This window comes from Fluviispira sanaruensis (assembly GCF_004295685.1).
GTDB classification, from domain to species: Bacteria; Bdellovibrionota_B; Oligoflexia; order Silvanigrellales; family Silvanigrellaceae; genus Silvanigrella; species Silvanigrella sanaruensis.
On record NZ_AP019368.1, the window covers coordinates 950,315 to 1,873,060 of the forward strand.

A 922,746-nucleotide genomic window follows, 5' to 3' on the forward strand; every position below is an offset into this window, starting at 1 on the left:
TTGATGATAAGCAGGTATGAAAAGAATATCGGGTTTTCTTTTGCGCACATCACCTAATTGAGCTGTAAAAGTAGTATCTTTTTGGGAGAATTTTAAGATTTTGAGGACTTTACCGCCATCCTTTTCAAATGTTGCTTTAAAGTTTTCTGCCAATCCTCTACTATAGTCAGAGTCAGAGTCTTCAAGAATAATAGCTGTTTTTGCATTTAAGTTTTTTAAACTGAAATTAGCCATGACAACACCTTGAAAACTATCTTTAAAACAAGTTCTAAAAATATATTTTTTATTATCAGTAATTGTGTCATTTGTTGCGCTTGGAGTTATTATCGGAATTTTTTCTTTTTCCGCGATGGATCCAGCGGCAATTGTGTTGGAACTCGTCATGTCGCCCACAACAGCAATCACTTTATCAGATGTGATGAGTTTATGCATTGCTTTAGCAGATTCGGAAGGAGAACTGGCAGAATCCTCTATGAAGACTTTGAGGGAAGGTTCAGATTTTTGTAGCTCTTCTAGAGCAATTTTAATCCCTTTTTCTGCTTCTTTACCATAAAACGCTTGAGTTCCAGTTAACGGAAGTATGATCCCAACGCGCGCTTCAAAAGCAATTGCACTTAGTGAAAATGCAAAACTTGAAGTTAATGCACATCCTGCGAAAAAAAAGTTTCGTTTGCTAAATGATATCATACTGCGTTCTCCTCATGAAAATTTCGTTCGTATGTCCACTGGAAACATAAATTAAGCTTCTTCTTGAAACTCAATTATTTTGGACAAGATTCGATTTCTCATTTGTAATAGATAAATACTTACAATTTCTTGTCAAAATACATCAAACAGATATGAGTAAGTATCATCTTTATATATATAATGCAATTGGTAAAAATGGAAAAAATTTGTAAATGTAGTTGTACCAATAAAAATACTGGCTTGTCAGTTAAGAAGGAAGCTCCGACTATTATAGTTTAGATTTTTGTTTTTGGATAGGATCTACACTCGTAATATATTTGTATCCATCTTTCACATATTCTAGAACAACTGCTGGCTTGAGGGCATTATGATTTTGATCAATCGTAATAGTGCCCGTGACTCCCGCAAAATTTTTAATTTCGCTCATTGCGGTTCGTATCTTTTCAGGGTTGTCTGAATTGGATTTTTTAATTGCACTTAATACAATATTAATAGAATCAAAGGCGAGTGCCGCATAAGCACTCGGAGTGGATTTATATTTTTTTTGAAAAGCCAGTATAAAGTTTTTGAGTACGACATTTTCAGAATCTGTAGAATAATGATTCGAAATATAAGCACCATTTTCAGCGCCCTTTGCAATAGCTCTCAATTCGGGTGTGTCCCAACCATCACCACCAAGTATTCTCGCTGATATTTGCAGATCTTTTGCCTCGCGGAGAATAACGCCAACCTGTTGGTGAAAACCAGGAATAAACAATACTTCAGGCTTTAATCGACGAACCTCTGCAAGTTGAGCTGTAAAGCTTGTATCTTTTTGTGAATATTTTAAGACTTTAAGAATCTTACCGCCATTTTTTTCAAAATCATTGCGAAAGCTTTGGCTCAAACCTTTACTGTAGTCGGAATCTGAGTCTTCAATGACAATAGCTTTTTTTGCATTTAGACTGTGAAGGGCAAAATTTGACATCACATAACCTTGAAAACTATCTATAAAACATGCTCGAAAAATATATTTTTTCCCAACAGTGATCGAATCATTTGTTGAGCTAGGAGAAATAATTGGTATCTTCTCTTTTTCTGCGATCGATGCAGCAGCTATTGTATTGGAACTCGTCATTTCGCCAATGACTACACGGACTTTATCTGAAACGATCAGTTTATTGATAGCTTTTGCAGATTCAGAAGGAGTGCTTTGCGTGTCTTCATAGATAACGATCAATTTCACATCGGATTTTGGCATTTGCTCTAGAGCCAGTTCAATGCCCTTTTTAGCATCTTGGCCATAAGCAGCCAGAGTATTTGACAGAGAGAGAAGCGCTCCTACTTTCACTTCTAAAGCATTTACTTTTGCAATAAAAGTCAGACACAATAACACAAGGACTGAGTGGAACACTTTTTCTTTAACACTTGCATGAAAAGTCATTTTGACCCCTTAATTTTATTTTTTTCAATTTGAATTGTCTCAATTTTTTTTTATGAACTCAAGTTCTATCTGAGAGGTTTTTTTGTTGAAGAGCAAATGGTTTCATATTAGTTTTGCACTGTTTTAGACTAGGCTCGTTGTATAAAAGGGTAAAAAAGGTAAAATAAAATATGAAAATTGCCATAGCTCAAATAAGAGTTCTTTCGGAAAATTGTAAACAAAATTTTGAAACAATGAAAAGCTATATTGAGCTCGCTTTGGGGCAAAAAGCAAATCTTATTGTATTCCCAGAAATGTCATTGCCAGGATATTTTAATGGTGACATTTGGGAACAAAATTCTTTTCTGAGAGAGTGTGAATTTTATAACAATAAAATATCTGAACTGTCTAAAGAGATAGACATTATTTTTGGATCAGTTGGTATTGATTGGAAAAGAAAAAATGAAGATGGTCGTGTGAGAAAATACAATGCTGTTTTTCATGCGCAGAACGGACATTTTCAAATAAATAAAAAATCAAATTATCCTTTTTGGATAAAAGCCCTTATGCCAAATTATAAAGAGTTTGATGATTCTCGCTATTTTTTTGATCTTCGAAAACTTGCGTTTGAAAGACGATGTAAAGTCATTGACCTTTATGAACCCATAAGCTTAAAAGTTGAAAAAAAGAAAATTAAAGTTGGTGTTACAGTCTGTGAAGATGGTTGGAGTCAGGACTATGATATCTCTCCTTTCAAAATTTATTCGAGTCGGTATAAGCATGATTTTTTTGTTAATTTAAGCTGCTCTCCTTTTACTAGAGGAAAGCAAGAAAAAAGAGAAAATATTTTTTCAAAAGAATGTGTAAAGAATAAAATACAAATATTTTATGTTAATTGTGTCGGTATTCAAAATATAGGAAAAACAGTGTTTGGTTTCGATGGATCTTCATCATTTTATAATTCTGTAGGGGATGTGATTCATTTATGTGGATTTTTTACAGAAAAGCTAAGCGTAATAGACTTTGATTTTGCAAAAAAAGATGTAATAAATAATGAAAAAATAAAATGTTTAAAAACGGTATCGCTTGTAGAAGAAACACAAAAATCTTTAGAATACATAATCCAGAAATGTCTCGAGGAATGGAAAATTAACAGGGTAGTAATTGGAGCAAGTGGAGGAATTGATTCTGCTCTGAGTGCCGTGATATTTTCAAGAATATTGGGGCCAGAAAATGTTTATTTAGTTAATATGCCTTCAAAATTTAACTCGCATTTAACTATTAATGCTGCAAAAAAACTTGCAGAAAATCTTGGTTGTCCCTATGCAAGTGTAGGTATCGAAGAATCTATAAACTTAAGTGTGGAGCAACTTGAAAATCTTAAATTTATTAATGCGGCTGTTCAACCTCAAATGACGAAATTGGTATTTGAAAATATCCAAGCTCGGGATAGAGGTGGACGTATTTTAGCAGCACTGGCTCAGTCTTTGGGAGCTGTGTTTTCATGTAATGCAAATAAAACTGAGCTATCAGTTGGATATTCGACTTTGTATGGTGATCAAGCTGGTTTTTTGTGTCCTTTAGCTGATTTATGGAAACACGATGTATATAGTTTAGCTTATTTTTATAATGAAATTATTTACAAAATGCCAGTTATTCCGAGAGAAACTCTTGATGTCATTCCGAGTGCCGAACTCAGTGCCGAGCAAAATGTTTTAGAGAATAAAGGTGATCCTTTAATTTACAATTATCACGATTTTCTTTTTCGTTCTTGGGTCGAACATTGGGAGAGAAAAACACCTGAAGATTGTTTGAATGCATATGTAGTTGGAACTTTAGAAAATATGATTGGTTGTGAAAAAGGATTGGTTCGAAAATTATTTCCTACAGTCCAAGATTTTATTAGAGATTTAGAGCGTTGGTGGCTCAATTTTGTCGAATCTGGAGTGATTAAACGTATGCAAGCTCCACCTGTAATTGCCATTTCTCCTAGGGCTTATGGCTTCGATCTGCGAGAACATATTCGTAAAGTTGTTTTTACTCATACATATATGAATTTAAAAAAGAAACTTATAGACTAAAAAGTTAACTTATTAACGCCTAAATAAAATTTTATTATCGTTTATTGATTCTAATTCAAAAATATATTAAATAAGTAAACCTGAAAAATGTAATCTTTGGTTTCGCATAATTCCCGAAATAAGAATAGATTTATCTTCTATCTATAGTAGTTTTAAAGGAATTTAAAACTACTAAATTTCTCTAAAAATTATATTTTATAATAATTATAGTTACTTGAGTACTATTGTTCTGCAAAAATAAAAAAAAATTACAAAATAATTAATGGGTTAAATTTTAGAGATATTTTAAAATGGTTTTCATTTCCACTGAAAAGGTGGATTCCTTTAAAACTGTATAGTAACAGATTCAAAGAAGGTGGAGATCTTCATAAGATTACAAAGGAATGAAAAACTTTATGGATGAAGTTAAGATAAATACAGATGAACAAAAGCACATACGGACATTATCACATTACCTTGAGAAAATTCATACTGCTACAGGTTACCAAAACAAGGAGGTTGCGGAACTTTTAGGTATGGATAAAAGCTATTATAATAAGATTAGACTGAAAAAGTTTTCTCCTTTAACGAATAGCATTGCAACCTTAAGGAAATTTGCTTCTTTAAACAATCAAAGTCTTATCCACTTTTTAGCAGAAATAGAGGAAATTTCACTCGATTCGAAAGAAAAAGAATGGATGATAATTGCTGAAAAGGCATTTACCGATGTTGGACCTATATTGAGAAGGGCCTTGCTTGTAAATAGAATTAAGCCAATTATAGATAAAGATGATGAGCAAATTGATGTTCTAATTAAAAACTTTCTTTTACTTTGTCTAATCATTGATATTTCTAAGAAGGAGAAATGGTTTAAAATTGTCTTTGAATTGATTTTAAAGATTTATCAAAATATTGATGATGAAAAAGATAATGATATTCGAATTCTTATAGAAAGAATTCGAAAATATAAGGAAGATCTAAAGGTGTGATTACATTTATTCTCTAAATTAAGAACTCATTTTAGATGAATCAAAGAGAATCAGAACTTCTTGGAAAGACTCTTCTTAAAAGATCTGGATTTTCTTGGAGCATTCTACTTCCTCGTGTAACAGTAGCTATGCCTACTCCAAGTTTTTCAGAAATTTCTCGTTGAGCAACCCCTTGAGAAATTAAATCGACTATTTGCACTCTTTGTGCAATTGCATCAATTTCAGCAGGGGTTAAAAATACTTTAAGAAGTTGTTCACTTTCAAATGAATTCAAATCTTTGCAATGTATTTCTTTTAAAAATTGAATTATTTCTTTAGAGGTTTTGTGAGATCTTAATTGAATCATAAGGAAATCCTTTAAAAGTAAACTGATATTACAGATTCAATGGGTTTTATTGAGATTTTTTGTCCCAACGCTTTGTTACTTAAACCATGGGAAGGTCTTTCCAATAAAAAATGACCATTGAATTCTGCGCCTGATATATCAAGAGATCCTCTTGTTCCTCTTATGAAAACAGAAAATAACATCTTATTTGCTTTTAATATATCAAATTCAATCGATGATATAATAACTCCCCCATGGAAATAACAAATTCCACCAAGAGGGATTTTGCAAATAAAACGTTCAACTTCAAGAATATTTGCAACTTCATGATCTCTACGTCCCCCTAAACCATAAAAAATTTCTAGGAAGACTTGATGCTCTGTAGCTTCTTTAAGAATTCTGTCAAGAAGAACAGAAAAGTCATTAAAGTTCTTGTTTTTCACAAGAAGGATTTTTTCTAAAGGAGAACTCTTAGATTTCTGATTGTTGTAACAGAGAGAAGAATTGTCAAGATATTTTTTGGATTTATTGTTTAAACTATCAGAATCTCCAGACCAAATTATATTTTGGTAACTTACTTTATTTTGTAAAATATGATTCAAACCACCATCTGCAACATAAAGTGTGTCAAAATGGTTTTTTTTAAAATCTGTTGATTTAATTTGGGAACAAATTACCTGAATAGGAGAAAAATTATGATAACCATTCAAAAAGATCACATATTTTTTAATTTTCAAATTCATAATTTTTCGGGGCATTTTCTTTTGTGTTGAGTTTATTGTTTTGTTCTAAGAGCCATACTTGGCGGACCGAAGTTTCAAGCTGTTCAGAGTGAAATAAAAGATCTTTAGCCTTTGAAAATCCTAGAAGAAGTCCTATTAACAAAAACATAAGTGATATAATAAATCCTATAGTACATGTGATAATTATGCTGTTGTGAATGGAAATTTCTGTAATGACGTCTGCGAACTTTCCCCCTTCAACACTCGTTAAAATTGCCTTTTTAAAAAAAGCTATGCTCAAAGAAATAATCGCAAAAAAGATGATAGGAATAAAAAAAGATAACAATGGATAAAAAAAACGAACGATATTTGCATTGCTTTTTGCGAGTAAAATTCTTCTTGCATGCTCGGGATAAGTTTTTTTTAAAAAGTATTCAAAAGAAGTATCATTTGGTTTGTTATACAATGACATAAATTTTAATTGCCTCAAATTCAATTATGTTTAGGTTTTTTAGATTCTTCTTGGGATTTAATTTTAAGCATGACTCCATCAGAGATTTCTCTCCACTCTTTCATGAGCTCATACCACCCTCTAGGGAAGAAGAAACGGAGCTTTGCCAATCTTAAAAAACCAGGGAAGAAGTTAATACTTTCTCGAACCATCAGACTCAATGCAAGAAATGTAGGAGTCAAGATTAAGAAAGCAATCCATATTACGATTTTATTAATATTAGGTAAATAGGAGCCTAGCAGATATGTAAATACGGATGATGTAAAAAAGGCCCAAAGTGGAAAGAACCACATGCCATGGGCAATCTTCATAGTTGCTCTGACATCGCGATCAGATGTGCTTTTTTTTGCAAGTGATTCACAAAATTTAGAAGGAATAGCCCAAACAATGGTTCCTAAAAATTCAATAGGAATAGTTAAAAATAAATAAAACCATCCATGCCTGAAAATAACCCAAAAGAAATTTCTCCGTTTATAATTCACATCTCCCCAAACAAGTTGTATGGGAGAAACATTAACAGCTTGCATCATACGGCGCATAGTTTGTATACGCGCCATTAAAATCGGGTCGATGTCGAATTCAGGGCGAAGTTTTTCGACAAAAATTCTAAATTCACGTGATGAATATGCTTGTCTACCATAAGAAAGTTCAAATAAAAATCTCCAGTTTCTTTTTTCGTCCCAGCTAAAAAAACTTGCAAAACCTGCTTCTAATGATTCTCTCACTCCATCCATAATATCGTTCACAGAGTTATCTGCAGAAGTGATCACAACAGGTTCACAGTAATGTAAATTGAGTTCGCTGCGAAATTCATCTTTCTCAGAATAATCTATAACCACAGGTTGAACGACAACATGAAAATTATCATTATTAGCACGGCTCATTGCCTGCAATGCCATTCGAGCTAAGCCTGTTTTAAATTTATATATATAAGGGTCGTCATGACTAACGCCTTCAGGAAATATTAAAATGCAATCTCCTTTTAAAAGCGCATCACCAACGGCTTGAAAAGCTTCATTATTTGCTTTTGCTCGCCAATCAGGCTCAAAGTTACCTTGTTGCAGCATTTCTTTTTGTGCTTGCACATCCTTTTTGATATCCTGCAATCGTGTTACAGGTATTGCTTTTGTGATTTGTAGTATTTGTTTCATGACGGGCATTTCCCATAGGGTATGCTTGGCGAGTGGTCGAATTGTCACAGGTGCCAAACCAAGCATCACTGCGGGGTCTACTATGCCGCTTGAATGATTGGCTGCCCATATTGCCGAACCACCAGTATAAGGAGTTCCCGAAACGCTTATGCGTTTAAAGAAAATCCTACAAAGAAGAAATGCGAGAAGACGCATCATGAGTTTGCCCCAGTTGTTTTGCGCTGATCTAGAAACAAGTATATTGCCTTAGATGGTATTAATAAATCGTCAAATTCACCTATGGAGAAAGAATGTCAATTCAGCATAACATCAAATGGATAGGATCGAAAAGTCTTGATAAACTGCAGAGTCCTTTAAAAACAGTGGCGCAGTTTAAAGGGAATGAAGTTAAAAATGTAATTATTGCTTTGCATGGTTTTGGAGATAATGCTGCAAATTTTGCATCGTTGGCTAATGAAATTAAAGTAACGGATGTTCTCTGGCTGTTTCCACAGGGACCGAGAAACTATCCAATGGGTGTCGATGGGTCACAATGGTTTCCTCTTTTTAATAATCCCACTGAAGAAAGAAGAGTTTCAGAAGATTCTATCTTGCAATTATTATATAACGTAACTGAGCAGATTAATGTCCCGTTTCATAAAATATTTATTTTAGGTTTTTCGCAAGGTGCTTCGATGGCGCTTAATTGTGGACTAAAAGGGAAAGAGAATTTAGCTGGTATTCTTTCATTGAGTGGATTTATGATTCAAGGGCATGTGATTAAAAATAGTTATGCAGGTGAAAGAATAACGACTCCTATTTTTGTTGCACATGGACTGCAAGATCAGGTTGTACTTCCAGCAATGTATTTTGAGACAGTTGATATATTAAAAGATATGGGAACTGCAAAAGTGAGAGCAAAAACATATCAGATGGGTCATAATATCAGTCAAGAAGAAATAAATGACATCGCAAAATTCATAGAGGAATTTCGTTGAGTAAAAATAATATTGATATAGAAAAAACATTAGAATTAGAAAAAGCACGGCAGCAATTGGAAAATCGTGTTCAAGGTGGGATGAAGTCTTATCTCGTAAGTCTTGAATTGCCCGATGATGACCCCGTAGAAATTCAAGAAAGCTTAGTTGAGCTTGGTGCTTTAATTAGAACTTTAGGGGATGAATGCGTCGGTGTGACGGTGCAAAAGAAAGTCAAACCTATTCCTGCAACTTATATAGGTTTAGGTAAAGCTGAGGAAATAAAAAAAGCCTGTGAGCTATTAAAATTCGATTATGTCACTTTCGATCAAGAGCTTTCTCCAACCCAAGTGCGAAATCTTGAAAATTTAATTGCTAAACCTATTCTTGATAGAACAGGTGTTATTCTACAAATATTTAGGAAAAATGCACGATCCAAAGAGGCGCGCACGCAGGTAGAAATTGCTCACTTAGAGTATATTGCACCCAGACTTTCAAATGCTTGGATCACTTGGGAAAGGCAAAGAGGCGGTGGAGGATCGGGGGGACGACTCAAAGGTGCGGGAGAAACGCAGATCGAAATTGATCGGCGCAGGATGAAAGATAAGATTGCTAGCCTAAGAAAAGACCTAGAGAAAATCCAAAAAGAACGCGAAACACAAAGAAAAAATCGGGCAGATGAGTGGAATGTTGTGTTGGTTGGTTATACGAATGCTGGAAAAACGACCTTGATGAATGCTCTCACCGAAAGCCATTTATCTGCGAAAGATTCACTGTTTGAAACACTCGATTCCAGTATCCGTCGAATTCGTGGTGTAAATAATATGAATATTCTTGTGACTGACACTGTCGGCTTTATCCGCAATTTACCGCATGGCTTGGTGGCAAGTTTTAGAAGCACTTTGGAAGAGACTAGTAAGGCCGATCTTTTACTTCATATTGTTGATATTACTCATAAATCTTATAAAGATCACATTAAAGTAACGGACGAAGTGCTTGTGCAAGTCGGTGCTTCCGATGTGCCAAGAATTATTGTTTTCAACAAAATTGATAAAGTTGTGGGTGAACCGCGTCTTCCTAAAATCCTCGCGCGTGGATACCCAAGAAGTATCTGCTTGTCTAGTTATAAAGAAGAGGATATCAAACGCTTTCGAGAGATGATTGTGAATTTTCTTGCCCAAAATATGGTTGAAGAAGTTTTTCACGTTTCTTATGGTGATTCTAAAATGTTATCACTTATTTACTCTCATACACGTGTCTTAGAGTCGAATTGGACCCAAGATGAAGGAATTTTTAAGGTGCGCATGTCTAAAAGTATTTATCAGCGATATTTTGCACCCGTTAAATCTGAGGAAGAACAAGAATGGCAAGTAAAATCGAATTAAAAAAAATTCCAGATACAATTCATAAAAAAATAATAGAGCTAAAACAAATTGAAACTAAACTTGGACATTTACCGCCTGATAATTGGAAAGTCGGAGAGTTATTTAATCGTATTGATAATCCTGATTATTATCAAAGTTTTGTACTAATGGAAAAACAAACAGAGTTGCTATTTTCTGAAATTTGTGAAGATTTACGGGCCCGTAACTTTGACAATGCCGAAATTGTCCAAGCAATAAATGCAGAATTATTTTATGAAGGCGGTCCTAAATACTGCAATGAACAAGAAGTCCTTGAAGCTTTAGGGCAGGAATAAATGGAAAAGCGGTTGCCTTATTTCTTTTTAGAAAATCAACCTTTAAATAATAAAACTTATTATCGGATGGGTGGACACGCCCGTTTTTTTGCGGAACCGAATAATATCGCAGAAATACAAGAAGCATTATATTGGACAAAAGAAAATTCAATTCCGTGCTCTGTTTTGGGCTCTGGCAGCAACTCAGTTTATGCAGATGGTGATTTTTCGGGATTAGTCATTTCTTTAGAAAAACTTTCAGCCTGGCATTGGGAGAATTCAGAGACTTTATTTGCCGAAGCTGGGGTTACAAATACAGAAATAGCTGAAATATGTTTGCTTGAAAATCGTGCTGGAGCTGGGTGGATGTACCGTATGCCAGGCCAGTTGGGTGCATCTGTGCGTATGAATGCCCGTTGTTATGGCGGTGAAATCTCACAAATTGTGACACAAATTTTTACGCTCGATATGGATGGTATTTTAAAAACATATCGCAATGAAGAGGTTTTTCAAGGTTATAAAAAGACTCTTCTTATGAATAAGCCGGAAATTGTGATTGGTGCACGCTTGAGTTTTCCGCAAACCGAATTACCAGAAAAATTAATTCAATTTATGCATGAATGCGAAGCCGATAGGCATAAAAAAAAGCATTTCTTCATGCCGAGTTGTGGTTCCACTTTTAAAAATAATTATTCTATTGGAAAGCCGAGTGGTCAATTATTCGATCAATTGGGCTTAAAGGGAACACGTGTTGGCAATGCTGCAGTGAGTGAGTATCATGCAAATTTTGTCTGGAATCTCGGTAATGCGACTACCAATGATATGTTATCTTTAACAGCAATTATGCGAGATAAAGCAAAAACAGAGCTCAATGCAGACTTAGAATTAGAAGTTCAACCTGTCGGGGAATTTTCGCAAAAGCTTTATACAAATTGCGGTATGCAAATGCTAGGGCCAAGTTATCGGGGTGAAAATAATAATAAATGGGTTGGTCTTTTATGGCATCCAAACTCAAGCCATATTAAGAAACCCGAAACTAAAAAAATATTTCCATTAAAAATCTTTGACTCACCTTATATTGAATATGCGCAAAATTCTTATCAAGGTATTCCTTCAATTGGGATTGAGATCATTCAAATGATGCCTATGAGTAAAGCCATAAAGAATGCAAATCTTCCTTTTCTTAAATGGTTAACTTATAGTTCAGAGTCACTTGAAAAATATTTTTTGCATACGCCGCCTAGAAAAAATAATAAGAAAACTAATTTTATTGATGAACTATGGAAATATAGTGTGAGTGAATTATTTATCGCTGATGCGAAGAATTCCAAAAGATATCTTGAATTTGAATTGACTGTAAATGGGAATTGGATTGCACTTGAATTCGATGGGATTAGACAAAGATCAAAACGCAGTCAAATACCAAATGAACTGCTTTGGTCAGGTTTAGAAATTATTAATTCGGACAAAAATAATTTAAAAAATGAGGAAAAGAAAAATTCTTTTGGAATGAGTTTTTCATATAATCAATTAAAAAAAGTTATAGGAAAAAAAGATAAAAAAATATTAATTCAAGGTGCTTTGAGCCTTGGGGATACAAAATTTTTATTAGCTCCTTATTGGAAGCAGATTAAATATTCTAAGAGTGCGGCTGGGGATATAGTCGAAAATGAAATTATCCCCAATTTTCATCAACCATCGAAATTTTGGATGATCTCACTATATTAATTGGCAAGTTATATCATTTATTCTTCTGTTAAAAAATCTTAAATTTCTTCTGGAAATTTACAATCATCTTTAATGGAAATGAATTCATTGAAGTTTATTGAACGTACTAATTATGTGCTCTCAATAAACTCTTTTACTTTAACATATCTTCAACTTCAAATGGAATTCGACATTTGTCTTTGAAGCTAATGAATTCATCTATGCTCACTTTGCGTGTATATGTAATTGTTTCAACAGGCGTATTTTTTAATTCACCATTATAATTAACTACATCTAAATCTGAATAACTAAATACATAATCATCTGATATTTTTCTGTAATGGGTAGTTAACTCAAAATAACTCCCTGGATTTTTAAAACTAAAAGATTTATTATGACGATTAAAATTAAGCAATCCAAGGCTTCCATTAAATACAATCTTACCTGTCAATTTTGAAATTGAGCAAAAATAAATTTTATCATTTCTTATAGCCATATAATCTTTAATATCTGAATAATTATTATTTGGTAGTTTAACGAGTGCTCCATCTTTATTTACGAATTGTCTGACTTTATTTGTTATTTCCCAAGTATTTAAGGTCATAAATTCTGAATATGATCTATTTAACGGACTTATTTCGCTTTCTATGTCCTCTGTGCTAAATTCGAAGTTTTCATCACTTTCTTCGCAATAATTGTCTTCAAATTCGCATAATTTTTCTGAGAAATTCAATTTTTTTCCTTTCATAAAATAAATTTCACTCAAAGATTCTTTTTTTAATTTACCGATTTTAGTGAATAATTTTTCTGAAAAATCAAATTTTTTTGCAGAAATTAAAGAAATATTTTCTAACGAAGTTAGCATATCAAAAGCAGTCAATACAATCTTATCCAATAAGTTATTGCCAAGATATAAGTTATTTAAATTATTTAAACCTATAAAACTGTTGGAATGAATTTTTGCAATCTGATTTTCACTCAAATCAAGGGTTTTTAGATTTCTTAAGTTATAAAATATGCCTTGAGGAATTCCTCTAAGAGAACTTCTTCTTAAATCAAGTTCATCAAGATTTATAAATCCTGAGAGGGGAGAGAGATCATTTATAACATTCGAACTTAATTTTAAAATTTTTAAAGACTTTAACTTATCAAGTTCAGTTGTATTTAGTGGTGATTTTTTTGACTGCTCACATAATTCTGTGATTGCTAAAGCAGACTTTTCTGCATTGCTTAAAGGAGTCTGTGAAGCAGAGCACCAATCTAGAAATGTTTTATTGAAAAGAAGATTGAAAGTTGCTAATTTCTTATCTTTATCATAAATTTCATATGTACAGTATTGTGCTTTTTTAAAGTCACTAAATATATCGGTTGATACATTTTCTTTTAAAATAATTTCAGGATGAACATGATCAATTATAACTTTAAATTCGAAAAATTCACAAAATTTATTTCTATTTGCTTTTTTTGGCTTTATTGAGAATTTATCTAAACCCATCGATCCTACATCGCTTGAAACAGGAATTCTAAAGCGCATTAAGTCCTTTGGAATTATCCCTCCATAATTCAAATTACCTGCATCATCTTTTGCAAGTGCTAATTTTGTTTTTCCATCTGTATCTAATGTTAAATAAGCGATATTAAAAGAGTTTTCATTATTTATTTGAAAATATAGGTAACTTTTAAAAAAATCTTCAAGGTCTGAATTGTCTTCATTCTTATTTTTGCTGTCATCCTGTAAATATTCACTTTCATCTTCAACAACTATTTCAATTACTTCAGGTTTAGGGACAAGTTCATTTACGCTAGGTTCGCTTGTGACAGCTTTTTTACACTTTCCTTCAACATTTTTAGAGCAAGTAGAAATATTAGCTAGAGTTGGAGACTTTGGAGCGGATGAATCATTGATTGCTTTTTTAGCACAGCTGGCTAAAAAAAATGAACAGAAGATAATTTTAGTCAAAGAAGCAAAACTATGATATCTCATGAATAAACCTCAAAAAATATGTTAGAACTTCAAAAATGACACAATGTATGTCATTTTTTATAAAAACAAAAAAAACAAAATTATAAAGTAAATTTGGATATATTATTAAATTATTTTAATTAATTATATAAATTTAGTGCTTTACGAATTTGATGAGGTGGGCGGAAGGGGTGATTTGTCTTATATTTTAGTGTTAAATTACATTTATTAGAAATGGCTATATTTTGCACTTGAAAAAAACATTATAATCATGAGTTAAAAATATTAACCGTATTATCCAAATTATGGAAGATTTTCAACCATAGCCGTCAATATAAATAATGACAAATACAAAAATAATTTACATTAGGCTTGGCATGGCGGGCTGAGCAAAAGTAAAATCTGTAAAACATATCCATTAAATTCTTTTGATAGAATTCAGTATATTCAATTATATTATCACGGCTTTTAAAGCCATCTATATTATAGTATAGCTAAAATTAAAAAAGTAGGAGAAATTAAATTTCTGCCAATTTTGACTTTTTAATATGCGTCAGTAGCTTCTAACGAATATGGATAATTTTATCTTTCTTTTTTAAATAATTAAAATTTTTGGATATTTTCCAGTATTATTTTCCTTATTTGAAATTTATTAATAGCAATTAACTTTTGAAAAATAACAAATAAATTAATTGGATCTCAAATTAATTAAGAATTCAATATTTTGACGCTAAAATTATTAGTATATTTCTTATAAAATTTTTATAATACTTAGTAATTATATTTAGGGGTGTTTAATTATGATAAAATTGTTTATTTATAGTATATTATTTTTTTTAATTACTTTTCTTGAAAAAAAATCTATTGCTATTCCAACTGAACAATCAGATTATATTTTAAAAAATTGGCAAGATAAAGCAAAAAAGAAATTCAAATTAGCTCAAGCGGATAATAAAAACTCTGAACACAAGTTTAAGTATTTCGCAGATTTTTTACACAATTGGTGCAAAAAAGACAATGATTTTATTGATCATATTCATCTTATCGATGGAGGTGATGGACGTAAAAGTATAGATGAAGTAAAAAAATTTGCTCTAACTGAAAATAAATATTGGAATGGGGAAGATCTATCTCTAAAAAATAGAGTTCCTTTTTTTTATCTTTATCGTTCAGAAAGTGATGCGAATGTGATAAAATATTTAACATGGATTATTGATGATAATAGATCAAAAATAAAGGAAACTTTATTAAATACAAATAGTCTACCTCCCTATGAAGGAATTTATCTAAAAGAAATAAAAAAATTCAATTTAAAAAACTTACCATCAGATGACATACAACCTATAAGTAATCATTTTGGAGATTTCAATCTATCTTCATCATATGCAGGTCAATTTATGATAAAAGCTTCTGTTAATAAAGATGTAGCTGATTTCTTATTTAGGAGCAAAGTTTTAGCTTTGACTCATACATCTATTTCGGGTGGTATCAATTCATTTGGTTGTTTAATAAGCTATGTAAATGGCAAGGAGGATAAATGGCTGGAAGCAAGTAAAAACGAAGGATTTTTGAATGGATATATTGGCTTAAAACCAGAAAATAATGCATATAGTTTTTCATTTGGTAATAATATTGTCTCTAGATATTTGTTTCAATTGCTTACAATAAAAATTGAATTAGTTGATCCTATAACGGGAAAAAATGTCAATAATATTGATAAAAGTATCACAGAAATTGCTTATAATACGTATAAAATGCAATTAAGAGAATATTACAAAGATAAGTTCAAAATAAATTAATAATTTTTTAAAGTGCTCAAAAAAATTGCTCTATAAAAATTAAGTCTATCTTCCTCTTTATCATGATTTATGCTATCAAATAAAACTTAATAACATTATGAGGTATGAATGCTAGAAGAATATTTTAAACTATTTAAAATCAATAATTATGCTAAGCTTTGGTTAGCTCAATTCATATCAGTTATTGGTGAAACAGCTTATCATGTGGCCTATTTTTGGCTAGTGTATAAAATGAGTCCTTCATCTTTTGTAACAGGACTAGTCATACTCTGTTTCTCTGCACCTTACCTCCTGTTTGGCATGATTGGAGGGGTTTATGCTGATCGCTTGAATAAAAAAAATTTAATGATTTTTTGTGATATTATTCGAGCTCTGTTAATTGTAACTGTTCCTTTAGCTTTTTATTATGAATTTTTGAACTTAACTCAGCTTGCAATTGTTGCATTTATCAGTTCAAGTGTGCGCTGCTTTTTTCAGCCGAGTCTTAAGTCTTCAGTGAATGATATTTTGCCCATTCAGAGTTTGCAAATAGGCGTGTCCATCTTTCACGCTGCTTTCCAATCATCTCGTGTGCTTGGATTTGCCATTGGTGGAATATTAATCGCACAAATAAGTGCTCCGCAAATTTATCTAATCACATTTATGACACATACAATTGCAGCGATTCTTGCAATCACGTTGAAAGGGGATTGGCGGAAGCAGAAAAATCCAGTAAAAGAAAATATATTAAAAGAGCTTGGGAAAATTTTGAGTATTATAAAAGGCAACTTGAATTTATTTTGGAGTTTTGCTATATTTCCCGTTGGTTTAATTTTTATTGTAGGACTGGATAAAATTGCTCTGCCGATTCTTTCAGATCAAATCTGGAAAATAAATGCAAATGGCTTAGGCTACATGCTCTCTGCATTTGCCATCGGAAATGTTGTTTCTTCCTTAATAATAAGTAAACGAAAAATAAATAATTTACTTTTTACTATCTTTGTCGGTTGGAGTTTGTGGGGATTTTTTTATGCAGGTATAGGTTTAACGACTTCGCTTGTAATCGCACTTTTTTTAGCATTTTTTGCAGGGATTTCTGAATCAATCATCGATGTTCCCCATATGCTTCTCATTCAAAATGAAGTTCCTAAAGAACATATTGGCAAAGTCTATAGTTTTTGGTCAACAATAGCTTTTGCAGGCGATTCACTGAGTGGAATATGGATTTCTTTTTTATTGGGTTTTATAAGTCCTAAACAATCCTATATTTTTTGTGGGGTCATTGTTTTTTTACTGGGTTCTGTAGCAGCTATTTTTTTAACCAGAGTAAAACTAAAAGCTATGTTGCGAACGGATGAAGTAAAATAGTATCTAATTTAAAAAATATAAGGGACTTTGAGATTATTTTAGGGCGAGAAATTCACTGTTAATATGATTTATAATGCTTTTTTATTTTTTTTAAATAATTTTCTATTTACAAGAGATAAAAAAAAGCGGGAGTAATATACCGTTTATCGAAAATAATAAAGAAGCAATTATCAATGTGAATTAGAGGCCAAAACTATTGAACACGAATGGACTCTATGCTCCACCAAAGGCATCACCAATAAGAAAATAACTTTGTATAACTCCGAAAATGAGAGAACTCTATTCCGTAGTAATAAGAGAAAGCTCAATCACTTCCTTATATATCTAAGAGAGTCAAGAAAAAGGAGTGCGTACGATCATCATAATAATCAGAAAATATATATTTAGTTGAATTATTCTTTTAAAATTATACGTTTTACATAGTATTAGAAACGTATACGTAGCTCAGATAAATCGCCTTTTCTTAGAGAAAAAGTGTCAACTTCAAATAGGGGTTACGATCAAAAATATAATGATTTATTAGCCTTAATTTGACTTTAAAGGCATCATAACTATTATTTTTCTACTTTTATGCTATTTGTTTTAAAATGTAATTAATATTTAATGTTTTGCTAATAAAGAAATTTATACTTCGTAAAAATAGCACTAGTGTAGCATATTGGCCTTATTTCAAACCTTCCATTATATTTGTTTATAAAATAATTTTAATGTACTGCAAGCAAGAAGAAATATTAGTATCGGAGTTTTTTATGAATCGTTCGCAATGGAGCTCAAAACTTGGATTTATTCTTGCATCGACTGGAGCAACGGTTGGATTGGGTTCAATCTGGAAATTTCCTTACGTAACTGCAATGAATGGGGGAGGAGCGTTTTTAATTATTTTTTTACTGATAATATTTACTCTGGGAATTTCACTTTTATTTGCAGAAATCGCGATTGGACGCGCAGCAAGTTGCGGAGCGGTTGGTGCTTTTCGAAATTTAGGAGGAAAAGAGTGGTCCTTTATTGGTTATATGGGTGTTGTATGTGGGTTTATAGTACTTTCTTTTTATAGTGTTATTGGCGGATGGACCATAGGATATTTAATGCGTGCACTCGATGGACGTGTTATGACGAATGACTCTAAAATTCTTTCTTCTCTATTTAGGAATTATGTTTCACATCCCTATGAACCAATTGTGACTCATGGTTTATTTGTTTTATTTACTCTTTTAATTGTTATTTTTGGTGTACAAAAAGGGATCGAACGTGCTAGTAAAATACTTATGCCGGCCTTATTTATTCTTATGCTTATTTTAATTGTCCGCTCTGTTACTTTACCTGGGGCTTTTGTAGGTGTTCGCACTTTATTATCTCCCGACTTGTCTAAAATATCTCCTTCGATGATCGTAGAAGCTCTTGGTCTAGCATTTTTCTCTTTATCTGTCGGAGCGGGTTGTATGCTTGCCTATGGCTCATATCTTCCTAAAGAAACAAAGCTAACAAGCGCAATCTTATGGATCACTTCATTGACAATGCTGACTTCAATTTTAGCAGGTCTCATGATTTTTCCTGCTGTAGCATCATTTGGTTTAGATCCTGCTTCTGGTCCTGGGCTAACTTATATGACTATGCCGATTGTTTTTAATCATCTTCCTTTTGGCCAATTCTTTGCAATATCATTTTTTTCTCTTCTTTTAGTTGCTTCATTAACTTCTGCTGTTTCGTTATTAGAGTTAATTATTATTTTTCCGATAGATGAATGGCGATTTAGAAGAAAACCAGTAACATTAACAATTTGTATACTTATTTTTATCGTTGGCATACCTGCATCTTTATCATTTGGAATTTTATCTGAATACAAATTTTTCGGCAGAAATATTTTTGATTCAATGGATTATCTTGCAACAAATATCCTCCTTCCTTTGGGTGGTATAGGCACAGCGCTTTTCACGGGTTGGAAGATTTGGCCGCTGATTGAGGATGAATTGTCTCACTCTCCAAGAATATCTTTGGGGATGAAATGGATTTGTAGAATTATTGCTCCTGTTCTTATTGCGCTTATTTTAATATTTAATATTTAAAAAATTTTGTTGCACCGCACTTTTATAAGGAGATGTATATGTTCAATGAGAAGGTTATCGTTCGAGATAGTCTTGATGAAATTTCATTAAAAAAACTTTTTAACGATGAAGCTTTAGCAATACATATTAAAAAATTTGCCGATGCTGATTTGTCGAATAAGTTAACAGAATATTTTCTTGAACACCCAAAATTAGAATGTCATCCTCACGATCTTAAAAAAGAGAATAAAACTATTTTAGTTGATTACGGAGTGGATCGTGTTGGAGTCTCTTATAATACAACTTTTGGTCAAGGCAAGGAGAGTGAAAATTATAAAAAATATTTTGAAGGAGCATTACCTGCAATTCGCGATGTGCGCAAAGCATGTTCTCCTTACTTAGCTCCGTTTGATAAATTTCGTTTAGAGTTGGATGAATTATGGTCACATGGAGCAAGTTTAGCAAATTTTGAAGGAAAAAAAATGCATGCAGGTATCGCGCGTATTATGAAGCGGCCTGAATTATCCTATTCAGTGGAAAAGCAACCACACTTTGATGGATTACAACAAAAGGAAGTAAAATTATTAGGGCAATTTTCGGTTAATATTTATATTTCTATGCCAGAAATCGGGGGGGAATTGGAACTCTGGGATGTTCCAGCAATTCCAATAGAAAATTATATTGAAGATTCTTCTGAGTGTGATTGGCGCGGCATTTTACCTACATCAATGATTATTAGACCTGAACAAGGTGACTTAATCATGTTTAATACGAGAAAACCGCATGCAATTCGTAGCTTTTCTGCAAACTATCGCGTAACATTACAAAGTTTTATAGGTATATTGCCAGACAAACATTTAATGTTATGGAATTAGAAAATGGAATCTCTGTTTAGTCCATTTGCTGTATTTGTTGCCTTAGGAATTGGTGCAGCTGCTCCTATTGGGCCAATAAATATTGAGATTATGCGCAGACATTTAAATATTAGCTGGATTCATGCGGTTATATTCGGCTTAGGTGCCTGCGTTGCGGACTTAATATTCCTCGCTCTTGTAGGAGTGGGACTTTTAGAATTATTTTCTAATTCAATTTATATGCCTATTTTTGGAATTTTTGGGGCTGTTTTGGTTTTTTGGTTTGGTATTATGAGTTTTAGATCGACAGCTGTTGAAAGTTATAGAATAAATATTAATAAATCTTTTTTTAAACAATTAATAGATGGTATTTTTCTTACATTATTGAATCCATATAATGTTATTTTTTGGCTTTCCGTGAGTGCACAAATTAATAACCTGATATCCAGTCAGAATTCTTTTCTTAAAGGTAGCATTGGAGCTCTCATTGGAATTCTACTCTGGATAATTTTTTTAAATATTATTATTTTCTTTTCTAAAAAAATGCTTACACATAAAGTGATTAAAGTAATTAATAATGTGAGTGGTGTTATTCTTATATTATTGGCGATATATTTTGCCTATAATTCAATAAAACTTTTAATTCCTAAATTGTGAGATATGGATATAATTAAAATTGAAAACTATGAAATAGATAATTTTTTTCAAAAAATTCTGCGAAACTTTAATTGTATTCCTGTAAGTGATTTAGCAGTTAAAAAATCCTTTCAGTGGGCTTTAGGTACAAATGATTTGCCTACTCGAGAGGAAATTGAACTATATTCTGCTAAAGTAAAACCGTTTGCAGGAATTTTGTGTCATAATTTATTGTATAGTTATCAAAAGTACATGAGAAGACTTAAAAAGTGAATGTTCTGACTGAAGGTTTGCATGGAATGTATAAAGTCAAATAGAGTATATTTTAAAGAAGGTTTAGTCGATGCATTACCCATTTGGCTGTCTTTCTTTTTTATGTTTTCTTCACTCGGCTCCCTCTGTCACGAAAACCATTTAAATCATATTAATTCATTGCTATTAACAATGCTTATCTTTGCTGCTCCTGCCCAACTTGCGCTTATTTATGCCCTAAAACAGGATGTGAATGTTCTTTATATTATTTTTGTTGTTTTCGTCATTAATTTTCGCTTTCTATTAAATTCTGCAGTCTTAGCTCCCTATTTTAAGAAGTCTAAACCAATTCACTCTATTATTGCCATGTTTATGTTTAGTGCGAGTACATTTACAGTTGCTTATACTAAATATAAATCAGAAAATATGACGCATGGGCATATAGCATATTTTTATGGTGCAGCTATTCCAAGCTATATTTTTGCCTGTATCGCAACATTATTTGGTTATTATTTTGTAAAAGATATTACGGACTCACGTATACCACTTATTTTTATGGTCGTCATGCCTTTACATTTTGCCGCACTCACTGCCAAACGTTATCCTGATATTTTTGCAATTGTTGCAACAGCCAGTGGTTTTCTTGCAATGCCCTTTTTACAAAGTTTAGATATCAAATTCATTGAGATAATTTATGCATTGGCGGTGGGAGTTCTTTTTTGTGCAATGGATGCGAAAAAAGAAAGGGCAAAAAATGGATAATGCTATACTCATAGCTATTTTGGGCGCTGCAATTGTAAATTATCTGTTTAAAATTATTCCTATGTTTGTTGTGCGAAATTTAGATATAAAAAAGAATACATTTTTTAAAATTCTTGACTACGCTTCTTGTTGTATCATTGGAGAAATAATTTATTCTGCAGCTTTTAAAAATGCCAGTTTAAAAGTTCTTTGGGATACTAGGACATTGCTTTATCTCATAAATATTATTTTTATTTTTATGTCATTTTATATTTGTATTAAAACTGGATCGATTCTAAAAAGTGTTTTTATTTCGCTAAGTCTTTTTTCACTCTGTTTGTATGTATGGAGTTTTTAAATACCGACCTCTTTGGTATTTCCAATCTTTATTTTAAAATTTTTAAATGATTATTTATGGATTGAACTTGAAATGCAATAATATATTATTTATAAGAGTAAATGAGTTTTCTTCTTTTTTTATATGTTTCTCGAATGGAGATAATTATGTTTATGAATGCAAGTAAATATTTATTTGTTTTTTTTAGTTTTATTTTTATTGGATGTAGTCTTGAGCGAGAAAATGTTGATAGCCTTGGGGATGTTAAGAATATCTATTTAGTAAAAGAAGAGAGACTCTATGATAATAACAATGGCTTAATAAATTCAAATAGTTTAATAGATAATGTCCTTGATCTGTCAAGATGTAAAAGAGAAAATAGGAGTACATGTGATTATGTTGTTATTGGTTTTAGTGAGCGTTCAAAAATAATATACAGATCGAATTGTTTGTTTTGTGATGCAGAAACATATGATGAATCACATTATGACAATGTAATTAAATTAATTGATGTTAATAAAAAAGATCAGAAGGTTGAATTATTAGTTGATAGATCGGAAAATAATTATAAAAATAAATTTGAATTAAGCCTCATACGAATTGATAGTGAAGCTGATAGGGAACTTTTGATAAATGCTTTTAAATGAATGACCTATGTTATGGATAGGGGCATCAAAGAATAAAAAAGCAAATCTTTTAAATCCGATTTTAATATATCTGTTAGCCAGTTTAAGAAAGAAGATGAATCATGATTTTATTTTAAAATCTTGAAAGAGGTTTAAAAGAAGCAATTGATTATAAAAAGTGTTAACCACAAGAGTCCATAAACATAAAACGATTGTGATTAAACTCGTTCCAATTGTAATGCTAAGATAAAGAAAAAATCTAAGTCTTTCTCTTGAATTGAGCCAAGAAGAGTTCGCAAATTTTTTAGCAGTTTACATAAAACAGTGGCAAAGTGGGAACAAGGTGGAAATTAACCTCAATGCGTAGCTTTACAATTAATGGATATTCTTACTCATCAAGGAGAAGAACTCATTAAAGATTTGACTTCAAGTTATGTATCAAAATTTGGAATTTTTATTATAAGTGAATAAAAAAATTTGGAGCTATTTATGCTGACATGGTATCAAAACTTTCAGCAATAGCTCAGTTCATCCGTTTTAATTTTATCATCCGTGGTTAGTCCGTCGAATAAGATTATGATTTATTTTACTTCGCCAAATGATGTCTCTGCGGAGTTAAGAAATTCTATCTTTAATTTCAAAATTTTATTTCTCCAGCATCTATAAACCATCCTATTTTCCCACCACCCATTTTTTTGGATTGAGCAAATAAAGCACTATTAGAAAATAATGTAAAAAAAATTGAAGCTATTAATATATTGCGCATTATTTATCCTTTCTTTGGTTGTAAAAAAACATAAATAGATAAATTCACAATCGACATTTCCCTTGTTTTGAAATTTGTAAAAGTTAGTTATTTTAAATAATAGTTTCTTTGCATCAGAAATTATTTCATCATACTTTTCTTTTGGAACTTTTTTATAGTTTAAGTAACATATTTTACTTTCCTCAAGATTTTTTTCAGTCATAACATCTAAACTTCCTTCGACAGCTCCAGCAATTCTTTTTACTTTCTCGTTTAAAACGGGACTTTCAAATAATAAATCGTTATGAGCAGCAATAAATCCGTTGGGTCCTTCGATAATTAATTTATCTTTAAGAAGATTTTGTAAGATAATATGTTTAATCTTTTCGATCATAATTCCATTGTAGTTTTCAAAAATAACTATTTTATGAGATATTCTTTGATAAATATCAACCAAAAGTCTAAGTTCAAGATTAGAAAGAAGAATGAAACAGTGCGGTGCAGTTCTTTCATTGGCGATAAACATATCTTTTTTTAAAGATTTAATTTCAGGATATTTTCCCATTATGCGACCTCGTAAGTTATATTTTTATATCTATGGCAATAAAAATTTGGCTAAGGCAAGTAAAAATTATCTATTCGATTGAAATATTTTAATTATTAATATTTGGATGTATCTAAAAATATTTTAAATTTATTTATTATAAATAAATTTTATTTTAAGAATTGATATAAATTGTGAGTGGAAAACGTTAATATTTTATATAATAATAACTCAGATAAATATAGGTAAAAATTCGATATTTATTTGAGTTAAAGTTTTGCAAATTTTCGAAAAGTAAGGATGATTTTAAAAAGGTTATGGCTTGAAAAATTATTTTATTTTAAAAATACTAAGTCATAGTGCTAATTTAAAATATTTCTAGTATTTGATGATATAATTTACATAAATATTTTTAGGTCGTGTTTCATTTCCACCTGTTGCTGAGGTTGTATCCCACTTATCCAAATCCCAGCCATTTCCTCCTTCTGTTTTAAATACTCCATAAGCTCGACGATTTATAAATTGATGTGTATGTGACATAAACTCATCAAGCTGAGTAGAGCCAAGATTATTTCCACCTTTGCGATTGTCTTTATCGGGGTCGGATAAATCGTCACTGCGGTCGCCATTGAAACCTCTTAAAAACAAGCCTCGATAGTCAGGTAGTTTAAATGTATAAGCTTCATTGCCCCCATAAGTATTTTTTATCACATTAAATAGTTCTGGATATTGAGATTGTTGGAACTCACGCCCATCACATAGGAGCCAACCTGCTGGGATTTCAGTGCCTGCAAATGCAATGACCTGCCCTGCCATGTTTCCTTTCTGTAATTCTTCAATTTTCGTTTTAATACGCAGTCCATTAAAAATGTTCCACACATCGTTTTCTTGATTGAGAAAATCCAATGGATTTGACAATATCATGGGTTAATTTATTCCAAGCTTCACTCCCTGCTTGAATAATATATTCTATTTTTTCGTATAATCTAAAAGATAAATGATTTCTTTTTAAATAAATTCACAATCTTCAATATGATTTAATTGAGGGCTATAGGGAGGAAGAAAGTGTAAAGTAATATTTTTCGGTACAACAAGCTTGCTATTATTATGCGCTCTTGATCCATCCAATATCATTAGCACATGCTCACTCCTCTTGATTTTTCTTGAGAAAGCATTTAAAAATATCTGCATATTTTCACTATTCAAAGTTGGAAGAACAAGTCCAAATATTTTAGCAGTTTCAATATTTATTGCTCCATATATCCATGAATTTAAAAAGCCATTATCATTCTTATACTCAGGGCGACCCCTTTGGACTCCAAATACCGGACGTGATTGTCTTTTGCTCATATCTACTTTCATCTTGATAATATTGATTAACTTTTTTATCCGGAAACTTGTCTTTTACCTTATCTAAAATTTTAGGAAAGTCTTTTCTCCATTTTGCAATGACTTCTGGATCATTTTTTACGTGTAATAGTTTCGGTTTAACTTTTCTTAAACCTATTTTCTTACAAAATGAATAAATGCCAGATCTACTAAACTTCTTACCATTATTTTTATATATAAGATTTCTCATTCTTTCAACATGAACAACTTTATCATGTGATTCCTGAGAGTTTTTTAAAATTAACTGCTTTTTTAAATTAGAAACATCTACCGAGATTAATAAACTTTTCCTACCTGTGCGAGGCTTTTTAAAAAGATTCATTATTCCATTCGATTTAAACTTTTGTATTGTTTGGTAAACGGTTTTTGGGCTACATTTTAATACCAATGATATTTCTTTTACTTTAACGCCCATTAAAAAGAGCAAAATTATAGCAAGCCTTCTTAGAATTTGAACGGTTAATTTTTTCTTTAGAAGTCCCTTTAAAGTTTCATTAAAATGAGTTACTATCTTCGTCATATGCAGCATTACTTTTTTATTAGTCGTGAATATGAAGTGCTGCATATCTTTTACACGAATAATTATAATTTATAAATCTTTGTCCTCAATTTCTTTAAAAAAAACGTTTTATACTTTTAGTAATCTATTATATGGAAGAAACTTTTTGGACTGCGTATAAGTTGGTTTATTAGTTAAGGTTGTCTTGGTGGCATTCATATAGATTCGTTGGTGAACAAGGCTTTTCTGCCAAAAGCTCGTGAGTTGAATTGAGTGATAAAAAGTATTTGCAATTACTAAATAAATTTGTAAAAATATCTCTCTTAATTGTTATTTAGTAGAAATTTCTAGAGGAACTTTTGAACAAGGTTTTCCATCACATTCTTGCAAATTTTTTAAGACATATTCAGAATTTTTAACGCAATTATTGTCATAATTTTTACATTGTTCAATTGCATTATTTAAAATTCTAATATTTTCAGAGATAATCTTTGCAAAATCAGTGAATTTTATACTTTCATCTTGATTTGGTCTTAGAGTTGTATTTGCATTATTTTGTAAAAATTTAATTCTGTTCAGTTTAATAGTGTGATCCTCGTATTCATTCAATAAATTTTCCAACGCAAATAGCATTTCGTAATATTTTGCTCGATTTTCAAACTTAATATCATTCGTGTCTAAATCAAAATAACCTATATGTGCATATCGACTAATTCCATAAGCAATAACAGCTGGTCCTTTATTAGGATCTAAGGAATATTTTCCGTTGTTCATTTGATTAAAAAGCCCATTGTTGTCCAATGTGTTTTCTTTTTTATACTCAACAATATCTTTGTATGCTTTTACACATGGGCCAAAATTATCTAATGTACAACCTTTTAATATTTCACTATTTTTATAAATAATATCTTCTAACTTTGAAGGATCACCACCATACTGATAAGCATTTAAAGAAATAATTGTATTTTTCTTTATTTCTTCACTTGCCTCGATTTGCATTTTATCTTCAGTGAGTGCATTCCAAAGACTTCCAATATTTATTTTCTCATGAAATTCTTTTTTTATCTTAGAATTTGAGAAAGTAGCTTTGAGAGAAATAAAGAATTTAAACCCAAGTTGGTAAGATCTTATCACATAATTTCCACATATTTCTCTAATTGCCAATGGGGAAATTGAGAGCGCTTCTTTTCCTTTCTCAGTTAAGATAGGATTTGATAATGAAGCTGATGGATAATTAAGGGATAATTCATAAAAACTATTATAAGTAACATCGTCAGTGCTTAGTCCTTCATTTAATGAAATTTTTTCCTTGCCATAAAGCATTCGTCCAATATCCACTTTTCCTTCACCAAATGAACTGAAAGTATTTCGAATATCAAGTATATTTAATCCATTTAATACAGAAATTTTGATATCGCTGCCCATACCATATGTTAGGTTATGAATATCCTCTTCAATACAACTTCCCTTAATTGCGTATGAATCTTTCTCTAGTCCAACTCCTGGTAATTGTTTTTGTTTTGGAGTATAGACACTCGCATAAACTTGTGAAAAAAACGTTGTTGCTAAAATTAAAATAATTATTTTCATTTTTATTCTCTTTCAATTTTTATAATATATGGATCTTGCACAGTAATTCATTATTGTTACATAATTCTTCCCTCAAGATATTACAACCTGTGTGAATATGCCTATTTTCACGAATATCGAACTCTATAAAGTCATCTGTCACTCCCATTTTTAAACTTGACTGCAAACATAAAAATTCAATTAAATAATTCTCGTTTGCACTTACAAAGCTAAAAGCGATGTGTCAAGGTAACAAAATATTTATTGAATTTTTAATTTTTTAAAAATTATTTCATAAAAAATTTCAGAAAACAGTATTTATCTATGTAAGAGAAGAATAAAAATTAAATTTGACATATTATAAAATAACTTAATTTTTAAGATATATTTTATTAATAAAGTATAACTAATTGTTAAAAAATAAAATTTTTTATAGTGCAACTGCAGAAGATTGCTCGAGTTGTATAAGTGAAATATGAATTTCTTGTGTTCAAGAGTATCAGAAAATAAAAGCGCAGACAAAATTGTCTTCAATAGAAAAATTTTGAATGGGATGATTTCTAAAAAATAACAAAGACTGAGCGAAACTATTGAAGTCACGGCAAAAACAATGTAATCACATAAAAAAACAATTTTAAAAATATAAGTTAACTTATTTAGGCTGAAATTTAGGAAAAGAAAAGCATTCTTGAAGGGCATTTTCGGCCAGCAACTCTGCCCTGAAAGGATGCTTTTTCTTTTACCGAGAGTTTAAATAATAAAGGAAAATCTTATATATAAAATCGAACAAAACTAAAAATAAATATTATTTTAATTGACAAAGTTCTTCAGTACTTAATTGAGTAATAGTTGCGATTTGCTCAATGGGAAAATTATGCTTTAACATTTGTTTTGCAATTGCAATTTTTTCAATTTTGCAACCTTCGGCTTTCCCTTCTTCTCGAGCTGTCAGAAGCCCAGTGTTGTAATCGAGTTGATATTTGCGGCGGGCTTCATAGCGAGCACGCTCTGCGGGATCATGACTGATATATTTTAAAGTTTCGTATGCTTGTTTGATTGCTGTGTTGTTCATGAGATTGATTTCCTGTTTTGATGCGCCCTTAAAGAATAGCATCCACTTGTCTAGTTCATTATAAATCTTTTTTTTCACTTTGGGAATTTCTAAAAAGATAATTTTAAAATCCTTATAAATGTGCTCCTTTGTCTGTACTTTGTAAATAGCAAGTTCGCTGTTGTAATCCTCTGAATTTTTAAAGAGATTAAAGTTAAGGATGTTAATGCAGATAGCCGGGTATAAGAGTTTATAATGTTCAGATTTTTTTAATTGTGTTTCATACAGTTTTGCCCAGTAATATAGAGATCGCTTTTCAAACTCCCCTGTATTTTGAATTTGCATCTCGACATTTACATAGGAATTATCGTTTTGACGGGCAATAATATCGAGTTTAGACTCTTTATCTAAGGAAGAATCCTTTGTGATTTCATTATTCTGAATTTCAATGCTTTTTATTTTTTTTCTTCTGGATAATTGAGAACGGAATTGATAAAATCAATGAATATTTTATAATTGTGAGTGAAAACTTTTTTAATGACATAATCACTTTTAATATCGAGTATATCCAATTTTTGCAAACTAAAACTCCTTAAAACATGCAATACAAAATTGATTTGCATGTTAAAGTTATTAAAAACAATTTTTAATTAATAGAGTGAAATTAAATTGTACAGAATTTTTTGGATATTGATCAGGAAATGATCATAATTTTTTTTTACGAAAAAAATTGTTACAAATTAACTTAATTAAGCATGAGCGAAACTCCCGAAGTAATCCCAGAAAAACATTTAAAATATAAGTTGGCTTATTTAGGCTGAAATTTAGGTAAAAGAAAAGCATTCTTGAAGGGCATTTGCGGTCAGCAACTCTGCCCTGAAAGGATGCTATTTCTTTTACCGAGGATTAAAATAAAAAGGAAAAACTTATATATAAAATCTCCCAAAATAAAGCTTCGATTAAACCCTATTCTTTTACCGAGAATTTAAATAAAAAACTGATAACTTATATATTTAAAATCCCGCAAGATAAAACTTAAAAAAACTATTTCATATTATTTCGCCAGAACTCTGCGAGAATAATACTTGAGGCGCAAGCAACATTTAAACTTTCAACGTTACCGGTGCTTGGAATACGGACAAGATTATCACCGACCTTTAAAAGTTGTTGGCTGAGGCCATCTCCTTCAGAGCCGAAGAGAACGAGAAGTTTTCTAGGTATTTCAACTTCGAATAATGATTTACCTGTGTGACTTGTGGTGCTCATGACTTTAAAGTTACTTTTTCTAAATGCTTGAACTGATTTTTCAAAACTATCGGTTGAAATCACTTTTATCCATTCTGCTCCACCTTCCGAAGTGCGGTAAGCCGCTCCTGACATGGCGGCTTCTGCTTGGGAGAGAAGGATAGCTTTCACACCAAAACTAGCGCACACGCGCATAATAGCGCCGAGGTTGTGTGGATTTTGCACATTTTCGAGAGCGACTACACAGGCAGGTTGATTGCTTTTTTCGTGTTCAGCTAAAAAATCTTCTAAAGTAACGGTAGGGATTTTTCGAACTAAAAAACAAACGCCTTCATGGTGACTTGACTCAGATATTCTTTCAAGTTCGTCATCGGTTACAACTCGATAAGCTAATTTTTTATCTGCGCAGTATTTCAAGACTTTTGTAAATTCTTTCAGTTGGCTTTCTGTTACGTAAGCGCGGATGATATCTTGCGGACGCTTTTTAAAAACCATATGGCATGCATGAATCCCACAGATTTTCATTTCCACATGCCGACGAGGTTTAGGCACTTGGCGATTTTCGCCATGTCTTTCTTTTTTCTTAAACTCACCATCGAATTTATTTTCACCTTCTTCAGTCGAATAAGATCTTTTTTCTTCTCTTGGTGTGAAGGAGTCTTTAGAATATTCTTTCTTTTCAGTTTTCGGTTTAAAAGAGTCTTTAGAATATTCTTTTTTTTCTGCTTTTGGTTTAAAAGAATCTTTAGAGTATTCTTTTTTCTGAGTGTGTTTCTTGTCCTGTTTCTTTATGCCCATTGACTTCTCCATTGGTATTTACAAATTCACTGTTTTCATATTCAAATTCTTTTTGGGGGAGGCTTTCGACTCTCATTAATTTATTTGAAATCATTTTGGAACGATGAGAGGCTTCCCCAATTTGTTTGCTGGCATCGTTTAATTTTTCTTGCGTCTTTTCTAATAAATCTCCAAATTTATAGAAGTCTTTTTTCACATTTCCGAGTAACAGGCGTATTTCATCGGAGCGTTTTTCAACAGCAAGGGTTCTAAACCCCATCTGTAAGCTGTTTAGCAGGGCAACGAGAGTCGAGGGGCCTGCAACTACGACCTGTAACTCTCGGCGCAAATACTCTGACAGTCCAGCAATTCTTAAAACCTCAGAGTACAAACCCTCTGTGGGTAGAAACAGGATTCCGAAATCCGTAGTGCTCGGAGGATCGATATATTTCTCTTTGATGTCTTTTGCAAAGTTTTTTATTTTTGTTTCTAATTGTTTAATAGAATGAGTGACTTTTTCATGGTCCCCTTTTTCGCTGGCATCGAGGATTCGTTCGTAATCTTCCATGGGAAACTTTGCGTCGATGGGCAACCACAGTGCCTTTTTGTCATGGGAATTATGGGGAAGTTTTACTGCAAACTCTATGAAATAGGCACTATTTTTTTTGGTTTTTACATTTTTTTCATATTGCTCTGGTGAGAGAATATCGCTCAAAATTCTATCAAGCTGCTCTTCCCCCAATATTCCTCTGGTTTTAATATTGCTTAAGACTCTTTGTAAATTGCCAACTTCAGAAGCCATTTTCTGCATTTCTCCTATCCCCGTATGGACAAGGTCGAGTCTGTCACCAACCTGTTTAAAGGAGGCATTCAAGCGAAGTTCAAGGGTTGCATGAAGTTTTTCTTCAACAAGGCTACGCATTTTGTCGAGTTGAGCTTCATTTTCATGTCTTAAATTCGAAATTTGTGTGTCTAGAGTTTCGCGGATATCTCTTTGTCCACGGTTATTATTCTGTGTGAGGGTGTTTAAAAGCAAAGCATTGTTTTCAATTAGTTCTTTGCGTAATATTTGGATATTATTGCTAAGTTCTTCACGATTTATGCGGATTTCATTTTTTAAGACGTGCTCAACTTTATCTTCAAAATATTCAAATTTTTCGAAAATATTTTTATCAAAGTTTGTCATATGTTTTATTTTGTTGTAAATAATTAAAATAAATAAGCTTGTTATCGCGTAGAGTGCAAGCAGGCTTGTATTCAGTAAATCCATAAAAAGTCCTTTTGAATAATACCCTTGATAATACAAGGAAAATTTATTTGAACAATTAATAGCTACAAAAAACAGCATACCATTGAAATGCACTATTTGACAGGATAAGTCATCTCTCAAGCGATGAGTTATCCACTTTCAATGTGGATAACTCACATGTTGATTTTGCTTAAATTATGAGCAAATTTTCGTCCAAAAAAAACGAATTGGAAATGAAAATTGACAATATAGGCAAGTCGAGTGAAGGATGCATGATGAGGAGGGTGAGATATGAGCTTGAGAGACCAGCTACTTAAAGCAGGGCTTGTTTCCAAAAAACAAGCACAAAAAACAGAAGCAGCCAATCGTAAGCAAGCGCATGATACAAAAAAGAACAAAGAGCTTGCTGATAAAGTCAATGCTGAAAAATTAGACGAATTAAAAAAAATTGAAGATGAAAAAAATCAAAGAAGAGAACTTGATAAGGAATTAAATAAACAACGTGATTTATTAATGAGTCAACGTGAATCATATTATCGCTCTTTACAAATTCTTAATAGTAATAGTTTAAATACCAGAAGCGCAAATGAATATTATTTTTTTGCGGAAGGAAATAGAATAAAGAAAATAATGGTAAATTCATGGCAAAGAGAAATGCTTGCTCGTGGAAAAATGGGGATAGGCAAACCTCATAAAGAGATTGATGAATATGTTATTATTCCTTTGAATGCAGCGCGCGTTATTAATGAAATTTTTCCGCAAAAATTAATCACCTTGCATTCAGAAATAGAAGACTCTGAAGAGTTGGATGATGGATTTTAATTTATAGTTGTATTAAAGTATATATTCTCAATTGTTTAATTATCTTTTTTCTTATTTTTGGAGTGAAAATGAACATAGATGATAAGAGGAATTCAAGCATGAGTCCTTTAAAAAGTGTCGGATTTATTGTTGGTGGCATCGTTCTTGGAAGTTTATTGACAGCTGGAATAATGATTTCTAAATATAATAAAAAAGCTGTCGATGTTTCCGATGCTGTTGGCCAACCTCTTTTTATTGTGGATGGTAAAACTTGGAAAACCAATGAATTGCCAGGTGACTCGCGTATGGAGTATTTTGATTTAGAAAATAATATCTTCAATGCTCGTCAAGCAATAGCAAGCAAAACTGCGCTTCGTCTTGCTTTATCTAAAGATTTAGGAAAGCCTATTACTCCAGAAAATATTGCAAAGATTGAAGAGTTATTACCTATTCAAAGTGTTACAGAAATCGATGCCAGAACATTTTATGATCAGAATGTGGCAAAGTGGGGGGTAGGTTTTTTTGGTGGTAAAAGCTATGAAGAAATTAAAGAGCAATTGCGCCAACAGATGACACACGAAAAGTCGAGAGAATTGGTTGCTACGAAAACAAAAGAATTTGAGGATACTGGTAGAATAAAAGTATTATTAAAAGCGCCTTCAGCACCACCCGTGAAGTTGAATTTATCAGGATTTCCGGTGAGGGGAAATGCGAACTCATCGAAAGTGCTCGTAGTTGTGGCGGATTATTTATGCACTCATTGCAGAGAATCGGAAGAGGCAATTGAGAAAATCTACCAAGAATTTTCTCAAAAAGTCAAATTTGTTCATGTTTCCTATCCACTCGCGCCTCAAGGCCTCAGTGGTGCTTTAGCGCGCGGAGCCTATTGTGCAACAGAACAGGGAGAGAAAGAATTTTGGGATTATCAAAAAGTGGCTTTTGCCATTCCTTTTGCAAAAATGCAGCCACCAAGTTTAATGGAACCAGAAAAGGCATTTAATCGCGAAACAATAGAATTAGCTAAATCTGTCAAGTTAAACGTAGAACAGTTTACGTCTTGCCTTGAGTCAGAAAATGCAAGAAAATATATAGATATTGTTCGCGATCAGTTTAACGAAAATGTAGGTTTTTCTGGGACACCGGCATTTTATTTAAATGGAAGTTTAATTCAGGTAAGTCCACAAAAACTTGCCGCTACTTTAAAGTTAGCTTTAAATTGATTCATTTTTTGTTACTTTTTCCACTAGGAGGATATTATGAAAGCTCCAGCGCGGGTACTGCTTATTTCTACACTTGTTTCAGTTTTAGTGATTGGTGTTGCTCTTTATCGCTATAATCTTATTTTAAAAGGTGATGGTTCTAAAGCACCAACTGTAGATGCTATTTTACCAGAAGTAACAGGCGAAAGTGCAAATGCGGATGTTGGTAAATTACCAGCTTCAAAGCAGTCTGAAAAAAGTGAAAGTGCAAAACCAGCTGTTGGAAAAGCTCCTACAGCAAAACAGTTGGAAAATGGTAAAAAACTTTATGCTCAAACCACTTGTGGCGTTTGTCATGGTGCGGATGGCAAAGCAGACACTCCTACAGCAAAAGCTATGAAAGCGACAGATTTAACTTCTGGTAAATTCAAACATAATAAAACAAATTTAGATCCAGTTGCCTATATTGCTAAAGTGATAGCTGAAGGAGTTCCTGGAACAGGGATGGCAAGCTTTAAAGCTCAATTGCCAGAACCCAGTGCTAGAATGGATTTAGCTGAATATGTTCATTCTTTGTCAGGAAAATAAAGAAAACTAATCAATTTTTGTTGATCTTTGTGGAATATATTCGAGACATTTGTGATTCATTAACGTATGAATCGCAAATTCTCTTGTAGAATCTGAAAAGTATTTAAACTCTAATCCTGCGCAGTATTCTCCATTGTGATTGAGAGCTCCATTCCAAACGATTTCTCCAATTCCTGAAATTTCTTCTCCACCTTTTAATTGAATTTGAAAATTTATGAATGCGCCCGCATTCAATAATATCGTATTGGTAGGAATCATTGCTCCTCCTCGTCCCATGCGAAAATCATTGCAATCTTTAGCGGATATTTTATAAATATTTTCATCTATAATTTTTTCTTTGGGTTTTAAAGCATAACGATCTTCAGGAGTGAGCATAAACCACTCTAAGGAACTGAGAAGGTAAAGGAGGTCGAATGGTTTGGCAAAAAGTCCTTCCACACCATGGGCATGTAACTCTTCTCTTGTGTTATCTGAATAAGCTGTAATAAAAATAAAAACGGGTTTATTGAGGCTGATCTTCTTGGTTTCGTCTAAAAACTCTATGCCATTTCCGCCTGGCATGCGAACATCACTGATTATAAGATCGATTTTTTCATTTTTCACTATACCTAATGCTTCTTTACCATTCTTCGCTTCAAGAGTTTTAGCCCCAATATTTTGTAGTTCAAAAATGAGCATTTCTCTTAGATCAATTTCATCATCAACAACGAGGACAATTTTATCTTTTAAAATGCTCATAATTGACTCCAACACAAATGCGATTCAAAGTTTTAAGGTTTATGTTAAAATGCATTATTTACAAAATATTTTCATCATTTTAAATAGTAGTCATATTGAGAATGCCTGACAAGCTTTGTATTGTGTTAAAAAACCGACATAAAGTTTATACTTATTTTAAATAAGACCGAAAACATTTAGGTATTGATGAGATAAAAAATTTTACTCTTAAAGGTAACACAGTGACTGATACAGAACCTAAAAATCCATTAGCTCATGATGTCCTTATGACTGATGTCAAGGGGTATGAAGTTTTGGCAAAAAAGTTATTTGAACACACTGGAATTTTTATGGATCCATGCGAAAAAAATTATTCTCTCATGTCTAATCGAATGCAAAAAATCTTAAAAAAATACAACTGCCAAAATTATCAAGATTTTATTAATATAATAAATACAAACAATAGCGAAGCTAAAGAAGATTTTTACCAAGCGCTTACAACAAATACGACCCAATTTTTTAGAGAAAATGAACACTTTATTTTTTTGAAAGGAAAGATGCCTGAAATTGAAAGTTATATACTTGCCGAAAAAAGAAAAGAAATAAGAATTTGGTGTGCAGCTGCAAGTACAGGGGAAGAGCCTTACACGATATTAATGTGCGTTCTAGAATCTTTAAATCCATTAAGTAATATCACAGTGAAAATTACAGCAACAGACATTAATACACTGGTCTTAGAAAAAGCAAAACTTGGTGTTTATAAAAAAGAATTATTAGAAAGCGTTAGCCCGGCACTCGTTTTAAAATATTTTGAGAGGAATGCTAATACTGGTGAAGAATTTCTCCAGATAAAAGAAAAATATAGATGTATGATTGAGTTTTCAAAGTTCAATTTGAATGCAGAATCTTATTTGTTTATAAATAAATTTGATATTATTTTCTGTAGAAATGTTCTTATTTATTTTACTCATAAAGCGGTTGAGGAAGTCATAGTAAAATTATCAAGATGTCTTGATAAAAAAGGATACTTATTTATTGCTCACTCTGAAGCAATTATGGGTGAGAGATTAACTTTAAAGTCAATTGCGCCTTCTGTGTATCAACTTAAATAATTATTTTGCAAAACCTAAATGTTTGGCGATTGGTAAATATATTTTATTCCAAATAAACTTATCGATGACAACGTCGTTTGAAAGAATTCCTTTTGCATCTAGTATAAGTGGTGTATCTTTTGCTTTCTTCTCGCTGAATTCGCTTTTCCAAGCTAATTGAACGGGCTGAAAACCAACTCGCATATATAGCTGTTTTAGAGCTATTGGTGCGCTTGTTAGAATATGAGTATGTCCAGATTCGATTACAATGCGAACGACATGTCTTATCATATTGATGAAAATATCACTTTCTCTATATTCTTTCTCCCAAGCAAAACGCGAAATTTCGACAAATTTTTTTGACCAAAGCCATTCAGGCATATTTATGATATATGTGGCTAATTCACACTGACTTTTGTCTTTATTATTAAATATTATTCTTAATGCTGCCACTGCTTTTCTCCCGACTTTACAAACAATTTGGCGAGAAAATGCATCAAATTTATCTTGAAGTCCACCATATGGATTTTCAACTAAAGTGTCTCCAACTTGCGTAAAAGCTTCTGTAGAAATTTCAACTTCTTCAAACAAGCTTTTTTTTCTTAAGTCCATTATGATCGGGATTTCATCTTCTATTGCATAGCTAAAAGAAAGACTTTTTTCAATTATAGCAACTGGAAGCTTTTCATCTCTAAGTTCTTGAGGTGTAACTTCTACGCCGCAAAATAAAATATACTCAACCATCATTTGCATAAATGCATTATTCTTATGAGTGAATTCTACATTCACCGTGTAACGATCAGTAAGATTTGTTTCTGTTGAGTTTTTTGTTTCGATAATTTTCGTGTGAACTTCAAATTCACCTTGAAAAGGGAGGTACATTTTAAGTGACAAAGGAAGATTTGGAATAAGGGTTTTGTTACGTGCAGATGTGACTAACAGCATACCATTGGCATAGAAACTTGTTACTTTAAATAAGATTCTTTCTTGAAAGAAAAATGGGTCATTGCACCAAGCATGCGGAGCAAATATATCTGGGACTTCATATTTTTTTAATTGCGCATTTGCTACTGTTACCTTGTTTTTTTCAATAATAAATTCTATACCAAAGCGGACATATGTATTTTCATCCAAAGTTAAATTCACGACACTTGTTACTTTTCCTTTTATAAAGGCATTTGATTTCTCTTGAATAGAATAATGTATTCGAACGATATCATCTTTCTTTGGATAAGTAGAAAGCTTTTGATCAACAATTAATACGTTAATTCCCCAAGGTGATAAATCCGTTGCTTCTCCCTTTATAGAATGAACTTCACTCTCGTCTTTTAGATGAACTTTTATTCCCTCACCTAAATGAACAGTTCTTCTTGTTTCTTTACGTCTATTTGTTTTTCCATTCATAAAAGGGATCCATTTAAAAAACGAATGTAATTTGCTTATTTCCCAATGAATGAATCGGTTTGTTACGCAGTTAAAAAAAGTCAGGATAGAAAAAAAGTGTCAAAAGTATTTTCATTTATATAGTGAAAAAAACAAAAATGCGACAGGAACGCCAAGAATAAGAGAATCAATGCGGTCGAGAATACCCCCATGGCCAGGAAGTAAATTGCCACTGTCTTTGTATTTTCCAGCACGTTTAAAAGCGCTTTCCATAAGGTCACCAATTTGACCTGCAATACCCATAGAAACACCTACAAGAATGGAGAACCATGGCGGAAATGGAAGGTTAAAAAGATGCGTTAAAATAAGTGCTGTTAGTCCACTAAATAAGAGCCCACCTAGCGCACCTTCGACACTTTTTTTCGGGGAAACTTTAGGAATGAGTTTATGTTTTCCAAATTTAGAACCTATAAAATAAGCACCTGTATCACCCATAAATACTGTAGCAAGACAAAAATACAGTTGAGCACTGCGATAAGATCCTTCAAATTGAATAAGACTAAGATTTGTTAAACAAACCGCAGGAAGAGCTAAATAAATAAAACCTGCAATCACATTGAGAAGTTTGTTTGAGGCCGTGTGCATATCATGTGCTCTGCGATAAATAAATGCAGCAGCGACAAAAAAGCAGAGGAACACCCAAGTTATTGGAATAATGAGAATTTTTTGCGGTTCACTGGCAAAAATAACATTTGAAAGGGAAAATGTGATAATTAAAAAAGAATAGGAGAATCCAACCGCAAAATGTTTTGCTTTTAGTTTGGGTCTTGGCTGTTCAATATTATTTGTTCCATCTAAAATATTCCAACGGAGAGCTGCATATTCAGTTCCAGATAGAAAAATTGCGATTGTTGTTACAGTTACGAAAAGAGGATAAAAAAGAGAAATAGGAGAGAAACTGAGGATATAAATTATGACTGCAGAACAAATTGCAGCCGTTGTCAGTCGCGTTTTAAGCATATTAAAAAAACCATTCTTTCAAATTGAATTACAACTATTCCGGGTTAACCGGTTTGCATTATGCAATATGCCATAGTAATCACAGTCTATCAAATAGACATGCCCGCACCTGAGTCAGGAGCGCACTTTGGAGTCTGTAGCATGAATGTTCTTCAGTTCAAGAAAAAAAATAAAGAAAATAATAGAAATAATAGTTACAGCTCGGAATCATATCCGAAGAGTCCTCAAGGAGCTTCAGCGATTGGAATCGATCTTGGTACTACGAATTCGGTTGTTTCAGTCTTTTCGAATGGAGCAAGCCATCCTGTTACTTTAGAATATGAAAATTCATATCTCGTCCCATCCATGATTTTTTTTAATAAAAATGAAAATGAAAATTTTGTGGGTAATAAAGCTAAACTGCAAAATGAAATAACTCCTGTTGAAGTGATAAAAAGCACAAAAAGGAGTATGGGGAAAAATAATGCTTTATTTGAATCTAACGGAAAGCAATATACTGCTGAAGATGCTGCAACATTAGTGTTAAATTACTTAGTTTCACATCCCACTTTACAAGAAGAAAAAGAAAAATTTGGCGGGATTTGGGCTGTCATCACTGTTCCTGCTCATTTTGATGATGCTGCTCGTTTGGCTACAGTTGCTGCAGCAGAAAAAGCAGGCATTCATGTCCTAAGAATTGTGAATGAGCCCACTGCGGCCGCTCTAGCATACAGCATGATGCCTGAAGATAAAAAAACAGAAAAAGAAACCCTTGCCGTCTTTGATTTGGGCGGTGGTACTTTTGATGTGAGTATTGTTGATCGAGATGGTCTAGTCTTCAACGTTTTAAGCAGTGAAGGTGACGTGCATTTAGGTGGTGATGATATCGACGAAGCAATAGCAAACTCACTTGTCGATAAAGTTCATCCGCAATTGGTAGCACGGCGTTCCTCAAAATCTTCTGAACTTTATAGAAATTTAATATTATTAGCAGAACGGGCTAAAAAAGCTTTGCAATCCGAAGGACTTTATCAAGTCCAAGCAAATGATCTTGATGGAAAAGGATCATCGATTGAAACTGAGTTGAGCCGCGAGAATTTTGATGAAATGGTTGCTCCTATTTTGCAAAGGACTTTATTTTTAACAGAAAGTGCTATGCATGCAGCAAAAAGAAATCCAAAATATATTTCTCGGATATTGCTTGTCGGAGGTAGCACACGCCTCGTTTTAGTGCGCAAAATGTTATCAGATTATTTTGCTTGTATTGTCGATGCTCGATTAGAACCTGATCTCGCTGTCAGTTGGGGAGCATCGTTGCAAGCAGCCATCATTATTGGTATTCAACCTGATACGATTTTAGTTGATGTTTGTAGCCATTCTTTAGGTATTGGAGTGGTTGAAAATACAGAAGCTATAAATGAAAATTTTAAAACTGTGGCGAAAAAATTTGGCATACCTTATCCAATTTCAGAGCAAGAACTGCATCGAAAACTGGGGGCGCGTATCGAAGATTTTAATAATGAATTGCAAAAATTATTGCATGTAGCCCCCATTTTACATCGGAATAGCGCTTTACCAGCAAGAAGATCCGAATTTTTTAATACAATATATCACAATCAACATGCAGTTCACGTCGTCGTCGTGCAAGGCGAAGGTGATATTGTTGGAGAAAATAGATTAATTGGTTCATTTTTGTTTGAACTCGAACAGCCGTGCCCTAAAGGAACACGCTGCGAAATTCAATTAACTTACGATGTAAATGGTATGGTGCATGTTTTTGCAAGACAACTCGGTACAAAAAATGAAGCTAAAGCTCAATTTGACAGTAGGACGGGCGAAGTGACTGGTTGGACATCGCTTAACCTTGACGACGAAGATCAGTTTACTGATAATGAAAAATTGCATAATGTTGATGAAATCTATGAAAAAAAGTCTACAACTAAGCAGCTCGAAAAGGCTATGTCACATGAAAATATTGTTAGTTTTCCCTTTGGTCGAAAAAAAGAAGATTTACAAAAAGCAGAATTATCTGCATATGAATGTGAACCTGAGATTGTAAATGCCTTAATATTACGGGCGAAAAGGTATTTAAATAAAATTCAAAAAGAAAATAAAGAGTATAATCTCATTTTAGAAAGTTTAAAAAAATATTCATCTTTGCTTTTAAAAGCGCAGCAAGGTCATGAAAATGATGAAGACATAGAGTTGGTTGAAACAAATTTGCTTGCTTTATTGGAAGGAAAATAAGGCAATGTTGAAATCAACTACAATGAAAATTATCAATGAAATAGAAAATGATTTTGAACTCTTTGAGAAATATTTATACTCCCCCACTTCAATTAAAGAATTTAAGAAATTTCTTATAAATTATCGTGGAATGAAAGTTTTGGATATTCCTCAAACTTATAATCGTGATCAACTGGCTAAACAGACAGCAGAAAATATTGTTAATTTTTTTATAAATATCTTTGCCAAAACAGGATTAGCAGAACATTCCGAAGAAGAAATTCTTGATATTTTAAATGAAGTTGAGGAAAGTGTTAATTTATCCCTCTATTATTGGTTTGGATTAAATGATCGAAATTATCAATTTAGGACACTTATTCATTATTATGAGTTAGAAGGAATTGGCTCAGTCTTTCTTACTAAAAATAAACATGACTTCGCTGTTTCTTTAAGCGAGGATGGCATTCGCTTTGGTTTGGCTTCAAGTGAACATGAACCGAAATTTATGCCTGTTTCTAAAGTTTGTGAATTAGATAAGTTTACAGAAAAAACGACTGAGAGAAAGTTGTTTGCTCGGATTCGTACAATTCAAAGAGAAATTTGTTTACTTATTGACGATTGGGAACATTTGAATGCTATCCTTGCTGTAGAATATGGAAGAACTTTTCAAGAATTTCAAAATTTAAGATCAAAAAAATCTGAAGAAGAGCATATACAAGTCGTAAATAAAATGAATACCCGTCGAGATACACTAGCAACTTGGTGCTTGCAATCATTTTGCGACTTTCAAGAGTGGTTTGAAAGAATTTCTCTGGCGAAAGATTTTTCGGATGATATTCGTTTAGAACTTGAAGCAGCTTCTTCACTCCTTTTATCGGGTTTGCAAAAAATATTTTTGCCTGCATCTGTAAGCCGTCACCGTTATTGCGCAAGTGTTCCAAATCTTCTGGAAAGATATGCTTTATCAAGAGTGAGATTAAATAGGAATGATGTTTCTTCAAGACTGTTATTGCAAGCTTGTATGAGTGCTCAAGGAAAACCATTTGATGAAACTTTATTTGAATTTATTGAAAAAAAACCTTTTGAGTGGACATTTACTTTCGATCCTTCATCTGCGATCAAATCATTTTCATGGAGTTATTCGCGTGAACTTCATTTGGTTTTGAGTTCAATTTATGGAGTTTGTTGCTTTAAAAAATCATTACCTAATTCAATCGATGCAAATTTTCTATCTGACATTGCAACAACTTTACAAATGCCAGAAACATTTCCACCAGATGCAGATCCAATTAGAAAAATATTTGATAATAAAATTGATCTTTTGGATAGAAAAGTTCAGAAAGTAATTCAACAATTGCTAAATTTTTTAGAAACAAATGTTAAAGTTACTAAAAATACAAAAGAATTATGTCAATTCATTAAGTCAAATCTTCAGCCCGCTCAGGAGTCTTTAAATGGATCTCTTTCATGAAGAAAAGCATGAAGAAAATATGATAGTTCCGCGCCGGAGGGCGGCAAGTGAAATAAAGCTGCTGCGCCTCGAACTCATTCCAAAAGGAAAAAGCCCTTGTGAAGAAATAGGAAGTGAATGGTCTTCAGCTCAGCCCGCAGAAAACTTATCTCCTTCAAAAGCTGCTACGAGTTTAGGTGTCGAAATCTGGGCCCCATCTTCGGTTGTAAAAAAAAGGTATAAGACTTTACAACTTCGCTATCCCCCCGATCAATTTGTTGATAAGCACATTGATTGGCGTCCTTCAGCAGACCTTTTAGGCAATCCAAGAAATCGTTTAAATTGGTTTTGGCAAAGTGGTTTTATTCCCCTACCTGAAAGTACAATTTCTTATAAAGAAAACTCTTTATGGGACAAAGATAATGCAGAAGCTATTTTAGATAGCCGCACAGCCTTAAAGCGTTTGGTTCAGGGTTAATTTAAATAATAAAATGCAGGATATTAAATAAATATCCTGCATTTTATTTCAGAATTATCATACAGTAATAAATATTACTTTACTTCAGTATGGTCCATTTCCATGACATTGAAGAAATTGTAGCTCATATAGTAGTCGCCAGAATCACCCACTCCTGCTCCCCAAGAGTTACGAATTTTGAAAAGTTTTTGGTTGTCATCAAAGCCAATGATAACAATTTCGTGGCCTGCATTGCTACGTCCGCAATAGTTTCTGCTGCCTGGTTGATCACATGCCCAGAGACCGCCATTGGTTTTTTTGCCATTGATTTTAAAACTAAAGCCATTGACTCCTGTGCTGTCAGCGGTGGAGAGCAATGAGCCAATTGCCACTCTATGTCCGTTTTTAAGAGCAGTTTTCACGGCATTAATGTCTCTTTTACCTACATAAGTCCAATTGATATTAGCTGCTTGACTCTTGTCGCTCGTGCTTTGATATTGAGTAGGAGAAACTTTTTGGCTTGGTGTAGGATAGGTTGAGCCAAAGCATTTGCTTTTAGGGATAATGCCGTAAGTTTTTAAAGGTTGAAGAATTTGCACCGCTGTGTACGCACCATTCCAAAAGTCATCGCCAAGGTTTTTATTGAGAGCGAGACTGCATTGTTGGTCTATATAATCACCAACAGATAATCTTGCGTCCAAGGCTGCAGTGGCAGCAAACGTTACACAGGTTCCATATTGGCCTTGATTGAGAACAGGAACGTTGTTCATGCCAAGATCGACTGCTCCAGGTGATTGGCTAAATGGGACTATGGTGCTGTAGTTCGGTTCTGCGCCTATTTTTTCTTTAAATGCACTAAGAGCTAAATCATTCTCAGCAAGCATTTCTGCCGAGGGCATAATAGTCATGAGTTTGATTGTTTTATAACCAGTTAAAGCTTCTAAATCTGTATTTAATTCAAAAGGATCCACTCCTGCAGGAATAGTTACACTTTGGCTACCTTCTACAGTGTAGCGAGGATAATTCTCGCTTCCTGCTGCGTATGCAGCAATTGATAAAAGAGCGAAAGACGATATGACAGCTTTTGCTTTCGAAAAATTACGCATAACGAATCTCCTTAATTAAATTTGAGTTAATTTTTGAACTAAGTTACTTAATGAGTGAAGAAATTTCATCATAAATATTTATCTTTGTTCACGTATAAATTAACCTTTTAAACGATAAATCAAATTTTTTGTTACGTAAAGAATGGGATTTTAAACTTGAAAAAAACAATCAATAGAATACCATAACTATATTTTATGAAATTAGTTCATAGGTGATAAAATAAAAATAATAAGCTTTATTTATAGTTTTCTCTCAAAAATAAATAGTACTAGCATGCATGTCTTTTGCAGATCAGGGGAAATCCATGAAATATATTATGAAATTCATTTTTTCGATTGATTGAATATTATTTTAGGCTAACTAGTCAATTATTTGCTTTATTTTTGTTGTTTTTCTTTTATTTAAAAAAATAATATAATTTAAAAAATAAAAATTTGTTGTCTAAATTTTATTGATATCAATAATAGAGAAATAAGAAAATATGGGTTAGCTTTTTTTTTTTCGAAAATAATGAACGTTTTTTTTATATTCTGGAAACTAATTGCTTCCGATTAATTTTTTAAATCCTGTTTCTTTTTTCAGGATGGACTTTTGATTCATTCCTAAGAAAAAACTAAAAGTTCCTGTCAAAAAGCTGACAGTGTGTTCTTTGTGTCCTGCAAATTTGTACTGACAAGAATGCATTTGTCCTTCTCACTCATTTCTCAGTTGCTGTCGATATTGCTTAAGAAATTTGATTTTTGCCATCTTTATGAAAGAAAGGTCATTTTTGATGACTGTTGGCAATCTCGATCATCTAAAAGCAGTTGTGATAGATGATCAATTAAATATGAGAAAAGCAGTGAATAGAATTCTCGAAAAAACGGGGCAATTCACTGTTGAAGATTTTCCCAATGCTCGGGATGCGATTTCTTTTTTAAAAACTCACAGTGTAGATATTGTGATAACTGATATTTATATGCAGCAAGGTGACGGTTTCGAGGTTCTTGCTTTTATCCGCAATCGTACTATGCAAAACGATATTCCAGTTTTATTTTTTTCAGGAGAAGCAACAAAAGAAGATATTATACGGAGCGTAGACTTAGGAGTGTCTGATTATATTTTAAAACCTTTTGAGACAAATGATATTATCCAAAAAGTAATAACTTTAATTGATAAGTATAAACACCCTCCGGAAGATATTAAAACTTTAAGAAATGCTGAAAAATTGTATTTAAATGAAAAGTATCAAGAGGCAAAAAATGAGTTTTTAAAAATTATAAATGGAGGAAAACTAAGTGCGCAGCTTATGTGTGGATTAGCGCTTGCTGAATCAAAGCTAGGCAATGTGACAAAGTCTCTAGAATACATAAAAGAGGCAATAAAAATAAATAGTATGTATTTTCCAGCGTATTCAACTGCGGCAGATATTTTGCTTTCCCTGAAAAGAAAAACGGAAGCAATTCCATATTTAGAAAAAGAATTAAAAATAAATGCAAAACAACCACATAGAAGAATTCTTTTGGCTGATCTCTACTTAGAACAGAAAAAAACAGAAAGCAGTGATTTAGCCTTGTCACATATGAAACTAGCATTACAAGATAGTCCAAGTGATGAAATCGTTTTATTAAAATATGCAGATATTATGAAAATTATGGGGAATTTTGAAAAATCAGTTCATTATTGCATGAAGGCAAGAAGGCAAAATCCATCAAGTACTAAATCGATTATGCAGTTGGCAAATATGTATATTTCTGAAGGTAAAGAAATAAAAGCAGTTGGGTTGTTTACGGATTTAATTAATAAGAATTCAAATCAATATGATATTTATTTGTGTCGATCAAAGATATACGAAAAAATGGAAGATTTTGAAAAAGCTATGTCAGATCTTAATAAAATTCCGACTACAAATCATCATTTGCGAGTCGAGGTTTTAAAAGCAAAAGGTCGGGTATTTGCTAAAATGAACAAACTTCCAGATGCAATTGCCGCATGTGAAGAAGTTGCCAGCATGGAACCCACTGCAGACAATTTAGCAAGAGTTGGTTTATTATTTATTAGAATGAAGAATTATCGCAGTGCGCTCGGTTGGTATGAGCAATCGACAATTATGGAACCCAATCATTCAAAATACATTTATAATTTAGGTTGTTGTTATGAAGCACTACGAGATAAAGCAAAAGCAATTCAATGCTATGAACTTTCATTAAAACTTGATCCTCAAGCACGTGAAACTCAAGTAGCGTTAGCGCGTATGAAAGGAAAAGCGCTTCCTTCTAACTTGAATAATCAAAAAAATTCTAAATTTCCGCAAAAAGCAAGTTAATATTTATTTGTTTTGCATTCTCCTTTTTTTTCTCATATATTCCTTTTAGAGTGATTATTCTATGGGGTAAAAGTATGAATCATAATAAAAATTCTGAAAATGAAAAATCAGAGAAAAAGAAAAATCAAAATGATGACGAACATCAAAAATGGTTTGCTCAGGGAGATCTGCAAGATTTAGCTAAAATTGGCGGAGATATTCTTAAGAAAACTGTTGCCACTGGTATGGATGTCATAAAAGAAGTTAAAGATAATTTCCCAAAAGATGCGACCCAATTTATTGTAAAAGGTAAAGATGAAATTATAAAAGGTCTCACGCAAGAGATGGCTAAAAGTATGATCTCGTTTGGAATAGAAAAGTTTTTTTCTGTTGCGCGACAACATAAGGTCGAATTTACAATTCGTATCCGAAGAAGCGAGCATAAAGAAAATAAAGGACGAGTTATAAGAAAAAGATCCAAATTGGATATAAAAAAAGAGTGAGTTATTTATAAGGTAACTCACTCTTTTTTATTGAACTGAAATAAAGCTTTTTTTAGCCTTTTGCAGCCGCTGCGACAGTTGCAGCAACTTCAGCAGCAAAGTCTTCAGCTTTCTTTTCAACGCCTTGACCAAGTTCAAGACGAACAAAAGAAGAAACTTTGAGATCGGCAATTCCAAGTTTTTTGCCTGTTTCAGCAACATAAGCTGCCACAGACTTGCTGTCATCTTTCACAAAGAGTTGATCGACTAGGCAAATTTCTTTGAACCATGTCTTAATGCTGCTTGGAACGATTTTAGCAAGAGCTGCTTCTGGTTTACCTTGTTGAAGGAATTTATTGCGGATGATTTCTTCTTCCGCTTTCACTGTTTCAACAGGAATTTCTTGTTCATTGAGGTATTGTGGCTTCATAGCTGCAGCTTGCAATGCAACATCTTTACCAAGTTCAACAAGAGCTTGGTTGCTGCAATGTGCTTCGATTCCTGTGCCAGAAAGTTCAACTAAAACACCAATTTTACCACCGCCGTGAACGTAGGAAGTGACAAAGTTTTTGCCCGAACCAACGCGTTCAAAACGACGTACTGTGATGTTTTCGCCAATTTGTGCAACGAGTGAAGTTGCTGCTTCTTTCACAGAGCTTGAGGAGTCATATTGACTTGCAAGCAGTGCATCAAGATTTTCTGGTTTGGTTTTGCTAATAAGTGTTTGAAGATTATTAACAAAAGCTTGGAAACCATCATTCTTTGTTACAAAGTCTGTTTCACAGTTTACTTCGAAGACAAAACCTACATTGTTGCCATCAACAACAGTTGTAACAACGCCTTCACTTGCGGCACGCGAAGCTTTTTTCGCTGCTGTCGCAAGACCTTTTTCACGAAGAATGACAACTGCTTTTTCCATGTCGCCTTCAGCGGCATCGAGAGCTTTTTTACAATCGCTCATTCCAGCTAAGGTCATTTCACGCAATTCTTTAACCATTTGTGCTGTTACTACGGCCATTTTATATTCCCTATTTTTAAAGTTAAAAAAGAAAGAAAGGTGCTCCATTCGGGGCACCCTTTTTATTTAGTTTGCTTCGTCTTCATCGCGAGATTTAAGACGTTTCACCTTAACTTGGGAGCGTCCACCTTCAGAAGAGAAGGAGGAGTCTTCTTTAGTCAATTCAGATCTACGGCGTTGTTTGCCTTCGAGAGCTGCATCGGAGATAAGGCTTGCATAAAGCTTAATAGCTTTAAGGCTATCGTCGTTTCCAGGGATAATATAGTCGATGCCATGTGGATCGCTGTTTGTATCTGTAACTGCGATAACTGGAATTCCAAGACGGTTTGCTTCTGCAATCGCTGTGAATTCTTTTTTAGCATCGATTACAAAAATAGCAGAAGGAAGACCTGGCATATTTTTGATTCCGCCGAGTGAACGCTCAAGCTTAATGCGAAGGCGCTCTTTAAGAGAAACTTCACGTTTTGTAATGCTTTCGTAAGTTCCGTCATTAGCCATTTTTTCAATACGTTTAAGCTTAGTGATGCTTGAACGTACAGTTTGCCAGTTAGTCATCATACCACCGAGCCAGCGGTGGTGAATGTGGAACATTCCTGCTCTTTCTGCTTCTTCTACGATAATTTCTTGAGCTTGTTTTTTAGTTGCAACAAAGAGGATATGTCCGCCATCTGCTACAGTTTGCTCAACAAAAGAAAGTGCATCTTTAAAGAGTTTTTGTGTTTTTTGAAGGTCGATAATGTGAATGCCATTGCGCTCACCGTAAATAAACGGACGCATTTTTGGGTTCCAACGGCGAATTTGGTGACCAAAGTGAACGCCAGCATCTAATAAGTCGCGCATTTGTACTTCAACAGTCATACTTAACTCCTGCTTGGTTATAATGGTTTTAACCCCTTGTATTGCCACGGATTTATTAAATCCACCAAGCATCTGGCAACACAGAGAATGCTCTAAAACAGGCACACATCTTAAACAATTTTTTGTCAATGAAGTCAAGATGAAAACTGCAAGTCATTGAGCTAGAGACATATATTAGAAAAGCAGCAATTTAAAGGGATATATTTTTTTAATAATGAAAAACATGATTTACCTGTTTATAAAATTTGTATAGTCTCCAGTGGTTAATTCTCGTGGCCGCACACCCACACTGTATGTGGGGAGCGATAAGTAAAAGGAGTCGTTTGTGAGTTCAACTGTACAAGTTTTTTTACCTGATGGATCATCCCGTTCCCTTTCAACCCCCGCAACTATTCTTGACCTTGCAGCAAGTATTGGTTCTGGTTTAGCTAAAAGCGCAATTGCCGGAAAAATAAATGGGCAGTCTGTCGACCTCGATACCCCTTTAACGAATGGGGTAAAAGTCGAAATCATTACAGATCGTACTAAAGAAGGTGTTGAAATTATAAGACATTCCACTGCGCATATCATGGCAATGGCTATTCAAGAGCTCTTCCCTGGAACGCAGATTACGATTGGACCTGTGGTAGAAAATCAATTTTATTATGATGTTTACCCTAAAGAAGGAACTAAAATCGGCACAAACGATTTCCCTCTGATCGAGAAAAAAATGCAGGAAATAGTTGCTAAAAATATTCCTGTGAAAAGAAGAGTTGTGAGTAAAGATGAAGCTGTGGCTCATTTTTCCAAACTCGGGGAAAAATTTAAAGTTGAAATAGTAGAAGCCTTGCCTGAAGAAGGCGAGATAAAAATCTACGGAATAGGTGAGTGGGATGACCTCTGTCGTGGTCCCCATGTTCCTGCTACGGGCAAACTCGGGGCATTCAAACTGATGAGTGTTGCGGGTGCATACTGGCGCGCAAATAAAGACAATGAACAACTCGTCCGTATATATGGAACCGCTTGGGCAAATAAAAAAGACCTCGATGCTTATTTAAATATGCTAGAAGAAGCAAAAAAACGTGATCATATTTTACTTGGGCGTCAACTCAATCTCTTCACATTAATGAGTGACATTGCCCCGGGTGCAGCGTTCTTTTTTCCAAATGGAGCTAAGCTTTTTACCCTTTTGCAAAATTACATTCGAGTGAAATGGGCGAAATTTGGTTTTCAAGAAATCCAAAGTCCACAAGTTATGAATGTTAACTTATGGAAGGTCAGTGGACATTACGAAAATTATCGTGAAGATATGTACGTTTTTAAAGATGATCATGATGATGAATTTGGAATTAAACCCATGAGTTGTCCTGGCCACGTGCGCATGTTTATGGTGGGACAAAAATCCTATCGCGATTTACCGTTACGTTATGGTGAGTTTGGCATTGTGCACCGCAACGAATTAAGCGGAACATTGCATGGGTTGACTCGTGTGCGTCGTATCACACAAGATGATGGTCATATTTTTTGTATGCTTGGACAAGTTCAAACTGAAATTGTTTCCGCTCTACAATTTGTCAAAGAAGCTTATTCAGAACTTGGCTTTAATGAAGTGACTTATATGCTTTCTACACGCCCAGACAACCGTATGGGTGCTGAGGAAGTATGGGATATAGCAGAAAAGGCTTTGGAAGATTCTTTAAAAGAAGCACAAGTTCAATACAGCATTAACCCAGGTGACGGTGCATTTTATGGTCCGAAAATCGACTTTAAAGTGAAAGATGCCATTGGCCGTATGCATCAATGTGCAACGATCCAGCTTGATTTTTTGATGCCAATGCGTTTTGGTGCAACTTACCAAGCAGCTAATAATACACAAGAAATTCCCGTAATGATCCACCGTGCTGTGTTAGGTTCTATTGAGCGTTTTATGGGCGTATTTATTGAACACTGTGCAGGCCATTTCCCATTAGGATTTGCTCCTATTCAATGCCGTGTCGTAACAGTTACAGAAGCACAGGAAGATTATGCGCGTAAAGTTTCTCAGTACTTGAAAGAAAATGGTGTGCGTGTGGAAACAGATTTCAGCAACGACAAGCTGGGTGCTAAAATCCGCGATGCTCAATTGCTGAAAATTCCATACATGCTTGTTATTGGCGACAAAGAAGCGCAGACAAACACATTGACTGCAAGGTATCGGGACGGAAAAAACCTCGCTCCCATGTCACCAGAAGATTTTTTAACCCATGTTAAAAGCGAATGCGGGTCTTTTTGGGGAATTGATACTAATCAAAAATAAAGATTTGTTTTCCAAACTGAAATTGATTATGTCAATTGAGCAGATTTTCAGCTCCATAAGGGAGCTCTCATGTTATTCAAAATAAAATCTGTGGATTAAAAATATCTACAGATTTTTACTCCCTAAAAAACAATTAGGGTCAGGAAAGGCGTAAAATGACTTTAGTAAAAATGATTACAAATCTGGGTGAAATTACAATTGAACTCGACGATGAAAAAGCACCTATGACAGCTTCAAACTTCGTTAAATATGTTAAATCTGAGCATTTTGATGGCTCTATTTTTCACCGAGTGATTCCTGGATTTATGATCCAAGGTGGTGGATTTACTGTTGAAATGAAAGAAAAGAAAACAAATAATCCAATAGAAAATGAAGCAAAAAATGGTCTAGGTAACGAACGTGGCACAATTGCTATGGCACGGACCAACGATCCACACTCTGCAACAGCTCAGTTCTTTATTAACTTAACAAATAACGATTTTCTAAACAACCGTGGAGCTCAATGGGGCTATGCGGTCTTCGGTAAAGTGACTGAAGGAATGGATGTTGTCGACGCTATTGCTAAAGTCAAAACAGGCCGTCATGGTTTTCATGACGATGTGCCAACAACTCCTGTGATCATCGAATCAGCGAGAATTGTTGAGGCGAATTAATATAATTCATCTGTGAAAAGTTTTAGGAGCCTATTTGTATTAGGCTTCTTTTTTATTATTTTTATTGTGCTTTCAGACATACTATACAGAATAACAGAGTGGATCTGGTGCTTTCGCAAAGTACGCGACTACCTTTTTTAGAAAACTATTCTCCTCCTCTAAGCGGGCATTTTTACGTTTTAATCTTGCAAATTCTGCTGCTTTGGGCTTTTTATTTTCTAAAGCTTGGCCTCATTGTTCTCGTTTAGTACGCCAAGAATAAAGCGTTGGTAATGGGATATCGAGATCTCTGGCTGCCTGTGCCACACCATCCATACCTGAACTCCTTTTCAATTAAAAAAGAAGTTTTAATGCAATTTATACTTCTTTGTCAGATGGTTTTAAATTTGCGCCTACAATTAATCTACTTTATCTATAGAATTTTTCCTTTTATTAAGAATAAGACTTTTAGCGGTGTTTTCTTGAAAAAATAGTAATAAATAAATAATAATAAAAGGTATAAATATTAAAACATAGTAAGGTATATACTTTACTAAAAATCCGCTCATTAAAGAAATTATTGCCATTGAGAAAGTAGATATTTGATATTGTTTTGCGGAAACATCAGAGATTTCATCGATTTTAAAAGTTCGCTGAGTCGCAAACATGCCTAATGAAAATACAATATTTGAAAAAATATGAGCTGAAATTATTAATATGATTGATATATAAATATTATCTATAAAGTAAATAACTAAATACATCAAAAGGAAAAGAAAATTACATTTTATAAAAACTGATTTATTATTATAGAATTTTTCAAACATATAATTTTTAATTAACATAGGACCTATGATTTGACCAATCGTTTTTGCTAAAATAAACAAAAGAGCAGGTGTTAGATTTATTCCTAATATAAGAATATTGGAACCGTATTTATTTCCAATAGTTGGAAGAAGAGATATTGAAGGAGTGGTTGCTATAGGTAAATATATAAGGATTAAAAATGGATACTTTTGTTCTATAGAAAAATTTTTAAGAAATAAAATACGCCTATTTAAAAAACGATTATTTTTATTAAAAGAAAAATTTTCAGTAATAATTAAATTTTTAATGCTAATGTTCTTTTTTGTAAAATAAGCTATAACATATATAAATGAAGAAATTACATATGCCAATGAATTAATCAGTAGATAATTTTCTGTATTAAAGTAGGCATATAATAAAGTTCCGATAAATGTTCCAATAATTATATTTATAGAAAATAAATATACATCTAACTTAGACGCTAATGGTAAATAATTTTTATCTGTAAATACTCTTTTTATATATATTTGCGAAATTGGATAGATAAATCCAGCAATAAAAGCTGAAATAAACTCAGCGAAAAGTAGTAAAATAATTTGATTATTATTTATTCCAAGGATAGGTAAAAATAATGAAAATGCCCCTAATAATTGAATTGCAACACATAAAAAAATTATATTTACTTTTTTTGATAAATAACTTCCAATTTGACTCGAAAATAATCCTGGTATTGTTGCTAGTGAAAAAGCTAATGTAAAGTATAGTGGAGAAGCATCAATCCTAGCCAAGTGGCCATAAACAGCTACTTGAGTTAGTCCTATTCCAATTTGCATAATTAGACTTGCGATAGCAAAATAAAAAAAATTAATATTTATACATAAAAACTTAAACATAAAACGCCTCTAGCTGTTGATATTTTGAAAAAATAAATTATAAAAACTTTAGATTTATCGTTTATCAAAATCAACAATTAAGGCATAACGTGTCCATCCATTTAAAACAGCACTGACTGAGTGCCATGAAAACTGTGAAATTTGAAAAGCAAAGAACAAATTGAAATATGGGCTTACTTTTTTCACTTCAGCTTCTTCAGAAGCACTTTTATTTCGAACCTGACCGACAGAATTTCTATCATTATTTAAGATAGAAATATATTTTTTGTCATATAAAAATAATTCACCACCGAAGGATGGATTCCAATCAGGTGAAAGATAAAATATTACTGTAAAGTCTCTATTTTGATTAAAATCATTATGAATTGGTAATCCTCGAAATGAAGGATCGAACTTATATACTTGAGGATATTTATAATATTTTGATCTTGATATATTTAAGTTAAAACTATTATAAATAAATCTTAAAAAATCATCAGAATAAACAAAGTTATAAAACTCTTTATCAGCAAATAAAGCGTAATTATATCCAGTCTTATGCAGTTTATAATTTGAAGATGGTATGCATGAAGCTTTTTGATATAAAGATAAAGCATATTCTCTATTGAAAAAATTTTCGATATATAAGTGATTAAATGGTTTAGATTCTTGTTTAAAATTTGAGTAAATTAAAGAAGATAATTGATTTTTATTATGTTCATTTTGAATTATTTCAACCATAAAACTGTCCTGAAATTGAGCATCTCATATTATTTCCAGCATTATTTGATACCGAATTAACTTTATGCAAGGTTTTAGATTTAATAAAAATAGCACGGTCTTTTTTGGGGGGAATTGAATAATAAAACTTTTGATCATTGATTAAATCAGAATAAAAATTATTATCAAAAAATATTTCAGAATTTTTTAATTTATCATTATTATATTTTTCTATTTTATTTGAAACTAACAACTCCCCTCCCCATTCAGTTTTCCAATTGTTATGGCAATAATAAATAAACGCACCCAATGAATAACCGTCATCGTGCCACTGCAAAGATGAATTAATGGGATAGATAAATGGTTTTAAATAATACCACTTCCAATTTTTTCCAATATATAAATCAACAAATTCGTTGTGTTTATTCAATTCATCAAATAATATATCTATAGAGAGTCCAGTTGGATAATTATTTATAATATTTTCATGTTTATAAGTAAATGTTTTAGATTCTAATGGAGTTCCATCATTCGGATGAAAAACTTTTTTCCATTTTGAATTATTAACAAATGTAAAATCTAAATTTTGAAAATATTTCCAAACTTTTTCACGGAGATCCTCTCCTAAAAAATTATCAATAATACAAAAATTTTTTTCTAATAAAATATCCTCTTTTAGAGCCACTTTACATTTACCTTTTTTTCTTTAGATTTATAAGATATATTCAAAGTCTTATTCTTTTTTGAATTTGGAATATAGACATATGAATGACACCAATGTGTTGTTTTGGAAAAACAATTTGATGATAACACTGTTTCATCATCAAGATAGGCATCAAAATAAAAATGAATAAGATTATACTTACAATCTCCATCAGGAATTAATTTAATATTAGTTGAAAATGAACTGTCATGATCAACACCAAAGGTATATTCTTTGATTAAAAATGGTGTAGATATTTTATTTTTAATACAATCATTAATTATTGATGTTCTTATTTTATTCGAAAATAAATTTTTTAAATCTTCTGTAGATTCCTTTAAATAATCATATTTTGAAAAATTAGAAATAATGCTATTTAAATAAATTTCGACTCTTTCAGAATTTAAAAACTGGTAGTATAATTTTAATTTTTTAGGGACAATGCTTGAAATGGATTTATGTCTCTTGTAAAAATCATGAGTGAGTTCTACAATATTCTCTTCTGGACCAAGAAGTCCTATTGTTTCTGTTACTAGAATATTAGGCTTAACATCAGATATACAGACTTCATAAGATGATTTATTTATGCATTTAACATTGCTCCATTTCTGAGTTAAAAATTTCTCTGAAAATTCTGAAGCGTCTTTAAAATATTCTATTGAATATACTTCTTTTGCGCCAATTTCTAAAGCAAATGATGATAATAATCCAGTACCCGTTCCAATATCAACCAGAATAGTTTCTTTGTTAACTTTTCTTTTTATGACTTCTTTAAATAAATTACATCTACTTTCATCCGCAAGCATTCTATTGTGGTATAATATTTGCATATCCATGATATAAACTCTATGAATGTTTTAAATTATTGAGGTATTTAAAATCAATATTTTTTGGTTTTTCAGCTTGAATGTACAATGTGGAAGAAAAATTAATATATTTTCTCATTTCTTCAATATTTTTTAGCTGAGTACTATAAATTATAGATTTATCATTATTAATTGTGAAATTAGATCCACTAGAGACTAAATTTATTACTTTATCTTCTTGATAAAAATTTAAAAGTTTAAGTTTTAAAATTTCCAAATTATTATCTTTTGAGGGATCCCTGTACCATGCTTTTCGAGTTCCGACAGAGCATATATGATAAAGGAAAATATCTAATTGGGGATCAATTTGAATATTTAAAAGAACAAATCTGTTCGCATCCAATAACATAGAACCACGTGCAATGGGATCTCTAGCTAAATCAATCATCATCCAATCAAAGCTTGATACTCCAGGAAAAGCATTTACTTTATAATTGTATTTATTTTTTTGTTTTAAAAGCATGCTAACAATAGTTACCCCAATCATGGGATGACCTGGAATTGCGAGAGATACTTCTTCATATTCTTTTTTTGTTTCAATTATATAATTTAATATCCTGTCATAATTTTCTTGATCAGCATTTCCATTACTATATAAATATAAAATATTCTCATTTATAATTAACATTTCTTCTAATTTTTTAGAAATTGAAGCTGAGGCAAGTGTTAAAACTTTTGGAGATTCTTGTAATTTATTTTTTGCGGCAATAGTTAAATCTAAATCAGGGTCCAGACCAACACCAATCACGTTTATCATTTCATTTCATCCATAATATTTACTATTTTCAAAATTATAAAACACATACAAGACATTAATATTAAAAATTATATCCCATATGTGTTAAAATAATTAGTATTATTTATTCGTAATCTTCTAATATGTCTTGAATATCTTCCGGAATGGCTGCAAGGCATCTTGGACCAAATTCAAGGGGTTCGTCATTTGCAAGACTATCGCTTATATCAGAAATGTTTTTTTCAACCATAATTAAATCTCCTTCAAAAGGTTAAATTAAATTTGTAAAAGTAATGCAATAATATTTATTAAAAATAACAAAAATTAATAATACATTTTTTATTTTTCAAATTCAATATTTTTAAATATTATCTTTGTTTTAAGCTATAAGTTTAAAATATTAAATAAAAAAATACAAACACTTAAGAAATATACCGGCCGGTAAATATTAATTACAGTTATTCTTTAATTTTGTCAATAGATAAATACTGAATAAGCGCAGTCCGAAAAGTTTCTTCCAAAGAATAGATACCCAAAAGATTAAAGTGATTTTAAAAAGTAAAATAGAAGAAAATTTTATAAATTAAAATTCTTTGTGTAAAAGGTATGCAGCACTTCATCTATACTTGAAATAATAAAAGAGTGTTGCATATGCCAAAGATAGTAACTCATTTTAATTAAACTTTAAAGAGACTTCTTAAGAAAAAATTAGCGACGCAACTTCTAAGGAATCTTTCTATAATTTTGCTCTTTTTAATGGATATTAGAGTAAATTTAACATCAATGGAATTGAAATGTAGCCCAAAAAACGTATAACAAACTTTCAGAAAACTTAATTCGAATGGAATAATGAATCTTTTAGAAAAGCCGCGTACTGGTAGAAAAAGTTTGTTAAACCCGATTGGATTTTGAAATTAAAAAGTCAGTTTATTTTACAAAATTCTTAGGAATAGCATGCAAAAGTTTTTCATGTTAAAATTATAAAAAATCTTATATATAAGAATAATGGTAAGAAGTTTAGCAGATCTGGCATTTATTAATTTTGCAATAAAATAGGTTTAAGAAAAGTCAAACCGAGACCAGTGCACGTTAAAAATGATCCAAAAGTTATTGCAGAATGGAGAAAAAATTTTCCTAAAGTTTTAGATTAAGAAAAAAATAAGTTTCTGGATAAAAAAGTTTTTCAATATTATCAAAATGAAATTAGATATTGACAAGAGACAATCACTTCAGGAATTTGGAGTGCAAAAGGGATTCGCGCTGAGTATAAAAATGAAAATAATTATTTAAATTCATGGATATATGGAGCAATAAATATTAATACTGGTAAAAGACTCAAATTAGTTCTGCCAACTTTAAACAGTGAAAATATGCAGATAATTTTGAATATTTTCTCAGGAAAAAAAAAGAGAAGTGAACATGTTCTAATGATATTGGATGGCTCAAAAGCGCATAATAATTGTAAGATTGTTGTTCCGAAAATTATTACTTTACACTTTCTTTCTCTCTATATGCCTCAATTAAATCATATTGAAAGATTGTAGTGTTACTTAAAAAACAAATCATTTATCATTTAGATTATACAAAAAAATAGATAATATTATTCAAGCTGGGAGAAATGTATGGGATAAATTAACCGATGAAATTTTCAAATCCATCGGATTTTCTCAATTAAAAAAACGATGTGTGGAACATTTTTAATGGACGGCGAGTTATATAAAAAAACTCCAATAAATATTTTTTAATCCATGGTGAGGCGCATAACACTGGGCAGAAATATAAATTATGGAAATAGATGGGAGGAATGATTGATTCCCATTACAGTTATTTATACTGGAAAGAGTTCCGAAGCTTTGTAGGAGCTTCTGACTAAAGGACCTGCTGCAACGGCTTTAAAACCAAGTTCTTTCGCACGCGTTTTCCAGTACTCAAATTCTTCGGGATGGACGAAACGCTTCACGGTCAAGTGTTTCGTTGTTGGTTGTAAGTATTGACCAATCGTTATGATTTCTGTGCCAGCTTGGCGCAGATCACAAAGAGTTTCTTCTATTTCAGCGAAATCTTCGCCCAGCCCAAGCATAATAGCACTTTTTGTGTACATACCTTTAGGCCCAATTTTTAAAGCATTTTCAAGAACTTTAAGACTTTGGTCGTATTTTGCCCGTGCGTCGCGCACGCGTGGGCTTAAGCGCCGAACGGTTTCAACATTGTGGGCAAAAACATCAAGGCCGCGGCCTGCATGGACAACCTGTTCAATACTTTCAATCTGCCCTCTGAAATCCCCGGCGAGAATTTCGACTTTGGTTCGAGGGTTTTCTTTATGAATCGCTAGAATTGTTTCGGCAATGTGGGCAGCACCTCCGTCTGGAATATCATCTCTATCAACCATAGTAATAACAGCATAGTTGAGATTCATCATGCGAATGCTTTCAGCAACTTTGTATGGTTCCTCTTTGTCAAGCAGCCCCCCAGGGTTGCCTGTTTTAATATGGCAGAAGCGGCAGCCGCGCGTGCAGACATCCCCTAAAATCATAAAAGTAGCGGTGCCAGTGTTCCAGCAGCCAGATATATTAGGACATTTTGCTTCTTCACAGACTGTGTAAAGCTTTTTCTCTCTGAGATCTTTTTTAATATTAAACAGGACTTCCCCACCCGTTAGGCCTACTTTGAGCCATTGAGGTTTTAGGGGGCGCCCTGTTTTTGGATGAATTTCGGGTTCAATGGCAAGAGCGGCAAGCTTTGCATAAATTTCTTTACGGCTTTCAAGACTGTCTAGCAGATTTTGTGGGGTGTAATTTTGATTTAAATTGATTTTCTCTGGCATATTTGCACTCTCCAAAAGACCTATGGCACATTCGACGTGGCACATTCAGTTTATCCGTAACAGTGTGCACAAATTAATGCAAACTACTTAAGGGCAATCCTCATGTCGAGAATTTCTAGTCTTGAAATGCAGTTAGCGAATGTAAAATCATTATTAAGAACGATGTGTGATGCGGTACATGCTGGCTTGCAAACTTTGGTACAGCATTTTGAACATCCAAATACCAATCGATTGATCAAAATAGTCGTTCTCGACTCGGAAATAGATAATCTCGAGCGCGCCATAGATGCTTCTATATTACAAGTTTTTGCAACGCAGCAGCCATTGGGATACGAGCTGCGCTTGGCTTATGCTTGCGCAAAAATTGCCCACCATGTTGAGCGCATAGGAGATGCGGTTGAAAGTTTGGCGAGACAACTTGTCAACGGTGACGTACCAGAACAAAAAGAGATTTTTTTGGAAATGCTGTTAGATACGAAAAATTTATTCGAGCGTTCGTACACAGCCATGTTCGATGGTGATTTGTCATTGATTCAAGAAATTCATATTTTAGATGATAAAGTTGACTTAAAACAAAGAGAATTAAATCTTATAGCAAAAAATATTTTAAAAAAAGCTAATAAAAAAAGTATAGAAAAAGCGCTTAAAATAATTAGTATGAGTTCAAAATTGGAAAAGATTGCGGATTTATGTTGTAACTGGGCAGAACAAATAGATTTTGCAGAAAATGGCATGGCGAGAAGAACACTGAGAAAAAGAAAATATCGTTTGGTATTTATTGATAATATTGGTGGAATGATAGCAAGTCTCGTTGCGTCATTTTTATACAAAAATGTGAAGGATATTGTTGAGCTTTCTGTTATAACAACTCAATCGATAAAATCAAATAATATTCTTAACTTTACAAATTTACTCGTTGATTACGAAATCACCCCGCAAATTTTTCCTATTGCAAGAATAACAACTGTAAATTGGAATAATTGTTTGATGTTAATTAAACTAGGTAAATTTGAACTATCAGAAGAAGAATCCGACATAGTTCCCAATAAAACCGTTCAGATTCACTGGCCCGAAATTATGATCGATCCGATTGATATAGAAAATGATCCAAAAAAATTCAAAGAGTTTGCAAATGTTCTCACACGTAGAACAAATCAACTCGCGCAAATAATTGCACGAACACAAGAACAAAATTAATATAAAAAACTATGACAGCGGAAATTTTTATCATTAAATAGGTATATTATTTGCATTAATAAACAATTTGACACGTCAAAATTTCACATTCTGACAATTTTCAGACTGACATAATAGAACATCTCTCAGGTAAACTACAAGAAATGAAATTTATTGACTCGTATTTATTTTGGGGGGAGAAGAGTTGTTCAAGAAAAAACTCTTCACATATTCATTCTTTACATTTCTTTCCGCTGTGGGGGGCATCTTTGACTCTAGCTCGGCAAATGCAGAGATATTAAAAATAAGAAAAGATAAAATTTCTCCAACTTTTCTTGCAGGAGAAGATAGTTATCGCATGGTATTTGATTTGGGAGAACCGCGGAGATATGCGACACGCTTTATTAAGGGAACAAGAACATTACAGATAAGAATAATTCCTGCAAGGATGGAAGAGTTTAATAATACATCATTTTATGACACTCGTTTTGTTAAACGTGTGTATATGCGTGAAGAAAAATCTGAAGTCACGATTCATATTCAATTAAAAAATTTACCAATAGGATGGGTGGTCGCAACGCAAAATAAGCCGTGGAGAATTTTAATTGATTTCTGGCGAACGGAGCCGGAAAGTAAAAATTTAGAAGCGGACTGGAATTGGCAACCCGATTTTATAGAAGGTTTAAGTAAAGAAAATATTCCTGAAATAATGACAACTTATAATTTGCAAAATGAGGATTTGCAAGAGAAAAAAAGCACACCCAAAGTGAATGGACAAATAAAAAATGAAAGTCAAAAAGTTGTTACTTCATCAGGAGAAGCTCATAATCAAAATGTTAATAGCAATGAAAATAAAAATAAACCTGTTTCTTTAACTCCGGACAAAAAAATAGAAAAAGTAAAAAGCGATAAAGAATATAATCTACCAGAAATTTATGGCAGACTAGAAGTTTTAAAACCCATTAGCGAATATAGAATGACGTTGTTGCAAGCGCAGATGGGTTCTGTTTTTGGTACAAAAGAAGAATTTGATGTGGGCAAAAATTTTGCCGAAGAACTGTATAAAAGTGGTCATGAAGATCAAGCATTGAGTATATATAGAAGACTTGTAGCACTGTCTGAAAGAAAATTTAAATCAGATCCAAAGATTTTATGGAATGCAGGAGAATCGGCTTATCTCACACGAAATTTTGATTTAGCGAATGATTATTTTAGGTCTCTGTTGTTGAATTCTCCTGGCAGTGAATATGCCGCATTAGCAAAATTAAGGCTGTTAGATATCGATGAATTGAGCAATTCAAAGACAAAGGGAATGGGTAAAACAGGTTATCAAAATGCTCAGAAATATTCTGAAATGGCATTGTATGACAAAAATCCACTTATCGTAAAAGTCGCTTCCTCACTTCGTGTTTTGAATGATGTCGTAGATGAAAATCCGAATGCGGTAAAAACGTATCAGCAAAATATAGACGCCTGTGTCACTTCTGAAAGTATCCCGTTTGACTTGCTGAAAAATTGTGCATATGATCAAATAAGATCTTCGGTTGAAAAAGAAAATATCAACACTGCAGACGCTGCCGTTCAGCAATTTAAAAAGAAGGTGGCCGGCGACAAGCGCTCTGCTGTTCTTGAAAATATTGTGAACAGCAGAGTAAAGGATCTATTAAAGAGCACAGCACAAAATAAACAGTGGGAAGTATGGACACGCTTTGAAAAAGGTGCGCGGCAGAGTCTGCTTGAGTTTACCTATTCTGATCCTGAGTCTCTTTTTACGAGAGCAGAAGCTTTTGATGCCGTTGGTGAAAACCAAAAGGCAATTCAACTATACAGTGCCTTCTGGCAAGCTTCGACGGATCAAAAAAGAAAGAATGAAGCTGCTGCCATTACAGCGCGCTTATATTATCGAAGCAATAAACCAACAGACGCAGAAGTATTTTTGCGCCGTATTGAACAAGATGAAAAAAGAAAAGCAGATGGATTAACTGATAAGTCTGTACAGGCTTTGAAGGAGCTTTCTGTTGCTCCTTACCGTAACAAAATAGCGTTACGTTTACTTTTAGATGAGATGAAACTTGGACGTTATGTTGAACGCGATTTGCCAACTCTGGGTGAATGGGCTCGGGCTTTGCGCGGTACCCCTGATGTCGAACCTCTTTATGAGAAAATTCTGGCATTTCCTGCAAAGTCACTAGATGAAATTCAAACAGTTGAAGCGTCAATCATGCAATATGCAGAAGATTTACGGGATTCGGGCAGATTTGCGAAGTCGGGAGATATGTTTCTTGCAATGGCAAATTTAGCCCAAGGAACGCATCGAGCCGAAGCCGCATATAAAGCAGGAGTTGTATATGCGAGAGCGGGTCTTTTCGATAAAGCGAAAACGGCTTGGCTCTTAGCAGCAAACGACACGAACGACAAGCGGTACTCTTCTCTGGCGAGCGAAAGGCTTGACAGACTTAATAAGTAAACAGGCGATTTAGAAATTAAGGGGAGGTTTGTTTATGAGTGATGTGCGTCCTATGGGATTGTTTGACATAGATTCTGCAAACTATGGAACACAACAAGGTAACAATGCTGTGGAAGGACGCAGCATTCATTCTAATAATGTTCCAAATGAAACAGATCTAAGAATATCAGAAGAAGAAATGCTACGGCATTATCCAACTCGTGATGAAAAAATATATAAACTTCTCGAAGTAGCAAGAACTATCGCTCCGACTAAAGTACCTATTTTAATTACCGGTGAAAGTGGAACAGGAAAAGAAACATTTGCAAAAGCGATTCATATTGCTGGCGGAAGAGAAAGAGGTCGCTTTGTAGTCGCAAATAGTTCAAATATTCCTGCCAATTTTTTTGAAATGGAACTCTTTCCTGCTCAAAGAAATCCACATGAATATAATCAAAATCACAACAATCGTCCGCAGGAAACTTGTTCATTGATGCTCGATGAGGTCACTGAGTTAGAAGCGTCTATGCAGTTAAAACTTTTAAGAATATTAAAGGAACAAGATGTAAATAAAGGCGCGATTAGACGAGGTACTGCAGCAGATGCAAGAATAATTGCATGCAGTAATAAAAATATTCAAGATGAAGTCAATGCACAAAGATTTCGCAATGATTTGTTCTTTAAATTACATGTCATTCATTTAGAAATTCCAGCATTGAGACAGAGATTGGTTGATATTGATTTTTATTCCGAGATTTTTCTTCGTGAATTTAATATTCAATTTTCAAAAAATGTTCAACTTTCGCCAACTGCTAAACAAGCTCTAAGAACTTACACTTGGCCAGGAAATATTCGTGAATTACGTAACGTTATTCAACGGTCAGTGTTACTTTCAACCCGTGATTATATTGGAGTAGAAGAGCTTCATTTAATGAGAGCGAATAGCAGAACAGAAGTTGCTATGGGAGAACCGCTGCCACAAGTGACTTTAAGAGAGCTTGAGCAAAGACTAATATTGCAAACTCTTAGAAGAATGAATGGAAATAGAACACACACGGCAAAAGCTTTAGGAATTTCGTTGAGGGCATTGCGTTATAAATTAAATGAGCTGGTTGACTGTGGCTATGAAGTTGAAGGAAAGAATATATGAGTACGGTTATTGGGAATCAAATATTTGGAAAACCAGATTCTGTTTTGGAAGAAAGTCTAAATCAACGATTAAAAAGACAAGATGTCAATGTTGCAAATATTACGAATTCTCTAACACCAGGATATAGATCTTTAGGTTTTGATTTTGAAAAGCAATTACAAGCTGCAATTGGTTCTGACAAAGATCTTATTATGAAAGTAAGCAATCCTAAGCACATAAAAGCTCCTGGCATGGGAGCTGATGGGGTTTTGAAACCAGATCTTTATGTCAAACCAACAGAAAGTATTGGTAATGACGGTAATACTGTAGATGTTGATCAAGAAATGACAGAAATGGCTGGTAACCAAGTGATTTATAGAGCTACAATTGAAACTTTGAATAGAAAACTTGGAATGTTACGTTATGCAATCAATGGTGGAAGATAAATATTAACTAATTAACTTATAGGAGTAAAAAATTATGAGTTTTTTAGAAGGACTTAAAATCAGTGCATCAGGGTTATCTGCAGAGCGTATTCGAATGAACGTAATATCTTCGAATATTGCAAATGCAAATACTTCTAGAACAGAAGAAGGTGGTCCTTATAAAAGAAAAGATGTTTTATTTACTGCTCGTAATTCAGGTCTAAGTTTTGATAATCTAATGCGCCTCGCTTTTGATCCAAATTTAAAAGAAGTAAAAGTTGATGGAATTACAGAGGATAGAAGAGCGCCTCGTCTTGTTTTTAATCCTAATCATCCTGATGCAAATGAAAATGGTTATGTTTCCATGCCAAATATCTCAATAATGGAAGAAATGGTAAATATGATCACAAGTAATCGAGCTTTTGAAAGTAATACACAAGCAATAAATGCAACAAAATCTATGGCAACAACAGCTATAAGTATAGGTAAATAATTTAAAGGTAACAGATCATGTTAAAAGTGATGTCAGCAAATGATTTACATTTTTTAAAGTTACAACAGGAATTAGTAAATTCAAGTATTCCGAGTGGTGGAGGCAATCCTCCTAAAAATCCTTCTGCAACTGAATTTCTCGATTTAATGGAAAAAGGAATTAAAGAAATTAATACGGGTGCAAGAGAAGCTGAAAAAGCAAGTATGGATTTAGCATCGGGACGCACAAGTAATATTCATGAAACCATGCTGGCGGTAACAAAAGCAGAACTTGGTTTCGATATGATGGTGCAGATGAGAAATAAAGTGATTGAGGCATACCAAGAGGTTATGAGAATGCAAGTCTAATTAAACCTTTTTAGCAATATGAATTGCTTTGAAGAAAGTAAAAGGAATGATAGAAAAATTTAGGCAATTTTGGTCACAATTTATAGTTCAAAGTAAAGCATTTTATGCTGGACTGACGAAAGGTCGCAAAATTGCAATTGCTCTCGGTCTTTTTACGATTTTCTTTGCCTTAGCTATGTTTATTTTCTGGAAACCTACAATTAAATACGAAACAGCATTTATGAATCTTTCTGCTGATGATAAAACCGCAATCCTTGCACATTTAAAAAAATCAGGATTTGTAGATTTTAAAATGGAAGGGGACACGCTTTCATTTCCTGAAGAAAAAATATTAGAAGCTCGTATGCTGCTTGCGCAAGAAGGTCTACCAAGTTCGGGCATAGGTGTGGGTTGGGAAAAGTTTGATGACAGAGCATTTGGTATGTCTGACTTTGATCAACGCATAAATAAACTGCGTGCTTTACAAGGAGAACTCGCAAGAACTATTAATAAATTGGAGCCTGTGGCAAACAGCAGAGTGCATATTGTTTTACCTGATAATGCCATATTTGCCGAAGAAAAAAAATCACCCACTGCGAGTATTTTTTTAAAATTAAAGCCGAGTAAAACTCTTACACAAAGACAAATTCAAGGTATAATTCATTTGGCAGCACGGGCTGTTGAAGGACTTGAACCAAAAGCAGTCAGTATAGTCGATCAAGACGGTAACATGCTCACTCAGCCAGACGAACAAGATGGCGGGATAGATAAAGTCACATCGGCGCAGAGAGAGTATCAGAGACGGGTTGAACGAGAGTTAGAGCAAAAAATAAGAGATATTTTAGCGCGGGTCGTTGGGCACGATAAGGTTGTTTCTAAAGTTCAGGCATTTGTCGATTTTAAAAAAGTAGAAACGACAATTTCGGATGTGGATCCCGAAAGAACAGCCGTAATTGCATCACAACGGAACGAACAATCCTCGCAAGGAAACGGACTCAATCCGACAGGTGTGCCAGGGGCAAAAAGCAATTTACCAGGTGAACGCGAAGATATTGGAATTGCAGGTGGACTGACAAACAGTACAAAATCGAGTACAGAAAATTTAAATTTCGAAGTGAAAAAAACTTTAAGTAAAATTGTTGAACCAATTGGTAACGTAACAAAATTAAGTGCATCTGTTTTGGTTGATGGAAAAATGGTTGATGGAAAGTTCGTGCCGCGCACCAAAGAAGAAATGGATATGATCACAAAATTAGTCAAGAATGCGATTGGCTTTCAAGAAGCACGTGATGCTATTACTGTGGAATCTACGCAATTTGAATTGGATGAATTTGCATTGGCAGAAAAAGCATCTCTCTCGGCGCGGCAAGCTTCTCTAATTCAGACAGCGATTCTTTCCGCTGTTGCTATTGCTGCAATGTTTTTTATATATATTGCACTTGTGCGGCCCTATTTCAAATGGCTTACATATGATCCAGATAAACGTTCAAAAGAGCAGCTTGAAATGCTTGATTATGAACTCGAAAGATCGGGGGCAGGTGCAAGGCGTGTTCAGTTAAAAGAGGATGTGCCTTTTGATAAAATGTCGCCTAAAGAGCAAATTATGTATCTCGCGAAAAATGATCCGCAAAAAACCACCGAAGCTATTCGACAGCTTTTAAATCCAAATCATTAAGGAACATGATTATCTTTTTCTGGGGTAAACTGTTTAAAGCCGCCTTTCCCTGAAAATTTATATTTTGATAGGTCCGGAATAGGAGGGGTGCCTGGTTGCATTGCTGGCATGAGAACAATATATTCTACTTCAACATCGTTGCTACCTACTTTTAAAAGATTTTTTCCATCTTCGAAAGATTTTTCATCAATATTACCAGAGGCTAATTGTTTAATTTCCCCTTTGAGGACTCCTGGAATTGTATGTGAAGAGGTGTTGTAGGGGATAACAGGAAGTACGACAGAGGATTCATCTCCTTTTAAGCAGATATTTCTGGTATTTATACTTGATTTTCCGCTCCCAGTGATAGGGTAAATATTTACTGGGCTTAACAATTGAGCGCCATCAATTGAGTCAAAACTAAAGGAATCACCTGAAAGTAGAGTGCAATGCATTTTTTTAAAATTTTCAGCCATAATTTTTCCTGTATATATTGCAACAAGCCAACAGATAATAGTTAAAATATTTAAAGTTGATATGCAAGTGATTTAAAAAGCAATGTTTATTTTCAAGAGTATTCCTCTTTAAAAAGCATAGTTTAAGCTAAGATAGAGTTCTTTTATTGATTTTTATTTAAAATGAGATGTATAAAATTATTAAAAAATATTGATATAATTTAATAATTTTAAAAGAGTCTGACAAAGTAGCTTACCAATTACAATTGATGATTCATAATAATTAAAAGCAAGCATTTCTTTAATTATTTAAATTACATTTCTCTTTGTTTTGAAAATAATAATTTTGACAAAAATGGTATGGCATTATATTTGCTTTATAAGCGAATAAGAGTGCTGTCATCAGCATTTCTCAATTCTACAAACCGTACAGGCTGATACTCATATGAAAGGAATGTGAATTATGTCAAGGAGCACCCAACATAAAATTTCTGGATATAAGCCCCCGCGTGTGCAAATCACATACGATCTTGAAGTAAATGGCAATCCAAAGGAACAAGATATTCCCTTTGTCATTGGCGTTATGGCGAATTTTTCTGGGCATCTATATCAAAAAGCAAAAAAACTGAAAAGTGAAAAATTTCTCTCTGTAAACAAAGAGAATTTTAATTCAGTTGTGCAATCCATAAATCCAAAACTGAAGATAAAAGTTCTGGATAAAATCAAAAATGATGGTGGATCTAAACAAATTGAGCTTGATTTTAAATCAATTGAAGATTTTAATCCCGGAAAAATTGCTGAAAAAGTTGATACTTTGAAAGTATTGCTGGAGACAAGAAGAAAATTAATTGAATTGCAAACTAGCGTTGATTGTAACGATAAGCTTGAAGAAACTCTAATTCAGTTTTTAAAAACTCCAGAAGCTTTAAAGCAGATTTCGAGCTCACAAGTTGAACAAGTGAATGATTCAAATACGAGCGAAGCATAAGACTCGGTTGATAAAGGATATAAAATGACTCTCAAAACAGATCTTGCAATAAAAACAAATTCATTTTTTAATTTAGAAGATGTCAATATTTCTGTTATCGATCAGGCTCTTACAATTAGTAATCTAAATAAAAACGAAGAGCAAAAGAATAATGCCAAAGAAATGTTAACAGTTTTTGCGGATGAAGTTATTTCGGATCGCATGACCTATAAAAAAAATATTTCACACATGATCAGTGAAAGAATTGCAGATATCGATGCTCTTCTCTCTGAACAAATCAATGAAATTATTCACAATCAAGAGTTTCAAAAATTGGAAGCTTCTTGGCGAGGATTGCAATCCTTGGTTAAATTTGCAGAACCAGACGACAAGTTGCATATCCGTGTTCTTGACGCCACAAAAGAAGATATTTTAAAAGATTCAGAATCAGCAGCAGAGTTTGATGAATCGGGTCTTTTTAAGCTTGTCTATGAAAATGAATATGGCACTTTTGGTGGAACTCCGTACGGTCTATTAGTTGGGGATTATTCATTTGGAAAAGGCCTTGAAGATATTGAATGTCTCAAAGCCATATCTAAAGTTGCTTCCTCAGCACATGCACCTTTTGTTGCAGCAGCAAGCAGTGAACTTTTCAATATTAAATCTTTTGAAGATTTGGATAAACCTCGTCATCTTGGCCGTTTATTTAATTCTGCAGAGTATGGTTCTTGGCAAAGTTTTAGAGAACTTGAGGACTCTAAATATGTTACTTTGACTTTGCCAAGAGTGATTATGCGTCATCCCTATGGTCCCAATGGAATACCTGTGAAGGAATTCTATTTTGAAGAAGATTTAAATGGGACAGAGCATGATAAATATTTATGGGGAAATCCTGCATTTTCTTTAGCGCAAAGAATGGTTGATTCTTTCCGTGATTATGGTTGGTTTTCAAATATCCGTGGATCGGAAAATGGTGGAGTTGTTGATAGTCTTCCTTATCACCCTTTCGTAGACAGCGAAGGAAACAATTCCTTTAAAATGCCTGTGGAAACGATCATTACAGACAGACGTGAAAAAGAGCTCGATGATCTCGGATTTTTATCTTTGGTTTATAAACGTGGCACTGACACAGCAACATTTTTTGGCTCAAAAACCATTCATAAATTAACAGAATATGACAATGATCTTGCCAATGCCAATGCGCAGCTTTCTATAGAACTTCCATACGTGATGGCAGTCTCGCGTTTTGCTCACTATTTAAAAGTGATTATGCGCGATAAAATTGGATCTTTTACAACACAGGGGGAGATAGATAATTATTTAAACAATTGGATTTCTCGGTATGTTATTTTAGATGATTCTGCAAGCACTTATATTAAGAGTTGTTATCCTTTACGAGAAGCAAGAGTTGATATTTTACCAGTGCCAGGAAAAGTTGGTGCGTATAGAGCTGTTATGTATTTAAGGCCACATTTTTACTTAAATGAGTTATCTGTGTCTCTTAGGTTAGTTACAGAACTTCCACAAAAATCATAATAAAAAAATTTAAAGGAGAATTGATATCATGAGAGCACTTTTATTAATAGAAGGATTAAAAGGAAATTTTAAATCTACAACAATTAAAGAAGCAATTTCATTAGATGATATTGCAGTTCCACAACTTATTGAAAATGCAAGTTCTAATAAATTAGAATTAAAAGATATGATTGATGAAATAACACTTTATATGCAAAATATCGATTCAGATCTAATTGGTGGGCTTGAAGTTTTTAAAGACAAATCTCGTATTGTTAAGGCAATAAAGCTCATCCAAATCGAAAGTACGACAGATAAGGATGGCAAAGAAATAGTGACTCCAGCTCATGAGTTTCACTTTTTAAATCACACTTTAGTCGTAATTAAAAATCCAGGTCAAGGTTATTCATTGCAAATTAGTACAAATATTTACAATCCAAATGATCAAGACAATGTCCCTGGATACTTCTCTGCCCATTTTAAAAAAGGACAGAAATCAAAATGTCTTTATTCTAAAGTAAGCCAATTAGAAGATATCGATGCACTAAAATGCTGGGATATCAGCAAACCAAAAAGTTTTGTTTAATTAAAGCCTGGATGTACTGAGAACAGTATATCCACTTTAATCTTCATTTAGAATGGTCCAAGCAATGGAAAGCTTAAAAAAAATTTTCTATTTACCATCTGAAAAGAAGGACCCTTTTTTTTCTATTGCGCGAAATATTTATAATATTTTAAACACTCGAAGTTCTTTGCCTGTTTCTCAATTTTTAGAAAATCAAAATTTAAATACCCTACATTTCGGAATTCCTTGTGTCTCACATTTTGCAATGGATTCTGAGCACGATCGATTTCTATTGTGTCAAATTGTGCAAAAGTCTCTTCAAGTATTTGAACATAGATTATCATATGTAGAAGTAGATTTTTCTGTCTATGATAAATTAAAAAAAGAAGCAAAACTTTCCATAAATGCAGTGTATCATTCAGGGAATGTAAAGGTAAATCTATTGTTAAAGGTGGCATTATGGGAGTTCATAATCAATGACTGGAAAATATAGTAATCAGGATTTTTTAAAAATATACACAGACACTTTAGAAGAATTAAGAAGCAATGGTCGTATATTTTCAGAACAGAATCCTGATATTGCACCTTACCTTGATTTTTCTTTTAGAAAAAGCAATGATCCTGAAACTGAAAGACTGATTGAATCTTTTGCTTATATGAAGGCTCAAGTTGATTATAAATCCTTTCTCGCAAAGAGTGACTATGCTATCAATTTTATAGAGCATATTTTTCCAGAGTTAGTTTCTCCTACACCTGGCCTCACAATCTTAAAAATATTACCGAGTATGAGTTTCTTTAAAAAAGAAATCTCTCAGTTTAAAATTGAGAAAGATACTGTTTTTTCTACGAGTAATTCAGATGAAGAAGAATGTTTATTTTCATCAACGGAAGACACATATATTTCATGCTGTGAAATAAAAAATTTCCGCTATGCAGATATTAATTCAAGTACAGAAAATATTTATGGCTATAAAAAAGCATTTATTTTTGAAATAGAATCTTCCATACCAATAACGGACTTTCAAAATACCAAATTATCCATTTTTATCGATGCAGAATTTCAATCTGTCATTTCGATTTTTGATTCTCTCTTGTCTTCTCAATTGCCTATTTTAATTTTTCGTGATGAAGAAACGAGCCCAATTAGAATTCCAAGAGATTCCTTGCAACCTATTTATCAACACAATGGACATTACGATCTCTGTGAAGAAAATTTACTCCATCCATTGTTTGATTTTATAAATTATTATCAAAAATATTTTTTCTTTAAAATAGATATAAAAAGACCAATCAATATTTTAAAAAAAATAAAATTTATCATTCCAATTGATGAAGAAGTCTCAATACCTTTTAGATTAGGTGGTGTCTTTTTTAAATTGAACTGTATACCAGTCATCAATGTATTTGAAAAAAAACTAGTCCCAATCAAGTGCAATGATCAAAAAAAAGAATACCTTATGCGGGTAGACAATGATCAGCAAAATCATATTGAAGTTTTGCGAGTCAAAAAACTTGTTACTTATAATTCCACAACCGGTAAAGCAATAGAAATTCCAAATTATCATAAGAAAAAAAATATAATAAATAAAGAAACTGAGCATTTCTATTGGGCAACAAAACGATCGTTCAACAATACGACTCGTGAAAATGGTTGTTTATATTTGAAGTTATTGCGACAGAATAGTTCTTACTCTTTTGATTTAGAAATGCCTGATTATATTTTTCCAACAGGGATCTGTACAAATACAAATTTAGTGGAAGGGATTAAACCTAACTCACAATTCAATTGCATTGCATATGATTTACCTATTGATAAATCGTTTTCATTGATTTGGCCAAAATACTTTCGAAAACCACTTGATCTTTATGAAAACATGGAAGTCATAAAATTATTGTATAAGGTCAATCAAGATATTTTAACAAGAAATGCATTTAAAAATTATGATTTTAAAAAGATAATAGAAATATTATCATCAGGTCAGAATCCAATAAAAATATTATTCCAACAATTATTGAACCAATCTACTGGCTTTGAAGTTGAAGAAACTCTCTCTCAGCAAATTTGGAAGAATCAAAGCTATTATGTGCCAGGAATATTATATAAATTGCAGTTTTCTAAAGTCACAGGTTTCCCATTGGGAACACATTTTTTAATCTCCTTTTTAAACTCTTATTTTGATTTTATAAGAGACTTTAATTTCTATATTATTTTTAAAGCAGAAAAGATATGACTGAATTGCATCAATTAGAAACTCTATCAGATCGTGAGGAACAAAATATTGCATTAAATCATATTCGCAGTGTTTTTTCGTTTGAGAAAGTTAAATATTCACCGCGTATGCTTTTTTCGTCAACTTGTTGCTTTTCTATAAAAGACTCTAAAGGTAATTATGTAAAAAGTAGATTGCCATTTAAAATGGTTATTCCTGATTATATTATAGAAAACTTTACTCTACAAACCCGACAAAAAAAGAAAATTATAGTCGATTTTCTGAAAATTTTTATCAATGAGCTTGTTATTCAAGATTTTATCGTTAAAATGAATCGTGATAGGTATCTTTATACTTTTGAAATATCGTCTCAAAAGAATGCTTACTTTCAGCTCAATAATAAAAAAAATGTCAAGTCTTTTTTTGCAAAATATTTTCAAAATGAAATTGAAATAAAAGAAAACTTTCCCAAAAAGCATATTAATAATAATCAATTTAGACTTGGTTCATGCGGGATTTATTCAAAAAATACGAACAAAGGATCTATGATTGGTTCCGACTTTTACTCATTTTTAAATAGAATTTCTGTTGAAGTAGATGTAAGGAAAGATGAACTCGTAAATTTAGAATATGTATTAAAGATCTTGAGTCTTGAAAAACATATAATGATTTTGTCAAATAATATAAAGTCCTTTAATTGTAGAAAATTTTACAAATACAAATTCATAATAGAGGGTGGAAAATGCCTTTTTGCTTTTTCAATTCCAAATTTTCACTATACATAAATAGGTAATATAAAATGAATTTAGAAATTAATAACTTAGTGCTTCCAGTGAATGAAGAGAAACCATTTGGAGAATACCTTAAATTTCATCCGAAATTGATTAAATTAAAAGATATGAGAAAAGCAAATTTAGAAAGTATTTTTTTGGATGAAGGAATATGGACTAAAAAAAATGTTTTAGCGCCCAATTGGCAAGCTTCAATAGAGTTCTGTGAAGAGATTTTAAAAGAAAACTCGAAAGATTTACTTGTGTGTGCATATTATGCAGAAGCTCAAGCAAAAGTAAATGGTTTTCAGGGGTTAGATATTGCATTGAAACTTATGCTTTATTTTTGTTTAAATAATTGGGAAGATATATTTCCCCCTCTCGAGAATGATAATCTTGAATTAAGACTTGCGCCATTTCATTGGCTTGAAGTTAATTTGCCTTTAAGTATACGTTGCATACCTTTTCAAAGCGATAAAGAGGCAGTTGTCATATTAGATTGGGAAAAATATGATAATTTTTTAAAGGAAAATATGAGTGATAATATTTCTCATAAAAATGAATTTAGGACCATTTTAGAACTGGAATCAGAAGAGTATATCGTCGATTTACATGAACGGTTAAAATCTATTGTATATTCATTAGAGAAGCTTGAGGATTTTATTATTGAATTGGCAGAGAAGTGTAATGAGAAAACGAGTTTTGATGCTCTTATAAGTCTTTGCACCGATATATCTAATTTTATCGAATCTTTTATTAATGATAAACAAGAACCAACGATCAGCACTCAAGAATATACAGAACAAAAATTTCAAACCTATGCAGATCTAAAGCAAGATGATTTTAATAATTCCTTTGAAAGAAGTCAGTCTGATATACGAATAGACCAAAATATTGATTCCATAGAAGATGCTTATGCTCTCATTGAAAAGGCAAATTTATATTTATTAAAGCACAATTCCCATTCTCCTTCTCCTTTTTTAATTCGGAGAGCGCTTGAATGGCAAAAGAAATCTTTATACGAAGTTTTTATGGAATTATTTGCTACAACATCAAAACCTTCTGAAATATTTACATTGCTCGGTCTTTCTAAAACTGACAAATAAAATTGGATATCAATATGATTACAAATAATGATACTGAAAGCGCAATACATTCTGAGTATATTTTGTCCGATGGCATGATTTTGCGTGAATTGATTGAATATAAGGAAATTAAACTTGCAGATTTATTTCCTATTCTCGGACCAGAGTCTTTGATTAAAGAAATTTTAATGGATAAAAGGAAATTAAAAGAGAAGCAGAAATTGCTATTGGCAGAACATTTTGGAACCAGCAGGGATATTTTTTCAGGCCATGATGAAAGCTTGAACGCTACAGCGAACAGCCATGCCGGTGACGAAAATAATTTTACTACAAATGTAGTGCAAGATTTAGAGCGGATGAATTATGAGCATCAAGATGTAACTTCTGATAATGATCAAGCAATGAGTTTAACTGATAATCATTATTCAAATTCTATGTGGGAGTGAAGTTCATATCTTAATAGATCTGCTATCAGGCATCACTTGTGGGCGTAATATTTTCCTGAATTTGTATGTTATTTCTTTATTTTCATAGAATTCATTCGAATAATATCATCGCCTTCCATATCGACTTTTTTTGTTCTGACTTCAAAGCTGTCTTTGATTTTAAATTTCGAATTGTAGTTTTCTAACTCCATTTTACCTTCATCATCCAGATTGATTTTATTTTTATCTATGAGATTAAAATGAATGTTTTTTTCATCGATATTCATTTTTGCTTTGTTATGTATATCAAGGGAATGGGATTTGTCTCTAAAGTCAAAAGAAGAATTGTAATCCTTTGAATGCAATATAAAACTGTGCTCATTGCCAATAACAAATCCACGCATTTTGCCTTTGTTTTCTTCATCCTTGTCGATTAAAAATTTACATTTATTAAAATTATTATATAAGGAGCCAATGATAATTGGAGAGTCTATGTCATTTTCAAAGAGAACGAGAACTTCATCTCCGGGTGATGGAACGAAGAATGAGCCAGACTCATTGCTCGCCCAAATTTGCGCAATGCGCGCTAAGACGAATGGCGAACCGTTCGCTTCTGCGGATGATTTTTCGTTCTGCCAGAAAAAAGAAATTCGAATTCGCATAAATGACTTCAATGATTCTTCTTCTGTTTGAGTTTCGTGCACATAGGCTGTCGTTACAAAATAATTCTGCTTCTGGACGCTTAATTTTTTATTTAACTTATCCGACTTAGGGATAAGCGTTATCAATGAATAATAGTGTGGATCATAAATTATGCTAGATTTTTCTTTTTGTAGCAATAAATCTTTTTTAAATTTATGATCAATTTTTATGATTCTATATTCGTTTTCTAAGTATTTAAAGAAACTTTTCTTTAATGCATTTTCATTTGAATGATATTTTATAGAAATTTCTCTACCAATTTCAAGATCGGGAAGATTGCTTTGAATATATATCTTATTGTGTAAACTGTTACGACGCACAAGTTCCTTATCAGCAAAGGCCTGTTTAGGATCAAATGGAACTTCTGATTTTTGTTGATGTGTCACTTCAGTCCAATTGCAAAATCCATTTTTGCTAGAAGTTTCTCCTGGTTTAATTGATTTTGCATTGGCAGAAACTTTTTTAAAGTCGCAATGAAGAGTAGAAATTTTATTAAATTTAAGGGAAAATGAATGTTCATAACCAATTGATCTATCATTTTTTAAATCAGAATTATATATTGGTTGATTTTGACTGATAATTTGCTCTTGTAGTGGTTTTTTATTTTTATTAATTTCATTTTCAAAATAACTTTCAAGTTCATCTGTAATGATCAGTTCGCTTGCTTTTTCACCGTGTATAAAGAAATAATTTAGGTGATCTTCATCAAGTAATCTACATATAAAATCATAATCAGACTCTCCATATTGAATGGTGTTTGTTCGTTTTGTAAGAGATGTTGGATCGTAAATTTTAAACTTATATTGAAAATTAGAATATTTATTCTTATATATTTTAAGAATATTATCGATCACATCTTTGGAATTTAAATTACTCCATGCTCTATATCCATTATTTTTTGTTAATAGCCATAAATAAGGTTTGATTGTAAATTGAAGCTCTATTTTGTCTTCTGAAGACATAAGGGCTTTCAAGTTTATATCTGAAATAATACCAGAAAAATAACGAGGATTTTTTTGCTTTAAAAATTCAACTTTAAATGAAATATTTTTAGCGAGGAAATCTTCAAAATCAATTTTAGAATTTTGTATTGAATAATTAATTGAGGCATTTAAAGTGAATATTTCAGAGACGGTATCATTTAAAACCTCGAAAGACTCAATGTTAGCCCCTTTTGAAATAGGGCCATCATTATGTATTGAGACATTTGCTTTAATGTTTTTAAAGTTGATTACTTCTTTCATAATAGACCTCAATTTATTATTAAGTCCCTTTTTGCACTGCTTTCTTTAATAGGTAAGGAGCTGTTTTAGGGAATTTTGGGAAGTTAATTCTTGTTCCTTTTTTATTTTTAAGAAAGAGAGAAATATAAAAACGAATCGATTTTTTATCATTCAAAGGAATTTCAAATTTAAGATCATTTTTATTGCAGTAATGGCTTTTATTACAATCTGCGTAATCTTCTATAAATTTTAGAAGAGACCATCTGTTTCTTATGGTAAAATAAGCAGAGTTATTTGAAATAAATAAATTTTTATCACTGCTGTATTTTTGCAAAGAATATTTCGATCCTTGAGCTAAACTTATAGAAAATTGCAAGGGTTGTAGATAGGTCCAAGAAAAGTTTCCATTTGTTATATTTCCTTGGCGCGAACCTATCATTTGGCTTCCTGATTGCATAGACCAATCAATGATTTGATTGCCGAGAACTTCATTGGCAGAGTTTGTTCTAAATTCCAAAGTAACATTCCAAGTGACAGGGATTGGATTTCCTTCTTTGTCATACTGAATGGCAAAGAAACTTTGCAGCGAATCCATATATTTAACAAATTTTTGGATATCAAGTCTGTTTTTATACAACGTGCTGTATTTTTGCAGAATAGGGAGATCTTGCTTTTTGAGCTGTGCATACAAGGAGAAAATAAAATTTATATCTTCAAGTGAAGCCGAGTCAGCTGACGTTTTGTTGTCAGCAAAAGGAAACTCTCCAGAAATTGCTGAATTATAATTGTCAGCAAAACGATCAAAATTAGTAAAAGCTTGATTGATTAAGAGTTTTTGACATCTGTCAGCAAGAGAATGGTATAAATTATTTTGCTTTTTAGAAAAGAAATCCTTTTTGGAAATCGTATCAAAATCTTTTGCGATAAAATCAGAACAATTGCTTGTTCGGAGGGGCAGAACAGAATTTATAAGAAACCCTTTGAGCGTTTCAAAGGCTGTCCCTTTGGCAGAAGAATCAAGCGAGTTTTGTAAGATTGAAAAGTTTTCAGAGAGCTTTTCATTACCAAAATATTTATTCGAGCTTGTAAAGAATAAATTTTTTGCTTGAAGAATAGGATTAATATTTTTATTAAAGAATTTCTTTAACGAATCAAGCTGAATACTCAAGTAAAGCTTAAGATCTTCATCGCTCGTCACGCTAAATGCTTTGTATGCTGGAGAAGACTCTCCATCCCACCAGTTGAAATCAGGATAAATAGGTGAAAAAAATGCGCTTGAATTCAATAGATCGTTATTTTTATTGAGCTGACGATCAATCTGCTGCCGTACTATTTCACTTAAATAAATATTAATATCATTTTGCTCATATTTGACAAGCAAGTTTGAGATTGCTTTTAATACAGGAATAGATAATTGAATATTTTGGATATAGGGATCCGTAAACTGTTCTGAATTGTTATTTTCCTTGTTGCTAAGATCATATATTTGCATACTTGCAGGAAGCTGCTGATTCCAAAAAATATGGTTAAGCTCTTCTTCTATAAAAGAGAATATATCAGAAAGCTCTTTTGGATATTGAGTTTTGTTTATTTGTTCAGAGGCTGTATTAAAGATTAATCCTCTTTGCAAAAGATTTTGAATATTATCGATGGACCAGAGTGCATTTGTAGGTAAATTATTGTTTATTGATTTTAAATCGGAAGAAAATGCTTTTGTTTGTGGAATTAAATTACTTTGATTTGTTGTGTCATATGCTTGAAACATTTTTTCGAGAGAATCTGATAATTTCAAGAGTGATGGATTCACAGAAAAAGTGTTATCTTTTATAAGTATGAGAGGGAAGTTATTTCCCAAAGGTGTAAAACTGGCAACTTTATTTTTTGTGAGTTTAAACTGTTCCTCAGCGATGGAATTTATATTTTCAAATATTTCTTTGCCAAAAGTAGGATTTTCCTCAATCTCTTTGTACATGTTGTAAAAGTTATTCCCGAAAAAAGAGTTGAGACTTTGAAAATCAATTTGGCCTTTTAGAATAGCACTTTGTAAATTATTAACATCAGTAATAAATGTTTTGCTAAATGCAATGATTTCAGATTTTTTAATATTTTTTATTTGCATAAGGTCAATATTAATTTTATTTACTGCAACATAGATATCATTATTTTTGATTATTGTGTTGAAGTAGTTTTGAATATATTCATTTAAGATGTTTTGAGATTGTCTCTTAAAGAAATTATAATCAATATTTACTTGATCAATTACTTTGCTGCGATCAAGGCTTTGAAATAGAGAAATATTTTGTCTAGGTTTTAAACAGTCAATGCCAAATAAAAACTGAGCAGCAAATGAGAGTCCATCAGTTGTCTTACCTTGTTCATTTGAAAGGATATTTAGGTAGATTTCAGTTATTTTTTCATTTTCATCGACAAATTTATTGATTTGACTCAGTATCGTGGATGTGTCTTCTGTAGCTGAAATATTTTTTTTGTTTGTAACTAGGTAGTCATTTATTTTTGAATTGAAGTTTTGTATAATGAAGTTACTATAGAAACTTGTAAATTTAGTATCAAATTTTTTGTCAAGAATCTCATTGAGATTTGAATTCCAAGAGGGAAAGTTTAATGGATAATTAAAGGAAACTTGATTGAGATAATTGGCAGTATTGATAAGATCGCAACTTTGAATTTTAAGCTCATCTAAATTTTCAATTTGCTTTGAAATATTGGAGTATTCAGATATAAAGTTATCTAAATTAGTGTAGTTTTTTAAATAGAAATTTACCTTATTATGCAAAAATTCTTGTGAGGAAATGAGTGAGTAACAGATAAAAGCAGTACTGCATAATGTTAATGCTCCAAAAGCATAGTTTTTATAAATTTTATTTTGAATACAATGATTTGAAAAATCTGAGTTTCCTTTCAGATATTTAGAGATATACTCAAACATATTAAGTGTTGGAGTATTGTTTTCATTTATAAATGAATTTTCACTTAAGATAAAATGAAAATTAATCATCGAAGATTCATTGATATTAAAGTTTCTATAGAAAAAATCACAGTAGTTTTTAGAAAACGAAATAAGAGCAGTTTTTAGCTGGAAGAAATATAGAATTATTTGACTTTGTGATTCATTATCAGATTTTTGTAAAAAATGCTGCATTTGTGATTCTAAAGAATTTACGCAACTATCAATACTATTTTTAATTTCCCGGCTTAATTTTTCGGTTCTAGGGGAGGACTTATGGTAGAAACCAAAGTTATAATGAATACTTTCATTGTTATCATCTTTTAGTAGATTCAATGGAGGCGGATTTTTAATTTCTGATTTATCAATAAAAAAGATTGGAACTCTTGCGTCCAATGTTTTGCATATTTTTTTGACAATGAGTGAATAATAGAAGGCTTCTTGTTTGTAATCTAAATTAAGATTATTTGTATTGGAAAATGTCTCACTTCCTGGGTAAAGTATGACGCCATCTATAAGTTTATTCTTTCTAATTTTCATTATGTTATACAAGGTAAAACGTAGTCTTCTACTCAATTGTATTTGATCTGCATTATCGCAAACTAAAAGATTTTCATGAATAAAAATTAAAATGGAATCATCAATTTCAATTTTCTCAAAAGGCTTTTTAGAGTCCGCAAAAGATACTTCAAAAGAGGTTTTTTTATTTAAATTTTTTAAGTTATTTAATTCTGCAAAAATTTCGCTTGAATTTTTGCTAATAATAAAAATAACATTCTTTTTTTGTAATACATTTTTGTTTTCATAAAACCAGTACCGGTCAAAAAGAAATTGTTTAAAAAATTCATTTTTAATAAAAACTGATATATCAGGATTCCAAATGCGAAAAAGCGCAATGCAGGAAAAGAATAATAAAATAATGCAAATTATGATATATATCATTACAAAAATCATAGAAGAGTCCATCTAAAAATTTGTTAGAAAATTTATGCTTTTAGCAATTAAACCTGTGTTGCTAAACCAGATATAGCAAGATCCAATTATAAAAGTAGTTATGAGAATAAAATTTACTAAAAGCAATGAATAAGATATTTTTCTTTGCTTTATATTTTCATCGATATTAGATTTGATAAGTAATGACGATTGAGGAATAATTCCATCAATATTGTATTTTATTTCAATTTTATTTTCACTATAAAACTGATATAGTAAAGTTTTAGTTTGATCGATATTGAATTGAGACTCATATGAATGATATTTGCCTCTGAAACCTGAGCTGAGGCATAAATAATAACAATAGGCAAGTTCTCTATATTTATAATCCCTATTTATGATAATATTTTTGCAGTTATCAAAAAAAACATCACCTGCGACTCGGCTTTGAAATACTTTTTTTTCTAGAGATTCGTTTTGCCAATAAATACGTCCAGGCCAGTTTTTTGTTATAAGTTTTTCATCAATAAAGGCTATGAGCATATATTGTAATGATTTTAGAACAGAATTGTCATAGTTTTTGTTTTTTTTCAATGTATCTATTTTATTTCCAATATATTCAATCAAATCATTAGATATTTTTATTGTATTTTCTTCGTCAAAACTAAATAACTTTTCATCATTTTTCTCTGTTAAATTATTTTTATTCTCTATTGCATTATCTATGTCGCACAGAAGATTTTGTATTTTAAAAATGCATTCTTGAGTAAATAAAATAGGACATTCATAATTATTTGATATCATCATGATTTCTTCCTTGAGTAGAGGAGAATTTCATCTGGAGAAAAATCGCTGTTTTCATTGATGCTGGGTGCTATTATTATACTAATTTTTTCTTTCACTGCAGCTTCAAATTTGACTCTTACCAAATAGATATTTTTTTGAGGTATTAAATTTTCGTATTTTTCAATTAGAGTTCTATGCATACCTAGAACTCTACGTTCGAGAATAACTTCAAAATTTTCCTCGTCACATATAATTGCGGATTTTATCCAACTTAAGAAATTTATTTGTGAAATGTCAGAATTCTTTTTGAAACCAAGAAGGAAATGTGTTGAATCATTGACTCCAAGATTGCCTTTATGCACATGAATCGAATATTTATTATCTATTTTGACAGCTTTTGATATGGTAAAATCTGTTGGAATTTCTTTTTCTAAATATTCATTTAAAATGGCTCTTAACTTTTGAAAACAAGATAAATTGTCATAGTGATTATACTCGATCAATGGTGCTGGCATCTCATAAATTTCATTTGATAGTATATTGGAAACAACTGAATATGTTTCTAAATATAAAATAAAAGGATGGAGTTGTTCTGAATGGATACATGCCTCTAAGCGAGGTAAGCTTGATTTCATGCATTTTAAAGTTTCGATGCGATCGAGAAGCTCTGTATTTTCTTTCATCATGCTAAATTTTTGCAAAGTTTCAATAATATCTTGAATTTTATATCTAAGAGTCATACAAATAGAATGACAAATCTTCCAAACTGGCGATTCTCGATTTATTTTCGTAGAGGGGTGCGAAAATTCTCTTGTTTTATAAATACTATTTTCATGATAAATTTTAAATAATGGCAAAGATATATAGTGAGGTGTGAGCTCATGCTCAAATAATAGTGAAATATTGGGACGGACTCTCGGAATAGGTATTTCATCTTCTCCCGTATTTTCATCGAAAGCTATATTGTCGACATTTGCAACTTTATATCGTGAATAAGTATTATTTAGAATGCTATTTTTATTTTGAATACGTGGTATACTTAAATAAAGTGTGAGTGTTTTATTTTCTAAAATATCTTTATATTTGCTTAGATCGATTTGAGCTTGAACGGAATCATAGATAGAATTATAATAATACTCTAAACCATCTTGAAATATGCATTCTAATTCTTCAATTTTAAATAACCCCGATGCAAATGCAGTTTGATCAATTTTAAAAGTTTTTATCCCGAAATGATAAGGTGAAGATTCATAGTTATGATATCGAATGATGTTTTCACAACGTTTAAATGCTTGTTGAAAGTGTTGAGGAGATAATAACATTCCGTCATGCCACATGATTTGATCGGGGATATATTTTAAGCTTGGCATTGTTATTCCTTATTATCTAAAGTTCAATGAAATTGATATATGAGCTTCTGCTCCGGAAACTTGATCTCGTAAAGAGTCAGAGTCATTTGAAAATAAAAATTGATAGGCTGTACCAAGCGAAAAATTTAGATTTTGCAAAACATTTATTTCAAGATCAAGAGAGGGTTTAAGAGTAAAAAATTTTAAACTCTCGGGAACAGCTGATGCTCCATTGATTTGCTTGCCATAAGCTTCACCTGCTCCGCCAAATAATTTTATTTTTGGATGAAAGATGGAACTAGCATAGGGAATATAAGCAAAAGAATTACCGCAATACCAAAAGTTACTTATTTCTGAAGCAGAGCCATCTTTATTATTAAGTTTGAATTTCTGTGCTGCATAATTACAAGAGAATGCTGTTTGAAAGGAATGGTTAAGGTCGAGGCCAATTTCAGTGTTTAATGGGAAGAAATATTGGTCATTTATTTTTTTTATAGCGACTTCTTGATTGATAAAAATATCAATATTATCAGTCTCTCTTTTTTGCTTGGCATCTGAAACTAAATTTTGTTGTATATATATATTATTTTCTTGAGGAGTTTGATAAGCATCGATATACATTTATTTCTCCAAATTTTGTTTAAAATCAAAGCCATTGTAAAAGAAATTGAGATTGAGATTTTCATATGGATTTATATAGGGTGGATATGTATCTAAGTTATTTTGTAAGCGAGTAAATAAAAGTCCACCAACAGCACTGCTTTTTACTTTCATAAAATACTGAGAATAAAGAGTTTCAGGGGTCAGCTCAAGGCGTGCAATTGCAATATCAGGGGATTCTCGTAAATTTTTTATCTCGGGAGAATTGCTAAACCATTGTCGCATGCTTAATGAAGCAATTTTTGCGTACAGCTCAGGTTTATAAATAATGATGAGTTCAGTTAGAATTGCAGTATTTTCGTTAGAATCCTTTTGGATTTGAATTTGCACACCAATGGTGCGTCCAAAAAAACGATCGAGCAAACTTCCAGGTTTTGGTGGAATTTTACTCTCTTGTGGTACATCGATTTGTGCTGCGGGAGTGCTTTTGCTCTTTTCGAGGTTAACATCTGAGAGTTTTTGGGCATTTTCTTTTAAGGTGCTTATATTATCAAGATTTGAGTTTAAATTTTGAATAGCGCTCTCTTCTTGAGCGATTATTGCTGAATTGACTAAAATTGAAAATGAAAAATATGATAAAATTGAAAGAAATTTTAAGAAATTTTTATTAGAGGAATAGAAAAAGCTCAAGGGATTCTCCATAAATTTCTAAGTAAATTCAGTTGTGTAGAAAAATTGCTGTAATTTGTATGCTTATTTTCTAAGGATAGCATACCTCTTTCCAGCAAGGTTATATTTTATTTATCATTTTATCAAGAGAGATTATTTTGCTTACCAAAAAATAAATGTTTTTGATCGTTTGCTATTGCCGCTTATACCTGGGTTAAATATTCTTTGTAAAAGCAAGTTTTATGTTTCGAGTTTTGCGGTTTGTTGCTTTTTAGAATTATTATAAAATACTATAAATTATTCGATACTTCTGTTTTTGGCTTCTAATAAATTAATTATTGTTATTTTTTAAAAATAAAGATATCAAATGACCCTTTTGCCCTACTTTTATCTAATATTGCAGATTAGGTATTGGCAGAAAACATGAATTTCTCTCTTTACTCTTACTTTGCATGCAGTTATATTCCTCTATAAATGTGCTTTGCTGCAAGAAAGCTCATTTATTTTTGTCTTTCGTAAAAGTTTTATTTAACCTTAATGGCAAAATTTATCTTATTTATCCAAAATTATCAGTTACTTATTGAAATGTAAAAATAGGATTGGCGAAAAGATATAAAATGTATATATTTAAAAAACTCTGATGAAGGGTTTGTTTTGTGTTAATTTTTTGTATTTATTCCATACAAATTCTTACCTAGTAACTCCAACTCTGCTTTCAGTGCTACAAAAATGCTAAACAGTAAATCCAATAAGAAGAAAAATCTTACAGAAAGTACTGTAATCGAAAAATTTAATGGTGATAACTCTATGAAATTTGAAGAGCTAAGTATACTTATTGTTGAAGATTGCCATGAAGAATTAAAGAAATATATATTACTAGCTCAAAATTGTGGGCTGATAGCTTATGGAGCATCGACTTTCGCAGATGCAAAGCAGATGCTTACCTTTCAAAATTTTGATTTTTTGTTGACTGAAGTTCATTTAACCAAAGAAACGCAAGGCGTTTACAATGAACTTGGTTTCGAAATCATCCAATTTGCCTTAGTCAATCAGCCTCAGCTCACAGTCCTGACTATGTCTCAAAATATGGATCGAGCCATCTTTGAGAAAGCATTTGCGCTTGGAACAACCCATTTTTTACGTAAGCCAATCACAAGTGCCGACGAGATTGGTATTTATATTAAATCAGCTGCACAGAAAAAACTTTCATTGCAAAGTGAAGACACCCTTGAAGTCGCTTTGAATCATTATTTAAATGATAATTTATATAAAATTTATAAGAATGGGGTTATAATTTCTTCTAAACACGATAAGTTTTTAAGCGGTGTGGCGAAGAACAAAAAAATACCTCTTGTTTTATTTGGCGAAACAGGGACCGGAAAGGAAGAATTCGCAAAAATATTACATAAAAAAAGAGTTGAACTGGAAGGTATGATTCCATTTGTCACAGTCAATTGTCCCCTCTTAGACAATGATCTTACAAATTCTTTGCTTTTTGGGCATAAAAAAGGGGCATTTACTGGGGCAAACGAAACTACCAATGGATATGTTGCAGCAGCAAATAATGGTATCTTATTTTTAGACGAAGTGCAGAGTCTCGATATTCCAACTCAACGTAAACTTTTAAGAGTATTAAACGACGGAAGTTATAGCAGAGTTGGGGATATGCGCATCATTCACTCGTATTTTCAGTTGATTGTTGCTACGACAAAGGATCTGGACGAAGAGGTTGAAGCAGGTAGAATGCTTGCGGACTTTAAATACAGAATCAGTGGAGCAGAGTTGACCCTTGACCCTTTACGCAATCGTTTAGATGATTTAATATTATTTATAGCGATGTTTTTTAAGCAGGAAGCGATAAGCATTCAAGATGAGTTGCTTAAAGAAATAGCTTTTAAATGTCGAAAATGCTATTGGAAAGGTAATATTAGACAACTCTTTAGAACCCTCCAACGCATGCTAATCAACTCTCAATTGCACGAAGAGGATTTAAATATTCATCATTTGCAATTGCCCAATGAGAATATTGAAAAAGCAAAAGAAAATGAAATAAAAATCAACACAGATTCTTCGCTTGAAAATACTCAGTGTGAAATGCAATTATTAAATTCATTACAGCACGCCTTTCAAACAGATCATGCTCTCAATGATCTCCTTGATGAGATTGAAAAACAAATTCTGATAAATGCTATCAATAGACACAACAGTATTGCAAAAGCGCATACAGGTCTTGGCATAAGTCGGAATGCGATCGATGCAAAAAGAAAGAAATATAAAATTTAAATTTTACCAGAATATTCTATTTTGAATTTGACCTAGACAATTGCAATTGAATCGTTTTCAGGTGTATCTCTCTGTTTGGCGCTGTCAATGCAGCAATCCTGAAATAAAGGAGAGAATTCTATGCAAAGTGAACTTTCATTAAGAAGCAAAAGGTTTTTAGATCAAAATCCGATTGTGCCTTTTCATGAACTCAAAAAGAATAAATTATGTGATTTGCAAAAAACGGATCCTTTGTGGAAAATGGCAAAAAATGGCAATGATGATTCGGTTTTTTCTGAAAATTTATTAACTACTTTGCTATATGTAAGAAATATTTGTAAGAATTTATTTAATGAAATTGAAGGGGTTGAGGCTTGTACTGCGACAAATTGGTCAGCGTATGAGCACAATCCTGAAAGGAAATTAGAAGGGGGAGGCACGATGACTGTGATTCGCGCCGAAACCCTTGAAAAATCTGCAGTGAATATGAGCTGTGTCTGGGGACCTCAATATCCCGCACTAGAAGGGGAAAATGCAGGTAAGCCTTTTTCAGCCGCCGGTGTCTCTTTAATTTCGCACCCGCGTAACCCTTTTGCCCCAATTATGCATTTAAACGTTCGTTGTATACAAGTAAAAGACAATGATAAAGTCACAACTTGGATAGGTGGTGGAGCCGATCTCACACCCATGATTCCATTTGAAGAAGATACAGTCTTATTTCATGAAAGTATGAAAACGGTCTGTGAACGAAATTCAAAAATTGCAGATTATAAAAAATTTAAAAAATGGGCAGACGACTATTTTTATATTCCCCATCGAAAAGAGTCTCGCGGTGTTGGAGGAATATTTTTTGATTTTATTAAGATAGAAGATGAGCAAGATTTATCCCTTTTACTTGATGTTGGACAATTCGCTGCTCATGCTTATACAGAAATTTTAGCGCGTAGGATTGCAATGTCATACGATAAAGTACTTGAAGAAAAGCATCTTTATTGGCGCGGGCGCTATGCTGAATTTAACTTGGTTTATGATCGTGGCACACGCTTTGGTTTAATGACGGGTGGTAATCACGAAGCGATTTTTTGTTCCTTACCTCCAAGAGTAAAATGGTGAAACATGGTTGAAGTTGGCTTTTATTCCTTGTGCTTAGGGTTGTGCTTTGCTTTTTATGGCATGGTCATGGGACTTTATTCTTTGCACAACCCCAATATTGGGGTTGTGTCGAGCGCTCGCAATGCTCTCATAGCCGTTTTTATTTGTGTTCTTTTGACATCGTTCGTTATGTGGAACTCAATTTTCTTTCACGATTTTTCCGTTAAATACGTTTATGAGCATTCCTCAATTGATATGCCTCCGCTATATCTTTTTACCTCATTTTGGAGTGCTTTAGAAGGCAGTCATTTACTTTGGACTTTGATAATGAGTCTAGTTGTTACTTTATCTTTGGTCACAGTAAAAAGGAATAATTTTTCTTTATATCCTGCACTTTGTGTCGCATATGGCTGTTCTCTATCCTTTATGTTGCTATTAACAATTACTTTTTCTGCTCCTTTAACCCGTCTGTTTCCTGTTGGAACTTTCGGACAAGGAATGAATGCGCTGTTGCAAAATCCTTATATGGCAATTCATCCTCCGATGCTCTTCACTGGATATTGTTTACTTATTGTTCCTTTTGCATACTCATTTGCAGCCCTCGTGCGTGGCGGATTTACCACTGATTGGCTAATGACCGTGAGAAAATGGGCGTTATTAGCTTGGGCTGTTCTGACTATAGCTATTTTTCTTGGTGGAAAGTGGGCATATGTTGAACTTGGATGGGCTGGGTATTGGGCTTGGGATCCCGTAGAAAACAGTTCATTTATGCCTTGGCTGGCATTAACAGCGGGACTGCATACCCTGCTTGTGACAGATAAAACGGGACGCTTACCTCGTATGATGTTATTTTTATTTATGTTTTCATATGCTTTGACGTTTCAAGGCACTTTCATAACCCGTTCGGGCGTCATAAGCAGTGTACATTCTTTCGCTGAAAGTGATATTGGACCAACTTACTTATTATGGGTTTGTTTTTTAGTGTCTATTTCCATTGCCATGGTATTTACCAGAGGAAATCGCATTCAAGGTGCCGCAAAATCCAATGAATGGCGAGTGTCCAAAGAAAGTGCCTTACTATTTACTAATTTTTTCTTACTTTTTTTACTTGCCCTAGTTTTTATCGGCACTCTTTTGCCTTTGATAGTCGAAGCTACGCGTGGAATAAAAATTTCAATTCAACAACCTTTTTTCAATGCTTTTGCCCCTTGGATAGGCTTAAGTCTTGTTTCTTTACTTGGTGTTGGAAATTTAATGCGTTGGAAAAATGGTAAGATTGAGGATCCTATCACGTGTCTGCTCTTTCCATTGCTTTGGTCTGTTGCAATCACTTTAGCGCTTGCCAAAGAAAAAAATTTCGATCTAAAAAGCTCAATTATTTTTCTTCTAGTTATCTGGACTTGCGGAATATTAATTATGGATCTTATTTATAAATTAAAAGCATTACGCTGGAATGGAAAGATTCTATTAAAATACAATAGACCTTACGTAGGTGCTCTTATCATACATATTGGCTTTTTATTTGCGATCGCTGGTTTTGCTGGGAACTATCGTGGAATATCTGCTGAAGCAAATTTGAATTTGAATGAATCTACATATTTTAATGGATATACAATTGTCAATAAAGGATTAAATTATAATCGTAATTACAATGCTCAATATGTTATTGCTAATATTGAGTCTATTGATACTAAAAATGGAGAAAATAACCTTATTAATCCTATGCGCAGTAAATTTACAAATAATGAACAGTGGTTTAATGAAATAGGAATTCAATCGAATTTTTGGCATGACCTCTATATTGTTCTTGCATCATTTGATGTGAATAATCAATCTGTTTCTTTAAAAATGAGTTTTAATCCCACTGTTAAGTTTGTCTGGACGAGTTTAGTTATTATGGTTTTAGGGGCGATTATTTCGCTGACCCACCGCAAACAGAAAAGAAGTATAGAGGTAGATGCATTTGGTAACATACAAGGGAATCAAGAAACACTTGAGGATATTTTGCAAGAGGCGATTGAGCGCTCCCCCATAAATGCACAATTTGCTGCCAAAGTCGTATCTTCTTTTATAATATTGCTAGCGATTACTATTACTTTATTTGGGATTTCAGGAGTAGCTCACGCTAATCAGGTTCAACCGACACAATTGAATCCACTGATGGAAGATGTAGCAAAGGAATTGCGTTGCCCGACTTGCCAAGGTGTCAGTATTTTAGAAAGTGGAACTTTGCAAAGTATAGCTATGCGCACAGAAATAGAAAAGCAGTTGTTAGAAGGAAAAACAAAACCAGAAATTATTAAATATTTTAAAGACTCATATGGCACATGGATTTTGCGAGAGCCCGATGCCCATTCAGCTTTGGGACTTTTTATTTGGGCCGTGCCCATTGTCGGATTTATTTTAGGTCCATTATTTATTATTTTTGCTCTGCGTAATTCTAGAAAAAGGCAAGAAAAAGAAAATATGGAACTTTTTGAAGAAATTCATTTATTTATTCAGAAAAAGAAAGCAGAGGTAAAATCATGATAATAACTTTAATTCTCTGCATATTATTTTCTTTTTTTCTTGTTGTATTTGTTTTATCCCCTTTATTATCTGCGCAATCTAAGTCTAAGCTTATTACGTCTTTTGAAGGCTTTAATAGTCAGGAAGAGCTTTGTAAAATATTAATTCTTAGGGATTCTCTTTTTCAAAAATTAATTTATGGAAAATGTTCAGATAATACAATTGATCAATACAGTCATGAAGAAGCTTTACGTGGTGTAGTTGCTATTTGTAATCGATTGCAAAAAGCAAATCTGCCTTGGGAGCCACATACTGTGAAAGAACCTGAAGTGAATAGTTTTTTTTCTGAAAAAGGTTCGACAAGATATCAATTTTTAATTTGCTGTTTCTTTATTATTGTTGGTTTTTTTCTACTTTCTTCAGCATATGCAAGCGATGAATTGGAAGCAAAGGTATCAAATCAAGATAACGTAACTGCGCCAAGCGATGTCGTCATCCCCCCAGCGATTGTTTTAACAGGATCTGAAAACTGGATTCCATCTGTAAATCAATTTATTCTTATGCCCATTCAAGGTAAATTATATGTTTATTATGTTGGAATGTTTACAAATAACAAGAGTGTTAAACATGCAACGGTCCAATTACCTCTCCCTAAAAATTTTGCAGAATTAAAAATAAATGGAAATGATCAGGTCGTTTTTGAAAAAAGCAAACACAATGAAGCAGCAATCGTAAATTTACCGCTCAAAGATGGCATCAATCAGTTGAGCGCTGAGTTTTCACTTTCAGCTTTAAATGGTTCAGTTGAATGGATGTCAAGTGAGTTAAAAATTCTTCCTGGTTTTTCCATTTTTATTATGCCTGAATATAGCGGTACTTTAAGAAATTTATTTTCAACAGTAAATGGAAATATTAATATTTGGCCACCACGTATTACAAAAATTCCTGTTGGCTACAAATCTTTTGTAGGGCTTGATCCTTTTACAAATAGTGAAAGCACAAAAGCAAAACAACAATCACACCAGTTGATACGCGTGGGGGATCAAAATTCTCCCTATCCGTATTTTGAAATAAAAGGAATTGTGCCACAAAGAACTTCATTATATATACTTGCATTGTTTGTAGCGTGCTTTTTATTTGGTATGACAACCTTTTTTATAATTAAAACGTCAAAATAATTACCAGACTTAACGAAACTAAAAAAAAATCGGAAGCCTTCTTGCTCGCATGTATTATGCTAGATACAATAAGAATGTGTTGAACATGGAGGTTTCTTTTTATGATACTAAATAGTGAATCAGTTGAACTTATTAGAGCGAATGCTCACCGTCTTGCCCAAGCAATTCGCAGTAAAGATGATTTGGTCGATCTTGCAACAGCAAGTTCTTTTGAACAAGTTTTTTCAGCAATTGAAACTATTCTCACAAATACAGAAATGTATTTTGATGATAATTTACTTATTCAATTAGATGTGCAGACTTGGCAGAGTTTTAAAGCAGTATTACTTGTTTATACTTTAAACTTAGTCAATCGTCAAATTAATATTGCGCGTGAAAATGATTTCAATCATCAAACTGGCCGTGATTTTGGCGCAAGTAGCACAAATCCTTAATTAATTTGTGCTTCATCCCCTTGCACTCTTTTCTCCCCTCAAATATGATCTCAAAGAATTAAAGTCACATAGTTTTTCGTTAGTGTTGTTAAATGTTTTTAATGTTACCTTATTGGAGGATTTACATGAAAAGCTTTCTCAAAACGATCTCTTGTGTTTCTCTTCTTTCTTTACCTACCTTAGCATTCGGGCAAAGTCCAACTGATATGTCCAATTTTTCTTTTCGCTTAAAGTTACAAACACGTTTTGATTTGACTGATAGTTACCGAACAAATCAGGGAGATCTTTTTACAACTACTGCGCGGACAGGTTTGAATTATAATTATAAAAATGTTTTTGGTATTATTGAATTTCAAGGGGGTTCCGCAGCGGATCCCTATACTGCATCTTCGACAACCACAGCTTCTTCTACTAACGGCCAACAAGAAATGTTTGTCGTGCGGCGTGCGTATGTAGGAATGGACGTAGTTAACTCAGATATGGCTAAAATATCTTTTTTAATTGGTCGTGATCACAATACAGCATCGATTGTTTATGGACCCGATGCATTTACGAGCTTAATAGCTACAAATGTCGACAATATGTCAGGTGCAAACAGCCAAGATGGGATTGCGCTACGTTATGCAGGAAAATTTGGCTTTGGTGATGTCAAAGCACAAGTAGGTTACTACAATAACTTCCCAATAACGATATTAAATGGTGGAAATACCTCCACCACCTCAGGTGTATCGCAAACAACTCCCTTTGGCACATCGTCTAAAGGTGTTGGTGATGCAACCTTCAACTCGCAATCCAAAACGGGATCGAGAGCCTATGCAGGCCAGATTGGCGCAAATGTAAATATGGCTGATGGCGTGGTGGAAGCACGTGCTTTTTATAGTATGCAACCCGAAGCAGTTACAAAAGTGAATTCATCTACGAGTTATGACGCATCGACTATCAGTAACGTTGAAGCATCCCTTGGATATAACTACAAAAGCGGAATGTTGAAAGGGGGACTTTGGGTACAATCTTATTCATATGGCAGAACACAAAATACGACAGGTTCTGTTTCTTCAAACAGCATCACTTATGTGGATAATCCAACGGATGATTCATTCACTGCAAACGTTATAGGTCTTGGCGTCACTGGCACAAGTGATCTCTTTGGAATAAACAGCCTGCTCGCAAGTGGAGACAAATTGACCTATGGTCTTGCGGTCCAATCGGTGCAAGGACAAGCCTTTACAAACTCGGGTGTTTCTCCTGGAGTTACTAAATTTACCAACCAAACACCTAGCCTAACTTTTTATAATATTGCCGCTGGCTATGCTCAAGGCAACTACTCCCTCGAATTGAACTTTGTTGGAGTCAGTGCGGAACAGTCTATTTATGCAGGCAACGATGGGCAGGTCAATCAGAACTCAGCTTATATGGCTTATATAGTTGGTACAATTGCTTTGTAATCTATGTAAAAGAAGCAAATTCCGAATAGTTTCTTAATTTAGTAAAAAAGCGAGGCTCTTCCTCGCTTTTATGCATTTACTTTCTAAAGAAGAAATTGTGTATAAATTTAATTTAGGCGATGAAAATGAAAAAAGTAATAAAAGTATTTTTCATTCTATTTCTATTGATCATTCCAAATGTTACACAAGCAGAAACAAATCCACTTGACCCTAACAATTTTACAATTCATTTAAGGTTACATGGGCGTTATGATTTATTCGATACTTATAGACTGAATCAATTCGATCTATTTACAAGCACAGCACAGATGGATTTTTCCTATAGATATAAGAATATCTTTGGTGAAATCGAATTTCTCAATGGTTCGCCATCATCACCATTAACAGCTACAAGTACTTCACCAACAGACAATGGTTCACAGAATTTATTTATTATCCGTAGGGCAAATCTTGGAGTGGATTTTATAAATACGGATCAGACAAAATTGACTTTATTTTTAGGACGTGATCACAATGCCTCTTCTATTATTTACGCTGCGGATGCTTTTTATCTTTTGATTGCCACAAATATCGATGGAGCTCCTCCTTTATACAGTCAAGATGGTGTTGCTCTTAAATATGCAGGGAGTTTTGATTTTGGTAAAATAAATGCAGCAATTGGTTGGTATAATAACTTTCCAGTATCAGTGGTTGCTGGGGGAACTACGACAGGAACAGCAAGTCAAACCTCGCCTTTTAATATATCCGTCATTGGGATGGCAGATAATACATTTAACTCACAAGCGAAAACACAAGCAAAAGCAATTGCTGCTCAATTCGGAACTTATATTAAAGCTTATGAAGATGGGGTTATTGAACTTCGCTCATTATTCAGTATGCAAGGTAATGCCGTTACTAAAGTTACAAGCGGAAGCACTTATTCAGCCCGTGATACGAGTAATATAGAAGCTTCTCTTGGCTATAATTATAATAATGGTGAATTTAAAGGGGGTATGTGGCTTCAATCTGTTACTTTAGGTGCGACTCAAAAAAATAATAATACGATCACATCTAACAGTGTAACCTATCAAAATGATACATCATTAATTAATGATGATTCTTTTACTGTCAATACAATCGGGCTAGGTTTATCTGGAAACTCTAAGTTGTTTGGCTTCAATAGTTTGTTGGCAGAGGGAGACGCAATATCTTATGCCGCAGGTTATCAATCAGTTTTAGGGCAAAAATTTTCGGGTGGCGGGGGTATAACGAATTTAACAAGTTTTTCCAATAAGACTGTAGATATTTCGTATTTAAATTTTGCTGTCGGATATTTGCAAGGGGGGTATCAACTTGAATTAAATTACATTTATGCATATGCAGAAAAAGCTATATTTCCAGATGCAAATAGTATTCCACAAACGAAAATTGCAAGCATGCTTTATTTATCAGGGACAATGACACTTTAACTCAATTTAAGTTAACGGGTATTAGTTACTTTAGTTAAGTTAGTTGGATTGTCTGGATCTCGGCCACGAGCCACAGCAAGTTTAGCAGCAAAAGGATAAAAAGTGTGAATAAGAGAAATGCAGTCACACAATGGAGAAATTGAATTTGCAGTTGGTATTAAAATAGGCTGTGTTTTTAAATTTAAATCAGAAAAATTGAGGATATTTTGAGCTCCGCAAATAATCATAAGAGCATTTTTTTCGTCAATTTTCTTTATCAGTTCTCGCATGGTTTGATAAGTAGCATCTTTTTGGAGAAAAATAAGTACAGGATAATTCTTTTGAATGAGTTCAAATGGACCATGCAATACCTCTGCTCCACTGAATGCCTCTGCGTGGAGACCACAAGTTTCTTTCAGTTTTAAAGCGGCTTCCATTGCAATTGGAAAACCATAGCCACGACCAATTACCAAAATATTTTGTGCTGATTTTAATATTTCAATAGCTGGCTCAATCAAATAATTTTTTTTTGTATTTAAAATAATAGGTAAATCTTTAAGATATTGTTTGAGTTCGCCATTGAAAGTCCATTCAGCGATGAATTGAACTATACGGACAAGGGATGCTATATAACTTTTTGTAGCAGCGACAGAAACTTCTTTTCCAGCGAGTAAAGGAATATTAAATTCACTTGCATTTGCTAAAGCTGAATTATCCTCATTGATAAAAGATAACGTAACAGCTCCTTGTCGTCTTGCATAAGACAGACTTTCTATAAGATCTTCACTCTTTCCTGATTGTGAAATGCAAATGATAAGAGCATTTTTATAATTCAATTTTGCTTTATAAAGAGTGTGGATTGAAGGAGCAATTGTAGAAGTCAATATCCCCAAATGTGTTTCAAACGCATATTTTGCAAAAGAAGCAGCGTGATCGGAACTGCCACGTGCAATTGTTGCTATAAATGGGGGCGGTTCTTTTTTTAATCTACTTGCAATAGCTGAAAATATATCGAGATTTGTTATTAATTGTTTCTCAATAATATTTGCAGATTCTTGAACCTCTGACTCCATTAAGGTTGTATGACTCATGATTTCTCCTGTTACATTAAAAGAGGATATTTTTGTTCACTTTTAGTTGTACTTTTCTCCATGATTAAAGAAACAATAGAGGCTGCGGTCCCTGTCAGTTTATCTTTGAAGGATTCTTTTTTTGGAGTAAAAATATGATAAATGTCATAGATCTGACTTGCCTCAAGTAAATAATCATCACTTGTCTTTATTTCATCGACTAAATTTAATTCTAAAGCTTTCAGCCCATACCAATATTCACCAGTTGCAACGGCGTTTAAATCTAAATTTTCTCTGTACTTTTTAATATGATCTTTAAAAAGTTCGTGTGTATCTTCTAGTTGTTCTTGAAACTTTGCTTTACCTTTTTCGGTGATTTCTCCAAGTGGGGTCAATGTTCTTTTGTATTCCCCTGCAGTCATTTCGAGATAATCAATGTCATTCTTTTTAAGTAGTTTATTTAAGTTTGGTAGACTGGCCACCACTCCTATTGAGCCGATAATTGCAAAAGGTGCAGAAATAATTTTGTCGGCAAGACATGCCATCATATAGCCACCGCTTGCCGCGACTTTATCAACACAAATGGTCAATGGGATCTTTTTTTCACGAATACGTGCAAGTTGCGATGCAGCTAAACCATATGAATGTACCATGCCGCCAGGACTTTCGAGGCGTATAAGAATTTCATCGACAGGACGAGCAACTTGCAGAAGGGCAGTGATTTGTTCCCTTAAAGTTGTAACAGCACTTGCTGCTATATCTCCATTGAAATCGAGCACAAATATATTTTTTTCTCTCTCAATCAGTGGAGATTTTTTGCTTTCTTTCTTTTTTAATTTAGCTTCTTCTTTCTCTTTTTTTTCAATGATTTTTAATTCAGAAGATGGTAAAATTTCATGCAATATTTTATTTTTATTTTCAGCGAAAATTTCATTTATTTTTTTTATATTTATTTTTATATTATTGTTTAATTTATTCTTTTTTAAAGAAATAAGGGCTAAGATCCCAAAGAATAGAAGGAATAAACCAATGACCCCTAGACCTGCAAGAGTTAATTGAAACCAAGAAAAAAAACTGTTTGACATTATTTACCCTCAATTATTAATTGTTACCCAAAACATTTTTCGCAGAATTTATTAATTTTTGTGTTGAGATTAGACCTTGAAATAAAACATCAGGACTTTCATCAAACGATGAATTATTTTTGAAAAATCCATAAGCCGGAAGTCCTGCAACTCCCCAGCGATTGATCAAGATTTGGATGTCATCAGGAGTCTGAGTGAAATCCATTTGCACAGCAATAAAGTTTTTATTTATAATCTCAATGAGTTCTTTGTCCTTCCAGGTCGTTTCTTTCATTTCAAGGCAGGCTGTGCACCAATCAGCCCAGACATCAAAAAGAATGGGTTTACTGGTTTGCTTGGCGAGCTTTTTGGCTTCAGTGTAATCATATAACCAATTAATGCCTGAAACTTGTACGACTTCGGATTCAATTTTTTTACTTTTAATTTGGATAAAACTATTTGTTGTTAGTAGGGTAAGCCACAACGCAAGAATTGTACAACTTATGATCAAGGCAAATTTAGCTAATTTTCCAATTATGTTTGGTTTAATAAATAATAGGCAGAAGAAAATAGAAAGTAACAGTAAAATAATGACAATTAATATATTAGGTTCTGCATAAAAATTTTGAATAAATGTTGTATTTTGTAGAAAGCTTCTTAAGTAATAAAAAGACAGAGCGAACATAAGAGAGGCAAAAAATATTTTAGTGAAATTGATGAGCTTGGGGAAACGCGGGAGTTTCATAAATTTTTGCCCGAATATACCAAGAAAAATATATGGTACGCCAAAGCCAAGGGCAAAAAAGAGCATATAAGTAAAACCTGTTAAAGGGTTTTTATTTTGGGCTATAAGCACTAAAATCATACTAAGCACAGGACCTGTGCAGGGAGCTGAAATAAGTCCAGAAACAGCACCCATAGTTCCAACAGCAATCCGAGGATATTTATCTGCTAAGGGAACTTTATGCGCTAAGTTTTGTAAAAGGCTAAGATTGAAAAGTCCCAGCATGGATAGACCAAGTATAAACATAATGGCAGCAATAAAAACATTGAGAATAGGGTTGGCTAATTGGGCCCCAAAAATATTTCCAGTCATACCAGCAAATACACCAAGGAGTGAATAAGTTATGACCATGCCTCCCACGTAGATTGAGGGAAGGGTTATGGCATGAAATTTTTTCTTTTTTTCTTTTTGCGCACCAAATTGGGATAAAACATTAAGAGTGATAGGAATCATAGGGTAAACGCATGGGGTTAAATTCATCAGTAATCCTGCAATAAATAACGCAGGAAATAGAAGAAAACTACCCATGCTGAGAGCCTGTTGAATTTTTAAAGCGAGATTATCATTTAGGTAAGTTATATTTTCTGTTGATAAGTTTTTGAGAGCTCTTTTTTCATCAGTTCCTGAGATTTCCTGGGTTTTTATGACAGATTTATTATCCATTGGTTTAAAATAAAGTTCATTTTTTAATTCTTCAGCTATATTATTACCATTTACGGGTAAAATAAGTTGTGTTGGAACTAAACAAATGGAATCGGAACAGGATTGCAGCATTATTTCAATTTTGTCGTTGTGGGAAAATGCTCGATAGTTGCTTAACGTAAAGACAGTTCCTGATTCAAAGACATTTTTACTTTTTTTATAAAAAGGATCTTTATACGCCTTCGAAGGTTTATTTGTAGAATACGAAATTTCGTAAGGTAGATTGTCTTTTGAAACGACAAGGAATTTAAGTTTATCTTCATAAATTTTAAAGTTATTAGCCGTTTTTAGTGAGATTTGTATGTTTTTGTTGTCGTGATTTTCTCCGCGAAAAATTTGGAAAAAGACGACATCAGTGATTTTTATGTTTGAATTTTCATTCGCGGTTTTAAATTGAGAAAATGACTGACTTGCATATGATTTTTGGATACTAAATAGTAAAATAAATGCGGAGAGTAGATAAATTAAGTTCTTAGTTATATTTATAAAATTATTTTTTGTCACGTAAAGCCTCAGTTCCTTTTCTTAAATTGACCAAATGCGATTGCATGAGTAGATTGACCTCGTCCTTCGTAAAATTAAAGCGAAGATTAACATTGGAGCAAGTTAATTATGAGTCTTTCAAATTCTTTAAAATTAAAGCGTATTTTTAAGCCACAAAACAATACTAAAATTCTTACTATTGTAATGGATGGAGTGGGATATACCAATCCAAATACGAATTTAACGGCAGAGCTGGCAAAAAATCACGGGATTTTGCCGTCCGAGGCCTTTTCCATCGGCAATGCAGTGAATGCGGCTTATACCCCAAATTTAAATAGACTCATCTCAAGTTCATTGTTTCGCACCATTAAAGCACATGGTACTTCTGTAGGTTTACCAAGTGATGATGACATGGGCAACAGTGAGGTGGGGCATAATGCTCTTGGCGCTGGAAGAGTTTTTGCTCAGGGCGCTAAACTTGTAAATTCTGCGATAGAGTCGGGCAATTTATTTTCAGGCAATGCATGGAAAGAAGTCGTTGCGCGCACAGAACTTAAAGATGGAACACAAACTTTACATTTGTGTGGCCTCTTTTCGGATGGAAATGTTCATAGTCATATTGATCATCTCTTTGCTCTTATTATTGGTGCCAAAAAAGAAGGTATAAAAAAGGTTCGTTTGCATCTTTTGCTGGACGGTCGAGATGTAGGGCCTCTAACGGCAACAGATTATATCGACAAGCTTGAAAACTTTTTAGGAACAATGAATTCAAATGAATTTAGCTGTCTTGTGGCTTCAGGTGGAGGACGTACTTTTGTCACAATGGATCGCTATGAAAGTGATTGGAGTATTGTTGAGCGTGGATACAAAGCGCATGTTTTAGGTGAAGCGCGATTTTTTAAATCCATTCGTGAAGCTGTTGAGATTTTACGTTCAGAGAAAAATTACTACGATCAAGATTTGCCGCCATTTGTTTTAGAAAATAATGGAAAACCTATTGCAACTGTTGAAGATGGTGATAGTTTTATTTTCTTTAATTTTAGAGGTGATCGTGCAATTGAAATCACACGTGCATTAACGGAAGAAAAATTTTCTGCTTTTCCAAGGAAAAGGTTTCCCAAAGTTCATTATGCTGGAATGATGCAATATGATGGTGATCTCAAATTACCCGAAATATTTTTGGTTACACCTCCTGCCATTGATCAAACTATGACTGAACTTTTGTGCAACGCAGGTGTGAAACAATTTGCTTGCAGTGAAACACAAAAATATGGACATGTGACTTATTTTTGGAATGGAAATCGTAGCGGAAAATTTAACGCAGATCTTGAAAACTATGTGGAAATAACATCAGATCAAATTCCTTTTCAAGAACGGCCGTGGATGAAATCTGCGGAAATCGCAGATGAAACTATAAAACAAATGCAAAATAACTCATTTGAAATTGGTCGAATTAATTTTGCCAATGGTGATATGGTTGGCCATTCGGGTGATTTTGCTGCTGCTGTTCTCTCTGTTGCAGCTGTTGACTTAGCTTTAGGTAGAATCATGAACGCAGCTAAAGAAACAAATACAATTTTAATTGTCACTGCCGATCATGGCAATGCCGATGAAATGTTTGAAGTCGATAAAAAAACTAAAAAAGTTGTTTTTGATAAAAATGGCTTGCCAAAAGTAAAAACAAGTCACACTCTCGCACCCGTTCCTCTTGCGATTTATAATACAGAAATACTTGAGCGAAATATTGAATTGAGAGAAGACTTAGCTAATGGAGGATTATCGAATATTGCTGCTACAGTCCTTGAATTAGCAGGTTTTGAGAGCCCTTCTTTTTATGATCCTTCACTTATTTCATTTTCAGAAAAAAAAAAATAGGATCTCAAAATATTAAAAAAAATTATGGCAAGGAAAATCCCTTTGAACGTTATGCATTAGCAATATCTGCTTTAGAATTTGCTGATACGATTGCAAAATTGCGATCAGAGGATGGTTGTCCATGGGATCGAGAACAAACATTTGCATCATTACAAAAATATATGATTGAAGAAGCTTATGAAGCAGTTGAATCTTCACAAAATATTTTAGAAAATAATAAAGAAAGTATTAATGAATTTTGTTCTGAATTGGGTGATGTTTTACTGCAAATATATTTGAATTCACAAATTGCTCAAGAAAAAAATTATTTTAATATTAGAAATGTTTTTGAAAATATTAATCATAAAATGATATCTCGTCATCCACATGTATTTGAAAAAGGCAATGAAAGTATAACGAACGCAAGTGAGGTTATTGCTCTTTGGGATAAGATAAAAGAATCTGAAAAATCTAAAAATCCGGATGCGAATAAAGATCAAAAAATTTCACTTCTCAAAAAAGCAATTAAGAAAAAATCATTACCAACATTAAATTTTGGTACTGAAATTTCTAAGTCAGCCTGGAAAATTGGTTTTAGTTGGCAAACTATGCAAGAAGTTTTTCAAGATGTTCTTTCTGAAGTTCAGGAACTTGAAGATGAGATTCAAGAAAAAGATTTGAATATCGAAAAAGTTATTGATGAATTAGGTGATGTCATTTATTCTCTCTGTAATCTTGTCAATTTTTTTAAAGAAACAAGAAATGATGCTGTTACTCTAGATTTCGATTTGATTGCTCGTGCATCATTTCAAAAATTTATAAATCGCTTCAATGAAATGGAAAATATTATGCTAGAGAATAAAACGCCACTTGATGAAGAGTCTGCGAAAAAACTGACTCTCGATCAATGGAATGAGCTTTGGAAAAAGGCAAAAAAAAGGCGTTATCGTTAACAAGAACCCTTGCCAAAACCAAGGACTCGTAGCATGTTTATGTCCTGTTGCCTAAGACACTCTTAAAGGAATTTATTATGGTATTAAAAAATTTGTTTGGAAAAAAAGATCAAACACAAAAACCTGTTCAATCCAACGTAAATCCAACTGAAAATCATGACGATGTGTCTTCTTCAGCACAACAAAATCAGCCGAATGAACCTCAAGCGGCTTTGCACCTTGAAAATGCAATGGTTGAAAATGCACGCAATGACACTCCAGAAACAAGAGCTAAAGTGTATCAAGAGCTTTTATTTTCAGATCTCTTATTATCTCTAGCCGATCCAAACCCAAATGAAGCACAAGAGCAGACATCAGCTGATGGTAAGCCAGAAGTCAATGTTGCTATCCTTTCAAATGCACAGGGTATTCAATTTGCAGCCGCTTTTACAAGTGCTGCCGCTGCACGTCGCTGGCGCGCCGAAGGAGGCCAGTATGTTTCCATCCGTGGACAAGATGTATTTAAACTACTTGAGCCAAGTCCTGCTGAAGTGATCGTGGTAAACCCAGGCAGTGCGCCATTTGTCGTATTGAACAAAGTCGATTATCGTCAGTTAGCAATGGGCATCGTCCCTCAATCACAAAAGAGCCCTGTCCAAGTGAATGTTGGAACGGAACAAGAACAGCAACAACAACAAGAAGGTATGCAATTGGCATTTCCTCAAGATGTTTTTACAGATGAGCAAAAGCAACACACTTATCACATCCTTTCGTCAATTGATAAAGTAGAAGCTGCTGCATTGGGAGCGATTCTTCCGCCAAATGCTCCGCAGGATTCGGGTTGGGTGAGAACTGTCTTTTTACGCATTATAGGTGTTGAAGAAACTCAAGAAGCTGTTCAATCTTTTTGTTTAAAAGTACGTGAATCTATGCGAAACAATAATGAGATCTTCCAAGAGACACAATTTGAAGTAGGCGTAATGCCAGATCCAAACTTCTGGCTGGCGATGCATCAAAATAATTTTATTTTGCTGGATAAAAATCCACCCAAAATTCCTGCTCAAGAAGAAACAGTTTCCGTTTGAGTCTGAGTTTAAATAAGGCTTTTATTTATGCAAAATTGTATTATTGAAAATGCTGTTAAACGTGCTGAACATATTTCGAGCGCTGTCAATTGGTATGCACTCGCTATGAAAGAAAACGAAGAATTTAAAAGAAATTTCTTGCAATTAATCGATGAACTTGTTCAGTGTTCAACGATAGAAAAATCAAATAAACAAGTTTTCTTTATAGCAGTAGGAAAATCGGCGCAGGTTGCACAATTGGCCGTTTCTATGCTCGTCAGTGTAGGTGTTTTAGCACGATTTGTTCATCCAACAGAAGCTTTGCACGGAGATCTTGGAGTCGTAGGGCAAAAAGATATTGTCGTTTTGATTTCGAACAATGGCAGAAGCTCAGAACTCTTGCAGCTTATCCCTGGTTTGGAAGATAGAAATGTTAAAATTTTTGCTATGACTTCAAAAGAAGATTCTCCATTAGCTAAATTAGCTCAGTATTTATTGTTAATTCCACCTTTTGAAGAATATTGTCCCCTTGCTCAAGCACCGATAACAAGCACAGTGACTTCGTTGGCTCTCTGTCAATTGTTGGTTGCTGCGACCGTTGAAATGCGCAATTATCCAATAGATGATTACGCACGAAATCATCCTGGTGGGGCGATTGGGAAAAGAATCTTTTTAAAAGCAGATAATCTTATGATTCAAGGGAATGAATTGCCAATAGTTTATCCCTCAGATTCTTTTCAAACTGTGGTTTCAACTTTTACTCAATATTCAAAAGCAGCAGTGCTTGTTTTAGAGCAGCAAAAGTTTTTAGGACTTATTACGGAAAAAGATCTGCGCCAAGCTATGGAAAAATATGGACCAAAGGTTTTTGAATGCAGCGCGCTTGATATTATGAATAAAAATCCAACATCTGTGCGTCCTGGACTTCTTGCTGTAGAGGTATTTCAGCTTATGAATTCTAAACACCCGCCTTTTAACTTACTTCCTGTAATTGACAGTGAAGGCAATGGAGTGGGTCTTGTTCGTCTGCTTGATTTCGTAACGGCTGGTGTTACTTTATAATTGTTTTAGCGCTGTTTGATAGCGATTTTCTCTAAAGTGCTCAATGCAATTGCCCGCATCTTTTCGCTCTGATGATGTTTAGAAATCCATATAACTTCTCTTTTTATTTCTCCTCCCCCTATTCTTTCCATAAGTGGAAATAATCTGAATTGTACCCACGCTTTTTCTTTGCGAAAACTTAAAATCCATTTTTCAACATTATTGCGTGCAATTTTTGCGATTTCATCACCAAATATCTCTCTATAAGATGTTGTAGATGCTCCATAAATAATATTTAAATTAGAAAATTCTTCTTCGTTTAATTTACTTTTTCTTTTTACATTTTCAATTAAATATCTATTCATTAATATAGGAGTCCAGATCCTAAATTTATCTGGATTTTTTAAGTCGACATTTTCATTTTCAATTTTTCCATAGTCTGAAATTTCAGAAAGAGAGGAGTTTTCACTTTCACGAATAGCTTTAGCAATTTTTAGCACCCAATTGTTTAAGGCTTTTATATATGCTTTATCATCAGTAGAATTAAGTGTATCAATCCAACTGCTCAAACGCCCTTCATTAATTTCTTTTTCTATAACGTTATTTGCTTCTGGTATTCCTGCAATAATGGCAAGGGAAAGTAAGCCTTGTTCTCCAAGCTGGGGTTCATAATCTTTCTTATTAGCCATGTTTAAGACGTATTCTCTTAACAGATTTTCACAGCCTTTTAACTTTTTACTGTTAAGATCTTTAGCAAATTGAACTCGAACTTTTTCATTGAGTAAAACTTCATTTTTAATCCGTTCAATAAAATCTTTAAGATAATTAAAACTTTTACCTGTTTCAAATTCACTGCATAATTTAGCAACCTTTTTTTGCGGAGAAATATTTTCATTAAGCGTTTTATCTTGGCCAAAAGCATTTAAAGATAAAATAGAAAATAATATTATAATTTTTTTATTTATCATTTACTGTCTCCACCTTCCATATAAAATTATTTTCATAATCAGTTTTATTTAGATTTGAGATAATTAATTTTTTTATTTTTTTATCTGCAGTAATATTTTGGGTAAATTCTTTTGCATTCATGGTTTTATTATTAAATTCATATAAGCTTTCGGTTTTCAAAGATTTGGGATTTAAAAGAGAGCTGAGTGAAATTAACAATTTTTGCGGATCTTTTTTCTCTTTAAAGCTATTGATATCAATTGAAAATTTTATTTTATATGAAATTGTCAATTCTTCTTCTAAAGTTCTCAATGCTCTTATTAATAAACTTCTATTTTCAGACATATTTAAATTTATGAGACACAATGTGGGGACTAAGTTTTCTCTTAAAGCACGATATCTGTTGTGTATGATAAACCAAGCAACACCCGCCCAGACTGCAAAGATTGTGAAAATAAAATGAAAAATAAAATTTGCTATCAAAAAATTCTCCTTTTCTTTACAAAAAGCTTGTCTTTGTGCAAAATCTATTATGCAAATTGTTGCATATTTCTAGCATTTTATTGCACTAAGGGAGTTTTTTCTGCATGGGATCTGAAAATACGAAGACACCACCAAATCAACCTGAAGCTCAAGAGTCAGACTCTACGCAAACTCCCAATGAAGATATAGAGAAAATAGCACTTGATGCCTACCTATCTCTCAAAGAAAAATGCATGAGCTATTTGTCAGAATCATCTGAACCCATTCTCTATAAAGCGTTTAAATTTGCCCACAATTTGCATGCTGGGCAAAGAAGAAAAAGTGGTGAACCGTATATTATTCACCCGCTTGCAGTTGCAGAAATCCTCGCTGAATTCAAAATCGATGAAACCTCTTTAGTTGCTGCTATTTTACATGATGTGGTAGAAGACACACATGTGTCGGTAGAAGAAGTCTCTCATGAATTTGGTGAGTCCGTCGCAGCTTTAGTTGAGGGTTTGACGAAATTAGCAAAAGTTCAATTCCGTTCCTCACAAGAAAAGATGGCAGAAAATTTTAGAAAAATGATTGTCGCTATGTCGCGTGATATCCGCGTAATCATAGTAAAACTTGCAGATAGAACCCATAATATGCGGACACTCCGTGCTCTGAGTCTTGAAAAAAGACAGCGCATCGCTGAAGAAACACTTGAAATTTATGCGCCCTTAGCAGGACGTTTGGGTATGTATAAAATAAAAGCAGAACTTGAAGATCTCTGTCTCAGAGAGCTGAAACCATCTGTTTATTATAGCCTTATTTCGCGAGTGGCACAAAAGAAAACGGAAAGAGATAAGATCATTGAAACGGCTCGAGAGCATCTTGCTTTAAAGCTAAAAGAGTCTGGTATTGAGGCTAAAGTTTATGGTAGAGCAAAACATTTTTACTCTATTTATCGCAAAATGTCTGACAAGCAAATGGAATTTGAGGATATTTACGATCTCTTTGCGTTGCGCGTCATTGTTGATTCACCTAATGAGTGTTATGAAACATTAGGAATCATTCATAATATTTATAGACCCGTGCCTGGTCGCTTTAAGGATTTTATAGCAATGCCAAAGGCAAACTTATATCAAAGTTTGCACACGACTATTGTTGCAGCAAAAGGTGAATTGCTTGAAGTTCAGATTCGTACTGCACAAATGCACCATATTGCTGAAAATGGGATTGCGGCCCATTGGGCATACAAAGAACGCAGAAAAGAAGCTGAAGGTAACAAATTAAATCCTGTTGATTTCGAAAAATTTAAATGGCTGAAGCAAATTGTTCGTCATCAAAAAGAATTATCAGATCCAGATGAATTTATGGAAGCTGTAAAAGTCGATCTTTTTGATGAAGAAGTTTACGTCTTTTCTCCTAAAGGAGATGTGTTTGAATTACGGAAAGGATCGACTTGTCTTGATTTTGCTTTCGCAATTCATACCGATCTAGGTCTCAGAACAACCGGTGCAAAAATCAATGGACGGATTGCTACGTTACGGACACGTCTCCACAGTGGTGATGTCATTGAACTTCTTGTTGGCAATAAAATTAGAGCCACGAAGGATTGGTTAAATTTTACGACAACCACGAAAGCTCGGAATAAAATTCGTGCTTGGTTACGCAGTGAAGAACGAACGCATGCTAAGCAACTTGGTCAGGAAATGCTTGAAGAAGAACTGACAAAAATAGGATCAAGTTTTGAAAAAGTTCAGAAAATGGGTGTTTTCCAAGAAATCAACAAATTTTTTAGCGTGGGTGGCTTTGAGGATCTTATCCTACAAATTGGGTACGGAAAACTTGATGCAAAGGCTGTTGTACAAAAGCTATCGCTTGCATTGCCAATTCAAAAAAATGAAGTTTTATCTGAACCGAGTAAAACGATTCAACAAGAGTTGATCGAAGTTCAAACTGCTCAAGAAATTTTAAAGAACAAGCAAAGTAAAAAGAAAATTGACAGTGAAGATGCCGTTCGCGTTCAAGGAATGACTGGTATCATTGTGAGAATGGCGCGTTGTTGTGAGCCGCTTCCAGGACAGCCAATAGTTGGATTTGTTTCAAGAAGTCGGGGTGTTACTGTGCATGCGGCCAATTGTTCTTGGGCGCTTTCAAATGACCCAGCAAGGCGAGTAGATTGTACTTGGAACGTTGTTACGGCCGGAGCACACAATGTGCGCGTGCGTATTACGGCCCATGATAAACCAGGAATATTAGCGGCTATAACCAAAGTCGTCTCCTCGTCGCAGATCAATATTGGAGGAATGGAGTGTTTTACAAATCCGCAAAAAAGAGCTGTCATTTTATTAAAACTTGAATTAGCTGATATTCATCAGCTAAAGGATATACATCAGAAAATAGAAGCCGTAGACGGAATTATCCATGTGGAAAGAACTATGGGATGACAAAAAAGAACTATGAATCCGTTATTGTGTTAATGGCAGCAGAAGCATTAGAACGATTTGCATATTTTTTTATTTCATTTATTTTTATCATTTACATGATGACCCCACTTGCCAGTGGGGGGCTTGGTTTTACTCAAGAACTTTCATACAAGGTAGCTGGTATTTTCTCTCTATCACTTCTCTTTTTACCACTTTTATTTGCTCCATTTATCGATAGAAAAATAGGAATGGAAAAAGCAACTTATTTTGGCGCCATTGTATTATTTTTAGGATATTTTTTTGCATTTATTGCATTTTATTTAAATGCGAATTTTATTTATTTATCATTTTTTTTATGCGCAATTGGCACTTCTGTAGTTAAACCAACTATGAGTGCGCTTGTCTCTAAGATGTTGCCTGAGAATAATTTTATTTTAGATATATTATATATTATATTTATAATTATTGTAAATATATCTTCTATAACATCGGCATATTTTGCTTCAATTTTAATATCAAAATATGCAATGCCTCTTTACTTTAACTTTTTAGTTTCTGCTATTTTAATTATACTTTACTTTATTTTGATCAGAATATTGCATAAAAATATGCAAAAAGAACAGACTGAAATTGAACCTTCTTTCATTGGAAATAAAAAAATCATATTTTTGGGTTGTTTTCTCCTTTGCTTTTTAATTGGTATAGCTGTGAGTTTATCTGCAAAGATATTTCCAGCCCCACTTTCCAAGGTATATTGGGGGGGGGCCACATTAGGCTTAGTTTTTTTAACCTATTTTCTATATAAGATAAGAATAGAAAAAAATAAATATTTTTATAATTACTTTATTCCTCTAACCATTCTTTTCTTTTGTGCAATAAATGTCTTCTTTAAAGAGATTGGGACAATATCTCCTATTATACCCGGAATGTATTCTTCTTTTGATCTCTTTTTTAATTTTGTTGCATTTCCTATGGCTCTTGCTTTTGTGGCTAAATCTTCTAATGTGAAATATTTGGTTACAGCTCAGGCAGCTCTTCTTTTTCTCTTTGCTTATGGCTCTATATTAATGAAAAATTATTTAAAGCACCCAATATTTGTTGGTGATTTTAAGTTATTTTTTCTTGCTATATTAATTTTTATTATCACACTAATTTTATTTCGAATCTGTAAAAAATATGTAATAGAATTAAAAGAAAAAAATTAAAATTATCTCCCAGTTTATCTAATATATTTTAAAAAATAAAAATCGGAACGTAACACTTCAGTCTATTATGAGTGTTAAATAATTGACGGCATGCACATTTTTATGACGACACACACATATCCATTCCATTAAAATATCTATGAATAATATTTTATCTTCAGAACTATGCCTATAAAAATTTTATACTAGGAGATTCCAATGGTTTATGGGTTGAAAAACAAAAAACGGAATTTTATTTTAACTTGTATTGTTTTAATTTCAGCATCTTTAAGTTTACCTGTATTTAGTAAAAGTCAATTTTCAGCTAAAGAAGTCATTAATAAAGTCTATCAGGAAGTTAAAAATTCTGAAAAGAAATTAAGTGAACAAGAAAAAGGAAAAGTAGCTGATTATATTCCTGAATTGGCTGCTGCTAATCCAGAATATTTTGCAATTTCGATTGCTAATATTAATGGTGGCATTGAGAGTATTGGTGATTTTAATGTGCCTTTTTCCATCCAATCTATTTCAAAACCTTTTATCTATGGTTTAGCTCTTAAAGATCACCAAAATAATTCAAAGTTTTCTGTAGATGATCGTGTGGGTTTAAATGCCACTGGTCATGCTTTTAACTCAATAGTTTCAATCACTGAAAAAGAAGATCACAAACAAAATCCCATGGTGAACGCAGGTGCAATTCAAGTCACAAGTTATTTAAAAGAGGGCGCAGAACGTGACAAATGGAAGCATGCTTTAAATTATATGAATAGTTTATCAGATGGTAAAGCTTTTTTAGGTGAAAAAGTTTATCGCTCAGAATCTGCAACCAATCAAAATAATCAAAAAATTGCTAATATGTTATTCGACTTTAAAATGATAGATGAAAACCCAATGGATGCACTCGATCGCTACACTAAAGCTTGTTCTATTATGGTGACCACAAAACAATTGGCTTTGATGGGTGCAACGCTCGCAAATGGTGGATTGAATCCAGTGAGCAAAAAACGCATTTTAAGCAATTCACAAGTGATAAATATTCTTTCACAAATGGTAGTGAGCGGTTTGTACGAAAACAGTGGCGCATGGTGGACAGAAGTGGGCTTGCCGACAAAAAGCGGTGTTGCAGGTGGTCTTTTAGCTGTGTACCCTCATAAATATGCGATTGCTGTTTTTTCTCCACGTCTTGATAAAGCGGGTAACAGTGTGCGTGGCCAAGCCGTAATAAAGAAAATTTCACAAATGTACAATCTGCATCTGTTACATTAATTATCAATGCTCGTGCTTACTTTTTTTACCGAGCTTTGCGGAGTATTCTTCCTCAAACTTTGTAGCACCTTTTATCTGTAATTCTAATAATAATTTTTTCTCAGGAATAAGATCGAATTCATTAGAGGCAAGAGCTTCTTGAAAGTATGTGCTGGCTTCTTTAATATCGCCTTTTCTAAAATGAGCTAGCCCTAAATTAAAATTGATATGTCCCTTGTATTTCTGAAAATATTGAATAGCACTTTTATAAAATGAAATCGCTTGATCGTATTTATGGTGCTTAACTAACGAAACACCTTTGTTATTATAAAAACTAGCAAGGTGTTTGTTTTCAAAATCTCCCTCAATTTTATTAAAAAACCCTTTTGCTTCCTCATGTCTTCCATTTAATGAATTAACTTTCCCAAGGCCTAATAAAGCTGTGGTATCATTTGGATTGAGATTTACCGCTTCTTTAAATTTTTCTTCTGCCATAAAATTTTTATTTAATCCGAGAAGTGCTTCGCCAGACATGCATTTATGTGAAATATTTTTAGAACTTTTTGCTTCGAGCCGTTCAAAAATCATAAGAGCTTCATCAAATCTCCCTGCGAGACAAAGAGCTTTGCCAAGAGAGCTCATGGCTTTTAATGTAAGCATGGCGTTACTTTTTGTCTCATCTTTAATATGACTTTGAAAAAAATCGATAGCTTCTCCATATTGGTTTTTGAGCATATGAATTTCTCCACCAATATGAAAAAAACGCGGATTAGTATTTATCTCTTCTTTGACAAGAGGATCCTGGAGAATTTCATCGCATAATTTAATATTCTCTGTATGAATAGCATGTTCTAGTTTTTTAAGTTTCCGATGAAGCTCGGTTTGTGCCAAATATTTAGTTTTGATTTCAGTCATTTTTAGCATAAATGAATTGCCATTTATTATTTTTGGAAAAGTGTAAATAATATCTAATTCTGCCATGAGATATTTATCTTCATCATCAAAATGTTGAGAATATGTTATAAAATCAATATGATCATAATTATGATTTTGCCGCACTTGTTGAGCAAAAATATTGCCTTGAACTTCCTTCATTTTCCAATCAAATAATATAAAGTGTATATCATGACATTCTGATTCTAAAATTTCAAAAGCAACCCCACAATTTGCTGCAGTTGTGACTGTAAAACTATCACTTGCCTTGATAAATCCAGAAAAAAATGAGCGAGCTTCTCTTTTTTCATCCACTAAGAGGATTCTAATCGTGTTTTTATTTTCGGGCTGGCTGTTTTCCATAATTGCTCCAATCACAGTTTGTTTAGATTATAACAAATTATGTGACGAAATTAAGAAAAGCCGAATCTCTAAAACATGACGGCAGAATATTTAAATAATTTATTAAGGAATTTTTAATTCCCATTTAATCTTTTTTATAATGATAAATGGGAATTTTTTAATGATGAGAGTTCAAATCGGGCTTTAAATGAGGATCCGCTTGCGGCATAACCCCTTTCACTTCAGCCATATTAACCATTGGAAGGTAACGGACGAAAAGGCAGAATAAATGAAAGAAAAGGGCAATAGAACCAATAAATAATGAGATATCCCAAAACGATGGAATAAAATAACCCCAAGAGGAAGGTAAAAATGTTCTGCTGAGAGTTGTCACAATTAGGACAAAGCGTTCAAGCCACATTCCTATATTTATTAGAATAGCTGCAACAAAAAGCCAAATGACATTGTTTCTCCACTTCTTAACCCAGAATGTTTGTGGAATAGCAATATTCAAAATAACCATTGCCCAATAAGCCCAGCCATAAGGACCATTGATACGATTCCAGTTCCAAAACTTTTCATATGGGTTACCACTGTAAAAAATTGTGAAAAATTCAATCACATATACATAAGCCATAATAATACTGGTGAAGAGAATGAATTTTGCACAGATTTCGATATGTCTATCTGTCACAAGATCTTTGAAGTTGAAAATTGAGCGAACCATGATTAATAGATTTAAGCAGAGACAAAAACCTGAGAAAATTGCACCTGCAATGAAGTAAGGTGGGAAGATTGTTGCATGCCAGCCTGGTAGGATAGAAGTTGCAAAGTCGAGGGATACGATTCCCGCAGTTGAGAAAACTGCAGGAGTTGCTATACCTGCAAGCAATATGCAAGCTCTTTCATAGTTTACCCATTGACGTGCAGATCCGCGCCAACCAAGGGCAAAGAAGCCATAAGCAAGTTTACCGATTTTGGATTTTGCTTGGTCACGGAGTGTTCCAAGGTCAGGAATCATACCAACATACCAGAAAATCACACCAATGCTTAAGTATGTATTAACAGCAAAAACGTCCCATTCAAGCGGGCTTTTAAAGTTCGTCCACATTTCCATTTGGTTAGGAAATGGGAAAAGCCAATAGGCAAACCAGGGACGTCCAATATGCACTGCTGGGAAAATAGCTGCTGCCATGACGGCAAAAATTGTCATCCCTTCGGCAATTCTGTTAATAGAAGTGCGCCACTTTTGTCTAAACAAAAGAAGAATTGCTGCAATCAGTGTTCCAGCGTGAGCAATTTCAATCCAAAAAACAAAGTTTGTAATATCCCATGCCCAATCAACTCGGTTATTGTTTCCCCAAACACCGATCCCTTCCCAAAAAAGATACGCGAGTGAGACAAGAAGAAGTCCAACTCCAAGTCCAGAGAGTCCAAATACTATGTACCAACCTGGCCCAGCTTTGCGCCCTGCGAGGGTGGCAACAGATTGTGTTACCGTATGAAAAGAAGCATCTTTTCCTGTAACAAGAAGAGGGCGTCTGTCGACTGGATCGCGCCCTTTGAGTTCAACCGAATGTTCCATGGTTCACCTGTGATGGATAATAGGTCATAAAGTAAAAAACCAAATGTGGTTTAACGAATTTGTACTTCGTGATCAAGTATACGGTAAAAATTATCAAAAAAACACTTCACATTGTTTCTTCTACAAATTATTGTCGCGCATGCATCGAAAAGGAATTGCGTATGCATAATCAACATAAATTTAAAGGAATGTATGCAACGTATTGACGCTTCAAAACTTATATCATTGCTATTCGCAAGTGAAAAGTCGGCAGAGATCAAATTTGTACTTGCTGAGAATCCAATTTTTAAAAGAATTATTGAAAATAAAATGAACTGTGAAATTGGCGCATGTCCTCAAAGATTTGTTGGCAAAAATGCAATTTCGGAATTTTATGAATATATAGCAACAGGGAGCTTATTTTCTGCTCCACAAAAATGCATAGTGGAAATGCCTGAAAAATTGACAACAAAACAGTGGGATGAAGAAAAAAAATTATTAAATAGAATTCCTACTCCACTCGAGACTTCAGCTTATATTTTTGCATCTACTTCATATAGAAATATTATTAAAGAAACCGATTTGAAGAAATTAGGTTCTGTTTATTTGTGTTATGAGCCAAACGAAATGGATTTATATCGTTGTGTTGAGCTTCTTTTGTTACGTTATAAAGTTCTTGCCAAGAAAAGTAAAAGTGAAATTACTGAAATTTGTTGCCACGCCCTTGAATGTTATTCGGGAGATCTTATCTCTTGTGATATGCATTTTTCTCGCATGGAAAATGCTAATTTAAGTTTTGCAGCCGCTTTGGCCGGAAGTCCTGAAATCAATGGATTTCATGTGGCTGATGCTCTATCGCGTGGTGACAAACATCTAATCGAATTGCGTCTCTCACAGTGTGAAGCTTGTGGTGAGGATGCTGCGAGTGTTTTTATGGCGCTTGTTTATTTTGTAAAACAAGTTTCGTTTATGCACGCAGCACTGGATGAATTTAGAGACATGCGCACAGCATTTGAAAGTGTGAGAATACCTTATCCTTCGCAAGCAAGGGTGCAAAGGGCATTACAGGTTTTAACAAAAGAAAAAACGGGACATTTTTTTATAGCTGCACCTAAAATTGAGAAGCAGCTTAGGACACAAAAAAATGCACACAAATGGTTGGCTTCTGAACTTATTTCTTTTATTTTAAATTAAATTCATTTATATTTTTAATAACATTTTCCTTATTTAATGAGTTTTTGCAAGCTATATAGAATATTAATATGCTGAAGAATACTGCGCACATATTTCCTTCAAAGGTGGAAAGCTTTTGAATTCCACTGCCAAATGCTGAAAAGTAATTTATAATTGTAAATCCAATTAAATAAGCAATTAACCAAAGGGAACATTTAAAATTATATTTGGCGAAAACCACTTTACCTTCTCTGTATTTTATAATGGCAAAAATGATCGTAAATAAAGTAATAATAATTGATAATTTAAGCAGAACAATAAATCCAATCCAGTGCATCATAAGGCCACAAATACAGAATGCGATCAGTGACATAATATGATAAAAGGGCAATTTAAATGGTCTTTTGGCTTCTGGATATTTATCTCTTAAAACCATAAGTGCTATAGGCGTTACAGATAAAGTCAACACAAAAGATGAGGTTAAAAATGTAACCATTTCCTTCCATCCTGGAAAAGGGAAAATAAGTATAAGTCCAACAAAGAAACAAACCCAAAGAGACGTTTCTGGAGAGCCATGTTTATTTAAGCGAGTCATAGCTTTTGGAGCTGCACCTATGGTTCCAAGAGTACGCAAAACACGGGAAGTTGTTGAAGTCATCATAAGGCCTGAGCCAAAGGGAGAAACAACGGCATCGAGGTATAGGAGACTGCATAAGAAAGTAAAACCAGCTGCTAAGGCCAGACCTGCAAAAGGTCCCATATCGCCTGAAAAGCTTAATTTACTCCAACCTTCACTTAAACTTTCTGCTGGTATGGCTATAATAAATGCAAATTGAATAAGGCAATACAATAAAGTAACAATTAAAATAGAAGACAAAGCAGCGAGCGGAATATTTCTTTGCGGGTTTTTTGTTTCACCCGCTAAAATTATGCCTGATTGAAAACCACCAAATGCAAAGATGATGCCCCCAACCGATAAGCTTGCCATTATTCCTTGTAAACCATTCGGCGCAAATCCATGAAAATGATTGATATTTGAAAAATCACTTGATGGGCTGAATATAAAAGCTACCGCAATTGCTAAAGGAACAAATAATTTCCAAATAGTTGCAAGAGTATTCGTGCGCGTAAGAAATTTTACGCTATAACGATTGATAAAAATAATAATAAATAAAATTAAGGCAGAAGTAATATATCCTATCACTGATAGTTCTGGTTTACCAGTTGTCCGCATCACAAGTTCTGGAAAATAATTGCTTGCATATTGCACGACTGCCAAAGATTCTATTGGTGATATGGTTACAAAACAGAGAAAATAAATCCACCCAGTTAAAACACCAGAAAATTTTCCATGGGTAAAAAAGGGATAACTCGTTAATCCACCCATAATAGGAAACATGGACGCAAGTTCTGCAAATGTAAGAACAATAAAAACGAAACAAAATCCACCCAAAAGCCATGATGTGATTGAAGCGGGACCTGCCATTTGTGCAGCGTAAAGAGGGCCAAACAGCCACCCAGAACCGACCATGCTCCCAACAGAAGCTAAAGTCACTCCGATTAAACCGACATTTCGTTTAGGCAACACGCTTGGGCTCCTTTTTAAACAGAAAAACAACATAAAGAGATTAAAAAAATTACATTCTTTAAAAAAAATTTAATCCTCTCGTAAAAAACTTTAAGAGAGGATTGTACTAATACACTAGTATGAACTTTGAATCAAGGAGATTGCACAATTTCAAGATTTAAATAAATTCTTAAGAACGAAAAAGACATTTTCTTTCCTCTCAGCAAGTCGGCGCGCATAGTATGCTTGCCACTGATCACCATAGGGGACATAAATTGTCATGTTATGACCTTTCTCGCGAATACGGGACCAAGTTTTTTCTCGCATTCCGTACAACATTTGGAACTCATACCTATCTTTTGGAATATTATTTTTCTCAATAAATTCTATGCAAAAATCAATAATATCGTCATCATGTGAGGCAATGCATATTCTTTGCCCTTCAAGTAGGAGTTTTTGAATGAGTTTTTTATAATTTTCAACAATTTGTGACATTTTTTTTATGGCTTTTTCTGGAGGCTCCTTATATGCACCTTTACAAAGTCGAACCCTTCCATTTGCAGCCAAAATTCGCTTAACATCATCTTCTGTTCTGACTAAATAAGCTTGTAAAACAATTTCAATATTTTTAAACTCTTTTGCAGCTCTTTCGTAAATGACAATCGTCCGTTCCGTATAATCACTTCCTTCCATATCGAGAGCGACACGAATATTATAGTGATCTGCAATGCGCATAATTTGAGAGAGATTATTGTAACAAAAATCAAAATCAATATCGAGACCCAGCATTGTGAGTTTTATTGAAACGTAACAGTCTAATTTTTTTTCAGAAATTTTTTTAAGTAGAATATCATATTCGTCAACAAATTTTATGGCTTGTTGTTTTTCGCTGATATTTTCACCAAGAAGATCAAGGGTAACACATATTTTTTTATCATTAAGTCGCTCTACAACAGCAAAAGCTTCTTCGATATTTATTCCGGAAACAAATTTTTTTGCATAGAATGGAATAGAGCTCATGGGGCAGTCCTCATTTCGTAAAAAAGCATTTGTAAAAACATCGGTCGCTGTCTTTTTTACAATAATTTCTTAGAATGACAACTGAGAGGAGGAACTATTTTTGGGGTTTGTCTGAAATTTCTTTAATCTGTGAAATAAGTTTATTTATTCTTTGAACACTTTTTTTTATGTTATTAATTTTAAAATTTATTAAATTTTCTTCGCATTCTTTATCTTCAGAGAATTTATAAAATTCTAAAACGTTGATATTTCTCTTTTTTTCAATTTCAGCAAGTTTTTTTAACTTAAATTCATTTATATGATAAATATTATTATTATTTTTTTCTTCATCTAACATACTATTAACCTGAAGTGTCAAGAATATCTGAGTGAAAAGCAAAAGGCATTTTAAAGAAGCTCTAAAATGCCTTTTCGACTTTTATTTTCTTACTTTATTCTGTAACTTTTCATCACATTTTTATTGGCCTGTTCGCGTTCTTTGCGCAATCTTTCTTGATTTGCTTTATTCTGTGCTGAGGTTTTAGCAAAATCAGCTTTTGCAACAGGTTCTTTTTCTTTTTTAGCTAAGTTTTTATTAGCATTTTCTCTAATTATTTTTCTTGAGAAGAAGTCAATTACATCGCCCATAGGAGATACCTCATTTAAAAATGTTCTTATTTTGCTTAGCAACTCTTATGCCTCGCACTTTAATAGTTTTTTTTAGTAAAAACAAAGGATAAGAGAAGAAGTTGTTCCGCTCTGTTAAAAGAGTGAACACTTAGTGCCCATAAATTGTGCTAATAGAAAATAGGAGAACTTACAAGTAGAAGCTTTCTTTTTGTGCAAATTCTCTGAGATTTTTAGTGATAACAGATTTTTATAACGAAAATTTAAGGCTCTTATGTAAAAGGTATTGATATTACTATAGAAAAAGTACTATCAAAAGATTGGACACTCAAATTATAGAATTTGTTGAACAATTTTACAGCGCAGCTCTATTAAGTGTTATTTTACAATTATAATGATATCGAGTATGAATTCATTTAGCGAGAAAGCAGAAAATTTCTCAAATTCTGACTCACGAGGAGAATGTATGAGTTTTGTATATTTTTTTGGAAGTGGATACGCTGATGGCAATGCTTCAATGAAATCAGAATTAGGCGGGAAAGGAGCAAATCTAGCTGAAATGACAGCACTTGGTTTACCGGTGCCTGCAGGCTTTACAATCTCTACTCGTGTGTGTCTCGAATATATTAGAGATGGAGCTTCTTTTTCTCGGGAACTTATGAATCAAATCGAAACAGCTCTCAAAAAAACAGAAGATTCGATGGGCGCAAAATTTGCGGATGCTCGCAACCCCTTGTTGGTCAGTGTGCGTTCTGGAGCTCGCATCTCAATGCCAGGTATGATGGACACAGTCTTAAATCTAGGACTGAATGAAATGACCGTTGAAGCTCTGGCTACGAAAACTGACAATCCCCGCTTTGCGTATGATTCTTATCGGCGCTTTATTCAGATGTATTCGAGTGTTGTTAAAGATCTTGAAACGCATTATATGGAAGATGAATTGGAATCATTTAAAAAAATGAATGGTTATAAAGAAGATACCGAGCTCACGGCATCCGATCTTAAAGAATTGGTTGGCGTTTTTAAAGCAATTTATCAAAAACACATCATGGAAGCTTTCCCTGAAGATCCTTATGAACAACTCTGGCAAGCAATTGGTGCTGTGTTTAAAAGCTGGAATTGCCCAAGAGCTAAAAAATACCGTGAGATTCACTCCATTTCCCACGATTGGGGAACAGCGGTAAATATTTGTTCCATGGTTTATGGCAACATGGGGTCAACTTCAGGAACTGGGGTTTGTTTTACCCGTGATCCTTCCACAGGTGAAAATGTCTTTTATGGTGAGTTTTTAATCAATGCCCAGGGAGAGGATGTGGTGGCGGGGATTCGTACACCAAAACCATTGCATTTATTAGAAAAAGAAATGCCAGAAGTTTTTATTCAGCTTGAAAATGTGCGTAATAAACTAGAAGCACACTACCGTGATGTTCAAGATATTGAGTTTACTATTCAGGAAGGGAAGCTTTATATTTTACAGACGCGCAACGCAAAAAGGACAACTCAAGCCGCTCTCAAAATTGCCATCGATTTTGCTAAAGAAGGATTGATGACAAAAGAAGAGGCTCTACTGAGAGTGAATGCTCAAGATCTCGATAAACTCCTCCATCCAACTTTGGATCCCAGAGCGCATAAGCAATTGATAGCAAAAGGCTTACCGGCTTCACCTGGAGCTGTTTCTGGCAGAGCTGTATTTACTGCCCTTGAAGCGGAGAGTTGGGCAGCCCGAGGAGAATTGGTTATATTGGTGCGCGATGAAACTTCGCCCGAGGACATTGGTGGGATGTATGCTTCACAAGGATTTCTCACCGCGCGGGGAGGAATGACTTCTCATGCCGCAGTTGTTGCAAGACAAATGGGAAAATGCTGTATAGCGGGTTGCTCTTCTTTAAATATTTCTCAAACACAAAAATCTGTAAAAGTCTCAGGCATAGAAATTCTAGAAGGTGATTGGCTTACATTAGATGGTACGACGGGCGAAGTTATGCTTGGCAAAGTCGAAACAAAAAATGCTGAATTAAGCGGGGATTTTTCTATTTTTATGGATTGGGCTAAAGAAATTAGGCATATGAAAGTACGTGCCAATGCAGATACTCCACGTGATGCTCAATATGCTCGGAGTTTTGGCGCTGAAGGAATAGGTCTCTGTAGAACTGAGCATATGTTTTTTGAGGAAAATAGATTGCCCGTTGTTCGACAAATGATTTTATCAAAGAATAGTTTAGAGAGAAAAGCGGCCTTAGATAAACTACTGCCATTTCAGAGAGATGATTTTGTTGGTATTTTAAGCGCTATGGAAGGATATGAAGTCACTATTCGTTTGCTCGATCCACCTTTGCACGAGTTTTTGCCGCACACTGATAAGGATATGATGACCTTAGCAGCACAGCTTGGTTTTTCTCTGGAAGATCTGAAGCAACGCGTGCGAGCTCTCCATGAAGCCAATCCTATGCTCGGTCATCGTGGATGTCGCTTAGGCATTTCTCACCCAGAAATTTATGAAATGCAGGTGCGGGCAATTTTAGAAGCAAGTGAAATTTGTAAAGAACAGGGCAAAAAAGTCTTTCCAGAAATTATGATTCCACTTGTCGGAATAGAAACTGAACTGAAATGGCTTAGAGATCGTTTGCAAAAAATAGCGCCCAACTTACCATTTGGCACGATGATTGAAGTTCCGCGAGCGGCTTTAGTTGCCGATAAAATTGCACGGCACGCTGATTTTTTTAGTTTTGGTACAAATGATTTAACTCAAACGACTTATGGCTTTAGCCGTGACGATTCAGCTCCATTTTTAAGAGTTTATAAGCAAGAGCATATTCTTGAAGAAGATCCTTTTGCCGTGATTGATCAAGACGGTGTTGGGCGTCTGATAAAACTTGCCTGTGAACTCGGTCGTAAGGAAAATCCAGGACTTAAACTTGGTATTTGTGGTGAACATGGTGGTGAGCCAGCAAGTGTTCAGTTTTGTAATAATTTAGGCTTAAATTATGTTAGTTGTTCACCTTTTCGCATACCAATTGCAATGCTTGCTGCAGCTCAGGCAGTTGTGAAGAAATAAATGTCTTAAAGACATTTATTTGGGTGTTTTTGCTCATATCAATATTTGTGACTAAACCGCATAAATGCTTGTCCATATAGCCAAAACCACATAATTCTCTACCTTAGATGTAAAAAAAACACAGAGAAGCTTCCCATCCAGGACAATTTCCCATAATTCATTCACTGAAGCTTTTCTTTGGATGAATAATTGAGTTCAATTCTTTATCCTAGGAATCTTTTCCATTTCAAATATTAGAGGTTAAAATGGTTACAGTTGCTCAGAATCCTCGTCCCCATGATCAAAATCCAATCCCGAAAACTCAAGAAAATAGCAAACCAGCCATTGCCGTAGTTTCAACGCTTTTTTTTCTTTTTGGTTTCATTACTTGTCTCAATGACGTTCTGATTCCACATTTGAAAGAATTATTTTCTTTAAATTATGCGCAGACTATGCTTGTGCAGACTACATTTTTCGCAGCTTATTTTATAGTTTCTATGCCTGCAAGTAAGCTTATTGAAAAAGTGGGTTATAAAAATAGTTTTTTAGTCGGTCTCGCATTAACAGCTTTGGGCTGTTTTTCTTTTGTCCTGGCAGCAAAAATTGCCATTTATGGCGTTTTTCTTGGGGGATTATTTATTTTAGCGAGTGGTGTTACAGTCATTCAAGTTGCGGCAAATCCCTATTTAACTACGATTGGTTCAAAAGCACGTGCTTCGAGTCGGCTTATTTTTGCCCAAGGATTAAATTCTTTAGGAACAACCATTGCTCCTTTAATTGGTTCAGCACTTATCCTTTCAGTTGCAGTAAAATCAGCAGATGAAATCGTAGCGTTATCGGCTCTGGATTTAGAAATATATAGATCAACTCAGGCAGGTTCAGTTCAGTTACCTTATTTAGGATTAACCTTATTTGTTATTATAATTGCGGTTGCTTTATGCTTTTTTAAATTTCCAAATAATAAAGTTGCAGTCCAAAATAATTTAAATTCTAATGTTAAATTTAAATTATTTGATCACCCAGATCTTGTTATGGGCACTCTTGCTATTTTTGCTTATGTCGGAGCAGAAGTTGCAATAGGAAGTCTAATGATTAATTATATTTCTCAACCTACAATTGGTAATATTCTTTTTGATGAAGCTGGGAAATATTTATCACTCTATTGGGGCGGTGCTATGGTTGGTCGCTTTATTGGTGCATTTGTAACAACAAAAATAAAACCAAGCAAAGTCTTATTCACTCATGCGATAATCGCTTGCGCATTGGTCACAAGTACTATAATGGGTACAGGTTATTTTGCCATGACATGTATTGTTGCTGTGGGTTTATTTAATTCTATTATGTTCCCAACAATTTTTGTTTTAAGTACTGAGCGCCTAGGTTCCTTTGTAGAAAAAGGTTCTGGTATTATTTGTATGGCAATTGTTGGTGGAGCCATTGTTCCATTAATCCAAGGTTACGTAGCAGATATTTCTAATTTAAGTATCAGTTATATCGTTCCCTTAATCTGTTACGTTTATATAGCGTTTTTTGCACTTAGAGCTAAAAATGGAATATCGGTTAAATAATTTATTTAATCATCAATTTATTTAAAAAATTTTCTTACAGAGTCTATTATATTTTTTAATTTACTTTCTGTTTCCGAACTCGTTTTGACTTTTTATTTTTAATCTGTAATATTTATTGAGTTTCAATAAGCATTAGATCTAAAAATAAGGAGTCCGTATGAATCACTTGACCAGACGATTGTTTCTCCGTTTTTCATCATTAAGTCTTCTTCTCTCAACTGCTTTTTCTATAAACGCATTTGCTGCGGAAGACATTCGTATCGGTATCTCTTTGCCAACCCAAAGAGATATAGTTTGGGTTAGATACAAACAAGGTCTAGAAGAAGCTGCAAAAAAACTTGGTGTAAAAATCTTATTGCAAGTCTCCGATCAAGACGCCTCTGTACAAGCTTCACAAGTCGAAAATTTACTTTCACAAAAAGTAAATGCCTTAATCATTGCTCCACATGATGCGTCTGCTGCGAGTACGTTAGTTGAAAGAGCTCACAAAGCAGGCATCAAAGTGATTTCGCTCGATCGCTTGATTTTAAATTCTGATCTCGATCTCTATGTTTCATTCGACAATCCAAAAATTGGTGAGTTGCAAGGAGAATATTTAGTTAAAAATGTACCAAAAGGAAATTATGCTGTATTTCTTGGTGCACCAACGGATAATAATTCCAAAATATTACATGATGCAGCTATGAAACATATTGCTCCTCTTGTAAAAAAAGGAGATATAAAAATTGTTACAGAACAAAATATTCAAGAATGGCAACCCAGTGTAGCACAGCGTTTGATGGAAAACTCTTTAACTGCGAATAAAAATAATATAAATGCAGTTTTAGCACCTAATGACAATACCGCTGGTGGAATTATACAAGCACTGTCTTCGCAAAAATTAGCTGGAAAAGTTTATGTAACAGGGCAAGATGCCGAGTTAACTGCAGCGCAAAGAATTGCTGCTGGCACACAATCAATGACCATATTTAAGGATCAAGGTAAATTATCTGAACTTGCTCTTAAAATTGCAAAAGATATGGCTGAGAAAAAACCGATTAAGGCAACGCATTTTACTGCAAATGGAAATAAAAATGTTCCTTCCGTTTTCCTAGAACCTATTATAGTAGATAAAAATAATATTGAAAAAGAATTTATTCAATCTGGTTTCTTTAAGAAAGAAGATGTTTATAAATTTGTAACTAAATAAATATAGACTCAAAAGGATTTTATCTTAGATTGAATTCTTTTTTAAGGAGGTTATTTTTGCTTAGTTCTACCTTAGAAATGAAAAATATTAGTAAAAAATTTGGGGCGATTAAAGCATTGTCTTCTGTGAATTTATCGGTAAAAAAGGGGGAAATCCATGCACTGTGCGGAGAAAATGGTGCTGGAAAATCTACCTTAATGAAGATAGTAAGTGGCTTATATCCAGCTGGGAATTATGAAGGTGAAATATTCGTCGATGGCGTTCTGCAAAACTTTAGAGGGACGCGGGATAGTGAACTTGCAGGTATAGCTATTATTTATCAAGAGTTGGCTCTCGTAAAAGACATGACTGTCTGCGAAAATATTTTTTTAGGTCATGAATATACAAAAAGCATATTTATTGATTGGGAGAAATCCTTTAATGAAGCAAAAAAAATATTGCAAGAAGTGAAATTAAATGTAAATCCATCGGATAAAATTTCTCAGCTAGGTGTCGGTGAGCAGCAGTTGGTTGAAATCGCAAAAGCAATCGCGAAAAATGCAAATATTTTAATTTTAGATGAGCCCACTGCCGCTTTAACAGAAAAAGAAGCGGATAATCTTTTAGAAATAATAAAAGAACTTAGAAATAAAGGTAAAACCTGTATTTATATTTCACACAGGCTCAAAGAAATATATAAAATTGCAGATCGGATCACTATTTTGCGCGATGGAAAGACTATTATTACGAGTGATAAAAAGGATTTATGCGAAGATAAATTGATTACTAAAATGGTGGGAAGAGATTTAACAGAGATTTATCCGCGCGTTGAGAAAAAACCAGGCAAAGTTGTTTTTGAAGTGAGAAATTGGACAGTTCAAGACCCTGAAACAGGGCTAAAAGTTGTTAAGAATGTCAGTTTTAAATTGCATCAAGGAGAGATACTAGGCATTGCTGGACTGATGGGGGCAGGGCGTACAGAACTTGTTATGAGTATATTTGGCGCATGGGGTAAGATAACGAGTGGTGAATTATATTTAAACGGGAAAAAATTAAATATTTCTAAAGAAAAAGATGCAATTCAAGAAGGAATTGCCTTAGTTTCTGAAGATCGAAAGAGATTTGGCTTAATACTTGGAATGAATATTAAAGAAAATATCACGTTGTCTAGTATTGAAAATATCACCCAATTTGGCATTGTCGATGAAAACAAAGAAATCTCAAAAAGTCATAAATATGTTCGAGATTTAAAAATTAAAATTCATTCGATCGAAGAATTATCCGGAAATTTAAGTGGTGGAAATCAACAAAAAGTAGTTCTTTCTAAATGGCTTATGACGAATCCAAAGGTTTTAATACTGGATGAACCAACACGTGGTATAGATATTGGTGCTAAATTTGAAATTTATAAAATCATGAATGAATTGATTGAGAACGGTGTTTGCATTTTAATGATTTCGTCAGAATTACAAGAAATATTAGGAGTGAGTGATCGTATTTTAATCATGCATGAAGGGGAGTTTAAGGGCGATATATTATATAAAAATGCTTCACAAGAAAAGATAATGCGTTATGCAACAGGACATACTAAAGGAGATGAATTGACTGTATGAATTTTCTTAATCAAAATTCTGCTGATAAAATAAATTCAGACGTGAATAAATCCGAATTATTGGAAATAATTATAGCGTCATTTAAAAAAAATATTCGTCAATATACAATGCTTATTGCTTTGTTTGTTATCTGGGCAGTCTTTACTTATTTAACAGGCTCACTTTTTCTTTCGCCAAGAAATTTATCGAATTTGTTTTTACAAACGTCAACTGTGGGTGTTTTAGCTATCGGAATGACGATGATATTAGTGGCTGGTCATCTCGATCTTTCTGTTGGTTCAGTTGCAGGATTTATTGGAGCAGCGAGTGCTGTTTTGCAAGTAAATTACAATTGGCCAACTGTGCCGACTGTACTTGCAACGCTTTCATTAGGTGCGCTTATAGGCCTGTGGCAAGGTTATTGGGTTGCATATAGAAGAATTCCAGCTTTTATTGTTACATTAGCTAGTATGATCGCTTTTCGTGGAGCGATATTAGGAATAACAGATGGACGCACAATTGGCCCCATGAGTGATTCATTTAAATTAATAGGACAAGGTTATATTCCGCCATTTATCTATACTCTGGATAAGCAATTTGATGAAATGGGAAAACCTGTTCTTGATGAATTTAATAATCCTGTCTTGGGCTACAATTCTTTATTGTCAAATAAATTTTATATAGGTGAACAACCACCATTCAATGATTTAACAATTCTGATTGCAATTATTTGTATCATACTTTTTATTTTATTAAAGATCAAAAAAAGAAATTCGAGAATAAAATATGGTTTTACAGTCCTGCCAAAGAGTCTCGAATTATTAAGTATTATTTTATACTCATTATCTATAGCTGCATTTTTCTTAGTGATGGCATTTTATATGGGGATTCCTTATGCAGTATTGGTCGTTTTTATTTTAGGAATAACTTTTCATATCGTAACAAATAACACTATTTTTGGAAGACATATTTATGCAATGGGAGGAAATGTCGAAGCAGCAAGACTTTCTGGAATAAATATAAAAAGAAATACATTATTTGTTTTTATCCTCATGGGTGCTCTCACAGCTGTTGCTGGTATTATTTTAACTGCTCGTTTGAATGCTGCTACCACATCTGCTGGACAAAACTTTGAACTTGATGCAATTTCGGCAGCTATCATTGGTGGTACGAGCACAATGGGTGGAGTAGGTACGATATTTGGCGCAATTATCGGTGCTTTAGTTATGGCTAGCTTAGACAACGGCATGAGTCTTTTAAATATTGAAGTCACATGGCAGTACATTGTAAAAGGGAGTATTTTGCTATTAGCTGTCTGGGTAGATATTGCCACACGTAAGAAAAGCTAGGAATAATGGTTAATTAATTAACTATAATGTCGTTTAGATAACCTCCCTCCGATATTGATAATCGTTATCATGAGTGCTAGCATGATTTTGTGCTGGTTGCTTTCTAAAAGTAGAAATAACCATTAATTTTATATATTATCAAATAGTTAGAGGTTTTCTCTATGCAGACAAAAATGGCCAATCCATTGGATTTTGGCATCCATCTCGATCAATGTGACGTTTCAACAGACACAGAGCTCGTGTCTCTTTGCGAGCTCAAAATTGGCGAAAAAGCAGTTGTCATTGAAATCGATGAAAAAAAATTAGGATTAGAAAACACTCTTCCAGCAGGCGAACTCGAAAAAAGACTCTTAGAAATGGGATTTATTGAAGGAACGGAAGTCACTTTAGAGCACCAAGGGATGATTGGTAAAGATCCTATCGCTGTCCTGATCCGTGTTTGCTCTTTGGTTGCATTGCGTCGCAAAGAAGCTCAAGCAATTTTGGTTAGAAAGATCGCCTAATATGTCTATTCATGCAGATATTTTATCCCCTACCCGTATTGCTTTAGTTGGAAATCCTAACTGTGGAAAAACCGCTCTTTTTAATGCTTTAACAGGGAGCCGCCAGAAGGTTGCAAACTATGCGGGTGTGACTGTCGAAAAGAAAGAAGGAACATACTTAAGTCCACAGGGTAAAAAAGTAAAAGTCGTCGATTTACCTGGTACTTATAGCTTGAGAGCACGGAGCCCTGACGAAGAAGTCACTCGGGATGTTGTTTTGGGCAAATTTGCCCATGAAAATATCCCAGATGCTATTATTTGCGTGGCCGATGCCACTAACCTGCATCTGGGTCTTCGCCTTGTGCTTGAATTAAAAAAAGTTGGTAAACCTATCGTTTTAGCTTTAAATATGATGGATGTTGCGCGCAAACGTGGTTACGATATTGATATCAAGCTTCTCTCCAAAGAACTCGGTGTTCCTGTTATCCCAACTGTTGCTATTCGTAAAAATGGAATTAACGAACTTGTTGCGGCTCTTGAAAAAGAAGTTGGTAAAAATTCTTCTGAGATTCCTACCAATGATGTAAATAAAGAACAAAAAAATATCACTTCAAATTTAAAATGTGTTTGGACAGAACCCAATGCACTCGATGTACGTTCCTATCATAAGGAAGTTGAACGTATTCTCTGTGTTGCGAATAGAAAACAAGGTGTTGCATCTGAGTGGACAAAGAGACTAGATAGCTTATTATTACATCCAGTGTTTGGAACGTTAACACTTTTGTTTCTTTTATTTGCAGTTTTTCAAGCTGTCTTTACCTTAGCTGAATTCCCTATGGAATTCATTGAAAGCAGTTTTGCAAGCTTACAAGCTCTCGTGACCGAAAGTATGCCTGAAGGTGTCCTTCGTAATCTTCTTTCAGACGGTATAATTGCGGGTGTTGGTAGTGTTCTAGTGTTTTTACCGCAAATCCTGTTGCTGTTTTTCTTCCTGCTTTTATTAGAAGATACAGGATATATGGCTCGTGCAGCTTTCCTAATGGATAAACTTATGGGAGGGGTGGGTTTACACGGTCGTGCTTTTATCCCACTTTTATCAAGTTTTGGCTGTGCTATTCCTGGAATTATGTCCACCCGCACAATTGAGAGTAAAAGAGATCGTATTATCACGATTTTAATTGCGCCCCTTATGACGTGTTCTGCGCGTTTGCCTGTTTATGTTCTCATTATCGCAGCTTTTATTCCTGCAAAAACTGTATTTGGCTTTGCATCTTTACCTGGTTTAGTGATGTTTGGTCTTTATCTGATAGGTATTCTTTCTGCTTTGGCCGTTGCATTTGTTCTCAAAAGATTCTTTATCAAGGGAAATGTTCACCCATTGCTCATGGAACTTCCTACCTATAAAATGCCAAGCTTAAAAAATCTATTTTTAGGACTCACAACCCGTGCTAAGTTATTTATAACAAAGGCTGGTACTCTTATTCTAGCTCTTATGATTCTCATCTGGTTCTTAGCGACCTATCCAAATCCACCTGAAGGTGCAACATTACCAGCTATCGATTACTCATTTGCTGGTATGATTGGTCGCTTTTTTGAGCCTATTCTCGCTCCAATAGGTTTTAACTGGCAAATAGCAATTGCTCTTATTCCCGGTATGGCAGCAAGAGAAGTCGCTGTTGCTGCGCTTGGGACAGTGTATGCTATCAGTGGAAGTGAAGAAGCTGTTGCGGAAGGTTTAGCAACCACGCTCTCGACGGCTTGGTCTTTGCCAACCGCATTGGCTTTCCTAACTTGGTATATTTTTGCTCCTCAGTGCGCACCAACTTTAGCAGTAGCTAAGCGTGAAACAAACACCTGGCTTTGGCCTACAGTCATGTTCAGCTATATGTTTGGTTTAGCATATATTTGTGCATTTATCGTTTTTCATGTTTCACAATATTTCATTGGATAAATCTAAAAAGGGACTCCGGTATGCTTCAAGAAATTATTGTTATAACGATCGTTGCTGCAGCGGCCGTATTTCTTATTTATAAATGGTTACCGAAAAAAAAGTCCGCAGAAGAGAAGACTCAAGGATGTTCATCTTCAGGTTGCAGTGGATGTTCTGCGGAAAAGCAATCCACAAAACTTAAAAAGTTTTCATAAATATTAAAATTATTAGTCATAATAATTGATAATTTTGGAATAGAAAATGGAGGTTCTTTTCAAGAAAAAAGAACCTCTTTTTTGTGAGATTTTATGAACTCAGTTTTTTCAAAAGAAATAAAAGAAGAATATATATTAATTCATTTAGATGATGATCCATTTGAGTTAAAAAACTTTGCCCGGAAAATACAAGCGAATAAGAAAAATATTTCTTTTAAAATTATTTCAGTTGTTAATTTATTTGATTTTAAGAGGTTAATTCGATCCTTTAAAAAAATTGATTTTGCTATCCTAGATATATTTCTATCGGAAAAAGATCATAAAAATGGCATATCAATCGTAGCGGAATTAAGAGAATTGCATCCTGAAATTATTGTGCTTATGAGTTCAAACTTAGATGATCCTGACTCCGTCTTACAAAGTCTTAAAGGTGGAGCAGACGAATTTCTTTCCAAAAAATCAAAAACAAAAAATATTGTTGAAAAGATTTTATCCATAAGAAAATCTGCTTATTTAAAAAGAGGAATTGATCATAAAAATAAATTAACTTCCCCAGGTAACCAGATTGAAAAAATCAATTTTGCTGGGGCGTCTTTAAACAAAGTTAACATACGTATTCCACAAATTATCAACTCCGCCATCACTTCCGTTTATGTTGAAGGCGAATCCGGAACAGGCAAAGAAATTGTTGCAGATTTATTTTCTTCTTTCGTTCTGAATGCTCCTTTTATTAAAATCAATTGCGGGAGCATAGCGCCAAGCCTGCTCGAAAGCGTTCTGTTTGGTTATGTGAAAGGCGCATTTACCGGAGCACACACGCATAAATCGGGTTTACTGGAAGATGCCAACGGTGGATGGTTGTTTTTAGATGAAGTGGCGAGTTTATCCGCCAATGCCCAAGTCGCCCTCTTGCGTGTTTTAGAAAATCAAGAGGTCACAAGGATCGGAGAATCCACTCCCCGGAAAATAAATGTCCGCTTTATCGCTGCCTCCAACATTCCTCTCAGCACTCAAGTTGAAAAAGGCGAATTTCGCAATGACCTCTGGCAAAGACTCTGTGAAACCGAAATTTTATTAAAACCCTTGCGCGAACGAAAAAAAGAAATCCCCGATCTCATCTTATTTTTCTGCCAAACTATGCAAGGTGGGCCTTATCGGATTGAAAAAACCGCCATGAATGTCCTTTGTCAATTGCCCTGGGATGAAGGCAATGTGCGTGAACTGCGCAATTGCCTGCGCGCCATGACCGAACATCAGACCGATAAAGTCTTATCCCCCATGGGTATCCCAGAAAGAATTTTAGAAAAATCTAAAAAACAAGACAAACAAAATGCAACTGAAATAGATTTTAAAGACAGAATTATTATCAATACATCCGATGAAAATGGAGAAAATCTCACTTTCAATCAAATGTGTGATGAGCTTTTACAACAGTATCTATCAAAATTTTATCCCAACAAAATAAATTTAAGTGCTGCCGCAAAAAAACTCAAAATAGCGCGCAGCACATTGCAAATTAAATTAAAAAAAAGGGTGCATAAATCATCAGTTTGATTTTTTTTTACATTAATATTTTTTTTAAATCATCAGTTTGTATTTTCTAAACTTCATCTGGGTATGCGTCATGTTAGGGGCTTCGATGGGCAGAGTTGCTGGCCGCAAATGCCCATCGAAGCCCCTAACATGACTCCCCCCTCTGAGTTATAATATTCGTCAATCTGCTGAATTGTTCAGACAATGTCGCTTAAAATGAACACTGATGATTTATGCTAAGTAGCTTTACGTATGCAACGTGCTGTGAATTAAAATGAACACTGATGAATAAAGTAAAAGCACAGCAATAAAGCAGAGTGAAAAAAATGAAGTTCCGTAAAAAACAATTTGAAAATATAAGTTAGCTTATTTAGCATAATAAACACGAAAAAAAAGCTTGAACGAAACTCATGAAGTGACCCAAAAAACGATTTTAAATTATAAGATAACATAGTTAGACTGAATTTTAGGTAAAGGAAAAGCATTCTTGAAGGGCATTTGCGGTCAGCAACTCTGCCCTGAAAGGATGCTCTTTTTTTACCGAGAATAAAGAAAGAAATGAAAACTTATAAATTTAAAATCTCCCGAAATAAACTTGCGCAAAAAGCACTGCCCTGAAAGCATGCTATTTCTTTTACTTTGAGTTTAAATCAAAATGGAAGTATTTCATTTTTAAAATCAAACGATAAATTTCTACAAAGTTTTGTTACATTATAAATAATATTTATTAAATTGTATAATTTATTAAATATGCTTATACTTTTTTTAATAAAATTAAACATAAGATTTTATTATAATAAGATAAGTATATTATAAATTATTATTTTTTACTTAATTTTTAAAACTCAATATTTTACATAGATCATAATTTATTTTTGTTCCTGTCTAATAACAATGTCTTATATAGGAGATTTTACAATGTCTAAAAATGCCAAATTGACCTTGCTTTTTTCATCACTATTTCTTTCCAATATTGCTATTGCAGGAGGACCTAATGTAGTAAATAAATGTGATTTTAAAGGAGTTAACCACCCAGAAAACTCAAATGGCGTTATGTTTGATGAAGAGTGTCAAAATGCCTATGTTCTTCCTCCTGAAGTCGGTAAGGTAACTGTGAGTGCTGTTCAGCAGAATTTAAATTTAGGATTTTGTTCGACAATGAAAATTGATCAAAATTCACTAAAACAGAGTACTTTAATTCGAGAAAGCATACTTTTAAAAATAAATAATATGATAAAAGAACTTGATCCATTAGATAAAGAGAAAGCAAAACTTTTTGAAATACTAGCAAATTAAAAAATTGAAAATGAAGAGGCGTATAACAAATTTGAAGAGATAAAAATTAAAAAAACAAAACTTGGCATGGAGTTAGATTCTTCTAGAAATAAGTATGAAGATTTGTTAAGAACTGAGCCAAATTCTTTAGCAACGGCCGCGGCTAAAAAATTATTAGACGCCCTCGTAGAAAATTATAGAAGATTATTAAATTATGAGTTTTATCCCGCAGAAAAAGAATTTGATAGAACATCAAGAGAAGTTAAGTTAGCTGCAGATAGATATGATTATACATATAAAAGATTTGAGGAGTTATTAAAACCTTTGCAAAGTTTGCAAGCAGTTGCGGATAATATTGAAATGGCTGCTCAGAATTCATATCAAAAATATGCTTTACTTAAAGGAATTTCAGCAAATCTTTTATTCAATACAGATACAAGTAATTTGGTGCAAAAGTACCAGGAAATGAATAAAAACTTAAATATTACTTGGCAGCCTATGCTTATTAAAAACGCATTCTTTAATGCCTACTTAAAAGACCCTGGTGCTGCATTAAATTCTACATTTTCAGCTCTTATAGATGCCTTTATCCCTGGAGTGAGCTATCAGACGCTTAAAAATTTAGATCCAAAAATGCCTTTGCCATCAATAAACGAAAAGGAGAGTAAACAGGATGAGTTTTTCGGCAGTGTATCTGGAAGAGTAAAGCTCAATCTTCTAGGTGGATGTACATATTATAGCAATATTAATCAACCCGTTAAAGAAAATGATATTAATAATATTTCTGCAAATATGACTTTGAATGTTAATTATACTTATCAAGTTAAAGGGAGAAGATCTTTTTCAGCAAAATATCACTTGTCTAATTTATATACTAGAATAGAAAGTAAAACTTCATCGAGAGGATGGTTCTCGACATCATCCGCCCACTCTATTGTAGAAGATAAACAGTCTGGAGATTGGTTTGAAATTAAATTTGATGGGGACAATGGAGAATTTCAATACACGCCAAGAGAACAAAGTGATATTACGGTAGAACAAAAGAAACTCTTAATGGATCGTGTTCTTCTGCGTGTTTCAATGCAAAATGCAGGCTCTACTCCTCCAAGTGTTATACAACCACCAATTTCTGGAATTTTATACGCTGCTGGAAGAATTGATAGATGTAATTATTATTATTGCCAAGTTGGCTCTTTCTTTATAGGCACTATTGGCTCAATTTTTGGTGGATCAAGTGCAACTTCTTATTTTAGATCTCAAGCAAATTATTGGGCTTTTGAGAAAGTAAATGGATACCTAATATTAGATCGTACAAGTAAAATCTCATTTACGAACAAATTATAATCTGATAAAGTGCTTATAATAAAATTTAAGCACTCTTATAAGGATTGAACTATGCCTATAAGAAAAGTATTGATTTTGATTTTTATCTCTGCTCAAATCGTGTCTTGTGGAGTGAAAGTTACTGCAGAAAGAAAAGGAATTCAAGATGCTCCACAAGATCCTGTGCAAAAGCCAGATCCTATTGAAAATACTTCAAAACATTATACATATTATATGAATGCAGAAAATACTAAAGAGTCTTTTTATATCTTAAAAGTCAAAACGCATAAAAATGGTGCCGATGTTAAAGTTGATTCATTTCCAAAAAGATTTAAGGGGTCCTTTTTTTTTAAAATTAATATTTTACATTTTTTCTTTGATAAAAAAGTTAATCAAAAAGACTGTGATGAAGTAAAAATAATCGCTCTTTCAAGTAAAAATCTTGTTGATAATAAAAAATTTGTGAGAGATTGGACTCCAGTTATGATCAATTTGGATTCACAGATAAATTTTCTCAAAGCAGGATTTGAAAATTCTGTAAAAAAATTTGTTGCGGATAAACTTGGAATTGATTGGACTAATGTTTCTTTCAATCATAAGTTAATACTAAAAGATATCTCTTATGATATAAAATATAATAATGAAGCAATATCTAATATTATTGATGAAATAAATGAATTCAAAGCAAGTACAGATAATTTTATTAATAATGAAATGAAATATTATGGATATACTTCTGTAGGTAATAAATTTTCAGATCTGGTCTGTGATTTATACTTAGGGAATGCTAAGCTGAGTATGAAATTTGTAGGAAGAAATAGTGAAGATGATAAAGATTTTACAGCAGAAGTAAATTTTGATTATATTGATAAATATTAATGAAAGAAATTGAAATGAATTTTTTTAATAAATATACATTCGTACTAGGAGTTCTCATTGTTTTAATAATTTTATTTATGGGAAAAATTTTCTTTAGTGAAGAAAAAAAATCTGGAATAAATATTTCTCAAACAGAATTAAATAAAATAAATAGCAATAATAATAAAATTGAATCTACAAATAAAGAGAATGAAATAAATGAAAATATAGATGTTGAAGCAAAAAATAACGAATTCAAAGATTTTGTCAATATCATATTTCCTATAAGTGTCAAAGAAGTACAACAAGAGGTTGAATTTTTAGAAAAAAAACTCAGAGATGAAAATGCAGTTGAAAGACTTAATAGCAATTCTGTTAGCACTGAGGAAAGACAAAATTATCAACAAATTTACAAAAGATTGAGTTTACTGTCTAAATATATTATGGAAAAGGATTACGCGGACTTATCTATTAAAGTTTCTGAATATGAAAAGGAGCATAAAAAAAATCTTGAAGAATTAGGTATAAAAAGAGAAATTAATTAGAGATAAATAATTTCTTTTACCGAGGATTAAAAGAAAAAATGAAAAACTTATATATTTAAATCCCCCCAAAAAAAACACTTCGCGAAATTACTTAAGCTGACTTTTTGCCTGCTCATTATTAACAGGATTCTTTGTTAAATTTGATGAAGGTTTTTTGAAACTATTTATTATTAATAAAATAAAGATAACCAATAGCAGAAAAAGACAGACAGCACCGCTCACGCTCCATATGCGAGGGAGAAGTGACTTTTCGCTAGAAAATATTTCCAATGCCTTGCTTCCCCAGAATATACCTATGCCAGTTCCCAGTGCCTCAAACAAAGTTGCGGTGCTAAACACAATTCCACTTTGGTTTTTTGATCCAAGAGAGGCTAAATAAGAATCTGCAATGGGTGCAGAAATGACCTCAGAAATTGTAATCAAAATACATAAAATAAAAACACACAATATTGGGTTTATGAAACTTGCTGTCAGGCTAAGAAACACATACGAAAATGCAAAAATTGAAACGCCAATAATAAAAAGCAATGATTTGTTAAATTTCTCGATTGCCCTATATTTATTGTAGCATAAATACATGACTGGGATAACGATAAGAGCTTGGATCGAAAAAAATCCTGAGGCAAGTTTCACATTTTCGAAGTAATGAAGACAAAAATACGAAAAGCAAAAAATCAGCATTTGCAATAGGGCGAACTGAATCACGTAGGCCAGCATAAACAACAGAGTCTCTGTTTTTAAAAAAAGTTTTATATTTATTGTAAACTTCTTAGCCAATCGATTTTCATTGCTGACAGAATTTTGCATGGGGAGTATAAGAATCAAGCTTAATAAATGAAAAAATGCAGTTAGTATAAGAAAATATGTTATTTCGTTGCTATTAGGAAACAAAGCTATTGATGCTGGTCCAACAATTGTACCTAAATTGGAAGCAATGTTAAGTTGTGAGTATGAACGAACGGATATATTATCAAGTTTATTTGCAATAATTGACTTATAAGCTGTCCCCTGCGATGCAGAGGAAACAATTCTAATAAAAACAAAAAAGCAGGCTGCAAGCGAGGCATCTTTGGGAATAAAGATAAGGGCAGAAACTGCGAGCATGCTTACAAGATTTGCATAAATTATGAAATATTTTCCACCATATTTGTCGACCAAGGCTCCTAAAGGAAATGAAACGAATCTAGAAATAACAACAAATATCCCGATAGATATGCCTACGGTTTGAAGTCCCACTTTGAAGTATGAAGTCATAATAATGGCGAGAAAAGGAAACAGCGAATAGTACGCTGCCTGACTGAAAAATCGTGATGTAAGCAATAGATAGTCAGATTGTTTCTCATTCTTTACCATGATATTCTCCGACATGGGGGCAAAGATCTCGATCATTAATATAAATACCTATTTTCATATTTTCCCAATTTTCCCAAGAAATATTCCTTCCAGGATATGCAACTCTTTTGAATGACCATTCATTTTTAATGAAATGAAGTATGTTTTTATAAACTTCATCATCGATAGAAATATTATTTTTTGCAACCGTCCAAAATAAAATTTGCGCATCATAATATAATTTTCTAAGGTCTAGGTCAGTTTTAACTTTTATTGGTTTTATATAGATACAGCCTAAATATTCCCGCGAATTTTTAGATAGAATGCAAAATGTAAAAGATTTTTTTTCGTCAAATTCTTTTTCATGTCTTTTTATGCTTATTAGATTATCTGCATACGTTAAAGAAGCCGAAGCCCAATTATCATTACCGCCAAAAACATTTTGGATCTCATTGAGACTACCCATGACAGTTTTGTAATCAATATCAGCATACTTTTCGTTTAATTTTGAGAAAATATAATTATCTATAAAATATTCTTCATTTACAATTTGTTGTTCTGAAATAAAATTTGCCATTCTGCGTTCCTTTTTTTCTTTAGTTAAATATGAATTAAAATAAATCCGTTTACTTAATTGTCTTAAACAAGTAAAAAAAAAATTATTAGATTCAATTTGTATGAAAATCACAAAAAATATACTGAAAATATTTTATTATGGATAAAAAATAAGTATTTATTATTAAATTTTTTATCAAAAAATAACTTACTAAAATTAAATTTGTAATAAAATTTTGTCAAGGATGAGATGCATGATTTTTAATTCTTATCTCAAATCCTCGCAATTTAGGAATGAGTGAAAACTCCGCAGTGACCCAAAAAAACGATTTTAAAATATAAGTTGCCGATTTATCCAAATTCTATCGAATAAAGTTTGAACAAAGCAACCGAAATTATCCCAAAAATTATTTTTTTGGGAATATATTATTTAGAAAGATCAATTCATGCAGGCGATTAAATAAATTTTTAATTCCAAATTTGACAAATTATTTTAAAAAATCTATTAAATATAAATCGGTATAAATTATACTCAGTTTATTAAATCTTCATCTTAACTTCAATAAATTTTTCTGGATATACAAATGCATCCTTTTAAACGACTTTTTCAGTACTCTAAGAACTATCAAAAAGACATTGGTTTAGGAGTGTTATACTCGTCTATCAATAAAGTCTTTGATATTATGCCGGAAATATTGATCGGTATTGCGATAGACACCGTTGTGAATAAAGAGCGTTCTCTTCTGGCTAAACTCGGCTATAACGTAGCAAAAGAGCAATTACTTATTTTAGGTGTGATAACAGCTCTTATCTTTGTCTTTGAATCCTTATTTGAATACCTATACTCAGTTAAATGGAGAAATTTAGCGCAAAATCTCCAGCACGACCTGCGGCTCGATGTCTATTCACATATTCAGAATTTAGACATTGCGTACTTTGAAAATAAAAATACAGGAAATTTACTTTCTATTTTAAATGATGACATCAACCAAATAGAACGCTTTTTGAATAATGGCATAAACTCTATTATTCAGGTCTTTTTGTCGTCCATACTCATAGGAATTGTCTTTTTTATTTTAAATCCATCCATTGCAGTCTTGTCGCTCCTCCCTATTCCTTTTATTTTATTTGGTGCGTTTTATTTTCAAAATAAAATTGGCCCTAAATATTATGAGGTCAGAGAAAATGCCGGTATTTTAAACTCCAATCTTAACAATAATATTTTGGGGATTGCGACTATTAAAAGTTTCACCACAGAAAATTATGAGTTTAAAAAGATTGAACAATTGAGTTCTCAATACAAAAAAGCTAATTATAACGCGATAAAATTTAGCTCAGCCATCACTCCAGTTATTCGCATGGCAGTTATGTTTGGTTTTATGATTATTCTTGTCTATGGAGGATATTTAACTTTAGATAATCAGTTAAATGTAGCATTTTATAGTATATTAATTTTTCTCTCGCAAAGACTTTTGTGGCCTTTGACCGATCTCTCTGAGATCACGGATAACTATCAGCGGTCGCTCGCTTCAATCAATCGCGTGATGGATTTATTAAAAATTCCAACCAAAAGAATTGATATTGGCCAGGAGTTGGCGCTCCGAAATATAAAAGGGCATATAGAATGCAAAGAGCTCAAGTTTTCCTATACAAATCACACTATTTTAAATAATATTTCCATTAAAATCAATTCAGGAGAGACTGTTGCTTTTGTTGGCACAACGGGTTCTGGAAAAAGTACCTTATTAAAATTATTAATGCGTTTTTATGAAAAGAATTCTGGGCAAATTCTTTTAGATGGCAAAGATATTTCTGAGCTAAATTTATCTGATCTCAGACGTTCAATTGGCTATGTGAGTCAAGATATTTTTTTAGTAAATGGATCAATTGCGGATAATATTGCTTATGGTTCTTTTCAAGCATCACGTGAAGAAATAATTCATGCTGCTAAATTAGCTGAGGCGCATACCTTTATCTCTGCCTTTGAAGAAGGTTATGACAAAATGGTCGGAGAACGTGGACAAAAACTTTCGGGTGGACAAAAGCAACGGATTGCAATTGCGCGCGCTATATTAAAAAATCCACCTATACTTATTTTGGATGAAGCCACCTCAGCAGTCGATAACGAAACAGAATTGGCTATTCAGAAGTCCTTAGAAAAATTGGTTATTGGCCGTACTACAATTATTGTTGCGCATAGATTATCAACCGTTCGGCATGCAGACAAAATTTTCGTTTTCAACAATGGAGAAATTATTGAAAATGGCAAACATGAAGCACTTGTTGAGAAAAATGGAATGTATGCGAGTTTATGGAATATTCAGATGGGTGAGATAAATTTGAATTTAAAATTACAAAACTCTATTGTTTGAGTTCATTATTGAAAATAATAAAATATTTTGCTAATCATATAAATGTTCTTATTTACAATTATACTTAAGATTATTTGATTATTATCAAGTAAATTAAAAATCACTTTAGCATTCATCACACAAGGATATAAGATGAAAAGAGTAATATTTATCTTAATGCTTTTATTTCTTACAGTTTGTAATCAAAATGAACCCGAAGAAAGAAGTATAGAAGTTCGCTTTGAGAAACCAAATACGACTGTATATAAAGAAGGTCTTTTTTTTTATAATCCTGTGACAGTTAAAATCCTAAAATTATCCGTTGCCAATCATTCTTTGGAACAAGTTATTAGTGTTTACTCTTCAGATCTGCAACCTGTCTCGAGCAAAATCCGTATCCAATACAACATCCCAGAAAAATCGGTGGGGGATATTTTAGTTAAATTTAATGGCAACGTTGTCGACAATTTTGTTTTACCCAAAATTGTTTAAGCATTAAAAGAATTGAACTCAACAAGAACTGCTGAAAATATTGTGAAACAACGGGATGACATAAAAAGGAGAGTGCTCGAATTATCGCGATTAAAAATAAATGATCTCGTTAATCTTACCGATATCGTAATTGAAAACACAGAACTATCCGATTCACTCGATAAAGCCATTGAATCCCCCATAGCTATTCTCATTTTATGCAAGTGTCAGTTCATTTTTTGTGTAAAACCAATCAAAAATTAAACTATTATTATTGGTTTAATTTTTAATTTTTATATTTTATGAATTGGTAAGCTATGAAATTTTACAAATTTATTAAATTTTTATAATTTATTAACTCTGATCGGTTTTATCAGATATTTTAGAAGGGTAAATTATGATAAAGTTAATAAAAATGGCTATAGTTATAACTCCAATATTGTTTGTAACAAATTCTTTTTCACAAGAAATGAGTATGACTGAAAGAAATCAAATAGAACAGGATTGCAATGCAAGTAATCAAAGAAATATGGAAATTCTGAGAGCTTATGGTAATAGAACGGTGAGTGCAGAAACCCTTCTGCAAAAATGTATAAATAGTCGGATAGAAATATCAATTTTTAATAGTTACAATACTATAGAAAATACACAAGAACTTTACAGCTACACAGTGTCTGCGCTCGAAAATAAATTAGCTGAGCTGCAAAATATAAACACTCCGGAGTCAATCCTAGAATATAAATGTTTGGAAAAACAAAAGTTTGCAATTGAGTTTGCAACTCTTGCCAATGAAAGTTTTTTAAAACGAGCTCTCATTACAGCAAACAATTTATTAAGATTTAATTGTGATAAATAGTTCTAAAAAAAACTTTTTCCAGCGACGAACGTAAAACCCTGACTTCTAAAGTCGGGGCTATAAGTGAACTGAAAAGACCGCAGCACCAAACGGTGCAAGGTTTAATTGAAAGCCTGACGCAGTATGCAAAAAGACGATAGGAATTTTTGCATGCCGCAAAGATGATGCAAAAATAAAAACAAGCTTATTTTTGCCAAGAATTATGAATCGCAATAAAAAGCTATCAGGAATATCATTAGACTCAGGGATTGGTATGTTTAAATCAATATTGAAGTACAAAGTCCTTAGAGCAGCTTCAACATACAAAGAAATTTCAGTAAGAGATTAATAGTCGGACGTGTTCGAAGTGTAGTGAAAAACTGCCACGAATCGAACTTGGAATGAGACACTAGAACTGTGAAAATTATCTTTTTTGTATCAAGGGAATCCTCTGCCTCAAAAAATTGACGTTAGGAGGTTTTAGGGAGGTAAGGATGTCAGAGCGTTCTGAATCATTAAAATCCAATCAGAATTACGAAGAAATTTGGTTGGAGTATTTTATTAAATATCTGTATTTTTTTCGGGAATAGGTTCTTCTTTTTCTACCCAGCGAGAGGACTGTCTTAATTTTTTGTTCATAATATTATAAACATCTTGCATATATTCGCGATTGTCCGCACGGCGTTCAATCATGGAAAGATGCATTTTTAATGTATCCATTGAATTATAAGCAGTTTCAATGACAACATCTGCTTGTTCATAGGATTCTTTTCTTTCTTCCCATAAGCTATTTACTTTTTCTTGCACTTGTTCAAGAGTTTTACAATGCATAAAAAGCGGACGATTTTCTTTCACTGCGAAAATACGTTGACAGATGATATCGAGTGGAGTTTTTAAAGTAACAATAAGTCCCAACCGACGTGCATAATTTAAATTCTCAGATTTTTGTAGAGTGCCGCCACCCATGGCTATTACGAAATTATGTCTACGCTCGAGTTTGTGCAGGATTTTTTCTTCAAGTCGCCTAAAGCCTTCTTCGCCTTCCAGTTCAAATAATTGGGGAATAGATTTCCTTGTTGTAGACTCAATAAAAGCATCGAAATCTAAAAATAAGCGATCGCTCATATCCGCATAAATTCTTCCAAAGGAAGTTTTACCTGCACCTGGCATGCCTGTGAGAACGATATTTTTAAACTTCTTTGCCCAATACTTTGTCATTTTTGTCCTTTCGAAGCAATTGTCTAGCATGTGAGCGTGTTTGCATCCTAGATTGATCATTTGTAAACTATAATTAATGTTAACTGAAGACAAATCTTTTAGCGAGGAGGAAATCTCTATGAAGGAAGGCAATGGGAAAGCTTCCTTTATATTTGTTTTTACAGTTCTCATTTTATTTTTGCGCTTAAATGCATCCGCTGTCCCAGGAAAATATATTGAGAAACATTGGAGTTATGAAGGAAGCACGGGACCGGCAAAATGGGGTATGCTTATGCAAGAGTTTCAAGCCTGTATTGCAGGAAAAAAGCAATCTCCGATCGATATTAAAGAGCAAAATTTAAAGCAAGACAATGATATTCCTTCATTAAGTTTTGCATATTTTAGCACACCGCTTAATATTTTTAACAATGGTCACACGATTCAAGTCAATTATGAAAGAGGAAGTAAGCTTACTATTGCTCATGATATGTATGAATTGATCCAGTTTAATTTTCACAGGCCGAGTGAACATGCCATCGAAGGAAAAAGAACAGATATGGAAGTGCACTTTGTCCACAGAAAAGAAGATGGCTCACAGGTTATAATAGCTATTTTAATAAAAAAAGGCTTAAGAAATAAACCATTAGAAAAATTGTTCCATAACTTGCCCGGAAAAAATGTCTCTGAAAAAAAAGTTGAAGCGAGGATCAATGCTTTGGATATTTTTCCGCAAAAGGGTGGATTTTATACATACTCAGGCTCATTAACTCATCCGCCTTGCTTAGAAAATGTAACTTGGTATGTTTTAAAAAATCCTATTGAGCTGTCAGCTGAGCAATTAAATCAATTTTCTAAATTATATCAAATGAATGCCAGACCTTTGCAGAAGTTAGAAGGGCGCATTATTGAGGTTAAAGATTAGAAATGATGAAAAAAAACTATTTCATAGGAGTCGATGGCGGGGGGACGAAGACACAGATTCGCTTGGAGTCTGAAGATGGAAAGGTGCTTGGGGAAGGGTTAGCAGGGCCAGCAAATATAAGATTGTCCGTTGATGTCGCAATCAATTCCATTGTAAGTGCATTTGAACAGGCATTACAAATTGCGAATCTCACTGAAATGCGTTTTTCGGATGAAGTGCAATTTCATGTCGGCATGGGACTCGCTGGCTATGAAGTACATTCCGTGCGCGAAGAGTTTTTAGCAAAACAAAAAGGTCTTGGTTTTGCTCACTGCCACATTCAATCCGATGCTTTTGTGGCATGTCTTGGAGCACACTCAGGAAATTATGGCTCAATTATTATATGTGGGACGGGCGTTGTTGGTTTAAAATATGCAAAAAAAGGTAAATTTCAAGTGGGTGGCTGGGGATTTCCCCATGGCGATGAAGGAGGTGCTGCTTGGCTTGGACTTGAAGCTATTCGCAAAACTCTGCATTTATGTGATGGACGTGGAATAGAATCCCCTCTTTTGTTGCATATCAAAAAAAAATTAGGCGATAAAGTTGAAAGTGTTACTGAATGGGCGTGCTATGCCAATGCAACCAAATACGCTGAACTGGCTAGAGATGTTTTTAAATTTGCTGAAGAAAAAGACAGCATAGCTTTATATCTATTAAATAATGCTGCAACGCATATAGAAAAAATATTTTTTGCCCTTGATAAAGTTGAAAATGAGACGAAAATTAAACTTCCTTGTTCTTTAGTCGGTGGTGTGTCGCAATTTATTTTGCCATTATTAAAACCAAATATTAAAAAGAGATTGGTCCCTGCGCGAGGAGATGCGTGCGATGGTGCTTTACTTATGATAAGAGAAAAATACAATCAAAGTTAATTTTTGATTGTTGAATCATAAGAGGTCATTCATGCTATGCCTTAAAAACGCAAGGATATTTGATGGTATTTCATTTATTAAGAAAAAGAATATAATAATTTCGGATGGAACAATCAAAGATCTCTCTAATCGAAAAATTAATAAAAATATAAAAAAAGAAATTGATTTAAAAGAAAATATAGTTGTACCTGGATTTATTGATATTCAATTAAACGGAGGAGGTGGAGCATTTTTTAATGAAACACCTACACAAGAAGCTCTCCTAAAAATTTCACAAGCACATATTTTGCATGGAACCACGTCATTTCTTCCTACCCTTATTACCGATGATTTCTCTAAAATTCCACTGGCTGTACAAACAATAAATAAATGTATAAGTGAAGATACGCTAGGAATTTTGGGTATCCATTTTGAAGGGCCATTTATTAGCAAGGAAAAAAATGGGATTCATGCAAAACAATTTATCAGGACACCCTCTCTTGAAGAATTAAGTCTTATGACGTCCTTAAAAAATTGTAAAACTCTTATAACAATTGCACCTGAAATAATGGAAAAAGATCAGATCAAATCTTTATTAAAGAAAAATATTATTTTATTTGCAGGACATACCAATGCTAATTTTAAGCAAATGACTGAAGCTTTTACTATGGGTATCAAAGGTGTCACCCATTTATTTAATGCTTGCAGTCAATTTGGCAGTCGTGAACCAGGTGTTGTCGGAGCATTTTTGCTAAATGAGGATGCTTGGTGCGGTATAATTGCGGATGGTTTGCATGTGAGTTTCGATTCCTTAAGGTTGGCATTTAAAATAAAGAATAGAAATAAATTTATTTTAGTTTCAGATACGATGGCACCCTTTGGGACAAATATGCAAAGTTTTTATATAAATGATAAAGAAATATTTGTTCGAGATGGAAAATATGTGAATTCGGATGGAACACTTGCGGGTGCAGCTCTTTCTGTATATGAAGCTTTTAAGAATTTAATTAAAAATAAACTTGTTTCTTTAGAAGAAGCTTTGCCGATGACTTCTACTAACGCTGCAGAATGTTTGGAAATAGATGGAAGCCAGAAAAGTAAAACAAAGAAAGGCAGAATTATTCCAGGTTTTGCTGCCGATCTCGTTGTTCTTGATAAAAATAATTTAAAAATAAAAAGTGTTATTCAGTCGGGAAAAATTATATTTTAAAAAATAGAGGAATAAACTATGAAAATTAAAACAGAATGGACAGCAAAAGAATATCCCCACAACTGGGAATTTATCGGTGAATGTGAAGAAGGTGAAAAAATAAATATCTCGGTAAAAAATGGTGAAGCTACGAAGATTGGGCCCAATCCCAAAGAACTTCTTTTACATGGGATTGCATCGTGTACATCAGTTGATGTCGTGAGCACTTTACAGAAAATGCGCCAGCCACTTGAAGAACTCAGGGTAGAATGCGAAGCAGAGCAAACCACAACTCTCCCGAAAGTTTTTTCGAAGTGCAACTTAGTTTATTATGTAAATGGAGAAAATCTGAGTTATGAAAAAGTGGCTAACGCTGTTTTTTTAAGTTTTACGAAGTACTGCGGTGTGAGTGCCATGATTGAAAAATCAGGTTGCTATATTACCCCTAAACTTTTTATCAACAACAAAGAGATCGATATTTTTGATCCTGAAGATAAAATTTCTGAGAAATTAAAATTATGGTTAAATGAGATTGCGAGTCATTGCAAAAATGGAATTGCCCTTGTCACAGGTGCTTCGAGAGGAATCGGTCATGAGCTTGTTCAGAAACTTTGCGATGAAGGTTTTGCAGTCATTCCCACTTCTCGCACAAAAGTCACATTCGAGCATAAAAATATTTTTGATTCATTGTATTTAGATCTTGCTAAAGTTCATTCCATTCATTTTTTAGCAGATTTTTTAAAGAAAAATTCAATTTATTTTAATGTGGTTGTTCACAATGCAGGAGTATTTTCTTCAGATGAAAAGAGCAGTAACTTAACAGTCAGCTTTTCAGATATTCAAAGAATTTTTGAAACAAATGTCTTTGGCCTGATTGAAGCAAATAATACGTTTATGCAATTGATGAGCCCAACCTCAACGATAGCTTTTATTGCAAGTTTAATGGGTCATGATTCTTATGATACATATACTCATACAGCTTATCGTATGTCAAAAAGATCTGTAATCCAATATGCTAAAAATCTTGCGCTTGAGCTTGAAAGTCAAAATAAAAAAATATCTGTTTTAAGTTTACATCCTGGGAGTGTTAAAACAGATATGAACCCGAATGGTAAAATCTCAGTAAAAAATTCAGCAGAACAAATCACGCAGCTTATATCTAAAAATATGCTTGCAAAAAGAATGAAGCACAATGGTGGTTTTTGGAATTATAATTTGACGAAAGATGCTTGGGAGTGTTTAAATTAATTATAATTTAAAAAGGGAATCCAAAATATTTTTGAGGTGCGAGCATGAAAACAGCTGGTTTTTTAATTACGGGCAATGAAGTTCTATCTGCAAAAACTAAAGATACAAATGGCCCATTTATGGGCATGCATTTGCGGCGTATAGGTGTTTCTGTCAAAGCTTCTATGATGTGTTCTGATTTAAAAACAGATCTCAATGATTGTCTTAATTATTTGGCTGAGCGGTGTGATGTGATCTTAATGACAGGAGGTTTGGGACCAACTTCGGATGACTTAACAGCAGAAGTTGTTGCTGAATTTTTTAACATTCCAGTTCAATTTAACCAAGAAGCTTGGGAAGCTTGTGCCGCTTTTTTTATCAAAGCTGGGAGAGATTCCATTCCAGAAAGCAATAAAAAGCAGGCTTTGCTTCCTCAGGGCTGCGAACTTTTACCAAATAAGCTTGGCACTGCTGCAGGATTTTGCACGACAGGCAAAAAATTTGGTAAAACTCTTAAAATATATTCTTTGCCAGGTGTTCCCTATGAAATGGAACCCATGTTTTTAGAATATGTTTTGCCCAATTTAACTGATCCTGAATCTATGCCGGTCGTAAAAAACTGGCAAGTTTTTATTATGGGTGAATCCTTTATGCAGACAGCAATTGAAAAGGCGGAGAAAGCCCTCATAGCAAAATATCCAAATGCTGTTGTTTCTTACCAAGCTCATCCTTATTATGTGTCATATGGAATTACTCTTTTCCCTAGGTCTGTCATTGAAAAAATGGAATGTGAAAATTATTTATATGTAGTTTATTCAGCTGAAGTAGAGAATGCATTTGCTAAACATATTTTATATGCAGAAGATAAAAAGGTTCCGCATTATATTTTAGATCGTCTCGAATATTTAAAGTTAAGTATTGCTTTTGCGGAAAGCTCCTGTGCGGGTTATTTAAGTAAAGAATTTAGTTCATTGAATAAAAGTTCTCAATACTTTTTAGGTTCTATTGTTACAAATAATAAGGATATTAGAAATAATTTGTTATTTAACTCCGAAGATAATAAAATGAAATCAACTGAAGATCTTGTGGTTGCTATGTCTTTATCAACTTTACAAAAATTCAATTCTGATATTACTCTCTCGGAATTTAAAAATAAAGAAGAGATGTGCACAAATACTAATCTAGATATAAAAGAAGGATTTTATTTGGCAATGGCTTTTAAAAAGAAAAGTCTAGAAAATATAGAGAAAATAAAAGATCTCCTTGCAAAATTCTCTTGGATAAAAAATGAAAATGTAAATAAACAGGATATTTATGTTTTCTCATGCTTTATAAAATCGAATCAGCGTCACACTCCTGATGTTCAAAAAACCAGAGCTGTTCATTATTTGCTTTGCTCACTCTCAGCAGTTTTATGAACAAACCTGTGCTCCCTTTGAAGCGTGATGCTCGCTGCTTTCAATGAGCATAACTGTCGTGCCAATTTCTGAGTAAGAGATATGATATAAAGTGGAATAGACTGTAAATTAAAATACCTAAAGTCGTGATAATAAATAAAGCTGCAAATAATTTGTCAGTTTCTAAGTTGTATCCTGCCATTAATAAAATATACGCAATTCCTGAAGCTTTTCCACCTGTACCTGCAATAAACTCAGCAGAAATACCTCCTATTAAGGCCAATGCTCCTGATATTTTTAAGCCATTTAAAAATGCAGGAAGTGCTGATGGAATAAATAATTTTTTCAGTATAAAAGTATTGGAAGCACCATAGATTTTAAAAATTTTGATCAAAGATTTATCCGTACTTTTGAGTCCGGAAAGAGTTGTGGAAATTATAGGGAAGATACATGCAATCCATGCACAAATCACTAAGGTTAAAAAAGTATTACTTTTAAACCAAATAATTAATAGTGGAATAATAGAAACAATAGGAGTTGTTTGCAAGATAACGATATATGGAGAGATGGCTTTATCGAGAATTTTATATTGAAATACGCTGATTGCAATGAATACACCAGATAGGATTGATAAAAAAATTGCTAAAAATGTTATACTTAATGTTATCATTGTTGCAAAAATAAAAGTTTTTAGATTGGTAATAAATGCAACAAATACATCGAGTGGAGTGGGGAGAAAATATTTTGGAATATGAAACAAAATAATTATACTTTGCCAGAAGGTAAAAATAATAATAAGAAAAATCAATGGATAAATAATTGAGGAGATATTTGGTTTTATTTTAGTCATTTTGGTTTTCCAATATCGTACGGATTTTGACGCAATTCTTATGAAAATCTTCCGAATTTCTATAGTTTTTTATACTAGATTTATCTTTCTCAATTTTAATTTGACCAATTATTTTTCCAGGGTGTGCTGAAAAAATATATATCCGATTGCATAAAGAAACTGCTTCAGCAATATTATGAGTCACAAATACACTGGTTAATTTTTTCTTTAAATAGATTTCATAGATTTCATCTGCTAGTCTTTCACGCAGAATTTGATCAAGTGCAGCAAAAGGTTCATCCATAAGTATAACTTCAGGATCTGTGATGAGTGCACGCGCAATAGATGCTCGCATTTTCATCCCTCCTGATAGTTCTCTTGGAAAATGTTTTTTAAATTTTTGTAAATCTAATATTTGTAAATATTTATTTACTTTTTCAGAAATTTCTTTTTGTGGTGTATTCAAAATTTCGAGCGGTATTGCAATATTTTGTTCTAGATTTTTCCAAGGCATAAGACAAGAATCTTGAAAGACAAACGCTGATTTTCTTTTTGTAGAATTATTTTTTAAGTGACCAGAGGATATCTTTTCTAGGCCTGATATTAGTGTGAGAAGGGTAGATTTACCGCACCCTGAGGGGCCTAAAATTCCTACAAACTCACCTTTTTCAATTTCCATCGTCACATTTTTTAGAACTGTTAGATTTTTATATGTTTTACTCACGTTCTCTAATTTGATAAAGTTCACTTGTTATCTCTTTTTCAGGAGTGTTTCATTAAGCACAACATATTTCCATAGGATAATGTCAATGAGAAAATATCTTAAGTCAGATTTTAGAAGTGTACCATATTTTATTTTGCTAATTGTAATAGCAGCTATTGTTATTTATGTTCTAGGTGCAAAAAAAGAGAATAATACTCAAGAACGAGATAATACAAACTCGTTTGCTTTAACTCTTGGAACCGATTGGTTTGCGCAAGCGGAACATGGTGGATTTTATCAAGCAGTTGCTGCAGGAATTTATAAAAAATATGGACTCAACGTAAATATTAAAATGGGTGGTCCGCAAGTCAATGGATTGCAGCTCCTCTTAGCAGATGAGGTGCAATTTTATATTCCCAATTCTTACATGATGATAAGTGCTGCAAAACAAAAATTACCTCTTATGAGTGTTGCTGCCATCTTTCAAAAAGATATTCAAGTTTTATTAGCGCATCCGAATGTTGGAAACGATACAATGGAAAGCTTAAAAAACAAACCTATTTTTATCTCTGTTCCCACAGCAGCTTCTATATGGGGATTTCTAGTTGGGCGTTTTGGATATTCTGACAGCCAAAAAAAATCCTACTCTCATTCTCTAACCCCATTTTTACAAAATAAAAATTCTGTTCAAGAAGGAATTTTAACATCAGAGCCTTACTTGATTGAAAAAAAATATGGATTTAAACCTGTTACCTTGCTTTTATCTGATTATGGTTTTTCAGGCTATGGAGAGTTGTTAACCACAACACTAAAATTTGAAAGAGAGCATCCTGAGGTGGTTGGAAAATTTGTCCAAGCGACAATTGAGGGATGGAAAAATTATCTAGAAGATCCCGTTTTAGGTAATGAACTTATAAAAAAAGCAAATCCAAATATGACAGATGATTTGTTAAAATTTGCACATAAAAAACTCATAAGTGAAAATATTTTAACAGGAAAGGATGGAAATTTATTTGAAATTGGCGCCATGACAGACGTTCGTTGGTCTGAATTTATGAATATGCTTATTAAAAATCATGTTTTTGATGAAAATGTAGATTATAAATCCATTTATACTTTGAAATATTTAAACAAATAATTTATTTTGTTTTGTTTTTTTTAAAAATTAATATTCAAAAATAATTTTTTATTTTATTATTAATTTTTAATTATAAAAATTTGTCTTAAAATATCTATTAATAATATTGCTTAAAAAAAATAAATATTAAAGTGGGAATGAATTCAGTTGCTTTTCTTGATTTTGTATATCATTTGAATTAAACAAAGATTATAAGAATTTTCTTATAGGAGTTTATTTGTTTAAAGAGCGTTTGTAATAAAACGTTAGAAAGGAATTTGAATATAATTATAAGGTAAAAATTATATATGTATATCCACTATTTTTAATTTTTAAAAATAGTTGTTTTTTTGTATTAAAAATTTAAATGCTTAGGTGAAATCGTGTGTTATGAAATTAAAATAAGAAAAATTATAGTCTGTTTTTTAGCGTTCTTGCTATATTCTTGCGGAGCGTTGGAAAAAAAAGAAATATTTTTAAAAAATACTAATACTTATTTTGTCCCGCATACAAATGCCAAAAGAAAAGTTTATATAGATAATAAGAATGGAATTATAATTGTCCATGGCTTGAAAAAATTCAGTGAACTTGAAAAAAATAAAGATGAAGTTATTTTTCAATATGAGTCAAATTATGATCTCTATGTAAATAAGATCTTAATGAAAAACTCTGTTGTGACGATCTCTGATATCTTAACTGCGTATAGAAATGAATTGCCTATTGAAATCCCAATTAATATAAAGAATAAGGTAAATAATACGGATGAAAAGGTTTTTCTTCTAACATTTTCAAAATTGCCTATTTTAGAAATTAAAGAAAATAATATTTTAAAACATCCAATAATAAGAAATAATACTATTTCAATTACAAAATATAATGATGAGAATAAATACAATGCTGAGATAAAGATAAATATAAGAGGAAAAGGGAGTTTAAATAATCCAAAATCATCTTACGCTATCTATGGTAATGACGATTTTTCAAATTATTTGAAAGAAAATTTTAAAATTTTTTCTAAATCAAATGAATATAGCTTATTTTCTTCTTACAATGATTCATCTTTTTTACGAGAAAAATTTGGTCATGATCTGTTCAATAGGCAAATTTCAGGTAATGAGATTCATGAAATTATTCGCATGCATTATGTTGATGTATTTATCGAAGGTGAGTACGTTGGAGTGTATGCTCTAATGAATACTCTTAATCCAACAGATTTAGTTTATGAAAATAAAGATGAGAATAAATTTTCTATGCTTGAAATGAATGCACAGAATCTTTACTCCATTAAAAAAAGCAATGAAAAATCGTTGAACGAAGCATTGCTTGGTCAAAAAGTTGATTTTTTTAGTGAAGGAAAGTTACATAACAAAGCTTCAGGATTAGCATCATTTGCCAATCGTAACGTATTATGTCACCCGGATTATGTGAATTTAATTGATAAAAAATATGGTTTTGCATATTTATCGACTATATTGGCTTTACAGGCGGTTGATAATTTAACAAATAATGTTCATTTAGCCATTCACCCAGCGTTGAGTAAAAGTGAATTATGGAATAAAGAACAGATGTTTTTACCAAGCTTTAAAATTTATTATATTCCATGGGATCTTGATATGTCTCTCGGTTTAATGGGGTGGAAAAAAGAAGTTGTATTTCAGTTTGATGCAAATAATTATAACAAAATATATAATTATGGTGGTATTTTTACAAAGCCTCCATACAATGTTCCTTTAGAAAATCAAGCAAGCTTGTTGACATGCTATACAAGATCATATGGTTCTCATGTTAGTTTTAAAGATGAGTTTAATAAATATTGGCTAGAAAATAAAGAAAATTATAATGGCCATTTTAGTAACACTCGGCTTAAAAAAGAATTAAGTGAAAATTTTGATATTTTAGATGAAAATGGAGCTTATGCTCGGGACTTTAAGCGTTGGTCATCACGTTCTGGTAGTAAATTTTCTACTTACGATTTAAATCAATTGATGGGTTGGTTAGACAATCGTCTAGGCTTTGTCGAAAAAGAATTTTTAAAAATTGATACAAATGAAATTATTAAATATAAGAAAAAGCAAAGCGTTCGTTATCATTCAAAAATCAATGTTATTCATTTTGACCCTAAACAAGTAAAGCTTGCCATAGAAACGAAAGAACATATTACTGGACAAAGTGATACAAGCCTTGTCCGCAATATTTTTAATAATGCAGCTTTAACATTTACAGATCTATATGTTCAAGATAAAAATAATATAGCTGGTCTTACAGGCGGTTTCTTTGAATACTGGTTCAATGGAAATTTTGTGCATTACAAAGATAGTAATCTAGATGAAGATGATATTAATAATTACTTTAAAGTTTTTAATCAGAAAATGATTCAGACCTGTGATAAAGAAGGATATTATCCAAAGGAAGGAGTGGTTACATTACCTATAGGAATATTAAAAATAAATGATAAATGGTATTCATCGGAAGAAAAATTAACAGATGTTGTTGGTTGGAATGAAAGTGGTGAATATATTTTAGACAGAGTTAAAGTCGTTTGGGATGTTGTTTCAGCAGATGGCACATCGCTCTTTAAAAATCTAAAAAAGATTGGCTCAAACTTTGTTTTATCTTCGCCAAAAATAAACGTATTTCGTTCAGATGCGATCAATCAAGAAGGAAGTCCTGAATATATAAGTAAGAATATTTCCCCAAAAAGAGACACTCAGAATATAGTTATTTATTTTGATACTTTTTCAAATAGGACAAGAACACCTGATAACGGGCTAGAAATTATCGTTGAAAACGATATTATTCAAAATATTACGAGTGAAGGGAATAACCTTATTCCTAAAAATGGATTTGTGCTTTCTATTAGCAATGACTATCTTAAAAATAATAATTTGTTGGAAGAAATTAAAAAGCTTAAACTTGGAGCTCAATTGAAATCGGTATATGTATTTATGGATGAAAATAATAAACCGACTCACGCTTTCGAAAATATGCCTTATGTACGTGGTAAAGTGCAGACTCTTGTCTTGAATAAAAAAACAGCGGTGGTTAAATCAAAAGGAAATATTCGTGATATGTATATTGATTCCACTCGGAAAGTGAAAAATCTTTCTCAGTACCTTGACGTAGACTTTTATGGGAAAAAACATCCAAGAACGGCTTTATGTTTTAGAAAAGAAGTAAAAAATGGAAATAAAGTTGAGTCAAAATGGTCTTTGGTATTGGTTGATGGACGGCAAAGAGCGTCCTTTGGCATGAAAATAAATGAATTATCCGATTATCTCGTCAATCATTTAAAGTGTGATGATGCTATTAATTTAGATGGTGGAAGTTCAGCTAATATGATCGCGCATGGCATGAAAATGAATGTCAGTGGTTCATGGTGGGGCTATTGTGCTGGCATACCGAGGCCTGTTTCCGATATAATTGTCCTTAAAGAAAAAAGCTCAAACTGATCATTTGATCTTTTTGAGCTTTTGATAAATTTCCAATACATCAATAGGAAATTTAGGATTCTGTACGGCTTCGATGGGCAGTTGTAGGTTTTCTGCTATGATTTCTTGAATGCGAGATAGATGTAAGTTGGTCCGCTCCAATTGGCTTTTTTTAGCCCACTTTGCAGCAGCGACAATAAGACTCGAAACTTGATCTGCTGTGAGCTTTTCGGTGTTGATTGTCACGTCAAAGTCACTGTGATCATCGATATCTAAGCCATAAAGTCTTAAATATCTTTTTCTATTTTGTTCATCTCGCTTTAAAGTTTTATAAAGTACTTGCTCATAACTCGATTCTTTTTCGCTTTCACGCCTATTGATTCGGGTTGCTCTCGTTTCGAGGGGGGCATGTAACCAGATGCGCAGTTCTGCATCCATTAACCATGCTGCTAAGCGGGTTCCAACGACAATATTTTCATTGGAAATTGCGTTTCGTATGAGAGTTAAATCTGTTAAATAATCATAAATAAGATTTGTACTTGCTTCTTTATGAATTTCTTCAAAATTTAAAGATAAATCACGCGCTAAATCGCGAAATGTGTAGTTTACTATTTTGAGCTGAAGAGCTTTACCAACATTTGTTGTTGCTGTTGTGTTGCCGCATCCGCTATGTCCTGAAATTGCAATTCTCATGAGAGTCTCCATTTTTTACGCGTCGCTTTATCCATAAATGCATTTGTTGGTTGATTCAATGCTCATGTCAGTTTAGTTTAACAAATTGTCTATTGGATAGCTTTGAAAGGATTTTTCATTTATGACAACAGATTTTTCACGTGAATCCGTAAAACGTATAGCTGAACTGAGCAGATTGCATCTGTCAGAAGATGAAATAACACGTTATCAAAAAGAACTTGCTAAAATTCTTCAAGCTTTTGAAGCACTCTCGCAAGTGCCTTTGCCTGATGAACTTTCCGGTGATGCCCGCTCAGCGCTTGGTATAGCAAAAGGGCTTGCCGCCGATGAATCTCTTTCGAGAATGCATCCCGATGAAGCTAAAAATACAATTGCCACTCCCGATTTTCTTGCACAAGCTCCTGATAGGGAAGGTGTTTTTCTAAGAGTTCCGGCTATATTAGCTTCATCAACTTAATAAGAATAAGAGAATTCATTATGAGTCATAAAAATAAATTTAGTTCTGAATTTGTCAAAAATATTAATCAACATTCAGCATATTCTTTGGCAAAAGCGTTCCGTTCGGGGGAAAGAAAACCCAGTCAATATTTGGAACAATTGTTTGAGCACATTGAAAAACAAAACCCTGAATTGAATGCATTGACAAGTCTACAAAAAGAATATGCATTTGCACGAGCCAAGGAATTGGAAAGCAAAAAGCCGGCAGTAGACCAACTTCTGTATGGGGTGCCTGTTGTTATTAAGGAAAATATTCAAAAGATTGGATTTTCCGTAGAGTGTGCCTCAAAAATGCTAAAAGGTTATCGTGGGCAATTTGATTCCTCTGCTGTTACTTCTTTAGAAAAAGCAGGAGCTATTCTTATCGGCAGTGCTAATATGGATGAATTTGCTATGGGTTCAGCAAATGAGCACAGCGCACATGGAGCAGTCAAGAATCCGCACGACCCCAAGCGTGTGAGTGGGGGATCGAGCGGCGGCTCATCGGTCGCTTGTGCAGCAGGCTTTGCGCCCATTTCTTTAGGGTCTGACACGGGTGGCAGCGTCCGCGAACCAGCTGCTTTTTGTGGCATATTTGGCTTCAAACCCACTTATGGACGAGTTTCACGCTATGGCCTCGTTGCTTTCGGATCGAGTCTCGATCAAATCTCTCCTTTCGCTAGAACGGTAGAAGATCTCGACCTCGTGCTTAGAGTGATTGCGCATGAGGATCCACTCGATGCTACTTCTCTAAGAGGCTGTTATGAATCTCAAATAGAAAAAGGAACACTCAAAGGAAAAAAAGTAGGAGTCATTCGCAGTTTGCTAAAATCTGGGTTGGATGAGAATGTCTCTGAACAGTTTTCAAATCTTGAGGAGAGCTTAAAACAACAAGGTGTAGAATTCGTAGATATTGAAATTCCATCTTTGTCTCATACTTTAAGTGTTTATTATGTCATCGCATGTGCAGAAGCATCGAGTAATTTATCGCGCTTTGATGGCATTCGCTTTGGACACCGCGCAGAAAATACTGAAGATTTAGCAGATCTTTACAGCAAATCTCGTTCAGAGGGATTTGGGGACGAAGTGAAGCGTAGAATTATGCTAGGGACATTTACTTTAAGTGCTGGTTACTATGATGCCTTTTATGGTCGAGCCCTCGCTGTGCGTGATATGATGGCTAAAGAGTTTGCTGCGGTTTTTAAAGATTTAGATTTTATTTATATGCCTACAGCACCAACAAGTGCATTTAAATTTGGTGAAAATTCTCATGATCCTCTCAAAGAATATCTGTATGATGTTTTCACTATTCCTGCCAACTTAACAGGAATTCCCGCAATATCTTTACCTGCAAATGTAAAAGAGGGATGCTTACCTGTTGGGCTTCAGTTTATGGCTGCTAAGGGAAGGGATGCTGAGTTGATTGCATTTGCTGCTGCTCTCGAAAAAGCAAAACTTGTTGGAACAACAGCATTGGTTTGAACTCTTTAAAAGGTAACAAAATTTATGAGCGAAAATAATTTAACAAGTTATCCAAAAGTACTTGAGATAATGAAAAAATATGATGTTGTTATTGGCATTGAAGTTCACTGTCAATTAGCGACAAAAAGCAAAATGTTTAGTCACGCCAAAAATGCATATGGTGATTCTCCGAATTCTAATATTGATCCAACTTGTTTAGGTTTACCAGGAGCTTTACCGACTATCAATGAAGAGTGTGTAAACTTAGCTATCCGTATGGGATTGGCGCTTAAAAGTAACATTCAACCTGTGAGTGTTTTTGCGCGTAAAAACTATTTTTATCCTGACTTACCTAAGGGATATCAAATCACTCAGTATGATAAGCCCATTTGTTTTGGCGGCGAACTTTTTCTAACGAGTGGCAAAAAAGTAAATATTGAGCGTGTGCAAATTGAAGAAGATGCAGGTAAAAATATTCATGTTGGAGCAACGTCTCTCGTTGATTACAACCGTTCGGGAGTGGGGCTGATTGAAATTGTCAGTGCTCCTGATATGACTTCGCCAGAAGAAGCGAGTGATTATTTGCGTAAATTGCATAGCTATGTTGTTAATTTAGATATTTCTGATGGTGACTTAGAGCGAGGAAATTTCCGTGCGGATGCCAATGTTTCTATTAAGCCAAAAGGTTCAAATGTACTTGGCCAACGCTGTGAAATTAAAAATGTGAACTCATTTAAATATCTAGAAAAAGCAATTGCATATGAAGTGGAACGCCAATACGAAGTGATTGAATCAGGTGGAACAATTCATATGGAAACGAGAGGATATGATAGTGATAAAAACGTAACAATTGGCCAACGTAGTAAAGAATCAGCAAAAGATTATCGCTATTTTCCAGAGCCTGACCTGCCTCCTCTTGTTGTTTCTATAGAGAGAATTGAAAAAGTCAGAAGTCAAATGCCTGAGCTGCCTGAAAGCAAAGCTGCACGTTTTATAGATAAATATGCGCTTCCTGAATACGATGCCAAGGTCATCACATCTTCTCGCATTAATAGTGCATATTTTGAATCATTGGTGAATTCATTGCTTGGTAAAGTCGAACCTAAAAACATCTCAAATTATTTTATGACAGATGTGATGAGAGCAAGTAAGGTATTTGCTGAAGAAAAAGGAATTTCGCTGGACGAATTGCAACAGGTTCCTGTGTCTTTAGAAAACAGTATTGCTCTTTTAAGTTTACAAGCTTCAGGAACAATAAGTGGTCGAATTGCAAAAGAAATTTTTGAGGAAATGATTTTAAGTGGAAAATCACCAGTTGAAATTGTTAAAGAAAAAAACTTAATACAAATTTCAGATGAAACTTCGATAGTAAAAATTTGTGAACAAGTTATTTTAGAAAATCCTGAGCAACTTTCGCAGTATTTGTCTGGAAAAGAAAAACTTTTCGGATTCTTTGTTGGTCAAACTATGAAAATTTCTGGTGGTAAATTAAACCCAAGTAAAGTTAATGAAATGTTAAAAAAATTACTTGATTCAAAAAAGTAATTTTGATTTTAAACATAAGGTTCCACCGAATTTTTTTAAATTCGGTGGAGTTTCCAACCTATTCGCATTGTCTGTTTACATTAAAATGACTATAACTGAATATTTGCATATTGTCAAATTCTTCATGGCTAACATACTAAAATTAATAAGCAAAGAGTATTAAAAAAGAAAAAAAATAGGGTAGGTCTTTTGGGTTATTTAATATTCGAATTTGATTTATCAAAAATTTATCTAATTCCTACAGTAAATATATCGATATATTGTTTTGCCAAATCAAAGCATTCTTCCTGTGGAATACCAAGTAAAGCTTGACGATTAAAGCCTATCATAAAGGCCAATGAATAAATCATCATAACCAAAGCTTCGCAATCACATGTCGAAGAAATATCGCCCTTCAATTGTCTGCGTTTGAAAAATTCAATTTGAGGTTTTAAGAAATCCATATTTTTAAATCTTATTTTAAAATCATCAAATTCTGGATCTGTTATTGCTCTTGAAAGTATGACTCTTAAGAGTTGTTCACTTTCTTTAAATTTTTCAATATATATTTTCATAATCAAATAAATCTGATCTTCGATTTTATTTGATTCGCATAAACAATCTAATATATCTTTTTGGCTATTTACTCTGCCATTATTTATCACTGCAATGAGAAGATCTGATTTTGATTTAAAATAACGAAACAATAGTCCATCAGAACATTTAGCTTCTTTAGCAATGTCACGGATGGTAGCTGCATCATAACCCTTTTCAGCAAAAACTTTTTTTGCACTACAAATAAAATCTTCAAAACGATCTTCTTTATTTTTTCTTTGCCGTTTTACAATAGTTTGTGCTTTGAGTTCAGAGGATTCTGTTTGCATGATAATTTTTCTGCACTTTCTCTATTGAGTAAATAATCAATTACTCAAATGTAAGATAGTGCGTAACCTAAGAACGAGCGCGAGTCAAGCATATTGGCTTATAACAAGATGATATCTTATAGTAAAAATCTATCTGAGTTTTTCGGGTTGTGTGTCGTAAACCCTTGGGAGCTCTTTCGACCAGCGGATAAGTTGAGCTTGCTCATTGCGTAAATAATCTGAAACTTTTTTCATGCTAGGATCTGTGCGCATTTTATCTATGATATCTTGTAAAGTTAATATTCTATCTGCTTGCACATCAAGATTCATAATATCATCCATAATGGAATTGAATGTGTCCTTTTCGTCAGGTGTCAAGCCTGTGGTTATGGAGTGCCGGTGAAATTTTTGAATCATATCTTTTTCAGTATTGATAACAATAGTGCCATCATCTCTTTTTTCTTCAACTACGCCTGGGTTCGTATAAATTCCAACTTTAGAAACATAATCTCCAACTTGAATAAATGCACCTTTTTGTGGTGGTGGAATATAAACCATATCTTTGTCTCCTCATAAACAGCTATCAAATACCTAAGGTAATCGGATCGACTGCGAAGTTTTCAGGTGCAAATTTTTCTCTGACAATTCTGTATTGCAATTCATTCTCTAAATATTTTATTATGCGTGGATTGCCATTGGCTTGTTTTAAGCTTTCGATTTTAGTATAAAGATCCCTTATTTCTTGGCGTTTATCTTCGTTTTCATTATCAGATAATGTCGTCATATATGCTTCTTTTAAATTTGGTTCTAATCCGTTGCGTAGGCCAAATTTTGCATTTTCTTGAACTTTTTCAAAATTAGGATCTAGGATTATTTTGCCTGTCTGTGGATCGGTTTTTTCTACTCGAGTCGGATCCCCTTTGCGCGTCCAGACAATATCATTGGGTACAATTGCGAGTGGCATAGCATTTTCCTATTTAAAAATAAATTCTTTCATGTACTATTTTTAGCTCCTATTAAATAATGATGTGAGGCATTTTTTTTCTTAGGGACAGAGAATTGACATTAAAAAGTGTTTAAGGAATGCGTGGCGTAAGTATACGTATGTTTTCTTGTTGGAAATTATATAATTCTTTTGTAAAGGAAAAAGATTTTTCATTGGATTTCTGAATGCCATCTGCGTCAAATATTTTTTTAAAATCTGAATTCTTTTCTTGAGCACAAATTTCTAAACCATTGATTAAAGATTTTGAAATATCTAACTGTATTTTAGGGTTTTCAACGATAACTTTTAAAGGAATACTTTGTGAAACGCCAAGAATCGTAAAATGGCCTATTTGTGAACCAATTTGAAAAGGAACAGAATTTGGAAATTTTTTTTCTAAAAAGGTTTCTGACAATGCCCCTATTGTGGCTAAATTTTCATCGATAGCTTGTAAAACAGCATCGTAATTACCAACAAATATTGCGCTGCTAGGAAAAATATTACCTTGGAGAAAATACATCCGCGGAACTAAGAAACCTACATCACTTTCAGGATTGGTGTAGGCAACAGTTGAATTATTAAAAAAATGAAGTGTGTGTTCATTTTGAAAAGAATATATATTCAAAGGCAATGAGGTTTTAATTAAATAGTTTTTCCAAGTAGAGCTTTTCCCTAAAATTATTGAGCGCGTAAATGGAGATTCCTTTTTACGTAATAACAATATACTTTGCAGCGGAGTTTTTTCAGAAGCTCCAATATAGGTTAAAGAACTCATAAGCGCAAACTGAGCATTACCCCTTGACAAAGCAGTGATCAAGGCTTTCTCATCCGTAGCATAATTAAAATGGACTCGATATCCGGTATTTTTCTCAATGCAATTCTCTAAGTTTACTACAGCAATTTCATCAATATTTAATATATCAGGGCTTTCTAAATAGAACTCAATAGGCAATGCTTTAGAACCCAATTCTGGAGAATTTAAACAGAGTTGAGTGCAGCTTGTTAAAATCAATAAACTCATAATTAGGCAAGCATGGAAGGTTACTTTTTGTTTCCAATCATAAAAAATCATTTAATATCCTTTTTCGATCCACATTTCATTGATTATTGAGATCAGATCGCTTTCCTTCATTTTATAAAGTTCTCTTTCAAATTGCTGTATAAGTTTCTCTTTATTAGGGAAAAAAGATTTGTTTGGGAAGATGCAATAATAATCTCGCCAGTAAAGTACATTTCGATATTTAAAAACAGACTCTTCCGCCCCTATTTTTTTTAATAACATAGTTGTTCTTTCTCTATCAGCAATAAAGAGATCTATTTTTTTTTGTCTTAATTTAATAACAAGATCTTTGTAATCTCGCCCTTCATACAATAAGCGGTTTAATTGCAATTTTTCATACGGGTAATTTTCCCAAAACTCACTTGGATAGGTAAAGCCAACGACGATACCTACAGTTAAGTTTTGTCCCACTGCTTCTTCATAACTTAAAGTTTCTTTATTGCCAATTTCACTCATGAGTCTGTGATAAACATAATTCCTTGTGCGCAATGGAATTCTTGGAAAATAAGCATATTTTTTATATTTCTCCGTTTTTTGAATGCCTAAAGCAATATCTGCTTTGCCCTCTTTGATCATGGGCTCCAATTCGTTCCATTTTACAATTTGGACTTCATATGGGATTTTTAACTTCACTAAAATTTTCGTCACTATATCAACATCCGAACCAACAATTTTGGGAGGGGCATTGGGGTCAACGATTTCAACTGGTTTTTTAGGATCTTCTTTTTTTGGGGGGGCTTTAGGATCCGCAGGTTTAATCACTTCAAAAAAGGAATGCATATCAACTTCTTCGGCAATGATCTTTATTTTTTTCTCTTCTGCACAAGAATTCTTTTGAAATATTAGAAAAAGAAATATAATAGCAATTGACGATTTCTTTAAATTTAGAAATTTTCTAGCCAGCATTGGCGTATCCTTTTAGGGAAGTTATACTGCAAGTGTTGAATAATTTTTTTATAGATATGAGAGAGAAAGAGTAAAATTCCTTTATGAAAATTTGGATTGATGCAGATGCCTGTCCTGCAGTTATAAAAGAAATTGTCTTTAAAGCTTCTGAAAGATTAAGTGTGGAAGTTTGTTTAGTTGCAAACCAAGAGTTGAAGATTCCCAAATCTTCATTAATCTCAATGGTCAAGGTTGCAAAAGGTTTTGATGTCGCTGATGCATATATTGTTACAAACTTGAATGCGAATGATATGGTCATCACGGCTGATGTGCCTCTTGCTGCTCTGGTGGTCGAAAAAGGAGCTCTTGCTATCAATCCACGCGGAGAACTTTATAATGAAGGTAACATTTCAGAAAGGCTTTCTGTGAGGAATTTTATGCAGTCTATGCGGGAGAGCGGGCTCATTCAAGGTGGAGGCCCTGCTCAGTTTAATCCAGCGGATAAGCAAAGATTTGCATCTACTTTTGATAAATATCTCCATATCTTAATTAAAAAAGATAAGAAATAATTATTCTTTATTCTGTAAAATTGCGCGAACGATACTTCGAGTTTCTATGCCTGTGTTTTTCAATAATTTATAAGAAATTTTTAAAAGCTCTTCTCGTTGTTGAGTATCTAAATTTTTAATAAGAGAAATCGTATCGATATTAAAATCAAAAATATAGCTTGGGTCTGATACATATTTATAAGGTAAATTTTTAGCTAATGAAGAAGAAATATCTTTATTATATTTTTCAAAAACAACGCTTCCATAGGTTGGAATTGTTTCTTTATAAGCATATGATGTTATAATCTCTCTTAAATAATTATTAATATTTTTAGAATTAACATCGTGGTATTCATTTTGAAACAAGACGAATTGGAGAGGATCGTTTTTAATATTATTTTTTCTGATATAACTTAAATAATTAAAAATAATTTGTTCATAAATTAAGTGACGATTAGAAATGATATTGATTGCATCATTTTTGCGCCTGTGCGAGCGATTAAATATACCTTCGAGTGCATCTAAAATGTTAAAAGCTATAAGATCTGAAGATGAAAAACCTGGCAGGGGTGTGACATGAAAAGGTTGAGATAAATCTTGAGCATAATGTAAACTCCAGCCTAAAAAACGGTATCCCCAGTATGGATGTCCTTTATGAAATGCATATTTTGCAAGTTCTTTAAAAAGATAAAATCGATGCTCAGCATAAGTTTTTGTTAAAAAAGGAGCCGCTTTGTAGATTAGAGCTGAGTTGTGATAAAAACCCATATGAAAAGGAGCTTGGCTACTAAAGACAAGATTAGGATTGCCAAAAGGTTGAATACCAAAATGATATTTGAAATTGTTTGCATCCGGGCTGTCGTCAAATAAGCCCACGTCAAAACCGTAATCTGGTTCATCTGATGCAGTGGCAACAATATTCAAAGGTGATAATAATTCTGAGTTTTCAATTTTAATAAATGTGTACGCGATCGAATTTTGTGAAATTTCCGGCAGTAGAATCTCATTTTGTGGAATACGGATGTGTTTATCATTTAATTCATCCCCAGGTAACAATTGCAGGAAAATTGGGAATTTCATTTTAGGATTGATTCGTATAGCTCTTAAAAATTTACTTTCTATATCGGGATCATTTGCATATGATTTAAATTTAATTTCTTCAGGTGTACTTGGATAAAATGAGTATTTATATTGATTATTTCTATTTAGCGACCACTCTTCGATTTGTTGCAGGATTTGAGGGAGATCATTTCGTGATTCCAATAAAAATGAATGCAAACTTTCTGGATAAATAATATTATTTTTCTCAATTTCAGGAGAATATGTAAGAGCAAGTTCAGTGATCAACGTGTGATTTGACCAAGCATAAGTTTTTTTGCTTTGTAATATATTTATTATGCAAATAATAAATATTATTTTATAAAAATTTTTCATTTACGTGTGACCTTTTTAATAGCTTTATTTATCTTTTCCATGGTTTTTTCTCCAATGATTTTGGAGCACATAAAATACCGTGATTGGGCCTCTTTCATGTCCTGGAGTTTTTTTAGTTTAAGTTTATCTTTAAGATCTTTATTCTGATTTAAATGATACTGAATTTCGTTGACGGCAAAATAAGTATAATCCGCTCCATTATTGGCGATAGATTCAAGCATTTCTTTTGGTTCTTGGGAAGTGACTTTAATTTTTTTAGGATCAATTTTGTTGATCTCTGTTGAGTCATAATTTTTATATTGTGCAAGTAATTTATTTGTATAATTACCCCATGTATAACCGATTTTTGCCAAAGGCATAAGCGAGTCATCTTTCATAATATCTTCTAAAGTTTTGTATTTATCAAATCTTTTATCATCTTTGCGAATTGCAAGGGCAATTAATTCATCAGTATAATATGGTAATGAAAAATATGAAAACTTTTCTCTCTCATTGGTAATATATACGTATGAAAGACATATAGCTTCTTTGTTATTTTTAATGGCAAGAAGGGAACGTGAAATCGGTGTTTTCTGCATTTCATATTTAATATTTGCTTCATTCATTATTTTTTTTATCAAAAGATAGAGCTCACCTCCTTCGAGTTGGTGCGATTTATTATTTGTCATGAAATACGGAGGTCTGTCTTGGTAATGAAGTGAAATTATATTTTCACTTGCCATGGCTTTGCTTGATGAAAATAATCCAATTATGAGAATTAGAGCGAGCTGAATCATATTTAATCCTCCAAAATTATTAATAAACGTTATATTAAATCTTCAAATGAAGTCAAGTATTTAACATGCTGATTTCAAAAGATTATTTATATCTTAGCACTTAAAGTGCCTGAAAATATTCTTTACAATTCAGTTTTTCTTCATTTTTATTTTTAAAAAGTCGATTGTAAACTGAGATGTAAAGTAACCTAAAACCGAAAGTTTTTTTATGTCTAAGAATAAAACGACTAAAATTCTTATACTAGTCACAATTTTGGCAAGTTTTGTGACTAGTATAAGTTTATTTTTAAATTATTTCAATGAGATAAATAACTTAAAGGCTGTTTACAAAATAGAAAAGCAAGATCAAGTGAATGAGGCTAAGAGAAATATCGAGATGCGCTTTAATTACTTTTACCAAGCTTTAAGAACTATCAGTTTTATTCCAAACGTAAAAAACTTAATGGAAGGCAATGTGCAGAAGCTTTCAGCAGATACATTAAGTGTTATGCGTGAAATTTACAATAATGCATATTATAATGTACAAATGTCATAAATTTAAATACTTCCACAAAAAATGAACCCTGATCAAATTGATCTAAGAACCAAAAAACATCAAATTCCCCTCTTTACTCTCGATAGTAATATAACAAGCAGAGCAAGCTCTGCTGCAAATAGAGATGACAAAATTGAAGAAGTTGAAATATTTGAATACCGAGTGATGAAAGATCAATTAGAGATATTCAATAAAAAATATCCTGAAATAAAGAGTGGAAAAGAAGTTAATATTCCTGCCTTATTAAGTAAGGATGTGGTGACTTGTGATAACTCGGAATTTTCTTTGTCTGATCTAAAAGTAAAAAATGATTACAATAGGCTTGGTATCGTTTATTCAGTGCCTTCATATAATAAAAATAACAAATTTATTGGAGCCGTTTCAGGTATACTTCGTAAAAAAATAATTGCGGATTCTTTGCCTGAAAAGAATTTTAAACTTGTTAATTTGAATTATGGTTTTGAGGCTGATAATAGAGCAAGTAAACAATTAAAAGAATCTGAAAAATACTTAAAAAATAATCTAGAGAATCCTAATATAGTTTTAACAGGGAGTGTAGACCTTAAAATTAAAGATGATTTTGCATGGAAATTATGGTATGCATTTCCTAATGAAGAATTTTGGAATCGAAATGATGTTTCCTCAGCGAAAAAATTTCTCATTTTTGGCAATTTATTTATTATACTTTTTGCAATCGGAATTATTTTTAAACTTATAGATTTTTTAAAGTATCAGAAAGAACTCGAAAAAGAAATTCAAGAAAGAACTTATTCTCTTAAAGTTAAAAACCAGGATATGCAGCTTATATTAGATAAAGCTTCAGAAGGGTATTTAATAATTGATACCAATGGGAATCTTGCTTTAGAACATTCAATTATTTTGGATAAGTGGTTTGGGGGATTTTCTGAAGGAACCAAAATTTGGGACTACTTAAGTCATGGAAATGAAAAATGGCGAGAGTCATTTATAATTGCATTTGAACAAATCATAAATGATAGTATACCAATAGAACTGGCACTTGAGCAAATTCCTAAAGCTATTTCAGTTAATAATTTTCATTATGAATTGTCTATAACACCTATATATAATGATAATAATGATTTGATCAAATTCTTTTGTGTTATATTGAATAACACTGTAAATAGTGAAATGGATCGAATCAATCAATTAAGTAACGAAAAATTAAGAATATACAAGAATTTATTAAATAATAAAGAAGATTTTATTGAATTATTGAATGAAACAAATCTTCTTGTTTCGCTTATTCATGAAGATATTAAACTTGAAGAGATAAGACGTGTTGTTCAGTTGCTAAAAGAAAATTGTGAAGCTCTCGGTATTGTTTCAATTGCTAAGTTTTGTATTAGATGGACTGAAAATTTAAATAATTTTAATTTAGATAATATCACTTTTTATTGTAGCAGTTTTTTTGAATTGTGGGCGAAAAAAATGCTGGAAGTCCAGGATTTAATCGGTGAACAAAATACTCAACTTGTAAAAATTAATAAGAATGAATTAACCCAAGCTTTAAATAGAGTGCGAAAAGGTGCGACACAAAAGGAAATTGAGAATATACTTCTTTCTCTTTCGCTTGAACCCATTTCTTTCCGTTTAAATAGACTATCAAAACTGTGTAAAAGTATTGCTGAAAAATATAATAAAAATATTGATATACAAGTTTATGCAAACGATTTTAGATTAGATTCACATTATTTTGCAGATTTTTGGCGGACATTAATAATAGTTCTGCACTATGTAATTCATTTCAATATAGAGAAACCAGAAGAAAGGGTTCAATCAAAAAAATCTGAAAATGGAATGATTTCTATAGAAGCAGCTATACAAAATAATGAATTTATTTTAAAGATAAAAGACGATGGAAAAGGTATAGATTCATTGATCAAGCAGAATAATGCACTTTCCTTGGTTGAACAGGTATGCATAAATATAGGTGGTAAATTTGAAGTTGAAAACACACCAAACCAGGGGACACTTTATATCTTTAAAATTCTGATAAATGATAAAGTAATAGAAATATAAATTGTAACTATTTAATTACAAATTCCTTTACTATTATTTCTCACTTGTTCTTCAATATTAGTTATAACATTAGAAACTTTGGTGTTTATAATAACAATTGGATCTTTGATTTCTTTAAATTGAGTGACTTCAATCCCATCATTGCCAATATATTTATATTCAAACTTTAAATTTACCCAAGTGCCAGAAACCAAATTCGGATGGCGTAAACTTTCATTTTTAGCTAATGTGACGTTGTTGTTAAAAATATTTAAGGCATCCTGTGCGTTTATGCCAGTGAGTTTTTGTAATGAAATTTGCTGTTGATTTTTATCGATGTTCTTATAGTTACAAGAATATATATAGGCATATACATTATGATTGATGTCTTGATAAACGACGGTTTCCATTTGGCCGCCTCCGGTTCTTTCAATCGAAAACTTATTAACGGAGATATTGTTGGCAAACGATGCACTAGTAGACAACATAAGGGCGATGATAATCTTTCTCACAAAGACTCCTTTAAAGATAAAAAAAATAGACTAGGAACAAGTTTAAACTTGTTTAGCATTTAACACCCAAAATTTTACAAGTCAACTTATAGAAAAAATTGAGAAAAAAAATGACGTTCCATTTTTAAAAATAAGTTACTTATTGAAATTTAATTTATAAATAATTAATTATTGGTAAATTAAATTTATAATTTATTGGTAATATTTTTTTATTTTATATGAGAAGTTTTCAATGAAAAACAAATATTTATTCTTATATTCTTTCGTATTTCTCTTCAAAATTCATGTGTTCTGATAGAGATTTTCTAACTGGACAGGTTTTTCCTGCTCCAACCAATCTTTTGAAATCTTCATCAGAGCAATTCGTTTTTATTAAAAAAGTCACAATTAAGTTTGAAATTCGTCTTGGAGAAGATGACATTTCTTTTTCGATATGAAATTCGATGGAGGATAAATTAATATTATTTTTATGTGCAAACATACTGATGACAGTTGTTGCGCATGCTCCAAGAGAAGCGGCGCAGAGGTCGGTAGGAGAAAATAAACTCCCATCTCCTCCATTGTCGACAGGTGCTGTGGTTTTTATGATTGCTCCAGAAGGTCCATGAGTGATTTCTGTTGAATTAACTCCAATCAATTTACCGGTTATTTTGACGCCCATTACTATTCCTTTTTTAAAAATCAGAGAAAACGACTTGCAGCAAATGAAGGGAAAGAATAACACTGAATGGCTGTTTGTTCTAGTGGAGGATTGATTATGTACGATATCACGCTGTTTGTTCATTCTTGGTTGAGATGGGCAATTATTCTTTCCTTAATTATAGTTCTGACAAGATCAACTTATGGTTGGTTTTCCAGAACTGCGTTCCAAAAAAGCGACAAAATATGGGGCGGAGTGCTTATTGGCACAATACATTTGCAGCTCCTGATTGGGCTCTTTTTGTATTTTGATTTAAGCCCAATCGTGAGGACAGCTCTTGGCAATATGGGTTTTGCTATGAAGAGCCCTGTCCTAAGATTTTGGGCAGTAGAACACTTTGTCAGCATCCTTATTTTTGCATTTATTATTCAAATTGGCAGAATTATTTCAAAGCGCGCTGCGAATGATTTTCTTAAGCATAAGCGAATGGCAATTGCGGCTTGGATTGGATTGCTCATACTTGTTGCGACTTTGCCATGGCCATTTCGTAAAGAAGTGGGACGCTCCCTTTTTGCCGATTTCCCCTCACATTCTCAACTGATAGCCAATCCTGAATAAGTTTTATTATCAAGTACAAAAGGTTTTAGCATGCAAGACACTCAAAATTTCTTAGATAACCGAAAAATTAAAATTGCGAAAGTTGGAATTAAAGACGTTAAATATCCTATTTATTACCAGGATATAAATAATATAAGTCAAATTCCAAGTGTTGCTGATTTTTCGTTTTATGTTGAGTTGCCTGCGGATAAAAAAGGGACTCACATGAGTCGCTTTCCAACACTTCTTTATGAATTTGCCCCGTTTTTTTCTCTGCAAAAGTTTGAAGAAATGTCAGTTAAAATGCTCGAAATACTTGAATGCAACAAAACATTCCTCAATGCAGATTTTATTTATTTTTATGAAAAAGAAGCTCCTGTTTCTAAAATAAAAGGAATGACAGATATTGCGGTGAGTATAGAAATCGCTGTAACTCGTAATGAAACGGCGCTCACCAAAATAAGTTTGAGGATTCCAATAAAAAGTCTTTGTCCATGCAGCAAAGCAATTTCAGAATTTGGTGCACACAGTCAACGCAGTCATATGACAATCACGCTGTGGAATCCACAGATCTCTGTTCTGGATTGTATAGAAATTGCCGATAACTCCGCTTCGAGTGCGATTTATCCCGTTCTCAAAAGAGCGGATGAAAAATATGTTACAGAAAAAGCTTATAATAACCCTCGTTTTGTTGAAGATCTTGTGCGAGAAGCCGCTGTGCTTTTAAAAAAGAAATCACCCAATTTACGTTTTGAAGTCAGTGCCGAAAATTTTGAATCCATCCATAATCACAATGCCTATGCGATTGTGAGGAGTGATGATATTTTTTAAAGTTTTTTTTGGGTGGGTTTTATAAATATATAAGTATTCATTTTTTTTATTCTGCTCGCAGTGCAGATAGTTCTGAATCGATAATGCATATCCTGATTCAATTAGAAGATTTTAAAAAAGAGTTATAATTTTGAATAATAAAATTAGGAAACGAAGCTTACATAAACGGACTTGTCGCACGTTTATAAAGCTTTAAAGTCAGAAAATCGATAAGATTGGGTATGAGACTTTTTAAAGATAAAGTATTTGCTTTTTTATAACCAATCCAATTGGCAAAGGAAATATAAGCTTCTTCAGAATAATATTTATTTATCTCATGAAATGCTGCTTGTAAAGTTCGCTTAATATCTTCAGGACCTATGTGTTTGAGTAAACGAATGGTTTTTTGGAATTCACCCGCTGAATTTTGATAAAATCCATTAAAATCATAGTCTTGAAAGTGATTGGTGGGTCTGCCAATCGCTTGGAGACCTGACCATGGGGTTTTCTTAAGGTTCATTTGATCTTGTATTTGGGCAAAGCTCCAGCCGTGATCGATTTTAACAAAGCTATAGCGACCATTGATTTTTGCTCCACCTATATTGGCTGTATGAGTGTCGTAATCTCCGAGCCATAGGGCGGCAGCTAAAATACGTCCTAAATTCGTATTTTGGAAAATTTGGACAAAGTCTTTCCCTCTACTAGAGTGGAGACTTCTAAAGAAATAAGGTCTTTCTTCGTAACCCATGATTTTATGTGCTTCAATAAATTCTTCAAAAAATATTGTGCCAATATAAATATTTATATGGAGATCATTTTTCCGCACATTTTTAGTATATGTCAATTGATCATATTTTGAGAAAAAAACATAAGAAGCATAACCAGGAATAATAAGATTATACAAAGCAGTTGCTAAATATTCACTGATTGTTTCTCCATCATTGCGTCCTTGTTTAAAAAGAACGGTAATTTTCTTGTTATTTTTATAACCTTCATAAACTCCACCATGTTGGCAACGAGAAACTTGGCCTCCCAGTTTTCTCCCTTTTTTGCTAAAGTTTGTGATATATTTTAGCGAAGTCTTTGGTGAAGTATTGCATGAAAAATTTGTCATAAATACCTCTAAAATAAATTTACTGATTCAAATAATAAAGATTGCGTTTCAATGAAGCCGGTTCGGCCCTATTGATATATTACAAAGTATTTTATGTTTTTCAATATAAGTTTGTAAAATAAAATTTAATTAAAAGTATTAATTATTTAAAAAAAAGGTCTCGAAAAAATTTCGAGACCTCAAAGTAAATTTACGAAAACTTACATAGTAAGAACTTCTTTTTCTTTTGCGACACAAAGCTCATCCACTTTTTTTGCATAAGTATCGGTTAATTTTTGTACTTCATCGCTTGCGCGTTTGACCTCATCTTCAGACCAACCATGTTCTTTTTGCGATGCTTTTGCCTTTGTGTTTCCATCTTGGCGGTGGTGACGGACGGCAACCTTTGCTTCTTCACCAATTTTTTTAACTTGTTTAGCAATTTCTTTACGGCGTTCTTCAGAAAGTGCTGGAATAGGAATGCGAATCACTTTTCCGTCATTATTTGGCGTGAGACCAAGGCCAGAGGTTAAAATTGCTTTTTCTACGACTGGGAGCATGCTTTTATCGAAAGGATTGACCGTGATGAGGCGAGCTTCGGGGGTTGCTAAAGTTGCAACTTTGCTTAATGGCATTTGTGTTCCGTAGGAATCAACCCTCACATCATCTAATAATGCTGCAGATGCTCTGCCTGTTCTGATTTTTTGCAGATCGGACTTTAAAGAATTAATTGTTTTTTCCATTCCCTCTTTAACTTTTTCTACAAGTTGTTTTTTATCCATGAGCTATCCTTTTCTATAAATACAAAATGCAGTGATTAAACTGCTGCGGATTAATTTGTATAGGTTTACCAACCAATACTACTTCTTTTGAAGTTTTTTCTTATTTTTTCTATACCACTCCAAACCAACTCGCCCGTGGAGATATTGGTGAGTTTCATTTCAATTTGATATTGAACGGAACTCTTACCCCCCTGTTGCGAAACGATACTTGAAATAGCACCTGAAAGGAAGAAATCAGCACCGTGTTGGTTCCCAGGGCCTTTTACGCCACCTTTTCTAACCACACCAGACTGCTGGTATTTATATTCGTCTAATATTTTTTTACGAAGATCACCATCTAAAAAACGAACTTTTCCGTCGTTGAGGATTTGGCTGCGCAGATCTTCGAAGAGTGCTTTGGTATCAATTACTTCACTTGTTCTGTTTTCCATATCATCGACAAGGACAAAGGGTCTATCTGTGGATTTCTTATTCATATCTTCACGCCAATTAAGAATCCATGGAGCTGAAGTCATGTCTTTAACCATTTTTTTAACCGTCACAGTCGCATCGGTTGGATTCCAACGATCATCTAATATTTGTGCTTGGTCAGGATCGCCGTAATCTCCTTGAAAAGAAGTGCAACTTACGAGTGGGAGAGTTCCTGCAATAAAGAGAGTTGAAACAGAAAATAATTTTCTTAGATTTAACATCAAATATTCCTTTCATTGATTCATTAAAAAATAACCAGACATGAGAATAAGTATTTCTTAAAGCTTACGTTTGCAAGTATATGCGTTTTATTTGCAAGCTTGCAAGAGAAAGCTATCACGCTTAATGTCCTTTTTCGAGGTTATGGAGTTATGTAGTGCAAAGGATTGAATTATGAAGAAGAAATCTTCACTCCAAGTTATTGAGCATGTGATGTTTGATTTTCTCATTATTGGCTCTGGGATTGCTGGCGCATCACTTGCGCTCAAATTGAGTGCGCTTGGTAAAGTCGCTTTGTTGTGTAAAGAGTCTTTTTTTGAATGCAACACGCGCTGGGCTCAGGGAGGCATTGCCTCTGTGTTGAGTGATGAGGATAATTACGCTTTGCATATTCAAGACACACTCAATGCAGGTGTGGGTTTGTGTCATGAGAATGTTGTGCAAAAAGTTATTTCTTCGGGACCGCGCTCGATTCAGCAATTGATTGCCCTAGGGGTGCAATTTACCCAGAACACTCAATGCAATCAGTATGATTCAGAATATCATCTGACGAAAGAGGGTGGGCACAGTGCACGACGCATCATTCATTCTGCAGATATGACAGGGATTGCGTTGCAAAATACTTTAGCGCAAAAAGTGAATGAAAATAAAAATATCAATTTGTTAGAATTTCATACAGCAATTGATCTCATAGTGACCGATAAAGTGGCACCTGATTTTTCCCGCAATCGTGCATTGGGAGCCTATGTTTTAAATGAAAAAAACAAAAACATTTTCGCTATACTTGCCAAAGCGACTGTCTTAGCGACAGGGGGGCATGGTAAACTTTATTTATATACAACGAATCCAGATGTTGCGACAGGAGATGGGGTAGCCATGGCCTGGCGTGCTGGGGCAAGAGTTGCAAATTTAGAATTTATGCAATTTCACCCAACATGTTTGTACGATCCCAAATCGAAGAATTTTCTTATTTCAGAAGCATTGCGCGGAGAAGGCGCCATATTAAAAACGATCACCGGTGATAGATTTATGGAAGATATTCATCCTTTGAAGGAGTTAGCCCCTCGGGACATTGTCGCCAGAGCTATCGATGCGCAAATAAAAAAATCAGGAGCTCCCTATGTTTATCTTGATATTTCGCATAAGGAGCCGAGTTTTGTCAAAAATCATTTTCCAGGAATTTACACAAAATGTTTAGAAATAGGTCTTGATATTACGCAAGAGCCTATCCCTGTCGTTCCCGCTGCGCATTATAGTTGTGGTGGAATTGTGACGGATATGCGAGGGAGGACCGGGATTAAATCTCTTTGGGCTTTAGGTGAAGCGGCTTGCTCTGGATTACATGGAGCAAATCGGTTAGCCTCGAATTCTTTACTTGAAGGTGTTGTCTTTGCTGATTTTGTTTTCGAAGATATCGCGAGTATAATTGCAGACTTAAATTTATATAAAAATCCTGTCGTGCCAAAGTGGGAGCTCGGAACAGCAGCAGAACCCGATGAGATGGTCGTGATAAGTCAGCTTTGGGATGAAATTCGTAGAACAATGTGGAATTATGTTGGTATTGTTCGCACGGAAAAAAGGTTGGCGCGCGCAGCTGCTAGGATTGATCAAATCTGCCAAGAAATAGAGACCTATTATTGGAATATTATTCCAAGCCGTTCATTAATTGAAGTTAGAAACTTAGCGACAGTTGCTCAACTTACTGTTAAATGTGCAAGAATGAGAAAGGAGAGCCGAGGGATTCATTATTCTTTGGATTGTCCAATTACAGATGATAAAAAATATAAAAAAGACACAGTCGTTTTAAGTTAGATTAATATATACTAAATTGGAGTATAAATGACACAGATTTCCTTGATTATCCCTACATACAATGAAAGTAAAAATATTCCAATTTTACTTGATAAACTCGATCTTTGTTTATCTGGCATAAACAAAGAGGTGATTGTTGTGGATGATAATTCTCCAGATAAAACATGGGAAATTGCCAGAAATCTTTCGTCTCAATATCCATGGTTAAAAGTGATTCGGAGAATGACAGATCGTGGTTTGAGTTCTGCGGTTCTCACTGGATTTGAACAAGCTGAAGGCAAAATTCTTGCTGTGATGGACTCTGATCTCCAACATGACGAAGAAGCCTTGGTTTTATTTCTCTCTGCTTTCGATAAGGGCGCAAATATTGTTGTCGGTTCGCGTAAAATCAATGGTGGGAGTGTAGAAAACTGGAGTCCTATTCGCAAATTTGTATCATGGGTTGCGACTGTTATGGCTCGCATTGCATTGCCTTGTAAAGTAACAGATCCAATGAGCGGATTCTTTGCATTAGATAGGTCAATTTATTTAGACAATAAAAATAAAATAAATCCCCGTGGATTTAAAATCTTATTAGAATTTTTAGCGCGAGCAGAAAATGCTCAAGTGCAAGAAGTGGGTTATACTTTTAAAGGACGTATACACGGAGAAAGTAAATTATCGAGTCGCGTAATTTATGATTATATTTTTGCTTTATATGAATTGAGCCTCGGACAATATATTCCTGCTAGATTTATTAAATATGGAATTATTGGTTTATCAGGCTTATTGATAGCAACTTCCGTCATATTTTTCTGTCAAAAATTCACTTCTTTTTCAGATGCAACTTCAGTGGCAATATCTATTGAGTTGAGTATATTAACCAATTTCTTTCTCAATAATTATTGGACATTTAAAGAAAATAAACTGTTTGGTTTTTGGAAGACATTTAGAGGAATCATAACATTTCATGCAATATGTTTGGGTGGAGCCTTTATAAACCAAGCAATCGCGATAAAAATGTTAGGCTATGGCTTTGATGTTTATTTATCAAATGCTCTTGGATATTTGGTTGCTGCTATTTGGAATTATATGATCAATGTGAATATCACATGGAAAGTGAAGAGCTAGTTATTTTTTTCGAAGATTTTATTCTTGCATGGCAAGTTAAAAATTGGATTGTTTTAATAAATGATTGGCAAAATAGAGTTTGTGCTTCCCCTCTTTTGTAAACTTTTTTACTTTCTTTATTTTTGCTAATGTTGCCTAAAATATTGTGAACACTTCCCCTCGAAACATTTAATATACGTGCAATTTCAGAGTGATTTTTTCCTTCTTGTTGTAACGCACGCATTTGTTCAGCACATTTGAGCGCTTTTCCTAATCTTTTTGCTTTGGGTTCACTTGATTTAGCAATAATGGATAAATTTTGTTTATGTAGAATATTTTTTTCTTTTTCAAATTTAGCAAATGCGGTTAAAATATCTGTAAAAGTTTTACGAGTAGGGGTTGAGGAATCGAGCGATTCTGATAAAGAAACAAAACTAACACCATATTGAGTCAATTCATTTAAACTTAAAATAAGGTCACAGGTTGATTCTGCCCAGCACTTTAAACTCCAAACAAGCACCACGTCGATTTCTTTTTCTTTGGCAAGTTGCATAATCTTGTTGCGTTCACTGACTTTCTTTTGCTGAACTGCGCAGTGATCTACAAACTCGTTTATAACTTTCCACCCACGATATTGAATGTAATTGTTTAAACTGTTTTTTTGCTTTTGAGGCATCTTCTTTTCAACGGTATCATTTTTGCTGTAAATAGCTACTTTCATAATGAGGCCCTCCCTTAGCAGAACGCAATATAATAAGGGAAAGCCAATATGGCAATTTCTATTAAAATACTTAATTCAACCAAAAATAAAAAGATATCATTGCAGAAGGTTGTGTTTTTGTGGATGATACTATGCGTTTTGATTTTGCAACATCAAACTTAGGAAATTACTATGGCTAACTATATTTTCAATATGGTCAAACTCCGCAAAAACATTGGCGGAAAAGATATTCTTAAAGACATCTATTTATCCTTTTTCCACGGGGCAAAAATTGGTGTGATCGGCTCAAACGGTGCTGGTAAATCAACACTTTTGCGTATCATGGCTGGGGTGGACAAAGATTTTGCTGGGGAAGCTTTTCCACAAAAAGGTACAAAAATTGGGTATCTACCACAGGAGCCACAACTTGATCCCACAAAAAACGTTGTGGAAAATGTGGAAGAAGCTGTAAAAGAAATAAAAGATCTCATCCGTAAATTCGACTCCCTCAACGAGCGTTTGGGTGAACCTCTCAGTGATGATGAAATGAATAAAATCTTAGAGCAAACAGCTATTTTGCAAGATGAAATCGATGCCAAAAACGGTTGGGATATCGATCGCACCCTTGAAATTGCGATGGATGCTTTGCGCTGCCCTCCTGCCGATGCCGATGTGAAAACTTTGTCTGGGGGTGAGCGTAGACGGGTTGCGCTTTGCAAACTTCTGCTCGAAAAACCAGATCTTTTATTGCTTGACGAGCCTACGAACCATTTGGATGCAGAAAGTGTACAGTGGCTTGAACGTTACTTAAAAGAATTTACTGGAACTTTAGTGACGATTACGCACGATCGTTATTTCTTAGACAATGTGACGGAATGGGTGCTTGAACTTGATAAAGGTGAAGGTATTCCTTGGCAAGGAAATTATTCTTCTTGGTTAGGACAAAAAACCACACGCTTATCTGAAGAAGAAAAACAAGAATCTGCTCGACAAAAAACTTTAAAGCGTGAACTTGAGTGGATGAATATGTCACCGAAAGCACGCCAAGCAAAAAGCAAATGGCGTATTTCTGCTTACAGTGAATTGCTAAAAGAGCAAAATGATCGCAGCGAAGGTATTCGCGAAATTGTTTTCCCACCAGCGCCACGTTTAGGCGACAGTGTTGTTGAAGCAATCGACATTACCAAAGCGTTTGGTGATAAAGTTCTGTTTGAAAATTTAAATTTCAAGCTCCCTCCTGGTGGAATCGTCGGAGTGATTGGGCCAAATGGAGCCGGTAAATCCACTCTCTTTAAAATGATTGCAGGTATTGAAAAACCTGAACAAGGTGAAATTAAAATCGGTGAAACTGTAAAAATCAGTTATGTTGATCAACACCGTGAATATCTTGATAGCGACAAAACAGTTTTCCAAGAATTGAGTGGAGGAAAAGAGCTTATTCAAGTGGGCAGTCGAGAAATTCCTGCGCGTTCTTATATTTCTTCCTTCGGATTTAGGGGAGCAGATCAGCAAAAGTCAGTTGGGAAGCTTTCAGGTGGCGAGAGGAATCGATTGAATCTTGCAAAAATGGTGATGAATGGCGGGAATCTTTTGTTGCTTGACGAACCTACAAACGATTTGGATGTAGATACTCTACGTGCTCTTGAAGATTCACTTGTTTCTTTTCCTGGTTGTGCTGTGGTTATTTCCCACGATCGTTACTTTTTGGATCGTATTGCGACTCATATTCTCGCTTTTGAAGGAGACAGTAAAGTCGTTTGGTTTGAAGGGAATTACCAAGACTATATGGCAGATAAAAAACGCCGTCTGGGTGATGATGCTGTCAATCCAAAACGTATTAAATTTAAAAAACTTATTCATTAAAGAATTTCAATGAATAAAGTTTTAATGGGCACTTAACTATACATTAAGTGCCTTTTTTTATGTTTAATGCATTTTATTTGGGTCGGAATTTATTGTTTCTTCTGCTGTTGAGTCATCATTCCAATCACTTTCAGATTTGCTGACTCTTTCGATCATATTAGAAATCTTTCCGCCAAATTCAAAATAGAGTTTTGTATCATTCATTCTGAGATCAGAGTTATTTAAATATTTAATCATATCTATTAAATCACTTCTGATTTCACGACACAGATCGCTTTTCATATCTATTCCTTTTTTATTAATATATTAAATAATAGTGTTTTTAAACTCATTTAATTTTTTTTGCATGAATTAGAATGTTTTTAATCTAAAATTAAGAAATATTTAACTGATTTAAACTTAATTTCAATTGAGTAAATTATCTAAATTATAGCAATAATTAAAATTTAATTAAAAATAATTTTTGGTAAAATAAGTAATCACAGATGATCTCCTATATTGATAAGTTGCTATTTAAATTCATCCGTGTTAGCTTTTCTTTGCGAGAGAGGGTGCATTTACGGATGTACTCTTTTTTTGTATTGTGTCCTTTGCTAAGTGTGTTCACTATGAGAATATAAAAACTATATTAATTTATTATTAACATTAATTAAAATGGATTGCAATTATGTTAGAGAAAAAAAATGAAAACGAATTAGATAGACTCGAAAGCACTGTCCGCAAACGTTTCGCAACTTTATTGCGAAGAGAACGCACACGGATGAATTTAACACAGACAGAATTTTCCAAGCTGATGGGGTTTAAAGGATTTAACCTCTTAGCAAAGTACGAAAACTCAGATATAGTGAATATTCCTCTATCAACCTACTATAAATTTGCAGAAATCACCGGCCTCAATTTTAAATATGTTATCTGTGATATTTTCTTATCGGATGTAAATGAAAATCAATATATTCCACAGAAATTTATTGATTTTATTTTTGCCGATTTTATGACTTACTATAAAGCTCCAGACAGTGAAGATGTAGGAAAATTACTCGATATGAAAAATGCCTTTCGTATCGCTCTGATGTGGGCGCGCCTTCCTGATTTTAGAAAACTTTGTGTCGAAGAAGTTATTTTAAAAGAATTGTATATTGAAGAAGATGATGTGAATGAACAAAAATTCTTACGCAAAAAAACGATGAGCATCTTTGATGTAATGTCAGGTCGAGTAGCAAAAAAGAAAGTGGATGTAAAAGTAACAGAAATTGAGGAGAGAAATTAAAGCTTTTAAGTTTCCTTAAAAGCTTGAGAGGGGAGGGGATTAAAGATTTATCCTACAATGCCAGTCGAACCTGGCTCTAATTTCATACTTACAACGCCAGAGTCACTTGACTCTAATTTCATACTTACAACGCCAGAGTCACTTGACTCTAATTTCATACTTACAACACCAGAGTCACTTGACTCTAATTTCATAGAAAAATTAGTTGCACTTGCAGCAGTAATTGTAAAAATTGAAGCAATACTTATAAGTATTTTTAACATGACTTAATCCCTTTCTGTGTAAAATCTATAGCCAAAAATATCTAACTCTTCTATTTCGTAGTCAGGCGTACTTTTTAATTCTGATACTTTTTTTAAGAGAGCATTTTGTAAACTGATAATGTCATCTAAATCTCTTCGAGATATTTTTTTGCAATTAAAGAGATATGTTTTAGTATTTTGTGCATTGTCTTTGTTGACTTTATCCGATGCTGACTGCATCCATTGTGGTGCAAGTTTTACAAGACTGTATTTATCTAATTTAAAAATTATATTACCATGCAGTGCTCTGTAGCCACCGGAAACTTCTTCTATTAAACCATCGTTCAAAAGAGTAGGTATAACGAGAATTCTGATTTTGTCACAGGCAAGGTCGGAATGACCTTTATAAATATCGAGATTTTCTTTGATGCTTTCATAAACTTCTACAATTAGTTTTGCTTCGTATTTGCTAATGGCTTCATAGCAGCAAGGAGCATCCTCTTTTGTGAGTATAAAGTGATTTTTTTGAATTTCTTTATCAAACTTTTCGTCTTCCACTCTTTTTCCCTCCTCGATTTACTCCAAGAAATATACCAATTGGCCAGATATGTCAATGAAAGGCTTGTTGATTTCAAGTATTGTTGTGTTTTATTTTATTTAAAATAAAAATAAAAATATTTTTATAATTCGAATTTCAGACTGAGAAGTTGAAAATTTTTTATGCCTCGGTTAATGAGCGTTTAAGGAGATATTTTATGACCACCCTGCATTTTATTCATGGTTTTTTAGGACTCCCATCGGATTGGCAACTCTTTATAGAGAATATAAATGGCTATAATTATAAATTTCATGCCATTGCCGATTTTTTACCTAAATCGGAAAATAACAACAATTCAGCTTTTAAAAATTGGGCAAATTGTTTTAACCAAAAAATTTTTGCAAAGAAAAATAATTTTGAGAAAAATGTTTTGGTAGGTTATTCTTTGGGTGGACGCCTCGCTTTACACGCACTCATTGAAAATCATGATTGGGATGCCGCTCTGATAGTCTCGGCAAATCCAGGCTTAAACACTGAAAATGAAAAATATGCACGCATACTGAACGATAAAAAATGGGCAGAGCGCTTTTTAAACGAAGATTGGGACGCAGTGATGCAGGCATGGAACGGGCAAGGGGTTTTTTCTGGTCTGAGCAATACTCTCGTGCGGGCAGAAAGTCAGTATAACAAAGCAGAACTTGCTTGTGCTTTAACCCTCTTTTCCTTAGGGCGACAAGAAGATCTCCGGCCGCACATTGCCTCTTTGCAAATCCCCCTGCTCTGGCTTGCGGGAGAAAAAGATTCGAAATTTGTCGGCTTTGCCGGGGAAATGAGTGCTCTCAATCACAAGGTCGAAAGTTTTGTGGTGAAAGATGCTGGTCACCGTATCCCTTGGGAAAAACCTTTGGAATTCAGTGAAAAGTTGCTTGAATTCGTCAAACGAGTTGGGTGAAAGCTGACTTTGTATAGGTTTAGTAGCTAAAAATTTAGAGATTATTTTCCGTATGAAATCATACAACCATTAAAAAGAATACTTTATTTATAGCATATTTTGCTGTATGATTTCATACATGGAAGTGGAGGGTGTATGACTCAACATTTAAGTGATAAAAAACAGAAACTTTCAGAAGAAGAAGTTCTCGGTCAAGCATTTTGGGCTTTGGTTCACCACTATGGCTTTACTCGTGAACAACAGGCGGGACTGCTTGGTATACCTAACTACCGACAACGACTCAATAAACTAGACAGTGAAAAAATTATCCCGAAAGACGTCGACAAAAAAAATCGCGTGGGTCTCTTGCTCGGAATTCATAAAAATTTAAGAATTTTATTTCCTTATAACAGAGAGGTCGTCTACGGCTGGATGTCGAAACCGCAGTCTGCGCTTGGAGGGCTCGTGCCTATCGACTTTATTCTCGAGGATCCCGTTTATTCTTATGAACGCATGGCCATCGTGCGCAGAAGACTCGACTACATTCGATGTGCAGGATGATAGAGACTGAAGAAATTTTAAAATTGAAAACGAATTTCCACGGAACGGCTTATAGAAATATTTATACCATTTTTACTTCGCAGAATTTATTCGACGATCTGATTGGCCCAGATGCAGAAAGTGAAGCAATTTTACAAAAATATGAAAATGCCACGAGTGGAATTTCACACGTGCTACCGCAAAAAAATCGACTATTTGACTATAGCCAAGCCCACCCCTCCTGTATTTCTGGAAGTTTTTTGCCACCTTATTCGAAAGGGCGTTTTGGCGATGGCAATGGCTATGGGGTTTGGTATTCCGCTCTCGAAGAAAAGACTTCTATTTTCGAATCTTTTTACCACCAATGGAAATTTGCCCAAGAGCAATTCATCCACTTTCCCAATGAGCAAAAAATAAGCGTGGATCGCAAAATGTTTGCTTGTTCGCTCACAAGTGAAAACGTCTTCGATTTTAGCAACAGCACTCAGTGGCATAATCAATTGATTTCCGATAATTACGAGTTCTGTCGAGAACTCGGGAAAAAAATAAAACCACTCGGGGGAGAAATGTTAATAGTGCCCTCTGCTAGAAAAAGCGGTGGTTTTTGTGCTCCTGTTTTCAGCCCAGACATTATAGTCAGTGAAAAAACAATTTATTATTTAAAATATTATTTTTATAGCGATGGGAAAGCTGAAATAGAAAAAATATCTAAAGTGAAAGAAATTTTTACGGTGCCATCGCGTTGGAAAGAAGAAGCAAATATTCAACTTTGACCTTAAGTTATTTTTATATGAGAAAAAAATCTCAACTCTTAAAAATATTTTTTAATCTCTTGATTTTATATGATTATTTTCATCAATAAATCCTTCCATGCGGGCAAGTTGAAGAAGCGTCGCTGAAAGAAGTTTATCCAGATTATCTGCAGAAGATTTTAACCATAGATGCACTTTGGCATCATTGGGATATAAATCAATGCAATTCACTGTATAACTTTTAAAATCTCTAACAACCGCCAAAATATGCAATAATTTTTCGGGACATTTGCATTCAATCATGTCTGAATTTTGACTTAATAAGTGAACTGTTTCATCAGTCAGTCTGCCATCTTCAGAAATTAAGTTATTCGTTTGTTCATTCATGTTGTTTAAAACCTCCTTATTATTAGCGCTATTATAATGAAATATATTTTACTTATTCGTGAATGAATTTGTTGGTAAGAGCCAAAAAAGAGAGTGCTTACCCTTTTTTCCTCTGAGTTCATGTTCACCTATGGCAAAAAAATCTAGACAATGTTTACATAAATCATATGTCGCTTTTGAAACTAAAATATCAACAGAAAATAATCGTGTCATCCGCTCTATTCGCGAAGCCGTATTGACCACATCACCGAAAACTGAAAATTCTGTATATGAACTTGCATCAATTTTTCCAAAGACAATATCACCAGAATGAATGCCAATTCCTAATGAAATTATGATTTGATTTAAAATATAACGGTCACAATTGATTTTCCAAATTTCATCCAGCAACTGCAAACTAAAGTAACAAGCTTTCATTGCATGATCGGGGCATGAGTTTGTGACCCCAAAATGGGCGAGCAAACCATCACCCATAAATTTATCAATTGTACCGCCGCATTGCACTACGACGTTACTTAAAGTTTTTAAAACATAATTTGCAAAAAAAAATGCTTCTTCAGGATCTTTGTCATCGAATAGTGTTGTGAAATTCATAATATCACAGAACAGAATCGTTGCTTCTAAGCGTTTTTTTGTAATAGATGACATAAATTATACATCCTAAATTTAACTCATTTCTTACTGAGTGACTTCTTTGTATCTTAACTCAATTCGACAAAGAAGCTCATTGCTCTTGCTTATTCTTTTGTCTTAAATAATAAAGGCACTCTCCCCAAGAATGCAAAAAATATTTTATAGTTAAATTGTGGGTATATTTTTGTATTTATAAAATAAAAAAAATTATTTAAAAATTATACAAAAACAAAGCTTTATCAGTTTTTTGTTAAAATATCTGTGTTTTATTTTTTTTGATTTTCTCAATTTGTTCTTCAAAAAATGAAAGTATAATAAAAAAATCGGATATTTTAGTGCCTATTCTTTGGTGTATAAAAATGTTTTTGTGTATAAAAATTCCAAAGAAAAATCTAAATAAATTAAATAAAAATCATGCATAAATTTTGCATCATTGGGTTGATGAGAGAGTAAAATAATCAGAAAATCTTCGATTAAAAAATCATGCCGTTGTATGCGATTCCCTGCGGAATGCAATCTTCTGTCAATGAGGCAGGGATTTTTTCAAGACTTAACTAATTTCAGTCTGCTATTCATAGGATATTTATATCGAGATCACCAAATTGAAATGGTGAGAAGAATTCGACATTTCGTGCCAGTGAATGCGTTCGAATAAATGTTTTTTATAACTTTTGGAGTCAGTGTAATATTTATGATTGCCTGTTATAAAAATAAAGTCAAGGGAAAGAGAGTTAATTTTTTTTAATTTAATCATTCTTTTTCTGCAAATAAAACTTTAAACATAATTAATTTCTAACGTTCCCAAACTCTTTCGAGAACTCGAGGAAAAAGTGAAACCACTGGGTCTAGCCAAAATAGAAAAAATATCTAAAAAAAAATTGTGACTGTGCCTTCTCGATAGAAAAAAAATTTCAAAATTTCAGCTTTAATATAGAATTTTTTATAGTAAATGATAATTTATTTAGCTTTTAAATTGATTTTTTTAATTCCCAGTTATTCTTATTGCTCTGTAGCAAAGATATTAAAGTAATAAAGAGTCTTAAAGTTGATATTCAAATCAATAATTTAATCTTTAATATTGAAATAATACCACTTAGAAAGGGAAGAGTCTGCGGGTCGAATTATCTCATTTTTTTTACAATACTTCTTTACTCTAATAAATTCTTGAGGAGTTATAATAAACCTGTAATAAGATGGATTTAAATTTGTTATAGATGAATAATCACCTTTAAAATAGAAGAGTTTCCAATATCCATTCACTTTAATAGCTTGATTGCTTTCATCTGTTGCCCATCTCCACTGCTCATTTTTATCATATGGATCACAGTAAGCATATGTTGTTATCGATTCATCTGCACTCGCTTGAGACATAACTAAAACAGAAAATAATATAAGAGATTTTTTAAACATATATAATACTCCTAAATTTCAAAAAATTATCAATTTTTAAAATATATTATTATAATCTAATAGTCAAGATTGGTTAGAATAGACAATTGGTCTATTCATAAATGGTTTTATTGCAAAGAATATAGAAGCGAGAGTTTTGATTCGTCACACATAAATTGGATTTATTAAAAGCCTTCGATAGACTCAAAATCCTTTTGGCTCGAGTAGCTATTTTTTGAATATGCTTGTGAATTATTTTTATCATTAAGTACTTAACTTCTACTTTTTCGAAAAGAACGCAAACCTCATTTTTAGAAAACTATTCTCATACTCTAAGAAGGCATATTTTCGCTTTAATCTTGACAAATCTTCTTGTTGGAACTTTTTATTTTCTAAAGGCTGGTCACGTTGATCTCGTTTGTTGCGTCACGAATAAAGTATCGATAATGTATAATTAGTTATCCGAACTCGGATAAAACGTCATAAGAGTGATCTCGCAGACCGTTCCCAAACGCATGGGTGGCCCCCAAAATCCAGTGCCCTGATTTACATAAATATGTTGATTATCATTGATCTTGTACAGTCCTTTATTGTACTTTTGATCCTTTAAAACAATATATTCGAGAGGCCAGATTTGTCCTCCATGCGTGTGGCCCGATATTTGCAAATCAATAAAAGGAAATTCATGCATAAACTTTGCATCTTTTGGTTGGTGTGCAAGTAAAATATTGAGAGAATTATCGACTTCAAAACCATTTCTTTGTAAGTGATACACCGCGGAATGTAATCTTCTGTCATTCCGGCGCGGAATTTTTTCATGACTTAACCAATGTCTGTCTTCTATTCCGAGGATATTTATATTGAGATCACCAAATTGAAATGAGTGAGATGAATTTGAAATTACGTGCCAGTGAAAGCGTTCGGATAAATGTTGTTTCCAACTTTTGGGGCCACTGTAATATTCATGATTACCTGTGATATAAATCACCCCTTGTTTAGAACGAAGTTCTGCTAACGGAGCGACTTCTTTTTTGAGCTGTTTTACAGAACCATCCATAAGATCGCCTGTGATAAAAATAATGTCAGGAGAAAGAGAATTTATTTTCTTTGTTAATTTGATCATTCTCTTTCTGCCAATTAAACCTGAAACATGAATGTCACTTATAACAATAATACGTAAATTTTTTAAACTTTCTGGTAAATTCTTTGTGATTGGTATACGTGCTTCAATAACAGAAGGTGTTTTTAATGCTTTGCGCATAGAATAAATTGTTAATAACAATCCACTCAAAATAACAAAATAAGTTAAATTACTATCATCGTAGTTCATGAACTTTAAAAATAAACTGATAGGAGAAGTGATAAGACAAACAATTAAAAATAAAAATGCAACTCCCATCCATAGAAACATGAACACTTCAAATATTTTTCGTAGAAAATGTGGAACAATCCTTAAGATTAAAAAGCCAAAAAAAGTGAGAGACCAAAGACAAAAAAAAGTCATGACCCAAAAGGGCGAATTGCCAAATAAAGGAGATATGAGTCGAATAAATAAATAATAATGTCCCAAAGCAGTTACTGATAGAGCTAATAAAATTGCAATTATGAGTTTTATTAGCATTATATTTTATTTCCAATAGCTATAGATAATTTGAAAACTTGGATTTGAATTAATCGGAGTGTTCTGATTTTGCGGATTAGGCTTATTTGGATCGGTTTTATTTGGGTCGGCTTTATTTGGATCGGCTTTATTTGGATCGGCTTTATTTGGATCGGCTTTATTTGGATCGGCTTTATTTGGATCATTCGCTTTATTTTGCGAGTTATCCCCACCGCTTGGGTTGTTACTTTGTGCAGCAGCTTGTTGGAAAACAACCACGAGAGTCCGCTCGATATCATTGACTACACCCCTTGATTCAACTTTGAAAATATTATCGGATGTTCCAAAAAGTTTATCTGCAATACTTTCGCTGTCCTTGTTTCCCTTAAAACCAGAGATATTTGTTTGAAACCATTCTTTTATTCCTGATTTTTTAAAAGAACTCGAAGCACGATAATTGTCAAATTTATCCCAATCTACGTCATTAATATCCACCCGCTCAGGGTTAAGCATACTTGCAATCAATTCTGTAGGAGCAGAATTGATATTTAAATTGTTGATGTCACCTGCGAGCGGCCAAATTGTGAAATAAGGTGAATACATATTGTAAATATCATCTAAGTGAAAGCCAGGGATGCGCCGCAATTCTTCGAGTGACTCAAGAGCTGCATGCTTGGGTTGATATTTTGGAGCAATAGTTGAATATGCATTTTGCGTAGCTGATTGGAGGTAGCCATCGGTTACTGAAAGTTTAATATACACACCCATATTTTCAGCAAGTTGTTGAGGTGTGTAGCCAAGAGTTTCTAAGAATTTTTCAGAATCTTGTGAGGAAAAAATGCGTAAGAGGGCTTTTTGGGTCTCAGAATAATTACGTCCTTGTAGGGAATTTACGTTTAACTTTGCATTTTCTGAAGAAATATTAAGAACAAAATAACCTTTGACAACTTTAAGAGCCTCTCTTATCTCAGGGGCAATAGCGTTTGAAAGATTCACGCCAGAAAGTTTTTCGACACTGTCAAAACTATTAGTCCCGAGAGGCTGACCATTTAATAAATTGTACATATCTTTTGGAATGGGAAGCACAGGATTGTCTTGGTATTTAGCAGCAAGTGCATTTAGACCAAGTAAAAATTTTGCAAATTCAACTCCTGTCAATGCAGTGGTTTGGGCATCGAGTTCGTTTCTTTGTTCAATCGTACTTTTTACACTGACTTGTGTCTGAAAAACAATATCGGCAATGACACCGAGAATCATAGCAATAAAGACAAGAATAAAAATAAGAGCAAAGCCTTTTTGTTTCTTTATTAGATATTTTAGCAAGAGCTTTTTAACAAATAATTTTATTGCCATTTAAAACTTCCAGAGGGATTGAGAGCATTGGAAATACCATTCGTGCTCATAATATAAACCGTTGTATCTAGCATATATGTTTTTCTATTTTGTTGACTGACTGGGTTTGCTTCACGCAACTGCTTGTCAAGAGAACCTTCGGGAGAGTAAGATTCAAGATGAATTTTGACAAGTTTTGGCAGTTTATTTTGTGTGTCATTTGCTGTTGTATCCCATTCTTGTCGATATTCATTACCATTCCAAAAGAGCACGCGAAATTCTTTGATATCAGGATCAAGAACTTCTTTTAAACCCACATCATCTCGTTCTATACTTTCTGACATGTCTGTGTCGACAGCTCTTATAAGTTGATTTTTGTTTGAGTTTTGTGGATCTGGGCGAATATAGTAACGAACAAAAGCAAGATTACTTTGGGTTGAATTTGCGATATATGATTTAAAATTAGAAGTTGAAAAAACTAAATTATTATTGCGAAAATAAAGTTGTGGAACAATTTGTCGTGCACCTAGGTTCAATGAAGTTAATGATTTTTGATCGGAGATATATGCGCTTTGCAAATCGTCATAGATTTTTTTCATTGCCATATTGATAGAGTGTTTTTGGGTATTGTAATCTGTTACTTTTTCCCGCGTACTGAGTTGTGTTGTTAAAATATTAATCGTCATAACGCTTAATGCAGCTAAAATAGAAAGTGCTAATATAATTTCCAGAAGAGAAAAACCATGTTGATTTTTAAGCATTTGCATTATTTATTTCCTTGATTAGGCGAGTCTGATTTTTTATCATCCCCTCCTAAATTAGGTAGATTAACACCCTTTAAGGCATCTTTGTCGATAAAGAAAAATCCTTCTGTGATACTGCGCTGCGTGGAGGCATCTCTCCAGTTCACAAGTATTGTTACGTTATTAAAGTAACTTTGACTTTGTGCTCCTGCAGGTGCATCGAGTAATGGGGTGATGCTTGAAAATGTTGCACTGATATCACTTTGTTCATTGCCATCAGGGGAAACGAGATTATAAACTCCCATCGCACTTAAGAGAAACTGGGAAGGTTTTACTTCTTTTAATTCTTTTTTTATGAGACTGATTTTAAATTGTTCGTCTGTTGCCCAAGGGAATTCGGTTTCATTTGGAACGTCTTTGACTCCACCCGAGTCTAAAACATATTGCAATTGAGAAATAGCAGATCGCATAGCCCAAGAGGCTTTCATATTGTCACCTGATATTTGTGTCGAAGAGATAATAGATGACTGCAAGCCAACAATAGTTCCAATAACGATAGAAAGAATTCCAATGGCGAGAATACATTCTAAGAGAGAAAATCCGCTTTCATTATTTTTTAGGTGGCGTAAAATCTGCATTTTGAAAGCCTTCAAGCAAACGAGTTTGTCCCGTGAGCGTGTTTATATTAAGAGTGAATTTGGGGCCATTGGTTTCTAGTAATGAGGGTTCTTCAGCACTTTTTGAAGTCATTTGGAGTGATGTGGGTGTCAACGAACCATTAGGTAAAAAATAAATATAAGCATAATTTGTTTTATTTTTGTCTCCACTTTTAGCCACATCTTCATATTTAATTTCTTTACTGATTAAACCGCTGGTGAACTTTGCCACTACAACGCGGCCAAGGAATTTTTGCTTATAAATAATAGAGTCGTTGATTTCTTGCCAAGTGATTGGTCGTAATATTTCGCGTTGTACCACGGGTATACTACGAATTGAATAAAACTTTTTGTTACTTGAAGAACTTGTTGTCATTTCTCTGTTCATCTGCTGTTTCGCTTTATCATCTAAGCTATCGAGCAGTCTTTTTCTTCTATCAGTTTTGAGCAAAGAGTCAGATTCATCTACGTTGTCAATGGCAGGAGGGCGTCCTTCAAAGCCTAAAGGCGCTTGTTCAACCCAATATTCACTTTTTTTGATATCGATCACCATACGGTGTAATCTGCCAGAAAAAATAGCGCTATTGTAAGCTGAACGCACTTGGGCTGTGAAATTACGCAGAGAACTTGACATTTGAGAGTCTATCGAAAGTGTTAAATTGGGTAAAATGACCCCTGCAATAGCGCCAATAATGCCAAGAACAATGATAATTTCTATCAGCGTAAAACCAGATTCTGCTAGAACTTTATTTTTAGTGGTAAGAGAAAACGGTTTTTTAGAGAAAAACGATTTCAGTTTGCAGCTCCTGCTTCGACTGTTTTACAATCAAGTTTTTTACCATTTAGGTAACAAAGCGATTCATTGCTTCCAGGTTGACCGTCTTTACCATTTGAAATAATAAGAGGGCCTTTATTTGTTAATTTATAATCAAAAGTATTATCCCATCCGTCATGTAGATCTTGTTCTACAGCGATAGGGGTTCCAGGGTTTGTAGTGAGTGCTTGTAAACCTTGTGCTGTTGTTGGAAATTTTCCGAAAGAGAGTTGGTATTGGATTAATTTAGATTGCAGTGTGTAAGCTTTTGTGTCTGTGATACCTGACTTTGCATTGTCTGTACCACCAGAAATTCGGCTGACAATAACACCCATTAAGGTACCAATAATAGCAACAACGATAATTATTTCTAAAATGGAAAATCCTGCCTGAGCTGTGAGTTGTTTTTTGATTTTTAAATATTTATTGAGATTCATAAATTGCGCACTCCAAATGGCTAAAAGAAATTTTATTATACTGAATAACCTTGCTAATGCAACCCATTCATAGCTTCGAGCATGGGACCCATGACGGACATCACCATTAAAAATACCATTCCTGCCATAAAAACCATAATGATTGGTCCAAGTAATTTTGTAGTGATTTCAACTTGATTATTTACATCTTCATCGTAGACCTCTGAGATATTAAATAACATATCTTCTAACTGTCCGGTTTTTTCGCCTGTACGTAACATATGAATAACCATTGTTGGAAAGCGCCCTGTTCTTTCAAGAGCCGTGGCAAGTTTATCTCCATCTTGCACTTTAACTATGGCCTCATCAAGCGCTTTTTCCATGACACTGTTACCAACAACTTTGCGTGTGAGTTGAAGAGCTTCAACAATACGAACACCACTGGATAAAACTGTGGAAAGGGTTTTTGAAAAACGTGAGACTGTTACTTTTTGAATCAGAGGGCTGATAATGGGTGCTGTGTATAAAAATAAATCAATTTTATATTTACCTTTTTCAGTTTTTGACCAAGAAAAGAGGGCAAAACCAATTAAGATAAAAATAATGAGAAAAGGTAACCACCAAGCTTGGAGAAAATTTGATAAGTCATTCATAATCACGGTGTACCAAGGTAACGTAACTTTAATCGCAGTAAAAGACTTTATCATTTCGGGCATAATTTTTACAAATAAGAAAATAGTCACTAAGATTGCAACGACGATCATAAACGCAGGATAAGTTAATGCTCCGACAATTTTTCTTCTAATTTCTATTTGATAATTAATAAATTCGGATAAGCGCTGCATCACAAGCGGAAGTGCTCCTGCTTTTTCTGCAGCTGCAATCATATTTATATAAATAGAACTAAAAACTTTTGGATATGTTCTGTGAGCATCGGAAAGGGATTTTCCTTCTGATACAAGTTCTCGGATACGAATATAAATAGCTTTTAATTCTTCGTTTTCGACTTGCTCGGAAACAGCTCTGAGAGCGTCATTTATGTCAACAGCAGAGCGTAATAAAATTGCAAATTGTTTTGTGGCAAGCGCAAGATCTTCAGGTTTAGGTGGTTTACGATTCAGTTTTGTTATAAAACTTGTGCTTCCTTCAGCAGCATTGGCGCGATTGTCCACCTTCATTTCTATTATATAAATGCCTTGTTTTTTTAATTTGATCCTTGCATCACGTGGAGATTCAGCTTCAATAAAAGCTTTTACTTTTTTTCCTGTTTTTGCATATTGACCTTTGTAAGAATACAAGGGCATGGCTATAATACCTCGTTATCACTTTCGGTTTGAGTGGCAAAAAGAGCTTCTTCAAGTGTTGTTTCCCCTTTGAGAAATCTTTCTTGCGCAGAGTCTCTAAGTGTTTTCATCCCACGCTGAACACACATTCTTTTTAAACTAGCACCATCAGAGCTTTTGAGCACAAAGTTACGAATGTGTTCATCGAATACAAGCAATTCGTAAATCCCTATACGCCCAGAATAACCTGAAGATTTACATGCTTGACAACCATTTTCTTTAGCTTTGTAGAATACCTTGCCTTCTGTTTGCTTCGCACTTAATCCCAACAGTCCAAGTTCTTCTGCTGTGTGGACGGTTTGCACACGACAAGTTTGACAGACTTTACGCACCAAACGCACTGCGAGAATCCCGACAACAGCTGTCGTGATTTGGAACGGCTCAATACCAAAGTCGACAAGGCGCGTCACCGATGCTGCTGTGTCATTCGTATGTAATGTGCTTAACACAAGGTGACCGGTAATCGATGCTTGTACAGCTATTTGCGCAGTTTCTGAGTCACGAATTTCACCAATTAAAATAATATTCGGGTTTTGTCTGAGGATAGAGCGCAAAGCGGCTGCAAAAGTAAGTCCCGCTTTTTCGTTGACTTCTACTTGGCTCACGCCAGGAAGTTGGATTTCGACAGGGTCTTCAACAGTTATGATACTCACATCAGGTTTGTTAATAGACATGAGCGCAGATGCAAGCGTCGTGGTTTTACCTGACCCAGTTGGGCCTGTGACGAGTACGATACCGTGTTTTTGATTGATAATGGTCTTGAAGTTTTTCAGGAGCATTTTGGGCATTCCGATGTCATCAAGATCCGGCATACCACCAGATTTATCGAGTATACGTAAAACAATGCGTTCACCAAATTTTATAGGAAGAGTGCTTACGCGCACATCGATTTCTCGAGTTCCTACCTTTAGAGTGATACGTCCATCTTGAGGTAAGCGGCTTTCTGCAATATTTAATTTTGCTAGTATTTTAATACGGGTTGTGACACTCGACTGATATTTTTTGGGAATCACTCTCACTTCACGCAGACGTCCATCAATACGAAAGCGCACGGAAACACGATCTTCAAAAGGTTCTATGTGAATATCCGATGCTTTTTCGGTGATACTACGACGAATGATAGCTGTAACTTCTTTACGCACAGGTGCTTCTTCGTTATCTTGCAAAAGATTGTGCGCAACATCAAGCCCTTCTATTCCACCAATGTCGTCATCAGCTGTCAGCCCTTTTCCCTGATCTGCAAGTTCCTGGCGTTCGAATACATTGTTAATAGCTCCTTCTATAAAATCACGAGGTGCTACAATTCTTTTAATATTTTTATTTAAAATAACTCTCAGATCATCAATGCTAATTGTGTCAAGAGGATTGGATACTGCAACTGTTACGTTAAGGTCGTCTTCTGCAATCGGTAAAATCATGTGCTGTAAACAAAAACTAATATTTAAATTTCGAATAATTTTTGGATTTATTTCGTTATATGGAAAATGTTCTTGAAACTCTAAATTGAGAAAAATAGCAAGCGCTTTTGCTTTATCGGTTTCTTGTAAGACATCATTTTCAACTAAAATATCCCCAATATGAATATTATTTGTCGCTTGTTCTATAAGTGCTTCATCTATTTGCTTTTGCGTGATACGAAATTTTTCGATTAAAATATCTTCAAAAGTTTTATTTTTATTTAAAAGTTCAGGATACTCTTCAACACTCTTTTTTAAAGTGATTTTAGAAAGAATATCATCTAAGTTAACAATGTTTTCTTTTTCAAATGGCTTCGTAGGCATAAGGCTTTCTCACCTCCTTTTTATTGGAATGGAGGAGGTGGTGGTGGAGGTGGAGGTGAAGGAAAGCCAAAGCCGCCTCCGCCTGTACCAGAATTTGAAGAAGGTGCATTGATAGGGTTTGGATCTTCACTGGGTAAGACAACTCTTTTTGTAACAGGTGCGGGTTCGAAAGTTTGATTTTTCTCACTTTCAATTTGCTCTTCTGTTTTTGGTGGAGCTATAGGTGCTTTTCCTGCCTCTTCGCTCGGTAGTTTTGAATAAAACTCTTCTTCTTTAAATTTATCACCATAAAAAGCTTTTAAGAATAAATCTCTGTCCTTGATCTTTTCTGTATAAATTTTTTCAAGATCATCGGAGTTACGAACAATATGTGGCGTAACAAATAATGTAAGACTGGTTTTTTTCTTCACTTTGCTAATTGTTTTAAAGAGCCAGCCTAATATCGGAATATCTCCAAGCAAAGGAACTTTTGCTTCTGTAATTTTATGGCTGTCTTGAGTGATACCTCCCAAAACCGCAGTTTGTGAGTTTTGTACGATAAGAGTGGATTCAGCGGAGCGCTTGCTGATAGGGTTTGGATAACCATTTTCTCCCGCTGGGCCAGCATCATCGAGCTGTAAATTGATCTTCATTGAGACAAAGTCAGTGCGCGATATTTGGGGAGTTATTTTTAAAGATGTTGTTACGTCATATTTATTTACAGACTGAACAGTACCTTGTCCATTTGGGTTCGAGGTATTTGTTACGGTACTGTATTGCTGATTAGACTGAAAGTTTGCTGTTTCGTTGTCTGAAACCATCATACTTGGTGTTTGTAAAATATTGGTATTGGAGTCCTGCTTTAATGCAAACAAAAGAGCGCCAGGGGTTAAAGTAAATGGCCCAAGATTTATCGATTTGTTACTTAAAATACCGAGCATGAAATTATTTCCCGCTCCTTGTAAGGCCGCTGCATTTACTGTTGTATTGGTCTGTTGCACGACAAAAGGAGCTGCTTGAGCGGCATTAAAGCCAAAGGGCATTAAATATCTGCCATCACTAAGTGTTGCGCCACCTAAGGTCGAAGGCTTCCAGTTAAAGTCATTTCCGACAGCCATATCAACTATACTTGCTTCGACATAAACCTGTGCTCTGCGTTTATCGAGCTGGGCAATAATGCCATCGAGTTCGTCGTAGGCGGATTTACTGCCTTGAATAACAAGTGCATTTGTTGCCTTGTCGGCTGTGACTTTCACGCCATTTAAATCGGCAACTGCTGGTGCTTGTGGCTGCGGCCCTGCATTGGGAGCACCCGGTGGAGGAGGAGGTGGTTGGAAATATGCTGGACGAAAGGGCGAATTTTGCGGACGTGTACTTTGGGTCAACGCTTGTAAAGTTTGAGCAAGTTTTTCAGCGTCGGCATAGTCGAGAGGTCGAACACGCACCATTGTTTGTGAGTTTTGATCCACCGCAGGTTTGTCTATGCGTTGAACAAAGCGAACGATATCGTCCAAGCCGTTTGCTGGGCCAACGAGGATAATGGAATTCGTTCTTTCGTCGGTAAGAACCTTTTGTAAGCTTAAGGAAGGTCCGTTACGATTACCAAAAATATCGTTGACTTTTGCGACAGCGTCTTTGGCATCCATGTAATTAATAGGTACAATTGAAACCAAAGGTTGGTTGGTTTTTGAGTCTAGTAATTTGATCACTTCAAGAATGCGTCGAATTCGATTGCCTGTGTCTGTCAGAATAAGCGAGTTTGTCGTCGTAAAAGCAGCGTATTGTGTGATGCCAAGCAAAGGCCTCAGTTGATTGATCACACTGTTGGCGTCTATATATTTGAGCGGAATAACTTGATTGATAATTTCATCGGTTGAAGGTGACCAGTTTTCTCCATAATAAGTTTTTATATTAGAAGATTTAGCATTGGCAATTGGGAGAATTTTTACGACAGATCCTGTTTCCACTGTTGTGAAACCAGAAATATTAAGAGCACTTAAAAATGCTTGATAAGCCTCTTCTTTTGTCACAGGTTCAGGTGATATAATAGAAATTCTTGAAGAACCGGCCACGCCTTGAGCAAGGACAAAGTTTTTACCAGTCCACAGACCTATGGTTTTAATAATATCGCTTAAATTTGCCCCATTTGGAAAGTCAATGCTAACGAGTTCTTTGCCATGTGGGATTTCATCAGCGGGATTGATTTTTTTATTTTTATCCTGGGATTTTGCTGCGCCATCCTTTTGTTTGTCTTGAATATGTGGCGATGAAATGGGTGGCTGTGGTTGCGTTTGTAAACCTGATTGGGAAGATGGAATTTTTGCTGGGTTTGGAGCTTTAATTGTTTGAGAATCCTTAACTTTGCCGTTAGCAGGCAAAGCAGGCTGATTGGGTGTTTTATTGGGCTGCGGATTTTTTGGATCAACATTCGCAGGACTTACTGGTTGATTAGAAGTTTTATTAAGATCTTTTGGGGGAGAGGGTGGTAAAGGAGGAATAGGAGGAGTTTGTGCAATGACGGTACTATTGAAAACAAGACTCGCAACAGTTGTCATTAAGCTGAAATTAAATTTCCTATTGTATCCTATCCTTAAAAAGCATTTATTTTCTGTTCTTTTTTTCAATTTCTGATTCATCGAACTGTTACCTTTTTAGTCATATGCATACCCGCTCTACTGATTTCAACAATTATATTAGTTTCGTCTTGCATAGCTTCATATAATTTAAAGCCCTGAGAGGGATCCTCAAGTTTAATTCCATTTACTGATGTGATTACGTCGCCATTTTCCAGATTCATTTTATCAAAGAGACTCCCTGCCGTGATTGCAAAAATTTTAAATCCAATTGTTTTGCCATTTGAAACTTCGGGAACAAGACGAGCTGAATTTAGGATTTTTGAAAACCCTGGTCCAATCTGATCGTCAACAAAATCTGATGTAAATTCATAAGTCTGTCCATCGCTATTGTTGTTTTTATCACTCTCTATTGGATAACGTGATTGCGTTCCAGTTGAAAGACAAATTTTTGTATTTGCTTGTCGTATTTGCACTGTTGAGGGAGTTGGTATTTTATAAACTTCATATGTTTCGTTATCGATGATGCTTTGTCCTTCATGATAGACATCTGCAGTTTGAATTCTTGGATCCTTAAAGGTAACAAGATTTGTTTTTGGATTTCCTGTAAATAAAATTCCGACAAGTTCAACTGGAAGTTTTTCATTATTTTTAGAACAAGCAATGGCATCAAAGTTTTGAATGAGCCCATTATTTTCTGCTGAGTCTTCTGCAGGGATTTCACCTGAAATATTAAAAATATTACGGTCAATAACTTTTTTTTGTATTTGGGGATAAGTAACTTTAGCTGATAAAATAAGAGGATTGTAAACTTGTTTAGAGTTATTTTGTTTTGAGATTGGTGCTTCTATAAGATAAAGCGAAGCAAAAGTATTTACTATATTTGACAGAATAATACAGGAGCCAAAAGTTATTGATAAATTACGTACAAAAAATAAGTCTTTTATATTTAAATTTGTAATGAGCTTTGGTGCTTTAAATTTATTAAAAAATTCAGGATCCTTTAATTTAGCAAAGAGTTTACTGTTGATTAAATTGTCAAATATTTTTAATTTTTGCATTTACTGTATATTCGCCTTTAACTCCGTTTGTTTACCACTTCTTAATATTTGCAATACGATTGTGTTTTCATTTCTCATTGAGTTAAGAGTTTGAATGGCACGTGCAGCATCATTTAATTGAATATTATTAATTGAATTGACAATATCACCATTTTGCAAACCTAACTTTGCATAAACACTGTTGGGTGTTATATTTGTTAATATAAATCCTTTAACTTGACCACCGACAAGATAAGGAGATGCTTTTGCATCTTCAAGTGTTTTAGCAAAATTATTTGTTAATATATTATTTACCCATTGTTTTGAAGCTGTAGAAACATTGCCATTTCGTTCAAAGCCATTTTCTTTAAATGAAGATCCTGTGTTACTTTGAGAAACGCGAGATTCTCGACTTTTAGGTGGAGTGGGATAAACAAGATCAATATATTCTGGGCAGTTTTTATTGGTAATTAAAATTCTATTTTTTTGAATTCCTGTTAACCTACCACCCATTGGGAGCATGTTACCTATGACAAAACTATTACTTTTTTTATTATCGGTTGAGCCGGAATTTTCAAATTGAACTATACTTGATTCAGATGTGCCACCAAAAATGATGCCTGCAATTTTGTACTGGAGTTCAGATTTTATAGGATTTGGTGAACAGACAATTTTTCCGTTGTCTTCAGCATCCGGAATAGCGCCAGTTACATTAAATAAATTTCTTTTAAGGATGGATTCCACTGTTTGAGTTTCTGTTAAGGATTCGGTATTATTTATATCAAACGGCTGCGTATTTTTATTGTTTTTTGATTGCGAGAGCCCAGTAAACGTAGTGACAACACCCAAAGCAAAGGAAATGCCGGCTATTGAGTAAACATAGGGCACAACTTTTTCTGCAGGCGGAATAACTAAGTCTGACGAGAATATCCTATGTTTGAATTTTGCTACAAAACTCTTCATTTTTAAATAGTTCTTAACATTAAAGTTGATTTATCCTTGTTACGACTATGGTTATATCATCTTCAAGAGGCTTACCAGAACCATAAAATTCCAAAGCATCCTGGAGAAGATGTTCAATAAAAGCAGCACAATTTTCAGAGTTATTTTTGTCTATAAACTTCCGCAATCTCCTTTTGCCATATTCGTCATCTTGATCATTTTTATTTTCTATCAGTCCATCTGTATAAAAAAATACAAAGTCGTCTTTTTCAAGTGGAATTTCCTTTTTTTCAAATCTTTCACCATTCGTATTACCGAGTCGGTGACCACTTGCAACTAAACTTATAACTTTTTTGTCTGCTCGTACAAGCATTGGAAAATTATGTCCAGCATTTGAAAAACGTATGACTCTTTTTTCGAAATCAAAAACACAAGAAAAACAGGTCATATTGTATCGCACGTCATTGCTATTACCCATGCTCGAGAGCACTGTATCAAATCCTACGAGAATGTCATCCACATCAAGATTTTCTCCAGCGAAAAGTTTGCTTTGAACTGCAACAAAATAACCAGACACTGCTGCTGTCACCATAGCACTGGCGGTACCGTGTCCAGTGACATCCGCAATAAAAACGAAAAACTTATCTTTTAATGAAACAGTGTTCCACCAATCTCCTCCGCAAAAAGCAGCAGGAATTGCAGTGCCTGCGCATTCTACATTGGGATGAACGGGGGCTGTTTGTGGAAGAAATGTTTTTTGCACCAATTGACTTGTTGCAAGTTCCATTTCGAGTGTTCTACGCTGCCCCTCTTTTTCTTCGATTTCTTTTTTAATTTGATCATATCGTTTACCGAGTTCATCATTAGCTCTACCAAGTTCATAATTACTTTTGTTTAATTGATTAAATAAGCGCACTGTTTCGGCTTGGTTTTTCGCAATCATTGTGTAGCCAAGAAGAGATCCAGTCGTGCTTTCAATTTTAACACCATTGATTGAAAATGGTAAAAGTTCTCCTTCTGAAGTCTGAACAAAGACTTCAACATCTCTTACAAAACCTTGCGTTGTGAATTGAATTTCAAGTTCTAAATAATAATCTACTAAACTTTCTGCGTGCGGAAATAATTTCCTAATATGTTGGCCTATGAGTTCTGCTTGCACGAATCGAGTCGTTTCACAAGCGGATTTATTTGCTTTCATAATAATTCCGTCTTGATTTAAGAGAAACATCATTTCAAACATGTTATCAACGACTTGGTCGATAAATCTTTGATGTTCAAGAATGCCTCTTGCTACTTCAAGTAGTTTTAAATGCGATTCAGAGGTAAAACTATTAAGTTGTTCTTCGGGTAAAAGATCTAGATTTTGAATCGAAACCATTTGTATCGTTTGTAAAAGTTTTTGTGTCGGCTCAGTGAATTCTTCATGCCATTCGTTAATTAATGCATTTGATTTTTTAAATAAAATGTAGGTAAAAATACCAGAAAATATAGTAAAAAATATCATGAATATATTGAGAGCTAAATTCACAATAACGATATTGCCGATAATACCAAAAAGAATAATAAAGCCAATATAGGCATAAACGTTTTGAACGATATTCAAAAGCTTTTTTGTCCACTTTTGGATGATGTCGTCTATCGTTATGTTACTCAATGGTATATTCTCCTGTTTCTTAATTTTATCAGTTCCAATGAAGCTGGGATGTCAGTTAAATGAAGCTTTGAAATCTTCTTTCACTATGTCAATACTGTGGCTCTCTATATTAGTGTTACATTATCCGAAGTGACCTTAGTAAAAAGATTTAGTTGAATGCGACTTGGAGTGCTTCATGGAAGAAATCCGATTTAAACCCACAGTTCTTGTCCTGCTCGCCATAATTGGTGCAGTTGTGATCGCAACAACAGGCTTTCTGTCTACAGATTGGATGCTTACGACAGCTGTCGGTGTGGTGCTGTTTCTTTTGTCATATGTCTGGTTTTTTGCAGTAAGAAAAAGAATAGATGAGATCTTGACTCACGATTTAGACAAAATTGCTAATGAAGCTGCACGTGCAATCCGTGAAGAATTGGAATCAAAAGGGGTAAATGCTTCTGAACGTAAAGTTTTCGATAAAGAAAAGAATCTTGACAACCGCGAAAAATCATTCGAAGGCAAGGAAAAATCTCTTGAAGGAAAAGAAAGAACTCTCGAAAATAAAGAAAGAGAATTGCTGACCCGTGAAAAGGATCTTTTAAGGAAAATCGAAGAACTAGAAAGCAAAAAGAAATCTTTCGAGCAAACCACAGCGATACCTTCTGTTTCTGTAGCGGCTTCCTCACGCTCAAAAGATAGTTCTAAAGAAGAAGTGTACGAGAGAGAAATAATTGCACTGAGACATCAGCTCTTACATATGGAAGAAGTGAATAATGCTCGTCTCTCTACATTGCAGCATGAATTTCAATCAAAAAATGTGCAAGCACAGAAAAATATGGAGTTTTGGAAATCCTCTGCTGAGAGCATGAATAAAAAATTACAAGAACAAAAGAGAGAGTTTGAATCACTAGCAAAAACACTCGAAAGCAGAGCTGTTCTTTCTGAAGAGAGAGCCCTTGAGCAACAAAATAGATTGGCAAAATTGCAGCTCGAAAACTCACAAAAAGAAGTGGGTGTGAGTGAACAAGTGCAACGGCTCGAAGAGATCATTTCTCTCGTACCTGAAATGACCAATCAATTGCATAATGTAACACATCAAACAGAAAGAAGTGCGATTGAGATAGGGGATAAAGTTCGATTTATTTATGAAAAAGCTCAAGAGCACCTTGAAGAATCAAACGAAATATCTGCGCAATTTAGAGGCGGTAAAGGGAACAACAACAACACTTCACTCAGTGAAGTGATCCAAAGCAGCTTATCTTTGTTACGAGAAATGATCGAAATGCTCGAACAAAACTCGAAATTGAATATGGATTATTCAAAAGCAATTGATACTATCCTCGTTAATACTGCAGAAATTAATAAGATCAGTGATGAAATCCAATATATCTCCGATCAAACGAACTTACTTGCTTTGAACGCGGCCATCGAAGCGGCACGTGCGGGTGAGCATGGACGTGGTTTCTCTGTGGTTGCTGAAGAAGTGCGTAAACTTTCTGACCGCACAAGTTTAGCAAGCAACAATATTATTCAAATCGTTGGTAAAGTGAACTCAAGTGTAAGAGATATAAGTAGAAGTTTATTAGAAAACTTAAAGAAAAATACGGAGAAGAAAACACATGTCGATCATGCAGTGAATGAACTCGTCAGAACGGCTGAAGAGAGCACTGAAGTCTTTACTAAACTGATTTCGAATGCCGTGGCAAGTTCCGAAAGTGTTGCCAAAAATATCGATCAAATCATACTCAGCCTCCAGTTCCAAGACATAACGAAGCAACAGATCGATCAAGCTCTGCAACCTCTTGAGAGAATAAAGATAAACATTGAAGATTTGCTTAACAAAGCGCTGCAAAACGATGCGCTGGCCCTGAAAACAGCACACCAGAGTGGTAGTAGTGGAGGTGCTGCAAACGGTGGAGGCACACCTCCACCTCCACCCTCGACTCCACCGGCAGGCACACCTCCTCCTTCATCTATGCCACCACCTAAAGCAAGTGCTGCTCCAAGTGGTGCAACGGCTGCGCCTCCGCCTCCTGTTAAACCAGTTCCTGCTGCGGTGAAGCCAACTGAAACGGCTGCACAGGCAGAAGAGGATGAATCGCTTACAAAAGGTGATGTGGTCTTCTTTTAGAAAATTGCCGAAAAAACTCCCAATTGTGGTCTTGTTATATTTTTTACAAGGTGCAATAATAACAATCAGTCAACCCAATTATATATAAGTCCACAGCACCAGTGAATGCCTTAATGGCAAGGGGAGGAGATCGTGAACGGATCTTATGCGCTTATGGGGTCAAGTGCCATTATTCGCCATGTTCAGCATCTTGTGTATAAGGTTGCAGAGAGCAATTCTTCAATTTTAATCACAGGTGAACCAGGCACTGGCAAAGACGCAATTGCCAAGATCATTCATGAGAGGTCACAGCGCAATAAATTCCCTTTTGTGCCGATTAAGTGCGCATCAGGGAACGAAGAGTTTCTCGAAATAGAACTTTTTGGTTATGAAGCGGGTTATCTCCCACAAAACGCACAGGGGCGTGAAGGACATTTCCGCCAGGCTGAAGGTGGAGTTCTGTACCTAGATGAAGTCAGCAAATTAAGCGACAAGTTGCAGCTAGCATTGTATCGTGTAATCAATGATGGAGTCATTCGCAGTCTTGGAGGAAAAGCGGATATTCCAATTAATATTAGAGTTATTTGCTCTACTTCAGTGGATTTGGAGCAATTAGTCAGAAGAGGTCTATTCCGTGAAGATCTTTTCTATAAATTATCCGCAACTTCGATTTATTTGCCTCCAATTCGTGAAAGAAGAGAAGATATTCCAATTTTATCTGAATATTTTGTACAAAAATTCAACCAATTAAAATCAAAGAAAATTGTGGGTATTTCCCATGATGCCATGAACGCACTTTTGCAAAATGTATGGACTCATAATATTCAGGAATTGGAAAATTTAATAGAACGTATCGTTGTCTTAAAAAATTCAGGGAGTATTGAAATCAGTGATCTCCCTCCGAGACTGAGGAATTTAGTCACCGATAATATTGATGCATTCTATGATAGAACTCATCAACCTGTATTAAATCAAAATAATATTATGCCGCAAAACAACAATGTCTATCACAATTCAGGCTCGACTCATATTTCACAATATTCAAAAATTGGCTCACAAAACTCGGCAGTTCCTCCTTATGCTCAGTCGCAAAGAGAAAATGCAATTTTAAATAATCATAACAGTCATTATAATAGAAACAATCAAATAAATAATCAGACAAATAATTATTCGCAAGTGACGCAACAGCAAGCTAATTATAATCAAAATTATTCACAGCCACAAAATAGTTTACAAAATAACAATCCTCCAATCACCCGTAATTCAATGTTCGATGATATACCAAGTGAAATTGATCAATTTATTAAAAAAGAAATAGACTTAGGATCCGGAATTGATTTTTATCGAGTGGTTGAAGAATTTGAAAATAGATTGATTTCTGAAGCACTCAGAAGAACAAATCACAATAAAAACCGCGCTGCGCAATTGTTATCGATGAATCGAACGACTTTGGTTGAAAAACTTAAGAAACGGGCAACATCTTCACCTATCAAGTCAGAAACAGGTCGAGTAAAAAGAAATTCAGCTTTCACAATTTTTGACGGACTTGGCAATGACAACCCTGATTTTGATACAATTGATTTTGTTAACTTAGGTACTGAAGATGGTGTGTGACATCTTCTTTTTATTGAAATTTAAAGTTTTTCCAATCAGAAGATAAGATCCAGTCCTGATTTAAAAATAATCAGTTACAATAATACCGAAAAATTAATTAATTTTTCGGTTTCTTTCTTCAAATAGATTTTGAATATCTTGGTCTGCATCCGAAAGACGTATCACAGATTTATCTGCAGAAACACTCACACTATTTCTTGAAAAATCAACAAATAATGAAGTTAAATCGGGGTAAAATACTTCTGCTTCAGGTACGTTATCATTGGTCACAACAAAACCTGTCGAAATGCGTAGTCTATTTTCTGGAATAGGCTCTAATAAAGACATCCCATCTATTTTTGCGGCGGGTTTATCGATATCCATAAGCTGTAGAATGGTTGCAAATATATCGGATTGTGCTACTGGCGCATGCTCTTTGCTTTTGATCAATTCCCGAAAGTTATTTGGTGGGATTACAAAAAAGGCATTGTGGATGATGTTGGGATTGTAACCTTGATTAAAGGTAACAGCAGATTCATCATCATTTTGATCTTTTTCTGCAAACATTTGTTTTATTTTACTAGCCCAGCCAGAAAAAATAGAATTATTTTCATCGACATTTTTTTGGGTCGCAAGTTCGGGTTTGATAGTTCCTTCTGGCTTTTGTTCTGCGCTTAGATTTCCAGCTGTTTTTTCTTCAACAGTTTCACTTTGAGAAGTTTTATTATCTTGGGCTAGAGCGACATTTTGGCCATGATCCGTGGTGTAAAAGATCCAAATATTGGGATCTTTTTTGCGTGAGGCATCTATTAAGCGTTTTAAATAAACATCTGTATAGACAATGGTATTGTCATAGGCATTTGTTCCGTTTGGGCTATTTTCAGGAAAGAATTTTTTATATTCTTTTTCAGAATGAATATTGTAAGGATAATGACTGCCATCCATGTGCGCAATAAGCAGAAAAGGCGGACGCATTTCTTGGAGATGAGGAAGAATACTTTTATCAAGAACTTTCATATCATCTGCGCCCTTTGAAACCCGCACACTCGTACTAAAATCGGATCCCGATCGGTAATAATCAGCAATGCCATTGCCAGAAAGTTGGTCAAAATTCTTCCAACGCAGATCCTGTGCGCTGATAAATGCTGTGTCGTAATTTCTTGCCTTTGCATATTCGAAAATACTTGGGGAAGAATAAATAGTGCCAAAGGGATCGATATTTTGTTTGCCCACGAGCATATAGGGCACAGAAATAAGTGTGTGCGGTCCTATGCTCACGACATTTTGAAAGGGAAAAAGAATGCCATCATCGCGCAGTTGATCGAGATTTGGTGTGGTTTTGCGTGTGTACCCATATAAACTCATATGATTTTTTGCAACAGATTCACCAACGATCCATAAGATATTGGGTAACTTTTTTTCAGTGGGTGAAAGTGAAATTGTCGGCTTATCTTGCTTCAATTTTTTAAAATAAAGCGAGCGCCCCGTTTCTGGCAGAGCAGCATAAACTGATACTAAGGCATTTTGAAAATCTAAAATAAGGTACCAGCTCACTCCACAAAGGATAACGATAGGCACATAAAGAACAAAATAAAGTACCATTTTTGTTCTACGGAATTCTAGTTTCTTTTTCTTAGGTAAGAATAAACAAATAATTAAAATAGAGAAAATAAAAAATAAAAAAAGTTTTAAAAAATTAATATTCTCTAAGCCCAGTTGGCTTGTCATAAGGGGATTGCTAAAGAAAAAGCGAATGCCATATGCACTTAAAGGCGCATTATAAAAAGCATAATGAGCAGTCTGAATGCCTAGGGGAACAATAACTAATAAACTTCCCAATAATTTTGCAAAGAATTTGCCTTTAAAGAGAAGATCAATAAATAAAACAAAAAGAATAAGGGCGATAATACTTAAGAAATAGTTTGCAATATATCTGGCCCCAAGAATATCGTGGATAAAGTTCAGGGGTTTTTTAATGATAAAGATGTCATATAGAATAAAAATAGAAACTATAAGTGAAATTCTTTTAAACGAACTCATTCTCGTTATTTTATGGGAAAGGATAGAAATCATTTTAAAGTCCTAAAAAAATACACGGAAACATAAAGAACAAATTATGATAAAACAAAAAACCGTATCTTCAAATCGAGAAGATACGGTTTTTGCAAAACCCGTTTAAATGGATTCTTTAGCGAGCATCGCTGCCTTGGCCATAGCTCAGAATAGCCATAGTGCGAGCACGTTTAACAGCTACTGTAAGCGCGCGTTGCTGTTGTGCGCTGGCACCGCTGATGCGACGTGGAACGATTTTACCGTGTTCAGTTACGAAACGGCGAAGAAGTTGTGTGTCTTTGTAGTCGAAAGTGATTTGTGGATCGAGCGTTCTTTTTGGTCTGGAATAACGACGCTTTTTCTTACCTGTGGATACTGCCATGGTAAAACTCCTAATGAAGTTTGTTAAATAATATGCAGGCAGCAGCGTTGGGCTAATGTGCCAACGCAGCAACTCAACAAAACATGAGACCTCAAATAAGCACAGCTCAGCAAGTGCGTCAAGTTAAAAGAGAGTTTGTTCGTGAGAGAGAAGGCGTTCTTTCTGTTTTTTGGCCGAATTTTGCTGCTTGGCAAGGATTTTTAGCAGATTAAGACATTGCTCACCTTCTACTCCAGAATGCTCTGCGGCAAAATTTTTAAGAGTATAAATGATTTCAAGCGCTTGTCTGGGGGTTATGCCATCGACATCGAGCGCCAAGAGGGCTTTTGACAAAGTAGCTTGTTTTGTGAGGTTTGAATTTTTTCCACTTTCTTCAGGTATTATAGGGAAATTTAAATGTTTTTCCTTAAGTGATTCAGAGATTTCTTCCAGTTTTTCCTTAAATGATTCAGGATTGCTCGTCGCGGGAACGTTTGTTTGTGTAGGAGCTGAATTTTCCAATTTTTTTAATACATCTTCAGCTCTTGCAATAATTTCAGCGGGAATACCAGCAAGCTCTGCCACATGTAAGCCATAGCTTTTGCCTGCTCCCCCTGGGGTGTATTTGCGTGAAAAAAGAATTTCTTTTTTTTCTATATTTTCTTCGTATGTAACTATATTTTCTACAACAGACATATGCATAGGACAGATATTTTTGTGACTCGCACACACCTCTTGCAGTTCATGATAGTGGGTTGAAAATAAGGCGCGCGCCTGCACTTTTTCGCTCAAGTTCTCTAAGATAGACCAAGCGATGGAAAGGCCATCAAATGTTGAGGTTCCTCTGCCAATTTCGTCAAGGAGAAGGAGGCTTTGTGGGGTCGCAAAGCGTAGCATATTGGCTGTTTCGAGCATTTCTACCATAAAAGTAGATTGGTTTTTGAGTGCGTTGTCGCCCGATCCAATTCGGGTAAATATGCGATCCACAAGACCTATTTCGGCTTTACGCGCTGGCACATAGGAGCCAATCTGGCAAAGGACTTGAGTCACAGCCACTTGCCGCATAATCGTGCTTTTACCTGCCATATTGGGACCCGTAATGAGATGTACAAGAGGGTTGTCCTTTGTCTCATCGTCTACTACGCCTAAGGTTATATCATTGGCAATGAAAGGTTCAAAGCGCGTGCTTAAGTGTGCCAAAATAGGGTGGGTGGATTCAGTTAATTTTATTAGTTTTTTATTGGTTAATGCTGGTCTACACCAATTGAATTGCAGAGCCAGGTTTGCAAAGGTAACAGAGAGATCGATTTCTGCTATAAGTTCAGAAGCTTGAACTAAATATTGAGAGTATTCTAAAATCTGTGTTCTTAAAAATTCTAATAATTCTTTTTCGAGCAAAATTCTTTCATCACTTGCATTTAAAGATTTTTCTTCAAGTTCTTTAAGTTCTGGAGTGATATATCTCTCACAATTGGTTAAAGTTTGTTTGCGAATAAAATGTTTAGGTGCTTGCGCTATTTTTCCTTTTGAAATTTCAAAATAATAACCAAATGCCCCTGTGTAACCAATTTTTAACGTCGTTATTTGTGAGTTTTCTTTTTCTTTTTGTTCGAGTGTATCGAGCATTTTGGAAAAATTCGTCGTGAGCGCAATCGCCTCATCCAATTTTTTTGAATAACCCTCCTTAAATATAATTCCGCCTTTACCAGCAACAGCTGCTGGTTCATCGTTTAGTGCATTCATAAGGAGTTCTTTAAGGGGCTCTAGTCTAACTAATAAATTATTATTTTTAAATGGATTGGTAGTTAATTTGTTTAAAATAGTTTCGAGATTTGGCAGTGTAAGCAAAGTCTCTCTGAGCCAAGCCATGCCCCGTGCATCGAGATTTTTTTGCGCAGCCCTTGCGAGGAGACGATCTATGTCAGCGGTATTGCGTAAGTTTTCAATTATCACAGTCACAACGTCAACTTGATTTATGTATTCTTGAATATTCTGATGTACTTGCTCTATTTCTTCTAAATATTTAAATGGGTAATTGAGTCTGCGGAATAGTTTACGACTGCCTGTTGCTGTTGTGCATTTATTTAAAAAATGAAATAGACTTCCTTTCTTATCGCCGCTTGTTGTTTGAAAAAAATCTAAATGTTTTCGCGTACTGTCATCAATTATGAGATGAGATCTTAAGTCATAATATGTGATAAATTGGATATTTTTTAAAACAGATTTTTGTGTAGCTTTTAAATAATGTAAAATAGCACTGACGCAAGTGAGGCCGTTTGTGATTTCATTTAAGCCAAATGCATTTAAATCTTTTTCTTTAAAAAATTCGAGAAATATTTCTTTGCAATTATCTGCTGATCGCAAAAGCCAATTTTCAATTGTATTCACTGTGGTAAAATTATTTTTTTGATTCTTCTTTACAATTTCTAATACTTGAACTTCTATATTTTTAGGAACAAGAATTTCGCGTGGAGTTATTGTTGATAACTCTTGGTTTAATAGCAATTCATTTAAGTTTTGTGTGATTCGAAATTCACCCGTTGAAACATCAACATAGGCAAGGGTAAAAGTTTTTTTGTTCTCAATGACACTTGCAAGGTAACAACCAAATGGAGTCTCTTGCGAATTGTCATCATCATCTAAATCGCCAGGAACTGCTGGCGTGGCTATTCGAGTGATTTCTCGCTTGACGATTCCCTTCACCTGGCGAGGATCTTCAACTTGGTCACAGACAGCAACTTTAAATCCCGCTAAAACGCATTTTTTAAGCGCATTTTTATAACCTACGACAGGAGAGCCTGCCATGGGAACGGGGTTATTGCTCGATTTGTCACGGGAGGTTAATGTTAGTCCGCAAATATCAGAAACGATAATGGCATCGATCCCAAAGAGTTCAAAAAAATCTCCCATGCGGAAAAATAATAAAGCATCGGGCACTTCATCTTTGGCGGCCCGAAATTGTTTCATCATAGGGGATTCAAGTTGGCTTAAAGATATTCCTGAAATATGTTCAGTGCTTAACTTTTCAAGCGCAGGTTTCAAATGTGGAGGAAGCTCTTTGCCATTGGCAAGCCAATGTTTGAGAAGAGAGTCGGTTACTGGAGTATTCTTTTGTTCAGATGTCATTGCAGGAAGCCCTTTTAAGTACAAGAGTCACAGGCAACGACTATAGAATATAAAAAAAGGAGAGTAAAACTTACTCTCCTTTTTCTCTACGGGAAACACTGCGCTGATTGGAAGCGAGGATACGCTTACGAATACGAATATTCTTTGGAGTGATTTCGATCCAGTCGTCGTCTTCAACCCAGTCAAGAGCGGTTTCAAGACTCATTCTTGTCACAGGGGAGAGTTTAGTGGAGTCGTCAGATCCAGAGGCACGCATGTTTGTCAGTTTTTTCTCACGTACAGCGTTTACATCGAGGTTTGAATCGCGGTTGTGTTCACCCACGATCATTCCTTCATAAACTTCTTCACCGGCTGGAACGAAAAGACGGCCGCGTTCTTCGAGTCCAGAGAGAGCGTATTCTGTTGTTTTACCAGAACGGTCAGCAACAAGAGCTCCATTGACACGGGAAAGGAAGTTTCCGCGGTTAGTTTCCCAGCCTTCAAAGTAACTGGACATAAGTCCTTCACCTTTTGTGTCTGTAAGGAAAGTACTGCGGTAACCTAAAAGTCCACGGGTAGGAATGCTAAATTCAATACGTGTACGGCCATTGTTAAACGCTTGCATGTTTTCAAGGCGGCCTTTACGGATAGAAAGTTTTTCAGTCACTGCGCCAACACTTGCGTCTGGAACATCGAGGACAACTCTTTCAACAGGTTCAAGAGTTTCGCCATTTTCTTTGCGTGTGATCACTTTTGGACGTGCAACCATACATTCACCACCGGCACGACGGAGATTTTCCATAACGATGGCAACTTGCAGTTCTCCACGTGCTTTTAAGATGAAAACTTCAGGAGAGTCTGTATTTTCGATCTTTAATGCGACGTTGTTCATAGCTTCTTTGAGTAAAAACTCACCAAGCTTACTACTTGTGAGGTAAGTTCCTTCACGGCCTGCCATGGGTGATGTGTTTACGCTGACTTCAACTCCCACTGTTGGTGGGTCAACTTCAATGCGTGGAAGAGCTTCTGGGTTAGATGCGTCGGCAATTGTGTCACCAATTGCTAAGTCATTTAAGCCAGTTGCAACGATTGCTATGTCACCAGCTGAGACAGAATCAACGTCGATTTGCTCAAGGCCTCTGTATGCTCTTACTTTAATAATTTTAGCTGGTTGCTGTTTTCCATCTTTGTTAATAAGAACAATGCTTTGATTTGCCGCAAGTGTTCCGCGTTCAACACGGCCAATTGCTAAACGACCTAAGAAGTTGTTGTAGCTTAAGTTATTGATTAATAATTGAGCGCCGCCTTCAAGTTGAACGCGAGGTGGTGGCACATGCTCAAGCACAGTGTCGAATAAATCTTGTAGATTTTCGGTTTTGATATCCTTAGATTTACTTGCCCAGCCATTACGGCCAGATGCATATAAAATAGGAAAGTCGAGGTGATGATCTTCTGAAGAGAGTTCTAAGAAAAGATCTTGAACCATTTCAGAAACTTCATCAACACGCGCATCGGAACGGTCGACTTTGTTAATGACAAGGATCATGCGGAGGTTGCGCTGTAAAGCTTTTTGCAACACAAAACGAGTTTGTGGCAAAGGGCCTTCTGCGGCGTCAACAAGCAGTATAGCTCCGTCAACCATCATCAACGTACGTTCCACTTCACCACCAAAGTCAGCGTGACCAGGGGTGTCAACGATGTTAATACGAACATCTTTGTACACCATAGATGCATTTTTAGCTGCAATTGTAATTCCGCGTTCGCGTTCAAGGTCCATGCTGTCCATCACGCGTTCCGCAATGGATTGGTGAGCTGCAAATGTACCTGATTGTTGAAGAAGTTTGTCCACAAGCGTTGTTTTGCCGTGGTCAACGTGTGCAATAATTGCAATGTTACGCATATTTCCGTTAATCGTTGTCATAAAAAGCCTTTCAGAGTTTTGGATCTAAATCTATCCAAGAAAGTTTCCGTACTGTTGGTATTCACATTTTTAAAAAAAAGCAAATCAAATCAATACAACTTATCATAAAGTTCAAGGGTTTCTTGAGCCATATTTGACCAAGTGTATTTCTGAGCCAGTTTCAATCCATTTTTGACCCGAATATGAATGACTTCGTTATTTTCACTGAGGGCTTCTTTGATACCTCGTTGCAGGTCAGGAATGCTTTCTGGGTTCACATACGTGGCAGTGTCTTGCATAATTTCGGGTAAGGAAGTTGTGTGGCTGACAACAACGGGGACTCCGCAGGCGGCCGCTTCGAGAGGCGGGAGACCAAATCCTTCATAAAGAGAGGGAAAAATAAATGCAGAACTCAAAGCATAAAGAAGGGGAAAATCTTCTTCTTGTACATATTTTAAAAAGTAAATTTTGTTTTTTTTGTTAAATCTTTTTGCCAGCTCAATATTTTTTTCATTTGAATCGGATAAAATAACTAATGGGAGATCGAAACCTCCTAAGCAATAAGCTTCAGTGAGTTTTTCCAAGTTTTTATGTGGTTTTTGATTGCCACTGGCAAAGATATATTTATCTGGTAAATTATATTTAGTTAGAAATTCTTTTATTCTTTCCTGGCAAAATTCATTTCGTTGTTTAAAATTATTGTATACACCGTTGTAAATAACTTTAATTTTCTCTTCAGATATTTGAAAATATTTTATAATTTCTTGTTTTGAAAAATCGGAGACTGTCACAATATATTTAGCTTTGCTCAGTCTTCTTTTTAAAAAGAAATTATAATAGAGTTTTTGTTTTAGCGTATAGTTTTTTGCTAAAGCGACGTGATTCATATCATGAATTGTAGCAATGAGTGCAGTGTTACCTATCAGAGGAACAATAAAATGAGGAGCATGGAAAAAATTTGGCCGATATTTTAATGTATAAAAAAACATTTCAAGTTGCCCAAAAACATTATAAAGTCCAGATCTTAATTTTATGAGTTTAAAATTACTAGGAAGTTTGAGCTTATAAAAGGGCGAGTTTTTATTAACGAGTAGGTAAAAATCGATCTCATTGTTATTTTTGTGAATTAAATTATAAATAAGTTCGCGGGTGTGACGAGCAATGCCATGCTCATTTCCCTCAACAACAACGCGAGTGTCGATCATAATTCGTTTTTTAAATGAATTCATTTATTTTCCCCATGCTTCAAAATTATTTTAAAGCACTCTCTTTTTAATAAAGTAACACTTTAAATATTCAGAAGAATCTGGAGTTGCCAAACGCGTGTGACACGGGGACTGCTCACCCTTATGGAGGAGCACCCAGTTTTGAGCACTCAGACCAAGTGATACACTTTCTAAAAAGTCTTGGTCTTCGATATGACGGCTGCAACTGCATACAACCAAGATACCATTTTCGTTTAGTAAATTATGAGCAAGCCGGGTCATTTTTGTATATGCTCTTTTTGCTTCTGCCACATTTTTTTTCGCTTTGGCAAATGCAGGTGGATCGGCAATGATAAGGTCAAATTTTTCTGTTGATTTATTTAGATTTTGCAAGTGTTCGAACATATCTCCATGTAAGGTGCGAATAAGTGGAGTGTGTAAAGCATTTTGTTCTACGTTTTTTTGTGCAAGTTGCAAGGCCCAGGCGTCTTGATCGATTAACGTGAGGTCAGAGACCCCCGATCGAGCAGCAATGGCACTCCAAGCACCTGCGTAGCTACAAATGTCTAAACTTTTCTTTATATTATAAGTTTTAAGGAGTTCCGCAAGGTATTTTAAGTTATTTCTTTGGTCTAAAAATAAACCTGTTTTTTGTGCTTTGTTTAACGAAAAACTCATGGTTAAATGTGCAAAAAAGCAGCTAATATCAAATGAGGAATCAGTCTTTGGCTTTTCAATCCAACGGGTTCTCTCAGGCAGTTGTTCGAGTTTACGAATTTGTCCTGTGCTTCTTTCAAAAATAGGCAAATCACTCACTCTTTTTAATGCTTCTACAACATAAGGAAGTAAAAAATCACCAACAGCAGCGGAACTTTGCAGAACGAGAACAGATTTATAATCGTCAATGGCTAAAGCGGGGAGGCCATCGTTGTCACCATGAGAAAGTCTATAAGCTTCTTTGTCTGCAAATGCGAACGTATTTTTTTCAATTTGCAGCTTTTTTATATAAACTGAGAGTTGTTCAATAAAAGCTTCAGAAGAAATGCTATTGTTTTCTACTTTATCCATAATGCAATCAGGTAACAAGCGAATAGAGATTAAACTCGTTTTATTATAAATACCTATTTTTTTTGTGCCTTTGAGTCTAACTAAACATATTTTTTCAGGATTGAGTAATTTGTCATCTAAATGTTTAACCTGATTACTAAAAATCCACGGACTTTTAAAATATTTATACTTAGTGTCAATGATATCAATTTCTAAGATTTGAAACAAAATAAAGACTCCTCTGTCAGTTTATATTTCAATTGAACTATAATGTTTTCAAATGAAAATAAAGATATAAGCTTGTTTAACTTTTTTTGTAAAATATTTGAACCCGATTTACCATTGTTGTAATACATTCTCAGCTTTCCAAAATGAGTAAAGAAAGCGTACTTCTTTTTTTTGAGGTGCCATATGCATAAAGTGATACAAAATGTATCTCAGTTAACTTGTTCCCTAGATTCTGTTCCCGCAATGCCTCTTGCAAATAAAGTCATGATGGTCGATCCCGCTTATTTCAATGTCGATACTCCGATCAATGCGCATATGGTAAAAGAAGATGGTTCATTGCATAAACTTGATAAAAATAAAGCTCAAGCGCAATGGCAAAATTTGAAGAATGCATATGAACGAATTGGTTTTAATGTGTTCGTAGTTCAACCTGTTAAAGATCTTCCAGATATGGTTTTTTGCGCAAATCAAAGTTTTCCTTATGTCGATGCCTGCGGAAATCCACATGCTGTGCTTTCGAATATGTTTAACGATCGGCGCAACCAAGAAGTATCCTATATCAACGCTTTTTTAAGTCAGCATCATTATCAAACACATCGTATTGCTTCACGGACGGATGGGTTTTTCTTTGAGTCAATGGGTGATGCTCTATGGATTCCTGGAAAACGATTTATTTTGGGAGGCTACGGATTTAGAACAGATAAAAGAATTTATGATATTTTAAGTCAAACTGCTCAAGCACCGATCGCTATTTTTGAACTGACCCATCCCAAGTTTTACCATTTGGACACATGCTTGAGTGTTTTAAATGCAAACACAGCCCTCGCCTGTAAAGAGGCTTTTACGGATGAAGGATGGGAACTGCTTGCACGCATATTCAGCCAAATTATAGAAGTTCCATTATTAGAAGCTGATTCTCCTGGTTTTGCTTGCAATGCTCATTGTCCAAATGGAAAGCATGTGATTATTCAAACTGGTTGTGTCGAGACTGAAAAACTCATTAGAAACAATGGTTTTATACCTGTTTCTGTCGATACTTCTGAGTTTATTAAGTCCGGCGGATCAGTATTTTGTATGAAATTGATGTTTTTTTAAATTTATACAAAAGTATCTATTCAAATATTATTGGGTCCAAAGGAATCGATTGCATAAGGCATTTTATTTTATTCTTTTAAGAATGCCTATTCTTGCAGTCCCGTTTTTTCTGTCATAGCGTATAGCTTGTGTGTTTGGGATTTATCCCAAACGAATCCTATCAGTGATTGTCATTCAAAATTTTTTCGATTCTTCTTTTTTTGGAGAGTTTCATAGATGACTCAAAAATTATCAAATCAGCTTCTTGTAGCTTTTTATAAAGAAATGCTACTTGGCCGTCGCCTTGAAGAGCGCATCGGACAGCTTTATGTTCAACAAAAATTTAGTGGATTTTGTCACCTTTATATAGGTCAAGAAGCTGTTTCGACCGGCTGCTTAAATGCCATTCGCAAGGGTCAAGATTATGTCATAACCGGTTACCGCGATCACGTTGCTCCTGTGGTCTTAGGTATGGATCCAGGTGTTATGATTGCCGAACTTCTTGGTAAAGTCACAGGCTGTGCCCGCGGAAAAGGCGGATCCATGCACATGTTCTCTGAAAAACATCGGTTTATGGGTGGACATGGTATTGTGGGTGGACAAGTTCCTCTCGCAGCAGGAGCAGGCTGGAAAATCAAATACAACAAGGAAGATCTTGTTTCTCTTTGTTTTTTAGGTGATGCCGCTTCGAATCAAGGACAATTCCACGAAGCCCTTAACATGGCAGCTATTTGGGATCTTCCTTGCATATTTATTATCGAAAATAATAAATATGGCATGGGAACAGCTATTTCACGTACATGTTCTTTGTCAAATCTCTCCGACAGAGCGAAAGCCTACAATATGCGCCAAGCAGTTGTGGATGGCCGTAATGTTGTTAATACATATAATCAAATGAAAGAAATTGTCGAAGAAACGCGTAAAACCTCAAAACCGATTCTCGTTGAGATTCAAACATATCGTTTCAGAGGCCACTCTGTGTCTGATCCAGGCAATTACCGTACAAAGGAAGAAGTTGAAAAAGAACGCTCACGGGATTGTCTTGTCTTGCTCAAGGAAACTATGCTTGCACAAAAAGCTGCAAAAGAAGACGACTTCGAAAAATTTGAAGAAGAAATTGCAGATAAAGTAGATGCAGCTGTTGCCTTTGCGGAAGACTCACCAGAACCAGAACTCGATGAACTTTATAAACATGTTCTTGTTTAATAACTAGAATTTGAGGTTTTAAAACATGGCTATTTTAACTTTAAGAGAAGCGCTCAATCAAGCAATGAGCGAAGAAATGGAACGTGATCCAAGTGTATTCCTCATGGGCGAAGAAGTTGCCGAATATGATGGAGCTTATAAAGTTTCAAAAGGAATGCTCGCTAAATTTGGTCCCATGCGTGTCGTTGACTCCCCTATTTCCGAAGCAGGTTTTGCTGGTTTGGGTGTGGGTGCAGCTATGTGTGGACTTCGTCCGATTATCGAAATGATGACTTGGAACTTTGCGATCCAAGCATTCGATCAAATCATCAATCACGCAGCAAAAATGCTCTACATGAGCGGTGGACAATATAAAGTTCCGATGGTTATCCGTGGACCGCATGGGGCTGCGCACATGTTATCCGCTCAGCACAGTCAATGTGTCGACCATATGCTCGTCAACTGTCCTGGTCTCAAAATTATCAGTACAATCGATCCCGCCGACGCAAAAGGTCTCATGAAATCAGCTATACGTGATGACAACACGGTTCTCTTTTTAGAAAGCGAAATGCTCTATGGCCGTTCAGGTGAAGTTCCTGATGGTGAACATATAGTGCCAATTGGTGTCGGTGTTGTAAAACGCCCAGGATCCGATGTGACCTTAGTTGCTTGGAATAAAATGGTACTTTTAGCTCAAGATGTTGCGACTGAACTTGAAAAAGAAGGTATCAGTGTCGAAATAATTGACCCTCGTACCCTTATGCCTCTTGATGAAGAAATTATTTTCAATTCCGTCCGCAAAACAAATCGTCTTGTTGTGCTCGAAGAAGGTTGGGGAGTTGCGTCGTTTGGCTGCCACATCGTTGATCGCGTTGTGAAAGAATGCTTTGATGACCTCGATGCTCCACCAGAAAGAGTTACAAATCTTTTTGTACCAATGCCTTATAATGAACGCCTCGAACACGAAGTTATGCCAACTGCAGAAAGAACCATTGCTGCAATTAAGGCTGTTTTATATAAATAAAGATATTTTTTTGGAGACATCATTATGGCTACAGTAATGGAAATGCCAAAACTTTCTGACACTATGTCCGAAGGCTCTGTGGCGCGTTGGTTAAAAAAAGAGGGCGACAAAGTAACAGCGGGCATCCCTGTTATCGAAATCGACACAGACAAAGCAACGATGGAATATGAAAGTCCAGCAGGCGGGATATTGCTCAAAATTCTCGTAGGGGACGGACAAAAGTGTCCTTTACAAGCACCTATTGCGATCATTGGCAAAGCCGATGAAAAATGGGAAGAAGTGCTCGAAAAATACAACGCTAAAAAAGGTGGAGCACAGACTGCAAGCAAAGCCGACGCTTCTAAAGCGGCAGCACCTCAAACTGCATCTCAAACAGCTGTGGCAAAAGCACCAGCTGCAAGCGCTTCTGTTTCGCAAGCCGATGTTAAAGCAAGTCCCCTTGCGAAAAAAATCGCCGCCGACAAAGGGATTGACCTCAAATCCATTCAAGGCAGTGGACCAAATGGCCGCATAGTGCAAAGGGATTTAGCTCAGACTTCTTCTTCTGCCTCTATGTCTTCTGTCCATGGTATCGCAGCAGGTGCTGTGGTCAAAATTCCACACACCAATATGCGTAAAACCATTGCTCGTCGTTTGGCTGAAAGCGTGAACACGGCTCCGCATTTTTATCTATCCATCAGTTTAAATATGACAAACCTGTTGGCGTGGAGAAAATCGATTGTTGCTAAGTTGCCAGACGATCAAAAGTTTAGCGTCAACGATCTTGCTATTTTCTTAACGGCGCGTGCGCTCAAACGCCATCCAGAAGTGAATTCCTCTTGGCAAGACGATTGTGTTCTCCAGTACGGCGACGTGCATATGAGCGTAGCGGTTGCTTTACCAAATGGACTTATGACTCCCGTAGTAAGACATGCTGACAAACTCACAGTTGTGCAAATTGCTCAGGAAACAAAACGGCTCGTTAAAATAGCAAAAGATGGAAAACTCCAGCCAAATGATTATGCGGGTGGAACATTTTCTGTTAGTAATTTAGGGATGACTGGAATTGAAGAGTTCACTGCAATAATCAATCCACCTCAAGCCGCTATTCTAGCAATTGGTTCGACGATTCCAACTCCGGTTGTGCTCGCGAACGGCACTGTTGGTGTTGAACAAAGAATGAAAGTGACTTTGAGTTGTGATCACAGAGTTATTGACGGAGCGGTTGGCGCTGAATTTTTAAAGACTTTAAAACAGTACTTTGAAGATCCTGCGACAGCGCTATTTCTAGGTTAAAAATAAGAATTTTTTAAACTAAAATGACAGAACTCAAATCAGTTGAGGACAACTGGTGAAGGGCTTCTGTTTTTTTTTTCATGTTGGGAAACATTATCAATGAGTAAAGAAACAAAAGTAGAGATGATCCGTTTAAACGTAATGCTACAAGAATTAGGCGCAGCTTCAAGACGAAAAGCAGATGAACTTATCGAAGCTGGAAAAGTAAAAGTCAATGGTAAAATTGTAAAAAAGCTTGGGGTAAAAGTTGAGAGTAACTCTTCTATTACTGTAGAAGGCAAGCTCTTAAAAAATGCACCACCTAAAGTAATATATATTTTAAATAAACCTTTTATGACAATCACCAGTCGAAAAGATGAAAAAGAAAGACCCACTATTTTCGATCTTCCTGATCTGAAAAAAATGTCTGCCAATGTTCAGTCAGTTGGGCGCTTGGATTATCGCAGTGAAGGTCTTATTGTTTTAACCAATGATGGAGATCTTGCTCTTGCGCTGTCGCATCCGAAGTATTCTGTAGAAAAAACTTATGCGGTTTTATTGTCATCGCCTGTAAATATTGAAGATGCAGAAAAATTGAAAAAAGGGGTTGAACTTGATGATGGCCCTGCAAAAGCTATTTCAGTTAAATTAGGTAATAAAGAACCTTTGGGTAATAGCGTTGGGCAGTGGCTTGAGCTGGTTGTGACTGAGGGGCGCAACCGTTTGGTCAGACGCATGATGGAGGCTTTAGGACTCAGCGTTGTGCGACTTGTCCGTGTCGCAATTGGCGATCTTCGACTACCAGGTAAACTTGAACCTGGGAAAATGCGGGCAGTGACCGAACAGGAGAGCAAGTATTTGAGCGAAATTAAACTTGAGATGCTGAGCGAAAATAAAAAGAATAAAAAACCTGCTGTGAATTTACCAAAAGAAATTCTCGATGCACGTAAATTAAAACGCAAAATGAAATTAAACGATGCGGATTATGCGCGCGAAGCAGAACGCCGAGATATGCGCTCCTCTCAAGTTATTCGCGCACGTAAAATAAAAGAAAATGAGCAAAAAAATGAAAAGAGAAATTCTTGGCACAGCGAAGAAAAAGTTTCTCTTAATAAAGAAACAGAGAGAAAACCATATCAGAACGATCATTCTAAGAGGAATGAGCAAGTAAATGATAAATATAAGAATAAGTCTGATACAAAACACTCACGCAATAGCACACCAACTGAAAAGAATGAGCACAGTAAGAGGGCAAATGAAAAACGTTCTTACGAAAAACGCCCTGATGATAAAAGAGTACAAGAAAGACATTCCCGCGCGAAAAATTCTCACGAAAAACAGGAAAATGAAAAATCTAAAAAAAGATTTGGCCGTGTGATTGAAAAAGAGGAGAAAAAAACTATAACTAAAAAGTCTAATTCTAAAAAAAGGGAGTCTGAATGAATTTTGAATTATATTGGATTTATTTTTTAATCGGAATTATTTTTATTATTTTAGAAGTTTTTTCTCTAACATTTTATCTTTTACCTATTGGCTTAGCTGCGCTCATAACGGGCATTTTTGCAATAATTTCCGATAATATTTATATACATGGCTGCGTTTTTGTATTATCTAGTATACTGTTGTTGTTTTTAATTTCCAAATGGCGCAAATCTCGTTTTTTAAAACCAAAAGATTCGCATTTTCAAGTTGGTTTGATTGGTCAGACTGGAATTATAGTCGAGGAATTTCAATCCCCACAAAACACAGGTAAGGTTAAAATCTTTTCTGATGTTTGGGAAATTCATTGGGATTCTCAGCACGAAAAAATAATTGCAGAATTTAAAATCGGCGAGCGCGTTAAGGTTATTTCTGTTCAAGGTAACAAAGTGATTGTGGAAAAAACAAATAGTTAATAGTAAAATAGGGGTTCAATTATGGTCGAAATTTTCGTATTATTAGCAATTGTAATTCTCGTTATTTTTATTTTCTCAAAATATGTTATTGTTATTAGGCAACAAGAGTGCATTATTGTTGAACGTTTGGGTAAATTTCACGCAGTGTTAAACTCAGGTCTCAACGTCCTTATTCCTTTTGTCGATCAATCACGCACTATTCTGTGGAGCCGTAATGGTATGATCACAAATGTTGATCGCATCGACTTGCGTGAAGTTGTGATAGACATTCCTGCGCAGCAAGTGATTACAAAAGACAACGTTGGTATCAATGTCGACGCAATTATTTATGTGCAAATCACTGACGTAAAACGTGCAGCTTACGAAATTCAAGCACTCCCGATCGCAGTTGCTCAACTCACCCAAACGACTCTCAGAAGTTTAGTGGGAGAAATGGATCTCGATCACACTCTCAGCAGCCGTGACGTTATCAACTCACGTTTAAAAATTGTTCTCGACGAAGCAACCGATAAATGGGGACTGAAGGTCAACCGGGTTGAACTTAAAAATGTCACTCCTCCACCAGAAGTGCAAAATGCGATGGAAAAGCAAATGCAGGCTGAGCGTGAAAGACGTGCCAATGTCCTCACTGCGGAAGGCTCAAAGCAAAGCCAAATCTTGAATGCGGAAGGTGAAAAACGTGCGCGTATCGAACACTCTGAAGGTGAAAAACAAGAAAAAATAAATCAAGCCTTAGGTGATCAAGAAGCGACTGTGGCCCGTGCATTGGGTCAAGCAAAAGCTATTGAATCTGTTGCCGCCGCTCAAGCTAAATCCATTCAATTGATTAAAGATGCTTTTGGTGGACCTGAAGTAGCAGCAAACTATTTAGTTGCCATGGAATACCTAAAACGCTTTGGTGAAATGACCCAGAAAAATACGGATAAAGTCTTTATTCCATATGAGGCCACTGCGGTTTTATCTTCTTTGGGTTCCATCGGAGACATTATGAAAAAGGTAACAGGGGATGAAAACCTAAAGTTACCTAAGAATAAATAATTATTTATCTATATCTATTATTTATTTTTTTAATTTCACCACTTTTGCGCATGCCGGCTAAAACATCATTCAGTTTTTTAATAATAGAGTCATCTGTATTTTTATTAAATGCGGCATACATTTTAACCTTTTTAAAGGTAAATACAGGTGTTATTTTCCCAGAATTTTCTTTTTTAGATACCCATGGAGCAAGATCAGAGCCTGATGCCCATAAATCTATTTTGTCAGCTTGTAACTTTAAAGCATTTTGTTTTTCATTGCTAGCAAGCTGCAGGTTTTTTCCTTCGACAAAACCTTCTTTTAATAAAAAGAGAGCTTTCGCATCGCCATTATAACCACCAACTGTATGCTTCTTCGCATCTTCTAAACTAGATATTTTAATTTTCGAACCACTTTTAGCAAAAAATACCCAACTATTTTCTGCTAAAGGGCCTACCCATTTAAATAATGGTTCTCTTTCTGGTGTTCTTGTTGTGCAATATACAGCAGTGTTTTTTTCGTCCAAACCCATTTGATAAGCCTTTGCCCAAGGCATTAAGGTAAGAGTAAATTCTATATTAGCTTTTTTCATTGCTGTTGTTATAATATCTGTGCCAGAACCTATTATTTTTCCACCTTCTTCCATATTAAATGGAGGAGAGTCTTCAGTGACTAATGCTATTTTGTCTGCAGCCATTGCTGCAAAAGTTAAAATGAATAAGTTGGAAAAAGTAATATATTTTATAAATATTTTTAATAGCATCAAGTTTCCTCCATTGAATCGGTAAATAATATATTAATATCGGATTTTAATAAAAATAATAAGTTTATAAAGTTAATAAAGTTAAAAAATGTACAAAATAATGACGATAGTTTTTAGTTATAAAAAAATTGCTATTTGTTTTGTATTTTCTCAATTATAATAAGATTCATTGAATTCATTATTTCTTTGAAATTATGACTTTGTAAATCTAACTTATTCGATAAATTTAGAGTTTTTTCTGTCTCTAAAGCAGTGCCATTAATTGTACTCGTTAAAATATTCATCGAGTTTATGACTTCTAGAATCGATTTATTGGAATTATTGTTATAAGAATTTTGCTATGCAGAGACTTATTGAAAATAAGCATTTTATAACTCCAATTTTTAATAATAAGTATCGATATAAAGAATCATTCTAAAGAATTTTTAAATGGTATCACTTTTCACCTTTAATCAGAATTCCAATATTCTCTGCCGTTTTTTCTAATTTCTCGCTTTGCAGGACGAGATCTGAAGAGGATTCTGATGAGGAACTCACAGCATTTTGACTCTTCTGGGTGGCTTTATCTATATTGGACATTGCCAATGATATTTGCCTTACACCAATTTCTTGTTCCCTCGTCGCATCGGATATCTGTTGGATAACGCTTGCCATCATTGAAATGTCGCTCGAAATCGCATGAAAAGATTCTGTGGCTTCAGCAGTAACTTTTTTCCCTTCACTCACTCTTGATTTCAATTGCTTTCCTGCAAGCATCGTCATATGCCTTCCATTTTGTAATAATATCATCTAGAAGTGCTTTATCTTCAGGACTACTGATAAGTTTTTTATATTTTTCAAGAGTGGTGTCTATATTATGGCCATATTTATCCAGAGCTTTTATATATTCTTCTTTAATTTTTTTCTCTTCTTCGCCAGAATTTATTAAGGAAGTGCTTAATAGGCCTATAATTCTTCTTGCATATTTACCTATTCCTTCACTCATTTCGCTAGTGGATAAAACATTTGGAAGCCAGCTTTCACCTGTTTCACGAGCGTAGGATTGTGTTTTATTTATCATTAAAATGGTATATAATCCGTTTAGAATAATGAGTATGAGCAAAATAAAAATAGAAGAATTCAATTTAAAAGATAAACTTTTTTTAGTCATCGTCCTTCCAAAACACAAGGGCTAATATATTTCAGCACAAATTTCTTAATGTGACTTTCATAAAATTGATGCCTAAAAGAAAAAGTAATTTACAAAGGAGTCTTGCATACACCGAAGATATTAACTTTTAATGAGAATATAAGTGGAATAGCTATCTGTGTTAATGCTTTGCAACAAACAATCTGTAAATTACTTCATATATTATGAAAAAAACTTTTTGATAGATCCCGTTCAGGTAAATAATTTTGATTTAATCGAATGCGTTTTTGGATTTAACAGTAAATTTTTGTCTTTTTTATCATCTTATATTTGATCTAAACCCACGAAGTTACCCCAAAAAAACAATTTTAAAATATAAGTTGACTTATTTAGGCAGAAATATAGGTAAAAGAAAAAGATGAAAAAATTATATATTTAAAATCCACCCGAAATAAAACTGCAAAAACTATGCTTGTGAACCCATAATGAGCACTTCAATATCTTTTGCAGTTTGATCGAGTTTATCACTCTGTTCTATAAGGTGGAGAGAAGATTCTCTGGTGGTATTTACAGCGCTCAAACAACTTTGGGTTGCGCGGTCAATCTGATCCATGGCTGTAGAAATTTGCCTGACTCCAATTTCTTGTTCGTGGGTGGCATCGGATATTTGTTGAATGACAGATGTCATATTAATAATATCTTCCGAAATTTTTATAAAAGAATCTTGTGCTTCGGTTGTTACTTTTTTTCCGTCAGTCACTCTTGAAATTGTCAGTTCGAGAATATTGTTAACTTCACCTTGACTTTTGCGAATGAGTTGTTGAATTTCTTTTGCAGATTTACCACTGACTTTTGCAAGTTTCCCAACTTCATCAGCCACTACAGCGAAGCCTTTACCGTGTTCCCCTGCACGCGCGGATTCAATGGAAGCGTTGAGAGATAAAAGTTCAGTCTTATTGACAATGTCGTTGATAACTTTCGTCTTTGAATTTATTTCTGCTATCACATCGGCAATATTTTGCAGTTGACTGCTTGATTCCTGAATGGTGTCCATGGCGGTTACGAGTCGCTGCATGGTTATTTGTGCTTCTTCTGCTTTGGCTGCCGCACCTTTTGCAACTTCATTGGAGTGTCTCGCATTTTCGGAAGTGCGATTGACCATACTGGTGATTTCATTTACCGCTGCGGTGGTTTCATGCACTGCGGCTGCCTGCCCATTGGCGGCATCTGAAAGTGAAGCTGAACCATTTTTTAGTTGAGAAGCAATTGACCCAGTCGAAATACTTTGATCTTTTAATTTTAATACAGCAGCAGAAATAGCACGAGTCGATTTTTGGATGAGTCGGAAAATAATAAATGAAATAAGTAAACAAAGAATAATAATAATAGTCATAGTTATTGTTGTAATTAAAGTTAAATTCGCTCCTCTTTTTGTGGATTCTATTGCTAAATCATAATCATTTGCGATCACGTCGGAAAAACCATCTGTCAGTTTTTTTAACTGTACATCACCTTCCTCGAACATTAATTTCAGGGCTTCTTTATTGTTGCCTTCATTACTGAGATTAATATATTTTTCGGATATTTCTTTATATTTTATATAATCCATTTCAAAATTAGCAAGTTGCTTTTTTTCGATGTCATCGAAGACATATTTTTTATATACTTCTAAAAGTTCTTTAATTCTTTCATGGTTTTTAATTAATGTTTTACGATTTGCTTCTTTAAATTTAGGTTCTTCTGACGCAAGAGTGCGCAATTCATTTCTTCTTAACAGTCCAATTCCTGTTTGAATTTCGTAAGCAAAGTGAAAGCTTGGTAAATCATCTTCGCCCGTTTCATTGGCAAATTCTTGTGTTTTTGCAATCATATAAATAGAAAATGAGGCAGATCCTAATATGATAAGCACAAGGAGTAAAACAGAAATATAGAGTTTAAATGCAAGGCTTTTGTGAGCCATAAATACACCCTTTAAGTAACAGCACCTTTAACCAAAAGCTCGATATCTTTTGCTGTAATATCTAGACTATCGCTTTGTTCAACAAGTTTAGTTGACGACTCTGCCGCCCCTGTACTTGCTGCCTGACTGTTTTGTGTTGCTTTATCGATCTGAGTCATGGCCGTTGCAATTTGTCTCACCCCAATTTCTTGTTCACGCGTTGCATCGGAAATCTGATGAATCACATTGGTCATGTTCGCAATATCATCGGATATTTGTAAAAAAGATTCCTTGGCTTCGGTTGTGACTTTTTTGCCTTCTGCCACACGACCTTTGGTCACTTCAAGTATCTGATTGACTTGTTCTAAGCTTTTGTTGATGAGATCTTGAATTTCGCTGGCGGATTGGCCACTCATTTTTGCGAGAGTACCAACTTCTTCAGCCACCACAGCAAAGCCTTTGCCGTATTCACCTGCGCGGGCTGACTCAATCGAGGCATTGAGTGAAAGAAGCTCGGTTTTTGCGACAATGTCGTTGATCACTGCGGTTTTTGTGTGAATTTGTCCAATTATTCCAGTGATATTCTGCAGTTGTACATTTGACTCTTGAATGGTATCCATGGCTTTGACAAGCCTTTTCATAGTGGCTTGGCCCTCTTCAGCTTTTTCAGAAGCAGCCTTTGCTACAATTGTGGACTGAGTGGCATTTTCAGTGGTGCGATTGACCATACTGGTGATTTCGTTAATAGCTGCACTGGTTTCGTGGATAGAAGCCGCCTGTTCCGTTATTGAAGAAGAAAGAGAATTGGAGCTCTTTTTTAACGTAACAGCGATTTTATTGGTTGAGACACTTTGAATTTTTAAGTTTTCTATGGCGTTTGAAACAGAGCCCATAGAAGTTTTTATAATAATAATTATTATGAGTGCAATTAAAGCAGTAGCACTTATAATTGCAATCATAGTCAGTGTAGTGATACTGGTTAAGTTAGCTCCTAATTTTGTTGATTGCACTGCGCCTTTATAATTTATCTCTATAAGATTATTGAGGGTTACTTCCATTCTTTCAATCAGTTCGTCGGTGGTTTCACGAATGAGAGTAAGTGCTTCTTTCGTTTTACCTTGCTTGCCTAAATCTACAATTTTTAAATTCAAGCCTTTATATTTTTTCCAATCTTCTTGAAGCTTAGCATAAGATTCTCGCTCTTTTTCTGACGTGATATATTCTTGATATTCTTTGCCCAGTTCTTCAATATGTTCAGACTCTTTTTTCCATTTATCAATAAATAATTTTCTATTCTGTTCGTTTTGCGCAATCATTATCCGCAAAGTGCTTTGTCTAAGTAAAGTAAGATTGTCTAAATACTCGTGGGCAATCCGGATACTTGGCAACCAAAAGCTTTTCGTTTCTGCCGCATATCCTTGGGTTTTATTAATCATAAGAACGGTGTAAATAGCCGATATCAATACTATAATCAGTATAATAATAACCGAAGTATACAATTTATAGGCTAGGCTTTTTCTATTCATCACTCATCCTTAAGTAAATAGAATCTTTTAATCATCCATGTGATTCGTCCATCACTTTCCCTTTAATCAGGATTTCAATGTCTTTTGCAGTTGTGTCGAGTTTGTTACTTTGTTCAACCAAATTGTTCGACGACTCGGAAGTTGTATTCACCGCCACCTGACTGTTTTGTGTGGCTTTGTCTATCTGTGACATGGCAGTCGAGATCTGTCTCACCCCGATTTCTTGCTCACGGGTCGCTTCGGAAATCTGTTGAATCACGTTTGACATATTCGAAATGTCTTCCGAAATATGGAGGAAAGACTCCTGCGCTTCGGTCGTAACTTTTTTCCCGTCAGCTACGCGCTCTTTTGTGACGTTGAGGATTTGGTTTACTTGATCTTGACTTGTCGTAATCAGTTCCTGGATTTCATGAGCTGACTTACCGCTGATTTTAGCAAGGTTACCCACTTCTTCGGCCACCACAGCAAAGCCTTTGCCGTATTCACCGGCACGGGCGGACTCGATGGACGCGTTGAGTGATAAAAGTTCCGTTTTCGAAACTATATCGTTGATGACAGCTGTTTTGGTATTTATTTGATTGATTATCACAGCAATGTTTTGCAATTGCCCACTGGACTCCTGAATTGTTTCCATTGCTTGGACAAGTCTAAGCATAGTTTTTTGCCCTTCTTCCGCTTTGTCCGATGCACTTTTAGCAACGTTCGTCGATTCTTTGGCATTTTCGGCAGTGCGGTTGACCATGCTGGTGATTTCGTTAATGGCAGCACTGGTTTCGTGGATAGAAGCGGCTTGTTCGGCAACTGAGTCAGAGAGAGACTGAGAGCTTGACTTTAACTCACCGGCAATTTTGCTTGTAGTGACGCTCTGTTTTTTTAAGTTTGTCACTGCAGTGGATATAGAGTTGGTTGATGTACGTATAATTTGGAAGATAATAAGCGAAATAATAATGGATGAAATGACAATTCCTGCCATGGTGAAGTTTGTGATTGCGGTTAAACTATTTCCTTTGGTCGATGTCTTAACACCATTGTCATAATTATATTTTGTTAATTTATCAATTTCTTTCGTTACAAGGATTGCTTGTCCTTTTGTGTTTGCTTGATAGTGCTCTAGGCCAAGAATAGGTTTTTGCTTTACAAGTTCAAGATCTCTATCTACAAATTCAATATATTTTTTCCATTCTTTAGTTAGAGCCTCAATAATTGCTATCTCTTCAGGATCAGTAGCGTACGTTTTTCTGTGAGTTTCAAGCTGTGTCTCAAAATTCTTTTTCCAAGTAGCTAAATCTTCCATATTTGCTTTTAAATTCTGCAATCTATCGCCCAGATAAGTTGCGATAACGAGCACCTGTCGACGGGAAAACTTCGTCATTTCATTGCCCATAATTGCGGTCGAATTCACGCTTGGGAACCAATTATTGGCCACATCATCCGCATATCCTTGGGTTTTGTTATTCATAAGGATACTATAAATAGCAGAGGTTAAAATAAAAGCCAAGAGGATAAGGAACGAGGTATTGAGTTTAAAGGCTAAACTTTTATTGTTCATAATGGTGAACTCCATTTTCGAGCTTTATGATACCGATGCACAATTATAAATCGGTTGTGGATTAAAAATCTAAAGTGGGAAAATGTATTATTTGTCAGTTATTTCTTAAAATTAATATTTTGAAATCTTTAGCACATAATTTTAGCTTAGCATTTTGACTGAGTTCTTGTTTGGCGAGGTAAAAATAGAGCATTGCCAACACTTTGACTCTTTGAGTATTGTATTATCTTTGAGAATCTTCCATCACTTTCCCTTTAATCAAGATTTCAATATCTTTTGCAGTTGAGTCTAACTTGTTACTTTGTTCAACGAGATTATTTGACGAATCAGAAGTGGTATTCACGGCCACTTGGCTATTTCGGGTGGCTTTGTCTATTTGTGACATGGCAGTCGAAATCTGTCTGACCCCAATTTCTTGCTCACGGGTGGCTTCGGAAATCTGTTGGATTACGTTTGACATGTTTGAAATGTCATCAGAGATTTGGAGGAAGGATTGCTGTGCTTCTGTTGTCACTTGTTTCCCTTCTGTCACCCGATCTTTAGTCAAATTTAAGATACTATTGACTTGTTCTTGGCTTTTCGTGATCAGTTCCTGGATTTCTTGGGCCGACTTCCCACTGACTTTAGCAAGGTTACCCACTTCTTCAGCCACCACAGCAAAGCCTTTTCCATGTTCTCCTGCCCGGGCAGATTCAATCGAAGCATTGAGAGACAGGAGTTCTGTTTTCGAAACTATGTCATTGATAACAGCAGTTTTGCTATTGATTTGATTGATAATGACAGCAATATTCTGCAATTGACCACTAGATTCCTGAATAGTTTCCATGGCTTGCACAAGCCTCAGCATAGTCTTTTGCCCTTCTTCGGCTTTGCCCGATGCGCTTTTAGCGACATTGGTCGATTCCTTAGCATTCTCTGCAGTGCGATTGACCATACTGGTGATTTCGTTGATCGCAGCGCTGGTTTCATGAATAGAAGCTGCTTGCTCTGTCACAGAATCCGAGAGAGATTGTGAGCTCGACTTTAATTCCCCAGCAATTTTACTAGTGGATACGCTTTGTTTTTTTAAATTCGTCACTGCTTGTGAAATTGAATTTGTCGATTTTAAAATAAGTTGTAGGATAATCAGGGAAATGACTATAGAGGCAATAACTATTGAAGTCATAGTGATGTTTGTGATGGCTGTTAAGGAATTGCCCTTGGTCGATGAACTCACTCCGCCATCATAGTTGAATTTCCCAAGTTCAGTGAGTGCTTTTGACATAGTAACTGCAATTTTTAAGGTTTCCGTTTGGTACCTTTCAAAAGCAGCGCCAGGGTTTTTTGCCAGTAAATTTTTGTCTTCGTTTACAGAATCAATATATTGAGCCCAAATTTTATCGACTAAATCGATCAATATCTTCTCTTCTGGACTCGAAATGAGTTGCTTTTTGTGTTTTTCTATAAGAGCCGTCATTTCCATTTTCCAGCTCTCATGTTGATCAAGAAACTCCTTTTTCAGTTTATTTTGCTGTTGAAAGGCATAATAAGTTAATATAGCCAAATTCCTACGAGAATAATTGGCAAAGGTGTTGCTCAGTTTGGCAACAGAGTCAACGCTCGGGAACCAATTGTTGGCCACATCGTCTGCGTATCCTTGGGTTTTGTTGTTCATGAGTATGCTATAAATTGCTGAAGTTAAAATAAACAGCAAGAGGATAAGGAAAGAAGCAATAAGCTTAAATGCAAGACTTCTATTTTTCATGAGTTTGAACCCCACTTCCACGTGCTATAAACTTTATAAAATTATTGTTAAATTTTATAAATATAAATTAATTTATTTGAATTTAATCAAATTTTTTTAATATTTATTATAAAACTGATCTTAACAATTTCTTCGAGAAATTATTTAAAATTTGGGTTCTGAAATTTTGACGGATATTTTCTGTTTTTTTCGGAAATGTTCGCCGACAGACTTACTTTTAAATAGGTCAGGAGGATAAAGCTGGGATTTGTTGTGCTTTTTTTAAGACAGGTGTATTAAAAGTATGAGTAACAGATATTTTTATGATCAAGACATAACCTGGAGTGTAGGAATGAAACAAGATGGTCTCTTGCCTTTAACAATTCTAAATGACGAAGAAGCACTTTTTTTTAGTTCAGTTCAGGATTTCGCCAAAAAAGAAATATACCCACATATTGCTGAAATGGATGAAAGTGAAACACTAAATCCCAAAATAATTGAAAAGATCTTTTCCATGGGGCTGATGGCAATCGAAGTGCCAGAAAAATACGGTGGATCGGGTGGGTCTTTTTTTCAAGCTATTTTAGCAATTCAAGCGATTGCGCAGGTTGACCCAAGTGTGAGTGTCTTTGTTGATGTCCAGAATACTTTAGTGGAAAATGCATTGATGAAATGGGGGTCGGAGCACATAAAATCAACATATTTTCCTCAGATGGCAAAAAAGAAAGTGGGATCCTATTGTTTAACGGAGCCGCACAGTGGTTCCGATGCTTTTGCCTTAAAAACCCGCGCTGTAGATAAAGGTAACCATTATGAATTAAATGGTAAGAAAGTCTTTATTACCAATGCAAAAGAAGCCAGTTTATTTCTTGTTTTTGCCAATGTGAATCCGGAATTAGGATATAAAGGCATCACGGCTTTTTTTGTTGAAAAAGAAATGCCAGGTGTTTCGTTAGGTCGTAAAGAAACAAAGCTTGGTATTCGAGCAAGCAGCACTTGTGAAGTTATTTTTGAAAACGTTAAGGTACCAAAAGAGAATATCTTAGGCGAGGTAGGCAAAGGATATAAAATATCCATTGAGACATTAAATGAAGGACGGATTGGGATTGCTGCGCAAATGCTTGGCTTGTCTGAAGGGGCTCTTGCGGGTGCTATGGCTTATGCTAAACAGCGTGAACAATTTGGCAAACCTCTCACAGCCTATCAAGGGATTCAATTTCAAATTGCTGAAATGGCAACGCAGATTGAAGCGGCTCGTCTTCTGGTTTACAATGCAGCTCGATTGAAGGACGCTGGAAAAAGCTTTGTCAAAGAAGCAGCCATGGCTAAACACTTTACAAGTTCGGTCGCTGAGTTTGTTTCGAGCCTATCGCTCGAAATTTATGGGGGTTATGGTTTTGTTAAAGATTTCCCTGCCGAAAAATTTTATCGAGATGCCAAAATAGGTAAAATCTACGAAGGGACGACTAACATGCAGTTGCAAACTATTTCAAAGATGATACTAGATTAAACGTGTTGTTTTTTTAGTTTTAATTGGAGTGCATCTAACAATGAATATAAAATCTCTTTCAATGTCTTTAAGCTCAATCATTGCGACCACTTTAGGAGCAGGTCAAGCACTTGCCCAAGACGCAACCAGTGCAACAGCTCCTTTACAAGTTCCCGCGGGCGCAGCTGCAGGTGCAGCTCCTGCAGGCGCAGGTTGGCTGAATTTTGCTCTTATTGGTGGGATGATCCTCTTTATGTGGCTCTTTGTCTTCCGCCCCCAGGCAAAAAGAGCAAAAGAGCAAAAAGCATTCTTAGCATCTTTAACAGCTGGTTCCGAAGTGATCACCGCAGGTGGAATCATTGGCACTGTTGTTGAAGTAAAAGAAAATATTGTTTCACTAAATGTCGGCAACTCCACAGTGCGCGTTCTTAAAAGTTCCATTTCAGGAAGACTCGATTCCGCCTCTACAGCTGTTCCAGCAAAGTAAGAGTCGGTTTTGCATCTTAAATAGAAAAACCGCCCGCTCGCATAGGGTGGGCGGTTTTTTCTTTTTTGTAAAGATTTTTCAAATTGATAGACATTGGGTGAACTTATGCAGAACAAAAGCTCCATGCCACCAATGTGGTGGATTAAGAGTGTCATTATTCTTTGTGCACTTGTATTTGGTATAATTTATACACTTCCGACCTTTTTCGGTAATCCTTCTGAATGGCAAAGAGATGCAAATGGTGTGCCCGCAAAATGGTATGAAAGATGGTCCGAAAATCTTTTGCCAGCGGCTCGAATCAACTTAGGTCTCGATTTAAAGGGCGGGTTATCCTTAACCCTCAACGTTGAAGTTGAAAAAGCCATCCAAGATTCTATCCATCGCTCTATTTCCCTCGCAAAAGACTTAGTTGCTTCTGAAGGCGTGAAAATCACTTCCTATAAAGTCAATCCTGATCTGACCACTGTCGTTGAGCTCGACAATATAGCCAAAGCACAACTCGTACAAAAAAGAATTCAAGAGCAAACTCTGCTGGTTTTGTTCGATAAAATTGAAGGAAAAACCCTTTATTTTCAAGCAAATCGCAGCTATATTGGCGATTATGAAAAACAACTTATGCAGCAGGCTATAAACACGATTCGCAATCGTATTGACCAATTCGGTGTGGCTGAACCCAATATCTTTCAAGCTGGCAATACCCGTATTATGGTTGAACTGCCAGGTATGACGGACACTCAAAGAGCAAAAGAGCTTTTGGGTAACACAGCGCAGTTGGACTTTAGGTTGGTGCTCAATAGCATCCCACAAGGGCAGTTGCCACAATTGCTCGAGGAAGCACGGAAAGAATTGAAAATCTCGGAAGATGCCAATCAACCTGAGACGATTGAAACTCTTTCGCAGTGGTTGCGTGACAAAAATAAGCTTCCAAAAAATTCAACAATTATTTTGCATCGGGTGACGTCACCTTCAGCTCAATCGATCAAAACAATTTCAACTCTTCCCTATTTAGTGGAAGCGCATGCGAAATTAACAGGCGATCTTATTGAAGATGCGCAAGCACAGCAATCAACCGAGAATTATATTCCGCAATATGTTGTTTCGTTAAAGTTTAAACCGCAAGGGGCAAAACTCTTTGGTGACATCACGACCGAAGCCTTTAAGCCGAACAATGCACCGCATCAAGTTGCGATTATTCTTGATGGCAATGTGCAGAGTGCGCCCGTTGTCAATTCTCCTATTACCACAGGCAGTGCGCAAATCACCATGGGCAGCAGCACCAATATGGTTGACCAGATGAAGCAAGCACAGGATTTATCTTTGGTATTACGTGCGGGTGCTCTTCCAGCATCCGTAAAAGTTGTCGAAGAAAGACAAATTGGGCCAAGTGAAGGTGCACAAAATATTCATTCTGGATTTATTTCCACAATCATAGCCGGCATATTGGTGATCGTTATTATGCTTGTTATTTATGGAATGTCTGGTTTGGTTGCGAATGTTGCCATGCTCTTTAACGTTCTTCTTATTTTGGCATTCATGGCTCTATTTGGCGCTACTTTAACACTACCTGGTATTGCTGGAATTGTGTTGACGATGGCGATTGCGGTGGATGGCAACGTAGTCATCAATGAGCGTATTCGTGAAGAAATTCGTTCTGGTTTTTCACAAAAACAAGCGTTCTACAAAGGTTATCACACAAGTTTTCGTACATTAATTGATGCTCACTTTACCTCTGCTGTCGCAGGGATTGTTCTTATTATTTATGGCAACCCAACTGTGAAAGGCTTTGCTGTTACTTTACTAGCGGGTATTATTTGTACTTTATTTACTTCTTATTATGTAACCGAAGTCATTGGCCAGTGGTTGGTTGAAAAAACGAAATTAAAAAGATTTGGTTAAAAAAGAGGAAAACGATTATGGCTTTTAAAATTGGAAATATTCAAGTTTTCCCACACAATTATTTTTTTGATTTTATGAAATGGCGTAAAGTAACAGTTGGGATATCCATTGTTCTTGTTGCAGTTTCTTTATTAATCATTGGAATTAAAGGTTTGAATTACAGTATCGACTTCTTAGGTGGAGCTGAAATTCAAGTTAATGTTCTTAACAAATCAATTACCCGTGAACAATTGCATGAAGCTGTTGGTAAAGCCGGTATTAATCATGCAGAAATCACTACGTATGGCTCACTTGCTGCCCGTAAAGACAATTCCGAGTCTTATATTGTCCGTATGCAACGGGAAAAAGGACAAGATGAAAGTGCAACGACAAACCGTGCAGATAAACTGGTAAGTTCTTTAAAAGCAGAATTTGGTGCTGAAAAAATCCAGATAGCATCAATTACCAATATCTCTGGAAAAGTAGGTAAAGAAGACGAGTACAAAGGTTATATGGCCTTGTTACTTTCTTGTATTGGTATTCTTATTTATATCGCGTTTCGTTTTGACTCGCGTTTTGCTCCGGGTGCTGTTCTTTGTCTCGTGCACAACGTTGTGATTGCTCTCGGTGTGATGACCTTGTTTGGTCGTCCATTTACCACAGTTTCTATCGCTGCATTCTTAACAATTGTTGGTTATTCCATTAATGACACAGTGATTGTGTACGACCGAATTCGTGAAACCCGCTCACTTCAACCCAAAATGTCCATGATCGATGTCGTCAATCGCAGTATCAGTCAAACCATGAACCGTACTATTTTAACTTCAACCACAGGTATCTTAGCGCTTCTTGTGCTCTCTATTTTAGGGGGCGGTTCTATTGAAGACTTTGCTATCACAATGCTTGTGGGTATTGTGGTTGGTACGTATTCTTCTATTTATGTTGCTGCACCTTTAACTCTCATGATGGATGGTTACCTTAATAAATTAGGCTGGAAGAAAAAAGATGCGAAAGAATTAGCAAAAGAAGTACGGCCAAAAGATTATGCACCACCTATAAATGTTAGAAAAAAAGTTCCGCAGGATAAAAAATAAATGGAATTAGCCGTTCTTTCTCAAAGTAAATTGACTTCACAGAATTTTATTTTAAATAAAGAGAATTTATGTATCACAAGTCGGTTTACTTGGAAACTAAGAAAGATTTTTGCGGAAAATGGTAAGGAAATTGACCAATATATTTCGCAAAAAAAAGTTTCTTTGCTTGAAGGAAAAACAATGGAAGAGGATACGTCTCCTCTTTCTCTGTTACCTGAGCCTTGGTCATTAAAAGATATTCGCAAAGCTGTAGAGCGCATTTTATCTGCAATGCAGAAAAAAGAAAAAATAACTATTTTTGGTGATTATGATGTAGATGGCACAACATCTTGTGCCATGCTAAAACATTTTTTTAATGACATAAACTATCCTGTTGATGTTTATATTCCCGATCGTCTCGTTGAAGGTTATGGCTTAAATAAAATTGGCTTACAAAAAATCTCTGAAAATGGCTCGACCCTTGTCATCACAGTTGACAATGGTATTGCTGCTGTCGATGCCTGTGCGCATGCTTTGTCTTTAAATATCGATGTTATTATAACGGATCATCATGACATCCCTCCTACTCTCCCAAATGCTTTTGCAATATTAAATCCTAAGCAAAAAGATTGTTTGTTTCCTTATCGCATGCTTGCGGGCGTCGGAGTTGCCTTTTATCTCATGATCGCTTTGCGTTCGCTTCTGCGTGAGCAGGGGGTGGCCTGCCCCATCAATCTGAAAAATTATTTAGATTATGTAGCTCTAGGGACAATTGCAGATATGGCTCCTTTAACTGGGGTCAATCATACGTTGTGTAAAGTTGGACTTGAAGTTTTAAGTCAAAATGTCCAAAACGGCAGTCGCTTAGGTTTATTTCATCTGCTTAAACTTGCCGGTTGGAATGAAAACTCCAAAGTTGACTCTGTCGATGTCGGCTTTAAAATTGGCCCCCGTCTCAATGCAGCCGGTCGTTTGGGCAATGCACTGCGCAGTGTGGACATTCTTTATACTAATGAAGATCAAAATATTTTAGAAATGGCGCAATTTTTGCATGCGGAAAACTCGGAGCGGCAACAGCTTGAAAAAGCTTTTACCCATGAGGCGCTTGCACAAGTAGCTGCTCTGCCAGAACTTCCCGAAGCTTTGGTCTTACACAAAGAAGATTGGCACCCAGGGGTTGTGGGGCTCGTTGCCACCCGTGTGCTCGATAAATTTTATCGTCCTGTTTTGGTTTTTGGGACACTTGATGGCAAACTAAAAGGGAGCGGTCGATCGACACATTCCTTCGATCTCTTTTCTGTTCTCAACGAAGTCAGGCATGAGTTCATCTCGTTTGGTGGTCATTTCCATGCAGTGGGGTTGACACTTGCGCCTGAAAAGCTTCCTTGGTTAAGAGAATACCTTGCAAAAAAAGCGGGTGAGATCATACTGGCTCAAGACAAAATTCCTCTTTTGCATGTCGATGGCATTTTGTCACTCAATGATATGAGCCCGCATTTTTTGCGAAAATTAGAGCAGTTCGAACCTTATGGTGTTGAAAATCCCCGTACGCGTTGGCTCGTTGGACCTGCGCAGGTGAAACATGTTAAACGCATAGGTAAGGATTTGTCCCAGGGACATGCAAAAGTTTTGCTCCTCGAAAATGCTCAAGATGTCTGGGTAACTGCTTTTGGCATGGCCGATATTTTCGAAGAGTTTTTAGCAACTGGCGTTGATATACAACTGGTGGTCGAAGCCAAACTTGGAAACTGGAATGGTAAGATCTCTCCCGAAATTAAGGTTATTGATTACGCTTCCGTCATTTATTCGAGCTGATCCATTTCCTCATTTTCTGTTTATTTGATAAGGGTAAAGTTGTATAAAACATTTCTTTTTTCTAATTAAATTGAGTGGACCCGCTTATGCTCCAGTCGCAACGAAATGATCCAGAACCATGGTATGTTCGCAAAAAAAAAGCAAATACAGCTCAGCAGACAAGTCGTGTGCAAAAAAACACACCTGAAAATATTATTGATAAAGCCATCCATGTAAAACAAGGTGTGTCATTGGTTGCTCCTTTTTTCTTTTCTCTGCTTTTTGCAGTGGCTGCTGGTGTCTTTTTTTCTTATTGTTTTTTAAGTGAATCGCATGGTCTCAAACTTTTTATTTATGCGGGTGGTGGGGTTCTTTCACTTATCTTTTCTATATTCTTCTTATTTTATAAAATAGGCGCCATTTGTTCTTATTTATCACCTAAAAATGAAGATATGAATTTGGTAGCGCTTGGTATCAAATACTTTCAAGGAAATGTGCATCCAGAAGAGCCCAGAAAAGGCATTCCAGCACCAGAAATGGCGCTCTATCAGTTTATTCAACAGGTGCGCGCCTATGCGATGGAAAAATCATTTTTAAAACAAAAACAAGAGCGTACACCGGATCCCTTTTCTTCTATTAGCGGAGCCGATCCCAATTCCTTGTTAAAAAGACGTTGGAATGATGTCGTGGACAGTTTAAATGAATTTGAAATATATTTAGCCAATGATCCTAAAGGGATTATTGAAAAACTGATCGTAAAATCCCCTCCGCAAAATATGGACGTTTCGCAGATATTTCGAGATGTTGCCGAAACTTTTGACACTACTTGGCGGCGCAAAGGGATAAATATCGAGCAAGCTATTGTGACACCTCTAAAGGCAAGCACAAATGAGGCTGTTTTACGCCGATTGCTTGTAGGCCCTTGGCGCAGTTCCGTCTATTTTGCCAGACGAGGGAACGGAGTGGTATTTTCCGCTAAAAGTGTGGATGGAAAGATCAGTGCCCGCTGGGAGTGCGAAGGGATGGCATTCCCCGAAGAATTTTTCGATCTTATGCGTAATTCCGAGCTGAGTGTCAATGAACGTATTGAACAAGGGATGCTCTTAATTGCTCCCGATCCCAATAGCCCAAACACTTTATTTGCACTTATCAGCTTTGTGACTTGGATTGACCTTGCAACAGCAGCGGGTTGTGATTATGTCATTAAGCAGGGTACAGAAGGTATGGTGATCGAGCTTAGGCTTTAAAAAAAGCATCGGGTTATTTATTGACCGTAGATTAAAAAAGCATCGCAGTATTTTACTGCGATGCTTTTAATTTTTTCGGATTATACTCATCTTCCGATTTTGCAATAATAACAGTACCAACTGTGTTGCCTACGATATTTGTAACAACGCGCGCATCGGACATAAACCGATCAATTCCTAAAAGTAACGCTAAACCTTCGATTGGAATAATATGCCCAGGTACGGCCGCTAATATTGCAGATAACGTAACAAATCCAGCGCCCGTAATTCCCGCAGCACCCTTTGAAACAATTAATATCGTTAAAAATAATCCGAGATATTCCGGAAAACCAAAGGGGATATTATATGCTTGTTGAATAAAAATCGCACCTGCTGTTACGTAAATTGCTGTACCATCTAAATTAAATGCATACCCTGTTGGAAGAACGAAACTCACAACTTTTTTAGAACACCCAAAAGTTTCAAGCTTAGTCATCAATTGAGGAAAGACGGACTCGGAAGAAGAGGTGCCAAAGGCTATCGACATTTCTTCTTTTATATGTTTCATAAGTTTAATCGCGCTGAAACCATAAAATTTTCCAACGATATAAACAACCAGCCAAAATGTAACCATGCTAATGCCCATGACTAAAATAAAATATCCGAGCATTGTCAGTGCACCAATCCCTTGTGAGCCAACTGTTGCCGAAATTGCTGCAAAAGCTGCGATTGGAGAAACCCGAGAGATAAGAGCAATCATTTTAAAAAACACATCGTTTGCTTGTTTAAAAAATGTAACAATTTTTGCAGTTTCTTCTAATTGTAATATAGCAACAGAAAATATAACTGCGAGAACGATAACTGCAAGTAAATTGTCACCAGCTAAAGTACCAAATACACTTTCAGGAACCATGTGGGTAATAAATTCCATAAACCCACCCGTGGATCCTTCTTTGGGTTTAAATTTTGACACATCGATGCCATTGAATAAACCAATATTAAAACCACCTCCGGGTTGCAATAAAAACATATAGCCAAAGGTAATAAGCACGGCAACTATAGACATAATTTCAAAATATATTAACGTTTTAAATGCTAGTTTACCTATACTTCTATGCTCTTTGTTTGCACACACTCCAAGTACAATGGAAACAAAAACAACAGGTGTGATCACCATTTTTATCAGTCGAATAAATAACACAGCAATGATTTTTAAATCTGCAGCATGAATTGGTAAAGTTACACCTACTATAATTCCGAGTATGACAGCTATAACAACTTGTAAGAAAAGCTGTTTTTTAAAAAAATGAGAAAGTCGGGACTGAATTTTAGCTGAAAGCATAGAGACCTCACGAAATATATTAAATACAAAATTAACTATATTCAAAAGTAAGAGATTTGTGAAGTGAGGAAAATTTTTACATCTGACGAAGATTGGCAGAGGTTAAAAATAGACTGGGTTTTTCTTGCATGAGTTCAGATAAAAACCAATTTTCAGCTAAATGTGTTCCAGTCGATGAGCCTAATTTTAATTTTCGCGAAAGGAGAGCGCCAATTTTTTCTGAAATAGAGCGATACGTTGTGTATTTACCACCATAAATTGTAATTAATCCTGGAAGAACTTCATCTAGAACTGTTTCTCTCGATAATCCAGATATATTTTTATCGAGTTGTCTTACATAAAAAGGAGAATTAAAAGGTTCATTATTCCAAGCAGAGTTTAAATTTTTAATTTTTGCTTTTACATGGAGAGGCATACAACGGACACCGCAAAAAATTTCGGAAATATTTTTTTCAGCTTCGTATAAATTGAGTGTCTCTTTAGCTGTGTGCATAAGATACGCTTTATCTTCTTCTGGATAACGAACATGCGATGGTTCTCCTACAAGAATAGACTCAGTTGTACCATATAGCCATTTACCAAACCAAGGAATAAAAAATACGATTCTTCCATCTGGTTCTTGAATAAGAGTTGCGGAATTTTTGGTAATATCCCCATTGGGGACTGCTTCGGGATTGAAAACAATGTGAGTGCCGAGATTCAAGAGACAAGTGATATTTGGGATAATATTCCAATTTAACAGATTTGCATTGCACCAAGCTCCAGAGGCATTCACAATTGTTCTTGTTGTTAAAGTTTTGGAAGAATCATTGCTTACAATTGTTACTTTATATCCGTCTTGGATTGGAATGACTTCTGTTACTTTAGCGTTTTCTTCATAACTCGCACCGAGCTTAACAGCAGCCTCAGCAACAATCCTTGTAATAACATCATCTAGCATTTGTGCATCGTAATATTGAAATGCACTAATCATTTCTTTTTCAACTTTTTCAGGATTTAAATAAGGCGCATAGCTGAGAATATCTTTTTTATTTATCGAACTAGCAGATGGAAGTCCGCCATCTCCAGCCAAAAGATCATAAAAAAAGAGCCCCATACGAATCATCCAGGGAGGTCTTTTGTCGCCTTTAAAATTAGGAAGGACAAAGGGAAGAGGTTTCACGATATCTCTAAGTAAACGTAATAAAATTGCTCTTTCTTTAAGTGCTTCATGCACAAGTCCCCATTGATTCAGGTGTTCGAGATATCTAAGCCCACCATGCACAAGCTTTGTGCTTTTGCTTGATGTCCCAGATGAGAGTAGACTTTTTTCAACTAGGTGGACACCTGGTACATTGCGAGTTGCAAGATCATGCAAGAGTCCTGTGCCGTGTATTCCTCCGCCGACGATAAGAACATTCAAATCCATAGCGCTTTATAATCCTTATAAAAGAGTTGCAGATTTTTCTCTCAAGTGATGAGCTGTTTGCGCAAGTATTTTTGCAGCTTCTCTTACCTCTTGCTCTGAGTTAGTCAAACCAAAACTCACTCGAAAACTCGCTAAAGTATTTTCAAGCTCTATTCCCATGGCCACTAGAACATGACTCGCAGTAGCTTGCAGAGTTTTACATGCACTTCCGACACTGGCGCAGACAGTTCTCGTTTCTTCTAAAAGTTTCATAGCATTGACGTTCTGAAAGGAGATTGTCAATATGCCAGCAATTTTTTGCTTTTTAACTCCATAAAATTTAACTTGTATGTGTTTATTTAATTCATCGCAAAAGGCATTTTCTAGAAATTCATAATATTTGATTCGTTCGCTAGCCTCTTGTTGTTGAAACAGACAAGCATAAGTAAAGCCCATGATTGCTGCAATATTTGGTGTGCTTGAGCGCAGATCGAACTCATGGCCTCCCCCAGTCAATTGCGCTTGTAATTTAATTTTGGGTCTTCTTTTTTTTAAAATAAGGGCTGCAGCCCCTTTTGGCCCATATATTTTTGCAGATGAAATTGTTAAGGAGTCGAAATCAATTCCTTCAGCGATTAAATGACTGCGGGCAAATCCTTGAGAGGCATCCACATGGAGAAGAGCTCCGCATTCTAAAGAAATTTTTCTAATTTTTTCAAGTTGCAATTGTCTAATACCTGTTTCGTTATTCACATCCATTACACAGACGCATAAAGTATTTTCATCAATGACTCGCTCTGCAATTTGAATATTTATTTGTCCGTATTCATCAACAGGCAATTCAGCAATCTGAATGTTTTCAGAAAGAGCACTTAAAGTATTTGCTGTTACGATAATACTAGAATGCTCAGTTGCACAATAAACAATTTTATTTCTCTTTCTATGAGGATTTTCAACAAGCCCTCTTAAAAATAGGTTGTTACTTTCTGTTGCGCTTCCAGTAAAAATAACTTCCTCAAAAGAAACAGAAAAAATTTTTGCTAAGGTTGTGCGGGCCCAACCCAAAGCATGTTCTGTTAATTCGCCCATGGGGTGCAATCTATTGGCAGAATTTGCAAAATAACCAAGCATCCAAGGTGTCATTTTTTCTAAAATTCTTTTGTCGAGCGGTGTGCTTGAGGCAAAATCAAGATAAATTGTATTTTGAGGAAGTTTTATTCCACCAAAAGAAATTGGTTCGATTTTTTGTGGACTTGAATTCATCCATTCTGAGGGGAGAACAAAGTTTTCTATAAATTTATTCATATTCCATCCATATTGATCCAATACTACAGGTTTGAATCTAATTCGTGTAATATTAATTTGCAATCAAAGTTGTTTGCTTTTTTTTTGTCAAAGGAGTAGGTGATTTTGAAGATTAGAACCTCTTGTTGTTGAGTAGGATTTCTTATATGACATACATAGAAAAAATGCGTTATTTCAGAGGAAAGTTTTTTGTGCATAAGTCTGCATTTTTTCATAAGCGCGATTTTTTTATCTGCCTGTTGAGTCTAATAATAGGAATTTTTATTGGTTTTCTTGCTGAAGCATTAAAACTTGTGATTAATCTTGTGACAAATATATTTTATTTTGGAAAATTTTCTATAACAGAAGCATTACCTGCTCAACATCAGTTAGGTTATTGGGCTTTTTTTATGCCAGTTATAGGTGGTATTATTATTGGTTTGATTGCGAGATTTATCAACCCAGCAGTGTATGGTCACGGTATTCCAGAAACAATGGAAAAAGTATTATTGAATGACAGCATTATTTCCAAAAGATTACTTATTTTAAAACCAACTGCGGCTGCTATATCTGTTGGTTCTGGTGGTCCTTTTGGAGATGAAGGTCCTATTATTGCAACAGGTGGAATTCTAGGCTCTACCATCGGTCAATTTATTAAAACATCATCTTATGAACGAAAAATATTATTGAGTGCGGGGGTTGCGGGCGCTGTATCGTCAGCTTTTGGCAGTCCATTGGGTGGAATATTCTTGGCTTTAGAATTAATGTTATATGAATTTAAATCAAGATCACTAATTCCGGTAGCTCTTTCTGTCATAGCAGCAGAATTTATAAGAATGAAATTCGTTGGAGATGAACTTATTTTTCCAATGTCTGTTGTTTCATTACCATCTGCATCGAGCGAAATATTTTGTTTTTTTATTATTGGAATCATTTCGGGTATTGTCGCAGTTGGAATCACTCATTGCGTGCATTATTTAGAAAATGGTTATGCGAAACTCCCTATGCACTGGATGTGGTGGCCAGCGATCGGTGGCATAGGAGTGGGTGCTATAGGTTTATTAGAACCCAAAATACTAGGAGCAGGTTATTCAACCATCACGCAAATATTAAATGGACATATTGTTGCTGATTCTATTATCTATTTATTTATTTTAAAATTTTTAGCATGGCTAATTGCAGTGAGTAGTAGAACAACAGCTGGTACTTTAGCACCATTATTTATGATGGGAAGCGCATTAGGTGTTACTTTATTTGGATTTATTATTTATTTTTTTCCTTTAATTAATCTTGACATTAAAACAGCTGCATTGGTAGGTATGGCAGCGCTTTTTTGCGGAGTGACACGGGCTTTTTTAGCATCTGTGTTTATAACTTTGGAATCAACTCATCAGTTTTGGGCTGCCGTACCCATACTTACAGGCTGTGTTGCGGCGTATATTGTTTCATTATTTTTAATGCAGCATTCTATTCTGACAAAAGAGCTTGAGAAAAAAGGTGTTTCATTTCTACTTGAGGAGAATGCAAAAAAGACTGAGAATGATTTACAGCAAAAACCAAATGATGTTTATTGATAATTCTATTGTTCTATTGACCGTGCATTTTAGTGGTTAAAGGATTTTTATGTTGCTGGCTATTCTTGATTACAGTGGATCTTTTGCTTTTTGTGTCAGTGGTGCATCGATTGCAGCTTCTCGCAGAATGGATCTCTTTGGCATTTTTGTCATGACCGTGATTGCAGGATTTGGTGGAGGTTGTCTGCGGGATGTCCTTATTGGCAAAACCCCTCCTACCGTGTTTAACACACCAGCTTATTGGATTATTGCGTTGAGTGCTACTTTTTTAGTCTACTTCTTCAATATTCAAAACAAGTATGTAGAGAAGATTATTGTTTTGTTCGATGCTATTGGTCTTGCTTTTTTTACAGTAGTTGGAGTTAAAGTTGGCATTCAAACAGGACTTTCTAATTATCAATGTGTCCTAATGGGTGTGATAACAGCGTGTTTTGGCGGTATCACTCGGGATGTCATTATCAATCGAGTTCCCTATGTTTTTCAAAATGAAATTTATGGAGGTTTTGCCCTCTTAGGGGGGATATTGTACTTTGCTCTGCGCAATTATATGAGTGAAGGAATTCCAGATCTCATTGTTATTCCTCTTATATTTTCGATGCGTATGATCTCTGTGTGGAAAAATTGGCATTTGCCAAGAGCGGGAGAAGTTTCTATTCGCAAGCGTAAGTTTCCAATGACAAGGAAGCCAACTTCAAGGCCAAATAGTTAAAAAGTCTGTACTTTATCCATAATCTTTTAGAATGGGTCTAAAATTTCCTTGCATGCACCCTGTAGTTCTTATACGCTCAGGCTGTGAAGGGGATAATAAAATGATATTGAGTAAAGGCTTAAAAGCATCAAGTCCGTTGACGACCGCGCAAATTGAGAAGCGGTTAAATGATGTGGGCGTTTCAGCAACTGCCCAGAGGATTGCAATTTGTAAATATATTTTATGTGAAGCAGATCACCCGACTGCTGAAGACATTAAAAATTGGACTGACCTCAATTTCCCTAAGCTCAGCCGCGCTACGGTTTATAACACTCTTGAAATATTAGTCCAAGCTGGCCTGTTAAAGGAGTTAAAATTACCGCATACTGGAAAAATAGTTTATGATACCAATGTTGAAGAACATTTTCATTTTCTAGATAGTGCAACAGGAAAACTTTTCGATGTTTCTCCTGAAGAATGTCAAGTGACTTTGGCAATGCCCAAAGATATTTCTGTTCAGGGGGTAGAAGTATTTTTACGTGGGAAAATTTCTATAAAATAAACAATCCTTATTTAATCGATGCACATTTTCATTTAAATTATCTTAAAGATATTCCAAGATCTATTGAACAAGCTCTAAAGTCTTCTGTTAAATCAGGAGTTGTGGCTGGCGTTTGGAATAATGACACACTTGAACATCTTGCCTTAAAAGACAATAAGTCACTCGAAAACATAAAATTCTTAAAAAAAGATTTACAGCAATTAAACTCTATAAAAGATGATGAATTCATCTGTTTTTTAGCGCATGGTTTACATCCTATGTCTGTCCATGAAAAATGGCTCAATGCGGACGGTAGCTGTCATAATGAGAGCATTCAAAGTGATATTCAACAATTCAAAGATATATTATATAAAAATTTAAATTATATTTGGGCTATTGGTGAAACGGGTTTCGACCTTTCCAAAGATATTTTGCAAAGCGAAAAGTGCAAGAATTTAAGTAAACAAGATATTATTTTTTTACAAAATATTGCATTTGAAGTTTGTGTGCAGGCAGCTATTCAATATAATTTGCCGCTGATTTTGCACTTAAGAGGAAGCTGGAGTCTTTGTATAAACAAAATTAAGTGGGCAAAAAATAAAGGCGTAAAAAAAATCATGGTCCATTGTTTTAGTGGACCAGCTGAAGATATGAAAACTTTAGCGCGATTATCAATTTATTGTTCATTTGGTGGGGTTCCCACCTGGGAAAAAGCTGTAAAAAATCGCAATGCATTTTTACAGTGTGATCCCAATTTCCTCATGCTCGAAACCGATTCTCCAGATTTGCCTCCAGAATTGCCAGACCAAGCTAAATTAGAAAATAATGAACCAAAATATTTAAAAAATATTGCAGAAATTTTGGCTAAATATGCAAATACAGATTTAGATTATTTTATAAAAAATTCTAATAAAAATATTTTAAATTTTTTAGGTGTTTTTGGCAGATAGTTCTTCCCATTTTAAGTAACACAAATCAAGATCAGTTTGTTTTGTTTGAATTTCTGCAGAAATTAAAGCTGTTTCGTTATAAGGTAAATTATTCGCATAAGCATTTTCTAATTGCTTTTCTAATTGCCCAAGGAATGTTTCAAGTTTTTCAATCTTTCTTTCAACTTCATCAAGCTCTCTTTGTTCCTTAAAACTGAGTTTTGCTTTTTTTGTTTGAGAATTTGTATTTTTATTTTCAGGCTCAAGAGGTGCTTTCTCTGTTTGCTTTTTAATAGAATCTGTTTCTTTGTATTTTTCCATAGACTCAAGAGCTTGATCCAGATCGGGTAACATAAGCCAATCACCGGTGCGGATTCCATTTTTATTTTTCTCACCTAAAAAGGTAAATAACCCTGTGGCAACCCTTTGGACAAAATAACGATCATGACTCGTAAATAAAACACCACCTTGGAAATCGCACAGATTTTTTTCAAGCACTTGCAGGGTCGATATATCAAGATCATTGGTCGGTTCGTCAAGGATCAATAAATTGCCTTGCTCAAGCATAAGTTTGGCAAGTAAAAGACGGGCTTGTTCACCACCAGAAAGTTCACCGACTTTTCGATTGGCGTCGAATTTAAAAAATAAAAAACGATCTAAATAGCTCATAATATGCATATATTTACCAGCAAAATGCACATATTCACCTTCCGGTGCAATGGTTGAACGGACTGTTTCATTCGGGTCGAGTTTTTGTCTTTGTTGATCGAAGTGAGAGATTTTAACAAGCTCATGATAAGTGATTTCACCAAGATCTGGTTTTATTTGGTTCACCACTAAATTCATTAAGGTCGATTTACCGCAGCCATTTGGTCCCAACAAAGCAATGCGCATTTTAGGTTTAATCACAAATTCAAGATTTTGAAAAACAAAGTGATTGTTGTCGGTCGCAGCAGGATGTTTTATGGAAACATTTTTAAAGCGGACAAGTTCTTGTTCCCCTAAGTTTCTTACAACTGGAATAATATTATCTTCATTGTTCCTTTGTTCATCTGTCATAAGGGCATCGAAATTCATTTCAGCACTTTTTGGTAAATTGGCTTTTTGATTCTTTGCATTTAAGCTTTTATCCAGAGCAAGCGCTCTATCTATACGCGATTTCTGCTTCGTTGTTCTGGCTTTTGCGCCTGTACGCAGCCATGCCAATTCCCGTCGCATGAGGTTAGCCATTTTCGAGCGGGTTTTTTGCTCAACAATTTCATTTTCAAGTTTGAGTTGGCTGTAGGTTTCAAAATTGCCATCATATTGTTTAGATTCCCCAGCCTCAATTTCTAGAACTCTATTTACTAAGGTATCGAGAAGAGCACGGTCATGGGAAATAATCACAAAAGCTACGGGTTCGGTAGATTCATTTTTAGGCTTAAATCCAAAAAGTCCAACTCCTTGTTCAACAACTTCAAGTAAAAACTCTTCTAACCAATCGACTGTTTGCACATCCAAGTGGTTCGTTGGTTCGTCTAGGAGTATAAGTTGCGGGTTTTTTAAGAGTGCTGAAACGATTTGTACGCATTTCTGCTGACCACCGGATAAGTTTTTGAACTGTCGATCGCGCAAAGAGAGAAGTTTGCCAGCTTTGAGTGCACTTAATATAACGTTGTCTGTGCCTACACCTGAAATATTTATAAGTTTATCATTTAAATCACTGAGCTTTTCGCCCCATTGTGTATCGTTGGTTATTTCAGGGTTTTCTTCAGCTAAGAGAGAATGCTTGTCAATTTCATCTTCAATTTTTTTAATTTGGAGGTCAAGATCGTATTCTTCTGGAAGGGAATCTCTAAGAATTTCTTCAACAGTTTTTTCAATGTCAAAAGAATATTTCTGATTGACAATCGCTAAGCGAATACCATTGCGTATAGATATGGAACCTGTATCTGCATCTTGAGTGCCTGTTATAAGTCGGAATAATGTTGATTTTCCTGCCCCATTGGGCCCCACTATACCCCATCTTTCTCCGGGATGAACCGTAAAAGAAAGATTGTTGAATAATTGGGTAGATCCATAACTCGTTGATAGATTGTAACAGCTTAAATAGGGTGCAGATGACATGAATAAACTCCAAATGTAGAAACATACGCTTTAAGCAAAGCATAATTTTGCTAAAACAGAAAGAGTTTATTTTTTGTGTTAATTACCCATGCCAATCCACAATGAATTATTTTCTGTTAATTTTATTGAGTCACTGGTAATATTTAATGCTTCTTGCATAAGCAGGTCGTTTTGAAAAACGATTTCATCACCACTGTCACCTTCTTTTTCTTTCATATCTCTTGGATTTTCTTTTTCTTCTAAAGATTTTACATATTCTTTTGAAAGAAGCATGGGTTGTTTTTTTTCTATATTGTATCTTTCGATTTTAGCAATGATTTCTCGATATTTTATATTTTTTATAATACGTTCTTGACTCAATAATTTTAGTTTTCCAATCAATCCAGATAAATTGAGTAAAGGTCTAAAATTTTTGGCCGGTGGAATGCTGTCAAGAGGCAATGCAAAATCTAATTGTTCTTCTCCAATTTCAAATGCATCAAGTATATCAGGTATAATTATATCTGATTGTACTCCAACTAGTTGATTACTTTTCCCACTTGGGCGGTAAAATTTACTTTGCGTTACTTTAAGAGCGCCATCACTTCTTCGTCCATGGCTGCCAGGAAACTCTTGCACAACTTGCACGCTCGCTTTACCATAGGTACTTTTATTTCCAATAACAATGCCTCGAGAGAAGTCTTGAATAGCTCCTGCAAATATTTCTGATGCGGAGGCACTGTATTTATTTATAAGGACAATCAGTGGGCCTTTATATAGCCAACTTGATTCGCTGATCTGTTGTTTCTTTATGACTTGATTGCGATCTAAAGTTTGAACAGCTGTTCCTGAAGGAACAAATAATCCAGTCATACGAATACTTTCTGGAAAATCTCCACCTCCATTGTTACGTAAGTCAATCAAAATACCGTCAACTCCTTTTGCAAGAAGTTTTTTTAATCCTTGTTCAACATCGTAACTCACTCCATGGCATTGAGAAAATATTTTAACTTTGCATTTGAGATCAGTATAAAATGTAGATATTTTTATTACGCCAATTTTTTTATTTCCATTTTCAACAACTTTCGTTTTTACTTCATCATCTTTTAAATCAATTTCATCACGCACAAGTATAATATTTAATCTTTCATTTCCCTTCAGTGTTTTTCTTAAAACAACCAGCCGGACGCTTGTTCCTTTATTGCCTCGAACTAAATTAACGGTTTGTTCAACATCTAAATCACTTAAATCTTTAAGACCTGTCCCATTCCCAGGATCAATTGCTATGATTCTATCTTTAGCTTTGAGCCTTCCATCTTTTTGTGCGACCCCTCCTTGTACGAGAGACTTCACAACAATATATCCATCTTTTTCTTGTAACTGTGCGCCAATTCCTTCGAGTTTATTGCTGATATGAATGACGAAAGAGTCGTGATCTGCTGGTAGCAAATGTGCAGAATGCGGATCCATTGCGAGAGCTATGCTATTTAACAAAAGAGAATATATTTTATCATCATCAAAATCTTTATATTTCTTTTCTAATTTTAGATAACTTTTCAAAAGCCTTTCCCGAATTTTAGCACTATCTTCTTCAAGATTTTCTGACGAAATATATTGGATTTTAACTCTTTTTTTCATTCTTTCATCAGCTTCGGTAAAATTCGAGCTCCAATCTATTTTTCCACTCGGGATATAATCAGGTTTAGAGAAGTCGATCGGTTTTGCTAGAAAAAACTTTGTTTTTTCTATGCGTTCTCCTACTCTTTTTAAAAAAAGACTGAATATTTCGAAAAGAAAATCACAATTATTATTTTCAATTTTTTTATTTAAAGAGTTTTCAAGATAAGAAAAGGATTTAATATCTGATTTAATAAAATAGACTTTTGATGGATCCATTAAATCAAAAATTTTTTTAAATGTTTTCTTTGACAAATCTTCATTAAACTCTGTATAAAAGAAATGGAGATCGAGCATTGCATTCACTCGTAATTTGACTTCTCTACATGAAAGTACAGAAGCAATTATTCTTGCATTTTTCGAATTGTCTCCGTAAGCTATTTTTGGAGCTATTGACTCCCAAGCAAGGCAACAAAGTAAAAATGCGAGGAACATATTTGCAACTATACGCATATTTAGTTTCCTGTGTTTAAGAGACAAGTTGTATTGTTTATTGTCAATTTTTGTTAATCATTAGTCAATTTGTTTGTTTGTGAGATTTTATGACGACAGCCCGCAGTCCAAGAGATTCTTTGCCAAAGAGAGCTCATTTACATCAAGTGTTTGAGTCCTATCTCAATCAACTCGGCTTGCGCCAGACAAGGCAGCGGAGAATTATTCTCGACGCAGTTCTTGCTTCAGGTCGCCATGTCGATGCCGAAACCATCGCAAATGAAGTGAAAAAGACGGATAGTTCAATCGGACTAGCTACTGTATATCGTACTCTTAAAATGATGACCGATTCACAAATATTGGTAGAACGGCATTTTGGAGGCGATAGAGCTAGTTTTGAGTTTGCCGATCAAGGAGATGAGCACCACGACCATCTTATCTGCAAACAATGTGGTGAAATTGTCGAATTCTATGATGCAGATCTTGAAAAGCGACAAGAAGAGGTTGCAAAAAATTTAGGCTATAAATTAATCCATCATAAAATGGAGCTTTTTGCGGAATGTTTAGGCTTAGACAAGTGTGAACGTAAAAATTCAAAATAGTCAATTGATCTTTATCCATCCTAGTTCTATTTTCTCCGAGACCTTTTAAAGGGGAAATTAAAATGATTGCGTTTTAATTTCCCAAACTTTTTTTAGAGAAAGAAATCGGATATGAAGATAAAGTCAAAGGCGAAACTCATTTGGACAGTGACAAACAACGGTTGTGAAAAATTAGGAATTGATCACATTGCTTCCACAATTGTAAAAAATAAATTAAATGCTGTCAGGATGACATATTCAAGCCTTGCATATCCAAATATATTAAAATTACGTGAGAAAATCACAAAATTACTTGCGAATGAAGACAAACAACCAGCTGATGGAAAAGTTCCTTTCTTATTAAGTTTTGTCGGTAGACGAGCTCTTTTATCTGTTCCAAACGGAGAAATCACTCTTGAGAATGGCGTTGAAGTTGAAATTGCCTTTCAGGTCGATTTTTCAGCATGTGCGTCTATGTCTACAGATAGCAATGCAGAGTCTAAACAATTTGAAGTGCGTGTTTCTTCAGAAGATCAGCTTTCAACTTTAAAAATTGGCTCTATTATTAATATTTCCTATGGCTCGGTTGAATTACAAATTGTAGAAATCAAAAAGAAATCAGCAACTGAATTGACTGCACGCTGTATTGTTGAAAATGGTGGAACACTCATTTCTGGAGTTGATGTTCACTCACAAGATATGTCTCGCGATCTCTTCCCATTATTATCAGATGATGAAAAAACTTTAAGAGCAGGTTTTTCGTATTTAGCAGATTTTGTAATTGTTGATGGTATTAAGTCAGAACAAGAATTATTTGCAATTAAAGCTGGTATTTTAGGAGAAAATGCTCCTTTCTCTGAAAGGCACCCAAGTATTCCAATCAATAAAGATGTGCTTGAAACCGAAGCATTGTTGCCACCACGTTTTTTACTCAAAGTAGATTCCAAGCGTTCGTATGAACTCTTACCTATTTTGCTCAAACATGTTGATGGTGTCTTTTTAAGTCGTTCTGAACTTGGGATTGATGAGCATCCACATAATTTGCCAATATTACAAAAAGATTTGGTAGATCGTTGCAATCGAATGTCTAAAACAATTATTATTGCTTCTGAACTTATGCACTCTATGCGCTTAAACGCGAACCCAACCCGTGCTGAAGTGTCTGACATGGCCAACGCCGCAGCAGATGGCTCCGATGCACTCGTTCTTTCCCATGAGGTGACGGAAGGTCCAAATGCCGATCTCGTAGCGGAAGTATCCTTAGAAACTCTAGTGAACTCAGAAGCATGGGTTGAAAAAAAGTGGCACCCATTCGAAATGGACAAAATACCAAGTGACGATGATGCAGTGACATATGGGGCTATCCGTATCGCCCAACAGGCAAATGTTCGTGCCATTGTTTGTTTCACCGAAGGTGGATACACAGCGATGAAGCTTTCTTCTATGCGCACTCCCACAGAAATCATAGCAATCACGTGCAACAAAAAAATCATGCGCCAATTGAATTTGTTGCGTTCTGTCACTGGAATGGTGCTTGAGTCACGCTCACAGGTTGAACGTATTTTAAATGAAACAAAAGATATCTTAGTCAACGCTTTTGGTTTTAAAAAAGGCGATAAATTTGTTTTTGTTTCCTTAACTGCTTCCAGTGTGTCCGAAAGAAATTCTAATTTATTTACTTTGCAAGAAATTGATTAATAAATGTCGTTGACATTCTTTTTTATTGTAAATCCCAATGCAAATTCAGGTAAAACTAAATTAAATTGGGAAAAAAAAGTTCTCCCACTCATTCGCCTTATTTTTCAGAATGTTTCTTGGGTCTTTACTGAAAAAAAAGGTGATGCTTCTTTTTATGCCTATTTTGCAAAAAACTGCGGATATAAAACCGTTGTCGCTGTGGGTGGCGATGGCACTGTCAATGAAGTCGTCAATGGTTTATTGGATAATCCTCTCGTTTATTTAGAAGATTATAAACAAAAAATTAAGGGTGAATTAATTGAAAATTATAAATCAGAAATTAATACCCCAAGTTTAGCTTGCTTACCAATGGGAACGGGTAGTGATTTTACCCGCACTCTCGGGATTCCTTATCATATAGAGAGCGCATTAAAAATAATCAAACAGAATAAACTTGTTGCCAGTGATATTGGATTGATTGAAAGCAATGCTACGCAAGGTGAAAAGTTGTTTCGTTATTTTATCAATATTGGCAGTGTTGGGGCCAGTGCTGAAGTTGTCCAAAGAGTCAATCAATCACCCAAAAAATTCGGTAAAAATGGATCTTATATTTATGCTGCAATAAAGACTCTTCTTAAAGATAATCATTTCTATACACAAATTGCATATGATAATGAGCCTCCATTTCAACTCGATCTTCGGGTTATTTTTATTTGCAATGGTCGATATTGTGGTGGAGGAATGGAAGTTTCACCAAAATCAAAACTAAACAGTGGTTCTTTTCAAATTATCCAAATAAGAAATTTGAATAAAATAAAATCCATTTATCTATTAAGTCATCTTTACAATGGGAATTATACAGGTCTTGAAAAAGAAATTATTTTAAGAGAAGCAAAAAAAATAACTTTAATTCCCATCGATAATAATATTATTCCAATTGAATGTGATGGTGAACAGCCTTTCTTAGCTCCTGTAGAATTCTCTTTGTCTCCTCTGAAAATAAATGTGATTATTGGTTAAATATTTAATTTGATTTAGTTTCGCCCATCTTTCCAGAAATCCGTCTATCTTCTATTCGTTTCAGTTTATTTTGAACAGACATTTCTAAATTTATTTTACGAGCATTGCAATAATTGAGTAATGCAATAAAGACATCTGCAGCTTCATCAGAAAGTTTTGCCATATCTATATCTTTTAAAGGGTCGCGCCAGATCTTTTTTTCTAGATTTGCCAATTCTCCACATTCACCGCAAAGTTCAAGCGAAAAAAAACTTGGACTGCGTTCTGCAAACGCTGCATTTTGATATTTATCAAATTCTTTTTGTATTTCATCAAGCCCTTTTGCATTTGGTTCTAAAATTCTTTTCATTCTATTTTCTCCTTTATCAAAGGTCGCCAATATTTTACCTCACCTGACAGAGTTTCCTACTTTGGAATTATGTTTTTTACAATTGGAACCGATTTAAAACATGAGAAGTATTATAAAAAGTTTTTGTGAGAGTTGAATGATGCTGCGATTTTCATGGCGCTTGTCTATTAAAAATAAACTTTGGATTCTATGCATAGGCAATATATTCTTTATTTTAGCATATTGCATAGCAGTTATCTTAAGAAATTCAATACAAAGTCCATATCAACTCATATTATTTTCAATCATTGGACTCATATCTTTCTTTGCAGTCTTTTTAAGTCGCATTTATATCAATGAATTTGTGAATGGAATGTCAGAGCTTTCTCTTCGAATGGAACAATTTTCTGAGAAGGGGAAAGAAAGTCTACAAAATATTCGCAATGATTTAACTGATTTTATCAAAACCTCAGGTTCTCAGCTCGACAATTTAAAAGAGAGTTCAAAGTTAATGGAAAATGTTTCGTCCATGCTTGTAGGAACTACTAAAGACTCTGAATCTACTAAGGACTTATCTGATAAAGTCACGCGAGATGTGAATGAAGGCAATGAAATAATGCAAAAAATGGTATCCTCAATGCTTATTATTGAAAAAACTCGAGAAGGTCTAACTGAAATTTCAAGTCTCATAAATAAAATAAGCGATGACACTTCAACGATTCACACAATTGTATCTACGACAGAGCTTTTATCTTTGAATGCCTCTATCGAAGCAGCGCGTGCTGGAGTGGCTGGCAAAGGGTTTTCTGTGGTTGCTGAAGAAGTAGGAAATTTAGCAAAACACAGTGGAATTGAGGCTAAGGAAATCGAAAATATCGTTGCTGTCAGTCAAAAACAAATTCAAGAGATTATCGAAGCAAACCAAGCAAGAGTTGATGTGGGTAAAGTAGCAAGTAATGATGCATTAAAATTATTTTCTGAAATTAAAACAGAAATGTTTGGCATTTCAAGTCGGTCAGAAAATATTCGTGCTGCTACTTGGGAGCAAAAGGTAGGAATCGATCAAGTCAATCAAGGCTCAGATGAAATTCGCAATATTTTAAAGAAAAATATTAAAGACACAGTAAGTCTCATAAAAATATTTAAATCAAACGAAACTAATTTTAATAATATCTTTGAAATTGCGATGACAATTGATGATTATTGGCTAGGAAAAAATAAAAAAATAATAAAAGAAAAAAAGGGGAAGAAAGCGAATGGAGAAACTACAGAAATTTCTGTTGATCTAGACGTGAAAAAGGAAACATAAAAATAAGAGGAATTATGGATAAGAAGGCTTTAATTGAAAATCAAAATAAATCAGGTTTTATAGATAAAATCACTTTTTTATTGGCTATCACAAACATTCTCGTAGCTTTAACCACACTCCTTTTCGTTTATTTTTTGGGAGATAGAAGTATATTTTATTATCATGTCGTTGCTATAATATCATTGATTATTTTTTTTCATTTGATGTTTTCGCAAAAACTCAAAAAAAATCAACAACGTTCTTTTATTGTAGGAAGTCTTTTTCAAACTTATATCCAAAAAAGTGATGAAATCAGTGATGAGTTTGAATATCCAAGAAAAAATATTGAAAAATCTTTTGATCATCAGTTTGATCTGATCAATCAGACAGCAGCAGCAATTGCTGAAATCACTCTCATGATTGGACGAACAAATGAGCAAATAAACGATTGCAAAGCTATAACAGAAACCACGGAGAGAAGAGTTGAAGCCGGAAGCGAAATTATGAAAAAATTGGGCACTTCTATCGAAGTTATTAAAAACGCTTCGGAAGATATGGACAAAATGGTGCAAATAATCAGTCAAATCGGATTAAAGTCAGCAGTTATAGCGGATATTGTCGCTAAAACAGAGCTATTAGCGATGAATGCCTCAATTGAAGCCGCACGGGCAGGCGAATATGGAAAAGGTTTTTCTGTTGTTTCCGAAGAAGTTGAAAGCCTTGCGCGTACAAGTGGAAAATCCGCAAAACAAATTAAAGATCTTTTAAATGAAAGCTCTATGAAAGTAACGCAAATTATTCGCACAATGAATGAAAGGATTAAAGAAGGTGAGGTGGTTAGTTTGCAGGCCTTTTCAGCATATGAGCATATAAAAGAAGGCGTGGCTGTTTTGAAAGAGCAAGTGCAAATTATCAATGAAGGCACTGGATTGCAGCAGGGTGTGATAAAAAATGCTTCTGAAATTTTAGCACAAGTAACGGAAGCTATTCATGCAAATAATAAAATATTAGCTAAGAGTGATATATCTATAAAGCAATTAGTTGATGTGAATTTAATGTTATTTGAGCTTTCGGAAGAAATACAGCGAGTCGTTTCAGGCCCAATGGCTGCTTTACGTATGAAAGAAAATAGAGCAAGTGAAGTGAAAAGAATATTGCAGCAATTGGGCTATTAAATATTATTGGACGTGTTCTTTTTTTTCTTTGACTTCAGTCAATGGAATATCATCTGCGGATTCCATAGTTTCAACGATTTTAACTTTGAAATCATCTTCCATTTCAAAGCTTTCCGCCATCAGTTCAAGAATTTTTTCTGTAGCTTGTTTGCTTGTTTTAGCGGCGGTCTGGTCATAGCAAGAGATAATTTCAACTTGTGAGCCATCTGGAGCAACACAAAATAAAGTATATTTTTTTCTAACAACACCTGCAAAAAATCCAGTCATGCAATCTCCTTTGATTATATTAAGTTTAAACATTTATAACACGATTTTTATCTTCTTCTAGAACCACCGGAGCCCCTTGAGCCAGAAAAGAAACTCTTCTTTTTAGGGGGATTGTTATCTGAAAAGCTGTCATTTTTCTTTCGCGAAAAAAAGCCTTTTTTATTGGAATCATTCGATGCTTCTGATTTCTTAGAAAAGAAACCTTTTTTAGCAGGTTTATTGTAAGTGGATTCGTATTTTTTATTTAGTTCGTCTGGTGTTTTGGCAGAAACACCGCCTGTAACAACTCCGTTCGATCCTGCTGAGCTTGCTGGAGGTGGAAGATAATAAGCAGGTGCCATGCGCGGTTGCATAGCTGAGGAGATTGCATTGCCAACGAGAGCTCCCATTAAAAATGGAGCCCAAGAACTTCCTCCGCTTGAATTTGCTTGCGCACCATTGTTGCCATCACCTGCGCCATTGACGATTTTAGGGGCTGCGGCTAGTTCAATTTTAAATCCTTGAGTCATTTCTAAGATAGGTTCGCAGGAGCCATTTTCCTTACTAAAAGACAAGCGAGCAAAGTCCGCTGTCTCACCTTGAGGCTTAGAAATTTGTGCCATTTGAATATTTTCGACCAGCAAGGGGTTTTTAATTTTTTCTCCGCCCTTTGCATAAGTATGGAATATTGAGTATCTTCCTTTTTCTTCATTATAAGAAACAGATTGAACTTGCATAGATTCAAGCGGACAGGAAGCTGCTGATATCTGTGGAACTTTAGGAGGTGAATTGTCTGTACAACTGACTAAGACCACGGGAGTTGTTAAAATGAATGTTATAATGCGACGCATTTGATGTTCTCTTTCATGAAAATGAATAACAGTGAAAAATGAACTTAAGCCACTTGCTCTTTTTCATTTTGCGTATTTTACCTCGATTACTATAAAAATGAAATTGGAATCATGAAAAATAATTATGCATAATTTTACGGAGGGGTTTAGCATGGCTTCTAATAAAGAAAATAAGTTTTTATCTTATTTTCCAAAAGTAAGAAAAAACAAAATTCTACTTTTTTTATTCTTTATTGTAGCGATTCTTTGTAGTTATGTAATTTACTATTATCAATTAGATTGGATAGATTTCAATTGCAATCATGGAAGAAACGCAAAATCATGTATATATAAAGCGCAGAGACTGTATTTATTGCCTTTAATTGGATTTATTGGAATTTTTATTTTTTTATTTATAGATAAAATTACTTTTTTCATAGTTTTATTTAATAATAAAATTGAGGGATTGTCAGAGAAAAAAAGTGGACTGCTACTTATTATTTATTCATTCATAATATCGTGTTTTCTTTTTTCTTATCGTTTTTCATTATATATACTTGACCCAACTCGAGTCGAATGGATAAAAAATATGCACGGTGATATCATGCTAAACTTTTTAAGTTGGCATATATTTAGAGATGCTCCGTGGGAATTTCCAATAGGCCGAATTGACTACATAAATCATCCGTTAGGAACGAGTATAGCTTATCTTGATCCTACAAATTTATTTGCTTTTATATTTAAAATTTTCAATAATTTTCTTCCAAGTTATTTTCAATACTTAGGAATTTGGTACTTTTTTTGCTATGTTTTGCAGGGATTATTTGCGGCATTAATTTTTAAAAATATTCAATGTGATTTAAAACTTAAACTACTAGCAGTCCCTTTTCTTGTCTTTTCTACTGTTTTATTGGATCGACTTCCACATGCAACGCTTAATGCACATTGGCTTATATTGGCGAGTTTTTATTTATATTTTTCCAAGAATATAAGTTCTAATAAAAAAATAATTTGGCAAGCGCTAATAGTATATTTAACTGCATGGCTTCACCCTTATCAAACATTTATGCTTTATGCTCTAATGACAGCTCTTTATTTAAGAATCTTTTTTGAGGAAAAGAATCAGCGCAAATATTTAACATTGATATTTTCATTAACGTTTATTTTTGTCCTCATGACCTGGTATGCCATTGGATATTTTTACTTGGGCGGTGGGTATGAATATATCAATTTCACATACAGTTCAAATTTTAATACATTTATTAATTCAATGGGGAATTCTATATTTTTAAGGCCTTTAGGCATTGGCGATGGAGACTATGAAGGTTCTGCGTACTTAGGTTTAGGTGTTTTAATCATTTTAGTTGTTTTAATATTTGAGAAATGGCCAAGAGAAAATTATGTTTTTAAAAAGGAAAATAAAGCATTATTTTGGATTGTCTCTATTCTTGCTTTCTTGGCAACGGGTTTTGCTTTTAAATTTGGTGAAATCAAATTTTTAGCATTACACCCTCCCGCTTTTATCGAATTTATCTTTGGTATTTATCGCTCAATTGGACGTTTTATTTGGCCAGCTTATTATTTAATAGTCATATTTTCTTTATTATCATTAATATATCGTGAGAGATCTATTGTTAAAAAATATATTCTTGTTATCTGTGCACTCATTGTGCAGCTTATAGATATTTATCCATTATATAAGCCTATTCCGCTCAATATAGCTAAAGGGTTTGAAATATCTCGCGATTTCTCTCCATGGGAAAAATTTATGGGTAAGGAGAAAAATAAAATAATTTTCTATCCAAATCGAGATTATCCATATTCTGATTTTTGGTTGCTGTCTAAAAAAAATAATTACTCTATAAATATAGGATATTTTGCTCGAAATAATCAAATTGAAATAGAGAAGAACGAATCTCTTACATATGATAATATTTTAAATGGAAAAATTCCAAATGATACAGTCTATGTGGTGGGTGGAAAATTTATTAAAATTATTACTTCAAGTAATCATAAAAACAAATTTACTTGTGAATATATTCAGGAATTTTATGCATGTAAAAGTAAAAATTAATTCCTTTTTAAGCAGGAATAATTCATTATAAAATAGGAGTTAATTAAGAAAAAATAAAATTTAAAAATAGCTAACAAAATATATAAGGAAGTATTGAAATGACGTGGACTGAGAAAGTTAATTTTTTTTCTTTATTGGTAAAAATGCGAAAAAATAAGGCTTTTCTTTTTTTATATTTTGTTGCTTCTATTGCTTTGGGATTTGTAATCTACTCTTATCAAATAGATTGGATGGATTTTAATTGCACTCAAGGCAGAAATTCAAATTCATGTATTTATAAAATGCAGCGTCTTTATTTTTTACCATTCTTAGGATTTTTGGCTTGTGTATTGCTTTTGTTTTTGGATAAAATATTTAAATTATTATTAATATTAAATAAAAATTTTGAAGGTTTATCGGAGAAAACCAATTGGAAAATTCTTATTATTTATTCTATTTCGCTATCTGTATTTTTATTTAATTACCGATTTTCGTTTAATATTTTAGATCCCACTCGAATTGAATGGATAAGAGATATTGATAAAGATGTCATTCTTAATTATTTAAGCTGGCACATGTTTAGAGATTCTCCATGGGATTTTCCACTTGGTTTGATTCATTCTATTAATTATCCAGATGGAATTTCTATTGCTTATTCGGATCCCATTGTTTTATTCGCTCTCATTTTTAAGGTTTTCAGCAATTACCTTCCAAATAATTTTCAATATTTAGGATTATGGTATTTTATAAGCTATATTTTGCAAGGATTTTTTGCTTCCTTGATTTTTAAAAATATCCAATGCAAATTAAAATTTAAATTACTTGCGGTTCCTTTTTTAATCTTTTCAACAGTGCTTTTAAATCGTCTTGTGCATGTCAATCTCAATGCACATTGGTTAATTCTTGCGAGCTTCTATCTATATTTTTCAAAAAATATAAGTGTTAAGAAAAAAGTAATTTGGCATTCAATCTTAGTTTTTTTGACTGGATGGCTTCATCCTTATCAGACTTTTATTTTATTTGCGCAGCAGTTTGCCTTATTTTTAAAAATTTATTTAGATGATAAAAAGCATTTAAAATATATTTCCATTGTATTTTCATGTAACCTATTTCTTGTAATTCTAACTTGGTATGTAATAGGTTATTTTCATTTAGGAGGAAGTTATTCAGGAACATCGCTTTATATATCGAATCTAAATACTTTTATAAATTCCTTTGGCCATTCATCATTGTTATTCCCTTTATCTGCAGGTGGAGGAGATTATGAAGGTTCAGCTTATTTGGGGCTAGGTCTAATTACGATATTAGTTGTCTTACTTTTTGAAAATTGGCCGAAAAATAAGCTTATTTTCACAAAGGAAAATAAGCCATTATTATGGATAATAGGGATTTTAGCGATTATAGCAACAGGTTTTAATTTCAAGTTTGGCCATATCATACTCTTATATCTGCCAAGACCCTTGTTTATAGATAATCTTTTTGCAATATTCCGCTCCGTTGGACGATTCATTTGGCCAGCCTATTATTTTGTTGTTATTTTTACTTTATTGACATTGATTTATCGTGAAAGATCAATTTATAAGAAATATATTCTATTTATTATGGCGCTCATAATTCAACTTGTTGATCTTTACCCGACTTATAAGCGATTGCCTCTTAATTATGTCCAGGGTTTTACAGTAAAGCGAGATTTATCAATTTGGGAAAAATTTATGGGCAACGATAAAAATAAACTGATTTTCTATCCAAACCGAGACTATTTATATGAAGACTTTTGGTTATTGTCTAAGAAAAATAATTATTCAACGAATATTGGTTACTTCGCTCGAACGAATTCCTCTCGTAACAATGAAAATGATAACAATACTTATAATAATATTATAAGCGGTCATATACCAAAAGACACGGTATATGTTGTATTTAAAGACAATATAAATATTTTTACTTCGAATCAGAAGAAGAGTAACTTTACCTGTGAATATATTCAGGAATTTTATGCATGTAAGAACAAAAGCTAAGAATTAGAAATTTTTTAATTAAAATAAAATAACAAGAAAGCTCTTCAAAAAATGAGCTTTCTTGTTATTTAATATTTTTTGCTAAGAAATTATATGCTACTCAAAGCAATTTTTCTCACTTCAAGATAAGCAGTGTGTGCTGCTTTTAATGCAGCTTTTTCATCGGACGAGAGGTCGATTTCAAAGACCTTTTCAGCGCCTTTATTAGTTAATTTAACCGGAACGCAAAGGCAAGCACCTTCCGAAATCTCGTATTCACCTTTGAGTTCAACAGAGCAAGGTAAAATACGACCTTGATTGAGAACGATACTTTCAATCATAGCTGTCACGCCAAAACCAGGAGCTACCCAGGCAGAAGTACCTATCAGTTCAGTGAGTTCAGCTCCTCCGCGCTTAGTTCTGCTAACGACATCGGCAATTTGCTCAGCTTTGAGCAATTTATTGAGTGGAACACCACCGACGGTTGCTGTGCTTGTGATCGGAACCATGTCTTTATCCGTGTGTGCTCCTAAAACGATTGCAGAAACATCTTTAATATGCACATTTAAAGCACGTGCAATATTTGAGCGAAAACGAGAAGAATCAAGGACTCCTGACATCCCAATCACTCTTTCTCTTGGGAAGCCTGTTACTTTTTGAGCTACAGTGAGCATTGCATCGAGTGGATTTGAAACAATGATAACGATGGAATTTGGAGCATATTGTTTAACATTTTCACAAACAGTTTTAACGATGCCTGCATTAATACCAACAAGCTCTTCACGAGTTTGCCCTGGTTTACGTGGAACGCCTGCTGTGATGACGACAATGTCAGAATCTTGCATATGGGAAGAGTCATCTGTCGAAGTAAAGCTTGCATTAAAACCTGCAAATGCTCCTCCTTGGGAAAGATCCAAAGCACGTCCTTGCGCAACATTTGGTTTTAAGTCGATAAGGACAAGATCTCCAAGTTCTTTTTGTGCACACCATTGAACAACGGATGCTCCCACATTCCCACCGGCACCCACAACTGTAATTTTTGGTCTCTTAAGCATTTTTTAGCTCCTTGTTAAAGAAACAGGCAATTCGTAAGTTAACTCGTTTGGCATAATGCTCGCTTTTTTTTATCAAAACAAGCGGCGCATAAATTTTTAACTCTTTTTAACAGCTTTGAAAAGTCGCGTTGCGCCAGCGAGCCAGCATTTTTGCTCAATTTCTATAAAACCTATATCAGCAAGAGTATTTTTAAATTCATTTCCATCGGGCATTGTTGATACACTATTTGGAAGATATTCATAAGCAGATTTATCTGAGAAAATACCTGCAATTTTAGGTAATATTTTTTTAAAATAGAAGTCAAATAATTTAGACATGAATGAGTTTTTAGATGGAAAAAATTCAAGAATAAATAAAGTACCAGAAGGTTTTAAAATTCTATGAAACTCTTGCAATGCTTTTTCTCTTTGATCCACATTTCTAAAACCAAAAGAAATGGTAACAGCATCTGCGCTATTGGAATTTGCAGGGATACTTTCAGCAGATGCTTGGACAAATTGTATCTGTGTGTATTTTGATTTCCCTCTTGTTTTTGCCTGTTCTAACATTCCACTTGAAATATCAAAGCCAGTAAGGCTTATATAATCATTTCTTAGATTTGCAGTGGAAAATAAAACATCGCCTGTTCCACAAGCTATATCATATAAAGTTCCGGATTTATTTTCTATTTTTGGGAGTTTTTTAATCATATAATTCCGCCAACGGATGTCTTGACCAGCAGAAAGCAGACGATTTAGAAAATCATATTTCCTAGATATTTTATCGAACATTTTTTGTACTTGAAGGGATTTATCGCTTAAAATCATAGATTGATTGTGTTCGTTTTCTATTTTCATAATCTACCTCAAAAATATTTATTTAAAATTTAATTCAGAAAAAATATATTCAGCATTTATTATGCCTAGCGGGGAAAATCCATTTTGCATTTTCATGTTAGAATTTTTTAAAAGTAGATTCTGACTGGCAATACTGAATGAAATTAATTTTGCAGCTTCGGCAAACAATTGATTTATATATCCCATAGCTTCGCGAAAAAGTCTTCCACTATCAGAGCTTGGGACAACACCTTCGCCTACTTCGTTGGAAACTACAAGCACAGGGAGGTTTATATTTTGTACTTCTTTTAAAAGATGGATAGACTCTGTTTCTAAATGTTTTAACAATTGAATTTGTGAATAACTATGAAAATATTTGCTTAATTTCCAGCCCATCCAGAGGGTCAGGCAATCAATTATTAAGATCTCTGGGTTTTCTTGTTTACAGATGGTTGCTACATCTTCAATTTCCATTGGATATTCTATAGTCAGCCAATGACTTGGTCTTCTCTCTTTATGACGGAGAATACGATTTTCCCACTCGGGCGAGTTTTCTATTTGTCCACCTGTTGCATAGTAGGCAACGGAATGCCAATGAGCAGCGCAGTTTTCAGCGAATTGACTTTTGCCAGAATGCGCTCCTCCTAATAGAAGAGCAATGATTGATTGATTATTTTCCATTTTCAGCCCTTTTGTTAGAAAGAAATGTTAACAGCGATTGGCCAAAATTTGCTAAATTTTTAAATGATATTATTTCTACAGTATCATTTACTGTGTGCCATTCTTTTAAATTTGTCCAATCAATAATATGGAGGTATGGAATATTTAGATCTTTAAATGGGATATGATCATCTTCCATTGAAAGCAAAGATTTTTTAATATCAACATTTTTAGCGGATAGAACAAATTTTTCAGCATATGTATTATCAGAACCATTGGACATAAAAAGTTTTTGATTTTTATGTCCAATCATATCAAGAATAATTGTCAAATGGATGGGCTTATTTTCAAATTTTTTGATATTGCTTTTTTCTTGTACATATTTTTTTACAAATTCTCTCGATCCATATAAGTTGTCTTGTATTCCTAAAATATTATTACCTTCATCCCAGTTGGGTAAAAAGGCTTCTTCTCCATCAAAAAACACGAGAGTGATAGAGCAGCTCCCAAGGGTTCCCATTTTAAAATTTTCTTTTTTTAACATACGGGCTAGTTCTATCATTAAAACAGTTGATGATCCGCCATCATTTGCACCAATAAATTTAAAATCTCTAAAAAATTTTGTGTCATAATGACCACCTATAATGATAGAACAATTTTCATTTCCTTTTAATGTTGCAATAATATTATATCCATCAACAATTTTTATTTCTTTGTCATTTTTATTTGTTCCACCGAAACGTAAAGAGTCAAGATTGGGAGCTTGCGCCTTAAACCTCTGTTTAGATATTTTCCATCCAAGTTTTTTAAGAGTGATTTCTAAACTTTGAGCAATTTTAGTTTGATTTTCGCTTCCCATCGGGTGTGGATTTAAAGTATACCAAGCTAACGACTTACTCATATTATCTTCTGAGAATTGAGTTGAGTTTTGATAAGTCAGGGGTTGAGCTTTGGCATTTGCTCCTCCGAACGGAACCATCCATAATAATACCCAAAACAATGAGGTCTTTTTCACAATGCATCTTCTCCTCTCAAATGATGATGGTTATAAGGCAAAAGGTATGCAAGTTCTTATGAGCCATCTCAAATCCTTAGGTCACAAAATAACAGTTGTTGCTCCAAATGGCGAACGCAGTGGAAAATCCCATGCTATGACTTTTTATGAACCCATTCGTGTAAAGAAAATATCTGAAGAAGTTTATGCAGTTGATGGCACTCCAGCGGATTGTGTGGCTCTGGCATTAGGACAAATCTTAGAGGGTGATAAACCAGATTTCGTTATTTCTGGTATCAACCACGGCATGAATGTTGGGATTGATGTTAACTATAGCGGCACAGTGGGAGCTGCGACTGAGGCAGCTATGATTGGCTACAAAGCAATTGCTGTGTCAGCAGATTCAGACAATCGGGGAGGCTCAGAGAAAGATGTGGACGAAGCCTTTTTAACAGCGGCTCAGCTTGTGGGGCAAGTTCTAGAGCATGCACATAAACTTGAATGGCCTCGGCTAGAAATTCTCAATATCAATGTCCCAATCTGTGCAAAGACAGCAGCCATTGCTGATTGTGGAGGAGAATCTCTATATGTTCCTAACTTCGACGAAATGATTCCTAAGGACAATAAGAATATAAAAATCTACCTTATTGGTGGTGTATCTCGCTTTGAACCACAAGATATGTCTCAAGATGTTTCATTAGTATCCAGTGGAATTGCAACCCTAAGTTTTGTTCAAGCGAAACAAAGCAGTACAGAAAGTAACAAAAAACTAGAAAGGTTTCTTGGTAATCTGAAATTATGATATCTGAAAAAAATTGGGCAAAAGAATTAGCAAAATCATTAATTAATTTGAATCAGTTGGCAGAAAAATCGATTGTTCCTGCAAGCGATTTACAAGATTTACAAAAAGTAAAAGACACTTTCGATATCCGTGTGCCGAATTTATTTATTGATGATATTGTTAAAGGTAATAATGCTCTTGCAAAACAATTTATTCCTTCAAAAAACGAAATTATATTTTTGCCCGAAGAATTGGAAGATCCAATCGGTGATTCCCGTTGGTCTCCTGTAGAAGGAATTGTCCATCGTTATCCGGATCGGGTCTTATTTAAGCCGACTTATCTATGTGGCGTCTATTGTCGGTTTTGCTTTAGGAGGAATAAAGTTTCTGACTCAGCAAACAATATCAAAAGTGATAATGCAAAAATAGCAATAGATTATATTAAGAGTCATAAAGAAATTTGGGAAGTTATTTTGACTGGAGGAGATCCTTTAGTTTTAACCGATAAAATTTTGCAAAAATTATTAGAAGAAATATCTTCCATAGAACATGTAAAAATTTTACGTTTCCACACTCGTATTCCTTCTGTATTACCTTCAAGAGTTACAGATTCTCTTATCCAGATTCTTAAAAATACAAATAAGAGCATTTGGATTGCTGTACATATGAATAGCTCAGAAGAATTTACGGAGGAAGCAAAAACAGCACTGGCAAAATTAATTGATAATGGAATTCCTGTGGTGCTTCAATCTGTTTTATTAAAAGATATCAATGATACAAATATTCAGCTTGTTTCTTTATTAAAGTCTGCAATTGAAAATAGAGTAAAACCTTATTATATTCATTACCCTGATTTAGCGAAAGGAACAGAACATTTTCGCATTCCATTAAAGAGGGCAATTGAACTTATAAAAGGGTTACGAGGACAAATTTCTGGACTTTGTATTCCGCATTTAATAATTGATATACCAGGTGGAAATGGAAAAATAGCTATAAATACCCACACAGCAAGAGAGAGTAAAAAAAATACTTGGGAATTTGAAAGCCCGCTTGATGGCACTAAAATCACAGTTCAGTATCCTTAGGAAGAATAGATTTAAAAGATGATATTCATGCACAAAATCTAGATTTAAAAATAATACTTCGCATTTTTTTTCAGTAGGATTTTCTCAGATTTCTTGTAAAAAAAAACTCTCAAGATCGCTTTATTTAGAAATACAATTTAACGCTTATCATAAATGATTTTTGAAGTATCAAAACCGAAATCTTTAGCTGAATTTATCAGTTTTTCCAATGTCTCAGATTGAATCATTTTTTCTCTAGTTAAAATCCACAACATGTCTTTCTGTGGGGTGCCAACAATTGCATATTTATAATATTTATCAATATAATATATAGAGTAATTCACTCCTCTAAAAAAATTAATAATATCTGTAATAAAATTAAAGCTAACAATTAAATTTCGACCGCTGGGATCTTTGGAGTCAATTTTTGCCCTTCCAATAATATCGTTGCTACTTCCATCTAATCTGTTGCAAGTATTTAGTACTTTAATTGAACCATCATTATTTAAAGAATAATGAGCTCTTGAAGAATCGCAATTTTTCTGAAATGTTGTTTCTAACCGTGCTTGTTCATGCCAAGTGCCTAAATACCGAGTAATATCAAATTTAAACTCCGATGCTATCAGGTCATTTGCTACTGCTTCTTGTGAATGAATAATTGGAGAAAAACAAGTAATGAATGGGTACAAAGTAAATTTCAAGTATTTAATCATAAAAGTATCCTTAATATGTTGAATTTTTAACCTCTATACAATGTTTTAACAGGTTAAAAATCGTGAATCTGTCCTAAGAAATTAAATAACTGTTCGGATAGAATTAACTTTTTCTAGGTATAAAGAAAATTTTTCATGATATATTGTTATTGAGTGAAAGTATTTAATACGTGAAAATTTTTCACCCATACCAATGCAAGGCAATAACATATACCTTCGGATTGTAATTCTATCCCTAAAAAGATTGATTTCTTTTATAATACGGCTCATAAATGATTGCATTATGAGTGATTTTTTTAAAGTTTGAAGCAAATTTTCTTTTAAAAAAACCTTATATTCTAAAACAGTATGAATTTCTTTGAGTCATTAAAAAATTCAGTAAATAAAACACATTTAGTAAATTAAAGGAATAGTTCTGTTTGTCAAGTTGATTTGCTGATAGAGACATTTTAAACATAAACATGATTTTTTAACTGAGCATGTTATTTGTTCAAATTTAAGTATTTTATATTTGAATGCATTAGTTTAATAATTTTTAGAAATGGATTAATTTTGTGCATTTAGTCTGCAATTAAAGCCTTAATTTGAATATTTTGTTCTTAATTTATTCATTTTTATTAAGATAAAGTTTTGCAATAAATAATTTTTTACTTCAGTTTCGCGAATATGTGGTTCACTTGCAAAGCGCCTTAAAAAATAACTAATTGATTTATTTTTGCTCAATTGCTTTAACTTAAAAGCAGTTCTAGTCAGTTCTATAAAGCAATTATATATCAAAAAGAATCTTTTGCTCTATGTATATAAGTTTCCAATGAAGTTTGACAAAATGCACAGATCGTTCTTTTTTTCTGAATATTTTGCAAATATTCTACCTAATTTTTTCACATTAAAGTGCTTATCATTTATCTATTGTTAAAGTCATCGTGTTTGTCATCTAGTACTGCATAATTTTATTCTAAAATTATGCTCAATATTTTAACACATCAGAATATTCATAAATTGAGTATTGACAAAATAGGTCGAGATATAGTTCACTCGTCTTGCGCATAGTTAGTTTTCGAATTTTTCTATTTAAGTAAACAGGTTTTTTTGTTTTCAATATTTATTTAATATAAATTAACGCAATATCATCGTTCTGTGTGCTCTTTCGTTAATTTATCTACCTTGCCATATCTGGATGTACATTTTTTTTGTAGATTCCACGACTATGGTTTAATTGTAAAGTTTTTAATATTAAGCAAGAAATTTGTTTAAAAAAACAGATTTCTTGGTAAATAAATATTTTTTTTAAGTTATATAATAGGCGTATTTATTCTATTATATTTTTGGATAAACTTTTTATTATTACAAGTTATTGGAGGTTATCAATGAGAAATTTAAATTATATTTTGATGGGATTAATAGTTTTTTTGATACTTACTATACATCCTCTCTCTTCTGCCAAAAAATTAGAATATGCAGATCTCCTGTTATACAATGGAAAAATATTTACTGCAGAGCGTGAAAAAACTTTTGCACAAGCAGTTGTAATTAAAAATGGAAAAATAATTTTTGTAGGTACGAATAATCAAGCAAAGAAATGGGTAGCCCAAAAAAGTATTGACTTAGAAGGTAAAGTACTTCTTCCAGGTTTGATAGACACTCACGCTCACCCTATTCAGGGTGGATTTTCAGAATTAGTTGGATTTTCATTACATGGTGAGTTATTAACAATTCCTAATTTAAAATCTAAAGTAACAGAAGCTATTGTAAACAAAAGTGCATTTATTGATGATGTCATATATATTAATAGCGTATCCACAAACTATTGGTCTAACATTGAAGATTTACACTCTTTATTTAACGCAGATGAATATATTGGTACACCAATTGTTTTAGCAGGTGATGATGGGCACACGGCATGGGTTAATCAAGCAATGCTAGAGAAATCTGGTATTTCTAAAGAATTTATTTCAGGGTTAGCTGAGAGAGAACAAAAATTTTATGGAAGAGATTCACAAAATAATCCAAACGGTTTTGTGTCAGAAGAAGGATTTGATACGGTTAGAAAAAATGTTTCTTTACCTAGCAATCAGTTAATGATTAAAGCAGGACAAGCTGCAGTAAATTATTTCAATTCTCAAGGAATTACAGCATGGGTAGACGCCATTTCAAATGCTTATCCTACAGAACCAATGTTTACGATGAATCCTTCTTTAGAACATCTAGGAGCTATTCCTATATATGAAAAACTTGCAAAACTCGAGAAACTGACCGTCCACGTTGGAGCCTTAGTTGCAAGTCCAAAAGCTGATTTAAATGATTTAAAAACTATTGAATTAATACGAGAAAAATATAAACATGTCCCAAATTTTTCCATACTGGGAGTGAAGATTTTTGCAGATGGTGTGCCAGAATACCCAACACAAACAGCAGCATTATCTAAACCTTATAGTAATAGTGGAGCAATTGTTCCAACAATAATAAATCCTTCTACTTTTGGCTTATTTGTAACTGAAGCAGATAAGCGGAATTTATTAGTACACATCCATGCCATTGGCGATGAGGCTGTAAAAACTGCGCTAGACGGGGTTGCCTTGGCTCGTAAAACGAATGGCAACAGTGGGATAAATCATACTATCGCACACCTTCAATTTGTAGATCCAAACGATTTTTCTCGCTTTAAGAAGCTTGGAGTCGCTGCTTCAATGCAGCTCATGTGGGCAGTATCAAATCCATCTACGGTAGAACTTTTGAAACCATATATCGATGCAAAAATTTATCGATATATATATCCAACTCATTCTTTATTAAGCTCTCATGCCCTGGTCGTGGGCGGAAGTGATTGGCCTGTCTCAAGCGCAAATCCATGGGTTGCTATAACTCGTGCTATAACAAGAAAAACAACGGGAAGCACAGAACTTATTCCTGAAGAGAAAGTTAAATTAGAAGATATGTTATTTGCATATACAATTGATGCTGCCAAAGCACTACGCATGCAAGAAAAGATTGGTTCGATAGAGATTGGAAAATATGCAGACTTTACCCTGTTAAATCAAGATATATTTAAAATATCATCTGAAGATTTGCTAAATACGAAATCTGTTTGGACAATGTTTAAAGGAAAATTTGTATATATGGCTGATAAAAAAGTTTAAATTAATCATGACATAATTTATGAAAACATCAACTACTCATTGGAACTGGTACCTGCCAAACTAATAGTTAAACAAGAAAAGGAAAAGATTCAGGTTGCTTCTAATTTATTGCGAATCATCCAGTAATATGCAGTAAAAACCATACATAAAGCAATAATAAATTCATTAATAAAAAAGCCTATGAAATCGATAAAAACTCCCATATACGGAATCATGGGGGAAATATTGCGAATGAGTGGAAGGGTAAAAAGAAGACCAGCAATAAAGCCAAATGTGCCTATTTCTGGTTTCATTTGACTTTTTGCTATGCTATAGGTCATAAAGACGACGACTAAAGCGAGTACCCACATCGAAATAATATTTATCATAGAGATTATTCTTGTGGATAATGGGCGCTCTATATAAGTTTCTAAGGTTAAGAAATTTTGGTTTGGTTTAGATAGATCTCGTGTTATTATATTATACCCGCGAACGGAACAGAAGTCGCAATTGTATTTGAATGGTATATTTTCAATAGTGCCATTGGCATTCACTCTATCTAAGAAAAATAATAATTTTATTTTATATTTGTCAAAAGGGTAATAAAAATGTTCGACAATATTATCCAATTGATAATTTGCATTCAGGCCATTGTTAAAAGCAGCATATCGCTTGTTCGCTTTTATATTTAAAATAGATTCACCAAAGTTCAACACATCTACAAAATTATATTCATTTTGTAAAGTGCCGTTTGTGGAAATAAGTTTTGGTGGGAAAAAAATCTGACTCTTTGCCGTGAGGACAGCATTCACATCATCAAATGACAGCATATTGATTTGTAAGATTGGGAGAGTGTCATTGTCCAAATTGAGCGATTTTACTGCGCGGGACTGACCTAATAAAGTAACGGTCAAGAATAACAAAAGACAAAGTTTCATATATAAATTTTTATAAGAATAAAACATACTTGAGCCTTAATAAATTTAAACTTCTTTGTTTTTCCTAACATAAGTATAATGGCATTTTATTAAAAGAAGGTATGTGTCTGAATTTTGATTGGAAGGGCTTTTAGCTATTTGCTGGCTCAAGATGGTCTGTTTATTGAAAACTTGAGTCTAGAGTTTACTATTCTTTTTTTCCAATCTTTTCATATGATAATTTTAATGAATTTTCATTCTGTGCTTGATAGCGTGGCGCAGTGCCCATAAAAAAGCGAACACAAAATATAAAGAGAGCAACGAGGAAGGAATATAAAGCAACATACAGCCAATATGTATTATAATCGCTCCAACGAATAAAATATTTACACAGTTGAAATAAATTAAAATTATAGAGATAATAAAATATAAGCGCTGGGATAAAGTAAAAAATAGCTTAAGATATTAAAATAATTTTCTCAAAATTTCTATCTAACAGATTCAATGCCAACGGCTAGGCAATCGCCCCCGCAATATTGACCGATGTGATGATAATAGAAAAGATCTCACTTTTATTTACAGCTTTCTCAAAACTTTCTATTGAGAAAACTTTGCTCGAAATACTGTTGATTGAAATACCAAGTCCAGCGATCAGAAGGGAAAGGATGATTAAAAAATAATTTTGCGAAAATGCGAAACCTAAAAAACCGAGCGCAGCTAAAAGGCAGCCGATGACTATCCCTTTCTCCGCTGCCAAGCGATCCAAGTAGGGTGCTATTATAACCTTCAAAGCGCGATATGAGCATGTGAAGAGAAAAATAACGAAAGCAATTTGCGATGGGTCTAGATTGAGTTTCGACAAAATAATAAATTTTAAAATCAATTAAAATTGTTAGCTATTAAATAAAAAATTAAATGGTAATCTATTGAAAAAATTTTAAAATTTGAATTTAAACGATTTGCTATTTTTCAAAATAAGTGTTATATGAATATTGTTATAATTTAGTTATGATATGAGGATTAATTTGCTCGAGATATTATCAAATAAATATACAAGAAGTAATGGTATATTTTATATTAACAGAAAAAACAGCACCAATCTCAAACAAAATTTTTAACTCATATTACTCCTATGCAATAAATTCAATAATCCAATCAATCATCGATAATGTAGACGATATTTTTAAATGTCTAGGAAATCAAGAATAATTGCTATATGCTAAGTCAATTGTAATTCCTGCTTTAATCACGGACAGAATTATATTTTTTAAATATAGAAAATTCAAATGTGATCATAAAGCATTCCATGTTCATTGTGGAGAAAATAAATATTCAAATTCTAAATACACTGCTCAAGCGGCTACCTCGATAGCTTATAAATGTTTAAAGGATGATGATCTAAAAGATGTATTTATAGGATTCGATTATGTGCAAAAACGCTCAAAAAATGCATTTATAAACGCAAAGAAATAATAAGAAAAGCTTTCAATGTAATTATGACAGCACCCTATGCTGAGAGTGAAGAAGATGAATGTTCTGTCGATTATTCAATTATTATCAGGATTGAAAATTTTTAATAGAGTTATAATTATGAAAAAAATCTATTTTATTTAGGAAAAAATGAATTTTTTAGATCTTCACTTAACTTAAGCATTTTAAAATGTTCTTTAATAATATTTAATTTTCCATCCAACAGCAATTGCTCGTCGGATGGATCTAAATCTCTTCGAGCTTCTAAAAATAACTTAACAAAGATTGAAAATCTCATCCTCTTTTTTCAACAGATTCTCATAGTCAAGTAAAAGCAAACATTTTGCTATACGCAATATACAACTTAAATTCTTTTTAATATCCGAATGCAAAGCAGACTTCTTTCGGATCATTTCGAACAGCATTTTAAATTCTTCATCGGGCCCATGACTTAAAAAATTTAAGACATCTAAATAATCTTCTATTTTTCATGATTTCGAAAAGTATCTTCTTCCTCTATTTCTTTTACGAGTTCAGAAACTTTTCTTCCCTGCAGGCGCGCCAGACATGAAACGACGCGGTTGGGTGGAGATTCGACATCGGCATTGGCATATTTTCCTGCGTTTGCAGTTGAGACTTCAAGATATGCAAGAATCCAATATAAATGGCAACTAAGTAAAGCAAGAATCATTCAATAATCGGAAACATTTTAAAACACGATTCTCAAATCAGCGGTATCATCAATTAATCAGTCAACCAAAAAATTAGTTTATACAATGATTATATTAAAAATAATGAAATAAGTTAAAATAACTCATATTAACTCATATTGTTTAAAGTGAGTCCTATTTAAAGTGAAAAATTATACAAAACATATGCAATATTTTTATAGACTAGTTCGGTAATAACTATAAAATTAATAAGCATAAATATTTTTTTATTTTTCTTGACAATGAAATATTTTTAAATTATTTCAATTCATGAATTCAATCTTTTATGTAATATTATTTTTTATTTGCTTGTTTCGCTATAGGTTTAAAGAATTCTTAAACCTAAATTTAAATTTTTATTGTAGAGGAATTAATTATGTTAAAGAAAATTATATTATTGGCATTTGTTTCAATTTCTGGTTCAAGCTTTGCAAATAATTTAGCAGAAGGTATATGGCAAACTGAATTTGTTTCTTCTATCCATGGCCGTCCCGTGGTCGAAATTAAAAAAGATTCTGTCGATCTATATATAGACAATCGTTGCCGCTTCAATCAGGTTGGTGACCCTGGTATTTGCACAATGAACTTAATAATTCCGACAACAACTACATTAGATTATCTTTACAGTTCTCATGATGGCGCGAAAAAAGTTTACAATTTAAAAGGAACAAAGTTTTCAATTGTTGAAACTAAGGGAATTCCTACTCGTTTAATCGTGGAAGAAAATGGCTTTATTAAATATTCTTTGCCCGTAAAGAAGTCTTCGAGTGTTTATAGTTATTAATTTTAAAAATTAATCATTAGTAAAAAAGCGAGTCCATTTTTTGATTCGCTTTTATTTATTATATTGCTTCATATTTTTTTCTGAGATCTTTTGCCGCTTCTGTCATATTTTTAAGAGCAATTTCGACTTCAGGCCAATTGCGAGTTTTTAATCCGCAGTCGGGATTAATCCAAAGTCTATCTGCTGGAATATATTTTAGCGCATTTTCCAGGAGATTTTTTATATCGCTTTTCTCTGGAATGCGTGGAGAATGAATATCATAAACTCCAGGTCCAATCTCATTGGGGTAAGAATAATTTTCAAAGGCCTCTAAGAGTTCCATATTTGAACGTGAGCATTCAATTGTTATGACATCGGCATCCAAGTCGGCAATGGATTTTATAATATCATTGAACTCAGAGTAGCACATATGTGTGTGAATTTGAGTGGAATCTTTCACACCAGATGCAGACACACGGAAACAATTCACAGCCCAATTTAAATACTCTTGCCACTCCGATTTTTTTAATGGCAAAGCTTCGCGAAAGGCAGGTTCATCTATTTGGATAATTTTAATTCCCGCATTTTCCAGATCGTTTACTTCATCTCTTAAAGCAAAAGCTATTTGCAATGCTGTTTCTTGTGCAGGCTGATCATCACGCACAAAAGACCATGAGAGAATGGTCACAGGACCCGTGAGCATTCCTTTTACAGGACGTTTAGTTAATGATTGAGAGTATTTTGCCCATTCCGTTGTCATTGGTTTTGGGCGGCAAACATCTCCAAAAATAATAGGTGGTTTCACACAACGGGAGCCATAACTTTGCACCCAACCGTGTGATGTAAATACGAAGCCTTCTAAAAGTTCTCCAAAATATTCGACCATATCATTGCGCTCTGCTTCGCCATGCACGAGGACATCTATATTTAATGCTTCTTGTTTCGTTATCGACTCCAAAATATGATTGCGGATTTCTTGTGTATAGGTCTCAAGATCTATTTTACCGCTCTTAAGTTTCTGACGGATAGAGCGAATATCTTGTGTCTGAGGAAAAGAGCCAATTGTTGTAGTCGGGAAAAGTGGTAATTTTAGTATCTCTCTCTGTTTCAGTGCGCGTTCGCTGTATTTGCTTTCTCTTTCAGAATCATTCAAAGAAATTTGTGAAATTCTTTTTTTGACTTCTTCACTGTGCACTCTTTTTGAAACTCTTCTGTCTTTTAAAGCTTCATTTACTTCTTTCAGTTTTATTTTTCCAATATCAGATAAATTGTTATTTAAATTATCTGCGCAGAGTTTAATTTCACCCACTTTTTGTTTTGCAAATGCAAGCCAATTTTTGATTTCGCCATCAAGTTTAAATTCTTGCTCAAGATCAACAGGGCTATGCAAAAGGGAACAGCTGCTAGCCAGCCATAGGTTTTGCCCAAAAATTTTCTTAGCTTCTTGCAGCTCATTTGTAATTTTTAGAATATCTGCTTTCCAAATATTTCTTCCATTAATTATGCCAAGTGAAAGAATTTTATCTTTTGAGAAAGTTTTTAATATTGTTTTCAACTGTTGTGGTGCTGAACAAAGATCCACATGAAGACCATGGATCGGTAATTTATTTATTAAATCTAAATTTTCTTCTACGGATGAGAAATAGGTCGTCAACAGAATTTTTAAGTTTTTAAATGATAAATTTTTGTATGTTGTAGCAAAGGCGTTTTTCCATTCTTCTGAAATTTCTAAAGATAAAATGGGTTCATCTAATTGAATCCATTCGATATTTTTAAGGGAAAGTTGTTTAAAAATTTCATTGTAAGCTTGAGTCAGTTTTTCTAATAGATCGAGTTTGTTAAAATCCTTATCAATTGATTTGCCAAGCCATAAATATGTGAGTGGGCCGATTAGAACAGGCTTTGTCTTATAGCCAAGAGAGTTTGCGTGCTCAATTTGATCAAAAAGTGAATTTAAAGAAATTTTAAATTCTTGGCCTTGAATAAACTCAGGAACAATATAGTGATAGTTTGTATTAAACCACTTTGTCATTTCGCAGGCTCTGGTACTTTTATAAAGAGGAGCTTGGCCGCGTGCCATACAAAAAACAGTATTTAAATTAATTTCAACATTTTTATCGATGAAGCGTTCTGGAATATTTCCTAACAAAATACTGGTATCAAGGACGTGGTCATAGTTTGCAAAATCTCCTACTGTAACAAAACTTAAACCCGCTTCACTCTGAACCTTCCAATTATTTTCCTTTATTTTTTTTTCAATCTCTTCTAATTGCAGTGCGGTTAATTCACGCTTCCAATAAGATTCTACGGCTTTTTTTAATTCTCGTTGACCGCCAATTCTTGGGTATCCTAAAATATGCGTACAAATTTCACTCATGACTAATCCTTCGTATATATAATTTTATTTAATTAATTTAAAAATCTGTATTGAATTTTATTATTAAGGACTATGTCGGAGCGTGAATAAATAGAGATTAAAAATGTCTTTTAGGAATGAACAATAGGAAAGCAAATATGGCATAAACACAACCTCGCTTTAGCTAAATTTTTTAAGCGCTTGCAAGCTGTTTTTCAAATGAGCGCTGTTACGATTCAGTCTAACAGAAATATTAATCTGTGCAATAGCAAATGTTTCGTTTTTTTATGAAAATTATTTATGCGCCATTTTTCTGCAATGTAAAACTATCTTTGTTTCAATCCTCAGCGCATTGATTAATAGAACTCTGTTCTGACATGTTTTCTATTTTTGTATTATTTTTAAAAATATCTTTTGGCAAACAGTGTATGGGATTTTGAGAAATATTTAGTCTTTCTAAGGAAGTGAGATGGTCAAACATACCTTTTGTTAAGAAGTTTAAATTATTTCCGCTTATATTAAGAAAAACTAAATTTGGTAACTTTGAAAAAATTCCGATTGGCAAAAAGTTTACTTTGTTGCCAGAGAATCCTATATTAACGAGTTCAGTATTTTCATTGAAGGCATTTTCTGGAATTTCTTGAATGAAATTATCATTAATTTCAAAGCTATAAAGGTTTTTAAAATGACTTAAATCTAATGGGAAATATAAAAAATTGTTATTCGATAATTCGATCGATTGAAGTTTTGTTACTTTATTAAATAATCCAGGATCTATATAGCTTAGCTCATTATTATATAGGGAAATCCAATTTAAATTAGGATTGTGATCAAAAGTACCAAGAGGTAAATTTGAAATTTGGTTTTCCATTAGCCAAATCATTTCCAGTTTATTCAAATTGCGAAATGCGTCTTTAGGAATGGATTTTAGATTATTTTTTCTAAGAATAAGCCACTTTAAGTTGCTCAATTTGTCAAATATTCCATGAGGTAAGTAAGATATATTATTATCACTTAAATTGAGTGAGTTTAAGCTTACAAAGCCAGTGATTGGACTTAAATCGGATATTTTTAAGTCATGTAAATATAAACTTTTCTTTTTAGCTGTCTCTAAATTGCAAGTCTGAGAAATTGCGCGGGCTGTTTTGAAAGCTTCATTTGAGGAGTCATAATATGAGCACCAATCTTTATAAGAATAGTTTAATAGAACAGTAAATTCAGAGATTTTTTTATTATCTGTGTCAACAATGTTAAATTGACAGCTTGTCGCAGTGGTTAAGTTCAAATTAATGACTTCAGAAACTATGCTATTACCTTGGAATTTAAAGTTAATTTCTTTACATGCTTCATGAGAATCATTCGGGCTATTTATTTTAAAAATAGTATTAAAATCTTCAATATTTGCAATTTGAGTCGATTCAACTTGGATCTCAAAGTTTTGTAATTCACTCAACTCACCTGTCACACCACCTGTGGTTGAATCTCCGCTTAATGTTAGAGCAGATTTTGCTTTTAATAATCCATCGGCATCGTTTACTAGATAAATATTGCTGTCATATTTTTTTAATGAAATCTTGTTTTCAAGAATGCTTTCACCGGAAGTTAAATCGTTATGGTTTAATTGCTCAGCATAACTCAAATTTGAAAGGCAAAAAAATGGAAGTAAATAAACCATACGTTTACGATTTTCTTTTTTCACGCTAAACTCCTGTAAAATATTAAATTAAGCACATAATCGTGCATAAATTTGTTAAAACACAAAAAATAAATTATCAATATAAAATAATTTTTATAAAACACTTTAAAATTTAAATAAATTAAATAAATTAAGTGTATTATATTTTTTTATTCATTTTTCTTTAGATTTTACATTTTATATTTACCGAGTGAAGTGGAATTAAGTTCTACCGGAAACAAGCGCAGTGCTCCATCTATAACCGCTTGCGCAGCATAAGGATTAGATGGAGCACGGCTTTGCCGCGCGGAAGTTGAGTGCGATAACGGCGATATTGTTCCATTAATCCACGCGAGCTTGTTGTTCAATATATTGTTTAATAACTGAAAGAGGAGCACCTCCGTAAGTTAAAATACAATAAGATCGGCTCCAAAAAATAGGATTATTATAATAAAATTTTGAAAGATGATTAGAAAAATCTTTTCTAATATAACGACTAGAAACCGTTTTCAGATTATTAATAAATGTTGAAAGTGCAATTTTTGGATTCAGTTCAAGCAGCATATGAATGTGATCAGGCTCACCATTAAATTCAATTAAATTGCATTCCCATTTTAAACAAAGCTCCACAAAAATTTCTTTCAAACGTATTATGATAGGATCTGTAATACATTTTCTGCGATATTTTGTGACAAGAACTAAATGATATTTTAAATTATAAACACAATGATGTAGCTTCTTAAAATCTTGCATTTTTACTCCGAACTAAGTACAATAATAATTGTGCTGTGGGTAAGGATGAAATACATGCAAGACGATGTCAATAGAAAAGTGAATTATAAGTTGTATCCAAGTAAGGCACAAAAGCTTTTGCTTGAAAATATGTTCAATAATCACCGAAAATTGTACAATGCGCTTCTTGAACAAAGAATTTATGCATGGAAAGGAAAGTAAAAAAGTCTCTCTTATGCTGATCAATGCAAACAAATTACATTTTTAAGAGAAGAAATTGAAGAATTTAAAAATATAAATGCACAGAGTTTACAAGTAACAGCAAAACGTTTGGATAAAGCATACAAAGCTTTTTTCTCCCGTGTAAAAGCTGGTAAAACAGCTGGTTTTCCTCGATATAAATCCTATGATCGCTTTTCAGGTTGGGTATATAAAACTTATGGTGATGGCTGGAAATGTCATTGTGGATTTTCAATATCTCGTGATGTAAATAGTGCACTTGTTATTCTTAAATTTGCGCTTGGTTCTTTAAAAATAGACGAAAAAATTGATACAAGATGCCGGCTCTGTGTACAGGAACGCTGTCAGGCGTTCTGAATCACGAAACTCCATCCATAATTACACAGTAATTTGGTTGGAGCAGTTCATTATTAATTTAGTTTTATATTTTTTTCATCTAATTTTTGCCTTGTGATCCACTGCCAGTTTTACCACTACCAGATTGCCCACTCGTTGAACTTCCGCTACCGCCGTGACCACCACCAGCTGCAATGACTTGAGTTATATATCCAAATGAGAGTAAAAGTGTGGATACTATTAAAATTTTCTTTTTAATTTTCATAACTTTCCTCTATATTATCATTTCAAAAACAAGTGGATTTTTTTATCGGCATCTTTTTTTGTTTTTTAATGTATAGAAATTTTTTCTATTTATTAATAAGCGCATTTATTTATATTTAATAAAATTAATATGTTACTCATTAATTAGGAAGTGTTGGAAAGAGTTTGTTTTCCTCAAAATAAATTATTTTCCATTTAAGAATATTTAGAATCATTTAATTGGAAAAAAGTTAATTTTAATTTAATTCTGAAAATCTAAGTCAGTTAGTTCACTTTTAAACAACTGACTTGTGCGCCACTGTTGGCTGATTTAAGTTCAGGCTCTATTTCGGAACATTTTTTTTCTGCCACAGGACAGCGAGTGCGGAAACGACATCCACTCGGAGGGTTGATCGGAGAAGGAAGATCCCCTTGAAGAATCTGCACAACTTTTTTTCTTTCGAGTTCTGGATCGGGAATGGGCACTGCTGATAAAAGAGCAATAGTGTATGGGTGCCTTGGATTTTTATATATCTGTTCACGCGTGCCGATTTCAACAGGGCGTCCTAAATACATCACTAAAATACGATCACTGATATGTTTTACTACACTTAAATCATGGGCAATAAATATAAGAGTGAGACCAAGTTCTCGCTGAAGTTTTTTTAGTAAATTAACAATTTGTGCTTGAATAGAGACGTCGAGAGCACTCACTGGTTCATCACAGACGATGATTTTGGGTTCCAATATCAGCGCTCGAGCAATTCCGATACGTTGGCACTGCCCACCAGAGAATTCGTGGGGATATTTATTAATATGTTCAGGAATAAGTCCAACAAGACTCATCATATTTGCAACTTTTACTTTGACCTCGTTATGAGTTAACTGGGGAAAAAAAGTTCTAAGTGGTTCAGCAATAATTTGTCCTGCAGTCATACGTGGATTGAGAGATGCAAGCGGATCTTGAAAGATCATTTGAATGTCTTTACGTGCATTGCGCAATTGAGTTTTATTCAGTCCTAATAAATTTTTACCTAAAAGAGTAATGGAACCTTCTGTAGAAGGTAACAAACGCATAATGGCTCTGGCCAAAGTGGATTTACCACAGCCCGACTCCCCAACTACACCCAGAGTTTCTCCCTTATAAACTTCTAAAGTAACACCATCAACGGCTTTTAAATTTACTTTTTGAAAAAAGGTACCTTTTTTGGAAATAGGGAAATGCACTTTTAAATTTTTAACACTTAAAATGGGTTGATTCATAGTACATTCTCCCTATAGCAAGCTTTTTTACGATCATGGCTTAAAGTAACTAAAGGCGGTGGTTTAATAGAGCATTTCTCGATTGCAAATTCACAACGCTCTTGAAATGGACAGCCTTGTGGTAAATTAAGTAAACTGGGAGGATTGCCAGGTATTGTTGGTAAATCAGTATATGTTTCATCGGTCAGACGCGGAATAGACCGCAGTAAACCCTGGGTATAAGGATGCTGTGGATTGTAAAAAATATTATCAACCGATCCATATTCCATGGTTCGGCCGGCATACATAACCATGACATTGTTACAAATACCTGCAACAACCCCTAAGTCATGGGTGATTAAAATAATCGCTGTGTCGAGATCTTTTTTGAGATCCTGCAATAAGTTAACAATCTGTGCCTGCACTGTTACGTCAAGAGCGGTTGTGGGTTCATCCGCAATGAGAAGGTCAGGTTTACACAAAAGACTCATCGCGATCATCACTCTCTGGCGCATACCTCCAGAGAATTCGTGGGGGTACATATCAATTCTATTTTTTGCTTCAGGTATACGTACCATGTCGAGCATGTTGATAGATTCTTTTTTTGCGTCTGCATAACTTAAATTTTTATGCAGCATAAGCACTTCTGTCATCTGTTTTGAAATACGCAAATAGGGATTAAGAGATGTCATTGGATCTTGGAAAATCATTGATATTTTGTCGCCACGAATTTTATTTAATTCGTTTTGTTTGAGACCTATCAATTCTTTATCATGAAATTTTACACTGCCAAATGTTTTTCCATTTTGTGCAAGTAATCCCATAATACCAAGAACAAGTTGACTTTTACCTGATCCGGATTCTCCCACAATTCCAAGAGCCTCTCCTTTATTTAAGGACAAGCTAATTCCATTTACAGCGTTGACAACTCCATCATTGGTTGAAAACGCGATACTTAAATTATGAACACTGAGCAAAGACATAACATTATTTCCCCAAATACTTAGCGATCTTTTGGATCGAGTGCATCGCGTAATCCATCCCCAATAAAGTTAAAACAAAATAAAGTAACAACTAGAAATGAAGCTGGAAACACCAATCGCCACCATGCAACTGTTACGTTTTGTGCTCCATCATTGATAAGAACCCCCCAGCTTGTTGCTGGCTCTTGGACACCTAAGCCAAGAAATGAGAGAAATGATTCTGTAAGAATAACTTGTGGAATGGTTAAAGTAACATAAACAATAACGATGCCTAAAATATTTGGAACAATATGACGGAAAATGATGATGGGTGAACTCACTCCACCTGCATGGGCTGCCTCTATAAATTCTTTGCTTTTTAAACTCAGTGTTTGTCCACGCACAATACGCGCCATATCAAGCCAGTTCACTGCACCAATTGCAACAAATATTAAAAATATATTACGGCCAAAAAAGGTCATTAAAAGAATTACGAAAAACATAAAAGGTAGGGAATAAATAATGTCTACTATGCGCATCATGATATCATCGGTTTTGCCACCGATATATCCAGATGTGGCGCCATAAGCTATTCCGATAACAATACTCACTATGCTTGAAATAATCCCAATCATAAGCGACATTCTTCCACCGTAAAGGGTACGGGCAAAAACATCGCGGCCAAGATCATCGGTGCCAAAAAAATGCAGAGTTGAAAAGTTTGGGGCAAGTCCGATGGAATCCCAATCGGTGTCTGCCATTTGATAATGAGATAAATAAGGTGCAAAAATAACGGCTAAAGCGATCAAAAATAAAATGATAAGACTGACAACCGATGCTTTATTCTTACTAAGTCGATTGAATGCATCTTTCCAGAGGCTCCGCCCTTTTACTTCTAAACCTGTATTAAGAGCTTGCATCGTGAGAGCTTTTTTATTTAATCCTGCAGTTGTTGGTATGACTGACATAATTCACCTATTTCTTAGTATTTAATTTTTGGATCAATAACGGCGTAAAGTACATCAACAATAAAATTAAATGCAATAATGATTGCAGCAAATAGGATAACGGTACCTAATACCAACGTGTAATCTCGATTTAATGCACCTTTCGTAATATAACTTCCGAGTCCGGGCAAACTGAAAATTTGTTCAATCACCACGGAACCTGTGATAATGCCCGCGGTTGCTGGCCCTAAATAGGAAACAACGGGAAGGATTGCAGGGCGAATCGCATGTCTGAAAATAATAACGCGATTGGGTATCCCTTTGGCTTTTGCAGTGCGAATATAATTGCTTTTTAAAACTTCAATCATACTTCCACGCATAATTCTGCTGATAATTGCGATTTGCGGAAGAGCGAGAGCCGTCACAGGCAATATCATGCTGGTTAATGCACCATCATTCCAGCCACCTGCAGGCAACCAATGCAAGATAACCGCAAACAAAAGAGTCATCATTGGCGCTGTAACAAAAGATGGTATGGAAATACCAGTCATTGACATACCTGTTGCCATGTAGTCTATCCATGTATTTTGTTTAAAAGCAGCAAGTGATCCAATAGCAATTCCAATTAAAACTGCTATCAAAATAGCCCAGCCACCTAGCCACACAGAAACGGGGAAGCCTTGAGCTATCAACTGATTCACGGTCCAATCTGGGTATTTAAAGGATGGGCCAAAGTCACCTTTCATCAACGACCAAATATAATCTAAGTATTGAATAAAAATGGGATCGTTTAAATGATATTTTGCGTCGAGATTTGCTTGTACCGCAGGTGTGAGAACACGTTCTCCTGAAAAAGGTCCACCGGGGGCAAGACGCATAAGGAAAAAGGAAAGAGTGACTACGACAAGAAGAGTCGGCAATGCACCAAAAAATCTTTTTATAGTATATGAAACCATAACTAACCAACCTTTAGATAAATAAGATCAGGGTTTAATAGCTCGATTTTAATATTAAACCGAGCGTATTGGATTAACGTTCCGCAGTCGTTTGTATGTCGATAATATAAAAATCTTTCGATTTTTGTCTATCTTGAGCGTTTTTACCTGAATAACCACCTAAATGTGATTTGACTAAATGGCTCGATACATAAGTAAACAATGGAATGGCAGGGTAATCATTCATCATCATAGCAGATGCCTGACGCAAAATTTCTGCTCTTTTTTTCAAATCCATTTCAACTGCTGCTTGTTTAATAAGGGCGTCGTATTTTTTATTTGAATATTTTGAATTGTTTTGTTTGTGTGTGGATTGAAACATATCTGTAAAGGAACTAGCATCGTCGTAATCAGCAATCCAGCCATCACGTGCCACTTGGAAATTGCCTTGAATACGGTCTTGAATAAAGACTTTCCATTCTTTATTTTCAAGAGTTACTTTTGCGCCCAAGGTTTTTTCCCACATAGAAGCTATTGCTGTGTATACTTTTTTATGTTGCAAGTTTGTGTTGTATAATATGTTAAACTTTACAGGATTTTCTTTTGAATAACCTGCTTCTTTATACAAGCGTTGTGCTTCTGCAACTTGCTTTTCCCTTGGCCAATCTGCCCATTCGGGTTTGTTCTGTTTATAATCGCTGGTGCCCCATGGAACGATGTCATAACTTGGGATCTCGCCCCGACCCGCTATTTTTTCAGTTAATATTTTTCTATCAATTGCCATGGAGAGAGCTTGACGCAGCTTAATATTGTCTTTAAAAGGAGGTTTTTTATTGTTTAAATCGATATAATAGATGCTCAAATAAGGATTTGTTTGCACTTCCTTACCGATGGTTTTCTTTAACAATTGAAATTTGTCAGAAGGGAACTCATAAGTGAAATCAAGTTGCCCAGTTTGGAACATTTGGAGTTCGGTGTTGACATCAGTTATTGGCCAATAATTTACCTTATCAATGACAGTTTTAGCATTGTTCCAGTAGTGAGGGTTGCGTTCAGAAGTTATTTTGTCCCCAACTTTCCAGTAGGTGAGTTTATATGGACCACTTGAAACTAAGTTTTCGGGTAGAGTGAATTGGTCACCGTGTTTAAGAACATTTTCTTTTTTAACGATATATAAGGAATGATAAGCTGTTAGTTTTAAAAAATAAGGTGTTACGTGTGAAAGCGTGATTTGTATCGTTTTTTTATCAAGTGCTTTTATACCGAGTTCTGTGGGTTTCAATTTACCGTTGTTTATAGCGTCAGAATTTTTCACCATGTTAATAAAATCAGCGTAAGTTGAACCTGTCTTAGGATCGGTTAAACGTTGGTAGGAAAACACAACATCATCAGCGGTGATTGGAGAGCCATCGGAAAATTTTGCATTGCTCCTGAGATGGAAAGTGTAGGTTAATCCATTTGCACTCACTTCCCATTTCTCAGCGATACCAGGGGCTAACTCTCCTGCTTCGGTGGTAGAGAGCAGGCCTTCATATAAGTCTTCAGAAATACGGCTGCTTACATTATCTTGCATTTTTTGTGGATCAAGTGTTGGGGCTTCCGTTCCTACACCCACATTTAAAATTTGTTTTGCCGCTAATTTTGTTCCAGCAGGAACTTCAGCTGCAAAAACTGATTGAGAAAAAGTGGCAAGTGGAAGTAGGGCTGCGCTTAGTAGATAGCTATATGCAAAAGATTTATGTTGAGCCATATTGATTTCTCCAATTTACAAGGAACAATATTTGACGCGACCGGAACGCTAAAATTTTTACTTATTGACTTACTAGCCGATTTTTTTTCGGGTGTCAATGAAAATTCGCTGCATTAATATTCTATTTTTAAAGTTCTAGACTATTTAAACAGTATGCATGAGAATAGAGAAGTCTTTAAATAAGTAAAACTTATATTCTTTTATTCAATAAGGAGAAAACTAATGCCCATTCGTTTTTTTTCTTGTGCTGCTTTTATTTTCAGCGTCGTTTGCTGTCTTTTTGCAACCTTCTTCTTAATTGCAAATGAAAGTCCAATTGCCTTTACTTTTATAAGTTTAGTTAATTTTTTATTGTGTCTAGCAATTTCTTTTGAATGTTTTCTCCATATATTTGTCTTAAAATTTTCAGTCACTCGTAGTATAATAATTGAGGCTTTACTCATCGCAATTTGTTCAATAGCGATAAATCAATTGTATGGGTGGGTGACTTTTGCTGCAATGTTAGCAATTATTTTCTTATCATTTGGGCAGCAAATTCTCGATACAAATTATTTAAAAGAGGAAGAAGAGTTAAAAGAATTGAGAAAATTGAATTTCAAATAAATATTCAGGTTGAAAAGTAACGAGCTTGCGGGTGCCAGCATACTAGAGCGCTTGTAGTCATCTCGGGGTCCATTTGAAATGCTTCAGAAACTCGTACTGCAATTCTCTCTGCGTGGAGTAACTTTAATAAAGGAACATTGCATTCCATATCTGGACAGGCAGGGTAACCGAATGAGTAGCGTGAACCTTGATACCCTTGACTGAAGAGCTGACGCAAAATCTTTGCATCTTTGTTAACAATTCCAAGTTCAGAGCGAATACGTTTATGTATCAGTTCAGCATAGGCTTCCGTGAGTTCAGTGCCAATACCATGTAAATAGTAATATTCAGAAAATTTTTCTTGCTGATAAAGAATGCTTGTTTCTTTAGAGAGTTCTTCACCTAAAGTTACAATTTGCATGCCCAAGGTGTCTATTTTTCCTGAGTTTTCATGCTGTAAAAAATCTGAAATACACAGTCTGCGCCCAGAGTTTTGGCGTGGAAATGCAAATTCTGCAATTATTTCTCTTTTATTTGGCGGAATATTTTCGTTTGTATTTAAAGCATAAACTAAAATTTTATTTTCGCGCGAACAGGCGGGATAATATCCATAAATTGCTTTAGGTTGAATTTTTTTAGTTTCAATCAATTCTCTTTTCATTTTTTTATAAAGAGGATAGGCTTTTTCATTTAATATTTGATCGAATTCAGCATCGCTTTTGTTACCTTGCGAGAAACCCCAGCGGCTGCGGATAAGGGCAAATTCATCGAGAAATGCAAAAATATTTTCAAGCGGTTCAGAAATAATTTTTGTTCCCCAAAAAGGAGGGGTGGGAATTGTTTCATTTTTTCGCACCCAAGAACTTTGTAAATGTTCATCGAGTGATATCTTAGTCTCGCCTTTTCTTATTATTTTAATCGTCGTATCAATTTCTTCTTTATTTTCTTTCGGCGTCGCTTTGGCATTTTTGCGAATGGTGCTGATTTCTTCTTTTGTGATATCGCCTTTTTTGTTAGCCAATCCTTCCATGATTTTGAGTCCTTCAAAGGCATCAAAAGCATAGAAGACAGCACCTTTATAAGTCGCTTGACATTCGTTTTCAACGAACTCACGGGTGAGGGCAGCTCCGCCCAAAATGACAGGGATGCTAAAACCTTTATCGTTCATATATTCAAGGTTTTCTTTCATGATCACGGTCGATTTTACCAGTAAACCGCTCATGCCAATGGCGTCGGCATCGGAGCCACGGTATTTTTCGATTATACTTTCTATGGGTTGTTTAATTCCTAAGTTAACAACTTCAAATCCATTATTAGAAAGAATAATTTCAACTAAATTTTTGCCAATATCATGTACATCGCCTTTTACTGTGGCAAGAATTATTTTTCCTTTGCTATAACTCGATTTCTTTTCCATAAAAGGTTCGAGGAATTTCACGGCTGTTTTCATAGCTTCAGCGCTCTCAAGCACAAATGGCAATTGCATTTCTCCTGCACCAAAGCGCTCACCAACAACTTTCATACCATCGAGTAAAATCGTATTAATTATTTGCAATGGCGAATATTTTTGCAGGGCTTCTTGACAATCTTCAGCAATATATTGCTTTTCTCCATCAATAATATCGAGTTTCAGTTTGTCTTCGATAGGCATTGTCGATCGTTTAGAAACAGCTCCACCGCTTTCTTTTTTAACATTAGAAAATTTGGCTAATATTTTTTTCAGAGGATCATAGTTTTCACTGCGATTGTCATAAATAAGATCGGTAAATAATTTTCTATCCTCTTCTTCTATTTTTGCCACAGGAATTATTTTTGAAGCATTTAAAATTGCTAAATCCAGACCATTTTTGACTGCATAGTAAAGCATCATGGAATTGAGCATTTGCCGCGTGAATGGGCTTAAACCAAAACTGACATTGGATAAGCCTAAAATCGTTCTCACTCCAGGAAATTTTTCTTTTATTTTTTTAATTCCATCGATTGTTGCAATAGCTGATTTTCTAAATTCTTCGTCGCCGCTGCCTAAAGTAAAGGTTAATGGATCGAAAATAAGATCACCAGGGTTTAATTTAAATTCACCAACAACAAGATTATATATTCTTTCAGCAATGGATAATTTCTTTTCAACCGTTTTTGCCATGCCTTCTTCATCAATTGTTAAGGCAACAACAGCGGCTCCATATTCTTTACAATAGGTTAATATTTTTCTTGCTTTTTCTTCGCCATCCTCAAAATTAATTGAGTTGACGATACATTTTCCTGGGGCAATTTGTAAAGCTTTTTCTATCACACCGACTTCGGTTGAATCGATCATCAATGGAATATTTACTTGTGTTACAAGTTTTTTAAGAAATTTTTCCATATCATCTGTTTCGTTACGTGAAACGTATGCGACACAGACGTCAAGAATATGGGCACCTTCTTTGAGTTGTCCTTTGGCTATTTGAACAAGTCCATCGTAATCATTTTCTGCAAGTAAATCACGAAATTTCTTCGAACCATTGGCATTGGTGCGTTCACCTACATAAAGTGGTTTTGGTTCTAAATTTAACGAAACAGAGGAATATAAACTGCTCACACATCTTTCAGGATTTATTTTACGAATACCTGCAGGCAGTCGATTGGCTAAAGTAACTAATTCTTTAATGTGTTCTGGGGTTGTTCCACAACAACCACCAACTACATTTAAAGAAAAATCTTTGGCCATTTCTGTTACTTTTTTAGAAAAATCGATCGGGCCCAATGGATAAACAGTTTTTCCACCAATATTTTGTGGCAGACCTGCATTTGGCAGAACACTAAGTGCAAAGGGTGCAGCTTGGGATAAATAGGCAATATGGGAACGCATTTCGTCTGGGCCCGTTGCACAATTCATCCCGATTAAATCAATATCTAAACACTCTATTGCCGTTAAAGCTGATTGTATGTCGCTTCCAACTAGCATTGTGCCAGAGGACTCAATTGTAACTTGTGTCCAAATTGGTACTTTAATTTTCAGCTCACGCATTGCATTTTTCGCTGCACGCACAGCTATTTTTACTTGGTTTATATCTTGTGAGGTTTCAATTAAGATAACATCAACCCCACCGATTAATAACCCTTTCATTTGTTCATAATAACTTTTATAAAGTGTAGCGTAGTCAATTTGTAAAAGTGAAATCAATTTCGTGCCAGGTCCAACACTGCCAATAACATATTTAGGAGTTTTGTAATTGTCTGCAACTTCGCGTGCGAGTTTTGCAGCAATGATATTTAATTCACAGGTTCTATGCGCAATGCCAAATTCTGCAAGAACAACTTCATTGCAACCAAAAGTATTGGTTTCGACGGCATCGGAGCCTGCATTAAAATAATTACAATGAATGGTTTGTATCCATTCTTTTCTTCTTTCATTGAGTAATTCTACGCAACCATCAAAATCAATTCCCCCATAGTCATCTATTGTAGGATCGTTCGCAAATATTTGAGTACCCATTGCCCCATCAAGCACGAGAATTTTTTCTTGCATCAACTCTTTGATTGTCTTTTTCATTTTTACAGACCTATATAACTTATTTTACAGTTTCCTTTAATGCAGACTTGGCAACCAAGTCTTTCATTTTTTTCAGCATCAATTGATACTAAGAAATCTTTTTCTTCTCGTTGCATTTCTGAGAGATTATTTAGGCCATCATCAATTCTTATGCGACAAGTTCCACATGTCCCATTTCTACATCCAAAGGTAACATCAGCTTGACACGCATCGACGACTTCTTGAAATGGTGTTCCAATAGGAACCTCGACGTCCATATCTTCTAAAACAAAGTGGACAATTGGTTTTGACATGTCTCGTTCCTAATAATGTAACAAAAAATATGTTTAAATTTTTATAGAAGTTTTAATGCAAAATCAACCATACCGAGTGGAGCACTGATTTGTAATCCTTGAACGGATGATTTGATCTCTTCAATAAGTTCACGGGCAATAAGTATTCCTTCTTGTGTCTGTTCTTCTGCTGTTTTACATTTGCGCATGCGCTCTAAAACATTATTTGGAATAAAAACTCCAGGAACTTCATTGGCCATAAATTCAGCATTGCGAATGCTTTTTAAGGGCCAAATCCCAGCGATAATTGGAATTCTAAATTGCGAAGAAAACTCTAAGAAACGAAAGAGCGATTCAGAGTCAAACACGGGTTGGGTTATTGCCCATTCCGCTCCTGCTTCCACTTTATAACGGAAACGGGATTTTTCTTTTTCGAGATCAATTGCCACAGGATTTGCGCCCACACCAACACTCATACTTGTGTGTCGACCTATACTCGAGCCACCTAAGTCATAGCCCGTATTTAATCTTGTTACCATATTGACGAGACCGATGGCATCGATATCAAAAACTGCAGTTGCATTAGGATAAGGCCCCATTTTGGGAGGATCCCCAGTGATGCAGAGAATATTTTTTATTCCAAGACCCGAAGCACCGAGTAGATCACTCTGAATGCCTAATAAATTTCGATCGCGACAAGCATAATGCAGTATACTTTCTATACCGACTTCTCGTTCAATAATACATGCTGTTGCTAAAGAACTCATGCGTGCCGATGCGCGTGGTCCGTCGGGAATATTGATGGCATCAATTCCATGTTTTTTGCATATTTCGGAACGTTCAATTATTTTTTCGGTTTCAAGTCCTTTAGGAGGTAAAAGTTCCATACAGACGACAAATTCACCGTCAGCTATTTTTTTAGCCCAGTTACTTTGTTGCACGCGAGGCACAGTCGTTGGATGCACGAGCGTGTGTTCTATAATTTCGTGCGGCTTTATTTCTACTTGATCAAATGCTTTTGCTTGGCGCAATGCTCCAGCCATAATTTTTATATGTGCAGGCGAAGTTCCGCTACTGCCACCTAATAAACGTGCACCTTTAAGAAATGCTTGTCTGGCAAACTCGCCCATATATTCTGGACTCGCCATATAAATAAGCCGGCCATCAACCATACGTGGCTGACCGGCATTCGGGCAAAGTATAATTGGTTTTTTCGTGGATGATTTAAATTTCTTAAGCAGCTCGAGCATGGGGGTAGGTCCATTTCCTCCATCTGCGCCAACGACATCTGCTCCCCATTCATCGAGTTTACGGATATACCACTCAGGTTCAGTTCCGTATAAACTGTGTCCTTCTTCATTTACGCTCATCATTGCAATGATAGGAAGATCACCCAATTCTCTAACTGCACGAATGGCTTGTTGTATTTCATAGAGGTCAGCAAAGCTTTCCATTATAAAAAGATCAACGCCCCCTTTGATAAGTGCTTCCGCTTGGGCTTTAAAAACATCACGCGCTTCATCGAGTGAAGTTGGTCCCCAAGGTTCTATGCGCACACCCAAAGGTCCCAAAGTACCAGCGACCCAGGTTTGATTGAGCGCGGCTTTGCGCGCTAATTCTGCTCCAGCGAAATTGATTTCACGGAATTTATTTTCTAAACCAAATGCTTTTAATTTAAATGAATTTGCGCCCCAGGTATTTGTCCCGATTATTTGCGCCCCTGCTGCAATAAAATCGCTATGTATTTTGCTCACAAGATCAGGTTGAGACAAATTCACTTCATCAAAAGATCGATTGATAAATATACCTTTTTCATAAAGAAGAGAACCGGTGGATCCACCGAGAAGAACACAGTCTCCATCAGAAAGGGATTTGCGAAAAGAACGACAACACCTTTGAGGTGTTTTATTGCGATGATCAGTCATATTAAGACCCACTCCATAAATTTTTGTCTCACAGTGGACAACCACACAACACAGCCTCAATGGGCGAGAGAACAAAAGAGTTTAGGCAATTCGTTGTCCTTAAATTATTCATTAAATTTGAAAGCAACAACGCTCTATGATCATGACATGATTTTGATTTTGTGACAAGAGTGACCGAGGATTGGATTCAATTTTTCTCATTGTTCTTAGTGACGTAGGAGTAGCCAACACCTCTTACAGAAATGATATGAGCAGGTTTCGCAGCATTTTTTTCAATATATTTTCTAAGTTTTCCAACAAAAACATCAACGGTTCGTGTTTCTATTGTTGCTTCGTATTGCCAAACCTTTTGCAATAAATCAGTGCGTGTGAGGATTTTATTTTCATTTTCGATAAAAACTTGAATTAGAAGTCCTTCCGTCGGAGAAATTCTATATGTAATTCCTTCAGCAGATGTGATTGTTAATCTTTCTGGATCAAATAAAGATTGCCCAAATTTTTGGATCGATTCTTTTCCATTGGGTTTATACCACTTTCTTCTTTGTACAAGTCTTTTAACTCTTAATATGATTTCTGATAGACTAAATGGTTTTGTTACGTAATCATCAGCTCCCAATTCAAAAGCTTTAACGCGATCTATTTCAAGACTTTTTGCACTTAAAACTAAGATTGGAATACGTTCAGCAAGTATCCGTGTTTTTTTTAAAATTTCATAACCATCAACTTGTGGTAACATAAGATCGAGAATAATAGTGGATATTTTATCATAGTGTTCTTTAATAAAATAAATAGCTTCTTTTCCATCGGGGACAAGAGCAACTTCAAATCCTTCTGCTTCAAAATTATACTGTAAACCTTCACCAATTGCTTCTTCATCTTCCACTATTAGGAGAAAGTCTTTGGAGTTCGACATAAAACGTTGTTCCTTTATTAAGTCCTTCACTCATGGCATATAATTTTCCATGATGCTCTTTAACAATTGAGTGGCACACGGAAAGGCCAAGTCCAGAGCCTTGTACTTTGAGTTTTGAATTTCGTTCGACTCGGTAGAATTTTTTAAATACTTTTTTTAAATTATTTTTTTCAATTCCTTGTCCATTGTCTTTGATAAAAACTTGAACAACTTCTTTTTTTTGTAAAATTCCTGCGACAATTGAGCCACCTTTTTCAGTATATTTGACTGCATTGTCAAGCAAATTATCAAATAGCATTGAAAGATGATAGGGATTTCCCCAAACAAAAAACTCTTTTTCATCATTGGGTGAATTTAATTGAAAGTCAAAAGATCTGCTTTCAGAAAATCGATCTTTAACTTGATTGCAGCAATTTGCAAAGAGTTCGCTCAAATTGACCCTGACATGAGCAAGTGAAGATTTGTCTGATTCTAGGCGGGCTGATATAAGCACAGTATCTATGAGTCTTTGTAATCTTTCTGTTTCACTGAGAGTGCGGCGTAAAAATTTTTTCTTTTCTTCCTCGCTCACAGCGCGAAGTAACATTGTTTCTGCATAAAGGCGTATACTCGCCAATGGAGTTTTCAATTCATGTGTCACGCTGCTTAAAATTGTATCTTGCATTTTAGTTATACGAGAAAGTCTACGTTGACTCACAAAGATCATATAGAGTGCTATGAGGATAAACCCCATGAGAATACAACCTTGGGCAAGGATGACCCATTGTCCTGAGCTCGTTGCTGGTAAAGAAATTTTTTCGATAAGGCTATTTATTTCTTGGCTTCTAAGAATGTACCATCTGATCCAGACAAACATTAATAGTCCCCAACAAATTTGGGCCAGAACGAGAATAGATATGGGATGGAAAAGCCATTTGAGTTTTTTGATCATACGAGTCCTTTGTGTTGCAACACTTTTAAGCTGCACTACGAATATACAGTTTTCTTATGCAAGAGAAAACCTAAATTCAGAAATTATGGGCAAAAAGTATGTTAATTTTTACAAAGATTTTCTTTCATTAAAAGATAAACGAGAGAAAGAATATTTAGAAGGATTAAAGCAATCATTTTTAAAACTTAAAAAAAATGAGGAAAAAATATATACCCTTTTAGGTATGCTCAATTTATCTAGTGAAGGGGATCTAAGAATATATGCAGATTTTTCTATTTTAAATCTAAAAAAGAATTTTAAATATTTAAATTCTGATGAAAAGGAAATTTTCAAAATACTTTATGCAAAGTACTTAATAAGTAAAAAGGATTATTCAGGTGGAGTTCTTGTCTTAAAAGCAATAGCCCATAGATCTGAGTCCATATTATTTCCTTTAATTGCTCCACTTTATATAGATGCTTTGTTGAATGCAAATTTAAAATCGGAATCAATCCATTATTATAATAAATTTAAAAAAGCGATCGATAAAAATACAAATTGGGAAAAACTCAATGAAATATTAGTAGCTTTAGCGAATGCTGCTCTGACTTTTAACGATCCTAATCTTTCCTTATCTTACCTAAAAAAACCTCTCTTATTTTATCCGTTAGAAAAATCAGGCAGAGATGCCATGGCTATTCTCTCGACAATTGAATGTTCTGGAGGGAGCCTTGGCAGTTTGTATTTTCGAGACGAAAGTATGCAATATTTATCGCGTGAGATTTTTAAAAGAATTGGTAAGCAACCTGATTCAAGAAATTATATTTTATCTTTGATTGGTGTGAATCCTGATAAAATACATCCTCAGCAAGAAATCGATTCTTTGCCAATGCATGAAAAAGAGAAACTTCTTGAAATTGCAAATATGCTTGTCATTGCAAGAGAATACTATTTGGCCAATCAAATGCTGGACTATTTAATTGTTGCAAAAACGTATAATAACAATTTTAGCAGAGATAAGATTCTTGATTTAAGGGGACGCGTCCTTAATTCCTTAGAATTACCCGTAAAAGCTGCGCAAAATTATAAAGAACTTTTTAGTGAATATCCAAATTCTAAATTTGCTGAAGTTGCACGTATAAAATACAGCTCATCACTGCATTTTGCCAAAAGGCATACGGAATCAGCGCAATACTTATCACAAAATAATGTATTCCCTACAAATGATGAACAAAATTGGTCATTGTTTTGGCAATATTATTTATCATCACAAAAAAAAGAAGCTGAAAAAACAGCTAAGAATTATATTGAAAAAGAAATAAATAGGAGAAACAGTCCAGTTGCAAAATTTCAGTATTGGTTGTCATTATTAGATAAAAATAACTATTATAATTTAGAATATAAAAATGAACTGAAAGCTATCAGTGAGAAAACAGATGAATACCCCTATCCCATTTTTTCACGCTGGAGACTCAATAAATTTAAATGGCCAAATGCGCAAAAAAATCTTGAACGACTCAATGTCTATAAAGACTACTATACAAACAAACTTAACCCTTTTATTAAAGGAAAACTTAGAAATAAGAAGTTCGAAAATATCCGTCGATTGGCGCGCTATGATCTAGCTAATATTGCTTCATTATATATTGAAGATTTTAAGAATAAGAATCTAAAACGGAATGAAGCTATCATTTTAGCTAATTTAGCATATTCTTCTTATGACTATAAAAATGCAGGAGATCTTGCGCGCAATTCCTTTGCAAACCCTATAGATGATTATAGTTATAAAGAAGTGTGGACAGAGAAAACGAACTTTTGGAAGCTTAATTTTCCGTTAGCTTATTGGCCAGATGTTATTTCAGCTGCGAAACTACTTGATTTAGATCCCTTTTGGATCCTATCTATCATGCGGGCCGAATCGCATTATATTCCACGTGCGGAAAGTCCAGTTGGGGCAATAGGATTGATGCAAATCATGCCTTATACCGGTATAAATATCGCGGATAATATTGGGAAAGATAACTTTAATATCAGCTTGTTAAAGAGTCCTTCTCAGTCCATTGCATTTGCGGCATGGTATTTAAAAATGTTGCTGACCATTTATAACGGAAATTACTTATTAGCGACTGCAGCTTATAACAGTGGGCCAGAGGCTGTAAATCGTTGGATAAATCAAAATAATAGGTTAACAGTAGATGAGTTTTATGAAAATATTCCATATCAAGAGACAAAAAAATACGTTGCAAAAGTTCTAGGATACCTTGACATGTATTACAGAGTACAACTAGGAATAGGCGACGGCTATAACTTGGAATTTGGGGAGTCTGTACCGAGTCCTAATACAAGCTTAGATATTTTTTAGCTTAGATTGATTAGAAAACTGAGGAGTTTTTGCGTGACATTTCAGCCAGCACGAGATTACGAGTTTATTTTGCAAGTGAAAGACCTTGTTAAAACTTATCCTAATGGAACAAAAGCTTTGAAGGGAGTGAGCTTTAACGTTCCCAAGGGGGCATTTCTGGCTGTGATAGGATTATCCGGTTCTGGAAAATCAACTTTGTTACGTTGTATTAACAGAATTCATGAGCCAACATCTGGATCCGTTATTTTTGAAGGACGTGATATAACGCATATAAAAGAGCATCAATTGAGGGAAGCTCGGACAAAAATTGGCATGGTTTTTCAACATTTCAATTTAGTGAATCGAAGAAATGTTTTAAATAATGTTTTAACTGGACGTTTGGGACAACTCGAAAATAAATTCTTGGGCGGTATTTTTCAAAAATGGCCAGAAAAATGGATTGAAGAAGCTTATCAAGCACTCCGTATTGTTGGAATTGAAGATAAAGCACTGATACGTGCAGATGGCTTATCTGGCGGACAAAAGCAACGTGTGGCTATTGCGCGAACACTTATGCAACATCCCGATCTTCTGCTAGCAGATGAACCTGTCGCATCTCTCGATCCTTCCACAAGTTATTCCGTAATGAATTATCTCCGCGACTTAAATCAAAAACATAATATTACAGTAGTTTGCAATTTGCACTTTTTAAGTTTAGTTCGAGATTACTCCACACATGTGATTGCATTGAAAAATGGTGAATTGGTTTTTGAGGGTAAACCAACGGACATCACTGAAAAATGGTTTAAAGATATCTATGGCGCTGACGCTCGTGAAGTGGAGATACACTAATGCAATTTCCTTCCTATATTCCCGTAATTGAATCTGAACGTCGTAAAAGACAAATTGCTGGTGTTGTTATTGAAATGTTTGTGTGGGGATATTTTCTTATATTCCTAACGAAAGTTTTAATATGTTCTATTATTTTACCCGGAGTCGAATATTTAGCTTATAATGATCCACCTAACGCAACAGCGCTCAAAATTATTGAATCTCTCGATTATGATAGCCGTTACTTTGAATTTCCATGGTCTTGGTTCTTTAATATCATGGCACTTGGAGCTTTTATTGGCTTCGGAATTTCAATGAAGTGTAAGGGTTTTGGTTCATGGATTGCAAGTATATCTAAACTACAAGTAAATAACCCAGAAGATTCTTTAAAATTAACTCAACATTGGAAATGGGCACGAATCGAAGCTCTTATCCTCGTTATCGTAACAGTGATTACAGGTTGGGTTTTAACCAATGTGAGCATAGCCAAAATTTTCCAAATTGATGGTCTGCTAGGAGCTGGGCGCCTGAGTTTGCAATTGGCGTGTGGTATTCCAGGTGTAGGCGAGAATATTGGTTCATCTTCTCTATATGATGCTATGCAATGGTTCCTAAATTTATTCGTAAAGTTACATAATGTTTTCTTTGCAAATCAAGTCGATCTTTTTTCAGTTTCGTGTCAACCAAACGATTTAAGTTACTTTAGTAAAGCTCTCAGTAAACTAGCAGAGTCTATCTATCTTGCATTTATAGCAACATTTTTTAGTGTTCCAGTTGCATTTGTCTTATCCTTTTTTGCATCACGAAACTTAACACGTCACAGTCGCATGATGCGTTTTGTTTATGTCCTTATTCGTTCTTATATGAATATCACCCGCTCCATAGAACCACTTATCTGGGCAATACTCTTTTCTGTTTGGATAGGCATTGGCCCATTTGCTGGATCCCTTGCTCTTATGATTCATAGCGTTTCGAGTCTTGTAAAGCAGTACTCTGAAGCCGTTGAAGGAGTTGAAGAAGGTCCCATTGAGGCTCTCCAAGCGACAGGTGCGACACGTGTAGCAATCGTCTGGTATGCCGTTGTTCCACAGGTTATTCTGCCCTTCTTAGCTTTCACAATCTATCGCTGGGATATCAACGTGCGCATGGCGACGGTGATTGGTCTTGTTGGAGGAGGCGGTATCGGTAGTATCCTTATCCAAGAGCAAATGCTTGCGCGTTGGACACAGGTGGGAAGCCTAGCATTCCTTATTTTCTTAGTCGTTTGGTGCATGGATTTCCTTTCTGCACGTATACGTGAGGCTATTCAATAAATGGAAATTCGTTACCTTGGTTTGTTAACTTACAGTGACGCCCTCGGTATTATGGAGTCACTCCATCAAGAAATCGTAGAGAAACCAAAACGTGAGGGTGTGTTGCTTGTCGTGCAGCATCCGCCCACAGTCACTATGGGCAAACGTGAACTCTACGATGATATGAAAATCCCCCCAGAACAATTGAAGTTCAAAGGAATTGCTTTTCATAAAATCGATAGAGGGGGAAGCGTGACTGTCCACGAACCTGGACAAGTTGTTGTTTACCCTATTGTACATATGGATAAACTGAATAAATCTGTACGTATATATGTAAATTTATTGGAAGAGGCTATGATTTCCACAGCAGCACAATTTGGTGTTTCTGTGACCCGTGATGAAATCAATCCAGGAGTTTGGGTGGGGCAGAATAAAATCGGAGCAGTCGGTATTCGTATCGCAAATAAAGTGACAAAACACGGTATCGCTTTTAATGTTACAAACTCCCTTGAAACTTTTTCTTCAATTGTCCCTTGTGGTTTAAGAGGAAGAGGTGTCATAAATTTACAAATGGCTGTTGATGAACTTTCTGTATCCCAAAACCTCCCTTTAGCAAGAATTGACTACCTAAAAGTTGAAAAAATATTGGCTGAAGAAATACATAAATTATTAAATTAAAATTATAATATTCTCAGATATAAAATCCCTTTTGTTGATAGAGAAATGAGATAAAAAAAATTTCTTCAATCATCCACAAATAAAAGCTGCCTTAGAAAAAGTCAATTGGATACAAGAACTGAAATTAATATTGAAAATCCATTTTTGTCAGATAAATCTAATGAAATAATTAATAAATATTTATATAAAGCAAAGCAAATTAACAATTTAGTCAAAAGTTTGGCACTTTGGTAAGTACCAATACGCTTGTTACTTTTTCAGCCGATAAATGTGAAGAAATTTTTATAAAAAGGTTTTTATATGTACGGTGTAGAAGACGAAATATCTATTCTTGTAGCTGATGACGATAAAGATATTCAAAAGCTTATTTTTCAAACACTTAAGAAATTTTCTAAAAATATATGCCAAGTGTACGACGGAAGTGATGCCGTCCGAGAGCTAACTGAAAAAAATTATTCAGTTGCAATCATAGATTTAAATTTACCAAAAGTTTCTGGTTTAGACGTGCTAAAATCTGTTAAAAATTTAAAATTAGCCACTGTACTCATAGTTTTTACGGGTGAAGACAATTTAAAAGTCATAAAAGAGTGTATGCGTAATGGTGCTTATGATTTTCTTGAAAAACAGAGTGATAAAGTCATCTTTGAAGACACAGTCAAGCGTGCTATAGAAATGTATCATTTTGTGACAGATAGAAAAAAATTTCTCGAGTTTATAGTTTGTGAGTTTGGCAATATCACGATTGATAAATTCAGGAAATTGGATAATGAAAAACAAAGGAAAATCTTTGCAACTGTCCAATCTCTTCTCGAACTTAAAATGACGAATAAATCATAATCTCAACTATTCAGCTGCTTTTTTTGCAAATAATTTTGTGGTCAAAATAGCAAATGCACCATTGCCTAAAACGTTTGCTGAAGTGATGATTGGATCGAGCAAAATATAGATTGCTGTAATCAATCCACTCATTTCAGGGGTAAAACCCATCTGTGTTTCGAGGATGGTTATCATAACGAGAATACCTCCGCCTGGGACAGCTGCAACCGCAAATTTAGCCAGCACGAAGTAAAATGAAAATATGAGGAACGTTGAAATATCCGGAAATCCAGGGCCAAATGTGCTCATTATAACGAGGGCAATCATAGGTATGGCTAAACTATCACCGATCAAATGGATATTCACTGTGGCAGGCGCTATCGTTCTAGAAAGATCTCGATTGCCTGTGTTTTTTTCTGCAGCTTGAATTGTCAGTGGCAGTGCTGCCATGCTCGACATTGAACTGAAACCCATTATTCCTGCAGGTAGGACATTTTTAACAAAATATATGAATTGCTTAATATTAAAGCCGGCGCCAATGAAATATAAAAGAGAAATATAAACATACTGTGTGATAATTATTGCAAGTACAAGAGGAAGATATGAACTTAATATCTGTGTTAAAACACCATCGCTTTCGAGTTTTATAATAAAACCAAGAGCAAAAATAGGTAAAATTGGGATAAAAGCTTTATTTAAAAATAATGTAACTGAGTCACGCATTTTGTCTGCGAAAACATCAACCCGTTTGTTACGAAACTTCGAAAAAATAAGTCCTGCAACTAAACCAGAAAATAAAGCTACATTGTTCGAAATAAGAGACGGAAGTGATAAATTCCAAAAAGGTTTAAGGGAGGTATGGCCTTCTTGGTTAATATTAGAGAAATTATCTAAGTGTGATAGGGCTAAATGACTTACGTTAAACGCTATGATTGTGGAAATAAAGTTTGATAAACAAATGCAAAGAATTAAGACTATAATAAACTTGAATACATCGGATTTAAATGAGAGTAAACAAGAAAAAATACAACTGAAAATAATAAATGGTAAAATAAAGATAAGGATGTCTTTTAAGCTCAAACTGATGGAATAGAGTGTAGCTTGTACCTCTTGCGGTAAATATTTTCCCGCAAATAAGCCAAACAGAAGAGCAAGTACGAGTTTAAAAATGATACTATTCGCAACTTTTAAAATATGTCTTAGCATTTTGCAACCTTGGTCTAAATTTTATACTCTCAGCAGCATACCTAAAAGGAATCGAAGATTCCCAGGTAATAGGAAGAATAGCTGTAGCTAAATCAATATTGGGAGTCAATAATTCATGTCGCTAAAAATTTATTCTTGGAATTTGAATGGTATTCGTGCTTCTGCTAAAGCTGGCTTTTTTAATTGGCTCGAGAACTCACAGGCAGATATCGTTTTTATGCAAGAGGTTAGAGCCTTGCCAGAACAGCTGAATCCTGAACAAATTGAACCATTTGGCTATAAAAGCATCTGGCATCCCGCCGAGAAAAAAGGCTACAGTGGAGTAGCAATCTACACAAAGCTGCCTTTTTCCAATACAGATATCCAGATGGGACTTGGTGATCCTGAGTTCGACAAGGAGGGGCGATTTTTAGGTTTTTTTCATAATGATATTTTTTATGCCAGCGCCTATTTTCCAAATAGCCAGCCTGAAGGAAAGCGTCTTGAGTATAAGCTCGCTTTTTGCAGAAAGTTGCAAAGTAAATTAATCGAGCTTAGAAAAAATAATATATCTATAGTTTTAGGTGGAGATATAAATATAGCACATAAAGAAATTGACCTAGCAAATCCAAAGCAAAATCAAAAAAACCCAGGATATTTACCGGAAGAAAGACAATGGTATACTGATTTTCTTGCCGAGGGATATCTGGATGCCTTTAGATTATTTGAAAAAAATGGTGGGCATTATACTTGGTGGAGTAACCGGAAAGGTGTGCGTGAAAAAAATATTGGTTGGAGAATTGATTCGCATTTTGTCTCAGAAGATCTTATAAACAATATATCGAAAGCAGGGATACATTCAGATGTCTATGGTTCTGATCACTGCCCTATTTCGCTCGATCTCTCGTTCCCTTAAATAAGACTGGAGAAAAGAAATTGAAACGAATCACTCTATTGCTCTCATTGCTGTGCCTTTTTACTCATTTTAACCTATATTCCCAAACGCTTGCGCGTATTAAAAAAGAAAAAGAGTTAAAGGTGTGTACTTCGGCAGGCTATGCACCCTTTGAAGTAAAATCTTCAAGTGGTAAGTGGATTGGTTTTGACATCCGCATGTTTGAACTTTTTGCAAAGAAATTAAATGTTAAATTAAATATGATCGATATTCGCTGGGAAGGTGTTTTTCCTGCTTTATTAGCTGGGAAATGTGATTTTATTACCGGTGGTATGTCTATTACCAAAGAGAGAGAGAAAGTCATTAGTTTTAGTGATCCAATTTATAAAAGTGGTAACTCTCTCGTTATCTCTGCAAAAAATAAAGAAAAGTTTAAGACATTAACTGACCTCGATAAAGAGGGGGTAAAAATTGCAGTAAAAACTGGTAATACCGCCGATTTCTTTCTCAAAAAAGTATTAAAGCTCGCTAAAATCTATCGCTTTGATACCAATGCCGATCTTGTTACAGCTGTGCTCGAGAATCGCACCGACGCCTTTGCTCAGGACTCCATTTTTTCCCTTATGGCCGAACAGGAGCACAAGCAAAAATTACATGTTTTATCAGACAAAATAAATTATGAAGATCTAGCTGTCGGTATTCGAAAAAAAGACAAATCTTTGCTAAAAGAATTCAATTTATTTTTAAGTGAATGGAAAAAGAATGGGGGCTATGCAGAAGCTGTTCAATATTATTTAGAAACCGACGAATGGCGTGCGGAATTAAAGCAAAAATAAAATTATATTTTTAATCTTTTTTCTAAGTTCAACATAGTTATAAAAACTATGAATAATCCAGTTATCAGTAAGAGTATTAAAGTGACAAAACTGAAGTAAAAAAGAATTTCTTTATTTATACTTAGCTTGTTTAGAAAATATTTTACCAGCATAAATGCTAAGTTAATAAAATTAAAAATGTGCAGAAATATAAGTGTGTATTTGCAATTATAAAGATTTAATATTTTCCAGTTTTTATCAGATTTCAAGGATACATCTGTGCGATGACCGAAGAATCGATTGCGTTTAAACTGGTGTTTTGGGTTTTTAAGTAAAAATTGTATAGTATAAAAAATAGCAATAAGTAATAAGTACGAAATAAAAAATAATATGTTATCTAAAAATAGTTTATTCTCCATAATTGTGTTCCTTATTTAAAAAGGACTTTATTAAAATCCGAATTTATTTTTTAAGTGGATAATAAAGTCCAATCTCTCGAATATACATAGCTTCTGTTTTATATTCACCATTTATGAGCGCATATTCTTTATCGCGATTGAGGTTTAGTTCAAGTCTTTCGTACGATTCACGAATTTCTTCTTTGCATTTTGTATCCTTAATATCTTTTATTTTCTGCAAAACATCGGAGCTGAATCCTTCTAAGGGGAGCTTGAGTAAAAAATATTTGCTATTGCCAATGAAAACATTGTTGCTGAGTTGCTCAAAATTATCGACACTGATATTTAAGAGAGCTTTACATTTTTCGTGGCGTTCTTTATTGCGAATTTCCCAAAATTTACCTTCAAAGGGCTGAATAAAGTAATAATCTCTATTTTTGGTGTAAATTAATTTTATACTTGTCCTTTTTTTTGTTGAATTGATATCACTCTGTCTGAATTCAGTCATTTTATGTGAATGTTGGAATAAATTGAGAATGTAATTGGATAATATATTGGTCCCACTCCAAGTATTTTCATTAAAACCATCCGCATACCATTTTTCATATATTTCTGCATAACATCGTGCAGGATTATCAGTTAAATTCTTTGGGTAAAAGTAAGACTCTTGTGCGTCGATCTTCGTTATTTTTTTGGTATTTAAAAAGCTTTCACTCTCTGAAAATCCTTTTTCAGGAGATTCAATTGGAAATTGAATGCCAAGATGGGTAAATTTTCTTTTTGTTCTCTCAATTAAATCTTTATGTGGATTTGTAATATTATTTGCTTTGCTCATTGGCCCCGTATATTTTGGAATAGCTTTTTCAATTGGAAATTGTCTTAACAGTAAAAAAAGTGGCTGTGAAAATAATTTATAATCGCCAAATCCTGGAAAACTCCATGGGTCATTTATATTTTTTTGTTCTTTTTCAGAAAACCAAACTTGTGAAGGAACGTTGAGGATTGCAATATTGGGAGTGTTGTATTCCCATTTTCTGTGTCGGCGCACACGACCTGCTGCTTGGACAAGGCTCTTAACGGAACAGGGATCTAAAATACACCAATCATAGTCATGATCGCGACCCGTTTCTTGAATGCTGGTTGTAGAAACAACTAAGCAAATATTTTTGTGTTGTGAATTCTTTGCAATAAACTTAAGAAGGGTTTCATCTGAAAAAAGTTTTGCAACATATTTGTTATCATTTTCTATCCATTTTAAATTTCTATCTAAATAATTTTCAATAATACTGCGGTCAATACGCAAATATTTCGAGTGATAGTTTATTACGACAAAGCAAAAATTATCATCTGGAATAGTTGCATTCGCAGAAAGCCAAAGAGCAAAATTTTGCGCAACTGGGATTTGGTTAAAGCGGGTGAAGCCAACGCTAAAATTATAATCTTTTTCATTCACAACAATTGGATTTGCATTGGTTTTATGAAAGGATATCACTTGTTTTTGTATACTTTTAAACCATGAAACTCTTATATCTTCTTCATATTTTCTTTCTATTTGCTGAAGTGTGATATTGGCACTGAGAGTGCGACGGGGGAATTGATTATTTAAATATTCAATCTGTCCATTTAAAAAAGATTGTAATATATGATTAAAATTAACTTCACTGTTCAGTGTTTGTATGTGCGCACAGGAATTTTGGAAATTTTCAGAAGCAAAGGCATAACCAAATTGAGTTATTTTTTTTGTACGCAATAAATTCCCTGCAGTAAGTCCCTTTTGCCAAGCAGAAAAAAAAGATTTATTCAGTTCAAAACTCATACTGGCTGATGACAAAAGAACACTGCGGCCAAAATAACCTGAGAAAAAAATCAGGCGTTGCATTGCTGGAATATCGGAATAAGAAAAAGAATCAATTTCATCGATGGCTAAATCGCTTGTTGCAAGGCGCAGTGACATGCCTGCATCGGTGCCCGATAACAACTCTGAGCCGGGGATATAGTGATCTATGGTCGCAACCGTAATAGGGGTTGATAAAATAATTTTATCTTTTTCAGAAAGGGCTGAATAATTTTTTATTTCTTCAACAATATTTTCTGCACCACCATCAAATTCGGAGAAAATCTCAAGTCGTTCTTTGTCTATTAAAGAGTTTGAGGTTCCCAATTCTTCTTCATTGAACTCCTTTTTCTCTTCCTTTGCCTCTTTATATTCTTCGAGAACTCTCTCTGCTTCGTTGCGGGCAATGCGATCACCAATAAAAACCAAAAGGTCTTCTTTTTTTAATTTTATTCTTCCTTCTTTATTCCAGTACTCATGCGCAGTCTGGGTGGCTAAAGTTTTCAAACCGACTCCTAAGGAGTAGCGCGCTTGACCGACTTCTGGGGCAATGGCTTGCATTGTTTTTATAATCCCGAGCGTTTTCCCACTGCCCGTGCCTGCAAAGAGGGAACAGAAAAAGGGAGTGTTGTCATTGTCTTTGCGCAAATTTTCAATTTTTTTTGCGAAGTCATCTTGCCAAGTAAAAGAATTGATCTGTTCGTAGTTTGGCTTTTGTCCTTTAAATAAAACAATTGGGAAAGATTTCTCTTTATTTAATATATGATGATATAATTTTATAAAATTCTGAGAGTCCTCTTCTGCTTTTAATAAATGAGTTGGCAAAGAGTCACAATACAATTTTTCATTATTTTCCATTTTTGTGTTGGCATAAATAATGTTTTTTTCTGGGGAAACTGCAGTGACTACTTTTCTTGCACTTGCATTATAGTCGCCAAGTATAAGTGCGGGTCTTAAGAGTAAATAAACAGATGGTAAGAATTCTTGTATGTTTTTATATTCCATTATTTTATAAAGATCGAACAATTTTTTTGCTTGAGTTGTTACCTTATTAAGCCATTCCGCATTTTCCCAAGGCTGCTCACCTGCTGCCAATTTTGTATAATTCCCTTCAAGTTCTTTTTTGTAATCAATTGAAGAGCTTTTATTTTCGTAACGGAAATACATCTTTTGTAAATTTTCTATACCAGCTGCATTTGGAACTGTTAAGTAATTTCCTTCAGGCAGTTTATGGTGAGACAAGACAAGCCAAAGAATTATTTCCTTTAAACTTAAATACTTTTTTTCTAAATTTGGGAAATTATTTTTTTCTCCATTGGGGAGTATTTTTATAAAGTCATTCCAAGGTGAGAGAGCGGGTTTGATTCTTTCATTTTTTAAATTATCACTTCGCGTGTTTAAATCCAATTGAGGATATTTTATAAATAATTCTTTCAATGTTTCAGGCGAAGAAAATATTTCTAACCACTTTTCTTCTTGGCTATCGCTGTCTGGAATTTGGCTGAAGACAGAATTTAATATCCAACAGCTTAAGACTTCGTGGCGCACAGGATCGCCCATAAGTTTCGGATTGGTTTGACTGAGCTTTTTTTGAAATCCCACTGTTCCTTTCCCGAGATCGTGAAATAAAGCAGCTAAACTCACAAGGGTGGTTGCTATAGAAAAATTAAAGTTTTTAGTTATTTCTTCTTGTTCAATTAAACTTTGATCTAAGGGTTTTAATTTTTTTGTTGACCATGCATATAGGCCTTTTTCATTAAATCTTTTTTTGTTACCTAATTGATGAAGCAATTCATACTTTTTCCGTCCTATCATACGCCAAATTGCAATGGAGGATTGACGGGTGACAATTTTTTTTAATTCTATTTCAACATCTTTTAAACCTTCTTCGGAAATTTTTCCCATCCAAGTTCTGCGGCCCATTTGCCAAAAATAATGACTTAATATTTTTCTTGTTTTGGGCAAGGCCTTTTTTGTGCATTCTGATATTACGATTATAATCATAAAGCCTTCTCTGGATAAAGTTCACAGATATTTTTTATAGAGTCGAACATACAGACGAGTGCATTTGCCCTATCTAAATTTTCTAAAACCTCGCTTTTGAATTTGCCTGTCGTGTGTCCCAGTGAGTTTGAAATGAAAGCTTGGGGCATGACACAAGCATCTTTTACCAAATCTGCAAGGTCAAAGACAAGCGCTCCTCTGCGAGTTCTGCCATGAGAAACAGGCATGGAATGTGGAATTCCTAAAGTCCATAATGCACAAGCTGCTAGGCCATAAGCATAATAATTTCCATTTGTGAGTAGGGAATTGGTGCCTAATAATTTTTCTTTTTTGTCTGTTTTTCGGATGCGTTTAAAATTTGGTTCATTAAAATGAATTTTTAAAAGTTTGTAGAGTGAGTCTGCAAAATGCCCTTCACTGGACATCAATTCATTAATATTTGTACTTTTTAAAGTTCTTTTATAAAAGATATCGATTTCTTTGTCGGGATTTATTTCACCAGAGAAAAAAATTTCCCATTGTGCTCGAATATTTTCTATACGGATATTATTAAATATTTTTGCAACTTTTAATCTTTCTTTTTCATACGGCCACATACGGATCCATGCTTGTAAATATTCTGTTTTTCGATATTCTGATTGTGATGCATAAAAAATAGGGACGCCCCCTCCACCAACAAAACCAACTATTACATTATTTTTCGAAAGTTTTTTGGCAGCTTGTTGTGTGAGCGATGTCCCTGGTCCTAAAAGAATTCCGCAGGTATTTGCAATAGGAATTGTCCAATGTTTTTCAATAGCTTCTTCTCTTTTTGCTAAATTAACCATGTCATTTTTAACAAAAATCTTTGCATGTTCTAAGTAAACAAGACCTTCTTTGTGACTTGCAAGTATAGGCATAGTTTTTTTCCATTTTTAAAGTTGACAAGAAAATTTATAACAGTATATTGTCATTGTGAAAATAGCCATTCTTTTTTATCAACCCGCATATGGAGATAAAATTTGAAAAAAATACCTAAAGATCAAAAAGAAAAATTACCAGCTAAACTAAAAACAGTCAAAAAAGAAAAAGAAAAATTGGATGTCTTCACAGAGCCCAAAGCAGTTGAACTTTTAGATATTCCGAATCATATTGCAGACGACATTAAAATTATTTTTAATCTTGCTGCAATAGATTTAACTTCGATTAAAGATTTATTCGCAGATATGGAAGATAAGTTTAAATCTGCGATCAACGACTCTCTCATCACACACAATGCAAAGATCCCAGCGACACATTGTAGTAAAAGTGCGTTTGTGCCGAAGATTGTAGGATCATTGGCTGAAGAAAAATATCCTTATGTGTGCTCGCGTACTATTCATCCAGCACGCAGTCCTTATTATAATTTAAATGTCTCAGCATATTCAAAGCAGATAAAACTTCTCGTGCGGCCTTATAAATTCGAAGGGGAGAACTTTTGTCTTTTAGACTCACTTATTTATCCAGAACATAAATACTCTGTTTATTTTAAACAGGCATTTGAACTTTATTTTCCGCCTGAAAGTTATGAGAAATATACTGAAATCGTACACAATAGAATTAACTCAGGTGTGCCCAATAGCCATGGTGATATGTTATTGCGTTTCCCCACAGGTGATGGTCAGTATGTTGCATTATCCCCCGTGGCATCTTTACCTGTGTCACATGCGATTAAAGACCGTATTAGAAAATCCTATTTAAACCCTCTCCTCAGTAAACAAAAGTATTTAAAATCTGGGAAGGTCGAAGCTGAAAAATACGAAGAAAAAACTTTTTTTAGAATGCAAAGGGTTTTTAAAGTGGGTGGCTCCAATCCACAAAATGCAGGGGATTTCGTCAGTGCTTCTGCTGGAAGAGTTCCACTCATTTATTCTCCTTTATTTTCAAGACAAAGTTCAGACATTTGGCGAAAAAAATCATTCTTGCTTGATTTTAGTTTTTCAGAAATAGCAAAGAGCTCATGGAAAGAATTGGATGTTTTAACCTCAAGCGGTGGGCACTGGATAAAATACGGTAAAACAATTCTAGAAGAGTTGAATCTTTTATTGGAAAATGCAGTTTCTGATGCAATATTTTCTGTGCGAGAACTTGAAGTAAAAGAGCGAAAATTATTTTTAGAAAATAAATTCAAAAAAATTCATAATCTCGAAATTAATTTTTTAGCTGAGAAGAATTTGAGTGAAGAAGAAATAAGAGATTTAGCGAAATATTTGTCAATGAATTCTATAGAAAAATTGCAAAAATACTTTAAGAATAATGAATTGGACGAATACATGAATAAAATGGACAAAAACTTTCTTAAAAGCGTGTTGAAGGAAATGTGGGAAAATAATTTAAAGGGGTAGAAAGTGGGTTATATCTTCATCAAAGCAAAAGTGCATGATGCCCAAGCAATGCCCAATACACATATTCTTGGTTCGCCAAGCGTGATTGGCTTGTATGGATTTTTGCATAAGCTCGAGTTGAATAGTTTAAAATTTTTAAATTTAAAAATAAATTTCACCAATTTTTCTTTTGCTTTAAATTCTAGAAATTATTTTTTAAATTATAATCATCCAAAATTCAATCCGTATCATAAAGATTTGGCTTCATCGAAAAATCCCAATGCAGCGAGCACAGTTGATACAAAAAGCATGGATTTTGAAATTATTATCATTGCTCAATTTCAGACGGATTCCGACTTAAGTAACGAAGGATTGAAAAAATATTTTGCTGAAAATGAAATTGTCTTTGCTGACTTGAGATTATGTGGTGGGGTTTTAGCGAATGAACCTCAGGTTTATTTTGATAGCGATGCAAAACCACTTTTAAGAAAAGTGAGTCGGACATTTTATTTTTTCTGTGATGCCTCAAGTATGCTAGAAAGTGTTTTGCATGCTGAAGAGAGTGAATTGGAAAAAGAAGCACAAGTTACTATTCGTAAAGATGCATTGGATAGTATTTTAGCTTTAACTGAAATGGGTAAAATTGAGGTAAAAAAAGAACTTTTTAATGATCTTGGTATTAATTATATTCAGTATGAACGCTATTTTCCTTTAAATGTAGGCTATATTTCAATTGAGAATAAGGGCGGCAAACGTGTTCCTTTTGCTGAGAAACATTTTTATGTAGAAAGTTATTTTACTTTGGGAAAAAGCATTCCTTCAACTGTTATGATTAGAGATTTTGAAAAGATATGGTCGCAGACGAATTGGACTTATCAATGCCATATTGATCAAGAATATTATTCTATTTTTTATTGCAAAAATTAAGGAGAACTTATGTCAAAAGCAAAAAAAGAAGTAAATGCAGAATTGAAAAATATTCCAACAGTTTTAGCTTACTCAAAATCGCTTGAAAGCACTCCAGCTCTTATGTTTGCATCCCTCAATAATGAAAAAGAAGTCCCTATCGAACTTCAAGAAACTATCATTAAGGGTGCAATTTCTGACTATGCAAGTGCGACAGGACAGAATGAAAAAAATACAGAGGCTGCAAATATTCAGTCCCTCGATTATGCTATCATGCCACAAAATTCAAAAGCTCTTAAAATATCCTTTGGTCTAAAAGTAATTGGCAATAGCATGTCACCTTTTCTATGTAATAATATTACTTATGAAAATACACTGAAAAAATTGGCAAAATCCTATGCAGAAAAAGGTGGCTATAGCTATTTGGCATCAAAATACTTGCACCAAATTTTCCTCGCTAAATGGGGTTGGAGAAACTTAGATAGCTTTGCTAAAGTAACTGTTACTTTAAATGGAGATAAAAAAAATCCATTGGTTTGTAATTCTCACGAAATTGAAAGTCCAGCTGCATTTCAAGATTTTTTAAAAACCAGTGATGGAAAAAATTTATTGGATAAGTTTACAAGTGCACTTGCTGGGAAATCTGTACTTCGCTTAAAGATTGATGGTGAGTTCGTAAAGAATGAACTTGAAGAAGTTTGGCCTTCCCAAGAATTTGCTGAAAAAGAAATGAGTTCTTCTGATAAACCTAAAAAAACAAAGTATCTCTATTCCATTCCGACGGAGGATTCACCTCGTCATGCAGCTTTGCATTCACAAAAAGTCGGCAATGCTTTGCGTACCATCGACGACTGGTGGTCGTCTGAAAGTGAAGATGTTTATCCAATTGCTGTGGAGCCTTTAGGATATATCTCTTCTCAACAACGCACTGTGCGCAGTGATAGTAAAAATGATCTCTATTCGCAACTAAAACAATTGGAGAAATTACAAGCTGAGGTTGAAAATGCGAAAGGAGTTTTGGATATAGGGAGCCATATTCATCATGTGATGAGCTGTCTTATACGTGGTGGTGTGTTTGGTATGAAAGAAGATGATAAAAAAGATAAAAACAAAGATAAAGGCGATGATAATGACAATGGATGAGGTGTCTCATGCTTTTCTATAGAGATATTCAATTGCTTGGATTGAGTGCGATAAAAAGTGGAAATTTTAAATTTTTAATGCGGCAAATTCATGGTTTTATTGCAACTCAGTGTTTGGATATTAATCATGAAGAAAATGTAAATATAAATATTTATAAATCAGAAAATCGCCTCTCTCGTCTTGGTGTTTATTTTCCACATTGGTCAAAATATTCTTGTGGTGACACAATTCGTTTGGTTGGACAAAGTAACGATTTAAAAAAACTCGAAAATGAAAAATGGATAATGAATGGATTGGCAGCAGAGGTTATTCATTTTTCTCCAGAAACCCCTCTACAGTTTAACGAAAAAGAAAGTAACAAAGCAGTTTGCTTTAAGCGTACGCGTATGCACGAAAGATTGTCCGACGCCACTGTGCAGCGGAAATTAAGACGTTTTGAAAAACGTCTTAAAGATTCAGCAGCAACTTCTAAGCCGACTGCAGAAAACTATCGAGAATTTTTAGTGAATAAAAAAATGGCGCAAATAAATTCTGATATTGTACATGGAATTGAAACTAAGCCTAGCAATCAAAAAGATCAAAATGATAAAAAGCGTAGTAGAAATATTGTGCTTTATGTCCAGTCTTTAGCTGTAAACGAGTTTATTAATGAACAAACACGTTGGAATAGCTATGGGCTTGCCAAGGAAAATTCTCTCCAAGGCATTTCTCTGCAATAAAACCTTCCTTTTACATGTTATTTGATAACATAATATAATTACAAGGAAAAGTGTTGTTGAGAAAATTTGAAGGCTCATTGCTTGAAATTTCAAACTTTTCCTTTTATGACTAAGGTCTTGCAGCAAAAATTTGCTGTTTCCCGCTGCACAAGCGGTTGAAAGATCAGTCTGAGGGGTTTTCTCTTCTAAGCCCTCGTTTCCCGCTGCACAAGCGGTTGAAAGATATTTACAGACAAAACTTTTATGGCCGTTGGAGTTTCCCGCTGCACAAGCGGTTGAAAGAACCACACCTTCTGTGATAACTGATACTAAATCGTTTCCCGCTGCACAAGCGGTTGAAAGAAAATTATAGCATGTGCGATGTGTTGAAGTAGTTGTTTCCCGCTGCACAAGCGGTTGAAAGATTGGGAATGTGAAAAAAGGACAAAAAGATTGGGTTTCCCGCTGCACAAGCGGTTGAAAGAAATTTATCTGCATTGGCCCAATATCAAAATTTGTTTCCCGCTGCACAAGCGGTTGAAAGAGTAGGAACAGCCGCACTATTTGTTACTATAATGTTTCCCGCTGCACAAGCGGTTGAAAGAATTTTGGCCAATTCGCATTTGTCACTAATTTTGTTTCCCGCTGCACAAGCGGTTGAAAGAAAAAAATTGTAGGAAAAGATTTAGGAATATTCGTTTCCCGCTGCACAAGCGGTTGAAAGATCGAACTCCCAACGCACAATTGTTTTTTGTGAGTTTCCCGCTGCACAAGCGGTTGAAAGAGAAACCGGAGGCGGGGGAGGTAGTGATTTATTGTTTCCCGCTGCACAAGCGGTTGAAAGAAAAATCGCCTCTCTCGTCTTGGTGTTTATTTTGTTTCCCGCTGCACAAGCGGTTGAAAGAAATATGGGACAATTAAGCTCAGGGATAAAACAGTTTCCCGCTGCACAAGCGGTTGAAAGATTGCGATAAACTTAAATATGCAGAAATAAAAAGTTTCCCGCTGCACAAGCGGTTGAAAGATCCCCAAATAGTGGATCTTGCAGGGGTAAGGAGTTTCCCGCTGCACAAGCGGTTGAAAGATAGACATGTCAGCCTCATGTTTGCCCTTGCGTGTTTCCCGCTGCACAAGCGGTTGAAAGAAACATATAAAAGTACCTGACAATATTGCACTTGTTTCCCGCTGCACAAGCGGTTGAAAGAATTACAGATTTAGCGAGAACTTCAAAATCTAAGTTTCCCGCTGCACAAGCGGTTGAAAGACATACAGAATCAATTTGCATTTGCTCAGCTCCGTTTCCCGCTGCACAAGCGGTTGAAAGAAGTCTCATATGTTGACACTGCGGCAGTAGAAAGTTTCCCGCTGCACAAGCGGTTGAAAGACACGAAATAATATTGCGATGGTTTGCCTTTGTGTTTCCCGCTGCACAAGCGGTTGAAAGATCATTTTCACTCATAAATGCTCGAATAAATTAGTTTCCCGCTGCACAAGCGGTTGAAAGAAAGTAAATAAATTTGGATCCTTTTCAAAAGTAGTTTCCCGCTGCACAAGCGGTTGAAAGAAAATTACTACCGCCCACGAGGGGCGAGACAGAGTTTCCCGCTGCACAAGCGGTTGAAAGATTCGGACAGGTGATCAATTAACATCTGACAAAGTTTCCCGCTGCACAAGCGGTTGAAAGATGTAGGCGCTGATAATCCCGAAGATAAAAATAGTTTCCCGCTGCACAAGCGGTTGAAAGACCCATCAAAAGATGGGAAAATGGATAAATCAAAGTTTCCCGCTGCACAAGCGGTTGAAAGATGTTTTCATAGTCTTGATAATATTCTTTATTTGTTTCCCGCTGCACAAGCGGTTGAAAGATCATTGAAAACTTACTATAACGTCAGGAGATTGTTTCCCGCTGCACAAGCGGTTGAAAGAAATCTTGGGGAGAACGGTTCTAACCCCAAACTGTTTCCCGCTGCACAAGCGGTTGAAAGAATAATTCAATACTGCATGATTTCGTCTCTTCAGTTTCCCGCTGCACAAGCGGTTGAAAGATACGGATGTAGGGAAACTTTAAAATTTAGGTTGTTTCCCGCTGCACAAGCGGTTGAAAGATATAGGCCGCCACGGAAGCTCACAGGGTGGGTGTTTCCCGCTGCACAAGCGGTTGAAAGATCCTTCATATCCAGAGTGTTTTGTAAAGAGCAGTTTCCCGCTGCACAAGCGGTTGAAAGATTTAATCAATCCATTAGTACACACAAACCTAAGTTTCCCGCTGCACAAGCGGTTGAAAGAAATAAAAGCACGGAATAAACTTGAAATTGAAGCGTTTCCCGCTGCACAAGCGGTTGAAAGATTAAAGAAGGGTAGTAGGGGTGTTGGTAGAGTGTTTCCCGCTGCACAAGCGGTTGAAAGAAAAAAGACGATTGTCAGAAATTGATATAGACGGTTTCCCGCTGCACAAGCGGTTGAAAGATATGCACGTAGGGATGGTTCGTCTCCGCAATTGTTTCCCGCTGCACAAGCGGTTGAAAGACAAGAATTCTGAGGGGGTTGCATGACGTTTAGGTTTCCCGCTGCACAAGCGGTTGAAAGATAGAACAAAAGAACAAAGAAAAGAGTTAAAAGGTTTCCCGCTGCACAAGCGGTTGAAAGATGAAACGAAAATTTAAGGAATGATAGAAGAGGGTTTCCCGCTGCACAAGCGGTTGAAAGAGAACTAGCATTTAGTCCTAATTATCCCACTATGTTTCCCGCTGCACAAGCGGTTGAAAGAAATAAAGTCAAGCCCCGAGTCAAACTTTTTTAGTTTCCCGCTGCACAAGCGGTTGAAAGACCACAACGCTCAAAATGGGATATTCCGAGTTTCGTTTCCCGCTGCACAAGCGGTTGAAAGATATTTTATCCAAAGTCTATGCTACATACTACGAGTTTCCCGCTGCACAAGCGGTTGAAAGATCGCTCTGTTTATATATTACCTCGCATCCGAGGTTTCCCGCTGCACAAGCGGTTGAAAGAACTAACGTGTCATATAACATAAATAAACATACGTTTCCCGCTGCACAAGCGGTTGAAAGAATATCCTTTAATAATTAATCACAACAATACACGTTTCCCGCTGCACAAGCGGTTGAAAGAGACTTCGTGAGTGTGGGCATAGTTATGTGTGTGTTTCCCGCTGCACAAGCGGTTGAAAGATACTTCAATTTTTAGCTGGCTATTTATTAGCCGTTTCCCGCTGCACAAGCGGTTGAAAGACAAGTGAACTATTAGAATTTTTCGAATAGTTCGTTTCCCGCTGCACAAGCGGTTGAAAGATGCAGGTGCCGCGAAGGCTTGAGTAGATACTAGTTTCCCGCTGCACAAGCGGTTGAAAGATTACTGACAATTTGCCTGTTTATACATTGAGTGTTTCCCGCTGCACAAGCGGTTGAAAGAGTTTTTAGGATTGCTTTGTTCACTATGAACTTGTTTCCCGCTGCACAAGCGGTTGAAAGAAAAGCAGACAACCTGAGAGTTGATCGCCTTGAGTTTCCCGCTGCACAAGCGGTTGAAAGATCTACGCCCAAGCCCTGCCCATCTGTGCGGATGTTTCCCGCTGCACAAGCGGTTGAAAGATCTTCGGGTTCGTACATGTAACAATTTACTAAGTTTCCCGCTGCACAAGCGGTTGAAAGAAGAAGAAAACTTAATCGCTTTAGATCTAGGTAGTTTCCCGCTGCACAAGCGGTTGAAAGAAATTGAGTCATTATTTAGTTTAACTAAATCCCGTTTCCCGCTGCACAAGCGGTTGAAAGACTTATAAAGCGGTCGGTATTGGCTCTGTTACAGTTTCCCGCTGCACAAGCGGTTGAAAGATAAAATTCTTCAAATCGATGACCCTATACTAAGTTTCCCGCTGCACAAGCGGTTGAAAGAATGTAGAATAGGAGCACCCATTTTTTTCATATGTTTCCCGCTGCACAAGCGGTTGAAAGAATCTTTAAAGTAATAAAAATTTGCTAATGATAGTTTCCCGCTGCACAAGCGGTTGAAAGAAAAAAAATAATCTTAATTTATTATTGATAATTGTTTCCCGCTGCACAAGCGGTTGAAAGAATTAAGGTCACAAAAAACAATAATTAGATGGGGTTTCCCGCTGCAAAAGCGGTTGAAAGATACAAGAAGACCAATAGTAAAAAAAATAATTGGTTTCCCGCTGCACAAGCGGTTGAAAGATTCGAAAAAATCTTTGTCTTGATATAATTGTTGTTTCCCGCTGCACAAGCGGTTGAAAGAAGTGCTTGCAAGATTAGCTCTTACATTAATTCGTTTCCCGCTGCACAAGCGTGTGAAAGAACTAGCAATGTCGAATTGGCTTCGTGCAATTAGTTTCCCGTTACATAAGTGCGGTTGAAAGTTTGGATGCACTATCTTTTCAGTATATGAGAAAGAGGCTAGAGTTTTAATCACAATATCTATTTCAATTTCATTTTTTACTTTGCGAAAGATATTTTATAATTAAGGGTGATCTTAAAGCTTACAGAACAATCGCAAAAGAGAAATTGGACAAGATTATAAATATGCACAATCTGCGGACACTTGATTGACGTGCTAGCATCTTTTTGTGGATCAAAATGCTGTCAGTGTAGAAGGAATAAGAGAGAGCTATGGCAATTGTATAAGAATTTGATCACTTTTTTGATATGTAAATCTTCTATTATTTCACAAACAGCATGAACAATGTTTACTATGAGATTAAGAAAAAGGCTTGTGATTAAATTTCGGATAATTCTCAATGAATGGATATTATTTTTTAGTTTGTATTTTATTATTTTATCTTTTTGATATAAAAAAAATATTTTTTATATATTTTTATAATTATAAAAAAATATTGTAATAATTTGAGAATGTGATATTAATATTTTGGATTAGTAAAAGGCGGCTTAATTTTTTATTTTATTTGGCAATATAAAAGGAGTGTGATTATTGATTTTTTGATAGAATTCAAGAATATTTGTAACTTTTAGCATCAATTTAATGGAAGCAAATAGAAACATTTTTAGATTTTTTTCAACAAAAATCTGACATTGGAATGAGCAGAAAAATCGAAATAATTTGCTTAGATAATCTTTTCTAAATTTTATTTATTTAAATAAAATTTATTCAAATAATGAATAAAAATATGTCAATTAAAGAAATTCATTGCGTAATTGTAATAAAGAAATTCATTTTTAGGTTTATTTTAAGGAGAATTTAATATGCTATTTAAAAAAAATTTAAAGCAAAAATTTGTATCCAAGCTATTTATGCTGACTTTTTCATTTTTTTTATATCAGCATAAGGCTTATGCCGATGAAGCTTTTGTCTATTGTGCCCATAATAAAAACTATTGGCATTGGTTGAGCAATAAATCTGTCAAAGTAACAGGTGAGTGGCGAAATAAAAAATTAGATCCTATTACATCACTCAGATATTTTAAAATTGATGGTGGTTATAATGCTATTAAATCTTTACAAAATCAATGTAAAAATGAGTTTGGTCAAAGTTATAAATACGCACAGCCAGCGGATAATTTTTTTTCAGGTTGGCATTTATTTGGAATTAATGATGATAATGTTATAGGCGGGATATATGAAGTTCAAAAATATAGTCTTCGCTTTGGCAAATAAGTATAAAAATTTAATATATTTAATTTTTTAAATTTGAAATAATCTTAATTCAATTAGTATAATATGAATTATTGACATAAAAATAATTGCTATGAAATGTGCATTAAAAATGCTTCAGCTATTCAAGAATTAATCATTTTCAAGTGAATAAATTATTAATTTTTGATTGTATTTCCCTGATAATGCATATGGAGAAAAAAAGAAAAGAATATAGCATATATGCGAAAGACATAATAGTTTTTCAGCTTGGCATCTTTTTGCAGATTAAAATTGAGTGAGGGGGCAGGAATGAGAGATTTTAATTAGAATTTGATATAAGTTATTTAATTTTTATATTTTCAATATAAAAAAAATATTTTTTATATTATAAGATATTTAATCTATTAAAAATTTGCAATAATTTTAAAATATGGTATATATAATGTGAATTATTAAAGTTAGCCCTTTTTAATTCACACTTTGGATGCTGTTTGAAAATCACTTGATTTAATTAACTGGATGAATAATATTTTATTAATTGTATAATTATGTTTATATTTCAAATATATTTTTCCATTTAATAAAAGAGTTTTTTACTTTTCAATGGTTTAATATTAATTTGTGATTAAGAGTTATTTCAAACTTATTGTTTTAAGTAAACAGTGCGCAAATCGCAAGGTCAGAAAATAGTTCTGAGTGATTTAAATTTAAAAGATCATTCTTTACTATAGTTAAGTTATGTGTTGCAGCACGCATTGCTTTAATTGAAACTTATTATACAAGCTGGTTTAAAGCATTAATATGATTTTGAATCCAAAAATTTAAGATTTTTGGATGAACAATAGCGGACCGAAGAAATTTCATTTGCAGTATTTTCTTTGTGATTTATTAAATTTTTTGCCAAAAAAAATTGGGAAAGAGTTTATTAGAATTAAGGATCTTGAGGAATTTTTAAGATGTTTTATAAAAAAAATTTTAAACAAAAATTTGTTTCTATGCTATTTATGCTCACTTTTTCATTTTTTGTTTATCTACAAAAAGTTTATGCAGATGAAGCTTTTGTCTATTGTGCTCAAGATAAAAACAATTGGTATTGGTTGAGCAACAAATCTGTAAAAGTAACAGGGGAGTGGCGAAATAAAAAAATGAGTCAAATTTTAAATTTAAGATTTTTTAAAATTGATGGAGGTAATACTGCTGTGCAAGCTCTGCAGACGCAATGTATACAAGAGTTTGGTCATAAATATAAATATGCACAACCAGCTGATAGTTATTTTTCAGGTTGGTACTTATTTGGGATTGATGATGACAATATTATAGCTGGATTATTTGAAATTTATAATTATAATCCTCGTATAGGCTAATAGGTAGAAATATTTTCTATTTCTATAACAATTTGATAAGATTAATATAACTTATTTTCAATGTATAGCTCGTATAAATCATGTTGGACAGCTTCTAATACTACTTCGTTAAATCTAAGAAGTATTTAAAATAAGCTTAGGAAAGCAAGGAAAAGTATTATCACAAAATGGACAAAAAATAGTTTGAAAAATACGATTTATATATCGCCTTACAGCAGAAAATGAGATCTCAAGTTTTTTTTTATCGAATTCATTTATAAAATAATATGCTAAAAAGCATAAAGCTATATGGTGATGCAATCCTAACCACGAACGCCCTTCATAATGATCAAGACCCAATTCTTCTTTTAAAATCTGGTATCCCTGTTCAATTTTCCATCTTTTATGCATGAGTTCTATTATTTCATCTTTTGGATAAGTTTTTGAATAATTTGAAATATAATATTTTAAAACTCCATCTTTTCTTTTTTCAACTAGAAGCCATCTTTCTTTTCCAACTTTTTGCCAAGGTCTTGAAATACATTCCATAACTCTTGTAGCAACATATTCTACTTTTATATTTTCATTTTTCCGTCGGATTTGAATTATTTTGATATTACTTCCTTTTGAAAATAACTCTTCTGCTATCCTTAAAGCAGAGCGGGGCTTATATCTATTATCTACAGGATTGTCATAATCTCTAAGTTTTGTTTGTAAATTGCGTTTTCTCGGAACTACACTTTTTATTGGAATATTCTTTGACCAAAATTTCTCGTTATTTCTAATATGTCCTACAAAATTTATTTTTCTCTTATCAAGTTCATTTAGAAAATTTCTATTACACCCATAAGCTGCGTCAAAAACTAATGATTTTATTTTGAATAACTGGATGCTTTCATCAATCAAATCAAGTGCTATTCTCCACTTTTCTTTGAAGTTTCTTTCCTCTAAAGGTACTTTTACTTTATCTAATTTTTTTGAATTTTTAATCCATCCATCTGGCAAATATAGCCTTGCAGTAACTGGAAAATGTATTTTATTAGAAATCGCATGTAAGGTAACAATTACTTGACAGTTAGAAATCTTACCTTGAACTCCACAATATTGTCTTGATACACCAACACTCTCATCCCCCTTTTTTGGAAGACTTGTATCATCGAGAGAAAAAATAAATTCATTCATTTTCAGTCTATTAATCATATATTTATTTAAACTTATAATAAGCTCATGAAAAGACCATTGACTTTGATTAACAAATTGCTGTAAAGACTGTTCATTTGCATTTGAAATTCTTGATGCCATTGCTCCTATAGATTTTCTCTCGCCATCTAATATCAATCCATATATGTAAGTTTTACACCAATGTACTCTATCATTTCTTTTAAAAACCGATCTAAAACCATCGATAAATTGTGAAACTTTTAATGAAAGATCTTTTATATTTGCTATTTTCATGATTCAACCTCAAAAAAATATTTCGAGGACTTAAATATAACATATTTTTAATTAACGAAGTAGTACTAATATATTTTTTATTTATTTGAAAAAAATGAGTTTTCTAAAATATATATTTTTGTTTAGCTTAAAAAAAGAATTTATAAATTATGCCAGTTAATAGCTGATAATGTTAAATTATAAACATGTACTTAAATGTACATGCAGAAAATCGTCCTAAAACATGAACTATTAGCCCCTTAGTGGATCGAACTTTAGATGCCATTTGAATTCCACTCGTTTCGATTAGCCAGTTGAAGAGGATTCCGATTAACTGTCGAAAAGAACTAACTATTTTTGAATTAACTTTTTCATCATGTGTATTCAATCCATAGTAATATGTTTCTTTGGAGGAACAGTATCCTATGGAAGAAATGTCATTGGAAATCTTGTATTTATAAGATCTTGAATTTTTTGTAAGCAAAATTGGTAATGAATCAACTAATGTAATGTTTTCAGCAGAGTTAATCGCAATTTTAAATTTGTCGTTCTTAAGTAAAAATTTTACTAGTTCAGAAAAAACATTATTTAAGGAGTTTAGTCGAAATAAAAATCCTTCATAGGAAGACAAATATGGAAACCAATCGAAAAGGAAATTTTTTATATACTTGAAAATAGATTTAACGTTTTTAAGTCCATGCAAAATTCCAAAAATATAAATAGTGATGACTTTTTCATCAGTAAATAAAGGGTTTGAATTGGGACTTATTTTTAAAAAAATGTGAGGAAAAAGTTGAGAAAAGAAAAAGCAGGTTGTAGGATAGATTTTAATCATTTAACAAATTAGAGCTATTTCTTCAATTCTTAAAGCTAATTTTTCAACTATTAATTCGCATAATATACTTAGATCCAAAAAGTTACTTTCAATATTTTAAAATTGATGACGGGAAAAGTATTGTGCTGTAAATGATATATATATGGATGCTTCTCTAAAAACTCTTATATATGGTGATTTCATAGTTTCAGCAAAATTTTTCTGAATGCTGCCATAAAAAATAAATCCTGCTCAGCTGCATTATTTATTTGTATAAATATCACTTCTGCAATTTTGGCAATATAAAAAAAATATTTATTTATTATTAATAAAAAAAATAAATATTAATAAATAAAATTTGTAATATTATGAAATTATGATATAAATATTTTAAATTAGTAATGGCCGCTAATTTTTATTTTTATAAAATTATATAATAAGGAGGAGATAGGATAATGCATTTTGCAATAAAATTTAAGAAAATAAGTATTGCATTTATATTTTTATTATAAGCAATTTTAATGCCGGAGAAAAAAATATTTTCTAATGAAGCTTTTGTTTATTGCGCAACAAAAAAAAAGCAATGGAATTGGTTGAAGAATAAATCAATCATAGTTTCTGCTGATTGGAAGACTATATTATTAAATAATTCAATAATTCTTCGTTATTTTAAAGTTAATGGAAGAATTGATCTTGTAATGGAGCTATAAAATCTGTGTATACAGGAATTTGGCTCAAATTATATTTTTGCTCAACTGGCCGGAAGTGCAATGGAAAATTGGCATGTGTTTGGTTATGGGGGTGGCGAGGTAGAAGAAGGTATATTTATTTTTTTAAGAAATTTTGAATGAAAACATTAAAAGGAATACTGACATGATATTGATTGAAAAAATGATTTTAACTGCAAAATTTAAACAATTTTTATTATCACTCATATTAATTTTAACTTTTATACCGCTTTTACTTACACAAAAAGCATATGCAGAAGAAGTTTATGTGTATTGTGCAGCAGATAAGGATAATTGGCATTGGTTAAAAAATAAAACGGTCATAGTGACAGGGGAATGGCGAATGAAACGTCTTCAAAATTCATTTTATTTAGAATACTTTAAAATTGTTGGAGGCTTAAGCGTGGTTCACGATTTACAAAAACAATGTATAGAAGAATTTGGCCAAGAATATAAATACGCTCAACCTGCAGACAATATTTTTACAGGCTGGCGGGTATTTGGTGAGCAAAATGGTGATTTTGCAGATGGAATATTTGAATTTTCAAGACATGTCCCGCGTATAGGGAAATAACTAAAAATAGTAATTTTTTTGAACTTAATTAATTATGAATACCAAGGATTTTTTTATTTTATAGCTTGAAAAATAATCTGATTTATGCTAATAAAAGAATATATAGATATTCTATGAAAGTTAGAGTATTCTTGTGGTTTTTGAAAAAAATGAGTTTTCTAAAATATATATTTTTGTTTAGCTTAAAAAAAGGATTTATAAATTGAATATTAAGTTATGTTATTCACTTATGCTTTTAAATATAGTGAGTCCAATCCAAGCGAGTGAGGAAAATAATTTTACTATTGAGACAAAATTTACTTTACTCGATAAAGTTAAGCTTGAAAAAGTGATAGAAGAGTCTGATAATGTCATTGAAAAACTGATTGCTGAAAAAATAAAAATTCAGAATGATTACATAAATAATGGTATTCCAAATAGTGAAATTAACAATTTACTCGTAAATTTTCTTGCAGAAAAACTTGAAGGAACCAAATACGCCCACTCTAATGCAACGGGTGAATGGAATGGAACTGCTAATTCTATTTTAAATCAAAGTTGCCAAGACAATAATACTTGCATACAGCAAACCCCGATTTATAGAACAGATAAACTTGATTGTTATACTTTCGTGAATTTAATTCTTGCACTCTTAAAATCGAATAATATTAGTGAATTTAAGAAAAATATTGTTAAGATATCCTATGGAGCTTATAACTCTAAGCTAGAAAAAGATGACCATGAAAGATTGTTACAAAAAATTCATTACGTAAATAGAAATCATTTTACTATCCCTGATTGGACAAATATAAATCAAGCAAATGGTTTTATAACAAATTTTTCCAATTCTTTCTATGGTATTGAACAGAGTGAAATCACCTCAGAGCTAAATAGGAATGAATGGTTTCTCTTTAATCTTGATAATTCAGAAAAACGAGAAGATATACTTGCTGCAAAAATTAAGGTTTTTTCAAATAATTTAGGAATAAAAGCTTTAAATTTTTTCGACAAGCAGAATCATAACGATTCAATTTATTCAGTTTTAGCAAAGAATCCTGGCTTTACGTCAGAATTCGTTCGTACAAATTATTTTTCGGTCACCGATTCCCTACATTTATTAAACGTGGACCCTGAATATTTACAAACAAACTTACCCCTTCCTGCCGTTGTAGGCATTGTTCGCGACCCAGTAAAATGGAATATTAAAAACTTTATTGGAACTGAATACAACATTTCACATATGGGAGTTATTTATGCAAAAGAATTTGAGCAGGATGAAGTTATCTATCGTGATATGATTTGTTCTCCCAAACAAGGCGACAACCCTCGCGAATGTAAAGTAACAGATTATAAGTGTGGTGAAGGTGATTATCTTTTTAATCGACAAAATAAGTGCTGGGTTATTCTATATGCCAATGCAACAAGTGCTTATCCAGATAATTATTACTACTATGCTAAGAGTGACGGCCAATATGCTTGTACAATGGAAAAACCAGAAAATGTAAGCAGCGCTATTACAACTTGTAATCGAGTTATGTCTATCCCCTTGAGAGCTTATCTTGAAAAAAATCAAGCTGTCCCTTCCATTTTGGGGATACATTTAGAAAATATTTTATAAAAGAATCAGCTCTTCATATTGACAAACTGTAATGGTATTTTTAACTCTTGCTGTTTTTCTTTTAAGAGAGAAATAACACTCTGCAAGTCATCTATTTTTTTCCCTGTTACGCGAATTTGTTTGTCTTGAATTTGGGTGTCCACTTTTATTTTGGAATCTTTTATAGTGCGAGTGATTTTCTTTGCCACCTCGGTTTCGAGTCCCTGCTTTATGCGAATGCTTTGGCTGAGCATCATCCCACCGACAGGCTTGATTTTATCGATATCAAGTGAGCCTAAGTCAATTCCACGTTTTAAAAGTTTAGAGTTGATAATATCTGCTATTGCATTTACGTGAGACTCGCTGTCGGCTGAAAATTTCATTTCAGCCTTTTGCTTATCTAAACTGAGGTCATATTTTTTACCCTTAAAGTCATATCGGGAAGATATTTCCTTTTGGGCTTGGTTGATTGCATTATCAACTTCCTGGATATTTACTTCTGAAACAATGTCGAAACTTGGCATAATTAACTCTCCTGCATGAAAGTGAGCTTCACTCACTCATCAACATTAATAAATGATCTTTCTATGACTTGAATAACTTTGTCAACATCTACTTTATAGGCAATTTTATTGAATTGAAAAGTCAGATAAAGATCGAGTTCAACAATTGGATTAAATTTATATCTCAGTTAAAATTTGAAGGAATACCTGTTGTCGCATTTGTAAAGAATTTCGTTTTGGAGAAAATCGATGATCATATACGAAGTCACTTATATTCTAAAGGATCTCGAATTTGAAAAAAGATTTTCTGATTTTATGATAGATATACATTTAAATAATCTTTACCAAACAGGATGTTTTTTATCCATTGCATTTGCAAAAACCCAAGCGACCGGCGCTTATAAAGCTACTTTTTATTTAAAAGATAAAAAAATGATGGATATGTATATAAATAAATACTCTGTTAATTTAAGAAAAGGTTTGATTGAGAAATTTCCAAAAGCAGGAATAGAATTTTTGCGAGTGTTTAGTTATTGTCTTTATTTTAAATCAGAACAATTTACTCAATCGAGAAAAACATAAACAATATTTTCATTATTTTCTTGGCGAATTTCTGTTTGATAAACAGGCAATGGGATACAGGCAGGCGCTTGTTTTACAGCTCCATTCTCTGCAATATTAAACACAGCTTTGTGAAAAGGGCAGGTTATTTCTGCTTTTTCAGGATCCCAACGTCCTTTTTCGAGAGGTTTATCGGAATGATTGCAGTTGTTGTCAAATGCCCAAACTTTATTATCAGTTAATGCTTTCACCAAAAGAATTTCCAGTCCATCGACGGTGAATTTTTGGGGTTTATCAATTGATAGTAAAGAAAGAGAACATACCTTAAAATAGGACATTTCAATGAATCTCTTTCTAAATTCTATGTTTGTGGGAGCTGGTTGAGTGCTGCTTCAAGTGCATGTTCTGCTGCATTGAGTAACAGGCTTTCACTCTCAAGTAGCGAGAGAGTTTCTTGAGCAAAGCTTTTAATGATAAGCTTGCGTGCTTCTGCCGTTGAAAATCCACGAGTTGACAAATAATACAGTTGCTTTTCATCGATTTCACCAGTGGCGCTGCCATGTTTACACATGACATCATTAGGCAGAATTTCAAGGCGCGGGGATGCGTCAATGCGTGCGTTTTTGCTGAGCAATAAATTTTTATTCACTTGCATTGCAAGGGTTTGGGGAGCTTCTTTGTCGATAATCACGAGCCCTTGGAAGACACTTTTGGCACGATTGGCAACGATCATTTTGATATTTAAATGTGAGTTACCTTGCGGAACTTTATGCTCTTGAATGGGTTCGTAATCAAAATTGCCATGGGTTGCGATAACAGCAGCAGAAGAATTTGCGCTTGCTCTTTTCCCAGAAAAAACAATATTTGAAGTCACACGTGTGATCCCATGGGGAGCCATAATTTGTGCATCAATAAACTTAGAATTTTCTCCTAGATTCACTTCTCGTTCAAATAAAGAATTAGAATTTTTCGCATCGTCAGTTGTGATATTGATCCACAATTGGGAAAGTTGAGCATTTTCTTCCAACACAAGTGTATGTCGTAATACGCCAAATTGAGAATTGCCTTCAGCTATTATAAGTTCTGCTTGGCTCCCTTTAGCAAGTACAAGCTTAAATGTGCTATATATCTGGGAGAAATTACAATTTAAATGATTTGTCACAATGATAAGTGGCTTTTCATTGCCTTGGGTTGCAAGCTTCATTATTATTTCATGTGGTGCGCTTGCTTTTAATCTATTTGCCAATGCAAAACCAATATCGCTATTTGGAGCGATTGATTTGACTTCAAAAGGAGCAGATAAAAATTCTACTGTTGATTTTAATGCATCGGATGAATAAACATCAACAATTCCATGGCCAATCTCAACTAAAATAATTCTATTTAAATCTTTTTGAAATATAGCATCACAAGCTTCGCCAAATTGTTTCTTTAAGGATGACAAATGTACAAGGGTATCTTTTGGATTTCTGTATGAAATTTTCCAAGGTAAAAAAGTGGATAATTTTTCTTGCACACTGTGGCCTTGAAAATTAAGCACTTCATCTTGTGGTAAAAAGAAAATTTCAGGATTTGTTTTGCGCCAACTTTCCTCAGGGTATTTTGGACAAAGAGCAAGTTTTTTACTTTCTAAGTGAATAACTGTCATAAAAATTAACCCACTCCTTCAAATTCAATTTCTATCAAGCGATTGAGTTCTACCGCATATTCCATAGGCAACTCTTTTACAAACTCTTCGATAAATCCATTGACTATCATGAGGGTTGCTTGTCTTTCTGAAAACCCACGGCTTGTGAGATAATAAATTTGCTCATCGCTCACACGGCTCACGCTGGCTTCATGTCCAACTTCAGTCCCCTCTTGTTCTTCAATTTGCATTGTAGGATAGGTTTTTGAGTTTGAAATGTCATCCATCAAAAGAGCATCGCATTGGACTTTGCTTTTACAACCCTTCATTCCTTTAGGGATTTTAACCAGACCACGGTAAGTCGTGCAACCTCCGTCCTTCGAAATTGATTTTGAAGTGATGACACTGGTTGTGTTAGGGGCTGCATGGATGATTTTGGCACCTGCGTCTTGGTGCATACCATTGCCAGCAAAGGCTACGGAGAGGATTTCTCCGCGGGCACGGGGGCCAAGCAAGTAAACTGCTGGGTATTTCATTGTTAATTTAGAACCGATATTCCCATCCACCCATTCAACCGAAGCATCTTCGTAAGCATAAGCGCGTTTGGTCACCAAATTGTAAATATTTTTTGACCAGTTTTGGATAGTTGTATAACGGATTTTAGCACCTTTCATGGCTATCAATTCAACCACAGCTGAGTGGAGTGAATCACTGCGATAAACTGGTGCTGTACAGCCTTCGATATAGTGCACGGAGGAGCCTTCGTCGGCAATTATCAAGGTGCGTTCGAATTGACCCATGTTTTCAGTATTGATTCGGAAATAAGCTTGCAACGGGATATCGACGTGCACTCCTTTAGGCACATAGATAAAACTGCCGCCACTCCAAACGGCAGTGTTCAAAGCCGCAAATTTGTTGTCATCAGCGGGGATGACGGTTGCGAAGTATTTTTTAATAATTTCAGGATGTTCTCGTAGGCCTGTATCCATGTCGAAGAAAAGGACCCCTTTTTCTTCAAGGCTTTTTTGCATGCTGTGGTACACAACTTCGGATTCAAACTGCGCAGAAACTCCTGCTAAGAATTTTCTTTCAGCCTCTGGGATACCAAGTCTATCAAAGGTGTCTTTGATTTCAGAAGGGACGTCATCCCAATTTGTTCCCACCCGCTCTGTTGGACGAACGAAATAGTGAATATTTGTAAAATCGATTTCGTTCAGGGCTGTTGTGTCACCCCAAGTTGGCATGGGTTTAGAGTTAAAAATTTCAAGGGCTTTAAGGCGGATATCGAGCATCCACTGTGGCTCATGCTTAAAAGCAGAAATTTCTTCAACAATTTCCTTTGTTAAACCTTGTGCAGATTTTGCCCCTTTAAAAACATAGTTTTCTTTTACATGAAAGCCATATTTATAGTCGTCAAGGATATCAACCTGCGAGGCATCAAAATCTTCGATTAATGTTGGATCTTTATCGTTTTTCATATGCAACTCCTCTTCAAGCTGATTTATTGACTTGAAGAATTATTTTGACGGATGTGTTCATAACCCTCACGCTCAAGCTCTTCTACCAATGACATATCGCCAGATTGATTGATTTTTCCGTCTAAAATAACATGAATTTTGTGAGGATTTATAAAGTTCAAGAGACGTTGATAGTGAGTGACTATGATAAAACTTGTGCCAATTTCTTTTGCTATATGTTTAATGCTTTCAGCAACAATCTTTTGTGCATCAACGTCAACCCCTGAGTCAATTTCATCTAAAATAGCGACTTTTGGTTCAATTAACATGAGTTGAAGCATTTCTAAACGCTTCATTTCTCCGCCCGAAAAGCCATCATTTAAATATCTCTGCAATGAAGCACGTTCAATATTTAATAGTTCAAGTTTATTTTTTAAGATTTTTCTAAATTCAGAGACGCTCACTTGTTTAGCGTGTCGTAAATTATAAAGATTTCTTAAATATTCAGAGATCTTGAGTCCTGGTATGGAAACGGGATACTGAAATGCTAAGAAAATTCCTTTTTTTGCTCTGTCAGCGGTGTCGAGTTCAGATATGTCTTCACCATCGAGTAATATTTTACCAGAATTTAATTTGTAATTTTTAGAGCCCATAAGAACATGGCCAAGAGTTGACTTACCAACACCATTTGGTCCCATTAAAACGTGGATTTCTCCTGCAGGAATTTCAAGGTCAATGCCTTTTAATATTTCCTTGTCACCTACGGATGCTTTTACTTGATTGATGGTTAACATACGAACTCTTCTCCTAAAGAACAAAACAAAATTTTAATTTTCTGTAGAAACAATTTTTAATTTCCGTTTATTTAAAGGCGACTGTGCACAATTTGTGAGCTTATCACAGCCTTGTTTTGGCACCCCTGCTTCATCAAAATTTTCATTTAAAAGTAGACTTAAGGTTTTCCAGGCAAGAGCAGCACACTTGACACGGACGGGGAATTTACTCACTCCATGTAAAGCTTCAATATCTTGTTCAAGATCATCTGAATTAACTTGAATAATTCCTGTATATATTTTTTCAGCTTCAGTAATTAAATTTCGAGCCTCAGCTAAAGTAACTGACTGCATGGAATTGCACATGATACTTGCGCTTGCTTGGCTAATCGAACAGCCTGTTCCATCAAAACCAACGGAAAGGTTTGGTATATTTTCTTTCATTTCGACTTGGCAATAAATCGTGATGTTGTCACCGCAGAGAGGATTTTTACCTTCTTGGCAAAAGCGGCAAGGCATGTTCTTAGATTTAAATCTAGGATTTTTTGAGTGATCGACAATGACCTCTTGATAAAGGGCATTGAGCTCAACAGATTGTGAAGATTTAAGACCGTTAGTCATCCTTGAAACTCCAAAATGCTTAATAATAACGCGATCAACCGCGCTCTCTAAAGGAATACCACTACATGAGCGTAAGATCGACAAATGCGACGGTAAAACAACAAACTATAAAAAAGAACGATGAACTTACGTTATTTTTGAAGCTTTTTTTATAGCTGCCAAAGCCAATTCGATATCATCTTTGTCTGAGTAAGCTGCAAAACTACATCTGATGAGGGCGTCAACCCCTAAAAAACGAATGAAAGGCCAAGCACAGTGGTGACCAGCACGCATAGCAATGTTTTCTGCATCTAAAATTGTAGCTAAATCATGAGCATGTATTTTTTTATGGCGAAAGGAGACGATTGTTTCTTGACCTGTACCGGGAGCAAAAACTTCAATATCGGGTATTTCTTGAACTTTACTAAGGAATTCAGCGGCTAAAGCGGCGGCATGATCGTGAATATGGATCTTGCCAACTTGCGATATCCATTCAATCGCCGCTCCTAAGCCAGCCACCTCCGTTATGGGAGGAGTGCCTGCTTCAAACTTTGCCGGTCCCTGCGTCCAAGAACTGCCTTCAAGGGTTACATCGGAAATCATACCGCCTCCAAAAGTGTAAGGAGGTAAGCGTTCAATCAATTCTTTGCTCATAGCTAAAACGCCAATACCGGAGGGGCCATAAATTTTGTGCGGGCTAAAAGCGATGGCATCGGCACCAAGGGCAAAAACATCTTCTTCTATGCAAGTCATACTTTGCGCACAGTCGAGCACAACGAGCGCTCCAACACTTTTTGCAAGCGCAATCACTTCCTCAATTGGATTGATTTGTCCAATGACATTCCCAACATGGGCAAGGGAAACCACTTTGGTATTTTTGGTGATGAGTTTTTTTGCTTCAGATAAATTGAGTCGTAATTCTTTTCCTATTTTTCCTTCAAAAGGGATATAAGCTAATTCACAATTTTTTCTGAGTGCAACTTGCTGCCAGGGTATTAAATTTGCATGATGTTCAGCAACGGGAATGACTATTCTGCTATTTTCTTGTAAATATTCTTCTGCAATTCCATTGGCTAAAATATTGAGGCTTTCCGTTGTTCCGCGTGTGTAAACAATCTGTTCAGGTTTCACCGATTTTCCAATGAAATTTGCCACAATAGTTCGAGTATTTTCATACATTTGTGAAGATCGAACCGAGACTCCATACGCTCCACGATGAACAGAGCCATAATCATATTCCAAATGATGCGACATAGCTTTAATAACACTGATGTGTTTTTGCGCTGATACGGCTGAATCTAAATACGAAAAAGGTTTGATTTGTCCATCTTCAATTTTTTTATTATTTGCAAAGAGAGGGAATTCATTACGAATGTGGGAACCAAGTTTCGTTGCTTTCATTTTATAGCCTTCCTCTGAGGGTCGGGTGAAAAATCCGCCATCAGTATTTATCTGACATAGGGCTCGCAAAATGCTAAGAGCATGTCAACAATTCTATAAAGGAGATGATACCCGTAAATAAAGGTATTGATCTTCATTTGGGGGCAAATACGTATGCAGAGTGAACGCAGTCGAAAAAAAAGACAAGCGCTCGAAAAAAAGAAAAGAAATTATAAAGAAAGTTTGGAAAAAGTAGCTGCTTTGGACTACCGTTGGGTGGTGCCATTGGCAAAAAATATTAGAATGAAGTCACAAATTCTGGCAAAATTTATTTCATTTGTTTTTTCGGATATTGCCACGACTCCTCTGTTAAATAAAAAAACTTCAGTCAATCGTTTCGCACTTATGCGTGGTCTAACTCGGATATTATTTCCACAAAGTGAGACGATTTTAACAAAAATTGAAAGATCGATTCAAACATTACAAGAAAGTGTCGGGGAAATTTCTTCAGAAATTCTAACAGATACTGAGGTCACCCAAGAATTACTTGCACCTTTTATTGAAATGGTTTGCACTGCAGTTGAAGCCAATCCACAGTTGATTGCTCTTTTTGGTCAACCGCAAATCTTAGAAGATGCTTTTGGTCCATTGGGCGAAAGAATAAGTGGAATTGTTTCACTTATTCCTGCTTTATCTACACAAGCAGCAGAAAGATTTCCTGACTTAAAAGAGACATTTTTTCATGCTCTTTTTTCTTTAAATAAAGAGGAAAGAAATCATATTTATATTTTAGCAGAAAATATTTTAGGAGAAGTATATAAAGAAAAAGTTTTTCCTTTGTTAAAAAGAACTCTTTCCTCCGATCCCCGTGGTAAAGTTCTCGCACCAATTTTAAGTGGCGCGATCGAGGCTATACCTGGGGAAAGCTGTATAAATGCATTGCTGTCAATTGCTTGCACACCACACAATGAGATTTCTAACGGACGGGTCATTGCTATAGCTATTCAAGAAATTGGTGGCTTATATGTAAAAATATCTCAAGTTATTTCTGAACTTTGTCCGCCAAGTTTAGCAAGAGAGCTTAGAACAACTCAGGATGATGCCGGGGGGATATTCCCGAGTATCGAAAAGTCATGGGACTATTTTACAGAAACCCTTAATCGAGAAGAATATGCATTTTGGCAACCGTATTTAATTCTCCCAAAAAATCCTATGCGGCATTTTGCAAGTGCGAGTGTGGGATCTTTATACAATATTCAGCTCAATGCTGATGGAAAAGAACTTTTCGGGGTCGATAATGTTTTAATTAAAATACAAAGACCAAAATTACGAGAACTTTTTTTAATTCAAAGTGAACATATTTTAAAGTTAACAGATGATGCGCACAAAGCTTTAATCGAAGATATTAGTTTGACAAAGTCCATTCGTTCAGAATTATTGGGGCTAGTTTCGACATTAAGAAGAGCTGTTTTGAATTATCATAAACAAAGTCAAGAAGAACTTAATTTTATTCTTGAAGAAAAAAATGCAGATAAAGTCCGCTTTGCTTTAGGTGAAAATAATTCTATTCAAGTTCCGCGTTTTTTTCAGTCTTATCCCACCATTGTTTTTATGGAAAAAATGAATGGAATTAAAGTTACAAAAATTATTCAAACAAAATATTTAGCAAGACGTGAAATTGCGGACACAATTGCAAAAGAATATATTGACCTCGTTTTCAATAAAGGGGTGGTTTGGGCAGATCCGCATCCAGGTAATATTTTATATGATGATTTGAGCCATCAGGTCTCAATGATTGATTTAAACCCATGTTTTGTGTGGGATGTAAAAACCCGCGAAGAGTTTAAACATCTTATTTACCGCTTGTTGCTGCGTGATGCTGCAGGCGTTTATCGTACACTTTATCATTTGGTGGACAATCCTGAATCTTTGCACTCAAATACCATTTTGGATGATCTCGGGCATTTTCTCAATCTTTCTATGGGCAGCGCTAGCTTAACCCGCTTTGTAGGTGAATTTATAAAAACCTTAAGTGAGAATCAGATTGATTTAAAAGTGGAAGTTCAAGCTGCTTTAAGAGGTTTAAGTCAAATTGCTTTGACAACAGCTTCTATTTCAGCACGCAATAATTTCGGCAGAATTTTAAGGAAACAATTTACTTTAAAAGAGTTGGTTGGCACAGTATGGAATGTCGGAATTATTCGAGTGTCAAAAGTAATTTTATCCACTCTTTTTGAATTCACGCGACAAATGCCAGAGTACGATATTGGTCCTGTTTTAGATGAACGGGATATTTCTATGCTGTCAAGCAGGACATATGAACTCGCACAGGCAAATGTCTGCCATATATTATTTAAAAGAGTTTCCCCAGAAGATCATCCGAATCTAAAAATGAGTCAAGATGGGCAAATGCTTTTGATTACAAGCGATCTTTATATAGAAATTATTGAAAAAGTGAGACCTGCGAGCGTTCGGTATGTTATAGAAGTGCCTTCGCGCAAATGGCTCAAAGAACGTCAGGAATTTGTTAAATTAGCCAGTATAGCGCGTAGCTTTTGTACCATCGAATGCCTTGAGCAATTGCGTAGAAATTCCTTGGATGATTATTGGCGTATTGTTGAAGCCTGGAGTAAAGATCCTTTTCTGAAAACTGTTGAAGAAACGCAGCTTATTGGTGAGGTTCGTATTGCTGCCCGCAATTTATATTCATTGCGTTTTGCTAATATCTGGGAATCTATTTTTTCTGGGTTACCTTATAGCGCAAAAATATTTTGGCGATTTCTTATGCGAGTTGAGTTCTGGAAAGAGAGTTCAAAACAAAATTATTTAGTCTCACAAAAGAAAAAATTCGGCGATACACTCCTAACGAATTTAGCTTATAGCAGTTTTTTTAGAATAAAAATTTTGATACTAGAAGCAATTCTTTGGTATTTAAGAAAAAAAATGAGTCATCTCAAGTTCTCTATGCACCTATTGCCAATGTCGACACAAGAGCTTGAGAATCTTATTTTATTTGGCTTGAGTCGTAACTTTACCGAATATAAAAGTAAATTTAAATAAGAATTAATTATTTAAAACTTCTACTTCCGTAATATAGCCTTCATGTTTTCTCATATTAAAAACGTGATTGCTAAAGAATAAATACTGCCCTTTTATTCCTGTAATTTTGCCTTCAATTTCAGGAGTTTTGTCGAGTGAGAGCGATTTTATCGAGGCAATATCTGTGGGAGAGTCATAATTGATTTCTACAATGGGAGAGTCTGGAAAGAATTCAATTTCTTTTGCGAGAACTATATGCTCTGGTGTAGAGACAATGAGAGAGCCATTTTTGAATTCAGCTAAATTGATTAACCAGTTTTTTGCTTTGTCAAACATGAAATTAAACTCTTCGTTGGAAGGTCTCGTATTCGCACTTTTTAACATTTTCATCCAGTGACTTTTATCAGCTAAAATTTCTTTCATTGTATTTTCTACAACTCCAGCTTGATGTCTTGATGTCACTTTAGCTAAAATCTTTGCACTTGTTGCTCCTTGATCGATCCACCTCGTTGGAATTTGCGATTCGCGCGTGATGCCGATTTTAAATTTATCAGTATATGATAAATAAACATAATGAGGCTTATAACAATAATTCTCACCCCATTCTGGTTCACGACATGTACCATTCATATAGTGACATAGATGTGGGCTCATAATACAGTTATCTGCTGACGCTTTTTTCTTTAAACAAGGGAAGCAAAAACCAGAAAATAATTTTTTAACTGTTTTTTGACAAGCCACACATTGGAAAACTCCATTATGTTTGATTTTAATTGTCATTCCCTTGTTTATTGGTAAATTTGCCTTTAGCATATAATTAAAATCTAAAACAATTTTATTTTTTTGTTGAGTAACTTTATTTTCAAAAAAGGTTAGGTTGGTCGCTTCGTTTTGCAATTCATAACTGTTTTGCATTTTTATTATTCGGTGCTGCGGACTTTTGTAGAGGATATTCATGATTGACACTCTTTTCGTCAAAGACTAAACAGGATGGATTGATTGTGTTGATTACAACACCATTGCAAATTTTGTAGCATATTAACACGCGAGCGATCATGCCGATAAGGACAGATATTGCTGTCATCAAACGGAGCATTGAAGGTGAACGATAAGAATTTAATGAGAAAAGACAAATTGAGCCAAACTCCTTACTTAAGTTTCGCAGGCTTTAAGCGAGTGCGTCCGTTTTTTCTTCCGCTGTTTCTTATGCCTCTCATTGTTGGTTGCCAAAGTGGTACCTATGAAAACTCAATAACATTGAAATTAAATCACGAAAAAACACGGATTGTGAACTCATCTCCGCAACAAACCGATAATATATCTAATGAAAAAGATGCAAGTGATTCTGAGCAAAGAAATTCCGTAAAAAATAACCCGCCAGGTCTAAGAAAACAAAATGACCCGGTAAAATCACCTGCAGTTGCTAATCAAAAAGCAAAAATTACGGCAAATCTTCCAAATATTAAGGCAAGTAATGAAGATGATAGCCTATTGATAGAAACTTCAGCACTGAATTCCGAAGAAATTGACGATCAAGAAAATCTTATTCTCAATTCCACCGACGAAGCTTTGTCCACCGATATCCCAATGGGCGGTCAAAATCCAAATGATACAAACTCCGCAAATGCCAATGAAGACAGTGCACTGTTGTGCCAGGACAGTGTTTACTATGCTTCCTGGCAAGATCAATTCGATAGAATTTGGCTCGAAGAAAATGGCAAAAACTACAAAACCAATGCCAGTCGCATTAAAGCTTTGACTCAAGCACGGACGAATCGTTTTATCCAAATTGCTTATCCAACCATTGACCGGCTTGAGTTCGACTTTCCGATCGTGATCAATGCTCAAGTCCTGCAGTGGATAAACTATTTTCGCGGTCCAGGACGCAAAAGTTTTGTCGTCTGGCTGAAACGCAGTCGATCCGTGATTCCTGAGATGGAAAGCACGCTGGAATTGCATGGTTTACCTAAGGATCTCGTCTATCTTTCTATGATTGAATCTGGTTACAGCCCAAAGGCTTTGAGTTCAGCAGGAGCGGTGGGGCTCTGGCAATTTATGCCTGCAACGGGGCGTGAGTATGGACTTAAAATCAATGATTACGTCGATGAACGGCGCAATATTAAAAAATCAACCAAAGCAGCTGCGAGATATTTAACTAAACTTTATAACATGTTTGGCGGCTGGCATTTGGCAACAGCAAGCTACAATGTTGGTCCCGGACGTGTGCAGAAGACATTAAGAAATTATGGGGAAGACTCGTCTTTCTTTGAACTCACCTCGATGGGGGTTGTCAATCGAGAAACAGCGGATTACGTGCCAAAATTAATAGCTGCGATGATTATTTCTAAGAACCCAGATAAATTTGGTTTTGATATCACCTCAGCTCCCATCCCTGCGCAGACGAAATCAATTGAGCTGGCACGTTCTATTTCGCTGAGTGATTTAGCTCGTTCTTTAAATGTAGATAAGAATGTCCTCGAATCACTTAACCCAGAATTGCGCTTAGGCATAACACCGCCTCCGCATGCCACTTCGGGTGGTAAATTCGAACTCGAAGTGCCCGCTAGCAAATACGATATGGCATTGGCTTCCATCGATATGTTGCCCAATGCTCCAACCCAATACATGCTGGCAGCCAAAATCAGACGACGGGAATCGGTGGCTTCATTTGCGGCGCGTTACAGAATAAAAACAGCTGTGGTGCTGAGTGCCAATTCTCATCTAAAAGCCAATTCCAATCTACACAAAGGGCAAGTGGTCTATATTCCTGTTGCTTTAGGAACAGGGCAGTATGCGCGCCTTGCTTCAAACAAATATTCCAGTGGCATTCAGAGTCAAAGCCGCAAACACAAAAAGCAATTGCTCAGTAAAAATAAAGGTGGCAAAAAATCGCTTACCAATTCTAACGTAAAAAAGAAGAAGATTGTACTAAAAGGCAAGAAAAATGGCCACCCAATTGCGCTGAAAAAGAAACATAGCAATACTAAAAAAGTAGCTACTTCAGGACAAAAAAGAAAACAACAGAACAGCGTCCGTTGATTTTTATTTGTAAAGTATGCTAGAGAGTCAAAACCGGTTGGAGAGCTGGCAGAGTGGTTGAATGTACCTGATTCGAAATCAGGCGTGCTCGCAAGGGTACCGGGGGTTCGAATCCCCCGCTCTCCGCCATTTTTATTATCAAATATCAAATATCAAATATCAAATATCAAATATCAAATATCAAATATCAAATATCAAATATCAAAACCTAAAACCAAACTCATCCATATTCAAATTGGTTCTGCCGCAGAAATAAATTAATTAAAATTTATTCATATAAATTAATTCAATCGTCGACTGCTAGAAGCAATTATCCAGTTAGGAAGCAAAATTGTTCTCAAATAGGTTTATTGTAAAGTGTTTTATGCTAACCTTTTCTAAGCATGGGATGAAGTTCTTTTCCACATAAAGTAGCTCTTGCAAATTTGAGAGATTTAAACTACAATATGGACTTACACATCTTTTTTAAAAATCGATGGTCTTGTTCTATTATGTTGTTTTGATATTTATTTTGACTTATTTTGGTCTGAAATTTTTTTATAGTAACGATTTATTTTATATTATGTAAAATTAATTCATAATTAAAGCAATACCGAAGTTAGAAAACTAGGTATTTCTTTAAATAAATATATATATAAGGGTGAAAGTTATAAAAAAATTTATCCAGAAAGACGTTATTCTCATTGTCTTTCACACAATACTATTTACAGCTATTTTGTTTTACCAAGAAGAAATATATGCGGAATTTATGACTACTAAATTTTTTAAACTTCTCGCTTGGTATGCTATCATTTTTTATTTTTTGTTTTCAAAAAGATTTACTACTACTTTTATATCTTTAGCTTTTTATTTCTTCGCTGTAGGTGGATTTAATTATAAAATGTATATTTTAAATGAATATTATAGTTCAAGCATAGATAAAATATGTATATTTTTAGTAATATTTATAGCTTATTTGCATTTATACAGATACAGAAAAATTAATAAATTAATAAATTAATTGAGTTTTGATTTTATCTCTTGTGACAAACATATGTGTTCTCATAGGGCATGAAAAGAAGGGTTGACTCTGCAAAGCGTCAGCTCTTCTTGATAAATTAAAACAACTCATAATCTCTCACGCTGTTTTATTTTTGGATTTTGGAACAAAAGTTAATTTGATATCATAGTCCATAGCGCCCAGAATTTCTTGAAATTTTGAAAGCCCCGCTTCGCTTGTTCCGTACTCGTAAGCTGTTAATGATCTGCGTGACGTTTTCCCCATCCGTTCAATAACATTTTCTTGCGATAAATCGCTAAATGTACGCAATCTGTGAATAGCAAAACCCGAAACTTCTTTTATTTTATCTGTTGCAATATCAAAAGAGACCACGCTAGTGGGAATAACTGTGAGATCTTTTTTTGGTTCGTTGCCCATTTAAAAGAACGCATTCAATGTCTTTAGGGAGAACTATTCTTACTTTCGTTCTCAGTTAGGCGTAAGTGAATATAATATAACGATCTGTTTCAATTTATGTTTTTACTCTTTCAAGAATTTCAAACTCACTTTGCTTTGGCTCCACCATGTGCCTTTCCTCCACAGACTGAGAGTAACAAATAGACTTTCGATTTTATTAAAAAATGGAACTTGGTGGGAATAAGGAGCAAGTGATTTTAACAAATAAGAACAAGCATCTTTTTTATTTAAGAAATTCAATATTACTTTTAATTATCTTTTGATCTTCTTCGCTAAGTTTTTTGAAGTTTCTATATAGAGCTTCTGCATCAGCTTCTATAAATGCCTGTGTTACATTAAGAAACCATAGTTTGTGTTCGATAAAAATAATATATATTGACTTGATAGCCTATCATAACCTTAATTTGATTTAATTAATTATTTTATATAAACTAAAAAAGTTGATTTATAATAAATCAATAACACTTCTTTATCGGAAAGGAATTATTATGCTTAAAAAAGTATTTCTAATATTATCTACGATAATATCGATACCAGTATTATCCAGTGAGTCCAAAGTGCCATTAACAACTACTTACGTATTTTGTTCTCCTTATAATGATCGACCTAATTGGAGATGGGCAGTTGATTCAAATAATAATTATGTAACGGCAAGTGGTTATTGGAAAATAATTCACTACGCCGTAAAAGCAAAAAATGTTCCGAATTGTAAGCCATTTTCATATGTTTTTGTTATAACTCCGAGTGAATTTAATAGAGTTTCAAGTTTTTGTAAAAATGCTGAGTATACTCAGCCTGCTGACCACTCTACTTCGTCATGGTTTGCTTTTTCAGTAGATGGTCGTTCAACTTAGAGAAGGAGAGTTGTTTCTTAAAAAAGCGACAGTTTAGTTTCAAATATATAGAAGCAAAGTATATAATTTAAAAAATAATTTACATTGAATCACAAATTATTTATATTATTTGATTTTATTGGTTCTGTTGCAACAGAACCTTTCGTGGTCCATGAATTCCTTTTCCTGCAAAAGGAAGCACCTTGTGTAAATCATTTTTGGCTAAACAGAGTGGTTTTGGGTTCTAAGAAAGTTTTTTAACCTCACTTCTATCGTAGGATCAGTTTTAATGAGTTTGTTCTTCAAAGCCTAACTAAATAACACTCTCTTTGGAAAATAATAAATGGCTCAAAAACATTACCTGTGCAAAGGATTTTAAACTTAAGCGGATTTTATCCTCAAAATTATTCCCTTACAGAAGTTATAAATTGGGTAAATGGAAAAAAAGATCCAAAATTTTCATGGACTAGACAACCAGGTGAAGAGCGCTGGGATTTAAAAAAAAATAAAATAATAAAAAATGAAAACTAAGATGAAATTATAAAATTAATTACAAATGAAGTTAGCTTAGGGAAAGAAATAGAGCCAAAATTAAATAACTATAATGGCATTTTATTTTTAGGAGCTTCCTTATTTGGAGTCCGAAAAAGGCTGAAATTTTTGAATACTATGATTGAAAAACAAAAAATATTTCCAAGTGTAACTTACTTAATTGGAGGTGAAAGAACTCTTTCTGATAAGACTTGGGAAAGAGAACAGCTATATAATAAAAAAAATGGAATCATTTCATTTAGAAATGATTATAAAATTCTAAGGAATCCTATTGAAATAAGAGATGCGCGTGAAATGTTAAAGCTCGTTTTTTCTCAGTCGCTGCACCCAAAATTGAATTTGTACTATTAAATGCAAATGAGCTCATGCGCATTACACTTGGGGATGCAATTATAGACATGGACTCACATTAAATTCGATTGAAAAAGAACAGTTAATGTGAGATTTTGGACAGGTAGGGAAAATAAGTTATAAAGAATAAAATACTCTAATTAATTCTATAGCAAGACACATATCATACATACACCGTTTAAAGCTGTGTCGTCATCATTAAAGCGTTATTTTCACTGCTTGTAATAAGTCCAAGAATGAATTGCTCTGTTGGACATTAATAAAAGTTACTCCAATTACCCCAATGAGTTTTTGTTTCAGCGTGTGCAATCGAATTGTCATTACAAACAAACATTAAATCATTTGCTGCCGTTTCACAATATTGTCATTTTTTTTAAGATAATTTTTCATTAAGACCACCCTGTCTTTAAATGTTTAAATTTCGACTTATACAAGATATTGAAATTTTTTTATTTTTATGACTTCAAATACTGTTTCAACAAAGCTCTCTGTTGGCTCTTTTTTTTAAGAATCTCAATAAAATCAGTTAATATATCTTTATCCACTGTTAAAGTTGAAACTGCTCTAGCCAAATGCTTATTTTTCTTTCACAATCGCTCCATTTTAGCTAGAATTTCTTTCATATTATTCTTTAATTTTATTGCACTTTCAGTCATACTCAAGCGCCTTTTCCAGCTATACAAAGTAACAGGGTGGATCTAGTGTTCACTGGAAGTACTGATAAACTCAACCCCAAATTGAAATGTTCCTCTTATATTGCACGTTTTACATGGTACCCGAATCTCCTACGTGGCTCTGCTAACTTGTTCATTGACACCCCTCTTCTTAGTGAAAAAGTGTCAACTTGAAATGAGGGTTATGATCATAAAGTATAAATATTTACAGCACATTTTTAACATACATGATTTTTTCTGCTTCTATGTATTTTTATTATAATTAAAAACCTAGCTAGGTTTGGTAAATATCGTGCTCTTGCTCAGGATAGGTCGGAACCCCAACAGAGCCTATTATTTATTTTGACAAATTATATCTTGAAACTATTAATTGTTTCAAATTAAAATCTGTTCCAACTGCATATATTTTATTGTCAGTTGTAAAATCAAAATCATACCATAATTTATTTTTAATATTTAATGGATCAGAATAAATACCATTTTTAGCAAATGTTTGATCAGGATTTCCATCTGTTTTTATTTTAATAAAAGCAGCTTCAGCTACTTTGTTTATTCCTACTACACCTACACCAAACAAGGATCCATCATTCAAAGTTTTTATATTTGATAAGAATATAAAATTATAATCACTGTTTTTAAATAAATTTTTAATATTTGTTCTATAATCTGTGTCTAATAATCCTGAGCTGTTTATTTTAGAAATATAATCGCTATTAGCAGTATTTATGCTATATATAATAGAAGCATCTGTCCCTTCAGCTAAATAAGAACTATAGACATATTTTGATGAAAATGAAGCTATTATATTTTCCTTATAAATACCATTATTCGCAAATGTAGTATCAATTGAACCATCTGCGTTATTCTTTGTAATAATAATTTGATCGACTGGATTTTTTGTATATGAACTGCTAGCTAAAGAATTGTCTTTTAAAACAATAAAATTGTTAATTAGGCTGTTTATATATGGCAAAGTAATATAGTTTACAACTCCATTTTTGCCAAAAGAGCTATCTATCGCCCCATTCGCAAAAAACTTAACATAATAACCATTATTATCAGCACCGGTGGCTTCGGTACTTGCTCCAATTTGTAAAATAAAATTATTATTTGGAAGTAATTTTAAATTATGTGACCGATAAAATTCCTTTCCCAAGAGATATGTCACCTTACCTTGAATACCAAATGAGGTATCCAATTCGCCGGCTGGTGTATATTTAGCTAAAATTATTGATGAATTATTAGAGGCGTAAGCTATTATTGAAGTATTGTCATTTAGGGCGATATGAGTCATATTTTCTAAACTATTTTCAGGTTTAGGATCGGGAAATGGAAAACCTAATTCGGAAGCGCTTTTAATTGAACTTGCTGATGGATTACGTGGGTCTAATTTTCCAAAGTTAAATGTAACCTCATTATTACTACTAAATAAAGCAGAAATAACAGGTTCATTTTTTGAACTTAATGTTATTTTACTCTTAATCCAATCAATTTTTGTTAAATTTTTACTAAAAATTCCATTATTTCCAAAAGATTTATCTAAACTAAATGTGTAACTATTATTTACTTGAGTATTGACTTCCATAAACAGATAGGAGGAAATTAAATTATTTGATAAATGGTTTTCAAAAATAAAAGCCCATGAATTATTTGTATATTGACCAAAGTTATTAATTACTCCAAATTTAAAATTAGAGCAATCAAATACAGTTTTGCTATCGATAATTGAGGTATTATAAATAAAGTCAATATTTTTCCAATCTGTTGAAATTTCGCTTGGTAGAGAGCTTCTTAATATTAATTTACAGGAAGTAAAATTACCTGCAGAACCATATAAAGTAAGTGTTGCAGGAGAATTATTAATTCGATCTACACTATATAAACTTAAATTAGAGAGTATTGGAACTGGGACTCCTGAAACAGACACGGGAATAGGTTTAGCGATTGCTTTTATAATTGGTAATTGTTGCGCATCATGTTGAGATAGAGCATACTGAATATTAACTTTGGAACCATCTGCATTTGCAGCAATATAATACGAATTATTATTTGGATCCATATAAGAAAAAGCAACTGAATTTGGTGCTGTTAAGGAAGGGGAGATGTTTAAAATTAGCATATTAGAATTTACCGCACTGAAAGTAGCACCTCCAATTGTAATTTCTTTTAATGAAATTTGACAAGTTTTATCTTTAACTAAATCAAAAGTATTTGTAGAACTCGAAACAACAATATCATTCTCATTTAAATCGGAACCATCGGGATAAACGGATATGCATTTCACATTAATTTTCATTTGAGAGTATGAATTATCAAAATTAATTCCATTGCTTTGTGAGGATTTCGCACTTTTAAAAACAGAAATATTTACTTCCTTAAATTTTAAACTGCCTACACGAGATTCACCTTTGCTTATTTGATCTGGCTTATTGCAAGAATTTACGAGAAATATGCATGTTATAAATATAAATATTTTTATATGAAAATGACGCATAAATATATCCTTTTCATTTATGGGTTGAATTAAAGTGAAGGAAAGAAAATATTACAAAATTTGTTAAGCTGTTTATAGTGTCAATAATTTGAATAAATTGTAATAAAATAATAGAATAATAAAATAAATGTATTCAGTAGTTTTAAATTACAAAATTATGTTATTAACAAAAATATTAAGTATTATTTAAGCTATGCTTGCAATGTAGAATAAGATATTTGTTAAGGATGAAAATGTTTAAGAAAAGTTACTTTTTATCACATTTTTTATTGCTTGATTTTATACCATTAATGTTTATTATCTTTGAAAAGGAGACGCTTTATTTATATTTTTCCTTTTAAGCATAATTTATATTATGTTTTAAATTTTAATAAAAGATTAAATAATCTTGTTTTTTAATCATGATTATCAATTAATTTATTTGATAAAATTTATATAGCTGGTTAAGAGTTGAAAAAATTCTTTTGGATTAAAATTATAAATGTAGTAATATATGAGCCAATAATTCATAAATTAAATCATTCTTACTGCGAATTAAATTTCACGAAAGAGAGTTTTTGAAGTTGAAAAATATTCGGTACGATTTATTGATTAGACGCAATAAGCATTTTAATAATATTATCTTATGCCATTACAAATTATAATTTTTATGGAAAATAAATAAAAATTAAATCTAATTCTATATATTTGTTAACTAATTTTTCCTTTCTAATCTGCGGTTTATGTAGCATCAATATCAGAAGAAAAAAGAACGATTAAGTAAATGAATTTGAAGTTTTATTATTTTATCGATATTCACAATTATCAAAATCCAAAAGCACTCATGAAAACGGAATATTTATCATCATTTGAGCATAAATTTTATTTAACAGCTGAATATGCGTATTCTATTTAAACAATAAATAATATAGCTGGCGAATTGAACCACGCTGTAATCTAAAAAGTTGGTGGAAATTTCACTTAATTAAAATCATTGAATAGAAATATTAATATTGCTACATCTGTAATTGCTTCTTAGCATCATTTAAATAATTATAATTTTAGTAATACTCGGGTATGTATTATTTTAGGCTATGATTTTTAGAAATAATAAATCTTACTAATTAATGAAGAAGCTTTTCAAGAGACTGCATTGGCTCAGTGGTCGAATTAAAGTGAGGGTGTTTTTTTAAAGTATCGATAAGTGTCCGCATAGAAGTTGGTGCATGTATGCTGCTATTAATATGTTGCAAAGAGTGCATATAATTAACTGGATTACGGGTGTTATCCATAATAAAATTATTTGGTTCTATCATCCAATGTAAAGTTACGACAGCTCTTTTTGTATAAGAGTCTATGACTAAAGAATAAAAAGAAAAATTAATATGTGGTGCCGATGCAATTGCAGTATGCGCATTATCAGGCGAAATAAGATTATCATGAATATTCACATTAAAAGCTAACAGATTTTCTTCAATAATTTGATTACTTAAAGATATATTTGCATTGCTATAAACAGTCATCAAAATATTTCTATTAAATATTGATCCGCTATATGTAGAAGGAATGTGCGGAAAAACCCAATTATGAACTTTTAAAGCGTCAACTCGGGGTGCATCATAAGTTTGATTTTTATGTTGAGCTATAAAGTACAAGTCCAATGTATTTATTTCATGCGAAATTATTTCCTGTTTAATTCTATTTGGAATATTATTGCGAAATTCCATTGGAATTTTTATACAATAAACTTCTTGTCCTGCATTTGGATAATCATAAGTGGCTATTCTTGGTGAAGGGCATGTGCTTCCATGATTAAGTTCCATGTCATTAAAATTATTGAATCTACTTTGCAATCCTCGTGGATGAATCAATGAATTTCTAGCTAAAAAGTTTCTTTTTCTATCAACTAACTCTAAAGGCGTCAGTGCTAGTTCAAATAGGCCACTTGAATTGTTCTTTGATTTAGAAGATTTAGAATTATCACAGCCAATGGCAGCAATAAAAATCATTTGGATATATAAATTTAGCTTATAATAGTTCTTCATAATCCCTTATTAAATATAATTTAAATATTATAGCATATAATGTATCGGTTAAAAAGAGGGAAAATAAAGTTTAGTTTTAAGCTATTACATAGGAATATCTGCTTTTTCACGAATCCCTGATCTCACTGGCAAAAACCTAATCAATAAAACTTGAGAAGGGATCTCTGTAGATACGCAATAATTCAAACCAAAGCAAGATAAATATTTCGTAGAATGACTTGAAATATGTCGAAGTGCATAAGTTGACTTAATTTGATTTTTATTAATATTTATAAACTGAAATATGTGTTCATTATTTGAAATATTTTCTTTCTGAGCAAATGAAAAATATAACCCATCGTCATTCATTTTAACAAAATAAGAATCTGGTTCATCTTCATTTTTAAGATTGATATAAAGAAAATCTTTTTCCCTAATATCTTGATCGCAGGGAATATTTTGAGCAGAGAGAAATTGAACAAACCCAGTTGCTCTCTTTGACTCAAAAATGGTTCTTGCAAGATATTTTGTAATTCCAAATAATCCATTTTTAGCAATAAGAAAGCCATCATTAGTAGAAGTATTTGAATTATCAGCAGTTCCCATTGAATATGTATTGCAATATTTTAGCGGTGTGCCAAAGTGTTCCAAGACGACTGGCTCTAAGATCTTATTATCAGTAACTCCTTCGTCAGCAAAACAGACAGTAAATGGAAAGCAAGATAAAATAATAGTACATAATAAAGTCTTCATAACTTTTCCTTATTTATAAGATTTTTTAAAGTATTAAAAAGAAGCTATATAATTTTAAATTAATTTACTATTACAGGATTAAAATAAAAAAAAAATTTCTCTTGTCAAGATAATAAATTATTTTGTTCGAAAGCCATTTAGATCGAGTTTATTAAAAAATCTAATTTTTGATGTTGCAATGGAGTTTATTGCAGTTGACAAATGATTAATGTGAATTTTGATATAGCACTGAACTCACCATAGCAAGACCTGGATATTATTCTAAACAGCTTCATCTTGGCAGTATGAAAATGCACTTTCTTTGAATAATTTTTTTTCATTTGTAGTTAGGGGAGATTTATTAGGCTTTGTAATAGATTTGAGTTTATCAGATTCATAAAAAGCTTTTATGCATAAATTACCACTTTCATAATAGTAAATAAAAGTCCCATGATTTTTTCCATTTTTATGATTGCCTTTTGTAAAAATTTTTCCATTATCATAGTATTGCTTAAAAGGTCCTTCAAATTTATTATTTACATGGTTTACTTCAAGTTGTAACTTTCCATTTTCATAATAATAAGCAGTTCTGCCATGATATATGTCTTGATTTATATATGTTTCCATTCTTAGGTTACCATTTTCATAGTATTTTTTTACCGGTCCATTTAAAATTGATGCGCTTAGATAGAAAAAATTTTTTATATTACCATTTTCATAATAGTCCTTCAAATATCCATCTTTTAGTCCATTTTTAACTTCAAACTCAAGTTCTAATTTCCCATTGCAATCATATTTTTTATAGAGGCCATTGGCTGGTTTTTTTGTGTCTTTTTCGATCATAACTGTGTCATTGAGATATGTTATTTCTTCTGCGGTATAAACTCGCTGCTCAGGAAGAGCCTCAATTTCTTTGTTTGACTGGATAAAAATGCAACTTATAAATAGAATGGTTAATAATAAATATCTCATTATCTTTAAATTCCTTCTCCAACAATAACGATAAGAACGTTATGCTTTTAACTTTAAAAGGCTCGATCTTAGGAAAATAATATGTGTTTCATTCTTTTCTGCAAGTTTTTATATAAGATTTTTGTAGTCTAATTTTTAATAAGAAAAATTTATTTTTAGTATGATAGAATAGTTTTTATCTGCTGTCATAAAATATGGTGGAAGAGAATATCCATTGCTTACTAGGTGGATAATAATATTTTATACTCCTGGGCTGGGAATCCATAACCAGGTACGAAAAAAATCACTGGAAATTTTCCAGGTGCTATTTCAGCGTGACGAGAACTGTGACTTTTCATCTTTTTTAGTTGTGCGGACTGTTCAATATTTTTACTGCTAGTAAATTCTTTCATATCATCGATGAGAGTGGGAATAAGGTAGTATGCTGAAGTTTTTTGATCGAGAGTTGGATAATAAATTCGGAGTAAAACTTCATTACAGTGCTTTTGGTTTTTCTGGCTGAAATATTCTTTAGACTTTTCTCTATAGTATGGGTTTGGGCACATTGATGTATTTATAATATGCTGATCAATATATCCTACAAAAAATTCTCCGGATGGGGGAAGCAGAAAGCCTGTATCTGGCTGCATTTTTCTAATTGAAATATTTTTAAACTTTCTATCATTTTCAAATTCAGTTGTATGGATAGCTTGTTCCGCTTTAGGGGGAGTCTCATTTTTTAAATCTAGGGAAGTGCAACCTGTAAAAAAAATAAGAATGAATAAAAATCTTAGCATTTGGATTCTCCTTTTATATTTTTTTTAATATGCTTTAAAAACTAAGAAGCTGCAATTTCTTTCTCTTCAGATTTTCGAGAGATTAAATAAAAAACAATCAAAAAGAAGGCGCAAAGTAAAAAAGATGCGCGATAGATATTTTCAAAGTGAAAAATGCTATAAATTATTTCAAAAATGCCGGGAATAACTTGTGAATAACTTATTTCTGCGGATGAGATTCCTGCTGCCTCTCTTTTATAGGATATTTTAAACCATTCGCTTTGAATTTGTAAATTTATGCGTGGGTAGCTGAAGAAAATGAGAGGAATCAGAGTTATTTTCAAAGAAAAAGACGAAACGCTTGGTAAAAATAAAAAGGTAAAAATTATAATTAATAAGGCAAATGAAATTACGGAAGTATTTAAAGAAATAGCTTTATTTTTACTTTTTAATTCGACAATTTTTCCACCGATAAAGTAAAATAATCCATATAAAATTAATTCTATGGTGAAAAACTTCTTTACCAAAAAGTTTTTCACCATAGCTAAAAATCAATATATTTGTTCCACCTAAACCTGCACAAATTAAAGTATCAATGCTAAAAAGTAACAAGAATAAGTATAGCAATTGCCATATGAATGGTATTGCTTATCAATAGAAATAAACCAACAAGACAATATGATCCTTGGATTAATACCTTTAAAAAAGGCACAGGTGATAAATAGTTCTATATTTTTATTTATCACAGAAATTAGAATGAGGAACGTAGTAAGTGAAAATAAAACTTCAGAAGCTGATCCGATTTTATGCGGCTCATATTTATTATTTATACTTGCTGAGATTAAACTGCCAACGATATTGCCAATTCTGAGAAGGAAAAATAATAAGCCAATATTGACAACAGATGCCCCAAAAGAATTGCCTAAGATTGGAAAAAATCCGCTGGTTAAGAATGATGGAACATTCGAAATTATAACTTGTAAGACAAATGGATTTATTTCAAGCATTAAGACCCCTGTGTCGTAAATAAGTATACAATAAATAAACTTTATTTTTTTATTGATGGAGTGTTAACTAGATATTTAATTTAAAAATTAATAACTTTAATATTTATTGGTTAAAAAAAAATTCGATATATTTTGATTCTGATTTATATAAAAGTACAATTGAAAAAAGCATTCTAAAATTTATATCCTGTAAACCTTCTGAGTTATACTTTTTTAATATTCCAGTGTTTGATTCTTTGCTGTTTCTGTCAATTATTTCTGAATTGTTAATATAATTTATATCTTATTCAGTATAAATTCGTTTCCCATTTTGAAATAAAATTTCTCTTTTTTTATAAGGCGTCGCACAATTTGTAAAAAGTATGAGCAATAAAAAATATCTAAGCAAATTAATCCCCTTCAATTTATAAATGAAAAAATGTGCAAGATTTAGAAATGAGAGGCAACACTTTTTTCAATTATTGACAATTTATGGAGATAAATTTTAAAATATTAAAATAATTTTAACAAAGAATCTAAATGCGTTTCCCATGCACACTGGTCATGAGATTGACCACGACATTATTTAAAGCATCTGCTTGCAAAATGAGTTCATCTGAAATATTTGCTGCTTCTTCGCTTGTTTTGGAATTTAACTGGGTGACTGAATGAAGTTGCTTGATGGCATTATGTATTTCGTTTGTTCCTCTGGATTGTTCTTTTGTGCCAAGGGAAATTTCATTGGCTAATTTCGTCACAAATGTTGCATTCTCAACGATATCGTTAAAAATTTCTGCACAATTTTCTGAAATCTTGACTCCTAAATCAATTTTTTCTTTGCCATTTCCAGTAATTGATTTGACTTTTAGCTTCAATTCAGTGGTTATTTTTTCAACTTTGCTAACGCTTTCATTAAGTATATTGGCAATTTCTTTAGCAGCATCTCCGCTCATGCCTGCAAGGCTCCCAACTTCTTCCGCAACAACTGAAAATCCCTTGCCTTGTTTACCTGCGCGGGCGGCTTCAACGGAAGCATTAAAAGCAAGTAGTTTTGTTTGAAAAACGATCTCATTTATTATTTTTGTTTTATTCTGAATTTCAAGAATTAATTTTACAATTTCATTTAATTCTTTGTTGCTTGTATCCGCTTGCTTTATAATGGAGCTGTTACTAAGACTTATTTCATTCATAGCACTGCGCATCTTGTTTATCAGATCTTTTCCACTGTCAACTTTGTTCTTCGATTCTTTCGATTTCTGCTCAGCATTGTAAGCACCATTGGATAATTGTTCAGTCATAGCTGCAATTTGTGTCAAAGAATTCACTGTTTGTTGGAGAGATGAAACTTGCTCAGAAGTCGTGCTAGCTATTTGTGTAGCAATAGTTTGCATACTTTTTGAAGATGATTTCAATTTTGCTGAAACCGATAAAATATTATTTACAAGAGATTGTAAATTATTTGCTGATATATTAATGAGAAAAATTATAATAAAAAGTGTAAAAATAAAAATGACAAGCATGAGCAGCGATGATAATAGTATATTAAACTTAATTGAGCGGGAATTTTCCAATGAATTTTGTTCAAAATCGTTATTTGCCATAATAATAAGTTTTTTTAAGCTGTCTAATACATTTCGATCCATTCCTTTTACGGCTTGATCTGCCTCGGACATTGAGAATAGATTTTGCGAGAGTGAGTTATTTCTTACTACTTTGTATTTATTTTCAAGATCACTTAAGTTACTTAAAAATAAATCAATATTTGGCAACTCATTTTCTGTGAGCAATGGTCTTAGGCTTTTTACAATTTCTTTTTGCTTGTCAATCGATTCATCCATTCCCTTACTGTGTTTATTGAAACTTTCAATATCTTTTCCACGGATAAGTGTATTTTTCCATTCCTGAATCATGATGCCAAAACTCCTTTCAATCTCGGCTATTTTTTTATATTTATTCAGGGAAATAGTACTGTTTTTTACTAATTCTTCATTCACGTTATAAGTTTTGAAATATCCAAAGAGGCTTATAGCAAACATGAGAAAAGTTGAAAATAAAACAGGAATTAAAAATTTTGTTTTTAAACTGACTTGATCCCTAATCATTGAAATCATTTTAAGCCTCCAATCTTTCACTAAATTGTAAATACATTAAAGTTTTATGTCTTATTTTATTATTATTAATCGATTGCAAATGAGTTAGCCCTTTGCAGACTTGGAAGAAGTTTTAGACTTGCTGTAAATACTTTAAGAAACTGTGTTAATTGTTAACTTATTTGATACCTCTCACAACCCCTTTAAAGTCTTGTAATGAAGGCTTAGAATTTGCTAAGAGATTGATTTAAATGATATTATAGTATGTTTGTGTCATACAGGCTGTCTGACGCATAGTTGATATATATCTTAAATTATAGTTAGTTATAAAATTTGCGCTGCTGCCAACGAGGCTCTCGGACACGGTATAATTTTTTTAAGTGCTTAATTTTTTTCTATTATAAAGCTCTGAAAAAACTCTCCGATAAGTGGCTTTGGGAGGAATCCATTATGAATATGAATCCAAAAAAAGAAAGAATTTCGAGTGAGAAATATACACGTGATGGAGCTAAATACGTTTGCACACGCTGTAAGAAAAAATATTTTTCTAAAGATGAAGTTGAAAAATGCTATGATGGGCATCCAGTAAAAAAAGAAGAAACAGTTTAATTCCTCTTTACAAAATTCACAGCTCACCGTTGTTAAAATGCTGAGCTGTGGAATACTTTTTGCGTTTTAACAAATTATAAATAAATTCTAGGTAATTTTCTAATTATCAATTGAAATATCCTCATTGATATTTTTATAAGCAGGCTTTTTAAAACCATGCGAGCTTGAGATCAATTTATCAACATATTTGTATTTTTAGGTAATTCTTTATTCTCATTTGGAGCGTAACTGAGTGAGAATTGATCGGTATAAATATTTGTTTTCTCCTTAGCCATTCCAACCGACAGCATTAAATATTTAGCAATTCTGGTTATTATTCAGTAGAAAATTTTAAAATGTCTAAAAAATACTCAAAAATTATGTTATCTAATATTTTGCTTGATTAAGTAATAAGTATAATTATTAATTAATAAAAAATTTGCAATATTATAAAATATAGTTTAATTATGTATTGTAGATATTATAAATAAACATATTTGCAAATTATTCTATGGCATACGGAGAATATTTAATGTTTTATAAATTTATTAAGCAAGCTTTTTTTCTTACTCTTTTTTTTGTATATAATTCTTTTTTGTATGCAACTTATTCGAATGAATCCTTGAATCTTGATTTTACTGACTCGCTATCTATTTCAGAAAGTCAGCGAGTAAATAGAAGTGCCCCTACTTATGAGAATTTTTTCTGGAAAAATGGGAAAGTACATTATAAATTTGAGAATAATAAATTTTCTGATGAGGAAATAACAAGTGTGAGAAGTGCTATGCAAACTTTAGAATCATATGCAAATGTTTCTTTTCTTGAAATCACAAATACGGCCTATTTTAATAATCTTGTTACAATTCGAAAAGGTGATATTTGCAGCAGCACTATAGGGAGAAATCCTTTTTTAGCAAGAGGTGTAAAGCGATCTGTTACGTTATCAAATGATGGTTCTTGTTTTCACAATAAAATTCTTTTGCATGAGCTGATGCATACGCTTGGATTTCATCATGAACATTCTCGTTTTGATCGAGATAATTATATTGAAATAATTGAAAAAAATATCAAACTGAATGTTTTACACAATTTTAAAAAAGTTGGCGACATGACTGTTCGATTTGGTGATTATGACTATGACTCTATTATGCACTATAGTCAAAATGCTAATAGCAAAGATGAATATACCGCTCGCTTTGATCAAACAATAAAACCTCTTAAAAATGGGGTAAAAATAGGCAAAAATAATCACTTAAGTGCAGGAGATATAGACGGGCTTATCAAAGCTTATGGGCCTCCCTTAAATAAAAATCCAAAGTATATTGAATTTAAAAATAGTGCAGTTTTCAGCGCGCAAATCAATCTAAAATATTATTATAATCAGAGCAATTCAAATCAATGGAGTCAATATTCTTGGTGGGGAATGAGAGGTGATAAAAAAACTTACACTTTACCAAGCAACGTTGATTTTGTGGAAGTGACAGTTTCATTCCGCAGTATCTTTGATTGGTATGACCTCGAATATATAACTTATTTAAAAGACGACTTGCCAATTTGTTTGGAAACTTGGGGGACTTTGTTCTCCCCTCAGTTGAGTCGCTGCTAAAATTTTTTCAATACAATTCTTGCGCGGGAAGCATCTGGCCTCGATCTTGCAAATTTATGAATTCAATAGTTTTTAGTCATACAAATTAATATATTGTCAATTTTATAGGCAAATTTATTGTGGTGAGAAAAGAAGTTTTAAAAATTGTCAATAAATCTTTGTATAATTTGTAGATGATCCAATTTTTTATTTTTGCAGATTAGCTTTTAGAATTAAATTCATTTTTTCTAAAAATGAATTTAATTTAATACTGGCTTTGCAGGTCATTTATCTGTTATCATTCTTTACAACATGTTCATTTTCATTCGTTAGACTTTATCGTCCAACTTTTGCAGAAAACATGTTCATATTAAGTTTTCTATAATTTTTTTAAGCAAATCTATGGTTTAAATTCTATTAAAGTGGAGCTAAAATGCGAATCATATTTATTTCCGGTGATGGTCATGGTGCGGGTAAAACATATTTAGCAAAAAGAATAGCCAGTGGAAAAGAACAGATTTATTCAATAGCGAATATGATACGCAAAGAGCTTTCATTGGTTTATCCCAAATATGATTGGTATAACAAGACTCCTCGTTTTAAAGACACAACAATCGTTAAAGAAACAGGAAAAACGATTCATCAAATGCTTGATGAATTGGGAAAAGAAAAAAAAAGTTTAAGTAACATATATTGGGCTAAACAAATTGTTGAATTGATCACTTACAGTAGAGATAGTGATAATTTAGACATTGCTATCATCGATGATATTCGTTTGATTGATGAATATCTTTATATTAAAAGTCAATTTCAAAAAGAACACATTACCCATTTTCATGTGATCAATGCCAACGCAAAGCCAGAGCCAATGTATCAAAATAAAGAATTACGAGAACAAGCAGACTATCATATTCTTTCTCGGATGGTTCTGTCTTCAATAGGGGTAAAATAAAAGGAACTATATGCAAAAACAACCCGTTCTTTTTATCGGGCATGGTTCGCCTAGAAATGCTATTGATGAGTCTGGTTTTAGCAAAGCTCTTAAGGAATATGGCAGGAGTTTGCGCTTTAATATTCCTAAAGTGATTTTATGTGTTTCTGCGCATTGGTTTGAAGATCGTTTTTTTATAACACAAAATGAAAATTCAGATATTATTTATGATTTTTTTGGGTTTAAAAATGACTTATCTCAATTTAAATACAAATATAAAGGATCAAAATTCTGGGCACAAAAAATAAAAGAGGTTTTTCAGAGTGAGCAGATAGAATATGATGAAGAGAGAGGAATAGACCATGGAGTTTGGAGTGTTCTGGCGCATTTGTTTCCAGATGCAGATGTCCCTGTGGTCCAAATGAGCATGAATAAAAATTTTGGCTTAGAAGAGCATTTTCGCTTTTATGCAAAATTAAGATCTTTGCGCAATGAAGGTGTTCTTATGATCGGTAGTGGAAATATAGTCCATTCTTTTGCAGGCTTAAGGGAAAATATTGACGCAAAACCATATGATTGGGCTTATGTGTTCGACGAAAAAGTAAAAAAATGTATTCTTAACTATTCAATTGATGAATTAATTCATTATGAAAATATTGGTGATTGTGCTAAACAATCAGTACCAACTTTAGAACATTATTTACCTCTTATATTTTCAATGAGCTTAAAAGAAAAAAACGATAAGATCTGCTTTATATATGAAGGTTTTCAATTTTCAAGCATGTCTATGCGATCTTTTGCAATCACAGACGAATAAAAAAATATGTCTAATTAAGAAGCTATCCTAGTGGAAATTATTTTTGCAATTAGGCAATTTATTATATATCAGTCATAAAATCAACAAATCAATCAATACTATTAATTTATAATATAACATAGCCGATAAGATATAAATTTTAAAAACTTTACATATTGGAGATGGTATTGAATTACAAAATTATTATTATCTTATTATTTGTTATTTTATTAACATTTATTGGATTTAAAGTATTTAAAAAAGATGAGAAAATTGAAAACAAAATTGTTGAGGATAAAATACTAGAACAGTCTCTTCAGTCAAATTCTAAAGTTGAAATTGAAATTAATAATAAGCCAACAGAATTGATTAAAGAACAAAAGGAAATATTAAGTAAAGCACCAAAGAATCGCTTTGAAAAAGATATGCGCATTTTTGAAGAAAAATATAAAAATATGCATAAAAATGTTGAATTTAAAGAGAGTGAATTTAAAGTCTATTTAAAAAAAGAAGCACATAAAAAAATTCCAACCTTAAATAATTGGTCATTTGTTAATAATGTTCTGGCAATGGACAAAAAAGATTTGAAGGATCCAAATAAGAAGATTTTATGGGAAGATGATAATTTTTACTATGTTCGAACCAATTCATCTAATTTGAATGGTTCATATGAACAATTTAATCCTAAATTTTCTTTAGTTGCATTCCAGAATGACACTTCTACAGTTGGAATCGTCAATGGTTTTTTTATAATTGAATTAAAACAAAAAATAAATGATATATATGCTTTTGAAGCTCAAAATCATGTGAAATTAATTTCTTCTTATCCAAAAAGCAAAATTATTGTGGTGCGTGCCAAAGAAAATAGTAATATTTTGCAAACACTTCAGAGCTTAAAAGCAAATCCAAATATTAAAAATTCAAATTTAGAAATAATTACAGGTTTTCCTGTTCCCAATTAATGCTTAAGAGGTCTTAGATGTCTAGTAAAAATATTTATTTATTTTTAATTTTTCTATTTGTAGGATGTGGGCAAGATGGAAAGAGTCAAAATAATTCATTATTTGATAAACAGTGGCATTTAAAAAACACCGGACAAAAATTATTTATCAATGAAGTGGGGAAGGCAGGTGTGGATATTAATTTAACTTTTCCAAGTAAATATACTGGAAAAGGGGTGAATGTTCTCGTTACGGATTCAGGAGTGGACTTTTTTCATCCTGACCTTGAAAAAAATATGAAACCAAACTCTTTTATTGATTTTACCAATTCATCGATTCCAAGAGTATTAGATAAATATAAATTAAAATTTGGAGAAGAGCATCATGGAACAAACGTTGCTGGTATAATTGGCAGTTCAGTCAATGCAGACAATCAATTTAGAGGTATAGCCCCTAATGTTAAAATAGCTTCTGCAAATTATCTTTCTAATTATAAAGTGAAAGCAGGATCCTCTGTTATAAATGAAAAATTTTTCATTTATAATTTTGCTGTTATGAATGGTATTCAAATTATTAATGAGAGCTATGGATCGGCAAGTTTCGCAAATGACTACTTTTATTTAGGAGAATATTCTATTATATATGATCTCATAAAATCTGCTATAAGAAATGCTGGATTCGGATTTATAATTGTTAGATCTGCTGGTAATGAAACTTGCAGTAAAAATTATGCAGAAAAAATTTTAAAAGCAAAAGGATCTTCCTATCTGCAAGTTATGGAAATTTTAGAAACATTGACTCCGAATTCATTATCAAATCTTAGCACAGATTTGGCCGAAATTTTAAAAGCAATTCGTCCTATTTTGTCGCAAATGGACGATGCAAATAGAAATCCTAATAGAATTGTAGTGGCTGCTTTGAGCGCCAATGGAAATATTGCTAATTATTCAAGTATAGGAGCAAATATTTGGGTTACAGGATTAGCGGGCAGCGAAAGTAGTGTGCGTTCAAACGATGGAATTTTTCATTCCCCTAATTTTAAAAGAGATTATCCTGAAATTCTCACAACAAGAATTGCGGGAATGCCTAGTAAAAATGATTATTCATTATTTGATATTGGTTTTTTAGCAGAAAATAAAAAACTGAATTACACAGCAACTTTTAATGGGACTTCAGCAGCTGCCCCAACAGTCAGTGGTGTGATTGCACTTATGTTAGAGGCAAATCCAAATTTGAGTTTTCGTGATGTAAAACATATTTTAGTCAAAACATCTAATCGAGATAAATTGACACCAAACCCTAAACCTTATTGTATTAAAATCTTAGAAAAAATTGGTAATTACAATGCTAATTTTTCGCAGCTGTGGAATGTGGGTTGGGTACAAAATCAAGCAGGAAATATTTTCCATAATTTTTATGGATTTGGTTTGATTGATGCGGATAGAGCAATTGAAATGGCAAGAAATTTTCATTTACCTTTGGGAACTCAGATTGATGTTAATGGAAAAAAATCTGAAAATATGAATGTTGGAGCAGGTATGTCTTCAACCTCTAATTTAAATATTGCAAATGATTTAAGTATTGAAGCTGTGCAATTGACACCTTTTATTGAAGCAGATTGGCCAGATGGTTTAGGAATTGTTTTAGAGTCACCAAGCGGCACTAAAAGTACATTATTATATCCAGGTAATTCATTTATAGCACTTGAAAATGAACGTAAAATAAAAAATTATTCATATCCAGTAAAAGATTATTCAAAAGTTGATATCACTACGGGAGGTGATTATCTTTCTAATGCATTTTATGAAGAAAGATCGGTGGGAGAATGGAAATTAACTCTTATAAATAGCAGTCAACATTCTGCTAAATTAACAGGATGGAAAATAAAAATAATTGGACATTAAACTTAGATTATTTTGATTTATGAATGAGGTTTTTCATGAATTTAAAAATGGTAATCTTGATAATAATTTTGATTTTCTCTTGGCAGAACTCTTTTGCTTTAGGAAGTAATTCAACTTTAGATATTCTAACAGGCATAGGTATTACGCGATATAATGAAAATAGTGAAGATCACTCTCCCATTTCTAAGGTATCTCTTACTGGATTAAATTTAAATGGTTCTCTGTTATTTCCGTTAAATCAAGGACAATTTTGGTCTCCTGTTTTGGGTGGGGGAATGACGCTATCAGCTTTGATTGGTAAAGAAAATATAGGAGAGTATAGCTCTTCATCTGTATTTATGTCATCTTTGTTTTTAGTTGCAAATGGTGGATTTAAATTTGGTTCAACACCTTCATTTTCTTTATATACACTTCTCAATCTTGGATATTCTATAAATGACAAACATACCTCTTCTATAAATACAACTTTTAACGATTATCAAGTGGATACAGAAATTAAAAACCATTATTTGTATGGAATAAATATAATTGCGATGTTTGAAAAATCAAAAGATTTTAACATGGGTGGTGGCTTTATTTTTAATAGACATTCTATGAGATATGATAGTTTTATTCTTCTTGGTAAAGAGCCAACAAATATCGGTTTTGACACCAGCTTTGATGAATATTCTTTTAACTTTTTAATCAGTTTTAATTTCTAATTATCAGATTATGCCTAAAAATTATTGTGCAAAAATTTCGATTTCTAGAAAGTGTTTGTATCACCAATTTAAGTTGACACTTTTTCAGAAGGAAAAAGTTATCAATGAAAAAAATTTACAGATCCAGGAAAAAGGTTTAGTTACCCTAAGAAATGGTTATAATTGTTTAATATTTCACTTTGTGGTTGAATTTTGAACTTTGATTTGGAAAATCCATTGAAGATTTATTGCTTTATATTGAAAAAAAATAAAAAAGATGCAAGAATAGACCGTCTATAGAATGGCTCAGTGATCTAAGATCGATCTATAGAAATAAATCAGATCAAAAAATTGTAAGAAATCTTGGTTTAAAGACTTGATATAGCAATTATCATGAACTTTATTCAGGAATTGTCTGAGTGAGTTCTATGCAGAATCAAAATTCACATAATCATGTGTCAACTAAAACGGGAGCCATTGCAAATAATAATTGCAAATTGAGTTAAAATTCATGAAAAATTCCATATATATCATTATAAAACTGTTCGCATTCACATTCTTTTTTATATTTTCACACAATGTTTTTGCCACGAAGTTCAATGTTAAGTTTTCAAAGAATAAGGAACATACAGCAAAATGTTTTGAGGATTATAACTCTTTTTTTGAAAAAATAAAGCATAATCCAAGAGATGTTTGCGTTATTATCGATGAATCTCTGCAGTGTCAGAAGAGAAATGCTATTTTGTATCATAAAAAAATAGACACATATTATATAAATAAAGTGCTGAAAAATTATTCTTACTGTTTGGATAATAGTACTGTGAGCAGCTTGTACAACATATTTATTCCCAATAGAAGTCAAGGAAAAAAGAAATTTGCTGCTCAGTTCGAAAAGTCAAATTTTATATATTATCATGATTATGATGCAGCAAAATCTCTGTATAAGAAATTTCCAAATCACATAAGCGAAGAGCAATTATACTCTCTCTATGGTTATGCTTTATTAAAAGATCCGGTTTTTGCAAATGAAATTCGTGCTAATATAAATACAAAGATACAAAGTGAAGAAGGATATGTTTGTAACTTTGTTAAGACATCTATTTTGGCAAGTTTAACGACTGCCCGTGATTATAAAACTCCTGTCGATCTTAAATATCTTGAAAATATGCTTTCTCGATACGATGTTTGCTATAATAAAGATCAGTCAGAAAATATAATTCATGTGCAAAAACTTTTTGATATTGTTCTATCTGCTGAAAACCGACTGGAAAAATTAGTTCCCTTATTGGGTAAAAGAAAGTCAAAGAGTTTTCCCTATGCAGATTTCTCTGCCGCTAAAATTATTTTTAGCAGGTATCCAGATTATTTGAATGATGATCAACTTTCACTTTTATATGAGTATGCTCTTGCATTTGATCTTGATTTTGGAGAAGAACTTTTTAATTATTTTAAAAATGAAATTGAGGGGGCTCATATTTTTATCTATCATGAATTGAGTAAAGAGGAAAAATCTGAGCTCATTCAAAGAATAATGTCAATACTTTAAGCTGCACTTTGTTTTAAGATCGTCTTCTTTTCACGGTGAGCAGCTTCAACAAGATCAATCATTTTTGGTTTTACAATATAATATAATAAAGCAGCACAGAACATAAAGATAGTTATGAATAGATATATATAAAAGGGCTTTTCAATAGCATATGAGCCGATCTTTGCTGCAATTAAACCTGTAATACCATAGCAAGATAAATAGATGGATTGAAAGAATGATTTGTAATTTTGTGGTGCAATAATACTGATTGCAGACATAATAACAGGATTTATGATTGTTTCACTTACTGAAAAAATAATCAAAAAGAGTGCGACTTCATAATATTGCAATGGTTTAGGCATGAAAGCAGGAACGTCGAATTTTAACGTTAATAAAGTGAAATATAACAAAGCACATGCACATAAAAAAAGGGCAAAATTCATTTGGGAAAAAAAATGTGGATACTTATTTTTCAATGCTCTGCGCGATAAATAGTAAGTTATGATAGGAGTCGCTACCATTATGGTTAAACCTTCCAGAGCTGAAAAAAATGTCACTGGAATATTATAGTTAAACACAGTTTTTTGAGTGTGGTGCTCAATAAAAAGTGAAAGTGTGCCCGAAGCACTTAGATTGTATATGACTGCCCAAAAACTAAAGAAAACAATAGAAATAATGAGCATATAAAGTGCTTTGTTTTGCACTTGAGATATTTTTTCTTTTTGAAATTTTAAGTTGATATTTTTGCTTGAATTGAAAACAAGATGCTTCTTTCCAAAATAAAAGATCATGATTCCAAGAGCCATGCCAAAACCTGCTGAAGTTAAGGCAATATGGTAACCATATTCCTGTAAAAGGAGACCTCCAGTAACACCAGCAAGCATAATTCCTAGATTGATTCCACAATAGTACCAGCAATAACCCGATTCTCTCCGCTTATCATTCCATTTATATAAATTACCGAGAAGTGCAGGAATGCAGGGTTTAAAAAATGCTGTTCCAGTGGCAATTAAAAATAATGCGATATATAAAAATATAATATTGGCCGAGAAAAGCATACAAAAATGGCCAAACATTATTATTGTACCACCTAATAAAATCGAACGAAAATGCCCAAGAAATTTATCGGCAATTAATGAACCAAAAATTGGAAAAATATATGCAGCAAGTGTGTATAAACCACCTAAAGTGAGAGCTTCTGCTTTACTCCATCCCAATCCATGTTCAGAAACTGGAGAAGAAGCGTATAAAACAAGTAAAAAAGAGAGAGTATAAAAACTCAAACGTTCAAAAACTTCGGTCAAGGCAAGAACATACATGCCTTTTGGATGTGATAATGTCATCATCTTTTCTTTCATGTATAGTGTTAAAAAAAATAATAGGAATTCAAATATTAAATTTTTAGCTAGCAAAAATGAATTTAGTCAATGAGAGAATGAATTCAAGTGTTTTTTTTCTTGTATTTTTGTCATTAATTCTTAAAAATTACAAATTATTTTTTTTGGACTTCTTTATTATGTTCAACTTTATGTATGTTAAGAGCACATATTTAAAAAAAATTAAATAATTAATTTAAAATATATTTTTTTTAATTTTTTTTCTTAAAAAGGTGAATTGTCACTTTATTGAAACAGATTAGACAAATCGAATTTTTAAAAACGCTTATATATTGTGCAAAATATTTATTTTTAAATGTATAAAATACACTATGTAGTTAATTGTCGAAAATAGAAGCACCTGTTCTGAGATCCGAATTGATCTTTACTTCTTGCGCAGCAAGTTCCAAATAGCGACGTAAAATCGCTTGCTGGGTTCTATTTGTTTGCATGCATGGGCATGGAATGCGCACGACGAGATCGATTCTCTCAGGAGATGGGAGAACGAGGGATATTCTTGGATCGATACTCGCTGGTCCTAGAACAAAAGCATTGTTTTTACTGTTAAAAAACTTTTTTGCTTCTGTTAGGAACGGAGTGGTTATTTCTTTTGCAGCAAAGAGCAGGAGAGATTCACATTGTCGCCAATCCTGTGTGTTCGCTATGGGGACGGTAAAGGAATGAAAGACATACTTTTCATTATGGCTTTCTCGTGAAACAGAAAAAGTCAAATAGAGGCTGTTTGGGATAACAAGTGTGCGTCCAGTGTATTGGGAAAGCTGTCCCGTGGGGCCAATCTCGAGGAGAGTTGTGGTTAAAAATTTATAATCAACAACATCGCCACGGAAAGTCGCTATTTCTATTCTGTCTCCCACAGAAAATGGTTTCGCAACCCACTTATAAAACCCTCCCACAAAACAAAGAATAAACTCTTTTGTCGCTATGGCTAAAGCGGCTGCAATGGCGACAAAAGAGAGAGCTATCGTTTTAAGTTCATTCGACCAAATTGTGATGAGAGAGAAAAAAATGATTACTATGAATGCATTTTTAACACGAACAGTTATGTTTATCTTGCTTTCCGCAGGACTTATTTTGAGCTGAGTGATTTGTCTCACAACCAAAAAGCGAATTGCGAGTAATGTGATAAAAACAACGACTGAAGTAAAAATATTCTGTACATAATATTTATCCTGGAAAAACTCGTACATGATATTCCTTTAAACAACTATTTTTTACTGCCATAATGTAAGGCTGCCTGTTCTTTAGCAGCTTCCATAGCAGTTTTTATCATTTTTCCTTTTAGGAAGAAATATAAAACAGTGCCAATCAATAAGATAAAACTTAAAGTCAAAAATGTTTTAAAGGGGAACTCGAGAGATATGGCCCCAATTTTAGCCGCTATAATTCCAGTTAAGCCAAAAGTGGCTAAATAAAAAGCTTGGAAAAGGGATTTCAATTTCATAGGTGCAATCAAACTAATAGCAGACATCATCACAGGAGAAATGACCGTTTCACTGACTGAAAAAAGAATGATGAAAAAAGCAATTTCATAATATTGAAATGGTTTTTCTCCAGTTAGAGAATTTTGTCCAATATAAGCAAGGTAACTAAAGTAAAATAAGGAAATGGAGCAGAGCAAAAGCGCAAAATTCATTTGGGTAAAAAAATGGGGGTATTTATTCCGTAAAGCCATTTTTGCAAGAAAATAAGTTATGACAGGGGTTGAAGAGATAATAGTGAGACTTTCAAGCGATTGAAAGAATGTTGCAGGGATATTATAATTAAATAGTGTTTTATTTGTCTGATTTTCAATAAATAAAGTTAAAGTACCAGATATGGCAATATTATAAATAATGGCCCAGATAGCAAAAAAGACAAATGCGATAAGGAGTGAAATGAGTGCTTTTTTTTGTTTGCGCGTAATCGGTTGATGGTTTTTTTCATCGTGCTTTGATTTACGAATGACTTTGTCGAGAACAAGATGTTTACGGCCTGCAAAGAAAACAATCATTCCGAAAATCATCCCCACGCCTGCGGACGCAAGCGCAACGCGAAAACCAAAATGTTGTAGGAGGAGACCGCTGCTTATCCCTGCAATCATAGCGCCTAAGTTGATTCCAAAATAATACCAGCTAAAGCCAGATTCTCGTCGTAAATCATCCGGAGAATACAATTGACCGAGAAGAGCAGGCATACAAGGTTTAAAAAAACCTGTTCCTGATGCGACGCAAGCAAGTCCGATATAAAAAAAGTTTGAATAATCTGAAAAAAACAGTAAAAAGTGTCCTAATATAATAACAAATCCACCCAAAATAACCGCTTTATAACGACCTATAAATCTATCTGCAATAAAGGAGCCTAAAATGGGTAAAGTGTAAGCAGCCATTGTATATAAACCAACAAGGGCAAGTGCTCTTTCATTGCTCCAACCCAGCCCTTTATTTTCGACCGTTGCCGAAGCGTAAAGAACAAGTAAAAAGCTGAGAGTGTAATAACTTAAGCGCTCAAAAACCTCTGTAAATGCTAGAATATACATACCTTTAGGCTGTGACTTTTGTTTCATTTGTGTTATCTCGCAAAAAAATAATAAAATAGTTAATCAAAAGCTTTTTGTGCAATTTGACCTTTTAAAAATAGAGCATACCTTAAATGAGGACAAGATTTTTTGGTTTGATTTTTGACTGAGCAAGTAAGTGACTTTTTCTTTATTAATATAAATAAATACAGTTATTTTATTTTTTAATTAAATCAATAAAGAATTATTAATCGTTTATTAAAGTGAAGATTTTTTATTATTTTCGTATTACTTTGCCAAAAATAAATGCTTCGGGTAAGAATTCACTTATTTTTCCAAGATCTTTTTGATCGACGATGAGGGTAAATCCTAAACCCATATTCCAAACAGTATAAGCTTCATCATCAGTGATATTTCCGAGATTTTGAAAGTATTTCATGATCGCTGGAGTCGATATTTTTTCTTTATCAACTTGATAGCGTAAATCTGCAGGCAAAATCCGGCTGATATTTGTCAGACCACCACCTGTAATATGCGCCATCCCTTTTATGCTAAGCTGTTTTTTTAATTTTAAAATATCTTTTACATACAGGCGGGTTGGTTCAGTTAAAAATTCTCCAATGGTTTTGTCAGCAAAAGAATCTTGCAATTGGATATTATTATCTCGCATTATTTTACGCACTAACGAATAACCATTTGAATGGAATCCACTGCTCGGTAAACCAATTAAAATATCACCTGCTTTGATATCTTTTCCGTCGATAATTTCATTGTTGTAAACTTCGCCAACGGCAAAACCAGCAAGATCGAATTTATTGTTGTCGTAAAATCCAGGCATCTCTGCAGTTTCTCCTCCTAAAAGGAGACATCCTGACTCTTTACAAGCACGAACAATTCCTTTGATCACTCTGTGTGCAACATCGATATTGAGCTTGCCTGTGGCAAAATAGTCGAGGAAAAAAAGTGGGCGTGCTCCACAGACAATGAGATCGTTTACGCTCATGGCGACAAGATCTTGTCCAAGATCTTCATACCGCTCCATTTTAATGCCGAGTTCGAGTTTAGTTCCCACTCCATCGGTGCATGCAACTAAGGAACGCTCTTCATCGAAGGGGTAAAGACCGGCAAAACCACCGATAGATGGGTTTATTTCTTTGATTTTATCAACGAGATATTCACCTGCAGCAATGCTAACACCTGATTTTTCATAAGTTTGACTTGTCATAAATATTTTTCTCCTGGCCAAGAATTTTTGCGAGTGTGGATGTGAGCAATTTATGTTCCAGTGGGCGAACACGCTCTTGCAGCTGATGCGCGGATTCTAAAGGTAAAATTGGAAATTCAATTGAGCTGAGTACGGGCCCCGCGTCGAGCTCTTCTATCACTTCATGTACAGTTAATTCCCAGCGTGAAAAATGATTCTTTATTGCATATTCATAGGCGTTTGCACCTTTGTATGTATTGAGATTCGCTGGATGTAAATTTATAAGGAGTGGTGGTGGTTGAATATTCTTCAGTTCAGTAAAAAACGTATGTGTCAACACCCGCATATAACCCGCAAGGACAATGACTTTGATATTTTTTATTGTTGTTAATTTATTAATAATCTCAATTTCGTGATCTGCGCGAGATAAATAATGTGTGTGCGGAATAACAAAGCAAGGAATATTTTTATTTTGCGCTTTTTTTATTACAAGAGCTGTTTCTTTATTGCAGATAAGCGCTTTGACATCCATAGGAAAAGCATTTGCTATCGCTTCAAAATTGGTGCCAGATCCACTGGCAAAAACGACGATCATAAAGTTTCTTTCAATTGAGTTTGCTCTTGGGATGTTTCACAAAACTCTTTGCCAATATCTGTTCTAAAATGAGGTTTGCTTAAACTTTCATCGGAATTTTTTAAATAATAATTTTCAATTGCGCAGTAAATATTTTTTTGTGCTTGGGTAAATGAACTTGAACTTGCTAATAAACCAAATGCCCGCCCGCCTATTGTTGTGCTGTCAGGTTCGATTGCAGTGGGAATAAATTCACAGGAACTTTGTTGTAAATTATTATTTATGAGTTCACGACGTGGCGCCGATTTTTCGGGATATTCCGGCGAGGCCGCAACGAGGAAAATTCTTTTTAATTTGTCGTGATTAAATTCATCTCCCGATTTATTTGATAGTGAAAATGAATTACCTTTTGCTGTATTAAATAATTCCGTATAAAAATCCCTTTGTAATCCTGGTAACAAAACCTGCGTTTCGGGATCACCTAAGCGGCAGTTGTATTCGAGTAACCATGCTTCTTGCTTTTCATCGACCATAAAACCAGCAAATAAAAACCCTCTATAAGGTGTATTTCTTTTTGAAAGTTCATTGAGAGTTTTTTCGAAGGTTGTTTTGATCTGTCCCATTATTTTTTCACTTAGACACACAGGACTGACGGAACCCATTCCACCTGTATTGGCGCCCGTTTGTCCATCATTGCGGCGTTTATAATCTCTTGCCATAGGTAACAGTCGAAACTCATTACCATTGCATAAAGCAATAGCAGATATTTCTTCGCCTTTTAGAGTCTCTTCAATAAGGAAACAAGGACTTTTCTTTTGTTTGCTATAGGTATCTGTTTTTACTTGTGCGGATAGTTTTTCCCAATCAGGTAAATTCTGATCAATAGCAACAAGAGCATTATGTACATCTTCTTTCGTAAATAAAACAAAAACACCTTTCCCCGCAGCCAACCCATCGTACTTCAACACACAGGGAAGATTAAATTGAGTGGTGTCATTTATTTCTAAATAATTGTGTAAAAGATTTTTTAAATCATTCCACGTAACAATTTGAGCAGCTGCAGTTTTTATTCCTGCAGCTTGAATAATTTCTTTGCAAATAATTTTACTGGATTCCAGTGCTGCACAGGCGAGTGAAGGAGCAAGTACCGGTATATTATATTTTGCACAGGCAGATTGTATACCTTGAGCTATGGGAAGTTCAGGTCCTGCAACAACAAGTCCGATTTGATTGTCGCTGGCATATCGAGCAATATCATCAACGTTTGAAAATGGACACAAACGATATTTTGGGTGTTCCCATTTTCTTTTGCCTGAGGCACAAAAGACATTTTTGACTTCAGGTAGTTTTGCAAATGCAGAGAATAAAGAATAATCTCGCCCACCGTTGCCAATAATTAAAACATTTTCAGGCATCAATGAAAGTTTTATAGCACTTGCAAAAATGTTAGGGGAAATTGGCCAAGGGATAAGATTGGGTTTGGAAATTTCATAGGGAGAAATATCGCCAACAAATATACGAAACATTTCTTGATAACGCTCTGAAATATTATTTGCTATCTTTTCTGTTACATTAGTGTCTTGGAATACAGGGTGATTGGCAGGATTCCCCTTAATCTCTTCTGGTTTTCCTAAAAACTTTATGAGTTCTTCGCGCAAAAACTCTTTGGATAACTGCTTAGGATTCTTGCTACTTGCTTCATTTAATAACCAATAACGAGAAGAGTCAGGAGTGTGGACTTCATCAACTAAGATAATTTTATTTTCGAAGATCCCCATCTCATATTTGGTGTCAACTAAGACTAAATTTCTTTTTTGTGCTTCAAGACTGCCGAATTCGAAGAGTTCTAAAGCTTTATTTTCGACGAAATCCCAATTGTCTTTTCCTATTATTTCCCTCGCTCGAGCACAAGAAATTGGAAGATCATGTCCCCCATCCGCTTTGGTTGTGGGAGTGATAATTGGCTTAGAAAATTTTGCATTTTGTTGCATGCCGTGCGGTAAAGTAACAGCGTACTCAGCATAGACACCTTCAACGCCTTTGCTCTCATAAAGGCGCCAAATACTTCCTGTTAAATACCCACGTACAATGATTTCGATTGGAAATACTTTTGTTTCTTTAACAAGCGTATGGGTTTCATTTAAACAGCCGATTAAGTTATTTTCGATAATATGAGCGGTCTTTTGAAAATAATAAACGGAGAGCGCTTGGAGAATTTCAGCTTTTTTTTCAATTTCAAATGGGAAGATAAAATCGAATGCAGAAATACGATTGCTTGTTTGCACAATTCTTGAGTTATTATCGAGAACTGCGCTGTTACGTACTTTGCCAATATAAATATTTTGTATGCTCGTCATTACAGATTTCCTTAAAAGTAACGCTGAATAGCTACTAAATTATCTTTCATTTGTTCAAGTGATATATTTCCGCCCGCAAATACGCCGCGACTCACTGGGAAAGTAATTTCATTGGGATGATTCGCACATTTACTGATAATTTTCCAATCCGCTCCTTGAGCGCCCAACCCTGGAGAAAGTACAGACAGTTCACTTGCTTTTAATTCATCTGAAAAAAGAATATTTTCTCTATTTGCCCCAATAACAACACCAATCAATTTATTTAAATCTTCTTGGTTTGCAAAAATTTTTTCTCGCAATTGCTGACATGCTAACAGCGTTCTTCTCCAATTTTCATCGATAAATGAAAGTTCGCCTGTGCTAGATTCACTGGTTGCACACAGTACATAAACACGGCCTTTGCGATCCGCTTTCTTTGCGCATTCTTCAAAAGCCAATTCCAACGTTTGTTCTCCTAAAAATGGACTGATAGTTAATGCATGCGCTTGTAAAGTTCCAAAGACAAAATGCAAATAAGCTTTTAGAGTCGTTGATATATCGTTAAATTTTGCATCGATAATAATAGTATATTTATCATTGTAGCGGTTAACGAATTCTTCTAATAAAGAAATACCTTTGCTTCCATAAGCAAGAAAATATGCCAACTGTGGTTTTAAGACTTTATCGTTTAATTTGTTTCCATAAAAGTCTAGGATTTCCATATGTGTATAAACGGCAGAGCGAAAACTTTCAAAATTTTGCTGAGTAGGATTGGGATCGATGCCAAGACAAAAATTTATATTTTTATATGTTTTCATTTAAATCTCTCCAAAATTTTTCAGCTTGCAAAGATGAGCCATTTTTACTTGTAGATTTTGTGATAAAATGTCCCATTTTTCTATTCTTTTTTGCTTCTTTTTTTCCATAAAGTACAACGTCAATGACTGCTGGATTTTTTTTCCAAGCATTTAGATTGAGAGCATATTTATTATTTTGTTCTAGCCAAATATCTCCTAAAAGATTTCCCATACAATAAAAACCTTCGTTGAGTATTGGAGTTTGCAATGGAATATCCAATAATATGCGAGCAAGTGCATCGAATTGACTGAAGTTGCAGGCGTTAAGGGTAATATGTCCTGAATTATGTGGTCTTGGCGCAAATTCATTGATGTAAATATAGTAATCATCCACTTTTTCAAAATCATAATATGGATTTATTTTACGCGATAAAAAGAATTCAGTTGTCAAAAGACCTGTTACATTCAATTTTTCAGCAGCACGTTTGGCAATATCTTTTAATTTTTCTTGCACTGCAAGAGGTAAACTTGCAGGTAAATGAGTCGTATATAAAATATGATTTTTATGTACATTTTCAAATATAGGGAAACAGATAGAAGAATTATCTGCTGTGCGTGCTACGATACAGCTTGCTTCCATTTCTATTTCTATTTTTTCTTCAAAAAGAATAGGAGCAAAATTCTGCGAGAATTCATGTAAAAAAAGATTAAAATCATTTTCATTATTAATAAACCACTGCCCTTTGCCATCATAACCTCCGGTTACGGTTTTAAGAAGAAATGGGTAGGAAAATGTTTGAGCAATACTTTTTGCTTCTTCCCTATTCGTTGCAAAAGCAAATTGGCAAACAGGAAAATGATTGTTTTTTAAAAATGATTTTTCGAGGATTCTATTTTGGGTGGTTTTTAAGACTTGCGCAGAAGGGAAAAGTTTTGTACCAGTTGATTGACAAATATCTTCAAGTAAATTCACAGAGACATTTTCGAATTCATAGGTCACAATGTCAGAGCTTGCAAAAAACTCTTCTAATTTTTTTTTATCTTCCCAATTACCTTGCATACAATAATTTGTTCTCTCTATCGCAGGCGAAATGGGGTCGGGATCATAAAATTGGACTTTTGCTCCGAGCTTGTGAAGAGCGCTCGCTAACATACACCCAAGCTGTCCTCCTCCTAAAATACCGACTGTTTTCATCTGTCTTTCATTCCTTCAATAATTATTTTAAGAAAGCGCAGTTTATAAGTTTTTATCTGTTACTTTAACTGTGCATTTTTTAAATTTTCTTGGACAATCTCATTTCCCTCAAGTGCTAATTGAGCTCTATTTTTACGCCATTTTGTCAGTGCCAATGAGATTTCACAATCTTCAATAGCTAGGATTTGCAAGGCAAATAGAGCTGCATTGGTTGCGCCTGCATTGCCAATGGCAAAAGTAGCTGTTGGAATTCCTCCTGGCATTTGCACGATAGAAAGCAAACTGTCTATGCCGTTTAAGGCTTTGGATTGAATGGGCACTGCCAACACAGGCACAGTGGTCAGAGCACTGACCATGCCGGGTAAATGAGCTGCTCCACCTGCACCAGCTATAATTATTTTTATCCCTTTTTCTTTCACTTGTTTTGCATATTCATACATCAGCTCGGGTGTTCTGTGAGCACTTATCACTTGAATTTCATAAGGGATAGAAAATTCTATTAAAATGGCTTCGGCATTTTTTAAGGTCTCATAATCCGAATGGCTGCCCATAATGAGACTGATAAGCGGCTTTTGTGTCATTTTTAGTTTTCTCCAAAATCTTCGGGGCATGCGATTTTTTGCGCTGTAATATCTTGATAAATCCCTGAAAAACAGGCAGTGCACCAACCACCGTTTGAACTTTCGGACTTTTCTTCATGAAAAAAGTTTGTTACTTTATATTTGTTCTTATTTTGAAAATCATTCATAACTGAAAGAAGACTTTCTTCAGATAAAAATCCAAGGGAGTCAGATTTTAGATAATCATTCATTTCGTTTGGAGTCATGTGCTGCGCTAATAACTCTTTTCGTTTTGGGGTATCTATCCCATAAAAACAAGGATATCTCACCGGGGGGGAAGATATCCTCATATGTACTTCTTTTGCACCTGCTTCTCTGAGCAATTCGATGATTTTTCGTGAAGTTGTTCCTCTCACAATACTATCATCAATGACGATTATGCGTTTATTCCTCACAGTTTCTCGCACAGGATTGAGCTTCAAACGCACGCGAAAATTGCGTACATTTTGTGTCGGTTCGATAAAAGTTCGACCCACATAATGGTTACGAATAAGGCCGATTTTATAAGGAATTCCTGAGGCATTTGCATAACCCATAGCCATAGGCACGCCACTGTCGGGAATAGCAATGACCATATCTGCCTCGACAGGATTCAATCGCGCCAGTTCTTCGCCCATCGCAAAACGAGCGTCATGGGCAGGTATGTTCCAAACAAGACTGTCAGGACGAGAAAAATAAACATGTTCGAAAATACATTTTGCTTTTTGTTTATTTTTGCTTTGGAAAGTAGACATATTAAAATAACAACTTTCGTTGTGTCCCGTACTCAAATCAATGGAAAGAATTTCTCCAGGAACGATATCACGCACAAACTCGGCTCCGACGAGATCCATGGCACAGGTTTCGCTACTTAAAACCCAGCTACTTTTTTCTGCATTTTCTATGGATAATCTTCCTAATGACATGGGGCGATAGCCACAAGTGTCTACGACTGCATAAAGGTGTGTTGGGGTTAAAATAAGCAAAGAAAAAGCCCCTGCTAATTTTTCAAAGGCCTCTTTTAATCGTTCTATAAATGTCTCTTTTGAGCTTCTGGCCATGAGATGTAATACGAGCTCAGAATCTGCGGTCCCCTGTAAAATGGCTCCATTTTTTTCGAGGCTGTGACGAATCTCTTCGGAATTTACAATATTGCCATTGTGTGAAAGCGAAACAGGAATTCCGCCAATTCTTGCTGTAATAGGTTGGATATTGGCATCAAGATTCCCGCCCGAAGTGCTATACCGCACATGTCCTATCGCCGTTGATCCTTTTAGCTTGACAAGTTCTTCTTCTTTAAAAACATCAGAAACAAGACCTGAATTTCTAAAAGTATGAAGCTGTTTGTCTTCATCGATTGTAGAGATTCCAGCACTTTCTTGACCTCTATGCTGTAAAGCAAAGAGGCCAAGATATGCTATTTTTGAGGCGTTTTCTGCATTCGTAACTCCAAAAACACCACACATATTTATTTTTCCTTATATTCGCATGAAAGTGTATCAAAAAAACGCTTTAGTGAATTAGAATAAAGTTTAAATACGGTCTTATAATCGAACACAGTTTTTGGGATGGAAGAGCCTACAGGTTTAAGTGCAGCAAGATACTCTGCTTTAAAATGATTTGAAGTCAATTGAATGAATTTTTCGGCATTTTCTTTATGTTCAAAACCAAATATAAAGCCCATGTTACCTTCTGAAAAAAGATCCTGACTGGACATCTTCCAAAGATTTTCGCTTAACTCTATCTCACATTCTGACCTAAGGGAACAAGAAATAAGTGATCCAAGCAAACCCCCGTGACCGACTGGAAAACATAATTTTGGCTTTAACTCTTGAATTCGAGTAAGAACTTGTTTCCATAAATTTTGCTCACTTGTTAAGTTTAATTGAGGGCAATGTGAGTTCTTTTTTCCTAATATCCAAGCGGTTTGTGAAGCTTCGTAGCTTGATAATTCAAGTGCATTTTTATCTGCAAGTTGAACTAAGAAAACAGTTTTATGTTCTGCTTTTTCAAAATAAAGTGCAGGCAAAGAGAGCAATGGGACTTTTGTCACATCGTCTATTCTGCCAACAATACCGAGCATAGGTGTGGGTGGAATTGGATGGCCAGAGGTTTGGTTATTTAAACTTACATTACCACTAACAATTGGGATATGAAATTCTTTTGCTACCAAGTTGATACCATCCACGGCATCAGATAATTGCCGCATGACTTCTGGTGAGCGGGGGCTGCCAAAGTTAAGGCAATCTGTCATTGCAAGTGGAACTCCATTGCTTGCAATTATTTTACGGGCAACTTTGAGAGCAGATAGAGCTGACCCTTGATAAGGATTCATTTCTACCCAACGCTCTTCACAACCACCTGCGACTGCAATCCCTGTTTTTGTTTCTAGATTGTTGATATCTTTTTCTTGGGCAAACTTGGGCAGTCTCACAATACCTGCCGAAGCTGTTTGCATAGCGCCGCATCCTGCAACGGTGTTACCTTGTACAGTCGAGCAATAATTATGATAAACAGCTGAGCGTTTTGCATTGGCAGGATGGGTAAATAAATTGTCAATTAAATTGGGATATTTTTCAATTAAGTTTTCAAGGCTGATATTAGATAAAATATCATTATGAGCATCAAGATGAACAGCATTGAGTGAAAGTGAAGGTTTTGATTTTGTCGTTGAACCAATCCAAATATTCTCTACTGTTTCGTTATTTAAAACATCATGATTTTTTAAATATGATTCTCTATCTTGAATAGGAAGATCATAGCGAGGAACATCATCTATTAAAATTGGTATCGGCGTTGCAGTCACTATTTGCTTATCAAATAAACATACAAATAGTCCTGTTCTGTTCACTTTTCCTATCTCTGCATAAGATAAATTGAATTTTTTAAGTTCTTCAAGCACGGCGTTTAAATTTTCAGGTTTAACGGCACAGAGCATACGTTCTTGCGATTCACTCAAGAGGATTTCCCATGCCTGCATATTGCTTGCCCGTTGCGGAACTTTTGCTAGGTCAATAGCGACACCGCAGCCCGAACGCCCCGCCATCTCAACGGAACTTGAAGTTAAACCTGCTGCTCCCATGTCTTGTAAACCGATCGCAAGTTTTTTCTCTATGATGGAAAGGGTGGCTTCAAGCAAAACTTTTTCTGCAAAAGGATCGCCAACCTGAACTGTTGGTTTGAGGGTTGCGCCACCCGCTGAAAATTCAGAACTGCTCATCGTAGCGCCATGCACGCCATCGCGACCCGTGGCTGAACCAAAATAAATGAGAATATTTTCACCATCAGGAAATAAAATAGATTCAATTTCTTTTGTTACGTTAGAGTTGATTTGAATTTGTGGCAAAATTTCTTTTGTTTTCTTTTTTAATGATGCAATTTGTTCATCGCTTGCTTCAGAAAGTATGCCTTTAAATATTTTATCTTTATGAATGATACCTGCCGTAAAGGCATTGACTAAAATATTTTTGTTGTAGTTGTGATGAAAGCTTATATCACCTGTGACAGTTGGCACTCCCACACAGTTGCCATAATCACCGATCCCACGCACAGTGTCGCGTAGCAGTGTGGCATTCCATGTGCCTTCACCAAAACGTAAGCAATTCAATGCAGCAATAGGGTAAGCTCCCATGCAGAAGACATCACGCAATATTCCACCAACGCCCGTGGCTGCTCCTTGATAAGGTTCCAAATAGCTTGGGTGATTGTGCGATTCCATTTTAAAAGCAATGCCGTAATTTTTATTAATTGCGATCACACCTGCATTTTCACCAGGACCTTGTAGAACCCAAGGTTCTTCCGTGTGGAAGCGTTTTAAATGCACGCGAGAAGATTTATAAGAACAGTGTTCACTCCAAAGAGCGCCACAGACAGCAAGCTCTTCTGTTGAAGGGATGCGACCCAATTTTTCTACAAATGCGGTTGCTTCCTCGTTGTTTAAGCCTGCTTTTGCAGCTTTTTCAAGGTATTCAGCTGTGATGAGGTTTTTATTAGACATCAATGCGCTCTCCCCATTTTTATTTTTTCAACAAATTTTTCTAATTCACTTCCCACTCGAATTTTAATATTTCGAGATTGTGAAATTCCAAGTAAAAAAATGAGTCCATCTGTGCCACCAACAGCGGTGTCTGAAGCTCTTTCTGGGTGAGGCATCATGCCAAGCACAGTTCCTGAGTCGTTTGTAATTCCTGCTATGGATTTATAACTGCCGTTTTCATTGTGGTTGTAGTAAATAACGGCGTTATTTACTGCTTGTGATCGTGCAATTTCATCGACGGGAGGCAGCCAATTTCCCATTCCGCACGATAAAGGAACGCGGAAGTGGGTTGAAAATTCATTTTGTAACTCTTCCTGTTCATTTTCGTTAAATTCAGGGATCCACACACACTTTTTACTGCTGTTCATTTTATTAAGATAAGCAGAATCTATGTGAATTGAAACTGGAAAATGATGATACCGACGCGTGATATTCTTCACTAAGGCACCAGGTAACAGACCCGTTTCGCATAATATTTGAAAACCATTGCAAATTCCTAATATGGCGACACCTTCTGCGGCTCTTTTTTTTACAAAAGCCATTTCTTCCGAACGGGCTGCGATGGCGCCCGCTCTTAAGTAGTCACCATAACTGAATCCACCTGGGACAAAGATGGCATCGATCTCTTCAGACTTTAGCGAAGAGTGTTTTGCTAAATCGAGAAATTCGGCCTCGGTTTCGAGATTCGATGCGATCCATAAAAGTGATTCCTTTTCACAATTCGTTCCAGGAAAAACGGGGAGAAGAGTTTTTTTCATTGAATAACCTCAACCGTGAACTGCTCAATAACAGGGTTGTATAAAACTTCACTTGCATATTTATGCATACTTTCTGGATTTGTATTGCCAGGCATACGTATAAAAAAACATTTTTGTTGGCGCATATCTATCACTTCATTTCCAGACAAGCGCATGTCATTTGCAATCGTTTTTGCTTCTGTGTCAAGGACATCAGGCAGAAGTTCCACAGTTACTTTGATTATTTTTTGCAGAGCAGGAATTTTATTATGGATAGCTTCTGCGTTTTTACGGTTGTACTCTTCAGGCGTTATCCCAAAAACTCTTTTGAAAGTCACAGGTAAGGATTTTAAATAGCGATCTGTATCAAAAAGTTGCAATAATTTTTCTGCACCAACAGTTTCTTTCACTTTTTTATTTTGCAAAAGATCATCGAGAAATTGTTTCGGCTTGACTTGATTGGTTGCAACTTTAGCAGAAATTTCAAGGGCGATGCCTTGAACGAGTTCATAAGCTTCTGTTCTATTCATTCCGCTTGTCACAAGCGCTGTCAACACGCTTTGGCTTGCCCACAAGCCTCCCGATTTCCAAAGAGTGGCTTGCATAGCTTCTGGACGGATTTGCATCCCTTCCATCAGTGATGCGCAACGAGAAAGCATAAAATCGGCAGTGATAAAAAGGTCGGGGAGGGCCATGCGTTCTACGCTGCTGTGAGAAATGTCCCGTTCGTGCCAAAGAGCAACATTTTCAGACAGCATACCGGCAAATCCACGGATAGTTCGAGCCAATCCACAGAGATTTTCTGCCAAAATAGGATTTTTTTTGTGTGGCATGGCTGAGCTGCCTTTTTGTTTTTTGCCAAATGGCTCTAAAACTTCACCAAGCTCAGTGCGTGCCCAATGGCGCATGTTCGTCGCAAAGCGATCGACGGCGTTGGTTGCAGCAAGTATGGCTGAAGCCACCGATACAAAGCGATCGCGTGGAATAACTTGCGTTGCAACGGCCTCGGGCTGCAATTTCAGTTTTGTTAAAACAGAATGTTCAAATTCTGCTGACATTTGCGAATAAGTGCCCACTGCGCCAGACAGCTTGCCATAAGACATTGTCTTTTGTGCATTGATAATTTCCGTGTGTGCTCTTTGAAACTCGGCAAAATGACTTGTTAATACTTGGGCAAAACTCATGGGTTCTGCATGAATACCATGGGTACGGCCTATACAAACTGTATGTGTGTGTTCGAAAGCGCGTTGAGCTAGGCTTTCTCTGAGTTTTTGCAGGGTATTTGTTATTATTTCTAGGGATTTACGAGTGCGGAGGGAGAGGCTGGTGTCGAGAACATCTGAGCTAGTCAAGCCTTTGTGGAGAAAGTGACCTTTGTCGCCCATGGAATCGCCCACTTCAGAGACAAAAGCAATCACATCGTGCCCGGTTTCCTGCTCTCGAGCCAAGTAATCAGCAGGAGTTTTAGAGTTAAAAGCTTTGTCGAAAACATTTATGACATCGTTGGGTGCGTCTCCCATTTCTACAAGAGTTGCTAAATGTGCTTTTTCAACTTCTGCCCAAGACGCATATTTAGAGTCTTCAGACCAGATAGATTTCATTTCTGGGCGGGAATAACGTTCAATCATGATGCGAACCTCCGTTCAATATTATCTCTTCACGCGGTCACTTTCTCTTAGAAAAAATTTGTCTTAAGGACAAGAGGTAGCAAAAAAAATTGTAATTAGATTAAAAGATTAGTTAATTTAATGAAATTCCAAAAACACTTAATATAATTACAATATATTTATAAATATTATTATTAATTGAAAAATATTTTTATTTATCCTATAATTTTTTTCATAGTTTTTATAAAGCAAAAACTATTTAAAAAAAATTAACTAAATATATAAAATCATTACCATTGGAGGATAAGTGTATTTCAGGAATTTAAAAATTAGCAATTATTCCGATAAATCTTTTGCAGCCTTAATTATGGCGCACGGTGGTTACACTCCAAGACAAAACTTTATGCAAAGAGGAAGTGGCAAAATTAAGATCCCTAAAAATATAGTCATAAATTTCTACACGGATGCTGATAACTTTTCCATTGGTGGACGTGGACATAATGTCTATTCTCCTTCGCAAAACTTTCCAGCACCGCCTATTATAGAAACTTTAATAGAAGGGATGGAAACAGAAAACTATTCACTTTCGCACCACCCTCAATTCGAAAAAATGAGAGATACTTCTCAATCAAATATCATACTTATTCGCATACTGCCAAACACAAAAGCACATTTAAGTGATGTATTTAAATTTTGTGAAATGTATCAAATAAAAGTTTTGCACTATTTTGCTTGTCGAGTAAACAAATTGCATTGTGAATTGAGTGTGTCAGGGCCGTTCTAAAGTCATTTTATAAAATGGAAAATCATCTGTTTATTTAAAGTGAGTGAAAGTCTTACACCAATTGAAATTTTTTCCTCCAAACGAAACTTACCTGTTATCATCCCAAAATCTTCCGAATGTAAATTCGCTAATATATAGGCTCCATAATATTGAAGTGAAATAACTTGAGCTGAAAAATAAATATCAGTTCGAATATTTTTTTTGTTGAATATCAAGGCATCGGGTCTAAAGTAAATAAATTGTTCGTTGCTATAAGAGGGATTTTTTTCTACAATCTCTTGTAAATATTTAAATTTTTGGATGATGGGGTTTGAAAGTTTAACTTTATTTATTGTGCCAAAAAATGAGGCTGCCGCAGGGGTTTGAGGGTTTGTATAAATATTCTCAGGGGTGTCAAATTGCTCAATTTTTCCTTCGCTTAAAATAATAATTTTATCTGAAAACATAAGAGCTTCCGTGGCATCATGCGTAACAAAAAGTGAAGTCATTTGACTTTTCTTGAGTATATTTTTGACTTCAAGACATAGATTACGTCTTAATGCCATGTCCAAACCGCTAAAAGGTTCGTCTAATAAAAGTATTTTTGGCAAGGGTGCTATTGCTCTTGCTAAGGCTATGCGTTGTTGCTGTCCCCCAGATAGAAGATGCGGATATTTGTCTTGGAAATTTTCCATTTGTACGAGTGAAAGCATTTCAGCAACACGTTCTTTTCTTGCAGTTTTATCGAACTTTAATAAGCCAAAAGCAATATTTTGTGCAATATTAAGGTGCGGAAAAAGAGCCAGATCTTGAAAAACAAGTCCCACCTCTCTTTTTTCAGGAGGAACATGTTTGCCGTCTGAAGACATTTCTTTTTCATCAATTAAAATCTGTCCTTTACAGATGGTTTCAATCCCAGAAATAACGCGCAGCAAGGTCGATTTCCCACACCCAGAGGGGCCTAAAATACTTACAATTTCTCCTTGTGATATGCAAAAAGAAATATCACTAAACGTATTTATTTTATCATATTTATGAGAAATATTTTTAATTTCCAGTAAGTATTTTTGCTTCATATGGATCTCTTTTTTATAATTATTATTCTTTATTTTTTGGTTGAATATTTGCCAATATTATTACAGGAATAATGCCAAGTAATACAATCAGCAAGGCTACAGGAGATGCCTCTATTAATCTTTCGTCAGAAGCTAGATTGTATGTTTTAATAGCAATTGTTTCAAAATTAAAGGGGCGGAGGACCATTGTTGCGGGTAGTTCTTTTATAATATCAACAAAAATTAAAATAAATGCTACAAAAAGCGACTTTTTAATGATCGGTAAATATATTTTAAATGATGTTTTGCAAGTTGTACTACCTAATAGACGAGATGCCCAAAATAGAGAAGGAGATATTTTTGTCATACTTGCTTGACTGCTTTGTAAAGAAACTGATGTAAATTTCATAGAGTATGCATAAAAAAGGGAAAGCACTGTACCAGAAAAGATAAGCGTGGGATACTCCTCTTTAAAAATATATAAATAAGTATTTGAAAATAAATTATCGAATATACTTAAAGTGTTTAATACTATGATTGCTAAAATAGAACCAGGAATAGCGTAGCCAAATGAAATACTTTTAGATAAAATATTAATTAGTGAATTATGATTAAATTGTCTGATAATTGCAATGAAAAAACCTATAAATAAACAAAGAAAAGCTGCTGACGCTGCCAAAATAAAAGATCGTGCAGAGATTGTAAAGAAATCTTCATCAAATGCTTTTGCACCTAAACTATAAATATTGCTCAAAAGGATGCTCAAAGGAAGGATAAAAGCAAGAAAAATTGGTATAAAACAGATAACACTTGCAGCGATTGCAGAAAAACCAGCCAGTTTTTTTCCAGTCTCTTGCGCATGAGGAATGTGCTGTTGGTAAAAGCGTTTTTTCTTTCTAAAATGATTTTCTAATACAACTATACATATTATAAATATAAAAAGAATAAATGCAACTTGAATAGCGCCATTTAAACTTCCAAGTCCAAACCAAGTTCTGTAGATTCCTGTAGCTAATGTATCAATTGAAAAAAAATCTACTGTCCCGAAATCACCCATGACTTCCATACAAACCAGAAGCAAACCTGAAAATATTGCTGGCTGTGATAAGGGTAAAATTATTTTCCAAAAAGTTTTTAAGTTGGAGTTTTTTAATACTTTTGCAGCATGAATTAAGGATGGAGATATCTCTTGGAATGCTTGTTTGCTAAATAAATAAACATAAGGATAAAATGCGAAACTCATGATTACAATAGCAGCCAAATAGGGATTCAGTTCTATGAATTTATCTTTATGATAATAATATACGTATGCTAATATATAAGACGGAAATGCGCAAGGTAGTAATAAAGCCCATTCAAAGGTTTTTTTGAATGGGAAATGATAAAAACTTGTGAGCCAGGCCAAAGGAACTCCCAATAAAAAAGTTCCTGTTACCACAGATGTAGTTAGAAAAAGAGTGTTGATTACGTACGTGCTCAGCACCGTTGACTTTAAATGATACCAGACTTGGATATCTGGTATTAGAAGATAAATAAAAATAGAAAAAATGGGAAAAGTAAAAATGGCAAGAATTAAAAATAAAAAAAAATTCAAAGCAATTACCTCGGAATTAAAATAGAATTAACGCCATCCCACTTTATCTAAGAGCTCAACTGCTTTGGGTGTATTTTCACCAATTTTTGTTAGGCTTACTGCATCAAATTTTGGTTTGCCCATTTTTTTTAAGACATGTGTCCATTCAACATCGGTGCGAACAGGATATTCGTTGTTCATTTGGGCGAGGAATTCTTGTGAATCTTTGCTAACTAAGAATTCAATGAATTTAATTGCATTTTCTTTATGCGGCGCATATTTTGCAATGCCAGCAACACTTGCGTTGATATGCATTCCTCTATTTTGTTGATTCGGAAATACGATAGCTAAATTCTTAACAACTTTTTGATCATCTGGATTTTCCGATTTGACAAGTCGGGCATAGTAGTAGGTGTTTACAATCGCAATATCTCCCTTTCCATTTGCAATGGCTTTCATTTGATCAATATCGCCACCTTCTGGTTTGCGGGCTAAATTTTCTGTAATTTTTTTCGCCCAATTTTCTGTTGCTTCAATTCCATTCGCATAAACTAAAGATGCAACAAGGGATTGGTTGTAAACATGATTGGAAGTTCTTGCTAAGAGACGACCTTTAAATTTTTCATTTGCAAGGTCTTCATAGTTTTGAATTTCACTTTCATTTACTTTTGTTTTGTCATAGACAATAGCTCTTCCTCTTAAAGTTAAAGCGTACCATTGATTGTTTTTCCCTTGTAAGTTAGCAGGAACAGATTTTTGCAAGGTGGGTGTACTAAAGTGTTGAAAAAGATTGGCTTGCTCTGCTTTCCAAGCATTCCCAATGTCCACTGTAATAATGACATCTGCAGGGCTTTTTTTCCCTTCGCTTTTAATTCTTTCAATCAGTTGTGCTGCTTCTTTTATTTGAATTTGATTGACTTTTATACCCGTTTCTTTTTCAAATTTTGCAAAGAGTTCATTGTCTACGCCATAATGTCTTGAAGTATATAAATTGACTATTTTTTCTTTTTCGCTTTTAGCGATGGCGATTCCTGAAAAGAAACTTGAAAAAAGTATAGAAACAAAAGCGCCATTCAGTATTTTACGGGTGATTTTCATTCGATGTCTCCAGAAAGTCGGTTGGATTGCACAAAATAAAACAATGCAAAAGTTGCAAAGTGAATTTGAATATATTGAAAATGAGAATTATTATCAATAAGGTTTTTATTAAATTTATATCCTTTTGAAATTACCTTAAATATTTTAAAATAAAATAAAATTTGATTTAATTAGCTCAGTCCAACATCTAAAAACATCATCAACACAAAACCGAAAATAAAACCTGCGGTGGCTTTGGCTTCGTTGCCAGAGCGGTGGAGTTCGGGAATCATTTCACCACAGATAACGTAGAGCATTGCTCCGCCTGCCAAAGCAAGTCCACCGGGAAGCAAAGAATGGGAAAAACTTGTGGCAAGACAGCCAAGCAATGCACCAATGGATTCTGCAAAGCCTGCAATTAAAGTTGCATTTATTGCGTACCTATTGGAAAAACCATATGCTTTTAATGATAAAGCCACGACAAGTCCTTCAGGAATATCTTGCAATGCAATGCCGATAATAATGGGAAGCGCAATGTTGACTTCACCACTGCCTAAACCAACCCCAACAGCTAAACCTTCTGGGAAATTGTGGATCGTAATTGCTAAAATAAAAAGCCAAATCCTTTTTAAGGATTTACTTTCCATTCCTTCTCTGCCTTTTAAAAAATGTTCATGCGGAATAATTTTATTAAAAAAACTAAGACCAAGGCTGCCTAATATAACAAATAACGAAACATAACCTGCTGAATAAAGTTTAGAATGAAACTTTGTCTCTGCTATTGCTATTGCAGGATTGAGTAATGAAAAACAAACAGCGCCAAGCATAACTCCTGCACTGATTCCGATTAGAATATCCCTAACTTTTATTGAAATATTTTTTGTAAAGAAAATTGGCAGTGCACCAATGCACGAGGCAAAGAAAGTAACAAACACACCAATAGCAATAATATCAAAAAAAGAATTCGAAAATAAAATCACTCTGTTCTTATATCCTTTGCATTACGACATATATGCTTTTATTTCTTTTTCAGAAATACCTAAAATATTTGCAATTCTCATCGCATAATCTTTATCGGCTTGATAAAAATATCCTAGTTGTCGCACTTTGATTTCTTTATCTATATATTTCATATGTCCAGCAATGTTTGTCGTCAAATTATTCTTTTCAGTTTCTGAAAATAGCTTATAAAGCAATCCGGCTTGGACAAAATCATCTTTCTTAGGATACTCCGATCGACAGCTATTTCCACTGAGAACTATGGCTTGTTCCAATTTAAGAGGGTTAGAGCGAGGACCGCCATAGCTATTAGGTGAATAGTTTATAGAAGATCCGCCATTGCCATCCACGCGCATAGCTCCATCACGTTGATAGTTCGTGATTTTCTTTGCATAGGGGCAGTTCACGGGAATAAGAGCAAAGTTTGCTCCTAAGCGGTGCCGCTGTGTGTCTGTATATGAAAAGAGTCGCCCTTGTAAAAGCTTATCGGGTGAGGCTTCTATGCCGGGAACGAAGTTTGCAGGAGAAAATGCGAGCTGTTCTATTTCTTGGAAGAAATTATTGGGGTTTCTATCTAAAACAAGTTTACCAACTGGGAGAAGGGGATAATCAGAATAAAGCCATACTTTTGTGGGATCAAAAGGATTGAATTTATAAGTGAGGGCATCTTTTTCTGGCATAATCTGCACGTAGGCTTTCCAAATTGCTCTTTCACCTTTATTTATATACTCAAAAAGATCTCTCGTTGCGCCATCCACATCGGCAAGGTTAGCTTCACTATCTGTATAAGTTTCAATACCGGCTTCACTTTTAAAATGCCATTTTAGAAAATGGCTTTCATTTTTTTTATTCACAAACTTGAAGGTATGAACACCAAAACCATGCATATTGCGATATGATTTCGGCGTGCCTCGGTCTGAAAAGAGCATTGTCAACATATGGGTTGTTTCAGGGCTCAGAGAATTAAAATCCCAAAAAGCATTTTTATCTTTTAAGTTTGATTGCGGATTTCTTTTGTGAGTGTGTACCATATCTGGGAATTTAAAAGGATCGCGGATAAAAAAAACGGGAAGATTATTGCCAACGAGGTCGTAATTGCCTTCAAGGGTGTAAAACTTAATAGCAAATCCGCGTGGGTCGCGTTCGAAATCGGAAGAACCTTTTTCCCCACCTACTGTGGAAAATCGCACGATCACATCGGTTTTAAGACCAACTTTGCTTAAAAAGTCTGCTTTTGAGTATTTTGTTAAGTCATGGGTGACTTCAAAATAGCCGTAAGCTCCTGCCCCTTTTGCATGAACGACTCTTTCTGGAATGCGCTCTCGATCAAAGTGCGCCATTTTTTCTAAGAAAAAATAATCTTGTAATAAAACAGGACCGCGTTCGCCTGCTGTTAAAATGTGCTCATTGCTGGGTATTGGGGCGCCTGCATTGGTCGAAATTGTTTGGTGAAGCTTGCTTTTGTGAGAATGGGTTGGTTTAGAATTATTTTTATCAGGCATTGCAAACCCCATATACTTTCATTCTGCAGAATTTGTTTAAATTTTAAGTAACAAATGCATAATAAAAAATTTTAAAGCAAACTGAGGCCTTTCGCAACCGATGTGATTCTGAGAACGTCATTAATTTTCGCTCGAGTTATATTTAAATTCATAACAGCTTTTTCATGAGCAATAACACACTTTTCGCAGCTATTTAAAATACTAATAGCTAAAGAAATCAGTTCATATAATTCTTTAGTCATATATGGTTTGGCAAGTGCATTCATTCGTAATAAGGGAGATCCATATTCTTGTGCAGCATTCCCATCGTTTTTTTCTACAAAGAAACGGAATTTATAATATGTGTTTAGCATTCCCATTATGGCTGGTATTTGCTTTGCTTCATTAATGATTTCGTCTGTAATTTTTTGGTGATTTGCAATTTCAAGGCCAATCATTTCTAAAGATTGATTTGATAAAGTTCTGCCTAAAGAAATTAATAATAATGCATATTCATCATCACTTAAAAATTCAGAATCTGCAAATTTTTCGAAATTTAATTTTAAATCATTGACCGCTTTCCCTTGAACATTATTAGATAAGTTTATTAAGTATTTTGAGGTTATTTCTTGTCTAAACATTCTATTTTCCTTTGTTATTAAATTCTTGCTCGTCTAAGAGCAAGAATGAATTTATATTCTATTTTATTTTTAAAAATTGAGTTTTAAATGAGAGTTGCAATAAAAACTAATTGAGTGTTGCTTGACCTTTTTCCCAATTACATGGACAAAGTTCATCTGTTTGCAAAGCATCTAAGACTCGAATAACTTCTTTTACATTTCTTCCAACGGAAAGGTCATTGACAGAAACCCAACGGATAATTCCTTCTGGATCAACAATAAAAGTCGCTCTAAATGGTACCTTTTCAACTGGATGCAAAATGCCAAGTGCTTCGCTAAGCTCTTTTTTATTATCAGCAAGCATAGCTATTTCAAGGTTTTTGAGATCTTCGTGGTGTTTGCGCCATGCTAAATGCACATATTGACTGTCGGTACTGGCTCCGTAAAGTTCACAGTCACGGTCGTGAAATTGTTTTATTGCTTTGTTAAATTCAGCAATCTCAGTGGGACAAACAAAGGTGAAATCGAGAGGCCAAAAGAAAAAAACAGACCATTTACCTTTTATGCTGTCGTTGTTTAAAGTGATAAATTCTTTACCTTGTTCTAAAGAAACAACTGCAGGTACAGAAAAGCGTGGGAAAGGTTGTGAGATGCTAAGAATTCTTGACATTGAGGAACTCCTTTAAATTTTTTTAATGAAACTTTAATGACTTAGGATAGTTATTTTTACTTATCCTAAATTTAGACTTAGTCTAAATTTTTATCTATGTCAACTCTTCAAGGTAAAAAATAAAATATGTAAAATTTAAATAAAAATAACTCTTAGCTTCCCAATGAACGAAAAAAAGCTCTTATCCTGTAAAGAATAAGAGCTTTTAAAGAATTCTTGCAAAGTAAATTAGAGACTATCCAAGGATTTTTTGAAAAATGACTTAGCAGCTGCCATATTTCTTTTTTCACGCATGCAAATACTTAAAGTTGCACTTTGGCGATCATTTGCACGGTACATATACTTCCATTCACCGTTGCATTTTACATATGATTCTTCAATTTCATAGCTCGGAATCCGTTTACGAGACTTTTGATCCACATTATTGCCAAATTTTTGAACCCATTCGTATACAGTTTTATGAGATACTTCAACACCATGCGCAAGCATTTTTTCAGAAACAGAACGATAAGTCATATTCTCATGAAAATATAATTGCACAGCCGTTTCAATCACAGGCCATGGATAACGGTGTTGTTTGTCAATTCTTTCTTTAGTTGCCATTATAAGGACTCCTTGCTTAGAAACGATTGGAACTTCACGTTAGGTCATTTTTAAATGAAAGGTAACGTAACAATTTTTTTTGATATATCAAATGAAATATATAGGCAAGAGATTATTGTTATTATTTATTATTTTGGAAATGATTGTCGGGGAGGAAGTTTTCAGATATATTGAAAGTGTTAGTTACAGTATTGATTTCAAGTATTTGTGCAAACTTAGCACTCAAACCAATCCACCGTTCAATGGCAGGTTTTACCATTCCAACCAGCACATGACAGGCCTCTTTACCATGCTCGTGAACTGCAAGAAGTGTAGCATCTTCAATATGATTTGCGATTTTATCGAGTTCTCTTAAACAGCGTTCTGCTTCGGGCTCTAGTTGTTCAGGATCTTTATTTAATAGATAAATCGGCCTCGCTGCAAGCGTGAGAAATAAATTACAATCACTCAATAATGTTTCAAGGCTTTTTTCATAATTTTTGCCAGGATCCCATAACTTTAAAGTCACAACTTTTAAATCAAAAACGAGAAGTCCAGCCATATCAAGGGCAACTTGTAAGCTTTCAAACGAAAGTTGTTCAGCTGTATCTAAACGAGCATCTACTTTATCATCGCTCTCAAGTTTAAGTCTAAGGAATTCAGGATTATCAATATCAATTGAAGAGTTATTTATGCTGATAGAAGTGAGAGCACTGTTGTTATTGAGTGCAATATTTTCAAGTCTTTTCATTAAAATTGCTAATGTATCTATACTTTGAAGGGGTGGCACTCTCTTTCCATTCACTCTAACGTCTGCCATTTTTAACTCCTTTTACGAATGACATTTTTTAATTTACGTAATACTTAAGCAGGTTTTTTCTGTTGTTCAATTTTCTGAATTTGGGCAATAAGTGAATGAGCTCTGCTGTTCATTGGGTCGAGTGCAAGAATATTTTCCATAAGTTGAAGAGCAATGTCTTGCTTACCTGTCTTGTAAGTAATTGTTCCGAGTGTGTAAATCATGTTGACATCATGAGGATGTAAGCTGATATATCGGATCAAAACTCTTTCAGCATCGGCAAACTCATTCATTTCGAATGACAATTTCACTAAATTATAAATAGCCACAGTATTGTCTGCTTTTAAATGACATGCTCTGACTGTCCATGACAGAGCTTCTTTAAACTCATTTAAACCTTCAAATGAGAGCCCTAAGCCTAAGCTTGCCATGTCATCATTTGGTGCTAAGCTCACCGCCTTTTGGAATTGTGGAACGGCGATATTATAATTATTCCGTTGTAAAGCAACCGTACCTAAGCCGATATAGCATTTTGCACAATAGGGATCGAGTTCGAGAGCTTTTGTATAGTTTGCGACGCCGTTGTCAAGATCTCCAAGTTTTGTAAAGCAATCTCCAATGAGGCGGAATAAATTTGCCTGCTGTACAACGGATAAAGAGCTTTTTTGAAATGCTTGGGAAATAAGATTTATAGCGTCGATATATTGTTTAGCAATAACCATTTCTTCAATTTGTTCTATCAATTTAGATGCACTTTCTGTATCGCTTACAGCAATATTTACAATCAAAGATTTAAATACTTCAGATATTTCGTTGATATTTTTTTCAAAAGGAAATTCATTAGCAATCGCTTTTTTTATAGCACCTTTTACGTTTGTTACTTTATCTTGTTTTTCAATTGTTTCTTGCATGAGGCGTGCTAAAGAATGAATGCTCCCAGAAGAATACGTTTTATAAAAACGACTTATCCACTCTCCAATCCAATTGTGACCATTAGAAATCGTCATAATTTCTGAGGAAAGTGCACACATGACATCATACGTGCTATCGAGACATTTGAGAGGGTTCCCATTTACGGGTGCAATTGGTCCATGAATGACAGCATCACACACAGAAATTATCGATGAAAATTGATTTCCCGCAATTTCTTTTAAATCATCGCCATTGGGATTTAAAAAATAGACATGATCATCTAAGCTCATTTCAACGACACTTTGTCTTATATCTGCACCCGCAGAGCCCGTTCCGCAAAAACAAAGACGCGCATTGCCTTGGAAAGTGGGATTGCTTTGTAATAAATTTTTAAAGGCAAAAACAGAGTCAAGTGCCCCTGACTCTATTTCGAGCGGTCCTAAATGAAAAAAGATAAAATCTGTTTCAGGCAAGCCCAGGGCACTGCGCAATTCAATGCGCCTTATACTCGAGATTTCTGAGGAATATCTTTTTGTATTGATTGTCCTTGCTACGCGGCGAATACGCTGTGCGCTTATTTCTTCTAAATATGACCATGTGGCTCCATCTTTATCAAAGCAAAGGATCAGATCTGCATTTTTTAAAATTTCTTTGCGCACAGTTTTTTCTCTTGCAATATTTGGCAGAGGTGAGCCATTTGGTGAGCGGGTGCCAACATTTGCATGCGGAGGTCTTGGAGCATTTTGCCAAATAATAAGGCGTGCTTGATTGATTCTTTTTGCTTTTGCAGCTTGATAACTTGCAAGAGAATTTTCACCAAGAGAAATAATTAAAGAATATTGTTCTAATTCTTTTTCAAGACCAGATAAAAAAGTTTTATTTTCTGGCATCGAATCCATAGTGTAACATGTTAAATATATAGGTGTATTTGATAAATGCAGCATTTTGGCAAAATGAGTAAATGCTCTGCTTTCGCTGTGATTTGTATAAAGTGCACCTTCAATTCCAAGTTTTATCGCACAGGAATTCCAAATTTCAAGCTCGCAAGGGTGAGGAAGTTGAGGTGCAACAAATGCAATTCTTTTTGCCCCACTTAAAATATGTGCAGCATGTATTTGTTGCATATCTGCAAGCTCTTTTCCTCCATTCCCTTCAATAATTTGGGCGAGGTCAGAAAAACTTTTATTCTTTGCATCCTTGAGTATATTTTCAAGGGAGCTGGTGGTTTTCATAATTCGTTATCCTCCCGAAGATATATGAGAATGCGCATATGCATGTGTTGCTTTACGTAACGATTGTAAACGAATCAATTCAACGGAATAATCTTCTAAAATTTGCTTTAAAATTAATTTAAAATTTTCGTCATGAAAAAATAAAAAATCTTTTAAAAAATTAAAGTTATTTTTTGAATCCACTTCTTTCTTTAGGCTTTGCGCATAAGAAGAAACTAAAGCTTGTCTTTTTATCATGAATATTTTTGTTACGTTATTTAATTCATTTTCACTGAGCAATGTGCTTTTATTATCTATGGTTAAATTAAAAAATAAATTATTATGTAGTTTAATCCATTTGTTGTAAAAAATATAAAAATCTTTTTTTAAAGGAGTATTTGAAAATCGATGCGAAAGCTTAGCAATCAGGCCTTCGTAACTTTCAAGGGCTGAATATGAGGGCTTTTCCACCTTTCTGATTCCTTTTTAAAGAAAATTTTTAAATGTGTCTTGATCAAAGTTTATGAGATAGCTCTTGCATTAATCAATTATTTAGGTGTGTTGCTTTTTTGGCAAAAGGACTGTAGTTTTTGCTGGTAAGCAGAATTTTTCTATTCTGCCAATTTAGGAGACTTTACAAGTGATAAATCAATTAAAAGGTACAACAATTAAAGTTGACGATGGGCAAGTCACACTTACAGATTATATGGGAAGTGATTTGTCAGTTGTGAATGCTGCGCGTGTCAGTTTCGGAAAACACAAATCGGAAATGGATGATAAAGATGTAAAACTCATCAATTATTTAGGTGCTCATAAACATATGAGTCCATTTCGGCATGTTATTTTTACGTTTACGCTCGAAGGTGTTTCTGAAGTTGTCTGTCGTCAACTTTATAAACACCAAGTAGGTTGCGCATATACAAGTGGTGAATTTAAAGAAGCTGCTACAACTTGGAATGAAATATCAGGTCGTTATGTAAAGCTTGAGCCTGAGTTCCATGTGCCTGCAAATTTCCGAAAACAGAGCAAGAGCAATAAACAGGCATCCGTTGAAGGCGAAAATGTTGAAACCGAAGACGCTGTACGGGCTATTTACCTCGATGCTATGGAACACAGTTTTGCTGCTTATAAGAAATTACTCGATCTCGGTGTCTGTGGTGAACAAGCGCGCATGGTTATGCCTCTCAGTTTCAAAAACTCGCTTATTTGGACAGCTTCACTCGAAGCAACGATCAATTTTATTAAATTGCGTGACCATGAAGGTGCTCAACTTGAAATTCGTAATCTAGCTCGTGCCATCAAGAAATTAATTGAACCTATTTGCCCTCACTCCATTGAAGCCCTTCTTAAATCCAGCAAATAATAAAAACATCCTTTAGCAGTGAAAATTTTATCCGATATGCAAAATGTACCCAGTGTGCAATTTGCATCGGTACATATTTACTCGTCTGGCCAAGGATGGCCGCACTCATTCCAGTAGCTTTGGAATGCTGTGAGTTTCATGGAGGAAACAAGCTATGGGTTTGCGTATACAAACCAATATTCAGTCTCTCAATTCTCAGCGTACTTTGAGAATTTCGACACAGGCGAATGATGAGTCCATCGAAAAGGTGAGCTCAGGTTATCGCATCAATAAAGCGTCTGATGACGCAGCTGGTCTTGCAATCAGTGAAAAATTGAAAGCAGACATCCGTGGTCTTAATATGGCAAGACGTAACGCCAGCGACGGTATTTCACTTCTTCAAACTGCCGAAGGTGGTATGAATGAAATCGGAAATATGCTGACTCGTTTGCGCGAACTTGCTGTGCAAGGTGCTTCTGATACCGTTGGTAATAAAGAACGTAGCTTTATTCATAAAGAATTCAATGCACTCAAAGACGAAGTCGATCGTATTACGAATTCTACAGAATTTAATGGAACGATGCTTTTGACAGGAACATCTGAAGGTCTACCTGAGGCATTGACATCAAAATCAAACCCACCGCCACTGGAAATTCAAGTTGGTAAAAACTGGTTTAAAGAAACTGACGGACCGGAAGCAGATGGTGAGTTTGGTCGTAACCCTGTTGATATTATTCGACTTAACTTCCAAAATATCAATACGAGCACAGTAGGTCTTGAACTTGGCCGTGCCAGTGAAGAGTCTATGGAATCGACAGGTGTTTATATGGCGGAAGGAGGCCTTACGGATTCAAAATTGCGTGCGCAACTTTCAATCAATAAACTCGACAATGCCATTTCAAAAGTTGCTGAATTCCGTGCGGAAATGGGTGCGTACCAAAACCGTTTAGGCTCAACCATTGCCAACTTGTCCGTGCAAACGGAAAACTATGCAGCTGCGAATAGCCGTATCCGTGATACTGACTTTGCAGAAGAAACAGCTAAATTGGCGCAGTCAAATATATTGAAACAAGGTGGTGTTGCTGTGCTTGCACAAGCAAACCAAAGCCCTGGGGCAGCTCTTCGTTTATTAGGTTAATCCTTGTTTATTTATTTAAATTTAGCCACAGAGAATGTCTTTTTATTTAAGATAATCTCTGTGTTTCTTTATTGAGGTAATGAAAATATTTCAATTGCTTCTTTATTTTGTATGTCAATTTTAAATTCAATGGCAATTTGATTGTGTTCGGTAAGAAATACAGAAATAGGATCTGCCACTACAAATGAATCTACGATATTATACATAATAATTTCTTCATTTGCGACTGCTGGAGTAAAAATGGGATAAATAAAATCAATCACATTTTTTGTTTTTAATTTACCTGTGTTGAAATGGGTGATTCTATTTTTCAACAAACCTGCTTTTAAATTGTATACAATTGAAGGTTTTGCAATAATCCCAACATCATCTGTATCTAAACTTAATTTTTCGAGGGAATTTATCAATTGTTCCACAGATGAGATTGGTGTTACTGGAATTCGGGCAAGTCGGGCAAGATCATAACAAGCTAAGCCAATACTATCTGCTGCGAGTGATAATATAACGTCTCTTTTTTCTGAGAGGAATTTATCGTCTAAAATAACATTTTGTCCGCCATTTATGAGCATGTAGGTTCGTTTAGCTAAATTTTTTAGATGCGTTTGATTGGGTGGAATAATTTCATCTTTTGGTGCTTCGTCTAAATTATAGGCAATCGGGTATAGATGTTTCGAATCGAGATAGTGATATTGATTTATTCCAATTAGTGAAACCACATGGATTGGGCTTCTCTGCATGAGGGTCTTATATATTTTTGTAGGGGCTGTCAGATTTAATGGCATATTTAACACACTCCTCTGGAGCATAAAGGGCTTTATCAATCAGATTTAAATATTGACAATCAGTGTGGCTCTAAAAATTCAGTTAAAATTTTAGGTGACTTGAAAAGAGTATCAATATCTTAAAAAAATTGTAACAAACCAAAGCTAAAGCCAAAAGTATGAAAGGGTGTCAGAGTGTAAGCATAATCGAGACGGATCGCCACACGATTGATTTTCATTGGGAGGAAACGGATACCTATTCCAATACTCGAAGCTGTTTGTGGAGATACAAGGTTTGCGATTGAATTTGTCGCACTGCCGAAATCAGTAAAGAGTGCATGCTGGAGTGTGAGATACTCTCCTACGTAACTGGGTATACGGAGTTCAAAATTTCCATACCAAGCGAATTTTCCAGAAAATTCGTTGTCGTAAAAACCTCTGATTTTATCTAGACCGCCTAAAAAATATTGTTGAGAAAGCACATCGCTGGAAGTCATACTAAAATTTGCTCTGAGGGCAAAATAAGATAGCCTAGGTAAAGGAATATCAAAAAGTCCAAGAGGAATATGCGGACTAAACAGGAGCACTGTGTTATTTAAGGAGGTATAATTATCATCAGGATTTGTATACGCATTTGCTGTTGAGTCTAAGATAGAAACAAAATTAACTCCATTGCTTAAAATTCCATCGTAATTTATAGAGCCGAGTGTGATTCGTGCTTCTGCGGCGAGCGACGAGGTTGAGTTTGGCAATTTAAAATTATTTTTTATATTGGTATTTATTTCTGTATCATTCAACCCAACTGTATCGATATTATAATCATAAAAGATAAACCCGCCACCTAAAAATAAGTTTTCGCTCAATTTCACATCTGCGTATGAGGTCAGCATATTTCTTTTGCTGGAAAAGGAACCTGAAACAGTTCTATTTTTATCGTATGTATTGTAAATGTCGTGCTGTTTTGCTCCATTGATGACGAGATTTACTGGACCACCTAAAACACTTGGGTTTCTGAAAAAAATAAAAGTTGAGCAGTTATCGTTTTTACATCCGTAAGTAAAATTAAAGGTATAAAGTCTACCTAAAAAATTGGTATCATATAATCCAACTACGAGATATGAGCTTCCACCACCTGAACCTGTGAGAAAATAAGGTAACAGAGTCCATTTTTCGTCTACTTCGATTTTAATATAAATATTATCTACATCTTTATTTAATTGATAAAATTTAATATCAATTTTTAAAAAAATTTGTAAATTTTTCAAATTTTGCACTGTGCTTGCTAAATTTTTGAGACTAAATTTTGAATTTTCTTTTAAAGTAATTTGTTCTAAAATGATATCATCACCGGTTTGGGTGTTGCCATATATTTCAATACTTTTGATTAATAAATTAACCGCCTGATCTGCTCGGATTTCTTTTCCAAATTTATTTGGATCTAAGTCTTGTGCATATATGTTATTAATTTTTAAAAAAAAATAGGAAAATATAACAATAATAAAAAGGAAAATTTTAATTTTTTTAAATCCGAAGCACTGATTTATGAGCACGCTTTTCTTTTCCTAGTAAAAATTATAAATCTTTATTTTTTTAAAAAACTCATAACTGCTTCTTCCGTGTTTTTGATGATCTCATCGTAGTTAAATACACCTTCATCAAAAAGCCATTGTAATGAGATTCCATCAATTAATGCAATAATGATTGTTGCATATTGTAACGCATCCCCTTTTCGAAAAAGGTCTTGATTTATCCCTTGTTGTATAATACCCGCGATAGCAGCTCTGAATTTTGAATAATGACTTGCGATTTCTTGGCGAACTTTCTCTTTTTGATCGATTTGTGTCCAAAAATCCATATTAATTCGATAATATTCCCGCTTATTTTGAACAATGCTTGAGCACATCCAAATGACATTGGAAAGTTTTGCGATGGGATCGGTGTTTAAATCTCCTGCAAGCAAAAGATTTTCAATATCGACGCTCACATAATCTAAGACCGTCATCATAAGATCTTCTTTATTTAAGAAATAATAATGAATAATACCTTTTGAGACATCTGCAACACGAGCAACGTCTTGCATAGAAAAATTACTGTAACCATAACGAGTGATACATTCGATTGTCGCATTTATAATTTGAGTTTTTCTTTCTGAAGCAAGGTCGGAACGGCTCATAATTTATATTCCTGTATAGTGACGTCAAATTCATATCTAGGAAGGAACTGTTATCCCTTCTGAAACACAAACAGCTTAAGATCTAAGTGCTATGAGTCAAGAGAATATCAAACAAACAGTGATTAAGAGGGAGTTAACAACTGCCACATGTATGATTTGCTTCAAATTATGCAGCAGGATGGATACCTGTCTTCTGTAGAGTTATTGGCTCTCAGGAAGACATGCAAGGAATTGGGTGAAAATCCTGTCAGGATGTTGCGTTCTCTGAATATTGCATCCCCAGAGCAGATTCAAGATTATTTGCAAAGATATTTTGGAGTCGGTGCGCTAGGGAAGCAAGCTTTAAAAATGTTGGATGAAACTTACCAGTCTTTTGTACCTGTGGATATTGCTATTCATTATAGTTGTTTTGGCTTAGGTGAAGATTCGAACGTTCTCTATGTGGCAATGGAAGATCCATCGGATCGAGGCATAGTCAATCAATTGAGATTTTTTTTAAATAAAAGAATAGTTGGAGTTTCTGCGACTGTTTTTCAACTTGCAGAAGGATTATCTAAAATATATAAAGTACATAAATCTGCTTTGAATTTAACAACTATCTTAGAAAATACACGAGGGGTTATCGCAGGAATTCGTTATGAAGTTCCTCATAAAGTAGAAGCAATTAGTATCGATGATGATTTTGTCAGTTCAAATCTAAAAGATTCAGATTCACAAGATGATGAACCAGTTGTCGCTAAAAAGAGCGCAAAACAGCCAGATAAAGTAATTGGAAGTGAAGCACCCGAAGCTGAGGCGGAAGCGAAAGAAAGCAACTCAGGGGCTGAGCCTTCCGCAGAAATATCTGTCGCTTCTGAAGGCAGTGAAGCAGATAAAATGCCATCTGTCGGATTTATAGATGGCAGTAGCGGGGAAGTGGATAATGCAGCATTGACAGAAGAGAATCCGAGTGCGGAAGTTGCTGCTGGAGAAACAGAAACTCCTATGGAAGCGAGTGCTGGCGAAGAGACTCCAATTGTAGAAGAAGCACCGCAAGAAATAGCAGAAGATGCGCCGATTGCCGATGATGCGCCAATGGAAGCGAGTGCTGGCGAAGAGACTCCAATTGCAGAAGAAGCACCGCAAGAAATAGCAGAAGATGCGCCGATTGCCGATGATGCGCCAATGGAAGCGAGTGCTGGCGAAGAGACCCCAATTGCAGAAGAAGCACCGCAAGAGATAGCAGAAGATGCGCCGATTGCCGATGATGCGCCAATGGAAGCGAGTGCTGGCGAAGAGACCCCAATTGCAGAAGAAGCACCGCAAGAAATAGCAGAAGATGCGCCAATGGAAGCGAGTGCTGGCGAAGAGACTCCAATTGCAGAAGAAGCACCGCAAGAAATAGCAGAAGATGCGCCAATGGAAGCGAGTGCTGGAGATGAGACTCCAATTGCAGAAGAAGCACCGCAAGAAATAGCAGAAGATTCACCGCAAGAAATAGCAGAAGATTCACCGCAGGAGATAGCAGAAGATTCACCGCAGGAGATAGCAGCGAAAGATGAACCCGTAGACATAGACTCGATGGAGGAGCCGCAAGAACTCGATCTCGAGGCTGCGGATGATATCTTAGCGGATGATGTTGAAATGGAAAGCGAAGAATACGCACCACATGAAAAGACTTTTGAAACACCTACGGAATCCATGACAGTTCAATTGTCATCGCTTGCAAGTTCTGCATTGGTTAAATTGTCTTTAATAGATGACAAAGATCAAGCTGTCGAAATGATAAATTCTTTATTAAAGCCTTTTAATACTTCAGTTACTTTATTTGATGCAGAAAAATATTTGATTGAGGGTGAAGATTTTTCTGTGGAAGGAGATCTGACTTCTGAAATTAGAGCAGAAGGAAATTCAGTTGCTTTTGCCATTGAGCCAATTTTAAAACGCGTTCTAAAAATGAAAGATGAATTGTAAATATTGTTCATTGTTACTTTATACGTGAGGTGTTTTGTGGAAAATGATACCAACTCATCAAGTGTAAGATTCTCAGCGACAGATTGTATGGCATCTATGTTGAATGCACAAAGGCAATTGATGATTGCAGTGCGTCGATTGAATGAACTTGTGGCATTTTCTCAAAGCACAGATATAGAAGCAAATCGCCAATTTTTACTAGCTTTGCAAGGTCAGTTTCGTAAGATCAGTGACAACGTTTCTAACGTAACGGAAAATTTAGGTAACTTATTAGAATTTAGAAAAGCAAAAGATCGAGAAATTCAGCGTGCTTCATTTAATTTAGACAGCACTCGCCAAGCTATCGGTGAAAGCATTGTTACTTTAAATGTAACTTCTGATTATATCAGGGAGAGTATTGTCATGAGCAGGCATTCTCTTGCTGAAACACGTAAAACTGCAGATAGAAGCCGTGCGTGGGGGCGGTTGGGTTCGGATCTTTTGCATGATTTTAATACTTTTCAAGATCAAATGGAAGAACTCACTGAAGTCATAAAAAGTTGGGATGAATTGATGAATAAAACACAGTCGTTGCAAAACGAAGTGTTTCAACATTCGCAAACGACACGTGAAGCTATCCAGGGCGTAACGATGGGAATGATCGGCGGCCGCGATCGGATGAATGCCGTGCAAGAAAAAATCTCTATTTTAGCAAATCGTGTGGCTGACATTGGCAGTATTATCGAAGTCATTGACGATATTTCAGAACAAACAAATTTACTTGCTTTGAATGCGAGTATTGAAGCCGCACGTGCTGGGGATCAGGGAAAAGGCTTCGCGGTTGTGGCAGACGATATTCGAAAATTAGCGGAGAGATCCTCTACTGCGACAAGAGATATTTATGATCGTATTGAAGCTATTCAAGAAGAAACCTCAGGTGCAATGAGTGCCATTCGAGAAGGTCATGCGGTCATAGAAGCGGGGGTTAAAAAAGCTGCAACCGCGGATGAACTGTTAAAAGATTTGCGCGAAAAAATTGGTCAATTGTCACGCCAAGCTATTGGGCTTGATGATCAGCTGGGTACAGCAAAAAATCTCTCGGAAGGCAATAAAACCCGAACACGCGAAATGTTCAGAAGCATTCGTAAAATTTCAGACACTGCAACTTTTGCCCGAGATTTGGTGACGCAGGTCGAGACCAGCTTAACTGGAATCGTTGCTGCAGGAACGAGCAGCTTAGCGGCCATTCAGCTTGAAATCAAAAAATTGGTAGAAAATATTAATAGTTTAGAGCAGGCACAGAGTGTTGCGAGGCAAGTGCACGATTGGGTGCATCATGTGGCAGTTGCGTTAGGTGAAGCTAAATCAGACTCTGAAGTTGCTGCAAGTCAGTGCTCAAGTGGTTTGCATCAAGTTGAGCTTTCCTTTAAACACCTTGATACGGATCGTTCTGCTTTGGAATCTATGCAAAATGTGGGTAAAGATATTTCGAGTTGCGTAGACAAAGTAATATTGGCTAGTGAATATTTAAAAAATATGCTGGCAAATGGTGTTACCTTACAAATTGGCTCTCCTGGGCAGGTTTTGATTCTTAAAGACGACGGTAAATTTTCCGAGACAGATAGCAGCGTATCTCCTTTAGCAAAAGATGGAAGTGGAACTGACGAAAATGCAAAGGATGCAACTTGATCTATGGGGATTCGAATCACAGGCAATGGAACGCTTGAAAACAATTTAGCGAAAGCGCAAAAAGATGTTGATAACAGTCTTGAACGGTTATCAAGTGGCGTTCGCTTCACTCGCAACGCTCCTCTCCCTGTTGAAAGAGCTCAATCCGACGCTCTTATGTCCAAAATGAAAGAAATAAATAGCTATAAGCAAAATGTGAATGAAGGTTTAAGTTTTACTGAAACAGCAGATTCCGCTCTGAGTCAATTGACCAATTCAACGATTCATTTAAAAGAGCTCGTTGCTCAATCCCTAAATCCATCGCTTTCTGATAAAGAAAGACAGTTTATTTTTATTGAATATCAAGCACATTTCGATGATATGGATCGAACAGCTGCGACAACATCGTATGGTGGAAGAAATGTCCTGGATCACACTGATTCCGTTGATGTTTCAGGAGTGGGCTCATCTTCCAATGCAAAATCTTTTTGGGCAAGGGTTGGGGGGCCTGTTATCGCCGATGGGAAAGATTTGAATAAAATCGGCATTGAGAAATTAGATGAAATAAATGCAAGACCGAAAGACCTAGGGCTTATCTCTGCTGAGCATCTTGCGAATTCACGTGAGGGTGTATCGCTTGATGAAGTGATGGATACTTTTGGTTCAAGTGCTGAAAGTATAGGTTCGAGTTTCGACGAAGCACAAATGAAATTATCTGATTATCGCTCATCTTTTGGAGCTGCAACTTCAAGATTGACAAGTGCAAAGAATTCATTGGATGTAGCGTATGAAAACGTTGCAGCTGCAAATTCTCGTATTCGTGATGTGGATTATGCGACAGAGTCAACAAACTTAGCGCGCGCAAAAATTCTTGTGCAAGCTGGGACAAGTCTTCTTGCACAAAGTAACAATTCGCAAAATGTATTAACTTTAATCAAAGGTCTTGATCGCAATAGTTGATTATTGAATATTTACATATCTAGCATCAAAATAAATTTCATTGTCTTCTTCTGGAATAATTTGAACAACAGGTAAATAATGTATTTCATTCTTTTGTATAGCAAAAGAATTGTGTATTTTTGCAAATACTTTAACAGCAGCTCTTGCAATAGCATAATATCCATCAGCCGATGTAAAAAATTCGCTTATTGAAAGGTTTTTAAATTTGAACTTTCCAGCGCATTTATTTATATGAAATAAACTTAGTTTAATATATCCATCTTCAATTTTTAAATTTTTGATCGTTAAGTAAGTATTTGTTTCTCGATTTAATATTTGTTTGCATTCCTCATTGAGACAAAGTTGTAACCAATATCCTTGAATAAAAATAGTTACCGTTGTATTTGGAGAGTAAAGCTTGCTGAACTCATTTTTTGATAAACGTGCTAGTAAATGACTAAACTTACCTTTTTTATCGAATGCAGATTCCACCTTTGTGCCTTGAAAGAGTTCAGAGGCAATTTCAGAAGGAGTTTTTGTCAAATAATAATTTGTTTTCATTTTTACCTCATTTATTAAGATTTAAAAGATTTCATTGGTTAAGTTCTCAGTATATCTATGACGATCTTTATTGTTTAAAATTGAGGAGTTTTATTGATTACGCCTCAAATGATTCTTATATGATTTTTTAGATAGGAGAGTGTCGGATAATTGACTGGTAAGAATTTGGACAGTATTAATTAATTTATTTGTAAAATTATTTTCTCACGAAAATTAAACGACAGGTAATCTCCAGCCATAAGGATCTTGCAATGAACCTGTTTGAATTCCAATTAAACTTTCTTTTAACTTAAGGGTAATTTCTCCAATTTTTCCATTATTTATTGTGATTCTTTCTCCATCTTCAATCAATGCATTGATAGGAGAGATCACTGCAGCTGTTCCGCAAGCAAACATTTCTGTTAATTTATTAGATTTTATATCTTTGATAACTTCAGCAATTTCAACTTTGCGCTCTTCCACTTCATAGCCTAGATCTTTAGCAAGCTCTAAAATAGAAGCACGTGTGACTCCTTGTAAAATACTTCCACTGAGAGCAGGAGTCACAATTTTGTTTCCATAGACAAACATGACGTTCATGGCTCCCGCTTCTTCAACATATTTGTGCTCGCTTGAGTCGAGCCATAATACCTGTTCAGCACCATTTTCCTTGGCTTTTAGCATAGGTGGAAGCGCTGCAGCGTAATTTCCTCCGCACTTTGCTTCGCCAGAGCCCCCGACTGCAGCACGGGAAAGGTTTCTTTCAATATATACTGAAATTCCTGTGTCATTAGTAAAATAACATTTTGCAGGGCTTAAAATAATATAAAAGCGGTAGGCCTTTGAGGCTCTGTAAGAAACGCCTTCATCGAGTGGGATCATAGTGGGGCGAATATACAATGAGTCTGGGGAAGGGAGGATCCATCTGCGTTCTATGCGGATCAGTTCCTCAATGCACGCAACAAAGAGATCTTCTGGAAAAGGTTCCATGCCAAGGCGGAGGGCAGAGAGACGCATCCGTTGAGCATTTTTTTCTGGACGGAAAAGAAAAACCTCATCATCATTGTCTTTTGAGCGGTAGGCTTTCAATCCTTCAAAGATTGTTTGTCCATAGTGAAAAACAACGGCGCTCGGATTGAGAGAAAATGGTTTATATGGAACAATTTCAGGTGTTTGCCAGCCATTTTTGTGGGGAATATAGTCACAGATAAGCATGTGGTCCGTATCTATTGCACCAAAAGGAATCGGATCGGAAGGCATAGGAGGTGTTTTGCGCATGTGTTTTGGCAGCAAAAGCTTGTTGATTTTAAATTCGCTCTTTTTATTCTCAATATTTCTTTTGTTTATCATGTTATTCCCTCTGAAGAAGAGTCGAAAGGGTTTCGACTCTGTGACACGACCATAAACTTTTTTTTTTTTTTGCGCTAGAAGCTTGACAACGTCTTGGAAGGTTGGCATACAGGTTTCACCGCTGGTGGGGCATCGACAAGTGGTAAGTCAACGGTTTTTGATACCGTCATTCCTAGGTTCGAATCCTAGTGCCCCAGCCATTACTTCTCCATTAAATGCTTCCTTTTTTTTTTCTAAATACTTTCTAAGTTAACTAAAATAAGATAAGCTAAAATCTCAAATCGATTTAATATGAAATTTTTTGAGGTTTCTATGCAAGTAAGAAAAGCTGTTGAAAAAGATTTTCCTGCCGTTTATTTTATGGGTCATGAGACTTGGGGACAGGGTTTAACAATAGATGAATATTCTAAAAAATGCAGTGAATCTGATAAATACGACAATGGTCAATGGTATGTGCTTGAAGTCGATGAAAAAATCGTCAGTTCGTTGATCTGCTATCGTTATTCATTTGGTCTCGATGCACACACAGTCGGAATAGGATCGGTTGCTACCCTGCCAGAATATAGGAAAAGAGGGTATGTTTCTTTTTTAATGCAGGATATTGTTAGCAATCAAGATCATGGAAAAGATGTCCACGCTTTTTTATTATTTTCTGATATCAAACCTGAATTCTATGAGAAATTTGGTTTTAAAATTCTACCCTCGCATTTACAAAGATATAAAAAATCCATCACGATGGTACGTGATATGGATAAACATTTTAATTTACAAGAATTGAAGCTTGAAGATTTACCGGTGTATTTTTAATTTGTAGGATTTTTACGAATCTTTTTTGGCAACCATGAGTGTGACAGCGCAGTTCCCTTGAATATTAAGCATCGTTATAAAAGGATCGATTAAAGGTTCAATGCTCAATAATAGAAAGACTCCAACAGAGGGTGGTATACCAAGGGGAGATAGGACAATTCCAAAGGAAGTTGCACTTAAAATGGCTGGTCCTGCCGTGCTCGCAATCGATGCTGCCCAGCTAGCAAAAAAGAGAGTTGCAATTGAAGAAAAGCTTATTGGAATTTGATATAAATTCATAAGAAATATTGCAATTGCAATGCTTCGTATCATCACTCCTGGTTTAAACAAACTGACACCAAGTGGCATAACAAGTTCTACGCTTTGTTTATTAACTTTAAAATCTTGGGTTAAAGCGAGCATTGCTGCAGGCATTGCGGCAAAGCTACTTGAAGTGCCGAAAGCTATTAAATATGAATTTTTTAGTTTTTTAAGACATGTCAATACGGGTTTTTTTTGCATGCGCGCAATAATAATAGAAAATGCAATAAAAAATGTAATCACTGTGGCAAATATGAGAGCTATTAAGTCAAAGAGTGCTTTTAAAGTTTGCAATCCCACATTAGATAGAAAACCAGAAATTAAAAAGAATATACCGAACGGTAAAAAATACATGAGAATGTCAACCATTTTTAAAAATGCTAAGAAAATTGCATCAAAAAATGCAACAGCAACTTTTACGTTGGGGCTTTCTGTAATACCTAATGCTATTCCTAAGAGAATTGAAAATAATAAAATAGAGATATCTTTTCTCTCATAAATTGATTTGATGATATTAGTAGGAATAATATTTTCGATGTATGCGATAAAGCTCCCATGACTCACGCTTCCAGGTGCATAATTTTTGATCGCTGTCTCAGAATTATTAATGCCATTGCTAAGTAATTGAACTGCATTTGTACTTAAATTACTTCCCGGAGAAAAAATGACGCTCAGAAAAACCGACATGAATGTAACAGCAATCATGCAAGAAAAAAATATTATAATGAGTCGTTTTAAATAATAAACAGAGTCACTTGAGTGGAAAATATTATAAAAACTGCAGATAAGTGCTGAAATCATAATTGGTATAACAGTTATTTGTAAAAATCCAAGATAAATATCTCCCAGAAATGCAATTGATTTTGCAGCTGTAGGAGAAAAAATACCAAAAACGGCACCGAGAAACATTGAGATAAATATTGTCCAATGATTAAGAAGAATTTTTTTAATCTTTTTTATCATTTTATTTCTTTCAAATATTTTTGTGAAAGATATTTATTTCTACCATCGTATTTCATTCTATTTACATAGAGGTTGACCCAATTTAAAAGGTGTGGATTTCGCCAATTTACCACAATTGAGATTGGATCTAACTCTCCTTCAATTATCTTTCTCCGAACATATATATTGGCAAGCTTTCTATTTTTTATAATATAATTTGCATAAATTTCATCGACAAATAGTGATAATATTTTTCCATTGATCACATCGGTTAAAGCACTTTCTAAATCGTCATATTTAACGATAGTCGCATTTTTTAATAGAACATCAATATTGTTCAAGTTATTTTTAACATAATCTTCATAAGCCGAGTTTTTGAGTACAGCTATTTTTAAAAATTCTTTATCTACATCTGTATTATTACGAATTTTAATTTCAAGAAGTCGATTAACAATGAGTGATTGATTTGGAAATAAATAGGGCTCAGAAAAATTGACAGAAATCCCACGTGAGAGAGTTGAGCTGATCGCACTGATTGCTAGATCAGCTGAATCATTTTCAACAAGTTTAATCACATCGGCAAATGAATTTGCGCTGCGGTTAAATTCAAGGCTGACACCCAGGTTTTTAGCTATATCCTGTGCAATATCAATGTCATATCCTTTGAGTATTTTCTTTTCATCTTCGTAAAAAAAAGGAGGATAATTCCCTGTTTTGAGAGCTACAATGATTTTCCCGCGCGAAATTATTCTTTTTATATCGGGTGGTATTTCTGGAGTGGCACTTAAATATTGTGTGAATAAAAACTGGACTAATAAGATATAGAATAATTTTTTTAATAAAAAAGAAATAAATTTAAACATAATAATCTCTCAAGTGTAATTTAATAGAAAGCTTTAAGATTATTTTAACATGCTTGCTGAGTTGGAAGAGTGCAAAAAAATGAGCCAAAAAATTGATTTTACCTTGGCAATAATTTCCTAAATTGTTTTTGACTGAAATGCTGACTTTTTCTACTACAGTTAAAATTTTGGCTATAAACTGAGAAGTAATAGTATTTACGTAGGGGGATGTGTGGCCATTAAATATTCAGGCCCTCAAAAAGCGGCTATTCTTTTACTCGCATTTGGTGAAGAGATTTCTGCAGAAATCTTCAAGCATATGACTGAGTTTGAAATCAAGCGCATCGGGAGTGCGATGAGCCGTTTGGGGCGCGTCGACAGCGATGCAATAGACATGGTCATGGAAGAGTTTTATCAAATTCTGCAATCTAATAAAAAGTATTTTTTAGGAAGTAACGACTTTACCCGGAAATTAATTGAATCAGCATTTAAAAGTGATCAGGCTAATGCTCTTATCGATGAATTGTCATTAACATCGAATGCAAATTTAGAATCACTGGAATTAATCGATCCAAAAATGTTGGCAAACTTTTTAAGAAATGAACATCCGCAAACTATGGCATTGATTTTAGCGCATCTCGACCCCAAGAAATTTGGTGAAACATTAAAAATATTACCAGAAAGTTTACACACAGAATTAATCTTAAGAGTTGCAAGTTTAGAAAGTGTTTCTCCAGAAATAATTGACGAGATTGATGATGTTTTGCGTAACGAAATCCAAAAACTTGGTAACGTAACTAGCTCAAAAGTGGGTGGTATCGAACCAATTGTAGAAATGCTCAATCTTATGGATAAAGCAACGGAGGAAAATATTCTTGATAGACTTGAAGAACGAGATCCTGATTTAGCAGAAAATATTCGGAAATTAATGTTTGTATTTGATGATCTGATTAAAATTGATGATCGTGGCATTCAAACTGTTATGCGTGAAGTAAAACCAGAGCAATTAAAGCTTGCATTGAAGACGGCATCGGAAGGTGTGAAAGAGTTGATATTCAAGAATATGTCGCAGAAAGCAGCCGAGAATTTGCGAGAAGAAATGACGATCATGGGACCAGCAAAAATTTCCGATGTGGAGCAAGCCCAATTTGCCATTGTGCAAGTAGCTCGGCGTCTGAATGACGAAGGCAAAATTGTGATTTCTGCAAGTGGTGAAAATGCACTCGTTTGATGAAGTGAGGTAGATGTGGCTTCAAAAGCAGGTAAACTCGTAAAAAAAGAAAATAAAAAGTTAATGGATTCGCTTGAGGTTGAGAAATATCCTTGGCTTCATTTTAATGATCAAACAGTTATTTTTCCAGATAATCCCCGTAAAAGTGTCATTCTACAAAAAATGCACGATCCGCAAGAGATGAATGTTAAAATCATGACTGCTCGAGACTTTAAAAAACCGCTAGGCAGTCGCGCAAAGATGCTTCTTCCTACGGATATGACCTTGGATTTTGAAAAAGGTCGGAAAGAAATGGAAATTCGCAGACGACGCACAATGATGGATGAAGAAGAGGCTATGGCCCTCGAACTGTCTGAAATGGAACATGAATTAGAAGTAAACGTCAGCAAAAAGAAAAGAGAAAACACAGGCGCAACTTCACAAGCAAAAGCACCTGAGAAAAGTGTAAAAGAAGAACAAGACAGCAAAGATCAAGACCTCAGTTTTGTCCCAACGGAACAACCCGTCGAAGCAAAAAGTGAAGATAATAAAGAAATGACAAATGAAGAAGAGGCTACAAAATTAAAGGAACAAAGAGAGAAAATATTTAACGATGCGAAAAATGCTGGTTTTAGCGAAGGAAAGGAAGAAGGTTTTGCCACCGGCAAAATAGAAGGTTTTGAAACAGGATCGCGTGAGGGATATCAAAGTGGTGAAGAGCGTGGTATGGCGGCTGCAGAATCGAAATATGACAGAGCTTTCGAAAATATTTCAGAAGTGGCAAATAGATTATCAGAGTTACGTGATTCTTTAATTAAACAAGGAAAAGATATATTTATTGAATTAACAAAGTTGTGTTGTGAAAAAATTTTAAAGGAACAAATCAAATCTAGTGATCAATCATTAGCGCATTTATTTGATGAAATATTAAAGTCATATACCTCAAAAAACTCAATAACAATTGAAATGAATTCAAATGACGCTGATAGATTGCGCCGTCATATAGAAGCAAAAAAAGATGCTTCAAAAATTGAAATTAGAGAAAATGAATCATTGGAAAGCGGCTCATTTCATGTCGAAAGTGCCACGGGCGTTTCCTTTGTAGATTTAAAGAAAAGTGTTGAAAATATAGTTGAAAATATAAAAGAAGATCTTTTTCAAGAAGAAACTCAATCGGATAAAATTAAATATTCTGAAGCAGAGAAAAAGGCTTAAAAAATGTTTTCCAATGAAGCGCTTTTAAAATTAAAAAAGAAAAGGGATAGTCAAATAATAAAAGATCCTTTTGAAAAATATGGGAAAGTTGTACAAATTGTGGGAACTGTCATTGAAGCGACTTTAACCGATGCTCCATTGGGCGCGCTTGTCCGTATTTTTAATCGAGAAAGAAACTATGCTATTGAAGGAGAGGTTGTTGGCTTTCGCAAAGATAAAGCGCTCATTGTCCCATTTTCCGATCCGATTGGCGTGTGTGCAAATTCTCTCGTTCAATGTATTGAACGCGAACAAAAAATATTAATCGGTGAACATTTGATTGGTCGTATCATCGATGGGTACGGGCGTCCAATGGTAGGAGAAGAATTCATTAGCAATTTGGGGGCTTCCTATTCGATCGTGCGCGAACCACTCAATCCCTTAACCCGGAGAAGAATCTCAAAACCATTTGACACAGGAATTCGTTCAATCAATGCAATGTTAAGTTTTGGTGAAGGGCAAAGAATAGGAATTATGGCGGGTTCGGGGGTAGGTAAGAGCGTGCTTATGGGAATGATTTCTCGCTACTCTGATGCAGAAATAAACGTAATTGCTTTGATTGGGGAACGAGGTAGAGAAGTTCGAGAATTTCTTGAAGAAAACCTTGGGGAAGAAGGTCTTAAAAAAAGCGTTGTCGTTGTCTCGACAGGTGATCAATCCCCTTTAAGTCGCGTGCGGGCGGCACATGTAGGAACAGCTATAGCTGAATATTTTAGAGATCAAGGAAAAAAAGTATTGCTTTTAATGGATTCTTTAACACGTGTGGCAATGGCGCAAAGAGAAATAGGGTTGTCAGTTGGAGAACCTCCGACCACAAAAGGTTACACACCTTCGGTTTTTTCATTATTACCTAAGTTATTGGAGCGTGCAGGAAACAGTGAATCGAAAGGATCACTTACAGGCATCTACACTGTTTTAGTAGAGGGCGATGATTTTAATGATCCAGTTTGTGATTCTGCTAGAAGTATTCTCGATGGACATATTAATTTATCTCGTTCACTTGCGGAAAGAAATCATTTTCCAGCAATTGATATTCTATCAAGTGCGAGTCGTGTTATGATCGATATTGCAGATGAAAAGCATTTAAAAGCAGTTTCCATTTTACGTGATCTCATGGCTGAATTTCAAAAAAATGAAGATTTAATAAATATTGGTGCTTACAACGTTGGGATGAATCCTAAGCTTGATAAAGCTATGAAACTTCTTCCTCAAATCGATGCTTTTTTAAAACAAGATAGAATGTTAAAATGCACATTTCATGATTCCCTGAATTCTTTACATGATTTACTCGGAGAAGAACGTGTATGAATTTTCGTTTTTCCTTACAAAGAATATTGCACTTAAGGGAACAAGAAACTCATGAAGCAGAAATGAAAGTGGAATATACAAAGAGAGTGATCGATGCATTAAAAAACATGATTTATCAGGAAAGAGATTTGTATTTTTCTGAAAGAGATGAATTGAATATTTGTGTTAAAGATTCAAAAATTCATAAAGTAACAATTTATGAACGATCATTAAACATGAGACAAGGGCGTATTATGGAACTTCTTGATAATTTAAGAAGCTGCCAATCTGATTTAGAAGTTTATCAGCAAACACTTATACAAGCACGGAGAAATCAGAAAATAATTGAAAAATTAAAAGAAGTAAAAGAAAAAGATTTTCTTAAAAAAGAAGCTTACAAAGAGCAAACTATTCTTGATGAAGTTGGTAATCAAAAATATTTGAGAAATCAATTTCAAGAGAAAGGCGAAGAATGAGAAAACTATTAAAATTTATTTTTCTTTTTATTTTATTCTCAGGGCAAATGCTTACGAAGGCTGAAAATATGCCAAATAATCAAATTTCAGCACAATCTGAAAATATGCCGAAAAATAAAATGGCAGCTCAGTCTGAAAATATGCCAATTATTCCGAAAAATGAACTGACAGCTTCAGAAGCAATGAGGATTCGTGATGAACTTGAACTCATTCGCAGTGATGTTGAGCAAAAGTTGATACGCCTTGAAGATGCAAAAAAGGCTTATGATAAATCTCGTCTTGATATAGATACTCAGCTCAAAAAGATTGAAGAAGAAAGAAGATTGCTTGACGAAACTCTTCAAAAAGAGAAGAAACTAAAGGAGGAGCGGGTGAAAGAGGCTGTGGAGTTTGTTTCGAAAATGGAACCACGCAAAGTGGCTCCTGTCATGGACACTATGGATCGAGATCTGGTGATAGCTCTATTGAGCCGTTTGCCTGCACGCCAAGTCACAAAGCTCCTTGAAAACTCAACGCCCGCAAAAGCAACACAATTTTTGGAGTATTATACACGTATTCGCTCTGGCAGAGAATTTGAAATGTTAAGAGAGCTTGGTTTGTGTGCTCCATATAAGGATAAAAATGATAACAAAGGTACAGCATCATCCCCATAGTTTTCACACCGATGAGTATTTAGCTTCCCCTTTTTCTCGCCCTCGTTTTTTTGTTTCAACCTCAAGAGGATTTGAAGATATTCTGAAAGAAGAACTCGAAGAAATATGCTCAACTTATGAAATAAAATCAAATATTTGGACAGGCTCTGCAGGCTGTTACATGGAAGGTCCTTGGAGTGCATGTATAGCAGCCAATCTAGCCGCTATGTGTGCGAGCCGTGTGCTTTTAGTACTCGCCGAAGCTGAAGTCAAAAGTGAAGAGGAACTTCATTTTATTGCTTCGCAAATCGATTGGACGCTTATATTCCCAAAAGAATTAACATTTTCAGTCAATGCCTCTGTGAGTGATTCCTTTGTCAATAACTCTATGTTTGCAAGTTTACGCATTAAAGATGCAATATGTGATGTTTTTCGTAATAAAGTCGGTGAACGTCCGAATGTAAATACTGAAAATCCAGATGTAAAAATATTTGTCCGCCTTGTGCGGAGAAAATTGAGTATATCTGTTGACACAACCGGCGAGCCTCTCTCACGGCGTGGCTATCGTGTGGGTGGTGTTGAAGCTCCTTTAAGAGAGTCCTTGGCGGCAGCTTTGCTCAGAATTTCTGGTTGGAATAAACTCGCAAATAGCATTTGGAAATCGAGTGAAGCTGTATATTTAGAACGTAAGGGTGTGAATGAAAACTCTGGTAAGAAAATTCCTAAACAGGTTTTAATTTCTCCATATTTTATGGATCCAATGTGTGGTTCAGGCACTCTCGCCATCGAAGCAGCTTTGGCTATTTTGCATTGGAAACCGAACGTGCGGCGTAATGAATTTGCTTTTATGGATCTCTGTCCAGATAAAGTACCAGAGATGAAAGCTGCATTGCGTGAATTAAAAACAAAAATATTATCGAATGAAAAACCCTTAGCAGATCTACCTGTCAGAGCTAGACTATATGCACAACAAAACAATATTGAAGTGCATGATGATATTTTAGCGCCTATTCGAGCAGGGGATATTCTCAATCGTAATATTGACGTAGCGAGAGATTGTGCAGAAGAAGCGGGCGTTGGAAGGGTTATTGCATTTCAAACAAAAGATGTATTTATGAGCAAACCCCATGCGTCTTGTGGAATACAAGTAGTGAATCCACCATATGGTGAAAGACTCGAAGAAGGTGAAGATCTTTCACCGATGTACAAAGCAATGGGCGATCTTTGGAAACAGAAATACCCCAATTGGAACGCTTGGCTCCTCACTGCCAATGAAACTGCTTTAAAATCAGTCGGTTTGCGCCCCACCCGAAAAGTTTCTGTATACAATGGAAGTTTGCAATGTAAGTATTTACAATATGTTATGTATCCAAGAGAAAAAAAAGCTTCGACCTGAGATGGTCTCTTCTGAGGCCATGTCTTCTTTCTTTATAAAAGGGGAATTTCTCTGTGTCTGACAAATTTTCAGGATTTAAAGAATATAGAGTTATGTATGTAGGCGTTGAACGTCTTATTGAATCATTGAAACACGATTTTTTAAATGCCGGCGCACGCAACCTCGATCAACAGAAAAGTAATTCTTTCTCAGTTTCATCATATGTGTTGAGAAGACTTGCTTTGGCTGCCAATGCTTTTCCTGGGGCAACAATTAATTTTTATACAGACGTTTATCAACTTGCACATGAACTTCCCGTCTTCGATGCAGACTTAATCATACTTGATGAACGTCTCGTTCAAGACGAAATTGAACCCAATCAAAATGAATTGTTTGAAATAGAAGAAGAAGAAAAATCAAATCAGGATGACATGAAAGTATTACATTCTTCAAAAACAACTTTCGAACAAAAAGATCAAAAAATTTCTGTTACTTTTGAGAATTTAAAATCTGCTATCGAAAAGTTTACTCCAAGAGGTTTCCATTACACCATGCGGCGTGTGGTTGTTGTGTTACCTAATTCTGCAAAGACAACAAATCGAGAGTTTCGTTTGAGTCTTGCAAATGTTCGTGCAGTTATTATTGATCCACCTGACTCGGTTGAATTATTTTTAATTGCAACTCGGCAGCTATATGATTTTCGTCTCAATCATAAAAAAACAAGTATATGTATTTCTGGCGGCGGGCTTGAAGGATATATTTATTCTATCGGTGTTGTGAATGCTATTGATAATTGTTTACTAGATCGCGAATGTGGCGATTTTGATATTTTCTGTGGAGTTTCTTCTGGCGCGATAGTTTCGAGTACACTCGCAGTTGGTGTGCATTCAGACGATCTCGTCAAACAAATATATAGAAAACACACGAGTCTTGAACCCCTTGGCTTAAATACAGTTTTTGACCCTGCGGGCGCGGAAATATTTCGTCGAGTTTTCGATTTTATTCGTGCATTTTCAACTTTTGATTCTGCAGAACTCGTCAGCCGATTACAAAATTCAGTACCGACTGGTTTTTTTAAAGGTGAAAAATTAAAAAAGTTTTTTGAAAGACAAATGCGCCACTTTGGTATTGATGACAGCATGGCACATTTAAAAAAAGAATTATATATTAGCGTTACCGATCAAGATACAGGTGAAAATATTGTTTTTGGAGAAGAACCTTGGAAAGATATTCGAATCAGTCAAGCAATTCGTGCAAGCACTGCTTTGCCTCCATTTTATTTACCAGAAAGAATTAAAGGACATTGGTTTACCGATGGTCAATTAACCAGTGCATCGGATTTTAATACCGCTATTCGCAAAGGTGCAGGTCTTGTGGTTTATATTGACCCAATGGTACCTTATACAAGCAATCAACCAGGAGCTGTTATGAAAAAGGGCGGATATTTTACTTTAGTTCAAGCTGTAAAAAGTCTTGTCCAGACAAGATCAAGTTCAATGTTAATGCATTCAATGGATAATAATCCTGACGTTGATTTTGTCATTTTTAAGCCTACAGATGAAGTTATGGAAGCAATGGCAGGAAATCCCATGAAATATTATATTCGTACTGAGCTTGTTGATTTAGGATATCGTTGTACAATTTCTCAAATATTATCTTCTTACGATGCAATTGCCCATAAGTTTGCAAAGCATGGTTTTGCATTAAAATCCAAAAAACTCATTCAAGAACTCTTGAACTGACAATTTTCCTACATATATTTTGCCTATAGGCATTTTCTGTAACCTTAATACTATTAGGAATAAACCGATATAAACTCTGTATAAGGATTGGATTATATAGAGGTGTCGATCATGACAAATATTCGTTTAAAAAAGGGCGAGAATCACTCTCGTAATAAAGAGGAAATTCCTGAAAAAGAAACCGTACAACCCAAAGACGAACCTTTTCCAGATGCTTCCGAAGATGAATTGACTCGTAAGAGAAAAATGATTTTGACAGGTATCACTGCAGGTGTGGCTGTAGCAGGTGCGTCAGCTGCAGCTCTCCTTTTTTTTGGCCCATACTCTCCTTTTGGCGTGAAACAATCTGAAAAACCAGTTAATCTTCCAAAAGAGACTAAAGTAACGACGCCACCACAAGCAACGGAAGCTCCACCTGTGATACCTACACACACACCAGAACATATCGCACCGGCTGTCATAGCAGCAGCGCCTATTCCGCAGACTGCAAAAGAACCAAGTCCTAAAGTAACAACTTTGCCAAAAGCAAAAGCTCCGGCGCAAGTAGCTATTGCTCCAGAACCTAAGCCCGTTGCGCAAGAAGCAAAACCAGTTCCGAAGCAAAATATCCCATTTCCAATTGAAAATGATACAAAAGAATCATCAGGGCCTGATTCTTATAATTACAATATACAAGATGGTGGACCCATTATTCTCATACCTGCAAATAAAAAAGTTATTATTTCGCGAGATCCTAATTTCAAATCTATTTACTTAAATGGAGTGCCTGCTTCAGATGGGAAATATCGTATTTCTGTGCCACCTCCAGGAGAAGTGTATTGGAAAGAAGATGGAAAACCTGTACACAAATTAAGAATTTTACCACCTATGCCATCAGGCCTTCGTGCAGATATCCCTCCGCAAATGAAACTATCCGATCGTCTCGTTTGGTCAGCTACGGGTAAAGTTTCATTTTATCGGGTTGAAGTATCAAATGATGTAGATTTTAATAATAAAATTAGAACTTTTTCGACTGTGAAAACTTCGCTTCCTGCTTTAGCAATTGGTCAGGGGAAGTGGTTTATAAAAATTTCAGCTTTAAATTTGCAAAGTGGTGTATGGGATTCAACTAAATCTATACCATTAAGTATTGAAGATGTTTCAGTAGAACAAAAAGAACCACCTAAAGTAGAAAATAAGCCTGAAGAAAAAGAAATAGAAAAAGCAGAAAATCCTGAGCCAACAGAACCCGTTAAACCGATTGAACCCATGATCGAGCAGCCTGCTGCTTCAGAGTCAAAACCTGATGTTTCGACTGCAGCACCTGCGGTGGAAGAATAAATTATTATTTCTAGGAATTTTATAAATATAATTTTTTCCATATATTTCAGTCAAATTCTGTTTACTTATATTCTAAAATCTTTATTTGTGATGACTTAGGCGTTTTCGCACATACCTAATTCGCTCGAAATTGTTTTAAAGTGAAAACTTATTTTTTAAAACGGTTTTTTTCTACCTGCGTGAGTGTTTACAGATCAGTTAGAGGTAAAGCAATTATTTTTTTTGATAGTCAAGATGACCAATATATTTTTAATATCGTTATTAATTAATTTTGTCACATGTAAAATCGTTGATCTCAAACTTAATTCAGAATAATACATTATCCCTTTATTGAAGAAATGTTTTCTAATATGCAGATCTTCTGAGTGTTCTCTTAAATATGAAAGTTTTTTTTTACCATTAAAAGCAAATAATATCTTATGGATTTTTTCCGATTGCATATAATTTTAATGCTTTAGCCTTTATGATTCTAACAATGGCTGTTATTATTATAACAGTACTTTACATCTTTTATATAAGCATAAAATTCTTTATAAATCTCCAATTGTATAAGCAGAATAAGCAATCTAGAAAATCTAGCCACTTAACTTTGACTAAGAAAATGATAGCCTGAAAATATTTAGAAAGAATTTAACAATAGTAGAAAAATATTTTTATCAAATTTATCATTTTTTTGAGTTGATTTATGTATAGTTTTACTATTGTATATTTTTATTAATATCTTCTTTTTCCTTCGGACTTGCTGAAGCGTTGTGTTCATCAATCGAATTATCACTCACTATTATTTCCCCGTTTTCAAATTTAAGTTTATTGAAAACACTTTCACTTGATTCGAGATTATCAATTTCTGCTTTATTATTTGAATTATAATCTTTATTAAACTCATCAGGATATGAATAAATTGGTATAAATAAGCAAACAAATAATAAAATGTTTTTTTTGTACATAAAATCCTCTTTAATAAAGTTGATAGAAGAAAGAATAAAAGTCTTTCAAGATGTTTTCTTTCATTTTTTATTCTCATTAACTTTTTGTTTTTTAGGCTTTATGAAGCCAAAAATAGAAATTATCAACAACGCTATTGATAATAATTGCAATGAAAATATGTCAATAGTCATAAGAAACCATATTAACTAAGTTTTAAAATAGGAGAACAGTAAATTTTATAGTATGATTATAGTATGCTGTCAATTGTGAATAAAACTTTTCTATTGACCATGACATTCAGTTCAAAATTTAAAATTATATGAGGAAAAACTGATGAGATTCAAGGCAATTATTATAGATTTGGATGGAACATTGGCAGACTGTGAACATCGAAAGCAGTTTATTACCAGCAACGAACGTAAAGCCCCGACTTCTAAAGTCGGGGATATAAGTTGGCTTTATTCGTAAATTTTCTGTATACTTCTTTTTTAAGTAAATGGAGTTAAGAGCAATTTATAACAACATATCACTACAGAATTAAAGATTCAGGGAGAGCAAATAGAGTGCTTTCTAAGATGTCTCGTTCTGTAAATATGGTATGGAATTTTTGTAAGCAAACTCAAAAAGAGGCTCTTAAAAATAAATCCGTTAAGTTAATAAATGATAAAAAATCGGGTAAAAAAATTTCTATCCCGTATTTTTTTTCATCTTCAGAAATGGATGGATTAGTTGCAGGGAGCTCAAAAGAACTCTGTCTTCACTCTCAAACAGTTCAGGCTATTTCTCAAGAATACATCACACGCAGAATTCAGTTTAAAACACTATTGCGTTGGCGTGGGAAAAGATCTTTAGGATGGATACCGTTTAAGCATCCGCAATTAAAATTCATAATGGAAAAATATCTTATCATAAAAATGAGTTTTCTTTTTGGAACTCAAGAGATCTTCCAGAAGATGCCAAAATAAAAACAGGCTCATTTTGTCAAGATAAAAGCGGACATTGGTATTTAAATGTCACATTTGGGCATGATAGGCAGACTCGTGCAAAGAAAAATTCTAGCTAGTTTTTCTTTTGTATCTAGGGAATCCTCTTCCTCAAAAAATCGACGTTAGGAGGTTTTTAGGGAGGGGAGGATGTGTGCGCCGTGCAAAGGGCGATAGGTTTGGTGGTGTAAGTCCACACAACGAAGGAATAACGTAACCACGTTGTAGTGAACATTGAGTGTAATTTAGTGATGAATTGCACTAAGCGTATAGAGCGAATAGAGCGAATAGAGCGAATTGTGCAGGCCGAAATGTGAAAACGTGAAGCGATTTAGCCCCGAAAGTACATTCAACCTCTTGGGTGACGCTGTACGTCCAACGGAAACCAAAATCAATTACTTCGATAGATGTGAGATGTAATTGGCAAGAGCGGGGTTGTTAAGCTCGGCATGTACAAAGAAATCTGTCAGTCAACACGGGAGATTTCATATTCTCACTGTAGAAATACAGAACTGACAAGCAAAAGGATAAAACCATAGCAAATCAACATGAGATATGAAAAGTCAGAGGGTTCATAGTAGTTGGGAAGTGAGTAATGATCATGGAGCGAAGGAACTCAGTAATTAGCAAATTATAAGCGGTGCTAGTGAAGGAGCCGTATGCCTTAATTGGGCAAGTACGGTTCTAATGGGGTTGCACAGAGGTAACACTGTGCTTCTACCTACTCAATGGTGGCAGAAAAGATTGGAAGTCATTTTTGAGAGACGAAAATATTATACAAGACAAACTTAATTTGTGGTGTGCCACGATTATTGAAAAATTTAAATCAACGCACAAAATAATTTTGGCTACGGGGCGTAATGAATTCACTCGTGCTATCACTCAAGAGTGGCTTGTACAAAATGATCTGCGCTATGACATGTTATTAATGAGAAAGAACCATGACTATCGGCTGGATGCAATTGTAAAGGAAGAAATTTTTCGGCAAGAGATTGAAACAAATTTTGATGTGCTTTTTTGTATTGATGATCGTCAGCAAGTGGTTGATGCATGGAGAAAATTGGGACTTGTTTGTTTGCAGTGCAATGAAGGAAAATTTTAATTAAAGTTACTTAGCATAAATCATCAGAGCGAAGAATAGAATAATTTAGAGGAGCCATTCTCTGACTCGAACCCGTCGAAGCAAAGACAAAAACGACGTATGAATTATGCCTCATAAATTCCACAGAATTATTTAAAGATAGCTTTAATTTTAAATACAGGGGTAACGCCAGTATTTGTTACTTTTGTTACGTAGATGAGAGCGCTGTCGCTTGTGCAATCTTTAGTTTGTTTATAACTAAACCCACCATAATCAACAAGATTTAATATACCGCACTTAACATTATTGCCACTTTTCACTTCATAGTTGTATTTAAATCCAGAATCTAAAAGATGCTCAATCGGATCATAAATATAAGTCCCACTCACTACTTTATTTTCCATTTTAAACTCAGCAACGTGAGTTTCGGTTCTCTCAAAACCTTTTACTATGTTTTCAGAAAGTGTAGGTTTGTTGCTTGATACTCTCACTTCAATAATTTCAGGTGACCAGTCGTGCTTAGAAACTTTTACTTTAATAATATCATCATTGTCAGGAGATTTATTGGGATTATAATAATCTAGCATATATCGACCATAAATACTTGCTCGTGAGCCAACTGGTTTTTCCACAATTTCAAAATCAAAGTCGTTGACTTCTTGATACCGGAATTTATCAGAAAAAACGCGGAATCCGTCCTTTGCAATCTCTGCAGTGCTATATTCGTTACGATACAGGCTTGTGTTTGCTCTTCCTTTTTCTATTTCTTTTTCATAAATAACCGTTGCAAACATACGTTTGTCTATTTTCTTAAACTTAAACATATTTAGAACGATTTTTAAAGGAGAATTGTCATTTAAATGGACGAATTCTTTTTCTGAAATGTTTACAGAACCTTTAACAGGATCATAAGAAGTATCATCTGTATTTGTGAAAGTGATCTCGCCATTTTTATTTACAATCAACTGGCCAGCGGTAGCATCACCATTATTTGTATAGTTGTACCCTTGAGCTTCTTGTCTGCGGCTATTATTAAATAATGCATCGGATAAAGTATCGCCTGTAAAGAAACAGAAATGTTCTTTCGAATTTTTAAAGGTTTTTAATTTTTGTATTTCATTTGAGTCCGCAACTGTCTTTTGTCTTTCTGAAGAAAGATCGTTGAAAGATGCTGCTGTCAAAGGGCCTTCACAATAAAGTTTACGAGTATTATTCTGAGTTTCACCGAATGTACAGTTTGTAAAATTGTAATTTGGATTGTTACTCAGAAGTTTTTTTATAGAATTATTTACTGCTTGGTTTGTCGCATGATAGTCATTCGTAGGTTCTTCTATGCTTCCAAAACAGGCATAACGTGCTTGTGAGTTTTTGTATTCGGAGCTCGCAATAACTTCACAGTAATTCATACTTAATCCAGCTTTTACCATATCTTCTTTAATTTTTTCGATATCAGAAACATCGAAAAACGCGTGAGCACCCATGTTTAAGCGCGCATCAGATAGAGCTCCCGATTGTACTTCTAAAATATAATTTTTGAAGTCTGCATCGAGTGAACCATTTGAGATTTTTTCAATAATATTATCGAATTCAGTTACGTTATTTGCTTTAATCGAAGAAATCATTTGAGTGAAAATTTCAAATTTTTTATTATATAAATAGCTAAATAAAGCTGTGCTTTGGTTATAAAGAACATGGCCGTCAAGGGTTCCATAGGCAGAGTTTGTGAGCTCTTTTATTGTTTTGATATTAGATACCTTAATACCATCATACTTGACTTTGCGGTTAATGAAATTATCCGCTTGAGTTGCGCCAGTATAAAATTCTGCACTTCCTTCTTCGAACCAAGTCATGCGATTCCACTTTTTATCGAAAGAACTTGTGTCTCCATGAATACCTTTTACAAGGTAACGGCCATTGAGATAATGAGCATATTCATGACGAATGCGATCTTCAAGGCCAGCATCTCCAGCATAGGTATAGAAGGTTCCGATATTTTCAAGATAAATACCACCATCTTCTTTATTGCTGAGGTTGCTTACGTAAGATTTATATTTTTTTTATTCTTCTACATCTTTATAGATAAAAACTTGTAATCTTTCGTTTGGATCATTTGAAATAGGATCAAGATTTTGAATTGTTCTTTTAAAGAGCGCTTCTACTTCTTTCATGCCTAAATATTGTTTAGTTGCTTCTTTTTCGACTAGAGATGAAAAAATAACGATATTGCCTTCATCAAATTTGAATCTATTTGGGAAGAGGGTATTGCTTAAATTTGCTTTTGCATCGCAAATATTGAGTCCATTTTTATCCATAAAATCATTGCAATTATTTGCATTAACAATATTATTTTCTTCTAAAGCGGCAACAGCTGCAATCAACTTTGGAGGGGGATCTGTTATGTCACTTGCGTTCTTAAAAGAAGATTTTTTAATCACGTCAGTTAAGTTTTTAATAATATCATTTTTATAAGTAGGATAACGTAAGAATTTACCAAGTTCCTTGATATAATTCACATAAAGTTTTTCTTCTAGTATACTTTCATCTTCATTCACAATTCGATTTAAATTCTGTATAATCCCTTTAAATATTTTTATAGTATCATCAGATTTATAGAAAACACCACCGGCATCGTGGGTAGCAGAAAGAACTTTTTGGATGGGCTCAATTGCGTAATAAAGTGGAAAACTTTTATCCAATTTATTACCAGTAATATACTGAATGAGATGGATGGTTTCAGCATAAGCATGAGCGGAGCCAATGAGATTGAAAACGCCTTTAGTGGTTTCTATTAATTCATTTTGATCGATTGCAAAGTCAACATCCTGCAGTACAAACAATTTACGTGCATAAAGATCGGTTAATTGAGCTATCTCTCTTTTTATAATTTCATCTGAATGATAACCCAGGCGCAAATCAGGGTTTTTGGATTCAAGGTAAAAGCCAATATTTAAAAATTGGGCATAGTTATTTAATATTTTTAGACTGCTTTTATTGAAATTATTAATTTCATTTATTCCCGATTTTGCAACAGTAATTATATTTTCTTTTTTATAAATTGCTTCTATTTCGGAAGGAGATATGAGGAAAAGTTTTGCTAAGCAATCGCCACTTACGTTGCTTATTGTTGAGGTGATATTTTCTTCGTTTGCTTTTAATTTTTCAACTAAACTATTTAAATCTAGCGAACACTGATTTGTTGAGAGATCTTCTAGAGGGTTTAATGTCGAATGGGCATGTATGGACATTTGAAATGCTGCTGCGAGAGTTGTGATTGCGGCTATCTTCACTGATTGGCTTGTGCAATTAGATAAAAAACTTTTCACTTAACACTCCTGTGTAAAATTGATTCGGTTTTAAAAACCTAATTATTGAATAATTTAAAAAAATTAAATTTGCAAATTCTATTAAGAATATTTTTTAAAAGTTATATTTACTAAATTCAATTATTTTTTTAAATTAAAATATGATATATATTTATGTTATTGTATAAATATTTTTTATTTTAACTAAATTTCACTTGTTACTCAATTGATTTAATAATGATCGTAATGTTCTTTAATTACAAGATAATATTTTAAAATCTAATTGTAATTTATTAATTAATAATACAAATTATTCAAATAGTTTTTGCTCAGTGAAACGCATTTTTAAATTAAACTCTTTATTTGCTTGAAAAATAGCTTACCATTTATTTAAAAATGATAAAATTTATTAGAGTGCTAAGTTTTTTCGCATAAATTTGCATTCTCTCTTGAAATGAATGTATTTTTGTGAATTATGGAAGGACTCAGTCCGTATCCTTTATTTTCGGACTATTTTTTTAATTTAAGCGAGTTTATATATGTCTATAGCTTCTGGTTCATTTGCAATCAAACGATTTCAAATCCTCACCCCAACAAAAGACACACCTTTTTCATGGATAGTTGAGCAGATTAAAAAATCTTTTATAACGCCCATCGGCTTAGATGACACTCGTGAAGAGTCGATTGGTTTTTGCCACCCATTCACAGGTGAAGCGCGTATAGATGATCCTTTTTCATTGATTTATGAAAATTCATTTTTATTTGGCATCAGAGCCGATAAAAAGAAAATTCCTGCGACATTTATGAAGCTGCAGTTGCGAGCTGCATTTGAAGCACTCGGGCATGAAAAAGAAGATGAACATGGAACTGTTCGGCGTGTTGGCAAAAAGGTGCGAGAATCCATAAAAGATCGTTTAAAAGAAGAATTATTGAAGTCTTCTTTACCATCAGTCCGTCTCATTGAAGTCATTTGGCAGTTAGATACCAATCAAATTTGGCTTACCTCCGCTTCTTCTTCTGTTATAAGTGAGTTTGAAAAGTTGTTTCAAGAGACTTTTTCATTGCCATTGGTTTTATTAAATCCAGGTACGCTATCTGTAGATTTTGAGAGATTGCATTTGGGCTTAAAGGTAAATATACAACCACTCCTAGATGTTTCTCCAGTTTCGCTTGCCACTGCCGACCCAAATGTCAATGCAAATAAAAACTCAAGTGATGTCGATTCCCCTGTATTTTAGGAGTAATGAATGCCTGCTGCAAAAAAAACGTACGATCCCATACTTGAAAAAACATATAAATGTCCAAAGTTAAGCGCTTTAAACGCAAATGAAGAGAAAATTTCTCTCGCCGATTTTTCAGGAAATTGGCTCGTTCTTTATTTTTATCCTAAAGATATGACTTCAGGTTGCACGACCGAAGCTCAGGATTTTCAATCCCATGCAAAAAAGTTTTCATCTTTAGAATGTCAAATTGTGGGAGTCAGTAAAGATTCTTGTCTCAGCCACAAAAAATTTACTGAAAAAGAAAATTTGAAATTCACACTTTTATCAGACTCTGAAGGTAAACTTTGTGAGGCTTTTGCCGTTTGGAAAGAAAAAAGTATGTATGGAAAAAAATATATGGGTATTGAACGCTCAACATTTATCATCGATCCTAAAGGAACCGTGGTTGCTGAATGGAGAAAAGTGAAAGTCCCTCAACATGTTGATGAAGTTTTTAAAACTTTGAAAAAACTTCAATAATTCTTTTTTTGACTTTTTGAAAATCAATGCATTTTTTTCTCGATTCCTTAATTGCAATCTTCTATGCTAAAATGAATAAGATTCATCCATAAAATTTGGAATAGGAGAAGAATGAATGCAAGAAAATGAACATATCACTCCCATCATCCAGAGAAATAAAGAAGAACTCGCAACTGGTTATCCAAAGTGGTTCCGGTTTTTAGAAACAATTGGTTTGATAATTTTTTTTATACTTGTAGGAATAATTGCTTTTAGAATTATTAAAGTAACGGCAGATCTATGGTACTTTATTATACCTTCTTTAATTCTTGCCTGGATATTTAGTGATTTTATTGGGGGGCTTGTACACTGGGCAGGGGACACATGGGGTTCAGTCGATATGCCAATACTTGGCCCAGCTCTTATTCGCCCATTTCGTGAACACCATGTTGATCCTTACGCGATCACGCGCCATGATTTTATAGAAACCAATGCGGCATGTGCTCTAGGTGGAGTGCCCATTCTGTTAAGTTGTTTGTTGTTAAAAATAGAAAAAGATTTCCCCCTTTCTTCCTTTATTGCTTTTTTTGTTTTTTTTCTTACTCTCTTTGTATTATTTACCAATCAAATTCATAAGTGGGCTCACTCTAAAAAGAGAAATAAATTTTTAATTTTATTACAAAATGTGCGGGTGATTTTAAATCCTGAACATCACCAAATTCATCATACGCCTCCCTTTAATAAATATTATTGCATAACAACGGGATGGTTAAATTATTTTCTGAATTCGATTGGATTTTTTCCAAAATTAGAAAAATTAATTATGAAATATACAAAAGCTCTCCCACGTAGAGACGACATTGGCATTGAAGCAGCAAAAAAAGAATTAAAATAATTTAATCTTGTGAATCGTGTATTTTAACCTTATAGATTTTAAAGGGTGGTGTTTTTTTGATTCGTTCTGGAGCTTGTTAAGAAAAATGGATATATATCAAAAAGTTCAAAGACAAATTCGCGATAAAATTTATACCTGTGTCAGTGAAGGTGTAGAACGTTTCCCTCAACCACTTGCTATTTATAATAGCGATTTACTCGATCAGGAAAAAAGATATCTTATTCTTACAGATTTTTTCGAAAATGATGAGCATTTAGAAGAAGGTCGATTAAGCGATAACGATCTAAACAAAGGTATTATAATAAATCTATTAGGCAAATTGGGTATCTATGAGAATTCTTATTTTGTCCCTCCGCTTATTCTAAAAGATCAGCAAACAGCGCTCTCAAATAAATTCTCAAACAATATCAATCCTAATCTACTTAGAAAAATAATTGAGATAAGCCCGTATGCCATACTCTGTTTTGGTCACCGGTCATTGCTTGTTTTATCAGCAATATTTAAGGATTCCATTGCTCTATCGCTCAATGAAAATTTACAATTGGAACCTATCAAGCTCAGTGAAGGGAAAAGCTCACAGCTTTTCTATCTGTCAAGTATTAAAGATCTCTCGTCTTTTCCAATTTGGCGCAAGCAGGTGTGGCAGGTGCTGTTGCCATTAAGCTGTTTGGCAGAAAAATAACCTTCCTACCGTTAATTTAAGAGATTGATGTGCGAAAATGCACTTCCATGTTGACCTATTAGCCTCTCTTTAGTAATTGATCCAAGCTAATAGCCTTTGCTGATTGCTCGTATTTGGGCTTAGCAATTTTTAATGCAAAATCCTCTTTTGGGATTATTTTGTAAGTGGGAACAAAAAATGACATTTTCCTCAACTATCGAAGAAGTAAATAGCACCCGTCGTAAATTTAAAATTTCAGTGCCTGCATCCTCTATTAAAGATGCGTTTCAAGCAGTTGCAACTGAAATTCAGAAAACAGCAGAAATTCGTGGTTTCCGTAAAGGAAAAGCTCCTGCAACTCTCATCCGGAAGTTTTATATGGGTGATATTGTTAAGAAAGCTGCGGATCGTGTTATAAATGATGCATATACAAATGTTTCAAAGACTGTCGATTTTCAAATTGTAAGTCATCCTCATATTGAACCTGAAAATCAATTTGAAGAAAATAAGGATTTTGAATTCTCTGCGACAGTGGATATCAATCCTAAAATTGAAATCAAAGATTATCAAAATATCGTAGTCAAGATGAACAAAAATCTTGATATCGATTTAGAAGCTGAAGTTGAAAAACTTTTAAATAATTATGCACGTGCTTTAGGAAAAACAGAAAAAGATGAATCCGGACGTACAATAGCCAAAGGAGATGTGGCAAATGTCAGCTACACAGTGTCTCTTGATGGCACCTTACTAGAAGGTAAAGAAGCAAAAAATCAATTGATTGAACTTAATGGCTCTAATATTGTTGCAATTGAAGAAGCGATTGTAGGAATGAAAGCGTCTGAAACTAAAGAATTTCCAGTTGAACTCCCTGAAAACTTTGCAGATGCAGAGCTAAAAGGAAAAGCAGTTCAATTCAATCTGACTTTAAACAGTGTTGAAACTCTTGTCCCATCTGCTTTTGATGAAGAATTCGCAAAACGTCTTGGTTATCCTGGAATGGATGAAGTTCGTAAAAATTTAAGAGAAACTATTAAAAGAAGCAATGAAGAAGCACGTTCAAATGTAGCTTTTGAGCAAGTTGTTGAGCAAGTTCTCAGCACCAATGAATTTGAAGTTGCTGAAAGTCTTATTGAAAGTACTGTAGATCGCGCGATTGCCGATGCAAATTCGCGTGTTGCAAAAGAAAATCATGTTAAATCAGACAACGAAGAAGTTCGTGCTAAATATCGTGAATGGGCTAATAAACAGGTACGTGGAATTCTTGCGCTTGGCCACATTGCTCGTCAAGAAGGAATTTCGGTAACGGATGACGAAATGCTACGCGATATGGCATCATATGCAATGGCAAATCGCATGGATCCTCAGCAACTTGTTAAACGCGCAGGCGCACAAGTCTATGATGAATTCCGTGGGCAAGTTATGATCCGTAAAGTGATCGCTAAAATTCTTGAAATAGCTAAAGTGGAATATTCAACAGAAAATGCTGAGACAAAATAATTTATAGGTGACTCGGAATAAACCTCCCTATTGAGACGTTTGTATAAATGAGCAGAGTTTGCTCCTTGAAAATAGTCTCTTTATGGAGGTTTTTATTATGAAACTTGTATCTACACTTATTGCTACTGTTTTTGCTTTGTCTTCAGTTTCCGCTTTTGCGCAAACAAGTGAACCTTCTGCGGCTCCAGCTCCAGCAGCAGAAGCTGCTAAGCCAGCAGCTGCTCCAGCTGCAACTGCACAGGCTGCTGCTCCAGCACAAGCTGAACAAGCTCCTGCAGCTGAAAAGAAAGAAGAACACAAGAAAAAGGCTGAACACAAAAAGAAAAGTCATAAGAGCAAGGCTAGCAAAAAGAGTAAGAAAGAAAAAGAAGCTGCAGCAGCACCTGCTTCCAGCGAAGCAGCACCAGCCCCTGCATCAAACTAATTTACGGCAGCTGAATTTTTTAAAAAAGCATCCCCAAATGGGGGTGCTTTTTTTGTTTATGAGTTTAAGAAAAAATAAACACATCCTCAATTCCTGGTTTGTGATGAGTAATGCAAACGAATAGATTGAGATTGGAATTATATAACTAATTGATATATAAGTAAATTTTATTAAAAATAATGCTTTTATAAGCCATTATAATATGGTATAATTACTTTTCTTCGAGCTTTCGCTGCTTTTTAAGCTCAAAAATCATAGTTCTTAAAAATTTAGAGGTTTTTTGCATGGCTTTTATAAAAAGCTTATTTGTTTTATTATTTTGTCTATATCAAACACAATCTTTGGCAAATGAAGTGATAATTACAAAGAAAAATATAGCTGCAATCAATAAACAAAGAGTTTTTATAAAAAGTAAAAAAATTAAAAAGAAAATTTGGCAACCCATAACGTTACCTAGTCCATATTATACGCCTGAATTTTATAATCCGAATGAACTGAAAAATATTTTTGTTACTTATAAAAAAATTAGTGATAAGGTTGAACGCCCACTTGAGTATAAATCTTTTGATACAAGTAAATCTACAGAATTAAATTTTATAACACATGTAGATTCAAATATTAATCTAACTGATTTTAAAATAAGCTTAGAACTCGAAGCTAAATTTTTATAATTTTAAAAAGTTTGCTGTAATATTTCTGATTTTTTAATAAAAATAAAATCCAAATATTTAATATTTTCTCTTACAAATGATGCACAAAGATGTCCAGAATCTTTATAAAAAGGTTTATTTTGAAAGAGAGTAAGGCAGACAGAGTTTTCATTACATAAATAATCAAGAGGATCTATGACTTGTGCTCCACCCTTTAATGCTGCTTGTTTTAATTTCTTTAAAAATCCATTCTCAGAATCCAAAAATTCGTTTTTATTCATATCTTTAATAATTGGGCTAAAATTGTTATTAAATAATGAACGTGAAATCATATGAGTAGGTGAAAACTCGTTTCCAATTGGGATATTAAGGACAACGTAAACAGATTTTTTAAGTTCGACAAGTCTTTTAATGCTGTCCTCAAACTCTTTCAGCATTTTATCCTTTGCTAATTCAGACTTATTTAAATATTCTTTAAAATCATTTTTTTCATAATAAGCTTTACTATCTTTACTTAAATATCCTAGCCAAAGTCCACTTATAACGACCGTTGGGATTTGCGGATCTTCTGCAAAATTATAGACATCTTGAAGATATTCTTGACAACCGGTCTTGCCTAGAATTTTTACATTTTTTATTGGCATACAACCACTGCCTGTAAAAAGTATAGTATTTTTTTTCAGGTTTGGATGATCGTATAAGATTTTTTCTATTCTTGGCGCATACTGTTCCATATTGCTATCACCCATGAACAGAATTTTATCTTTGTCATTTGAACTTTCATAGTAATACGAATTATTATATTTAAGTTTATATAAGTTTTTAGTAGGAAAATCCCAGTCCTCAACTGCAGCATTGAACGTCTCTAGGTTGAATTGACTTGAGTAGGGTTTTAGCAAGCGTTTATATCCACTTATGCCAATGATTAATAGAGAAATTGCTATAGGAACTAAAGAATAAATTGCTGTCTTTTTATTAATTCTTTTAATAGATTTTTCAAGTAAATGATAGGTTATAATAGAAAGAATGATGGTCATAATAAAAATAATAACTAGACTTGCATTGGATGGATTGTCTTTTGCTAATAGTTTATTATATATAAGCAAAGGCCAGTGCCATAGATAAATCGGATAACTGATTAATCCTATATATACTAACAATTTATTTGCTAAAATTTTCTGATTGAGAAATGCTTTTGGACCTGAGTCAATTATAAGATATGTCGCTGCAACAGGAAGTAAAGCCCAAAATCCAGGGAAAAATCGAGTGCTATCAATAAAGCAAAGAGAGAGAGTAATTAAGAAAAATCCAGAGATTGATTTTAAATTATTAAGAATGGGATTGCTTTTTATCTCTTTATATAATGTAATATAACCTAAAAAACAGCCAGCTATTATTTCCCATAGTCTAGAAAAAGTCATAAGATATGCTTCGGACATTTTTTCAAAAATATAAAGTGAAAAAATATTTATTAAAAAAGAAATAAAAAACATAGATACTATTATTTTTAAAAAATTTTTATTGTATTTCCAGCATAAGATGGCCAAAAAAGGCCAAAGTAAATAAAATTGCTCTTCGACACCAAGCGACCAAAGGTTTTGTAAAGGTTTAAATCCAGAATTAAAATAATCAACATTTTCTCGCCATTGCAGTTCATTAGAGATAAAGCCTATCCCTCCTGCGATATGTTTCCCGAGATATTTGAATTCACGTTCGAATAAAAGCAGCCATCCTAAAATAAGCACAGTGCATAATACAAATATGAGAGCAGGGAATATGCGTATGATTCTTCTGGTATAGAACTCAGAAATTTTGAAGGACTGATTGTCCAAATTTTTATATATAATTGTGGAGATTAAAAAACCCGAAATGACAAAAAATATATCGACCCCGATGAATCCACCAGGGTTTAATACCGGAAAAAAATGGAATAAGACAACTGATAGCACTGCTATTGCGCGTAACCCATCAATATCAGGACGATACTCTAAATTTTTATTAATGTTCAAAACACATGCCTTCATCTCAATAGTAATCCCATTATTATTGAATTTTTTTAACAAGATTATTTGGATATATCAAGTTTAAGCCCCGATAATCTCTGTCATTTCATCGGGGCTTAAAATTTAGGAAGGAATTTTCTGGTAAATATTTATTTGAATTTTTTTAGATAAGCTTCATCGCTAAAGATACTTTCTCGCCTTCACAATCTAATTCTGTTGTAAATTCTAATTGCCCATCTATTTCTTCGACAATTTTAGAAAGAGTTTCGTCTTCAATATATTCCTTGTTTGAATTTATTGCTTGGGCAAGTGCGTTACTCGTTTTTAATTGTAAGTATATTTTATCTTCTACATTAAAATCAGCAGATTTTCTTGCTTTCTGAATAAGACTGACAAGTTCACGGGCAATGCCTTCGAAACGTAATTCTTCCGTCATTGTGGGATCAAGTGCGGCAACGAGCTCGGCATCGGTCGCAACTAAGTTACTTCCACTTGGTCGCAACTCAACTAAAACATGTTCAGGTTTTAAAGTGAAATCTTTAATTTGAATTGTTTCTTTACGCAGAGCTTTCGTTGCATTATCTTGCGAAATGTCGTTTAGTAATAATTGTAAATCTTTAATTTTATCGCCCAAGGATTTGCCAAGAACTTTAAAGTTTGGTTTCACAATGATTTTTGCAAGCTCAGAGGGATCGTAAGTGATAGAAACATCTTTTACGTTTAATTCTTCGCAAATGACACTTTTCATTTTTAAAATCTGTTCGCCATATTCTTTTGAGAGAACACCTACGGTTAACTTTTTAAGAGGTTGACGATTTTTTAATTTATGCGAAACGCGAATCGTTCTTCCGAGTTCAACAGTGCGACGAGCAATGGCAACTTCTTTTAAAAGCACCTGCTCTTCTGCGTTGAGTTCACAGTATTTAGGTAAGAGCGAAAGGTGAACGCTGCCAACATTTTTGAGTTCATCTGTTAAAGCGAGTTTGCCAAAAAAGTACTCAGCTGCAAACGGCGCAAATGGAGCTAGGATCTGTGTTGCTTGGAGGAGAACTTCATAAAGTGTTGAATATGCTTCTTTATTGCTGCTCCAAAAGCGTCTGCGACTTCTGCGGATATACCAGTTATTTAGGTCATCAAAGAACTCAATTAAAGTAGGAGCAACTTTAGCTATTTGATATGAATTCATTGCTTCGTCTATATTTTTTACGAGCTCATTTAAGCGCAATAAAATCCATTTATCCAGTGAATTTGTACTTTTAACGGAATCTTTTGTGGGATCCCAATTGTCAATGGAAGCATAGGTTGCAAAAAAGGAATAGGCATTCCATAAAGGTAACAACACTCGACGGGTGCTTTCTTTCACACCATCTACACTAAAGCGAACTTCTTCAGCTACTGTTGCTGGTGAAGAAAGCAAAAAGAGTCTTACGGAGTCAGCTCCGAATTCGTCAAGTGTTGCCATGGGGTCGGGATAATTTTTGAGGCTCTTGCTCATTTTACGGCCATCTTCAGCAAGAATAAGCCCGTTTACAACCACGTTCTTAAATGCAGGTTTTTCAAAAAGCAAGCCTGAAAGTAGAGTTAATGTGTAAAACCAACCACGCGTTTGATCTAGACCTTCGCAGATAAAATCTGCTGGGAAAAGATCTTTAAATTCTTCGGATCTTTCGAATGGATAGTGGTGCTGTGCATAAGGCATAGAGCCTGATTCAAACCAACAATCGAGTACGAAAGGCACACGAGTAAGATACGTTCCTAGGTGTTTTTTAGATGGAATAACAATGTCATCGATAAATTCCATATGAATATCTGTAATGGTTTTATCTGTGTATTGTTGAAGCTCTGCTACAGAGCCAATGCACATTTCTTCACCTGTTTCTGTGTTTTTCCAAATTGGAATTGGATTTCCCCAGTAGCGTGAGCGACCTATATTCCAATCTCTTGCATTTTCAAGCCATTTGCCAAAGCGACCTGTTTTAATATGATCTGGCATCCAATTGATCTGACTATTCATTTTTAGAAGAAGTTCTTTGTTCTCTTCAATTTTTACAAACCAAGAAGGCACCGCTCTGTACATGAGTGGCAGGCCTGAACGATAACAGTGTGGATAACTATGGACAAAGGTTTCATGTTTAAAGACAAAACCACGCTTTTTCAGATCGACAATAATAGGCTTGTCAGCAGCTTTAAAATCGAGGCCAACTAGTTCTGCTGGGTTTCCTTCTTTAAATTTTCCATTGGTATCTAGGTGATCTAAAACGGGAAGACCGTAGTGTTTGGCTGCATTAAAGTCATCTTCTCCAAAAGCGGGAGCTGTGTGCACGGCTCCTGTTCCTGTGTCATGCAAAACATAGTTTGTCGCATAAACTTTAAATGCATTTTCACCTGCACTCTCGACCCAAGATGAGAAAAAAGGTTCATAACTTGTATTTTCGAGTTCTTTGCCTAAAAACTCACGGACTATTTTATAGTTGTCTTCATTCGGCCAGTAAGCAGAAACTCTGTTCTTTAAAATATAAAAAGATTCATTGGATGCGTTGTCGTGTACTTCTGCATAAATACCTTTTCCATCTATCGCAATGGCAAGGTTAGCGGGCAGAGTCCATGGCGTGGTTGTCCAAACAAGAAGGCTTTTGCCTGCATGTTTGCCTTTGAGTTTTGCTTTTATAGTTAAGGAAGGATCCTGTACATCTCTATAGTCAAGGCTTGCTTCAAAATTCGATAAAGTTGTGCCGAGTGCGACTGAATAACTTACGACGAATTTGCTTTCGTAAATAAAGCCTTTATCATAAAGAGTTTTAAGAGCATGCCAAACGCTTTCCATAAAAGGTGTGTCCATGGTGCGATATTCATTTTCCATATCAACCCAGCGGCCTAGGCGGCGAATATAGTTGCGCCATTCCTTTGTGTAGCGATCAACCGATGCGCGGCAGGCTTGATTGAATTTGGCAATACCAAAATTTTCAATATCGAGTTTACCATTTAAGCCAAGTTCTTTTTGCACTAAAAGTTCTACAGGTACGCCATGGCAATCCCAGCCAAATCGTCTTTCGACTCGATTGCCTTGCATGGTAAAGTAGCGGGGAAAGGCATCTTTTATGGAGCTTGGGACAAAGTGGCCAAAATGGGGGAGGCCAGTTGCAAATGGGGGGCCATCATAAAAATTGTATTTCTTATTTTCGGGACGTTCCAAGATGCTTCTTTGAAAGATATTTTCATTATCCCACTTTTTAAGCATTTCTTTTTCGAGTGCAGGGAAATCTATCCCCTTGGCTGGTTTTTCGACTTGCATTGAAACTCCCTATGAAAACGGTCACTTTTGTATATCTTTCAAAGACATATGACGTAACTTATACTTGATAAATATCTATATTGCACATATATTTATAAAAAATTTTTACAAATATATATTCCTCTAAGTAATAGAGTGAAACCGGATTGACCAGTAATGCGAAGGGTATAACAAATTTATAATATATCCGTATAGTTTTTTAGAAGAATTCGTTAAAAAGAAAAGCGAATGTATTTATAGTCCGATATCTGTCGGTATTTTTTGATGAGCTTAGCATAAAGGGTGTCTATTTGAATAAGAAATTTATCTTTGAGTTAACATGGGTTTTGTGTTTTATGGCTTTCTTCGTTCTCTTAAAAACCTCTGTTTTAGGGTTCTACCGAATTCCATCTGACTCCATGCACCCTACCTTACTCACTGGGGATCGTATTCTTACAAATAAACTCTCCTATGGTTTACAAATTCCGTTAATGAGCACAGTGCTTTTTTCTTGGGGAGAGCCCAAACGGGGAGATGTGGTGGTGTTTTATCTGCCAGAACGTAAAAATACTCTTGTAAAACGGGTGGTTGGATTGCCAAATGACGTTATCAGTTTCCAAAAGGGAATTTTATCTGTGAATGGAATATCGGTCAGCACAGCCTTGGCAAAGGAATTTGTTTATAAAGGGAGCAGTTACACAAAAATGATTGAAAAGTCCGAAGAAATTCCATTTCCAGCCCATTCTATTCTCAGTGCGCAAGACAAAGGGACAACTTTTTTTGAAAGCCGCCGTTTTATCGTCCCGCCAGATAAGCTTTTTGTACTTGGTGACAATCGCGATCACTCCTTTGATAGCAGAAGCTTTGGCTATGTGGACAAGACATTTGTTTACGGTAAAGTATTCCGTATCTTGTTTTCAACAGCAGAAAATGAGGCTTTTTTTCCTGATTTTCGAGCAGAAAGGTTTTTTAAGGGCATAAAATAAGGGGAGTGAAAACTTTTTTATATTATAATATTATACGGTTAAGCTAAAAACCCTGACTTTTTAAAAAAAACGTTGAAAGATTTTCAATAAGAGCTTTCCTTATGAAAATAAAAAACATATAGTGCGCCTGTGTTTTGAACATTTTATGGAGGTACTTAGTACATATGTCTCGTTACACTGGTCCACGTATGCGTATCGCTCGTCGTCTTGGCACATTACCAGGACTTACAAGCAAAGAAATTAAAAGAAAATCTCGCCCAGGTCAGCACGGTGCTGCTCCACATAAAAAGTCGGAGTTTGCTATTGCTCTTGAGGAAAAACAAAAAATTCGTTTCAATTATGGTCTTTCTGAAAGACAAATGCAACGTTATATCAAAGCGGCTCGTAAGGCTAAAACCCTTACAGGTGAAGCTCTTCTCCGTATGTGCGAAATGCGCCTCGATAGCGTTGTTTTCCGTCTTGGTTTTGCACCATCTATCCCAGCAGCTCGTCAGCTCGTTCGCCATGGCCACGTCCATGTTAACGGCCGTAGAGTGAACATGCCTGGTTACCAATGCAGAGCGGGCGAAGTTATTATTCCAACAAACAAAGAAGCAACTCTTAGCCTTGTTAAGAATAATCTCGTTCACCGCCAAAATGCACAACCACCTGCATTTTTAAGCCTCAGCGCAGATAAGCTTCAGGCATCTGTCGTGAGTGTTTGCTCCCGTGAAGAAGTACTTCTTCAAGTAAATGAACGCCTTGTAGTCGAATACTACGCTCAACGCGGTTAATACTTGCTATATAATTAAGATCTCCTTGTTTTCTTACGAAACACCTTCGTAGATGTTCTTTGTTAAATCTTTTACGAGATAAACAAGAAAAAAAAACAGGAGGTTTTTTTTTGTCTGAAGTTATTCTTTCTAAAAAATTCCAAGGGCGCAATTATATATTTGAAGAGCTCATCTTGAGCAAAATCCCCCAAGAAGCCTATGTGCAAATGCAAGGGATAGGCACACGTTTTAAACTCCACTATTTAACAGTGGAAGACTGTGTGCACAGGGACCAGCGAACAAAGGTTGAATCCTTCGGCGAATATCATTTTATCGTTTGGTATTATTTCCATCCTTCACTCGAAAAACCAATTGAACTCCATATCGTGCTGGGTAAAGACTTTTTACTTCTGATAGCTAATGAAACACCGCATGTGGTGGCCATAGATTGGAAAATGCTTTGCTTTCCAAAAGGACAGAGCATTTTTTTAAATGATGCGATCTGCCAGATGTTCGACGTATTGGTTGAGCATTCAGAAATGTATGTAGGAGCACTTGAATATGGCATGCATATGCTAGAAAAAAGAATCGTTGCTCGACATATAAATCCAACAAAAATGCTGAGAATGAAATATCTGGTCAATGAGCTTGAGCAGACAGTGGGAGCGATTAATTCCATTTTTCATCAATTGGAAAAAATTGAATTCAATTTAGATCAAAAATTTAGAATGAGAAATATTGTGGATCATCACAATCGTTTGTCGGAAAATGTAATGCATTTACGCTTTCAATCCATGGCATTAATGGATATATATTATGGTTCTTCGGGAGAGCGTTCCAATCAACAAATGCGTAAATTAACAATGCTCTCAGCATATTTATTACCAATGAGTGTCCTAGCAGGAATATTTGGTATGAACTTTGAAGGTATGCCTTTTAAACATGATATTTTTATGTATATTGGCTTTCTATTGATTTTTGGCACACCACTTTCTATTTTTTTATTTTTTGTTTATAAGAAGATTTATCGAAAAAAAATTAAAAATATGCGTAAACTGCATGATGAGAAACATAGTAAACATTATCCGTTTTTAAAAAGACGAATGGATTATTCAAATTACAAAATTATGAATGAAAGTAAAGCAAATACTACCAAGAAGAAAACCTCAACAAATCATCATGACAATTTATAATTAAGAATGTTATACTTACTAAAGATAATTTAAGGAGAATCAACAAACAATGACTTTCATATAAGGTAATTCATTATGGCATCAGAATTTTTTAATAAGCTAAGGAATATACCGATCCCTGAAGGCACACTTTCCATAGAGGTTGAGTACAAAGCAAAGTCTTCATATCCGATTGTTGCAAGTCCATCAGTTGAAGGCACAATTGGTGAAAAAATAATAACACCAACATATTCACAGGAGCAGCATAAAACCTGGAAAATAATGTTAAATAAACAGTCACAACTTGTCCAAGGTAATCTCTGTGAAGAATATATTGAAGGTATGAAATTATTAAATTTTCCAAAAGAGAAAATTCCTTCACTTGCGCAGTCAAGTGAAACACTGCGAAAATGCACTAATTGGCAAATTATCCGAGCCGAAGGACTTGTCTCTCCAAAAAACTTTTTTGCTCTCCTCGCAAATAAAGTATTTCCATGTACGGATTTTATTCGCCATATCGATGAAATTGATTACACGCCAGCACCGGATACTTTTCATGATCAAGCAGGTCACCTAGCGATGATTACGAATCAACGATTTGCAGAGTTTTTTCATTTATTTGGCATTGCAGGCGCGCAGGCAAAAAATGATGCAGAGGTCATGTGGTTTAATCGTATTTATTGGTTCACGGTAGAATTCGGACTTATAAATCCTACAGCTCATGCGGGCAAAAAAAGAGATCATAAACAATGTCGAATTTATGGTGCAGGTATAGCTTCCTCATGCGGTGAGATTATTTATAGTTTGTCCGAAAAGGTTAAGAAACGTCCATTTTCATTGGATGTCATCTGTGAAACTGACTTCGATATACATCATATGCAAGACTTACTTTTTGAAATTGAATCGTTCTATGAACTCGAAAATGAATTTAGAATATGGGCAACTAAAAAAGGCTTTATTTAAAATATGACTTTTTCGAAATTAACTTGTTATTATATTTTTAATTTTTATATTAGCTTTCCTATTTTTGCAGATAAAGGTATTAATATAAGTTATGGTTTGGATGGTCAGGTATCTGCATATTCGGTAATTTTTTATCAACATTTTAAATTAAATATACCTTTAGATAAAATTAATGTCGGTTACCTTATTCGTTTAAGTAACTTTAGTTCTAGAAATAATTTATTTTATACTGATTCAAGTTCATCAGAAAAAAGCGCAGAAAAGTCAATACAAATAATGTCACCAAATGTATATTCATTAAATACAGGTGTAACTGCAAATGTAGATTTGATTTATAATATCAGTTTAGCTTTTAATCTTGATATAATTGGATATTCATTTGGGAGTTCGAAAAATATAGTCAACACACCAGTACAAGCTAAACCTGCTCCTTTGAATTTGTTTCTTTATAATATTAACGATCTTGGAAGTCTCAATTCCGAGTTTTATGTTTATTATTTATTTAATAAATACCTAGTTTTTAGAGCAGGATTGTCACATTATTTTTCTGAATATATAACGGAAACTCCATTAGCAGATAATAGTAAAAGATTTCGCAGAATCTCAAATTTATTTTTTTTCTCATGTGGAATATTTTTTTAAAAAAAAAATAAATATTTGACTTCAAAAAAACTATGAATTAAGATGAGATAAATAAATTTTTAGATTTTCCTTGTTGTTGTGTCCGTTAAACACTTTTTAGAAAGGGTCATGTTATGCTAAAGAAACTTGCCTTAGTCTCTTCGGTTCTATGCACTTTCAGCGCATTTGCATCAGGTTCATCTATACTTGAATTACTATTAAACGGAACAGTCACTCAAACTCCATATTGGAGCATGGATGGCGGCAAAACTGTTGCTAATCAAGCAGTTTATTCATTTAATGGTTATGTGCCAGCTGATGGTATTTTGAATACAAATATTATTGGTGTTGCTTTAGTAAATCCTTTGAGTGCATCAAATACAGTTGAACTAGTACTTCCATCAAATTGTACAATCGGTGGACCAGCAGGAAAAGCAGTAGATGTCAGCGCAACTAAATTCGTTGTAAATGATGTTGAGTATCCCAATAATGCTCAAATCGATATTGCAGAATTTCCAAATACTGGATCATATGGTGCAACTAGCATCAGAATATATGGAATTGATCAAAGCGTTGAAGGTGCATTGGCATGCCCAGCAAATGGTAGCTTGACCTATCAATATTAATATTTTTATGTTAATGATGACATGATTTATTTTTATAAAAAAGTTTTTGGAAAGAATCATGTCAAAACTTAAATACATTTTAATATTATTTTATATGAAATCATCTTTTGCAGATCCAGCAAAAGATGATTTTCCTCGTTGGGTTGTGAATGGTATTGATAATTTAAATGCAATTGTATTTAATACAAACCAATTTCTATCTTATGACGGAGCGTTGAGTTTTAATAGCTATTATGTCAATGTAAAAAATATTAAAAATATGGATTTAAAAATTTCATATAAAAAAATGAGTGGATGCGGATTTAGCAGTGGTGAAGATATTCCTGATTCTAATATTTTTTTACTTGTAAATGGAAAAGAATTTCGTGAGTATCAATATATTAGCTTAGCAGATTTTAACCTTGGAGACGATGGAGCTGAAATATCCATACGAATTAAGGGACTTAATATTAATCATTATGGAACATTTTCATGCAAAATCAATGCTGCTCTTGTTATAAATAATTGAGGTAGATATGGGAAAAATAAAAATTAGAAATCTAATTCATATCATTTTTTATTATAGCGTAATTTTTTTAACTGAATTTTCCTTTGCTCAAGACAATAAACCTAAGGGAGATATATTTGTTGCTCCCATTTCGGCATATTCAGTCAACGCAGAAGAAATGACTCTTACATTAGCAAATACATCTGAAAATGTGAAAAAATTTTTTTATAAAAGCAGATGTATTATAAATAAAGTTGAGTATGAAGATGTTGCCTGCGCAAAATACTTCTCATTTGACCTCACAGAATTCCTAAAAGAAAATATTATTACTCTACCCGCAAATACCCAAAAGAAAATTCCTATTAAACTCTTAGTAAAACCGAAAGACAAAGAAGAATTTTCAGCCTTTTTTACCCCAGAGTTTACCATTGTCTCAGATGTAGATAGACCAAAAAACTCAGTAGGTTTCGAGTTTAAATTTGCTCCAGGTATTCTCTTTTCATGGAACTCAACAAGTGCAAAACTTGATTTACAAGAATTTAAAACAAGAAACTCAAAAGATGGTGTAAGAATTGCTCAATTTACCTTTGATATTTCAAAACTAAAAAGTCCTCAGGTTGTTAATGTAAATGCAAAAATTATTGATAGCAAAACAAATAAATTAATTCGCTTTTTAGATTTGGGTAAAGAAAAGATAATTGACCCAAGAAGAAAAAAATTAGTGCTTAAAGGTGAGATCGATAAAAGTAAGGAAAATGAAAAAAGCCTCTGTTACGAACTTTTATTTCAGGAACTCACAACAAATTCAGCTTATAAAATAAAATCACCTTCTTGTACATGATTATTAGATTTCCCCAAATTTATATTTTTTTGGGTTTCATTCTTTGTATTTCCAGTGTTAGTTATTCTCTAACATACGAAACTATTCAATTAGATATTGAAAATGATACATTTAATGCTTCGTTGAATGATAATAAATGTGAATTTATTCTTGATAATAATATAAATTATGAAGTTTTAAAAAAATCAGAAAATAAGTTCATTATTAAAGCAAATAAAATTAATGAAAAAAGTGCGACAGTTATTTTTGATTGTGAAAAAGATCAATATATTTATCGAGTATTATATCAGCATGGATACTCTCAGTCTTCCTTGTTCTATCAAAGAGAGTTTAAAGGAAAGACATTTTTAAATTATAATTTTAAAATGGATGGACGAAACTCTGCAACCCAGGTGATTCAATATGTAGATGGTTCTGCTCCTAACTTTTATTTTAGATCATCAAGGCTGGAATACGGTAACAGTAACTACTTCAATAATATTCAATTAAATTACTCTGGTGATAAAAGTAACAATAGTTTACAAAATAATTTATACAGCGGAATTTACTTAGGAAATGGCAATGACAATATTGGAAAATTCTTAATTGCACAAACTGCAGTTGGATTTTATGAATATATCTTAACATATCAACAGCAAAATTATTACGAAAACAATTTTTTTAGTAGAAAAATTTCTTTGAATATACCAAATCCAGTTCGCTTGTATTTGACATACGATAGAAAAACAGATGCAAGCGAAAGATATTCTGTACAAAGAGTATTTTCATTTGGAGCTGGTAATTTTCAAAGTTATCATTTTTTTAATTATGAAAAAGAATTTAAAAAGCCAGATCCTCTTAATAACCCTCAACTGTCATTTGTAGAAGATACATATTACTTGAATAATTTCACTACTTATTTTTTTACTTCTTTTATATACCAACAGTTTAACTCAGATATGTATTGCAAAGGAAATAAGTCTTGTGTATTAAAAAATCTTTTAACAACCTTTAATTTTCAAAACTTTACAACACGCTTGCAATTCAAATATAATTTTATCCCAAATGGTTTCGATTTCTATTTGCAAAAATTTTTTTTAGGAGAATCTGATTTCAATTTAGGCTTTTCTAAAACTTTTAGTCCATTAGATTTTTTTCAAAAATCTGATTTTTCAAGAACAAATATGGGTGAGTCTGATTACAAATTTTTCTCAAATTTAAATTTAAGACACCATTATGCAGGTTTTTTTGCAACTTTAAGTCTTCCACTGATTTATTTAAATCAGAATCCAACTGCAAATGCGTCTCTTGAGTACGAAACAAAAAACTGGATCATTTATTCTTCCTGCTTACTCAGACCATTTGATGGAGCGGACTGGCGGCAAGTCAATTGGCAATTGACAGGTGGATTTTCCTATTATCCTGGCCAAGGTTTAAATTATGCATTAGATTATATGAAAACCCATAAAATCAAGGGACATGTCTTTTCAAATCTTAGAATGCCAGAAGAAAATGTGACTGTTCAATTGGTTTTTGCGGGTTCTGTTATTCAAGAATCATCAACAGATGACAAAGGTTATTATGAATTTAATGACGTACCCAAAAAAGGTCATTTCGAAATCAAAATGAAAAAAGGAGTTATAGAAAGCAATGCTGAATTTACTAAAGAAAACCATGAAGTAGAAAAAAAAGCTGAAATCGATCTTCCTTATTACACTGTGGTCAATTTAAGTTTTGTTCTTGTAAAAAATGGGATTGAAACTATTTTATCAAAAATTAATAATTACAATGCGGGTTTTTCAGTTGTATCAGTAGAAGGCGCTAGATATTTTGGCAATAAAATTGTTTTAAAGAGAGAGAAAATAGAAATGCTTATGTTGAATCCAGAAATATTGCCGTTTGGTTACCAAGTACTGAAAATAAGTGAAAATTCTGTGAATACCCTCGAAAAAGAAATGGCAAATATTATTGTTTATTTAAAAAAGGAAGAATAGTCACTTAAAAGTAGAAGGTAATTTTAAATTGAATTCAGAATTCATATCTAACAAAAGGGAATTGAACAAATTAAAAGTTATTGCTTTTATATTTTGGTGTGATATGAATTTTTTGTTGGTATTTTGAGAATCTATATATTTTTATAACAAGTTATCTCAATAATTTATATTTGAGTCATGTTAGGATGCTACATGATAAATACATTTATGTTCATTTTTTGCATTATAGTTTGGGGTTCAAGCTATTTATTTGCAAAAATGCAAAACAGCTATACACCCCCTGAATTCTCTTTAATGCTCAGAATTCTCTTTGCATTTTGCTTTTTTATCCCTTTATTTATGATGAATAGCAAAGGTTTAAAAGTAAAGAAAAGGGATCATATTTATATTTTTCTTTTTGGTTTATGCAATTTTATGCTTGGGTATATTTTTCTCTATTTTGCCACAGTTTTTATGGCGAGTGGATTTGTTATTGTTATATTTTCTTTTAAAAGTATTTTAACACCCCTTTTCATTTCTTTAAAAATGAAACAAAAGATAAATTTAAGTCTCATTCTGGGCTCAATATTTGCTATTTCTGGAATTTTTTTCATATTAATAAACTCAACCTCAGGCGAAAGTCTCTCCTATAAAGGTCTTCTATTTGCTATTGCAGGAACGCTCATCACTGCATTTGGGGATCTTTTTTCGCACCTGAATAACGAAAAAAAGATATCTCCAATCGATGCAAACTTTTTTGGTTTGCTCTATATTATTCCAGTATTGCTTTTAATTAATATAAATAACATAGATTATATATATCAATTAAAGGATGTTCATTATTTGCTAAGTATTCTTTATTTAGGTTTAGTTGCTTCTGGTGTCGCCTGGCTTTTTTATTTGTACTTGGTAAAAAATATAGGGGCTAATTACTCAAGCTATATGGTTACTTTATTTCCTATAGTGGGTTGCTTATCATCTATTATATTCGAAAATATGCCATTTAATTTTAATTTAATTATAGGAATTGCTCTGAATTTTATAGGGCTATTTATTGTCATATTTTTTATGCGAAAGAAAGTTGAGCCTGAAAATAAACAGGAAATATTAGAACAAACTTGATATATTTTGGGCGAATTTTAAGTATTAAGTCTTTTGTGAACTTAAGAGAATGTGTTTCGCAACGAGCTTAATTTTTAGCCCAAGCTGCGAGGGCAGTATTGAGCATAAGCATAGCAATTGTCATAGGCCCGACTCCACCAGGAACTGGGGATAAAGCCTGAGCAACTTCAGTGACATTTGTATGCACGTCTCCACAAAGTTTTCCATTTTCTTTTCTATGGATACCAACATCTACGACAACTGCATTTTTCTTTATATAGCTTTTATCAATAAATTCAGGTTTACCAATTGCCGCAATAAGAATATCTGCATTTTGGCAAATTTCCTTGAGTTGTTTTGTTTTTGAATGGGCGATTGTTACGGTTGCATCGGTGCTGAGTAAAAGTAACGACATGGGTTTGCCAACGATGTTACTTCGTCCAACGACAACTGCATTTTTGCCACTTATCTCTACTCCATAAGAGTAGAGCATTGCTAATACACCGAATGGAGTGCACGCTATTGCATGAGTAAACTCACCCGTTGCAAGCGAGCCAATACTTTGTGCAAGAAAACCATCCACATCTTTTTCTGGTAATATTTCATTGAGGATTTTTTCTACATTTACATTTTTAGGCAGGGGGAGTTGTACCAATATACCATCCACATTTTTATCATTATTTAATTTATGTATGATGGATATTATTTTTTCTTCACTTGTGTCTGCAGACGAAAGATAAAAACTCTGAGATTCAAAACCTGCTTCATTAAATATTTTAATTTTATTTTTAACATAAACATGTGAAGCAGGATTATCACCTGTAAGAATAACTGCAAGGCAAGGAATTTTTTTTCCATTTCGCAATGTTTGTGCTTGAGAAATGAACTGTGCACTGAGAGCCTTGCCATTCATTATCTTGCAATTTGTTCCTTCATAAAACGCAGCAGTTTTAGAGAGATCAGGTATAACAAATCCAGTTTTTTGTGCACGCGAAAAAAACTTCATACAGAAACCCTTTATCCAATAATTTCAATTGAACTTTTTGTTAAAAGATAAGGATATTCGCTAAAAAATCCTTTGACCTTTTTCATTATTCTATCGCAATCTTTTTGATCGATAGCTCCTGATAGGACATTACGTTTTAGTTGGTTTTCGTAGCCAAGAAGGATATCTTCATCTCGGTAATTCATAATGCGCAAGATCTCTCCTACATCTTCGCCTTTGACTTCTTCAATTGCTTCAAGTTCTCCATTTTTACTGATACGCACGATCAGTTCGTTGACTGCACCAAAGAGATTGTGATTGTTGCCTAAAGCCTCTTGATAAGCACCAACAAGAAAAAAACCAATATGATAAGGTTCATTGGATTTTGGAATGTGTAATGCAAGGGAGTGTTTTATATCGCGCTTATCAACAAATTTATCGAGACAACCATCACTGTCGCAGGTGAGATCCATGATCACCCCGTGATGTTGAGCTTTTTCATTTAATCTTGTGATCGGCATGACTGGAAAGAGTTGATCGATACCGAGAACATCTGGAATGGATTGGAACATGGAAAAATTGGCCATATATTTACCGAATCGACTTTTTTCCAATTCGTCAAATTCTTCAAGTTGCATACCTGATTGACGATAAAAATGGAGCGCTTTGTTGCAGAGTTCATAATAAAGAACTTCTGTTTTTGCGCGTTCTTCTATTTCAAGATAACCTAAATTAAACAATGTAAATAGCTCATCACGGGATTGAAGTGAATCATGATAATATTCGACAAAGTTTTTACCATTCATCAGTTTAATTGCAGTCATCATATCTGCTAATAATTTGTGATCATTTGGAGAAATTTTCCATTCTTCAATATCACCACCCGTTTTTTCAACTTCACGGACATCGGTTAGAAGCACAGCATGATAAGCAGCAACAGCTCTTCCGCTTTCACTGACAATATGAGGAGCTTTACAGCCTTCTTCCTTACATATATCTTGAATAATATAAATTACGTCATTGGCAAATTCTTGCATTGTGTAGTTATGGCTAACGTAAAAACTTGTTTTACTTCCATCATAATCAACTCCAATGCCGCCACCAATGTTTAAGTAGCGTAAATTAAATCCACTTTTTAAAATTTTAGCATAAACGCGCGCGGCTTCTTTCATTGCATTTTTTACGCGTTTTATTTCGGTAATTTGCGAACCAATATGATAATGAATCATGGCTAATTGATCTTTAAATCCAGCTTCTTCGAGTAGATAAAGCGCTTCCATCATCTCAACGCTATTGAGACCAAACTTGCTACCAACTCCACCAGATTTCTCCCACATGCCAGAGCCTTTGGCATATAGTTTCGCTCTGAGACCAATGTCTACACAATAACCCACTTTTTTAGCGTGATTGATTATAAATTTAAGTTCATCAGTGCCTTCAATCACAAGTACAACATTTTTTCCCATTTTTTTTGCATCGAATGCCAGTTCGATAAAATGGGAGTCTTTGAAACCATTGCAGACAAATAGAGCTTCAGGGTGTAGGTCATAGGCTAGAGCTGCGAAGAGTTCTGGTTTTGTTCCTACTTCTAATCCATAGACATGTTTACGCCCACTTTTTACAAGATCATCAATAAATTCTTTGCGCTGATTCACTTTAAATGGAAAAACTGCTCTGAGATCTCCATCATATTTAAATTCTTCCATAGCACTGCGAAATGCATTTTGAAGTCTTGTAAGTTGTGTGTCGAGAATTTGAGGGAAGCGAACAATGAGAGGAGTTTGAACTTTTTTTTCAGCTGCAATTTCTAGGATTTTTGCCAGCTCTATAGAAGTGGTTTTATTACCAAATGGAAAGACTTCGACTGTTCCTTTATCGGAAATACCAAAGTAACCTGATCCCCAATCATCAATACCATAAAGGTCACGAGACTCTTGAATGACGTTTTTCAACATCGCCACACCCCCATTCAAAAAAGGAGTTAAAAAGAATGTTCGCAAAATCTTTGCGAGCGAAGGAAACCCGCTTTTCACATATAATAGATGTAGCCCATGTCAAGAATTTTCTGGAAAAAAATACGCAGTGTTTCCTTTTTGAAGTTCTATTAAGATAAAATAAGCAAAATCATTTAAAAAAATGGAGACAGCAATATGGCATTTTGGCATAATCATCGTTACGAGAAATTAGAGGAAATATGTACAGGAGATCCTCTTAGGCAGTTGCCGGAGCATAAATTTCCTTGGCTACTCAATAACTCGATTTTTCAGGATCTCGAGGGGGATACTTGGATAGTAGAAGTTTCTTGTACAAAAATTATTCCATATAAAAATTCAAATAAAGTAAAAGTAGACTTTATTTTAGAAGCTCAAGCAAAAGTTGGACAAGAAAATTTAAAAAAAATGGGGATATCAAGCAGCCGTCTTGAATTAATGGGGGTGGTCTCATGGAACAAATTAGAAGAGAGTCTTGTCACTTCAGTAATTTTAGAATTTGAACGAATCGAAATGCAAGCAAAAGAACTTATTGGAAAATTTATTGAACAAGTTAAAAATAAATACACAATAAAATTAAAATCTCAATTGCTTCTCAATAAAATTAAGTACACTCGGATCTCTGGTTTTTCTTCAAGAGAGTGATTCATATCAACTCATTTAATAATTTAACAATTTGATGATCGATATGCTAAAACACGATTTGTTAACTTGCAATGCAAGATTTAAATTTGTATTCTGACCCGTCGCATCTTTGAGCGATTTTTTATTTCTTAAAAATTTAAAGTTTTTATTTATCTATCGTAGAAGGAAATACATATAAATGTTAGAATTTATTAATATTGATTCAAAAGTTTTGATCCATTTTGCTACCAAATTAACTTTATCTATCGTTTCTTTTCTGATTATATATTTTATTCGTGTACTATTAATTAAAGGTCTTATTAAAACAAATACCAAGGTGCAAAAAATTGATCCTACACTTATGCCTATTACCATAACAGTTATAAAATATGCAGCTTTTATCATTTCTATTTTAATTATTTTGAATATATTTGGAGCAAATACCAACGGTATTATTGCGATTATAGGTGCCGCAGGCCTAGGTCTCGCACTGGCATTAAAAGACACACTGCAAAATATTGCTTCGGGTATCATGCTTATTTTTTTACGTCCATTTAATATTAACGACTATATTGAGTGCAATTCCAATTCTGGCACGGTTATTGAGATTAATTTATTCACCACTACGTTAAAAACTGTCGATGGATTATTTTTGTTTGTGCCAAATAATTTATTATGGAATGCTTCCATAAAAAATTACACTCGCAATGGTTTAAGAAGACTTGACTTTTTTGTTGCAGTGTCTTATGCAGATCAGCTTAATCTTGTGAGTAAATTGCTTATGAATATTGCGGAGTCTGAAAAAAAGGTTTTAAAAGATCCTATTCCTATGGTTGTTGTAACAACTCTTGGTGAAAGCAGTATTCAATTGCTATTGCGTTGTTGGACTAAAAACGATGACTATTGGGAAGTGAATTATTCTCTCAATAAAATTGTCAAGGAATCTTTGGAAAACTCTGGCATTACTATTCCTTTTCCTCAAAGGGATGTGCATTTGCATATTTCCAATAAAACAAGTGAAAGCAGAAGCAAAGTAATTCATGCACTGCAAGAGCATAAATAAAAAGGATGAAGGGGGGCGAGTTGCGTTATTTTATTATTTTTTTAGTCACACTGGTTGCAATTGTTTTATCTTATTATTTTGTCGATCGAAGCGTTGTCTTCTTCATTGAAGAACAGCAAATAAATAAATCTATTATTTTGAAAATACTGTCAGATACGCCTATCATTCTTATATCATTTTTAGGAATTTACGGACTCCTTTTTATATTTATCTTTAAGAAATTCATGCACAATAAGCTTTTTCAAATGTTTTTTTGCGCAACACTTTCAGTTGTTTTAGCAGCACAAATAAAAGATATCTTAAAATATCTGTTTGGCCGCTATTGGGCAAATACTTGGCTTAATAACAATCCTTCACTTTTAGTAAACAATGTATATGGTTTTCATTTTTTTCAAAAAGCAAATTCATCATTTCCTTCCGGCCACACTACAGTCACATTTGCCTTCTGTACCGTTTGTCTATTATATTTTCCAAAATATAAATATTTATTTATTATTCCAATGATAACTGTTAGTATTGGCCAGATCGGCATGCATTATCATTTTGTCAGCGATGTGATTGCCGGAGGTTTTCTTGGCTATGCCGTGGCAAAAACCCTTACCTATTATTTGACTTCTGTTCAATTTCAAAAGCTTAATACATTAAAAAGCAAATGATTTATCTGCCAGTTAAAAATAAGTTGAAAAAAACAATTAAATGAATTATGACTTATAATCGTTTTAAGCGAGGAGTATAATGTCAATAAGATTAAAAAAGAGATCCGTTTATTATATCATATTTTTCTTACTTTTATTAATTGGAATGTGCTGGCTTTATTTACAGTCAAATAAGAAGTCAAGCATTCAACAGATAGAGCATACTCCAATTGTGGATAATTAAATTGTTAAAAAGATAGCTTTTAAAGAAAAATATTTTTTTTAAATAATCAAATACTAAAAATTAAGATTTAGCAGTAGCCTTAAGATAACCATCTAAGGAAATTAATAGTTCTTTTTTTGCTAAATTCGATAAATAAATTTTGATTATAAAATATAGCATAAAAACTTTTGAATTATTATCTTTTAAAAGGATAATTAATCGTTATGAATTGAAAGGAGTTAATTTTATCACGATTCGTTATATTGTAAAAATAAAGGAAAAGAATCTAGCGGCCTCTGGCTGACAGTTTTTCCCGCGAAATGATTAAGCCATGGCTCACGTCATAGGGTGATAAACCAACCGTTACTTTATCTCCGATAATGACACTGATTTGAAACTTACGCATCCTGCCTGAAATTTTCGCAGATATAGTTTGTCCTGTCTTTAAACTCACTGAGTATTTTCCACCTGCAAAAACATTGGTGACAGTTCCTTCCACGCTCAAGAGATCTTCACGACTCATGGGAACCTCCTATTCAATTTTTATAAAAGTTTCTAGAAATATTATTTCATATATTGTTTTATAAAAGCAAGTAGATTTTTGACATATTCGCAGCAATATGGTCTTCAAGCTGCAATGCTCATTACTTAAATGGTGGCAAATGTGATTTGCTTATTTATGCTTTACTAAATGGATATACTGTGACTCGAAAAGCTGTAACTGACATTTAGAGGTTTGAAAATAATAATATGATCTTATGATTTATAATTTCATATTCACCTATTAAAAATTTTCTTATTCAATAAATCTTAATAATTGTTAAGTTTTTTAATAAACCCTGCTTCAGCTGTTAAATATAGAAATAAACGAAAATTTTAGTTTTGTTTAAGAGTTGTCCATCTTTATACTTAATCGTTGATTTCTAATTTTAAACTATCAATTTATTCTTTGTTCTTATCATTAATAGCATCGGCAGCTTTCAAAGCTTGTTGAGCAAATATAAGTGCTTATTTATAGTTCTTGTTATCCATGGAGAGTTTGATTGAATTATGCAAAATATTTTTAATGGTCTAATAATTTAATTGTTATTTATTTTATGAATTTCGAGTTAAAATTGGTTGCTTTAATAAAGCGTTTTAAAGACAAAGCATACTTATCTAAAAAAAATTTTACTATATTTTTCATGCTCGATATCATTTTTACTTTCAAAAATTTGACGGTACTTGTTTAAATAAATATGGGCATCTTATAAATATTTTTCTTTTAAAAAAATAATTATAAGACTAGAGTAAACTCTTTTGAAATTTTTTTCGAGGGCAAATGCCGATTTTAAATCCTCTAAAGCTTTACTGCGTTGGTTAGAATCTTACATATAAATGACATGTCTATTTAAATATGCCTGAAAGTTAGGTTGGATTTCTATTGATTTTGCAATGTCTTGAAATGTCTTTTTATTTTTATCAGAATAATTATATACACGACTTCCTTAACAGTAAGCGCAAACGGGATTAAGATCAATTGCTTTAGTAAATGCCTTAACGGCTTTAATATATTCCTCGGTCATTTGGTAATGTTGACCCATATTATAATAGACACCCCATTTTTGATCGGCCGGCGAGTTCTCAAGAGCTGTCAAAAAATATTATTGTGCGAGCTTGGAAGCTGCAGTTATTTTTGCAATTTCAAAATTAACTGCAGCTTCCAATAATTTTTTTGAGGATTCTGTGTATTCAATCTGGCTCATTTGAATAGAGTGTTTCGTTTTATATTTTACTTTTAAGAAAACAAATAAAACAAAAATAATAGAGAATATTATCGTGAAAAGTCAATTTTGATGTTATCTTCTGTTTATTATGCAAAGGCGGATATTTTAACTTTATCTAATGAGAAATTATATCAAAAATATGATGAAATAAGTTCTGAGTTACAATTAAAAAATATTGATTTTTTAATGACACCTTTAATTTGCTGAGTTTCATTATGTAAAAGTGTTATCATTGTCAAGAGAAAAAAGGAGAGCGCCACGAATTCGAATAAATCCAAAGACCAATAAGGACGGAAAAATAGAATACACTGAAGATGGAAAAAATGATATTTGAAGTTGAAAGTCCTGATATTGCAAAATCTGTTCTCACAATTGTCGAGCGCTGGGGATTTTATTTTTCAATTGTGGAAATAATATATCATGGAAGGGAAGCAAATACAGGCGTTAAAATAGATGACATTAGAAAAAATTTAAACAAAAATAATTCTTCAAGAAATAGAGACAATGATACATCTTCTGACAGACGTGGTTCATCAAGAAGTGCGCATCATGTTAAAATTGTTGATAAACCTATAGGCGGAAGTAAATTTGGACATATTGCGAGATAAAAAATTTTAAGCATGATTTATTTTTTAGAAATTATTTACATTTTAATTATTATTGTATATTTATTAAAGTATAAGTAGTATTTTTGGCTTTATAGTTTTAGATTTATAAATCAAAATGACATATTAAGCCTGAGCAAAACCCTCGAGGTCACCACAAAAAATAATTTTAAAATATAAGTAAACACATTTAGGTAGAAATTTAGGTAAAAGAAAAGCATTCTTGAAGGGCATTTGCGGCCAGCAACTCTGCCCTGAAAGGATGCTCTTTCTTTTACCGAGAGATTAAATAAAAAATGAAAACTTATAAATTTAAATTCCCCAAAATAATACTTCGCTAAACCCCTAATTTTCAAACTCAACGATTGTCACACCATCACCACCTTCACCTTGGCGACCACCTCTGAATTTTAATTTATAGTTTGCGCTTTCAAGAAATTTTCGCACTGACTCTTTGACTTTGCCCATGCCGTGACCATGAATAATCACGACGCGATCGACTTCAAGACGGCTCATTTTATCGAGTTCTACGTCGAGTTTATCGAGGGCTTCATCAACGGTTTTACCACGGAGATTGATAGTGTTACCAGAATGTTGGAGAGTGGGCGGGATTTCGCTGTCATGGACATTAGTGACTTTCTTTTGGGTATTTGTTTGACTCTTGGTTTTTATTTTAAGATTTGTGTTAAAAGAATTTTTTGTTACTTTGTTATTTTGTTTATCCGATTCATTCAATTCATGGAAAGGAATTTTTATTTTCATTATACCGAATTGGCATTCGACCTGACCTTTGCCATCCGCAGTGCGGAGGACAGTACCTGTTTCTTTAAATTTGGTAGATTTTACTTTCATACCCACTTGCCAGTGATCAGCTGTGCGTCCTTGAGCTTGGATGGATAGAGCGGTGCTGGTTGCTTTCTTTGCTTTGGCTTTGGTATTTTGCTCAAGATCTTCAAGTGAGCGTATGTCATCTTCTAAATTTTCTTCGATATCATCAAATGAATCATTTAACAGCTCAAGACTTTCGCGTGCTTCATCAAGCAGTGAGCGGCTTGACATATGACGGGGTGCACGAAATTTTTGTGCACGTTCATCAAGGCTTGAAAAACTATTTTTATCGTCCGTCTTGCTTTTCTTTGGCAGTTTTAAACCAGCAAGAGCTTCGAAGCCAGAAAGTTTTTGGGGTTTCGCAGCATCTTTTTGAATTGTTTCTTTTGTGTCGATTGTGAACTTATTAGGGCTAGGAGTATTTTCCTGTTCTGCAGAGCTATCTACGCTTTTTAATTTTTCTGCATATTCATGTTTTAAGTCTTGCAATAAACTTTCTTTTTGTTTTTCAAATTGCCGCTCACGGATGTCGAGTCTGTTTTCATAAGCATTTAAGCGTTTTTGCAGTTTGTTACGGTAGCCATCGACAAGGTCATCGCGCAACTCTGACAATTTTTCTCGTTCATGTTTTAAAGCTTTTAATTCTGATTCTAATTTTTTGCTCAATTCGACTTGTTGACTTAATTCTTCTTTTATTTGAATTCTTTTTAATTGGAGATCGCGGAGAATATTTTCCATTCTTTGCGATTCGTTGCCATAATATTGGCGAGCTTTTTCAATAATTTGTTTACTTAAGCCCATGCGTTCTGCTAGCTCAATGGCATAACTTTGTCCAGGAATGCCAGATAAAACTTTATAGGTTGGCAAAAGTTTATGCGGTTCAAATTCCATGCTGCCATTATAAAATCGCGAATCACCATCAGCCAATGTTTTCAAATTGGAAAAGTGAGTAGTGATAATCACCGTTGCTTGTTTTTCAGCAAACAATTCAAGTGTCGCTCTTGCCATAGCAACGCCAATAGCGGGATCGGTACCAACAAAACCTTCATCCAGTAATATAAGTGAAGATTCATTGGCAGCTTCTGTTACTTTCTTAATTTGGGACAGATGCCCCGAAAAGGTTGAAAGATCTTCTTCACGATTTTGTCTGTCACCGAGTTCGACAAAAATATTTTCATAATCAAGCATTTCAGCTTTTTCGCAGGCAACAAAAAGACCTGCTTTCGCCATTAAAACAGTCACCCCCACGGTTTTCATCGCAACTGTTTTACCACCTGCATTGGGGCCACTGAGCACCCAAATTTTGGGGGAGATTTGTTCTTCTTTTTGTGGTTTTAATTCAAGATCATTTGGCACACAATTTTTTTTCTCGAGTAAAAAAAGTGGATGCTTTGCTTCGAGTAATGAAAAACGTTTGATCTTTTCATTCGCGCTTAAAAAGCGTGGTTGAATTCCAGTGATTGCGCCCGCAAAACGGGTGCGGGCTGAAATATTATCCAATTGCGTAAGAATATCTGCTGAATTTAAAATTTCATCACAAACAAGGTAACAATCTTTCGAGAGTTCTTTGATAATTCTCTGTTCTTCTATTTCAACATCGCTTTGTGCTTTTTCCAGATGCGTATGTTGTTGAGCAAGGGCATGGGGTTCCAAAAACACGGTAGATCCCGATTGGCTCACACCACGCGGTATACCATCGATATCTCCCTTGCGGTCTGCCCTGACGGGAAGCACATAGCGGCCGTCACGTAACATCCACACACTGTCCTGCACAGCGTTTTTAACTTCTTGTCTTCTGAGGATTTCTTCGAGATGCTCGACAATCCTCCGCTTAGCATTTTCTAGGCGGCTGCGGGCTGAGTGCAATTCAGGTGAAGCTGACGAAAGAATATTTCCATCAATATCAACGCTTTTTTGTAATTTAGCCTGTAAATTCATTTGAGCAGTTAAAGTTGAAATCAGTTCATATAATTTTGGAAAGCGTTGAATTCTTGTTTTTTCAAATTTAAAAAAACCTTGTAAAGTATAACAAAGTTTTAAAACAATGAGAATCTGAAATAAGCTGAGTGGGGAAAGCAATGCACCTCGTTTTAAAGGTTTTGCAAACATCTCTAAGTCAAAGGATTCAAGCCCCAAGCTGTTTCCTTGGGTTGTCAATTCCAACATTTCAGCTGTCGTTGTGAAAAAGAAATCTCTCTCACTGTTTTCAAGCCAAGGATCTAATTGTAACAAATGTTTTTTTGTGTGAGGAGAAGTTGAGTATTCGGAAAGAAATTTAGTTATTTTATTCCACTCGAGACGCTCTAGGGCGTCTTTGCGAAGAAATTTAAGAGAGCTATTGTCAATGTTGCTTTCATGTTCCATAAGAATCACACACCGTTTGTAGATTGGTTTCCAAGCGTAGCGGGATGATGTATAAACATATTATAAACAAACTTCAATAGGGAGTAGATACGTGGCTCGTGGTAAAAATTATATCAATCAAGATGAGCGACGTGATCATTTTCAAAAGATTGAGAAAATAAAAAAAGAAAAAAGATCCGTACGTGGCCGTAATGAAGATGATTGGATTATTGATAATCCTGATCAAGATAAAACAAAAATTGCTATTAAAGAACAGATAAAAAGCTTAATAAAAAATGGTATGCGCCGCGGGCGTGTGATTGAAGTGCAAAAAAGAAATATTTTTATTGCAGAAGAAAATGAAAAAGGGATGCCTGAAACAGAAAATTTATGGCTCTGTTCAGTGGCAAAACGACACTTCCAACGAGCCCATAAGGAACGAAACTTTGTTGTGGTGGGAGATAGGATTTTATTTGAACCCGATATCGGCATTGAATATGACCAAGATGGACAACCTCTTGATTCCGATTTGCCAAGGGGTGTTGTGCAGCATGCCTTTTTGCGTACGAGCAAAATATCGCGCAAAGATCCAATGCATCCAGAATGGGAACACGTAATGCTTGCCAATATTGATCTCGTTGTCATCGTTGCTTCTGTGTTGAATCCAGAAGTACGTTGGGGACTTGTCGATCGTTTTTTGGTACAAGCTGAACTTGAAAATATTCCGGTTGTCATCGTTCTTAATAAAGTAGATCTCTTGTTAAATACAAGTTTGGCAAACAAAGAATTTCTTGAAACTTATAAAAGACGGGTCGAAATTTATCGAAACATAGGCTATGAAGTTGTTGAAATATGTGCGTTAAAACCTAAAAAAACGCCTGAAGCAGTTAAACAATTACGTAAATTATTTAAAGGGAAACTCGTAGGTTTTGCTGGACATTCTGGGGTCGGAAAAAGCAGCGTGCTCAATCTCATGCGTCCAGAATTTGAACAAATAGTCGATGACAATCCCGAAATATTTTATAAAGGACGCCATACGACAACTTACAACAGTTTATTGCAGCTCGATATCGGTGCTTATGCGATTGACACTCCAGGCATTCGTTCCTTTAATATCAGTCAATACGATGCCATTACTTTAAGCCATTGTTTTCCAGAATTTCGTCCTTATAAGTGCAAATATAGAGAGTGCTCGCATGATCATGAACCCAACTGTGGAGTGAAAAATGCCTTGGAAGAAGCTAAAATCTCATTTGAACGTTACCGCAGTTACCTTGGTATTTTAAAAGGTTTGAGTTTCCGTGAAGGTGAGGGTGATTCAACTGATGCAAGTATGATAGCAGATCTCAAAGCACGTGAACAAAAAAGAGATGAAGAACAATTGAATAATATAAATCAAGAAAATATTGCAGAAGAGCGGCTTCAAGAAATTATTAAAATAAAAGAAGATGAATAATTGCAAAGGTAACAAATATGTCAAGCAGACAAGAAAGTAACAACTCTCAATACGATATTGCGATTGTTGGTGGCGGCCTTTCAGGCATATTGCTTGCACTTCGTCTTTCCAGAGAGAGTCATAAAGAACACGGAAAAATCGTTTTAATTGAGCAACAGCCTCAACTTGGTGGTCGCAATTTTTTTTCTTCTCCTCTAAATTTTTCTGGAAAATCTTGTGAAGAAATTAATCAGGAAATTTTACTACATTCGAGTCAGTGCCAGAATTTAAGTGGTCCTGGTTTTGAAATTATGAATGTAGAATCTTTAAATGCAATGTTAAGACATATTTTGTCGCATTTAACGGAAGATGAGAAAAACCAATGTGAAGAATTTATGAATCGATTGGAAGAAAACGAAACTGATAGAAGGAGTCGCTGTTTTTTTGTTAAAAAAGACTTTGTCAGTGAAGCACAATTGCTCACAGGTTCATCGGAAATATTAACAAAAAGAGAAGCAGAATTGCTTCGTTCATTTGCTTATGATTTTTATTCACCGCATTTGGATTCACAAGAAGAGAATATAGAAAGAAACAACACACTGTTTGAGAAATCTACGCAATGGAATGAACTTGCAAAAGGCAGTAAAGAAACATTGAGTTCAATTTTTTCTTCAATCGTCGGACCAGATTGGGAAAAATCATCATTTATTTATGTCTGTAAAAGTTTATGGGTTTTTTTTAATAATTTTAAAGAACCTTTACCAAAATCTTTTAAGAGAAAAATGGGGCTTGAGTTATTCATTGAAAAAATTCTCCGTGCACGTGGAATTGAAGTGCGTACACTCTGCGAAGTTTTACGAGTCAATCACAATAAAGAAACAAACTTTAGTTTAATCCTAGCTGACGAAGTCAATCCAACTCACAAAACAGTTCAAGCAGACAAACTTATTTTTGCAATGCCACTTGTTCAGTGTTTAGGAATTATTGCAAAAGAAGAATTTTCACCCGAACAATCTCGTTTTGTGTCAAAGGTGCGTCCTTTATCGCTGGTGGTCTCTGAGATTTCCGATTTTCTCTCTGTGCGGTCTGAAAATTGGCCTGAGAATGTTGGGGCTTGCGATAGACTTCTATTTCCAGTAGAACGTGTGCAAGGATTTTTAACTTGTGATGGACGTCTTCTTTTTTCGACCCAGCTTGATTATGAAGATTCGTTGCAAGCACCTGCTGTGCGTGAAGCCGTTGCACGACTGCGCAGAGCCGCTGTGCGTGTGCTGAAAGCGGAAGTTGCTGAGGAGATTAAAAAGGGTGCGCGTATGCCACAAAATAAAATATCGGAACGAATTGTCTTAGTGCCCGTTGCAGTATCGATTCCGAATAATATTCCTGCAAATATCGAAGTGAAAGAAACAAAAATGGGAATCAAGGGTCTCTTCTGCTGTGGTGACAGTTTTCTAAGTTTAGCTGATGAGCCGTGGAAACGGGTTGTTGCCAGTGTGCACGATGTCATGCTGCGTTTAAATGGAAATGAAGCCTAAAAAGACTCCATTTTTTTATAGGAGTTAAAGAATGGAATCTTTTTGCACTTATTTTCAGAGCAAAAACGGAAAAATGCATTATTATGATAATAAGTTGAATAAAAAGATTCTACTTTTTATTCATGGTCTGTCAGCTTGTAAAGAAGTTTTTTATCAACAGATAGAGCTGTTAAAAAATGAATATCGCATAATTGCAGTCGATCTTCTCGGACATGGTGCAAGTGAAAATGCTTTAAATGCAGAGGAAGCATATTCCAACTTAGGTTTTACAGATTCGATCGTTGAATTGTTAAGTTATTTAAAAGCGCAAAACATCATAATTTATGGCTGGTCATTGGGTGGTGCTATTGCTATTGATTTACTCGAGCGATTTCCTGAGACGAAAAAAATAATCCTTGATGGCTACCCGCCCGTTTCTTTCAAAACCAAGAATTTTGAGAACGCATATTTATACCATGAAACAACCCATTTAATAGCGCAAAGAGTTCTCAGTGAAGTTGAGGCTTTTGCATATGTTAAAAATGGTGGGATAAACGCCAATGAAAATCACACAAGCGATAGAGTCGATAAAATAGTTAAAGCTGTTTTGCGTGCCAATGGATCACTGAAAGAGATCTGGTTTAATTCTTTATTGAAATTGGTTGGGATCAGCCCAAAAGAGTGTGTGGAGAGAAACAGAGATAAGGTAACAATTTTAATTGGAGAAAATGATCCCGGAATAAATATGAATTATATGAAGGATCATTTTAAGGACATCACTGAATTTTATCCTAATGCAGGGCATGCGGTTTTTTGGGAGAGACCTTACGAAATAAGGAAATATCTTTAGACTTTCCCACCATCTATCGCGATTTCAGTCCCATTTATATGCTCAGCATCTTCGGATAAAAGCATAGCAATTACACTGGCGGCCCTTTCTGGCTCGGCAAAAAGCTTTTGTCCAAGCGGATTTAAAGTTTTAATTAAATTGATATTAACTCCATCGGGAATGGCAAATGAATTTGCGAGGTCAGTGGTGATACCGCCTGGTAAAACACAGTTTGCATGCAAGCCTTGTTGGAAATATTCAATAAATAAAGAGCGGGTAAATGACTTTATAGCACCTTTCGTCGCTGCATAAGCAGCAAGCCAAGGATGAGGCTGTTCACTTGCAGAGGAAGATGTGTTGACTAAATAACTTGTTTTGTTTTTTAGGAGCCAAGGCAAAGCATGCTTATTAACATTAAAAGTTCCTGTTAAGTTAACTGCAATCAATTCATTCCATTGCTTTAAACTCATTTCGTGAGTTTTATACACACGTAGTATTCCTGCATTGTGGCTCAAGCCATTTATGCCATCAAGTTCTTCTGCTAATTTATCGATGCTTTTTTTAACTTCTTCAAAATCTGAAACGTTACAGACAGAAGAGACAACTTTAATAGAAAAATGTTCAAGATTTTTGCATAATTCCTTAAGTTTTTCGGAATTATTATCTATTAAAGCTAAATTTCCGCCTTCACATGCTATGCGAAAAGCAGTTGCTTTGCCGATTCCGTTTGCTGCTCCTGTTATAAGAATATTTTTATTTAGAAACCGTTTCATAGTCTTTCTTCTCCGATTTTTTTAAAAAAAGAAACAAAAACGGTAATGCAAGTAAAGTACAAACTGAACAAAATAATGCAAAGCCAACGATTTGATGCGATGTATCAATTAAGGAAACTAATTTTGTCCCAGCTGCAAAAAACAGAGCAGTTATGATACTAAATAAAGATGCTACTGTACCTTTAGCTTGATTGGTTGAATATAATATTAAGCGATACAGCGAAGAATTGTATGCACCTAATCCAATACCATATAGGCTCATTGGCAGAATTAATATGAAGAGGTTTTCTTTAAAGATTATGCTAGATATTCCCATTATAAGAATTGAAATAATTATAAAAATTGATCCTTTTTGTACCATTTCCGGCAGAGAAAATCTATTTAATAATTTGGAGACACAAAGTGTACCTAGAATGATGCCTCCAAATACAGGCACTTGACAAAAGCCATAGAGAGCAGATGAAAGTCCCAATTTTTCCATTAATATATTTGGGGAGAGTGCTATCCACGATAAAATAGGAACACCGTTTAAACCAGCTAAACAGCAACCAGAAAGAAAAGCTTTATTTTTTAAAATATTTTGCATCGTCTTAAAAATATTCAAAATATTTAAATTAGGCAGCATGCTTAGGTCAGCTTTTTTAGTAAACTTCTTATTTTCTATATATTGAAAGTGAGCAGTTTCTGGCATAAAGAAATACAGTCCAATAAAACTTATAAAAGACAGAACTGATGTGATTAAAAAAATTCCACGCCAGGCAAAAAATTCGAGATATGCACCACCCAATAGTGGTCCTAATAAAGGCGCTATGAGTGCCACATTTGCCATAAGAGAAATTGTTACAACCGCTTCTTTTTCAGAAAATAATTCTTGCACTGTTACGTAACCTAATACACCGATAAAACAGGTGCCCATACCTTGCAAAAAGCGAAAGAAAATAAATTCTGAAAAACTACTTGAAAAATATAGACATATGGAACTAAAAAGGAAGAAACCTGCGCCAAAGACCATAAGTTTTCGTCGACCAAAGCTATCAGAGAGTGGTCCTAAAATAAGTTGAATACTCGCCCCTCCAAGTAAAAATGCAGTGAGAGCAAGAGGAATATTTGCTGATATCTCATTGAATTCTTGAGTGACTTGCAGCATTCCTGGCATAATCATGTCATTGGAAAGATAAACCGTGAATTCAAAAAGCACTAAAAATACTATAAAATATTTTTCAATTTTAAAACGTTCTAAATACATATGAAAGCTCTTTCAATTAAGAAATTTTACTTTTAAATCATAATAAAAAAATGTGTATGGTAATTTAAGTCATCAATGTTTTCGAGGAATATAAATTTTATTACAAAAAATGAATCAATTAAATATTATGCAAATAAATCCTATGATAAAACAGTGACTTAAATTTTTATAAAATAAAAGCGATTTAATTTCGCTTAATACGGAGATTTGTCAGGAGTATGAAAGAAAGCATTTGAAAAAAGTCCTAAAGATCTGGTAAGTTCCATTGTGCAAAACAATCCGCTAACAGCTTTGTGTAAGATAATTTTAAAAAAATGTCAAGATTATATTTTCCTACTAGAAAAATTTACTGAGTAGGAAAAATTATTTTTTTCTTCATGCTATTTTATATTAAGAATACTTTTTTTTGCTTTGTCTATTTTAAATTATTATATAATCATTTTTAGTAAGGCGGTTTATGAATATCAAAAATGTATTTAATTTTTATTCTCGTTACGGGAAAATTTGTTATTATGATAATAAATTGGATAAAGACATTTTGCTTTTTATTCATGGACTATCAGTGTGCAAAGAAGTGTTTTATAAACAAATTGAACTTTTAAATAATGATTTTAGAATTATTGCGATTGACTTATTGGGGCATGGGGGCAGTGAAAATGCATCTCATGATTTTGATTATGCTTATACAGTTCAAGGTTATAGTGATTGTATTATAGAATTTTTAACATTATTTGGAGCAAAAGCGGTGACAGTTTATGGTTGGTCGATGGGAGGCTCCATAGCAATAGAATTGCTTGAGCGTTATTCTGGTGTCAAAAAAATTTATATTGATAGTTGCACGCCCGTGTCTTATATACAAGGTAACATGCGAAAAGCATATTTATTTAATAAAGTAGCACGTCTTATTATTAAAAAATTTTACACTTACGATGAAGCAATTGATTGTTTAAAAAAGGGTGGAATTGTTCCAAACCATACCCATAGTTTTCAAAAAATTGAACCTGTGATTGAAGGATTTTTACGTGCGAATGGGAATATGCGTGAAATCAGTTTTGCTTCTTTAATGGAAATGAAAGGGGTAAGCCCCAAAGAATGCGTTGAAAAACAGCGTGAAAAAGTAAAAATATTAGTTGGTGCAAAAGATCCTAGGATAAATATAAAATATTTAAAAAAACACTTTGCAGATATCACAGAGATTTATCCCAAATCAGGCCATGCTATTTTTTGGGATAATCCCAGCACTCTAAAGCAATTGCTTGAGCAAAATTAATAGTTAGTTCTGTTCAGAAAGTTGTTTTTCTTTTTCCCATTTTGCTCGAACTTCTTTAGCGCGTTCTTGGCGAACGAGTAAAGCTTGCATATTATTTTTGCGCATAGTTTCAGAACGTTTAGCTTCGCGGGCAAAATATTTATCATAGCAGTGTGGACAATAAAGATCTTTTTTAAATTTTTCACTGCTCAGATCTTCTGGTTTTAAAGGAGACCAGCAGCCGTAACAGATTTCGTATTTTGTTTCGTTGAGTTTCTTATCGACGGCCACTCTGTAGTCGAAAACGAAACAATCACCATCATAATAATTGTCTTCGCTAGGTGCTTTATTGGCAGTTTCTTCAAAATATTTAAGAATACCACCTTGCAATTGATAAACTTCTTCAAAACCTTCTTGGCGCATAAATGCTGTCGCCTTTTCACAGCGAATACCACCTGTACAGAAAGTAACAACTTTTTTATTTTTATGTTGAGAAAAATTGTCTTTTATCCATTGCGGAAACTCTCGGAATTGTTTCAAGCGGGGATCAATTGCTCCTCGGAATGTTCCAAGATCAACTTCATAATCATTGCGTGTGTCTAAAATAACGAGTTCTTCACCGTCATCGAGCCATTTTTTGAGCTCGAGGGAATCTACATATTTACCCGTAAAATGCGCTGGTTTAATAGAGTCCATGCCCATAGGAATAATTTCATTTTTTACTTTAATGATCATGCGGCGGAATGGAATATGATCGCTATAACTTTTCTTAAATTCAACATCCGCAAAGCGTGGATCGGCGTGCATATAATCGATATATTGTTGAATGGCTTCATCACTTCCAACTAAGCAGGAATTAATACCTTCATTGGCAAGCAGAATCGTACCTTTAATATGTAAATCATTGCAAAAATTCAAGAGAGTTGCGCGCAACTCATTTGGCTTTTCTATCTGAACGAATTTATAATAAGCAATATTAACATAAGGATGTGAAGCGGAAGGGCTAGTTTGATTCATAAATTTCACCTTGTAAAGTATTGAAATTTAAAGCATTGAATTCTATTCAATGCTTTTTTTATTTATTTGTTTCTACCAATTTTACTTAAGAAATCATTTCTTTGTAAATTTTATTGAGAAGTTCTTTGTCCTTGCGTTCCCAGGATTGGAATACACGACGTGCTTCACGATTTTCTAAAGCAGTTGAACGGAAGTATTCAATAAATCCAGTTTCAGTGTCTTGTGTGCGTAAGTTTTGCACTTTTTCAGCGGCGATTACAATTTGGCTCGCTCCACGAGTGAGGATAAGATTGTTGCGATTCCATTCTAAAGAAACAGCGGAAGATGTGAAAGTCATAATTTCTCCTTTGTAGTAAGACCCAAAAAGTCAAGATATCCCATAGCGCAAGCTTATAAGAGACTCAAGTTGAAATCATCTTTGTTATATTTTGGGTCATTTTTAGATTTGCTTAAGTTTTGTGTTGACTAGCTGGCTAAAAATCAAAAAGTTTGTTATTTGTGAGATTCAGAATTCTTAATATATTTTGCGGAGGGCTTATGTCATTGAAACTATTTGGTTATTCTCTAATCTCTCTCGTTTTTTCGCTAAATGCAATGGCAGCCATTCCGAAAGATCCTTTAGCAGCGAAAGTGCAAGAGTTGAATATTGGTAATTTAGATGACCCTAAGACCCTCGATCCACAAAAATGCAATGAAACTGGCTGCGGAGCTATCATTTTGCAGCTGTTTGAAGGATTGGTGCGGGAAAATTCAGATGGGAATGTGCTGCCAGCCGCAGCTGAAAATTGGGTGATCAGTGCTGATGGAAAAACATATAACTTGAGACTGAGAAAAAACTTAAAATGGTCCGACGGGACAAAGCTCACTGCTGAAGATTTTGTCTATTCTTTGAAACGTTTGGTTGATCCAAAAGTGGCTTCAGAATATTCAACCTTACTTGAAAATGTCGTGAATGGAAAAGACATTATTGATGGGAAAAAGCCGACTGACTCCTTAGGCGTGAGAGCAATTGATGAGCGCAATCTCGAAATAAAGTTGAGCGCGGCCACTCCTCATTTTTTAAAGAATTTAACCATAAGCAGCACTTTTCCTGTTCAAAGAAACAACGTTGAAAAACATGGTGAAAGCGAAGATTCCTTTACGGCAGAAGGTATTCTTGTCTCCAATGGCCCCTTTAAACTTACAGGCAGAAAGGTAGGAGACAAAGTAACTGCAGAAAGAAATGAGAACTATTGGAATGTCGAATCGGTTTATATTAGCAAAGTGAATTTTCACTCTGTATCAGACACACTCACAGAATATAGAATGTTTGAAACGGGTCAACTCGATGCAACAGATAGAGTTCCTGTTGACTTATATAAGCAAATTAAAAAGAAATATGTAAAAGAATTTAAAGAGAGCCCATATCTTGGTAGTTATTTTTATGTCTTTAATACCCAGATACCTCCTTTTAATAATAAAAAGCTGAGACAAGCGTTGAGCATAGTTATTGATCGCAATGTCATAGTGCATAAAGTTCTTGGTGGCAGAGGAGAAAAACCTCTCTATGATTTCGTTCCCATCGGTATGAGCGATTACACTCATGCAAAGCCTTACTGGCAAGATTGGTTAAGGGAAAAACAGCTTGCAGAAGCAAAAAAGCTTTATAAAGAAGCAGGTTTTTCTGAACAAAAACCTCTGACTTTGCATATTTTGTACAACACACTTGAAAGTCATCGAAAAATTGCCACAGCAATTGCTTCCATGTGGAAAAAGGAACTGGGTGTCAATGCAATTCCACAAAATGAGGAGTGGAAAACCATGCTAGACAAAAGAAAAAATGGTGATTTCGAAATAATGCGCTTAGGTTATGTGGCAGATATCAACGATGTGTCAAACTTTTTTATTCAATTGCGCAGCACCGATCCTGCAAACGATTCGCATTTTAAAAATAAAGATTACGATTCAGTGGTCAATAAAGCACTGATAGAGAGCGATTCTGCAAGGCGGCAAAAATTATTTGAAGAAGGTGGTAAAATATTAGCCGAAGATCAACCTATTATGCCAATTTATAGCAGTATATCTTTGTATTTAGTGCATCCTTATGTGGTGGAATTTAAGAAAAATGTATTGAATCATTATTATTTATCAGGCGTTTACTTAAGAGAAAATCCTAAAAATATCAATTGATATTTAATTTTAATTTATTTTGACAAAGGATTTGTCGTGAAAAAATATTATAAAATTTCGGCCATTGTTACTTTATTATCATCCATAGCATGTGCAAATGGGCTTAAAGATCCCTTGGCTGCCAAAGTACAAGAAATTCATATTGGCAACTTTGATAATCCAAAAAGTTTGGATCCTGCACTCTGCAATGAGCAGGTGTGCGATCTTATTTTAATTCAGCTGTTTGAAGGTCTGGTAAAGGAAAATAACGCGGGTGACATAGAGCCTGCAGCAGCAGAGAAATGGGTCATATCCGATGATGGCAAAACTTATACTTTTACATTACGGAACAACCTAAAATGGTCAGACGGATCAAAACTCGTAGCGCAAGATTACGTTTACGCAATGAAACGTTTGATTGACCCTAAAAATGCTTCTGAATTTTCTAATATTTTAGAAAGTGTTGTGAATGGAAAAGGGATCATCAGCGGACAGAAGAATCCAAAAACATTAGGAGTCAGAGCTCTCAACGACACAACCCTCGAAATAAAATTAGCACAACCCACTTCCTATTTTTTGCAATACATGATCATGCATCAAGTTTTTCCTATGCAGAAAAAAAGTGTTGAACAGCATGCCAATAAAGGCTCTTCTTTCGCAGTGCCTGGCAAACTTATATCTAATGGCCCCTTTATTTTAACTTCACATAAAATTGGTAACAAATTAACTATCGAGAAAAATCCAAATTATTGGGACAAAGAATCTGTTTATTTAAATAAAGTTCATTTCTATCCCATTGTCGATAGCAATACAGAATACAAAATGTATGAAACAGGGCAGCTAGATATCACTGCCGGAATTCCAACAGGACAATATAAAATACTAAAAAATAAACACAAAAATGATTTTAAAAGCACCCCTATTTTAGCGAATTATTATTATATTTTTAATCTCAGTAATGAGAAGCTTAAAAGTAAAAATTTGCGAACAGCTTTGAGTATTGTTCTGGATAGAGACGTAATCACGCAGAATATTTTGGAAGGAAGTCAGAGATCACTTTACGATTTTGTTCCCTTTGGGATCAAAGACTATACCCAAGCTAAAACTTATTGGCAGGATTATCCGAGGGAAAAACAATTAGCTGAAGCACGTAAACTTTATGCAGAAGCGGGTTACAGTAAAGAAAATCCATTTAAAATAAATATCACTTACAATACAAATGATGGCCATAAAAAAATTGCCACTGCCATAGCGTCCATGTGGAAAAAAGAATTGGGTGTGCTTGCCAACATTCAAAATGAAGAATGGAAATCCTTACTTGAAAAAAGAATCAATGGCGATTTCGAACTGGTTCGTTATAGTTATATTGCTGATATTAACGATCCAATTAACTTTTTAATTCAATTCCGCACAAAAGAATTACAAAACGACGCGCGCTACAGTAACAATGAATATGACAAACTGATAAATGAGTCCATGAGCGAAATGGATCCTGTTAAAAGAAAAAACTTATTGAAACTAGCGGGTAAAATAATCATCGAAGATTCTCCTGTTATCCCAATTTATAGTATGACAACGAGTTATTTATTAAAACCTTCTGTAGTGAATTTAGAAAAGAATATGATGTTGCGTTTTTATCTAAAAAATACCTATATAAGGGAACAAGGAAAAGCTATCAATTAACTTTTATCAATAGAGGATCAAATATGAAGAATATAATAAAGATTTTTTCTCTTGCAATGGTCTATACCCAAACAACATATGCGGCTGTGCCGAAAGATCCCATGGCAGCAAAAGTCCAAGAAATAAATATTGCAAATAACCAAGAGCCCACAACTTTTGATCCGCACAATTGCCATGAGGTTGCTTGTTCAAGTATTCTTGAGCAAATATTTGAAGGTTTAGTCAATGTTGATCAAAAGGGAGTTATTGTTCCTGCACAAGCAGAAAAATGGACAATGTCCCCTGATGGAAAAAAATATACATTTACGTTACGGAAAAATTTAAAATGGTCCGATGGGACGAAAATCACAGCACAGGATTTTGTCTATGGCATGCAAAGGTTAGTCGATCCAAAAACTGCTTCGGAAAATGGTTATTTATTGGAAAATATAGTGAATGGTAAAGACATAAATTCAGGCAAAGCAACACCAGAATCACTTGGCGTCAAAGCACTCAACGAAAGCACTCTTGAAATAACCCTTATCCGTCCCACTGCCTATTTTTTAGAAGTGATGGCGATGATCAGTGCTTCTCCCGTGCAAAAAAAGAATGTCGAGCAATACGGCTCTAGGGAATTCACTCACGCAGGAAAACTTGTGAGCAATGGTCCCTTTGTTCTGAAAGAAAGAAAAATTGGTGATAAAATAGTCCTAGAACCAAATCCAAACTATTGGGATAAAAATGCTGTTTATTTAAATAAGGTGAATTATCTTATATTAAAAGATTTGGTTTCAGAATACCGCATGTTTGAAGCAGGACAATTGCATATAACCGGTGTAATCCCTGCCGATCAATACAAAGCGATTAAAGTAAAATACGCAGAAGAGCTGCAGAGCACACCAATTCTTTCTATGTATTATTATATTTATAATTTAAACAATCCTAAATTGCAAAATAAAAGTCTGAGAAAAGCTCTCGATATGACTATCGATCGCACAGCTATCACCGACTCAATTTTAGGAACTGGAGATATTCCTTCCTACGAAATTGTGCCAAATGGGATGAAAAATTACACACAGAGAAAACCGGAATGGACTAACTGGACAAAAGAAAAACAAGTTCTTGAAGCAAAAAAACTGTATGCAGAAGCAGGTTATAGTAAAGAAAAACCGTTAAAATTACAAATTCTTTATAACACCGACGAGAACCATAAAAAAATAGCCATTGCCATTGCATCTATGTGGAAAAAGAGCTTGGGTGTTGAGGTCGAAATTGCCAATGAGGAATGGAAAACATTGCTCGACAAACGCTCGACCGGACAATTTGAAGTTTTGCGTTTAGGTGGGCTTGCCACTATGAATGACGCATATGATTTCTTAACAAACTTTCAATCCACCAGCGTGCGCAACACTCCGAAATTTAAAAATGCAGATTACGATAAATATATTGAACAGGCAGAAAGTGAAGTGAATCCTGTTTTAAGAAAATCTCTGCAAGAAAAAGCTGGGAAAATTTTAATGGAAGAACTTCCTTTTTCACCCATTATGAGCCAGACGCGTAAATATTTAAAACGGAAAGAAGTGATTGGTTTTAAAAAGAATATTTTAGAAAAATATTCTTTTGTTGGGGTTTACATAAAGGATAAAAAGAGTGATTTGAATTAATTCCTATTTTGAATAGAGGAGGAAGTGATGAAAAGTTTTTTTAAATATTTAGCCATTTCTGTTACTTTATCTCAGGCGGCATATGCCGCTGTGCCAAATGATCCCCTTGCCGCAAAAGTGCAGGAGGTCAATCTTGTGAACTCAGAAGAGCCGACTACCCTCGATCCCCAACTTTGTCATGAAACAGCCTGCACAGAACTCGTCCGTAGTTTGTATGAAGGGTTGCTTAGTACTGATGGAAATGGGGAGATAGTCCCAGCAGCGGCTGAAAAATGGTCTATCACACCCGACGGAAAAAAATATACGTTCGCATTGCGCAAAAACTTAAAGTGGTCAGATGGAAGTGAATTGACTGCGCATGATTTTGTGTATGGTTTTAGACGTCTTGTCGATCCCAAAGTGGCTTCAGAAAATGCCTCTAACCTTGAAAATGTTGTGAATGGTACTGAAATCAATCAAGGTAAAATGGCATTGCACACCCTTGGAGTCAAAGCGCTTGATAACTTGACCCTTGAAATCACTTTAAAAAAACCATCGGGTTATTTTTTAGAATCCCTCGCTGTATCTGCTGTAGTGCCCTTGCAGAAGAAAAATTACGAAAAGTATGGAGCAAGTGCTTTTACCTTAACAGAAAACTTTGTCGGCAATGGCCCTTTTATTTTGTCGTTACGTAAGTCAAGAGATAGAATAGTTTTTACCCCCAACAAATACTATTGGAATAAAGACAAAGATTATTTATCCAAGGTGAATTATTTAATAGTTGGAGAAGCTGTTGCTGAATACAAGATGTTTGAAGCCAATCAAATCCATATGACAAATAGCATTCCTACGGAACAAATAAAAGGAATTCGGGAAAAATATCCTAATCAATTAAAAACTTTTGAAGAACTTGCTAGTTATTATTATATTTATAATTTAAGAAATCCAAAATTAAAAAATAAATCTCTGCGGCAAGCTCTTAATATTGCCATCGACAGAGATGTTATAACTAAGTCGTTTTTAAATACCGGACAAATATCTGCTTACGATCTCATTCCAAATAATATGAAAAGTTACAGCCATAACAAAGCTTATTGGCAGGAGTGGCCACGGGAAAAACAACTTGCTGAAGCAAAAAAACTTTATGCAGAAGCAGGTTATTCTAAGGAAAATCCTCTCAAAATTCAAATCCTTTTCAATACCGACGAAGGACACAAAAAAATAGCTACAGCCATTGCTTCCATGTGGAAAAAATCTTTAGGTGCTGAGGTTGAAACCCTCAACGAAGAATGGAAAACCATGCTCGACAAGCGTTCAACAGGTCAGTTTGAGGTCATGCGTTTGGGAACAGTAGCAAATATGAATGACCCGTATAATTTTTTTGAAAATCTAATTTCTCATAAAGAAGTGAATGTAACGAAGTATAAAAATGCAGAATTTGATAAATACATCGAACAAGCAGAAAATGAAGTAAATCCTGAATAAAGAAAAACATTGCTTAACAGAGCAGGGAAAATAATTGTCGAAGATACGCCTATTTCTCCTATCTATTATTATGCAAACAATTATTTAATCCGTGACGAGCTAGTCGGCATAAAAAAGAACAGTATGAATCAGTTTAGTTTGGTTGGAGTTTACTTAAGGGAACAAAAAAAATCTTAACAGATAGGAGTCCATTATGACGAAATCTATTTATTATGTTACTTTATCGCTTTTTGTCTCACCATTCGCTTTAGCTGCGCTGCCCAATGATCCCCTTGCAGCAAAAGTGCAAGAAATGAATATAGGTAAGGGTGGTGAAGTGCAGACTCTCGATTTACAAAAATGCACAGAAACGGGGTGCAGTGATCTTCTTGACAAACTTTTCGAAGGCCTGGTTCAATCCGATGCAAATGACAAGATAATACCTGCCCAAGCAGAATCATGGAAGATCTCTCCAGATGGCAAAAAGTACACTTTCAGTTTAAGAAAAGATATCAAGTGGTCTGATGGAACAAAAATCACAGCCCACGACTTTGTTTATTCTCTGCGCAGACTTGTCGATCCCAAAGTGGCTGCAGAGCATTCTTATTTGTTAGAAGGTGTGGTCAATGGCAAAGAGATTGCTCAAGGGAAAAAGCCACTTGAGAGTCTTGGCGTCAAAGCAATTGACGATCGCGCCCTTGAAATTACTTTAACGCATCCTATTGCTTATTTTCTTGAAATTCTTGTTATGCCAAATACTTATCCTGTACAAAAAAAGAATATTGAAAAATATGGAGAGGGTGCTTTTACCCATGTGGGCAATCTCGTCAGCAATGGACCATTTGTTTTAAGCTATCGGAAAAATGGCGACAAAATAACTCTTACTAAAAATAATAATTATTGGAACAAAGAAAATATTTATTTAGAAAAAGTAAATTATATTAATACAGAAGATCTCAATGCAGAATACCGGATGTTTTTAAGTGGTCAATTGCACAAAACATTACAGGTTCCTGTTGATTTGTATAAAAGTATAAAAGTTAAATATGCTCGAGAGCTCAGAACGAAACCTTTTCTCTCAACTTATTATTATATTTTCAATTTAGAAAATCCTAAGTTTAAAGATAAAAATTTAAGAAAAGCTTTAAGCATGATCGTTGATAGAAAAATCATAACCGAGACAATTTTAGGTACTGGGCAAAAGCCTTTGTATGATTTTATTCCCTATGGCATGAAAAACTATACGCAGAATAAACCAGAGTGGGCTGATTGGTCGCGAGCGCAGCAGCTTGAAGAAGCAAAAAAACTCTATGCAGCTGCAGGTTATTCCAAAGAAAAGCCACTTAAACTGCAAATTGTATACAATACAAGTGAGAATCATAAAAAGATTGCCACATCCGTTGCTTCAATGTGGAAAAAGGAGCTGGGCGTTGAAGTTGAAAGCGTCAACGAAGAGTGGAAAAGCATGCTCGACAAACGCAGTTTGGGACAATTTGAAGTGATGCGAATGGGAAATTCTGCAACGATCAACGATGCGTATGACTTTTTTTCGAACTTACAATCAACCAATGCAGCAAATGATCCTAAGTTTAAAAACAGTGAGTATGATAAATATTTTGCTCTTTCAGAAGTTGAGCTTAATCCCAGCAAAAGAAAAGAATTACAAGAGCAATTAGGAAAAATAATTCTTGAAGAAGTTCCTGTTATTACATTTTACAGTGGAACAACAAACTATTTATTAAAAGAAAGCGTACAAGGCTTTAAAGAAAATGTAAAAAATAAATACAGTTTGACCGGAGTTTATTTAAGAGAAGATAAGAATAAGAGTTAAGGTTGTGGTGTGCAAAAATCATCAGTTGGTTTTGTCTTAATTTCATCGGGTATGCGGAATGTGAGGGGCTTCTCAGGGCAGAGTTGCTGGCCGCAAATGCCCTTCGAAACCACCTCACATTCCTCTCCCCTCTAAATTATTCAATTCGTCGAACTGCTGATTATTTTTGCTATTTATCCATAATTAATACGCACACTGATTATTTTTGCTAAAGAACTTTAACAAAAGCTACGGACACTCAAATTAAACAAGTGCTGCTTCATAATTCAATTATTGGAAAATGCCGAATTTAAGAATGAAGGGATCAAGCAAAGTTACTCCAAAAAAAAGATTTTAAAATATAAGTTTGCATAATTAGGCAGAAATTTAGGTAAAAGAAAAGCATTCTTGAAGGGCATTTGCGGCCAGCAACTCTGCCCTGAAAGGATGCTATTTCTTTTACCGAGAATAAAGAAAGAAATGAAAACTTATAAATTTAAAATCTTCCGAAATAAACTTTGAAAATCACAACTTTTTCAATCTGGGTGGGAGTGGTGGAGGGAGTTCACATTTATTGTCAACATGTGGAGGCAATGGAGGTAATATTTTACATTTTTTTTCAAGAAGAGGAGGAGGTAAAGGTGCGCGTGGTTTTATTGTTTTGGGAATTATATTTTCTTTATCGTCTTCGCTGAAAAAAATTTGTTTCTTTAACTCAATTGCATTTTTTCTGATATTATCGGCAGAACTAAAAAAATCTTCATAGCTTGAGTGATTCATAATTTCAGCGGTTTTAACTTTAAGTTTGTTTATGTTTGCAATGAAAGCTTCTTTGATTGATTTTTCTTCGTGGGATAAATTGATCTCAGTCCATTCGTCCCAATTTGTACTCATAAATTTTTCCCAAATACTTTTGTTATAAAAGAACGCTTTGATATCATCTTCATTTATAAATTTTTCAGTATTGCTGATATAGCCATCAAGAAAAAGGGATTCATGGTCAATCGCTATAACTGTGCCATCCTGGGCGATGAGGAAATTGTTGAATTTCCTGTCAGTGGCACCAATCAATTGGTCAAAAATAGGCAAGGGCGTGCCGCTTAAGTTATAATTTTTGGCTGCTTTTTTTCCTTCAACAGAATGAGCTTTGCTTATATATAACTGTCTGACGATAAAATTATTATCACTTGCGGGATCTTTAAAATAAAGTGTAGGCGGGACAATATTTAAGTCGATTTGTTTATCGAGTGAGTAGGCAAAATATTCTCTTTTTGCAGAGAGTTTATTGGCATTATTATAATAATCATATATTTTTTCGACATAATAATTGCCAATAATCGAGTCTTGATAGAGTTTGACAAGATTGGTGCGACTCAAGTCTTTCACTTCACTTCCGGTTGCACTTAAAAGAAGCTCTTCTCCTTGCTCTTCAGTGTGTTGAGCATAAAATTCATTTAAACTGGGAAATTCTTCTGCAGTTTGTGCCCAGAGATTTGTTGCAAATGTTAATGTGAGTGTTATAAAGAGTGCTTTATATATTTCTGTTTTTATTTTATTATTTTTCATAGAATACATTGACCCTTTCATATAATCAGTCATTTTATTAATTTATTATTTATTTTTATATTAGTAAAACTTTTTATTCTTTTATGGATAAATAATAATTTTTATTTTATATCATGAATTTAAAGTAACTGAGCGGAGAAGATTTATTGTTTAAATTAATATTGTATATTGTATGAGTATTTACTCTTGATCAAAATATGTGCATTTTAAATTACATTAAATAGATAAAAAATTTCTCTATACTTTTTTTCATTTCTAATATATTTTTTGGGTATCTATTTAAAAATAAAGTTGAAAATCTATATCAATTTCTTGACAAATTTTAATTTCAATATAATTATCAAGCGTCAATTAAATACTTCTTCTGAAGTTATAGTCAAACTTTTTTCAAAAGCACTCAATGTTCAATAAATAAATAGGTTATAAATGTCTTTGCAATTGCTTCTTTTAATTGTTTTTGGTTCAGCTCTAATATGTTATGCAATTGAGCGTCGAGTTGCTTGGATTGCGCATGTGAGCAGTGTCTGTTTGTTGATTCTTTTCGCCATGCTTTTGAGTCAGATTGGTATTGTTCCATCACAATCTGAATTATATGAGACTCTACAAGGTCCAATTGTTCTTATTGCAATTGTTATGATGACTTTAGATTTTAAATTTCAAGATATACTTAAGGTGCCATTTAAAATTGTAATTGTTTTTCTTTTTGGAATATTTGGTAGCCTTTTAGGTGGATTAATTGCGGGAGCTGTATCAGCGAATAGTCTTGGAATCAATGCTTATAAAATTGCCGCTCAACTCACAGCAAGTTATATTGGTGGGCTTGAAAATGCGGCAGCCATGCAAAAGTTACTCGATATACCAAATAATTATTTTATTGCCGTCTTTGCCTTAGATAGTGTTGTTACAAGTCTTTGGCTTATTATTTGTATATGGTATGGCAGCGATAAAGGTGAAGATATTAAAATTGCTGAAAATGATGGAAGTGCTTATGATGGTGTAAAAGTGAGCATAGTCAGTTTATTGGTTTGCTTATTTGTTTCATTAGGTCTTGTTATGCTAGCAGATTTTTTGGCAAAAAATATCGGCTTTATGCATAAAATATTATGGCTTAGCATATTAGCATTGTGCGCAGGACAATTGCCTTTTTTTAAAAATCATTTTAAACCAGCTTATGTACTTGGTGCTATATTATTTGCAGGATTCTTTTTCAGTGTGGGTGCTGTCTCAGATTTAAAAGCAATTCTTCATTTGCCTAAAATGCTTATTTTTATACCAATCATAATAATATTTACCCATGCTCTGTTTATAATTGTTTCAGCACGTATTTTTAAACTGAATAAAATAGCACTTTCAATCACCTCCCAAGCGCTTATTGGCGGTCCTGGCACTGCTGTTGCAGTAGCGCAGGTGAGAAAATGGAAGAGCGGAGTAGCCATAGCAATTATCCTTGGTGTTCTTGGTTATTCCATTGCTAATTTTTTTGGCGCTTTTGTTTTTAATTTTCTCCAATACCTTTTACCCCAGTGAGGAAAAGCATGAAAAAGCAATTTTACGAAACATCTATCGATTTTATTTATAATAAGCCTTCTCAAGAAAATATAAATTGGTTGAAGGCAAATGCAAAACCCATGCCTATTGATCAAAACTTCCGCATAAAATCTTTACATTCATATAAGGATATAAAACTAAAAGGTGTACTCAATTTGATGTATACCAGGACCGCTTTGGTTATAAAACTTAACCAAATTCTTGAGCACCTTCCACACAATTTTAGTTTTTTAATATTTGATGCCTTTAGAACAATAGAAACGCAGTTTGATTTATTTAGATATATTTATGAGCAGCAGAAAGATTTACACCCAGCATTAAGTCATGAAGAACTTTTTGCAATAACTAAAGAATTTATAGTTCATCCTGCTGAAAAATCTTTGTATGAAATTCCACCGCATAATAGCGGCGGGGCGCTTGACCTCACTTTGGCTCTTGATGGACAAGCTTTAAATATGGGAACGGACTTTGATTGCGTTTCTGAATGTTCACAAACGATTTGGTTTGAGCAAGACTATATTCAAGGTGCAGGCTATACGAAAGATGAGTGGTTTGCTATTCGGAAAAATCGCCGCTTATTGTTCAATGCAATGAAGCGTGCTGGATTTGTCAATTATACAGCTGAGTGGTGGCATTATGATTTAGGTGATTGCCATTGGGCAAAAACTCTCGACCTCGATTGGTATTATCCTTCTTTAGAATCTGAATTGCTAGAGTGAGAGAATTTACATGCGGGCGATTTACAATTTAATGACCTTAAAAAATGTAAACTGTGCGCCGATTATTCATAAAATTTTGGGCACATTTTTTGCTTTTTGGTTGGTGTTTTTTTTATTAACTACACTTTTCATTATAGGATTCTATCAAGAAATATCTTTTCTAGAAAAATTATTACATAATTCATATAAAGTCTTTTTTATTTGGATTATTCTATCAATTTTAGTGCATTTTTTATTATGGATTTTATTAAGGAATAGTATTTCGCCTTTAGTTCATCTCATTACCCACTTCAAAAATTCAGAAACTTTACAAGAACTAGAAATTCCAAAAAATTTATCAGAAGAAATAACCGATCTTTTTAAAATTTTAAATAAGTCGATTTTGAATTTAAAAGCCTTACAAGAGAAAACAATTGAAGCAGAAAAAAATGCAGCAATTGCCATGACAATTCAACTTTTAGCCCACGATGTGCGCCAACCCTTTTTAATGTTACAAACAATTTTAAAAACCTTAACTATGCAAAAAGATATAGCGCAGATAAATTCTATAATTAAAACTTTAGTTCCGCAGGTTGATCGAAACATTCAAAAAGTGAATGGGATGCTGATTGATATTATGGAAATGGGTTCTCAATCTGAAAAATTGCAATTGGAATCCATCTGTCCAGAAAGCTTAATTTCATCGGTGGTGAAAGAAAATTTGCAGATTTATAACAATGCTGACATCGCATTTTCTTTTAATTTTTCTCATCAGCACAAGATCAAAGCAAATATGAGCAAAATTGAGCGAGTGTTTACAAATATCTTTCTCAATGCTTTGCAAGCAATGAACTTTAAAGGGAAGATATGGATTCAAACACGAGACGTTATCATTAACAAAAAACTTTTTATAGAGTTTTGTATAGGTAACAATAATTCATTTATAGAAAAAGAAGATATTAAAAATTTATTCAACGCATTTTTTACCAAAGCAAAGAAAAGTGGCACAGGTCTAGGACTTGCTGCAGCAGAGAAAATAGTGCAAAGCCATGATGGACAAATCTGGTGTCATTCGGTTAAAAACGATCATTTTAGCGCAGGTATGGTTGAGTTTTATTTTACTTTAATTGCTGCAGATGAACTTGCCGTGAAAAAGAATTTAAAGCTCCCAGCACATAGCTCTAATCTTTTTGCCAAAAGATTAGAGCTATGAATTTATTAACAGTGTTCTTAACTTTCAGTTACTTTGGCTCCGTTAGACTCAAGAACTTTAGCTAATTTACCTTCAATGTCACCACGCAGTGCTTTGTGAGTGAGAGCAATCTTTTCTGAACTGTGTGTACAGCTAAAGCCATTGCCTTCATTTTTGACATTGAAAATAACTTCGCTTTTTCCAAGTTTAGAAAACATAATTACGATATTATTTTCCTTCAAACTCATACTTGCAATTTTGCCAAGCTCTCTTCCTGCTAAAGAGTCTGTTACTTTCTTTATAAAATCAGCTGGAGAAGAGGACTCAACTGCAAAAGACTTAATCATAAAAGGTCTCCTTAAAAATTACATATATGGCTTCGTCAAAGAACTTAATTCGCTCACATGGCTTAAGTCAAGCGCATCAATCTTTTTTAGGAGTTTTATCTGTTCATCGTTGGGATTGCCCATAATAACAAGGACCGGGACAATTTCTGAGTCTGAAAGTCTTTTGAGTGTTTCATTTAAATTTTTAACACTGCGCTGCTTGTCTAATTTTGCCAAAGTAAATTCAATTGGATTAACACTTGGCAATTGTCCTTTTATAAGCTGCATGAGAATTTCATCGCTTTTATTAAAGACAGTTGACTCACTTGCGAGCATACGATTTATCATTGAAGTTCTTGTGTTATCAAGCTCTTCTTGTGAAACACCGTCTTTAATAAATTTATGCCAAGTCTGTGTGGCAATACGAATAGCTTCAGCAATGCGTTCATTTGGACTTTGAAAATTGAGATAAAAGACCCCGACATCTGTGTTAGGGAATAAAAGTGTATCATTAAAATAGGCGTGCGGTGAATAACTTATACCAGAATCTGCACGCATGGCTTTAGAAAAGCGATCGTTACCGATCACGCCACCAGTTGAGGAAAATATTTCTTCTAATATATCGAATTGAGTGGTTTCAATTGAATTCAGTTTACCAAATTTTGGATAATAGAAACGCAACGAGACCGTGGATTGAGACATATCAGATTTTTTAATAATCACAGTGTTAATCTTTTTAGCATTGTGAGTATTCATTTTTCTCGTAGGATACCAAGTTTTGATTGATGGCTCGAGATAAGGTATTTTACTGACAAGTTGTCTAAGGGAGTCAAAATCTTTTTGGGTAAACGCGCCAGAAATAGATACATTTAAACCATTTTTAGAAATTGTTTTTTTGTAAATATTTTTAATCTGATCGTAGGATACCTTTTTAATAACGCTCGGTGAAACTCTTTCAATTGATTTCGCAAGATAGTGATCTTTGCCAAATGCGAGTTTTGTTGCCTCAAGATCAATAAAACGATATTGTTTTTCAATTGTATTACTATCCATGAGATTATTAAATGCATCTATAGATTGCTGCTTCCATAAATCGAGAGCTTTCTCTTCAAATTTTGGCTTTAAAATCATATTATTAATAAGCGAGAGCAATCGAGGAAAGTCTTCCGATAAAGCATCGGCAGTGATGACAAATTGACCTAAAGGTGTTATGCTAGAGCGGATATTAATTCCATATTCCGTAGTATAATTTTGAATTTGGTCGAAATTAAGATCGCCAAAACCTCCGAGAGTGATCAGATCTGAAAAAGCACCAAATGCCGTTCGATCACTTTCAGGAAAAGCATAGATACCTCCTGAAAAGACAAATGTAACTTTAAATTTCAAAGCTGTGCTGCTATGTAGACTATAAATAGCTGCGCCTCCGTCGACAGGAATTCTTGTGTAGTTAATACTGGGCCACTTAATAGACCGCCAATTGAGTTCTACTGGTTTTGTCGATACTGTTGGTCTTACACTTTTCAATGACTCTTGAGTAAATGCAGTCGGAAATGCCGCACAAGATAATAAAAGGGAAATGATTTTATACTTCATGTAATTGTTTCCTTATCGAATGCTTTTTTGAAATTCAGCATACATATCTGAACACGTTGGCGCTTCCTTAGGGGTTACGATCCCTGTGAGGTAATATTTTTGTGGGGAGATATTTTCATTTATCCACTGTCTAAGATTTTCGGTTGTAATCGACTTAACTATTTTTTCTGCTTGTCCCGATGCATTAAAATCTTTGAGAAAGAAATTATTGTCCAGCACTGTGTTGGCTAAAGCAGTCATTCTTTCTGCTGTATCTGCATTTGAAACAGCGAGTTGTTTTAATATTTGCCTTTTTATTTTTTCACTGATTGGTTTATTTAATACCTCTTGAACACCTTTTTGCCAAAACTGGACGACTGGCTCATAGTTTTGATCTTTAGTCAACGAAAAAGAAACAACAAATGGATTATTTTGATCCTGCCAATATGTTTTATAGAAATTAAAATCTGTAACGAGTTTGTCCTTAACCAGTCGGCGTTCAAAGGTGCCATTGGGATTGTCATCAAGCATAGCTTGAAAAACAATAGAATAAATTAATTCTTTTAAATTCCCATTCGCTGCAGGATAAACCATTCTAAATCTTTTATTAAAAATGGGTGCACTGCAAATAAATTTTTTGCCAAGGTCGCGTGTGTAATAATCAGCTGGATATTTTGCGTGCTGATCTGTAGCTTTTCCATGCCAAGAAGAAAAATATTTTTGCACCATTTGAGCTACATTTTTTTGATCAAATGGGCCACCCACAATCATAATTGTATTATCTGGTGTGTAGTATTTTTCATAAAAACTCTTAGCAGCATCTATACTCATTTCTTCAACATCTTTTTTTGATCCAATGGTCAACCATTCCATTGTTGTTCCACGTTCTGTAATACTGCGAATAAATTCATTGCTGCGTTGCAAAGGATCATTTTCAACCCGTAATTTTCTCTCAGAAATGACGGCGCCTTTTTCGATTGAAAAATAAGGTTCTGCGAGATCGAGTTTTGTAAAGCGATCTGCTTCAAGTTTTAGCATAGTTTCCAATGCAGGCCCAGGGAAAGTCGTATAAAAAGTAACAAACGCATCGCTTGTGCCGGCATTACCGCTTCCACCGACGGAATTAATTGTGCGATCATAATTTCCTTCCGGATGGTCCTTTGTTTTTCTAAACATCATATGTTCAAAAAAATGCGCCAAGCCCGTAATTCCTTTTTGCTCTCGATTGCTTCCAGCATCAAGTATAAATTGAATCGTAGCAATAGGATTTCTATTGTCTGGAATGACAATTAATTTTAAGCCATTTTCTAATGAATATTGATAAGCATGGATAGATGAGCCAGGAATAATGGGTGCTGATTGGATAAATTTAGGATCAGCATTGGTTTTTTGAACGGAAGATACTTCCTTTGTTTTTGGCAGATCTAATGCGACTGGGGAAGCAAAAGTAATACTTGGAATGATACTAAACAATGCAAGAGAATAATTTTTTATGAAATAATAAGTCATTTTCTTGCGCGTTTGTTGTATGTCAAGATTGCGCATTTTAAATTAATCCTTTCTAATATATTTTTGTGCATACTCCCGAACTCCAGCTTCAGCAAGAATATGAAATGTACGAACAAGGCGAATGTCTTCTGGAGGAAATTCATCGAGCTTTGCATAAATGATGCTTTTCCCACTCTGTTTTAAAATTTTTAGGATGTGTTGGGAAGGGGGATGATTAGAAATAAATAAGATATTTTTATGAGCTGTCGACAAGGCTCCTGCTAATATTAAACATTCTGTAGAATTTTGTGCATAGTGCGAAATAAATGGATTTCCCCAAGGGTTTTCCATTCCACTTGGAAGCGGTATAACTGCAAATCCACCGAATTCACTTTTTGCAATACCTGGGCCAATAAGTTTGTCCTTAAATGGAGTTGCATAAAACATAAGATTGCTGTCATCATGTTGTTCAGCCAGCCAAAAAGATTTCCAAGAATAATAATTATCTTTATTTGCTTCAGCAAAACTAAATACAACGGCACCTATATCAGCTTTACCGACATGTTGTAAATCTTTAATTATTATTTTTTCTTTATGCCAATTTCGTATTGTTTCTCGTAAATCTAAGCCATCACAAAAATCTGCTTGTAATTCACGGAAAACGATTTCTTGTGAACGAAGTTTTTCTTTCATATTCTTTTTTACATTAGCAGCTAAACGTTCCATGAAAATATCTTCACTTGGAAAAGAACAAGAATAAGGATGATCTTCATTTACCCAAGAATTATCCGCATATTTTTCTTCGTTCACTGGTTGTACTTTAAATGCTTTTTTTGCTTTATCAACAGACTTAAGTTTTGTCTTGTGAAAACTTTTTTTGCTTTGCAGCGTTTCAAATTTTTGTATGCTTATCTTTGCCGTATTTTTTATAAAATGATTCAGCGGAAAATGCACAACCGGTAAAGTAGATGAAAAGTTAGAATTCGTAGGAAAATTTTTACATTCCTTTAGAAATTCAAAGGCGAAGTTTGAATCAATCACGGAACTTGCTGATAATAAGAGTTCAAAGGTGGTTGGAAAAAGAGTGTTCCGATCTTGAGCAAGGCGATAAACAAATCGGAAATAATCTCTTTCCTGGCTTGCATTGATTTTAAATTTTGTCCATTCGGCATAGCGATCGGCTGTTCTTATAAAGGCCTGTGAAAAGCTGTGACGTGCAAACTCTAACCAACTTGTTATTTTTTCATTTTGTGTAATGATATCATGCGCAAAAAAAGCAGGAATAACCGCATAATCGGCAGCCGATTCAGGGGTTGGTTGACATAAATATAAATTCTTTATTTGATTTTTGTTTTTCAAATCCTTTAAATTAACTATTTTTCTACTGAATATATTATTGAATTCACTTTTATTTTTAAATAATTTTAAAGTGCTTTCAATTTTTTTAAATAATTCAATTCCACAAATAATAAGGATTTCTTCGTCTGCATGATTGATTATATATTTAATAATTTTATGTGCAGTCTTTTCAAGACATTCATGTATATAATTTTGACTATTTTCACCTATATTTAACGATTCTCGTAATTTAAGCTGCAACCAAGTGAGGCTGGCTCCAGAAGTTTGTAACTCAGGAGAGAGGTTAAATGCTTGATTAGGATTTAATTTATTTAATATTTGCCATTGTAAATAGCTTTCAACTCCTCCAACACAATGAATTAAAGGTGAATTCGAAATGAGTTTATGTAAAATAAAGCGGCGTGAGTCAATTGACTCAATAAAAACCACAGGATTATTTTGCATTTGAGCAATCAGATTGTCATCGCTTTCTTGATAAGTATTTTGTTCAATTATTTTATTACTTGCAAGTGTGACTGTATTTGGAAAACTTTTAATAAGTTGTGGGAGTAATTCAGCTGCTTCTTCGGGCCAATCTACTAAAATATGATTGCATTTCAGATATGGATTCGTTGGGGATTGAATTATATTTTTTAAAATACAATTCTCTTGTAAGTTATTATTGTTGAGTGGTAAAAAACTAACCTTGCAATTCGCAATATATTTTTCTAAGAATTGTGAGCGTATTTTACCTATCGTAAATTCCCAACCTAAAAAACTATCTTCATTTTTAAATTTTTTTAGTTGATTTTTATCAAATTCAAAAAAATAATTTTCAGACAATTGAATTTTTTTATCTTTTAATTTTTGATTTGTCATCACACAGGTCTTAAATTTGGACGTGAAGAATTATTGTCATTTTGCATTTGTTCGTCAGCCGGAAAATACTTCAAAGCCTCTTCTCCTAAAATAGAATAAACACTTGTCTTTAAAGCTTTAGGTAATGTTAACTCTTTGTTTAATGAACGCAGTCGTTGTGCATATTTAGCAATTTGAATTCCATCGCGAACGGAATATGTCTCATCATATTTATGGGCGATGGATAAAAAACTAACGAGCAAAGTTAATAAATTTTCTTCGACATAGGGGACAGCATATCGAACGATCCGCGCTTCTGTTTCAATATCTGCAAAATCTAAAAAGATTTGTGGATTGAGTCTGCTTTGAATATATTCTGGTAAATCATAAACGCTCGAGTCATCATTCATCGTCGTAACAAAACGAAATTCTTTATGTGCATGTAAACGAATGCCTGCGATAACAGAATCTACATAACGTCTGTGATCAAGAAGCGAAGCTAAACTGGCCCAACTTTTTTCAGACATTCGGTTACCTTCATCCAAAATGCACACACCTCCAACAATCATTGCTGTCACAAGCGGACTAGCAACATATGAAATTTGTTTTCCTTCAGTGATGACAGGGGTGATGATGAGGTCGTCAGGGCGTGTGTCGCTTGTACCTTGCATTAAAAAGACGGGATAGTTTAATTCACGTGCAACGGCTACAGCTAATGTTGTTTTTCCGACACCTGGTTTGCCCACTAAGCGGGGATTCATAGGTAGGTCATCCTGCGAAAGACGTAGCCAAGAAGCTCTTAATTGATGTGCAGAAATATCATTTCCCATCCAATTTGCATCGACTTCATACTCTTTTGCTAAGCGAACTGTGATGTTACCTATTTGAACCTGATCCTGTTTTATAACCATATTATTTTTTGTCATTTTAGTTCCTTTCCCTAATCGGGGCATTTTGAGATTACCTTAAGTTTATGTAACGGGAAAGAATGTTAGGCGGAGCTTTATTTTTGTGCATTTAAATTATTTTATAATAGATAAAATAATTTAAATGAATTGTTTTATATTTATAATTAATATAAAACAACTTTTGGATTTTTATATTTTTTTTTGTAAATCTATTGTTTTTTTAGGAATAGGGAAAATGTTTCAGAAAAAGTATTTTTTTTTATTTAAGTTTCTTAGTTTATTGATTGTCCTTTTCTTAGAAAAGGCAGTTCATTCGAAGGAACTTTTTGTTGAAGGTGGCTATTCGGATCTATCCATCGGAAAAATGAATTTAGAGGGTGAAAATGCGAGTGTAAGAGTCTATTTTTTTCCAGGCAATTTTCCAGAGAATCGCAAATTATTGCTGGGGCTAGGTGTGCGCGGAGAAAAAGCTCAAGGTTCAGAATCAACATCAACATATACGAATACAAGCAACTATGTTTCTTTTCAAGTAGGAGGAGATATCGGCTTTAAATTTAAAGATCCAAATTGGCTCAGTGTATATAGTATTATTTCGCTAAATTATTCTCCTAGTACAATATATAAAAATAATTTAACAATCAATGGGAACTCTATCACAGAGAGTTCAAAGGTAAATTCAAACTTGAATCTAGGTATAAATTACAAGGTGTTAGTTAATATATCAGAAAGTTTTTCAATTGGTCTCGGATTCTATGCAGCAAAAGGATATTTAGACTTTGGAAAAGTCACCTATAATAATACGACAATTTCTGGTTTTTCAGGAGGATATAATATTACAAACATTAACTTAATTATATCTTATCTTTTTTCATAAAAAAATGCACTTGAAAATTAAAAATATTTTAGTTGCGTATTTAAAATATTTCCTTAATATGGTTCATTTGAGATTAATATAAAAAAACAAAAAGTGTCAAAATATATTTAATGGCTAATATTTTTATTAATTTAATTAATCTATGCTGATTTTAATAAAGATTTATTTTTGTTAATGAAAAGGAGAGAAAATGCTGCATAGGAAGTTTTATTTTATAATTATTCTTCTCAATTTATATATTGCACTATGTCCAGAAAGAAATGTTTACGCTTCTGAGCTTATGGCTGAGGGGGGATATTCAAAAGTTACTTTTGGAGAAAATACTTTTGAAGGAGAAAATGCGAGTTTAAGAATCTATTTTTTTCCTGGTTCTGCAAAAACATTTCAATTTTTACTTGGGCTCGGAGTGCGTGGAGAAATGACCCAGGGGTCTCAATCAACTTCTACTTATTCATATACGAGCAAGTATAGTATTTTTCAAGTGGGTGGTGATGTAGGATTTAAAATAAATCCTACAAATTGGTTAAACTTATATACAGTTATTTCTTTAAATATTTCTCCATATGCAGCATATGAAAATGATTTAACAGTCGGTGGTAGCACGCAGGAGTTAAATCCTAACGTAAATTCAGATTGGAATATCGGTGCAAGCTTTAAAGCATCCGTAAATTTATCAAATCGATTTGCAATTGGTGGAAGTATTTTAGCGGCAAGAGGTGTCTCAAATTATGCTGATGAAACGTATAATAATGTGACTATTTCTGGTTCTTCTGGTGGTTATAATATTTTAAATTATAATATAATTATTTCTTTTCTTTTTAACTAGTGATTAATTTATTTTAAACAAAATATTTTCAAATGTGAAAATTCTGCAATTTTCTAATGATCTTTGTAATCATTCATAGAATAAATTTTTACTTCGATTAATTAAAATTGAATTGATTGAATCTGTTTAGCTCATATGTCAAATGAAAATCCGCTAAGACTTTTCGTTTATATGGACTATATTCTTATTTCGAGTGAGAATGAAGATATATAAAGAATTTTATAAATTTATTTATAGTTTATTTTAAAAAAAGGAAAATTCCATGAGTAAAATACTTTTAACAACTTATGGCTCATATGGGGATTTACATCCCTTTATGGCAATGGGAAAAGCACTTATCAATGTTGGGCATCAAGTCACTCTTATGAGTCATTTACAATACAAAGAGATGGTCGAAAAATTTGGCATCCATTTTATTCCTATGCGTCCAAGCGAAGAGGATTTTGGCTCCGAAGATATTTGGCCAGAAAAAGCACATGATCCAAAAACAGGAACTCTGTATTTTATGAAGGAGTTAATTCTACCATTTTTAAATGAAAGCTATGAATTACTTGAGAGAGAAATTCCAAAATATGATCTTGTTATTCCGCATGCATTTACTTTTGCTGCACCTTTGGTAGCGGATAAATACAATATACCATGGCTCTCCTGTTTATTACAACCTTGTGCTATATTTTCAGCATTTGATCCACCATTTGTAGGGAATTTAAAATATTTAAGTTACGTTAAATTTTTAGGACCAAGTATTTTAAAATCAATGTGTCATTTTATGATGAAAGATTTTAATAAAAGTCTAAATCCTGTCTTACAATTAAAAATCAAAATAGGTCTAGAAAATAAAAGATTTGGCTTTTGGGATTATTCGACCAAAGGAATCTTAGCCTTGTTCCCCAAAGAGTTTTCCATAGAGCAACCTGACTGGCCTAAGGAAATTTGTAATTTAGGTTTTCCATTATTTGATCAAGAAAATTCACATGACATTTCTTCTGGACTGAGGAAATTTATTGACAAGGGTGAAGCACCCATTGTTTTTACGCTTGGTTCAACTATTGTAAAAACAAAAAATGATTTTTATTTACATGCCCATAAAGCAATTAAAGAGATAGGTTGTCGGGCAATCTTCCTAGTTGGAAAAAAACCGCAGAGAATTCCAGAACAAGCATATCAATCAGCAAATATTTATATTTCCAATTATGAGCCTTTTTCTGCTCTGTTTCCTTATTGCTCTATGGTTGTTCATCAATGCGGAATAGGCACTACAGGACAAGCGCTTGCAGCCGCAAAACCCCAGATCTTAATTCCCTTTTCCCATGACCAACCAGATAACGCACGGAGAGTTGAAAAACTTGGAATTGGTATTTCCATTCAGAGCCAAAAATTAACACACAAAAATTTAGTTGAGGCAATAAAAAAAATCAAATCTACTTTATCTTATGCTCACAATGCGGAGAAATTTGCACAGAATATAAGACAAAATAAATTTGATGAAAATTTAATAAATATTATCCATAAAAAACTTGAAGCGAAGAATTAATATTTATTTACTCGTGTGCCCGAGAGAACGCAAACGATTGCCACTGCTTAAACGACTGCGGATTTGCGCTGCTTTGTCGGCATGCCCAGGTTTACCCATCAATGCGAACATATTATTTTTGTAATCTTCAACTCCTGGTTGATCAAAAGGATTTATTCCTCGCGCATATCCTCCAACACCACAAGCAAACATATTTATATACATCCAATAACCAAGCCACCATGCATTCATCTCAGGAAGTTCCCAAATAAGTGTTGGTACTTTACCATCTGAATGTGCTAAAAATGTCCCCTGTTGTGCTTCGTTTTGAACGTGGGAAAGCTCTTGACCTGTTAAGAAGTCAAAGCCATCATTTAAAGAACAGTTTGGGATTTTAATTTTCCTTTTTAGGGAACCTTTTGCAAGGGAATATTCATCGGCAACTTTTAAGTGCGTTGCAAATAAATGCCGTTCTCCATCCTGAAAATATTGTCCAAGAGAATGTAAATCTGTTGTGAAGTTAGCGCTTGCTGGAAATAATCCTGAGTTTTCTTTGCCGTCGCTCTCACCAAAAAGCTGTTTCCACCATTCAGCGATGCCCTTTGCTTTTGGTGACCATGTGCAAAGAGATTCTATTTTATATTTATTTGCATATAGAATATTGCGAATACCTGCATAACAAAGAGCTGGATTTGTTTCAAGAGAATGATTTTTTTCAGAAGTGCTATCATAAAATGCTTGTTCCGCTCCTGCAACAAACTCTGTTACATTAACACCAGAAATAGCTAAAGGTAACAATCCAACTGGCGTAAAGATTGAGTATCGTCCTCCAATATTTTTAGGTATTGGAAAATGTGGATAATTATTTTCTTTGGCAATTTTTAATAAGGTACCATCATTGGGATCGGTAATTGCAAATATACGATGACTTGCTTCTTCTGTGCCAAAGCGATCGTCTAAATATTTCTTTAAGATGCGAAATGCCAAAGCAGGTTCTGTTGTTCCACCTGATTTCGAAACCACAATGAGACTTGGGGAATACGAGTCTAAGGCATCGAGTAATTCTGATAGCTCATCGAGGGCAATGTGGTGGCCAGCCCAAAATAAAACAGGACGGCGGTGCAGAGATTCTTGATTCACAATTGCAAACGAATGGGTGAGTGCTTCATAGACTGCTTTTGTACCAAGTAAGCTTCCACCTATGCCAACAACAACAACGGCATCGGAGTGATTACAAATAGTTTCCACCTGTTTTTTAATGGAATGCAGAACAGATTGGGCTTCTTCTTTTACGTAATCTACCCAGCCTGTAAATTCAGGGCTTTTCCCCTTACCAGAGACGAGAGATTTTTTTGCTGAAATGAGATTGCTTGTTTCATTAGCTAAATGTTTTTCAATAGGAAAAACATCGTGAACTTTTGTCCAATCTAAAACTAATCTTTTCTCTTGTGTCATGTTGTCATTCTCCTAAAAAAAACAGCACAGTCATATCAATCCATCACACAGACTTTGTTCATTTGCAATAGGATAGGGCTTTACAAGCAAATTACACTTATTAAAATTAAATAAATATGTAAATATATGTTGCATAATTAAATTTATTCTTAATAATTATTAAATTGAAAACGATAGATTTATTAAGTATAGTTTTTCTGATAGAAGTGAAACTATATTTAAAAGGATAAATTATGCATAAGAATTTCTCGAACCACTCCCCAGCGACTGGAAATAAAATATGTGAAATTGAAATAACAAGCTCAGATGCACTGCAAGAAATAATTATAAAGGCCTACTCTGCTTACGAAATTTGGTCAAAAATGAGTGGGTTTGAGCGTGGAAAAATTTTGACAAAAGCGGCGCGTATTATTCGTGAACGCTGCTTTGAAATTGCCCAACTTGAAGTTTTAGATTCAGGTAAGCCCATAAGTGAAGCCCTTGAAGTCGATATCCCATCATCTGCCGATGCTCTAGAATATTATGGTGGTTTGGCTCCGAGTATACATGGGGACCATATTCAATTAGGACGCTCATTTGCTTACACAAAGCGAGAACCAATCGGTATTTGTGCTGGAATTGGCGCATGGAATTATCCATTTCAAATAGCTGCTTGGAAATCTGCTCCCGCATTAGCCAGTGGCAATGTTATGATCTTTAAGCCATCCGAATTAACCCCTATGACAGCAGTGAAACTTGAACAAATTTATCTCGATGCTGGTATGCCCGCAGGGGTTTTTCAAGTTGTCCAAGGTGGTAGAGAAGTTGGTGAAATGCTTTCTTTACACCCTGAAATTCGTAAAATATCTTTGACAGGTTCTATACCGACAGGGAAAAGAATAGTTGAAAATTCTGCAAAGAATTTGAAACAGGTGAGTTTAGAATTAGGTGGGAAATCTCCGCTGATAATATTTGATGATTTTGATATTGAAAAAGCAACCTCCATTGCCATTCTTGCGAATTTTTACACACAGGGTGAAATCTGCTGTAACGGAACAAGAGTTTTTGTGCATAAAAAAATAAAAGAAAGATTTTTAGAAAATTTAATGCAGAAAGTAGCAAAAATAAAAATTGGAGATCCATTTGACTCCACAACCCAAATGGGTTCACTTATAAGTAAACAGCATTTAAACCGTGTTCTAGATTATATTGAGTCGGGTAAAGCAGAAGGTGCGACCCTATTATGTGGTGGAACACAGCCCGAATGGAGCCCAAGTCAAACAAAATTTGCGAATGGGAATTTTATTTTACCAACGGTATTTTCCAATTGCCAAGATGAGATGAGAATAGTGAAAGAAGAAATATTTGGGCCCGTGATGTCTGTGCTCGATTTCGAAAGTGAAGAAGAAGTTATTCGCAGAGCAAATAGCACAGAATATGGATTGGCTGCAGGTGTCCTTACCAATAATATAAAAAGAGCACACAGAGTGATTGATAATATACAAGCCGGAATGTGCTGGATAAATAATTATAATTTATCACCTATTGAAATTCCCTTTGGTGGGGTAAAAGGTTCTGGTTTTGGCCGCGAAAATGGTCTGGCTGCGATTGAATGCTACACACAATTAAAAACAGTTTATGTTGAAATGGGAGAGTGACTAAGTATTTTTTTGGGGGGATTTTAAATATATAAGTTTACTGATTATTTTTAAATCCTCGGTAAAAGAAAAGCATCCTTTCAGGGCAGAGTTGCTGGCCGCAAATGCCCTTCAAGAATGCATTTCTTTTACCTAAATTTCAGCCTAGCTATGATCACTTATATTTTAAAATCGTTTTTTGGTGATAACTTCGTTGGTTTTTCTCAAGTTTTTTTTCGTGTATATTTACATTGATATGTTTACTTATATTTTAAAATCGTTTTTTGGTGATAACTTCGTTGCTTTTTCTCAAGTTTATTTCGGGGGATTTTAAATATATAAGTTTTCATTTTTTTCTTTTACCTAAAATTCTGCCTAAATAAGCCAACTGATATTTTTAAAATGTTTTATTAGGTGACTTCAAGAGTTTCGTTCAGGCTTAACTTCATCATTCTTCGCTGCTTTGTAAAAGTTAAAGTTTCTTAGCATATATCATCAGTGATCGAATTAAATACAAAACCAATCGCGTGAATTATTAAGCAGTTAAAAATTTCACTCATAATATTTAATAAAGATTGATTTTAGAGCAAAAAATATAATTTAGCAAAATATTTAAATCACTATATTGACTTAATAATTTAAATAAATTATTAACCTAAACATCTATAAATATTTTTGTAAATATATTATTTTATAATATATTATTGTGAGGTATGCGCTTTGTATAAAAAAAGAGTATTTGTCGCATTGAATTCATTTTTTTTCTTAATATCTTGTCATAAAAATTCTGATCAGGAAAAACCGCTTGATATAAGCGCAATAGGGATTGACCGTACTGAAAAAAGCCCTAAAGAATGGCATTTACCAGAATTGAGTGTAGAAGAAAAAAAAGAAATTGTAAAATCTGTTCAAACAGTTTTTACAGATTTCTATGTAAATAGAATCCAAAAATATGAAGAATTTAATTTTGATTCAAAAGAAGCTGTATGGAATTTAAATGAATATATGGATTCTGATATTCTACTGAAAAATATAATGAACATATTTATGAAATCTCGGGATCTGCATACATCTTTTACATATCCATTCCCTGCGAGATGTTTTTTTGCATCAATTCCCCTAGCTGCAGCTATAATATATGATGATATAAATGATTTGGAAGGAAAAACCGAAAAATTTATCATCGATGGTAGGCTTGCTAAAAATTTAGATCCAAATCTATATACAGAGGAGCAAAATAGACAATTTACATCAATTAAACGCGGCGATGAAATCATCTCTATTACAAATCTTGGGGTGGAGGGGGAAACAGAAAATGAAGTCACAGCTCAAGAAGCTATAAATATTTTAGGAAGAATCTCACAGGGTGCTAATGAAGATGCTTCAAAAACGAGGGCTGTTGATAAATTATTCTGGCGTAGTGGATCAAATGGTAAAACTCCTGTAGGAATTTTTAAAATCAAGCTCAAAAAAGCAGTTGATGGTCGTATCGAAGAGTTTATGATTCCATGGGAAACAATTATTTCGCAGGAGGAAAGATGCTCATTTCTGGGCTCAAATACAAGAAAGACTCAATCTTTCAAATTTGCGAATTATAAAAATGCTTCTACTGATTTAAATAATGCGTCTGTAATTGAATCAAATATAAAGAGTCAATTAATTTCACACAAAAATAAAAATTTTGCATTAATTTCAATAGGTATTTTTGTTCCTTCAGGAGAAATGAATTGGGATGAATATATATCAATGCGGAATAAAATTTTTAAAGAAGTGTTAGGACTCAGAGAGTTTTTAACTCAGAATAAAAAAGATATTGATGGTATATTAATAGATGTGCGTGATAACCCTGGTGGTTCTGGAAGTTTTGCTCAGTTAGTAGCAAACGCATTTACTAGCAATTTTGTTGAAAATTTAAAATTTGAAACACTCGTTTCACCTACAAACTATCAAACATTTTTGAATCTTGAACTTTCCCGGTATTTTAAAAGGCTGAACACGACTGACCCATTAGTAAAGCCTATATTGGATACTCCAAATCTTATGAGTTTTTATTTACAGGATAAAAAATATCAGTCAGATATTGAACAACGAAAGTTCTATATTGCAGCAGAAAATCTGTTTGATGGGGATGAAAATGATGCCTTACCTTTGACCTATACTAAGCAAGAAAGTGAAATACTTAAACCCATTATAACCGATAAGCCAGTAGCGGTTTTAACCAATAGCAATTGCTATTCTGCGTGTGAGGTTTTTGTCTCACATATGAAGGATTACCGGATTGGCAAAATATATGGTGAAACTCTTCATACAGGTGGTGGTGGTGCGAATGTTATTGTTTGGGATGATTTTGTAAAGCCAGTGGTAGTAAATGAAGAAGGTCTAAAATTACCTATTATTCCAAATGGAAATAAGTTGCCAAAGGGAATGGAAATGACTTTCGCATGGAACAAAATTGTTCGTCATAGATCCGCAGACGAAAAAGAAAAATATATTGAAGGAGGTGGTGTATTGGCGGATTATGTTTATAGAAAAACAATTCGAGATCTCAAGGCAGACAGTATCGAGATTAAAACAAAAATATTTGACGATATGATGGATGAACATAATTCCAAAGGTTTTTATCTAAATCGTTAAGAATTTAAAAATAATTTTATAAAACATAAATTATTTTATATAATAAAAATATTAATAAAAATGATAAATATATTGACAAGATAATATCAAGTCAATATATTTATTTTTATTTTCTAGGGCAGACAATTCTTAAATATTTTTGAAAAAGGGTATGCTTTATGCTTCGTCTAAAGAAATCTGTGTTATTGAGTTCTGTTTTATTAACTGTGGCTTGCCAAAAGTCAGATATAAATAAATCTGATGTACAAATTAATGATATTGAAGAAATGTCTTCGACTTCAGAAAACAATCATTGGGAACTCCCCGAATTAACTTTACAGGAAAAAAAAGATCTAGTCAGTTCAGTTAAAACCGTATTTAATGAATTTTACGTAAATAGAAATCAGAAAGTCATCGATTATAATTACGATGCAATAGCATTTGCAAATAAACTTGATGAAAATATGGATTCAGAGAATTTGCTCAAAAGCACGATGAATATCTTTTTCAATGTCCGAGATTTGCACACTGGCTTTACTTATCCTGTCCCCGCACGCTGTTATTCAGGTGGATTTCCTATAACTGTTGGCTTAAGTTATGATGAAAAATATGGTTACAAGGAAAGACTCATTGTCTCTGCAAAACTGACACCAAGTTTGTCTCTGCCGAATGCATCTGCCCAAGCTTTAGCTGACTTCGAAGCACTTTCTGTTGGTGATGAAATCTTAACCATTAGAAATATTGGTATTGAAGGCTATGAAAATCAAGAAATTTATGCAAACACTGCGATAGATATTATCGGAAAAATTGGTCGTGGATCAAACCCAGAAGCCTTTAAATCTCGTGCTTTGCAACGTCTTTTCTCACGCAATGGACGCTATATTAAAATACCTGAAGGGAATTTCACTTTAAAAGTGAAACGTGCAATAGATGGAAAAATTGTAAAATACACTTTGCCATGGATCACCTATGTATCTAGTGAACAAATATGTAATGACTATTTTCATAAAAAATCACCAAACATAGATATCGGCTTAGATAATAATATAGAAAATATTTATGAATTAAATAATAAGAAAAATGAAGAAACTTTTGTTAAGGATCTCTACGCTAACAATGCATCGAATCAAAATATTGTAAAATATATTGCAAAATACAAAAGAAAATCTATTGCCGTTATTCGGATAAATAGATTTATTCCAGATGGTGATTTCAGTTATTCCGATTATTTAGTTGCAAGAAAATATATTGAAAATGAAGTTAATGATATTCGTAAATTTATACTCCATAATAGAAGTAAAATTCAAGGAGTTTTAATTGATGTTCGAGGCAATGGTGGTGGATTTGGTAGTTTCCCTCAACTGTTAGCAAATGCTTTTACACATAAATTTGTCAGTAATTTAGAAATGCGTCCTTTGGTGTCTAAAACCAATCGTGATACCTTTTATAATTTAGAGATGTCACGCTATTATGCTCGATTAAATACGTCAGATCCTATGCAAACTCCACATTTAAGTACAGTTAATGAAATGGATCGCTACTTAGCGGACAGCAATTTCAGTGATCAAATTCAAGCGAAAACATTATTGCTTGCACCTGCGGATCGCTATGATGGAGATGAAAATGATGCGCTGCCAGAAACTTATAACAAAAAAGACACTGAAATACTAAAAGCTGTATTAACAATTAAACCTATCGCGGTACTTACGAATAGTAACTGTTACTCTGCTTGTGATGTATTTGTTTCCTTAATGAAGGACTATAAAATTGCTAAAATATTTGGAACAACAAAACAAACAGGTGGTGGTGGAGCAAATGTAATTGAGTGGAAGGATTTTTTAACTCCTGTAGTTGTTGACGAGCAGGGAACAAAAGTATCTATTATTCCGAACGGCTCCCCACTTCCTCGAAACAGTGAAATTCGTTTTGCTTGGAATAAAATAGTGAGGCCTTTCGCTGTAAAAGATTATGAGAAATATATTGAAGGAGTTGGTGTTGTTACGGATTATGTTTATAGACAGACAACTCAAGATCTTTTAGACAATGATAAGGTTGTGTTCCAAAAAGTATTTAATGATATAATCGATAGTAAAAACACCAAAGGCTTTTATTTAAAACGTTGAGTTGAATAGTTCTAAATTGAGATCTCATTTGGATATTAATATATTAAATATTTAGCTTCATAATTTAATTCACTTTTTCAATATATAATGACACAGGCTGATTTATATTATCAAAAAATGGGCAAGAATTTTTGAATTGTTCGAAGTGATTATGATATAAATAATTAAGTGCACCTATTATTTTCCAATGTGAATTTGATGTGAGAAATGCTTCTAGTAAATACTGCTCATTCCACAAACGCACTTCCTCTTTTACCCATAAATCCATATAGTCTTTTGGCGAAAAGATATCATGTATATGCACAATAACGCCTACTTTTAAGGAAGGTAACAGTTCTAAATACTCATATAGAACATCTCCTTGCGGGCGTATTACGTGTGAAGAATCTATAAATAATATATCTCCTCGCTCTAATTGCGCAAAAAATGATTTATCAATTTCTTCTACAGGCCTCCTAATGATAACGGCTCCTGTTTTTTCTAACCAGGGCATTTCAAAAGGTTCAATACACACATGTTTGCAATTGTAGAGAGTATCTTCTTCCTGATTTTTTTTATTGCTTTTATTGTAAGCAAAGTGGAATGGCCGCTTCCAATTTCAAAAATTCGTTTTGGTTTTTTTAATCTAATTATATTGTATAAAAAACCTGCATCACCTCCTTGAAAGGCCGGATTATTCAAGTCAAAAGCGAGTTCATCTTGTTTGTTATTGAGTTTATGAATTAACTCCTCACTATACTGAAAATTACTCAGTAACTTAAGCTGATCTTCTGTATTCCAGTCAATTCCGTTGAGTTCACGATCTTGATTTAAAGGACGCTTCAAACTAGAGGTATCAAATAGAGGTTCTGTGTAATGGCTTCGAATAGGAAAAACTCCAATATGTAATAGAACTCTTCTAGAGTTTGGCATATTTTGAATACCAACTCTGCGAATTGATTTTAAAAGTAGAGCACTAGGATAAACAAAAATCATAAGAATGAAATCGGAGCGTATAAAAATATATCTGATAAATCTCCAAATTTTTTTAGCAATAGTTCGCATAATAACTGTCCTCATTTTTACATCTACAAGACTATACATATTTTCCAAAATAAATAAAGAAAATTTATTTTAAGCATTTTTTTAATAGTCTGAAAATTCAATAAAAATAAAAATATATTTAAATATTAATATAATACACTTTACAAAAATTTTTTATCCAATTAATTATTTCAAAGGTTTTAATTTTAACTGTTAATAGTAGGAAGAAGAATTATGAGTCGACTAAAAATGCTTGTTGCTCTAAATGCGATTGTCTTTCTCTCCGCGTGCAATAAATCTGAGAATACCGCCCAAGTCAGTTCATATACAGATGAACCTTGGGAGCTGCCTAAATTAAATGCAGAAGAAAAAACGAGCTTAGTGGACTCTGTGCAGACCGTATTTAGGGAGTATTATGTAAATGATTTTCAGAAAAATAAGGAGAGTTATTATGATCCTTATACTGAAACTTTAAAACTGAATAAAGAGATGGATTCAGAGACTCTTTTAAGAGAAGCAATGAAGATTTTTAATAAAAATGGGGATATTTATACTAATTTTACCTATCCTAGCCCAGCGAAGTGTCTCAGTGCACATTTTTATTTTGATGTTGCTTTTGCCTATGATAACCCAAAAGATAAAGAAGGAAAATTGGTTATATCAAAGAAATATTCTATAGATACTGTTCCTTTGAGTCGTGAAGAAAAAAATGATTTTTATAATATACAAGTCGGTGATGAACTCTTATCGATTGCTAATATTGGCATTGAAGGGGAAACTGATGAAGAAATAAGTGCCGTTGAAGGGCTGAAACTCTTAATGAAACAGGCTTCAGGTCGCACGGACGAAGTGAAAAAGGATCAAGCTCTGCAGAGATATTTTCTTCGTGAAGGTGATGAAGGGAAAACTCCAGAAGGAAACTTTACAGTAAAAATAAAAAGAAGAGCTGAAGGTCAGATTGTTACCTATACATTTCCATGGATGCGCTATCTAAATTATAAATGTTCCAAGAAAAATGAAGTTTCGCGAATTATTGATAAGAACAATCTGGGAGATAAGAAAGCGAATATAGATCCAAAATTAAAGCCAGCATATCTTCCCGGTGGAAGTGCAAATATTGTTGAATATGCTGGAAAGTCATTTGCAGTCATAAGAGTTAGTAAATTTGTTAAAGATAAAGAAAATGAGATAGATGAAGTCGAGCGCATTAAAGATTTTTTAGAAAAAGAAAGGAACAAGATTGATGGAGTTATCTTTGACCTAAGAGGGGATTATAATTTTAACAATTATTTCTCTTATGCGACATCACCTGTTGCTTTGGCAAGTTTATTTACTACCCAAGATATATCTTATCCAAATGTAATTTTGAGAGTTTCAGACACAAATCGAGAGACATTGGCTAATAAACTATTTATTAATTTAAAAGAAGTGGATAATTTAGATGCTTTTGTCTTTGAAAAGATGGGTAAATATTTAAATGATGAAAAGTATAAAGAACAAATTAAAAATCGCTCATTATTTACCAATCCTTTTAACATATTTGATGCAAATCATGATGATCGCTACCCAAAAGATCCAAATGCAATTTTATATAAAGGCATCCTCACCGACAAACTCATTGCTGTTTTTGCAAATAGTGACTGCAGTTATGCTTGTAATACATTCGTTTCACTTATGAAGGATTATAAGATTGCAAAAATATATGGGACAAGTAAACAAATAGGCGGCAGAGAAATAAATATTTTTTCTTGGAATGATTTTGCAGGAACAATAATTACACCACGTGGAACAACAAAATCCATTATTCCCAATGCTAAAATCTTACCTAAAGGAAGTGATATTTCCTTTGCCTGGGGGCAAACAGTGCGGGAAAATGCACGCGCTGGCAATGAACAGTATTTAGGTGGCAATGGAGTCTTGGTCGATACAGTTTACTTAGAGACCCGCGATGACATTATAAATAATGATCGTAATATTTTTAATAAGATTTTTGCAGATATGGCTGATCCAAAAAATAGCACAGGATTTTATTTAAATCGTCCATAAAAAGAAGATTGGGGTAATTTTATCGATTTATTTTTATCGTGATTTTGAAAAATAAAAAATAATCCTAATTCTCACTTCAAGTGGTTATTTCTTATAAAGAGAAGTAAACACTTCAAAATATTATAATTTTAAAAAATATGAGAATTTGCTTTAGACTCCGTTTTGTTTGATACAAGGTTATTATATTTAATAATTTTATATAGCTATTAGAGATTGCTTCTACAAATGCTCCTGTCTCCTCAGAATAATAAGTTAATAATGCTTGTATGGCAGGATTATTTCTTTGAATAAATGGCTCACCTGCATATAATACAAAAACCTGATTTGCAGGGTCTACATTTGGCAACAGAAGATTGAGTTTATTTTTTAAAAAAACTTCCATTTGATTTTTTGAAAAAAATGACTTTTCAATCGTTTTTCTAAAAGATCTTTGAAAACAATAGCCACAATCAAAATTGCAAAAATATGATAATAATATCATAATATAACCTTTTTTTATCAATGTGGCTTTCAAGATTCTGTAATAAAAATCCTAAGTTTCTTAAATATTCTAATTCTTCTTCGATTGTTAGTTTTGTTATATGCCCACGATTCTCGAGTTCATCCAATATTTTTATATTTTTAATGTCTATCAGGTTTGAAAGTTTTAATGAATTAATAGTGGTTAAAACTTCTGGAGAAACGAAATCGATAGTTCCTGAAATACCATTGACTAGCACTCCTGCATTTCAAAAAAGGCACAACTATAGAAAAGCTACTTTTACGATAATTATTCACTTTTTAATCCTTATTTAAATATATTATTTCAGAATAAATATCATCAAAACGATCATCGTGGCTAATAACAAGAATAAATTTATCGTTTGCGCTGTTTTTTATTTCTGCCATAACTGCATTGGCACTGGCGGAATCCAGACCTGTCGTGGGCTCATCGAATATTAATAGAAGTTTATTTTCTACGAGTAACGTACGAGCTATTGCTAGACGCCTTTTTTCACCCCCTGAAAGGTTTTTTCCCGCTTCAGAGATATATTCATTTAAGCGATTTTTTATGCCCGTTTGTGCTCCCTCCCAAAGAAATCTTTGTAATAATTGTGAAACTTCTTCTTTACTTATTTTTTTATGACCGAGACAAATATTGCCTAGGACTGTATCATCAAAAAACAGAGGCTCTTGCTGAACTAAGATAGATAAAGCTTGTAACTCAAGTGGTGTTATCGTTACATTATCAAATTGAATGCTTCCCTTCGTTTGCTTTATGATTCCATTTAAAATTAAAGATAAGGTTGTTTTTCCGCCGCCTGATTTACCTTTTAAACCGATTATTTTTCCCCTGTTCCACTGGAAGTTTATATTTTTAATTTGTGAATTGCTATGGGGAAATTTATATTCAAGATTCTTAATGAATATTGTGTCTATATTTTTGAATTTGCTATAAACAATTTTATTATTGACATTTTCTATTTCCATTTTGTAATAGCCATTTAATTTTTTAATAGCAGCAAAGCCTGGATGGGTTTCTTGCAGATAAATAATTAGCTGCTTTGTGTTGTGCAGCATCATTGTGGCAATTGTGAGTGTGGCAAAAAAACTTCCAATGGACAGAGTGCCTTGTTGTATTCGAAAAACGTTGTAGGCTAAGAGCAAAAGGGGGAAAAAAGACGTTATGCCTCCAACCACAGCAAAAGAAAGTGAGCGATAATGCATCATATTATTTGCAGCAAATATCGTTCTGTTAAATTTATTCTCTGCAATAGAAGTTGGGTAAAATATATTGGTCAATTTGATAAATATTTGATTCTCCATGCAGCTTTGAAAAAATGTTTTTTCCTGTGCCATATTTTTATAAAATATTTCTGTTGATTCACGAATCTCTTTCGCTAAATAATAGGAAGATAGGATAAAAAAAGGAATAAAGAAAAGAATACCGATCGCTATAAACTTGTCTAACATTAAGAGAGCAACAAAACAAAAAATAACAATCAAAATATTTTCAAAAACATTGGTCAACTTGTCGAAAAAAATAGACAAGGCAATTTCGGTGTTTTGATAGATTTCATTTGCGAGGGTAATGACCTTTCCACCTAAGTTTGAATTGTAGGCGGATTTTAAAAAATTTTCTAAAATATTTTCGCGATTTCTCTTTAATAGTTCTCTATATATTCTATAGATGACAACTCCATGATAATAAGAAATAATCCTTTCAAAGAGCAGAGCTGCACTTGCGATTAACAATAATAACGGAATTTGTTGGCTTTTTTCAGCAGCTATAGAGGCATCGATAATATCTTTGCTCAGAAATGGGAGAGGAAGAGTGCTTAAAGTAGCAAGAGTTGTTAGAATTGAAATAATTAAAAAATCTTTTATGTCCAATGCTAAATTTTTGCAAATGAAATTTTTTGCAACTTTAAAATCAATCAGCATATTTTTTATGCAGAGTAGAAAATGTGAGGGGTGGATAAATAAAAATTTAATCTGCTCTCTCATTCATTTCTCCAAAGATATTTTATTTATAATAATTAAAATATCTATAGAGTCAATTCATTTAAATAAACAAAAAAAAGACCTCAATAAAATTATCAAGGTCTTTTTAAAAAGGCTGAACTGTTTAAGCGTTGTTTTGTGGCAACAAAACATGGGAACAGTTTGGACAAAACTCAACGGACTTGCCGCGGGCAATGTTGTTGAGGATTTGCGGAGAGAGACCAATGCGGCAGTTGCCACACGCTCTTTCAACCACACGGCAGATAGGGCCGTTTGGATTGCGGGTGATCTTAGAAACGCGCATATAGTGTTGCGCAATACGATCATCAAGGCGAGATAAATAGGAGTCACGCACTTTGTTGATTTCGTCTAAACGACCTGCAGAGTTATCTTCTGCTTCTTGGGCTTTTTTGCGTTCCCCTTCCGAAGCACTGATAGAAGCGGAAAGTTCTGTTTCAGCTTTGTGGAAAACAGCTTTCGATTGTTCTATGCGGCTTTCAGTTTCGTCGGCACGGCGTTGTGTTTCACGAATATCGCGTTCAACGTGATCGAGTTCACGCTTGAGTCCGCGGTGATCATCATCATTTTTCGCAGCAAACAAACGGGCAGAGCGTTCTGCTTTGCGTTCATCCAGATCATCAAGTTTTTTGTAAAGACGACGGAGTTCAGCTTCGTGAAAAATCATGTCTGTGCGTGTTTTTGCTATAATTTCTTCACTGATACGCGATTTTTTAGCGAGTTCAGAAAGTTCTTTTTGTGCAACTCGCTGATCTTGAGTGACAAGGCCAGAGTCGATATCTAAGCGATAGAGTTGTTCAATAATTTCATAATTTGGGTTCAAAGGGAATCTCCTTGTGAGACAAAATAGAGCAACTGTTTTATGTAACACATGGCAATTGTTCTTTCAATGCCTTTTGTGGCTAAAATCACAGCCCACTGACCAATCGTGCTGAAATTAAATTCGGGAGTTTACGAAGTCCAGCAACCACTTCGCTTTCAAGATCACCATCTATTCGAATAAGACTCATAGCCATTCCTCCGCGCCGATTGCGTGAAAGTTCAAACTGAGCAATATTAACATTGTTTTTTGCTAAATAGGATCCCACATCTCCAATCACACCCGGTCTATCGTGATTCTGCATAACGATCAGATCGTTATCAAGTTCAATTTCAAAAAGAAAATCATTGATTGAGCTCAAACGGGCAAATTTCCCATCATAGAGAACGGCGCCCACAGATATTTTTTCGCTCGTGCCTTTGCCATAAACTTCAAATAAAAGTTCATTTTTTGCGGAAGAGGAAGGTGTCATTTCTATCTCAAACTCAAGCCCTTTGCGCTGGAGAATCTTTTCTGCATTGACGTAGGAGACAAATTCTTCTGAGGCATGAGAAAGAAAGCCTTTAATTGCAGAAAGTTTTAAAACCTGTAAGTCTTCTTTATTGAGATTTGCTTTGACGGTCAGTTTCAATATTGCGGGTTGAAAGTCAAAGATTTGTGCACCAAAACGTGAGACTTTTTCAGATAGGACAGAGAAAACTTTGAGATCATTGGAGCCCAGTAAAGAAACATGCGGAAGATTGACTGGGTAATCGACAATTTCACCGCGCAGAGCTTTTAGCACTTGAATAGCAATGGTTTCCCCTATGCGATACTGTGCTTCGGCTGTGCTCGCACCGATATGAGGTGTCACTATGACATTGGGATGAGCTATAAGTTCTTGTAATGGCTTAGGTTCATTGTCAAATGTGTCAATGGCTGCACCAACAATATATCCCTCGTTGAGGACTTCAAGCAGGGCTCTTTCTGCAACAATGCCGCCACGAGCCGCGTTTAAAATGATCCCACCTTTGCGCATTTTCTTCAGCTCTACTAAAGAAATCATGCCTTTTGTTTCTTTATTGAGGGGCACATGGACGGAGAGAACATCGCATTCTGCGAGCAATTCTTCCAAAGTATTTTTACGCTCAGCTTGATTTTTACGGAAAACATCTTCGGAAATATAGGGATCATAAGCAATGACGCGCATGTCAAAGCCTTTGGCAAATTTTGCGACACGGTGGCCGACATTGCCAAGGCCAACGATTCCGATGGTTTTATCTCCGAGTTCAGTTCCTGAAAATTTGTGGCGATTCCAACCACCTGCGCTGGTGCTCATGTGTGCTTGAGGAATTTTACGGACAAGGGCAAGGAGTAAACCCATGGTCAACTCGGCGGCAGAATTGGTGTTTTTTCCAGGGGTGTTGACGACAAGAATGCCCATTTCTGTTGCTAAGTCGCAATCAATATTTCCATAGCCAACTGCTGCGCGGGCAACAACGCTTAATTTTTTAGCTTTGCGTAAAAGTTCAGCATCGACATCAGTTTCTGAACGACTGATGAGAACATGAGTGTCTTCGATTTCTTTTAAAATAATATCACGGGGTGCATCGGGAATATAAACAATTTTAAGTGATTCAGAGACAGCAAGCTCAGAAGGTTGATTGTTCAATAGCTTGAGAGCTATATCATGGAGTTTACCTGTAATGAGAATCTTAACTGTCTTTTCCATCTGTGTTTTTCCTATGGCTTAAGATAAATGGGAATGCAAACTCTCACCTAATTTGGAGAGTATTTTGGCAGGCGTACCATAATCCACGACTTGTCCATTGCCAAGCACAACAACGTGATCTGCATTATTTAACGTCTCTAAGCGGTGAGCAATGATTATGACAGTTTTATGAACAAAAGCTGTGTTTAGCGTTTCTTGAATGAGTTTTTCAGTTTCCATATCAACACTTGCGGTGGCTTCGTCCATAAGAATAATTTTTGCATCGCATAAAATAGCTCGAGCCATACAAATCAGTTGGCGTTGTCCAACGGAAAAATTGTGTCCTCTTTCCGTTAAAACGTAATTGAGTTTATCTGGAAGATTTTCGATATATTTTGCTAGTTGAACTTCTTTAAGAGCTTCCCACATTTGTTCGTCTGAATATTTTCCCGTTCTGTCTAAATTATATTTTAAGGTACCAGAAAATAAATGCGGTTCCTGCGGAACGATCGCAAATACTTTCCGGGCTTCATCTAGTGATATTTGAGTGATATCGATTCCATCAATTATTATTTTTCCAGAATGAAGATAGAGCATGCGAAAAAAAGCTTGGAACAAAGTACTTTTCCCTGCGCCCGTTCTCCCAATGATTCCCGTTTTTTTGCCAGCTGCAAATTTTAAAGATAAATTTTTTAAGACAATAGGTAAATCTTTACGATAAGAAGCTTGAATATTTTCAATAATAATTTCACCAAACTTTGGCCAATCTGTTTTCATTAGCTTGGGATCATGTGAATAATGAATGTGTTCACTGGGAAGATTTTTATATTCGATTACTCTTTCCACTGAAACCATTTTGGATTCAATCATGGATAAACTGCGTGTTAACCATTGCATGGTGGCATCGAGACCGATCGTGAGACTCATTAAAAAACCAGCTTCACCCACTCCAATTTTATTATTTGCAACTAAAATAACAGCTATTAAAGTTACAGCTAAGCCAAAGAATTCTGAAATAATTTTGAGGCGTAAATTGAGCCAACGCAATATTCTGCTTTGTAGTAGAACTGATTTTGCATAATCATGAGACAACAGAATAAGTCTGTCATAAAAAATTTTGCTTTTACCATATGCCCGGATGGTTTGAAAACCTACGACTGTTTCCGTAAATAAACTCCAAATGGGCGTTTCAAGGATTTTCGTATAGCGTTGAATTTCGCGAGAAGCAGTTTTAAACAAAACTTGCACGGAATAATAAAAAAATATACATGGTAAAACGGCAATGATAGCAACAGGTGCTTGAAAAATAACAATAACGGATACAATTAGAAGTTCAATAATAGAACAGATAATATCAGAAAAAATATTAGGAATTTCATCTTTTATTTGGATATAATCGCCGCTAAAACGACGGATCAATCTTCCTGTTGGATTTTCATCTAAAAAAGTAACGCGAACATTGGAAAAACTTTCTACCATTTGATTGTGTAAAACTCGTGCACCGTTGGCTAAAAAGCCTATTAGAACAATCCAACTTATGGCGCGCAAGAGAATTGCAGCGAGACAAAATAAGAAAAAGAAAAGAGAAATTCGATAGGCATCAGCGTTTTGTAACCATAAACGTATTACATTTTTGAGTTGATTCTCATCCCCGCATATAATGGTATTGCAATCATTGGCCCAAAGGGAAACAAGGTAACGAAAGCCACTCTCACTTAAACTCGTTAATACAAGTAAAATAAGGATAATTGGCAGAAAAATTGGCAGATATTGCATTGAGTTTAAATATCTTGAATAAAGACCTAAACCAATTTTTCCTGATTGCCGTTCTTCCTGCGTGATGAAACTAATTTTTTCGGTCATGCTCATTTAATCCTGAAATAAATTGATTGAGTCTTGATTTGTTATTTGCTTTAAGAGTTTCAAAACTGCCAAATTCTGTGATGCTCCCACCGTCTAAAAATAAAATATTATCAGTGTATTTTAAATATTCTAAACGATGGGTGGACCAAATAATAGTTTTCCCTTTGCCCCAATCACCTCGAAAAATATTGTGTGCAAGAGTTTTTTCTGTTTTAACATCAACAGCACTCAATGGATCATCTAAAAATATAAGAGAAGAATTGGCAAATGAGCTGCGCGATAAACTGATTCTTTGTTTTTGTCCACCCGATAAATTAACACCTCTTTCGCCGATTTCTGTATCCATACCATGGGAAAATTCATTTAAATCTGTATGAAAACTTGCAGCATAAATCGAATTCATGATTGCATTGTCGCTATCATAGTATTCATTTTGATATTTATATTTAAGTGGAATATTTTCACGGATAGAACTGCTTATAATAAATGCCTCTTGCGGGACATAGCTTTGGATAGCGCGCAGTAGTGCTAAACCAAGAGAGGTGTGAACATTACCCGAAAGAGAATTTATCTTATAATTTTTATCATTGAAATATAATTTAAAATGAACATCTCCATGTGTTGGTGTGATATCTCCCATCATAATTTGTATTAGAAGTGACTTGCCACTGGCGACGGGGCCGATAATGGCTAAGGTTTTTTTTGCTGGGATTTCAACGCTGATATTATTTAAAACATAAGGTTCACTTTTTGAAAATCGTAAAGATATATTATTGAGAGAGAATGAAATAGATATTTCGGAATTTAATTTATTATGAATAATTTTATCGATAATTTCTTTTTCTTCTGGATTATAGTTATTATTTTTTTCCTCTAAAAACTCTTCTTCTTGGATACGCGCGACATAAAATAATTTTAATCTCCGCGACGCGACAATAGCTTGTGACCAAGCATTGACAAACCAAGGAAGGGGGGTAATTTGTTGTCCTAAAATACTTGATAGCCAAATGGCGGCAAATAATGTTGATGCACTTCTATCGCCATTATAAAAGACAATACCTGCAAATATCCCACTGCTAACGACCATCCACCAATTGAGGGTTAAGGCAAAAGCGAAGCAATACTTAAAAGTAATTTTTAGATCTTGTAAAAATTCGGAAAGTGTGGCCTCGTGAATTTCATTTTTAAAATATTTTCCCCAGCCAAAGTAACGAACTAAGCGCATCCCCTGAATCCATTCCGTAATCAATTGTAAACGTTTATCACCTCTTTTCATCATTTCTGTGTGGAGAATATTGCCAATCCATGAGAAAAAAAGCGAAAGAGGAATTTGTAATGCAATTATGAAAAAACCAATCCAAGCAATCTTGCCAAGCATAGCAATCATTAAAATCATAACAAGTGCACAGGAAGCTAAGAGTACTGGAATATCGACGAGTGCATGGGCAAGGAAATTGCCTAGGAATTTTGCATCATTTTGTGCAAGATTCGTGATATCTCCTGTTTGATATTGTGTCCGATCTTTTTTGCTAATTTTTAGAAGTTGTAAATAGAGAGACTGCATGAGTTTAAATGGTATGCGCCAAGCAAGAAGCATTTCTGTTTCAATTTTCTGCGCATGTAAACTCGCAGCTAAAATTTTCAATATAAAGATTATCACTGCCAAACAAACTGTAAAAATCAGGATTTGATTTGGGGTAGATTCATGGTAAAAAAGATCTATCAATTTGAAATTTGTGGATGTTTTTTCAAAACTTCTTAAAAGTTGAATAGCAGCAAAGGCTGACAATAAAGAAGTTATAACATCTGTAATATGAATGAAAAACATAAATGAAAATTGTTTTCTTTCATATTTTATAAGAGCTTGAAAGGGGGATTTGCGTAAATCGTGCAAAGATGTATCGAAATCAGGATAATCATCTCCCTTCGCTAATGTGTTATTAATAAAGGGGACAGAATTTAAATCAGATTTATCAATTGATAGTTTAGCTAGCTTTTTCATTACGGGTGTGACATCTGAGAACGAAAACTTTTGCCACAACGTCGTTTTTTGACTATTCAAGATAGGACCTCAAATTTTTTGGGAGATTCTCTGTGAATTTATTTTTCGATTTAGAATATATCTCTTCTCTTGTTTTAAAAGTAGAGCAAGGAAAAGCCACAAATACTGAACATGCATATTTGCAAAAAGTTATTGCAGCTCAAACCGTGATAAGCGAATATCAAAAAGAGAATAATACATTCTTTCAAAAAATTTCTCAAAAATATTATATCTGGCTTTCCGCAAATTGGCAAAAGAAATTAAATAGTCAAAGAGAGAGAACAGATCATTTTTTATTAAAGAATGCTTTAGAAAAAAGCCAATTTATATCCGCTAAAAAGTCTGAATATGTTTACCAAAAACCATTAAATCATTATTCTGTTTTGTTAACTTTATCACAAATATGGAATTTCCCACTCAAAAGAGAAAAAAAAAGTATAGAACAATTTTTATTTTATTTTATTGAAAACGTTTATGGAGTTCCTCAGAAATATATTGCGCCTATTTTTCAATTAATAGAAAAAGATTGGAAACCCATTCTTTCTCCTTTAGGAATGCTTCCCAATAAAAAGTTTAGCTTGCAAGAAATTGAAGAATATTTTTTTGGCAATAAAACAATTCCAGAATTTTCCGTCCATTTGGTTCCTAAAATAGATCGCTATTTTTCTATTGTTGGCAGGGGGCATAATTGCCATCTTTTTTTACCAAAAAGGGAACATTTTGATTTATTTGAAGCCGCTTTAGTTATTCATGAATTACAACATCTATTAGATATTGATAACAAAGAAAATCTTATTTATACAAATAGAAGTGGAATTGATGAAAACCAAGTTATGCTTTACGAAAGCGTTTATTTATCTGAAAGAAATGCACTGAATGCAGAAAGGATTTTTCTTTTAGGAACAGGAGCAGCCAAGAGAGGAAGATACTGTTGGTTGGAATCCAATCTTTTTTATCCTATTCTATTATTGAAGTGTGAAATGCACAATTTACTTTATGGTGATAACAGAACAATAGATTTTTCTGAAATTTGTCAGCAACACGGTATGGAGCCTCTTCCTTTATCTGCCTTGTTTGAATGGGGAGCTCCTTTTCAATTGAGCGCATACTGTGCCGTCGCAATGGAATTAGAACAGGGTTGGCAAAAGTTTCTTCAAAATTAGAGGTTGCTTAAGCTTATGGTGATCAATAATACTGCATCCAAAGATCTAAAACTGCCATCAATGCCTGACACTGTGCGTGAATGCTTAGCTCAAATGTATAGCCTAGAAGCGGATTTGAGTAAAATGGCGAGTTTGATACAAAAAGATCCTGGCATCACTTCAAGTGTTTTAAAATTAGCAAATTCAGCAATATACGGTGCTGGAAAATCAACGAGCGATTTAAAAGTGGCGTTCACGCGAATAGGTATGACATCATTGATGCAAATTCTCGTTAAATATTCGGTAGAAAATCTGTTTAAATTTGAAACTTTTGAGTTTTTTAACATAAAAGCTTTTACCAAGCACAGCGCTTGGGTTTCGCAAGTTGCGTTTGAACTGGGTAAAATTGCGAAAAATGACAAGATTTCCGATTTATTAGTTGCGGGACTTTTTCATGATATCGGCTTACTTGTTCGTGCTATTTCAGATAAAGCGCTGATGAAAAAAATTACAGATTTATGTGTTGCTGATAAAATTGATTTTATCAGTGCTGAAAAAAAATTAAAATTAGATGGACATGAGATTCTTGGAGTTGAGCTATTGCAGTCATGGCAATTTCCTGAAGAAGTCATATTATTGGTTAAAAATCATCATACGGATGAAGCTTATCGTTCAAAAAAATTAACAAGTGAACAAAATAAATCAATTAGTATATTATGTTTATCAGATACAATTGCGCATCGTTTCGGCAATGCGTTTGTGAATTACTCCCGTGACACTCGGGTGAATGCTACTGTTTTAGATAAACTCGGAATAACAAACCAAGATGTAGGTGTTGCTGTGAAATTAGCGACTCAACATTTACAACATTATTAATTTTAAAGAGTTTTTTAGAAGCTATGAAAAAATTAATTATTTTTCTATTTCTTTTGTTACTGCCTTCTATATTTGCTGGAGTGGCTCTTTATCGTTATTATCCAGCGGATTCCAAACGATTAATTGAAATGTTAAAGGTTAAAATCGTAACTCTTTATCCACCGCTTGAAATGTATATTCATATACAAAAACCACCCATAAAAAAACCAATACCTGTCGAGAATTCACCAAAGAGAATCACTATTCCAAAAATACCAATATTTATTAACTCTGAAATTTACGAAGCCATTTGTGGCGAAGCTCCTAAAATGCGCTTATCTGATAACTTTACAGGCTGTGGTTTTTGCCCAAAATACATTACAAAAGTAACAAATGATAAAGCGTTTACATTTTTGTTTTCTTATCGAGGCTCTTTTCTGAAAAAAGGTGAAGAAGAGGCACTGATCTTTATGAAGGGTTGCAGTCGAGAAGATGAAAATGGAACAGCCATTATTGTCCGCAACGGTTATGGAGGTTGGAACCGTCAACAAATTTTTCAGAATATCTTATTTGACAGTCCTCCGCTTGAATATAAAGATGAAAATGGTCTTATTACTTACGTAGGCAAACGGACTAAAACCACTTCTATTGATATTCATTCCGAACTGATTTCACTGCGCTTTAGTAAAAATGGGATCGCTGAAAAAATTCTTTTTTCAGCAAATCTCGATACGGGAGAGCGTTGTAATGAATTATTGCAAATAGCATTTGAAGAACCAATTAAAAAAAATGCAACACAGTTTCAGGCACAAATTGAAATTTTGAGTTGTAAAAAAGGATTCCTTTCTGGAGCATATAAACTTTCATTTAACTTGGAGGAGAATGGATTCAGAGCAAATGCAGAAACAGCTAAATTGATGACACGGATTGAAAAATATGGTGAATTGCGATGAAAAAGAAATTATTTCTTTGCTTCATTATATCTTTATTTCATTCTAAAATTTATTCACAATATGTCGGCAATGATGTTGCTCCCAATATAGGAATTTCAATCAATATATTGGGGCCTATTTTTGGAATTTATTCCTTAGGGATTTCAACTTTTTTATCGAGTCAAGTGCAAATTGGTTTAACAGGTTCATATTATTCGACCCGTAATAGCGAACCACAAGCGGAAGGAAGTTTAATTGAGTATAGAATGACCTACTATTTCTCTGGCATTCAAAAAAATGGAATTACATTAGCTCTCTCAGGTGGTTTTGAGTCAATTGAAATTAAACAAGAATCTGACCAATGGAAAAAGTACGAAGATCCCATTGGTGGAGTAATTCCTGGGTACAATTGGCTCATTGGAAAAAATTTACATCTTTTGGCTGGACTCTATTTTGGTTACCAATTTGGCTCATTTCAAATCAAACCAGAAATTAGTTTTATTTACTTTTTTTAAGATAATTGAGAAAGCTCTTGAAAATAAAAGAGATGATTAAACTTAATTAAACAGCTCTTTTATTCAGATAAGAAAATTACGCGCTTTTCTTTTTTGCTAACAGTGAAGCTGTATTTCTATCAGATTCAGCTTTTGGTAAACATAAAGCCTGGGACATATAGAAAATAACAAAACTGAAAACAGCCATACAAATAAAATCAATGCCCAAGGGAATGTCTTTTGTTCCACCTTGGAACGAACCAAAATATGAGAGAATAGTGAATACTCCCATATATGGGTAGAGCCACAATGCGCACTTGAAATCGAGTTTTGTGGCAATATGTTCTGGATCAATTCTGCTTCTATTCAAGAAATTTGTTAAAAGAAATACTGTTAAACCAACGGTTACTGTCAAAGAGAGTTTCCAAACAACAGTCCATCCTGACCAGTAAATCATAAGATTACAAATGTAGAACGCAATAAATGATGTCAATTGGTAAAATGGAAGTTTAAAGGGTCTGTTTCTTTCTGGTTGTTGTTTTCTAAGGGCAACAAGGCAAATTGGGCCAACTGCAAAAGAAAATATCAGTGCAGCAGACAAAAAGGACACGATAGATTTCCAGCCATCAAATGGTAGGAAAGCGAGCATGGCAACAACGAAGTTCAAGAAAATAGCACGCATAGGGATTCCCGATTTTGCAATTTTACTAAAGAACTTTGGTGAGTTACCAGACTGACTCATTGTTTGAACGATACGTGCACTGGAAGCGACATAAAGAACGCCTGTACCTAGGGGGGACACAACAGCATCGATATAAAGAACAGTAACAAGCCATATCACACCCAGATTTGCGGCAAGCCCTGCTAAAGGACCCGCGTCGCCAGCGAATGCAATTTTGCTCCAACCATTTGCTAATGCACTTTCAGGCAAGGCAGCAATGAAAGCGTATTGAAGTCCAACATATAAAACCATGCAGATAACTATCGAACCAATAAGAGCGAGAGGGATATCTCGTTGGGGTCTTTTGGCTTCACCTGCGAGTAAGGCAGCATGTTGGAATCCACAATAGGAATAAACAACACCCGCAAGAGCAACTGCGGATAAAATTCCTGAAATTCCGTAAGGAGCAAATTCTTGAGTAGAAGTGGAAGTTAATCCCATATTGTCAGAGTTATGGGAAGTTAGTAAAAATACAATTACGACTGCAAAGGGGACAATTAATTTCCACACACTGATAAGACTATTTGCATTTGCTAGGAATTTAGCTCCAAAACTATTAAGTAAAATAACAAAAAGCATTGTGCAAAAGCACATTACAAAGCCGAAGGAAGTGAAAACGGATACATTGTCTACTTTTTGCACAAGTGAAGGAAAGAGATGTCCCATATAGAGAACTGTGGACTGAACTTCCTGAGAAATGGAAACCACATAAGTAATCCAAGTGAGCCAAGTCAGAATAAAACCAACGAGCTTACCGTGTGTAAAAATAGGAAACGCTGCAACCCCACCAGATATGGGAAACATTGCACTTAACTCTGCAAATGTAAGGGCTAAAAATATAGTACCAAAGCCACCTATGAGCCAGGCAATAATAGAGGCAGGACCTGCCATTTGAGCTGCATAAAGTGAGCCAAAAAGCCATCCAGAACCTACAATTCCACCAAGGCTGGCGCACATAATGCCAAACCAACCAATACTTCGTTTAAGTTTCACGGTGTTTGTCCCCTTCCGAACTTAACTTAATTTATAGTAAAGGATCTCTAAATGGAAATATCGAAGATTCCCAATGTAAAAACCCATTTTTAATTTTCCCTGCTTACTTATTTCTTTTTTGCTGGTTAGTCAAATATATTAAATTGGACATATATTATGAAAAGTGCATTTTACAGTAAATGAATTTTTATTTTATAAAATGAATCGCCTTATAATATGCAATTATAATCATAAAGCGATTAAATTATTTTTTTAATCAATCGATCATTTTATTTACGATATCATCAACTTTTAGTAATGCAGATGCTAATTCAGAGGTTTGAGTGCCTCCCCCACGAGCAAAATCAGGTCTACCGCCTCCTTTGCCGCCCACCATTTCAGAAAGCAATTTGATGATATTTCCAGCAGAAAGTTTTTTATTCTGTTTTGTCATCTCAGGATTTATTGCAGAAATTATATGTGCACGATTGTCAAAAATTGCAGCAATAACTGCGATTGTATTTGGTTTCTCTTTGAGTCTATCACACAAAAGCTCCATCTCTTTCAAATCCGAAGAATCAGATAAAGTAACTACAAGGCGTGCATTATTTTTAAGTTTTTTTGCATTAGACAATAATTCCGAAATTTGCGCGTTTACAAGTCTGCTTTGTAATTGGACAATATTTTTTTCTAAATCTTTTGTATTTTCACGCAGTGCAATTATGCGTAATGAAATTTCAGATTCCGCACATTTAGCTGTTTCTGCAGCATGTGCAATAACATTTTTCAATTTCTTAAGGTATTGGAGGGCTGCAAAACCTGTCACAGCTTCAATACGACGCACGCCACTTGTTACACTTCCTTCAGAAATTATTTTAAATAATCCGATATTTCCTGTGCTAGATATATGTGTTCCGCCACATAACTCAAGGGAAAAATCACTTATTTCAAGCATGCGTACATGGTCGTCATATTTCTCATCGAACATAGCCATCGCGCCCATTTCTTTAGCCTTCGCTAAGGGAACATGCTCATGAGTTTTAACCGCAATATTTTTTAAAATTTGTGCATTAACCAGAAATTCAACTTGTTCAATTTCTTTTGCGCTTAGAGCCCTGCTATGCGTAAAATCAAAGCGGAGTGTGCTTGGGTTGACGAGAGAGCCCGCTTGGCGCACATTTTCTCCTAAAACAATTTGTAAAGCTTTGTGTGCCAAATGTGTTGCTGTGTGATTGCGCATAGTGGCTTGGCGTGATGTAAAATCGATACGTGCTGTTACTTTAGCTGAGTTTGCAAAGAAATTCTTTAATTGCTCTTGACTTAAGGATTCATATGATTCAGAGCTGAACTCAACATGTTTAAGGAGATGAATAATACTAGTTACAGTTTTTCTAACATCAATAACTTCGAAGTCATTTTTTCCATCTTTATTTACAATTTGCAGACTACCAATATCACATACTTGCCCACCACCTTCTGGATAAAAAGGTGTGTTTGCAATAACAACTTCAAATAATTTATTTTTTAATTGACGTACTTTTTTAATATTTGTGCTTGGAATCTGTACTTCAGCGTATTCTACTTTATCTGATGATACGTTTGTTACTTTAAGATTATATCCCACAAAGTTTTTATCTTCAGAGGGATTTAATTTATTTAATTCAAGCCAAGGTGAGTCATCTTGATCAAATTTATAAAATTTTGCTTCAGCGCGGCTTCTTTCTTTTTGTTCCAGCATATGTCTGTCAAAGTTTTCAAGATCTGCAGTGAAGCCAATTTCTTCGCATAAAACTCTTGTTAAATCAGAAGGAAAACCAAAACTGTCATGGAGAATAAAAATATTTTCCCCAGAAATAATTTTTAAATTCTTTGCTTTTGCTTCTTCAACAAAATGATTAAATTTTGTCAGACCACTGTCGAGCGTGCTGCTAAAACGCAATTCTTCATTGCGAATTGCTTCTTCAATACGATTTTTATTTTTAACAATTTCTGGATAAAATTCTCCCATTTCAGAGACCACGACTTTAACAATCTTTTCTAAGAAAGATTGATCTTTAGGCCAGTTTTTTGTGAGCCTATGCGCATGTCTTACTGCACGGCGAAGTACACGGCGCAAAACATATCCCCGCCCTTCGTTTGAGAAGTTTGCACCATCTGCCAAGGTGAAAGTTAATAAGCGAATGTGATCGGATACAACATTGCAGCTTTCTTTTTGCTGTTCTGATAGTTCATTTAATTTTGTTTTTATACTTGCAGTTATTAAGATTTCTTCTTTTATTTTTTCAAATAAATCGATATCAAAGATAGCTGTTTTCCCTTGGGTGAGTGCTGTGACGCGCTCAAGCCCCATTCCTGTGTCTACACTTTTCATAGGTAAGTCGAGTAGAGTTCCGTCTTCTTGACGGTTGTACTGCATAAAAACCAAGTTCCAAAATTCTAAGTAACGGTCACAGTCGCAGCCTGGTCCTTTACAAACTAAACCTTTTTCGTAACATTGGCCTACTTTTTCACCTTGATCCAAATAAAGTTCTGAACAAGGACCACACGGACCTGTTGGTCCCATTGCCCAAAAATTATCTTTATCGCCGAGACGCACAATACGCTCAGCAGGAACGCCTATGGATTTCCAAATTTCAAATGCTTCATCATCACTGTGGTGAACAGTTGCCCAAAAACGGGAGAGATCGAGTTTTAGTTCTTTCTTTGTAAATTCATACGCCCATTCAATAGCTTCTTTTTTGTAGTAATCACCAAAGCTCCAAGAACCAAGCATTTCAAACATGGTGCAATGGCGCCCGTCCTTACCTACATCGTCGAGGTCGCCAACTCGAATACACTTTTGTGAGTTGGTTGCACGCTTATAGGAGCGCACTTCTTCGCCCGTAAGGCAGGATTTAAATTGAGTCATCCCCGCAATTGTAAAAAGAATGGTTTGGTCAGCAATGGGGATTGTAGAGGCACTTGGCACGTAAGTGTGCTTTTTTGTTTCAAAAAAATGAATAAACTTACGGCGGATCTCATTGGTCTTCATAATCACTCCAGTCTTGGCCTATCGCATTCTAAAAAAATTCGTTACGGCTGATGTAATATCTAAGCATTCGGATTTACCGAGCTTGCTTAACTTATAGATTGGCAAACGAGCAATGGCAATATGAGAGTTTAAGGAATTAATAATTTATGACTGATATGAAAACTCCAAGCACAGCAAGTGAAAATGAATCGGTAAAATTGAAAAAAGCAAGTTTTGCAGCTATAGCGGGTGTTCTTTTTTCCCGCGCCTCTGGGATCGTGCGGACAGCGGTTGTAAATGGAACCTTTGGGGTTACAGTTTCTTTAGATGCCTTTAATGCTGCCTTTCGTTTTCCAAATAGTCTGCGAGATCTTTTTGCAGATGGGGCACTCTCAGCTTCATTTATTAAAGTATTGGTAGACGAAAGAACTAAAGGAGTTGAAGCTGAAAAACAACTGATTCGAATTGTGATCGGATTTTTTTCCTTTGTTACTTTTCTCATCGCAATTATAGCAGCTATTTTTTCATACCCCTTTATGGAATTTATTAGCAATGAAAAATTTAAACAATCAGGGGGGCTCGATCTGGCCTCTTTTCTATTTAAGATTTTAGCATTTTATTTACCATTAACTATGCTAAATGCTGTCGCTATGGCTGTTCTAGGTGTGCTCGGGCAGACATTTCGTGCTATGAATGGTTCTGCTTTTTTAAATGTTGGCATAATAGGTTTAGCTTTCTGTTCGCCACTCTTTTTACATTATGGTTTTAATCCCGTCGTTGGAATTGCTATTGGAGCTATTATTGGTGTGATTATGCAAATGGTATATCAATTTCTACCATTGTATAAATTGGGTATGTTAGCTTGGCCCATTTTCAGTATCAAAGAGTGGGTTTCCTATAAACCATTGCACGAAGTTTTAATTTTAATGCTCCCTCGCGCTCTTGGTCAAGGCGCAATGATATTAGCATTGCTGATAAATACTTTTTTTGCAATTCAGGTGGGAGAAGGTGCTTTAACTTATATTATGACTGCGACAATAATTATTCAGGTGCCAATTGGATTATTTGGAGTGGCCACTGGTTTTGCTGCATTGCCAGTTCTGAGTAAAGCCATTGTTGAGAATCAAAATAAAAGATTTTCTTTACTTCTTGTTGAAAGTTTAGATACAGCAATGTGGCTTGCGGCACTTACAACCGCATGCTTTGCTTTACTTATTGTACCATTTTATTCCGTATTATTTCAACATGGAGCGGTTAATTTTCAGGATACTATACAAAATTCAATAGCAGTGTGTGCGTATTCAATTGGAATTATTTTTGCTTCTGGATCAAAAATACTCTTAAATGGTTTTTATGCGATCAATTGTACGAAACAAATTGTTTATAATGCTGTTGTTTATTTAGTTATCAATGCAAGCTTAAGCTCGATCTTAGCACCTAAATTAGGCATACTTGGGCTCGGAATATCTTATGGCACGGCGAGTGCGTTTGATTTTCTTATGAATTATTTTTTTCTGAAAAGAAGATTTCAACAAAAATATTATGGAGACAATCCTTATATCGAAGGCGGAAAAACATTTGGATTTCGTATGATCGCATTTGCATTCTTAGCCTATATATTCGGATTATCAGGGGTTGCTTCCATTATCTATTTTTGGCAAAATTTTGATCAATATTTATCGTTCGAACTCAATTTTATCAGTCAGTTTATTATTTTGAGCGTAGGTGGAATTCTTTTTTGTGCAGTGAGTATTGTACTTGTTAAATTTTTTGCGCCACAGCATTTAAAGGATTTACTTAGTAAAATTTTGAGTAAATTAAAGTATTCGTTTTAAAATATTTGGAATGTCTTTCAAAGAAGCAACATGATGAACTCCTCCAAGTGCTATAGCTTCTTTGGGCATTCCAAAAACGACACTGCTTTCCTCATCTTGAGCGATGGTAAATGCATTTTTATCATATAATTCTTTTAAGCCATTTGCTCCATCGTTACCCATACCTGTCAAAATGAGTGCGCAAATATTAAGTTGAATCTTTAGCTGAGCGATTGAATAAAATAAATAGTCTATAGATGGTTTATGCATATTGATTTTTTCTGTGTCATTTACTTCTAAAATGAGGCTATTTTTTTCTTCTATAATTCTCATTTGTTTCCCGCCAGGTGCTAAATAAACACAGTTATTTTCTAATACCTGCTTATTTTTCCCCTCATAAACTTTAAAATGACATAGCTCGTTTAATCTATTTGCTAAAGCTGATGAGAAATACTCTGGAATATGTTGAACAATTACAATGGGTGGAAAATTTTTATCAATTTGTGTTAAGATAGTTTGGAGTGCTTCGACACCACCAGTAGAAGAGCCTATTGCAATTAAGTCTGGTTTTGATATATTTTTAGGTAAATTATAGTATTTATTTTCACTAAAACTTTTTTTATTTTTTAAAAAAGTTTCTTTGCTTGATTTTCTGGCTTCCAGAATCGTGTTTTTAATATTTATTATTTCCATTGTAGAATGAACTCCTTTTGGTTTTTCAATATAATCAAATGCGCCTAATTCCAAACATCGTATCCCATTATCTGCTTCATCAAAGTTTATAGAACTCATAACTACAATGGGTGGATGAGGCTTGTCTTTTAAAAATTCAAGGTATTCAATGCCATTCATCTTTGGCATATTCAAATCAAGAATAATAACGTGTGGTTGTTGTTCTAATGTGCTAAGAATTTCCATTGCTTCAATTGGATTTTCAGCTTCCCCAACGAGCAAAAAATTTTCTTCTTTAGTTAATATTTTTCGGAGAAAATCTCGGACTGTTAATGCATCATCAATGACAAATACCTTTGTAAAATCAGGCATTATTTCTGAATTTAACAAATAAATAGAGTTTTTTATATGAGTGAAGGGAACTGTAATGCCATTGAGAGATTCTGAATGACCTAGAATTAAATATCCGTGTTTTTCTAAATGATTTTTTATTGACATTATAATATTTTTTACTTCTTTACGTTTATAATAAATTATAATATTTCGTATTAAAATAATGTTAAATTTACCAAAGTCTTCTGGGGTTACGAGGAGATTGTGTACTTTAAATTTACATAGTTTATGAACACTATCTTTTATTCTGACATGATTTTTTAACTCATCTTTACCAAAATCAAAATACTTTTGAATCAATACCTTCCCTATTTCTTTTTCAATTTCAGATGCTAAATAAATTCCATTTTCACATTTTTCGATAGATATTGAGTCAATGTCTGTTCCTAAAATTTCAATTGGTGGGATAAATTCATATTTTATTCCGAGTGTGTAACAAGCTTCCAAATAGCAAATAGCAATTGAATAAACTTCCTTGCCACTCGAGGCTGCTGCAGACCAAATGCGAATAGGTTTATTTCTTTTTATAAATTCAGGGAAAATTTCATCAGCTAAAAAATCAAAATGTTCTGGCTCACGGAAAAACTCAGTCGTATGATTCGTTAAAATTGAAATTAAATTTCTAATTTCAACGTCCACATTTTGAAGATAATATTCATAATAATCTTCAATTTTTGCAAAATTTAAAATATTCAGTCTTAGCTTAATTTTTTCTGTAGCCAATTGTATCTTTTCATTATTGAGCTCTACTTGAATTAATCCTTGAATATCCTTTATAATTTTCAAATAAAAATTTTCATTTTGTTTCATATTGATTATGCTTTCCATCTTGAATCATTTCTTCTCGGCATGTTATCAGTTAATATATAATCGCTATTAACTTTATTATCTTCGTTTTGTTGTGTATTTAATGAGAAAAAATTATCTGGGTTGTTTTTTGATGAATTGCTATCAAATATATTTTCATCTGTTTTATTTTCATTTTTAGCTACATTTCCAATAATTAAATATCTTAACTTTGTAATAATTTCACTAATATTCTTGATACCGCTAGCCAAAGATTGACTGTCTGTTGCTTGAGCAATTCCAATAGCACTATTACGTTGTGTTACTTCATCAATTTGTCGCATTGCAATCGTAGTTTGCTTCATACCGGTTTCTTGTTCGCTCGTAGATGAGACAATAATTTTTGTTCCTTCATTTATTTTAAAAAGAATTTCAGTCATATTATCAAAAGAAGCTTCGCACATTTTTGAAATATTTTTTCCAGTAATGATTCGTTCACGAATGTCTGACACAACATGTGCGACTTCTGAGGTTGATGACTCAAGTAACTCTCTAATTTCGTTCGCAGCAGATCCACTCATAGAAGCTAACTTGCCAACTTCTTCTGCAACTACAGCAAAGCCTTTACCATGTATGCCGGCGCGAGCGGCTTCAATGGAAGCATTGAATGAAAGAAGTCTCGTTTCTGAGACTATTTCATTAATTATTTTTGTTTTATTAGCTATTTTAACGATAAGATTGGAAATTTCTTCCAACTTAACATTTGATGCTTGAATACTATCCATAGCAGAAAGCATTTGTGATATGGATTCTCGTCCTTTTTGTGCACTGATCTGCCCCTCTTCAGAGATGCGCAAATTATGTGCAGAATGCTTACTTGTTTGCGTTAGCATAGAGCTCATTTCTTCCATACTTGCTGCAGTTTCTTGAATAGCTGCAGCCTGCTTCATTGTCATATCTGAAAGTTCTTTAGAGCTTTTTTGTGAACTATTCGCTCTTTGCATAATGAAAATTGACTGACTATTGAGAGCAAGGATCAGACTATTTAGACTATTATTAAGTTTTTTAATTGAAAACTTTGATAGAAAAATAGCTGCGCATAAGAAAGTTGATAAAATGGTAATTAAAAAATATAAAGAATTTCTTCCGTAATCATTTGTATTCTTAATGTTTTGTTCTGAATATGCATTTACTGTAATTATTATCGAACTTATAGATTTTTCAAGCTTTTTAAATATATCATTGAACTGAATCAATAAAATTCGAGTCTCTGAATTCCTTTTATCTAAAGCATTTTTCGCAATTTTGTCTGATAAATCAGTATAAATTTTCGCATCAATTAGTATTAATTTTAAATCATCATGAATTTTTTTATTTAATATTAAACTATTAAGATTGTTTAAATGATTTAAAAATTTTTCCTTAAATTCGCTTCCTTCATCCGCTAATTCTTTTAGTTTTCCATAATTTTTTGAGTCTGAAGCTATCATAATTCCAAAAATATTAGCCCGAATTCCATCGTGCAGCATATCTGCAAGAGTTAAATTTTTTATCGCAGGTATAATTTCAGATGAAAACTTGCCAATTTTTTCATTATAAAAATTATTTAATTGAAAAGGTATAACACCCATGCAAAAAATTAATATAATCATGAGTGTAGATAACGTCCAAAGTCTTTTACGTATTGTCCATACTTTATTTTTCATGATTTTTCCTCATAAATTAAATGATATATTTAAATTTTCATTATCTTTTATAGCTTTTAATTCTTCTTCGCTTATTGATGATGCCAGATCTATAACTGTGACTAAGCTTTCTTTTAATATATAATTGCCAATTATGAATTTATTGTCAATTGTATATTTCATTTCTTTATTTTGTTGTATTTCTTCTTTATTAATGGTTTGAACAGAAATTAAATCATCAACAATGACACCTAAACTTAAATCCTTGCTTTCAACGACTAAAATAATTCCCTTATTTTCATCATCATTAAATATTGGAGAGACTTTTATTCTGAAATCAATTATGCTTAGTATTTTTCCTCTTAAATTAATAATTCCTTTAAAATAGGGAACCATAAAAGGCACTGGTTTTATATTAATTGATTTAATTACTTCTTTTATTTGTAATAAATTACATGCATAATCTTCGTTTAATAATTTAAATATTAGGTATTTATTTTCTTCTATTTCATAATTTTGTTCCATGATAACTCCAGATATTAACTAATTGACTTAGATTAAGTACTAAAGCTGGTTCTCCATTTCCTAAGACTGTTGTTGCAATAACCCCAGGAATCCCTATGAGTTCTTGGGATAATTTTTTGAGGACAATGGTTTGGGTATTTATAATTTCTTCCACTTGGAAGGAGAATCTTTTACCTAGATGTTGAATTAATATCCCATTATTTTCGCTTTCAAACGTTATTTCCATCTCGTCTGCGTGCAAAAGTTTATTTAGTGAAATTATAGGAATTATTTCATTTCTTAAAGTAAAAACTTCGCTTCCATTTAACCTAGTTTCTATTTTAAATTTCTTATGATCTACGACTTCAGCTATTTGAGATTCTGGAATAACAAATAGCTGTTTGTTTGACTTAAATATCAAACCTTTGATGATAGATAGTGATGAGGGTAAAGAAATAATAAATGTTGTTCCTTTATCAATTTCAGTTTCAATATCAATACTTCCTTTTAGCTCTGAAATTACATTATTGACCACATCAAGTCCAACACCTCTGCCAGAAATGTCGGACACTTCATCTTTAGTAGAAAACCCAGGCTTAAAAATGAGCCTTTGAATTTCACTTTTTGTTAAATTATTGTTGGCCTCGATAATTCCTTTTTGAATTGCTTTGTTTAATATTTTAGTTTCATCTAGCCCTTTTCCGTCGTCTTTTAATAATATTTTAACATTGCCTTCTTCTTGCATTGCCCTTAATTCAATTGAACACTCTATTGGTTTATTTTTGTTTAATCTATCTTCTTTGCTTTCAATTCCATGGTCAATTGCATTTCTTATTAAATGAGTTAATGGATCTGTTAATTTATCGACTATAACTTTATCTAGTTCCACGTCAGAACCAAAAGTTTCAAAGTTTATTTTTTTTTGTTGTTTTAGCGATAGGTCTCTTACTATTCGATTCATTTTCTGAAATTGTTGCTCAAGAGACATCATTCTTAATGAGAGCGTAATATCTTGTAATTCTTGAATATTTTTACCCATTTGGGAAATGGTATTTTTGACATCTTGGGGGAGTGAGTTTGATTGTGATATTTGCTTTAAAATATTCTGATCAATTACGACTTCTCCGATATAATTTATTAAATTATCAAGTTTGCATACATTCACTTTTAGATATTCATCTGCACAATTTTTTTTGTTTTTTTCTCCGTCATTTTTTTTTGTTTCATTCTGTTTGGATATATAATAATTTTCTTCATTCTTTAATGTGCTTGTAAATTCTTCAAAGATTTCAAAGCCATTAGAGAATATACTTGATGCATCTTTTTCTTTTAAAAATGTTAGTATATTATTAATATTTTCATTTACATTATTATGAAGATAACTTGAGTTATCTTGAATGGATAATATCCATTCAAGTGTAAAGGAATGAATTTCAAAAAAAAGATTTAATATCTTTGCTTCAAATTTTATTTCATCATTTTTAATTGATGTTAAAAGTTCTTCTACTTTATGAATATAATCAGTAAGTTGGTTTAGGCCGACGGATGCAGACGAGCCTTTTAGATTGTGTGCAATACGAAATAGCTGCGCAATCGATTCGTGTTCATTCGATTTATTTATATTTAAACAAGTCGCTTCCCAAGATGCTAGATTTTCGAGAGCTTCTTCTATAAATGTAATTATAAATTGAGCTTCAATAATTGTATTCACCATGGGTTCCTTTTTTATTAACAATATACTGATAAGTGAAAATTTAAGATGATATAATTTGCATGTCATTTTTTGAGCATTTTATTTATAGTAAATCGATTTGGATAAAATATAAAAATACTATTGAAATAGTTATTTTTATTTGACTTATTGTGCTTGATTTTTTGCTGGTACTCAGAATTGACATTTGTATATTTTGTTGAATAAATTTACCATATTTTATATATTTTTTTAAATTTAATTTTCATTTATTAGTGTGCTATATGAGAAAGATATTCCAAGAAGTTATTCCAAAATCAAGAGCTCAGTTCAGAGCTTGGCTCAAAAAAAATCATGAGCAAAAAGAAAGTGTTTGGGTTGTTATCTTTAAAATTTCGAGCGGTAAGTTAAACCTAAGTGCAGTTGATGTTACTGAAGAGGCGTTGTGTTTCGGATGGATTGACAGTATCCCGCGAAAGTTAGATGAGTACAGTTATAAATTACTCGTTTCCCAAAGAAAACCTGCAAGTGTTTGGTCTGCATTGAATAAAAAGCGCGTGAAAGAGTTAATTGCTAAGGGCTTAATGACTAAATATGGACTTGAAAAAATAAATATTGCTAAAAAAAATGGGGCATGGTCTAAGCTCAATGCTTCTGATCGTTTAGAATTACCGAATGATTTGGAAATGCTGCTTAAACGTAACCAGAAGGCGTATAAGTTTTATCAGTCAATGTCTCCTTCATCAAAAAGAGTAGTTCTTGAATGGATTAATGCTGCAAAGACTGAAGAAACTAGAAATAAACGCATTAAAGAAACTGTTCAACTGGCTGCTAAAAGTATTCGAGCAAATCACTATCGTGATTTGCTGAAGATAAAAAAATAATTTTACAATTCATTCGCGTAGCGAATGAGTCTATATAAGGCACCATTATTTATAAATTTATCTGATGATTCTAAAAGTCATAAACAAGTCATCTTCCTTAGTAAGGATTTTAAGATGATTTTGTCTGAAATGAATATTTATATGAAGTTTTATTTCTTGTTTTGCTTTTGGCAATTCTCGGTATTTTTTACTTTTCGATTGCTTTCTTTGTGCAAACCTTTGACATCTTTTTAAATACCGAAGTTTTGCTAATGCATTTTTTCTTAAATTTGGCCGCTCTATCTTTTCACCATTTGAACAAGTAGCAAGAGTTTTAATCCCAATATCTATCCTAATTTCTTTATCATCTTCTCTTGTAATTCCAATTTGTTCACTTTCAAAAGCAACATTTAAATACCAATGTCCGCTTTTATCTTGACAAAATGAGCCTGTTTTTATTTTTGCATCTTCTGGAAGATCTCTTGAGTTCCAAAAAGAAAATTCATTTTTTTGATAAGATATTTTTCCATTATGAATTTTAATTGCGGAAGCTTTAAACGGTATCCATCCTAAAGATCTTTTCCCACGCCAACGCAATAGTGTTTTAAACTGAATCCTGTGTGTGATGTATTCTTCAGAAACAAATTGAACTGTTTGAGAGTGTAATTCTAACTCTTTTGAGCTCCCACTCACAAGATTATTCATCTCAAATTTCGTTAAAAAGTAAGGTATAGAAGCTTTTTCACCCGATTTTTTATTATTTATTAACTTAACGGATTTATTTTTAAGAGCTTCTTTTTGAGTTTGCTTTCAAAAATTCCATACCATATTTACAGAACGAGACATCCGAGAAAGCACTCTATTTGCTCTCCTTAAATCTTTAATTCTGTAGTGATATGTTGTTATAAATTGCTCTTAACTCCATTTACTTAAAAAAGAAGTATACAGAAAATTTACTCATAAAGCCAACTTTCGACAAGCAAAAATTCCTATCGTCTTTTTGCATGCCTCGTCAGGTTTTCAATTCAACCTTGCACCGTTTGGTGCTGCGATCTTTTCAGCTCGCTTATATCCTCGCTCTGAAGAACGAGGTCTTACGCTCGGTGTGATAAATTGTAAATACTTAATAAATAATAAAAATAATGATAAAAAACATGAATTAATGTTTTTCTGTGCAAACAAAGATTGGGAGAAGAAAGAAAAAAGGTGAATTATATAACGAATGAATTATGCGAAAAACTCAGGCCATTGCGTTTTTTCACACAATATTCCCACTAACTCTTCGAGCTTTTCGGCATCATGTCGTGAAAAGCGATCTAAGTTTGGACTATCTATATCCAGAACACCTATAAGATTTTCTTTTGTCCGTTGGTTATTATTTCGGAACAGAGGAATGACAATTTCGGAACGGGAGTCGCTGTCGCAGGCAATGTGGCCTGTGAAATTATGCACATCATCCACTCGCATAGTTTTTAAATGTTTTATGGCTGTGCCACAAACCCCTTTGCCAAAAGCAATACGTGTACAGGCAACTTTTCCTTGGAAAGGGCCGAGAACCAATTCATCCTGTTTTAAAAGATAAAATCCAACCCAATTGATGTCAGATAAAAAGTTATTTAATAGTGAACAGGTATTTGATAAATTTGCGAGCCAATCCTTTTCATAGTTTAGAAAGTTTGTAAACATATTTAGGAATTCGTCGTAATTCATTTCATTTAACGTTAAATCTGTAACCGTTATAAGACTCATGAAAAAAATCCTTTATCTATTTAACATGATAGTGTGTGAATTTTTATTTTATATATATTTTTAAAAATATACAAAAACTAAAAATATTTTTCACCAATCTTTTTTATAATATCTATTGATTTTTTGTCTAGAAAGAATATCTGTAAGATCGATACTGAGAATCATTCTCATTAATGTGATTATTTGGAGCAGATCTATGTATTCGATTAAATTGATAAAAAAAAATCAAAGAAGCACTAGCGTTTAGAATAATTAAAATAAAGTAAAAATTTAAATGAATGAGGCAATATATGGATAGAAATCATGCCAAAAGAACAATATTAAGTAAGCTATTTCAAGCTTTCGTGCGTGAAACTATTTTACAAAAAGAAAATATGAAAGTCTGTAAAATCGATAATAGCATTGAAATTAATTTAACTAATAATGAGAAACTTATCGCATTGATCGATTCTTTTGATTCCTTCGAACGTTTCGATCTCCTCAGTGATATCCAGTATATTTCACAGCATGGTGTGCAAAATATAAATCACCCGCTTGAGTTCCTTGCATTGGTGAAAAAAGATTTAACAAATGAGCATAATATTTCTGAAGAAAATTTTGCTCATTTCTGTAATGAAATTGAAAATAGTTTGACAAATCTTATTTTAGCAGAAATATCTTATGAACTTATTAAAAATGAATATCAAAAATCTACAAACGAAACTGATGTGAAGTCATCCATTGAGTGGATTCAATTACAAAAAAGTGAGAATAAACAATTTAGTTCACTCTCATTTTATGAGCAATGCGTTATACAGGGGCACCCTTTGCATCCAAGTGCAAAAACAAAAATAGGTTTTGATATCGATGAATTAATGACTTATTCACCAGAGTGGCGCAACATAGTTTACCTCGAAATCATGGCAGTTAAAAAATCACATTGCAAAGTAACATTACTGGAAGGATATTCATTTTCTGATCTATTATTTAAAGAGTACCCTGATTTTTCAGAAAAAATAAAAGCAGAGCTGGCAGCAAAAGGACTCGATTATAGCAATTATGATTTTATTCCAGTGCATCCTTGGCAGCGCAAACACTCAATCCTACCTAAATTTAAAAATCAAATTACAGAGAATAAAATCATTCCTCTTATCTCGGTAAGAATTCCATCTCTATCAATGGTTTCTTTGCGTTCATTTGCACCTCTGCAAAGTATTGAGCACAAGCGCCATCATATTAAAACCACAATAAATCTATTAACCCCCAGTGATTTTGGTTTGCTATCTAGTAAAGCTACTGAATATGCCCCACGCATTTCTAAAATGCTTCTATCAATCCAACGAGATTTAAAATCATTTCAGAATGGTCAGTTCAGAATTCAAGCAGAAGTGTCAGGTGTAAGCTATATTGAGTATTCTGATAAATATATTAAAGCTGAAAAAGACGAGTTGAGCGAAAATCTCAGCTGTCTATTAAGAGAGAATCCTGAAAATTATTTAAAAGAAAACGAAATCTGTTTGCCTGCAGCCGCTTTATTAGAAAAGTCACCAATCAATGGTAAAAGTATAATCACTGAATTTATTTGTGAGTATAGTGATAAATATCAGTATCTTTTAATAGATAAAGCCGCAAAGTCTTTTTTTAAGAAATATATTTCTATCGCGATTCCTCCTCTGTTAACTTTATTAAGTCGTTATGGATTAAGTTTATCTGCACATTTACAAAACTGTGTGCCCGTCTTCTCTAAAGGCGAACCAGTCGCGCTTTTTGTCAGAGATTTTTCACAAATTCGAATTAATAAAGAGCGATTAGAAAAGCAAAATTTCACATTAAATTTAGTCAGTGAAGATGCGAATCTATTTTGTAAAAATGCTTGTGCATTGCATAAAAATTTATTTTATTCTTTCTTTCAAAATAATATTGGTGAAATCATTATTGAACTGCAAAAGAATTACTCTATTTCTGAAAAAGAACTATGGGATGAAGTGAAATGCGTATGTCAAGAAACGTTTGCTGAATTAAAAAAAGATCCGCTGATTGAACTTCAGGCCACTGAAGATGAAGAAGATCTCTTTAAAGACACTATCCAAATGAAAGCAATGACCAAAATGCGTTTAAATGGAGGGAAAAGTGAGTATCTTTTTGTAGGAATTCAAAATCCTATGAGTGACGTTGAATAGCTAGAATAAGTTCATCGGGCATTTCAATTGGATACATGTGTGTTCCGTTAGGGATTATAACCCAAGTGAGTTTTGGAAAGAATAACTGCACCCATTTTTTTGCCCACGGAAAGCAAGTGTCGCTTTTTTCACCGACAAAAAAGATCGGACTGACCTTATTACGGAATTTAAAGGGAACTTTTAAAAATCCGAAGGCAGCCATTGCAGGATATTCTTCAAACATAATGCCTTCCCACTTTGGATCATGGATAAGTTGAATTTCGTCCTCTTTTTTTGCAAAACTTCCATTTATATAATCAAGTATGGCTTCATCACTCCATTTTTTCATAAATGAGCTTTTTTTAAATTCATGAAAAGCATTTTCAATGGAAGCAAATTTTAGCTTCCTTTTTTTGACGCGCAGTGAAAGCGGGCTTAAGTGCTTTAACTTTAATAAACTGACAAGACTCCATTTTAGAACTATTTTTGGTGGCAGTATAGGTGGATCCAATAAATAAAGTTTATCCATCTGCAAAGTTTTTGCTGAAAGCAAAGAAACCCAAGCGCCCAGGCTGTGCCCGCCTAAGATCCATATAAGATCGTGAGCCTTTTGTTCTCTTATCTTTTGAAAGAGTTCAATATGATCTTCAATTAATATTTCCCAAATCCATTCAGAGGGCTTGTCCTTAATTAATTTTGCAGGTGCTTCGGTTTTACCGATACCGCGCATGTCATAAGTGACAATGAGCCAATTTAATTGTTCGGCCATTTTTTCGAAGAGTGTACGATAGGTTTGTGCGGGTACGCCATTTGCATGAGCAAAAAAGAGAGCTTTTTCAATTTTTTTATTTTGCGATGGGGTGTATTCATAGATTTGAAAATGAGCACAACTGTATGGAAGCATAAAATCCTCGAAAATAAATAGAAATTTATTTAACTAGCATAATTCATTTTTGTGGGCGAGTCTTTTTTTTTTAATAAAATGAGTTAGTCTTAAATATTGTTTAACAACTTTAAATGCAAAACATCATTTAAAGTCGTGCTTATGGAGTCTGATTTTGCAATTTAGAAAAACTATCGTTTGGCTTAGACGAGATTTACGTTTAGAAGATAATATCGCTTTGAGTAAAGCTTGTGAAATGTCTGAAAATGTTCTTCCGCTGTTCGTTTTTGATTCGAATATTTTGAGTAAAATAAAGAATAAAGAAGATAGAAGAGTCCAGTTTATTTATGAAACTTTGCTTCAATTGAAAGAGGATCTTAATAATAAGGGGAAAGATATATTAATTTTATATGGAAAACCCGAAGTAGAAATCCCAAAAATTGCGATAAATTTAAATGTCGACGCTCTCTTTTGTAATAAAGATTATGAGAATTATGCGTATACGAGAGATCATTCCGTAAAGAAACAACTGCAAGCACACAATATCCAATTCTTTGCATTTAAAGATCAAGTGATTTTTGAAGAAAAAGAAATTTTAAATAAACAAGCTCAGCCCTACCAAGTATTTACTCCCTATAAAAGAGCTTGGTTAGCTATGTATCAAAGGGAAAAGATTAAAGAGGCAAAGTATAAAATTGATAAATTATTTTCATTGCAGAGTCTAAATGGATTCAATTCAACTCTATCCCTTACAGATATTGGTTTTAAAGCAATTCATCTGCAGTTTAAAATCGGGCGAGCGGGAGGTATCGAATGTCTGCAGAATTTTGCAACTAAATTGAGCCATTATCATGAGACGAGGGATCTTTTTGCTGTGGAAGGGACTTCACGACTATCAGTGCATTTGCGCTTTGGTACTTTATCCATTCGAGAACTTTTTCACTTTGCCGAGAAAAATCATTCACAAGGATCTGATATTTGGCAAGCGGAGCTGATTTGGCGAGAATTTTATAAGATGATCCTCTGTCAATTTCCTTATGTAGAAGAACAATGTTTTAAGCAGCAGTGTGTAAATATACAGTGGCATGACAATCCTGAGTATTTTGAAAAGTGGAAAAATGGGATGACTGGTTTTCCCATCATCGATGCCGCAATGCGCCAGTTTAACCAAACAGGTTGGATGCACAATCGATTGCGTATGATTGTAGCATCTTTTTTAACTAAAGATCTCTTATTAGATTATAGAAAAGGCGAAGAATATTTTGCTGATAATTTGATCGATTTTGACTTATCATCCAACAATGGCGGATGGCAGTGGTGTGCGTCAACGGGTTGCGATGCTCAACCTTATTTTAGAGTTTTTAACCCAGCAGCTCAATCCAAGAAATTTGATCCCAGTGGAGCTTTTATCCGTAAATATTGTCCCGAACTAAAATTATTGGATGATAGATATATTCATGAGCCAATAAATTCCCCTGAAAAGGTTTTAACTTCAGCTCAGTGCAGATTAGGAATAGATTATCCCAAACCAATTGTTCAACACGATATTCAGCGTTTAAAAGCAATGAATCTGTTTCATTAAACAAAAGAACATTGTATCCTCAGAATTTTTTTGAGTAAAGGATTTAGCGGTGGATTCAACCCAGAATAATTCTCCAGATTTATGAATTAATCTAAATTTAATTTTTGTCACGATGCCAATTTCTGTGATAAGTTTTCCATGTGTTTCTGAAATTTCATGATTTTCAACTTGCAGGGTGAAATCATATGAAGATTTTCCTATGATTTCTTCGTCTGTAATACCTAAGAAGTTTTTTAGTCCTTCTGATGCAAATAACACTTCACTAAGTATATTCACAATTGAAAACATATCATTTTGTCCAAATGGACATAGAGTATGTATTTCTTTAAAATCAAAATAATTATTGATATTACTCAGAATCATAATAATATCCATCATAAGAGTTAAAAATATTTGTAAAACATAATATTATATTTTGCGTGAAATTATAAAAAGCAGCACTTCGTCAAAATATTCCGAGTAAAATGATTTTGCAAAAGATTCTGTGTAGACATAAACTCCTTTTTTTGAAAGTATCTTCTTTTTAAAACAAAATTCTTCACCAGTATTGTTAAATATGGATATAAGTCTATTGATATGAGAGTCAAAATCATCGGGAGGAAAAAACTCAAATCCAGGTTTTTGCAAAAATTCTTCCGCAGTATAGTCATAAAAAGAAATGCAATTTTTTGACATAAAAATAATTTCACATAATGAATTCCAAATGGAAAGCAGACAGGTGTTGGGGTGAAACCAATTGGGTAAATTAAATTGATCTAATATTTTTTTAAAGTGAATAAATACTTCTTGTTCCATTGCTAATTTTTTCTTTTATTTTAAAAATGAAAATGATACCTATAAAATTTTAATTTTTATAGTAAATCTAGGTCACGATTGTAAATATTTTTTTTACAAATTGTCAAATCATTTTTGCAAAGATAAAAAAAACTAACGCGAAGATTCTGCTGAAAAAATTGGAGAGTTATGCGAAATTGCTCCGAAGGAAAAGGAGTTTTTTGTATTAAATTGAAAAATATATTCATCTTGCTCTACATAACCAAAATTTTGTTTTAGGTAGCGTTCTTGTTTGCTGGGTGAGCTTTTGAGTCGAGCAATTGTCTGTTCGAGTTCTTGATTTTGTATTTCAAGTTCCATATTTGTTTGTACTAATATATTTTTTTCACTTATAAGTTCCATAAAATTAGAAATTCCAGCTTTACCGATGGCTATTGAGCCGATGATAAGCCAAAGAACGACTACGACCACCCATCTTGCAAGTGATTGAAATCTCTTAGAAAAAACTGCAGAGTTGGAGATGGGAGAGGACATTTCTATACCATTCATAGAGTAAATAAAAGTGTTTAACACTGACACACTCTATCTTAGCATGGGGAAAAAAATTTGTTGAGCTTCTTTTGGATTTCTGATGAATTTTTGTCAAGCCAAACACTTATTCTTTAGCAACGGTCTCAGCGGGAAACTGGCTTAAGAATGGAATTGGATAAAGGGATGCGATCTCTATTTGGCCAAGTAAGAGAGCAATGACGCGATCAATTCCTAATGCGTTGCCAGCGCAGGGAGGAAGGCCAAATTGCATTGCATTTTCAAAGATGGAGTCACGCTTGAGTGACGGCCTTTTCTCAGTGGTGTTCTGAAAACGAACTAAAAGATTGTGAGCATCGATCAATTCTAAATACGCGTTGCAAATTTCGACACCAAATAAAAAAGCCTCACAGCGTTCAACATAAGGTTTTTTTATTAAACTATTTTGCACTTTATCTGGCTCAACTTCTTGTGCTGCCAAAGCGCCCATTTGAATAGGATAATGAGTGACAAAACAGACTACTTGTTCCTTTAAATAAGGTTCCACTTTTTCCATAAAGAGCTTATAAAAAAGAGCATCCCAATCATCACTCTCTACAATCGAGAAACTTAGATCTTTTGCTTTAGCATAAAAAATATCTCTGTCTTGTACTTCTGCTAGATTGATATTTATCAGTTTTTTAAATAATTCATCGACTCTAAATTGGGGCCACTGTTTAGGGAGCTCAGTAGTACTACCGATAAAATTTGCTAGAGTTTGCACTAAAGTTTGTGTGTCGTGCATAATTTGTTGGAGCGATGCACCTGCACGATACCATTCAAGCATGATAAATTCTGGTTCATGCTGTAGCGATATTTCACCTTGATTGCGATAAGCACGCGAGAGTTGAAATATTTTAGATGTCCCTTCAGCCATTATTTTTTTCAAGGCGAACTCTGGACTTGTCGGCAATTCAAGTTGCCAAGATTTGCCTCGGTGATCTATATAATCCGTAGTAAAAGTATTTAAATAAACTTCAACTCCTCCGCTCGGAACCAGCGTTGGTGTCTCAACTTGGATAAAACCACGATTGACAAAAAATGCTTTTGTCCGCTCTAAACAGCGATTGCGTTGTTGAATGACTTTCATTCTTTGTGAAGCGGGCGAGGAATAAAAATGTGTATTTTTTTGTCGCTCATTCGAAATTGAATTGTCTGGAAATAAAAATGAGCTGTTGGGAATAGGCGAAGAAATAAAAGCATTTTGCCAAGGGGCAAGGCATGTCGTTTTTTTTATTATTCTCGTGATTTCTATTAAGTAACAGTTGTCCACATATTCATTTAAATTCTGTGGACTATTTCGTTTGATATTACATGAAAATAATATAATGTCCCCAGAATTAATTTCTTCAATAGCGGCTTCTTTGTGCAAGTTTACGGGCCAAATAGTACCCGTTGCATCGCACAATCCCATTTTGTCGTCTAAAAAAAACACTCTTCCCATCGATTGCCTTTGCGTTACGGAGTGAACGCGCCGCAATTCAAAGAGATTTTGCAATAAGAGCGGATTCTTCTTGAAATTCATTTTTTAGTACTTTTTTTTCTAACAGGACTAGGAGATTTACGCGTTGATTTAGGTTTTGTTAGCTTTTTATGTGCAATTTTTGCTTTCTTTTCTTTATTGTCTATTTTTAAATGTAGAGTTTTGTATATTTTTTCAAATACACTCCCTTTTTCAAAGCAAGATTTTTTATCATCCCAATTTCCGGCATGGAAACCCGTTAAAAGCTCGAATGCTTCTTCAGCACGAGATACGGGCCAGATATGGAATTCATTTTTCTCAATTGCTTCTCGTACTTCACGGTTGAGCATAAGGTGTTTTACATTTTGTACTGGAATAATGCAGCCTTGACGACCGTTGAGACCTTGAAGATTGCAGGTTTTAAAGAAGCCTTCAATCTTTTCGTTGACTCCACCAATGGGCTGAATTTCGCCAAATTGATTGACTGATCCAGTTACACCTATTCCTTGATCGATTGGAATATTGGCAATTGTCGATAAAACTAAACACAATTCTGCAAGAGTTGCGCTGTCACCATCGACTCCATTATAATTTTGTTCAAAACAAATTGTCGCCGAAATATTTGCGGGCGATTTTTTGGCAAAGGTTGCATTGAGCCAGCTAGTTAAAATACTGACACCTTTATTGTGTAGCTTACCTGAAAGGGAAGCTTCTCTTTCTATATTTAAAATGCCCGGCTTGCCTTTGTAGGTTCTACAGGTAATACGTGTTGGCACTCCAAAAGAAAGATCCCCTAATGAATAAACAGCGAGGCCATTTATTTCTCCAACTCGCCGTGATGAAGTAGAAATAATAATATCTTTGCGTTTCAACATTTCAATTATGTGATCTTCTATAGCTGCAGAGCGCATATATCGTTCTTCAATCGCTTTTTCAACATCACTGCGCGAAACTTTTTTTGTCTTCCGTTCTTTTGCCATAAAATCGGCTTCAATAGTAATGTCTTTAATTAAACTAAATCGGGTTGTTAATTTATCTTGATCATCTACGATTCTACTGCCAAATTCTATAATTGCTGCTATTCCTGTGTCATCAAATGGCAATAAATTTTCAACTTTTGTACGAGTTGAAATAAATTCAACGTAATCTTCCATGGTTTTATTACTGCGATCCATTTGTGCATCGAAATCAGCTTTTATTTTAAATATTTTATTAAAATCTTCATCATGTTGATACAACATGCGATATATCCAGTCCGATCCGATTAAAATAATTTTTACATTTAATGGAATAGGTTCGGGCCGCAAACCGCTCGTGGCTAAAATACTGTATTGTTCACCTAAATCTTCAATAAATAATTTTTGATTTTTAACAACTCTTTTTAAAGTGTCCCATACTTGTGGAGCACGTAATATATCGAGTGCATTTAAAACAAGGTAACCGCCATTAGCGCGAGCTAAGGAACCCGCTTTTATCATTTTGAAGTCTGTGGTGTAAACACCATATTCAATATTTTTTTCGATTTTACCAAATAAATTATAAAATGTTGGATTGTTTTCGATAATAATCGGTGCGCCCTCGACTTCCGTATTATCAACAAAAACATTTATTCTATATGGCAAATGTGGATCGCCTTTTTTAAGATGGTAAGAACTTGGAGTTGATATTTCTTCTCCTTCTCCTTCCCCTTCTTCTTCATCAGGCAAAAATTCATTTAAATTTTCTAAAAGATGCTTTTTTACATCTTCTAAATACTCTAGCACATTTTTTTGCACTTCATATTCTTTTAAAAATGGAATAAGTGCTTGGCTAACTACATAATCTCCAAGTTCGGATTGCAGCTCTTCCAATTTATTTTTTGTATCATTTTCTATGGAACGTACTTTTCTTGCAAAATCTAAAACTTCAGGTTCTAAAAGATTTCTTTCGCCTTCTATTTTTTCTTTTTGTTCATCGCTTAACTCAGAATAATCTTTTTCACTTAAAGGTTTGCCTTCAATTATCGGTACAGTAACAATACCCATGCGCGTGGATTTGACCCCAAAGTTTTTTATTTTTGCTGTCTTTTCCAATTCACTGAAGAGTTTTGCTTTTTTTTCATTGCTCACATTGACTGTGGAATTCACATTGGTTTCGTATTCTTCGGATTGAAAGGCATCGACGAGCTCAACTGTGAGCTGTTCGACAAGTTCATCCATTTGTTTTTTAAAACGTTTTGCAATTCCTGTTTTCAGTTCCATCGCATGCGGAGATTCAGGATTTTTAAAGTTATAAACGTAAATCCAATCACCTGGTGTGGGGCAATGCGCTGCCGTTTTTTTCAAAAAGGAACGGATGACACTTGTTTTTCCTGTACCCTGTACACCTGCAACATAAATATTGTAACCCGGTTTTTGGATACCAAGGCCTAAATTAATAGCTCGCACAGCTCTCACCTGCGATATAATATCGTAATTTGGTTCTGACTTGGCTTTTTTTTCCGGAGCTGTAGATTGAAAATCACAAAATCTATAAACTTCATCAGAATTGAGTCGGCGAAACCGGAGTGTGGTTTTTTGCAATTTTTGGGCTACTGGAAATTCTTTTTCTCTTTTTGTCAAAATATTTTGCGTAAGTGATGCTTCCGTCTTTTTGTTATTTTTCATTCCGTCCTCTTTCTAATGCAAATATCACACTGCATGCAACGCCAAAGGTTTTTTGATGCGCCTTGTATATGTCGTGGGGCAAAGAATTCAAAGCTTGCAGACAACCTACACGTTTCTGAAGTAGACAATTTGTCAAGTTCACGCAAGCTTGCATGAAAATGGCTTCGGGCAGAAATATATCTCGGCAGTTCTTTTTGCAAATGCACATAGCCATTTTTCAAAATTACACCTTGTTTTGCATGTTCACTCTCTATTTTAGCAAAATTAATGATTTTTTGTTCATCATAGTGCAAAAAAACCTGCTCACAACTTGTGACATTCATTTCAGACGCATCCGCTAGCATTTTTGAAGAAATGACGCATTGCCCACCTCGTAAAGAAATCCAACTCTTTTCTACAAGAGATGTCAGACCTTCTAATACTTTTTTTCGCTTCGTTATGCCAAATGGGAGGGAGGCAAGAACATCTGCAAATGTCAAATGTGCGGCTACTTTGATTATTAAGTAAGATTCGCCAACCCTTGTGTCTTCTAAGGCATTGCATATTCTTAAGCCAGCACAAATTGCTTCTAATTTTTTTAATTTATCTTGTTCTTTTTTTGTTTTTATAACATTTAATAGTTCTGATTTATAAATAAAGCAACTTTCTCCATAATAAATCGGCATAAACTTTATAAACAAAGCACTGAGTTCTAAAAATAATGAGGGCTCTGGAAAAGAAGATTTAAACTGAAATTCTCTTTTAATAGGATCGGAGCCTGTCCAAAGTAACAATCCGCGCGAGGGCTCTCCCCCTCGACCGCCTCGGCCGAGCATTTGAAAAAATTCTTCTATATTACTTGGAAAGCCAAAGACAATTACGAGAAGTATTCCGGAAATATCCACTCCCATGCCAAAAGCAGTTGTGGCACAAATAACGGTTTTTTGTGTTGTATCATGCACATATTGCTCAACACTTCTCCGATCCATTTTCGGTAAGCCTGCATGGTATGCAACAGAGTGTATTTTTAATTTTCTTAATTTTCGCACAGCTTCTTCACAAAGTAAGCGTGATTGAAAATAAACGAGGATTTTTTGTGAAGAAGACTCATTTATTATATTAACTAGTTTTTCCCATTGCTCATCGACAGAAAAAACGCGGTGACTTTCTACAAAAACATTTTCAGCTAAAGGCTTTGATATATATTCAGAGACTTGGATATTTTCAGGAAAAACTCTTTTAATAATGTCTTGTCTGCTGTTTCGTCCTGCGGTTGCTGTGAGGGCAAGTATGCGTGGTGGTTCTAACTTTGTTAATATTTTTCCAATTTCAGAATATTCTGGACGGAAATTATGTCCCCAGTTTACTACACAGTGTGCTTCATCAATAACAGCCATACTTATATTAATTTTTGCGAGAGCATTTAAAAAAGAAGGTAGCACAAAGCGCTCAGGAGAAGCAAAAATAATTTTAGCCTCTCTGTTTCTCATTTTACTCCAGGCAATTTTTCGTTCTTCTTCGGATTGTTCTGATGTAAAAACAACACAGGGGATAGAAGCATCGCTCATGCGTCTTTCTTGATCACGCATAAGAGAAATCAAAGGACTGATAACAAGCACAGTTTCATTGCTAAAAAATAAGGCTGGAAGAGAATATAAAAGAGTTTTGCCAGCGCCTGTCGGAAGTGTTGCAATGACAAATTTTTTTTCAAAAATCTGTGCAAGAACTTCCCGTTGGGCAGGACGTAATTCGGACAGGGAAAAATTTGATTTTGCGAATTCTTCGCATTTTAGGACAAAATCTGTTTGCATAGACCTCACTCATTTCGTACGACTCCTGTTTACGATGGTTTTGCGAAGGAGTACAGTAAATGGGTAAAGTGTTTTTATATCTGATTGAAATGAGTTTAAAAAATGCGTTTTTCTTTTAAAATTATTCTTTTTGTTCTATTCGGAATTGCTGGTGGTGGAGTTGCTGTTTACTTAATATCCAGAGGTGATTCAGTAGAGCAGATTAATACTCAATATAACAACTCTAGAGTTACAGAAATTGATTGGAATCTTTTGCAGCAACTGGATGTGACAACTGGTCTTATCCCAAAAGATTTAAAAGTTATCAATGGTGCTATGATTAAAATTCCTGGATTTATTATTCCCCTCGAAGACAATCAAGATTTTGTCGATGAGTTTTTATTTGTTCCATCTCCAATGGCTTGTATTCATGTTCCACCACCACCACCAAATCAAATTATTCATGTAAAGATGGCTTCAGGAAAAAAAGCAAAAATGTCTTATGGGCCCGTTTGGCTGACAGGAAAATTTATTCTTCTCGAGAATAGCGGAAAGAAAATAAAGGCGTCCTTTGAAATGTTGGGATCACAAACTTTGCCATATATGTGATTGAAAAAAATAATTATATTTAACGATATAAATAAATGGAATACTCAACAAATATATCCCTATAAGAAATAAACTCAATCAAATATGTGTTCGGAAAATATATTAAAATGATCAATAAGCAATTAAAATTGCATAAAAAAATGTAGCTACGATTAAATCAAGATGCGTAATGATACCAATAAAAATACTTCGATCTGAAAGCTCAAAAATGGTTCTAAACATAACAAGTCTTACAAATGGATGAATTGACTGGCTTCTTAAGGATCCAATATCTCGCCAGATACGTACATTTTCAAATTTAAAAATATGATTTTTTGCATAACTTGCAGGGTAATATTGCTTTTGTAAATTGAGTTTTGCAATAAGGGCTTCGTTCCATATACGTAAGAATTTATTAACTATCATAAAAAATAAAATAAAACTTGCAAGATTATATCGCGAAAATGCTGAGCCGAAATAATGATTAATAAGATATAAAAATGATAAGATAACCAACAGACAAAGCAATCGGATCCAGTATTTAGTATAAAACTCGTTTGGTTTTTCTGTGAAATTTTCAACGGGTGAGTGCGGTTTGTGTTTTAATCTGAAATTCCAAAAAAGAGCATCAATAGAACTCCATGCTATTAAATAAAAAGCAATAAGATCTGTACGCAGATATGAGTACCCATTACGATATAAGTAAACAGATAGAAACAAGAGAGATAGAGCCATATAACAGCGAAAATCAGCTTTAGATATTTCATATTTATTATTGATATTTGGTATGGCCAGCTTCTTGATGTTTTTACAGAGTATATCTTTGATAAAATGAGAAGAGAGTTTTTTTTCTAAATGCAAAACGCCGAGTTCAAATTTCCATTTTTTAATATTTGGAATTTGCGCTTGCCATTCTTGAGTTGCTGCGAGACGGACGAATCCTAAGAAGAAACCTATAAGTGATGTAAGCAATAATGAAATATGTAATTTTTCTGTCGTCAATATAAGTAAAGTTATAAATGGGACTTTATCAGCAATTTTTCTTAAAAAATACAAAAAAGTGTTAAATATTTTAAATTGAAAAGGCAATATTAATGAACGCCAGTGTAAATAATTAAATACATACGTTGTAAAGTAAGAAAGCCTGCCAGTGATATAAACAATGATTATGCAGGTAACAACAATACCAAAATATGTTTGTAGGCAGTAGCTACTTAAGAAATTTACACTCATAAACGATTGGTTGAGTTCCATCTGGGCTCTTAATAAGATTTTCATCCCGAGCTAGAGTCACTGTAGGATGATTGTTTTCTTCAAATAATGTGACTCCACAGTGCGGGCATTTTATTTCAACATGACTTTCATTTTTTGTCCCTTCTTCATATACTAAATGAAAACGACGTCGGCACACGGCATTATCAATTAAGCGTTTTTCGTATTTAACATTGCTAGATTGTTGGCTCATATCATTCCTCCATATCGAAAAGGCTAACAGCGGCTTGTTTGTAACGCAAGATAGAAGTAGTCTCAAGTTTCATTGAAATTGTTTTTCAGAGCAGAGGTTTTGCAATGTAATCGGTTTCTACGTACAGCAAATCAATTGCAGTCATGTTTTAAGCATTGCAATTATGAATTTCATAACATATGGGAATAATCTTGACTCAGTGCAGATTTTGCACGCTGTTTGATTTGGAGCCAGAATGGCCGTTTTACAAAAACTCGATCGTTTGATGGCAACTGAGATTATATCATTGACCTTCGTCATTACTGCAAGTCTCAGCTCTATTATGATAATGGGGAAATTGCCGCGGTATGCTGATTTTCTTTTTTCAGCCCCTGAAAGTGTCACTACATTTTTAATGTTGTTACTTTATATATTTCCAAATGTACTTAAATTAACAGTTCCCATATCTTTGTTACTTGCTTCTGCTATTGTTACGATAAGAATGGCTGCTGATCGTGAATTGGAAGCCTGGATGTCCAGTGGCGTGAGTATATTTAGGTTTGCCGCAATGCCTACTTTTTTGGGAATTGCAGTCATGCTTATCTCATTGTTCAGCGCTCTTTTTTTTGAACCATACTCAACTCAGCAGTTTAATAAATTTAAATGGATCCAAACGAGAGGAGTTGTTGAAGCTGTTCTGGCAAATACCATTCGAGAAAAATCATTTATCGATGATGTTCCTTCTAATGAAAAAGTAAATATGTCACTTTATTTTCAAAAAGTTTCCTCTGATAAATCAGAATTTAAAAGTGTATTTATGGGTATTAAGCCTGCTACAGAGAGCTTTTTCTCAGTTCTAGTATCTGAAACGGGTTCTTTAAAGAAAACCCAAAATTATGGATTACCCGATTATGTTTTTTCATTACAAGATGGCACTGCATATGCTGAACGAGAGTCCAAGGAAACTTTACCGGAATTAGTTAAAGATCATCCAAAAACATTTTATTTTTCAAAAAGTATTTCAGCAAAAATTGATATGTCTCAATTTCCTATTCCTCAAGATTTGATTGTGACAGAGTTCAAAGATATGGATATATCATTGGTGAATACTTTTAAAAGTAAATTTAAGACCGACTCCACTTTTTCTGGCGGTGCTGATCAGTTGTACCCAGCAGCTTACATACAATTTTTAAAGCAACAGATAGAGAATAGTCCTAATTGGAAAAATGATCGCCAGGTTATTGAAAAATATCTATTTATTTTAAAACAGGTTGCAGTTCCACTATCAACTTTATTTTTGCCCATCATAGGTGTTTGTTTAGGTATTCAAGATCCGCGGAGAAAACAGTATGGAGTCTATTTTGGTATAGGGCTTGTCATTTTTGCTTTGTATTCTTCTATGTCACTTTGTCAACAATTGATATTAAACTTTATCATCAGTCCATTGAGTATGCTGTTCGTCCCACCTTGTGTTCTAATATTTATAATACTTATTTTATTACGTTGGCGTTTGCGCCACCCGCCTTCAACAGGTTTCATCGCTTTTGTGAGAGATGATTTATTTAAAATTAAATTTTTCACAAAAAAGGATTAAAATATGAGGATTTGGGTTTATTTTGTCTCGCAGTATTTAAAAACTGCGTTTGGTTTTTTATTTTTTGCATTAAGTCTTTATTTTATATTGACATATATGGAAGATAGTCAGCATTATTTTAATAAATATAAACCTTCAAATAGCACAATATTTTTTTATTATTTTTGGCAAGCGCCTTCGATTGCTATTCAATTTTTACCTTTTTCAGTCCTTATCTCGGGAATTGTGACTAATTGGATTTTGGCTAAACATGGAGAAATTGCTGCTTTAAGAGCTGCGGGTTTATCTATGATGAAAATATCAATACCTCTGGTAAGTGTTGGTATATTATTTACGGCGTTTCATTTTACACTGAGTGAATTGATCTTACCAGAAAGTACGACACATTATTTGAAATTAAGAAATGTGGATATAGAAAAAAAGAAAATCGATAATGTATTTACGGAAAGCCAGTGGTTAAAAGCAGCAAATACGATTTTACATTTTCATAAATATGATGAAATGAAGCAGGAACTCCTTAAAGTTGAGTATTTTAAGGGAAATTATCCAAAAAAATTAAGCGAAATTGTACATGCTCAGTCTGGATATTTTGATGAAAATATTGAGAGGTGGGTCTTACGCAATGCTCTTGTTCGGCATTTAGATAACATTAACACGTCAGCAGTAACAGAAGTTAAACCTCTCTATGTTACTAATATCGATTTTGCTCCGCCTAAAATATTAAATAGAGAGAGTGAATCAAGCCAATTGAGTTTTTGGCAATTGCGACGTTTAATTGCAGAAGCGGAGATTGCAGGAACAAATATATCTGATAGAGTGATAGATCTTTATATGAAGATCAGCACGCCTTTTGCTAATTTGCTGTTTCTTTTTTTAACTTTGCCTTTTGCATTAAAAAAAGAACGGCAAGAAGAAACATATATTGGAATCGTAATCTGTCTTGTTGCCGCTCTCATATATTGGTTTGGAAATATGGCGCTTCGTAGTTTTGCATTAAAAGGGGAACTCAATCCTTTTTTAGCAGCATGGACTATGAATGTTTTAGTAGCAACTTTAAGTTATATGCTTATTAGAAAATTAGATAAAGGACAGTAATTATATGTTTGATTTAAATTCAATTCTAGATTCCGTTGCGAATGGCAAGATGAATGTTGAGAAAGCAAAAACTCTGATAGAAAAAAATTATGTTTTAAAAAAACAAAAAAAAGGAATATCTGAAGAATTTCATAATGCAAAAGAAGAATCGCAAGAAGGTTTAAAAAATGCTTTTGAAAAATTAAAGAAATCTGTAAATATTGATGAATGGATAAAAATATCAAGTAATTTAGTGAGTCAAATTTCTGAGAACATGCCGCAAATAGAAAAAATTCAAGAAAATTTAGCGCATAATTTACAACCAATTGGCTTTTCTCCAAACATTTCAGGTTTAGAGTCCAAACTTTCTGTATTTAGAGCATTTCATGCGGGAACTGATTGTGTGATTAAAAATAATCTTGTCGTTGGCTCTCAATGGTTTGGTGTCAATATTTCTGAGAATTCTGAAATAAAAAATAATAAATTCACTGCGGTACAATTTTCTGAGTTGTCTATTCAGCGCTCTGATTTTTGTACTTCACAATTTAGTTTGGCTCGGTTAAGTAACGTAACAATGCACGAAGCACGTCTTGAGAATAACAAATTTTCCAGAGCTTCTATTTCAGATGTCTGTGTTAAAGAATCTGATTTTACTGAAAATGTAATAATTAAATCAGATTTTTCAGAAACAACAATTTCAGGTAGTCGCTTGTCTCGGATGAGTTTTCATGCTGTCGATTTTCAAGATTGTGAAATAGAATCATGCGATATTCAGGGCGTAGATTTCGAAAACTGTAAATTCAAAGAATGCATTTTCTCAAATCTCACAATTATTATGGATGAGCCATTAAAAGTGAACGGTCGTAATATTGTTGGCAGAAATTTTTCGGACTGTAAAAATGCCGAAGAATTTTTAAATCTTCTCGATAGCACTCACAACGATTCTCTCATTTGATACTTGCAGAATTGTATCTTTTTTCAGATATGTGTATCTGAGTTATGAACGAAGGTCATTTATGTGATTTCGTTCTCAATTGAAAAGGCTATCTTATTGCCTTTTTTCAAATTTTGGAGGTTTTTCATGACTATTAAGGTTGGTATCAATGGTTTTGGTCGCATTGGCCGTTGTGTCCTCAGAGCATTAAAAAATGAACGTGATATAGAAGTATGCCTTATAAATGATTTGACCGATGCCAAGACTCTTGCGCATCTTTATAAATATGACTCTATTCACGGTAAGGCACAACAAACTGTCGAAGCAAAAGAAAATTCACTTGTCCTTGATGGAAAAGAAATTAAAATTTCTGCAATCCGTAATCCAGCTGAAATTCCTTGGGCAACAAATGGTGTTGATATCGTACTTGAGTGCACGGGGTTATTTACAGAGGGTGAAAAAGCGAGTGCCCATTTAAAAGGTGGAGCAAAAAAAGTCATCCTGAGTGCTCCTGGTAAATCAATCGATAAAACAATAGTAATTGGTGTGAACGATGAAGAGTACGATATTGCAAAACATAATATTGTGAGCAATGGATCTTGTACTACAAACTGTCTTGCACCATTAACAAAAGTGATTCATGAAAAATTCGTTGTGAAAAAAGGTCTTATGACAACAATTCACTCGTATACAAACGATCAAAATATTCTCGATCTTCCACATAAAGATTTGCGCCGCGCCCGTGCAGCAGCACTGAGCATGATTCCAACGACGACAGGCGCTGCTAAAGCCATTTCAGAAGTGATTCCTTCACTTGCTGGGAAATTAAATGGCTTTGCCGTGCGTGTACCAACTCCGAACGTTTCACTCGTTGATGTTACTTTTGAACTTGAAAAATCGGTTACTGCAAAAGATATCAACGCAGCTCTTAAATCAGCAGCTGAAGGTTCATTAAAAGGAATTTTAGGCTATTCTGAAGAGCCACTTGTTAGTTGTGATTACAATGGTTGTACAAATAGTTCTACAATTGATGCAGAGTACACAACTGTTATTGGTGAGAATATGGTTAAAGTGCTTTCCTGGTATGATAACGAAGCAGGATTTAGCAATCGTATGGTTCAATTGACTCGTCTTGTTGCGACTGGCAAATTATAATTTTGCAAGTTTTTATTTTAAAGTTTAAAAATAAAACCTATGAGTGATAGTCATAGGTTTTATTTTTTATGCTGAATTCTTGTTTTACCATACCATAAATTTCTATCATATGAGCGTTTTAAGGCTGATTCAGCCAATGTTTCAAACAATTGAATATAATTTATCCCTGTTTTTTCAGCCATCATTGGGAGGACACTATAATAGTAAGAGATTCCAGGTAATGTATTTGCCTCTAAAAAATATACATTGTCATTTTCATCGCAACGCCAATCCATTCGAACAAAATCTTTCATATCAAGAAATTGAAATAGATCCTCCGTGCCTTTTTTAATTATTTTTTCTATTTTTTTTGTGAGTTTAGGAAAAGTTACTTTTTCACCCATATAATCTTTAGATTTGTTTGTAAGACCATAAATTCCATCATCAACTTCAATTTGTGCAATTGGAAGATTTTGTATAGGTGAGCCAATAATTCCAGATGTGTATTCCGCACCATTTAGAAATTTTTCAATTAACACTCCGTGTGGGTACTTTTCCAATAATGCGTGCGTGATTTTTTCTGTATGTGTTTTTGAATTTGAAATTGAATACGTAGCATTAATTCCCATTCCAGATCCTTCCCCATCAGGTTTTATAAAATGTGTTTCGTTAAAAAAATTTCTTGGGATATTCCTTAAGTCTTTTGGATTTTTGATTATATAAAAAGGACTCGTGGGAATATTAAGATATTGGCATGTTAATTTGATTTGAGATTTGCTCATGCAAATAGATTGAGTAAATGGATCTGATCCTATAAATGGAATTCCAGAAATTTCACAAAGAGATGGAATCCATCCTTCACGTGCGAGTGATCCCCAACCTTCGACTACAGAATGAATAAGTGAACATTGAGAACTCTTCTCACTCCAATTCTTTAGAAATGAATTATCCATGGGAAAAAGAATTACAGAAAAACCAATCTCTTCCCAAGTCTGAATGATTTTTTCGATCGTATTTTGTGTTTCCCATTCACCACTTGCATCATCAGGAAAAATCATTTGTGCTGAATTTTCAAGTTTCATTGGTAGATCATAGACAAACCCAAGTGTTAGTTTTTTATTTTTTCTTTCAAAATTTTGTCTCATGTTTTTCTTCCTTCTTAGAAAATGACTTAATCATATGTTGTGTCTTTGACGATGCATCCGTGTGTTAAAAAGTTATCCTTGTCTTACAAGGAAAAATAATTTCTTAATAAAAATTTATAAAAAATGGTATTGCCACTACCATTTTTTTTTGGCATGAGTTAAATTATCTTTGAACCGTGATTGTGAAAACGGTTTGTAATTCTTTTTTTGAAAGGAGAGTGTTTCATGGCTGAAACAAAGCGTAAGAAAACGGGTGCGAAAAAATCAACTGCAAGAAAAACAACTAAAAAAGCAGGAAAGAAACCAGTTGCAAAGAAAAAGAAAGTAGCAGGAAAGAAACCAGCGAAGAAAACCACTGCGAAGAAAAAAACAGTTAAAAAAACAACTAAGAAAACTGGAGCGAAAAAAACAACTCGCAAAACCACTGCGAAGAAAAAAACGGGTAAACGCGGTCGTCCAGCAGGAAGCACTGCTAAGAAACGCGGTCGTCCAGCGAAGTCTTCTACTAAGAAACGTGGTCGTCCAAAGAAGGCTGTTGTTAAAACTCCAAAAAAACGCGGTCGTCCAAGTAAACTTGATAAATTAAAACAATCAATGAGACGCGGTCGTCCAAGAAAAACTTCTGAAAAAACTCCTGTTATCAATGATACAATGACAGAACAGGGAGCATTATAATTTAAGCGCAAAATAAATTATTTCTATTTTGTGCTTATTTTTTATTATGAGCCAATTTTCAAAAGATCTTATATCGTGGTATCAAACAAATAAGAGAACATTTCCATGGCGTGAGAATATTAATGTATATCACACGTGGATTTGCGAGGTTATGAGTCAGCAAACAACTTTAGCTGTTGTTTTGCCACGTTTTAAAGAATTTATAAATACACTTCCAGATCTATCATCGCTAGCCAATTGTTCTGATGAAAAACTTAGAAAATTATGGGTTGGTCTTGGTTATTATGCCCGTGCACGCAATTTAAGAAATGGTGCAAAATATATTATAGAAAATTTTAACAATAAATTTCCATCTTCAAAGGATGAATGGTTGAAAGTACCTGGTTGTGGACCCTATACTGCATCTATTATATCAAGCATTTGTTTTAATGAACCCGTCGCTTGTGTTGATGGTAATGTTATTCGTGTTGTCAGTCGAATTCTTGGAATGTCCGAAGGTGTTTGGGAAAAAATAGGGCAAGAGAAAATACTTTGTTACGTTAGTGAATGTATTCCTAAAAATTCACCTGGATGTTTTAATCAAGCTATGATGGATCTTGGAGCTACGCTTTGTAAAAAACAAAATCCAAACTGTCAAGATTGTCCTGTGAAAAAATATTGTAGTGCATTTAAAAAAAATATTATTTCTATTTGCCCACCCAATAAACCAAGAAAAGATTTTCAAGACGAAAATATTTTTGCCCTCTTATTACAAAGGAATAAAAATTCAGAATTTTCTTTAATATTAAGAGATAAAGGTTTCTTAGCGAAAACCAAGGGGTTTCCACTTTTATGTTCAAAGGAAGGACATACCAAGGAAAAAATAATCGCCGTCTTAAAAAATTTAAAGATAAATGGGACGTGCTTAGAAAAAACTTTTAAGCATTCCATCACTCATCATAAAATTACCGGACATACGTTTTTAATCGATTGTGATGAAGGTGATAATAAAGTGAAAAAACTTTTAAAAACTTTTGCACTGAATGAAAAAAATGACTGGTTTGACATCCCACATTTACAGCAGAATATTTCTTCTTCACTTGACCAAAAGGTGTTAAAAACTCTATTCTCAAAATAGATCATAAAAATTCTATTTTGAGGAGTTCTGCATGACGAATAATTTGAGTCTTATTCCTCCTTATATTAATGGGCGATTTTCAGCGTTGAATAAACCTGAAAGAGTCTTTTCAATAAATAATCCTGCTAATCCCACAGATATTTTAGCTTCTGCTGGGTGGGGCAAAGATCTGGTCGATCCTGTTATTCAGGGCATGAAAACCGCACAGAAAAAATTTAATTTAGTTTCTTTAGAAGAAAGATTAAATTATATAAAAAAATTTATTGGGTTTTTAAATGAAAATGCGGATGAAATTAAAAGTAACATGATGCTTGAGCTTGCCCGTTCACGTGTTTCAGTCGAAGAAGAATGGAAATTGTGTGAAAAATTGTTTAAAGCTCTCCCCGACTTTTGCCAGCAAATCCTCTCTATTAAAAAAGATGATGATGGTTGGGAATGGAAATACTCACCACTCGGTCTTGTATTGATATCGTCGAATATAGCTCTGCCGGTCTATTCTTTGCTTTGTGGAGTTTTACCTGCACTCGCTAGTGGCAATGCTGTTTGCATGCGGCCTTCGTCACATTGCTTACTTTCTGGCTCACTTTTAGCAAGTGGATTTCACCAAGCTTCTTTTCCCGAAGGTGCAGTGCAAATCGTCTACGGAGATTTTGAAGTATTTCGTAGATTGGTTTTAAGTCATCAATTTGACACTATTTTATACACTGGTGGAGAAGAGAGTCTCGAGCAGATTCGCCGTGACACTCAGGGACAGCAAAATGCACGCTTAGTTTTATGTGGCGGTGGCAAAAATGCAGCATATGTTTCAGCTTCTGCGAATATGGACAAAGCCATTGCTAAAATAATTCATGGCGTCTGTCTTGATGCTGGACAAAGATTGGAATCGACAAGTCTTGCTTTCGTTGACAATAAAATTTTTAACGAATTTCAAGATAAATTTGTATCTTCTATTAAAAGCATGCCCATCGGAGTCAGAGAAGATCTTGGGCGTTCTGACATCCATGTCATGGAACCTCTTTGTTGTGTAAACGCTTGGGAGCGATATTTACGTTTTCAAGGAATAGCTGCACGTGAATCCGACGAAACACTGCGTTGGGGAAAGCCCATCGATAATGGTGGTAATGGCTACTTTGTTTCTCCTGGTGTGCATCTTATGAAACTCGAAAAAGTATTAAAAAGTATTTATGCATCCAACGCTTTCTTTGGCCCAGATATCTGTCTTGTTCCTGTAGACAGCAAAGAAGAAGTGATCTCTGTCCTTGATCAGTTAGGAGCAACCCGCTGTTTGGGTATTCACTCTCAATATGCCGAAGAGGCTCAGGAAATGCGTCGTTCTTCAAATGTGCCCTCCTTGCTTTGGAACAGTGCAACAACAGATTTAAATCCTCTGCTCCCCAGTATTGGTCGTGGCAAAGCTGGCAACAGTTATATAACGGGGTTGCATTTTATTTATTCGACTGTGTATCCACAAACCCTCAATCTATCTTTGCCTACTGGTGTGACAGAAAGTGACTTCAAAGAAGTGAAGAAAGGAAAAAAAGCAGCGGCAAAAACTTAACAGCTGTTTGTTTTTCATATCTGCTCCTTTGTTTATAATTTTATTTATTTTCAAAATGCGCACATATTTTGAGAATAAAATTTAGAAGATAAGCATTTTTCGTCATTTTTTATTCAAAATAATATCAATATTTTAGCTAAGGAATGGCGTTTATGTAAATGTGGAAAAATTGGTATTTATTATTTCGTCATATCTCCTTATATTTGAAAGATTTTGTATCATTTCACTTCAAATTAGTTAGTTTTTAATTGAGAACGATTTGGATCGTAGGAACGTTTATGCTTGTATCGGTTACAGTGATATTTGAGAAGGCAAAAAATGTCAAATATATTAAAGTTTAAATAAATCATTTGTGAAAATTATAAAAAATCATTATAAATTATGAGCCTGCAAAAAAATCTTACCTAAGAAATAAATTGACATTGTTAAACTGAATTAATATTCCGATAAATACAAAAATATTTAAATAAACAGTTTAAAAGAGTGAACATTGCCTTTTTTAATTCTACCCCCCACAGTCATGATTTCTGAAAATCCGGAGACGGCTTCTGCCACTTTGGCACGGGCAAAAGCTTATCAAGAACAACTTCTGCAACAATTGGGTCTCGGTAAAAATCAAGAGCAGTCCCCTGTTACAAAAGGTGCTTATCGTGGCACGCGGATTTTTATTTGGAATAAAAACTACAATGCATATTTGCCTAGCTACTTTGTTTTTCCCACAGGAATAAAACAAAATAACGAGTACATGGCAACCGCTTCCCTTGTGCGCCATACGGATTGCATGCATTTAGGCTCCGTGTGGCAAGTCAAGAATAAAGCCCTCATTCCAATTCAATTGGAAAATTCAAATTCAAGCCTGACACAAATTGCGGATCGCACTTTTACAGATAAATCTCCTGTGCGTTTGGATTCCTTTTACAATTTTCGCGCCGAATATCGTATGCAAAATATTTTTGAATCAGTTATAGGCGAAAAACTTGCTGCCAATGGAGTGCAAAATTTAACAAATCTTTCGCGGTTAGCTTGTAAAGGAATTTATGCAAAAGAATTTTTATTAGAAAAAGCTCTTGAATACCCTGCGAGAGCTCATCGTGATATCATACTAAAAATGTCTGCGACTCACTTGCAAGAAAAAGAAAATTGGCCTAAAGTAACCTATAAAGCACAAGTGAATTCTGGGGTTTTTGCTGAAAAGCATGAGGATTTATTTGCTGAAAAGAGTGAAACTTATTTTAACCCACAAAAGATTTCTGAGTTAATTATTGAAAAAGTTTTACCCAATTTACAGGATTTAAAGATCGATGAATTTAAAATAATTCGCCGCTACCGTGGATGGGTTTATTTAAATCGTGGACGCGCATATGGCTTGAAAATAGGGATGCGATTGATTGGACCAAATCATTCGACCTTTCATATTATTAGATATTCACCAGAGGTAAATGGTGAAATTGATTCTTGTATTGCTTTTATCCGCTACGAAGATAAAGAAAAACCTATTGTCGTAGGTGATATTTTAAAAATGGATCCAACCCTCTTTCCAAAACCTAAAATATCGGATAATAACCTTAATAAGTGAATGTTCATTTATAAAGGAAAATTTAATGCTGCAAAATAAATTTCGTGATTTTAAAAAAAAGAAATCAGCAAAAGTTTTTATAGGAATATTGAGTGTTTCAATTATATTTTTGAGTGTTTACTGGCTATTAACCTTTGGCAGCGAAAGCACCGATGCATCGCAAATTGAAGGGCATATCGTTACAGTATCACCTCAAATTTCAGGTAAAATTGTAAAAATATTTGTGTCTGACAACCAAAATATAAATGAAGGGGAGCCGCTTGTTGAACTTGACAGTGAGCAACAAAAAGTAGAGGTGGCACTTGCAAAAGCAGATTTAGATGCTGCCAAAGCATCACTCGCTCAAGCTGAATCTGAACTTTCGCGCATGGATAAAAATTATTTAGCGACTTTAACTCAAGCTAAAGGAGGTCTAACACAAGCCAGTTCTGGGATTATTACCAGTGCAGAGGCTGTGAAACAGGCAAAAGCAAATCTCGAATCGAGTGTCAGTGCAGAAGCTCTCGCTAAGAAAAACTTAGAGCGTTATCTCAGTTTGAAAAACCAAGGTGCTGTTTCTCAAGCAGAACTCGACAATCAGCAGAATCAGTATGAACAGGCTCGTGCTGCGCTCCGCTCTGCGCAAGCGCAAGTGGCAAGTATGCAAGCATCACGAACACAGTCGTCTGGAGGCTTACAGCAAGCAAAAGGACAGCTTTTACAAGCTGAATCATTAGAAAATCAGGTTAAATCTTTTGCTGCTGCAGTAAATTTAGCTCAAGCAAAAGTGAAAAAAGCAGAAGCTGCACTCGAACAAGCAGAATTAAAGTTAAGTTACACGTTCGTAAAAGCACCATTTTCTGGAACTGTGTCCAATAAAACAGTTGAAATTGGAAAAATTGTGCAAGCAGGTTCACCGCTTTTATCTATTGTTTCTTTATCTGATACATGGGTTATCGCTAATTTTAAAGAAAATCAATTAAAAAATATACGACCTGGGCAAAAAGTAAAAATTAAAGTTGACAGTTATCCAGCAAAAACTATTTCTGGGATTGTAAAAGGATTATCAGGTGCTTCTGGGTCGACTTTTGCTTTATTGCCGCCAGATAATTCGGCAGGAAACTTTGTTAAAGTAACGCAGAGATTTCCTGTAAAGATCGAAATCACTGCCCGTCCAGATGATATTGTTTTAAGGCCGGGAATGAGCACAGTTGTTACTGTTGCTACGCGATAATTTAAAATTTAATTATTGGAAAAAATATGGCTTCATTTCATACAGAAACAAAATCTGTCGTACAGGGGTCAAAACTTTTAATAACGATAGCAGCTATGATTGCTTCTTTAATGGCTGTGTTAGACATTAGCATAGTGAATGTTGCTTTAAACGATATTCGTGCAAGTTTTGGCGTGCAAATGGATCAAGTTGCTTGGATTTCTACGGGATATATGATGGCAAATGTTGTCGTTATCCCGATGACAGGTTTTTTTCAAAATCGTTTTGGCTTAAAAAACTATTTTTTATTTTCCATCGCTTTGTTTATTATCGCGAGTGTACTATGTGCAATGTCTTGGAATCTTTCATCACTTGTCATCTTTCGCATTTTGCAAGGCGCTGGTGGTGGAGCAATAATTCCTACTGCGAGTACAATTCTGATTTCTCGTTATCCACGTGAAGAGCAAGGCATGGCACAAGCTTTTATAGGGCTTGGCGCAATCACGGGACCGCTCTTAGGTCCGACTGTCGGTGGATATTTAATAGATTATTCTAGTTGGCATTTAATCTTTTTAATCAATTTACCCATAGGTGTTTTAGCTCTCATGCTGGCTGCAGCGAGCATAAAAATAGAGAATTTTATACCAAGTAAGGAAAAGATTGATAAATATGGATTCCTCTTACTTTTGATCGGACTTGCTAGCTTGCAATTTATTTTAGAAGAAGGAAATCGAGATGATTGGTTTGAAAGTAGAATTATTATTTTCTTTTCTATTGTCAGTTTGACATGTCTTGTTACTTTGGTTGTTCAGCAACTCGAAGCAAAAAAACCAATGATCAACTTTCGTGTTTTCCTAGAATGGAATTATTTAATTTCAACTTTGATTAATTTTATGCTTGGCACTATTCTTTTTGGTGTCTCATTTTTATTTTCACTTTATTGTGCAAATGTAATGCAATATACCCCTTTAAATATTGGCTTGCTCTTTTTAAAGGGAACTTTTATACAAATACTAATCATGCCAATTATTGGTAAAATAGTGCGATTTATTGACAATCGCTATTTAATAGCAGTCGGTGTTGTTATAGTTACAATAAGTTTATGGATGAATGGTAACTTAAATCAATCAAGTAGCGAGTTTGACTTAATATCAATTTTATTTTTAAGAGCCATTGGCATGAGTTGTTTATTTATTCCATTATCACTGATTGCAATTATGAGGATAAAAACTCAAGAATTGGGCAATGCTGTGGGTCTGTTCAATCTCACCCGTGAGCTTGGGGGATCTATAGGCATTGCTTGGATGAGTACTTTGCTTGTCAATCATATCAAAGAATTTGATTTTTTATTAAAAGTTAAAGTGAATATTGGCAATGATATTGCAGAAAATCAATTGCTCCTTATGCAAAAAATGTTGGTTGGAAAAGTATTAGATTCCAAACAAGCTGCTTTTCAATTGCTACAAAATAGGGTCAGTTTGCAATCAACAATTGAAGCATTCAACGCTGGATTTTTATTATTGGCTTTTGTTTTTTCCACATCGCTCTTCATGATATTTCTAATAAAAAATCAAAGAAAAGTGATTTTATCAGAAAAAAAAGAAGACGAACCGCTTAGAAATAGAGCCGTTTAGTTTTGCTGATAAACAAAGCAAAATTTTGAGTGCTTTTCATATCTAATATATTATATCCAGCATAGTTTTTGGCTTATATGTTTGCGATTCAACTTTATAGATGATTAAATAGAGCGAGTGTTTTTTATTTGTTTAAGGAGATAAGCGCATGGCAAAAGAAATCCGTAGTTTTAAACACCTCTTGGGTAAACTTGATGGGATAAGCGATCCTCAATTGGAAGCTCATTTTGGCCTCTATGAAGGATATGTGAAAAAGTTAAATGAAATCGAAGAAAAACTTGAAAAAGTAGATAAAGGATTAACCAATTATAGTTTTGGCGAATATTCTGAACTTAAACGCCGTCACTGTGTTCCATATAATGGAACTTATTTACACGAAATGTATTTTGATAACATGTTGGCGAGCGAATCTCCTTCGTCTGAGTTTGAAAAATTATCTAAGGAAAGTTTTGGCAGCATGGATGCTTGGAAAGCAGATGTCAAAGCAACTGGTTTAGCTGTTCCAGGTTGGGTTGTTTCTTGTATTGAAACAACCACTGGAAAATTAAGAAATGTGCAAATTATGGAACATCACATTGGTTTTCCATTAAATCACACACCGGTGCTTGTGATGGACACTTGGGAGCATGCTTTCTTTTTAGATTACAAAGCCAATCGTGGAGCCTATATCGACACGTTCTTTAAAAATATAAATTGGTCAGTTGTGAATGCCCGCGTTAAGCTAGCCGTGGTTTAAAAAAAGACTCTCAATATTTTATACTGTAGCTAATGCAAAATCCGAAGGTCTTCTTAAAAGAAAACTTTCGGATTTTATCTATTATTATTGAATATTTTTATTCTAATGCGGTTAAATTAAAATAATTTCTTTATTTTTATAAATTTCAGTATTTTCTATATACAATAAATTAAAAATAAAATTTGATCTTTCTTTCCTAGTGTTATATATATTGCAACACACAAAAATCGAATAACTCATAGATTAAAAATGGAAAATTAAATGAACCTTGCTCAGCAAAATAGGGTTGGCAATATTCGCCGTCTCACAATAAAAGATCATGATAAATTATTTACAATTTTAAGCCAGACTTTTCCTGGGAAAATAACTTTTGCAGGACACTATCAGGTACTAAAGGATTATTTAAGTAGAGATGAAGAGAAAGCAATAAGTTTGGAAGGTATCTTTTCTTTTGGTTACTTTCTTGATGATGAACTCATCGGTACATATAGAATCCATTCTTATAAAATGAATTATGGCGGTTCATTGATTCCTGTTTGGGGTCTTGGTGGAGTTGGAGTTTCTCTACTCTATAAGAAGATGAAGATTGCTCATAAACTTTTACAACATTTTTCCCAACAAGCCTTAGATAATAATGTTTCACTAACAGCTCTTTATCCATTCAATTATGAGTTTTATAAATATTTTGGCTATGGATATGGTTCATTAATGCATAAATTTGAAGTGTCTCCGAATAGTTTTGATAAGAGCGTATTCATTACGAACGAGTTTCAGCTGCGAGCAGCTAAACCATCTGACAAAGAGTGTATGCTTATTCAGTACAATTCCTTCGTGAAAAAGCAGCATGGTTTCTTTATGCGGCAAGAAATTGCTATGGACGAGTTATTTAATGCGGATCGTCAATCTTATGTTTGTATAAATAACAATAAAATAAATGGTTATATAACTTTTAAATTTGTTAAGCTCAGTCAAACTAATCACTTTTTAAATAATATTCAGATATGTGATCTTGTGTATGAAACCCCAGAAGTGCTGCATTTTATTATTGCATTTTTAAGAAAACAAGCCGATCAAATCAAAAAGATTGTTTATATCACGAGTGATCCAAATATTATTCAACTTACGCAAAATCCAGAAGCAAATGATCAACTTATTTATCATGCCTGTCATGACAATAGCCGAGCGGGAATCGCTCTCATGTATAAAATAACTCAATTAGAAAGATACTTTAAGAATTTAAGAAATCATTCCTTTGGTGATTGGCTACCCAAATTTACTTTGCAAATAAAAACATTTGGGAATGATGCAAACAAGAATACTGACTCAGTTCATCTTTTATTTGAACAAGGCAGAACAAGTATTTTATCCAAAGATTTTGAAGTGGATTATAAAACCTGTGCTTTTAATTGCCAGATTAAAGGCAGAATGGATCTTTTAGCTTCGCTCTTGCTGGGCTCTGTTTCTCTTGGTTCACTGCTGCAAAAAGGTTTGATTGAATTTTATGCAGATATGGAAGTGCAAATGGCGCAAAATATTCTGCAATATATATTTAGCCAATATGGAGAGCTAGGTTGCAATGCAGAATTCTAATAAAAATTTCCACCCAATTGGTATGTATATTTTAGCTCTCACTGAAGTATTCGAACGTTTAAGTTTTTTTACGCTTATTTTTTTATTGGTCTTGTATGTATCTTCGCCAACTAGCGAAAATGGTTTAGGCTGGAGCAAAGCCGATGCATTAACTCTCAGTGGTCTGTTTATGCTTGCAGCCTATATTTTTCCAATCATTGGTTCACTCTTAGCAGATAAATATTTAGGACATTATCGTTCGATCCTCTTAGGTGGAGGTGTCATATTGCTTGGGCATATTTTTATGTTTTTTTCAGAAAATATAACATTTTTATATTTAGCTTTATTTTTTATTGCGCTAGGAACAGCATTTTTTAAACCTTGTATACCAGTCCTCATTGGCAATCTTTATAAATGGAATGATCCAAGGAGAGAATCAGGATATTGTTGGTATTATTGTGGGATTAATATTGGAATTATGTTTGCAGGAATAACAAGTGGACTTTTGCTACAAAAATTTGGTTATCACGTGGCACTTTCCTCTGCAGGTTTTGGCATGGTTTTAGGTATCTTAGTTTTTATTTTAGGTAGAAAGCACTTAGTTCTTTCGCAAACCCATGAGGCGGATTTACGGAAAGGATCCGGAGACTTATCTCTTTTACAATTAAAAGCGCTTTCTATTTTGCTTTTATCGCTATGTTTTTTTTGTCTGTGGGCGATCATTTATAATTTATGTACAACAGGAACACTTTCCTTATTTATTGAACATAATACTCATAAAGTTGTTTTTAATTATGATATTCCAGTAGCTTTTTTTTCGGCTTTACAGGGACTAACAATTATTGTAGCTACACCCTTTATAACTTCATTTTTAGCAAAAAGAAGTGCAAAAAATAAATATCCTCACTTCTTTTCGCAAATGAATTTTGCTCTTTTAGTTTGTACAGTGAGTCTTATTTATTTTACAATTTTAACTCTGAAGTTTAATAAAATTTTATATCTTCCAAAACCATTTTATTCTTATGAAATCGCATTTTTTCTTTTTATTTTCACATTAAGTGAGGCCATTATAAATCCAATCATGATGTCAGCTATCAGCTTAATAGCGCCTGAAAAATTAAAATCTTTTTTCCAATCCATCTATTTAGCATGTTATGGTATAGCGGCTTTTATCGCAGCAAAGATTGGTGCTTACGCTTTGGAGAATCCATTTAAAATTTATTTATGGGTCACTGTTTTTGTGCTCTTTTCAACCCTGTTTTATTTTTTAATAAAACGAAAAATGATTCATATTGTTGATAAAGCTATGCTTGAAAAGAACAGCTGTCAATTTTAAAGATAAAAAAATAAAAAATAAAAGGAATCCTATCTACTTTGGGATTTTTTGTGTATTTTATAAAAGAGAATTAAAAATAAAAATGAATATAATGATAAACAAATCAGAGGCTCTACAATGTTGATAGTGCGATCGACATAAGAGTAAGACAAAACCGTCCACTGATAAGTTGGGATAAAACTCCTCACTGTAGCAAAAATACCTGTGGCGGGTAAACTAAACGATCCAAAAAAAAGTAATAAATTTAATAAAGTAAAAATACTACGTGAAGATTCTGGATTGGCAGCGTAGCCTATAGCCATCCCCAAAAGTGCCATTGGAATAGCACCTAAAATTGCAATTGTTGCAAAAAATAATATTTGATCAGCAGTCACATTGATTCTTAAAATAAATAACGCGACCAAAGTAATAGATATTATATTTATAAATGATAGAGAAAGTGTGTGGAGAAGTCGACCAACAAGCATGGGTTTTATGCCAACAGGAAGTGAGCGCAAATACTTTGCCCATTCTGAATTTTTTTCTTGAGTGACCCCCATACCAAGTAACATAAGGGATACAGTTTGGACGGAATAATTGAAAAAAACAATAAGAGCGCCCAGAGAGTTTTTTTCATCCCACTGATTGGCAAATAAAAGAAGCATGAGTGGTGGAAATATAAGTGTAAAAAAGAGCGCAGGCACATTACGTACTGTGCTTAAAAAATAAATTTTAAAATAGTTTAAACCAAGAATCAAAATTTATTCCCCTTTAGATAAATTTAAAAATGCAGATTCTAAATTTTCTTTCTTTATTTGTAAGTTTGAAAATGGAATATTATTATTTACAAGTTCACAAATAAGTTGATCTGAGTTTTTTGTTGTTAAAATATAATTTGTTTTGTTTTTAGTAATTGAATCGATCGAATTGAAATTGTCAAATTCACATTGTGTTCCGCATTCAAATGAGACTTTTGCAAGCTTTGAATTAGCGATTTTTTGAATACCTTCAACACTTTCATCAGCAATAATTTCACACTTTTGTAGAAAAAGAATACGAGTGGCTATTTGTTCGATTTCTTCCAAATAGTGGGTGGTTAAAAAAATGGTTTTACCTTTATTTTTATATTCCTTGATAACTTCCCAAAGTAATTTTCTGGCTTCGACATCAAGCCCAGTCGTGGGTTCATCTAAAAAAACAATTTTAGGGTTGCCAATAAATGCGAGCGCTAATGCCAATCTTCTTTTTTGTCCGCCAGATAACTTTGTTGCTTTGTGCTCTAAAAAAGTATTTAAGCCAAATTTTTCGATCATTTCCTGAATAGGAAAGGGATTTGGATAATGTGAATGTATGAATTTTAGAATTTCGCTGGTCTTAATCCCTTCTGGAAATTCAATATTTTGGGGGGTGGCACCAATATGGATACGCGCAGCAGGGTTGGTTGGATTCTTGCCAAAAAGTTTTATTTCGCCTGCTGAAGGTGTTTCTAGTCCAAGCATCAATTTGATTGTTGTCGTTTTACCCGCACCATTCACACCGAGAAGTCCGATCACCTCATTGTGAAAAATGTTTAAATTAAGGTTTTTAATTATGCATTTTTTGCCATAATTTTTGGATATATTTTTAAACTCTAAGATACAACCTTGCGTCATATTGTTCTCCTCTGACCATGCAACATGTATTGCTTTTTACGAGCAGTTGCAAGTTAGATTTTTTTGAACTATATTATATAAAGATTCGTACTTTTTTCTAGCCTTATATATAGATATGAAGTGATGTTTATAGATGGTTAAATATCTAATTATGAATTAAAACTCTATGAAGCCTATATTTATTAATATTAAAATATTTTCATAAACTTTTAAATAGGTTGTAATTTTGTCGCCTATATTTATGGAGTCTCTATTTAAGCTACAATTGTAAAAAGATTGGTCTTGGCAAGAACCTTTAATTTTACTTTGAGAGGAATGGATGCGGACTCAATTTGTTTTTGTGTCTATAATATTAATATTATTAAATATTATATCAATATTTGTTTTTCCTTGGTTTTTGTTTTCTTTGATTCTCATAATCCCGCTCATCGTGATGGGTATCATCGATATGCTTCAACCCTCGCAGACCTTGAGAAGAAATTTTCCTGTTCTTGCGCGTGCTCGTTACTTGTTAGAAGAGATACGCCCGGAAATGCAGCAGTATTTTATTGAATCGGACACTGAAGGGATGCCGTTCAATCGTGAACAGCGCTCTGTTGTTTATCAACGAGCAAAAGGAGCACGTGACACTGTTCCCTTCGGTACGAAAAAAAATGTTTATCAGGTTGGGTATGAGTGGGTAAATCATTCTTTGAGTCCGACCAAAGTGGAGTTTGATAAACTCAGAGTGTTAATCGGTGGAAAAGATTGTCTTCAACCTTATAATGCGAGTCTGCTAAATATTTCGGCAATGAGTTATGGCTCGCTCAGTCGTAATGCAATATTGGCATTAAATGGAGGAGCAAAGGCGGGAAAATTTGCTCACAATACTGGGGAAGGCGGCTTAACTCCTCATCATCTTGAAAATGGTGGTGATATTATCTGGCAAATTGGCACAGGGTATTTTGGCTGTCGAAATTTAGACGGTACATTTAATGACCTCGAGTTTATTAAAAAAGCTGCGCACACTCCACAAGTTAAAATGATTGAAATCAAATTATCCCAAGGAGCCAAACCAGGACATGGTGGCATTCTCCCCGCGCAAAAAGTAACAAAAGAAGTTGCTGAAATTCGTGGAGTTCCTATGGGTAAAGATGTTTTATCACCTCCAGCGCATACAGCATTTAAAACGCCATCTGAGCTTTGTTACTTTATTGCAAATTTAAGAAGAATGTCTGGTGGGAAACCCGTCGGCATAAAGCTTTGTCTTGGGAATAAATGGGAGTTTATTGCTATCTGCAAGGCTATGCTCCTCACGGGCATGATGCCTGATTATATATCAATTGATGGAGCGGAAGGGGGGACTGGTGCTGCACCACTCGAATTTACAAATACTGTCGGCACACCTGGTATAGATGCACTGATGTTTGTTCACAATTCGCTTGTTGGATTTGGTATCAGGAATAAAATAAAAGTTTTGTCATCTGGTAAAGTAACAACTGCCTTCGAAATGATAAAATTAATTTCGCTTGGTGCAGATGCTGTTTATTCGGCAAGAGGGATGATGCTTGCTCTTGGTTGCATACAGGCTTTAAAATGCAACTCCAATCACTGCCCAACGGGTGTTGCTACTCAAAATAAATCATTAATGGTTGGCCTTGATGTGACGGATAAGAAAAAAAGAGTTGCAAATTTTCATCACGAAACAATGAAAAGTTTGTTGGAAATAATTGAAGCAATGGGGCTTGAAGGTCCACACGATTTAAGACCTTGGCATGTCATGCGGCGAGTCAGTGAAACAGATTCTAAGAATTATGCAGAAATTTTTGAATATATATTAGAAGGATCATTGCTTGGCAATGATTTACCTTCATCTTTTGAGTCTGCAGTTAAATTGGCATCACCTGATAGTTTTAGGCCTATTTTTGTTTGATATTGAAATATATTTTAATTTTATAAAAAAGTGTTATTAAATTTTTCTATTTTAATGAAATGCTTTTTATTGATAAAAAATATTTGGGAAGCAATTGTATTTATTTTTAAAGAGGTTTATGCTTTCTTGGGTTGATTTAAAACAATTTAAAAGGAGCGTTTACTTATGAATTTCCGAAAGCAATTGTTTGGAATTGTTACATTCGCATGCACATTTTTTTCTCTGTTAGCTGGGGCAGCTACACTGGAGATTAAGCCATATAATCCAGTTTTTGACCGGAAAGATAAAAAAATAAAACCAATTTTTCCTGTTGCTTCAGTCCTCATCACAGGGAAAAAAGATGCCGTTTTGATCGATGCTCAATTTCAAAAGGCATTTGCTACGGACTTAGTTAAGATGATTAAGGATTCCAAAAAAAACTTAACAACTGTTTTTGTAACTCATAAAGATCCAGATTTTTATTTTGGTCTTGATACAATAAAAAAAGAATTTCCAAATGTTAAAATTTTAGCAACTAAATATACTGTAAATGATATTAAGGCTTCGATGGACGGTAAATTGAAATATTGGTCACCTATTTTAAAAGACCAAGCACCAGCAAAAGTCATCCTACCTGAAGTTCTTGACGGAAACTCCATTATGCTTGAGGGAGAAAAAATTGAAGTCATTGGTTTAGACAGCGCTGCTCCTGGAGATACATTCTTATGGCTTCCATCCAACAAAACTGCAGTGGGAGGGGTGATTGTTTATGGCAACATGCATTTATGGGTTGCAGATAATCAGTCTGAAGAATCACGTAAACATTGGTTCGAAGCAATGGATGCTATGGAAAACTTAAAACCAACCAAAGTGATTCCAGGGCACTATTTATCTAAACCGATGAAAATTGAATCAATAAAATTTACCCGTGATTATTTAAAAAAGTTTGAAGAAGAAGCAAAAAAAGCAAAAGACTCTAAGGAACTTATCGGTAGTATGAAGAAACTTTATCCTAAAATAGGTGGAAATACAGAACTTGAAATGAGTGCAAAAGTTATTAAAGGTGAAATGAAATGGCCTATGTGATACTTCCTCTTATATAGGTTTGTATTTTTGATATATAGAAAAGTATTTCAAAAATACAACCTTGAGAACTTGATCTATTTTTAAACAATATAAAAAAATATAAAAATACATTCTCATTTAGCTTCATATACGCTATTATCAAATTCCATTTTATTAAAGGAGAAGTTCGTTAATGGAATTAAAGCGTGGAATTTCTACATGGGGCATCTTGTTTGCTTCTGTCAGTGCAACGATCGGCTCGGGCTGGTTGTTTGGATCTCTATACACTGCCAAAATGGCTGGACCTGCGGCTATACTTGCTTGGTTTATCGGCGCCGTCGCGATTATCATAGTTGCAATGTGTTTTGCAGAATTATCGACGATGTTTCCTGTATCGGGAGGGCTCAGTGCCTTCCCTCTTTTTACCCATGGCACAACAATTTCATTTATTTTGGGTTGGGTTTCTTGGCTTGCATTTATTGTTATTGTTCCAATAGAAGTGCTTGCAGTTATCCAATATGCTGCCACCTTTATTCCATCACTTATGCAAAAAGTTGCTGATTCCGATCAGCTTACTCCTTCGGGTTATATTGTCGCCTTTTTTCTTACGGGAATTTTATTATTAATTAATATTACAAGTGCTCGCATAATGTCGAAAACGAGTTTTTATATTACGATTTGGAAATTGCTTGTTCCATGTTTATTAATTATTCTTTTTCTATATAAATCGCATCATTTTGAAAATTTAACTTCCCACGGATTCGCTCCAAATGGCATGCAAGGTTTATTTGCCTCTTTATCAGTAGGTGGAATTATTCTTGCTTATAATGGTTTTCAACCTGGAGTTGCCCTAGCCGGTGAAACAAAAAATCCACAGCGGAGCATTCCAATCGCAATTGTTGGTTCGATGGTTATCTGTATGTTTATTTATTGCTTTCTCCAATTCGCTTTTATTTTAGCTGTTCCTCCTGAGAATCTCGCAAACGGCTGGAGTGCTTTGACTTTTGCGGGCCAAGAAGGACCTTTTGCGGGTCTTGCAATTATTATTGGTTTGGCTTGGTTTGGTATCATACTTTATTCTGACGCTCTTATTTCGCCATTTGGCAGTGGAGTTATATTTATGGCGGCTTCTGCCCGTGCTTCATATAGTATGAGTAAAAGTAAGTTGATGCCCCATTTTTTTCAATTATTGTCAAAAAATGCTGTACCTATTCCGGGATTGTTAGTGACTTTTATTCTTTCACTCGTAATATTTGTTTGTTTCGATAATTGGCAAGAAATGGCATCATTTTATGCAGCAGCAATTTGCCTCTGCAATGCCGTCATTCCTGTTACATTGTTTGTTATGCGCAAAGATTTTCCTAATTTGCCAAGACCATTTAAGATCTTTTCTTATAAAATTTTCTCAATGTTAGCGTTTTATATTAGTAATATGTTGTTTTATTGGTGCGGATGGCACATTATTTGGAAACTCGATATTGTTATTCTCATCGGAATCGTCATGCTGGCTACCATGAATTATTTTAACAAAAGCCAACTTTCGATTGATCTGAAAGCATCTATTTGGCTAGCTTTTTATTTAATCGCTTTTAACATTGTCTCCTACCTCGGTTCTTACGGCATCGGTGCTCTTAATATTATTGCAAATGGCTATGATTTTGTTTGGATTGCAGTTATCAGCTCTATTTCGGTACTTCTTGCTAGCAAGTATAAACTTGCAAATGTTAAAGCAGAAAAACTTATTCAAGAAACACTAGAATCTATTGAGAATGAAAAAACTAAACTCAGCACTTAAATCTCTATTAAGTGATCTATTTTAAGTGCGGTATTATTTTCATCGTTCGCCAATTTCATTGCAAATTCTCTATAAGACAAAATTTTAAAATCAATTTAGAACATTTTTTAAAATCATATTCTGGAAGTTTTAAAGGTGAAAAATGTTGAGGATTGTACTAGCCACATTGCTGAGTCTTCTTATGTGTGCTTGTTCTCTTGAGCGCAAAGGCATGATAACTATAACTGTGGTGAACAGTGATCAAAAAAAATTACCACAAACTGGGCTGTTTTTGTATGACATCTCAAATGATCCTAAAAATGAAAGAAAATTGATCCAAACACTAACCGATTCCACCGGAAAAGTGATTTGGGAGTTGAATTATTCAAATGTAAAAAAAGTTAAAATTGTTGCAAAAAATGAAAACTTAGAAACACTTTATTTACCAGAAATGAAATATTTTATCACCCCAGCTTGGTGGCAAGAACAAGATATTGAAATATTAATTACTCTCAAAAAAATTTCATTCAAAGAAAATTTGTCACTACTATCTAAAGCAAAGAGCGAAAATAATCTCAAGACGAAAGAAACTTTGCTTGATTTTCCTGACGATCCCATCAGTCAAAGTATAGCTATTTCACAATTTGAGAGCAATTTAACCCCTGAGATTATTAAACCCATTCTTTTTAATACAATCTTGAATACAAATATAAATAAACAGATGAATCTTGATTCTAAAGAAACTGAAATTAAGACGAACGAAAAAGTTACCATAACCGAAAATAAAAATGTGCTTTTTGATGATTCCGTCATTATTGAAGTTTTTGGAGAAGCGAAACCATTGGAAAATGTACAAGTTTATTTAGGGCGAAATGCTACACAGACTGTTTCTTTTGTTGGATCGACAGATATGAAGGGAAATATTGTGATCCCTATGCCGAAAAATAGAAGAGGAGATATGTTTTATTTAAAGAGAAATTCATATTTAACAATGGCAAAACCGATATCATCTGGGAGTGGTCGTCAGAAATTAAGAGTCGATATGTTGCCAGGAAAGAGCACAGAATTTTTATTAAATAATTTTGCCTATGGCTTTGGGCGGGGTATGGATAAGACAGAATTGCACTTTAATTCCTTGAAAGTGGATCAATCCACAATGCTGGGTTTTGTTACGTTGGCAAAGCCATTTGAAGAAAAATCAAATATATCTGTCGTGCAAAAAAATGCGATTCCAGAAAAACTTGAGCCTTCTTTTTTAAAAAAGAATTTGGAATTCTTTAATCTCGTTAATCAAATTCCTGTTATTTTTGTCACTTCTTTATCACCCTATAAACCTTCAGTTGGTTTAATAGAACCGCCGTTGATCGGGTCATTACAAACAAATATGTTATGGAGGCGAATCAGACGGGAATTTTTTTCTCGCTTTATGAATGAATTTTATATGCGGGGAATTATAGCGGAAGACGTGCAAAGAATGGCGAACTCTTTAGAAATGTCGCCACTTGAAATGGCAAAAGCAGGGTGGAAGAACGCTCCTTTTGCAACAGATCTCGATATGATTATGTCAATTCAATTTAAAGATGAAAATGATAAGTTCACAGATATAGAAGGTAAAGTTTATGATAAATCAGGTAGACTGATTTCAGAGAGGATTGTCTCTATAAATGAAAAAGATGGAGAAAAGTCTGCGGCTAAATTATTTTCTTTATTAAGTGCAGATCTCCCTATTGAAGGTTCGATTGTAAAAAAAGCAAAAACTGAAGTAACAATTAATATTGGAAAAAATTATAATATATCGATAGGCGATCAATTCGTGGCTTATATTGGAAAATCTTCTTTTTCCCAACCAGATAAACCCGTTGCACTCATAAAAGTAAAAAGTGTAAATGAGAAAGACAGTCTTGCTGATGTTATAACGGGACTTGATAAAATTGACAAGATAGATGTAATTCGTATAACTCGCTATCCTGAGAAATGGATTCAATCAGAATTGTCTAAGCAAATAGCAAATTCTCAATAATCTTTATAAGGAATTTAAATTGAAAATTGGATTTATTATAGCAACATCTTTTCTATTCAGCGGTTGTTACTCTATCAGTCAAGGATACGGCCAAGTTAAACTCCTCATGAAACAAGAACCCATCAAAGATGTGATAAAAGAAAATAAAGAAACAGAAGATCGACTCAAAAAACTTAAAATAGTTCAGCCTATTTTAGACTTTGCGCAAGCTGAAATAGGTCTGACTCCTGGAGGAAGTTATCAAAAATATATTGCATTGGATAAACCTTATGTCTCTTGGATCGTACAAGCTGCACGAAAGCGTTCCCTTGAGTTAAAAACATGGTGGTTTCCTTTTGTTGGTTCTCAACCCTATTTAGGATATTTTGAGAAAGAAAATGCATTGGAAATGCAAAAAACTTTAATAAATGATGGCTATGACACTGTTTCGGGGGGGGTATCCGCATTTTCACTCTTAGGATATTATCCAGATCCTTTATACTCATCGATAATTGATAATTCAACAGTGCCAGATTTTATAGAAACAATAATACATGAGTCATTGCATAGAACTATTTATATCCCGAATTACTATGCATTTAATGAAAATCTAGCGGACTTCATTGCTAAAAAAGCAACAGTTATTTTTTTAAAAAAGAACCAAAATATTGGAGAAAATCCAGCTTTATATGAGCAACAATATTTAAAAAATCAAATGGTGCAGAAGAAATTCCAAACATTTTTAAATAAAACAAAAAAAGAATTGGATACATTTTATCAAGATATTGCAAATCATTCAGAATATGTAGATGAGGAAAAGTTTTTACTCAAACGAGAAATGGAATTTAATAGAATTGCAGGTGAATACAAAAAATATATGAACGGATTGGAAATTGGCACATCTTATGAGCATTCATTTCAAAAAGGAAAAATAAACAATGCTCTTATTTTGGCTTATTCAGTTTATGAATCAAAACAAGAGCCGTTTGAGATTGCCTTAAAAAATGCGGATGGTAATCTTAAGCAATTGGTGAAAAATCTTGAACTTTGCTTTTCGACTTCTCCGCAGGATGAGCAAGATCTATGGCAGAAGGTTGTACAGTGTAAGACACCTTCTTCTTTAAAAGAATAGTATAAACAACAGGTGGTACAGCAGCGAGAAGAACAATACCGACAACCGCGAAGCTTGCCGTTTCAGACCACATTTCGCTTAAAGCACCTCCACACGTTGGACCGAGTATCATTCCCAAAGAATAAACAAGATTAAATATTCCATAAGCTATATGATAAAGCCCTTTCATTTCTGATTTATCAATTTCATCTGCAAAGGCAGAAAGCACTGGGCTCATGAAAAAGGCAGAAGAGACACCGAGTAAGCTCATTAAAATAAAAAAAGATGGGAGTGTTTGTGTGCTTGCCATCGATAAAAAGAGCACACCGCAAGAAAACATGCCTATAACTATCATTTTAAGTTTACCGTATTTATCAGCAAGTTTACCAACGAAGGGAGATAAAATTCCAAGGGTCAAGACTTGTACACCAAATAATAAACCGATGGTCATACTTGAAGCATCAAATTGGCGCGATACAAATAAAGCAAGAGTGGGTTCAAGCATGGAAATCATGAAAGATTCTAGTAATACAACGGCACACAAGCCAAAAAGAATATTGTTTTTAGAAATTAACTTAACAAAATCAAGATTATTATATTTTTTAAGATTGATAATCACTTCATTTCTATCTTTTAAGAGATAGAAAAGTGCTAAACTGATTATTGTAAATAAAGAAACACCAAAGAACGGTAAATACAATCCACCGAATTCATATAAAAAGCCGGCAAAAGGTGCACCGAGAAGGTGGCCTACGGAAACTCCGACCATAACGGTACCAAGAGCTGTCGATCTTTTTTGTGGATGCACATTCAATGCAACCAATCCTAACCCTGCTGTCCAAGTAATAGCTGCAGAAGCACCTTGTAAAAATCGCGCTAAAAACAGAAGACCGATAGAATTACCAAATGGGAAGAGTATTAAGCTAAAAAATAAGAGAAACCCGCCAAATATAAGAGTGGATTTGTTACCAATTTTTTGTGTCAGAAAATTCACAAATGGTACGCTCAATAAGAGACCAATAGCATAAATAGAAACAAATAAACTTGTCAAGGTGTTGGAGTGATTCAAATATTGGCTTGCATAGATAGGTAATAGAGGAACAACTATTCCATAACTCATAGCATCTACGAACATGGCAAACGCAACAGCAATCACAACAAATATTTTATTATTAGTTTGGTTAGTGACTGCGAACATAGCAGTCCCCCTTTTTATTTATTATTCTGATCTTTAATTTATATTTAACTTTTACATTAAAATTTTTAAAAAGATCTTAGTTAAAATTAAATGTTTTTATTATTTTACCTGTCGCGATTGAATATAGACAGGCTTGAGGGATTTAGGCCGGTCCAGGGCTAGCAGGTAAGAGGCTTGTGCCGTTAGAAATAAATTTCATAAAAACTCCACAAAATCGTGCTCTTATAACTGTATCACAATGATTGCACATTGACAAGTACAAAAAATAAACGTCTATTTTCATTCATTTAAACCGACAAAGCAACTGATTAAAGTCTGATAAGTAACAATTGGTTTATTCTTTGCGTCCATCTTGTCTTTTCGTATTTTTTTGGATAATAGTGAGTTGTATTAATGACAATTAAGAATGCTAAAATGAGGTGTGGAAGCTTGAGGGTTTTCAGAGATTTATATTCATTAATATCATATGCTTATATCTTGGTTGACTTCCATTTTTCTTAGAGGAGACAAAAATGAAGTTATTTTCGCATGTTGAACAAATGGGCCATGAGCAGATTGTTTTCTGCTGCGATAAGGAATCGGGCTTAAAAGCGATCATTGCTATCCATGATACCACTTTGGGGCCTGCGCTGGGTGGCACTCGTCTTTTGCCATATGAAAAAGAAGACGATGCATTTAATGACGTCTTACGCTTAAGCAGAGGAATGACTTATAAAGCAGCTTGTGCGGGGCTGGCATTGGGTGGTGGAAAAGCTGTCATCATAGCTGATCCAAGTCAAAAATCGGAAGCTATGTTTCGCTCCTATGGAAGGTTCGTAGAATCTCTCAATGGACGTTATATCACTGCAGAAGACATGAACACAAATGTGGCAAATATGGATCACATTCGTTTGGAAACTCGTTATGTTACCGGCGTTTCAGCTGGTCTCGGCGGAAGCGGAGATCCAAGTATTATGACTGCAAAAGGAGTTCTCTATGGAATTGATGCGTCCGTAAAATATCGCTTGGGTAAAAGTGAGTTACGCGGAATTAAAATTGCAGTTCAAGGGATTGGTGCTGTTGGAAAACACCTGTGCAAAATGTTACATGACAGAGGTGCTCAACTTTATGTCACCGACATCGACGATCAAAAATTGAAACAAGCACATTCGTTATACAACGCAACAATTGTAACGGAAGCAGAACTTTATGCCTTAGATGTGGACGTTTATGCTCCTTGTGCGCGCGGTTCTGTGCTAAACTCTTCCACTATTCCTAAGTTAAAAGCAAAGGTGATTGCTGGTTGTGCAAATAATCAACTTGAAGATGAAGAAAAGCACGCAAAAATATTAAAAGAAAATAAAATTCTTTATGCTCCTGATTATGTGATCAATGCAGGTGGATTGATAAATGTTGCAAATGAACTCACTGGGTATAATCTCGAGAAGGTTGAATCTGAAATTGCGCGTATTGCTAACACTCTAGATTCAATTTATATCGAGGCGGACAAATTAGGTTTGACAACACAGGAAGCAGCGAAGCGTTTTGCAGAAAAGCGCATTCAAAGTGTTGCAAATTTAAAGACAATGTCGAGTTTTAAACATTCTGCAATTGGTAATATAATAAAGTAACAACATGGATTTAGAAATTAACAGTGATAGTAAATTTTGGCTTATGAAGTCAGAGCCTGATGTTTTTTCTTTTTTTGATTTAGAAAGAAGAGAAAATCAAAAAGAACAATGGGATGGTGTGAGAAATTATCAGGCTCGAAATTTCATGATGAATGATATGAAAGTAGGTGATAAAATATTATTTTATCACTCCAATGCAACCCCTCCTGGAATTGCTGGCCTCTGTGAAGTTGTGGAAGAAGCGAAGCCTGATAACACTGCGCTTGATCCAAAATCAGAATATTTTGATCCAAAATCAACAAAAGAAATTCCACGCTGGTTTGCCGTAACGGTCGGTAAACCGCAGAGGCTTGAGAGTTTTGTTTCCTTAACTGAGATGCGTGAAGAAAAAGAATTAAAAGATATGTTGCTCTTGCGTAAAGGTCAGAGACTTTCTATCTTGCCCGTGTCTCAGCAAGAGTACAGTTGCATTTTAAAAATAGCTTCGAGCAGAAAATAGAGGAACAAAATGAAAAATGTTTATATCGTATCTGCAAAAAGAACTCCTGTCGGTCGTTTTCAAGGCGTATTTAAAACTGTTTCCGCTGCACGTTTAGGAGCAAATGCTATACAGGCCGCAATTGAAGCAAGTGGAGTGAGTAATACCCATATCGATGAAATCATTATGGGCGAAGTTTTAACTGCAGGAGTTGGACAAGCACCTGCAAGACAAGCTGCTATTTATGCGGGCTTACCGGATTCCGTCCAAGCTTTAACGATTGGTAAGGTCTGTGGAAGCGGATTAAAATCTGTCGTTTTAGGAGCTCAATCCATTTTGGTTGGCGACTCTCATCTTGTCATTGCGGGTGGGCAAGAGAGTATGAGCAATGCACCTTATTTATTACCCAATGCGCGTGATGGCTTACGCATGGGGAATAAAGAAATTATTGACTCAATGATTCAAGATGGTCTTTGGGATCCCTATAATAATTTGCATATGGGAAATTGTGCAGAAATTTGTGCAAAAGATTATAAAATAACGCGGGAAGAACAAGATGCTTTTGCTTTAGAAAGTTACAATCGTGCGCGGAGAGCAATGGATCAAGGATTGTTTCAAAACGAAATAGCACCGGTTTCAGTAGTTTCATCTAAAGTAACAACTGAAGTAACAGAAGATGAAGAACCCAAAGCAGCAGACCTCGCTAAGATGAAGAGTCTTAAACCTGCTTTTGAGAAAGATGGTACAATTACTGCGGCCAACGCTTCTAAAATAAATGATGGCGCTGCTGCACTTATTTTAGCGTCAGAAGAAGCAGTTAAAAAGTATAATTTAAAACCATTGGCTAAAATTATAAATTGGGCAGGGCATGCTCAAGATCCAAAATGGTTTACAACAGCGCCTATTGCAGCTATCCAAAAAGTATTGATAAAAGCAAAATTATCATCCCAGGATATTGATTTATATGAAATCAATGAAGCATTTGCATTGGTCGCTATGGCGGCTATGCGGAAATTAGAAATTCCCCATGAAAAAGTGAATCCCAATGGTGGTGCTTGTGCTATAGGCCATCCTATTGGTGCAAGCGGTGCGCGCATTTTAACAACACTTACACATTCTCTTATTCAGCAAAAAAAGAAGTATGGTCTTGCGACTCTATGTATTGGTGGGGGAGAAGGTATTGCAATGATTATTGAACGTGTCTAAAATCAAAGTATTTTAAAGGATGTTAATTTATGAAATCGGTTGGTAAAATTTCTTATCGAAATAAAGTTCTCTTTGGCAGTGTTCGTGCAAAAATCTCAATTTGGTTGAGTTCATTTATTGGGAAATTAAAAAAATAATTTCTATTTGGAAGTATTTATTTGCAGTATTTTTTTTAACACTTAAAATAATTCCTTCTTTTGCTTATATCAATCAAACAATTAAATATTTTTGATTATTTGTGATATACTATAAATCGCGTACTTTTTTCTTTTCTGCCTAGTTTCGGAAATTATAAATATATTTTAAAAGCGCTTTAAATATTGTGTCTTTTTAGTTTTAAATCTTGTAAAAATAAACCACAAGAAATAAATAGGGAGAGTGATAAAATAAATTACACAATCAAGGACTCAGTCGAGCCTTGTGAAAATTTTTATGAATACGTCTGTTCAAATATTCGGGATAGCTTTAAAACATCACTTAATAATAGTTCTTACTTATTTGCGAGCATATTTAGGGAACATGCACAAAAAATAAAAAAAGAAATTGGTATTTCAGTTGACGAACAAACAAAAATAAATTTTTTTAAAGAAAAATGCATTAAAATTGGAAAAGGACCGCAGAGATGCCAAGAGCTGGGAGAAAATTTTTATTTACAAGAGGTGTATGCAAAAAATATAAATAAATTTATCGAAAAATATTCAGAGAGAAAAGAGAAAGTTATAAATATTTTTAATAATCTAAAGATAACTGCGGTAAAAAAAATTAAAGACAGCTCTTATCTTAAAGAAAGTAATAAAAATATTGCAATTAAGAAACTCAATGAATTACGACTCATTATTATTGAACCCAGAATAGAAAAAGTGGAAAATGATTTATTAATTAATATAAATGACAATGAGTTAGAAAAGGAAAATAAATATGATTTTTTTAATAGTATGGCTTTTGCAAGAGATGAAGAAAATACAGTTTACATTGGATTAAGTGTTATAAATATCTTAGCAGCTCCTGCTGCGAGTGTTTTGAATGAAAATCGAGTGGCTTTTATTCTTGCCCATGAGTTTGGTCATATAATATTAATTCCTTTAAATCGTAGTTTATCAAACATTAGAGAATCTTTATTACAAGAATTTAATAACTTACCTGAAAATTCTATCATTTTACCAAACATTTTAAATATTTCTTATGGTCAGCAAACTTTTTTCGAAAATTTATCCGACTTATTAGGTATGATGAACGTTTATGAGAATTCTCTAGAAAATAAAGTAACAGAAGATGAAAGTATAAAATCAAGCGAAAAAGCAAGCGTTGATAAAGATTTCTTTATAGCCTATGCAAGAAATTTTTGTGCAACTAAAGAGGTAGAAAATAAACCCTTAGTGAGAGAAAAAAATGGTCAAAAGATTCCAATTGATTTGCATGCACGACCAATTTATCGTGTGAATTTGGGAGTGAAGCGCATGGCAGACTTTTCAAAGTTATTTCAATGCTCTGCAAAGCATAAATTGAATTTTGATCCATATGCAGAATTAAAAATATGGTAAATATAATATCATTTTGATTTATATTTTATAATATTAAAAGTTTAATGATATAAAATTAAAAGGACTCTCTACGAAAAAGGGGTGGAGCCTGTTCAGTTACAATTTCAAAGTTTTTAGAAATATATTTGGCTATAACAAATCCTAAAAGTCCATGGGTTAGAGCAGAAGGGTGCAGGTCATCAAAATACATGTAACGTTCATTTTTCTTAATTTCGTCAAGAAGTGTTAATCCATCTTTGGTATTAGTCAAGTTAATATCATAACGAAAGCCTTCATATTCATAATATTGGAATTTATTTTTTACCAAATCACGGAGCACCTGGCGTATATCAAAAAGTTTAATATTTTCAGCTTTCGCTTTTTTTTCTAAATCGTTGTTGAATTTATCGACAAGCCAAGCAAGATGGTTTTTTGTATCTTGTGAAGCTAATTGAAATTTTGGTGATATATAAATATCAGGCATATTGAGTAAGAGAAAATTTTTAGCACCACGACTTTTTAATTTGTTTATGCAAGTAAAAATTCCTTTTTGTGCATATTCGATCCCTTTTAAATTTTCCCATCCCAACGTAACAAGGTCATTGGGACCTGCCCAAATAATATTTAGATTATTTGAAATATTTGCATATTCTTTAAGATGTTGATTTACTTGTTTTTCTAAGCAATATAAAACAGTACCTAATAAAACAGTTTTGATCTGCAAGCTAGATACATTTGTAAAAAAGGAATAATTACCAGCTGTCGATCCACCAACAGCATAATTCAGTATGAAGCGATCCACTTTATCTTTTTGCAGTTTATTTGTTAAAATATCTTCATATGTATGGTACTTATCTAGATTTTTATTATCTGCCTTATACATTAGATAAGCGGATATCATGTCGCACCAGACAAATCCATTTGTAAAACGCCCAAATGGGGATTTATTTAATATTTTAATATTTTTGTTAAGTTCATTTAACTTAACAAATATTCTACCCATTGTTGAAGAATACATAAGACCTGTGTCCGATAAGCTGTCACCAAAAATAACGATACGTGATATTTTATTATTTGGGGAGCTGCCTAATTTTATTTTTTTAGCAGTGTCTAAGAAAATATCTTCAATGTAGTTATTTTCTATAATAGCTTTGTAGGTACATTCAGTTAAATTTAAAAGAGATTTAAACCATTGTTTAAATTCATTAATATTGAGTGCCTTTGGATCAATATAGGATCGATTGAATCCATTAAATGTATTTTGTTTAGATTCATAGATTATATAAAAATTTGCAATAAATTTTTGAATACTTCTGGGTAGTATTTTTCTAAAGATAAAATTTTTATTTTTATTTAATTCTCCGATGTTTTCAAGAAAACGTGAACTAAATATATTTTGCGGGTCATTTTCAAGACACAAACAAATTTGAATAGATTTTTTGAGATTAATTGGATTAATTACTTTAGTATAAATTTTTTCATGAGCTTCTTGAATGCATTCTTGTATAGCTGTGTCTTTTGATTTTCCAACTAAATTTCGACCACCTAAAACTTGTTTTATTGAACTTCTTAATTGTCTCATAGCTTTTCCATATCCAAGACGAGATATTATTAATTAAATAATATTCAATTTTTATTCTGCTATCATAATAAATCTTAACAAAATTATTTATATTTAAATAGCAAAGTTTTATCAAACACACAAAAATTTTAAGCTGTTGTATCTTTATAAAGAATGAACTGAATTATTCAATTCAATAATTATTATATGTAAATTAATATTTTTATCAAGTTTGTTAATGAGATTATTTAGTATTAAATCAGAAGTCAGATCTTATTCATTTATCTATGAAAGTATTATGAAAAACGGATAATTTTATTTTATTTGTGAACAAGATGTGATTTTTACACAGAATATCGATTCTGGCTGTAGTTAAAAATGCCTATTTAAAATAAGCTGAAAAATATAGCAATTTTTCTTTATCTGTTTGAGCCTAACCTTATTTTCCTTGCGCTTCATACTATAGATGATTATAGCAAATGTTGTATATTCATATTGAGATGAACTTTTAAGCAGTTCAGTTCTTTGATGAGTTTAGTGTCAATAATTGGAGGAAGTTTTGAAGAAAAAAAGTCGTTCGCAAAAGAACTTTGAATGGGATCGTTCCTCAAACCAAGATTTGAAATCAACACCGCGTAATCTAAGAGAAAAAAACTTTAGAGAGCGCTTTTCTCCTGATAAAAAAAGTCCTCAAAATCAAAATAACTTTTCTTCTCAAAAAAATTTCCAACGAAAAAATTGGCACGCTTCTGCTCATAAAGATCCACAAGTAGAATTTGATCAAATACTGATAGCAAAATTTGGTGAGGAAAAGCTTAGAAAATGTGCTGAAAATGCGAAAGATAAAATTCAGCAGTTAATAAATGGCAATACCAATGCAGTTGAACTCGGTTTGGCAATGACTACACATGGGGAAAATACCCAGAGAAAAAATGACGAGCACAACTCTAAGTTAATGCCTCGATTTACACCGAATAAGTCTTATATAAAAGAAGGAAATAGGCAAGCAAAGCATAAAGAAGTTGAACAACAATTAAAGCAAGAAATACCCCCAGATCCTATTCCAACAAGAGGCTTTGCTCTTGCAAAATATCGGCGCGAAGTTTTAACAGGTAACAACATTATTATGCCTGCGATAAAAAAAGCAGCAAGCGAAGAGCAAAATTCTCCAGAGAATTTTAGAATGACTCCTGGAGGTTTGAAATTAGATGAATGGCAATACCAAGCAGTCGAAGCACTCCTCGCAGGCAAACATGTTATCGTCGATGCGCCAACTTCAGCGGGTAAAACGCGTGTGATAGAAGCATTGCTTGAATATCGCTTAAAAGAGGGCGGACGACTTATTTACACAAGTCCAGTTAAAAGTTTAAGTAACGACAAATATCGTGAATTTAGTGAGAAATATGGAAGAGAAAAAGTTGGAATTAATACGGGTGATTTTAAAGAAAATTTAAGTGCGCCGATTATTTTAGCTACACTTGAAACTTATCGTAACAGCTTATTAGGCATTGAACCTAATATGAACCGTCGTGTAGTTGTTTATGATGAATATCATTTTTTACAGGATGAAAGTCGGGGGAGTGCTTGGGAAGAATCTTTGATATTAACACCAAAAGATAGCCAACTTGTCTTACTCTCAGCAAGTGTTCCCAATAGTAATGATTTTGCCCAATGGATTACAGGCTTAACTGGTAAAGAAACAGAAGTTGTTAAGGTGACTAAGAGACCTGTTCCTTTAGTGCATATGCTTTATACAAAATTTGGTTGGATATTTGCTGAAGATTTAAAATTGAGCGCAGAGGATTTCGAAAATCTCTCTAAAGCAGCAAAACAATTCCGCAAAGACACACGTCGTTTTCGTGGACGCGATGTGTACAATTCCTTTGCCCAACCTATTTTGCAGGCACTTGAATTAAATATGGGTCCTATTGTTATTTATGCAGGTCGGAGAGCAGATGTTGAAGGAATTGCGCTTAATTTTTCGAAACAACTGCGACAATCTTATGAAGGTCCCGAAGCAGAAAAATTAAGAGAGCGACTGAAAACTCTTTCTGGCTATGAATATGTTCCACAGGAATTGCAAAGGCTTATTTCTCGCTATGGTATTGCTTTTCACCACAGTGGGATGATCCCACCTGGACGTGTGGCCATTGAATCCTTATTAAAGGAAGGTCTATTAAGAATTTGCTGTGGAACCATGGGTATCAGTTTGGGAGTGAATTTTGCTGTGCGCAGTGCTTTTATCTCAGATGAATCTCGTCCAAGCGAAGGAGGAGAAACTCGTTATTCCAACACAGAAATAATGCAAATGCTTGGGCGAGCAGGTCGAAGAGGCCATGACAAACAAGGATTTTCATTATGGTTTAATGCAGGGCGTTATGCTGAGCAAAAGCCAAAAGAACGGGAAGCGTGTCGCAGTTCTCTTAAATTTGATCCAACCACTGTTATTGGAATATTAGGGCAACATCAAAGTATCGCCTATCTCTCAAATTTTTATCAGAAATCATTTTTTATGATTGGCAAGAATTCTTCACAAGTTCTTGTGGCAGATCACGATCTACTCTCGGGTGCTTTGTATAAAAAAGGTGGCTATGAAAATTTAGCTTGTAACGATATTCCTCAGATGTATAAAAAGTTTCAAAAAGGTAAAAATCGCTCTGAAATTGCCTGCAATCGTTGTTCTGCAAAAAAAACTTGTCATGATATGATGGCGACAGCGAGAAACAGCACTTTAAATAAAATTGTTTCGCATTTACAAGATGTCGGCGCATTAAATGAATCTGTCCCAACTGAAATGGGAAATTTAGCTCGCCATTTTCCTCAAGCGGGTGGACTCATCATTGCAAATTGGTTGGCTCAGGGGTATCTAAATAAGGATACATTTTTAGATTATATTCAAGCTATGGCTGCATTTGGTGCAGCACATTTTAAAGAAATTCCAGATTCATTTGCAGATATGGCTTTTTTAAATGATTTAAAAATTCCTACTTTAATTGATAAATATTATCCATGCACTCTTTTTCCAGAATTGTATGACGAAGTTAAATTAAGACGTGGTGAGGAACCACAAGAAGGAAATGAACTCGTTTTCAGGGAATTCAATTTAGGCGCTGCATCACTGATAAAACATTGGCTTAACCCTAAAACAGAATGGGAAGATTTAGTTGCCGAGCATTCCTCAAAATATTTTTCAGCAGGCGATTGTATGAATGTTCTATTTCGCTTTTCAACTTTTTTACAAAGCTGTGGGCGACTTGGAGATTTTAATCCCGCAATTGCAGCAGAAGCAAAAAGATTGCAAAGAATTTTATTACGCGAGCCACTCGATGCACGCAATCGAATGTTAGTGGAAGAGGCAAATGAGTTGGAAAATGTGCCCGTATCATTAATTTAAGTTGAAAGTTAAACTTTAATTTTATTATTTATTAGAAAATATAATAGGGTCTATGAGAAATTTTAGACCCTATTATATTTTGTATAAAATAATATTTTTATATCATTTATAAGATTAGTAAAACTATCTAATTAAATTTTAAAAATCTTAAAGAGAATATTTAAAATTTTAATTTTTCCTGAGTTTTTTCTTTCCTAAAAATGTCGTAACATTGCAAAAATTATTTTTAGGTAAGTGAGTAGGGGATAAAATTTATGAGAGTGATCGAAGCTATTTATGATATTTTATATGTCGAGCTGTCAAAATTAGTTGGAAAGATTCATGTCAGATATAAAATTCAATTGTTAGAAAAGCTAAGATTGAGAAAGCTGAGAAAGATAAGTAAATTTGCATTTGCCAATTCTAACTTCTATAGAAAAGTTTTTACTGAAAATGGGATAAAAGAAGAGGATTTAGATAGAATTCATTTTGATCAACTGCCGATCATTAAGAAAAAAGATATAATTGATAATATTCAAGATGTATTTACAGATAAAAGCTTAGTTAAAGAGGATTTATTCAGTTTTATCCATGACTCTTCATCAGGCAACATTTATAAAGAGAAATACATTTGCTTTACAACATCAGGAACTCTTGGATTAAAATTACCAATTTTGTTTTCTCTTAAAGATTTTAATAAAATAATTATTAACACTCTTTTTTATAATACATTTCCAATAAAGTTTTTGTTAGGAATAAAAACTCGGGTAACCATGATCGGCCTAATTGAAGGGAGAAGTGCAGGTATTACATTTTTTAAAAATCTTCCCAATTTTATTTATAATAAAAAGTCAATCTCTCTTTTATTGCCAATCCCAAAAATCGTTGAAGAACTCAATAGCTTTAATCCAGAAATGCTTATCTCTTATCCTGGAGTATTTGTGTCATTATTAGATTATAAGAAAAAGGGAGAATTAAAGATATCTCCTAAGAAAATTGTTCTTTCTGGAGAAATTTTAACAAAGGAAAATGCCAAAAAAATTCGTGAGACATTTAACTGTGAAGTTGTGAATTCATATGGATCATCTGAATGTCTAATAGTGGGTACACAAAAAAATGATAAACCTTATTTAATTTTTCCAAATACATGTCATTTAGAACTTATAGGTCAAGACAATAAACCTGCACCTATAGGAGAATTAGGTAGAATTGTAATAACAAATTTTCACAATTTCAGTCAGCCTTTTATACGTTATGATATCGGTGATTTTGCCGTGAATACTGTCAATGAATTCGGGGAGTTTAGTTTTGACGGAGTTGCAGGAAGAAATTATAAGCCCATTTTATTTCAAAACAACAAGGGTGAAGAATTTGAAATATTTCATTGGACATTTTATACATATATTCTTTATGCAGCAGGAATTTATAAGTCACAAATGCATATAGGTAATAATTGTTTTAAGACTTTTCTGGTAGGCACTCAAGACTGTATTGAAAAATGTAAAAATAATTTTGATGAGTTACTTAAGAGTTTAGGCGCTGAGAAATCTGTAAAATTTTGTTTTGAAAAAGTAGATGATATAAAGCCAGAATCAAATGGTAAAATACCATTTATAGTATTTGATGATTCTTTAAATTATTAAAAAAAGAAACTAATAAAGAAAAGTAAATATCAATATATGCTATAAATGTTTTACATTTAAATAATAAAATATTATATGATTGTGTTGAGTTAATTAAAGTGATAAAAGTTATTTGTGTAAAATATTTCTTTTGCACAAAATAAATATTGAGGTTTTGTATGAATATAATTAAATTTTCAAAGATCTATATTCTCTTTTTTGTACCCTTGTTATCATTGAAGTCATATGCAGATTGTCCAATATCTACAGATATAAATATATTAGCAGATGGGAGCCATTCTGCTCTCACGCAAAATGGTAGCTGGTCTCAACCGTTAGAAAGAAACGCATATAGATCAAATATTGGTGAAACAAATTCATTTAATTTAAAGTTTGTCTATGCATTTAGGACGGAGTTAAAAGCAAATCGTTCTATATCAGCAAAAAAAATAATCTGTTCTTATAGATCTATAAATAAGAAAATAATGTCTTTGGAATCTTTAGATGGACAAGAATTTTATATCTCGTCATCAGTGGATTTTAGTACCGATTATAATTCTCCAGGCTGGAAAAGTTTAGAAATTGGTGCAACCTGCTTTGCTCTGAATGGAAGCTGCATATTCACAAAAGTTAATTGATTGCCCAAGTTATATATTCGCCGCTCGGAATTTGCAGCTTTTGCTGTTTTGGGTCTGTAATATAATATTTTTTTAAATCTTCACCATTTGAGTGGTCTCCCGGCGAAAATTTTAAACTCCGTAAGAGACCGTCTATTTCTTCTGGATTTAAAGCCCATATAAGAGGTTCTTTATTTAATTTAAGAAAAATATTTGCTAAGAATGTTTGACTGCTAAAAAAGGGTTTTCCATTTTTAGCAGGGATTAAATAAGTAAAAATAAAACTAGCTTTATTTTTAGGAAAATAATTCATAATTTTTAAATTTTCCTTTACCACTTCAAGGGGTAAATACATAAATAAACCTTCGGCAAGAAAAATTGTTTTTTTATCAAATGAAAAATTTTCTAATTCTTCTAATACCGCGTGTAGTTTTTTATGCGCAAGATCCACAGGAATTAAAAATAAATTTTTTCCGATTTCTTTTTGATAGTTATGGAGCATTTTCTGTTTGATTTTCTGTGTCTCAGGATGGTCTATTTCGAATACCTTCATCGATCTCATTTCTTCACTTATTCTTAGACCTAATGAGTCAGCCCCCGCTCCAAGGATCACAATCTGCTCAGTGTTTGAAAAGAGATTATTAGTTAAAATAATCTCCTCTATCTTTTTCTTGCGCAACAAAAAATAGAGATTCAAACCTGGTGCAACTGTTTTCTCAAATGTTTGCATAAGCAGTCGGGAAAGAAAATATTTTCCAGAATTTTTAAAGACAATGGATTTCCAGCCAAAAGCAGTTTTTAAAAATCTTTCATTAATTTCCTTAACTTTATCAGGTACGAAATATTTAAGATTAGGATTTTTACTTGAATAAGCAATACTTCTTGAAATAAAAAGAGCAGTGGAACTAGCTTTGTTAGCTTTCATACGATCCTCTGTGAGATGAAATTAAAATAATAGGACTATTTGAAAGGTAGCATATAAAATTTATATTGTAATGTGTTTGGTTTTTATATTAAAAAAAAATGTAAATGTTATCTAATAAATATTAATATTTATATAAGAGTATTTAATAAATTGTATCAAACTTTGATTGACATATCTTACTATCTTTTATATAGGAAAACTAGCCTTGCATATTTGTCATATAAGCTGCGCTACAATTATAAAGTAATACAAACAATCTTATCAGAATAGAATTTTTTATAGAATAATTTATATTTTATAAATTTAACCAAGACATAAAAAAGAAATAGAAAATTGATTAATATTTTTAAAAAATAACTCATTTTCGCTAAAAAATTAAAATTAATTTTAATTACTTGAGAATAAAGGAGATTGTGATGGACTTATATTACTCTGAACGTATTGTTAGAGAATTATTTCTGGGCTGGGCAAACTTGACATCCTCTCCTCCCTAAAAACCTCATAAAATCAATTTTTTGAAAGTCATGGCTTTACGTTAGTTGTTGGTTAAAGGATTTGCTATTCAAATTGAAGCTAAACAAGGTCGTGGGGATGATACGGCAGCAAATGATTTAATGTTTGTCTGTAATGACAATTCTATTGCACATGCTGAAACGAAGACTCATTGGGGTAATTGGAGTAGTTTTTATTACTGTCCAACAGGGCAAGTCATTCTAGGACTTATTACACGAGTTGAAAAACAACGCTTTGATGGTGACGACAGAGCTTTAAACGGTGTACGAATGATATGTGGCAAGCCATCGTATAAATAGGAGGAGCAATTTATATCTTGAGTACTTCACTTAAGGTGAAGGGTAATCAACCTGCTTTTAAACAATTGGTGAAAACTGCATCCAACTTATCTATCATTATCTTTTCTGCAGCAGAGGTCTTTGATCCCAGACCAAGAAACCCACCGGCGGAATTTGCAACAGCTCTGGTTCTATTTATAAGATCTGTATGTAACTGCTGAAATGAATCACCACTTAATGCCTGACTCAATCCTTGAACATATTGCTGCCAAATATCAATAACCTCTGTAGGAGGAGCATTTTGCAGCCAAGAATTCAAGTGTTCGTAAGCAGGGTTTTTGCTATCGATTCCATGTGCACTTGCTGCTTTAATGATAGCGTCTCGTTCTCTTTGATCGATTTCACCATCAGCCCATGCGACTAAAATGAGAGGGAGTAGAGAGAGTGCGATCATTGTCGACGGACGGACTCCTGCTTCGTAAAGCTTGTCCAAAACATTTGTGTCTTTGATTCCAGATATTTCAGCAAGTTCCTTACAAGTCTCTATCTGCGTTGATTTGGCCTTCATTTTTTCGATCAATTCACGATTCTGCTTTGCAAAAAATATTTCTTCCAAGGCGTTCCGTCTTTCATTTATTTTATCATAGCTCATTATTTTCTCCTTTTGTTACTTAGTTTTAGACTGGTTTAATTCTCTAATTGGCAATACTATGTTCGCTCCGCCACCACCGTTTCCAGAATTTACCACTAAAGGAGAAACGCCATTCCATTTTTCTACGATTTGTAATTGCACAAGACCAGGGCTGTCTTGTAAGGCTTTTCCTCTTACCCGAATTGCCTGAGCCTCACCATTTGCTTTGATGATAGCTGTGCTAGCCTCAATTTCAGCTTTTTGTTGAACAAATTTTGCTTTTGCAGCTTCTTGTTCTTGGACCATTTTTGCTTCAATAGCAGCTTCGAGTTCTTTTGAAAGTGAAACTTTTTCAATCACAATATCTTCAATTAAAATTAAATTTGCTAATTTTTGTTTTGCCGATGCGAGAGCTTTATTTTTAATTTCTTCGCGTTTTGTCACTATTTGTTCTGCACTTTGCAATGCGGCAACTTCCTTAAGAGCTTCGCTCACTCTTGGAGCTACAAGGGTGTCAAAAGGATCTCCCGAATATTCCTGAAATATTTTAACTACCATATTTTCTGGAATTCTATAAAGTACCTTTAACTCAATACTAATTTGTTGAAGATCAGAAGAGTAACAGTCTGCACCTGCTGGTTTAGTTTGTTGGCGTATAGAAATAGGGATCACATGTGTAATGAAAGGTGGTTTAAAGCCAAATCCTTCTGGGGCAAACACTGGCGAAACTTTTCCCATAGTTACAAGGACTCCTCTATTGCCAGGAGGAATTATAAAGGCAGCAGAAAAGATACAAATAACAACAATAAAAGCAATGACAGCAGTCAAAACGTACTTTCTAAAATGCTTTGAATTCATAAATTTTTCCAATAGATCCATATTCTTGCATCCTTGTTGTCAATTGTCTATAAATAAACTTATTATACCAAAATTATTAATTTTAACATTAGAAACTGTCAATATAAATTTAAATTTGCTTTTTAGAATAAGGAAAATGATAAAATCCTGTTTCATTCATAGGAATATTTATAAATGTTAACGATAAACAATTCATGTTTTAAAATAATAAAAAAATCAAACGGAAGAAATAATTTTTGGAAAGGCAGCAATATAAAATATAGAAACCTTAGGATGAAGTATTTGCGTGATAAAACCATCAAAATAACTTTTTGAGAAATCCACAGGTTTTGTTTTGAAGTTAACAGTTGCATTCACTTTTTGATTCATATTTATATTTTTCATGCCAGTTAATACCTCGCAGTGCACAGATCCTACGCTTATATCTTTTAAATAAAAGTAAAATTTATTTGATATTTTGCATTTATAAATTTTTGCACTGGTTGTAGATGTGTATTTTTTAAAACGTGCAAGAATTTTTTCTTCCTCTGTCAAGGTAACTGTTTTAAAAGGTTGTCTGTGCCAATCTTTTAAAATTTATTGAGTATTTGTATTGTTTTCTTTAAAGCAAACAACGGCATCTATTCCACAATAAGGGCATAGAGCTGTGAGATTGTCATCAATATATTCTCTTATTTCAATTGTCTCATACGTTTTTAAGCAATAGTAACAGGAACAATTTTTATATTTTTCAATAATATGCTTGTTCTTAATGCTTAATTTGCATTGTTCATTCATTCTATCTCCGAGAATTTAATGTCTTTTAGTTTAAGAAAATTAATCCTTTTTTTTATGTCTCATTTTGCAATCTGAACTTTACTTTTTATGAAAAATTTCTCAATATGTAAATAACGATATAGCTCTATTTGAAGATTTTGCAAAGCCTTTTTTTCAATTCTGTTAATAGGTATTTTAATAAAACATTAATCACTCAATGGTATATTGCTTAAAATAAAATCACTTAGCCGAATTTGGCAAAAATCATTTTTTGTAAAAATAAGGTTATAAATTTATATTGATATATTTTTAAATCGTTTCTTATATTAAAAATAATTTTAAAATAATTGCAAATATTTCTGAAATTGTTAATATAAATCTCTTGACTAGTTGATTAAACGTTTTAAATTAGAGGCTTATATGGATCAAATAGAATCGGCTCCCATCGATCAAAGTGAAAACAGCAATCAGTCCCACTCGCTCAGTCGTGAAGAAATTAAAACTTTCTCTATATCAGCGCTGGGTGGATCTTTAGAATTTTATGATTTCGTTGTCTATGTCTTTTTTGCTCAAATAATTGGTCAATTGTTTTTTGATACAAGCACAAAAGTCGGTTCATTATTAATATCTTTTACAGTTTTTGCCAGTGGCTATTTAGCAAGAGTTTTAGGTGGGGTTTTATTCAGTCACTATGGTGACAAAAGTGGGCGGAAAAACTCGTTTGCATTGACCGTTTTTTTAATGGCAGCTCCTACTTTTATCATCGGCATACTTCCGACCTATGCACAAATTGGAATCACGGCAACCTTTTTATTGATAGCGTGTAGAATTGCTCAAGGACTTGCTATTGGCGGAGAAATTCCGTGTTCTATTACTTTTATTTATGAACATGCCCATAAATCGCGGAGAGGATTTGCTTGTGGAGTGCTTTTCTGTGGAATTATTTTAGGGATTTTTCTTGGTTCTTCTGCAGGAGCATTGCTCAATCACTATTTAACAAAAGAGGAACTTTATGCTTGGGGTTGGCGTTTGCCATTTTTAGTAGGCGGAGTATTGGGCTTAATCGGTGTCTATTTACGGAGATTCTTAAAAGAAACTCCTGTATTTAAAAAAATGAAAAAGGAAAATATAAAATTACCAGTTTCCCTCGTTCTTGCAAAATATAAATTTGAACTTTTGCAAACAGCGGTGAGTATTTTGGCTTTAGCAGTCGCTGTGACCCTTTATTTACTATACTTGCCTACTTATTTAAATGTTTATCATGGCTTCAAAGCGGATGATATTTTATTTATCAACTCTGCAGCCGTTTTCGTTTATGCCCTTATTATTATTTTAAGTGGAATTTTATGTGATAAAATCGGGCCTAAAAAAGTGCTGAATTTTGGTTTGATCCTTTTAATCGTTTTTTCTTACCCAATTTTTAATTCTTTTACTCCGAATAATTTTAATTCTATTTATTTTTGCTATGCTGTTGTTTCAGTGGCAACGGCCTGTATTACCGCGGGAAGTATTTATCGTTTAGCCCAATCTTTTCCCACTAAAATCCGCTATTCCGGTGCTTCATTGAGCTATAATCTAGCCTTCGGAATATTTGGAGGATTCACTCCATTGATTGCTACGACTTTGATTAAAGAAACTGAGTTAAAAACCTCTCCTGCATTTTATATGATTTTAGTTTCAATAATTGCTTTAATTTTTAATTTCTTTCATTCTAAAAAGGAAGTCGAGTGAGTTTATAAAAATTAAGAAAAAAACTTTTTTAACTCTGTAGAATAAGGTTCCAATTGAAAGCCATTCTTTTTAATCCACTCGCTATCGTAATAGGTTTTTAAATAACGAGAGCTCGAGTCACAAAACAAGGTTACAATGGAACCTCTTTCTCCTTTTTTCTTCATTTTTTTAGCAATTTCATAAACACCATATAAATTAGTGCCAGTTGAAGGGCCACGCGCATAAGCCATTTCATTGGCTAAAAAATGCATAGCAGCAATAGAGGCCGAGTCAGGAACCTGGATCATGTGATCTACTATATTTTTTATAAATGATTTTTCGACGCGGGGTCTGCCTATCCCTTCGATACATGAACTCTGATTAATTTGCGCATCTTCAGAAATTTTGCCATTAAAATAATCATAAAAAATAGAATTTTCAGGATCGACCACACAAACTTTTGTATTGTATCCTTGGTAACGAATGTAGCGGCCAATTGTAGCACTTGTGCCACCTGTACCAGCACCAATCACAATCCAAGTGGGAATTGGAAAAAGTTCTTGTTCCATCTGCTGAAAAATAGATTCTGCGATATTGTTATTTCCACGCCAATCTGTTGCACGTTCTGCATAAGTAAACTGATCCATAAAGTGACAATTTTTATTTTTAGAAAGCTTTTCTGCTTCCGCAGGAACTTGAGTTGCATTGTCTACCAGGTGGCATTTGCCTCCATAAAATTCAATTTTTAAAATTTTTTCTTTTGAAGTATTCTTAGGCATAACTGCTATAAACTTGAGGCCGATCATGCGGGCAAAATAGGCTTCTGAAACAGCTGTTGAGCCTGATGAAGCTTCTATAATCGTACTTTTTTCATTGATCCAGCCATTGCAAAGAGCATAAAGAAACAATGAACGAGCCAGTCTGTGCTTGAGGCTGCCTGTCGGATGTGCAGCTTCATCTTTAAAATAAATATCAATTCCTTCTAGGGAAGGAATATTTGCTTTAAAAAGATGTGTGTCAGCAGAGCGATTAAAATCAGCGTTGATTTTTTTTATTGCAATATTTAGCCATTCTTGACTCATTATAGACTCCAACTGTTATATTAAAGATTATTTTCGAGGTGGATATTTTTTTAACTTCCTTTGCAAACTTTGCCGATGCAGTCCCAATTTTTTTGCTGCATTGGTAATATTTCCTTGGCATTCAGCTAAAATATATTCAATATATTCTCTTTCATGCCGCGCGAGACTTGGAGCGCTTTCGTTGATAAGATTATTTTGTATTTGTTCTGTAGTTTCTTCTTCAAATAAAGCTTTTTCAAGTTGTGAAAAATTGATTGGTTTTGTGAGATAATTCACAGCCCCTTTTTTCATAGCTTGGACAGCTGTTGCGAGACTTGGATAACCCGTGAGCATAACGATCCGACACGCAGGAGAGATGCTATGTATTTTTTCGACACATTGAATGCCATTGTCATTCTTTAAGCGGAGATCCACAACTGCGTATTGAATAGGAGTCTCTGGAATTTCACTCATGTTTTCGATGGCAATAATTTCTAAGCCTCTGTCTTCAAATTCTAGAGCAAGAGAAGCGCGAAAATCTTCATTGTCTTCTAATATTAAAATCTTTTTTTTATGCATTATAATTGGCCTCCCTCATAAATAGGAATGAGAAACCGAGCGCAGGCTCCTTGTTTGATATTATTTTCCAATAAAAAATGTCCTCCTACTGCAGATGCAAAAGTAAATGCATTATAAAGCCCAAGCCCAACACCATCTGTTTTTGTTGTCACAAATGGTTGGCCAGCATATTTTTGCACGACTTCTGGCCAGCCAGAACCTTCATCTAATATAGAAAGTGAGATATATTTATTTTCAATGCTTAAAGTAACTAAAATTGGAATAAATTCGTATGCTTTATTTGTACTTATTGTTGCTTGCTCAGCATTGTCGAGAATATCTACAAATGCTTTGGTAAAAGCTAAAACAGGAATAAAACATTCTACTTTTTCTGCATTTTCATTTATATAAACACTTGCATTGCGAGTTTTAGAATTCCAACTTCGGCTAATATCTTTTATAATTTGAGCTATATTTTTCTTTTCAAAATTTGTTTTTTCATTTGACAAGCTGCTATTGCTCATTTGGCGAATCGCATTTTCACATTGAGAAACGGCCTTGAGAATAGTTTTATAATCATCATTTTCATACAATTGATTTTTACGTGCCAACCTTTCTATTCTTAATTTGATTGTATTGAGCGGTGTTGCAAATTCATGAGAAAAACCAGAAGAAAGTGCACCCAGTGCTCTTAATTTATCGATACGATTATTTTCTGCTTGTAATTTTTCAGAGAATTTCTTTTGTAAACTTAGAGAACAGGTTAACCAATATGTTAAGATAAAAATAAGTAAACTGACCATAATTTGAGAAGGAATTAAAACTTGACTTGAAGTTGGTCCTTTGCTGAGAGCAGGAGGCATATCTGCAGGAGAGTGCAAGAGTAACACACTTGAAATAACTATAAGACAAAAGATCAGAACCGTTCTTCCTCTTAGTAGAATTGCTCCTAACGAAATATGCAAAAAGATTATTGGAAGAAATGGATTCCAAGCTCCGCCTGTCAAAATAAGTAAAAAAGTAACAGCGCTGAGATCGCAAAGTAGCTGGAAAAATATAATTCCATTCGAGATATTTTTCAGTTTTCGAGTTAAATAAAATGCACAGGCATTAAGGAATGCTAAATTAACAATTGTAAAGAGATAAACAGAAATATAGGCGCGGTTAATCCATCCATGATTCAAAGCAAAATGCAGGCATATCATTTGTGATAAAATTGCTAGCCAACGTAAACGGATAAGCCATGTGAGCTTTGTTCTATTTTCATCAGGAAAGCCATGTCCCAATATGAAACCAGAAATTTTTCTTTGCAAGAGTCTGACTGACATATGATATCCATATTTTTTTATTGCTCCTTAATGGAGCTCTTTCTGCTTGTTTAACTCATATAAAAAACAATACCAAGGGTTTCTCTCGTTTTTTTTATAGAGAAATTGATATTTCTGAGAATCAAATCATGAAGCACTTTCTTTTTCGTTTAGATCTGCTAGCACTATTGTTTGTCCGTTGATTGAATTGTATTCGTTTTGATTTGTATGAGGAGTTAATAAGTGGCAAAAATTACAAAAATATTATTAATAGTTGGATTGTTAGTCGGGGCATTTGCAGTCGTTTTACTTAACCGGAAAAAAGACACTGAAGTTAAAAGTGAAAAATCCAATGAGCTTTCGATGACTACAAAAATTTATGATAAAGCAACAGGAAAAGTGGATGAAGCACCAAGTCACTCACCAGAAAGCTATTTTGGCTCACTGAGTTTTATTGGGAGTGAACCAAACTCTAAAGATATGGCCCAGGCTATTTTGTGCGTTGATCAAGTTGCTGATATTGAAAAAATAGATCTCTATATGCCTGATATGGGACATGGCACCCAACCTCCAGTTGTAAATAAGCATGAAGACATATCTGTTGCTTTTAAAGATAAAATATCTGCTGCATTAAAAGAGAAGGCTGCCGCAAATCCTTATTTTGGCTGTATACATATTTCAGCTATGCAATTATATATGCCAGGATTATGGCAAGTGCGTGTATTTTATAAAAATGACACCGTTGGCTTATTTGATTTTAATATAAAAGACTAGAGTTCTTTCGAAAAATTATTCTTTTCTAAAATACTTTTCCTGATCTAATTAATGAACTTAAAATTTTAAATATAAAGTATTTTAGAACTAATGTATCCGATATTTTGGAGATTATAAGTGAATATTAATATTTTTTATCAACGTCAGATTATTAAAGCAATGATTGTTTTGTTTTTCATCCTTTTTGCTAGAACAGCTATAGCGCGGTGGCAGAAAATCGAAGAAGTAACACATAATATCGATTATTATGATCGAGAAATAAATGTGGATGAAAAAGGACTCTTTACGGACAAAATGAAAGTTAAAATAACATTAACCAAAGATTCTGCCTCAGATAATTTCTTAACACAACCTATTAGTTACGATCCATCGATTGAAAATATTAAAATCTTGGAAGCATATACAATTTATGATGGTAAAAAATATAAAGTTCCACAAAAAGATATAGAAGACAAAAGTATAGCAAGTAATTCTTTGGGATTTCGCAATGAGAATCAAATTTTGATTAAATTCCATAATGTAAAAAAAGGAGCAGAACTTTATTTAAGCATATTTAAAAAGACAAAAGAAACATTTGTGCCAAAACTATTTGCAAAAGAGTTTTTATTTAATTTTTCTGGCTATTTACTGAGTGCAAATATTAAAATCAATTCTAAAATTCCTCTTTATTCAGCAATAAGTGATAAAAATGAAGCACTTGAATTTAAGGAAATTAAAAATAACTCGACTCAAACTATTAATATAAAATTAAAAAAACCATATTTAAAGGTAATTGTTGATGAGGATTTTGCTTTTTTAAATATTTCGGAAGTTCCATTGATCGCGATTTCAAGCTACAATTCCTGGAAAAAAATATCTGATAATAAGTTAAAAAAATATGAAGATATTCTTTCACAAAAAATTCCAGATATTTTTGAAAATATACTTTCTGAAGCTGCTAAAAAGGAAAATATCAATGATAAGATCAATGTTGTTACATCTGGGATAGCAGAAAAAATAAAATATTTTGGCGATTGGCGATCGTTAGAAAGTGGGTTCGATCCAAGAGATCTTGCTGAAATTGCCAAAACAGGTTTAGGGGATTGTAAAGATTATTCAATAATAACCACAGCGATTTTGAGAAAATTAGGAATAACTTCAAATGTTGCTTATGTTTATAGCGCAATTGATTTTCAAGAGTATCCAGTGAATTTGCCCAATCTTTATTCATTTAATCACATGATCGTTCAAGTTGAATACGACGGAAAAATAAAGTGGATCGATCCGACCCAAGGTTTGAGTTTTGCGCAAGGGGTATTTCCAAATATTGCAGATAGAGATGCTCTTGTGGTGAAAGCAAATTCAGTCGGACTTGAACATATCCCTGCACTGACTGCAGACGATCTTAATATAGTTAAAAAGGAAGTTCACGATTTTTCAGAAAAAGGAATGGTTTTTAGAAAAGGTTCCGTTGAATTGAAAAACTTTGCCGCTGAGAAACTTACTGGACTTGAGTTACAGCACTCAAAGGAAACTATTGATAACTATTTAGCAAATTTATTTTCTCCAAATAATAGTACAATTATGAGTTATAATTTTGAAGATTATGATTTTAAATCAAGGGTTGTGCATGATGAAACCATCAATTATATAATCAAAATGAAATCGAATGAATTAAGGACAGATTTAGGCAATGCATATATGCTAAATGCAATGGACAATCATGTGAATAACTATTTATTCAAAACGGATGACAGAAAATCTGATTTATATATTAATTATCTTATTAAATATAAAGATATAAAACTGTTAAAAAATGTTTATCGATCGAATAGAGATTTTAAAGGTTGTGAAGTTAAATCTAAATGGGCTGATTTTTCTAGAAAAATAGTAGACAAGGAAGATGGCGTTGAAATTATCGACTTTGTTGAAAAGAAACAGCGGCACATATTAAATCATGAGCTTTTGAGTAAGGAATTTAATGATTTTCAAGAAGAAATAGACTCTTGTATCAATAGGTTTGCAATTATAAATTCAAGTAAAATTTATAAAGGCTCATGAATGAAGTAAAATTTATAAAGGCTCATGAATGAAGTAAAATTTATAAAGGCTCATGAATGAAGTGAAATTATAAATTTATTGAGTGTGCAAGTTTTGCAAGAGCCACATAAACAACAATTGACACAGTATTGGCAAGGTTTAAACTGCGGACACCTCGATTAAACATAGGGATGGTTAATTTATAACCATTCTTTTTTTCAATCTCTTTCTCCATAATATCGTTTGGAATGCCAAAGGTTTCTGCACCAAAAACAAGGAGATCGCCTGGTTGAAAGGCAAAATCGATCGGAGTTTCTGTGCCACCTGTTTCGATAAAGATCAAGCGGCGGTTCGATCGCGTTTTTAAGAAATCTTTAAAGCTTTTATGCACGTAAACATTTACATGCTCCCAATAATCCAGTCCTGCGCGGCGCAGAGCTTTTTCCGTAATGTGAAAACCCATGGGTTCTATTAAATGGAGAGTGCAAGAAAAGGCAGCACATAATCGCGCAATTGTTCCGGTGTTTTGTGGAATTTGTGGGCAGTAGAGCACAACTTCAGGATGGTATTTTATAAGTTCATCTCGGCAGAGTGGCTCTAAATATCCACTTTTTTCAAAAGAAAGTTCGGGACATTTTGCTGGGACAAGATTGTCGTCTTCTGTTAGGCTTTCACCTAATTTATAAGCAAGTTTTCCTGTATACTCTTCCTTTTCTTCTTGTGATTTTTGCAATTTTGCATTGCGTTTTATCTGGGTTTTAGAAATGTTATGGGGCATTTTCTAAATCCTCAGTTTCTTTGTCGAGGGAGTCAAGCATTCCAGCTAAAGAACGTAGAATATCTGGTAGACCAATTTTTTTATCAGAACTCACTGTTAAGACCTGACTTGGGGAAAGCGCTAGTTTTTTGGCGTGTTGAATGCGAATCGCATTCCATTTGCTCTTATGCAGCTTATCGCATTTTGTTTGCAGAGCGATTACCTTTAATCCAAGTTGTTGGAACCAGCGAGATAAGGCTTCATCTTCAGGCTGTATATCTCTTCTGATATCAACCAGAATAAACACGGCAAAAAGGCCTTCGCGTTTTTCGAAATACTCTTGCATGGCTTTTTGCCAATGGGCACGAGTGGATAAGGAGGACTCTGCATAACCATAACCAGGCAGGTCGACAAGTAAAAACTCACCTTTTTCCGCTGAAAAAAGGTTAATCGTTTGCGTTCTTCCGGGAGTGTTGCTCACCCTGGCAAGCTGCTTTTGTCCTGCTAAGTAGTTCAGTAAAGAGCTTTTACCGACATTACTGCGTCCGACAAGGGCAAATTCAGGCACTGTCGAAGGTGGAAGATCGGAATTAATCATCCCTGAACTCACAAACTCCACATGGAGAGGAGTTTTCTTTTCAGAGAGATATTGGATAAAATTCTGTGTTGGCAATTTGATCTCGCGCATGGGGAGTTTTCCCTTTCCCAAGGTTGCGTTTTACGAAGGGCAAGACTACATACAAACAGCGGGTGATTCCAAGTGCCTTTTAGGATATTTTTTAGGTTATTGTCACTGGGGAGAAATTTTAATGTCTACAAATTATGATCTCATTGTTATCGGAAGTGGCCCAGCTGGGTATGAAGGCGCAATTTATGCCAGCCAGCTTGGGATGAAAGTTGCTCTTGTAGAAAAAGAGCAATGGCTAGGAGGGACGTGTTTAAACGTTGGCTGTATTCCAGCAAAATCCATGCTTCAGTCAGCACTTATGTATGAAAAAGCTAAAAAATTTGCGAGTTACGGTGTTAAAATCGCTGGAGCAGACAATCCAGAACTTGATTTCCCCCAAGTGAATAAGCGTCGTGATGAAATTGTGAAAACCATGACAAATGGCGTTGGTTTTCTAATGAAAAAAAATAAAGTCGATGTCATTCGCGGTTTTGGCTCTATAGTTGCCAAGGGGCAAGTTGAAGTCAATGCAGATGGTAAAAAGACAAATTACACTTGTAAAAATATTTTAATCGCCACAGGAAGTCGTGCAAGACATCTTCCTCACATTAAGGTGGACGGAAAGAATATTGTCACTTCAGAAGAAATCTGGGCTTTTGATAAAGTACCCGAAACTATGGCTGTGCTTGGTGGAGGTGTTATCGGTTGTGAATTTGCCTCAGCTTATGGCCGTTACGGAACTAAAGTAACAATCCTCGAAATGGCAGAACAAATTTGTCCAACTGAAGATCATGAAACAGCTGCTGAACTTACAAAAGCACTGAAAAAACAAAACTGTGAAGTTTTAACAAGCACAAAAACAAAATCCATTGTTGCAAAAGGTAATAAGGTTGAAGTGCAAATTGAAGGTGAAAATTCAGTTCGTACATTTGATAAAGTGTTGTTGAGTGTTGGGCGTTCACCTAACGTAGAAAATATTGGCCTTGAAAAAGTTGGTATTAAACTCGATGAGCGTGGATTTATTCCTGTAGACCTTAAGACTTACCAAACAAATATAGCAGGAATTTATGCTGTTGGTGATGTTCTTTCTACTCCTCAACTTGCTCACACTGGCTCTGCGGAAGCACTGTATGCAGTCGATATTATTGCTGGCAAGAAGCGCCATCCAATTAATTATTTAACGAATCCAGCAGCAATTTATACTTATCCTGAAATTGCAAGCATCGGTCATACTGAAAATCAATTAAAGAAATCTGGTCGTGCATATAAAGCAGCTAAGTTTCCATTTTCTGCAGTGGCGAAAGCGCGTATTGATGACATTGCAGAAGGATTTGTTAAAATCCTTGTCGATCCAAAATACGGCGAAGTTCTCGGAGTTCACATTGTCAATACAAAAGCAAGTGAAATGATTTCTGAGTTTGCGTTAGGTAACAACCTTGAAATGACAATCGAAGAATTGGCTCACACAATTCATCCACACCCAACCGTGTCAGAAATTATAAAAGAGGCTGCACATGCAGCAATGGGACATCCAATTAATATGTGATATGTTTGCTTTTGTATTTGAGAACTGATGAAGACAAAGGATTATTAAAAATGGCAACTCAGAATGTTCTTATGCCACAAATGGGCGAGTCTATTCAAGAAGGAACATTGACTCGATGGCATAAAAAAGTTGGCGATAAAGTTCAACGCGAAGAAATATTATTTGAAATCTCTACTGATAAAGTCGACACAGAAATCCCTTCGCCTGCAAGTGGTGTTCTGGTACAAATATTAGCTAAAGAAAATGATGTCGTAAGTGTTAATTCCGTTGTGGCCGTTATCGACGATGCAGCACAGCCAGGGACAATTGCTCAAGCGGCAGCACCTGCAGCAGCGAAAGTATCGGCCCCAGCAGCTTCCGCCCCAGCAGCACAGCCTGCTCTCGACAATGCTAAAGTTTTAGCAAGCCCACTTGCACGTAAAGTTGCAGAAGAGCATTCAGTCGATCTTTCTAAACTTCAGGGATCGGGTGAAGGTAATAAAATCGTTAAAAATGATGTCCTTGCCGCACTTGAAACTGGCAAATCCGTTTCTCCTTTGGTCGCAGCTGCTGCCGCTGCAGCAACAGCTCCAGTTTCAAAGGCGAGCGCTGATCATGTTAAATCGACTGGAGGTTCGTCTGAAGGTGTGATTGATGGCGTGCGGGTCAGTCGTGTGCCTATGACAGGTATGCGCAAAAAAATTGCTGATCACATGGTCATGAGCAAAAGAACAAGTCCACATGTGACTTCTGTCATTGAAATAGATTTGCAAAAAATCGTTGATGTGCGTGCAAAATTCAAAGATAAATTCGAAGCAATTAATGGATTTAAATTAACTTTTATGCCATTCTTCTTACAAGCAGTGGTCGAAGCTATAAAAGCCGTGCCTGTTGTCAATTCCAGTGTCGATGGTGACGCAATCCTTTATAAGAAAGACATCAATTTAGGTTGTGCTGTGGCTTTGGATTGGGGTCTTATTGTTCCCGTCATTAAAAATTCTTCTGAAAGAAGTTTTGTTGGTCTTGGCCGCGAACTGAACAATTTAGCAGAAAAAGCGCGCAACAAAAAACTGGCTCCAGATGATGTGCGTGGAGGTACTTTCTCAATCAGTAATTACGGCGGATTTGGCACAGTAATAGGGCAACCAATTATTAATCAACCACAAGTTGCTATTTTTGGCATTGGTGCTATGCAAAAGAAACCTGTTGTAATCAACGATGCAATTGCAATTCGCACAATGTGCTATTGTGTTCTTTCCTTTGATCATCGTGTCATCGATGGTTCAGACAGCGGTAAGTTTTTAAGCACAGTTAAAAATGTTCTTGAGAACTGGAATATTCCAGTTATTTAAAAAATTCCGGAATTTTTTCTGAGTTAAGCGAACTGTCTGTAACTTTAATGAACTCAAAGAGAACAACTCTTTGAGTTTTTTTATGGGTATTAAATATGAAAAAATTTTTGTTTTTAATTGTTTCTTTTGTTTGTTTATTAAATTTATCAGTCAATCTAAGTGCAAATGCGAAACAAAAAATATGCATGGTGCTCGATCGGGGTGGAAAAGACGATAAATCATTTAATGAATCTGCAGTGCGTGGTTTTCAAAAGGCTTTGGATAATTTGGATATTTCTTCAGAGAGTAAATTTCTTGAAATTCACTCCGATGCACAGATTCAGCATTATTTAAGAAATTTCTCTCTCGATCCTGATTGTAGTTTAATAATAACAATTGGCTTTAATCCTTCGAGTTATGTGAAAAATTTTGCAGAAAAATATGCAAATAAAAAATATTTAACAATTGATCATAAAGCTCTCTCTACGAAAAAGAATATTCGATCTGCTCTTTTTCGAGAAGATGAAGGCGCATATTTAATGGGAAGTATTGCTGCCATTAAATCGAAATCGAAAAAAATAGGTTTGGTTGGTGGTATGGACATTCCCATGATGAGTCGTTTTGCTTACGCTTATAAAGCAGGCGCAAAAAAAATTTCAGACAAAATCCAAGTGGCAACAAGTATTATTGGCACAACCCCAGAAGCCTGGAATAACCCAGCAAAAGCAAAGGAAATTGCACTTGCGCAAATTGCTCAAGGAGTCGATGTTATTTTTCAAGTTGCAGGCCCTTCAGGTATGGGTGTGTTTGATGCCATTCAGCAAGTAAAAGAAAAGAATCCCACTCAAACTTATTTTGCTATAGGAGTCGATTCGAATCAAAATGCAATTGCACCTAAAATTATATTAACGAGTATGGAAAAACATGTTGATATGGCGGTTTATTCATCGATTGAAGATTTAGTGAACGAAAAATTCACCAGTGATATAAAAGAATACAACTTAAGAAATGGTGGGGTAGACTGGGCTTTTGATAAGCATAATAAATCTCTATTTAGCGCATTTGAGATCCAAAGAATAAATAATATTCGCTCTGCAATTATTGAGGGTAAAATTAAAGTGCCAGATTTTTATACCCTGCCTAAAAAAGATCAGAAAAGTATTTAATTTTAGTTAAAGATATATAACCTTTACTTCATTTCTTTCATTAATAAGTCTTAGAATTAAATTTCTTTTAATAAGCCAACCATTTTTTTCAGGATGGATAAATTCTTCAAGAATTTTTTTTCTGGATTTTCCTTTTGCTTTAAAATAATATTCACAAATGGGGGCACTTGAAGCTCCGCTAATTTCTCGATTAAACATTTTAATACTCTGGACCGTATCTGTAATATTTTCTCGTGTTACAAGTTGACATTCATCATTTGCAAAAATATTCCAAGGCCGCAAAATCTTTCCAGCCCAATTTTTATTTAATTCTTCAAGATTCCTAAAAATAAATGTTCGTGTACGGACTCGCGCTATATATAAATCCGGATCTGGATTCGGGATAATATCATCATCATAAAATGCTTGAAAATCTAAATATGTTTTTGGAAAATAGAACACGATATCTTTTGCTGGAGCTAAAGTTGAATCAAAAAAAATAGTATTTTCTGTTTCAACGTATTGTCTGATAGATTGCCCTTCTGAAAAAGCAATTTGTGTGTATCCAAAAAATATAAAGAAAATAGCCAAGCGCTTTAAAATGTTCATTGAATTATCCCTCAATCCAATAACTTTCTTGCGATTCTATTAGGTTCCTGACCAATAGAGTTTGCAATCGCCTAATAAATTTCTATTTACAAAACCACTCTCAGTTTGTTGAATGCATCCAACTGAAAGTGGAAAGACTGTCTCAGAGATATTGATACCCCTTGGGCTTTGGAACTCAAATTTAGCATTTACATTTACTTCTTTTCTAAAAAATGCTTCATTTATTTTGTAAGTAAACCTTGGAGCAGCTGTTCCTGGTTCTGTTATGTTCGCATTTGTCCCGATTGCAGAAAAGAGTTGATCTTCTAGTTTTTGTCTCAATCTTTCTACAGATTGTAGAAGTTTTTCTTGTGCTTCTTTATTGTTTGGATCGACAGTTACATTAGAAATTATATTGCCACGACTATCTTTGTAAGTAATTCTCACTCCACATTGATCGGCTGCTTTATTAAGGCACAGTCCTTCTTGCTCCCAAAATTGACTCAATTGCGATCTATCTAAAAAACCATCCCATCTTCTCGAATATGAAACATATGATTGATAGATCTTTGAGTAATTGACTTCAACTGTTGCAGAGAAGGCGTCTCCAGCAGAATAGTATTGAGCGTGTAAATTTATTTGCAAGGCGTTACCACCACGCAGCATTTGCCGGTAAACACTGGCACCTACTTTATTTAACATCGCACTGACAGCGATATTTTGATTTAAAGAAGGTCCATTGTTGGAATATGCCAGAGCCGAATAAAGAGTAGGATCGCAAGTAGTTATTTTTTCACCAGTGGAAGGATCCTCTTCAGTGATACAGATTGGTTTTTTAGTATCAGGATCTATACCAGGAGTTAAGGGAACAACTTTGGTTTTAAAAAACGGAAATGGCAATGCTTTGTAACCAGCTTTTTCGATTGTTCTTATAAGAAGTTCTTTATCAGCACCAAAAACACCCGTTTCAAATTGAACATTAAATACACCTGAACCATCAGGGAGGGTTTGATAGCCAACTAAGGGCATGCCATTTATGGTTGCAACTCGTCCTGTTTTTGGAGCGTAATATACAATAGATTTATCTTGTGAATCATAAGCTAATTGAAAATCATGCAATGACTTTGCATCGAGACCAATGCTGACAGGAACTTTATTTGGATCGACAGGATAAGCTTGAGCAGAAGTGTGAAGCAGTGAAAATAACGGAGAAAGAAGAAGAACTTTAAAACTATTTTTTAGCATCGACATATTATTCCTCACTAAAATTTTGATATGAAAATAAAATATTATTATTGATATTTAAATTAAAATATCAATTATAAAAACAACTTCTCGTCTAATAATATTTTATATTTCAAACTTTTTTTTTGATTCTAGAATCGAGTTAGTCTAACTCAGTTCCAACTCTTTTAAAGATGAGTGCATAGAATTCGTCAAAAATTTGACAAAATATTTTAGTCCAATTAATAATTATTTTTAATTTCCTTAAGTGGAAACAAAAAAATCGACTAGATTATTAAATTTATTTATTATCTAAGGATAATCAAATGTTACTCAATCATCTTAATTTTACTATTGATTTCTTATCTAAACTTAATGTGCATTTGTGTCTTTTGTCAGGTGATCCCAGTCGCACCCGCATGATCGCCGAGAAATATTTGCGTAAATCCGAATTGGTCTGTGATAATCGCGGATTGCTTTGTTATATCGGAGAAACATCTCTAGGTATGCCTATTATTGCAGCAACTTCTGGTATGGGAGCGCCTTCAACAAGTATTGTAGTAAATGAATTAGCTCAAGCCGGGATAGAAGTTATTATTCGAGTAGGAACAACAGGATCTATACAAAAATATATTGCACCAGGTAGTCTTATTGTAAATTATGCATCGTTATGTAAACAAGGAGCGGCAAAAGATATTGCTCCTAATGAGTATCCTTCTGTAGCAAGTCCATTATTATCGACAGATCTATATCATACTGCAAAAGGAATTCACCCGTCCGTTTATTTTGGTATCAATGCCTCAGTCGACACTTTTTATGAAGGGCAAGAGCGGTATGGCAATGCTAATCCACATTTGTTAAGGAAACAGCAAGGACTTATTCAGGAATATCAACATTTAAATATTTTAAACTTTGAAATGGAGACAGGAACATTATTTAAAATGGCAAGTGTTTATAAATTTCATGCAACAAGTATTTGCGGTGTGGTTGCCGCAAGATATTCAGGCAATGAAGAGTCTGAAAAAATAATGCACAATATTGTAGATGATGTTACAGATAAAACTATACTATCTGCCTTAAAAACTTTAGAAAATATTCAAAGCGGAAAATTGATCTTAAATAATTAATTTACATCTTTTCTGGGGAATGAATACCGAGGAGTGATAATCCTTCAGAAATTATTTTTTGCGTATTTTGAACCAAGGCAAGTCGTGTTTCTTTAATATTTTCTTCTGCATTCTTAATAGGGCATAGCTCATAATAGCGATTAAAAGATTTAGCGGTATCATAAAGATATCCAGTTAATATTGAAGGGCGATTTTGCAGTGATGCTTGTAAAGCGAAATCATTAAAGCGAGAAAGAATAAACAATAATTCTTTTTCAGCAGCTTCGTTTAAAATAAATTTGATTTTGTCTTTGGGCTGACCAAGTTTATCGAGTATACTTGTACAACGTGCATGCACATATTGTAAATATGGACCTGTTTCTCCATCGAGCTTGAGCCATTCTTCGAGTGAAAAATTAATTTGGGTGTTGTTGTCAACACGGAGCATTCCATATTTAAGTGCACCGATGGTAATATTTTTTGCTGTGAGCTCAATTTCTTCATCTGTCCATTGTCCACGATATCTTTCTAGGTAATCGTTTTTTACTTTTTCTTCCATTTTATAGCGGAGATCAAGAAGTTGTAGACCATTTAGTTGTCTGGAACTGAAGGGTTTTCCATCTTCTGTGTTAACAGTTTCATATGACAAATGCACTGATTTCGCAGCTTGAGGGTAGCCCATCAGTTCAGCCGTTTTAAACAATTGTTGAAAATGGAGTTTTTGTCGAGAGTCGACCACCACGATTGATTTTGTGACTTTAGGATCGGCGAATTTACGGGTGATTAAATCGAGATCTTTTGTTAAATAAAGGCCATTTCCGTCTGATTTTAAAAACATGGCAAAACCTAATTTCCATGGGCTTAAATCAATGCCTATCGCTCCATTGTCTTTAATAAAGAATCCTTCTTCAAATTTCTTTTTAACAAGAATTTTGGATGGAGTGTGGCATTCACTTTCAAAGTACCAAATATCAAAATGAGAATTGAGCCATTTATATATATCTTTTAGATAGTTTAGGCTCCATTCACGGGTTTCTTTCCATAATTCAAAATATTCACCAGCAGAATTGTCAAGCTGATTGAGTATTTCAGAGATGTTTTGTTTGATTTCTAATTCTTGCTCAGTTCCTTTAGCTTGTTTAAAAGCTTCATCTGCTTCCGCGTACATTTGTCCAAGCCAACTGCTTTGGTTTTCTTTAGGCAATTCTTTTTTGCTTGGATGTGTTAAATACCAGATTATTTTCGCAACATGTGTGCCTAAATCCCCTGGATAAGTCGCACGTACAACCTGGTTGCCTGCATATTCTAAAAGATTGCAGACAGCATCGCCTAAAACGAGGCAGCGCAAATGACCAACATGCATAGCTTTGTGGGTATTGGGCTGCGAGTATTCAACAACGACTTTGTCTTTTTCATTTTCTTTTAGGAGCTCTTTTTTGAAATATTCTCCCGTTTTTACAGCTGAAGAAAATGATTCTGCAAGCTTTTCAAATTGACAATGAAAATTTAAATAAGCATTTACACAATCTACTTTTTCTACAAGCTGATGTGCTTTTGCGTTTAAACTTTGGGCAAGCTCTTGGGCAATCTTCTGCGGTGCTTTTTTAAACGCTTTTGCAAATAAAAAGCAAGGAAGTGCGGCTTTTCCCAAGGAAAAGTCAGGCGGAACTGTCAATTGATTATAGACGTCTTGTTCCGCAATTTGAAGTTCTAAACCCGACTCCTGTGCAAATTGGTTTAATTGAGCGCAGACAATTTGAGCTATTTCAGATTTAAAGGGGTCGTGTAAGGTCGGCATTTTTCACCAGAATTATAAAAATGTTAAAGCATAACTAGAATGGCATTCTGAGAAGCTGGGTCAAGAAATGCTCCCATCAGAGCCATAATATGGACGATACGTTATTGCAAAACCTAAACTGTGTCTAGAATTCTTAGGACTTAATTGTTAATTTTTATTGGAGTTAATTGTCAAAACGAATGACTTCATTGACACTTTCAATTGGAATAACAAAGAAAGGTTTTTCGGCTTTCTCAAGAAGTTTAAGAATATGTTCTTTTTCTTGTTGATAATTGCGCAGAGGGATATAAATCTTTTCAAAACCTAATTTATAAGCCTCTAAAATCCTTGGTAGAGCATGATTAACCATGCGCACTTCACCGGATAAACTGACTTCTCCAAAAAAAGCGGTTTTTGCAGGTAAAGGTTTGTTAAATAAACTCGAAGCGACTGCGGCTGCGGTGGCAAGGTCAATGGCAGGTTCAAAAATTTTAAATCCACCTGTTACGTTCGCATACACATCGACATTGGATAGGTACAGTCCTGCACGCTTTTCGAGAACCGCTAAGAGTATGGTAAAGCGATTCGTGTCGAACCCAGTTGCCAAACGTCTGGGTGAGGCAAAAGAAGTTTTCCCAACAAGAACCTGCACTTCTATAAGTAATGGGCGGGTGCCTTCCATACTTACTGTGATAGCAGCTCCTTCACTGTTTCTTTTGTTTTCATCTAAAAAAACAGAACTTGGGTTTGGGATATCAACTAGGCCATGACCTTGCATAGCAAAAACCCCGATTTCTCCCGTTGAACCAAAGCGATTCTTGTTTGCCCTTAATATTCTGTAACCACTTGAAGTGTCACCTTCTAAGTGCATAACCGTGTCAACCAGGTGTTCAAGAACCTTTGGCCCCGCGATCGAGCCTTCTTTTGTCACATGCCCAACAACAAACGTTGAAATCCCTTCACCCTTTGCGATTTGTAAAATGAGATTTGTGCATTCTCTTATTTGGCTTACATTTCCAGGGCTTCCGGGAAGTTCTGGATTATAAACAGTTTGGATCGAGTCAACTACGAGAACATGCGGACAAATTTGTTTGGCGGCATCGAGAATTGAATGAATGTTTGTTTCGTTTGTCACCAAAATATTTGGGTTGAGTGAGCCTAAGCGCTCAGCTCTGAGTTTGATTTGTGTGCAACTTTCTTCACCACTGGCATAAAGAACTTTGAATCCTCTTTGGGCAAGTCCATTTAAAGCTTGTAGGAGTAGAGTTGATTTACCTATTCCAGGATCGCCGCTTAAGAGAACTAGGCTTCCCACAACGAGTCCACCCCCTAAAACGCGATCGAGTTCTGGGACACCACAAAATATTCTTTTTTCTAATTTTTCTTCGACTTTTGGCAGTGGGACAACTGTAGCTTTAGTTGAATTATGGGTAAAATGTGACTTACTCACAGTTTCTTCTTGAATTGAATTCCAAGCGCTGCAATCTGGGCATTTGCCAAGCCATTTCGGATGGGTTGCTCCACAGGAAGTGCAAACAAAGATTTGTTTAAAAGAATTTTTCATCCATTTCCCCGTTCAAAACACCCAAGCACTTCGTAGTGCACTGTATGACCAAAAGCATCGAAAAGATTTAGATTTTTTAAGCGAAAACCACCTTCAAGCAACACACGTGTGTCTCGCGCAAAACTCGCAGGATCACAGGCAAGATACACAACGAGGGATTTTTTACTACAGAGTTCGACAATCTTTTGCATGGCTTCGATTCCTGAACCCGCGCGGGGAGGATCAAGAATTAAGAGATCGACTTCTTTATAATTTTCAGGTTGTTCTAATTTCTTTTTAAATTCTTTATCAATAAATATTTCAACGTTGTTTATGATACCTGTTACCGGTAAATTTTTACAGTTATTATTTAATGAATCGATGGCTTCTTTTATACCCTCTACTCCAAAGCACTGAACATTTAAATCAAATCTTTTGCCTGCAAAATAAGGAAGAGCAGTAAAAATTCCTGCACCAGAATAAAGATCCCAAGCTATGAATTGTTTTTTTTCACTTTTACTTTTTATAAAAGATTTTAAAAACTCATCCGCAGCTTCTTTAATATGTTGATAATATAATGCAATACAATCCATATGAGGCTGAATGAAACTTTGTTTTTTTAAGCGAAATCGAGGCAGTTCAGGATGTTTTAAATGAATAATTTGCTCATTTTGAATGGTCAAATATTTTTCTAAGATTGTTAAACATATTTCTTTATTTGGCTCTTGATCAACATTAAACTGAGCAATATTTAATACAACTTTCTCATCATCGCATTCAGTGAGTTCTATTTCACATTCCATTTGTCGACTGAATTTTTTCTCTTGTATCTCATTGAATGCTTTACTTAAATTATCTTTTAGAAATGCAATTTTTTCATTTATCTTTAAACTCGATATCAAACAATGCGAAATATCAACAATATTGTTTGAATTATTTTCTTTGAAACCGAGATCTTTTCCATTAAAATGAAAGCGCACTCTCCGACGATAATGTTCTTTTTTTAAATAAATAAGTGATAATATTTTCTCTGATAAATTAATATTGGTAGAATCCCATTTCCCAATTCTTTTTAAAGTTTCAAAAAACCAGCGGGATTTAAACACGGATTGCATTTCGGGGGCAATATGTTGAAGCTGACAGCCACCACACTTGGAAATGTAATTGCAAGGAGGTTCGACCCTGTGTGGTGATGGATTTTCAATTTTAAGGGCAATTGCATTTTTAAAATTAGATTTTTTATGAACAATTTCAACCTTTGCTGTTTCATTTTCGATCATATCTTTTACAAAAACAATAATGCCATCCTCACTTCGAGCAATCGCTTTTCCATCAGTGGACATTGCATAAGAGGTTAAAGTTTCTTTTTCATGCTTTATAGATGGATTATGATTTGCTTTTAAATGTGACTTTTTTGAATGAAAAGATTTTTGACGATTGCGATGATACTGCATAGTTTGAAACTTTGCCTATTTAGTAGGTGATGGCCATGGCTGTGAATTTTGGATAATGATATTTGTTTTTTGAATTTGTATGCGAGAACCTTCAGAAAGGGTTTCTATTTTTGAAGTACTAGAAAGCGTTTCTGAAAAAAACTTTATATAAGTTGGCTTTTCTTTTTCGCTGCCAACTTTTTTAACATTTAAAGTTCCCTTTTTCATAAAAATTTCACTGCCCGTTATTTTTCCTGGTTCTCCTAAACACTCCAAATTACCGTTCGTTGTGATTCGAGAAGCAAGAATTGCTTTCTCAACCTTTATGTTACCTTCAACAATAAAACAACTCGATTGAATAAAGTTTGCTTCTAGGTTTCCATTTATGATTATTGCTTTGGTATCATCATGAGCTTGATTAGTTTGGATACCACTTAAAGCGACTGCGTTTCCATTGACTTTGATGCCTGTGGCAGACCAGAATTGTTCGCAAGTAAAATCTCCATTTATCACCCAATCGAGAGATCCAATAATATCACATTTTGCTATGACGCTGCATGGAAACTCAATTTTTTTCATTTGGTCGACGCGCAAATTTTTAATGGTATAAACGGGTTCAAATTTAAGTTGTCCTTCTGGTGAAACAATAACTTGCCCCCCCTTATCACAAACAAGTTCACCTTTTTCGTTGGTTGTGAAGGCAGGATCGGGAGTCAGGACAATTATTTTTTTAGGTTCACCTTTTTGTGGAGGCATTGGAAATTCTTGGCCAAAAATAGATTTGGCAGGAGATGCAGGGGCTGCTTGTTTAATGATAGCAAATGGAATATTGGGACGGACAAGATCCTTTGGCATCGTGATAGGATTGAGCCAGCGGATTGTAGCTCCTTTTGTTTCAGTATAAGGAATTCCTTTAAGAAAAAGAAAATCTTTAGAAAATTGTGGGGGTTTAGAACTTGCAGCCCGCTTTATTTCTTCAAAGGCTTCAGGCGTCGGTTTTAAAATATAACCCAATTTTTGCAAATAGACACATATTTGTTCATAATTTAAATGTATAACATCTGGGGAAATATGAGATTTTGCAGGTATATGGGCTGACATACCATCCGGTGATGCTTTGATCGTAAAAAAAGTTTTTGTTGCAGGAGAAGGAACTTGACCCGAGGGTGGATTAGTAGAAGAATTCATCTCAGATCTCCAAAACACATTTCTTTTATACAGTTGTTACTTTAATTGTAGCAGAATTTTAAAATCAATCAAAGAAATAGGATTAATACGCATTAGGATGGATTAATCCTTTAAAAGGAGTCAAAAAAACGATTTTCAAATCAAGCCACATACTCCAATTTTGAATGTACCATAAGTCACATTCAATTCTTTTTTCAAGTGAAGTGTTACCACGCCATCCATTTATTTGAGCCCAACCCGTTATTCCTGCTTTTACTTTGTGTCTTAACATATACCCAGGAATTTGAGTTTTAAAATTTTCGACAAACACAGGTCGTTCTGGTCTAGGTCCAACGACACTCATATCACCCTTTAAGACATTTATAAATTGAGGTATTTCATCGAGACTTGTTTTACGGAGCCATTTACCAAATGGAGTTGTACGAGAGTCATTTGCTTTCGCCCAAACAGGCCCACTTTTTTCTTCAGCATCGACATACATTCCTCTAAATTTATAGCAGTAAAACATTTTTCCATCGAGTCCCATTCTTTCTTGTTTGAAAAAAACAGGTCCTGTGCTGCTTATTTTTACAAGAATAATACATAATAAATAAATAGGTGAAAAGAATATAAGAAAAGATAAAGAAAAAATAATATCAAAAAATCTTTTCGCAAAGCGTCCGGAATTGTGTAGACTGGATGAATTGAGAGCAATGGAAAGAATGCCTTCAATTTTTATTGATTTAGGTTCAAAAAATATTCTCTCCCCTAAATAAGGTATGAGCAAAATTTCTGAGAGATTTTTATCGAGATGCTCATAAATTTCATTTACATGTGCTGTTTCTTCTGCACTTGGAATGATAAAAACTAAACTTATATCGTTTCTTTTTAAAATTTTACTTACAACATCGACTTCTGTAAATGTATGGCACGATATAAGATCTAAGTTCCAATCGCTGCGTATAGAGATCGCTTCTTTTATTTTCAGGACCTGTGGTCCATTTCCAATAATAATAGCTTGCTTCTTTTTTTGATTATATTTTAAATATATTCTATTAAATTTTCTTACAAAACTTCGACCAATTGGGAAAACGAGAGGAAGTATAATAAAAAATATTAGCAATGTTAATCTGCTAAATCTGTGTTGATAGAGAAAATAAGATAGAGTTACAAAGATGAAAAATGCAATTGTGTGTTTTTTTATGATTTCGAAATTTTCATCCCATATCTTTTTTTTCTCAATATTTCTGCTGTAGACGTGTGTTGCTATGAAAATAAATAAATAACTGAAAATGAGTAATGGCCATAAGCGTAAATAGTTTATTAAACTTTCTTTATCTTCTAAGACTTTTAATAAGTCGACATTGAAACGAATAATAAATGCCAAAATCCATGAAATAGAGATGCAAAGTAAGTCAGAAATCGCTTTAAATATATTGAGTTTTTCAGAATGTCTGCTCAGTAACATTTTGTTAACCTTTTATAGCAAGTTTTCATTTTTTAAAGTTGCGATGACTTCATGGGAAAAGTTTTTTTGGAAATTTTCAATCGAGAATTTCTCGACTTGTTTTTTCATATTTTTGAGATCATTTTCAGATAAATCACGCTCAAGTGCTTTTAAAACTGCATTGAGCATGCATTCATTCGAATTTTCATTAAAGGTAAAACCAGTCAATTCATGTATTATTGTTTCTTTAGTTCCTCCCTGATTTGGGGCAACGACCCATAAACCTGATGACGTTGCCTCTAATGGAACAATGCCGAAATCCTCAATTGCTGGAAATAAAAGAGCATGTGCCTTCGAAAAAATAATTGGCACTTCTTCATCAGATGGATTGAGAAAAAATTCTACATTTTTTTTGAATTTTTTACGTGCCTTTATAATTTCTTCTCCATGACCTGCAGCTATAACTTGGACTCCATTGTGTATTAGAAATTCAAGAGTTTCATACATTTTCTTATAAGGAGTCCATGCACCAAAAAGTAACACTTTTCTTTTTTGAATAGATGCACAAGATATTTTCGCATTTTTTTGGAAAAATTTTGTGTGAATTGGGGGATAAATTACCGTAGAGTTCTTACCATAAAATAATGAGCATCTTCTTGCGACAAAATGACTATTTGTAATTAATTTATCTATTCTAATAGAGGATGTGATATCCCAAATGCGTAATCGATTGAGAAGAATTCTCCTTAAAATTTCTATTGGACGTATAATACTCGGACTTTTTATGAAATAACGGTGCTCTTGATCCCAAGCATAACGCATCGGGCTATGAATATATGCTATGTGTAACCCAAGCGGTGGAGGAACGATTCCTTTAGCAACACAGCTACTACTAGATATAATTAAATTATAATTTGATAAATCAAAGCTTTCAATTGCTATGGGGAAAAATGGTAATAGTGTTTTATAAAACTTTTTAATAAAAGGTATTCTTGCTAAAAATGATACTTTAAATTGATGAGTGTGCTCAAGCTTGAGGACTTCCTTTGGATTGCCAAAAAGATAATAAAGATCAGCATTTGGAAATAAATTAAGAATTTGTTCAAGAACTTTCTCACCACCCCTTCGGGAAAACATCCAGTCATGCACAACTGCAACTTTTAAATGTTTAGTTTGATTAATAAAATTTTCTTTATCCAAATATTTTACTTCCTCATTTCTTATTAAGCAAATGAATCTTGAATGTATGATTAAGATTATAGATTCTTTTCTCTTCCTTTGTAAAGTTAAATTGGGATTTAGGTCTGATTTTTCTTTGATTAGATGAATTGAAAAAGAAAAGTTTACTTTAAAAAACAAGATTGTTTATTTTTTGTTCAATTCAGGGGAGTATTTTTATAATTTATAAAATAATTTTTAATTTTTCAATAAAAAATAAAATTATATAAATTATTCAGATTTTATATTTTAACCTTCTTATGGGCAGGCTCGGTAATTTTATGAAGCTCCGCATTGTCATATTTGATTAATAATGTTTCACACCGACGGACAATTACCTTACCAGGGGGGAGATTTTTACGCTTTTCAATATCTGCTCGGGTAGCTATTTGCACATCAGCACTTTGAGCGCGACTGTGTTTCGAATGGTGAACGGCAAGTACGGAAGCTTCGCGCAAGGATTGCATGGAAGGTTTATTTCCTTTAGGTTTTTCTAACCACACATGGCTTCCTTCACCCGTTAAAACGTGAATCCAAGTGTGATGGGATGGCATTAATTTAATCATTTTATCGCCATCTTCTGCAGAGCGAGCCACTCGAATAAATTCCCCTGTTGAGGCTATAAATTCTTTAAATGGATATCGCTTCGCTTTTTCTTCACGGATTTTTTGCGCCTGTTCGCTTTCAGTCAGAGAAATATCAAGCATTCTGCATAATCTTGAAATAAGAGGGAGATCTTCTTTAATCAGAACATAATCGAGTGCATATTTCTCGAATTTTTTAAGATCGGTTTGCAGATGTATGTGCTTCTCTTTGTATGCTTCTACTGCATTCTTTAATTCTTCAGCACTGTCAATTATTAATTTTTGAAAATCATATTCCGCTGTTTTACTTTCAGCAATGCGAGATGTTAATTCTTGTCTTCTTCTTTTTAACACATCGATTTCTGCATGAATTTTGTTGAGAAGATCTCCTGGTTTTTCACTTTTCTTGAGAGAATAAAATGCAGGCATGCCAAATTCTTCTATGAACTGGGGCGGTACATACCAAATAACTGAATTTTGTGGCCATAAATAAAAATGAGTTTTAAATCCTTCGCTTTGTCGTTGTAAGCGCAATATTTCTTTGTCATCTGGTAAATCTGCTTTTTGCCGACTCAATCTGCGACTTAAAAATTGTAATTTTGTTTTTGCGCTTCTTCTTATGTGGGTTGGTAAAAATTCGAGCGCAGAAGTTAAATGTAGAGGAATTCCTGTTTGTTTTAATTTTAATTCATTTATTTCTGTAATTGGATTTGCTATTATTTTTTGCGGTTCAATATTTTCAATTTGTGGCAAAGGACAATAAGAGATAAGAGGATGCTCGAAGCAAGCCCTTTTTTTTGTTTTTGTGCAATCTTCACTCCATTCGCACCAGCTTTCAAAGAAAATATCTGTGTCAGTAAAATTCATTCCGTACTGTGCTCTGTAGCGAACAGGAATGGTGGTGTATTTTTTAGCAAGAATAATTCTTGGTGGTTTTGCATCTAAATCTAAAATAAGACAATTTGGTCCATCATTTATTTCTTGGAAATTTTCAATTTGTTTATTTGCCTCAGCAAGTTCTATAATGATAGATATAGGAGAGATTGTTGCATATGCAGAACAGATTTTTCTTCCCTGTATATATTTTCGAGAAATTTGTACGATAGAATTTGGTTGTTTTAATGTTGTTGGTTTGAGCCGAGTGGTTGATATTCCACTTTCCCCTTTTTTCATGGAAAGTAAAATTGCACTTCTATCATCTCCAGGTTTATAAACGGATAATATGATATGTCCTTGTTCCGATGCGGTTATTTTTTGTAAACTTGTGTTGATTATTCGATGCAGTGGTTGGGCGAATTTCCTTGTCCAAATTGCAAGTTGAGCCATACCAGTTCTTAATTCTTGAGAAAATTCAGTTTCTTTCACGATGATCTTCCTATGCTGCTCTTTCATTAGCTAATTAGGTTGACGACATTCATGCTTACAGTATTGTTCCTAGTGTGTCTATTCTCAGATTGGAGAGTGCCGAGTGCAAGAGTTACAAGATATTTACCGTTTGCAAGCCTTCGTTACAGTGGTTCAAGAAGGCTCCCTTTCTTCCGCAGTGAATAAACTTCACATCACTCAGCCAGCTCTATCGGCAAGACTCAAACTTTTAGAAGAAGGTTTAGGATGTCCTCTATTAGAAAGAACAGCACGGGGTGTGCGACCAACTTCTATGGGAAAACTTGTCTATGGAATTGCGGTCGATATTTTAAAAAGAATGGGCCAGTTACAAACGACAGTACGTAATCATCTCGAATTACGTGAAGGTTTTGTCCACTTGGGTGGAGGAGCTACTGCAGTTGCTGGAGTCTTTCCAGATGCAATCTCTGCATATAGAAAAAAGTATCCGCAAATTCAATTCACTTTGCACGAAAAAGACTCAGCAACTGTCATAGAATCTTTACATGATGGCTCTGTCGACGTTGGGCTTATCACACGGAATCCATTTATTTCGCAAAATGAAGATCCGCTCGTTGGCTTAAAAGTGCATGCAGAAATAATCGATTCTTTAGAAGTCATTGCCGCACCAGAGCACCCATTGGTGCAAATGTCTCAAATGCTTGAAAAGCAGGGAAAAGCTTTGTTACCTATACATATCAATCGGCAACCTATGATTTTATTTGAAACAGGCAGCGCTATTTATGATATTATTGAAATGGAATTTAGAAAATTAGGCATTCGGCATCGGACTGTTATGACATTAAGATCTGCACAAAGCATGATTAAAATGGTTGAGAAAAATATCGGTTTAAGTATTGTGAGTGCACATTCATTAAGAAATGAAAAAGGCATTCATATTTTAAAAATCCAAGGATTAAAAATGGAACGTTCCATTCTTATTTGCTCTGTCTTAGATCGTGAATTAACTCCTGCGGCTTCAGAGTTTGTAAATGTTCTTAAGCGTATATATAATTAAGGTTACAGTTTAATGAGTTCTCCTTTTCACAATAGTCTTTTTCACTTTTTACTTTCCCGTAAAGAAAATTTAATTTCATCACATGTTGCAATTATGGGTGGTGTCAGTGGATCTCGTTTTGCTTTTGAAGATAAACTTTTTGATCTACCCCTTGTGATTTTTGACTTTGAAACGACAGGGCTTGATACACGTACAGCAAAGATTATAGAAATTGGTGCTATCAAATACTTAGGACGCAAAGAAGTGGCACGCTTTTCTGAATTGATCGATCCCAAAGAAAATGTTTCGGAAGAAATTACCCGCATCACTGGAATTGACAACAGTATGTTAGTTGGCAAACCTTCAATTCAGGAAATTCTCCCTAAATTCCATGATTTTTTAAGAGGTTGTGTGGGTTTTGCCCACAATGCTGAGTTTGATGTAGGTATGTTGCATCATGAATCATATCGTCTTGGAATTTCTTGTGATTATACAATTTTTTGTTCATTAAAAATGGCTCGCTCACTGGTAAAAATAGAGAGACGTAACTTGGATGCACTTGCAGCCCATTATGGTTTGACATTTGAATCGCGTCACCGTTCTATTGGCGATATTTTAGTTACAGCAGGTGTGCTTTGGCGTATGATAGACGAGAACCCTGAGTTACAGACAATTGCAGATTTTTCGTCCTATCGAGAACCAATGTTAGGATAGATAAAATATTGGGAAAATATACGAGTGAAATATAAGCTAAACATATTTTTATTTTCTATATTAACCATTATTACAAATTTTTTATTTTTCTTTAGAGTAATTAACAAAGACTTAGCTTGGCTGTCATTTCCGATTTCGCTCCTTTTTTTAAATTGGTTGGATCTATTTATTTTTAGAGGTCTTTTCTTATATAAAAACCTGTCTAAACAAAGAATTGATCTCAATTTAAATGCTGCAGGAATAAAATCACATTCATTGCATAAAAAATTAATACTTAGAATTCTTATAGTCAGTTTGCTTTCACTAAGTGGTTTTACTTATTTTATGAAGGATGATCTAAACGAAACTATCAATTATATTTCTGAGAAATTTAAATTTACTCAGCCTTATATAAAGATAGAGCATCCAACATATTCAGAAGCCTCAACAGAAGAAATTAAACTTTCAAATAATAACATGAAAATATTGTTAGATACATCATCTTATTTAGAATTTAAAATAAAAAACTTTAAATCAAATACGAGTTGGAAGCTTAATATAAAATATAAAAATTATGATAAAGACAATGAATACAATTATCAATTATCGGAATCGGGTGTGTGGTCATCTTCTGTCGCTTCCCTTTATGAAAATTTAAAGAAAGATAAGAATGAGCTTGCTACCGTTAATAAAAATGAAGTTAAAATTGTAGATTATACTTTAACTAATGGTACAGATCAGTTTATTGGAAGCATTGAAATTACACCGACTCCCTTACCAATTCTAAAATTTGAGCATGTACAAATGCCGGAGCAAGATATAGCTAAAAGTATTGGTAAACTTTATTTTTACTTAAATGCATCTTCTTCTGTTCCTTTGTCTTTGATTTCTCTTTCTATACGGACGAAATCTGGATACCATTTTGATAAAACAATTGCTGAATTTGCAAACGCTTCTCAGCTTTCTTTTGTTTCTGAATTAACTGAGCTTGTGACTTTAGGTATTCCGTTTATGCCTGAAGACACTCTCTATGTAAAAGCAATAGCAAAAACTGTGCTCACTGATATTATTGGGGAGTCAAAAGAACTCGAGTTTCCTGTTCGCACTCCCATGCAAGTAAGAAAAGATATTATATTAAATTTGGAAAAAGCTTTAAAAAATCTTAATTCTATTAAATCTTTTATTAATTCTGAAAAGGAAAAGGTTTTTGAGCCGCTGGCAAAAAGCGCTCAATTGGCAATGCAATTAGGGCGCTCCGGCATGGTGCGAAAAAATATTATTGAAACAATGAGTTATGTTGAGAATATTAATAAAAAAAATGATAAATATTATAAAGATTCAGTAAAAAAAATTCAATTAACACTTGATATGCTAAAGCGACAACAGAAAATGGAAGAAGGTGGTAATCTTCTCGCACGACTGCAAAATTTAAAGTATAATATCGCAAAATTAAAAAACTCGGAAGGGAATTTCGATGAAATTCTTGCTGAGACGAATGATCTAAAAAATAAGTCAAGTGATTTAAATAAACAATTATTAATATTATCTCAACAATCTTCTTATGGATTATCTCAACTTGAAAAATCAATTGTCCAAAATATTTTACAAAGTGATAAAACTTTTGATAAATTAAAAGAAACTGAGTCACAGCTCAAATTAAAAAATTTTAATGAAGCGCAAAAAAATGCCCAAACAGCGGCTGAAATGGGTATGAGTCATCTGGGCACAGCTATGCAAATTCTCCAACAAGCAAGAAATCGGACAATCCAAGAAGCGCGCAAGAATTTACAAAATGCGGACAACCATATTGAAAAAACAAGAGAAAATGAGAATAGAAATATGGTTTTGCAGGAATTGGCTCAAGCAAAAAAAAGTTTGGATAAAACACCACAAATTAATGATGATTTTAATGAGTCATTATCTGAAGCAAAAGAAGAGACATCGGCTGCGCAACAAAATGCTCAGCTTGAAAATTCAAGTGAAATGGAAAAAAGTAGACAATTAGCGCAATTTGCTATAGAAAAAGCCCTAATGAGCTTGCAAAATGAAGAAGATAGTGACAAGGATTTACAAAAGGAACAAGATGCGCGCGCTTTTCGTTCATCGATGGATGTGCTTGCCGCTCAAGGCATGCTCGATTCTAGCTGGAGAAAAAAAATTCTTGAAGAAATTGCGCGCCTCAAAAGCCATGGAGAGCAATCCGATTCTCCCATGATCCGATATCTTGAAAGTAGGCTCCGATAAATGCAAAGTAATCAATATCGAAAAAAAATAAAAGGTGTTTCTTTCCATCATCGAAGTTCTCAGCCTATTTATAAAAAAAATAAAAAGTATTTATCTGAATATTTTGATTTAGAAATTTTAGACAATCAAATAAAAATAGAAACACCTTTACCCATGTATGCTCAAGATATTCGTAATCTAATGTGTGATCAAGGTCGAAATATAATCAATACTTTTGTCTCAGAATGCGTTGATTCCATAGCAAAATGGACTGGAATAATTAAAGCTATGGAAAGATGTTTTATGAATGAGAATCTTTATCAATCCGAATTATATCTTACAGAAAACTTTTGTGATGAAAATATATATAAAAATAAGGAACTCGAGATTTTTTTATCAACAAAAAGTCTCTTAGCATTGTGGCGTCATCGCCTAGCAATGTTAGAAATGATTGTTGAAGCGCAGGGTTCGCTCAGAAATATTAAATATAAAATTAATATAAAAAAGTAATGCCAGCAGTATATCTTTCGTCATAATAATTTTTTGAATTTAAACGATAGCCTGAAGGCGATATTTTATAAGCAACTTTGAAACGTAAATATTCTGTGATATAAAAAGATAAGCCACCTCCTAAATTCCAAGTTAACTTTTGATTTTGACAAGTCGCATCATTGAAATAATCGCGAGAACAAACACTTCTCATCAACAAACCACCAGAAATGGAGGGATTAACATACACCCAATTCGGAGAAACTATTAAATTGATATATGTGTCTGAGGTGTCGTTTTCTTGTTTTAGAGTCCCACTTGGCAGGATGAGACCTTTGTTTATCAACGAATTTTTGTAATCATCTGAATATTCGTAAATATCTTGAGTGAAGCTTTTTCCAATGCCCAGTTCAAAAAATCGATTGAGTGGAATTCCCAATTCTAATCCCCAAGTAAATTGAGTGTTTTTATACGTTGTGGAGAATGTTGTTTCATAATTCCCGTTAAAAGTTAAACTAAAGTAACGAGCTTCTCCTAACGCTTCCCTATTTAATAAAAAAGCATACAGAGAAACGAACAAAAAAAAATGTATTACAAATAACTTTCTCAATGCTTCTCTTAACGTGATTTTTGCATTTGATTTAATAAAAGTGCAGTTTGTCGGTTGGTATTTTCAATCAGTTTGGCAATTTCATCGGTGATGTCTGGGCTTGGAAACCAGGCCGTGTTTTCTTCGAGTTTGCTATTTGCACTGCCTGAATAATACTCAACAATATTTTTAGCAACCACTTCAGTTTGGCGAGGTCCTACTGGAAAAACCAAGAGACTTATCCTGTTGCGAAAGAGGCGGCCATCGATAAAAAATTTGTCCCATTCCGTTTGCAAATTGAAATTTTTCCTATCGACCGATGTAATAATATAGTTTTGAGAGAGGAGTCGTGCCATAATACCAAAAACAAGTGCTGGGTGGGCCGAAGTTCTCCAGGTGTTTCCTTCTATAAAAGTTAGGTTGAGAGCAGCTATAGCTGCTTGATTGTTCATTAAGGGATCTATTTGCACACTGCGTTTGCGATTGTTGCGTGCTATCGTTTCTTGGCTCAATCCGCCTTTTCCATTTTCCTTTTGAATATCATTTGTTTCGTTGTCAGAATCGTCACGAAATAGGCTCCCAAAAAAACTATTCGATTGCTTAGCATCTGCGTTATCTTGTCCGCGTTTTGAGTATTGAGGGAATAAGGTTGAGCAGCCGGCTATAACCAAAATACTAAGAAGGTAGGCAATGATTTTTATCTTCATATTGAACCTCGTAAACTTAAGCTTTACTTATTGAATTATTTCATATTTTCAAGCTTTCCTTCAGCAAATATTTTGCAGCTGACAAATTATATTGACTAACAATTGCCGTCTCAATCGCGAAAAATATAATGAAATTTGCTTCATAATGTGGAGTTTTTTTCACTATTTAACATTTGCCCCATGTTCATTTGTATGATATGTGGAGCATTGCTTTTTTCGTGTTCAGAATATGTCTAAACGAAAGGTATCTACACATGACAAGCTCAAGTTCATCAGGGCTAAAACCCACTGCATGCCGCACAATAATTTCAATATCTCTTTGTGTGTTGTCATCATTTGCAATATTTATCAAATCACATGCAGCTGTGAAACTCACAACACTTGAGGCAATAAAAAAGAAAAAAGAGCTCGTTGTCTGTTCTGAATCTGGCTATATCCCTTTAGAAATGAAAACGGCATCTGGTAAATGGCTTGGCTTCGATTATGAAATGTCCTTGGCTTATGCAAAAGAACTTGGTGTTAAATTGACTATGGCTGATACAAAATGGGATGGGATCATCCCTTCTCTCATCTCATCTAAGTGTGACATGATTGTTTCTTCTATGGCCAAAACGGTTGAACGAGAGAAAGCGGTTGCATTCAGTGACCCTTATTATAACAATAATTTTCTCATTGCTGTTTTAGATACACCTGAAAACCGCAAAAAGTTTGCAAAAATCGAGAATTTTAATACTAAAGATATTAAAATTGCAGTGAAAACTGGTTCGGCACCGGATCTCTATCTCAAAAATTCAGAAACATTTAAAAATGCAGAAATCATGCGCTTCGATGCAGACTCTGACACTGTCAGCGCTGTGCTCAGAGGCCGGTCGACTGCTTTCATTTATGACACTCCATATGTTCGAGTTGCAGAATTGAATAACCCAGGCAAGTTATACGTCTTCCCTGAGACTTTCGATAAAGGTGACCAATTTGCTGTCGCAATGCGTACGAAAGACACAGATCTAGTCTCAAGCTTCAATACTTTCTTAGCAAACTGGAAAAAAAGCGGCGGATATGAAAAGACTATGAAGTACTATTTCGAAAGTAGAGAATGGCTTTCTCTTCTGGACAAATAATTTATTTATACGTGTATGAAACTTTTTGAAACATCCTTATTTTGGAAATAAGAAATACGATGCCAGATAAAAAACTCTCTATATTATACTCTTTTTTGTCTTTTTTCGTCATTGCACTCATTGCGTTCGCAATTGTACGGAGCTTTTATCACCTTGATTATCAGTGGGATTTCAGTGTCTTAGGGCCATATATATGGCTTCCTTCAAGTGATGGTGGTGGTCCAGGACTCTTTTTGCAGGGGCTTTGGATCACAATCAAGATGAGTTTTGAAGGCATCATTTTTGGATCCATTCTTGGAGTGATATTTGGAATTCTTTTGACGACAAATGAGAAAGTCTCGAAGACTGCAGCCCTTATATACGTGGATATTTTTAGAAACACCCCAGTCTTGGTCCAGCTATATGTCGCCTATTTTATCGTTGGCACCGCTTTCAATTTATCCGGAAGTGTTGCAGGTGTTTTGACAATGAGCTTGTTCTGTTCAGCATATGTAGCAGAAATTTTTAGAGGGACTTTAGCGAATTTTGAAAAGGGGCAGATTGATGCTGCAAAAGCTCTTGGTTTAAGTCCTTTCCAAATTGCAAGAAAAGTAATTGCACCTCAAGCATTGCGCAATATGTTACCTCCCCTTGTAGGACAATTTGTTTCTTTAATTAAAGACAGTTCTTTGTTATCAGTGGTCGCTATTCCAGAGTTAACAAAAGAAGCTCAGAATGCCGTCACTGTTACTTTCCGTAGTTTCGAAACTTGGTTTTTTATTGCTCTTTTGTATTTTGTTGTAAATACGCTTGTGAGCTCTTTTGGTCGCTACCTTGAAAAAAGATTAAGTGTAAGTCTCAAACAGTAAATTGGAAATTATTTATTATGTCACAAGAAGTAGTTGTCAGCCTTAAAGAAGTTAATAAAATATTTCACACTCCCACTGCTGAGCATCATGTGCTTAAGGGTATCAATTTTGAAGTGAAGCAAGGGGAAGTCGTTGCTTTAATCGGTCCTTCCGGAAGTGGAAAGAGTACCTGTTTACGTACTATCAACGCTCTCGAAACGATCACATCGGGAGATGTCGAAGTTTGCGGAATCAATTACCGTAACTCTAGGCAGTCCCTGCATATGATTCGCCGCAACACAGGAATGATTTTTCAACGCTTTGAGTTATTCCCACATATGACGGCTATTGAAAATGTGGCTTTAGGTCCCAATCTTGTTCTTGGTAAATCTAAGGATGAATCCTATAAAATTGCAAAAGATCTGTTGGATAGAGTGGGTCTTGGCAGTCATATGAATAAGTTTCCAAAAGGGCTTTCAGGTGGGCAGCAACAGCGTGTTGCAATCGCACGTGCGCTCGCAATCAATCCCAAAATCTTATTGTGTGACGAGCCAACAAGTGCCCTCGATCCCGAACTCGTGGATGAAGTAGTCGATATTTTAGTTGATATTGCCGCTACGGGTATGACAATGATTGTAGTTACTCACGAGCTTTATTTTGCCCAAAAAGTTTCGCACAGAACGATGTTTCTTGAAAATGGTTATATAGTTGAACAGGGCAATACAAAAGAGATGTTTGCTGCACCAAAGACAGAACGTCTGCAGACATTTTTAAAGCGCATCACGCATCAGTCCTAAGCTTTCTAATTTTTCCTTATGTCATTTTTTTGACGATGTTTAATAAAAAGTCAAAGAAATGACATTTTTTTATTTATTTCACTTTTAAGCTATCGACAAATTTTAAAGTTAAATCAACAATCAAAGCGCATCAGCTCTTAAGCATTTTTCATTGACTTATTCAGTCTTAAATATGCTTTGGGAAGTCTAAAAATTATTTAATATAATATTGCTTTATTCAATTCTGAGTTTATATAATTGAGAATTGAACACAATATTTTTTGAAAAATTATATTTATTAATAAATAAAATAAAAAGTATTGCAAATTGACTAGCCAAAAAGTTTGATATAAATATGTAGCAAATTGATTCATAGTTTAAAAAAAATTTGGAGTTCATATGTTAAATATGCCTTCTATCGTTGCGAAATCAACGTGTGTTTTTGCTGCTTGCTTATCTGCTCAAACATTTGCCCAAGCAAAAGACTATTATATTGTTTGCTATTATTCTGATTCCGATGTTTCGCTTGCAAGTAAAAATTCAGAGTTGATGACGCATAAGTTTGGTGTCAACCCAAATTATTTTTGGGCAAAAGACTCGAGAGCATTTTATGCAAAATCCACGAAGTTAACTGGAAAAATTATTGATGGATTTTTTGTTGAAAACTCTTTGAATTATGAAAATGTCATAGATAATTGTAATAATGCAATCGCTAAAGGAACCTTCTTGAAACCGGCTAAAGAAAGTTTTGTACTGCTCGATTTCAAGGCTGCCGAGTCCGATTTTTCTGGATATGAATATCCAATTCGCTTTGAAAAAGCTAAATCAGAGCAATCAAAAATCAAACAGATTGTTTTATTTGGTGATAGTTTGTCAGATACAGGAAATTTAAAAAGATGGACAAAAGTCATGCCGTATTTTCCATTTTGGTATGGACGTTTTACGGATGGCTTAATTTGGGTAGATTATTTATCTCGGAGAACAGAAGTACCTGTTTTGAACTTTTCTTATGGAGGAGCGAAAACCGATGGGAAAAATGAATATTATGTAAGCACAATACCAGATACAATTAAAGCAGTTGGTAGAAATTTAGTAACAGGAAATTCTGCAGATTATATTAAAACCTATCTGGAGAAATATTTAACTTCTGACTCATATTTGTCAACAAATAAAGCGCTCGCAAATCCTGATGAAACGCTTTTTATGATCTGGATTGGTGCAAATGATTATATTGAAAAATTTGAAAATAAGAATTTAACCAAACCTTTTCTAGATGACCCAGAACATCCGAGCGGTATTAATCATGCTTATAAGAAGACAATTAGTAATATAATTGATCAAATAAAATTGATTTATGCTAAGGGTGGTAAACATTTTTTAATTTTAAATTTACCGGATTTAGGTAAATCACCAATAGTTTTGACTTCAGAATATAGTAAACATGAAGACGATATGAAAAATCGTTTAGAACTTTCTGCGCGATTGAGTGATTTAACTAAAAGGCACAATGAATTATTAAAGGAATCCATCATTGTATTGCAAAATTCTTTGGCAGATAAAATTGATATAAATTTAATTGATATAGATGAAAATTTTTCAGATCTTTTAAGTAACGTGAATATTAATGATAAGTCATTCTTTGATTATGGTTTCAGAAAAATAAATTCCAAATATCCTGTGCCAAATAAATCAGGCTTATATGTACAAGATTTTTGTTACTATGGGGGCTATATTAACGCAATTTTCACTGAAACAAATGAAGAAGCAAATCAATTTGCAGTTAATAATTCATGCAAAAATCCAGATGGCTCTCTAAATAAATATTCTGTTTTTTATAATTCACCCCATCCGACGAGTTACGCTCATTGTTGGTTATCCTATTCCATTGAAAAAGCATTAGAGAAAAAAGGGCTTCTTGCAACGGACGTTGGATCTTTGAGTGCGTTTAAAAATTATTGTATCGAGCAGATTGAAAGCAACGGGAAAACTTTTAGATGAGAAAATTATTTTAGCATTTTTGCTATATCATCTAAGATAATTTCCGCTGCTTGCATAGACAGCTGGGTGTCTGCATCGGAGCATGCTTGGGTGGGATTGGGGTGCACTTCCATAAATATTCCATCAACTCCTATCGCCATTGCGGCTCGTACGAGTGGATGCACCATATGCCGCAGGCCAGAGGACTTACCATTTCCTGCTCCAGGCAATTGAACTGAGTGAGTGGCATCGAACACAACGGCATGTCCTTGGGTATGCATTTCAACAAGATTTCTAAAATCCACCACGAGATTGTTATAACCAAAACACGTGCCGCGTTCGACTAAAATAACTTTAGAGTTGCCGCACTTTTCAACAAATTGGGCGATTTCAAGCATTTCTTCCGCGGAAGTCCACTGTCCTTTTTTAATTTGCACAGTTTTTCCTGTAGACGCTGCTGCTATAAGAAGATCTCTTTGTTTGCAAAGAAAGGCGGGAATTTGCAAAATATCAACAGTTTTTCCCGCTTCTAAGGCTTGTTCCGCTGTGTGCACATCCGTGAGAACCGGAACTTTGAGTTCGCTACGAAGTTCTTGCAACCACTTTAAACCTTGTTTGACGCCCGGTCCGCGGATGCTTTGAGCGCTTGTTCTATTTGCTTTGTCGTAGCTGCTTTTAAAAATGTAAGGAAGATCGTGTTCTGCACATTTATTTTTAAGGAATTGCCCGACTTCAAAGCCAATTTCTCTGCTTTCAAACATACAAGGACCTGCCATAATGACAGGTCGTTTGCGTGAAAGTTGAATATCGTGGGTAATACACCCATCCCAATTTCCAGGAAATATATTTTGCTTAACTGTCATTTTTATTTTCCTAAGGTGTATTTTAAGGCTTGGTCAGTGGATATTGCGCCTTTGCCATATGATTTTACAACATAAAAAGTAACTCCGAGAGCTTTTCCGGTGCAAACAAAAGCTTGAATGAAATCAGGTTCACTCAGCCATTTTGGTCGATGGGAGTAAGTTTTAGCTTCTGGCGAGAGGAGATCACTTAAATGAATACCTATTTTTTTGCCTGTTTTTTGCATAAGAAAAAGGACTCTTGGGTCTAGAACGCTGTCAGAGTAACCATTTGCAGTTCCGCAGTCGACAAGAGCCACGTCAGCATCTTTTAATTTTTCAACGATCCGAATGACATCACTCGGAGCTAGAAAGCAGCCTCTTTCGACAATCAGCGGAAGGCGAGAGAGTGTAGCGGCTTCAAGAATGTCACTTTGGCGGCATAACTCTCCAGGTATATACAGAAAATTTGCGTATTGAGCCGCGATTTCAATTTCTTGAGCTGAGCTTACGAGGGCACCAAATGGACGTTGACTGGTGGATTTCGCTTTTTTCAGTAATTCTCGACTTTGTTCAGTTGAAAAATCTATAGATGAATGATTTGTACGGATTTTCCAATGTGAAAAGTCGTAAACTGAGAAAACGGATTCATGCAAATATGTGTCGCTCAATTCAAAACCGATTTCGAGAATAAAACTATTACTTGAACCAAAAAATGACATCCTAAAGTCTCCCAACTAGGAAGCTTTTTCATTGTCATGAGAAAGGTTTGTTTCGCTTCCTTGAATCAATTCATCTTCTGTTTGACGCAATTTTGCAAGTTTTTGTATGAGTTTTTCTAGAACAATTGCATGTTCACCTTTAGGATGAATATAAAATCCTCCAGTCCGTTGTAGTTCTTCGTCAAACCATTTGACCGTCACTTTGAGTTTTAACATTTTTGAATTGTCGATTTGAAATTGTTCTATTGGGATTTTGAGCAGCAGTTCATTGCCATTTTTCAAATGTACTTTTTTTACAAATTCTAATTTAAAACCATTCCAAGAGAGATCGAGAAGAATAGCTTTTGTTTTTTTGAAAGGATTCCATTTGGCCGTACGAACTTCAATAACGATGGCTGTGCTGTATCGGGGTTCTTTACGTTTTGGTGCATCTTCTGACATGGGCGCCACCTTATCACAAAAGGTATTCTTTGAGTATTGTATATATAAATTTATATCTCTTCTCTCCACAGGATGCGTGTCAAAAATTGTTCAAAACATAACAAAGAGAGCGCCAAGGCCAAAAGCCATGGAAATGCATTTAAAAGCGGGACTTTTTCAATAACGGCTGTTTTTTCTTTTAAGATTTCTTCTTTTTGCGTAAAGGTCGCTACATTTTCAAATAAAAATGGATTATCATATTTTTCCATTAGTTTTGCAGTTTGTGGAAATATAGGCCAATTTCCAAATTTTAATATGCTTTTATCACTTTTTTCTTGGCCAAGTGCCATTTCGACCACGGTGCTGCTGAGATTGTTGCCCTTTTGTAAATGAACGATCGAACTTATGGGTGAACTAAACTCAACGATTTCTTTATTCAGTTTTTGCAAAGATAAAGTGGATCCACTTAAATTTTTATTTGCATTTGTTATAAGATAAATGCTTTTCCCAAGCTGAATTCCTCCGCGGCTCCGAATATCTATTGATTTCTCTTCTGCATACAGTCTTGGGCCCAAAATATCTGGCGCGCGAATTCCGCTGTCTTGTCTTCTTTGTAGAAATTCAATGAGCCAATTAAAAATTGTTTCACTGCTATCTGCATTGCGCATTCTTATTGTATTCTCATTACTTTTAATTAGTTTTTCTTGCACATAGCCATTTAACCAATCTCCCGCAAGAAAACTGAGGACAATTCCTTTTTGTACAGGCATTGCAAGTAAAATGGGATGATTTCCCTCTTTTGTTTTTGCTAAAATAACAGCTTCTTTTTTAGGTTTACAATCAATAGCTGTTGCATGTGAGACAATGTTATCAAGGCTGCGTGAAAAATTTGAATTATTTATAAAATCAGAGTCGTTTGCAGACCAATGATATGTTTTTTCCATATCCCACTTCGGTTCATTTTCACAGGGAAATAAAGATTTAATAGATTGACTTTCACTTAAAAAGGTTAAAGGGCCTGCTTGGATAAAAAGGCGGCCTCCATTATAAACATATTTAACCAAGTTTTCAGATTCTTTTTCTCCTAAATAGGTATCAAATAAAAAATTCTGTGCAATAATACCATGAAAATTTTGCAGTTCTGAACCAAATAATTTATCTGCAGGGAATTCAATAAGAGAAAGTTGAGAACTTGGAATACTTTGATCACTGTTTATTTCACGTAAAATATAATAGCTTAGAAGATCGAGATTGGGCCAGAATTTTAATTTTTGTCTTAATGTTCTTAAACTCCAATCTGGCCCTACTGCTATATGCAATAATGTTGTTTTAGAATAGACAACTTGTACTGAAGTACTTGCTGTATTTAATGGGGGGTGAGCAAGGCTTGAATTTATATCTGCAGTGATAACTTGTGTCCCCGTTTTTGCAAAATTAATCGGGACATCGAAGGATTGGCGAATAAGATTGTTTTCTGGAACAGTTAATTCTACTGTTTTAGAATTTAAAAATGAATTACCTGTATGGAGAGTGATTTCAATTTTAATTTTTTTATTTGCGTTTGCTTTACCGATAAGAGAAACTGTAGCAATACTTTCTTCACCCAAGAAACTTATTTTTGGTATGAAGATATCAGAAATCAATAAATATTCATCTTCTATATTTGTTTCTGCTGGGATTATTTTTTCAAGTGGAATGTAAAATAAACGCTTTTCTTTAAAAGCAGAAGTCTCTTTTAATGTGCTATTAAATTTTAATGCATTTTCTCCATATAAATGGGCACTCGCTAAAACGACAATTTGACCTCTTAGTTTGTCAATTTGCTGTAGTAAATCTTCAAAATCCTGTACTGGTGTATTAGACTTTTTACCAAATGAATTAAAATGTATATCTATATCATTTGAAAAAAAACTTGTGATCATATTTTTTAATTTAGTTTTATCTTCATATTTCAAGTTGAGATCAGCTGGATGCACAACTTGAAGATGCATGAGAGAAATATTGCTTTCTCTTTTGTCAATAAATGGAAATAAGAGAGGAATAAATAAAAATAAAATAATTAAAAATCGGATGCCATAGATTGTTATTTTTTTCATGGCTCTAATCCTAAATTGCGAATTCTATTTAATATTTCAGGTAATTGTAGTTGATCTTCTTTATAATCTGTTGTAAGAAAAGAATACATTATATTTATAAAGCTTCTCATTTTATAATCTAAATTATTTTTATAGCAATCTTCTCCTGAAGAAAAAAAACGAGCATCGGTAATAAGAGCGTAGGGCGCTTGTGCATTTATTTTCTTTTTTAGCATGAGAACTTTAGTTGAATCGTTAATACACCCATTTAAAGTATTTAATAAATAAAAACTACGATAAAACATACCACGTTTTGGCGGAGATTCCCATTCCAATCCTGTTCCGATATCATCCAATTCAAAAAAATGAGATGGGAATGATTTTGCCCCTTCAACAATAAATATTCCCCCATTAGAGATATGTTCAATTAATGATTTTTTTGAGAGTAGAGAAATGTTATCTGTCCACCAGATTTCTGCTTCTCCAGGTTTGCAGGCATCGGGAATAAGTTTTTTTGGAATTTGAATAGTCCCGCGCCGAATAAGAGCTGTCCTAAATTTTTCATAATTATTTTCAATATTTTTCGGAATTTCCTGAGAGCACCAAGCTATTTTAAATGGAATATTTTCAGTGTCAACATTGCGAGGTAAGTTTTTACCTGCATAAAAGAGAGGTAAATTGAAGCGATTGTTGTCATTATTTTCAATTTCTTGAGCAAAAACTCTTTTTGGATTTGCTGTTAACATGAAAAAACCAAAAATAAGAGCTATTATTTTTGGTTTTTTCCACAACCAAAATAAGAGAAAAATACAGATGAAAGCAATTATTAATTCTATGATTTTATGAGTGTTTTTATCTTCAATTTTTGTATCCATTTGAAGATTTATTTCTGAAAATTTCATGGCGAATTCATCGGGTGAAATAAAGATCTGTTGTGAGTCAAAGACAGATGTTTGGATTAAAACCCAATTCCTTCCATTCGCTATTTTATATAAACCTGATGAAAATTGTTCTGCAGGTTTAAAATTGAAATTTTTAAGATCCAGAATTTCTGTAAATTTTATGGAGGTATTTAATCCAGCTTCTTCTAAACGTTCTTGGAGCTTATTTGCATCATCAAGTTTAACTTTTGTAAATGATAAATTTGATTTCTTTACTGTATTTGCTACGTCAAACCAGAAATTTGTCCAGCCCCTCGATCTTCCAAGTTCGCCATTTGGAGTTGCTGTTGTGGTTCGTAAATAAAAAAAGGGCAGTGATGATGATTTCCAAGCTAATGGTGTGCCGTCTGTTGCAGTAAAAAAAGTTTTAAATCGCCCCTTGTATTCTAGTTTTTCTCCAGGAATTAAATGGCCAATTTCTGCAGATGGAGGAGGTGGTAACAGAACAATGGGAACAGGATAGGCACCATTATCAAGTTGAACGGGTGATTTTTTTACTTCGCCATTTTCATTATTTAAAAGAGAACTACCCACATAAATGAGAGTATCGAAATTTGCATCAAAACCTTGTGGGGTCCAAAATTTAAAATCCTTATTCATAAGGGAAATAATATCATTGGTAATGGGAACAATCCAGAGGGCAGGATTGCGAAATTTCCAAGCATCATTTTCTACAACAGAATCTTTTTGAATATTTAGACATTTCTTTTCTATAAATTCATTGTTAAAAAAATTTATTAAACTTCTTAAGCTTGAAAAGGGATCGAGTTCAATTGCGCCAGGAAAGCGATCTGTGCAAACAATAAAGAGTGGAAGATCATTTTTATTTTTTTTAGCCGTTAAATTATCATAAAAAGTATCTCCGTAATGCAATGTGCTCAAATAGAAATGAGGTCTAGCTTCTGCGGGAATTTTAGATACCATTGGGTCAAAGTTAATAAAATCACTTTTATTTTCAAATTTTTCATTCCACAAATAAGATAGTTCTGCTGGGATAATTTCTTTCTCATCTTCTTTTATAACTTGCGATGGAGATGATTTTCTTAAATATGCAGAACCAAAAAAATTTTTCAAAGTGAGTATTCCTTGCAAACTTTCAAATTTACCATCAGATAAAACAATTATTTTACTTTTGTTATTAGAAAATAAGGTGTTTTCCTTAATTATTTTTGCGACTTTCTCTGTTTGGATGGATTGGATGAAAGGTGATGGTAATTTATTATTTTCTGATTCAAGAAAATCTTTTATTTTTGTTTTTGATTCTAAGGGTACTATTTTGTAATATATATCTATTTCACCATTTTTAATGGTAAAATTATTTTCGAGCCCATAATTATTATAGCTTAGTGCGAGTATTTTTTCAGCTTCATCACTCGGGTTAAAATTATCTTGGTTTCTTGATATCTTTGCACTTAATGAAGGATCAAGCCATACCAATCCAGTATTGTTTTGTTTCTCAATACTTTTTGGCGTTTCTTTTGGAAAATAAATATAGGAAAAAGAACTTGTGATTAATATTATTAGAATAACTGGAATAGGAGGTGGTTTTTTAAGTACAATATTATTATTGATTATAAATCTATTTTTTTTGCCTAGGAACCATGAGGGTATTTCTCTTTTCTTGGAATTTTTCACCCTAAAAAAAAGTATAAAAAGCGTGATAAAAGAAATACTAATTGATAATAAAATAATAAGCATATTTATTTATTCCTAAGATTATTTTTAATAATAAATTGAATAAATTCGCTTAGATTATCATGAGGGTTGATTACTTGAACGATGCTTTTACTTTCAATTGCTTTATTTTTAAAATAATTAATTTGATTTTTTGAATTAATTTGATATTCATTGCCACTAAAATAATAACTGCTTTTAGAAAATTCATTCTTTTCCCATGGAATAAGTTCTTCGATAGTAATATTTTTATTGTCTTGAATTGGATACTCAAGTGGATCGCGGGTGATAAAAAAAACACATTGTTTAAGATGCATATAGTTTATAAGCTGTAAGGCATTTTCTGCTGCAGCAAATGGTTCAGTCGAGTCAAATAAAAGATCAGTTAATATGTAAATATAATCAGCGGCGATCAATCTTTTGTTATGAAGAAGAGCTCCCGAAAAGAGATCATTGTCATAAATTGGAAATATGTCAAAAGAATGAGCAAGGCTACGGTGAGCTTCTTCAAGAATTGCAGTGATACCAATTGCAAGTTGACCTTTATTAATAAGGGTTTTTTCAGAATGATAAAGCATATTATCATAGCAATGAAAAAGAACAACGACTCGTTGTCTTCCTTGCCCATAATCGGTTCGGGTCAATAAATTTTGTGTTTTTATAAAATGATTTTTTGAAATAGCAGAAATGGGATCGCCATTTTCGAATGGTTTTATTGTAATCCCCAAACGTGAAGGTAAGTTTCTGCGATTGAGATCATTCGCAGAAAAAACACCTCCGAATAAATTTCGCAAATGCGCCCTTATATAAAAAGGAAGCGCACGCGAAGGCTGTTGGCAAGGCCAATATTTTTTTTCGCTTGGAAAAACGCCGCAAATTTTTTCAAAATTCATTTTTCCTCTTGTCTTTGTTTTTTTCTTTGATTTAAAGACAAATTTATTATCTCTCGTACAAATATTATGATAACAGAGAATTTATGAAATGGGCAATTTTACAAAATAGATTTCTATTTTGTCTTTTCATGTTAGGACTAAGCGAGGTGAAAGCCATGAAGCAAGAACTTTTAAAGCGTTTGAATTTAGCTGAAGGCAAAGAATTTGAAAATCCTATCGATGTCATCGACGAAATACGCAATGCGCATACAAATATTATTTGTAAGTATATGCAGCCAAGTCCTTTGCGTAGGTCTGACTGGTTAAGTGAAATAACTGGTGGGGATATTTGGCTAAAGCTAGAATCCTTGAATCCAAATGGCTCATTTAAAGTTCGTGGTGCTCTCAACGCTGTTGCAAATATTATAACGAAACAAAAAAATAAAAAAGTTAAGGTCTGTGCCGCTTCCGCAGGCAATCATGCACAAGGAATTGCATTTGCTGCAAAGAATTTAGGATGTGAAGCGCATATATTTTTACCGAAATATGCTCCATTGGTTAAAAGAGATGCGACTGAGAAATTAGGCGCTCAAATTTATCTGATCGGCGACAATTTAGAGGAAGCCTTTGAAGCCGCTTTGGTCTTTTCTGAAAAAGAAAACGCACATTTTATTCATGCCTATAACAATTACGACATTATTATTGGACAAGCCACCTGTGCTTATGAAGCTCTTTTACAGCTTTCTGATATTTCAAAAACCCCTTTTGGCGAGTTGGATTTTTTTTCATGCAGTGTCGGGGGCGGGGGGTTAGCCGCTGGAGCAGGCCTGGTGTTGAAAGCTTTAACAAAAGCTAATGTTGTTGGAATTGAGCAGGAATTTTATAATTCAGCAATCAAAAGTTTTAAAAGTAAAAGTCAAACGGCAAGTGAAAAAGCTCCGCATGCGACTATTGCCGATGGTATTGCTGTCGGCATGATCGGTAATTTAAATTATAATTATATGACGCGCTTTGTTGAGAATTTGAGCACAGTGTCCGATGACACTATTGTGAAAGCGATTCTTGGCTTATGTGAACAAGAGCGCATCCTTTCTGAAGGCGCTGGAGCAGCAGCTGTTGCAGACATGCTCAAACGCCCAGATTTTTATAAAGGAAAGCGTGTAATTTCCTGTATCAGTGGTGGGAATATCGATCCCCAATTGCTTACCCGAGTTGTCACCCGTGGCTTAAATATCACGGGGCGTGTGTTAAGAGTAAGCGTTTGTGTGAGTGATCGACCAGGCGGGCTCAAGAGGCTGCTTGAATGTGTTTCATCTCTTGAGGGAAATGTAGTCGATCTCATTCATGATCGAACATATAGCGAAGTGAGCGTAGGTGACGTAGATGTCGAACTCTCATTGGAGACTCGTAATTCAGAGCATCAGTATTCTTTACTGGAAAAGCTAGAAGAAGCTGGTTTTAAACCTAGAATGAGAAACTAGTGGGATTGAATTGGTATTGTGTTTGAGGAGGAATTGTTGTGAATGCTGGACTTTTAGATTGTTATGACACCATAATTATCGGCGGTGGCCCAGTGGGATTATTTGGAGCTTACTATGCTGGTCTCCGTGATATGTCTGTGCGCCTTGTTGATAGAAGGCACGAATTGGGAGGGCAGCTAACTGCAATCTACCCGGAAAAATGGGTCTATGATATGACTGGTATTCCAGCAATTCGTGGTAAAGAACTCTATAAGAATTTAGTGGAACAAACCGCTCCTTATAATATTCCAAGCAGTTTAAATGAAGAAGTTGTTCTTATTCGTAAGAATAGAAACAATATCTTGTGTATTGAAACCCGTAAGGGAACAGTCATGCACTCTAAAACGGCAATCTTGTGTTTAGGTATGGGAGCGCATATTCCGCGTCGCCTTGACATTCAAAATCTCCGTGAATTTGAAGGAAAAGGCATTCATTATGGAGTGCATTCTCTCGAAACATTTAGAAACAAGAGAGTTATTGTAGTTGGAGGTGGAGACAGCGCTCTTGATCTTGCTTTGACCATAGTAAATGATTGTAAAGATCTTTATGTCTTGCATAGATCAGATCGCTTTAATGCGCATGAGGAAACCACAAAAAAACTTTATGCTTCCGATGCAGAAATTCGTACTTTCTCAGAGTTGTCAGCAATTGAAGGCAATGAAAATCATTTGACGAGTGCCACCATCAAAAATACAAAAACAGGTGAAACGACCACAATTGAAATTGATGAAGTAATTATAGCTGTCGGACTTCTTTTTAATTTAGAAGTTGTACAACAGTGGGGTATAGCTATGGAAGGAAATTCCATTATTGTTGATCACAATCGTCAGACCTCAATACCTGGCATTTATGCAGCAGGCGATATAGTAACATATCCAGGCAAAATGAAACTGATTGGCACAGGCACAGCTGAAGCTATGCAAGGAATAAATCATGCTAAGGGATATATTCAAGAAAAGTTTCCATACTTATAAGGAAATTTAAGACTCTGTATTATTTTATAGAAATTTTTTTCTGCGCAGATCAATCAATGAGCTAAAATTTCTTACATCATTAGGTATTGTTGCAAAGTATTTTTTAGAAAATTAGAATAATAATGGATTAATTGAATAATAAATTATTTTAAACATATTTTTATTCCAATTTCGTCTTTAAAACTCATTATTTGCTATTTCTTCTGGGGAAAGAAAAGCATCGAATCTTTTTGCTTGAAGCGTGTCGAAAAGATTATTTATATTTTTAGAAGAATCGACAAGTTTATGCTTATTGTCAAATAAGAAATTTTCGGGATAAGTGCCAAATCTAGAAGCATTTTCAGCGTTTTTTTAAGCTGTTTAAATTAGGCAGAAAAGAAGAGTTTATTTTTAGCAGGAATTGACATTGAATATAAGGAACTAATTGTAGATTATAAAAGTTTCTTAGGAAGCACTAAAATCCTCTTTTATATTTTAGAAATTTTCATTCTCATAATGGATAGCAATGAGTTCTTCAAGCGAGATAGTTTATTGAGTATCCAATAAAATATTTTGATTCAATTGATAATGAATGAATTTAAGCATGACGCCAGAGGTGTGTCAGCAAGAGTCCGATTATATTAAATTTTTTTTGCGATAATACAAGTGGCAGCCTGTCGACACACCCAGTTTCGAAAACTAACAATTAAAAAAAACAAACTTAAAAGTTCTACAGCGTAATAACGATACACATTATAGCGGAGTGGAAGGTGCATGAAACAAAATGCTGATAGCGTGAACTTGGGAAATCCGTTTATTTCTATCAAAGATTCTTTGTAAAAATATGAATAAATAAGTAAAGATAAGGACAGATTGATAAGTATACGGAAGTCGGAACGACCCGAATAGAACTCGAAGTTTGGAAATGCCAAGCATATAGGGAAGGGGGAGCGGAGATGGTGATTGCTAAAATACAATTGTCTTTAATATTTACAGAAAATATACAGAGAGTTTCTTAACTGAGATAATAGGAAGGTTCGCAAAATTTAGTTTTGAAGATGCTGAAGAAAGAGCGCAATTTATTGAATTTGGTAAGAAGGCTTTTGAAAATTTAAACAGAGCAACTCCCTCTTAGACTTTTTCATAACAGAAGCATTTTTATAGGGTAATAATTAAAAGCAAGACACTGGATTTAAGAAGCAAGGAGAATGTATTGGAGGAGGTTGATTTTGGGGATCTGGAGAGTTTGTCTGATCATTTGGTTTTGCAAATGAATGACTGCTAATAATAATTAAATTTATAAATATTGTGCAAAAGGTAAAAATTGTTATTTTCAATTTTATTTATTCCTCATTCAAAAAAAATTAATTAAGTATAAAAGTATAATAATCTAGTTAAAAATATTTGTCAATAAAATAACTAAATTGATTGAATAATAATATTTGTTTTTTCTTTAACCAACTTGACAAGTTCTATTAATGATATTAATAATCATTCTCAATAAGTTTTTTGCTATATAGGAGATCATCGTGAAAACAAAATTAATTATTTTAGCTTCTGCATTGCTATCTTTAAATGCCTTTGCACAGAATCCTCAATGTAATCCTAGAGTACATGTTTGGTACACTTTGCAAAATGATTCACAAACGGAATGGCTCGTGCAGATCTCTCGCCTTTATGAAAATAATATTTCATTTGTAGATTCTTCTTGTTCAGAAGTTGATATTATAAACCAAAAGATTTCTTTACAACCAAAAGAAGTTAAGAAATTGGGTATGGTTGTAAATGCTTCGAAAGGATTCAATTCAACTTATTCCTTTATGGGTGTAAGGAATGATGCGCAGCCCAATCCTATGCTCAGTAAAGGAAGAGTTTCTTGCATTTTTATAGTGGCACCTTATGGGCCTGGGCAAATGGATCGTTACGACATTCGTTCAAATAATGCGGATTGTAACTCAACGAATTATGGAATGAATTTATATTTTAAATAAAGGTGGCGGATAAATCATCAGTTTGTTTTGTATTAATTTCTTCTGGTTTGAGTAAGCTAAGGGCTTCTCAGGGCAGAGTTGCTGTCCGCAAATACCCTTCGAAGACCTTAGCTTACTTTCCTCTCTAAATTTTATCTTCGCTGTGAAGATTTAAGCGACTTACTTTTGATGTTTTTGAAGTATCAGAGAATACTGAATATAAGCCTGAGTAAAACTTTCGAAGCGAGCCCAATAAAACGATTTTAAAAATATAAGTTGGCTTATTTAGCCTAAGATTTAGATAAAAGAAAAGCATTCTTGAAGGGTATTTGCGGCCAGCAACTCTGCCCTGAAAGGATGCTATTTCTTTTACCGAGAGTTTAAATAATAATCAAAAAACTTATATATTTAAAATCACACAAAAATTAAATTAGAGTAATACTATCTTTTAAAGACTCAGGAATTTCGATGGAAAATTTCTTTAATTCGCTTTCACTGATTAAAATACTACTTGTTGGAGCAACGATAGGCAAATCTATTGGTTTAATGCCATCGACAAGCATTTTTTTCAAGAGTTGAGCTGCCTGCACACCGGATTGAAAATAATCCACACCAAATTGCATAAGAGGTCCCTTTTTTTCTGCTGTCCCTGTTGCAATTATTGGCACATGTGCTTTGTCGGCAATTTGTCGTACGATAGGAAAAGCAGAAGCAATGGTATTGTCTGTTGGAATAAGAATAGCTTGTGAATTGATTGCGGCATGTTGAGCTGCTGCAGCAACATCTGCTTGGCTATTTGCGCCATTATCTTGGTATGCGATGCCAAATTTATCCAAGGAGATTTTCATTTGTTTAACAATAATAACAGAATTGGGTTCACCTGGATTATATAATAAAGAAACTTTTGTTACGTTAGGTAAGAGCGCTCGCATTATTGTGATCTGTTTTTCTATATCGGCCATATCTGTTGCACCGGTGATATTCGAGTCACTTTCTCTTAAATGCAGACCTTCTGGGTCTGTTACAGCGGCAAAGGCAATGGGTCTATTTTTAATTTCAGATTTTAATGCTTGGACAGCCGGTGTGGCGATAGCATAAAAACCAGAAATACTCTTATTTGCTTTAAAGCTTGAAGCAATCGCTTGTGCTTGCATCATTGAGCCTTGAGCATTTTGTTCAATTATTGTTATTTTATCCCCGAGTTCTTTTTTAATTTCAGACAAAAAACCACGCATGGTGTCATCTAAAGCTGGAAAAGATGCAGTTTGCAGAACACCAATTGTGTAATGACCTGCAGCGGTATTATTTCTCTTTATAAATAGAACTGTGCCTAAAATTACAACTAAGCCCAAAATAAGTGCAATAATTTTTTTATTCATGTGAGTTAACTCCACAAAAGTAGTTTAATACTAAAATATTTAATTTTTAAATTAAAGGAATTTATTAAAAAAAGAAATAGTAACGGTAGGCTAAATATGAAGTTTTACGTGCGGATGAGAATGGTAAAGAAAACTGAAAATTATGCTCTGTTTCTATAAACCCTATATTCGTTTGCATTGCTCTGCTCCGTGTCGTTTGCTTGAGTCATCCATATTGTACGATAAAGCCTACTGTTTAGTTAACTCTTCTTCGCACTATGACAGCAAGCATGATAACTTTTTTTCCATATATTGGCAAGTCTTAGTAACTATTTGCTCACAAAATTAAATGCATTATCATGCATTTAATTGCAGATATTGCTTTTGTTGCTAAGTATTAGCAACAACCTCTCTATATATAATTTAAGAACCTGTGTTCAGCTGGCCTTTTTGCAAAACCCAAGTGCGATTCGCGAGGAATTTTGCTTGCTGTTCTGCATGAGTGATCATCATAGTGGCCATATTGCGATTCTTCGTGAAGTTTTGCACAAATTGGAGTAGATTTTCAGTTGAAACGGGATCCAAAGCGGCCGTAGGTTCATCTAATAAAAGAATGTCAGGTTCGCATAGGGTCGCCATGATAATTGTAATAATTTGTCGTTGTCCCCCAGAAAGAATTCCAATCGGGGTGTTTAACAACTCTTCAAGTCTTAAACCTAATGGTTTTAATGTTTCTTCTACTATTTGTTCTGGAAAGTTCTTGATAGCGCTTTTAAAGCCAGCTTTTTTGCTTTTAAGCGTGGCCATAGCTAAGTTTTCAGCAACGGTCATTGTTGAGACAGAACCCATGTGGGTATTTTGAAATACGCGGCTGATAAAGCGAGCTCTTTTTGCTTCGGAGAGGGCTGATATTTCTTCATTATTGCGCAGAATTTTCCCGCTGGTTGGGGAAAGTCTGCCAGAAACGACATCAAGTAAAGTGCTCTTTCCGGCACCATTGTGGCCGAGAATAAGAATAAAATCTTTGGCATTAATGGAGCAGTTAATATCTTGTAGAGCTTTAAATTCTCCAAACTCAACATTTACATTTTCTAATTTAATCATACTGCAACAGTTCCTTTAGATTTTTTACTTTCTAATTTTTTGACAACTAGAATAACTACTATAAGGAGTCCTGTTATCAATTTTTGCCATGAAGGTTCAACTTGGAATTCTATTGTAATTGCAATTATCAATTGATAAACAATGGAACCCAGAATCGCCATAATAAACATATTTAATGCTAATAGCTCTGCAATCATACAACCTGCAAGTGCTGCAATTAATATACCAACATTACCAAAGGCAGAAAAAAAACCACTGTATTGGACAAATATTCCACCAGCTAAAGCGCTTAACGAGTTGGCTAAAATTAAAGAAAGAGTGATATATAAAGGCACACTTTTACCAAGTGAAGTCACAAATTGTTCATTTATGCCTGTTGATCTTAAAATAAATCCATTTTCAGTTTTCATATACCAAATAAAGATAAAAGCAACAGAAAGTGCCATAGCAGCAAGCAGAATTAAGGTGCCAAAAGGAATGAAATGAATAAGAGAAAATATAGTTGGAGCATTGCCAAGGGCAACATTCGCTCCACCAATATTAATACTAATAGAAAAAAGCATTGTCGTTACAACAATACCTGATATTAATTTGTTTAATCCAAGTTTTGTATGCAGCAAACCGGTAACGCTGCCTGAAATACCGCCGGCGAGGCAGCCAAAAAGCAAAGCTAGCCAAGGATCTGTTTTGTGCAAAAGTGACCAAGCAACAACGGCTCCGCCTAAACCAAAAGTGCCTTCAATACTGAAGTCATCAAATTTCATAACTCGAGATGCGAGATAAATGGCCATGACGATAAAAGCACCAATAAAACCACGTTCAAAAATACCGATAACAACAGGCAAAAACGACATCATGCTCATTTATCCTAACTAAACAGAAAAATCAGATTACATTAACGATACGCTGTCTTTAATAGACTCAGGAATAACGAGCCCAAGTCTCTCTACAACTTTTGAACTTATAAGTATACTGCTACTCGGCGATACTACGGGTAAGTCCATAGGTTTTATACCATCAATTAATATTTTTTTCATGAGTTGAGCTGCTTGGACGCCTGATTGAGTGTAGTCGACACCGAATTGCATAAGTGGCCCTTCGCTTTCACCCGTCCAAGTTGTGACAAAAGGGGTATTGGCTTTATCTGCAATTTGACGAACGATTGGTAATGCAGAAGCAATCGTATTGTCTGTTGGAATAAGAATAAGATCAGAGTTTTGTGCAGCATGTTGAGCAGCTGCAGCAACATCTGCCTGGCTATTTGCTCCATTGTCTTGATAAGCAATGCCATATTTGTCTAATGTTGTTTTCATTAGTCTAACTAAGAGCACAGAGTTTGTTTCGCCTGGATTGTATAATAAAGCAACTTTTGTTAACTTAGGCATTATCTCTCTTAGAATTGAAATTTGTTTTTCAATATCTGCCATGTCCGATGCGCCAGTGATATTTGAACCAGCTTCTCTTAAATGCAAGCCAATAGGATCTGTCACTGCTGCAAAAGTAATAGGTCTGTTTTTAACCTCTGATTTTAATGCTTGCACAGCTGGTGTTGCAATAGCAAAAAAGCCTGAAATGCTTTTATTTGCTTTGAAGCTTGAAGCAATTGCTTGAGCTTGCATCAAAGAGCCTTGAGCATTCTGTTCAATAACAGTTACATTATCACCCAGTTCTTTTTTAATTTCGGAAATAAAACCTTTCGCTGAATCATCTAATGGGGGGAATGATGCAGTTTGTAAAATTCCGATTGTGATGTGATTTTCTTTTGGATTATTTCTTTTTAATAAAACAACTGCTGCTAAAATGGCAATTAAACCTAAGAGAAGTGCTATGATCTTTTTGGTCATGAATGTAAACTCCACAAATGTAATTTAAATACAAAAATGTATTTTAAAATAATATTTAATTTTTAGATAAAGGAATTTTTAAAAAAAGAAATAAAATCGATTGGTAAAATAGGAGGTCACGCAGGAAGAAGATAAAGGTGAAGAAAGCTGAGTTTCTCGCTGTATTACTTTAGATCTTATTTTCGTTTGCATTATTTGCTCCGTATCGATTGCTTAAGTCATTCATTTTAAATGAGAATGTTAGAATTTGTCATAACATTAACACGTACGATGACAGCTGCTAGACTATCTATTTTTAATGCTATTGGCAAGTAAGAATTGAAAACTTTTTGCTTAAATTTTAGAAAACAGATTTTCTATAAAGGGATCGAACTATCCCAATAATTTTATCCGATTCATCAATGCCAAAGGGAATGGGTTCAAAATCGGGGTTTTCAGGTACTAAAAAAGCAGGAGGCAGAGGATTTTTGTGAGAAATATTCTTCAATGCGAGTTTATAGAGTGCAGATCCTTTTTGAGCGTATCTTTTGACTGTGACTTCACCTTGATTCAGGTAGGCCACAACAATATCACGATCATGAGCCGTCTGAATCGTTTCTACCAAAATTATGTCTTTTGGCAGAAAACCCACGTTTAACATACTATAACCTTCTATATTTAAAGCGAATACTTTGCCATCGCGCAAAGTATTGCGAGCTACACTCGGAAATATTATAAATTCTCCGGCATTTTCAATAGCTTCATGTGGGTTTCCCGCTTGGACAATTCCGAGCATAGGCACTCTCAAAAGATCTTCGAATCCTGGTAAGACATTCGAGTTATTCATTTTCTCTAAATATTTTTTCTTTGCGCTGGTAAAGCGACTCTTATGAGAAAGAGTGTTAACAGCTGGATATTGATTAAATATTCCATCGAGTACAGCCGCAGTGGGCACCAATTGACGTGACTTCCCTGGCATAGGTGATAGTAACAAACCCTTTTTTCTTAAGGCAGCTATAACATCTTGGGCACTGCCAACGGATTTCCATTGGAAATAATTTGCAATTTCCCGGATAGTTGGTGGAGTGCCAGTGGAATCCATGTGATTGAGGATAAATTCCATTACTTTACGTTGTACATGAGTAAGTTCGAGCATTGAAAGCCTCTCGAATTCAAGAAAAAAAGAGTACCATACGAAGATATGGTACTCTTTTTTTGCGCAGCTATCAAGAAGCTTAGTTAACTTAATTTGTCTAAGTCGAAATAAAGTCTTTTATTTTGTGTTCCATTTCCTTTTTAAGTTTATTAATGACGCTTTTATTTATAGAAGTAACAACGAAATCTCTTTTTTCTTTTGCATTCCAAGTTCCTTGTCTTTTAGCATATTGCCATGTGAGAGTAGCAATTCTTTCTTGTAATGTATTGATATATTCTTGTTTATTTAGTGTGTCTGGGTGAATTTTGCATTCTTTTATAAAGTTTAAAACTTCTTTGTAGCCTATAGCTTGAATTGCATGGAATTTTGCAAGCTCATCACCATATTTCTCATATAATACCTTAACTTCTTCAATCCAACCATGATTAAATAAAATAGGAACTCTTGTTTTAATACGTTCTTTCAATTTATCATCTTCGGGTTCAAGATGAATTACGTAACAAGGGAAGAGCGTTTCTTGATCATTCAGAACCCCCGTTTTAGAGCGGAGAGTGCTCATCGGTATTCCTGTTAAAATATAGATTTCAAGTGCTCTTTCGATTCGGGTTTTATCATTTGGATGTAATTCTTGTGCCCGTATAGGATCAACTTGATTTAACCACTCATGACACCATGGCCAACCGTTTGTTTCTGCTAGAATCCTTAATTTTTCACGAAATTCATCATTGCGAGCAGGAAAGTTATCGAGACCATGTAAAAAAGCGCGAAGATAGAGACCACTGCCACCAACGCAAAATGGAATATGACCCCTATCGATAATTTCTTTACAAGTCTCAGTTACTTTCTTCGCAAATGTATTGGCATCTAAATTTTCATTTATATGTATGAGATCGATACAGTGATAAATATAATTTTGTCGTTCTTCTGCGCTCGGTTTTGCTGTACCAGCAGAAAGTTCTTTATATATTTGAAAAGCATCTAAATTGACTATCTCGCATTTTTTACCTTCTGCTGCAAATTGATCAACTAAAGTATGCGCCAACCCAGATTTGCCGCTCGCAGTAGGTCCGATAAATATAAAAGCGAAAAGGTTGCCTGTTTGAATTATGTCCTTTGAAACCACGTAGAAATATCCTTCTCAGAAAATTTACGAATAACTGGTCGACCATGTGGGCAGTGGGCGTAAAAATCAACATCTTTTGCGCGCCCTAATAATCTTTTGACCAGTTCTTCATTCAATGGGTCACCTGCTCTAACAGCACTATGGCAGGCTATCGTTGCAAATAAAAGATGATATATTTTTTCACTATCTAAAGCTTGAGACTGCATATTGAGTTCAATAAATTCCTTGTTTATTTTTTGAGCTTTTTCAATAAGTGGGTGAATTTCGGTTTGTGGTATTCCGTTGAATGTAAGTATACGTGCAATGATTTCATCAAAAACTTCTGGTATTTTTTGTGGGGTCAGAAAGCTTGGAAAAGAATGAATTGCAATATGGTTATTTTTTAAGATTTCAATTTGAAAACCGAGGTTGTCTATTTTATTTTTATCTTCAGAAATAATCTCTGAAATAATTTCTGTTGATGGAATAATTACGGGTGTTAATAATTGTTGTTTAAGTATCATTTTATTCATATGGGAAACAATGAGTTCTTCAAATAATATTCTTTCATGAAAAGCATGTTGGTCAATTATCCAAAGTTCTTTAGATATTTCAAGCAATAAAAAGCATTGAGCGAATTGTCCTAAATAAATTGCAGAATCAAAAATTGAAGTTTTTATTTCTGTAAATAATTTCTCTTGATTTATTCTTGGTGAGGTTTTTTCTATAACTTTATCATTTAAAATATTATTTTTTTCATAACTCGTTTCATCGGTTTTCAGTTTCCCAACGGAATTCCCTTTGAGATTGTAACTGTAATCTTTTTTAAATTGATTGCTATTTGAAGAATTATTGAGCGATGAGGATAAAGTTTTTTCATACTTAGGGATCGTTTGAACAGCAGAACTTTTGGGCGATAATTCTTGATAATTTTGTGCTTCATATTTAGGGATCGTTTGAACAGATTCAACTTTCGGCAAAGAGGGGTGAGAATCATTGGACTCTTGTGTCGAAGTCCGCGATGCTTTATTATGAATGGCTTCTTTTAATGTGTTTTGAATTCCGATATAAATCAGATCTTGTATAACAGCATTGTCATAAAATCGGACTTCAACTTTGGACGGATGGGCATTCACATCAACCCAAGAGGGATCCACTTCTACAAAAATAATTGCGGGTGCAACGAGCCCTTTTAAGAGCAATCCTTGGTATGCTTGAATAACTCCTGTGCGAACAATTTTATCTTTAACATAACGGCCATTGACAAAAGTTATGAAATGACTCGGTGTTGTTTTGGCGGTGTGTGGTAAACCTATGAAGCCTGTTAATTTAAAAGATCCACGCGTATAGTTTATTTCGGTAAAATCTTTTGCATTAAAGTTAAATATTTCAGTAAAACGATCCGCAGAAGAATTTTTTGCTTTATAATTAAAAACTTCTCTGCCATTGTGAGATAATCGAAAAGTAATATTATAAAAAGCTAAAGAAACAGCGGTTAAGAAATCGTGAATATGCGCGAATTCAGTTGCAGTTGATTTTAGAAACTTTAATCTAACAGGGACGCCAGAAAAAAGATCTTTGACTTGCACAGTTGTGCCAACTGATGTCGAGACATCTTTTTCTGAAATACGCTTCCCACAGTTTAAAGTAATTTCACGGCCCAAATCTTGATCGTGTGGGCGTGATTTTATAGAGAAATGTGACACAGATGCAATACTTGGCAAGGCTTCTCCCCGAAAACCAAAACTGAGTAGAGTGTCTAAATCTTTAAATTGAGAAATCTTACTGGTAGCATGTCTTTCCAGTGCAAGGGAAAGATTTTTTGCGGACATGCCATAACCATCATCTGCAATGCGTATCATTTGCTTTCCGCCATCGAGCAGTTCGATGGAAATGTGTTTAGAGCCTGCATCGATGGAGTTTTCTACCAATTCCTTTATGACATTATAAGGTCTTTCAACAACTTCTCCGGCTTTTATTTGATTTATAAGTTCATCGTTTAGATGTCTGATCTCATTTTGTAGCAAAGGAGTTCTCCTACAGAATAATGAATTAATTTAAGTTAATTCATTATTATTTATTTTTTATAATAATTGCAAAAACACACCCCGTTCTATTGTATGTGTTCTTGTTAAAGGCAGGATACCGTTCTTCAGTTAAACCATCAATTGTTAATTAAAAGTTTGAAAAAGCGTTATGAAGTCCATTTTTTTTTATGGACGATGATCATGAGAATGCGTTTGTTTCTTTGACATAATATATTCTGTTAAAGATAAAAAAAGTGTTGAAGCAATAAAGGTCATATGAATGATAATCTGCCATTTAATTTTATCAATTTCCATTTTATCAATATCGATAAAAGATCGTAATAAATGAATACTTGATATACCTATCAATGAACTTGCTAACTTTACTTTAATTGCGCCAGGATCAATGTGATCGAGCCAATCAGGTTTGTCATCATGGTGATCAAGATTTAATTTGCTTACAAATGTTGCATATCCACCAATGATCACCATAGCCACTAAGTTTGCAACCATTGTGATGTCAACGAGACTTAAAATGCCAAGCAAAATTTGGAGTTCGGAACTGACATCTGCGGAACCAATTGTATGGACGAGCTCAAGAATAAATTTATAAGTATATATTATTTGAACTGCGATAAGGCCAAAATACATTGGCGCTTGCAGCCAGCGGCTTGCAAAAATAATATATTCTAATACATGTTCAACTAATTCTCTTTTTTTAGCTATTTTATTTTGCATCAATTGTAATTTATCCTCACTCACATAAAATATATATTAAAATAATTTATAATATATTTTCACAAATCCATTTCGCATAATACGTAACAATGAGATCCGCTCCAGCGCGTTTCATTGAAAGAAGGCTTTCGAGAACCGCTGCTTTTTCATCAATCAGATTATTTTGTGCTGCGCACTTAAGCATAGCATACTCGCCGCTGACTTGATAAATAACCACGGGCACTTCACTTTCACTTTTAATTCTTGTCACAATGTCCAAGTAAGGTAAACCTGGTTTAACCATAACCATATCCGCGCCTTCTTGAATGTCAAGTATTGCTTCGCGCACTGCTTCACGGGAATTGGCGGGATTGAGTTGATAAGTTTTTTTGTCTAAACTGCGTGCGCCAGAAGATATTGCTTCGCGAAAGGGGCCATAAAAAGCCGAAGCATATTTTGCACTGTAAGCTAAAATTCCTGTCCCAGTATAACCTTCGGTATCGAGAGTTGTGCGAATGGCTGCTATTCTTCCATCCATCATATCGCTTGGACAAACGAAATCGACTCCGCAAGCTGCATAGGAGAGTGATTGTTTGCACAACACTTCAACGGTTTCATCGTTTAAAACATAGCCTTTTTCATTAATAATTCCATCATGTCCGTGGGTTGTATATGGATCAAGTGCAACATCAACGAAAATTATCATATCAGGAAATGTTTCTTTAATTTTGCGGATACTATTTTGAATCAATCCATCTGGATTATATGCTTCCGTCCCAAGGAGATCTTTACGAGAAATGTCAATAACTGGGAAAAGCATAATTGCATGAATGCCAAGTTTTTTTATTCCATCAATTTCATTGATAAGATCATCATATGGGGTGCGATAAACTCCAGGTAAGCTTTCAATATCAAATCGTTTAGTTCCTTTTTCAGAAATAAAAAGAGGTAAAATGAGATCCGTCTTTTGCAATTTATTTTCTTGAACAAGGGAACGAATGTTTTCATTTATTCTAAGACGACGTGGGCGTATATGATTATTGCCAATAGGTAGGTCAGGAAAAACTTGAAAACGATTCATTTACTGCTCCTTTTTATTGCATTTAACAGCCTTTTTTCATAGTTTCTTGAAATGGGCTGCGTTGAGTATGTTCATTTGCAGTTTTTGAAGCAAGTGTTTTAAGACTTTAGCTTTGAAGTTTTTCAGTATCATCTTTGCAGGAACATCCACTCTAGGTTATATTTATTTTGTAATCAGTGAATTGCAATTTTTGCCACTGCACATTGTTTGGAGAAGACCTATGCCACTTGTTCCTATAGTTGTTGAGCAAACCAATCGAGGAGAACGTTCTTACGATGTGTGGTCTCGCCTTCTAAAAGATCGAATCGTATTTCTTGGCACCCCAGTTTATGATGAAGTTGCCAATCTGATTGTTGCTCAACTTCTCTTTCTGGAGTCCCAAGATCCTGAAAAAGATATTAGTTTTTATATAAATAGCCCTGGAGGAAGTGTCACTGCAGGTCTAGCAATTTATGATGCAATGCAAGTGATTCGCCCGCAGGTTCGTACTTTTTGCGTTGGGCAATGTGCGAGCATGGGTGCTCTGCTTTTAGCGGCTGGAGCAAAAGGAAAACGATATGCATTGCCTAATAGCCGTGTTATGATTCATCAACCGAGCGGAGGAGCTGGTGGACAAGCAACAGATATTGCTATTCAAGCAAAAGAAATCATCTCCCTTAAAAAGCGTTTGAACGAAATCTTAGCTGCTCATACAGGCAAAAAAATTACAGATATCGAAGCAGATGCGGACAGGGATTTTTTCATGTCGGCATCTGAAGCTAAGGATTATGGTCTGGTTGACGATATTTTAATGCCGAGATCTGACAGAGTGGCTTTTACGGGTCTCTGATAAAAGGTAGTGAATTGTTATGATACAAAATGGAATAAAATTTTCATCAGGACGCGGTGGCTCAAACAGCTCTCATGGCCTCCACTGTAGTTTTTGCGGTAAAAGTCAAAGAGAAGTTAAAAAGCTCATTGCAGGGCCAAATGTTTATATTTGTGATGAATGTATTGAACTCTGTAATGAAATTATTGCTGAGGAAATGGAAAAAGACGATGCTGCACAAATAGCGGAAGGCGTTCCAAGTCCAAGCGAAATTAAAAAAGTTCTTGATGAATATGTGATCGGGCAAGAAAGAGCAAAAAAGGTTCTTTCAGTAGCTGTTCATAACCACTACAAGCGCATAGAGCATGGTTCGAATGCTGCGAAAGAAGATGTTGAGCTCTCTAAAAGCAACATTTTACTCATTGGGCCAACAGGCTCTGGTAAAACCCTTTTAGCGCAAAGTATGGCGCGCATTTTACAGGTTCCTTTTACAATTGCTGATGCAACTAACTTAACTGAAGCCGGTTATGTTGGTGAAGATGTTGAAAATATTATTTTAAATCTTCTCCAGGCGGCAGAATTTGATGTAGAACAAGCGCAAAAAGGCATTGCCTATGTAGATGAAATTGACAAAATTGCCCGTAAAGGTGAAAACACATCGATCACTCGTGATGTTTCAGGTGAAGGTGTTCAACAAGCATTGCTTAAACTTCTTGAAGGAACTGTTGCCAATGTACCCCCAAGAGGTGGACGTAAACACCCTCAACAAGAATTTCTCCAAGTTGACACTACAAATATTTTATTTATTTGCGGTGGGGCTTTTGCAGGGCTGGAGGAAATTATTCGCAATCGTATGGAACAAACAGCGATGGGATTTGGCGCAGATATTAAGAATAAATCCAAGATGTCTGTTACAGATCTCTTTGCTAAAGTGAGAGTAGAAGATCTCTTAAAATTTGGTATGATACCAGAATTTATGGGACGTTTGCCGGTAATTGTTACATTAGCTGAGCTCGATGAATCTGCGCTTGTGCAAGTTTTAACTCAACCTAAAAATTCAATCATTAAGCAATTTCAAAAGTTGTTTAGTTATGAAAGAGTTATTTTAGAATTTACTCAAGAAGCTCTTATAGCTGTTTCACAAGAAGCAATAAAAAGAAAGACAGGTGCACGCGGTTTGCGAGCAATACTTGAAGACGTGATGTTAGAAACCATGTTTGATATTCCTGGACAAAGAAATGTTAAGCAAATTACGGTAACGCCTGAGTGCATTCGTGAAGGAAAACCACCTGAAAGAATTTTGTTAACCGAAGAAGAAATTCTACAGAGACAAGAACAACGTGCGCGAGCTCAGTCATCTGCTACTCAACCTGCTTCGACAACAGCAGCCAAAGTTAAAACATCTGCAAAGAAATAAATTATTTCTTTGCAGAAATTTTTGCACAGTAAATTTTTCAACAGATATGGTCTTATCTGCTTCCTGCCATTTTTGCGACTCACTGAGTTTATAAATAATCTGTAAAAATAAATAAGAGAATAAGAAAAATTAAAAACAATTGCACTAGAGGAAGGATTCTATGCTGCAAGGAATTGATAAAGTTGCGGAAAGTCTACCCCTTTTGCCATTAAAAGATATTGTGGTTTTCCCTCAAATGATTTTACCCGTCTTCGTTGCGGAGGATATTTGCATGCGAGCTGTTGAAGCTGCATGTGCAAAAGATAGATTTATTTTTCTCTCAGCATTTCGCTCAGAAATAAATCGTGAGCATGATTCCTATCCCGAATTACGTGTATCTACACCTCCGCCGTTTGACGTCTATGATGTGGGCACTATTGCTACAGTTATGCGCACACGTAAACTTCCTGATGGGAGAACGAAAGTTCTCATTCAAGGAGTTTCTAAAGGAAGTATTATTAACTTGAAACAAACTGAGCCATTTCCGATTGTTAACTTAAGAGTGTTACCAGATAAAGAATGTTCTCAAGAAAGTGAAGCTCTTTGTCGTGCCGTTAAAGAACAATTAGAGAAAATAGTTACTTTTGGGCGGACAATTTCTCCAGATCTTTTAATGCTCCTTGAAGATGTGACAGAAGTTGGTAAATTAGCAGATCTTGTCGCAAGTAATTTAGGTTTAAAAATTGTGGAAGCACAAAAAGTTTTAGCAACGATAGAACCTTTCGAAAGATTAAGAAGGGTTCATACTTTATTATTGCGCGAGTTAGAAAACTATACTGTAAATTCCAAAGGGTTTTCTCAAGGGCGGGAAGATGCCATTAAAAATCAGAGAGAACATTATTTAAGGGAACAGCTCAAAGCGTTAAAACACGAATTGGGTGAACTCGATGGCAAAGATGAAATTGAAGATTTGCGTGACAAAGTTCTTAAAACAGGAATGAGCTCTGAAGGGCAAACGGAGTGCCTAAAGCAATTGCGTCGGTTGGAAAGAATGAATCAAGACTCGAGTGAAGCAACCTTAACCAGAACATATCTGGAATGGATGGTAGATATTCCTTGGGCAAAAATGAGTGACTCTAAAATTGAAATGGCACATTGTAAAAAGATTTTAGATGAAGATCACTATGGCTTGGAAAAGATAAAAGATCGCATTCTTGAATATATTGCGGTCAAGAAATTAAATCCAGATTTAAAAGGCCCTATTCTTTGCTTTGTCGGCCCTCCTGGAGTGGGTAAAACCAGTTTAGGGCGGAGTATTGCGAGGGCACTTGGGAGAAAATTTGTCAGAATCAGTTTGGGTGGCGTACGTGATGAAGCAGAGATTAGAGGACATCGCCGAACTTACGTAGGAGCCATGCCTGGAAGAATTATCCAGACGTTAAAGACTGTTGGAACTCGAAATCCTGTGCTTATGCTTGATGAAATTGATAAGCTTGGAGCAGACTACAAAGGCGATCCTGCAAGTGCACTGCTTGAAGTACTCGATCCTGAACAGAATCATACCTTTTCCGATCACTACATTTCTGTCCCTTTTGATTTAAGCCAAATAATATTTCTCGCTAATGCAAATAGACTCGATACTATTCCTGCAGCTCTTCGCGATCGGTTGGAAATTATAGAAGTGTCTGGCTATAGCGAAGAAGAAAAGTCTGAAATCACCCGTCAATATATTATTCCAAAAGTGATAGAGCAAAATGGTTTAAATACCGATCTTGTGCAATTTCAAGACACAGCTGTTAATTTAGTTATAAATGCGTATACTCGCGAATCTGGGTTACGCAGTTTAGAAAAGCATATTGCGACAATAACTAGAAAACTAGCGAGATATATAGCAGAAAATGATGAGAAAGGGAAAGAAAGAAAATTAGTTAAGGTAACTGCTAAAATTGCCAAAGAATTGCTTGGTGAAGAACGTTACTTTAATGATGATCACGACATCTATAATAAAAAAATTGGTGTTGGAGTTGGACTAGCTTATACTCAAACAGGCGGTGAGATTCTCGAACTTGAAGTTAAATTGATGACCGGAACTGGGAAACTGACTCTCACAGGTCAATTGGGTGATGTGATGAAAGAGTCTGCTCAGACGGCTCTCAGTTGTGTCCGCAGTTTGGCAAAAGAACTCGAACTTGATAGCAGTAAATTCACAAATTTCGATATTCATTTGCATGTGCCTGCAGGCGCCATACCAAAAGATGGCCCGAGTGCAGGAATTGCCATTGCAATTGCCCTCGTCTCTGCTTTTAAAAATGTAGCAATCAGTCAAGATATTGCAGTTACAGGCGAAATTACTTTACATGGGCGCATTTTGCCAATCGGCGGAGTGCGTGAGAAAGTTTTGGCCGCGTTGCGAGCAGGAATCAGAAAAGTCTGTTTGCCAGAAAAAAACCGAGGTTCCTTTGCTGAGTTGCCCCTCACGATTCGCCGCAGAGTCAATGTTTCATTTGTTACCACTTTGGAAGATGTTATAAAAGAATATTTTATAAATGAAGAAAATACGTCGAAAGACTTAGATGAAAATAAAAATATTGTTGAAAGAAATTTATCTGTCGAAGATAATATATCAGTTGCATAAAATTTAATAAGTAATTTTAGGTATTTAATTTATTGTTACCTCTCCAAATAACTTTGTAAAAGTTATGAATCCAATGCTTTGTAGGCCTTATGGATGGGGTGGATTGTATTTTTTCAATGATTGTTCACTCGAATTAAAATCTATATTTTCAACGTTTGGAATATGGCTTCTTATGCTTTATATTGGAAATTATAATAATTCTCCTTGGGTTTTTAATAATATTTGGGGTTTCAGATCTGCGGATAATTCTTATCGCTCTATTATAGGACAATCATCTTTAATCCCTTTACTTAAATATTATCCTGAAGATTCTGAATTAATTTCCATTGCAGATGATAAATATAGAGATAATTTTATAATTACACATTTAGATGAACGATTTTAACTTAAATTCTTTAAAATATCTTTCTGTTGAACTTCATAAAGGAGAACTGCTTCTTCTTTTCCTTTTAAATTATGCTTACCTATACTTTTAACGATCTCTTTTTGCTTTTCAGTTAAATCTAAATACGTTTCATGTGACAAAAGAATTTTATTGGCCTGATTCTTTGTAAGACTTTCTATACGCGAAGCTACATTCACAGAATCACCAATAACAGTTGCATCCATTCTCTGTTCTTCTCCGACAATACCAATCACCACCAAGCCTGTGTTTAAACCAATTCCAATCTGCATCGGATTTTTTCCTTGATTTTGTCTTTCAAGATTTAATTTTTCCAAACAGCAACACATTTCGATAGCTGATTCTAAAGCATGGGAAGCTTTTGTAGGAAAAAGAGCCATGATGGCATCACCTATATATTTGTCGATAAAACCACCTTTTTCTTTTATTATAGGAGCAATCATTTTTAAATATTGATTGAGAAAATTAAAGCTTTCTTGAGGTGATAACTTATCTGAAATTGTAGTGAAATCTCGAATGTCAGAAAAGAGAATTGTCATATTAACTTGTTTGCTATCTCCTAATTGCACATTTAAAATACCCTGTTTATTTAAAATTTCAAGAAATTGACTTGGTACAAATCTTTGATAGGATTCGTTTATTTCTTTTAAATTACGAATAAGTTGTGCTATTGAATTGCGCATTTTATCGAAACTTCGTGCCAGTCTCCCCACTTCATCATTTTTTCTGGTGTCAATTTTTATATTTAAATCACCAGCTGAGAGAGCCATAGCATTTTTTTCTAGTTTCTTTAGTCCCCGTGTAATTCCAGAAGAGATTAAACTTGCCAGAACAATGCTGACAGTAATTGTTAGAACGCCAAATGAGATAATAAATTGCTTAATGTATTCAAATATATAAATATTTTCTTTATTGGAAACTGAAAATAGAGCATAAATGTTCTCGCCTTCATATTTGCTATCAAAGGGTGTAAGTAAATAAAATTCTGTGTCAATATTCCATATCTTCTGTTTTTCAGATTGATTTACTTTTGATCGCAAAAATTCGTCAAGTACTTTATTTTTTTCCTCTTGACTATCAAGTGAACTCGCAATTAGCTTTCTATTAGCAAATATACTGATATCTGCTTTTGATAATTCTTTTATTCTATCTGTAAATTTATTGTCGAGATGGAGCGAGGTTGTTAGAATGCCACATATTGATTTTTTATCAGAAATAACAGGAGAAATTGAAGTGAAATTTACTTTTTCACTTTCAACTTGGAATCGAATACTTGATTGACCTTTTAAAGCTTGTTTAAATGAATTTTCGATGTCTTTGTTTTTATCTAAGGAAAAAAAATTTAGGATATTATCTTTGCTTTTCTCATCTGCTAAAGCAATGGGATTCCCATCATTGTCATAACTAGAGAAATCATCGATCACCATTTGTTCTTGAAATTTTTTAGCAACTTTTAAGACAGCTTGGCTCTGTCGCGCTTCCACTGTTTTTATAAAATCAGACAGGTTTGATAATATTTTAGAATCACTTTTTAGCTTATTAAATTCATAATTTATAACTGCTCCCAATACTTCACGCCCCGTACTTAAAGTATTCATAGATGAAGTTTTGAGTTGTTCAAGGAAAAGCCATCCACCAAAAAAAAGGCAGATTATGGAAGAAATGCTTACAAGTAGACCCATTGATATCAGAAAACGAATGCGTATGGAGAGCACGTATGACACCCTTTTAACTTTGCATACAAACTGTTAAAATAAATGATTGCTAAATTGATTAAATTGAGTTCGGATTAAGTATGTTTTACTTGAAATAAATTAAAAAGAGACATGCTATCCTATCGTCAAAGGTGTTTCATGGAACTCATAATCACTTAATGGATCACGTTTTCAAGTGCATGAACTTTGATTTTGCATATTGCTATGACAATGGTGTTTTATTGACTTTGATAGAGCGGTTTGTTTTCTAGGTACATTAGTGATAACTAACACATTTGGTTGCATCCCGGGGAGTATTCTATTTGAGATAGATTTTATTGCATCTGCATTTCAATAACAAACTTAATTTTAGGATTTTGGACTAATAAATGAATTTACACAAGAAAATTGGCGTCTTAGTTGTTAATGTGGGTACACCTGACACCCCCGAAGTTCCTGATGTGAGAAAGTATTTAAGAGAATTTCTTTCCGATCCAAGAGTGATAGATATTCCTGCCATTGCTCGATTTTTATTATTAAATTTAATTATTTTGCCATTTCGCAGCAAAAAATCTTCTCATGCCTATAAGATGATATGGAAAAGTGAAGGATCTCCATTGCTTTTGCATGGAAAAGCCCTCGCTGAAAATGTGAATCAAATATTAGGTGAATCATATACAGTCGAGTTTTGTATGAGATATCAAAGCCCATCAATGGATTCTGCAGTTAAAAAGCTATTGGATAAGAACGTCGACGAAATTATAGTTTTTCCCTTATTTCCTCAATATTCATCTGCCGCAACAGGAACTGTTTTTGAAAAAATCGGAAAAATCTGTAATTCAATGTGGAATGTTCCTCGTTTAAAGTATATTTCTTATTTTTACGATGACGTTAGGTTTATTGATAGTTTTTATGCAGTTGCAAAACCACAAATAGATCAATTTAAAGCAGATTATGTCTTGTTTAGTTATCATGGATTGCCTGAGCGGCATGTAAGAAAATCAGACATATCTCCTAAGCAAGAGCATTGTTTAGAAAAGAAAAATTGTTGCGCATCAATTCAAGCGGAAAATAAATACTGTTATCGTGCGCAAAGTTATGCTACAACCCGTTCACTTGCTAAGTTATTAAAGTTAACAGATGAAAATCATATGACGAGTTTTCAATCTCGTTTAGGGCGCGATCCTTGGATTAAGCCTTACACAGACCTTGTTCTCCCGGAAATTGCTGCTAAGGGTTTTAAACGAATCGCAGTTATCTGTCCTGCATTTGTAGCTGACTGTTTAGAAACACTCGAAGAAATTCAAATGCGCGCGCGCGAACAGTGGCTTGCTCTTGGTGGTGAGGACTTAACATTAGTCACGTCGCTAAATTCTCATTTAAAGTGGTGCGAAACTGTCGCAGATCTTATAAGGGAAAATTAAAAAAGGAAGTGCTCTATGAGCAACGAGAAATTTGAAACAAAATGGCCTCTTGAGCCAATGGGTGATCAACCACAAGCAATACAAAAATTGGTCAGTGGTATTCAGAATGGAATTGCTGAGCAAGTTTTGCTTGGTGTGACAGGCTCCGGCAAAACATTTACCGTTGCCAATGTTATCGCTCAGACGCAAAAACCAACTCTCGTCATAGCGCACAATAAAACCCTCGCAGCCCAGCTTTTTCAAGAATTTAAAGAACTCTTTCCAAAGAGTGCTGTCGAATATTTTGTGAGTTATTATGATTATTATCAACCAGAGGCTTATGTTCCAAGTACAGATACCTTTATAGATAAAACAGCAACGATTAACGAAGATATCGATAAAATGAGGCACAGTGCCACCCGCGCATTATTTGAGCGACGAGATGTTATTATTGTAAGCTCTGTCAGCTGTATATATGGTTTAGGAGAGCCTGAGTCATATTTAAATGCCCGCATTTTACTTGAGAAAGGAATGAATTTATCGCGAGACGATTTTATTCGACATTTGCTTGCAATTCAATTCAATCGCAATGATATTTCCTTAGAACGCGGAAAATTTAGAGTGCGTGGTGATATTGTTGAGATTGTTCCTACGTATGAAAAAGAAAAAGCAATACGTATACAATTCTGGGGCGAGGAAATCGAGAAAATATCTTTTATTGATGCATTGCGCGGAACAGTAATAGAAAATATAAATAAAGTAGGAATTTATCCTGCAACCCATTATGTTCTTGAACAGGAAAAAATTGAAAACATTATTGCAGAAATTACTAAAGATCTCCTAGAGCGGTTAAATCTTTTTAAAGAAAATGGAAAGTTTTTAGAAGCGCAAAGAATTGAGCAGAGAACATTACACGATATCGAAATGTTTCGTGAAATAGGATATTGTCAAGGAGTAGAAAATTATTCCCGTTACCTTGATGGACGGAAAGAAGGAGAACCACCTTCGACTTTGCTGGATTATTTTCCAAAAGATTATCTTTTAGTCATCGATGAAAGTCATGTTACAGTTCCTCAAATTGGTGGAATGTATCGAGGTGACCGCGCACGTAAAGAAACTTTGGTGAATTATGGATTTCGTTTGCCATCTGCATTAGACAATCGACCTCTCAATTTTGAAGAATTTACTGCTAGAATGGGGCAGACGATTTATGTCTCTGCGACACCGGCTAAATATGAATTGGAAAAATCGGGTAATGAAGTCGTGGAACAAGTTATTCGTCCTACAGGACTTATCGATCCTATTATTGTTGTAAAACCAGCACAAGGGCAGATTGATAATCTATTAATGGAAATTCAGCAAACAGTCTCTAGAAAATTTCGGGTGCTTGTTACGACTTTAACAAAAAAAATGGCAGAAGAAATTACCCATTATTTGTCTGAATTTAAAATTAAAGTTAAATATTTACATTCAGAAATTCACAGTATTGAGCGTGTAGAAATTTTACGCGATTTACGCTTAGGAGTATTTGATGTTCTGGTTGGAATCAATTTATTACGTGAGGGGCTAGACCTTCCTGAAGTGGAATTGGTTGCAATCCTCGATGCCGATAAAGAAGGTTTTTTAAGAAGTAGAACAAGCCTAATCCAAACAGTAGGAAGGGCAGCAAGAAATGCAAATGGTAGAGTAATTTTATACGCAGATAAAGAAACTGAGAGTATAAAATTTTGTTTAGCAGAGACTGAAAGAAGAAGAAAAATTCAGCTGCAATATAATGAAGAAAACGATATTACACCGCAAACAATTCTTAAAAAAATTCCAGAAAATTTACGGAAGCTTTATAATTTAGATTACGGTGATGAATATCAAGAAAAACTACTACAAGCAGTTTCTCATTTAGAAGATCTCAACATTTTACACAGTCCCAAAAAACTTGATAAGCATATTCAAAAACTGATTAAAGAAATGCAAAAAGCTTCGCAAAAAATGGAATTTGAATTTGCTGCAGAATTAAGGGATAAAATAAATATATTAAAAGAGCAGTTATTAATTCTTTCAGGTGATTTAAATGGAACTCAGTGAATATAGAAATTTAAAACTCATTCTTTCTTGGAATGGTGAAAAATTTAATGGTTATCAATATCAGCCGCATGCATTTACTGTGCAAGAAGCTATTACGAATGCGTGGAATGTTTTCAGTGGTGAAACAGTGTCTTTATGTGGGTGTAGTCGGCTCGATGCTGGAGTGCATGCACAGTATTATGTCTTAAACTTTCATACAAAAACAGCAGCAGATTCTGAACGGATTGTTCGAGGAATGAACGGTATATTACATTCGCATTTAGCGCTTGATATATGTGTTTCATCAGCTGAGTTTGTCAAATCAGATTTCCATGCTCGCTTTCATGCCGCAGGTAAACATTACCGTTACCTTATTTGGTATGGTTTTTCAGAACACGCATTTTTAACAAAGAGAGCTTGGCATGTGCGCAGCAAAATCTCACCAGAAAGCGTTTGTGAAATATTAAAACAGTTTGAAGGGGAGCATGATTTTGCTGCTTTTCGTTCGTCTGATTGCTCTGCTAAGACAACTGTGCGGAAAATTTTAGCTGTCGATGCTTGGATTCATCCTATCCACAAAGAAATGATCATTGTCGATATCTGGGGGGAAGGCTTCTTAAAAAATATGATTCGCAATATGGTTGGAACTGCTGTGGAAATGGCAACGGGAAAAAGATCTTTAAGCACCATAACGGAATCTTTTGTCCACAGAGATCGAACAAAAACAGGAATGTGCGCACCCGCTTGGCCTTTGACATTAATGCACGTTTATTATGACAAAGAAAAAATCTTAATATCCTCGAAAAATAAAGCACAAAAGCAAGTTCCTTGTTGAAAAAAATGTGATGTCATTCTCATAGCATAAGCACTAAAGTGAATACCTCCTCCAATTTTTTTGCAGTAATATGTGGAAAGAATCTTTTTTCAATGGAAGGAGTATTTTCATGGACACACCTAAAAATGAAGTCAATGGTCGTATTTTGGTTGTGGACGATGAAGATGGCCTAGCCAGTGCCATTGAGGATCTTCTGAGTGAATCTTTTGATTGGGTTGAAACGGCCAATAATGGGCAAGATGCATTGGATAAACATAAAACAGAACCTTTTAATGTCATTCTATCCGATCTACGAATGCCTGTTTTAGATGGTCTAGACTTTTTGCGTCAATTGCGTAGTTTCGATCTAGAGACTCCCTTTATTATATTGACTGCTTATGGTGATCAAGAAGCCACTATCACAGCTCTTAAGCTCGGTGCGTTTGATTTTTTAAACAAACCTTTTGCTCCTCATGTTTTAGTCAATCGGATACAAGATGCATTAAATTATTCTCTAGCTATAAAACAAGCCAAAAAAGATATTCAAAATTTTTCCGAAACGGTGCAAATGGAGCAATATATTTCTCCACGCGTTAAGCATGCAGCACAAAAGTTACTTGCTATGCAAAATATTAGAGTCGTTTTTTCAAATGCAAATATAAGTACAAATTCAAATACTAAAAAAATCAATAAGTAAAATTAAATTATTCATTTTTTAAGGAATGACGATGTCAAATATTATAAAAACTGAAGAAGAATTTCTCACTGAATTAAAAAAATCATTTCTTGTAGAATGTGACTTTATGTTAGAAGAATGCGAAGAAGCTTTTATGAATCTTGAATCAGCGGGAAGTAAACAAGAAGAGCTTAATCGGATTTTCCGTTTAGTACATTCTATGAAGGGGTCTTCAGGATCTATCGGATTTTTGCATTTTAGTCATTTTGCTCATTCTGCAGAAGAATTACTTTGTATATTAAGAGTGAAGGAAGAGCTTTGTTCTACGGAAATAATTTCACTTCTTTTAGAAATAAATGATAGATTGAAAAATTATGTTGCTACTTTAAAGCAAGATTTATCTGCTGAACCACACTGTGTTGACTTGGTTGAGCGTATAAATAAATTTGTCAGCATAAATCATTTACCAGAGCAAAGTGAATCGCTTAAAAATCTTGAAAAAGATAAATCTGGTAGTCAAAATGAAGGTTTTTATGTTTTTGAAGAAAATGCACCAAAAAATTATGCTCCTAATATAATAGATAATAATGATGAAGAATTGCTTTTTAAATCAATGCCAAAAGAAGAAATTTATTCGGAAAGTTTAAATATTAAATCTAAGTGCTCAGAAGGGGAAACAGACTTTGAGCAAAAAAATATAACCACTGAAAATGTAAATTTTGAAATAAAAAATAATAATTTAATGAAAGTAACTAGTGAAAAGGAACAGGGGCAAAATAAATCCGCTATTGTTAAGTTGAGTGCGGATAGAATTGATTCTGTTTTAGATTTAGTGGGAGAGTTGGTTGTCGTTAAAAGCCAATTGATATGCAATGAAATTTTAACAGTTAATCAGGATCAGCATTTGAGTTCGCTTCTTGTTTTACTCGATAAAATAGTGCGTGAACTGCAAGAAAAAGCTCTTTCCATGCGAATGACTTCGATCAGACCTTTATTTCTAAAAGTAAATAGAGCTGTGCGTGATCTGTCACTTAAACTGAATAAACCTGTTGAATTCACTATGTCAGGTGAAGAAACGGAAATCGATCGTGCCGTTTTTGAATCATTAGGCGATCCTCTTATGCATTTGTGCCGTAATGCACTCGATCATGGAATAGAAGCTAAAGAAGAGAGACAAGTTAAAGGAAAGAATGAAATTGGGAAAATCAATTTGGCTGCGGGTTACCAATCTGGTCGAGTTTTTATTGATATAGAAGATGATGGAGGCGGTATTATTCGCGATAAGGTTATAAGAAGAGCTTTATTAAAAGGTCTTTTACCGAATAATGACAGTCATATGCATATGAACGATGCACAAGTCTATGATTTATTATTTGCTCCAGGTTTTTCGACAGCTGAAGTAGTCAGTGAGATTTCGGGACGTGGTGTCGGGCTTGATGTGGTGAAATCACATCTTGAGCAGGTAAAAGGAAATATTGAAATCACGAGCCGTCCGGGTGAGGGCACTCGTTTCCGTTTGTGGATTCCATTAACCACCGCAATAGCTGATGCAATGAAAGTCCGAGTCAATAATGATGTCTATGCCCTTCCCATGGAGAATATTTGCGAGCTTCTCCAGCCAGATTTTCACGCTATCACACGCTTAAGTAATAAAAATGAAGTGATTCAAGTGCGTGGAAATTTTCTTCCACTCATCCGACTGAGAAAATGGGTAAAAAATGAAATAAATTCAATCGAAACAGAGGCAATTGAAGGAACGCAAACAGTGGTTGTAGTCGAAGAAAGAGGCACACAAGTGGCTTTGTTGGTAGATGAAGTGTTAGGGCAAAGTCAAATTGTGATCAAAGGTTTAGGCGATGTTTTTAAACATGTGAAAGGCATTGGCGGGGGAGCTATCTTAGGCGATGGAAAAGTGGGTTTGATACTTGATTTAGAGGGCCTAATTTCGAGTGCACATAAAGATAAAAGTCATAATATTTCTATTGAGAAAAATTTAAATCCACAAAAATTGTCTGAAGCAAATTGAGGAATAAAATGAAAGATTTTGATGAAGAAACTTTGCATAAGCATATCCCAAATGCTGCTTTAAATATAGAAAATAGTATCGAAGAAAATATTTTCAACAAAATTGCGCATTTTTTAAAAGATCATTCAGGAATAAACTTACCTTTTAGCGATAAAAATCAAACCTTACTTGCGAGTCGCACCGCGCGCATACTAAAAAAGTTCCATTTAAAAAATTATAAAGAATTGTATGCGAAACTGGTTGAATGTGAGCAGACTATTATTAATGAATTCATCTTAGCTATGACAACAAATATGACTAGTTTTTTTCGTGAAAAACATCATTTTGATTTGATGCCGAATTTACTTCACGAAATTTTAGAGAAGAAAAAAAAACTATGTCAATATGATATCAGAGTCTGGTGCTCAGCATCGAGTACGGGTGAAGAACCTTACACTATAGCTATGATCTTAGATGAAAATATTCCAAAAAATGAAGGTTGGCAGTTGCATTTTTTATCTACAGATATCGATAGAAATGTTTTAAACAAAGCAAGTATTGGAATTTATGGTGAAAAAGAAATGGAGCAAGTTCCTGCTCAATATATTGATCGGTATTTTGAAAAGGGTAAAGGCCAATATATAGGTTCTTACAGAGTGATTAAGGAAATCAGAGAAAAAATAAATTTTGCTTTGTTTAATTTGATTGAAGAATATTATCCCTTTCAACATAAATTCGATATTATTTTCTGTCGCAATGTTTTGATCTATTTTGAAAAAGAACAAGTTGCAAAGACGATTAAACAATTTGAAAATTGTTTAAATTATGATGGATATTTATTATTAGGACATTCGGAATCTATATTAAATGGTCCGGATTCTCTAAAATCTATAGCACCATCTGTTTATCAAAAATGCAAAATTACAGAAGGCATAGGATGAAATCTTTTTTTTTGTACCCCGGACATGCTTATGTAACAAATGAACCCACAACGATTTCGACAGTTTTAGGCTCATGCGTTGCGGTGGCATTGTTTTGCCCAGATAAAAAAATAGGTGGATTAAATCATTTTTTATTGCCTAGACCCTTGGAGGAAAATGATTCAAGTTTAAAATATGGCTGCAATGCCATTCATTTTCTCTTAAATAAATTGCGGGAAGAATTAAAAGGTGAAACTTGTAAAATTGAAGCTAAATTCTATGGAGGGGGAAATATTATAGGAGCAAACATATTTAAAGAAAGTGTTGGTGAACTAAATATTGAAATGGCCTTTATGGAATTGGAAAAACTAAAAATTCCTGTGATAGACTTCAATGTAGGTGGAAATTTGAGTCGTAGAATTAAGTTTATAACAAACACTTTTGAAGTTTTTCATGAATTCGTTGGATAATATGAGATTAAAAACGAAAAGGAGAAGCTTTTGATCATGCAAACTGAAAGAAAAATAAGGGTGCTTATCGTTGATGATTCTAATATTATTCGCCAACTTTTTGCTCACATGCTCTCCTCAGATCCTGGAATAGAAGTTGTTGGATTTGCCCCTGATCCTTATGTGGCTCGTGAAAAACTTGTTGAATTAAAACCTGATGTCATGACTCTTGATATCCAAATGCCAAACATGGATGGGCTCACATTTTTAGAAAAAGTGATGGAACATTTTCCTATTCCAACTATCGTTATAAGCAGTTATGCAAAAGAAAACTCACAAACAGCACTTAGAGCTTTATCGATTGGCGCCGTTGATATATTTGCGAAACCAATTCTAGATAAAAAGACACCGATGGAGTCGGTTAGCGCAGAATTGATAGCAAAAGTAAGAGCAGCAGCGGGCGCCAATGTATCGAACATTCGTTCAATGAATCTTTCAGACCCATTAAAAACAAATGTTAAAAAGGCTCAGCCTTCAAAAACAACAAAAAATAACAAAATTATTTTAGCGATTGCGGCATCGACTGGAGGAACAGAAGCTCTTAAGCACCTCTTATCGCATATGCCAGAAGATATTCCCGGAACAGTTATAGTACAGCATATGCTTAAAGAATTTACCAAAGGTTTTGCCGAAACTCTGAACAATATCTGTCCATTTGAAGTGAAAGAAGCAGAGTCCAATGACATCGTCCAACCAGGCCGTGTTTTGCTTGCTCCTGGAGGATTTCACATGATTTTGGCGCGGCATGGAACACAGTTTTGTGTGCGTCTAAAAGACGGACCTCTTCTCCATGGAGTTAAGCCTGCGGCCGATCCTCTTTTTTCTTCTGTCGCCCAATTAGTAGGGAAGAATGCAATTGGAGTTGTTTTAACTGGTATGGGTTATGATGGTGCCCAAGGGTTGTTAGAAATGAAAAACGCTGGGAGCTTTAACATAGTACAAGATGAAAAAACGAGTGTGGTCTTTGGCATGCCTAAAGAAGCAATAGAAATAGGAGCCTCACATATTGTTTTACCATTACAAAAAATTGCAAAAAGTATAATGGATGTATGTACAAATCGAGAGTTAAAGCAAAACAGCTCTCTGCCTATTTAATGAGGAGCTCTTCATCGGAGAGAATGCTTTCTATATTAAGAATTATAAGGCTTTTCCCTTCAATATTTCCCATGCCTGAAATATATTTCATTTCATTTTCTTCTGTAAATGAATGATTAGACTTTATGTTGTCTTTTGCTACTTCAATGACAGAATCGACTGAATCTATAATCACGCCGATTTGTCGCGTATGCGCTTGCATCACAACAATGCACGTATAGCGATTAAAAGTAGTTGGTGCTAAATTCAACTTGCAGCAAAGATCGATGACAGGAATAACTTTGCCCCTCAAATTTAACACTCCTTTCACAAAAGGAGGTGTTTGTGGTACGGCCGTGAATTCAATCATGGCATTGACTTCCCATATATTCTCAATGGGTGCGGCATACATTTCTTTTCCTAAGAAAAAACTAAGGTAACGGCCCTTTATACTTTCATTTATTTCTTCATTCATTTTATATCCTTATACTCTGTTCTTATAATTTTATAAAAATCTTAGAGTTTCTCTTCGGAGTAAATAAAATAAAATTGATAATTATTGATATGTTAAGAAGGTTTTTGACATGAATGAGTGCTTGTTGTCAGAGCTGTATGAGGTAAATATTTTTAAAAAAGTTACTTTATTCGAGATTATTTTCATCCGATTCATAATATTAAGAGAATATATTTTAAATTTTAAGGTTACTAAAGGACAATGCTATGGCGATTGCTGAATGGATCCATGGTATACGTGGAAAAATGCTCAGGTTAGTCTTTTTACCTGTCATTATATTAATCGGCTTCAGCTTTTTTTCATTTCAAAAACTTTCAGAAACCTCAAAGTCTCTTTCATATATGACTTTGATAAGAATACCATCGACAATTAATACAGAACGTATGATTGGACAAGTACACGCAACAATTCGCTATGCGCAAGCCATTTTTATTTCAACCTCACAAGATGAAATTTTGAAAAATTTTAAAAAAACTCAGGAAAGTCTGAGTGCATTGCAAAAATTAAAAGAGGAATTTGACAGTCTGCCTCACTCAGGAAAAATAGCGGAGATATATTCAACATTTGAAAATAAATTAATCCTATTTAATGACATAGGAAATGAATTTATTAAACTTATGAAAAACAATGAATACAATATGAGCTTTGAAGTCAAAATTTTATTGCATGAAAAACTTTATCCTCTTTCTCTTGAACTCGAAGAAGGTATTTTTCAAATGCAAAAGACAAGATTAACTTTAACTAAAGAAGTTGGTGAAAATGTCATTGCAGATATTAATAATTTTCGTTATACACTGCTGGTTTGCGGACCTTTATTTACATTGTTTTTATTATTATATAGTTTTTCTGTTGTTAGGAAAATTTGCAATAAAATCCTTGAGAAAACAAATAATCTTTTAATTTCGAGTGAGGAAACCTATCACGCAAGTGAAAAAATGAAGAAAGCAAGTGAAACAATTTCACGCGGATCGACTTCAAGCGCAGCCTCTTTAGAAGAAACTGTCAGCTCTCTTGAAGAGCTCTCCAGTATGGTTAAACAAAATGCCAATAACGCAAAAGAAGTGAATAAATTGGCGCAAGTTGCGCGTAGTTCTGCGGAAGTTGGTGAAAAAGAAATTCATGGACTCTGCTCTGCTATGAATGAAGTCGCCGAGTCGAGTAAGAAAGTAAATGAAATAATTGGTGTTATTGATTCCATTGCTTTTCAGACCAATTTACTGGCTTTAAATGCAGCTGTTGAGGCCGCACGGGCAGGGGAACATGGCAAAGGATTTGCAGTCGTGGCGGAAGCTGTGCGTAATTTAGCTCAGAGAAGTGCTTCTGCGGCAAATGATATTACAAATCTGATTAAAGAAAGCGTCGAAAAAAGTGGAAAAGGTGTGTTGGTTGCAAAGCAAAGCTCAGAAACATTAAATGAAATTGTCACAAATTCAAAAAAAGTATCTGATCTCATTAATGAAATTGCCAGTGCAAGCAATGAACAGGCCGTGGGAATTTCTCAAATCAGCAAAGCAATGAATCAGTTAGATCAAGTCACTCAAGCCAATGCGAGTATAGCTGAACAATCGTTAGATATCAGTGAAGAAGTGAGTATGCGTTCAAAAGAAGTTACTAAAATAGTTTCTGATTTACAATATGTAGTCGAAGGCTTTAAGAAGGAGCCGTTAAAGACTTTACAATTTCATAATACAAAGATGCAAAATAATATTGTCGCAAGAGATTTTGCTTTTAAAAAGGTTAAAATAGAGAAGTCAGAGAAAAATAATTTTGCTGTCACAGCTACTCTTTCTAAGCTGAAGAAAAACAATGCTAACTTAAAAGAAAATATGAATCTTGTTCGTTCAGGATTATCTGACAATCCATCTCTCAAAAAATCAGCAAAACAATTGATTCCTTTTGATTCAGATAAAGATGGGTTTGATGATGAGCTAAAGCCAAATATTGGAACAATCCAAGGATTTTAAAATGGGAGCTTCAATGTAATGTCTGCAAAGTCTCAAAAAAGTGCATCTGAAGGGCGTTATTTAAGTTTTCAATTGGGACAAGAGATCTTTGCCCTCGAAATAAAGTGTGTCTCAGAAATAATTGGGATGGATAAAATTACAGAGCTTCCTGACACAGAAAAGTATGTTAAAGGCGTTATTAATTTGCGGGGACATATTATTCCAATAATGGATTTGCGGCTCAAGTTACATTTAATTGAAACGCAGTATTCAAAACAAACTTGTATCATAATCGTTGATACGGGAACAAATAAAGTCGGTATCATTGTAGATTCAGTGCAAGATGTTTTAGATTTTACAAATAAACAAATCGATATAACGCCTGAGATCTGTAGTGTTTCAAATCTTGGTATCGTAACAGGTATTGGCAAAGTGCAAGAAAAAAATGTTATTTTAGTAGATCTGTTTGCAATTTTAGCTTCTGCTAAAATAAATTTTGAAAAATTGAGAGTTTAAGATTTAAATTTTGCTAATGTTATAATAAATCGTGTGTTTTCTGAGTTTAAATCATATTTAATTGTGCCCTTATGTTCATCAATAATTCCTTTTGCTATGCTTAAACCCAATCCTGGAGTTGTTTCTTTTTTAGAATAAAATGGTTTAAACATATGCGGAAGAATATTTTCATGGATACCAAGACCGCTGTCAGTGATGGCGATGGATATGACTTCTGGAGAATTTTCTAAGACTGATATTTCAATCCATTTATCTTGTAAGTTTGCAATTGCTTCATAAGAATTATTTAAAAGATTTAAAACCGCTTGTGATATCTTTATGGGTTTACAGAATATTGTACTTTGACTTAAATTATTTAAGTAGATTTCAACCCCATTGCTTCTAAATTTTTCTTTACAAAAATAGAGCGCACTCTCGATTACACTTGTAATTGTTATGTTTTGCATTGCTTCATAATCAGAATGTTTGGCGAACTTTAAAAACTCGGAAACAATTTTGGCTATGCGGGCAAGGGATTTGTCAATAATTGTGAAACTTTCTTTTACTTTATCTTTATCAAAATTAAAATTTTCTATTTTTCTTTCTATTTGATAAATTTTTCCAATAATTATCGTCAGAGGATTGTTGATTTCATGAGCTAAACCGCCAGCCATTTCTCCAAGAGATGCCATATTTGCGGTATGAATCATAAGGGATTCATTTTTCTTTTTTTCTGTAATATCAAAGCGAATAGCAATAAATTGGATGATCTCATCGTTTTCATTTTTAATAGGAACAATTGTTGTATCTATCCAATAGAGAGCCCCACTTTTATCTCTATTTTGAATTTCTCCTTTCCATCTATCTCCTTTTAAAATAGTTCGCCAAAGGTCAGAGAAAAATGCTCTAGAATGAGTATGCGAATTTAAAATATTATGATTTTTTCCGACAAGCTCTTGACCAGAATATCCACTTAACTTACTAAAATTGTCATTGACAAAAATAATATTTCCGTTTTTATCTGTAATACTTATACTTGCAGCCGCATTTAATGCATAACTTTGTTTTTCATAAAATAAAAATGCGGACTGTAAAGACTTTTCGTACTTTTTTTCAGAAGAGAAATCTTTAACTTTAACTAGAATTAAGCATATATTATATGCATTATAATTTAAGATTGTACCTGATATAATATAAAAGTCAGAAGAATTATCCTGAGTATATTCAATTGTAATATTTTTTTTATCTTCACTTATTTTTTCAAACAAGGAAAAAATTTCTTTGTAAAAGTTGTCAAAATCTTTTAACTCAGAAATATTTCTAGCTTGAAAGTTGTCAAAAATAATTGAGTTTTTCCCGGCAGAACTATGTTCAATCAACCCATTTAAATCTATAATTAAGAAAGGATCATCGGTGCTTGCAATTATTGTTTTGAGTATGATCTCTTTAACAGTATAATTATCATTGAGAGCAATTGGATTTTGAAATTCTTCTTCTTTCAAATTTATTGACATAAATATACTCTCAATTATATTTTAGATAAACTAGTTTACTTATCGGTTTGAAATTTAGATTGATAAACCTACTTGGACAACCCTTCTCGATTCGTTAAAATTTTGTCTTGCATTTGCGGCAGGGTTTTTAATTGTAAAACTATTATTTTCAAAAAAACCACTGATTCTTAATATGCCGATTTCTATACCTCCCCCCACTTTATAACCTTGCTGAGCAGCATATGTCGAAGGAAATGCGCGCCAGTCGTCGTTCGAAAAAAGCCAAGAACCTTCTATTCGTAGTGCTTGAGCTATATAAATTACAGCACCTGCTTCCCAATTCCATTCTTCAAAATATTGTCCTTCCAGTCTTCTTTGTGTGTTTCTTAAATTAAGAAAGAGAGCAGAATCTTGTTGATTTCTGCCAAATAATCGGATGGAGGGTCCAAAAGAATCTATTTTTGAAACTCCTCGTGAGAGTTCTTCCCGATGGTCGCCAAAAACCCCTAAAACAAGATTAGGTGTCGTGACCTTAAAAATTCCTGAAATGAAGTTATTAAAATAAATACTCCCCCCACCTCCAGAACCTTCCCAAGTACTTCCATCAGTATCAAAGCCATTGTACCAATTTCCATAAACATAGGGCTCAAGGCGTGGCGAATTTTTGGAGTCTTTTCCACTGGTATAAAAGCGAATCAGAAGATCTGATTGTTTTAATTTATTTCGTTCAAAAAAAAATGTGCTGAGTGACCACCGTTCACTGTCTCGGTCATTTTGTCGTTTATATGAAAACGACACTCCACTTTTTGAGCTATTACCTTGGCAGTATCCTTTTTCTATATATAAAAATATGACAAAAAATGTAATAATTTTTATCCAACTTCTCGAAGATTTTAAAAGTTGCATTTTTGTGTGCATCCTTTCTTAAAAAGGGATCTGAAGAGTGAATACCTATAATACATGATTTTTCTGAGCATATAGATTATTGCACAATTGCTCTATTTGTGACATACTTCCCGCTTTGAATGGATGAATAAATTGTTTTATTAACAAAATGTTCTTCATGACTTTTTCAGAAATAATAAGCTCAATTAAGGTGCAAAATGACGACTTTACTTTCTCAATTAACTCAGCTTGCCGACATTCATGCGGATAAAGTCTCCCCAGCTCTTATAACGGTTGCTGGATGGGTTAGAACTAAGCGTGGCTCGAAAAAGTTTTCTTTTATTGAACTCAATGATGGAACCTGTGCGAAGTCTTTGCAAATCGTAATTGATGCTTCTATAGAAAATTATTCAGAGGTTGAAAAATTAACGACCGGCTGTTCTCTTAAAATTGACGGAGAATTGGTTTTAAGTCCTGGAAAAGGGCAGAAATATGAAATGCAAGCAAAAAAAGTTCATATTTACGGATTTGCTGATCCTGAAACTTTTCCTCTGCAAAAAAAGGAAATGAGTTTAGAATATCTGCGTGAAGTGGCCCACGTACGTCCAAGAACATCAACTTTTTCAAGTGTTTTTAGAATTAGAAGCCGCGTCAGCACAGCGATCCATCGTTTTTTTGAAGAGCGTGGATTCTGTTATGCACACACCCCGATTTTGACCACAGCCGATGGCGAAGGGGCAGGAGAGTCTTTTAAAGTAACAAACTTTGATTTTGATAAATTACCAAGAACAAAGGATGGGAAAACCGATTTTTCTCAGGACTTTTTTGCAGAACCCACTATGCTTTGTGTAACGGGGCAACTCGAAGGCGAATTGATGGCAATGGGGCTGAATAAAATTTATACTTTTGGCCCGACTTTTAGAGCTGAAAACTCAAATACTTCGCGTCATTTAGCTGAATTTTGGATGGTTGAACCCGAGGTGGCTTTTGCAGATCTCAATGACAATATGCAACTTGCGCAAGATATGATTCGCTTTGTCGTTGCTGATGTCCTTAAAAATTGTTCCGATGATATTGATGTCTGTGTCCAAAAAACACAACACGATACCCGTGAATATTTACATATGGCGCTTGAACGTCCTTTTGTCCGGGTAAGTTATACAGAAGCAGTCGATATTTTAATTAAGTGTAAAAAAGACTTTGAAAACCCAGTTTTTTGGGGATGTGATTTAAAAAGTGAACATGAACGTTACCTTTGTGAAGAGCACTTTAAATCACCCACTATTGTTTTTGATTATCCTGCAGAACTCAAAGCATTTTATATGTATTTAAATGATGATGGCAAAACAGTGCGAGCAATGGATATTCTAATGCCTGGAATTGGTGAAGTTGTCGGTGGAAGCCAGCGTGAAGACCGCGAGAGCGTGCTCATTGAGCGTATGAATCACTTAGGAATCGATACTCAATCTATGGAATGGTATGTGTGTTTACGCCGCTTTGGCTCCGTCCCACACTCTGGTTTTGGAGTTGGTCTAGAAAGGTTAATCATGTGGATTACAGGAATGAGTAATATTCGTGATGTCATTCCCTTTCCACGCACACCAGGCAACTGTAAATATTAATTAGAAATTTAAGGTTGCAATTAAGTTTGCAGAATATTCATTAAAATTTGTATTCGCTTTTTCTGATTTGGATTTCATAAAGTGTCTATTGTAACTCAAACTTGCACCTAGATTGATATTTGAGAAAATATTATAAGTTCCTGCGATATTTAAACCTGCAAAAAAATGCTTATTTATAGCAGTGCGAGAGTTTGCTGTCTCAGTATTTTTTATGCCGTTGTAGAAACTGTAAGCACCTTTACCAAGCAAATAAATAGATAATTTTTCAAGTGGATTTATTTTAACCCCTATATCTCCTTCTGCAGATAGGGAGCGTATTTTCGCTTTGACACGCTCACTTCCTAGATTAAAGGTAGAAGCACTTTTAACATCTGAATAATTTATACCAATTCCGATAACCGGCACTAAAATTGAATTTTTCATTACGGGTAACAAAACGTTTGCAGAGGTATTATATCCTTGCATCCTGCTTCCATAATGATTATTTGTGAAACCCTCATAAAAGGTATAACCACCGCCAAAAGAAGTTTCAAAATTGCTTTGATTTGGATGAAACTCAAGAATATCATGAGCAAAAGCAGCTGGTATATAAAATACGCTTGATATCAATAAGCATTTCTTCAATGACATATATATCTCCTAAAAATAAATATTTAATTTTGATATGTTTTGAAATAGAAATTATTAAAATAATAATTAATTATTCTAAATATTTAGCGCAAAAATAACACCGTATATCTGTTACGGTAATTTATTTATTAACATAAAACTTAATTTTGTAAAATAAGTTTATATAATTAATTGTTAAGTTAATTATAATAAAGACATTAATTTGATTAATTCATATATTATTAATTTATTGGAATCCTAAATCAAAAATAATCTTACCACTTAAACCTATTTCACTTTCTTTAGATAAAATATTTTCTGATTTTAATGGGTTTACTTTGTAAAATAACCTAGCTTCTAAAGCAAATTTATTATTCTGCTGTGTTAATTTCAATGCGCTCTCATAACCGAATTGAAGATTTGCAGGTGAAAACTGAACAGGTACTGTTATCAACGGTCCTGCTTCAACCTGTACGAAAAGGAAGCCGTACTTATAAAAGGTATAATTGGCTAATACTTTCAAACTTTGGAAATTTCTTATAAGTGTATTTACCTGATCATATCCGTCTGTTTGTAGCAAAACTTTTTCATTTAATGAATATTCATACATTATTTTCCAATCATTATTTAAATCAAACTGTATGCCAACATTTGCATTAAATAAATAAAATTGTCTTTGAGGGAAAGCATATATTGGTGATTTTGATATGTCAAAATATGTTACTCCCAAAGCAAAATGTGAGCGCATGTGATCTGACCAATTTTGTGTATGTTCTATTTGTGCATACGGGCTTGCAGATGTATAAAATGTATCATTGCTACCGATATTTTGATTCGTCTCTTTTAGTGTGTAAAAGGAAATTCCATTAGTTATTCCCAAAGAATTTGCAGTGTGTTTGCCAAAGAAGGATTTTATTTTTATGATATTCGATTCTAGCGATATACCTCCTTCATTTACTGCCAGCAATATATAGGAATAGTTTTCTTGCGGAAGAATTTCTAAATCAGTATAATTATTAGCAGTGATTTCTTCAGATAACGGGATAAAATCTTCATCATTTTCTGATTTTCTTTTTAGAATAAAGTGCGTATCAATATTTGTTTTAACAAAGTCCCATTGTAAAAAAATAGTATGACCGATCAGTTCCCCATGAAAATTCGATACTTTCTCTGGGGGGCTTACAATTGTGATCTCAAATGAATCTTGAGAAATATGACTCTCGTCTACCGCTGTTACAATATAATAATATCTTAGTCCTTTTTTTGCGCTAAAATCCGTTACTGATTTTTCAGTTAAATTATCTTGTATAATTTCGTAATTTTGCATACTGGATAAACTTCGACTCAAATGATATTTTATAGAATTATTTCCTTTGTCTATGTCCCACGAAAGATGAATATTATTATTCTTGTCGAGCCGAGCCCTAAAATTATAAGGAATAGGAGGGGTGGTAATGATTTTTATTTTGTTTGTGACAGTTGGATTTTTTTCGTCATCCATTATTTCAACATAATAGTAATACGTACTTCCATTTAAAGCGGATTCATCTGTGTAATTATTTTCTATAATATTATTAGCAATTGTAACAAAATCCCTATTATTTTTTTGAGACCTTTTAACTCTATAACTTAAAATTTTATTTCCATTATTTTTGGTCCACATTAGTTTGACTTTGTTACTTTCTATTATACCAGAAAGTTTAGGTTTGAAGTTTTTTGAAGAAATTTCTACTATATTTGAAAAAATATTGATATCCTTCTCGTAAAATATTTTTACTTTGTAATAGTATTTGCTTCCAAGTGATATATTTTTATCTAAGTAAATACTATTTGAATAATTATTCATTATGCTTTTAAAATTTTCTAGATTATTTTCTGAGCGAAGTATTTCATATTTAAATCCTTTAAATAAATTATTTGTAAGCCAATTGAGCTGAACTTTGCCATTTTTTAAATTTGCTGTTAGTTTTGGTTGTTTAGGTTCAACAACTAAAGAGATTTCATTGGATTTTATTTTTTTCTCTTTTCCATAATGCAAGACTATGGTATAAAAATACTCTGTACCTGGCTGCAATTTATTGTCTTCATAGTTGTTTTTAGTAGTTAGTTTTTTTATTGTATAATATGAGTTTTTACTTTTAATTGATCTCTTTATTTCATACATATTTGAATATTCTTTATTATTTGTATCCCACGTGAGTTTTATAATACCATTTTCTATTTTTCCTGTAAGTTGAATCGGTTTAATATCTATATTAGGAACATTTATATTGTTATAAGGATTGTCTTCATAAATTATATTTGTAGGTTCTTTATTTTTATTATCTAATGAATTCGAATTGTCTTTTTTATTATCCAATGTACTTGCTTCATCTTTTTTATTATCTAATGAATTCGAATTGTTGATAAATTCCATTTGGTTTTCGTTCTTTATCTTAAGATTGAACTTTTCATTTTCTTTGCTTTTGTATAGTTTTTCTAGTTCACTGAAAGTATAAAAATTATTCGAGTCTCGGTATGTTTTTTTATTCAACTCTTTCGGTTTTTCTTTAAGGATTAATACAGACTTTTCATCTTTTTGCATTAGTTTAAGAGCAATTTTCATAGGAATAAAGAGAAGTATTTTTTCTCGAGGAATGATAAGATCACCTTTTGTCATTCTTTTTTTAGGATTGAGTTCTATCGTGAAATTTAGCGATCCATAGGTGCCATAAATTGGAGTCGCTTCTAAATTTTGCAATAGCATACTTATCATATCGCCATTTTTAACCGTATAGAACATATATACATAATTATCATTGTCTTTAAAATTACGAAATTTTGTTTTAAAATTTTCTATTGATTTAGTATATTCAGCATAATTTACACTATCAGGAATTGTTAATTCAAGGCTTTTAATTGGCAATATAATTTCATTTTTAGGAAAAATTAGGTTTCCTTCATCATGAATCGTTTCAGGATTTAGTCTTATTATTTCTGATAAATAGCCATTTTTTCCATAAATAGGAGTGAGTTTGTGCTTTTTTAAAATAGATAAAACATTATCTCCATCTTTTATTTGGTAAGTCTGATTATTTTTTTCTTGAGACAAACTTGTATAAGATATTATTGATAATAATAATATTAAAATTAAATTAAATAAATATTTAATTCGCAAAGTATTTTGCTTTGCGTTGATCAAATTGATTTACCTCCAAAAGACTAAATTTATTGATATATTTCGGAATTTTTTATGCGCAATTGTTAGGCAATTTATGCTAAAGAAGATGGGTTCTGACTAGGAATTTTTTGCTTAAAAAAGTGTCAAAAATTTGTTATATTTGCTCAAATTTATATTGATATAATTAATAATATAAAGAAACAAATATATGGAGATATTATGGCTTTTTTTAAAAAATATTTTTTACGAATTCAACATTTATTTTTAATTTTTGGTATCATTATAGGCTTATTTGCGCAAAATATTTATGATTCTTATAAAACTAGAATGAACGTTAGAAGCGCTTATATTGAGGATACTTATTTTGGGAAAAAAGTTTTTAAAGTTGATGGGAAAATTTGGTCGACGACATCTTTGCCTTTAAATTCCCTTATTGAGTTTGAAAATTTAGAAAGTAATATTTATAACGCAAGAAAAGAATTTTATGAAAAGACAGCCTTGCTTATTGCGTTAGCAAATGAGAATGGGAAACAAAATGACTATGATAGTATCAAAAATTTCTCCGATTTATTAATAATTTCCCAAGTCGATGAGGTTGAGGCAAAAAATTATTTTGATGAAAGCGTCCAAAAATATGGCTCTGCAGTTTTTTCTGGGCAAACTTTTTCAGTTATTAAAAACCAATTAATTCAGCAACTAAATGCAAAAAAAACATCAGAAAAGTTAAAAGAAAAGTTAAAAGAATTTATTGCTAAAGAACGAATCGAAATTTTTATCGACAACTCAAAGCAAGGCGTGATCGATCAGGATCTCTCTCAATATCCCTCTCGGGGTAATTTAAATTCGAGCATAACACTTGCCTATATTTTTGATTATGAAAATCCAAAAAGTTTCGAGATGAATAAACGTATGAATGAATTCGTTAAAAGATTTTCAGATAGAATTAAGTTTGTTTATGTTCCTATAACAAAATCTCTCAACGGCATGGGATCTACTTTTGCTAAGGGGGCCTATTGCATACAGAAGTTAGATAACAATGCCTATTTTGCATACCATAACCGAATAATGGAAATTCCAGTTGAAGTCTTGCAGGCAAATTCTGAAGCGGAGCTTGTTAAAGTTGTGCAATCCATACATTTATTAAAACCAATTTTTATAAATTGTTTAAAAGAAAATAAGACTAAAGAATACATCCATGCAATGCGGAATAATTTTTTGAATTTGCAGGAATCATTTTATTTAAATAGGAAATTATTACATACAAACCTCAAAGAGCTCGAATATACTTTAAAAAAGAAGTTATATTGATTTTGTCATTCCAATGTCTTTATGCAAAAATTTCTATGCAGACTTTCACGATTTTATTTATTTTTAAGAAAATGAACTCGAGAAGGTTTGATTTTCATGCGTTCTTTTATTAATTCCATAAAAATACTTTTCTTTTATACGTTTACTTATCTTTTTGTTTTGAGTTGTAACTATAATCCTTTAGGGGGTTCGCATTCTGATATTCAAAATGGCGATAATTACTTTTTAAATACGCCTACTTCATTTGATATTACAGGAGTACTTGTTTCAAATAATAAAATTCAATTGGCTTGGAGTGCATCGAATAAAGTAGACGATTATACCGTTTCTTACGGGACATCATCTGGAAATTACGCCGTCAATGCGAGTAACTGCTCAGCTATAAAGCTAACAGTATGCACAATTGCAAATTTAACGAATGGGCAAATTTTATACATTAAAGTTTTTGCTCGCAATCGTTATGGCAAAACATCTTCAAAAAGTGAGGCTGTAGCAACTCCTCAGCCCTTCGCGTTAAATATTTTGAGCACCTCGAATGCATCGATTATCAAATGGACAGACATTACTGGTGGCCTTGGCAATACAACATATTCTCTTCAATACGGAATAAATTCTGCTTCACTCAATCAGAGCGTTGCTTCAATCACAAATACATATTTATTAACAGGGCTGCTCGATGGGAATACATATTATTATACTGTAACTGCAACAAATCCTGCAGGCACAATAACGAGTCTGATGAGTTCGTCTCTTATAATCAATCCACCTGCAGCCCCTACTTTTGCAGGCGCACCATCGGTGTCTTCGAGCCAAGTGACTTTAAATTGGAATGCAGCAGTGGGTGCTGGAACGATACGGTATACCTTAGCAAAAAGTTCTAAGTCAGGTGGACCATATAATGCAGTTCCAACTTGTACTAATGTGAACGCATTAACTTGTTCAGAAAATGCAAGTTCTTTGCTTGCAGGAAACATTTATTATTATATTGTTTATGCAACGAATGAAGGAGGAGACTCGCCTTTTTCAAGCGAAGCAACCGCTTTGACAATTCCTGCTATGCCGACAGGTCTGAGTCTTTTAGCACCAAATAGTTCAAGTAATTTATTAAGTTGGTCGGGAGCAAGTGGCAATGCGAATGTGACATATAATATTTATCGTTCGACAGTAAATCCTGTTGATACGACCAATGTAGCAAATAAAATAACGAGTTTAAATTCCACTCCAATCACTCAAATTACGACTTATACTGACAGTGGCCCTTTTATCGAAAATACGGTTTATTATTATGCTTTAACCGCTTCGAATAGCAGTGGAACTTCAAGTGCTTCACAGCAACAAAGTATAACTTCTGCATTGCTAACAGCAGCGACTTTGTCTGCTCCGACAGTAACAAGTAGTAGTATTAATTTAAATTGGACGAGCGCAGCAGGAAATGCAAATGTGAACTATATAATTTATCGTTCACTGAGTAGCTCTGCAGTAAATTTAGGCAGTAATATTTATTCTAATTCCTTGAGCGTGGGAGCGACTAAAGCATTTATAGATACATCTCTTTCCGAAAATACAAATTATTATTATACAATTATAGCAAATAACAATAGACCCAATTCCATAGGAATTCAGTCCGCAAAAACAGCAATTATTACAAGTTTAGGGAGTGCAATATCTTTAAGTTTACAATCTGTATCGACATCGTCGGCGAGTTTAAACTGGTCCATGGCAAATGGAAACTCTAATGTAACATATAGACTTTTTCGTTCTACAACGAGTACAGTCAATACAACAATTGGGAATGAAATATATTCTTCAAGTTCAGCTACAAGTTATACAGATAATTCTGTATCTGCAAGTACGAATTATTATTATGCTGTCACAGTTACAAATGGACAAAATGCGATAATTTCAGCGCCTGTTTTGCAAGTTGTTACCTTAGCGAATACACCTTTAGCGCCCACAGCTTCGGCAAGCAATCGCGTTATTACATTAACTTGGCCTCAAAGCCCTTCAGCAGGCAATGCCGCCATTACTTATAATGTGCAAAGATATCGTTTCGTAGGTGATACACCTATCGATGTTGGTGGTTGTCTAAATATAGCCGATGCAAGTCGAACCTGTACGGACATTGTGCCTGTTGCAGATGGACTTCCCTATTATTATATTGTGAATGCTGTTACTTCAGGAGGAAGTTCTCCGTCTTACAGTGCAGCAAGTGTAGTCACTCCTATAGCACAGTTTTCTTCTTTTACTCCGACAACATTTATTACAGTATCTCCTTCTGCGCAGATCACTTTGACCTGGAGTGGTGGCAGTGGTGCAACAAATTACTTAGTTTATAGCTCGACTACTGCGGGGGGATCTGCTCCGCCCGCTGGCACAGCCACGGCCTGTACAAGTTCCCCATGCGTACTTTCAGCCAGTGTGGGAAATATTTTTTATTACTCGTTAGTTGGTAGTAATACAGGAATTAATTCAACAGCCACAAGAACATCTAATGAAATATCTGTAACAGTGAATGATACGCCCATAACATCAGTCGTAGCGCAAACATCGCAAGTGACTATTGGCTGGAGCAGTGTTTTAAACGCAACAAATTATAAAATTTATTATTCAACTTCTTCTACTGCGGGGATAACTGGTAAAACTTTAGGTTGCGATGCTGGTCTATCGCTTACCTGTACTGTGCCAGGATTAACCGATGGCACACAATACTATTTTGTCATTGTCGTAACAAGATCTGTTGGAGGTACCTTTATTGGCTCTGAATTTTTAGCAACCCCAATCAGCTCATTTAGTATAACATCACTCGTGTCTGCCAGCGCTACTTCAGCAAATATTACATGGGATTTAGCTTTGGGAGCTACAAGTTATGATATTAAATACGGAACAAGTTCTGGCAATTATTCTGAAGGAACAGTCTCCGTTGCAGCAAGTGTGTCACAGCCCTATTTAATTTCAGGTTTGAGTGCAGGATCTACTTATTATTTTATGGTAACGGCAAAAAATAATTCTGGTGCTGTCGATGCTATAAGCGAAGTTCAACTGGTTCAGCAAGTGGGTACTCCTACTGGTTTAAGTATAACTTCAGTCACAAAAAACACTTCAAGTTTAAAGTGGAATATATTGTCAGGAAATCCATTAACGTCATATAAAATATACCGCTCAGATATTAATCTAACTCCATTTGTGGCAAACCCATCTACAGCTGTTTGTGTGGTTTCATCTTTGACAAATACGAACACATGTACAGATAGTAATTTAGATGAAAATACGATTTATTATTATGTCATTTCTGCATTGAATTCTGCGGGAGAATCGGCAGTCTCTGCTCCCGCAATTCAAGGTATCACGTCACTCAATACGGCTCCTTCGAACTTATTTGCATCGAATGTAAATACAAATTCTGCTACGTTGAATTGGAATTTTAATCAGGGAAATGGGCCAGTAACATATAATCTTTATAAATCAGCAACCGGTGCGAATGGTACGTGGGGCACTGCAATTTATACAGGAAATAATCTGTTAGCTTCGAGCACAGGTTTGACTGAAAATACAGCTTATTTTTATAAAGTTTCAGCAAAGAATAGTGCATTAAATGCGACTGAGCAATTTTCTCCTGTTATAAATTTTACAACAGCATTACAGACAGCGCCTGTTATAAATTCAGTAACGAATATAACTCATAATTCCGCAACAATAAATTGGTCTTTGAGTGCAGGAACAGCGTCAGTGACTTATAATTTATACCGATCTTTAACAAGCAACCCAAGCAATTGGGGCAATCCGATTTATACTGGAACAAGCTCGAGTTATTCCGATAGCGGCCTTTCGGAAAATACAAATTATTATTACATGGTTTCTGCAATAAATAATGCTCAGGGTGCTATGGGAATAAATTCCAATGAATATCAGATGAGCACAAAGATACAAAATCCTCCCGTAATTTCTGTTATTAATGTGACTGACTCTACTGTTTCATTGAAATGGTCAAGTGTGCTTGGTAGTAATTCAGTTACATATAAACTTTATCGTTCAAGCATACCTGGTGTTGTTACGAATGGGATTTTAGTAGCAACAAATCCAACAAATAATGTATATACGGATACTACAGTAACAGATAGTAAAATATATTATTATGTAGTGACTGCAACAAATACACAGAATACTGTTACATCAACTCCTGAGACACAGATTGTTACTTTACCAAAGACCCCAAATTCACCTACAATTTCTGCAAAAGGAAATGCTATTACTTTAAATTGGGTATCTAATTCTACAGGGAATGCTTCAATTTCATATAGTGTGAGTCGATCTCGTTCAGCAGGGAGTGGATATGTACCCGTCAGTGGATGTACAAATATATCAAATCCCTTAACCTGTAATGATACTGTAAGTGCAGATGGCGCAGATTTTTATTATACAATTACGGCAACAAATTCAAATGGCAGTTCTCTTTCTGCAAGTTCACCGACTTCTGTTATTCCAATAACTGCAATCAGTTTAATAAGCATATCAACGACAACGACCCAGATTAGTCTTGCCTGGTCAGGTGGAACCGGAGCGACAAGCTTTAAGGTTTATCAGTCCTTGGTAGCCAATCAATCTTCTCCAAATAATTCTGGAACAGTCACAGCTTGTATAGCATCACCTTGTACTTTTCCAGGGACAGCAAATCAAACTGTTTATTATACGATTGTCGGGAATAACACAGGTGTGAACTCCACTGCTCAAACATTATCATCTGAGGTCAGTGGTACTCCCTTGAGTTCAGCTAATTTAATGGTTGCTGCAGGTTCTTCACAAATGACTGTTTCGTGGGACAATACAATTGCAAATGCAACAAATTATAAAATTTATTATTCAACATCATCTGGGCAAGCCTTATCTTCTGGCACTTTAGGTTGCGATGCTCTCTTAGGAAATTCATGTGTGATCAGTGGGCTTACAAATGGGCAAGTGTATTATTTTGCCCTATTAGTGACTCGATCTGTCGGTGGGAATTTTCAAAGCTCTGAAGTTACAGGCACACCAATCTCTTCATTTTCAATTATTTCAATTACACCGACAGATAGCACTGCCACTGTTAGTTGGGGAAGTGCTGCAGGTGCAAATTCTTATGACGTGAGTTACGGAACAAGTTCAATGTTATATACCACAACTGTTACCGTGACTCCTGGAGCAGGTTCAACTCAATCAACTATAATTTCTTCATTAAATCCCGGAACGCAGTATTTCTTTATTGTAAATGCTAAAAATGCAAATGGTTCTGTATTGGCTAATGCTGAAATGTCAATAGTGACAAAACCAAGTGCTCCTTCAAATATTCAGGTTATTAGTTTAAGCTATAACAGTGCAACGATACAAGTAAATAACAGTTTTACGAATGTTGGGACGACCTATAAAATATATCACTCAACCCAAAGTGGTTTCAATACTTCCGATAACACTGCCGTTTTTGGCTGCTTTGTTTATGCGAATTCTGCAAATCCTACAACATTATCGTGTGTGGATAATACAGGGATTGTGCAAAATACAAAATATTATTTTAAAGCAATTGCAATTACAGATGCAGTAGGGGGAAATTTAAGTCAAACTTCTGCTGATTCAAGTGCGGTGAGCGATACAACCCAATTCGATCAAACAAGTTCTTTTGTTGTTTCTGTTTCAAACGTAACAGACAAAACTTTAACTCTAAGTTGGACACTCAGTGTAGGCAGCGAAAACATTACGTATAAAGTTTTTCAATCGGAAAGTGCAAATGCAAGTGTTAATGGTGCTTCAATAGTGTGTTCACCCGCAATCAATCCTACAGCACCTGGGGCATTAAATACCTGTAACGTAACAGGGTTGTCAGAAAATAAAAATTACTATTTTGCAATTGTTGCATCAAATAATGCACCTAATCCAGCAAGTATTTTATTAACACCTGATGCGACTGCCACAACTTCTTTTTCCACAACTACAAATCTCGCAATTACCTCTTCAAATAATACGGGGACGAGTATAACACTCAATTGGTTATTTAATGTAGGAAATAGTTCTGTCAATTTTACAATTAAACAAAATGGAAGCACAGTGAATGCTGCGAATATTTCGGGTTGTTCTCTAAGTAACGTAACTGCATCAAATTCACAAATCTCTTGTGTCATATCTGCATTAACGGAAAATACAAATTATTCATTTATTGTGCAGGCGACTAATAGTGCTACAGGGGGAAATTCTACAATTACTTCGAATACTCTTTCTTTACCAACAGTGCCAGTAACAATTCCGTCTGGATTGAGTTTATCTATTCCTAGTGTAGGAAATATACAGGCTCAATGGAATGCATATTCTGCTGGAAATGTAAGTGTGACATATTTGATATATGCATCAACAAGTTCTTCTGTTGCAATAACATCATCTAATTTATTTTGCACAGTATTACCTAATAACGCTGTAAGAACAGCATGTACGAATAATCAAGTGCAAAGTCAAAGTTTAGTTGTCGGAACTGTGTATTATTATGTCATTGTTGCAAGTAATATTTCTGGTAACTCATCACCTTCGAGCCCATCGACAAGTTTTAAGTATGATTCTCCGCAAAATTCTGCTACGCCAACAATAACAAATGGACCTGCTTCCGGATCTGGAATAGTTTCTGGCTCGGGTGTTTCTTTAGTTGGTAATATTGGAACATGGACCGACGCAAGCAACTGTACATATCAATTTTATGCAAATATGAATGCAATATCTGGTGCGACAGGCTCAATTAGTGCTACAAATCCTAACGTAACATATGTGACAACGAGTTCTGATATTTGTAAAATTATCTCATTTAGTGTAACGTGTTCAAATCCTATATCATCAAATATTGCTTATAATTCTTCACCTGATAACAGTGTTGGAATAAACACAACAGCTATTCTTACTGATTATTCGAATCGAGTCGGTTTGATTGGTGGCAATGCTTTAAATGCAGCCGGAAAAAATCAAATAAAGAGCTTCATAAATCAAATTATAACAAATAAAATACCTATTCCCGATGTTTTTTATCCTTTGCTTGCAAATCAAAATGCAGGAACCGGGACAAAAATTTTTGATTTTTATTGTGATTTGCATAATGGGACTATAGCATCTGGGTTACCTTGGGACACAACAGGTGGCATAATTCCAAATTCTGCAGGATTAACAACAATTGCAAATATTTTTAATAGCAGCGCATCTACTTTAATAGCTGTTGCACGTAGTCCCACAACAACTGCAAATGATAGAGGAATTATTGGGTATACGGGATCAGCTGCGAATAATAGTTTTGGCTATGGTGGAAACTTTTCTTCAATTAAATTTGAAAATTTATCCTCAAATCCTTCAGTGATAAGTTATCCTTTAGCTCCTTCTCGTTTTGATTATTGGGCTGTTTCTTTAAACGGCACATCCTTAAATATGCAAGTGAATGAATTACAACATACAGATACTTCATCATCTTCAAAAAATGGAGGATTAATCTTAGGATCATTTAACAATACAGCTGGAACGGGTTTACAAGATTATATGGCTATGGCAGCAGCTTGGACTTCCAATGCTTTTAGCTTATTAAACATGGAAACTGTAAGAAGAGCATTTCAAACCACCTTAGGTTCGACCTTGCAAAATTATCCAAAATTTATGTACATAGGAAATAGCCAAACAACTAAAGCAAATATTTGCAATATCCAGAGTGATGGCTCATTGTCTGGCTGTGTAGCTGGAACTCCAACATTTGTGACTCCGGTTGGTACTGCGCGCTATAATAATTTTTTATATGTTACAAATAATTCAAGCTCTGGAATTTCTGTCTGTGTAATCAATCAAGTCACAGGCGCAATGACATCACCGTGTACTTCAGTAACAACAGCGATGCCAACATCATCTTATGGTGTTTCGATAAGTAAAGGATTAAATTCTGTTTACTTATATGTTGGAGGTGTGACGACAGTCACTAAATGTACGATTAATACAAGCACTGGGGCATTGACTAGTTGCTCCGCAACTACGTTAACTGGCACACAGGTGCAAGGTTTGTCTTATGTTTATTTAAATACCCCATATCTTTATGTTACAAATAGAAGCGGAAATGCCATTAATAGATGTGGAATTAATACTTCAACCGGAAATATTATCACGCCTTGTACTTCTTTTGGTGGAATTGGTTTGGGGGGGCCTACAGGGATAGCTGTATTTAATAATTATATGTATATTGCTAATGCAGGTTCAAATACAGTTGTAAAATGCACAGTGAACGTGAGCGATGGTTCGTTATCTAACTGCGGCATTGCTACAAGTTCGACTGTAAATCCTCCCTCCTCAGGTTCATATAGCAGCACTGAGGGAGTTGTTATTATAAATGACACGTTATATATAGCAAATTGGGGGAGTAATACAGTCATTAAATGTAAAATTTCCATCACTGATGGATCATTAAGTGGATGTGCATCCACTGGATCGGGCGCAGCATTTTCAGGGCCAATCGGCATGAGTTATTGATATATTAATCATGGTAACTCACCAAAAAATTTAAATAGAATACCTATTTCAGTGTAATCAAATTTTACTGGAGGCACATAAGTATAATCTCTTAAGTAAAAAAGCTTTGTTTTAAAACCCCAACCTTTATCGTTATAGGATTGAATAAGGCCTAATTCATAACCTTGTCCAACATAAGAATTATAGACTTCATTGGTAAATGGAGTGCTGAGTAAATAACTTATTTCTGATTGAAATGATAGCTTATCATAATTTAGGAAAGTATATCCTAATGTGCTGAGCAGGTGGGCTGTGGACATTTTTTCAACTTGTATTGTTGAATCATCTATAGAGCGAAATATTACATAATCTCCATAAGAGAATTGAAAATTTCCATATAAACTTGGATAGAATTGATGTTTTATTCCTGCAATTATATTTGTTAATCTTAGGATACTATCACCGATGACAACATTTGTATCAGATTGCATTATTTCAGTAAATGCAAAGTTTATCCCAAAATAAGTTTCTAACTGTTTACTCCACCTTTGAGTAAGGCCCGCTTCAGTAAAAACAATTGGGCGAGAAAGAAGAGTTGAGCTGAAATTATTATCTGTATTTATCCCTATCAGGCGTAAATATTTAACTCCCAATTCTGAATAAAAAAGATTTGGATTTTCTTCAAAATTCTTATTATTTTCAAGTTTAATGCTTTTATCGAATGCATGCAGGTTTTTTTCGCTATTATTATCAGTGGTTAAAATTTTTGGCAGACATATAGCTGTGCCTTTTTCTAAAAATGGATTATCAAATGTAAGATTTTTATTGAGTTCTATTGTTTTTTGGTAAGAACCATTTTCGCCATAAAGAGGTGTGATATTTTTTTTTCTTAGAATATGTATGATATTTTCTTCTTTCTCTGTAGTATATTTATCACATTGTTGAATTTCAGATTGTGCTTCAGGAATAATTTTTTCATTAGAATCTTTTGTCTTATTTTGCTCAGGTTTTTTTTTATTTTCTCTTTTTTCATTAGAAATTTTTGTAGAAGACATATTTTTTTTTCTAGATTTTTCTGATACTTGAACGTTTTTATCTGTTTCAATTTTTTCATTTTTAGTAATTATCTTATCATTGGATTCAACGTCTTTGTCATTTTTAGTAATTACTTTATCATTGGTTTCAACGTCTTTTTCATTTTTAGTAATTATCTTATCATTGGGTTCAACGTCTTTGTCATTTTTAGTAATTACTTTATCATTGGGTTCAACGTCTTTTTCATTTTTAGTGATTATTTTATCATTGGATTCAACGCCTTCGTTGCTTTTAGTAATTATCTTATCTTTAGATTCAACGTCTTCGTTATTTTTAGTGATTATTTTATCATTGATTCCAGTGTTTTCCTCTGAGGGCAAAACAATAGGTAAGGATGAGTCTAAGTGCAATATTTCTTCAGTTTTATTATCTATTCCTTTTACAATCAGATTATTTTTCTCTTGAATTTCATTTTTATGATCAGCTAAATGATATTTTACATCATTGATTGGTAGGCAAAGGGAATTTCCTGGGAGAATCAGATACCCTTTCTTTCCTTCACGTTTGTTTATTTTTAGAGTTTTTTGTAAACTTCCGCTCTTTCCGAAGACAGGTCTAAGTTTATGAGTTTTAAGGATTTGGATTATTGTGTCTCCATTTTTAACAATATATGTTGTACATCTTTCATTTTTAATTTGTTTTTCTTTATTAATATTCAAAGGGATATTATTTTTTATTTCTAATGTTTGAGTTGAACTCATCATTTCTTTTTCAATATTTGCAATATCTTTATTGCTATTGTCATCTTTTTTTTTGATATTTTTATTTGATTCTGTATCATTAACAATTGTTTTTTTATAGTTTGCTGGAAATCGAATTCGAATGGGCAGACACAATTTATCGCCTGCATGAATAAGTTCCTTTCTTTCCTTTTTATCCAATTTATTTATTTCATATGTTTTTTGCAATGATCCTTCTCTGCCAAAGACTGGGAAAAGTGAATTTTTTCTGAGTATTTGAATTATTGTTTCTTTATTCTTTACTTCATATTGAGTGCACTGAAAGTTATCTGCAAAATTGCTTTCTGCATAAACTTGCAAGTTAATAGAAAAATAAATTAATAGAATTATAATAATAGTTAATTTTTGTATTTTTAAATAAATGTGCACTAAAATTACTCTCCGAGTTATTTCTGTAATGCTCTATAAATCGGATGAATACTTATAAGTATTGAATTTTAAAAATTAATTTTCAAAAAAATGTAGAAATAGAAAGTTTTTTCCTACACAGTTAAATTAGGCTTCTTCATTTTCTTTTTTATGTTTTTTCAAGTGCAGATTAGGTTTTGCTAAATAAGTATACATAGTTGGTACGACAAAGAGTGTAAATAAGGTTCCAATTGTCAGTCCAGAAGCTATAACAATACCGATATCATGCCGGCTTGCAGCACCTGCGCCAGAGGCAATAATAAGAGGTATTACAGCGAGAACCATAGCAGCAGTTGTCATTAAGATTGGGCGTAAGCGAATTGAGGCTGCTTTTTCAATTGCTTTGCGTATGTCATAATTATTTTCGTGGCGCAATTGATTGGCAAATTCAACCATTAAAATCCCATGTTTCGTTATAAGACCAATAAGTGTTATAAGTCCAATTTCTGTATAAATATTAATAGTAGCAAAGCCTAGATTGAGTGGAATGAGTGCGCCACAAATAGCCATAGGAACACTGATCATGATAATTAAGGGATCGCGAAAACTTTCAAATTGTGCAGATAAGACGAGAAAAATAATAACCAAAGCAAAGCCAAAAGTGAGAATCAGTGCATTGCCTTCCTGCTGTTCAGTTCTAGAATCACCAGAAAAATCGTAGCTCATGCCATAGGGCATAATTCTATTTGCTTCTTTTTTTAAAAAAGCTAAACCCGTTGAGCTTGTTTGACCAGGCATCATCACGGCAGAAAAGGTAGCAGAGTTGAGCTGCTGAAATTGATTCAAAGAATTGGGTTCGGAACTTATATTAAAATTAATAAAGTTTGATAAAGGAACAAATGATCCAGAGTTACTTTTAATATATGTTTTTTTAAGATCGGAGGGATTATAGCGATCATTATCAGCTAATTGTGGAATTATTTTATAGCTTCTTCCATCCATGCTGAATAAATTTGTATAATTTCCACCTAAAAATGTTGATAATTGTTGGCCAATTTGTTGCATAGATATATTTACATCAGCTGCTTTTGATTTGTCGATTTCGATATTTAATTGTGGCGTTTCGAAACTTAAATCACTATCAACTACTATAAAAAGTCCACTCTTTTTTGCCAGAGCTTTTAATTCTTCCATAACTAAATAAATATTTGTGTAGTTATCGGTTGATTTAAGTACCATCTGTACAGGGAATCCAGAACTCCCTGTGGGTAAATCAGGTAAAGAAAATATAAATGCTTTTATGCCTGATATTTCATTCAAATCATTTTGGATAATTGTTTGCAATTCTGTTGCACTTCTATTTCGGTCACTCCAAGGCTTGAATACAAAACCTGAAAATGCATCGGTTTCACTGCCCCTGCCATTTGCGATAAAGTGGGCGGCTCTTTCTGGATATTTACTAAATATATTGTTTATTTGTTCCGTGTATTTTTCTAAATAACGGATATTTGCATATTTAGGTGCTGTCGCAATCGTTAATAAAAATCCTTGATCTTCTTGCGGTGCAAGCTGTTTGGGAGTTAAAATAAAAAGAAAGAAAACACTGACCAGGACAACACCTCCAAATATTAGTACAACGGGTCTAAAATTTAGAACGGATTTTAATTTCTTTTCATAAAAATTTTGGAGTTCTGTAAACTTAACGTCGATCCAATGGGCAAAGCCTTTACTCGTGTCTTCTGTTTTTAAAATTTTTGAACACATCATAGGTGATAAAGTCAAAGCAATCACACCAGAAACTATGACAGAAGCAGCTAATGTTAAGGCAAATTCTTTAAAAAGCGCTCCCGTTAAACCCCCCATAAGTCCAATAGGAGCGTACACAGCGCTAAGTGTGATCGTCATTGTGATTACTGGCAATGCAATTTCTTTTGCACCAAGCAAAGCAGAATCGAATGCGCTTTTTCCTTCTTCTAAATGACGTTGGATATTTTCAAGAACAACTATAGCATCATCAACGACAAGTCCAATTGCAAGAACCATAGATAAAAGTGTGAGTAAGTTAATTGTGTATCCGAGCAAAAACATTATAGAACAGACACCGACTAAAGACAGAGGAATTGTTACGATTGGAATTATGACTGAGCGAAGGGAGCCTAGGAATAAAAATATAACAATGATGACAATAATAGTTGCTTCACCTAAAGTTTTGATAACATCTTTTATTGAAGCAGAAATAAATTCTGTTGAGTCATAGACCACAACTTGATTGAGTGATGGGGGAAGTGATTTTAAAATATCAGGTAATACTTTTCTAACATCTTGCACAACTGTTAGTGGATTTGCAGTGGGTACAGAATTGACCCCAATAAAGACTCCTTTTTTTCCATTAAAAGTAACAGAGGATGAATAATTTTCAGAACCCAATTCTACCTCTGCTACATTACGCATGCGAATCAATTTACCTTTTGTTTCTTTAATCACGAGATTGTTAAACTCTTCTACGCTGTGTAAATCTGTTTCAGCTTTGATATTTGTGATTGTGTATTGACCTTTCAGTTGGCCAGCGGCTGATAAATAGCTATTCGATGTGAGAGCTTTATTCACATCATCTGCAGTTATATTTAAGGCCGCCATTTTGTCAGGTTGTAACCAAATGCGCATAGCAAATGGATTTCCCCCAAGAATATCTGCACTGGCCACTCCTGAAACCGATTGAATATTGGGCTGTACAATGCGTGTTAATACATCGTATATTTGTTGACTCGATATTTTGTCACTTGAATAACTTATATAAAGTAACGCGATTGAACTTCCTGTGGTTTTCGTAATAACCGGACTATTTGCTTCGCGGGGCAATTGTCCTGACACTGCATTTACTTTGGCTAAAATATCTGCAAATGCAGTTGCGGAATTAAAATTTAATTTTAAATGCGCTTGAATTGTACTCACACCTTGACTGCTCGAAGAATTTATATAATCGATTCCATCAGCGGATGCGATGGATGTTTGCAGCGGTTGGGTTATAAATCCTTGCATAAGTTGTGCATTGGCGCCAGGATATGTTGTTGTTACTGTTACCACCGTGTTTTCAACTTTAGGATATTGTCTGACATCCAAATTAAAAACAGATTTTAAGCCGATGATAAAAATAAGAAGGCTTACGACTGTTGCTAAAACAGGTCTTTGAATAAAAATATCAGTGAATTTCATTTTATTCCTCTGCACATAAAATTTATAATTTTACAGAGTTATTAATAACAATGGATGTGCCATCAACAAGTTTAAGCTGTCCACTGATTACAATCATATCTCCTGCTTTAATTCCTTCTAAAATAACTACTGTGTTGTCTCTTTTTTCCCCAGTTTTTACAAGGATACGACTGACTGTTCCTAATTCTTGTCCAGTTTCTGACTTTTTATCATTTAGACGGACTAGAAAGGCTGAATCGCCATAAAGGGTGTAAGTTATTGCCGTTTGCGGCAGTGTGATCGTATTTGGAATAGCTGGGAGAAATATTTTTGCATTAACAAACATGCCTGGAAGTAATTTATTATCAATATTTTCAATCGTAGCTTGCGCTTCTATTGTTCGAGTTGATTCATCGATTTTAGAATCAATTGCAGTGATTGTTCCTTTGAAATTTAAATTAGGATATGCATCACTGACAACGAGAACTTCCTGGCGTAAAGCTATTTTACTTACTTCTTGTTGCGGTAGGGTAAATTGAACATTTAATATATGCGATGATTGTAAACTGGCACATGATAAACCTGGGGAAATATATTGCCCAACGTTTATGAGTTTTATGCCGATTTTCCCACTAAAAGGAGCGCGGATTAATTTTTTAGCAATTGCTGAACTTATATTTTCGAAATTTGCTTTCAATTGTTTTGTTTTCGAAGATGAGTCATCAACGGATGCTTGCGATGTTGCACCTTGAGTGAATAACTTTTTTGTGCGCATATCTGTTACTTTAGCTAATTGCAATTGTGCACTGATATCTCTTAACTGAGCTTGTTCACTGGCATCATCTAATTGCACAAGCGCTTGTCCTTTTTTTACAAATTCGCCAGATTTAAAATAAATTGCTTTCACTTGCCCTGAGACTTCAGAACTGATTTCAACACCGTCAACAGCTTTTAAATTTCCAACCGAATATAAGAAAGGTTGCCAAGTATCCGATTTTGCTATGGCAACGGAGACAGCTTGAGGAGGAGGGACAAACGAAGCAAAATACTTTTTCATGAAATACTGACGCATAATATACCAACCGAATATTCCTCCAAAAACTATAAGAAGACCGATCAGCGTAAAGGTGATTCTTTTTGCCATGGGATTCCTCGTTCAATTTTATTTGAATATTTATAATTATTTACTAAAAATCGCCATTCATCAATCTGACGATGGCGCTTAGTTTGACGGATAAAATTGTCAGGTTGGTAAGCTATTATAGAGGATAAAATTGAACGAGAAAATCACACTTCTGTACTTGCATTTGCTTCAAGAGCGGCTTTTATGACTTGTTCTTGTTCAATAAAATGCCATTTTTCAATACCAACTGCGGGAGTTGCACGTCTTCTTCTGCCGAAATATTCAAGATGGTTTGCAATCCCTGATTTTTTCAGAACATTTTCAAGTTCATGGCGAATAAAGCTCCAAGCTCCCATATTTGCAGGCTCTTCTTGGACCCAAGCTATGCATTTTGCGGATTTGTATTGTGAGAGAATGCTCACAGCTTTTTCCATGTGGAATGGGTAAAGTTGTTCAATGCGAATAATGGCCGTTGTCTCTGCTTTGTTTTTAAATTCATCTTTTTCAAGGGCATCAAAGAGATCGAGAGATATTTTTCCAGTACAGAATAAAACTCTTTCAACTTTGTTTGATTTACCAATGCGTAGATCGTCAAGAATTTCTTCAAAATGACCTGTCGCTAATTCTTCTAATGTAGTAGAAGCACGGGGACTTCTTAAAAAACTTTTTGGTGTCATTAAAATAAGAGGTTTTCTGAAATTACGATGCAATTGTCTTCTGAATGCATGATATAATTGCGCTGCATTTGTAAAGTAACAAACTTGCATATTTCCATCGGCACACAGCTGTAAAAATCTTTCTAGACGTGCGCTTGAATGCTCTGCACCTTGTCCTTCCATACCATGTGGAAGCAACAAAACAAGTCCTTGTGTCTGACACCATTTTGTTTCTCCAGCTGCGATAAATTGATCGATTATAACTTGCGCTCCATTAGCAAAGTCGCCAAATTGGCCTTCCCATAAAACGAGACCTTTTGCTTGGCGGACGGCATAACCATATTCGTAACCCATTGCTGCTTCTTCGGAGAGAAGAGTATTGATGACTTCAACTTTCGCAGTTTCAGATGTACATGGAGAAAGAAGCGTATAAAGGCTCGCATCTTCAGAGTCTACCAATGTAACATGGCGGTGTGAGAATGTTCCTCTCTGTGCATCTTCACCTGCAAGACGAATGCTGTAACCTTCTTCAAGGAGACTTGCATATGCGAGTAATTCTGCCATGCCCCAGTCAACTTTCTTTTTCCCATCTGCCATATCTTTGCGTTCAGTAATAATAATGCGACTGAGTTTAGGATTGACACGGAAACTTTCTGGTACAGTGCAGATTTTTTGTGCGAGGGCTTTAATTTTGCTCAGAGAAAGCTGAGTTTTAACAACTTTTAACATATCTTTTTCAGAAGCAAGTTTAAGTTCGCCTGCATCTCTTGGCGGGGTGAATTGCTCTATTTTAGCATGACTATTTTTTACTTTATCAAAAGTAGCATTCATTTCAGCGCGGAAATTGTCATACACACTTTTTAAATCGCCTTCTAAAAAGCCATGTGCTGTGGATAAATATTTTGCATATTCTTCATATGGTGCATGCTTATCTTTGATTAATTTGTATAATAGCGGCTGGGTGAAAACCGGTTCGTCGGCTTCATTGTGACCATATCTGCGGAAACAAACGAGATCGATATAAATATCTTTTTTAAATTTTGCCCGATAGTTTGCTGCTAAAACCATAAGGTTGTGCAGGGAATCAAGATTGTCGGCATTAATATGAAAAACAGGGGAGCCTGTTACTTTAGCCACGTCTGTGCAATAGGTCGAAGAACGAGAGTCTGATGGATCTGTGGTAAAGCCAACTTGATTGTTTGCTACTAAGTGAACTGTTCCACCGACATTATAACCTTTTAAGGACATCATTTGTACGGTTTCAAACACAATACCTTGTCCAGAAAAAGCTGCGTCACCATGCAAGACAACGGAAGCAACTTTAGAAGTATCGCCGTTGTAATACATAGCTTGCCGCGCTCTAGTGTCGCCCATAACCACGCTGTCGACGTATTCTAGGTGACTAGGATTAAATGGCATAGAAACTGTTATGTCATTGCCGGAACGGGATTTGCGATCGGATTCATATCCATAATGATATTTTACGTCGCAGTCGCCATGCAATCCATCATGATAGTAACCTTCCCATTCTGCAAAGAGTTTCTCAAGCGGTTTGCCGATTACGTTGACAAGGAAATTGAGCCGTCCACGGTGGGCAATGGCGACTGTGCACTCTTTAACACCTAGTTTTGTCGATTCATCAATAAAAGTTTCAACGGCAGGATATTGAGCGTCTGCACCTTCAATACTAAATCTTTTTTTACCAATATATTTGGTTGCAATGGTTTTTTCTAGGGAATCTGCTTTTGCTAATTCAGAATAAATTGATTTTTGAGTTTCTTTAGGAATTGGATTGTATATTTTTGCAAACTCGGCATGTAGCCATCTGCGTTCTTCATCGGAATCAACATGCTCAATTTCTGCACCAACAGTGCCTGCAAATCTTCTGTCCAGCTCAATCATGAGTTTTTCGAGGCTCATTGAACCTAAGCCAATCAAAGCGCCCGCATGTGTTGAGCGTTTTAAATCATGAGTGGTCAATCCATAGGATTCAAGGGCTAAAATTGGAAATTTTTTAGGTGGAATTGGGAGTGGATTTGTTGTGGCTTGTAAATGTCCGTTCGCTTTCCAAGCGTGTACATATTCAGCGACTTTCATTTCGAATACGAGTGCTTCAGATCCTACAGAGTCTGCATCCTTAGAATTCGCCTGAACTTGGGTTTTTTCACTGACATTTTTTAACAGCTCTTGAAAATGAGGAGTGTCATTTGCGAGAGCTGAAGCTGTCCCGAACCCTTCATTGAAGCCTTCAAAATAGGCTCGCCATTCGATTCCAACAGAGTTTGGATCCGAACTATAACGAGCAAACATTTCTTCAACATAGCCAGCGTTATTTTGAAAAATAGAATTAAAATTACCACTCATAATTTCCACAAGTCCTTATCAGGAAAGTAAACAGAATTTCAGGAAGCATTGGCTTAGAGATTTTTTACCCAAAGCGTTGTTGCACAGCCTAACAAATTTAATCGGGTATAAACAATTTTTCTTCATCAGAATCGTAAATTAATAAATTGGCATAGCGGCACCATTTGAGAAGTGTTTGAAATTGTACGTCGTGGTCTTCAAATGGAAGCATCATTACGATTTGTTCAATGGCAATATCAGCTTCGAGACCTTCCTGTCCGGCATTTTTGACGAGAGCATAAATTGAATAAACTACAGGAAGTTTAAGAATTGCACTGCGCATCATTTCACTGCGCACTTCGGTGTCATGTTCTGTCGCAAAGAGTCTTCCCTGTTCTGTCAAGACAACTCGAATTCCTGGAGTTGTGATAAAACCAAGCGTTTCTCCTGCTGCAACAGCTGGGAGCACTTGATCGACACTTTGACCCATTTCTTCACATAAATCATATAGATCTGTTTCTTCATCTTCTGTGCTCAAACGGCTTACCAAACCTTCAACAAGAGTGAGATTTGTATTGATTAGAGGTTTCACTCTCTTCTGTTTTGTTTGGTTAGGTTCTTTCGCTTTTTTATTTTCATTAAGAGCATGTTTTTCACTGCTTTTTGTAACAACAGCACTTTGTTCTTGGCTTAAATTTGTTTTTTGTACCGGAGTTAAGTCAGGCACAAGTGTTTCGTAGTCGTGTTCATCTGTTACTTTATCGAGGTGCAAGAGACCGAATGCTTTTTCAAGTTGCTCTTCAATTTCTTTATATTCTTTCGAGTTTGGCATACGTGGTCGGGGTAAATTGATTTCTATTGAGCGGAAAATAGTTCCTGGATTAGAGGAGAGTATAAGGACTCGATCGGCTAATTGAAGAGCTTCTTCAAATCTATGTGTGACAAGTACGCTCGAGCGGATTTTGCGATCAGGTTGAGACCAAATGCGAACGAGCTCAGCTCTGAGGGACTCGCTTGTTAATGGATCGAGCGCTGAAAAGGGCTCATCCATAAACATTATCATAGGATCAGAAACCATTGCGCGCGCCAAACTCACTCTTTGTCGCATTCCACCACTCAACTCGCGTGGGAAGGCATCTTCAAAGCCTTTTAAACCTACCATTTGTATAATGCGATCAATTCTTTCATTTTGTTCATTGCGACTGAGCTTGGGCATGGAAACTGCAATATTTTCACGAATTGTCATCCATGGGAACAAAGCAAAACTTTGGAAGACAAAAGCTCCTAATTGCATGTTTTCTGGTGAAGGTGTTGCATAACTCACTGTTCCTCTGTCTGGGGTCAATAAACCCGCCATGCAGCGCAGGAGAGTTGATTTACCTGAGCCTGAAAGGCCTACCAAAGCAAGGAATTCTCCATCATAAATATCTAAATTAATTCCTTCAAGAACAGTAAACATATTGCCATTAGGTCTGCGATAATCTTTGCAAAGTGAGCGTACAGAAAGCACAACTTTTTTCTTTTTCATAAATTAATCCTTAACTCGTTCGGCAAATATATACAATGTTCTCCAAACAGTGCGATTTAAAATCACAAGAGCAACGACTATACAAATAATTGCTGCAATAAGTTTTTGATAATTTCCTGAAGTTGTTGCGAGAACAAGTTCAGCACCAATTCCTTCTGAACGCAACGAACCGCCTGGATATTCAACTATTTCAGCAACAACGCTTGCGTTCCAAGCTCCGCCTGCTGCCGTGATCCACCCTGTCGCCAGTGAAGGTAAGATAGCTGGAAAATAGAGCTTGCTAAAGCGGTGCCAGAGAGAAAATTTATATATTTGAGTCACAAGTTTTAATTCTGCTGGAATTCTTGATGCACCACCAATGACGTTAAATAAAATATACCACTGACTACCAACGCACATGAGAAGAGTTGCGCTAATAAAACTGGGTAATTTTAAGAAACTCAAAGCAAGCGCTAAAAAAGGAAAGAGCACGGGAGCAGGAAAAGCAGCAAAGTTTTGGATTATGGGTTGAAAAATCCGTTCGAGGCGTGGATTTAAGCCAAGCCATAAACCTACGGGTATTGTCCAAATTGTGCTAATAATAATTACAAAAAAAACCTTAGAGCCTGTTAAAAAAACAGCATGAATTAAGGTAAACCAATCTTCATTGGACAGGGATGCAAGCGATTGACCAAAAGATGGAAGTTTAGGAAGGATTGAAAATACGAGCCCGCCCACTGCAAAAGTAACAAGCCAAGGGAGCCATGAAGAATGTTTTATTTTATTCACTTTATCTGTGCTCAACCAATTAGCTGGACTGATAACGGTGCCCCATTTTTCAATATTATCGATTAAATATTTGCGTGTGGCACCACTCTCAGCAATTTCTGCTTTAGGAAATAAAAATAAAACCGTACGTTTAAAACCAGAGGAAATCAGATCTGGAATACTGGTTTGATGAATAATATTTAAAAACCAACTTTCATCTACAGCAACGCTTTTTCCGTCATCACCATCACGAAAGCGCGTTACCCATGCAATTAGAGGTTTCCAAAGAAATAAATCTGTACCAATAATTATAACTATAAGAACAAGAAGTGCAGAGCAAAAATTAAAATAATTGCCAGTCGTAAAAGACTCTGAAATATAACTGCCAAGACCTGGTAAACGAAAATCTTTACTGCCTAAAGTAAAAGCTTCACAGGTCGTTAAAAAGAACCATCCACCCGCCATGGACATCATTCCATTGTAAATTAATGGACGATATCCATTCGGAAGATCCACAAAAAAGAATTTTTGCACGACAGAGAGACGATAAATTTTCGAAACCTCTTTAAATTCTGGTTGAAGTGTTCTTTGTGATTCATAATAGGCAAAAGCAAGATTCCAAACTTGACCCGTGAAAATAGTAAGTAAACATGCAAATTCAAGTCCCCAACGGTTGCTTTGGAAAATTGAAATAAGAGCAAGGACAAAGCCCGGGAGAAATGCTAGAACAGGCAGACTTTGTAAAACATCGAGGAGCGGAATTAAAAAGCGTTCAAGCGATTTATTATTTGCTGCAAGTGTCCCATAAATAATTGCAAAAATATAGCTCAAAAATAAAGCAAGCATACTGCGGATAAAGGAGAGGAGTGCATAATTTGGCAATGCAGAAATGGATGTGTCTATTTTTACTTGCTCAATAAATGGAGAGCTACCAGTGGATAAAAAGTTTGTAAAACCCATGCCCATAATTATAGCGATTAAAACAACAATTATGTCTGCGCGTAAAAATGCAGATCGGGAAGCTTGTACTTTGGCAAATTGTGTCATGCTCACCTCATCGATGGTATGAAGACAAACCCAATATGGGTGCTAACATCTTTTGTAAATCATAGGGGAGAGTATAAAAGCAAGGTATTAAGAAATAAAAAGTTTGGGGTCCTCAATTCTACAAACAATGGAATAGAGATAGGGATCATTTTTTTCTATTGAAATTCCTTTATCATTTCTGCGTGGATATTGGGGAAATATAATGTAACCATTGTGTGGGCTGCGCAATGGTTTCTTCAATTCATCGTAGCCGAGTATTTGGTCTTTTTTTATTTTTTGCAAATTAAAAAAACCTTCCTTTAATATTTTTTTTGGTGAAGAAAAAGGTTCGGAATATCTTCGCTCTAAAAATGTTAAGTCAGTATATTTTCTTGCAATATTTTTAATCTCTTTATTCAATAAATATTTTTGATCCATGATATTTAGACTTTTTTGAATTGCTTTAATACAATTTAATTCTGCATTCTTATAAAAACCTTTGACTCCAAGTTCTAAAGTGATCCCAACTTTATCTTGTTTTCGGACATATTCATCGGAGCACATTCCAGCAGGGGTATATGCTTCGCCCTTTTTTCGCGTTACAAAATATTTAGTCAAGCCGATTGAACGTGCCCATAAATAACTTTTTAAATGCATTTCAAAAATATAAAAAGGTTTTTTACAACGGAGATTGGTTTGATGAAAATCAATAAAGACATCAGAATTATTAAGAACCTTCATGATTTCTAAGGCACGGTTTTGTTCCAATGTATTATCCTGTTCGGATGTTTTTGCTGAAAAGCTTCGATTGAGATCAGTTTCAAGAAATCTTTTTTCTTGAAGAGCTGCTTGCCTGTTACCTAAAATAAAAGTAACAATACCTCCATATTTTATTTTTTGAGTTGATAATTCTTGGATTATCCGAGTGATTGCTGGTAATGAGCCGATTTCATCACCATGGATAAGGCAAGCAAATACGATGTGATGATTGTAGCGGCCAAAATTGAAAGATACGCTGTCCTCTATGGGGCCAGGAAACTGTTTTGCATAAGAATCAAATTTATTAAGTTGACTTTGCAACATAGCTAGAGATCCATATTGATTTAGTTTCTAAGGGTATCATTTTAGAGTAAATGACACTGAATTATATGTCAAATTTATTGTATTCTGTTTATATTTATAAGTCTTTACAAGGTTAAGTTCTTCGTATATTTTTCAAGTGTTCTTTTCAGGATTGGATGGTTTATGCTTGGTTTCTTAATTAAAGTTATTCGTTATTTTTTGATAGTTTTTCTCTTTACGTTCATAAATATATTTTGCCTCATATTTTTTGTTTTTAGGTATAAAAATCCGAATAATAATTATCTCTATTCAAGAATTCTTTCGCATGTATTTATTAAACTTCTCAGAGTAAAAGTTGAGTATAGAGGAAAAAATAATCTCAAAGTTATGAATTCCTCTGTCTTGATTGCGAATCATCAATCCTATTTTGATTCCGTGATATTCGGCGGGATTTTCCCCTATAAAACAGTTGTTATGGGTAAAAAATCACTTATTTGGTTACCCATTTTTGGTTGGATTTTTCTTTTAGGTGGAAACCTTTTCATCAATCGAAAAAATCATGCAAAAGCTATGGATACGATGAAGGTCGTTGACACAGCCATTCAGCAAGGGCGCTCACTATGGATGTTTCCGGAAGGGACTCGCAGTCATGGGCGTGGTCTCAATGGTTTCAAAAAAGGTGCTTTTTATGCTGCTATTCAGAACAGAGTAAATATACAACCAATTGTTTCTAGTACATTTAGAAATGCTATCGACATTTCAAAATGGAACTCTGGAAAAGTTCTTGTTGAAGTTCTCGATCCGATCCCAACTCTGGATGTCAATGTTGAAGATATTGAAACTATTGTTAATAATGCACATACTCTAATGAAGAACAAAATAGCGTCTTTGGATAAGGAAATTCAAGGAGTCCTTTAAAAATGCTAAATAAGAAATTTATTCTCATTTTTATCGTGTTTTTTTCATTTCAATTTAAGCAATTCGCATTCTCTCTTAAAAAAGAACCAATTAAAATTTCATTTTATGACAGCTTTGCTCCTTTTTCATATAAAGAAAATGGTCAAACAAAAGGAATATTTATTGATATAGCTCAGTTAATTTTACATGATATGATGGGGTATGAAGTGCAAATAGATTCGTTTCCTTGGGGGCGTGCACAGGATTTGGTTAAGAAAGCTGAATTTGACTCACATATCACAGCCAAAACGACTGAAAGAGAAAAATTTTTACTTTTTCCAAACACTGAAATAATCAGTTCAAACGTAGCATTGGTTTATTCTAAAGAAAGTAAAAAGATAAAAGAAATTCTTAAAATAAATAAAAAGGATGAATTAAATAACTATAAAATGGTTGGATATATTGGTGATGGTTGGGCTAAGGAACAATTTCACGATGATAAAGATGTTAAGTTTTTTAGAACAGCAAATTTAGTCGACGTCCTAAAAATGGTCGACGATAATTCTGCAGATATATATGTATCTAGTAATGAAAAAGCTGATAAATACTTAGCAAAAAAGCATGCATTTAAAAATTTAAGATTTAAATCGATATATTTTTTAAAACCTGCGAGTGTTCATTTTTATTTTTGCTTGAGAAAAGAATTTCCGGAATCAGAAAAAATAATGAATGAATTTGAAAAAAATCTTATACGTGTAAAAAAGTCTGGAAAAATATCGAGAATCATACATAAATATTATTAAAATATAAAAAGGGTGGTCTTCGTAATAGGAAGCCACCCTTTTTATGTTGCCGTAGATCGAAATTATCCGAGTCTAATACCTTCTTTGGCGCAATACGCTTCGATACCGATTTTATTTACAGTACGTAAAGCGCTTGTACTTAGACGAAATTTCACAAATTTACCAAGACCTGGAGCATAAAATTTCTTTTCTTGTAAATTTGGGAGAAGACGAACTTTAGTTCTATTTTTAGCGTGTGAAACGCGGTTCCCGACAAGACCGCTTTTACCAGAAAGCTCACATACACGTGACATAGCAAAACCTCCAAGAGTTTTTTCTTCAAAAATGAGTTCAACAACAGGCTTAATGGAAGTATAAAACCCCCAGAAGTCGTCGCAAGCTTAAAGGCTGTAGCAGATATTCTAAGAGGAGGCAAGAGTCTTTCAAAGCATGCGCATAAGATTCTTTTGGGATATTGACAGATTCCCTATTGCGTCCATATTTGCACAGAACGTAAATAAATTCCTTTGGTAAGTGCTATCAAAGGCGGTAAGAGGATATCATGGAAGACAAAAAAAGCGATAGATTATCTCCGAACGATAAAAATAAAAAACAAGCAAAAGAGCCGATTATAAAGCAAGAAACTGAGAAATTACCTGTTGTTATAAATAAAAAAATTAAAGTTATTCCAGGTAAATCTAAAGAAGTATTGGATAAATCGGACGAAAATGATTCCTCAGAAAATATTTTGAAAATTGTTCCAGTTAAAAATATTGTCCTATTTCCTCACAATGTTCTTCCTTTTACTGCAGGAAAAGAGTGGACATCAGAATCTGTAGATCGCGCTATTCGCATAGGTGGAAAAATTGGGATTTTGGCACAAATAAACCCTGACACACATTCTCCTGACCCAAGTGAACTCTACACGGTGGGAACAGAAGCTAAGATATTAAAAATAATAAAGTTTCCAGATAATACCTATGGAGCTGTTATCCAAGGTGTCAGACGTTTTAAAATTCGTAATTTCATCAGCACTGAAAAGGATCGCATTTCAGCTGAGGTTGAATATATTTCGGATTTCCAGCCTGCTGAAGAAAATATCGAAGCGATTGCGATTGGACGTGCCTTAAAGCAATTGGTACAAAAAGCAATTAGTCTCTCCCCAAACATCCCCAATGAAGCCAGTTTGTTTATTGATAATGTACAAGATTCCGCATACTTAGCTGACCTGATTGTTCCTTATTTGAGTGTCGATTTTAGAAGCAAACAAGCATTGCTTGAAATTGAAGATCTAGAAGAACGCCTTAAACAAGTGCATACGCTGCTTATGCGTGAAATTGAAGTTCTAGAAATTTCACAAAAGATAAATTCCGATGTGCGCTCTGAAATGGGCAAACAGCAGAGAAAATATTACGTGAGAGAACAGCTTAAGCTTTTGCAAAAAGAGCTTGGAGAACTCGATGGGCGGAACTCAAATGCTTCGAGTGATCCAATTGATCTCCACGAAAAAATTTTGAACAGCAAAATGTCACCCGAAGTTCGGGAAATTGCTTTACGAGAAGTTGAAAGAATGGGACTTATGCAGCCAGGCTCTCCAGAATTCATGGTCAGCCACACCTATATCACATGGCTGCTTGATATTCCTTGGGAAATTCACTCTCAACACGAGATCAATCTAAAAGAAGCAAAATCTATTTTAGATCATGATCATCATGGTTTAGCGAAAGTTAAGAAAAGAATTTTAGAGTTTTTAGCCGTATGCGCCTTAAAAGATTCTTTAAAAGGGCCAATTCTCCTCTTTGTTGGTCCTCCTGGTGTTGGAAAAACAAGTTTAGGCAAATCTATTGCAAAAGCTTTGGGACGTAAATTTGCTCGAATTGCACTAGGCGGTGTACGTGATGAAGCTGAAATACGAGGACATAGAAGAACTTATATCGGAAGTATGCCAGGCAAAATAGCTGATGCTTTGAAAAAAGCGGGAACAATGGATCCTGTTATCTTATTTGATGAAATAGATAAACTGGCCAATGATGGACGAGGCGATCCCTCAAGTGCTTTGCTCGAAGTTCTTGATCCAGAACAAAACAGCACGTTTACAGATCATTATTTAAATGTTCCACTCGATTTAAGTAAAGTTTTCTTTATAGCAACTGCAAATAGTTTGCATTCAATTCCTGCTCCTTTGCGGGACAGAATGGAGATCGTAGAACTGAATAGCTACACATTAGAAGAAAAGTCGCATATTGCTTTTGAACATCTTTTGCCACAGGTAATTGATTCGCACGGCATGACCAATGTTGTCGACATAAAATTTAATCAAGAAACGATGAAAAATCTCATTCATCTTTACACTCGTGAAGCAGGAGTGAGGCAATTAAAACGTGAATTAGCAGGTATTATTCGTTCAATTGCACGTGAATATGTTGAAGCTGGATATGCTCACACAAAAGAAAAATCATTATCTGAAATTAAGCGCACTGAAAGGCATATCACACTTGCAGAAATCAAAAAGTTTTTGGGTCCAGAAATCTTTTCTGACAAAAAACGCCCTCAGGAGTTGCCAATTGGCGTAGCGACGGGGCTTGCTTGGACTCCAAACGGTGGTGATGTTTTGTATATCGAGACAGCTTCCAGTGCACCCGGTTCAGGAAAATTTGGCCTGACAGGGCAACTAGGTGATGTTATGAAAGAATCTGTTCAGACGGCATTTGCTTATATCCGTTCAAATGCAAAGCTGTGTGGTGTCGATTCTCGAAGTGTGATTAAAAAAGATCTGCATATTCACTTTCCTGAAGGTGCTGTTAAAAAAGATGGGCCAAGTGCTGGTGTGGCGGCATTCTTAGGAATGGTCAGCCAATTTACAGGGAAACCCATCGCTTCCGATCTCGCAATGACAGGAGAAATATCACTGAGAGGTGATGTTTTAGCTGTTGGCGGAATAAAAGAAAAATTACTTGCAGCCCATCGATATGGAATTAAAAAGGTGCTTATTCCTCAAGAAAATGAAAGAGATCTTGAAGAGATACCGAATGAAGTGTTAAAAGAAATGAAAGTTATGCCTGTATCAACTTTAAATGAAGTTTTGTCTATTGCATTTGCTAAAAAAAAGAAAACAAATACTAAGTCAACATTAAAAAAACAAGAAAATAGCAGAAAGGTTATTAAAGCTTCGCGGACCAAGTCATCGAGGACTTATAAGTGAAGACAATCTATTTAGATCACAATGCAACAAGTCCACCATCGGCAGAACATTTACACACATTATTTACTAAATTAGCACAATGTTCTGGCAATCCTTCAAGTCCGCATGCCGTTGGGCGCTCTGCCTCGGTCGCTATCACCGAGGCGAGACGTAGTCTTGCGCAAGCATTAAAAGTTGATGTTGCAGAAGTTCTTTTTGTTTCAGGTGGTTCCGAGGCTGACAATCTCGGTGTCACAGGAGTTTTGCGGCAAAACGATATCTCTTTTGAAAACCAGCATGTAATAGCTAGTCGAATTGAACATCCTGCTGTGCGCGAGCAATTGGAGTATCTCCAGAATGCAGAAGGATTGAACCTCAGTTGGGTGAAAGCAAGTGTGGATGGATTTGTTTCCGTAAATGATATCGTAAAAAGTATTAATAATAAGACTACATTGATCACTTTAATGGCTGCAAACAGTGAAATTGGCTCTATCCAGCCAACTAAACTGTTAGGTGATTTCTTGCACTTTAAACGGTGGGGAAAAGTTCCAGACTCTGCAGATATCAATAAACTTGAAGAATTAAGTCTCATTCTCAGCAGTGAAGTGACACCTGAAGTCCTAAAAAAAATTCATTTTCACGTCGATGCTGTGCAAGCTTTTGGCAAATTAAAATTAGAAAAATGGTTTTCACTAGGTGTCGATTCTTGCGCATTTTCTGCGCATAAATTAGGCGCTTTGCAAGGGATAGGTGCTTTGTTTTTACGACGTGGCAGAAAGTTCAAGCCATTTATTTTAGGCGGAGCACAAGAAAAGAATCGAAGAGCGGGCACCGAAAATCTTCCGGGAATTGTAAGCTTTGGTCTGATTGCACAAAATATTTTATCTGATAAATGGTGGGAAAGTATTAAACAAATGGAAGATTTAAAAAACAATTTTTATAAAGAACTTGTAAAAATCTCCTCCATTGTTATGAACTCACCCGCAGAAAATGCAATGCCTAACACAATCAATTTCTCAGTCAGTGATAAAGGCTTAAGAGGAGAAGATCTGCTTGTCGAACTAGATATGCAAGGAATTTGTGCGAGTTCTGGATCGGCATGCAGCAGCGGGGCAAATTTACCTTCAAAAGTTATATTAGAACTCGGAAAGGGAAATGCTCTTGCAAAAAATGCGATTCGTTTATCATTGTCTATCAACACAACTCAAGAAGAAATCAATCGAGTCTTAGATTGTTTAAAGAATTATCTATTAAAATAAAAAATATAAAAAATTATAATATTATTAAAAGTTAAATGAATAGAAATTCGATTCACTCATTTCTTAATAAAATTCGTTCTATTTCATGCAGAGCACGACTGAACTTTTCACTTGTGCAACCAAGTCCGAGACGAAAACCATATCCTTTATTTATGAATGAAAGTCTGAGTCCATTATATTCATGTTCATTTTGAAATGCATATTGACCAAATTCCATACTTGAGAGAGGTAGAATAAATACGCCTCCATCAATTAATTTCTTTAAAAGTTTATCCACTTCATCTTGATTATTTACATTTTTAAAACCCAAGGCTGTTACAAGTCCGCCAACTGGAACCGCTCCATAAACCGTTTGTGAGTTTGCTAAAAAGTCTTTTAAAATTAGTTTATTTTTAATCCACTCTTCTTTTACTTCTTTAAATAAATGACTATCTCTATTTTTTAAAACTTCATATGAAATCCATTCTGTAATTGGATTGACTGTATGAGTTGTATAATTTTTCTCATTTTGCATACTGTCCAAAACTTTTTTTGTACCCACACACCAGCCAATGCGTAATCCAGGGACTCCAAAACATTTAATAAAAGAACCAGTGATAAACACATTTTCACTTGTATCAAAAAGAGTTTCCCCTAATATTTCAGAGTCAGTTGATAAAAAGCGATAATGTTCATCACCTATTATTTTACAACTCACATCCTTTGCTAACTTTTTTATTTCAAGTAAAAAAGTTTTTTCAAAGACCAAACCGGATGGGTTGTGAGGATTATTTATAAGTAAACAATCAGGATCATTTTCTTTTATTATTTTTTTCCATTCAGAAATGTCTACAAATGGAGTGCCATGCTCTAAAAAACGAATTGGCAATGGAATGATTTGGGCGCCAAGAGCACTTGGAATTTCGTATAGCAATTGAAATGCAGGAAGTGGTAGCGCTATTTTTTTTGGCGATAAATAACGAAACAATAAAAAAAGTGCTTCACTTGTGCCTGTCGTAATTAGAACATTGTCTATTTGTGCTCCGGGATGCATATCAGCAACTAATTTGCGCAAGTCTTCTCTGCCACGATTGGGGCTGTCGTTTAAGAGAGTGTCTAAAAAAATCTCGGAAGATTTTTTTTCTGAGAGGCCAGAACCCAAGAGCAATTCCTTGACAGAGCGAGGTGAACCTCCTGATTCTCCAAGATTAAATGGTGAATTAAAACGATATGTTTCAAGCCAATCCTCCATTATAAACGTATTAAGCGCTTTCATTTTTTTCTCCAGCTTCTTGACGTATTTATGCAAAAAGCCCCATGATATCTGTGTGATTATTTTTAGTAAGAAGGGGTTATGCACACGTGTTTTATTTAAAAATTTTACTATTTCTTTCCAAATTAATAAAATCCCAGTTTAAGGGATTTATAATTATCTTTTTTTTATTTAATTGTATAGCTTGTAAGTCTTCAGATATAAAAGTTCAAGACTCAATCAATTCTACTTATTCCGCACCCCCCCTTGAAGACAAAAAATACGGTCCAATATTGGCAAAATGGTATCGAGAAAATTCAATTTATAGAGATTTAGAAATGGTTTTTCAATCCTCTGCCACGTTGCTTACGCCAGACATGAAAGAGGCTTATGAAAAAAGACTTTTAGAAACGCAAGGAGTTGGAGCAAAAATCGATAAAAATATTATGAGTGATTCAACTACATTTGCTATAGTTGTCAATCATTTTATAAAGACGAAAGCTTTATTAGAATTAAATGATAACAAATTATGGAACTTACAACTTTTTATAAATGGAAAATCCTATTCACCAGAAGGAGTGATTTCTTATAAAAATAAGGAAATTTTATCCTCATATTTTCCAGATAGCTCATTTTGGAGCCGTTTTTATGTGGTGCATTTTAAACTTCCATCGCATCTGATTGAAGAGATTTCAGCAGAAGAAAATGTTGGGAAAAGGAGTTTGCCTCAAAACGGAGATAGAACTATTGTCTTCACAATGAATTCAGGGGAAGTGCAAATCAAATTCTCTTGGAATCGTTAAAAATAGTTTTATTGGAAGGAATATATTTTGGGCTTATTACAGAATTTTGAATCTGAAACAAATCATCTGACTGAAGAGCAACGCTTGTGGAGAATTGCAGATGGATTTCGTTTTTGGGTGTGCTCTGAACTCAGAAATCTTGAGTTTTCAGAGCGCATTTCACTCAGAGGGGATTATCTATTTGTTGTTGATGATAAACCACGATTTATCGTCATGATAGATGAAATCGGCTCGTGGTCCGTTGCATTGAACAACGACGATAAACAAATTCTTTTTACAGTTGATGAAAATTGCCCTTGGCCAGTCGATCTTTCACAAATTAATAATGTCATAATGGGTTCATCCCGTTCAACAATATTTACAGATTCCTTTACATTGCATAAATTATTAATAGGAACACTTAAGGCGCGTATTGCTTTTGTGACAGGTAAAGTTACAATAACAGGTGATCTTGCAGCATTTCTAAAAATGGTATCTATTTTAAAACGCAATGGAGTTAAGCCTGGAGTATGAAAAATCTCAATATCAATAGCGTTGGCAATGCAGGGAATGTGCTTATTACGGGTGCGTCGAGTGGTATTGGCCTTGAATTTGCTCACATTTTTGCAAAAGAAAAATATAATCTTCTTTTAATTGCGCGGAGTGAAGATAAACTTCAACACTTAGCAAACGAATTAAGTGAAAAATATAAGATTAATTGTAAAATTATTGCATGTGATCTTGCAAAAATCGGAGCTGCTCAGGAAATTTACAAACGAACAAAAACTTTAGGAATTAAAGTCGATATTCTTGTAAATAATGCTGGATTTGGAGCTCATGGTTTTTTTAAAAATATTGATCTAAAAACTGAAACTGAAATGATTCAAGTAAATATCACAAGTTTAACTGAGTTGACTAAGCTCTTTTTGACTCCAATGCTCGAGAAAGGTTCGGGGAAAATATTAAATGTTGCTTCGACAGCCGCTTATCAACCTGGGCCTCTTATGGCTGTTTATTATGCTACGAAAGCTTATGTTCTTTCATTTTCAGAAGCCTTAGCAAATGAATTAGCGGACTCGGGAGTGTCTGTAACTGTGCTTTGTCCTGGGCCAACACAATCAGGTTTTCAAGCTGCAGCACAGATGGGTAATGATTTAAAATTATTTCATTCGACTATGACAGCAGATTCCTCAACAGTCGCTTATGCGGGCTATAAAGGACTTCTCTCTTCTCAACGTGTTGTTATTCCTGGTGTAAGTAATAAAATTGGCACATATTCCGTTAAGTTTTTACCAAGAAGCTTTGCTGCTTCAGTTGCCCGTTGGTTGCAAGAAAAAAGATAAATTAACTTTATTTACGACTGATTCTCTCCCTCTCTTCTAGGCTCAATTCAAATCTCTTTCTTGGTAATTTAATGTTATGAGCTGGTGCAGTTGGAATTTTATCAATTCCAATAGAATCATGAGAGCCATAATCCAATAGTTCGGAAGCATTTTTAGTTTTTGGAAAAGGTGATTCTTCTTCGAAAAAGGTGTTTTTCTTTTTGCTATCTATTTTATTCGGTTGTACTGATTTTGTTTTTCCTGTTGCACCTAAATTTCCAAATATTTCTTGAGTTTTTGCTCTCAATTCCAGAGTCATTTCGAATAAATCGACAACTCTATGAGTTATTTTTTCAAGACTGTCTTCGGTTAATATCAGGCCAAAACGGCCTTCAACACCACTCTCTTCAATGATTTCACGGATAGCTTGACTTGTTGCTGTGCGGAATATTTGGCTCATCTGCTCTCCTTTTAATTGTGTGCAGCCTATATAAACAGCATATATTTCTTTTGTTTTTAAAAATGGAAAGGTGTCAATCTCAACCTGTGAAAAATATTCCTTAGTATTAAATTTAAATATATTTAAAATCAATATGTTAAGAGAAGTGAAAGGACTTGAAATTCAGTCATTCTGAGCTTAGTCTTGCCCAGTGAATGGGCTTCTTTTCATTTTAAAATTGAGCCTCTCATTATATCATGTTTTTGTGATGGAGATCCTATGCCTGAGCTACCTGAGGTGCAAAATTTTGCGCAATCCATTCAGTCCAATTATGTAGGAAAAAAATTTAAGAATATTATTTTTCATAGAGATAATTTAAGATATCCATTTGAAAAAGCAAAATTAGAGAAAATATTTGCTAATGGGATCGAGTTTTTAAATTGCTATCGAGAAGGCAAACAAATTATTCTGCAAACTTCAAATGGTTCTGTAACAATCAGTTTGGGTATGACCGGTGCATTTAAAGCAGCAAATCAGAATGAAGTTGAAAAGCATCAACATATTACTTTAAACTTTAAAAATGGTGAATCTCTTGCATTTGTTGATCCAAGAAGATTTGGTTTTTGGAAAGTTTTTGATTCAAAAGAACTAAAAAAAACGAGTTGTGATCCACTTGTAGAAACGGATCTTTTAGAGTTATTTTTATCTGAAGTCGTAAAAAATAAATGCATTTCTGTTAAAGATATGCTTATGGATCAAAAGTTAATTGGTGGAATAGGCAATATATATGCACTCGAAGCGCTTTTTCTTGCAGAAATTTTGCCAACAACTCGTTGTGTTGATTTATCAATAACGAAATGGAAAAAGTTAGCTAAAGAAATTCCAATTATCCTTAATCAAGCAATTGCTTTAGGGGGCTCTAGTATTTCTACTTATCGATCATTTAAAGGCGATAAGGGTTCATTCCAAACTTTGCACAAAGTTTATGGAAGAGAAAATGAAAAATGTTTGAAGAAAGGGTGTCAAGGAAATATAAAAAGGATTGCTCAGAGTGGGCGCAGTTCTTGGTATTGTCCCGATTGCCAATTTTAAAGTTAGGATTTTATGAATTACAAAGCACCCTTAATTAATATAGAATATGCTGTTCTTTATTCTGATATGAGCACAATGCCAGAAAGAACTGCACAAAATGTTCTTAATTATTTAAATAAACAAGTTATTGAAAAAAATATAAAACATTTTTATTGTGTTGTCCCAATTCTTCTCGAACAACCCTGGCTAAATAATTCTGTTTCCTTAGTGATTATTTATTCGCTCGTCAGACAAAATAATCAGCTATCGATTGATTCATTTATCGTCAAAGAATTAGCACAATCTTTATTTATCAAAGATCTGCACTCAAGCAAAAATTTAGTGTCGTTTGAGTGTGGAGAAGAGACTTTTAAGAATACCATAACCGTAAATTTTGATTCAAATTTATTTGTAGATATTAAAAATAATATTAAAAATGATTTTATTTTTAAATTAAATGAACCCTTTGTTTTTGAACCTGTCTCAATTCAAAAACCTTGGGGACAAGAAATATGGTTTACAGGTGTTGAAAAAAGAGGTGTTTCTTGTATCAGGCCTTTCACAAATCGGAACGGCAGCTTACCTCTCCCTTGGGTTTTTTCTGCCATGCCTCAAACGCTGCAAGGGACAAAATTTGCAGGGAAAAACTTAACTTTGGTGAAAATACTCGATCCACTGCCAGATGAAGTTTTTGGTGACCTCTATTTTGAATTGCACGTGGAAAAGAATGAAGTTTATGTTGTCACAGAAATTTCTGCAGCAAGTGGCCGGATAAAATTGGGGGCTAACCCAGAGAAACTCAAAATGCATAAGGAGACAAAAGAATATAAAGAATTATTTTTAAACAGCGTTAAAAAATATGAAGCAATAAGACGGGATATTGATGCAATTTATGATGAATATCGTAAAGAAGAAGGTATAGAATTGAATTTACCAATCTCTGCCGAAAAAATAAAATCATGGCAAGAGAAAATTCCAAAAAATATGCTTGATTTAGAAAAAAAACTGCGGCAAGAAATGGATTCTTACGTTGGTTATTTAAATTTAAATATAGGTGATGTTGTCTGTGTGCCAACATATCTTCCACATGCCTTACAGCATGGCGTCAAAGTGATAGAGTTTCAAACGCCAACTTATGAACGTAAAATTATAAGTTTTGGACAAAAAGTCTTAACTCAATCAACATGGGATACCGTTGAAGCCATTTCGATTATGAATGTCCTTCCTCCGGAGCGCTCCAGGCTATTAATTTTTGAAGAAAATGAACATTATTTAGAAGAAATTGTATGTACTTTTAATGAATTTGATTCGATGAGAGTGACAGTAAATAAGGATTGTGAATATAATTTTTCAAAAAGCGTCGATTATAAAATATTATTTTTACTAAAAGGAAATTTTACACTTATTAACGAAAATTCTGAAGAGTTTTCCTGTGATGTTGGTCAATGTCTATACCTCCCAGCAAGTAAAAACTTTTCCGTGCAAAGCTGTAAAGATTCAGTTTTTTTAATATGTTATCCCAAATGAAGCACTGCTAAACAGATTTTTTAAGTTCCCGAATAAAACTCCGATACCTGCCTGAACCCTATTTAAGGGAAGTTGAATAAGTTCTTGCCAAATGTGCTTGAGTTTGGGGAATTTGCATGAAATTGGCTCCTAAAATAATAATACTTTTACTTGCTGTCACATTCGGGGTGATGACAATTTATAGTATTATTCAAATTAAAAATATGGAGCAAGAACTAATAAAAGATGCAAAAGAAAATCACTCTCTTATGCTCTCAAATTCTCTGGGGTTTTTATCAAAATCACTCTGGGAGTTGGATAAAGATATTTCTATTCGAGGAATGAAGCCTTTATTTGAAACAGGAACTGTAAATAACATTTTAATCTTCGATTATACTGGTAGTTTATTCAATGGACTCTATAGAAAAAATAATGAAATTGAAGTAATTGATCCACAAAGTATTCAAAAGGTATATAATATAGATACTTCTAAAATAAATTCAAAAAAAATGCCTTTCACGCTTATCCCGTCTAAACTCCTTTATAAACCTGAAAAATTAACAGACACGACATACGAAATCGTAGGTTCGCTATGGTGGAAAGAAACAGAGTTTTCAGAACCCAGATTTTTGGGTCTCGCTATCATGCATTTTTCTACAGAATTTATTGCCGTGAGATTGAATGAACAAAAAATTGGTTTTGTATATTTAACAATTGGTTTATGTGTCTCAATTATTTTATTAACATATGCCTATCTAGAAATTGAAATAATCTCTCCTATTCGAAAACTTATGATAGCCAGTTTAAATGTAGCTTCAGGAGTTTTTACAAAGATCAAAACAACAAAAGGTAAGGATGAGATTAATAAGTTAACAGAAAATTTTAATTATATGATAGTTAAAATTGAAAATAGTTTGAGTTTAATCCGAGGGCTCTCAGAAGCTTCTCAAGAAATCGTGAAATGTAAAGATTTACAAGAAATATCAAATATTTATAGTAATTATTGTCAAAAATTAATCCTCGCTAAAAAAGTGAGCGTGTGGCTTGATACAAGCAATGCATTGTCAAATGCTGCTCGAGGGATGAGACGTCTTTCTGACGATAAAGAGCTCGAACAAAATGATCCTATATTAAAACTTATCCTTACATCAGTGGAAGAGTTTCACGATAAATTCGATAATCTTAAAAAGGATGAAAAAAATAATAAAATTGTCATTCCACTTTTAAATTCAAAAGGAGTTATGCTTGGACTCATCGAAATTGAATTTTCTTTGTCCGAGTTTAAATACGGTGAAGAAGAAAATAGAATTGTAAAAGGGTTAGGAGTTTCATTATCAACTGCGATTGAAAACTATTGGCATGTATTAAAAGAAAAAGAAAGAGCAAATATCGAAAGAGACTTTGAACTAGCGAGTGCTGTGCAAGATTCAATTTTATCTAATGATATTCCTGATTCACTGCACTTTGACTTTTCAACCTTTTATAAAACAGCCAGTCAATGTGGCGGAGATTGGTATGGAGTCTATGAAGTTGCTCCTGATAAAATTCTTGTTCTTTTTGGCGACGTAACAGGCCATGGCACACCCGCCGCTCTGATCACGGCTGTCACACGGGGGGCTGCTGATATCATTAAACAGTTTATAATATCAGGTAGCATGAAAGTAGATGAAAAATTGCCTGGTTATGTGCTTGAATTTATCAATGAGTGTATTACAGAGACTGGGCGAAAAACTTATTATATGACAATGGTTTCTGCGTTAATAGATTTTAGTTCAAATCAGATTATAGCAGCATCGGCAGGTCACACTCCCCCGGCTTTGATTACGATGAATTTAGGACAGCCTGAAGTCAAATACATATATCCCAAACTAGGTTCGAGGCTAGGTTATGAAAAGGGATCTAAATATGAAACTCAGGCTTTTCCATTTCTTCCAGGAGAACAAATTATTTTTTATACCGATGGAATCATAGAAGGAGAAAACTCGTCGGCAAAAGAATATGGAATGAAAAAATTTAAACAGTCTATGAAAAACCATTGTGCGAATAAACCTGACCTATTTATAAAAAGTATTATTAATGATGCTTATTTATTTTTTGAAGGAATTCCGCAAAAAGATGATATCGCTCTAATGATTATTAGATTTTTAACTGAACAGGAAAAAGAGTTAAAAAAAGAAACACAAAACCCAAAAATGAGAGCTGCGTAACAAAATTTTGTCGCTCTCTCTGTCTGAAAACAAGACAATTATATATTAAAAATAATTTTTAATAGCTGCACTAAAAATATAAAGGCTATATAAGTTTTAATATAGCATAATAAGTCAATGTGATCAAATTTTTATTATGAATATACCAAATGTCTTTTTTTTTTACAGACGAAGAGAAGCTTGTTCATATAACGACCTGAGGGCATATTAATTGCAAGATTTATGAGCTTCTCTTATCAATTAATACACCTACCTAGCATTGTCTCTCTCGCATTGTCTCACCTTTATTATCAATCAATCCTGCCAAAAAAAGAAGCTCATACGATTTTTAGCATCAGTGAGTCCATTGTTATTAGCAAAAATTTCAATTCTCATCAAGAATAATTTATATATTTATTTCAGCTCACGCTTTTAATTAATAGAAAAATAAATTGGTAATCATGAATAATTATCTGCGCAATTGCTCATAAAGATACAATATCCATATTTTATAAACCCAATCAAGATATTAAATTTGCTTTATGACTGGACACATAGAAATGCATACTGTTAAAAATGTGGATGGATAGACTCAAGATGAGTTTACTTTTAATTCAAATCGAAAAAGGTAAAAAAATGCGTCCTTTTTTTAATCTCAAAGCTGTTTCAGAAAGAACATTGGGTCATGGCTTTTTCATTGACTCTGTTCCATTATCACATATTCTTGATCTAAGCACTTCACCTGTTTATGTCACGAGTTTAAATGCAATTGCAGAAAGAATTAGTATCTATAAAAAATCTTTAGAAAATTATTTTATAAATCATTCCATATTTTATGCAATGAAAGCAAATTATGCAGAAACGATTTTGCAACATATTAAAGAAACAGGCGCTGGAGTTGATATTGTTTCTATTGGTGAATGGCGCGCGGCACGACATGCAGGCTTTTCTCCTCAGAAAATTTGTTTTGCGGGTGTAGGTAAAAAAGAAGTGGAGTGGATAGAAGCTATCGAAGGAGGAATAGGATTTATAAATGTTGAACATCTCAGTGAACTTCAAGATATTCTTAATTACCTTTCCACTCATAAATTGAAATTATCGTCTCTTCCTATTCTATCTTTGCGCTTAAACCCTTGTGTTGAAGTCAAAACGCATCCCCATCTTAAAACGGGTGCCCTTGACTCTAAATTCGGCATTCTGTTTGAACATTTTGTAAACTGGATCAATATCATTCAACAAGACTTTTCGACTCAGCAAGATTTTGCAAATTGGCTTTCTCCCTTAAAAGGAATTCATGTGCATGTGGGATCTCAGTTGATGGAAAATAAAATTTTTTCCTTAGTGATTGATAAAGTCTTAGAGTGTGCTCATTTTATGTTTGAAAAGAATATGCTTCCTATGCATTTGGATTTGGGTGGTGGACTGGGCGTTCCATACGAAGGTGTGGATCCAAATGGAGATGATATCAAGAAACATATCGAATTATTTAGTACAATTTTAGTAAATAATATAAAAAAGTATGAAGCACTACAAGATAAATGGGGTAAAAAATGTGAAAATCTCAATGTAAGTTTTGAACCAGGCAGAAGTGTCGTTGCGAGCTCAACTGTATTCATAACCAAAGTGCTCTATACGAAGCATAACTCTGCTGAACATCATTTTTGTTATGTAGATGGAGCTATGAATGATTTTCCTCGACCAAGTCTTTATAATGCACAACATCAATGTGAAGTGATCAATTTTCAAGAAATAGAAAAATTAGAAACTCAATTTCATTGGAAAATTGTTGGTCCAGTCTGTGAAAGTGGGGATTTCTTATCAAGTGATGCTTTATTGCCAAATCTTAAAAAAAATGACGTAATTGCATTTTTCGAAGCAGGTGCATATTGTCGCTCGATGGCGAATAATTATAATTTAAGAAAACTTCCATCTGAAATATTTATAAAGGATGGAAGAATCATTAAAATAATTAATAATGAATTACCACCTATACAATAGGTGAATATTTGTGGGAAATATTTTCAATTGCAAGATTTACAAGAAGATAAAAATGGACAAGATGAATTTATTAGTGAAGAAATCTTCGAAAAAGTAACATGTTTTCTTTCAACTTTTAGAAGTAAAAATACGAGAGAATCTTATGAAAATGATTTGCGGGATTTTTTTTGTTTCTGCTTTTATAAATTAAACTGCAAAATCAATGAATTAAACCAAATTACAGAGCGAATTATCTTATTGTGGAAATATGATTTATCTAGTTTAAAATCTGCGTCCGTGCGAAGAAAATTATCATCACTGTCTTCATTTTTTAATTATCTAGTCAAAAGAAAATTATATGATAGAAATATCATGATATTAGTAAAAAGAGCAAATGTGAGTAAAGAAAGTAAAAAAAATATACTCACTTTAAATGAAGTGATACAAGTCATAAATCATCTTCATTTAAAATGTTCTGAATTCAAACACAAAAATTTTCGTCTTTATGGAAATTGGCGATTGCGCTACACTGCTTTATATACTTTGTTCACTGTAGGAATGCGAGTTGATGAACTTTGCTTATTAAAAATAAACTCCTTAGAAAAAGAAGGAGATGTTTGGCGTTTAAATATGTTAGCAAAAGGAAACATTCAGCATCGTCCTATAATCCATTCAGAAACAGCAGCTGTATTAATGGATTATATAAAAGAATTTCGCACAGGTTCTGCAAGTGAAGCTCCTTTGTTAATAAAAACTCAAGCAACAAAAAAATTGACAAGATTAAGTCGTTCTTCGATTTATGATATGGTTAAAATTAGCGTAAAAAGCGCCGGAATTTCTAAAGAAATTAGTCCGCATAGCTGTCGTGCAACACTTGCTTCACTTTTACATCAGAATGGTGTTCCTATTATTGAAATAAAAAATCTTTTAAATCATAAATTAGTAACCACAACAGCAATCTATTTAAAAAACACGCATGATGAATTACAAGCAGCAATTAAAAAAATTGAATTATTTGATTAAAATTATTAAGAATTTATAAATCAAGACGATATGAATGACTATCAAGATAATCTGCTCAGTGTCAAAAATTAAGACAATCAAAATCAAAATTGTATTTAAAAATCTATTGTCGTATAGAAAATTTGTCTTATTTACTGATTAAGGAAGAACCATGATTAGAGTGGATCAAATAAGTAATCGTAATATCTTAATAATAATCAGGATTTTATCCGTGCAATTATTTTTAACGAGTTTACCTATATTTGCTTTGACAAATGATATTTTAATCAACGTTTTTTTTAATGATAAGAATGTGCTCATAGAAAAACCTGAGAGTGATTTTCTTGTGCCAGTAATTGAAGAATCTCTCAGAGAAAGCCTTGCGGTTTTTTCTGAGAATAAAATATTTACCCTTGATACTTCAATAGTTCGTGTAGAAAATATATCTGGATTAAGAGTTTGTGACAAAGCAATAGAATTTCATAAAAAAACGATAACATTTCATGATCCTGATAAACTACTAGAAACCTACACTCAATGTAAATACAAAATTACAAATAATAAAACAAAGCAGTCTGTATTTTTACGTATTGGTTTAAATAGGACTTTTCGTTCATGGTGTAGAAAAAAAGACTCTTCAAGTAGAGAAATAAGGAAGACCGTCGATGCAATTCTAGATATTCTTCATGTTAAGTGTTGTAATGATTATTCTGTTAAAAAGTCTTTAGTTATAGCAAAAATGTTAAATTTAGCAGATAAGAAAATTGTTGATGTTTCTCCAGTTGGGAGTTTTACAAATTTACGAGCACTCTGGCTTAATGATAATTTAATTTCGAATATAACCCCTTTAACTTCATTAAAAAACTTATTTGTTATTAGTTTATCTAATAATAAACTTTCTACTATACAGTCGATAAAATATTTAAAGAATTCTCGTTGGGTATTTTTAAATCAAAATCATATAACTAAAATAAATGCGATCACTCAACTTGAAAATATGAAAGTTTTTACCGCAGAAGATAATGATATTATTGATATATCGCCTCTTCTCAATTTAAGAATGAACGTAAAAGTTAAAATAGATGGCAATCCATTCGATAAAAATATTTGCAAAGATTTCTTAGCTAAAAAATCTTCTGTCTTGCATAAAGATATATTAAATGATATTTGTCACGATTATATAAAAATAATTCCTGCTAAAATAGCAAAGATAAAGCAAAAGGGTATATAAGTTACCACCAAAAATGGGTTTGAAATGGGCCAAATTTTGCTTTCGTAAATTCCTTTTTATCCTTAAAATTTTCAGGAATAGCAAATCCTTCTGGCCTATATTCTTTGAGGGGATATAATAATACGCGATTTTTTTCTTTTTTTCTTGATAAACTGTGATTTACGTAGGCAGATATATCATATGCATCCTCAATTTTAAGAAGAGGATTTTCGTGCGTAGCACCATTGGGCATATTCGTGTATAAAAAAGAAGTTAAGAGTGGAATCATATACATATGACCACCATCACTGTATGTATCATTTCCAGCAATAGGTGGAAAAATATAACCTTCGCCCTTGTTAAAATTGGGTTTTTTAATTCCCAATCCTTCTTCGCCATGGCAGCTCGAACATTGAGTGCTATAAAGCCCTTTTCCTTTTACAGGATCTGCAGCCCTCTTGGGTAAATGAATATTATTATCCAATTTTGTAAAGTACATATTCATATTTGGAATTGTTTTACTTCCTAACCAATTTATATATGCGACAATTGCAACCATTTCTTTTGAATTATCTGGCATTTTTTGTGGATTTGTTCCGAGCATTCCTCGGATAATTGTTTCTATGGATTTCACAGTCATAGATTTAATATCAAGCTGTGGAAATTCATTTTTACTATTTATCCAAGGGATTGAAAACTTTTTAGTTCCAGGTAAACCACTCGGCCCCGATTGATGGCAGTGTACGCAGTCCAAATTATTTGCAGAAATTCTTAAATTATTATTTTGTGCATTTGGTCCGATCAATTGCGAAGTATTGGTTACGAGATTGATACCATAACGAATATTATCGCCTTCTTTACCCTTTGGAATATCATTTTTATTTGGTTCAACCCAGTTTTGTTTTTTCCGTTTCTCAATCTTTTCTATAAGTTTTTTTGCTTCATCAACTTGGGTGATTTTTGTTCCGAGTGGGTATTTTTTTAAATCCCATGAATTTTGTGCAAAGCTTGCAGATGAGATTGCACATAAGAGGGCGCAAGATATTTTGTATGCTTTCATAGAACATCCTATTTTTAAATATTTTATTTTAACAAAAAAGAAATATATTTAAAAGTTGGATATTTATAGTTCTTTTAATCAATATTTTGACTCTTACGGAACAGGTAAACCATTTTGTTTCATAATATAGAGAGCATTTGTTGTAGGACAAGGTCCTTCTTTAATTAGATAGTCAAAAGCAAGTGCTTCTCCTTCAATATGTTCTCTAAAATGCATATTAATTAAACGTTTATCATTTTTATCGAGTTCCGTTAAAGCTAAATCATGGGTAGAGATAAAACCAAATGAATTTTTTTCAAATAACGCATGTATTATATGCCAGCTACCAATATAACGTTCTTTGTTATTTGTTCCTCTAAATATTTCATCGATCAGGAAAAAACCAGGATTTTTATTATTATCATCGAGTGAATTTAAAATAAAATGTAACCGTTTCACTTCTGCATAGAAATAACTCGTGCCATCTGACAGTGAGTCGTCAATGCGAATTGCGCATAAGAGGCGAAAGGCTGGAAAAATAAACTTATCGGCAAAGACAGGAGCTCCCATATTTGCAAGGACAATATTTGTGCCAAGAGTTCTTAAAAAAGTACTTTTGCCTGCCATATTACTTCCAGTGAGCAACACGACAGGGGAATTTTTATTTAATTTGATTGAATTGCAAATCCGCTTATGAGTTGCAATTAAAGGATGTCCTATATTTTCACATTCAATTTGTTGATCATTTGCCTGCTTTCTATCAAGCAAAGTGAGAAAACGGCTTTTAGGATTTTCACTCGCTAAGCGTGCAAAACTCGCAATGAGATCAAAATCAATTAATTCATTTTCCCATAATTCCAGTTTGGTTATAAATTTTTTAATTTTAAATTGTAAAATAAGGCAGACAAGCGCATCAAAAGGGAGAAAAATATGTAAAGTCACCCAAAAAATAGGATTGCCGCGTAAAGAAACAATGTCGAGTAAAAAATTTAAAGACTTAATTTGTCTCTTAGCGCTTTTCTTTAAAAATGAAAAATTCAAATTATCTGCGATTGTTTCGTTATTATTTAAATTTGCTATTATCTCTTGAATTGTTTTAGATGATTGAGAAACTTTCGCTGCTAAATTGGTTATAGGAGTAAAGATAAGAGTACCAAGAATAAGAAATCCTGTGTAGAGAAAAATTGGGTTTAAAAATGCTTCTGTATTGCCAGAAGATAAAAACTGTTTAAATGCAGGTAAAAGAATAATAAACCATGCAAAAATACTTACAAATGCGTAAACAATGCGAAATACGTTTGAAAAGATAGAGTATTCTTTTGATTCTTCGTTTTCATTTTCTTGTTTTTTTTCATTGAGTTTATAATAATTTTGCAAAAAGGACTCATTTAATCTCATGGCTTCAAAATGTCTTAAAAGTCTTGTTTTTGATTTTAGAAGTTGAGCTTTATTTGAGCGTTCTATGACCGTGTTCGTATCTTCAGGATGTATGCCTGAATCTAATAGAAGTGTAAAAAGCTTTTCAGAACCGTTTTGTGTCGAACAGGTATTTAACAAGGAATAAAGTTGTGTGTGAATATCAAGATCTGAAGAATAAACATGCGCGGCTGGAGTTTTTACGCATTCATCGTGCCAAGGTGATTTATGTAACGTTATGAAGGCAAAATCTCTTTGCAACCTTGCTTCCGAAAGATTGTAGCTTAAAGCAATTGCTTTCCATTTTTTTTGCCTAGCTTGAATAGCATTGTGAGCCCAAGATGTCATTAAGCAAAAGGATAGGAATAGTATAATGAGAATAAAAATCGTAGTCGAACTCGATTTTTGCGCATAATTTACGACAATTGCTAATAATGTGATGGTGCTTATAAGACGAAAGAGCGCGAATCGATTGTCTAAGGTTTTGAGTTTATTATAATAATTTAATGAGCGCTCTTGTGCGCGTAAAAAAGGTGATATTTTACCATAATATTTTATGTCATTAATTTTATGTAGATCTTCTTTCATTGTCGGCTCTTTCACTCGGGAAAATTAAAAAAAATTAAACGATTCAACCTTTTGAAGCTTACAGAGAAATTATTGTAAGGACAACTCTGTAGTGCTTCAGTCGTTACTGATTAAAATTTAGACAGATAGAATTAAAGTGTCTAGTATATATACAGTATAAATGAAAAATTACCTTTAAAAGACAATATAAATATAGCTTTATCAATGGCATAATTTTTGCTATATAAATAAGCATAAGCTTAACTCCTAAGCTTATAAGCATTTATCACTCAGCTTTAAAACCTAATAAAGGATATTAAATGAAATTGTTTTTTATTATTTTTTCGATTTTATTGAGTTTTTCTTCTTTAGCGATACCGTTAAAAAGAAAAGATATCAGAGCAAGTCGTCAGTTAACAAAAGAGCAGGTTGCCAATACATTGGAACGTGCTGGTTTTCCTCGTGAAATAGTGCCAGTTGTCACTTGTATTGCTGAATTTGAATCTAATTTTAATCCAAAAGCGATTAATAAGCACAACACGAATAACACAAAAGATCATGGTTTATTTCAAATCAATGATATTTGGATGGCAAAATGTAAAATGTCTGCAAAAGATTTGCAAAACCCATTCATGAATGCCAGATGTGCATTTAAAGTTTACCAGCAACAGGGATTGACTGCTTGGGTTACATATAAGAAATTTAAGAGAACTTGTCTCTCTTATCAAATTCCAAACTATAGCACAACTCATTTAGCTGACGTGATTGTGCAAAATAATCAGTTGATGTGATAGAGAATATCTGACATCTGCTCTCTATTGTTTTAGAGTATTATTAAAGGAACGCGCTCAGGCGTGTTCCTTTATTTTTTTTTATGGAGAAAAAAATGCAAAAAAATATTTCTTCAATTTTAGCAGGAATATTTAGTTTTATAGCACTCGTTATAGGTGTATTAAAATTATTTCCCCATTTTCAAAAAGGCTCTCCCGACCAAACGTGGATTTTTTTAATAATCACAGTTTGTCCTTTAATGGCTTTAATTTATTCAATCGCGGGAACCGATGAATATTCTAAGTCGGTTTCACCCAATGCTTATGCACTTGTATTGACTTTACCCAGTATTGTGGCTGCTCTTTATCTTCATCTGTGGGTCAGTGTGTTTTGTATGCTGCTCGTCGCAGTTTTTTCATTAAAAGAATTACTAAAGAATGACAATGAAAGTAATGGTAACAAGCATCACCATTAATTAGGAAAGACCATTCATATGAAAATGCATCTTCCTGAAGGTTTTAAGCTCCCTGCAATGCCTCAAATAGCAAGAGAATGTCTGGTTTATTTGTATAATCCTAATGCCGATACAGGTGTTCTTTCAAAGTCATTAGCAAGGGATATTGGAATTTCAGCAAGTATTTTAAAACTCGCAAATTCATCGCAATTTCTATTAGGAAAAGGCGCGCCAACCAGCGATTTAAACACAGCCATCCTGAGAATTGGCCATGACAGTTTAAGACAACTTATGATTTTGCATGCTCTTGAAGAAACTTTTGTCTTTAAAGACTCCATGTTTTTTGATTTTAAGAGTTTTACGAAGCATTGCTCATTTGTAAGTTTATTATGTACAGATTTTGCAAAAAAGATAAGTCCAGATTCGATTGCTGATATCCAAATGGCAGGTCTAATGCATGATGTAGGATTGGCAATAATGGGAAGTTTATTTCATGAAAATTTAACAATGATGGTAAAGTTTTGCTTTGAAAATAAAATTGATTTTGCAGCTGCAGAATCGCAATTAGGGCTTGAATCACACTCAAAGCTTGGAGCAAGAGCACTTGCAACCTGGGAAATTCCTGACCGTGTCAAGCTTATAGTGAGTTTACATGATTCGAGAAAGTCGGAAGATAGAAAAGATCTTGAAGCAGAGACAGCAAAATTACTTGATATCTTGATTTTATCTGACATTCTTGCGCACAGTTATGGTTTTGGTTTTAAAGAATATAAACGTGACACTCGTATTGAACTTTCCATGCTAAAGAGAATGGGACTCACAGCCGATGATGTGAAAGAAATAGTGAAATCTGCATTAGAAACGGAAGCTGCATTGCACTCTTCTTAACACAAAAGGAAACTGAGCTATGGGTGTTAATTCGTTTACTCCTGAAGAAAGAGAACAGATATATGCCATGGCAGAAAATATGACTGGAAACTGTCAGCAAGGTTCTTATAGACGAGATATTATTATCTCGAATATTTTGCGAAGAGTCCAAGTAAAAAAAGCTGAAAATTTACAAGCATATTTACAAGCAGCCATAGCAAATGATGAAGAGTTTGCTCAACTCCTAAGTGCTTTTACCATTCACACAACAGAGTGGTTCCGCGAACTTCCGCATTATAAAAAATTTGAAACAATACTGTCTGAAAGATTTAAAGGAATTAAAAAATTTAGGATGCAATCAGGCGGATGCTCAACAGGTGAAGAAGTCTATTCATTTAGCATCGTGCTCGAATCTTTTAGAAATTTACATCCTGGTTTTGATTTTGAATTTCAAGCTTTTGATATTGATCCCGTTTCTGTTAATTTAGCTAAAAAAGCTATTTATCCGATGAAAGATTTTAATAAAATTCCAGCAAATTATCAAAATTTAGTGAAAAAAATTGCTAATGAAGATAGTTTTGCTCCCGATGCAAATATTAAAGCTAAAACCCGTTTCTTTACCGATAATTTAGTAAAGTTACAAAGTCTGCCTCCATCGTTCGAAGCAGTTGTCTGCCGGAATGTTCTTATTTATTTTACTCCAGATAAAGTAAAAGAAATAATTGGTAAACTTGTTGAGAGGCTTGTTAAAGGCGGAGTATTAATCATTGGACACAGTGACAGCGTAGATGCAAAGGCATTTAACTTAAAATCACTTGGTAACTCAATGTTTGAAAAACTTTAAAACTTAATTATCGTGGTTTTTCCATTCTTGTTTCGTTATCAAGCGAGCCCCTCTGCCAAAAGTAATATATGACCAGAGCCATTGAAAAAATACAAAAACTTTATTGCGAAAGCCAACTAAATATAAAATATGAATAAATAACCATGCAATCCATGCAATTTTTCCATGCGCCTTATAACCAGAAAACTCTGAAATAGCACGTCCTCTGCCGATAGTAGCCATCTGTCCCTTATCAAAATATGAAAATGCTAAGAGTTCTTTTCCTTCACAGCTTCTCATTATATTTTTGGCAGTGTGAATCCCTTGCTGAATAGCGACTGGTGCAAGGCCAGGAAGGGGGCGTTGATCTTTGCCAAGGACACTTGCTTGGTCACCGAGCACAAATACATTTTTGTGCTCAGGTAAATGCAAAAATGGGGTGACAATAACTCTGCCCGCTCTATCTAACTCACAGCCAAGCAGAGCCCCAGTAGAGGATGGCTGTACGCCCGCAGCCCAAATAACTGTTCTTGATGGAATAAACTCTTTGCCTATGTGCACGCCTTGGCTGTCAATTGAGCTCACTCGCGTGCCTGTTTTAACTGTCACACCGATACTTACAAGATCTTTTTTGGCTTGTTCTGAAAGATCTGGAGAAAAACTTGCGAGAATTCGCTCTCCTGCTTCAATTAAGATGATACTCGTGCTTTTTAAATCAATATTTTTAAACTCTTTATTTAACGTATAGTGTGCCATTTCTGAAAGAGAGCCTGCGAGTTCAACTCCAGTTGGCCCTCCCCCAACCACGATAAAAGTGAGATATTCTCTTATCTTTTTGGGATCACTTTCTCTTTCTGCAAGTTCAAAGGCTGTAAGTACTCTTCTTCGGATTTCAGTTGCTTGCTCAATGCTTTTTAAACCCGGAGCGAATTCTTCCCATTCATCTTTACCAAAATAACTGTGAGTTGCGCCACACGCGAGGATAAGGTAATCGTATTTATATTCTTTGAATTCTGTTTTAACTTTTTGATTTTGTAAATTAATTTTTGTTACGTTGCCTAATGTGACATTTATATTTACACATTTTGCCAAAATTGATCGAATAGGGGAAGCGATTTCTGCAGGGCTCAATCCTGCCATAGCGACTTGATATAATAAAGGTTGAAATAAATGATAATTTTTTTTATCTAATAAAGTCACTTGAATTTCTTTATATTTTCCAAGCTGTTTAGCTGCATTAATTCCAGCAAAACCAGCTCCTACAATTACAATATGTGCAGATGTCATTTTATTATTCATAAGATCCTCATATCTATTAATATAACCACAAAAAATAATATCTTTAAATCATGTAAAGTTGCAAATACTGTTATTTTATAATAGCCCAAGCAAGGCGCAAACAATTGGCTATGGGAGAGGAGTGTGCTGTGGCTCATAAAATATCTGGGGCAACTGTCGAAGTTATTTGTGGTTGTATGTTTAGTGGAAAAACAGAAGAACTGATCCGTGTTTTAAAAAGAGCAACAATTGCTAAGCAACGAATACTCGTTTTCAAACATTCATCTGATATCAGATATTCTGATGAAAGCATTTGCAGTCACAATGGAGTTAAAATTCCATCCATTCTTATTCAAAATACAGCAGAAATATTTAATTATAATTTAGATAACATTGATGTTGTGGGAATTGATGAAGCTCAATTTTTTACTGACGAAATCTTAGCCGATGTAGAAAAAATACTTGAAAAGGGTATCAGAGTTGTTATTGCTGGCTTAGATATGGATTTTAGAAAAAGACCATTTGGAAAAATGCCTGAATTATTAGCAATGGCAAACAAGGTGACAAAGTTATCGGCAATTTGTTCTGTTTGTGCAGAAGATGCTCAGTACACCCAAAGACTGTTTCCTTCAGAAGAAACTGTTTTTGTGGGAGCCATTGAAAGCTATGAACCGCGTTGCCGTAAACATCACAGCATTTTTAAATAGAGAAAGTTTTCAAAAATAAAGTTAAATTTTAAAATATTTTTTAGCAATTTTCTCTATATCACTCAATTCAGCTTTTACATCCCAATACATAGTTTCTCTCATCAACAGAGTTTGCATCTGTTCAGGAATAGCTATGTTTTCTTGAATAATCGGTTCTATAATATCATCAAATTTACATGGATCCGCTGTTGAAACCACGATCCAACTTTCAGTGCACTTGCTTTTTCTCACAAAAAAACCTGTAGCAGTGTGTGGACATATTATTTTTTTATATTTGTTATAAAAATATGCGATTGTCTGCCTAATTTCTGCATTAGTTACACTTATTGATGTAACATTTTTATCGAAGATGGAATGATCATGAAATAATTGTGAAAGTCGTTCAAAATTACTTGGATTGCCTACATCCATAGCATTAGCAAGGGTCAGAACACTTTTGCGTGGGCTAAACACACCTGATTCAAGATAGTCATTTATGACTCTATTTTCATTGGTGGCTAAAGAGATTTCGCGAATTGGAAAACCCATTTCCTTTGCCCAATAAGCTGCTGTGGCATTGCCGAGGTTTCCTGTCGGTATGATATAGCCGGGCGAAGTCTTATTTTTGTTAAAGAAAACAAAGCTTGTATATGCATAATAGATCATTTGTGGAAGAAGCCTACCAATATTTATGCTATTTGCACTGCTCATATTCATAACATCTTGCCACCAATTTTCATTAAAAGCTTGTTTCACGAGACGTTGGCAGTCATCGAATGTTCCATGGACTGCAAGAGATAAAATATTTTGTCCCCAACAAGTGATTTGTTTTTCTTGTTTTTCAGATATTTTTCCTTTTGGATAAAGAACTATGACTCGAGTATTTTCCTTATTATAAAATGCACTTGCGACTGCAGACCCTGTATCGCCAGAAGTTGCAACCATAATCGTCGATTTATTTTTGTGCGAAATTTTATTTAAGCATTCTGCTAAAAAACGTGCCCCAAAGTCTTTAAAAGATAGGGTAGGGCCTTTACATAAATCGAGCATTAGCGTGTTGCTATCGATTGTTTCTATTTTTACTGGAAATATGAATGCATTTTCACATATTTCCCTTAGGTTCTTATCAAGAATATCTTCCTTAAAAAAGTTCTGTAAAAGCCTTTCGGCAAAATCAATATAAGACATTTGCATATTATAATCAGTTAAATTTACTTTCGGAAAATATTCTGGAATAAATAATCCGCCATCTTCTGCTAATCCCTTCTGCAAAGCTTCTGTTAAAGAATAAAGTTTATTTTTATTGCGAGTGCTAATATAGTGCATAATGATTAATCCTTAATGTGCTTCAACAACAAATGCATTTTTCGAATTCATTTTAGAAATCCAAAATTCAGTTTTAATTTCATGAGCCAGAAAAGTATTTTGCATATTTTCTGCAATAGTTAAGGCCATTTCTTTTGTTTCAGCTAGAGCAAAGAGTGTAGGTCCTGAACCAGAGAAAGAAGAAACAAGTGCTCCTGAATCAAGTGCGGCCTTTTTCACTTCGTAAAATCCAGGTACGAGGTGAGCTCTCTGAGGTTCTATGATAAAATCCTGAGCTGATTTTTTGAGCAAAGCATTGTTAGCTTGATAGAGAGCTGCAATAAAAGATGCTGTATTTGCAGATTGTTTAATACATTCTTTCAGCGGAACACTTGTGCATAAAACCCCGCGTGCATGCTTTGTTTCAACTTTTAAATAGGGATGAATAAGCACACAATGTAAATTGGGTACGGGCAATTCAACAACATGAATCGGATCGGTTGATTGAATGAGGGTGATTCCCCCATAGAGGCAGGGCACGATATTGTCCGCATGTTTTTGTCCGCAAGCAGCTTCTTCTCCTAGGAGGGCGTAATTCGATAACTCTTGCAAAGATAGAGGTTTCTTAAGGAAAGCATTGAATGCTGTGAGGGCTGCAACAGCAGAGGCCGCAGAGCCTCCCATGCCAGATCCGAGCGCAATACCCTTTTTAATTGAAATAGAAAAACCATTTTGTATATTTAAATCTTCACACAGCTTTTGAATAACAACGGAAGCCGTATTTTTATTTGGATCCAGTGGAAGTTTTTCTTCACACTCAATATTATCAATAATTATTTTCCCATCAACCCTTTTTTTTAACGTAACAAAATCACCAGCACCATCAAATGAAAAACCTAAAATATCAAAACCAATTGAGACATTTGCACAAGTTGCTGGTGCAAATGCAGTGACAGAATTTAAATTTTCTTTTAACATGTAATTTTCCTTTATTTAAGCTAGGGATGAAGCTAATCTTAAAAGATCGGCAAAAATTCCTGAGGCTGTTACTTCTGCACCTGCACCTGGTCCTTGAATTATAAGTGGTTGTTTTGAGTATCTGCGTGTATAAAAGATAAGCATATTGTCAGTGCCTTCCAAGCGACTAAAGGGATGGCTTTGCGCATAGGAATTTAAATTAATTTTGACTTCACCTGTTTTTGCAATTGAACCAACGTAACAAATTTTTTCATTTTTTGCGTTTGCTTTATCGACAAATTGTTTCATTTTATGATCAAAGTCTGGAAGTCTTTCTAAGAATTCATTTACATTGCACTCTTCAAGTTCTTTAGGAATTAAGCTGTGAATATCAATATTTTCGAGGGAAATATCAAAACCTATTTCTCGGGCTAGACAAATTAATTTTCTGGCTACATCCTGACCCGAGAGATCGGCTCTGGGATCTGGTTCAGTAAAGCCTTGTTTTTTTGCCGCATAAACAACTTCAGAAAACTTTTTGCCTTTAGCAAGTTCACTAAAAATATAACTTAAAGTACCAGAAACGATTCCCTCGATACTAATGATCTCATCCCCAGTTTTAATAAAATCTTGCAATGTGCTGATAACGGGTAATCCCGCACAAACAGTGGCTTCGTAATAGTAATGGCATTTCTTATCTTTTGCCAATGATTTTAAATTTTTATAATAAGTTAAATCGCCCCCATTGGCATGCTTATTTGGCGTTATAATATGAAGACCTTTATTGATAAAAGAGAGATATTTTTGGGCAATATTTATATCTGCTGTACAATCAATTAGCACCCCATGAGCGGATTCATCACTGGCAATGTGAGATGAAAATTTTTCGATATCTATACATTCAGAATATTGTGCTAAATATTCTTGGCATAATGAGATATCCATTGACTTGTCCGTTAAGTACATTTTCTTAGAGTTCATAATACCACGAACCGATAAATCAATTTGATATTTTGATTTTAGTTCTACAGATGCGCTTATTAATTGTTCAAAAAATGCTTTTCCGACTGAACCAAGTCCGATCAGCCCAATAGCAAGAGTTTTATGGGAGAGATAAAAGCCTGAGTGAACAGCGTTGAGAGCTTTATTAATATCTTTTTTGTTTATTACAACTGAAATATTTCTTTCAGAAGAACCTTGAGCAATGGCATTGATATTTATGTTTGCTTTTGCGAGTGTAGAGCAGAGTTTTCCAGCAACTCCAACGGAGCCAATCATTTCATCGCCAATAATTGCTAAGATTGAACATTCATATTCAGCGGATATATTTTCGATTTGTCCTTTTTCAATCTCAAATTGTAAATTTTCTGAAAGAGTTTCAATCGTCAATTCCGCATATTCTCGCGCAACAGCAAAGCAAATAGAGTGTTCAGAGCTAGCTTGCGAAATAAGAATAACAGATATATTCTTTTGCTGTATAATTGAAAAAATACGTGCAGCAATTCCAGAGACACCGATCATACCAGCACCTTCAATATTAATAAGTGCGACATCATCAATGCCTGTAACACCTTTAATAAGGTGATCGGAAGTGTGAGGTTTATCAGAGATTTCTGTTCCTTTAATAAGGGAGTTAAAACTATTTTTAATAAAAATAGGAAACCCTTCTTCTTGTGCAGGTGATATAGTGCGAGGATGGATCACTTTTGCACCAAAATATGCCAACTCTAAAGCTTCTTTGTAAGAAAGTGATTCAATAGGGAAGGCATCTTTTACGCGGCTTGGATTTGCGCTTAATATTCCATCAACATCTTTCCAGATATATAATGCTTTTGCTTTAAAAAGTTTAGCAAAAACAGATGCAGAGAAGTCGCTCCCATTTCTACCTAAAGTCGTTCTTTTGCCAGATTCATTCCCAGCAATAAATCCAGTGACTATTAATTTCTCAAATTTATTATTTTGTAAAAAATGATTTAGAAGTGAAGAGCTTTTTTCCCACTGAATTGAAATGATATTATTTACATATTGAGTTCTTAAAACTTCAGTGGCATCAAGATAGCGTGAATCATAGAATTGCGATAGATAAAGCGATAATATTTGAGCTGACCATTGTTCACCAAAGCCTAAAATAAAATCTTGTATTTCCTTTGAATAGCTTGAAATATGCATGACTGCAAGTAAAGTATTTCGGATAGTAAGAAAATCACCTTTTATTTTATTTTTTAAGTCAGATGTATTTATTTCGAATTGGAGAGCATCAATTATTTCTAAATGCACATTTTCAAGTGACTCAAGCAACTCAAGAAAATTTTTTCCATGAGCTGCGTTGTTTAAAATCATTTGTAAAGTCGTAGTTGCATCTTTAATTGCTGAAACAACAATAACTTCTTTGCCTTTGTTTAAAAGTTGTTTAATGGCCAGAAATCTTTGCGCATTGGCTATACTTGATCCACCAAATTTATGCACGATGATATCGTTTTCCATGTTTTATATCCCTTTAATGATATGTTTTTTAATATTATAAAATTGTTAAAATAATTTTATAAAAAATATTATTTTTTATTGTTTAAATTTTGCTTAAATGAACGTGAGTGTTGTCTGAGTGGAGTATGTAATAGGGGTGTTTTTAATTGATGAAATTTGTTTATAATTAAAAGACGCTCGCACTTTTAAGAATATCGGCTCAGAAGACTTCATAATTAACACCTTTCAAAGAAACCGCATTTGATGAAATAAATTCGAACTTTTTACTTATGTCTTTTTAAGTTCTCTTCATTCAGAAATAGAAGAGAGTTTAAATTTATAATTTATTTAGAATTGAAATTCAAGGTATTATAATGTTTTTTATTGAAATTAAACTCTGTTGCTTAATTTTTATGAATATGTAAACAAGCGTGCATCTTAATATTATGCGTTCTTTAGCTAAAGAGTCCTCTCTTTTTATAAAATGACTTATCTTTCCAAATAAGCTAGCTTAATATAGTCCTATGAACTTAGGGTTGCATTTTTCATTTAGTGTGTTTTAAGAATGATTATTGAGTTTACCAAAATACGGGTGACTCATTCTGCTAGAGAGAAAGGGAATATAATGATTATTGAACCAAAAATCCGTGGATTTATATGCACAACTGCGCATCCAACTGGGTGTGCTCAGCACGTACAAGATCAAATTAATTTTGTTAAAAACAATGAAAAAATCAAAGGTGCGCAAAAAGTTCTCGTAATAGGTGCTTCAACAGGTTATGGGCTTGCGAGTCGAATTGCGGCTGCCTATGGCACTGGAGCGGCAACTATAGGAGTCTTTTTTGAAAAGCCAGCAGAAGGCACCCGAACAGCGACAGCTGGGTGGTACAACACGGCAGCTTTTGAAAAGACTGCGCACAGCGACGGGCTTTATGCAAAAAGTATCAATGGTGATGCCTTTTCGAATGAAATTAAGCAAAAAACCATTGATCTCATAAAACAAGATTTAGGGAAAGTTGACCTTGTTGTTTATAGTTTGGCTTCGCCAAGAAGGACTCATCCAACTACAGGAGAAAACTTTTCTTCTGCTCTTAAACCTATTGGTAAAACATATTCAGAGAAATCAATTAACCCAATGACAGGCGAAATCAAATCTGTGAGTATTGAACCTGCAGGGGATGGCGATATTGAAAATACAGTGCGTGTAATGGGGGGCGAGGATTGGGAGTTGTGGATCGATGCTTTGCAAAATGCAGGTGTATTAGCTGATAATGCTTTAACGATTGCATATTCTTATATTGGTCCTGTTTTAACCTATCCTATTTATAGGGAAGGCACGATTGGGAAAGCTAAAGAACATTTAGAAAAAACAGCTGCTCTTATTTCAGATAAATTGCATAATATTGGTGGCAAAGCATTTGTCTCAGTTAATAAAGCTGTTGTCACTCAATCGAGCTCTGCTATTCCAGTTGTTCCTTTATATATTTCTCTTCTTTTCCGTATTATGAAAAATAAAAATATTCACGAAGACTGTATTGAACAAGCTTACAGATTATTTAATGAGCATTTATACTCTGGAAAAAACATCAGTACAGATAAAAAAGGCCTTATTCGCATAGATGATTGGGAAATGAGAGAAGATGTGCAAACTGAGGTATCCAAACTTTGGGAAAAAGTGAATTCAGAAAATATCAACGATTATTCCGATTTATCTGGATATCGCAATGATTTTTATAAACTGTTTGGTTTCGCTCTACCTCAGGTAGACTACAAAGCGGATGTTGAAATAAAGGTTGAGATCCCTTCTATTTCATAGTTTTAGACAGAAAAAGTCCGAAATGAGATTGCATAGAGCCCGAAATAAATGCATAATTTCGGGCTCTTTTTTATATAATGTAAGCAAAGTCATTATTTTGTCGTACATATGTTAATACGATTATGAAATTTTTTTCCACAATTAGGATTGATATTTTTAACCTCAATGCAGTATTATTAAATAAATGATTTTTACTATTTTTTATTTGCAAAAGTGAATGATTTTTAATTTCGAGATGTTTTATAATTTTATTTGATGAGGTGAGTATGAACTCAACGCTTGATATTATCAAACAAAGGACATCCGTAAATAAATTTGATCCTGCAAAAACTATAAGTGAAAATGAAATTAAAGATCTGATAAGCTATGCAATCGAGTCGCCGTCTTCCTTTAATATTCAACATTGGCGTTTTATTGCTCTTACAAATAAAGCTGAAAAAGAAAAACTTAAAGCTGTGGCTTTCAATCAAGAAAAAATAACAGATGCATCTGTTACATTTATCGTTTTAGGCGATATAAAAGGTCTCGAAAAAATGCCCGATATTTTATCATCAATTAAAACAGCAAATCTAATTGATCAACAAATGCATGATGGATGGCTGCAAATGGCAAATGGAATGTATAAAGAAAATCCAGCACTCGAAAGAGATGAAGCCATTCGATCAGCCTCTATGGCAGCTATGACTCTTATGCTTGCTGCTCAAGCTAAAGGTTTTGCAAGTGGTGCGATGATAGGTTTTGATCCTGTAGGTGTTAAGAAAGAATTTCAAATTCCCGACCGCTATGTGCCAGTCATGCTCCTTGCAGTCGGATATTTAAGTAATGGGAATTGGCCTAGAAAACCAAGGCTTTCAATAGACAGTATTTTAAGTTTTAATAAAATGAAACAATTTTAATAATGTGACTTAAAGATGAAATATACTCTATGGCGAACTTATATAATAAATTTGTTATACCTCCTTTAACTGAAAATATTGTGAGCTGTCTTTCTTCAATTTATAAAAATGAATTTATTATTGATACGATGGTTGAAAAAATTGCCAAAGATATTGGGTTATTTAATAAAATATTGTTGATCGCAAATTCGCAACGTTACGGCCAAGGGGTCCATACAAACGATTTAAAACAAGCTATTGTGCGAATTGGAATTATAAATCTTACTTTGGTTTTGACTTCTGAATATTATACTAATTATACTTCAATAGAAGAAATTGGTTTCTTTAATTTAAAACAATTTAATCTCCATTCGAGTTGTGTTTCTCGTTTTGCGTTTGAAATTGCAAAAATTAAAAATTTACCTACATTACACGATGTCACTTTAGCTGCAGCTTTTCATGATATAGGTCTGCTTGCTCGTGCTATTTTGCATAAAGATATAATGAAGAATTTAGTTGAAAAGTGCGTTCAAGATAAAATTCAATTTTACAAAGCTGAAACGGAACTTAATATTACCTCACATGAAATTATAGGTTCAGATATTCTAAACGAATGGGGATTAAATAAAAATATTATCTTGCTTGTAAGGAATCATCATACAAAAGAAAATGTAAGATCATCAGATACAGATTATTTAGAGAAAGAGTTTATCATTTTGGAACTTGCTGATTTATTAGCACATAGAATTTCATGTGGATTTGAAGGTTATACAAGGGATGTCAGAGTTAATATGATGTTAATAGATAGGCTGGGGATATCCAAAGATAAAATTGTTGAACTAATAAAAATTGTTAATCACTCCATGAATAGTTTTGGATTTTGATATTTTTATAATTCTATATTATTAAATTCTTCGTTAAATGAATCGGTTTGAAATTGATCGGGAAATATTTCATAAACATTGTGCTGAGTGTCTAGTAATTTAAAATTATTTATTTCATTCAGAGCGAGATATTCCATATTCCACATTTTGCACCAGTGCTCTAATCTATAATTATGGATATTCTGACAGAAATTTCCAGCCATTCCTGAAAGGACTCGACCAAAAATTTTTCCGCCGCTATTATTGATTACAATAAGGTGGGTATATAATGCTTTTTGATACTCTAAGACCCATGGAGCACTTAAGTCATATAGCGCAGTGAGATCTCCTATTATGGCAAAATTTTGTGTGTCAATTGCGGAGAATCCATAAAAAGTTGATATTTGTCCATCAATTCCATTTAAACCACGTGAAGCTTCCACGTAGAAGTTTTTTTGATTGTACTGAGCGGCTAAATCCCAATGGCGAATAGATAAACTGTTACCTAAATAAAGGCGAGAAAAATTTGGAATTATTTTTGATAGTGTATACATGATTGCTTGTTCAGAATTTGGATACTTAATAAATAATTCTTGTAGTTTTAAGAAAAACAAATTATCAAAATTTAAAAAGTTAATAACCTCTTCTGATTGTTCTCTAGAATATTTTTTATTGTAAAGAATGCTTTCTTTATCCGTTTCGATACAAAAATGCTTTGCTCTGGAGTGGCCAGGAAAAATATTGTCTGATAAAGAAATAACTTCTATATTCTTATAAATTTCTTCAAGATCCCGCCATATCCTATGGGTTGGGGTGTTCCCAATTTTAATCACTGTATCGATTTTGTAACCTGATTTTTTTGCATTTATCCAGATCTTATCTGCGCATTTGATTTTCAAAGACGAGAGTTTTGATTCCTCTCTTAAATTTGAAATACTTTCAAGATAAACAGGTAAATTAATGTGGCATAATAAATCAATAATTATATCTTTATATTTATTATGAATTTGTGAGACTATTACAATTAAATTCTCCGCATTGTCTATTTTTTTGTATAAATTTTGGATAAATTGTTCTGGAATACGATAATGCGTAGGGCAATTGTCTACACCTGGAGTATGAAAGATCGCTTCTAGAGCACCAGATTGCAACGGTATGTCAAAACAGACATTTATATGCAAAGGTTTATTTTTAGCACAACTCATAAATTCAAATTCTTGATCAGCTTCTATATCGTAACAAGAAGAGACATATTTACCAAAAATATTATTTTGTTCTGCGCTTTGAGGTGCGCCTGTGCCACGAAATGATTTAGGTCTGTCCGCAGTAAGTAAAACAAGAGGCAGTCCAGAATAATAAGCTTCCATAGCAGGTGCTAAAAGTTCACCAACTGCCGTGCCAGAAGTTGTTATTACACATACAGGTTTATTAAGAGATTTTATTCGACCTATTGCATAAAAACCAGCAGATCTTTCATCAAAATGATTATATATGATTTTCTTATTTGCAGTTGACAAATTTATTAAGGTTTCAACTAAAGGAATATTTCTTGCTCCAGCACAGACATAAAATTCAGAGACTCCCCAGTTAAGTAGTTTTTTTATTATATCGGATGAAATACTTCTATTGCTTTTCATTTTTAATTCCTTGCTCATTTCCTTAAAAAAAGACGCAGGGTTTAAATACAATTATTATAATGTAATGTCTATCTATGATTGATTTTTGTAGATTATATGTTTAATAAAGTTAATAATCTTAGTTAAATTGATTTTTTATAGGAGAAAAAAGTGGGCTTAAATAAATAAACCCACTTAGCATTAGTTTATATTGATCAAAGATCATTTCTATTTAAAACTTTAACTGCAGTATAGGAGACAGTAGGACTCGCAACTCCTAGGAAGTCAGAAGTGCCGCCTGCTGGGGGTATAGTATTGTTACCCCAGCAATAAACATCATCATTATCTAGCAGAGCACATGTGTTATTGTCTGCTGCTGCTATGTCAATAACATTTGCTGCGGGAAGCCCCACAACTGCAATTGGTATAGCTGACTTATTTGGATTATTTGAACTTGCGCCTAATTGACCAACTGAGTTATCACCCCAGCAAACGACGGATGCACCGTCGTTTGTGATTGCACATGTATGAACTTTACCTGCAACAATTGCAGTTGCATGCGAGATTCCACTGACTTGTAGAGGCGTTTTATTAAATCCAGCGGGCGCTGTTGAAGAGCCTAGCTGCAGCTTATCATTCGTACCAAAGCAATATATGTTAGCGTTCGTATCTGTGTAGCAGAAGTGTGACTGCTCTCCGCTCGAAATATTTTTTACATTTGAAGCTATGAGGACAGGATTTGGGTTTGCTGGTGTGGATATAAATTGTCCCCAGCAATATAAATTTCCACTGACTGCAACTGCGCAAGGGTTAAAGTCTGAAGTTGCAATAGACTTAATAGGTTCTGGTAAGTTAATGGGCACTGCTGTGAGGCTAGATGGGGTGCTAGTGGATGATTGGGCTAGTTGCATTTGAGAATTTTGTCCCCAGCAAGAGACACTTTGTGTACCAGAAAAAAGCACACACACATGCGAATCGCCAATTGCCATCATTTTAATTTGTTGACCCCCTAAATTTTTTACGACTTGAGGAGTTTGAGCTGGAGTGGCTGAGTTAACTTGATTTCCTAAGACCCCATCGTTTTGATCACCCCAGCATTTCATCCCTGATGATAAATAGGCGCAAGTTTGAAGATATCCAGCAGAAATTGAAACTGCGTTCTCTAGTAAAATATCAGCTAAAACAGGTGTTTTTTGATTGATAAAGCCTGCTTTGTTGCTGCCAAGTTGAAAAACAGCATTGAAACCCCAGCATTTTACTTTGCCTGAAGACATTACGACACAGCTTGAGATATCCCCCATGCTGATAAGCCCATTTTCTGAACCAGAGGTGGTGTATAAAGGAACTTTCCCTGATTTCGTGGCGACTGAAGAAAGATCGTCCAAAGAATAAAAACTATTCAATGATACCACAGAATCATTTCCACTTCCCCCCCCGCCTTTTGAACAGGAGTAAAGTGTTTCAAAAATTAAAATAAGTGCAATTATTTTCATCAATAATATCTTCATTTGACTTCTCCTTTTTTTATTTAAAGATCATTTCTGTTAAGAATTCTTATTGCTTTATTTGATAAACTTGGTGGATTTTTAATTCCTAAATTATCCCCATAACCGCTAGTGCCGGAATTGTTGTTACTTCCCCAGCAGTAAACATCTTCATTGTCGAGCAATGCACATGTGTTGTTGTCTGCTGCGGCTATGTCTATAACTTTAGCTGTGGGCAGTCCTGAAACTGCTATGGGTGCATTTGATTGAGCAGGAGTGGATGAGCCACTGCCAAGTTGTCCCTTTGAATTATCGCCCCAGCAATAAACGGATGAACCGTCGTTCGTAATTGCACAGGTATGGTATTGTCCAGCCACGATAGCTTTTGCATGGGAAATTCCAGCCACTGAATTTGGTGTTTTATTAAAAACATTAGTGGCAGTGTTGTTACCAAGTTGTAATTTCTCATTTTTCCCAAAACATTTTATAGTATCTTCTGAATTTATATAGCAGAAATGATCTTTTTCACCACTTGAAATATTTTTAACGCCTGAATCTATGAGAATTGGGTTTGGATTTGCACTAGTCGTGATATTCGAACCCCAGCAATATAAACTGCCAGAAACAGTAACTGCACAAACGGAATGATCTGAAGTTGATATTAATTTTACGCTTTCAGGTAATGGTATATTTGCGCCATTAATAAATGGATTTGCAAAATCAGATTGAGCCATTTGTCCTAAATTGTTTAATCCCCAGCAAGAAACTTGTTGTGAAGCTGAAAATAAAACACAGACATGTTCGTCTCCAGTGACCATCATTTTTATTTGATTGCTATTTAAATTCAAGACATCTTGTGGTTGAGTGGCAGTGGTATTATTGTTAATTCTATTTCCCAATTTCCCATTATTTTCTGAGCCCCAGCATTTTAACCCTGTAGATAAAAAAGCACAAGTGTGATTGAGTGCCGCAGACACCGCAACAGCTTTTTCAGTTAATATGTTTACAACAACAGGTGTCACTTGATTGTTTGTGCCTGCATTTGTATTACCAAGCTGAAAGGATTGGTTGTAACCCCAGCATTTAATGCTTCCTGATGTCATAACCACACAAGCAGACAAATCCCCCATACTTATCAGACCATTTTCTGCTCCAGAAGTTGTATAAGTTGGAATTTTTCCAGCACTTGTTGCAGCAGTAGAAAGATCATCTAGAGAATAAAAACTATTTAAAGAAACCACTGCATCATTTCCACTACCCCCTTCACCTTTTGAGCAAGAGTAAACAACTTCGAAAATAATGATAAGTGCAATTGTTTTGAAAATCATTGACTTCATATTACTTCTCCTTTGTTGAATTAAAGATCGTTTCTATTTAGAATTTTAATTGCTTTATTTGAGAAATTTGGTGGATTTTTAATGCCTAAAAAATCTCCTAAATTATCAACAGGTGCACTATTGTTTCCCCAACAAAAAACATCATCACTTTCTAAAAGCACACATGTTACGTTATCTGAAGAAGCAATATCGATTATTTTTTTGTTAGGCAGACTAACTACTTTTATAGGTGTACTCGATTTGTCAATTGCCAAGTCATCGTTACCAAGCTGTCCTTTACTATTATCTCCCCAACAGTAAACAGAAGTGTTATTGTCTGAAATAGCGCATGAATGATATGCTCCTGCAACGATAGCAGAAACATTATTTAAATTTTGCACTGTATTTTTTTGTAATTTATATTCTGGGTCTTCTGGCATTTTACCAAGTTGTAATTTATCATTCCTCCCAAAACAATTGACAAAATCATTCGCGCTTATATAACAGAAATGATCTTTTTCACCACTTGAAATATTTTTGACACCAGAATCAATTAATTTCGGATTCGGATTAGCATTTGTAGTTATATATGAGCCCCAGCAATATAAATTACCTGAAATAGTAATTGCACACATGGAGTGATCTGAAGTTGCAATGTGTTTTACGCTTTCCGGTATTTGAATATTTATTCCACTTATCACAGTTGTCTTTGAAAAAGGTTGTGCCACTTGTCCTTTATCATTGAGGCCCCAACAAAAAACTTGTTGTGAACCTGATAACAATACGCAAACATGTTCATCGCCAGTCACCATCATTTTTATTTGATTGCTATTTAAATTCAAAATATCTTGTGGCATACTTGCGTATGAAGTATTGCTTATTCTATTACCTAATTTTCCGTTGTTTTGCGAACCCCAACATTTCATACCTGAAATTAAATAGGCACACGTGTGATTGAGTGCTGCAGAAACAGCAACTGCTTTTTCTGTTAATATATTTACATATACAGGTTCTGCCTGGTTGTTTGTGCTCGCACTTGAATTACCAAGTTGAAAGGATTGATTGTATCCCCAGCATTTTATTTGTCCGGATGTCATCACTACGCAGGCTGTTAAATCACCCATACTTATGAGTCCATTTTCAGAGCCCGAAGTTGTGTAGGTAGGTATTTTCCCAGAATTTTTTGCTAAATTACTCAAGTCATCTAAGGAATATAAACTACCTAAACTCATTATGGAGTCAGAATTATTTCCACGGCCCTTAGAACAAGAAAGTGTGAATGGAAGGATTAGTAAAAATTGTATGAAGATTAATCTTCTAAGCATATATTGCATCCTCGTGCATGAAAACGAGCTTTAAAATTCTATCGGTTGGTTTTTTATAAAATTTAAAAATAAGATTTTAATATATGTAATATTTCTTTAAATAATTGTTATTTTGTTAAGACTAAGAGTTGCTTCGCTCAGCGTCAAAAATTTGAACCTATTGAAAATATTGAAAATTTACTAAGAAAAGCCGATTTGAGAGCAAGAGCAGAAGAGGAAATGTATGAGAAAAGTTATAATACTTATGGATGACTCTCCAGAAATGCATCTCATAACGAAGAAAGCATTAGAAACTTTAGATGTGAATTTTATTTCATGTAAAACTGAAGCTGAATTATTAGCGGGAGTCATAAATAACACGCGTGAATTGGCATTAGTTTTGTTAGATATTTATATGCCTGATAAAAACGGGTTCGTTGTCATTCAAAACTTAAAAGATCGTTTTCCAAGGCGGAAATTTAAAATTGTTTTTTTCACTTCAATCAAAGAAAAAAAATATATATTGCAGGGAATGAGTCTAAAAGCTGATGGCTTTATAATTAAGCCATTTGAAGTTGATGAATTTCGTTTAAAAATTATGAAATTAATTGATTTAAAAAAAACTTAAATTAAAATAATAATCAATGTTCGAATTGAATGCCTTTTTCAATTCTAGGTTCTGATCCATCAAAATGAATTATTTTATTTTCTGACTCTATGACGGTTGCTATATTTACAGGTCGACTCCAAACTTTATGAATATTTTTCAGAGTTTCAACAGCCCAATCAATTTTAAGATCTTTTCCTTGATGACGATGTCTTAACAGAATTTCACCTCTATTGCGAAAATTCCCGTCCACAACATCTATCAATGGGTGGCCAAAATTGGTCATCGCATCGAGAAGTTCCCTTTTTATAGTTTTAAAATCTCGGTCATGAATAATTGCTTGTCCTGAACGTCTATCTTGTACCCAAGTGAATAGTTTGGCTTCTTCACAAAAATCTTCATCTAAAAACTCATCAATAAAAGTGATGTCATTGTGAAATTTCCGCACCTCAAATATCTTTTGCATCCCTTTATTTGCATTTTTATTCCAATTTTTTCGCACAAGTGGATCATCACATAAAGTATAGTCTAAACCAAATTGACCTTTGTCCCATCTTTTTTCTATGTGTCGCATGAGTTCTACCCCAAGTTTATAAGGGTTTAACCTTTGCCCAGACATTTGCACGACTCCAGCATAATGATCGCAATAATCTATGACTTCAGAATCTTTTAAGACAAGTTGGGTCAGTATCTTTGAGTGCCAATAAACAGCCCAGCCTTCATTCATAATTTTTGTTTGACCTTGTGGAGCAAAATAATATGCTTCTTCTCGAACAATAGCAAGAACATCTCTTTGCCATGCACTTAAAGGAGCAAAATCAAGGAGAAATTTGAGTACGTCACGCACAGGACTTTCAGGAAATTTTTTTTCTTTTTCTTTTTCTAATATTACTTTTGCTTGCTGTTCCTTTAAATAACTCTCAGGATTTATATATCCTTCCATATATCCACGTAATGATGGTAATTTAGGAACCGGAAGTTTGTCTGGAGAGATTAAACTCTCATCATAATTGTCTTTTTCTTTCGGTTTATATTCTCTGCGAATATGAGGTCCATGTTGATCAATTAAATTTTCGAGTGATAAGCAAATATCTATAAAACTTTCAACTTCATCATGACCAACTTCTTCAATATAACGTCTAACACGACTTCCATGGTTTGCCATTTCATCAAGAGTTTTTCTGTTTGTATGAGCAAAACAATAATTATTTTTAAAGAAATCACAATGACCATAAACATGAGCAATCACAGTTTTCTGATCGACTAAGGAATTGCTTCTTAATAAATAAGCATAACAAGGGTCATTGTTAATTACCATTTCATAAATAAGGGAAAGGCCGTACTCATAGCTTTTCGCAATGCGTTCGTATTCCATGCCAAAACGCCAATGGGGATAGCGAGTGGGAAAACCACCATAAGCAGCTATTTCACTCATTTGTTGATAATCGACCATTTCAAATATGGTTGGGAAAAAATCAAGACCCAGATTTTTTGCGTGACTTTCAATTTCAAAAACAATATCCTTCAGTTCTGGGGTCAGATCACTTGTTAGTCTTGGATCCATAACCATATTTATTTACCCCTTCCTAAAAATGCCCGTAGGGCATTCATAATTCCATCTCGATCTTTTATTTGATGAATAATGACTTTTTCATTTTGTTCACCATAATGCTTTTCAAGATCTTTGAGAAATTGACCACTGCCATAACGACTTTCAACCTGCCCATAGGAAAATAAATTACTAGAAGGTAACAAAAAATTATCTAATAATGTCATACATTCATTTGTGTCGTTGCCACTCCAATTGTCACCATCTGAAAAATGAAATAAGTATATATTCCATTCAGCAGAAGGATAGCTATCCATGATTATCTTTTCACATAATTTATAAGCACTGCTAATTAAAGTACCACCAGATTCTTTTGTGTGATAGAAAGTATGCTCATCTACTTCTCTGGCAATTGCATCGTGGATAATAAATCGAGTGTCTAAATTGTCGTAATTATGCTTTAACCAGGCATTTAACCAAAATGATGTGAGGCGTACAATTTCTTTTTGTTCATCGCCCATGGATCCTGAAACATCCATCATATAAATAATAACAGCACTTGCTTCTGGTTTTTCTTCTATACGAAAACTACGGTAGCGTTTATCTTCTTTAATTGGAATAATAATTGGTCTGTCTGGAGTATAATCACCAATACTAATTTGTCTTTTTAAAGATTCTTTATAAGTTCTTTTGAAGTTGCGTAAACTTTCAGGTCCATTTCTGAGCACGCCTTGGTATTTGTATTTCTTCTGGGTAATATTTTTTTTACCTTTATCTTCAATGCGCGGAAGTCCTAATTCCTCACCCAATATTCCAGCAAGTTCATCAAGGCTCACATCAACTTCCATACTGTGCTCGCCTGGATTTTGTCCCGCTTCACCTTCTCCGGGTTGGGCTTGTCCTTGGCTGACGGCATCGCCTGGCTCGCCTTCACCTTGGCCAACTCCTCGCTGTTGATTGTTCCCAAATTCAAAGCGAGGAAGATCAATTCTTGGCAAAGGAATGGTGACTTGCTTATTTCCTTGACGTCCAATCAATTCACCAGAAGAAATAAATCTTTTTAAATTGTCTTTTATTTTTCCTCTAACTATTTTACGAAAGCGATTTACATCTGTTTCCATTTTCATCTTAATGAACCTCTCCTTGAAGAAGATATATTCATGAGACTTGGGTTATTAATTTATTTAATAACCCTTTTAATAACTTTTTAATTTAAATTTCTTTTAACATCGCCTCGAGCAAAAATGCTTGCGACAAAATGAAGAGCATCGGTAGCGCAGATATCACAATAACCATAATTTTTAATAAGTCGATTTTTAACAACATCAATTTTTGCTTGTGTTTCTTTATCTACGACGTTACTCACAAGGCTTGTTAACTTAATAGTATCTTTTTGATCTTCAAATAATTTAAGCTCAAGCGCTTTATGCAGGCGCTCATTGGTTTTATAATCAAATATTTTTCCTTCTAAAGCGAGTGCACCAATATAATTCATGATTTCTCTTCTAAAATCATCTTTACGGCTTTCAGGTATATCGATTTTTTCTTCTATACTACGCATTAATCTTTCATCAGGTTCTTCACTCATACCTGTGTATTTATTTCTAACCCGCTCTTTTTGTGTATACGCTTTTACATTATCAATATAATTACCACATAATTTTGCAATAGCTTCTTCATCAGCAGAAATAGCTCTTTGTACTTCATTTTTTACAATATCTTCATATTCTTGTTTCACAACTGCGAGAAGTTCACGGTATCTTTTTTTGGTTTCTTCATCGCGAATAAGGCTATGATTTTTAAGTCCACCTTCAAGCTCATTGAGAACAATAAAAGGATTTATACAACCATTCCCTCTGTCTTCAACAAGAGAATTTGATAATTTATCCTGTATATAGCGAGGAGAAATTCCGTCAAGGCCTTCACGCAGTGCATCTTTTCTTAACTCTTTGATATTATCTTCAGTATATCCTGATAAAGTTTTACCATCATATAGTTTCATCTTTTGCATAACAGTTAAATTTGCTTTTTTGGGTTCTTCAAGGCGCGTTAATATTCCCCACATCGCTGCGGTTTCAATTGTATGTGGTGCAATATGAATATGTGGAACTGTTTCAGGATTAAAATCTTTTCTATAAATTTTAACTTCTTCTTTTAATTTTGTTATATAAGGAACATCAATTTTAACGGTTCTATCTCTGAGTGCTTCCATAAATTCATTGTTTTGCAGTTTTCTATACTCTGGCTCATTTGTATGGCCAATAATCACTTCATCAATATCTGTTTGCGCAAATTTCTTTGGTTTGATTTTATGCTCTTGCGAAGCGCCGAGTAAATCATAAAGGAACGCAACATCGAGTTTGAGCATTTCTACAAACTCAACAATTCCTCTATTTGCAATGTTAAATTCGCCATCAAAATTAAATGCGCGTGGATCGGAATCGGATCCATACTCAGCAATTTTTCGATAGTTTAGATCGCCTGTTAATTCAGTTGAATCTTGATTTTTTTCATCTTTTGGTTGAAATGTACCTATACCAACACGATCTTTTTCAGATAAGAGTAATCTTTTAACGCTTATATGATTTCTTGTTAATTTATCCCAATCGCCATTATAGAGACGCATAAGATCATTATAAACATATCGACACGCTGGACATAAGCTTCCCTCAATATGAATTCTTTCTTGGAAGTTTTTTCCTTTATTTAATAAACTTAAAACTTTTACACGCGCTTCTTCAGGAATAAGACGGAGAGGATCTTCATGAATAGGACACGGCATCGTGTCTTCCATTTTTAATTTATCGTGTAAATTTGTCCATTCATAAGTATACAAAGCACCATCCGTTTGATGTGAATACCATTCAACACCTTTTTTTAGCATGCGCGCTATTGTAGACTTTGAACTGCCTACAGGTCCATGAAGTAACAAAACCCTTTTTTCTGGACCATAACGTAACGAGGCAGCTTTAAAAAAATTAACTAATTTTGATATATGAACATCTAAACCAAAAACAGCATCTTTTCCGCTATTAAGTGGATCATCAAAAAATTTGTAATGGATAAGTTTCTTTTTGTGCTCAACATATTCATAAGAACCAAAGTGCATAATAAGATCGTAAATACGTTGAAATGCTGTTCGACAAAGTTTGGGATTTTTCTCGATCATAGCTAAATAATCAACATAAGTTCCTACCCAATTCAGCTCATTAAAAAGCGAAGGACTATAAACCTCTTTCACAAGCTCGAAAACTTTTTCAGTATGCAGTTGCATGAGACCTCCAAAGAGTGTGATGGAATTTATATATTAAGAGTATCCCAAAAAAAACGCAGTCGCAAATAAAAAAAGTATTTGATTTTTTATTGATAAAGAGAGCTTATAAGTCCTGCTCGAGTCTCCTGAATTTTGAGACGATTGATTTCTCCATTCGAAAGTTTTTCACCAGTCGCTTCTGTAAATGGTTTATCTAGTATTGAAAACTTTTTTAATGTTACATTACGTGGTAAACTTTCATTCACTTTATCTACAATAGTCTGCACTTGATCTTTTATCTTTTCAGGATGCGCACGATAATCTGCAAGAGCATTGTGATTTAAAACAATCAATGCAGAAAGATAAGGTAACTTATCGCCAATAACACAAACATCTGCTATAATCTCATCTTCTTTTAAAAGTTGTTCTAGGCGAACAGGAGAAACTACCGTCCCACCCAAAGTGACGAACAAGTGTTTTTTTCGACCCGTAATAATAAAGCCAAAAGGGGTCATTTGGGCAACATCACCCGTCTCTTCCCATTTTCCTGCATTTTCAAACTCTGCAAAGGAAAGACGGTATTCAAGTGTAGAATGAGCACCTAATCTGAAATTTACATGCGGCAAAGGTGTGCCAATGACCTTGTAATGGGCTGCGTGGAATAAGTTACAGGAGAGCATGCCCGCAGCGTGGGTGGTGCCATAGGATTCTAGAACAGGTATACCAAGCTTTTCTAAACTGCGGACATAGGCTTCCTGTGCTGGAGCGAGGCCGTGGACAACAAATGATAAGTCTTCAACTGCTTCTTTCAAAAAAGAATGCCCCGCAAGAATGCGTGAAGCTTTGCGCAAGGAGCGTTTTAATATGTCAAATGCGCCTTCAGGAATTTTCATCGCTCTTGATGAAGCCATTAAATTCTGAATTTTGTCTATTTTTTCACTTAATTTAAAACGTGAATTATTTATAGAACGTTTAGAAACTTGCTCAATAAAAGAACAAACTTGTTCCATTTCGTGCGAACTTGCAAAAATGTAACTTGGTCTCAGAATTCTAATATTAGTTTCCCAATCAGCACTCGGATTTGGAAAGCCAATAATTCCATTTTTAAGCAGAGCACAAAATCGACTTAAATGAGAAAATGGATTACTCGGTGGCATTAATTCTATGCTTTTCCAAAAAATTTGTTTAGGAAATTCTGCATGAATAATAAAATTTTGCGCTGTAACAACAAGTGCATCTGGTTTTATAATTTCTGGTTTTTGAAATCCATCATGGCCAAAAGAAACAAAGGCAAAATTCCCAGGTTTAATTTTTCTCCAAGGAGAATCCTCAGGTATAATAGATGTTTTATTGGTGTGCTCTTTTGTTTCATTATGTTCGTGTGATTTATTTTCTTCGGCAACTTTTTTAGGTAGAGATGCTTCTCTTGCTATTTTATATTCACGATATAACGTTAATAGAATGGGTTCATTGTGTTTATCTTGTGGCATCCAGGCTGCTTGAGAAATATTCAAAACAGGTACAGTAAAACCATCTAACTGTGATGCTAATTCATGAATATCCGTTGCAATTGCAACTCCTTTAAAATAATTTAAACACCACTTTAAATCATTTTTAGACATATGAGGTGGAGCGCACATAACATCTAAACCAGCAAGTATTGCTCCACAAGTTGCGACAAAAGAATTATAAGAATTCCTGCCAATTAAAATTATACTTTGCCCACTTTGACGTTCTTCTATCGGAAGAGTTTTAGTCCAATATTCACTCGCTCTCCCAAGATGAGCACAAAAATCTTTTCCAGATAATTGATGCCAAGCTCCATTGCAGTAAGTTCTTATTGTTACATAATTTGTTCGAATTGATTGTTTGAGTAATAAATCAAAGAAAGCTTCACTTCCTTTAAATATTTGTAGCATTGAGGCAGTAGAAGTAGAATCATGAGCATGCATAGAAAACTATTCCAATCTCTTACATATTAAACCGCAGCATGTTTGTTTTGATGAGGTTTAAGAAGAATAATATTTTTTTTGATATCAAAGTATTTTCTTTGTGACCTTACCTGAATAGCTAAATCTACCTCAGGAAAATAACCAGTCAAGCTATTTCCGTAGGTACAACCAGTGTCTATTCCAACACAAATGGGTCGACCTGAAGGCAGAGTTTTACGAAACAATCCTTGTTTTGCATCGTGACCAAACACTATCAGCGCTGGTCCATTGTGCAATTCATGCCAACGAAATCTTTCTCGCAGAACATTATTTTCATTATTTTCGTGACTCATATTATTTTGATTCATAGAATTTAAAACTTCTGAGCGGTAGCCGGATGGGACTACCAATAGCTTTTTTTCTGTAGTTTTAGAATCCCAGCGCACATAGCGAGCCGTTAATAACATTCTTTCAGTTGTACCAAGCAAACCTTTTGTTGAGTCAATTCCAGCATGAACTATGATCAGTGGATATTCTTTTTCCCAATGACTTCTTTTTAATTGCGAAACAACCGTTGTCGTATAAGCGTGTGGCAATGAACAGAGTAAATCAAAAATTGCTCTTTTGTGATAGCGAATTAAGTGTAGAGTTTGCTTAGTGTGCTCAGCTAAAGTATGAAAACTTCTTTTTTGAGCCTGTTGGATCGTTGACCAAAGTGCCCAATCATGATTTCCTTTAATGCACAATGCAGAGTGTTCTTGAATTAATTCAAAAACGCCCACGGGATCGGGGCCTTTCGTAAAAAGATCGCCAACAAGGATTAATTGAAACTTTGATATATGTTTTTTAGCAGTTTCAATAAGTTCTGCAAGTTCACGCGCACATCCATGTACATCACCTACTATAAAAAGGGGCAAGCGCTCTGTTGATGGTGCCAAACTTTTTATAACAAGGTTATTTGAACTGTCCTGCAAAACACACTCTCCCTAATTAAAACAAAGTAAAGATTGGTTACCTCACTTCATTCTTTAAATTGTAGGCGTATACTATAAAACTTTCAATACAGAGAGTATGTAAAAGAAAAAATGCTTATTTGCTACTTTTACGAACAAACTCCTTTATAATAATACTACGTAATATTTCACTTGTACCACCGCCAATTTCTAATAATTTAGCATCGCGCATAAGTCGTTCAACAGGAAATTCTCTTATATAACCATAACCGCCAAGAACTTGTATGGCATCGAGCGCAACTTTTGTTGCCATTTCAGATGCATAAACTTTTGCAGCAGCTGCTTCTTGATTTGCTCTACGTCCTTCTTCAATAACTTGAGCAGCTTCATAAACAAAGGCTCGTGCAGCACGGTAACCAATATACATATTCGCAATTTTTTCGCTGACAGATTGGAAGTTAATAATATTTTCATTAAATTGCTGACGTTCTTGTGCATATTTTAATGAGTGATCCAAACAGGCTCTCGCTATCCCAAGCGCCATGGCAGCCAATCCAACCCGTTCAATATCAAGATTTTTCATCATATGTTTTACAGAGGAGCCTTCTTCGCCCACTAAATTTTCAACTGGGACAATGCAATCTTTAAAAATCAATTCGCCAGTTGGACTCGCGCGCATCCCCATTTTTGATAGTTTTTTTCCTACGGAGAAGCCTTCAAATCCTCTTTCAATAATGAAAGTTGAAATATCATTGCGATTGTCACCCGTGCGTGCATAAACTAGAAAAACATCGGCAACAGGACCATTCGTTATGAACATTTTTGAACCATTGATAACGTAATGATCGCCTTTGCGCACTGCTCTTGTTTTTAAACCAATAGCATCGGATCCTGCTCCAGGTTCAGTCATACCCATACCGCCAACCATTTCTCCTGAAATGCAACTGGGAAGATAGCGAACCAACTGCTCGGGTGAGGCATTTTGGGCAAAATTATGGGTAAAAAGAAGTGTGTGAGCAAGATAACTTAAGCAAGTTCCTGGGCATGCATAACTCAATTCTTCCATCACTGCGACAACAGAAACAGCACCTAATTTTGCTCCACCAAATTCTTCTGGACAAGTTAAACCTAATATTCCGAGTTCACCCAAACGACGGAAAATACCAGGAGCGAGTCTCTCTTCCCTATCAAGTTCGTCAGCATAAGGAGCAAGTTCTTTAGCGGCAAATGCTCTAACAGTTTGAATGACTTCCCTAATTTCTTGGGCATTGCTATGATAGTTTGTCATTTGAGTAATTCCTCTATAATTATTTGAAATCTTAAAATACTAAATTATTTTTTAAAAATTAAATGATCATTCTTTCTTTTATGAGATGCCTATAAATTTGAATGTACCATAGCCATGACATCCGTGCCCGACAAAATTTGACCTTGTTTGACAAAGATTTCTGTTACCTTTCCTTTTTCCGCAGATTTTACTTCAAGTTGCATTTTCATAGATTCAACAATAAAAAGTACTTGACCAGCTGAAATATCTTGTCCTTCTGAAACAAGCACTTCAAATACTTTACCTGCCATAGGTGCGCGTATTTCGCCACTGCCTTTAGCGGATTTATGAATTCTGCTTTCATTGTAATAAGGGCAATCGAGTTTTAAATACTCACCAAATAAATTGACTTGCATTTCATTGTGTGAGGTTTTAATTGCAGAAAAAGGTATTTTTATATCGTTTTTATATTGAGATTTATGTGATAAATATTGGAATAAATCAGAATAAATTTCTTTTTCTTTGTGTTCTCTTTTTTCTTTCAGTATTTTGCTAATGGAGTCTCCAGAGACAAAAAATTTATTTTTTTCATGTGATTTTGTTATGATAAAATCCAAATCTGAATTTGCATCCAATTTCGCATTCACATTGTGTAAATTTTTTCCTTGATTTAGAAAAACATTATTTATATGTGTCGATATTCTTCCACCTCGAAGCATATTAGAAAGCTGTTCTCGAAATTTTTTATATTGAAAAACTTCTATTAAATTTTGTGGAAGATTATAACGAGTTAAAGTTTCAATATTATTTGCTATCCAATGAGTCGATTCGTGACCTAATAAGAAATCTTTTTGCATTACAATCGAGTGTAAAAATGAAATATTGGTTGTAAAGCCAAAAATAGAAAAATCTTCTAGCGCATTTTTTAATTTTTGCACGGCCAATGCGCGAGTTGGAGCCGTAACAATTAATTTTGCAATTAGAGAATCAAAATTGGAATTTATGCGTGATCCTTCTGTGACTCCAGTATCGACTCTAATACCTTCTCCCTCGGGTTCTTTATAAAATAATATTTGACCTGGTGTAGGAAGAAATTGATTTCTTGGATCTTCAGCTAAAATTCGTGCTTCGATGGAAACAGCTTGAGGGGAAAGCAAATGAAAATGATTCGGATCCGGGAAATTGTTTGGCCATATTCCTTCCGCTAAATCAATTTGTGCATGAACAAGGTCAATTTTATAAACATTTTCAGTTACGGGATGTTCCACTTGCAACCGCGTATTCATTTCTAGAAAATAAAAGCGGCCCGCATCATCTAATAAAAACTCTAAAGTACCAGCTCCTTTATATGCTGTTTCTTTTACTAACGCTAAAGATGCTTTACCCATTTCTGCCCTGAGTTGCTCATTAACCTGAGTAGAAGGAGCTTCTTCTATCACTTTTTGATGCCTGCGTTGCAGAGAGCATTCTCTTTCTCCAAAAAAAACACCTCCGCCTTTTCCGTCACCAAATATTTGAATTTCTATATGGCGGGGATTTTTTAAATAACGTTCCACAAAAACAGTGCCATCATTAAAAGATGCTTTTGCTTCTTCTGAAGCACGTTTAATAGCTTGGGGAAGTTCATGAACATCATCAACAATGCGCATGCCCCTTCCGCCACCACCACCGCTGGCTTTGACAAGAAAAGGGGAAAATATTTTTCTATTTTTTAATTCATTTTCCCATTTATCTGCAGGGATTTTTTTTAAGTCGCTCGAAAATAAAGCATCGAGAGTCGGGACATTGCTTTTTTGGGCAATTCTTTTTGCTGTTTCTTTACTTCCCATCATTTTAATATTTTGTGATGTGGAGCCTATAAATGAAATATTTGCATTCTCAACCAATTCAGCAAAAGCCGCATTTTCTGATAGAAATCCATATCCAGGATGAATAAAGTTTGCTCCCCAAGATTTAGCTTTTTCAACAATTTCTTCCGCATTTAAAAAATTGGAAACTTCGATCACATGATCAACTTCTTGGCAAATTAAAGAATCTGAGTCTTCCTGTGTCGCTATAACTGCGACAATAAATCCTCGCTCTTTAGCTGCTTTCATAATTCTTCTCGAAATTTCACCTCGATTTGCGATTAATAATTTTTTCATTTTTTTATTCCATGGCACCAAAAGGGAGTGGTTTTTTCAAAAAAAGAACTTAATCCCGCTTTTCCTTCTTCACTGCACCTTGCTTTCGCAATTTGCTGTACTGTGAATTCAAATTGGTTCGGGTTTGGCAATGGAGAAGCATTTTTAATAAGCTCTTTGGTTCTTCTTGCAGCAGAAGGAGCTGCCATAATAAATTCAAGTGTTACTTTTTCGAGCTCTTTATTAAGTTCAAGAGCATCTGTTACTTTAGAGACGAGTCCAATTTTTTCACATTCAAGAGCAGACATTTTTTTTCCAGTTAATAAAAAAGGAGCCGCATTGCCCACACCTATTTTTCTTATTATATATGGACTGATAACAGCAGGAACTATGCCTAACAAAACTTCACTTGTGGCAAATATTGTATTTTCCTCAGCTAAAACATAATCTGAACAAGCGACAAGCCCTAATCCTCCACCAATTGCTGCACCCTTTACGAAGCTGAGCACAGGGCAGGGGAAATCTGCTAAATTATAAAACATTTTTCCAAGAGCTTGAGCATCGTTCACATTTTGTTCTTCCGTATTTTTTGCTTGATCTTTCATATAAGTGAGATCGGCACCAGCACAAAATACTTTTCCTTCCCCTTCTATTATGAGAAGGCGCATTTCATTTTCATCTTTTATTGCTTTCATTTGCAATAAAATTAAATTGATTTCTTCTATCATTGCAGCATGAAAAGCATTACGTATATCTGGTCGAGTAAAAATTAATTTCTTTACTCCATAAGGATATTTTTCAACCCGTATATTTTGTCCAGAATAATGAACTTTATTCATTCAGCATTTCTCCTTACGAGTTCTCCCGCACAAGCCTTGAATTCTGGAGAAATTGTCGATAGAAGTATTTCTGGTATATCAACTTCACACCGCAATAATGCTTGACTGAATGTTTTACCTTGAGCATCAATTTGTAAACTCATTGTCCCTCCTCCTCCAAGTGATTCCTCAAGAAGAAAATTTAAGGCCCATAAATTAGGTACTAAATATCTATGAACATTTCCTTTACAAAGGCTATGAAACCAATCATTCACTTTTTCAGCAGTGATATTTTCTCGTAACCAGACATAACATTCTGGACTGCGGCCAATCAATCCAATATTAACCGTGTCGCCTTTATCCCCACTGCGTGCATGGGCAATTTCCATCAGGCTCACGCGAATAGCTTTAGAAGTTGACATAACGCTCACTAAAGCAGGGCTATAAGGATCGTGAATAGGTGTCTCAATTAAAGAGCTCCCTCCTGTAAGCGGCCAATTCATTTTTAATTTTTCATAACTTAAATGACACTTATCTTCACCCGATTTTTGCTCATAGATATGCACATTTGGCAATGCACATTCTTGGGGTATCAATGCAGGCCAATAACTAACGACATCTGAAATAAGTGGAGCGCCTCCTGTGACTGCAACACCCGATGGACCACTCAATATTAAACTTGGTAAAAGTTTTCTAAAAATATTTAACTTATTTCTATCATGGTCACGCACTGTTAATTTTAATAAAATTTCGATTGCTTCATGTTTATTTAGCATACCTTTGTGTGTGCTGTCATCACCCACATACTCTGTATTTTTAAATTTAACGGTAGAAGAAAAACCTGCGTTTTTTAATTCACTTTCGAGCCTTAACCAAAAAACTTTTGCAAACATTTCAGCTTTAGCACGGACATCTGGTCCAGAAATGATAAGGGAACCAGAGCATTTATAACCGTCTTCATATGCTATGCTGACTTTTAAAAGATCTGTAGGCTTACGTCCTTTGATTCCTGTTACTTTAACTCTTTCTGGTTTTTCAGATGAAATTTGAATTGTTGAAAAATCAGCAATGACGTCGGGGGTGATATAACTTTGCGGAGTGCCCATCTCATATAAAAGTTGTTCACGAATTGTTTGGCAACTTATATATCCACCTGTATTTGGATGTTTAGTTACATAAAAACTTCCATCTGGATGACATTCAACAATGGGAAAACCTATATCAATAAAGCTCGGTACTTTTTGCCAATCGGTAAAATTACCGCCCGAAGCTTGTGCTCCACATTCAATAATATGACCTGCAACAATGCCATGTGCAAGCTTATCATAATCATCTAATTTCCAATTAAATTCATGCATCATAGCAGCGAGTGTTATACCTGTATCTGTTACTCTACCGCATAATACAATATCAGGCTCATGTTTTAATGCCTCAGCTACTGGCAAAGCTCCGAAATATGTATTTGCACATAAAACTCTATCTGCACAATTGGAAAAATCCTCATCGGTTTCCATGTTTTTAAAAGCAACACCTTTTGTCCTGAGCGATGGAATTAATGAAAAAATATCATCACCATCGACAACGGCAACTTTTAAATTTAAATTCTTTTTTCGCGCTAAATTAAATAAATCCTCAGCGCAAGACTTTGGATTTACGCCACCTGCATTGGTAATGATTTTAATTTTTCGTTTGAGACATTCTTCAAGTACGGGTTCAAGCGCATGGATAAAGTCTTTGGCATAACCTGCATTTGGGTCTTTTGCTCGTTGCTTTTGCAATATACTCATGGTTATTTCAGCAAGAAAATCGATAGAAATATAATCTAATTTAAGTTCACCAAATACTTGTCTGCGTAAAGCATATGGGTCATCTCCCCAATAACCTCCAGCATTTGCAATACGAATGAAGTCTTTCTTTGACATAAAATTTTCTCCAAAATCTGAAATAAAATTTTTACATTCTAAAAACACCTGTCGATGTTTCTGAAATAGGTGTGTTTAAAGTAACTGCTAAACTGGCAGCAAGTATGGATCGTGTCTTAATCATATTAATAATTCCATCATCCCATAATCTCGCAGAAGCATAATACGGATGACCTTCTTTTTCATATTTTTTACGAATTGGACTTGCTATTTCCTCTTCTTCATGTGCAGTCAATTTCTTATTATCACGTGAAAGTTGGTCTTTTTTAACTGTTACCATGACTTGTGCAGCTTGTTCTCCACCCATAACAGAAATCCGACTTGATGGCCAAGTCCAAAGAAAACGAGGTGAATATGCTCTTCCACACATACCATAATTTCCAGCTCCGTAGGATCCACCTAAGAGAAGAGTGATTTTTGGTACTTTAGCAGTTGCAACAGCATGTACCATTTTCGCTCCATCTTTTGCTATACCCGCTCTTTCATATTGAGAGCCAACCATATAGCCAGTGATATTTTGCAAAAATACCAATGGTATTTTTTCTTTTGTGCAAAGCTCGATAAAGTGTGTTACTTTAAGGGCGCTTTCACTAAAAAGCACTCCATTATTTGCTATTATCCCGCAGGGAATTCCCTCGATGTGAGCAAATCCTGTAACAATTGTTGTTGCATAGCGTTCCTTAAATTCAAAAAAACGACTTCCATCGACTATGCGTGCAATTATTTCGCGAATATCAACTTGTCTGCGCAAATCTTTCGGCCAAATTCCAAGAATTTCTGATGGATCATAAGCTGGAAGTTCTGGGGAACGGATATCAATATGCGCTTGTTTTGTTTTGCCAAGGTTATCTACAATATTTCTTAGAATTTCAATCGCATGTTCATCATCGTGCGCAAAGTGATCCGCAACTCCACTGAGTTCCGTATGCACCTGCGCTCCTCCTAAATACTCCGCTGTGACATCTTCACCCGTTGCTGCTTTTACGAGGGGAGGGCCTCCTAAAAAAATCGTACCGGTTTTATTAACAATAATAGTTTGATCACTCATAGCAGGAACGTACGCTCCTCCTGCTGTACAGGAGCCCATAACCGCAGAGATTTGAGGAATTTGTTGTGCACTCATGTTTGCTTGGTTGTAAAAAATTCTTCCGAAGTGTTCTTTATCTGGAAAAACTTCAGCTTGCATAGGCAAAAAAGCACCGCCACTGTCCACTAAATAAATGCAAGGTAATTTATTTTCTAAAGCTATTTCTTGTGCACGTAGATGTTTCTTTACTGTTAAAGGATAATAAGTCCCGCCTTTAACTGTGGCATCGTTGCCAATAATCATGCACATTTTTCCAGAAACTTGACCAATACCCGCAACAACTCCTGCACAGGGAACTGAGTCATCATAAACTTCATTTGCAGCGAGAGGCGAAATTTCTATAAAAGGTGAAGAGGCATCACATAAATTTTGTATACGATCACGTACAAGCATTTTCCCTTGAGATTGATGCCTTTCACGGGCCTTTTCACCACCTCCCATGCGGATTTTTTCATAGAGCGATTCAAGATCGTTACAAATTTCTTGATTGTAAATTTGGTTTTGCTTAAAACTATCAGAATGCGCCGATATTTGGCTTTTGAAGAAAGTCATAGCGTCCTTTCAATGAAATTTTCTACAAAAAAACAATTGAATTTAGGAAATTAATGTTTTCATTTCTCTAACAGCTCTTTCCAGTCCTACCAGAACTGCATAGGAAATTATACTATGCCCAATATTTAAATCTTTCATACCTGGAATTTTTGCTATTCTTTGCGCATTTTTATAATTGAGACCATGCCCAGAATGCACAATAAGCCCTAAATTTTGCGCATATATTGATGCTTGTAAAATACATTCATATTCTTTATCAGCTAATTCGCCAGTCAATTCAGAATATTTTCCTGTATGCAGTTCGACCATTTGTGCATTCATTTTTTTACAAAGTAACATATCGTTCTTAGTGGGTTCGACAAATAAGCTAACTGGGATACTATTCTCTTGCAAAATATCTACGGTCTTTTTTAAAGAATCAAATGTTTTTTCTAAATTTAATCCACCCTCAGTTGTCCGCTCTTCACGTTTTTCTGGAACAAGGGTCACCATATCGGGCTTAACTGCTAAAGCAATTTCAAGCATTTCGCTTGTATTGCCCATTTCTAAATTTAAAGGAATTTGCAGGATTTCACGCAAAAGTTTTACATCTCTATCTTGGATATGTCTGCGATCTTCTCTTAAATGAACTGTTATCTGATCGGCTCCTGCCATTTGCGCAAGCACTGCCGCATCGATTGGATCTGGATATTTAGTCCCGCGTTGTTGACGGAGTGTAGCTACATGATCTATATTTACCCCAAGAGTTGCCATAATAAGTGTCCTTCCTCATAAATAAGAAATATTTATAGCACATTATGTTTTATTACATTTAATGTGCCTCTCTGCAAATTACCCTGAGATAAAGTTTTAAAATGCATTGAGGCATAAAAATTATCTGTTGTTTTTGTTTTAACTTCGACGGGACGAGTGGTGCATAAATCATCAGTTAGTTTTGTCTTAACTTCGAAGGGTTCGAGTGGTGCATAAATCATCATTTAAAAAGTTTTAACTTCGAAGGGTTCGAGTCAGACAAGACTCCTCAGGGCAGAGTTGCTGGCCGCAAATGCCCTTCGGAGCCATTCTCTGTCTCGCCCCTCTAAATTATTCTATTCATCGCTCTGATGATTAATGCTGAGTTACTTTATTCATACGCCGTGCTCATTATTAATTCGATCCTGCTGATTTATGCTAAGTAACTTTACTTATATTTCTTCCATTCAGTCAAATCTATTTTATCACACGGATTTAGGCCAGCTTCTTTTAATAATTCAGTAAGACATTTTTCTTTCATTCCAGCATAATAAAATGGAGAATCATGGTCACGTGTGACTAATTTCTGAATTCTGCCATTTTTATACATTGATTTTATAGAGCATTTAAGTTCTCTTAAATCTTTTACAAAAAATCAAGCCTATCTTTATCTCTTCTTATATATGATTTAAGGTTTTCATAATTACATGCATGAATATCTCTTTTAAAATCCCTCCCAAAATAGAATCTTAATACTACCTCATAGTTTATATGGCATTTAGCAGGATGGAATCGCTTTGCAATTCATTTTTTATTGATTATTTTGTATTGTAGTGTCATCATTTTTTTGAAATACAAGCTAAAGTATATTTGCCATTTAAAACACCAAAATGAATGAAAATAAATAACAATGATAAATTCTCGGTGAAGACAGATATCAATAATTACCTTACAATACTTGATCAAATTTTTAAAAATTTCAATTTATGTTATATTTTTAACTCTGAATAAATAAAGTGGCTCACCATGGTGGTGTTTTCATATTCCACCTAAGTCAATGTCATTCGAATAAGATTCCTTTACCGCTAAATTTCCAAATTAGACTCTTTCAGGAAAAGGGCTAATTCGTCATTCCTAAAAAGAAAATAGTCAACGTCGCCGAATCGAGCGAAACAGGCATTGAACAAATGGGACAAGTCCTCTACAGCGCTAAAAAAAAGTCGCCGAATTAACTGGCCTTGCTCAAACAGGCTACCGCCTTGTCATGTACAAAGGCACTCACGGCCACCAAACCGTTTATTACATTCACTGCTATATGTTGGGTGGAAAAAGTTTGGCCTGGCCTCCGGAGTGAGGGGGTATTTTTTTTGGGGTTTTGTGAATAAATTTTCCTGCCGTGTTTTTTCTTGATTTCTTTAATCGTCAAATTCTCATCTAAATAAAAATAATTTTGAAATTATACGCAGTCCAAAAAGTTTCTTCCTAAGTTTAAATGACAATGTTTTATAATATCAAATTGTTATGCTGAAATCTAGTGGTAGAAATTTAATGGACTCCGTATTATATCCTCAAACATTTTTTCCCAGTATGTCAAATTAATAATTTGAAAAAAATAATATCTAATTTTAATATTTACAATAAATAATAAATTTAGGAAATAATATGATCTTATTCGCAATTAGTAATGACGCTTTTAATGGCTATGATACTCTTTCATTCGGTAAAAAAGGTATTCGATTTTGGTTAGATGAGAAAATACAACCATTTACCCATCATGAAATTAAAAAATTAATTAGTGCCCGTCCAGAAATACCTTATTTTAAACATTTATTTATCTAACAATAAATTGATATTTATTTTTTAAATATAGGATACTCTGCAGTCTAATAAAAACTGATTGATATTTTAATAATACGGAGTCCATTAAATTTCTACCATTAGATTTCAGCATAACAATTTGATATTATAAAATATTATCATTTAAACTTAGGAAGAAACTTTTTGGACTGCGTATAATTTAGTTTTAATATCGGACTATATTCTCTCCATTTCTATAAAAAATTTATACTTTGTTTGCAAGAATTGTTAAATTATATGAAACTAATGCAGACCAAATATAGCTTTTATAACCAGATAAACCTTTCCATGTTGCGCGATCTAAACCAAATCCTCTTTTTAATGCCGAAATGTTGCTTTCAATTCCAGCACGAAACTTTTTTAATTTATTATAAACGTAACTACTTTTAACTATTTCCAAGATTTTTAATCCACATCTTTTTGAAAAACACACATCTTTAACACCTGATTTCTTTGCATTTAATACATTATCTTTAGAAGAAAACCCGCCATCCGCTGAAATCTGACGAGGAAATCTTTCATAAAGTTTATTTTGTGCGTTTACAAGATCCATGAATTTAATTGCGTCTGATGGATTTCCTTGTTCAATTTGACAGTCCAGCACTAAATTACTTTTGCCAGTAGTTAAAAATATTTTATGCCCAAACTCAACTTCCCTTCGACTTTTTACAATAACATCAGTATGTTCTTCAAATATTGAAACTACTTTTTCTTCTGATTTAACAACCTTATGATCTATAATCCGAAATATAGTTTGTGCTAAAATTGCTTCTAAATGAGTTTTTACATGTTCAAGTTGCTCAATTATTTTTAAAACTTTTTTGCTTTTTTTAAGAGATTTTGCTACTTTAATATAAGTATTAATTTGATTAAAATTATCACCAGCCTTCACTATTAAATCCCTGTAAATTTCTTCTCTTTTTTCTTGATTATTCGTAGTCAGTATTGAAAGAACCATGTTTTTAGCAAGTTTGCAACTAAATTTCAATTTCGATATTTGCAAATGATTATTTTTATTTAATTTTTTTAGCAGAAATACATTTCTTGATAGAACTCTTATACAATCATAAATTAAAGAAGAATCTGTTGGTCTATGTATATTTGTTTCCACCACAGTGCTATCAACTCGCACTGTTCGTCCTTTCTCATATCCTTTTTTTTCTGCGTATTTTACCAATATTATATTTATCTTTTCCCATGTATTAAAGGATATTTTTTTTATATTCTCTTGTAGTGCTGAGTCTGAGTAATATATACCAAATGGTAACTTTACAAAAGCTCTTCCAGACTGTGAATCTGCTAAATGAAATTCAAGCTCTTTATATGTCCACTGCCTTTGCTGTTTCAAAATTGCTGCGCGAAATACCATTTCTGATGACATTCCTGTCGCCCCTTTATAGCTTACCATTTTCCCTTGGAGAAGATCCGCGTGAACCCAATCTAGTATTTCTTCATGTTGCTCTAAAATTTCACTCATTTTTTTTAACTCATCAGAATATTCATGGATTGAGTATTGACAAAATAGGTCTGGATATAGTTCAATCTTCTTGCGCATAGTTTGTTTTTCGCCTCGTTCTTTTTAAGTAAACAATTTTTTTCTAAGATTATTTATTTACTTTAAATTTAACGATCCGTCATCATTCTGTGCGTTTTTTATGTTGATTCGTCTATACTTTCATTTCTGGATGGGCAATAATTAGAATAAAAACTATTGCATTAAATGGACTAGGAATTGGTAGTTATCGTTTAGCAGATGCAATGATAGCTTTTCTAAAAAAGATATAAAATAATTCCAATAAAACCTATCATTAAAATTGAAATATTTCTACTGAAGAAGCAGCTTTAAGAATATTTTTGAAATCTATAGCAAAAATACCGATCGGAAAACTTAAGAATGATTTTACAAGTTTACTTTTTTATTAAGACATAATTATTATCTCCCTAACATTTTTATTGAAAGTAAAAATGTTATTTTTAACTTTATTATAATGTATTTTTTCATTTTTTGGTGTCGAAAAACTTCTTAAAAATATTTACTATAAAATAAAGTGCTTATTATAGGGTTTAAAAACGAATGCCCAAAATTTTATTAATTGAATTGACATTTTTTTGGTGTGAAGTTCCAAACTCAAGAAAATTGAGCTAGGATTGGGTAGAAAGATTTTTCTTTCGTACTTTTAAGTTTATTTACAAGGTTAAAATGAAGCTCAAGTCTATACATATATCAGGTTTTAAAAGTTTTGCAGATAGAGTTAATATTCAGTATCATAATGGAATTACAGGTGTTATTGGGCCAAATGGATCAGGCAAATCCAATATCATTGACGCTGTTCGCTGGGTGATGGGTGAGCAAACTGCCAAAAGTTTACGCGCAGATGACCCAACTGATATTATTTTCTCGGGTTCGCAAAACCGAAAACCCTTGAGTCTTGCTGAAGTGACTCTCGTTTTTTCCAATGATGGTTTGCATTGTCCCGCTGAGTATATGCATTTACCGGAAATTTCTATTGGCCGTAGGATAAACCGCGGAGCAGAGCGCGAATATTTTATGAATCGAGAGCCTTGCCGCTTAAAAGATATTGTAGATTTTCTTTTATCAATTGGATTAGGTTCAAAAAGCTACGCTATTATTCAGCAAGATAAACGTGATAGAATCATTCAAGCTTCGCCTGATGATCTTCGTGAAATTCTTGAAGAAACAGCTGGAATTACCGTTTTTAAAGTGAGAAGAAAAGAAGCAGAAAAACGCTTGAATTCAACTGCTGAAAGGATGAAAAATCTTGCAGAAATTGAAATTGAATTAGCAAGGCAAAAAGAATCGCTTGGCGAACAAGTTGAAAAGGCATCGCAAAAGCTTGCATTCTCTCAGGAATTAAAAGAAAAAGAAATCCTTTTAATAAAGAATCATGTTGGTTTTTATAGATCAATTGCAAATAAAATTAAAAAGGAAGTAAATCTTTCTTCATCACAAATAGAGAAATCAAGTTTAGAGGCAAGTGAATGGGAATCAGAAGCAAACGATCTCAAATCAACCCATCTTGAATTAACTCAACAGATTAAGTCAACAGAAAATCAATTAGATGATCAAAAAATTGCTTTGACAAAGTACCAAGAACGCAGTGAAAATTATAAGCGTAGGCATGAAGAGCGTATTCTGCAGAAAGAGCGATTGACAAAAGAATTGATTGAAGAGCGACACAATTTAGAGAGAGAAGAGGAAAGACAAAAAAATCTTGTCGTTGAAGTTGAAAATGCAGATAAAGTTTTACAAAAAATAGATCAAGAGCAGGAAAACTTTCAAGAAAGATTAGATGAAATCGATGAATCTCTTCAAGTCCAAAGAATGCGAGGAGATGAATATCGCTCAGAAATGAGAGCAATAGAATCGAGTCGAAGTTCTTTAAGAGCACGTAATGAATCTTTGCTCGATACAATATCCCGCTATAATATCCAAATACAAAAAGTAACGGAAAATTATTTATCCCAACTAGAAGCACGCAGTCAAATTGCAATTGATAGAAAAGAAATTACAAATAACTTAAGTAAAGTTTCTGCAGGTCTAGATGAAGTTGTCAGTAATAGAAATATCATAGAGTCCGATCTTGAAAAATTAAAGCAACAGTGTTTATTTGCTGAGCAAGAGAGAGATTCTGCGAAGCAAGAGCATTTAGAACTTGCAAGTTATGTTACAAGTTTACAGAAACTCATAGATTCTAATAGCGGTCTTTCAGATGGAACTCTTTCATTAAAAGAAAAATTTAGTCAACAGATATCAGGTTTTTTATTTGATGTAGTCTCTTTACATCGAGATGATGAAGCTATTTTAGAAAGCAGTATGCCTCAGCTTTTTCAAGCAGCAATCCTTGATAATTTTGATAATTTTGTTGATATGATTGATAAAATAGAAGAACTTTCGCTTTCTAAAGTTTCCTTATTTGTTAAAGATATGCTAAATTCTTTATCGCAAAGTGAAAGCGAAATTAAAAGTGATATTTTAAAAATCAATGGTATTCGTTGTGTTGGTGACAGATTAGAAAACTGTTCTATCCCAGCTGCAAAATGCATTTTTGAAAGAATATTTATTTGCAAAGATGAATGGCTATTAATCAAAGCAAAAAAATTATGCAACGATATACAAAATTTTATATTTGTGACTGAACGCGGAACTGTCTGCCAAACTTCGAATGAAATGAATTTTGGTGCACCGTCCGATGGCATTTCTCATGGAATTTTGCAGCGTAAAAGAGAATATTCAGAAGCACTTCTCAAAAAAGAAATACTGCAAGATAAACTTGCAAACAGCGAAGGATCTTTATATACCCTAATCGATAAAAAGAAAAAGTTAGAGTTTAAAGTTTCGGAATTGGCTTCTGTACTCGAAAAAGAAAAAGTTGAGTCTGTAAAGTTATCTAGTCAGTTGGAAAATTTTGACTTACAATTAAGACATATTGACGAAAACTTAGCTCGAATCGATGATGAAAAGAAGAGATTTCATGTTGAAATATCGGAAGCAAAAGAGTCATTTGCTAAAAATCAATCTGAAAATGACAAACTTGAAAATGAATATAATACCTTAAGTTTAAATCTTGAAGAGTTTGAAAGTGAATACAGCAATAAAAAAGAAATCCGCGATGAGATTTTATTGCAGTTCCAAAATAAAAAATCTGAGCGGGCAGTAATCTTAGAAAGGCAAGCTAATAATCGAAAAAATTATGAAGAAATGACTTTCCAACTGAGACGCATGCAGCAAAAACTTGATACATCAATAGCACAAGCAGAGGATTTAAAAACTCAAATAAACAATGCAGAAAATGATTTTATTCACCTAAATAATGAAATTGGTGTTTTACATAAACAGGTTAAAGTTTTTGAAGATAAACTTGAATATTTAGTTCAAGAAGAAAATGAAACCGAAGAAAAGTTAAGAATTGTTGAAAGTAAATTAAAATCGCAAAAAGACTCTGCAGCATCAAAACAAAAATTTATCAACGAAAAGCAACTCGAACTTGCCCGTTACGATACAATCATTGAAACAGCATTAAAAGATGCTTTTGATAAATATCAATTATCAGCACATGAATTACCAGAAAGTGCAGATAATGATGCTGCTTATCGCCTATCACTCGAGCAGAGGATCAAAGAGATTCAACAAGCAATTATCGATTTAGGTGCAGTTAATGAAAGAGCGCTTGAAGAATTTAAAGATGTCTCGGAGCGTTTGCATTTTCTCGTTACACAAAAGGAAGATATTGAACGTTCAATGCAAGAACTTTATATTTCTATCCAAGAAATTGAAGAAAATACTAAAGTTCGATTCAAAGATATCTTCGAAAAAGTTAATTTTGAATTTCAAAAAATCTTTCCAGTCCTATTTCCAGGTGGGCATGGAGAATTGCATATGTTAAATGAAGATTTGTTAAATACTGGGGTTGAAATTCTAGTGCGTTTGCCAGGAAAAAAAATGCAAAATATGAGTCTTTTTAGTGGCGGAGAAAAGGCCCTCACAGCAATATCTCTCATCTTTAGTTTATTAAAAACGACCCCTGCGCCTTTCTGCTTTCTTGATGAAGTCGATGCTCCTTTGGATGAGGCAAATGTCGGTCGGTTTAATGATGTTTTAGAAGCTTTGAGTGAAGAATTCCAATTTGTAGTCATCACACACAATCGTAGAACCATGGAAGTTCTTGATACTATTTATGGGATATCAATGTTTGAACCTGGGGTGTCAAAATTAGTTTCTGTTGACTTAACAGATGTTCCGCCACATCTGCGCAAGAAGCAAAAGGCCGCAATAAGATCAGGTGCTTCAGCTACCGTCTGAATTTTTTCAAAGAGCTAATTGAATCCTTTATTGCAATGATTTCGATTATAAAAAATTTAAGATAGTCTAAAAATTTTAGCATTTCAAATAAATTAGTTGATTTTTAAAATTCTTACTCTTGCTTAAAACAAGTAAATTTGTTACGCCGACAGAGCTTGATTTATTTTAAGATATGGAGGCAAATAAGTGCAAAATCCTATGTACAATCAATTGAATGTTGACGCGAATGAAGCAAACCGACTTTTTTGGAATGGAAAGTATTTTTCCCTTGAGGTCGTGCTTGTTTATCCAACTCAATTAACAACAATCGAAGAGGTGAACTCATATCTTGAAAATTCAACTTTAGTTTTAAAATTAACTCCTTTTAAAAACCAATTTCGTGCAAAAATGCTAGCAAGTCTTTTAGAACAAGATATTATTGAAAAGTCAGAAATAATTGGTTTAACTGTCAGTTTGAATATATTAAAAAATAATATTTTAGACATTCTTGATATACGCAAGACAGATGCGACGTTAGATGGTGATGGCTCAGGTAGCTTAAGTGCATCAGAAAGTGCAAAAATCGAGGTCAGTGAAAGCGAAAAAGCAGCACTGATAGAATCCCTGCAAAAACTGATTGAAGGAAATTTGAAACCACATTTAAGGCAGCCATTTACAAGTTTCGTTCCATCATTCCTAGATGAACAATGGACAGATAGACTGCCAAAGCAAAAAAATAAATCTGCTTTATTGCCTTTCCAAGCTGTTTTTCCATTTTCAGGCAGCATTGAAAGAGTTGTAGAAAATCAGATGTATGCATTAGATGATCTTTATTGTGTGAATCCATCTTGTAATTGCAACGAAGTAACTTGTGTTGTGCTGACATTTGATCCCCATTCTGGTAAGGAAATAACACATGGTGGATTCAAGTATAATCTTGAAAAAAATACTTATAAAAATATTCCAAATTTCCCTTCACAATTCAATGCGCAGGAATGGTTTAGGCAATTTTCTAAATTAAGCTCAATATCTTTACCGTTTGCATTTAATTCTCGCTATCAATTTTTGCGTAAACAAGTATCACTACTCAGTAAATAATGATTGCAAAAATATTAAATAATTTCAGTTATATTTTAATTTTTAGCAAAGAAAATAATATTTTATAAAACGCAAACTCTATTTGACAAATATTAATTAATATATAATAATTACAAATGTTGGTAAAAAAAGAATATTTTTTAAAATTTATTCAATAAAAATACAGAGGATTGTAATGAGAGCGGGTATTACCAAAAAGACACTTTCTATTTTTTGCATTTTTATTATGTTTATACAGACATATCAAACTACTTATGGATATTCATTAGTCATTTCTCAAGAAAAAACACTAGATAAAAGCACAAATAAAGACTTAGAAAACTCTGCAAATGTTCCTTTATTAAATAAATCTGATGATAAAATCCGAAATAAAATATCTAATGATAATAAATACAATTTAGATAATGCCTCAGCTAAAAAAAGAACTAAAAGGGATTTAAACTCTTCATCATCTGCAAATAAACTTTTGAGTGATGCTTATAATTTCAAAGATCTCACTCAGCAAGTTGATCCTAGAACGGGTGCCTTCTCAGTGTCTTACAAAATTGTGGATGTATCTGGTGTTAGTATTGAAGATCCTGCGTTCCCATTGCAAATAAATTATAATTCACTTTCACAGAGCGATACCTTTGGAATTGGGAAAGGTTGGACTTGGAATCTAACTCGTTATGATGTGCAGTCAGAAACTTTGTATTTATCAAGTGGTGGAAGCTATAAACTGCAATATGGTTCTGAAAATATTTTACAATATTATAAATTAAAAGATGTTAAAGTTACAAAAGATGAGAATGTGATCATAATAAATTATAAGGATGGACGAGAAGAAATAATAGAAAAAGTTTATGGCAACTTAGTAAAAATGACAAATGCAGAAGGTTTTTCTGTAGAGTTTTTCTATCATGATAATATAAAACTCCAATCAATAGAATATAACAGTATTTTTAATAAAGAACATCCTAAAAGAGTCGAAGTATTTTATTTAAACGACTCCGTTTCTATTAAGCATTTTGATGGTCGGGGGAACGAAGCTGAAACTTTATTAAATTTTAAATCTGAACCATTTGGAACACTTAAGGAAATTCAAAATCCAGTAAATCAAATCATTTCTTTTAAATATAGTTCAATGCTTTTGCAAAATAGAGAACATATATTGCTCAGTCATATAAAATATCCTTCACAGTTTGAATATGCTATAGAATATTTAGACAATGGTCTGAAGACTCTGATTCCTGGTATCTCTGTTCCTGCGGTTAGTCGAATTTCCACAATCAATTTTCCAGGTGTTAAAGATGGAAATATCAATCACGTTTGTTATCGTTTTTCAAGCGAAAATAATTATTTGGGTTATGGAGTCGCTAAATTCATAGAAAATGCCGATGCATTATTCTCAACAGCAAATACTTATGAATACACATCGACTGAAAAACGTAAACATCCGCGAGGACATTTAAAGATCAATAGAACTTATAATCATTTTCATATGCTTATCAGTGAATCAATATTTCTTAACAATGAATTACAACAAAGAAAAGAATATAAATATTTGCCCTGGCAGGACAGAGATTTCAATAATTTAGAAACTGCTTATCATCTTCCAATCGAAACTGTAGTTATATATTACGATGGAAAAGGCCAATCAAGAAAAGAAATCACAAAAAATACTTATGACGATTATGGGAATTTAATCACAAGCATAAACTCGTCAGGTTTGGTAAAAAATTATAAGTATTTAGCTGCTGCCGAGACATTTAATAATATTCCTCATCTAATTGAACGTGAAGTAACGAGTTCAATTTATGAAAAGAAGAGCACTGTTGTCGAATATCATTACGAAACCGTTCAATTAGAAAATGGAAAAAAATATCAAAGAGCTATAAAAGTAATTAATAAATTCAGTTCGTCAGTTTGTGATGTGAATAGCAGCGATTGTGGGACTATTTATAAAACTCAAATAAATTCATATTCTACAACAAATCAGAATGGTATAAATAAAAATATTATATCATTGCCTATGAATTCAATAACAACAGCAATCTTCGATGGAAAAGAAAAATCTGCAAGTATATCTTATAAATATGATATTAATAATCGCAGAAATTCTATATATAAGAATCATATCGTTACAGATAATGCTGATGAATTAGACTATATCGCTACTGAATATGTTATTTACAATGCGAATTCTAAGAAAGTAGTTAAAGAAAAAAAATTGGAAAGCTCGCATGAAATTTCATATCATTACGATAAAATTGGGAGATTAACAAAAGAGACAGTTGGCTTAAAAACGGCAACTCCTAGGACTACTTCATATAAATACACTATGAACTCTCCACTGAAAGGTCAAAGTACGTTGTTAACTACGTGGGAAAATGGTCATAAAACAAAAGTGATATATGATTCTATGGGGAGAGAAATTGAAAAATGGTCTCAGAATGAGGGTCAAAATAATTTTGTAAAGATTGTATCGTACAAATACGATATGGCATCGCAAAAAGAAGAAGAAATTCTGTATAATATAGATGCAAACGGCTCTTTATATAATTTAAGAATGTCATATAAATATGATATTTATAATAGAAATATTTTGATAAAACTTCCAGATGGTTCAAGGAAATATATAACATATGATGATGCAAATAACACTCAAACTCGTTATACATTATCTGCAACAAAAGTCTCTTCACCAATAAATATCACTTTATTTAATAACAACCAGCAACCTATTAGCTCAAAAATACTGCTCAGTGATAATAAAATTCACACACAAAGCTTCAATTATTTTGATGGATTTGGTAATTTAATCGAGTCACAAGATGTGAATGGTGTGTCAATTAAATATATATATAATGCTGTAGGCAATAAAGTAACTGAAATATATAATAATAAAAAAATAATTTATTATTCTTATGATGCACTCTTTAAAGATAAAATCATTGAAAAGTCAATCGTTATAAACAACGGGACCAAATATGTCATTGGCAAACGCAAATATAACACTCGCGGCCAATTGGTAGCAGAAATTGATCCCGAAGGACGTGCAATATCCTATATTTATAACAGTGCAAGTAAAATAATTAAACAAATTAATCGCGATGGTCAAATCATTCATTTTAAATACGATGATCTCAATCGATTGATAGAGAAATCTGTTGAAGGAATGACAAATTTAAAAACACTTTATACATATGATACAAAAACCTCACTTGTCAGACAAATGCTTGATGATTCTGGTATGACACAGTATCATTATTATGCCAATGGAAAACAAAAAAGTATAGTTTATCCAAATAATACTGAAGTATTATATAAATATGACTTGCAAGGAAAATTGGTTTTTATAAAAGATATTTTAGGTAATAAAATTTTTACAAATTATAATAAAATTACTGGAAAAAAAGAAAGTATAACTTATCAAAGAATTGATAATGATAAAGTTTTCAGTGAAAAATATCATTATGACGAATTTGGCAGAATGGATAGTAAATTATTACCAAACGATACCTTAGTCGAATATACATATGATACAGTCGGTAACTTAATATATTTGAAATATTTAAATAATTTAGATGAAGTGATACTTTCTTATTCCTATGAGTATTATAAAGATTCAAATATTAAATCTAAAAAGAGAAAAGAAGGACAGAATAAATCATCTATTGAGCAATATAAATATGATGATATGAATAATTTGCTGCAATATATATGTTCCGGTCAACTTTGCCCAAAAGACCAAAATGGGCACGTTATAATATCTGAAGATTATACGTTTGATGATTTGAATAATATTAAAACTGTAGCGAGAAAATTTATAGAAAACTTTGAAAATATAACGACATATTTTTATTCAGAAGAAAATAAAAATAAACTCAAGAGTTATGTCAATGAGAATTCATTATCAGGAAATACGATGAGTCAAGAATTTGTTTATGATGCGAATGGTAATATTATTAAAGATGATAATGGGAATCGTCTTTCATATAATGCATTTAATCGTCTCATTGCTTTTGAAAATTCTGATTTAAAATCAGAGTATATATATAATGGTGAAGGAAATCTTGTTGCACAAACAAATAATAACTCCCCCAAAGTACAGTTTTACTATCATGATAATAAAATGATTAATGAAATATCTGATAACAAATCGAATAGCTATTTTGTCGATGGTAATAATCTAATTGCAAAAATGACTCATGGTAATGAAGAGCTTTTTTACTTAACAGACCACGCTAAAAGTATAATTAAAATACAACAAGGTCAAAATCTTTTAGATATAAGTTATTCATATACTCCTTATGGATATCAATCAAATAATTCGATTTCCGACTTTGCAAATATGAAAAGCATAAATGAAATAGGATTTAATGGAGATCGTTCCGATTCTGTGACAGGTTATCAATTTTTAGGAAAAGGTTATCGTGCCTATAACCCTGTGCTTGGACGCTTTATGCAATATGATAACAATCAATCTCCTTATGAAAAAGGTGGAATCAATGGGTATATATTTGCTGCAAATAATCCCATTATGAAATTCGATCCTTCAGGAGAAAACCCTGAAGTTTATTTTGGTATAGGTCTCACTATTTCATTTCTTGGTATCATGCTTTCTTTATTTACTTTTGGAACGACTTTAGCAGCATTACCATCCATTATCACAGCAACCGTAGCGGCCAATTTAGCTTTTGAAAGCAGTGTATTTGCAATAAGTTTAGCTGCAACATCGACAAGCATAGCAGGGTCAGTTTATAATAAATTTGCACGAGATGCCGCTGCAGAAGGCAAAAAAGATGCACAAGAACAATATTTAAAAATTTCATCAAATTTGACTTGGGCTTCCATTGGACTTGGCTTAGGTTCATCGGCAATATCTTTGCCTAAAACTGTTTTGTCCGCAAAAGAGATGTTAAAAAATAGCTCACATTTTGAGAAAACAAAATTTATCTCTCAGAATGTTTTAGGAACAACTTCAGATATTACAGGTATTACAAGCTTAGCCTATAAGGATGAAGCTTTTCGTGAACGAGCTAATGGAAATAGCGAAGGATTTGAGTATAATATAAATAAAGCGATTAACTTTGGCTTAATTTCTTTAGGCACCGGAGTTTTTGCTTTTGGCTTTGATCTCTCTTCCTTTGCTAAAAAGCAATATAAAGACTTTGTGAATCCGAAAAAACAACAAGATGAAGAAAAGCTATCTCTTATAAAACATGATAGTCTAGATTTAGAATTTAAGAGTTTATGATTTCTTTCATTGGTTTAAGAAGGGTATACTATATAAATGGCAACGACTCTTTCAGAAAAAAATATACATGAAATGATAAAATCAGCAACTCAGCCATTGCACGAAAGAGTTGAAATTTTAAATCCTTTGAGCAAAAAAGTTCCAAGTCTCGATGATTATACTTTATATTTAAAATGTTTTCTTCAGTTCATTGAACCGATCGAAAATAAATTGATCGAATTTTATTCTGAATTTACTTATACTAAATCTGATTATTCTCTTAAAAGATCAATTTTGATTAAAAACGATTTAGAAAATTTAGGCATAATAAATATTAAACTTAAATCTAATATTAAAATGCCAGTTCTCATTTCTGCAGCTAATTCATTAGGTGTTTTATATGTGCTTGAAGGATCAAATTTAGGCGGCCAGTTTCTTTATAAAAAATTGAAAGCTATTCATGGCGATAAAATATCAAACTCATTGAGTTTTTTGCAAGGGAATGGCACTGACACTTTTAAATATTGGCAAGCATTTTTAGCTTTTATGCAAGAATATTCGGATAAGCATCCATCTGAAAACGAAGCCATTATACAGTCTGCAATAGAAACATTTGCATGTTTTGAACAAATATTTTTGTAAAACATAAATTAATTTATTTTTTCTTTAGGTAGAGTTAAAACAAAACATGTGTTTGGGCATTCAGCATCCAGTTCTATTTTTCCCCCAAATTTTTCAAGAATAATCTTGCTTAAACTTAGACCTAAGCCTGTTCCTTTTCCTGGTTTTTTTGTCGTAAATAAAGTATCAAATATTTTTTCACGAATATTTTCTGGTATACCTGAGCCACTATCCACTATAAGAATTTTCAGAAATTTTTCATTTATATCTTCCCAAGTTATTTTAATCCAAGCGTCTGGTAGATTTTCAATGGCATCACATGCATTTCGAATTAAGTTTACTAGTACTTGGAAAAGAGAAACTTTGCCAAAATAAACATACGAATCTGGAGAGCTACTTAATTCTATAAATTTAATCTTTTTTTCTGAAGTTAAATAGGAACAAACTTCAAATGCATCTTTTAAAATATTTTTTATATTTATCATTATACTTTCTTCATTCTCATTTTTATCAATCATACCGCGATAGTTTTGCACAGTGGATTTAATTGCCTGCGCCCCTTTTTCAATTTTATTCAGGGATTTTGTAAATTTAGGATCATTTATGAGATCAGAATCTTTTAAATTTTTATAAATTAAATCTAAAGAAGCATAAATATTGCTTAATGGTGCGTTAATATCGTGTATAATACCTGCTGAAAGAGTGCCAATTGTCCCAAGTTTTTCAGCGTTTAAAAGTGATAATTCCATTTCGAAATTTTTCTTTCGCATTTCAAACTGATTTAGAGCGATTTCTATTACAATTTGCAATTCTCTTTCTTGATATGGCTTTAAAACATAGCCAAAAGCACCTTCTATTTTTGCCCGCTCAAACGTTGCGGGGTCCTGATTTGCAGTTAAAAAGACAATGGGCACAGATTTTTGTTGGCGAATATTATCAGCTACTTCAATGCCATCTTTTGCTCCCTTAATTCTGATATCCATCAAAATTAGATCGGGCTCAGTAGAAAAGAAGAGCATAATAGCCTTGATCCCAGAATCAGCAATTCCACTCACTGTATATCCCATAGATATTAAGGAATCTTCGAGTGATTTAGCTAAGATTGCTTCGTCCTCTACAATAAGAATTTTAATATGTTTTGAATTATTTGCGTTCATGCAAATTTCCTGTCAAATTGAATTTTTAATTTAACACCTATTGAGCCATCCCAGGAAGGTATTGCATCGAGTTGTCCGATAAGTAATCTTATAAGCTCTAAGCCTAAAGATTTGTTTTGTTTTTTTTCAATATTTATAAAACCTTTGCCATTATCACTGAGAATAAGAATAGTATTATTTTCATATTCTTTCCATTCAATATTTATCATGCCTTCATCTTTTTCTGTAAAAGCATGTTTTATTGAATTTGTTATAAATTCGTGGGTAATTAATCCTAATGGCAATGCTTCTTGGATCGGAATAACTATGTTGGACGGAATTGAAAATTTGAAATCTATCTGTGTATTATTATTTTTTACTAAGGAAAGTGCTTCACGGGCAATTGATCTTAAATATCTTTCTATAGAAAGTGATCCAAAATTACCACCTTGATAAAGAGTTTCATGCAGGGCAGAAATGGCACGAATTCGACTTTTCATTTCTTTTAGATCTGCTATCAATTCTGTATTTTTAGATTCTTTCATTTTCCAATCAAATATGGAACTGACAATAGATAAATTGTTTTTGACTCTGTGGTGAATTTCACTTAAAAGAAGCTCATTTTCATCGTTTTTCTCTTTTAAAATCATATTTTCTCTGATTGATTTTTCAAGAAAATTTGAGCGAATGTCGATTAATTTAATTCTAATTTCTTTTGCTAATGATATTTCTTCATTGCTCCAAGGAACACACACTCCCTTAATTTGATTATACCATATTGCAAAAGAATTTCTAGGATTTAATGAGCCATCGGAATTTATATTTTGAATATTTGGATCGCCACTCCATTTTAAGGTCTGTATTTGTTCAGGTCGAAAAAAAGCAATATACGATAAATGATCTCTATCTAATGGAAGGTAAATCATTCCTGAATATGTTTCCATCCATTTGTTAAATTTTGGATGCAGATCACTTAAACGATTCAAAATAGTTATTTCATTATTATCAAATTTTTTCTTGGCAAAGAATTCTATTTTGTCAATCATTTCATCGGGGATGTTAGTGTCAGTTATTTTTTTATTTACATATTTGTATAGGATATTATCACACATAAATGTATTTCTTAAAAGATCAAAGCTCTCATTGGGTAACAATTGAAGATCGCAATTCATAATTTCATACATTTTTAAAAATTCAAATATATTTTTATTTATTTTAGGTGATTTTATTTGCATTTCATTTAATTTTTCATCAAGTAAGCGAGTGGCAAACAGCTCTACAAGAAGTTGAATTTTTGGCAAAATTTCAATAGGTATTGTTCTTCTTTTAACAGAATGACAGCCAATTAAACCTCGCAAAGTTTTATTTTCTACAACTGAAAACGAAGCAGATGACATGATTCCCATATTCTTTAAATATTGCAAATGGGTTGAACCAATTGAACGAAATAAAGACATACTGAAATCTATTTTTTCCTGTAATCCTAAAATTTTTATTGGAGTGTAAATAGCTTCTGTAATCAAACGATAGCGGCTTTTTAAATAGAGTTGTCGCACAATTGTAGGGACATCAGTCGCTGGAAAGTGATGGTGTAATATGGATTCTAAAGGTTCTGCTGCATCGTCAGCAGGTACATATCCTGTGCCGTCATCCTCAAAACGGCAATAATAAACACGATCATATTTTGTCATGAACCTAATAAAACGGCATAATTTTGCTGCAAGAATATTTAAATCTCCCTGATAAAGAGTAATTTCCTGATATGCAGCATCAAATAGTTCTTGATTGATTTTATATTCACTAGGACATTCTAACTGAAATTCAAGACAAAGTATATTTTTAATTAAATAACTTAAGCAATAATATTTGATATACTTATTTTCACTTTTTATCTCAACTTGTATAATAACTCTGATTTCATTTGCTAGACTCTGTAAATTCTTCACGTGTTTTTTAATGAAAAGATAAGAATCCTCGCTGATGCATTGAGCAAGTTCTTTTTTTATAATGTCATTGTCTGAAAAATAAAAAAGACTATTCCAATTTTCAGAGGCAAAAGCAATTTTAAATCTTTCTATATCAATACCTAAAAAAATTCCACAAGGTTGAAAACTATCAGCCTGCTGTACTTGAAATTGTTCACAAAAATCAGAAGGATAGGGTGTGTCATTCATATTTATAATACTCTCAATAATTTAATATATTAAGTATTCTCCAAAAAAATGAAAAAGAGCTTTAATCTATTAATATTAGCTACATTTGCTATTTTGTGGAGGAACTTTAAAAGCAAAATCTACAGTAATTTGACGCAATGGTTTGTGTAGTCTAATTAGAAATTAAATTGGGAATTTTTATAGCATGCTGTAGAACTTTTTTAGTAACTATAAAAGTGTCATTTTAGATTTCTCGAACTTGCTTTTAATGAAAAATTTAGTATTTTAAAGCTATTGATAATAAATTTCATTATCATTAATTTTTTTTGATTTTCAACCTCAAATTAGGAATTTCATAAATGGCTTGTATTTCAGTGCAAGGTTTAACAGCGGCTTATGAAAAAGTAAAAATTTTGCAGCAAATAGATCTCGAGTTTTTTCAAAATAAAGTGACTTCGATAGTGGGTCCAAATGGTTCTGGGAAATCGACCTTACTCAAAACAATTGCTGGCTCCTTAAAACCTGAAAGTGGTACGATTCATATTAATAATCGCCTCATGCAAGATTTTAAAAAAAAAGAATTAGCAAAGATTCTTGCCTTTTTGCCCCAATCTCCTGAGACCCCTAAGGACATTACGGTAGAGCAACTGGTTGCTTATGGGCGCTATTCCCATCAAGCCATTTTTAAAAATACAAAATATGAAGATAAAAAAATTATAGATTGGGCTCTTTCTGCGACAAATTTAATGCAAATGGCACAAGCTTCTATCAGTGATCTTTCTGGAGGACAAAGACAACGAGCATGGATTGCTATGGCTCTTGCACAGAATAGTGATTGTTTATTCCTAGATGAAGTAACAACATATTTAGATATTAGACATCAAATAGAAATTTTAAATCTACTGAAAAAACTGAACAAAAAGAGTGCGAAGACAATTATAATGGTTTTGCATGATATTAATCACGCACTGCATTATTCAGATTATATTGTTGTCGTAAAAAATGGCAAAATATATGCTCATGAATCTATAGAAAGTATTCTTGAAAATAAAGTACTTGAAAGTGCTTTTAAAGTTAAATTTAAAGTTCTTTATGATGAAAATAAAAAACCATTTATTGTTTGTAACGAGTTGATTCATTAACTTTTTTTAAAAACTTAGCAGGTGGATCATACAAACCATTAGACATTTTCACTAAATCATGGATTGATTTTGCCGCCAAAAGATCCTCTGTGGCGCTTTCTCTTAAAATATCAAGATCTTCTGGATAAGTAACAATTCTTTTTTCTCTGAGTTCATCGATTATCATTTTGTCTCTTTTTAAACCAACTGGAGTCAAACCTGCAACGCAGCGAATAGCTTGTTCACGTTCATAAGCCGTCTGACAAAGTAACAAATTGGCAATGCCTTCTTCAGTCACGATATGTGTAACGTCTTCTCCATAGATCATAATTGGAGCTAAGGGTAAGTTCATCTTTTTTTGAATATCAAATGCGTCTAATGTTTCGACAAAAGATGGAATACCGAATGGCTGAAAGGTTTCAACAATTTGTAAAACTAATTTTTTACCTTTTGGAATTTGATTGAAATGATTTTTATTTTCACGTCCTGCTAAAAGCCAACTTTCAGAACAGTGTCTACGCGCATTTGCATTGCTGCCAAAATTAGGCGCACCGCCAAAGCCAGGCATTCTTTCTGAAGTTATTGTTGTGCTGTTACCATAAATATCCACTTGGAGTGTTGCACCAGCAAATAAATCTATGGCATAAAGTCCTGCCATTTGTGCATAGCAACGATTTGAGCGGAGAGATCCATCTCTTCCAGTAAAAAAAACATCTGGTCGTGATTTCACATATTCATTCATTCCAACTTCACCACCAGGTGATACAATGTGTTTGACAAATCCAGCTTCGATTGCTGGTATAAGTGTTGGCAGAGGATTCACCACCATATATTCACATATTTTTCCTTTGAGCCCAAGGCTTTCTGCATATGTGGGCAAGAGAAGTTCTATAGCACAAGTACTGTAACCCACTCCATGATTCAAGCGATTTACCCCATATTTGCCATAAATACCCTTTATCACCATCATTGCCATCAATATTTTAGTATTAGAAATTTTAGCAGGATCCCGAGTAAATAAAGCTTTAATTGGTGAAGGATTTCGATTCAAAACAAGTGCATCAACCCAATCTGAAGGGATATCAATCCTTGGAAGTTTTTTCACAATTTCTTTAGCTTCGACTATGACAATTCCATCTTTAAAAGCAGTAGCTTCAATGATAGTTGGAGTTTCTTCCGTGTTGGCTCCCGTATACAGATTCCCTTCTACATCAGCTTTTTCTGCAGAAATAAGGCAGACTCTTGGAGTTAAATCTATAAAATAACGTGAATAAAGTTCCAAAAAGGTGTGCATTCCGTTTATAGTCAGTTTTCCTTCTTGGACAAGCTCGGCAAAACGTGTGCCATAAACTGATGCATAAGAAAAATCAATTTTATTTGCGATTCCATTTTCAAAAATAAGCATATGTGCCGGAAAGAGCACAGTAGATTGTAATACATGTAAGTTATTAATTTTTTCAATATTGACTTTTGCGAGTGCTTCTGAGAGAAGCAATGCCTGCTTTTGATTATTTCCTTCTATGCAGATTTTATCATGAGGTTCAATAAAACATTCAAGACAATCGATTAAATTATTTTCAATAATCCACTTTCCATCCATAAATGCACTTGCTCTGTTCACTCTCGATATCTTGTTTTGTTTTAGCAGAGATTGGTTCATAATGATCTCCATAAAAAGGTTGTTTAAATAATTGCTGTTTATAAATAATATTATATGAGAGAGTATTACAATATTTTTCTTGAGGAATTTGAAATGAAAACTATTAAAGCAAAAACATTTATACAATTTTTAATATTTGCAACTTTCTTAACTGCATGCAATAATCTTTTTTATTATCCCGATTCTGTTATTCAAGTCACTCCAGACCGATTGAATTTAGTTTTTAGTGATATTACTATAAGAACAATTGATAATGAAGAACTACATGGTTGGAAAATAAACGCAAAAGAACAAGCACCTATTGCCACAATATTACATTTTCATGGCAATGCACAAAATATTACAACGCATTTTATGTATTGCGCATGGTTGGCAGAAAATGGTTTTGATGTGATAGAATTCGATTATCGAGGATATGGCAAGTCAACAGGAGAGGCATCGCGCTCAGGAATTTATAAGGACAGTGTTAGTTTTTTACAATGGGCTTATGAAAACTCGCGCACAAAAGATAACTTTATTATTGCACAAAGTTTAGGAGGTGCTGTCGTTATCCCTGCTTTTGCCGATATCAAAACAAATAATGTTCAAGCCATTATTTTAGACAGCACTTTTGCATCCTATCGTGGTATAGCGAGACAAAAACTTGCAAGTATTTGGTTGACTTGGCCATTGCAGTGGCCTCTTGGATTTTTAGTCTCCGATGATTTAAGTCCAATAGATTATATAAAAAATGTTAATGTTCCTTTAGTGTTTATTCATGGCAAAAATGACAACGTTGTTCCGTATGAATCTGGTAAAGAACTTTTTGAAGCGGCCCAAGAGCCGAAAGAATTTTGGGATGTGGAATGGGAAGGGCATGTTTCTGCATTTGTAAATAAAGATGATCAATTTAGAAGAAAATTATTAAAATATTTGTGTTCACACTTAAAAAAACCGAATAAAAAGTGTGAAAAATATTTAAATAAAACCTCACAGACCTTACCTTATATTAGGTTATTGCCAGATTTTATAAATAATAATAAATAATTTTTATTTTTTGTTTTTTTCTTCTTGCGAATTTATAATTTGCTCATTTTTCCAACCACCACCTAAAGCAGCAATAAGACTGACTGCAGTCGTCATTCTTCTGCCGAGCACTGTATTTGCATTTTTGAGCGCTGTAAAAGTATTTATTTGCGCAGTAAGTACATTATTATATGTTTGAGTACCAACTTCAAAACTTTGTACGGTTAAGCTTTCCGATTGCTGAGCTAATAACGCAGCATTTTTTTGTGCCTGCTCTTCTCTTTTTAAGTATGTAGAGGCCACTAAATTATCTTCCACATTTTGCAGAGCAACCAATATTGTTTGTCTATATTGAGCAACGATAGATTTATAATTTGCATTTGCTGCAGTTACTTTAGCTTCTTGTAAGCCACCATCAAAAATGGATTGACTTAAACTTGTGCCAAGTGACCAAAAAAGAGCAGGAAATGAAAAAAGATTCGCAATTGTGCCATTTGAATTTGCATAACCAGCGCTTGAATTTAAATTTAAAGTCGGGAAAAAGCCAGAAATGGCAACTCCTATTTGTGCATTTGCTTGAGCAACAAGACGCTCTGCTTGGGCAATATCAGGACGTCTTTCTAAGAGTTCGGATGGAATCATCAATGGAATTTCTGGTGGTTGCATTTTAATTTGCTTTGCTACAATAGAAAACTCAGCTGGATTTTTTCCTAATAAGATTGCGATTGCATGTTCATATTGTTGTCGAGTGATAATATTATCTAAGGCCAGAGCTTCTGCTTGAGACACTTGTGACTCTGCTTGTAAATAATCAGCTAAAGTGGCTGTACCAGCAATTCTTTGTCTTACTGTAATTTCTAATGTTTTTTTATAACTTTCTACAGTCTCATCTAATAATTTTTGATTGATATCTGCAGTGCGCAATTGGAAATAATATTGTGCAAGTGAAGCCTGCGCTGTCAATTTAACGTTTGCAAGTTGCGCTAGGCTCGCTTCTGCGTTGGCTTTATCGGCTTCGACAGTTCTCTTAACGTTTCCCCACAGATCGGGTATCCAAGAAGCACTGAGAGATGTACTGAAGTTTGTTGAATAAGATGGGGGAAAGCTCGAAGTTGCTTGCGTTCTTTGCCGTGTAGCGGATCCTGCTCCCGTTAGACTGGGCAAGAAACCTGCTTCTGCTTGACTGATAAGCGCAAGAGCTTGCTCATACTGAGCAAGTGAAGATGCAATCGTTTGATTATTTATAATGAGCTGATCTTCAAATTCATTGAGCTCAGGATCTGCAAAGATTTCCCACCAATTGCCTTTATCTTTTTCATCTTTTGGTTCAGCTATTTTCCAATTTTTATTTTCTGTTTCCTTAAATTGATCTGTTAAAGTAAAATTGGGTCTTTTATAATCAGGTCCCACAGTGCATGCTGTTAAAAAAACAATGGATAAAATATAAATCATGAAAATATGCTCAAAGAATTTATATTTTATAAATTTCTGTTTCATTGTTTCTGTTACCTTTTATTCTTAGCTTTTTCAGACGCAACCAATCTGAAAGTTGTTCAAAATATAAATAAATCACTGGAGTTGTATATAGAGTTAAAATTTGACTGACTATAAGCCCACCAATAATTGAAATTCCTAATGGTTTTAGTATTTCAGAACCTACTCCGCTACCAAATGCTAAAGGAACTGCCCCTAATATTGCGGCAAAAGTTGTCATCATTATGGGACGAAAGCGAATTATTGCAGCTTTATAAATTGCATTTTGTGAGTTTTTATCTCCATTTCTCTTGAGCTGTAAGGCAAAGTCGATCATCATAATAGCATTTTTCTTAACAATGCCGATTAATAAAATAATTCCGATGAGTGAAATAAGAGAAAACTCGGTGCCTGTTAGGATTAAAGCTAAAAATGCACCAACTCCTGCAGAAGGAAGTGTGGATAGTATGGTAATTGGATGGATAAAACTTTCATAAAGAATTCCTAATATAATATAAATCGTAATAATAGCAGCTAAAATAAGATAGGGTTCTGAAGATAACGATGCTTTAAAAGCCTTTGCAGCTCCTTGAAAAGATGCCCTAATATTTGGTGGAAGATTCATTTCTTTCACAGTTTTTTCCACTAAACTGACAGAATCTCCTAATGCAACCCCAGGAACTAAATTAAAGGAAAGGGTTGCAGCTGGAAATTGGTCTTGATGATTTACGGATAATAGTGATGATCTATTTGAGAATTGCGCAATGCTTGAAAGAGGAACTTTGCCACTATTCGTTTGTATATAAATGTTATTTAAAGTATCTGGGTGCTGCCAAAATTTTGGGTTAACTTCCATAATTATATGGTACTGATTCATCTCTTTATACATAAGCGAGACTTGCCTCTGCCCAAAGGCATCATAAAGAGTATTATCTATAGTAGAAGCTGTGATACCATATTGCAAAGCGAGATCATGATTTACATTTATAAACGTTTCTAAACCGTGGACCAACTGATCCGTATTAATATCTGCGATTCCAGGTAATACATTCAAGCGCTGCATGATTTTGTCAACCCAGCTGCTTAATTCATTCAAGGTATCAGCTGATAAGGTATACTGAAATTGAGCATTCCCTTGACGACCGCCAATAACTAGATCTTGAGCGGCTTGCATGTATATACGTACGCCTGTTAATTTTGAAGTTGCTTTTCGCATGCGGGAAATGATCAAATCGGCTGATATTTTTCTTTCTTCAAGTGATTTCAAACTAATAAAAACAAAGCCAGAATTTTTTGAGCCTCCTCCAACATAACCAACGACGTGATTAACTGCAGGATCCTGTTTAATGATCTCTACTAATTTTTCAAATTTTATCTTCATATTTTGAAATGAAATATTTTGATCTGCTTGAATAGAACCAACGATTCTTCCTGTGTCTTGTTGGGGGAAAAAACCTTTTGGTATAATAATAAATAAGATTATATTTAGAATAATCGTTCCAATTGTTATTATTAATATTTTTCTTTTATGATTTAAAGACCAATGCAAACTTGTAGCATATAAATTATTTAAATTATCTAAAAATGATTTTTTATGTGCATTATTTTCTAATTTTATTTTTGGCTTTAATAACTGAGAGCACATAGATGGAGTAATAATTAAAGAAACAATTAGGGAAACAATTATTGAAATGGATAAGGTCATGGCAAATTCAAAAAACAATCGGCCAATAATTCCGCCCATCAGTAATATCGGAATAAATACGGCAATCAATGAAATACTCATCGAGAGTACTGTAAATCCAACTTCTTTTGCTCCGAGTAGAGAAGCATTTTTAGGTGACATACCTGCTTCCATATGGCGTGAAATATTTTCAAGCATGACAATAGCATCATCAACTACAAATCCAGTTGAAATTGTTAATGCCATCAGAGAGAGGTTATCTAAACTAAAATTCAAAAGATACATAATTGCAAAGGTACCAAGTAACGAAAGTGGCACTGCAATACTCGGAATGAAAGTGGCGTATATATTCTTTAAAAATAAAAAAACAATAAAGACAACGAGGGCAATAGCAATTACGAGTGTTTTTTCCACTTCTCGCAGTGAAGAGCGAATCGTGGTTGTTCTATCTAGAGTAACAGTTAAATCCATGCCAGAAGGAATAGAAGCATTTAATTGCGGTAACATTGTTTTTACCAAATCTACTGTTTCAATGACATTTGCGCCAGGCTGTTTAAATAATATTAAAACAATAGAAGGTTTACCATCTGTTAATCCATGATTGCGAAGGTCTTCAACGGAATCGACCACGTCGCCTAACTGGTCTAAAGTAACAGCGGCACCATTTTTATAAGAAATCATAAGCGGCTTATACTGATAAGCTTTAAAAATCTGATCATTGGTTACTATTTCATAGCTTTTGCTACCTGAAACTATTTGTCCTTTTGGGATATTTGAATTTGCATTTTGTATTGTTGTTCTGACAGAGTCTAAACTAATTCCATAATTATTAAGTGCTGTAGGATTTAATTCCACTCTGACGGCTGGGAGAGAACCTCCGCCCACAACCACTTGTCCAATTCCAGCCGTTTGAGAAATTTTTTGTTGCAAAATTGTAGAAGCTGCATCATACATTTCGCCTCTGGAATATATGTTTGAAGTCAATGAAATAATCATGATGGGAGCATCAGCAGGATTGACTTTTCGATAAGTAGGATTTCCAGGTAAATCTGTGGGTAGTTTTGCAATAGCCGCATCAATAGCTGCTTGCACATCGCGCGCAGCACCATCGATATTTCTTGACAAATCAAATTGGAGAATAACGCGAGCATTGCCCAATGTGCTGCTCGATGTCATTTCAGTTATGCCTGATATTTGACCTAATTGCCTTTCAAGTGGAGTGGCAACAGAGCTTGCCATAATTGCAGGACTCGCTCCAGGGAGGCTCGCTTGCACTAAAATTGTTGGAAATTCTATTTGTGGCAACTGAGAAACAGGTAAAAGGCGAAATGCTAGAATACCTGCTAATGTAATAAGTAAAGCTATCAAAGATGAGGCAATTGGACGTTCTATAAATGGTGCAGAAATACTTTTCACTGCGGTTCCTCCGCATGAATAGTTTTTTTATTTCGCTCTTTTTTTTCATTAATTATTTTTTTGAATGAACGTATGACTTTATCAAATAATAAATAAATTACTGGAGTTGTATAAAGAGTTAAAAATTGACTAACTGCAAGCCCACCAATAATAGAGATACCCAGAGGTCTTCGTAATTCCGAGCTCATTCCCGTACCAAAAGCCAATGGTATAGCACTAAATAAAGAAGCTAAAGTTGTCATTAGTATGGGTCTGAATCTTAATAAACACGCTTGATAAATCGCTTCATATGGAGTTTTGTTACCTTTTCTTTCCATTTCTAAAGCAAAATCAATCATCATGATGGCATTCTTTTTAACAATGCCTATTAATAATATAATTGCAATTAATGTTATGATATCGAATTCAGATCGTGTCATATATAATGCTAAGAGTGCCCCCATTCCTGCAGAAGGAAGAGTGGAGAGAATCGTAATTGGATGAATATAGCTTTCATATAGGATACCTAAGATAATATAAACAACAATAATTGCTGCTAAAACTAAATATCCTTCATTTTCTAATGAGTTTTCAAAACTTTTTGCGGATCCTTCAAAACTTGTTTGTAAGCTATCAGGTAAATTGAGTTCGGTTCTCACTCTATTGATCGCTTTTAAAGCATCGCCCAATGAATATCCTTTAGATAAATTAAATGAAATTGTTGAAACAGGGAATTGCCCCTGCCGATTGATTGTCAAAGGCCCATTGCTAAGAGATATTTTAGAAAAAGATCCAAATGGGATAGGAATACCTTGTGAGCTTTGAATAAAAATATTTTCAAGAACTCTTTCTGGAGTTAGATTTTCGCTTTGCTTTGCTTCTAAAATGACATGATATTGATTGATATCTGTAAACATGGTTGATATTTGTCTTTGGCCAAAAGCATCATATAAAGTTTGATCGATTAATTGAGTAGTGATGCCAAAACGTGAAGCAATATTTCTATCTATTTCAATATTTGCATTTAGTCCTGTACTTTGCAAATCATCTGCAACATCTTTTATTTCTTTTAAATTTTTTAATTGCTCTATAAATAAATCATTCCACTTTTCAACTTCTTTTGCACTTGTTGAACCTAAGCTATATTGATATTGTGTTCGGCTAACACGATCATCTATCGATATATCTTGCATAGATTGCATATATAAAGTTATACCCGATATCTTTTGCAATTTTTCTTGTAAACGGTGAATCACATCAGTAGAATTTATCCTACGTTCATCAATTGATTTTAAGATGATTTGTATACGACCGCTGTTTAAAGTGGTATTTACACCATCAACGCCAATAAAAGAAGAAATATTCTCAACGGCTGGATCATCTAGAATAATAGTAGCAACTTCTTGTTGTTTTCTTGACATTTCTTCAAATGAAATTGATTGACTTGCTTCCGTTACCCCTTGAATTACGCCTGTATCTTGAATTGGGAAAAATCCTTTTGGGATAAAATTAAGAAGTAAAGCAGTTATTAAAATAGTAAATAAAGCTATAATTAAAGTTAATCTTTGGTGGTTTAAAACCCATTTGAGTGAAATAGAATAATGCATGATAATTTTATCTAAAAAATCTTGAATATATATTTCAAATTTATTTTTTTCTGTCGAAGGTACATGTCTCAGCAATTGTTTACAAAGCATTGGGGTTAAAGTTAAAGATATAACTGCAGAGATTAATATTGCAACAGATAGGGTAATTGCAAATTCTCTAAATAATCTGCCAATAATATCACCCATGAAAAGCAATGGAATGAGAACTGCAATTAATGATATTGTAAGAGAAATAATAGTAAAACCAATTTGCGATGCACCTTTAATGGCTGCTTGTAATGGAGCTTCACCTGCATCGATATATCTTGCAATATTTTCAATCATGACAATAGCATCGTCAACTACAAATCCGGTGGCAATAGTCAATGCCATTAGTGTTAAGTTATTAATACTAAAGCCTAGTACATACATCACAGCAAAAGTACCTATGAGTGATAAAGGAACAGCTATGCTTGGAATAAAGGTAGCAGGTAAATTGTTTAAAAAAATAAAAATGACAAGTACGACAAGAATGACTGATAAAACAAGTTCAAATTGCGCATCTTTTACTGAGTTGCGAATTGTATTTGTCCTGTCGCTTAAAATTTTAATTTCCACTTGGTTTGGAATATTTGCCTTTAAAATGGGTAAAATCTTTTTTATATTATTTACTACTTCAATAACATTTGATCCCGTCTGTTTTTGAATATTTAAAATGATTGCTGGATCTTTATTCATCCAAGCAGCCAATTTTGTATTTTCTGCACCATCGATAACTTGTGCAAGATCTTTTAAACGAATTGGTGCACCATTTTTATAGGCAATAATAAGAGTTTGATATGATTCTTTAGTTAATAATTGATCATTTGAATTGATTGTATATGAAAGTCTTGGCCCATCAAAATTTCCTTTCGCAATATTAACATTCGCATTGCTTATTGCTGTTCTAATATCTTCTATATTTAAGCCATAGGATGAAACTATATTTGGATTGACTTGAATACGGATGGCAGGCTTTTGTCCACCACTGATATTAACTAAACCTACGCCTGTTATTTGTGAAATTTTTGGCGCAATACGTGTGTCTGCAATGTCTTCTAATTGAGGAAGCGATAAAACATCTGAGACAATTGCTAAAGTCATAATAGGGGCATCAGCAGGATTGACTTTATTATATACCGGGGGTGAAGGAAGGTCTTTAGGAAGAAAATTTGACCCCGTATTAATTGATGCTTGTACTTGCTGTTCAGCAACATCTAGGCTCATATTCAAATCAAATTGCAAGGTAATAATTGATGAACCACCAGAACTTGAAGAAGTCATTTGTTTCAAGCCAGGCATTTGGCCGAATTGCTTTTCAAGCGGTGCAGTAATGGACGATGCGATTACCTGTGGATTTCCACCGGGGTAAAAGGTGATAACTTGTATCGTTGGATATTCGACTTCAGGTAAAGCAGAGACAGGTAATAGTTGATAAGTCAACGTGCCTATAAGAAATATTGTAATCATAAAAAATGTGGTTGCAATTGGTCTTTTTATAAAAGGTTCCGATATACCCATCATGTAGAGACCTCTGCTCCATCCGTGAGTTTATCTATGCCCTCTATGACTACTTTTTCTCCAGGTTTGATTCCCTCTTTTACAACAACTTCATTTTCATTAATTTGTCCTATAGTTATTTTTTGAAATTTAACCCTATTATTATTTAATATGAAAACATAATCACCTTTTGTTCCATGCTGAACAGCTGCTGTTGGAATGACAGTAGCACTGAGAATCGTATCCGCTAATAATTTTATATTTACAAATTGATTAGGAAATAAAGTATGACTATCATTTTTAAACTCTGCTCTTAATTTTATTGTTCCTGTTGTTGAATCAATTTGATTATCTGTTGATAATAGATCTCCAGTTGCCAGCAAATTTGCTTGTTCACGATCATAAGCATAGACAATAAGTTTTGATTTTTCTCTTAATTTATCTATAATTTTTGGTAAATAATATTCTGGCAGTGAAAATAAAACAGAAATTGGTTGCAACTTATTTATTGCAACTATGCCGTTCGTATCTGTTACTTGTACAAAATTTCCTTCATTTACTTGACGGAGCCCTACAAGACCAGCAATTGGAGCTTTTATTTTACAGTAATTTATGTTTACTTTTACAGCCTCTAATTGTCCCTGATCCGATAAAACAATGCCTTCATATTGTTTTACAAGCCAAATTTGTGTGTCGAGTGTTTGGCGTGATACTCCGCCTGATGAAAACAATGTTTTATAACGTTTTAAGTCAAGACGAGCATTTGTTAGAAATGATTTATCCCTGATTAATTGACCTTCAAATTGTATGTATTGCGCTTGATATGGCTTTGAATCTATCTCGGCTATAAGATCTCCAACATTTACAATTTGCCCTTCATGAAAAAATATTTTTAATAAATTCCCACTAATTTGTGTTTTAACTGTAACGGATTCCATTGGAGTAACTGTTCCTAATGCAGAGAAATAAACAGGAACATCTTTGATTTTTGCTTCAGTAACCACAACTGATGGAGTATTATTTTTTTTCAAAACCCTAGATTTTATTGTGTGCCCAGCATGCATTTTTTTTTCGTTAATTTTATCGTTAGAATTAAATTTAATCAGAAATACAAGTGTAGAGATAAAAAAAAGTAAAGCTCCTAGCAGAATTGCATAGAAGCGCCATTTATTTTTAATATAATTAGAAACATTTTGCATACTCATATTGTTAAAACCTTTAAGAACTTTATCAATAAAAGCATAAATTTTATGGTTTATATATATTTTATCGATTAATTTTTATAAGTAAAGCGACTTAAGGCAAATTTTATTGAGTTGGTTTTATACTGATGTAATAATTATAAGGCAATATTTGCAGTTTAAAATTGTTAAAAATTTTAGTAAGTCTTAATTAATTGTGGTGAAAATATGTTATATTATTATTTTCAAAATTAATTAAATCTTGACAAAAATATTTATTTTAATAATGAGGAAAAATAAATTACTCATTATTAATATCCTAATTCATCCAATTTAATTTTTTAAATTAACTCATTTAAAGGAAAAATAAATATGAAAAATATAATTCCTGTTGGTATTTTATGTTTCGCTGCATTTATTTCATTAAATGGATTGACATCCAATGCAGATGAATATAATTCACATTCAGTCATCTTAGGAGATTATGAATCTATAGTTTATTTAATTGAAAACTCAGATAACAGTTTACAATTTAAAGTTGCCCGTAATATAAATGGAGATCCCTCAGATGGGGGTATCACGGGCGATAGCGATCAACTTCAAACGTTTTCAATTCCTATAAAATATAATTTTTTTGATGATAATATTATTTATAATATTAAAATTATACCTGAATCAGGACAAAGTGAAGTCTGTAATAAAATTGAGATTATCCCATCAAAAAATAAAATTGATTTTAAACCATTTGACATTGCATTGACCTCCGCAACTAATTGTAAATTTATTTTAAATGATTATAATAATATCTATATTTCTAGCTTTAATATATTAATAAACTATACATTAAAAAGTTGGCTTAATGTATCTAATAATAACACACAAGCACACAGAACGGCTTTATTTATAGCTTCTGAATTAGGTAGTAAGAATGTTTCAGAATTTAGAGCTCTAAATTTAGCTGAAAAAAATATTGATGATATTTCTCCAATAACGGGATTTTATAATTTAAAAATTATAAATTTAAGTGAGAATAATATAAAAAAAATACCATTAGGAATATTTGATAATTTTAAAAATCTAAACTGGCTTTGGTTACATTTTAATAAGATTAAGAAACTTCCTTTAGGAATATTTGATCAACTTAATAATCTTGATTTCTTAACATTAAATGATAATAAAATAAAAAAATTGCCGCATGGTTTATTTCAAAAACTAGAAAATTTAGAGCTCCTTGAATTATCAAACAATCAGTTAAAAAAATTTCCTTCTGACATTATGAGTTTAAAAAAACTTATCAGCTTTGGAATTTCATCAAATAAGATCAGAAAAATTCCTAAGAATGTATTTGTAGATATGAGTCGGTTGACATACATAGCATTAGATAACAATCGACTGAAATCTCTCCCTAAAAATATATTTAATGACTTGTATAGCTTAAAAATATTAGATATTTCTAATAATAAAATCATGAATCTTCATAATGAAACTTTATTTAACATAATTTCCAAAGAAGATTACAATATCAAAAATAATCCCTTTGTAACCTATTTGACAGATGATTGAGTGCTGCTTAATTAAGCCTATGAAAGGATAAGAAAATCTCTAAAGTAAGCAATTTCTTGCCCAAGCGCCTAATTATTATAATGTTTTTTATATTGCAAAAAGAACTTGTAAAAGCAATTAATTAATGCAATAAATAGAGCTTAATCCATATTGACCTTGAGCGGGGTTAGTTGTAAGAGAAGGATTTATGATTCTGGTTGCTCCAGAATTCAGATTTAAGATTATCCATTCCAGTAAGAAAATGTACCAATAAAATAAAATTTTCCTTTGAATGATCTTTAATCTGTTAAAAATTATTAGTAGATATAGATAGGCATATATATGATTCTTGCTTTAGAGAGTTTAATTCCATTATTTCTTTCGTTTGTCGTTGGAATTAATTTTCATAGATTTTGCTCAAAAATTTCATCTAAATTATTATCTATCTTTACAAATATTTGTCTTTTTTCTTTGTTATTTTTTATGGGATTGAGTATATCAACTGTCCCTAATATCTTGCATGAAGTATTTACTTTAGGTTTTAATGCATTTATATTGGCGTTTAGCACATCTTTTTTTGTTATATTGTTTATCGCAATTTATAAAAAGTCTGTTAATATAAAATGTCAAAAAAAATTAGTAAATGTTGAGTTAAGAAAGTCTAATATCTATTTTTTTGAATTTGTAAAAGATCCTATCGTTTTATGCTTTTTTGTAATTTTCGGTTTTGCATTGGGATATTTAAAAATTATTCCTCCATTTGAACATGAATTTTTTGTTACAATTTTATTGTGCTTTATGATTTTTTTTATTGGTGTAAAACTTGCTTTTTCTAAAGTTTGTTTCAAAAAAATATTTTTACAAAAATCGAGTTTAATCATTGCGCTTGTCACAGTTATAGGTTCCTTAAGTGGTGGTGCTTTTTCCTCTTTATTTCTGGATATATCATTAAAGAATTCTCTTGCTCTTTCATCTGGCTTTGGTTGGTATACTCTTTCTGGTGTTTTACTCACTAAAATGGATGAACCTATTTTAGCTTCCACAGTATTCTTATGCGACTTATTTCGAGAAATTTTTGCTTTAATACTTCTTCCCTTATTTTCTAAAATAGGAAGAAATCATGAAGCCATCTCAGTTTCAGGTGCTACAGCAATGGATGTTGCTTTGCCAATGATTGAAAAACATTGCGGAAATGAGTTTATTCCTCTTGCCCTTATTTCAGGAGCAGTATTAACTGTGCTAGTCCCTTTTCTTATTCCTTTTTTCTATTACTTATAAGTTAAGTTTTTATTTTCCTGATATAATGCTTAATAGATCGTTTGACATTTCTTCTATATCATAACTTTATTTGAGTAATTCCGCGGCATTCTCTGCAGATTTTTTTTGTGATTGCAATATTGCTATTGTTAACAGAAACCAATTCATTCATAGGTACGTTATTTTCCCAGCTTTGCTTTGCTGATTTAGAGCTTTCAAGAATATCTTCAATATATAGCTTTATCTCCGCAATTTTTCTTTTTACTTTTCTATGAAATGCGATTATTTCTTTGCATAAATTTTTGATAAATATTTTCAATAGACTGGATCATAACTAAAAGCATGATAAAAATAAAGGACTATAAATAGATAATTTCTCCTCGTCGCCATCGATATTATTTACAGTCAATAAATTATATTTATTTAAAATTTTTTTCATTATATTTTCTAAATGTTAAGTTTTATCTTCAAGATAATTATTTCCTTTTGTCTCTTGCACTCAAATTAGCGATGTAATTCCCGTAATAAAAACAATACCTATACTGAGTAAAAGTATTGTTTCTAGTAATGATAAATGTTAAATTTTAGGAAAAATTTTATCGCTTATTTCTCCAAATCAAGCCTGATATAAATAAAAATTATATTTTTCTGACAATCGTATTGAAGAACTCTTGACAAGAATTCTTATAAATATTAATTTTTTGTTATGGATCCTATTTTTTTTATGAACTTATCCTTTATGCTTTGGAAGTCTTTTATGAATGTAATTGAAATGAAAACCCCAAAATTTTTAGTTGGAATTGAAACCCGCACTCAAAACTCTTTAGAAATAAAGGGTGAAGGTAAAATTCCTGCACTATGGAATCAATTTTTCAATTTCTTTAAGATAGATAAAAAAATTTCTAGTGATATATATGCTATTTACTCAAATTACGAAAGCGATGAAAATGGTCAATACGACTACTTTATTGGCTATGAAATTGCTAACCCAGATAAATATTTAAATGGTGATAGTTACGTTGTTAAACAAATCGAAGTTGGAACATATTCGGTTATCTCGCCAATTAATAAGATCTCGGAAAATGTTGCTTACAGCACTTGGCAAAAAATTTGGCGAATGAATGCAAAACAATTAGGTGGAGAACGTTTGTTTCACACTGACTTTGAAGTCTATACAAACGACAAAAAGAATGGCCAGCAAAGCTTAGTTAATATTTATTTAAGCCTCAAAAAATAATTTAAGAATTAAATAACTCTGGAAGTAATTTCTCAACCGATTCTACTAAAAGGTCGGGTGATAAATCCAACATACAGCGAAAATGTTTTTGTGGACATATGCTTGAGCCATGCGGTGTACATGGGTGGCAGGCAAGAGTTTCGCCATTTTCATCTTTGTAATTTAGAACAACATTTTTATCTGAAGTTGGGTAAAAGCCAAATTTCCAAGTCGTAGGACCAAAGATGGAAATGACAGGTATATTTGAACCTGAAGCAATATGAATTGGGCTTGAGTCATTCGCAATTATGAATTGTGCTTTAGATGTTAAAGAAACAAATTCATCTAATGGCAAATATGCGGATGTGTCTATTATGCGCGCAGATATTTCAGAAAAGGGAGCAAAGAAAGATAAAATAGTATTTATATCCATTTTATCCTGTTGAGTTCCTGTTAAAATACATCTTATATTTTTATTTTTACTTAATATAGAAAAAATAGCCTTCGCAAATTGCTGGGCAGGATACTTTTTTGTTGCCCATACAGAACCTGGACTGACTATAAAAAAAGAATTGGCATTTTGAAAAAAATTCGGATTCTTTAAATTAAAAGTTGGCATTTCTTGAGCAGGTATTAAAATTGGTCGAGCTATTTTAACAGCTTTTTGATAGATAGATTCACTTACGAGCCAACGGGGAGCAATATCTAGACATCTGAGACACTCATGTTTTTCTTTATGAAAAGGAAGATTTTCTGTGTATAAAAATTTCAAAGCACTGTCTTCGTAAGAAATTCGTTTTGGCACATTGCTAAGATATGCACACAACGCCGATGTTGTCGATTTATGTGGGACAAGTAAAACTTCTAAGTTCAATTCTTTTATTTGATTTGCAATTGTAATCACTGAATTTATTTTCTTTATCCCTTTTGCTTTGTCGGCAGAAATAAATCCTTTAATTCTATGGTCACTTTTATATAATAAAATACTTGCTTTACGTGTGATTAAATATATTTCATGCTTTTCTTGAAATAGAGCCTCAATCAAAAGACTACTCAATGCTATATCACCTATAAAAGCTGTGTGCAATATTCCAACTTTCATAATTTTTTCTCCATTGACTCCATACTTACCCTATTTCTATTATTCTTTCTCGTTAAAATTAATTTAAAGAGCAAGCATAATTATTTCCTTGCAAAGGAATTAATTATAAGAGGGGAGAAGATACATGCAAATTTTGCTTTCGACAAGAGAATTGTTTTTCACATTGAATTTTTAATTAACTTCATTTGTAGAAAAACTCTTCAAAGTTTTATTCTGCAAATTCAAAATACGCTCTATTGCTTTCGTATTATTTGCTGCTTTACTATAAAATTTAGCTAAATCACTCTTCATTGCTGAGCGCGATTTACCATCTAAATAAATCATATGACCCGATGGATATCTTTCAGTCGTGATATTTTTTTGCAGTGCAGGATCCATTTCCATTGCTTTTATATCAAGATCTGTTTGATAAAATGGAGTTATTGAATCATAATAGCCACTCGCTTGAAATACAATTAAATCTGGGTTTAAACTCATTGTTGCTGCTAAATCCCCTGCTGTGTAAAGTCCACCTGTATCTTGTGTGCTGCCTCCTCTCTGCCGCCCAGTTGGATCAATGTGGCTATAGTTCCAGTTTTCTCCAACAATGCTATTCATACTTTGGAAATTAGATTGTGAAGTGTATTTTAATTCGTTATTTAAATAGTGATTCCAAGCTGCAGTATAGGCTCCTTGTACATTTACGACAGACGGATCTTTGCTTAAAAAATCGCGTATATCGCGAACAATTCCTGTATTTAAGCCCGTTGCGCGTCCATTGTAAATACCAATGACTTTTCCTTTATCTGCAAGTAAATTATTTATGAAAAAATCTGTGATATCGAGTAATTTTAGTAGAAGACCTCTCCGCATTTTTTTGGATGATAAGAAAAAAGACAAGGAAGAAGGAGAAAAAATTTTAAAAAAGCAAACTGAGAAATTTGTCAAAGAAAAAGAATTATATAAAGAATTGATTTCTGTGCCAGATGAAAAAGATGCTTATGAAAAACTAAATTCTGCTTGGAATGAATTTTTAATTATTCTGAATCAAAGTGTTGATCTTTCTAATAAAGGACTTAATTCTGAAGCTTTTAAAGTCTTTAATGCTAAAGGACGACCTTTCCAATTAGTAATTGAAAGTGCTTTAAATCAAATAACTGAGGTCAATAATAAAGGGGCAATTGAATCCACTCAAAAAGGGAAAATTTTAACATCATATACATCTATAACCGTTTGTTCAATTTTAATTCTGTCATTGCTTATTTTAATTATTATCATACAAATTGTTAGAAAGACAACATTATCAATTGAAAAATCTATTGATGAATTAAAAGAACAGAGCAATAAGATGAAAACTATAGGGGGCATTCTCAAAGAGAGTGCTCATAATCTTTCTCATTCAGTAACCGAGCAAGCAGCTTCTGTGCATGAAACGAGCGCGGCTATCAATGAAATTACTAGCATGGTCAATAGAACAACTGAAAATTCAAAAGAATCTAGTAATATTGCAAAAAGCTCTTCTCAAAAAGCAAAAGAAGGTGAGAAGATTATGAATGATCTTGTTCTTTCCATGGAAAGCATACAAGAGTCAAACACACAATTGCAAAATATATCAGATATTATTAAGCAAATTCATGCAAAAACAGCCATGATTAACGAAATAGTCACTAAAACTGAACTTTTATCTTTAAATGCTTCGATAGAATCTGCACGTGCCGGTGAATATGGCAAAGGATTTGCTGTTGTTGCTGAAGAAGTCGGTAATTTGGCAAAGGTCAGTGGTAAGTCTGCTTTGGAGATTCAAGAACTCATTACGACCAGCCAAGAACAAGTTAATAAAATATTAGGAATTACGAAGGAGCGTATCGATTCTGGAAAGAAAATTACAGGATTAGCTCAGGAAACTTTTCATTTTATTTCGGATAATATTCAATCTTTATCATCTGTTCTGGAACAAATATCTGATGCAACAAAAGAACAGGAAGTAGGTGTCAAACAAATATCAACTGCAATGTCGCAAATTGATAACGTAACACAAAAAAGTCAAGAAACTTCATTGCTCACTTCTGAGTCATCACAAAATGTCTCAGAACAGAGTGAAAAGCTGGCAAAGACTTCAAATAAAATTGAATTTCTTATTCGTGGAAAAAATTCATAGAAAAGAATTTAATAAATTATTTCGGCAGATCGAATTCACAGCTTACCCTTGTTTTATTGGGATATTTAACAAGAAGTGCTTGTAAGGTCGCTAGTAGTTCTATATTTTCTACATTATATTTTGCTTTATTATCTACAGCATTATCGGATTCACGATCTGGAATATGATCAAGTTTATGCTTGTCATAGTGGTCTGTAAACTGGTCACTATTCTCATTTGCTAAATAGAGTTTGGGCCGATAATGCATTAAAAATGCTTGGATGGCAAAATTTGTTTTATTGTCATCAAAAATATTGTTATCTGGCTTTTTGTTGCCAAAATCATTAACCTGATTGAGCTCACTTAATTCACCTATGGGTGATTTTCGCAAACTGTATTGGTACTTTAATATCTTATTTTGCAATGACTTATTTGAAGATCCCATTTTTTTGATGTCATAACCAAATTCATGAAATCGGATTTGCACAATAAGTCTTGATATATTGCCCTTTATACTATTTTTAATATTTCCAATTTCTTTACGAATTTCTTCCTCTGTGACCCAGGCACCGACACCGTTGTCAGCTAAGCGTTTCCATGGAAAAAGAGGTCCAGGATCTAATTTTCTCTCTGGAGCGATATCAGAATGGCCAACGACACACATTGGGTCGATATTATAGCGTTTTTGAATATCTTTTGCGAGAGCGACAATTAGTTTTTGTTGCTCTTCTGGATACTCTAGCCATTCGAGTGAGTTTTTAGGACAGTATTTTCTTAGGGCTCTGCATCTAAATCCTAAGTTTACAATTTCAACGCCTACTGAAATGACATTAACATTTTTCCTATATTTCCAGAGGCTCTCACCTGCATGGCGAGCTCTTCTATCTTCATTGACAATTTTATAGATAGTTTCCCCCTTTTCTGGCACGAGCCAGTGGGAACTATTCCCTCCACTGGTCAATGAGCGGAGGGATTTTTTAAACTTCTGCGCTGTGTAATGAAACACTATTGAGCTCACAGCATCTTTTTTAAAGCGAAAAGGGTATTTTTTGTCAGTTAGAAAATCTTCATCAACGTCGTATTTATAAGACTCTTCTAATGTAATTTTTTCTTTTTCTTCTTCTGGTTTTGCTCTGTCAATAATTATGACATTGAGCGGATTATTTAAACTTTTACAGCTTATGAAAAGATTTAAAAGCAATAAATAAATTACAAATTTCTTTAGCATACAATAAATGCTCCTAGAGTTTAAGCACTTGAATTTTGAACATTTATTTCATTTATAAGAGTATATCTTAAATACATTGTATATTCTCTTATTCAATTGTTACAAATAAATCTTATTGACGTATTTTATTGACGCTTCAATTTTGTGTATAATCAGCATAAAGCAGTTAAATCTAATGTAACAGGGTTTGGGTTAAAAATTTTCACGTGAGGTCAGTTATGAAAAAGCGTAATTTTCATTCTATCGTAAAATTTTCTCTCTCTAGGAAATTTCGCCTTCAATCAACAGCATTGTTGTTTTTATTTTCTATGAGCAGTTGTAAAACAAGTTCAGACAATGAAAATAGTGTGCAATCTCTTGTAAAAGTAACAAATAGCAAAAATGCAAATATTAAAACTTCCCAAGATTATTTGCTGATTGGCGCTCAAGGGCGGGCAGGTAAAGGTGCTGTCTTTAAATGCAATATAGACGGAAAAAATTGCATCGAGTTCTTAGGGGGGAATATAAAATTTAAAGCGCCTGATGATTTTACGGAGCATTCGATTGTTTTATACCCAAGAAATCGTTTTGGTTCGAGTCTTCTTATCAGCAATGGCAAACTGTTAATTGGTTCTTTAGGCAGAGATAATAAAAAAGTGTCAGATGCCGCAAGTATTTCAGATCCCAATTTTAAAGAAGATATTGGCACTGTATTCCAATGTAATTTAGACGGTTCAAATTGTGTTGAGTTTATTGGTGGGGAAATTCCATTTCCAAAGCCTACAAACTCAGCTCTTAAGAAAATAAGTTTATTTACAAGCGATTATTTTGGTTCCAGTTTATTTGCCCTGAAGGACAAACTTTTAATTGGTGCAGCTGGCAGAAATAGTGCAGATAAAGATGAAATTGGTGCCGTCTTCAAGTGCGGATTAGATGGCAAAAACTGTGTCGAAGCAATTGCCGGAAAAAACAAAGCAAGTAAAATATCAGCAAGTTTAGCAAAATATGATGCCCTTGGCTCAAGCATTTACGCTACAAACTCTTCACTTTTTATTGGGGCAAAGAATAAGAAAGGTATGAGTGGAGCTGTTTTCAAATGTAATTTAGAAGGGGAAAAATGCAGTCAGTTGAAAGGACCGAATTTAAAACTAAATGAGAATGATTGTTTTGGCAGTAGTTTAGTAGGAAATGCTTCAAGTCTTTATATCGGTTCGATGGGACGAAATGGCTTGCCCCCACATACCCCTTATCTTTACGATATTGGCGCTGTCTTTAAATGCGATTTAAATGGCAATAATTGTAAAGAAATTATTGGCGGTGCAAACACAAAAAGTGTTGAAAATCTCGGGCTTTTTTTCAGAGATTATTTTGCAGCAAGTCTTGCTCTTTCAAAAGAGTATCTTTTTATAGGATCTATTGGGAGAAAAAGTGAAACTGGATTAAAGACTGGAGCTGTCTTTAGATGTCAACTTGACGGAAGTAATTGTATAGAGTTAATTGGGGGTAGAAATAAAAATTTATTGGAAGTAGACGGTATTGCTTTATCTAATGATGATTTATTTGGCTCAAGCTTAGCAATTGTTTCAATGCCAAATTAAATATATTTTTTATTTTTAGCTTCATTATAATAAGAAAATTATAATTTATTTTTCCTATCGTGCTAAGATAAGTTCATTTAAATTGGTCGTGTATTTTTTTGAGACATGAGCTCTTTGTGGAGTCCAATTTTTGTTGATAAAAAGATCGGCAAAGTTAATGGAAGAAGCTCCATTCCTATTATTTATTTGATCGATAGTTGAAATAAGAGCATTCTCTTGTTCAAGGTTACGAAAATCAAATAAATGAGAAGGCAGTGTGCTTTTACTTTTTAAATCAAAAAGGAGAATACCACATTTTTTATACATCTTATTTTCCTTAAATATTTTTTTAAGCGCAATCAATCCGTATTTTAAATATTCTGGCGTAAAACTCGTATAATAAGGAAGGCGAATATTGATTGAATCGCTAAAAAAATTTTCTTTATGATAGCTTGTTGCGAGATAAATACAAAAATATTGAGCCTCAAGTCCTTCTTGTCGCAGTTTCCGGCAAGCAACAGCGGTATGGTTTGCAAGAGCAGAAAAAATATCGTTGAAATCACTTTGGGCACGGCCAAAACTGCGAGAGACCGTAATACTTTTTTTAGGTTCATGAAAAAGTTCGAGATCAAGACAAGAAATACCATGTAATTCTTGCGCCAGATGCACTCCATTGATTGTTAAGTTTTTTCTTAACCAGTCTATCTCTAAATTTCTATATTCGAGTGCAGAATTCACTCCATTTTCTTTCAGTTTTTTTGCATATTTTCTACCAATTCCCCAGAGATCGCCAATCTCTGTTCGTTTTAATGCTTCTGTAATATGACTTTGCTCATAAAGAGCAAGAACTCCCTTGGCCTTTGCCGATTTTTTTGCAATTTTGTTTGCAACTTTTGCGAGAGATTTTGTAAAAGAAATACCTATACCACAAGGAATTCCTGTGTGCTGATAAACTGTGTTTTTAATTTTCCAACCAAATTCATGCAACTTTTCTTGACTGACATGTGAGAGATCAATAAAAGCCTCATCAATGGAATACATTTCTATTTCTGGCGAAAATTGTTCTAAAGTTTTAATAATTCGAGCAGACATATCTCCATATAAGCTATAATTAGATGAAAAATATTTTATGTCATGTTTCTTTATAAATGGTTTTATTTCAAAAAAAGGTTGGCCCATTTTTATTCCGAGTTTCTTTGCTTCATCACTTCTTGAAACAACACAGCCATCATTATTTGAGAGCACAACCACAGGTTTATTGCGTAATTTAGGATTAAAAACTCTTTCGCAGGATACGTAAAAGTTATTGCCATCGATCAATGAAATCATTTTTTGTGTCTTATTGTATAAAATTCTTTTTAAACAGAGTGAATGACTGTCGTAACCACGCCCCAAATTTCAAAATCCATATTGTCAATTATAACAATACTTTTATATAAATCGTTTTCTGCTTGCAAAACAATACTATTATTTTTCAAACAAAGGCGCTTCACTGTAAATTCCCCATCAACAATAGCTACGATAATACTGCCATTGACTGCTTTCAGTGAGCGATCCACAACGAGGAGATCGCCGCTGTGAATACCAGCACCGAGCATGGAGTTTCCTTCTGCCCGCACATAAAAAGTTGCTGCAGGATGTTTTACAATAAACTCGTTTAAGTCGATTTTTTTATCCATATAATCTGTTGCAGGTGAAGGAAAACCAGCGCAAACAGAGTTAAAAGCAAATGGAAGATACAGTTTTTTTTCAAAAGATGGTAAGCAATGCATAAACCCTCCAACCATATATTTGTATGGTATTTGATCTTTTGTCAAAGTCTATTTGCGTTTCTCCCAACCTTTTTTTAATGGTCTATCAATAATAACTGACATTTTAGGTTCGTACTGCTTATTAAGTAACTCAATAAAAGAATTGCCATCATGCTTGCTAAAATCAAACCAATTTCCCAAATTTTTCATATTTTGCTTTAAAAATACTGGAGATCTTTCATGTCCTATTTTTTTCACGAATTTACCTGGCTCTGATGTCAAAATTGAGAAAGAGTGAATCACTTCTCCCGTACTTGTATCTTCCCAACTGTCAAAAATTGCGGGTACAAAAACACATTCTGCCAGTTCAAAGCGAATCATATTGCCTGCAAATTTTCCTTCATAAATCGGTTCAATAAAAGCAGTCATAGGCACAAGACAGTGATTCTTTAAAAATGGACGCTTCCAAGTCGGTTTTTCAAGCACTGTTTCCAAGCGTACATTGTGCGTTGCAAACTTTGGTTTACGGACTTTAGACCAGACAGGGATTAAAGAAAAATGAAATAAATCAATAATATATTTTTCATCTTTAAATAAAATAACGGGTGCTTCCAAGTGTGGTAAAATCCGACTTCGCCATGAAATACTTTGTAGATTCAAGGCAAAAATGGCCAAGGATTTTTGAAATTTTATCAATTCAACTTGAAATTGTGCGCACATTTGCTCTCAATATCTGTGATTTATTTTCTTGTGAGCATAGACGAATAGCGTTTTCGATAAGAGAATGCTAAAAACAATTCCGCAGCTAAAACGACAATAGCCACAGGCAAGCCTGAGGGAGCAAGAATAAGATGAAAAAGAAAAATATTAACCACATTAGGTGCCAAAACAGCCAGTGCTAAAGGCGTCCACATATTTGCTAAGAGGAGAAATCCACAGACAACTTCTACTCCTTTGACGAGTGAAAATAAATAACCAGTGGCTACCAGAGCCCCAATAAATGCTCCTGCCGTAGGTGGCATGCTTGTAGGAGCAGGTAAAAAATGAAAAAAACCATTCAAACCAGCGACAAAAAAAATAAGACCTAGCAGAATCTGTACAATCATAACAAGTTTATTTTTCATGTGTCGCTCCGTTTTTGGAAATACTGTCAATTCATTTTATATTAAAATACTTGTTATGAATAAATAGACTCATTTTTTTGACATACCTTATTATAAATGTTGTATTCTAAAGAAAGTTGTCTTTTTAATAAGACAAAAGAATCAACACATTGACGGATTTCTAAATAAATCATTAGAGTACTTTATTATGAAAAATTTTATTATAACACTGTTACTTTTGTGCGTATCTGTTATTGCATATGCAGAGGATTATTTTGTTGCTTGTTACTATTATGACACGGTTACTAACGAAAATAGCTCCAATCCTTCTCTTATGGAACCGAGCAAAATTTATATTGGTGCAAGTTCCAATTATTATTGGGCACTCGGTGGCAAAGGCTCTGATAAGTTAACACTGCATGGAAATATAAAAGATGGATTTTTTGTAGAAAAAATTTACACACGCAGTGATATTATAAAAAGTTGTGAAAGAGCAATTGAAAAAGGAGTTGTTCTCTGGCCAAGCAAAAAGAGTTATAAACTCTATGATTTTAAAGCCTCTAGGTCCAATTTTCACGCCTATGAGTATCCCATTCGCTTTATTAAAGATAATTTTAAAAAATCTAAAATTAAGCAGATTATCGTCTTTGGTGACAGTCTATCCGACACAGGAAACTTAAAAAGATGGACAAAAGTGATTCCCTATTATCCCTATTGGTACGGTCGATTTTCCAATGGCTTTATCTGGCCAGATTATTTAAGCAACACCACCCAAATACCAATTTTTAATTTTGCTTACGGTGGCGCAAAAACTGCAGGATCAAATGAAATACTTATCGATAATTTTAGTGATAAAGTAGATACAAAAGTTGCAAAATTAATATCTGGTAGTTCGAAACTTGCTATCGCAGATTATTTAAATAACTATTTAACCGTGAATTCTTATAAAAGCAAAACAAAAGCAATTTATAAACCTAAAGAGGCTTTATATATTATCTGGATAGGTTCAAATGATTATGTTGCAGATTTTGAGTTTCGTAAAATAACAAATTTATTATTAAAAGATAAAGAGAGTGAGAAAAAAATAAATATTATAATTAAAAATACTGTTCGAAATATTATGAAACAAATCAAAACTCTATATCTAAAAGATGCATATTATTTTCTTGTTATGAATATACCTGATATTGGAAAATCTCCTGCTGTTTTATCGGCAAAATATGCTAAATACAATGATGAAATTAAAGATAAACAAGAATTATCAGAGAAATTATCTGCAATTACAAATAAACATAATATTGAGCTACAATCTGCAATAGATGCTTTAAATAAGAAATTAAAAGATAAAATTAATATATTTTATCTTGATATAGCAAGAAACTTTGACTCTTATATAAATAATAAAGATTTCTATGCAGATGAAAATTTTAATTATGGCTACTCTTTATTGAATTCTAATATTCCAGTCATAGGAAAAAAAGAAACATTTATTCAAAGCTCTTGCTATACAGGTGGATACACTAAAGTTGCAATTATAAACTCATTGAGCAATGAAAGCTATTATAAAAAATCATTAGAACACACCTGCAAAAACAATCATAAAGAAGTCGATAAAAATACAATCTTTTGGGACTCTCCTCATCCAACCAGTTTAAGCCATTGCTGGCTCAGTTATGCAGTGCAAAAAAAACTTGAAGATTTAGAACTCATAAAAAAAACAAATCTTTCTATGAGTGATTATAAAGAATTTTGTTTGAATAAAGACTTTATTTTGGAATAAAAAATTCTTTCATAAAGGAAAGCAAGAATGAATACTGAAAATATAAAAGAAAGAGAATATATTTTTGTAGAAAAGTACGTCTACGATCCGATCTTGCGCATATTACATTGGGTCAATGCACTGTCAATATTCAGTCTTATGCTCACTATATGGCTAAAAAATTTATTAAAACCTTATGACAACTGGAAAGAAATTTTATATAGATACCATATCTTAATTGGCTATGTTTTAACTGCTGGAATTATTCTTAGAGTCGTATGGGGATTTATTGGGCCAGAGCATGCAAAGTTTAAAAATATGATTAACTGGAAGGCGTATCTTAAGCTTTTAAGAACTCGAAAATACGACACAAGCGAGAATTGGGGACATAATAAATATGCGGGTCTTTCATATATATTTCTTTTTATCTTGATGCTCTATCAAGCATATTCAGGTCTGTATCTTGCGGCACAAAAATATGAAATGAGTTTTTTTCATTATTTTGTAGAATACAGTGCGATAAAAACCCCTTTTGCCAAGCTTCTCAGCAATATTCATGAGATTGTCTTTTATATGACTATGATATTTACAGCATTGCATGTTATAATGCTCCGATTCCATGAAATAATATCCAAGTCTCCCTTGACTCAAGCCATGTGTAATGGAATTCAATATCGCAAGAAAAATAAATCATGAATTCTCTAAATTGCAATTAATGAATTAAAAAAATCAGGAAAAGTCATTCATGACAAGGATATTCAATATATTACTCCATGTTGATTAGCCTACTTGGGACACCTGATGATCGAATTCGCAAACGCTTTTCACGCTGCACCTGCGACAGATCCGTTTTCACCAAGTAAGATATTATTATAATTGCTTTATTTTTCTTTGCTTGGTTTTTTAAATGGGACGTTAAAGATATACATATAGGTAAAGGCGCCTAATGCCGCACCAAGACAAGGAGCAAGCCAAAACATCCATAGCTGTTCAATCGCCCAACCGCCTGCAAACAAGGCGGGGCCTGTGCTCCGTGCGGGATTTACTGAAGTGTTGGTTACTGGTATAGAAACTAGATGAATAAGGGTTAGACATAAACCAATTGCTATGGGAGCGAATCCTGCTGGAGCTTTCACATCGGTTGATGAGAGAATGACAAATAAAAATACAGCAGTCATTAAGATTTCTGTGATAAAAGCAGATAAGAATGAGAATTTACCTGGAGAATGCTCGCCAAAACCATTGCTCGCAAAATCTCCAATACTTATAAAGTCAGCTTTTCCGCTTAAAATAATACATAAAACAGCGCTTGCAATAATCGCTCCAAAAACTTGAGCAATGACATAATACGGAAGTTCTTTCCAATTAAATTTTCCAGCAACAGCTAAACCCAGCGAAACTGCGGGATTGAGATGGCATCCAGATATTGAGCCAATTGAGTATGCCATAGTCAAAACTGTGAGTCCAAAAGCAATTGAAACACCAACAAAACCTATTCCTAATCCAGGAAAACCAGCTGCAAGAACAGCGCTTCCACAGCCACCGAAAACAAGCCAAAAAGTTCCAATAAATTCTGCAAGTAATTTTTTTAAATCTAAAGCATTAGCCATTATTCAGTCTCCATCTTTTGGGGTCTCTTCTTATATTAAAGCCTAAATTTTATAAAGAAAATTAAATTTATAAAATAAAAAACACTTTTGACTTAAATATTTCATCATAAATAAAATACATTTTTTGATAAAATATAAAACCAATTTAACTATTACTTTTTAACTATAAAAAAATAAATATATTATATTAAATAAGTATATACTTACCCATAATTTAATTTAAATTAAAAGAGTTAAAGTATTTTAAAATGTCAGTGGAGAAATCACGCTTTAGAAGATAGGTACGTTCAAAGTCTTCTTTCTTCTCTAATGGTAAGAAAGATACTACAACTCAATTGGTTGGGCGTCTTATATTGAGTCCATAGACAGAATAGCTGTTTGAGTTGTCAAAGCTGTTTACGAGTACGAGCCGAACATACAAATAACTCCCCTTTTCTGTTGTTACTGAAGCAGCTAAACGAGTTAAATAATCTGGAGAAAATACAATTCTTGATTGTTCGTAGCTATTAATTGATTTTACTTTGTCTGAATTGTTTATATTATTTTTATAAAAGGTATTGACAGCTGAATAGTCTTGAGTATCAAGGCTATTATTTATAATAAAAAAATATTTATTGGCTGTTTGTCCCCCATTGTCAAGACTTAGGATATAGTTTCCAGAGAACCAAGCCCTCCCAGTTCTACCAAATCGAACAACAATTCCTGAAAAATCTGAATTATATTCAGGCCTTTTTACTTCTGTTACAGATAGAGTGGCTGAAGAAGTTATTCGAATTGAATTCATGCCAAATATTTCACCAATTGATTTCGTTACATCAGGATCAATCTTTTTAATACTTTTAGAATTTATTTCTATGTCGACATATGGAGATATGGAAAAATCTTCAGGAAATACTTTTGCAGTCACAAATTTTATTTCATTTTTATTTTTCTCATTTTCAAATATAATAAGGTCTTTTGAGTTAATGCTGTATGTTAAGTTAACTCCAGATTTGATTGTATATTTATCTGCATTAATAAAAAAATTTGTAAAGTTAAGTTTACACTTCTTATCATTTTCTTTAACAACTAAATTTGATATTTTCTCATTCTTACTTAATATCCACGAGCTTTTGTCTGATTTCCCTTCACATCCTTCATAATGACCATGAAATGAATATTCATAAATGGAAACATTTGAATCACTGTCATTCACTCGATTTAATTTTATTTTCAGAAATAATTCTTTATTTTTTGAATTCTTACCTCCACATCCTACTGCAGTAAATAAAATCACCAAAAAAAATAACAAGATTTTTATACAATTGCATTTTTTCATATGTATCTCCAGAAAAAAATAAAAAGAAAAAGCGAAGTCGCTATGCACTTAGCAATGCTTTATTTTTATAATTAAACTTGAATTTTTAAGCAAAATAATTAATAATTTTTATATTTATTAATTGATAAAAATAAGTATATTTTATAAGTTACTTTAAATATGTCTGCAGGCTAAAGATCAAGTTTTATTCTATTTAAAGTTTTTTAATGATTTATAGCGCTTAATTTATGTAAATAGATATTAACACTCATATATATTGATATTTTAAAGATTTTATAGAAATAAAATGGAAACAATTATTTATGCTAGTAGAATATTTTTGTAGTTTCGCAGTTTGTTAACCCATTTGAGAGAAAATATTAATTATTTTTTTTTCTTTTTTACAACAGAATCAAAGCGATCTAAGTTCATCACTTTGTTCCAAGCAGTAATAAAGTCATTGACAAAAACGTTCTTAGCATCGGAACTAGCATATACCTCAGCAATTGCTCGTAACTGAGAGTTCGAACCAAAAAGAAGATCAACAGAGGTTCCAGTCCATTTCAGCGTGCCTTTTTTACTGTCCCGTCCTTCATAGATTTCTGCCGAGCTTGTCTTTTGCCATTTTGTCTTGATATCAAGCAAATTAACAAAGAAATCATTGCTTAAAGCTTCAGGATTTTTTGTAAAGACACCGTGTTTCGAATGAGCGTAATTAGCACTGAGCACACGCATTCCACCAATTAAAACAGTCATTTCAGGGGCTGTCAGTGTGAGAAGATTTGCTTTGTCTATCAATAATTCCACTGCAAATTGCTCTTGCCCCTTACGGATATAGTTGCGAAAACCATCTGAAATGGGTTCGAGAACAGCAAAAGAAGCGGCATCTGTTTGCTTTTGCAAAGCATCCATGCGTCCTGGAGAAAAAGGAACTTTAATTTTGTGCCCAGATTTTTTTGCAGCTGCTTCTATTCCAACACAACCTCCTAAAACGATTAAATCTGCAAGTGAGACCTTTGTTTTTTTACCTTTAACTGAATTAAAATCCTGTTGTATTTTCTCAAATTTTTTAAGGATTTTTGCCAATTCGAGAGGTTCATTAACTTCCCAATCCTTTTGTGGTGAGAGACAAATACGTGCTCCATTCGCGCCTCCTCGTTTATCGCTGCCACGAAAAGTTGCTGCAGATGCCCAAGCTGTGTTGACAAGTTGCGAGACACTTAAACCACTTTTTAAAATCTTAGATTTCAGTGCTGATATTTCCTTCTCACTGATTAATTTATGTTTTGCTTTTGGAATAGGATCCTGCCAAATCAACTCTTCCGTTGGAACGAGCGGCCCAAGATAACGCGCAATAGGCCCCATATCTCGATGGGTTAACTTAAACCAAGCTCGAGAGAATGTGTCGGCATATAACTTCATATCTTTCATAAAACGACGTGAGATTTTTTCATAAATAGGATCCATACGCATTGCGAGATCTGCGGTTGTCATTATTGGGGCATGTCGTTTTGTGGGATCGTGTGCGTCTGGAACGGCTCTTCCTGCAGAAGGATCTTTAGGTATCCATTGGTAAGCGCCTGCAGGGCTTTTTGTCAATTCCCATTCATACCCAAACAAGGTTTCAAAATAGCTATTGTCCCACTTTATGGGCGTAGGGGTCCAAGCACCTTCAAGGCCGCTCGTTATTGTATGAACGCCTTTGCCACTGCCAAACGAGTTTTTCCAACCTAAGCCTTGTTCTTCAAGCGCAGCTCCTTCTGGTTCAGGGCTAACATATTTACTGGGATCTGCAGCACCGTGGGTTTTGCCAAAAGTGTGTCCACCAGCAACAAGCGCGACGGTTTCTTCATCATTCATTGCCATGCGAGCAAAGGTTTCTCTTATATCACGTGCAGAACCGATTGGATCGGGTTTACCATTGGGGCCTTCGGGGTTCACATAAATAAGACCCATCTGGACAGCAGCAAGAGGATTAGCCAGATCGCGATTCCCACTGTAGCGTTCGTCGCCTAACCATGTTCGCTCAGAGCCCCAAAAAATATCCTGTTCTGGTTCCCAAATATCTTCACGCCCACCGGCAAAGCCAAATGTCTTAAATCCCATGGAGTCTAAAGCCACAGTACCTGCAAGAATCATTAAATCTGCCCATGAAATTTTACGGCCATATTTCTGCTTGATCGGCCAGAGTAAGCGGCGCGCTTTGTCTAAATTTACATTATCTGGCCAACTGTTCAGAGGTGCAAAGCGTTGAGTGCCTGATCCTGCACCGCCACGGCCATCTGCGACTCTATAGGTTCCTGCGCTGTGCCATGCCATACGAATAAATAAAGGGCCATAGTGGCCATAGTCTGCCGGCCACCAGTCCTGTGAATCGGTCATTAAGGTATGCAAATCTTTTATTACTGCTTTGAGGTTAAGACTTTTGAACTCCTGAGCGTAGTTAAAGTTTTTCTCCATCGGGTTAGAAAGAGGCGAATGTTGATGCAAAATATTCAGATTAATTTGATTTGGCCACCAATTCGCTGCTGAATTCGTCAAACCCATTGTTGAAAGAGGACACTTTGATTTAGATGACAAGTTTCTCTCCTTTTTATAATCTGTGAAATTTCCTTTAATTGTATAATTTAAGAGCAAATGAGTCAAATAAGCTTTTACAAAAACTCGAGGTCTCTTTATGAGTCTTTCTTGTTTCCTTATTCTCAAAAAAAACTAACAAGAAAACTTAAGGAATTTTTTATTTTTTAATTAAAGAATTGTATATAGATTTGTAATTTCCAAATTTGTTGCTTATTGATCTTGAAGACACTTTTTTAGAAAAAAGCAAGATAACTTAAGAATAATATCCAAAGTTATCTGTCTGAAAATCTATTGCTCGAAAATGAACTTAACATTTTGTGGCAACTATTGTTACAAAAACTCCTAATACATCAGGAAGAATTTTGAAATTTGAAAATCCAGACTTTTCAAGTATTTTGCATAACTGATCTGGTGTTCTCAGATTATTTTCATTATAATTTGTGAAGTGTTTGAAAAATAAATTTTGAAATCTATAACTTGCAGAATTTATTTTATTCATGTCCCAACATGAATCCTTATTGATATCGGGTGGAGGTACAGTTGTACTTGTTAGAAGTTCTCCATTCTCTTTTAAAGAAGTATGTATTTTTTTATACATCTCAATTTGTTTTTCATCATTATCAACATAAATATTAAGGCCATTGCTAATAAATAAATCATATTCATTTTTATAATTAATTTCCCAAGCATCTTCTCTTGTGAATTTACAATGGTAAGTTAATCCCTTTGTTAATGAAATAGCTCTTGCTTGTTGCAGACTTGAAGTGTCAAGATCAATTCCATGAATCATAAAGTTTTTATAATCATGGAAATTCAGAGATAAAATGTCATTCATTAAACCACACGGAAGAGAAGCAATCTTAATATTATCTTTTAAACGTTTTTTGATTTCAGATTTAAAAATTTGATATCGACTTTGGGTGGCAATGGCGATAGGTAAATTTTCCATAAGATAATTTTCATCTTTATTTTCTGAAACATTAAAGCCAAGTTTTTTTGTTTCAGGATATGAGCACATATATTCAGTCCAAAAGCCATTAAAGCCACTATTTTCTATTAAAAATCTTCCCATTTCAGAGCTTTTGACTCTGTCAAGAATTTTAATAAGCTCATCTTGCAAAATGACATCAGTGTTATTATTTTTTATTTTTTTTATTAATTCTTGATAGGTGTTATTGAAATCGTCATTTTGTACATTCTTATGAGACAATATATTATGATTATTCATAGAGAGCTCCTTATAAATGGATTCGTTAAAAACTGCCTCACTGTACCCTTCTGAGAAAGAAAAAACAAATTTTAGGTTAAAAAATTTTAAGCTCATTGACTTGATTTTATATAAAAAACAAAATACTTTCTCATGGTTCCAAAATAAGAAGTAAAAAATAGAAGGGAGATTTAATGGAGAATAATATTCTTCTAAAAGGTTTTGTGAAAATTAGACCTGAGTATGAAATCGATCAAAGTAATTATGCAAAAATTAACAATACTATACAGTATCAAGCATATTTAAAAGAAAATAATAATAAAGAAAATATTGAATTCAAAGATTTAAATTATAAAAATATAAACCATTATATGTGTAAGTCTGATCGAATTAAGAAAAGAGCCTTTTTTATTCCTGATATGCTAAATGAAGATCCTAATTTAAGAATAATTAGTAATACAAATCATCATCATAATGGAGCAAATTTAAAAGAAAGAATGGAGGTTTTTGAAAAAATTTCGCTAAAGCTCTTCAACGAGTTTTATCATGAAGAAAACTATCGACCAGATATAATTTGCTTTACAACAAGCTCAGGTTATATAGCCCCATCTCCTGTACAAACTTTTTTATCACAAAAAGGTTGGTGCAATACCAATGTCTTTCAAGTTTCACATACTGGTTGTTATGGGGCATTTCCATCCATTAACATAGCTGCGGGACAACTTTCCTATCGTTTACTTTCAGAAGGTAAGGCTTTATCAGCAGAAATTGTTCATATTGAATCTAATTTTCTTCATTATAATCCAAGTCAACATGATACCGCACAACTTATAAATCACAGTCTATTTGGCGATGGCGCAATTAAATATAAAGTCGAAATTGAAAGTGAACATAATAGAAACAATGCTTTAAAATTAATTTATACTTTTGATAAAATTCTTCCTAATACAACTGATATAGTAAAATTTTGGATCAGTGATTATTCATTCCATAATGTGATGTCAAAACATTTAGCAGATGTCGTTATAGAAAATATAGATGATTATTTAAAAGAATTATGTAATAAGGCCATGATTAATTACGATGATATGAAAGAAAATGCTGTATTTGCTCTTCATCCTGGAGGACCAAAGATTTTAGATGGCATTACTGAAAAATTAAACTTAAAGCCTTGGCAAGTAGAAAATAGTTACTGGGTTCTTGAAAATTATGGAAATATGGCGAGCGCCACTTTACCCCATGTGCTTGAGAGAATTATTAAAGACGATAAATTAAAAGGTAAATATGTAATTGCAATTGGCATGAGTCCTGGATTAACTTTAGGAAGCGCAATCTTCAAGAGACTTTAACAATGAATTTCTCATGTTTTAGAAGCAATTAATATCTATTTTTAAAGACAATTTAGAATTAATTAATACAGATATTTTGCAAAAATAGAAATATATTTACTCAATATTTTGAATACCCCATTTTTTTGCGAGCGCATGAAAGAAACCATTTTCTTTTAATTCTATTAACCCATTATTAATTTTTTCAAGTAGATTAATTCCATAACTATTATTAAATTTACCATTTTTCTGTTTTGAAACTAAAAAATAGTATTTTTTTGGTGCTTGTCCAATAATTTGTAATTCAGAAAGCCCTGAGAAATCTAATACTCCAGATTTCTTTTGACTTGAAAAGAATTCTTTTTCCCCAATAATAAAATCACATCGCTTTGCTCTTAATAATTTGAATAACTGCTTTTCATTTCTAGCAAAAATAATAATATTTTTTTTAAAACTAAGATCTGCATAATTTCTAGCAAAGCGTCCGCAAAAAGTATAAGCATTAAAATCTTTTATATTTTGAATATTTGGTTTGTGAGGAAATCTTCTCGTATTATAATATAAAACGGTATTAGTTTAAAATATAGTTTGTGAAAAATGATAATCAATTTTTCTTTCTCTGTTTTCAGTAGCTCCTAAAATAATTTGATAAACTCCTTTTTTGGTTAAATCTAGACATCTATTCCAAGGCAGCCCCTCAATAATCAAATTAATTTTTTTTCTTCTTGCGACTTCTTCAACTAAATCAATTACAAATCCTTTACTTATATTTGGCTCTGCAGCATCCGAATATGTGTAAGGAGGCCTATTCGCCGCATCCCAACAAGCTGCAACTTCTTCCTCTGGCAAAGAAAATGCTGAACACGAATGGCTGAAAAGTATAAATATTGAAATATTCTTTAAAAATATCTTAAGCATTTTAAACCTTTTTATTTTTAAATTTTCAAAATATTTAACTTTAATATTAATCTACTTTCCAATTTATGTTGTTGATATTTTAAGTATATCTCAGTTATTAAAAACACTCTTATATCCAGATTCTTAGAATTATACAATTTAAAACATACGAATTATTTATCGGTAATGGTAGTGTAAATTAAAGTAGATTTTCGAGGATAAGCCTTAATTTGCAGGTTTGATTTTGTACTTTAAATATTTTATAATCATTCAATATTCTTGCTTAAATTTAAACGTCTTAAGCCTGAATAAAGTAATCGATAGTATGGTAGGTTAAACTAACGTAGTCGATGTAGAATGAGCACCACTTCATTTGATTCATACATTATTTTGACATAAAAGTTATAGACAAAAAATTATAATTGGCCTTCAATTAAATTGTTCATAAAATACAAATTTTTTTTTAAGGAGATCTTATATGAAAATGAGACAAAATTTATTATCTAAAATTCCATATTTTTTAATCATTGTATTTTTTCCTTTAATAGCAAATGCATTTCAAATAAAAGGTGTAGGTGATAAATGTCTTGATGTTCCATATGGCTATACTTTTAATGGGAACCAGATTCAGATGTGGGATTGCAACGGCAGCACGAGTCAAAATTGGGAATTTATAAATGGCCATATTGTAGGTGTGGGTGGTAAGTGTCTCGACGTTCCTTATGGTTATACTTTTAATGGAAATCGCATTCAACTTTGGGACTGCCTTGATGTTCAGAATCAAAAATGGGGGTTATATAATGGGCATATCGTAGGTGTGGGTGCTAAATGCCTTGATGTGGCCTATGGCTATACTTTTAATGGAATTTATATACAACTCTGGGATTGTAATAATAATATTCAACAGTTATGGAGTGTGGTTTGGTAAGGTGGTTTATTTTTTAATAACGGACAAAAATAAATCATTATTCTTTAATAATTAAATCTCATCAGGAAGCTTCTCCACTTAAGTCAGATCGGCTTCGCGCTAAAGTTGATTTTTAACATATTATTCATTTCTGCTGCATATATCTTTTCTAAAAACGCCTCTAAATGCTCGCCGTAAACCCAATAAATTTACACAAAAGTAATTAAAATACATCATTTATAATAAAATTAGAATGATATTTTTAAAGTCACTTTATCAAAATTTTATAAATACACAAAAAAATTTTTTTGACGTCCCCCTTGCGCTTTCCTCTTGAATTTGAGAATCATTATCAATAAAGAATTTTAACGTGGAAGAAAAAGAATGAATCAGACACATGAAAGTCAAAATGCTATTTTGCATACCGATGGTAAAAGAAAGTGGCTCGTTATCCTCTTAGGAGTATTAACAGCATTTGACCCATTAACAATCGATATGTATTTGCCAGCTTTTCAATCTATTCAAAAAGATTTAAATACTCACATTTCATATGTTGAATTATCTGTTTCTACATTTTTTATAGGGATGGCTTTAGGGCAACTTATATATGGCCCTTTATCAGATAGGTTTGGAAGGAAAAAACCCTTGCTAGGAGGAATGTTTCTTTATCTCTTTGCCTCATTAGGTTGTGCATTATCTCAAAATATCTATCTTTTTATCGTTTGTAGAATTCTTCAAGCTTTTGGAGGCTCTGCAAGCATGGTGATAAGCAGAGCTGTCGTTCGTGACCTATTCGATAAAAAACATATTGCGATTTTTTTATCGAATATTGCCTTAGTTTTAGGAATTGCTCCTATTATAGCTCCATCAATCGGCGCATGTTTAAATTCCATTTTTGGCTGGAGGTCTATATTTTATACTTTAGGTATAGCTAATTTAATTTGTATTTTTATTGTAACTTTTCTTCTTCCTGAAACCAACACAAAAAGACATGAAAATATAAAATTCAGATTAGTAATACGCTCCTATAAAATGTTACTCAAAGATAAACACTTTATTGGCTATCTTATTCCTGATATAGCAGTTAGAGCTGGAATGTTTGCATATATTGCAGGGTCGCCATTTGTTTTTATCGAACTGTTTAAAATGACGCCTCAACAATATGGTCTAGTCTTTGGTATGAATGGCTTGGGAATTTTAATAGCTTCACAAGTTAATAAAAAACTTCTTGTCAAATGGAATGCAGAAACAATTTGTACAAAAGCTGTCAAAGTTTCATTCATTACCGCATCTCTAATATTAGCGTTTGCTTTTAATTCTTATTTAATATTTCCTTTTCTTATATCAATATTTATTTTTCTAAGTATGCTCAATTTAATTAGCCCTAATTCTATAGCGATTGCTTTGTCACCTTATGGGCATCAGGCCGGTACGGCTTCAGCTTTATATGGAAGCTTACAATGGAGCATGGCTTTTTTTTCATCCTTTTTAGTTAGCTACTTTCATAATGGATCCGCATTACCAATGGCAAGTGCTATATTTTTATGTGGTGTAGTCTCTCTAATTGGTTATATTTTATTAATAAAGCCACAGCATAATCTTAAAAAAACAAACACAAGTTAATATATACTTATTCTGAAAATTTAAAATTTTTAAATTATATTTATTTAATTTATTATATAAATTGGGGGTCACTTATGCAAAATTACGCTTACATAGAGTCAAACTTAGAATCAAATATTTATTTTAATAACAACTTAGTGCCTGGTAAGGGAATTGAATTTTCAACTGAACTGGATATTCCATCCCCGTACTATTTCGGATATAAAATCGAGAATATTTTATTGAAAAATTTAGAAAAAATAGAATTTGATAAATTGTTCTTTTTGACGGAAGAGTCCGTATTTAATATCTACGGTGAATCTTTATATAAAAAAATAAAAAATAAATTTCCTAATACATTTTTAAATATACTCCTTTCGGGAGAACAAAATAAATATTTTAAAAATCTTGAAGAACTATGCGAACAATTAATTGAACAAAATATCTCAAAGAAATCTGTATTAATTGGGTTTGGAGGCGGTGGCGTTGGCAACTTAGTTGGTCTGACTGCAGGGCTCATTTATAGAGGAATTCGTTTTATTGAAATTCCTACAACATTTACTGGTCAGACAGATAGCACTTTAAGCAATAAGCAAGCTGTAAACGGAAAGAGAGGAAAAAATCACTTTGGTCTTTATCATTCTCCCATATTCATAATCGGTGATACTTATTACCTTCATACTGAACCTAAAAATGCAAGAAGAGCTGGTATTATTGAAGGAATAAAAAATGGACTTATCTCAAATGAAAATTTCTTTACTTATTTATATGAAAATTTAGCATTTTATAATGCAGAAAATGCTTTTAAGAACAATGATCTTGCATTAAAAATCATTCAGTCAAAACTTGAAATTTTGCGAAAAGATCCTTCTGAAAAACATTATGGAATCATATTAGAATATGGACATACTTTTGGCCATGCTCTTGAATGGCTCATGAAAGGTAAAATCTTACATGGGGATGCCGTTTCTTTTGGTATGAGAATTGCAGCGGAATTATCTAATGAGATTGGTTTACTTTCAAAAGAAGAGGTCATTTTACATTATGATATTATAGAAAATAAATTGGGATATAAAGATCCTTTTCCTGCTGAAATAACGTCTGACATGTTACTTGAAGCAATGATTAATGATAATAAGAAAACAGGTAGAGAATTGCGTTTTGTTTTATTAGAAAAAATCGGAAAATGCTACAATCCTGAAGGTGATTATCTTGTCACTATTGATCTAAACATAGTAAAAAAAGTCTTAGACAATTATATTTTAAAAAATAGGATATAAGAATTTAACATAACTATTTATTAAAGTGAAAAATATGTATTCAGTTTTAAATATAACAAAAGACTACGATGCTGATAATAGTAAAATGAGTTCAACTATTGGACATGAAGAAGAAGATTTTTTGCAGTCTTGTAAACTTGCAAATAAATATGAATACATTGGAATTAATATAGATTTAGAAAAACCAAAATATTCTATTTATGAAATGAAAAATATTTTAAAAGATTATGGCTTGATTGCAACTTCATTCCATTTTACGGTAAAATTATCTGGCAGCGATATAGAGTTTTATGAAAGTTTAGAAAAATTCACAATGCAAGCTGAAAGTGCTTCAAAAATAGGATGTAAAATTGCATTAAACTATATTCCCCCTTTTTCAAATAAATTAAATTTTGATTCCTTATTTAAACTATATGTAAAAAGGTTGATTTTGGTTAAAAATATTTTAATAGATAATGACATAAAGATTGCTTTTGAATTTATTGGACCAACTGAAACACGAGTTTATGCAAAATATGATTTTATTCACACAATTGATGGTGTCAGATGTTTAATAAGTGCGGCTGATCTATATCAAAATGCTGGTTTTAAATTAGATGTACATCATTGGCAACATAGTGGATCTTCACTCCTCGATCTTCAGCACTTGGATTTAGAAAATATTATTTATTTAGAATTAAATGATGGTTTAACTGGATACAATCAATTTACTATTCCAGAATTTAAAAGAGCATTGCCTTTAAAAACAGGCGTTAATGATGTTAAAGGTTTTTTAATGACCTTATATAATAAAGGCTTTAGAGGACCTGTAGCTATAGAGCCTTGGAATGAAGAGCTGGCTTCAATGAACTTGGAGGTGGCGATTAAGCAAGCTAAAATGTCTCTTAACGAATGCTTTAAGTTAATTAATTTATAAATCCCTAACATTAAAGGTGTTGTTCATGAAATATGAGCTTTTCTTTTTAAAAGCCCTGTCATTCCTAAAACTGAGCAAGATTCATTAAAAATAGTTAATGATTTTGCTGGATACACTCTATGATCATAAATAAAATATTAGCAAGTTTATTGAAAAATTAAAATAGTTTATTGTGATTATAGCTATCAATTGGGTATTTAAATACTTTAATATACGGGAAGGTGAGCAAGACTTCTTATTTAATATTGTTAAGCAAGCTCATGAAGAGTGTATTACCGGATTTTCCGATTCATTCTTATATTTTTTACATGATTAACTTTGACTTTAGGAGGTTTTAAGATATAAATATTTATTTAAGTTTAATATATTATATTTAATAGGAGGACATTTTTTGTTCAAAATAAATAAAAATAAATCAATTATTGTTTTATCGACTTTATTGCATTCTAGTTTAGCTTTTTCAGCTTCTAAAACTAAATATTTATATATAAATAATTTTTCAAATACAAATATTTCTAATTTGCAAACAGAAAAAGTTGATAGTTCAGATTGGGATGGCGTATCTCGCCCAGACAAAAATATTAATGGTAAATCTTTAGCTGCGGGTCAGAGAATATCAGAGCGTGAAGAAATTAACACTTATAATAATACGCATTGCTTTAATTTAAATATAAATATGAAAGATGAGATCCCAAATATAAGAATTTGCATGGATTCTGATTGGACGAACCAGAATTGGCGAACATTGTACATTGGAAATAAATATGATGTCGTGAGCTATGGTCAAGCAAATGATGTTTATATTGATGTTATAAACCATGTTGATTTACAAAATTGGACTTCAAACTTACCAGATAGCATGCTTATTACAAAAATGAGTATACCAGGAACACACGATTCTAGTACATGGCATTATAATAATTTCATAATGAATTCATTTGTCAGAACCCAGAGAACGAGTTCTACTTTTTTTGCTCAATTAGATGAAGGAATCCGTTTTTTTGATATTCGTGTGAAACCAGAGAAAGACTATGTTTGGTCATTATATCATGCAAAGTTTTATTTGGGTATTTCGTTTAATCAATTTTTGGAAAATATCAGTGAATGGTTAGTTAAACATCCAGCCGAGACAATATTTGTAAGCATAAAAGAAGATGTGAGTAATATTGGAGCTCCTTCAAATAATGAAATTTTATCAAAATATATAAATGATTATTCTATTAAAATTAAATGGCAATTAGATGTAAATGATTCGACCACTCTTGCTCATACTCGTGGGAAATTAATACTGCTGAATCGCTTTAGTGAAACTCCAGGTATTAATTTAAAACCTTGGCCAGATGATGTCCCTAACGGTTCTTTTATTTCAAATAGCTTTAGGGTTTGGTTACAGGATTCCTATCGCTCTGGCGGAAGTGATAAATCGAATGCAATTTTAAGATTCATGTACAATCATTTTAAATCTCCGAGTAGCGACTTAAAATTTAATTTTATGTCTTCATCTACTTCATCATGCTTATTTAAACCACAAGTTTGCAAAAATAGCTTTATGCCTCTAGTAAATTTTGCAATCAATCAAAACTCCGAGAACTCATCCGGAAGTTACTCAGATATAAAATACTTTCCAAATGGAATTATTCCTATGGATTTTTATGATATAGAATTTTTGCGTTTAATTGCCGCAATGAATCATATTAATTTTTAGCTCCCTCGCCGGATAATTGTGCCTAAAATAGGCTTTTTGAAATTCCACTCTAAGGTTTTTTGTCACTTTGATTTCTTTGCAACAGAACCGTTAAAACAAAGCTACCGGCATAGAGGTCCTAATTGCAACTACACTTGTACGACGATGTTTCATCGTTAAATTCTGATCCTATCCAAGAAGTATTCCCATATAAAGTTAGAGATTTTCCTCCAAAATTCCAATCTTGATATAAAGTGATACTGCAGCCTGGAGAAACTAAAACAGAAGATGTTTCATCGTTAAAATAGCGTCCTATCCATTGATTACTAGTATCCTTACCCCATGCAATGAGAGAATCTCCTCCGTAATTAATATCCATAAAAAGTTGGGCACAAACAGTATCAGCAATTTGAGGCTGAATATTTAAATCTGTTTGAGCTTGAGCAATTGAACTAAAAGAGTTTAATGAAAATACTGATGAAAGTAACAGAGTTTTGATTTGCATAAAAAATCCCCTTTTTTAAGTAATGAACATATTATTAATTTATACATAATTATTTATTTATCATCTTTTTCGTCATATTCTTGACTGATAAGACCTCTAAGCCGGTAGCTTCGTTTTAACTCCACTTGAAGCTAGAAAATGACTTTTTATCCTTCAAAAATGAGAATTTAAATTATAAAAAAATTGATTATACTTAGTTTAACTTTTAAGAAAAAAAAGTTCGCATTTTAGTAACAGAGCTAGATTTTAAAATTTAATCCTATTTAAAATGTGGATAACTAAAGCGCCCCACAAACCCTCAAAGAAAGGCGCTTCTAGTTTTTATATTTTACAAATAGTCATCTGCTAAAATAAAAGTTATTCTATATTATCAATGATAATTTAATAAAATCGTTTTACAAAGAGTTTATTTAAAATATAAACATCCAATATTTATCTGGAGGAGAATGTGAAAATTTCAGGAGTGTATGGTGAAACAGTGAATATTTGAGTTGCTTCATTACGAGAATTTTGTGGGAGGTAAAGATTACTAGTACTACTTCGTTAAATCTAAGAAGTATTTAAAATAAGCATAGGTAAGCAAGGAAAATTATTATCACAAAATGGACAGAATATACGATTTATATATTGCCTTACAGCGGAAAATGAGATCTCAATTTTTTTTTATCGAATTCATTTATAAAATAATATGATAAAAAGCATAAAGCTATATGGTGATGTAATAAAGTGGAACATGTAACGTTCTATTTTGTGACAAAAAATAATAATTTAACGCATCATTATTGACTAAAATCAAATTCACACTAAAATTTGTATAGCCACACGATTGGCAAGTAATCACATCAGCCGATTTAAAAGAGAGAAATATTTTACCCGCAACGAACGTAAAGCCCTAACTTCTAAACTCGGAGGCTATGATTGAGCTTAAAAGACCGCAGCACCAAACGGTGCAAGGTTGAAGTGCAAGCATGACGCGGCTTGCAAAAAGACGATAGGAATTTTTGCTTGTCGAAAGTTAGCTTTATTAGTAAATTTTTTGTATACTTCTTTTTTAAGTTAAAGGAGTTAAAATTAATTGATAACAAAATATCACTACAGAATTAAAGATTCAAGGAAAGCAAATAAACTTCTTTCTAAGATGTGTCCTTCTGTAAATATGGTATGGAATTTTTGCAAACAAACTGAAAAAAAGGCTCTTAAAAATAAATCCGTTAAGTTAATAGATGATAAAAAATTGGGTAAAAAAAATTCTATCCCGTATTTTTTTTCATCTTCAGAAATTTATGAATTAGTTGCAGGGAGCTCAAAAGAACTCTGTCTTCACTCTCAAACAGTTCGGGCTATTTCTCAAGATTACATCACACGCAAGATTCAGTTTAAAATACTATTGCGTTGGCGTGGGAAAAGATCTTTGGGATGGATTGAAAAATTTAAATCAATGTTGAAGTACAAAGCCTTTAGAGCTGCTTCAACATACAAAGAAATTTCAGAACGAAATCAAAAGTACATAGATACGTTTATTTTTGGATATCTACCATCAAAATTTGAAGGCATAGAAGTAAGTGTTCTTAAAGAAAATTTAAATAATTTAACGTCTACTGTGTTAGAGAGATTACTCCCTGATAAGCCTGTCAAAAGAAAAATGGTTCAGGATAATATTAATAATAAAGAAGAATGCATTATAAAATTAGCTAAGGAAATTGAAAATAATATAAAAGGAATTGGACACATGTTTAACTAAAAATTATTGCATCAAAAAAATTTTTCTATGTTCTAATTTAAGTAACAAATAGGATTATTAATGCTAAATAAAAGATTTATATTTTTCATTTGTACAATATATTCTTCTTCAATTTCTGCAAATAATTTAATTATAAATACTCAAGAATGGCCTCCATATCAATATTTTAAAGGAAATAAATTTGATGGCTCTGCAACAACGGTTGTAGAATGTGTATTAAAAAAAATGAAATTGAAATATCAAATTAGAGTTCTGCCTTGGAAAAGAGCACAGGAAGAAGTTAAACTAGGTCAAGCTCAAGCTTTTTATTCAGCAGGAATAACTGATGAGAGAAATAGTTATGCGACTCCTACTAATAAAATAGCGACTTATAAATGGTATTGGTATTTGAAAAGTAACTCATCTTTTCAACCGAATTTAAAAGGCTTTAAAGAAAAAGCTGAAGTTGCTGCAAAATTAGGAACTGGACCGGAAACATTTTTAATTGAACAAAAATATAATCTAGTTTCATCACCAAAGGATATTAGTAATCTCTTTGATATGCTTGAGGCAAAGCGATTTGATGCTTTTCTGTCTCCAAGTGAGCCAGCAATTGATGAGATGAGAAAAAGAAATTGGAATGAGAGCAAATTCAAAATAATTTTTCATTCTGAAAATGATTTAGTATTCTATTTTTCAAAAAAATTTGTTGCAAATAATAAAAATGTTGTGAATCAATTTAATTCTTTTATAAAAAAATGTACTTTTTAATCTCAATAATCTATTACTTTAAAAATGTGCAATCAAAACTCATACTATGTGAAGCGACCCACCTTAGAAAATCGTCAGGCCCAAATTGCGTAGCAGTCCGGCCCAAATTAAAACATCTTGAATAATTCCCGTCCGCCTACATTAATCGAGCTCAAACCCAGAGGTAAATGAGTTCGACACAAATTAAATGCCATGGATTCAAATTATCTGCTCGAACGGAAGTCACTTTTTTCTATAAAACAATGTTCATGCAAACATAGTGTAAATTTTTTATAGAAATGGAGGAAATATAGTATGATATTAAAACTGAAATATTAACCAGTATTTTTGAACTGAAGAGTATGATATTTTTAAAAAATAAAAATGATTTATTGCTAGATAAATAAATATTTAAAATAAGGTATTTCTGGATGGGCATTCGTTAGAAACGGATTAAATTTAAGACTAAAATCAAGGCAATTTCTTACCTCAATCACAAAAAGAGAATTTATAATAGCTAATCCAACAGGAGAATTCACTATGTAATGAAATGTCCAATTAAAATTCTTGAAAGTGTGATATGAATTGTGTCAAATAAGAAATATAGATTTCTTATTTCCTCATTACCCATTCAAAAAAGATACTTCTATGTCTCTTTTATATTCTTTATAATATAACCTAATATATATTATAAATATATTTAAATAATTAATATTTTGGATAAAAAATGATTTCGAAAACCACTAAAATTGCACCTAAAGCACCTACAGCATTAGCAATAATTAATGGTTTATTTTTAATATAGATCCCATAAAATAACCAACTATTTAAAGCTAGAATACTGATAGTAAATCCTATTAGTGAAACAGAACCAGAGTGTTTCGATGTAAACATTTCATACGCTTGAAAATAAAACATCAAATTTCCTATGGGCCCAATACAAAACATATAATATTCAAATAATTTTTCTTTACTAAGCATAATACATTCTTCCTAATTTATAGATCAAAATTATCTTGTACAATCTTCTTTTTATGGTTCTGTTGCAAAGATTTAGATCTTGTGAATAGCAAACAGAATCACCTTTGGAAATCGTCAGGCCTGAGTTGTGGAGCAGTTCTGCCTAAATTATCTGCTCGAATGAAAATCACTTTTTTCTATAAAACAAAATTCATGCAAACACAGGTTAAATATTTTATAGAAGTGGTGGAAATATAGTAAGACATTAAAACTAAAATATCAAACAGTTTTTTTTGAACTGAAGAGTATCATACATTTAAAAAATAAAAATCATTTATTGTTAGATGAATAAATATTTAAAATAAGATATTTCTGGATGGACACTCGTTAAAAAAGGATTAATTTTAAGACCAAAATCAAGGTATACTCTTACCTAAATCAAATAAAGCGATCTTAAAGATGAATTGACATGCGGTTAGTATGTCCGGTCTAAAGGGTTTATAAAGAAAATTCTCCGTTTGGATTATCTATTATAAATACTCTTTTGCCAGAGCCGTTTAATCTGACAGAAACTCTATCTATATCTTTAAAAAGTTTTTCAAAATTTATTAACATTTTTTGATTTTTAAGATTTTTATTACAAGAAATATTAATATCTGCTTGCAATACCCAATACTCGGTCTTTGTTTTTTTCATTTCTCCTTTTCTATATTCATCAGATTTTTCGGAGGCAAAAGCAAATTTATCTACTCCACTTATTTCATAATTGCATCCCACTCCGGTAGATATTATTTGGGAAAAATTTTGTTTAAGATTATCGAGCACGCTATTTACTTTTTCTTCTTGTTCTGGAGTCGTAGCTTTTCCTTCAAAACCAAATGCTTGTTGAGTAGGAATACGGATGTGTATATTTGCTTTTTTTTTGTTAAAAAATCCAAGGCTAACATCCAATTCTGCTGTTCGATGATGAGTTTCAGCAACCGATTCTTCTATTTTACTAAATGCAGGTAAGCATGTAAGAAGTGATATTAATAAAGTGGTCGATAACGATTTTTGATTCATATCTAAAAATTCCTTTAAAACATTTTTAATATTAATTTATATAATTCTAAAATCTATAATATCTCCTATGGAAAGGATATTTAATAATTTAATTTTTCTTTATTAACTTCAATAACGTGTGAAATATTATTTTTTTGTTCGCTAATAAAAATACGTGCATAAATAGATTTTAATTTAATTTTTAAAGTTATAATATCTATTTTATCACTTATTATTTGTGATGGTGTTTTTAATTTATCGAGTACTTCTTCGAAAAAGGGCTTAATTTTATCGATATTTAATAGAAATGAGTCTACAATTTTTTCATTATCACAATTTTTAATATGAGATTCCAAAATTTTAATTAAGTGAATTTTAATTTTTTCAATTGTTACCTTTAATATTTCTAGATTTTCCTTTGATTCAGTTTTGGTTGCTTTAATGTTGGATTCCATTTCTTCTTGAATGAGATGAAGTTCATGAGTCGCTTCTTTTAATTTATTAATGAAAGTTAATGATGAATTTGTCATTTTATTTCCTAATTATTTTAAATTAAAGGTAAAAATTACTTGATTTATTATTACCTCATTATAAATTTGATAAAATTCGGTGAGTTACTACTTTTATTTTTATAAAAGTCAAATTTTTTATTAAAATATAAATTAATATTGAATACTTGATTTAAATATAGTTGAAATATTTTTAGAGAAAAAATTGTTCAATACATAACTTTTTCTTTTATTCTACACATATTTTTCTACATTTAATTAAATAAAAAGTCAATAGAATTTATTGAATAAAAATAATTATTATAATTAATAAATTAGCTGTTATATTGACCTTTAAAGATGCCAAATAAAATCATGTCCGCGCTAAAAATCTCCGTTTGAGTATTTTATCTTCAATTTTTTTATATCTATCAGAAGGAAGTTTGCTACCAAAATAAGTGAAGATTTCTGCTTCACGAATAGTAAGATATTCAGCAAGACGCCTTAAATTATTTCCCATGCGGACATGTCTAGATTCTTTACTTTGTAAATCACGAAAAACGGCTTCTTGTAAAACTGATACAGATATGAGGGAATCCCCTTCCTCAAAAAATCGACGTTAGGAGGTTTTTAGAGCGGGGAGGATACGTGCGCCGTACAAAGGGCATCAGATTTGGTGGTGTAAGTCCACACAAAGAAGGAATAACGTAACCACGTTATAGCGAATATTGATGATAATTCACTAAAATCCACAGCCTATTCTTGCTCTGTTTGGATATTTAATAAGCAGAGCTTGAAGGGTTGCAAGGATTTTTTTATTTTCTGGAATTTTATTTGATAAATATTCTTCTGGTAAATAGTGCATTAAAAAAGAATCAATAGCTTGATCCGTTAATTTTGGATCAAAAATATCTTCGTCTGATATATATTTATTAAATTCACTTAACGCACTCAAATCAGAAATTTGAATTTTTTTTGCATCGTATCCATAATTTTTTTTCATTTTATCCAATACAAAATTGTCAGAAACATTCAAATTTTTAATTTCATATCCAAATTCATACAATCTAATTTGGACAAGCAATCTTGAAATATCGCTGTGAATATTTTTATTGATATTTTGAATTTCTCTTATAATTTCATTCTCTGTTACCCAAGAACCAACACCATTTTCAGCAAGTAACTTCCACGGAAAAAGAGGACCCGGATCCGATTTTCTTCCTACCGCAATATCAGAATGCGCTACAACACACAAAGGATCAATTTGAAAACGTTTTTGAATATCTTTAGCAAGCTCAACAATTAATGTTTGCTGTTCCTCTGGATAGGGAAACCATTTTCTCTTCTCTTTGGTACAATCCGCATTCCCATCTAAGCACATAAAACCTAAATTAACTATTTCGACACCTACGGAAGTATCATTAATATTTGTCCTACCCTTCCATGTGCTAATACCTGCATGATACGCACGTTTATTCTCGTCTACGAGTTTATAAATTTTATTTCCATTTTCAGGAACAAGCCAATGGGCACTAACCGCTCCTGCCGTAAGAACTCGAAGAGATTCTTCAAAGGGCAATGCTGTATAATGAAAAATGAGAGAACTCGCTCTCTCATTTTGTCCTCTTGAAGAGTTTTTATCATCTATTTGATAACTCTTATCTACAATATAATCTGTTGATTTTCCACAACTTATAATAATAGTTGCTATTATGCAGATTGCACTTGCAGGGAATTTCATAATAAAATATCCTTAAATTTTAAAAAATATTAAAATAAACTTAATTATAACAGATAAATAAAGGTAAGATCAGGAATTAATTGAACATCACCATACATGTATGCATACCATAACTATAATTCTAATAACAGCATTTTACGATTGAAGAGAATGAGTATATTTTTTAGTCATGGATATTTTGGGTCTTTTGCAAAAAAAAAGTTCAATTGAGAGTGTAGTATCTTCCTTGGATTGTTATTGAGGGAAGTAGAGATGGATTTCAAGTGGAAGCATACTGAGCGATAATTATAATAATGGCAGTTCGCAAATATCTAGCCGGTTCTGTCGCAAAATGATTCTAGATAAGTTAGGAGGAGTGTTCTACAAAAGAGATTTTAAATGGAAACACTTTAAATCAGATATCATTTTAACAGCAGTCCGTTGGTATTTAGCATTTAATTAAACCGTATTTTGCTGTTAAAATGACTAAATTGTCCTATGCTAAGTTAAAATAAAATTCTTTATTTATAAGACTTATTTCGGAAGATTTTAATTGATTTAAAACAAACAAAAACTCTTCATTTTCTTTTTGGTTTCTAATTTTATAGTTATAATGAATTTTACACTTTTGGGGAGTGGTAGTGTGTTTTGATAATAGCTGACCTCTCCAAAATAAGCTCTTGAAATTGAAAATGCTGCATAAATATCACTCGCATCAATCACGTCTGTATTAAGCTCTTGTATGTTCAATGAATGCAAAAATTCTTGCCTAACATTCTTTTTATTTAAAACAAATCGCTTATAATGCTCTCCCATTGTATTATATGCTCTTCTTACTTTGCAGATATAAATATAAGTCTGTCTGTCATCTGAAATGGGAAAATATGAGCTAGCTTTAAAATCTGATGTTAAAGCAACAGAAGCCCCCCCCCGAAACAAATTCACTTTCCACAAATGGATTATGCCCTTCAGCTTTTATCGAACTTTTAAAGCCCTTGTCGAATATATCTAAATAACTTCTACTATCACCCCTATATGCAATCACATTAACATCTTTGGCTAGTTTGTAATCAAAAGCAGCCCAAGAGAATTTTTTTTAACTCATCTAAAATACTGCTATTAAAGTGAATATTATAATTTTTATATTTTTTTAAAAATGAATTAATGCCATCTATAAAATCCTTATCTTCTTTTGCTATAATGTCTTAAATGTTAAATATATTTTTAAGTTTATAAAAAGTTTCCTTTTCGAATGGTTTCCTCATAACTCATCTAGAATCTTTTTGCGACAGAACCCTTCAACTCTGCAAAGAGAGAATAGATCGTAAGAAATCTCAGTTATTTTAAGATAAAGATTTAAATTCTTTGCTCTTATTGTTAACAAAGTATTTCATAGACTATACAAGTAATAAAATACCAATAAAAAACAACGAATACCCAATATCACGAAGCTATTTAAAAAAGTTTAATAAATCTTTTTGATAACTTCAGCAGAACAGGCATACAAAAAACCAGTATTTATACTATGAAATAATTAATAGAGCAATAGCAACACATGCAATCAAAAATAAAAAGATAATACTTTTTGTTTCTTCCACTATTTTAAATATAGGTATGATTGCTCGTATCATGAGTATTAACTAGAGTATGAGTCCAATAAATAAGAATATTTGCTAAAATCGTCCTAAATCGACGTATTGATAGCCTTGATGTCCAAACCAAAAATTTGCTGAAAATCCTAATTTTTGTCGAATAGTAAACCATTGACCTACGAATGATCCCAAAACAATTAGAGGCTATCCAACATGATTAAGCCACCAAGTAATCATGTTGGATAGCTACTAGTACTACTTCGTTAAATCTAAGAAGTATTTAAAATAAGCTTAGGAAAGCAAGGAAAAGTATTATCACAAAATGGACAAAAAATAGTTTGAAAAATACGATTTATATATCGCCTTACAGCAGAAAATGAGATCTCAAGTTTTTTTTTATCGAATTCATTTATAAAATAATATGCTAAAAAGCATAAAGCTATATGGTGATGCAATCCTAACCACGAACGCCCTTCATAATGATCAAGACCCAATTCTTCTTTTAAAATCTGGTATCCCTGTTCAATTTTCCATCTTTTATGCATGAGTTCTATTATTTCATCTTTTGGATAAGTTTTTGAATAATTTGAAATATAATATTTTAAAACTCCATCTTTTCTTTTTTCAACTAGAAGCCATCTTTCTTTTCCAACTTTTTGCCAAGGTCTTGAAATACATTCCATAACTCTTGTAGCAACATATTCTACTTTTATATTTTCATTTTTCCGTCGGATTTGAATTATTTTGATATTACTTCCTTTTGAAAATAACTCTTCTGCTATCCTTAAAGCAGAGCGGGGCTTATATCTATTATCTACAGGATTGTCATAATCTCTAAGTTTTGTTTGTAAATTGCGTTTTCTCGGAACTACACTTTTTATTGGAATATTCTTTGACCAAAATTTCTCGTTATTTCTAATATGTCCTACAAAATTTATTTTTCTCTTATCAAGTTCATTTAGAAAATTTCTATTACACCCATAAGCTGCGTCAAAAACTAATGATTTTATTTTGAATAACTGGATGCTTTCATCAATCAAATCAAGTGCTATTCTCCACTTTTCTTTGAAGTTTCTTTCCTCTAAAGGTACTTTTACTTTATCTAATTTTTTTGAATTTTTAATCCATCCATCTGGCAAATATAGCCTTGCAGTAACTGGAAAATGTATTTTATTAGAAATCGCATGTAAGGTAACAATTACTTGACAGTTAGAAATCTTACCTTGAACTCCACAATATTGTCTTGATACACCAACACTCTCATCCCCCTTTTTTGGAAGACTTGTATCATCGAGAGAAAAAATAAATTCATTCATTTTCAGTCTATTAATCATATATTTATTTAAACTTATAATAAGCTCATGAAAAGACCATTGACTTTGATTAACAAATTGCTGTAAAGACTGTTCATTTGCATTTGAAATTCTTGATGCCATTGCTCCTATAGATTTTCTCTCGCCATCTAATATCAATCCATATATGTAAGTTTTACACCAATGTACTCTATCATTTCTTTTAAAAACCGATCTAAAACCATCGATAAATTGTGAAACTTTTAATGAAAGATCTTTTATATTTGCTATTTTCATGATTCAACCTCAAAAAAATATTTCGAGGACTTAAATATAACATATTTTTAATTAACGAAGTAGTACTAGTAAAACTCCTTAAGGAAAATGAAGAAGATTTGATTGCTCCAGAAATTCTCTTAATTGAATGTTCTTTATATTTTGTAAGTATATTAAAGCAAAAAAAATCAGATATCTATTTAAATTTAGAGAAAATCAAAGATCTGGTTGAAATCCATAGAAATTATTTAAGAGTTGAAAAAGTAATTCATATCATATCTGAATATAAAATATGCGGAGCGGACTCTCTGCATGTGAGACTTGCAGATAAAAACAATTGCGCTTGTAACTTTTGATTAAGATCAGGCACAAAAATATTCTTACTCTATATATATTTAATAAGGAATAATTAGTTCTTTTTTGAAATGATAATGTAATTTTTTCTTGATTTAATAAATTGTATAGAAAGAGCATTATTATTTTATTTAGAATCAGTTAATATGCTAAACAGTAGCTTTCCACAAAATTGAAGATCTTTATTTAGATAATTATTACTATGTATTTTTTTAATTAAGATCTTACAATAAAATATTTTTAAGCTTGCCTAAAGAATATATTCGTTCTGTTCTTTATTTAGTAAAGTATCTATTTTATTTATTGACATCTGAATTTTATGCTGCTATGAAGTAGCTTGATACAAAACTATTAATGTAAAAAATATTTGATTTCTGTTCATTGAAATCAGAAAAACAGTAATTTATTCGAAGAAGATATTTAACATATGCTTAATAAAGATTCCTCAATCCGATTGAGAAATCTTTATCCAATATAAATGTTTTAGAATATATAAAAACTTATTTTTCATGATAGGAGATAAAAAATGAAATTTATGACTTTTCAACTAAATAACGTTAATAGAGCACTTATAGTCCCTATTTTATGTGGAACGGCTATTCATGCTTATGCAGCTGATTGTTCACAAAGCTTTCCTACCACTCATAACTATTGTGGATATACAAACACATGCACGATCCAGCCGGGTGAGGAAAAGCATTGTGACTATGGAAGTAATGGCAACCATAGCTATTGGTATACCATGAGCCCTTTTACTCATGATACAGGTTACTTCCCAGTTGGAGCAGGTGTTTTAAAACCAGTACCAAAAATGGTTTTTACCTCAACAAACCCAATTTTTAACGGCACAGTACACGTTAAAAGCACTTTATCAAATGGTATTGGAGGAGAATGGACATCATCGGAAGCAGATATGTCAAACGAGGCAGTTACCACCTTAGCAGAAGGAGGTAATTATAATTATCTATATAATATCTACATTAAAAACAATTCATACCAAACAGTTACTATAAAGTACAATGTTTGTGATCATTTCTATGGAGACGAAGGACCAGCAAACGGAATCTACTGTGGCAATTTGCCTCCTCCTCCTCCATCAAAATTTAATGAATGGAAAGATGCTCCAGACAATGTAGCAAATAAAGATGATATATATGTATATCAAAACCCATACACTCGTACTGTTGACTATTTTAAAGCCAAACATAATGGAGAGTATTGGTACTTTCCTTCGGATCAAACAGATAATGATGATTGGATATATTTAGGACATATTGATCCTACTTTTTGTATCATTGCAGGCCACTGCTAACTGGTTAATACGGGAAAACCATCTACTTGGGGAAGTGATGAGCAATAAATTAATCTTTCAAAGAAAAACATACGTTGTACTCTGTGACAGTTAGGAAGCCTTTATACATTCAAAGTAAATAGTGAAAATAGAAACCCTGAAATTAAATTCCTGGTTTTTTTTAATTCATAGTTACTTTAAAGTTAAGATGAAGTCCGTCATTGAGTTTAAGACTGAGAGCAAAAGGTTATCGAGAAGCCTACAAAAGTTAAAAGAAAGACTTGGATTTATTAAGCACATACCTCTAGCCTCGCAAGCTAGGGAGTAGTCATTAATATTGAGAGGATATTTTAATTATTATGAGCTGGAGGCAATACTGAATCTATCAAGAAATTAAATGTTTAAGCAATAAAATGCTGGCTTAAAATTTTATCAAATAGAAGTCAAAATGGAAATGTATGAATCAATATCTTAAAATATTTCAAATTCCATTTCCAAAGCTTAAAATACCATCTATTAAAATGATAGATTATGTCTCGCTATAATTAATTGATTTTAGAGCCCGTTGCGGAAAATCCGCACTTCGGGTAATAAGGAGGGTATAATATTCTCCTTATTACCCGAAGTGCCCCTTAAGGATATCATTTCCCAAAGAAGATAACATGAATCTCAGAATGAATGAAACCAAAATCAATAGTATTTTGATATATTTAAATAAATATCCCGTTTTTTATTTAAATATCCCAAAGAGAATGAGACTAAGATATTTAAAAGTTGAATTTTTGGTTAAAAACGGTGAGATGCTCTACACATCCTATTTCTTGGTTAAAAAATGGTGTATGAAATTATCAGAAATCAGGATAAGTTCCCTTGTAACTGGTAAATTTATTTGGTGTCTGTTTGGAATAAATAATTGGTATTATATAGGGAAAATTCGCTTATCCTATTATCCCTTAGAGTAGTATTTTTTTTCTTTAGACAACTTCTTAGAACATTTGACAAGAAATAAAATTTTTATTATTATGATTATATTGTAAATATATATTATTATTTTGAATATTTTAAAATTACGAGATATTTTTTTAATTAAATGGGTTTTAATAAATGAATAAGTCAATAAAAACAAAGAAAAAATAAATTAAATATTGATAAAATTTCAACAAAAATTGAATATGGCGGACTTAATTTTAGTCATGATTATTTTAAACAGTCTTCTTGTGATTGTTGGTTTTTAATAAACAATACTCCTAATGAAAAGCAATTATTTATATTTGACTGTGGATCTAATAGAAATAATTTTCGTAAAGTTGGAGATGTATTCAGTAAAAAATTTAATAATTTTAAAGAGGGAAAAGTTTCAATACACTAGAAATGAGGTATTTTTAAGATTATACAAAAAAATAATGAGCGTATAATACCTTTAAATAATTCAATTCGAATTGCATTAATTGAGTTTTAAAAATCAAGATCTGATGAATATTTATTATATGGAAAACGTGGAAAACTCACTGAAGATGGAGTTCTAAGAGTTTTTTAAACATTAAATAAATATTTAATATTTAAAATTACACCTAATAATTTAAGACATACATTTTGCAATTTGTTATCAGAAAATGGAGTAGGAGTAAAAAAAATTTCTTACACTACTGGAATTTCTACTGCTTCTTGTTTGATAAAATTTGCTAAACCATCATTGAAAGAATTAGAGAAAGTTTTATTTCAATTTGATAATTGAAATAAAAATAAGATTTTTAAATGTTTAATATATTATTTTTATTTCTAGAAATATATTGAATTTATTCTCTTTTTAAATGTGTAGTAACTGCACAATCAAGTTTACGATGTAATAATGAAATTAATGATAAGTAATCAGCAGCATCCTCTTCACCATTCCATAGAATTTTTGGTTCATGAGCAAGTGGATTTCTAACTGCTGCAAAACAACCTTTTAATAAAGCAGCAAAACCTTTATGTTCAGAACGTTCTGTTTCGCTTTGCAGTGAATTAATTGCTAAATATGGTAAATCTATTGAGAAAACTTTATCAACTAAAGCTGAACCATCAAGAGATATGCCCGATAATTCTCGTACACGTTGAGCAAGTCCTTTTGAAGCTTCGAATACTGCATGAAAATAATTATTTTGAAGTAACTCTGTCTTACAATACTTTAAGACTTCATAATGTAAGTTTCTTCCTTGAAATTTCTTTCTTATTGTATTTAAACGTTGCTCTGCTTCAGAAAGTGTTGACACTGCTTTTATTATTCTAAAATTTCCATCTTCACCATATTCTAAACCTTCAAATGAAATAATAGCATTTAATTCTCGGCGTGTTTTTTCAAATTCATCGGATCTTCCTACAAAACGTGCTGGCGTAAGATATGATTTAATAAAATCTAAGATATGGTTTGGACAATTATATTTTTTCTGTGCAGTTAGAAAAACATGATATAAACGTCTCCATTTTGTCGAATGCCCTGAATCATCCTCTATATTTCTTTCATTTAAAACTCTAGATATGTCAGAGCCAGATCCAACATCTCCCAATAGCTTAGCTATGCTCTCTATAGCTCCTTCTGAAAATGAAGATAATGAACTTGATTTCTTCACTAAATTTTCCTTTTTGAAATATAAACATAATAAAATAATGCTAAAAAATTTTACTCATAGCATTTGCAAAGTATTAATTATTTATTTGAAATGATTGAGGAAATCAACATTGAGCAAAGTTATTGTAAAGATCTATATTACTTTAAGCAATATTTAATTGAAGCGCTAAAGCAAAATGACTAGACACCATCTATTTATTCCAAATAGACACTAAATAAAGTTACCAGTTACAATTTCAAGTCAAAAAACTTAACCAAACAGAGATGTCACTTTATGAGGCAAACGAGTAAAAATCTAGATCGTCCGGATAAGCTCTATTATCCGGCCAACAATATGGTTCTGTTGCAAAAAATGTTCAATAGAGAGTAGGGTGTCTCCCTTGGATTGTTATTGGGGAAGTAGAGATGGATTTCAAGTGGAAGCATACACCCATGCCCCAATAAGAGCGAGGCGGCTACAGTTGCGCTTTTATTAATCCTGCAAAGCTTTAATTCCTCTATTTCCTGGTGCTGTAATAAGCCCAACTGTAACAAGATTAAAAATTTCTAATTCTCTTACAATACTTCTCACACAAGTAATTCCAGTTTTTTTATCACTAAATAATTTCTTAACATAAATATGCATTGCCATATTTGAAAATATTCCTACAATTTTATCTAAAACGAATGAAATATTTAAATTTGATCCATTAATACTAAAATGGATTTCAGATAATTTACTTAAAGTACTATAATTTATAATTTCATAAAATCCTTTATCAATTATTGCTTGATAATTTTCCTGTGAAGCATATTTAATTCTTGGGAAGATTTCTGCATTTTTATCAATACTATTCCATTTAACAAGAAAACTCTCTTTATCTCTTAAGTAGCTATGCCAAGTTTGAACTGTCTCTAAAATAGCCCTTTCAATTGCATAATCAGCACTTGGCGAACAGCCAAATCCTAATAAAGGCCTCATAGTGCCTTCCACACTATGAGCAAAACATGCTATTGCTGGTAAATTAAAATCTGTAGTCATATTTATTAAAGTAAAAGAAGAACCAACTTCAGCCTCACATTCTAAAAGAAGAGATCCCAATTTTTCAGGCAAAGTAACTTTATCGATAATCTTTAAATTGCAAGGTTTATTTCTGCAAAATGTCTTTAAAAGTAAAAGAGAGTGAGCATCCCTTTCAATCAATTCATTTAAAGAATGTAATATAGCTTCTTCATAAGTGGAACCAGAAGCAGTACCTGAATTTGAATATGCCCCATCTAATTCACCAAACGGAAAATTACCTATTTGAGAACGATTTCCTCCAGGAGTATCTAAAATAATACTTGGAACAATTAAATTTTCTTTTATATTAAATCCATTAAAAATATCCCATAAAAGAGGCTCTTCATTATTTTTGCATTTTTCTAATATTTTTTCAGGAAAACAGACCCAATTTTGGAATGCTTCTTTAACTGAAATATATAGAGTTGTTTCTTCATTTACAAAAAACCCTTTACCAATAAGATGTTCAAATGATTCAAACATAGCACTTGCCATACTTTGAACTTGAGTGCTTCCTTTACCATATCCATATGAATTTACTAAATTAGATTGTTTAATTTTACACTCATAAGAAATTATTTTTTCTCCTATTGAGTTCAAATCTATTTGAAATTGATTATCTTTAAGAAACATAAATAAATTTTGAATTGCATTTGTTGTAGTTATTGCCCTTTCTGGGGTTATTTCTTGATTCTGAATATCAGTGTAATCTGTTAAAAGTATTTTAGGCAATAAACCTTGTCTTGGTTGCTCAAATGTTTTTGCTACTTTTGTTACTGGATAATCGGAATAAAAATAATTTTTTTCATTTTTAATAAGAAAATAACCTATCAAAGAAGGTCTCGTTTTAGAAAAATTATAAATGTCTGATTCTCCATGAATTAAATTTCCATGCATGAGCATCAGATCCCCTTTTTTCGGAAGAAAGACTTTTCGAATATTTTTGTTAAAATTAAAATCTCTTAAATCTTCATCATATATTGAGTCAAAAAATGCGCTAGTATTTATAACTGTGTATTTTGCATTATCAACTCTTTCTTTTAAAGAGACATAATTTCTTACATGGGATTTTGGATAATAATACATAGGTCCATTTACTGGAGTAACATCATCAAGAGCAATCCAAACACTTAAAATTTTATTTTTAGGTTCACTAGAGATTTGAAGGGAGTCATAATAAGGTTTTCTTTGAAGGCTATGTACATAAAACTCTGAAGAAGCAAGAATTACCTTATTGTTCATATGATGTTCAACTAAATTTATCAGTTTTTCACAATTTAGGAAATCATTAATTTCGGGAACAATTAAATCTGCTTGGTTTAAAACAGTTACGGAATCAAATTTTTTATTAACATATGATTTCATTTTACTTACCAGATAATCACACTCTTTAGATTGGAAGAATGCATCTTGAATTAGATACCCATTTTCTATCATTGTTTTATTTCCCATTTAAAAAAATAGTAAAAATGAATCACTTTTCTATAAATATTTCTCAGGAAAGTTGTAATTCAAAAATAAAAATGATACAATGACTCTAGTTTCAATAGAACAGATTTTTAAAAAAGGAGTACATTATGGGACAAAATCATTTAGAAGAAGGCTTTCGTGGATTATCTTTAGGAACACAAACTTCATTTACAGTTGAAACACTTGATAAATTAAAAGAACTCGGATTTGAAAATGAAGTAGAAGTAATTTCTGAATCTAAAAAATGATTCATCTTATAATTATAAATATTAAGAGTGATGTCTAATTCATTTTAGTTTCACTCTTTTTGCATAACTTCTAAAGGCGATTTCATATCCTCTCGGAAGAACCCAATGAAAGAAAAATAGTTTCTTTCATTGGGTGCGCGGTAAGTGGAATTATTTGCTTATAAATTTCCATAGAGTATGTTCTAAATTTTCATTTCTTTTGAATGTAATATTCTATATTTAAATGGATATAATTTTATGCCAGGGAGTATGGAAATTTTAGCATATTAGGACAGGATCTATGGAAAAAACTTTTGACATCTTCTCTGGATAACTTATTAATTTAATTACAGCCTAAATGACATCCACTATGGAAAATGACAACTGCCCTTTGCGAAGCATATGATGAAGTTCTATTCCACACAAAGTAGCTCTTGCAGATTTGAGTGAGTAAAACCACAACATGGGCTTACACATCTTTTTTATAAATCGATGGTCTTGTTCTATCAATTTGTTTAGATATTTATTTTGACTTATTTTGATCTAAAAATTTGGATTATAGTCACGATTTATGTTATTTAATGCAGATATATTTGAACCACTTTTGTCTATGTTTACTTTTTCTGGTTTACCAGAAGAGCGAATTGCCTTTTGGAAAAAACGTTTAGCAGACGCTGCATCTCTACTTTTTGAGAGGTAAAAATCGATCGTTTGTCCATTCTTATACACCGCCCTATACAGATAGTGCCACGCCCCTTTTACCTTGATGTAAGTTTCATCCATTCTCCAGCTCTTGCCTACAGCCTTCTTATGACTTGCAAACTTCTTTGCTAATTGAGGGGAATATTCCACAACCCACCTCTGAAGAGAAGAGTGATCTACTTGTAAAGCGCGTTCTTTCAACATTTCTTCCACCTGTCTGTAACTTAATGGGTAAGCTACATACCAACGGACTGCTGTTAAAATGATATCTGATTTAAAGTGTTTCCATTTAAAATCCATCTTTGGTTCCCTTTTTGGCAAAAGTAGAACTCTCCTCCTAACTCATCTGGAATCTTTTTGCGACAGAACCGAAATTTGCATCCCATACTCAACTAATATTTGTTCAGCTTTTTCAATTAAATCTTTGTTTAATTCACAGTTTGATTTATATTCTTCATTTGATGTTAATGAAGATTGAACCTTGGGTTCTAACGAAATAAATAAATCCAATGCACTTTCCAGTAATTTTCGACTCACAAAACCATTATCCCATTTCTCTATATCATTATTACATATCTTTTTTCCAGTAACAGTTGTTTTTGACATAAAAGGCTCCTTTCCTAGAATTTTAAAGTAATAATAATATTAATAAAATATTTTATATTTAAATACTACTTCATATTGATTTTAAAATTTTTATTATATTTTATATTAATTTATATTTTTAACAAATTTTTCAGATAGTTTTATAATATTTTTTACTATCGTACAATCATAAAAAATTAAATTTAATTCATCTTCTTCTTTAAAGTTAAAATCCTCACCTAGCAATACCTAGTCCCACTCAAGTCCCTTACTTTTATGTGCTGTACAAAGTAATACATCAAACTCATTCCCTTAGAAAGAGACGATTCAAATACACTGCCGTGCCAATAGTTATTGCGATTAAAATCGTCTTCTCCAATGTCTGAACCCCAAAATCGAATACAGCGTGACGAAAGAAATAGCTCTACTTTTTTAAATCCGTCTGTGTAATTATATGTTGAGTTAAATTTGTAAAATAAAGGTTTCCAAAAATTTTTTTATGTAATATCTGTATCAATTTCCTCGGCAGAAATTTGAGTAGACATTAAACTCCTTTTATTTATCTTTAAAAAGATGAATAAATAATTTATTTTCATTAAATTAAATAATTTTTCTCAAATATTTGTTGAAAATCACAATCAAGATAGACAAATAAGTGCTTAAATTTATTTTATAAGATAAATTATTTTAGTGTTTTTTCGAAATTAAACAAATAAAATTTAATTGGCACTTATTTTGCTTGGAATAGTTATGGAAGGTATTAGCAAGTATATTTCATATAACTTGCTTAAATTTTAACATCTAATTTTGGTTTTATATGAAATTTAAAATAAATTTTTTATCTAGTTCAAAAAAATGTCGATTATGTAAAATTAGAATAAGTAATTTATTAGGAAACATTAATAATTGTACAAATTGTGGTATTTTAGTATGCAATGTCTGTTGTAAATCAGTAATGAAAGGTATTCAATCCAAATACAATGATTTAAGAGAAAATAAAATCAGCGATTCAGTGCCTGTGTGCAGAAAATGTATGACAGATCCATATACATTATTTTTACATGATGACATTAAAAATTATCGCGATAAAGAACTTATTAAAGAATTAAAAAATCTTATAATTGATATTAATAAAAATTTCCCTGTGTCATCATCTAGACAGTTTTATTTTAATTTATTTGATGATAACTTGCATAAAGGAAAAGAACGCAGTCATTCAAGAATAACTCACGATTTACTTAGAGATTTTGAAAATAATTATTATAAAAATGAGAGTAATAAAATTAAAGAAATAGAAAAAAATTATGCTCATTGTTTAAAAATATCAATAGCAAACTGTCATGAAATGGCACATTTCTGCTTACTGTATTTTTATTATAAAGGGAAGAATAAAAATACTAATTATAAATATACAGTTTTCAAAGCACTTGACGCAGATCATGTTTTCTTTTGTGTCCATAATGATGATATAAAGAATTCTGGCATTATTTGTGATCCATGGTATAAATCAGTTTTTCTTTTTAAAAATCTACCTGAATACTATGGAATAACAAAAACAGAAAGCATGCTAAGCTATGCTGATATTAAATCTCTTAATAGTTATTGCACAGATTTAAGCCAGATCAGACCGAGAAGATTTATTTAAATATTTTTGATTAAATCCTGCTCTTTTTTCTGCTTTTCAATTTCAATTTCAGCTTCCTTGTCAGCCTCGGCTATTTCATCTTCTGTGAGATAATCTCTGAAAATATCGTCGACATTTTTATCCATTTCTTTTTTAGTTATTAATAAATCTTCTTTAATTATTTGATATCGTTTTTGAGCATTATAATTAGCTCTTTTTATTTGCTCGTATTTTAACAATTCTTTCGCTAATTTTTCAAAATTTTTTGTTTTCATGTGGTTTTCACGTCGCTATTTTTTACATATTATGTATTTTGCTACATAAAAAAGTATAATAATTTTTAGCCTTTCTGTGGGCGTCACAGATCTATGTATTTCTTTAGGGGACGACTCCATATTTGTGGAGAAATCCGTCCCCCGAACCTATTGAAAAGAGGCTTTGCATGAGCTCGACCTCCGAACAAAGCAAATTTTGACCAATTATTGTTTTTACAATAATCTTCGATATTCCTCTTCCAATCATCATTTGCTCTTCCAGTTCTCCATGCTATCACCTTAAATGCCTTACCTTTTTGAAGATTTGCAATTTCTGATGGAAGAGGAACGTCAACTCCACGAACATGAAGATTTGCAATATTGCAACGCTTAAGCAAGTTATCGTAAAAGTTTGGAAGATCTATTTTACTGCTTTTTGTATGATCAAAATTGCGGCCGCGAATATAGTTTCCCAATGATACAATATCAGTTTGCAGGGGAGGATTATTTACGTAGAAAGCTTCGATAAATAAAACTTGAATGCCATTAGAAACTAACTCACTTATGCTGGCCGTCAATTGTATTAAATGAATGGGATCGGAGTGTTCGTCTCCAATGAAAACACCAATCGGCAAATTTGGAGTTGCCATGCCCCTTGGAAATTTAAGCATTTTTTCACTCTTTCACATTATAAATAATTTTAAAATTTCTTAATATCTAACTATTTAAAATAATAAATAATTTGATGATTGTATTATAAATTAATAATTCAAATTTTTCAATTAATAGTAAGCTATAATTTGATATACAATTTTGTAAATTTCAACATTGGACTATAATCAAGAGTATCTGAATCCTTGCATTGAACAGAGCAAGGTCGTATTCTCGCTCCTTTAGGGCGAGAAGTTCACTCTCTTATGTCCGTAAAACCATGTCCAAATAGTGAAGCCCTCCTATCATTGAAGTGAGAGGAGGGCTTCACACTAACTCAACTAAATCAGAATATTTCTTAACTAACGCATCTGCTGTTATTAATCTAAGCGGCTCAGATAGAGCCTGAGTAACTAGCATTCGATCAAATGGATCTCTGTGAATATCAGGCAACCCATTTAATAATAAAATATGATCAAATTTTAAAGGTAGCTCATCGACATCCTCTCGCCCCTAAAGATGCGAGATTCCCTAAATACAAAAGAAAAACTAGCTAGAATTTTTCTTTGCACGAGTCTGCCTATCATGCCCGATAGGGTGACCAGCTCTGTATGATTGCAATATATTTATTGCAGCATTTACGTCTCTGTCATGGACAGCTCCGCACTTTTCACAGCTCCAGTGTCTTACTCCAAGTTCGATCCGTGGCAGTTTTTCACTGCACTTTGAACACGTCCGACTTGAATCTCTTTCTGAAATTTCTTTGTATGTTGAAGCAGCTCTAACGGCTTTGTACTTTAACATTGATTTAAACATTTCAATCCCTGAGTCTAATGATATTCCTGATAGCTTTTTATTGCGATTCATTAATTTACAAGGAACATCACCTACAACAATAAGGGAACATTTTTTAGCAAGTTTTGTTGATTCCTTATGCAAATAATCTTGTCTGATATTTGCCACTTTTACATGAAGTTTTCTTTCTTGTTTTGCTTTTGGCAATTCTCGGTATTTTTTACATTTCGATTGCTTTCTTTGTGCAAAACTTTGACATCTTTTTAAATACCGAAGTTTTGCTAAAGCATTTTTTCTTAAATTTGGACGCTCTATCTTTTCACCATTTGAACATGTGGCAAGAGTTTTTATCCCAATATCTATGCCAATTTCTTTATCATCTTCTCTTTTAATTCCTATTTTCTCACTTTCAAATGTGACATTTAAATACCAATGTCCGCTTTTATCTTGACAAAATGAGCCTGTTTTTATTTTTGCATCTTCTGGAAGATCTCTTGAGTTACAAAAAGAAAATTCATTTTTATTATAAAAGATTTTTCTATTTTGAATTTTTATTGCGGATGCTTTAAACGGTATCCATCCTAAAGTTCTTTTCCCGCGCCAACGCAACAGTGTTTTAAACTGAATTCTGCGTGTGATGTATTCTTGAGAAATAGCCTGAACTGTTTGAGAGTGTAGACAGAGTTCTTTTGAGCTCCCTGCAACTAATCCATCCATTTCTGAAGATGAAAAAAAATACGGGATAGAAATTTTTTTACCCGATTTTTTATCATCTATTAACTTAACGGATTTATTTTTAAGAGCCTCTTTTTGAGTTTGCTTACAAAAATTCCATACCATATTTACAGAACGAGACATCTTAGAAAGCACTTTATTTGCTCTCCCTGAATCTTTAATTCTGCAGTGATATGTTGTTATAAATTGCTCTTAACTCCATTTACTTAAAAAAGAAGTATACAGAAAATTTACAAATAAAGCCAACTTTCGACAAGCAAAAATTCCTATCGTCTTTTCGATCCCCTCGTCAGGCTTTCAATTCAACGTTGCACCTTTTGGTGCTGCGTTCTTTCCAACTCGCTTTTATCCTCGCTCTGAAGAACTAGGTCTTACGCTCGGTATGATAAAATAGAATTTGGTATTCCGTCTGTTTATTATCCGTGATAAAAAAAATCCCTACGTGCGTAGGGAAACTATAAATCTTGTTTAAAACTGCTGTAAAAATCGGGATCATCCCCAGAGATGAGGAAACCGCTTGTGCAGCGGGAAACGACAATAACGCAAGCTGCGATATATTCTGGTATTTCTCAACCGCTTGCTCAGCGGGAATTTAAAAGCACGCCCTCGCGAGCGTGCTTCCTTGAATAAGAGAGAGGTTCTCTTATTCAAACTTTACTACAGCCTCAACCATGAGCTTAGGAGTGTTGTAATTATACAGCAATCAAATTTGTTAACAAGCAGTGCAAAAAAATTTTACTTATAAGTTAAACAATTTTTGTCATCAAAACAGAATTCTAAAGAATTTTGATTTTGTATTTTGTAAGTAATTTTTGTAGATTGTGATTTTAAAAATATGTTATTGCATAGATTCAACGATTCAGGAGTGAATCCTACAAATTTAGTTAGATTTAAAGTACCACTTTTTAAGTCATAAAATGTTCCTCTGAACTCACAAGAACTCATTAATCCATTTTTGCCGGTTGTCGAAAAAAACATTTCAAGCGATAATTCATTGTTATAATTTAAATTCTTAATATTCAATAGTGAATAATTACATTTTCTAGTGCCAATATAATGTTCTTTTTCTAATATCCAACTATTTAAAATATCTTTCTCAAGCTTAATATCACTTAAATCAAGAATTATTCCTTTATCTTTTTCGTTATTTTCATTTGAACATGAATATGTAAATAATAATATAATTAATATATATAATTTAAATCTTATCATAAAACTCCAAAAAAATTTAATAAATCCCATAATAAATAACTTATTTACCATGTTAAAACAACAATAACTTATTTATCTATAAATTTATATATAATATCTTTATTTAATTAAAATTTTTTTAAAAAATCAATATAAATAGTTAGTTATAAATAAAGATACAAATGCAAACTGCAAAATTTACAATTTAATAAAGACGGTCTTTCAGACATTTTAACAACAAATTCACATCTCATTAACTGCCCAAAAATATAACATATTAATTTCACTTATGATAATAGCCATTATGGAGTGTGAGAAATCATGTTTTTAAATGTTATTTATACATTTATATAGAGCCTGTTTGATGCTCCATTGTTATTATATCGTCTGAAAATAAATCTAAAATTGTAAATAAATTTTATTGACAAACCTCTGTCAATAATTTATATTGACAGAGACAAGGAGGTCTGGGATGATAAATCAGGTTGAACTTACCAAGCGTGCAAACAAGGAATTAGGGAATGCTCCAAAACACATAAAGCTCAAATTTGTGCACTGGGTTGATCAAGTTCAAGAAAAAGGAATTTATGAGGTCAGAAAAATCTCAGGCTTTCACGATGAGCCACTGCACGGCGACAGAAAAGGGCAACGCTCAGTACGTTTAAATAAACAGTGGCGAGCTATATACGTCATTATAAATAATAAAATTGAATTTATTGAAGTTCAGGAGGTAACACCACATGAATACTAAAAATGAAAATATTTCTGCAAGAGAAGCGCTAAAAAATGTGTACGAAAATACAACGTTTGGTGAGTTTGTAAAAGCAATGCGTGAGTGCGACGAAGTGTCACAAACAGATCTAGCAAAAAAGTTAAAAGTTTCGAGACAATTTATAAATGCAGTTGAAATGGGCAAATCAATGATCAGCATACAAATGTCGATCAGAATTGCGACAGCACTCGGATATCCACACGAAACATTTGTTAAATTTTATTTAAACGACATGCTTAAAAAAGCAGGAATCAACAAAACTGTTGAGCTTAAAGAAAAAAATGTTGCATAAAAAAAGCCCCAGACTTAGTGCGAGGCTATCTCTTTCTACTCTAGGCAGATGAGCTGACAGATGTGAGCAATTTACTACATAGTGATACCCAATTTGTAGCGCTACCTCTGGAGCCAGAGGCTAGCTCAGTAAGCACTAAAATATTTTATGCGAGACCAAAAATCAAATTTTATTGCAGTCAATTGACTACTAAAATTCAAATGAATTTAAATCCACTGGAAGAATTGATTCTTTTCTTTTATTAATAGGAATAGGGAAATATGATTTAGATTTATTCGATTTAATATCAAAAAAGAACCGTGGTATTTGATTTAAACTGTTTTTATTTTTGATATCTTTAATTAATTTTACTTTATCTGCATCAGTTAAACCATTAAAATATTTATTGAAATAATTATGTTTTTCAATTGCATAATTCCCACAAGATGAACAATTATATTCAATATATAGAATTTCTACAGACGGTTGAGATTCATTAGGATATGTTATCTCATGGCCAGGACTTACATCGCAAAGAGTATTACAAATAATACATTCTTGAGGCATTTCTTTTCCTTTCATATAATAGCTGTTACGGCGCACACTTATCGGATTTTCCCAAGGTGGGTCTCTACAACTTATGGGTTAAAAATAGTGGTTACGATCATATTATCGAAATACAATATTTATATCAACTTTTTCATCTTGCTATTCATCTCTTAATACAGATTAACATTACAAATTTATGATTTTATATTTAAGTATAATAGTTGGTTTGTTTGTATTTGATTTGTGACGCGTCAAGATATTTAAATTTATTGCCCATCAATTGATGGTTGTTTTTATAAATATTGCAACGCATACATTGCAATACAAATTGCGTCGGCAATTCCATCATGCGGTTTTCTCGCACGCGGCAAAATTAGATTTTCTTTTTTTGTTAATCGAGATGCAACTAAAATACCTCTTTCTTTTTTTAAATTTTTGTCCATGCCTCGGAAATATTTTGATGTCCAGCTCACGGGATAAATCTCTCTAAAATCATATTCAAAATATTGGAGTACGCCGATCAATATTCCGTAATTGATTCCTTGTTGCAGATGTCCCGAGTTATGCCGAGCGTTTGACTGCGTAGGATGTTCTATAACTGCCGATGGTTTTACTCCTGCGAACTGTTCAAACCCTCGCAAAACGCCCGCAAACGATTTTGCACAAGTTCCGCTACTGGCAGTTGATAAACATGAAAACGCTAGCAATTCCTGTTTTGTTTCTTTGCCGTATAGTAGAGCTAGGCCACCGTGAGCACTTGGCTCTATTCCCACAACAAATTTTTTTCCCATTTTTCAACTCTTCACTGTTAAAATAATTAAATGAAATTAAATACCTATTATTCACAGATAATAACTATTAAATCTACTGTTAAATATATGTTTGTTGACCGAAAAAGTCTTTCTGTAATTATGTATCATGCAAATCATTCAATTTATTTTAGAAAAATTGCATAAATTAATTAATATTTAAAATATAATAAAACATATTTAAATAAAAAATAAAAATTATAATAAGTTATTAAACTATACCGACTAGTAGGGGTACCGACCTTTTTTCCGTTCCAGCCGCTCGGTACCCCCAGTTCTGATGGATAAAATTTCCCTCCCCCCTTATTTTTGGGTACTTTTTTCATTTCAGTTTCATATTACTCAAATATTCCAATCTCACACACCATAATGCAGGTTATCATAAGTGAAATTACTGATTGAGTGATTTTATTTGGATTACTAAATTTAATAAGTTTAATTTATATAAATTTAGTAATATTAATATTAAATTTAATAAATTTATATTTGATTTTTAAAAATTGTGCTTAAATTGAATGAGGGAAAGAAATTATTTTTTAGATTTTAAGAAAAGATGCTTCAGCAAAACTTCGGTATTTAAAAAGATGCCAAAGGTTTGCTCAAAGGAAGCAATCGAAAAATAAAAAATACCATGCATTGCCAAAAGCAAAACAAGAAAAAAAACTTCATATAAAAGTGACAAATATGAGACAAGACTATTTGCATATGGAATCAACAAAAATTGCTAAGAAATTCTCCCCCATTGTCGTTGGTGATGCCCCCTGTAAGCCCATGAATCGTATTAAAAAGCTATCAGGAATATCATTAGACTCAGGGATTGGAATGTTTAAATCAATGTTGAAGAACAAAGCCGTTAGAGCTGCTTCAACCTACAAAGAATTTTCAGAAAGAGATTCAAGCCGGACGTGTTCAAAATGTAGGTAGGCGGTAAGAATTCATACAGAATCGGGCCATTGTAAAATTATGATTCTTTAAAGAGCATTCGAAAGGGTAAAAAGTATGGTTTGAGAATTCGTGCAAAATCGGGGCATTTCAAGAAATTAATATTATTTAAATCAGATTTTACTAAAAACGAAAAAGGTTAATTTTCATTCACTGAATTGATATGACATTTTTTATATTTTTTTCCGCTTCCACAAGGGCATTTGTCATTCCTACCTAATTTATTTATATTAAAATATGTATTTATTCTTTGTTGTATTAAAAGTTTAACATCATTTTTAATTTTTTCAGAATACCCATCATTAAGATCTTTGTTTGAAAGGAAAAAAAATTCACAACTACTAATTTGATTAAGTTTGTTTATATTCATTATAAGTAGCAAAGATTCTTCTTTTTTTTGTATCAACATATTGGATAATGCATAATCTTTAGGAATAAAATTTGAAGATAGATTGATATTTGGTGTTAATATGACAAATGAAAAACTTATTTCACTTAAAATTGTAAATGGTCTAATTATTCCTTGACTAATTTGTAACATAGTAATGTCTGCTATCTTGTTAGATATTAGAATTCTAGTAGAATTATCAAAATCTAAGAGATGATGTCCAACCCAAATAAATCCTGGTTTTGCTTCTTTCTCTAAAATATCTAATAAATTTTTTAACGTGATAGGAAGGTTTTGAGAAGGAGGTATAGTATTATTACTTTTACAGAGAAGATTAAAATAATATTCATCAATTCTATTTCTGTAACCTAAAGGAAGAATGATTTTATTATTTTCAACTTTATTCACGTCATCAGAGTAGCAATTTTTTTCTAAATATAACCCTAAATGATCTAACTCATCAGATGAATATAATTTATCATTTTTAAATGCTTCTAATCTTTTCACTATAAAATGAGTGAATATTATTGGTCCACAAAGTATATCTCTATAAACTCTTAAATCATCAATAGAAACGATCCAAACAGGATCTAAATCAATATCAAGAGCAAATTTTTGAAAATGTTGAATTCGACTACTTATATCCGTTAGTTGCTCTAATGATACGGCAACAATAGCTATTTTCTTAATTTTATTTTTTTCTAAGCTATATATTACTTTTTTTGATTTTTTATTACTGTCATATAATTCAATACTTTTATTTTCTTTAAAATGTTTTAAAAAACGTCTTCCTTGTTCTGCAGGATTCACTAAAAGATCATTTATTATTTTAAGATGTGAAGCAATATTTTCAATAGGTGATTGAATACTTCCTTTACCACTTTTGACTTCTAAAATAAATAAAAATTGATCAAACAAAATAATTCCATCGCATTCTATCCAAATATTTTTTCCTAATTTATCTTTACCTAGATAATAAAAATTATAAAAAGACTGGGCATTAGGTAAATTTTTCGTAAATAATTCAAACGGAAGTTTTTCAGTAATATTTTTCTGTTTTTCATTCCATATTTCACTATAATTAGAATCTTGATTCAAGATAATAGATTGAATATTTCTATATAAATGATCACAAAATATATAAGGATGAAAAGTGTAATAATTATCATTAATTTTAAGCAATGGGAATGAGAAAATCGGCGATCGTTTAAATGGTGTACCAGAATATTTAGAATCTTTTAAAGTATCAAAAAAAAATTGATCTTGTCCTGGTTCATGAGAAAGAGCTTCTAATAATAACGTAGGTAAATTTGTAACTTTTTTTACATTAAATAATTCAAATTTAAATATATCATCAAAAATATTTTTTATGTTTAAATAATTATTTGAATTATTATTTAAACCTTCTATATTATTATGATAAAATGACATAAATTCATTTAATTTTTTAGGACCACTAATTAAATGAATTATCATTTCATTAATTCCATCGGCAATTTGTTCACCATTTACATTGAATATTTTTTCAAGTGCTTCATTGTGAGGAGATAAAAGAGTAACTAAATGTTCTTTTTCATGATTTAAGTATCTTTTTCCTCTTATACTAATCCAACTTGAAAGTAATATCAAATAAATTTCTTTTTCTTCTTTACTGAAAATAGAGACATATTTATCACTTGAAAAGTGGATTAAGTAATATTCAATGTCTAATTTTGAAAACAATTTTTTAACTTTAGTTTTTATATAAACAAAATCTTCATTATTTAAATCGCTATAATTCTTTTGAGGAGAAAATGATATTATACAAGTTTGAATAAATTCTAGTAACTGATAGCTATCTATTTGCTCTCTGGACAAGTCAGCTTCTGCTACATTCCCAAAATTAGATTTTACATATTCCCAATAAGCCTTGTTTAATAGTTCCAAAGGATTGAAATAAGATATTTTTATAGCAATTTGTTTACATAATAATCTTATTTCTTCTAGGAATTTTTCATAACTAAAAGTATTGTATAGTTTTTCTAAAGCTGTGTTTTGAGGGATTTTTAAATTAATATTTTCTTTCATTTTAATCTCATCTCTTACAAAAATAATTTTTCAAAATAAAAATATTTATTTGTTAGAAGTCAATAATAATTAAAATCTGAGCAATTTATAATTATTTTATAAGCATATTTAAATGATTAATAACACTGCAACAGTTATTAAATTTACTTTTGGTACTTTGCTTCTCTTTTTCTAAAAGCTTCAGTTCCTCCTTCAAGAATGTCGCAAACATGTTCTCTAATCCCCATTTTATATAAAATACCTTGAGCTTCCGGAGTTTCAAAACTATTTTCAATGCTTCCAGAAACATATTCAAATTTGTGAGTTTTATTCTCTCTATTAGCTTCTTGTCCAGATTGATTGGCTATAATAATTTGCTCAGCATCTGCTCCAACAACTAAATTTGGATTATGAGTGACAATTATAATTTGACGTTCGTTCTTTTTTTTACGTATAAAGCTAACGAGATCAGCATAAACAGATCTATTATCTAAATCATCTTCAGGTTGATCTAAAAGAATTGGCCATTGACGTTCACTTAAATTAATAAGCAATCTAAGAAGAGTTAAACCTTTTTTTCCTGGAGACATTTTACTTAATGGGTCATTTTGATAAGTTATTTTAAAATTAAGATTATATCTATTTTTAGAAATAGCTCGAATACAATCCGAAATAGAAAATTTCTTGAGTAATTTTATATTACCTAAACAAATATCATCAATAAATTTATTTACAAAATTAAAATGTAATTGAGGATCAAAAGTATATAAATCATCTTCACTAGAAATAAAACCTTCTCTTTTAAGAATTGTTTTACCTAAACACTCAACTAAAGAATCTACGAAATCTTTTCCATTTAATTGAACTTGAATATTTAAAACTATGTCATCTAATTTACTTTCATATTTTTTGAAATCAACTTGAATTGATTTATAGCTATTAAAAATATCTAAAATTTTTGTTTTCAAGTCAAAAATAGAATGCTGTAATTGTTTTCTACACGACTCTAATTGCTTCAAAAATGTATCAATTTTAGTCAGCTTCCCTTCTTCTTCTCTTTTAAACTTTTCTTTTTTATTTATTTCTGCACTCAAATTAAGTCGATCATTTAGAGGCTTGATTTGGTATTCAATATCTACTAATTTTCTATTTAATTCTTCTGTTTGTTTACCAATAGAATCAATTAACTTTTTATTAATAATAGAAATATCAGAAATAAATAAATCAAACTTTGTGATTTGCTCTTGAAATATCTGTTTTGTATCAATTAAATTGAGTAAATCTAAATCATTTTCTGTAAATTTTTTTATTTGTTTTGTGTCGGAAATAAATTTTTGATTATGCTGAATAACAATTTTTTCATCACTTTCTGCATTATGAAGATCTCTTCTCAAATTAGCTTCTTGAATAGAAAGAGATTCCAATTTAGTAGCATCTTCAACTGTTAAACCACTTTGAAGTCTAATTTTTTCAATCTCAATATTAATTTCAGAAATGAGTAACTTAATTGAATCATAATTTCCTATTTCCTTGATTTGTTCTAATAAATGATCTTCATTTTTTCGTAAACCAAAAATTTGATCAGACATACTATTAATGTGTGACTCTGCATTTCTAACATTATGTAGGTGAAGTTCATATGCTTCTTGAGCTTCACTATCCTGTAATAAAACTGATAGAACAAATTCATTAAGAGTATCTTGACTTGACTTTTCTTCTTCAGATAAACGATTAAGAAATGCCTGTGGAATATATACAATTTGTTTTCCTTCGGGTTTTGAAGATTTTTGTTCCTTTAATTTTTGTATGGTAGTATCTTCCCATACAACTTCAAAATCAAAGTTTGAATTAGAATCAAGTTTGTACCCTTCTCTAGCATCAACACCTAGGCGTTTAGTAACCTCTTTTGAATCAATAGTCTTAGCAGCATAAAACAACAATAAGCTCTTACCTGTTGATTTTCCGCCTATTATTGTAGTCAATTTAGGGTTTATTGAAATGATGTCGCCAGAAAAGAGATTATCTCCAGTATTATCTGAAAATCTAAGACTTTTAATTACTGTATAAGGAAGCTTTTTATCTGGCATATTATCAGCAATAAAAACTCTATCTTCAGGCTCAAAAATTATTTGTCGAAAACCATTGAATGTAGGATCTGCTTTAATCCAAGTATAATTTTTTCCTATATCCTCTATTTTATGTGCATCTGATCCTAAAACAACTGCTTTTTTTATAGAACCTTCAAATCGCTTATTTAAATAAAAGTCTCTATTTTCTTTTTTTCCAAAAAAAAATGATGATTTTTTATCATATTCTTCTGCTAACACAATGCTTCTATCTCTTTGATTTGGTCGCATTGACCCATATCCGTTGCAAGGAAATACAATAAAATAATCTTCATTCACTCTAAAATCTTTTTCTAATTGCTCAAAAAGTTTATTATCATTAATAAATGCACGTTGAAAACCAATTTTTCTTAAATCTTCTAATTTACAATATAATGTTTCTTTATTGGAACCTGTATTTTGAAGTTCTAGTCTATTAAGAAAATCAGTTATTTTTGTAGTCTTTATTTTATCATTGAAAATAATATGAACATTTATTTCATCACTATCTTTATTTTGAGAAGATAGTCTAAATTCAATATTTGCAAATATAGAATGTATATTAGGTAATCTACCCTTGTTTTTATAATCAATTATCTTTTCATATCCTTCAATGCAAAAATAGTTTGTAAATGCAATCGTTTCAATTTCTGAATCTGCTAATTTATTTATGTAATTCTCCCACTTTTCTTCATTACTTGAACCTTGAAATTGATTATTTAAAACATCATCAGGGCCATGGATATGCAAATCACATTTTCGCCAAACAGATCCTTCTGGATATGGAAACTTACTCACTATTTTTTACCTCATTAAACTAAGAAATTTTGATATACATTTACAAATATTTTCTATATCTATAAAAGCTTCTTTCTGAAATATTTAATAATTTACATATATCAGATATAGAAGATTCATTTTTATTATATAAAGCAATAGCTGCTTTAATTTTGTCTGGAGAAACCGCTTTAGGTCTTCCTCCTAACCTACCTCTTGAACGTGCAGCCGCAAGGCCTGCTTTTGTTCTTTCTTTGATGATATTGCGTTCTAGCTCTGCAAATGCACCTGTCACATGGAAAAAAAATTTTCCAGTTGGACTTGTAGTATCAATATTTTCAACAATGCTTTTGAAACAAAGTTGTTTATTATTAAGCTCATTAACAAATGATATTAAGCTAGATAGTGTTCTGCCAAGACGATCTAATCTCCATACGACTAAAGTATCACCAGGTCGCATATAATTTATTGCGTCATTTAAACCTTTTCTCTCAATTTTTGCTCCGCTAGCAATATCTGAGAATATCTTTTCACTTCCAGATTTAGTAAGTGCATCATTTTGCAAGTTGCAAGATTGATCAGCATTTGAAACTCTTGCATATCCAATGTGCATAAAAGCCTCCTAGATATTTTGCAAAATTTAAAATTATGTCATAACTCATCTATTGTGAGAGTTTATGGCAGAATGATTTTGGCATCTGTTTTGGCACAAAAATATCCGCGAAAAAGCATACTTACCCGATAATACATTTCTACTGCCAAAAACCAAGGTTTATGTCAGGTATTTTGAGGTAACAATATACATGCTTAATTTTGAGGACACTGCATATCCGAGATTCAAAAAATCATATTCAGAAAGTGAATTGCAAAAGTTATTTTATCCAAGTGAGGAAGAAATAGAATTTTGTAAAAATAACTCTACAGGTGAAAAACCACTTCTATGTATGCTTCTTCTATTAAAAAGCTTTCAAAATATTGGTTATTTTATTCAGCTTAATGAAATTCCAGAGAATATAATAAAATTTATTGTTGAAAAATCAAATTTTAAAGGAACAATTAATGAATTGATCCATGGATATCAGGATTCAGGTTCAAAAAGAAGACATGTTAAATGTATAAGAGAATATTTAAATACAAAACAATTTAATAATGGCGGAAATGATTTACTTGAAAAGGTTTTGCCTGAAATGGCATTAATTAAGCATGAACTTATAGATTTAATAAATATTAATTTGGAATATCTTGTTAAAGAAAGATTTGAGATTCCTGCTTTTAGAACTATTCATGATATTTGTAAATATCATAGAGCAAAAGTTAATCATAAAATATACAGAGATATTTTTGAAAAACTTGATGAGTCTGGAAGATATTATTTAGGAAATTTGTTCCTTGAAAGAAATCAAGAATATTCATTGTGGGATGATTTAAAAAAAGATTTAGAAAAACCTAGTTTTAAAGTTATGGCTGATATGCTGATGAGACAAAAATTATTGCAAACCATGTCAGGATATAACAATTTAATTCAATATTTGCCACCTATAAAAATACAGACATTCTATGAAGAAGCTAATGGCTATGATATTGGAAGCTTATTTAAAGTTAAAGAAGACAAAAGGCTTACTTTGATACTTTGTTTTTTATATACAAAATCGGCTAGAATTAATGACGATTTATGCAATGTTTTTATAAAAAGAATAAAGAAATTTAATGTTCGAGCAAAGTTTGAACTTCAACTTTATCTTGATAAAAACTCTGAAAAGACAGAGTCAGTATTTAAAGCATTTAATGAAATTGAGGATCAAGTAAAATCTGGAATACAAGAATTAGAAAAAATCAATGAAATTACAAATATTGTGAATACTAATCAAGAATTATTTGACTATGCAAGAACACAAGTAGAATCTGGAATTAAAAATTTTAACAGATTTGTGTGGAACCATTATAAACAAAGTAGAAAAAGATTACTGAAAATACTTACTGTACTAAATTTATCCTCTACTAGCGAAGATAGTTCAATCATAAATGCTATTGAATACATGTTATTTCACAAGGATACAACAACTGAATGGTTATATCCAGGGAGAATTTATAAGCGGAAAGGAAAAACAGGCCCAATTCTAATTGATTTTTCTTGGATACCTGATAATTGGTGGAAGTTAGTAACTGGAAAAAAGAAAAGAGATAGTTTTCCTCAAAAAATAAATAGAAAACATTTTGAGGCTTGCTTATGTAATCAAATAGCCCTTGAGTTACAAGCTGGAGATTTATGCATAAATAATAGCATTGATTTCTCTGATTATAGAAAGGAACTTATTTCAGAAGAAGAGTCTCTTAGAACGCTAGATGAATATGGAAAATTAGTAGGAATTTCCACTAATAAGAAACAATTTATTATGGATATTCAAAATAATTTAGAAAAATCAGCTAATTTTACCGATGAAACATTTCAATAAAATCCAGATTTTAAAATTCAAAATGGAGAACCTAAATTAAAGAAATATATTCCTATTGAAAAAGACAAAACAAAATTAAAAGAACTTGAAGGTATGCTTGATAAAAAGATGCAAAAACATTCTATGTCTTTGTTAAATATTTTAATTTCTGGAAATAATTTATTGAATTTAACAAAGTTCTTCGGGCCAAATAGTGGACACGAAGCAAAAATTAAAGATGATGAAATACGTTATATTCTAACAATTTTTGCTTATGGAACGGGTCTTGGTCCAACTCAAACAGCAAAAGCTGTTCCTGAAGTAAATAGAAGAAAAATTTCATTTTTAAATTTAAGACATACTTCTGTTGATAAAATTGATAATTGTATTAGAAATGTTATAAATATTTACAATAAATTTGATTTACCTAAACTCTGGGGAAATGGCTCAAGAGCTGCTGCTGATGGGACTCATTGGGACATGTATGATAATAATTTACTCTCTGAATATCATATAAGATATGGTCAGTTTGGAGGAATTGGATATTATCATGTTAGTGATACCTATATTGCATTATTTTCTCATTTTATATCTTGCGGTATGAGAGAAGGTATATTTATTTTAGATGGACTTTCTAAAAATAAATCAGATATCCAGCCTGATACAATCCACGGAGATTCTCACGCTCAAATGCTCACAGGATTTGGTTTATCCTATCTTCTAGGTATAAAATTAATGCCAAGAATAAAAAATTGGAAAGATTTAAATTTTTACAGACCATCTTCAGAAAAGATTTTTAAACATTTAGATTCTTTGTTTACAAAAGAAAAAATTGATTGGGATTTAATTGAAAAATATTTATATGATATGATCAGAGTTGCTCAATCAATTAAGGCTGGAAAAATTAATCCATCAACAATATTGAAAAGATTAAGCACTAGTTCTAGGAAAAATAAATTGTATTATGCCTTTAGAGAATTAGGTAGAGTTGTACGAACTACTTATCTTCTCAATTATTTATCCGATCAAGATCTTAGAAGAATAGTCCAATCGTCAACTAATAAGTGTGAATCATTTAATAAATTTGTAAAATGGATTTACTTTGGTGAAGATATGATTACTAAGAACGACAGAGAAGAACAATTGAGAGTTATAAAATATAATCATTTAATAGCTGTTGTACTTACATTTTATAATGTATATGCAATAACAAAATCAGTTAAGGAACTTACTTCGGAAGGTATCAAAGTAGATCCTGGCCTTATTTCAAAAATTAATCCGTATCGAACTGGACACGTAAACAGATTTGGAGTCTATGAAATCCAGGATCGAAAATTAGATGATATTGACTTTGAACTGAAAGTTTAAATGGTGTAAAATGATTATCAGTATTCATCTAATGCATAATTATTGAGCTGAAAATTCAAAGTGGCCCGATTCTGTACGAATTCTTACCGCCTACCAATGTAGTGAAAAACCTCCAAGGATCGAACTTGGAGTAAGATACGGGAATTGTGAAAAATGCGGAGTTGTACATGGCAGAGACGTAAATACCGCAATAAATATATTGCAATCATACAGAGCTGGTGTTCCTATCAGGTATGATATGCCGACTCGTACAAAGAAAAATTCTAGCTCGTTTTTCTTTGTATCTAGGGAATCCCCTTCCTCAAAAAATTAACGTTAGGAGGTTTTTAGAGAGAAAAGGCTGTCAAGTCTTGCTAAGGAAATTAGTTGCATCTTAGCAACAAAACACAAAAAGGATCGACGAGCTTGATTTCTTTTTTATATAGTTTGACTATCATCTTTTATCAATTTTAACTGGTTCTGTTGCAAAAATACTAAAGTAACAAAGAGCCAGGATGGAATTGCAAAAAGCCTATTCTAGGCAAAATAATTCAGTGATGAATTGTCGTGTGATCTACACAATGACCACGCTCTGCCAAAAATTCTTCTTCATTCTTTGCAATAGAAGCTTACAGATTATTTAATTATAGTAAATCTTACTGCCATTGTATAAAAATATCGATAAGTCATATAATAATCACCGTTATGACCACTGTAATTACCCCAAGAATTACGTATTTTTAGTAATTTTTGTTTATCATCATAACCAAAAACAACGACTGCATGATAACCAACTATATTTTCGCAATTATTTTCTTCTGAACCTGGTTGTTTGCAAGCCCATAAACCTCCATAACTCCAAAATTCAGGAATATCAAAACCATTGGTATTATTTTTGGAAAGCGCAGTATCAAGTATAACTCTATTTCCATCATTAATTGCTTTTTTTAATTCTTCCAAAGATGGTAGATAATATGTTTCATAGTCAATTTTATCGGAATAATCCTTTATACTTTTAGATCTATACTCATTTACTGATAAAACTTGGCTTGGTTCCGGGTAGGCTGCTCCAAAACAATCCCCTTTTTTTATAAATCCATGCAATTTAAATAGCCTTAATGCACTGGTACTCGGATTAAGTAAACTTTCCCCTTCCCATGAAGAACAAATCCCATATTTAGTAGCAAATCCACTAGTAAGAGCTAAGATACACTGTTGGTCAATATAATCGGCACAATCTTTGTCTGTTTTCAAAGATGGATCAATAATTGAATCTAATTTCGCATTAATAGCTGCCGTAGTCGCAAAAGTTGGACAGGTACCATGGTACCCTTGATTTAATACAGGCACGTTTGCCATTCCTAAATCTACAGCTCCATTTTTTGTATCAAAATAAGATACTTCTCTAGCATCTATTTCATGAAGCACTTCACTTAAAGGGTTTACAAACATAGCCCAACAATTATAACAAAAATTATGTGTTATATGTCCAGGAAAGGGTTTATTTTGTCTGTCAGCAAAAGATATCCATGCTGAAAATCTGTGATTAGCGGCTTGTGGATATATAAAAGAGTCGCCAAATTGTTTTATGCATTTTTCTTTTAGAATTTGATACTGCTCAGATTTGTCTAATTTAAAAACATAATATTTATAAAAAGGGTATTCATTTTTCAGTACCCAAGTGCCATTAGCTTTTTCTTTTCCATTATCAAGCCAATGCCAAGCAGAAGACTCATCCGCACAGTAAACACTTGTTTCTTCAGCATAAAGATTATTTTGAATAAGTAAGATTGTTGATAATATCATTAAAATTTGAATATATATTTTTCTATATTTCATGTTTTTCTCCAAAAAATTCTAGTTCTGAGGCTTATTTTGACTTACTTAGTTCAAATTTTTCTTCACGACTCAAAGCAGAAACACTTGAAACAAAAATATTTAATAAAATAATATTCTTTAGTCGCATTTTAAAAAGCCTTAAAAAAGATATACAAAACTGAAATCACTAAATAAATATAAAGTATTCAGTAAAATCTATAAGAGCTCATCAATAAAGCATATGAAGTTAATGTCGTCAATATATTTCTGAACTTCCTAACAATTATAGATTCTTCTTAACAAAATCGATGAATTTAAATAACAATATTTAATAAAATATGCATGATATAACATCATATTGAATTCATTAACTCCCGTCTTATCACACCGACGTAGGTACAGATCCATATACGGCGGTTTGTGTAATTATCCGACATTTTATCTAATTATCATTTACACTATAATAAATATTTTTCATACAAAATCATTTTTTAAGATTATGTTTGATATTTAAATTTTGGATTTGTACCTGTATCCGTATTAAAAGTTGGATTCTGAGCTGCAAGGATATGAGGAAAAATCGCTTGTAGGCCAAAGATATTTATTGTGTACAACACCGTATCGTACAAAATCTAACTAGCTGCAAGCTCTTTTTCTATTTTTTAAAAAATAGAAGTACCTTTTTAAAAGTATCATTAGTAATTTTATTCTTGAAATCAATGACCGAATTGTCAATATAAGAAGCACGTACTGTGCAAAAATATAAACGACATTTTGGATCAATATATATGAAATGCGATGGTCTCTTTACGAAAAAATGCTTTAGCAAAACTTCAGTCTTTAAAAGTTACCAAATGTTTGCACAAAAAAAGCAAACGAAAAGAAAAATAAGAAAGAAAGTTCATCTACATGCTGTTTTTAAATTAATGAATCATTTAGGTCGAGCTGAAACCACAGAAGCAGCTGCTTTTTTTATTTGATCCTTAATTTTTACATCTGTTTCTTTATTTATTGCGGCATACAGAGCGCTATCTAACTCTTTTAATGGCAAGATTTTTTTAATTTTTTTATACTCAAAGTTAATTGCTTTCAATTTACTTTGTATTCCTATTTCTGTCGAAACGATTAAATCGCAGCGTCCTTCTACAAATTTTTTTACATTTAGAGTTGAGCTTGTTGCAGTCTCAATCGATTTAAAACCGTTTGACGCTAAAAAATCAGCTCTATAATCATTTCTCTGAACACAAATTTTATATTTTTTTGCATCATCAAATTTTGTAACTTTAATATCGCTTCGAGATCCCAATTTATAAAAATAAACCGTTGAATCTATTATTTTAAATAAAAAATCTAATTTTTCCATTCTTTCCTTTGTCTTTACAATAGGATAGATAATAGTGTTCGGTATTGTCGTTGCATCGTTATATGCTCTAGACCAAGGCGCTTTTACAATTGTTTTTTCTGGAAGGTTAAGCTTTTTTAAAACCTTAAATATAACTGTTGTTGTTATGCCCCCATTTATGAAACCTTTTTCATCGACTGTGACATAGGGAACATCTTCATCAGTGTAAATTATGATATCTTTTATATTTGCAGCATATATATTTAATGAATAAACAAATAAACAAATAAAGATCAAATAAATTTTTGACATAATATAGCCTTTATATTAAATCTTTTAAAAATACCGATAATCTATTAATCTTATTTTAGTGTACCCAAAAATTCATTTTAAATCTTCAATTAGAACTACTCATATAAGAATATACGTTTTTGTTCATCAGCATTAAAACTCTGTCTGGTTTTTTGACTATAGAAAAATACAAAGTGTAAATCTTCGATTAAGTTACTCATCTTTGAACGCTTAAATACACTTTTGAGTCGTAACAAGGTTCATAAATACTTCACATAGATTGTTTTTGAATGACCGTTGCCCTAGGTTCCTGACGGTTGATAAAATAAAGTATAAACAATTACTACCTAGTCACCAGAATTTTTATTGCATCGTTCAGCCAGAGCAGCATCTTGTTTTTTAAGATTTTCTATTAACCAAACATGAAGAAGTATTTTTTTACCAGATTCAACTTCAATTTGATATGGTAATCCAGAGAAAATAGATTTTGTTGCAACATTATTTATAAATTCACAAACCGTTATTTTACCATTAAATTTCTTTTTGCTTGTAATCTCTAATTTCAATTGTAAATGACTCGCCGCTTCTTTAGCACTATAACTTGAACCATTCCTTATAAATTTCAAATTAGAATCAGCAATCGTTGCTATTAATTTTGTAATTATTTTTTCATCGGAAAGTGAAATTATTGATTTTTTTTCTTCGCTAATAGAAAAAATATGTGTAAAAATAAATATAAATCCTACTAAAAAAGATAAAAATTTAAATTGATTGTGATCTATCATAAGCATTTCCTAAGTTAAAAAATACATTCAAAATATTAAACATCTTGATAAAGAGTCTTATTGCCAATTTTTTTTCAAAAATATAAAATTTATATTAATTATTCAATTTAAAAATCCGCGTCTGCCCCTCATCCAGTGTGATAAATTCCTTTATATTTAATTGCTTATTTTTTAATTCTAAATTTAAATCTTTGCGTGGTTGATCAATTCTTTCTTGAGTTAACTGAAAAGTTCCAAAATGAATCCCTATACTTTGTTTTGCTCCAAGATCAAGATGTGCTTTGACTGCTTCAGTTGGATTCATATGGACCAATTTCATGAACCATCTCGGCTCATAAGCTCCGATCGGAAGCAGAGCTATATCTGGCGCGCCAAAGCGCTTACGAATAGCTGCAAAATGGCTTGAATAAGCTGTATCGCCTGCAAAATATATTTTCTGTTTATTTATTGAAATTAAAAAACTTCCCCAAAGTGTTTTATTTCTATCAAATAAACCGCGAGCGGATGCATGATGCGCTGGAGCTAAACTCAATTGAATATTTGGATTAAATTTGTCTGTTTCCCACCAATCGAGCTCTGACACATTCAAAATATCGTTGTCAAGCAGGAACTTTTTATTTCCAAGAGGTACTACAAAATGAGGAGCAAATATTTCATTTAATTTCTTGAGTGTCTCAATATCCATATGATCATAATGATTGTGACTGATTAAAACATAATCTATTTTTGGTAAACTCTCTATTGCTATCCCTGGCTCACGATGTCGTTTTGGTCCAATCCAGCTATATGGACTTGCCCGTTTTGACCAAATGGGATCGGTTAAAATATTATAGCCTTGTACTTGAATGAGAACTGTTGCGTGATTGATAAAGGTGATTGCGATTTCATTTACTTTTAAAGCATGATTCATGTTTGGAGATGGAGAATTGCTTACAGATTCTGGCCAATCTTCAAATGAAGACGTGGTAAGCATTTTAACAACATCCCAAAGTCCATGCTCAGTCCGGTCAGATGGATTTAAAAAACGTGAACCATCGTAATGATCAGATATAGAATATTCGGTACTTGAAGAACAACCAAGGAACAAATAATTAGAACTAATTAAATATAAAATACATTTCAGTATTAAAGAGAGTGTTTTATAACTAAAATTATACATTTTCTCACTTTCACATGGATTACAAACAATCTTAATTTATAATAGTTATTTTAAAAAGTAATCTATTGAACGTCAAAAAAAGATATTTCTAATTGCCTTTTTATAGTGGAAAATTTTAGTTTTTATTTTAAAGTTCATATGTCTCTTTCAGAAAGGAAAAAATATGAAAAGAGTTTTTAGTATAATGATGTTAAGTGCGGTATGTGCTCAAGCGAAAGATTTAAACTATAAAGATTATTACAAAGGTTCTACAGGTTGCTTTATTTTATACGATCTAAATAAAAATAAAATAATTGAAGAATATAATGAACAATTTTGTCAGACACCTATGCCGCCCAATTCCACTTTCAAAATTCCTCTTAGCATAATGGGTTTCGATAAAAACATTTTAAAAGATGAAAACAACCCAAAATGGGAATTTAAGGCAGAATATTTACCTGAAGGTTTTAAAAGTTGGATGCCTGTTCAGTGGAAAGAAGCAAACACTCCCAAAAGCTGGTTAAAATATTCCGTAGTCTGGTACAGCCAAAAACTAGCTCGCAAACTGGGGACAAAAGAAATTGAAAACTATCTTAATAAATTTGAATACGGAAATAAAGATTTCTCAGGAACACCAGGGAAAGACGATGCTTTAATGGGAGCTTGGCTTGACTCATCGCTGAAAATTACTGCCGAAAATCAAATGCAATTTCTAAAGAAGTTTGTGAAAGAAGAACTTCCGGTATCCAAACATGCTCAGCAGATGACAAAAAAGGCTTTATTTCTTGAACAAGACAAGCAAAATGTTTCTTTATTTGGCAAAACAGGTGCTGGCTATTTAGAAAATAGAGTTGCGCATGGATGGTTTATAGGTTGGGTTGAAAAAGATAATAATTCATACATTTTTGTCAGCCAAATAAAAGATAACAAAAGCGGTGGTGTACTTAATAGTTTTAAGGCGAAAAAAAATGCTCTGGATTTTTTGCATGATCTTGAAATTTTGTAATTTTGTTATCTCCCTATAAATGCACTTGCAGCTATGCACATATCGAATGAAAAGACTTGAGTCAAGTATCACAACTCAAGGTTTAACTTTAAAATTGGGATTTTTCTTTCTTTAATAACTTTAGAATATTCTTCGCCGACTTGCACCGCTCCGATCGATAAATAAAAAGGGACTGCATTGGGATCTGCCTCAATTAGAAATGAACTTATCTTTTTTTCTTTTAATTCCAATGACAAAGCGCGCCATAAATTCTTAGCAAGTCCTTGACCCATATATTTTGGGTGAATAAATAAACTACCACCTGTTACTTTTTCTGTTTGAATCGCTTCTCTGCACCAGAAACCGATTATGACCCCATTCTGTTCCGCAAGCACAGAAACTGAGTCTTTAAGAGTCTTCGCTGTAATAAATAAATCTTTTTTCCATAGCTCAAGCCATTCGTTTGGATAACCCCAATAAGCTTTGGATATAGAAGCGAGTTCTGTAAGCTGCGCGCAATCATCGACCTTAGCATTCCTGAGTGTGTAAGAAACATTAATACGGTCGCCATGTGCTTTCGGTGTTGAGATTAATATAATTTCAAGATCTTCTTCACCACAATTGTGCACACTATGGACAGTATAATTCTCTATTTCAAGTCCTTCCTGAGGATTTAAAATATATTCTTTATGATTGGCTAAAATTTTTGCTTGTCCTTTTTGCACGAAAAAAAATTGCATTGCATTTTTATGAAAATGAGCTGATTCAAAGCAATTTACTGGAATTCTTTCCAAGATGAAGCTCAAATCTTTTCTATCAACATATTTCCAGCCATCGCAATTATTTCCCCATTTATAGCTTTCAACATTTTTTTTGGCAAGTTTTTTCATTCGAACTCCAAGCTTTAGATAAATACTAGTTAAGTTTAAATTTTTACTTCAATATATTTCCTTTTTCAATACAATGTGTTAATAAAATTTTGTGTTTTTTACATACATTTTAATCGGGTTTAAAAGTTTGCTTGAAAGAAACTTTCTATTGCTATTACTGAGTTTTGTTAGCTAAGATATTGTGTTACATAATTTTCTTTTTTAAAGTAAAAAGGAATGAAAATGAGGAAATTATTAATTCTTTTTCTACGATTAATGATCGGCTTATGTGTTTTTAATATTTCACAGCCGATTCCTCTCAATGCAAAAGTACATGTTTTTCAACTCCTTTGCCATTTAATATTTATCAGACAGACAATGCACACGAAAGAATTACAGCTAAAGGAGGCCGTGGTGGCGGTCGCAGCAGCCGATCATCGTCAACAGGAAGTACAAAAAGCAAAAATTATACCTTTTTAGTTTTCCAAATCTTTATTTAATGGAGTTTTTACTTAAGAGAAAAAAGAAATACTAATTTTATTTATAAAGTTCTTCGATTTCTTTTAATAGAATACTTTAAACTAAATCTTTTTCATAAAACTGAATAAAGAGATCTCTCCAACATAAGTACTCCAATTTTATACTCTTCGCTCATTTTCTCTTTTAAAAATATTTATGGGTGTAAAAGTCTATTAAGAAATCTATTAAATAAGTTTGACTCAGATTATTAAAACAAGATAAAAATAAAAAAGTAAGAGTATTACTTCTTACTAAATTTACAAGGATTTATTTTGAAAAAAATTATTACTTTATCTCTGCTCTTGACTTTTTCTTCTGCATATTCTGCAAATAATTCACAAAATCAAACTATTTATTCAATGAATGCGAATGAGGCTATCCAGTTTATCAATAAGCAAAAGAAATTTATCATAACATTTATTGGTTTTTCAGGTGCTGGGTATGAAGATAAAAACGAAATGCTGGCATATGCAAGGAAAGAGCTAAAAGAACATTTAGAACATCATGGCTTAGAAAATACAATTGTAAGCATTGGCGCTACAGCGGAAGGAATTGGAGAAGTCTATCCCCTCGCCAAAGAAATGGGATTCAATACTTTGGGAATAGTCTCTTCAGAAGCTAAAAAATACAATGTGCCCCTTTCAATTTCAGCGGACATAGTCATTTACGTAACAGATAGCTATTGGGGGGGATTTTTACCAGAGAAGCAAAATACCCTCTCTCCAACCTCGCAAATCGTAGTCAATACAGCCGATAAAGTCATAGCTATTGGAGGAGGAGCCGTCGGTCGTGATGAAATGTTGAGTTCTATTCAATCTGGGAAAAATTGGAGTTTTTACTTTGCTGAAATGAATCGACTAAAAGCAATAAATTCCGCTCATAGCAAGAACCTCGCACCTCCAGACGATTTTTCAGGGGAAACATTCAGAGGTCTTTATGAGAAAGGTTATCTATAATTAATTATTTATAATTCCCATAATTTTGCCGATGATAAAGCGAAAGTAATTCTTCTTTGGCAAAATATAATATATAGGGAATTTAGTATGAGCAAAAAACATGGGCATTCACATAAAGACAACCACGATTATAAAGAAGGTCACAATGAGGGATACATAGAAGGTCAAAAAGATATCCTAAAAATATTTGATGACATTTTTGCTACAGGTGCAACAGATGTAAGTAAAATTCCAAATAGCAATAATTCTAAATTTGTTGAAATTAAGAAAAAAATTATTGAGTTATTAAATAAATAATTATGTTCATAAATTTGATATATTAAATTCAATCATTAACTCATAAAATGAAAGCAAATTTATGAACAATAAAATGAACGAAAAAGCTCATGTAATAAATGAAACAGCAGTCGATCATTCTGAAGAAGTTTGGAGCAAAGACGTTTATAAAGGTTTTAGCTTAGGGACCTTAGGAGCACAGACAACCCCATTTCTAAGCGCTTTCATTAAGCATGTAAAGGATATTAATAATAATCAGGCGAAATTAATTGAGTTTGGCGCTGGCTCAGGTGAACATTCCATAACTTTAGCAAAAGAAGGTTTTTCTGTCACAGCCATTGAAAGCAGTAAAACAGCTATATCTTTAATGAAAAAAAGAATGCAAAATGAAAATATCAATCTTAATATTATTGATATAAATATTTTTGATTATTTGAAAAAAGATATACGAGATGAGTTTATCGGAATTTATGCAAATGCAGTTCTTCACTTGCTGACGGAAACTGAACGGCAAAAGTTATACAAAAACTTTATACGCATTCAACCACACAATAGCATATTAGCAGTTTCATTTAAAGGAGTTGGGGATTCTTTACAAAAAATTTGTACATTACAAGAAAATACAGACGCCGGACCTATTTATTTAGGCAAAGATAAAATAAAACGTTTATTTGTTTCAAACCCAATTCCACTTATCCAAGAAATTCAAAATGCGGGTTATATACATATTGAAGCTATCCATTGGGCTATCCCAGACTCTAATATAATCGGAGAAGACTCAGTCTTTATAGGTCTTATTGCGGAGAAACCTTAGTCCATGTCTTATTTCTTTAAACTTGAAGTGAATAATTTTAATATTTCAATTACTTTTACATTTGAATCTTTTTCTTTTTGCTTAATAATTGCATCAATTGTCTTTTGTAATTCAGGCAAATTCGATAAAGATGAATCTTCAATCACACCCATAGTCCATTTATGAAAAACCCTTGAATCAGTTCCTTCATTCAATAAGACCTCTATATTTTTATGACGCAAATCTCTTTTAATTTTACTAAAAATGTCTACAACATTCTTGATATCACCTTCTAAAAGTTGGAGAAAAAAAATCCCCCTTCGAATTAATATTCCTGTGATATTGTGATCTGTATTATTTTTATGAGCAGAACTTAATATTTTTTCCAGTTCACCTTCACCAAACTTTTGAGTTTGCTCACTCCTATATAATACCCTATGAAGATTTGTTGCTTTTTTCATAAAAACCTTCTAATAAAAATAATATATTCAAAAAAAACACTTAACCTTTATCGGAAAAAAATACAAAATCAATATTTATTCCGATAATCAATCCAAAGAACATATAACCTCTAGATTTTTTTGTTCTTTTCGAATTAATTCGTTAATTTGTAAAATAATTTTCGGACTTAATTTTTTAGAAAATCCTAAATATAATGAAGTTTCTTTTGGCACAAAAATATATTCTTGAATATTGCATACCGCAATTGAACGATGCGTAACTTTCATCTCGATAAATGATTGTTCCGTTACAAGCGAGAAAATATCTATATTTTCTTTTCGCAATTCAAAAAATGCGCGCGCTAATGGGAACTCATAAAACTCTATTTTATAATTCCCTCCTAAACCCAAATGATTTAATAATTTATTAAATAAAATTCCAACTAGTTTATTAAATTTATTTTTAAAGACAAAAGGAAATGCTTCGAAGTAACCAATCTTTATTACCTTTTGATTAGCGTTGGCACAGAATTGCATAAAAAGTATTAAAATTAAAATATATTTCAATTTTGTCCTCCCCTCAGCATTATGTCACCTATTTGTATTTTTCCATGCTATCCTGTAAAAATCCATTGAAACGGGATGCAACAAAATAGTATCTCGTTTTTGTTCGTTAAGGGTTTTTATAAATTCCAAAATAAAAATTCGCGACAGCTTGGATTGTTTAAGGAAAAAACTATGAAAAAACTCATTAATGGCATTACAGAATTTAGAAAAAAAGTATTACCTGGTTACAGAGATACCTTTGCACGATTGGCTTTAGGGCAGTCACCAGATGCTTTATTTATTGCCTGTTCTGATAGCCGAGTGGTGCCAAACTTATTTGCGTCTACTGACCCAGGAGACCTGTTTGTTGTTAGAAATGTTGGAAACCTCATTCCCCCTTGCAGTCGCAATGGTTTCTCGGTTGGAGATGAGTCCGAAGCAGCTGCGATCGAATTTTCCATCACGCAACTCAGAGTTTCAAGTATCATCATCTGTGGACATTCTGAATGTGGAGCTATGCAATCGCTGGTTAAAAATAGAAATGCTATTTCATCTCCAAATTTGCGCTCTTGGCTGCAATATGGCGAGCCCGCATTGCAAAAAATGCTTGATGGATTTGAAATAAATCCGGGATTACAACCACACAATCAACTTTCTCAAATTAATGTGCTCGAACAGAAAATTCATTTAGAGTCATATCCAATTGTTCAGGATCTTATTAAAAGTGGAAATTTACGAATCTGCAGCTGGTGGTTTGATATAGCAACTGCAGATGTTTATTCTTACAATGATGAAAAAAGAAGATTTGTGCTGCTTGATGATGAAGAGGCAGCAAGGATATTGGCAGAAAGCTCTAATTAAATTTAGCTAGAACAGCTTGAGCTTCTCCAGAAGATTCTCCAGAAACAAAAAGACTCCCTTCGCTTGTTGATGTTAAATTTACAAAATTCGCATCTAAATCTAGAGAATCGCCAAGTACAATTCCTTCTTGACCAAACGCAGTATTTAAAGAACCATTTGGATCATATTTTGCAAGAATAAATTGATTATTTGCTGTTTTATCTTTAGATAGACCAACCGCCAATATAGAACCATCATCCTGCAAAATTTGTTTGGTCAAATAATCATTTTGTAAGATTTTTGTAAATACAATTCCATTTGTACCAAATGAATTCGAAAGAGATCCATTTGGTTTGTATTTTGCTAATGTAATAACATAGCTACTTTCGCTTAAGTATTTCTGGATAGAATATCCGCCTACAAATAAGGAACCATCTACTCCTACAGATAGAGAAGTGATATTTGCATTGTTACCAATTTTTGTTTGCACAATTCCATTTTGTCCAAATGTTTTATTCAGAGATCCATCAGAAAAGTATTTTGCTAGGGTGAATTGATTATTTAGATCTGCATTTTGTGATACTCCAGCAGCTATAATCAAACCATCTTTTTTTGCATGAATACTTGTTACATTAGCTGAAACTCCAATTTGAGTTTTAGTCACTCCCTGTGTACCAAATTTTGTTACAATATTTCCTTTCAAATCATATTTAGCAATCGTAAATACTTTTGCATTTGCTCCACGCGATGTTTTTGCAATCGAATAGCCTCCTAGAATAATCGCATTATTATATGAAATTGTATGCGCAGATGCTAAGACAATAGAAGGATCAACAACAATAATTCCCGAGCTACCAAAAGACGTATTTAAAGTACCATCTGGTTGGTAACTCGCAAGAACTGTTTGATACTGATCGGGCGCTAAGGCAGCTTTACCAAAAGCTATTATACTTCCATCGTTCAAAACCGATATAGAAAGTATTTCTGAAGATATTCCTATTTTAGTATGAACAACTCCATTACTACCAAAAGAATCATCAAGGGTACCATCAGAATTAAATTTTACCAGTGTAAACGCAGTAAAATTATCTTCAGTCACTGAACTTCCTGCGCTTAATATTGCGCCATCTAACAAAGCTATTGATTTATTAAACTTATTATGACTTGTGCCAAAACTAACTTTTACAACACCTTTTTCGCCAAAAGTCTCATCTAATTCTCCCGTTTGAGTTGCAAATGAATTTGCTAAAAAATGAGATAAATGTTGTGAATTGTAGATTTTACTTGCTGATGCTGAATTTGATGAAATAAGAGAAAGTGTCAATACCGATAGAAATATCGAATATTTAATTTGGCGTATCTTCATATATCCTCCTAAAATTCGTAGATGATATTGATCAACAAGACCTCTGTTACTTTATTATAATTTTTTTTTATGTCAATTAATTTTTAGTAATAAAATTTTAATAAAATATAAATTCATTTTTTATTAAAAAATATTTTACTTACTTTATATAATTATTTATAGGTATTTCAAATAATCTAATTTGAAAATATAATCAATCAACAATTCCTTCAATTTTTAAAGTATTCTTTACATATATGTTGTTTTTAATATTTTCATAAACATAATTTATATTTTTAAACTCAGAAATATCTATTTTTAAAAAACGAACTGAATTCAAAATTGTTAATAAATATGCATCACAAACACTAAAATTACTCCCTAGACAATAATCTTTATTATCTAATCGCAATTCTGCAACTTTCAATTTATCTTTTAAAAGCGTAATAAATTTATTTTTTAACTCGTTTCTTGCTTTATCCTCACTCACATAGTCATCTATTAACCAAATAGGATTTATTGATTTATGCAGTTCAGAAGTTATAAAACCAAGCCACTCTATTGCTTTGTAACGCTCAAATGTGCCCGCTTTAGGAATAAGTTTTAACTCAGGTTTATAATCCCCTAAAAATTGTAAAATAGCTGAATTTTCAGTGAGAATGACTCCATCATCTAAAAGGAGAATGGGGACATTACCCAAAGCATTTAATTTTAAAAAATCGGGAGTTCTATTTTCACCTTTGATAAGGTCAACAACACTCGCTGTGTATTGAATCCCCAGCATTTCAAGTATGACATGAGCACCTAAAGAACTTGCAAACTTAGCATAATAGAGCTTCATATTTTTTCCTTTACATTATTTATATTCTAATTTAATATCAATTCGTTAAAATTGTCTATTTCAGTATATTCTAATTTAAGCATGTAAAGTTAAAATTTATGTATGAAAATAATAAACAACAAGAATTAATTGAAGGAGTTGATTTCTATTTCAACGAAGATGGCTTTATGGTTTTTACTCAATTATTTCATATAAAAAGAGGTTACTGCTGTGAAAATGATTGTAAGCATTGTCCGTATACTGTGCATCCCAGTGTTCCGTTTGAATGAGTGTTTTAATTTATTTCATCACTTTCATATACCACTGGCCAAAGTTCTTCTGGGATAAGCATTTCTTCTTGACTCAATAAACAGCTATTGAGTTTTTCCATAATCTTATTTTTTTCTAGATTCTGCCCGATAAAAACAACCTCTTGGTACAAATCATCAGATTCACCATATTGTTCAACACGGCATGAGCTCCCTGCTTGTGACCAATATTCTAAAGATTTTGGTGAGTTTGCCAGCCAAAGAAAGCCTTTTGAACGAATTATGCCTTCAGATTCATTATTCATAAAATCCCAAAATCTTTTTGGATGGAAGGGTTTATCCGCCTTATAAACAAAACTTGATATTCCATACTCTTCTGTTTCGGGAGTGTGTGCCCCTCTCTCTTCTAATAACCAATTTGCATTTTGTTCTGCATCAGAAAATTTAAAAAGATTTGTTGATAAAACTTCATTTAGAGGAACATTGCTATTTATTGACGTCATTATTTTTGCATTTGGATTTAACCTTCTGATGATTGAATTGAGTTCTTCATGTTCATCTTTGCTTACCAAATCTATTTTATTAATAATTATAATATTAGAAAATTCAATCTGTGCTATTAATAAATCAGATATATTTCGATCATCTTCTTCATTTAAGCCAATTTTTTTTTCATTCAGATATTCTGAAGAGCAGTAATCAATTAAAAATTGTGATGCATCAACAACAGTTATACAGGCATCTAATTCTGCAAAATCTGCTAGACTTTTGCCATTTTCATCCTCAAAGGTAAACGTTTCTGCAACAGGCATGGGTTCCGAAATTCCGGAAGATTCTATTATCAGTGCATCGAATTTTTGTGTTTGTGAGAGTTTTGCAATTTCAATTAATAAATCTTCACGCAGAGTGCAACAAATACAGCCATTCGTCATTTCAACTAACTTTTCTTCCGTTCGCGAAAGTGAAGCTGCTGTGCCTTTGACTAAAGTGGCATCGATGTTAACCTCGCTCATATCATTCACTATGACAGCTACTTTTAGATTACTTCTATTATTTAAAATATGGTTCAGGAGAGTTGTTTTCCCTGCTCCCAGAAAGCCAGAGAGAAGAGTGACTGGTAATTTAGTTGAATTCATTAAGAAACCTCATTCTTGAATCATTTGCAAAAATTTTGCAATAAGCTTTTACAATGAGAGTGATTAGAAATCAAGTTAATTGCAAAAAAATTGCAATTAACTTGATTTATTAATAATTATAGGTGCTTGTCAGATTTTACCAATCATTTCAATAATAACATCCTCCGCATTTTCAAACCCTTTCGGATTTGCAACATAGAATCCATATTCTGTTGAACAGCCACTGTGCTTAAATCCCTCAAATGATGTAAAATGAGGGTTAAAACCAGACCGAATATTTTTAAATAATAATTTATCTCTAGCATTTGGTATATTACAGTATATATCTACAAATGCTTTATTCAAATTTATATCTTCTTTTGTCTGAAATTTAAATTCAAATGATTTAAAGTTTTCATTATCAATTTTATTAAAAAATACTTTAAACTGTGCAATATCTTCTGAAACTCTATCGATTCTTTGAATAAAGTTTATGTTGAAAATATGTTTCTTAGAGGTTGGTCGAAAATTTCCCCTTGCTATAATGAAATTTTCGAGAATATCAGTACTATAATCCTTTCTATATTTTTTATAACTTTTTTTAATATCGAAAAGTTTCTCTTTTGCTTCTATTATATTTATATCTTTAAGTTCATTGGCGGATAGTTGTGCTCGTCTTACTAAATTTGTATATTTTAAGGATTCAGGCGCCAAGATACTCAAACCTTCTAAGATATTAATATTTGCCTCTGTATTATTAATTATTTCTGCCAGCTGATTCTCCTGAGGTTTTGACATAGCTAAATCACTATATTTAATAGCTAAATCTCTATTGTATTTTTCAATATTAAAATATGTTTTAATATCGTTAAAAACATTTATGAGTTCTAATTCATCGTTTTTATGATCAAGTATTGAAAAATCAAGTAAATGATCACTACTATTTAATATTTTTTCTTTGCTATATTTCTTTGCTTCCGAATTTACGACTGCTAAATTGTTTAAATTATTTATATCAATTTGTGACTTAAAATCTTCAAGATATTCTATTAAATTAGAAAATGTTTTGTCACATTTATCCATATTATTAATATCGCATGAAACATCAGATTTTAATATTTGAGTTAACTTAAGAGGATCGCCCCCAAATTGAATCGCATCAATACTAATATGAGTTTTTTTCTTCATTTTTTTATTTAAAAATTGGGAATTAAAAGCAAAAGAAATTGTTTTGGGATTTTCTGCACCGAATAAGTTTGATATTGAAGATCCAACTTTTTTGGAGAATTCAATTTTATCTTCCAAAGAATCAAAATCTAGCTTAATAGTAATAACAAGTTTGGCGATTAAATCTTGCTTAATAATAAATTCATTCCCGCATTTATCCATGAACCCATAAAAATCTATCAATTTACCATTTTTATCAAAATATTTTTCCAACCCTTTTATAAGACGCTTTGGGTGATTTTCATCCAATTTTCTACTTTCAGGTCTAATTTCACTTACAAGTGTGTAATTCCAGCTCAGAGAATGCGCTTCAGATTGTTTGGCAAACTGAATGGCAATAGAAGAATCTGCAATTTTTATTGGCAATACAGAATCAAGAGTGCTTGTTATGGTTTTTAAGAGTTCTTTATAACTCTGGTTTTCAAGTCTATAGACATGCGACGTGTTGATTTGCTTAGGATTTAAAATCTCTGCTTGTACACATTTTCCTTGAACCGTATGAACATAGCTATTAAAACCCTGCAAAATGTCGATGGGTGATTCAAGCGGCGTGAGAATGCTACTATCTCTGTTTGTAAATGTATTACAGGGAATAATTTCATTGTGCTCAAATTGAGTTGAGTCAGAGCTGCACGAGTAAGGAATTAAGGACAAGAAAAACAAGCTTGCACATTTTCTTTTATTCATATTAAATCCATTTAAAAGAAAGAAAAAGACATTAATAACTATTTATTAATATTTAAATTTTAATAATTTTTAGCAATTCAAGAAATAAATTTGTATAATGTAAATAATTTACATTATACATTATGTATTTATTTACAATTTTATACAAATATTTTCAACAAAATTTTATATATTTTATTAAGTACGAGATATAAAAATTAATTATATATTTTTTAATATTTTTTTATAAAAATTAAATCTAGATAAAATTTCACAATAATAAAATTATGTTATATTTATAAGCGACTGAATTGGAAATTTATAAGCGCTGTTTTGTAAGAGATCCCTTCCGCGCAAAAAAGCGAGCTCTATCAAAAAGGAAAAACCGACGACTTGAGCTCCACTTTTTTCAATTATATTGGAACAAGCTTTTGCGGTTCCTCCTGTTGCTATCACATCATCCACAATCAAATAGCGCTCGCCAATATTTAATGCACTCTTTTGAATTTCAATTGAATCCGATCCATATTCTAAATTATAAGATTCATTTACTACAATTCCAGGCAATTTTCCTTTTTTTCGCGCTGCGATAAAAGGAAGATTCATTTGCAAGGCAAGGGGCAAGCCAAAGAAAAAACCACGACTTTCAATTCCAACTATATTTTGTACTTGCAATTCACGCGCAAATCCCACCATTTCTGCAATGACCTTTTTCATTGCTACAGGATCTCTGAGCAAAGGATTTATATCTTTAAAAATAACACCTTCTTTTGGAAAATTAGGTACATCTTGAATAATAGAAAGAAGCTCATTTTGAATATTCATAGGATATCCTTATCTCTATTGATCTCTCTCGCTAAAGAGTATTTTAAAAAATGTATTAGGAGTCGAGTTCATCGCTTCCTCCACCTTTGCCTATAAATTGCCCTGCTGCATGTTGCCGTAAGTATTCGACACAAAATTCTTCAATATCGCCATCCAGCACGACAGATGGATCGCTGCTCTGAGCGAGAGTGCGCACATCTTTAACTAGTTTATAAGGATGCAAAACATAAGAACGAATTTGGGAACCAAATGCATTCTCCATTTTAGCATCTTCAATTGCCTTTGATTCAGCCTGTCTCTTATTTAATTCGAGTTCATATAGCTTAGCTTTTAAAAGTTTTATACATGTTTCGCGATTTTGAATTTGACTTCTTTGTTGCTGACTCTGCACAACAATTCCTGTCGGTAAGTGGGTCATGCGTACAGCTGAGTCTGTTCGGTTAACGTGCTGACCACCTGCTCCACCTGCACGGTAGGTATCAATTTTTAAGTCACTTTCTTTTAATTCAACATTAATGTCATCATCAATGACAGGACTGACAAAAACAGAACAAAATGAAGTATGTCTTCGTGCATTTGAATCATAAGGAGAAATACGAACAAGTCTATGCACACCATTTTCTGATTTTAATAATCCGTAAACATATTCACCATCAATGGTGATTGTAGCATTTTTAATACCAGCACCATCACCCTCCAACTCATCGACAACTTCAGCTTTAAATCCTTTTCTATCAGCAAAGCGTAAGATCATTCGCATGATCATCATTGCCCAATCACAGGCTTCTGTGCCACCAGCTCCTGCATTGATAGTCACAATTGCACTATTTTTATCCGTTTCGCCCGATAAAAGCCTTCTCGTTTCTAAGCTTTGCACTTCTTTAGCGAGTTCTTCAACCCCAGTATCAGCTTCTTTTATAGACTGCTCATCACCCTCTTCGCCAAATTCAATCGCAACGAGAATGTCTTCAAACTTTTTCAGAAGTGACTCACAAGATAAAATCCCATCTTCGATATTCTTTTTTTCTTTTAATAATGCTGAAGATTTTTTTCTATCGTTCCAAAAATGAATATCTGTATTGCTTTCTGACTCGATTTCAAGAACCCTTTTGCGTTTTAATGGAGTGTCAAAGATACCTCCGAATAGGTTCAAATTTTTCTCGAATTTCTTCAAGTAAAGACCGTTGAAGTTCACTCATTTTTCACTCCTAATTCAATACACGCAAAAAAGAACCCGTCTGTGTTAGTATAAAAAAAAGATGGGCTCTTTTAAAAAAATATAGGCACCACTCAGTGGCCAAGAGCAAACGATATGGTATCTACCTCCTTTGTGCAACTTTTTTCTATGAGGGAATCAGTATGAGTCTTGTTTGCCCAATTCCAGTTCATGATCATTTAATAGATTGTGGCTTTGCAGAGTTAGGATATTTTAAAATAATAATTTTAGGGATTATTCAAGGCATAACTGAACTTTTACCCATTAGTAGCACAGCTCATTTAAGAGTCATTCCAGCATTTTTAGGTTGGCAAGATCCAGGGACTCCTTTTACAGGTGCAGTTCAACTTGCTAGCTTTTTTGCAGTTATGATTTATTTCAGAAAAGAAATAGCAAAAATATTCTTTGGCACCTTATCAAGTATTAAAGATCGAAATTTTTCCTCACCAGATTTTAGACTTGGCATAGGAATCATTATTGGAACGATTCCAGTGGGTATTATGGGTCTTTTATTAAAATCAACTCTCAACTCACCAAACTCTCCTTTAAGATCATTATATGTAATAGGAGTTGCATGTATTATAATGGGAATTTTATTTATTATTGCAGAAAAAATTTCTAAACATAAAAGAGACTTTAGCAAATTGACTTTTAAAGATTGCTTAATCGTTGGCTTGGCTCAAGTTGCAGCACTTATTCCAGGGGTATCTCGATCAGGCTCAACGATCACAGCAGGACTTTTTCTCGGCTTAAAAAGAGAAACAGCTGCAGCATTTTCTTTTATTTTAGGCGTACCTGTTATTGTTGGTGCTGGGCTTAAAGAAATACATGAAATGTATAATGCAGGTATGATTGCGCAAGGATGGTCTGTCCTTGCCGTAGGACTTATTACTGCCTCTATAGCTGCATTTTTGGCTGTTTTTGCTTTAATGAAATATCTGGAAAGACGTTCAACCCTCATTTTTGCGTGGTATCGACTTCTTCTTGGGTTTATTCTTATTTTGGGAACATATCTTGGTTGGATTCACTGATTTTTTGTTCCCTACATATACGTAATATTAAAGGTTATACATGCAATCTGCGCATTTACAAAGCAAATACGAAACTTCTTGGCATCCCAGTAGCTGGAAAAGCTATGATACGGTTCAACAACCTCTATACGAAAACAAAAATCTTTTAGAACAGTGTCTCTTAAATTTAAAAAGCAGTGTGAATTTAGTAACCGAAGAGGAAATAAATTCTATCCAATATTATATTCAAGAAGCTGCTAAAGGAAATGTTTTTATTTTACAAGCTGGAGATTGCGCAGAAACATTTTTGGATTGTAATAAGTTTAATGTTAAAACACGAGTTCAACATTTGCAAAACTTGGCTGAAAATTTAAAAAATATTTTAAATAAACCTATAGTCATTATAGGCAGAATTGCGGGTCAATATGCAAAACCGCGTTCTCATTTATTAGAAACAATTAATAATATATCTCTTCCTTGTTATAGAGGCGATATTATTAATGGTTTTGACTTTAATGGAGAAGCAAGAAAAGCCGATCCATTAAGATTGATCCGCGCTTATGAATGTTCAAAATCAACGTTTACTTGGATAAAAGATTATTTAAGACTAAATTTAGATATTAAAAATAACTTATTTTTCTGCTCGCATGAAGCTTTGCACTTAGATTATGAATCCGCATTGACACGTTGTTCTCCAAAATCTGGAAAATGGTATAATTATGGAACACATTTTCTTTGGCTTGGCGAAAGAACAAAAAATATTCATGGAGCACATGTTGAATATTTAAGAGGAATTTCAAACCCAATCGGTATTAAAGTGGGACCTAATACTACCCCAAATGAACTTGTTTCTTTAGTTAAATTATTAAATCCAGAAAATAAGCAGGGACGTATTACTTTAATCACTCGATTTGGTGCAGATGTAGCACATAGTATTTTGCCTTCACTACTTGATAAAATTAAGAATACACATCTATCTGTTTCTTGGAGTTGCGACCCTATGCATGGCAATGCAGAAAAGACTCAGCACGATATAAAGACAAGATATTTTAAAAAGATATGGCAAGAGCTCAATGAAACTATTAACATTCATAAAAAATATGGCTCTATTTTGACTGGTGCTCATTTTGAGATATCCCCTATCAACGTAACTGAATGTGTTGGAGGATCTGCTAATATTACCGAAGAGCAACTCAAAACCAATTATTTGACATTTTGTGACCCACGCTTAAATCGCGATCAAAGTATTGAAATAGTTGATAAACTAGCTAATCATTTACTTCTAACTTAGCTTTTTAAAGCACATAAAATAATTTTTATTATTCAAACTAAATCCTCTTTAATTGACTCTAATCTATACTTGCTTCACAATAGTATTAATTCTATTTTAAGATGGTTAAAGTTCCTTGTAAAAAAGTGAGTGTGCATATGGCTTTTGCAAAAAATTTAATAAGAAAATTAAAAAAGAAATTGAAGAGAACTTAAAAAAATTTCATATGGAACAAGTAAATGTGAATTAAAAAGTACTTTTACTTCGCTATTTGTTTATAAATCGTATTTGCGATTCTTAAACTCAACGCAGCTATTGTTCCTGTTGGGTTAACACATGCGGATGAAGGCATAACACTGCTCGAAGCAATATATAGATTATTATTTTCATGAGTGCGACAATCTTTATTGACCACAGAGTCTTTTTCAGTACTTCCCATTATCGTTGTACCCATAATATGATTGTTGGGATCGAAGCCTTTGGCTTTTGTAATTTCCTCTGCTCCTAACATTTTCGCAATTTCATTCATTTTAGCAATTGTATCTACTCCACTTTTCTTAACATAATCCTCAATTGAATAATGAATAAGTGGTCTTTTGATACCGATTGCGTCTACTTTATTACTTAATGAAACTCTATTATTAAAATCAGGTAACTGTTCGTGAAAACTTCCTATTCCAAAAGTTCGGATAGCTCTATATTTAAATTTTTCTTTGAGTTCATTACCAGTATAACCTTGCTCGATGAGGGAATCTGAAATTTCTTTAAAATTCACTTGTGTGCCAAAATGAATTTTCTTTGAAGCCATCGTTTTACGCAAGTTTCCATCTCTATATTCTAAAATTGCTGATAACTCTACAGGACCTCTCCCTCCATAAATTGGATCTTTTAAAGTAACAGTTCTATTTATTCCCGGATGATCCATTAAAAAGCGGCCAACGAGATCACTTCTATTCGCAACTCCACGAGGATTTTTTTCAGAAGTCGAAAGTAACAACAGTTTTGGGATTTCAATCCCATTCGCTGCCAAAACAAAATATTTCCCTTTTACTACTTTCTTTTGTCCACTTGGCGTTTTAATATAAATCGCCGTTACTGTTAGGTTACTATCCGTTTCTATAAAATAGGCGACAGAGTTTTCCATGAGTCTAACACCATTTTTTTCAGCTTTTTCGACATGGATTATTGCACTATACTGAGCACCAATAGGACAAATAGGCATACAGTTATTATTACCACAGCAAGGTGGGCGAGAGTCATATTCAACACTATTTTTTGCAAGTGGCTCTAAAATGACTTTATACTTTGGCGCAAGTTTTTTTTCTATATAAGAATCCATATAAGTGAAGGCTAAGCCCTTCATTGGATAATCCGATTTACGGGGTGATCCTAGATCATCATTGCCTGACACACCCATTTCTTTTTCCATCAATTCATAAAATGGTTCAAGTTCATTGTATTGCAGTGGCCAATCCCTACCTATGCCATATAAAGTTTTAATTTTAAAATCATTTGGAACGAGCCTCCATGTGCAACCTGCCCAATGCCACGTCGTTCCTCCGACAACACGCATATATTGGGTGTTGTATCTATTCGCTCCTTTTTCAATAATATAGCCTTCGGGATGACTTGGATTTGGGTGTGGTGCATGTATTGCCATTGGATAAGGTTCCATATAATTATGCGAATCGATGGATTTATAAAAATTATTTACAATCGCCTGTCTTGCTATTTTTGGCCCAGCTTCGAGCAATATAATATTTTTAATTCCCATACGCGAAAGTTCATAGGCAACTAACGATCCCGCAACTCCTGAACCAACGACAACGACATCAGCAGATATTATTTCATTGCTCATATTTAATTCTCACTTTGATTGAAAGTTAATTTATTAACCAAGCTATAGCTTTAAACATTAGGTTTTTCAGCCCAGTAATTTGTTTGACCACCACAGATACCCGGAGTCGGTGCAAGCCCTGCCATCAAGCGAAACATATAAGAATCGAAATAAGTGAAACGCATTTCTGATTTGCCAATTATGAGCACACCAGAATACCAAGCTTTCATAATATTTGCATAAGCAATCAGTATTTTTTTATTTCCTAATAAATAAGCTTTAAATGTTTTATTATTTAGAGGTGAGTGGGTGCGTATATATTCATACAATACATAAATTTCTGCTTTAAATTTCTTCAAAAATTGATATATTTTTTTAGACATTTCAGCATCTAAAAGATCATCATTCATAAGAAGTTTTGACAACTGCAAAAATTCTGAATCATTTAAACTTGCTCGCTTTTGTCCATAATCTTTTGGTTGATTTAATGTAAATTTTTGTTCGGACCAGGCAATTTTATCTATTAATAGAGCGCTTGCTGCTATGCCTCCAATGAGAAAAAATTTACGCCGACTCAATTCCCTTTTAACTATTTTAGCAGCCATAGAGACCTCTTATGCAAAAGAGTTTATTCTATATTTTACCGAATAATAATTAAAAATTGAATTCTCAAGAAAGTCTTTTTAAATATTGTCAAATATTTGTCAAATAAACCATATGTAATTGAAATAATATAATTATAATTTGTATTTTATTAAATAAACAATCGTATTTTATAATAAATTATTAACTTTCTTGACAAATATAATTTTTTAAACATAACATAGCTGCTATTATTAGAATAACTTTTTATTATTCTAATTATTTAAACAAAACCCATCAAATTTAAGATTTATCCATATACAAAAAAGATTGCAATAAAATTATATTAACTTATTTAAAATAAATATAAGTAAAGGAATAAAGAAATGCAACAAGCAGAAATATTTCAAAATTGTGAAAATTTAAATGTTAATTACACAAATATGATTCAATCCGAAGGGATTTTTCTTGGCATTGATTTGAAAAATTTTAAAACCATATATGCTTCAAAAAACTTTTCGAGCATTTTCAATTATGAAATTTTGAGAAATTCAATCGATCTGCTTTTTACCCAGATTTCAATTATAAAAATTACAAACTTTGTCGCTCGAATAAATAAAAAAGAAGTAAAGCCAAGAATAATCTCCTTTCTTCAGATAAAATATTTTAATTGTCTATACGATATTCCATGCGCAATTTATTTCACAAGTTCAGTTTTATGCATAGAATTCCAAAGCAAATTTGATTCTTATAAAAATAATTTCGACGAAATTTATTATGAGGAAACCCTGCAATATATCAAATCATATTCTGGAAATATTAATAAAATATCTCATTATATCTGTAAGTATATCGCTGAAGTCATGAACTTTGAAAGAGCATATTTCTGTGAATTTTTACAAGATGACCACGGTTATGTTAGAGCTAGTTTTCAGAATGGAGAGTTAGAATCTTTGCTGCATCACCATTTTCCAGCATCGGATTTACCATTAACTGTAAGAAGTATTTATATTAAAAATAAATTTAGATTAATCTCTAATATAGATTACTTTCAAGTTCCCATAGAAGGATCTAAAGATGATATTGATTTAACATTATCTTTTTATAGAGATATTGGAAAAAGTCATTTAACTTATTTAAAGAATATGGGACTAAAATCATCTGCTTCTTTTTCTATCATTATAGATGGAAAGCTTTATGGACTATTTGGCTGCCACTCAAAAATTCAAAATTATACCTCAGTTGAAATATTATCTAAAATTCAAGTTTTAATAGATGAATTTTCTCGAAAAATATTACTTTTCCGATATAGAAAATCTAAAAGAATAAAGAGTTTAGGTAATGCAAAAATTAATTATTTTATAAAAATTTATGAAAAAGCAGATTGCAATTTAGAAAACATTCCAAACGAAAAATTTGAAGAATTAAAAGATACATTTGAAGCAAAAGGCTTCTTTTATAGATATAACAATAAATTTGAGAAAAACTTATCTGTTCCTCATGAATTTGCTGATAAAATTCTTAGCTGTCTCAGTAAATATTTCCGAAATGATCTTATTTTAATTGATAAGCTTATAGATTTAGATCCTATATTTGAGTCCTGGTCAAAAGAAGTTGCTGCTGGAATTATTGTTATAAAATTAAACGAGGACTTATCTTCATTTATTGTCTTTTTACGGCCAGAGTATATCCAGACTGTAAAATGGAGTGGGAATCCTAATAGTTATAATTTAGAAAAAGATGGAACGTTAAATCCTAGAAGCTCTTTTAGTACATGGTATCAAGATACATATTGCCGATCGAAACCTTGGTCATCTACAGATTATGATATGGGTTTAGAGCTGCAAACTAAACTCACTTCTTTACGCTCAAACTATTTAGTAAAATCACAACTTATAAATAGGTATTTAAATAGAAAAATTATACAAAAAGACATACAATTAACAAGAAATAATCTCTGCTTAAAAAACATCTTTCTAATCGTGAATTCTATTTTTGCTTGGAGCCAAGAAAAGTATATTCCTTTAAAAAACAAATCATCAATTGATAATCATTTATTACAAGAGTATTCTTTAGAAAAAATAGAATTAAAAAATTTCCTTATTAATTTATCTGAAAACATATCCTTTAATATAAAGGAAAGTTTTTTTGAAAATATTAAAATTAATTTAGATATATCAGAAAAATCAATACTTCCAGTAGATCAAATTTTCACCTTAGCCCTTATTATTCATGAATTTGTCCATTTATCAAATAAACATTCCCTTATAGTTAAAGAAAATAGATCCATTAAAATCAAATGGCAAGAAAATACGAACAACACAGTCATCTCACTGCATGACAATAGCGATTTCTTTAATCAATTTAAAAATGCTTCTTCCGATATCGACTTAATAAGATTTTTAATCTCCCAACTGAATGGCGTGGGAAGCTGGGAGAAACAAAATGGTGTTGCTTTAAAAATTATATTACAAAGAAAAGCATTAAACCTAAAAAATAATCTTATTTTAAATTAAGCAGTTTAAAGCCAGCTCTTATTTTAAAAATGAAGTGATAAAATTATTTTAAATCACATCTTTGTTGTATAAGCATGCGCACCAGCTCCTGCGAGTTCCCCATTTTGCACGATCAAATATTCATTCCGAATAGGTTTATTGGCAAACCAAGCCTCAAGAATTTCTTTTACTCCTGCAGCATAACGTGCCTGTGCTGAAAGAGTGGCACCAGAAATATGCGGTGTCATGGCATGGTTCGGCATATGTCTCCATGGATGATTTTTAGGGGCAGGTTGTGGATACCAAACATCGCCTGCATATCCTGCTAAATGTTCCGTTTGCAGTGCATTGACAATAGCCTCTTGATTGCAAATTTTTCCACGCGCAGTATTTACAATATAGGACCCTCTGCGCATTTTTTTAAGCAATTTCTCATCTATTATTCCGTCTGTCTCTGGATGAAGCGGACAATTGATGGTTAAAACATCAACTGCTTTTGCTAAAGATTCTAAATTTTCATGGTAAGTTAAATTTAATTCTTTTTCAGTTTCTTTTGCTAAGCGGTATTTATCTGTATAATGTAACTTAACTCCAAATGGATTGAGTCTTTTTAAGATTCCTAAACCTATTCGACCCGCTCCCAATGTTCCAACATGCATTCCTTCTAAATCATAAGCCCTTGAAACACAATCAGCAATATTCCAACCTCCTTCAACAACATATTTATATGAAGGAATGTAATTTCTTACGAGTGATAAAATCATCATCACAGCATGTTCAGCAACACTGATACTATTGCTATTTGTTACTTCCGCAACGGTGATTTTTTTATGAACTGCCGCACTTAAATCAATATGATCCGAACCAACACCTGCTGTGATAACAAGTTTTAAATTATTGGCCTGTGCCAAGCGCTCTTGGGATAAATATGCTGGCCAAAATGGTTGCGAAATAATTATTTCTGCATCATGCAATTCTCTTGCAAAAATGGAATCAGAACCTTCTCTATCAGAGGTAACAATATATTTATGACCTAATTTTTCTAAATAAGATCTTAATCCCAATTCGCCTGAAACACTTCCAAGTAAATGACCAGGTTGAAAATCTATGCTGCTTGGATTGGGTAGAGATTGACCACCTTCATAATGTGATATGGAAGGCATTTCATCACGTGCATAATTCTTTGGGTAACCATCTATTGGATCATCAAATAATACGCATAATATTTTTGCCACAATAGTGCTCCTTATAATAATTTTACAAAAAATATACTCTAGAAATTATACACAAATATTAATTAATGTCGAGTTTAATATTCAAAGTATTATTTCGAGAGATTTTAAATTTATAAGTTTTCATTTTTTTCTTTATTCTCGGTAAAAGAAAGAGCATCCTTTCAGGGCAGAGTTGCTGGCCGCAAATGCCCTTCAAGAATGCTTTTCTCTTACCAAAATTTCTGCCTAAATCAGTCAACTTATATTTTAAAATCGTTTTTTTGGGGTTACTTCGTGGGTTTTGCTCAAGATTAGATCCGGGATTTTAAATATATAAGTTTTCATTTTTTTCTTTATTCTCGGTAAAAGAAAGAGCATCCTTTCAGGGCAGAGTTGCTGGCCGCAAATGCCCTTCAAGAATGCTTTTCTCTTACCAAAATTTCTGCCTAAATCAGTCAACTTATATTTTAAAATCGTTTTTTTGGGGTTACTTCGTGGGTTTTGCTCAGGCGTTTTTTCGTGTTTATTTACATAATCTGTTCACTTATATTTTTAAATTATTTTTTTTGGGTTACTTCGGAGATTTTGCGAATAAATTTTAAATTATATTTTTAATAATCATTAATATTAATTTACATAAAATTGACATCAAAAGAATGGATCTTCTAAAAATGAAATATCTTAAGATATAATATAATTACTATCATAAAAACGAGTTTTTCATGTAAGTGACATAAAACAAAGGATAAAGCATGAATTCTAATTTTCAAAAAAAATATGGTCCATGGGCTTTGGTAACAGGAGCATCAGACGGAATCGGGCGTGCACTCGCAATTGAAATTGCTAAAGTTGGCCTTAATTTAATAATAGTAGGTAGAAATAATGAACGCTTGGAGAAATTAGGTTCTGAAATTCAGAAAAAATTTAATGTTATAGTTAAAATAATTGCAATCGATCTAGCAAAAAATGAAAGTAATAAAGCATTGATCTCTCAAATTAATCAATATGAAATTGGTTTATTTGCAGCAATAGCTGGTTTTGGCACTTCTGGTGACTTTTTTAAAGGGAAAATTCAAGATGAATTAGAAATGATTGATGTTAATTGTCGCTCAGTCGTGGAACAAACTTATTATTTTGCAAATCGATTTGTTACTCAAAAAAGAGGCGGCATAATTTTAATGGGTTCTTTAGTTGGATTTCAAGGTGTTCCTTATTCTGCGAATTATGCTGCAACAAAAGCCTTTATACAAAACTTCGCAGAAGGGCTGCATTTTGAATTAAAACAATTTGGAGTGGATGTTCTTTCTTCAGCACCAGGTCCTGTTCAATCTGGATTTGGCAAGCGTGCAAACTTGAATATGGGAAATGCTGCGTCTACAGAAGTTGTTGCGGAAAAAACTATTCAAGCATTGGGTTATATGGTTACAATTCGCCCGGGTTTTTTATCTAAGTTTTTAGGCTGGTCACTTATTATTCTTCCAAGAATTATGCGCATATATATTATGAGAATTATAATGGGTAAAATGGCTAAGTGAAATTGAGATAATTCGACAACTTATAATTTATAAATTTTTTTTTGGCATTAATTCATTAGATTTAATTATTTTTAAATTCAACAATATTAAAGATAGCTTCATTTGTTTTTCTTGTGAGTTCAACTCCATTAATAAGTGAATTTTTTAGAACTCTATCATCATCATTGATAATAAATACTTCATGATCATTAAGCACTGTCAGTCCTTCGGCTTTATTATTTAAACTAAAAGGTTTAGAATTATCTTTTACAAGAACAGGTGCATTGCCTTTCTCAAGATCATTACTATCAAGGCTCCATAAATATGCGCCAATATTTTCATCTTGATCCTCATAGCTTGTTAGTAACAATAATCTATCGTTGTATTTGTCCCATTCAATACTTGAGAGTCCAACATTTTCAGATACAAAATCTTTACTATTATTAAAAGAGTATGCTAATTTGAAATCGTTATTCAAATAAATTTTACCCTCTATTTCCTGATAAGAAACAGATATCATTTCAATTGCATATGAGAATTTTTTATATGACTCCCCTTTTTCACGAATTCCTAAAAGTATCTTATTGTTGGGCAAAATCGCGAGACCTTCTATTTTGTAGTATGGTAGTTTTACTACAGAATTGAGATATGATCGGATATTTTCATTTTCAACACCATTTTCTAAAACAGATATTGTTTTTACATTATTAAAGTCATCTGAGAGCCAATAGATAAGCATGCCATTGTAGTCTTTTGGTTCTTCAGGCTTTTCCCAATCAAAAGCTGTAGTGGCAAAAATATATTTATTATCTAAAGAAACAGAAAAATCCTCAATTTTTCTGGGTTCAATAAAATTTGGATGTGTAAGAGGAGTTACTAGTTGGTCGGCAATTGGAGAAAAAATATTTGTATAATTAATTGAAAATACAGGGGAATAAGGTTTAAGAATAGGCTTATCATTAGCAAAAATAAGCATATTATTTGCAAAAGCAACTGCTGAAGCTTCGCAATGGGCTTGCACTTCTTTCCCATTTTTAATCGTTCTAGTATCTTCTGGAAAACATTTTAATACTCCTGAATTCTTTATATATGCGCTGTCTTTTTGAATTGCATATAAATTTATATTATGTGCCGAAATAGATAAACATGAAAGAATAAATAAGTAACTAAAACTTTTTATCATAGAATTTCCTTCTTATTATTTCTTTAAAAAAAGAAAAATTGTCGTTCGAAGGTTTTATAAAATACAAATTTTTATTTGTAAACAAAAAAAATACAAATAAATTATTTTAATTTATATATTAATAAATATATATTAAAATAATTTAAAATATTTTTTTTATCATCTGTTTTTATAAAATATAATAAAAAGATCTTGCTTATCTGAAATTTAGATTCGTAATTTCAAATCAAGAATATGCTGAATAGCCTAACAAATGCATATTAATTATGCATTTGTTAATTTATTTTTCAGCCGCATAAAGCCCGCTCAAGCTTTTTACAAAATTTTCTAATTCTTCCATTTTTAAAAGTTTTTCTTCTTCACTTAAAAACGATGCACGAAACGAGTTTTTGGCGATTTGTATAAGCTCAATAAAAGAAAAATTAAGATGTCTTTGGCATTCAAAATAATTATCAGCTAAATAACCGCCAAAATAGGAAGGATCATCTGAATTAATAGTCACGCACGCGCCTTTTAAATATAGATCTCTTATATTGTGTTCTTTCATATGCTGAAAAACTTTTAATTTTATATTCGATAAGGGGCAAATTGTTAAAGGTATCTTTTTATAAATTAGTTCTTCTAATAGTTTGTCATCCTGTACACAATTGACACCATGATCGATTCGTTGAACTTTTAAAAGCTCAAGAGAGTTTCTGATATTTTCTGCTGGCCCTTCCTCCCCAGCATGGGCTACGGTTAAAAAGCCTAAATCGAGAGCTTTGGCAAAAACATTTTTAAACTTTTCAGGAGGATTCCCTACTTCAGCTGAATCAAGGCCAATTGCTTTAATATATTTGTAATAAGGTTTAGCTAATTCAAGTACTTCAAAAGCATCATCTTCGCTTAAATGACGTAAAAAAGACATAATAATATAAGAAGAAATAGCAAATTCTTCTTTACCCTTAGCTAAAGCATCAGCTATACCCATGATTATATCTTCAAATAAAACACCTCTTTTTGTATGCGTTTGTGGATCAAAAAAGATTTCAGTATGGGTAATTCCATCCTCATGAGCTTTTTCTAAATAAGCAAAAGTCAGGTCAAAAAAATCTTGCCGAGTTCGAAGCACGCTTGCGCCTAAATAGTAGACATCTAAAAAGGATTGTAGATCATGAAATTCATAAGATTTTCTAACTTCATCAATACTAGCATAAGGAAGTTGAATATTATTTCTTTGCGCCAATTCAAACATAAGTTCTGGTTCTAAAGTTCCTTCAATATGCAAATGAAGTTCTGCTTTGGGTAATGATTTGATAAGTTGAGAAATTTGCATAATTTATCCTTATATAAAATAAAAGGCTATTTTTATAGGATAAGAAATTTAAAGTCAATAACAAATTTTTTGAAATGGAAAGCAAAATTATTTATAACGCCCAATATTTTTCATAAGATATAAAAAATATGGTGCACCAATTATGATTGAAACAATTCCGGCAGGAATCTCAAATGGAGGAAAAACTATTCTCCCGATAAAATCTGAAAACAGAGTTAATGTAGCGCCTATAAAACAGGAGCCAAATAAATTGAATTTGTGTGAAGAGCCGAATAAAATTCGCGCTAAATTGGGGGCAATTAACCCAATAAAACCTAAACTTCCACTGCCTGATACAGCAATTGATGCAAGCATAAGAGCGAGAAGAATGATAATTACTTTCCATTTTGTAACTTTAAATCCGATACTTGCAGCGGATTCTTCATTTAATTGCAATATATCTAATTGGCGATAGAAGAAAAATGTTATGAATATAAGGAAACAGGCTGGATAAATGATCTGCTGAACTGAATTCCAGCTTGAGTGATACAATGTACCTGTTAAAAATGAAACCAATGAGCTTTGCCGTTCATCTGACTGCATAATTACAAACTGACAACATGCTTTAAAAAGCGCACCAACTGCAACACCAACGATTATTAATCTTGTTTGATTGATTTTTTTATTATCTAATGATGCAAGAATTGTAACAAAAAAACCAATGAATCCACCAAAAACTGCGTATATAAGGTTATTTAAATCAAAATCATTTGGAATAAGAAAAGTGAATAATAAAATAAACAAAGAACAAGCGGAATTCACTCCTAAAATATCTGGAGCAGCCATTGGGTTGCGTAAAACACATTGAAGTAAACTTCCAGAAAGTGCGAACATTGCCCCACACAGTGTACCAATAATCACTCGCGGCAATCGGACGTCACTTACAATAAAATCGGCTCCCGCAACATCTATTTTTTTTGTGAGAACATTCCACACATCTGATATTGAAAAAGATGTTACTCCAATCATTAAATAAAAATAACTTAAGAGTAAAAGAAATATAAAAAGAATAAGCAGGCGCGTGTTTTTATAAATAGCTTTATCCATTATTTAAAAGCCTTTTCATGCGGGAAGATAATATAAGGATAGGCGCCCCCACCAAAGCAATAAAAAATCCAACTGGAATTTCTTGATTTGAAAAAATAGCACGCATGAGGCAATCTGAAAATAACATGAGAATTGCACCAGATAAAATTGAAAATGGAAGTTGTTTAGCTAAATTTTCTCCAACAATAAACTTACTAAAATGGACAACTATTAACGGGAAAAAAAGAATTGGTCCCGCTAAACTCACCGATGCTGCACAAAGTAGAACAATAATAAAAAGAAAAAAAGCAAGCAAAAATTCAGTGCTTAATCCGAGAGAACTTGCAATCTCTTTTCCAAACGATAAAACCTGCAGGTTTTTAATATTAAATATTGCAATAATAATTAATAGAAGAAGAATTGGAGATACATAAGTTAATTGCTGCCAATTTGCTCCGGCGACAGAGCCATTTAAATTTATAAGGATGACACCAGAGCGAGTTGGTAAAAAAATAAGAATTGCTTGAGTGAGAGCATATAACAAAGCATTTATTGCTTGACCAGCTAAAATCAATCTTAATGGCGAAATACCAACAGATATAGCTATAAAATATGTAACTGCAGCTGCTAAAATTCCACCTAAAACAGCACAACCTAAATAAACAGGTAATGGGCAGAATGGAAATAAAGCTAATACGATGACAATTCCAAGACCTGCCCCTTGAGTCACCCCTAATAAACTAGGACAAGCCATTGGATTTTTAGTAACAGATTGCAGCATAACACCAGCAACTGCGAAGCTTGATCCGACAAGACATGCCATTAAAGTTCGCGCAAGTCTTGTTTCAATTATGAGTCGACGTTCAAATGTATCGTCAGATTGCAAAAAAGAAAGCAAAACTTTATCAAAAGAAAGTTCAACTGGTCCCAATGATAATGAATAAAGAAATAGGATAAAGAGCAATAAAAAGCTAAAAATATAAATTATATAATTTTTTTTTAACTTGAAATTAGGATTATTTGATAAAGCTTGCAAGAGAAAGTCCTATGCATAAGAATAAAACGGAGCATTTTTGAAACATAGAAAGCCTTTCCTTATGTAACAAATATGACATAACAACTATAACCATACTTCTAGCAGAAAATATTAAAGCCACCAAACTTGTTGGGCCTAATATTAAGGCTTCAGAATATAAACAAAGCCCCACTCCGGAACAAATGCCTGTAACTAAGCCAAAATAGAGGCCAGAGGTATTATTTTCTCTGAAATAGGTATTTACAGATTTCAGCTTTTGGGTCGCTTCATAAGTACTATTGCTTTGTTTGAGAATGTTATACTCTTTCTTTATAATAGCTATACTCGATAATAAAAGGCATATAATATATGAATAGAGCAAAATAATTTGATTGTTATAGCCAAGCTCTAAAGTTATTTTTAATCCACCTTCTCGTAAAAAAAGAAAACCTGAGCTTAAGACAACCCAAATAAACCACTTTTTGTCTTTTATCACCATTTTTTCATTTGGATCGAGCTTAACCAGTAAAACTGCTATAAAAAGAAGAAAAATTATAGCCACTTTAATATAATTTAACTCTTCCCCATAAACAAAAACGGACATTAAAATAATAATTGGGAGATTTATATTTAGCATAGATGCGGTTAAGCTCGCAGGACCGACTTCAAGTGCCTTAATAAAAAGCCAATTGCCAAAATAAGATCCAATCGCAATAATGAGTGCAGCTAATAAAATTGAAATATTGAAATTAAATGATAATTTTCCATATGAGGTTATTAAGAAGACGAGAGTGCCTGTAAAATACAGGCCCCAAAGAACATAATGATCGGAACATTTTTTTATAGAAGCCGACTTCATAATGACGCTTGCTATTCCAAAAATAATCGAACTTAAAATAGCAATCGTTATCCACATATTTTATACGCTTTCAAATGATCTTTTGTAATAATACGGCCAGCACTTAAATAATCCACTTGATTTAATATAGAAGTAATATCAATTATATTTCTCATAGCTGAGGATTCATAACCTGCACTTTGTCCTAAACTATACCATGGTACAAGTGAAAATGGAACATCTTCCGATATATAACGATCATTTAATGATTTTGGGTTTAATTTATTCTTATTATGAATAGGAGAGTTTTTAAAGAAATCATAAATACTCTTATGCGATAAGCCATAATAATCGTTCATAACCTGATAATAAGGTGGTAAATTAAAGCCTAAATTCTTACCAATATTTATGCGATCTTCATCTATTTTTTCTAAAAAACGCGCAGTTTCAATTGAAACACCATCTTTATAAAAATAGTATTCTTCTTTGTTACCTATTCTACCTGCATTGAATAACACAGATGGAGGATGACTAATACCACATGGGTCATATAAACCTGTTTCTATAAAGCTAGACATTGTAACCAATTCACATGGAAAAAAATCTTGAATTGCGGTCTTAATTTCTTGCCCATGGGAATAATTCAAAGATGAAATTCCCATTTTATTTTTAATTGCTAATATATTTGCAAATGAAGGATTTTCTGCACGACATGCGTACGGAAAAGAAGTGATATCTGCTATCAAAATATCTTTTTCCCACCCCGATCTCTTTAAAATATCATATTGAAAAATTCCAGAAAAATGGCCAGATAAATTTATAACAATCTGATTACTTTCTAAAAATGGAAGCATATTTATAAATATAGCTTCATGCGCTGGCACTGGTAAAGCAATAAAAATGTAATCTATATTTTTTAATGCTTCTTCTATGTGGGTGGTTACAAGATTTAACTTCCCGAAACCTTGAACAACCCCTTGACATTGCACTCCGCCATTTCTATGCACTGCTTCGTAGCCACCGAGATGTCGCGGATGTGCATATAAATTTACTGAGTGCCCCAATATCGCAAAATGTCCAGCTAAAGCTTGTCCGCCATGACCACATCCAATGACAGCAATTTTTTTCATTTTATACAACTTTCATAATAAAATTTAATTAAATATTATTTTTATTTGAGCTCAATTTTTGTTGTGTACCATCCAAAAAGCCTGATTGTATTGCTTCTTCGTACATAACTTCCATTGCTTCAATTCCATGAGTTTTTGCCCAAACGTTTCTATCAAGAAAATAAACTTGATTCTGTTTGAAAGCACGTACATCTTTCCACAATGGATTTGCTTTTAATTTTTCATAGGGAGCAAGATCACCATCTGTTAATAAAATAACGATTTGATCTGGATTTTTTTGTAAAACGCCTTCAACAGTAATATCAACACGGTGCATAACACTTGTATCTTTAATAAGATTTGTTTTGTTTAAATCTTTTAAAATTGGTGTTGCAATGGCATTTGAGGAAAGCACTCTAAAAATTCCACTCGGTGTGATAAAGCCCATCAATACTGTTTTGGGTTTTGATTTCATAGATAAGTCAATTGCTTTTCTGCGGATTTCATCATGATGTTTAACAATTCCGTCAACTTTATCTTCAGTATTTGTAATACTTGCAAGAATTTTTAAGTTTTTAACTTGTTCCGCGGGATCACCTAAAATACCATTTAATAAAATAGTGGGTGCAATCTTGTTGAGCTGAGGTAACAAGCCCGAGATAAATGTGACTTCGCCAATAATAAGATCAGGCTTTAATTTCGCTATTGCTTCTAAACTTGGCTCGTCGCGCGTTCCAACGCCAGGTATATCTTTTATAAATTCTTGCAAGTGAGCAGGATCTTGCCCTTCGGTATTATCACTTTTTCCCATACCTACAGGTTTAACACCTAGCAATTTTAATTCATCAAGTAAGCCAAATTCAAGCACAACAATTCTCTCAGGTTTTTTTTCTAACTTAACAACGCCATTTTCTGCTTTAACAGATAATGGAAATTCAGCTGCACCACAAATGGGCACATATAAACTTAAGAGTGCTGAGACTAGCAGTTTTTTCATACGAAGCTCCTAAAATTATAAAAGAAAATATATTGATAATGAAATTCATTCTCAATAGTATGTTTGATAGACAAACTCATTTTTTTTGTCAAGACAGTTTGAAAAGTATTTAATTTAACAATTGAGGTTTTACAAAAATTTTATAATTAAAAATATTGGTAGTCTATTTTTTATTTAATCCCAAATTAAAAGAATAAATTTGCATTTTAATTTTAATAAATTTATTAATTCATTAAAATTTTGTTATGCGGAATTCCGGCTAAGAAACCAGACTCGATAGCTTCTTGATATTTAATCTGCATAGCCTCAATCCCGTGTGTTTTTGCCCAGACATTTCGATCGAGGAAATAAATCTGATTTCCTTTAAATGCTCGCACATCTTTCCACAAAGGATTTTCTTGTAACTTTTTGTAAGGTGATAGATCACCATCAGTCAGAAGAATTGCAATTTGATCAGGATTCATATTAATAATTCCTTCAACTGTAACTTCAACTCTATGCTGAGAGCTTTTTTCTTGAATTAAGTTTATTTTGTTTAAATCTTTTAGAATCGGGGTTGCTATAGCATTGGAAGAAAGCGCTCTAAAAACTCCACTTGGAGTAATATATCCGATTAAAACTTTTTTCTGTGGAGATTTTTGAGCCATAGCAATTGCATTGTTTCGAATTTGATCATGATTTTTAACAATTGCTGAAACACGACTCTCTCTATCTGTGATTTCCGACAAGATTTGTAAATTCTTTTTTTGTACCTCTGTATCGCCCAGAATTCCATTTAATAGAACAGTTGGAGCAATTTTATTTAGCTGAGGCCCTAATTTGGAAATAAAAGAGACTTCGCCCAAAATAAGATCGGGTTTTAATTTTGCAATTGCTTCCAGGCTTGGCTCATCTCGTGTTCCAACACCAGGAATATCTTTTAAAAATTCTTGTAAATAAACAGGATCCTGCCCTTCACTGCTATCACTCTTTCCAACTCCTACTGGCTTAATTCCAAGAAGTTTCAACTCATCGAGTAATCCAAATTCGAGCACAATTATTCTTTCAGGTTTTTTTTGTAAAATGATTGTGCCGTTTTCAGCTTTTACAGTTAAAGGAAACTGTGCCGCATAACTTATAGAAGAACATATACATAGAAAAGTTGTTGCTAAAATTTTTTTCATTAGAAGCTCCTTTTTTGTTTCAATGATTGAGAATGATTTTCATTATCATTTTTTACCTATGAGAGTCTAACAAAAAAGTCAAGAGTCTAACAAAAAAATAAGATTCACTTTAAATAATTATTTAATTTTAATTAAAAATAAAAAAATTGAAATTATGAAATTAAAAAACTTATTAAAAATTACACTTTATTCAATTGAATTTTTAATAACTTAAAAATCTCTTCCTTGAAATTTGCAGGATAAATAATTTTTTGAATCATGAGAGGTTGCGCATTGGGAAACAATATTTTGACGTCTGCTACTCCAAGAAATTTCTGTAAAAGATTTTGAGTAATATCAATATTTTTTATTTCTTGAATAGGATATTCTTGAATATTTTTTATTAGACAACCACTTTCAATATATAATCTTTGATTTGTGAGTAATATTTTTTTATTAAGATTTGAAATAAATTTACTTAACATAGGTGCAGAGCAAAAAATTATAATAAATAAATAAGCATATGAAGATTTAATTCCTGAAAAACTCGGAAGAAACATAAGAAATAAGATAAAACCAAGTAAAACATTTGGAATCATGTCAAACCAATGAATTGAAAATTTGAAAAGAATTTTTTCTTCATTCTTTAAATTTAACAACATACATTCTCCTTATGGAATGAAAAGAGTTGTATCTAACATAATTGAAGTATAATTATTCTACTGAAACTCTTAAAAAAAAGCAACAGCTAACTCGATTCATAAGTTTATTATAGAATTGATTATAAAAATAATTAAGAATGTATGTTAAAACTATTTAAGTATTGTGAAGTTAATACTACCAAATAATCTATTGTATAGTTTTTTAATAGATCTATAAAAGCGACATTATTTTTACTCATAGAAAACTGACCATAAGATGGTAAACTTAATGCACATTGAAAAGTATTTATATTTTTTTTGTCCTGTCTTATATAACGCTCAATATTACTTGAATCGATAGTGGAAATTTTTACAATAGGAAATAAAATTATTATTTTCTCTAAATAGTTCAAGAAACTTATACATGGACATTCAATTATACGATTTTTTATTAAAAAATATATCCCATGAGCAACGGAAATCCCATGTGGCATTCTTTCTATTTTTTTATCTTCTGCAAGAGCTTCAATCAAATGTGCCAAGGTATGACCAAAGTTTAAAGCCAAGCGAATACCCTTTCTTTCGAAAGGATCTTGGGTAATAATATTAGTCTTATATTCTATATTTTTTATTAAAAAAATCTTTAAATTTTCGATAGAACAATTAGATATTAATATCTCTTCAAAATATTTTTTTTCTTCCGCAAATGAACCATACAACCAAGAATGCTTTAATGCTTCACACAATCCAGAAATTATTTCTGAATGGGGAAGAGTGTGAAAGAATTCAGGCACGCAATAAAACTCTTTTGCCTTATAAAAAAGACCTATTTGATTCTTTCCATACAATGGACAGTTTACGCCGGTTTTACCTCCAGTCGCTGCATCGACTGTAGCTAAAAGAGTGGTTGCACAGTATATAATTGGAATCTTAGCTATTGCAGCAACAAAGCCAGACACATCAAGAGTATTTCCTCCGCCAATGGCAATAATTTCATTGCATTCCTTGGGTAAGGATTTTAAAATTGTAATGACACTATCGATATTTTTATTTAATTCACTCGCTTTATATAAAAAAATTTTTTCAGAAGGAATAAATTTTTCATAATATTTGCATATATTCATATCGACGATATAAAAAATTTGTTTGGCATTCTTCTTTTGTAGGATCTGCTCAAACTGCAAATTATCTAAAAATTGTATTGGTACATCTTGGTAAACTTCAGACATTACATTCGCAATATTTATAAAACCTCTTTTATAAATTTGACAGGCTACTTGAAATGCTTCAGTGTCATAATCAATAGAAAATTCGGGAATTGAATTGCGCTGATATTTTTTTCTAAAGAAATCATTTAAAATAACTTTTAATTCTTTCTCTTTGTTTAAAAGAATATCAATCATAAATTTTCCGAGTGCTTTGCAGCATATATTGATCCGTTAAAACAAGCCAACACATTGCTTCCACAATTGGCACTGCTCTAGGTAAAACACAAGAATCGTGCCGCCCTTTTGGAATTGAGAATTTTATTTCTTGTGAGTTTGTTTTGGTAACAGTATTTTGCTCTTTATAGATAGTTGAAATTGGTTTGAATCCGACACTGAATTCTAGATTCATGCCATTTGAAATACCACCTTGAACACCACCGGAGCGATTGGTTTTTGTATAAATATTTCCAGTATTATTTAAATAATATTGATCATTATTTTCACTGCCAAATAAGTAAGTTGATGCAAAGCCATTGCCAATTTCAAAACTTTTACACGCAGGAAGGCTGAGCATTGCCGTTGCTAAAGCTGCCTCAAGTTTATTGAATACAGGTTCTCCGAGACCAGCGGGAATATTTTTTGCAACACAGCGTATACAACCTCCCAGTGAGTCTCCTTGCTCTTTTGCATTTAATATTGCAATTTTCATTTGTTCTTCAACGATAGGATCGGGACAACGAATTGCACTTTTTTCAATATCAGCAAAAGAAAAATTATGATATTCGAGTTTGCTTTCAATCTCTTTAATACGTTGGACCCATGCCATTAAATTCAATTCTGGAAATATTGAGGTTAAATATACTTTTGCAACTGCTGCAGCAGCAACACGTCCTACTGTTTCACGCGCACTGGCGCGACCGCCACCACTTTGCGCAGCCAAACCATATTTAAGCTGCGTTGTGTAATCTGCATGCCCTGGGCGAAATACTTTATTCAACTCAGAGTAATCGTGTGGATTTTTATCTTTATTACGAATAATAATTGCTATGGGCGTGCCTAAAGTTATTCCTTGCTCTATACCAGACAAAATTTCACAAAGATCGTTTTCACTTCGACTGGTGGTAAAATTACTCTGCCCCGGTTTTCTCCTATTTAAAAATTCTTGAATAATTTCCTCATTAAGATTTAGACCTGCTGGACATCCATCGATGACGCAACCCATTGCTACCCCATGCGATTCTCCAAAAGTTGTGACTTTGAATAAAGTCCCAAAAGTATTTCCCATTTACTTATTCCTCAATTAATTTCGTCTGAAAGCCAAGATCTTTTATTTGTTGAAAAAACATAGGCGCTGTCTTTTCCACACAATTTGGATTTTCGATAAATAAATTACTTGCAAATGAAGCAAGAATAAAGCCACTCATTACAAATCGATGATCATCATACGTTTTCCATATTGACTTTAATCTACTAAAATCATTTTGATACGGGTAAACACAAAAACCATCTGAATACTCTTCACATCTAATACTCATGGATCTTAAATTTGCCACAAAGCAAGAAATTCTATCACTCTCATGTAGACGAATATGAGAAATATTCCTAATTTCGATAGGAGCATCGGCAAATAAAGCCACAATTCCCAATGTTAAGGCTTGATCGCTTAGTTTTGACAAGTCAAAAGAAATATTGCCATATGGCTTTGTATAAATTTCTTTTTTGCAGACAAAGATCTCAGAATCCGTGCATTCAATATGCGCACCAAGAGTTTTTAAAATTGAAATAAATTGAAAATCAGGTTGTAATGTTAATTTACCTAAATTTTTTATTCTCAAATTAAAATTATGCATATAAGCAAGCGTGATAAAATAGCAGCAAGTAGACGCATCGGCTTCCACTTCATAGATATCAACACCAATATTAAAAGTCGGTGAAATTTTAAAGTGGAAAAGATCAGGATCATAAGAGATTTGACCACCAAAAGACTCAATGGATTGTAAAGTCATTCTCACATAATCAGGTTGAACAAGATTATTAATGCGATCAATGTCAATTTGTGATTTTGCTCCGAATGCAGCTAAAAGTAAACCACTTAGAAATTGTCCAGAAGTTTGTCCGCCAATTGAGCATTTACCCATCAAGTCTGATGAAGAAATTTGCATAGGTAAATTTTCATTTGAAATATTCCCATTGATTTCTTTTAATGAATGCACAAGTTCTTGCATAGGTCGTTTTAAGAGCTGCTCTTCTGCATCAGTATAAACATTTATTCTACCAAAACGAGGAAATGTTTTTTGCCAATTTAAAATTACAGATGGAAAAAAGCGAGCCAATGTTCCTGATTTGCCTAAGAAAATTTTAAAATCTTTTTGGAAATTTTCAAATGGCGGAAATATCTGTACGCTTTTTTCTGTATAATTTATTTTAATGCGAAATCCCAAAATGCTCAATGCATTGAGCCCCCAATATGAATCTTCTGAAAATAAAAAGCCTTCAATTTTTGTAGATTTTGGACTCATGCCTGCAAGAATTATGGCACGATTCGTAAAACTTTTAGAACCAAAGATTGACATATCAATTTGCATGATATTGTTTCGATGAGTCACTGCAATTTCTTTAATTTTTTTATCTTCACTTAATGAAGAAAAAAAATATTTTTTAAATTCTATATCCATAATTACTCTAGTCGTATTTTCAAATATTAAAAAATATACTATTTGAAATAACTTTTGTTGAAATTCCACTCAAACGCAATAAGCAAAATAATGTTAAAAAACATTTGATATTCATTCTCATGAAATCATATAATAAAACTAAGTTATTTGACAATTGAATACACAGCCAGTCCATAACGGATTGCCCCTTGCTTAAGGAGATTATTATGACGTTCATAAGAATCAGTCTATTTATTTTTTCAACTATTTTGTCATTCTCGTGCTTAGCAGAAAATAGAGATCCCATTGTCCTTGTACATGGATTCTCAGGATGGGGGAGACAAGAACTTCTTGGCTATAAATATTGGGGGGGATTTAATGATTTACAAGAGGATCTAAAATCTCAGGGGGGTAAAGTTTTTACTGCTTCCGTTGGCAAATTCAGTTCAAATTACGACAGGGCCATCGATCTCTATGCACAAATAAAAGGAGGGTGTGCAGATTATGGAGAAGCACATGCAAAAAAGTTTAAACACGCTCGCTTTGGTCGATGCTACACACAACCTCTTTATCCCGAATGGGATGAAAATCATAAAATACATTTTGTTGGACATAGTCAAGGGGGGCAAACAATTCGAGCCTTATTAAGTATTTTAAAGGAAGGATCGCAAGAAGAAATTCTTACCAGTCAAAATGATGTTGCTGAACTATATAGAGGAAATAAAAGTTGGGTAACAAGTATAACGACAATTGCCACTCCAAATAACGGAACTTCACTGACTCATTTAGCTGATATTTTTCTTCCGACGTCACAATTTATTATTGTTTCTACTGTAACTGCGGCCAATGCAGTCGGAATTGATCCCTTTTTAGATTTTAAACTCGAACAATGGAACCTAACAAAAAGAAAAGATGAAAATCTAAAAAATTTTTTATCAAGAGCATATAATTCATATATTTGGAATACGAAAGATATAAGTAAGTGGGACTTGAGTCCAGAAGGAGCACAATTATTTAACGATACCGATAAAGAATATAAAGATGTGTTTTATTTTTCATATGGCACACAATCGACATCAATAGATATTCCATTTACTAATTGCCACTTTACAATTTTAACCTTATTAAGCTTACCTGCAAATGCAATTGGTTGTTTTAAGCGAAAGCTAGAAGGAAACATTAATATAGATGATCAATGGCTAGCAAATGATGGCGTGGTTAATACGATCAGTATGGCATCCCCATTTAAAGGAAAAAGAGTGTATTTTACAGGAAGAGCTTATAAAGGGATTTGGAATGATATGGGTGTGCGCTACGGCTGGGATCATCTTGAAATCATTGGTGCTTTACCAAACCCACTGAAGCCATATTGGAAAGTTAAAGAGCTATATGAAAAACATTTAGATTTGTTATATTCGCTATAATTATTTTTAGTAATTAATACTTGATTTTTTAATACCTCATTAAAAGTAACAAGTATTATCATCTTGCACAAATTTACTGAGAACTTTACTAAGTTGTATAAATTTCTAGTAAAGTTCAAAAATACAAAAAAAATCTTGCCCTAAATTTTAATTCATTTTATATCCCGTTTTGAGCGAATGCATATATATATTTTTTGATTAATAAAATATCATTTTCTCTTGTTTTTTTTTTAAATTCCGATGGATATATTAGCTATTAAATAAGGTATAAGAAATGCATATTTCATTCAGATTTATTTTTTCTCTCATTACTCTTTCATGTGCAACAAATGCTAATGCAACTTTTTCTATAATAGCTATAGATAAAGAGACTAAAGAATTTGGTTCAGCTTTTGCAAGTTGTATTGAATTAAATAAAAAAGAATCAAACTCAGATTCTATTAATAAAAATTTAAATAGTTTTATAGATAATCAATTAGTTGTTTATGTCCCAGGAAAAGGAATTATGAACTTACAAGGTGCAGTGGAAAATGTACATCTTTTAAATAAGAAAGCAAAAGAATTAATTAATAATGATGCAAAAAATGCAGCAGAGGTTATAAACGAGCTAATTCAGTATGAAAAAGAGAATCAGATTGCGACTGAGAATCTTTGGGATTCAAGACAATTTCTCGCGTTAACGTTTGATCCAATGGAAAATATAGCTTTTAAGGAAGTTTACACAGGAAAAAATACTTCTAATATTTCAAAAGGAATGACAAAAGAGACTCCAGATGGACGATTTATTTATGTAATGGCAGGTAACATTTTAACTGGGGAAGATGTTATAAATGCTTTAAGTACTGGTTTTGAAGAAAGGACGGGAAACTTATCTGATAAATTAATAGGCGCATTACAAAATGTTAGGGATCTAAACAATATTGGTGATAGTCGCTGCATCAATAAAAATGGCACTACTTCAAACTTTGCATTTATAAGAACATATAAAGGTAATGACACTTTAAAAAGTTATACCACCTATGCAAATTCTTCAGACCAAATAGATGGAATTGATAGTTTAATATCTAAATATCAAGTAAATTAAAAATATTTAAATTTATTGATTATTTTTAAATGCATTATCAATGAGAGTTTTATATCTATCTGTTTTCTTATATTCTTCGATTGCTTTCCGCACTTTTTCTACCAAAGATTGCGGGGTGCTTTTTGCTGTAGCTAGATATATTTTTTCTGAATCAATTGAACGACCATATACAATGTGGCTTAAATTTACTTTATTAATTTTGAAAGCCATCAAACCAGTAATTTTAGAAGTATACCATGCGTCTATTTTTTTAAGAATTAATTTTTTAGAATTTGTTTCATCTAATGTAGTCGTTTCATAATTTAACTGTGCTTCCTTTATTGTGATTTCGTATGAAGAACCATTCAGAACACCAATTTTTAAATTTTTTGCACTTTTTAAATCATTGATTGCTTTTTGCCCTTTTAAAGAGAAAAAAGCTGTATCGGTATTATATAAATGGGATACCCAATTGTACTTTGATTCTCTTTCTTTATTGCGCGTTAAAGGTAAAATAAAAGTTGCGTTATTTGAATTAAGTAAAGTTTCATTCTGTGCTCTTTTCCAAGGAAGCCACATCATCTCATAATCGATTTTTACGCGCTTTAGCGACTCAACCACAATTTTTCCTGCTAAACCACCTATTTCATTTGCATTTAATTTATCAGTTTGAAACAAAAATGCTTCAGTAGCTAAAGTTATTTTCTCTTTATCTTTTGCATTAATTCCAAGAACAGTATTAAGTAAAAATGAGATTAAAATGAATTTTATATTTATATACATATTTTTGCACCACCTTGAGGAATTATGCCATTATGTATATTAATGATTAAAGAGGAATATTAAATGAGTCAAAAAATTGTCAGATAGTTTATTTGTTGCTTCTATTATTAAATAAACTTATAGCATGTTCTAGCGAATAAGTAAAGAATGGTTTATTTGTATAATATATTTCTCGATTAGCTAATAATTTTGCGGATTTCATATCTAAATATCTTAATTTTTCTTTTATATTTAAAAAGAGAAAATTTTCTTCACATTCAATAATTATAGCGCACATAGATAAATCATGATCACCTAAAATCATACGTTCATAGATTGCATGCCCAAAAATAAATGGAATTTTTTTCTGATTTATTTTTGCTATGATACAACCGCCTTCATCAAACATTGTCATATAATCCTGTTCACGCATTCTCTTTTGTGGGGATTTATTCCAAGGAAAATCGGCCAACTCATCAAAAGCAAAAAATTGACGCATATTTAATGCTGCCTTTATTCTTGGAAATGAATACCAAATTTGTGCATTAAAAAAATCGTGCCAATTTTCGAGCCGAGTCCTCACTTCACCCAGCAAAAAAATTCTAGGTTCATAAAGACTTTCGAATCCAACTTGCGAGCGCATTCCCTTTTGCAGCACAAAGTTAATTTTTTGACCGCACCAACTATAAATTGAATAGGGGATCTTAGCATTTAAATCTTTAAGGGATGGCCAATCCATGAAGTTTGAAAAAACTCTAGCATATGGCATAATTGGAAAGAACAGTTCAGAGCATAGTAAAAATTGCGGATTCCAACTTCTTTCTATAGGTTGGAGACTGCTGTGTTCTCTTTTTTCAACCCTTGATTTCTTAGGGTGTGCCATGTATTTAGCCTCACTTTATATCGTTATTGACCTTGATCCTGAAGTTGTACCTTCTGATCGCGATCGTCTTTTACGCTCTCTGCGTGAAAAATTAAAGCAAAAATTTACACACCGTATTACGATTCGTGCAGATGAAGAAGAAACTTCTTTGGCTATTGCTATGTTTGATGACAATTATGAAAGAATAAAAGCACGCCTCGATGAAATTCACGAAAAAGTCGACGCGGCTGGTGAAGCGCGAATCCGTTTTCATCAAGGACAAATATTTTGCTGGTTCAATGGAAGATTTGTTGAAACAAATGAAAGTTTAGCATACAGTGAAGAAAATTTAAGCGAGTTTAATCAGAGGTCAAATATTTCGAAAGCTTTTCGTGCACGCGAAAAAACAATTGTGTACACAGATAAAGATGACGATGATATGAGTTCACCTGTATCATCTAGGTTTTCAAGAAGGAATTTAAGAATTCCAACACGAAAGTGAGTTTTCTCGATGAATTCATCAAAACGAAAAATTTTTTTTACGATATCAGCACTTGTAGCAGCTATTTCTTTAGGTCAGTTTTTAAATATTTACCCCTTACTGCCTTCATCTCCTCCAGATGAAATTTCTGTTAAAGATTCAAAAAAAATACCTAAAAAAAATATAGGATATTTAACCTGCTCTTCTTTATCTGAAAGAATGAAAGATTTCTTAAAAAATCATTATATCTATCGAAATGTAGACAAAGATCTTGCAACTCGAACATTTGATACTTTTTTTAAATTACTAGATCCAGGAAAACTATATTTCATTCAAGATGATATTGATGAATTTAAAAAACAAGAAAGTGAATTATTTAAAAATATTGATAATATTGATTGCCGTTTTATAAATGGAGAAAAAGGCGTTTATGAAAGATATAAAAAGAGGATAACAGAAGCAACAATCTCGTCTAAAAATATTTTAAAAGAAAAACAAGACTTTACTATTGATGAATATATAGAAACGGATAGAAAAAAAATTGACTGGGCGAAAAACTCTAAAGAATTGATGGATCGCTGGAAAAAAACTATAAAATTTATTATTTTAAATATGAAAGATACGGATGACGTAGAAAAAATAAGAAAAAGACTTATTCGTCGTTACGAAATGATTAAGAAAGACGTCGATAGCCGTTCAGGTGATGATATCAATTCTCTTTTTTTAAATGCGTTTGCCTTATCTCTCGATCCACATTCTAGTTATTTAACGCCTGTGGACAATGCTCAGTTTCAATTTGATTTTAGTTTAAAGCTTGTAGGAATTGGTGCAACTTTAAGAAGCATTGATGGTTATACCGTAATTGATGCTATCGTTCCTGGTGGTGCAGCTGCAAAAGATGGCAGAATAAAAAAGAATGATAAAATAACTGCTGTTGATGCCGGCGATGGTGCTGGTATGCAAGACGTTATCGAAATGGATTTAAATAAAGTTGTTCAATTGATTAGAGGTAAAGAAGGCACAGTTGTTAAACTCGCAATTTTGCGAAAAGAAGCTGATGGTAAAATGAATCGCATTATCATTGCCCTAAAAAGAGCTGTTGTGCAGTTAAAAGATAATCAAGCAAAAAGTGAAACTCTAAATATAGAAAATAAAAAAATAGGTGTTATCAATTTACCAAATTTTTATATTGATTATAAAGAATGCCAAGATTCACCCTTAACATGTCGAAGTTCTTCTAACGACATGGCGAGAGAAATTAAAAAACTAAAAGCACAAAAAGTGGATGGAATATTGATTGATTTACGCCGCAATGGTGGTGGAGATTTATCAGAAACACAAAAAATAGTTGGCTTATTTATTAAAGACCCAGTTGTAACACAAGTAGAAGATAGAGATAAGCAAGTTCGAGCTGTGGAATCTGACAACAAAGATGCTTTGTACACTGGTCCCCTTGCGGTTCTCGTCAGTAAATATTCAGCCTCTGCATCAGAAATTTTGTCTGGAGCTGTCCAGGACTATGGTAGGGGTCTTATTGTGGGGGACTCGAGGACTTTTGGTAAAGGCACTGTTCAAACAATATTTGATGTCCCTGGCTCAAATGGCCGACCGTCAGATGGAGCAATTCATGTAACTATTGCAAAATTTTTTAGACCAAGTGGTAAGAGCAATCAAGAAAAAGGAATTCTATCTGATATCGTTATTCCTGATATAATCGATGCAACAGATATCGGTGAAAATGAATATGATTATGCCCTTCCCTACACTACTATTAAACCTTCGCGTGATTTTAAACCCGAAAGAGATCTTAAAGAATATATCCCAAAATTACAAAAGTTAAGCTCTGATCGTATAGAAAAATCTGCAGATTTTAAGAAAATAATTGAAGCAATAAATAAAGCGCGAAATGACAAAAATACTCTTGTTTCCTTAAAAGAATCTGAAAAAGCTGAACAGAAAAAAACTTCTACGAAAATAGCTTCTAATAAAAAAGAATCAGCTAAAGAAGGTGAAAAAAAAGCAAGTGAGAAAAAAGAGGGTGAGAAATCGAATGCTTTCAAAAAAGATATAGATATGAATCAGATTAACGACGAAGATGAAGATATTGATATCTTAGGAAAAGTTATTCGTAAAAACGATGTCGTCCTTAAAGAAGCGGTAAATATCCTCCTCGACAGTTCTAAAATTATTGATTTTAACTCAAAACAGTAATAATTCATTTCTCATTGGCTCTGATGAATCGGCTGCTCTTAGTAGAATTTGACTCCATTGTAAAAACAAGTTCATATTTTAAGAGTTTGCAAATTCATTTGTAATTTTCAATGCTAAAGAATATTAAATAAGAAAGTTTTTTCAATGAATCAAAAAATACATGATATCCTCATTCTGGGAGGAGGACCAACTGGAATATTTGCTGCATTTTATGCAGGTATGCGTAATGCAAGTTGCAAAATAATTGATTCAATGCCAGCCCTTGGTGGCCGTCTTACTGCCGTCTATCCTGAAAAATACATTTATGATGTAGCTGGTTTTCCAAAAATCCTCGCAAAAGATCTTGTCGATAATTTAATAGAACAAATTAAACCTTATCAAACCGAAATTTGTTTAAATGAAACTTCGCAGACATTAAATAAAAATGAAGAAGGAATTTGGCAATTAACAACAAATATAGGAACTCACTTAGCAAAAACTATTATCATTGCGGCAGGCGTCGGCTCTTATAGTCCAAAGAAGCATCATGCACATGGAGCAGATAAATTTGAAGGAAACGGAGTTGCTTACGCGGTCATTGAAAAAACTAAATTCAAAGATAGAAACGTGATCATTGCTGGAGGTGGAGATTCTGCTCTAGATTGGGCAAATGAGCTGGTTAATATAGCTAAGTCAGTTACCTTAGTGCATCGTTCTGATAAATTTCGAGCCCACGATGATTCAGTCAATAAGTTGCAAAAGACAAATGCACGAGTTATTTTAAATTCTGAAATCACTGAGTTTATTGGAGAGAGTAAATTAGAAAGTGTTCATATTAAAGGAATTGATCACGAATTAGACGAAATAATTTCTGTGGATGATGCCCTTATTATGTTTGGTTATAATAGTTCTTTAGGAAAAATAAAGGAATGGGGACTCGAACTCTCAGGCAATGGCATCTGCGTAAATGAAAGAATGGAAACCAATTTGGCTGGTATTTTCGCGGCTGGGGATATTGCAAAACATACAGCTAAACTCGATCTCATTGCTACTGGCTTTTCTGAAGCTGCTATTGCTGTCGCATTTGCTAAAGTCTTTATAAATCCAAAAGAAAAAGCACAACCAATGCATTCTACGACTCTCATGGAAATTAAGGAAAAAAAAGAAAAGCGCTTGAGTAAAAATACAATTTGAGTTTTTTTAGGAGAATACCATGAAAAGAATTTCTTCATTTGCTTTCATTTTTGTAACAATTGTTCCTTTTGTTGGTTGCCATACTTCTTCTCAAAATGTTCTTGAAAAGAAAGTTGAGGTGAAACTTGAAGCCAAAAACAATTCAAATGCTTCCGGTCTTGTTAAGATTTCTGAATATGCCAATGGAGAAATTCAAATAACTGGTACGATAACTGGTCTCTCTGCAAACTCGTTGCATGGCTTCCATTTTCATGAGAATGGTGACTGCTCTGACAATGAAGCCTTAAAAGCTGGAGGTCATTTTAATCCAGATAAAAGTCATACTCATGGAAAATCTATTGCAAGTACAGAATATAGCAAACAGCATGCTGGAGATCTTGGCAATATTCTCTCGGATGAAAATGGCGAAGCAAAAATTGATATTATAATAAAAGTTCCCTCTCTTACCTTAAATGATGAAAATAAATATTCACTCTTAAATCGCTCTTTAGTCGTTCACCAAGATAAGGATGATGAAAAATCAGCTCCTGCTGGTAATGCCGGCAAAAGAATTCTCTGTGGGGTTATTAAAAGTTAATCATATGTCGTTATAATCTGACAATAATTATAAAATAAACTATCATAGAATACAAAATAATGTGATAGGATTTAAAATGCTGATTAGCCTCGAAAAAAAAGAATCTCAACATTTTTCATACTTAAATAAAATGCAGATTGCTAAAGATTTAAATCGAGAATGGCTTATTGCAAATGGTTTAGGTAGCTACGCTTCTGGCACACTTTCTGGGACGTTAAGCAGGCGCTACCATGGGCTATTTGTAGTTGCTCAAACACCTCCATTAGGCAGAGTTCTCTTTGTCAGTAAAATAGAAGAAGAACTTGTTTTTTCAAATAAGCGGTTTTTATTAAGCTCTAACAAATGGAGTGGCAGCGAAAATTTTTTTCCAAAAGGTTTTCTGCATATTCAATCATTTTATTTAGATGAAGATATTCCAACTTGGGTTTATCAATGTGAAGATGTTCTTTTAGAAAAGAAAATTTTTTTCGAACCTGAAAAAAACTCAATATATATTACTTATAAAGTATTGAGTGAAACGATCCCCAATGATTTAAAAATTATATGTAAAGTATTTATTAATAACCGAGATTTTCATGGATTAAATAGTGAGATAAATGTATTTTCTAAAATAGATGATAAAAGTATTCAATTTTTAAGCAAAGAAGGAAAACTGCTATTTTCTTCTTATTCTAACTTTAGAAACTCTTTAGTTGATGATACTATATATTATAATTATTTACTAGAAGAAGAAAGAGAAAGAGGATTTTCATTTATAGAAAATCATAAATGTGCTGCTATTTATACTGAAAGCATATCCAATGTTAATAATAATTTGAATATAATAATTAGCACAGAACATGACGTCAACAAGGATTGCAAAAATGTGCTACAAAAAATAAAGAATAAAAACAGAATAAATTTGTTAAAATACTCTCAAAATGATTACACGCCGAATTGGATTCGACAAATCAGTTACGCAGCTCATCATTTTATTGTTAGACGAGAGAGTCTAACGGATAAAAATGCAAAAAGTATTCTTGCCGGTTATCACTGGTTTGGTGATTGGGGGAGAGATACTTTTATTAGTTTAAATGGTATTTGCTGTGCAACAGGTCAGTATTCAACTGCAAAATCTATATTAGAGAATTATGCAATATATTTAGATGCCGGAATGATTCCAAATCGTTTTCCAGATTATGGCGAAACTCCTGACTATAACACAGCAGATGCCTCTCTTTGGTACATAGAAGCAGTTGCAAACTACTTAATGCACACCCAAGATTTGGATTTTTTAAAGCGCATTTATTCAACCCTTGAAGAAATAATTGAATCTTATTATCATGGTACGCGTTATAATATTAAATGCGATTTAAAAGATGGTCTCATTTATGCAGGAGAAGAAAATTTACAATTAACTTGGATGGATGCAAAAGCAGATGGAATAGTTTTTACCCCCCGAATTGGTAAGCCAATTGAAATAAATGCTCTCTGGTACAATGCTTTAAAAAATATAAACCAATATGCCATAATCCTCTGTAAAGAAAATAACTTATACTTAGATTTAATCAAGCGTGTTGAAAATAATTTCAATAAATATTGGAATAATGATGCACAGTATTGCTTCGATGTCATCGATGGTCCCAATGGCAACGATGATAGCCTCAGACCGAATCAAATTATCGCTTTATCACTCAAATATTGTCCTTTAGATTTTAAACAGAAAAAATGCATTATAGATATTTGTGGTAAAGAATTAGTTACTTATTTTGGAGTGCGCAGCCTAGCTAAAAGATCGAGCCAATATAAAGGACAATGTTTTGGTAATTACTTAGCTCGCGATTCAGCCTATCATCAAGGAACTGCTTGGAGTTGGTTGCTGGGAGTTTATGCAATTGCTTATTTTAAGCAAACCCAAAATGCTTCGGTTGCTGTCAGCTTTATTGAGCCACTCGGAAAACATATTAATGATTATGGAGTTGGCTTTATCAGCGAAATTTTTGATGGCGATTCACCTTACAAAGCAAGGGGGTGTATTGCACAGGCTTGGAGTATTGCTGAAACATTGAGAGCCTGGAAAGTTCTCGCACCTTATTTAGATCCTCTTAAACTTGAAAATCCTTTTTTGAATAATAGCAGATCACCTTAGCTGTGTATTTAATTAAAAAATGTACAAAGTTACTTTAATATTAAAAAAAACAGCCTCTTGATTATTTTATTCCTTTTAGATAAAATTACTTTTAGATATAAAGGATAAAATTATGAAAAATTTAATGCCTGGATTAAGAAAATTCACTGAAAATGTATTTCCAGACCAAAAAGATCTCTTTGAAACCTTATCTCAATGCCAAAAACCTCATACTCTTCTGATTACTTGCTCAGATTCAAGAATAGATCCTAATTTATTAACTCAAACACAACCAGGGGAACTGTTTGTTATCCGCAATGCAGGAAATATTATTCCTCCATTTGGAGCATCAGGCGGAGGAGAAGAAGCCTCTATAGAGTTTGCTATCGATGGCTTAAAGATAAGCAATATTGTTATATGTGGTCATTCACACTGTGGAGCAATGGCAGCACTTATGGATAAAGTTGATTTAGATACTCTTCCTTCAGTAAAACACTGGCTGAGACATGCACAAACAACTAAAAAAAGAGTTTTAGCTTGCAGAAAAAATAATGATATTAATTTAATGGACGTTATAGAAGAAAATATATTAACACAAACGGACAACTTGAAAACACATCCATCAGTTTCTTGTGCTCTCAGACAAAATAAAATTAGACTTTATGGCTGGGTGTATCAATTTGAAACTGGCGATGTGAATATTTATGATCACAAGCAAAAGTGCTTTGTAAAATCTGTTGCTGTAAAGGAAGAGGTTCTCAATGAACCAAGTAGATTTGAATTATGAAAAGTATAATTTTATAAATCAGCATGAAAAAAAATCATTTTTTAAAACAGCTGTAACATGGAATGGATCTGTTACACCTGTTGTGATTCATAGGGTCGCTTTTTTAATGCTTTACGCATATATTGCAAGTGCTGTTGAAAAATTATATCCAATTTCTACATTTCCTATTAGTCCTTTTCAATACACGGGTTTTGCATTAGGAGTACTTCTTGTTTTAAGATTAAATGCGGGACTCGATCGTTGGTGGGAAGCAAGAAAATTATGGGGTAATATTGTTAATCAATCAAGAAATTTAGCTATAATGATAAAAGTTCATTGTAAAAATGAAGAAGAAAAAAAGAAAATTTTAAATTATATCGCAGCTTGGCCTTATGTCATAATGAATAGTTTAAGAAATGATTTGAGCACAACAAAGCTTAATAAATTCTTAACTCAAGAAGATTTAGTACAAATAAGTCAGCATCCTCATAGACCTTCATTTATAGCTATTAAATTAGATGAGTTCTTTCAAAAATCACTCAGTCATGAAATTAATTCATTTGTCTATCATCTTTTACAAAATGAACGTTTATTATTGCTAAACTCAGTTGGTGCGTGTGAACGTATAGCATCAACTCCAATACCTTTTGTTTTAGCAATTAAAATTAGACGATTTATATTAATGTTTATTCTATTACTCCCTTTTTGCATGAATGACAAAACAAATATGTATTCTGCAATTATTGTAGGTCTTGTATCTTATCCATTATTATCTTTAGATGAAATAGGTGTTCATTTGCAAAACCCCTTTTCAATGAAAAGCTTGAGTTGTTTGCCTTTAGACAATATTTGTGACAGGATTTATGTAAATATTTCTGAAAATTATTAAAATGAAGTATTAATTTTAACGAGACATCCTTCTTTTAATGCCTGTATGAAAACAACACTAAAATATCGCACAAAGGAGCAAGGTCTCTTGCTCAGCTATAAAAAATTATCCCTGGACTATTCGTTTATATTATTTTCATACTTTTTATATTTACTAACATTATTTATATAATATTTATACAATTCACTAAATTTTTTAATATTTTCCTTTTCTTTACTGAGTTTATCAAACTCATCAATAAATTCTTTTGCATAAGGCAAGTTCTTTCTTAAATGTAAAAAATATTCATATTTTGGAACAATAAATGACGCGTCTATAAAACCAATACTAGCTCTTTTTCTCTGAGACATAAGCATATCAATAATGGATCGATCTGCCAAAATAACATCACCTCTTCCATTTAATAATTTTTTAAAACATGCTTCAATACTGGCTGAGAAATCGATATCAAATCCATCTTTTTTTGGATAATAGAGCTCTGATAAACTATTCCCAATGTAGTCGTTAATCGTAAATTTTTTCAAATCATTCTTAGATTTTACATTTTTAATTAGATTTTTATTTTTGTTATTTTTAGAATAAACTACAAGAAGATAATCAGTGAAAATCGGATTTTTATTATGAAAGAGAAACTGATTGCGTTTTTCATTCACCAAAGTAATATGTCCATCATATTGGTTTTTTCTGACAAAATCTTGAGCCCTTTCCCATGGAAAACTATATGAAGTGACATTATATTTCTTTGAGTTATGAAACACAAATTCCAAATAATCTACAAAAATTCCTTTGGTCACATTTTCATCAGAAAAAGAAAAAGGGTAGAAATTATCAAAATATGCAATTTTAACATTAATTTTAGACATTGCTAAGCAATTAATATGCATTAAAATAAGTAATATGAAGATGCTATTTTTAGTTTGTTTCATTTTTTTTCACCATATATTCAGATGGTTCTTCTTTTATTTCTCAAACGCCATTTAATATAATTGTACTTTTTTATTTTTAAAATACTATAAGTATAAAATCGACATTACACCAAGTTTGCATTAATCGCAAAGAATTTTTTAATGTGCATTTTTGGGAATTTTTACAGCCCAAAGCTAATTTTAATAAAATATTTGATTTAGATCTTTTCAGGGGCATAGATTTTAAATAAAATCTTTACACTTGTCGGACTTGAATGCGACCCTGCTTTATTCAACTGAATGACTGTGGGCGTGAATGCTGATGTTTTATTCGACAGAAAAACCAATTGCCATACCAGAACTTAAATGTTCAGCAATATGACAATGGGACATCCACTTACCAATATTTGACGCTTCTAATAAAATCTCAACGGTATGACCTGTCTTTACTAAGACAGTATCTTTCCAAGCTAAATTATTATTTTTCACTTTATTGTCAGTAAGAACTAAAAATCTTTGCCCATGAAAATGGATGGGATGTTGCATTGGATGCTTGGACTTTGGATCATTAAAAATTTTTATTTTATAATATTGTCCTTTTTTAAAACTCCAAAAAACATCCATATTTTTTTTATTTGTTTCTTTATCTATCAATAACCATGCAACATCTTTTGAAGTCATATGCTCATTCATTTTAGGCATATTATCTTCCCATTCTATTTCAGGAAGTTCGCCATGCTGTGAATGATCCATTTTCATATCTACTGAAATAATTAAATTTTTATCAACTTTTTTATTGAAATGCTTAGATAATTTTTGCATTTCATTTTTGTGAGTCGTATCCGCATGCAAAACCATAAAATCTTCAACAAATGAATTATCAAGTTTTCCTTCCAAGACTTCGATTAATCCTAATTGTGTTTTTGTTTCAGAATTGGAATTAAGAATTTTATAGATACCTTTATCTTTAAAATATACATCTACAATATAGCGTTCCGAGGGGGCAATGATTAAACTTTCTATCCATTCTTGCTTTTCAAAAGGACTCATATCTGCTGCAATCAACTTCATTTTAGCACCAGGAATATTGAAATTAAACGTTCGCGTATTTGCAGAATTTGTTATGAAAAAACGAATAATCTCACCCTTAGTAAAATTCTCTTTGTAATTATCAACACCATTTATCAGCATTATATTGCCAAAACGCCCCATGGCTGCGTAATTTGCATAACCTTTATAATAAGGATTATTAGTATCCGTTAATAAGATATCATCCAAATTGATAGGTACCATTTTGTTTACAGGTATAACATTATTTTGTTTATTAGAATTTACGAGATAATTTCCATAGAGACCCATATCTTGCGCATAATCCTCTCTAATATGTGGATGGTAAAAAAAGACCCCTGTATCTGGGAAATACAATTCATACTCAAAAGTTTCTCCAGGTCGAACAGGAGCTTTTTGCCCTAACCCAACTGTACCATCAAATAAATAATTGAGACGTAAGCCATGCGAGTGTAAAGTTTGATCCACTTCAGTTTGATTGATAAATTTAATTTTGACTTTAGATCCTTTTTGCACCTCTATGATTGGCCCAGGAATAGATCCATTATATGCAAAGCGTTTAATGATTTTGCCATTTATATTTTGTTTAACTTGTTTTGCAATTAATGTATAATTTTGACCATTTTTTAGCTTTATCACTTGTGCATTTCTAACAAATGGGAGCCCTTCTGTAGCATTTGAAAAAACTTCATCTTTGTTAACTAAGTTTAAATTATAATTATGCTGCATATTTTCCATTTGTGAAAAGGCAAAAAATTCAGTCAGCAGACCAAACAGCAATACGAGAAATTTGTTAGCGTGCATTTGTTGTTCTTTCGAAGTTATAATTTAAAAGTTCAAGCTTTTAAAACACAGATTATGATCCTTAAGATTAATTTATTATCACAAAAAATAAACTATATAAGGGAATTAATTATGTACCCGCCATCCACAAATAAACATTCACCTGTGATGTAACTTGAAGCATTTGAAGAAAATAAAAAGATCGCTCCTTCGAGTTCCTCGTATTCACCCTTACGGCCAAGGGGAATTGTTCTTGCAAGAAATTCTTTCCCCCCCTCTGATTGAACAAAACTCTTATTTATATCTGTTTCAAAAAAACCAGGTGCTATTGAGTTCACCCGGATGTTATAATGCGCATATTCACCAGCAAGTTTTTCAGTCAAAGCAATAACTGCTGATTTTGAGATTCCATAAATAGGATTGCCTGCACGTGCTCGATTTGCCGCTGTAGATGAAATATTTATAATACTTCCTTTGATTGAGAATTTCTGCATATATTTTGCTGTGATGTTAGAAATATGCCACATCGATTTTAGATTAGTATCCATAACATCATCCCAGTCTTCAAGCGTGATGTCGATAACGGGGCGCTTTACTTTAGCTGTTGTTCCTGCATTGTTTATAAGGACATCTATTCCTTCTAATTGCGAATAAAGCTGAGTTAATTTTTTTTCTGCATCGCTAAAATCTGTCACATCCAAAACAAGCGATTGGATACTTCCTTTTTTATTTTTAATTTCTTGGACAAGGTCATTTAACAATTCTTCTCTCCGGGCACAAGCAATAATATGCGCTCCAGCTTCTGCCAAGACTTGAGCATAATGTTTGCCAAGACCTGCTGATGCACCTGTAATAAGTATTTTTTTATTTTTCACTGAAAAAAGTTTATTCTGCATTAATGAACCTTTTAATTTCATATTTTTTAGTAATTTATTGAAATTTATTAAAAATAATTTTCAATAGGCATTGAAAACAATACCATTTTTAAGAATTATTGCAAATGCTTTAAGCGTTTAGCTCAAAATTCCAGCTATATGGTAAGATCTTCTATTTATAAATTAGAATAAGAACCAATTCTTGGTTTCTATTCATTGAAACCGGCTATAGCATGTATAAGTGTAATAGAAGTGCCACAAGTTTCCTAAAAGGTAACAAAAATTCTTTACTGCTACTTTGATAACTTTGTAGTAGAAAACTTTTCTCACCTTGATTATTTATCAATAATTGAATATGAAATATATTATGGAACTTAGTATTTATCCCCTAAATTTCAAATTCAAGGGATGCATACAATAAATGCAATGACTTAAAATTAAATATGAGATTAGTTATGAAATTTAATATTAATTTTCTAGGTTTAAGGTCAGGACAGACGAAGTCAAATGTTGGAAATACTGACAATCTGTTGGAAGATATTAGAAATTCTCTAAAAAATTATTTAGACAAGCTCGAAGTTGTTGATCTTCCATTTAGTAATAGTAATGGGCTCACGCAGTACCATTATACTGACAAACAGTCTAAGGTTAGAAACACACGACTGATGATCGCAAAAAAAAATGGGAATAGCTCTTACAGACGGCCCAGGTAACAAAGAATATTTAATGAAATTAGCAGCAGCTGCTGAAGAGAATGGGTTTGGTCAATGTAATTAAATGGCAGCTTTAGCTGCGAGTAAATTGGCTTTAATTTCTCAAAATTATAAGCTTAATATTTATACATTTCAAATGCCAGACTCTAATCACGCCATGGTCTTGCTTTCACGGAATACTTATCGAAGTACTAATTTAATTAATTAGGGAATTGAGTTTAACTCTAAGTCAATAGTTGCAGATTTATGGCAAGGAATTTTAGCTCCAAAACAACCAGAATTTTTAACTTCATACGCTAAAATAAATCTGTATACAAAATCTAAACCAAGGGCTTATATCCAAACTCAATTCTGGTGAAAGAATACTTTCCTTAGCTAAATCATAGATTTGACTGATAATCAAATAAGACTTCATCACGTGTCATAATAAGTTAACTAGTTTATATCTAAATTTTCACGTCAAAAAATTTTAGCATTCTCTTAAATTATGAATCTCCTAATTCTTGCTGCTTTAATATAAAAAACAAGTAAATCAATTTTTTATTAGAATTTTTAAAATTTATATTGATTTTTTTTAGATTTTTATCAAAAATAATTTTTATTAATTTATAAAATGAATTGTAGTAATTTTATAAATTTTATTTTGTTTAAAATTTTACTATAATATACTAAAGGATACTTCATAATGCCTCAAAAATCATCAGGAGTTACATTTGCCGCAATGCATTTAATTTTAGGTGGAATATTATATATAAATAATAGAAATAAAAACTTAAAAATTCCTAGGGGTTTACTGGCAAATAATATTTTGAAATATAAAACCATTGAATTAAATAATGATTGGGATTATACAAATTATGACATTGCAGATTTATTTTTTAAAAAATTAAACTCAAAAATTTTTATTGAGCCTAATATTGAATATGATGAGAATGATATAATATTGAGGAAAAGAATCAGAATTAATTTACGCCCAGAAAGTAAGGAAAATAGAATAAGCCCTGATTTGAGAGACTTTAGTAAAAAAAATGTTTTCATGGCATTTTATTCAACATGCGATAATGATTTTGACGAAGTAGTATTAAAAAATGTAAATAGGCCATTGTCTGATACATCTAAAAAATTTAGAACTCAAACAAATAATATTCAATATTTTGGAGAAATATCTCCAACTAATAAAAATCCTAATCGTTTTATTTCTAATGCAGAACATTTTATGATGCACGTAGAATGCCTTGCATTCGCCCAAAATGCTACTGTTCTGGGTGGAGAGGTTCACTCCCAAAGTGTTTATCTTAGAGGCAAACAAGCCGCTTCATGTTGCCCTATGTGTTATTTATATTTAATGTCTAGTTCAACTGCTGCAAATGTCGAATATTTTCACTTAAATAATGTAGGTAGTTGGGCTCTTCCGAGTGCAACCCAAGAATATAAAATCAAACAATCTGTCTCGGAGCAAATGCGGACGAATTTTTCAAATTTATTATATAAAGGGCAATTAGAATTGATGAAAATTAAACCAAATAAAAACAATTTAATAGCAAATATAAGATCATTAAGTTCATTTGAGAAAAATAGCAATAATCATGTATTACAATGAGTGAAATTGAAGATGGAATAAATATTTTAAATCAATATTCAAATAATCAACATGGCTTACTCCAAATATGTATCGAAGGAGTCAATTCTCTACCACATCCAATTTGGTTGTATCTTGTTACTATTTTAAAAGCATATTAACAACACTCGTGATTTGGTATCATGATCATAAAATGAAAAAATAAACTCTATAATAAAAAGTTTTTCTAAAAATTAATTTCAGAAGATTTTAAAATCAAAATATGATATGAGAAAATGCATCTATAGTAAATGAGCTTATTGCAAGGAAATTTTATGTCACAAAATATGAATAATTTTATTAATAATAAAAAATCAATAAAAAAATTTGAAAGTAACTATCATATCGAAGGGATGAATTGCGCATCTTGCGTTAACCATGTAGAAAAGTCACTCAGAAAAATACCAGGTGTTCTAGAAGTGTCCGTTAATCTTGCTAGCGAAAAAGCTCAAATTCAAAGCGAAAAAAAAATTTCAAGTGCTACTATTAAAGCTGCAGTTGAGAAAGCTGGGTATAAAGCTATCCCAATTTTAGAAGAAGAACAAAAGGATTCTTTAATGCCGCCAAAGCAAAAGGACGGTAAATGGTTAATTATTTTTTCAGCGCTGCTTTCTTTGCCACTTATTCTACCCATGCTTTTGTTACCTTTTTCTATAGATTTTGCTCTTCCAGTTTGGACTCAAGTCATACTTGCAAGTATTATTCAGTTTTTTATTGGAAGAAAATTTTATATCTCTGCTTGGAAAGCACTTTGGACAAAATCAGCGCATATGGACTTACTTGTTGTTCTTGGAACAAGTTCAGCATATGGGCTTAGCCTATATCAGATTATCAGCCATCCCACTGATGTTTTAAATGGAAAAATTCATTTATATTTTGAAAGCTCAGCCGTCATAATCACTTTAGTACTTTTTGGGAAATGGCTTGAAGGGCGCGCAAAAAGAAAAACAACCTCAGCTATTCGTGCTCTTCAAGAGCTAAAACCAGAAAAGGCTCGTGTGTTATCCAATGGCACAGAAGTTGAAGTCTTACTAAGCAATTTAAAAATGAATGATATTGTTATTATCAAACCAGGGGAAAGAATACCTGTTGATGGAGAAATTGTTGAAGGATTTTCGCAAGTAGATGAGTCATTAATTACGGGTGAAAGCTTAGCAATAGATAAGTTAACAGGAGATAATGTAACAGGGGGTTCTCTAAACTACAACGGACTTATCAAAGTTAAAATAAATGCTCTCGGTGCAGAAAGCACTTTATCGCGCATTATCCGCCTTGTGGAACAAGCGCAAATGGCAAAGGCTCCCATCCAAAAACTTGTCGATAAAGTCAGCGCAATATTTATTCCAATTGTTTTAGCAATAGCCATAATAACATTTATTTTATGGGGTGTTCTATCGGGCGATTGGGAAAAAGCAATTATAAATTCAATTTCAGTCATGATCATTGCGTGTCCTTGCGCTTTGGGGCTAGCAACACCCACTTCCATCATGGTTGGTACGGGAGCGGCAGCAAAACATGGAATTTTAATTAAAGATGCAGAAGCACTTGAAATAGCGCATGCGATCAAAACCGTTGCATTCGACAAGACAGGGACAATAACTGAAGGCAAACCCCATTTAATTCGGATCAAATCTATTAAAATGCCAGAAGAAGAATTGCTCGCAATTTCTGCTGCACTGCAAACAGGCAGTGAGCATCCTTTTGCAAAAGCTGTTTTAATTGCAGCGCAAGAAAAAAATATCCCAATACCCAAAGTAACTAATACGCAAGCAATATCTGGCAGAGGAATCTCTGCGACTTTAAACAATAAGCAATACTATTTAGGAAGTGAACGTTTATTAAATGAATTTGCAGTGCAAATTGACGATGAATATAAAAATATTGTAAAAAAATATGCCGATATGGGACAGAGTGTTTCTTGGCTCTTTGAAAAAAAAGAAACACAATCAATATTAATTGGTTTTCTCACTTTCAGCGACACACTTAAAGAAGCAGCTAAAGAAGCGATTGAGCATTTACACTCTTTGGGAATTAAGACAGTCATGCTCACAGGCGATCATTTGATGAGCGCTCAAGTGATTGCAAAAGAAATAAATATGGATGAAGTCTACTCTAATCTTCTGCCAGAAGATAAAGTGGCTTGTATAAATAAATTAAAAAACAAGCTAACAAAAGTCGCCATGGTCGGTGATGGAATAAATGATGCCCCTGCTCTAGCTGCTGCTGATATCGGTATTGCTATGTCTTCGGGAACCGATGCAGCAATGCAAGCAGCTGGAATCACTCTGATGCGCGGAAACCCAATCTTAGTCTCTGCTGCAATTGAAATTTCAAATAAAACTTTTAGAAAAATTCAGCAAAATTTATTTTGGGCATTTATATATAATATAATAGGAATCCCGCTAGCAGCATTGGGTTTATTAAATCCAATGTTAGCGGGCGCAGCAATGGCTTTTAGCAGCGTGTGCGTTATTTCCAATTCTTTGCTGTTAAGAAATTGGCGGCCACGGAAGTAAATTTATAATTATTCTATCTTATAAACACGCTCACCCTTTTCAAGTTTAAATGTGAATTTTTCTGTTTTAAATACAGAACCTTCTATAAAATCAACATTTATATTTCCATCTTCGTCTCTTTCAATCTTTATCTTTTTATCATCCATTTCCTTAAAGGATTCATCATATACTTTAGCAATTTCCTGAGGCATCATCGCTGACAAATGTTTCAAATTAACTCTATCATTTATTGAATAACTGAATTTATTTAAGTCATCTATAATATCTTCAACCAATTTTCGATCATCACTAAACTTAGCAAATTTATTTTTCAAACTTTCTAAAAGAAGTTTGAAATCGTTTAAATTATCTATGATATCTTGATTGATAACTACTTGATGATCAGCATCGAAACCATTCACCGTGAGTTTATATTGTGCAAGCAAAGAAATTAATACTGTTACAAATTTTTCAGAAAATTGTTTTTTTTCATTTTCTGTCAGTTTATCAGTCTTATTGAAAAATTCCCAAACTTTTTTTGTAATTTCCGTTTTAACAAAATCGCTCATTTTAGCGGAACTAATTTCAGTTTGCAAAGATAAAAATTCAATTTTTGCAGAAATAATGTCTTTATTATCTACTTTTAAGTTTAAATTACAATCATCAAATAATCCAGTAGACGGGATTGCACGACATTTGATTTCAGTATTGGCAAGTCGTGGTTTTGGCTTCTCTTCTTCTTGCTTGGAACAGGAAACACATAATATAAGTGGTAATAAGAATTTCGCTGATTTCATATTTTCTCCATAAGGTAATAATTAAAAGAATCCTTAACATTGTTTTTGGTATTCTAATATTCAAATAATGTCAATATAAATTTTTTAATTTTATTAAGAAATAATTAATATATTTAACTCTGATATTATTAATTTTTTTCCACTAAAACACCAATGGATTCATACCAAAGAGGAATGGGTGATATTATTTTTCTTTTATTTATATCGAAAATTGCTAAAGTAAACAGTGCCGTTGAACAGACCTCGTTTTTTTCATTTTTAATTTCATGATAAATATCTAAAACCTTACCTCGAATAGCAATACACTGGGTTTCAATTCTTATCTTTTCTCTTAACTTAAGCTCTTTTTGAAACTTAATATTAACCTCTAAAATAACAGGACCTATCCCTAATTTTTCTATATCATGCACTCCAAAACCATTTTCAGTTATAATCTCCCATCTTGCCTCTTCACAGAGTTGTAAATAAACAGCATTGTTGACATGCCCAAATGTATCTAAATGAAATTCTTTTATAGTGATTGCATAAGTGTACTTTTTTGCACTTTTTAAAATATCCATTGCTTTTCCTCATAACTTTTCATTTCTCTTCCTTCGATATGAAAATAAATCACATCTTAAAACTTTTCTATAGCAAAAAAATAATTCGCCATAAATAAAGCACAGAGCTTTATTGAATTCTTTTTATCTAAATAATACATTCTATAATAGAAATTTTTTCTAGCGAAAAGTTATAGGATGATACTTCAATGAATTTATTAAAGCCTATTAAGTTTGTTCCGATTTTATTTCTCTTATTCACTCGTAATATTAATGCTCAAAATTACTTTTTATTTGAAGGGAATGGACTTTTATTTATAAATCAAGGAATTGGTTTAAATCTTGAATACAAAGACGATAGACTTTGGTTATCGCAAGGGATCGATTTCGAAATTTTTGCGCAAAATCCCTATAACAAAAATGGTGTTGTTGCAAAAAGAAACATTTTTACGATTGCTCCAAAATTAAGATATTATTTCATAGATAAGCAAATAACTGGTCCATTTATTGGGATTAAAATTTATTTTACTTCCTCTGAAAGTTATATCTCTGATGGGAGTTCTTCCTCTGAATACGACGTTTTCTATGTTGCTCCCACCCTGCAAATTGGCTACAGATTTGTGACAAAAAACAATTTTTCATTTTCTGCGTATCTTGGAGGTGGAATAAAATCGAATGATAATCGTTTTCCGAGAGATAGCATTCCTGCATCCAAACTATCCAACAGCGATTGGATAGAAGCTCAGAGCAAAATGAATTTAAATCTCTCGCAGGAGCAATTTGATTATGGAATCACTGTTGGCTATATCTATTAATGCGAATTTGTATGATTGTGCTCATCGAGAATCATTTTAATATTTGCTTTTGCTTCTTTATTTGAAAGCATGGATTTTTGAGCAATATACATAATGATAACACTCAAAATTCCTACGAGCAAAAAGTCATATCCTTCCGTAATTTCACCACTACCACCTTCAAACTGACCGAACTTTGTCAAACCGCATAGACCAATTAAATAAAATAAAATCCACAATGAATTTTTCCAGGTTTTTAAATTCTCTTTAAGCTCTTTGCGATAGAAAAGGCGTGAAACATAAATGGCAAAGCCAAGAAGAACGGCGAGAAAAAGCTTACTCATGATAGTCCAACCAGACCAGTAGAGCATTAAATTGCAAAAATAAAAGGCTATAAATGAAATGAAAATATATTTTGGCAAACGAAATGGTCTCTCCAATTTGGGTTCTTGTTTTCTCAGTGCAACAAGGCAAATGGGTACAATAGCATAGCCAGTAATCATAGTGGATGAGAGGAATGAAACCATACTCTGCCAACCTGGAAAGGGTAAAAAGGCGAGCATACCGAAGGCAAAATTGACCCATAAGCTGACTTTTGGAATGCCATTTTTGTCAATTTTTTTAATTTGTTCAGGGATATAACCATTGGCACTCAAAGCATATAAAACTCGTGTACTCGAAGCAGCGTAGACGATTCCAGCCCCCAATGGAGAGACAACGGCATCAATATACAAAAGCCAAGCAACCCAACTAAAACCCAAAACCAAAGCTAATCCTGCAAGAGGCCCTGCATCGCCAGAAAATGTAAGAGCTGCCCAACCATTCGCTAAATTGGCTTCAGGCACTGCGACTAAAAATGAAATTTGTAATAAAATATATAGAAGCGCCCCTAATACAACTGAACCAATAATTGCCTTTGGAATATTCTTTTGCGGATTTTTGGTTTCCGCTGCCATCATAATTCCAATTTGAAAACCATTGAAAGAAAACACAACTCCCGCTAAAGAAAGTGCTGATAAAATTCCGTGCCAGCCATACGGAGCAAAACCACCTGCAGATTCTAAATTTAAATTATTGGTACCAGAGGATGCTAAAAAGAAAATAATGATAGCAATGGCCGGAATGATAAGTTTCCAAATACTAAAATATTTATTTGTTTCAGACATAAATTTTACGCCCTTAGAATTGACATAAACCAAAGCCAACATAAGAAGCGTTGCAGTAACATACCCAATGCCTGTGAGATGATAAACTTTATCCTCTACACGTGTGAGAGCTGGAAAAAAGTTGCTCATATATTGAATAGTAGCTTGCACTTCAATGGGCGTGAGCACTAAAAAAGAAAGCCAAGAAATCCAGCCGAGAAGAAATCCTGCTAATTTTCCATGAGTAAAGAATGGGTAGTTGGCTATTCCACCAGCGATTGGAAATAAAGTCCCTAACTCAGCGAAGGGAAGAGCAATCACGATAATGATAACTGTGGCAATAAGCCAAGTGATTATTGCTGCAGGTCCAGCAAGTTGGGCTGCATAATGAGAGCTGAAAAGCCATCCAGAACCCACCATTGCCCCAATGGAGGCAAACATAACGCCCCCTGCTCCTATCTGTCGCTTAAATTGCATAAATTGTCTCCATTTCAAAAAACCACTAATGTAAAAGCAACATATGACTTAACCTAATTTTCCAAATCTGTCTAATCGTTGCGCGACAAGATGAAATTGGCAATCATTGCATAAACAAATAATAATTACAAATACTTAAAATTATTAGATTATATTCATGAGTAACATAGACAAAAGAGGTGAAAATTGCTAGTAAATTACTTTTGGTGTCCTGTTTTTCAATATAAGGAGAAAAATATGAAAGGCGACGTTCAAGTTATAAAAGCTTTAAACGAAGTATTAACAGGTGAACTTACAGCAATTAACCAATATTTTTTACACGCGAGAATGTGTAAAAATTGGGGTTATAATCGTGTAGCTGATTTTACTTATAAAGAATCCATCGAAGAAATGAAACACGCTCAAACATTACTTGATCGGATTCTATTCCTCGAAGGAATCCCAAATTTGCAAAAATTAGATAAACTCAATATCGGCGAATCAGTTAAAGAGCAGTTTGAAGCCGATCTAGCACTCGAATTTCTTGCTCTTGAAAGACTTAAAAAAGGAATCGATATCTGTGTTACAGCTCGAGATCACACAAGCCGTGAAATTCTTGAGCATATTTTAGAAGAAGAAGAAGGGCATGTCGATTGGCTCGAAGCTCAACTTGGTCTTATTAAAGACATCGGTTTAGAGAACTATTTAGCTCAACAGTTGCATGAGAAGAACTCATAGAATGTGTATCTTGTTTCGATCCCTCTGACTCCACCATAGATTCGAGAGCATCGAGACAGCAACCACACCCAAGTCCTGCATTGCATTCACGTTGTATATCTTCTGTTGTGGTCATTCCGTTTTCCATAAGTTTTTTAATTTCATGACACGAAATTCCATAACACAAGCACATGAGCATAATTCTTTCCCTTTCATTCCGCTTTTTTTAAGCATCGGTTAAACGCTACATGATATGAGAACAATTCTCAAGAGGGATTGATAACTATTCTCATTATCATAACAAAACTTAGTATAATCATTCGAGTAGAGAGAGCGCCAATAGATCGTCTCTGTTTGCAATCTATGTAACAGTATTCTTTTCAGATTATTTTTTTGAACCCTCGCTTATTGCATTTTAAAAGTGTTAACACAATATCTGATAGTTTTTCTGTTTTCTAGATTTCTTGGAAGAGGAGACCACAGCTTATGAATGATAAAGAAATCAATATTGCTGTCATAGGAACAGGTATCTCTGGATTAAGAACCGCCTATATTTTAAGCAAAAGAAAAGATGGTAAATTAAAAAGCATTACTTTATTCGATCAAAATGATTCCATTGGTGGTGTCTTAAAAAATACCAAATATAATGGCTATTGTCTTGAACATGGAGCACAAGGTGTTCTTCTCTCCAAAGACTCTTTTAAAAACTGTGTTGATGAACTCGATCTCAATCATAAAATATTACTCCCTGGGAAATCAAAATTAAAACGATATTTAATCACTCCTTCTGAAATCGTGCCAATCACTCCCAATTTATTTAAATATAAAAAAAAGGGCTTGCTTAGAATCCGAGATATTTTAAGAATATTTCTTGAAGTATTTATAAAAAAACCAATAACCCAGAATCCTAATGAATCACTTTACGGATTTTTTTCTCGCCGTTTTGGTAAAAAATTTGCTTCTACGTTTCTTGTCCCACTCTCATTTGGTATTTGGGGAGGAAGCTCGCGTAAATTATTAGTAAGATATACATTTCCACAATTAATAAAAATAGAAAACGGTTATGGTAGTTTATTTAAGGCTGGAATTTATAAATTATGTAAAAAAATATTTTCTAAAAATAAGAAAAAAGATCTTGAACTTGCTAGTTTTTCCGAAGGTCTACCCTATCTTATTCAATCCTTATACAAAGAAATAAAAGAAAATTGCACAAAAAATAACATTCAATTGAGTTTTAATTCTTCAAGCAAAATTAGCGAAATAAATAAACATGAAAATAAAATTAAATTGATTTATACGTCTTTAATTAATAATGATACTTCCTTCGCGTTATTTGAGAGTGTTATTTACACAGGACAACCTTGGCGTGAAAATGGAATTTTAACTTCACCTCAATGCCCTGTCGCAAGCAATGCTTATCAAAATTTAAAAAAAATTGAATCGCATAGCATTGCTGTGGTAGGTTTAGGGGGAAAAAATATAGAAAATAACGCACCACAAGGTTTTGGCGCTTTGGCAGGTGAATGGTCACAAGATATTCTTGGGGTTCTATTTGTTCATTCTATTTACCCACAACATGCGCCTGAAAAATCATTTTTTTATAGAGTTATGTTAGGGGGAGATAGAAATCCAAATATTAACTTGCTAACGAATGAACAATTATTAGAACTCAGTAAACAAAGACTTAAAGAAATAAATATTATTACAGATAAAACGGAGTTTGATTTTACGGAAGTAATTAAATGGGATAATTACATTCCACTCTCTACTGAACTACAAGATAAAGTGCTGCAATCGATTTGGCAACTTGAAGCAATTATACCTGGTTTATTTTTTGCTGGTAATTACATAAAAGGTCCCGCAGTGCCTGATTGTATACTTCAAGCTAACGAAACTGCCGAAAAAGTGATGCATTATATCGACAAAATTTAACGATAATTTTAACGATAATTTTAACGAACTTCATTCCAAGAAGTGATAATTCTATTTACAAGACCATATTCTTGCGCTTCTTGTGCTGTCATCCAATAATCTCGTTCAATATCCTTCCGTACACGATCCAATGGCTGTTTTGTTTCTTTATTGTATAGTTCTGCTATTTTTTCGCGTGTTCTTAGTATTTCTTTTGCATGAATTTCAATATCAGAAGCCTGTCCTTGTATGTTTCCACCTATCAAAGGTTGGTGAATAAGTAAACGTGCGTTGGGAAGAGAATATCTATGTTTTGTCTCTGCAGCAAGTAAAATAACTGTTGCAATACTAGCAGCTAAACCGGTAACAATAATTTTTACTTCAGGCCGGATAAACCGAATGGTATCGTAGATACCGAATCCAGAGTTGACTTCTCCGCCTGGACTATTTAAAAATATCCAGATATCTTTTGCTGGATCTTCAGCTTCTAAAGCAAGCAATTGCTCAATTATTTTTTTTGCTGATTTTGAAGTGATTGCCTCAGACAACACGATAAGACGTTGATCAAATAATTTTCTTTGGGTTGCTGATTCCATTAAAGAAGAGAGTTCTTCAAGATTCGACATTTTTCGGACTCCTTTGTGTTTCAAAATGAGAAACATTCATAGCTATAAGTATAATTCTAATAAGAAAGTGAGACAAGCTTAGAGATGACAAAAAAAATTCTTATTGGTAACGATCTTGTAAATATTCCTCGCTTTGAGCGCTCGCTCCTTGTGGGAAACTTTATACAAAAAATCTTTCACCCCGATGAAATCCTTTATTGCGAGAAAAAAGTCGCTCAAAAATCAGCTTCTTATGCCGCGCGTTACGCAGCCAAAGAAGCTTTTGCCAAAGCGCTGGGCACTGGTCTTTATGCGCAAGGTGTTTCTTTTTTAGATATTTGGATAGGTAATGAAGAGAGTGGAAGGCCATTTCTCAATATAAATGATAATATTAAAGCTAAATTAATGAAACAAAATATAGATGATTATGATGTCTCACTAAGCCATCACATAGATTATGCAATGGCCACAGTTATTCTTTTTAAAAATTAAAATTTACTAAAAATATTATTTAACGAATCCAGCTCTTTCTAAGAAACGGGTTGAGTGTTTTCCTTGCATAAAATCTGGATGTTTTAATACTTCTAAATGAAATGGGATATTGGTACGAATACCATCAACTATAAATTCTTGCAGTGCGCATTCCATTTTCTTAATTGCCAGTTCACGGGTGTCAGCAGTTACTATGAGCTTGGTCAGCATGGAATCATAATAAGGAACTACAGTGTATCCATGATAGACAAATCCATCCACTCGAACTCCCAGTCCGCCCGGACTCGAATAGGCTGTGATTTTACCTGGCCAAGGTGCAAAACTCTTTGGGTCTTCGGCGTTTATACGACATTCGATGGAGTGACCGCGGATTTTTATGTCCTTTTGTGTAAAGGGAAGCGACTCTCCCATTGCCACAAGGATTTGGGTTCTGACTAAGTCAATACCTGTAATCTGTTCTGTGACTGGGTGTTCCACCTGAATGCGTGTATTCATTTCCATGAAATAGACGTTTTTATCGTCATCCATAAGAAATTCAACTGTTCCTGCTCCGTGGTAGCCAACTTCTTTTGCAAGTGCAACTGCATAGGCACCTATGCGATTGCGCTCTGATTCATTTAATAAATTACAAGGAGCTTCTTCTATCACTTTTTGATGACGACGTTGAACACTGCAATCTCTTTCACCCAGGTGAACGATATTACCTTGTTTATCCGCCATAATTTGAATTTCTACATGGCGTGGATTTTCAAGATACTTTTCAAGATAAACTTCAGAATTGCCAAATGCAGCTGAAGCCTCTTGGCGACAAGTTAAATAGGCCTTTTCCAGATCTTCGATTTTGTGAACGATTTTCATACCTCGTCCACCACCACCCCCACTGGCTTTTAAAATAACGGGGAAACCGATTTCTTTTGCAGATTTTTTAGCTACTTCTATATTTTCAATCGCTGACTTTGATCCTGGTAAAAATGGTAAGCCAGCCTTGCGCGCAACATCACGTGCTGCCACTTTTTCACCCAATTGGCGCATTTGCTCAGGAGTTGGGCCTATAAATGTAATATTACATTTTCTACATATTTCAGCAAAACTTGCATTTTCTGAGAGAAATCCATAGCCCGGATGAATTGCGTCAGCTCCACTGACTTCAGCGGCTGCAATTATAGCAGGAATATGTAAATAACTTTTCTTACTCTCTGCAGGTCCAATACAAATACTTTCATCAGCTAACTTTGCGTGTAAGCTGTGCGCATCTGCCTGTGAATAAATAGCTACGCTTTTAATACCGAGTTCTCGACAAGCGCGAATAATACGCACTGCGATTTCACCGCGATTGGCGATAAGAATTTTTTTCATGTGAATTTACTCGCAATATTTAATTTGTTTACTTAGATGGAGCAACAATAAAAAGCGGAGTGCCGAATTCAACAGGTTTTGCATTGTCGACTAAGATAGCAACAATCTCCCCGTCAATTTCAGCTTCGATTTCATTCATGAGCTTCATAGCTTCGACAATGCATAATGATTGCCCTTTTTTAATTTTTGCGCCCAGCTCAACAAAAACGGGAGCGTCTGGCCCAGGAGATCTGTAGAAAGTACCAACAAATGGACTCGTGATAGTTGTCCCTTCTGGTAACTTTTTAGGTTCATTTTTGTCTTCTGTTTTCATAATTGTAGATGGATTTTCATTGCAATTTTCTGCAGAAGCAATATTTTCTAAATTAACCTGTGGTGCATGAGCCGGAGAAGCAACTTTTGCAACCGATGGCGCCGCATATGTTTGTGGTTGGAAAAGCGAAGTCTGCCCCACATTTCTTGCCAAAGAGATTTTTTCTGCGGATGATTCAGCTTGCACGACATCAAAACCGTGTTTTGCCATAAGATTCATAAGTTTTTCAATTTTAGATACATCAATCATTATTATTTTCCTCTAAATATATACCTTGCCTAAAAAACATGGGCTAAGATACAATGTACCAAGACAGATTAAAATGATAATTTTAACACTTTGTCAATCACTCTCAGATTTCTCTAATTCTTAGAACAAAGTCAAGACCTTGTGCTAGAAAAGCGCTGTTAAAGCTTATTTGTATCATTTCTTTGAAAAAAAAAACCGGCATCGTTTACGACGGAACCGGTGTCTATTATACAGAAAAATCTGTTTTCATTAAACTTATTTTCTACTTACACGATCGACATAAACATTTTCACGCGTATCTATGCGCAAAACATCGCCTTCATTGATATGAAACGGAACGCTCACAACAAGTCCTGTTTCAAGCGTTGCGGGTTTGCTTCCACCTGTAGCAGTATCGCCACGCACACCAGGGGCAGTCTCTACTACTTTGAGCTCGACAAATGTGTCTGTTTCGACTCCTATAGGCTTACCATTGAAAAAGACAACCTTAATCACAGAGTTTTCTATTAGATAATTTTTAGTATCACCAACTTCCAGATTTGTGAGTGATATTTGTTCGTAGTTTGCTGTGTCCATGAAGTTAAAACCATCGGCATCTGCATAAAGAAATTGCATATTTCTTTCTTCTACATCTGGTTTTTCTAATTTATCACCGCTCTTAATATTTTGTTCAACCACTTGACCTGTACGTAAGTTTTTCACTTTCGTGCGGGTAAAAGCGGCTCCTTTTCCAGGGCTAACATGTTGAAAATCAACGATAACCCAAGGATCATTGTTTATTAAAACTTTGAGTCCGCGACGAAACTCACGTGTATCATACATACTACTCATAAAGCACACTCCTTTTTCAGACGAAGCAGGAATTAACACCTAAAATATAAAATTGCAATTAAAAGCATTTTGCAGAAAATATAAATTATACAGTAATTTGCAAGATTCAGAGTGAAAGCCAACCTTTTAAGGCATAGCCAACCACGCCAAAATATTCATTTAAAATAGATACAGATTTTGCTGCATTGGCAAAGTTAAAGACACCTTCACCATACCCTTCTAAGGTAGCGACTGGAACTGGGCAGACTTCAAATCCCTGTTTTCTAAAAACTCTTTTAGCGCGAAACATTTGCTGTGAGCTTGTCAGTAATATTATTTTTTTACCATATTTCTTTTTTTCAAATATTTCCTTGGTGAACAAAGCATTCTGATATGTATTTTTACTTTCTTTTTCTGCGATTAAACTAAAATTGTTTATATCATATCCATAAGTATATGAAGCAAAGTTTTTCATAGCTTCTGCTTCACTTTGCCCAACATTTATATTGGTTTTTCCACCCGAAAAGACAATAGGCAACTTATGTTTGCTCCATACACTTTCATATCCAGAGTTTTTTATTAAATGACTGAGTCCCATTAAACGGGTTTGCGCAACGGAACTCGGAATATTTTTCTGATATATTCCTGAACCTAACACAACGATTCCTGCAACTTCTTTTACACAGTTAGGCAAAGGATTATCAACTAGACTTTTATTAAAAATTTCACTTATATTTTCTTGTTTATTTCTTTCTGATTGAGTTAATAATGGGGATAATAAAATCTTTGGTGTTTCCTTATAACATAATATGATAATAAAAAGACTTGCAAACGTAAACAATAATTTAACAACTTTTTTAAATATGCAAAACCACAACATAATGCAGGCAATAAATAATATAATTGTTGGTAAACCGGCATCAAAAGTAAATTCTTTAAGTAACCTAGCGAGGGTTAAATTCCATTCAGAAATAATAGAGACATCACCCATTTCTATTTTATTCCTTTCAATTATATGTTTTATTAAACAGCCTTTTTTAATAAAAATAAACTGTGCTTGTTTGTCTTAACATAGGATGTGAAAATAATAAATTTAGGCGAGTGGAATATGATTTTTATTCACAAAGCGTCGATTTGTATTTTTTGTCATTGAGATCAAAACATTTTACAAAGGGTTGGTTGATGGTGTCACAAAAACCCGCATAGATTTTGCGATAGATTTGACAGTTTTTCATGGCTTCCGCTCCGTAAAAGGAAGCAACTTTATCCTTTTTCAACATTTCAGGATTTTCGACTATGAAATCTATTTGCTCCTGTTTTGTACAGGAAACAAAAGTAAGAGCTATGATAAAAAAAAATGTTCCTGCAAGTATTTTGAAAAACATATTTATTTCCTCAAATTGTTACTTTACACAGCTTACTTCTTTTTTTTCCTGTTTTAAAGATACGCAGTGGCAAGATCACCACTCAAGTCCAAAACCTGTTTGATATTCCGTCACCCGCGTCTCAAAGAAATTCTTCTCTTTGGGTAAGTCCATAATCTCATTCATCCAAGGAAAAGGGGTTTCTTCTTCGCCATAAATGGGCTCAAGACCAATGCTCTCAACTCGTCTATCTGCAATATAACGAATGTATTTTGCAAACTGAGTATAGGAAAGACCTAGCACATCGCGAGGTAATGCGTCTGAAACAAAAGCATCTTCGAGCTCAACCACGTGCTCAATATTTTTTCTGACTTCTTCTTGCAATTCTTTTGTCCAAATATCTGCATTTTCCGATATGTATTGATTGATAAGCTTTGTGCCAAAACGGCAATGTAAACTCTCATCACGCACGATGTATTCAAGTTGTTCTGATGTGCCAACAAGTAAATTACGACGCTTAAAGTTAAGCAACAAAACAAATGCACTGTAAAACTGCATTCCTTCCATACCTATATAATAAGCACATAGGTTTTTTAAGAATAAAGAACGACCTTCTGCTGTTAGAGTAGAGAAATCTGCATTTAAAATACCTTCAAGAAATTGCGCTTGAAAATCATGCTTATCTTTAATTGTTCCTACTTTTTTAAATTCGCTAAAAACTTCTTGCTGATCCATCGAAAGAGATTCAACAATATGCGAATAGCTCCATGAGTGAATACTCTCTTGAAATGCTTGCGCAGTTAAATACTGACGGCATTCTGGATTTGTGATGTGCTTATAAATAGCCATTATAATATTATCACCCACTAAAACATCGGTATTAGCAAAAAATGCAAGGATTTTTTTAATCAAATGGCGTTCATCATTGGTAAGGTAACCTTGATTTTTCCACTGAGCTATGTCTTGCGCCATTGAAACTTCTTGTGGAAGCCAGTGATTTTTGCATAGATTTTTAAATTCATCCCAAGCCCATGGATATTGAAAAGGCATAAGTTGGGTTTTTGTTTCGTTAATCAACATTTTAATTCTCCTTTAGCAATTATTTATTGACAAGATTCGCATTCAGGATTGTCAATGGAACATGCTTTTGCCTCTACCGGCAATTTAATTTCATTTTTTCTGGATGAAAGACTTGATTTTTCAACTCCTGTTGCAGCTTTTGTTCTTAAATAATAAGTTGTCTTTAAGCCGCAGTGCCATGCATAGCGATACATTTCATCTATTTTTCTACCACTAGGTGCAGACATATAAAGGTTTAAGCTCATGGATTGATCGATATATATTTGTCTCAGTGCAGCACAACGAATAAGTTGTTCTGGCTCTATGTCAAATGCAGTTTTATAAAGTTCTTTTATATCTTCTGGAATATTTAAGGTATTTAAATCACCATCAGCTCTCTTTAATTCACGAGATAATTCAGAATTCCATAGACCAAGTTCTTTTAAATCATCAATTAAATACTCATTGATGATTGTATAATCTCCACCCATATTACTTTTCACATATAAATTTTTATATGTTGGCTCTATAGACTGTGTACAATTCGATATATTTGAAATAGTTGCAGTTGGAGCCACTGCTAAACACAAACTATTACGCATTCCCTGCGCAATTTGTGTGCGCACTTCGTCCCAGTTCAGATTTTCTGTAAAGCCATCTGCACCTAAAATTTCTGAGCATGCTCTCAGTTCACCATTTTCATCTTTATATTCTGTTGGGGCAACAGGATAATTCACGTGCGCTCCCAATTCACACACTGTGTCTTTTGGCACTTTTCCTTTTGACCAAGTGGATCCTGGGTAAGAGCTGTATGAACCGCGTTCTTGCGCTAAATTTGCTGAGGCCTTAATTGCATGAAAACTGATATATTCTGTGATTTTTTCAGATAACCACATTGCTTCAGGCTTCGAATATGGAATTTTCTTCATATAAAGAACGTCTTGAAAACCCATAAAACCCATCCCAACAGGGCGATGTCTATGATTTGCTGTTTCTGCAGATTTAATTGGATAAAAGTTTTCTGTGATCACGTTGTCTAACATCCGCATTCCAACACTCACAGCATGTGCTAATGTTTTTGCTGGATTTTCGGATTGAAAGACGGCTTTTAAGTTTATGGAACCTAAATTACAGACCGCTGTTTCTTCGGCATTGGTATTTAATGTGATTTCTGTACAGAGATTGCTGCTGTGGACAACACCTATATGACGTTGTGCACTTCTTAAATTACAAGGATCTTTAAAGGTCACCCATGGATGGCCTGTTTCAAAAATCATTGTGAGAATTTTACGCCACAATTGTACGGCAGAAATCTTGCGGAAGTTTTGTAATTCTCCACGCTCTGCCATTCTTTCATAATTTTCATACAATTTTTTAAAGTTTTCACCGTATGTATCATGTAGATCTTTTACTTCAGATGGGCAAAATAAAGTCCACTCTGCATTTTGCTCTACTCGTTCTAAAAATAAATCTGGAACCCAGTTTGCTGTGTTCATGTCATGGGTACGACGACGTTCATCACCGGTATTTTTACGCAATTCGAGGAAATCTTCAATATCTAAATGCCACGTTTCTAAAAATGCACAGACAGCACCTTTTCTTTTTCCACCTTGGTTTACTGCAATAGTAGAAGAATCTTGCACTTTAATAAATGGTATAACACCTTGTGAGCGGCCATTTGTTCCTTTTATCCAGCTTCCACTTGCACGGATATTTGACCAGTCGTTGCCAAGTCCACCTGCATATTTTGAGAGCATTGCATTGTCTGAGTACTGGCGATAAATATCGAGAAGATCATCTTGTGTTGTAGTTAAGAAACAAGATGACATTTGCGAATGTTTCGTACCTGAATTAAATAATGTCGGCGTACTTGGAACGTATAACATTTGCGAAATGACTTCATAAAACTCTGCGGCACATTTCGTTGCAGCTGCTGCATTTTCCTCAGCAAGCGCAACCCCCATAGCAACACGCATCCAAAAATGTTGAAAAGTTTCGTACCGCTGTCCTTGTTTATGCAATAAATAACGATCATAAAGTGTATGTGCACCTAGATAATCAAATAAATAATTTCTTTCATGGCGAATACAAGTATTTAAGAACTCGAGATCAAGTTCGCGCAATCTTGGGGAAAGTTGTCCATGCTCTGTTCCGTATTTTACATACTCAGACAATGTCGGATAAAGCTTTTCCTGTTCTGGCAATTCACTGAGAGAAGCTTCCAAACCAATTGTTTTTAAAACCTCTATACGTAAATCTTCTGAAAGTAAGGAGGCTGCGATATAAGAATACTCTCTTCCTTGTTCTATGAGCGGTCTCACATTCAAAATAATATTTTGCAAAGTTGAGTTGAAATCAACCGTGGAAAAATTGAGATTTGTGAGATTTACCTTCGGGTGAAAAGGTTTATAAGAGTTCTTTGCCATGAAATATTTCTCCTGGTGGTACAAAGCATTGTCTTTTCTGAAACATGGGAAGCGTTTAAGTATACCATACAAATGAATGGCATAAAGAGCATAACCACACATCTGCCGCAAATCTTCACAAAAGAGGAGTTGCGACACCGTAATTGGATAACGTAGAGTGTCTGCACTTATCATATATAGTGCTATCCTATAATGAAAGACACTGTCAATAGTGTGGGAAATAATTTTGCTGCTCTAAAAATTCTCGAATTATTTTAGTATTTAAATAAAAGGCTCAATATATAAGCAGATAAAATAGATGAAAAAACATAAAAAAAAGAGGCACTTTTAAGAGATGGCTTTGAGAAAACCATCTACCATAAATTTGTATGGAAATATGCTCTTTGCCCAACCTTATTCGCAGGGGGGACACTATAGAGTTAATTCCCCGCCGTCAAATGAGCTGGTTTATTTTTACCAATTTTATCAGATGCAGATTTTAAAAACGCCATTAGATTGTCACCCGCCCGATCAAGGTCCTCGCGAGTGCTTAAAGATATTCTTGTTTTTTTAACAATTGAAAAGGCTTTTGGTTCTATCAAAAAAGAATCTAAATAGCGCTCAGAATGCGACCAGTAAATTAAAATAACAGCAGCTGCCCGCTCTTTTAAAATTTCTTCTTTTGGCAATCCTTGTGGATCAGGCATACTGTAAAAAGAAGTTGGAAAATAAGGAGAAACCTTTACCACAGATTGCTTATCAGCTGAAAAAGTTTGTGCGAAAGAACCATTGATGCAATTTGCAGAAATAACGCTCGTCATTTTAGCAGGGAGTTGGAAAATTTTTGTTTTTAATTCCTGTCCATTTAAAAACACTGCACATTTATTTGTATTTAATAATTTTACAGTTTTCTGCTTTACAAGATAAGGACTCGTAAGTTCTTTAAGTCTATTGATAATCAACACATCAACTTGCGACTCCAACTTATCTTTAAGAGCAAAAGTCGCATATTTCTCATAGATAAGAGCATAGGAGCGAGCGACATGTGGAATATCCCAATTTGCCACAGCTGCCCAAAAAGCAAGCTCAGCATAAGTAAAACCCACTGAGGAAGGATTGTTTGACAAAAGCACTAAAGCTTCTTTCATAGCAGAGCGCGCCATAAAGCTCACTTTAGCTGTGCGCTTTTTCAGAAAAAGAATTTTAATATTTTGCGCATAAAGCTGAAACCTATGTTCGACATCGATATCAGCTTTGGTCCCATTGCTATTTGCCATCCATTCTTTATTTAAATTTCTATTTTGTACGGCATGATAAATACCATCTTCAGCAATACGGCGCGTAAAAGAACTTGAAAAGTACGGTAATAAAATAGGGTCATCAGATGCATAAAAGATAAGAGCCTTCTCTAAGGAAATAGCGTTTTGGCGCGAAGTACTTTGAGTTTTAGATTTTGCAGACTGTGAGTGTAATGTGCTGCAAGAAGACAACAAGAGACTCAATAAAATATTGATGAGACAAAATAACATAAAATAAATTCTATTATGAGCTTGTAAATACTTCATGCAAATCCTCAATAACTAATAAAATTATTTCCGACCTCGATCATGAGCCCCACTGAGCTCAAGCTTCTTGCGATTTTCTTGTTCTACCTTTTTCTGATGTTGCTCTAATAAGGCACAAACTTCTTGATTTCCTGCTTTGCAAGCTTCATCGTACTTCTCAATAGAGCTTTTTTGTGTTGGAGTTGTTTCATCCAAGTTAATAACACAAGCACAAAAAAGGAGTGATATAGATGATAAGGCAATAATATTTCTCATAAATGTGAACCTTTCTACAAACGGAAGAAGAGAAGTAACAGAGGATATAACAGAAGCAACCAACAGACAAAGAATCACAGACGACTATACAAAGCACATTTTTGATAAAATAACAATAATAAAAAATTGCTTAGCACTTCATATATGAAATTAATAACTCCGCATTTTAATTAAATACTAAGAGAGCTTTGTTCAGATTTGAGTTTGATAGCCGTTTCTTTAAATTGCATGGAAGAATATCGGTTATTGAGGTTATGTAGCACAATAATAAAACCACTTTTTGACATATCTTCATCATAAAAATATTTTTTTCTCACGCGAAATATACACTCGTTACCTTCAACAATTGCCCAAAAATAAGATTCTTCAAAGTTTTCTTTTCGTACCAAATTACGTAAATGTATATAAGCCTGTGAAGACAATGAAACATCATACCAAATTTGAAAAAGTAAAGATGAATCTTTAGCCCCAATAACACTTAAAAAAAGTTTATTATAATGTTCAATTTTACCATAACTATCAATAACAACGACAGCATCTTCCATTGCATCAAAAACAGTATTCATTGCACTTCTTTGAATGCGTAAATTCTTTAGATTTTTCTTGTGCAGATCGGAAAGACGTTTCCAAAGAGAGAGAAGTTCAAGAGTCAGAAATTTAATTTCAAGGGTTTCTGGTTCAGGAAATTTTAATTTATGATTTAAATCAGGTTTACACTGTAAAACTTCAGATATTTTCTTAATCGGAAATGCAATTTTACTTGATAATCTTTCAGAAAAATAAATAGAAAACAACAAAGCTACAAGAAAAATAAAACAAGCTAACAAAACCATTTTCGTAGAGAAACTATCACGATCTAAAATAATTTTTGTAAGCTTATATTGATTTTCAAGCATAATTTTTCTAAGTAAATCTTTCATTTTAGCATAATCTTTTACACTAATAATGTTTTCATTTTTATTATACTTAATAAAAATTTTATTAATTTCAAACAAGACAACATTAGCTTGACTGGTATTATAATATTGCCGCAAGAAATCATATGATTTTTGAAAGCTCAATATATCATCTTTTGTAGTCTCACTCTGATTTAATCTTTTCGTATAGAGTGAATCCCAATTTTCATACATAGAAACGATAGAACTTGTGCTATTAAAATTGAGTAAATATAATTTTTTTGGATTTTTACTGCTAAAATGTATAATTATAATTAAGATAAAACCAAGAAAACCAAAAAGAAAAACAATTTTTAAAACTTCTTTTAGAATACCTCGTCGCATAGGAGGCAAAGTATTCATTCTATTTCCCCCCACTTTCTACATTGATAATATGCACATCGACACCCACTGCATCGTGAATAAACTCCAAAAGAATAGAACCACGCACTCTCTCTCTCAATGGTGTTAATCTTGACTTACCAAAAACTGCATGTTTTATTTTATTTTCCAAAGCAAAATTGACAAGAATGTCTGAAATTTTTTCGCCAGAAAGAATTTTGACTTCTGCCCCTAATTTGGTTGCCAGATCGAAATTTTGTTGAATTTTTCTCTGCAGTTGTGAGTCTATATGAGCAGGATCTTCCGATTTTTTTTGCACATAAGTCACATAAACGCGACTCGATAAACGGGATGCTAACTTTGTTCCTTTACGAATAAGCATGCCAGCATTTGTAGGATCCGAACTCAAAGCAACCATGACCGCTTCTTCCGCGAACGTTTTGTTATCGCCAAATTCGCTTTCTTGCATTTTTTGAAATTGATTTCCTGCAGCCTCTCTCAAACAGATCTCTCGTAAAAATGCCAAATGATGATACGAGAAAAAATTAGCGAGAGCATTGTCGACTTTTTCTTTGTCATAAACTTTCCCAAGACGAAGTCTCTCACGCAAATCTTCCATACTGATATCTGCCATGACTATTTGCTGCGCTATCTGTAAAACTTTGTCCGGAATTCGCTCAAAAACAGGAGCTTTAGTTGCTGACACCACTCTGTCGGAAACAGATTCTAGATGCTGTACATTGAGCGTCGAGATCACATTGATCTCGGCATCAAGAATCTCAAGAACATCTAAGTATCGCTTAGCATTTTTACTGCCCACAACGTTCGTATGGGCCAATTCATCGACCAGAACGATTTGTGGATCACGTTTAATAATGGCTTCAACATCCATCTCTAAAAATTCATTTGTCCCAATCACACATTTTTTTAATTCAACTTGTTCTAATCCTGCAACAAGAGCTTGTGTCTCTGGTCTTTTATGTGGCTCAACATAGCCAATGACAACATCAAATCCCCGTTGCTTAAGTGTTTGTGCTTCCTTAAGCATCGAATAGGTTTTTCCAACTCCTGCTGCATATCCTATAATAATTTTGAGAGAACCTCTCCGCTTACTTTCAAGAATTTCTTCAAATGTCTTCATTTTTATTCTTCGTTTTTAGCTTCATCCACAAGAATATTTAACAGGAGCACATTTATATTTTCTTCACCAATAATACCTAATGCAGGTTTTTCAAGCAAAGAATAAATTAAGGTCTTGAGCTTATCTTCACTCATTTTTCTTGCGTGTGCAACCCTCGGGATTTGCAATAAAGCAGCTTGTAAAGAAATATGTGGATCGAGCCCACTTCCTGATGCATTCACGAGATCGTTCGGAATATCGGAAATTTTTATTGTGGGGTTCTCCTTTAAAATTTTTTTTGTTTCACTTTTTATATTTTCATATAATTTTATATTTGTAGTTGCTAAATTTGAGGGAGATGAGCTTAAACCGTCATACCCTTTTTCACCCGCAGCTGAAGGTCTACCATGAAAATATTTTGGTGAAAAAAAATTTTGTCCGATCAATTTTGCTCCAATAGATTTATTATCCTTATAAATAATCCCACCATTGCTCTCTTCAGGAAAAAAAATCCTCCCAGTTAATGTAACAAATAAAGGATAAACACACCCTAATATAATAAATAGAATACCTGTTATAACAATGCATCTATATAGTGAACGCCCCATAAATAATCCTTTTAATTTTTAAATTATATTTAAACCATTTATAATCATATCCACAATTTTAATGCCTATAAAAGGAATAATAACCCCACCTACCCCAAATACGAAAAAATTATAACTTAACAAACTCAATGCATTTCTAGGTCTATATTTTACCCCCTTCAATGCAAGTGGAATGAGAATAATTATAATTAAAGCATTAAATATGATTGCAGACAGTATTGCGCTATTTGGACTTTCTAAATGCATAATATTATATTTAGCAAAATCTGGGAAAACACCCAGAAACATAGCAGGAAGAATTGCAAAATATTTTGCCACGTCATTGGCAATACTAAAAGTGGTTAAAGCCCCTCTTGTAATCAAAAGTTGTTTGCCAATTTCAACGATTTCAATCACTTTAGTTGGATCGGAGTCAAGGTCGATCATATTTCCTGCTTCACGCGCGGCTTGCGTACCCGTGTTCATGGAAAGCCCGACATCTGCTTGAGCAAGAGCAGGTGCATCGTTGGTACCGTCCCCCGACATTGCGACCATACGCCCTTCTTTTTTTAAGGTTTTTATCAACATCAATTTATCTTCAGGTTTTGCTTCCGAAAGAAAATCATCGACACCCGCTTCTTGAGCAATGGCGGCTGCGGTTAATTTATTATCCCCGGTTATCATTATGGAGCGTATCCCCATTGCCCGAATACGGGCAAAACGCGCATGAATACCTGGCTTCACAATATCTTTTAAATAAATAACTCCTAATATCTTTGAACCCTTCGCCACAGCTAAAGGAGTCCCACCCATTTTAGAAATTTTTACAAAGTGCTCATGAACAGACTTAGGAACATCACCACCTAAGGAGCGCACCCAGGCTGAAATTGCTTCTAATGCACCTTTTCGATAACTCTCACTTACGGTATCGATTCCACTCATCCGCGTTTCTGCAGAAAATGGGATGGGCGTAGAATTTTTTGCGGTCACATAGTGGATACGCAGTTCATTTG

At 33.7% G+C, this 922,746-nt stretch carries 764 protein-coding genes, 2 tRNA genes, 3 pseudogenes and 1 CRISPR repeat array (2 of these 770 only partly in view); of the genes and pseudogenes, 370 read left to right on the top strand and 399 right to left on the bottom strand.

The genetic code is table 11. The features are described 5' to 3' along the window. Window positions 1–687 carry the 5' portion of an ABC transporter substrate-binding protein gene (locus tag EZS29_RS04130; protein WP_130606864.1) on the bottom strand. It extends 477 nt beyond the left edge of the window, so the window shows 687 of its 1,164 coding nt (coding positions 1–687); the start codon lies at window positions 685–687; the stop codon falls past the left edge of the window. A 268-nt stretch (window positions 688–955) separates the two neighbouring features. Next, a complete protein-coding gene (locus EZS29_RS04135; protein WP_130606866.1) occupies window positions 956–2,110 on the bottom strand; it encodes an ABC transporter substrate-binding protein in 1,155 nt (384 codons plus the stop codon). A 170-nt stretch (window positions 2,111–2,280) separates the two neighbouring features. Between EZS29_RS04135 and nadE the strand changes: the two genes are divergently transcribed. Both nadE and EZS29_RS04145 read left to right on the top strand, forming a co-directional pair. After that, on the top strand, window positions 2,281–4,170 hold the full coding sequence (nadE, locus tag EZS29_RS04140; protein ID WP_130606868.1) for an NAD(+) synthase: 1,890 nt from the start codon (window positions 2,281–2,283) through the stop codon (window positions 4,168–4,170). A gap of 395 nt (window positions 4,171–4,565) precedes the next feature. Further along, window positions 4,566–5,138, top strand: a complete 573-nt coding sequence (locus EZS29_RS04145) for a hypothetical protein (RefSeq protein ID WP_130606870.1) — start codon at window positions 4,566–4,568, stop codon at window positions 5,136–5,138. Between the two features lie 40 nt (window positions 5,139–5,178). Here the strand turns inward: EZS29_RS04145 and EZS29_RS04150 are convergent, their stop codons facing one another. Genes EZS29_RS04150 through EZS29_RS04165 form a run of 4 tightly spaced genes read right to left on the bottom strand, consistent with a single transcriptional unit; the run spans window position 5,179 to window position 8,045 of the window. Continuing rightward, window positions 5,179–5,484 (bottom strand): Trp family transcriptional regulator, encoded by a 306-nt coding sequence (locus EZS29_RS04150; RefSeq protein ID WP_130606872.1) that lies wholly within the window; start codon window positions 5,482–5,484, stop codon window positions 5,179–5,181. A gap of 11 nt (window positions 5,485–5,495) precedes the next feature. Continuing rightward, entirely contained in the window at window positions 5,496–6,206 is a 711-nt protein-coding gene (locus EZS29_RS04155) for a motility associated factor glycosyltransferase family protein (protein WP_172603763.1), read from the bottom strand. Further along, window positions 6,190–6,657 (bottom strand): hypothetical protein, encoded by a 468-nt coding sequence (locus tag EZS29_RS04160; RefSeq protein ID WP_130606876.1) that lies wholly within the window; start codon window positions 6,655–6,657, stop codon window positions 6,190–6,192. Before EZS29_RS04160 ends, EZS29_RS04155 begins: the two co-directional genes overlap by 17 nt. A gap of 20 nt (window positions 6,658–6,677) precedes the next feature. Next, window positions 6,678–8,045, bottom strand: a complete 1,368-nt coding sequence (locus tag EZS29_RS04165; protein WP_130606877.1) for a 1-acyl-sn-glycerol-3-phosphate acyltransferase — start codon at window positions 8,043–8,045, stop codon at window positions 6,678–6,680. 92 nt (window positions 8,046–8,137) lie between these two features. Here EZS29_RS04165 and EZS29_RS04170 point away from each other — a divergent pair, with 92 nt between their 5' ends. Genes EZS29_RS04170 through murB form a run of 4 tightly spaced genes read left to right on the top strand, consistent with a single transcriptional unit; the run spans window position 8,138 to window position 12,209 of the window. Next, on the top strand, window positions 8,138–8,824 hold the full coding sequence (locus EZS29_RS04170; RefSeq protein WP_130606879.1) for an alpha/beta hydrolase: 687 nt from the start codon (window positions 8,138–8,140) through the stop codon (window positions 8,822–8,824). Further along, the gene (gene hflX / locus EZS29_RS04175; protein ID WP_130606881.1) at window positions 8,821–10,188 is read left to right on the top strand and encodes a GTPase HflX; all 1,368 of its coding nucleotides are present in this window, start codon (window positions 8,821–8,823) and stop codon (window positions 10,186–10,188) included. Before EZS29_RS04170 ends, hflX begins: the two co-directional genes overlap by 4 nt. Beyond that, entirely contained in the window at window positions 10,167–10,502 is a 336-nt protein-coding gene (locus EZS29_RS04180) for a hypothetical protein (protein WP_130606883.1), read from the top strand. Before hflX ends, EZS29_RS04180 begins: the two co-directional genes overlap by 22 nt. Further along, the gene (gene murB, locus EZS29_RS04185) at window positions 10,503–12,209 is read left to right on the top strand and encodes a UDP-N-acetylmuramate dehydrogenase (RefSeq protein WP_130606885.1); all 1,707 of its coding nucleotides are present in this window, start codon (window positions 10,503–10,505) and stop codon (window positions 12,207–12,209) included. 133 nt (window positions 12,210–12,342) lie between these two features. On the opposite strand, the gene EZS29_RS04190 is transcribed toward murB, so the two are convergent. After that, window positions 12,343–14,172 carry a leucine-rich repeat domain-containing protein gene (locus EZS29_RS04190; protein ID WP_130606887.1) on the bottom strand — a complete coding sequence of 610 codons (1,830 nt, stop codon included), beginning with the start codon at window positions 14,170–14,172 and terminating at the stop codon, window positions 12,343–12,345. A gap of 779 nt (window positions 14,173–14,951) precedes the next feature. Here EZS29_RS04190 and EZS29_RS04195 point away from each other — a divergent pair. The 8 genes from EZS29_RS04195 (at window position 14,952) to EZS29_RS04230 (ending at window position 22,806) form a co-directional block, all read left to right on the top strand. After that, complete coding sequence (locus EZS29_RS04195; protein ID WP_130606889.1) at window positions 14,952–15,950, top strand: hypothetical protein; 999 nt, start codon at window positions 14,952–14,954, stop codon at window positions 15,948–15,950. A 108-nt stretch (window positions 15,951–16,058) separates the two neighbouring features. Continuing rightward, window positions 16,059–17,297, top strand: a complete 1,239-nt coding sequence (locus EZS29_RS04200) for an MFS transporter (RefSeq protein ID WP_130606891.1) — start codon at window positions 16,059–16,061, stop codon at window positions 17,295–17,297. A gap of 749 nt (window positions 17,298–18,046) precedes the next feature. Next, complete coding sequence (locus EZS29_RS04205; protein WP_130606893.1) at window positions 18,047–19,360, top strand: sodium-dependent transporter; 1,314 nt, start codon at window positions 18,047–18,049, stop codon at window positions 19,358–19,360. A 38-nt stretch (window positions 19,361–19,398) separates the two neighbouring features. Further along, window positions 19,399–20,214 (top strand): 2OG-Fe(II) oxygenase, encoded by an 816-nt coding sequence (locus EZS29_RS04210; RefSeq protein WP_130606895.1) that lies wholly within the window; start codon window positions 19,399–19,401, stop codon window positions 20,212–20,214. A 3-nt stretch (window positions 20,215–20,217) separates the two neighbouring features. Beyond that, the gene (locus EZS29_RS04215; RefSeq protein WP_130606897.1) at window positions 20,218–20,850 is read left to right on the top strand and encodes a LysE family translocator; all 633 of its coding nucleotides are present in this window, start codon (window positions 20,218–20,220) and stop codon (window positions 20,848–20,850) included. Between the two features lie 273 nt (window positions 20,851–21,123). Further along, the gene (locus EZS29_RS04220; RefSeq protein WP_130606899.1) at window positions 21,124–21,843 is read left to right on the top strand and encodes an AzlC family ABC transporter permease; all 720 of its coding nucleotides are present in this window, start codon (window positions 21,124–21,126) and stop codon (window positions 21,841–21,843) included. Next, entirely contained in the window at window positions 21,836–22,180 is a 345-nt protein-coding gene (locus EZS29_RS04225) for an AzlD domain-containing protein (protein ID WP_172603764.1), read from the top strand. The genes EZS29_RS04220 and EZS29_RS04225 overlap by 8 nt, the downstream gene beginning before the upstream one ends. Window positions 22,181–22,326: 146 nt before the next feature. Then, window positions 22,327–22,806, top strand: a complete 480-nt coding sequence (locus EZS29_RS04230; protein ID WP_130606902.1) for a hypothetical protein — start codon at window positions 22,327–22,329, stop codon at window positions 22,804–22,806. A gap of 698 nt (window positions 22,807–23,504) precedes the next feature. Here the strand turns inward: EZS29_RS04230 and EZS29_RS04235 are convergent. From EZS29_RS04235 to EZS29_RS04270, 9 genes are all read right to left on the bottom strand, one after another. Further along, complete coding sequence (locus tag EZS29_RS04235; RefSeq protein WP_130606904.1) at window positions 23,505–24,095, bottom strand: hypothetical protein; 591 nt, start codon at window positions 24,093–24,095, stop codon at window positions 23,505–23,507. A gap of 357 nt (window positions 24,096–24,452) precedes the next feature. Beyond that, window positions 24,453–24,998: a tail fiber protein gene (locus tag EZS29_RS04240; RefSeq protein WP_130606906.1), complete on the bottom strand. Its 546-nt coding sequence runs from the start codon at window positions 24,996–24,998 to the stop codon at window positions 24,453–24,455. 84 nt (window positions 24,999–25,082) lie between these two features. Next, complete coding sequence (locus EZS29_RS04245) at window positions 25,083–25,424, bottom strand: transposase (RefSeq protein WP_172603765.1); 342 nt, start codon at window positions 25,422–25,424, stop codon at window positions 25,083–25,085. After that, window positions 25,372–25,983, bottom strand: coding sequence for a winged helix-turn-helix domain-containing protein (locus EZS29_RS04250; protein WP_172603766.1), 612 nt, complete (start codon window positions 25,981–25,983; stop codon window positions 25,372–25,374). Before EZS29_RS04250 ends, EZS29_RS04245 begins: the two co-directional genes overlap by 53 nt. A gap of 309 nt (window positions 25,984–26,292) precedes the next feature. Continuing rightward, complete coding sequence (locus EZS29_RS04255; RefSeq protein ID WP_130606912.1) at window positions 26,293–27,552, bottom strand: hypothetical protein; 1,260 nt, start codon at window positions 27,550–27,552, stop codon at window positions 26,293–26,295. A 784-nt stretch (window positions 27,553–28,336) separates the two neighbouring features. Further along, the gene (locus tag EZS29_RS04260; protein WP_130606914.1) at window positions 28,337–29,041 is read right to left on the bottom strand and encodes an Rpn family recombination-promoting nuclease/putative transposase; all 705 of its coding nucleotides are present in this window, start codon (window positions 29,039–29,041) and stop codon (window positions 28,337–28,339) included. Beyond that, window positions 29,038–29,163, bottom strand: a complete 126-nt coding sequence (locus EZS29_RS16195; RefSeq protein ID WP_281276305.1) for a hypothetical protein — start codon at window positions 29,161–29,163, stop codon at window positions 29,038–29,040. Before EZS29_RS16195 ends, EZS29_RS04260 begins: the two co-directional genes overlap by 4 nt. A 463-nt stretch (window positions 29,164–29,626) precedes the next feature. Beyond that, window positions 29,627–30,625: a tRNA/rRNA methyltransferase gene (locus EZS29_RS04265; protein WP_172603767.1), complete on the bottom strand. Its 999-nt coding sequence runs from the start codon at window positions 30,623–30,625 to the stop codon at window positions 29,627–29,629. Further along, the gene (locus tag EZS29_RS04270; protein WP_130606918.1) at window positions 30,573–31,874 is read right to left on the bottom strand and encodes a DNA recombination protein RmuC; all 1,302 of its coding nucleotides are present in this window, start codon (window positions 31,872–31,874) and stop codon (window positions 30,573–30,575) included. The genes EZS29_RS04265 and EZS29_RS04270 overlap by 53 nt, the downstream gene beginning before the upstream one ends. A gap of 270 nt (window positions 31,875–32,144) precedes the next feature. Between EZS29_RS04270 and EZS29_RS04275 the strand changes: the two genes are divergently transcribed. The 3 genes from EZS29_RS04275 (at window position 32,145) to EZS29_RS04285 (ending at window position 34,441) form a co-directional block, all read left to right on the top strand. Next, window positions 32,145–32,675: a DUF2058 family protein gene (locus EZS29_RS04275; protein WP_130606920.1), complete on the top strand. Its 531-nt coding sequence runs from the start codon at window positions 32,145–32,147 to the stop codon at window positions 32,673–32,675. A gap of 68 nt (window positions 32,676–32,743) precedes the next feature. Next, window positions 32,744–33,874 (top strand): DsbA family protein, encoded by a 1,131-nt coding sequence (locus EZS29_RS04280; protein ID WP_130606922.1) that lies wholly within the window; start codon window positions 32,744–32,746, stop codon window positions 33,872–33,874. 36 nt (window positions 33,875–33,910) lie between these two features. Then, a complete protein-coding gene (locus EZS29_RS04285; RefSeq protein WP_130606924.1) occupies window positions 33,911–34,441 on the top strand; it encodes a c-type cytochrome in 531 nt (176 codons plus the stop codon). 6 nt (window positions 34,442–34,447) lie between these two features. On the opposite strand, the gene EZS29_RS04290 is transcribed toward EZS29_RS04285, so the two are convergent. Further along, window positions 34,448–35,179 carry a response regulator gene (locus tag EZS29_RS04290; RefSeq protein WP_130606926.1) on the bottom strand — a complete coding sequence of 244 codons (732 nt, stop codon included), beginning with the start codon at window positions 35,177–35,179 and terminating at the stop codon, window positions 34,448–34,450. 221 nt (window positions 35,180–35,400) lie between these two features. Here EZS29_RS04290 and EZS29_RS04295 point away from each other — a divergent pair, with 221 nt between their 5' ends. Further along, window positions 35,401–36,270 (top strand): CheR family methyltransferase, encoded by an 870-nt coding sequence (locus EZS29_RS04295; RefSeq protein ID WP_130606928.1) that lies wholly within the window; start codon window positions 35,401–35,403, stop codon window positions 36,268–36,270. Here EZS29_RS04295 and EZS29_RS04300 read toward each other — a convergent pair whose 3' ends face one another. Both EZS29_RS04300 and EZS29_RS04305 read right to left on the bottom strand, forming a co-directional pair. After that, on the bottom strand, window positions 36,271–37,653 hold the full coding sequence (locus EZS29_RS04300) for a hypothetical protein (protein ID WP_130606930.1): 1,383 nt from the start codon (window positions 37,651–37,653) through the stop codon (window positions 36,271–36,273). A gap of 111 nt (window positions 37,654–37,764) precedes the next feature. Beyond that, window positions 37,765–38,652, bottom strand: a complete 888-nt coding sequence (locus EZS29_RS04305; protein ID WP_130606932.1) for a phosphatidate cytidylyltransferase — start codon at window positions 38,650–38,652, stop codon at window positions 37,765–37,767. Between the two features lie 141 nt (window positions 38,653–38,793). Here EZS29_RS04305 and EZS29_RS04310 point away from each other — a divergent pair, with 141 nt between their 5' ends. Genes EZS29_RS04310 through EZS29_RS04320 form a run of 3 tightly spaced genes read left to right on the top strand, consistent with a single transcriptional unit; the run spans window position 38,794 to window position 42,785 of the window. Further along, the gene (locus EZS29_RS04310) at window positions 38,794–40,878 is read left to right on the top strand and encodes an Hsp70 family protein (protein WP_172603768.1); all 2,085 of its coding nucleotides are present in this window, start codon (window positions 38,794–38,796) and stop codon (window positions 40,876–40,878) included. Window positions 40,879–40,882: 4 nt separating this feature from the next. After that, the gene (locus EZS29_RS04315) at window positions 40,883–42,328 is read left to right on the top strand and encodes a hypothetical protein (RefSeq protein ID WP_130606936.1); all 1,446 of its coding nucleotides are present in this window, start codon (window positions 40,883–40,885) and stop codon (window positions 42,326–42,328) included. Continuing rightward, on the top strand, window positions 42,312–42,785 hold the full coding sequence (locus EZS29_RS04320) for a hypothetical protein (RefSeq protein ID WP_130606938.1): 474 nt from the start codon (window positions 42,312–42,314) through the stop codon (window positions 42,783–42,785). Before EZS29_RS04315 ends, EZS29_RS04320 begins: the two co-directional genes overlap by 17 nt. Window positions 42,786–42,859: 74 nt before the next feature. Here EZS29_RS04320 and EZS29_RS04325 read toward each other — a convergent pair whose 3' ends face one another. Next, window positions 42,860–43,870 (bottom strand): C1 family peptidase, encoded by a 1,011-nt coding sequence (locus tag EZS29_RS04325; protein ID WP_130606940.1) that lies wholly within the window; start codon window positions 43,868–43,870, stop codon window positions 42,860–42,862. A 538-nt stretch (window positions 43,871–44,408) separates the two neighbouring features. Then, a complete protein-coding gene (locus EZS29_RS15855) occupies window positions 44,409–44,555 on the bottom strand; it encodes a hypothetical protein (protein WP_172603769.1) in 147 nt (48 codons plus the stop codon). Window positions 44,556–44,643: 88 nt separating this feature from the next. Between EZS29_RS15855 and EZS29_RS04330 the strand changes: the two genes are divergently transcribed. Both EZS29_RS04330 and EZS29_RS04335 read left to right on the top strand, forming a co-directional pair. Beyond that, a complete protein-coding gene (locus EZS29_RS04330) occupies window positions 44,644–46,176 on the top strand; it encodes a tetratricopeptide repeat protein (protein ID WP_172603770.1) in 1,533 nt (510 codons plus the stop codon). 74 nt (window positions 46,177–46,250) lie between these two features. Beyond that, complete coding sequence (locus EZS29_RS04335) at window positions 46,251–46,658, top strand: hypothetical protein (protein ID WP_130606944.1); 408 nt, start codon at window positions 46,251–46,253, stop codon at window positions 46,656–46,658. A gap of 52 nt (window positions 46,659–46,710) precedes the next feature. Here EZS29_RS04335 and tsf read toward each other — a convergent pair whose 3' ends face one another. Both tsf and rpsB read right to left on the bottom strand, forming a co-directional pair. Continuing rightward, complete coding sequence (gene tsf, locus EZS29_RS04340) at window positions 46,711–47,655, bottom strand: translation elongation factor Ts (protein WP_130606947.1); 945 nt, start codon at window positions 47,653–47,655, stop codon at window positions 46,711–46,713. Between the two features lie 66 nt (window positions 47,656–47,721). After that, the gene (gene rpsB, locus EZS29_RS04345) at window positions 47,722–48,513 is read right to left on the bottom strand and encodes a 30S ribosomal protein S2 (RefSeq protein WP_130606949.1); all 792 of its coding nucleotides are present in this window, start codon (window positions 48,511–48,513) and stop codon (window positions 47,722–47,724) included. Between the two features lie 325 nt (window positions 48,514–48,838). Here rpsB and thrS point away from each other — a divergent pair, with 325 nt between their 5' ends. Both thrS and EZS29_RS04355 read left to right on the top strand, forming a co-directional pair. Further along, window positions 48,839–50,788: a threonine--tRNA ligase gene (gene thrS / locus EZS29_RS04350; RefSeq protein ID WP_130606951.1), complete on the top strand. Its 1,950-nt coding sequence runs from the start codon at window positions 48,839–48,841 to the stop codon at window positions 50,786–50,788. Between the two features lie 155 nt (window positions 50,789–50,943). Further along, on the top strand, window positions 50,944–51,441 hold the full coding sequence (locus EZS29_RS04355; RefSeq protein ID WP_130606953.1) for a peptidylprolyl isomerase: 498 nt from the start codon (window positions 50,944–50,946) through the stop codon (window positions 51,439–51,441). 398 nt (window positions 51,442–51,839) lie between these two features. Here the strand turns inward: EZS29_RS04355 and EZS29_RS04360 are convergent, their stop codons facing one another. From EZS29_RS04360 to EZS29_RS16200, 6 genes are all read right to left on the bottom strand, one after another. Next, a complete protein-coding gene (locus EZS29_RS04360; RefSeq protein ID WP_130606955.1) occupies window positions 51,840–53,120 on the bottom strand; it encodes an MFS transporter in 1,281 nt (426 codons plus the stop codon). A gap of 54 nt (window positions 53,121–53,174) precedes the next feature. After that, a complete protein-coding gene (locus EZS29_RS04365) occupies window positions 53,175–53,840 on the bottom strand; it encodes a 2OG-Fe(II) oxygenase family protein (protein ID WP_130606957.1) in 666 nt (221 codons plus the stop codon). Next, window positions 53,833–54,504 (bottom strand): 2OG-Fe(II) oxygenase, encoded by a 672-nt coding sequence (locus EZS29_RS04370; protein ID WP_130606959.1) that lies wholly within the window; start codon window positions 54,502–54,504, stop codon window positions 53,833–53,835. The genes EZS29_RS04365 and EZS29_RS04370 overlap by 8 nt, the downstream gene beginning before the upstream one ends. Beyond that, window positions 54,495–55,358 (bottom strand): SAM-dependent methyltransferase, encoded by an 864-nt coding sequence (locus tag EZS29_RS04375; protein ID WP_130606961.1) that lies wholly within the window; start codon window positions 55,356–55,358, stop codon window positions 54,495–54,497. The genes EZS29_RS04370 and EZS29_RS04375 overlap by 10 nt, the downstream gene beginning before the upstream one ends. A gap of 10 nt (window positions 55,359–55,368) precedes the next feature. Next, window positions 55,369–56,145: an SAM-dependent methyltransferase gene (locus tag EZS29_RS04380; protein ID WP_130606963.1), complete on the bottom strand. Its 777-nt coding sequence runs from the start codon at window positions 56,143–56,145 to the stop codon at window positions 55,369–55,371. A gap of 103 nt (window positions 56,146–56,248) precedes the next feature. Further along, the gene (locus tag EZS29_RS16200; protein WP_281276306.1) at window positions 56,249–56,374 is read right to left on the bottom strand and encodes a hypothetical protein; all 126 of its coding nucleotides are present in this window, start codon (window positions 56,372–56,374) and stop codon (window positions 56,249–56,251) included. Between the two features lie 802 nt (window positions 56,375–57,176). Here EZS29_RS16200 and EZS29_RS16315 point away from each other — a divergent pair. Then, the gene (locus EZS29_RS16315; RefSeq protein ID WP_130612752.1) at window positions 57,177–57,275 is read left to right on the top strand and encodes a winged helix-turn-helix domain-containing protein; all 99 of its coding nucleotides are present in this window, start codon (window positions 57,177–57,179) and stop codon (window positions 57,273–57,275) included. 84 nt (window positions 57,276–57,359) lie between these two features. Beyond that, on the top strand, window positions 57,360–57,668 hold the full coding sequence (locus EZS29_RS16320) for a transposase (RefSeq protein WP_425460366.1): 309 nt from the start codon (window positions 57,360–57,362) through the stop codon (window positions 57,666–57,668). A 284-nt stretch (window positions 57,669–57,952) separates the two neighbouring features. On the opposite strand, the gene lipA is transcribed toward EZS29_RS16320, so the two are convergent. After that, window positions 57,953–58,948, bottom strand: coding sequence for a lipoyl synthase (lipA, locus tag EZS29_RS04395; protein ID WP_130606965.1), 996 nt, complete (start codon window positions 58,946–58,948; stop codon window positions 57,953–57,955). Between the two features lie 102 nt (window positions 58,949–59,050). Here lipA and EZS29_RS04400 point away from each other — a divergent pair, with 102 nt between their 5' ends. From EZS29_RS04400 to fliF, 7 genes are all read left to right on the top strand, one after another. Continuing rightward, complete coding sequence (locus EZS29_RS04400) at window positions 59,051–60,145, top strand: phosphate signaling complex PhoU family protein (protein WP_130606967.1); 1,095 nt, start codon at window positions 59,051–59,053, stop codon at window positions 60,143–60,145. A 184-nt stretch (window positions 60,146–60,329) separates the two neighbouring features. Continuing rightward, window positions 60,330–62,591: a tetratricopeptide repeat protein gene (locus EZS29_RS04405; RefSeq protein ID WP_130606969.1), complete on the top strand. Its 2,262-nt coding sequence runs from the start codon at window positions 60,330–60,332 to the stop codon at window positions 62,589–62,591. A 34-nt stretch (window positions 62,592–62,625) separates the two neighbouring features. Then, window positions 62,626–63,720 carry a sigma-54-dependent transcriptional regulator gene (locus EZS29_RS04410; protein WP_130606971.1) on the top strand — a complete coding sequence of 365 codons (1,095 nt, stop codon included), beginning with the start codon at window positions 62,626–62,628 and terminating at the stop codon, window positions 63,718–63,720. Then, window positions 63,717–64,145: a flagellar basal body rod protein FlgB gene (gene flgB / locus EZS29_RS04415; protein WP_130606973.1), complete on the top strand. Its 429-nt coding sequence runs from the start codon at window positions 63,717–63,719 to the stop codon at window positions 64,143–64,145. Before EZS29_RS04410 ends, flgB begins: the two co-directional genes overlap by 4 nt. Window positions 64,146–64,179: 34 nt before the next feature. Continuing rightward, the gene (gene flgC / locus EZS29_RS04420) at window positions 64,180–64,617 is read left to right on the top strand and encodes a flagellar basal body rod protein FlgC (protein ID WP_130606975.1); all 438 of its coding nucleotides are present in this window, start codon (window positions 64,180–64,182) and stop codon (window positions 64,615–64,617) included. A 17-nt stretch (window positions 64,618–64,634) separates the two neighbouring features. Next, complete coding sequence (gene fliE / locus EZS29_RS04425) at window positions 64,635–64,964, top strand: flagellar hook-basal body complex protein FliE (RefSeq protein ID WP_130606977.1); 330 nt, start codon at window positions 64,635–64,637, stop codon at window positions 64,962–64,964. A gap of 46 nt (window positions 64,965–65,010) precedes the next feature. Beyond that, on the top strand, window positions 65,011–66,618 hold the full coding sequence (gene fliF / locus EZS29_RS04430) for a flagellar basal-body MS-ring/collar protein FliF (protein WP_130606979.1): 1,608 nt from the start codon (window positions 65,011–65,013) through the stop codon (window positions 66,616–66,618). Here the strand turns inward: fliF and EZS29_RS04435 are convergent. Next, window positions 66,615–67,073 (bottom strand): hypothetical protein, encoded by a 459-nt coding sequence (locus EZS29_RS04435; RefSeq protein WP_130606981.1) that lies wholly within the window; start codon window positions 67,071–67,073, stop codon window positions 66,615–66,617. The genes fliF and EZS29_RS04435 overlap by 4 nt on opposite strands. Window positions 67,074–67,515: 442 nt before the next feature. Between EZS29_RS04435 and tssB the strand changes: the two genes are divergently transcribed. The 8 genes from tssB (at window position 67,516) to EZS29_RS04475 (ending at window position 74,610) form a co-directional block, all read left to right on the top strand. Then, window positions 67,516–68,040 (top strand): type VI secretion system contractile sheath small subunit, encoded by a 525-nt coding sequence (gene tssB, locus EZS29_RS04440; RefSeq protein ID WP_130606983.1) that lies wholly within the window; start codon window positions 67,516–67,518, stop codon window positions 68,038–68,040. A 24-nt stretch (window positions 68,041–68,064) separates the two neighbouring features. Continuing rightward, window positions 68,065–69,555: a type VI secretion system contractile sheath large subunit gene (gene tssC, locus EZS29_RS04445; RefSeq protein WP_130606985.1), complete on the top strand. Its 1,491-nt coding sequence runs from the start codon at window positions 68,065–68,067 to the stop codon at window positions 69,553–69,555. Window positions 69,556–69,583: 28 nt separating this feature from the next. After that, entirely contained in the window at window positions 69,584–70,120 is a 537-nt protein-coding gene (locus tag EZS29_RS04450; RefSeq protein ID WP_130606987.1) for a hypothetical protein, read from the top strand. A gap of 64 nt (window positions 70,121–70,184) precedes the next feature. Then, a complete protein-coding gene (locus EZS29_RS04455) occupies window positions 70,185–70,592 on the top strand; it encodes a GPW/gp25 family protein (RefSeq protein WP_172603771.1) in 408 nt (135 codons plus the stop codon). After that, a complete protein-coding gene (locus tag EZS29_RS04460; protein WP_130606991.1) occupies window positions 70,576–72,330 on the top strand; it encodes a type VI secretion system baseplate subunit TssF in 1,755 nt (584 codons plus the stop codon). The genes EZS29_RS04455 and EZS29_RS04460 overlap by 17 nt, the downstream gene beginning before the upstream one ends. Next, window positions 72,327–73,094: a hypothetical protein gene (locus EZS29_RS04465; RefSeq protein WP_130606993.1), complete on the top strand. Its 768-nt coding sequence runs from the start codon at window positions 72,327–72,329 to the stop codon at window positions 73,092–73,094. Before EZS29_RS04460 ends, EZS29_RS04465 begins: the two co-directional genes overlap by 4 nt. A 14-nt stretch (window positions 73,095–73,108) precedes the next feature. Further along, window positions 73,109–74,185, top strand: a complete 1,077-nt coding sequence (locus EZS29_RS04470; protein ID WP_130606995.1) for a type VI secretion system protein TssA — start codon at window positions 73,109–73,111, stop codon at window positions 74,183–74,185. 14 nt (window positions 74,186–74,199) lie between these two features. Next, on the top strand, window positions 74,200–74,610 hold the full coding sequence (locus EZS29_RS04475) for a hypothetical protein (protein WP_130606997.1): 411 nt from the start codon (window positions 74,200–74,202) through the stop codon (window positions 74,608–74,610). A 68-nt stretch (window positions 74,611–74,678) separates the two neighbouring features. Here EZS29_RS04475 and vgrG read toward each other — a convergent pair whose 3' ends face one another. The 6 genes from vgrG to EZS29_RS04505 are packed head-to-tail and all read right to left on the bottom strand — an operon-like array spanning window position 74,679 to window position 83,837. After that, the gene (vgrG, locus tag EZS29_RS04480) at window positions 74,679–76,535 is read right to left on the bottom strand and encodes a type VI secretion system tip protein VgrG (protein WP_130606999.1); all 1,857 of its coding nucleotides are present in this window, start codon (window positions 76,533–76,535) and stop codon (window positions 74,679–74,681) included. A 19-nt stretch (window positions 76,536–76,554) separates the two neighbouring features. After that, complete coding sequence (locus EZS29_RS04485) at window positions 76,555–80,433, bottom strand: hypothetical protein (protein ID WP_130607001.1); 3,879 nt, start codon at window positions 80,431–80,433, stop codon at window positions 76,555–76,557. Window positions 80,434–80,445: 12 nt separating this feature from the next. Continuing rightward, the gene (locus tag EZS29_RS04490; RefSeq protein WP_130607003.1) at window positions 80,446–81,219 is read right to left on the bottom strand and encodes a DotU family type IV/VI secretion system protein; all 774 of its coding nucleotides are present in this window, start codon (window positions 81,217–81,219) and stop codon (window positions 80,446–80,448) included. Then, window positions 81,216–82,568 (bottom strand): type VI secretion system baseplate subunit TssK, encoded by a 1,353-nt coding sequence (gene tssK, locus EZS29_RS04495; protein WP_130607005.1) that lies wholly within the window; start codon window positions 82,566–82,568, stop codon window positions 81,216–81,218. Before tssK ends, EZS29_RS04490 begins: the two co-directional genes overlap by 4 nt. Before the next feature lie 12 nt (window positions 82,569–82,580). Then, window positions 82,581–83,168: a hypothetical protein gene (locus EZS29_RS04500; RefSeq protein ID WP_130607007.1), complete on the bottom strand. Its 588-nt coding sequence runs from the start codon at window positions 83,166–83,168 to the stop codon at window positions 82,581–82,583. After that, window positions 83,169–83,837 carry a hypothetical protein gene (locus EZS29_RS04505; RefSeq protein WP_130607009.1) on the bottom strand — a complete coding sequence of 223 codons (669 nt, stop codon included), beginning with the start codon at window positions 83,835–83,837 and terminating at the stop codon, window positions 83,169–83,171. Window positions 83,838–84,623: 786 nt separating this feature from the next. Here EZS29_RS04505 and EZS29_RS04510 point away from each other — a divergent pair. From EZS29_RS04510 to EZS29_RS04540, 7 genes are all read left to right on the top strand, one after another. Then, window positions 84,624–86,099, top strand: coding sequence for a sigma-54-dependent transcriptional regulator (locus tag EZS29_RS04510; RefSeq protein ID WP_172603772.1), 1,476 nt, complete (start codon window positions 84,624–84,626; stop codon window positions 86,097–86,099). A gap of 120 nt (window positions 86,100–86,219) precedes the next feature. After that, window positions 86,220–87,191 (top strand): coproporphyrinogen III oxidase, encoded by a 972-nt coding sequence (locus EZS29_RS04515; protein WP_130607013.1) that lies wholly within the window; start codon window positions 86,220–86,222, stop codon window positions 87,189–87,191. A gap of 3 nt (window positions 87,192–87,194) precedes the next feature. Next, a complete protein-coding gene (locus tag EZS29_RS04520) occupies window positions 87,195–89,699 on the top strand; it encodes a cytochrome c-type biogenesis CcmF C-terminal domain-containing protein (protein WP_130607014.1) in 2,505 nt (834 codons plus the stop codon). After that, window positions 89,696–90,856: a hypothetical protein gene (locus tag EZS29_RS04525; protein WP_130607017.1), complete on the top strand. Its 1,161-nt coding sequence runs from the start codon at window positions 89,696–89,698 to the stop codon at window positions 90,854–90,856. The genes EZS29_RS04520 and EZS29_RS04525 overlap by 4 nt, the downstream gene beginning before the upstream one ends. Window positions 90,857–90,957: 101 nt before the next feature. After that, a complete protein-coding gene (locus EZS29_RS04530) occupies window positions 90,958–91,290 on the top strand; it encodes a hypothetical protein (protein WP_130607019.1) in 333 nt (110 codons plus the stop codon). Between the two features lie 125 nt (window positions 91,291–91,415). Then, a complete protein-coding gene (locus tag EZS29_RS04535) occupies window positions 91,416–92,735 on the top strand; it encodes a hypothetical protein (protein WP_130607021.1) in 1,320 nt (439 codons plus the stop codon). A 125-nt stretch (window positions 92,736–92,860) separates the two neighbouring features. Further along, window positions 92,861–94,183: a hypothetical protein gene (locus EZS29_RS04540; protein WP_130607023.1), complete on the top strand. Its 1,323-nt coding sequence runs from the start codon at window positions 92,861–92,863 to the stop codon at window positions 94,181–94,183. Window positions 94,184–94,194: 11 nt separating this feature from the next. Here the strand turns inward: EZS29_RS04540 and EZS29_RS04545 are convergent, their stop codons facing one another. From EZS29_RS04545 to EZS29_RS04555, 3 genes are read right to left on the bottom strand one after another with little or no spacing between them, the layout of a single operon-like run. Then, complete coding sequence (locus EZS29_RS04545; protein ID WP_130607025.1) at window positions 94,195–95,253, bottom strand: SIS domain-containing protein; 1,059 nt, start codon at window positions 95,251–95,253, stop codon at window positions 94,195–94,197. A gap of 11 nt (window positions 95,254–95,264) precedes the next feature. Then, the gene (sohB, locus tag EZS29_RS04550; RefSeq protein WP_130607026.1) at window positions 95,265–96,317 is read right to left on the bottom strand and encodes a protease SohB; all 1,053 of its coding nucleotides are present in this window, start codon (window positions 96,315–96,317) and stop codon (window positions 95,265–95,267) included. A gap of 16 nt (window positions 96,318–96,333) precedes the next feature. Next, window positions 96,334–98,286: a protein-disulfide reductase DsbD family protein gene (locus tag EZS29_RS04555; RefSeq protein ID WP_130607028.1), complete on the bottom strand. Its 1,953-nt coding sequence runs from the start codon at window positions 98,284–98,286 to the stop codon at window positions 96,334–96,336. 108 nt (window positions 98,287–98,394) lie between these two features. On the opposite strand from EZS29_RS04555, the gene gpmI reads away from it, so the two are divergent. From gpmI to EZS29_RS04575, 4 genes are all read left to right on the top strand, one after another. After that, window positions 98,395–100,140: a 2,3-bisphosphoglycerate-independent phosphoglycerate mutase gene (gpmI, locus tag EZS29_RS04560; RefSeq protein ID WP_130607030.1), complete on the top strand. Its 1,746-nt coding sequence runs from the start codon at window positions 98,395–98,397 to the stop codon at window positions 100,138–100,140. Between the two features lie 98 nt (window positions 100,141–100,238). Further along, window positions 100,239–101,072: a MazG family protein gene (locus EZS29_RS04565; RefSeq protein ID WP_172603773.1), complete on the top strand. Its 834-nt coding sequence runs from the start codon at window positions 100,239–100,241 to the stop codon at window positions 101,070–101,072. A 77-nt stretch (window positions 101,073–101,149) separates the two neighbouring features. Beyond that, window positions 101,150–102,136 carry an SseB family protein gene (locus tag EZS29_RS04570; protein WP_130607034.1) on the top strand — a complete coding sequence of 329 codons (987 nt, stop codon included), beginning with the start codon at window positions 101,150–101,152 and terminating at the stop codon, window positions 102,134–102,136. A gap of 27 nt (window positions 102,137–102,163) precedes the next feature. Beyond that, window positions 102,164–103,177, top strand: coding sequence for a KpsF/GutQ family sugar-phosphate isomerase (locus EZS29_RS04575; RefSeq protein WP_130607036.1), 1,014 nt, complete (start codon window positions 102,164–102,166; stop codon window positions 103,175–103,177). 5 nt (window positions 103,178–103,182) lie between these two features. Here the strand turns inward: EZS29_RS04575 and EZS29_RS04580 are convergent, their stop codons facing one another. Beyond that, on the bottom strand, window positions 103,183–104,124 hold the full coding sequence (locus EZS29_RS04580; protein WP_130607038.1) for a hypothetical protein: 942 nt from the start codon (window positions 104,122–104,124) through the stop codon (window positions 103,183–103,185). After that, a complete protein-coding gene (locus EZS29_RS04585; RefSeq protein ID WP_130607040.1) occupies window positions 104,114–104,587 on the bottom strand; it encodes a hypothetical protein in 474 nt (157 codons plus the stop codon). Before EZS29_RS04585 ends, EZS29_RS04580 begins: the two co-directional genes overlap by 11 nt. 104 nt (window positions 104,588–104,691) lie before the next feature. Here EZS29_RS04585 and EZS29_RS04590 point away from each other — a divergent pair, with 104 nt between their 5' ends. The 3 genes from EZS29_RS04590 to glsA all read left to right on the top strand — a co-directional run bounded on the left by EZS29_RS04590 (window position 104,692) and on the right by glsA (window position 109,433). After that, window positions 104,692–107,004 carry a RelA/SpoT family protein gene (locus tag EZS29_RS04590; RefSeq protein ID WP_130607042.1) on the top strand — a complete coding sequence of 771 codons (2,313 nt, stop codon included), beginning with the start codon at window positions 104,692–104,694 and terminating at the stop codon, window positions 107,002–107,004. Next, on the top strand, window positions 107,001–108,188 hold the full coding sequence (locus EZS29_RS04595) for an MFS transporter (protein WP_130607044.1): 1,188 nt from the start codon (window positions 107,001–107,003) through the stop codon (window positions 108,186–108,188). Before EZS29_RS04590 ends, EZS29_RS04595 begins: the two co-directional genes overlap by 4 nt. Before the next feature lie 198 nt (window positions 108,189–108,386). Then, entirely contained in the window at window positions 108,387–109,433 is a 1,047-nt protein-coding gene (glsA, locus tag EZS29_RS04600; protein ID WP_130607046.1) for a glutaminase A, read from the top strand. Window positions 109,434–109,436: 3 nt separating this feature from the next. Here the strand turns inward: glsA and EZS29_RS04605 are convergent, their stop codons facing one another. After that, window positions 109,437–110,708: a tetratricopeptide repeat protein gene (locus EZS29_RS04605; RefSeq protein WP_130607048.1), complete on the bottom strand. Its 1,272-nt coding sequence runs from the start codon at window positions 110,706–110,708 to the stop codon at window positions 109,437–109,439. Between the two features lie 157 nt (window positions 110,709–110,865). Next, window positions 110,866–112,272 (bottom strand): NrfD/PsrC family molybdoenzyme membrane anchor subunit, encoded by a 1,407-nt coding sequence (nrfD, locus tag EZS29_RS04610; RefSeq protein ID WP_130607050.1) that lies wholly within the window; start codon window positions 112,270–112,272, stop codon window positions 110,866–110,868. 192 nt (window positions 112,273–112,464) lie between these two features. On the opposite strand from nrfD, the gene EZS29_RS04615 reads away from it, so the two are divergent. Then, on the top strand, window positions 112,465–113,445 hold the full coding sequence (locus EZS29_RS04615; protein ID WP_130607052.1) for a DNA polymerase III subunit delta: 981 nt from the start codon (window positions 112,465–112,467) through the stop codon (window positions 113,443–113,445). On the opposite strand, the gene EZS29_RS04620 is transcribed toward EZS29_RS04615, so the two are convergent. The 4 genes from EZS29_RS04620 to EZS29_RS04635 form a co-directional block, all read right to left on the bottom strand. After that, a complete protein-coding gene (locus tag EZS29_RS04620) occupies window positions 113,432–115,012 on the bottom strand; it encodes an APC family permease (protein ID WP_172603774.1) in 1,581 nt (526 codons plus the stop codon). The genes EZS29_RS04615 and EZS29_RS04620 overlap by 14 nt on opposite strands. A 150-nt stretch (window positions 115,013–115,162) precedes the next feature. Beyond that, window positions 115,163–116,011 (bottom strand): proline dehydrogenase family protein, encoded by an 849-nt coding sequence (locus EZS29_RS04625; protein WP_130607056.1) that lies wholly within the window; start codon window positions 116,009–116,011, stop codon window positions 115,163–115,165. Between the two features lie 94 nt (window positions 116,012–116,105). Beyond that, a complete protein-coding gene (locus tag EZS29_RS04630; protein ID WP_130607058.1) occupies window positions 116,106–116,348 on the bottom strand; it encodes a hypothetical protein in 243 nt (80 codons plus the stop codon). Window positions 116,349–116,437: 89 nt separating this feature from the next. Continuing rightward, complete coding sequence (locus EZS29_RS04635) at window positions 116,438–116,638, bottom strand: hypothetical protein (RefSeq protein ID WP_130607060.1); 201 nt, start codon at window positions 116,636–116,638, stop codon at window positions 116,438–116,440. A gap of 445 nt (window positions 116,639–117,083) precedes the next feature. Between EZS29_RS04635 and ppdK the strand changes: the two genes are divergently transcribed. The 13 genes from ppdK (at window position 117,084) to EZS29_RS04700 (ending at window position 133,489) form a co-directional block, all read left to right on the top strand. Then, a complete protein-coding gene (gene ppdK / locus EZS29_RS04640; RefSeq protein ID WP_130607062.1) occupies window positions 117,084–119,672 on the top strand; it encodes a pyruvate, phosphate dikinase in 2,589 nt (862 codons plus the stop codon). Window positions 119,673–119,917: 245 nt separating this feature from the next. Next, complete coding sequence (locus EZS29_RS04645; RefSeq protein ID WP_130607064.1) at window positions 119,918–121,219, top strand: sugar MFS transporter; 1,302 nt, start codon at window positions 119,918–119,920, stop codon at window positions 121,217–121,219. Window positions 121,220–121,376: 157 nt separating this feature from the next. After that, window positions 121,377–122,408 (top strand): sugar ABC transporter substrate-binding protein, encoded by a 1,032-nt coding sequence (locus EZS29_RS04650; RefSeq protein ID WP_130607066.1) that lies wholly within the window; start codon window positions 121,377–121,379, stop codon window positions 122,406–122,408. A gap of 77 nt (window positions 122,409–122,485) precedes the next feature. Beyond that, window positions 122,486–124,000, top strand: coding sequence for a xylose ABC transporter ATP-binding protein (locus EZS29_RS04655; protein ID WP_130612758.1), 1,515 nt, complete (start codon window positions 122,486–122,488; stop codon window positions 123,998–124,000). Further along, window positions 123,997–125,328 carry a sugar ABC transporter permease gene (locus EZS29_RS04660; RefSeq protein ID WP_130607068.1) on the top strand — a complete coding sequence of 444 codons (1,332 nt, stop codon included), beginning with the start codon at window positions 123,997–123,999 and terminating at the stop codon, window positions 125,326–125,328. The genes EZS29_RS04655 and EZS29_RS04660 overlap by 4 nt, the downstream gene beginning before the upstream one ends. Window positions 125,329–125,489: 161 nt before the next feature. Beyond that, window positions 125,490–125,831, top strand: a complete 342-nt coding sequence (locus EZS29_RS04665; RefSeq protein WP_216678713.1) for a FeoA family protein — start codon at window positions 125,490–125,492, stop codon at window positions 125,829–125,831. A 1-nt stretch (window position 125,832) separates the two neighbouring features. Beyond that, a complete protein-coding gene (gene feoB, locus EZS29_RS04670) occupies window positions 125,833–127,761 on the top strand; it encodes a ferrous iron transport protein B (RefSeq protein ID WP_130607070.1) in 1,929 nt (642 codons plus the stop codon). Between the two features lie 20 nt (window positions 127,762–127,781). After that, complete coding sequence (locus EZS29_RS04675) at window positions 127,782–127,955, top strand: FeoB-associated Cys-rich membrane protein (protein ID WP_130607072.1); 174 nt, start codon at window positions 127,782–127,784, stop codon at window positions 127,953–127,955. A 93-nt stretch (window positions 127,956–128,048) separates the two neighbouring features. Continuing rightward, a complete protein-coding gene (locus EZS29_RS04680; RefSeq protein ID WP_130607074.1) occupies window positions 128,049–129,509 on the top strand; it encodes a sigma-54-dependent transcriptional regulator in 1,461 nt (486 codons plus the stop codon). A gap of 897 nt (window positions 129,510–130,406) precedes the next feature. Next, window positions 130,407–130,784 (top strand): hypothetical protein, encoded by a 378-nt coding sequence (locus tag EZS29_RS04685; protein ID WP_130607076.1) that lies wholly within the window; start codon window positions 130,407–130,409, stop codon window positions 130,782–130,784. Window positions 130,785–130,850: 66 nt separating this feature from the next. Beyond that, window positions 130,851–132,107, top strand: a complete 1,257-nt coding sequence (locus EZS29_RS04690) for a hypothetical protein (RefSeq protein ID WP_130607078.1) — start codon at window positions 130,851–130,853, stop codon at window positions 132,105–132,107. Between the two features lie 51 nt (window positions 132,108–132,158). Continuing rightward, window positions 132,159–132,965 carry a hypothetical protein gene (locus EZS29_RS04695; protein ID WP_130607080.1) on the top strand — a complete coding sequence of 269 codons (807 nt, stop codon included), beginning with the start codon at window positions 132,159–132,161 and terminating at the stop codon, window positions 132,963–132,965. Between the two features lie 14 nt (window positions 132,966–132,979). Further along, the gene (locus tag EZS29_RS04700; RefSeq protein ID WP_130607082.1) at window positions 132,980–133,489 is read left to right on the top strand and encodes a hypothetical protein; all 510 of its coding nucleotides are present in this window, start codon (window positions 132,980–132,982) and stop codon (window positions 133,487–133,489) included. Window positions 133,490–133,576: 87 nt separating this feature from the next. Here EZS29_RS04700 and EZS29_RS04705 read toward each other — a convergent pair whose 3' ends face one another. Then, on the bottom strand, window positions 133,577–134,842 hold the full coding sequence (locus EZS29_RS04705; protein ID WP_172603775.1) for an MFS transporter: 1,266 nt from the start codon (window positions 134,840–134,842) through the stop codon (window positions 133,577–133,579). Next, entirely contained in the window at window positions 134,829–135,398 is a 570-nt protein-coding gene (locus EZS29_RS04710; protein ID WP_130607086.1) for a hypothetical protein, read from the bottom strand. The genes EZS29_RS04705 and EZS29_RS04710 overlap by 14 nt, the downstream gene beginning before the upstream one ends. 562 nt (window positions 135,399–135,960) lie before the next feature. On the opposite strand from EZS29_RS04710, the gene EZS29_RS04715 reads away from it, so the two are divergent. Continuing rightward, window positions 135,961–137,748: an ABC transporter ATP-binding protein gene (locus EZS29_RS04715; protein WP_130607088.1), complete on the top strand. Its 1,788-nt coding sequence runs from the start codon at window positions 135,961–135,963 to the stop codon at window positions 137,746–137,748. 132 nt (window positions 137,749–137,880) lie between these two features. Next, window positions 137,881–138,219, top strand: coding sequence for an SPFH domain-containing protein (locus tag EZS29_RS04720; RefSeq protein ID WP_130607090.1), 339 nt, complete (start codon window positions 137,881–137,883; stop codon window positions 138,217–138,219). Here EZS29_RS04720 and EZS29_RS15860 read toward each other — a convergent pair. Next, window positions 138,216–138,389 (bottom strand): hypothetical protein, encoded by a 174-nt coding sequence (locus EZS29_RS15860; RefSeq protein WP_172603776.1) that lies wholly within the window; start codon window positions 138,387–138,389, stop codon window positions 138,216–138,218. The genes EZS29_RS04720 and EZS29_RS15860 overlap by 4 nt on opposite strands. 206 nt (window positions 138,390–138,595) lie before the next feature. Between EZS29_RS15860 and EZS29_RS04725 the strand changes: the two genes are divergently transcribed. Further along, a complete protein-coding gene (locus EZS29_RS04725) occupies window positions 138,596–139,054 on the top strand; it encodes a hypothetical protein (protein ID WP_130607092.1) in 459 nt (152 codons plus the stop codon). A gap of 540 nt (window positions 139,055–139,594) precedes the next feature. Here the strand turns inward: EZS29_RS04725 and EZS29_RS04730 are convergent. Further along, window positions 139,595–140,251 (bottom strand): shikimate kinase, encoded by a 657-nt coding sequence (locus tag EZS29_RS04730; protein WP_172603777.1) that lies wholly within the window; start codon window positions 140,249–140,251, stop codon window positions 139,595–139,597. 118 nt (window positions 140,252–140,369) lie between these two features. Between EZS29_RS04730 and EZS29_RS04735 the strand changes: the two genes are divergently transcribed. Genes EZS29_RS04735 through EZS29_RS04755 form a run of 5 tightly spaced genes read left to right on the top strand, consistent with a single transcriptional unit; the run spans window position 140,370 to window position 145,876 of the window. After that, window positions 140,370–141,152: a carbonic anhydrase gene (locus tag EZS29_RS04735; protein ID WP_172603778.1), complete on the top strand. Its 783-nt coding sequence runs from the start codon at window positions 140,370–140,372 to the stop codon at window positions 141,150–141,152. A gap of 2 nt (window positions 141,153–141,154) precedes the next feature. Then, complete coding sequence (locus EZS29_RS04740) at window positions 141,155–142,063, top strand: glucosamine kinase nucleotide-binding domain-containing protein (protein ID WP_130607098.1); 909 nt, start codon at window positions 141,155–141,157, stop codon at window positions 142,061–142,063. A 31-nt stretch (window positions 142,064–142,094) separates the two neighbouring features. Then, a complete protein-coding gene (nagA, locus tag EZS29_RS04745; RefSeq protein ID WP_130607100.1) occupies window positions 142,095–143,252 on the top strand; it encodes an N-acetylglucosamine-6-phosphate deacetylase in 1,158 nt (385 codons plus the stop codon). 18 nt (window positions 143,253–143,270) lie between these two features. Then, complete coding sequence (locus EZS29_RS04750) at window positions 143,271–144,479, top strand: SDR family NAD(P)-dependent oxidoreductase (protein ID WP_130607102.1); 1,209 nt, start codon at window positions 143,271–143,273, stop codon at window positions 144,477–144,479. A 44-nt stretch (window positions 144,480–144,523) separates the two neighbouring features. Beyond that, window positions 144,524–145,876, top strand: coding sequence for a molybdopterin-binding protein (locus EZS29_RS04755; protein ID WP_130607104.1), 1,353 nt, complete (start codon window positions 144,524–144,526; stop codon window positions 145,874–145,876). 40 nt (window positions 145,877–145,916) lie between these two features. Here EZS29_RS04755 and EZS29_RS04760 read toward each other — a convergent pair whose 3' ends face one another. Both EZS29_RS04760 and EZS29_RS04765 read right to left on the bottom strand, forming a co-directional pair. Then, on the bottom strand, window positions 145,917–146,705 hold the full coding sequence (locus tag EZS29_RS04760; RefSeq protein WP_130607106.1) for an ABC transporter permease: 789 nt from the start codon (window positions 146,703–146,705) through the stop codon (window positions 145,917–145,919). Then, window positions 146,698–147,432: an ABC transporter ATP-binding protein gene (locus EZS29_RS04765; RefSeq protein WP_130607108.1), complete on the bottom strand. Its 735-nt coding sequence runs from the start codon at window positions 147,430–147,432 to the stop codon at window positions 146,698–146,700. Before EZS29_RS04765 ends, EZS29_RS04760 begins: the two co-directional genes overlap by 8 nt. Before the next feature lie 61 nt (window positions 147,433–147,493). Here EZS29_RS04765 and EZS29_RS04770 point away from each other — a divergent pair, with 61 nt between their 5' ends. Both EZS29_RS04770 and EZS29_RS04775 read left to right on the top strand, forming a co-directional pair. Continuing rightward, window positions 147,494–148,525, top strand: a complete 1,032-nt coding sequence (locus EZS29_RS04770; RefSeq protein ID WP_172603779.1) for an ABC transporter substrate-binding protein — start codon at window positions 147,494–147,496, stop codon at window positions 148,523–148,525. Between the two features lie 362 nt (window positions 148,526–148,887). Next, a complete protein-coding gene (locus tag EZS29_RS04775) occupies window positions 148,888–151,953 on the top strand; it encodes a phosphodiester glycosidase family protein (protein WP_130607112.1) in 3,066 nt (1,021 codons plus the stop codon). On the opposite strand, the gene cmk is transcribed toward EZS29_RS04775, so the two are convergent. Beyond that, window positions 151,954–152,625 (bottom strand): (d)CMP kinase, encoded by a 672-nt coding sequence (cmk, locus tag EZS29_RS04780; RefSeq protein ID WP_172603780.1) that lies wholly within the window; start codon window positions 152,623–152,625, stop codon window positions 151,954–151,956. 121 nt (window positions 152,626–152,746) lie between these two features. Here cmk and EZS29_RS04785 point away from each other — a divergent pair, with 121 nt between their 5' ends. Genes EZS29_RS04785 through gatB form a run of 3 tightly spaced genes read left to right on the top strand, consistent with a single transcriptional unit; the run spans window position 152,747 to window position 156,108 of the window. Then, window positions 152,747–153,082: an Asp-tRNA(Asn)/Glu-tRNA(Gln) amidotransferase subunit GatC gene (locus EZS29_RS04785; RefSeq protein ID WP_130607116.1), complete on the top strand. Its 336-nt coding sequence runs from the start codon at window positions 152,747–152,749 to the stop codon at window positions 153,080–153,082. A gap of 20 nt (window positions 153,083–153,102) precedes the next feature. Continuing rightward, window positions 153,103–154,584, top strand: coding sequence for an Asp-tRNA(Asn)/Glu-tRNA(Gln) amidotransferase subunit GatA (gene gatA / locus EZS29_RS04790; protein WP_130607119.1), 1,482 nt, complete (start codon window positions 153,103–153,105; stop codon window positions 154,582–154,584). Between the two features lie 24 nt (window positions 154,585–154,608). Further along, on the top strand, window positions 154,609–156,108 hold the full coding sequence (gatB, locus tag EZS29_RS04795) for an Asp-tRNA(Asn)/Glu-tRNA(Gln) amidotransferase subunit GatB (RefSeq protein ID WP_216678714.1): 1,500 nt from the start codon (window positions 154,609–154,611) through the stop codon (window positions 156,106–156,108). 227 nt (window positions 156,109–156,335) lie between these two features. Here gatB and EZS29_RS04800 read toward each other — a convergent pair whose 3' ends face one another. From EZS29_RS04800 to EZS29_RS04820, 5 genes are all read right to left on the bottom strand, one after another. Continuing rightward, window positions 156,336–156,971 carry a TetR/AcrR family transcriptional regulator gene (locus tag EZS29_RS04800; protein ID WP_130607121.1) on the bottom strand — a complete coding sequence of 212 codons (636 nt, stop codon included), beginning with the start codon at window positions 156,969–156,971 and terminating at the stop codon, window positions 156,336–156,338. A gap of 129 nt (window positions 156,972–157,100) precedes the next feature. Next, a complete protein-coding gene (locus tag EZS29_RS04805) occupies window positions 157,101–157,508 on the bottom strand; it encodes a hypothetical protein (protein WP_130607123.1) in 408 nt (135 codons plus the stop codon). Between the two features lie 25 nt (window positions 157,509–157,533). Continuing rightward, the gene (locus EZS29_RS04810; protein WP_130607125.1) at window positions 157,534–157,914 is read right to left on the bottom strand and encodes a hypothetical protein; all 381 of its coding nucleotides are present in this window, start codon (window positions 157,912–157,914) and stop codon (window positions 157,534–157,536) included. A gap of 112 nt (window positions 157,915–158,026) precedes the next feature. Beyond that, window positions 158,027–159,007: a phosphate/phosphite/phosphonate ABC transporter substrate-binding protein gene (locus tag EZS29_RS04815; protein ID WP_130607127.1), complete on the bottom strand. Its 981-nt coding sequence runs from the start codon at window positions 159,005–159,007 to the stop codon at window positions 158,027–158,029. Beyond that, on the bottom strand, window positions 159,008–159,901 hold the full coding sequence (locus EZS29_RS04820; RefSeq protein WP_130607129.1) for a substrate-binding periplasmic protein: 894 nt from the start codon (window positions 159,899–159,901) through the stop codon (window positions 159,008–159,010). Window positions 159,902–159,984: 83 nt separating this feature from the next. Between EZS29_RS04820 and EZS29_RS04825 the strand changes: the two genes are divergently transcribed. Beyond that, on the top strand, window positions 159,985–160,449 hold the full coding sequence (locus tag EZS29_RS04825; protein WP_130607131.1) for a YaiI/YqxD family protein: 465 nt from the start codon (window positions 159,985–159,987) through the stop codon (window positions 160,447–160,449). Here the strand turns inward: EZS29_RS04825 and EZS29_RS04830 are convergent, their stop codons facing one another. Continuing rightward, window positions 160,450–161,862: a phospholipase C/P1 nuclease family protein gene (locus EZS29_RS04830; RefSeq protein WP_130607133.1), complete on the bottom strand. Its 1,413-nt coding sequence runs from the start codon at window positions 161,860–161,862 to the stop codon at window positions 160,450–160,452. Further along, on the bottom strand, window positions 161,859–162,638 hold the full coding sequence (locus EZS29_RS04835) for a substrate-binding periplasmic protein (RefSeq protein WP_130607135.1): 780 nt from the start codon (window positions 162,636–162,638) through the stop codon (window positions 161,859–161,861). The genes EZS29_RS04830 and EZS29_RS04835 overlap by 4 nt, the downstream gene beginning before the upstream one ends. Window positions 162,639–162,846: 208 nt before the next feature. On the opposite strand from EZS29_RS04835, the gene EZS29_RS04840 reads away from it, so the two are divergent. Both EZS29_RS04840 and EZS29_RS04845 read left to right on the top strand, forming a co-directional pair. Then, the gene (locus EZS29_RS04840) at window positions 162,847–163,173 is read left to right on the top strand and encodes a hypothetical protein (RefSeq protein ID WP_130607137.1); all 327 of its coding nucleotides are present in this window, start codon (window positions 162,847–162,849) and stop codon (window positions 163,171–163,173) included. A gap of 21 nt (window positions 163,174–163,194) precedes the next feature. Next, window positions 163,195–165,213, top strand: a complete 2,019-nt coding sequence (locus tag EZS29_RS04845) for a hypothetical protein (RefSeq protein WP_130607139.1) — start codon at window positions 163,195–163,197, stop codon at window positions 165,211–165,213. An 11-nt stretch (window positions 165,214–165,224) separates the two neighbouring features. On the opposite strand, the gene EZS29_RS04850 is transcribed toward EZS29_RS04845, so the two are convergent. Beyond that, window positions 165,225–165,704: a hypothetical protein gene (locus tag EZS29_RS04850; RefSeq protein WP_130607141.1), complete on the bottom strand. Its 480-nt coding sequence runs from the start codon at window positions 165,702–165,704 to the stop codon at window positions 165,225–165,227. 253 nt (window positions 165,705–165,957) lie between these two features. Next, window positions 165,958–166,365 (bottom strand): OsmC family protein, encoded by a 408-nt coding sequence (locus EZS29_RS04855; protein WP_172603781.1) that lies wholly within the window; start codon window positions 166,363–166,365, stop codon window positions 165,958–165,960. 96 nt (window positions 166,366–166,461) lie between these two features. Here EZS29_RS04855 and EZS29_RS04860 point away from each other — a divergent pair, with 96 nt between their 5' ends. Both EZS29_RS04860 and folE2 read left to right on the top strand, forming a co-directional pair. Further along, window positions 166,462–166,962 carry a hypothetical protein gene (locus EZS29_RS04860; protein WP_130607145.1) on the top strand — a complete coding sequence of 167 codons (501 nt, stop codon included), beginning with the start codon at window positions 166,462–166,464 and terminating at the stop codon, window positions 166,960–166,962. 30 nt (window positions 166,963–166,992) lie between these two features. Further along, on the top strand, window positions 166,993–167,772 hold the full coding sequence (gene folE2, locus EZS29_RS04865) for a GTP cyclohydrolase FolE2 (RefSeq protein WP_130607147.1): 780 nt from the start codon (window positions 166,993–166,995) through the stop codon (window positions 167,770–167,772). 157 nt (window positions 167,773–167,929) lie between these two features. Here the strand turns inward: folE2 and EZS29_RS04870 are convergent, their stop codons facing one another. From EZS29_RS04870 to lpoB, 3 genes are all read right to left on the bottom strand, one after another. After that, window positions 167,930–168,865: a hypothetical protein gene (locus tag EZS29_RS04870; RefSeq protein ID WP_130607149.1), complete on the bottom strand. Its 936-nt coding sequence runs from the start codon at window positions 168,863–168,865 to the stop codon at window positions 167,930–167,932. Between the two features lie 200 nt (window positions 168,866–169,065). After that, on the bottom strand, window positions 169,066–169,626 hold the full coding sequence (frr, locus tag EZS29_RS04875) for a ribosome recycling factor (RefSeq protein ID WP_130607151.1): 561 nt from the start codon (window positions 169,624–169,626) through the stop codon (window positions 169,066–169,068). 65 nt (window positions 169,627–169,691) lie between these two features. After that, window positions 169,692–170,318 (bottom strand): penicillin-binding protein activator LpoB, encoded by a 627-nt coding sequence (gene lpoB, locus EZS29_RS04880; protein ID WP_130607153.1) that lies wholly within the window; start codon window positions 170,316–170,318, stop codon window positions 169,692–169,694. A gap of 172 nt (window positions 170,319–170,490) precedes the next feature. On the opposite strand from lpoB, the gene nadB reads away from it, so the two are divergent. Beyond that, on the top strand, window positions 170,491–172,128 hold the full coding sequence (gene nadB / locus EZS29_RS04885) for an L-aspartate oxidase (RefSeq protein ID WP_216678715.1): 1,638 nt from the start codon (window positions 170,491–170,493) through the stop codon (window positions 172,126–172,128). A gap of 27 nt (window positions 172,129–172,155) precedes the next feature. Next, window positions 172,156–173,238, top strand: a complete 1,083-nt coding sequence (locus EZS29_RS04890; RefSeq protein WP_130607155.1) for a glycosyltransferase — start codon at window positions 172,156–172,158, stop codon at window positions 173,236–173,238. On the opposite strand, the gene EZS29_RS04895 is transcribed toward EZS29_RS04890, so the two are convergent. Beyond that, window positions 173,216–173,938, bottom strand: a complete 723-nt coding sequence (locus EZS29_RS04895; protein ID WP_130607158.1) for a recombinase family protein — start codon at window positions 173,936–173,938, stop codon at window positions 173,216–173,218. The two genes, EZS29_RS04890 and EZS29_RS04895, sit on opposite strands and share 23 nt — an antisense overlap. 171 nt (window positions 173,939–174,109) lie before the next feature. On the opposite strand from EZS29_RS04895, the gene ettA reads away from it, so the two are divergent. After that, window positions 174,110–175,780, top strand: a complete 1,671-nt coding sequence (ettA, locus tag EZS29_RS04900) for an energy-dependent translational throttle protein EttA (protein ID WP_130607160.1) — start codon at window positions 174,110–174,112, stop codon at window positions 175,778–175,780. A 63-nt stretch (window positions 175,781–175,843) separates the two neighbouring features. Here ettA and EZS29_RS04905 read toward each other — a convergent pair whose 3' ends face one another. After that, complete coding sequence (locus EZS29_RS04905) at window positions 175,844–176,062, bottom strand: hypothetical protein (protein ID WP_130607162.1); 219 nt, start codon at window positions 176,060–176,062, stop codon at window positions 175,844–175,846. A gap of 385 nt (window positions 176,063–176,447) precedes the next feature. On the opposite strand from EZS29_RS04905, the gene EZS29_RS04910 reads away from it, so the two are divergent. Next, a complete protein-coding gene (locus EZS29_RS04910; protein ID WP_130607164.1) occupies window positions 176,448–177,047 on the top strand; it encodes a helix-turn-helix domain-containing protein in 600 nt (199 codons plus the stop codon). 266 nt (window positions 177,048–177,313) lie between these two features. Here EZS29_RS04910 and EZS29_RS04915 read toward each other — a convergent pair whose 3' ends face one another. Continuing rightward, window positions 177,314–177,847 (bottom strand): hypothetical protein, encoded by a 534-nt coding sequence (locus EZS29_RS04915; protein WP_130607166.1) that lies wholly within the window; start codon window positions 177,845–177,847, stop codon window positions 177,314–177,316. Between the two features lie 197 nt (window positions 177,848–178,044). Here EZS29_RS04915 and EZS29_RS04920 point away from each other — a divergent pair, with 197 nt between their 5' ends. From EZS29_RS04920 to EZS29_RS04930, 3 genes are all read left to right on the top strand, one after another. Beyond that, window positions 178,045–178,779, top strand: a complete 735-nt coding sequence (locus EZS29_RS04920) for an alpha/beta fold hydrolase (protein WP_130607168.1) — start codon at window positions 178,045–178,047, stop codon at window positions 178,777–178,779. Window positions 178,780–178,914: 135 nt separating this feature from the next. After that, on the top strand, window positions 178,915–179,319 hold the full coding sequence (locus tag EZS29_RS16055) for an MbcA/ParS/Xre antitoxin family protein (protein ID WP_216678716.1): 405 nt from the start codon (window positions 178,915–178,917) through the stop codon (window positions 179,317–179,319). A gap of 23 nt (window positions 179,320–179,342) precedes the next feature. Further along, window positions 179,343–180,071, top strand: a complete 729-nt coding sequence (locus tag EZS29_RS04930) for an RES family NAD+ phosphorylase (protein WP_172603782.1) — start codon at window positions 179,343–179,345, stop codon at window positions 180,069–180,071. Window positions 180,072–180,122: 51 nt separating this feature from the next. Here EZS29_RS04930 and EZS29_RS04935 read toward each other — a convergent pair whose 3' ends face one another. From EZS29_RS04935 to EZS29_RS05005, 16 genes and pseudogenes are all read right to left on the bottom strand, one after another. Next, a complete protein-coding gene (locus tag EZS29_RS04935; RefSeq protein ID WP_130607172.1) occupies window positions 180,123–180,437 on the bottom strand; it encodes a hypothetical protein in 315 nt (104 codons plus the stop codon). A gap of 48 nt (window positions 180,438–180,485) precedes the next feature. Continuing rightward, window positions 180,486–181,085 carry an adenylate/guanylate cyclase domain-containing protein gene (locus tag EZS29_RS04940; RefSeq protein WP_130607174.1) on the bottom strand — a complete coding sequence of 200 codons (600 nt, stop codon included), beginning with the start codon at window positions 181,083–181,085 and terminating at the stop codon, window positions 180,486–180,488. A 1,050-nt stretch (window positions 181,086–182,135) separates the two neighbouring features. Further along, window positions 182,136–182,480, bottom strand: coding sequence for a hypothetical protein (locus EZS29_RS04945; RefSeq protein WP_130607176.1), 345 nt, complete (start codon window positions 182,478–182,480; stop codon window positions 182,136–182,138). Between the two features lie 433 nt (window positions 182,481–182,913). Next, the gene (locus EZS29_RS04950) at window positions 182,914–184,080 is read right to left on the bottom strand and encodes a metallophosphoesterase (protein WP_130607178.1); all 1,167 of its coding nucleotides are present in this window, start codon (window positions 184,078–184,080) and stop codon (window positions 182,914–182,916) included. Window positions 184,081–184,086: 6 nt separating this feature from the next. After that, complete coding sequence (locus tag EZS29_RS04955; RefSeq protein WP_130607180.1) at window positions 184,087–185,412, bottom strand: type II secretion system minor pseudopilin; 1,326 nt, start codon at window positions 185,410–185,412, stop codon at window positions 184,087–184,089. Then, entirely contained in the window at window positions 185,403–186,158 is a 756-nt protein-coding gene (locus tag EZS29_RS04960) for a PulJ/GspJ family protein (protein WP_130607182.1), read from the bottom strand. Before EZS29_RS04960 ends, EZS29_RS04955 begins: the two co-directional genes overlap by 10 nt. Then, on the bottom strand, window positions 186,158–186,772 hold the full coding sequence (locus tag EZS29_RS04965) for a type IV pilus modification PilV family protein (protein WP_130607184.1): 615 nt from the start codon (window positions 186,770–186,772) through the stop codon (window positions 186,158–186,160). Before EZS29_RS04965 ends, EZS29_RS04960 begins: the two co-directional genes overlap by 1 nt. Next, window positions 186,744–187,424 carry a CBS domain-containing protein gene (locus EZS29_RS04970; RefSeq protein WP_246035210.1) on the bottom strand — a complete coding sequence of 227 codons (681 nt, stop codon included), beginning with the start codon at window positions 187,422–187,424 and terminating at the stop codon, window positions 186,744–186,746. Before EZS29_RS04970 ends, EZS29_RS04965 begins: the two co-directional genes overlap by 29 nt. Window positions 187,425–187,460: 36 nt before the next feature. After that, window positions 187,461–187,586 (bottom strand): annotated as a pseudogene (locus EZS29_RS16325) (prepilin-type N-terminal cleavage/methylation domain-containing protein); the annotation flags it as partial. Next, a complete protein-coding gene (locus EZS29_RS04975; RefSeq protein ID WP_130607186.1) occupies window positions 187,583–188,041 on the bottom strand; it encodes a type II secretion system protein GspG in 459 nt (152 codons plus the stop codon). The pseudogene EZS29_RS16325 and the gene EZS29_RS04975, both read right to left, overlap by 4 nt. A gap of 53 nt (window positions 188,042–188,094) precedes the next feature. Continuing rightward, window positions 188,095–189,324, bottom strand: a complete 1,230-nt coding sequence (locus EZS29_RS04980; RefSeq protein ID WP_130607188.1) for a type II secretion system F family protein — start codon at window positions 189,322–189,324, stop codon at window positions 188,095–188,097. Between the two features lie 2 nt (window positions 189,325–189,326). Next, window positions 189,327–191,144 (bottom strand): GspE/PulE family protein, encoded by a 1,818-nt coding sequence (locus EZS29_RS04985; RefSeq protein WP_130607190.1) that lies wholly within the window; start codon window positions 191,142–191,144, stop codon window positions 189,327–189,329. 20 nt (window positions 191,145–191,164) lie between these two features. Further along, a complete protein-coding gene (gene gspD / locus EZS29_RS04990) occupies window positions 191,165–193,759 on the bottom strand; it encodes a type II secretion system secretin GspD (RefSeq protein WP_130607192.1) in 2,595 nt (864 codons plus the stop codon). Then, the gene (locus EZS29_RS04995) at window positions 193,756–194,757 is read right to left on the bottom strand and encodes a hypothetical protein (protein WP_130607194.1); all 1,002 of its coding nucleotides are present in this window, start codon (window positions 194,755–194,757) and stop codon (window positions 193,756–193,758) included. Before EZS29_RS04995 ends, gspD begins: the two co-directional genes overlap by 4 nt. Beyond that, window positions 194,758–195,699 (bottom strand): PDZ domain-containing protein, encoded by a 942-nt coding sequence (locus EZS29_RS05000; protein ID WP_130607196.1) that lies wholly within the window; start codon window positions 195,697–195,699, stop codon window positions 194,758–194,760. It lies immediately after the preceding gene. 19 nt (window positions 195,700–195,718) lie between these two features. Continuing rightward, complete coding sequence (locus EZS29_RS05005; RefSeq protein WP_130607198.1) at window positions 195,719–197,332, bottom strand: SpoIIE family protein phosphatase; 1,614 nt, start codon at window positions 197,330–197,332, stop codon at window positions 195,719–195,721. A gap of 175 nt (window positions 197,333–197,507) precedes the next feature. Between EZS29_RS05005 and EZS29_RS05010 the strand changes: the two genes are divergently transcribed. Then, window positions 197,508–199,442, top strand: a complete 1,935-nt coding sequence (locus tag EZS29_RS05010; protein ID WP_130607201.1) for a methyl-accepting chemotaxis protein — start codon at window positions 197,508–197,510, stop codon at window positions 199,440–199,442. Window positions 199,443–199,574: 132 nt separating this feature from the next. Next, complete coding sequence (locus tag EZS29_RS05015; protein ID WP_130607203.1) at window positions 199,575–201,035, top strand: sigma 54-interacting transcriptional regulator; 1,461 nt, start codon at window positions 199,575–199,577, stop codon at window positions 201,033–201,035. A 93-nt stretch (window positions 201,036–201,128) separates the two neighbouring features. Here the strand turns inward: EZS29_RS05015 and EZS29_RS05020 are convergent, their stop codons facing one another. The 6 genes from EZS29_RS05020 to EZS29_RS05045 form a co-directional block, all read right to left on the bottom strand. Then, window positions 201,129–203,087 (bottom strand): sulfatase-like hydrolase/transferase, encoded by a 1,959-nt coding sequence (locus EZS29_RS05020; RefSeq protein ID WP_130607205.1) that lies wholly within the window; start codon window positions 203,085–203,087, stop codon window positions 201,129–201,131. A gap of 115 nt (window positions 203,088–203,202) precedes the next feature. Further along, entirely contained in the window at window positions 203,203–203,448 is a 246-nt protein-coding gene (gene rpsR / locus EZS29_RS05025; protein ID WP_130607207.1) for a 30S ribosomal protein S18, read from the bottom strand. A gap of 123 nt (window positions 203,449–203,571) precedes the next feature. Continuing rightward, window positions 203,572–206,553: a DNA mismatch repair protein MutS gene (mutS, locus tag EZS29_RS05030; RefSeq protein ID WP_130607209.1), complete on the bottom strand. Its 2,982-nt coding sequence runs from the start codon at window positions 206,551–206,553 to the stop codon at window positions 203,572–203,574. 70 nt (window positions 206,554–206,623) lie between these two features. Then, window positions 206,624–208,453 carry a translational GTPase TypA gene (gene typA, locus EZS29_RS05035; protein ID WP_130607211.1) on the bottom strand — a complete coding sequence of 610 codons (1,830 nt, stop codon included), beginning with the start codon at window positions 208,451–208,453 and terminating at the stop codon, window positions 206,624–206,626. Between the two features lie 89 nt (window positions 208,454–208,542). After that, window positions 208,543–209,661, bottom strand: a complete 1,119-nt coding sequence (locus EZS29_RS05040) for a glycosyltransferase family 4 protein (RefSeq protein WP_130607213.1) — start codon at window positions 209,659–209,661, stop codon at window positions 208,543–208,545. A gap of 27 nt (window positions 209,662–209,688) precedes the next feature. Further along, window positions 209,689–210,912: a class I SAM-dependent rRNA methyltransferase gene (locus EZS29_RS05045; protein ID WP_130607215.1), complete on the bottom strand. Its 1,224-nt coding sequence runs from the start codon at window positions 210,910–210,912 to the stop codon at window positions 209,689–209,691. 183 nt (window positions 210,913–211,095) lie between these two features. Between EZS29_RS05045 and EZS29_RS05050 the strand changes: the two genes are divergently transcribed. The 7 genes from EZS29_RS05050 (at window position 211,096) to EZS29_RS05080 (ending at window position 218,382) form a co-directional block, all read left to right on the top strand. Next, window positions 211,096–212,007: a dimethylarginine dimethylaminohydrolase family protein gene (locus EZS29_RS05050; protein ID WP_130607217.1), complete on the top strand. Its 912-nt coding sequence runs from the start codon at window positions 211,096–211,098 to the stop codon at window positions 212,005–212,007. Window positions 212,008–212,223: 216 nt separating this feature from the next. After that, window positions 212,224–213,192, top strand: a complete 969-nt coding sequence (gene pdhA / locus EZS29_RS05055; RefSeq protein WP_130607219.1) for a pyruvate dehydrogenase (acetyl-transferring) E1 component subunit alpha — start codon at window positions 212,224–212,226, stop codon at window positions 213,190–213,192. Between the two features lie 25 nt (window positions 213,193–213,217). Then, window positions 213,218–214,195, top strand: coding sequence for a pyruvate dehydrogenase complex E1 component subunit beta (locus tag EZS29_RS05060; RefSeq protein WP_130607221.1), 978 nt, complete (start codon window positions 213,218–213,220; stop codon window positions 214,193–214,195). Between the two features lie 24 nt (window positions 214,196–214,219). Continuing rightward, window positions 214,220–215,470 carry a dihydrolipoamide acetyltransferase family protein gene (locus tag EZS29_RS05065; protein ID WP_130607223.1) on the top strand — a complete coding sequence of 417 codons (1,251 nt, stop codon included), beginning with the start codon at window positions 214,220–214,222 and terminating at the stop codon, window positions 215,468–215,470. Between the two features lie 99 nt (window positions 215,471–215,569). Next, window positions 215,570–216,892: a pseudouridine synthase gene (locus tag EZS29_RS05070; protein WP_130607225.1), complete on the top strand. Its 1,323-nt coding sequence runs from the start codon at window positions 215,570–215,572 to the stop codon at window positions 216,890–216,892. After that, a complete protein-coding gene (locus tag EZS29_RS05075; RefSeq protein ID WP_130607227.1) occupies window positions 216,889–217,344 on the top strand; it encodes an NfeD family protein in 456 nt (151 codons plus the stop codon). The genes EZS29_RS05070 and EZS29_RS05075 overlap by 4 nt, the downstream gene beginning before the upstream one ends. 21 nt (window positions 217,345–217,365) lie before the next feature. Further along, complete coding sequence (locus tag EZS29_RS05080; RefSeq protein ID WP_130607229.1) at window positions 217,366–218,382, top strand: SPFH domain-containing protein; 1,017 nt, start codon at window positions 217,366–217,368, stop codon at window positions 218,380–218,382. Between the two features lie 4 nt (window positions 218,383–218,386). On the opposite strand, the gene EZS29_RS05085 is transcribed toward EZS29_RS05080, so the two are convergent. From EZS29_RS05085 to EZS29_RS05115, 7 genes are all read right to left on the bottom strand, one after another. Continuing rightward, window positions 218,387–219,124, bottom strand: coding sequence for a substrate-binding periplasmic protein (locus EZS29_RS05085; protein ID WP_130607231.1), 738 nt, complete (start codon window positions 219,122–219,124; stop codon window positions 218,387–218,389). Window positions 219,125–219,559: 435 nt separating this feature from the next. Next, complete coding sequence (locus EZS29_RS05090) at window positions 219,560–219,886, bottom strand: hypothetical protein (protein WP_172603783.1); 327 nt, start codon at window positions 219,884–219,886, stop codon at window positions 219,560–219,562. Beyond that, entirely contained in the window at window positions 219,843–220,274 is a 432-nt protein-coding gene (locus EZS29_RS05095) for an MCP four helix bundle domain-containing protein (protein WP_130607234.1), read from the bottom strand. Before EZS29_RS05095 ends, EZS29_RS05090 begins: the two co-directional genes overlap by 44 nt. 445 nt (window positions 220,275–220,719) lie before the next feature. Continuing rightward, window positions 220,720–222,213 (bottom strand): HAMP domain-containing methyl-accepting chemotaxis protein, encoded by a 1,494-nt coding sequence (locus EZS29_RS05100; protein ID WP_130607236.1) that lies wholly within the window; start codon window positions 222,211–222,213, stop codon window positions 220,720–220,722. 11 nt (window positions 222,214–222,224) lie between these two features. Further along, window positions 222,225–223,718, bottom strand: a complete 1,494-nt coding sequence (locus EZS29_RS05105; protein ID WP_130607237.1) for a HAMP domain-containing methyl-accepting chemotaxis protein — start codon at window positions 223,716–223,718, stop codon at window positions 222,225–222,227. A gap of 31 nt (window positions 223,719–223,749) precedes the next feature. Beyond that, a complete protein-coding gene (locus EZS29_RS05110; RefSeq protein WP_172603784.1) occupies window positions 223,750–225,267 on the bottom strand; it encodes a HAMP domain-containing methyl-accepting chemotaxis protein in 1,518 nt (505 codons plus the stop codon). Window positions 225,268–225,490: 223 nt separating this feature from the next. Next, window positions 225,491–227,011: a methyl-accepting chemotaxis protein gene (locus EZS29_RS05115; RefSeq protein WP_130607241.1), complete on the bottom strand. Its 1,521-nt coding sequence runs from the start codon at window positions 227,009–227,011 to the stop codon at window positions 225,491–225,493. A gap of 331 nt (window positions 227,012–227,342) precedes the next feature. Here EZS29_RS05115 and EZS29_RS05120 point away from each other — a divergent pair, with 331 nt between their 5' ends. From EZS29_RS05120 to EZS29_RS05145, 6 genes are all read left to right on the top strand, one after another. Then, complete coding sequence (locus EZS29_RS05120) at window positions 227,343–228,500, top strand: acyl-CoA dehydrogenase (RefSeq protein ID WP_130612777.1); 1,158 nt, start codon at window positions 227,343–227,345, stop codon at window positions 228,498–228,500. Between the two features lie 40 nt (window positions 228,501–228,540). Further along, a complete protein-coding gene (yajC, locus tag EZS29_RS05125; protein WP_216678718.1) occupies window positions 228,541–228,966 on the top strand; it encodes a preprotein translocase subunit YajC in 426 nt (141 codons plus the stop codon). 105 nt (window positions 228,967–229,071) lie between these two features. Continuing rightward, a complete protein-coding gene (gene secD, locus EZS29_RS05130) occupies window positions 229,072–230,862 on the top strand; it encodes a protein translocase subunit SecD (protein ID WP_130607243.1) in 1,791 nt (596 codons plus the stop codon). A gap of 17 nt (window positions 230,863–230,879) precedes the next feature. Continuing rightward, window positions 230,880–231,935 (top strand): protein translocase subunit SecF, encoded by a 1,056-nt coding sequence (gene secF, locus EZS29_RS05135; protein WP_130607245.1) that lies wholly within the window; start codon window positions 230,880–230,882, stop codon window positions 231,933–231,935. Further along, the gene (gene recJ, locus EZS29_RS05140) at window positions 231,936–233,729 is read left to right on the top strand and encodes a single-stranded-DNA-specific exonuclease RecJ (protein ID WP_130607247.1); all 1,794 of its coding nucleotides are present in this window, start codon (window positions 231,936–231,938) and stop codon (window positions 233,727–233,729) included. It abuts the gene before it with no gap. An 86-nt stretch (window positions 233,730–233,815) separates the two neighbouring features. Further along, window positions 233,816–234,955, top strand: coding sequence for a hypothetical protein (locus tag EZS29_RS05145; protein WP_130607249.1), 1,140 nt, complete (start codon window positions 233,816–233,818; stop codon window positions 234,953–234,955). Between the two features lie 52 nt (window positions 234,956–235,007). On the opposite strand, the gene EZS29_RS05150 is transcribed toward EZS29_RS05145, so the two are convergent. The 3 genes from EZS29_RS05150 to EZS29_RS05160 all read right to left on the bottom strand — a co-directional run bounded on the left by EZS29_RS05150 (window position 235,008) and on the right by EZS29_RS05160 (window position 238,968). Next, the gene (locus tag EZS29_RS05150; protein ID WP_130607251.1) at window positions 235,008–236,276 is read right to left on the bottom strand and encodes a cation:dicarboxylate symporter family transporter; all 1,269 of its coding nucleotides are present in this window, start codon (window positions 236,274–236,276) and stop codon (window positions 235,008–235,010) included. Between the two features lie 76 nt (window positions 236,277–236,352). Beyond that, window positions 236,353–237,684 (bottom strand): FAD-dependent oxidoreductase, encoded by a 1,332-nt coding sequence (locus EZS29_RS05155; protein WP_130607253.1) that lies wholly within the window; start codon window positions 237,682–237,684, stop codon window positions 236,353–236,355. Window positions 237,685–237,699: 15 nt separating this feature from the next. Next, the gene (locus EZS29_RS05160; RefSeq protein WP_130607255.1) at window positions 237,700–238,968 is read right to left on the bottom strand and encodes a cysteine desulfurase family protein; all 1,269 of its coding nucleotides are present in this window, start codon (window positions 238,966–238,968) and stop codon (window positions 237,700–237,702) included. A 146-nt stretch (window positions 238,969–239,114) separates the two neighbouring features. On the opposite strand from EZS29_RS05160, the gene EZS29_RS05165 reads away from it, so the two are divergent. The 4 genes from EZS29_RS05165 to EZS29_RS05180 all read left to right on the top strand — a co-directional run bounded on the left by EZS29_RS05165 (window position 239,115) and on the right by EZS29_RS05180 (window position 242,700). Beyond that, window positions 239,115–240,521, top strand: a complete 1,407-nt coding sequence (locus tag EZS29_RS05165; RefSeq protein ID WP_130607257.1) for a chloride channel protein — start codon at window positions 239,115–239,117, stop codon at window positions 240,519–240,521. Between the two features lie 49 nt (window positions 240,522–240,570). Beyond that, the gene (locus EZS29_RS05170; protein ID WP_130607259.1) at window positions 240,571–241,230 is read left to right on the top strand and encodes a trimeric intracellular cation channel family protein; all 660 of its coding nucleotides are present in this window, start codon (window positions 240,571–240,573) and stop codon (window positions 241,228–241,230) included. Window positions 241,231–241,330: 100 nt separating this feature from the next. Then, the gene (locus tag EZS29_RS05175; protein WP_172603785.1) at window positions 241,331–241,771 is read left to right on the top strand and encodes a Fur family transcriptional regulator; all 441 of its coding nucleotides are present in this window, start codon (window positions 241,331–241,333) and stop codon (window positions 241,769–241,771) included. Further along, window positions 241,687–242,700, top strand: coding sequence for a TatD family hydrolase (locus tag EZS29_RS05180; protein WP_130607263.1), 1,014 nt, complete (start codon window positions 241,687–241,689; stop codon window positions 242,698–242,700). The genes EZS29_RS05175 and EZS29_RS05180 overlap by 85 nt, the downstream gene beginning before the upstream one ends. Here the strand turns inward: EZS29_RS05180 and EZS29_RS05185 are convergent. Together EZS29_RS05185 and EZS29_RS05190 are read right to left on the bottom strand one after the other, a co-directional pair. Beyond that, entirely contained in the window at window positions 242,680–244,785 is a 2,106-nt protein-coding gene (locus EZS29_RS05185; protein ID WP_130607265.1) for an ABC-F family ATP-binding cassette domain-containing protein, read from the bottom strand. The genes EZS29_RS05180 and EZS29_RS05185 overlap by 21 nt on opposite strands. Before the next feature lie 78 nt (window positions 244,786–244,863). Beyond that, window positions 244,864–246,894: a carboxy terminal-processing peptidase gene (locus EZS29_RS05190; RefSeq protein WP_130607267.1), complete on the bottom strand. Its 2,031-nt coding sequence runs from the start codon at window positions 246,892–246,894 to the stop codon at window positions 244,864–244,866. A gap of 89 nt (window positions 246,895–246,983) precedes the next feature. Between EZS29_RS05190 and EZS29_RS05195 the strand changes: the two genes are divergently transcribed. From EZS29_RS05195 to EZS29_RS05205, 3 genes are all read left to right on the top strand, one after another. After that, on the top strand, window positions 246,984–247,475 hold the full coding sequence (locus EZS29_RS05195) for a Fur family transcriptional regulator (RefSeq protein WP_130607269.1): 492 nt from the start codon (window positions 246,984–246,986) through the stop codon (window positions 247,473–247,475). Window positions 247,476–247,586: 111 nt separating this feature from the next. Then, window positions 247,587–249,152 (top strand): pyruvate kinase, encoded by a 1,566-nt coding sequence (locus tag EZS29_RS05200; protein ID WP_130607270.1) that lies wholly within the window; start codon window positions 247,587–247,589, stop codon window positions 249,150–249,152. Between the two features lie 3 nt (window positions 249,153–249,155). Beyond that, complete coding sequence (locus EZS29_RS05205; protein WP_130607272.1) at window positions 249,156–250,151, top strand: diacylglycerol/lipid kinase family protein; 996 nt, start codon at window positions 249,156–249,158, stop codon at window positions 250,149–250,151. A gap of 4 nt (window positions 250,152–250,155) precedes the next feature. On the opposite strand, the gene EZS29_RS05210 is transcribed toward EZS29_RS05205, so the two are convergent. Then, entirely contained in the window at window positions 250,156–250,500 is a 345-nt protein-coding gene (locus EZS29_RS05210) for a MazG-like family protein (protein ID WP_130607274.1), read from the bottom strand. Window positions 250,501–250,636: 136 nt separating this feature from the next. Here EZS29_RS05210 and EZS29_RS05215 point away from each other — a divergent pair, with 136 nt between their 5' ends. Both EZS29_RS05215 and EZS29_RS05220 read left to right on the top strand, forming a co-directional pair. After that, window positions 250,637–251,788 (top strand): methyl-accepting chemotaxis protein, encoded by a 1,152-nt coding sequence (locus tag EZS29_RS05215; RefSeq protein ID WP_130607276.1) that lies wholly within the window; start codon window positions 250,637–250,639, stop codon window positions 251,786–251,788. A 14-nt stretch (window positions 251,789–251,802) separates the two neighbouring features. After that, a complete protein-coding gene (locus EZS29_RS05220; protein WP_130607278.1) occupies window positions 251,803–252,942 on the top strand; it encodes a methyl-accepting chemotaxis protein in 1,140 nt (379 codons plus the stop codon). A gap of 3 nt (window positions 252,943–252,945) precedes the next feature. Here the strand turns inward: EZS29_RS05220 and EZS29_RS05225 are convergent, their stop codons facing one another. Beyond that, entirely contained in the window at window positions 252,946–253,209 is a 264-nt protein-coding gene (locus tag EZS29_RS05225; RefSeq protein WP_130607280.1) for a hypothetical protein, read from the bottom strand. A gap of 47 nt (window positions 253,210–253,256) precedes the next feature. Continuing rightward, window positions 253,257–254,039 carry a hypothetical protein gene (locus EZS29_RS05230; RefSeq protein ID WP_130607282.1) on the bottom strand — a complete coding sequence of 261 codons (783 nt, stop codon included), beginning with the start codon at window positions 254,037–254,039 and terminating at the stop codon, window positions 253,257–253,259. Between the two features lie 151 nt (window positions 254,040–254,190). Here EZS29_RS05230 and EZS29_RS05235 point away from each other — a divergent pair, with 151 nt between their 5' ends. Both EZS29_RS05235 and EZS29_RS05240 read left to right on the top strand, forming a co-directional pair. After that, complete coding sequence (locus EZS29_RS05235) at window positions 254,191–256,092, top strand: DUF6311 domain-containing protein (protein WP_130607284.1); 1,902 nt, start codon at window positions 254,191–254,193, stop codon at window positions 256,090–256,092. A 98-nt stretch (window positions 256,093–256,190) separates the two neighbouring features. Further along, on the top strand, window positions 256,191–258,089 hold the full coding sequence (locus EZS29_RS05240; protein ID WP_130607286.1) for a DUF6311 domain-containing protein: 1,899 nt from the start codon (window positions 256,191–256,193) through the stop codon (window positions 258,087–258,089). 89 nt (window positions 258,090–258,178) lie between these two features. On the opposite strand, the gene EZS29_RS05245 is transcribed toward EZS29_RS05240, so the two are convergent. The 4 genes from EZS29_RS05245 to EZS29_RS05260 all read right to left on the bottom strand — a co-directional run bounded on the left by EZS29_RS05245 (window position 258,179) and on the right by EZS29_RS05260 (window position 261,614). Continuing rightward, window positions 258,179–259,123: a malate dehydrogenase gene (locus EZS29_RS05245; RefSeq protein WP_130607288.1), complete on the bottom strand. Its 945-nt coding sequence runs from the start codon at window positions 259,121–259,123 to the stop codon at window positions 258,179–258,181. 96 nt (window positions 259,124–259,219) lie between these two features. Beyond that, window positions 259,220–259,960, bottom strand: coding sequence for a bifunctional demethylmenaquinone methyltransferase/2-methoxy-6-polyprenyl-1,4-benzoquinol methylase UbiE (ubiE, locus tag EZS29_RS05250; protein WP_130607290.1), 741 nt, complete (start codon window positions 259,958–259,960; stop codon window positions 259,220–259,222). 18 nt (window positions 259,961–259,978) lie between these two features. Beyond that, window positions 259,979–260,620, bottom strand: coding sequence for a bifunctional adenosylcobinamide kinase/adenosylcobinamide-phosphate guanylyltransferase (locus EZS29_RS05255; protein ID WP_130607292.1), 642 nt, complete (start codon window positions 260,618–260,620; stop codon window positions 259,979–259,981). Further along, window positions 260,610–261,614 (bottom strand): M28 family metallopeptidase, encoded by a 1,005-nt coding sequence (locus tag EZS29_RS05260; RefSeq protein WP_130607294.1) that lies wholly within the window; start codon window positions 261,612–261,614, stop codon window positions 260,610–260,612. The genes EZS29_RS05255 and EZS29_RS05260 overlap by 11 nt, the downstream gene beginning before the upstream one ends. A 1-nt stretch (window position 261,615) precedes the next feature. Here EZS29_RS05260 and surE point away from each other — a divergent pair, with 1 nt between their 5' ends. Beyond that, window positions 261,616–262,395, top strand: coding sequence for a 5'/3'-nucleotidase SurE (gene surE / locus EZS29_RS05265; RefSeq protein ID WP_130607296.1), 780 nt, complete (start codon window positions 261,616–261,618; stop codon window positions 262,393–262,395). Continuing rightward, on the top strand, window positions 262,392–263,459 hold the full coding sequence (locus EZS29_RS05270; RefSeq protein WP_130607298.1) for a KamA family radical SAM protein: 1,068 nt from the start codon (window positions 262,392–262,394) through the stop codon (window positions 263,457–263,459). The genes surE and EZS29_RS05270 overlap by 4 nt, the downstream gene beginning before the upstream one ends. Before the next feature lie 137 nt (window positions 263,460–263,596). Here the strand turns inward: EZS29_RS05270 and EZS29_RS05275 are convergent, their stop codons facing one another. Next, on the bottom strand, window positions 263,597–264,151 hold the full coding sequence (locus tag EZS29_RS05275; RefSeq protein WP_130607300.1) for a lipocalin family protein: 555 nt from the start codon (window positions 264,149–264,151) through the stop codon (window positions 263,597–263,599). Window positions 264,152–265,518: 1,367 nt separating this feature from the next. On the opposite strand from EZS29_RS05275, the gene EZS29_RS05280 reads away from it, so the two are divergent. Then, window positions 265,519–267,288, top strand: a complete 1,770-nt coding sequence (locus tag EZS29_RS05280) for an amidohydrolase (RefSeq protein WP_130607302.1) — start codon at window positions 265,519–265,521, stop codon at window positions 267,286–267,288. Window positions 267,289–267,377: 89 nt separating this feature from the next. Here the strand turns inward: EZS29_RS05280 and EZS29_RS05285 are convergent, their stop codons facing one another. Continuing rightward, the gene (locus tag EZS29_RS05285; protein ID WP_130607304.1) at window positions 267,378–268,232 is read right to left on the bottom strand and encodes a DUF4436 family protein; all 855 of its coding nucleotides are present in this window, start codon (window positions 268,230–268,232) and stop codon (window positions 267,378–267,380) included. A 466-nt stretch (window positions 268,233–268,698) separates the two neighbouring features. After that, window positions 268,699–269,046, bottom strand: coding sequence for an MFS transporter (locus EZS29_RS05290; RefSeq protein ID WP_172603786.1), 348 nt, complete (start codon window positions 269,044–269,046; stop codon window positions 268,699–268,701). Window positions 269,047–269,393: 347 nt separating this feature from the next. Between EZS29_RS05290 and EZS29_RS05295 the strand changes: the two genes are divergently transcribed. After that, window positions 269,394–269,657 carry a hypothetical protein gene (locus EZS29_RS05295; RefSeq protein ID WP_130607308.1) on the top strand — a complete coding sequence of 88 codons (264 nt, stop codon included), beginning with the start codon at window positions 269,394–269,396 and terminating at the stop codon, window positions 269,655–269,657. A gap of 133 nt (window positions 269,658–269,790) precedes the next feature. Here EZS29_RS05295 and EZS29_RS15865 read toward each other — a convergent pair whose 3' ends face one another. Further along, a complete protein-coding gene (locus tag EZS29_RS15865) occupies window positions 269,791–269,952 on the bottom strand; it encodes a hypothetical protein (protein WP_172603787.1) in 162 nt (53 codons plus the stop codon). A gap of 183 nt (window positions 269,953–270,135) precedes the next feature. Beyond that, window positions 270,136–270,345, bottom strand: a complete 210-nt coding sequence (locus EZS29_RS05300) for a hypothetical protein (RefSeq protein ID WP_130607310.1) — start codon at window positions 270,343–270,345, stop codon at window positions 270,136–270,138. A gap of 395 nt (window positions 270,346–270,740) precedes the next feature. Between EZS29_RS05300 and EZS29_RS05305 the strand changes: the two genes are divergently transcribed. Further along, window positions 270,741–271,148: a hypothetical protein gene (locus EZS29_RS05305; RefSeq protein ID WP_130607312.1), complete on the top strand. Its 408-nt coding sequence runs from the start codon at window positions 270,741–270,743 to the stop codon at window positions 271,146–271,148. Between the two features lie 58 nt (window positions 271,149–271,206). Here EZS29_RS05305 and metE read toward each other — a convergent pair whose 3' ends face one another. The 3 genes from metE to tnpA all read right to left on the bottom strand — a co-directional run bounded on the left by metE (window position 271,207) and on the right by tnpA (window position 275,911). Continuing rightward, window positions 271,207–273,504: a 5-methyltetrahydropteroyltriglutamate--homocysteine S-methyltransferase gene (gene metE / locus EZS29_RS05310; RefSeq protein ID WP_130607314.1), complete on the bottom strand. Its 2,298-nt coding sequence runs from the start codon at window positions 273,502–273,504 to the stop codon at window positions 271,207–271,209. Between the two features lie 316 nt (window positions 273,505–273,820). Continuing rightward, complete coding sequence (locus tag EZS29_RS05315) at window positions 273,821–275,182, bottom strand: leucine-rich repeat domain-containing protein (protein WP_130607316.1); 1,362 nt, start codon at window positions 275,180–275,182, stop codon at window positions 273,821–273,823. Window positions 275,183–275,500: 318 nt separating this feature from the next. Beyond that, window positions 275,501–275,911: an IS200/IS605 family transposase gene (gene tnpA, locus EZS29_RS05320; protein ID WP_130607317.1), complete on the bottom strand. Its 411-nt coding sequence runs from the start codon at window positions 275,909–275,911 to the stop codon at window positions 275,501–275,503. A gap of 54 nt (window positions 275,912–275,965) precedes the next feature. Here tnpA and EZS29_RS05325 point away from each other — a divergent pair, with 54 nt between their 5' ends. Both EZS29_RS05325 and EZS29_RS05330 read left to right on the top strand, forming a co-directional pair. After that, window positions 275,966–276,112 (top strand): helix-turn-helix domain-containing protein, encoded by a 147-nt coding sequence (locus EZS29_RS05325; RefSeq protein ID WP_172603788.1) that lies wholly within the window; start codon window positions 275,966–275,968, stop codon window positions 276,110–276,112. Between the two features lie 108 nt (window positions 276,113–276,220). Beyond that, window positions 276,221–276,487: a hypothetical protein gene (locus EZS29_RS05330; protein WP_130607319.1), complete on the top strand. Its 267-nt coding sequence runs from the start codon at window positions 276,221–276,223 to the stop codon at window positions 276,485–276,487. Between the two features lie 79 nt (window positions 276,488–276,566). Here the strand turns inward: EZS29_RS05330 and EZS29_RS15870 are convergent, their stop codons facing one another. The 6 genes from EZS29_RS15870 to EZS29_RS05355 form a co-directional block, all read right to left on the bottom strand. Continuing rightward, window positions 276,567–276,731, bottom strand: coding sequence for a hypothetical protein (locus EZS29_RS15870; RefSeq protein ID WP_172603789.1), 165 nt, complete (start codon window positions 276,729–276,731; stop codon window positions 276,567–276,569). Window positions 276,732–276,994: 263 nt separating this feature from the next. Beyond that, window positions 276,995–277,972 (bottom strand): murein tripeptide/oligopeptide ABC transporter ATP binding protein OppF, encoded by a 978-nt coding sequence (gene oppF, locus EZS29_RS05335; protein ID WP_130607320.1) that lies wholly within the window; start codon window positions 277,970–277,972, stop codon window positions 276,995–276,997. Further along, entirely contained in the window at window positions 277,969–278,934 is a 966-nt protein-coding gene (locus tag EZS29_RS05340) for an oligopeptide/dipeptide ABC transporter ATP-binding protein (RefSeq protein ID WP_130607321.1), read from the bottom strand. Before EZS29_RS05340 ends, oppF begins: the two co-directional genes overlap by 4 nt. Before the next feature lie 20 nt (window positions 278,935–278,954). Then, window positions 278,955–279,833: an oligopeptide ABC transporter permease OppC gene (oppC, locus tag EZS29_RS05345; RefSeq protein WP_130612783.1), complete on the bottom strand. Its 879-nt coding sequence runs from the start codon at window positions 279,831–279,833 to the stop codon at window positions 278,955–278,957. Window positions 279,834–279,895: 62 nt separating this feature from the next. Beyond that, a complete protein-coding gene (oppB, locus tag EZS29_RS05350; RefSeq protein WP_130607322.1) occupies window positions 279,896–280,816 on the bottom strand; it encodes an oligopeptide ABC transporter permease OppB in 921 nt (306 codons plus the stop codon). A 73-nt stretch (window positions 280,817–280,889) separates the two neighbouring features. Then, window positions 280,890–282,545 (bottom strand): peptide ABC transporter substrate-binding protein, encoded by a 1,656-nt coding sequence (locus tag EZS29_RS05355; RefSeq protein ID WP_130607323.1) that lies wholly within the window; start codon window positions 282,543–282,545, stop codon window positions 280,890–280,892. Window positions 282,546–282,767: 222 nt separating this feature from the next. Here EZS29_RS05355 and EZS29_RS05360 point away from each other — a divergent pair, with 222 nt between their 5' ends. After that, complete coding sequence (locus EZS29_RS05360; RefSeq protein ID WP_130607325.1) at window positions 282,768–283,148, top strand: hypothetical protein; 381 nt, start codon at window positions 282,768–282,770, stop codon at window positions 283,146–283,148. A gap of 4 nt (window positions 283,149–283,152) precedes the next feature. On the opposite strand, the gene metH is transcribed toward EZS29_RS05360, so the two are convergent. The 5 genes from metH to EZS29_RS05385 form a co-directional block, all read right to left on the bottom strand. After that, window positions 283,153–286,659, bottom strand: a complete 3,507-nt coding sequence (gene metH, locus EZS29_RS05365) for a methionine synthase (protein ID WP_130607327.1) — start codon at window positions 286,657–286,659, stop codon at window positions 283,153–283,155. Between the two features lie 2 nt (window positions 286,660–286,661). Further along, window positions 286,662–286,952 (bottom strand): 2Fe-2S iron-sulfur cluster-binding protein, encoded by a 291-nt coding sequence (locus EZS29_RS05370; RefSeq protein WP_130607329.1) that lies wholly within the window; start codon window positions 286,950–286,952, stop codon window positions 286,662–286,664. A 41-nt stretch (window positions 286,953–286,993) separates the two neighbouring features. Continuing rightward, window positions 286,994–288,856 carry a bifunctional homocysteine S-methyltransferase/methylenetetrahydrofolate reductase gene (locus EZS29_RS05375; RefSeq protein ID WP_130607331.1) on the bottom strand — a complete coding sequence of 621 codons (1,863 nt, stop codon included), beginning with the start codon at window positions 288,854–288,856 and terminating at the stop codon, window positions 286,994–286,996. 187 nt (window positions 288,857–289,043) lie between these two features. Further along, on the bottom strand, window positions 289,044–289,769 hold the full coding sequence (locus EZS29_RS05380; RefSeq protein WP_130607333.1) for a response regulator transcription factor: 726 nt from the start codon (window positions 289,767–289,769) through the stop codon (window positions 289,044–289,046). Beyond that, window positions 289,729–290,625 carry a sensor histidine kinase gene (locus tag EZS29_RS05385; protein ID WP_172603790.1) on the bottom strand — a complete coding sequence of 299 codons (897 nt, stop codon included), beginning with the start codon at window positions 290,623–290,625 and terminating at the stop codon, window positions 289,729–289,731. The genes EZS29_RS05380 and EZS29_RS05385 overlap by 41 nt, the downstream gene beginning before the upstream one ends. Before the next feature lie 40 nt (window positions 290,626–290,665). On the opposite strand from EZS29_RS05385, the gene EZS29_RS05390 reads away from it, so the two are divergent. The 5 genes from EZS29_RS05390 to EZS29_RS05410 all read left to right on the top strand — a co-directional run bounded on the left by EZS29_RS05390 (window position 290,666) and on the right by EZS29_RS05410 (window position 296,658). Next, a complete protein-coding gene (locus EZS29_RS05390) occupies window positions 290,666–293,041 on the top strand; it encodes a lytic transglycosylase domain-containing protein (RefSeq protein WP_172603791.1) in 2,376 nt (791 codons plus the stop codon). 33 nt (window positions 293,042–293,074) lie between these two features. After that, on the top strand, window positions 293,075–293,872 hold the full coding sequence (gene phnC / locus EZS29_RS05395) for a phosphonate ABC transporter ATP-binding protein (RefSeq protein ID WP_216678720.1): 798 nt from the start codon (window positions 293,075–293,077) through the stop codon (window positions 293,870–293,872). After that, window positions 293,872–295,164 carry a phosphonate ABC transporter, permease protein PhnE gene (gene phnE / locus EZS29_RS05400; protein WP_216678721.1) on the top strand — a complete coding sequence of 431 codons (1,293 nt, stop codon included), beginning with the start codon at window positions 293,872–293,874 and terminating at the stop codon, window positions 295,162–295,164. Before phnC ends, phnE begins: the two co-directional genes overlap by 1 nt. Continuing rightward, window positions 295,165–295,821, top strand: a complete 657-nt coding sequence (gene lipB, locus EZS29_RS05405; protein WP_130607340.1) for a lipoyl(octanoyl) transferase LipB — start codon at window positions 295,165–295,167, stop codon at window positions 295,819–295,821. Window positions 295,822–296,121: 300 nt separating this feature from the next. Continuing rightward, entirely contained in the window at window positions 296,122–296,658 is a 537-nt protein-coding gene (locus tag EZS29_RS05410) for a response regulator (RefSeq protein WP_130607342.1), read from the top strand. 6 nt (window positions 296,659–296,664) lie between these two features. Here EZS29_RS05410 and EZS29_RS05415 read toward each other — a convergent pair whose 3' ends face one another. Next, a complete protein-coding gene (locus tag EZS29_RS05415; RefSeq protein ID WP_130607344.1) occupies window positions 296,665–297,843 on the bottom strand; it encodes a cation:dicarboxylate symporter family transporter in 1,179 nt (392 codons plus the stop codon). Between the two features lie 115 nt (window positions 297,844–297,958). On the opposite strand from EZS29_RS05415, the gene EZS29_RS05420 reads away from it, so the two are divergent. Together EZS29_RS05420 and EZS29_RS05425 are read left to right on the top strand one after the other, a co-directional pair. Continuing rightward, the gene (locus EZS29_RS05420) at window positions 297,959–298,738 is read left to right on the top strand and encodes an exodeoxyribonuclease III (protein WP_130607346.1); all 780 of its coding nucleotides are present in this window, start codon (window positions 297,959–297,961) and stop codon (window positions 298,736–298,738) included. A 20-nt stretch (window positions 298,739–298,758) separates the two neighbouring features. Next, complete coding sequence (locus EZS29_RS05425; protein WP_172603792.1) at window positions 298,759–299,553, top strand: transporter substrate-binding domain-containing protein; 795 nt, start codon at window positions 298,759–298,761, stop codon at window positions 299,551–299,553. A 2-nt stretch (window positions 299,554–299,555) separates the two neighbouring features. Here the strand turns inward: EZS29_RS05425 and EZS29_RS16330 are convergent, their stop codons facing one another. From EZS29_RS16330 to cas1f, 3 genes are read right to left on the bottom strand one after another with little or no spacing between them, the layout of a single operon-like run. Continuing rightward, the gene (locus EZS29_RS16330; protein ID WP_130607350.1) at window positions 299,556–299,951 is read right to left on the bottom strand and encodes an SdpI family protein; all 396 of its coding nucleotides are present in this window, start codon (window positions 299,949–299,951) and stop codon (window positions 299,556–299,558) included. 43 nt (window positions 299,952–299,994) lie between these two features. Further along, the gene (locus tag EZS29_RS05435) at window positions 299,995–303,768 is read right to left on the bottom strand and encodes a hypothetical protein (protein WP_130607352.1); all 3,774 of its coding nucleotides are present in this window, start codon (window positions 303,766–303,768) and stop codon (window positions 299,995–299,997) included. Then, window positions 303,765–304,667 carry a type I-F CRISPR-associated endonuclease Cas1f gene (gene cas1f / locus EZS29_RS05440; protein WP_130607354.1) on the bottom strand — a complete coding sequence of 301 codons (903 nt, stop codon included), beginning with the start codon at window positions 304,665–304,667 and terminating at the stop codon, window positions 303,765–303,767. The genes EZS29_RS05435 and cas1f overlap by 4 nt, the downstream gene beginning before the upstream one ends. 102 nt (window positions 304,668–304,769) lie before the next feature. On the opposite strand from cas1f, the gene EZS29_RS05445 reads away from it, so the two are divergent. From EZS29_RS05445 to EZS29_RS05470, 6 genes are all read left to right on the top strand, one after another. Then, window positions 304,770–306,131: a hypothetical protein gene (locus tag EZS29_RS05445; protein ID WP_130607356.1), complete on the top strand. Its 1,362-nt coding sequence runs from the start codon at window positions 304,770–304,772 to the stop codon at window positions 306,129–306,131. 3 nt (window positions 306,132–306,134) lie between these two features. Continuing rightward, a complete protein-coding gene (locus EZS29_RS05450) occupies window positions 306,135–307,037 on the top strand; it encodes a type I-F CRISPR-associated protein Csy2 (protein ID WP_130607358.1) in 903 nt (300 codons plus the stop codon). A 9-nt stretch (window positions 307,038–307,046) separates the two neighbouring features. Then, window positions 307,047–308,159 carry a type I-F CRISPR-associated protein Csy3 gene (gene csy3, locus EZS29_RS05455; RefSeq protein WP_130607360.1) on the top strand — a complete coding sequence of 371 codons (1,113 nt, stop codon included), beginning with the start codon at window positions 307,047–307,049 and terminating at the stop codon, window positions 308,157–308,159. 8 nt (window positions 308,160–308,167) lie between these two features. Beyond that, entirely contained in the window at window positions 308,168–308,878 is a 711-nt protein-coding gene (gene cas6f, locus EZS29_RS05460; RefSeq protein ID WP_172603793.1) for a type I-F CRISPR-associated endoribonuclease Cas6/Csy4, read from the top strand. Between the two features lie 135 nt (window positions 308,879–309,013). Then, window positions 309,014–313,186: direct repeats of the CRISPR family, unit length 28 nt; unit sequence GTTTCCCGCTGCACAAGCGGTTGAAAGA. Between the two features lie 902 nt (window positions 313,187–314,088). After that, a complete protein-coding gene (locus EZS29_RS05465; protein WP_130607364.1) occupies window positions 314,089–314,499 on the top strand; it encodes a hypothetical protein in 411 nt (136 codons plus the stop codon). Window positions 314,500–315,434: 935 nt separating this feature from the next. After that, the gene (locus EZS29_RS05470; protein WP_130607366.1) at window positions 315,435–315,842 is read left to right on the top strand and encodes a hypothetical protein; all 408 of its coding nucleotides are present in this window, start codon (window positions 315,435–315,437) and stop codon (window positions 315,840–315,842) included. Between the two features lie 114 nt (window positions 315,843–315,956). On the opposite strand, the gene EZS29_RS05475 is transcribed toward EZS29_RS05470, so the two are convergent. Then, window positions 315,957–317,276: an IS701 family transposase gene (locus EZS29_RS05475; RefSeq protein ID WP_130606299.1), complete on the bottom strand. Its 1,320-nt coding sequence runs from the start codon at window positions 317,274–317,276 to the stop codon at window positions 315,957–315,959. A gap of 1,666 nt (window positions 317,277–318,942) precedes the next feature. Between EZS29_RS05475 and EZS29_RS05480 the strand changes: the two genes are divergently transcribed. Both EZS29_RS05480 and EZS29_RS05485 read left to right on the top strand, forming a co-directional pair. Further along, entirely contained in the window at window positions 318,943–319,371 is a 429-nt protein-coding gene (locus tag EZS29_RS05480; RefSeq protein WP_130607368.1) for a hypothetical protein, read from the top strand. A 202-nt stretch (window positions 319,372–319,573) separates the two neighbouring features. Next, window positions 319,574–320,968 carry an N-acetylmuramoyl-L-alanine amidase-like domain-containing protein gene (locus EZS29_RS05485; RefSeq protein WP_130607370.1) on the top strand — a complete coding sequence of 465 codons (1,395 nt, stop codon included), beginning with the start codon at window positions 319,574–319,576 and terminating at the stop codon, window positions 320,966–320,968. 5 nt (window positions 320,969–320,973) lie between these two features. Here the strand turns inward: EZS29_RS05485 and EZS29_RS05490 are convergent, their stop codons facing one another. Continuing rightward, the gene (locus EZS29_RS05490) at window positions 320,974–321,471 is read right to left on the bottom strand and encodes a YajQ family cyclic di-GMP-binding protein (protein ID WP_130607372.1); all 498 of its coding nucleotides are present in this window, start codon (window positions 321,469–321,471) and stop codon (window positions 320,974–320,976) included. 228 nt (window positions 321,472–321,699) lie between these two features. On the opposite strand from EZS29_RS05490, the gene EZS29_RS05495 reads away from it, so the two are divergent. Continuing rightward, on the top strand, window positions 321,700–322,032 hold the full coding sequence (locus EZS29_RS05495; RefSeq protein ID WP_130607374.1) for a DUF4286 family protein: 333 nt from the start codon (window positions 321,700–321,702) through the stop codon (window positions 322,030–322,032). On the opposite strand, the gene EZS29_RS05500 is transcribed toward EZS29_RS05495, so the two are convergent. The 6 genes from EZS29_RS05500 to EZS29_RS05525 form a co-directional block, all read right to left on the bottom strand. Beyond that, window positions 322,014–322,349 carry a Rieske (2Fe-2S) protein gene (locus tag EZS29_RS05500; protein ID WP_130607376.1) on the bottom strand — a complete coding sequence of 112 codons (336 nt, stop codon included), beginning with the start codon at window positions 322,347–322,349 and terminating at the stop codon, window positions 322,014–322,016. The two genes, EZS29_RS05495 and EZS29_RS05500, sit on opposite strands and share 19 nt — an antisense overlap. 23 nt (window positions 322,350–322,372) lie before the next feature. After that, window positions 322,373–323,659, bottom strand: a complete 1,287-nt coding sequence (locus tag EZS29_RS05505) for a SufB/SufD family protein (RefSeq protein WP_130607378.1) — start codon at window positions 323,657–323,659, stop codon at window positions 322,373–322,375. 5 nt (window positions 323,660–323,664) lie between these two features. Continuing rightward, window positions 323,665–325,116 carry a Fe-S cluster assembly protein SufB gene (gene sufB, locus EZS29_RS05510; RefSeq protein WP_130612792.1) on the bottom strand — a complete coding sequence of 484 codons (1,452 nt, stop codon included), beginning with the start codon at window positions 325,114–325,116 and terminating at the stop codon, window positions 323,665–323,667. A 23-nt stretch (window positions 325,117–325,139) separates the two neighbouring features. Then, window positions 325,140–325,889: a Fe-S cluster assembly ATPase SufC gene (gene sufC, locus EZS29_RS05515; RefSeq protein ID WP_130607380.1), complete on the bottom strand. Its 750-nt coding sequence runs from the start codon at window positions 325,887–325,889 to the stop codon at window positions 325,140–325,142. A 33-nt stretch (window positions 325,890–325,922) separates the two neighbouring features. Then, complete coding sequence (gene sufU, locus EZS29_RS05520; protein WP_130607382.1) at window positions 325,923–326,489, bottom strand: Fe-S cluster assembly sulfur transfer protein SufU; 567 nt, start codon at window positions 326,487–326,489, stop codon at window positions 325,923–325,925. A 126-nt stretch (window positions 326,490–326,615) separates the two neighbouring features. Further along, window positions 326,616–327,869 carry an aminotransferase class V-fold PLP-dependent enzyme gene (locus EZS29_RS05525; RefSeq protein ID WP_130607384.1) on the bottom strand — a complete coding sequence of 418 codons (1,254 nt, stop codon included), beginning with the start codon at window positions 327,867–327,869 and terminating at the stop codon, window positions 326,616–326,618. Between the two features lie 153 nt (window positions 327,870–328,022). Between EZS29_RS05525 and EZS29_RS05530 the strand changes: the two genes are divergently transcribed. Beyond that, window positions 328,023–330,908 (top strand): AarF/UbiB family protein, encoded by a 2,886-nt coding sequence (locus tag EZS29_RS05530; RefSeq protein ID WP_130607386.1) that lies wholly within the window; start codon window positions 328,023–328,025, stop codon window positions 330,906–330,908. Between the two features lie 3 nt (window positions 330,909–330,911). Here the strand turns inward: EZS29_RS05530 and EZS29_RS05535 are convergent, their stop codons facing one another. Continuing rightward, on the bottom strand, window positions 330,912–331,844 hold the full coding sequence (locus tag EZS29_RS05535; RefSeq protein ID WP_130607388.1) for a DUF2797 domain-containing protein: 933 nt from the start codon (window positions 331,842–331,844) through the stop codon (window positions 330,912–330,914). Between the two features lie 117 nt (window positions 331,845–331,961). On the opposite strand from EZS29_RS05535, the gene EZS29_RS05540 reads away from it, so the two are divergent. Further along, on the top strand, window positions 331,962–333,926 hold the full coding sequence (locus tag EZS29_RS05540) for a lytic transglycosylase domain-containing protein (protein WP_145987934.1): 1,965 nt from the start codon (window positions 331,962–331,964) through the stop codon (window positions 333,924–333,926). A gap of 39 nt (window positions 333,927–333,965) precedes the next feature. After that, window positions 333,966–334,055: transfer RNA gene (locus EZS29_RS05545), tRNA-Ser, on the top strand. 988 nt (window positions 334,056–335,043) lie between these two features. Here EZS29_RS05545 and EZS29_RS05550 read toward each other — a convergent pair. After that, window positions 335,044–335,343: a helix-turn-helix domain-containing protein gene (locus EZS29_RS05550; RefSeq protein ID WP_130607392.1), complete on the bottom strand. Its 300-nt coding sequence runs from the start codon at window positions 335,341–335,343 to the stop codon at window positions 335,044–335,046. 596 nt (window positions 335,344–335,939) lie between these two features. On the opposite strand from EZS29_RS05550, the gene EZS29_RS05555 reads away from it, so the two are divergent. Further along, on the top strand, window positions 335,940–336,236 hold the full coding sequence (locus EZS29_RS05555; protein WP_130607394.1) for a hypothetical protein: 297 nt from the start codon (window positions 335,940–335,942) through the stop codon (window positions 336,234–336,236). A 639-nt stretch (window positions 336,237–336,875) separates the two neighbouring features. After that, on the top strand, window positions 336,876–337,118 hold the full coding sequence (locus EZS29_RS05560) for a hypothetical protein (protein ID WP_130607396.1): 243 nt from the start codon (window positions 336,876–336,878) through the stop codon (window positions 337,116–337,118). Between the two features lie 1,011 nt (window positions 337,119–338,129). Here EZS29_RS05560 and EZS29_RS05565 read toward each other — a convergent pair. Next, window positions 338,130–340,286, bottom strand: a complete 2,157-nt coding sequence (locus EZS29_RS05565) for an NHL repeat-containing protein (RefSeq protein WP_130607398.1) — start codon at window positions 340,284–340,286, stop codon at window positions 338,130–338,132. A 763-nt stretch (window positions 340,287–341,049) separates the two neighbouring features. On the opposite strand from EZS29_RS05565, the gene EZS29_RS16205 reads away from it, so the two are divergent. After that, the gene (locus EZS29_RS16205; protein WP_281276311.1) at window positions 341,050–341,181 is read left to right on the top strand and encodes a hypothetical protein; all 132 of its coding nucleotides are present in this window, start codon (window positions 341,050–341,052) and stop codon (window positions 341,179–341,181) included. 208 nt (window positions 341,182–341,389) lie between these two features. On the opposite strand, the gene EZS29_RS05570 is transcribed toward EZS29_RS16205, so the two are convergent. The 7 genes from EZS29_RS05570 to EZS29_RS05600 form a co-directional block, all read right to left on the bottom strand. Further along, a complete protein-coding gene (locus EZS29_RS05570) occupies window positions 341,390–342,310 on the bottom strand; it encodes a hypothetical protein (RefSeq protein WP_130607399.1) in 921 nt (306 codons plus the stop codon). Window positions 342,311–342,394: 84 nt separating this feature from the next. Then, window positions 342,395–343,042 carry a hypothetical protein gene (locus EZS29_RS05575; protein ID WP_130607401.1) on the bottom strand — a complete coding sequence of 216 codons (648 nt, stop codon included), beginning with the start codon at window positions 343,040–343,042 and terminating at the stop codon, window positions 342,395–342,397. A gap of 261 nt (window positions 343,043–343,303) precedes the next feature. Further along, window positions 343,304–343,993 carry a toxin-antitoxin system YwqK family antitoxin gene (locus EZS29_RS05580; RefSeq protein ID WP_130607403.1) on the bottom strand — a complete coding sequence of 230 codons (690 nt, stop codon included), beginning with the start codon at window positions 343,991–343,993 and terminating at the stop codon, window positions 343,304–343,306. A gap of 221 nt (window positions 343,994–344,214) precedes the next feature. Further along, a complete protein-coding gene (locus tag EZS29_RS05585; RefSeq protein WP_130607405.1) occupies window positions 344,215–344,769 on the bottom strand; it encodes a hypothetical protein in 555 nt (184 codons plus the stop codon). Between the two features lie 41 nt (window positions 344,770–344,810). Further along, the gene (locus tag EZS29_RS05590) at window positions 344,811–345,275 is read right to left on the bottom strand and encodes a hypothetical protein (RefSeq protein WP_130607407.1); all 465 of its coding nucleotides are present in this window, start codon (window positions 345,273–345,275) and stop codon (window positions 344,811–344,813) included. Between the two features lie 57 nt (window positions 345,276–345,332). Further along, window positions 345,333–345,755 (bottom strand): hypothetical protein, encoded by a 423-nt coding sequence (locus EZS29_RS05595; RefSeq protein ID WP_130607409.1) that lies wholly within the window; start codon window positions 345,753–345,755, stop codon window positions 345,333–345,335. Between the two features lie 515 nt (window positions 345,756–346,270). Then, on the bottom strand, window positions 346,271–347,845 hold the full coding sequence (locus EZS29_RS05600; protein WP_130607411.1) for a methyl-accepting chemotaxis protein: 1,575 nt from the start codon (window positions 347,843–347,845) through the stop codon (window positions 346,271–346,273). 429 nt (window positions 347,846–348,274) lie between these two features. Between EZS29_RS05600 and EZS29_RS15875 the strand changes: the two genes are divergently transcribed. The 8 genes from EZS29_RS15875 (at window position 348,275) to EZS29_RS05635 (ending at window position 356,795) form a co-directional block, all read left to right on the top strand. Further along, window positions 348,275–348,433: a hypothetical protein gene (locus EZS29_RS15875; protein WP_172603794.1), complete on the top strand. Its 159-nt coding sequence runs from the start codon at window positions 348,275–348,277 to the stop codon at window positions 348,431–348,433. Window positions 348,434–348,944: 511 nt separating this feature from the next. Next, window positions 348,945–350,018, top strand: a complete 1,074-nt coding sequence (locus EZS29_RS05605; protein WP_172603795.1) for a M12 family metallopeptidase — start codon at window positions 348,945–348,947, stop codon at window positions 350,016–350,018. 412 nt (window positions 350,019–350,430) lie between these two features. After that, a complete protein-coding gene (locus EZS29_RS05610; protein WP_130607415.1) occupies window positions 350,431–350,949 on the top strand; it encodes a hypothetical protein in 519 nt (172 codons plus the stop codon). Window positions 350,950–350,959: 10 nt separating this feature from the next. Continuing rightward, on the top strand, window positions 350,960–351,745 hold the full coding sequence (locus EZS29_RS05615) for a dioxygenase family protein (protein ID WP_130607417.1): 786 nt from the start codon (window positions 350,960–350,962) through the stop codon (window positions 351,743–351,745). Window positions 351,746–351,912: 167 nt separating this feature from the next. After that, window positions 351,913–352,686 (top strand): hypothetical protein, encoded by a 774-nt coding sequence (locus EZS29_RS05620; protein WP_130607419.1) that lies wholly within the window; start codon window positions 351,913–351,915, stop codon window positions 352,684–352,686. Window positions 352,687–352,703: 17 nt separating this feature from the next. Then, the gene (locus EZS29_RS05625; protein WP_130607421.1) at window positions 352,704–354,569 is read left to right on the top strand and encodes a S8 family serine peptidase; all 1,866 of its coding nucleotides are present in this window, start codon (window positions 352,704–352,706) and stop codon (window positions 354,567–354,569) included. A 35-nt stretch (window positions 354,570–354,604) separates the two neighbouring features. After that, window positions 354,605–355,270, top strand: a complete 666-nt coding sequence (locus tag EZS29_RS05630) for a hypothetical protein (RefSeq protein WP_130607423.1) — start codon at window positions 354,605–354,607, stop codon at window positions 355,268–355,270. A gap of 490 nt (window positions 355,271–355,760) precedes the next feature. Further along, entirely contained in the window at window positions 355,761–356,795 is a 1,035-nt protein-coding gene (locus EZS29_RS05635) for a hypothetical protein (protein WP_130607425.1), read from the top strand. Here the strand turns inward: EZS29_RS05635 and EZS29_RS05640 are convergent. The 13 genes from EZS29_RS05640 to purB all read right to left on the bottom strand — a co-directional run bounded on the left by EZS29_RS05640 (window position 356,792) and on the right by purB (window position 373,774). Further along, window positions 356,792–358,123, bottom strand: a complete 1,332-nt coding sequence (locus EZS29_RS05640; protein ID WP_172603796.1) for a peptide MFS transporter — start codon at window positions 358,121–358,123, stop codon at window positions 356,792–356,794. The genes EZS29_RS05635 and EZS29_RS05640 overlap by 4 nt on opposite strands. Window positions 358,124–358,491: 368 nt before the next feature. Further along, window positions 358,492–359,361 (bottom strand): mechanosensitive ion channel domain-containing protein, encoded by an 870-nt coding sequence (locus tag EZS29_RS05645; protein ID WP_130607429.1) that lies wholly within the window; start codon window positions 359,359–359,361, stop codon window positions 358,492–358,494. A gap of 17 nt (window positions 359,362–359,378) precedes the next feature. Further along, window positions 359,379–360,716 carry a peptide MFS transporter gene (locus EZS29_RS05650; protein ID WP_130607431.1) on the bottom strand — a complete coding sequence of 446 codons (1,338 nt, stop codon included), beginning with the start codon at window positions 360,714–360,716 and terminating at the stop codon, window positions 359,379–359,381. Between the two features lie 229 nt (window positions 360,717–360,945). After that, the gene (gene purM / locus EZS29_RS05655; RefSeq protein WP_130607433.1) at window positions 360,946–361,893 is read right to left on the bottom strand and encodes a phosphoribosylformylglycinamidine cyclo-ligase; all 948 of its coding nucleotides are present in this window, start codon (window positions 361,891–361,893) and stop codon (window positions 360,946–360,948) included. Next, complete coding sequence (locus tag EZS29_RS05660; protein ID WP_130607435.1) at window positions 361,874–362,467, bottom strand: formyltransferase family protein; 594 nt, start codon at window positions 362,465–362,467, stop codon at window positions 361,874–361,876. Before EZS29_RS05660 ends, purM begins: the two co-directional genes overlap by 20 nt. Beyond that, complete coding sequence (locus EZS29_RS05665; protein WP_130607437.1) at window positions 362,464–364,803, bottom strand: phosphoribosylaminoimidazolesuccinocarboxamide synthase; 2,340 nt, start codon at window positions 364,801–364,803, stop codon at window positions 362,464–362,466. Before EZS29_RS05665 ends, EZS29_RS05660 begins: the two co-directional genes overlap by 4 nt. Window positions 364,804–364,814: 11 nt before the next feature. After that, window positions 364,815–365,600, bottom strand: coding sequence for an orotidine-5'-phosphate decarboxylase (gene pyrF / locus EZS29_RS05670; RefSeq protein ID WP_130607439.1), 786 nt, complete (start codon window positions 365,598–365,600; stop codon window positions 364,815–364,817). Continuing rightward, window positions 365,587–366,774: a 5-(carboxyamino)imidazole ribonucleotide synthase gene (locus tag EZS29_RS05675; RefSeq protein WP_130607441.1), complete on the bottom strand. Its 1,188-nt coding sequence runs from the start codon at window positions 366,772–366,774 to the stop codon at window positions 365,587–365,589. Before EZS29_RS05675 ends, pyrF begins: the two co-directional genes overlap by 14 nt. Before the next feature lie 59 nt (window positions 366,775–366,833). Continuing rightward, window positions 366,834–367,355, bottom strand: coding sequence for a 5-(carboxyamino)imidazole ribonucleotide mutase (gene purE, locus EZS29_RS05680; protein ID WP_130607443.1), 522 nt, complete (start codon window positions 367,353–367,355; stop codon window positions 366,834–366,836). A gap of 2 nt (window positions 367,356–367,357) precedes the next feature. Beyond that, window positions 367,358–368,839: an amidophosphoribosyltransferase gene (purF, locus tag EZS29_RS05685; RefSeq protein ID WP_130607445.1), complete on the bottom strand. Its 1,482-nt coding sequence runs from the start codon at window positions 368,837–368,839 to the stop codon at window positions 367,358–367,360. Between the two features lie 2 nt (window positions 368,840–368,841). Further along, window positions 368,842–371,370, bottom strand: a complete 2,529-nt coding sequence (locus EZS29_RS05690; RefSeq protein WP_130607447.1) for an AIR synthase related protein — start codon at window positions 371,368–371,370, stop codon at window positions 368,842–368,844. Beyond that, the gene (gene purQ, locus EZS29_RS05695; protein ID WP_130607449.1) at window positions 371,370–372,167 is read right to left on the bottom strand and encodes a phosphoribosylformylglycinamidine synthase I; all 798 of its coding nucleotides are present in this window, start codon (window positions 372,165–372,167) and stop codon (window positions 371,370–371,372) included. The genes EZS29_RS05690 and purQ overlap by 1 nt, the downstream gene beginning before the upstream one ends. Beyond that, window positions 372,164–373,774, bottom strand: a complete 1,611-nt coding sequence (gene purB / locus EZS29_RS05700) for an adenylosuccinate lyase (protein ID WP_130607451.1) — start codon at window positions 373,772–373,774, stop codon at window positions 372,164–372,166. The genes purQ and purB overlap by 4 nt, the downstream gene beginning before the upstream one ends. A 286-nt stretch (window positions 373,775–374,060) precedes the next feature. Between purB and EZS29_RS05705 the strand changes: the two genes are divergently transcribed. Continuing rightward, window positions 374,061–374,537: a putative adhesin gene (locus tag EZS29_RS05705; RefSeq protein WP_130607453.1), complete on the top strand. Its 477-nt coding sequence runs from the start codon at window positions 374,061–374,063 to the stop codon at window positions 374,535–374,537. Window positions 374,538–374,539: 2 nt separating this feature from the next. Here EZS29_RS05705 and EZS29_RS05710 read toward each other — a convergent pair whose 3' ends face one another. The 11 genes from EZS29_RS05710 to EZS29_RS05760 form a co-directional block, all read right to left on the bottom strand. Further along, on the bottom strand, window positions 374,540–375,592 hold the full coding sequence (locus tag EZS29_RS05710; protein WP_130607455.1) for an ABC transporter ATP-binding protein: 1,053 nt from the start codon (window positions 375,590–375,592) through the stop codon (window positions 374,540–374,542). A gap of 22 nt (window positions 375,593–375,614) precedes the next feature. Then, the gene (locus tag EZS29_RS05715; RefSeq protein WP_172603797.1) at window positions 375,615–377,165 is read right to left on the bottom strand and encodes an ABC transporter permease; all 1,551 of its coding nucleotides are present in this window, start codon (window positions 377,163–377,165) and stop codon (window positions 375,615–375,617) included. Between the two features lie 27 nt (window positions 377,166–377,192). Beyond that, complete coding sequence (locus tag EZS29_RS05720; protein ID WP_130607459.1) at window positions 377,193–378,242, bottom strand: extracellular solute-binding protein; 1,050 nt, start codon at window positions 378,240–378,242, stop codon at window positions 377,193–377,195. Between the two features lie 170 nt (window positions 378,243–378,412). Then, on the bottom strand, window positions 378,413–379,201 hold the full coding sequence (locus tag EZS29_RS05725) for a ZIP family metal transporter (RefSeq protein WP_216678722.1): 789 nt from the start codon (window positions 379,199–379,201) through the stop codon (window positions 378,413–378,415). A 21-nt stretch (window positions 379,202–379,222) separates the two neighbouring features. After that, window positions 379,223–380,722: a catalase gene (locus tag EZS29_RS05730; RefSeq protein ID WP_130607461.1), complete on the bottom strand. Its 1,500-nt coding sequence runs from the start codon at window positions 380,720–380,722 to the stop codon at window positions 379,223–379,225. A 71-nt stretch (window positions 380,723–380,793) separates the two neighbouring features. After that, a complete protein-coding gene (locus tag EZS29_RS05735; protein WP_130607463.1) occupies window positions 380,794–381,342 on the bottom strand; it encodes a carboxymuconolactone decarboxylase family protein in 549 nt (182 codons plus the stop codon). Window positions 381,343–381,448: 106 nt separating this feature from the next. Next, window positions 381,449–381,991, bottom strand: a complete 543-nt coding sequence (locus EZS29_RS05740) for a peroxiredoxin (RefSeq protein WP_130607465.1) — start codon at window positions 381,989–381,991, stop codon at window positions 381,449–381,451. Between the two features lie 228 nt (window positions 381,992–382,219). Continuing rightward, window positions 382,220–382,594 carry a DDE-type integrase/transposase/recombinase gene (locus EZS29_RS05745; RefSeq protein ID WP_130607467.1) on the bottom strand — a complete coding sequence of 125 codons (375 nt, stop codon included), beginning with the start codon at window positions 382,592–382,594 and terminating at the stop codon, window positions 382,220–382,222. 121 nt (window positions 382,595–382,715) lie between these two features. After that, window positions 382,716–383,393, bottom strand: coding sequence for a hypothetical protein (locus EZS29_RS05750; RefSeq protein WP_130607469.1), 678 nt, complete (start codon window positions 383,391–383,393; stop codon window positions 382,716–382,718). A gap of 44 nt (window positions 383,394–383,437) precedes the next feature. Beyond that, window positions 383,438–385,516 (bottom strand): tetratricopeptide repeat protein, encoded by a 2,079-nt coding sequence (locus EZS29_RS05755; protein ID WP_130607471.1) that lies wholly within the window; start codon window positions 385,514–385,516, stop codon window positions 383,438–383,440. Window positions 385,517–385,522: 6 nt separating this feature from the next. Then, window positions 385,523–385,966 (bottom strand): hypothetical protein, encoded by a 444-nt coding sequence (locus EZS29_RS05760; protein ID WP_130607473.1) that lies wholly within the window; start codon window positions 385,964–385,966, stop codon window positions 385,523–385,525. A 169-nt stretch (window positions 385,967–386,135) separates the two neighbouring features. Between EZS29_RS05760 and thyX the strand changes: the two genes are divergently transcribed. Both thyX and EZS29_RS05770 read left to right on the top strand, forming a co-directional pair. Further along, window positions 386,136–386,858 (top strand): FAD-dependent thymidylate synthase, encoded by a 723-nt coding sequence (thyX, locus tag EZS29_RS05765; RefSeq protein ID WP_216678723.1) that lies wholly within the window; start codon window positions 386,136–386,138, stop codon window positions 386,856–386,858. Window positions 386,859–387,012: 154 nt separating this feature from the next. Continuing rightward, window positions 387,013–387,975, top strand: a complete 963-nt coding sequence (locus EZS29_RS05770; RefSeq protein WP_130607475.1) for a flagellin N-terminal helical domain-containing protein — start codon at window positions 387,013–387,015, stop codon at window positions 387,973–387,975. 68 nt (window positions 387,976–388,043) lie between these two features. Here EZS29_RS05770 and EZS29_RS05775 read toward each other — a convergent pair whose 3' ends face one another. From EZS29_RS05775 to EZS29_RS05785, 3 genes are all read right to left on the bottom strand, one after another. After that, the gene (locus tag EZS29_RS05775) at window positions 388,044–388,757 is read right to left on the bottom strand and encodes a hypothetical protein (RefSeq protein ID WP_130607477.1); all 714 of its coding nucleotides are present in this window, start codon (window positions 388,755–388,757) and stop codon (window positions 388,044–388,046) included. Between the two features lie 119 nt (window positions 388,758–388,876). Beyond that, on the bottom strand, window positions 388,877–390,286 hold the full coding sequence (locus EZS29_RS05780; protein WP_130607479.1) for a POTRA domain-containing protein: 1,410 nt from the start codon (window positions 390,284–390,286) through the stop codon (window positions 388,877–388,879). Window positions 390,287–390,318: 32 nt separating this feature from the next. After that, window positions 390,319–390,909 (bottom strand): TetR/AcrR family transcriptional regulator, encoded by a 591-nt coding sequence (locus EZS29_RS05785; protein ID WP_130607481.1) that lies wholly within the window; start codon window positions 390,907–390,909, stop codon window positions 390,319–390,321. Between the two features lie 147 nt (window positions 390,910–391,056). On the opposite strand from EZS29_RS05785, the gene EZS29_RS05790 reads away from it, so the two are divergent. From EZS29_RS05790 to EZS29_RS05800, 3 genes are read left to right on the top strand one after another with little or no spacing between them, the layout of a single operon-like run. Next, entirely contained in the window at window positions 391,057–392,862 is a 1,806-nt protein-coding gene (locus EZS29_RS05790) for a GspE/PulE/PilB domain-containing protein (protein WP_130607483.1), read from the top strand. Between the two features lie 36 nt (window positions 392,863–392,898). After that, window positions 392,899–394,530, top strand: coding sequence for a methyl-accepting chemotaxis protein (locus tag EZS29_RS05795; protein ID WP_130607485.1), 1,632 nt, complete (start codon window positions 392,899–392,901; stop codon window positions 394,528–394,530). A gap of 3 nt (window positions 394,531–394,533) precedes the next feature. Then, window positions 394,534–395,469, top strand: a complete 936-nt coding sequence (locus EZS29_RS05800; protein ID WP_130607487.1) for a flagellin — start codon at window positions 394,534–394,536, stop codon at window positions 395,467–395,469. Here the strand turns inward: EZS29_RS05800 and EZS29_RS05805 are convergent, their stop codons facing one another. After that, on the bottom strand, window positions 395,470–396,009 hold the full coding sequence (locus EZS29_RS05805) for a hypothetical protein (RefSeq protein ID WP_130607489.1): 540 nt from the start codon (window positions 396,007–396,009) through the stop codon (window positions 395,470–395,472). Between the two features lie 213 nt (window positions 396,010–396,222). Then, the gene (locus tag EZS29_RS05810; protein WP_172603798.1) at window positions 396,223–397,338 is read right to left on the bottom strand and encodes a branched-chain amino acid aminotransferase; all 1,116 of its coding nucleotides are present in this window, start codon (window positions 397,336–397,338) and stop codon (window positions 396,223–396,225) included. A gap of 125 nt (window positions 397,339–397,463) precedes the next feature. Here EZS29_RS05810 and EZS29_RS05815 point away from each other — a divergent pair. Both EZS29_RS05815 and EZS29_RS05820 read left to right on the top strand, forming a co-directional pair. Further along, a tRNA-Gln gene (locus tag EZS29_RS05815) sits at window positions 397,464–397,538 on the top strand. 112 nt (window positions 397,539–397,650) lie between these two features. Further along, window positions 397,651–398,145 (top strand): GNAT family N-acetyltransferase, encoded by a 495-nt coding sequence (locus tag EZS29_RS05820; protein ID WP_172603799.1) that lies wholly within the window; start codon window positions 397,651–397,653, stop codon window positions 398,143–398,145. 12 nt (window positions 398,146–398,157) lie between these two features. Here the strand turns inward: EZS29_RS05820 and EZS29_RS05825 are convergent, their stop codons facing one another. Continuing rightward, window positions 398,158–399,408, bottom strand: a complete 1,251-nt coding sequence (locus EZS29_RS05825) for a dicarboxylate/amino acid:cation symporter (RefSeq protein ID WP_130607495.1) — start codon at window positions 399,406–399,408, stop codon at window positions 398,158–398,160. Next, window positions 399,405–400,250 (bottom strand): ABC transporter substrate-binding protein, encoded by an 846-nt coding sequence (locus EZS29_RS05830; protein ID WP_130607497.1) that lies wholly within the window; start codon window positions 400,248–400,250, stop codon window positions 399,405–399,407. The genes EZS29_RS05825 and EZS29_RS05830 overlap by 4 nt, the downstream gene beginning before the upstream one ends. A 211-nt stretch (window positions 400,251–400,461) precedes the next feature. Between EZS29_RS05830 and fliG the strand changes: the two genes are divergently transcribed. From fliG to EZS29_RS05870, 8 genes are all read left to right on the top strand, one after another. Next, complete coding sequence (gene fliG / locus EZS29_RS05835) at window positions 400,462–401,460, top strand: flagellar motor switch protein FliG (protein WP_172603800.1); 999 nt, start codon at window positions 400,462–400,464, stop codon at window positions 401,458–401,460. Window positions 401,461–401,475: 15 nt separating this feature from the next. Continuing rightward, complete coding sequence (locus tag EZS29_RS05840; RefSeq protein ID WP_130607501.1) at window positions 401,476–402,654, top strand: FliH/SctL family protein; 1,179 nt, start codon at window positions 401,476–401,478, stop codon at window positions 402,652–402,654. A 3-nt stretch (window positions 402,655–402,657) separates the two neighbouring features. Further along, complete coding sequence (locus EZS29_RS05845; RefSeq protein ID WP_130607503.1) at window positions 402,658–404,001, top strand: FliI/YscN family ATPase; 1,344 nt, start codon at window positions 402,658–402,660, stop codon at window positions 403,999–404,001. Beyond that, window positions 403,998–404,456 carry a flagellar export protein FliJ gene (fliJ, locus tag EZS29_RS05850; protein ID WP_130607505.1) on the top strand — a complete coding sequence of 153 codons (459 nt, stop codon included), beginning with the start codon at window positions 403,998–404,000 and terminating at the stop codon, window positions 404,454–404,456. The genes EZS29_RS05845 and fliJ overlap by 4 nt, the downstream gene beginning before the upstream one ends. Continuing rightward, window positions 404,453–405,109: a MotE family protein gene (locus EZS29_RS05855; RefSeq protein WP_130607507.1), complete on the top strand. Its 657-nt coding sequence runs from the start codon at window positions 404,453–404,455 to the stop codon at window positions 405,107–405,109. The genes fliJ and EZS29_RS05855 overlap by 4 nt, the downstream gene beginning before the upstream one ends. After that, complete coding sequence (locus EZS29_RS05860) at window positions 405,078–406,484, top strand: THUMP domain-containing class I SAM-dependent RNA methyltransferase (RefSeq protein ID WP_130607509.1); 1,407 nt, start codon at window positions 405,078–405,080, stop codon at window positions 406,482–406,484. The genes EZS29_RS05855 and EZS29_RS05860 overlap by 32 nt, the downstream gene beginning before the upstream one ends. A 53-nt stretch (window positions 406,485–406,537) precedes the next feature. Continuing rightward, on the top strand, window positions 406,538–408,205 hold the full coding sequence (locus EZS29_RS05865; RefSeq protein ID WP_130607511.1) for a patatin-like phospholipase family protein: 1,668 nt from the start codon (window positions 406,538–406,540) through the stop codon (window positions 408,203–408,205). Between the two features lie 111 nt (window positions 408,206–408,316). Continuing rightward, window positions 408,317–409,525 carry a hypothetical protein gene (locus tag EZS29_RS05870; RefSeq protein ID WP_130607513.1) on the top strand — a complete coding sequence of 403 codons (1,209 nt, stop codon included), beginning with the start codon at window positions 408,317–408,319 and terminating at the stop codon, window positions 409,523–409,525. Between the two features lie 698 nt (window positions 409,526–410,223). Here EZS29_RS05870 and EZS29_RS05875 read toward each other — a convergent pair. Then, a complete protein-coding gene (locus EZS29_RS05875) occupies window positions 410,224–410,472 on the bottom strand; it encodes a hypothetical protein (RefSeq protein ID WP_130607514.1) in 249 nt (82 codons plus the stop codon). Window positions 410,473–410,785: 313 nt separating this feature from the next. Between EZS29_RS05875 and EZS29_RS16210 the strand changes: the two genes are divergently transcribed. The 3 genes from EZS29_RS16210 to EZS29_RS05885 all read left to right on the top strand — a co-directional run bounded on the left by EZS29_RS16210 (window position 410,786) and on the right by EZS29_RS05885 (window position 412,537). Beyond that, window positions 410,786–410,920, top strand: coding sequence for a hypothetical protein (locus EZS29_RS16210; protein ID WP_281276315.1), 135 nt, complete (start codon window positions 410,786–410,788; stop codon window positions 410,918–410,920). A gap of 95 nt (window positions 410,921–411,015) precedes the next feature. Then, window positions 411,016–411,417, top strand: a complete 402-nt coding sequence (locus EZS29_RS05880) for a hypothetical protein (protein WP_177615574.1) — start codon at window positions 411,016–411,018, stop codon at window positions 411,415–411,417. 775 nt (window positions 411,418–412,192) lie between these two features. Beyond that, window positions 412,193–412,537, top strand: coding sequence for a phosphatase domain-containing protein (locus tag EZS29_RS05885; RefSeq protein ID WP_130607516.1), 345 nt, complete (start codon window positions 412,193–412,195; stop codon window positions 412,535–412,537). Window positions 412,538–412,665: 128 nt separating this feature from the next. On the opposite strand, the pseudogene EZS29_RS16130 reads toward EZS29_RS05885, so the two are convergent. Beyond that, window positions 412,666–415,761, bottom strand: a pseudogene (locus tag EZS29_RS16130) (collagenase). 596 nt (window positions 415,762–416,357) lie between these two features. On the opposite strand from EZS29_RS16130, the gene rdgC reads away from it, so the two are divergent. The 7 genes from rdgC to EZS29_RS05930 all read left to right on the top strand — a co-directional run bounded on the left by rdgC (window position 416,358) and on the right by EZS29_RS05930 (window position 421,687). Next, window positions 416,358–417,056, top strand: a complete 699-nt coding sequence (gene rdgC / locus EZS29_RS05900; RefSeq protein WP_130607522.1) for a recombination-associated protein RdgC — start codon at window positions 416,358–416,360, stop codon at window positions 417,054–417,056. 9 nt (window positions 417,057–417,065) lie between these two features. After that, complete coding sequence (gene bcp, locus EZS29_RS05905) at window positions 417,066–417,560, top strand: thioredoxin-dependent thiol peroxidase (protein ID WP_130607524.1); 495 nt, start codon at window positions 417,066–417,068, stop codon at window positions 417,558–417,560. Window positions 417,561–417,675: 115 nt separating this feature from the next. After that, window positions 417,676–418,434 (top strand): fatty acid desaturase family protein, encoded by a 759-nt coding sequence (locus EZS29_RS05910; protein ID WP_130607526.1) that lies wholly within the window; start codon window positions 417,676–417,678, stop codon window positions 418,432–418,434. An 85-nt stretch (window positions 418,435–418,519) separates the two neighbouring features. Next, the gene (locus EZS29_RS05915) at window positions 418,520–419,116 is read left to right on the top strand and encodes a hypothetical protein (RefSeq protein WP_130607528.1); all 597 of its coding nucleotides are present in this window, start codon (window positions 418,520–418,522) and stop codon (window positions 419,114–419,116) included. Window positions 419,117–419,293: 177 nt separating this feature from the next. Further along, a complete protein-coding gene (tig, locus tag EZS29_RS05920; protein WP_172603801.1) occupies window positions 419,294–420,592 on the top strand; it encodes a trigger factor in 1,299 nt (432 codons plus the stop codon). A gap of 97 nt (window positions 420,593–420,689) precedes the next feature. Then, entirely contained in the window at window positions 420,690–421,016 is a 327-nt protein-coding gene (locus tag EZS29_RS05925; protein ID WP_130607532.1) for a protein tyrosine phosphatase, read from the top strand. Window positions 421,017–421,300: 284 nt separating this feature from the next. Continuing rightward, the gene (locus EZS29_RS05930; RefSeq protein WP_130607534.1) at window positions 421,301–421,687 is read left to right on the top strand and encodes a hypothetical protein; all 387 of its coding nucleotides are present in this window, start codon (window positions 421,301–421,303) and stop codon (window positions 421,685–421,687) included. A 2-nt stretch (window positions 421,688–421,689) separates the two neighbouring features. On the opposite strand, the gene EZS29_RS05935 is transcribed toward EZS29_RS05930, so the two are convergent. Together EZS29_RS05935 and ileS are read right to left on the bottom strand one after the other, a co-directional pair. Continuing rightward, window positions 421,690–423,675: an acyltransferase family protein gene (locus EZS29_RS05935; protein WP_172603802.1), complete on the bottom strand. Its 1,986-nt coding sequence runs from the start codon at window positions 423,673–423,675 to the stop codon at window positions 421,690–421,692. Window positions 423,676–423,832: 157 nt separating this feature from the next. Further along, window positions 423,833–426,961 (bottom strand): isoleucine--tRNA ligase, encoded by a 3,129-nt coding sequence (ileS, locus tag EZS29_RS05940; protein WP_130607538.1) that lies wholly within the window; start codon window positions 426,959–426,961, stop codon window positions 423,833–423,835. A gap of 326 nt (window positions 426,962–427,287) precedes the next feature. On the opposite strand from ileS, the gene lepB reads away from it, so the two are divergent. The 10 genes from lepB (at window position 427,288) to EZS29_RS05990 (ending at window position 436,462) form a co-directional block, all read left to right on the top strand. After that, window positions 427,288–427,926, top strand: a complete 639-nt coding sequence (gene lepB, locus EZS29_RS05945; RefSeq protein ID WP_281276330.1) for a signal peptidase I — start codon at window positions 427,288–427,290, stop codon at window positions 427,924–427,926. 164 nt (window positions 427,927–428,090) lie between these two features. Further along, complete coding sequence (gene rpsD / locus EZS29_RS05950) at window positions 428,091–428,699, top strand: 30S ribosomal protein S4 (protein ID WP_130607542.1); 609 nt, start codon at window positions 428,091–428,093, stop codon at window positions 428,697–428,699. Between the two features lie 110 nt (window positions 428,700–428,809). Further along, on the top strand, window positions 428,810–429,871 hold the full coding sequence (locus EZS29_RS05955) for a magnesium transporter CorA family protein (protein ID WP_130607544.1): 1,062 nt from the start codon (window positions 428,810–428,812) through the stop codon (window positions 429,869–429,871). Between the two features lie 75 nt (window positions 429,872–429,946). Next, window positions 429,947–430,813, top strand: coding sequence for a phenylalanine 4-monooxygenase (locus tag EZS29_RS05960; RefSeq protein ID WP_130607546.1), 867 nt, complete (start codon window positions 429,947–429,949; stop codon window positions 430,811–430,813). Between the two features lie 3 nt (window positions 430,814–430,816). After that, entirely contained in the window at window positions 430,817–431,455 is a 639-nt protein-coding gene (locus EZS29_RS05965; RefSeq protein ID WP_130607548.1) for a hypothetical protein, read from the top strand. 113 nt (window positions 431,456–431,568) lie between these two features. After that, window positions 431,569–432,060, top strand: coding sequence for a hypothetical protein (locus EZS29_RS05970; protein ID WP_130607550.1), 492 nt, complete (start codon window positions 431,569–431,571; stop codon window positions 432,058–432,060). Between the two features lie 58 nt (window positions 432,061–432,118). Beyond that, on the top strand, window positions 432,119–432,568 hold the full coding sequence (locus EZS29_RS05975; RefSeq protein ID WP_130607552.1) for a hypothetical protein: 450 nt from the start codon (window positions 432,119–432,121) through the stop codon (window positions 432,566–432,568). 7 nt (window positions 432,569–432,575) lie between these two features. Then, the gene (locus EZS29_RS05980; RefSeq protein ID WP_130607554.1) at window positions 432,576–433,388 is read left to right on the top strand and encodes a hypothetical protein; all 813 of its coding nucleotides are present in this window, start codon (window positions 432,576–432,578) and stop codon (window positions 433,386–433,388) included. A 29-nt stretch (window positions 433,389–433,417) separates the two neighbouring features. Next, complete coding sequence (locus EZS29_RS05985; protein ID WP_130607556.1) at window positions 433,418–435,361, top strand: hypothetical protein; 1,944 nt, start codon at window positions 433,418–433,420, stop codon at window positions 435,359–435,361. 192 nt (window positions 435,362–435,553) lie between these two features. Beyond that, window positions 435,554–436,462: a DMT family transporter gene (locus EZS29_RS05990; protein ID WP_172603803.1), complete on the top strand. Its 909-nt coding sequence runs from the start codon at window positions 435,554–435,556 to the stop codon at window positions 436,460–436,462. Between the two features lie 67 nt (window positions 436,463–436,529). Here the strand turns inward: EZS29_RS05990 and EZS29_RS05995 are convergent, their stop codons facing one another. Then, window positions 436,530–437,447 carry a bifunctional 5,10-methylenetetrahydrofolate dehydrogenase/5,10-methenyltetrahydrofolate cyclohydrolase gene (locus EZS29_RS05995; protein ID WP_216678725.1) on the bottom strand — a complete coding sequence of 306 codons (918 nt, stop codon included), beginning with the start codon at window positions 437,445–437,447 and terminating at the stop codon, window positions 436,530–436,532. Between the two features lie 11 nt (window positions 437,448–437,458). Continuing rightward, a complete protein-coding gene (speA, locus tag EZS29_RS06000; protein WP_130607560.1) occupies window positions 437,459–439,381 on the bottom strand; it encodes a biosynthetic arginine decarboxylase in 1,923 nt (640 codons plus the stop codon). A 195-nt stretch (window positions 439,382–439,576) separates the two neighbouring features. Between speA and EZS29_RS06005 the strand changes: the two genes are divergently transcribed. The 3 genes from EZS29_RS06005 to EZS29_RS06015 all read left to right on the top strand — a co-directional run bounded on the left by EZS29_RS06005 (window position 439,577) and on the right by EZS29_RS06015 (window position 441,760). Then, window positions 439,577–440,062, top strand: a complete 486-nt coding sequence (locus EZS29_RS06005) for a hypothetical protein (RefSeq protein WP_130607562.1) — start codon at window positions 439,577–439,579, stop codon at window positions 440,060–440,062. A 178-nt stretch (window positions 440,063–440,240) separates the two neighbouring features. Beyond that, window positions 440,241–441,104, top strand: a complete 864-nt coding sequence (locus tag EZS29_RS06010; protein ID WP_130607564.1) for a mechanosensitive ion channel family protein — start codon at window positions 440,241–440,243, stop codon at window positions 441,102–441,104. A 20-nt stretch (window positions 441,105–441,124) separates the two neighbouring features. After that, a complete protein-coding gene (locus tag EZS29_RS06015) occupies window positions 441,125–441,760 on the top strand; it encodes a phosphatase PAP2 family protein (RefSeq protein WP_172603804.1) in 636 nt (211 codons plus the stop codon). 488 nt (window positions 441,761–442,248) lie between these two features. Here EZS29_RS06015 and infA read toward each other — a convergent pair whose 3' ends face one another. Both infA and EZS29_RS16335 read right to left on the bottom strand, forming a co-directional pair. Continuing rightward, window positions 442,249–442,485, bottom strand: a complete 237-nt coding sequence (infA, locus tag EZS29_RS06020) for a translation initiation factor IF-1 (protein WP_130607568.1) — start codon at window positions 442,483–442,485, stop codon at window positions 442,249–442,251. A gap of 964 nt (window positions 442,486–443,449) precedes the next feature. Next, window positions 443,450–443,545, bottom strand: coding sequence for a hypothetical protein (locus tag EZS29_RS16335; RefSeq protein WP_130607570.1), 96 nt, complete (start codon window positions 443,543–443,545; stop codon window positions 443,450–443,452). A gap of 506 nt (window positions 443,546–444,051) precedes the next feature. On the opposite strand from EZS29_RS16335, the gene EZS29_RS06030 reads away from it, so the two are divergent. After that, the gene (locus EZS29_RS06030) at window positions 444,052–444,336 is read left to right on the top strand and encodes a hypothetical protein (protein WP_130607572.1); all 285 of its coding nucleotides are present in this window, start codon (window positions 444,052–444,054) and stop codon (window positions 444,334–444,336) included. A 342-nt stretch (window positions 444,337–444,678) separates the two neighbouring features. Here EZS29_RS06030 and EZS29_RS06035 read toward each other — a convergent pair whose 3' ends face one another. Beyond that, window positions 444,679–447,525 carry an endonuclease MutS2 gene (locus tag EZS29_RS06035; RefSeq protein WP_130607574.1) on the bottom strand — a complete coding sequence of 949 codons (2,847 nt, stop codon included), beginning with the start codon at window positions 447,523–447,525 and terminating at the stop codon, window positions 444,679–444,681. Window positions 447,526–447,616: 91 nt separating this feature from the next. Between EZS29_RS06035 and rsgA the strand changes: the two genes are divergently transcribed. Genes rsgA through EZS29_RS06050 form a run of 3 tightly spaced genes read left to right on the top strand, consistent with a single transcriptional unit; the run spans window position 447,617 to window position 451,303 of the window. Further along, the gene (gene rsgA, locus EZS29_RS06040; protein WP_130607575.1) at window positions 447,617–448,960 is read left to right on the top strand and encodes a ribosome small subunit-dependent GTPase A; all 1,344 of its coding nucleotides are present in this window, start codon (window positions 447,617–447,619) and stop codon (window positions 448,958–448,960) included. Between the two features lie 17 nt (window positions 448,961–448,977). Further along, window positions 448,978–450,474 (top strand): NAD(P)-binding protein, encoded by a 1,497-nt coding sequence (locus EZS29_RS06045; RefSeq protein WP_130607577.1) that lies wholly within the window; start codon window positions 448,978–448,980, stop codon window positions 450,472–450,474. Window positions 450,475–450,505: 31 nt separating this feature from the next. Next, complete coding sequence (locus tag EZS29_RS06050; RefSeq protein ID WP_130607579.1) at window positions 450,506–451,303, top strand: alpha/beta fold hydrolase; 798 nt, start codon at window positions 450,506–450,508, stop codon at window positions 451,301–451,303. Here the strand turns inward: EZS29_RS06050 and EZS29_RS06055 are convergent. Together EZS29_RS06055 and EZS29_RS06060 are read right to left on the bottom strand one after the other, a co-directional pair. Beyond that, window positions 451,300–452,055, bottom strand: a complete 756-nt coding sequence (locus EZS29_RS06055; protein WP_130607581.1) for an SDR family NAD(P)-dependent oxidoreductase — start codon at window positions 452,053–452,055, stop codon at window positions 451,300–451,302. The genes EZS29_RS06050 and EZS29_RS06055 overlap by 4 nt on opposite strands. Next, window positions 452,036–453,301, bottom strand: coding sequence for an MFS transporter (locus EZS29_RS06060; RefSeq protein WP_130607583.1), 1,266 nt, complete (start codon window positions 453,299–453,301; stop codon window positions 452,036–452,038). The genes EZS29_RS06055 and EZS29_RS06060 overlap by 20 nt, the downstream gene beginning before the upstream one ends. A gap of 457 nt (window positions 453,302–453,758) precedes the next feature. On the opposite strand from EZS29_RS06060, the gene EZS29_RS06065 reads away from it, so the two are divergent. After that, the gene (locus EZS29_RS06065; RefSeq protein WP_130607585.1) at window positions 453,759–454,571 is read left to right on the top strand and encodes an alpha/beta fold hydrolase; all 813 of its coding nucleotides are present in this window, start codon (window positions 453,759–453,761) and stop codon (window positions 454,569–454,571) included. 3 nt (window positions 454,572–454,574) lie between these two features. On the opposite strand, the gene trhO is transcribed toward EZS29_RS06065, so the two are convergent. After that, on the bottom strand, window positions 454,575–455,567 hold the full coding sequence (gene trhO, locus EZS29_RS06070) for an oxygen-dependent tRNA uridine(34) hydroxylase TrhO (protein ID WP_130607587.1): 993 nt from the start codon (window positions 455,565–455,567) through the stop codon (window positions 454,575–454,577). 85 nt (window positions 455,568–455,652) lie between these two features. Then, window positions 455,653–455,904, bottom strand: a complete 252-nt coding sequence (locus EZS29_RS06075; protein WP_130607589.1) for a hypothetical protein — start codon at window positions 455,902–455,904, stop codon at window positions 455,653–455,655. Window positions 455,905–456,104: 200 nt separating this feature from the next. Here EZS29_RS06075 and EZS29_RS06080 point away from each other — a divergent pair, with 200 nt between their 5' ends. Genes EZS29_RS06080 through EZS29_RS06100 form a run of 6 tightly spaced genes read left to right on the top strand, consistent with a single transcriptional unit; the run spans window position 456,105 to window position 464,315 of the window. After that, complete coding sequence (locus EZS29_RS06080; RefSeq protein ID WP_130607591.1) at window positions 456,105–457,736, top strand: peptide ABC transporter substrate-binding protein; 1,632 nt, start codon at window positions 456,105–456,107, stop codon at window positions 457,734–457,736. Window positions 457,737–457,772: 36 nt separating this feature from the next. Next, window positions 457,773–459,398 carry a peptide ABC transporter substrate-binding protein gene (locus tag EZS29_RS06085; protein WP_172603805.1) on the top strand — a complete coding sequence of 542 codons (1,626 nt, stop codon included), beginning with the start codon at window positions 457,773–457,775 and terminating at the stop codon, window positions 459,396–459,398. A 23-nt stretch (window positions 459,399–459,421) separates the two neighbouring features. Next, window positions 459,422–461,041, top strand: a complete 1,620-nt coding sequence (locus tag EZS29_RS06090) for a peptide ABC transporter substrate-binding protein (RefSeq protein WP_130607595.1) — start codon at window positions 459,422–459,424, stop codon at window positions 461,039–461,041. 27 nt (window positions 461,042–461,068) lie between these two features. Next, window positions 461,069–462,505: a peptide ABC transporter substrate-binding protein gene (locus tag EZS29_RS06095; RefSeq protein ID WP_130607597.1), complete on the top strand. Its 1,437-nt coding sequence runs from the start codon at window positions 461,069–461,071 to the stop codon at window positions 462,503–462,505. A 9-nt stretch (window positions 462,506–462,514) separates the two neighbouring features. Continuing rightward, window positions 462,515–462,682, top strand: coding sequence for a hypothetical protein (locus tag EZS29_RS15880; protein WP_172603806.1), 168 nt, complete (start codon window positions 462,515–462,517; stop codon window positions 462,680–462,682). Window positions 462,683–462,698: 16 nt separating this feature from the next. Then, window positions 462,699–464,315 carry a peptide ABC transporter substrate-binding protein gene (locus EZS29_RS06100; protein WP_130607599.1) on the top strand — a complete coding sequence of 539 codons (1,617 nt, stop codon included), beginning with the start codon at window positions 462,699–462,701 and terminating at the stop codon, window positions 464,313–464,315. Window positions 464,316–464,819: 504 nt separating this feature from the next. Here EZS29_RS06100 and EZS29_RS06105 read toward each other — a convergent pair. Further along, on the bottom strand, window positions 464,820–465,860 hold the full coding sequence (locus EZS29_RS06105; RefSeq protein WP_130607601.1) for a protein kinase family protein: 1,041 nt from the start codon (window positions 465,858–465,860) through the stop codon (window positions 464,820–464,822). A 426-nt stretch (window positions 465,861–466,286) separates the two neighbouring features. On the opposite strand from EZS29_RS06105, the gene EZS29_RS06110 reads away from it, so the two are divergent. From EZS29_RS06110 to EZS29_RS06120, 3 genes are read left to right on the top strand one after another with little or no spacing between them, the layout of a single operon-like run. Then, window positions 466,287–467,387, top strand: coding sequence for a DUF819 family protein (locus tag EZS29_RS06110; RefSeq protein WP_130607603.1), 1,101 nt, complete (start codon window positions 466,287–466,289; stop codon window positions 467,385–467,387). A gap of 8 nt (window positions 467,388–467,395) precedes the next feature. Further along, on the top strand, window positions 467,396–468,127 hold the full coding sequence (locus EZS29_RS06115) for a M15 family metallopeptidase (protein ID WP_130607605.1): 732 nt from the start codon (window positions 467,396–467,398) through the stop codon (window positions 468,125–468,127). A 10-nt stretch (window positions 468,128–468,137) separates the two neighbouring features. Continuing rightward, the gene (locus EZS29_RS06120) at window positions 468,138–469,319 is read left to right on the top strand and encodes a sensor histidine kinase (protein ID WP_130607607.1); all 1,182 of its coding nucleotides are present in this window, start codon (window positions 468,138–468,140) and stop codon (window positions 469,317–469,319) included. Between the two features lie 17 nt (window positions 469,320–469,336). Here EZS29_RS06120 and EZS29_RS06125 read toward each other — a convergent pair whose 3' ends face one another. The 5 genes from EZS29_RS06125 to EZS29_RS06145 are packed head-to-tail and all read right to left on the bottom strand — an operon-like array spanning window position 469,337 to window position 475,806. Then, window positions 469,337–469,645: a hypothetical protein gene (locus EZS29_RS06125; RefSeq protein WP_130607609.1), complete on the bottom strand. Its 309-nt coding sequence runs from the start codon at window positions 469,643–469,645 to the stop codon at window positions 469,337–469,339. A gap of 18 nt (window positions 469,646–469,663) precedes the next feature. Further along, the gene (locus EZS29_RS06130; protein ID WP_130607611.1) at window positions 469,664–471,217 is read right to left on the bottom strand and encodes a M16 family metallopeptidase; all 1,554 of its coding nucleotides are present in this window, start codon (window positions 471,215–471,217) and stop codon (window positions 469,664–469,666) included. Between the two features lie 12 nt (window positions 471,218–471,229). Then, on the bottom strand, window positions 471,230–472,741 hold the full coding sequence (locus EZS29_RS06135) for a M16 family metallopeptidase (RefSeq protein WP_130607613.1): 1,512 nt from the start codon (window positions 472,739–472,741) through the stop codon (window positions 471,230–471,232). 6 nt (window positions 472,742–472,747) lie between these two features. After that, complete coding sequence (locus tag EZS29_RS06140; protein WP_130607615.1) at window positions 472,748–474,901, bottom strand: hypothetical protein; 2,154 nt, start codon at window positions 474,899–474,901, stop codon at window positions 472,748–472,750. Further along, window positions 474,901–475,806 carry an AAA family ATPase gene (locus tag EZS29_RS06145; protein WP_130607617.1) on the bottom strand — a complete coding sequence of 302 codons (906 nt, stop codon included), beginning with the start codon at window positions 475,804–475,806 and terminating at the stop codon, window positions 474,901–474,903. Before EZS29_RS06145 ends, EZS29_RS06140 begins: the two co-directional genes overlap by 1 nt. Window positions 475,807–476,023: 217 nt before the next feature. Here EZS29_RS06145 and EZS29_RS06150 point away from each other — a divergent pair, with 217 nt between their 5' ends. From EZS29_RS06150 to EZS29_RS06160, 3 genes are all read left to right on the top strand, one after another. Further along, window positions 476,024–476,662: a hypothetical protein gene (locus tag EZS29_RS06150; protein WP_130607619.1), complete on the top strand. Its 639-nt coding sequence runs from the start codon at window positions 476,024–476,026 to the stop codon at window positions 476,660–476,662. Between the two features lie 190 nt (window positions 476,663–476,852). Continuing rightward, window positions 476,853–477,488: a hypothetical protein gene (locus EZS29_RS06155; RefSeq protein WP_130607621.1), complete on the top strand. Its 636-nt coding sequence runs from the start codon at window positions 476,853–476,855 to the stop codon at window positions 477,486–477,488. A 262-nt stretch (window positions 477,489–477,750) separates the two neighbouring features. Continuing rightward, window positions 477,751–479,022, top strand: a complete 1,272-nt coding sequence (locus tag EZS29_RS06160; RefSeq protein WP_130607623.1) for a glycosyltransferase — start codon at window positions 477,751–477,753, stop codon at window positions 479,020–479,022. 3 nt (window positions 479,023–479,025) lie between these two features. On the opposite strand, the gene EZS29_RS06165 is transcribed toward EZS29_RS06160, so the two are convergent. Next, window positions 479,026–480,456: a glucose-6-phosphate isomerase gene (locus tag EZS29_RS06165; protein WP_130607625.1), complete on the bottom strand. Its 1,431-nt coding sequence runs from the start codon at window positions 480,454–480,456 to the stop codon at window positions 479,026–479,028. A 233-nt stretch (window positions 480,457–480,689) separates the two neighbouring features. On the opposite strand from EZS29_RS06165, the gene betB reads away from it, so the two are divergent. The 3 genes from betB (at window position 480,690) to EZS29_RS06180 (ending at window position 486,808) form a co-directional block, all read left to right on the top strand. Next, window positions 480,690–482,093, top strand: a complete 1,404-nt coding sequence (gene betB, locus EZS29_RS06170) for a betaine-aldehyde dehydrogenase (protein WP_130607627.1) — start codon at window positions 480,690–480,692, stop codon at window positions 482,091–482,093. A 699-nt stretch (window positions 482,094–482,792) separates the two neighbouring features. After that, entirely contained in the window at window positions 482,793–484,706 is a 1,914-nt protein-coding gene (locus EZS29_RS06175) for a S41 family peptidase (RefSeq protein WP_130607629.1), read from the top strand. A gap of 158 nt (window positions 484,707–484,864) precedes the next feature. Continuing rightward, on the top strand, window positions 484,865–486,808 hold the full coding sequence (locus tag EZS29_RS06180) for a S41 family peptidase (protein WP_130607631.1): 1,944 nt from the start codon (window positions 484,865–484,867) through the stop codon (window positions 486,806–486,808). 64 nt (window positions 486,809–486,872) lie between these two features. On the opposite strand, the gene EZS29_RS06185 is transcribed toward EZS29_RS06180, so the two are convergent. Both EZS29_RS06185 and EZS29_RS06190 read right to left on the bottom strand, forming a co-directional pair. Next, window positions 486,873–487,301 (bottom strand): class I SAM-dependent methyltransferase, encoded by a 429-nt coding sequence (locus EZS29_RS06185; protein ID WP_130607633.1) that lies wholly within the window; start codon window positions 487,299–487,301, stop codon window positions 486,873–486,875. Then, on the bottom strand, window positions 487,289–487,852 hold the full coding sequence (locus EZS29_RS06190; RefSeq protein ID WP_130607635.1) for a hypothetical protein: 564 nt from the start codon (window positions 487,850–487,852) through the stop codon (window positions 487,289–487,291). Before EZS29_RS06190 ends, EZS29_RS06185 begins: the two co-directional genes overlap by 13 nt. Window positions 487,853–488,065: 213 nt before the next feature. Here EZS29_RS06190 and EZS29_RS06195 point away from each other — a divergent pair, with 213 nt between their 5' ends. Next, entirely contained in the window at window positions 488,066–489,877 is a 1,812-nt protein-coding gene (locus EZS29_RS06195; protein ID WP_130607637.1) for a S41 family peptidase, read from the top strand. Between the two features lie 112 nt (window positions 489,878–489,989). On the opposite strand, the gene EZS29_RS06200 is transcribed toward EZS29_RS06195, so the two are convergent. The 7 genes from EZS29_RS06200 to EZS29_RS06230 form a co-directional block, all read right to left on the bottom strand. Then, complete coding sequence (locus tag EZS29_RS06200; protein ID WP_130607639.1) at window positions 489,990–490,358, bottom strand: 4Fe-4S cluster-binding domain-containing protein; 369 nt, start codon at window positions 490,356–490,358, stop codon at window positions 489,990–489,992. After that, window positions 490,327–490,596, bottom strand: coding sequence for a hypothetical protein (locus EZS29_RS06205; protein WP_130607641.1), 270 nt, complete (start codon window positions 490,594–490,596; stop codon window positions 490,327–490,329). Before EZS29_RS06205 ends, EZS29_RS06200 begins: the two co-directional genes overlap by 32 nt. A 61-nt stretch (window positions 490,597–490,657) precedes the next feature. Beyond that, window positions 490,658–492,364, bottom strand: coding sequence for an ATP-binding cassette domain-containing protein (locus tag EZS29_RS06210; protein WP_130607643.1), 1,707 nt, complete (start codon window positions 492,362–492,364; stop codon window positions 490,658–490,660). A gap of 121 nt (window positions 492,365–492,485) precedes the next feature. Further along, window positions 492,486–493,202 (bottom strand): zinc ribbon domain-containing protein, encoded by a 717-nt coding sequence (locus EZS29_RS06215; RefSeq protein ID WP_130607645.1) that lies wholly within the window; start codon window positions 493,200–493,202, stop codon window positions 492,486–492,488. 85 nt (window positions 493,203–493,287) lie between these two features. Beyond that, window positions 493,288–494,910, bottom strand: a complete 1,623-nt coding sequence (gene serA, locus EZS29_RS06220; RefSeq protein ID WP_130607647.1) for a phosphoglycerate dehydrogenase — start codon at window positions 494,908–494,910, stop codon at window positions 493,288–493,290. 18 nt (window positions 494,911–494,928) lie between these two features. Continuing rightward, window positions 494,929–496,752, bottom strand: a complete 1,824-nt coding sequence (locus tag EZS29_RS06225; protein WP_172603807.1) for an ATP-binding cassette domain-containing protein — start codon at window positions 496,750–496,752, stop codon at window positions 494,929–494,931. Continuing rightward, window positions 496,736–498,814 (bottom strand): ATP-binding cassette domain-containing protein, encoded by a 2,079-nt coding sequence (locus EZS29_RS06230; RefSeq protein WP_130607651.1) that lies wholly within the window; start codon window positions 498,812–498,814, stop codon window positions 496,736–496,738. The genes EZS29_RS06225 and EZS29_RS06230 overlap by 17 nt, the downstream gene beginning before the upstream one ends. Before the next feature lie 32 nt (window positions 498,815–498,846). Here EZS29_RS06230 and EZS29_RS06235 point away from each other — a divergent pair, with 32 nt between their 5' ends. Genes EZS29_RS06235 through EZS29_RS06250 form a run of 4 tightly spaced genes read left to right on the top strand, consistent with a single transcriptional unit; the run spans window position 498,847 to window position 502,237 of the window. Beyond that, window positions 498,847–499,956: a hypothetical protein gene (locus EZS29_RS06235; protein ID WP_130607653.1), complete on the top strand. Its 1,110-nt coding sequence runs from the start codon at window positions 498,847–498,849 to the stop codon at window positions 499,954–499,956. 15 nt (window positions 499,957–499,971) lie between these two features. Next, window positions 499,972–500,811: an HDOD domain-containing protein gene (locus EZS29_RS06240; RefSeq protein ID WP_130607655.1), complete on the top strand. Its 840-nt coding sequence runs from the start codon at window positions 499,972–499,974 to the stop codon at window positions 500,809–500,811. A gap of 23 nt (window positions 500,812–500,834) precedes the next feature. After that, window positions 500,835–501,743, top strand: a complete 909-nt coding sequence (locus tag EZS29_RS06245) for a hypothetical protein (protein WP_130607657.1) — start codon at window positions 500,835–500,837, stop codon at window positions 501,741–501,743. Further along, window positions 501,740–502,237: a hypothetical protein gene (locus EZS29_RS06250; protein WP_130607659.1), complete on the top strand. Its 498-nt coding sequence runs from the start codon at window positions 501,740–501,742 to the stop codon at window positions 502,235–502,237. The genes EZS29_RS06245 and EZS29_RS06250 overlap by 4 nt, the downstream gene beginning before the upstream one ends. Window positions 502,238–502,313: 76 nt before the next feature. On the opposite strand, the gene EZS29_RS06255 is transcribed toward EZS29_RS06250, so the two are convergent. Continuing rightward, window positions 502,314–503,930: an APC family permease gene (locus EZS29_RS06255; protein WP_130607661.1), complete on the bottom strand. Its 1,617-nt coding sequence runs from the start codon at window positions 503,928–503,930 to the stop codon at window positions 502,314–502,316. Window positions 503,931–504,186: 256 nt separating this feature from the next. After that, window positions 504,187–506,940, bottom strand: a complete 2,754-nt coding sequence (alaS, locus tag EZS29_RS06260) for an alanine--tRNA ligase (RefSeq protein ID WP_130607662.1) — start codon at window positions 506,938–506,940, stop codon at window positions 504,187–504,189. A gap of 146 nt (window positions 506,941–507,086) precedes the next feature. On the opposite strand from alaS, the gene murJ reads away from it, so the two are divergent. Next, window positions 507,087–508,754, top strand: coding sequence for a murein biosynthesis integral membrane protein MurJ (gene murJ / locus EZS29_RS06265; RefSeq protein ID WP_130607663.1), 1,668 nt, complete (start codon window positions 507,087–507,089; stop codon window positions 508,752–508,754). Here murJ and cheB read toward each other — a convergent pair. The 4 genes from cheB to EZS29_RS06285 are packed head-to-tail and all read right to left on the bottom strand — an operon-like array spanning window position 508,737 to window position 514,484. Next, window positions 508,737–510,608, bottom strand: a complete 1,872-nt coding sequence (gene cheB / locus EZS29_RS06270; protein ID WP_172603808.1) for a chemotaxis-specific protein-glutamate methyltransferase CheB — start codon at window positions 510,606–510,608, stop codon at window positions 508,737–508,739. The genes murJ and cheB overlap by 18 nt on opposite strands. 5 nt (window positions 510,609–510,613) lie before the next feature. Then, window positions 510,614–512,290 (bottom strand): methyl-accepting chemotaxis protein, encoded by a 1,677-nt coding sequence (locus EZS29_RS06275; RefSeq protein WP_130607666.1) that lies wholly within the window; start codon window positions 512,288–512,290, stop codon window positions 510,614–510,616. A 9-nt stretch (window positions 512,291–512,299) separates the two neighbouring features. Then, window positions 512,300–512,794, bottom strand: a complete 495-nt coding sequence (locus EZS29_RS06280) for a chemotaxis protein CheW (RefSeq protein WP_130607668.1) — start codon at window positions 512,792–512,794, stop codon at window positions 512,300–512,302. Continuing rightward, a complete protein-coding gene (locus EZS29_RS06285; RefSeq protein WP_172603809.1) occupies window positions 512,778–514,484 on the bottom strand; it encodes a chemotaxis protein CheA in 1,707 nt (568 codons plus the stop codon). The genes EZS29_RS06280 and EZS29_RS06285 overlap by 17 nt, the downstream gene beginning before the upstream one ends. Before the next feature lie 263 nt (window positions 514,485–514,747). On the opposite strand from EZS29_RS06285, the gene EZS29_RS06290 reads away from it, so the two are divergent. Then, window positions 514,748–515,347, top strand: a complete 600-nt coding sequence (locus tag EZS29_RS06290; RefSeq protein ID WP_130607672.1) for a YdeI/OmpD-associated family protein — start codon at window positions 514,748–514,750, stop codon at window positions 515,345–515,347. Between the two features lie 57 nt (window positions 515,348–515,404). Here EZS29_RS06290 and EZS29_RS06295 read toward each other — a convergent pair whose 3' ends face one another. Continuing rightward, window positions 515,405–516,031: a transposase gene (locus tag EZS29_RS06295; RefSeq protein ID WP_130607675.1), complete on the bottom strand. Its 627-nt coding sequence runs from the start codon at window positions 516,029–516,031 to the stop codon at window positions 515,405–515,407. 522 nt (window positions 516,032–516,553) lie between these two features. Further along, entirely contained in the window at window positions 516,554–517,075 is a 522-nt protein-coding gene (locus EZS29_RS06300) for a GAF domain-containing protein (RefSeq protein WP_216678726.1), read from the bottom strand. A 290-nt stretch (window positions 517,076–517,365) separates the two neighbouring features. Between EZS29_RS06300 and EZS29_RS06305 the strand changes: the two genes are divergently transcribed. Beyond that, a complete protein-coding gene (locus tag EZS29_RS06305) occupies window positions 517,366–519,234 on the top strand; it encodes an IucA/IucC family protein (protein WP_172603810.1) in 1,869 nt (622 codons plus the stop codon). Here EZS29_RS06305 and EZS29_RS06310 read toward each other — a convergent pair. Next, window positions 519,215–520,117, bottom strand: a complete 903-nt coding sequence (locus tag EZS29_RS06310) for an alpha/beta fold hydrolase (protein WP_130607679.1) — start codon at window positions 520,115–520,117, stop codon at window positions 519,215–519,217. The two genes, EZS29_RS06305 and EZS29_RS06310, sit on opposite strands and share 20 nt — an antisense overlap. A 154-nt stretch (window positions 520,118–520,271) precedes the next feature. Between EZS29_RS06310 and EZS29_RS06315 the strand changes: the two genes are divergently transcribed. Beyond that, complete coding sequence (locus EZS29_RS06315; RefSeq protein WP_216678727.1) at window positions 520,272–521,678, top strand: cryptochrome/photolyase family protein; 1,407 nt, start codon at window positions 520,272–520,274, stop codon at window positions 521,676–521,678. Here EZS29_RS06315 and EZS29_RS06320 read toward each other — a convergent pair. From EZS29_RS06320 to EZS29_RS06345, 6 genes are all read right to left on the bottom strand, one after another. Continuing rightward, window positions 521,652–522,041: a PAS domain-containing protein gene (locus EZS29_RS06320; protein ID WP_172603811.1), complete on the bottom strand. Its 390-nt coding sequence runs from the start codon at window positions 522,039–522,041 to the stop codon at window positions 521,652–521,654. The genes EZS29_RS06315 and EZS29_RS06320 overlap by 27 nt on opposite strands. Window positions 522,042–522,086: 45 nt before the next feature. Then, entirely contained in the window at window positions 522,087–522,473 is a 387-nt protein-coding gene (locus EZS29_RS06325) for a PAS domain-containing protein (protein ID WP_130607683.1), read from the bottom strand. Window positions 522,474–522,605: 132 nt separating this feature from the next. Continuing rightward, complete coding sequence (locus tag EZS29_RS06330; RefSeq protein ID WP_130607685.1) at window positions 522,606–523,025, bottom strand: FtsB family cell division protein; 420 nt, start codon at window positions 523,023–523,025, stop codon at window positions 522,606–522,608. A gap of 82 nt (window positions 523,026–523,107) precedes the next feature. Continuing rightward, window positions 523,108–524,544, bottom strand: a complete 1,437-nt coding sequence (locus tag EZS29_RS06335) for an amino acid--tRNA ligase-related protein (RefSeq protein WP_130607687.1) — start codon at window positions 524,542–524,544, stop codon at window positions 523,108–523,110. Next, the gene (locus EZS29_RS06340) at window positions 524,541–527,126 is read right to left on the bottom strand and encodes a Lon protease family protein (RefSeq protein WP_130607689.1); all 2,586 of its coding nucleotides are present in this window, start codon (window positions 527,124–527,126) and stop codon (window positions 524,541–524,543) included. Before EZS29_RS06340 ends, EZS29_RS06335 begins: the two co-directional genes overlap by 4 nt. Continuing rightward, window positions 527,123–528,916, bottom strand: a complete 1,794-nt coding sequence (locus EZS29_RS06345) for a RecQ family ATP-dependent DNA helicase (RefSeq protein WP_130607691.1) — start codon at window positions 528,914–528,916, stop codon at window positions 527,123–527,125. Before EZS29_RS06345 ends, EZS29_RS06340 begins: the two co-directional genes overlap by 4 nt. 102 nt (window positions 528,917–529,018) lie before the next feature. Between EZS29_RS06345 and EZS29_RS06350 the strand changes: the two genes are divergently transcribed. Next, window positions 529,019–529,504, top strand: a complete 486-nt coding sequence (locus EZS29_RS06350) for a DUF3299 domain-containing protein (protein ID WP_130607693.1) — start codon at window positions 529,019–529,021, stop codon at window positions 529,502–529,504. A gap of 111 nt (window positions 529,505–529,615) precedes the next feature. Here EZS29_RS06350 and EZS29_RS06355 read toward each other — a convergent pair whose 3' ends face one another. Together EZS29_RS06355 and EZS29_RS06360 are read right to left on the bottom strand one after the other, a co-directional pair. Next, entirely contained in the window at window positions 529,616–530,737 is a 1,122-nt protein-coding gene (locus EZS29_RS06355) for a hypothetical protein (protein WP_145987936.1), read from the bottom strand. After that, window positions 530,694–530,948 carry a hypothetical protein gene (locus EZS29_RS06360; protein ID WP_130607697.1) on the bottom strand — a complete coding sequence of 85 codons (255 nt, stop codon included), beginning with the start codon at window positions 530,946–530,948 and terminating at the stop codon, window positions 530,694–530,696. The genes EZS29_RS06355 and EZS29_RS06360 overlap by 44 nt, the downstream gene beginning before the upstream one ends. Before the next feature lie 235 nt (window positions 530,949–531,183). Between EZS29_RS06360 and EZS29_RS06365 the strand changes: the two genes are divergently transcribed. The 4 genes from EZS29_RS06365 to gap all read left to right on the top strand — a co-directional run bounded on the left by EZS29_RS06365 (window position 531,184) and on the right by gap (window position 535,684). Beyond that, window positions 531,184–532,521 carry an LptF/LptG family permease gene (locus EZS29_RS06365; protein ID WP_130607699.1) on the top strand — a complete coding sequence of 446 codons (1,338 nt, stop codon included), beginning with the start codon at window positions 531,184–531,186 and terminating at the stop codon, window positions 532,519–532,521. A 3-nt stretch (window positions 532,522–532,524) separates the two neighbouring features. Next, window positions 532,525–533,616: an LptF/LptG family permease gene (locus EZS29_RS06370; RefSeq protein ID WP_130607700.1), complete on the top strand. Its 1,092-nt coding sequence runs from the start codon at window positions 532,525–532,527 to the stop codon at window positions 533,614–533,616. Between the two features lie 4 nt (window positions 533,617–533,620). Continuing rightward, complete coding sequence (locus tag EZS29_RS06375) at window positions 533,621–534,550, top strand: pentapeptide repeat-containing protein (protein WP_130607702.1); 930 nt, start codon at window positions 533,621–533,623, stop codon at window positions 534,548–534,550. Window positions 534,551–534,676: 126 nt separating this feature from the next. Next, a complete protein-coding gene (gap, locus tag EZS29_RS06380) occupies window positions 534,677–535,684 on the top strand; it encodes a type I glyceraldehyde-3-phosphate dehydrogenase (RefSeq protein ID WP_130607704.1) in 1,008 nt (335 codons plus the stop codon). A gap of 59 nt (window positions 535,685–535,743) precedes the next feature. Here gap and EZS29_RS06385 read toward each other — a convergent pair whose 3' ends face one another. After that, a complete protein-coding gene (locus EZS29_RS06385; protein WP_130607706.1) occupies window positions 535,744–536,808 on the bottom strand; it encodes a D-alanine--D-alanine ligase family protein in 1,065 nt (354 codons plus the stop codon). Window positions 536,809–537,033: 225 nt separating this feature from the next. Between EZS29_RS06385 and EZS29_RS06390 the strand changes: the two genes are divergently transcribed. The 9 genes from EZS29_RS06390 (at window position 537,034) to EZS29_RS06430 (ending at window position 548,201) form a co-directional block, all read left to right on the top strand. Continuing rightward, a complete protein-coding gene (locus EZS29_RS06390; RefSeq protein WP_130607708.1) occupies window positions 537,034–537,483 on the top strand; it encodes a histone-like protein 2 in 450 nt (149 codons plus the stop codon). A 151-nt stretch (window positions 537,484–537,634) separates the two neighbouring features. Continuing rightward, window positions 537,635–538,600 carry an A/G-specific adenine glycosylase gene (locus tag EZS29_RS06395; protein ID WP_130607710.1) on the top strand — a complete coding sequence of 322 codons (966 nt, stop codon included), beginning with the start codon at window positions 537,635–537,637 and terminating at the stop codon, window positions 538,598–538,600. 31 nt (window positions 538,601–538,631) lie between these two features. Further along, window positions 538,632–540,158, top strand: a complete 1,527-nt coding sequence (locus EZS29_RS06400; protein ID WP_130607712.1) for an aldehyde dehydrogenase family protein — start codon at window positions 538,632–538,634, stop codon at window positions 540,156–540,158. Between the two features lie 490 nt (window positions 540,159–540,648). Further along, window positions 540,649–541,734, top strand: a complete 1,086-nt coding sequence (locus EZS29_RS06405; protein ID WP_130607714.1) for a hypothetical protein — start codon at window positions 540,649–540,651, stop codon at window positions 541,732–541,734. A 25-nt stretch (window positions 541,735–541,759) separates the two neighbouring features. After that, window positions 541,760–542,947, top strand: a complete 1,188-nt coding sequence (locus EZS29_RS06410; protein ID WP_130607716.1) for an HlyD family secretion protein — start codon at window positions 541,760–541,762, stop codon at window positions 542,945–542,947. Window positions 542,948–542,973: 26 nt separating this feature from the next. Beyond that, a complete protein-coding gene (locus EZS29_RS06415) occupies window positions 542,974–544,560 on the top strand; it encodes a DHA2 family efflux MFS transporter permease subunit (protein ID WP_130607718.1) in 1,587 nt (528 codons plus the stop codon). 148 nt (window positions 544,561–544,708) lie between these two features. Continuing rightward, entirely contained in the window at window positions 544,709–545,296 is a 588-nt protein-coding gene (locus EZS29_RS06420) for a superoxide dismutase (protein ID WP_130607720.1), read from the top strand. A gap of 261 nt (window positions 545,297–545,557) precedes the next feature. Further along, window positions 545,558–546,886: a GNAT family N-acetyltransferase gene (locus tag EZS29_RS06425; RefSeq protein WP_130607722.1), complete on the top strand. Its 1,329-nt coding sequence runs from the start codon at window positions 545,558–545,560 to the stop codon at window positions 546,884–546,886. Then, a complete protein-coding gene (locus EZS29_RS06430) occupies window positions 546,873–548,201 on the top strand; it encodes a peptide MFS transporter (protein ID WP_130607724.1) in 1,329 nt (442 codons plus the stop codon). Before EZS29_RS06425 ends, EZS29_RS06430 begins: the two co-directional genes overlap by 14 nt. A gap of 29 nt (window positions 548,202–548,230) precedes the next feature. Here EZS29_RS06430 and EZS29_RS06435 read toward each other — a convergent pair whose 3' ends face one another. Continuing rightward, window positions 548,231–548,938: an ABC-2 transporter permease gene (locus EZS29_RS06435; protein ID WP_130607726.1), complete on the bottom strand. Its 708-nt coding sequence runs from the start codon at window positions 548,936–548,938 to the stop codon at window positions 548,231–548,233. A 3-nt stretch (window positions 548,939–548,941) separates the two neighbouring features. Further along, entirely contained in the window at window positions 548,942–549,832 is an 891-nt protein-coding gene (locus EZS29_RS06440; RefSeq protein ID WP_130607728.1) for an ABC transporter ATP-binding protein, read from the bottom strand. Window positions 549,833–550,151: 319 nt separating this feature from the next. Here EZS29_RS06440 and EZS29_RS06445 point away from each other — a divergent pair, with 319 nt between their 5' ends. The 5 genes from EZS29_RS06445 to EZS29_RS06465 all read left to right on the top strand — a co-directional run bounded on the left by EZS29_RS06445 (window position 550,152) and on the right by EZS29_RS06465 (window position 557,693). Further along, window positions 550,152–551,744: an FMN-binding glutamate synthase family protein gene (locus EZS29_RS06445; protein ID WP_130607730.1), complete on the top strand. Its 1,593-nt coding sequence runs from the start codon at window positions 550,152–550,154 to the stop codon at window positions 551,742–551,744. 165 nt (window positions 551,745–551,909) lie between these two features. After that, the gene (locus EZS29_RS06450) at window positions 551,910–552,809 is read left to right on the top strand and encodes an MBL fold metallo-hydrolase (protein ID WP_130607732.1); all 900 of its coding nucleotides are present in this window, start codon (window positions 551,910–551,912) and stop codon (window positions 552,807–552,809) included. Window positions 552,810–552,981: 172 nt separating this feature from the next. Beyond that, entirely contained in the window at window positions 552,982–554,583 is a 1,602-nt protein-coding gene (locus EZS29_RS06455) for an APC family permease (RefSeq protein WP_130607734.1), read from the top strand. 142 nt (window positions 554,584–554,725) lie between these two features. Beyond that, window positions 554,726–556,582: a hypothetical protein gene (locus tag EZS29_RS06460; RefSeq protein ID WP_130607736.1), complete on the top strand. Its 1,857-nt coding sequence runs from the start codon at window positions 554,726–554,728 to the stop codon at window positions 556,580–556,582. Between the two features lie 19 nt (window positions 556,583–556,601). Continuing rightward, a complete protein-coding gene (locus EZS29_RS06465; protein WP_130607738.1) occupies window positions 556,602–557,693 on the top strand; it encodes an aminopeptidase in 1,092 nt (363 codons plus the stop codon). Here EZS29_RS06465 and EZS29_RS06470 read toward each other — a convergent pair. After that, on the bottom strand, window positions 557,581–558,870 hold the full coding sequence (locus EZS29_RS06470; RefSeq protein WP_130607740.1) for an MFS transporter: 1,290 nt from the start codon (window positions 558,868–558,870) through the stop codon (window positions 557,581–557,583). The genes EZS29_RS06465 and EZS29_RS06470 overlap by 113 nt on opposite strands. Window positions 558,871–559,382: 512 nt before the next feature. On the opposite strand from EZS29_RS06470, the gene EZS29_RS06475 reads away from it, so the two are divergent. The 4 genes from EZS29_RS06475 to EZS29_RS06490 all read left to right on the top strand — a co-directional run bounded on the left by EZS29_RS06475 (window position 559,383) and on the right by EZS29_RS06490 (window position 563,705). Then, window positions 559,383–560,480, top strand: coding sequence for a Glu/Leu/Phe/Val family dehydrogenase (locus EZS29_RS06475; RefSeq protein WP_130607742.1), 1,098 nt, complete (start codon window positions 559,383–559,385; stop codon window positions 560,478–560,480). A gap of 4 nt (window positions 560,481–560,484) precedes the next feature. Then, window positions 560,485–560,979 carry an EVE domain-containing protein gene (locus EZS29_RS06480; RefSeq protein WP_130607744.1) on the top strand — a complete coding sequence of 165 codons (495 nt, stop codon included), beginning with the start codon at window positions 560,485–560,487 and terminating at the stop codon, window positions 560,977–560,979. Window positions 560,980–560,988: 9 nt separating this feature from the next. Further along, on the top strand, window positions 560,989–562,164 hold the full coding sequence (locus tag EZS29_RS06485) for a thiolase family protein (RefSeq protein WP_130607746.1): 1,176 nt from the start codon (window positions 560,989–560,991) through the stop codon (window positions 562,162–562,164). A gap of 320 nt (window positions 562,165–562,484) precedes the next feature. Then, window positions 562,485–563,705 (top strand): M13-type metalloendopeptidase, encoded by a 1,221-nt coding sequence (locus EZS29_RS06490; RefSeq protein WP_130607748.1) that lies wholly within the window; start codon window positions 562,485–562,487, stop codon window positions 563,703–563,705. A 55-nt stretch (window positions 563,706–563,760) separates the two neighbouring features. On the opposite strand, the gene EZS29_RS06495 is transcribed toward EZS29_RS06490, so the two are convergent. Then, a complete protein-coding gene (locus EZS29_RS06495; RefSeq protein WP_130607750.1) occupies window positions 563,761–565,266 on the bottom strand; it encodes an SGNH/GDSL hydrolase family protein in 1,506 nt (501 codons plus the stop codon). A gap of 538 nt (window positions 565,267–565,804) precedes the next feature. Here EZS29_RS06495 and EZS29_RS06500 point away from each other — a divergent pair. From EZS29_RS06500 to EZS29_RS06510, 3 genes are all read left to right on the top strand, one after another. Next, window positions 565,805–568,639 carry a DEAD/DEAH box helicase gene (locus EZS29_RS06500; RefSeq protein WP_130607752.1) on the top strand — a complete coding sequence of 945 codons (2,835 nt, stop codon included), beginning with the start codon at window positions 565,805–565,807 and terminating at the stop codon, window positions 568,637–568,639. A gap of 254 nt (window positions 568,640–568,893) precedes the next feature. Next, entirely contained in the window at window positions 568,894–570,261 is a 1,368-nt protein-coding gene (locus EZS29_RS06505) for an AMP-binding protein (protein ID WP_130607754.1), read from the top strand. A gap of 158 nt (window positions 570,262–570,419) precedes the next feature. Then, complete coding sequence (locus tag EZS29_RS06510; RefSeq protein WP_130607756.1) at window positions 570,420–570,878, top strand: hypothetical protein; 459 nt, start codon at window positions 570,420–570,422, stop codon at window positions 570,876–570,878. On the opposite strand, the gene EZS29_RS06515 is transcribed toward EZS29_RS06510, so the two are convergent. Beyond that, entirely contained in the window at window positions 570,871–571,782 is a 912-nt protein-coding gene (locus tag EZS29_RS06515; protein ID WP_130607757.1) for a class I SAM-dependent methyltransferase, read from the bottom strand. The two genes, EZS29_RS06510 and EZS29_RS06515, sit on opposite strands and share 8 nt — an antisense overlap. Before the next feature lie 542 nt (window positions 571,783–572,324). Here EZS29_RS06515 and EZS29_RS06520 point away from each other — a divergent pair. After that, window positions 572,325–572,594, top strand: coding sequence for a hypothetical protein (locus EZS29_RS06520; RefSeq protein WP_246035217.1), 270 nt, complete (start codon window positions 572,325–572,327; stop codon window positions 572,592–572,594). 46 nt (window positions 572,595–572,640) lie between these two features. Here the strand turns inward: EZS29_RS06520 and EZS29_RS06525 are convergent, their stop codons facing one another. The 4 genes from EZS29_RS06525 to EZS29_RS06540 form a co-directional block, all read right to left on the bottom strand. Next, window positions 572,641–573,225 carry a tellurite resistance TerB family protein gene (locus EZS29_RS06525; protein ID WP_130607761.1) on the bottom strand — a complete coding sequence of 195 codons (585 nt, stop codon included), beginning with the start codon at window positions 573,223–573,225 and terminating at the stop codon, window positions 572,641–572,643. Between the two features lie 15 nt (window positions 573,226–573,240). After that, complete coding sequence (locus EZS29_RS06530; RefSeq protein ID WP_172603812.1) at window positions 573,241–574,062, bottom strand: prohibitin family protein; 822 nt, start codon at window positions 574,060–574,062, stop codon at window positions 573,241–573,243. A gap of 216 nt (window positions 574,063–574,278) precedes the next feature. Then, a complete protein-coding gene (locus EZS29_RS16060; protein WP_216678729.1) occupies window positions 574,279–574,596 on the bottom strand; it encodes a hypothetical protein in 318 nt (105 codons plus the stop codon). A 42-nt stretch (window positions 574,597–574,638) separates the two neighbouring features. Continuing rightward, complete coding sequence (locus EZS29_RS06540) at window positions 574,639–574,839, bottom strand: cytoplasmic protein (RefSeq protein ID WP_130607765.1); 201 nt, start codon at window positions 574,837–574,839, stop codon at window positions 574,639–574,641. Window positions 574,840–575,238: 399 nt separating this feature from the next. On the opposite strand from EZS29_RS06540, the gene EZS29_RS06545 reads away from it, so the two are divergent. Then, window positions 575,239–576,549, top strand: coding sequence for an MFS transporter (locus EZS29_RS06545; protein WP_130607767.1), 1,311 nt, complete (start codon window positions 575,239–575,241; stop codon window positions 576,547–576,549). An 11-nt stretch (window positions 576,550–576,560) separates the two neighbouring features. Here the strand turns inward: EZS29_RS06545 and EZS29_RS06550 are convergent, their stop codons facing one another. The 3 genes from EZS29_RS06550 to EZS29_RS06560 are packed head-to-tail and all read right to left on the bottom strand — an operon-like array spanning window position 576,561 to window position 579,475. After that, entirely contained in the window at window positions 576,561–577,610 is a 1,050-nt protein-coding gene (locus EZS29_RS06550) for a PLP-dependent cysteine synthase family protein (RefSeq protein WP_130607769.1), read from the bottom strand. A gap of 27 nt (window positions 577,611–577,637) precedes the next feature. Then, window positions 577,638–578,168 (bottom strand): response regulator transcription factor, encoded by a 531-nt coding sequence (locus tag EZS29_RS06555; RefSeq protein ID WP_130607771.1) that lies wholly within the window; start codon window positions 578,166–578,168, stop codon window positions 577,638–577,640. Further along, window positions 578,168–579,475: a sensor histidine kinase gene (locus tag EZS29_RS06560; protein ID WP_130607772.1), complete on the bottom strand. Its 1,308-nt coding sequence runs from the start codon at window positions 579,473–579,475 to the stop codon at window positions 578,168–578,170. The genes EZS29_RS06555 and EZS29_RS06560 overlap by 1 nt, the downstream gene beginning before the upstream one ends. 222 nt (window positions 579,476–579,697) lie before the next feature. Here EZS29_RS06560 and EZS29_RS06565 point away from each other — a divergent pair, with 222 nt between their 5' ends. Next, on the top strand, window positions 579,698–580,228 hold the full coding sequence (locus EZS29_RS06565) for a hypothetical protein (RefSeq protein WP_130607774.1): 531 nt from the start codon (window positions 579,698–579,700) through the stop codon (window positions 580,226–580,228). Between the two features lie 117 nt (window positions 580,229–580,345). Continuing rightward, window positions 580,346–582,268: a DUF3857 domain-containing protein gene (locus tag EZS29_RS06570; protein ID WP_130607776.1), complete on the top strand. Its 1,923-nt coding sequence runs from the start codon at window positions 580,346–580,348 to the stop codon at window positions 582,266–582,268. Between the two features lie 67 nt (window positions 582,269–582,335). Here the strand turns inward: EZS29_RS06570 and EZS29_RS06575 are convergent, their stop codons facing one another. Together EZS29_RS06575 and yihA are read right to left on the bottom strand one after the other, a co-directional pair. Beyond that, window positions 582,336–583,025 carry a tRNA (cytidine(34)-2'-O)-methyltransferase gene (locus EZS29_RS06575; protein WP_130607778.1) on the bottom strand — a complete coding sequence of 230 codons (690 nt, stop codon included), beginning with the start codon at window positions 583,023–583,025 and terminating at the stop codon, window positions 582,336–582,338. Further along, on the bottom strand, window positions 583,015–583,692 hold the full coding sequence (gene yihA, locus EZS29_RS06580) for a ribosome biogenesis GTP-binding protein YihA/YsxC (RefSeq protein WP_130607781.1): 678 nt from the start codon (window positions 583,690–583,692) through the stop codon (window positions 583,015–583,017). Before yihA ends, EZS29_RS06575 begins: the two co-directional genes overlap by 11 nt. 121 nt (window positions 583,693–583,813) lie before the next feature. On the opposite strand from yihA, the gene lpdA reads away from it, so the two are divergent. From lpdA to EZS29_RS06595, 3 genes are all read left to right on the top strand, one after another. Next, window positions 583,814–585,217 carry a dihydrolipoyl dehydrogenase gene (gene lpdA / locus EZS29_RS06585; protein WP_172603813.1) on the top strand — a complete coding sequence of 468 codons (1,404 nt, stop codon included), beginning with the start codon at window positions 583,814–583,816 and terminating at the stop codon, window positions 585,215–585,217. A gap of 50 nt (window positions 585,218–585,267) precedes the next feature. Then, window positions 585,268–586,548 (top strand): dihydrolipoamide acetyltransferase family protein, encoded by a 1,281-nt coding sequence (locus tag EZS29_RS06590; RefSeq protein ID WP_130607785.1) that lies wholly within the window; start codon window positions 585,268–585,270, stop codon window positions 586,546–586,548. Window positions 586,549–586,643: 95 nt separating this feature from the next. After that, window positions 586,644–587,693, top strand: coding sequence for a BMP family lipoprotein (locus tag EZS29_RS06595; protein WP_130607787.1), 1,050 nt, complete (start codon window positions 586,644–586,646; stop codon window positions 587,691–587,693). Between the two features lie 6 nt (window positions 587,694–587,699). Here EZS29_RS06595 and EZS29_RS06600 read toward each other — a convergent pair whose 3' ends face one another. Both EZS29_RS06600 and EZS29_RS06605 read right to left on the bottom strand, forming a co-directional pair. Then, complete coding sequence (locus EZS29_RS06600; RefSeq protein ID WP_130607789.1) at window positions 587,700–588,281, bottom strand: hypothetical protein; 582 nt, start codon at window positions 588,279–588,281, stop codon at window positions 587,700–587,702. A gap of 39 nt (window positions 588,282–588,320) precedes the next feature. Continuing rightward, the gene (locus tag EZS29_RS06605; protein WP_130607791.1) at window positions 588,321–589,505 is read right to left on the bottom strand and encodes a hypothetical protein; all 1,185 of its coding nucleotides are present in this window, start codon (window positions 589,503–589,505) and stop codon (window positions 588,321–588,323) included. A gap of 305 nt (window positions 589,506–589,810) precedes the next feature. On the opposite strand from EZS29_RS06605, the gene EZS29_RS06610 reads away from it, so the two are divergent. Continuing rightward, window positions 589,811–590,611 (top strand): nucleoside phosphorylase, encoded by an 801-nt coding sequence (locus tag EZS29_RS06610; RefSeq protein WP_130607793.1) that lies wholly within the window; start codon window positions 589,811–589,813, stop codon window positions 590,609–590,611. A gap of 1 nt (window position 590,612) precedes the next feature. Here the strand turns inward: EZS29_RS06610 and argS are convergent, their stop codons facing one another. From argS to EZS29_RS06645, 7 genes are all read right to left on the bottom strand, one after another. Further along, window positions 590,613–592,388 (bottom strand): arginine--tRNA ligase, encoded by a 1,776-nt coding sequence (gene argS / locus EZS29_RS06615; RefSeq protein WP_130607795.1) that lies wholly within the window; start codon window positions 592,386–592,388, stop codon window positions 590,613–590,615. Between the two features lie 163 nt (window positions 592,389–592,551). Continuing rightward, the gene (gene radA, locus EZS29_RS06620; protein WP_130607797.1) at window positions 592,552–593,931 is read right to left on the bottom strand and encodes a DNA repair protein RadA; all 1,380 of its coding nucleotides are present in this window, start codon (window positions 593,929–593,931) and stop codon (window positions 592,552–592,554) included. Further along, complete coding sequence (locus EZS29_RS06625) at window positions 593,928–595,364, bottom strand: class I SAM-dependent RNA methyltransferase (protein ID WP_130607799.1); 1,437 nt, start codon at window positions 595,362–595,364, stop codon at window positions 593,928–593,930. The genes radA and EZS29_RS06625 overlap by 4 nt, the downstream gene beginning before the upstream one ends. A gap of 15 nt (window positions 595,365–595,379) precedes the next feature. Further along, on the bottom strand, window positions 595,380–596,531 hold the full coding sequence (locus EZS29_RS06630) for a FapA family protein (protein WP_130607801.1): 1,152 nt from the start codon (window positions 596,529–596,531) through the stop codon (window positions 595,380–595,382). A gap of 82 nt (window positions 596,532–596,613) precedes the next feature. Continuing rightward, a complete protein-coding gene (locus tag EZS29_RS06635; RefSeq protein WP_130607803.1) occupies window positions 596,614–597,978 on the bottom strand; it encodes an undecaprenyl-phosphate glucose phosphotransferase in 1,365 nt (454 codons plus the stop codon). A 12-nt stretch (window positions 597,979–597,990) separates the two neighbouring features. Next, the gene (locus EZS29_RS06640; protein WP_130607805.1) at window positions 597,991–599,157 is read right to left on the bottom strand and encodes a glycosyltransferase; all 1,167 of its coding nucleotides are present in this window, start codon (window positions 599,155–599,157) and stop codon (window positions 597,991–597,993) included. A gap of 260 nt (window positions 599,158–599,417) precedes the next feature. Then, complete coding sequence (locus EZS29_RS06645; protein ID WP_172603814.1) at window positions 599,418–601,124, bottom strand: NFACT RNA binding domain-containing protein; 1,707 nt, start codon at window positions 601,122–601,124, stop codon at window positions 599,418–599,420. A gap of 103 nt (window positions 601,125–601,227) precedes the next feature. Between EZS29_RS06645 and EZS29_RS06650 the strand changes: the two genes are divergently transcribed. From EZS29_RS06650 to EZS29_RS06665, 4 genes are read left to right on the top strand one after another with little or no spacing between them, the layout of a single operon-like run. Further along, the gene (locus EZS29_RS06650) at window positions 601,228–602,160 is read left to right on the top strand and encodes a LysR family transcriptional regulator (protein ID WP_130607809.1); all 933 of its coding nucleotides are present in this window, start codon (window positions 601,228–601,230) and stop codon (window positions 602,158–602,160) included. 12 nt (window positions 602,161–602,172) lie between these two features. Continuing rightward, window positions 602,173–602,853, top strand: a complete 681-nt coding sequence (locus EZS29_RS06655) for a 3'-5' exonuclease (protein ID WP_130607811.1) — start codon at window positions 602,173–602,175, stop codon at window positions 602,851–602,853. A gap of 24 nt (window positions 602,854–602,877) precedes the next feature. Further along, window positions 602,878–605,076 (top strand): hypothetical protein, encoded by a 2,199-nt coding sequence (locus EZS29_RS06660; protein ID WP_130607813.1) that lies wholly within the window; start codon window positions 602,878–602,880, stop codon window positions 605,074–605,076. Then, window positions 605,077–605,565 carry a hypothetical protein gene (locus EZS29_RS06665; protein ID WP_130607815.1) on the top strand — a complete coding sequence of 163 codons (489 nt, stop codon included), beginning with the start codon at window positions 605,077–605,079 and terminating at the stop codon, window positions 605,563–605,565. Here EZS29_RS06665 and EZS29_RS06670 read toward each other — a convergent pair. Next, window positions 605,549–606,154 carry a hypothetical protein gene (locus EZS29_RS06670; protein ID WP_130607817.1) on the bottom strand — a complete coding sequence of 202 codons (606 nt, stop codon included), beginning with the start codon at window positions 606,152–606,154 and terminating at the stop codon, window positions 605,549–605,551. The genes EZS29_RS06665 and EZS29_RS06670 overlap by 17 nt on opposite strands. Before the next feature lie 8 nt (window positions 606,155–606,162). Then, window positions 606,163–606,840: a hypothetical protein gene (locus EZS29_RS06675; RefSeq protein ID WP_130607819.1), complete on the bottom strand. Its 678-nt coding sequence runs from the start codon at window positions 606,838–606,840 to the stop codon at window positions 606,163–606,165. Between the two features lie 254 nt (window positions 606,841–607,094). On the opposite strand from EZS29_RS06675, the gene EZS29_RS06680 reads away from it, so the two are divergent. From EZS29_RS06680 to EZS29_RS06695, 4 genes are all read left to right on the top strand, one after another. Next, complete coding sequence (locus EZS29_RS06680) at window positions 607,095–607,958, top strand: transporter substrate-binding domain-containing protein (RefSeq protein ID WP_172603815.1); 864 nt, start codon at window positions 607,095–607,097, stop codon at window positions 607,956–607,958. 59 nt (window positions 607,959–608,017) lie between these two features. After that, entirely contained in the window at window positions 608,018–608,806 is a 789-nt protein-coding gene (locus tag EZS29_RS06685) for an amino acid ABC transporter permease (RefSeq protein WP_130607823.1), read from the top strand. A gap of 17 nt (window positions 608,807–608,823) precedes the next feature. Next, window positions 608,824–609,582, top strand: coding sequence for an amino acid ABC transporter ATP-binding protein (locus EZS29_RS06690; RefSeq protein WP_130607825.1), 759 nt, complete (start codon window positions 608,824–608,826; stop codon window positions 609,580–609,582). 378 nt (window positions 609,583–609,960) lie between these two features. Next, complete coding sequence (locus EZS29_RS06695; protein WP_130607827.1) at window positions 609,961–611,559, top strand: SGNH/GDSL hydrolase family protein; 1,599 nt, start codon at window positions 609,961–609,963, stop codon at window positions 611,557–611,559. Window positions 611,560–611,564: 5 nt separating this feature from the next. Here EZS29_RS06695 and kdsA read toward each other — a convergent pair whose 3' ends face one another. From kdsA to EZS29_RS06725, 6 genes are read right to left on the bottom strand one after another with little or no spacing between them, the layout of a single operon-like run. Next, window positions 611,565–612,401, bottom strand: a complete 837-nt coding sequence (gene kdsA / locus EZS29_RS06700; protein ID WP_130607829.1) for a 3-deoxy-8-phosphooctulonate synthase — start codon at window positions 612,399–612,401, stop codon at window positions 611,565–611,567. A 2-nt stretch (window positions 612,402–612,403) separates the two neighbouring features. After that, window positions 612,404–613,099, bottom strand: a complete 696-nt coding sequence (locus tag EZS29_RS06705) for a DAHP synthetase I family protein (protein ID WP_130607831.1) — start codon at window positions 613,097–613,099, stop codon at window positions 612,404–612,406. A gap of 15 nt (window positions 613,100–613,114) precedes the next feature. Further along, window positions 613,115–613,540 carry a PilZ domain-containing protein gene (locus tag EZS29_RS06710; RefSeq protein ID WP_130607833.1) on the bottom strand — a complete coding sequence of 142 codons (426 nt, stop codon included), beginning with the start codon at window positions 613,538–613,540 and terminating at the stop codon, window positions 613,115–613,117. A 50-nt stretch (window positions 613,541–613,590) separates the two neighbouring features. Further along, window positions 613,591–615,615 carry a hypothetical protein gene (locus EZS29_RS06715; RefSeq protein WP_130607835.1) on the bottom strand — a complete coding sequence of 675 codons (2,025 nt, stop codon included), beginning with the start codon at window positions 615,613–615,615 and terminating at the stop codon, window positions 613,591–613,593. Further along, window positions 615,612–618,233: a hypothetical protein gene (locus EZS29_RS06720; RefSeq protein WP_130607837.1), complete on the bottom strand. Its 2,622-nt coding sequence runs from the start codon at window positions 618,231–618,233 to the stop codon at window positions 615,612–615,614. Before EZS29_RS06720 ends, EZS29_RS06715 begins: the two co-directional genes overlap by 4 nt. 2 nt (window positions 618,234–618,235) lie before the next feature. Next, entirely contained in the window at window positions 618,236–619,102 is an 867-nt protein-coding gene (locus EZS29_RS06725; RefSeq protein ID WP_130607839.1) for a hypothetical protein, read from the bottom strand. A gap of 155 nt (window positions 619,103–619,257) precedes the next feature. On the opposite strand from EZS29_RS06725, the gene EZS29_RS06730 reads away from it, so the two are divergent. The 3 genes from EZS29_RS06730 (at window position 619,258) to EZS29_RS06740 (ending at window position 623,545) form a co-directional block, all read left to right on the top strand. After that, a complete protein-coding gene (locus EZS29_RS06730) occupies window positions 619,258–620,562 on the top strand; it encodes a pyridoxal-phosphate dependent enzyme (protein WP_172603816.1) in 1,305 nt (434 codons plus the stop codon). Window positions 620,563–620,600: 38 nt separating this feature from the next. Then, window positions 620,601–621,575, top strand: a complete 975-nt coding sequence (locus EZS29_RS06735; protein WP_172603817.1) for an NAD(P)/FAD-dependent oxidoreductase — start codon at window positions 620,601–620,603, stop codon at window positions 621,573–621,575. A 1,508-nt stretch (window positions 621,576–623,083) separates the two neighbouring features. Beyond that, entirely contained in the window at window positions 623,084–623,545 is a 462-nt protein-coding gene (locus EZS29_RS06740; RefSeq protein ID WP_130607845.1) for a hypothetical protein, read from the top strand. A 404-nt stretch (window positions 623,546–623,949) separates the two neighbouring features. Here EZS29_RS06740 and EZS29_RS06745 read toward each other — a convergent pair whose 3' ends face one another. The 9 genes from EZS29_RS06745 to hemB form a co-directional block, all read right to left on the bottom strand. Then, window positions 623,950–624,903, bottom strand: a complete 954-nt coding sequence (locus tag EZS29_RS06745) for an ABC transporter substrate-binding protein (RefSeq protein WP_130607847.1) — start codon at window positions 624,901–624,903, stop codon at window positions 623,950–623,952. A 402-nt stretch (window positions 624,904–625,305) separates the two neighbouring features. After that, complete coding sequence (locus tag EZS29_RS06750; RefSeq protein ID WP_130607849.1) at window positions 625,306–625,986, bottom strand: ATP-binding cassette domain-containing protein; 681 nt, start codon at window positions 625,984–625,986, stop codon at window positions 625,306–625,308. Next, window positions 625,983–626,843, bottom strand: coding sequence for an ABC transporter permease (locus EZS29_RS06755; protein WP_172603818.1), 861 nt, complete (start codon window positions 626,841–626,843; stop codon window positions 625,983–625,985). Before EZS29_RS06755 ends, EZS29_RS06750 begins: the two co-directional genes overlap by 4 nt. Before the next feature lie 33 nt (window positions 626,844–626,876). Further along, entirely contained in the window at window positions 626,877–627,830 is a 954-nt protein-coding gene (locus EZS29_RS06760) for an ABC transporter substrate-binding protein (RefSeq protein WP_130607853.1), read from the bottom strand. A 340-nt stretch (window positions 627,831–628,170) separates the two neighbouring features. Further along, window positions 628,171–628,965 (bottom strand): transcriptional repressor LexA, encoded by a 795-nt coding sequence (gene lexA, locus EZS29_RS06765; RefSeq protein ID WP_130607855.1) that lies wholly within the window; start codon window positions 628,963–628,965, stop codon window positions 628,171–628,173. Between the two features lie 97 nt (window positions 628,966–629,062). Further along, window positions 629,063–630,088 (bottom strand): tRNA (adenosine(37)-N6)-dimethylallyltransferase MiaA, encoded by a 1,026-nt coding sequence (gene miaA / locus EZS29_RS06770; protein ID WP_130607857.1) that lies wholly within the window; start codon window positions 630,086–630,088, stop codon window positions 629,063–629,065. Further along, window positions 630,070–632,094, bottom strand: coding sequence for a DNA mismatch repair endonuclease MutL (mutL, locus tag EZS29_RS06775; RefSeq protein WP_130607859.1), 2,025 nt, complete (start codon window positions 632,092–632,094; stop codon window positions 630,070–630,072). Before mutL ends, miaA begins: the two co-directional genes overlap by 19 nt. A gap of 186 nt (window positions 632,095–632,280) precedes the next feature. Continuing rightward, window positions 632,281–632,832, bottom strand: coding sequence for a TIGR00645 family protein (locus EZS29_RS06780; RefSeq protein ID WP_130612806.1), 552 nt, complete (start codon window positions 632,830–632,832; stop codon window positions 632,281–632,283). A 46-nt stretch (window positions 632,833–632,878) separates the two neighbouring features. Then, complete coding sequence (gene hemB / locus EZS29_RS06785; RefSeq protein ID WP_130607861.1) at window positions 632,879–633,892, bottom strand: porphobilinogen synthase; 1,014 nt, start codon at window positions 633,890–633,892, stop codon at window positions 632,879–632,881. Window positions 633,893–634,112: 220 nt separating this feature from the next. On the opposite strand from hemB, the gene clpP reads away from it, so the two are divergent. From clpP to EZS29_RS06805, 4 genes are all read left to right on the top strand, one after another. Next, on the top strand, window positions 634,113–634,721 hold the full coding sequence (gene clpP / locus EZS29_RS06790) for an ATP-dependent Clp endopeptidase proteolytic subunit ClpP (RefSeq protein ID WP_130607863.1): 609 nt from the start codon (window positions 634,113–634,115) through the stop codon (window positions 634,719–634,721). A 19-nt stretch (window positions 634,722–634,740) separates the two neighbouring features. Continuing rightward, entirely contained in the window at window positions 634,741–636,117 is a 1,377-nt protein-coding gene (clpX, locus tag EZS29_RS06795) for an ATP-dependent Clp protease ATP-binding subunit ClpX (RefSeq protein ID WP_130607865.1), read from the top strand. A 160-nt stretch (window positions 636,118–636,277) separates the two neighbouring features. Next, a complete protein-coding gene (gene lon, locus EZS29_RS06800) occupies window positions 636,278–638,731 on the top strand; it encodes an endopeptidase La (protein WP_130607867.1) in 2,454 nt (817 codons plus the stop codon). 103 nt (window positions 638,732–638,834) lie between these two features. Next, entirely contained in the window at window positions 638,835–639,116 is a 282-nt protein-coding gene (locus EZS29_RS06805; protein ID WP_130607869.1) for a hypothetical protein, read from the top strand. Here EZS29_RS06805 and EZS29_RS06810 read toward each other — a convergent pair. After that, window positions 639,113–640,849, bottom strand: coding sequence for an adenylate/guanylate cyclase domain-containing protein (locus EZS29_RS06810; protein ID WP_130607871.1), 1,737 nt, complete (start codon window positions 640,847–640,849; stop codon window positions 639,113–639,115). The genes EZS29_RS06805 and EZS29_RS06810 overlap by 4 nt on opposite strands. 368 nt (window positions 640,850–641,217) lie before the next feature. On the opposite strand from EZS29_RS06810, the gene hemH reads away from it, so the two are divergent. From hemH to EZS29_RS06850, 8 genes are all read left to right on the top strand, one after another. Next, on the top strand, window positions 641,218–642,252 hold the full coding sequence (hemH, locus tag EZS29_RS06815) for a ferrochelatase (RefSeq protein ID WP_130607874.1): 1,035 nt from the start codon (window positions 641,218–641,220) through the stop codon (window positions 642,250–642,252). 15 nt (window positions 642,253–642,267) lie between these two features. Then, on the top strand, window positions 642,268–644,313 hold the full coding sequence (gene uvrB, locus EZS29_RS06820) for an excinuclease ABC subunit UvrB (RefSeq protein ID WP_130607877.1): 2,046 nt from the start codon (window positions 642,268–642,270) through the stop codon (window positions 644,311–644,313). Continuing rightward, window positions 644,300–645,127 carry a tRNA pseudouridine(38-40) synthase TruA gene (truA, locus tag EZS29_RS06825; protein ID WP_130607880.1) on the top strand — a complete coding sequence of 276 codons (828 nt, stop codon included), beginning with the start codon at window positions 644,300–644,302 and terminating at the stop codon, window positions 645,125–645,127. The genes uvrB and truA overlap by 14 nt, the downstream gene beginning before the upstream one ends. A gap of 109 nt (window positions 645,128–645,236) precedes the next feature. Then, on the top strand, window positions 645,237–645,803 hold the full coding sequence (locus EZS29_RS06830; protein ID WP_172603820.1) for a response regulator: 567 nt from the start codon (window positions 645,237–645,239) through the stop codon (window positions 645,801–645,803). A 31-nt stretch (window positions 645,804–645,834) separates the two neighbouring features. Then, window positions 645,835–647,808, top strand: a complete 1,974-nt coding sequence (locus EZS29_RS06835) for a chemotaxis protein CheA (protein ID WP_172603821.1) — start codon at window positions 645,835–645,837, stop codon at window positions 647,806–647,808. A gap of 8 nt (window positions 647,809–647,816) precedes the next feature. After that, a complete protein-coding gene (locus EZS29_RS06840; protein ID WP_130607889.1) occupies window positions 647,817–648,728 on the top strand; it encodes a CheR family methyltransferase in 912 nt (303 codons plus the stop codon). Then, a complete protein-coding gene (locus tag EZS29_RS06845) occupies window positions 648,725–649,177 on the top strand; it encodes a chemotaxis protein CheD (RefSeq protein ID WP_172603822.1) in 453 nt (150 codons plus the stop codon). The genes EZS29_RS06840 and EZS29_RS06845 overlap by 4 nt, the downstream gene beginning before the upstream one ends. 36 nt (window positions 649,178–649,213) lie before the next feature. Beyond that, complete coding sequence (locus EZS29_RS06850) at window positions 649,214–650,311, top strand: protein-glutamate methylesterase/protein-glutamine glutaminase (RefSeq protein WP_130612809.1); 1,098 nt, start codon at window positions 649,214–649,216, stop codon at window positions 650,309–650,311. Here EZS29_RS06850 and EZS29_RS06855 read toward each other — a convergent pair. Beyond that, on the bottom strand, window positions 650,304–650,765 hold the full coding sequence (locus EZS29_RS06855; RefSeq protein WP_130607895.1) for a chemotaxis protein CheW: 462 nt from the start codon (window positions 650,763–650,765) through the stop codon (window positions 650,304–650,306). The two genes, EZS29_RS06850 and EZS29_RS06855, sit on opposite strands and share 8 nt — an antisense overlap. 245 nt (window positions 650,766–651,010) lie before the next feature. Here EZS29_RS06855 and EZS29_RS06860 point away from each other — a divergent pair, with 245 nt between their 5' ends. Both EZS29_RS06860 and EZS29_RS06865 read left to right on the top strand, forming a co-directional pair. After that, complete coding sequence (locus tag EZS29_RS06860) at window positions 651,011–652,768, top strand: HAMP domain-containing methyl-accepting chemotaxis protein (protein WP_130607898.1); 1,758 nt, start codon at window positions 651,011–651,013, stop codon at window positions 652,766–652,768. An 18-nt stretch (window positions 652,769–652,786) separates the two neighbouring features. Then, complete coding sequence (locus tag EZS29_RS06865) at window positions 652,787–653,263, top strand: chemotaxis protein CheW (protein WP_130607901.1); 477 nt, start codon at window positions 652,787–652,789, stop codon at window positions 653,261–653,263. On the opposite strand, the gene EZS29_RS06870 is transcribed toward EZS29_RS06865, so the two are convergent. Continuing rightward, entirely contained in the window at window positions 653,260–654,756 is a 1,497-nt protein-coding gene (locus tag EZS29_RS06870; protein ID WP_130607904.1) for a PAS domain-containing sensor histidine kinase, read from the bottom strand. The two genes, EZS29_RS06865 and EZS29_RS06870, sit on opposite strands and share 4 nt — an antisense overlap. Window positions 654,757–654,810: 54 nt before the next feature. Further along, window positions 654,811–655,641 carry a hypothetical protein gene (locus EZS29_RS06875; RefSeq protein ID WP_130607907.1) on the bottom strand — a complete coding sequence of 277 codons (831 nt, stop codon included), beginning with the start codon at window positions 655,639–655,641 and terminating at the stop codon, window positions 654,811–654,813. Window positions 655,642–655,838: 197 nt separating this feature from the next. Here EZS29_RS06875 and asnS point away from each other — a divergent pair, with 197 nt between their 5' ends. Further along, window positions 655,839–657,242, top strand: a complete 1,404-nt coding sequence (asnS, locus tag EZS29_RS06880) for an asparagine--tRNA ligase (protein ID WP_130607910.1) — start codon at window positions 655,839–655,841, stop codon at window positions 657,240–657,242. On the opposite strand, the gene EZS29_RS06885 is transcribed toward asnS, so the two are convergent. Beyond that, window positions 657,243–657,872 (bottom strand): hypothetical protein, encoded by a 630-nt coding sequence (locus EZS29_RS06885; protein WP_130607913.1) that lies wholly within the window; start codon window positions 657,870–657,872, stop codon window positions 657,243–657,245. 226 nt (window positions 657,873–658,098) lie between these two features. After that, window positions 658,099–661,032, bottom strand: coding sequence for a fibronectin type III domain-containing protein (locus EZS29_RS06890; protein ID WP_130607916.1), 2,934 nt, complete (start codon window positions 661,030–661,032; stop codon window positions 658,099–658,101). A gap of 198 nt (window positions 661,033–661,230) precedes the next feature. Here EZS29_RS06890 and EZS29_RS06895 point away from each other — a divergent pair, with 198 nt between their 5' ends. Beyond that, window positions 661,231–662,319: a DsbA family protein gene (locus EZS29_RS06895; RefSeq protein WP_130607919.1), complete on the top strand. Its 1,089-nt coding sequence runs from the start codon at window positions 661,231–661,233 to the stop codon at window positions 662,317–662,319. A 96-nt stretch (window positions 662,320–662,415) separates the two neighbouring features. After that, window positions 662,416–670,821, top strand: a complete 8,406-nt coding sequence (locus EZS29_RS06900; RefSeq protein WP_130607922.1) for a fibronectin type III domain-containing protein — start codon at window positions 662,416–662,418, stop codon at window positions 670,819–670,821. A gap of 8 nt (window positions 670,822–670,829) precedes the next feature. On the opposite strand, the gene EZS29_RS06905 is transcribed toward EZS29_RS06900, so the two are convergent. The 7 genes from EZS29_RS06905 to EZS29_RS06935 form a co-directional block, all read right to left on the bottom strand. Continuing rightward, a complete protein-coding gene (locus EZS29_RS06905) occupies window positions 670,830–673,004 on the bottom strand; it encodes a LysM peptidoglycan-binding domain-containing protein (RefSeq protein ID WP_130607925.1) in 2,175 nt (724 codons plus the stop codon). 126 nt (window positions 673,005–673,130) lie between these two features. Continuing rightward, window positions 673,131–676,196, bottom strand: coding sequence for an efflux RND transporter permease subunit (locus tag EZS29_RS06910; protein ID WP_130607928.1), 3,066 nt, complete (start codon window positions 676,194–676,196; stop codon window positions 673,131–673,133). A 22-nt stretch (window positions 676,197–676,218) separates the two neighbouring features. Beyond that, window positions 676,219–677,319: an efflux RND transporter periplasmic adaptor subunit gene (locus tag EZS29_RS06915; protein WP_130607932.1), complete on the bottom strand. Its 1,101-nt coding sequence runs from the start codon at window positions 677,317–677,319 to the stop codon at window positions 676,219–676,221. A 143-nt stretch (window positions 677,320–677,462) separates the two neighbouring features. Further along, window positions 677,463–680,318 carry a 2-oxoglutarate dehydrogenase E1 component gene (locus EZS29_RS06920; protein WP_130607935.1) on the bottom strand — a complete coding sequence of 952 codons (2,856 nt, stop codon included), beginning with the start codon at window positions 680,316–680,318 and terminating at the stop codon, window positions 677,463–677,465. A 97-nt stretch (window positions 680,319–680,415) separates the two neighbouring features. Continuing rightward, window positions 680,416–681,825, bottom strand: coding sequence for an ATP-binding cassette domain-containing protein (locus tag EZS29_RS06925; RefSeq protein ID WP_130607938.1), 1,410 nt, complete (start codon window positions 681,823–681,825; stop codon window positions 680,416–680,418). A gap of 3 nt (window positions 681,826–681,828) precedes the next feature. Further along, entirely contained in the window at window positions 681,829–683,619 is a 1,791-nt protein-coding gene (locus EZS29_RS06930; protein WP_130607941.1) for an ABC transporter permease subunit, read from the bottom strand. 87 nt (window positions 683,620–683,706) lie between these two features. Further along, window positions 683,707–684,681, bottom strand: a complete 975-nt coding sequence (locus EZS29_RS06935; protein WP_130607944.1) for a succinylglutamate desuccinylase/aspartoacylase family protein — start codon at window positions 684,679–684,681, stop codon at window positions 683,707–683,709. A 162-nt stretch (window positions 684,682–684,843) separates the two neighbouring features. Here EZS29_RS06935 and EZS29_RS06940 point away from each other — a divergent pair, with 162 nt between their 5' ends. Both EZS29_RS06940 and EZS29_RS06945 read left to right on the top strand, forming a co-directional pair. After that, window positions 684,844–685,578 (top strand): lysophospholipid acyltransferase family protein, encoded by a 735-nt coding sequence (locus EZS29_RS06940; protein ID WP_130607947.1) that lies wholly within the window; start codon window positions 684,844–684,846, stop codon window positions 685,576–685,578. A 2-nt stretch (window positions 685,579–685,580) separates the two neighbouring features. Further along, window positions 685,581–686,360: a substrate-binding periplasmic protein gene (locus tag EZS29_RS06945; protein WP_130607950.1), complete on the top strand. Its 780-nt coding sequence runs from the start codon at window positions 685,581–685,583 to the stop codon at window positions 686,358–686,360. A 62-nt stretch (window positions 686,361–686,422) separates the two neighbouring features. On the opposite strand, the gene rpmB is transcribed toward EZS29_RS06945, so the two are convergent. Next, window positions 686,423–686,653, bottom strand: a complete 231-nt coding sequence (rpmB, locus tag EZS29_RS06950; RefSeq protein ID WP_130607953.1) for a 50S ribosomal protein L28 — start codon at window positions 686,651–686,653, stop codon at window positions 686,423–686,425. A gap of 248 nt (window positions 686,654–686,901) precedes the next feature. On the opposite strand from rpmB, the gene lon (EZS29_RS06955) reads away from it, so the two are divergent. Further along, window positions 686,902–689,541, top strand: a complete 2,640-nt coding sequence (lon, locus tag EZS29_RS06955) for an endopeptidase La (RefSeq protein WP_130607956.1) — start codon at window positions 686,902–686,904, stop codon at window positions 689,539–689,541. Beyond that, a complete protein-coding gene (locus tag EZS29_RS06960; RefSeq protein WP_130607959.1) occupies window positions 689,538–690,779 on the top strand; it encodes a cysteine desulfurase family protein in 1,242 nt (413 codons plus the stop codon). Before lon (EZS29_RS06955) ends, EZS29_RS06960 begins: the two co-directional genes overlap by 4 nt. 52 nt (window positions 690,780–690,831) lie before the next feature. On the opposite strand, the gene EZS29_RS06965 is transcribed toward EZS29_RS06960, so the two are convergent. After that, entirely contained in the window at window positions 690,832–692,034 is a 1,203-nt protein-coding gene (locus tag EZS29_RS06965) for a pyridoxal phosphate-dependent aminotransferase (RefSeq protein ID WP_130607962.1), read from the bottom strand. A gap of 86 nt (window positions 692,035–692,120) precedes the next feature. Here EZS29_RS06965 and EZS29_RS06970 point away from each other — a divergent pair, with 86 nt between their 5' ends. From EZS29_RS06970 to EZS29_RS06980, 3 genes are read left to right on the top strand one after another with little or no spacing between them, the layout of a single operon-like run. Then, the gene (locus tag EZS29_RS06970) at window positions 692,121–692,813 is read left to right on the top strand and encodes a hypothetical protein (RefSeq protein WP_130607965.1); all 693 of its coding nucleotides are present in this window, start codon (window positions 692,121–692,123) and stop codon (window positions 692,811–692,813) included. 27 nt (window positions 692,814–692,840) lie between these two features. Further along, window positions 692,841–693,326: a hypothetical protein gene (locus EZS29_RS06975; RefSeq protein WP_130607968.1), complete on the top strand. Its 486-nt coding sequence runs from the start codon at window positions 692,841–692,843 to the stop codon at window positions 693,324–693,326. Next, a complete protein-coding gene (locus EZS29_RS06980; protein WP_130607971.1) occupies window positions 693,323–694,135 on the top strand; it encodes an SDR family NAD(P)-dependent oxidoreductase in 813 nt (270 codons plus the stop codon). Before EZS29_RS06975 ends, EZS29_RS06980 begins: the two co-directional genes overlap by 4 nt. Window positions 694,136–694,142: 7 nt before the next feature. Here EZS29_RS06980 and EZS29_RS06985 read toward each other — a convergent pair whose 3' ends face one another. After that, a complete protein-coding gene (locus tag EZS29_RS06985) occupies window positions 694,143–694,574 on the bottom strand; it encodes a hypothetical protein (protein WP_130607974.1) in 432 nt (143 codons plus the stop codon). 258 nt (window positions 694,575–694,832) lie between these two features. On the opposite strand from EZS29_RS06985, the gene mutM reads away from it, so the two are divergent. The 6 genes from mutM (at window position 694,833) to EZS29_RS07015 (ending at window position 703,526) form a co-directional block, all read left to right on the top strand. After that, on the top strand, window positions 694,833–695,645 hold the full coding sequence (mutM, locus tag EZS29_RS06990; protein ID WP_130607977.1) for a bifunctional DNA-formamidopyrimidine glycosylase/DNA-(apurinic or apyrimidinic site) lyase: 813 nt from the start codon (window positions 694,833–694,835) through the stop codon (window positions 695,643–695,645). 12 nt (window positions 695,646–695,657) lie between these two features. Further along, window positions 695,658–697,151 (top strand): hypothetical protein, encoded by a 1,494-nt coding sequence (locus EZS29_RS06995; protein WP_130607980.1) that lies wholly within the window; start codon window positions 695,658–695,660, stop codon window positions 697,149–697,151. Between the two features lie 116 nt (window positions 697,152–697,267). Next, window positions 697,268–699,337, top strand: a complete 2,070-nt coding sequence (locus EZS29_RS07000) for a SpoIIE family protein phosphatase (protein ID WP_130607982.1) — start codon at window positions 697,268–697,270, stop codon at window positions 699,335–699,337. 576 nt (window positions 699,338–699,913) lie between these two features. After that, complete coding sequence (lysA, locus tag EZS29_RS07005; RefSeq protein WP_172603823.1) at window positions 699,914–701,314, top strand: diaminopimelate decarboxylase; 1,401 nt, start codon at window positions 699,914–699,916, stop codon at window positions 701,312–701,314. Window positions 701,315–701,341: 27 nt separating this feature from the next. Beyond that, a complete protein-coding gene (locus EZS29_RS07010) occupies window positions 701,342–702,316 on the top strand; it encodes a tyrosine-type recombinase/integrase (RefSeq protein ID WP_172603824.1) in 975 nt (324 codons plus the stop codon). A 211-nt stretch (window positions 702,317–702,527) separates the two neighbouring features. Beyond that, window positions 702,528–703,526 carry a leucine-rich repeat domain-containing protein gene (locus EZS29_RS07015; protein ID WP_130607991.1) on the top strand — a complete coding sequence of 333 codons (999 nt, stop codon included), beginning with the start codon at window positions 702,528–702,530 and terminating at the stop codon, window positions 703,524–703,526. A 1-nt stretch (window position 703,527) separates the two neighbouring features. Here EZS29_RS07015 and EZS29_RS07020 read toward each other — a convergent pair whose 3' ends face one another. Further along, complete coding sequence (locus tag EZS29_RS07020) at window positions 703,528–704,565, bottom strand: c-type cytochrome (RefSeq protein WP_130607993.1); 1,038 nt, start codon at window positions 704,563–704,565, stop codon at window positions 703,528–703,530. A 93-nt stretch (window positions 704,566–704,658) separates the two neighbouring features. After that, entirely contained in the window at window positions 704,659–706,548 is a 1,890-nt protein-coding gene (locus EZS29_RS07025) for a MutS-related protein (protein WP_130607996.1), read from the bottom strand. 299 nt (window positions 706,549–706,847) lie between these two features. On the opposite strand from EZS29_RS07025, the gene EZS29_RS07030 reads away from it, so the two are divergent. The 4 genes from EZS29_RS07030 to EZS29_RS07045 all read left to right on the top strand — a co-directional run bounded on the left by EZS29_RS07030 (window position 706,848) and on the right by EZS29_RS07045 (window position 709,463). Then, the gene (locus tag EZS29_RS07030) at window positions 706,848–707,318 is read left to right on the top strand and encodes a transglycosylase SLT domain-containing protein (RefSeq protein WP_130607999.1); all 471 of its coding nucleotides are present in this window, start codon (window positions 706,848–706,850) and stop codon (window positions 707,316–707,318) included. Between the two features lie 95 nt (window positions 707,319–707,413). Beyond that, window positions 707,414–707,773, top strand: coding sequence for a hypothetical protein (locus EZS29_RS07035; protein ID WP_130608002.1), 360 nt, complete (start codon window positions 707,414–707,416; stop codon window positions 707,771–707,773). A gap of 18 nt (window positions 707,774–707,791) precedes the next feature. Continuing rightward, complete coding sequence (locus EZS29_RS07040) at window positions 707,792–708,640, top strand: HDOD domain-containing protein (protein WP_130608005.1); 849 nt, start codon at window positions 707,792–707,794, stop codon at window positions 708,638–708,640. Window positions 708,641–708,659: 19 nt separating this feature from the next. Continuing rightward, a complete protein-coding gene (locus EZS29_RS07045; protein WP_130608008.1) occupies window positions 708,660–709,463 on the top strand; it encodes a CheR family methyltransferase in 804 nt (267 codons plus the stop codon). 3 nt (window positions 709,464–709,466) lie between these two features. Here the strand turns inward: EZS29_RS07045 and EZS29_RS07050 are convergent, their stop codons facing one another. Further along, on the bottom strand, window positions 709,467–710,741 hold the full coding sequence (locus EZS29_RS07050) for an NAD(P)/FAD-dependent oxidoreductase (protein ID WP_216678731.1): 1,275 nt from the start codon (window positions 710,739–710,741) through the stop codon (window positions 709,467–709,469). Between the two features lie 128 nt (window positions 710,742–710,869). On the opposite strand from EZS29_RS07050, the gene EZS29_RS07055 reads away from it, so the two are divergent. Beyond that, window positions 710,870–711,427 (top strand): thymidine kinase, encoded by a 558-nt coding sequence (locus tag EZS29_RS07055; protein WP_216678732.1) that lies wholly within the window; start codon window positions 710,870–710,872, stop codon window positions 711,425–711,427. A 21-nt stretch (window positions 711,428–711,448) separates the two neighbouring features. Here the strand turns inward: EZS29_RS07055 and thrC are convergent, their stop codons facing one another. The 3 genes from thrC to thrA are packed head-to-tail and all read right to left on the bottom strand — an operon-like array spanning window position 711,449 to window position 716,152. Beyond that, complete coding sequence (thrC, locus tag EZS29_RS07060) at window positions 711,449–712,732, bottom strand: threonine synthase (RefSeq protein ID WP_130608011.1); 1,284 nt, start codon at window positions 712,730–712,732, stop codon at window positions 711,449–711,451. A 12-nt stretch (window positions 712,733–712,744) separates the two neighbouring features. Next, window positions 712,745–713,689 carry a homoserine kinase gene (locus EZS29_RS07065; RefSeq protein ID WP_130608014.1) on the bottom strand — a complete coding sequence of 315 codons (945 nt, stop codon included), beginning with the start codon at window positions 713,687–713,689 and terminating at the stop codon, window positions 712,745–712,747. A gap of 15 nt (window positions 713,690–713,704) precedes the next feature. Then, complete coding sequence (gene thrA, locus EZS29_RS07070) at window positions 713,705–716,152, bottom strand: bifunctional aspartate kinase/homoserine dehydrogenase I (protein WP_130608016.1); 2,448 nt, start codon at window positions 716,150–716,152, stop codon at window positions 713,705–713,707. Between the two features lie 604 nt (window positions 716,153–716,756). Here thrA and fabV point away from each other — a divergent pair. From fabV to EZS29_RS07085, 3 genes are all read left to right on the top strand, one after another. After that, window positions 716,757–717,947, top strand: a complete 1,191-nt coding sequence (gene fabV, locus EZS29_RS07075) for an enoyl-ACP reductase FabV (protein ID WP_130608019.1) — start codon at window positions 716,757–716,759, stop codon at window positions 717,945–717,947. 266 nt (window positions 717,948–718,213) lie between these two features. Next, complete coding sequence (locus EZS29_RS07080) at window positions 718,214–718,843, top strand: nitroreductase family protein (RefSeq protein WP_130608022.1); 630 nt, start codon at window positions 718,214–718,216, stop codon at window positions 718,841–718,843. A gap of 29 nt (window positions 718,844–718,872) precedes the next feature. Further along, on the top strand, window positions 718,873–719,706 hold the full coding sequence (locus tag EZS29_RS07085; protein WP_130608025.1) for an HDOD domain-containing protein: 834 nt from the start codon (window positions 718,873–718,875) through the stop codon (window positions 719,704–719,706). A 5-nt stretch (window positions 719,707–719,711) separates the two neighbouring features. Here the strand turns inward: EZS29_RS07085 and menD are convergent, their stop codons facing one another. The 4 genes from menD to EZS29_RS07105 form a co-directional block, all read right to left on the bottom strand. After that, window positions 719,712–721,322, bottom strand: a complete 1,611-nt coding sequence (menD, locus tag EZS29_RS07090; protein ID WP_172603825.1) for a 2-succinyl-5-enolpyruvyl-6-hydroxy-3-cyclohexene-1-carboxylic-acid synthase — start codon at window positions 721,320–721,322, stop codon at window positions 719,712–719,714. Window positions 721,323–721,516: 194 nt separating this feature from the next. Continuing rightward, the gene (locus EZS29_RS07095; RefSeq protein ID WP_130608031.1) at window positions 721,517–722,809 is read right to left on the bottom strand and encodes an RCC1 domain-containing protein; all 1,293 of its coding nucleotides are present in this window, start codon (window positions 722,807–722,809) and stop codon (window positions 721,517–721,519) included. Between the two features lie 20 nt (window positions 722,810–722,829). Next, window positions 722,830–724,122, bottom strand: a complete 1,293-nt coding sequence (locus EZS29_RS07100) for an RCC1 domain-containing protein (protein WP_130608034.1) — start codon at window positions 724,120–724,122, stop codon at window positions 722,830–722,832. Between the two features lie 20 nt (window positions 724,123–724,142). Beyond that, a complete protein-coding gene (locus tag EZS29_RS07105) occupies window positions 724,143–725,426 on the bottom strand; it encodes an RCC1 domain-containing protein (protein WP_172603826.1) in 1,284 nt (427 codons plus the stop codon). Window positions 725,427–725,649: 223 nt separating this feature from the next. Here EZS29_RS07105 and EZS29_RS07110 point away from each other — a divergent pair, with 223 nt between their 5' ends. Then, window positions 725,650–726,033, top strand: coding sequence for a response regulator (locus EZS29_RS07110; RefSeq protein WP_130608041.1), 384 nt, complete (start codon window positions 725,650–725,652; stop codon window positions 726,031–726,033). Between the two features lie 13 nt (window positions 726,034–726,046). Here EZS29_RS07110 and EZS29_RS07115 read toward each other — a convergent pair whose 3' ends face one another. From EZS29_RS07115 to EZS29_RS07165, 11 genes are all read right to left on the bottom strand, one after another. After that, entirely contained in the window at window positions 726,047–727,576 is a 1,530-nt protein-coding gene (locus EZS29_RS07115) for a SpoVR family protein (RefSeq protein ID WP_130612818.1), read from the bottom strand. A gap of 8 nt (window positions 727,577–727,584) precedes the next feature. After that, window positions 727,585–728,694, bottom strand: coding sequence for a DUF444 family protein (locus EZS29_RS07120; RefSeq protein ID WP_172603992.1), 1,110 nt, complete (start codon window positions 728,692–728,694; stop codon window positions 727,585–727,587). A gap of 74 nt (window positions 728,695–728,768) precedes the next feature. Beyond that, the gene (locus tag EZS29_RS07125; protein ID WP_130608047.1) at window positions 728,769–730,835 is read right to left on the bottom strand and encodes a PrkA family serine protein kinase; all 2,067 of its coding nucleotides are present in this window, start codon (window positions 730,833–730,835) and stop codon (window positions 728,769–728,771) included. Window positions 730,836–730,921: 86 nt separating this feature from the next. Continuing rightward, entirely contained in the window at window positions 730,922–732,766 is a 1,845-nt protein-coding gene (locus tag EZS29_RS07130) for an acyl-CoA synthetase family protein (protein ID WP_130608049.1), read from the bottom strand. Window positions 732,767–732,792: 26 nt separating this feature from the next. Next, window positions 732,793–733,719 carry a metallophosphoesterase gene (locus EZS29_RS07135; RefSeq protein ID WP_130608052.1) on the bottom strand — a complete coding sequence of 309 codons (927 nt, stop codon included), beginning with the start codon at window positions 733,717–733,719 and terminating at the stop codon, window positions 732,793–732,795. A gap of 115 nt (window positions 733,720–733,834) precedes the next feature. Continuing rightward, window positions 733,835–734,986: an acyl-CoA dehydrogenase family protein gene (locus EZS29_RS07140; RefSeq protein WP_130608055.1), complete on the bottom strand. Its 1,152-nt coding sequence runs from the start codon at window positions 734,984–734,986 to the stop codon at window positions 733,835–733,837. 89 nt (window positions 734,987–735,075) lie between these two features. Beyond that, entirely contained in the window at window positions 735,076–737,109 is a 2,034-nt protein-coding gene (locus tag EZS29_RS07145; RefSeq protein WP_130608058.1) for an acetyl/propionyl/methylcrotonyl-CoA carboxylase subunit alpha, read from the bottom strand. Beyond that, on the bottom strand, window positions 737,106–737,927 hold the full coding sequence (locus EZS29_RS07150; RefSeq protein WP_130608062.1) for an enoyl-CoA hydratase-related protein: 822 nt from the start codon (window positions 737,925–737,927) through the stop codon (window positions 737,106–737,108). The genes EZS29_RS07145 and EZS29_RS07150 overlap by 4 nt, the downstream gene beginning before the upstream one ends. Beyond that, the gene (locus tag EZS29_RS07155) at window positions 737,924–739,828 is read right to left on the bottom strand and encodes an acyclic terpene utilization AtuA family protein (protein WP_130608065.1); all 1,905 of its coding nucleotides are present in this window, start codon (window positions 739,826–739,828) and stop codon (window positions 737,924–737,926) included. The genes EZS29_RS07150 and EZS29_RS07155 overlap by 4 nt, the downstream gene beginning before the upstream one ends. Window positions 739,829–739,859: 31 nt before the next feature. Then, on the bottom strand, window positions 739,860–741,467 hold the full coding sequence (locus tag EZS29_RS07160) for a carboxyl transferase domain-containing protein (protein ID WP_130608068.1): 1,608 nt from the start codon (window positions 741,465–741,467) through the stop codon (window positions 739,860–739,862). 42 nt (window positions 741,468–741,509) lie between these two features. Next, window positions 741,510–742,220 carry a pyridoxine 5'-phosphate synthase gene (locus tag EZS29_RS07165; protein WP_130608071.1) on the bottom strand — a complete coding sequence of 237 codons (711 nt, stop codon included), beginning with the start codon at window positions 742,218–742,220 and terminating at the stop codon, window positions 741,510–741,512. 1,641 nt (window positions 742,221–743,861) lie between these two features. Between EZS29_RS07165 and EZS29_RS15885 the strand changes: the two genes are divergently transcribed. After that, entirely contained in the window at window positions 743,862–744,038 is a 177-nt protein-coding gene (locus tag EZS29_RS15885) for a hypothetical protein (RefSeq protein ID WP_172603827.1), read from the top strand. A gap of 223 nt (window positions 744,039–744,261) precedes the next feature. Here EZS29_RS15885 and EZS29_RS07170 read toward each other — a convergent pair whose 3' ends face one another. Continuing rightward, window positions 744,262–745,611: an ISNCY family transposase gene (locus EZS29_RS07170; RefSeq protein ID WP_130608074.1), complete on the bottom strand. Its 1,350-nt coding sequence runs from the start codon at window positions 745,609–745,611 to the stop codon at window positions 744,262–744,264. Window positions 745,612–746,256: 645 nt separating this feature from the next. Between EZS29_RS07170 and smc the strand changes: the two genes are divergently transcribed. The 4 genes from smc (at window position 746,257) to EZS29_RS07190 (ending at window position 756,814) form a co-directional block, all read left to right on the top strand. Beyond that, window positions 746,257–749,877: a chromosome segregation protein SMC gene (gene smc, locus EZS29_RS07175; RefSeq protein WP_130608077.1), complete on the top strand. Its 3,621-nt coding sequence runs from the start codon at window positions 746,257–746,259 to the stop codon at window positions 749,875–749,877. A gap of 186 nt (window positions 749,878–750,063) precedes the next feature. Then, window positions 750,064–750,954, top strand: coding sequence for a hypothetical protein (locus EZS29_RS07180; protein ID WP_130608080.1), 891 nt, complete (start codon window positions 750,064–750,066; stop codon window positions 750,952–750,954). A 226-nt stretch (window positions 750,955–751,180) separates the two neighbouring features. Further along, on the top strand, window positions 751,181–756,193 hold the full coding sequence (locus EZS29_RS07185; protein WP_172603828.1) for an RHS repeat-associated core domain-containing protein: 5,013 nt from the start codon (window positions 751,181–751,183) through the stop codon (window positions 756,191–756,193). Between the two features lie 36 nt (window positions 756,194–756,229). After that, window positions 756,230–756,814, top strand: coding sequence for a biliverdin-producing heme oxygenase (locus tag EZS29_RS07190; protein WP_130608086.1), 585 nt, complete (start codon window positions 756,230–756,232; stop codon window positions 756,812–756,814). Window positions 756,815–756,822: 8 nt separating this feature from the next. Here EZS29_RS07190 and EZS29_RS07195 read toward each other — a convergent pair whose 3' ends face one another. Then, window positions 756,823–757,950, bottom strand: a complete 1,128-nt coding sequence (locus EZS29_RS07195) for a sensor histidine kinase (protein WP_130608089.1) — start codon at window positions 757,948–757,950, stop codon at window positions 756,823–756,825. After that, window positions 757,947–760,103, bottom strand: a complete 2,157-nt coding sequence (locus EZS29_RS07200) for a histidine kinase dimerization/phosphoacceptor domain -containing protein (protein WP_130608092.1) — start codon at window positions 760,101–760,103, stop codon at window positions 757,947–757,949. The genes EZS29_RS07195 and EZS29_RS07200 overlap by 4 nt, the downstream gene beginning before the upstream one ends. A 338-nt stretch (window positions 760,104–760,441) precedes the next feature. Between EZS29_RS07200 and EZS29_RS07205 the strand changes: the two genes are divergently transcribed. Beyond that, window positions 760,442–761,224, top strand: a complete 783-nt coding sequence (locus EZS29_RS07205; RefSeq protein ID WP_130608095.1) for an ABC transporter ATP-binding protein — start codon at window positions 760,442–760,444, stop codon at window positions 761,222–761,224. Here the strand turns inward: EZS29_RS07205 and EZS29_RS07210 are convergent. After that, window positions 761,196–762,863 carry a malonate decarboxylase subunit alpha gene (locus tag EZS29_RS07210; protein ID WP_130608098.1) on the bottom strand — a complete coding sequence of 556 codons (1,668 nt, stop codon included), beginning with the start codon at window positions 762,861–762,863 and terminating at the stop codon, window positions 761,196–761,198. The two genes, EZS29_RS07205 and EZS29_RS07210, sit on opposite strands and share 29 nt — an antisense overlap. Window positions 762,864–762,956: 93 nt before the next feature. Between EZS29_RS07210 and EZS29_RS07215 the strand changes: the two genes are divergently transcribed. Then, complete coding sequence (locus EZS29_RS07215; protein WP_172603829.1) at window positions 762,957–763,889, top strand: alpha/beta hydrolase; 933 nt, start codon at window positions 762,957–762,959, stop codon at window positions 763,887–763,889. A gap of 3 nt (window positions 763,890–763,892) precedes the next feature. Here the strand turns inward: EZS29_RS07215 and EZS29_RS07220 are convergent, their stop codons facing one another. Genes EZS29_RS07220 through EZS29_RS07235 form a run of 4 tightly spaced genes read right to left on the bottom strand, consistent with a single transcriptional unit; the run spans window position 763,893 to window position 772,750 of the window. Then, window positions 763,893–765,365 (bottom strand): efflux transporter outer membrane subunit, encoded by a 1,473-nt coding sequence (locus EZS29_RS07220; protein ID WP_130608104.1) that lies wholly within the window; start codon window positions 765,363–765,365, stop codon window positions 763,893–763,895. Beyond that, a complete protein-coding gene (locus EZS29_RS07225; RefSeq protein ID WP_130608107.1) occupies window positions 765,340–768,441 on the bottom strand; it encodes an efflux RND transporter permease subunit in 3,102 nt (1,033 codons plus the stop codon). The genes EZS29_RS07220 and EZS29_RS07225 overlap by 26 nt, the downstream gene beginning before the upstream one ends. Continuing rightward, complete coding sequence (locus tag EZS29_RS07230) at window positions 768,438–771,566, bottom strand: multidrug efflux RND transporter permease subunit (RefSeq protein WP_130612821.1); 3,129 nt, start codon at window positions 771,564–771,566, stop codon at window positions 768,438–768,440. The genes EZS29_RS07225 and EZS29_RS07230 overlap by 4 nt, the downstream gene beginning before the upstream one ends. Then, entirely contained in the window at window positions 771,566–772,750 is a 1,185-nt protein-coding gene (locus tag EZS29_RS07235) for an efflux RND transporter periplasmic adaptor subunit (RefSeq protein ID WP_130608110.1), read from the bottom strand. Before EZS29_RS07235 ends, EZS29_RS07230 begins: the two co-directional genes overlap by 1 nt. A gap of 348 nt (window positions 772,751–773,098) precedes the next feature. Between EZS29_RS07235 and EZS29_RS07240 the strand changes: the two genes are divergently transcribed. The 3 genes from EZS29_RS07240 to EZS29_RS07250 all read left to right on the top strand — a co-directional run bounded on the left by EZS29_RS07240 (window position 773,099) and on the right by EZS29_RS07250 (window position 776,762). Next, the gene (locus EZS29_RS07240) at window positions 773,099–774,289 is read left to right on the top strand and encodes a leucine-rich repeat domain-containing protein (protein WP_130608112.1); all 1,191 of its coding nucleotides are present in this window, start codon (window positions 773,099–773,101) and stop codon (window positions 774,287–774,289) included. Between the two features lie 321 nt (window positions 774,290–774,610). Then, the gene (locus tag EZS29_RS07245) at window positions 774,611–775,546 is read left to right on the top strand and encodes a LysO family transporter (RefSeq protein ID WP_130608114.1); all 936 of its coding nucleotides are present in this window, start codon (window positions 774,611–774,613) and stop codon (window positions 775,544–775,546) included. Between the two features lie 736 nt (window positions 775,547–776,282). Beyond that, window positions 776,283–776,762, top strand: coding sequence for a GyrI-like domain-containing protein (locus tag EZS29_RS07250; protein WP_172603830.1), 480 nt, complete (start codon window positions 776,283–776,285; stop codon window positions 776,760–776,762). A gap of 1 nt (window position 776,763) precedes the next feature. On the opposite strand, the gene EZS29_RS07255 is transcribed toward EZS29_RS07250, so the two are convergent. Beyond that, on the bottom strand, window positions 776,764–777,843 hold the full coding sequence (locus EZS29_RS07255; protein ID WP_130608120.1) for a glycosyltransferase family 9 protein: 1,080 nt from the start codon (window positions 777,841–777,843) through the stop codon (window positions 776,764–776,766). Window positions 777,844–778,014: 171 nt separating this feature from the next. Next, the gene (locus EZS29_RS07260) at window positions 778,015–778,695 is read right to left on the bottom strand and encodes a hypothetical protein (protein WP_130608123.1); all 681 of its coding nucleotides are present in this window, start codon (window positions 778,693–778,695) and stop codon (window positions 778,015–778,017) included. Between EZS29_RS07260 and EZS29_RS07265 the strand changes: the two genes are divergently transcribed. Then, window positions 778,646–779,980, top strand: coding sequence for a HAMP domain-containing methyl-accepting chemotaxis protein (locus EZS29_RS07265; protein WP_172603831.1), 1,335 nt, complete (start codon window positions 778,646–778,648; stop codon window positions 779,978–779,980). The genes EZS29_RS07260 and EZS29_RS07265 overlap by 50 nt on opposite strands. A 16-nt stretch (window positions 779,981–779,996) precedes the next feature. Here the strand turns inward: EZS29_RS07265 and EZS29_RS07270 are convergent, their stop codons facing one another. Then, window positions 779,997–781,187 carry an N-acetylmuramoyl-L-alanine amidase gene (locus EZS29_RS07270; RefSeq protein ID WP_130608129.1) on the bottom strand — a complete coding sequence of 397 codons (1,191 nt, stop codon included), beginning with the start codon at window positions 781,185–781,187 and terminating at the stop codon, window positions 779,997–779,999. 218 nt (window positions 781,188–781,405) lie between these two features. Here EZS29_RS07270 and EZS29_RS07275 point away from each other — a divergent pair, with 218 nt between their 5' ends. Continuing rightward, entirely contained in the window at window positions 781,406–782,764 is a 1,359-nt protein-coding gene (locus EZS29_RS07275) for a hypothetical protein (protein WP_130608132.1), read from the top strand. 54 nt (window positions 782,765–782,818) lie between these two features. On the opposite strand, the gene EZS29_RS07280 is transcribed toward EZS29_RS07275, so the two are convergent. The 4 genes from EZS29_RS07280 to EZS29_RS07295 are packed head-to-tail and all read right to left on the bottom strand — an operon-like array spanning window position 782,819 to window position 785,618. Continuing rightward, a complete protein-coding gene (locus EZS29_RS07280) occupies window positions 782,819–784,072 on the bottom strand; it encodes a Y-family DNA polymerase (protein WP_130608135.1) in 1,254 nt (417 codons plus the stop codon). A gap of 29 nt (window positions 784,073–784,101) precedes the next feature. Beyond that, window positions 784,102–784,515: a LexA family protein gene (locus EZS29_RS07285; protein WP_130608138.1), complete on the bottom strand. Its 414-nt coding sequence runs from the start codon at window positions 784,513–784,515 to the stop codon at window positions 784,102–784,104. A gap of 48 nt (window positions 784,516–784,563) precedes the next feature. Beyond that, entirely contained in the window at window positions 784,564–785,214 is a 651-nt protein-coding gene (locus EZS29_RS07290; protein WP_130608141.1) for an SOS response-associated peptidase family protein, read from the bottom strand. A 20-nt stretch (window positions 785,215–785,234) separates the two neighbouring features. Next, complete coding sequence (locus tag EZS29_RS07295; protein WP_130608144.1) at window positions 785,235–785,618, bottom strand: DoxX family membrane protein; 384 nt, start codon at window positions 785,616–785,618, stop codon at window positions 785,235–785,237. A 187-nt stretch (window positions 785,619–785,805) separates the two neighbouring features. Between EZS29_RS07295 and EZS29_RS07300 the strand changes: the two genes are divergently transcribed. Together EZS29_RS07300 and EZS29_RS07305 are read left to right on the top strand one after the other, a co-directional pair. Continuing rightward, window positions 785,806–787,377, top strand: a complete 1,572-nt coding sequence (locus EZS29_RS07300) for an SGNH/GDSL hydrolase family protein (protein WP_130608147.1) — start codon at window positions 785,806–785,808, stop codon at window positions 787,375–787,377. Window positions 787,378–787,404: 27 nt separating this feature from the next. Beyond that, complete coding sequence (locus EZS29_RS07305; protein WP_130608151.1) at window positions 787,405–788,052, top strand: cytochrome b/b6 domain-containing protein; 648 nt, start codon at window positions 787,405–787,407, stop codon at window positions 788,050–788,052. A gap of 185 nt (window positions 788,053–788,237) precedes the next feature. Here the strand turns inward: EZS29_RS07305 and aqpZ are convergent, their stop codons facing one another. From aqpZ to EZS29_RS07325, 4 genes are all read right to left on the bottom strand, one after another. After that, window positions 788,238–788,966: an aquaporin Z gene (aqpZ, locus tag EZS29_RS07310; RefSeq protein WP_130608154.1), complete on the bottom strand. Its 729-nt coding sequence runs from the start codon at window positions 788,964–788,966 to the stop codon at window positions 788,238–788,240. 331 nt (window positions 788,967–789,297) lie between these two features. Further along, window positions 789,298–790,284, bottom strand: a complete 987-nt coding sequence (locus EZS29_RS07315; protein ID WP_130608157.1) for a hypothetical protein — start codon at window positions 790,282–790,284, stop codon at window positions 789,298–789,300. A 363-nt stretch (window positions 790,285–790,647) separates the two neighbouring features. Beyond that, window positions 790,648–792,843 carry a catalase/peroxidase HPI gene (gene katG, locus EZS29_RS07320; RefSeq protein ID WP_130608160.1) on the bottom strand — a complete coding sequence of 732 codons (2,196 nt, stop codon included), beginning with the start codon at window positions 792,841–792,843 and terminating at the stop codon, window positions 790,648–790,650. A gap of 307 nt (window positions 792,844–793,150) precedes the next feature. Further along, window positions 793,151–794,071: a class I SAM-dependent methyltransferase gene (locus tag EZS29_RS07325; protein WP_172603832.1), complete on the bottom strand. Its 921-nt coding sequence runs from the start codon at window positions 794,069–794,071 to the stop codon at window positions 793,151–793,153. A gap of 173 nt (window positions 794,072–794,244) precedes the next feature. Here EZS29_RS07325 and EZS29_RS07330 point away from each other — a divergent pair, with 173 nt between their 5' ends. Beyond that, window positions 794,245–795,399, top strand: a complete 1,155-nt coding sequence (locus tag EZS29_RS07330; protein WP_130608166.1) for a 3-oxoacyl-[acyl-carrier-protein] synthase III C-terminal domain-containing protein — start codon at window positions 794,245–794,247, stop codon at window positions 795,397–795,399. A gap of 555 nt (window positions 795,400–795,954) precedes the next feature. Here the strand turns inward: EZS29_RS07330 and EZS29_RS07335 are convergent. Next, entirely contained in the window at window positions 795,955–796,296 is a 342-nt protein-coding gene (locus EZS29_RS07335) for a transporter substrate-binding domain-containing protein (RefSeq protein WP_130608169.1), read from the bottom strand. A 457-nt stretch (window positions 796,297–796,753) separates the two neighbouring features. Between EZS29_RS07335 and EZS29_RS07340 the strand changes: the two genes are divergently transcribed. From EZS29_RS07340 to EZS29_RS07360, 5 genes are all read left to right on the top strand, one after another. Further along, complete coding sequence (locus tag EZS29_RS07340; protein ID WP_130608172.1) at window positions 796,754–797,203, top strand: ricin-type beta-trefoil lectin domain protein; 450 nt, start codon at window positions 796,754–796,756, stop codon at window positions 797,201–797,203. Window positions 797,204–797,566: 363 nt separating this feature from the next. Next, entirely contained in the window at window positions 797,567–798,805 is a 1,239-nt protein-coding gene (locus EZS29_RS07345; RefSeq protein ID WP_130608175.1) for a Bcr/CflA family multidrug efflux MFS transporter, read from the top strand. Between the two features lie 74 nt (window positions 798,806–798,879). Then, window positions 798,880–800,064: a 3-dehydroquinate synthase family protein gene (locus EZS29_RS07350; protein WP_130608178.1), complete on the top strand. Its 1,185-nt coding sequence runs from the start codon at window positions 798,880–798,882 to the stop codon at window positions 800,062–800,064. A 34-nt stretch (window positions 800,065–800,098) separates the two neighbouring features. Further along, on the top strand, window positions 800,099–800,980 hold the full coding sequence (locus tag EZS29_RS07355; RefSeq protein ID WP_130608181.1) for a sugar phosphate isomerase/epimerase family protein: 882 nt from the start codon (window positions 800,099–800,101) through the stop codon (window positions 800,978–800,980). Window positions 800,981–801,371: 391 nt separating this feature from the next. Next, entirely contained in the window at window positions 801,372–802,685 is a 1,314-nt protein-coding gene (locus EZS29_RS07360) for a phosphatidylinositol-specific phospholipase C domain-containing protein (protein WP_130608186.1), read from the top strand. 118 nt (window positions 802,686–802,803) lie between these two features. On the opposite strand, the gene EZS29_RS07365 is transcribed toward EZS29_RS07360, so the two are convergent. Beyond that, on the bottom strand, window positions 802,804–803,169 hold the full coding sequence (locus EZS29_RS07365; RefSeq protein WP_130608189.1) for a peptidase inhibitor family I36 protein: 366 nt from the start codon (window positions 803,167–803,169) through the stop codon (window positions 802,804–802,806). A 1,075-nt stretch (window positions 803,170–804,244) separates the two neighbouring features. On the opposite strand from EZS29_RS07365, the gene EZS29_RS07370 reads away from it, so the two are divergent. Then, a complete protein-coding gene (locus EZS29_RS07370; RefSeq protein ID WP_130608192.1) occupies window positions 804,245–804,910 on the top strand; it encodes a hypothetical protein in 666 nt (221 codons plus the stop codon). Window positions 804,911–804,970: 60 nt separating this feature from the next. Continuing rightward, a complete protein-coding gene (locus EZS29_RS07375; protein WP_130608194.1) occupies window positions 804,971–805,660 on the top strand; it encodes a substrate-binding periplasmic protein in 690 nt (229 codons plus the stop codon). 687 nt (window positions 805,661–806,347) lie between these two features. Here the strand turns inward: EZS29_RS07375 and EZS29_RS07380 are convergent. The 7 genes from EZS29_RS07380 to EZS29_RS07405 all read right to left on the bottom strand — a co-directional run bounded on the left by EZS29_RS07380 (window position 806,348) and on the right by EZS29_RS07405 (window position 813,029). Next, complete coding sequence (locus tag EZS29_RS07380) at window positions 806,348–806,620, bottom strand: SemiSWEET family transporter (protein WP_130608197.1); 273 nt, start codon at window positions 806,618–806,620, stop codon at window positions 806,348–806,350. Window positions 806,621–807,097: 477 nt separating this feature from the next. After that, window positions 807,098–807,661, bottom strand: a complete 564-nt coding sequence (locus EZS29_RS07385; protein WP_130608200.1) for a ZrgA family zinc uptake protein — start codon at window positions 807,659–807,661, stop codon at window positions 807,098–807,100. A gap of 80 nt (window positions 807,662–807,741) precedes the next feature. Next, window positions 807,742–808,170 carry a hypothetical protein gene (locus EZS29_RS07390; protein ID WP_130608203.1) on the bottom strand — a complete coding sequence of 143 codons (429 nt, stop codon included), beginning with the start codon at window positions 808,168–808,170 and terminating at the stop codon, window positions 807,742–807,744. A gap of 331 nt (window positions 808,171–808,501) precedes the next feature. Further along, complete coding sequence (locus EZS29_RS15890) at window positions 808,502–808,648, bottom strand: hypothetical protein (RefSeq protein ID WP_172603833.1); 147 nt, start codon at window positions 808,646–808,648, stop codon at window positions 808,502–808,504. 222 nt (window positions 808,649–808,870) lie between these two features. Next, on the bottom strand, window positions 808,871–809,869 hold the full coding sequence (locus EZS29_RS07395) for an N-acetylmuramoyl-L-alanine amidase (RefSeq protein ID WP_130608207.1): 999 nt from the start codon (window positions 809,867–809,869) through the stop codon (window positions 808,871–808,873). A gap of 537 nt (window positions 809,870–810,406) precedes the next feature. Then, window positions 810,407–810,793, bottom strand: coding sequence for a hypothetical protein (locus tag EZS29_RS07400; protein WP_145987937.1), 387 nt, complete (start codon window positions 810,791–810,793; stop codon window positions 810,407–810,409). A 916-nt stretch (window positions 810,794–811,709) separates the two neighbouring features. Next, window positions 811,710–813,029 (bottom strand): IS701 family transposase, encoded by a 1,320-nt coding sequence (locus tag EZS29_RS07405; RefSeq protein ID WP_130606299.1) that lies wholly within the window; start codon window positions 813,027–813,029, stop codon window positions 811,710–811,712. 98 nt (window positions 813,030–813,127) lie between these two features. Here EZS29_RS07405 and EZS29_RS07410 point away from each other — a divergent pair, with 98 nt between their 5' ends. Further along, window positions 813,128–813,364 carry a hypothetical protein gene (locus EZS29_RS07410; RefSeq protein ID WP_130608213.1) on the top strand — a complete coding sequence of 79 codons (237 nt, stop codon included), beginning with the start codon at window positions 813,128–813,130 and terminating at the stop codon, window positions 813,362–813,364. Window positions 813,365–813,888: 524 nt separating this feature from the next. Further along, complete coding sequence (locus EZS29_RS07415; RefSeq protein WP_130608216.1) at window positions 813,889–814,674, top strand: hypothetical protein; 786 nt, start codon at window positions 813,889–813,891, stop codon at window positions 814,672–814,674. A gap of 1,775 nt (window positions 814,675–816,449) precedes the next feature. Here EZS29_RS07415 and EZS29_RS07420 read toward each other — a convergent pair. Together EZS29_RS07420 and EZS29_RS07425 are read right to left on the bottom strand one after the other, a co-directional pair. Continuing rightward, window positions 816,450–817,262 carry a TIGR02391 family protein gene (locus EZS29_RS07420; RefSeq protein WP_130608219.1) on the bottom strand — a complete coding sequence of 271 codons (813 nt, stop codon included), beginning with the start codon at window positions 817,260–817,262 and terminating at the stop codon, window positions 816,450–816,452. 471 nt (window positions 817,263–817,733) lie between these two features. Beyond that, complete coding sequence (locus tag EZS29_RS07425; RefSeq protein ID WP_172603834.1) at window positions 817,734–819,740, bottom strand: YcaO-like family protein; 2,007 nt, start codon at window positions 819,738–819,740, stop codon at window positions 817,734–817,736. 140 nt (window positions 819,741–819,880) lie between these two features. Here EZS29_RS07425 and EZS29_RS15895 point away from each other — a divergent pair, with 140 nt between their 5' ends. Next, entirely contained in the window at window positions 819,881–820,021 is a 141-nt protein-coding gene (locus EZS29_RS15895) for a hypothetical protein (protein ID WP_172603835.1), read from the top strand. A 333-nt stretch (window positions 820,022–820,354) separates the two neighbouring features. Here EZS29_RS15895 and EZS29_RS07430 read toward each other — a convergent pair. Both EZS29_RS07430 and EZS29_RS07435 read right to left on the bottom strand, forming a co-directional pair. Next, window positions 820,355–821,002 (bottom strand): annotated as a pseudogene (locus EZS29_RS07430) (IS6 family transposase). Window positions 821,003–821,044: 42 nt separating this feature from the next. Then, window positions 821,045–821,308, bottom strand: a complete 264-nt coding sequence (locus EZS29_RS07435) for a hypothetical protein (protein WP_130608225.1) — start codon at window positions 821,306–821,308, stop codon at window positions 821,045–821,047. Window positions 821,309–822,320: 1,012 nt separating this feature from the next. Here EZS29_RS07435 and EZS29_RS07440 point away from each other — a divergent pair. Beyond that, window positions 822,321–822,932, top strand: a complete 612-nt coding sequence (locus EZS29_RS07440; RefSeq protein WP_130608228.1) for a hypothetical protein — start codon at window positions 822,321–822,323, stop codon at window positions 822,930–822,932. Here the strand turns inward: EZS29_RS07440 and EZS29_RS07445 are convergent. From EZS29_RS07445 to EZS29_RS07460, 4 genes are all read right to left on the bottom strand, one after another. Further along, a complete protein-coding gene (locus EZS29_RS07445) occupies window positions 822,929–823,186 on the bottom strand; it encodes a hypothetical protein (protein ID WP_130608231.1) in 258 nt (85 codons plus the stop codon). The two genes, EZS29_RS07440 and EZS29_RS07445, sit on opposite strands and share 4 nt — an antisense overlap. A gap of 83 nt (window positions 823,187–823,269) precedes the next feature. Next, window positions 823,270–823,836 (bottom strand): hypothetical protein, encoded by a 567-nt coding sequence (locus EZS29_RS07450; protein ID WP_130608234.1) that lies wholly within the window; start codon window positions 823,834–823,836, stop codon window positions 823,270–823,272. Window positions 823,837–824,365: 529 nt separating this feature from the next. Continuing rightward, entirely contained in the window at window positions 824,366–825,529 is a 1,164-nt protein-coding gene (locus tag EZS29_RS07455) for an RNA-guided endonuclease InsQ/TnpB family protein (RefSeq protein WP_342777862.1), read from the bottom strand. Window positions 825,530–826,081: 552 nt separating this feature from the next. Next, the gene (locus EZS29_RS07460) at window positions 826,082–826,558 is read right to left on the bottom strand and encodes a hypothetical protein (protein ID WP_130608239.1); all 477 of its coding nucleotides are present in this window, start codon (window positions 826,556–826,558) and stop codon (window positions 826,082–826,084) included. A 451-nt stretch (window positions 826,559–827,009) separates the two neighbouring features. Here EZS29_RS07460 and EZS29_RS07465 point away from each other — a divergent pair, with 451 nt between their 5' ends. Both EZS29_RS07465 and EZS29_RS07470 read left to right on the top strand, forming a co-directional pair. Next, complete coding sequence (locus EZS29_RS07465) at window positions 827,010–827,288, top strand: hypothetical protein (protein ID WP_130608242.1); 279 nt, start codon at window positions 827,010–827,012, stop codon at window positions 827,286–827,288. Next, window positions 827,278–827,601, top strand: a complete 324-nt coding sequence (locus EZS29_RS07470; RefSeq protein WP_130608245.1) for a helix-turn-helix transcriptional regulator — start codon at window positions 827,278–827,280, stop codon at window positions 827,599–827,601. Before EZS29_RS07465 ends, EZS29_RS07470 begins: the two co-directional genes overlap by 11 nt. A 189-nt stretch (window positions 827,602–827,790) precedes the next feature. Here the strand turns inward: EZS29_RS07470 and EZS29_RS07475 are convergent, their stop codons facing one another. Beyond that, window positions 827,791–828,147, bottom strand: a complete 357-nt coding sequence (locus EZS29_RS07475; protein WP_130608248.1) for a hypothetical protein — start codon at window positions 828,145–828,147, stop codon at window positions 827,791–827,793. Window positions 828,148–828,422: 275 nt separating this feature from the next. Beyond that, window positions 828,423–828,920, bottom strand: a complete 498-nt coding sequence (locus tag EZS29_RS07480) for a RuvC family protein (RefSeq protein ID WP_130608252.1) — start codon at window positions 828,918–828,920, stop codon at window positions 828,423–828,425. Window positions 828,921–829,478: 558 nt separating this feature from the next. On the opposite strand from EZS29_RS07480, the gene EZS29_RS16135 reads away from it, so the two are divergent. Further along, window positions 829,479–829,862: a transposase gene (locus EZS29_RS16135; RefSeq protein ID WP_130608255.1), complete on the top strand. Its 384-nt coding sequence runs from the start codon at window positions 829,479–829,481 to the stop codon at window positions 829,860–829,862. A 157-nt stretch (window positions 829,863–830,019) separates the two neighbouring features. On the opposite strand, the gene EZS29_RS07490 is transcribed toward EZS29_RS16135, so the two are convergent. The 3 genes from EZS29_RS07490 to EZS29_RS07500 all read right to left on the bottom strand — a co-directional run bounded on the left by EZS29_RS07490 (window position 830,020) and on the right by EZS29_RS07500 (window position 835,809). Next, on the bottom strand, window positions 830,020–832,335 hold the full coding sequence (locus tag EZS29_RS07490) for an SEC-C metal-binding domain-containing protein (RefSeq protein WP_130608258.1): 2,316 nt from the start codon (window positions 832,333–832,335) through the stop codon (window positions 830,020–830,022). Window positions 832,336–832,478: 143 nt separating this feature from the next. After that, window positions 832,479–835,217: a TrlF family AAA-like ATPase gene (locus EZS29_RS07495; protein ID WP_130608262.1), complete on the bottom strand. Its 2,739-nt coding sequence runs from the start codon at window positions 835,215–835,217 to the stop codon at window positions 832,479–832,481. A 40-nt stretch (window positions 835,218–835,257) separates the two neighbouring features. Continuing rightward, window positions 835,258–835,809, bottom strand: coding sequence for a recombinase family protein (locus EZS29_RS07500; RefSeq protein WP_130608265.1), 552 nt, complete (start codon window positions 835,807–835,809; stop codon window positions 835,258–835,260). Between the two features lie 190 nt (window positions 835,810–835,999). On the opposite strand from EZS29_RS07500, the gene EZS29_RS07505 reads away from it, so the two are divergent. Continuing rightward, complete coding sequence (locus EZS29_RS07505; RefSeq protein ID WP_130608268.1) at window positions 836,000–837,649, top strand: DUF4158 domain-containing protein; 1,650 nt, start codon at window positions 836,000–836,002, stop codon at window positions 837,647–837,649. 93 nt (window positions 837,650–837,742) lie between these two features. Further along, window positions 837,743–838,996: a Tn3 family transposase gene (locus EZS29_RS07510; RefSeq protein ID WP_130608271.1), complete on the top strand. Its 1,254-nt coding sequence runs from the start codon at window positions 837,743–837,745 to the stop codon at window positions 838,994–838,996. A 615-nt stretch (window positions 838,997–839,611) separates the two neighbouring features. Here EZS29_RS07510 and EZS29_RS07520 read toward each other — a convergent pair. From EZS29_RS07520 to EZS29_RS07535, 4 genes are all read right to left on the bottom strand, one after another. Then, window positions 839,612–840,814 (bottom strand): C1 family peptidase, encoded by a 1,203-nt coding sequence (locus tag EZS29_RS07520; protein WP_130608274.1) that lies wholly within the window; start codon window positions 840,812–840,814, stop codon window positions 839,612–839,614. A gap of 910 nt (window positions 840,815–841,724) precedes the next feature. Beyond that, window positions 841,725–842,447, bottom strand: a complete 723-nt coding sequence (locus tag EZS29_RS07525; protein ID WP_130608277.1) for a substrate-binding periplasmic protein — start codon at window positions 842,445–842,447, stop codon at window positions 841,725–841,727. Window positions 842,448–842,773: 326 nt separating this feature from the next. After that, window positions 842,774–843,211 carry a DUF5329 family protein gene (locus EZS29_RS07530; RefSeq protein WP_130608280.1) on the bottom strand — a complete coding sequence of 146 codons (438 nt, stop codon included), beginning with the start codon at window positions 843,209–843,211 and terminating at the stop codon, window positions 842,774–842,776. Between the two features lie 94 nt (window positions 843,212–843,305). Next, window positions 843,306–844,370 (bottom strand): MBL fold metallo-hydrolase, encoded by a 1,065-nt coding sequence (locus tag EZS29_RS07535; protein WP_130608283.1) that lies wholly within the window; start codon window positions 844,368–844,370, stop codon window positions 843,306–843,308. A gap of 163 nt (window positions 844,371–844,533) precedes the next feature. Between EZS29_RS07535 and EZS29_RS07540 the strand changes: the two genes are divergently transcribed. Next, the gene (locus EZS29_RS07540) at window positions 844,534–845,355 is read left to right on the top strand and encodes a penicillin-binding transpeptidase domain-containing protein (protein ID WP_130608286.1); all 822 of its coding nucleotides are present in this window, start codon (window positions 844,534–844,536) and stop codon (window positions 845,353–845,355) included. Window positions 845,356–845,423: 68 nt separating this feature from the next. Here the strand turns inward: EZS29_RS07540 and EZS29_RS07545 are convergent, their stop codons facing one another. Next, window positions 845,424–846,224, bottom strand: a complete 801-nt coding sequence (locus tag EZS29_RS07545; RefSeq protein ID WP_130608289.1) for a GNAT family N-acetyltransferase — start codon at window positions 846,222–846,224, stop codon at window positions 845,424–845,426. 222 nt (window positions 846,225–846,446) lie between these two features. On the opposite strand from EZS29_RS07545, the gene EZS29_RS07550 reads away from it, so the two are divergent. From EZS29_RS07550 to EZS29_RS07565, 4 genes are all read left to right on the top strand, one after another. Then, window positions 846,447–846,683 (top strand): hypothetical protein, encoded by a 237-nt coding sequence (locus EZS29_RS07550; protein WP_130608292.1) that lies wholly within the window; start codon window positions 846,447–846,449, stop codon window positions 846,681–846,683. A gap of 311 nt (window positions 846,684–846,994) precedes the next feature. Then, window positions 846,995–847,678, top strand: a complete 684-nt coding sequence (locus EZS29_RS07555; protein WP_130608295.1) for a hypothetical protein — start codon at window positions 846,995–846,997, stop codon at window positions 847,676–847,678. Between the two features lie 87 nt (window positions 847,679–847,765). Then, window positions 847,766–847,975 (top strand): hypothetical protein, encoded by a 210-nt coding sequence (locus EZS29_RS07560; RefSeq protein WP_130608298.1) that lies wholly within the window; start codon window positions 847,766–847,768, stop codon window positions 847,973–847,975. Between the two features lie 61 nt (window positions 847,976–848,036). Next, on the top strand, window positions 848,037–848,768 hold the full coding sequence (locus EZS29_RS07565; protein WP_130608301.1) for a class I SAM-dependent methyltransferase: 732 nt from the start codon (window positions 848,037–848,039) through the stop codon (window positions 848,766–848,768). A gap of 8 nt (window positions 848,769–848,776) precedes the next feature. On the opposite strand, the gene EZS29_RS07570 is transcribed toward EZS29_RS07565, so the two are convergent. Then, window positions 848,777–849,208, bottom strand: a complete 432-nt coding sequence (locus EZS29_RS07570; protein WP_130608304.1) for a BLUF domain-containing protein — start codon at window positions 849,206–849,208, stop codon at window positions 848,777–848,779. Between the two features lie 87 nt (window positions 849,209–849,295). Beyond that, window positions 849,296–849,754: a type 2 periplasmic-binding domain-containing protein gene (locus EZS29_RS07575; protein ID WP_130608307.1), complete on the bottom strand. Its 459-nt coding sequence runs from the start codon at window positions 849,752–849,754 to the stop codon at window positions 849,296–849,298. Between the two features lie 171 nt (window positions 849,755–849,925). On the opposite strand from EZS29_RS07575, the gene EZS29_RS07580 reads away from it, so the two are divergent. After that, window positions 849,926–850,594: a carbonic anhydrase gene (locus EZS29_RS07580; RefSeq protein ID WP_130608309.1), complete on the top strand. Its 669-nt coding sequence runs from the start codon at window positions 849,926–849,928 to the stop codon at window positions 850,592–850,594. On the opposite strand, the gene EZS29_RS07585 is transcribed toward EZS29_RS07580, so the two are convergent. Both EZS29_RS07585 and EZS29_RS07590 read right to left on the bottom strand, forming a co-directional pair. Further along, on the bottom strand, window positions 850,587–851,939 hold the full coding sequence (locus EZS29_RS07585) for a hypothetical protein (RefSeq protein ID WP_130608312.1): 1,353 nt from the start codon (window positions 851,937–851,939) through the stop codon (window positions 850,587–850,589). The two genes, EZS29_RS07580 and EZS29_RS07585, sit on opposite strands and share 8 nt — an antisense overlap. 193 nt (window positions 851,940–852,132) lie before the next feature. Beyond that, the gene (locus EZS29_RS07590; RefSeq protein WP_130608315.1) at window positions 852,133–852,759 is read right to left on the bottom strand and encodes a glutathione S-transferase N-terminal domain-containing protein; all 627 of its coding nucleotides are present in this window, start codon (window positions 852,757–852,759) and stop codon (window positions 852,133–852,135) included. A 98-nt stretch (window positions 852,760–852,857) separates the two neighbouring features. Here EZS29_RS07590 and EZS29_RS15905 point away from each other — a divergent pair, with 98 nt between their 5' ends. Then, entirely contained in the window at window positions 852,858–853,028 is a 171-nt protein-coding gene (locus EZS29_RS15905) for a C1orf53 family protein (protein ID WP_172603837.1), read from the top strand. A 5-nt stretch (window positions 853,029–853,033) separates the two neighbouring features. Here the strand turns inward: EZS29_RS15905 and EZS29_RS07595 are convergent, their stop codons facing one another. The 4 genes from EZS29_RS07595 to prfB form a co-directional block, all read right to left on the bottom strand. Then, window positions 853,034–854,143: a GTP-binding protein gene (locus EZS29_RS07595; RefSeq protein ID WP_130608318.1), complete on the bottom strand. Its 1,110-nt coding sequence runs from the start codon at window positions 854,141–854,143 to the stop codon at window positions 853,034–853,036. Window positions 854,144–854,272: 129 nt separating this feature from the next. Next, a complete protein-coding gene (locus EZS29_RS07600; protein ID WP_130608321.1) occupies window positions 854,273–856,036 on the bottom strand; it encodes a hypothetical protein in 1,764 nt (587 codons plus the stop codon). A 264-nt stretch (window positions 856,037–856,300) separates the two neighbouring features. Further along, entirely contained in the window at window positions 856,301–856,840 is a 540-nt protein-coding gene (locus EZS29_RS07605) for an adenine phosphoribosyltransferase (protein WP_130608324.1), read from the bottom strand. Window positions 856,841–856,895: 55 nt separating this feature from the next. After that, window positions 856,896–858,039, bottom strand: a protein-coding gene (gene prfB, locus EZS29_RS07610; RefSeq protein WP_130608327.1) for a peptide chain release factor 2 whose coding sequence is annotated in 2 segments (ribosomal slippage) — window positions 856,896–857,978 and window positions 857,980–858,039 — 1,143 coding nt in all. Because the reading frame shifts where the segments join, the coding sequence is not laid out codon by codon here. Between the two features lie 160 nt (window positions 858,040–858,199). Between prfB and EZS29_RS07615 the strand changes: the two genes are divergently transcribed. Both EZS29_RS07615 and EZS29_RS07620 read left to right on the top strand, forming a co-directional pair. Next, window positions 858,200–859,087 (top strand): undecaprenyl-diphosphate phosphatase, encoded by an 888-nt coding sequence (locus EZS29_RS07615; protein ID WP_130608330.1) that lies wholly within the window; start codon window positions 858,200–858,202, stop codon window positions 859,085–859,087. A gap of 40 nt (window positions 859,088–859,127) precedes the next feature. Beyond that, the gene (locus EZS29_RS07620; RefSeq protein WP_130608335.1) at window positions 859,128–860,357 is read left to right on the top strand and encodes a 3-deoxy-7-phosphoheptulonate synthase; all 1,230 of its coding nucleotides are present in this window, start codon (window positions 859,128–859,130) and stop codon (window positions 860,355–860,357) included. A gap of 238 nt (window positions 860,358–860,595) precedes the next feature. Here the strand turns inward: EZS29_RS07620 and EZS29_RS07625 are convergent, their stop codons facing one another. After that, complete coding sequence (locus EZS29_RS07625) at window positions 860,596–862,194, bottom strand: GMC family oxidoreductase (RefSeq protein ID WP_130608338.1); 1,599 nt, start codon at window positions 862,192–862,194, stop codon at window positions 860,596–860,598. A gap of 50 nt (window positions 862,195–862,244) precedes the next feature. Further along, window positions 862,245–862,778, bottom strand: a complete 534-nt coding sequence (locus EZS29_RS07630; protein ID WP_130608341.1) for a sugar dehydrogenase complex small subunit — start codon at window positions 862,776–862,778, stop codon at window positions 862,245–862,247. A gap of 363 nt (window positions 862,779–863,141) precedes the next feature. Between EZS29_RS07630 and EZS29_RS07635 the strand changes: the two genes are divergently transcribed. After that, entirely contained in the window at window positions 863,142–865,271 is a 2,130-nt protein-coding gene (locus tag EZS29_RS07635) for a GAF domain-containing protein (protein WP_130608344.1), read from the top strand. 53 nt (window positions 865,272–865,324) lie between these two features. Here EZS29_RS07635 and EZS29_RS07640 read toward each other — a convergent pair whose 3' ends face one another. Continuing rightward, window positions 865,325–866,485 (bottom strand): NAD-dependent formate dehydrogenase, encoded by a 1,161-nt coding sequence (locus EZS29_RS07640; RefSeq protein ID WP_130608347.1) that lies wholly within the window; start codon window positions 866,483–866,485, stop codon window positions 865,325–865,327. A 731-nt stretch (window positions 866,486–867,216) separates the two neighbouring features. Here EZS29_RS07640 and EZS29_RS07645 point away from each other — a divergent pair. Beyond that, complete coding sequence (locus EZS29_RS07645) at window positions 867,217–867,999, top strand: SDR family NAD(P)-dependent oxidoreductase (RefSeq protein WP_130608351.1); 783 nt, start codon at window positions 867,217–867,219, stop codon at window positions 867,997–867,999. A gap of 61 nt (window positions 868,000–868,060) precedes the next feature. Here the strand turns inward: EZS29_RS07645 and EZS29_RS07650 are convergent, their stop codons facing one another. The 12 genes from EZS29_RS07650 to aroA form a co-directional block, all read right to left on the bottom strand. Further along, window positions 868,061–869,161: a hypothetical protein gene (locus EZS29_RS07650; protein ID WP_130608354.1), complete on the bottom strand. Its 1,101-nt coding sequence runs from the start codon at window positions 869,159–869,161 to the stop codon at window positions 868,061–868,063. 280 nt (window positions 869,162–869,441) lie between these two features. Beyond that, window positions 869,442–870,476 carry an adenosine deaminase gene (locus EZS29_RS07655; RefSeq protein WP_130608357.1) on the bottom strand — a complete coding sequence of 345 codons (1,035 nt, stop codon included), beginning with the start codon at window positions 870,474–870,476 and terminating at the stop codon, window positions 869,442–869,444. An 87-nt stretch (window positions 870,477–870,563) separates the two neighbouring features. Next, window positions 870,564–871,562 (bottom strand): FecCD family ABC transporter permease, encoded by a 999-nt coding sequence (locus EZS29_RS07660; protein ID WP_130608360.1) that lies wholly within the window; start codon window positions 871,560–871,562, stop codon window positions 870,564–870,566. Continuing rightward, entirely contained in the window at window positions 871,555–872,577 is a 1,023-nt protein-coding gene (locus EZS29_RS07665) for a FecCD family ABC transporter permease (RefSeq protein WP_130608363.1), read from the bottom strand. The genes EZS29_RS07660 and EZS29_RS07665 overlap by 8 nt, the downstream gene beginning before the upstream one ends. Further along, window positions 872,558–873,472, bottom strand: a complete 915-nt coding sequence (locus tag EZS29_RS07670) for a DMT family transporter (RefSeq protein ID WP_130608366.1) — start codon at window positions 873,470–873,472, stop codon at window positions 872,558–872,560. The genes EZS29_RS07665 and EZS29_RS07670 overlap by 20 nt, the downstream gene beginning before the upstream one ends. Continuing rightward, entirely contained in the window at window positions 873,463–874,524 is a 1,062-nt protein-coding gene (locus EZS29_RS07675; RefSeq protein ID WP_130608369.1) for an NAD/NADP-dependent octopine/nopaline dehydrogenase family protein, read from the bottom strand. The genes EZS29_RS07670 and EZS29_RS07675 overlap by 10 nt, the downstream gene beginning before the upstream one ends. A gap of 28 nt (window positions 874,525–874,552) precedes the next feature. Next, on the bottom strand, window positions 874,553–875,500 hold the full coding sequence (locus EZS29_RS07680; protein ID WP_130608372.1) for an ABC transporter substrate-binding protein: 948 nt from the start codon (window positions 875,498–875,500) through the stop codon (window positions 874,553–874,555). Between the two features lie 224 nt (window positions 875,501–875,724). Further along, entirely contained in the window at window positions 875,725–876,663 is a 939-nt protein-coding gene (locus EZS29_RS07685; protein WP_130608375.1) for an ABC transporter substrate-binding protein, read from the bottom strand. A 179-nt stretch (window positions 876,664–876,842) separates the two neighbouring features. Next, entirely contained in the window at window positions 876,843–877,304 is a 462-nt protein-coding gene (locus EZS29_RS07690; protein WP_130608378.1) for a PH domain-containing protein, read from the bottom strand. A gap of 131 nt (window positions 877,305–877,435) precedes the next feature. Continuing rightward, window positions 877,436–878,686, bottom strand: coding sequence for a 3-dehydroquinate synthase family protein (locus EZS29_RS07695; protein ID WP_130608381.1), 1,251 nt, complete (start codon window positions 878,684–878,686; stop codon window positions 877,436–877,438). Further along, window positions 878,679–879,776 carry a chorismate synthase gene (aroC, locus tag EZS29_RS07700; protein WP_130608384.1) on the bottom strand — a complete coding sequence of 366 codons (1,098 nt, stop codon included), beginning with the start codon at window positions 879,774–879,776 and terminating at the stop codon, window positions 878,679–878,681. Before aroC ends, EZS29_RS07695 begins: the two co-directional genes overlap by 8 nt. A gap of 4 nt (window positions 879,777–879,780) precedes the next feature. After that, a complete protein-coding gene (gene aroA, locus EZS29_RS07705; protein WP_130608387.1) occupies window positions 879,781–881,166 on the bottom strand; it encodes a 3-phosphoshikimate 1-carboxyvinyltransferase in 1,386 nt (461 codons plus the stop codon). Window positions 881,167–881,372: 206 nt separating this feature from the next. Here aroA and EZS29_RS07710 point away from each other — a divergent pair, with 206 nt between their 5' ends. Both EZS29_RS07710 and EZS29_RS07715 read left to right on the top strand, forming a co-directional pair. Further along, the gene (locus tag EZS29_RS07710) at window positions 881,373–882,569 is read left to right on the top strand and encodes an esterase/lipase family protein (protein ID WP_130608390.1); all 1,197 of its coding nucleotides are present in this window, start codon (window positions 881,373–881,375) and stop codon (window positions 882,567–882,569) included. A 274-nt stretch (window positions 882,570–882,843) separates the two neighbouring features. Next, on the top strand, window positions 882,844–883,653 hold the full coding sequence (locus tag EZS29_RS07715) for a DUF1028 domain-containing protein (protein ID WP_130608393.1): 810 nt from the start codon (window positions 882,844–882,846) through the stop codon (window positions 883,651–883,653). Between the two features lie 12 nt (window positions 883,654–883,665). On the opposite strand, the gene EZS29_RS07720 is transcribed toward EZS29_RS07715, so the two are convergent. Together EZS29_RS07720 and EZS29_RS07725 are read right to left on the bottom strand one after the other, a co-directional pair. Then, a complete protein-coding gene (locus EZS29_RS07720) occupies window positions 883,666–884,415 on the bottom strand; it encodes a substrate-binding periplasmic protein (protein WP_130608396.1) in 750 nt (249 codons plus the stop codon). A gap of 88 nt (window positions 884,416–884,503) precedes the next feature. After that, the gene (locus EZS29_RS07725) at window positions 884,504–885,277 is read right to left on the bottom strand and encodes a DUF3025 domain-containing protein (RefSeq protein ID WP_130608399.1); all 774 of its coding nucleotides are present in this window, start codon (window positions 885,275–885,277) and stop codon (window positions 884,504–884,506) included. On the opposite strand from EZS29_RS07725, the gene EZS29_RS07730 reads away from it, so the two are divergent. From EZS29_RS07730 to EZS29_RS07760, 7 genes are all read left to right on the top strand, one after another. Next, entirely contained in the window at window positions 885,276–885,758 is a 483-nt protein-coding gene (locus tag EZS29_RS07730; RefSeq protein WP_130608402.1) for a hypothetical protein, read from the top strand. The two genes, EZS29_RS07725 and EZS29_RS07730, sit on opposite strands and share 2 nt — an antisense overlap. A gap of 9 nt (window positions 885,759–885,767) precedes the next feature. Then, window positions 885,768–887,948, top strand: coding sequence for a carboxy terminal-processing peptidase (locus EZS29_RS07735; protein WP_130608405.1), 2,181 nt, complete (start codon window positions 885,768–885,770; stop codon window positions 887,946–887,948). A gap of 144 nt (window positions 887,949–888,092) precedes the next feature. Beyond that, a complete protein-coding gene (locus EZS29_RS07740) occupies window positions 888,093–889,121 on the top strand; it encodes an NAD(P)/FAD-dependent oxidoreductase (RefSeq protein ID WP_130608408.1) in 1,029 nt (342 codons plus the stop codon). A 19-nt stretch (window positions 889,122–889,140) separates the two neighbouring features. Further along, a complete protein-coding gene (locus EZS29_RS07745; RefSeq protein ID WP_130608411.1) occupies window positions 889,141–889,698 on the top strand; it encodes a superoxide dismutase family protein in 558 nt (185 codons plus the stop codon). Between the two features lie 76 nt (window positions 889,699–889,774). After that, window positions 889,775–891,826, top strand: a complete 2,052-nt coding sequence (locus tag EZS29_RS07750; protein WP_130608414.1) for an amylo-alpha-1,6-glucosidase — start codon at window positions 889,775–889,777, stop codon at window positions 891,824–891,826. Window positions 891,827–891,938: 112 nt separating this feature from the next. Continuing rightward, the gene (locus EZS29_RS07755) at window positions 891,939–892,592 is read left to right on the top strand and encodes a carbonic anhydrase (protein ID WP_130608417.1); all 654 of its coding nucleotides are present in this window, start codon (window positions 891,939–891,941) and stop codon (window positions 892,590–892,592) included. Next, on the top strand, window positions 892,567–893,460 hold the full coding sequence (locus tag EZS29_RS07760; protein ID WP_130608420.1) for a bestrophin family protein: 894 nt from the start codon (window positions 892,567–892,569) through the stop codon (window positions 893,458–893,460). The genes EZS29_RS07755 and EZS29_RS07760 overlap by 26 nt, the downstream gene beginning before the upstream one ends. 116 nt (window positions 893,461–893,576) lie before the next feature. Here the strand turns inward: EZS29_RS07760 and EZS29_RS07765 are convergent, their stop codons facing one another. The 3 genes from EZS29_RS07765 to EZS29_RS07775 all read right to left on the bottom strand — a co-directional run bounded on the left by EZS29_RS07765 (window position 893,577) and on the right by EZS29_RS07775 (window position 897,112). Next, window positions 893,577–894,386, bottom strand: a complete 810-nt coding sequence (locus EZS29_RS07765; RefSeq protein WP_130608423.1) for a substrate-binding periplasmic protein — start codon at window positions 894,384–894,386, stop codon at window positions 893,577–893,579. 306 nt (window positions 894,387–894,692) lie between these two features. Further along, entirely contained in the window at window positions 894,693–896,237 is a 1,545-nt protein-coding gene (locus EZS29_RS07770) for a multicopper oxidase family protein (RefSeq protein WP_130608426.1), read from the bottom strand. 92 nt (window positions 896,238–896,329) lie between these two features. Continuing rightward, the gene (locus EZS29_RS07775; protein WP_172603838.1) at window positions 896,330–897,112 is read right to left on the bottom strand and encodes an SDR family NAD(P)-dependent oxidoreductase; all 783 of its coding nucleotides are present in this window, start codon (window positions 897,110–897,112) and stop codon (window positions 896,330–896,332) included. A 434-nt stretch (window positions 897,113–897,546) separates the two neighbouring features. Between EZS29_RS07775 and EZS29_RS07780 the strand changes: the two genes are divergently transcribed. The 4 genes from EZS29_RS07780 (at window position 897,547) to EZS29_RS07790 (ending at window position 901,938) form a co-directional block, all read left to right on the top strand. Further along, window positions 897,547–897,804 (top strand): hypothetical protein, encoded by a 258-nt coding sequence (locus EZS29_RS07780; RefSeq protein ID WP_130608432.1) that lies wholly within the window; start codon window positions 897,547–897,549, stop codon window positions 897,802–897,804. Between the two features lie 685 nt (window positions 897,805–898,489). Next, entirely contained in the window at window positions 898,490–899,404 is a 915-nt protein-coding gene (locus EZS29_RS07785) for a hypothetical protein (protein ID WP_130608435.1), read from the top strand. After that, window positions 899,401–899,544, top strand: coding sequence for a hypothetical protein (locus EZS29_RS15910; protein ID WP_172603839.1), 144 nt, complete (start codon window positions 899,401–899,403; stop codon window positions 899,542–899,544). The genes EZS29_RS07785 and EZS29_RS15910 overlap by 4 nt, the downstream gene beginning before the upstream one ends. Window positions 899,545–899,697: 153 nt before the next feature. Beyond that, the gene (locus EZS29_RS07790) at window positions 899,698–901,938 is read left to right on the top strand and encodes a heavy metal translocating P-type ATPase (protein ID WP_172603840.1); all 2,241 of its coding nucleotides are present in this window, start codon (window positions 899,698–899,700) and stop codon (window positions 901,936–901,938) included. Between the two features lie 8 nt (window positions 901,939–901,946). On the opposite strand, the gene EZS29_RS07795 is transcribed toward EZS29_RS07790, so the two are convergent. Beyond that, window positions 901,947–902,714: a hypothetical protein gene (locus tag EZS29_RS07795; RefSeq protein WP_130608441.1), complete on the bottom strand. Its 768-nt coding sequence runs from the start codon at window positions 902,712–902,714 to the stop codon at window positions 901,947–901,949. Between the two features lie 128 nt (window positions 902,715–902,842). Then, window positions 902,843–903,274, bottom strand: a complete 432-nt coding sequence (locus EZS29_RS07800; RefSeq protein ID WP_130608444.1) for an acyl-CoA thioesterase — start codon at window positions 903,272–903,274, stop codon at window positions 902,843–902,845. A gap of 188 nt (window positions 903,275–903,462) precedes the next feature. Between EZS29_RS07800 and EZS29_RS07805 the strand changes: the two genes are divergently transcribed. Then, the gene (locus tag EZS29_RS07805; RefSeq protein WP_130608447.1) at window positions 903,463–904,068 is read left to right on the top strand and encodes a DUF3575 domain-containing protein; all 606 of its coding nucleotides are present in this window, start codon (window positions 903,463–903,465) and stop codon (window positions 904,066–904,068) included. Here the strand turns inward: EZS29_RS07805 and EZS29_RS07810 are convergent. After that, window positions 904,065–905,669: an APC family permease gene (locus tag EZS29_RS07810; RefSeq protein ID WP_130608450.1), complete on the bottom strand. Its 1,605-nt coding sequence runs from the start codon at window positions 905,667–905,669 to the stop codon at window positions 904,065–904,067. The genes EZS29_RS07805 and EZS29_RS07810 overlap by 4 nt on opposite strands. A 237-nt stretch (window positions 905,670–905,906) precedes the next feature. Here EZS29_RS07810 and bfr point away from each other — a divergent pair, with 237 nt between their 5' ends. Further along, window positions 905,907–906,386, top strand: coding sequence for a bacterioferritin (gene bfr / locus EZS29_RS07815; protein ID WP_130608455.1), 480 nt, complete (start codon window positions 905,907–905,909; stop codon window positions 906,384–906,386). Here bfr and EZS29_RS16340 read toward each other — a convergent pair. After that, window positions 906,328–906,564: a (2Fe-2S)-binding protein gene (locus EZS29_RS16340; RefSeq protein WP_130608458.1), complete on the bottom strand. Its 237-nt coding sequence runs from the start codon at window positions 906,562–906,564 to the stop codon at window positions 906,328–906,330. The two genes, bfr and EZS29_RS16340, sit on opposite strands and share 59 nt — an antisense overlap. 287 nt (window positions 906,565–906,851) lie before the next feature. On the opposite strand from EZS29_RS16340, the gene hemG reads away from it, so the two are divergent. Then, the gene (gene hemG / locus EZS29_RS07825) at window positions 906,852–908,297 is read left to right on the top strand and encodes a protoporphyrinogen oxidase (protein ID WP_130608461.1); all 1,446 of its coding nucleotides are present in this window, start codon (window positions 906,852–906,854) and stop codon (window positions 908,295–908,297) included. 20 nt (window positions 908,298–908,317) lie between these two features. On the opposite strand, the gene EZS29_RS07830 is transcribed toward hemG, so the two are convergent. Beyond that, the gene (locus EZS29_RS07830) at window positions 908,318–908,902 is read right to left on the bottom strand and encodes an ATP-dependent Clp protease proteolytic subunit (protein WP_172603841.1); all 585 of its coding nucleotides are present in this window, start codon (window positions 908,900–908,902) and stop codon (window positions 908,318–908,320) included. Window positions 908,903–908,986: 84 nt separating this feature from the next. On the opposite strand from EZS29_RS07830, the gene acpS reads away from it, so the two are divergent. Next, entirely contained in the window at window positions 908,987–909,373 is a 387-nt protein-coding gene (acpS, locus tag EZS29_RS07835; protein WP_130608467.1) for a holo-ACP synthase, read from the top strand. 15 nt (window positions 909,374–909,388) lie between these two features. Here acpS and accC read toward each other — a convergent pair whose 3' ends face one another. From accC to kdpB, 13 genes are all read right to left on the bottom strand, one after another. Further along, on the bottom strand, window positions 909,389–910,729 hold the full coding sequence (accC, locus tag EZS29_RS07840) for an acetyl-CoA carboxylase biotin carboxylase subunit (RefSeq protein ID WP_130608471.1): 1,341 nt from the start codon (window positions 910,727–910,729) through the stop codon (window positions 909,389–909,391). Window positions 910,730–910,757: 28 nt separating this feature from the next. Continuing rightward, window positions 910,758–911,291, bottom strand: a complete 534-nt coding sequence (gene accB / locus EZS29_RS07845; RefSeq protein ID WP_130608474.1) for an acetyl-CoA carboxylase biotin carboxyl carrier protein — start codon at window positions 911,289–911,291, stop codon at window positions 910,758–910,760. A gap of 255 nt (window positions 911,292–911,546) precedes the next feature. Further along, on the bottom strand, window positions 911,547–912,113 hold the full coding sequence (efp, locus tag EZS29_RS07850; RefSeq protein WP_172603993.1) for an elongation factor P: 567 nt from the start codon (window positions 912,111–912,113) through the stop codon (window positions 911,547–911,549). A gap of 115 nt (window positions 912,114–912,228) precedes the next feature. Continuing rightward, window positions 912,229–913,092 (bottom strand): YdcF family protein, encoded by an 864-nt coding sequence (locus EZS29_RS07855; protein ID WP_130608480.1) that lies wholly within the window; start codon window positions 913,090–913,092, stop codon window positions 912,229–912,231. Between the two features lie 124 nt (window positions 913,093–913,216). After that, a complete protein-coding gene (locus EZS29_RS07860) occupies window positions 913,217–913,486 on the bottom strand; it encodes a hypothetical protein (protein WP_130608483.1) in 270 nt (89 codons plus the stop codon). Between the two features lie 75 nt (window positions 913,487–913,561). Further along, a complete protein-coding gene (locus EZS29_RS07865; protein WP_130608486.1) occupies window positions 913,562–914,545 on the bottom strand; it encodes a ribonucleotide-diphosphate reductase subunit beta in 984 nt (327 codons plus the stop codon). Window positions 914,546–914,568: 23 nt separating this feature from the next. Beyond that, on the bottom strand, window positions 914,569–917,124 hold the full coding sequence (locus EZS29_RS07870) for a ribonucleoside-diphosphate reductase subunit alpha (RefSeq protein ID WP_130608489.1): 2,556 nt from the start codon (window positions 917,122–917,124) through the stop codon (window positions 914,569–914,571). Between the two features lie 245 nt (window positions 917,125–917,369). Beyond that, window positions 917,370–918,494, bottom strand: a complete 1,125-nt coding sequence (locus tag EZS29_RS07875) for a hypothetical protein (RefSeq protein ID WP_130608492.1) — start codon at window positions 918,492–918,494, stop codon at window positions 917,370–917,372. Window positions 918,495–918,518: 24 nt separating this feature from the next. Then, entirely contained in the window at window positions 918,519–918,749 is a 231-nt protein-coding gene (locus tag EZS29_RS07880) for a hypothetical protein (RefSeq protein WP_130608495.1), read from the bottom strand. Window positions 918,750–918,919: 170 nt separating this feature from the next. Next, a complete protein-coding gene (locus tag EZS29_RS07885; protein WP_130608498.1) occupies window positions 918,920–920,047 on the bottom strand; it encodes a hypothetical protein in 1,128 nt (375 codons plus the stop codon). Between the two features lies 1 nt (window position 920,048). Next, window positions 920,049–921,167 (bottom strand): kinase, encoded by a 1,119-nt coding sequence (locus EZS29_RS07890; protein ID WP_130608501.1) that lies wholly within the window; start codon window positions 921,165–921,167, stop codon window positions 920,049–920,051. A gap of 2 nt (window positions 921,168–921,169) precedes the next feature. Beyond that, window positions 921,170–921,754, bottom strand: a complete 585-nt coding sequence (gene kdpC, locus EZS29_RS07895; RefSeq protein ID WP_130608505.1) for a potassium-transporting ATPase subunit KdpC — start codon at window positions 921,752–921,754, stop codon at window positions 921,170–921,172. An 18-nt stretch (window positions 921,755–921,772) separates the two neighbouring features. Further along, window positions 921,773–922,746: the 3' portion of a potassium-transporting ATPase subunit KdpB gene (kdpB, locus tag EZS29_RS07900; RefSeq protein ID WP_130608508.1), read on the bottom strand. The gene runs 1,057 nt beyond the window's last position; the window shows 974 of its 2,031 coding nt (coding positions 1,058–2,031); its start codon lies beyond the right edge, outside the window — the gene reads right to left on this strand; its stop codon occupies window positions 921,773–921,775.

Excerpts from the sequence above, each read along its gene's own strand:
- EZS29_RS04400 (WP_130606967.1), top strand. The coding sequence starts at position 59,051 with ATGTCGAGAATTTCTAGTCTTGAAATGCAGTTAGCGAATGTAAAATCA.
- EZS29_RS06460 (WP_130607736.1), top strand. The coding sequence starts at position 554,726 with ATGTTGAGGATTGTACTAGCCACATTGCTGAGTCTTCTTATGTGTGCT.
- fliJ (WP_130607505.1), top strand. The coding sequence starts at position 403,998 with ATGAATTTTCGTTTTTCCTTACAAAGAATATTGCACTTAAGGGAACAA.
- EZS29_RS06320 (WP_172603811.1), bottom strand. The coding sequence starts at position 522,041 with ATGATTCTGAGTAATATCAATAATTATTTTGATTTTAAAGAAATACAT.
- EZS29_RS16055 (WP_216678716.1), top strand. The coding sequence starts at position 178,915 with ATGACTCAACATTTAAGTGATAAAAAACAGAAACTTTCAGAAGAAGAA.
- EZS29_RS07425 (WP_172603834.1), bottom strand. The coding sequence starts at position 819,740 with ATGATAGAAAATGGGTATCTAATTCAAGATGCATTCTTCCAATCTAAA.
- EZS29_RS06080 (WP_130607591.1), top strand. The coding sequence starts at position 456,105 with ATGTCATTGAAACTATTTGGTTATTCTCTAATCTCTCTCGTTTTTTCG.
- EZS29_RS07105 (WP_172603826.1), bottom strand. The coding sequence starts at position 725,426 with ATGCTTAGAAGATTAATCTTCATACAATTTTTACTAATCCTTCCATTC.
- flgC (WP_130606975.1), top strand. The coding sequence starts at position 64,180 with ATGAGTTTTTTAGAAGGACTTAAAATCAGTGCATCAGGGTTATCTGCA.
- EZS29_RS05240 (WP_130607286.1), top strand. The coding sequence starts at position 256,191 with ATGACGTGGACTGAGAAAGTTAATTTTTTTTCTTTATTGGTAAAAATG.
- gpmI (WP_130607030.1), top strand. The coding sequence starts at position 98,395 with ATGAGTCTTTCAAATTCTTTAAAATTAAAGCGTATTTTTAAGCCACAA.
- EZS29_RS06145 (WP_130607617.1), bottom strand. The coding sequence starts at position 475,806 with ATGACAAAAAATAATATGGTTATAAAACAGGATCAGGTTCAAATAGGT.
- EZS29_RS05720 (WP_130607459.1), bottom strand. The coding sequence starts at position 378,242 with ATGAAAATCACCCGTAAAATACTGAATGGCGCTTTTGTTTCTATACTT.
- EZS29_RS05830 (WP_130607497.1), bottom strand. The coding sequence starts at position 400,250 with ATGTTTAAATTTATTTCTTTTTTATTAAAAAAATTATTCTATATCTTA.
- EZS29_RS05470 (WP_130607366.1), top strand. The coding sequence starts at position 315,435 with ATGTTTTATAAAAAAAATTTTAAACAAAAATTTGTTTCTATGCTATTT.
- EZS29_RS04635 (WP_130607060.1), bottom strand. The coding sequence starts at position 116,638 with ATGGGCGATGTAATTGACTTCTTCTCAAGAAAAATAATTAGAGAAAAT.
- EZS29_RS04515 (WP_130607013.1), top strand. The coding sequence starts at position 86,220 with ATGCAAAGTGAACTTTCATTAAGAAGCAAAAGGTTTTTAGATCAAAAT.
- EZS29_RS07475 (WP_130608248.1), bottom strand. The coding sequence starts at position 828,147 with ATGCCTCAAGAATGTATTATTTGTAATACTCTTTGCGATGTAAGTCCT.
- EZS29_RS07385 (WP_130608200.1), bottom strand. The coding sequence starts at position 807,661 with ATGAATCAAAAATCGTTATCGACCACTTTATTAATATCACTTCTTACA.
- EZS29_RS05255 (WP_130607292.1), bottom strand. The coding sequence starts at position 260,620 with ATGGAAAATAATCAATCAATCATTGCTCTTCTATTAGGAGGAGCGCAT.
- rpsR (WP_130607207.1), bottom strand. The coding sequence starts at position 203,448 with ATGGCAGTATCCACAGGTAAGAAAAAGCGTCGTTATTCCAGACCAAAA.
- EZS29_RS07230 (WP_130612821.1), bottom strand. The coding sequence starts at position 771,566 with ATGGGTATATCGGAACCTTTTATAAAAAGACCAATTGCAACCACATTT.
- EZS29_RS04460 (WP_130606991.1), top strand. The coding sequence starts at position 70,576 with ATGACTGGAAAATATAGTAATCAGGATTTTTTAAAAATATACACAGAC.
- aqpZ (WP_130608154.1), bottom strand. The coding sequence starts at position 788,966 with ATGGCTAATGCTTTAGATTTAAAAAAATTACTTGCAGAATTTATTGGA.
- glsA (WP_130607046.1), top strand. The coding sequence starts at position 108,387 with ATGGTTTATGGGTTGAAAAACAAAAAACGGAATTTTATTTTAACTTGT.
- EZS29_RS04910 (WP_130607164.1), top strand. The coding sequence starts at position 176,448 with ATGTTAGAGAAAAAAAATGAAAACGAATTAGATAGACTCGAAAGCACT.
- tssK (WP_130607005.1), bottom strand. The coding sequence starts at position 82,568 with ATGCCAAGCTTAAAATATATCCCCGATCAAATCATGTGGCATGACGGA.
- EZS29_RS07595 (WP_130608318.1), bottom strand. The coding sequence starts at position 854,143 with ATGAATTCAACTAAATTACCAGTCACTCTTCTCTCTGGCTTTCTGGGA.
- EZS29_RS07030 (WP_130607999.1), top strand. The coding sequence starts at position 706,848 with ATGAAATTGTTTTTTATTATTTTTTCGATTTTATTGAGTTTTTCTTCT.
- EZS29_RS07550 (WP_130608292.1), top strand. The coding sequence starts at position 846,447 with ATGAGGAAATTATTAATTCTTTTTCTACGATTAATGATCGGCTTATGT.
- recJ (WP_130607247.1), top strand. The coding sequence starts at position 231,936 with ATGGAATTAGCCGTTCTTTCTCAAAGTAAATTGACTTCACAGAATTTT.
- EZS29_RS06720 (WP_130607837.1), bottom strand. The coding sequence starts at position 618,233 with ATGCTTATTATTTTATTATCAATTAGTATTTCTTTTATCACGCTTTTT.
- EZS29_RS07200 (WP_130608092.1), bottom strand. The coding sequence starts at position 760,103 with ATGAATGACACACCCTATCCTTCTGATTTTTGTGAACAATTTCAAGTA.
- secF (WP_130607245.1), top strand. The coding sequence starts at position 230,880 with ATGGCTTTTAAAATTGGAAATATTCAAGTTTTCCCACACAATTATTTT.
- kdsA (WP_130607829.1), bottom strand. The coding sequence starts at position 612,401 with ATGACAGTTAAGCAAAATATATTTCCTGGAAATTGGGATGGGTGTATT.
- oppC (WP_130612783.1), bottom strand. The coding sequence starts at position 279,833 with ATGCAAGCTCTTAATACAGGTTTAGAAGTAAAAGGGCGGAGCCTCTGG.
- cas1f (WP_130607354.1), bottom strand. The coding sequence starts at position 304,667 with ATGCCTATACTTGCAAGTCACAAAGAAGGTCTTGTTTACTTAGAACAT.
- thrA (WP_130608016.1), bottom strand. The coding sequence starts at position 716,152 with ATGGAAAACGATATCATCGTGCATAAATTTGGTGGATCAAGTATAGCC.
- EZS29_RS05480 (WP_130607368.1), top strand. The coding sequence starts at position 318,943 with ATGATATTGATTGAAAAAATGATTTTAACTGCAAAATTTAAACAATTT.
- folE2 (WP_130607147.1), top strand. The coding sequence starts at position 166,993 with ATGCAAGACACTCAAAATTTCTTAGATAACCGAAAAATTAAAATTGCG.
- EZS29_RS06185 (WP_130607633.1), bottom strand. The coding sequence starts at position 487,301 with ATGCCCTGGTTAGAAAAAACAGGAGCCGTTATCATTAGGAGGCCTGTA.
- EZS29_RS07465 (WP_130608242.1), top strand. The coding sequence starts at position 827,010 with ATGATAAATCAGGTTGAACTTACCAAGCGTGCAAACAAGGAATTAGGG.
- accB (WP_130608474.1), bottom strand. The coding sequence starts at position 911,291 with ATGATTGATGTATCTAAAATTGAAAAACTTATGAATCTTATGGCAAAA.
- EZS29_RS05245 (WP_130607288.1), bottom strand. The coding sequence starts at position 259,123 with ATGCTTAAGAGACCAAAAATTACAGTTGTGGGTGCCGGTGGGAATGTG.
- tsf (WP_130606947.1), bottom strand. The coding sequence starts at position 47,655 with ATGGCCGTAGTAACAGCACAAATGGTTAAAGAATTGCGTGAAATGACC.
- EZS29_RS07190 (WP_130608086.1), top strand. The coding sequence starts at position 756,230 with ATGGCAACGACTCTTTCAGAAAAAAATATACATGAAATGATAAAATCA.
- EZS29_RS07345 (WP_130608175.1), top strand. The coding sequence starts at position 797,567 with ATGAATCAGACACATGAAAGTCAAAATGCTATTTTGCATACCGATGGT.
- EZS29_RS07270 (WP_130608129.1), bottom strand. The coding sequence starts at position 781,187 with ATGCTAAAGAAATTTGTAATTTATTTATTGCTTTTAAATCTTTTCATA.
- EZS29_RS06835 (WP_172603821.1), top strand. The coding sequence starts at position 645,835 with ATGTCAAATATTATAAAAACTGAAGAAGAATTTCTCACTGAATTAAAA.
- EZS29_RS06510 (WP_130607756.1), top strand. The coding sequence starts at position 570,420 with ATGAATATAATTAAATTTTCAAAGATCTATATTCTCTTTTTTGTACCC.
- EZS29_RS04270 (WP_130606918.1), bottom strand. The coding sequence starts at position 31,874 with ATGGATTTACTGAATACAAGCCTGCTTGCACTCTACGCGATAACAAGC.
- rdgC (WP_130607522.1), top strand. The coding sequence starts at position 416,358 with ATGTCTATAGCTTCTGGTTCATTTGCAATCAAACGATTTCAAATCCTC.
- phnE (WP_216678721.1), top strand. The coding sequence starts at position 293,872 with ATGCAATTTCCTTCCTATATTCCCGTAATTGAATCTGAACGTCGTAAA.
- EZS29_RS04380 (WP_130606963.1), bottom strand. The coding sequence starts at position 56,145 with ATGATAAACGTGATTGGTGTTGGTCTGGACCCTGATTTAGATTTAACT.
- EZS29_RS06545 (WP_130607767.1), top strand. The coding sequence starts at position 575,239 with ATGGATCAAATAGAATCGGCTCCCATCGATCAAAGTGAAAACAGCAAT.
- nrfD (WP_130607050.1), bottom strand. The coding sequence starts at position 112,272 with ATGGAACATTCGGTTGAACTCAAAGGGCGCGATCCAGTCGACAGACGC.
- EZS29_RS05160 (WP_130607255.1), bottom strand. The coding sequence starts at position 238,968 with ATGAATAAATTTATAGAAAACTTTGTTCTCCCCTCAGAATGGATGAAT.
- EZS29_RS07405 (WP_130606299.1), bottom strand. The coding sequence starts at position 813,029 with ATGAAAATAGCAAATATAAAAGATCTTTCATTAAAAGTTTCACAATTT.
- EZS29_RS07750 (WP_130608414.1), top strand. The coding sequence starts at position 889,775 with ATGCTGATTAGCCTCGAAAAAAAAGAATCTCAACATTTTTCATACTTA.
- EZS29_RS05285 (WP_130607304.1), bottom strand. The coding sequence starts at position 268,232 with ATGTTTTATTCTTATAAAAATTTATATATGAAACTTTGTCTTTTGTTA.
- EZS29_RS05105 (WP_130607237.1), bottom strand. The coding sequence starts at position 223,718 with ATGAATAGAAAAAGCCTAGCCTATAAATTGTATACTTCGGTTATTATT.
- bcp (WP_130607524.1), top strand. The coding sequence starts at position 417,066 with ATGCCTGCTGCAAAAAAAACGTACGATCCCATACTTGAAAAAACATAT.
- EZS29_RS04760 (WP_130607106.1), bottom strand. The coding sequence starts at position 146,705 with ATGACTAAAATAAAACCAAATATCTCCTCAATTATTTATCCATTGATT.
- EZS29_RS05435 (WP_130607352.1), bottom strand. The coding sequence starts at position 303,768 with ATGATTATAATCGTAATATCAGAATGCACAAAAAAGGCCTTGCCCAAA.
- EZS29_RS05635 (WP_130607425.1), top strand. The coding sequence starts at position 355,761 with ATGAAAAATTCCATATATATCATTATAAAACTGTTCGCATTCACATTC.
- EZS29_RS05575 (WP_130607401.1), bottom strand. The coding sequence starts at position 343,042 with ATGAAGACTTTATTATGTACTATTATTTTATCTTGCTTTCCATTTACT.
- EZS29_RS05095 (WP_130607234.1), bottom strand. The coding sequence starts at position 220,274 with ATGACTAAAAAAAGTTTATCTTTTAAATTGAATTCTTCTATTTTTATT.
- EZS29_RS07050 (WP_216678731.1), bottom strand. The coding sequence starts at position 710,741 with ATGAATAATAAAATGACATCTGCACATATTGTAATTGTAGGAGCTGGT.
- EZS29_RS04265 (WP_172603767.1), bottom strand. The coding sequence starts at position 30,625 with ATGGGCATAAAGAAACAGGACAAGAAACACACTCAGAAAAAAGAATAC.
- EZS29_RS06295 (WP_130607675.1), bottom strand. The coding sequence starts at position 516,031 with ATGAATAATCTTGTGAGTGGGAGCTCAAAAGAGTTAGAATTACACTCT.
- EZS29_RS07520 (WP_130608274.1), bottom strand. The coding sequence starts at position 840,814 with ATGAAATATAGAAAAATATATATTCAAATTTTAATGATATTATCAACA.
- mutM (WP_130607977.1), top strand. The coding sequence starts at position 694,833 with ATGCCTGAGCTACCTGAGGTGCAAAATTTTGCGCAATCCATTCAGTCC.
- EZS29_RS07890 (WP_130608501.1), bottom strand. The coding sequence starts at position 921,167 with ATGAAGACATTTGAAGAAATTCTTGAAAGTAAGCGGAGAGGTTCTCTC.
- EZS29_RS07535 (WP_130608283.1), bottom strand. The coding sequence starts at position 844,370 with ATGTATAATTTTAGTTATAAAACACTCTCTTTAATACTGAAATGTATT.
- EZS29_RS06755 (WP_172603818.1), bottom strand. The coding sequence starts at position 626,843 with ATGATGTCGTTTTTGCCTGTTGTTATCGGTATTTTTGAACGTGGTTTT.
- EZS29_RS06445 (WP_130607730.1), top strand. The coding sequence starts at position 550,152 with ATGCGGACTCAATTTGTTTTTGTGTCTATAATATTAATATTATTAAAT.
- EZS29_RS07435 (WP_130608225.1), bottom strand. The coding sequence starts at position 821,308 with ATGTCAAAAACAACTGTTACTGGAAAAAAGATATGTAATAATGATATA.
- EZS29_RS05190 (WP_130607267.1), bottom strand. The coding sequence starts at position 246,894 with ATGCGTATAGTTGCAAATATGTTCCTCGCATTTTTACTTTGTTGCCTT.
- EZS29_RS07860 (WP_130608483.1), bottom strand. The coding sequence starts at position 913,486 with ATGTTTTTCAAAATACTTGCAGGAACATTTTTTTTTATCATAGCTCTT.
- EZS29_RS07510 (WP_130608271.1), top strand. The coding sequence starts at position 837,743 with ATGCTTGATAAAAAGATGCAAAAACATTCTATGTCTTTGTTAAATATT.
- EZS29_RS04970 (WP_246035210.1), bottom strand. The coding sequence starts at position 187,424 with ATGTCAAGTTCTCTGCGTAATTTCACAGCCCAAGTGCGTTCAGCTTAC.
- EZS29_RS06225 (WP_172603807.1), bottom strand. The coding sequence starts at position 496,752 with ATGACCGAAAAAATTAGTTTCATCACGCAGGAAGAACGGCAATCAGGA.
- EZS29_RS06385 (WP_130607706.1), bottom strand. The coding sequence starts at position 536,808 with ATGAGACAAAATTTTGAAAGAAAAAATAAAAAACTAACACTTGGGTTT.
- EZS29_RS15905 (WP_172603837.1), top strand. The coding sequence starts at position 852,858 with ATGTATGAAAATAATAAACAACAAGAATTAATTGAAGGAGTTGATTTC.
- metE (WP_130607314.1), bottom strand. The coding sequence starts at position 273,504 with ATGAGTGAAATTTGTACGCATATTTTAGGATACCCAAGAATTGGCGGT.
- EZS29_RS06885 (WP_130607913.1), bottom strand. The coding sequence starts at position 657,872 with ATGTCATTGAAGAAATGCTTATTGATATCAAGCGTATTTTATATACCA.
- gap (WP_130607704.1), top strand. The coding sequence starts at position 534,677 with ATGACTATTAAGGTTGGTATCAATGGTTTTGGTCGCATTGGCCGTTGT.
- EZS29_RS05745 (WP_130607467.1), bottom strand. The coding sequence starts at position 382,594 with ATGGCAACTAAAGAAAGAATTGACAAACAACACCGTTATCCATGGCCT.
- EZS29_RS06665 (WP_130607815.1), top strand. The coding sequence starts at position 605,077 with ATGCAAAGTAATCAATATCGAAAAAAAATAAAAGGTGTTTCTTTCCAT.
- EZS29_RS05215 (WP_130607276.1), top strand. The coding sequence starts at position 250,637 with ATGATGCTGCGATTTTCATGGCGCTTGTCTATTAAAAATAAACTTTGG.
- EZS29_RS07760 (WP_130608420.1), top strand. The coding sequence starts at position 892,567 with ATGAACCAAGTAGATTTGAATTATGAAAAGTATAATTTTATAAATCAG.
- EZS29_RS06400 (WP_130607712.1), top strand. The coding sequence starts at position 538,632 with ATGACGAATAATTTGAGTCTTATTCCTCCTTATATTAATGGGCGATTT.
- EZS29_RS06060 (WP_130607583.1), bottom strand. The coding sequence starts at position 453,301 with ATGTATTTAGAACGTTTTAAAATTGAAAAATATTTTATAGTATTTTTA.
- EZS29_RS04500 (WP_130607007.1), bottom strand. The coding sequence starts at position 83,168 with ATGTATATCGATGCTTATCAAACTCCTCAAGAAAATAATATATATATA.
- EZS29_RS06420 (WP_130607720.1), top strand. The coding sequence starts at position 544,709 with ATGGCAAAAGAAATCCGTAGTTTTAAACACCTCTTGGGTAAACTTGAT.
- bfr (WP_130608455.1), top strand. The coding sequence starts at position 905,907 with ATGAAAGGCGACGTTCAAGTTATAAAAGCTTTAAACGAAGTATTAACA.
- EZS29_RS05110 (WP_172603784.1), bottom strand. The coding sequence starts at position 225,267 with ATGAACAATAAAAGTTTAGCCTTTAAACTCAATACCTCGTTCCTTATC.
- EZS29_RS05410 (WP_130607342.1), top strand. The coding sequence starts at position 296,122 with ATGTACGGTGTAGAAGACGAAATATCTATTCTTGTAGCTGATGACGAT.
- EZS29_RS05845 (WP_130607503.1), top strand. The coding sequence starts at position 402,658 with ATGTTTTCCAATGAAGCGCTTTTAAAATTAAAAAAGAAAAGGGATAGT.
- EZS29_RS04250 (WP_172603766.1), bottom strand. The coding sequence starts at position 25,983 with ATGACGAAGATAGTAACTCATTTTAATGAAACTTTAAAGGGACTTCTA.
- EZS29_RS04580 (WP_130607038.1), bottom strand. The coding sequence starts at position 104,124 with ATGATAAATAAAAAAATTATAATATTATTTTCTATTTTATCTTTAAAT.
- EZS29_RS06055 (WP_130607581.1), bottom strand. The coding sequence starts at position 452,055 with ATGAAACGGTTTCTAAATAAAAATATTCTTATAACAGGAGCAGCAAAC.
- EZS29_RS04715 (WP_130607088.1), top strand. The coding sequence starts at position 135,961 with ATGCATCCTTTTAAACGACTTTTTCAGTACTCTAAGAACTATCAAAAA.
- EZS29_RS04740 (WP_130607098.1), top strand. The coding sequence starts at position 141,155 with ATGATGAAAAAAAACTATTTCATAGGAGTCGATGGCGGGGGGACGAAG.
- serA (WP_130607647.1), bottom strand. The coding sequence starts at position 494,910 with ATGGAAAAGACAGTTAAGATTCTCATTACAGGTAAACTCCATGATATA.
- EZS29_RS04590 (WP_130607042.1), top strand. The coding sequence starts at position 104,692 with ATGGGATCTGAAAATACGAAGACACCACCAAATCAACCTGAAGCTCAA.
- EZS29_RS06425 (WP_130607722.1), top strand. The coding sequence starts at position 545,558 with ATGAACCTTGCTCAGCAAAATAGGGTTGGCAATATTCGCCGTCTCACA.
- EZS29_RS04305 (WP_130606932.1), bottom strand. The coding sequence starts at position 38,652 with ATGCTTAAAACGCGACTGACAACGGCTGCAATTTGTTCTGCAGTCATA.
- EZS29_RS04710 (WP_130607086.1), bottom strand. The coding sequence starts at position 135,398 with ATGGCAAATTTTATTTCAGAACAACAAATTGTAAATGAAGAATATTTT.
- EZS29_RS04145 (WP_130606870.1), top strand. The coding sequence starts at position 4,566 with ATGGATGAAGTTAAGATAAATACAGATGAACAAAAGCACATACGGACA.
- EZS29_RS05185 (WP_130607265.1), bottom strand. The coding sequence starts at position 244,785 with ATGTCATCTGCACCCTATTTAAGCTGTTACAATCTATCAACGAGTTAT.
- EZS29_RS07870 (WP_130608489.1), bottom strand. The coding sequence starts at position 917,124 with ATGATAAGTGCAGACACTCTACGTTATCCAATTACGGTGTCGCAACTC.
- EZS29_RS06245 (WP_130607657.1), top strand. The coding sequence starts at position 500,835 with ATGAAAAAATTAATTATTTTTCTATTTCTTTTGTTACTGCCTTCTATA.
- EZS29_RS15855 (WP_172603769.1), bottom strand. The coding sequence starts at position 44,555 with ATGCATTCTTGTCAGTACAAATTTGCAGGACACAAAGAACACACTGTC.
- EZS29_RS04785 (WP_130607116.1), top strand. The coding sequence starts at position 152,747 with ATGACAACAGATTTTTCACGTGAATCCGTAAAACGTATAGCTGAACTG.
- EZS29_RS06415 (WP_130607718.1), top strand. The coding sequence starts at position 542,974 with ATGGCTTCATTTCATACAGAAACAAAATCTGTCGTACAGGGGTCAAAA.
- EZS29_RS07155 (WP_130608065.1), bottom strand. The coding sequence starts at position 739,828 with ATGTCAAAGAAAGACTTCATTCGTATTGCAAATGCTGGAGGTTATTGG.
- EZS29_RS05340 (WP_130607321.1), bottom strand. The coding sequence starts at position 278,934 with ATGTCTTTGCTCAGTGTTCATAATTTAAGTATCGCGTTTTCAACCAAT.
- EZS29_RS16335 (WP_130607570.1), bottom strand. The coding sequence starts at position 443,545 with ATGGGTCAACATTACCAAATGACCGAGGAATATATTAAAGCCGTTAAG.
- EZS29_RS06010 (WP_130607564.1), top strand. The coding sequence starts at position 440,241 with ATGTTAGAATTTATTAATATTGATTCAAAAGTTTTGATCCATTTTGCT.
- EZS29_RS05820 (WP_172603799.1), top strand. The coding sequence starts at position 397,651 with ATGCAAGTAAGAAAAGCTGTTGAAAAAGATTTTCCTGCCGTTTATTTT.
- oppF (WP_130607320.1), bottom strand. The coding sequence starts at position 277,972 with ATGAATCAACCCATTTTAAGTGTTAAAAATTTAAAAGTGCATTTCCCT.
- EZS29_RS06110 (WP_130607603.1), top strand. The coding sequence starts at position 466,287 with ATGTCTTTGCAATTGCTTCTTTTAATTGTTTTTGGTTCAGCTCTAATA.
- efp (WP_172603993.1), bottom strand. The coding sequence starts at position 912,113 with ATGTATGATACACGTGAGTTTCGTCGCGGACTCAAAGTTTTAATAAAC.
- rpsB (WP_130606949.1), bottom strand. The coding sequence starts at position 48,513 with ATGACTGTTGAAGTACAAATGCGCGACTTATTAGATGCTGGCGTTCAC.
- EZS29_RS06280 (WP_130607668.1), bottom strand. The coding sequence starts at position 512,794 with ATGGAACAAAATTATGAAATAGAAGAAAATAAATACCTAATATTTAAA.
- EZS29_RS04980 (WP_130607188.1), bottom strand. The coding sequence starts at position 189,324 with ATGCCCTTGTATTCTTACAAAGGTCAATATGCAAAAACAGGAAAAAAA.
- EZS29_RS05360 (WP_130607325.1), top strand. The coding sequence starts at position 282,768 with ATGCCCATTCGTTTTTTTTCTTGTGCTGCTTTTATTTTCAGCGTCGTT.
- EZS29_RS07580 (WP_130608309.1), top strand. The coding sequence starts at position 849,926 with ATGAAAAAACTCATTAATGGCATTACAGAATTTAGAAAAAAAGTATTA.
- ppdK (WP_130607062.1), top strand. The coding sequence starts at position 117,084 with ATGAGTTTTGTATATTTTTTTGGAAGTGGATACGCTGATGGCAATGCT.
- EZS29_RS06860 (WP_130607898.1), top strand. The coding sequence starts at position 651,011 with ATGGCGATTGCTGAATGGATCCATGGTATACGTGGAAAAATGCTCAGG.
- EZS29_RS07340 (WP_130608172.1), top strand. The coding sequence starts at position 796,754 with ATGAAAATGAGACAAAATTTATTATCTAAAATTCCATATTTTTTAATC.
- EZS29_RS07505 (WP_130608268.1), top strand. The coding sequence starts at position 836,000 with ATGCTTAATTTTGAGGACACTGCATATCCGAGATTCAAAAAATCATAT.
- EZS29_RS07745 (WP_130608411.1), top strand. The coding sequence starts at position 889,141 with ATGAAAAGAATTTCTTCATTTGCTTTCATTTTTGTAACAATTGTTCCT.
- EZS29_RS05325 (WP_172603788.1), top strand. The coding sequence starts at position 275,966 with ATGCAAGACGATGTCAATAGAAAAGTGAATTATAAGTTGTATCCAAGT.
- EZS29_RS06190 (WP_130607635.1), bottom strand. The coding sequence starts at position 487,852 with ATGCGAACTATTGCTAAAAAAATTTGGAGATTTATCAGATATATTTTT.
- EZS29_RS04805 (WP_130607123.1), bottom strand. The coding sequence starts at position 157,508 with ATGGTTTATATTCCACCACCACAAAAAGGTGCATTTATTCAAGTTGGA.
- EZS29_RS07630 (WP_130608341.1), bottom strand. The coding sequence starts at position 862,778 with ATGGCTGCTAAAATAGTTAAAAGGGAATTGAGTCGGCGTAAATTTTTT.
- asnS (WP_130607910.1), top strand. The coding sequence starts at position 655,839 with ATGACGACTTTACTTTCTCAATTAACTCAGCTTGCCGACATTCATGCG.
- EZS29_RS05740 (WP_130607465.1), bottom strand. The coding sequence starts at position 381,991 with ATGTCAAGAATTCTTAGCATCTCACAACCTTTCCCACGCTTTTCTGTA.
- EZS29_RS07205 (WP_130608095.1), top strand. The coding sequence starts at position 760,442 with ATGGCTTGTATTTCAGTGCAAGGTTTAACAGCGGCTTATGAAAAAGTA.
- EZS29_RS07290 (WP_130608141.1), bottom strand. The coding sequence starts at position 785,214 with ATGTGCGCACAATTTCAAGTTGAATTGATAAAATTTCAAAAATCCTTG.
- EZS29_RS07480 (WP_130608252.1), bottom strand. The coding sequence starts at position 828,920 with ATGGGAAAAAAATTTGTTGTGGGAATAGAGCCAAGTGCTCACGGTGGC.
- EZS29_RS04985 (WP_130607190.1), bottom strand. The coding sequence starts at position 191,144 with ATGCCTACGAAGCCATTTGAAAAAGAAAACATTGTTAACTTAGATGAT.
- EZS29_RS05180 (WP_130607263.1), top strand. The coding sequence starts at position 241,687 with ATGTCAAGTGACTTTGGCAATGCCCAAAGATATTTCTGTTCAGGGGGT.
- thrC (WP_130608011.1), bottom strand. The coding sequence starts at position 712,732 with ATGCACTATATTAGCACTCGCAATAAAAATAAACTTTATTCTTTAACA.
- EZS29_RS07445 (WP_130608231.1), bottom strand. The coding sequence starts at position 823,186 with ATGAAAACAAAAAATTTTGAAAAATTAGCGAAAGAATTGTTAAAATAC.
- EZS29_RS04920 (WP_130607168.1), top strand. The coding sequence starts at position 178,045 with ATGACCACCCTGCATTTTATTCATGGTTTTTTAGGACTCCCATCGGAT.
- lpoB (WP_130607153.1), bottom strand. The coding sequence starts at position 170,318 with ATGTTAAATCTAAGAAAATTATTTTCTGTTTCAACTCTCTTTATTGCA.
- EZS29_RS07645 (WP_130608351.1), top strand. The coding sequence starts at position 867,217 with ATGAATTCTAATTTTCAAAAAAAATATGGTCCATGGGCTTTGGTAACA.
- EZS29_RS04650 (WP_130607066.1), top strand. The coding sequence starts at position 121,377 with ATGAATCACTTGACCAGACGATTGTTTCTCCGTTTTTCATCATTAAGT.
- EZS29_RS04325 (WP_130606940.1), bottom strand. The coding sequence starts at position 43,870 with ATGCGTAATTTTTCGAAAGCAAAAGCTGTCATATCGTCTTTCGCTCTT.
- EZS29_RS05805 (WP_130607489.1), bottom strand. The coding sequence starts at position 396,009 with ATGAAAACAAATTATTATTTGACAAAAACTCCTTCTGAAATTGCCTCT.
- fliF (WP_130606979.1), top strand. The coding sequence starts at position 65,011 with ATGATAGAAAAATTTAGGCAATTTTGGTCACAATTTATAGTTCAAAGT.
- EZS29_RS05060 (WP_130607221.1), top strand. The coding sequence starts at position 213,218 with ATGGCTATTTTAACTTTAAGAGAAGCGCTCAATCAAGCAATGAGCGAA.
- EZS29_RS07085 (WP_130608025.1), top strand. The coding sequence starts at position 718,873 with ATGGCGAACTTATATAATAAATTTGTTATACCTCCTTTAACTGAAAAT.
- EZS29_RS07670 (WP_130608366.1), bottom strand. The coding sequence starts at position 873,472 with ATGTGGATAACGATTGCTATTTTAAGTTCGATTATTTTTGGAATAGCA.
- EZS29_RS04255 (WP_130606912.1), bottom strand. The coding sequence starts at position 27,552 with ATGAAAATAATTATTTTAATTTTAGCAACAACGTTTTTTTCACAAGTT.
- EZS29_RS04535 (WP_130607021.1), top strand. The coding sequence starts at position 91,416 with ATGAAAAGCTTTCTCAAAACGATCTCTTGTGTTTCTCTTCTTTCTTTA.
- EZS29_RS06355 (WP_145987936.1), bottom strand. The coding sequence starts at position 530,737 with ATGGAACTCAACCAATCGTTTATGAGTGTAAATTTCTTAAGTAGCTAC.
- EZS29_RS06345 (WP_130607691.1), bottom strand. The coding sequence starts at position 528,916 with ATGCAAACAGATTTTGTCCTAAAATGCGAAGAATTCGCAAAATCAAAT.
- nadE (WP_130606868.1), top strand. The coding sequence starts at position 2,281 with ATGAAAATTGCCATAGCTCAAATAAGAGTTCTTTCGGAAAATTGTAAA.
- EZS29_RS07095 (WP_130608031.1), bottom strand. The coding sequence starts at position 722,809 with ATGAAGATATTATTGATGAAAATAATTGCACTTATTTTAATTTTTGAA.
- EZS29_RS05145 (WP_130607249.1), top strand. The coding sequence starts at position 233,816 with ATGCTCCAGTCGCAACGAAATGATCCAGAACCATGGTATGTTCGCAAA.
- EZS29_RS06925 (WP_130607938.1), bottom strand. The coding sequence starts at position 681,825 with ATGAAAAAGAAAAAAGTTGTGCTTTCTGTACGCTCACTTTGCAAAGAT.
- EZS29_RS07800 (WP_130608444.1), bottom strand. The coding sequence starts at position 903,274 with ATGGATATTTTAAAAAGTGCAAAAAAGTACACTTATGCAATCACTATA.
- EZS29_RS07765 (WP_130608423.1), bottom strand. The coding sequence starts at position 894,386 with ATGAAACAAACTAAAAATAGCATCTTCATATTACTTATTTTAATGCAT.
- EZS29_RS06715 (WP_130607835.1), bottom strand. The coding sequence starts at position 615,615 with ATGAAAAAAATAACAATCTATGGCATCCGATTTTTAATTATTTTATTT.
- EZS29_RS07375 (WP_130608194.1), top strand. The coding sequence starts at position 804,971 with ATGCTAAATAAAAGATTTATATTTTTCATTTGTACAATATATTCTTCT.
- EZS29_RS06105 (WP_130607601.1), bottom strand. The coding sequence starts at position 465,860 with ATGAAAAATAATAAAATAAAAACAGAAATATATAAAGCACTCTTTATA.
- EZS29_RS06335 (WP_130607687.1), bottom strand. The coding sequence starts at position 524,544 with ATGAATTTCAAGAAGAATCCGCTCTTATTGCAAAATCTCTTTGAATTG.
- EZS29_RS04170 (WP_130606879.1), top strand. The coding sequence starts at position 8,138 with ATGTCAATTCAGCATAACATCAAATGGATAGGATCGAAAAGTCTTGAT.
- EZS29_RS06910 (WP_130607928.1), bottom strand. The coding sequence starts at position 676,196 with ATGAAATTCACTGATATTTTTATTCAAAGACCTGTTTTAGCAACAGTC.
- EZS29_RS07265 (WP_172603831.1), top strand. The coding sequence starts at position 778,646 with ATGAAAAAATCTGTGATATCGAGTAATTTTAGTAGAAGACCTCTCCGC.
- EZS29_RS07790 (WP_172603840.1), top strand. The coding sequence starts at position 899,698 with ATGTCACAAAATATGAATAATTTTATTAATAATAAAAAATCAATAAAA.
- lon (WP_130607867.1), top strand. The coding sequence starts at position 636,278 with ATGCTGCAAGGAATTGATAAAGTTGCGGAAAGTCTACCCCTTTTGCCA.
- EZS29_RS04530 (WP_130607019.1), top strand. The coding sequence starts at position 90,958 with ATGATACTAAATAGTGAATCAGTTGAACTTATTAGAGCGAATGCTCAC.
- EZS29_RS05580 (WP_130607403.1), bottom strand. The coding sequence starts at position 343,993 with ATGAGATATTTATTATTAACCATTCTATTTATAAGTTGCATTTTTATC.
- murJ (WP_130607663.1), top strand. The coding sequence starts at position 507,087 with ATGACTGATATGAAAACTCCAAGCACAGCAAGTGAAAATGAATCGGTA.
- EZS29_RS06095 (WP_130607597.1), top strand. The coding sequence starts at position 461,069 with ATGAAAAGTTTTTTTAAATATTTAGCCATTTCTGTTACTTTATCTCAG.
- EZS29_RS06525 (WP_130607761.1), bottom strand. The coding sequence starts at position 573,225 with ATGAGCTATGATAAAATAAATGAAAGACGGAACGCCTTGGAAGAAATA.
- EZS29_RS06045 (WP_130607577.1), top strand. The coding sequence starts at position 448,978 with ATGTCAAGCAGACAAGAAAGTAACAACTCTCAATACGATATTGCGATT.
- EZS29_RS06540 (WP_130607765.1), bottom strand. The coding sequence starts at position 574,839 with ATGAATGAACAATGCAAATTAAGCATTAAGAACAAGCATATTATTGAA.
- EZS29_RS07470 (WP_130608245.1), top strand. The coding sequence starts at position 827,278 with ATGAATACTAAAAATGAAAATATTTCTGCAAGAGAAGCGCTAAAAAAT.
- EZS29_RS05465 (WP_130607364.1), top strand. The coding sequence starts at position 314,089 with ATGCTATTTAAAAAAAATTTAAAGCAAAAATTTGTATCCAAGCTATTT.
- EZS29_RS05550 (WP_130607392.1), bottom strand. The coding sequence starts at position 335,343 with ATGGGCAACGAACCAAAAAAAGATCTCACAGTTATTCCCACTAGCGTG.
- EZS29_RS07690 (WP_130608378.1), bottom strand. The coding sequence starts at position 877,304 with ATGTTGTTAAATTTAAAGAATGAAGAAAAAATTCTTTTCAAATTTTCA.
- lon (WP_130607956.1), top strand. The coding sequence starts at position 686,902 with ATGGAAGACAAAAAAAGCGATAGATTATCTCCGAACGATAAAAATAAA.
- EZS29_RS05075 (WP_130607227.1), top strand. The coding sequence starts at position 216,889 with ATGAATTTTGAATTATATTGGATTTATTTTTTAATCGGAATTATTTTT.
- EZS29_RS07145 (WP_130608058.1), bottom strand. The coding sequence starts at position 737,109 with ATGAAAAAATTATTAATCGCAAATCGAGGTGAAATTTCGAGAAGAATT.
- EZS29_RS07500 (WP_130608265.1), bottom strand. The coding sequence starts at position 835,809 with ATGCACATTGGATATGCAAGAGTTTCAAATGCTGATCAATCTTGCAAC.
- uvrB (WP_130607877.1), top strand. The coding sequence starts at position 642,268 with ATGAGCAACGAGAAATTTGAAACAAAATGGCCTCTTGAGCCAATGGGT.
- EZS29_RS07460 (WP_130608239.1), bottom strand. The coding sequence starts at position 826,558 with ATGATAAGATTTAAATTATATATATTAATTATATTATTATTTACATAT.
- EZS29_RS06655 (WP_130607811.1), top strand. The coding sequence starts at position 602,173 with ATGAGTTCTCCTTTTCACAATAGTCTTTTTCACTTTTTACTTTCCCGT.
- EZS29_RS06915 (WP_130607932.1), bottom strand. The coding sequence starts at position 677,319 with ATGGCAAAAAGAATCACCTTTACGCTGATCGGTCTTCTTATAGTTTTT.
- EZS29_RS05650 (WP_130607431.1), bottom strand. The coding sequence starts at position 360,716 with ATGAAACAAAAGTCACAGCCTAAAGGTATGTATATTCTAGCATTTACA.
- EZS29_RS04895 (WP_130607158.1), bottom strand. The coding sequence starts at position 173,938 with ATGAAAGTAGCTATTTACAGCAAAAATGATACCGTTGAAAAGAAGATG.
- EZS29_RS04570 (WP_130607034.1), top strand. The coding sequence starts at position 101,150 with ATGGTATTAAAAAATTTGTTTGGAAAAAAAGATCAAACACAAAAACCT.
- EZS29_RS04240 (WP_130606906.1), bottom strand. The coding sequence starts at position 24,998 with ATGATATTGTCAAATCCATTGGATTTTCTCAATCAAGAAAACGATGTG.
- EZS29_RS05975 (WP_130607552.1), top strand. The coding sequence starts at position 432,119 with ATGTCAAAACTTAAATACATTTTAATATTATTTTATATGAAATCATCT.
- EZS29_RS05630 (WP_130607423.1), top strand. The coding sequence starts at position 354,605 with ATGAATTTAAAAATGGTAATCTTGATAATAATTTTGATTTTCTCTTGG.
- EZS29_RS04310 (WP_172603768.1), top strand. The coding sequence starts at position 38,794 with ATGAATGTTCTTCAGTTCAAGAAAAAAAATAAAGAAAATAATAGAAAT.
- EZS29_RS05775 (WP_130607477.1), bottom strand. The coding sequence starts at position 388,757 with ATGCCATTAAATCTGACAGCCCCTACAAAAATATATAAGACCCTCATG.
- EZS29_RS05090 (WP_172603783.1), bottom strand. The coding sequence starts at position 219,886 with ATGACGATGCTTGCAGGAAAGCAATTGAAATCAAGAGTGAGTGAAGGG.
- EZS29_RS07675 (WP_130608369.1), bottom strand. The coding sequence starts at position 874,524 with ATGAAAAAAATTGCTGTCATTGGATGTGGTCATGGCGGACAAGCTTTA.
- EZS29_RS04510 (WP_172603772.1), top strand. The coding sequence starts at position 84,624 with ATGAAATTTGAAGAGCTAAGTATACTTATTGTTGAAGATTGCCATGAA.
- EZS29_RS05385 (WP_172603790.1), bottom strand. The coding sequence starts at position 290,625 with ATGTTTGTCTGGATCAGATGGTACATTCTTAGAAGCCAAGAAATAAAT.
- purQ (WP_130607449.1), bottom strand. The coding sequence starts at position 372,167 with ATGAAAAAAACTCTTCTCCCCGTTTTTCCTGGAACGAATTGTGAAAAG.
- EZS29_RS06830 (WP_172603820.1), top strand. The coding sequence starts at position 645,237 with ATGGACACACCTAAAAATGAAGTCAATGGTCGTATTTTGGTTGTGGAC.
- EZS29_RS05525 (WP_130607384.1), bottom strand. The coding sequence starts at position 327,869 with ATGAAAGCAACGAAACTTGGTTCCCACATTCGTAATGAATTCCCTCTC.
- EZS29_RS04245 (WP_172603765.1), bottom strand. The coding sequence starts at position 25,424 with ATGAGCAAAAGACAATCACGTCCGGTATTTGGAGTCCAAAGGGGTCGC.
- rpmB (WP_130607953.1), bottom strand. The coding sequence starts at position 686,653 with ATGTCACGTGTATGTGAGCTTTCTGGTAAAAGCGGTCTTGTCGGGAAC.
- hemB (WP_130607861.1), bottom strand. The coding sequence starts at position 633,892 with ATGAATCGTTTTCAAGTTTTTCCTGACCTACCTATTGGCAATAATCAT.
- EZS29_RS07570 (WP_130608304.1), bottom strand. The coding sequence starts at position 849,208 with ATGAAAAAAGCAACAAATCTTCATAGGGTATTATATAGGAGTGAGCAA.
- EZS29_RS05980 (WP_130607554.1), top strand. The coding sequence starts at position 432,576 with ATGGGAAAAATAAAAATTAGAAATCTAATTCATATCATTTTTTATTAT.
- EZS29_RS06140 (WP_130607615.1), bottom strand. The coding sequence starts at position 474,901 with ATGACAAATCAAAAATTAAAAGATAAAAAAATTCAATTGTCTGAAAAT.
- EZS29_RS05375 (WP_130607331.1), bottom strand. The coding sequence starts at position 288,856 with ATGACTGATCATCGCAATAAAACACCTCAAAGGTGTTGTCGTTCTTTT.
- EZS29_RS06600 (WP_130607789.1), bottom strand. The coding sequence starts at position 588,281 with ATGAACATTTTAAAGCGCTTGGCTATTTTCTTTATATTTTTTGGATAC.
- EZS29_RS07110 (WP_130608041.1), top strand. The coding sequence starts at position 725,650 with ATGAGAAAAGTTATAATACTTATGGATGACTCTCCAGAAATGCATCTC.
- EZS29_RS05235 (WP_130607284.1), top strand. The coding sequence starts at position 254,191 with ATGGCTTCTAATAAAGAAAATAAGTTTTTATCTTATTTTCCAAAAGTA.
- EZS29_RS04685 (WP_130607076.1), top strand. The coding sequence starts at position 130,407 with ATGTCTAAAAATGCCAAATTGACCTTGCTTTTTTCATCACTATTTCTT.
- EZS29_RS07000 (WP_130607982.1), top strand. The coding sequence starts at position 697,268 with ATGAAATTGGCTCCTAAAATAATAATACTTTTACTTGCTGTCACATTC.
- EZS29_RS07795 (WP_130608441.1), bottom strand. The coding sequence starts at position 902,714 with ATGAAATCAGCGAAATTCTTATTACCACTTATATTATGTGTTTCCTGT.
- EZS29_RS04230 (WP_130606902.1), top strand. The coding sequence starts at position 22,327 with ATGTTTATGAATGCAAGTAAATATTTATTTGTTTTTTTTAGTTTTATT.
- EZS29_RS06685 (WP_130607823.1), top strand. The coding sequence starts at position 608,018 with ATGCCAGATAAAAAACTCTCTATATTATACTCTTTTTTGTCTTTTTTC.
- EZS29_RS04525 (WP_130607017.1), top strand. The coding sequence starts at position 89,696 with ATGATAATAACTTTAATTCTCTGCATATTATTTTCTTTTTTTCTTGTT.
- EZS29_RS07735 (WP_130608405.1), top strand. The coding sequence starts at position 885,768 with ATGAATTCATCAAAACGAAAAATTTTTTTTACGATATCAGCACTTGTA.
- EZS29_RS15885 (WP_172603827.1), top strand. The coding sequence starts at position 743,862 with ATGATCTTATTCGCAATTAGTAATGACGCTTTTAATGGCTATGATACT.
- EZS29_RS06135 (WP_130607613.1), bottom strand. The coding sequence starts at position 472,741 with ATGCGCAATCTTGACATACAACAAACGCGCAAGAAAATGACTTATTAT.
- EZS29_RS05010 (WP_130607201.1), top strand. The coding sequence starts at position 197,508 with ATGGAAGAAATCCGATTTAAACCCACAGTTCTTGTCCTGCTCGCCATA.
- EZS29_RS04595 (WP_130607044.1), top strand. The coding sequence starts at position 107,001 with ATGACAAAAAAGAACTATGAATCCGTTATTGTGTTAATGGCAGCAGAA.
- EZS29_RS04675 (WP_130607072.1), top strand. The coding sequence starts at position 127,782 with ATGCTTCAAGAAATTATTGTTATAACGATCGTTGCTGCAGCGGCCGTA.
- EZS29_RS07650 (WP_130608354.1), bottom strand. The coding sequence starts at position 869,161 with ATGATAAAAAGTTTTAGTTACTTATTTATTCTTTCATGTTTATCTATT.
- EZS29_RS06370 (WP_130607700.1), top strand. The coding sequence starts at position 532,525 with ATGAGGATTTGGGTTTATTTTGTCTCGCAGTATTTAAAAACTGCGTTT.
- EZS29_RS15865 (WP_172603787.1), bottom strand. The coding sequence starts at position 269,952 with ATGAGATTTTCAATCTTTGTTAAGTTATTTTTAGAAGCTCGAAGAGAT.
- EZS29_RS04435 (WP_130606981.1), bottom strand. The coding sequence starts at position 67,073 with ATGGCTGAAAATTTTAAAAAAATGCATTGCACTCTACTTTCAGGTGAT.
- EZS29_RS04830 (WP_130607133.1), bottom strand. The coding sequence starts at position 161,862 with ATGAAAAATTTTTATAAAATAATATTTATTATTTGCATAATAAATATA.
- EZS29_RS07725 (WP_130608399.1), bottom strand. The coding sequence starts at position 885,277 with ATGGCACACCCTAAGAAATCAAGGGTTGAAAAAAGAGAACACAGCAGT.
- EZS29_RS04365 (WP_130606957.1), bottom strand. The coding sequence starts at position 53,840 with ATGGTTGAAATAATTCAAAATGAACATAATAAAAATCAATTATCTTCT.
- tssB (WP_130606983.1), top strand. The coding sequence starts at position 67,516 with ATGTCAAGGAGCACCCAACATAAAATTTCTGGATATAAGCCCCCGCGT.
- EZS29_RS07065 (WP_130608014.1), bottom strand. The coding sequence starts at position 713,689 with ATGTTAAAAGAAAATTTAAATTCTGTCACTGCATTTGCACCAGCAACT.
- EZS29_RS04720 (WP_130607090.1), top strand. The coding sequence starts at position 137,881 with ATGAAAAGAGTAATATTTATCTTAATGCTTTTATTTCTTACAGTTTGT.
- EZS29_RS06165 (WP_130607625.1), bottom strand. The coding sequence starts at position 480,456 with ATGACACAAGAGAAAAGATTAGTTTTAGATTGGACAAAAGTTCACGAT.
- EZS29_RS07755 (WP_130608417.1), top strand. The coding sequence starts at position 891,939 with ATGAAAAATTTAATGCCTGGATTAAGAAAATTCACTGAAAATGTATTT.
- EZS29_RS07315 (WP_130608157.1), bottom strand. The coding sequence starts at position 790,284 with ATGAAAAAATGCAATTGTATAAAAATCTTGTTATTTTTTTTGGTGATT.
- EZS29_RS05605 (WP_172603795.1), top strand. The coding sequence starts at position 348,945 with ATGTTTTATAAATTTATTAAGCAAGCTTTTTTTCTTACTCTTTTTTTT.
- EZS29_RS06555 (WP_130607771.1), bottom strand. The coding sequence starts at position 578,168 with ATGCATAAAAAAAAGATTTTAATATTAGAAGACAATGAAGATTTTCGC.
- EZS29_RS04630 (WP_130607058.1), bottom strand. The coding sequence starts at position 116,348 with ATGTTAGATGAAGAAAAAAATAATAATAATATTTATCATATAAATGAA.
- EZS29_RS05200 (WP_130607270.1), top strand. The coding sequence starts at position 247,587 with ATGAAGATAAAGTCAAAGGCGAAACTCATTTGGACAGTGACAAACAAC.
- EZS29_RS07440 (WP_130608228.1), top strand. The coding sequence starts at position 822,321 with ATGACAGATCCATATACATTATTTTTACATGATGACATTAAAAATTAT.
- EZS29_RS06475 (WP_130607742.1), top strand. The coding sequence starts at position 559,383 with ATGAAGTTATTTTCGCATGTTGAACAAATGGGCCATGAGCAGATTGTT.
- EZS29_RS05020 (WP_130607205.1), bottom strand. The coding sequence starts at position 203,087 with ATGATTTCTATCCTTTCCCATAAAATAACGAGAATGAGTTCGTTTAAA.
- typA (WP_130607211.1), bottom strand. The coding sequence starts at position 208,453 with ATGACAACGATTAACGGAAATATGCGTAACATTGCAATTATTGCACAC.
- yajC (WP_216678718.1), top strand. The coding sequence starts at position 228,541 with ATGAATATAAAATCTCTTTCAATGTCTTTAAGCTCAATCATTGCGACC.
- EZS29_RS07170 (WP_130608074.1), bottom strand. The coding sequence starts at position 745,611 with ATGCGCAAGAAGATTGAACTATATCCAGACCTATTTTGTCAATACTCA.
- EZS29_RS06590 (WP_130607785.1), top strand. The coding sequence starts at position 585,268 with ATGGCAACTCAGAATGTTCTTATGCCACAAATGGGCGAGTCTATTCAA.
- EZS29_RS04870 (WP_130607149.1), bottom strand. The coding sequence starts at position 168,865 with ATGACAAATTTTTCATGCAATACTTCACCAAAGACTTCGCTAAAATAT.
- EZS29_RS06760 (WP_130607853.1), bottom strand. The coding sequence starts at position 627,830 with ATGACCAAAAAGATCATAGCACTTCTCTTAGGTTTAATTGCCATTTTA.
- EZS29_RS05640 (WP_172603796.1), bottom strand. The coding sequence starts at position 358,123 with ATGATGACATTATCACATCCAAAAGGCATGTATGTTCTTGCCTTGACC.
- EZS29_RS04450 (WP_130606987.1), top strand. The coding sequence starts at position 69,584 with ATGAGAGCACTTTTATTAATAGAAGGATTAAAAGGAAATTTTAAATCT.
- EZS29_RS04225 (WP_172603764.1), top strand. The coding sequence starts at position 21,836 with ATGGATAATGCTATACTCATAGCTATTTTGGGCGCTGCAATTGTAAAT.
- EZS29_RS07740 (WP_130608408.1), top strand. The coding sequence starts at position 888,093 with ATGAATCAAAAAATACATGATATCCTCATTCTGGGAGGAGGACCAACT.
- EZS29_RS07160 (WP_130608068.1), bottom strand. The coding sequence starts at position 741,467 with ATGACTTTCTTCAAAAGCCAAATATCGGCGCATTCTGATAGTTTTAAG.
- EZS29_RS06630 (WP_130607801.1), bottom strand. The coding sequence starts at position 596,531 with ATGAATTCTTCTACTAATCCACCCTCGGGTCAAGTTCCTTCTCCTGCA.
- EZS29_RS05610 (WP_130607415.1), top strand. The coding sequence starts at position 350,431 with ATGCGAATCATATTTATTTCCGGTGATGGTCATGGTGCGGGTAAAACA.
- EZS29_RS04220 (WP_130606899.1), top strand. The coding sequence starts at position 21,124 with ATGGAATGTATAAAGTCAAATAGAGTATATTTTAAAGAAGGTTTAGTC.
- EZS29_RS04975 (WP_130607186.1), bottom strand. The coding sequence starts at position 188,041 with ATGAATCTCAATAAATATTTAAAAATCAAAAAACAACTCACAGCTCAG.
- lpdA (WP_172603813.1), top strand. The coding sequence starts at position 583,814 with ATGTCTACAAATTATGATCTCATTGTTATCGGAAGTGGCCCAGCTGGG.
- EZS29_RS06995 (WP_130607980.1), top strand. The coding sequence starts at position 695,658 with ATGAATTACAAAGCACCCTTAATTAATATAGAATATGCTGTTCTTTAT.
- EZS29_RS06610 (WP_130607793.1), top strand. The coding sequence starts at position 589,811 with ATGTTACTCAATCATCTTAATTTTACTATTGATTTCTTATCTAAACTT.
- EZS29_RS04840 (WP_130607137.1), top strand. The coding sequence starts at position 162,847 with ATGTCTAAGAATAAAACGACTAAAATTCTTATACTAGTCACAATTTTG.
- EZS29_RS06870 (WP_130607904.1), bottom strand. The coding sequence starts at position 654,756 with ATGTCAATAAATTTGAAAGAAGAAGAATTTCAAAATCCAATTGCTCTC.
- EZS29_RS04205 (WP_130606893.1), top strand. The coding sequence starts at position 18,047 with ATGAATCGTTCGCAATGGAGCTCAAAACTTGGATTTATTCTTGCATCG.
- EZS29_RS04195 (WP_130606889.1), top strand. The coding sequence starts at position 14,952 with ATGATAAAATTGTTTATTTATAGTATATTATTTTTTTTAATTACTTTT.
- metH (WP_130607327.1), bottom strand. The coding sequence starts at position 286,659 with ATGAAAAAGACAATCAAAGAGTTGATGCAAGAAAAAATTCTCGTGCTT.
- EZS29_RS15860 (WP_172603776.1), bottom strand. The coding sequence starts at position 138,389 with ATGGCTTTATCGAGTGAATCGGATAGTTCTGTGTTTTCAATTACGATA.
- EZS29_RS06530 (WP_172603812.1), bottom strand. The coding sequence starts at position 574,062 with ATGAATTCAAAGCATTTTAGAAAGTACGTTTTGACTGCTGTCATTGCT.
- EZS29_RS05825 (WP_130607495.1), bottom strand. The coding sequence starts at position 399,408 with ATGATAAAAAAGATTAAAAAAATTCTTCTTAATCATTGGACAATATTT.
- EZS29_RS07210 (WP_130608098.1), bottom strand. The coding sequence starts at position 762,863 with ATGAACCAATCTCTGCTAAAACAAAACAAGATATCGAGAGTGAACAGA.
- EZS29_RS07150 (WP_130608062.1), bottom strand. The coding sequence starts at position 737,927 with ATGAATAAAGTTCATTATTCTGGACAAAATATACGGGTTGAAAAATAT.
- EZS29_RS04290 (WP_130606926.1), bottom strand. The coding sequence starts at position 35,179 with ATGAGCATTTTAAAAGATAAAATTGTCCTCGTTGTTGATGATGAAATT.
- EZS29_RS05730 (WP_130607461.1), bottom strand. The coding sequence starts at position 380,722 with ATGCCTGATAAAAATAATTCTAAACCAACCCATTCTCACAAAAGCAAG.
- EZS29_RS06705 (WP_130607831.1), bottom strand. The coding sequence starts at position 613,099 with ATGTCATTTTTTGGTTCAAGTAATAGTTTTATTCTCGAAATCGGTTTT.
- secD (WP_130607243.1), top strand. The coding sequence starts at position 229,072 with ATGCAGAACAAAAGCTCCATGCCACCAATGTGGTGGATTAAGAGTGTC.
- EZS29_RS05595 (WP_130607409.1), bottom strand. The coding sequence starts at position 345,755 with ATGCTTGAAATAAATCCATTTGTCTTACAAGTTATAATTTCGAATGTT.
- EZS29_RS07025 (WP_130607996.1), bottom strand. The coding sequence starts at position 706,548 with ATGAAAGAAGATCTACATAAAATTAATGACATAAAATATTATGGTAAA.
- EZS29_RS07215 (WP_172603829.1), top strand. The coding sequence starts at position 762,957 with ATGAAAACTATTAAAGCAAAAACATTTATACAATTTTTAATATTTGCA.
- EZS29_RS05790 (WP_130607483.1), top strand. The coding sequence starts at position 391,057 with ATGTATGATTTGCTTCAAATTATGCAGCAGGATGGATACCTGTCTTCT.
- EZS29_RS06855 (WP_130607895.1), bottom strand. The coding sequence starts at position 650,765 with ATGAATGAAGAAATAAATGAAAGTATAAAGGGCCGTTACCTTAGTTTT.
- nagA (WP_130607100.1), top strand. The coding sequence starts at position 142,095 with ATGCTATGCCTTAAAAACGCAAGGATATTTGATGGTATTTCATTTATT.
- EZS29_RS05675 (WP_130607441.1), bottom strand. The coding sequence starts at position 366,774 with ATGAAAACAGTCGGTATTTTAGGAGGAGGACAGCTTGGGTGTATGTTA.
- EZS29_RS07040 (WP_130608005.1), top strand. The coding sequence starts at position 707,792 with ATGAAAATGCATCTTCCTGAAGGTTTTAAGCTCCCTGCAATGCCTCAA.
- pyrF (WP_130607439.1), bottom strand. The coding sequence starts at position 365,600 with ATGAAAACATATAAAAATATAAATTTTTGTCTTGGCATCGATCCCAAT.
- cas6f (WP_172603793.1), top strand. The coding sequence starts at position 308,168 with ATGCTTTTCTATAGAGATATTCAATTGCTTGGATTGAGTGCGATAAAA.
- EZS29_RS04835 (WP_130607135.1), bottom strand. The coding sequence starts at position 162,638 with ATGATTCAGCTCGCTCTAATTCTCATAATTGGATTATTTTCATCAAGC.
- EZS29_RS06940 (WP_130607947.1), top strand. The coding sequence starts at position 684,844 with ATGCTTGGTTTCTTAATTAAAGTTATTCGTTATTTTTTGATAGTTTTT.
- EZS29_RS05380 (WP_130607333.1), bottom strand. The coding sequence starts at position 289,769 with ATGTCGAACTCCAAAGACTTTCTCCTAATAGTGGAAGATGAAGAAGCA.
- EZS29_RS04960 (WP_130607182.1), bottom strand. The coding sequence starts at position 186,158 with ATGCAAATGCTTAAAAATCAACATGGTTTTTCTCTTCTGGAAATTATA.
- EZS29_RS04695 (WP_130607080.1), top strand. The coding sequence starts at position 132,159 with ATGCCTATAAGAAAAGTATTGATTTTGATTTTTATCTCTGCTCAAATC.
- EZS29_RS05990 (WP_172603803.1), top strand. The coding sequence starts at position 435,554 with ATGATAAATACATTTATGTTCATTTTTTGCATTATAGTTTGGGGTTCA.
- EZS29_RS04470 (WP_130606995.1), top strand. The coding sequence starts at position 73,109 with ATGAATTTAGAAATTAATAACTTAGTGCTTCCAGTGAATGAAGAGAAA.
- EZS29_RS05925 (WP_130607532.1), top strand. The coding sequence starts at position 420,690 with ATGAAACTTGTATCTACACTTATTGCTACTGTTTTTGCTTTGTCTTCA.
- EZS29_RS05210 (WP_130607274.1), bottom strand. The coding sequence starts at position 250,500 with ATGAAAAGAATTTTAGAACCAAATGCAAAAGGGCTTGATGAAATACAA.
- purB (WP_130607451.1), bottom strand. The coding sequence starts at position 373,774 with ATGATTGAACGTTATTCCCGCCCAGAAATGAAATCTATCTGGTCTGAA.
- radA (WP_130607797.1), bottom strand. The coding sequence starts at position 593,931 with ATGAAAAATTCTTTTAAACAAATCTTTGTTTGCACTTCCTGTGGAGCA.
- EZS29_RS05930 (WP_130607534.1), top strand. The coding sequence starts at position 421,301 with ATGGCTTTTATAAAAAGCTTATTTGTTTTATTATTTTGTCTATATCAA.
- EZS29_RS05500 (WP_130607376.1), bottom strand. The coding sequence starts at position 322,349 with ATGTCCTATTTTAAGGTATGTTCTCTTTCTTTACTATCAATTGATAAA.
- EZS29_RS05475 (WP_130606299.1), bottom strand. The coding sequence starts at position 317,276 with ATGAAAATAGCAAATATAAAAGATCTTTCATTAAAAGTTTCACAATTT.
- EZS29_RS04155 (WP_172603763.1), bottom strand. The coding sequence starts at position 6,206 with ATGAATTTGAAAATTAAAAAATATGTGATCTTTTTGAATGGTTATCAT.
- EZS29_RS06965 (WP_130607962.1), bottom strand. The coding sequence starts at position 692,034 with ATGAAAGCGCTTAATACGTTTATAATGGAGGATTGGCTTGAAACATAT.
- EZS29_RS05785 (WP_130607481.1), bottom strand. The coding sequence starts at position 390,909 with ATGAGCCGTTCCGACCTTGCTTCAGAAAGAAAAACTCAAATTATAAAT.
- EZS29_RS04315 (WP_130606936.1), top strand. The coding sequence starts at position 40,883 with ATGTTGAAATCAACTACAATGAAAATTATCAATGAAATAGAAAATGAT.
- tssC (WP_130606985.1), top strand. The coding sequence starts at position 68,065 with ATGACTCTCAAAACAGATCTTGCAATAAAAACAAATTCATTTTTTAAT.
- EZS29_RS06515 (WP_130607757.1), bottom strand. The coding sequence starts at position 571,782 with ATGAAAGCTAACAAAGCTAGTTCCACTGCTCTTTTTATTTCAAGAAGT.
- EZS29_RS04810 (WP_130607125.1), bottom strand. The coding sequence starts at position 157,914 with ATGCCACTCGCAATTGTACCCAATGATATTGTCTGGACGCGCAAAGGG.
- EZS29_RS05910 (WP_130607526.1), top strand. The coding sequence starts at position 417,676 with ATGCAAGAAAATGAACATATCACTCCCATCATCCAGAGAAATAAAGAA.
- EZS29_RS06430 (WP_130607724.1), top strand. The coding sequence starts at position 546,873 with ATGCAGAATTCTAATAAAAATTTCCACCCAATTGGTATGTATATTTTA.
- EZS29_RS07390 (WP_130608203.1), bottom strand. The coding sequence starts at position 808,170 with ATGACAAATTCATCATTAACTTTCATTAATAAATTAAAAGAAGCGACT.
- EZS29_RS07730 (WP_130608402.1), top strand. The coding sequence starts at position 885,276 with ATGTATTTAGCCTCACTTTATATCGTTATTGACCTTGATCCTGAAGTT.
- EZS29_RS16200 (WP_281276306.1), bottom strand. The coding sequence starts at position 56,374 with ATGGTTGAAAAAAACATTTCTGATATAAGCGATAGTCTTGCAAATGAC.
- EZS29_RS06875 (WP_130607907.1), bottom strand. The coding sequence starts at position 655,641 with ATGCAACTTTTAAAATCTTCGAGAAGTTGGATAAAAATTATTACATTT.
- hemG (WP_130608461.1), top strand. The coding sequence starts at position 906,852 with ATGAATGATAAAGAAATCAATATTGCTGTCATAGGAACAGGTATCTCT.
- EZS29_RS07450 (WP_130608234.1), bottom strand. The coding sequence starts at position 823,836 with ATGCTTAAATTTCCAAGGGGCATGGCAACTCCAAATTTGCCGATTGGT.
- EZS29_RS07415 (WP_130608216.1), top strand. The coding sequence starts at position 813,889 with ATGAAATTTATGACTTTTCAACTAAATAACGTTAATAGAGCACTTATA.
- EZS29_RS06440 (WP_130607728.1), bottom strand. The coding sequence starts at position 549,832 with ATGACGCAAGGTTGTATCTTAGAGTTTAAAAATATATCCAAAAATTAT.
- EZS29_RS06730 (WP_172603816.1), top strand. The coding sequence starts at position 619,258 with ATGAAGCAAGAACTTTTAAAGCGTTTGAATTTAGCTGAAGGCAAAGAA.
- EZS29_RS07350 (WP_130608178.1), top strand. The coding sequence starts at position 798,880 with ATGCAAAATTACGCTTACATAGAGTCAAACTTAGAATCAAATATTTAT.
- EZS29_RS06865 (WP_130607901.1), top strand. The coding sequence starts at position 652,787 with ATGTCTGCAAAGTCTCAAAAAAGTGCATCTGAAGGGCGTTATTTAAGT.
- EZS29_RS04890 (WP_130607155.1), top strand. The coding sequence starts at position 172,156 with ATGACACAGATTTCCTTGATTATCCCTACATACAATGAAAGTAAAAAT.
- EZS29_RS06495 (WP_130607750.1), bottom strand. The coding sequence starts at position 565,266 with ATGAGACAATTAAGAAGTTCAATAAAACAAGTTTTAGGTGGTCGAAAT.
- EZS29_RS06155 (WP_130607621.1), top strand. The coding sequence starts at position 476,853 with ATGCTGCATAGGAAGTTTTATTTTATAATTATTCTTCTCAATTTATAT.
- EZS29_RS07810 (WP_130608450.1), bottom strand. The coding sequence starts at position 905,669 with ATGCAATTTAAGCGACAGATAGGAGCAGGGGGCGTTATGTTTGCCTCC.
- EZS29_RS05800 (WP_130607487.1), top strand. The coding sequence starts at position 394,534 with ATGGGGATTCGAATCACAGGCAATGGAACGCTTGAAAACAATTTAGCG.
- EZS29_RS06625 (WP_130607799.1), bottom strand. The coding sequence starts at position 595,364 with ATGCAGTATCATCGCAATCGTCAAAAATCTTTTCATTCAAAAAAGTCA.
- EZS29_RS04705 (WP_172603775.1), bottom strand. The coding sequence starts at position 134,842 with ATGGTAAAGAATGAGAAACAATCTGACTATCTATTGCTTACATCACGA.
- EZS29_RS06130 (WP_130607611.1), bottom strand. The coding sequence starts at position 471,217 with ATGAAGTATAAAATCATTTCCCTTTTATTATCTTGTGCGGCATTTCCG.
- flgB (WP_130606973.1), top strand. The coding sequence starts at position 63,717 with ATGAGTACGGTTATTGGGAATCAAATATTTGGAAAACCAGATTCTGTT.
- murB (WP_130606885.1), top strand. The coding sequence starts at position 10,503 with ATGGAAAAGCGGTTGCCTTATTTCTTTTTAGAAAATCAACCTTTAAAT.
- ileS (WP_130607538.1), bottom strand. The coding sequence starts at position 426,961 with ATGCAAGTCGAAAAACCAGCCAAGGGGATAGATTTCCCTGCACTCGAA.
- EZS29_RS04730 (WP_172603777.1), bottom strand. The coding sequence starts at position 140,251 with ATGACAAAGTATTGGGCAAAGAAGTTTAAAAATATCGTTCTCACAGGC.
- EZS29_RS05915 (WP_130607528.1), top strand. The coding sequence starts at position 418,520 with ATGGATATATATCAAAAAGTTCAAAGACAAATTCGCGATAAAATTTAT.
- EZS29_RS05100 (WP_130607236.1), bottom strand. The coding sequence starts at position 222,213 with ATGGCTCACAAAAGCCTTGCATTTAAACTCTATATTTCTGTTTTACTC.
- EZS29_RS05995 (WP_216678725.1), bottom strand. The coding sequence starts at position 437,447 with ATGAAGTTTTTTTCGCGTGCACAAAAAACTGGATTTGTTATACCTGAT.
- EZS29_RS04860 (WP_130607145.1), top strand. The coding sequence starts at position 166,462 with ATGTACGATATCACGCTGTTTGTTCATTCTTGGTTGAGATGGGCAATT.
- EZS29_RS05420 (WP_130607346.1), top strand. The coding sequence starts at position 297,959 with ATGTCGCTAAAAATTTATTCTTGGAATTTGAATGGTATTCGTGCTTCT.
- EZS29_RS06150 (WP_130607619.1), top strand. The coding sequence starts at position 476,024 with ATGTTTCAGAAAAAGTATTTTTTTTTATTTAAGTTTCTTAGTTTATTG.
- EZS29_RS04455 (WP_172603771.1), top strand. The coding sequence starts at position 70,185 with ATGGAAAGCTTAAAAAAAATTTTCTATTTACCATCTGAAAAGAAGGAC.
- EZS29_RS04655 (WP_130612758.1), top strand. The coding sequence starts at position 122,486 with ATGAAAAATATTAGTAAAAAATTTGGGGCGATTAAAGCATTGTCTTCT.
- EZS29_RS06675 (WP_130607819.1), bottom strand. The coding sequence starts at position 606,840 with ATGAAGATAAAAATCATTGCCTACCTTCTTAGTATTTTGGTTATAGCC.
- EZS29_RS07565 (WP_130608301.1), top strand. The coding sequence starts at position 848,037 with ATGAACAATAAAATGAACGAAAAAGCTCATGTAATAAATGAAACAGCA.
- EZS29_RS05370 (WP_130607329.1), bottom strand. The coding sequence starts at position 286,952 with ATGTCAAAACCAATTGTCCACTTTGTTTTAGAAGATATGGACGTCGAG.
- EZS29_RS15910 (WP_172603839.1), top strand. The coding sequence starts at position 899,401 with ATGAGTGAAATTGAAGATGGAATAAATATTTTAAATCAATATTCAAAT.
- EZS29_RS15875 (WP_172603794.1), top strand. The coding sequence starts at position 348,275 with ATGAATATGAATCCAAAAAAAGAAAGAATTTCGAGTGAGAAATATACA.
- EZS29_RS07330 (WP_130608166.1), top strand. The coding sequence starts at position 794,245 with ATGGAGAATAATATTCTTCTAAAAGGTTTTGTGAAAATTAGACCTGAG.
- EZS29_RS06450 (WP_130607732.1), top strand. The coding sequence starts at position 551,910 with ATGAATTTCCGAAAGCAATTGTTTGGAATTGTTACATTCGCATGCACA.
- lipA (WP_130606965.1), bottom strand. The coding sequence starts at position 58,948 with ATGCCAGAGAAAATCAATTTAAATCAAAATTACACCCCACAAAATCTG.
- EZS29_RS06305 (WP_172603810.1), top strand. The coding sequence starts at position 517,366 with ATGGATAGAAATCATGCCAAAAGAACAATATTAAGTAAGCTATTTCAA.
- EZS29_RS06680 (WP_172603815.1), top strand. The coding sequence starts at position 607,095 with ATGACAAGCTCAAGTTCATCAGGGCTAAAACCCACTGCATGCCGCACA.
- EZS29_RS05415 (WP_130607344.1), bottom strand. The coding sequence starts at position 297,843 with ATGCTAAGACATATTTTAAAAGTTGCGAATAGTATCATTTTTAAACTC.
- purF (WP_130607445.1), bottom strand. The coding sequence starts at position 368,839 with ATGTGTGGTGTTTTTGGAGTTACGAATGCAGAAAACGCCTCAAAAATA.
- EZS29_RS06900 (WP_130607922.1), top strand. The coding sequence starts at position 662,416 with ATGCGTTCTTTTATTAATTCCATAAAAATACTTTTCTTTTATACGTTT.
- EZS29_RS06030 (WP_130607572.1), top strand. The coding sequence starts at position 444,052 with ATGATATTTGAAGTTGAAAGTCCTGATATTGCAAAATCTGTTCTCACA.
- EZS29_RS06695 (WP_130607827.1), top strand. The coding sequence starts at position 609,961 with ATGTTAAATATGCCTTCTATCGTTGCGAAATCAACGTGTGTTTTTGCT.
- EZS29_RS06200 (WP_130607639.1), bottom strand. The coding sequence starts at position 490,358 with ATGATATTATTATCATATTTTTGCAATTTTGATTGTGGCTATTGTTTT.
- EZS29_RS16340 (WP_130608458.1), bottom strand. The coding sequence starts at position 906,564 with ATGCTCATGTGCTTGTGTTATGGAATTTCGTGTCATGAAATTAAAAAA.
- EZS29_RS07280 (WP_130608135.1), bottom strand. The coding sequence starts at position 784,072 with ATGATTTCATTGATCGATGGCAATAACTTTTACGTATCCTGCGAAAGA.
- speA (WP_130607560.1), bottom strand. The coding sequence starts at position 439,381 with ATGTTGAAAAACGTCATTCAAGAGTCTCGTGACCTTTATGGTATTGAT.
- EZS29_RS07720 (WP_130608396.1), bottom strand. The coding sequence starts at position 884,415 with ATGTATATAAATATAAAATTCATTTTAATCTCATTTTTACTTAATACT.
- EZS29_RS07300 (WP_130608147.1), top strand. The coding sequence starts at position 785,806 with ATGAAAAATTTTATTATAACACTGTTACTTTTGTGCGTATCTGTTATT.
- EZS29_RS07715 (WP_130608393.1), top strand. The coding sequence starts at position 882,844 with ATGCATATTTCATTCAGATTTATTTTTTCTCTCATTACTCTTTCATGT.
- EZS29_RS07590 (WP_130608315.1), bottom strand. The coding sequence starts at position 852,759 with ATGAAGCTCTATTATGCTAAGTTTGCAAGTTCTTTAGGTGCTCATGTC.
- EZS29_RS07560 (WP_130608298.1), top strand. The coding sequence starts at position 847,766 with ATGAGCAAAAAACATGGGCATTCACATAAAGACAACCACGATTATAAA.
- EZS29_RS04485 (WP_130607001.1), bottom strand. The coding sequence starts at position 80,433 with ATGATTTTTGTAATGATATATATCATAATTTGCATTATTTTATTATTC.
- EZS29_RS04615 (WP_130607052.1), top strand. The coding sequence starts at position 112,465 with ATGCAACGTATTGACGCTTCAAAACTTATATCATTGCTATTCGCAAGT.
- EZS29_RS05000 (WP_130607196.1), bottom strand. The coding sequence starts at position 195,699 with ATGAAGAGTTTTGTAGCAAAATTCAAACATAGGATATTCTCGTCAGAC.
- pdhA (WP_130607219.1), top strand. The coding sequence starts at position 212,224 with ATGACTCAAAAATTATCAAATCAGCTTCTTGTAGCTTTTTATAAAGAA.
- EZS29_RS07240 (WP_130608112.1), top strand. The coding sequence starts at position 773,099 with ATGAAAAATATAATTCCTGTTGGTATTTTATGTTTCGCTGCATTTATT.
- EZS29_RS07875 (WP_130608492.1), bottom strand. The coding sequence starts at position 918,494 with ATGAAGTATTTACAAGCTCATAATAGAATTTATTTTATGTTATTTTGT.
- EZS29_RS06750 (WP_130607849.1), bottom strand. The coding sequence starts at position 625,986 with ATGATTAAATTAGAAAATGTAAATGTTGAGTTTGGAGAATTTAAAGCT.
- EZS29_RS04690 (WP_130607078.1), top strand. The coding sequence starts at position 130,851 with ATGGAGTTAGATTCTTCTAGAAATAAGTATGAAGATTTGTTAAGAACT.
- csy3 (WP_130607360.1), top strand. The coding sequence starts at position 307,047 with ATGTCAAAAGCAAAAAAAGAAGTAAATGCAGAATTGAAAAATATTCCA.
- EZS29_RS05040 (WP_130607213.1), bottom strand. The coding sequence starts at position 209,661 with ATGAATTCATTTAAAAAACGAATTATGATCGACACTCGCGTTGTTGTT.
- EZS29_RS07530 (WP_130608280.1), bottom strand. The coding sequence starts at position 843,211 with ATGATAGATCACAATCAATTTAAATTTTTATCTTTTTTAGTAGGATTT.
- EZS29_RS07635 (WP_130608344.1), top strand. The coding sequence starts at position 863,142 with ATGCAACAAGCAGAAATATTTCAAAATTGTGAAAATTTAAATGTTAAT.
- EZS29_RS05870 (WP_130607513.1), top strand. The coding sequence starts at position 408,317 with ATGACAAATATTCGTTTAAAAAAGGGCGAGAATCACTCTCGTAATAAA.
- sufU (WP_130607382.1), bottom strand. The coding sequence starts at position 326,489 with ATGACTAACGGTCTTAAATCTTCACAATCTGTTGAGCTCAATGCCCTT.
- EZS29_RS06160 (WP_130607623.1), top strand. The coding sequence starts at position 477,751 with ATGAGTAAAATACTTTTAACAACTTATGGCTCATATGGGGATTTACAT.
- EZS29_RS04680 (WP_130607074.1), top strand. The coding sequence starts at position 128,049 with ATGAACTCAGTTTTTTCAAAAGAAATAAAAGAAGAATATATATTAATT.
- EZS29_RS04150 (WP_130606872.1), bottom strand. The coding sequence starts at position 5,484 with ATGATTCAATTAAGATCTCACAAAACCTCTAAAGAAATAATTCAATTT.
- EZS29_RS05155 (WP_130607253.1), bottom strand. The coding sequence starts at position 237,684 with ATGGATTTGAATGTTCTTATCGTCGGCGGAGGAATACACGGCACAGGA.
- EZS29_RS06120 (WP_130607607.1), top strand. The coding sequence starts at position 468,138 with ATGCGGGCGATTTACAATTTAATGACCTTAAAAAATGTAAACTGTGCG.
- EZS29_RS06240 (WP_130607655.1), top strand. The coding sequence starts at position 499,972 with ATGGTGATCAATAATACTGCATCCAAAGATCTAAAACTGCCATCAATG.
- EZS29_RS04750 (WP_130607102.1), top strand. The coding sequence starts at position 143,271 with ATGAAAATTAAAACAGAATGGACAGCAAAAGAATATCCCCACAACTGG.
- EZS29_RS15890 (WP_172603833.1), bottom strand. The coding sequence starts at position 808,648 with ATGGGAAATAATTTAAGGCGTCTTGCTGAATATCTTACTATTCGTGAA.
- EZS29_RS05645 (WP_130607429.1), bottom strand. The coding sequence starts at position 359,361 with ATGTACGAGTTTTTCCAGGATAAATATTATGTACAGAATATTTTTACT.
- EZS29_RS06195 (WP_130607637.1), top strand. The coding sequence starts at position 488,066 with ATGAGTCGACTAAAAATGCTTGTTGCTCTAAATGCGATTGTCTTTCTC.
- EZS29_RS06300 (WP_216678726.1), bottom strand. The coding sequence starts at position 517,075 with ATGAGTCTTATAACGGTTACAGATTTAACGTTAAATGAAATGAATTAC.
- EZS29_RS06980 (WP_130607971.1), top strand. The coding sequence starts at position 693,323 with ATGAAAAATCTCAATATCAATAGCGTTGGCAATGCAGGGAATGTGCTT.
- EZS29_RS07125 (WP_130608047.1), bottom strand. The coding sequence starts at position 730,835 with ATGCAACTGCATACTGAAAAAGTTTTCGAGCTTGTGAAAGAGGTTTAT.
- EZS29_RS07830 (WP_172603841.1), bottom strand. The coding sequence starts at position 908,902 with ATGTCGAATCTTGAAGAACTCTCTTCTTTAATGGAATCAGCAACCCAA.
- EZS29_RS04320 (WP_130606938.1), top strand. The coding sequence starts at position 42,312 with ATGGATCTCTTTCATGAAGAAAAGCATGAAGAAAATATGATAGTTCCG.
- trhO (WP_130607587.1), bottom strand. The coding sequence starts at position 455,567 with ATGAATCAAACTAGCCCTTCCGCTTCACATCCTTATGTTAATATTGCT.
- gatA (WP_130607119.1), top strand. The coding sequence starts at position 153,103 with ATGAGTCATAAAAATAAATTTAGTTCTGAATTTGTCAAAAATATTAAT.
- EZS29_RS05275 (WP_130607300.1), bottom strand. The coding sequence starts at position 264,151 with ATGATTAAATACTTGAAATTTACTTTGTACCCATTCATTACTTGTTTT.
- EZS29_RS05665 (WP_130607437.1), bottom strand. The coding sequence starts at position 364,803 with ATGACGAGCATACAAAATATTTATATTGGCAAAGTACGTAACAGCGCA.
- EZS29_RS07195 (WP_130608089.1), bottom strand. The coding sequence starts at position 757,950 with ATGAACGCAAATAATTCAAAACATATTAAAATTCTTATTGTAGAGGAC.
- EZS29_RS06375 (WP_130607702.1), top strand. The coding sequence starts at position 533,621 with ATGTTTGATTTAAATTCAATTCTAGATTCCGTTGCGAATGGCAAGATG.
- feoB (WP_130607070.1), top strand. The coding sequence starts at position 125,833 with ATGTCTATTCATGCAGATATTTTATCCCCTACCCGTATTGCTTTAGTT.
- EZS29_RS05305 (WP_130607312.1), top strand. The coding sequence starts at position 270,741 with ATGTTAAAGAAAATTATATTATTGGCATTTGTTTCAATTTCTGGTTCA.
- EZS29_RS05120 (WP_130612777.1), top strand. The coding sequence starts at position 227,343 with ATGAAACAAGATGGTCTCTTGCCTTTAACAATTCTAAATGACGAAGAA.
- EZS29_RS05750 (WP_130607469.1), bottom strand. The coding sequence starts at position 383,393 with ATGGCAGACGTTAGAGTGAATGGAAAGAGAGTGCCACCCCTTCAAAGT.
- EZS29_RS05150 (WP_130607251.1), bottom strand. The coding sequence starts at position 236,276 with ATGCTTTCAGCTAAAATTCAGTCCCGACTTTCTCATTTTTTTAAAAAA.
- EZS29_RS07600 (WP_130608321.1), bottom strand. The coding sequence starts at position 856,036 with ATGAATAAAAGAAAATGTGCAAGCTTGTTTTTCTTGTCCTTAATTCCT.
- EZS29_RS07545 (WP_130608289.1), bottom strand. The coding sequence starts at position 846,224 with ATGAAAAAACTTGCCAAAAAAAATGTTGAAAGCTATAAATGGGGAAAT.
- EZS29_RS06210 (WP_130607643.1), bottom strand. The coding sequence starts at position 492,364 with ATGAGAGAGCAGATTAAATTTTTATTTATCCACCCCTCACATTTTCTA.
- EZS29_RS05860 (WP_130607509.1), top strand. The coding sequence starts at position 405,078 with ATGATAACAAAGGTACAGCATCATCCCCATAGTTTTCACACCGATGAG.
- cmk (WP_172603780.1), bottom strand. The coding sequence starts at position 152,625 with ATGAGAATTGCAATTTCAGGACATAGCGGATGCGGCAACACAACAGCA.
- EZS29_RS04770 (WP_172603779.1), top strand. The coding sequence starts at position 147,494 with ATGAGAAAATATCTTAAGTCAGATTTTAGAAGTGTACCATATTTTATT.
- EZS29_RS04200 (WP_130606891.1), top strand. The coding sequence starts at position 16,059 with ATGCTAGAAGAATATTTTAAACTATTTAAAATCAATAATTATGCTAAG.
- EZS29_RS04815 (WP_130607127.1), bottom strand. The coding sequence starts at position 159,007 with ATGATTTTTTATGATTGGAAACAAAAAGTAACCTTCCATGCTTGCCTA.
- EZS29_RS07585 (WP_130608312.1), bottom strand. The coding sequence starts at position 851,939 with ATGAAGATACGCCAAATTAAATATTCGATATTTCTATCGGTATTGACA.
- EZS29_RS06595 (WP_130607787.1), top strand. The coding sequence starts at position 586,644 with ATGAAAAAATTTTTGTTTTTAATTGTTTCTTTTGTTTGTTTATTAAAT.
- EZS29_RS06480 (WP_130607744.1), top strand. The coding sequence starts at position 560,485 with ATGGATTTAGAAATTAACAGTGATAGTAAATTTTGGCTTATGAAGTCA.
- EZS29_RS04935 (WP_130607172.1), bottom strand. The coding sequence starts at position 180,437 with ATGAATGAACAAACGAATAACTTAATTTCTGAAGATGGCAGACTGACT.
- EZS29_RS05710 (WP_130607455.1), bottom strand. The coding sequence starts at position 375,592 with ATGAAGCAAAAATACTTACTGGAAATTAAAAATATTTCTCATAAATAT.
- EZS29_RS07695 (WP_130608381.1), bottom strand. The coding sequence starts at position 878,686 with ATGATTGATATTCTTTTAAACAAAGAGAAAGAATTAAAAGTTATTTTA.
- clpX (WP_130607865.1), top strand. The coding sequence starts at position 634,741 with ATGATACAAAATGGAATAAAATTTTCATCAGGACGCGGTGGCTCAAAC.
- EZS29_RS04800 (WP_130607121.1), bottom strand. The coding sequence starts at position 156,971 with ATGCAAACAGAATCCTCTGAACTCAAAGCACAAACTATTGTAAAACGG.
- surE (WP_130607296.1), top strand. The coding sequence starts at position 261,616 with ATGCATCTTCTCCTCTCAAATGATGATGGTTATAAGGCAAAAGGTATG.
- EZS29_RS07395 (WP_130608207.1), bottom strand. The coding sequence starts at position 809,869 with ATGAAATTCCCTGCAAGTGCAATCTGCATAATAGCAACTATTATTATA.
- EZS29_RS05175 (WP_172603785.1), top strand. The coding sequence starts at position 241,331 with ATGATATTGAGTAAAGGCTTAAAAGCATCAAGTCCGTTGACGACCGCG.
- EZS29_RS06310 (WP_130607679.1), bottom strand. The coding sequence starts at position 520,117 with ATGCTTCCATACAGTTGTGCTCATTTTCAAATCTATGAATACACCCCA.
- sufC (WP_130607380.1), bottom strand. The coding sequence starts at position 325,889 with ATGTTAACCATCAATCAAGTAAAAGCATCCGTAGGTGACAAGGAAATA.
- EZS29_RS07130 (WP_130608049.1), bottom strand. The coding sequence starts at position 732,766 with ATGCATGCTCATGATTCTACTTCTACTGCCTCAATGCTACAAATATTT.
- EZS29_RS05300 (WP_130607310.1), bottom strand. The coding sequence starts at position 270,345 with ATGATTCTTGCTTTACTTAGTTGCCATTTATATTGGATTCTTGCATAT.
- EZS29_RS04855 (WP_172603781.1), bottom strand. The coding sequence starts at position 166,365 with ATGGGCGTCAAAATAACCGGTAAATTGATTGGAGTTAATTCAACAGAA.
- EZS29_RS04360 (WP_130606955.1), bottom strand. The coding sequence starts at position 53,120 with ATGTTTAAGTTTTTATGTATAAATATTAATTTTTTTTATTTTGCTATC.
- acpS (WP_130608467.1), top strand. The coding sequence starts at position 908,987 with ATGACAAAAAAAATTCTTATTGGTAACGATCTTGTAAATATTCCTCGC.
- EZS29_RS05270 (WP_130607298.1), top strand. The coding sequence starts at position 262,392 with ATGATATCTGAAAAAAATTGGGCAAAAGAATTAGCAAAATCATTAATT.
- EZS29_RS04410 (WP_130606971.1), top strand. The coding sequence starts at position 62,626 with ATGAGTGATGTGCGTCCTATGGGATTGTTTGACATAGATTCTGCAAAC.
- EZS29_RS05755 (WP_130607471.1), bottom strand. The coding sequence starts at position 385,516 with ATGAAAACCACCAGCTCCCTTGAAAATATACTCAAGGATGCAAAGAAT.
- EZS29_RS06290 (WP_130607672.1), top strand. The coding sequence starts at position 514,748 with ATGAGAAAGATATTCCAAGAAGTTATTCCAAAATCAAGAGCTCAGTTC.
- lexA (WP_130607855.1), bottom strand. The coding sequence starts at position 628,965 with ATGCTCGAACTTACTCATGTACAACGTAAAGTAATGGAATTTATCCTC.
- EZS29_RS06635 (WP_130607803.1), bottom strand. The coding sequence starts at position 597,978 with ATGTTACTGAGCAGACATTCTGAAAAACTCAATATATTTAAAGCGATT.
- EZS29_RS05195 (WP_130607269.1), top strand. The coding sequence starts at position 246,984 with ATGACGACAGCCCGCAGTCCAAGAGATTCTTTGCCAAAGAGAGCTCAT.
- EZS29_RS06180 (WP_130607631.1), top strand. The coding sequence starts at position 484,865 with ATGCTTCGTCTAAAGAAATCTGTGTTATTGAGTTCTGTTTTATTAACT.
- EZS29_RS07605 (WP_130608324.1), bottom strand. The coding sequence starts at position 856,840 with ATGAATATTCAAAATGAGCTTCTTTCTATTATTCAAGATGTACCTAAT.
- EZS29_RS05690 (WP_130607447.1), bottom strand. The coding sequence starts at position 371,370 with ATGTCTAATAAAAACCTCATCACAGCTGAATACCTTGAAAAAGCTGCA.
- EZS29_RS05660 (WP_130607435.1), bottom strand. The coding sequence starts at position 362,467 with ATGATCGTCGTTTTTGCCAGTGGATCTGGCACCAATTTTGAAGCGATA.
- EZS29_RS04465 (WP_130606993.1), top strand. The coding sequence starts at position 72,327 with ATGACTGAATTGCATCAATTAGAAACTCTATCAGATCGTGAGGAACAA.
- clpP (WP_130607863.1), top strand. The coding sequence starts at position 634,113 with ATGCCACTTGTTCCTATAGTTGTTGAGCAAACCAATCGAGGAGAACGT.
- EZS29_RS05585 (WP_130607405.1), bottom strand. The coding sequence starts at position 344,769 with ATGCTAAGATTTTTATTCATTCTTATTTTTTTTACAGGTTGCACTTCC.
- EZS29_RS16330 (WP_130607350.1), bottom strand. The coding sequence starts at position 299,951 with ATGGAGAATAAACTATTTTTAGATAACATATTATTTTTTATTTCGTAC.
- EZS29_RS15870 (WP_172603789.1), bottom strand. The coding sequence starts at position 276,731 with ATGAAAATTAAAAAGAAAATTTTAATAGTATCCACACTTTTACTCTCA.
- EZS29_RS07325 (WP_172603832.1), bottom strand. The coding sequence starts at position 794,071 with ATGAATAATCATAATATATTGTCTCATAAGAATGTACAAAATGACGAT.
- EZS29_RS06945 (WP_130607950.1), top strand. The coding sequence starts at position 685,581 with ATGCTAAATAAGAAATTTATTCTCATTTTTATCGTGTTTTTTTCATTT.
- EZS29_RS04375 (WP_130606961.1), bottom strand. The coding sequence starts at position 55,358 with ATGGATATGCAAATATTATACCACAATAGAATGCTTGCGGATGAAAGT.
- EZS29_RS05355 (WP_130607323.1), bottom strand. The coding sequence starts at position 282,545 with ATGGCTCAACATAAATCTTTTGCATATAGCTATCTACTAAGCGCAGCC.
- EZS29_RS06115 (WP_130607605.1), top strand. The coding sequence starts at position 467,396 with ATGAAAAAGCAATTTTACGAAACATCTATCGATTTTATTTATAATAAG.
- EZS29_RS07185 (WP_172603828.1), top strand. The coding sequence starts at position 751,181 with ATGTTTATACAGACATATCAAACTACTTATGGATATTCATTAGTCATT.
- EZS29_RS05115 (WP_130607241.1), bottom strand. The coding sequence starts at position 227,011 with ATGAAAAATAGAAGTCTTGCATTTAAGCTTATTGCTTCTTTCCTTATC.
- EZS29_RS07865 (WP_130608486.1), bottom strand. The coding sequence starts at position 914,545 with ATGTTGATTAACGAAACAAAAACCCAACTTATGCCTTTTCAATATCCA.
- EZS29_RS04965 (WP_130607184.1), bottom strand. The coding sequence starts at position 186,772 with ATGCAGATTTTACGCCACCTAAAAAATAATGAAAGCGGATTTTCTCTC.
- EZS29_RS07035 (WP_130608002.1), top strand. The coding sequence starts at position 707,414 with ATGCAAAAAAATATTTCTTCAATTTTAGCAGGAATATTTAGTTTTATA.
- EZS29_RS07710 (WP_130608390.1), top strand. The coding sequence starts at position 881,373 with ATGACGTTCATAAGAATCAGTCTATTTATTTTTTCAACTATTTTGTCA.
- alaS (WP_130607662.1), bottom strand. The coding sequence starts at position 506,940 with ATGAAGACCAATGAGATCCGCCGTAAGTTTATTCATTTTTTTGAAACA.
- EZS29_RS06090 (WP_130607595.1), top strand. The coding sequence starts at position 459,422 with ATGAAGAATATAATAAAGATTTTTTCTCTTGCAATGGTCTATACCCAA.
- smc (WP_130608077.1), top strand. The coding sequence starts at position 746,257 with ATGAAGCTCAAGTCTATACATATATCAGGTTTTAAAAGTTTTGCAGAT.
- EZS29_RS04700 (WP_130607082.1), top strand. The coding sequence starts at position 132,980 with ATGAATTTTTTTAATAAATATACATTCGTACTAGGAGTTCTCATTGTT.
- EZS29_RS07100 (WP_130608034.1), bottom strand. The coding sequence starts at position 724,122 with ATGAAGTCAATGATTTTCAAAACAATTGCACTTATCATTATTTTCGAA.
- EZS29_RS05625 (WP_130607421.1), top strand. The coding sequence starts at position 352,704 with ATGTCTAGTAAAAATATTTATTTATTTTTAATTTTTCTATTTGTAGGA.
- EZS29_RS06690 (WP_130607825.1), top strand. The coding sequence starts at position 608,824 with ATGTCACAAGAAGTAGTTGTCAGCCTTAAAGAAGTTAATAAAATATTT.
- EZS29_RS07020 (WP_130607993.1), bottom strand. The coding sequence starts at position 704,565 with ATGAAAGCATACAAAATATCTTGCGCCCTCTTATGTGCAATCTCATCT.
- EZS29_RS05065 (WP_130607223.1), top strand. The coding sequence starts at position 214,220 with ATGGCTACAGTAATGGAAATGCCAAAACTTTCTGACACTATGTCCGAA.
- EZS29_RS06350 (WP_130607693.1), top strand. The coding sequence starts at position 529,019 with ATGCGTTTTTCTTTTAAAATTATTCTTTTTGTTCTATTCGGAATTGCT.
- EZS29_RS07855 (WP_130608480.1), bottom strand. The coding sequence starts at position 913,092 with ATGGGTGATGTCTCTATTATTTCTGAATGGAATTTAACCCTCGCTAGG.
- EZS29_RS06920 (WP_130607935.1), bottom strand. The coding sequence starts at position 680,318 with ATGAGTGGTAATTTTAATTCTATTTTTCAAAATAACGCTGGCTATGTT.
- nadB (WP_216678715.1), top strand. The coding sequence starts at position 170,491 with ATGAAGAAGAAATCTTCACTCCAAGTTATTGAGCATGTGATGTTTGAT.
- EZS29_RS07245 (WP_130608114.1), top strand. The coding sequence starts at position 774,611 with ATGATTCTTGCTTTAGAGAGTTTAATTCCATTATTTCTTTCGTTTGTC.
- EZS29_RS16205 (WP_281276311.1), top strand. The coding sequence starts at position 341,050 with ATGAATTTGAAGTTTTATTATTTTATCGATATTCACAATTATCAAAAT.
- EZS29_RS07285 (WP_130608138.1), bottom strand. The coding sequence starts at position 784,515 with ATGCATTGCTTACCATCTTTTGAAAAAAAACTGTATCTTCCATTTGCT.
- EZS29_RS04625 (WP_130607056.1), bottom strand. The coding sequence starts at position 116,011 with ATGAGCTCTATTCCATTCTATGCAAAAAAATTTGTTTCCGGAATAAAT.
- EZS29_RS06470 (WP_130607740.1), bottom strand. The coding sequence starts at position 558,870 with ATGTTCGCAGTCACTAACCAAACTAATAATAAAATATTTGTTGTGATT.
- EZS29_RS06850 (WP_130612809.1), top strand. The coding sequence starts at position 649,214 with ATGCAAACTGAAAGAAAAATAAGGGTGCTTATCGTTGATGATTCTAAT.
- EZS29_RS05230 (WP_130607282.1), bottom strand. The coding sequence starts at position 254,039 with ATGCGTCGCATTATAACATTCATTTTAACAACTCCCGTGGTCTTAGTC.
- EZS29_RS04275 (WP_130606920.1), top strand. The coding sequence starts at position 32,145 with ATGAGCTTGAGAGACCAGCTACTTAAAGCAGGGCTTGTTTCCAAAAAA.
- truA (WP_130607880.1), top strand. The coding sequence starts at position 644,300 with ATGGAACTCAGTGAATATAGAAATTTAAAACTCATTCTTTCTTGGAAT.
- EZS29_RS06745 (WP_130607847.1), bottom strand. The coding sequence starts at position 624,903 with ATGAATAAAAAAATTATTGCACTTATTTTGGGCTTAGTTGTAATTTTA.
- EZS29_RS16210 (WP_281276315.1), top strand. The coding sequence starts at position 410,786 with ATGAGATTCAAGGCAATTATTATAGATTTGGATGGAACATTGGCAGAC.
- EZS29_RS04300 (WP_130606930.1), bottom strand. The coding sequence starts at position 37,653 with ATGAATGGAAAAACAAATAGACGTAAAGAAACAAGAAGAACTGTTCAT.
- EZS29_RS04955 (WP_130607180.1), bottom strand. The coding sequence starts at position 185,412 with ATGGCAATAAAATTATTTGTTAAAAAGCTCTTGCTAAAATATCTAATA.
- EZS29_RS07080 (WP_130608022.1), top strand. The coding sequence starts at position 718,214 with ATGAACTCAACGCTTGATATTATCAAACAAAGGACATCCGTAAATAAA.
- EZS29_RS07295 (WP_130608144.1), bottom strand. The coding sequence starts at position 785,618 with ATGAAAAATAAACTTGTTATGATTGTACAGATTCTGCTAGGTCTTATT.
- EZS29_RS05490 (WP_130607372.1), bottom strand. The coding sequence starts at position 321,471 with ATGCCAAGTTTCGACATTGTTTCAGAAGTAAATATCCAGGAAGTTGAT.
- EZS29_RS07380 (WP_130608197.1), bottom strand. The coding sequence starts at position 806,620 with ATGCTTAGTAAAGAAAAATTATTTGAATATTATATGTTTTGTATTGGG.
- sufB (WP_130612792.1), bottom strand. The coding sequence starts at position 325,116 with ATGAAAAACGATAAAGATCCAACATTAATCGAAGATTTTGATGCCTCG.
- EZS29_RS07660 (WP_130608360.1), bottom strand. The coding sequence starts at position 871,562 with ATGGATAAAGCTATTTATAAAAACACGCGCCTGCTTATTCTTTTTATA.
- EZS29_RS06455 (WP_130607734.1), top strand. The coding sequence starts at position 552,982 with ATGGAATTAAAGCGTGGAATTTCTACATGGGGCATCTTGTTTGCTTCT.
- EZS29_RS07780 (WP_130608432.1), top strand. The coding sequence starts at position 897,547 with ATGAAATTTAATATTAATTTTCTAGGTTTAAGGTCAGGACAGACGAAG.
- EZS29_RS07880 (WP_130608495.1), bottom strand. The coding sequence starts at position 918,749 with ATGAGAAATATTATTGCCTTATCATCTATATCACTCCTTTTTTGTGCT.
- EZS29_RS05085 (WP_130607231.1), bottom strand. The coding sequence starts at position 219,124 with ATGCTATTAAAAATATTTATAAAATATATTACTTTTTCCAACTTATTC.
- EZS29_RS07255 (WP_130608120.1), bottom strand. The coding sequence starts at position 777,843 with ATGAAAGTTGGAATATTGCACACAGCTTTTATAGGTGATATAGCATTG.
- EZS29_RS05165 (WP_130607257.1), top strand. The coding sequence starts at position 239,115 with ATGACATACATAGAAAAAATGCGTTATTTCAGAGGAAAGTTTTTTGTG.
- EZS29_RS05225 (WP_130607280.1), bottom strand. The coding sequence starts at position 253,209 with ATGACTGGATTTTTTGCAGGTGTTGTTAGAAAAAAATATACTTTATTT.
- EZS29_RS06485 (WP_130607746.1), top strand. The coding sequence starts at position 560,989 with ATGAAAAATGTTTATATCGTATCTGCAAAAAGAACTCCTGTCGGTCGT.
- cheB (WP_172603808.1), bottom strand. The coding sequence starts at position 510,608 with ATGAAACAAAATGAAAATTTTTATTTGAAAATTATAAAGGATATTCAA.
- EZS29_RS04280 (WP_130606922.1), top strand. The coding sequence starts at position 32,744 with ATGAACATAGATGATAAGAGGAATTCAAGCATGAGTCCTTTAAAAAGT.
- EZS29_RS04825 (WP_130607131.1), top strand. The coding sequence starts at position 159,985 with ATGAAAATTTGGATTGATGCAGATGCCTGTCCTGCAGTTATAAAAGAA.
- EZS29_RS05170 (WP_130607259.1), top strand. The coding sequence starts at position 240,571 with ATGTTGCTGGCTATTCTTGATTACAGTGGATCTTTTGCTTTTTGTGTC.
- EZS29_RS05080 (WP_130607229.1), top strand. The coding sequence starts at position 217,366 with ATGGTCGAAATTTTCGTATTATTAGCAATTGTAATTCTCGTTATTTTT.
- oppB (WP_130607322.1), bottom strand. The coding sequence starts at position 280,816 with ATGGTTTCATATACTATAAAAAGATTTTTTGGTGCATTGCCGACTCTT.
- yihA (WP_130607781.1), bottom strand. The coding sequence starts at position 583,692 with ATGCGCGAGATCAAATTGCCAACACAGAATTTTATCCAATATCTCTCT.
- EZS29_RS05050 (WP_130607217.1), top strand. The coding sequence starts at position 211,096 with ATGCATAAAGTGATACAAAATGTATCTCAGTTAACTTGTTCCCTAGAT.
- EZS29_RS05535 (WP_130607388.1), bottom strand. The coding sequence starts at position 331,844 with ATGAATATCCTCTACAAAAGTCCGCAGCACCGAATAATAAAAATGCAA.
- mutS (WP_130607209.1), bottom strand. The coding sequence starts at position 206,553 with ATGACATCTGAACAAAAGAATACTCCAGTAACCGACTCTCTTCTCAAA.
- EZS29_RS07655 (WP_130608357.1), bottom strand. The coding sequence starts at position 870,476 with ATGCAAATTTCTCAACTTATCAAATCATTACCCAAAGCAGAACTTCAT.
- EZS29_RS04235 (WP_130606904.1), bottom strand. The coding sequence starts at position 24,095 with ATGGGAAAATATCCTGAAATTAAATCTTTAAAAAAAGATATGTTTATC.
- EZS29_RS06325 (WP_130607683.1), bottom strand. The coding sequence starts at position 522,473 with ATGGAACAAGAAGTATTTATTCACTTTAAAAAAATATTAGATCAATTT.
- EZS29_RS06710 (WP_130607833.1), bottom strand. The coding sequence starts at position 613,540 with ATGTCAGAAGATGCACCAAAACGTAAAGAACCCCGATACAGCACAGCC.
- EZS29_RS07785 (WP_130608435.1), top strand. The coding sequence starts at position 898,490 with ATGCCTCAAAAATCATCAGGAGTTACATTTGCCGCAATGCATTTAATT.
- EZS29_RS07140 (WP_130608055.1), bottom strand. The coding sequence starts at position 734,986 with ATGACAAACTATCATAGCAATGCCCAAGAAATTAGGGAAGTCATTCAA.
- EZS29_RS06410 (WP_130607716.1), top strand. The coding sequence starts at position 541,760 with ATGCTGCAAAATAAATTTCGTGATTTTAAAAAAAAGAAATCAGCAAAA.
- EZS29_RS07165 (WP_130608071.1), bottom strand. The coding sequence starts at position 742,220 with ATGGCAACTCTTGGGGTAAATATAGATCATGTAGCTACACTCCGTCAA.
- EZS29_RS04160 (WP_130606876.1), bottom strand. The coding sequence starts at position 6,657 with ATGTCATTGTATAACAAACCAAATGATACTTCTTTTGAATACTTTTTA.
- EZS29_RS07115 (WP_130612818.1), bottom strand. The coding sequence starts at position 727,576 with ATGGATCCAAGACTAACAAGTGATCTGACCCCAGAACTGAAGGATATT.
- EZS29_RS04735 (WP_172603778.1), top strand. The coding sequence starts at position 140,370 with ATGAAGGAAGGCAATGGGAAAGCTTCCTTTATATTTGTTTTTACAGTT.
- EZS29_RS07770 (WP_130608426.1), bottom strand. The coding sequence starts at position 896,237 with ATGCACGCTAACAAATTTCTCGTATTGCTGTTTGGTCTGCTGACTGAA.
- EZS29_RS07775 (WP_172603838.1), bottom strand. The coding sequence starts at position 897,112 with ATGCAGAATAAACTTTTTTCAGTGAAAAATAAAAAAATACTTATTACA.
- EZS29_RS07685 (WP_130608375.1), bottom strand. The coding sequence starts at position 876,663 with ATGAAAAAAATTTTAGCAACAACTTTTCTATGTATATGTTCTTCTATA.
- EZS29_RS05810 (WP_172603798.1), bottom strand. The coding sequence starts at position 397,338 with ATGATAAACAAAAGAAATATTGAGAATAAAAAGAGCGAATTTAAAATC.
- EZS29_RS06780 (WP_130612806.1), bottom strand. The coding sequence starts at position 632,832 with ATGCAAAATAAAATAGCTAAAAAAAGAGAATTAGTTGAACATGTATTA.
- EZS29_RS04605 (WP_130607048.1), bottom strand. The coding sequence starts at position 110,708 with ATGGAAAACAGCCAGCCCGAAAATAAAAACACGATTAGAATCCTCTTA.
- EZS29_RS04545 (WP_130607025.1), bottom strand. The coding sequence starts at position 95,253 with ATGAGTCATACAACCTTAATGGAGTCAGAGGTTCAAGAATCTGCAAAT.
- EZS29_RS05965 (WP_130607548.1), top strand. The coding sequence starts at position 430,817 with ATGACTTTTTCGAAATTAACTTGTTATTATATTTTTAATTTTTATATT.
- EZS29_RS05205 (WP_130607272.1), top strand. The coding sequence starts at position 249,156 with ATGTCGTTGACATTCTTTTTTATTGTAAATCCCAATGCAAATTCAGGT.
- EZS29_RS05875 (WP_130607514.1), bottom strand. The coding sequence starts at position 410,472 with ATGTACAAAAAAAACATTTTATTATTTGTTTGCTTATTTATACCAATT.
- EZS29_RS06505 (WP_130607754.1), top strand. The coding sequence starts at position 568,894 with ATGAGAGTGATCGAAGCTATTTATGATATTTTATATGTCGAGCTGTCA.
- EZS29_RS04475 (WP_130606997.1), top strand. The coding sequence starts at position 74,200 with ATGATTACAAATAATGATACTGAAAGCGCAATACATTCTGAGTATATT.
- EZS29_RS07680 (WP_130608372.1), bottom strand. The coding sequence starts at position 875,500 with ATGAAAAAACTGCTAGTCTCAGCACTCTTAAGTTTATATGTGCCCATT.
- EZS29_RS07045 (WP_130608008.1), top strand. The coding sequence starts at position 708,660 with ATGGGTGTTAATTCGTTTACTCCTGAAGAAAGAGAACAGATATATGCC.
- EZS29_RS04135 (WP_130606866.1), bottom strand. The coding sequence starts at position 2,110 with ATGACTTTTCATGCAAGTGTTAAAGAAAAAGTGTTCCACTCAGTCCTT.
- EZS29_RS04490 (WP_130607003.1), bottom strand. The coding sequence starts at position 81,219 with ATGATGATATCAAATAATTATGAATGTCCTATTTTATTTACTCAAGAA.
- EZS29_RS05280 (WP_130607302.1), top strand. The coding sequence starts at position 265,519 with ATGAGAAATTTAAATTATATTTTGATGGGATTAATAGTTTTTTTGATA.
- EZS29_RS04165 (WP_130606877.1), bottom strand. The coding sequence starts at position 8,045 with ATGATGCGTCTTCTCGCATTTCTTCTTTGTAGGATTTTCTTTAAACGC.
- purM (WP_130607433.1), bottom strand. The coding sequence starts at position 361,893 with ATGACAAGTCAAACTTATGAAAAATCAGGTGTTAGCATTGCTGCAGGT.
- EZS29_RS07365 (WP_130608189.1), bottom strand. The coding sequence starts at position 803,169 with ATGCAAATCAAAACTCTGTTACTTTCATCAGTATTTTCATTAAACTCT.
- EZS29_RS07305 (WP_130608151.1), top strand. The coding sequence starts at position 787,405 with ATGAATACTGAAAATATAAAAGAAAGAGAATATATTTTTGTAGAAAAG.
- EZS29_RS07615 (WP_130608330.1), top strand. The coding sequence starts at position 858,200 with ATGAGTCTTGTTTGCCCAATTCCAGTTCATGATCATTTAATAGATTGT.
- EZS29_RS06360 (WP_130607697.1), bottom strand. The coding sequence starts at position 530,948 with ATGAGCCAACAATCTAGCAATGTTAAATACGAAAAACGCTTAATTGAT.
- fliE (WP_130606977.1), top strand. The coding sequence starts at position 64,635 with ATGTTAAAAGTGATGTCAGCAAATGATTTACATTTTTTAAAGTTACAA.
- frr (WP_130607151.1), bottom strand. The coding sequence starts at position 169,626 with ATGGATAAAAAACAACTTGTAGAAAAAGTTAAAGAGGGAATGGAAAAA.
- accC (WP_130608471.1), bottom strand. The coding sequence starts at position 910,729 with ATGAAAAAAATTCTTATCGCCAATCGCGGTGAAATCGCAGTGCGTATT.
- EZS29_RS05735 (WP_130607463.1), bottom strand. The coding sequence starts at position 381,342 with ATGTTTAGACAAGAAATAACCTCAAAATACTTAATAAACTTATCTAAT.
- EZS29_RS04335 (WP_130606944.1), top strand. The coding sequence starts at position 46,251 with ATGAATCATAATAAAAATTCTGAAAATGAAAAATCAGAGAAAAAGAAA.
- EZS29_RS04905 (WP_130607162.1), bottom strand. The coding sequence starts at position 176,062 with ATGAAAAGCGATCTGTGTCGTGAAATCAGAAGTGATTTAATAGATATG.
- EZS29_RS06560 (WP_130607772.1), bottom strand. The coding sequence starts at position 579,475 with ATGTCAGTCAGACTCTTGCAAAGAAAAATTTCTGGTTTCATATTGGGA.
- EZS29_RS04665 (WP_216678713.1), top strand. The coding sequence starts at position 125,490 with ATGCAGACAAAAATGGCCAATCCATTGGATTTTGGCATCCATCTCGAT.
- EZS29_RS05600 (WP_130607411.1), bottom strand. The coding sequence starts at position 347,845 with ATGATTTCAATGATTAGGGATCAAGTCAGTTTAAAAACAAAATTTTTA.
- EZS29_RS07260 (WP_130608123.1), bottom strand. The coding sequence starts at position 778,695 with ATGCGGAGAGGTCTTCTACTAAAATTACTCGATATCACAGATTTTTTC.
- EZS29_RS07355 (WP_130608181.1), top strand. The coding sequence starts at position 800,099 with ATGTATTCAGTTTTAAATATAACAAAAGACTACGATGCTGATAATAGT.
- EZS29_RS07805 (WP_130608447.1), top strand. The coding sequence starts at position 903,463 with ATGAATTTATTAAAGCCTATTAAGTTTGTTCCGATTTTATTTCTCTTA.
- EZS29_RS04820 (WP_130607129.1), bottom strand. The coding sequence starts at position 159,901 with ATGCTGGCTAGAAAATTTCTAAATTTAAAGAAATCGTCAATTGCTATT.
- EZS29_RS06340 (WP_130607689.1), bottom strand. The coding sequence starts at position 527,126 with ATGAAAAATAACAAAAAGACGGAAGCATCACTTACGCAAAATATTTTG.
- EZS29_RS06935 (WP_130607944.1), bottom strand. The coding sequence starts at position 684,681 with ATGTTGCAAAGTCAACTTAATAAATTTGATTCTTATGCAAAACAGTTT.
- ettA (WP_130607160.1), top strand. The coding sequence starts at position 174,110 with ATGGCTAACTATATTTTCAATATGGTCAAACTCCGCAAAAACATTGGC.
- EZS29_RS06725 (WP_130607839.1), bottom strand. The coding sequence starts at position 619,102 with ATGAATTTTGAAAAAATTTGCGGCGTTTTTCCAAGCGAAAAAAAATAT.
- EZS29_RS05530 (WP_130607386.1), top strand. The coding sequence starts at position 328,023 with ATGCAGAGTGAACGCAGTCGAAAAAAAAGACAAGCGCTCGAAAAAAAG.
- EZS29_RS04755 (WP_130607104.1), top strand. The coding sequence starts at position 144,524 with ATGAAAACAGCTGGTTTTTTAATTACGGGCAATGAAGTTCTATCTGCA.
- EZS29_RS04945 (WP_130607176.1), bottom strand. The coding sequence starts at position 182,480 with ATGTTTAAAAAATCTCTTATATTATTTTCTGTTTTAGTTATGTCTCAA.
- lipB (WP_130607340.1), top strand. The coding sequence starts at position 295,165 with ATGGAAATTCGTTACCTTGGTTTGTTAACTTACAGTGACGCCCTCGGT.
- betB (WP_130607627.1), top strand. The coding sequence starts at position 480,690 with ATGCATAAGAATTTCTCGAACCACTCCCCAGCGACTGGAAATAAAATA.
- EZS29_RS06575 (WP_130607778.1), bottom strand. The coding sequence starts at position 583,025 with ATGCCCCATAACATTTCTAAAACCCAGATAAAACGCAATGCAAAATTG.
- argS (WP_130607795.1), bottom strand. The coding sequence starts at position 592,388 with ATGCCGACCTTACACGACCCCTTTAAATCTGAAATAGCTCAAATTGTC.
- tig (WP_172603801.1), top strand. The coding sequence starts at position 419,294 with ATGACATTTTCCTCAACTATCGAAGAAGTAAATAGCACCCGTCGTAAA.
- infA (WP_130607568.1), bottom strand. The coding sequence starts at position 442,485 with ATGAGTCGTGAAGATCTCTTGAGCGTGGAAGGAACTGTCACCAATGTT.
- EZS29_RS04845 (WP_130607139.1), top strand. The coding sequence starts at position 163,195 with ATGAACCCTGATCAAATTGATCTAAGAACCAAAAAACATCAAATTCCC.
- fabV (WP_130608019.1), top strand. The coding sequence starts at position 716,757 with ATGATTATTGAACCAAAAATCCGTGGATTTATATGCACAACTGCGCAT.
- EZS29_RS06845 (WP_172603822.1), top strand. The coding sequence starts at position 648,725 with ATGAAATCTTTTTTTTTGTACCCCGGACATGCTTATGTAACAAATGAA.
- EZS29_RS04285 (WP_130606924.1), top strand. The coding sequence starts at position 33,911 with ATGAAAGCTCCAGCGCGGGTACTGCTTATTTCTACACTTGTTTCAGTT.
- EZS29_RS04725 (WP_130607092.1), top strand. The coding sequence starts at position 138,596 with ATGATAAAGTTAATAAAAATGGCTATAGTTATAACTCCAATATTGTTT.
- EZS29_RS07540 (WP_130608286.1), top strand. The coding sequence starts at position 844,534 with ATGAAAAGAGTTTTTAGTATAATGATGTTAAGTGCGGTATGTGCTCAA.
- EZS29_RS04575 (WP_130607036.1), top strand. The coding sequence starts at position 102,164 with ATGCAAAATTGTATTATTGAAAATGCTGTTAAACGTGCTGAACATATT.
- EZS29_RS06930 (WP_130607941.1), bottom strand. The coding sequence starts at position 683,619 with ATGACACAATTTGCCAAAGTACAAGCTTCCCGATCTGCATTTTTACGC.
- EZS29_RS06550 (WP_130607769.1), bottom strand. The coding sequence starts at position 577,610 with ATGAGTCAAGAATGGCTAAATATTGCAATAAAAAAAATCAACGCTGAT.
- EZS29_RS15895 (WP_172603835.1), top strand. The coding sequence starts at position 819,881 with ATGGGACAAAATCATTTAGAAGAAGGCTTTCGTGGATTATCTTTAGGA.
- EZS29_RS06035 (WP_130607574.1), bottom strand. The coding sequence starts at position 447,525 with ATGGAACATGAAAGCAACATTGACAATAGCTCTCTTAAATTTCTTCGC.
- EZS29_RS04520 (WP_130607014.1), top strand. The coding sequence starts at position 87,195 with ATGGTTGAAGTTGGCTTTTATTCCTTGTGCTTAGGGTTGTGCTTTGCT.
- EZS29_RS04355 (WP_130606953.1), top strand. The coding sequence starts at position 50,944 with ATGACTTTAGTAAAAATGATTACAAATCTGGGTGAAATTACAATTGAA.
- kdpC (WP_130608505.1), bottom strand. The coding sequence starts at position 921,754 with ATGGGGCGTTCACTATATAGATGCATTGTTATAACAGGTATTCTATTT.
- EZS29_RS07490 (WP_130608258.1), bottom strand. The coding sequence starts at position 832,335 with ATGAAAGAAAATATTAATTTAAAAATCCCTCAAAACACAGCTTTAGAA.
- EZS29_RS05070 (WP_130607225.1), top strand. The coding sequence starts at position 215,570 with ATGAGTAAAGAAACAAAAGTAGAGATGATCCGTTTAAACGTAATGCTA.
- EZS29_RS06275 (WP_130607666.1), bottom strand. The coding sequence starts at position 512,290 with ATGAAAAATAAAGTATGGACAATACGTAAAAGACTTTGGACGTTATCT.
- EZS29_RS06985 (WP_130607974.1), bottom strand. The coding sequence starts at position 694,574 with ATGAGCCAAATATTCCGCACAGCAACAAGTCAAGCTATCCGTGAAATC.
- EZS29_RS04660 (WP_130607068.1), top strand. The coding sequence starts at position 123,997 with ATGAATTTTCTTAATCAAAATTCTGCTGATAAAATAAATTCAGACGTG.
- EZS29_RS05570 (WP_130607399.1), bottom strand. The coding sequence starts at position 342,310 with ATGAAGAACTATTATAAGCTAAATTTATATATCCAAATGATTTTTATT.
- EZS29_RS07335 (WP_130608169.1), bottom strand. The coding sequence starts at position 796,296 with ATGCTTAAGATATTTTTAAAGAATATTTCAATATTTATACTTTTCAGC.
- EZS29_RS05960 (WP_130607546.1), top strand. The coding sequence starts at position 429,947 with ATGGCATCAGAATTTTTTAATAAGCTAAGGAATATACCGATCCCTGAA.
- EZS29_RS07235 (WP_130608110.1), bottom strand. The coding sequence starts at position 772,750 with ATGAGTATGCAAAATGTTTCTAATTATATTAAAAATAAATGGCGCTTC.
- aroC (WP_130608384.1), bottom strand. The coding sequence starts at position 879,776 with ATGGGAAATACTTTTGGGACTTTATTCAAAGTCACAACTTTTGGAGAA.
- EZS29_RS04210 (WP_130606895.1), top strand. The coding sequence starts at position 19,399 with ATGTTCAATGAGAAGGTTATCGTTCGAGATAGTCTTGATGAAATTTCA.
- EZS29_RS07620 (WP_130608335.1), top strand. The coding sequence starts at position 859,128 with ATGCAATCTGCGCATTTACAAAGCAAATACGAAACTTCTTGGCATCCC.
- EZS29_RS04950 (WP_130607178.1), bottom strand. The coding sequence starts at position 184,080 with ATGCTAATAAAACTCATAATTGCAATTTTATTAGCTCTATCAGTAACT.
- EZS29_RS04645 (WP_130607064.1), top strand. The coding sequence starts at position 119,918 with ATGGTTACAGTTGCTCAGAATCCTCGTCCCCATGATCAAAATCCAATC.
- EZS29_RS05220 (WP_130607278.1), top strand. The coding sequence starts at position 251,803 with ATGGATAAGAAGGCTTTAATTGAAAATCAAAATAAATCAGGTTTTATA.
- EZS29_RS04190 (WP_130606887.1), bottom strand. The coding sequence starts at position 14,172 with ATGAGATATCATAGTTTTGCTTCTTTGACTAAAATTATCTTCTGTTCA.
- vgrG (WP_130606999.1), bottom strand. The coding sequence starts at position 76,535 with ATGAAAGAAGTAATCAACTTTAAAAACATTAAAGCAAATGTCTCAATA.
- lysA (WP_172603823.1), top strand. The coding sequence starts at position 699,914 with ATGAGTTTACTTTTAATTCAAATCGAAAAAGGTAAAAAAATGCGTCCT.
- EZS29_RS05495 (WP_130607374.1), top strand. The coding sequence starts at position 321,700 with ATGATCATATACGAAGTCACTTATATTCTAAAGGATCTCGAATTTGAA.
- EZS29_RS04995 (WP_130607194.1), bottom strand. The coding sequence starts at position 194,757 with ATGCAAAAATTAAAAATATTTGACAATTTAATCAACAGTAAACTCTTT.
- EZS29_RS06895 (WP_130607919.1), top strand. The coding sequence starts at position 661,231 with ATGGCTTTTTTTAAAAAATATTTTTTACGAATTCAACATTTATTTTTA.
- gspD (WP_130607192.1), bottom strand. The coding sequence starts at position 193,759 with ATGAATCAGAAATTGAAAAAAAGAACAGAAAATAAATGCTTTTTAAGG.
- sohB (WP_130607026.1), bottom strand. The coding sequence starts at position 96,317 with ATGTCAAACAGTTTTTTTTCTTGGTTTCAATTAACTCTTGCAGGTCTA.
- EZS29_RS04540 (WP_130607023.1), top strand. The coding sequence starts at position 92,861 with ATGAAAAAAGTAATAAAAGTATTTTTCATTCTATTTCTATTGATCATT.
- rpsD (WP_130607542.1), top strand. The coding sequence starts at position 428,091 with ATGTCTCGTTACACTGGTCCACGTATGCGTATCGCTCGTCGTCTTGGC.
- EZS29_RS06075 (WP_130607589.1), bottom strand. The coding sequence starts at position 455,904 with ATGACTTTCACATCTTCCGCTGTTTCTTTAGAATGGAATCGCAACAAT.
- EZS29_RS06065 (WP_130607585.1), top strand. The coding sequence starts at position 453,759 with ATGAATATCAAAAATGTATTTAATTTTTATTCTCGTTACGGGAAAATT.
- EZS29_RS06250 (WP_130607659.1), top strand. The coding sequence starts at position 501,740 with ATGAAAAAGAAATTATTTCTTTGCTTCATTATATCTTTATTTCATTCT.
- gatB (WP_216678714.1), top strand. The coding sequence starts at position 154,609 with ATGAGCGAAAATAATTTAACAAGTTATCCAAAAGTACTTGAGATAATG.
- menD (WP_172603825.1), bottom strand. The coding sequence starts at position 721,322 with ATGAAAAGCAATAGAAGTATTTCATCCGATATAATAAAAAAACTACTT.
- aroA (WP_130608387.1), bottom strand. The coding sequence starts at position 881,166 with ATGGATATAGAATTTAAAAAATATTTTTTTTCTTCATTAAGTGAAGAT.
- EZS29_RS05855 (WP_130607507.1), top strand. The coding sequence starts at position 404,453 with ATGAGAAAACTATTAAAATTTATTTTTCTTTTTATTTTATTCTCAGGG.
- purE (WP_130607443.1), bottom strand. The coding sequence starts at position 367,355 with ATGACACAAAAGCCGCTTATCAGTCTCATTATGGGCAGCCATTCGGAT.
- EZS29_RS05565 (WP_130607398.1), bottom strand. The coding sequence starts at position 340,286 with ATGCGTCATTTTCATATAAAAATATTTATATTTATAACATGCATATTT.
- EZS29_RS05505 (WP_130607378.1), bottom strand. The coding sequence starts at position 323,659 with ATGACAGTTATTCACTTAGAAAGTAAAAAACTTGCTCTTTGTCCAAAA.
- EZS29_RS06365 (WP_130607699.1), top strand. The coding sequence starts at position 531,184 with ATGGCCGTTTTACAAAAACTCGATCGTTTGATGGCAACTGAGATTATA.
- EZS29_RS06125 (WP_130607609.1), bottom strand. The coding sequence starts at position 469,645 with ATGATTAAGTCTTTTGCAGTTGAGTCCTCTTCTCCAGCTGATTTTATA.
- EZS29_RS07525 (WP_130608277.1), bottom strand. The coding sequence starts at position 842,447 with ATGTCAAAAATTTATTTGATCTTTATTTGTTTATTTGTTTATTCATTA.
- ubiE (WP_130607290.1), bottom strand. The coding sequence starts at position 259,960 with ATGAAAATAGAAAACGAACACAATCAATCTATGATTTTAAGCGATAAA.
- EZS29_RS06100 (WP_130607599.1), top strand. The coding sequence starts at position 462,699 with ATGACGAAATCTATTTATTATGTTACTTTATCGCTTTTTGTCTCACCA.
- EZS29_RS05390 (WP_172603791.1), top strand. The coding sequence starts at position 290,666 with ATGGGATGGAAAAGCCATTTGAGTTTTTTGATCATACGAGTCCTTTGT.
- EZS29_RS06605 (WP_130607791.1), bottom strand. The coding sequence starts at position 589,505 with ATGCTAAAAAATAGTTTTAAAGTTCTTCTTCTTTCTCCGTTATTTTCA.
- EZS29_RS05970 (WP_130607550.1), top strand. The coding sequence starts at position 431,569 with ATGCTAAAGAAACTTGCCTTAGTCTCTTCGGTTCTATGCACTTTCAGC.
- tnpA (WP_130607317.1), bottom strand. The coding sequence starts at position 275,911 with ATGCAAGATTTTAAGAAGCTACATCATTGTGTTTATAATTTAAAATAT.
- EZS29_RS06050 (WP_130607579.1), top strand. The coding sequence starts at position 450,506 with ATGGAATCTTTTTGCACTTATTTTCAGAGCAAAAACGGAAAAATGCAT.
- EZS29_RS04940 (WP_130607174.1), bottom strand. The coding sequence starts at position 181,085 with ATGTCATCTATTACAAAAAAACGCTTAGAAGCAACGATTCTGTTCTGT.
- EZS29_RS04180 (WP_130606883.1), top strand. The coding sequence starts at position 10,167 with ATGGCAAGTAAAATCGAATTAAAAAAAATTCCAGATACAATTCATAAA.
- EZS29_RS07275 (WP_130608132.1), top strand. The coding sequence starts at position 781,406 with ATGAAAAAGCGTAATTTTCATTCTATCGTAAAATTTTCTCTCTCTAGG.
- EZS29_RS07250 (WP_172603830.1), top strand. The coding sequence starts at position 776,283 with ATGAATGTAATTGAAATGAAAACCCCAAAATTTTTAGTTGGAATTGAA.
- EZS29_RS06840 (WP_130607889.1), top strand. The coding sequence starts at position 647,817 with ATGAAAGATTTTGATGAAGAAACTTTGCATAAGCATATCCCAAATGCT.
- EZS29_RS06395 (WP_130607710.1), top strand. The coding sequence starts at position 537,635 with ATGAGTCAGCAAACAACTTTAGCTGTTGTTTTGCCACGTTTTAAAGAA.
- EZS29_RS06390 (WP_130607708.1), top strand. The coding sequence starts at position 537,034 with ATGGCTGAAACAAAGCGTAAGAAAACGGGTGCGAAAAAATCAACTGCA.
- EZS29_RS07625 (WP_130608338.1), bottom strand. The coding sequence starts at position 862,194 with ATGAGCAATGAAATAATATCTGCTGATGTCGTTGTCGTTGGTTCAGGA.
- EZS29_RS07885 (WP_130608498.1), bottom strand. The coding sequence starts at position 920,047 with ATGAATACTTTGCCTCCTATGCGACGAGGTATTCTAAAAGAAGTTTTA.
- EZS29_RS04215 (WP_130606897.1), top strand. The coding sequence starts at position 20,218 with ATGGAATCTCTGTTTAGTCCATTTGCTGTATTTGTTGCCTTAGGAATT.
- EZS29_RS05615 (WP_130607417.1), top strand. The coding sequence starts at position 350,960 with ATGCAAAAACAACCCGTTCTTTTTATCGGGCATGGTTCGCCTAGAAAT.
- EZS29_RS06005 (WP_130607562.1), top strand. The coding sequence starts at position 439,577 with ATGGCATTTTGGCATAATCATCGTTACGAGAAATTAGAGGAAATATGT.
- EZS29_RS04330 (WP_172603770.1), top strand. The coding sequence starts at position 44,644 with ATGACTGTTGGCAATCTCGATCATCTAAAAGCAGTTGTGATAGATGAT.
- EZS29_RS07220 (WP_130608104.1), bottom strand. The coding sequence starts at position 765,365 with ATGAAACAGAAATTTATAAAATATAAATTCTTTGAGCATATTTTCATG.
- EZS29_RS05770 (WP_130607475.1), top strand. The coding sequence starts at position 387,013 with ATGGGTTTGCGTATACAAACCAATATTCAGTCTCTCAATTCTCAGCGT.
- hemH (WP_130607874.1), top strand. The coding sequence starts at position 641,218 with ATGAATTTACACAAGAAAATTGGCGTCTTAGTTGTTAATGTGGGTACA.